This window comes from Desulfofarcimen acetoxidans DSM 771 (assembly GCF_000024205.1).
In the GTDB taxonomy this organism is placed as follows: Bacteria; Bacillota; Desulfotomaculia; order Desulfotomaculales; family Desulfofarciminaceae; genus Desulfofarcimen; species Desulfofarcimen acetoxidans.
This window is the reverse complement of record NC_013216.1, coordinates 1,902,610-2,825,355: the sequence shown is the minus strand read 5'-3', so window position 1 is coordinate 2,825,355 and position 922,746 is coordinate 1,902,610. Positions and strand designations below refer to the sequence as shown.

General features: G+C 40.9%; 845 protein-coding genes, 7 tRNA genes, 6 rRNA genes, 2 other RNA genes, 29 pseudogenes, 3 CRISPR repeat arrays, 15 riboswitches and 5 other annotated features (2 of these 912 cut by a window edge). Of the genes and pseudogenes, 476 read left to right on the top strand and 413 right to left on the bottom strand.

The genetic code is table 11. From position 1 onward, the window contains the following. The 25 genes and pseudogenes from DTOX_RS13040 to DTOX_RS23755 all read left to right on the top strand — a co-directional run. On the top strand, positions 1–2,438 hold the 3' end of the coding sequence (locus DTOX_RS13040) for a non-ribosomal peptide synthetase (RefSeq protein ID WP_015758150.1). Its footprint begins 3,151 nt before the window's first position; 2,438 of the gene's 5,589 nt are visible here — the last part of the coding sequence; the start codon falls outside the window, past its left edge; it ends in the stop codon at positions 2,436–2,438. Further along, entirely contained in the window at positions 2,435–3,568 is a 1,134-nt protein-coding gene (locus tag DTOX_RS13035; protein ID WP_015758149.1) for a saccharopine dehydrogenase, read from the top strand. Before DTOX_RS13040 ends, DTOX_RS13035 begins: the two co-directional genes overlap by 4 nt. A gap of 5 nt (positions 3,569–3,573) precedes the next feature. Further along, complete coding sequence (locus DTOX_RS13030; RefSeq protein WP_015758148.1) at positions 3,574–4,638, top strand: Gfo/Idh/MocA family oxidoreductase; 1,065 nt, start codon at positions 3,574–3,576, stop codon at positions 4,636–4,638. A gap of 298 nt (positions 4,639–4,936) precedes the next feature. Then, positions 4,937–5,185, top strand: coding sequence for a hypothetical protein (locus DTOX_RS13025; RefSeq protein ID WP_015758147.1), 249 nt, complete (start codon positions 4,937–4,939; stop codon positions 5,183–5,185). Positions 5,186–5,395: 210 nt separating this feature from the next. After that, positions 5,396–6,355: a type II secretion system protein gene (locus DTOX_RS13020; RefSeq protein WP_015758146.1), complete on the top strand. Its 960-nt coding sequence runs from the start codon at positions 5,396–5,398 to the stop codon at positions 6,353–6,355. Between the two features lie 90 nt (positions 6,356–6,445). Continuing rightward, a pseudogene (locus tag DTOX_RS25350) lies at positions 6,446–6,616 on the top strand (type II secretion system protein); the annotation flags it as partial. Between the two features lie 126 nt (positions 6,617–6,742). Then, on the top strand, positions 6,743–8,149 hold the full coding sequence (locus tag DTOX_RS13015; RefSeq protein ID WP_242652432.1) for a hypothetical protein: 1,407 nt from the start codon (positions 6,743–6,745) through the stop codon (positions 8,147–8,149). A gap of 204 nt (positions 8,150–8,353) precedes the next feature. Further along, positions 8,354–9,844, top strand: a complete 1,491-nt coding sequence (locus DTOX_RS13010) for a hypothetical protein (RefSeq protein WP_015758144.1) — start codon at positions 8,354–8,356, stop codon at positions 9,842–9,844. Positions 9,845–9,875: 31 nt separating this feature from the next. Next, the gene (locus tag DTOX_RS13005; protein WP_015758143.1) at positions 9,876–10,538 is read left to right on the top strand and encodes a hypothetical protein; all 663 of its coding nucleotides are present in this window, start codon (positions 9,876–9,878) and stop codon (positions 10,536–10,538) included. Between the two features lie 12 nt (positions 10,539–10,550). Then, positions 10,551–11,657, top strand: coding sequence for a type IV pilus twitching motility protein PilT (locus DTOX_RS13000; RefSeq protein WP_015758142.1), 1,107 nt, complete (start codon positions 10,551–10,553; stop codon positions 11,655–11,657). A 14-nt stretch (positions 11,658–11,671) separates the two neighbouring features. Further along, entirely contained in the window at positions 11,672–13,309 is a 1,638-nt protein-coding gene (locus DTOX_RS12995) for a GspE/PulE family protein (protein ID WP_015758141.1), read from the top strand. A 75-nt stretch (positions 13,310–13,384) separates the two neighbouring features. Further along, positions 13,385–14,629: a type II secretion system F family protein gene (locus DTOX_RS12990; protein ID WP_015758140.1), complete on the top strand. Its 1,245-nt coding sequence runs from the start codon at positions 13,385–13,387 to the stop codon at positions 14,627–14,629. 81 nt (positions 14,630–14,710) lie between these two features. Continuing rightward, positions 14,711–15,457: a prepilin peptidase gene (locus DTOX_RS12985; protein ID WP_015758139.1), complete on the top strand. Its 747-nt coding sequence runs from the start codon at positions 14,711–14,713 to the stop codon at positions 15,455–15,457. A gap of 423 nt (positions 15,458–15,880) precedes the next feature. Further along, positions 15,881–16,711, top strand: coding sequence for a hypothetical protein (locus DTOX_RS12980; protein WP_015758137.1), 831 nt, complete (start codon positions 15,881–15,883; stop codon positions 16,709–16,711). Positions 16,712–17,107: 396 nt separating this feature from the next. Then, the gene (locus tag DTOX_RS12975) at positions 17,108–17,500 is read left to right on the top strand and encodes a hypothetical protein (RefSeq protein WP_157862957.1); all 393 of its coding nucleotides are present in this window, start codon (positions 17,108–17,110) and stop codon (positions 17,498–17,500) included. A 68-nt stretch (positions 17,501–17,568) separates the two neighbouring features. Further along, positions 17,569–18,585, top strand: coding sequence for a methyltransferase (locus DTOX_RS12970; RefSeq protein ID WP_015758134.1), 1,017 nt, complete (start codon positions 17,569–17,571; stop codon positions 18,583–18,585). Positions 18,586–18,629: 44 nt separating this feature from the next. After that, positions 18,630–19,262 (top strand): MptD family putative ECF transporter S component, encoded by a 633-nt coding sequence (locus tag DTOX_RS12965; RefSeq protein ID WP_015758133.1) that lies wholly within the window; start codon positions 18,630–18,632, stop codon positions 19,260–19,262. Between the two features lie 5 nt (positions 19,263–19,267). Then, positions 19,268–21,103, top strand: a complete 1,836-nt coding sequence (locus tag DTOX_RS12960; protein ID WP_015758132.1) for an ABC transporter ATP-binding protein — start codon at positions 19,268–19,270, stop codon at positions 21,101–21,103. After that, positions 21,100–22,845, top strand: coding sequence for an ABC transporter ATP-binding protein (locus DTOX_RS12955; RefSeq protein WP_015758131.1), 1,746 nt, complete (start codon positions 21,100–21,102; stop codon positions 22,843–22,845). The genes DTOX_RS12960 and DTOX_RS12955 overlap by 4 nt, the downstream gene beginning before the upstream one ends. Continuing rightward, positions 22,842–23,537 (top strand): energy-coupling factor transporter transmembrane component T family protein, encoded by a 696-nt coding sequence (locus tag DTOX_RS12950; protein WP_015758130.1) that lies wholly within the window; start codon positions 22,842–22,844, stop codon positions 23,535–23,537. The genes DTOX_RS12955 and DTOX_RS12950 overlap by 4 nt, the downstream gene beginning before the upstream one ends. A 13-nt stretch (positions 23,538–23,550) precedes the next feature. Further along, on the top strand, positions 23,551–25,023 hold the full coding sequence (locus DTOX_RS12945; RefSeq protein WP_015758129.1) for an ABC transporter ATP-binding protein: 1,473 nt from the start codon (positions 23,551–23,553) through the stop codon (positions 25,021–25,023). 498 nt (positions 25,024–25,521) lie between these two features. Then, positions 25,522–26,862: a DUF4829 domain-containing protein gene (locus tag DTOX_RS12940; RefSeq protein ID WP_015758127.1), complete on the top strand. Its 1,341-nt coding sequence runs from the start codon at positions 25,522–25,524 to the stop codon at positions 26,860–26,862. Between the two features lie 287 nt (positions 26,863–27,149). Beyond that, the gene (locus DTOX_RS12935) at positions 27,150–27,785 is read left to right on the top strand and encodes a TetR/AcrR family transcriptional regulator (RefSeq protein WP_015758126.1); all 636 of its coding nucleotides are present in this window, start codon (positions 27,150–27,152) and stop codon (positions 27,783–27,785) included. Between the two features lie 59 nt (positions 27,786–27,844). Further along, positions 27,845–30,499, top strand: coding sequence for a PEP/pyruvate-binding domain-containing protein (locus tag DTOX_RS12930; protein WP_015758125.1), 2,655 nt, complete (start codon positions 27,845–27,847; stop codon positions 30,497–30,499). A gap of 12 nt (positions 30,500–30,511) precedes the next feature. Next, positions 30,512–30,598 carry an ATP-dependent Clp protease proteolytic subunit gene (locus DTOX_RS23755; RefSeq protein WP_083773438.1) on the top strand — a complete coding sequence of 29 codons (87 nt, stop codon included), beginning with the start codon at positions 30,512–30,514 and terminating at the stop codon, positions 30,596–30,598. Between the two features lie 218 nt (positions 30,599–30,816). Here the strand turns inward: DTOX_RS23755 and DTOX_RS12925 are convergent, their stop codons facing one another. From DTOX_RS12925 to DTOX_RS12920, 3 genes are all read right to left on the bottom strand, one after another. Then, positions 30,817–31,182, bottom strand: a complete 366-nt coding sequence (locus DTOX_RS12925; protein ID WP_422698410.1) for a Uma2 family endonuclease — start codon at positions 31,180–31,182, stop codon at positions 30,817–30,819. Between the two features lie 74 nt (positions 31,183–31,256). Then, positions 31,257–31,430, bottom strand: coding sequence for a hypothetical protein (locus DTOX_RS24380; RefSeq protein ID WP_242652431.1), 174 nt, complete (start codon positions 31,428–31,430; stop codon positions 31,257–31,259). Then, on the bottom strand, positions 31,431–32,390 hold the full coding sequence (locus DTOX_RS12920; protein WP_242652430.1) for an IS630 family transposase: 960 nt from the start codon (positions 32,388–32,390) through the stop codon (positions 31,431–31,433). It abuts the gene before it with no gap. A 597-nt stretch (positions 32,391–32,987) separates the two neighbouring features. Between DTOX_RS12920 and DTOX_RS12915 the strand changes: the two genes are divergently transcribed. The 18 genes and pseudogenes from DTOX_RS12915 (at position 32,988) to DTOX_RS24370 (ending at position 48,423) form a co-directional block, all read left to right on the top strand. Further along, positions 32,988–33,182 carry a helix-turn-helix transcriptional regulator gene (locus DTOX_RS12915; RefSeq protein ID WP_015758124.1) on the top strand — a complete coding sequence of 65 codons (195 nt, stop codon included), beginning with the start codon at positions 32,988–32,990 and terminating at the stop codon, positions 33,180–33,182. A 716-nt stretch (positions 33,183–33,898) separates the two neighbouring features. After that, a complete protein-coding gene (locus DTOX_RS12905) occupies positions 33,899–34,750 on the top strand; it encodes a MerR family transcriptional regulator (protein WP_015758122.1) in 852 nt (283 codons plus the stop codon). A gap of 47 nt (positions 34,751–34,797) precedes the next feature. Then, complete coding sequence (locus DTOX_RS12900) at positions 34,798–35,472, top strand: methyltransferase family protein (protein WP_015758121.1); 675 nt, start codon at positions 34,798–34,800, stop codon at positions 35,470–35,472. A gap of 541 nt (positions 35,473–36,013) precedes the next feature. Next, positions 36,014–36,541 carry a DUF3795 domain-containing protein gene (locus DTOX_RS12895; RefSeq protein ID WP_015758120.1) on the top strand — a complete coding sequence of 176 codons (528 nt, stop codon included), beginning with the start codon at positions 36,014–36,016 and terminating at the stop codon, positions 36,539–36,541. Between the two features lie 353 nt (positions 36,542–36,894). Next, complete coding sequence (locus DTOX_RS21560) at positions 36,895–37,491, top strand: TetR/AcrR family transcriptional regulator (RefSeq protein ID WP_015758119.1); 597 nt, start codon at positions 36,895–36,897, stop codon at positions 37,489–37,491. Positions 37,492–37,494: 3 nt separating this feature from the next. Further along, a complete protein-coding gene (locus DTOX_RS12885; RefSeq protein ID WP_015758118.1) occupies positions 37,495–38,562 on the top strand; it encodes a C45 family autoproteolytic acyltransferase/hydrolase in 1,068 nt (355 codons plus the stop codon). 60 nt (positions 38,563–38,622) lie between these two features. After that, positions 38,623–38,757, top strand: coding sequence for a hypothetical protein (locus DTOX_RS24855; protein ID WP_015758117.1), 135 nt, complete (start codon positions 38,623–38,625; stop codon positions 38,755–38,757). A 184-nt stretch (positions 38,758–38,941) separates the two neighbouring features. After that, positions 38,942–39,496 (top strand): GbsR/MarR family transcriptional regulator, encoded by a 555-nt coding sequence (locus DTOX_RS12880; protein WP_015758116.1) that lies wholly within the window; start codon positions 38,942–38,944, stop codon positions 39,494–39,496. Between the two features lie 21 nt (positions 39,497–39,517). Next, a complete protein-coding gene (locus DTOX_RS12875) occupies positions 39,518–40,444 on the top strand; it encodes an SDR family oxidoreductase (RefSeq protein ID WP_015758115.1) in 927 nt (308 codons plus the stop codon). Between the two features lie 340 nt (positions 40,445–40,784). Continuing rightward, positions 40,785–40,988 carry a nucleotidyltransferase domain-containing protein gene (locus DTOX_RS25130; RefSeq protein WP_340139993.1) on the top strand — a complete coding sequence of 68 codons (204 nt, stop codon included), beginning with the start codon at positions 40,785–40,787 and terminating at the stop codon, positions 40,986–40,988. Positions 40,989–41,000: 12 nt separating this feature from the next. Further along, the gene (locus tag DTOX_RS25125) at positions 41,001–41,189 is read left to right on the top strand and encodes a nucleotidyltransferase domain-containing protein (RefSeq protein WP_340139992.1); all 189 of its coding nucleotides are present in this window, start codon (positions 41,001–41,003) and stop codon (positions 41,187–41,189) included. A gap of 37 nt (positions 41,190–41,226) precedes the next feature. Continuing rightward, positions 41,227–41,484 carry a type VII toxin-antitoxin system HepT family RNase toxin gene (gene hepT, locus DTOX_RS12865; RefSeq protein ID WP_015758113.1) on the top strand — a complete coding sequence of 86 codons (258 nt, stop codon included), beginning with the start codon at positions 41,227–41,229 and terminating at the stop codon, positions 41,482–41,484. Between the two features lie 242 nt (positions 41,485–41,726). Further along, a complete protein-coding gene (locus DTOX_RS12860; protein ID WP_015758112.1) occupies positions 41,727–42,821 on the top strand; it encodes a helix-turn-helix domain-containing protein in 1,095 nt (364 codons plus the stop codon). A 344-nt stretch (positions 42,822–43,165) separates the two neighbouring features. Continuing rightward, positions 43,166–44,497 (top strand): FG-GAP-like repeat-containing protein, encoded by a 1,332-nt coding sequence (locus DTOX_RS12855; protein WP_042315819.1) that lies wholly within the window; start codon positions 43,166–43,168, stop codon positions 44,495–44,497. 117 nt (positions 44,498–44,614) lie between these two features. After that, entirely contained in the window at positions 44,615–45,328 is a 714-nt protein-coding gene (locus tag DTOX_RS12850) for a response regulator transcription factor (protein WP_015758110.1), read from the top strand. Continuing rightward, positions 45,315–46,715, top strand: coding sequence for a sensor histidine kinase (locus DTOX_RS12845; protein WP_015758109.1), 1,401 nt, complete (start codon positions 45,315–45,317; stop codon positions 46,713–46,715). Before DTOX_RS12850 ends, DTOX_RS12845 begins: the two co-directional genes overlap by 14 nt. A gap of 197 nt (positions 46,716–46,912) precedes the next feature. Beyond that, positions 46,913–47,730 (top strand): annotated as a pseudogene (locus DTOX_RS24375) (type I restriction enzyme subunit R domain-containing protein); the annotation flags it as partial. A gap of 18 nt (positions 47,731–47,748) precedes the next feature. Continuing rightward, positions 47,749–48,423 (top strand): type I restriction endonuclease subunit R, EcoR124 family, encoded by a 675-nt coding sequence (locus tag DTOX_RS24370; protein WP_422698409.1) that lies wholly within the window; start codon positions 47,749–47,751, stop codon positions 48,421–48,423. Between the two features lie 226 nt (positions 48,424–48,649). Here DTOX_RS24370 and DTOX_RS12835 read toward each other — a convergent pair. Continuing rightward, a protein-coding gene (locus DTOX_RS12835) for an IS3 family transposase (RefSeq protein ID WP_015757564.1) occupies positions 48,650–49,760 on the bottom strand; the annotation gives its coding sequence in 2 pieces (ribosomal slippage) (positions 48,650–49,486 and positions 49,488–49,760; 1,110 coding nt in all). 7 nt (positions 49,761–49,767) lie between these two features. Here DTOX_RS12835 and DTOX_RS12825 point away from each other — a divergent pair. The 4 genes from DTOX_RS12825 to DTOX_RS12810 are packed head-to-tail and all read left to right on the top strand — an operon-like array spanning position 49,768 to position 54,386. Continuing rightward, positions 49,768–50,124 (top strand): type I restriction endonuclease subunit R, EcoR124 family, encoded by a 357-nt coding sequence (locus DTOX_RS12825; RefSeq protein ID WP_042315817.1) that lies wholly within the window; start codon positions 49,768–49,770, stop codon positions 50,122–50,124. Then, positions 50,117–51,319 (top strand): restriction endonuclease subunit S, encoded by a 1,203-nt coding sequence (locus DTOX_RS12820; protein WP_015758108.1) that lies wholly within the window; start codon positions 50,117–50,119, stop codon positions 51,317–51,319. The genes DTOX_RS12825 and DTOX_RS12820 overlap by 8 nt, the downstream gene beginning before the upstream one ends. After that, positions 51,316–52,635 (top strand): AAA family ATPase, encoded by a 1,320-nt coding sequence (locus DTOX_RS12815; RefSeq protein ID WP_015758107.1) that lies wholly within the window; start codon positions 51,316–51,318, stop codon positions 52,633–52,635. The genes DTOX_RS12820 and DTOX_RS12815 overlap by 4 nt, the downstream gene beginning before the upstream one ends. Beyond that, positions 52,632–54,386, top strand: a complete 1,755-nt coding sequence (locus DTOX_RS12810) for a type I restriction-modification system subunit M (protein WP_015758106.1) — start codon at positions 52,632–52,634, stop codon at positions 54,384–54,386. Before DTOX_RS12815 ends, DTOX_RS12810 begins: the two co-directional genes overlap by 4 nt. Positions 54,387–54,795: 409 nt before the next feature. Here DTOX_RS12810 and DTOX_RS23055 read toward each other — a convergent pair whose 3' ends face one another. Further along, a complete protein-coding gene (locus DTOX_RS23055) occupies positions 54,796–54,936 on the bottom strand; it encodes a hypothetical protein (RefSeq protein WP_015758105.1) in 141 nt (46 codons plus the stop codon). 161 nt (positions 54,937–55,097) lie between these two features. Between DTOX_RS23055 and DTOX_RS12800 the strand changes: the two genes are divergently transcribed. From DTOX_RS12800 to gltA, 22 genes are all read left to right on the top strand, one after another. After that, positions 55,098–55,595: a DUF3231 family protein gene (locus DTOX_RS12800; protein ID WP_015758104.1), complete on the top strand. Its 498-nt coding sequence runs from the start codon at positions 55,098–55,100 to the stop codon at positions 55,593–55,595. A 255-nt stretch (positions 55,596–55,850) separates the two neighbouring features. Further along, positions 55,851–56,225 (top strand): BlaI/MecI/CopY family transcriptional regulator, encoded by a 375-nt coding sequence (locus DTOX_RS12795; protein WP_015758103.1) that lies wholly within the window; start codon positions 55,851–55,853, stop codon positions 56,223–56,225. A gap of 47 nt (positions 56,226–56,272) precedes the next feature. Next, the gene (locus DTOX_RS12790; RefSeq protein WP_015758102.1) at positions 56,273–57,961 is read left to right on the top strand and encodes an N-acetylmuramoyl-L-alanine amidase; all 1,689 of its coding nucleotides are present in this window, start codon (positions 56,273–56,275) and stop codon (positions 57,959–57,961) included. A gap of 21 nt (positions 57,962–57,982) precedes the next feature. Next, positions 57,983–58,090, top strand: coding sequence for an ATP-binding protein (locus DTOX_RS24850; protein ID WP_083773437.1), 108 nt, complete (start codon positions 57,983–57,985; stop codon positions 58,088–58,090). Between the two features lie 104 nt (positions 58,091–58,194). Beyond that, positions 58,195–62,703 (top strand): DEAD/DEAH box helicase, encoded by a 4,509-nt coding sequence (locus DTOX_RS12785; RefSeq protein ID WP_015758101.1) that lies wholly within the window; start codon positions 58,195–58,197, stop codon positions 62,701–62,703. Between the two features lie 16 nt (positions 62,704–62,719). Beyond that, positions 62,720–62,872: a hypothetical protein gene (locus DTOX_RS23050; protein ID WP_015758100.1), complete on the top strand. Its 153-nt coding sequence runs from the start codon at positions 62,720–62,722 to the stop codon at positions 62,870–62,872. Positions 62,873–63,100: 228 nt separating this feature from the next. Continuing rightward, positions 63,101–64,138 (top strand): stage III sporulation protein AA, encoded by a 1,038-nt coding sequence (spoIIIAA, locus tag DTOX_RS12780; protein WP_015758099.1) that lies wholly within the window; start codon positions 63,101–63,103, stop codon positions 64,136–64,138. Next, positions 64,132–64,650, top strand: a complete 519-nt coding sequence (locus DTOX_RS12775; protein ID WP_015758098.1) for a stage III sporulation protein AB — start codon at positions 64,132–64,134, stop codon at positions 64,648–64,650. Before spoIIIAA ends, DTOX_RS12775 begins: the two co-directional genes overlap by 7 nt. Before the next feature lie 91 nt (positions 64,651–64,741). Next, the gene (gene spoIIIAC, locus DTOX_RS12770; RefSeq protein ID WP_015758097.1) at positions 64,742–64,945 is read left to right on the top strand and encodes a stage III sporulation protein AC; all 204 of its coding nucleotides are present in this window, start codon (positions 64,742–64,744) and stop codon (positions 64,943–64,945) included. A gap of 49 nt (positions 64,946–64,994) precedes the next feature. Next, entirely contained in the window at positions 64,995–65,381 is a 387-nt protein-coding gene (gene spoIIIAD / locus DTOX_RS12765; protein WP_042315813.1) for a stage III sporulation protein AD, read from the top strand. 13 nt (positions 65,382–65,394) lie between these two features. Next, the gene (gene spoIIIAE / locus DTOX_RS12760) at positions 65,395–66,588 is read left to right on the top strand and encodes a stage III sporulation protein AE (RefSeq protein WP_015758095.1); all 1,194 of its coding nucleotides are present in this window, start codon (positions 65,395–65,397) and stop codon (positions 66,586–66,588) included. A gap of 6 nt (positions 66,589–66,594) precedes the next feature. Next, positions 66,595–67,251, top strand: coding sequence for a stage III sporulation protein AF (locus DTOX_RS12755; protein WP_052292948.1), 657 nt, complete (start codon positions 66,595–66,597; stop codon positions 67,249–67,251). A gap of 20 nt (positions 67,252–67,271) precedes the next feature. Beyond that, complete coding sequence (spoIIIAG, locus tag DTOX_RS12750) at positions 67,272–67,895, top strand: stage III sporulation protein AG (protein WP_015758093.1); 624 nt, start codon at positions 67,272–67,274, stop codon at positions 67,893–67,895. A gap of 1 nt (position 67,896) precedes the next feature. Beyond that, on the top strand, positions 67,897–68,538 hold the full coding sequence (locus DTOX_RS12745; RefSeq protein WP_015758092.1) for a SpoIIIAH-like family protein: 642 nt from the start codon (positions 67,897–67,899) through the stop codon (positions 68,536–68,538). Positions 68,539–68,858: 320 nt separating this feature from the next. Beyond that, on the top strand, positions 68,859–70,733 hold the full coding sequence (gene accB, locus DTOX_RS12740) for an acetyl-CoA carboxylase biotin carboxyl carrier protein (protein ID WP_015758091.1): 1,875 nt from the start codon (positions 68,859–68,861) through the stop codon (positions 70,731–70,733). Positions 70,734–70,774: 41 nt separating this feature from the next. Then, positions 70,775–72,118, top strand: a complete 1,344-nt coding sequence (gene accC, locus DTOX_RS12735; RefSeq protein ID WP_015758090.1) for an acetyl-CoA carboxylase biotin carboxylase subunit — start codon at positions 70,775–70,777, stop codon at positions 72,116–72,118. Between the two features lie 38 nt (positions 72,119–72,156). Next, complete coding sequence (locus DTOX_RS12730) at positions 72,157–72,516, top strand: Asp23/Gls24 family envelope stress response protein (RefSeq protein WP_015758089.1); 360 nt, start codon at positions 72,157–72,159, stop codon at positions 72,514–72,516. 83 nt (positions 72,517–72,599) lie between these two features. Then, positions 72,600–73,136, top strand: coding sequence for an alkaline shock response membrane anchor protein AmaP (amaP, locus tag DTOX_RS12725; RefSeq protein ID WP_015758088.1), 537 nt, complete (start codon positions 72,600–72,602; stop codon positions 73,134–73,136). 20 nt (positions 73,137–73,156) lie between these two features. Further along, positions 73,157–73,381: a DUF2273 domain-containing protein gene (locus DTOX_RS12720; RefSeq protein WP_015758087.1), complete on the top strand. Its 225-nt coding sequence runs from the start codon at positions 73,157–73,159 to the stop codon at positions 73,379–73,381. 28 nt (positions 73,382–73,409) lie between these two features. Beyond that, entirely contained in the window at positions 73,410–73,880 is a 471-nt protein-coding gene (nusB, locus tag DTOX_RS12715) for a transcription antitermination factor NusB (protein ID WP_015758086.1), read from the top strand. A 202-nt stretch (positions 73,881–74,082) separates the two neighbouring features. Next, entirely contained in the window at positions 74,083–74,949 is an 867-nt protein-coding gene (locus DTOX_RS12710) for a sulfide/dihydroorotate dehydrogenase-like FAD/NAD-binding protein (RefSeq protein WP_015758085.1), read from the top strand. Then, the gene (gene gltA, locus DTOX_RS12705) at positions 74,949–76,358 is read left to right on the top strand and encodes an NADPH-dependent glutamate synthase (protein ID WP_015758084.1); all 1,410 of its coding nucleotides are present in this window, start codon (positions 74,949–74,951) and stop codon (positions 76,356–76,358) included. Before DTOX_RS12710 ends, gltA begins: the two co-directional genes overlap by 1 nt. Positions 76,359–76,482: 124 nt before the next feature. On the opposite strand, the gene DTOX_RS12700 is transcribed toward gltA, so the two are convergent. Then, positions 76,483–76,767, bottom strand: coding sequence for a hypothetical protein (locus tag DTOX_RS12700; RefSeq protein WP_015758083.1), 285 nt, complete (start codon positions 76,765–76,767; stop codon positions 76,483–76,485). Positions 76,768–76,839: 72 nt separating this feature from the next. Then, positions 76,840–77,178 (bottom strand): hypothetical protein, encoded by a 339-nt coding sequence (locus DTOX_RS12695; protein ID WP_015758082.1) that lies wholly within the window; start codon positions 77,176–77,178, stop codon positions 76,840–76,842. Positions 77,179–77,605: 427 nt separating this feature from the next. Here DTOX_RS12695 and xseA point away from each other — a divergent pair, with 427 nt between their 5' ends. Then, on the top strand, positions 77,606–78,808 hold the full coding sequence (gene xseA, locus DTOX_RS12690; RefSeq protein WP_015758081.1) for an exodeoxyribonuclease VII large subunit: 1,203 nt from the start codon (positions 77,606–77,608) through the stop codon (positions 78,806–78,808). 28 nt (positions 78,809–78,836) lie between these two features. After that, on the top strand, positions 78,837–79,739 hold the full coding sequence (locus DTOX_RS12685; protein ID WP_015758080.1) for a DMT family transporter: 903 nt from the start codon (positions 78,837–78,839) through the stop codon (positions 79,737–79,739). Between the two features lie 23 nt (positions 79,740–79,762). Here DTOX_RS12685 and DTOX_RS12680 read toward each other — a convergent pair whose 3' ends face one another. Together DTOX_RS12680 and DTOX_RS12675 are read right to left on the bottom strand one after the other, a co-directional pair. Next, positions 79,763–80,659: a copper amine oxidase N-terminal domain-containing protein gene (locus DTOX_RS12680; RefSeq protein ID WP_015758079.1), complete on the bottom strand. Its 897-nt coding sequence runs from the start codon at positions 80,657–80,659 to the stop codon at positions 79,763–79,765. A gap of 209 nt (positions 80,660–80,868) precedes the next feature. Further along, positions 80,869–82,137, bottom strand: coding sequence for a replication-associated recombination protein A (locus DTOX_RS12675; protein WP_015758078.1), 1,269 nt, complete (start codon positions 82,135–82,137; stop codon positions 80,869–80,871). A gap of 235 nt (positions 82,138–82,372) precedes the next feature. On the opposite strand from DTOX_RS12675, the gene DTOX_RS12670 reads away from it, so the two are divergent. The 13 genes from DTOX_RS12670 to spoIVB all read left to right on the top strand — a co-directional run bounded on the left by DTOX_RS12670 (position 82,373) and on the right by spoIVB (position 94,703). After that, positions 82,373–83,236, top strand: a complete 864-nt coding sequence (locus DTOX_RS12670; protein ID WP_015758077.1) for a bifunctional 5,10-methylenetetrahydrofolate dehydrogenase/5,10-methenyltetrahydrofolate cyclohydrolase — start codon at positions 82,373–82,375, stop codon at positions 83,234–83,236. Between the two features lie 117 nt (positions 83,237–83,353). Then, the gene (locus tag DTOX_RS12665) at positions 83,354–83,986 is read left to right on the top strand and encodes a cyclodeaminase/cyclohydrolase family protein (RefSeq protein ID WP_015758076.1); all 633 of its coding nucleotides are present in this window, start codon (positions 83,354–83,356) and stop codon (positions 83,984–83,986) included. A gap of 111 nt (positions 83,987–84,097) precedes the next feature. Next, positions 84,098–84,349 (top strand): exodeoxyribonuclease VII small subunit, encoded by a 252-nt coding sequence (gene xseB, locus DTOX_RS12660; protein WP_015758075.1) that lies wholly within the window; start codon positions 84,098–84,100, stop codon positions 84,347–84,349. Beyond that, on the top strand, positions 84,349–85,239 hold the full coding sequence (locus DTOX_RS12655; RefSeq protein WP_015758074.1) for a polyprenyl synthetase family protein: 891 nt from the start codon (positions 84,349–84,351) through the stop codon (positions 85,237–85,239). The genes xseB and DTOX_RS12655 overlap by 1 nt, the downstream gene beginning before the upstream one ends. A 302-nt stretch (positions 85,240–85,541) precedes the next feature. Beyond that, positions 85,542–85,679 (top strand): hypothetical protein, encoded by a 138-nt coding sequence (locus DTOX_RS23045; protein ID WP_157862950.1) that lies wholly within the window; start codon positions 85,542–85,544, stop codon positions 85,677–85,679. 341 nt (positions 85,680–86,020) lie between these two features. After that, on the top strand, positions 86,021–86,608 hold the full coding sequence (locus DTOX_RS12650; protein WP_015758073.1) for a hypothetical protein: 588 nt from the start codon (positions 86,021–86,023) through the stop codon (positions 86,606–86,608). Positions 86,609–86,619: 11 nt separating this feature from the next. Continuing rightward, positions 86,620–88,521 (top strand): 1-deoxy-D-xylulose-5-phosphate synthase, encoded by a 1,902-nt coding sequence (gene dxs / locus DTOX_RS12645; protein ID WP_015758072.1) that lies wholly within the window; start codon positions 86,620–86,622, stop codon positions 88,519–88,521. Between the two features lie 11 nt (positions 88,522–88,532). After that, complete coding sequence (locus DTOX_RS12640) at positions 88,533–89,342, top strand: TlyA family RNA methyltransferase (protein WP_015758071.1); 810 nt, start codon at positions 88,533–88,535, stop codon at positions 89,340–89,342. A gap of 100 nt (positions 89,343–89,442) precedes the next feature. Next, a complete protein-coding gene (locus DTOX_RS12635; protein WP_015758070.1) occupies positions 89,443–90,309 on the top strand; it encodes an NAD(+)/NADH kinase in 867 nt (288 codons plus the stop codon). Then, the gene (mnmM, locus tag DTOX_RS12630) at positions 90,302–90,931 is read left to right on the top strand and encodes a tRNA 5-(aminomethyl)-2-thiouridylate-methyltransferase MnmM (RefSeq protein WP_015758069.1); all 630 of its coding nucleotides are present in this window, start codon (positions 90,302–90,304) and stop codon (positions 90,929–90,931) included. Before DTOX_RS12635 ends, mnmM begins: the two co-directional genes overlap by 8 nt. Beyond that, a complete protein-coding gene (gene argR, locus DTOX_RS12625) occupies positions 90,876–91,334 on the top strand; it encodes an arginine repressor (protein ID WP_015758068.1) in 459 nt (152 codons plus the stop codon). Before mnmM ends, argR begins: the two co-directional genes overlap by 56 nt. A gap of 4 nt (positions 91,335–91,338) precedes the next feature. Next, a complete protein-coding gene (recN, locus tag DTOX_RS12620; RefSeq protein WP_015758067.1) occupies positions 91,339–93,027 on the top strand; it encodes a DNA repair protein RecN in 1,689 nt (562 codons plus the stop codon). Between the two features lie 260 nt (positions 93,028–93,287). Next, positions 93,288–94,703 carry a SpoIVB peptidase gene (gene spoIVB, locus DTOX_RS24365; protein WP_015758066.1) on the top strand — a complete coding sequence of 472 codons (1,416 nt, stop codon included), beginning with the start codon at positions 93,288–93,290 and terminating at the stop codon, positions 94,701–94,703. Between the two features lie 415 nt (positions 94,704–95,118). On the opposite strand, the pseudogene DTOX_RS24360 reads toward spoIVB, so the two are convergent. From DTOX_RS24360 to DTOX_RS12595, 4 genes and pseudogenes are all read right to left on the bottom strand, one after another. Next, positions 95,119–96,270: pseudogene (locus DTOX_RS24360) on the bottom strand (recombinase family protein); the annotation flags it as partial. Between the two features lie 468 nt (positions 96,271–96,738). Then, positions 96,739–97,659 carry a hypothetical protein gene (locus tag DTOX_RS12605; RefSeq protein WP_015758063.1) on the bottom strand — a complete coding sequence of 307 codons (921 nt, stop codon included), beginning with the start codon at positions 97,657–97,659 and terminating at the stop codon, positions 96,739–96,741. A gap of 129 nt (positions 97,660–97,788) precedes the next feature. Continuing rightward, a complete protein-coding gene (gene rsiV, locus DTOX_RS12600) occupies positions 97,789–98,646 on the bottom strand; it encodes an anti-sigma-V factor RsiV (RefSeq protein WP_015758062.1) in 858 nt (285 codons plus the stop codon). Then, the gene (locus DTOX_RS12595) at positions 98,643–99,128 is read right to left on the bottom strand and encodes an RNA polymerase sigma factor (protein ID WP_015758061.1); all 486 of its coding nucleotides are present in this window, start codon (positions 99,126–99,128) and stop codon (positions 98,643–98,645) included. The genes rsiV and DTOX_RS12595 overlap by 4 nt, the downstream gene beginning before the upstream one ends. 228 nt (positions 99,129–99,356) lie before the next feature. Between DTOX_RS12595 and DTOX_RS12590 the strand changes: the two genes are divergently transcribed. The 4 genes from DTOX_RS12590 (at position 99,357) to DTOX_RS12575 (ending at position 103,639) form a co-directional block, all read left to right on the top strand. Next, positions 99,357–99,728 (top strand): hypothetical protein, encoded by a 372-nt coding sequence (locus DTOX_RS12590; RefSeq protein WP_015758060.1) that lies wholly within the window; start codon positions 99,357–99,359, stop codon positions 99,726–99,728. A 321-nt stretch (positions 99,729–100,049) separates the two neighbouring features. Beyond that, positions 100,050–100,637 carry a polysaccharide deacetylase family protein gene (locus DTOX_RS12585; RefSeq protein ID WP_242652427.1) on the top strand — a complete coding sequence of 196 codons (588 nt, stop codon included), beginning with the start codon at positions 100,050–100,052 and terminating at the stop codon, positions 100,635–100,637. A gap of 209 nt (positions 100,638–100,846) precedes the next feature. Then, complete coding sequence (locus DTOX_RS12580; protein ID WP_015758058.1) at positions 100,847–101,401, top strand: DUF1697 domain-containing protein; 555 nt, start codon at positions 100,847–100,849, stop codon at positions 101,399–101,401. A 354-nt stretch (positions 101,402–101,755) separates the two neighbouring features. Continuing rightward, positions 101,756–103,639: an ATP-binding protein gene (locus DTOX_RS12575; RefSeq protein ID WP_015758057.1), complete on the top strand. Its 1,884-nt coding sequence runs from the start codon at positions 101,756–101,758 to the stop codon at positions 103,637–103,639. Between the two features lie 317 nt (positions 103,640–103,956). Here the strand turns inward: DTOX_RS12575 and DTOX_RS12570 are convergent, their stop codons facing one another. Beyond that, entirely contained in the window at positions 103,957–104,466 is a 510-nt protein-coding gene (locus DTOX_RS12570; RefSeq protein ID WP_015758056.1) for a GNAT family N-acetyltransferase, read from the bottom strand. A gap of 602 nt (positions 104,467–105,068) precedes the next feature. On the opposite strand from DTOX_RS12570, the gene DTOX_RS12560 reads away from it, so the two are divergent. Beyond that, entirely contained in the window at positions 105,069–105,269 is a 201-nt protein-coding gene (locus DTOX_RS12560) for a hypothetical protein (protein ID WP_015758055.1), read from the top strand. 12 nt (positions 105,270–105,281) lie between these two features. Here the strand turns inward: DTOX_RS12560 and DTOX_RS12555 are convergent, their stop codons facing one another. Then, positions 105,282–106,355 (bottom strand): GerAB/ArcD/ProY family transporter, encoded by a 1,074-nt coding sequence (locus tag DTOX_RS12555; protein WP_015758054.1) that lies wholly within the window; start codon positions 106,353–106,355, stop codon positions 105,282–105,284. A 441-nt stretch (positions 106,356–106,796) separates the two neighbouring features. Here DTOX_RS12555 and DTOX_RS12550 point away from each other — a divergent pair, with 441 nt between their 5' ends. From DTOX_RS12550 to DTOX_RS12545, 3 genes and pseudogenes are all read left to right on the top strand, one after another. Continuing rightward, a complete protein-coding gene (locus DTOX_RS12550; protein ID WP_015758053.1) occupies positions 106,797–107,981 on the top strand; it encodes a methyl-accepting chemotaxis protein in 1,185 nt (394 codons plus the stop codon). 638 nt (positions 107,982–108,619) lie between these two features. Continuing rightward, positions 108,620–108,928 (top strand): annotated as a pseudogene (locus DTOX_RS24355) (selenide, water dikinase SelD); the annotation flags it as partial. 239 nt (positions 108,929–109,167) lie between these two features. Next, positions 109,168–109,500, top strand: coding sequence for a CGGC domain-containing protein (locus tag DTOX_RS12545; RefSeq protein ID WP_015758052.1), 333 nt, complete (start codon positions 109,168–109,170; stop codon positions 109,498–109,500). 815 nt (positions 109,501–110,315) lie between these two features. Here DTOX_RS12545 and DTOX_RS12540 read toward each other — a convergent pair. Together DTOX_RS12540 and DTOX_RS12535 are read right to left on the bottom strand one after the other, a co-directional pair. Then, positions 110,316–110,981: a nucleotidyltransferase domain-containing protein gene (locus DTOX_RS12540; RefSeq protein ID WP_015758051.1), complete on the bottom strand. Its 666-nt coding sequence runs from the start codon at positions 110,979–110,981 to the stop codon at positions 110,316–110,318. Then, on the bottom strand, positions 110,969–111,433 hold the full coding sequence (locus DTOX_RS12535) for an NUDIX domain-containing protein (protein WP_015758050.1): 465 nt from the start codon (positions 111,431–111,433) through the stop codon (positions 110,969–110,971). Before DTOX_RS12535 ends, DTOX_RS12540 begins: the two co-directional genes overlap by 13 nt. Before the next feature lie 350 nt (positions 111,434–111,783). Here DTOX_RS12535 and DTOX_RS12530 point away from each other — a divergent pair, with 350 nt between their 5' ends. Together DTOX_RS12530 and DTOX_RS12525 are read left to right on the top strand one after the other, a co-directional pair. Beyond that, on the top strand, positions 111,784–112,170 hold the full coding sequence (locus DTOX_RS12530; protein ID WP_015758049.1) for a MerR family transcriptional regulator: 387 nt from the start codon (positions 111,784–111,786) through the stop codon (positions 112,168–112,170). Between the two features lie 151 nt (positions 112,171–112,321). Next, positions 112,322–113,431 carry a DUF362 domain-containing protein gene (locus DTOX_RS12525; protein ID WP_015758048.1) on the top strand — a complete coding sequence of 370 codons (1,110 nt, stop codon included), beginning with the start codon at positions 112,322–112,324 and terminating at the stop codon, positions 113,429–113,431. A gap of 82 nt (positions 113,432–113,513) precedes the next feature. On the opposite strand, the gene DTOX_RS12520 is transcribed toward DTOX_RS12525, so the two are convergent. The 4 genes from DTOX_RS12520 to DTOX_RS12510 form a co-directional block, all read right to left on the bottom strand. Further along, complete coding sequence (locus DTOX_RS12520; protein ID WP_052292945.1) at positions 113,514–113,900, bottom strand: SDR family NAD(P)-dependent oxidoreductase; 387 nt, start codon at positions 113,898–113,900, stop codon at positions 113,514–113,516. A gap of 437 nt (positions 113,901–114,337) precedes the next feature. After that, positions 114,338–114,508 carry a hypothetical protein gene (locus DTOX_RS23040; protein WP_157862946.1) on the bottom strand — a complete coding sequence of 57 codons (171 nt, stop codon included), beginning with the start codon at positions 114,506–114,508 and terminating at the stop codon, positions 114,338–114,340. Beyond that, positions 114,505–114,720, bottom strand: a complete 216-nt coding sequence (locus tag DTOX_RS12515; RefSeq protein ID WP_042315805.1) for an AraC family transcriptional regulator — start codon at positions 114,718–114,720, stop codon at positions 114,505–114,507. The genes DTOX_RS23040 and DTOX_RS12515 overlap by 4 nt, the downstream gene beginning before the upstream one ends. A 38-nt stretch (positions 114,721–114,758) precedes the next feature. Next, on the bottom strand, positions 114,759–114,944 hold the full coding sequence (locus tag DTOX_RS12510; RefSeq protein ID WP_042315803.1) for a hypothetical protein: 186 nt from the start codon (positions 114,942–114,944) through the stop codon (positions 114,759–114,761). Between the two features lie 455 nt (positions 114,945–115,399). Between DTOX_RS12510 and DTOX_RS12505 the strand changes: the two genes are divergently transcribed. The 7 genes from DTOX_RS12505 (at position 115,400) to DTOX_RS12475 (ending at position 120,142) form a co-directional block, all read left to right on the top strand. Next, the gene (locus tag DTOX_RS12505; protein ID WP_015758047.1) at positions 115,400–116,191 is read left to right on the top strand and encodes an arsenite methyltransferase; all 792 of its coding nucleotides are present in this window, start codon (positions 115,400–115,402) and stop codon (positions 116,189–116,191) included. Positions 116,192–116,212: 21 nt separating this feature from the next. Then, complete coding sequence (locus DTOX_RS12500) at positions 116,213–116,524, top strand: ArsR/SmtB family transcription factor (RefSeq protein ID WP_015758046.1); 312 nt, start codon at positions 116,213–116,215, stop codon at positions 116,522–116,524. A 365-nt stretch (positions 116,525–116,889) separates the two neighbouring features. Next, positions 116,890–117,348, top strand: a complete 459-nt coding sequence (locus tag DTOX_RS12495; RefSeq protein WP_015758045.1) for a MarR family transcriptional regulator — start codon at positions 116,890–116,892, stop codon at positions 117,346–117,348. Between the two features lie 328 nt (positions 117,349–117,676). Further along, a complete protein-coding gene (locus DTOX_RS12490; protein ID WP_015758044.1) occupies positions 117,677–118,423 on the top strand; it encodes a sulfite exporter TauE/SafE family protein in 747 nt (248 codons plus the stop codon). Continuing rightward, positions 118,423–119,076, top strand: coding sequence for a DUF3786 domain-containing protein (locus DTOX_RS12485; protein WP_015758043.1), 654 nt, complete (start codon positions 118,423–118,425; stop codon positions 119,074–119,076). Before DTOX_RS12490 ends, DTOX_RS12485 begins: the two co-directional genes overlap by 1 nt. Positions 119,077–119,462: 386 nt before the next feature. Then, positions 119,463–119,819: a YnfA family protein gene (locus DTOX_RS12480; RefSeq protein ID WP_015758041.1), complete on the top strand. Its 357-nt coding sequence runs from the start codon at positions 119,463–119,465 to the stop codon at positions 119,817–119,819. Beyond that, the gene (locus DTOX_RS12475; protein ID WP_042317199.1) at positions 119,819–120,142 is read left to right on the top strand and encodes a YnfA family protein; all 324 of its coding nucleotides are present in this window, start codon (positions 119,819–119,821) and stop codon (positions 120,140–120,142) included. Before DTOX_RS12480 ends, DTOX_RS12475 begins: the two co-directional genes overlap by 1 nt. 75 nt (positions 120,143–120,217) lie before the next feature. On the opposite strand, the gene DTOX_RS12470 is transcribed toward DTOX_RS12475, so the two are convergent. Next, entirely contained in the window at positions 120,218–120,802 is a 585-nt protein-coding gene (locus DTOX_RS12470; protein WP_015758039.1) for a TetR/AcrR family transcriptional regulator, read from the bottom strand. Positions 120,803–120,977: 175 nt separating this feature from the next. Between DTOX_RS12470 and DTOX_RS12465 the strand changes: the two genes are divergently transcribed. From DTOX_RS12465 to DTOX_RS12450, 3 genes and pseudogenes are all read left to right on the top strand, one after another. Next, a complete protein-coding gene (locus tag DTOX_RS12465; protein ID WP_015758038.1) occupies positions 120,978–122,849 on the top strand; it encodes a heavy metal translocating P-type ATPase in 1,872 nt (623 codons plus the stop codon). A gap of 560 nt (positions 122,850–123,409) precedes the next feature. Then, positions 123,410–123,847, top strand: a pseudogene (locus DTOX_RS12455) (AAA family ATPase); the annotation flags it as partial. An 81-nt stretch (positions 123,848–123,928) separates the two neighbouring features. Beyond that, on the top strand, positions 123,929–124,426 hold the full coding sequence (locus DTOX_RS12450; protein WP_042315799.1) for a helix-turn-helix domain-containing protein: 498 nt from the start codon (positions 123,929–123,931) through the stop codon (positions 124,424–124,426). A 326-nt stretch (positions 124,427–124,752) separates the two neighbouring features. On the opposite strand, the gene DTOX_RS24845 is transcribed toward DTOX_RS12450, so the two are convergent. The 4 genes and pseudogenes from DTOX_RS24845 to DTOX_RS12435 all read right to left on the bottom strand — a co-directional run bounded on the left by DTOX_RS24845 (position 124,753) and on the right by DTOX_RS12435 (position 127,880). Next, positions 124,753–125,280 carry a DUF3231 family protein gene (locus tag DTOX_RS24845; protein ID WP_340140021.1) on the bottom strand — a complete coding sequence of 176 codons (528 nt, stop codon included), beginning with the start codon at positions 125,278–125,280 and terminating at the stop codon, positions 124,753–124,755. After that, positions 125,275–125,532: pseudogene (locus DTOX_RS24840) on the bottom strand (DUF3231 family protein); the annotation flags it as partial. The gene DTOX_RS24845 and the pseudogene DTOX_RS24840, both read right to left, overlap by 6 nt. A gap of 89 nt (positions 125,533–125,621) precedes the next feature. Then, positions 125,622–127,334 carry an IS1634 family transposase gene (locus DTOX_RS12440; RefSeq protein WP_015758036.1) on the bottom strand — a complete coding sequence of 571 codons (1,713 nt, stop codon included), beginning with the start codon at positions 127,332–127,334 and terminating at the stop codon, positions 125,622–125,624. Between the two features lie 249 nt (positions 127,335–127,583). Continuing rightward, positions 127,584–127,880 carry a DUF3231 family protein gene (locus DTOX_RS12435; RefSeq protein ID WP_042315797.1) on the bottom strand — a complete coding sequence of 99 codons (297 nt, stop codon included), beginning with the start codon at positions 127,878–127,880 and terminating at the stop codon, positions 127,584–127,586. A gap of 483 nt (positions 127,881–128,363) precedes the next feature. On the opposite strand from DTOX_RS12435, the gene DTOX_RS23035 reads away from it, so the two are divergent. The 3 genes from DTOX_RS23035 to DTOX_RS12425 all read left to right on the top strand — a co-directional run bounded on the left by DTOX_RS23035 (position 128,364) and on the right by DTOX_RS12425 (position 130,701). Further along, positions 128,364–128,504, top strand: coding sequence for a hypothetical protein (locus DTOX_RS23035; protein WP_015758035.1), 141 nt, complete (start codon positions 128,364–128,366; stop codon positions 128,502–128,504). A 131-nt stretch (positions 128,505–128,635) separates the two neighbouring features. Further along, entirely contained in the window at positions 128,636–129,640 is a 1,005-nt protein-coding gene (locus DTOX_RS12430) for a DUF3231 family protein (protein WP_015758034.1), read from the top strand. Positions 129,641–129,753: 113 nt separating this feature from the next. Next, complete coding sequence (locus DTOX_RS12425; RefSeq protein WP_015758033.1) at positions 129,754–130,701, top strand: DUF3231 family protein; 948 nt, start codon at positions 129,754–129,756, stop codon at positions 130,699–130,701. Positions 130,702–131,232: 531 nt separating this feature from the next. Here DTOX_RS12425 and DTOX_RS12420 read toward each other — a convergent pair. Continuing rightward, positions 131,233–131,550 (bottom strand): hypothetical protein, encoded by a 318-nt coding sequence (locus DTOX_RS12420; RefSeq protein ID WP_015758032.1) that lies wholly within the window; start codon positions 131,548–131,550, stop codon positions 131,233–131,235. 110 nt (positions 131,551–131,660) lie between these two features. Here DTOX_RS12420 and DTOX_RS12415 point away from each other — a divergent pair, with 110 nt between their 5' ends. The 4 genes from DTOX_RS12415 (at position 131,661) to DTOX_RS12405 (ending at position 134,686) form a co-directional block, all read left to right on the top strand. Continuing rightward, positions 131,661–132,071 (top strand): MerR family transcriptional regulator, encoded by a 411-nt coding sequence (locus DTOX_RS12415; protein WP_015758031.1) that lies wholly within the window; start codon positions 131,661–131,663, stop codon positions 132,069–132,071. Beyond that, positions 132,061–132,387: a YnfA family protein gene (locus DTOX_RS12410; protein ID WP_015758030.1), complete on the top strand. Its 327-nt coding sequence runs from the start codon at positions 132,061–132,063 to the stop codon at positions 132,385–132,387. The genes DTOX_RS12415 and DTOX_RS12410 overlap by 11 nt, the downstream gene beginning before the upstream one ends. Positions 132,388–132,918: 531 nt before the next feature. Beyond that, entirely contained in the window at positions 132,919–133,113 is a 195-nt protein-coding gene (locus tag DTOX_RS23030; protein ID WP_157862944.1) for a hypothetical protein, read from the top strand. 439 nt (positions 133,114–133,552) lie between these two features. Further along, the gene (locus DTOX_RS12405) at positions 133,553–134,686 is read left to right on the top strand and encodes an IS630 family transposase (RefSeq protein WP_015756644.1); all 1,134 of its coding nucleotides are present in this window, start codon (positions 133,553–133,555) and stop codon (positions 134,684–134,686) included. Between the two features lie 43 nt (positions 134,687–134,729). Here the strand turns inward: DTOX_RS12405 and DTOX_RS12400 are convergent, their stop codons facing one another. Then, positions 134,730–135,350, bottom strand: a complete 621-nt coding sequence (locus tag DTOX_RS12400; protein WP_015758028.1) for a hypothetical protein — start codon at positions 135,348–135,350, stop codon at positions 134,730–134,732. A gap of 436 nt (positions 135,351–135,786) precedes the next feature. Here DTOX_RS12400 and DTOX_RS12395 point away from each other — a divergent pair, with 436 nt between their 5' ends. Continuing rightward, entirely contained in the window at positions 135,787–136,170 is a 384-nt protein-coding gene (locus DTOX_RS12395) for a DUF4368 domain-containing protein (RefSeq protein ID WP_015758027.1), read from the top strand. A 166-nt stretch (positions 136,171–136,336) separates the two neighbouring features. On the opposite strand, the gene DTOX_RS12390 is transcribed toward DTOX_RS12395, so the two are convergent. Beyond that, positions 136,337–136,849, bottom strand: coding sequence for a GNAT family N-acetyltransferase (locus DTOX_RS12390; RefSeq protein WP_015758026.1), 513 nt, complete (start codon positions 136,847–136,849; stop codon positions 136,337–136,339). A gap of 435 nt (positions 136,850–137,284) precedes the next feature. Between DTOX_RS12390 and DTOX_RS21555 the strand changes: the two genes are divergently transcribed. The 13 genes and pseudogenes from DTOX_RS21555 (at position 137,285) to DTOX_RS23485 (ending at position 147,732) form a co-directional block, all read left to right on the top strand. Next, a complete protein-coding gene (locus DTOX_RS21555) occupies positions 137,285–138,430 on the top strand; it encodes a GGDEF domain-containing protein (protein WP_015758025.1) in 1,146 nt (381 codons plus the stop codon). Between the two features lie 823 nt (positions 138,431–139,253). Then, complete coding sequence (locus DTOX_RS12380; RefSeq protein WP_015758024.1) at positions 139,254–139,727, top strand: methylated-DNA--[protein]-cysteine S-methyltransferase; 474 nt, start codon at positions 139,254–139,256, stop codon at positions 139,725–139,727. Further along, complete coding sequence (locus tag DTOX_RS12375; protein WP_015758023.1) at positions 139,714–140,319, top strand: DNA-3-methyladenine glycosylase family protein; 606 nt, start codon at positions 139,714–139,716, stop codon at positions 140,317–140,319. The genes DTOX_RS12380 and DTOX_RS12375 overlap by 14 nt, the downstream gene beginning before the upstream one ends. 44 nt (positions 140,320–140,363) lie before the next feature. After that, a complete protein-coding gene (locus DTOX_RS25345) occupies positions 140,364–140,672 on the top strand; it encodes a helix-turn-helix transcriptional regulator (RefSeq protein WP_083773434.1) in 309 nt (102 codons plus the stop codon). A gap of 178 nt (positions 140,673–140,850) precedes the next feature. Then, positions 140,851–141,102 (top strand) — a binding site (T-box leader). Positions 141,103–141,210: 108 nt separating this feature from the next. Beyond that, positions 141,211–141,777, top strand: a pseudogene (locus DTOX_RS12370) (threonine ammonia-lyase); the annotation flags it as partial. 8 nt (positions 141,778–141,785) lie between these two features. Next, positions 141,786–142,445 (top strand): recombinase family protein, encoded by a 660-nt coding sequence (locus tag DTOX_RS12365; RefSeq protein WP_015758022.1) that lies wholly within the window; start codon positions 141,786–141,788, stop codon positions 142,443–142,445. After that, positions 142,442–142,783, top strand: coding sequence for a hypothetical protein (locus tag DTOX_RS12360; protein WP_015758021.1), 342 nt, complete (start codon positions 142,442–142,444; stop codon positions 142,781–142,783). The genes DTOX_RS12365 and DTOX_RS12360 overlap by 4 nt, the downstream gene beginning before the upstream one ends. A gap of 176 nt (positions 142,784–142,959) precedes the next feature. Continuing rightward, positions 142,960–143,352, top strand: a complete 393-nt coding sequence (locus DTOX_RS12355) for a DUF2089 domain-containing protein (RefSeq protein ID WP_015758020.1) — start codon at positions 142,960–142,962, stop codon at positions 143,350–143,352. Positions 143,353–143,386: 34 nt separating this feature from the next. Then, positions 143,387–143,803: an SHOCT-like domain-containing protein gene (locus tag DTOX_RS12350; protein WP_015758019.1), complete on the top strand. Its 417-nt coding sequence runs from the start codon at positions 143,387–143,389 to the stop codon at positions 143,801–143,803. Between the two features lie 277 nt (positions 143,804–144,080). Next, entirely contained in the window at positions 144,081–144,434 is a 354-nt protein-coding gene (locus tag DTOX_RS12340; protein ID WP_015758017.1) for a phage holin family protein, read from the top strand. 75 nt (positions 144,435–144,509) lie between these two features. Further along, entirely contained in the window at positions 144,510–144,704 is a 195-nt protein-coding gene (locus DTOX_RS12335) for a hypothetical protein (protein WP_042315789.1), read from the top strand. A gap of 733 nt (positions 144,705–145,437) precedes the next feature. Next, positions 145,438–147,252, top strand: a complete 1,815-nt coding sequence (locus DTOX_RS12330) for an IS1634 family transposase (protein ID WP_015758016.1) — start codon at positions 145,438–145,440, stop codon at positions 147,250–147,252. A 330-nt stretch (positions 147,253–147,582) separates the two neighbouring features. Further along, the gene (locus DTOX_RS23485; protein WP_162013538.1) at positions 147,583–147,732 is read left to right on the top strand and encodes a hypothetical protein; all 150 of its coding nucleotides are present in this window, start codon (positions 147,583–147,585) and stop codon (positions 147,730–147,732) included. A gap of 90 nt (positions 147,733–147,822) precedes the next feature. On the opposite strand, the gene DTOX_RS12325 is transcribed toward DTOX_RS23485, so the two are convergent. Next, entirely contained in the window at positions 147,823–149,184 is a 1,362-nt protein-coding gene (locus DTOX_RS12325; protein ID WP_242652426.1) for an IS4 family transposase, read from the bottom strand. Positions 149,185–149,520: 336 nt separating this feature from the next. Here DTOX_RS12325 and DTOX_RS12320 point away from each other — a divergent pair, with 336 nt between their 5' ends. Together DTOX_RS12320 and DTOX_RS12315 are read left to right on the top strand one after the other, a co-directional pair. Beyond that, positions 149,521–149,913 (top strand): hypothetical protein, encoded by a 393-nt coding sequence (locus DTOX_RS12320; protein ID WP_042315787.1) that lies wholly within the window; start codon positions 149,521–149,523, stop codon positions 149,911–149,913. A gap of 32 nt (positions 149,914–149,945) precedes the next feature. Further along, positions 149,946–150,596, top strand: coding sequence for a hypothetical protein (locus DTOX_RS12315; RefSeq protein ID WP_042315785.1), 651 nt, complete (start codon positions 149,946–149,948; stop codon positions 150,594–150,596). A 27-nt stretch (positions 150,597–150,623) separates the two neighbouring features. Here the strand turns inward: DTOX_RS12315 and DTOX_RS12310 are convergent, their stop codons facing one another. Then, entirely contained in the window at positions 150,624–151,757 is a 1,134-nt protein-coding gene (locus DTOX_RS12310; protein ID WP_015756644.1) for an IS630 family transposase, read from the bottom strand. A 148-nt stretch (positions 151,758–151,905) separates the two neighbouring features. On the opposite strand from DTOX_RS12310, the gene DTOX_RS12305 reads away from it, so the two are divergent. The 7 genes from DTOX_RS12305 (at position 151,906) to DTOX_RS12275 (ending at position 158,523) form a co-directional block, all read left to right on the top strand. Then, on the top strand, positions 151,906–152,337 hold the full coding sequence (locus DTOX_RS12305; protein WP_042315782.1) for a hypothetical protein: 432 nt from the start codon (positions 151,906–151,908) through the stop codon (positions 152,335–152,337). Continuing rightward, on the top strand, positions 152,337–153,248 hold the full coding sequence (locus DTOX_RS12300) for a conjugal transfer protein (protein ID WP_015758013.1): 912 nt from the start codon (positions 152,337–152,339) through the stop codon (positions 153,246–153,248). Before DTOX_RS12305 ends, DTOX_RS12300 begins: the two co-directional genes overlap by 1 nt. 15 nt (positions 153,249–153,263) lie before the next feature. Next, positions 153,264–153,554, top strand: coding sequence for a hypothetical protein (locus tag DTOX_RS12295; RefSeq protein WP_015758012.1), 291 nt, complete (start codon positions 153,264–153,266; stop codon positions 153,552–153,554). Between the two features lie 49 nt (positions 153,555–153,603). Continuing rightward, complete coding sequence (locus DTOX_RS12290) at positions 153,604–153,981, top strand: conjugal transfer protein (RefSeq protein WP_015758011.1); 378 nt, start codon at positions 153,604–153,606, stop codon at positions 153,979–153,981. Positions 153,982–154,176: 195 nt separating this feature from the next. After that, positions 154,177–156,360: an ATP-binding protein gene (locus DTOX_RS12285; RefSeq protein WP_422698408.1), complete on the top strand. Its 2,184-nt coding sequence runs from the start codon at positions 154,177–154,179 to the stop codon at positions 156,358–156,360. Beyond that, on the top strand, positions 156,353–157,798 hold the full coding sequence (locus DTOX_RS12280; protein ID WP_015758009.1) for a hypothetical protein: 1,446 nt from the start codon (positions 156,353–156,355) through the stop codon (positions 157,796–157,798). The genes DTOX_RS12285 and DTOX_RS12280 overlap by 8 nt, the downstream gene beginning before the upstream one ends. Then, positions 157,798–158,523 (top strand): hypothetical protein, encoded by a 726-nt coding sequence (locus DTOX_RS12275; RefSeq protein ID WP_015758008.1) that lies wholly within the window; start codon positions 157,798–157,800, stop codon positions 158,521–158,523. The genes DTOX_RS12280 and DTOX_RS12275 overlap by 1 nt, the downstream gene beginning before the upstream one ends. 152 nt (positions 158,524–158,675) lie before the next feature. On the opposite strand, the gene DTOX_RS24350 is transcribed toward DTOX_RS12275, so the two are convergent. Both DTOX_RS24350 and DTOX_RS24345 read right to left on the bottom strand, forming a co-directional pair. Continuing rightward, a complete protein-coding gene (locus tag DTOX_RS24350) occupies positions 158,676–159,179 on the bottom strand; it encodes an IS630 family transposase (RefSeq protein WP_242652418.1) in 504 nt (167 codons plus the stop codon). 19 nt (positions 159,180–159,198) lie between these two features. After that, positions 159,199–159,726 carry an IS630 family transposase gene (locus tag DTOX_RS24345; protein WP_042315521.1) on the bottom strand — a complete coding sequence of 176 codons (528 nt, stop codon included), beginning with the start codon at positions 159,724–159,726 and terminating at the stop codon, positions 159,199–159,201. On the opposite strand from DTOX_RS24345, the gene DTOX_RS12260 reads away from it, so the two are divergent. Together DTOX_RS12260 and DTOX_RS12255 are read left to right on the top strand one after the other, a co-directional pair. Further along, a complete protein-coding gene (locus DTOX_RS12260) occupies positions 159,725–160,789 on the top strand; it encodes a peptidoglycan DD-metalloendopeptidase family protein (RefSeq protein WP_242652424.1) in 1,065 nt (354 codons plus the stop codon). The two genes, DTOX_RS24345 and DTOX_RS12260, sit on opposite strands and share 2 nt — an antisense overlap. A gap of 24 nt (positions 160,790–160,813) precedes the next feature. Then, entirely contained in the window at positions 160,814–162,748 is a 1,935-nt protein-coding gene (locus DTOX_RS12255) for a nucleotide-binding protein (RefSeq protein WP_015758006.1), read from the top strand. Between the two features lie 74 nt (positions 162,749–162,822). On the opposite strand, the gene DTOX_RS25340 is transcribed toward DTOX_RS12255, so the two are convergent. Beyond that, positions 162,823–163,200: a methyltransferase family protein gene (locus DTOX_RS25340; protein WP_422698407.1), complete on the bottom strand. Its 378-nt coding sequence runs from the start codon at positions 163,198–163,200 to the stop codon at positions 162,823–162,825. A 27-nt stretch (positions 163,201–163,227) separates the two neighbouring features. Here DTOX_RS25340 and DTOX_RS24340 point away from each other — a divergent pair, with 27 nt between their 5' ends. From DTOX_RS24340 to DTOX_RS21545, 7 genes are all read left to right on the top strand, one after another. Then, complete coding sequence (locus DTOX_RS24340) at positions 163,228–163,662, top strand: hypothetical protein (protein ID WP_015758005.1); 435 nt, start codon at positions 163,228–163,230, stop codon at positions 163,660–163,662. 107 nt (positions 163,663–163,769) lie between these two features. Next, positions 163,770–165,530: an IS1634 family transposase gene (locus tag DTOX_RS12245; RefSeq protein WP_015756162.1), complete on the top strand. Its 1,761-nt coding sequence runs from the start codon at positions 163,770–163,772 to the stop codon at positions 165,528–165,530. 518 nt (positions 165,531–166,048) lie between these two features. Next, on the top strand, positions 166,049–166,321 hold the full coding sequence (locus DTOX_RS12240) for an AbrB/MazE/SpoVT family DNA-binding domain-containing protein (RefSeq protein WP_015758004.1): 273 nt from the start codon (positions 166,049–166,051) through the stop codon (positions 166,319–166,321). Beyond that, positions 166,305–166,715, top strand: a complete 411-nt coding sequence (locus tag DTOX_RS12235) for a type II toxin-antitoxin system VapC family toxin (RefSeq protein WP_015758003.1) — start codon at positions 166,305–166,307, stop codon at positions 166,713–166,715. Before DTOX_RS12240 ends, DTOX_RS12235 begins: the two co-directional genes overlap by 17 nt. Positions 166,716–167,687: 972 nt before the next feature. After that, positions 167,688–168,914 carry an IS110 family RNA-guided transposase gene (locus DTOX_RS12230; RefSeq protein WP_015756467.1) on the top strand — a complete coding sequence of 409 codons (1,227 nt, stop codon included), beginning with the start codon at positions 167,688–167,690 and terminating at the stop codon, positions 168,912–168,914. A gap of 545 nt (positions 168,915–169,459) precedes the next feature. Then, a complete protein-coding gene (locus DTOX_RS21550) occupies positions 169,460–170,422 on the top strand; it encodes a copper amine oxidase N-terminal domain-containing protein (RefSeq protein ID WP_015758002.1) in 963 nt (320 codons plus the stop codon). Continuing rightward, positions 170,423–172,783, top strand: a complete 2,361-nt coding sequence (locus tag DTOX_RS21545; protein WP_015758001.1) for an Athe_2463 domain-containing protein — start codon at positions 170,423–170,425, stop codon at positions 172,781–172,783. Between the two features lie 40 nt (positions 172,784–172,823). On the opposite strand, the gene DTOX_RS12215 is transcribed toward DTOX_RS21545, so the two are convergent. Next, a complete protein-coding gene (locus DTOX_RS12215) occupies positions 172,824–173,420 on the bottom strand; it encodes a CPBP family glutamic-type intramembrane protease (RefSeq protein WP_015758000.1) in 597 nt (198 codons plus the stop codon). A gap of 798 nt (positions 173,421–174,218) precedes the next feature. Between DTOX_RS12215 and DTOX_RS12200 the strand changes: the two genes are divergently transcribed. From DTOX_RS12200 to DTOX_RS12110, 20 genes and pseudogenes are all read left to right on the top strand, one after another. Then, on the top strand, positions 174,219–174,677 hold the full coding sequence (locus DTOX_RS12200) for a Tad domain-containing protein (RefSeq protein ID WP_042315774.1): 459 nt from the start codon (positions 174,219–174,221) through the stop codon (positions 174,675–174,677). A 250-nt stretch (positions 174,678–174,927) separates the two neighbouring features. After that, complete coding sequence (locus tag DTOX_RS23020) at positions 174,928–175,296, top strand: hypothetical protein (RefSeq protein ID WP_157862940.1); 369 nt, start codon at positions 174,928–174,930, stop codon at positions 175,294–175,296. Between the two features lie 13 nt (positions 175,297–175,309). Then, complete coding sequence (gene cpaB, locus DTOX_RS12190; RefSeq protein WP_015757997.1) at positions 175,310–176,053, top strand: Flp pilus assembly protein CpaB; 744 nt, start codon at positions 175,310–175,312, stop codon at positions 176,051–176,053. Between the two features lie 7 nt (positions 176,054–176,060). Next, complete coding sequence (locus DTOX_RS12185; protein WP_015757996.1) at positions 176,061–177,311, top strand: CpaE/TadZ family protein; 1,251 nt, start codon at positions 176,061–176,063, stop codon at positions 177,309–177,311. 27 nt (positions 177,312–177,338) lie between these two features. Then, a pseudogene (locus tag DTOX_RS12180) lies at positions 177,339–177,668 on the top strand (ATPase, T2SS/T4P/T4SS family); the annotation flags it as partial. A gap of 55 nt (positions 177,669–177,723) precedes the next feature. Continuing rightward, a complete protein-coding gene (locus tag DTOX_RS12175) occupies positions 177,724–179,079 on the top strand; it encodes a TadA family conjugal transfer-associated ATPase (RefSeq protein ID WP_015757995.1) in 1,356 nt (451 codons plus the stop codon). A 2-nt stretch (positions 179,080–179,081) separates the two neighbouring features. Next, positions 179,082–180,002 (top strand): type II secretion system F family protein, encoded by a 921-nt coding sequence (locus DTOX_RS12170; RefSeq protein ID WP_015757994.1) that lies wholly within the window; start codon positions 179,082–179,084, stop codon positions 180,000–180,002. Positions 180,003–180,015: 13 nt separating this feature from the next. Continuing rightward, positions 180,016–180,900 (top strand): type II secretion system F family protein, encoded by an 885-nt coding sequence (locus tag DTOX_RS12165; protein ID WP_015757993.1) that lies wholly within the window; start codon positions 180,016–180,018, stop codon positions 180,898–180,900. A 23-nt stretch (positions 180,901–180,923) separates the two neighbouring features. After that, positions 180,924–181,067: a hypothetical protein gene (locus DTOX_RS23015; RefSeq protein WP_015757992.1), complete on the top strand. Its 144-nt coding sequence runs from the start codon at positions 180,924–180,926 to the stop codon at positions 181,065–181,067. Positions 181,068–181,092: 25 nt separating this feature from the next. After that, positions 181,093–181,275: a hypothetical protein gene (locus tag DTOX_RS12160; RefSeq protein WP_015757991.1), complete on the top strand. Its 183-nt coding sequence runs from the start codon at positions 181,093–181,095 to the stop codon at positions 181,273–181,275. An 84-nt stretch (positions 181,276–181,359) separates the two neighbouring features. After that, positions 181,360–181,551 carry a hypothetical protein gene (locus DTOX_RS12155; protein WP_015757990.1) on the top strand — a complete coding sequence of 64 codons (192 nt, stop codon included), beginning with the start codon at positions 181,360–181,362 and terminating at the stop codon, positions 181,549–181,551. A gap of 84 nt (positions 181,552–181,635) precedes the next feature. Beyond that, positions 181,636–181,827 (top strand): hypothetical protein, encoded by a 192-nt coding sequence (locus tag DTOX_RS12150; RefSeq protein WP_015757989.1) that lies wholly within the window; start codon positions 181,636–181,638, stop codon positions 181,825–181,827. 18 nt (positions 181,828–181,845) lie between these two features. After that, a complete protein-coding gene (locus DTOX_RS12145; protein ID WP_015757988.1) occupies positions 181,846–182,028 on the top strand; it encodes a hypothetical protein in 183 nt (60 codons plus the stop codon). Further along, the gene (locus tag DTOX_RS21540) at positions 182,006–182,539 is read left to right on the top strand and encodes an A24 family peptidase (RefSeq protein ID WP_015757987.1); all 534 of its coding nucleotides are present in this window, start codon (positions 182,006–182,008) and stop codon (positions 182,537–182,539) included. The genes DTOX_RS12145 and DTOX_RS21540 overlap by 23 nt, the downstream gene beginning before the upstream one ends. Continuing rightward, positions 182,481–182,933, top strand: coding sequence for a TadE family protein (locus DTOX_RS12135; RefSeq protein ID WP_157862938.1), 453 nt, complete (start codon positions 182,481–182,483; stop codon positions 182,931–182,933). The genes DTOX_RS21540 and DTOX_RS12135 overlap by 59 nt, the downstream gene beginning before the upstream one ends. A gap of 97 nt (positions 182,934–183,030) precedes the next feature. Next, complete coding sequence (locus tag DTOX_RS12130) at positions 183,031–184,494, top strand: hypothetical protein (protein ID WP_157862937.1); 1,464 nt, start codon at positions 183,031–183,033, stop codon at positions 184,492–184,494. Beyond that, complete coding sequence (locus DTOX_RS12125; RefSeq protein ID WP_015757984.1) at positions 184,472–184,837, top strand: DMT family transporter; 366 nt, start codon at positions 184,472–184,474, stop codon at positions 184,835–184,837. The genes DTOX_RS12130 and DTOX_RS12125 overlap by 23 nt, the downstream gene beginning before the upstream one ends. A 69-nt stretch (positions 184,838–184,906) precedes the next feature. Continuing rightward, positions 184,907–185,392: a macro domain-containing protein gene (locus DTOX_RS12120; protein WP_015757983.1), complete on the top strand. Its 486-nt coding sequence runs from the start codon at positions 184,907–184,909 to the stop codon at positions 185,390–185,392. A gap of 140 nt (positions 185,393–185,532) precedes the next feature. Next, a complete protein-coding gene (locus DTOX_RS12115; RefSeq protein ID WP_015757981.1) occupies positions 185,533–185,715 on the top strand; it encodes a hypothetical protein in 183 nt (60 codons plus the stop codon). Positions 185,716–185,751: 36 nt separating this feature from the next. Beyond that, positions 185,752–186,072: a hypothetical protein gene (locus DTOX_RS12110; RefSeq protein ID WP_042315766.1), complete on the top strand. Its 321-nt coding sequence runs from the start codon at positions 185,752–185,754 to the stop codon at positions 186,070–186,072. Positions 186,073–186,099: 27 nt separating this feature from the next. Here DTOX_RS12110 and DTOX_RS12105 read toward each other — a convergent pair whose 3' ends face one another. Then, positions 186,100–187,233, bottom strand: a complete 1,134-nt coding sequence (locus DTOX_RS12105; RefSeq protein ID WP_015756644.1) for an IS630 family transposase — start codon at positions 187,231–187,233, stop codon at positions 186,100–186,102. Between the two features lie 45 nt (positions 187,234–187,278). On the opposite strand from DTOX_RS12105, the gene DTOX_RS12100 reads away from it, so the two are divergent. The 23 genes from DTOX_RS12100 (at position 187,279) to DTOX_RS11995 (ending at position 201,481) form a co-directional block, all read left to right on the top strand. After that, entirely contained in the window at positions 187,279–188,400 is a 1,122-nt protein-coding gene (locus tag DTOX_RS12100; RefSeq protein ID WP_242652423.1) for a topoisomerase C-terminal repeat-containing protein, read from the top strand. 34 nt (positions 188,401–188,434) lie between these two features. After that, positions 188,435–188,992 carry an HD-GYP domain-containing protein gene (locus DTOX_RS12095; RefSeq protein ID WP_015757980.1) on the top strand — a complete coding sequence of 186 codons (558 nt, stop codon included), beginning with the start codon at positions 188,435–188,437 and terminating at the stop codon, positions 188,990–188,992. A gap of 20 nt (positions 188,993–189,012) precedes the next feature. Continuing rightward, positions 189,013–189,267 carry a sporulation transcriptional regulator SpoIIID gene (locus DTOX_RS12090; RefSeq protein WP_015757979.1) on the top strand — a complete coding sequence of 85 codons (255 nt, stop codon included), beginning with the start codon at positions 189,013–189,015 and terminating at the stop codon, positions 189,265–189,267. A 15-nt stretch (positions 189,268–189,282) separates the two neighbouring features. Further along, the gene (locus DTOX_RS12085) at positions 189,283–189,594 is read left to right on the top strand and encodes a hypothetical protein (protein ID WP_015757978.1); all 312 of its coding nucleotides are present in this window, start codon (positions 189,283–189,285) and stop codon (positions 189,592–189,594) included. Positions 189,595–189,654: 60 nt separating this feature from the next. After that, positions 189,655–189,849: a hypothetical protein gene (locus DTOX_RS21535; RefSeq protein ID WP_052292942.1), complete on the top strand. Its 195-nt coding sequence runs from the start codon at positions 189,655–189,657 to the stop codon at positions 189,847–189,849. A gap of 18 nt (positions 189,850–189,867) precedes the next feature. Then, complete coding sequence (locus DTOX_RS12080) at positions 189,868–191,403, top strand: VirD4-like conjugal transfer protein, CD1115 family (protein ID WP_015757977.1); 1,536 nt, start codon at positions 189,868–189,870, stop codon at positions 191,401–191,403. A 17-nt stretch (positions 191,404–191,420) separates the two neighbouring features. After that, positions 191,421–192,362 (top strand): S1 RNA-binding domain protein, encoded by a 942-nt coding sequence (locus DTOX_RS12075; protein ID WP_015757976.1) that lies wholly within the window; start codon positions 191,421–191,423, stop codon positions 192,360–192,362. Between the two features lie 71 nt (positions 192,363–192,433). Continuing rightward, positions 192,434–193,210, top strand: coding sequence for a hypothetical protein (locus DTOX_RS12070; RefSeq protein WP_015757975.1), 777 nt, complete (start codon positions 192,434–192,436; stop codon positions 193,208–193,210). 754 nt (positions 193,211–193,964) lie between these two features. Then, positions 193,965–194,306, top strand: a complete 342-nt coding sequence (locus DTOX_RS12065) for a DUF4258 domain-containing protein (RefSeq protein WP_157862935.1) — start codon at positions 193,965–193,967, stop codon at positions 194,304–194,306. Between the two features lie 6 nt (positions 194,307–194,312). Further along, positions 194,313–194,585 carry a hypothetical protein gene (locus DTOX_RS12060; RefSeq protein WP_015757973.1) on the top strand — a complete coding sequence of 91 codons (273 nt, stop codon included), beginning with the start codon at positions 194,313–194,315 and terminating at the stop codon, positions 194,583–194,585. Between the two features lie 73 nt (positions 194,586–194,658). Next, positions 194,659–194,952: a hypothetical protein gene (locus tag DTOX_RS12055; RefSeq protein ID WP_015757972.1), complete on the top strand. Its 294-nt coding sequence runs from the start codon at positions 194,659–194,661 to the stop codon at positions 194,950–194,952. 74 nt (positions 194,953–195,026) lie between these two features. Further along, positions 195,027–195,248: a hypothetical protein gene (locus tag DTOX_RS12050; protein WP_015757971.1), complete on the top strand. Its 222-nt coding sequence runs from the start codon at positions 195,027–195,029 to the stop codon at positions 195,246–195,248. A gap of 47 nt (positions 195,249–195,295) precedes the next feature. Continuing rightward, positions 195,296–195,817, top strand: a complete 522-nt coding sequence (locus DTOX_RS12045) for a hypothetical protein (RefSeq protein WP_015757970.1) — start codon at positions 195,296–195,298, stop codon at positions 195,815–195,817. A 116-nt stretch (positions 195,818–195,933) separates the two neighbouring features. Beyond that, entirely contained in the window at positions 195,934–196,194 is a 261-nt protein-coding gene (locus DTOX_RS12040; RefSeq protein ID WP_015757969.1) for a hypothetical protein, read from the top strand. Continuing rightward, complete coding sequence (locus DTOX_RS12035) at positions 196,191–196,445, top strand: type II toxin-antitoxin system RelE family toxin (protein WP_015757968.1); 255 nt, start codon at positions 196,191–196,193, stop codon at positions 196,443–196,445. Before DTOX_RS12040 ends, DTOX_RS12035 begins: the two co-directional genes overlap by 4 nt. A 149-nt stretch (positions 196,446–196,594) precedes the next feature. Further along, a complete protein-coding gene (locus DTOX_RS12030; protein WP_015757967.1) occupies positions 196,595–197,551 on the top strand; it encodes a DUF3854 domain-containing protein in 957 nt (318 codons plus the stop codon). Positions 197,552–197,554: 3 nt separating this feature from the next. Then, positions 197,555–198,025 carry a DUF5348 domain-containing protein gene (locus DTOX_RS12025; RefSeq protein ID WP_015757966.1) on the top strand — a complete coding sequence of 157 codons (471 nt, stop codon included), beginning with the start codon at positions 197,555–197,557 and terminating at the stop codon, positions 198,023–198,025. A gap of 249 nt (positions 198,026–198,274) precedes the next feature. Beyond that, entirely contained in the window at positions 198,275–199,117 is an 843-nt protein-coding gene (locus DTOX_RS12020) for an ArdC family protein (RefSeq protein ID WP_015757965.1), read from the top strand. Continuing rightward, positions 199,114–199,332: a hypothetical protein gene (locus DTOX_RS12015; protein WP_015757964.1), complete on the top strand. Its 219-nt coding sequence runs from the start codon at positions 199,114–199,116 to the stop codon at positions 199,330–199,332. The genes DTOX_RS12020 and DTOX_RS12015 overlap by 4 nt, the downstream gene beginning before the upstream one ends. Before the next feature lie 78 nt (positions 199,333–199,410). After that, complete coding sequence (locus tag DTOX_RS12010; protein WP_015757963.1) at positions 199,411–199,650, top strand: hypothetical protein; 240 nt, start codon at positions 199,411–199,413, stop codon at positions 199,648–199,650. Between the two features lie 82 nt (positions 199,651–199,732). After that, on the top strand, positions 199,733–200,266 hold the full coding sequence (locus DTOX_RS12005) for a DNA cytosine methyltransferase (protein ID WP_015757962.1): 534 nt from the start codon (positions 199,733–199,735) through the stop codon (positions 200,264–200,266). A 75-nt stretch (positions 200,267–200,341) separates the two neighbouring features. After that, on the top strand, positions 200,342–200,545 hold the full coding sequence (locus DTOX_RS12000) for a hypothetical protein (protein ID WP_015757961.1): 204 nt from the start codon (positions 200,342–200,344) through the stop codon (positions 200,543–200,545). Positions 200,546–200,806: 261 nt separating this feature from the next. Continuing rightward, positions 200,807–201,481 (top strand): DUF2786 domain-containing protein, encoded by a 675-nt coding sequence (locus DTOX_RS11995; protein ID WP_015757960.1) that lies wholly within the window; start codon positions 200,807–200,809, stop codon positions 201,479–201,481. Positions 201,482–201,514: 33 nt separating this feature from the next. Here DTOX_RS11995 and DTOX_RS23010 read toward each other — a convergent pair whose 3' ends face one another. Continuing rightward, positions 201,515–201,829: a hypothetical protein gene (locus DTOX_RS23010; protein ID WP_157862933.1), complete on the bottom strand. Its 315-nt coding sequence runs from the start codon at positions 201,827–201,829 to the stop codon at positions 201,515–201,517. 209 nt (positions 201,830–202,038) lie between these two features. On the opposite strand from DTOX_RS23010, the gene DTOX_RS25120 reads away from it, so the two are divergent. From DTOX_RS25120 to DTOX_RS11945, 12 genes are all read left to right on the top strand, one after another. Continuing rightward, complete coding sequence (locus tag DTOX_RS25120) at positions 202,039–202,365, top strand: Rpn family recombination-promoting nuclease/putative transposase (protein ID WP_015757959.1); 327 nt, start codon at positions 202,039–202,041, stop codon at positions 202,363–202,365. A gap of 5 nt (positions 202,366–202,370) precedes the next feature. Beyond that, on the top strand, positions 202,371–202,799 hold the full coding sequence (locus DTOX_RS25115) for a hypothetical protein (protein WP_015757958.1): 429 nt from the start codon (positions 202,371–202,373) through the stop codon (positions 202,797–202,799). Positions 202,800–203,219: 420 nt separating this feature from the next. Continuing rightward, positions 203,220–203,678, top strand: coding sequence for a GNAT family N-acetyltransferase (locus DTOX_RS11985; protein ID WP_015757957.1), 459 nt, complete (start codon positions 203,220–203,222; stop codon positions 203,676–203,678). 22 nt (positions 203,679–203,700) lie between these two features. Next, the gene (locus DTOX_RS23005; protein WP_015757956.1) at positions 203,701–203,844 is read left to right on the top strand and encodes a hypothetical protein; all 144 of its coding nucleotides are present in this window, start codon (positions 203,701–203,703) and stop codon (positions 203,842–203,844) included. 126 nt (positions 203,845–203,970) lie between these two features. Further along, positions 203,971–204,543: a hypothetical protein gene (locus DTOX_RS11980; protein ID WP_157862931.1), complete on the top strand. Its 573-nt coding sequence runs from the start codon at positions 203,971–203,973 to the stop codon at positions 204,541–204,543. A 124-nt stretch (positions 204,544–204,667) separates the two neighbouring features. Next, on the top strand, positions 204,668–205,372 hold the full coding sequence (locus DTOX_RS11975) for a hypothetical protein (protein ID WP_042315762.1): 705 nt from the start codon (positions 204,668–204,670) through the stop codon (positions 205,370–205,372). 230 nt (positions 205,373–205,602) lie between these two features. Next, on the top strand, positions 205,603–206,589 hold the full coding sequence (locus DTOX_RS11970; RefSeq protein WP_015757953.1) for a site-specific integrase: 987 nt from the start codon (positions 205,603–205,605) through the stop codon (positions 206,587–206,589). A 534-nt stretch (positions 206,590–207,123) separates the two neighbouring features. Next, entirely contained in the window at positions 207,124–208,431 is a 1,308-nt protein-coding gene (locus tag DTOX_RS11965) for a DNA cytosine methyltransferase (RefSeq protein WP_042315759.1), read from the top strand. A 13-nt stretch (positions 208,432–208,444) separates the two neighbouring features. After that, on the top strand, positions 208,445–210,469 hold the full coding sequence (locus DTOX_RS11960; RefSeq protein ID WP_015757951.1) for a sensor histidine kinase: 2,025 nt from the start codon (positions 208,445–208,447) through the stop codon (positions 210,467–210,469). Positions 210,470–210,481: 12 nt separating this feature from the next. After that, the gene (locus DTOX_RS11955; RefSeq protein ID WP_015757950.1) at positions 210,482–211,153 is read left to right on the top strand and encodes a response regulator; all 672 of its coding nucleotides are present in this window, start codon (positions 210,482–210,484) and stop codon (positions 211,151–211,153) included. 5 nt (positions 211,154–211,158) lie between these two features. Next, complete coding sequence (locus tag DTOX_RS11950; protein WP_015757949.1) at positions 211,159–212,088, top strand: hypothetical protein; 930 nt, start codon at positions 211,159–211,161, stop codon at positions 212,086–212,088. A gap of 273 nt (positions 212,089–212,361) precedes the next feature. After that, the gene (locus tag DTOX_RS11945; protein ID WP_015757948.1) at positions 212,362–212,982 is read left to right on the top strand and encodes a recombinase family protein; all 621 of its coding nucleotides are present in this window, start codon (positions 212,362–212,364) and stop codon (positions 212,980–212,982) included. A 638-nt stretch (positions 212,983–213,620) separates the two neighbouring features. On the opposite strand, the gene DTOX_RS24835 is transcribed toward DTOX_RS11945, so the two are convergent. From DTOX_RS24835 to DTOX_RS11930, 4 genes are all read right to left on the bottom strand, one after another. Then, the gene (locus tag DTOX_RS24835) at positions 213,621–213,749 is read right to left on the bottom strand and encodes a hypothetical protein (protein ID WP_015757947.1); all 129 of its coding nucleotides are present in this window, start codon (positions 213,747–213,749) and stop codon (positions 213,621–213,623) included. A 19-nt stretch (positions 213,750–213,768) separates the two neighbouring features. Beyond that, a complete protein-coding gene (locus DTOX_RS25335; RefSeq protein WP_422698406.1) occupies positions 213,769–213,966 on the bottom strand; it encodes an ImmA/IrrE family metallo-endopeptidase in 198 nt (65 codons plus the stop codon). Positions 213,967–214,074: 108 nt separating this feature from the next. Continuing rightward, on the bottom strand, positions 214,075–216,819 hold the full coding sequence (locus DTOX_RS21530) for an AAA domain-containing protein (protein WP_015757945.1): 2,745 nt from the start codon (positions 216,817–216,819) through the stop codon (positions 214,075–214,077). A gap of 121 nt (positions 216,820–216,940) precedes the next feature. Continuing rightward, on the bottom strand, positions 216,941–217,339 hold the full coding sequence (locus DTOX_RS11930) for a helix-turn-helix domain-containing protein (protein WP_015757944.1): 399 nt from the start codon (positions 217,337–217,339) through the stop codon (positions 216,941–216,943). Between the two features lie 147 nt (positions 217,340–217,486). Here DTOX_RS11930 and DTOX_RS11925 point away from each other — a divergent pair, with 147 nt between their 5' ends. Next, positions 217,487–217,708 carry a helix-turn-helix domain-containing protein gene (locus tag DTOX_RS11925; RefSeq protein WP_015757943.1) on the top strand — a complete coding sequence of 74 codons (222 nt, stop codon included), beginning with the start codon at positions 217,487–217,489 and terminating at the stop codon, positions 217,706–217,708. Between the two features lie 154 nt (positions 217,709–217,862). Here the strand turns inward: DTOX_RS11925 and DTOX_RS22255 are convergent, their stop codons facing one another. Then, positions 217,863–218,240 (bottom strand): helix-turn-helix domain-containing protein, encoded by a 378-nt coding sequence (locus DTOX_RS22255; protein ID WP_015757942.1) that lies wholly within the window; start codon positions 218,238–218,240, stop codon positions 217,863–217,865. A 97-nt stretch (positions 218,241–218,337) separates the two neighbouring features. Here DTOX_RS22255 and DTOX_RS11915 point away from each other — a divergent pair, with 97 nt between their 5' ends. Next, the gene (locus tag DTOX_RS11915) at positions 218,338–218,532 is read left to right on the top strand and encodes a helix-turn-helix domain-containing protein (protein WP_015757941.1); all 195 of its coding nucleotides are present in this window, start codon (positions 218,338–218,340) and stop codon (positions 218,530–218,532) included. A 21-nt stretch (positions 218,533–218,553) separates the two neighbouring features. On the opposite strand, the gene DTOX_RS22250 is transcribed toward DTOX_RS11915, so the two are convergent. Further along, a complete protein-coding gene (locus DTOX_RS22250; protein ID WP_015757940.1) occupies positions 218,554–218,937 on the bottom strand; it encodes a helix-turn-helix domain-containing protein in 384 nt (127 codons plus the stop codon). A gap of 80 nt (positions 218,938–219,017) precedes the next feature. Here DTOX_RS22250 and DTOX_RS11905 point away from each other — a divergent pair, with 80 nt between their 5' ends. The 4 genes from DTOX_RS11905 (at position 219,018) to DTOX_RS11895 (ending at position 220,518) form a co-directional block, all read left to right on the top strand. Beyond that, a complete protein-coding gene (locus DTOX_RS11905; protein ID WP_015757939.1) occupies positions 219,018–219,254 on the top strand; it encodes a helix-turn-helix transcriptional regulator in 237 nt (78 codons plus the stop codon). Positions 219,255–219,848: 594 nt separating this feature from the next. Then, positions 219,849–220,082: a helix-turn-helix domain-containing protein gene (locus tag DTOX_RS11900; protein WP_015757938.1), complete on the top strand. Its 234-nt coding sequence runs from the start codon at positions 219,849–219,851 to the stop codon at positions 220,080–220,082. Positions 220,083–220,174: 92 nt separating this feature from the next. Further along, a complete protein-coding gene (locus tag DTOX_RS23480; RefSeq protein ID WP_162013537.1) occupies positions 220,175–220,330 on the top strand; it encodes a hypothetical protein in 156 nt (51 codons plus the stop codon). After that, positions 220,321–220,518, top strand: coding sequence for a hypothetical protein (locus DTOX_RS11895; RefSeq protein ID WP_015757937.1), 198 nt, complete (start codon positions 220,321–220,323; stop codon positions 220,516–220,518). The genes DTOX_RS23480 and DTOX_RS11895 overlap by 10 nt, the downstream gene beginning before the upstream one ends. Positions 220,519–220,728: 210 nt before the next feature. On the opposite strand, the gene DTOX_RS24335 is transcribed toward DTOX_RS11895, so the two are convergent. After that, a complete protein-coding gene (locus tag DTOX_RS24335; protein ID WP_242652418.1) occupies positions 220,729–221,232 on the bottom strand; it encodes an IS630 family transposase in 504 nt (167 codons plus the stop codon). 19 nt (positions 221,233–221,251) lie between these two features. Continuing rightward, complete coding sequence (locus tag DTOX_RS24330) at positions 221,252–221,779, bottom strand: IS630 family transposase (protein ID WP_042315661.1); 528 nt, start codon at positions 221,777–221,779, stop codon at positions 221,252–221,254. Between the two features lie 149 nt (positions 221,780–221,928). On the opposite strand from DTOX_RS24330, the gene DTOX_RS11880 reads away from it, so the two are divergent. From DTOX_RS11880 to DTOX_RS11865, 5 genes are all read left to right on the top strand, one after another. Beyond that, complete coding sequence (locus tag DTOX_RS11880; protein WP_015757935.1) at positions 221,929–222,738, top strand: hypothetical protein; 810 nt, start codon at positions 221,929–221,931, stop codon at positions 222,736–222,738. Positions 222,739–223,141: 403 nt separating this feature from the next. Next, a complete protein-coding gene (locus DTOX_RS21525; RefSeq protein ID WP_052292941.1) occupies positions 223,142–223,561 on the top strand; it encodes a ParA family protein in 420 nt (139 codons plus the stop codon). Between the two features lie 18 nt (positions 223,562–223,579). After that, positions 223,580–223,921 carry a ParA family protein gene (locus DTOX_RS21520; protein ID WP_052292940.1) on the top strand — a complete coding sequence of 114 codons (342 nt, stop codon included), beginning with the start codon at positions 223,580–223,582 and terminating at the stop codon, positions 223,919–223,921. Further along, positions 223,918–224,775 carry a ParB/RepB/Spo0J family partition protein gene (locus DTOX_RS11870; protein WP_015757934.1) on the top strand — a complete coding sequence of 286 codons (858 nt, stop codon included), beginning with the start codon at positions 223,918–223,920 and terminating at the stop codon, positions 224,773–224,775. Before DTOX_RS21520 ends, DTOX_RS11870 begins: the two co-directional genes overlap by 4 nt. A 39-nt stretch (positions 224,776–224,814) precedes the next feature. Continuing rightward, positions 224,815–225,786 (top strand): tyrosine-type recombinase/integrase, encoded by a 972-nt coding sequence (locus tag DTOX_RS11865; RefSeq protein WP_015757933.1) that lies wholly within the window; start codon positions 224,815–224,817, stop codon positions 225,784–225,786. Here the strand turns inward: DTOX_RS11865 and DTOX_RS11860 are convergent. From DTOX_RS11860 to polA, 7 genes are all read right to left on the bottom strand, one after another. Beyond that, entirely contained in the window at positions 225,780–226,787 is a 1,008-nt protein-coding gene (locus DTOX_RS11860; protein ID WP_015757932.1) for a tyrosine-type recombinase/integrase, read from the bottom strand. The genes DTOX_RS11865 and DTOX_RS11860 overlap by 7 nt on opposite strands. A 120-nt stretch (positions 226,788–226,907) precedes the next feature. Continuing rightward, a tRNA-Leu gene (locus DTOX_RS11855) sits at positions 226,908–226,990 on the bottom strand. Positions 226,991–227,069: 79 nt separating this feature from the next. Continuing rightward, on the bottom strand, positions 227,070–227,660 hold the full coding sequence (locus DTOX_RS11850) for a lytic transglycosylase domain-containing protein (RefSeq protein ID WP_422698377.1): 591 nt from the start codon (positions 227,658–227,660) through the stop codon (positions 227,070–227,072). Positions 227,661–227,717: 57 nt separating this feature from the next. Then, positions 227,718–228,320 (bottom strand): dephospho-CoA kinase, encoded by a 603-nt coding sequence (coaE, locus tag DTOX_RS11845; protein WP_015757930.1) that lies wholly within the window; start codon positions 228,318–228,320, stop codon positions 227,718–227,720. A 106-nt stretch (positions 228,321–228,426) separates the two neighbouring features. After that, a complete protein-coding gene (gene ytaF / locus DTOX_RS11840; RefSeq protein ID WP_015757929.1) occupies positions 228,427–229,080 on the bottom strand; it encodes a sporulation membrane protein YtaF in 654 nt (217 codons plus the stop codon). A gap of 88 nt (positions 229,081–229,168) precedes the next feature. Then, positions 229,169–229,996, bottom strand: a complete 828-nt coding sequence (gene mutM / locus DTOX_RS11835; RefSeq protein ID WP_015757928.1) for a bifunctional DNA-formamidopyrimidine glycosylase/DNA-(apurinic or apyrimidinic site) lyase — start codon at positions 229,994–229,996, stop codon at positions 229,169–229,171. Between the two features lie 12 nt (positions 229,997–230,008). Beyond that, entirely contained in the window at positions 230,009–232,675 is a 2,667-nt protein-coding gene (gene polA, locus DTOX_RS11830; RefSeq protein WP_015757927.1) for a DNA polymerase I, read from the bottom strand. Between the two features lie 155 nt (positions 232,676–232,830). Between polA and DTOX_RS11825 the strand changes: the two genes are divergently transcribed. The 3 genes from DTOX_RS11825 (at position 232,831) to DTOX_RS11815 (ending at position 236,510) form a co-directional block, all read left to right on the top strand. Beyond that, positions 232,831–234,315 (top strand): S41 family peptidase, encoded by a 1,485-nt coding sequence (locus tag DTOX_RS11825; protein ID WP_015757926.1) that lies wholly within the window; start codon positions 232,831–232,833, stop codon positions 234,313–234,315. A gap of 148 nt (positions 234,316–234,463) precedes the next feature. Then, positions 234,464–235,837, top strand: a complete 1,374-nt coding sequence (locus DTOX_RS11820) for an SEC-C domain-containing protein (protein ID WP_157863099.1) — start codon at positions 234,464–234,466, stop codon at positions 235,835–235,837. Between the two features lie 64 nt (positions 235,838–235,901). Further along, positions 235,902–236,510, top strand: coding sequence for a DedA family protein (locus DTOX_RS11815; protein ID WP_015757924.1), 609 nt, complete (start codon positions 235,902–235,904; stop codon positions 236,508–236,510). A gap of 72 nt (positions 236,511–236,582) precedes the next feature. Here the strand turns inward: DTOX_RS11815 and DTOX_RS11810 are convergent, their stop codons facing one another. Then, positions 236,583–237,023, bottom strand: coding sequence for a universal stress protein (locus DTOX_RS11810; protein WP_015757923.1), 441 nt, complete (start codon positions 237,021–237,023; stop codon positions 236,583–236,585). A gap of 265 nt (positions 237,024–237,288) precedes the next feature. On the opposite strand from DTOX_RS11810, the gene DTOX_RS11805 reads away from it, so the two are divergent. The 3 genes from DTOX_RS11805 (at position 237,289) to DTOX_RS11795 (ending at position 239,324) form a co-directional block, all read left to right on the top strand. Then, positions 237,289–237,855 (top strand): YhcN/YlaJ family sporulation lipoprotein, encoded by a 567-nt coding sequence (locus DTOX_RS11805; protein WP_015757922.1) that lies wholly within the window; start codon positions 237,289–237,291, stop codon positions 237,853–237,855. Positions 237,856–238,036: 181 nt separating this feature from the next. Beyond that, a complete protein-coding gene (locus DTOX_RS11800; RefSeq protein ID WP_015757921.1) occupies positions 238,037–239,182 on the top strand; it encodes a D-alanyl-D-alanine carboxypeptidase family protein in 1,146 nt (381 codons plus the stop codon). A gap of 67 nt (positions 239,183–239,249) precedes the next feature. Continuing rightward, positions 239,250–239,324: transfer RNA gene (locus DTOX_RS11795), tRNA-Val, on the top strand. 179 nt (positions 239,325–239,503) lie between these two features. Here DTOX_RS11795 and DTOX_RS11790 read toward each other — a convergent pair. Further along, positions 239,504–240,748 (bottom strand): nickel pincer cofactor-dependent isomerase, group 22, encoded by a 1,245-nt coding sequence (locus DTOX_RS11790; protein ID WP_242652422.1) that lies wholly within the window; start codon positions 240,746–240,748, stop codon positions 239,504–239,506. Between the two features lie 481 nt (positions 240,749–241,229). On the opposite strand from DTOX_RS11790, the gene DTOX_RS11785 reads away from it, so the two are divergent. Both DTOX_RS11785 and DTOX_RS11780 read left to right on the top strand, forming a co-directional pair. Next, entirely contained in the window at positions 241,230–241,415 is a 186-nt protein-coding gene (locus tag DTOX_RS11785; protein ID WP_015757919.1) for a hypothetical protein, read from the top strand. 369 nt (positions 241,416–241,784) lie between these two features. Next, on the top strand, positions 241,785–242,021 hold the full coding sequence (locus tag DTOX_RS11780; RefSeq protein ID WP_015757918.1) for a hypothetical protein: 237 nt from the start codon (positions 241,785–241,787) through the stop codon (positions 242,019–242,021). A gap of 66 nt (positions 242,022–242,087) precedes the next feature. Here DTOX_RS11780 and DTOX_RS11775 read toward each other — a convergent pair whose 3' ends face one another. Further along, positions 242,088–243,104: an acyltransferase family protein gene (locus DTOX_RS11775; RefSeq protein ID WP_015757917.1), complete on the bottom strand. Its 1,017-nt coding sequence runs from the start codon at positions 243,102–243,104 to the stop codon at positions 242,088–242,090. Positions 243,105–243,465: 361 nt separating this feature from the next. Continuing rightward, positions 243,466–244,242, bottom strand: coding sequence for a polysaccharide deacetylase family protein (locus tag DTOX_RS11770; RefSeq protein ID WP_157862929.1), 777 nt, complete (start codon positions 244,240–244,242; stop codon positions 243,466–243,468). A gap of 256 nt (positions 244,243–244,498) precedes the next feature. Here DTOX_RS11770 and ytxC point away from each other — a divergent pair, with 256 nt between their 5' ends. From ytxC to DTOX_RS11700, 14 genes are all read left to right on the top strand, one after another. Next, positions 244,499–245,395, top strand: coding sequence for a putative sporulation protein YtxC (gene ytxC, locus DTOX_RS11765; RefSeq protein WP_015757915.1), 897 nt, complete (start codon positions 244,499–244,501; stop codon positions 245,393–245,395). Positions 245,396–245,451: 56 nt separating this feature from the next. Then, positions 245,452–245,691, top strand: a binding site (T-box leader). 35 nt (positions 245,692–245,726) lie between these two features. After that, positions 245,727–246,389: a hypothetical protein gene (locus DTOX_RS11760; RefSeq protein WP_015757914.1), complete on the top strand. Its 663-nt coding sequence runs from the start codon at positions 245,727–245,729 to the stop codon at positions 246,387–246,389. Between the two features lie 16 nt (positions 246,390–246,405). Next, positions 246,406–248,310, top strand: a complete 1,905-nt coding sequence (thrS, locus tag DTOX_RS11755) for a threonine--tRNA ligase (RefSeq protein WP_015757913.1) — start codon at positions 246,406–246,408, stop codon at positions 248,308–248,310. A gap of 71 nt (positions 248,311–248,381) precedes the next feature. After that, positions 248,382–248,500, top strand: a sequence feature (ribosomal protein L20 leader region). A gap of 34 nt (positions 248,501–248,534) precedes the next feature. Continuing rightward, complete coding sequence (gene infC, locus DTOX_RS11750) at positions 248,535–249,029, top strand: translation initiation factor IF-3 (RefSeq protein WP_015757912.1); 495 nt, start codon at positions 248,535–248,537, stop codon at positions 249,027–249,029. 18 nt (positions 249,030–249,047) lie between these two features. Next, on the top strand, positions 249,048–249,239 hold the full coding sequence (rpmI, locus tag DTOX_RS11745; RefSeq protein ID WP_015757911.1) for a 50S ribosomal protein L35: 192 nt from the start codon (positions 249,048–249,050) through the stop codon (positions 249,237–249,239). Positions 249,240–249,281: 42 nt separating this feature from the next. Continuing rightward, a complete protein-coding gene (gene rplT / locus DTOX_RS11740) occupies positions 249,282–249,638 on the top strand; it encodes a 50S ribosomal protein L20 (RefSeq protein ID WP_015757910.1) in 357 nt (118 codons plus the stop codon). A 116-nt stretch (positions 249,639–249,754) separates the two neighbouring features. Next, entirely contained in the window at positions 249,755–250,555 is an 801-nt protein-coding gene (locus DTOX_RS11735) for a TrmH family RNA methyltransferase (protein ID WP_015757909.1), read from the top strand. A gap of 280 nt (positions 250,556–250,835) precedes the next feature. Then, positions 250,836–251,094: a binding site (T-box leader), on the top strand. 113 nt (positions 251,095–251,207) lie between these two features. Beyond that, positions 251,208–252,230 carry a phenylalanine--tRNA ligase subunit alpha gene (gene pheS, locus DTOX_RS11730; protein ID WP_015757908.1) on the top strand — a complete coding sequence of 341 codons (1,023 nt, stop codon included), beginning with the start codon at positions 251,208–251,210 and terminating at the stop codon, positions 252,228–252,230. A gap of 36 nt (positions 252,231–252,266) precedes the next feature. Further along, on the top strand, positions 252,267–254,681 hold the full coding sequence (pheT, locus tag DTOX_RS11725) for a phenylalanine--tRNA ligase subunit beta (protein ID WP_015757907.1): 2,415 nt from the start codon (positions 252,267–252,269) through the stop codon (positions 254,679–254,681). Positions 254,682–254,988: 307 nt separating this feature from the next. Then, positions 254,989–255,297 (top strand): cell division protein ZapA, encoded by a 309-nt coding sequence (locus DTOX_RS11720; RefSeq protein ID WP_015757906.1) that lies wholly within the window; start codon positions 254,989–254,991, stop codon positions 255,295–255,297. Positions 255,298–255,423: 126 nt separating this feature from the next. Next, positions 255,424–255,951, top strand: a complete 528-nt coding sequence (locus tag DTOX_RS11715) for a DNA-3-methyladenine glycosylase (protein WP_042317158.1) — start codon at positions 255,424–255,426, stop codon at positions 255,949–255,951. A gap of 91 nt (positions 255,952–256,042) precedes the next feature. Continuing rightward, positions 256,043–256,996 carry a hypothetical protein gene (locus DTOX_RS11710; protein ID WP_015757904.1) on the top strand — a complete coding sequence of 318 codons (954 nt, stop codon included), beginning with the start codon at positions 256,043–256,045 and terminating at the stop codon, positions 256,994–256,996. Between the two features lie 26 nt (positions 256,997–257,022). Next, positions 257,023–259,569 (top strand): U32 family peptidase, encoded by a 2,547-nt coding sequence (locus DTOX_RS11705; protein ID WP_015757903.1) that lies wholly within the window; start codon positions 257,023–257,025, stop codon positions 259,567–259,569. 10 nt (positions 259,570–259,579) lie between these two features. Next, positions 259,580–261,940 (top strand): endonuclease MutS2, encoded by a 2,361-nt coding sequence (locus DTOX_RS11700; RefSeq protein ID WP_015757902.1) that lies wholly within the window; start codon positions 259,580–259,582, stop codon positions 261,938–261,940. A gap of 133 nt (positions 261,941–262,073) precedes the next feature. Here the strand turns inward: DTOX_RS11700 and DTOX_RS11695 are convergent, their stop codons facing one another. Next, the gene (locus DTOX_RS11695; RefSeq protein WP_422698376.1) at positions 262,074–264,266 is read right to left on the bottom strand and encodes a transglycosylase domain-containing protein; all 2,193 of its coding nucleotides are present in this window, start codon (positions 264,264–264,266) and stop codon (positions 262,074–262,076) included. Between the two features lie 166 nt (positions 264,267–264,432). Here DTOX_RS11695 and tyrS point away from each other — a divergent pair, with 166 nt between their 5' ends. From tyrS to DTOX_RS11680, 3 genes are all read left to right on the top strand, one after another. Further along, a complete protein-coding gene (gene tyrS / locus DTOX_RS11690) occupies positions 264,433–265,653 on the top strand; it encodes a tyrosine--tRNA ligase (protein ID WP_015757900.1) in 1,221 nt (406 codons plus the stop codon). A gap of 118 nt (positions 265,654–265,771) precedes the next feature. Further along, on the top strand, positions 265,772–266,440 hold the full coding sequence (gene yunB / locus DTOX_RS11685; protein ID WP_015757899.1) for a sporulation protein YunB: 669 nt from the start codon (positions 265,772–265,774) through the stop codon (positions 266,438–266,440). Between the two features lie 161 nt (positions 266,441–266,601). Continuing rightward, a complete protein-coding gene (locus DTOX_RS11680; protein ID WP_015757898.1) occupies positions 266,602–267,108 on the top strand; it encodes a MerR family transcriptional regulator in 507 nt (168 codons plus the stop codon). A gap of 34 nt (positions 267,109–267,142) precedes the next feature. Here DTOX_RS11680 and DTOX_RS11675 read toward each other — a convergent pair whose 3' ends face one another. Further along, on the bottom strand, positions 267,143–268,141 hold the full coding sequence (locus DTOX_RS11675) for an inorganic phosphate transporter (RefSeq protein ID WP_015757897.1): 999 nt from the start codon (positions 268,139–268,141) through the stop codon (positions 267,143–267,145). Between the two features lie 11 nt (positions 268,142–268,152). Next, the gene (locus tag DTOX_RS11670) at positions 268,153–268,767 is read right to left on the bottom strand and encodes a DUF47 domain-containing protein (protein ID WP_015757896.1); all 615 of its coding nucleotides are present in this window, start codon (positions 268,765–268,767) and stop codon (positions 268,153–268,155) included. Positions 268,768–269,058: 291 nt separating this feature from the next. Here DTOX_RS11670 and DTOX_RS11665 point away from each other — a divergent pair, with 291 nt between their 5' ends. The 6 genes from DTOX_RS11665 (at position 269,059) to DTOX_RS11640 (ending at position 273,496) form a co-directional block, all read left to right on the top strand. Beyond that, positions 269,059–269,265 (top strand): DUF1657 domain-containing protein, encoded by a 207-nt coding sequence (locus tag DTOX_RS11665; RefSeq protein ID WP_015757895.1) that lies wholly within the window; start codon positions 269,059–269,061, stop codon positions 269,263–269,265. 34 nt (positions 269,266–269,299) lie between these two features. After that, entirely contained in the window at positions 269,300–270,160 is an 861-nt protein-coding gene (locus DTOX_RS11660) for a DUF421 domain-containing protein (RefSeq protein ID WP_052292938.1), read from the top strand. Between the two features lie 42 nt (positions 270,161–270,202). Further along, complete coding sequence (spoVAC, locus tag DTOX_RS11655) at positions 270,203–270,682, top strand: stage V sporulation protein AC (RefSeq protein ID WP_042315750.1); 480 nt, start codon at positions 270,203–270,205, stop codon at positions 270,680–270,682. Between the two features lies 1 nt (position 270,683). Continuing rightward, positions 270,684–271,697 carry a stage V sporulation protein AD gene (spoVAD, locus tag DTOX_RS11650; RefSeq protein ID WP_015757892.1) on the top strand — a complete coding sequence of 338 codons (1,014 nt, stop codon included), beginning with the start codon at positions 270,684–270,686 and terminating at the stop codon, positions 271,695–271,697. Beyond that, entirely contained in the window at positions 271,694–272,053 is a 360-nt protein-coding gene (spoVAE, locus tag DTOX_RS11645; RefSeq protein WP_015757891.1) for a stage V sporulation protein AE, read from the top strand. Before spoVAD ends, spoVAE begins: the two co-directional genes overlap by 4 nt. Positions 272,054–272,257: 204 nt before the next feature. Beyond that, positions 272,258–273,496 carry a BaiN/RdsA family NAD(P)/FAD-dependent oxidoreductase gene (locus tag DTOX_RS11640; protein ID WP_015757890.1) on the top strand — a complete coding sequence of 413 codons (1,239 nt, stop codon included), beginning with the start codon at positions 272,258–272,260 and terminating at the stop codon, positions 273,494–273,496. On the opposite strand, the gene DTOX_RS11635 is transcribed toward DTOX_RS11640, so the two are convergent. Beyond that, positions 273,493–274,089 (bottom strand): hypothetical protein, encoded by a 597-nt coding sequence (locus DTOX_RS11635; RefSeq protein ID WP_015757889.1) that lies wholly within the window; start codon positions 274,087–274,089, stop codon positions 273,493–273,495. The two genes, DTOX_RS11640 and DTOX_RS11635, sit on opposite strands and share 4 nt — an antisense overlap. A 435-nt stretch (positions 274,090–274,524) precedes the next feature. Here DTOX_RS11635 and htpG point away from each other — a divergent pair, with 435 nt between their 5' ends. From htpG to DTOX_RS11625, 3 genes are all read left to right on the top strand, one after another. Further along, complete coding sequence (gene htpG / locus DTOX_RS11630; RefSeq protein WP_015757888.1) at positions 274,525–276,408, top strand: molecular chaperone HtpG; 1,884 nt, start codon at positions 274,525–274,527, stop codon at positions 276,406–276,408. Between the two features lie 237 nt (positions 276,409–276,645). Further along, entirely contained in the window at positions 276,646–276,780 is a 135-nt protein-coding gene (locus DTOX_RS24830) for a hypothetical protein (protein ID WP_278184551.1), read from the top strand. Between the two features lie 32 nt (positions 276,781–276,812). Beyond that, complete coding sequence (locus DTOX_RS11625) at positions 276,813–277,316, top strand: hypothetical protein (protein WP_015757887.1); 504 nt, start codon at positions 276,813–276,815, stop codon at positions 277,314–277,316. Between the two features lie 5 nt (positions 277,317–277,321). Here DTOX_RS11625 and lgt read toward each other — a convergent pair whose 3' ends face one another. Further along, complete coding sequence (gene lgt, locus DTOX_RS11620; protein ID WP_015757886.1) at positions 277,322–278,095, bottom strand: prolipoprotein diacylglyceryl transferase; 774 nt, start codon at positions 278,093–278,095, stop codon at positions 277,322–277,324. A 402-nt stretch (positions 278,096–278,497) separates the two neighbouring features. Here lgt and DTOX_RS11615 point away from each other — a divergent pair, with 402 nt between their 5' ends. From DTOX_RS11615 to rnpB, 6 genes are all read left to right on the top strand, one after another. Further along, positions 278,498–278,821: a hypothetical protein gene (locus tag DTOX_RS11615; protein WP_015757885.1), complete on the top strand. Its 324-nt coding sequence runs from the start codon at positions 278,498–278,500 to the stop codon at positions 278,819–278,821. A gap of 15 nt (positions 278,822–278,836) precedes the next feature. Further along, positions 278,837–281,725, top strand: a complete 2,889-nt coding sequence (gene purL, locus DTOX_RS11610; protein ID WP_015757884.1) for a phosphoribosylformylglycinamidine synthase subunit PurL — start codon at positions 278,837–278,839, stop codon at positions 281,723–281,725. Further along, positions 281,722–282,498, top strand: a complete 777-nt coding sequence (purQ, locus tag DTOX_RS11605; RefSeq protein WP_015757883.1) for a phosphoribosylformylglycinamidine synthase I — start codon at positions 281,722–281,724, stop codon at positions 282,496–282,498. The genes purL and purQ overlap by 4 nt, the downstream gene beginning before the upstream one ends. Before the next feature lie 20 nt (positions 282,499–282,518). Next, positions 282,519–282,992, top strand: a complete 474-nt coding sequence (locus DTOX_RS11600; protein WP_015757882.1) for an N-acetyltransferase — start codon at positions 282,519–282,521, stop codon at positions 282,990–282,992. Between the two features lie 375 nt (positions 282,993–283,367). Beyond that, positions 283,368–283,649 (top strand): hypothetical protein, encoded by a 282-nt coding sequence (locus tag DTOX_RS11595; protein WP_015757881.1) that lies wholly within the window; start codon positions 283,368–283,370, stop codon positions 283,647–283,649. A gap of 107 nt (positions 283,650–283,756) precedes the next feature. Then, an RNA gene (gene rnpB / locus DTOX_RS22240) (RNase P RNA component class B) lies at positions 283,757–284,082 on the top strand. Positions 284,083–284,176: 94 nt separating this feature from the next. Here rnpB and DTOX_RS11590 read toward each other — a convergent pair. The 4 genes from DTOX_RS11590 to fliK all read right to left on the bottom strand — a co-directional run bounded on the left by DTOX_RS11590 (position 284,177) and on the right by fliK (position 286,246). Next, a complete protein-coding gene (locus DTOX_RS11590; RefSeq protein ID WP_015757880.1) occupies positions 284,177–284,395 on the bottom strand; it encodes a hypothetical protein in 219 nt (72 codons plus the stop codon). Positions 284,396–284,571: 176 nt separating this feature from the next. Next, positions 284,572–285,315: a tRNA 2-thiocytidine biosynthesis TtcA family protein gene (locus tag DTOX_RS11585; RefSeq protein ID WP_015757879.1), complete on the bottom strand. Its 744-nt coding sequence runs from the start codon at positions 285,313–285,315 to the stop codon at positions 284,572–284,574. 13 nt (positions 285,316–285,328) lie between these two features. Then, entirely contained in the window at positions 285,329–285,649 is a 321-nt protein-coding gene (locus DTOX_RS11580) for an EscU/YscU/HrcU family type III secretion system export apparatus switch protein (RefSeq protein WP_042315748.1), read from the bottom strand. Positions 285,650–285,661: 12 nt separating this feature from the next. Continuing rightward, the gene (gene fliK / locus DTOX_RS11575) at positions 285,662–286,246 is read right to left on the bottom strand and encodes a flagellar hook-length control protein FliK (protein ID WP_157862925.1); all 585 of its coding nucleotides are present in this window, start codon (positions 286,244–286,246) and stop codon (positions 285,662–285,664) included. Positions 286,247–286,423: 177 nt separating this feature from the next. Between fliK and lspA the strand changes: the two genes are divergently transcribed. Both lspA and DTOX_RS11565 read left to right on the top strand, forming a co-directional pair. Next, positions 286,424–286,900: a signal peptidase II gene (lspA, locus tag DTOX_RS11570; protein ID WP_015757876.1), complete on the top strand. Its 477-nt coding sequence runs from the start codon at positions 286,424–286,426 to the stop codon at positions 286,898–286,900. Next, the gene (locus tag DTOX_RS11565; protein WP_015757875.1) at positions 286,887–287,804 is read left to right on the top strand and encodes an RluA family pseudouridine synthase; all 918 of its coding nucleotides are present in this window, start codon (positions 286,887–286,889) and stop codon (positions 287,802–287,804) included. The genes lspA and DTOX_RS11565 overlap by 14 nt, the downstream gene beginning before the upstream one ends. 88 nt (positions 287,805–287,892) lie before the next feature. Here DTOX_RS11565 and glgP read toward each other — a convergent pair whose 3' ends face one another. Then, positions 287,893–290,439 (bottom strand): alpha-glucan family phosphorylase, encoded by a 2,547-nt coding sequence (gene glgP, locus DTOX_RS11560; RefSeq protein WP_015757874.1) that lies wholly within the window; start codon positions 290,437–290,439, stop codon positions 287,893–287,895. A 232-nt stretch (positions 290,440–290,671) separates the two neighbouring features. Here glgP and DTOX_RS11555 point away from each other — a divergent pair, with 232 nt between their 5' ends. Continuing rightward, positions 290,672–291,157, top strand: coding sequence for a CBS domain-containing protein (locus tag DTOX_RS11555; RefSeq protein ID WP_015757873.1), 486 nt, complete (start codon positions 290,672–290,674; stop codon positions 291,155–291,157). 190 nt (positions 291,158–291,347) lie between these two features. Here the strand turns inward: DTOX_RS11555 and DTOX_RS11550 are convergent, their stop codons facing one another. The 3 genes from DTOX_RS11550 to DTOX_RS11540 all read right to left on the bottom strand — a co-directional run bounded on the left by DTOX_RS11550 (position 291,348) and on the right by DTOX_RS11540 (position 294,375). Next, positions 291,348–291,800, bottom strand: coding sequence for a DUF441 domain-containing protein (locus DTOX_RS11550; RefSeq protein WP_015757872.1), 453 nt, complete (start codon positions 291,798–291,800; stop codon positions 291,348–291,350). Positions 291,801–292,030: 230 nt separating this feature from the next. After that, positions 292,031–292,852 (bottom strand): phosphosulfolactate synthase, encoded by an 822-nt coding sequence (gene comA, locus DTOX_RS11545; RefSeq protein WP_015757871.1) that lies wholly within the window; start codon positions 292,850–292,852, stop codon positions 292,031–292,033. Between the two features lie 203 nt (positions 292,853–293,055). Continuing rightward, positions 293,056–294,375, bottom strand: a complete 1,320-nt coding sequence (locus DTOX_RS11540) for an MFS transporter (RefSeq protein ID WP_015757870.1) — start codon at positions 294,373–294,375, stop codon at positions 293,056–293,058. Positions 294,376–294,618: 243 nt separating this feature from the next. Between DTOX_RS11540 and DTOX_RS11535 the strand changes: the two genes are divergently transcribed. From DTOX_RS11535 to pyrE, 10 genes are all read left to right on the top strand, one after another. Continuing rightward, positions 294,619–294,894: a YqhV family protein gene (locus tag DTOX_RS11535; protein ID WP_015757869.1), complete on the top strand. Its 276-nt coding sequence runs from the start codon at positions 294,619–294,621 to the stop codon at positions 294,892–294,894. A 228-nt stretch (positions 294,895–295,122) separates the two neighbouring features. Further along, complete coding sequence (gene pyrR, locus DTOX_RS11530) at positions 295,123–295,668, top strand: bifunctional pyr operon transcriptional regulator/uracil phosphoribosyltransferase PyrR (protein ID WP_015757868.1); 546 nt, start codon at positions 295,123–295,125, stop codon at positions 295,666–295,668. Positions 295,669–295,795: 127 nt separating this feature from the next. Further along, the gene (locus DTOX_RS11525; protein WP_015757867.1) at positions 295,796–296,737 is read left to right on the top strand and encodes an aspartate carbamoyltransferase catalytic subunit; all 942 of its coding nucleotides are present in this window, start codon (positions 295,796–295,798) and stop codon (positions 296,735–296,737) included. Next, positions 296,721–298,010: a dihydroorotase gene (locus tag DTOX_RS11520; protein WP_015757866.1), complete on the top strand. Its 1,290-nt coding sequence runs from the start codon at positions 296,721–296,723 to the stop codon at positions 298,008–298,010. Before DTOX_RS11525 ends, DTOX_RS11520 begins: the two co-directional genes overlap by 17 nt. A gap of 27 nt (positions 298,011–298,037) precedes the next feature. Beyond that, positions 298,038–299,114 carry a glutamine-hydrolyzing carbamoyl-phosphate synthase small subunit gene (carA, locus tag DTOX_RS11515; RefSeq protein ID WP_015757865.1) on the top strand — a complete coding sequence of 359 codons (1,077 nt, stop codon included), beginning with the start codon at positions 298,038–298,040 and terminating at the stop codon, positions 299,112–299,114. A 4-nt stretch (positions 299,115–299,118) separates the two neighbouring features. Further along, on the top strand, positions 299,119–302,343 hold the full coding sequence (gene carB, locus DTOX_RS11510; protein ID WP_015757864.1) for a carbamoyl-phosphate synthase large subunit: 3,225 nt from the start codon (positions 299,119–299,121) through the stop codon (positions 302,341–302,343). A gap of 54 nt (positions 302,344–302,397) precedes the next feature. Beyond that, positions 302,398–303,252: a dihydroorotate dehydrogenase electron transfer subunit gene (locus tag DTOX_RS11505; protein ID WP_015757863.1), complete on the top strand. Its 855-nt coding sequence runs from the start codon at positions 302,398–302,400 to the stop codon at positions 303,250–303,252. Next, positions 303,242–304,159 carry a dihydroorotate dehydrogenase gene (locus DTOX_RS11500; protein WP_015757862.1) on the top strand — a complete coding sequence of 306 codons (918 nt, stop codon included), beginning with the start codon at positions 303,242–303,244 and terminating at the stop codon, positions 304,157–304,159. Before DTOX_RS11505 ends, DTOX_RS11500 begins: the two co-directional genes overlap by 11 nt. A gap of 14 nt (positions 304,160–304,173) precedes the next feature. Further along, positions 304,174–304,887, top strand: coding sequence for an orotidine-5'-phosphate decarboxylase (gene pyrF, locus DTOX_RS11495; protein ID WP_015757861.1), 714 nt, complete (start codon positions 304,174–304,176; stop codon positions 304,885–304,887). Positions 304,888–304,914: 27 nt separating this feature from the next. After that, the gene (pyrE, locus tag DTOX_RS11490) at positions 304,915–305,487 is read left to right on the top strand and encodes an orotate phosphoribosyltransferase (protein ID WP_042317151.1); all 573 of its coding nucleotides are present in this window, start codon (positions 304,915–304,917) and stop codon (positions 305,485–305,487) included. A gap of 196 nt (positions 305,488–305,683) precedes the next feature. Here pyrE and DTOX_RS11485 read toward each other — a convergent pair whose 3' ends face one another. Next, positions 305,684–307,513 (bottom strand): sensor histidine kinase, encoded by a 1,830-nt coding sequence (locus tag DTOX_RS11485; RefSeq protein ID WP_015757858.1) that lies wholly within the window; start codon positions 307,511–307,513, stop codon positions 305,684–305,686. Positions 307,514–307,658: 145 nt separating this feature from the next. On the opposite strand from DTOX_RS11485, the gene DTOX_RS11480 reads away from it, so the two are divergent. The 11 genes from DTOX_RS11480 (at position 307,659) to DTOX_RS11435 (ending at position 317,819) form a co-directional block, all read left to right on the top strand. Further along, positions 307,659–308,381 (top strand): LytR/AlgR family response regulator transcription factor, encoded by a 723-nt coding sequence (locus DTOX_RS11480; RefSeq protein ID WP_015757857.1) that lies wholly within the window; start codon positions 307,659–307,661, stop codon positions 308,379–308,381. Between the two features lie 233 nt (positions 308,382–308,614). Further along, positions 308,615–308,863 carry a phage tail protein gene (locus DTOX_RS11475; RefSeq protein ID WP_015757856.1) on the top strand — a complete coding sequence of 83 codons (249 nt, stop codon included), beginning with the start codon at positions 308,615–308,617 and terminating at the stop codon, positions 308,861–308,863. 40 nt (positions 308,864–308,903) lie between these two features. Continuing rightward, a complete protein-coding gene (locus tag DTOX_RS11470; RefSeq protein ID WP_015757855.1) occupies positions 308,904–309,146 on the top strand; it encodes a phage tail protein in 243 nt (80 codons plus the stop codon). A gap of 48 nt (positions 309,147–309,194) precedes the next feature. After that, positions 309,195–310,247 carry a cadherin-like beta sandwich domain-containing protein gene (locus tag DTOX_RS11465; RefSeq protein WP_015757854.1) on the top strand — a complete coding sequence of 351 codons (1,053 nt, stop codon included), beginning with the start codon at positions 309,195–309,197 and terminating at the stop codon, positions 310,245–310,247. 93 nt (positions 310,248–310,340) lie between these two features. Beyond that, positions 310,341–312,572 (top strand): IPT/TIG domain-containing protein, encoded by a 2,232-nt coding sequence (locus DTOX_RS11460; RefSeq protein ID WP_242652421.1) that lies wholly within the window; start codon positions 310,341–310,343, stop codon positions 312,570–312,572. Between the two features lie 35 nt (positions 312,573–312,607). Then, a complete protein-coding gene (locus tag DTOX_RS24825; protein ID WP_278184550.1) occupies positions 312,608–312,736 on the top strand; it encodes a hypothetical protein in 129 nt (42 codons plus the stop codon). A 192-nt stretch (positions 312,737–312,928) separates the two neighbouring features. Continuing rightward, on the top strand, positions 312,929–314,878 hold the full coding sequence (locus DTOX_RS11455; protein WP_015757852.1) for an asparagine synthase-related protein: 1,950 nt from the start codon (positions 312,929–312,931) through the stop codon (positions 314,876–314,878). After that, entirely contained in the window at positions 314,848–315,849 is a 1,002-nt protein-coding gene (locus tag DTOX_RS11450) for a phosphoenolpyruvate carboxykinase (ATP) (RefSeq protein WP_042315740.1), read from the top strand. The genes DTOX_RS11455 and DTOX_RS11450 overlap by 31 nt, the downstream gene beginning before the upstream one ends. Before the next feature lie 5 nt (positions 315,850–315,854). Continuing rightward, positions 315,855–316,145 carry a lasso peptide biosynthesis PqqD family chaperone gene (locus tag DTOX_RS11445; RefSeq protein ID WP_015757850.1) on the top strand — a complete coding sequence of 97 codons (291 nt, stop codon included), beginning with the start codon at positions 315,855–315,857 and terminating at the stop codon, positions 316,143–316,145. A 43-nt stretch (positions 316,146–316,188) separates the two neighbouring features. After that, positions 316,189–316,617, top strand: coding sequence for a lasso peptide biosynthesis B2 protein (locus DTOX_RS11440; RefSeq protein WP_242652420.1), 429 nt, complete (start codon positions 316,189–316,191; stop codon positions 316,615–316,617). Then, the gene (locus DTOX_RS11435; RefSeq protein ID WP_015757848.1) at positions 316,614–317,819 is read left to right on the top strand and encodes a nucleotidyltransferase domain-containing protein; all 1,206 of its coding nucleotides are present in this window, start codon (positions 316,614–316,616) and stop codon (positions 317,817–317,819) included. The genes DTOX_RS11440 and DTOX_RS11435 overlap by 4 nt, the downstream gene beginning before the upstream one ends. A 212-nt stretch (positions 317,820–318,031) precedes the next feature. Here DTOX_RS11435 and DTOX_RS11430 read toward each other — a convergent pair whose 3' ends face one another. The 3 genes and pseudogenes from DTOX_RS11430 to DTOX_RS11420 form a co-directional block, all read right to left on the bottom strand. Continuing rightward, complete coding sequence (locus tag DTOX_RS11430) at positions 318,032–318,229, bottom strand: helix-turn-helix domain-containing protein (protein ID WP_242652419.1); 198 nt, start codon at positions 318,227–318,229, stop codon at positions 318,032–318,034. Beyond that, a pseudogene (gene tnpA, locus DTOX_RS11425) lies at positions 318,226–318,545 on the bottom strand (IS200/IS605 family transposase). Before tnpA (DTOX_RS11425) ends, DTOX_RS11430 begins: the two are co-directional and overlap by 4 nt. A gap of 140 nt (positions 318,546–318,685) precedes the next feature. After that, positions 318,686–320,473, bottom strand: a complete 1,788-nt coding sequence (locus DTOX_RS11420) for an Rqc2 family fibronectin-binding protein (RefSeq protein ID WP_015757846.1) — start codon at positions 320,471–320,473, stop codon at positions 318,686–318,688. A gap of 287 nt (positions 320,474–320,760) precedes the next feature. On the opposite strand from DTOX_RS11420, the gene DTOX_RS11415 reads away from it, so the two are divergent. Beyond that, positions 320,761–321,978 (top strand): M48 family metallopeptidase, encoded by a 1,218-nt coding sequence (locus DTOX_RS11415; RefSeq protein WP_015757845.1) that lies wholly within the window; start codon positions 320,761–320,763, stop codon positions 321,976–321,978. A 224-nt stretch (positions 321,979–322,202) separates the two neighbouring features. Here DTOX_RS11415 and DTOX_RS11410 read toward each other — a convergent pair whose 3' ends face one another. Further along, positions 322,203–322,877 carry a flavodoxin family protein gene (locus DTOX_RS11410; protein ID WP_015757844.1) on the bottom strand — a complete coding sequence of 225 codons (675 nt, stop codon included), beginning with the start codon at positions 322,875–322,877 and terminating at the stop codon, positions 322,203–322,205. Positions 322,878–323,043: 166 nt separating this feature from the next. Between DTOX_RS11410 and DTOX_RS11405 the strand changes: the two genes are divergently transcribed. The 3 genes from DTOX_RS11405 to cooS are packed head-to-tail and all read left to right on the top strand — an operon-like array spanning position 323,044 to position 326,690. Continuing rightward, positions 323,044–324,282 (top strand): NAD(P)/FAD-dependent oxidoreductase, encoded by a 1,239-nt coding sequence (locus tag DTOX_RS11405; RefSeq protein WP_015757843.1) that lies wholly within the window; start codon positions 323,044–323,046, stop codon positions 324,280–324,282. A 15-nt stretch (positions 324,283–324,297) separates the two neighbouring features. Continuing rightward, positions 324,298–324,786, top strand: a complete 489-nt coding sequence (locus DTOX_RS11400; protein WP_015757842.1) for a 4Fe-4S dicluster domain-containing protein — start codon at positions 324,298–324,300, stop codon at positions 324,784–324,786. 38 nt (positions 324,787–324,824) lie between these two features. Then, positions 324,825–326,690, top strand: coding sequence for an anaerobic carbon-monoxide dehydrogenase catalytic subunit (gene cooS, locus DTOX_RS11395; RefSeq protein WP_015757841.1), 1,866 nt, complete (start codon positions 324,825–324,827; stop codon positions 326,688–326,690). A gap of 219 nt (positions 326,691–326,909) precedes the next feature. Here cooS and DTOX_RS11390 read toward each other — a convergent pair whose 3' ends face one another. Then, positions 326,910–328,649: a DHA2 family efflux MFS transporter permease subunit gene (locus DTOX_RS11390; protein WP_015757840.1), complete on the bottom strand. Its 1,740-nt coding sequence runs from the start codon at positions 328,647–328,649 to the stop codon at positions 326,910–326,912. A gap of 211 nt (positions 328,650–328,860) precedes the next feature. On the opposite strand from DTOX_RS11390, the gene DTOX_RS11385 reads away from it, so the two are divergent. After that, positions 328,861–329,373, top strand: a complete 513-nt coding sequence (locus tag DTOX_RS11385) for a nitroreductase family protein (protein ID WP_015757839.1) — start codon at positions 328,861–328,863, stop codon at positions 329,371–329,373. A gap of 238 nt (positions 329,374–329,611) precedes the next feature. Here DTOX_RS11385 and DTOX_RS11380 read toward each other — a convergent pair whose 3' ends face one another. Further along, entirely contained in the window at positions 329,612–330,841 is a 1,230-nt protein-coding gene (locus DTOX_RS11380) for an LL-diaminopimelate aminotransferase (RefSeq protein WP_015757838.1), read from the bottom strand. A gap of 193 nt (positions 330,842–331,034) precedes the next feature. Here DTOX_RS11380 and DTOX_RS11375 point away from each other — a divergent pair, with 193 nt between their 5' ends. The 22 genes from DTOX_RS11375 to rpe all read left to right on the top strand — a co-directional run bounded on the left by DTOX_RS11375 (position 331,035) and on the right by rpe (position 354,606). Further along, positions 331,035–333,767, top strand: coding sequence for a calcium-translocating P-type ATPase, SERCA-type (locus tag DTOX_RS11375; RefSeq protein ID WP_015757837.1), 2,733 nt, complete (start codon positions 331,035–331,037; stop codon positions 333,765–333,767). Positions 333,768–333,888: 121 nt separating this feature from the next. Beyond that, positions 333,889–334,722, top strand: coding sequence for a diaminopimelate epimerase (gene dapF / locus DTOX_RS11370; RefSeq protein ID WP_015757836.1), 834 nt, complete (start codon positions 333,889–333,891; stop codon positions 334,720–334,722). A 31-nt stretch (positions 334,723–334,753) separates the two neighbouring features. Beyond that, complete coding sequence (locus DTOX_RS11365; protein WP_015757835.1) at positions 334,754–335,947, top strand: pyridoxal phosphate-dependent aminotransferase; 1,194 nt, start codon at positions 334,754–334,756, stop codon at positions 335,945–335,947. Between the two features lie 163 nt (positions 335,948–336,110). After that, positions 336,111–336,989: a YicC/YloC family endoribonuclease gene (locus tag DTOX_RS11360; protein ID WP_015757834.1), complete on the top strand. Its 879-nt coding sequence runs from the start codon at positions 336,111–336,113 to the stop codon at positions 336,987–336,989. Between the two features lie 38 nt (positions 336,990–337,027). After that, positions 337,028–337,303 carry an extracellular matrix/biofilm regulator RemA gene (gene remA / locus DTOX_RS11355; protein WP_015757833.1) on the top strand — a complete coding sequence of 92 codons (276 nt, stop codon included), beginning with the start codon at positions 337,028–337,030 and terminating at the stop codon, positions 337,301–337,303. Positions 337,304–337,316: 13 nt separating this feature from the next. After that, positions 337,317–337,913 (top strand): guanylate kinase, encoded by a 597-nt coding sequence (gene gmk / locus DTOX_RS11350; RefSeq protein ID WP_015757832.1) that lies wholly within the window; start codon positions 337,317–337,319, stop codon positions 337,911–337,913. Positions 337,914–337,928: 15 nt separating this feature from the next. After that, positions 337,929–338,135, top strand: a complete 207-nt coding sequence (gene rpoZ / locus DTOX_RS11345) for a DNA-directed RNA polymerase subunit omega (RefSeq protein WP_015757831.1) — start codon at positions 337,929–337,931, stop codon at positions 338,133–338,135. Between the two features lie 18 nt (positions 338,136–338,153). Continuing rightward, positions 338,154–339,365, top strand: coding sequence for a bifunctional phosphopantothenoylcysteine decarboxylase/phosphopantothenate--cysteine ligase CoaBC (gene coaBC, locus DTOX_RS11340; protein WP_015757830.1), 1,212 nt, complete (start codon positions 338,154–338,156; stop codon positions 339,363–339,365). A 41-nt stretch (positions 339,366–339,406) separates the two neighbouring features. Further along, positions 339,407–341,650, top strand: a complete 2,244-nt coding sequence (gene priA / locus DTOX_RS11335) for a replication restart helicase PriA (RefSeq protein WP_015757829.1) — start codon at positions 339,407–339,409, stop codon at positions 341,648–341,650. A 14-nt stretch (positions 341,651–341,664) separates the two neighbouring features. Further along, positions 341,665–342,159, top strand: a complete 495-nt coding sequence (gene def / locus DTOX_RS11330) for a peptide deformylase (RefSeq protein ID WP_015757828.1) — start codon at positions 341,665–341,667, stop codon at positions 342,157–342,159. Positions 342,160–342,181: 22 nt separating this feature from the next. After that, positions 342,182–343,120: a methionyl-tRNA formyltransferase gene (fmt, locus tag DTOX_RS11325; protein WP_015757827.1), complete on the top strand. Its 939-nt coding sequence runs from the start codon at positions 342,182–342,184 to the stop codon at positions 343,118–343,120. Positions 343,121–343,140: 20 nt separating this feature from the next. After that, positions 343,141–343,929, top strand: coding sequence for a DUF116 domain-containing protein (locus DTOX_RS11320; RefSeq protein ID WP_015757826.1), 789 nt, complete (start codon positions 343,141–343,143; stop codon positions 343,927–343,929). A gap of 21 nt (positions 343,930–343,950) precedes the next feature. Beyond that, a complete protein-coding gene (gene rsmB / locus DTOX_RS11315; protein WP_015757825.1) occupies positions 343,951–345,309 on the top strand; it encodes a 16S rRNA (cytosine(967)-C(5))-methyltransferase RsmB in 1,359 nt (452 codons plus the stop codon). A 40-nt stretch (positions 345,310–345,349) separates the two neighbouring features. Then, entirely contained in the window at positions 345,350–346,399 is a 1,050-nt protein-coding gene (rlmN, locus tag DTOX_RS11310) for a dual-specificity RNA methyltransferase RlmN (RefSeq protein WP_015757824.1), read from the top strand. 1 nt (position 346,400) lies between these two features. Continuing rightward, positions 346,401–347,240, top strand: a complete 840-nt coding sequence (locus tag DTOX_RS11305) for an FhaA domain-containing protein (RefSeq protein WP_015757823.1) — start codon at positions 346,401–346,403, stop codon at positions 347,238–347,240. Position 347,241: 1 nt separating this feature from the next. Next, positions 347,242–347,691, top strand: a complete 450-nt coding sequence (locus tag DTOX_RS11300) for an FHA domain-containing protein (RefSeq protein ID WP_015757822.1) — start codon at positions 347,242–347,244, stop codon at positions 347,689–347,691. Further along, positions 347,678–348,394 carry a Stp1/IreP family PP2C-type Ser/Thr phosphatase gene (locus DTOX_RS11295; RefSeq protein WP_015757821.1) on the top strand — a complete coding sequence of 239 codons (717 nt, stop codon included), beginning with the start codon at positions 347,678–347,680 and terminating at the stop codon, positions 348,392–348,394. The genes DTOX_RS11300 and DTOX_RS11295 overlap by 14 nt, the downstream gene beginning before the upstream one ends. A gap of 2 nt (positions 348,395–348,396) precedes the next feature. Continuing rightward, the gene (locus DTOX_RS11290; protein ID WP_015757820.1) at positions 348,397–349,677 is read left to right on the top strand and encodes an FtsW/RodA/SpoVE family cell cycle protein; all 1,281 of its coding nucleotides are present in this window, start codon (positions 348,397–348,399) and stop codon (positions 349,675–349,677) included. Further along, positions 349,674–351,050, top strand: a complete 1,377-nt coding sequence (locus DTOX_RS11285; protein WP_015757819.1) for a peptidoglycan D,D-transpeptidase FtsI family protein — start codon at positions 349,674–349,676, stop codon at positions 351,048–351,050. The genes DTOX_RS11290 and DTOX_RS11285 overlap by 4 nt, the downstream gene beginning before the upstream one ends. Before the next feature lie 44 nt (positions 351,051–351,094). Continuing rightward, complete coding sequence (pknB, locus tag DTOX_RS11280; RefSeq protein WP_015757818.1) at positions 351,095–352,993, top strand: Stk1 family PASTA domain-containing Ser/Thr kinase; 1,899 nt, start codon at positions 351,095–351,097, stop codon at positions 352,991–352,993. A 36-nt stretch (positions 352,994–353,029) separates the two neighbouring features. Further along, a complete protein-coding gene (rsgA, locus tag DTOX_RS11275) occupies positions 353,030–353,914 on the top strand; it encodes a ribosome small subunit-dependent GTPase A (protein WP_015757817.1) in 885 nt (294 codons plus the stop codon). Then, positions 353,911–354,606 (top strand): ribulose-phosphate 3-epimerase, encoded by a 696-nt coding sequence (gene rpe / locus DTOX_RS11270; protein ID WP_015757816.1) that lies wholly within the window; start codon positions 353,911–353,913, stop codon positions 354,604–354,606. Before rsgA ends, rpe begins: the two co-directional genes overlap by 4 nt. A 96-nt stretch (positions 354,607–354,702) precedes the next feature. On the opposite strand, the gene DTOX_RS11265 is transcribed toward rpe, so the two are convergent. After that, the gene (locus DTOX_RS11265) at positions 354,703–355,863 is read right to left on the bottom strand and encodes a sensor histidine kinase (RefSeq protein WP_015757815.1); all 1,161 of its coding nucleotides are present in this window, start codon (positions 355,861–355,863) and stop codon (positions 354,703–354,705) included. A 459-nt stretch (positions 355,864–356,322) separates the two neighbouring features. Further along, positions 356,323–356,455, top strand: a riboswitch (FMN riboswitch). Positions 356,456–356,592: 137 nt separating this feature from the next. Here DTOX_RS11265 and ribD point away from each other — a divergent pair. From ribD to DTOX_RS11230, 7 genes are all read left to right on the top strand, one after another. Then, positions 356,593–357,696: a bifunctional diaminohydroxyphosphoribosylaminopyrimidine deaminase/5-amino-6-(5-phosphoribosylamino)uracil reductase RibD gene (ribD, locus tag DTOX_RS11260; RefSeq protein ID WP_015757814.1), complete on the top strand. Its 1,104-nt coding sequence runs from the start codon at positions 356,593–356,595 to the stop codon at positions 357,694–357,696. Between the two features lie 55 nt (positions 357,697–357,751). Continuing rightward, positions 357,752–358,417 (top strand): riboflavin synthase, encoded by a 666-nt coding sequence (locus DTOX_RS11255; protein WP_015757813.1) that lies wholly within the window; start codon positions 357,752–357,754, stop codon positions 358,415–358,417. A 34-nt stretch (positions 358,418–358,451) separates the two neighbouring features. Beyond that, on the top strand, positions 358,452–359,651 hold the full coding sequence (locus DTOX_RS11250) for a bifunctional 3,4-dihydroxy-2-butanone-4-phosphate synthase/GTP cyclohydrolase II (protein WP_015757812.1): 1,200 nt from the start codon (positions 358,452–358,454) through the stop codon (positions 359,649–359,651). Between the two features lie 19 nt (positions 359,652–359,670). Next, positions 359,671–360,141: a 6,7-dimethyl-8-ribityllumazine synthase gene (gene ribH / locus DTOX_RS11245; protein WP_015757811.1), complete on the top strand. Its 471-nt coding sequence runs from the start codon at positions 359,671–359,673 to the stop codon at positions 360,139–360,141. A gap of 40 nt (positions 360,142–360,181) precedes the next feature. Continuing rightward, the gene (locus DTOX_RS11240) at positions 360,182–361,225 is read left to right on the top strand and encodes a nicotinate phosphoribosyltransferase (RefSeq protein ID WP_015757810.1); all 1,044 of its coding nucleotides are present in this window, start codon (positions 360,182–360,184) and stop codon (positions 361,223–361,225) included. 113 nt (positions 361,226–361,338) lie between these two features. Beyond that, positions 361,339–361,494 (top strand): rubredoxin, encoded by a 156-nt coding sequence (locus DTOX_RS11235; RefSeq protein WP_015757809.1) that lies wholly within the window; start codon positions 361,339–361,341, stop codon positions 361,492–361,494. A gap of 1 nt (position 361,495) precedes the next feature. Continuing rightward, positions 361,496–362,689, top strand: a complete 1,194-nt coding sequence (locus DTOX_RS11230) for an FprA family A-type flavoprotein (protein WP_015757808.1) — start codon at positions 361,496–361,498, stop codon at positions 362,687–362,689. Positions 362,690–362,801: 112 nt separating this feature from the next. Here the strand turns inward: DTOX_RS11230 and DTOX_RS11225 are convergent, their stop codons facing one another. The 3 genes from DTOX_RS11225 to DTOX_RS25330 form a co-directional block, all read right to left on the bottom strand. Then, positions 362,802–363,518, bottom strand: a complete 717-nt coding sequence (locus DTOX_RS11225) for a 4Fe-4S binding protein (RefSeq protein ID WP_015757807.1) — start codon at positions 363,516–363,518, stop codon at positions 362,802–362,804. Between the two features lie 567 nt (positions 363,519–364,085). After that, positions 364,086–365,099 carry an aldo/keto reductase gene (locus DTOX_RS11220; protein ID WP_015757806.1) on the bottom strand — a complete coding sequence of 338 codons (1,014 nt, stop codon included), beginning with the start codon at positions 365,097–365,099 and terminating at the stop codon, positions 364,086–364,088. A gap of 221 nt (positions 365,100–365,320) precedes the next feature. Continuing rightward, a complete protein-coding gene (locus DTOX_RS25330; RefSeq protein ID WP_015757805.1) occupies positions 365,321–365,470 on the bottom strand; it encodes a DUF1540 domain-containing protein in 150 nt (49 codons plus the stop codon). A 173-nt stretch (positions 365,471–365,643) separates the two neighbouring features. Here DTOX_RS25330 and recJ point away from each other — a divergent pair, with 173 nt between their 5' ends. Genes recJ through DTOX_RS11195 form a run of 5 tightly spaced genes read left to right on the top strand, consistent with a single transcriptional unit; the run spans position 365,644 to position 372,256 of the window. After that, the gene (gene recJ / locus DTOX_RS11215; protein ID WP_015757804.1) at positions 365,644–368,367 is read left to right on the top strand and encodes a single-stranded-DNA-specific exonuclease RecJ; all 2,724 of its coding nucleotides are present in this window, start codon (positions 365,644–365,646) and stop codon (positions 368,365–368,367) included. Between the two features lie 17 nt (positions 368,368–368,384). Beyond that, complete coding sequence (locus DTOX_RS11210) at positions 368,385–368,900, top strand: adenine phosphoribosyltransferase (protein ID WP_015757803.1); 516 nt, start codon at positions 368,385–368,387, stop codon at positions 368,898–368,900. Between the two features lie 40 nt (positions 368,901–368,940). After that, positions 368,941–371,130: a RelA/SpoT family protein gene (locus DTOX_RS11205; RefSeq protein WP_042315730.1), complete on the top strand. Its 2,190-nt coding sequence runs from the start codon at positions 368,941–368,943 to the stop codon at positions 371,128–371,130. Between the two features lie 30 nt (positions 371,131–371,160). Next, on the top strand, positions 371,161–371,610 hold the full coding sequence (dtd, locus tag DTOX_RS11200; protein WP_015757801.1) for a D-aminoacyl-tRNA deacylase: 450 nt from the start codon (positions 371,161–371,163) through the stop codon (positions 371,608–371,610). 28 nt (positions 371,611–371,638) lie between these two features. Further along, on the top strand, positions 371,639–372,256 hold the full coding sequence (locus DTOX_RS11195) for an MBL fold metallo-hydrolase (protein ID WP_015757800.1): 618 nt from the start codon (positions 371,639–371,641) through the stop codon (positions 372,254–372,256). On the opposite strand, the gene DTOX_RS11190 is transcribed toward DTOX_RS11195, so the two are convergent. Continuing rightward, positions 372,257–372,490, bottom strand: a complete 234-nt coding sequence (locus tag DTOX_RS11190) for a DUF896 domain-containing protein (protein WP_015757799.1) — start codon at positions 372,488–372,490, stop codon at positions 372,257–372,259. A gap of 547 nt (positions 372,491–373,037) precedes the next feature. Here DTOX_RS11190 and DTOX_RS11180 point away from each other — a divergent pair. From DTOX_RS11180 to mnmA, 13 genes are all read left to right on the top strand, one after another. After that, positions 373,038–374,003, top strand: a complete 966-nt coding sequence (locus DTOX_RS11180; RefSeq protein WP_042315728.1) for an ABC transporter substrate-binding protein — start codon at positions 373,038–373,040, stop codon at positions 374,001–374,003. Between the two features lies 1 nt (position 374,004). Continuing rightward, on the top strand, positions 374,005–374,820 hold the full coding sequence (locus DTOX_RS11175) for an ABC transporter ATP-binding protein (RefSeq protein ID WP_015757797.1): 816 nt from the start codon (positions 374,005–374,007) through the stop codon (positions 374,818–374,820). Further along, positions 374,813–375,559 (top strand): ABC transporter permease, encoded by a 747-nt coding sequence (locus tag DTOX_RS11170; protein WP_015757796.1) that lies wholly within the window; start codon positions 374,813–374,815, stop codon positions 375,557–375,559. The genes DTOX_RS11175 and DTOX_RS11170 overlap by 8 nt, the downstream gene beginning before the upstream one ends. A gap of 95 nt (positions 375,560–375,654) precedes the next feature. Beyond that, positions 375,655–376,914 carry a histidine--tRNA ligase gene (hisS, locus tag DTOX_RS11165; protein WP_015757795.1) on the top strand — a complete coding sequence of 420 codons (1,260 nt, stop codon included), beginning with the start codon at positions 375,655–375,657 and terminating at the stop codon, positions 376,912–376,914. A gap of 27 nt (positions 376,915–376,941) precedes the next feature. After that, on the top strand, positions 376,942–378,768 hold the full coding sequence (gene aspS / locus DTOX_RS11160) for an aspartate--tRNA ligase (protein ID WP_015757794.1): 1,827 nt from the start codon (positions 376,942–376,944) through the stop codon (positions 378,766–378,768). 64 nt (positions 378,769–378,832) lie between these two features. Beyond that, a non-coding RNA gene (gene ssrS / locus DTOX_RS22230) (6S RNA) lies at positions 378,833–379,012 on the top strand. Between the two features lie 168 nt (positions 379,013–379,180). Continuing rightward, positions 379,181–379,915: a tRNA threonylcarbamoyladenosine dehydratase gene (locus DTOX_RS11155; RefSeq protein ID WP_015757793.1), complete on the top strand. Its 735-nt coding sequence runs from the start codon at positions 379,181–379,183 to the stop codon at positions 379,913–379,915. Positions 379,916–380,031: 116 nt separating this feature from the next. After that, on the top strand, positions 380,032–380,364 hold the full coding sequence (gene trxA / locus DTOX_RS11150; protein ID WP_042317141.1) for a thioredoxin: 333 nt from the start codon (positions 380,032–380,034) through the stop codon (positions 380,362–380,364). 108 nt (positions 380,365–380,472) lie between these two features. Next, complete coding sequence (locus DTOX_RS11145; RefSeq protein WP_015757791.1) at positions 380,473–380,763, top strand: transcriptional regulator; 291 nt, start codon at positions 380,473–380,475, stop codon at positions 380,761–380,763. Positions 380,764–380,998: 235 nt separating this feature from the next. Continuing rightward, positions 380,999–381,427: an RrF2 family transcriptional regulator gene (locus DTOX_RS11140; RefSeq protein ID WP_015757790.1), complete on the top strand. Its 429-nt coding sequence runs from the start codon at positions 380,999–381,001 to the stop codon at positions 381,425–381,427. Positions 381,428–381,462: 35 nt separating this feature from the next. After that, the gene (nifS, locus tag DTOX_RS11135) at positions 381,463–382,671 is read left to right on the top strand and encodes a cysteine desulfurase NifS (protein WP_015757789.1); all 1,209 of its coding nucleotides are present in this window, start codon (positions 381,463–381,465) and stop codon (positions 382,669–382,671) included. Continuing rightward, the gene (gene nifU / locus DTOX_RS11130) at positions 382,664–383,038 is read left to right on the top strand and encodes a Fe-S cluster assembly scaffold protein NifU (RefSeq protein WP_015757788.1); all 375 of its coding nucleotides are present in this window, start codon (positions 382,664–382,666) and stop codon (positions 383,036–383,038) included. Before nifS ends, nifU begins: the two co-directional genes overlap by 8 nt. A 9-nt stretch (positions 383,039–383,047) precedes the next feature. Continuing rightward, positions 383,048–384,136, top strand: a complete 1,089-nt coding sequence (gene mnmA, locus DTOX_RS11125; protein WP_015757787.1) for a tRNA 2-thiouridine(34) synthase MnmA — start codon at positions 383,048–383,050, stop codon at positions 384,134–384,136. A 74-nt stretch (positions 384,137–384,210) separates the two neighbouring features. Here mnmA and DTOX_RS21515 read toward each other — a convergent pair whose 3' ends face one another. Further along, entirely contained in the window at positions 384,211–384,855 is a 645-nt protein-coding gene (locus DTOX_RS21515; RefSeq protein ID WP_015757786.1) for a DUF2250 domain-containing protein, read from the bottom strand. Between the two features lie 118 nt (positions 384,856–384,973). Here DTOX_RS21515 and DTOX_RS23650 point away from each other — a divergent pair, with 118 nt between their 5' ends. The 16 genes from DTOX_RS23650 to DTOX_RS11045 all read left to right on the top strand — a co-directional run bounded on the left by DTOX_RS23650 (position 384,974) and on the right by DTOX_RS11045 (position 398,662). After that, entirely contained in the window at positions 384,974–385,147 is a 174-nt protein-coding gene (locus DTOX_RS23650) for a hypothetical protein (RefSeq protein WP_015757785.1), read from the top strand. A 24-nt stretch (positions 385,148–385,171) separates the two neighbouring features. Continuing rightward, positions 385,172–385,354, top strand: coding sequence for a hypothetical protein (locus DTOX_RS11115; RefSeq protein ID WP_015757784.1), 183 nt, complete (start codon positions 385,172–385,174; stop codon positions 385,352–385,354). 273 nt (positions 385,355–385,627) lie between these two features. Continuing rightward, positions 385,628–388,264, top strand: a complete 2,637-nt coding sequence (gene alaS, locus DTOX_RS11110; RefSeq protein ID WP_015757783.1) for an alanine--tRNA ligase — start codon at positions 385,628–385,630, stop codon at positions 388,262–388,264. 69 nt (positions 388,265–388,333) lie between these two features. Continuing rightward, the gene (locus tag DTOX_RS11105) at positions 388,334–388,597 is read left to right on the top strand and encodes an IreB family regulatory phosphoprotein (protein WP_015757782.1); all 264 of its coding nucleotides are present in this window, start codon (positions 388,334–388,336) and stop codon (positions 388,595–388,597) included. Positions 388,598–388,620: 23 nt separating this feature from the next. Further along, positions 388,621–389,574 (top strand): aldo/keto reductase, encoded by a 954-nt coding sequence (locus DTOX_RS11100; RefSeq protein ID WP_015757781.1) that lies wholly within the window; start codon positions 388,621–388,623, stop codon positions 389,572–389,574. Positions 389,575–389,590: 16 nt separating this feature from the next. Continuing rightward, entirely contained in the window at positions 389,591–390,010 is a 420-nt protein-coding gene (gene ruvX, locus DTOX_RS11095) for a Holliday junction resolvase RuvX (protein WP_015757780.1), read from the top strand. Positions 390,011–390,086: 76 nt separating this feature from the next. Further along, positions 390,087–390,392, top strand: a complete 306-nt coding sequence (locus DTOX_RS11090; protein ID WP_015757779.1) for a DUF1292 domain-containing protein — start codon at positions 390,087–390,089, stop codon at positions 390,390–390,392. Positions 390,393–390,580: 188 nt separating this feature from the next. Further along, complete coding sequence (locus tag DTOX_RS11085; protein WP_015757778.1) at positions 390,581–391,942, top strand: VanW family protein; 1,362 nt, start codon at positions 390,581–390,583, stop codon at positions 391,940–391,942. Positions 391,943–392,203: 261 nt separating this feature from the next. Then, entirely contained in the window at positions 392,204–393,238 is a 1,035-nt protein-coding gene (gene mltG / locus DTOX_RS11080) for an endolytic transglycosylase MltG (protein ID WP_015757777.1), read from the top strand. Positions 393,239–393,252: 14 nt separating this feature from the next. Further along, on the top strand, positions 393,253–394,467 hold the full coding sequence (locus DTOX_RS11075; RefSeq protein ID WP_015757776.1) for a peptidase U32 family protein: 1,215 nt from the start codon (positions 393,253–393,255) through the stop codon (positions 394,465–394,467). Between the two features lie 75 nt (positions 394,468–394,542). Further along, entirely contained in the window at positions 394,543–396,222 is a 1,680-nt protein-coding gene (locus DTOX_RS11070) for a peptidoglycan D,D-transpeptidase FtsI family protein (RefSeq protein WP_015757775.1), read from the top strand. A 70-nt stretch (positions 396,223–396,292) separates the two neighbouring features. After that, positions 396,293–397,060: a helix-turn-helix domain-containing protein gene (locus DTOX_RS11065; RefSeq protein ID WP_015757774.1), complete on the top strand. Its 768-nt coding sequence runs from the start codon at positions 396,293–396,295 to the stop codon at positions 397,058–397,060. 118 nt (positions 397,061–397,178) lie between these two features. Next, complete coding sequence (locus tag DTOX_RS11060; protein ID WP_015757773.1) at positions 397,179–397,352, top strand: DUF362 domain-containing protein; 174 nt, start codon at positions 397,179–397,181, stop codon at positions 397,350–397,352. A 22-nt stretch (positions 397,353–397,374) separates the two neighbouring features. After that, positions 397,375–397,560 (top strand): FmdB family zinc ribbon protein, encoded by a 186-nt coding sequence (locus DTOX_RS11055; RefSeq protein WP_015757772.1) that lies wholly within the window; start codon positions 397,375–397,377, stop codon positions 397,558–397,560. Positions 397,561–397,629: 69 nt separating this feature from the next. Next, entirely contained in the window at positions 397,630–397,947 is a 318-nt protein-coding gene (gene trxA / locus DTOX_RS11050; RefSeq protein ID WP_015757771.1) for a thioredoxin, read from the top strand. Positions 397,948–398,032: 85 nt separating this feature from the next. Then, on the top strand, positions 398,033–398,662 hold the full coding sequence (locus DTOX_RS11045; protein WP_015757770.1) for an HAD-IA family hydrolase: 630 nt from the start codon (positions 398,033–398,035) through the stop codon (positions 398,660–398,662). A gap of 27 nt (positions 398,663–398,689) precedes the next feature. On the opposite strand, the gene DTOX_RS11040 is transcribed toward DTOX_RS11045, so the two are convergent. From DTOX_RS11040 to DTOX_RS11025, 4 genes are read right to left on the bottom strand one after another with little or no spacing between them, the layout of a single operon-like run. Next, positions 398,690–399,199: a transcription repressor NadR gene (locus DTOX_RS11040; RefSeq protein ID WP_015757769.1), complete on the bottom strand. Its 510-nt coding sequence runs from the start codon at positions 399,197–399,199 to the stop codon at positions 398,690–398,692. Positions 399,200–399,210: 11 nt separating this feature from the next. Continuing rightward, positions 399,211–400,281 (bottom strand): quinolinate synthase NadA, encoded by a 1,071-nt coding sequence (gene nadA / locus DTOX_RS11035; RefSeq protein ID WP_015757768.1) that lies wholly within the window; start codon positions 400,279–400,281, stop codon positions 399,211–399,213. 27 nt (positions 400,282–400,308) lie between these two features. Then, positions 400,309–401,145, bottom strand: coding sequence for a carboxylating nicotinate-nucleotide diphosphorylase (nadC, locus tag DTOX_RS11030; RefSeq protein ID WP_015757767.1), 837 nt, complete (start codon positions 401,143–401,145; stop codon positions 400,309–400,311). Between the two features lie 17 nt (positions 401,146–401,162). After that, positions 401,163–402,734 carry an L-aspartate oxidase gene (locus tag DTOX_RS11025; RefSeq protein ID WP_052292937.1) on the bottom strand — a complete coding sequence of 524 codons (1,572 nt, stop codon included), beginning with the start codon at positions 402,732–402,734 and terminating at the stop codon, positions 401,163–401,165. A gap of 545 nt (positions 402,735–403,279) precedes the next feature. Here DTOX_RS11025 and DTOX_RS11020 point away from each other — a divergent pair. The 12 genes from DTOX_RS11020 (at position 403,280) to DTOX_RS10965 (ending at position 414,139) form a co-directional block, all read left to right on the top strand. Beyond that, entirely contained in the window at positions 403,280–403,702 is a 423-nt protein-coding gene (locus tag DTOX_RS11020) for a YaaR family protein (RefSeq protein WP_015757765.1), read from the top strand. 42 nt (positions 403,703–403,744) lie between these two features. Beyond that, entirely contained in the window at positions 403,745–405,121 is a 1,377-nt protein-coding gene (rlmD, locus tag DTOX_RS11015; RefSeq protein WP_015757764.1) for a 23S rRNA (uracil(1939)-C(5))-methyltransferase RlmD, read from the top strand. A gap of 122 nt (positions 405,122–405,243) precedes the next feature. Beyond that, positions 405,244–405,594: a helix-turn-helix domain-containing protein gene (locus DTOX_RS11010; RefSeq protein ID WP_015757763.1), complete on the top strand. Its 351-nt coding sequence runs from the start codon at positions 405,244–405,246 to the stop codon at positions 405,592–405,594. Next, positions 405,587–406,342: an ImmA/IrrE family metallo-endopeptidase gene (locus DTOX_RS22225; RefSeq protein ID WP_015757762.1), complete on the top strand. Its 756-nt coding sequence runs from the start codon at positions 405,587–405,589 to the stop codon at positions 406,340–406,342. The genes DTOX_RS11010 and DTOX_RS22225 overlap by 8 nt, the downstream gene beginning before the upstream one ends. Continuing rightward, positions 406,335–406,865: a PIN domain-containing protein gene (locus tag DTOX_RS11000; RefSeq protein WP_015757761.1), complete on the top strand. Its 531-nt coding sequence runs from the start codon at positions 406,335–406,337 to the stop codon at positions 406,863–406,865. Before DTOX_RS22225 ends, DTOX_RS11000 begins: the two co-directional genes overlap by 8 nt. After that, positions 406,786–407,358: a hypothetical protein gene (locus tag DTOX_RS10995; RefSeq protein WP_157862923.1), complete on the top strand. Its 573-nt coding sequence runs from the start codon at positions 406,786–406,788 to the stop codon at positions 407,356–407,358. The genes DTOX_RS11000 and DTOX_RS10995 overlap by 80 nt, the downstream gene beginning before the upstream one ends. Before the next feature lie 170 nt (positions 407,359–407,528). Beyond that, positions 407,529–408,872 (top strand): IS66 family transposase, encoded by a 1,344-nt coding sequence (tnpC, locus tag DTOX_RS10990; RefSeq protein WP_042315721.1) that lies wholly within the window; start codon positions 407,529–407,531, stop codon positions 408,870–408,872. Positions 408,873–408,967: 95 nt separating this feature from the next. Continuing rightward, complete coding sequence (locus tag DTOX_RS10985; protein WP_015757758.1) at positions 408,968–410,872, top strand: tyrosine-type recombinase/integrase; 1,905 nt, start codon at positions 408,968–408,970, stop codon at positions 410,870–410,872. Beyond that, a complete protein-coding gene (locus DTOX_RS10980) occupies positions 410,869–411,843 on the top strand; it encodes a tyrosine-type recombinase/integrase (protein WP_015757757.1) in 975 nt (324 codons plus the stop codon). The genes DTOX_RS10985 and DTOX_RS10980 overlap by 4 nt, the downstream gene beginning before the upstream one ends. Beyond that, on the top strand, positions 411,833–412,870 hold the full coding sequence (locus DTOX_RS10975; protein WP_015757756.1) for a tyrosine-type recombinase/integrase: 1,038 nt from the start codon (positions 411,833–411,835) through the stop codon (positions 412,868–412,870). The genes DTOX_RS10980 and DTOX_RS10975 overlap by 11 nt, the downstream gene beginning before the upstream one ends. Positions 412,871–413,072: 202 nt before the next feature. Then, positions 413,073–413,252: a transposase domain-containing protein gene (locus tag DTOX_RS25325; protein WP_042315718.1), complete on the top strand. Its 180-nt coding sequence runs from the start codon at positions 413,073–413,075 to the stop codon at positions 413,250–413,252. Further along, positions 413,252–414,139: a DUF4338 domain-containing protein gene (locus DTOX_RS10965; protein ID WP_015757755.1), complete on the top strand. Its 888-nt coding sequence runs from the start codon at positions 413,252–413,254 to the stop codon at positions 414,137–414,139. Before DTOX_RS25325 ends, DTOX_RS10965 begins: the two co-directional genes overlap by 1 nt. Before the next feature lie 232 nt (positions 414,140–414,371). On the opposite strand, the gene DTOX_RS24320 is transcribed toward DTOX_RS10965, so the two are convergent. After that, complete coding sequence (locus tag DTOX_RS24320) at positions 414,372–414,875, bottom strand: IS630 family transposase (RefSeq protein WP_242652418.1); 504 nt, start codon at positions 414,873–414,875, stop codon at positions 414,372–414,374. 19 nt (positions 414,876–414,894) lie between these two features. Continuing rightward, entirely contained in the window at positions 414,895–415,422 is a 528-nt protein-coding gene (locus DTOX_RS24315) for an IS630 family transposase (RefSeq protein WP_042315521.1), read from the bottom strand. A 118-nt stretch (positions 415,423–415,540) separates the two neighbouring features. On the opposite strand from DTOX_RS24315, the gene DTOX_RS10950 reads away from it, so the two are divergent. The 14 genes from DTOX_RS10950 (at position 415,541) to DTOX_RS10885 (ending at position 434,596) form a co-directional block, all read left to right on the top strand. Next, positions 415,541–416,677 carry a DUF4277 domain-containing protein gene (locus tag DTOX_RS10950; protein WP_242652417.1) on the top strand — a complete coding sequence of 379 codons (1,137 nt, stop codon included), beginning with the start codon at positions 415,541–415,543 and terminating at the stop codon, positions 416,675–416,677. 200 nt (positions 416,678–416,877) lie between these two features. Beyond that, positions 416,878–418,170, top strand: a complete 1,293-nt coding sequence (locus DTOX_RS10945) for a recombinase family protein (RefSeq protein ID WP_015757753.1) — start codon at positions 416,878–416,880, stop codon at positions 418,168–418,170. A gap of 331 nt (positions 418,171–418,501) precedes the next feature. Then, positions 418,502–420,259 (top strand): McrB family protein, encoded by a 1,758-nt coding sequence (locus tag DTOX_RS10940; RefSeq protein ID WP_015757752.1) that lies wholly within the window; start codon positions 418,502–418,504, stop codon positions 420,257–420,259. After that, a complete protein-coding gene (locus DTOX_RS10935) occupies positions 420,249–421,568 on the top strand; it encodes a 5-methylcytosine restriction system specificity protein McrC (protein ID WP_015757751.1) in 1,320 nt (439 codons plus the stop codon). Before DTOX_RS10940 ends, DTOX_RS10935 begins: the two co-directional genes overlap by 11 nt. A 502-nt stretch (positions 421,569–422,070) precedes the next feature. Continuing rightward, positions 422,071–423,228, top strand: a complete 1,158-nt coding sequence (locus tag DTOX_RS10930; protein ID WP_015757750.1) for a hypothetical protein — start codon at positions 422,071–422,073, stop codon at positions 423,226–423,228. Positions 423,229–423,244: 16 nt separating this feature from the next. After that, positions 423,245–424,396, top strand: coding sequence for a hypothetical protein (locus tag DTOX_RS10925; protein WP_015757749.1), 1,152 nt, complete (start codon positions 423,245–423,247; stop codon positions 424,394–424,396). 152 nt (positions 424,397–424,548) lie between these two features. Beyond that, the gene (locus DTOX_RS10920) at positions 424,549–426,231 is read left to right on the top strand and encodes an IS1634 family transposase (RefSeq protein ID WP_015757018.1); all 1,683 of its coding nucleotides are present in this window, start codon (positions 424,549–424,551) and stop codon (positions 426,229–426,231) included. A 190-nt stretch (positions 426,232–426,421) separates the two neighbouring features. Beyond that, a complete protein-coding gene (locus DTOX_RS10915; RefSeq protein ID WP_015757748.1) occupies positions 426,422–426,670 on the top strand; it encodes a hypothetical protein in 249 nt (82 codons plus the stop codon). 181 nt (positions 426,671–426,851) lie between these two features. Beyond that, the gene (locus DTOX_RS10910; protein ID WP_015757747.1) at positions 426,852–427,361 is read left to right on the top strand and encodes a helix-turn-helix domain-containing protein; all 510 of its coding nucleotides are present in this window, start codon (positions 426,852–426,854) and stop codon (positions 427,359–427,361) included. Positions 427,362–427,518: 157 nt separating this feature from the next. After that, positions 427,519–428,616: a hypothetical protein gene (locus tag DTOX_RS10905; protein ID WP_015757746.1), complete on the top strand. Its 1,098-nt coding sequence runs from the start codon at positions 427,519–427,521 to the stop codon at positions 428,614–428,616. Positions 428,617–429,508: 892 nt separating this feature from the next. Beyond that, positions 429,509–430,255 (top strand): DUF5986 family protein, encoded by a 747-nt coding sequence (locus DTOX_RS10900; RefSeq protein WP_015757745.1) that lies wholly within the window; start codon positions 429,509–429,511, stop codon positions 430,253–430,255. 26 nt (positions 430,256–430,281) lie between these two features. Continuing rightward, positions 430,282–431,481 (top strand): helix-turn-helix domain-containing protein, encoded by a 1,200-nt coding sequence (locus DTOX_RS10895; RefSeq protein WP_015757744.1) that lies wholly within the window; start codon positions 430,282–430,284, stop codon positions 431,479–431,481. A gap of 138 nt (positions 431,482–431,619) precedes the next feature. Further along, on the top strand, positions 431,620–433,434 hold the full coding sequence (locus DTOX_RS10890; protein ID WP_015756115.1) for an IS1634 family transposase: 1,815 nt from the start codon (positions 431,620–431,622) through the stop codon (positions 433,432–433,434). 226 nt (positions 433,435–433,660) lie between these two features. Continuing rightward, entirely contained in the window at positions 433,661–434,596 is a 936-nt protein-coding gene (locus tag DTOX_RS10885; RefSeq protein WP_015757743.1) for a restriction endonuclease, read from the top strand. Positions 434,597–435,133: 537 nt separating this feature from the next. Here DTOX_RS10885 and istB (DTOX_RS10880) read toward each other — a convergent pair. The 9 genes and pseudogenes from istB (DTOX_RS10880) to DTOX_RS10840 form a co-directional block, all read right to left on the bottom strand. Further along, positions 435,134–435,880, bottom strand: a complete 747-nt coding sequence (istB, locus tag DTOX_RS10880; protein ID WP_015757741.1) for an IS21-like element helper ATPase IstB — start codon at positions 435,878–435,880, stop codon at positions 435,134–435,136. Further along, positions 435,870–436,154: a hypothetical protein gene (locus DTOX_RS10875; RefSeq protein WP_042315713.1), complete on the bottom strand. Its 285-nt coding sequence runs from the start codon at positions 436,152–436,154 to the stop codon at positions 435,870–435,872. The genes istB (DTOX_RS10880) and DTOX_RS10875 overlap by 11 nt, the downstream gene beginning before the upstream one ends. Positions 436,155–436,589: 435 nt before the next feature. Then, positions 436,590–437,366 carry an IS21-like element helper ATPase IstB gene (gene istB, locus DTOX_RS10870; RefSeq protein ID WP_015757740.1) on the bottom strand — a complete coding sequence of 259 codons (777 nt, stop codon included), beginning with the start codon at positions 437,364–437,366 and terminating at the stop codon, positions 436,590–436,592. A gap of 6 nt (positions 437,367–437,372) precedes the next feature. Further along, a pseudogene (locus DTOX_RS24310) lies at positions 437,373–438,316 on the bottom strand (Mu transposase domain-containing protein); the annotation flags it as partial. An 88-nt stretch (positions 438,317–438,404) separates the two neighbouring features. Further along, positions 438,405–439,454 carry a tyrosine-type recombinase/integrase gene (locus DTOX_RS10860; protein WP_015757738.1) on the bottom strand — a complete coding sequence of 350 codons (1,050 nt, stop codon included), beginning with the start codon at positions 439,452–439,454 and terminating at the stop codon, positions 438,405–438,407. Continuing rightward, on the bottom strand, positions 439,447–441,312 hold the full coding sequence (locus DTOX_RS10855) for a tyrosine-type recombinase/integrase (RefSeq protein ID WP_015757737.1): 1,866 nt from the start codon (positions 441,310–441,312) through the stop codon (positions 439,447–439,449). Before DTOX_RS10855 ends, DTOX_RS10860 begins: the two co-directional genes overlap by 8 nt. Next, positions 441,312–442,565 carry a tyrosine-type recombinase/integrase gene (locus tag DTOX_RS10850; RefSeq protein WP_015757736.1) on the bottom strand — a complete coding sequence of 418 codons (1,254 nt, stop codon included), beginning with the start codon at positions 442,563–442,565 and terminating at the stop codon, positions 441,312–441,314. The genes DTOX_RS10855 and DTOX_RS10850 overlap by 1 nt, the downstream gene beginning before the upstream one ends. Before the next feature lie 129 nt (positions 442,566–442,694). After that, a pseudogene (locus DTOX_RS10845) lies at positions 442,695–443,324 on the bottom strand (transposase); the annotation flags it as partial. Positions 443,325–443,660: 336 nt separating this feature from the next. Beyond that, positions 443,661–444,200, bottom strand: a complete 540-nt coding sequence (locus DTOX_RS10840; protein ID WP_015757734.1) for a ferritin-like domain-containing protein — start codon at positions 444,198–444,200, stop codon at positions 443,661–443,663. Between the two features lie 479 nt (positions 444,201–444,679). On the opposite strand from DTOX_RS10840, the gene DTOX_RS10835 reads away from it, so the two are divergent. The 11 genes from DTOX_RS10835 to DTOX_RS10780 all read left to right on the top strand — a co-directional run bounded on the left by DTOX_RS10835 (position 444,680) and on the right by DTOX_RS10780 (position 454,595). After that, the gene (locus DTOX_RS10835; protein WP_015757733.1) at positions 444,680–445,813 is read left to right on the top strand and encodes an IS630 family transposase; all 1,134 of its coding nucleotides are present in this window, start codon (positions 444,680–444,682) and stop codon (positions 445,811–445,813) included. A gap of 1,113 nt (positions 445,814–446,926) precedes the next feature. Beyond that, positions 446,927–447,133: a hypothetical protein gene (locus DTOX_RS10830; RefSeq protein WP_015757732.1), complete on the top strand. Its 207-nt coding sequence runs from the start codon at positions 446,927–446,929 to the stop codon at positions 447,131–447,133. A gap of 223 nt (positions 447,134–447,356) precedes the next feature. Beyond that, positions 447,357–447,605 carry a type II toxin-antitoxin system Phd/YefM family antitoxin gene (locus tag DTOX_RS10825; RefSeq protein ID WP_015757731.1) on the top strand — a complete coding sequence of 83 codons (249 nt, stop codon included), beginning with the start codon at positions 447,357–447,359 and terminating at the stop codon, positions 447,603–447,605. A gap of 2 nt (positions 447,606–447,607) precedes the next feature. Further along, positions 447,608–447,931, top strand: a complete 324-nt coding sequence (locus DTOX_RS10820) for a type II toxin-antitoxin system RelE/ParE family toxin (RefSeq protein ID WP_015757730.1) — start codon at positions 447,608–447,610, stop codon at positions 447,929–447,931. Between the two features lie 337 nt (positions 447,932–448,268). Continuing rightward, positions 448,269–448,532, top strand: coding sequence for a DUF6429 family protein (locus tag DTOX_RS10815; RefSeq protein ID WP_015757729.1), 264 nt, complete (start codon positions 448,269–448,271; stop codon positions 448,530–448,532). 186 nt (positions 448,533–448,718) lie between these two features. Beyond that, positions 448,719–448,991, top strand: coding sequence for a type II toxin-antitoxin system Phd/YefM family antitoxin (locus tag DTOX_RS10810; RefSeq protein ID WP_015757728.1), 273 nt, complete (start codon positions 448,719–448,721; stop codon positions 448,989–448,991). Beyond that, complete coding sequence (locus DTOX_RS10805; protein WP_015757727.1) at positions 448,978–449,292, top strand: type II toxin-antitoxin system RelE/ParE family toxin; 315 nt, start codon at positions 448,978–448,980, stop codon at positions 449,290–449,292. The genes DTOX_RS10810 and DTOX_RS10805 overlap by 14 nt, the downstream gene beginning before the upstream one ends. A 218-nt stretch (positions 449,293–449,510) precedes the next feature. Continuing rightward, positions 449,511–449,690: a hypothetical protein gene (locus DTOX_RS10800; protein ID WP_015757726.1), complete on the top strand. Its 180-nt coding sequence runs from the start codon at positions 449,511–449,513 to the stop codon at positions 449,688–449,690. A 6-nt stretch (positions 449,691–449,696) separates the two neighbouring features. After that, a complete protein-coding gene (locus DTOX_RS10795) occupies positions 449,697–450,425 on the top strand; it encodes a calcium-binding protein (protein ID WP_015757725.1) in 729 nt (242 codons plus the stop codon). Positions 450,426–450,655: 230 nt separating this feature from the next. Then, positions 450,656–452,164, top strand: coding sequence for an IS1096 element passenger TnpR family protein (locus DTOX_RS10790; protein ID WP_015757724.1), 1,509 nt, complete (start codon positions 450,656–450,658; stop codon positions 452,162–452,164). 1,069 nt (positions 452,165–453,233) lie between these two features. Further along, complete coding sequence (locus DTOX_RS10780; RefSeq protein WP_157862921.1) at positions 453,234–454,595, top strand: IS4 family transposase; 1,362 nt, start codon at positions 453,234–453,236, stop codon at positions 454,593–454,595. A 104-nt stretch (positions 454,596–454,699) separates the two neighbouring features. On the opposite strand, the gene DTOX_RS10775 is transcribed toward DTOX_RS10780, so the two are convergent. Then, positions 454,700–455,458, bottom strand: coding sequence for an RNA-guided endonuclease TnpB family protein (locus tag DTOX_RS10775; RefSeq protein WP_052292936.1), 759 nt, complete (start codon positions 455,456–455,458; stop codon positions 454,700–454,702). An 899-nt stretch (positions 455,459–456,357) separates the two neighbouring features. Between DTOX_RS10775 and DTOX_RS10770 the strand changes: the two genes are divergently transcribed. From DTOX_RS10770 to DTOX_RS23915, 4 genes are all read left to right on the top strand, one after another. Next, positions 456,358–457,305 (top strand): GxxExxY protein, encoded by a 948-nt coding sequence (locus tag DTOX_RS10770; protein WP_015757720.1) that lies wholly within the window; start codon positions 456,358–456,360, stop codon positions 457,303–457,305. 254 nt (positions 457,306–457,559) lie between these two features. Beyond that, positions 457,560–457,617: riboswitch (Fluoride riboswitch) on the top strand. 59 nt (positions 457,618–457,676) lie between these two features. After that, positions 457,677–459,197 carry a dynamin family protein gene (locus DTOX_RS10765; protein WP_015757719.1) on the top strand — a complete coding sequence of 507 codons (1,521 nt, stop codon included), beginning with the start codon at positions 457,677–457,679 and terminating at the stop codon, positions 459,195–459,197. A gap of 19 nt (positions 459,198–459,216) precedes the next feature. Then, entirely contained in the window at positions 459,217–460,497 is a 1,281-nt protein-coding gene (gene eno / locus DTOX_RS10760) for a phosphopyruvate hydratase (RefSeq protein ID WP_015757718.1), read from the top strand. Positions 460,498–460,513: 16 nt separating this feature from the next. Beyond that, on the top strand, positions 460,514–460,768 hold the full coding sequence (locus DTOX_RS23915) for a hypothetical protein (RefSeq protein WP_015757717.1): 255 nt from the start codon (positions 460,514–460,516) through the stop codon (positions 460,766–460,768). A gap of 603 nt (positions 460,769–461,371) precedes the next feature. On the opposite strand, the gene DTOX_RS10750 is transcribed toward DTOX_RS23915, so the two are convergent. Then, a complete protein-coding gene (locus DTOX_RS10750) occupies positions 461,372–462,598 on the bottom strand; it encodes an IS110 family RNA-guided transposase (protein WP_015757716.1) in 1,227 nt (408 codons plus the stop codon). Between the two features lie 1,169 nt (positions 462,599–463,767). Between DTOX_RS10750 and DTOX_RS10745 the strand changes: the two genes are divergently transcribed. Further along, complete coding sequence (locus DTOX_RS10745) at positions 463,768–464,373, top strand: acetate uptake transporter (RefSeq protein WP_015757715.1); 606 nt, start codon at positions 463,768–463,770, stop codon at positions 464,371–464,373. Between the two features lie 564 nt (positions 464,374–464,937). Here DTOX_RS10745 and DTOX_RS10740 read toward each other — a convergent pair. Further along, positions 464,938–467,358, bottom strand: coding sequence for a diguanylate cyclase domain-containing protein (locus DTOX_RS10740; protein WP_015757714.1), 2,421 nt, complete (start codon positions 467,356–467,358; stop codon positions 464,938–464,940). 508 nt (positions 467,359–467,866) lie between these two features. Beyond that, positions 467,867–468,223 carry a hypothetical protein gene (locus DTOX_RS22990; protein ID WP_157862919.1) on the bottom strand — a complete coding sequence of 119 codons (357 nt, stop codon included), beginning with the start codon at positions 468,221–468,223 and terminating at the stop codon, positions 467,867–467,869. A gap of 118 nt (positions 468,224–468,341) precedes the next feature. On the opposite strand from DTOX_RS22990, the gene DTOX_RS10730 reads away from it, so the two are divergent. The 8 genes and pseudogenes from DTOX_RS10730 to DTOX_RS10705 all read left to right on the top strand — a co-directional run bounded on the left by DTOX_RS10730 (position 468,342) and on the right by DTOX_RS10705 (position 472,822). Then, positions 468,342–468,530, top strand: coding sequence for a hypothetical protein (locus tag DTOX_RS10730; RefSeq protein ID WP_015757712.1), 189 nt, complete (start codon positions 468,342–468,344; stop codon positions 468,528–468,530). Between the two features lie 96 nt (positions 468,531–468,626). Next, on the top strand, positions 468,627–468,962 hold the full coding sequence (locus tag DTOX_RS10725) for a hypothetical protein (protein ID WP_015757711.1): 336 nt from the start codon (positions 468,627–468,629) through the stop codon (positions 468,960–468,962). Positions 468,963–469,470: 508 nt separating this feature from the next. Next, positions 469,471–470,175, top strand: coding sequence for a PEP/pyruvate-binding domain-containing protein (locus tag DTOX_RS25320; RefSeq protein WP_042315704.1), 705 nt, complete (start codon positions 469,471–469,473; stop codon positions 470,173–470,175). Then, positions 470,082–470,600: pseudogene (locus DTOX_RS25315) on the top strand (PEP-utilizing enzyme); the annotation flags it as partial. The gene DTOX_RS25320 and the pseudogene DTOX_RS25315, both read left to right, overlap by 94 nt. 417 nt (positions 470,601–471,017) lie before the next feature. Next, the gene (locus DTOX_RS24820) at positions 471,018–471,146 is read left to right on the top strand and encodes a hypothetical protein (protein WP_278184549.1); all 129 of its coding nucleotides are present in this window, start codon (positions 471,018–471,020) and stop codon (positions 471,144–471,146) included. A gap of 188 nt (positions 471,147–471,334) precedes the next feature. Beyond that, on the top strand, positions 471,335–471,598 hold the full coding sequence (locus DTOX_RS10710; RefSeq protein WP_015757709.1) for a hypothetical protein: 264 nt from the start codon (positions 471,335–471,337) through the stop codon (positions 471,596–471,598). 64 nt (positions 471,599–471,662) lie between these two features. Continuing rightward, on the top strand, positions 471,663–471,791 hold the full coding sequence (locus DTOX_RS25310) for a MerR family transcriptional regulator (RefSeq protein WP_083773423.1): 129 nt from the start codon (positions 471,663–471,665) through the stop codon (positions 471,789–471,791). Positions 471,792–471,811: 20 nt separating this feature from the next. Continuing rightward, on the top strand, positions 471,812–472,822 hold the full coding sequence (locus DTOX_RS10705; protein WP_015757708.1) for a sensor domain-containing diguanylate cyclase: 1,011 nt from the start codon (positions 471,812–471,814) through the stop codon (positions 472,820–472,822). 207 nt (positions 472,823–473,029) lie between these two features. Here DTOX_RS10705 and DTOX_RS10700 read toward each other — a convergent pair whose 3' ends face one another. Together DTOX_RS10700 and DTOX_RS10695 are read right to left on the bottom strand one after the other, a co-directional pair. Beyond that, the gene (locus DTOX_RS10700) at positions 473,030–473,587 is read right to left on the bottom strand and encodes a CBO0543 family protein (RefSeq protein ID WP_015757707.1); all 558 of its coding nucleotides are present in this window, start codon (positions 473,585–473,587) and stop codon (positions 473,030–473,032) included. Between the two features lie 40 nt (positions 473,588–473,627). After that, positions 473,628–474,227 carry a CBO0543 family protein gene (locus DTOX_RS10695; RefSeq protein WP_015757706.1) on the bottom strand — a complete coding sequence of 200 codons (600 nt, stop codon included), beginning with the start codon at positions 474,225–474,227 and terminating at the stop codon, positions 473,628–473,630. A gap of 733 nt (positions 474,228–474,960) precedes the next feature. Here DTOX_RS10695 and DTOX_RS10690 point away from each other — a divergent pair. Beyond that, positions 474,961–477,729: a response regulator gene (locus DTOX_RS10690; protein ID WP_015757705.1), complete on the top strand. Its 2,769-nt coding sequence runs from the start codon at positions 474,961–474,963 to the stop codon at positions 477,727–477,729. A 185-nt stretch (positions 477,730–477,914) separates the two neighbouring features. Here the strand turns inward: DTOX_RS10690 and DTOX_RS10685 are convergent, their stop codons facing one another. Then, positions 477,915–478,316, bottom strand: coding sequence for a hypothetical protein (locus tag DTOX_RS10685; protein ID WP_015757703.1), 402 nt, complete (start codon positions 478,314–478,316; stop codon positions 477,915–477,917). A gap of 931 nt (positions 478,317–479,247) precedes the next feature. Between DTOX_RS10685 and DTOX_RS10680 the strand changes: the two genes are divergently transcribed. Continuing rightward, entirely contained in the window at positions 479,248–480,984 is a 1,737-nt protein-coding gene (locus DTOX_RS10680) for a methyl-accepting chemotaxis protein (protein WP_162013536.1), read from the top strand. A 424-nt stretch (positions 480,985–481,408) separates the two neighbouring features. Here DTOX_RS10680 and DTOX_RS10675 read toward each other — a convergent pair whose 3' ends face one another. Beyond that, positions 481,409–481,651: a hypothetical protein gene (locus tag DTOX_RS10675; protein ID WP_042317119.1), complete on the bottom strand. Its 243-nt coding sequence runs from the start codon at positions 481,649–481,651 to the stop codon at positions 481,409–481,411. A gap of 640 nt (positions 481,652–482,291) precedes the next feature. Here DTOX_RS10675 and DTOX_RS10670 point away from each other — a divergent pair. From DTOX_RS10670 to DTOX_RS10610, 15 genes and pseudogenes are all read left to right on the top strand, one after another. Then, a complete protein-coding gene (locus tag DTOX_RS10670) occupies positions 482,292–482,636 on the top strand; it encodes a PadR family transcriptional regulator (RefSeq protein ID WP_015757701.1) in 345 nt (114 codons plus the stop codon). Continuing rightward, positions 482,627–483,919, top strand: a complete 1,293-nt coding sequence (locus DTOX_RS10665) for an FtsW/RodA/SpoVE family cell cycle protein (protein WP_015757700.1) — start codon at positions 482,627–482,629, stop codon at positions 483,917–483,919. The genes DTOX_RS10670 and DTOX_RS10665 overlap by 10 nt, the downstream gene beginning before the upstream one ends. A gap of 252 nt (positions 483,920–484,171) precedes the next feature. Beyond that, entirely contained in the window at positions 484,172–484,705 is a 534-nt protein-coding gene (locus DTOX_RS10660; RefSeq protein WP_015757699.1) for a restriction endonuclease subunit S, read from the top strand. Further along, entirely contained in the window at positions 484,698–485,192 is a 495-nt protein-coding gene (locus DTOX_RS10655) for a hypothetical protein (protein ID WP_015757698.1), read from the top strand. Before DTOX_RS10660 ends, DTOX_RS10655 begins: the two co-directional genes overlap by 8 nt. Positions 485,193–485,320: 128 nt before the next feature. After that, the gene (locus tag DTOX_RS10650) at positions 485,321–485,932 is read left to right on the top strand and encodes a methyltransferase family protein (RefSeq protein WP_015757697.1); all 612 of its coding nucleotides are present in this window, start codon (positions 485,321–485,323) and stop codon (positions 485,930–485,932) included. 217 nt (positions 485,933–486,149) lie between these two features. Further along, positions 486,150–486,563 (top strand): hypothetical protein, encoded by a 414-nt coding sequence (locus DTOX_RS23475; protein WP_162013535.1) that lies wholly within the window; start codon positions 486,150–486,152, stop codon positions 486,561–486,563. Beyond that, on the top strand, positions 486,488–486,955 hold the full coding sequence (locus DTOX_RS10645; protein WP_015757696.1) for a hypothetical protein: 468 nt from the start codon (positions 486,488–486,490) through the stop codon (positions 486,953–486,955). The genes DTOX_RS23475 and DTOX_RS10645 overlap by 76 nt, the downstream gene beginning before the upstream one ends. Positions 486,956–486,992: 37 nt before the next feature. Further along, positions 486,993–487,226 (top strand): BhlA/UviB family holin-like peptide, encoded by a 234-nt coding sequence (locus DTOX_RS10640; RefSeq protein WP_015757695.1) that lies wholly within the window; start codon positions 486,993–486,995, stop codon positions 487,224–487,226. Positions 487,227–487,588: 362 nt separating this feature from the next. After that, positions 487,589–488,326 carry an MBL fold metallo-hydrolase gene (locus DTOX_RS10635; RefSeq protein WP_015757693.1) on the top strand — a complete coding sequence of 246 codons (738 nt, stop codon included), beginning with the start codon at positions 487,589–487,591 and terminating at the stop codon, positions 488,324–488,326. Positions 488,327–488,478: 152 nt separating this feature from the next. After that, positions 488,479–489,045: pseudogene (locus tag DTOX_RS10630) on the top strand (DNA alkylation repair protein); the annotation flags it as partial. 468 nt (positions 489,046–489,513) lie between these two features. Further along, entirely contained in the window at positions 489,514–489,993 is a 480-nt protein-coding gene (locus DTOX_RS10625; RefSeq protein ID WP_015757692.1) for a DUF6530 family protein, read from the top strand. Positions 489,994–490,142: 149 nt separating this feature from the next. Then, positions 490,143–490,568, top strand: coding sequence for an EamA family transporter (locus DTOX_RS10620; protein ID WP_015757691.1), 426 nt, complete (start codon positions 490,143–490,145; stop codon positions 490,566–490,568). A 46-nt stretch (positions 490,569–490,614) separates the two neighbouring features. Beyond that, entirely contained in the window at positions 490,615–491,808 is a 1,194-nt protein-coding gene (locus DTOX_RS10615; protein ID WP_015757690.1) for a M24 family metallopeptidase, read from the top strand. 794 nt (positions 491,809–492,602) lie between these two features. Beyond that, complete coding sequence (locus DTOX_RS22985; protein ID WP_157862917.1) at positions 492,603–492,797, top strand: hypothetical protein; 195 nt, start codon at positions 492,603–492,605, stop codon at positions 492,795–492,797. 529 nt (positions 492,798–493,326) lie between these two features. After that, positions 493,327–494,802 carry a protein adenylyltransferase SelO gene (locus DTOX_RS10610; protein ID WP_015757688.1) on the top strand — a complete coding sequence of 492 codons (1,476 nt, stop codon included), beginning with the start codon at positions 493,327–493,329 and terminating at the stop codon, positions 494,800–494,802. A gap of 184 nt (positions 494,803–494,986) precedes the next feature. On the opposite strand, the gene DTOX_RS10605 is transcribed toward DTOX_RS10610, so the two are convergent. Beyond that, positions 494,987–495,592: a class I SAM-dependent methyltransferase gene (locus DTOX_RS10605; RefSeq protein WP_015757687.1), complete on the bottom strand. Its 606-nt coding sequence runs from the start codon at positions 495,590–495,592 to the stop codon at positions 494,987–494,989. 317 nt (positions 495,593–495,909) lie between these two features. Here DTOX_RS10605 and DTOX_RS22980 point away from each other — a divergent pair, with 317 nt between their 5' ends. Beyond that, on the top strand, positions 495,910–496,053 hold the full coding sequence (locus tag DTOX_RS22980) for a hypothetical protein (RefSeq protein WP_174260364.1): 144 nt from the start codon (positions 495,910–495,912) through the stop codon (positions 496,051–496,053). Positions 496,054–496,094: 41 nt separating this feature from the next. Here DTOX_RS22980 and DTOX_RS10600 read toward each other — a convergent pair whose 3' ends face one another. The 4 genes and pseudogenes from DTOX_RS10600 to DTOX_RS10590 all read right to left on the bottom strand — a co-directional run bounded on the left by DTOX_RS10600 (position 496,095) and on the right by DTOX_RS10590 (position 497,620). Then, positions 496,095–496,586 (bottom strand): GNAT family N-acetyltransferase, encoded by a 492-nt coding sequence (locus DTOX_RS10600; RefSeq protein ID WP_015757686.1) that lies wholly within the window; start codon positions 496,584–496,586, stop codon positions 496,095–496,097. Positions 496,587–496,831: 245 nt separating this feature from the next. Then, a pseudogene (locus DTOX_RS22200) lies at positions 496,832–496,942 on the bottom strand (transposase); the annotation flags it as partial. A 137-nt stretch (positions 496,943–497,079) separates the two neighbouring features. Continuing rightward, on the bottom strand, positions 497,080–497,406 hold the full coding sequence (locus tag DTOX_RS10595; protein ID WP_015757684.1) for a hypothetical protein: 327 nt from the start codon (positions 497,404–497,406) through the stop codon (positions 497,080–497,082). Then, complete coding sequence (locus DTOX_RS10590; RefSeq protein WP_015757683.1) at positions 497,393–497,620, bottom strand: helix-turn-helix domain-containing protein; 228 nt, start codon at positions 497,618–497,620, stop codon at positions 497,393–497,395. Before DTOX_RS10590 ends, DTOX_RS10595 begins: the two co-directional genes overlap by 14 nt. Before the next feature lie 115 nt (positions 497,621–497,735). On the opposite strand from DTOX_RS10590, the pseudogene DTOX_RS25305 reads away from it, so the two are divergent. Both DTOX_RS25305 and DTOX_RS10580 read left to right on the top strand, forming a co-directional pair. Continuing rightward, positions 497,736–498,035 (top strand): annotated as a pseudogene (locus DTOX_RS25305) (tyrosine-type recombinase/integrase); the annotation flags it as partial. A 59-nt stretch (positions 498,036–498,094) separates the two neighbouring features. Then, positions 498,095–498,493: pseudogene (locus DTOX_RS10580) on the top strand (major capsid protein); the annotation flags it as partial. A 51-nt stretch (positions 498,494–498,544) separates the two neighbouring features. Here DTOX_RS10580 and DTOX_RS10575 read toward each other — a convergent pair. Further along, a complete protein-coding gene (locus DTOX_RS10575; protein ID WP_015757682.1) occupies positions 498,545–499,000 on the bottom strand; it encodes a GNAT family N-acetyltransferase in 456 nt (151 codons plus the stop codon). A 98-nt stretch (positions 499,001–499,098) separates the two neighbouring features. On the opposite strand from DTOX_RS10575, the gene DTOX_RS10570 reads away from it, so the two are divergent. Then, positions 499,099–499,287, top strand: coding sequence for a hypothetical protein (locus DTOX_RS10570; protein WP_015757681.1), 189 nt, complete (start codon positions 499,099–499,101; stop codon positions 499,285–499,287). A gap of 11 nt (positions 499,288–499,298) precedes the next feature. Next, positions 499,299–499,757, top strand: coding sequence for a phage tail tape measure protein (locus DTOX_RS10565; RefSeq protein ID WP_015757680.1), 459 nt, complete (start codon positions 499,299–499,301; stop codon positions 499,755–499,757). 267 nt (positions 499,758–500,024) lie between these two features. Here DTOX_RS10565 and DTOX_RS10560 read toward each other — a convergent pair. Beyond that, positions 500,025–500,100, bottom strand: a tRNA-Trp gene (locus tag DTOX_RS10560). 132 nt (positions 500,101–500,232) lie between these two features. On the opposite strand from DTOX_RS10560, the gene DTOX_RS10555 reads away from it, so the two are divergent. From DTOX_RS10555 to DTOX_RS10530, 9 genes are all read left to right on the top strand, one after another. Next, positions 500,233–501,177, top strand: coding sequence for a D-alanine--D-alanine ligase (locus DTOX_RS10555; protein WP_015757679.1), 945 nt, complete (start codon positions 500,233–500,235; stop codon positions 501,175–501,177). A 159-nt stretch (positions 501,178–501,336) separates the two neighbouring features. After that, positions 501,337–501,507 carry a hypothetical protein gene (locus tag DTOX_RS22975; protein WP_015757678.1) on the top strand — a complete coding sequence of 57 codons (171 nt, stop codon included), beginning with the start codon at positions 501,337–501,339 and terminating at the stop codon, positions 501,505–501,507. 16 nt (positions 501,508–501,523) lie between these two features. Next, positions 501,524–504,262 carry a UPF0182 family membrane protein gene (locus DTOX_RS10550; RefSeq protein WP_015757677.1) on the top strand — a complete coding sequence of 913 codons (2,739 nt, stop codon included), beginning with the start codon at positions 501,524–501,526 and terminating at the stop codon, positions 504,260–504,262. Between the two features lie 94 nt (positions 504,263–504,356). Beyond that, positions 504,357–504,503 (top strand): hypothetical protein, encoded by a 147-nt coding sequence (locus tag DTOX_RS22970; protein ID WP_015757676.1) that lies wholly within the window; start codon positions 504,357–504,359, stop codon positions 504,501–504,503. Between the two features lie 131 nt (positions 504,504–504,634). After that, on the top strand, positions 504,635–504,802 hold the full coding sequence (locus DTOX_RS22965; protein WP_157862915.1) for an alpha/beta fold hydrolase: 168 nt from the start codon (positions 504,635–504,637) through the stop codon (positions 504,800–504,802). Beyond that, positions 504,783–505,877, top strand: coding sequence for a 6-phosphofructokinase (locus tag DTOX_RS10545; RefSeq protein ID WP_015757675.1), 1,095 nt, complete (start codon positions 504,783–504,785; stop codon positions 505,875–505,877). Before DTOX_RS22965 ends, DTOX_RS10545 begins: the two co-directional genes overlap by 20 nt. A 33-nt stretch (positions 505,878–505,910) precedes the next feature. Beyond that, a complete protein-coding gene (locus tag DTOX_RS10540) occupies positions 505,911–506,786 on the top strand; it encodes a radical SAM protein (RefSeq protein ID WP_015757674.1) in 876 nt (291 codons plus the stop codon). Between the two features lie 28 nt (positions 506,787–506,814). Next, a complete protein-coding gene (locus tag DTOX_RS10535) occupies positions 506,815–507,999 on the top strand; it encodes a glycosyltransferase family 4 protein (RefSeq protein WP_015757673.1) in 1,185 nt (394 codons plus the stop codon). Between the two features lie 12 nt (positions 508,000–508,011). Further along, a complete protein-coding gene (locus tag DTOX_RS10530) occupies positions 508,012–508,473 on the top strand; it encodes a ferritin family protein (protein ID WP_015757672.1) in 462 nt (153 codons plus the stop codon). Between the two features lie 72 nt (positions 508,474–508,545). Here the strand turns inward: DTOX_RS10530 and DTOX_RS21510 are convergent, their stop codons facing one another. After that, the gene (locus DTOX_RS21510; RefSeq protein WP_015757671.1) at positions 508,546–509,268 is read right to left on the bottom strand and encodes a class I SAM-dependent methyltransferase; all 723 of its coding nucleotides are present in this window, start codon (positions 509,266–509,268) and stop codon (positions 508,546–508,548) included. 139 nt (positions 509,269–509,407) lie between these two features. Beyond that, positions 509,408–509,644 (bottom strand): hypothetical protein, encoded by a 237-nt coding sequence (locus DTOX_RS10520; RefSeq protein ID WP_015757670.1) that lies wholly within the window; start codon positions 509,642–509,644, stop codon positions 509,408–509,410. Positions 509,645–510,164: 520 nt separating this feature from the next. Here DTOX_RS10520 and DTOX_RS10515 point away from each other — a divergent pair. Next, the gene (locus tag DTOX_RS10515) at positions 510,165–511,502 is read left to right on the top strand and encodes an acetyl-CoA hydrolase/transferase family protein (RefSeq protein WP_015757669.1); all 1,338 of its coding nucleotides are present in this window, start codon (positions 510,165–510,167) and stop codon (positions 511,500–511,502) included. An 85-nt stretch (positions 511,503–511,587) separates the two neighbouring features. On the opposite strand, the gene DTOX_RS10510 is transcribed toward DTOX_RS10515, so the two are convergent. Together DTOX_RS10510 and DTOX_RS10505 are read right to left on the bottom strand one after the other, a co-directional pair. Continuing rightward, the gene (locus DTOX_RS10510; protein ID WP_015757668.1) at positions 511,588–512,148 is read right to left on the bottom strand and encodes a Fe-S-containing hydro-lyase; all 561 of its coding nucleotides are present in this window, start codon (positions 512,146–512,148) and stop codon (positions 511,588–511,590) included. A 45-nt stretch (positions 512,149–512,193) separates the two neighbouring features. After that, positions 512,194–513,039, bottom strand: coding sequence for a fumarate hydratase (locus tag DTOX_RS10505; protein ID WP_015757667.1), 846 nt, complete (start codon positions 513,037–513,039; stop codon positions 512,194–512,196). Between the two features lie 156 nt (positions 513,040–513,195). Here DTOX_RS10505 and lexA point away from each other — a divergent pair, with 156 nt between their 5' ends. Continuing rightward, a complete protein-coding gene (gene lexA, locus DTOX_RS10500) occupies positions 513,196–513,816 on the top strand; it encodes a transcriptional repressor LexA (RefSeq protein ID WP_015757666.1) in 621 nt (206 codons plus the stop codon). Positions 513,817–513,820: 4 nt separating this feature from the next. On the opposite strand, the gene DTOX_RS10495 is transcribed toward lexA, so the two are convergent. From DTOX_RS10495 to miaB, 11 genes are all read right to left on the bottom strand, one after another. Continuing rightward, the gene (locus DTOX_RS10495; protein ID WP_042317098.1) at positions 513,821–515,062 is read right to left on the bottom strand and encodes a methionine gamma-lyase family protein; all 1,242 of its coding nucleotides are present in this window, start codon (positions 515,060–515,062) and stop codon (positions 513,821–513,823) included. Beyond that, positions 515,059–516,030: an AAA family ATPase gene (locus DTOX_RS10490; RefSeq protein WP_042315689.1), complete on the bottom strand. Its 972-nt coding sequence runs from the start codon at positions 516,028–516,030 to the stop codon at positions 515,059–515,061. Before DTOX_RS10490 ends, DTOX_RS10495 begins: the two co-directional genes overlap by 4 nt. 111 nt (positions 516,031–516,141) lie before the next feature. Next, positions 516,142–516,384: an RNA chaperone Hfq gene (hfq, locus tag DTOX_RS10485; RefSeq protein ID WP_015757663.1), complete on the bottom strand. Its 243-nt coding sequence runs from the start codon at positions 516,382–516,384 to the stop codon at positions 516,142–516,144. 51 nt (positions 516,385–516,435) lie between these two features. Next, positions 516,436–517,416 carry a tRNA (adenosine(37)-N6)-dimethylallyltransferase MiaA gene (gene miaA / locus DTOX_RS10480; RefSeq protein ID WP_015757662.1) on the bottom strand — a complete coding sequence of 327 codons (981 nt, stop codon included), beginning with the start codon at positions 517,414–517,416 and terminating at the stop codon, positions 516,436–516,438. Then, positions 517,409–518,206 (bottom strand): class I SAM-dependent methyltransferase, encoded by a 798-nt coding sequence (locus DTOX_RS10475; protein WP_157862913.1) that lies wholly within the window; start codon positions 518,204–518,206, stop codon positions 517,409–517,411. The genes miaA and DTOX_RS10475 overlap by 8 nt, the downstream gene beginning before the upstream one ends. Before the next feature lie 22 nt (positions 518,207–518,228). Continuing rightward, complete coding sequence (gene mutL / locus DTOX_RS10470; RefSeq protein ID WP_015757660.1) at positions 518,229–520,148, bottom strand: DNA mismatch repair endonuclease MutL; 1,920 nt, start codon at positions 520,146–520,148, stop codon at positions 518,229–518,231. Positions 520,149–520,173: 25 nt separating this feature from the next. Further along, positions 520,174–521,517 carry a histone deacetylase family protein gene (locus DTOX_RS10465; RefSeq protein ID WP_015757659.1) on the bottom strand — a complete coding sequence of 448 codons (1,344 nt, stop codon included), beginning with the start codon at positions 521,515–521,517 and terminating at the stop codon, positions 520,174–520,176. Continuing rightward, positions 521,514–523,184, bottom strand: a complete 1,671-nt coding sequence (locus DTOX_RS10460) for a hydantoinase/oxoprolinase family protein (RefSeq protein ID WP_015757658.1) — start codon at positions 523,182–523,184, stop codon at positions 521,514–521,516. Before DTOX_RS10460 ends, DTOX_RS10465 begins: the two co-directional genes overlap by 4 nt. Positions 523,185–523,206: 22 nt before the next feature. Continuing rightward, on the bottom strand, positions 523,207–525,900 hold the full coding sequence (mutS, locus tag DTOX_RS10455; protein ID WP_015757657.1) for a DNA mismatch repair protein MutS: 2,694 nt from the start codon (positions 525,898–525,900) through the stop codon (positions 523,207–523,209). 247 nt (positions 525,901–526,147) lie between these two features. Beyond that, positions 526,148–526,549 (bottom strand): YlbF/YmcA family competence regulator, encoded by a 402-nt coding sequence (locus DTOX_RS10450; RefSeq protein WP_015757656.1) that lies wholly within the window; start codon positions 526,547–526,549, stop codon positions 526,148–526,150. A gap of 11 nt (positions 526,550–526,560) precedes the next feature. Continuing rightward, entirely contained in the window at positions 526,561–527,916 is a 1,356-nt protein-coding gene (gene miaB / locus DTOX_RS10445; protein WP_015757655.1) for a tRNA (N6-isopentenyl adenosine(37)-C2)-methylthiotransferase MiaB, read from the bottom strand. A gap of 328 nt (positions 527,917–528,244) precedes the next feature. Between miaB and DTOX_RS22195 the strand changes: the two genes are divergently transcribed. The 3 genes from DTOX_RS22195 (at position 528,245) to DTOX_RS10435 (ending at position 530,506) form a co-directional block, all read left to right on the top strand. Beyond that, on the top strand, positions 528,245–528,394 hold the full coding sequence (locus DTOX_RS22195; RefSeq protein WP_207636025.1) for a transposase: 150 nt from the start codon (positions 528,245–528,247) through the stop codon (positions 528,392–528,394). A 4-nt stretch (positions 528,395–528,398) separates the two neighbouring features. Further along, positions 528,399–529,631: an RNA-guided endonuclease InsQ/TnpB family protein gene (locus DTOX_RS10440; RefSeq protein WP_015757654.1), complete on the top strand. Its 1,233-nt coding sequence runs from the start codon at positions 528,399–528,401 to the stop codon at positions 529,629–529,631. A 248-nt stretch (positions 529,632–529,879) separates the two neighbouring features. Further along, entirely contained in the window at positions 529,880–530,506 is a 627-nt protein-coding gene (locus DTOX_RS10435; RefSeq protein ID WP_015757653.1) for a flavodoxin family protein, read from the top strand. Between the two features lie 261 nt (positions 530,507–530,767). On the opposite strand, the gene larB is transcribed toward DTOX_RS10435, so the two are convergent. The 46 genes from larB to DTOX_RS10205 form a co-directional block, all read right to left on the bottom strand. Further along, a complete protein-coding gene (gene larB / locus DTOX_RS10430; protein ID WP_015757652.1) occupies positions 530,768–531,523 on the bottom strand; it encodes a nickel pincer cofactor biosynthesis protein LarB in 756 nt (251 codons plus the stop codon). Between the two features lie 26 nt (positions 531,524–531,549). Beyond that, positions 531,550–532,356: an ATP-dependent sacrificial sulfur transferase LarE gene (larE, locus tag DTOX_RS10425; RefSeq protein ID WP_015757651.1), complete on the bottom strand. Its 807-nt coding sequence runs from the start codon at positions 532,354–532,356 to the stop codon at positions 531,550–531,552. 83 nt (positions 532,357–532,439) lie between these two features. Next, the gene (locus DTOX_RS10420; RefSeq protein ID WP_015757650.1) at positions 532,440–533,654 is read right to left on the bottom strand and encodes an aspartate kinase; all 1,215 of its coding nucleotides are present in this window, start codon (positions 533,652–533,654) and stop codon (positions 532,440–532,442) included. A gap of 91 nt (positions 533,655–533,745) precedes the next feature. Then, positions 533,746–534,648: a homoserine kinase gene (thrB, locus tag DTOX_RS10415; protein WP_015757648.1), complete on the bottom strand. Its 903-nt coding sequence runs from the start codon at positions 534,646–534,648 to the stop codon at positions 533,746–533,748. A gap of 48 nt (positions 534,649–534,696) precedes the next feature. After that, the gene (locus DTOX_RS10410) at positions 534,697–536,004 is read right to left on the bottom strand and encodes a homoserine dehydrogenase (protein ID WP_015757647.1); all 1,308 of its coding nucleotides are present in this window, start codon (positions 536,002–536,004) and stop codon (positions 534,697–534,699) included. Positions 536,005–536,007: 3 nt separating this feature from the next. Further along, positions 536,008–536,487 carry an ACT domain-containing protein gene (locus DTOX_RS10405; protein WP_015757646.1) on the bottom strand — a complete coding sequence of 160 codons (480 nt, stop codon included), beginning with the start codon at positions 536,485–536,487 and terminating at the stop codon, positions 536,008–536,010. A gap of 4 nt (positions 536,488–536,491) precedes the next feature. Beyond that, a complete protein-coding gene (locus DTOX_RS10400) occupies positions 536,492–536,713 on the bottom strand; it encodes a hypothetical protein (RefSeq protein ID WP_157862911.1) in 222 nt (73 codons plus the stop codon). Positions 536,714–536,769: 56 nt separating this feature from the next. Beyond that, positions 536,770–538,248, bottom strand: coding sequence for a stage IV sporulation protein A (gene spoIVA, locus DTOX_RS10395; protein WP_015757644.1), 1,479 nt, complete (start codon positions 538,246–538,248; stop codon positions 536,770–536,772). Between the two features lie 203 nt (positions 538,249–538,451). Beyond that, entirely contained in the window at positions 538,452–539,492 is a 1,041-nt protein-coding gene (locus DTOX_RS10390) for an NAD(P)H-dependent glycerol-3-phosphate dehydrogenase (protein WP_015757643.1), read from the bottom strand. 22 nt (positions 539,493–539,514) lie between these two features. After that, entirely contained in the window at positions 539,515–540,117 is a 603-nt protein-coding gene (gene plsY / locus DTOX_RS10385; RefSeq protein ID WP_015757642.1) for a glycerol-3-phosphate 1-O-acyltransferase PlsY, read from the bottom strand. 5 nt (positions 540,118–540,122) lie between these two features. Further along, complete coding sequence (gene der / locus DTOX_RS10380) at positions 540,123–541,454, bottom strand: ribosome biogenesis GTPase Der (RefSeq protein ID WP_015757641.1); 1,332 nt, start codon at positions 541,452–541,454, stop codon at positions 540,123–540,125. A 12-nt stretch (positions 541,455–541,466) separates the two neighbouring features. Continuing rightward, positions 541,467–542,789, bottom strand: coding sequence for a DUF512 domain-containing protein (locus DTOX_RS10375; RefSeq protein WP_015757640.1), 1,323 nt, complete (start codon positions 542,787–542,789; stop codon positions 541,467–541,469). A 111-nt stretch (positions 542,790–542,900) separates the two neighbouring features. Further along, entirely contained in the window at positions 542,901–543,335 is a 435-nt protein-coding gene (locus DTOX_RS10370; protein WP_015757639.1) for a DUF3189 family protein, read from the bottom strand. Further along, positions 543,323–543,796, bottom strand: coding sequence for a DUF3189 family protein (locus tag DTOX_RS10365; RefSeq protein ID WP_015757638.1), 474 nt, complete (start codon positions 543,794–543,796; stop codon positions 543,323–543,325). The genes DTOX_RS10370 and DTOX_RS10365 overlap by 13 nt, the downstream gene beginning before the upstream one ends. Positions 543,797–543,807: 11 nt before the next feature. Then, positions 543,808–545,070: a stage II sporulation protein P gene (gene spoIIP / locus DTOX_RS10360; protein ID WP_015757637.1), complete on the bottom strand. Its 1,263-nt coding sequence runs from the start codon at positions 545,068–545,070 to the stop codon at positions 543,808–543,810. Next, entirely contained in the window at positions 545,063–545,830 is a 768-nt protein-coding gene (locus DTOX_RS10355) for a DUF1614 domain-containing protein (protein WP_015757636.1), read from the bottom strand. The genes spoIIP and DTOX_RS10355 overlap by 8 nt, the downstream gene beginning before the upstream one ends. Before the next feature lie 207 nt (positions 545,831–546,037). After that, positions 546,038–548,068, bottom strand: a complete 2,031-nt coding sequence (locus DTOX_RS10350) for a bifunctional 4-hydroxy-3-methylbut-2-enyl diphosphate reductase/30S ribosomal protein S1 (RefSeq protein ID WP_015757635.1) — start codon at positions 548,066–548,068, stop codon at positions 546,038–546,040. 23 nt (positions 548,069–548,091) lie between these two features. Beyond that, positions 548,092–548,676 (bottom strand): lysophospholipid acyltransferase family protein, encoded by a 585-nt coding sequence (locus DTOX_RS10345; protein WP_015757634.1) that lies wholly within the window; start codon positions 548,674–548,676, stop codon positions 548,092–548,094. Beyond that, positions 548,673–549,362 carry a (d)CMP kinase gene (gene cmk, locus DTOX_RS10340; RefSeq protein ID WP_015757633.1) on the bottom strand — a complete coding sequence of 230 codons (690 nt, stop codon included), beginning with the start codon at positions 549,360–549,362 and terminating at the stop codon, positions 548,673–548,675. The genes DTOX_RS10345 and cmk overlap by 4 nt, the downstream gene beginning before the upstream one ends. Before the next feature lie 174 nt (positions 549,363–549,536). Next, on the bottom strand, positions 549,537–550,367 hold the full coding sequence (gene aroF, locus DTOX_RS10335; protein WP_422698374.1) for a 3-deoxy-7-phosphoheptulonate synthase: 831 nt from the start codon (positions 550,365–550,367) through the stop codon (positions 549,537–549,539). Between the two features lie 37 nt (positions 550,368–550,404). After that, complete coding sequence (locus DTOX_RS10330) at positions 550,405–550,836, bottom strand: HutP family protein (protein ID WP_015757631.1); 432 nt, start codon at positions 550,834–550,836, stop codon at positions 550,405–550,407. 32 nt (positions 550,837–550,868) lie between these two features. Further along, positions 550,869–551,330, bottom strand: coding sequence for a hypothetical protein (locus DTOX_RS10325; protein WP_015757630.1), 462 nt, complete (start codon positions 551,328–551,330; stop codon positions 550,869–550,871). A 200-nt stretch (positions 551,331–551,530) separates the two neighbouring features. Next, positions 551,531–552,325 (bottom strand): pseudouridine synthase, encoded by a 795-nt coding sequence (locus DTOX_RS10320; protein WP_015757628.1) that lies wholly within the window; start codon positions 552,323–552,325, stop codon positions 551,531–551,533. Between the two features lie 157 nt (positions 552,326–552,482). Further along, entirely contained in the window at positions 552,483–553,013 is a 531-nt protein-coding gene (locus DTOX_RS10315; protein WP_015757627.1) for a spore maturation protein, read from the bottom strand. A gap of 51 nt (positions 553,014–553,064) precedes the next feature. Continuing rightward, a complete protein-coding gene (locus DTOX_RS10310; protein ID WP_015757626.1) occupies positions 553,065–553,658 on the bottom strand; it encodes a nucleoside recognition domain-containing protein in 594 nt (197 codons plus the stop codon). Between the two features lie 128 nt (positions 553,659–553,786). Next, positions 553,787–554,239 (bottom strand): GerW family sporulation protein, encoded by a 453-nt coding sequence (ytfJ, locus tag DTOX_RS10305; protein ID WP_015757625.1) that lies wholly within the window; start codon positions 554,237–554,239, stop codon positions 553,787–553,789. Further along, positions 554,214–554,909, bottom strand: coding sequence for a DUF2953 domain-containing protein (locus tag DTOX_RS10300; RefSeq protein ID WP_015757624.1), 696 nt, complete (start codon positions 554,907–554,909; stop codon positions 554,214–554,216). Before DTOX_RS10300 ends, ytfJ begins: the two co-directional genes overlap by 26 nt. Before the next feature lie 22 nt (positions 554,910–554,931). Beyond that, positions 554,932–555,798, bottom strand: a complete 867-nt coding sequence (locus DTOX_RS10295) for a Gmad2 immunoglobulin-like domain-containing protein (protein ID WP_015757623.1) — start codon at positions 555,796–555,798, stop codon at positions 554,932–554,934. A gap of 204 nt (positions 555,799–556,002) precedes the next feature. After that, positions 556,003–556,980: a tryptophan--tRNA ligase gene (trpS, locus tag DTOX_RS10290; RefSeq protein ID WP_015757622.1), complete on the bottom strand. Its 978-nt coding sequence runs from the start codon at positions 556,978–556,980 to the stop codon at positions 556,003–556,005. 29 nt (positions 556,981–557,009) lie between these two features. Continuing rightward, positions 557,010–557,639 carry a site-2 protease family protein gene (locus DTOX_RS10285; RefSeq protein ID WP_015757621.1) on the bottom strand — a complete coding sequence of 210 codons (630 nt, stop codon included), beginning with the start codon at positions 557,637–557,639 and terminating at the stop codon, positions 557,010–557,012. 1 nt (position 557,640) lies between these two features. Further along, positions 557,641–560,274: a CBS domain-containing protein gene (locus DTOX_RS10280; RefSeq protein ID WP_015757620.1), complete on the bottom strand. Its 2,634-nt coding sequence runs from the start codon at positions 560,272–560,274 to the stop codon at positions 557,641–557,643. A gap of 186 nt (positions 560,275–560,460) precedes the next feature. After that, positions 560,461–561,804, bottom strand: a complete 1,344-nt coding sequence (lysA, locus tag DTOX_RS10275; RefSeq protein WP_015757619.1) for a diaminopimelate decarboxylase — start codon at positions 561,802–561,804, stop codon at positions 560,461–560,463. Between the two features lie 233 nt (positions 561,805–562,037). Next, a complete protein-coding gene (locus DTOX_RS10270; protein WP_015757618.1) occupies positions 562,038–563,393 on the bottom strand; it encodes a TrpB-like pyridoxal phosphate-dependent enzyme in 1,356 nt (451 codons plus the stop codon). Positions 563,394–563,469: 76 nt separating this feature from the next. Beyond that, a complete protein-coding gene (locus tag DTOX_RS10265) occupies positions 563,470–563,736 on the bottom strand; it encodes a GIY-YIG nuclease family protein (protein WP_015757617.1) in 267 nt (88 codons plus the stop codon). 12 nt (positions 563,737–563,748) lie between these two features. Then, entirely contained in the window at positions 563,749–565,299 is a 1,551-nt protein-coding gene (locus DTOX_RS10260; protein WP_015757616.1) for a helicase-related protein, read from the bottom strand. After that, positions 565,296–566,570, bottom strand: coding sequence for a DEAD/DEAH box helicase (locus DTOX_RS21505; RefSeq protein WP_015757615.1), 1,275 nt, complete (start codon positions 566,568–566,570; stop codon positions 565,296–565,298). The genes DTOX_RS10260 and DTOX_RS21505 overlap by 4 nt, the downstream gene beginning before the upstream one ends. 300 nt (positions 566,571–566,870) lie before the next feature. After that, the gene (locus DTOX_RS10250) at positions 566,871–567,107 is read right to left on the bottom strand and encodes a hypothetical protein (protein WP_015757613.1); all 237 of its coding nucleotides are present in this window, start codon (positions 567,105–567,107) and stop codon (positions 566,871–566,873) included. A gap of 246 nt (positions 567,108–567,353) precedes the next feature. After that, the gene (locus tag DTOX_RS10245; RefSeq protein ID WP_015757612.1) at positions 567,354–567,566 is read right to left on the bottom strand and encodes a hypothetical protein; all 213 of its coding nucleotides are present in this window, start codon (positions 567,564–567,566) and stop codon (positions 567,354–567,356) included. Between the two features lie 88 nt (positions 567,567–567,654). Next, positions 567,655–570,108 (bottom strand): heavy metal translocating P-type ATPase, encoded by a 2,454-nt coding sequence (locus DTOX_RS10240; protein WP_015757611.1) that lies wholly within the window; start codon positions 570,106–570,108, stop codon positions 567,655–567,657. Between the two features lie 15 nt (positions 570,109–570,123). Next, complete coding sequence (locus DTOX_RS10235) at positions 570,124–570,387, bottom strand: metal-sensitive transcriptional regulator (protein ID WP_015757610.1); 264 nt, start codon at positions 570,385–570,387, stop codon at positions 570,124–570,126. Positions 570,388–570,525: 138 nt separating this feature from the next. Beyond that, positions 570,526–571,515: an acyl-CoA dehydratase activase gene (locus DTOX_RS10230; RefSeq protein ID WP_015757609.1), complete on the bottom strand. Its 990-nt coding sequence runs from the start codon at positions 571,513–571,515 to the stop codon at positions 570,526–570,528. Further along, positions 571,512–572,612, bottom strand: a complete 1,101-nt coding sequence (locus DTOX_RS10225; protein ID WP_015757608.1) for a hypothetical protein — start codon at positions 572,610–572,612, stop codon at positions 571,512–571,514. The genes DTOX_RS10230 and DTOX_RS10225 overlap by 4 nt, the downstream gene beginning before the upstream one ends. Further along, entirely contained in the window at positions 572,609–573,610 is a 1,002-nt protein-coding gene (locus DTOX_RS10220) for an acyl-CoA dehydratase activase-related protein (RefSeq protein ID WP_015757607.1), read from the bottom strand. The genes DTOX_RS10225 and DTOX_RS10220 overlap by 4 nt, the downstream gene beginning before the upstream one ends. 212 nt (positions 573,611–573,822) lie before the next feature. Further along, positions 573,823–574,596, bottom strand: a complete 774-nt coding sequence (locus DTOX_RS10215) for a hypothetical protein (protein WP_015757606.1) — start codon at positions 574,594–574,596, stop codon at positions 573,823–573,825. A 165-nt stretch (positions 574,597–574,761) separates the two neighbouring features. Continuing rightward, a complete protein-coding gene (locus tag DTOX_RS10210) occupies positions 574,762–575,646 on the bottom strand; it encodes a ComEC/Rec2 family competence protein (protein WP_015757605.1) in 885 nt (294 codons plus the stop codon). Between the two features lie 30 nt (positions 575,647–575,676). After that, a complete protein-coding gene (locus DTOX_RS10205; RefSeq protein WP_015757604.1) occupies positions 575,677–575,877 on the bottom strand; it encodes a DUF3006 domain-containing protein in 201 nt (66 codons plus the stop codon). Positions 575,878–576,079: 202 nt separating this feature from the next. Between DTOX_RS10205 and DTOX_RS10200 the strand changes: the two genes are divergently transcribed. Continuing rightward, the gene (locus DTOX_RS10200) at positions 576,080–576,787 is read left to right on the top strand and encodes a heparan-alpha-glucosaminide N-acetyltransferase (RefSeq protein ID WP_015757603.1); all 708 of its coding nucleotides are present in this window, start codon (positions 576,080–576,082) and stop codon (positions 576,785–576,787) included. Positions 576,788–576,867: 80 nt separating this feature from the next. On the opposite strand, the gene DTOX_RS10195 is transcribed toward DTOX_RS10200, so the two are convergent. The 22 genes from DTOX_RS10195 to DTOX_RS10090 form a co-directional block, all read right to left on the bottom strand. Further along, positions 576,868–578,385, bottom strand: coding sequence for a spore germination protein (locus tag DTOX_RS10195; protein ID WP_015757602.1), 1,518 nt, complete (start codon positions 578,383–578,385; stop codon positions 576,868–576,870). Beyond that, positions 578,369–578,947: a stage V sporulation protein SpoVABEA gene (gene spoVAEA / locus DTOX_RS10190; protein WP_015757601.1), complete on the bottom strand. Its 579-nt coding sequence runs from the start codon at positions 578,945–578,947 to the stop codon at positions 578,369–578,371. Before spoVAEA ends, DTOX_RS10195 begins: the two co-directional genes overlap by 17 nt. 176 nt (positions 578,948–579,123) lie before the next feature. Beyond that, positions 579,124–579,318 (bottom strand): dodecin family protein, encoded by a 195-nt coding sequence (locus DTOX_RS10185; RefSeq protein ID WP_015757600.1) that lies wholly within the window; start codon positions 579,316–579,318, stop codon positions 579,124–579,126. Between the two features lie 97 nt (positions 579,319–579,415). Beyond that, positions 579,416–580,195 (bottom strand): RNA polymerase sporulation sigma factor SigF, encoded by a 780-nt coding sequence (sigF, locus tag DTOX_RS10180; protein ID WP_015757599.1) that lies wholly within the window; start codon positions 580,193–580,195, stop codon positions 579,416–579,418. A gap of 29 nt (positions 580,196–580,224) precedes the next feature. Then, a complete protein-coding gene (spoIIAB, locus tag DTOX_RS10175) occupies positions 580,225–580,665 on the bottom strand; it encodes an anti-sigma F factor (protein WP_015757598.1) in 441 nt (146 codons plus the stop codon). An 11-nt stretch (positions 580,666–580,676) separates the two neighbouring features. Next, complete coding sequence (gene spoIIAA, locus DTOX_RS10170; RefSeq protein WP_015757597.1) at positions 580,677–581,015, bottom strand: anti-sigma F factor antagonist; 339 nt, start codon at positions 581,013–581,015, stop codon at positions 580,677–580,679. 225 nt (positions 581,016–581,240) lie between these two features. Beyond that, the gene (locus tag DTOX_RS10165; protein ID WP_015757596.1) at positions 581,241–582,419 is read right to left on the bottom strand and encodes a D-alanyl-D-alanine carboxypeptidase family protein; all 1,179 of its coding nucleotides are present in this window, start codon (positions 582,417–582,419) and stop codon (positions 581,241–581,243) included. 717 nt (positions 582,420–583,136) lie between these two features. Continuing rightward, positions 583,137–584,120, bottom strand: a complete 984-nt coding sequence (locus tag DTOX_RS10160; protein ID WP_015757595.1) for an alpha-ketoacid dehydrogenase subunit beta — start codon at positions 584,118–584,120, stop codon at positions 583,137–583,139. A 23-nt stretch (positions 584,121–584,143) separates the two neighbouring features. Further along, complete coding sequence (locus DTOX_RS10155; protein WP_015757594.1) at positions 584,144–585,100, bottom strand: thiamine pyrophosphate-dependent dehydrogenase E1 component subunit alpha; 957 nt, start codon at positions 585,098–585,100, stop codon at positions 584,144–584,146. Next, positions 585,100–585,231 carry a hypothetical protein gene (locus tag DTOX_RS24815; protein ID WP_278184584.1) on the bottom strand — a complete coding sequence of 44 codons (132 nt, stop codon included), beginning with the start codon at positions 585,229–585,231 and terminating at the stop codon, positions 585,100–585,102. The genes DTOX_RS10155 and DTOX_RS24815 overlap by 1 nt, the downstream gene beginning before the upstream one ends. Positions 585,232–585,298: 67 nt before the next feature. Next, positions 585,299–585,916: a hypothetical protein gene (locus DTOX_RS10145; RefSeq protein ID WP_015757593.1), complete on the bottom strand. Its 618-nt coding sequence runs from the start codon at positions 585,914–585,916 to the stop codon at positions 585,299–585,301. A gap of 20 nt (positions 585,917–585,936) precedes the next feature. Further along, positions 585,937–586,548: a DUF4825 domain-containing protein gene (locus tag DTOX_RS21500; protein WP_015757592.1), complete on the bottom strand. Its 612-nt coding sequence runs from the start codon at positions 586,546–586,548 to the stop codon at positions 585,937–585,939. Between the two features lie 106 nt (positions 586,549–586,654). Further along, complete coding sequence (locus DTOX_RS10135) at positions 586,655–588,529, bottom strand: putative ABC transporter permease subunit (protein ID WP_015757591.1); 1,875 nt, start codon at positions 588,527–588,529, stop codon at positions 586,655–586,657. Between the two features lie 5 nt (positions 588,530–588,534). After that, on the bottom strand, positions 588,535–589,308 hold the full coding sequence (locus DTOX_RS10130) for an ABC transporter ATP-binding protein (protein WP_015757590.1): 774 nt from the start codon (positions 589,306–589,308) through the stop codon (positions 588,535–588,537). Next, complete coding sequence (locus DTOX_RS22960) at positions 589,289–589,447, bottom strand: hypothetical protein (protein WP_015757589.1); 159 nt, start codon at positions 589,445–589,447, stop codon at positions 589,289–589,291. Before DTOX_RS22960 ends, DTOX_RS10130 begins: the two co-directional genes overlap by 20 nt. Before the next feature lie 120 nt (positions 589,448–589,567). Beyond that, complete coding sequence (locus DTOX_RS10125) at positions 589,568–591,373, bottom strand: sulfatase family protein (protein WP_015757588.1); 1,806 nt, start codon at positions 591,371–591,373, stop codon at positions 589,568–589,570. 381 nt (positions 591,374–591,754) lie between these two features. Next, entirely contained in the window at positions 591,755–593,071 is a 1,317-nt protein-coding gene (locus DTOX_RS10120; protein WP_015757587.1) for a pyrimidine-nucleoside phosphorylase, read from the bottom strand. After that, complete coding sequence (locus DTOX_RS10115; protein ID WP_015757586.1) at positions 593,058–594,251, bottom strand: phosphopentomutase; 1,194 nt, start codon at positions 594,249–594,251, stop codon at positions 593,058–593,060. Before DTOX_RS10115 ends, DTOX_RS10120 begins: the two co-directional genes overlap by 14 nt. A 48-nt stretch (positions 594,252–594,299) precedes the next feature. After that, positions 594,300–595,190, bottom strand: coding sequence for a site-specific tyrosine recombinase XerD (gene xerD, locus DTOX_RS10110; RefSeq protein WP_015757585.1), 891 nt, complete (start codon positions 595,188–595,190; stop codon positions 594,300–594,302). Positions 595,191–595,630: 440 nt separating this feature from the next. Further along, on the bottom strand, positions 595,631–595,888 hold the full coding sequence (locus tag DTOX_RS10100) for a hypothetical protein (RefSeq protein WP_042315677.1): 258 nt from the start codon (positions 595,886–595,888) through the stop codon (positions 595,631–595,633). Positions 595,889–595,967: 79 nt separating this feature from the next. After that, positions 595,968–596,597, bottom strand: a complete 630-nt coding sequence (spoIIM, locus tag DTOX_RS10095) for a stage II sporulation protein M (protein ID WP_015757583.1) — start codon at positions 596,595–596,597, stop codon at positions 595,968–595,970. 148 nt (positions 596,598–596,745) lie between these two features. Then, positions 596,746–597,357: a hypothetical protein gene (locus DTOX_RS10090; RefSeq protein ID WP_422698405.1), complete on the bottom strand. Its 612-nt coding sequence runs from the start codon at positions 597,355–597,357 to the stop codon at positions 596,746–596,748. A 166-nt stretch (positions 597,358–597,523) separates the two neighbouring features. Here DTOX_RS10090 and DTOX_RS24810 point away from each other — a divergent pair, with 166 nt between their 5' ends. Further along, positions 597,524–597,655 carry a hypothetical protein gene (locus DTOX_RS24810; protein ID WP_015757581.1) on the top strand — a complete coding sequence of 44 codons (132 nt, stop codon included), beginning with the start codon at positions 597,524–597,526 and terminating at the stop codon, positions 597,653–597,655. On the opposite strand, the gene DTOX_RS10085 is transcribed toward DTOX_RS24810, so the two are convergent. From DTOX_RS10085 to DTOX_RS22190, 8 genes and pseudogenes are all read right to left on the bottom strand, one after another. Further along, positions 597,652–598,734, bottom strand: coding sequence for a DUF3866 family protein (locus tag DTOX_RS10085; protein ID WP_015757580.1), 1,083 nt, complete (start codon positions 598,732–598,734; stop codon positions 597,652–597,654). The genes DTOX_RS24810 and DTOX_RS10085 overlap by 4 nt on opposite strands. Positions 598,735–598,760: 26 nt before the next feature. Continuing rightward, positions 598,761–599,888: a M20/M25/M40 family metallo-hydrolase gene (locus DTOX_RS10080; RefSeq protein ID WP_015757579.1), complete on the bottom strand. Its 1,128-nt coding sequence runs from the start codon at positions 599,886–599,888 to the stop codon at positions 598,761–598,763. A gap of 14 nt (positions 599,889–599,902) precedes the next feature. Further along, complete coding sequence (locus DTOX_RS10075; RefSeq protein ID WP_015757578.1) at positions 599,903–600,772, bottom strand: MraY family glycosyltransferase; 870 nt, start codon at positions 600,770–600,772, stop codon at positions 599,903–599,905. Between the two features lie 27 nt (positions 600,773–600,799). Then, a complete protein-coding gene (locus tag DTOX_RS10070) occupies positions 600,800–601,492 on the bottom strand; it encodes a glycosyltransferase family 2 protein (protein ID WP_015757577.1) in 693 nt (230 codons plus the stop codon). Beyond that, positions 601,479–602,369 carry a copper transporter gene (locus DTOX_RS10065; protein WP_015757576.1) on the bottom strand — a complete coding sequence of 297 codons (891 nt, stop codon included), beginning with the start codon at positions 602,367–602,369 and terminating at the stop codon, positions 601,479–601,481. Before DTOX_RS10065 ends, DTOX_RS10070 begins: the two co-directional genes overlap by 14 nt. 16 nt (positions 602,370–602,385) lie before the next feature. Next, positions 602,386–603,507, bottom strand: coding sequence for a putative cytokinetic ring protein SteA (gene steA / locus DTOX_RS10060; protein ID WP_015757575.1), 1,122 nt, complete (start codon positions 603,505–603,507; stop codon positions 602,386–602,388). A gap of 201 nt (positions 603,508–603,708) precedes the next feature. Then, a complete protein-coding gene (gene spo0A / locus DTOX_RS10055) occupies positions 603,709–604,479 on the bottom strand; it encodes a sporulation transcription factor Spo0A (RefSeq protein ID WP_042317062.1) in 771 nt (256 codons plus the stop codon). A 150-nt stretch (positions 604,480–604,629) separates the two neighbouring features. Beyond that, a pseudogene (locus DTOX_RS22190) lies at positions 604,630–604,761 on the bottom strand (SpoIVB peptidase S55 domain-containing protein); the annotation flags it as partial. A 213-nt stretch (positions 604,762–604,974) separates the two neighbouring features. Here DTOX_RS22190 and DTOX_RS10050 point away from each other — a divergent pair. Together DTOX_RS10050 and DTOX_RS10045 are read left to right on the top strand one after the other, a co-directional pair. Further along, entirely contained in the window at positions 604,975–605,793 is an 819-nt protein-coding gene (locus tag DTOX_RS10050; protein WP_242652616.1) for a recombinase family protein, read from the top strand. A gap of 410 nt (positions 605,794–606,203) precedes the next feature. Continuing rightward, positions 606,204–607,431: a CRISPR direct-repeat array (repeat unit 30 nt; unit sequence ATTTCAATCCCTCATAGGTAGGCTAAAAAC). Between the two features lie 615 nt (positions 607,432–608,046). Then, complete coding sequence (locus DTOX_RS10045) at positions 608,047–608,499, top strand: VOC family protein (protein ID WP_479690840.1); 453 nt, start codon at positions 608,047–608,049, stop codon at positions 608,497–608,499. A 113-nt stretch (positions 608,500–608,612) separates the two neighbouring features. On the opposite strand, the pseudogene DTOX_RS10040 reads toward DTOX_RS10045, so the two are convergent. The 11 genes and pseudogenes from DTOX_RS10040 to DTOX_RS09995 all read right to left on the bottom strand — a co-directional run. Beyond that, positions 608,613–609,089, bottom strand: a pseudogene (locus DTOX_RS10040) (transposase); the annotation flags it as partial. A gap of 181 nt (positions 609,090–609,270) precedes the next feature. Beyond that, positions 609,271–610,556 (bottom strand): annotated as a pseudogene (locus DTOX_RS10035) (IS1634 family transposase); the annotation flags it as partial. A 154-nt stretch (positions 610,557–610,710) separates the two neighbouring features. Beyond that, positions 610,711–611,223 (bottom strand): annotated as a pseudogene (locus DTOX_RS10025) (IS1634 family transposase); the annotation flags it as partial. A 215-nt stretch (positions 611,224–611,438) separates the two neighbouring features. Continuing rightward, positions 611,439–611,582: a hypothetical protein gene (locus tag DTOX_RS22955; protein ID WP_015757571.1), complete on the bottom strand. Its 144-nt coding sequence runs from the start codon at positions 611,580–611,582 to the stop codon at positions 611,439–611,441. Continuing rightward, a complete protein-coding gene (locus DTOX_RS10020) occupies positions 611,575–611,949 on the bottom strand; it encodes a BlaI/MecI/CopY family transcriptional regulator (RefSeq protein ID WP_015757570.1) in 375 nt (124 codons plus the stop codon). The genes DTOX_RS22955 and DTOX_RS10020 overlap by 8 nt, the downstream gene beginning before the upstream one ends. Before the next feature lie 184 nt (positions 611,950–612,133). Then, positions 612,134–612,922: an RNA-guided endonuclease InsQ/TnpB family protein gene (locus DTOX_RS24305; RefSeq protein ID WP_242652588.1), complete on the bottom strand. Its 789-nt coding sequence runs from the start codon at positions 612,920–612,922 to the stop codon at positions 612,134–612,136. Between the two features lie 67 nt (positions 612,923–612,989). Continuing rightward, positions 612,990–613,256 (bottom strand): hypothetical protein, encoded by a 267-nt coding sequence (locus DTOX_RS24300; RefSeq protein WP_052292933.1) that lies wholly within the window; start codon positions 613,254–613,256, stop codon positions 612,990–612,992. A 547-nt stretch (positions 613,257–613,803) separates the two neighbouring features. Next, a complete protein-coding gene (locus DTOX_RS10010) occupies positions 613,804–614,397 on the bottom strand; it encodes a hypothetical protein (protein ID WP_052292932.1) in 594 nt (197 codons plus the stop codon). Between the two features lie 213 nt (positions 614,398–614,610). Then, complete coding sequence (locus tag DTOX_RS24295; RefSeq protein WP_242652587.1) at positions 614,611–615,114, bottom strand: IS630 family transposase; 504 nt, start codon at positions 615,112–615,114, stop codon at positions 614,611–614,613. A gap of 19 nt (positions 615,115–615,133) precedes the next feature. After that, the gene (locus tag DTOX_RS24290; protein WP_042315661.1) at positions 615,134–615,661 is read right to left on the bottom strand and encodes an IS630 family transposase; all 528 of its coding nucleotides are present in this window, start codon (positions 615,659–615,661) and stop codon (positions 615,134–615,136) included. A gap of 196 nt (positions 615,662–615,857) precedes the next feature. Further along, on the bottom strand, positions 615,858–616,715 hold the full coding sequence (locus DTOX_RS09995; protein WP_157862909.1) for a copper amine oxidase N-terminal domain-containing protein: 858 nt from the start codon (positions 616,713–616,715) through the stop codon (positions 615,858–615,860). A 106-nt stretch (positions 616,716–616,821) separates the two neighbouring features. On the opposite strand from DTOX_RS09995, the gene DTOX_RS22950 reads away from it, so the two are divergent. Then, positions 616,822–617,001, top strand: a complete 180-nt coding sequence (locus DTOX_RS22950; RefSeq protein WP_157863087.1) for an RNA polymerase sigma factor — start codon at positions 616,822–616,824, stop codon at positions 616,999–617,001. 330 nt (positions 617,002–617,331) lie between these two features. On the opposite strand, the gene DTOX_RS09990 is transcribed toward DTOX_RS22950, so the two are convergent. From DTOX_RS09990 to DTOX_RS22945, 7 genes and pseudogenes are all read right to left on the bottom strand, one after another. Further along, positions 617,332–618,516: a M56 family metallopeptidase gene (locus tag DTOX_RS09990; RefSeq protein WP_052292931.1), complete on the bottom strand. Its 1,185-nt coding sequence runs from the start codon at positions 618,514–618,516 to the stop codon at positions 617,332–617,334. Beyond that, positions 618,467–618,760: a M56 family metallopeptidase gene (locus DTOX_RS24805; protein ID WP_278184583.1), complete on the bottom strand. Its 294-nt coding sequence runs from the start codon at positions 618,758–618,760 to the stop codon at positions 618,467–618,469. Before DTOX_RS24805 ends, DTOX_RS09990 begins: the two co-directional genes overlap by 50 nt. After that, on the bottom strand, positions 618,760–619,029 hold the full coding sequence (locus tag DTOX_RS21485; protein WP_052292930.1) for a hypothetical protein: 270 nt from the start codon (positions 619,027–619,029) through the stop codon (positions 618,760–618,762). Before DTOX_RS21485 ends, DTOX_RS24805 begins: the two co-directional genes overlap by 1 nt. Position 619,030: 1 nt before the next feature. Continuing rightward, positions 619,031–619,408, bottom strand: a complete 378-nt coding sequence (locus DTOX_RS09980; protein ID WP_015757566.1) for a BlaI/MecI/CopY family transcriptional regulator — start codon at positions 619,406–619,408, stop codon at positions 619,031–619,033. Positions 619,409–619,928: 520 nt separating this feature from the next. Beyond that, positions 619,929–620,115 (bottom strand): annotated as a pseudogene (locus tag DTOX_RS22165) (cysteine-rich KTR domain-containing protein). A 57-nt stretch (positions 620,116–620,172) separates the two neighbouring features. Continuing rightward, positions 620,173–621,045, bottom strand: coding sequence for a hypothetical protein (locus DTOX_RS09975; protein ID WP_242652585.1), 873 nt, complete (start codon positions 621,043–621,045; stop codon positions 620,173–620,175). An 88-nt stretch (positions 621,046–621,133) separates the two neighbouring features. Beyond that, on the bottom strand, positions 621,134–621,280 hold the full coding sequence (locus DTOX_RS22945) for a hypothetical protein (protein WP_157862905.1): 147 nt from the start codon (positions 621,278–621,280) through the stop codon (positions 621,134–621,136). 55 nt (positions 621,281–621,335) lie between these two features. After that, positions 621,336–621,630: direct repeats of the CRISPR family, unit length 30 nt; unit sequence ATTTCAATTCCTTATAGGTAGGCTAAAAAC. An 89-nt stretch (positions 621,631–621,719) separates the two neighbouring features. Between DTOX_RS22945 and DTOX_RS09965 the strand changes: the two genes are divergently transcribed. Further along, positions 621,720–622,830, top strand: a protein-coding gene (locus tag DTOX_RS09965) for an IS3 family transposase (RefSeq protein ID WP_015757564.1) whose coding sequence is annotated in 2 segments (ribosomal slippage) — positions 621,720–621,992 and positions 621,994–622,830 — 1,110 coding nt in all. Because the reading frame shifts where the segments join, the coding sequence is not laid out codon by codon here. A gap of 237 nt (positions 622,831–623,067) precedes the next feature. Continuing rightward, positions 623,068–626,540: a CRISPR direct-repeat array (repeat unit 30 nt; unit sequence ATTTCAATTCCTTATAGGTAGGCTAAAAAC). Between the two features lie 273 nt (positions 626,541–626,813). Here the strand turns inward: DTOX_RS09965 and DTOX_RS09960 are convergent. The 7 genes from DTOX_RS09960 to DTOX_RS09930 all read right to left on the bottom strand — a co-directional run bounded on the left by DTOX_RS09960 (position 626,814) and on the right by DTOX_RS09930 (position 638,929). Beyond that, positions 626,814–629,990, bottom strand: coding sequence for an efflux RND transporter permease subunit (locus DTOX_RS09960; protein ID WP_015757563.1), 3,177 nt, complete (start codon positions 629,988–629,990; stop codon positions 626,814–626,816). 61 nt (positions 629,991–630,051) lie between these two features. Continuing rightward, positions 630,052–631,473: a sensor histidine kinase gene (locus DTOX_RS09955; RefSeq protein WP_015757562.1), complete on the bottom strand. Its 1,422-nt coding sequence runs from the start codon at positions 631,471–631,473 to the stop codon at positions 630,052–630,054. Next, the gene (locus DTOX_RS09950) at positions 631,457–632,140 is read right to left on the bottom strand and encodes a response regulator transcription factor (RefSeq protein WP_015757561.1); all 684 of its coding nucleotides are present in this window, start codon (positions 632,138–632,140) and stop codon (positions 631,457–631,459) included. Before DTOX_RS09950 ends, DTOX_RS09955 begins: the two co-directional genes overlap by 17 nt. Positions 632,141–632,259: 119 nt before the next feature. Then, the gene (locus DTOX_RS09945; RefSeq protein ID WP_015757560.1) at positions 632,260–635,376 is read right to left on the bottom strand and encodes an efflux RND transporter permease subunit; all 3,117 of its coding nucleotides are present in this window, start codon (positions 635,374–635,376) and stop codon (positions 632,260–632,262) included. A 1-nt stretch (position 635,377) separates the two neighbouring features. Then, positions 635,378–636,622: an efflux RND transporter periplasmic adaptor subunit gene (locus DTOX_RS09940; RefSeq protein WP_015757559.1), complete on the bottom strand. Its 1,245-nt coding sequence runs from the start codon at positions 636,620–636,622 to the stop codon at positions 635,378–635,380. 48 nt (positions 636,623–636,670) lie between these two features. Beyond that, positions 636,671–637,171 (bottom strand): PadR family transcriptional regulator, encoded by a 501-nt coding sequence (locus DTOX_RS09935; RefSeq protein ID WP_278184582.1) that lies wholly within the window; start codon positions 637,169–637,171, stop codon positions 636,671–636,673. Positions 637,172–637,372: 201 nt separating this feature from the next. Then, positions 637,373–638,929, bottom strand: coding sequence for an IS5-like element ISDce1 family transposase (locus tag DTOX_RS09930; protein ID WP_015757025.1), 1,557 nt, complete (start codon positions 638,927–638,929; stop codon positions 637,373–637,375). A 529-nt stretch (positions 638,930–639,458) separates the two neighbouring features. Between DTOX_RS09930 and DTOX_RS09925 the strand changes: the two genes are divergently transcribed. Continuing rightward, complete coding sequence (locus DTOX_RS09925) at positions 639,459–641,018, top strand: methyl-accepting chemotaxis protein (protein ID WP_015757556.1); 1,560 nt, start codon at positions 639,459–639,461, stop codon at positions 641,016–641,018. A gap of 73 nt (positions 641,019–641,091) precedes the next feature. Here DTOX_RS09925 and DTOX_RS09920 read toward each other — a convergent pair whose 3' ends face one another. Both DTOX_RS09920 and DTOX_RS09915 read right to left on the bottom strand, forming a co-directional pair. Then, positions 641,092–641,958 (bottom strand): S-layer homology domain-containing protein, encoded by an 867-nt coding sequence (locus DTOX_RS09920; protein WP_015757555.1) that lies wholly within the window; start codon positions 641,956–641,958, stop codon positions 641,092–641,094. 58 nt (positions 641,959–642,016) lie between these two features. After that, positions 642,017–643,609, bottom strand: coding sequence for an Ig-like domain-containing protein (locus DTOX_RS09915; protein ID WP_162013534.1), 1,593 nt, complete (start codon positions 643,607–643,609; stop codon positions 642,017–642,019). A 275-nt stretch (positions 643,610–643,884) separates the two neighbouring features. On the opposite strand from DTOX_RS09915, the gene DTOX_RS09910 reads away from it, so the two are divergent. Next, positions 643,885–645,180, top strand: a complete 1,296-nt coding sequence (locus DTOX_RS09910; RefSeq protein WP_015757553.1) for a glutamate-5-semialdehyde dehydrogenase — start codon at positions 643,885–643,887, stop codon at positions 645,178–645,180. A gap of 102 nt (positions 645,181–645,282) precedes the next feature. Here the strand turns inward: DTOX_RS09910 and DTOX_RS09905 are convergent, their stop codons facing one another. Further along, positions 645,283–646,074, bottom strand: a complete 792-nt coding sequence (locus tag DTOX_RS09905) for a class I SAM-dependent methyltransferase (RefSeq protein WP_015757552.1) — start codon at positions 646,072–646,074, stop codon at positions 645,283–645,285. A 63-nt stretch (positions 646,075–646,137) separates the two neighbouring features. Then, a pseudogene (locus tag DTOX_RS09900) lies at positions 646,138–647,271 on the bottom strand (2-isopropylmalate synthase); the annotation flags it as partial. A 119-nt stretch (positions 647,272–647,390) separates the two neighbouring features. Further along, positions 647,391–647,654: a binding site (T-box leader), on the bottom strand. A 263-nt stretch (positions 647,655–647,917) separates the two neighbouring features. Between DTOX_RS09900 and DTOX_RS09895 the strand changes: the two are divergent. After that, entirely contained in the window at positions 647,918–648,541 is a 624-nt protein-coding gene (locus DTOX_RS09895) for a flavodoxin family protein (RefSeq protein WP_015757550.1), read from the top strand. Positions 648,542–648,636: 95 nt separating this feature from the next. Here the strand turns inward: DTOX_RS09895 and DTOX_RS09890 are convergent, their stop codons facing one another. Further along, positions 648,637–648,999: an arsenate reductase family protein gene (locus tag DTOX_RS09890; protein ID WP_015757549.1), complete on the bottom strand. Its 363-nt coding sequence runs from the start codon at positions 648,997–648,999 to the stop codon at positions 648,637–648,639. 135 nt (positions 649,000–649,134) lie between these two features. On the opposite strand from DTOX_RS09890, the gene DTOX_RS09885 reads away from it, so the two are divergent. Beyond that, on the top strand, positions 649,135–649,902 hold the full coding sequence (locus DTOX_RS09885; RefSeq protein WP_042315653.1) for a carbohydrate deacetylase: 768 nt from the start codon (positions 649,135–649,137) through the stop codon (positions 649,900–649,902). 127 nt (positions 649,903–650,029) lie between these two features. Here DTOX_RS09885 and clpB read toward each other — a convergent pair whose 3' ends face one another. The 5 genes from clpB to dnaK all read right to left on the bottom strand — a co-directional run bounded on the left by clpB (position 650,030) and on the right by dnaK (position 656,574). Then, positions 650,030–652,627 (bottom strand): ATP-dependent chaperone ClpB, encoded by a 2,598-nt coding sequence (clpB, locus tag DTOX_RS09880; protein WP_042315652.1) that lies wholly within the window; start codon positions 652,625–652,627, stop codon positions 650,030–650,032. A gap of 33 nt (positions 652,628–652,660) precedes the next feature. Next, the gene (locus tag DTOX_RS09875; RefSeq protein WP_015757546.1) at positions 652,661–652,957 is read right to left on the bottom strand and encodes a chaperone modulator CbpM; all 297 of its coding nucleotides are present in this window, start codon (positions 652,955–652,957) and stop codon (positions 652,661–652,663) included. Between the two features lie 4 nt (positions 652,958–652,961). Beyond that, positions 652,962–653,954 carry a DnaJ C-terminal domain-containing protein gene (locus DTOX_RS09870; protein ID WP_015757545.1) on the bottom strand — a complete coding sequence of 331 codons (993 nt, stop codon included), beginning with the start codon at positions 653,952–653,954 and terminating at the stop codon, positions 652,962–652,964. Positions 653,955–653,961: 7 nt separating this feature from the next. After that, the gene (locus DTOX_RS09865) at positions 653,962–654,432 is read right to left on the bottom strand and encodes a nucleotide exchange factor GrpE (RefSeq protein WP_015757544.1); all 471 of its coding nucleotides are present in this window, start codon (positions 654,430–654,432) and stop codon (positions 653,962–653,964) included. A gap of 249 nt (positions 654,433–654,681) precedes the next feature. Continuing rightward, positions 654,682–656,574: a molecular chaperone DnaK gene (gene dnaK, locus DTOX_RS09860; protein ID WP_015757543.1), complete on the bottom strand. Its 1,893-nt coding sequence runs from the start codon at positions 656,572–656,574 to the stop codon at positions 654,682–654,684. 273 nt (positions 656,575–656,847) lie between these two features. Between dnaK and pepF the strand changes: the two genes are divergently transcribed. Beyond that, a complete protein-coding gene (pepF, locus tag DTOX_RS09855; protein WP_015757542.1) occupies positions 656,848–658,632 on the top strand; it encodes an oligoendopeptidase F in 1,785 nt (594 codons plus the stop codon). Positions 658,633–658,746: 114 nt separating this feature from the next. Then, positions 658,747–660,912 (top strand): DNA topoisomerase III, encoded by a 2,166-nt coding sequence (locus tag DTOX_RS09850; RefSeq protein WP_015757541.1) that lies wholly within the window; start codon positions 658,747–658,749, stop codon positions 660,910–660,912. 56 nt (positions 660,913–660,968) lie between these two features. On the opposite strand, the gene DTOX_RS09845 is transcribed toward DTOX_RS09850, so the two are convergent. Continuing rightward, a complete protein-coding gene (locus DTOX_RS09845) occupies positions 660,969–661,607 on the bottom strand; it encodes an IS607 family transposase (RefSeq protein ID WP_015757540.1) in 639 nt (212 codons plus the stop codon). Positions 661,608–661,865: 258 nt separating this feature from the next. Here DTOX_RS09845 and DTOX_RS09840 point away from each other — a divergent pair, with 258 nt between their 5' ends. Next, positions 661,866–662,573, top strand: coding sequence for a demethylmenaquinone methyltransferase (locus DTOX_RS09840; RefSeq protein ID WP_015757539.1), 708 nt, complete (start codon positions 661,866–661,868; stop codon positions 662,571–662,573). A 496-nt stretch (positions 662,574–663,069) separates the two neighbouring features. On the opposite strand, the gene DTOX_RS09835 is transcribed toward DTOX_RS09840, so the two are convergent. The 4 genes from DTOX_RS09835 to DTOX_RS09820 form a co-directional block, all read right to left on the bottom strand. Further along, complete coding sequence (locus tag DTOX_RS09835) at positions 663,070–664,413, bottom strand: DUF445 domain-containing protein (protein ID WP_015757538.1); 1,344 nt, start codon at positions 664,411–664,413, stop codon at positions 663,070–663,072. 13 nt (positions 664,414–664,426) lie between these two features. Then, complete coding sequence (locus DTOX_RS09830; RefSeq protein ID WP_042315649.1) at positions 664,427–665,689, bottom strand: DUF445 domain-containing protein; 1,263 nt, start codon at positions 665,687–665,689, stop codon at positions 664,427–664,429. A 311-nt stretch (positions 665,690–666,000) separates the two neighbouring features. Beyond that, positions 666,001–666,741: an SIMPL domain-containing protein gene (locus DTOX_RS09825; RefSeq protein ID WP_015757536.1), complete on the bottom strand. Its 741-nt coding sequence runs from the start codon at positions 666,739–666,741 to the stop codon at positions 666,001–666,003. Between the two features lie 236 nt (positions 666,742–666,977). Then, on the bottom strand, positions 666,978–667,568 hold the full coding sequence (locus DTOX_RS09820; RefSeq protein WP_015757535.1) for a YueI family protein: 591 nt from the start codon (positions 667,566–667,568) through the stop codon (positions 666,978–666,980). Positions 667,569–667,867: 299 nt separating this feature from the next. Between DTOX_RS09820 and DTOX_RS23645 the strand changes: the two genes are divergently transcribed. The 3 genes from DTOX_RS23645 (at position 667,868) to DTOX_RS22940 (ending at position 669,670) form a co-directional block, all read left to right on the top strand. Continuing rightward, a complete protein-coding gene (locus tag DTOX_RS23645) occupies positions 667,868–668,044 on the top strand; it encodes a rubredoxin-like domain-containing protein (RefSeq protein WP_015757534.1) in 177 nt (58 codons plus the stop codon). Positions 668,045–668,370: 326 nt separating this feature from the next. Beyond that, complete coding sequence (locus DTOX_RS09815; protein WP_015757533.1) at positions 668,371–669,351, top strand: cation diffusion facilitator family transporter; 981 nt, start codon at positions 668,371–668,373, stop codon at positions 669,349–669,351. 142 nt (positions 669,352–669,493) lie between these two features. Further along, complete coding sequence (locus DTOX_RS22940) at positions 669,494–669,670, top strand: hypothetical protein (RefSeq protein ID WP_015757532.1); 177 nt, start codon at positions 669,494–669,496, stop codon at positions 669,668–669,670. A gap of 138 nt (positions 669,671–669,808) precedes the next feature. Here the strand turns inward: DTOX_RS22940 and DTOX_RS09810 are convergent, their stop codons facing one another. The 15 genes from DTOX_RS09810 to DTOX_RS09745 form a co-directional block, all read right to left on the bottom strand. Next, complete coding sequence (locus DTOX_RS09810; RefSeq protein WP_015757531.1) at positions 669,809–671,782, bottom strand: ATP-dependent DNA helicase; 1,974 nt, start codon at positions 671,780–671,782, stop codon at positions 669,809–669,811. Positions 671,783–671,924: 142 nt separating this feature from the next. Then, positions 671,925–673,076 carry a DUF763 domain-containing protein gene (locus DTOX_RS09805; protein WP_422698404.1) on the bottom strand — a complete coding sequence of 384 codons (1,152 nt, stop codon included), beginning with the start codon at positions 673,074–673,076 and terminating at the stop codon, positions 671,925–671,927. A 166-nt stretch (positions 673,077–673,242) separates the two neighbouring features. Further along, positions 673,243–674,604 carry a citrate/2-methylcitrate synthase gene (locus DTOX_RS09800; RefSeq protein WP_015757529.1) on the bottom strand — a complete coding sequence of 454 codons (1,362 nt, stop codon included), beginning with the start codon at positions 674,602–674,604 and terminating at the stop codon, positions 673,243–673,245. Between the two features lie 240 nt (positions 674,605–674,844). Continuing rightward, on the bottom strand, positions 674,845–680,043 hold the full coding sequence (locus DTOX_RS09795) for a leucine-rich repeat protein (RefSeq protein ID WP_015757528.1): 5,199 nt from the start codon (positions 680,041–680,043) through the stop codon (positions 674,845–674,847). A 137-nt stretch (positions 680,044–680,180) separates the two neighbouring features. Beyond that, complete coding sequence (locus DTOX_RS09790; RefSeq protein WP_015757527.1) at positions 680,181–681,335, bottom strand: DUF4430 domain-containing protein; 1,155 nt, start codon at positions 681,333–681,335, stop codon at positions 680,181–680,183. 353 nt (positions 681,336–681,688) lie between these two features. Continuing rightward, positions 681,689–681,905: riboswitch (cobalamin riboswitch) on the bottom strand. Between the two features lie 249 nt (positions 681,906–682,154). Beyond that, a complete protein-coding gene (locus tag DTOX_RS09785) occupies positions 682,155–682,403 on the bottom strand; it encodes a hypothetical protein (protein ID WP_015757526.1) in 249 nt (82 codons plus the stop codon). Continuing rightward, positions 682,393–682,524, bottom strand: coding sequence for a hypothetical protein (locus DTOX_RS24800; protein ID WP_278184581.1), 132 nt, complete (start codon positions 682,522–682,524; stop codon positions 682,393–682,395). The genes DTOX_RS09785 and DTOX_RS24800 overlap by 11 nt, the downstream gene beginning before the upstream one ends. 130 nt (positions 682,525–682,654) lie before the next feature. Then, positions 682,655–683,410 carry a Zn-ribbon-containing protein gene (locus tag DTOX_RS09780; protein ID WP_015757524.1) on the bottom strand — a complete coding sequence of 252 codons (756 nt, stop codon included), beginning with the start codon at positions 683,408–683,410 and terminating at the stop codon, positions 682,655–682,657. A gap of 242 nt (positions 683,411–683,652) precedes the next feature. Continuing rightward, positions 683,653–685,365: a carbon-nitrogen hydrolase family protein gene (locus tag DTOX_RS09775; protein ID WP_015757523.1), complete on the bottom strand. Its 1,713-nt coding sequence runs from the start codon at positions 685,363–685,365 to the stop codon at positions 683,653–683,655. Between the two features lie 506 nt (positions 685,366–685,871). Then, a riboswitch (cobalamin riboswitch) is annotated at positions 685,872–686,062 on the bottom strand. Positions 686,063–686,130: 68 nt separating this feature from the next. Continuing rightward, the gene (locus DTOX_RS22160; protein ID WP_015757522.1) at positions 686,131–687,651 is read right to left on the bottom strand and encodes an S-layer homology domain-containing protein; all 1,521 of its coding nucleotides are present in this window, start codon (positions 687,649–687,651) and stop codon (positions 686,131–686,133) included. Positions 687,652–687,789: 138 nt separating this feature from the next. After that, complete coding sequence (locus DTOX_RS09765; protein WP_015757521.1) at positions 687,790–694,968, bottom strand: leucine-rich repeat protein; 7,179 nt, start codon at positions 694,966–694,968, stop codon at positions 687,790–687,792. Next, the gene (locus tag DTOX_RS09760; RefSeq protein WP_042315645.1) at positions 694,965–695,294 is read right to left on the bottom strand and encodes a hypothetical protein; all 330 of its coding nucleotides are present in this window, start codon (positions 695,292–695,294) and stop codon (positions 694,965–694,967) included. Before DTOX_RS09760 ends, DTOX_RS09765 begins: the two co-directional genes overlap by 4 nt. After that, a riboswitch (cobalamin riboswitch) is annotated at positions 695,252–695,464 on the bottom strand. (Overlaps the previous gene by 43 nt.) Before the next feature lie 193 nt (positions 695,465–695,657). Next, on the bottom strand, positions 695,658–701,753 hold the full coding sequence (locus tag DTOX_RS09755) for a leucine-rich repeat protein (protein WP_015757519.1): 6,096 nt from the start codon (positions 701,751–701,753) through the stop codon (positions 695,658–695,660). A 375-nt stretch (positions 701,754–702,128) separates the two neighbouring features. Continuing rightward, positions 702,129–702,343: riboswitch (cobalamin riboswitch) on the bottom strand. A 220-nt stretch (positions 702,344–702,563) separates the two neighbouring features. Next, complete coding sequence (locus DTOX_RS09750) at positions 702,564–702,782, bottom strand: hypothetical protein (protein ID WP_042315643.1); 219 nt, start codon at positions 702,780–702,782, stop codon at positions 702,564–702,566. Between the two features lie 164 nt (positions 702,783–702,946). Further along, a complete protein-coding gene (locus DTOX_RS09745) occupies positions 702,947–705,574 on the bottom strand; it encodes a dockerin type I domain-containing protein (protein WP_015757518.1) in 2,628 nt (875 codons plus the stop codon). 98 nt (positions 705,575–705,672) lie between these two features. Between DTOX_RS09745 and DTOX_RS09740 the strand changes: the two genes are divergently transcribed. Beyond that, on the top strand, positions 705,673–705,906 hold the full coding sequence (locus DTOX_RS09740; RefSeq protein ID WP_015757517.1) for a hypothetical protein: 234 nt from the start codon (positions 705,673–705,675) through the stop codon (positions 705,904–705,906). Between the two features lie 376 nt (positions 705,907–706,282). Further along, positions 706,283–706,467: riboswitch (cobalamin riboswitch) on the bottom strand. 263 nt (positions 706,468–706,730) lie between these two features. Here DTOX_RS09740 and DTOX_RS09730 read toward each other — a convergent pair. From DTOX_RS09730 to DTOX_RS09585, 26 genes and pseudogenes are all read right to left on the bottom strand, one after another. Beyond that, a complete protein-coding gene (locus DTOX_RS09730) occupies positions 706,731–709,634 on the bottom strand; it encodes an immunoglobulin-like domain-containing protein (protein ID WP_015757516.1) in 2,904 nt (967 codons plus the stop codon). A gap of 134 nt (positions 709,635–709,768) precedes the next feature. Then, the gene (locus DTOX_RS09725; RefSeq protein WP_015757515.1) at positions 709,769–710,653 is read right to left on the bottom strand and encodes a hypothetical protein; all 885 of its coding nucleotides are present in this window, start codon (positions 710,651–710,653) and stop codon (positions 709,769–709,771) included. A 358-nt stretch (positions 710,654–711,011) separates the two neighbouring features. Beyond that, positions 711,012–711,196, bottom strand: a riboswitch (cobalamin riboswitch). A 304-nt stretch (positions 711,197–711,500) separates the two neighbouring features. Beyond that, positions 711,501–711,884 carry a response regulator gene (locus tag DTOX_RS09720; RefSeq protein ID WP_015757514.1) on the bottom strand — a complete coding sequence of 128 codons (384 nt, stop codon included), beginning with the start codon at positions 711,882–711,884 and terminating at the stop codon, positions 711,501–711,503. A gap of 325 nt (positions 711,885–712,209) precedes the next feature. Beyond that, positions 712,210–712,399, bottom strand: a riboswitch (cobalamin riboswitch). A gap of 169 nt (positions 712,400–712,568) precedes the next feature. Then, a complete protein-coding gene (locus DTOX_RS09715; RefSeq protein WP_015757513.1) occupies positions 712,569–717,077 on the bottom strand; it encodes a cadherin-like beta sandwich domain-containing protein in 4,509 nt (1,502 codons plus the stop codon). A 164-nt stretch (positions 717,078–717,241) separates the two neighbouring features. After that, positions 717,242–718,117, bottom strand: a complete 876-nt coding sequence (locus DTOX_RS09710; RefSeq protein WP_157862901.1) for a hypothetical protein — start codon at positions 718,115–718,117, stop codon at positions 717,242–717,244. Positions 718,118–718,293: 176 nt separating this feature from the next. Further along, positions 718,294–718,464: riboswitch (cobalamin riboswitch) on the bottom strand. 284 nt (positions 718,465–718,748) lie between these two features. Beyond that, positions 718,749–719,114, bottom strand: coding sequence for a LytTR family DNA-binding domain-containing protein (locus DTOX_RS09700; RefSeq protein WP_015757511.1), 366 nt, complete (start codon positions 719,112–719,114; stop codon positions 718,749–718,751). A 288-nt stretch (positions 719,115–719,402) separates the two neighbouring features. Continuing rightward, positions 719,403–719,616, bottom strand: a riboswitch (cobalamin riboswitch). Next, positions 719,603–722,200: a dockerin type I domain-containing protein gene (locus DTOX_RS09695; RefSeq protein WP_242652584.1), complete on the bottom strand. Its 2,598-nt coding sequence runs from the start codon at positions 722,198–722,200 to the stop codon at positions 719,603–719,605. Its footprint overlaps the riboswitch before it by 14 nt. 63 nt (positions 722,201–722,263) lie before the next feature. After that, positions 722,264–722,533 (bottom strand): annotated as a pseudogene (locus tag DTOX_RS25300) (cadherin-like beta sandwich domain-containing protein); the annotation flags it as partial. A gap of 661 nt (positions 722,534–723,194) precedes the next feature. Beyond that, complete coding sequence (locus DTOX_RS09690; protein ID WP_015757509.1) at positions 723,195–723,971, bottom strand: ECF transporter S component; 777 nt, start codon at positions 723,969–723,971, stop codon at positions 723,195–723,197. 18 nt (positions 723,972–723,989) lie between these two features. Next, complete coding sequence (locus tag DTOX_RS09685) at positions 723,990–725,663, bottom strand: ABC transporter ATP-binding protein (RefSeq protein ID WP_015757508.1); 1,674 nt, start codon at positions 725,661–725,663, stop codon at positions 723,990–723,992. After that, on the bottom strand, positions 725,656–726,588 hold the full coding sequence (locus tag DTOX_RS21480) for an energy-coupling factor transporter transmembrane component T family protein (RefSeq protein WP_015757507.1): 933 nt from the start codon (positions 726,586–726,588) through the stop codon (positions 725,656–725,658). Before DTOX_RS21480 ends, DTOX_RS09685 begins: the two co-directional genes overlap by 8 nt. Then, a complete protein-coding gene (locus DTOX_RS09675) occupies positions 726,585–727,955 on the bottom strand; it encodes a DUF4430 domain-containing protein (protein ID WP_015757506.1) in 1,371 nt (456 codons plus the stop codon). The genes DTOX_RS21480 and DTOX_RS09675 overlap by 4 nt, the downstream gene beginning before the upstream one ends. 16 nt (positions 727,956–727,971) lie before the next feature. Beyond that, positions 727,972–730,575: an outer membrane protein assembly factor BamB family protein gene (locus tag DTOX_RS09670; RefSeq protein ID WP_042315634.1), complete on the bottom strand. Its 2,604-nt coding sequence runs from the start codon at positions 730,573–730,575 to the stop codon at positions 727,972–727,974. A 242-nt stretch (positions 730,576–730,817) separates the two neighbouring features. Next, complete coding sequence (locus tag DTOX_RS09665) at positions 730,818–733,847, bottom strand: Ig-like domain-containing protein (RefSeq protein ID WP_015757504.1); 3,030 nt, start codon at positions 733,845–733,847, stop codon at positions 730,818–730,820. A 108-nt stretch (positions 733,848–733,955) separates the two neighbouring features. After that, positions 733,956–735,626, bottom strand: coding sequence for an outer membrane protein assembly factor BamB family protein (locus DTOX_RS09660; protein WP_015757503.1), 1,671 nt, complete (start codon positions 735,624–735,626; stop codon positions 733,956–733,958). Between the two features lie 108 nt (positions 735,627–735,734). Beyond that, on the bottom strand, positions 735,735–741,200 hold the full coding sequence (locus DTOX_RS24285) for an Ig-like domain-containing protein (RefSeq protein ID WP_015757502.1): 5,466 nt from the start codon (positions 741,198–741,200) through the stop codon (positions 735,735–735,737). A 481-nt stretch (positions 741,201–741,681) separates the two neighbouring features. Then, a riboswitch (cobalamin riboswitch) is annotated at positions 741,682–741,875 on the bottom strand. 166 nt (positions 741,876–742,041) lie between these two features. Next, on the bottom strand, positions 742,042–743,496 hold the full coding sequence (locus DTOX_RS09625; RefSeq protein WP_015757501.1) for a dockerin type I domain-containing protein: 1,455 nt from the start codon (positions 743,494–743,496) through the stop codon (positions 742,042–742,044). 316 nt (positions 743,497–743,812) lie between these two features. Then, positions 743,813–744,007: riboswitch (cobalamin riboswitch) on the bottom strand. Positions 744,008–744,254: 247 nt separating this feature from the next. Beyond that, on the bottom strand, positions 744,255–744,794 hold the full coding sequence (locus tag DTOX_RS09615; RefSeq protein WP_015757500.1) for a cob(I)yrinic acid a,c-diamide adenosyltransferase: 540 nt from the start codon (positions 744,792–744,794) through the stop codon (positions 744,255–744,257). A gap of 247 nt (positions 744,795–745,041) precedes the next feature. Then, positions 745,042–745,230, bottom strand: a riboswitch (cobalamin riboswitch). A 257-nt stretch (positions 745,231–745,487) separates the two neighbouring features. Further along, positions 745,488–745,760, bottom strand: coding sequence for an RNA-guided endonuclease InsQ/TnpB family protein (locus DTOX_RS22155; RefSeq protein WP_083773410.1), 273 nt, complete (start codon positions 745,758–745,760; stop codon positions 745,488–745,490). A gap of 82 nt (positions 745,761–745,842) precedes the next feature. Next, positions 745,843–745,962, bottom strand: a pseudogene (locus tag DTOX_RS22150) (transposase); the annotation flags it as partial. Between the two features lie 212 nt (positions 745,963–746,174). Next, a complete protein-coding gene (locus DTOX_RS09610) occupies positions 746,175–746,912 on the bottom strand; it encodes an adenosylcobinamide amidohydrolase (RefSeq protein ID WP_015757499.1) in 738 nt (245 codons plus the stop codon). A gap of 133 nt (positions 746,913–747,045) precedes the next feature. Beyond that, a riboswitch (cobalamin riboswitch) is annotated at positions 747,046–747,236 on the bottom strand. 240 nt (positions 747,237–747,476) lie between these two features. After that, positions 747,477–748,187 carry a response regulator gene (locus DTOX_RS09605; RefSeq protein WP_015757498.1) on the bottom strand — a complete coding sequence of 237 codons (711 nt, stop codon included), beginning with the start codon at positions 748,185–748,187 and terminating at the stop codon, positions 747,477–747,479. A 42-nt stretch (positions 748,188–748,229) separates the two neighbouring features. After that, positions 748,230–750,086, bottom strand: coding sequence for a methyl-accepting chemotaxis protein (locus DTOX_RS09600; protein WP_015757497.1), 1,857 nt, complete (start codon positions 750,084–750,086; stop codon positions 748,230–748,232). 37 nt (positions 750,087–750,123) lie between these two features. Next, entirely contained in the window at positions 750,124–751,008 is an 885-nt protein-coding gene (pstA, locus tag DTOX_RS09595) for a phosphate ABC transporter permease PstA (RefSeq protein ID WP_015757496.1), read from the bottom strand. Then, positions 751,005–751,985, bottom strand: a complete 981-nt coding sequence (pstC, locus tag DTOX_RS09590) for a phosphate ABC transporter permease subunit PstC (RefSeq protein ID WP_157862899.1) — start codon at positions 751,983–751,985, stop codon at positions 751,005–751,007. Before pstC ends, pstA begins: the two co-directional genes overlap by 4 nt. Before the next feature lie 90 nt (positions 751,986–752,075). Next, a complete protein-coding gene (locus DTOX_RS09585) occupies positions 752,076–752,987 on the bottom strand; it encodes a phosphate ABC transporter substrate-binding protein (RefSeq protein ID WP_015757494.1) in 912 nt (303 codons plus the stop codon). A gap of 270 nt (positions 752,988–753,257) precedes the next feature. On the opposite strand from DTOX_RS09585, the gene DTOX_RS09580 reads away from it, so the two are divergent. The 3 genes from DTOX_RS09580 to DTOX_RS09570 all read left to right on the top strand — a co-directional run bounded on the left by DTOX_RS09580 (position 753,258) and on the right by DTOX_RS09570 (position 757,487). After that, positions 753,258–753,992 carry a phosphatase gene (locus DTOX_RS09580; protein WP_015757493.1) on the top strand — a complete coding sequence of 245 codons (735 nt, stop codon included), beginning with the start codon at positions 753,258–753,260 and terminating at the stop codon, positions 753,990–753,992. Between the two features lie 202 nt (positions 753,993–754,194). Further along, on the top strand, positions 754,195–756,516 hold the full coding sequence (locus DTOX_RS09575; protein ID WP_015757492.1) for a GGDEF domain-containing protein: 2,322 nt from the start codon (positions 754,195–754,197) through the stop codon (positions 756,514–756,516). A 110-nt stretch (positions 756,517–756,626) separates the two neighbouring features. Next, a complete protein-coding gene (locus DTOX_RS09570; RefSeq protein WP_015757491.1) occupies positions 756,627–757,487 on the top strand; it encodes an EF-hand domain-containing protein in 861 nt (286 codons plus the stop codon). A 342-nt stretch (positions 757,488–757,829) separates the two neighbouring features. Here the strand turns inward: DTOX_RS09570 and DTOX_RS09565 are convergent, their stop codons facing one another. The 6 genes from DTOX_RS09565 to DTOX_RS09540 all read right to left on the bottom strand — a co-directional run bounded on the left by DTOX_RS09565 (position 757,830) and on the right by DTOX_RS09540 (position 761,088). Then, complete coding sequence (locus tag DTOX_RS09565; RefSeq protein ID WP_015757490.1) at positions 757,830–758,189, bottom strand: GIY-YIG nuclease family protein; 360 nt, start codon at positions 758,187–758,189, stop codon at positions 757,830–757,832. Between the two features lie 449 nt (positions 758,190–758,638). Then, positions 758,639–759,079, bottom strand: a complete 441-nt coding sequence (locus tag DTOX_RS09560; RefSeq protein ID WP_042315627.1) for an ATP-binding protein — start codon at positions 759,077–759,079, stop codon at positions 758,639–758,641. A gap of 97 nt (positions 759,080–759,176) precedes the next feature. Next, a complete protein-coding gene (locus DTOX_RS09555) occupies positions 759,177–759,527 on the bottom strand; it encodes a hypothetical protein (protein WP_015757488.1) in 351 nt (116 codons plus the stop codon). Positions 759,528–759,539: 12 nt separating this feature from the next. Then, positions 759,540–760,223 carry a Crp/Fnr family transcriptional regulator gene (locus DTOX_RS09550; protein ID WP_015757487.1) on the bottom strand — a complete coding sequence of 228 codons (684 nt, stop codon included), beginning with the start codon at positions 760,221–760,223 and terminating at the stop codon, positions 759,540–759,542. A 16-nt stretch (positions 760,224–760,239) separates the two neighbouring features. After that, positions 760,240–760,779: a DUF1638 domain-containing protein gene (locus tag DTOX_RS09545; protein WP_015757486.1), complete on the bottom strand. Its 540-nt coding sequence runs from the start codon at positions 760,777–760,779 to the stop codon at positions 760,240–760,242. Between the two features lie 69 nt (positions 760,780–760,848). Continuing rightward, a complete protein-coding gene (locus DTOX_RS09540) occupies positions 760,849–761,088 on the bottom strand; it encodes an MTH865 family protein (protein ID WP_015757485.1) in 240 nt (79 codons plus the stop codon). A 304-nt stretch (positions 761,089–761,392) separates the two neighbouring features. On the opposite strand from DTOX_RS09540, the gene DTOX_RS09535 reads away from it, so the two are divergent. From DTOX_RS09535 to DTOX_RS09525, 3 genes are all read left to right on the top strand, one after another. Beyond that, positions 761,393–761,962 (top strand): TetR/AcrR family transcriptional regulator, encoded by a 570-nt coding sequence (locus DTOX_RS09535; RefSeq protein ID WP_015757484.1) that lies wholly within the window; start codon positions 761,393–761,395, stop codon positions 761,960–761,962. A gap of 77 nt (positions 761,963–762,039) precedes the next feature. Next, positions 762,040–763,173, top strand: a complete 1,134-nt coding sequence (locus DTOX_RS09530; RefSeq protein WP_015757483.1) for an efflux RND transporter periplasmic adaptor subunit — start codon at positions 762,040–762,042, stop codon at positions 763,171–763,173. Beyond that, entirely contained in the window at positions 763,170–766,304 is a 3,135-nt protein-coding gene (locus DTOX_RS09525; RefSeq protein ID WP_015757482.1) for an efflux RND transporter permease subunit, read from the top strand. Before DTOX_RS09530 ends, DTOX_RS09525 begins: the two co-directional genes overlap by 4 nt. Before the next feature lie 182 nt (positions 766,305–766,486). Here DTOX_RS09525 and DTOX_RS09520 read toward each other — a convergent pair whose 3' ends face one another. The 4 genes from DTOX_RS09520 to DTOX_RS09505 are packed head-to-tail and all read right to left on the bottom strand — an operon-like array spanning position 766,487 to position 770,237. Further along, on the bottom strand, positions 766,487–766,807 hold the full coding sequence (locus DTOX_RS09520; RefSeq protein WP_015757481.1) for a ferredoxin family protein: 321 nt from the start codon (positions 766,805–766,807) through the stop codon (positions 766,487–766,489). Further along, positions 766,807–768,102, bottom strand: coding sequence for an FAD-dependent oxidoreductase (locus tag DTOX_RS09515; RefSeq protein WP_015757480.1), 1,296 nt, complete (start codon positions 768,100–768,102; stop codon positions 766,807–766,809). Before DTOX_RS09515 ends, DTOX_RS09520 begins: the two co-directional genes overlap by 1 nt. Continuing rightward, on the bottom strand, positions 768,086–769,411 hold the full coding sequence (locus tag DTOX_RS09510; protein WP_015757479.1) for an FAD-binding protein: 1,326 nt from the start codon (positions 769,409–769,411) through the stop codon (positions 768,086–768,088). Before DTOX_RS09510 ends, DTOX_RS09515 begins: the two co-directional genes overlap by 17 nt. Before the next feature lie 25 nt (positions 769,412–769,436). Next, complete coding sequence (locus DTOX_RS09505) at positions 769,437–770,237, bottom strand: electron transfer flavoprotein subunit beta/FixA family protein (RefSeq protein WP_015757478.1); 801 nt, start codon at positions 770,235–770,237, stop codon at positions 769,437–769,439. 531 nt (positions 770,238–770,768) lie between these two features. On the opposite strand from DTOX_RS09505, the gene DTOX_RS09500 reads away from it, so the two are divergent. Next, positions 770,769–771,251 carry a DUF2975 domain-containing protein gene (locus DTOX_RS09500; protein WP_015757477.1) on the top strand — a complete coding sequence of 161 codons (483 nt, stop codon included), beginning with the start codon at positions 770,769–770,771 and terminating at the stop codon, positions 771,249–771,251. A gap of 402 nt (positions 771,252–771,653) precedes the next feature. On the opposite strand, the gene DTOX_RS09495 is transcribed toward DTOX_RS09500, so the two are convergent. The 17 genes and pseudogenes from DTOX_RS09495 to DTOX_RS09425 all read right to left on the bottom strand — a co-directional run bounded on the left by DTOX_RS09495 (position 771,654) and on the right by DTOX_RS09425 (position 791,488). Next, positions 771,654–772,781, bottom strand: a complete 1,128-nt coding sequence (locus tag DTOX_RS09495) for an oxidoreductase (protein WP_015757476.1) — start codon at positions 772,779–772,781, stop codon at positions 771,654–771,656. Between the two features lie 652 nt (positions 772,782–773,433). After that, on the bottom strand, positions 773,434–773,688 hold the full coding sequence (locus DTOX_RS09490; RefSeq protein WP_015757475.1) for a TfoX/Sxy family protein: 255 nt from the start codon (positions 773,686–773,688) through the stop codon (positions 773,434–773,436). A 270-nt stretch (positions 773,689–773,958) separates the two neighbouring features. Beyond that, entirely contained in the window at positions 773,959–774,465 is a 507-nt protein-coding gene (locus DTOX_RS09485) for a hypothetical protein (RefSeq protein ID WP_015757474.1), read from the bottom strand. Between the two features lie 353 nt (positions 774,466–774,818). Beyond that, entirely contained in the window at positions 774,819–775,178 is a 360-nt protein-coding gene (locus DTOX_RS24280) for a zinc ribbon domain-containing protein (protein WP_422698403.1), read from the bottom strand. Between the two features lie 72 nt (positions 775,179–775,250). Beyond that, positions 775,251–776,141 carry an RNA-guided endonuclease InsQ/TnpB family protein gene (locus tag DTOX_RS09480; RefSeq protein WP_052292926.1) on the bottom strand — a complete coding sequence of 297 codons (891 nt, stop codon included), beginning with the start codon at positions 776,139–776,141 and terminating at the stop codon, positions 775,251–775,253. A gap of 37 nt (positions 776,142–776,178) precedes the next feature. Next, entirely contained in the window at positions 776,179–776,589 is a 411-nt protein-coding gene (tnpA, locus tag DTOX_RS09475) for an IS200/IS605 family transposase (protein WP_015757473.1), read from the bottom strand. Positions 776,590–776,931: 342 nt separating this feature from the next. Then, positions 776,932–779,909, bottom strand: a 23S ribosomal RNA gene (locus DTOX_RS09470). 196 nt (positions 779,910–780,105) lie between these two features. Further along, positions 780,106–780,252 (bottom strand): 5S ribosomal RNA (gene rrf / locus DTOX_RS09465). Positions 780,253–780,376: 124 nt separating this feature from the next. Further along, positions 780,377–781,947: ribosomal RNA gene (locus DTOX_RS09460) — 16S ribosomal RNA — on the bottom strand. Together the 16S, 23S and 5S rRNA genes form the textbook arrangement of a ribosomal RNA operon. Positions 781,948–782,384: 437 nt before the next feature. Beyond that, positions 782,385–782,963 carry a LysE family translocator gene (locus DTOX_RS09455; protein WP_242652613.1) on the bottom strand — a complete coding sequence of 193 codons (579 nt, stop codon included), beginning with the start codon at positions 782,961–782,963 and terminating at the stop codon, positions 782,385–782,387. A 172-nt stretch (positions 782,964–783,135) separates the two neighbouring features. Continuing rightward, positions 783,136–784,083 (bottom strand): serine hydrolase, encoded by a 948-nt coding sequence (locus DTOX_RS09450; RefSeq protein ID WP_042317016.1) that lies wholly within the window; start codon positions 784,081–784,083, stop codon positions 783,136–783,138. Between the two features lie 51 nt (positions 784,084–784,134). Next, a pseudogene (locus tag DTOX_RS25110) lies at positions 784,135–784,299 on the bottom strand (serine hydrolase domain-containing protein); the annotation flags it as partial. Between the two features lie 193 nt (positions 784,300–784,492). After that, complete coding sequence (locus DTOX_RS09445; protein WP_015757470.1) at positions 784,493–787,555, bottom strand: efflux RND transporter permease subunit; 3,063 nt, start codon at positions 787,553–787,555, stop codon at positions 784,493–784,495. Between the two features lies 1 nt (position 787,556). Continuing rightward, positions 787,557–788,615: an efflux RND transporter periplasmic adaptor subunit gene (locus tag DTOX_RS09440; protein ID WP_015757469.1), complete on the bottom strand. Its 1,059-nt coding sequence runs from the start codon at positions 788,613–788,615 to the stop codon at positions 787,557–787,559. A gap of 43 nt (positions 788,616–788,658) precedes the next feature. Further along, positions 788,659–789,213: a PadR family transcriptional regulator gene (locus DTOX_RS21465; RefSeq protein ID WP_015757468.1), complete on the bottom strand. Its 555-nt coding sequence runs from the start codon at positions 789,211–789,213 to the stop codon at positions 788,659–788,661. Between the two features lie 398 nt (positions 789,214–789,611). Then, a complete protein-coding gene (locus DTOX_RS09430) occupies positions 789,612–790,487 on the bottom strand; it encodes an AraC family transcriptional regulator (protein ID WP_015757467.1) in 876 nt (291 codons plus the stop codon). A 299-nt stretch (positions 790,488–790,786) separates the two neighbouring features. Beyond that, the gene (locus DTOX_RS09425; RefSeq protein ID WP_015757465.1) at positions 790,787–791,488 is read right to left on the bottom strand and encodes a MarR family winged helix-turn-helix transcriptional regulator; all 702 of its coding nucleotides are present in this window, start codon (positions 791,486–791,488) and stop codon (positions 790,787–790,789) included. 692 nt (positions 791,489–792,180) lie between these two features. Between DTOX_RS09425 and DTOX_RS09420 the strand changes: the two genes are divergently transcribed. Next, positions 792,181–793,344: an oxidoreductase gene (locus DTOX_RS09420; protein ID WP_015757464.1), complete on the top strand. Its 1,164-nt coding sequence runs from the start codon at positions 792,181–792,183 to the stop codon at positions 793,342–793,344. A 14-nt stretch (positions 793,345–793,358) separates the two neighbouring features. Beyond that, positions 793,359–794,966: an ATP-binding protein gene (locus tag DTOX_RS09415; protein WP_015757463.1), complete on the top strand. Its 1,608-nt coding sequence runs from the start codon at positions 793,359–793,361 to the stop codon at positions 794,964–794,966. Positions 794,967–795,005: 39 nt separating this feature from the next. Here DTOX_RS09415 and DTOX_RS25295 read toward each other — a convergent pair. Continuing rightward, positions 795,006–795,612, bottom strand: a pseudogene (locus tag DTOX_RS25295) (RtcB family protein); the annotation flags it as partial. Then, positions 795,610–795,747, bottom strand: a pseudogene (locus DTOX_RS25290) (transposase); the annotation flags it as partial. The pseudogenes DTOX_RS25295 and DTOX_RS25290, both read right to left, overlap by 3 nt. A 184-nt stretch (positions 795,748–795,931) precedes the next feature. Between DTOX_RS25290 and DTOX_RS09400 the strand changes: the two are divergent. From DTOX_RS09400 to DTOX_RS09390, 3 genes are read left to right on the top strand one after another with little or no spacing between them, the layout of a single operon-like run. Then, the gene (locus DTOX_RS09400; RefSeq protein ID WP_015757462.1) at positions 795,932–796,324 is read left to right on the top strand and encodes a hypothetical protein; all 393 of its coding nucleotides are present in this window, start codon (positions 795,932–795,934) and stop codon (positions 796,322–796,324) included. A gap of 4 nt (positions 796,325–796,328) precedes the next feature. After that, on the top strand, positions 796,329–796,931 hold the full coding sequence (locus tag DTOX_RS09395; RefSeq protein WP_015757461.1) for a gluconate 2-dehydrogenase subunit 3 family protein: 603 nt from the start codon (positions 796,329–796,331) through the stop codon (positions 796,929–796,931). Further along, positions 796,915–798,576: a GMC family oxidoreductase gene (locus tag DTOX_RS09390; RefSeq protein ID WP_015757460.1), complete on the top strand. Its 1,662-nt coding sequence runs from the start codon at positions 796,915–796,917 to the stop codon at positions 798,574–798,576. The genes DTOX_RS09395 and DTOX_RS09390 overlap by 17 nt, the downstream gene beginning before the upstream one ends. A gap of 494 nt (positions 798,577–799,070) precedes the next feature. Here the strand turns inward: DTOX_RS09390 and DTOX_RS09385 are convergent, their stop codons facing one another. From DTOX_RS09385 to DTOX_RS09250, 33 genes and pseudogenes are all read right to left on the bottom strand, one after another. Further along, a complete protein-coding gene (locus tag DTOX_RS09385) occupies positions 799,071–801,203 on the bottom strand; it encodes a sigma 54-interacting transcriptional regulator (protein ID WP_015757459.1) in 2,133 nt (710 codons plus the stop codon). Between the two features lie 455 nt (positions 801,204–801,658). Then, positions 801,659–801,856, bottom strand: coding sequence for a hypothetical protein (locus DTOX_RS09380; protein WP_015757458.1), 198 nt, complete (start codon positions 801,854–801,856; stop codon positions 801,659–801,661). 288 nt (positions 801,857–802,144) lie between these two features. Beyond that, positions 802,145–803,101, bottom strand: a complete 957-nt coding sequence (meaB, locus tag DTOX_RS09375; RefSeq protein ID WP_015757457.1) for a methylmalonyl Co-A mutase-associated GTPase MeaB — start codon at positions 803,099–803,101, stop codon at positions 802,145–802,147. Between the two features lie 5 nt (positions 803,102–803,106). Continuing rightward, positions 803,107–803,511, bottom strand: a complete 405-nt coding sequence (locus tag DTOX_RS09370; RefSeq protein WP_015757456.1) for a cobalamin B12-binding domain-containing protein — start codon at positions 803,509–803,511, stop codon at positions 803,107–803,109. 107 nt (positions 803,512–803,618) lie between these two features. Further along, positions 803,619–805,301, bottom strand: a complete 1,683-nt coding sequence (locus DTOX_RS09365) for a methylmalonyl-CoA mutase family protein (RefSeq protein ID WP_015757455.1) — start codon at positions 805,299–805,301, stop codon at positions 803,619–803,621. A gap of 194 nt (positions 805,302–805,495) precedes the next feature. Further along, positions 805,496–806,047, bottom strand: a complete 552-nt coding sequence (locus DTOX_RS09360) for a cob(I)yrinic acid a,c-diamide adenosyltransferase (RefSeq protein ID WP_015757454.1) — start codon at positions 806,045–806,047, stop codon at positions 805,496–805,498. A 712-nt stretch (positions 806,048–806,759) separates the two neighbouring features. Beyond that, a complete protein-coding gene (locus tag DTOX_RS09355) occupies positions 806,760–807,572 on the bottom strand; it encodes a CoA-transferase subunit beta (RefSeq protein ID WP_015757453.1) in 813 nt (270 codons plus the stop codon). Further along, positions 807,573–808,550, bottom strand: coding sequence for a CoA transferase subunit A (locus DTOX_RS09350; protein ID WP_015757452.1), 978 nt, complete (start codon positions 808,548–808,550; stop codon positions 807,573–807,575). A gap of 68 nt (positions 808,551–808,618) precedes the next feature. Beyond that, positions 808,619–808,780, bottom strand: coding sequence for a DUF6125 family protein (locus DTOX_RS22145; RefSeq protein ID WP_242652580.1), 162 nt, complete (start codon positions 808,778–808,780; stop codon positions 808,619–808,621). Positions 808,781–808,903: 123 nt separating this feature from the next. Beyond that, positions 808,904–810,097: a M24 family metallopeptidase gene (locus tag DTOX_RS09345; protein WP_015757451.1), complete on the bottom strand. Its 1,194-nt coding sequence runs from the start codon at positions 810,095–810,097 to the stop codon at positions 808,904–808,906. A 57-nt stretch (positions 810,098–810,154) separates the two neighbouring features. Next, on the bottom strand, positions 810,155–810,376 hold the full coding sequence (locus DTOX_RS09340) for an AbrB/MazE/SpoVT family DNA-binding domain-containing protein (protein WP_015757450.1): 222 nt from the start codon (positions 810,374–810,376) through the stop codon (positions 810,155–810,157). Positions 810,377–810,391: 15 nt separating this feature from the next. Next, positions 810,392–810,586 (bottom strand): flavodoxin family protein, encoded by a 195-nt coding sequence (locus DTOX_RS09335; RefSeq protein WP_015757449.1) that lies wholly within the window; start codon positions 810,584–810,586, stop codon positions 810,392–810,394. Between the two features lie 496 nt (positions 810,587–811,082). Then, positions 811,083–812,216 (bottom strand): IS630 family transposase, encoded by a 1,134-nt coding sequence (locus tag DTOX_RS09330; protein ID WP_015756644.1) that lies wholly within the window; start codon positions 812,214–812,216, stop codon positions 811,083–811,085. Between the two features lie 308 nt (positions 812,217–812,524). Further along, positions 812,525–814,213: pseudogene (gene ppsA, locus DTOX_RS09325) on the bottom strand (phosphoenolpyruvate synthase); the annotation flags it as partial. A 48-nt stretch (positions 814,214–814,261) separates the two neighbouring features. Then, positions 814,262–814,387 carry a methyltransferase domain-containing protein gene (locus DTOX_RS25285; RefSeq protein ID WP_479690839.1) on the bottom strand — a complete coding sequence of 42 codons (126 nt, stop codon included), beginning with the start codon at positions 814,385–814,387 and terminating at the stop codon, positions 814,262–814,264. A 133-nt stretch (positions 814,388–814,520) separates the two neighbouring features. Continuing rightward, positions 814,521–816,323, bottom strand: a complete 1,803-nt coding sequence (locus DTOX_RS09320) for a DUF4153 domain-containing protein (protein WP_015757447.1) — start codon at positions 816,321–816,323, stop codon at positions 814,521–814,523. Between the two features lie 233 nt (positions 816,324–816,556). Further along, the gene (locus DTOX_RS21460; RefSeq protein ID WP_015757446.1) at positions 816,557–817,417 is read right to left on the bottom strand and encodes a hypothetical protein; all 861 of its coding nucleotides are present in this window, start codon (positions 817,415–817,417) and stop codon (positions 816,557–816,559) included. Between the two features lie 264 nt (positions 817,418–817,681). Next, on the bottom strand, positions 817,682–819,139 hold the full coding sequence (locus tag DTOX_RS09310; RefSeq protein WP_015757445.1) for an IS200/IS605 family element transposase accessory protein TnpB: 1,458 nt from the start codon (positions 819,137–819,139) through the stop codon (positions 817,682–817,684). Next, positions 819,096–819,530: a recombinase family protein gene (locus DTOX_RS09305; RefSeq protein WP_042315621.1), complete on the bottom strand. Its 435-nt coding sequence runs from the start codon at positions 819,528–819,530 to the stop codon at positions 819,096–819,098. Before DTOX_RS09305 ends, DTOX_RS09310 begins: the two co-directional genes overlap by 44 nt. 95 nt (positions 819,531–819,625) lie before the next feature. After that, positions 819,626–820,129 (bottom strand): IS630 family transposase, encoded by a 504-nt coding sequence (locus tag DTOX_RS24270; RefSeq protein WP_242652579.1) that lies wholly within the window; start codon positions 820,127–820,129, stop codon positions 819,626–819,628. Positions 820,130–820,148: 19 nt separating this feature from the next. Then, complete coding sequence (locus DTOX_RS24265) at positions 820,149–820,676, bottom strand: IS630 family transposase (protein WP_042315521.1); 528 nt, start codon at positions 820,674–820,676, stop codon at positions 820,149–820,151. Between the two features lie 245 nt (positions 820,677–820,921). Continuing rightward, a complete protein-coding gene (locus tag DTOX_RS09290; protein WP_157862895.1) occupies positions 820,922–821,191 on the bottom strand; it encodes a hypothetical protein in 270 nt (89 codons plus the stop codon). 318 nt (positions 821,192–821,509) lie between these two features. After that, the gene (locus DTOX_RS09285) at positions 821,510–822,256 is read right to left on the bottom strand and encodes a DUF6883 domain-containing protein (protein ID WP_015757442.1); all 747 of its coding nucleotides are present in this window, start codon (positions 822,254–822,256) and stop codon (positions 821,510–821,512) included. Between the two features lie 1,511 nt (positions 822,257–823,767). Continuing rightward, complete coding sequence (locus DTOX_RS09280) at positions 823,768–824,568, bottom strand: hypothetical protein (protein WP_015757441.1); 801 nt, start codon at positions 824,566–824,568, stop codon at positions 823,768–823,770. 903 nt (positions 824,569–825,471) lie between these two features. Next, positions 825,472–826,719, bottom strand: coding sequence for a recombinase family protein (locus DTOX_RS09275; protein WP_242652578.1), 1,248 nt, complete (start codon positions 826,717–826,719; stop codon positions 825,472–825,474). After that, the gene (locus DTOX_RS24260; protein WP_242652577.1) at positions 826,691–827,089 is read right to left on the bottom strand and encodes a recombinase family protein; all 399 of its coding nucleotides are present in this window, start codon (positions 827,087–827,089) and stop codon (positions 826,691–826,693) included. The genes DTOX_RS09275 and DTOX_RS24260 overlap by 29 nt, the downstream gene beginning before the upstream one ends. Before the next feature lie 60 nt (positions 827,090–827,149). Next, positions 827,150–827,284 carry an SHOCT domain-containing protein gene (locus DTOX_RS24795; protein WP_015757440.1) on the bottom strand — a complete coding sequence of 45 codons (135 nt, stop codon included), beginning with the start codon at positions 827,282–827,284 and terminating at the stop codon, positions 827,150–827,152. Between the two features lie 94 nt (positions 827,285–827,378). After that, entirely contained in the window at positions 827,379–828,035 is a 657-nt protein-coding gene (locus tag DTOX_RS21455; protein ID WP_052292924.1) for a phage antirepressor KilAC domain-containing protein, read from the bottom strand. Next, on the bottom strand, positions 828,025–828,354 hold the full coding sequence (locus DTOX_RS21450) for a hypothetical protein (protein WP_052292923.1): 330 nt from the start codon (positions 828,352–828,354) through the stop codon (positions 828,025–828,027). The genes DTOX_RS21455 and DTOX_RS21450 overlap by 11 nt, the downstream gene beginning before the upstream one ends. 1 nt (position 828,355) lies before the next feature. Then, positions 828,356–828,730, bottom strand: a complete 375-nt coding sequence (locus DTOX_RS21445) for a hypothetical protein (protein WP_015757439.1) — start codon at positions 828,728–828,730, stop codon at positions 828,356–828,358. Continuing rightward, the gene (locus tag DTOX_RS09260) at positions 828,717–829,085 is read right to left on the bottom strand and encodes a sigma factor-like helix-turn-helix DNA-binding protein (RefSeq protein WP_015757438.1); all 369 of its coding nucleotides are present in this window, start codon (positions 829,083–829,085) and stop codon (positions 828,717–828,719) included. The genes DTOX_RS21445 and DTOX_RS09260 overlap by 14 nt, the downstream gene beginning before the upstream one ends. Then, entirely contained in the window at positions 829,086–829,604 is a 519-nt protein-coding gene (locus DTOX_RS09255; RefSeq protein WP_015757437.1) for a deoxynucleotide monophosphate kinase family protein, read from the bottom strand. Beyond that, positions 829,552–829,824 (bottom strand): hypothetical protein, encoded by a 273-nt coding sequence (locus DTOX_RS09250; protein WP_015757436.1) that lies wholly within the window; start codon positions 829,822–829,824, stop codon positions 829,552–829,554. Before DTOX_RS09250 ends, DTOX_RS09255 begins: the two co-directional genes overlap by 53 nt. 217 nt (positions 829,825–830,041) lie before the next feature. Here DTOX_RS09250 and DTOX_RS09245 point away from each other — a divergent pair, with 217 nt between their 5' ends. Next, positions 830,042–830,500, top strand: coding sequence for a hypothetical protein (locus tag DTOX_RS09245; RefSeq protein ID WP_015757435.1), 459 nt, complete (start codon positions 830,042–830,044; stop codon positions 830,498–830,500). Positions 830,501–830,542: 42 nt separating this feature from the next. On the opposite strand, the gene thyX is transcribed toward DTOX_RS09245, so the two are convergent. The 11 genes from thyX to DTOX_RS09190 all read right to left on the bottom strand — a co-directional run bounded on the left by thyX (position 830,543) and on the right by DTOX_RS09190 (position 840,795). Then, complete coding sequence (gene thyX / locus DTOX_RS09240) at positions 830,543–831,196, bottom strand: FAD-dependent thymidylate synthase (protein ID WP_015757434.1); 654 nt, start codon at positions 831,194–831,196, stop codon at positions 830,543–830,545. Between the two features lie 23 nt (positions 831,197–831,219). Beyond that, positions 831,220–831,948, bottom strand: a complete 729-nt coding sequence (locus DTOX_RS09235) for a cell wall hydrolase (RefSeq protein WP_015757433.1) — start codon at positions 831,946–831,948, stop codon at positions 831,220–831,222. Between the two features lie 99 nt (positions 831,949–832,047). Continuing rightward, the gene (dut, locus tag DTOX_RS09230; protein ID WP_242652576.1) at positions 832,048–832,653 is read right to left on the bottom strand and encodes a dUTP diphosphatase; all 606 of its coding nucleotides are present in this window, start codon (positions 832,651–832,653) and stop codon (positions 832,048–832,050) included. Then, on the bottom strand, positions 832,616–834,520 hold the full coding sequence (locus DTOX_RS09225) for an anaerobic ribonucleoside-triphosphate reductase (protein WP_015757430.1): 1,905 nt from the start codon (positions 834,518–834,520) through the stop codon (positions 832,616–832,618). The genes dut and DTOX_RS09225 overlap by 38 nt, the downstream gene beginning before the upstream one ends. Beyond that, positions 834,498–834,965 carry a 4Fe-4S single cluster domain-containing protein gene (locus DTOX_RS09220; RefSeq protein WP_015757429.1) on the bottom strand — a complete coding sequence of 156 codons (468 nt, stop codon included), beginning with the start codon at positions 834,963–834,965 and terminating at the stop codon, positions 834,498–834,500. Before DTOX_RS09220 ends, DTOX_RS09225 begins: the two co-directional genes overlap by 23 nt. 19 nt (positions 834,966–834,984) lie before the next feature. Next, entirely contained in the window at positions 834,985–835,335 is a 351-nt protein-coding gene (locus DTOX_RS09215; RefSeq protein ID WP_015757428.1) for a PDDEXK family nuclease, read from the bottom strand. Next, entirely contained in the window at positions 835,335–836,237 is a 903-nt protein-coding gene (locus DTOX_RS09210; RefSeq protein ID WP_015757427.1) for a hypothetical protein, read from the bottom strand. Before DTOX_RS09210 ends, DTOX_RS09215 begins: the two co-directional genes overlap by 1 nt. 3 nt (positions 836,238–836,240) lie before the next feature. Then, positions 836,241–837,140, bottom strand: coding sequence for a phage antirepressor (locus DTOX_RS09205; RefSeq protein ID WP_015757426.1), 900 nt, complete (start codon positions 837,138–837,140; stop codon positions 836,241–836,243). Further along, the gene (locus DTOX_RS09200) at positions 837,124–839,391 is read right to left on the bottom strand and encodes a DNA polymerase (protein WP_015757425.1); all 2,268 of its coding nucleotides are present in this window, start codon (positions 839,389–839,391) and stop codon (positions 837,124–837,126) included. Before DTOX_RS09200 ends, DTOX_RS09205 begins: the two co-directional genes overlap by 17 nt. Positions 839,392–839,477: 86 nt before the next feature. Then, positions 839,478–840,167, bottom strand: a complete 690-nt coding sequence (locus DTOX_RS09195) for a hypothetical protein (RefSeq protein WP_015757424.1) — start codon at positions 840,165–840,167, stop codon at positions 839,478–839,480. A 67-nt stretch (positions 840,168–840,234) separates the two neighbouring features. Then, positions 840,235–840,795 (bottom strand): sigma-70 RNA polymerase sigma factor region 4 domain-containing protein, encoded by a 561-nt coding sequence (locus tag DTOX_RS09190; protein ID WP_015757423.1) that lies wholly within the window; start codon positions 840,793–840,795, stop codon positions 840,235–840,237. 326 nt (positions 840,796–841,121) lie between these two features. On the opposite strand from DTOX_RS09190, the gene DTOX_RS09185 reads away from it, so the two are divergent. After that, the gene (locus DTOX_RS09185; protein ID WP_157862893.1) at positions 841,122–842,453 is read left to right on the top strand and encodes a sensor histidine kinase; all 1,332 of its coding nucleotides are present in this window, start codon (positions 841,122–841,124) and stop codon (positions 842,451–842,453) included. Positions 842,454–842,465: 12 nt separating this feature from the next. After that, complete coding sequence (locus tag DTOX_RS09180; RefSeq protein WP_015757421.1) at positions 842,466–843,197, top strand: LytR/AlgR family response regulator transcription factor; 732 nt, start codon at positions 842,466–842,468, stop codon at positions 843,195–843,197. Here the strand turns inward: DTOX_RS09180 and DTOX_RS09175 are convergent. The 7 genes from DTOX_RS09175 to DTOX_RS09145 all read right to left on the bottom strand — a co-directional run bounded on the left by DTOX_RS09175 (position 843,194) and on the right by DTOX_RS09145 (position 849,902). After that, on the bottom strand, positions 843,194–844,144 hold the full coding sequence (locus DTOX_RS09175) for a toprim domain-containing protein (RefSeq protein WP_015757420.1): 951 nt from the start codon (positions 844,142–844,144) through the stop codon (positions 843,194–843,196). The two genes, DTOX_RS09180 and DTOX_RS09175, sit on opposite strands and share 4 nt — an antisense overlap. Next, positions 844,137–844,955, bottom strand: a complete 819-nt coding sequence (locus DTOX_RS21440) for a BRO-N domain-containing protein (RefSeq protein ID WP_015757419.1) — start codon at positions 844,953–844,955, stop codon at positions 844,137–844,139. The genes DTOX_RS09175 and DTOX_RS21440 overlap by 8 nt, the downstream gene beginning before the upstream one ends. A 31-nt stretch (positions 844,956–844,986) precedes the next feature. Continuing rightward, on the bottom strand, positions 844,987–846,246 hold the full coding sequence (locus tag DTOX_RS09165) for a DnaB-like helicase C-terminal domain-containing protein (RefSeq protein WP_015757418.1): 1,260 nt from the start codon (positions 846,244–846,246) through the stop codon (positions 844,987–844,989). Further along, positions 846,239–846,886: an ATP-binding protein gene (locus DTOX_RS09160; protein WP_015757417.1), complete on the bottom strand. Its 648-nt coding sequence runs from the start codon at positions 846,884–846,886 to the stop codon at positions 846,239–846,241. The genes DTOX_RS09165 and DTOX_RS09160 overlap by 8 nt, the downstream gene beginning before the upstream one ends. A 120-nt stretch (positions 846,887–847,006) precedes the next feature. Continuing rightward, complete coding sequence (locus DTOX_RS09155; RefSeq protein ID WP_015757415.1) at positions 847,007–847,429, bottom strand: hypothetical protein; 423 nt, start codon at positions 847,427–847,429, stop codon at positions 847,007–847,009. A gap of 199 nt (positions 847,430–847,628) precedes the next feature. Beyond that, positions 847,629–849,311, bottom strand: coding sequence for an IS1634 family transposase (locus DTOX_RS09150; protein WP_015755906.1), 1,683 nt, complete (start codon positions 849,309–849,311; stop codon positions 847,629–847,631). 135 nt (positions 849,312–849,446) lie between these two features. Further along, complete coding sequence (locus tag DTOX_RS09145; protein WP_015757414.1) at positions 849,447–849,902, bottom strand: helix-turn-helix domain-containing protein; 456 nt, start codon at positions 849,900–849,902, stop codon at positions 849,447–849,449. A gap of 342 nt (positions 849,903–850,244) precedes the next feature. On the opposite strand from DTOX_RS09145, the gene DTOX_RS09140 reads away from it, so the two are divergent. The 4 genes from DTOX_RS09140 (at position 850,245) to DTOX_RS09125 (ending at position 852,537) form a co-directional block, all read left to right on the top strand. Continuing rightward, entirely contained in the window at positions 850,245–850,667 is a 423-nt protein-coding gene (locus DTOX_RS09140; RefSeq protein WP_015757413.1) for a DUF3795 domain-containing protein, read from the top strand. 12 nt (positions 850,668–850,679) lie between these two features. After that, positions 850,680–850,988, top strand: a complete 309-nt coding sequence (locus DTOX_RS09135) for a hypothetical protein (protein WP_174260362.1) — start codon at positions 850,680–850,682, stop codon at positions 850,986–850,988. A gap of 26 nt (positions 850,989–851,014) precedes the next feature. Further along, positions 851,015–852,148, top strand: coding sequence for an IS630 family transposase (locus DTOX_RS09130; protein WP_015757412.1), 1,134 nt, complete (start codon positions 851,015–851,017; stop codon positions 852,146–852,148). Positions 852,149–852,255: 107 nt separating this feature from the next. Further along, positions 852,256–852,537, top strand: a complete 282-nt coding sequence (locus DTOX_RS09125) for a hypothetical protein (protein WP_242652575.1) — start codon at positions 852,256–852,258, stop codon at positions 852,535–852,537. 165 nt (positions 852,538–852,702) lie between these two features. Here DTOX_RS09125 and DTOX_RS21435 read toward each other — a convergent pair whose 3' ends face one another. From DTOX_RS21435 to DTOX_RS09010, 24 genes are all read right to left on the bottom strand, one after another. Then, the gene (locus DTOX_RS21435) at positions 852,703–853,347 is read right to left on the bottom strand and encodes a CAP domain-containing protein (RefSeq protein WP_015757411.1); all 645 of its coding nucleotides are present in this window, start codon (positions 853,345–853,347) and stop codon (positions 852,703–852,705) included. Between the two features lie 114 nt (positions 853,348–853,461). Further along, complete coding sequence (locus tag DTOX_RS09115; RefSeq protein WP_015757410.1) at positions 853,462–853,686, bottom strand: hypothetical protein; 225 nt, start codon at positions 853,684–853,686, stop codon at positions 853,462–853,464. A gap of 49 nt (positions 853,687–853,735) precedes the next feature. Then, the gene (locus tag DTOX_RS09110) at positions 853,736–854,362 is read right to left on the bottom strand and encodes an N-acetylmuramoyl-L-alanine amidase (protein WP_015757409.1); all 627 of its coding nucleotides are present in this window, start codon (positions 854,360–854,362) and stop codon (positions 853,736–853,738) included. Beyond that, complete coding sequence (locus DTOX_RS09105) at positions 854,355–854,588, bottom strand: BhlA/UviB family holin-like peptide (RefSeq protein ID WP_015757408.1); 234 nt, start codon at positions 854,586–854,588, stop codon at positions 854,355–854,357. Before DTOX_RS09105 ends, DTOX_RS09110 begins: the two co-directional genes overlap by 8 nt. Before the next feature lie 37 nt (positions 854,589–854,625). Next, positions 854,626–857,415 (bottom strand): LamG-like jellyroll fold domain-containing protein, encoded by a 2,790-nt coding sequence (locus DTOX_RS09100; protein ID WP_015757407.1) that lies wholly within the window; start codon positions 857,413–857,415, stop codon positions 854,626–854,628. Positions 857,416–857,537: 122 nt separating this feature from the next. After that, positions 857,538–858,671 carry an IS630 family transposase gene (locus DTOX_RS09095; protein WP_015756644.1) on the bottom strand — a complete coding sequence of 378 codons (1,134 nt, stop codon included), beginning with the start codon at positions 858,669–858,671 and terminating at the stop codon, positions 857,538–857,540. 26 nt (positions 858,672–858,697) lie between these two features. Next, positions 858,698–859,510, bottom strand: a complete 813-nt coding sequence (locus tag DTOX_RS09090; protein ID WP_015757406.1) for a hypothetical protein — start codon at positions 859,508–859,510, stop codon at positions 858,698–858,700. 12 nt (positions 859,511–859,522) lie between these two features. Next, on the bottom strand, positions 859,523–860,776 hold the full coding sequence (locus DTOX_RS21430; RefSeq protein ID WP_015757405.1) for a hypothetical protein: 1,254 nt from the start codon (positions 860,774–860,776) through the stop codon (positions 859,523–859,525). Positions 860,777–860,786: 10 nt separating this feature from the next. After that, complete coding sequence (locus DTOX_RS09080) at positions 860,787–862,187, bottom strand: phage tail spike protein (RefSeq protein WP_015757404.1); 1,401 nt, start codon at positions 862,185–862,187, stop codon at positions 860,787–860,789. A gap of 2 nt (positions 862,188–862,189) precedes the next feature. Next, complete coding sequence (locus tag DTOX_RS25280; RefSeq protein ID WP_083773403.1) at positions 862,190–862,531, bottom strand: phage distal tail protein; 342 nt, start codon at positions 862,529–862,531, stop codon at positions 862,190–862,192. Beyond that, positions 862,461–863,204: a hypothetical protein gene (locus DTOX_RS09075; RefSeq protein WP_015757403.1), complete on the bottom strand. Its 744-nt coding sequence runs from the start codon at positions 863,202–863,204 to the stop codon at positions 862,461–862,463. Before DTOX_RS09075 ends, DTOX_RS25280 begins: the two co-directional genes overlap by 71 nt. 195 nt (positions 863,205–863,399) lie before the next feature. Then, positions 863,400–863,474: transfer RNA gene (locus tag DTOX_RS09070), tRNA-Ile, on the bottom strand. A gap of 106 nt (positions 863,475–863,580) precedes the next feature. Continuing rightward, positions 863,581–864,693, bottom strand: coding sequence for a tyrosine-type recombinase/integrase (locus DTOX_RS09065; protein WP_015757402.1), 1,113 nt, complete (start codon positions 864,691–864,693; stop codon positions 863,581–863,583). A gap of 153 nt (positions 864,694–864,846) precedes the next feature. Continuing rightward, a complete protein-coding gene (locus DTOX_RS09060; protein ID WP_015757401.1) occupies positions 864,847–865,260 on the bottom strand; it encodes a phBC6A51 family helix-turn-helix protein in 414 nt (137 codons plus the stop codon). Between the two features lie 2,250 nt (positions 865,261–867,510). Continuing rightward, on the bottom strand, positions 867,511–867,657 hold the full coding sequence (locus tag DTOX_RS22935) for a hypothetical protein (protein ID WP_015757398.1): 147 nt from the start codon (positions 867,655–867,657) through the stop codon (positions 867,511–867,513). 727 nt (positions 867,658–868,384) lie between these two features. Further along, positions 868,385–870,199, bottom strand: coding sequence for an IS1634 family transposase (locus DTOX_RS09055; RefSeq protein ID WP_015757397.1), 1,815 nt, complete (start codon positions 870,197–870,199; stop codon positions 868,385–868,387). A gap of 457 nt (positions 870,200–870,656) precedes the next feature. Beyond that, a complete protein-coding gene (locus tag DTOX_RS21425) occupies positions 870,657–871,187 on the bottom strand; it encodes a hypothetical protein (RefSeq protein ID WP_015757396.1) in 531 nt (176 codons plus the stop codon). Between the two features lie 33 nt (positions 871,188–871,220). Further along, positions 871,221–873,116 carry a DUF6345 domain-containing protein gene (locus DTOX_RS09045; RefSeq protein WP_015757395.1) on the bottom strand — a complete coding sequence of 632 codons (1,896 nt, stop codon included), beginning with the start codon at positions 873,114–873,116 and terminating at the stop codon, positions 871,221–871,223. Positions 873,117–874,600: 1,484 nt separating this feature from the next. Further along, entirely contained in the window at positions 874,601–876,313 is a 1,713-nt protein-coding gene (locus tag DTOX_RS09035) for an IS1634 family transposase (protein WP_015756032.1), read from the bottom strand. Positions 876,314–876,897: 584 nt separating this feature from the next. Next, positions 876,898–877,995 (bottom strand): nucleotidyl transferase AbiEii/AbiGii toxin family protein, encoded by a 1,098-nt coding sequence (locus tag DTOX_RS09030; RefSeq protein WP_015757392.1) that lies wholly within the window; start codon positions 877,993–877,995, stop codon positions 876,898–876,900. 12 nt (positions 877,996–878,007) lie between these two features. Next, positions 878,008–878,754, bottom strand: a complete 747-nt coding sequence (locus DTOX_RS09025; RefSeq protein ID WP_015757391.1) for a DUF6577 family protein — start codon at positions 878,752–878,754, stop codon at positions 878,008–878,010. A gap of 360 nt (positions 878,755–879,114) precedes the next feature. After that, the gene (locus DTOX_RS24255) at positions 879,115–879,618 is read right to left on the bottom strand and encodes an IS630 family transposase (protein ID WP_242652418.1); all 504 of its coding nucleotides are present in this window, start codon (positions 879,616–879,618) and stop codon (positions 879,115–879,117) included. Between the two features lie 19 nt (positions 879,619–879,637). Then, a complete protein-coding gene (locus DTOX_RS24250; protein WP_042315521.1) occupies positions 879,638–880,165 on the bottom strand; it encodes an IS630 family transposase in 528 nt (175 codons plus the stop codon). Positions 880,166–880,417: 252 nt separating this feature from the next. Further along, positions 880,418–881,950, bottom strand: coding sequence for an RNA-guided endonuclease TnpB family protein (locus DTOX_RS09010; protein WP_015757390.1), 1,533 nt, complete (start codon positions 881,948–881,950; stop codon positions 880,418–880,420). Positions 881,951–882,277: 327 nt separating this feature from the next. Here DTOX_RS09010 and DTOX_RS24790 point away from each other — a divergent pair, with 327 nt between their 5' ends. Both DTOX_RS24790 and DTOX_RS24785 read left to right on the top strand, forming a co-directional pair. Beyond that, a complete protein-coding gene (locus tag DTOX_RS24790) occupies positions 882,278–882,805 on the top strand; it encodes an IS630 family transposase (protein WP_042315607.1) in 528 nt (175 codons plus the stop codon). Between the two features lie 19 nt (positions 882,806–882,824). Further along, complete coding sequence (locus DTOX_RS24785) at positions 882,825–883,328, top strand: IS630 family transposase (protein WP_242652418.1); 504 nt, start codon at positions 882,825–882,827, stop codon at positions 883,326–883,328. 86 nt (positions 883,329–883,414) lie between these two features. Here DTOX_RS24785 and DTOX_RS24245 read toward each other — a convergent pair whose 3' ends face one another. The 9 genes and pseudogenes from DTOX_RS24245 to DTOX_RS08955 form a co-directional block, all read right to left on the bottom strand. Further along, positions 883,415–883,735 (bottom strand): hypothetical protein, encoded by a 321-nt coding sequence (locus DTOX_RS24245; protein ID WP_242652574.1) that lies wholly within the window; start codon positions 883,733–883,735, stop codon positions 883,415–883,417. A 183-nt stretch (positions 883,736–883,918) separates the two neighbouring features. Next, the gene (locus DTOX_RS08990; RefSeq protein WP_015757388.1) at positions 883,919–884,719 is read right to left on the bottom strand and encodes an ExeA family protein; all 801 of its coding nucleotides are present in this window, start codon (positions 884,717–884,719) and stop codon (positions 883,919–883,921) included. Next, a complete protein-coding gene (locus DTOX_RS22925; RefSeq protein WP_015757387.1) occupies positions 884,719–885,744 on the bottom strand; it encodes an IS481 family transposase in 1,026 nt (341 codons plus the stop codon). The genes DTOX_RS08990 and DTOX_RS22925 overlap by 1 nt, the downstream gene beginning before the upstream one ends. Positions 885,745–885,757: 13 nt before the next feature. After that, complete coding sequence (locus DTOX_RS21420) at positions 885,758–888,922, bottom strand: S8 family serine peptidase (RefSeq protein WP_015757386.1); 3,165 nt, start codon at positions 888,920–888,922, stop codon at positions 885,758–885,760. Positions 888,923–889,056: 134 nt separating this feature from the next. Then, positions 889,057–889,458 (bottom strand): annotated as a pseudogene (locus DTOX_RS24240) (IS630 family transposase); the annotation flags it as partial. A 111-nt stretch (positions 889,459–889,569) separates the two neighbouring features. Continuing rightward, a complete protein-coding gene (locus tag DTOX_RS24235; protein ID WP_042315212.1) occupies positions 889,570–890,097 on the bottom strand; it encodes an IS630 family transposase in 528 nt (175 codons plus the stop codon). Between the two features lie 93 nt (positions 890,098–890,190). After that, positions 890,191–890,664: a hypothetical protein gene (locus DTOX_RS08965; protein WP_015757385.1), complete on the bottom strand. Its 474-nt coding sequence runs from the start codon at positions 890,662–890,664 to the stop codon at positions 890,191–890,193. 88 nt (positions 890,665–890,752) lie between these two features. Beyond that, positions 890,753–891,346, bottom strand: coding sequence for a DUF4258 domain-containing protein (locus DTOX_RS08960; RefSeq protein ID WP_015757384.1), 594 nt, complete (start codon positions 891,344–891,346; stop codon positions 890,753–890,755). 467 nt (positions 891,347–891,813) lie between these two features. After that, positions 891,814–893,574: an IS1634 family transposase gene (locus DTOX_RS08955; RefSeq protein ID WP_015756162.1), complete on the bottom strand. Its 1,761-nt coding sequence runs from the start codon at positions 893,572–893,574 to the stop codon at positions 891,814–891,816. A gap of 778 nt (positions 893,575–894,352) precedes the next feature. Between DTOX_RS08955 and DTOX_RS24230 the strand changes: the two genes are divergently transcribed. Together DTOX_RS24230 and DTOX_RS24225 are read left to right on the top strand one after the other, a co-directional pair. After that, positions 894,353–894,583 (top strand): hypothetical protein, encoded by a 231-nt coding sequence (locus tag DTOX_RS24230; protein WP_015757383.1) that lies wholly within the window; start codon positions 894,353–894,355, stop codon positions 894,581–894,583. Positions 894,584–894,708: 125 nt separating this feature from the next. Then, the gene (locus tag DTOX_RS24225) at positions 894,709–895,491 is read left to right on the top strand and encodes an IS1634 family transposase (RefSeq protein ID WP_015757382.1); all 783 of its coding nucleotides are present in this window, start codon (positions 894,709–894,711) and stop codon (positions 895,489–895,491) included. Between the two features lie 913 nt (positions 895,492–896,404). Here DTOX_RS24225 and ltrA read toward each other — a convergent pair. Further along, positions 896,405–897,709: a group II intron reverse transcriptase/maturase gene (gene ltrA / locus DTOX_RS08935; protein ID WP_015757381.1), complete on the bottom strand. Its 1,305-nt coding sequence runs from the start codon at positions 897,707–897,709 to the stop codon at positions 896,405–896,407. 1,264 nt (positions 897,710–898,973) lie between these two features. Beyond that, a complete protein-coding gene (gene istB / locus DTOX_RS08925) occupies positions 898,974–899,714 on the bottom strand; it encodes an IS21-like element helper ATPase IstB (protein WP_015757380.1) in 741 nt (246 codons plus the stop codon). A 787-nt stretch (positions 899,715–900,501) separates the two neighbouring features. Between istB (DTOX_RS08925) and DTOX_RS08915 the strand changes: the two genes are divergently transcribed. Continuing rightward, complete coding sequence (locus tag DTOX_RS08915) at positions 900,502–901,851, top strand: MDR family MFS transporter (protein ID WP_422698396.1); 1,350 nt, start codon at positions 900,502–900,504, stop codon at positions 901,849–901,851. A gap of 405 nt (positions 901,852–902,256) precedes the next feature. Here DTOX_RS08915 and DTOX_RS08910 read toward each other — a convergent pair. The 8 genes from DTOX_RS08910 to DTOX_RS08875 all read right to left on the bottom strand — a co-directional run bounded on the left by DTOX_RS08910 (position 902,257) and on the right by DTOX_RS08875 (position 910,886). Next, positions 902,257–905,193 (bottom strand): 23S ribosomal RNA (locus DTOX_RS08910). Positions 905,194–905,454: 261 nt separating this feature from the next. Continuing rightward, a 5S ribosomal RNA gene (gene rrf, locus DTOX_RS08905) occupies positions 905,455–905,569 on the bottom strand. A gap of 130 nt (positions 905,570–905,699) precedes the next feature. Next, positions 905,700–907,270: ribosomal RNA gene (locus tag DTOX_RS08900) — 16S ribosomal RNA — on the bottom strand. Between the two features lie 251 nt (positions 907,271–907,521). After that, positions 907,522–907,596, bottom strand: a tRNA-Gly gene (locus DTOX_RS08895). Positions 907,597–907,599: 3 nt separating this feature from the next. Beyond that, a tRNA-Phe gene (locus DTOX_RS08890) sits at positions 907,600–907,675 on the bottom strand. A 5-nt stretch (positions 907,676–907,680) separates the two neighbouring features. Beyond that, positions 907,681–907,757: transfer RNA gene (locus DTOX_RS08885), tRNA-Asp, on the bottom strand. Positions 907,758–907,834: 77 nt separating this feature from the next. Continuing rightward, positions 907,835–910,075, bottom strand: a complete 2,241-nt coding sequence (locus DTOX_RS08880; protein WP_015757378.1) for a DNA topoisomerase III — start codon at positions 910,073–910,075, stop codon at positions 907,835–907,837. Between the two features lie 25 nt (positions 910,076–910,100). Further along, on the bottom strand, positions 910,101–910,886 hold the full coding sequence (locus tag DTOX_RS08875; RefSeq protein ID WP_015757377.1) for a metallophosphoesterase family protein: 786 nt from the start codon (positions 910,884–910,886) through the stop codon (positions 910,101–910,103). A gap of 141 nt (positions 910,887–911,027) precedes the next feature. Here DTOX_RS08875 and DTOX_RS08870 point away from each other — a divergent pair, with 141 nt between their 5' ends. Then, a complete protein-coding gene (locus DTOX_RS08870) occupies positions 911,028–911,357 on the top strand; it encodes a DVU0772 family protein (protein ID WP_015757376.1) in 330 nt (109 codons plus the stop codon). Between the two features lie 81 nt (positions 911,358–911,438). On the opposite strand, the gene DTOX_RS08865 is transcribed toward DTOX_RS08870, so the two are convergent. Next, on the bottom strand, positions 911,439–911,918 hold the full coding sequence (locus DTOX_RS08865; RefSeq protein WP_015757375.1) for a hypothetical protein: 480 nt from the start codon (positions 911,916–911,918) through the stop codon (positions 911,439–911,441). A 216-nt stretch (positions 911,919–912,134) separates the two neighbouring features. Here DTOX_RS08865 and DTOX_RS08860 point away from each other — a divergent pair, with 216 nt between their 5' ends. Together DTOX_RS08860 and DTOX_RS08855 are read left to right on the top strand one after the other, a co-directional pair. Continuing rightward, positions 912,135–914,120, top strand: a complete 1,986-nt coding sequence (locus DTOX_RS08860) for a cell division protein FtsA (protein WP_015757374.1) — start codon at positions 912,135–912,137, stop codon at positions 914,118–914,120. A gap of 113 nt (positions 914,121–914,233) precedes the next feature. Next, positions 914,234–914,461 carry a copper ion binding protein gene (locus DTOX_RS08855; RefSeq protein ID WP_015757373.1) on the top strand — a complete coding sequence of 76 codons (228 nt, stop codon included), beginning with the start codon at positions 914,234–914,236 and terminating at the stop codon, positions 914,459–914,461. A gap of 70 nt (positions 914,462–914,531) precedes the next feature. On the opposite strand, the gene DTOX_RS08850 is transcribed toward DTOX_RS08855, so the two are convergent. The 4 genes from DTOX_RS08850 to DTOX_RS08835 are packed head-to-tail and all read right to left on the bottom strand — an operon-like array spanning position 914,532 to position 917,988. After that, positions 914,532–915,365, bottom strand: coding sequence for an ABC transporter permease subunit (locus tag DTOX_RS08850; protein ID WP_015757372.1), 834 nt, complete (start codon positions 915,363–915,365; stop codon positions 914,532–914,534). After that, complete coding sequence (locus tag DTOX_RS08845; protein ID WP_015757371.1) at positions 915,362–916,273, bottom strand: ABC transporter ATP-binding protein; 912 nt, start codon at positions 916,271–916,273, stop codon at positions 915,362–915,364. Before DTOX_RS08845 ends, DTOX_RS08850 begins: the two co-directional genes overlap by 4 nt. 18 nt (positions 916,274–916,291) lie before the next feature. Next, the gene (locus tag DTOX_RS08840; RefSeq protein WP_015757370.1) at positions 916,292–917,470 is read right to left on the bottom strand and encodes an anti-sigma factor family protein; all 1,179 of its coding nucleotides are present in this window, start codon (positions 917,468–917,470) and stop codon (positions 916,292–916,294) included. Then, entirely contained in the window at positions 917,470–917,988 is a 519-nt protein-coding gene (locus DTOX_RS08835) for an RNA polymerase sigma factor SigX (RefSeq protein WP_015757369.1), read from the bottom strand. The genes DTOX_RS08840 and DTOX_RS08835 overlap by 1 nt, the downstream gene beginning before the upstream one ends. A 465-nt stretch (positions 917,989–918,453) precedes the next feature. Here DTOX_RS08835 and DTOX_RS08830 point away from each other — a divergent pair, with 465 nt between their 5' ends. Next, positions 918,454–918,969 carry a GNAT family N-acetyltransferase gene (locus tag DTOX_RS08830; protein WP_015757368.1) on the top strand — a complete coding sequence of 172 codons (516 nt, stop codon included), beginning with the start codon at positions 918,454–918,456 and terminating at the stop codon, positions 918,967–918,969. A 96-nt stretch (positions 918,970–919,065) separates the two neighbouring features. Further along, complete coding sequence (locus DTOX_RS08825) at positions 919,066–919,416, top strand: DsrE family protein (RefSeq protein WP_015757367.1); 351 nt, start codon at positions 919,066–919,068, stop codon at positions 919,414–919,416. Between the two features lie 56 nt (positions 919,417–919,472). On the opposite strand, the gene DTOX_RS08820 is transcribed toward DTOX_RS08825, so the two are convergent. Then, positions 919,473–920,303, bottom strand: a complete 831-nt coding sequence (locus tag DTOX_RS08820; protein ID WP_015757366.1) for a nitrilase-related carbon-nitrogen hydrolase — start codon at positions 920,301–920,303, stop codon at positions 919,473–919,475. 244 nt (positions 920,304–920,547) lie between these two features. On the opposite strand from DTOX_RS08820, the gene DTOX_RS08815 reads away from it, so the two are divergent. From DTOX_RS08815 to DTOX_RS08805, 3 genes are all read left to right on the top strand, one after another. After that, the gene (locus DTOX_RS08815) at positions 920,548–921,402 is read left to right on the top strand and encodes a hypothetical protein (protein WP_015757365.1); all 855 of its coding nucleotides are present in this window, start codon (positions 920,548–920,550) and stop codon (positions 921,400–921,402) included. Between the two features lie 83 nt (positions 921,403–921,485). Further along, a complete protein-coding gene (locus tag DTOX_RS21415) occupies positions 921,486–922,604 on the top strand; it encodes a polysaccharide deacetylase family protein (protein WP_015757364.1) in 1,119 nt (372 codons plus the stop codon). Between the two features lie 106 nt (positions 922,605–922,710). Next, positions 922,711–922,746, top strand: partial view of a YetF domain-containing protein gene (locus DTOX_RS08805; RefSeq protein WP_015757363.1) — the 5' end (the start) only. 639 nt of this gene lie beyond the right edge of the window; only the first 36 of its 675 coding nucleotides appear in the window; the start codon lies at positions 922,711–922,713; its stop codon lies off the right edge, out of view.

Sequence of the window (922,746 nt, the reverse complement as noted above, 5' to 3'; positions counted from 1 at the left end):
AAGAAATACAGGATGCCGTGCAGGCCGTTCCCAAGCTGCATAGGCTGCTAAGGCGCTGGCTGAATGTGTTGTGCGCGGAAAAGTTTATGCAGAAGGATGAGATTACAGGTAAGTACAGCCTTCTGAATGTACCGCCGGAGGATGCTGCGGACAGGTGCTGGGAACGCTTGATTGAAATTGAGGCAGAGGTTAACTATGGGGTTAAATTGGTGCATTACCTTCGGGAATCCAGCAAACATCTTCCTGAACTGCTGCGAGGAGATGTGAATGCGCTTGATTTGTTTTTCCCGCAAGGAAAATTAGATACAGCATTGGCTGCTTACCATGATAATTTGGTTAACCTTGCCTTAAACTGCGTAGCAAAAGAATGCGTTGTCCATCTGGCGGAGGAACGTATGCGTTCTGGCGGCAAGAGACCGTTGCGGATATTGGAGGTAGGTGCCGGAGTAGGTGGTACAAGCATTGATTTGATTCCGGCTTTAGTGGATTATAACGTAGAATATCATTTTACTGATATCTCAACATTTTTCTTAAATGAAGCTAAAAGCAGGTTTGGAAAATATTCATGGGTTAGTTATGGATTGTATGACATCAACAAAGATTACTGGCTGCAAGGATTAGAAGCTTCCGCTTATGATGTAATTGTCTGCGCCAACGTTTTGCATAACGCGCGGAATGTGAATGTGATTATAGAAACATTAAAAGAGCTTGCAGTACCCGGTGGAAAATTAATCGTGATAGAGGCAACGAAAGAGGCGTATACGCTTTTAACTTCCATGGAATTTAAAGATGGGTTGACAGGTTTCACCGATTTTAGAGCAAGTACCGATCGGACCTTCATAGACTTTAAAAAATGGAAGGAAGTATTTGACAGCGCAAACGCGGGTGTTATTTGTGCCTATCCGAAAGAAGAGGATCCCCTGGCTTTAGCAGGACAAACAATTTTTATCTGTGGATTTCCCGCTGAGAGTTCAATGGTCTATAAAGAAGAAATCAAAGAATATTTACAGCAGCATTTGCCTGAGTATATGGTTCCCGGCCATATAGAAGTATTGCCAAAAATTCCGCTTTCCGGCAATGGTAAAGTCGACAGGGCTTCTTTAAAGAAGCGTATGGAAATTACGATTTACTGCAATGGGGTTCCAGAAGAAGCACCACAGGATGATTTGGAAGCGCGTATTGCCGGCATATGGGCAGCGGCTTTAAACCGGGACACCATCGGACGGGATGAAAATTTTTATATTGCGGGAGGAGACTCTTTAGTGGTGGCCCAGGTTATAGCTAATATGAGGGAAAAACTGGAGGAGGCCGGAAGCTGGGAGTGGGAGCGTCTTATGCGAGAAATGCTTCAAACACCGACAGTCGCAGATATAGCCAAGAAATTAAGGCTGAAGTCTCAGGTTTCATCCGCCGATTCGAATAAGGATTCATTAAATCCCGTATCTCCCCTTGTTGTTTTGGCGGAAGGAAAACAGCCTCACGGGCCGGTAAAGGTTCTTTTCCACAATGGTACCGGAACACTTACAGCTTATAACAGTTTGCTGCCATATTTAATCAACGATCCAAACCGTACAGAGAAAATTGTAGGTTTCACATTTGGAGATGAAAAGGAATATCTGTCCAACCCATATGATAAAACAATAGAAAGCTTAGGGCAAAAGTATGGTGATTTGCTTTTACAGCAGGAAGCATCCGGCTATAAGCTTATAGGTTATTGTATTGGAGGCTTGATTGCCTTGGAGACCGCAAGAGTTTTAATGGAAGCGGGGGCCAGGGTAGAACCGGTTACGACAATAAGTACCAGCTTTTGCAAACGGAGAAATAGCAATGGAGCGGAGGATGAGGTGTTATTAAACACAATAAGAACAAGTCTTAATAATGACCTTTTGATGGAAAGGGCTTTTTGCCGTGTAGTTGGCGCAGAGGTTAGCAAAGCCGGACATAATGTTGATGATGAATTATTAAAAAAGGCAATAAGCGAATTAGCGCCTGTCAATGGAGGAAATATTACCGGGGAAGCATTGTGTTCGTTAAACGGTTCTTATGAAGCAGTTTCAGAATGCTATAAAAAATTGGCGGCAAAACCTCAGTCACAGCGTATGGCGGAAATATATGCCGCCATAGAAAAAACAAATGGAATGGTTTTAGATTATCAGGCAAATATGCTTCAAATATTGTATAAGGTATTTTGCCACAGCTTTAAGGGTGTGGCGGAGTATGAACCGCAGCTGTTTGCAGGTGATGTTTACGCAATGAGGGTTGCTGAAGAAACAAAGCATTTCTTTCCTATTGTTTTTTCAGAAGTTGAAGAAAGCTGGAAAAGTGTTGCACTGGGTGATTTGCAATTTGAGTATATAAAAGGTGCCCACATGACCTGCTTACAAGAGCCGCATATTAATTCAACGGCTAAATTTTTGATAAACGGGGGTGGAAAATGAAAATACCGTTAATAGGAGTGTTGGGCTGTGGAGGAGCTTTGGGTTATATTGCCTGCAATGTTTTGAAACGAAACTGTAAAATCAGGGGGGGACAGCGAAGGCGGCCGGAAGGCATGGAAGCTGACAGCAATTTTCAATGGGTAAAAACGGATTTATATAATGAAGAAGAATTATATGAGTTTTGCAAAGGCTGTGATGTAATACTTAATTGTGCAGGGCCGTCCTATCTGGTGGGAGACCGTGTCGCGTTGGCGGCCGCAAAGGCAAACGCAATTTATATTGATACTTTTGGTGCCGGTCCATTAGAAAATTCGTTATTGAAAAAAGGTTTGGATAAAGAAGGTGTGTTTGTAATATCGGCAGGAAGCTTCCCGGGTCTTTCCGGGATTCTTCCGCGCTGGCTGGCGGAGCAGGAATTTGAAAGTATCTTCTCTATGCTTTCCTTTGCCGGGGGCAGAGAGCATTGCTCAACTTGCGCAGGCCTGGATCTTTTGTTAAGCTCTGTATCAAATTACGGGATTTCCGGTGCGTTTATGAAAAACGGCTCAGTAGTTCGGGCTTTGGATAACATCAGCGAAAAAGTATATATTCCATTTTTAAAAGAGGAAGTTTATAAGCAGAAATTTTTAAACGATGAGACAATCAAATTATACAAGCTGCTTCAACTAAAGGAAGCATACTGGTATAACATTATTGTTGACAAAGCGGTAAATGACGCTATTTTAAAATCCTATGCCAAATTGTCTATGGACCGGAGTGACAATGTGCTGCGTGAAGCTATAGACGAGCTTTGTGCCGCAGCCGATATGGCTTTGTGGGGGAAAAATCCATGGTATGTTATGACAACTGAGCTGCAGGGGGAAAAAAGAGGGAGGCTTATACGCAAGCGCTGTATTTTACGCAGTAAAAGCAGCTATGAATTAAGTGGAGTGGTCGCTGCAGCAGCAGTGGAAACTGTAATAAAGCATAAAACTAAAAAAGGAATATATTGGGCTTTTGAAGTTTTAGATCCGGTTGAAACAGTGGAAAGGCTTGTCTCGACAAAGGCTGCCGCAAGCATAGATGTAGTAGATATTCCGCCTGTAAGGGAGAATGATAGGCATAGTCAAATAGAAGAAGGGAGGTTGTGATTAATATGGAAAGGCCTTTACGGGTAGTTGTGTGCGGCACTACTTTCGGAAGAATTTATTTAGATGCAATCAAGCAGTTATCGAAGGAATACAAATTGGTTGGAATTGTTGCCCGTGGCAGTGAACAGGCAGGCAGGTGCGCGCAGGAATATGGCATTCCTTTGTATACCGACGTCAACCGGCTTACAAAAGAGGAGACGGATGCAGCCTGCGTTGTTGTCAGATCAACAGTGGTAGGCGGTCAGGGCAGCTATTTGGCCAATAACCTGCTGATGAAAGGGGTGCATGTGCTGCAGGAGCATCCGATCCACTATGACGATTTAGCGGAATGCTTTCGCAATGCGCGGCAGCACTCATGCTGCTATTATCTTAATAGTTTTTATCCCGATTTGGTGACTGTATATAGTTTTATTGAAACAGCGCTTAAGGTTTTAAAGAACAGCAAACTGAATTACATTGAAGCTTCATGCAGCCTTCAAGTACTCTTTCCGCTTGTAGACATTTTAGGAAAAGTGCTTGGAGGCTTCAGACCCTGGTCATTTGCATCGGTATCGAAAAGCACGGCGGAGGATCCCTTCAGTACGGTAATCGGACAAATCAAAGACTTGCCCGTAACCTTGAGAATACAAAATCAAATTAATCCTGCAGATCCGGATAACAATACTCATTTGTTGCATCGTATAGTTATCGGAACTGACAGCGGTAATTTAATTATGACGGATTCACACGGAATTGTTTTGTGGTGTCCTAATATGTATGTACCGAGAACGGAAGACGGTGTACTTGATATATACGGTACAAGTTCCTTTTTGAGTCTGCCCGTAATGGAAGAGGTAGTGTCATTAAAAAACAAGACGTTTCAATCCATTTTTACTGAAGTATGGCCTTCCGCTATGAAGCGTACACTGCAGCGCTTTCGAAATATAATAATGTCCGGGAAAAATAACAGCAGTTTATCTCAGTATATGCTGACTGCATGCCAAGTTTGGCAGGATATAAGCAACCAACTTGGACCGGTACAGATAATCAGCGGAAATCAACTGAAGCCTATAACCTTATCGGATTTATAAAATCAATCCAGCCATTTAGTGAAGTTTAATTGCAATATTAATATTAGGAACAGTGAAAAAATGACTTCTCTGTTCCTAAAATACTTTTTGGCATAAAAATGCTCCTTTTTGGCGTAGAAGAAAGAGATGAAAATGGGGTATTATCTTCTTGCAGCATGATTATGAGAATCAATATCAATATCTGGATCTGGGAAAAAAGAGATGGCACAAGCTATTATTTTATCAGTTAAGTGATAATGATAATCAAAGTCAATAAGGAGAATGACATTGTGAGAAAATTGCCGGGCGGGGGGTAAATATGAGTGAGAAGCACACCGTGGAAATGGTCTTGAAAAAAATCAGCGAGCTTTTTGATGATATTTATCAACACAGCGGATACGGGGAGATGCGGTTGGAGATGCGCTTTCTGAAAAAAGGCCAGAAAGAGGTCATCATCCACTGCGGCAAACAGTACCGCTACGTGCTGGACTATCCCGACAGGCGACCGGAAAAACCCGAGCCGGGGAAAAGTGATGTCCTTGAGTTTCCCCGCCGTGAGTCTCACTGATGCCGGTCCCCGGGGATTTGTCCGGGTAGAAAGCGAGGTGGTGTCAATAAGTTTATGAAGGGGGGTGATGACGGGTGCGGCGGCCTGAAGACAGCCGGCCGCCCGGTGCGCTTTTGCGGGCGCGGTGCCCGAATAATTCTGGAATCATAAAAATATTAACGGGAAGGCGGTTCTGCGGGTGAACCCTTCCGCATAGGAGTGAAAAGTTTCGTGAGACAAAGAATTAAAAAGCTTTTAAGGGACAACGGCGGTTTTTCCCTGGTGGAACTTGTTGTGGTGATTGCCATTATGGGATTTCTGGTGGCTATGATCGCGCCCAGAATACTCGGTTTAACCGATCAAGCCAAGGCGACCAGCGCTGATGCCAACGCGCAGAAGCTTGAATCCGTTATAACCACTCACATGAGTCATGCAGGTAGACTGCTGGACGGCTTAACCAACCTGGCACAATATAGCGGAACTGCTTACTCAGCACTTCCTACAGAATTAAACGGACAAACGGTCTTAAGCCCAGACTTTGTCAAAAACAATAATCTTGTATCGTACCAACTGAACGCTAAAGAAGTGGCAGAACTTAAGAATATGGGTATCGAATATGTATACAACCTGATAGATACGAGCAGCACCGCTGCGAGAGTCGCGGTGGGGACAAACACTCGTGTGCTCATGGTGGGCGCAGGTAGTACCACCGAAAAATTTGACCATAATGCTGGTATTGAAGCAGGTTCCGTATTTAACAACCCCGAGTACATGTACCGCATTGTGATGGGTATAGGGCCGGAATGCGAATATGCCAAGGTGAAGTCTATCGATAAAGCCCCTGTCGCCCCGGACGTCTTAGATGAAGATGGTGATGAATGCGTCTTCAAAAACTATTGCATATTGCTGCCTCGCCTGGTAAGTACTGTGGCCAGGATTAACAATGTGAAGCCAACTAATAGTATAACATTTACGGAAGTCAATGCAGATGGTACTGACGGCAAGCCAATGACACTGGATTTTACGATGCCTAGCCAACTGGGGGCCTATGGTACTGGCACCGGTCTGCCATCGCCCTATAACTTACAGCAGCTTGCCCTGATCTCTCCGAATGGCAGCAAGCTGACTAAAGATAATCACTTGATATTTAAATACAAGGAAGCTGCCGGATTCGGAACCGTAGAAGATTAAGTGTGTGGCAACTTCTGTCTTAATATTTTAATCTGGTTTCCCCAAGGGCGGTGAAAACCGCCCTTGAAACCCTTCCTGGGAGGAGTTTGCATGGCTGGAGTTTATAGTGGAAAGGGTAGGCGCCCGGCGCCGTGGAAAAGGCCCGGGGGTGAAGCGCCGCCGGCAGGAGAAAGGGCGGTCCTGAGTGAGAAATACGGCTCGGCCGGCTTCACCTTGCTGGAACTGGTCGTGGTTATTACCATTTTGGGCATACTGGCTGCCATGGTGGTGCCGGCGGCTGGCTCCTTTGTCGGAATCCAGCACGCCAAACTCACCCGGGAGAAGCTGGAAGCCGTCCGCGCCGCCATCGTTGGCCCGCAAAACACTTACGACGAGCGGGGGCTGCGGGTGGTCCGGGGTTATGCCGGGGATATGGATGCACTGCCCAAACTGTATAGGTTCAACTGGGATGAAGCGAACAACCGCTGGAATTCGGTGGCTGATGAAGTTTATAACGGCGGTGATGTGGAAACTGATCCTGAACATCCATATATCGGCCAACCCCGTGGTCTGTGGGAAAAACAACCCGCCGATGGGGAAGATCTGGGAGTCCTCTGGAAGGGGCCTTACTTGGACTATCCCAAGGCTGTTTTCGACAACCGGTACAGAGAGGGCTTCAGTCCTTTATGGAAAACCGAAGGGGTTCTGTCCGACGCCTGGGGCCGGGCGCTGTTTTTTGTCAAGGAGCAGGATAATGCCGGTGATCCTAACAGCATCTATCTGCTGGTCATCAGCGCCGGCCCGGATGGCATGGTGAAGCTGCCGGATCCAAGTTCCCCGCCGGGCCCGCTGGACAGGACGGCGGCACCGTCGTCATGCTACGATAAAAACGAAATAGAAAACCAGGACAATATCGTGCTGGAAATAGCACCGGACGAGTGGTATAAATCCAACCTGGACGCACAGAACAAACAAACCCGGGAGATTCTGGAGAAAATCCGCACTGCCTTGATCGGCCCGCCGGATGCCTTCGACCCCTCGGGCCGGCGCATTGTCGGGGGCTACATCGGGGACATGGGCCAATGGCCCGCGCTCTGGGAATGGAATGCTTCTGATTCTGAGTGGGCAATTTCTTCCGGTGACGAGGGCCAGCCCCGGAGCCTGTGGATTTCGGAACCCGGCCCCTTTGATCCCGGTTTTGGATGGAGGGGACCTTACATGTTGAAACCCTGGGGGACCGGAGAAGACGAGGTCTTAAGGGACGCCTGGGGTGAGCCTGTTAAGTTTGAATTTGAATATGATGATCTTGACGACCCTCAACTGGCGATAAAACTTACCATCACCAGCTCCGGCCGGGATAAAGATCCTGACACCGGAGGTGACAACATTGAAACAGAAATCACTTCGAACCAGTGGCTGATTCAGGGGATGCAGGTCAAGGGCAGCGTGAGAAATGTTACGCCTAAGGTATATGAAGAGGATCCTCCAGGTTCGGGTAACTGGGTGCAGGCACAGGAGCAGCCGGGTGACGCGATAGTTACTCTAAAACTGTATCACCGCCCCGGAGAAGATTCGCCGGAAGCATCAGTTCCAGTGACAGTGGAAGTACCGGCGGGAGAAAGCGTTCCCTTTACCTTGCCTGCCACCACAGAATACATCTGTGCGGGCACGCGGCGGCTGGAAGTAGACGTAACAGCAGGCGATTTGGCAGGTCCTGCGATTTCATCTCTGATTATCGGGGCGTGGGGGACCCAGTCGCCGGTGGAGGAGAAACTGTTAATTTTTGTTAAAAACCCTCCTGGTGAAAGCCCGTAAGCTTACGCGCCCCGAGGTGGGCAGCCCAGTTGCCGGTGTGAGAAAAGCTTGTTTTTGCCGTTGACTGGTAGAATGATTCCCAAATAAAAAAATAAAAATAAGGTTATAGTGTTTGCTATCCCTAATAAACACAAGGTTTTTGCATTAGTGTATTCTATAGTTATTTTGGAATCACTGTACTAGTGATTGGAGAGGTGGAGCCTTTTGTTCTCCGTTTTGGCCGTTGAAATTGACGGTATGACCCTGAGGGCCGCCGTAATCAGGAGAAACCTTAAGGGTTTTATGGTCGGTGATTGCCTAAAGATTGATCGCACGGAAGAAAGTGAACTGATAACGGCGGAGGAGTTGTCCATGATCACCTCCCGGATCGCCAGATGCCCGAAGAATGTCGTGGTGGTAAGCCCTCTGGCGGCAGTGATCGAGGTAGCCATGGACAAAAAAAGGCTGCGCAAGATGAGACCGTACCAGTTGAAGGAGGCGCTGCGCTGGGAAGCCGAGCCGTACATGACCGTTCCCGCCGCGGAGAGCCTGGTGGGTTACGAACTGGGCCTGGAAACCGGGGATGGGCATGTGTGGATCTGGGTGTCCACGCTGCCGGAGGAGGATTACCGGAGCCTGAAAGAAACCTTCGCCGGTGGCGGGCTCAAGCTCAGGAGAGTCTACCCCCCGGATGTCTGTTTTCCCGTGGCGGCCATGCTGGCCTGCAAAAGAAAAGACAAGGTGGTTATCGACTTGGGACAGCAGACCATGAGGGCTGCTTTAATAGAGGATGGTGATATAACAGCTTTCAGAACACTCCCCGCCGATCTGGCGGCAACCCGAGCCCACCTGGACGGCCTGTCCTCTTCCGAACTGGAGCCGTCGCTCAAGGAGGTTTTTAATGCCTGGGAGATTGCCGGCCGCAGAGTCATACTTACCGGCCCCGGCGGGCTTGACGCTGACATTGTTGAATTCTTCAGGGAAAAGATGGGTTTTGAAGCCGCCGCCTTAGAACTGAGGGGGAGCGGGAATTGCACACCTGAATTTGCCGCCGTGGCCGGCGCGGGTATGCGCCAGCTCCACTTTGGGGTTAGTTGGAAAAAGGTAGGCATTAATGACGACGTGGAACTGGGCTTGCTTATCCGGCAAAGGGTGCAGGTCCTGCCTATGGTAGCCGTGCTGGTCATTGTGGCGATTTTTCTCAGCCACTATTTTTACCTGAAGTACCAGCTCAGACAATTCAGCATGGAGGCCGGCGACTTGAAAGTACAAAAGGAAGAGGGTACCAGGTTGCAAAACTCGTCCTCCGAGATGGAAAAACAGAGATCAGCTTTGAAGCAAAAGGCGGAGTTTATACAGGGGCATGCCCTGGATAAGGAAAAAGTTTTTCAACTGCTGCTTTCTGTGACGGTGCGCTGCAGCGGGCTGGGGGAATTATCTCGCATGAATGTCCAGTATCTTCCTGACGACCTGGTTTTGCTGCAGGGGGAAGCCCTAAGTCCGGCAAATGTTAACGAATTGGCGCTGACCCTGCAGAAAGAGGTCTGGTGCAAGCACGCGGCAATAGAGAGCATCGGCCGGGTGGAAAAAACCGAAAAAATAGTTCTTAATAAAATGGACGCACCGGAAGAACTGGAACTGAAGGAGACAGTCTATAATTTCACCATTAAGGTTTCGGTGGACCCTGAAGCAGAGTTGAGCGTGCCATCATCATAAATCATTACGAAGATAAGGGAGCCCGCAAAAAGTGAAGTTGCAGTTAACCAAAGTACAGAAAATATTAATACTGATTGTGGCTCTTGTTGGAGGTTTTTATTTTTACCTGAACAAGGTTTATGATCCTGTAATGAAGGAATATCAGAAAGTAAGCCAGGAATTGGTTTCTTTGCGCGGAGAAGTGCCGGGCCGGAACATGGCGGCCGAAGCGAGGATCCTGGAAGAAAAAATAAGAGAAGGGAATAAGGAAATAGCGGAGCTGGAGAATAGTTTAAGCAGCCAGACAGCCTTGAGGAAAGCCCAGTCAGAGCGGGAGGTTACCGAGGCGCTGGCTGAAACCGGCCAACTGGCCCTGGATTGCGGGATGGATGTGATCAATTTGGATTCCAAGTCCGCGCTGGATGAAAAAAAGGCCGTGTCCGCTAAATCTGCACAGTCCGGTGGCCAGGAGGAGAAAACTGCTGCCATGCTGGTGAACGGCGTAGATAATTTCGACTGGCACGAATACCAAGTGATTTTTGAGGGAGATTCCGTCAACCTGATCCGTTTTATTGAGGGAAAGATGAAAGCGAGTTATCTGGTGCTGATCAAAAACGTGAAGATCGATTACGGGGATGCGAAAGACGGCAAAGGCGCCGGCAAGGATGCGGCTAAACCCTCCGGACCCAGGATTACCATAGAACTGCTTATATAAAGGAAGGGTGATATGATGAGTCAGCCTTTTGTTGAAGGTACCGGAAGTGAATCGGTCTTTCATGTCAATCAGTTGCTTAAAGATTCTAAAGAGAGAGATGCCTCAGACCTGCACCTGACGTCAAACACACCGCCGGTGCTCCGGATGTCCGGGGGGTTGAAGGTCCTGGACAATTACAGGCCGCTGACTCCGGAGGACATTAAGCGCCTTGTATACCAGGTATTGAGTCCGCGGCAGGTTGAGGTGCTGGAGCAAAAACTGTCGGTGGATCTGGCCATCGGTTTTGCCGGAATCGGGCGGTTCCGGGTTAACGCCTACTTTCAAAGAGGCGCCATCACCTGTGTCATGCGCCGGCTGGCCGATGACATTCCTCTTTTGGAAAACCTCGGCCTGCCGGAGTCCGTTTACGCCCTGTGCGACTTGCCCAACGGGCTGGTGCTGGTTACCGGCGCTACCGGCAGCGGTAAATCAACCACGCTGGCGGCCGTAATTGATCGGATCAACGAAAAGTACCGGCACAATATAATTACTATCGAGGACCCCATTGAATATATCTATTTCAACCGCCAGAGCATTATTAACCAGAGGGAACTGCATACAGACGTGGAATCTTTTGCCGATGCTCTCCGCTCATCCCTGCGGTCCGATCCCGACGTTATCCTGGTGGGTGAGATGCGCGACCTGGAGACCATCCGGACGGCCATTATGGCGGCGGAAACAGGGCACCTGGTCTTTTCCACCCTGCACTCCAGGGATGCCGTTTCTTCAGTCAGCAGAATGATCGGTGTTTTTCCCCCGGAGGAGCAGGCGCAGATCAGGCAGCAGCTTTCCGTATCGTTGAAGGCTGTAATCTCCCAGCAGTTGCTGTCCTGCGCCGGCGGCAAGGGAAGGGCTTTGGCTGCGGAAGTGATGGTGGTGACACCGGCCATCAGCAACCTTATACGACTGGGAAAGCAGGAGCACATCCACATGGCTCTGGATACCGGGACAAAATTGGGTATGCAGACCATGGAGCAGTCTCTGGAGAAACTGGCCAGGGCAGGTGCAATCGACCATTTCACTGCGCTGAAGGCCGCCCGCAACCCTTCGCTGCTAAAAGAAAAATTGGAACATAAATAACGGGATGGAATAGGATGACAAAAAAAAATTTAGGAGAATTTCTCGTCGACAGGGGTGTTCTGGGCCGGGAGGAACTGGCTGCCGCTTTGAGAGCCCAGCGCGGTTCAAAGAAAAAGCTGGAGGAGTTGCTTGTCGACCAGGGATACCTGCAGGAAGCCCAGCTAACCCCTTTGCTGGGTGAGTTTTTTGATATGCCGGTCTTTCCGGCGGACGAGGTCCGGTTTGCTCCCGAGGTCCTGGCCACGGTGCCCAGGCCGGTGGCGCTGAAGCACAATATTATTCCGGTGGCTCTAAAAGAAAACGACCTGTTTATCGCTTGCTCCGAGCCGGCCAACAGCGTAATTCTGGAGAACTTGCGCCGGCTCACAGGCAAAAGGCTGCATCTCGTCCTCATGAGTTCCTCCGGGCTTGCCGGGGTTTTACGGCAGGCTTATTCCGAAGATACCGGGGATGCGGTGACGGCGGATGAGGAAACTGCCGTCACGGGAACGGACGACGCCATCAAGCTTTTAGAAGGATTGATTATTAAAGCGGTTGCCCAGCGTGCTTCCGATCTGCATTTGGAGCCGTTGAGCGACGGTTTGCGCGTCCGTATGCGGGTTGACGGGATGCTCAAGACCGTGGACCGGATGCCGGCCTCCGTGGCGCCGCTGATTATTTCAAGGACCAAAGTACTGTGCAATATGAACATCGCCGATAAGCGCAGTCCCCAGGACGGAGGGTTTGTATTCAGTCAAAACGGAAGCGGCGATTCTATAAATGTAAGGGTTTCCACCCTGCCCTGCGCTAAAGGGGAAAAGGCTGTTTTAAGGTTTTTGCCCTCCCAGGACCGTCTGCTGGGAATCGAAGACCTGGGGATGGAAGAAGACGCGCAGGAGTCCTTTCGCAGCCTGCTGGATCTGCCCCACGGGTTGATCCTGGTTACCGGACCCACGGGAAGCGGCAAAACCAACACACTTTATGCCGCGCTTAAATACCTGCGCAGTGACGGCGTGAATGTTACCACCATTGAAGATCCCATTGAACTTCAGATGGAAGGCATTACCCAAACCCAGGCGGATTATTCGTCCAAAAAACTGACCTTCAGCAGCGCCTTGCGGGCTATTTTAAGGCAGGACCCCGATATCATCATGGTGGGCGAAATCAGAGACGGGGAGACCGCCGGTCTGGCCCTGCAGGCGGCCCTCACCGGCCACCTGGTGCTCTCCACCCTGCACACTAATGATGCGGCAAGCGCGGTGGAGCGGCTTGTGGACATGGGCTGTGAGCGTTACCTGGTGAATTCCTCCCTGCGGGCAGTGCTGGCTCAGCGCCTGGTGCGCGTCATTTGCCCCAAATGCCGCCGGAAATATGCGGCAACCTCCGATGAATTGTCGGCCCTGGGGTTGGATCCCGGGCACGGTGAGGAGTTCTATAGCGGCCGGGGCTGCACTTATTGCCAGGGAACCGGCTACCGGGGAAGAATAGGGATTTTTGAACTGCTGTCGCTCGATCAAGAAATGCAAAAACTAATCAGCGGCGGTGCCGATACGGTAGCCATCAAAGAACAGTCCAGGGACAAAATGCGCACCCTGCGTGAGGACGGCATCATCAAGCTGCGCAGGGGAGTGTCCAGTGTTCCTGAAATTTTAAAGGCCGCCAGAGAATGGTAGGCTAAAAAGAGTTGAAGTGAGTTCCTACAGGCGTCATGCGCTTAAGGCTGCTTCAAGAGGCAGGTGTAAGATTTAATGCCCCAGTACAGTTACCAGGTTGTCGGCCGTGACGGGAAAACGGCCAGGGGAACATTTTCGGCCGGCAGCCTTTCGGAGGCCGTTTCAGCGCTTAGAGGTCAGGGTCTGGCCATCACCAGCATTAAAGAACAGGAAGGGCAGGCGGCTGCGAAAACTGCGTCCGTACCTTCCGTCAATCTGAACGATTTATTAATAAGGCTGAGCCGGGTAAAACAGTCCGACGTGGTTATTTTGCTCTGGCAGCTGGCCGCCCTAATCACGGCCGGCGTTTCCATCGTGGCTTCCCTTGTTGTCCTGGAACAGCAGTCCCGGAACAGGCGGCTGAAGTTCATATTGTCCTCTGTCCGGCGCGACGTGGAAGCCGGAAAAGCTTTAAGCGACGCGATGATACAGTTCCCCGGGACATTCCCCATAATGGTAACGAGCATATTAAAAACGGGAGAAACCACCGGTTTGCTGGACACGGCAATGGAGAGGGTCGCTAAATACTGGGAAGAAAGGCTGGAGCTTATGCGGAAAGTTATCTCCAGTTCTCTTTACCCGGCAATCGTTCTGTTAGTGTCTTTAGGGGTAATTATATTTATGGTGAGTTATGTGCTTCCCAAGTTAGCTCCCTTTCTGGAATCCATGGGCGGGGAAATGCCCTGGAATACCAGGCTTCTTATTGATATAGCCGGCAACGCCTCGGCGAATCTGGGCAAACTGGGGATCGGCCTGGGTTGTTTGGTGGTTGTTATGGCTGTGGTTTATTATTTACCGGCCGGCAGGTATTTTATCGACCGGTATAAAACGCGCATCCCGCTGATGGGGCCAATTTTCCAATACACCGTTGTAGTCCACTTTGCCAAGACCCTTGCTTTGCTGGTTAGCAGCGGGGTGTCTGTATTGGAGGCGTTAAAGGCTACCCGTGAAACCATCAGCAACACAGCGGTGAAAAAAGTCATCGAACGGATGGTCGACCGGGTGCTGCGCGGGGAAAATCTTTCTGACCCGCTGTTGAGAGCCGGAAATTACTTTCCCCCGATGGTGGGCAACATGGTCAAAGTGGGGGAAGAAACGGGCAGTGTGGACTCTTCCCTTTTGATGGTGGCCGATATTTACGGAAAGCTGCTGCAGGCAAAAATAGATAAAATGATCAGTCTCATGGAACCCATTCTCATCGTGGTGCTGGGCGGGATTGTGGGATTTATCGCCGCGGCGCTGGTCGGTGCCATGGTAGCCGGTTACGGCAATGTCCAGTAGACTATGACGAAAGTTCCGGCCTGTTCATGGTAATCCGGTCTATCGGCTGAAAATAATATTATTAAAAGATAAGGTTTGATTATGTTAAATAATATACTGGTTTTTTTATTAGGGTTGTGTCTGGGCAGTTTTCTGAATGTGTGCATTTACCGCATACCCCGGGGACTGTCTGTGGTTTTCGGCCTGTCGGGTTGTCCCAACTGCGGCAGCGGTATTAGAGGGGTGGATCTGTCGCCTGTTTTGGGCTACGTTTTATTAAAGGGAAGGTGCCGCAACTGCAGGGCCGCCATCAATCCAAGGTATCCCCTGGTGGAATTGTTGACCGCCGTTTTGTTCCTGGCCTCTTATCACTCCTGGGGGGCGTGTTATTATACTGTTGCCGTGTGGATATTTTTATCGGCTCTGGTTGTTGCTGCTTTTATTGATTTGGAACACGGTATTATACCTGATCAAGTTGTGGTTGCAGCCCTTGTCCTGGGAGTGCCGGTTTTATTTTTGGCATCCCCGTACAAACTCATCAGCGGACTGACCGGATTTGCCGCTGCGGGTATTATTATGCTGGTCATAGCCCTGCTTGCCCCGGGGGGGATGGGTGGCGGGGATGTTAAACTGAGCGCTGTTATCGGTTTATACCTTGGCTGGCCCAATGTGCTGGCGGGGTTGTTTTTAGCTTTTTTATCCGGCGGGCTGGTGGGAATTGTACTGTTATGCAGCGGACGGAAAAAAAGAAAGGACCACGTCCCTTTCGGTCCTTATCTGGCCCTGGGAGGTGTGACGGGGATCTTTGCGGCAGACAGGTTGATTAATTGGTATATGACACTGTTTTGAACAATCTTAGGTGGAACAATAATCCGGGCAAAGAAATTTTGGTATTAAAGAACGAAAGAATAATACTGTATAAAATATTAATTGAAAACATAAATCAGCCTAATGATATTAAAAAATACATTGAGAATTAATTGATAAATATTCTTAACATGGAGTTGCAGATTATTATGATGTTTAGGATTTTGCAGGAAATTATGGTGAGCGGTTGGGTAATACAGTTTATTTAGAGAATGCTCAAACCACGGATAACACATGCTATTTACAGTATTCAAATGCTGGTTTTATACATATAATCCCATGATAACTAATTATTTTATGACTTAGCTACTACTGATGGACAGAGTGTGAAAGTTATAAACTACTTAATAGATTTCCGGCGTATTACCGAAGATAATTTTAAAGTGCAAGGGGTAGATAAATTGGATGATAGCATGGTTTGAGAAAGGGGTAAAAAAGAAAAGAAGTATAGGCTGCGTTGTATGGCCTATGAAAATTTTTCTTGCATTAGTGATAGTTTTTATTGCGTACAGACTATATGTAATGGTTGTACTAATGGGAGAAAAAGACAGAATGGAACAATATCTAAAAGAAAAGTATGGGAAAGAGTTTGTGATTGAAAGAATGGGCTATTATCACGAATATCTTGGAGCACCAAAAGAGATAAAAGGTATTGTGCATCCCAAAGATGATAAAGAGTTCAAATTTGACATAAGAAAATTCGCAGACGGTCATGTGTGGAAATCGAGATATGTATATGTGCCATATAATGAAAGGTACTTATGGCTTCTATGGGCTAAACAAGCTGAAAAGCCAATAAAAGGTTTTATTAATAGTAACATGTTTGATGTAGTGGTAATACTTCCACATGAAGATATTGAGTCGGTACTCAAGGGAAAAACAATTGATTTATCAGAAGCAAAAAAACTATTTAAGAATAAACTTTCTTTAGAAATACAGTGTGCGTTGTTTGATAGTGGTCAAAAAGGTTCAGGGCAATCGAGACTTGAGCAGGTATTTGCAATTGTAAAATCGTGTAAAGATGATGATTTTCATGAAATATCATTGAGAGCAGTTTTTTTTGATAAGTCTTATGAGCAAAGTGTTGAAAAAGATTTCAAAAATTATATGAATAGTGCTGATCCTACATACCGGAAGATGAAAGTACAAGGTGCAATTAAAATTGAATACAGGATAACAAACATAAACAATGTTAATACGCCTGACGAAATTAACAACTATATCGATAATAACTAGGGTTTTAATAATGATTATATTATTTTGACTGATATTAGTTAAACTTAGGTATAAAACTATGGCAGTTACAGATACGCAATATATGATACTAAGTAAATTATCTTATACTGATATAGATGGTTTCAATGGTAAAACACTTCGCAGGTTGTGCATTTACATTACTGCACTTGGGACAGGCCCATTATTGCAGGCAGTTAGAGACAATAATGTTAGCTTTACAGGTTAATTACTGCCTGTTCAAGATTATTATGATGTTTAGGATTTTGCAGTAAATTATGGTAAGTAATTGGGTAATGCAGTTTATTTAGAGAATGCTCAAACCACGGATAACACATGCCATTTACAGTATTCAAATGCTGGTTTTATACATATAACCCCATGATAACTAGTTATTTTATGACTTTCACACTCTGTCCATCAGTAGTAGGTAAGACGTTAAGTATTGATGAAGCAGTAGATTTATATAAAAACAAAATTTCTCTTAGTATTAGTTGTGGGCTTTTTGTCGATTGTGAAAACAACAACTTATCCGAAAGCCAGTTAGATAGGCTTTACTCAATTATAAGAGCTTTAAAAAATAAGAACTTTGAAAATATAAGTTTAAAGATTAGATATTTTAATGAGGAACATAAGAATGAGGTAGAGAAAGATCCAGATAGATTTCTTTATGCGGAAGCTTCTTATTATCGAGAACTGAAGAATAAAAATATTATACTTTTTCAAATTAAGATTGAGGATATCGAAAGTATTAATCAGTTAGGTGATATCGTAAATTATATTCAGGAATAAAATAGTTGATAATGAAAATCATTCTCGCATAAGTTATAAACAAGTATAAAATTCAAGGAGGTATTTGGATGAAAAACTTTCCTAAGGTAGACATCAGTTATAAGAACCTGTATAACATTTTAATGGGACAGGTGCGGTCAAAGCTGCTGTTAACAGCTATTGAGCTAAAAGTTTTTAGTTGCCTGGCTGAAGCAAAACCGGCCAATGAGGTAGCCAGGCTTATCGGCGGAGATCCGGGCAACACGCGTTTTTTCCTGGACGGATTGGCGGCGTGCGGGCTTTTGGAGAAGAAGAACGGCTTGTATAAAAATAGTAATGAAGCTGAAGTTTTTCTTGTGGAAGGCCGTGATACCTATCTGGGAGAGTTTTTCATGAATAACTTCCACCGGTTCGGACAATTTCAAGAATTGACCGGGCTTATAAAAGAGGGACCTCCGCCGCCATCTTCTCGGGGTGATTTGGGCTCCGAAGAGATGTGGGCGCGGTCAGCGTTATACAATGCCAACTACGAAAGGGCGGGAATAGCGCAATATTTTGCTGAGCTTATCTCCCAGTTGCCGGAATTCGAGGGTTTTCGGAAAATGCTCGACCTGGGCGGGGGGCCGGGGCTGATTGGCATGGCCATTGTAGACAGGCATCCTTCCATGAAAGGGGTTGTTTTTGATCAGTCGGAGGTGGTTAAGGTGAGTCAAACCTACATCAAGGAGTATGAGATGGGAGACAGGATGGAGGTTATGGGAGGAAACTATTTAACCGACTCCATCGGGGAGAACTATGATCTGGTTCTGGCCATGGCGACTCTGAATGTTGCCAAAGAGAATATCGACCCCGTAATGAAGAAAATATATGATGCGCTTAATCCGGGTGGAGTATGTGTTGTGGTTACCGATGGCTTGACTCATGAAATGACCAGACCTGAAATTATGGTGCTGGGATGGCTGCCGGTGGCCATGCTGGGGTGGGACGTGGCGTTTGAACAGGGCTTTATAGCTGATGCCATGCTTCGGGCGGGTTTCAGGTCGGTGCGCGGCACTACCCTGGATATGGCCATGGGACCAATAGATATGGAAGTTGGCCGTAAGTAAACGTTTTGTACAAAATCCGTTTTAATACATACGGAGGTATTGGTATGAAAGAAAAAGCTATAAAACTTACCGTTAAGGATTTGGTTTTAATAGGCATACTGACAACACTGTTAACGGTTGTTGGTATGGCTGTCGGAGTGCTTACTATGCCGTTTATGGGATTTGCCTTAATAGCCGGAGCACCTTTAACAGGGATGGTTACCGCACCCATTTACCTGCTGCTTGCCTTTAAAGTCGGCAAGCGGGGAGTAATGCTGCTGCATTCGGTTTTACGAGGATTGTTCTATACACTGATGGGTTTACCCCATCTGCTTATTATCATGTTGCCTCTGGGTATTATCGGAGAGCTTATTATGATACCGGCATCCTCTTATCAAAGTATCAAACGCAATACCGTCGCATGGTCGGTATTTAACGCCGGTAATGGACTGCTCGGTCCAATTCTCCTCTGGATATTCGGGGGGCAGTATTTTTCCGAGCACTTTAGCAACATGTTTTCGGCAGAGCAGCTTGTTTTGATGAATCTGTATTACTTTGATCCTCTTATTTTGGCGGCCATCGCAGCTTTGGGCGCCGGCTGCGGTGCGCTGGGCTGCCTCCTGGGCTGGAGCATGCTGAAGAGGCACTTCATCAAATCGGGTCTGATACAGGGCTCAGAAATTGTGGAGGCGAAGTGAAAATAATGAATAATAGTGCTGGAGTAAAGAAAAAAAACGGCATTCCCCGTTTGTTGGAGATTGCGGGTGAAAAACGGGGGCTGCTCGTCCTTTCGGGCATATTGTCAATAATAAGCACCATGCTGATGTTTATTCCGTTTGTAGCTATATACTTTATAGTGGAGGAGCTTTTAAAAAACGCCGCCGATCCGGCTTTAAGCGATATGGCTGCCATTCGCCAGTGGGGGTTATGGGCTCTCTTCTCCTTTTTGGTATCTCTTATATTTTTTTACGGCAGCACCATGGCCTCGCACATATCGGCCTTCCGTATCCTTTACAGCCTTAGAATACGTTTGGCCGAGCATCTGGCAAAGCTCCCCATGGGCTATCATACACGACAGTCGTCAGGGGCAATAAAGAAAACACTGGAAATGAGCGTGGAGAAAATCGAGGGCTTTATTGCCCACCAGCTTCCTGATTTTGTTGGGGCTGTGGCGCTGCCCGTGATCATGCTGATGGCGATGTTTATCCTTGATTGGCGCCTGGCGCTCGTCTGTGCTGTTCCAATCATGGGGGCCTTTGGGGCGCAATTCACCGCTTTTTATGGTGAGAAAGGAAAGTTTTACGCAAAGGGCTACCATAACGCACTGGAGCAGATGAATGCCGCAGGTGTTGAATATGTGCGGGGGATGCCCGCGGTCAAGGTGTTTGGGCTTACGGTAAGCACCTTCTTGCGTTTTCATAATTCTATTAAGGATTATCGTGATTGGGCGGTAAAGATCACCAGGGTTTACAAACGCCCTTACACCGTATTTTTGACCATACTGGCATCCATCATGACCTTTATTCTTCCTGCGGGTATTTTGATTCTCAGCGGTCAGCCGGATAACCAGGCGCTTGCTTTAACCCTAATACTTTTCCTTGTTCTGGCCCCCGGATTGTCGGTTCCCATATTGAAACTGATAAATTTAGGCGGGAACATGAGGATAATTTCGGAAGGTGTGGAGCGAATTGACGATATTTTCTCCCAAAAGCCTGTTGCCGAACCAATGAAACCGAAATTGCCCGGGGATTATACCATAGAATTTGACAACGTCAGCTTTTCCTATGACAACAAGGATGCCGCAACCCGTACCGAAGCACTGTCCGGTGTATCCTTCACCGCGAAAGAGAAGGAAATAACTGCCTTGGTCGGACCCTCCGGCAGCGGGAAAACCACCATAGCTAATTTGATTTCCCGCTTTTGGGACGCAACCTCGGGCAGCATCCGTATAGGCGGCGTGGAAATTCGGGAAATGGGAACCGAAAACCTCATGAATGCCGTGTCTTTTGTGTTTCAGGATGTGCACATGTTCTATGACACCATAGAGGAAAATATCCGCATGGGCCATGCGAACGCTGCCGGCGCCCAAGTCATTGAGGCGGCAAAGGCGGCTTGCTGCCACGAATTTATTGAGCGCCTCCCTCAGGGTTATCAGACCAAAATCGGAGAAGGAGGCACCTATCTTTCCGGCGGAGAAGCACAGCGTATAGCCATTGCCAGAGCCATATTGAAAAACTCTCCTATACTGGTGCTGGATGAGGCAACAGCTTTTGCCGACCCGGAAAACGAAGCAAAAATACAAGAAGGGCTAAGCACACTTATTAGAGGAAAGACGGTAATTATTATTGCTCACAGGCTTTCCACAATCCGTGAGGCGGACCAAATCCTCGTGGTTAGTGAGGGGAAAATTGTGGAATTGGGCAGACATGGTGAACTAATCGAACAGAATGGATTGTACCACCGCATGTGGGCGGCTCATATGGATGCGGGGGCGTGGGCACTCTCTAAAGATAAAAAAACGAAGGCGGTGAATATATGATGAAAAACTTCTTTTACAATATATCAAGCGGCAATCCCAGGACACTTTTTATGCCCTGCTTCGCTTCTTTTTTAGATGGCATCTGCAAAATATTGCCGGCGGCGCTTATCTTTGATGTATTCAATACCATTTATTTGTCTTTTGCAAATCCTGAAACACCCCTCAATACCGCGAGACTTTGGACGGTATGCGCCATACTCGCGGGCTGGATGATTGTACAGTACATCGCCTCCGGCTTTGCTTACAGCAAAACCTTTACTACCGCATATGACGCGTCGGCGAGCGGGCGCATCACGCTTGCGGAGCATTTGCGCAAGCTCTCCCTGGGCTTTTTGGGAAGCCGTGATCCGGGTGACCTGACAACCATGATGCTGGGTGATTACACCGCTGTGGAAACCACCATTTCACACCATCTGCCGCAATTGGTCAGCGCAGTGGCTTTTCCTGTCATAGCCTTTATTTCATTGTTGTTTATCGACTGGAAAATGGCTTTGGCCATGTTCATTGCACTGCCGTTATCTTTTTTAATCGTATGGCTTTCCACCGGCTTGCAAATGCGTCTTGGCAAAAAACATGTGCAGGCAAAGGTGGACAGTGCCAGCCGCTTGCAGGAATACCTGCTCGGCATGCGGGAGATTAAATCACATAATATGAGCGGCGAGCGTTTTCATCGGCTTCAGGAGGCTTTTGTGCGTCTAATGAGGGAATCCATCCGGCTGGAGGGCATTATGGGACCTGTTATGATGGTGGCCATTGTCATTATGCGCTCCGGGCTTACCCTGATGGTTTTCACCGGCACTTTTCTTCTTGCGGGCGGGGAACTTACCCTTCCGGTTTTCCTTTTATTTTTACTGCTAGGTAATCGTGTATTTGAGCCGCTGACCTTGGTGCTTGTAAACTATGCCGAAATCCGCTATTTTGTTTTAAGCGCGGAGCGCATCATGCAAATCCGCCATGAAAAACCCCTGCCGGGCGAAAAGAATGCTCCTGCCGGAAACAGCATTGAGTTTCAGAATGTCACCTTTGCTTATGAGAACACCGACGTGCTTAAAGATGTGTCCTTTTCCATAACTCCGAAAAGCGTTACGGCCCTGGTCGGACCCTCCGGCAGCGGCAAGAGCACCATAACGCGTCTTATCGCAAGGTTCTGGGATGTGCAGGGCGGCAGGGTGCTGATTGACAGTAAAGATATTAAAGCTGTTGACCCGGAAAAGTTGCTGGCCCGCGTTTCCATGGTCTTTCAGGATGTGTATCTTTTCAAGGATACCATCCGTGACAACATCAGGGTTGGAAAAATAAACGCCTCCCAGGAGGAAATTGAATGGGCGGCCAAGCAGGCCTGCTGCCATGACTTTATCATGAAGCTGCCTCAGGGTTATGATACGCCTGTCGGCGAAGGCGGCTGCACCCTTTCCGGCGGGGAAAAGCAGCGTGTATCCATTGCCAGAGCGCTTTTAAAGGACGCGCCCATCGTGCTTCTTGATGAGGCCACCGCGTCTCTTGACCCGGAAAATGAAACCCAGGTCCAGCACGCTATTAGCGCTCTGGTCAGCAACAAGACCGTTGTTATCATTGCCCACCGCCTGAAAACCATAAGAGAAGCGGACAAAATAATCGTTTTAGAGGACGGAAAGGTAGCGGAGCAAGGGGTGCATGAAGAGCTGCTGGCGAAGAAAGGGTTGTATCACCGCCTGTGGAGCCTGCAGCAGCATTCGGCGGGCTGGAGCATGAAAGCATCATGAGCGCGAAGGTGATGTTTCATTTGGATCCCCGTACAAAACTGTTTGTTTTGATTTTATGCGGAATACTTGCTTTTATAATTGGTGACGCGGGACTGTTTGTTTTGATCGGTGCCATGACGGTTTATCTTCTGATCCAGGGGATGATCAAAAAAGCGCTGCAATACCTGCTGGCTTTCGGCATTTTGTATGGTGTGCAGTATATTATTCACGCTTATGTGCCGGGGGCCGCTGTCATATTCGGGTTTATGGCGTTTTTCGCGGCGCGTTTTATCCCCGTAACCATGGCGGCTTCCGCCTTGTCCGCGTTGCCTCCCGGTGAATTGATTGCCGCGCTGCAGAAGCTGCGGATGCCGAAAACAGTCGTTATTCCCCTGGCCGTGGGGTTTCGCTTCATGCCCTGTATTGCCAGGGAGTTTTCGGCCATACGCGATGCTATGCGCCTGCGGGGCATTTCCTTTGCTTCGGCAAAATGTATAAGAAATCCAACTATGACCATTGAGTGTGCTTTTGTTCCCCTGCTGATGCGAAGCCTGAAAATCTCCGATGAACTGGCGGCTTCCGCCTCTGCCAGGGGAATCGACAATCCCGGCGTCAGGACATGCCTGCGGCGCATTCAGTTAAGCCTTGCTGACGGAGTTGTTATGGCCGTGTTTTTTGTGGTGTGCGCTGTCGCGATGATATTTTTTACATAGGCGGGGGAATAAAGTGATTGAGATTAAAAATGTCAGCTTTCGCTATAACTATGAGCGAGAGCAATTGTCCGGCATATCCTTGACTGTCCGGCAGGGAGAATTTGTTGTGCTGACCGGTCCCAGCGGTTGTGGGAAAACCACATTGACACGTCTTTTCAACGGTCTGATTCCCCATTTTTATGAAGGAACGTTATCCGGAGAGGTTTATGTGGGTGGAAAAAACGCGGCGGATTTACAACCATGGGAATTTGGCAAACTTGTGGGCAGCGTGTTTCAAGATCCCAGAAGTCAGTTTTTTGCTGCTGTGGTGAAGGACGAAATAGCCTTTGGCTGTGAAAATTATGGAATACTGTCAAATGAAATACAGATTAGGATGAAAGAAGCGGCACGCGCGCTGCAAATTGAGCCTCTTCTGGCAAGACATTTGCTGACTCTTTCCAGCGGGGAAAAGCAAAAGGTGGCGGTGGCTTCGGTTCAGGCGGCAAAACCAACTATTTATGTCATGGATGAACCCTCCGCGAACCTCGATATGGCTGCCACAAAGGAGCTTATGGAGGTATTAAAAAAACTGAAAGCGGCCGGCAGCACTGTCATAATAGCCGAACACCGCCTTTATTACCTGATGGAGCTTGCCGACCGCGTGGTTTATATGAAAAATGGAAAAATTGAATGTTCATATACTTCACGGCAAATGAAATCATTGTCAAAGGATCGCCTGTCGGAGATGGGACTGAGGACAACAACACTTAGCTGGGACGTGAATAAAATAATCACCGGTCTGACGGGTGAAGAACCGGTGCTGAGGGTTCAAAACCTGGCCGTAAAAGCGGGAAAAAGCAGCGGGCTTTTACTGCTTGATGTTTCTTTTTGCATAAAACCCGGTGAAATATTAGCTCTTACCGGCCCCAACGGTGTTGGAAAAACAACACTGGCCAGGGTTCTTTGCGGGCTGGTAAAAGAGAAAAGCGGAAAAATACTGTATAACGGTACCGGTGTAAAGGCATCCAGACGCTGCCGCCATGCCTGGTTCGTCATGCAGGACACCGACAGTCAGTTATTTTCCGAAAGTGTTTTAGGCGAAATGACCCTGGGCAAAAAATTGGAGTCCACACTCCTGGAGAAAGCTGAGGAAATTTTAAATGAGCTTGATTTATGGGAGTATCGTGAAAGACATCCGGCCTCCCTTTCCGGCGGACAAAAGCAGCGGCTCACCCTAGCGGTTGCCCTGATGCAGCAAACACCGGTATTGATTTTAGACGAGCCTACCTCGGGGCTTGATGGACGGAATCTCGAACGGGTTGTACAATGCGTTAAGGCGCAGGCCGCTTCTGGAAAGGCTGTTTTGATTATCACCCACGACCATGAACTGGTGCAAAAAGTATGCACACGGATCGTATATTTGCAAAAAGGCATGCTCTTTAAGGATTTTTGTCTGCATGCAGACAGCTATCCATTGGCTGTTGATTGTATGTTGGGAATTGTGTGATTTTTGTATAACCGTAGTACCTGCTCCTAAAGCCGGTTAATTTCGTTTCATTGGCTATTTGTCAATGACTTTTTTTTGCCATTGAGATATGGGATGGGTAATTCAGGCATCAATCACGCTGACAAGCTTCCAAGCCTAACAGATATTGATGGTATTTCAGCATTTGCTGTTGAATCAGAATCAGGATATAATAATATTGAACAAGTTTAGAGCAATTAATCGCAATAGCTAAGTCATTAAACAATAGTAAAAAGGTAATATTTCCTGGTATAATAATGTCACAAAGTGAACTAAATTCAAAAAAAGTAATTGAACCTAAAAACAATGAACCACAGGTTGACATGGAAAAGGAAAAACAGGGAAAGACAGAATGTGAAAAATAATATTAACAAGATTCCACCGGAACCGACCACTGATTCCATGGAACACACGATTACCTGATAAAGCCTCTGGCTTCTCGGCCCCCTCGCATTTGGTGAAACGGGAGTGAATGAAGGGATGAAAAATGTGTTGAATTATAAAAAAAATGCATTTTGGGTAAGCGTTATGGCAATTGTAATTGTCGCTGTGGTCAGCCTTTCTCTTATCGTTAGTAAGCAAACGGAAGGGATGCCTGCGAATCCCTCGAATCAAGGTAATGTGTCATCATTCGCTCCTTTAAGGACATCGGAAGCGGCGTATACCACGGAATATGATAGTGTAAAAATTTCATATCTCTCCGAAAACAAAGGATTTAATTCGTCAAATACCTTTGAAGCAACTGATTCCCAAGCAGTGGCATACATTGACTCAACGATAAGAACAAGCATGCCCTCCAAGCAGAAAGATGATCTGGAAAACAATCGTACAGATCAGTATACGATTAAATTGTCAAATGAGATCGGCGGATATAGCTGTGGGCTTTACTATGACACACTCTACGATAAAGCCTACATCATAAAGGACGGTGGTCTTTTCGATATAGGAACAGATTTTGCACGCTATATTGATTCACTTTTTGAATACACAAATATCACCTTCAGTGTAGATAAATCTGATGAGGCGCTGTTTAAGGAATATGGATGGACGCTTGATTATCAGATCAGCGAGATGAAAAACAAGCTAAACAACATCAGCACTTTGTCTGCTTTTAATCCAAATACATATTATTTCGCGTATAACAACGAGCTTTCAAAGGATATCGGTCTTGACATGAGCACATACTCTAACGCCGCCGATCTTGACGTTAAAATTTATAGAATTCATGAAAGCATGCCGCAAGAGTTTTATCCAATACAAAATTGCAGAGGTATTGTCGTAAAAAGCGGCGGTAAAATCATCGGCGCATTCATCAGTGCCGGACGGCACAATACGTTTAATGCCTGCAGCTTGAAAGGGGGCAGTTTTGACGAAGTGACCGGCAAGACGTTTAACGATTGGCTTGCGGACAAAGTTAAAGCGGACACTAACGAAGAAAGGCTGTCCCGGCTGGAGCCGGAGCAGATTATTGAAGAATATTTCACAGCTCTGAATAAAAAAGACGCTGAGACTGCGGAATGCTGTATTTCGAAAAAAACTCTGCTGGGTGAGTTGACAACAAATATGCGAAACGAGAAGTTACATAACGATGCGATCGACTTGCTTTTAACTGATCAAAATTTTAATAACCTTAAGTCCGCAAAGTTGTTAAAAATTGAATTGCTTGATGAGCCTAATAAGAACACGAAAAAATTCAGGGTAACGGTGGACCTTCGATACAACAAGGAGGTGAGCGTCAGCAACGGAAAGCAGTACTGGGATTGCAGTATGGTTTATGAATCTTTTCAGACGGGATGGAAAATAGAAGGATTTGGGCATTAGAGGTTAGCAGTAGAAATGATTGTTTCATCGCTGTCTCAATCCGGCATCGCGATTAACAATATTGGCGACACCACCACTCACAGGACAGGGCAACTAACCCTGTCCTTATTTTTTTTACACTAATTTACTGTAAGTGTATAACTCATGTTTTTGATATTTGTGCTATTTTGCTGCGTTCTTCACTTGTTAACCGTGAAATATTGTATTATAATATACATATGAGTAATATTGCTCTAATGTATAATATATAATTAACTTATAATGTATTAAGGAAACAGAGGTGTCCTATGCAGTCAAATGATTCGTCGGATGGCAACAGATATGAGAGAAGAAAGGAAGAAACCAGGCAAAAAATAATCAATGCTGCAATCAATCTTTTCAACAGACAAGGGTTTGATGCAACCACAATGGAGCAAATTGCAGAAGAAGCCGACATTGCCCGCAAAACCCTTTACAATCATTTTTCCTTTAAAGAAGCTATTATCATCGAATACTTACAGAGGTTTGTGCGAGAACGGGTGCCGGAGATATACAGCTTAATACAGGAGCATACAGACACCCGCTCACGTCTGGTGGCTGTACTGAACAGGGTAACTGATTGGTTGATATCAGAAAAAGTCCCGAAAGATGTTTTTAATATATACCTTTCTTACCAGATGCAAAAATTATTAACTTCTTCCGTTGATGAAATTCAAAGGACCGGTGCACAAAATTATTTGGCCCAGATTATCAAGCTGGGACAGGAAGCAGGAGAAATCAGGCAGGACCTTTCGTTTGATGTGCTGCTTTCCCAGGCGGACAATATTCGTGTATCGGTTGGCATAAGGTGGTATACAGACCCGGAACAATTTTCTGTTCAAGACTATATCGCCGAAAGCGTAGATCTTTTTCTTCAGGGAGCAATAGATAAAACAAGCAAATGAACAAAATGAGCATTATGATGAAAATTGTTAAGTGCTAAAACATGACAGGGGGTGTTTCTATGAAAAGCAATTATGAAGCATTTTTTCTTAGCTGGCCCGGTGCCTTTCAAGCCGGAACGGAGGCAGCCGGGGGAAAGGGGTGGAACCTGGGCAAGCTTGATCGGTATGGGTTTAAGATCCCCGCGGGTGGAGTTCTTGCGGCCGGAGCATACCTTGATTTTGTCAAAGAAAACGGCTGCCTGATAAATATAGAGGATATTGCGCAAAGTGTAACTGCCGGCAATGTCGGAGAAAGGGAGATTGAGGAAAAGCTTTTCCAGATCAGAGAAAAGTTCAGAGTTGGCCGTATTTCTTCACCTGTTCAGGAGGAACTGGTCTCTAAGCTGAAAAATATCGGAATACTTGAGAAACCGCTGGCAGTACGTTCTTCAGCCACTGCTGAGGATAGTTCAAAGGCATCCTTTGCCGGGGTACACGAATCATTCTTAAATGTCCGGGGTATAGAAAATATTTTGTCCTGCATCAAAAAGTGTTATGCCTCTTTATGGACACCCCGGGCAGTTGCTTACCGGCGAAAAATGAATATCAGTGATGAACAGGTAATTCCCGCCGTGGTGATCATGGAAATGGTGGAGGCAAAGGCTGCCGGCGTGGGTTTTTCCTGTGACCCCGGAACCGGACGGGAAGATGTTCTGCTGATAAGCGCCAATTTCGGTTTGGGTGAGAGCGTGGTCAGCGGTGCCATCGAACCGGATGAATACCGTTTGGATCTAATGTGTGAGATAAAAGAAAAAACAATCGGCCGCAAAGGCGGGATGATTGTTCCGGCAGAACAAGGGGGAACGGAATTTGTCAAACCTGCCGGATCAATGGCCGGTCAGGTATTGACAGATGAAAATATAGTAAAATTGGGTTTTGAGATCTGGCGGGTATTTGAAGCCCTGGGCCGGGGGGAGCAGCATCAGGATGTTGAATGGGTGTATGACGGCAAAGACTTCATTCTGGTCCAGGCCCGGCCGGTGACGTCGGTACCCAGGTACACCTGTGCTGAAATTAAGGATCAGCCCGATATATGGTCCAACGCCAATTTTCGGGATGCAATTCCCTTTGTCCAGTCAACTCTTAATTGGAGCCTATTGAAACACGGCCTCACAACAATATTGCAATCACCGTTTCAAGCAGTAGGCTGCCGGATACCCACGGGGCTGCGTTATGTCAGACTTTATCAGGGCAGGCCGTACATAAACCTGTCACTTCAGCAGTGGCTCTGGTATGACGCGTTGGGCCTGGCGCCCCGGAAAACGAACGACAGTCTGGGAGGAAACCTTCCGGAAATTAAAATTAACGAAAAGAAACCGTATGCCGGCGGCAAAGGATTAAAAAGAGTTTTTCGACTGTTAAAGTTTATGCTGGCCATGACAAAGGCCAAGAGAAAGGCTAAGAAATCTTTTGTTGAATTTAGTGGCTATACGGAAGATTTATTAAGAAAAAATTTTAAGCACTACGCAAATGAAGATATCATCAATACTTTATTTGACAATACCAGAGTTTCTGCAAAATTCGCCCTTAAGTTTCATTTTTTAAGCAGCTCAGCAGCAGTTTCTTATATGATGTTGGTTAATGCATTGGAAAAAACTTTTCCGGGTCAAGGAAACGCAATAGCCAATGCCATTATGATGGGGAACGGGGACATCACCAGTGCTCAGCACGGTTACCGCCTGGTGGAATTAGCCGAGATTGCCCGCAGTGATGCGAACGCCGGAAGATTCTTTGCCGCCGAATCATTTAACCCGCTTTGTTGGGATAAAGATCTGCCGGATAATTCCCCGTTTAAAAAATCCTTTCAAAACTTTTTAGCAGAATACGGGCACCGAGGCATATATGAAGCTGATATCATTAACCCTCGCTGGCGGGAAGACCCTTCGTATCTTTTGAATATCATCAAGAGTAGCATGGAAACTGCCGATACCGGCTTAATAAAGGCACGTCAAAAAGAAAAAGCGGACAGTGCCTGGCGGGAAATTAAGCAAAAGTTGCTGTTTCATCGCCGCCTGTTGATAAAATCCTTGTTGAAACAAGCTTTAAAAGGTGCGGAATTAAGAGAGATGTCCAAGTCTGTATACATTAAGTTATTTGAACCCGGACGTATGTTCTACCAGGAGATAGGACGCCGGTTGACTGAAAAGGGAATTATTGGGGGTCAGGCTGATATCTATCATTGTACTTTGATAGAAATTTTCTCTTTGCTCAAAGGGTACTGGGACGGCAGGGGATTGGCCGCTTTGGTGGCCGAGCGAAAGGTTAGGAAAAAAGAAATGGAGGCACTTTCTCCTCCGGATTTAATAGTTGATGAGGCTCCTCATTTTATGGAACCCGTCACCACCAGCCCGGGTGATGCCTTAACCGGTATGGGTGTGGCCGCAGGCAGGGCGTCCGGTACGGCCAGGCTAATTTTTCATCCCGGTGAGTGGGAAAAATTGCAGGCTGGTGATGTGCTGGTGGCCCCGTCCACAGATCCCGCCTGGACACCCTTGTTTTTAAGAGCCTCTGCTATTGTTATGGAGACAGGGGGATTTTTATCTCATGGATCCATTGTGGCCCGTGAATACGGTGTTCCGGCGGTGATTAACATTCCGGGTGTGATGAGATTACTGCGCGATGGACAAAAAATTACTGTGGACGGCGATGGAGGAAAAATCTATCTCTGGCAATAGATAGCCAAAAATATGGGGATACCGCTAAAAAGAATTGAGAGTGATATGGAGAGGGACTATTATATGACAGCAGAAGAGGCAAAAGAGTATGGGTTTTAGTAATGACATAGAATAAAACTAAGACTATTCGTTACGGCATGGGGTGCATTTTGGGTTGCGATTGCCCTAAATGCCTTTATTTTTCTGAAGCATGCATTTATTATTAGAAAATAGTTATGCTTTCGCTGTCGTACAGATCGAGGAAAATCAATAGGTGATTGCAACTAGCCCCTACGCCATAGTGAAAAAAGAAATGCTCACGATCATTCGTGGGTGTTTCAATCAATGATAAATACCTCTTTCATTATTATCTCTAAACCAGGAAAAAGTGGTGATGTTAAAACCTCATTGACATTAAACGCTTGATACAGATTCCAGTTAGTTTCCCCCGATACATATATTTCTATGCACTGAATATCCGGATCAACAATCCAATACTCCCTGACACCATGTCTGTAATACATCCTACTTTTATCTGTGCGGTCATTTGCGGCTGTTGACGGTGATAATATTTCAACCACTAAATCCGGAGCACCTTTGATGTTCATTTCAGTGATGATGTTAATCCGTTCTTTTGAGATAAACAAAATATCCGGCTGCGGCTTTTCGGTATTTGAAAGCAGGACATCCATTGGTGCAACTATAACTCTACCTAGTAGAACGATTCCTAATTAACATATCAATAAGCTAGTTAAATAATATAATTTCTACTAATAATTTAAATTATTTCAATATCATCCATTTTGTACTTCCAGCGGTAAACAGTAGGACAATCATTAATTTCTTTTATATATTTGTAAATTCTATCTTTTAATTCTTCTTTAGTTTTTACCCTAATAGCCCTCAGCATTGATTTAGCCATTTTGCCAAAAAATGATTCAATTAAGTTCAACTAGGATCCATGTTTTGGTGTAAAAACAAATTCAAAACGATTTGGGACAGTACTAAGATAAGCCCTTGTTTCTTTTGAAATATGAGCGGAGTGGTTGTCCAATATAATTACTATTTTCTCTATATCTTTGTAGTACTCACTTATCATTTTTAGAAACTCTACAAACTCAATACTACGATGGCGGTCTTCTACTTGAGCTAAGATATGACCTGTTACCAAATCAATACCGGCCATGAGACTAAGTGTACCATGGCGAACATATTCATAATCACGAGCAAGACATGAATACGTTCCAGGAGAAGGAGAAAGATCCGGAGCAATATTTTCTATAGCTTGAATACCGGGTTTTTCATCATATGATATATAAGCATACATTGATTGTTCATCATTTTTTGATACCATTTCAACTTCTTTATAGACATATAACACGTTAGCCATTTTTTGTTCAAATTCTAGATCCCTTTTTTCCAAGTAATATTTAATTTTATGTGGCTTAACTTTGTTTGCTGAAAGTATTTTTGATACTGTACCTTTTGCTAGATTTTGCAGGGTTGGATGGCCATTTTCTACACAATGATTTCGTGCATGTTTGGCTAATAAATCTGTTGTCCATAATTCATAGCTATATCCAAATTCCTTAGGTTTTTGGCAAGCAAGAGAAACAAGCCACGCTTTATCTTCTTTGGTTATTGTATCCGGCCTGCCTGAACGAGGAAGATCATTGAGTGCTATATCTAAGCCAAATTGTAAAATTTTATCTATATGTCGTTCTACTTTTGCACGGTTAGTCTCTAATATTCTACCAATTGAAGCTATTGTTTCTCCTTGATGATACAAGAGAAACATTTTAGCCCGTTCAATATGACTCACACTTTCTGTTCTTGAATGTATAATTTTTTCTAATCTATTTATTTCTTCTGTTGTCAAATCTAATTTTGCTCTTTGACTTATGAATGGCATAGTTTGGTCTCCCCACCTGTTATGTATTATAGGAAATTATATACCATGCCGATTTGTGGTTCAATGATAATTAAGAATTGCTCTACTAGTATTTATACCTTTCATTCCTGAAACAAGGTACAAACAAGTGCCTAGCATCAATAATAAAACTAGCCCGAAACCTAATACGATCTTTCCCATGATATTCAATTTCATAATGTCACTCCTCCATAGTTCTGTTCGGCTAAATGAAAGATTTAATTTGGCAGGATGCAATTTTGCAGGGTGAAAAGCCCCCTCTTGTTTCGTCACCCACAACACTTTGACTCACCAGTACTTCACCTTTCTCTCAAACAAAAACAGGATTGCCGCTAAACCTTCTTGTAAAATATCAGAGCACTTGCGATTTGGCGACCATGGTATTGCTACCTCAAACACATAGCTTTGCGTCACTGTCTTTCATACAGGTTTGTTCTTGACACTTTTCGTATTTATAAGACATCTTACTACATTTTAAATTACGAATTATCATTCGTCAACTATAATTTGCCAACCATAAATCACGTTTTTTCTTTCATTGAACATGTTAAACTTTAGGGAAAAAGGACTGATTAAAGATTGGACATAAAAGATTACAGGCAAAAAAAAGGTTATACACAAGAAGAAGTGGCAAGGCTTTTGGATATAACTCTCCGATATTATCAAAATATCGAACGAGGCAAACAAAAGCCAAATGTCATAATTGGACTTAATTTAGCTTTAATTTTAAAAGTTAATCCTTTTAAACTTTGGAAAATAAAAGATGCAAAATAGCGAATAGTTTTAAATTAAATAATAATAAAAGTAATTTTCTGATTACACTGCAAAAAAACACACATTTTAGGTGAGTTCAGTTAATTTGGTAAAAAGTTAAAACTACCATAGTCGAAAAATTGAATTGTTCGTTATCTTTTGAATCATTTCAATCAAAGAGAAAAAGAAAGTATCCTTATTATCGAATCTATATAGATAATTTTACCGTCTATTATGTGGCTATTGATGATGTAATGAAAGTTAGAAGAGTATTGTATAGTGGCAAAGATGCGGATAATGAGGGCTAAAGAGTTACTGTTTTCATGGAAACGGTTTCAATCGTTGCGGAGCGTGACAGCGACAGCTTCACTGCGGCCAAGGTGAAATACTCACTGCGAATTCTCCTCTCCGATAGGCAGCATATGCCTATCTTTTTCTCATTTCTGCAAAAACTGCCTTTTCTGCTGCCCTTATGTTGGGCAATTCGTGGCATCTATGAGGTACTGTACAGACAGGCGGTCCAATATTAAACAGAGTCTCAGCACCATTCCTTATTTAACAAAATCAAAAGTAGAGCAGATGAAGAGATTTCAGCAATCGTCGCATAATAATTCAGTCGCCATGGAATTAAAGCCGTACACATCACCCGTTTCAGCATGTGGTACATTTTGAAAATCAAGTTGACCCTGCCCTTGGGGCAGGGTTTATAATGTTTAATAAGGAAAGGTGGGTTAGCGGTGGAAAATAAAATTAAAATCAGCGATTTTGCTAAATTAACTGGGACTACATTAAAAAGCATTATCTATTACCATCAGATTGGTTTATTACAAGAACCAAAGCGCTCTCCCGGAGGATACCGCCTATATGGTCCGGCGGAGCTAACTCGTATGCGACTAATCAAACGATTAAAATACCTGGGACTGGATCTAAAACGCATCAAAGAAATTATGGGAGATATACACAATCACAGAACCTTGTGGGAAGTCTTGCAGTCCTTGCGAGCGGAGCTTCTAAGTGAGAAAAAAAGCCTTGAAGAACGAGTGTTAAAAATTGAAAGATTGCTAAGTGAAGACATGGTATGTCTAGATGAGGACTCTTTAGAATCCCCTACTTTTCAAAAGATGGCTAAGATCCTGGGAACAGATCAGATTGAAAACTATGCTCGAACCTGTCCGGAAATTTACAACCAGCAACAAAAATTATACGGTATCATAGATGATTTCCAATGGAGCGAATATTACCACGACGCTTTTCGGGCCCTGGCTGAGTTTTGGAATACACACCCCGAGGAGTATCAAATTGCTTTGGACTTTGGAGCATGTATTATCGGGCTAGACCAACTGTCCGAAGATGACCCTGAGATTGAACACCTCGCCCGAGAAACTTCTGAATTTATCGGAAGTATACCTTTGTTAGCGGAGCTCACCCAACAATTCGGACTATTCCAACCTCTTCAGCGCCTACGTAATGAAATGATTATCGATGTTCTCCCACCAGCCCGGAAAAAGTATTATCAGCTTTACGAGCAGTATATCAATTCCGAGATTGGTCAACAAACTGGTGGTAAGAGGAAGACAAAACGCAGGTGATGCAATTACTTTAGTACTTGTTTCAAAAAAAGCAGGAGGTGTGTCCTATGAAAGGCAAGGCTAGAGAGTCTAGGTTTAAAGCTTATTTTGGTAACATAATCTTTATAATTGTAATGGGAGTTACCTTATTTCTTTCCGCAGGTTCACTAATGTACTGGGAAGCATGGGTTTATTTGGTTGGGTTTTTTACGCAAACGATTTTTACTATTGCTTATTTTTCAAAGAAAAAACCTGAGCTTATATCAAAACGAATGCAGCGTGGTAATAAAGAAGATACTCGCAAGGTTGTCATGCTGTTGGTCTTACATTTGGTGGGTCTCTTGATTTCCGGCTTTGATTTCCGTTATCATTGGTCGGTTATATCTAATCCGATTATCATCATTTCGAACGTCATTGTCTTCTTTTGCTATGTCTTGATTTTCTTTACTCTCAGGGAAAATAGTTATGCTCATTCTACCATCAGGGTCGAAGAGAATCAACAGGTTATAACGAGTGGTCCCTATGCTATAGTTCGTCATCCAATGTATTTAGGGATGTCGTTAATGTATTTGTTCACGCCATTAGCGCTTGGTTCTTATTGGGCGTTAATGCCTTTTTCTCTCTGCTTGCTGATAAATATACTTAGGATTATAAACGAAGAAAAGATGCTGGTTTTGGACCTTCCGGAGTACAAAGAGTATTGCTTAAAGACACGTTATCGCTTGATCCCGTTAATTTGGTAAACAATTAGAAAGCAATACTGTCATTTTTTACAAACATCCAACGGTTTTTGTTTAAGGGGTGTTTGTATAAAAATATTTGGGTTATTTAAATTTTTCACGACGTTTTCAGCGGTCACGTCCTTCAATCGTAGAGATTATTAATGTCCAATTCAGATAAATAAACAGCAAGGACACAACGTCTGTACACCTCAACCGTAAGGATGAAACATGGCGGTACTCTTAAGCCGGTTTTTGTAAGTTCCCCAAGGCTTGCGCCCTTGTCTCTGGCGAGGGCTAGATCGCCACTGCTCAACTCTTCAAAGGATTATAACTATATTTTGTTTAAAAATAAAGGATTTCATAGATAGGTGTGGTAAATTATAGTCAATAACTTAAGTGAGAGGTCAATTTCATTAATACTTCATTCCAATGGACAATTAATCTTTTATAAATAACTTATAATACAGAGGTCATTAAAATGAAAGCAAATTACTTCATAATAGGAGATGGAGTAGGGCAAGGAATTTAAGTCAAATTGATTCAAAGGAGGACTGAAAATTTTATGAAAAGTGCTAACGAAAATATTTGTGCTCCAGACAAACGGCTTACTGCCGTGTGCGGGTTGTTTTGTCCTGCTTGTACCTTATTTATCGGAACGAAAGAAGATCCGGAAAGGCTTAAAGAAATTGCAGAACGTTTTCAGATACCGGTTGAAGAATTGGCATGCGAAGGTTGCCGGGCAGATAAACGGTGCATTTACTGTAGAAGCAGATGCAAAATGACAAGCTGCGCTGCAGAAAAAGGGGTGGAATTCTGTGGCGAATGTAATGAATACCCTTGTGAAGAATTGAAAGTGTTTCAAACCGACATGCCACATCGAACTGAATTATGGAAATATCATGAACGAATTAAAGAAGTCGGGTATGAAAAATGGTATACGGAAATGATTGAGCATTACTCATGTCCCGAATGCCATACAATAAATTCTGCCTACGACATAGCATGCAGGAAATGCGGTACAACTCCCAGTTGTACATTTGTGAATCTACACAAAGATAAAATCATCCGGCATCACTCTGGATTGAAGTGATAGGCAAAATAATGCATTAGAAATGATTACGGAAAAGGCTTAATGTGATTATTGAAACGCTAAATGGTTGGCAGGGCTTACTTACAGAATTTGGCAATTAGATATATAATGCGTTGGTTGAGAAAACAGAGCTTTTTTCCCCAATGCATTTTTTTGTGGAATTTATAATTCATTTTATATTTCGTCGTTGGTTATTAGAAGATGACTGTTAGTACAAATGCTTGGTCCGGATATATGCTCATTGATGAAGTTTCGAAAGGTGATTAAGTTGACAAAATAGGAAGTCAGTGTTAAGATGAACCTACCTTCCGATAGGTTGGTAAATTAATTATTTAAGGAGCCACACTTCATATATGGATAGTTCAACAAAGGAGAAAATAAAGAATATCGCTCTTTCTTTATTCGCCCAAAAGGGTTATGAAGGTACGACCATGAATGAAATTGCTAAAGGAGTAGGAATCAAAAAAGCTTCGCTTTACGCTCACTTTAAAGGAAAGGAGGAGTTATTTTTTACAGTCTATGAAGACCTGTCTCAAGAGTATGTAAACTTAATGAATAGAATTATAGATGATTCTAAGGAAATGGAAATTGAGGATAAACTGTATTATATTTTTGAACAATATATTATTTACTACATTAGAAATCCGCAAGTACAAGCATTTTGGAACCAGATTATGCTTTTCACACCCACTGGAATATATGAGAAATTCTTTACTCACGTACAAAACTGTAATATATTTGTTCAGCAAACTATGGTAGAAATTTTCGAAGCAGGGATAAGCCAGGGTCTAATCCGAAGTGATGACGCCAAAAAAATGACTATGTCGTTTTGGGCAATCAGGGAAGGACTTTTAAACGGGATGGTGATAATTCCGGAAATGAGGAAAGAAGAATATATCAAAGCTTTTTGGAGGGATTATTTGTTAGGTATTAGGGGAAGGAGGGAATAAATTATGAAAGAAGCTAAGAAATATAATGTGGTGGAGTGTAAGGGGACTCCATACGAGATTGGTTTACAGTGCGGCGAGAGTTGTAAGGAAAACATACTTAAAGCCATGGATTTGACATTTGGCGGATTATCCTTCATGAATAATACAACTATAGATAGTATTATTTCCAATTCCATGAAGTTTCTCTCTAATGTGAAAAACTTTGATCCCGACCTTATTGATTTGTTAAAAGGGCAAGCAGATGGTGCCGGTGTAAGTTTTGAGGAAGTATTTGCTCTAAAATGTGGGTTTGATTTAGGAGCTTATTATAATAAAATTTCCGGATTATGCACATCTTTTGCCGTTACCGGAAAAGCAACCAAAGACGGAAAAACTATTCTTGGACAGAATATCGACTGGCTTTCTGGAAGTCCAATGGATCTGCTTAAAATAGTTCATCCTGATGGAGTAGAACAGCTTTCCTTAGTTCTATGGGGAATTGTAGAATATAGCCTTAGTTCAAATGGCTTTGGAATGTGTGCTAACGGTACCTGGGCAACAGTTGAAAATTACTTATTTAATATTCCTATAGGTTGTTACCTGCCTAAGGCCATGAGGCAAAAAACACTTGAAGGTGCCATGAAAATACTTCGCACAAGCGCCCGTGGACTTGGGTATTATCATTTGGCTTCCGTGACAAGGGAAATGGTTGGCATAGAAAGCATTCAGGACGATTACCAAGTACTCTTACCCCAAAAAGATATGTTAGTACATTCTAATCACTACCTTACTGATAGATTTAAAAAAGTAGATATGGTTAACGCATTCGTACCAGATAGCTTAGCAAGAGTTGAAACAATTAAAGAATTAATCAATGAATATTATGGACAAATCACTCCGGAAACGTTGATGAATATCCTGGCAAATCATGACAATTATCCCTATTCAATATGCCGACATGTTGATAAAACAAAACCGCCGCAGTTTCACTCGAAGACATTAGCTTCTTTTATAATGATTCCCGAAGACGCGGTAATGCTTATTGCCTATGGCAATCCATGCAATTATGAGTATTTAGAATATAAGCTATAAGTATTGGTCAAACCCAATACCCCTTAAGTCATCCAGCAGATGTTAAAGCAGGTGAATAATATGCTTGAAATGGAATCCCTGCAAAAATCCATAAGTGAAAGCCCGGATGTGAAAAATAAAAATCTACTCAAAAAGAAAATAAGAGAAACCGGCATCAGGTATAGTATTACAATGGAAAAAAGAATGAGAAGGTAATTAATAAAATGAATTATAGTGAATAAGAAAAAACTTCTCATTCTTCGTTTATTTTACCGTATTTTTCATCCGCTAAGGAATTGAGTGTAAAAATATTGTTTGACAAATAAAAGAAATTGCTTTATGTTTTTGTTATCATATAGTTCGTTTAGAAGTTTCTAAACGATATAAAGGTGTGGTTGAGGTGGATGAAAAACTAACCCAGTCCCGGGATTCTCTGATTCAGGCATTAGGTCGCCAAAGTGCCTTTTGGGGGTTAGGTAAAACGGCTGGTGAGATGTACGCAGTATTATATCTTAGCGCCGAACCGGTATCTCTTGAAGAATTAGCACAGAGATTGAAAGTAACAAAAGGGAATATCAGTATTGCCGTTCGTCAATTGGAGCAGTTGGGAATGGTAAGGCGTTCCTGGCAGAAAGGGGACCGCCGGGTGTTCTTTGAGGTGGAAACCGATTTTTGGAAAATTGCTCACTCTGTGTTGGGCTTGCGGCACAAACCAGAATTTGATCAGTCCTTTAACCTGGTGGAAGAGAGTACACGATTGGCTAAACAAGCGGTTCCGTCGGAGGAACGTGATATTGTAATAAAGCGTTTGCAGATGCTGCAAGAGTTTTATTGCACACTGGACAGCGTGGTGGAGGCTGTTTTGGCGATAAACCCCGATCGACTGAAAACTGTGGTGGAGATGTTTAAGCTGCTTGCTTCCGGGGGAAAGCAGCATGATAAAAATGAAAAATAGCCGTTTAGAGGGGGGCAAACGATGTATAATACGGAATTGTATGCGGTAACCGGTGCTTTTGGTTATACCGGTAAATACATAACCAGGCGTCTTCTTTCTCAGGGTAAGAGAGTCAAAACACTTACCGGACACCCCAACCGTCACAATCCATTTGGTAATCACGTAAGTATCGCTCCATTTAACTTCGAGAATCCGGACAAACTAATAAAGAGTTTACAAGGAGCTACAGTTTTGATTAATACCTACTGGGTTCGCTTTTCTTACGGCCTTGTTACTTACGACAAGGCTGTTGCCAATACCAAAATTCTTGTCAAAGCAGCTGAAAAGGCCGGGATCCGCAGAATTGTGCATATCAGTATCAGCAACGCTTCCGAGGATTCATCTCTCCCTTATTTTAAAGGGAAAGGACTTCTGGAAAAGGTTATTATCAATTCAAATCTTTCTTACGCCATAATCCGGCCCACTGTTATTTTTGGCAATGAAGATATACTTATAAACAACATTGCCTGGATGCTCAGGCGATTTCCTCTGTTTGCAATTCCGGGGCCGGGTGATTACAAAATACAACCTGTATTTGTGGAAGATATGGTTGATTTAATCGTTAACGCAGCCGGGAAAGAGGAGAACATTATCACGGATGCCGTAGGTCCGGAAACATTTACATTTAATGAATTGGTGCAGCTTATACGAGACAAGACAGGCGCTAACACCCGGATCATTCACATGAAACCGGGGTTAGCGCTATTCCTTTCCGGATTGATTGGTAAAATTGTCAGGGATGTTGTGCTAACCCGTGATGAGGTGGAGGGTTTAATGGCAAACCTTTTGATTTCTAAAGACCCTCCTCTTGGAAAGACGCGTTTAAGTGAATGGCTTGGCCAAAATGCTGCAACAGTGGGAGCAAATTATGCTTCCGAACTGAACCGGCATTACCGGAAGAGTCTATAATTAAATTGTGCGGGATTAGATCTGGACCTTCTGTAGATGCTTAAAAAGAAGGGGAAGTGTGGTAATGAAGGGCTTGATCAGAAGCTTTCCGTAGATTTATAGGTAAAATTTATATTTAGGTGGTACCGGCAAATGATTAGGAGACTATAACTATATCTTTTTGAGTAGAAGGTGCGGAAAATATGAACCTTCTACTGTATAATAATGGTATATGGGGATATGCCTTGCACTATGATGCACGGTTGCTCTGTTTGATGTTGTGTGAATTTTGTATTAATGGTAGTATGTATAAATTATGGGAAAAACCAAGTATGTTTAATGTGTTAAAGGTGGTATTGTTATGCAGTTGAGACGGCAGGAAATTGATTTAATCAGACGATATTTGCTGGAACAGGTATCACCTTACTTAATTATTGTTTTTGGGTCTGGATTATCCGGTAGGATGTTGCCGGAAAGTGATATTGATATAGCCTTTTTATCAGAAAAAAAACTGAATGCTTACGATGTGTTTATGGCAGGTCAAGAGTTAGCCGGTTTCTTATAGCGGGATGTGGATTTGGTGGATTTGGAGGTTGCTTCCACGGTATTTCAGGCACGAGTAATTACTACTGGAAAGGTTATTTACTGTGATAATGAAACTAAACGTATGTTATTTGAAATGGTTACCCTGAAGAAATACGCCCGGTTGAATGAAGAGAAGAGGAATATTATGGATAAATTGTTCGAAAGAGGATTGCAACTATGAAGGATGATGTGGTTATTAACAAGTTGAATTTTTCCCCATGGCTAAAGCCAGAGGATTCCGGGGTCAAACCCCGAGGGCAGTACAATCACCTCTAAGCAGTCGCGAAGCCTTTAAGTTATTAAACAAAAACGGTATTATTGATGATTCGTTGGTTTTACGTTTGGAAGCTATGGTGGGGTTTCGAAATATTGCTGTCCATGATTACCAGTCAATTAACCTTATTATAGTAAAAAAGATTATTGAGGAACATTTGATAGATTTTATATTATTTGCTGAAAAGATTTTAGTATATTAAGTTTACCCATCGTTGGCTTGCATACAATACCAAGTAAATGCTGAATTACTCCCAATTGAAGCAGACACCGAATATAAAACAATGAGATAGACAGTCAGCAGACAGATAATGTAAAAAGCATATTTCCCAATAGTTAATAAATTCTGCCCTTATGTTAAATGCGCGTCCATTGTTTTTGTGACGCTATCATATTAAGATGAAGGCATATAGAAGCTTACATCTTTGAGGGAGTGAATGATTATATGGTGCTGAATATTGGTGAAGTTATCACAGCAAAACGCAAAGAAAAATTATGGACGCAAGAACAACTTGCTAATGCAGTAGGCGTTTCTACGCCAGCCGTGAGCAAGTGGGAAACAGGCACAACATATCCCGACATTATGTTGCTTTCTCCTATTGCGCGCGCTCTAAATACCACGGTAGACAAATTGCTTTCATACCAAAACGAGCTTTCCGATGAGGAAGTGGACAAGGTTACGAAAGATGCCATGCATGTCTACGAATCCGAGGGGTTTGATGCGGGCTGGTCATTCTGCCAAAGAGTGCTAAAGGAATACCCGAACAGCATTCCCTTAAAGTTTCATCTCGGTAATCTGTTTCAAAGTTTTATGATTCTGAAGTCGGGCATAGACCAACAAGAAATGCAAACCTATTATCGGAATGCCGTTCATATTTATGAAGAAGTATTATCCAGCAGACACCCAAAGTATGCCCTTCACACAACAGCAATTTTAGTTAGCTACTATGCGATGCTAAGTGAGCTTGACAAGGCGGAGCAACTAATTGAAGGAATGCCCTCCCAAAAGTTAGACCCCGATTCACTCTACCCCTCCATCTATGCTTTGCGTGGAAAGCATGGCGAAGCAATAAAACTGACCCAAGAAAACCTCCAACGATACATTTCAAGGGTTAGCCAGTCGCTGGGAGTTTTATGCTCATACGCCAGGGAACGTGACGATATGGAAACGGCCTATACCCTTGCAAAAATAAACTTTGAAATGGCAAAGCTATTTGGCATGAAAGAAGAAATCGCCTACCCTGATATGATTAAAGTACTTGTTTCCCGAGGAGATAAGCAGACCGCACTTAACTACTTGGAGGAATATGCACAGAGCATTGCGGAATTAAAATATGACTATTCAAACAATCCTTGCTTTAACAGATTGACGAAGGGACTAAGCGATACTTCCTATATCAAGAAAATTCTTGCACAAAGCATTCTCACTGACAGGGAATACGCACCATTGAAAGATGAGCCACGTCATACTCAAGTCTTTGGAAAATTGCAGGAATTAGCGAATACACAAACCAATACGTTCAGGGCAACAGACGTGTAGCACAACAACGAATACTCTGCCAGGAAAAAAGCCGTCATTTGGTAGATATCGTGCTATGCCTAAATAAAAAACGATAATGTGGTATATTCTCTAATCGCTTCACACCATCAAACCTGACTGGCTTTAATGAAACTAATAGGCAGATGGAGAGCAGAATCACCATGATAAAAATGTTTAGGAAAGGCTCCTACAAACTGTCGGTCTTTTTACCGATTCTATTGGTAACCTTTTAGTAACAATTTTTAACCCTTCCATAACCCTTTTTTTCTCTAAAGAGCTTATACTTAAGGAAACTTTCGGTACCGAAGAATCAAGCAAAAAAATGAGTTGAAAGGGGAATAAATATGAAATGGAAAATATTGATGTCAGGGTTACTACTATCAGGGGGCTTGTTAATAAGCGGCTGTTCCATACTGCCGTCACCGGGGAGTTTAATTATGGCACCCCGGGTGACTGGTGTGCAAAGCCAAAATATTGTGGTTAAATCCATCAGCGAAGGAGATCTGAAAGTAGACCAGCCCGGAGATATTAAATGGTCAATTAGTGCAAGTGAAGCGAATACCGCTGTACAAAAATTTCTGCCCTCAGAAGCAAAGTTGGAAACACCGAAAAATCCCAGCGGGGCAAAGGCCATCCAGCAACAGGATATGGATGGCGATGGTAAGCCGGAACTGTTGGCTACCTACCGTGTGGGACAAAGCCCGGGCAAATTGGGAGCAATTTTGTTGCAGGAAAAGGAACACAAATGGCAAAAAGTTTGGGAGTTAAACTATGCGTTAGCATATGCCCTGGACCATGCCAGCTTTGCCGATATCACCGGGGACGGCCGGCCGGAACTGCTGCTGGGTTGGACAGTGGACGCAAGGAGCCTGGGCGGGGTGGGTAAGCATCACGGTGTGGACATCTTCGCCTGGCAGGGTCACGATACCAGCAGCAAGGGCGAGGCCCTAGACAAGTTTGAGCATTGGCAGGGTATCCTAACCCGTATCGACGGCATTGGTTACGAGAAAATGGAAGTCCTCGCTCCAACTGACCAAGAGGATACTGGCCAACAGGCAGCCCTGGCCCTGTGGTCCCATCTTGATTCCCGCGGAGAAAAAGTCTATAATTCTGATTCCGGGGAAGAACACTATTATCCGGATTGTGCAATATACCGTTGGGAGAAGTTTGGATCAGGCACTGTGTTGTCATCTGCCGACGACCTTTACCCCGACTATTATAAGAAACTCGTTGCTTTCTACCAAGAGAACGTCAAAGAAATGCCCGAAGATCCATATTACTGGCTTTTCCTGGCCCGTGCACAGTTAAATGCCAATCTACCCGAAGATGCCCTGAAATCTATCACTAAAGGCGAATCTGTAAAATCCGATGATTCCTGGGACTTAAAAAACTGGCTTATAATGAAGGGAGATGCCCTGAACAAATTGGGTAAATATGAAGAAGCCAGATCAATCTTAACCAATGCGATGGAGCGGAAAAATGATAACTCATACAAGTACTACCTTATTTTAGGGCACAGCTATGCGGGCTTAAAGGAAACTGACAAGGCTAAGGCTGCCTATGAAAAATCACTGGAGCTTATAAAGCAGTCCGAAAAACGGTACAACTACGCCGGCTATTCAGAGCAGCCTATGGTGCAGCGCGCTTTAGATAAAGTTATAAATTGTCACAAATAATAAGTAGTTAATTAACAAGCTGGTTTACTTATACAAACTATTATGTGGAAAATCCTGTCTTAAAAAGCAGATAGCTTTTCACACAGGTTTTCCCGTTTTCATGAAAGAGGTGGTGCAGTGAAGGGGCAGGAAAGAATTCTTGTGGTGGAGGATGAAGACTCCATCCGCCAGTTTATTACCATTAACCTGGAGAGAAATTCATTTCAGGTTATGGAGGCCGTCAGCGGGAAAGAAGCCCTGACCAGGTCGAAGACATTTCGCCCTCACCTGATGGTGCTGGACATCATGCTGCCTGGTATGGACGGCCTTGAGGTTTGCCGCCGGCTGCGGGTCGAGTCTCCCGGCATAGCGGTGATTATGCTGACAGCCCGGGGGCAGGATATAGATAAAGTAATGGGGCTGGAATTGGGAGCGGACGATTATGTGGTGAAACCATTCAATCCCCTGGAACTGGTGGCCAGGATTCGGGCCGTTCTCAGGCGGATGCAAACAGATCGACCGGATAACAGTCAAATTATATGCCAAGGCCTCTTTCGTCTTGATGACAGGGCTCAGCTGATTTGCAAAAATGATCAGGAATTGGATCTGACTCCCCGAGAGTATTGCCTGATGAAGATTTTTCTGGAAAACAGCAACCGGGCCTTGAGCCGTGACTGGCTGTTGAATCTGGCCTGGGGAGAGGACTTCGTCGGTGATCCTAAGACTGTAGACGTACATATCAGGAGGTTGCGGGAAAAAATTGAGGACAACCCTTCCAAACCGGTTTATATTGAAACCGTTTGGGGAGTTGGTTATCGCTGGCGGGAGGAGGGCAAAGTTGCAGGGCATTAAAAAAAGGTTGGTCGGCAGCTACTTGCTGGTAATTATACTTACAGTATTCATAATGAATACCTTCTTGCTGGTAGGGATCAGACAATATTATTTCGATAATGTGATAGATGTACTGGAAAAACAAGCAGAGGTGGCAGGCAGTTTTTATGCGCGTTATCTGGCCTATAAAGATTTGCCAAGCGAAGCCGGGGTCCTTTTGGATAGCTTTTCCTCAGCTACTGCGGCACAGGTGCAAATTATAAGTACCGAGGGGATGGTGCTGGCCGACTCTCAGGGAACACCGGTTGCAGAAAAATTGTCTTTTGCCGATATTCAAAAGGCCCTGGCGGGAGAATTGGGGCAATGGCAGGGCAACTTGCCTGTTACCGGCGAACCGGCCATGTCTGTAGCCTATCCCCTGCAATCCGGTGCTCGGGTGGTAGGAGCAGTTCGCTTTGTAACATCTCTTACCGGGATACACGGGGTTATCAGGAACGCAGCTTTAATACTGGTTGCTGTGGGGCTGTTGGTGGTGTTTTTGGCCACAGCGGTCAGTGTGTTATTGTCTGCAACCATCACCGGGCCGGTGGAGAAAATTACCCGGGTGGCTGAGGAAATGGCCGCAGGCCGGTTTAGTGCCCGGGCTGTCAAAAAATATGATGACGAAGTGGGTAAGCTGGCCGATACGTTAAATTATATGGCGGAAGAAATAGTCCGTTATGAGCAATTGAAAAACCAGTTTATTGCGTCCATTTCCCACGAACTGCGTACCCCGTTAACATCCATTAAAGGATGGGCGGTAACCCTCCGGGCCGGGGGATTGGAAAATGTGGATGAAATAAATGATGGGCTGAACATTATTGAAAGAGAGAGCGATCGGCTAACCCTGCTGCTTGATGAATTATTGGATTTTTCCAGACTATCTGCAGGAAAAATTACATTGCAGCAGGATACGGTTCATCTGCAGGAACTGCTGGACTCTATTGTAAAACAAATGAATCCCAGAGCCCGGCGGCAAGGAGTCCATCTAGTATGCGAGACCCCGCAGGATTTACCGTCGGTTAAAGCAGACCCCAACAGGTTAAAACAAGTTATTATTAATCTGCTGGATAATTCCCTCAAATTTACTCCTTCCGGAGGAACTGTCAGCCTTAGCGCCCGGTCCGGGGAAGATCATGTCCAAATAACTGTAGCAGATACCGGAAGTGGTATTCCCCATGAAGCTCTGCCTAAAGTAAAACAAAAATTTTACAAAGAAACATCATCAGCAGGCAGTGGAATTGGTTTGTCTATTTGTGATGAAATTGTTAAACTGCACCGGGGGCATATGATCATCGACAGTTCTCCCGGGCAGGGGACGGAAGTTCGGCTTATTCTCCCCTTACAACCTAATATGTACTTAGAATAAATCGTAACTATTCACATACATAGACGGGTGTGTTATGGTTATCCCCTCTCGTTCCGTGCTTCGCGCAGGACGACTCTAAGACAGACTGTGGACCGAACTAAGAGTCCCTCAATGCGCATGATACTTTTATTACCTTATTGCAACATTAGTTTTAACCAAACCCCGCCATTCATCCCACCTCTAAGGTGGTGGGATGAATGGCGGCCTTGTTTTGTGTACTAATAAAATGTTTGCCAAAGGCGCAGCTTTTTGGCTTTACCGGAACGCCAATATTTGAAGATAATGCTACCTACAAAAAAATTGATGGTACAGTTGGCTCTTATGTAACAACGGAAGATGTTTTCCAAAAGGAGCTGCACACCTATACAATTACAAACGCCATTGATGACCGCAATGTGCTCCGCTTTCACATTGACTATTTTAAGCCAGAGGATGTAAAAAAAGCTGCAAAAGCTCCAAACGTTCTGAGTAAAAAAGCAGTGGTCGAAGCGATAATTTCGAAGCATGACGCCGCTACCAACGGTAGACGATACAATGCGATTTTTGCGACTGCTTCTATCAACGATGCAATTGAGTATTTTGAACTCTTTAAATCATTGCAGGACGAGCGCAGCAAGGACGAGGGCGAGAACTTTGTGCCGCTGAATATCGCCTGCGTTTTTTCTCCGCCAGCCGAAGGAAACAAAGATGTAAAGCAGTTGCAAGAAGATTTACAGCAGGAGAAAGCTGATAATGAAAAAGAGCCGGAGAAGAAAAAGGCGGCCCTTAAAAGCATTATGGATAACTATAATTTGATGTATGGCACAAGTCACAGTATTAATGAATTTGATTTGTATTATCAGGATGTACAGAACGCATCAAAGACCAAAAATATCCCAACTCGGACTATCCTCACAAAAACAAAATTGACATAACAATTGTGGTGGATATGCTTTTAACGGGGTTTGATTCAAAATATCTTAATACCCTGTATGTCGATAAAAACTTAAAGCAGCACGGCTTAATCCAAGCGTTTTCAAGAACAAACCGCATCTTGAATGACACAAAGCCATATGGTAATATTCTTGACTTTAGAGGGCAGGAAAAAGATGTTGATGAGGCAATTGCGCTGTTCTCCGGAAAAGATAGTAGCAGCAGAGCAAAAGAAATCTGGCTTGTTGATCCAGCCCCCGTTGTCGTAGATAAACTGGACAAAGCAGTTTCCGAGCTTGAAAAGTTTATGGAATCGCAAGGTCTGGAGTGTAAACCTGAGCAAGTAAGCAATCTTAAAGGAGATGCCGCACGAGGCGAATTTATCAATAAATTCAAAGAGGTTCAGCGCCTTAAAACACAGCTTGACCAATATACAGATATCAAAGAAGAGCAAGTGGTAAAGATTGAAGAGCTATTACCGGAGGATACTTTGTGTGCCTTCCGTGGTGTTTATATTGAAACTGCCCAACAATTAAAAGCGCAACAGCGCAAGGATTTTGAAGAGCAAAACCCTGCTATTGAACAGCTGAATTTCGAGTTTGTTCTGTTTTCCTCTGCCATAATTGATTACGACTATATCATGTCTTTGATTTCAAAATATACGCAACCTGGTGTGCCTAAAAAAGAAAAAATGAGCCGTGAACAGCTCATTGGTTTGCTTAGCTCAAATTCAAACATGATGGATGAGCGCGATGATATTATTGCGTATATTAATACGCTGGAAGCTGGAAAATAAGGTGGACCCCTTGGTCAAGACAAATTTTTTTATGATTTAAGATACCAAGGGAACCCCCTCTCTTTTCCTTGATGTTTTATTATTGATATGATGTTTTACTTCTTATCGCCGTGGTTGTGGTCAGTGTGGTCAACGCGAAAGCGTTGTCCAAGTCCTGTGGTCAACCTGGTAGGGTTGTCCACAGGACGTCACTGTCCACAGTCGGTCTTTCGAATTAATCAATTAATTAGTAATATATTTCAAACGGTGTCTTGTAATCCAGCGACTGATGAGGCCTTTCGTTGTTGTAGAAATCTATATACCGTCTGATCCCCCGTCGTGCCTCTCTGGGGCTCATGTAATCGTTCAGGTAGACTTCTTCATATTTAATTGAACGCCAGAGCCGCTCTGTAAAGATATTATCTATAGCTCTGCCTTTTCCGTCCATACTGATCAGAACACCTGCGTTTTGCAGAAGTTGTGTGTATTGCGGACTCGTAAAATGACTACCTTGATCGCTGTTCCAAATTAGGGGCATTTTTTTATCCAACGCCCGCTTAACTGCTACTAGAACAAATGGTATCTCCAACACCTGGTCAAGTTCCCAGCTTATAATGAAGCGGGAGAACCAGTCAAGTATGGCTACCAAGTACATCCACCCCTCTTTAAGGCGAATATATGTAATATCAATACCCCATATGTGGTTGGGGTGGTTGGCTGTTACACCCCGTAATAGATACGGATAAACACGGTGCTCTGTGTTCCGTTTACTTAAGTTGGGACCTGGGCAAATACCCGCTAATCCCATATCCCGCATATAATGCTGAACCCTCTTTCGATTTACGGGTATGTTCTCTCTGCATAATTGAGCTGTAATACGTCGAGAACCGTAATACGGATGCCGTGTATATATTTCGTCAATGCGATGCCTAATGGCGATTTCTTCTGCGGAAGGAGGTGCTGGCTTGTAATAGATCCTTGTCCGGTTTATTCCCAGCAAGTCAGCCTGTGCAGTCAAGGATATTTCTTTATTGTCTGGTTCTACCAGTGCCAGACGCTCTTCTTTAGTCAGATTTAATGCCAGATTTTTTTTTCAACCACGTCAATTGCGTGGTTAAACGACCAATTTCGGCGTATAGCTCGTTAACCTTCTTCTCCTCAGCTGCCTTTGCTGCTCTGGCTGCCCTGTGCTCATCAGAAAAAAGGGTTGGCAATTTGTCTATTGCCATTGTCTTCCATTTTTTAAGCTGAGTTGGGTGAACTCCCGACTCCGAAGCAATTTGAGCAATTGTTTTTTCTTCCTTCAGAAGCTCAAGAACAATTTGAGCTTTGAAGGTGTCTGTGTATGTTTTTCTCATGTCTTAATTGTATCTTAAATTCGACCTTTTTGTTGTCCGATTTCCTGGGTCCATTATAAAAGGCCTGGACGAAAAGGCAATAAAAGAAGGCTATAAGGCATTCAAAGATGAAAAATCGGCAAAGGAAATGGCATCGCTAGCCGAAAAGCACGGTTTGCAGCCTGCATCGTTGCAAACCTTTGTAAATGAAATTATAGGACGCATGATTTTTGATGGCGAAAAACTGAGTGATTTATTGGCTCCGTTAAATCTTGCCTGGAGAGACCGGACAAAGAAAGAACTTGAGCTGATGGATGACTTGATCCCACTGCTGAAAAAGCTTGCAGGCGGGCGTGTGATTGTGGGGTTAAATGCATATGAATAATAACAAAACGGCTTTGGTGCCGAGGCTACGGTTCCCGGAATTTGCAATCAATGGCGCAATTAACTTCGAAACCGGAGATGTAATATTTGAGCCCATTAGCAATAAGAACCATAATTCTGATCTTCCGGTTCTCGCCATAACGCAGGAACATGGTGCCATCCCAAGAGATCAGATTGATTATAATGTGTCGGTAACGGATAAAAGCCTTGAAAGTTACAAGGTTGTGGAAATAGGAGATTTCATCATTAGCCTAAGATCTTTTCAAGGCGGAATAGAATATTCTTTATATCATGGTATTTGTAGCCCGGCATATATTATTTTGCGCAAGAGGGTTCCAATTGTTGATCAATACTACAAACATTATTTTAAAACGGGGAGATTTATAAAAGATCTAAATAAGGACTTAGAGGGCATAAGAGATGGTAAAATGGTAAGTTATAGACAGTTCTCTGCTATAATGCTGCCAAAGCCGGATAGAAAAGAGCAACAAAAAATCGCCGATTGCCTATCTTCCATTGACGACCTTATCGCCGCAGAAGACAAAAAGCTTGAGGCTCTCGGAGCACATAAAAGGGGGCTTATGCAGAAGCTGTTTCCCGCCGAGGGGAAAACTTTGCCTGAGTGGAGGTTCCCAGAGTTTAGGGGTAGTGGAGAGTGGGTAATTAGTCCATTGAGTGAAGTATGCGAAAACTTGGATTCAAGAAGGATTCCAATAACGGAGAAGGATAGAAAAAAAGGCTTTACGCCTTATTATGGTGCATCTGGTATTGTCGATTATGTTGACGGTTTTATTTTTGACGAAGTATTACTGTGCGTGTCGGAAGATGGAGCTAATTTAGTAGCGCGTACATATCCCATCGCATTTAGTATTTCGGGCAAAACTTGGGTAAACAATCATGCACATGTACTCAAATTCCAAAATAGCAATACACAAGTTATGGTTAAAAACTATATAAATAGCATTAACTTGGAGGACTTCCTTACAGGCATGGCTCAGCCAAAATTGAACAGAGCAAAGCTGGATATCATACCCATTCCATTGCCGAGCGAAAAGGAACAACAGAAAATCGCTGATTGTCTTTCCAGCATTGATGACCTTATAGCCGGGCAAGTCAAAAAGCTTGAGGCTCTGAGAACCCACAAAAAAGGCTTAATGCAAGGCCTGTTCCCTTCTATTGAGGAGGTGGGCGAGTGAGCATAAACGTCCCATCCGCTTTCTCGAAAGAGGATTTTAAAAAGCTTACCAACAAAAAGCTTAATAATGATAATTTCCAACAATATAAAAAACTGTTTACTGACAATTATAAATGCCCAAGAGGTGCGGAACAATACAGCTTGAAAGAGGGGTTATCTGATGAGCTGCTTGCAAAATTGGATTTTGTTCTTAAGAGAATAGAAAACAACAAACAATTTGATTCGCTCAAAGATATAGCCAAGTATTTAAGAATGCTGCTTGAAGAGAAGAAATATATTGTATTGTTTGCCTATAACGGCACAGGCAAGACAAGGCTTTCTGTGGAGTTCAAATCTTTGGGGCAGCAGATTATTGAAGAGACAGGTGAGAAAACGGCTGATACGCTATACTATAATGCGTTTACCGAAGACCTTTTTTATTGGGATAATGATTTGGATAACGACGCCGAGCGCCTGTTAAAGCTAAATAGCAATTCCAGATTTTTTTCGGGACTCAAAGATTTGGAAATGGAAAGCAGAATCCGCCCTTTGCTGCATAGGTATGTAGATTTCGATTTTACTATCAATTATGAGAGTTGGGAAATTAGCTTTTTCAGAGATGCGTTAATTTCTGGCACCACTCAAAGGGTTGATAATATAAAAATATCTCGTGGGGAGGAAAACATCTTCATTTGGTGGTTCTTCCTAGCCGTTGTCCAATTAGTTGTAGATAATGTTGAATCGTATAATTGGGTAAAATATATTTATGTGGACGACCCGATTTCCTCGCTTGATGACAATAATGTTATTGCTGTCGCAAGCCATTTGGCAAGGCTAATGAGCGACAATGACGTCAAAGTAATTGTATCGTCGCACCATGCATTGTTTTTCAATGTTTTATGCAATGAAATTAGTAATGCTGAGCAAATGTTTTTGCATAGAAACACTACGAATGGTACATATATCCTTAAAGATACAAGAAAAACTCCGTTTTTTCATCATGTTGCGTTGCTGAAGGAATTAAAAAAGGCAGCTGATACAGGCGAGTTGTATACATATCACTTTAATATCCTTAGAAACATATTAGAAAAGACCGCGTCTTTTCATGGCTTTGCGCATTTTTCTTCGTGCATAAGAAAAGGGGAGGACGAGGATGACCCTGTGCACAAAAGAATACTCGACCTTTTGAGTCATGGTAATTATTCCCTTTTCGACCCCAAAGAAATGGTCGAAGAGAACAAGGATCACTTTAAAAGAATATTAAATAACTTTTTAGAAGATAACAATTTCAATCAAAATCTGTTCATGGATGAACAAGGTCAGGAGGCACAAGAATGAACGACACACAACAAAAACAATTAGGCGCAACCCTATGGGCTATAGCCGACAAACTGCGCGGGGCCATGAATCCCGATGACTTCCGTGATTATATGCTGTCCTTTCTTTTCTTGCGCTATCTGTCAGACAATTATGAGGAAGCAGCAAAAAAAGAACTTGGCAGCGATTATTTGCAATGTGAAAATGAAATAGAAAGTATTTATAATGCTGGCAAGCAAGACGAGACTATTAGTCTATTGAAAGAACAGGTAACGGATTATTTTATCAAACAGGAATTAGAGGAAAACGTAAAAAATATGATGATTGACGATCATCTTGTATTGTTTGAAAGTAAAAAGTTAACTCCGCTTATTGTTTGGTATAATAAAAATTTAGATCAAATTGTGACGTTTGAAAAACAAATGCGTCGTAAAGTTCATTTTGTAATCAAACCTCACTATCTTTGGAGCAACATATACGAATTAGCCCGCACTCAAAGCAAGTATCTTTTGCAAACTTTGCAAGCCGGTTTTAAGTTTATAGAAAATGAGTCCTTTGACAGCGCATTTCGTGGTTTGTTTTCCGAAGTCAATCTCGATTCCGACAAGCTTGGAAGAAATTATGAAGCTCGCAACACTATGCTGTGTTCAATCATAACTGAAATTGCCGAGGGGCTTTCTGAGTTTACTAACGAAACCGATCTTTTGGGAAATGCCTATGAATACTTGATTGGCCAATTTGCGTCAGGCTCGGGTAAAAAAGCCGGAGAGTTCTATACTCCTCAGCAGATCTCCAACATCCTGTCGCGCATTGTTATACTTGATAGCCAAGATCCCAGTACAGGCAAAAAGCCATATATTAATAATTTGTTGGATTTTGCTTGTGGTTCAGCTTCGTTGTTAATCAATGTTAAAAAGCATCTTGAACCAAACAGTATTAGTCAAATATATGGGCAAGAAAAGAACATAACAACTTACAACCTTGCACGCATGAACATGCTTCTTCATAGATTTAAGGATTCTGAGTTTCAAATCTTTCACGGAGACTCACTGTTGAATGATTGGGATATCTTAAACGAGATGAACCCGGCAAAAAAATTGAAATGTGACGCAGTCGTTGCAAATCCTCCTTTCAGCTACCGCTGGGAGCCTAACGATACACTGGCCGAAGATTTCCGCTTTAAAAGTTATGGACTTGCCCCAAAATCAGCGGCTGACTTTGCCTTTCTGCTACATGGATTCCACTTTTTGAGTGATGAAGGCACGATGGCAATTATTTTGCCTCATGGTGTTTTATTCCGTGGTGGTGCAGAAGAAAAAATCAGAACGAAGCTACTCGAAGATGGGAATATCGACACTATTATTGGGTTGCCCGCAAATCTCTTTTTCTCAACAGGCATTCCGGTTTGCATTCTTGTGCTTAAAAAGTGCAAGAAATTCGACGACGTGCTATTTATTAATGCGAGCGAATACTTTGATAAAGGTAAACGTCAAAATATCTTGCTACCTGAGCATATAGACAAGATTGTTGACACCTATCAGTTCCGTAAAGAAGAGGACAAGAAATATTCTCGTCGCGTGTCAATGAAAGAGATTGAAAAGAACGGTTTCAATCTCAACATATCAAGATATGTGAGCACAGCTGCGGAAGAAGAAATTGTTGATCTTGCGGATGTGAAAAAGAAACTTGACGAAACTGAAGATGCCATAAAAAGGGCAAAGGCAAAGCATAATCAGTTCTTGAAGGAACTTGGTTTGCCAGAGCTACCTTGAATCAGAAGATGCAGAAAGCTTATTATGCTGGCAACAATCTGGCAACAAAAAATTGGATAGCGCTTGCGCTATGGATAATAAAGACAATTAGAATACCACGAGCTATATTATCTAAACAAAATCGTTTAGATTGCGCTCCGAGTGATAGACTGGGAATAGGGAAGAAAAAGCCTGTAACCCCAGATAAATAAAGTGTTACCCCCCATAGGTACAATTACTGAACCGAGGGGGTAACCGGTACGGGGTAACAAGGAAAGCAGAACGCCAGTCACGATTTTGTGGCTGGCGTTCTGCTGGTGCATTCGTCATTGTTTTCTTCCCATACATAAAAGAAATGTATCCGCAAATGTAAATTCCAAGATATTTAAGTGCGTTATCTTAGATTGTGTCAGGGTGCGCTACCGGGACACTAAGTTCGGTTACCCACAGTCTGTCTAAGAGCCGTTAGCCTGCGCTCAGTCACTACGCCGGGATAACAACCATAGCACACCCTACTCCCTGCTGAATAGTTACCGTTAAAAGATGATATCACTTTCTCAACTTTGCTCATAGCAAAACCTCCTATCAATAGATTAAACCTCACGGATTTTTCAATGATGATAATCGGAAAATCTATGAGGTTATGACGCAACTTTTATCCAGCTATTACTATGCTTGACACCCTATATTTTGGATATGATATCTAAAAATCGACTTTAAGGGGGTCATGAAATGTTGGATAAAATCTTTTCCGCGGGAAAAGCTGATTCTAGCATACACGTTGGCGAATCTTATGCTCTTTGGACACAATTACAAGCATGGTACGATGTCCAGGAAGTCACCGAAGCGCTTTTGAACTACGTTAAAGATGGCGATTTTAAACTTGTGCTGGAGCAAGGTATAAAATTAACAAAGGATAACATTGCAAAGTTAGAAGATGCAATGGAAAATTATAGGGTAACTTTTCCTCAACCTCCCCGCAAAGCATTAAGAGAGCCGGCAGAACCCATGACGCTGACAGACGAAAACATTTTTCGCCTAATCTTTGACATTAGCCAAACTGCTCTCTCAGTTCATGTAAAATCAATAAGCATATGTCTCAACGACTCCCTACGCAAATTATTTGCGGATTTTCTTTCTGCAGAGTTAGAAGCATACGATATCTTAGTAAAATTCGGCAAGACAAAGGGTTGGGTACATTATCCGCCGTCATACAAATTAGCAGACTAAACGAGGGGATCAAAGGCGGGCAGTGCAAGAAAAAGAAGTACAAAACTCTGCTGAATAGTAACGTTTTAATTTGTCAAAACTGTTCGTTCATTAGATTTTTAGCCACAGCTTCCTTTGATTTTTCATTCATACCATTATGAGTCATGGCCAATACCACGGGAAAGATCCATAATAAAGCTTGACTTTTTACGATTACACATGTAAACTGTAGTAAGAGTTTACATGTGTAATCAATAGACATTGGAGGGAAGCGTCTTGAGTATCCCCAAGATATCTGACTCAGAATGGGAAGTCATGAAAGTCATATGGAAGAGCAGCCCACTGACATCTGAAGAAATAATTGCCTCTCTGTCTGAAAAAAAAGACTGGTCGCCCCAAACTATAAAAACATTTATCAACAGACTTCTGAAAAAAGGCGCAATAGGATATGAAAAAACCAGTCGCAGCTATGTATACTATCCAACCATATCTGAGAAAGAATGCGTGTTGGCTGAAAGTAAAAATTTTATTGAAAGGGTGTACGACGGCGCGGCAGCAATGTTTTTTGCCAACTTTATTGAGGAAAAGGCTTTGTCCGAGGAGGAAATTGCCAAGCTTAAAAACCTATTAGAAGGCAAGAAACGTAAATAGTCGTTTGTGCTCCAGACAAGTTCAAGAATCTGGGGGGATATCCATAAATGGAGATGCTTAGTATTATATTTTCTCATATTTTATATTCTTCATTGATTTCTAGCATCATAATCGTACTGTTATTGATTGTCAAGAAGTGTTTACCTAGTTACCTGTCCGGCAGAGTATATCATGTGATGTGGCTTCTCGTTTTACTCAGACTTATGGTGCCTTTCGAAATTGAAAGCCCATATAGTTTAACCAGTATTCTTCCCGAAATATACCCATTATTTAATTATTCCCATGAGTATATGAGTAATCAAGCAGATGATTACTTCAGAACAGGAAATTTGAATAGCAATGAGTTTCAAGAATTAGATGGAGAATACTACGACAAAGAGAAAACTAGAGATTATTCCCTCTGGAACCTGGGCCTTCTCAGTATAGTTTGGCTTACCGGGGTTACGTCTATAGCCTTGTTCGCTTCGATTATGCTCATAAAATTTAAACGACGGAGTAAAGAATTTGAAAGAGATTATAACCCTCAGATTACTGAACTAATGCAACAATGTTGTGTAAGATTAGGGCTCAAAAAGGATATTCCCCTTTATTTGGATTCATATTTTCGTGGTCCCTGTATAGCCGGTATATTTAGTCCAAGTATCTATTTGCCCAAAGATATTTGCAGCCAAATACATCATCATCAGTTGGAACACGTACTGCTACATGAACTGGCTCATTATAAGAGAAAGGATCTCATCTACAATTCGTGCGCAGCAATGGCCGCCATACTGCACTGGTTTAATCCTCTCGTATGGCTGGCAATTAGGGAGATGAGATATGACAGGGAGATTGCTACGGATGCTTATGTAATGGAAACATTGGGCGAGTCCGCAGTAATCCCTTACGGAAATACACTTCTTAAACTGGCCGGTATATTCTCTAATCGTTCCACACCATCAATCCTGGCTGGTTTTAATGAAACTAATAAGCAGATGGAGAGGAGAATCACCATGATAAAAATGTTTAGGAAAGGCTCCTACAAACTGTCGGCCCTTGCTATCCTGAGCTTTATCATTATCGGAGCTCTAGCTTTTACCATTGCAAATGGCAGTACTCTTAAAGGTGATGGAAACAGCATGTTTAATGAAAATATAAAGGATATGATGGTAGTTATTGATCCCGGTCATGGCGGAAATGATTGGGGAGGTACATATCCCTTTGACACTTCTGATCCTGAATCAATAGAGATTAAAGAAAAGGATTTTAATCTGGAAATATCGCTTCTGCTATCTGATTTGTTGAAAAAATCAGGCATAAAGGTTGTGATGACCCGTCAGGATGACAGAACAGTGGAACTGGAAAAGCGGGTGGAGTTTGCAAATAGCTGTAAAGCCGCCTTGTTAGTCAGTATTCATAATGATATGCATCCTGATAGTGCAATAAATGGAACCAAAACTCAATATTATTACTCTGGTAATGAAGCCGGTTATGGGATTACCGGAGAAAAAGCAGCGCAAATTATCCAATCGAATCTGGTGGAAAAACTTGGTACAATAGACCTGGGAATAAGTAATGCCAGATTTAAGATACTGGAACAGGTGAACATGCCTGCAGTTTTAACCCAAGTAGCTTATATCACCAACAAATCAGACCGAGAAAAGCTTATGACAAGAGAATTCAGAGTCAAAACAGCGCAAGCGATATATGATGGAATAATAGAAGTGCTAAATGAAATGGACGCAACGGATAAGTGAGGGAATTGAAAATTCTATGGTTTGTCTATTTGTGATGAAATTGTTAAACTGCACCGGGGGCAGATGATCATCGACAGTTCTCCCGGACAAGGTACGGAAGTTCGGCTTATTCCCCCCCCTGCAAACTAATACGCACCCGGACTTCCATAAATGATACCGGCATTCATCACCGATGCAAAGAAAGTTCACTGATTCGCTATAACTTACACCGTATACTTTGAGGGGAGATTCTAATGAAACACTCGGTTTTTTCTCTGTTTCATCCACTTATCCGCAAATGGTTTGCCGAAAAGGTAGGCGAGCCTACCGATATTCAGATCCAAGCCTGGCCTCGCATTACCAAAGGCGAGCACGTCCTGATCACAGCTCCCACGGGCAGCGGCAAAACCTTGACCGCCTTTCTCTGGGCACTGCAAAAGCTGATTACCGGGGATTGGCCGCTTGGCCGGGTACGGGTTTTGTATGTTTCGCCCCTGAAGGCCCTCAACAACGATGTGCAGCGCAACCTGTTGCAGCCCCTTCAGGAGCTGCGGGCGTATTTTGCAGAAGCCGGTGAGCTGTTTCCCCCTATTCAAGTACTCACCCGCAGCGGTGATACCCCTCAAAACGAACGACGGCAGATGCTGCGCAAACCGCCTGAGATCCTGATCACCACGCCTGAGAGTCTCAATCTGCTGCTTAGTTCCAAAAACAACCGCCTGATTTTAAGCGGAGTGGAAACGGTTATTTTGGATGAGATCCACGCAGTTCTGGATAACAAACGGGGCACCCACCTGATCACGGCAGTGGACCGGCTTGTTCTTTTGGCGGGGGAATTCCAAAGGATCGCCCTATCTGCCACGGTTCGCCCTCTGGAACCGGTCGCCGAATTTGTTGGCGGTTTTAAAGCATGTCGGGACGGCGAGGATTGCCGGTATCAAAAGCGGCCGCTGGTTATCTTGAGATCTGCGGCAAAAAAACACTATAATTTAATCGTTGACGCTATTGAACGGAACAATGGCGGGGCGGAGGAGGTAGAGCAGGACGCCCTCTGGCAGGCTCTGGCTGCCGTCTTGACAAAGGTGATTAAAGAAAACATCGCCACACTGGTGTTTTGCAACAACCGCCGGGCCGTAGAAAAACTGAGCCGATATATCAATGATGCTGCTGGTGAGTCTCTGGTCTATTCCCACCATGGTTCACTGGCCAAAGAGCTCCGCCTAACGGTGGAACAAAAACTCAAAAACGGTGAACTGAAAGGGATCGTAGCCACTAATTCCCTCGAATTGGGAATCGATATCGGTAAACTGGATACGGTAATTTTGGTGCAAACCCCGCCCTCGCTGACTGCCGCCATCCAAAGGATCGGCCGGGCCGGACACAGTGTGGGCCAGGTGAGCCGGGGAATTTTGTTTCCCATTTGCGGGCGCGATTTTGTGGAAGCCGCGGTGGTTTCACGCAGCTTGCCCGCGGTCGAGATTGAGCTAATCACACCTATTGAAGCACCCCTGGATGTGCTGGCACAAGTGCTTTTATCCATGACCGCCGTTGAAACCTGGGATGCGGATGAGCTTTATGCTTTCCTCAAGACCAGTTATCCTTATCGCAATCTGTCCCGGAAGAGTTATGACCTGTTGCTGGAAATGCTTGCGGGCCGTTATGCGGATACCCGCCTGCGCGAATTGAAACCGCGTATTATTTGGGATAAGCTTGACCGTACAATCAAAGCCCGTGACGGGGTGGCCCGCCTGGTTTACTTGGGAGGCGGCACCATCCCGGACCGGGGTTACTATGATCTCCGCCTGCTGGATACCAAGGCTAAGATCGGTGAGCTGGACGAGGAGTTTGTCTGGGAGCGGAGTGTGGGCGAAACCTTCATGCTTGGTACACAGGTCTGGAAGATTATGTGCATTACTCATAATGATGTGGAAGTGATTCCCGGTGCTCAGACAATCAACATCATACCCTTCTGGCGGGCGGAAGAGCAAAACCGGGATTTCTTTTATTCCGAAAAAATAGGCCTCTTTTTGGAAGAGGCGGAGCAAAACCTGAAAACAGACTCCTTCGCGCATCAGCTGGTGACCCCAAACACTTGGTCCGTGTATGCGGTTGAACGGCTTATTGAATTTCTCAAACGGCAAAAAGAAGCTGCGGGCCAACCCTTACCCCATCGTCATCATATTTTAATTGAACACTTTGCCGACCCCCTGAACACGGCGGACAGCAAACAGGTTATTGTACATACCCTCTGGGGCGGCAAAGTCAACCGGCCTTTTGCCATGGGTTTGGCTGCCGCCTGGGAGCAAAAGTTCGGCTATCCCCTGGAGATTTATGTCAGCAACAATAGCATCATGTTAATGCTGCCCCACAGTTTTGCGCTGCAAGAGCTTTTCTCCCTGGTCTCACCTCAAAATTTAGAGGATTTCTTGCGGGGCAAACTGGAGAGTTCGGGTTTCTTTGGAGCTAAATTTCGGGAAAACGCAGGTACTGCCTTGCTGCTGCCCAGAGTCAATTTCAAAAAGCGCATGCCTTTATGGCTCAACCGCCTCAGAGCCAAAAAATTGCAGGCAGCAGTCTCCTCATATGCCGATTTTCCGATCATGATTGAGACCTGGCGCACCTGCCTGAAGGACGAATTCGATTTAGACATGGTTAAGCAACTGTTGGATGAAATAAATGATGGCCGGATCAAAATAAGTGAAACGGTTACTCATCAACCGTCTCCCTTCGCGTCTGATGTGATCTGGCGCCAGACCAATAAATACATGTATGAAGACGATACCCCTTTTTCTGATCGGCAGTCGGGTTTAAGCGGGGAGCTGTTGAAAGAACTGGTGTATTCACCTCATTTACGGCCCGAAATCCCGGAGGCCCTAGTCCGGCAATTGAACGGCAAACTCAAGCGGACCGCCCCGGGGTATGCGCCCACTGACGGAGAGGAATTATTGCTCTGGATCAAAGAACGCCTTTTTATTCCCGCCGATGAAGCGGCATCCCTCTTTGCCGCCATGGAACGGGATCTCCAGTCAGCCGATCACAAGTTAACCTTAGAAAAGATCAAGCGCACTCTGGGGGACAAATTGGCCTGGCTTCATCTGCCGGGGGCGGAACAGCCGGGCTTGTGTGCCCTGGAGATCCTGCCCAGGATAGTTGCCTGCCTGGGTGCCGTCTTTTCCGACCTTGTCCTGCACCCCTTAATCCCTCAGGCAGTTAGTCAGATGTCGGCGGGCTTGAGCAAGGTTGCTGCCCTATTTGAACAGGAGACGGCTGCGGAACCCGGGGAATTTGGCGGCGATGTTACAGACACCGCCCTCTTCGTAAGCCAGTGGTTATCCTACTACGGTCCCGTGCCCCGGGATTTTGTCAGCCGGTGCCTTGGCCTGCCGGTTAATGTTTCTGCGGCGGTGTTGGCCATCCTGTTGAAAGAGGAATGTATTGTGGCGGATGTGTTTACGCAGGAAGCCGGCGAAGCAGAGGTATGTGAGCGGGAAAATTTGGAGCGCTTGTTTGCGATGGCCAGGCGTGCACGCCGGCAGGAGGACAAGCCCTTGCCGGTAACGGCATTGCCCTTGTTTTTGGCGACCTACCAGGGGGTTGTGGAAAAAGGAACGAACATGGAAGATTTACAAGCACGCCTGGAACAATTGTTTGGCTTGATTAGCCAGGCCCAGCTTTGGGAGGAAGCAATCCTGCCAGCCCGTCTGGAGACCTATTATACCTCTTGGATGGATAGCCTCATGCAAACCAGTGATCTGGTTTGGTTCGGCCGCGGCAATAAGCGGGTGGTTTTTTGCTTGCGTGAAGATTTGGAGTTGTTCCCTCCCGCTGAAGAGGGGCAGGGACCAGAAGATAAAGTACAGGCGCGGGATCTTTTTCCGGATCCATTGGGCAAATACGATTTCTTTACCCTCAGCCGGCATACGGGTTTACCGAGTGATGATCTGACTCAACGGTTGTGGCGTCATGTTTGGCAAGGCAATATTGCCAACGATAGTTTTGCCGTGTTACGCAGGGGCCTCCTAACCAAATTTACACCCCTCCAGGTGGAAGGCAAGCATGGTTTTGGCCGCCGTTCCGGATACAGCCGCTGGTCTGCTTCGCGTCCTTTACAGGGCAACTGGTATGCCTTGTCGGAATGTGAAGAGAAGGATCCTATTGAGCGGGAGGAACTGGTCAAAGAAAGGATCCGCCAGCTTTTTTCCCGTTATGGCGTGCTTTTTCGCGAACTGATCCAGCAGGAATTGCCCGAGATGCAGTGGCGGCGGATTTTTCGTACGCTGCGTCTCATGGAGTTTTCCGGGGAGATTTATGCCGGGCATTTTTTTGCACAAATCATTGGTTTACAGTTTGCCTCCCGGGAAGCAAACCGACTATTGCACAAAGGATTAAACGAGAAAAGTATTTACTGGCTGAATGCTGCCGATCCGGCATCGCCCTGCGGTCTTAAACTTCCCGGTTTGGACGAAGACCTTCCCACCCGTTTAGCAACCAATTTTGTCGTATTTCACGGCACCCGGTTAAAATTGGTGGCCAAACGTAACGGCAAAGAGCTTTTGATCAAAGCCGGACCCGATGATGCGTCTTTACCCGAGTATTTTGCCTTTTGCAAGACTCTCTTAACGCGTGAGTTTAATCCATTAAAAAGTATAGTCGTGGAATCCATTAACGGCCGACCGGCTTTGGAAAGCCCCTATAAAAAAGCTTTACAGGGGATTGGCTTTATCGGTGAGTATAAAGGTCTGATATTGAGACGACAATATTAAGACCTGGAATAAAGATATGATTGAAGAAATGGCTAAGGTCTCGTCTCCAAATATTGGCAAAGTAGTTCTTTATGTTGCTGATTCAGCACTCGTTACTTCTATAAACCTTGAGTTAATGAAAAAAAATACATTAAAGTTATTGATATTGGATTTTATAGTGGTTTCATAATTTCATAGTACGCTAAAAAAAGTATACCATGTGTCGGTATACTTTTTTAATGGTAATGGCAGCGTTTTGGGTTCCTTAAAGTCGTAGCTTACCCATACGAGTGACTGTGGCTGATCGAAAGTAGCTTAAGGCAAATTTCTTATAAATCTAAAAAGTAAGAGCGACAAAGTTTTTAGGTATAAAATTCCAATATGATTTATATTAATAATATAGGGGAGGGACAAGACGATGGCCAGTAAAATTTTAAACATTAGCAAGACAGCTGCATGGGAAAAAGAAACTGAGCAAAGTCGGGCTGAAATGGAAAATATTATGGCCGTACTGCCGGAAAGTATTCGCGTTTTGCTGGAATCTTTGCCATCAAAGCAGTTAAGCAAATTAGAGGAATTAAGATTAAGACTTAATCTTCCCCTAATCCTGGTTATAGATGGCAAGGACAGTTTTATAACTGAAAAGGGTGTATTGACAGTTTGCCGGGAAAATATTTTCTCGGTTACCCCTCAGGATATGCAGAAGGTACTTCAACTGGTCAGCGGTTCATCTGTTTATGCCCTTGAAGATGAGTTGAAAAACGGTTACATTACTATGCCGGGAGGTCACAGGATAGGCTTGTGCGGCAAAGTAGTAACGGAAAAAGGCAGGGTAAAAACCATAAAGCATGTTTCATCGATTAATATGCGTGTATCCAGAGAAATACCGGGAGCTGCATCAAAACTCATCCCTTACGTTATTGACCGGGATAAGGGTACTGTAAAGCACACACTGTTGGTTTCCCCTCCTCGTTGTGGTAAAACCACTCTCTTGCGCGACTTAGTCAGGCAGATTAGTAACGGTATACCCTCTTTGAGCTTTCCGGGAACAACTGTAGGATTGGTGGACGAGCGTTCAGAGCTGGCAGGCTGTTATTACGGTTTGCCGCAAAAGGATGTGGGACTGCGTACTGATGTGCTGGACGCCTGTCCCAAGGCAGAAGGAATGATCATGCTGCTGCGAGCTATGAGTCCGCAGGTTATAGCCACCGATGAGATAGGAAGGGCAGAGGATGTACGGGCCTTAGAGGAAGTTTTTCATGCCGGGGTTAAAGTTATTACCACTGTTCATGCTGCTTCTATAAAGGAACTTATTCAGCGTCCGGCCTTAAAATATCTTTTAGAATTAAAAACAATTGACCGCTATATTATTTTGAGTCGAACCCGGGGTGTGGGAACGATTGAAGAGATTATTGACGGTCGCACCATGCAGTTATTGGAGGTGAAAACTTGTTAAAACTTCTCGGCTCAATAATTATTATATCTGCCTGTGGTATGGCAGGATTGGTCAAAGCCCGCACTTATACACGTCGTACCGGTGAATTGCGTTCTATACAATCTGCTTTGCAGCTGTTGGAAACGGAAATAGCTTACGCTGCGTCACCTCTGGCACAGGCTCTGCACTCCGCAGCAGCTTGCGGTGAAAAAAATGTGGCCGGTTTATTTCTCAGAGCCTCGCAAGAACTGCTCAGCATGACCGGTCAAACTGCCGGAGAAGCCTGGGATAAAGCACTGGCTGTTTTTTACCCGCAGTCTTCTCTTAACCGGTCAGACCTGTTAATTCTACGTAACTTTGGCAGTACGCTTGGTGTATCGGACCGGGAAGATCAGATTAAACACCTGTGTCTGACTCAAGAGCAGTTAAGAGCTGAAATGGAAAAAGCAGAAGCAGAGGCAGGGTCTAACGTTAAAATATGGAATTATTTCGGTTTTTTCGGCGGGATAGTGACAGTTTTGATTCTACTCTAGGAAACTATGCTATGGGCAAGTACGGCTGCTCGAAAGTCGCTTAAGAAGACTTTCCTGTTATATAAAGCAGTGTTAAGAAAGGGGCAGGCAAATGAGTGACAACATTGATCTAATTTTCAAAATTGCCGGAATAGGTATACTTACGGCAGTACTCCATTCTGTGCTAAAGCATGCCGGCAAGGAGGAGCAGGCCCAGCTGGCTACTCTGGCCGGTGTAGCGATAGCTCTGACCTGGGTTATTCAACTGTTGGGCGGGCTTTTTGACCAGGTAAAATCTGTATTTAAGCTGTTCTAAGAGTGTATTTCTACGATGTTTAGCTCTGTGATTAGGCTGGTGATGAGTGATGGAGATTATCCAGATTGTTGGACTGGGATTAATTGGTGCTATTTTGGCAGTAATATTAAGGCAGCAAAAACCTGAATTAGCGTTAATGCTTAGTATTTGTGTAGGTGTTTTACTGTTTTTAACTGTAATCGGTCAAATTTCAGCTGTTTTTAATGTCTTGCGTGATTTGGCCGCACAGGCCAATATCAGTATGGTCTATGTCGGCACAATCTTAAAAATAGTCGGTATTGCCTATATAGCAGATTTCGGTGCTCAAATCTGTCGTGATTCCGGTGAAAGCGCGTTGGCCTCAAAGATAGAATTTGCTGCTAAAATACTGGTTCTGGTTATGGCTGTGCCAATTATTATAGCAGTTTTGCAGGCATTATTAAAACTGGTTCCTTAAGGTGGGATAATATGTGTTTAACATACTGCGCGGCCTAACTTGCGTGTTTTGTTTAGCTCTTGTAACAATACTGTTCCCTCAAGCCGCCTTGCCAGAACAGCCTGCACAACCCGTTAGTCAGAGCAGCGCAGAAAAACAGTTGAATTCTCTGGATTTGAACCGGCTGGAACAGTTCGTTAATCAAATGGACGCTGAAATCAAAAGCTGTGTTCCGGACTTTAACTTTAAAGAAACAGTAATAAAGCTGTTTAACGGTAAACTGGATTGGAAAGCATCAGAACTATTTAATAAGTTATTAAAATACATGTTTCGTGAAGTAGTCGGCAACCTTTCTTTACTGGGAAAATTAATTGTACTGGCCATAATATGTGCGGTACTGAGGAATTTGATTGATGCTTTTGACAAGGGTACTACAGGGCTGCTGGCTTATGGGGTAAGTTATATGGTGCTGATTACTCTGGCTGTAGCATCCTTTGGATTGGTGGTTAACACAGGCAGGCAGGCAATTGAAAACATGGTTATTTTTATGCAGGCATTGCTGCCCATCTTACTGACGTTACTGACAGCCATGGGGGGCATTACTACAGCAGCCGTTACTCAACCTGTTATCCTGGCTTCCATAAGTGTCATTGGTACCTTAATCAAAAATATAGTGTTTCCTTTGATATTTTTTGCGGCTGTATTGAGTATTGTAAGCAATCTTTCGGAAAAATTTCAAATATCCAAGCTGGCCGGTTTAATGAAGACCTCAGGTATGTTGCTCATGGGAATGTTTTCAACAATATTTCTGGGTATACTGGCTATACAGGGAGTGGCCGGTGCTGTTTCAGACGGAGTGGCTTTGCGGACAGCCAAATTTGCCACAGACGCATTCATACCGGTAGTTGGCGGAATGTTTTCCGAAGCTTTGGAAGCAGTGGTGAGTTCCTCAATGCTGTTAAAAAACGCTGTTGGCATAGCCGGGCTGATCATGGTTTTCATACTAACTATTTTTCCTCTGTTAAAAATTCTTTCAGTTGCTTTCATCTATAAATTAGCCGCTGCCTTAATGCAGCCGGTTGATGACGGGCAAATGGTCGAATGCTTAAACGGTTTGGGCAACAGCCTGATAACTGTTTTTGCTGCGGTTGCTACAGTAGGGCTATTGTTCTTTTTCACTATTGTTATTGTGGTGGGAGTGGGCGATCTTACTGTTATGCTGAGATAGGGGGGAATGGCTGAAGTGGAGACTATAAAAACACTGGTGCAAAATCTCATTCTGATCGTAGTTTTAACCGTATTTTTAGAAATGCTTTTACCCTCCGGTATTATGAAACGTTATGTTAAGGTAATTATGGGGTTGGTAGTACTGGTTTCTTTTTTACAAACCGGTTCCGGGTTGCTGCATCAAAATATAGACTTATTCTTGCCGGCAAGCACTAATTTACCGGCTAACCAGGAAGAAGCCAAACAGATTATGGCAGCGGGACAGCAGTTAGCCGGGCAAAACCAGTCGGAAGCATTGCATAAGTACAGGGAAGGGCTTGAACACCAGGTTTCAGCTATTGCTTCTTTAAACGGGCAGCTTTCTATTAAAGAAGTTCATGTGGCTATACAGGATGATCCACAGAATAAGGATTATGGAAAGTTGCAGGAAATTAACATGACGGTAACTGCCAGAATAAAAAAATCTGAGAACGAGGAAGAGCTAAATCCTTTGATTGAACCTGTGGACATTCAATTAACTGAAAAGAGCGATGAGGTTGAAAAAGTAAATAGCACGAACTTAAAGAATAATCCGAAAACCGAGGAAATTGAGGAAGTCAAAGAGACAGTGGCAAGCTTCTACAACCTATCCCCCAATCAGGTTAAAATCAGTTGCCAGGAGTAATCTTTTCGGGAGGGATAACAATGAAAACTGATATTGAAATACCTTTATTCAAAAAACATAATAAATTGATAACTTATTTGCTTAGCATTGCAGCACTGGCAGTAGTATTAATAATTCTGGGCAGTGTTTTTTCCGGCGATAAAGCGACTCCAACCGGTCAAACCGGTAGTTCTAACAATAATTTAGATCTGACCGGTCAGAAAAAACCAGATAACTATTTAACAGGATCACAAATGTCAAATGAAGAAGAAGAACTGGCGTCTAAAGTTCGGCAGATGCTGGCGCAGATTGAGGGTGCCGGAGAAGTAGAGGTCTCAGTGCGCCTGGCTTCCTCCAGTCAATCCGACTATGCTATAAACACAAATTCCGGTCAGAAAACTACTCAGGAAAAAGACCAGAGCGGCGGCACCAGAGTATTGACGGAAACAACCGATAACGGTCAGTTAGTTGTAATTCATGGCAACGAGGGCAATGAAATCCCTGTTACTACCAAACAGTCCGCACCCAAGATAGCCGGAGTGCTGGTAGTTGCTCAGGGTGCGGGTGAACCTGAGATTAAAGCCCGTTTATTTGAAGCAACCTGCGTTGCTCTGGGTGTGGAAGCTCACAAAGTTCAAGTTATGCCTAAAAAGGAAGGTGAATAATATGTATTTTAAATCAATAGTGATAAAAAAGCGTACTCTGGGTCTGGCAGCTCTGGTAGTAGTCGGTCTCGGCTTGATCGGCCTGGGTTGGTTAAACGGGCAATCCAAGTTTTTATCCAGGCATGTCAGTGCTCCGGCAGATAATAATAGTTCAAGCTTGCAGGTCAATAATACCGGTGGATTTAAAACAAATTCAAACGATGTTGGTGTTGCCGGTAATGTTAATGGATCAAAGCCGCAGCAAAGTAATAATGAGGCAGTGAAAGATGTTTTGACAGATAAAAATAAGAAAACATCTGAATTCTTTGTGGAGTATAGATTGCAGCGGGAAAAAATGCGCGGACAAAGAGTAGAGTTATTGAGAGAAATTATAAATAATCAAGCAACTTCGGCTGATTCCCGGCAAAAAGCTCAGGACCAGCTTTTAGTTATCAGCAGCAATATAAACAAGGAGACAGAAGTGGAAAATTTAATCCGGGCCAAGGGTTTTAAGGACTGTGTGGTATTCTTGCAAAACCAGTCAGTTACCGTAATTGTGCAGTCAGAAGAGATAACCTCGGAGGATGCGGCCAGAATCTCCGATATAGTCTCGCGCAGTACGGGGATTTCGGCACAAAATGTTGTCACTATTCCCAAACCATGATTTGTATAATAATGATATATTGTATACTTGTTACAATGCTATTTCCAAAAGTATAACATTATAATATAATAGAGACTGTACTATGAACAGGAAAGCATTGAACAGTATAGTATTTTATTCAGGTTGTCAACTGCAACCTGAGTTTTTATTACTCTAGAAAATTATGCTTATGATGGCTCTGCGGATAGTTAATGTCAGTACTGCATGATTTCCGCCGGGCACGAGTACCTGTGGCTGCTCGAAAGTCGTTTAAAACGACTTTCTTGTATCTTTAGTCAATCATTAGTAATAAACTTTTTGTTAGGAGGGGGTAGTTTTTTATGGCACAAAAGGTGAAAATCACAGATACAACGCTTAGAGACGCTCACCAAAGCCTTTGGGCAACAAGAATGCGTACGGAAGATATGCTACCCATTGCGGAAAAACTGGATTCTATAGGCTATCATTCGCTGGAGGTTTGGGGCGGTGCAACCTTTGATGTTGCCATCAGGTATTTAAACGAAGATCCCTGGGTTAGATTGCGCGAGTTGAAGAAAATTTGCAAAAATACAAAACTGCAAATGCTGCTGCGGGGACAAAACATCGTTGGTTACGGCAATTACCCTGATGATGTGGTAGAAGCTTTCTGTCATAAGGCTGTTGAAAACGGTGTTGATATCATGCGTATTTTTGACGCTTTAAACGACATCAGGAATTTAGCCATGCCGATTAAGGCTTCCAAGGCTGCCGGGGCGCATATTCAGGCAGTCGTTTGTTATACCGTAAGCCCGGTACACACTCTGGAGCATTATTTGGAGACAGCAGAGAAATTAACCGAAATGGGCGCAGACTCCATTTGTATTAAAGATATGGCCGGTTTGCTGGCACCTTATAAAGCTTATGAACTGGTCAAAGCAATTAAAGAAAAATTAGATATACCTGTACAGGTGCACTGTCACTACGTGGGAGGGTTAGCCGTCGGTTCTTACCTGAAAGCCGCTGAGGCAGGTGCGGATATTATTGATACTGCTTCAGTGCCTCTGGCTTTTGGCTCTTCTCAGCCACCGGTGGAAACCGTAGTGCGGGCCTTGAAAGATACCCCTTATGATACAGGGCTGAGTCTTAAGCAGCTCTTTGAAGCATCACAGTATTTTGAAGAACTTCGTAAACGTCTGGGCTTTGAGCGTGGCGTTACCAGAATTAATGATATGAGGGTATTTGAACATCAGGTGCCAGGCGGCATGATTTCAAATCTGGTTACCCAATTGGAAGAGCAAAAATCATTACACAGATTAAACGAGGTGTTAGAAGAAATCCCCAGAGTAAGAAAAGAGCTCGGCTACCCGCCGTTAGTAACGCCTACCAGCCAGATTGTAGGTATACAGGCTGTATTGAATGTTTTGTTGGGAGAGCGCTATAAGCTGATACCGGAGGAAGTCAGGGGCTATATTCAGGGTACTTATGGAAGGCCCGCTGCTCCTATTGATGAGCAAGTTATGAAAAAGGCGCTGGGAGACAGAGAATTAATTGCTTGCCGCCCGGCTGATTTACTTGAGCCAAAAATGGATAAAATGAGAGAAGAATGTAAAGGTATCGCTGAATCTGAGGAAGATGTTCTTACTTACGCCATGTTTCCACAGGTTGCCAGAAGGTTTTTTGATTATCGTAAAAATCCTGAAAAATTTGTAGTACCGGAAATTAAAACTGCTAAGCCTGCGGCTAAAGGTGTTCCGAAAACGATTCAAGAAAGCAAGGAGGAAGATGAGCCGATGAAATTGCAAGATATTAAAGAAATAATTAAATTGTTAGGTGAAACTGATATAGCTGAGTTAACCGTGGAAAGCGACGGGATGAAAGTAGCTATTAAAAAAGCTGTGGCCGTAAGCCAGGCAACTTTGTTGATGGAACATCTATCTGTAGAAGCTCCCCAAAAGGAACTGTCTGTACCGGTGGAAGCGGTAGATCCCGGTGAACTGGTGGAAGTTGCTTCACCAATGGTCGGCACTTTTTACAAGGCTCCTTCACCGGATGCGGCTCCCTATGTTAAACTGGGTGATAAAGTCGAAGCAGGGCAGATACTTTGTATCTTGGAAGCTATGAAACTTTTTAATGAGATTAAGACTGAGGTTGCCGGTGAGATATATGAGATTTGCGTAGAAAACGAGCAGCCTGTAGAATATGGTCAGGTATTATTTAAATTAAGAAAAGCTAAGTAGCCTTAGAGACGATATATACTAAAAGGAACAGGTGACTAGTAATGTTCAACAAAATACTCATAGCCAACAGGGGAGAGATCGCCTTACGAATAATCAGGGCCTGCCGGGAACTGGGTATCAAAACAGTTGCTGTGTATTCCGAGGCTGACCGGGACAGTTTGCCTGTGAAACTGGCTGATGAAGCTTATTGTATCGGTGCCCCTCAACCTGCTAAAAGTTATTTAAGCCAGGCTAACATTATCAGTGCCGCTCTTGTCTCGGGGGCTGATGCTATACACCCCGGTTACGGTTTTCTGGCAGAGAATGCCGGTTTTGCGGAAAAGTGTGAGAGTTGTAAAATAACTTTTATCGGCCCGTCCGTTAAAGCTATTGAAATGATGGGCAATAAATCCGTAGCCAGGGAAACCATGATTAAAGAAGGTGTACCGGTTGTTCCCGGTACGGAAAGCATTATTAAGGATATTAATGAAGCCCTGGAACTGGCTAATGGAATGGGCTATCCTGTATTGATTAAAGCCTCTGCCGGCGGCGGCGGCCGTGGTATGCGCGTTGCTCACAGTAAAGATGATCTGGAGAGATCTATCCAGGCGGCTCAGAGTGAAGCCCAGTCTGCTTTCGGGTGTGCTGATGTTTATCTTGAGAAATATGTGGAAGAGCCGCGCCATATTGAGTTTCAAATTTTAGGAGATAAATTCGATAACATTGTCTACTTGGGTGAGAGGGATTGTTCCATCCAGCGTCGCAATCAAAAGGTTATCGAAGAATCACCATCTACTGCTTTGACACCGGAGCTGCGCAGCAGAATGGGAGAAGCTGCCGTGAAGGCTGCGCGCTCAGTAGGTTACCATAATGCCGGTACTATAGAATTTTTGCTGGATCGCAACAATAATTTCTATTTTATAGAAATGAATACCCGTATCCAGGTAGAACACCCGGTTACCGAGATGGTTACGGGGATAGATTTAATTAAGGAGCAAATCAGGCTGGCTGCCGGAGAGCCTCTGGGTTATACGCAGGATGACATACAGTTTCGCGGTTGGGCTATCGAATGCCGTATTAATGCTGAAGATCCGGCTCGCAATTTTATGCCCAGCCCCGGCAAAATTACCAAATATATAGCACCGGGCGGGCCTGGTGTCAGGTTGGACAGTTTTGTATACGAAGGGTATACTGTGCTTCCCTACTATGATTCCATGATCGGTAAACTGATCGTTTTAGGAAAAGACCGTGAAGAAGCTATCGTCCGGATGCAGCGGGCCTTGAGTGAGTTTGTAATTGAAGGTGTGTCTACCATTATACCCTTTCATTTGCAGGTGTTGGGCAATGCTTTCTTCAGAAAAGGCGAGATTTACACCAATTTTATTCAGCGCAGGATTGGTATCTAACAGATAAGTAACTACTCTAATAATCAGAGGGATGCTAAATGACAGCCGGTTACCAGGTAAGCCAGCCCGTAGAAAGTAAAATGGGTTCGATTAAAATATCAGGTGATGTGGTTAGAGTAATCGCCGGTAAAGCATTAGAAGATATTTCAGGTGTGGTCGGGATAAACAGTAGTTCTAATCCTAGACAATCTGATTTCAAAAGTCTGACACAGGGAATAAAAGCAGAGCTATCAGAAAATCTGGTTGCTATTACCCTGCAAGTTCAGGTTGAATACGGTTATAATATACCGGATGTTGCTTTTCATATTCAGGTCGCAGTAAAAAGGCGAGTGGAAGAAATAACCGGGTTGGCAGTTACTGCTGTTAATATTACCGTTGAAGGTGTCAGAGAAACATAAACACCTTGTGCAGCAAAAAAATACAGCCCCCTGATTAGCGGGGGGCTATTTGCATTTAAATTCCGTTAGAAGGAGGGATGGAAATGGGCTCTTTTGACAGGATCGTTTTAGGTTTGTACTCATTTCTCTTGACCATTATCATAATTTTATCCATTTCTTTTCTGTCTGGTTGGCGTTACCCTGTTGACCTGATCAACCTATCCGGCATTAATCAGATGCAAAAGGAAACAGTGGCGGCCCTGCTGATAATTCTTATACTTGCCGGAATAAGGCTGTTTTTTGTTAGTTTAAAGTATCAGAAGGCTGGCAAGCATGCTGTTGTAAATGATAATGCTTTAGGTGAGGTACGTATATCACTGCAGGCGATAGAAGGATTAGTGGAAAAAAAGGTATTGCTTATGTCCGGTGTGCGCCAGGCTAAGCCCAAAATAGTAGCTGAACCCCCCGGTATTAGTTTGTATATGGAAATTGTAGTAACGCCTGATATTAATGTGCCTCAAATTTCCGGCTTACTGCAGGAACAAATTAAAGAATATGTTTTTGAAGTAACGGGTATTACTGTAAATAACGTAAAAATCCTGGTGGAGAGTTTTGCAGTTAATAAACCCCGTGTAGAATAGTTTTTAAAGGGGTGTTGTAGATGAACTATTATGAACTCGTTATAGATATATGGGATAAACACAGGGGAAAGATTGTCGGAGTGGTTTTAGGACTTATTTTTGGTTGGTTTGCTATTACATATGGTCTTTTAAAAGCTGTTTTTGTTTCTTTGTGTGTTGGGTTTGGCTTCTATGCCGGAAAAAGATTGGACGAGCAATTGGAACGGCCCGAGTATTTATCCCGCATGTTTAAGGAACGACGCTAGTTTTAAGTACAACGAGGGAGGAACCTAAATGAGCAGGAGAGAAGGCCGGCAAATTGCTATGCAAATTCTCTTTCAGATAGAAGTAGGCGGTATTGATCCGGAAGAAGCTTTTAAAAATACAGTTGCAGATTCAACCTGCCCGGTGCCAATAATGGAATTTGCCAGACAACTGGTTTTTGGAACCCTCGGCCACCTTAAGGAAATAGATAGGGTAATTTCTGAAATCAGCAAGGGCTGGCGTTTGGATCGGATAGCCAATGTTGATAAAACCCTTATACGCATGGCCTTATATGAAATATTCTATGAAGATAATATTCCACTAAATGTTTCGGCCAATGAGGCGATAGAATTAGCCAAGATTTTTGGGGGAGAGGAATCCGGAAAATTTGTTAACGGTATTATAGGGAAGGTAGTGCAAAAACCAGATGAATACCTGACTGGCGGTGCGGAAGAGAAACCTGCCGTTGTGGAAGAAACACAGGCAATTGAATCAGTATAAATTGAAAGAAAACAAAAGCTATTATAAAAATCAAACGCCTTTTACAAGTGTTTAGCCAATGACATTACATGAAAAAGGCGTTTTATTATTTAAACCGCACTTTTTCCGGATTATTGAGCAGGAGTAAGATGTTTAATAGCGAATATTTAAAATGATTAATTTTTTCTGTCAATTATTTTTTAGGGGAGGGATAAGGGGACACATGTATAAAATATTGTCCAAAATTACTTTAGTACCCACACTTCATGAATTTGTCATTGAGGCACCCAGAGTGGCTAAGAGATGTAAAGCCGGGCAATTCATCATCCTGCGCATTCATGAAGAAGGAGAACGTATTCCGCTTACAATTGCTGACTTTGACCGGGAAAAAGGAACGATTACTATTGTATTCCAGGAAGTGGGGAAATCCACTAAACAATTAGCTACTCTTAATGCCGGTGACTCTATGCTTGACTTTGTTGGCCCGTTGGGAGAAGCCTCTCATATTGACAACTATGGTACAGTAGTGTGTGTAGCCGGCGGAGTCGGTATCGCACCCGTATTTCCGATTGCCCGGGCTTTAAAAGAAGCCGGTAATGAGGTTATAGGAATTATGGGATGCCGCTGCAAGGATCTTATTTTCTGGGAAGATCGGATGAAGGATGCCTGTACAGAGCTGCGCGTAACTACCGATGACGGTTCCTATGTATGCAAGGGTTTTGTAACAGATAAGCTTTTGGATCTTATTAATGAAAGAGGCAAAGAAAATATTGCTGAAGTTATTGCCATCGGCCCGGTGCCAATGATGAGGGCGGTAGCTAACTTAACCAGGGAATACGGTATAAAAACTATAGTCAGCTTGAACTCGACCATGGTGGATGGCACAGGTATGTGCGGCTGCTGCCGGGTTACTGTCGGCGGTGAAGTCAAGTTTGCCTGTGTGGATGGGCCTGAGTTTGATGCTCATGCTGTTGATTTTGAAGAAATGATGCGCAGAGGGCGTATTTATAAAGAGGAAGAGCAGAAGTCCTTAGAGAAATATACTAATAAAAGCTGCACCTGCAGTTGTGGTTGCGGAGGTGCCAAATAATGACTGAAGAAAAGAAATCTAAAAAGGTTGTTCCGACTAAGTATCCTATGCCGCATCAGGATGCAGCAGTACGTGCCAGGAACTTTGAAGAGGTTGCTCTCGGCCTTGATGAGGAAACAGCAGTATTAGAGGCTCAACGCTGCCTGCAGTGCAAAAAGGAGCCTTGCCGGAAGGGCTGCCCGGTGGAAGTATTGATACCTGATTTTATTAAACTGGTTGCCGAGCGTGACTTTGCCGGAGCGATTAAGAAGCTGAAGGAAAAGAACGCTTTACCGGCTGTATGCGGCAGGGTTTGCCCGCAGGAAAACCAGTGTGAGAGTTACTGTACTGTAGGTAAGAAAAACGAGCCGGTTGCTATCGGACGTTTGGAAAGATTTTGTGCCGACTGGGAGAGAACCCAGGGTATTGAGGTTCCGGAAATTGCACCTTCTACAGGTAAGAAGGTGGCCATTATCGGTTCCGGTCCGGGCGGTTTAACCTGTGCTGCCGACCTGGCCAAATTGGGTCATAAAGTTACTATCTTTGAAGCACTGCATGTAGCAGGCGGTGTTTTGATGTACGGTATTCCGCAATTTCGTCTGCCTAAAGAAATAGTACAGGCAGAAATTGAAACTCTGCGCAAAATGGGTGTAGAGATTGAAGTTAATGCCGTTGTCGGCAAATTTGCAACAATTGATGAGTTAATGAAAGAAGAAGGCTTTGATGCCGTGTATATCGGTACAGGAGCCGGTTTGCCTTACTTTATGGAAATTCCGGGCGAGAATGCCTGTGGCGTATATTCCGCTAACGAGTTTTTAACCAGAACCAATCTAATGAAGGGTTACAAATTCCCTGAATATGATACACCTATTAAAGTCGGCAGCAAGGTGGCCGTATTGGGTGGCGGCAACGTGGCTATGGACGCGGCCCGGACTGCTTTGCGCCTGGGTGCTTCTGAATCCTGGATCGTTTACCGCCGTTCCAAAGAAGAGTTGCCGGCCCGTCATGAAGAAGCCGAGCACGCTGAGGAAGAAGGAGTCAAGTTTGCTTTTCTGACCAGCCCGGTGCGTGTTATCAGTAATGATGAAGGTTGGGTAACAGGTATGGAATGTGTGAAATATGAACTTGGTGAACCTGACGCTTCCGGCAGGCGCAGGCCTATTGCCATCAAAGGCTCCGAGTTTATCATGGATGTAGACACTGTTGTCGTGGCTATCGGCCAGGGCCCCAACCCGCTGGTGCCGAAAACCACAGAGGGTTTGGAAACCAACAAGCGCGGCAATATAGTTGCTGATCCGGCTACCGGAGCTACCTCTAAGCCGGGAGTTTATGCCGGCGGTGATGTTGTAACCGGAGCTGCTACCGTTATACTGGCCATGGGTGCCGGTAGAGTAGCTGCCAAGAGCATGCATGAGTATTTGAGTAAGTAAGTTAATGGGAAATGGGGGTGGCGCAAAATACTTTAGCTAAAACGCAGGCCCCATTTACACGGAAGAATATAAGTAAATAGAGCAGACCCGTACCACTATTATGGTGATACGGGTTTTTAGTTTATTAGTATTTATGTTCGTTAAATTGCAAGATAAGGATAGAGAACGGGAGTTTCTTTTCCAAAAAGATTTTTTCTTTGGATATCCTGAAAATTTTCTCTACGTCAACAAAACCAACCAGGTGGGTGCCTTTAATATTTTTCGCATTGAAATTTTGCACGTCAGAAACAATACTAATTTTTTCATCTTCAATAAAATCTTTTCTCTTAAAGTCTTTGATTTTCTTATGGCTTTTTTCTTTCTTGACATTTTTCTTGTGCTCTTCCTTAACTTCGTGCTTCTCAGCCATATTTTAAAACCCCCTTTATTTAGTTAATATATAATATCAACTAGATGTAAAAATTGTTACAATAGTGCTAAATTATTCTAAAATTAATTCTGCCATAAACAGCATATGATCTTTACCTGCAATGGGAAGCTGCCGCAGTTCTATTTGTGCTAAATTCATTTGCTGAGTATCTATTTGTTGAAAATCCATTTGTTGCAGTTCAATAAGGATTTCATTATCTCCTACCTGTAAATTGTTTTTATAGTCAGTCAAATCAATGTAATTACATTCTGTAGAAATTTTATCGCTGCGGACAACTTCCTTTCCGTTTAAGTAGCCTATAAAACTGCTTTTGCATATTATAGCAAAAGTAATCCTATTAATTTTTTCTGGCTCTGTACAGTGAAAAGAGCAGTTAAATTGATAGGGCATTTGTATCTCCTCCAAAAACAAATATAACGAATTGATCTCGAATGGGGACATGTTGGTTATGAGCAGCATATGAAATCATCAAAAATAATAGATGGATAGACCAAAAGACTTACCGCCGGAGCCTTATTGTGGTTGTTACATTTTTATGAAATATATGACTGGAATGTGCATATGGTTTTACTAATTATTGCCATATATTATCATATTATTGTTTAAAGACCTCAAGATGAGATTTAATTTAGCTATAAGATGTGTTAGGATATTTATGAATTAAGCTTAAAGAATTAGGTATTTGAGATTTACATATTTTATATTAAAATTTCTGTTGACTAATAAACAAGAGTATGGTTTGAACTTTCAAAAAGAGTGTCTAGTGGGAATTGATTGCTATTCTAAAAACATGAGGAATAATCATATAGGAGTTGTAGTGTTGCGTATTATTTCAGTCAGTGAATTAAATTCTTATATTAAAAATAATCTGGAAAACGACAGTAAATTGGCTAATATATGGGTTAAGGGCGAAATCTCAAATTTTAAGAGAGCTTTTTCCGGTCACCTTTACTTTACTTTGAAAGACAATAACAGCCTTATAAAAACAGTTATGTTTCGTTCCAGGGCGCTCAGGCTTTTGTTTAACCCCGAAAATGGTATGTCAATTATTGTAAGGGGCTATATCAGTGTCTATGAAAGGGACGGGGCTTACCAGTTATATGCTGAAGAAATGGAGCCGGACGGTATCGGTGCATTGTATGTGGCCTTTGAGCAGTTAAAGCAAAAATTGGAGCATGAAGGATTGTTTGACAAAAGACATAAGAAAAACTTGCCCATGCTGCCTGGTAGAGTAGCTATAGTTACTTCTCCCGTAGGAGCGGCTATCAGAGATATAACCGGCATCATACAACGCCGCTGGCCAGGTATGGAAATGGTGCTGGTGCCTGCAGCGGTCCAGGGCAATGACGCCCCGGCAGAAATAGCACGGGGTATTGAGCTGTTAAATCGCCTTGGTGGCATTGATGTGATTATAGTAGGCAGAGGCGGAGGGTCAATTGAGGAACTCTGGGCTTTTAATACTGAGTTGGTGGCCCGCAGTATCTTTGCGTCTGATGTCCCGGTAATCTCCGCTGTAGGACATGAAACTGATTTTACCATTGCGGATCTGGTAGCCGATGTCAGGGCGGCTACTCCTTCCGCTGCCGCTGAAATAGTTGTACCGGATAAAATAGAAATGCAGCGCTACCTGGAAAGTCTCGGAGCGAGATTGTATTATGCAGTTCAGGATGATATAAGTCTTAACCGGAGTAAGCTGGAGCGTTTTATGAAAAGCCGGGTTATGCAGCAGCCTGTTGCTGTTATCTGCGAAACCAGGGGGCAAGCAGTGGATCGAATAACTGAGAGGCTGAATAAGGCGATAAAAGAGCTAATAGCCAGAGATCGCAACCGATTGGCTCTGCTGGCCGGACAAGTACAGGCGCTGAGCCCGTTGGCTACCCTATCACGCGGTTACAGCATATGTACAGAACACGGCAGCAAAGAAATAATTTCTGATATCAGACAAATAGAAATTGGGGAGAAGCTGGATGTACAATTGAAAAATGGCAAACTGTTATGTGAAGTGAGAAAGAAGATGTAATATAATAATATTGAGGATGGAAAATCAGATGCCGTTTAGCTTGTTGCTGATGTTATTGTTAATAACAATTATCTGGGGTTATGCCTGGATTTTTATGAAAGTTTCCTTATATTATATGGGACCGTTTACCTTTGCCTTCTTTCGTTTTGCGGCAGGTTCACTGGTTATGCTGTTCATCTCGTCATTGCGAAGTAAACTAAGGCCGGCAAATGAGGATTGGCCTTACCTGGCACTTTTAGGCTTAATGCAAACAGCCCTTACTTTTACCTTACTTATGTATGGCATGGTTTTTGTCAGTGCCGGTAAGTCCTCTGTTTTGTTGTATACGATGCCTATTTGGAGTATGGTTTTAGCCTACTTTTTCCTGCAGGAGAAGATAACCGGAAGAAAAATCGGCAGCTTGCTCCTGGGTAGTTCGGGGTTGTTGCTGATTTTAGGTTGGGATATCGTATACCGGCAAAATCTTAAGGTTCTAATGGGAGAAAGTTTAATTATATTAGGAGCCCTGTCCTGGGCAGCGGCAAACATAATAATCAAAAAAAGATTTAATTGCCATGATAAGATAATGGTTTCCACCTGGCAAATGGTTTTTGGTACTGCCGGCATCGCTCTGGCTGCGCTGGCTATGGAGTGGGGCAAGCCGGTTTTGTGGGCGCCGCTGCCGGTATTTTCAGTATTGTTCTGTGGAGTGCTGGCTTCAGCTTTTTGTTTTACAGCCTGGTTTATTATTCTCTCTCGGATAGATACAACTGCGGCTTCCATATCTCTGATGTTTGTACCGGTTATAGCCGTTTTTTCCGGCTGGCTGCACCTGAATGAGGAAATTAACGCCAGCATGCTGGCAGGGGTCTTGCTAATCAGCTTCAGTATTTATCTGGCCTCAGTACAGAAAAAAAACAGGCGGCAAAAAAATACTATTGATAGGCCATAAAAACAGTTTTCATTTTGTAATGCCTATTGAGCCGGCAATGCTTGCCGGCAAACTATGTCTGCTGCAGCGTAAAAGTCCTCTCGAAGCAGTCTAAAGCTGTCGCCCTTTTTAATAAGGGTCGTTTTGGTTATGCCGAATAAACTGTCTAAATCCAAATGGCAAATTGCTAGTAACTCAAAAGTATCAGGGGCGGACTGCAAAACCAGAATTTCACTGCTGGGGGTGAACATGGTAACGCAGTTTATGCCAACCCAATCATTGCTAACACCCTGGTAAATATCGCTGCTGTTGTAACTTTCCGCAAACAGTTGCTTCTCATCAGCATATGCCCTGGCAACTTCCCTATCAGCAAATACTTCCGTTAATAAGCTGGCTATTTCTTCCCGGTCAGAGTATCCTTGACCGGATCTAATCTCAAAATACCTGTTCTCCAATTCTGCTAACCGGTTATACAATAATTGTTTGTTTTTTTCGTCAACCGGTTGGCAAAGCTTGTCTTCTATGGCGGCATTAACATAAGCAGTAGAAGCCTGTTTATCCCAGTTTACCTGAGTATTTAAAGCACCGGCCAGAAAACTCAGTGGCACGAGAACCTGCCCTTGGTAAAAAAAAGGCGCCTGGTCAAGGGTTACCTGCTTGTTATTAACAGCTGCAAGCTTATTGCCTATCTGCAGGGCAATAACCGTATCCGCCTTTTTAGCCATAATTAATTTTTCCTGATCGTTATAAAGTACTAAAGCCCCAAGAGTTTCCATTACGCTTCTTAACGGTACCAGCAAGCTGTCATTTTGTGCAATAAAGCTTCCTTCAATAACCTGGCCGTTTACTATAAGTCTGGCGGTTGTACCAGCCATAAGAGGGGCCAGGGTGCTAAAAAAACATGCGATTAATAGAACAAAAATAAGTATTGGCTTTTTCACATAACCACTCCCAAAAAAAAATACATACTATATATATTTATGTGGTGGTTAAATGAAATATTACTATAATATATAATATAAGGAAAAATTTGTATATCGTAACTGTGATTAAATTGGAATTTCTCGACGGTTAACTCAGGTATCAATAATAACTGTTGATTTTTTGCAAAAATAATACAATTAATAATAGTTTTAGCTTTACAGGTATATTAGTTTTCCGGCGGTTCGAAGAATTTTGTCCCGGACAGACCGGCAGGCAGATAATCCTGTTCAACCCAGTGGTTTTGATAATCATGCGGGTATTTATAGCCTTTGCCGTGACCGAGGTCTTTGGCTCCTTTATAGCTGGCATCTCTTAAATGAGCGGGAACCGGTTCATGCCTCTTATTTTCTACCGCTGCCATGGCACTGTCGATTCCTTTGACAACAGAGTTGCTCTTAGGTGCCCGGGCAATATAAAGTGCTGCTTCCGCCAGAATGATTCTGGCTTCCGGCAGGCCCACCCTTTCTACGGACTGGGCGGCTGACGCAGCGACCACCAGTGCCAGAGGATCTGCCAATCCCACGTCTTCAGCGGCATGAATCATGATCCGCCGGCTGATAAATTGCGGATCTTCACCGGCATAAAGCAGTCTGGCCAACCAGTACAGTGTAGCATCCGGATCTGAACCCCGCATGCTTTTAATAAAAGCAGAAACCACATCATAATGCTCATCTTTTTGATTATATTTAGGCAGTCTTTTCTGAAGTGCCTCCTGTACTGTAGCCAGTGTCAGCTTGCGGCTGCCGTTTTCTTCCGGTACAGTAGTTATTACAGCCAACTCCAAAGCATTTAAGGCAGCGCGTGCGTCGCCGTTGGATATTTCGGCCAAGTATGGAAGAGCTTCCGGATCGGCACCGGTATTATAATTACCCAGCCCTCTGTTGCGGTCCTGCAAGGCCCTTTGCAGCAACCGGACAATGGCTTCCGTGGAAAGAAGTTCAAAGCGGTATAATTGCGAGCGTGACAGGATGGGCCTGTTAACTGAAAACATGGGATTTTCAGTGGTGGAGCCGATCAGGGTAATCAGGCCGTTTTCTACAAATGGCAGCAGAGCGTCCTGCTGAGCTTTGTTAAATCTGTGGATTTCATCAATAAATAAAACAGTTTTTTCTCCGTAGTAAGAGCGTCTTTTCTGTGCTTCATCTACTACCCGACGAATGTCGCCCACTCCGGCCATAACAGCATTTATAGTTTCAAAGTGTGATTTGGTCATAGAGGCGATGATGTTGGCCAGAGCAGTCTTACCGGTACCGGGTGGCCCGAAAAAAATCATCGACATCAGGCTGTCGTTTTCAATAGAACGCCTGAGGGTAGTGCCAGGTCCTACAATTGTTGACTGCTCTTCGAATTCCTCCAGGCTTTTAGGCCTCATGCGCGCGGCTAAAGGGGCCGCTTTAGCCATGTCTCTTTCCATGGCGTGTTCGAAAAGGTTCATTGTGAAACCTCCAGACAGATGCTTCATTTGCATTTACATAATACTAGCATAAACAAAATGGACTTTCCAGCCAAGAAAGCAAACTGTATTTTATAGGCCATTAAACGACTGATGTATTCAAAATAATCTTCCTTGCAAAATAATTTTAATTTTTCCAACTATTCAGCAGGAATGTCTCCTAATTTCAACGAATAAAACAATAGACCAATTATTAAACCAATAAGGAGGAATTTTTGTGGCAGCCGAACTTTTAAAAGGAAAACCTATTGCTGACAAAATTAAGGTAGAAGTAAGTGCCGAGGTAGAGGCATTAAAAGCTAAAGGCGTTACTCCGTTCCTGGTGGCCATACAGGTTGGTGAGAATGCAGCTTCTGCAGTTTATACTGGTGCTCAGAAAAAAGTTGCTGAGTCCCTGGGAATCCGTTATGAACTCCGTGAACTTCCGGCTGAAACAACCCAGGAAGAACTTATTAAATACATTGAAGGCTTAAATGCTGATGATGAAGTAAAAGGCATTATTCTGCAAATGCCTCTGCCGGCTCAAATTGATGCCAGAGCCGCCCAGTGGAAGATTGCTTATTCCAAGGATGTAGAAGGTATGACCCCTCATAACGTTGGTTTGGTAACCTACTTTGCACCTCGCCTGGCTCCTTGCACTCCGGCGGGAGCAGTTGAGTTGATCAAATCTACCGGTGTTGACCTCTATGGTAAAGAAGTTGTAGTAGTTGGCCACAGTGATATCGTTGGCAAACCTACCGCTATGTTGTTATTAAAAGAGTTCTGCACAGTTACCATTTGTCATATTGCTACCGGCCAGCGCGGATTGACTGCACAGCACGTTGGCAATGCTGAAATTGTTGTTGTAGCAGTGGGTGTTCCCGGCATTGTTAAGGGCGAATGGATTAAAGAGGGCGCTATCGTTATTGATATCGGTATCAACAAGGTTGGCGACAAGATTGTCGGTGACGTTGAATTTGAAGCCGCTTCTGAGAAAGCCGCTTACATTACTCCGGTTCCGGGTGGCGCAGGTGTTGCTACAACAGCTATGCTGATGAAGAACTTAGTGGAAGCCACCAAGTGGCAGTTGGAAATGAAATAAATTTGGACAATCTTAAACCTGAGAGTTTTTACTGTCGGGGATATTCTTGCCGCGGATCCTCATGGGTTCGCGGCTTTTAGTACGCAGTGAAATATAATGTTATAGGGAGGTTTTATTGTGAGTGCTTTCTTTGATAAGACCCTGCGTGAAGTGATCGAAGTCTCCGCATCCAACTCGCCTACTCCGGGTGGCGGCAGTGTTTCAGCTATGGTAGCCTGTTTTGGCGTGGCTATGACTGCAATGGTTTGCAACCTTACGGTTGGTAAAGAAAAGTTCAAGGATGTTGAGCCGCAGGTTCAGGCTATCTTGGACGAAGCTAATGCTATTATTAAAAAGCTGGAAAAACTGGTTGACGAAGATATGATGGAATTCAGTAATTTTATGAAAGCCTACCAGCTGCCAAAGAATACTGACGAGGAAAAGGCCACCCGTACGGAAGCAGTACAAAAAGCACTGAAGAGCGCTACCGATACACCGATGGAAATAGCCCGCGTATGCTTGCAAATCCTTGCCATTACTGAGAAGTTATCCACTATAGGAAATAAAATGGCCATAAGTGATGCCGGTGTTGCCGCCTATGTGGCTGAATCATGTGTTAATGCAGTTCTCTTAAGTGCGGATATTAATATTCCTATGATTAAAGATGAGCAGTATGTTCAGAAAGTTCTGGCCGAAAAAGCCCAATTGGTTGCGGAAGCCAAGAAATTAAAAGATATGGCCCTGACTGTTGTACAGGAGCGCATGAAATAATATTTATTTTAGGTTGACATTTTTATTGTGATTGTGTTATAAGAAAAGATCAAATCATTTAATGATTTGATCTTTTCTTATTTTCGCATGTTAATCGGAGGGGGATATGTAATGACCACCAGGGAAATGAATTTTGACCAGGCACTGTCGAGGTTAGAGGTGATTGTCAGGGAACTGGAAAATGGCCAGCTGCCCTTAGAGAATGCTCTCGAACTGTTTGCTGAAGGAGTAGCTTTATCAAAAGTTTGCAATAAGAAACTTGAACAGGCAGAAAAGAAAATTTCCCGCTTAATAACTGACAGCCAAGGTCAACCGGTACTGGTTCGTGCAACAGGTACCCTTTCCGAAGGGGGTCTTGATTAATGGAATTTCTAAACGAATTGAAAAAAATAGCAGGTCAGGTCGATGCCGCGCTGAATCGATATTTGCTGCCGGAAAGCAGTTGCCCTGAAATAATTCACCGGGCTATGCGTTATAGTATTTTTGCCGGGGGCAAAAGATTAAGACCGGCGATGCTCATTGCTGCGGCGGAAGCAGTGGGTGGGAGTGCCGATAAAGTTATGCCTGCCGCCTGCGCTTTAGAGCTGATACATACATATTCCTTGATACATGATGATTTACCGTCTATGGATGATGATGATTACCGCCGGGGAAAACCCACCAATCATAAGGTATTCGGTGAGGCTATGGCCATACTTGCCGGCGATGCTTTATTAACCATGTCTTTTCAATTGTTAGCCGGTTTGTCGGGCAGAAATGGAATTGCTCCGGCAGACGTGGTTAGGGTAATTGCGGATATTTCCGCTGCGGCCGGCACAACCGGTTTGATCGGCGGGCAGGTTGTAGATATAGTTTCTGCTAATCAAGAGATAGATGCCGGTACACTGGAATATATACACACTAAAAAAACCGGGGCTCTTTTCCGGGCGGCTATCAGATCCGGGGCTGTTTTGTCAGGTGCTGATGATGAAGAACTGAAATCATTGACAAATTACGCAGAGCACTTTGGTTTGGCTTTTCAGATAACTGATGATATTTTAGACGTGGCAGGAGATATGCAAAAGACTGGCAAGCCGGTAGGAAGTGATGAAAAAAATAATAAGGCTACCTACCCGGCTCTGTACGGACTGGAAGAAGCCTACAGGTTGGCCGGCTATTCCGCCGAACAGGCTTTGTATGCACTTGAGCCATTTGGTGAAAAGGCAAATTTTTTAAAAGAACTGGTTAAGTTTGTGGTGAACAGGGATCATTAGCTGCCTTGCAGCGTTTTCAAGTAAACATAATTCATATATTATGCTTATACAAAATTTGGACAGTTACAAATAGTATCAAAATATTTGTAACTAAAATATAAATATGATATAATAATCATCTAGCAAATCTTTTATTTTGTTAAAATTTATTTGGTAAGTGACGCAGTATCCTAGTCAGGATGACCTTTTTTGAAGGCGGGCCTAAAAATCCGCCAATGGCACAGCGATGAAGTTCCTGGTGCTGGCTGCTGACGCCCAGTTGGGGGTTGGTACTGGGAGTTAAGGTGGGAGGGCAACCTGCAATGGCATGCAGACTTGACCCTGCTTCCGTGGAGACCCAAGTATGTGGAGAGGCTGTCCCCTGTGGGGCATGCACAAACTATGGCTTGGGATATAAACCTGCATGTGGTGAAAGCTGCGTGCAGCGTAGCCTGCCTTGAGCGGTACTGGTGAATACTTGTTTTTCAGGAGATATGGCATGGGCCCGTGCTTTATCTCCTGGGGGTTGAAACTTTTACTGCAAAAGAGGATAGAAAAAGGTTTTATTCTGTTAAGGAAAACTTCTAGGCTGTCTCTTGGGTAGAACGGGGATTATAGTGCGGACTAAGTGGCAATCCAGCCCCGTTTGCGGTGACGTAACGGAAACTGTTTTAATGGGAAACCGCCGGTATGGCGACAGCCGGCAACAGTTTGGGAAATCCTGCTGGACCTAAGCCGCAACATTTACTCGTTCTATTGTCACTGACCATTACATATATGTTCCGCTCATGAGGTGGGTTTTTTGTCCAACGGTAGATCCTCTGTTTCAATAAGTTATATTATAATTATTGGGATTATTTCATTTACTCTGGCAGTGGTTTTTTCTTTGATATCAGAAACTTTAACCCGAAAACTAAACAGCCTGGTGGTATCATTTGCCATTTTGTTAGTTATTATTTTAATAAATATTTTGGGTGATATTATAGGTGTAGCGGTTACTGCGGCATCGGAGGCACCGTTTCATGCCAAGGCATCTAAGCGTGTGCCTGGTTCTCAGCAAGGAGTTAATCTAATCAGAAATGCCGATAAAGTAGCTAATATAGGCAACGATGTAGTCGGAGATATAACCGGAACGGTGGCAGGAGCACTTGGTATTGCTCTTGCTTCTCAAATTTATGCTTACCGGCACGATTGGGATCAGTTTGTTCTTAATATTTTATTAACTGGTTTTATCGCTTCGATAACCGTCAGTAGTAAAGCAATTGGTAAAAAATATGCTATTGAACATGCCAATGAAGTTATTTTCTCGGTAGGACGCATAATGGCATGGTGGGAAGGCATAACCGGTATTAAAATCGGTAAAAAGAGCCGTTGTTCTAAGCAAAAATAGAGGTGGTAATTTTGAACGGTTTATTAGCCATGATAAAAACACCCCAGGACTTGCGACTGCTGGATAATAGCCAAATTAATGAGTTGGCTGGAGAAATACGTCAAAAAATAATTGAGACGGTATCAGAAACCGGTGGTCATTTAGCGCCTAATTTGGGTGTAGTTGAATTAACACTGGCATTGCACCGGGTTTTTAATTTACCTCAAGACAAAATAATTTGGGATGTAGGACACCAGTGTTATGTACATAAACTGTTAACCGGTCGCAAGGAAAGGTTTTCCACTCTGCGCCAGTATGGTGGTATCAGCGGCTTCCCCAGGCTTATTGAGAGTGCCTATGACAGTTTTGGCACAGGCCACAGCAGCACCTCAATTTCTGCCGCCTTGGGCTTTGCGATAGCACGTGATTATCTAAAGGAAAAACATTCAGTGGCTGCCGTAATCGGAGACGGTGCCATGACCGGAGGACTGGCCTTTGAGGCATTAAACCATGCCGGGCATCTTAAGAAGGATCTTATAGTCGTATTAAATGACAATGAAATGTCAATAGCTCCTAACGTAGGTGCTATGTCCGGTTATTTAAGCCGGATTCGCACTGATCCTATGTATTCCAGAAGCAAGGATGAAGTTGAACAGCTGCTGTTAAAAATCCCTAATATTGGTCCCAAGGTTTTAAAAGTCATAGACAGATTAAAGGACAGCTTTAAATACCTGGTAGTACCGGGCATGCTTTTCGAAGAACTGGGTTTTACTTATTTGGGACCGGTGGACGGGCATAATTACCAGGCTACTGTTAATCTTTTAAAGCAGGCTAAAACCTGTAAAGGACCTGTATTGGTACATGTTCAAACTCAGAAGGGCAAGGGTTACTTGCCGGCAGAAAGCAACGCTGATAAGTTTCATGGGGTGGGGCCTTTTAAGATAGAAACAGGTGATGTGATCAACAGTACCGGGACTGTCACCTATACGGAAGTTTTCGGGGATATAATTGTCAAACTGGCGGAAACAGACAGGAGAATTCAGGCTATAACTGCCGCCATGCCGGATGGCACAGGATTGAGAAAATTTGCCAATATTTATCCGGATCGTTTTTTTGATGTCGGAATAGCTGAAGGTCATGCTGTTACTCTGGCTGCTGGTATGGCATGCGCAGGCTTAAAACCTGTGGTGGCCATTTACTCTACTTTTTTACAGCGGGCTTATGATCAGGTGATTCATGACGTATGTTTACAAAATTTACCTGTCCTTTTTGCTGTTGACAGGGCCGGTATTGTTGGTGATGACGGGGCTACCCACCAGGGATTATTTGATTTGTCTTACCTGCGCCCGATACCTAACCTGGTAATTATGTCACCTAAAGATGAAAATGAGTTTCAACATATGTTGAATACTGCAGTAAAGTTTCAGGGCCCGTGTGCTCTTCGTTTTCCGCGCGGCATTGGTACCGGTTGCGTTCTGGATAAAGAAATGAAGGAATTGCCTATTGGACAGGCGGAAGTTGTTCGTAAAGGAAAAAATATAGCCATAATTGCCATAGGCAACATGGTCAAGGTAGCTGAAGACGCTGCAAGAATTTTAGCTCAACAGGGCGTTGACGCTGCCGTTGTTAACGCGCGTTTTATTAAGCCCTTAGACGAAAAATGCATTTTGGATTTGGCTGCCAATACGAATTTGTTGGTAACTGTGGAAGAAAATATGCTTAGCGGCGGGTTTGGCAGTTCTGTTTTGGAGTTGCTGACAGCAAGCGGTTTAAAGACAAGGACTCATTGCATAGGCATACCTGATAATTTTATCGAGCACGGTCATCCCAAGCTGCTCAGGGATATTTACGGTTTGACTGCCGAAGGGCTGGTCAAAGAAATAAATATGCTTTTAGGTTACAGAAGCAATACCTTGAAGCTGATAGCTGATTAGGAGGGACTGCTTTGCCTCGCAATAAAGAAAGACTGGATAACTTTCTGGTTAGGGAAGGTTTTTTTCCGAGTCGGGAGAAGGCCCGGTCAGCAATTATGGCCGGGCTGATTTATGTTAATGATCAGCGTATGGACAAAGCCGGCACGCAAGTTTCTTCCGGTGTTCAGGTGGAAGTGCGAGGTAATGCTTTAAAGTATGTAAGCAGAGGTGGCCTCAAACTGGAAAAAGCTATCACTGCTTTTTCAATAGATATGCGGGAAAGGATTGTGTTGGATGTAGGTGCTTCCACCGGAGGTTTTACTGACTGCGCGCTGCAGCACGGAGCTCGACTGGTATATGCTGTTGACGTTGGTTATGGGCAATTAGCCTGGAGTTTACGCACTGATCTAAGGGTTGTCTCACTGGAACGTACAAATATTAGATATTTGTCATCCGAAAAGTTTACTCATATCCCTGATTTTGTGACTATTGATGTTTCTTTTATTTCCCTGGCCAAGGTTTTAGCACAGGTGGATCATCTGACAGCAGTTGATGCTGAAGGCGTAGCTTTGATAAAACCTCAATTCGAGGCAGGACCGGAAAGAGTAGGTAAAAAAGGTGTTGTCCGGGAAGCTTCAGTGCATATAGATGTAATCTTTAATATTTTGTCTGTAGTTAATGAACTGAATTGGTCTGTCTTGGGCCTTGATTTTTCCCCGATAAGAGGACCGGAAGGAAATATTGAGTACCTACTATATTTCACGAAGAAAAATGTTTTGCCACCCGATATAGAACAGCTCGTACCTTATATAGTTGAACAAGCGCATAAATTTTTTGGTTAGAAGACAACTTGCACATTCATAGAGTTATCGTAGAAAGGGTCAGGGTCAGTAATTATACTATAACTGCCCGGGCCTTTTTGTTTTGATAGGAGGATTTTGTTTGAAAACCTTCGGTTTGGCTGTGAATCTAAGTAAAAAAAGCGTAATTTCACTGGTGCAGAAAACTATAAACTGGCTGGAATTGCGTGCCTGTAAAATATTAATAGATGCACAAGTTGCCCGTACACTGGGTAGGATGGATTTGGCTGTTGATTCCTCCGGCATAATAAAAAATGCGGACTGTCTGATAACGTTTGGTGGGGACGGTACTTTGCTGCAAACTACCAGGTTGGCGGCACCGCTGTCTATCCCGGTATTTGGGATTAATCTGGGACATTTGGGTTTTTTAACGGAAATAGACATACCCGATATTTCCAGCAGCCTGGAGAAGCTCCTGGCCGGCCAATACAATATAGAAGAACGGATGATGTTAGAGGCACGGGTTTTCAGAAACGGTCAATCAGTAGTTAGGGTATCAGGCCTTAATGACGCAGTAATTACCAAGGGTGCCTTTGCCCGTTTAATAATTCTCGAGACCTATGTCAATTCAGATTTTGTGGGAACCTTCCCTGCGGACGGGTTGATTGTAGCCACTCCCACCGGTTCTACAGCATATTCTCTTTCTGCCGGCGGCCCCTTGGTTACTCCTGATCTTGAGGTAATGCTGATTACCCCCATCTGCCCTCACACATTGACTGCTAGACCCATGGTCATATCGGCAAATAATTTGGTCAGAGTGCTTATACCCCATAAACCGGGAGAGGTTATGCTGACGGTGGATGGCCAGCATGGCTGCAAACTGCAGCCAAATGATGAAGTGTTAATTAGTAAGGCCAGCTTTAATGCAAAATTTATCAAGCTCAAGGATGTAAGTTTTTTTGATGTCCTGCGTGAAAAATTGAAAGAAGGCGAGCGTTCGGATGTTTAATAGCTGGAGGCGGGCAGTCAGCATCGCTCAAATATTTATAGGAGAAATCTTATTTGATGGGTCTGTAGCAATTGACGCTACTGTTGGTACCGGGGAAGACACGCTTTTTTTGGCAAGTTCGGTAGGGCCAAGTGGACAGATTTTTGCTTTCGACATTCAGGAACAGGCCATAGCTGCTGCCGAGCAAAAGATTAAACAGAGGCATTTAGATAAGCGCGTCAAGTTTTATCTGGCCAGTCACGAAGCTTTAGTGTCTCTGGTTAAAGTTAAGGTTAATGCTGTTATGTTTAATTTAGGCTACTTGCCTGGCGGGGATCACAGCATTATAACAAAAGCAGAGTCAACCCTGGCAGCCTTGTGTCAGTCCATGGAACTTCTGTTGCCGGGTGGAAGGATCAGCATTGTGCTTTATACCGGCCACGAGGGCTCGCTGGAAGAGTGCACAGCCGTTGAAAAATATGTATCAAAATTGGATAATAAATTGTATAATGTCATCAAGCTTAATTTTTATAATCGGAAAAATCCCTCACCGTTCTTAATTCTTATTGAAAAGGAAGGTCCGAGAAGTGAAAAACAAGCGGCAGAAATTGATTCTGGATATAGTCAGCCAGCAGATTATTGAAACACAAGACGATCTGGTGTACGCCCTCCACGAAGCTAATGTCACGGTTACCCAGGCTACTATATCCAGGGATATCAAAGAACTGGGACTGATTAAAATGCCAGGCGAAAACGGTATTCAGAGATATGCTGCTCCCGCCGTGGAAGCCTCAAATGTGCGAAATAATGAGAGGTTAAAAAGACTGTTGCGGGACTCTGTGATATCTATCGATTTCAGTGAAAATTTGGTTATTATAAAAACTCTTCCAGGTGAAGCACAGGGTGTAGCATCAGCTGTTGACAACGCCGGTTTTCCTGAAATAATCGGTACAGTAGGCGGTGATGATACCATTTTAATAGTAGTAAAACCTAAAAATGCTGTATTGGATATTATTAACAGGCTAAAGGATATAACCAGGTGGTGATTATATGTTAATTACCTTAACCGTACAAAATTTTGGGATTATAGAAAATCTGTTGATGGAATTCGACCGAGGGCTGAATGTATTGACAGGGGAAACAGGAGCCGGTAAATCAATTGTCCTGGATGCCTTATCAGCGGCGCTGGGAGGTAGATGTTCTCCGGAAGCCATTCGTTACGAGCAAAAAAAGGCCCTGGTGGAAACTCAATTTTACATTGATAATATACCCAGAATAAATAACTTGTTGATTGAAGCAGGGTTAGAACCGGAAGAAGACGGTACATTAATTATGACCCGTGAAATTAACCGGAGCGGCAAGAACCTCTGCCGTATTAACGGGCGTAGCGTTGTTCTTTCTATTTACAGGGAAATAGGCAAATACCTGATTGATATGCATGGGCAGCACCAACAGCAGTCCTTATTGGATATAGACAAGCAGAGGGAACTGCTGGATGCTTTTGGCGGGAAAGAGCACCTGGACCTGCTGACTGCAACCGGGGAAGCTTATCGCAGTTGGCAGATGGTTTACAAAGAATGCAAAGAATTAACCTTTGATGAACAAGAAAAACAAAAAAAAACAGATATGCTGCTGTATCAAATAGAGGAAATAAATAAAGCTCAGTTAAAGCCGGGGGAAGATGTGGAACTGGCAGCAGAGTTTAATATCCTTTTGAATGCTGAAAAAATTATCAGGTTAATAAACGAAAGTTACAATTATTTATATGAGGGAAGTTCCGGCACGAGAGCTGTAACCGAACAACTCAGCAAAACAGTTAGTAATTTGGAAACCTTACAGGAATATGGAGCAGCTTTTATAGACATGAAAACTGCTATGGAAAGTATGCTCTATCAAATTGAAGATATGGCCCGTGATTTAGCAAATTATAGGCATAATATAGAGTTTAATCCCCAGCGCTTGCAAGCCGTTGAGGAAAGGCTGGATTTAATTAACAGATTAAAATATAAATATGGTGATTCAGTTGATGAAATATTGAAGTTCCAGGAAAAAGCCGAACAAGAATTAGATACTATTGCACATAGCCATGAAAAAATAGACGAGCTTATTAAGTTAAATTCAGAATCAGAACGCGAATATCTTACTCTTGCTGTTCAGTTGTCTGAATCACGTCAAAAGATAGCTCGCAAGTTTCAAACTGCTGTTTCCCAAGAACTGCATGCTTTAGAGATGCCGGCGGCCATAATAGAGGTTGAAATAACCCGTGTCTCGCAGGGTTTCAACGGCCATGACAAAATTGAATTTTTGTTTACAGCTAATCCAGGTGAACCGCTGCGTCAGCTGGCAAAAATAGCTTCAGGTGGCGAGCTTTCGCGGGTTATGCTGGCCTTAAAATCAATTTTTGCCGAGATGGATGAAATTCCGACTATGATTTTTGATGAAGTAGACAGCGGTATAGGGGGACGAGCATTGCAAGCGGTAGCTGAAAAATTGGACTATCTCAGCCAACAGAGGCAGGTTATATGCGTTTCACATGCTGTTCCAATAGCCTGTTTGGCTGCCAAACATTTTCAAGTGGTTAAACAATTTACGCATAATATGACTGTAACGGATATCCGGGAACTAAATATGACAGAAAGAGTCGAGGAACTAAGCCGCATGTTGGGTGGTAAAAATGTAACGTCTATAACCAGAGACCATGCCAAACAATTGTTAAACAGGTCATTAAATAAAAAATAATATTATAAAATTTTCTTATAATTAAAAGACGAGTTTAGTTCGTCTTTTTTTGTGTTTAGAACAAAAAAGCAACAAAAGCATTGGAGGTAAGTAAAACTAAAGCCTCGGCAATTATCGACAATAATGGTCGGAATATTTGAATTTATCTTTGGTTAACTTAAATTTACGTGGTCACGCATTGTTTTTTGAAAAAATTCTTAAAAAACAGACACACAAAATTAAATATTGATAATATCACGAGGAGGGATACCGTGCGGAAAATGACCCGGCAAAAAGTAACCGGTCTTTTTTTAGTCTTAGTGACAATTTTATGTATTGGCACTATGGCACAAAAAGTTTCAAGCATACCTTCCCGCCAGATGATCGCTAAAGGTGAACCGTTAAAGTTGGATTTATTATTTCCCAAAAATGTGCTTAATAATTTAGAAATTGATGTTCAATCTAAAGATTCAGGAAAAATTAATTATAAAGGCAAAACACTTGCTGACAGTTCATTATTGCTTAAAAAAACATCCTCAGAAACATCTCTGGCCCTGTCTGCCTCAGAAGAGTTTTTCTTGAATTTTAAATTATTTGGCATGATTCCTCTTCGCCAGATGGTAGTTAATGTAGTTGCACCGGTTCAGGTAATACCGGGAGGGCATTCTATTGGTGTTTTAGTACACTCGCAAGGTGTGATTGTAGTAGGAAAGTCTTCTGTGACGGATAAGGAAGGCCATACAAAAAATCCGGCCGAAGATGCCGGGATAGAGGTAGGAGACGTTATTCTCAAAGTAAATAATAACGTCATAAAAACTGATTTTCAAATGCGTGAAGAGATTGAAAAAGCCGGTCAGGCCGGTAAAAAAGCTGTTTTGGAAGTTAAGAGAGACGGCCATATTTTTAAAACTACAGTTAGCCCGGCATACTGCCATGAGACACGTCATTACAGAATTGGATTATTTATACGGGACAGTGTAGCAGGTGTCGGTACTCTGACTTTTTATGAACCCCAAAGTATGAGATACGGTGCACTGGGACATGTAATTACGGATATAGATACCTCACAAAAAATTGACCTGGCAGACGGAAAAATTGTATCAGCCATGATAGAAAACATTAGGCCAGGTAAAAAGGGGCAACCCGGAGAAAAAATTGGAGTTTTTAAAGGAGATAGCGATTTATTGGGGAGTATAATGAAAAATACTCAATTTGGAATTAGCGGAAAATTGAAAAATGATATAACTAACCCAATTTATTCTAAGCCCCTGCCGGCAGCTATGTCTAATCAGGTAAAGGAAGGACCGGCAAAAATTTTAACCGTACTGGAAAACAACAAGATAGAAAGTTTTGATATTAATATCGAAGAAGTTGCTCCACAGGCCAGGCCTGACGGTAAGGGACTGGTTGTCAGAATTACAGATAAAAAGCTTTTAGAAAAAACAGGAGGTATTATTCAAGGGATGAGTGGCAGCCCGATAATTCAAAATAATAAATTTGTTGGTGCGATAACCCATGTCTTTGTAAATCCGAAGATACCCACTGGCAACTGGTTGCAGATACTTCTAATTCCCCGGCTATTATCTCCCCAAAAACAACTTGCATCGAGTCATCTAAAGTGCATCTTAAGTATTCCGGAATATCTATACCGGTTTCAGCTCTTAAATAAATATGGGGATTACCATTCTCAATTATGACATAGTTAATAAGCGTAAGTAATATTGCTCGTTTCTTTTGATTAAATTCTTTATTAGTATTTTCCAAACCGTCTTTTAAAGATTTTAAAGTGTTTAATGTAGCCTCTATATTTTGAAACTCGTGCATCTTGATTTCTAGTTCAAGCTGTTTATTTTGTAATATTTGCTTTCTTTCTTCGATTATTTTTTTATATCTTTTTACTTCCTCCTGATATAGTTCGGGTTCCCATCTGCCTTCGTCATATTCTTTCTGGGCTTTGTTTAATCGAGCGTTCCAATCAATTATTTCTGCTTTAATTGCATCAATACTATTATCAACAAAGTCATAGTCATTTTTAATTTTCTTTAGTGCTATTTTCTTAACAGTATCAGTGTTATCGCTAATAAAATCTAATCTTCCAAATAATTCATTTATAACAGCTAATTCAACTTCGTTCTTTCTTATAGAGCGACAGGGAGAAGTGCATGAATTGTTGGGACATTTGTAATATTTGTACGTCTCACCCGAACTTTTAGACTTCTTTCCCGTATCTTTGGCAATCATCGTTGCACCGCAACAGCTGCACTTTAATAAACCGGATAGGAGCCAGGATGTAGACATGGATCTTGGGGGTATTTTTTGGTTTGTCTTGGATTCCATCTTATCTATTATTCGGTACCATAAGTCCAAGGGAATTATTTCCCTTAACAAAGGTGTTTTTTGCAGTACAATATTTCTTGGCTTAACTTTTGATACTCGACGTTTTCCGTCCGCATCTACATATCGGTTTAATACATTATTGGGCAGGTGCCCAGTTAGTATTGGATTTCTAAGCAAGCTTAGAACATTGTTTTTATCCCATTTGGAAAACTCAGAGCCATTTCTTGTTTTGTGACCGGTCCTAAATTGTATTCCTGCCTTATTTAGTTCATTTGAAATAACTACAGAGCCTTTGTTTTCAACAAGATATTTATAAATAATCTGAAGCCATATCCTTATTTCATCATCAACCTCAATGATTTTTTTGTTATCTTTATCCCATCTAAAACCGTATGGTAAATCACCTCCGGAAAATTGTCCGGCAGCCTTTTGCCCCTTTTTTGTTGCTTTAATACGAGTTCTGGTGTTTTCAACTTCCAGTTCAGCAAATGAAGCCAATAGTTGACGAAAAAATTTATCCTGGGGTGAGGCCTGATTCAATTTTTTACTATTATCAGCTTCCCATATCGGTACGGAAATTAAATCTAATTGATTGCAAATAAATTCACATTGTAAATTATTACGAGCTATTCTATCCTGTTTAAATACTACTATCGTATTGAATAATCCTTTTCGAGCATTTACCAACATACGTGCTAATTCGTATCGTTCATGTATTTCAGTCTTATCCGCCGAAATACCTTCATCAGAATAAACTTCAATTATTTTTGAGTTGGGAAATTTATTTCTGATAAAATCTTCACAAGAATATAGCTGACCTTGCAAGCCCTGTTGACTTTTAGCCTGTTCATCAGAAGAAACACGAAGATAAATAGCTATTAAATAATCATCACTGAGTGGAACACTAGGTTGTTGGGGGCTTGACAATATAATCGTTCTCCCTCCTTTATCTAAACTTAATAAATATTTTAGTATATTTCAGGGAAATATTCAATAAGGTGGTGAAAAGATTGTCTGTTATAGGTGAATTATCTAACTTTCAAAAAAAATATTTAATATATATGTCTGCTGCAATAGTAGCTGAACAATGGAAGCACGAAAGGAAAGAAATTATTAAGGAGAAACATAATTAACACTTTGAGGGTGAATATAATCCGGTAAAATCAATTCATGGGGCGGTAGTTGCGAGGGACCGGCTATTTCTATAAACGGAGAAATACCAGAGTATAAGACGTACCGAGAACCCAGGCAGAATGGAAAAATATTTCATAATACAAATAAAAGATGCCTAACACATATTTTAAAATAGTATGTGTTAAGCATTATGCTAAAAATGTTTACTAATAAAACCTTAAGTTGTTAAATTGAATAACTGTTTTTTAGGATATTTCTTTGTTATTCGTTCGCTTGAAGAGGATTACTTTCTAAGATTTTTTCCACTTCTTCATATCCTGGCGGAAATGCGAAGTTATAACGTGCAGGAAGAGCGAAAACATATCTGGTGTTACGACCAAGTTCTTTTGGCCCAATAGGTGCCGCACCAATATGAAATTTTTCCTGCTGAAGTGAGTCCCATTGATTGAGTGAAAATATCATGATGGGGATATCTTGTCGCCGGTTTTCAGAAGTCCATTGAGGGTGTCTGATGGAGATCATCGGACCAGTTTCAACAGTCTCACCATTTCCTATAGCAAGACCCTCCCATTTGTTGGTTACAATCGAATAACCATTCCAACTAACGGGCAATGAAAAGTTAAAGCCATATTGTGTATTTTTATACACAATTGAATTTGTTTGCTCGTAGGTACCGAGGGTTACAGCATTAATAACCCAACGATTTTCGATTTTTTCTACTACTAGAGTAATTGGCTGCTTTGCGGCAGTACCGCCGTTTACTTTCTCCACGCTGGTTATATCAATGATGTTACCTATAACTTTGTAAGTCTGTTCCGATAATTTCATAATGTTTAGAATTTCTATGCGATCCGGCCATGGACTTGAAAGCACTCTCCCCGGGGCATTCTCGGGTTTGCTTAGCCATTCTGCAAGAAGCGTAGGGGAAATAAAATCTCCGTAATTCTCTTGTATGCTCTTACTCACTATATTGGGGGGAGCTTGAAGCGAAACGGTTTGAAGTTTCCCGCCAAAATCCTCAACCAGACTTGCAATTGCCGTCTTGTCACTTCCATCGGTTAGTTGTTGTTCCTCCTGGTGTTGACCTTCTTTTTTAAGCTGAGCATCATTTATTTTATTTGTGCAACCAAACAATGAAATGCTCAATAATAAGATAAATACAATCAAAACTGTTTTTTTCATGATGTTTTCTTCTTAAACTCCTTTCAGCTAGTTTCTCTTCTATATATTTGTCGGTAAATAACAAAGAAAAGTTCCATTAATCTTTCATTTATTTTCTTTGTAAATTTTGGTCAAGGAAGATGACTGGCCTTATTCCATCTTTATATTTTTTATGATATTCTTTGGGATAACAAATTGGGGAGAGCCTGATGCACCCGGTGCGACCTCATACTTATCGAAGCAAATAACCAAATCGCCCTCATTATTTAAGTAGAAGTTTTGGTCAGGCTTAATTTTTAAAAACGGTTCCACATAATCGCCCTTTTCTACCCAGAACATATTCTCTCCCGCCGCATTCTGCCTTTTCATTTCAGAAAGGATATATTCGCTCAGGACATTTACATAATCGGCATTTTCTTTGAATAATGAGGGCAGGGTTATAAGCTCTCCTGTTTTTTTGTTGATCGTATAGAATTTATGTGTTGTCGATGATGAGCCGACGATATTAAGCAGATACACATCAATCGCCAGGGTGTCATCGTTATCGGTTAAAACCTGATAGTTGTATTCAACGCCCATATGCGCCTCGGGCGCCTGTTCTTTTATTTCTTTATAATCCTTTTCAAAGGCTGAAATAACAAGGTTCGCGCTTTCCTTAAAGTCGCGGTTTATCTTGTCCTGCAGCTCTTTGTCCAGCAAGCCCTCTATTTTCGGTGTAACAATATTAGCCGAAAAATGTCCATCATTGACCTGATACCTTCCAAACGTTAATATTTTAACCATAGACTCCATTCCGCTGATATTGGCTATGTCTTGCGCAAAAGCGGGGACACCGTTAAGCGCTCCGACAAATATACTAAAAATAACTGCTGCTGTAGCTGCGACATTCACGATTTTTTTCATAATACTTCTTCTTTTCATAATTCTATAAACCCTTTCTTTTAATTGTTCTCGCGCCTTTACATTTTCATATTCTGTTTTTAATTCCTCTAACTGACGAATACTCATAAATCCACCTCATCCATTTCCAATTTGAGAATTTTAAGGGCTTTGTACAGCCTGGTTTTGACAGTGTTTAGATTTTCATCAAGCATCGTTGCAATTTCATTCAGGGAAAACTCCTCAAAATAACGAAGTATGATAATACTCCGGTATTTTAAAGGCAGCCTTTCTATGGTTTCTTTTAAATCAATATCCTCATATGTATCAACTGTATTGTCAAAACCATTCAAATCATCAATTTCCATATAAACGTTTTTCTTGTTCTGATTTAAATATGTGATTGATGTGTTGATTATAATCCTGTAAAACCAACTTTTCATAAATTCAGGGTTTTTCAGCCTATCCAATGCGGATAATGCTTTAATAACACTTTGGCTGACAACATCTTCCGCATACTGTTGATTTTTTACATAAGAATATGCAAAACGATATGCACTATCAATATTTTGGGTAATAAACTTTTCAAACAGCTGTTTGTTTTTTTGCACCTAATTACCTCCTTTCACTTAATTAGACCCTCAAGAGATAAAAAAAGTTTTAACCTGTTTAGAGCTTTTTGAGTAAGCATATTGGTTTTTAACCGTTAATGGTTTAGTTATATTTATTTAAAATATTAGTAATTGTCGAAAATATATACTTTTTCCATCTAGTATGGTAATATTATATCAAAAGTGAGAATTTATTAAATATATTAGATGATGGAGAATGTTGCCTTTATGATAGAACAGATTGATAAATGGGTTAAAACTAATTATTCAGACAAAGAAATTGAAAAAATCCGTAATATAAATGATTATAAAGTGTCATCTTATCATGAGTTTAATGAATTGTGTATTAGTCTGGACTCATTAGAGAAAAAGTACCAAAAGAAAGTGGATGATCTTAATATTATAATTAAATATATATTTGAAAAAATAGAATTATTAAAATGGGAAGGAGAGATTTTTAAAGATGAAATAATTTTATATAAAGAAAGGCTAAAAAATATTTTAGAAAAACAACTTCAACTAGAAAAACAACTTAGTGAAGTAAATAATAAGAAAAATGGTTACAAAAAAATAATTGAACGACTAAAAGAGAATCAATAATTGTTCTAAGAAAAGATTTTTTTGAAATGCAAAAAAACACTTCTTGACCATTATTACGTTTTTTTAAGGCAAATCTATTGCTATAGCTCGTTTTATATAAAATATTAGCAATCAACTATAAGTTTGAGTTGCTTTTTATTATTGAGCAAGTTTGACTGTCTTAGAATATGGATTTATTTAAAAAAATTGTGGAGTAAATGAATGAAAAAAAGAATATTTATATATTGCATAGTGTTAGTGGTACTTTCACTTGTATTATTTAGCACATATAAGTTAATGAATTCGAGAACATATCAGTTATTTGGAGGATTAACCAGTCATGTGGAAACGAATAAAAAAGTAGTGTCATTAACATTTGACGATGGTCCATCAAAAAATGTAGAGAAGATACTACCTCTTTTAGATAAATATAAAGCAAAGGCTACATTCTTTTTAATTGGTAATGAGTTGGAGAAAAACTTTGAGCAAGGACAAAAAATAGCGGAAGCAGGTCATCAAATAGGTAATCACACTTATTCCCATAAGCGAATGATTTTTAAAAGCCCTTCTTTCATAAAGCAGGAAATAGAAAAAACTAACCGGTTAATTCGTAAAACAGGTTTTAATGGAGAAATTGATTTTCGACCACCAAACAGCAAAAAACTCATTGGATTACCTTACTATTTAAAAACACATAATATGCAAACTATTACATGGGATCTTGAACCAGATACCTATTATACCTCTGTCTCTGACAAAGTGGATTATGTAAAGAAAAATGTAAGACCTGGCTCTATCATTTTGTTGCATGCAATGTATGATGATACTGAAAACGAACTTAAAGTAACTGAAGGGATATTAGAGTATTTATCTAAAGAAGGTTATAAATTTGTAACAGTAAATGATTTACAGAAGTTTGATAATTTTTAGAAATAATCAATAGCTTAACGTTAGAAGGGAAGGGCTAAATACTCTTCCCTTTTGATATTTACTGTACAAACCTTACCAGGTATTGCTTTCCGTGTCATTAGTGCGAGGGTTAGCTAAGCTAAATGTTGTGGAATAATAATTTAGATATAATATGTTATTTTGAATTAAAACCTACGTTTAGTAAGTTTCATTAAGAGGTGATGTTTATAATGGCTGGCTATATTGCTCTATTACGTGGAATTAATGTGGGTAAAAAGAATAGGATTAAGATGGTTGATCTGAAACAATTATTTGTAAATATGGGATTTGGTGAGGTGCAAACATATATACAAAGTGGTAATGTCCTATTCAAATCAAATGAAGATGAAGAACCATTGCGCAAGAAAATTGAGCTTGGGTTTGAAACGGCTTTTGGAATTGAGGTCTCAGTTGTATTAAGAACCGCAGAAGAGTTAGAATGGATAATCCAGGATTGCCCCTACACGAAAGAAGTAGTAGCTGAAGCAGATTTGTCTTCAGAAGGAGAGAGTCTATATGTTGTACTATTGATCCATGCCCCTTCACAAGAAAAGATAGAACTTTTAGATACATATACAACTGAAAGTGATGAGTATCGAATTGAAGGAAGAAATGTTTATCTTTTATTTCGTCATGGTATTCGGAACTCCAGACTTGCTGATAATCTTGCTAAACTGGGTGTTCCGGCCACTGTGCGCAACTGGAAAACAATAAATAAGCTCGGCATGTTAGCAAAAGATATTTAAGCATATATGCTAAGAAACGAAGAAGCCGTAAGGCTTCTTTTTTGTACTTTTGTACTCTGTAAAATTATGACTGTTATGGATCTGTGGATAAGCCATTGTATAATGCGGTACAAATGTATATTGCATAATCAATGTTAGTATTGCATAATTTCCGACGAGCACCTTTTTCTAAGAATTGTTGCTTGGATGTGAATGATTTTAGGTTTATTTATGAAGAAGTCTATTTTTCTTAAAAGGTTTTGTCTGAATATTTGTTGAATATTATTATTATTCGCAAGACTATATAAACAGTAGTTTTCAAGGTACAACATTGACGTATGACTGTTTTTTACAATGACTATGGAGGAATAGAAATTGTACCCGAAAATCTTTCCTTTACAAATTACCAAACGTTTTTATATGTGTATGTTAACGTTAATTATCATTCCCATGGTTATCTTGACAATAACTACTCATGTTCAGTTTTTGAAAGATAGAGAGAGCAGACGGGATAAGGAATTGTATGCAGTTGCAATTGAGTTACAACGGCGATTGCCGGGTTCTTTTATTGAAATATTAGAAAAGCAAGGCGCTTTAAACAAACCTGTAGAGAAACAGGTTAAGGTACTAAATACTGTTTTGCAGCCTATTGTGAATGATATTGCTTCCATTCACCCCGATATGGGTATTGGGTATTATTCTATTGAACTTGATTGTGTTTTGGCTATAGCTCCAAATTTTGAGCCTTCGATGTTGAAACCAGTATCACATAAATCACCTGTCTTTAATGTGTATAAATCGGGACAACCGGAATTAAATCATCTCGATACCATTGATACCATTATTGATTATAAGGGTAAACCTGCTCTTAGCCGAACTTATCCAATTTATTATAAAGATAAAATTATTGGACATGCCTGGGCTAACTTTGAAATGGAAGATGTGCATGCAGAGGCACGTAGTATGTCCAGGAAAATACTTATAACTGCATTAATAATGATAGGGGCAATTATATCTTTATCATGGTTGTTCTTTACGCAATTCAAGAAAAATATAAAAAATTTTGCTGATGCTGTAGTAGAGGATAATTATAGCTTATCGGAAAATATTCTTCCGGAGCTTAAACCCTTGCTAATAAAAATAAAAGAGCATAACGCGGAATTGAAAAGAGAAGTTGCTGAACGCAAGCAGGTGGAATTTAGACTAAAGTTAAAAGAAAAGAAATTTAGAAAAATCTTCTTATTGTCACCAATTGGAATTGAATTATATGATAAAAATGGTTTATTGATTGATACAAACAAATCTTGTCTAGACATGTTTGGTGTATCGAATGTTGATGATTTAAAAGGATTCAATCTCTTTGAAGATCCCAACCTCCCTGAAGAAGCAAAGAAGAAAATTATTAACGGTGAACAAACCAGGTATGAGGTTAGATTTAATTTTGATATTGTTAGAGAAAAAAAAATTTATGAGACGACAAAATCAGGCTTCATTTATATTGATGTTCTTATCTCTCCGTTTGGGAAAGAAGGCGATATTTATCAAGGATATTTAGTTCAGGTTCAGGAAATTACCGAGAGAAAACTTGCTGAAAAGGAAATGGCCCGACTTAGTCAACTAAACCTGATTGGTGAAATGGCCGCTGGGATAGCCCATGAAATTAGAAACCCGATGACTACAGTACGTGGCTTTTTACAAATGCTTGGCGGTAAAAATGGGCAGGAGCGTTACCAAGAGTACTTTAATCTAATGATTGAAGAACTAGATAGAGCTAACTCAATAATTTCTGAATACCTTTCGCTGGCTAAGAATAAGGCATTAGAGTTGAAAATTAGTAATCTAAAACCAGTAATAGAAACAGTATTTCCTTTAATCCAGGCTGATGCAATGATGAATGACAAAAATATTTATATGGAACTGCAGGATGTTCCCGATTTGCTGATGGACGAAAAAGAAATTCGCCAATTATTACTTAATATTGTTCATAATGGATTGCAGGCGATGACTGCCAGGAAAATCTTAACGATTAGATTGTGTCGGGACGGTAATGAAGTGGTTTTAGCGGTTCATGATGAGGGTAAAGGAATTAATCCTGAAATATTAGACAAAATAGGTACTCCCTTTTTCACTACCAAAGATACTGGGACAGGTTTAGGTTTAGCAACATGCTATAGCATTGCAACTCGGCATAATGCTAAGATAAACATAGAAACTAATTCTGAGGGAACTACTTTTTTTGTTAGGTTTAAAATTAATTAGTTATATAACAACGCTAACATGAGGGGTACATTTATCGTGTAACCCTTTTTGTTGTTCAACACTTATGTGAGAGGGGAATAATGGTGATTGCATTTCCCAACGTAAAATATCAAGTAATCTACGCCGATCCTCCTCGGAGTTACAACGACAGAATGAACGGCTACAATGCTGGAGCCGCTACTCACTATGAAACGCAATCACTGGATTGGATTAAGTCTTTATTCTTTAAAGACCTGGTCGCCAAGGATTGTGTTCTTTTTATGTGGGCCGTTAATCCCTTATTGACTGATGTGGCTGAATACAAGATGCAAAGTAGCTTAAAATATTTCTCTGATATCAGTCCAACCATAGGAGGTTATTTCAGCTTCAAAATAATTGAAATCAAATTGCTTACAATCTACTTTCTGTCCTTGGTGTAATTCATAAAACCTCCGATAGTTATTGTCAGATAACACCCAAACTATAACTGAATAAATATCTAATTGCTTAAAATTATTCATAATTGCTTTGATGAGGGAACTTCCAATACCCTTATTTTGATAACTTTCTAAAACATATATGGCATAAATCTCCCCCTTATAAATGGGATTTGATGTTCTTTCAAGACCTGCAGCCGCAAAACCGACTATATTATGGTTTTCGTCTTCAGCTATGTAGATAATAAAATGATGAAATGGAAATTCCATCCAACCCTTTTCTCGTTCTTCATAGGTTAAACTATCTAAGTAGTCATCAGGTATAATCCCACGATAAGTTGTTTTCCAAGTATCAACAGTAACTTTTGCTATAGCAGATACATCACTAATAGTGGCCTTCCTGATTAACATGGCAAACACTCTCCTTATTGAGAAATATACTAAATTATTAATGAATCAACAATAACGCTTCACAGTAACACGTGGGCGTTATTGTTTCACTTCTTAAAAACAGATCGATTCTTTAATGTCCCTAATACTTAAAGCTTCCGCAACTCTCAACAAATGCTCCGTATTAATAACTGACCTCCTGTTATCAGCAAATTCACTAATGGCAACAGGTCTAAGTCCCGTTAACTGCGCCAGTTTTTTTGTGTTATACCTCTTTCGAATAAAATTTGTTTTAATCTTACAGTAAATTTAAAAGCCATGATATTCCTCTATAGATATTAATGATTAACGTAATCATATTATATATAAAATTTTTTACGAATCAAGTAATTTCAATTTAAGGTTGACTATTTAAATATTTATTTAGAGAAAGGATCTATAGTTTTCTGGGGTAATGGTGTATGAAACTGATAATACGGTTTTTATTGTTATCAAAAAAATAGACATTGAACGTATTAAGCAAGTAAAGATACCCATTTATTTTCTACCGTGGGCTGGGAAATTATGTTGCGAACTTAAGGCAAAAGAATTTGATTGGACAAGTTTTTAGGGAGGTAAATCTGATGAGTAGAGTTATAGATTATCGCAAGATGCTGGACAGGTATCAAAAGGAACTTGATGATTTTCTAAATGAGATGGAAAAAGTGGCAGAGTTTAACAAAATAAGCTTAGAAGAAGAACTGGAATGTCTTGACCCAATAGAATTGCAATATTACGAAGGATTGGAAAAAAAATTGGCCAAGCTGCAGCAATGGATGCAGTAAATGAAAATACTTTTATAATTTTTTAAAACGTATTTTTGCAACTAACCAAAGGAGAAAAGGTATTCCAAATTCGATAGGTATTTTGAAATAGGGATTAATCTTATAGGCATAGTATACTTCTTCAGTGTAATTAGAATACATAAATGTAGAAAATGCTATAATTATTACACCCATTGGTGTAACTATGGCTTGATAGTATTTTATATTAAACCATTGTGCCAACCCCGAAGTTAAAGCATAAAAACATATAGATAACTTGCTAAATGCAAATGCAAACCAATTTAATGTTACCAAAATCGTTAATATACTTGATGATTCTTGCACTGTTTCAATAATAGGATAAATATAGCGTATAGTTGATTCTACACCCAAAGCACTGATAGTACGCAAAATACTTAAAACTAGAAATATATAGGCAAATATTATACCATATATAATAAATTTATCATATTGTTTGGAATGATTTGTCTGGAATAATATCATAGAAAAGATAAGTATCTCCCCGAAAGGAAAAGATACCCCTACTATTGCACCACGAATTAAGGGTTTGTAACCGTTTTCCATAAAAGGTACAATACGATTGATTTCTAATTGAGGCAAATTTAAAGTAGAAATTATCAAGAAAAATAGTATAGATAACGGAAGTATAATGATTATAACTCTTGTAAATACTTCGAGTCCACTTCTTATAGCATAGGCGATAATAATCATTATAATTGTATGTATTATCACAAGAGGCGTATGTGGTAAAATAAGTGCCTGAACAAAATCTCCTATATTTCGCAAAATAAGAGCAGATAGAAAAAAAGCAAACCAAAGAAAAATGCCACTAATCGCTTTTCCAATTGGGTAACCAAGTATATTGACGCTATATTGGATTAAGGATTGGTTGGGAAATAATCTTTGTAGAGATATTAATAGTTTGGCAAGTACGATTGATAAAATCATGCTTATCAATAAAGACAGCCATGCATCTTGTCTAGCTTCTTTTACCAAGGCAGGCGTTATTTGCATTATTGCCGTACCAATTAAAAAACTTATTATAAGAAACATTAAATCCTTATTTGAGATTGACTGCTGGCTCATAATTTTTCCTTCGATTTAGTGTTATATGTAGAATAATGTCCTAAATTGACCTATTGTATGTATAGTCCCATATTTTATGTCATGTCTTTTATGTGTCCGGTGCACAATTTTATCTAACAATACTGCATAAATTAAATAATGGGAGGATTGATGTCTTTCTCTCAAAGATCTTCAGCCCTAAAGAAATGCGGTTGGATTGTCCAAAGTTGTAATAGAATTAACATCACAGCAGGCCTGGGATTTGCTGTACGAGAGTTTCCGTTAGATTCCTGATTTACTGATTAATTATTGGATAACAAATCTCAGCAGTTTCTCAGACTTTTCTCAAGGTTTTTTAAGCTGAACTTGTTATAATAAACTAAATAATAAACGGTTATATTTTCCACATGGACTTTGGTTTAATTCAGCTGTAATAAATGTAACATAGGGAGGAGGAGTAAATTGTTTTCATTTTTTAATGGTGGATCAAAGACCTCTATATCTATCAATGAACTGGAAGCTAGGATGGATTTTAGCTATGCCATACAGGAATTTACTCTTGCACATTGTGAACTCATAGCCTTTAGCGTATCTCTTAAAGTACAGGAATTTTCTCAAATGGCTGCCGACTTGGCTGCAGCAACTCAACAAATTTCAGCTACAGCGGAAGAAACATCGGCAACTGTAGAGGAAATAAGTGCGAGCATGCAGTTCTTAAAATCCAAGGAAATGGATAACTTTAATAGGGTTGCGGAACTTAATGAAATGTCAAAGGAAGTTGTGGTGATGTTGGATGGAATGGTTAGTAATGCCACAGAACTGCTATTGCAGATTAAAGACGTTGATAATATTAGCCAGAATGTATCGGAGATAGCTGATCAGACTAATCTTTTATCTTTAAATGCAGCTATTGAGGCTGCACGTGCCGGGGAGCATGGCAGAGGTTTTTCAGTAGTGGCAGAAGAAGTACGAAAACTATCTGATCAAACAAAGACTGCGGTTAAGGAAGTTAAAACCATATCCAACCAAATGAATAATAAAGCACAGCATACTGATGAAAATGTATCTGGTGTAAAAAGTGCATTTGATAAATATATATCTGAGACAGAGATCGTATCGGAAATGATGCGGTCAAATGTAAGAAAGGTTGAGGAGACTGCTGAAGCATCTGAGAATATTGCTCAGGCAGCTCAACAGCAAGCTGTTGCCATGGAAACACAGGCTAGAATTACCAATAATCTAGCGCAAGCCACTGATTTTGGGGAGATGCTTAAAAGAGATACAGACAATTTAATAGAAGTTATAAAACCCTATGTTCGAGGAACAGAAAAGGAGCATAATCTCAGTGTCCTGGGTGCTAGGCTAAAAGAACATGCTGCATTTTTAAGAGAAACAATGGAGGTTGCAGGTAAAGGTGCTGTTTTGGCAAGTCACCAAGAATGTACCTTTGGCAAATGGTATAAAAAGGAGTTTGATAAATATAATAATATTGTTGAATACGTGGCAATTGATGAACCACACAGGCGATTTCATGAGGCTGCTAATGCGCTCGCTTTAGATGGTTCCTTGTCCAATGTTAATAAAGTTATTGATGCATCAATAGACATTTTAAGGGGCTTTCTAAAATTATCAGAAGTCATGCGGTAGGAAATCATCACAAACGTGGAATCAGGATAAATTAAACCAGGTGTTAGTAAATCGTTATGAGAGGAGTAGCATGCAAGAAGCATTTGCATCACTAATCATGGAAGCCTGTGCATAGTTTGCGGATTTGATTTTGAAGCTTGTATATGGACCAATTGGAAAGAACAAGATTTTTATGTACGCCTCTTGTGCCTTTGTCCGGTAAACAACAAGAATACGCGGATTAGCTATTTCAATGAATGTGGACAATTAGAGATGTTAAGATGCAATGAGGAATATTTAACCCACTTATCCGATTTTATATAGGGTATGATAAGACATACAGGCTGAACTTGAATCGCTGTTAGCCGAGAAAAAGAGGAACAAGGCAAATACGAAGAACTTTACAAGACAGCCAATGACCGCACAATGTAAAACACCTCTATGTAGCATTATTCTCCTGTAAAAATCCATTCAAAACATCATAAACCATTCCTCTACATCGAACCACTCTGCTAAAGTCCCACCGAGTGAAAAACTCTCAGATGGCAAAGAATTAATTTCAACAAGAAAATCACCATCTATTACACTGGTGCATAGCTGCAATGCAAAATATGCATTGGCATTATATATCTAATCATGCTAGTATGTAAATATAAAAGATGAGCATATCAAAAGTAAATTTAACTTCCTATTCTTCCGGATCCGGGTGAGCCTGTAAAATAGATCCGGAGGAATCTCACTCAAATACTGCGTTGTCTGCCGCCAGTCAAAAACCTGAACATCCTGGTAGGCCATAACGATGCCGTTGCCAACGCAGTTAGTGATATTTATGCAATGGTCGGAAAATCGGTTATAGCTTTAAGCATAATATGCTTCCCTAATCAAAGACTGCCCCTTTCTATCATAGAAACCATTCAATAACTTTCTATTTTCCCAAATATGGCATCGCAGTAACTTATTTTATAGAAAATTAAATTTAATCAGGTGGAAAAGAAAAATAAATTAGTCACAGTAAAGGTTAATTGATTAAGCTTAATGATTAAATTTAATAATTTGTAAAAAATGGACTGAACATTTATACAAATGATTTGGATGAAACAAAGGTTTATACTTTGTGAGCACAATGGCCAACCGGATCTCGTAAAATGCAAGCTTACCAGGACTACTTAGCGGTTGAAGCCAAATAATTATAAAAGGAGAAATTCTAATGTTAAAAGTAGGAATTATTCGTTGTCAGCAAACTGAGGACATGTGTCCTGGAAACACTGATTTTAAGGTTGCAAAAGAAGGAAAATTTGCCTTTGAGGAGATGGGTCCCGTAGAAATTGTGGGGTTTGTCTCTTGTGGAGGGTGTTCTGGAAAAAAAGCAGTAACAAGAGCAAAACTGATGGTGGAAAGGGGAGCAGAAGCAATTGCTTTTGCTTCGTGTATTACAAAGGGGAACCCAATCGGCTTTTCTTGCCCACACTATTCAAGTATAAAAGAAGCAGTGATTAAAAAGGTTGGAATAGATATTAAAATAATTGAATGGACACATTAACTGGAAACTATCCAATATGCCTAGCCCGCCCAATATGGTGGTGGGGGACACGCTACTTGGCAAGAGGTTACAGTAAAGTTTTTAAAAATATTATTGTGAAAGTTGTTGCCTGAATATGTTTTTAATTAAAGAGTCACTTTAAATGTTTAACAGTTTGGTCTCTTCTATCTCTAAAACGATGATATAGTTATAGATGAGCAAAAATACCACCATATTTATCCATACAATAAAACGCACGCATTTTTACGAAAACTTTAAGCAATTTAAGACGACAGACAATGACACATTATTCTTATAATGAATAAATCCAAGCAATGCGCTCTCTTTCAGTTATATTGCGGGTATGCTGAATACCCATACCAAATGGCCGGTAGGGTACCAGTCCTAATTACACAGAAAAAGAACTCATTAGCTAACATTGTGAGTTCTTTTTTGCTAGAAAACTTACTAAGTTATACGAAGGGAAGATGTCTTGCAAAATTATCTCCCTGACCGGTTGGTCAGAGGCAGGGGAATTCTGTATAAAAGAAATAAAAAAACCGAACGTTTTATCAATATTCGGCTTCGTATTTTTTAGTAATAGTGTAATTAAAATTTTAAATCGTTTAGTGCAAATATACGAGCCATAAAAAGTCTTGTACAGCTTTAGCGGTATTTATCCTACCATGTTTTTGTATATAATGAAAGACATAGTCTCCATTTGAGTGAAAGCTATGTCCTTTTTGGAATAATAGTGCAAAAAAGATTTACGTGGCAGGGGGTATAGTTATATCTATAAAATTGAAATTTAGCAACACGCAGAGTATGCTTGTTTTTTAAGATTTGAATATTGAATTTTGGCACCATTCAAATAATGCACTAAAATACTCGTCAAAATTATACTCCTTTTGATTTTTCAATTCCATAGCTTTAAGCAGAACTTTTTTATCTTCCTCTGGTAATTGAGAAAGCAGCTCTCGTTTTGTCAGTATGAAATTTCCTGTATTCTGATAGTGAATGTTCTGCAAAATAAAAAAGACGGATTTATATGTACTGGGAAGCTTCGTTATATTTTTTTCTCTTGAATCATGAATATATCGGTGACATAATTCGTGATACATATTATTAAGACTCATTTTTATATAGATTCTTTCATCTTCTGCCGTAAATGTGGGAACAAACTCTGACAATCTCCCATAATAATCCTTTGTGGTATAAATAAGATGGCATATTTCACATGGGTTCCAATTTTTGATATCCGATTCTCCGCATATGAAACCGCACGATTTATCGCTGTTTCCACATTCGGCAATTATTTCTCGATAAGTCTCCATATCATTAATTGATAATCTATCAAGAATAACCATTACGTCAATATCACTGTTTTCGTCAGCCTCTTCTCTAAAATAACTTCCCTGCAGCCCGACATATAATAACCTTGAACTGTAATTTTGCTTAAATAAGTCTATCAGTTGTTTTAAATAAGTATCTATTCTAAGCATTTCGGATCCCCTGCTTCTTCATTTCCCAAATATACTTTGTGCGGTTTTCCCTCATAAAGGTTCATAATCTGCCTACGTAGCTTTGAAGGATACAAAGGCTGAGTATTGAGCGTTTTTATATCTAACCAATCATAGCCAATTTGATTTGTGTCACCGTGTAAGGCTATGTTGGGAAGCTTGGCGATATATTCACACAAGAAAACTAAGTCCACCCGATGAAACTTCTCACCATGAACGCCTTCAACAGCAAAAACCAGTTCTTTCGGAGTAACATTGATTCCCAATTCTTCGGAAACCTCGCGACAAGCGGCATCAGGAAGTAGTTCCTCTGTTTCCTGCCCTCCGCCAGGCATGATATACCAAACTTCACAATTCTCCTGCAATTTTATTGCAAGCATCTTACCGTCTTTAATTATCAAAGCTTTTGCAGAATTTCTTATCAATCGACTCATAAGCCGCTCTCCCTATTATATAATAATCTCACTGGCAAATTTCTGTTTATCTGCATGATACAATAACTTCCAACACATTATACCATGTGCATCTAAATGAAAAAAGACATAGCTTCCCCTTGGCGGAAAACTATGTCTTTTTTGGTGTCGGAGGAGGGACTTGAACCCTCACCCTCTCGGATACGCCCCTCATGATCGCGTTAATTCGCGGTCAGGTTAAGTAATTCTATAATAACATATAATTTTTTCTAATAGGAGTGCAGTTAAATTTTGTTGAATTCCCATTAAAAACGCTTGACTTGTAGCTTACTCCAAGTATTATAATATCGGATATCGGGAGGTGAAACTGCATGACGATTTCAGAAGTAAGCGAAAAATTTGATATTCCACAGGATACACTCCGCTATTATGAACGCATCGGATTGATACCCCATGTGAATAGAAATAAAAATGGAATCAGGAATTATACGGAAGAAGACTGTAGTTGGGTAGGATTTATAAAGTGTATGCGGGGTGCAGGTCTTCCGATTGAAGTACTGATTGAGTATGTTGGGTTGTTTCAGCAAGGTGATGCAACCATTGAGGCAAGAAAAGAAATTTTAATCGAACAGCGTAAGCGGTTAATTGCTAAGATGGAAGATATGAAGAAAACGCTGGAACGCCTGGATTATAAAATTAAAGTATATGAACAGGTAGTAGTAAAAAAAGAAAGAGAGCTAAAAAGATCGGAGATTTAGTTTTATGGCTAAAAAGTATGGTGTTGTCTACCAACCCGAGTAAAGGTGGAAATTCCGAATTCACCGGTGTTTGCAATGCCAAAGATAACAGAGAAAACCCGAAATGAAACATGCCTGATGCCCAAAACTTATTTTTGAAAGGATGAGGTTCATGCCAAGTCAAGTTTATTTCGTCAATTTGCGATCCAGAACATATCAGGAAAATAAAATTAGTAAGATTAGAAACTTATTTGATCGCGCTGGTTTAAACAATCTTGTTCAAAAAGATGATCTTACAGCTATTAAACTTCATTTTGGTGAACGCGGCAACGATAGTTTTATAAACCCTGTATTTGTGCGGCAGGTGGTGGATAAAGTCAAAAGCAATGGTGCCAGGCCTTTCCTGACAGATACCAATACCCTCTATTCAGGAAGCCGCCATAATGCGGTGGATCATCTGCTAACAGCGATGGAGCATGGTTTTGATTATACTGTTACAGGTGCTCCACTGATAATTGCAGACGGATTACGTAGTGAAAATTTCATTGAAATTGAGATTAGTAAAAAACATTTTAGCAAAGTAAAACTGGCCAGAGATATCGTTAGCGCTAATAGTGTTATTGTGTTATCGCATTTTAAAGGGCATGAAATGGCTGGTTTTGGTGGCGCGATAAAGAATCTTGCCATGGGTGGGGCACCGGCAGCTGGAAAAAAGGAACAGCATGCCTCCAAGATGATAGTTAATCAAGACAAATGTATTGGCTGCGCGCAGTGTTCTACAGTTTGTCCTGAAAAGGCCAGCACTCTTAACGATAATAATAAGGCGGAAATTTCACCGGATAGTTGCATCGGTTGTGGTGAGTGTTTAACCACATGCCCTGAAAAAGCTATTGAAATGGATTGGGAAACCGAAATTCCAGCACTTCTGGAAAGAATGACTGAATACGCGTATGGGGTGGCAAAGACTCATGATAAACATATCGGCTACATCAATTTTCTTATAAATATTACCCCTGATTGTGATTGCGCGTCATGGAGTGATGCTCCCATTGTTCCCGATATAGGTTTTCTGGCATCAACAGACCCGGTTGCTATTGACCAGGCCAGTTATGATCTTGTGAATAAACAGATTAGTTTATCCACGTCTTTGCTTTTGTCTGACTGCGAGGCCGGTGCTGACAAATTTCATTGTTTGAGATCGCATATAGACGGAACAATCCAATTATCTTACGGAGAAGAAATCGGATTGGGCAGCCGTGACTATGAACTAATTCTCCTATAGTGAGAAGGGAAGGTGCCTCCTTACAGGGGCACCCTCTTTGATCTTGACCTTTATTATACGGTCTCATATACAATTTTTGATTCTATATGTTCATTCCACCGGATACTTCAATTCGTTGGACATTCATCATTTGGTCAAACTGTTCTTCGGTGGTGTCTGCAAAAGGAACATTCATGCCAATGCCTGCGTTGTTAATCAAATAATCAAAACAGTTAGTGTTAAAGGTTACTTTTAATACCTCGGCAATCTGCTCAAAGAAAGGGCCGAAAGACCGTACATCGCCTATATTTAATTGCAAAGCGGTTGCCTTGCCACCGGCTTTTTTGATTTCTTCTACTACCAGTGAAGCTTCTTCTTTTTTACTTTGGTAGGTGATAATTACATCCAAACCTTTTAGGGCAAGTTTAATTGCCATGTTTTTGCCCAATCCACGGCTCCCGCCAGATACTAAAGCTATTTTCTTCTTCATATTTTGTCATCTCCTTAAAGTATTAATTCATACCAGATGGAGAGACAAAAAAACGCACTCTCCGACCCAGTAGGTTAGATAGTGCGTTGGCTAACGTGAACGCTTACGTTATGGATAATTAATTTTGTCTATAACCAGTATATACTTTTTAAAGTTTTAAAACAATCATGGAATATTTGACTTAACATATTATGCTCTATATTTTGTATTGAAATTTTACGATGTAGGCTGACCAGGAGATACTTTATGTTGCTTTCTCGCGATCAGCATGTGAGAAGAACCTGATAAGTTCTTAGAATAGTATTGACAGTCCTAAAATGATATGATTTAACTTCGGTTTTTTGCTGTGTATTACATCAAGAATGTGATAAATAAAGTAAATACTATCTCGGCACTTAAATCAAAAGAGAAAGGGGACAAAGACTTTAACTTGAAATTTATTCCACTACTGCATATGCAATGTAAGCATGCTCCGTCGCACGGTAATAATCCGTACGTCCCTTAAAGTAGCGTTCTTCAATATCCAATGGGCTTAAATCCTCATGAACACGTAAGCCTAGATGGGTGAGATCTTCATCTAATGTTAATGGATCAAATCCAGTATTCATAAGAGATTCACCTTCAAAGCAATAGCAGCTTCGGACAGCTTTCGCCCTAGTATATATGATTTTACTGTCTGATTAGTAACTGCTCGGAAGATGTGATGGAAATGGGTGGGGGAAAAGTAATACCGGGATGCCAGTTCCTTCAAGCATAGCTTCGGGTGCAAATTTGACTCAATATATTGTATGACGTCATTGACTATTTCAATGTAATTCATAAACTTCCCCACCAGACATATGATCAGACTTTAATATTCTATAATTGTATATTACCAAAGGAAATCCTATCCGGCAATTGCCTGAGCCATGATTTATTTTCTTCGGTGGTCTCCCTGGAGGTGTAAAGGATAGATTGCACTGCTAGTTGCAGAAATTTTTCATCCTTATAATCGCAACCGCAGATTAGTTTATAATTGCCAATAGCATCATCATAGTTATCCATAACAGCAACTCATAATCTTAAGAGTGGCTTTAGTTATTTTAACTGAAATTCTATTTTACAGACTCCTTTCCTGCATTAATTTTTCCACCATTTGGAGTAAAGTCTCACCATGTCCGCAACAGCTATCCAAAATGACAACTTCCATAATAACCATCACCTTTTGCTATGCTATTTAGTTAATCTAAAAAACTAAGTAGATAAGACAAGGTATCAGATTGATATAAATTATTTTGAGGCAAGGATTACTTATCCAAATGTACACCTATTTGACTACTATACTACATTATTCTAATGTAGTAGTAAGCTAAACATTTAATATAATAATGAATATATTCAGTAAATAATAATTTTGGAAACCAACTTTGACTTTAACACTTTTAACGAAACACAAACTGTTATATAATATTGAAAACCTTTTATCGTTAATCGTCGATGAAAAATAAGGGGGTAATCATTTGAATAAAAATGATATTAAAGACATGGTAAGAAATAAGTATTCTCAAGTAGTAAAAAGTCCAAGCGGTTGTTGTTCTGGTAGTAATTGTTGTATACCTGGTAATAATATCAACGATGTTTTAAACATTAGTAAAAAGCTGGGTTACTCAGACGAACAGTTAAAACTTGGATTGGGTGAAGCCAATCTCGGCTTAGGCTGTGGCAACCCACTGGCTATTGAAGAACTAAAAAACGGAGAGGTAGTGCTTGATTTGGGCAGTGGGGCCGGTTTTGATGTTTTTTTGGCTGCCCGCAAGGTGGGACCAAGTGGGAATGTTATTGGTGTAGACATGACTCCTGAAATGATATCTAAAGCTAGGCATAACGCAGCAAGCATGGGTTTTAGCAATGTGGAATTCAGATTGGGAGAGATTGAACATTTACCGGTAGCCGATTCTTCCGTGGATGTTATTATTTCCAACTGCGTGATTAACCTCTCCCCCGACAAACAGGCTGTTTTTAATGAGGCTTTTCGTGTCTTAAAGCCTGGGGGAAAAATTGTTATCTCGGATGTCGTTAGGGTGGATGAGCTTCCTGAAGAAATTAGAAATAATAATGAAGCATACTGCGGCTGTATCTCAGGGGCTATACTACAAAACGAACTGGTTAGCATATTAAACAAAGCCGGATTTAAAAATATCTTAGTAAAAAATAAAGCTAATAGTGAAGAAATTATTAATAGTTGGAATTTTGGACAGAACATCGAAAAAGTGGTAGTTTCAGCAGATATTCGAGCTATTAAACCGATCTGAAATATTTTAAGGGAGAGTTTTATGGACTATCTTACAGAAAATCAATATTCAGAAGGTAACTGGAAAGAGGAATTGGCAATTCTCACGAAGGCTCTTGGACACCCACACCGGGTATCTATAATTAAATTTTTATCGCAACGCGATCAAAAGGATAAATGCATGTGTAAGGATATAGTAGAAGTGCTTCCGATTGCTCAATCCACTGTTTCACAGCATTTAAAAATTCTTAAGGAGTCTGGTTGGATTATTGGTGAAATAGACGGACCCAAAGTGTGCTATTGTCTCCGTGACGGGATTATTGAACACTATAAAATGCTAATTTCCCGGCTATAAACTTTCCTTTCAACCAGGTTTTCCATTGCATTTTCTCAGCCGGTTCCCGGAGTATCAATTAATTCTGCCGCTGCACCGACTCTGTTTTCTTCCGGTTGAAATTCTCTTCTATACTCCTCCAGCAGTACCCGGGCATATTGCTTTCGGGCACTGTCAGGAATATAGTTTCGTTTTTACACGCTTCAGCAGTTTCCGAGCATTTTTAAAGACCTCGCCTATTTCTTCATATTTCACCTTAACCAGCGGCTTTGAAAGCGGAGTTTAGCAACATCTGGCGAAATATACCGTGCTTTTTTGTTGACATGGAAACAAAAAAATGATATATTATTTTTGTTTCCATGTCAACAAAATGGAGGTGCTGTTGTATGAACATAGCCATGCAAATCGTGAATTCAATCATAAAAATTCAAGAAAATATATTCCCTCATGGATGGGAGGTTACGTTTGATGACGTTAACCTGGCAGAAGTTCACTGTATTGATCGGATTGGCACAATTGAATATGCAAATGTCACAAAAATAGCAAACGAGATGGAGATGACAAGAGGGGCTATTAGTAAAATATGCAAAAAACTACTAAGTAAGAGATTGGTCGAGAGTTACCAACGACCAGATAATAACAAGGAAATTTATTATCGACTGACTGAGGGCGGGCAACATGTTTATAACGAACACCAAAAGTTGCATAGTCAAGCCAGACAGGAGAAATTATCTTTGATAAATACCTATAGCGAATACGAGCAATCCATTATTTTATGTTTTCTCAACGACATTAACCGCTTGTATAATAAGACATCGGCTAAGGAGAAAAATGATAAAGATTAATTCAGTTGGGGTTCTCTAAATTGCAACCCGTCTTTAGTCATTTAGTCAATTGTAAAAATCCACATTGGTGCTGGATAAGTATGGTGTAAGTCATGGGTATCTGGTAAGAGCAGAGCAATGAAAAGACACTGGAAAGAGTGGATCTTCCCTATACGCTTGTCATGATCTCGTTGGATATTATCGCTCCCATCTGTCTGATGGTAGTGCCTGAATAATAGCCGCTAATATTGCCTTTCTGAACTTCTTTGAGATCGTGGTAACGGGCGCTGGTCGCTTTGTTACAGTTCCGCAAAGATATTTATTAACAAAGTTAGGGAGGTATAACGATATGGAAATGGAAGCTTTATTATTTTTGATTTTGATAGTAGGTTTGTCTGCATTTGTTCAGGGACTTACAGGATTCGGCATCGGTATTCCTATGATGCTTTTTCTTCCTTTTGTGTTTAGTTATCAGACGTCTGTTGCTGTTACCGTGATCTGCGCCATTGTGATAAGCTGTGTGCTTCTATTTAAAACACGAGAAAATGTGGAAATAAAGAAAATCTTGCCAGTTACCATCCCCGTTGTAATTATGCAAATTATCAGCACTTATTTTTTGTTTGTACTGAGCGATGATTTTCTAACAATCGCACTAGTTATCATCCTGCTTCTGTTCGCAGGTTTGTTCATCGTTTCCGACAGAGGGTGGCAGATAAAAGCTTCTGTTCCCAACAGTATCTTGGCTGGCTGCGCAACCGGCGTATGCAACATGCTCGGCATAGGCGGACCTCCATTGGGATATTACTATCACAGTATTTTTGAAGAAAATATTCACTACCTTGCCAATCTGCAGGCAACTTTGCTTATCTCATGCGCAACACTTTTGATTCAGCATATCATCGAAGGCAATATAACACTGGAAACTTTTGAGTACTCTGCTATTGCCAGTGTAGTCTGCGTGATAGTCCTGTTGCCGGCTATGAAAGTATTCAAAAAGTTGGATAGAAGCAAGCTGACGAAAATCATCATTGTATTTCTGATTGTGATGGCCATCATAAAGCTTGTTGAATTTTACTTGTTAGGGGGAGGAAAATAGTGTTTCCTTACATGATAAGTGAGGATAAAGGAGCTTACAAAACATCGTTCGAATATATTTTTAAATACTTTGCAGCAAAAGATCCACTTAAGATATCAGAAAACAGTGGAGCAAGCTTTGATCCAAAACAATCTATTTTACAGATAAAAAGTCTTGGGCAAGTGCTTGATATAAAGTATCCAGAGGGTGATGTAGTTTTCAACGGCTCAAAGTATATGCCCGCCTGGAATTGGAGATGGCTTATTCTCCAATATCTTTCCCAAGCAGATAATACTCCTATTACAAATAAATTAATCTCATACCGCGAGTTAGAAAACGGATATGTTAATTATACTGCTTTTTTGCGTAAAAGCATTGATCCCTTAGCAAAATATTTCTCACAGGAGCCCGTAGAGCAAATAAGAGCGGCATGTCTTATACTAGATGCTTCCATTGAAGAAAATGCAGACGTCTGTGCTAAAATACACCTTTTCCCCAGATTTCCCTTAACAATTAAGCTGTGGCTAAGTGATGATGAAATTGAAGGCTCTGCTAATATCCTATTTGATAAAAGTGCTAATCATTATCTAGATACAGAAGCCATTAATGAAGCCGGAATTATGGTTTCATATTTTTTAATTAAGCAATATGAATTAATGTATAAAAGTGTATAGCGAAAGGTGCAGCATATCTTTGTCCAGTTGCAAGAAGGTTCCTTATTTGTCTTTTTATAATTTTTTTAAAATGGGATTAGTGGTCTCTGTAGTAATGGAACAGAAAGCGACTATAATATTTGATAACTATGTTTACCATCCCTATGCCTTAATAATGTAATTACTTTATTATACTGATTATTTATTAATGGTAATATAATGGATTTGATTCAGATGTTCCCCCCTCAGATAGATGGAGATCAATACAGTTAATAAACGGATGGAGTTAAAGTAGAAGATTCTTCAAATTAGAACGCCGCAAAACTTGTTAGAGAACAGTTTACATTGTAACTGTTTGCCTTGGGATGAATGTTTCAAAAATATACAGTTGAGCATGGAGGAAAAAAATGATATTTAGATCAGCAATACTTTTCTTTTTAGCGGGTCTAGCAGAAATAGCCGGAGGGTACTTTGTATGGATTTGGTTGCGATATGACGCGAGTATTATGTGGGGAATATTAGGGGGAATTGTTTTGATTCTATACGGGGTCATTCCAACATTTCAGCAGTTCCCAAGCTTTGGGCGTATTTACGCGGCATACGGGGGTATTTTTATTGTCATGTCAATTTTATGGGGTTGGTGGATAGATAATATTACCCCCGATTTTTATGATTGGATCGGAACTATCGTTGCGTTAATTGGAACAGCAGTAATTCTGTGGTTTCCCCGAAAAGAAGAAGAAAAAGAGGTCGAGCAACCATGATTATAAAATCAGCAATTCTCTTTATTTTAGCAGGTTTAGCAGAAATAGCTGGAGGATATTTGGTCTGGCTGTGGCTTCGTGAAAAGAAACATTTTGTTGTTGGCATAATTGGCGGTATCGTCCTTATGTTGTACGGTGTCATCCCCACGCTTCAGGTCTATCCTAATTTCGGAAGAATATACGCGGCTTATGGGGGTATTTTTATTGTCTTATCCCTATTATGGGGATGGGGAATAGACAAAAAGAGGCCTGACCGTTATGATTGGATTGGTGCAATTATTGCACTGATAGGTGCGATAATTATAATTTGGATGCCAAGGTAACCGGCCTTATGAGTTTAAAAAGACAGATTATTACATCAAAGGTATGAGTGATGATGAGATTATATCAGAATGTTGTCAAATATGGATTGAAATATTTGATTTGTGTGATAGGGGGGGTGAAATAACAGCGAAAAAGTACCTGGATAATTCTTCTGGTGACTGTGCCATATCATTATGCATCCACCATTTTATGGTTTCAACAAAACTACCAGCCATATGATTAACAACATACTCTTTAGGGATTTCATTTAAGCTATCGTTTGTGATATATCCATTAAACAACTGTTCCAAATACGTTTTGATTACGCTTAAAAACAATTCTCTACTTTCACACGAGAGAATTCCTTTAATATCCCTTTTGCTATCTTTTAAGTGATATAAAATGTGCGTGATTTTAGACTTCAGGTCGTTACTGGTATAGGAAAAATCATGAGTGCTCTCAGAAATCAGGTCTTCGGAGAAGATGTGGTCAAATATATCACTGCATAATGCCTTCAATAAATCGTCTTTGGTTTCAAAGTGAGAATAAAAGGTGCTTCGGCCAATATTGGCTTCATCAATGATATCCTGCACTGTAATTTTAGAATATCGCTTATGTGCCAAAAGTGAACTGAAAGCACTAAAGATTGATTCCCTCGTTTTTTGTATTCTTCTATCCATATCCAAAACCTCATTTCCGTACAATGATAATATTTTGTTCGGTATCTTATATTTGGTCTCTTTTGATTATTGTTGCTTGATATAAAAACAGTATAATAGATATCGAACAACATGTTCAATATATTATAAATTGTACTTTATTTTTTGTAAAAAATCAAATGAGGAGGAATGGACTATGAAGAAATCTATGGACTTTCTGGCCGGATTAACGATGACAATAGTTTCAGGTGTTTTCTTAGCCGCCAGTTTAATTTTAATGCTAACCGGAACGGAACCGCCTGTTGACCCAGCTTGGATTACGGTTGTAATTTCCGGCTTACCCCTTTTATACCTTGCAATTACAAGATTGGTTTTTCAGAAATGGATTTCATCCGCCTTGCTAATTTCTATTGCTATGGTTGCTTCAATTGGAATTGGTGAACTCTTTGCAGCAGGCGAAGTCGCTTTTATTATGGCACTTGGTGCTATTCTAGAAGACATGACCGTGGCTCGTGCCAAAAAAGGTATCAGTAAATTGATTTCACTTGTACCACAGCAAGGCAGAAAATTGATTCAGACTGCTGACGGTGTTCGTGAAGAGGTTATCCCCATTGAACAGATATCAAAAGATGATATGCTTCGTGTTCTTCCAGGTGAAACGATTCCTGTTGATGGCATCATTATCTATGGTAATACCTCTGTTGATCAATCAATTATGACTGGTGAATCTCTGCCCGTAGATAAAAAAGAAAACGACAGCGTTTTCTGCGGAACAATGAATTGCTATGGATCGATTGACATCCGAGCTACCCAAGTAGGTGAGGATTCGTCTCTGCAAAAGATAATTGATATGGTTAAGGGAGCAGAAAACAAGAGAGCGCCTATGCAGAAAATCGTTGATAAATGGGCAACATGGCTTGTACCTATTGCTCTTTTGATTGCAATAGTTGCTTATATCATCACAAATGATGTTGTCAGAGCAGTTACTGTATTGGTCGTGTTTTGCCCTTGCGCATTAGCTCTTGCAACACCAACCTCAATTATGGCAGCCATCGGTCAGGCTACAAAACATGGCGTACTGATTAAGTCCGGTGAAGCCTTAGAACGTATGGGAAATGTAGACTGCATTGCCTTTGATAAAACAGGTACTCTTACCTATGGAAATCTGAAAGTATCGGATATTATTCCTCTGGATGTAACTATTAGTAATGTTGAATTACTCTCAAAGGCTGCATCCGTTGAAAAACGCTCTGAACACCCTCTTGGAAAAACAATCGTCAAGTATGCCGAAGATAATGGATTCGTTATTTCCGAAATTGAGGATTTCCAGATGATACCTGGAAAAGGTGTAACGGCAACACTATCCAGCAAAACAGTAATTTGTGGCAACCATCTTTATATAAAGGAAAACTCGATTGCCGAAACCGATAAAATGCAGAATATCTTAGCCAATTTAAAAAATCAAGGCAAGGCATTTATAATCGTGGCTGAAAATGGTAAAGCAATCGGCATCATAGCTCTTTCTGATACCATTCGCCCAACTGCAAAAAATGTTGTTGCAAAACTTGCTGCTACGGATACCGATGTTGTTCTCCTTACAGGTGACAATTATCTGACAGCAAAATATATGGCAGAACAGGTTGGTATCAAGAATATCCGTGCAGATCTCCTTCCGGCACAAAAGGTCTCAAGCATTGAGGACTTACAAAAGAAAAATAAAAACGTTTGCATGATCGGTGACGGTGTGAATGATGCCCCTGCTCTAAAAATGGCGAATGTCAGTGTTGCAATGGGCACTATGGGAAGCGATATTGCCATAGAAGCCGCCGACATTGCCTTAATGAGTGACAACATAGATAAAATACCGTATCTTAAACGATTGTCAAACTCCACTCTCCGTACAATCAAAGTCAACATAACCGCATCCATGGGTATCAATGCCGTAGCCATTGTTCTTTCGGTTTTGGGTCTACTGAACCCCATTACAGGTGCTTTGGTGCATAATGCCGGATCAGTGTTGGTAGTTTTGAATGCATCTCTTCTTTACGATAGAAATTTTGATCAATAACGGGTGGGATTATATTCTCAAATGCATTAGTTGATGCAAAATCAAATCTATTAAGAATCTCATAGCTCATTATTATAAATATCAAACTGTAAATAATGATGACGTTATGGAACCACTAATCAGGCAATTTTATTAACAAATACAACAAAGTTAGGGAGGTATAAAGATATGGAAATGGGAGTTTTTTTATTTTTGATTTTAATAGTAGCTTGTCCGCATTTGTTCAGGGACTTACGGAATTCGGAATCGGTATTTTTATGATGCTTTTTCTTCCTTATGTGTTTAGTTATCAGACGGCTGTTGCTATTACCATAATCTGCGCCATTGTGATGAGCTGTGTGCTCCTATTTAAAACACGAGAAAATGTGCAAATAGAAAATCATGCCAGTTATCATCCTGCTTCTGTTCGCAGGTTTGTTTATTCTTTCCGGCAGATGATTTAAGCTCCACATAGTAGTTAATGGTAATATATTATAATTTTCTGCGCATCCAAGCTTGCTTTTAGTCCTGAGAATTAATATTATATACATATAATCTCAAGCAATTAGGGAGGAATTAATGTGACCAAATATGTTGCTGTTGCCGGAAAAGGCGGAGTTGGTAAAACTACCTTTATGACCTTGATGTTAAGACAAATGGTACGTAAGAAAACAGGAATTTCGATTTTAGCTGTAGATGCCGATCCTAATGCTAATTTAAATGAAGCTTTAGGATTAACTGTCACCACTACTATTTCTGATTATTTGGAGGAGATAAAAAATCTGAAGACTATTCCGGATGAAATGCGATGTACCTTAAACACTAAAGATAAATTTCAACAAGCTCTTATTAAGGGTCAGGATCTAGACTTATTAGTTATGGGAAATCCCCAGGGGCCGGGGTGTTATTGTGTTGCGAATAACCTTTTGCGTATGTATATAGAAAACTTGGGCGAAAACTATGATTTTGTAGCAGTTGATACAGAAGCGGGAATGGAGCATTTTAGCCGTTTTACTATATAGAAACGACTAATAAAGTAATGGTAATTTCTACTCCTATCCTGTAAAATAGAATCAAGTGTGGGGAGGGGTATTATTACCATGAGGAAATTGCATTTAAACAATCCACAAAATTTAACCATTGAGGATTTGAATAAGATAAAAAGAGAAACACCATATAAACTAAGATGCAGAGTTCAAGCTGTTATTCTTGTCATGAAAGGGAGACAAGCAAAGCAGATTGCCGAATATCTTGATATAAGTGAACAAACCATAAGAAAATACGTTGCTTACTTTAATGAAGGTGGAGTTGAAAAACTGCTTCATGTATCAAAAAAACCGGGAAGACCGCCAAGGCTAACCAATGAACAAAAAGAAGAGGTCAAAGAGGTACTGAAACAATCACCATCAGAGGTTGGTTTTAGTACCCATACTACTTGGAATTGTAAAACCCTCGCTTCTTACATTCATGATACATACGGCGTTAAATATACATCAGATGGTGTTTGGCGCATGCTTCTTAAGATGGATTTTCATTATAATCGTCCCACTTATGTATTAGCCAAAGATGAGCTGGAAGAGTTAAAAAAATCTCACTGAATGTGAAATACTACTCCATGTTATTTCGGTTCTATATAGTAGTGATGATTCGACACAAAAGGGCGATATCCTTCCATTTAATGGATTACTTATTTTTATGGTTGTAATTAATATTAATTATGCACCATTATATGGAAAATTTAAATTTTATAATTCGGAAGTTGGGTTTTATTGTTATTTGATTGGGACCATTTACCTGTAACTGCATAACTCATGAAATTGACTAGTAGGATTATTGCGTTTAACTCAGTTAAAATAATTTCTAATTAGTTTACTTGTTGTGCATTTTCCTTGAGATGTGACGAAGTCAGGTTTAGTTGGAAAACTTAATGTAAATGTTCTTTAGCCTGTGGCGGCTTTTCAAACCAACCATTTTCAATTATAATTTTTAACCCGTCCTCTAAAAATTTTAAGATTTCTGCCTGTAGCTGTAAGAAGACTACCATTAAATCGTGCCTTACAACGGACAAAGCTCTACCATAGGATGCACTTAATACAACATTAGATGACCTTATTTGTTGCATCATAAGCTTATCTGAGAATGGTGAAATTTTTGATTCTGTAACACCAGAATCCCAGGTCATTGACACAGGTAAATTATTATTCATTAACAATGAACTGAAGGTTTTAACATGTATAGATGCAATTTCTTTTCCCTTTTCCATATAACGTTGTACTTGTTCCGATCTGGCTACCTGACTAAAACCAATACACATAGCATTTCTTTGTAAATTTCTTTGAAGCTCTGAAAATAGATGAGAAATTTCTATAGAATTAAGGGGTCTTTGTTTACCTAGAAAACCGGACAGATAACTTTGTTTTTTTGCAAAATCTATGTTCTCAGGAACAGGAATATACGGTGGTCTTATATATAACCCTTTAGACAACATAGCACTTATGACTCTGTTATAAATTTCTGCCGGATCTGCAACACATTCTGTAAAATATTTACGAATATCCGTACGGGTACACATATATATAGCAGTACTATACCCTTCAAGTCTACTTCTAGTCAATTCTTCTATAAAAAATAAAATTGCAGAATCGGAAAAAAGACGGGGAGCTTTAAGATTTACATCTTCATCCGTAAAGCCAATAGGAGTGGGGTGGTTTTCCCTAGCGGGAGTTTACGAATTATTAGAAACAGATCCCTTCTATGCCAGCAATCACAAGGCATCGGAGGGATAAAAGTGTATTACCCACCAAGTGTATACTTCCCTATATCTAAAACCTCTAATAATCTCTTTTCTTCAGCAGATATTTTCGTTAATGAAAAACACTCCCTGTCCTTTTTTGAATTACCCTTCTTTGGATAAACGGTAATAACCTGTTTAATATCAGATAATCTTGACAGCATTTTGTTTATACTCATTTTAAGGCCATTTTCATGCAGAACGCGGTTTAACAAACAACAAAGTCTTAAGGCCAGTACGCAATAGAAAGCATGAACTTTAATTTTTTGATCAGTCCAATGATGTATTGGACGAAAACCTAAAAATGTAGTGTCTTTCATTTGCCTAAAATCGTCTTCTATATGATATTGTGATCTGTATGTGGAGATTATCTTATCATTTGGCCAATCATGATTATCCGTAAATAAGACTGTCTTGCCAAGAAAATGTTCTTTAACATAGTTAAATTGTTTGATATTAATAGAAAAATCAAGATGAGCAAGACCATCTTGTTCATATATCTGAACATCGAAAATATCACTCATAAACTCGCCGTGAAGAATAGTGGCAACATTTTTTTGTACAGATGTAACCGTGGGCTTACGCCCTTTTGTAGTTACACCGGCAACACGATCAAGTAATGATTTCTGCAGTACTCGTAACTTAAGAGTACATTTTTCAATATTAATTGCAATGCTCTGCATCTGTCCGGCAAATAACTCAGGATTGCAAACCACTAAAACTGTCATTTCCCGGTTATAAACGGAAAGCGTAGTCCGGTATGCCTTAACATTTCTAAAATTATCACTGTTAACCGACTCGTATTCTTGAATTGGAATATCAAGCAAGGATTTATTTTGAGAAAGCCTAAGAGAACCTACAACATTAAAAGCAAATTCACCGCTCATAACAAGATCCATATTATTTAGAGAATTGTTTCCCTTATCAAAAACAAGGGTTGCATTTCCCGGTTTACCGCAAATATTAATATAGCGGTTCTTAAGTTTCTCAATAACTGCCTTAAACTCAACAGAGTCGTTGTCATTGCCCGGATAAACATCATAAAAAAGAGGGACATTGAAATCGGGAGTAACCATCATTGCTAAACCGACAATCTTCAAATCAGACCTCTTTTCCTTGCTGTGGCCCCGTTGTGGTAACTTATCGGCTGATAACGTATCAATATATGTAAAAAAGTTGGTTGCATCGTAAATAAGCAAATCGGTAGAAAGATTATATTTATCAACGATAAGTTGCGTAAATTCATTTTCAAAACTCTCAATAGCTGAGTCAGATAATAAACTCATATTATCCCAGAATCTTTGACTTGTTAATGATTGTTTTGGAGCAGGCAGCATTCTATAAAGCATTGTTTTATCATACCATTCACCAATTTGGAACTTGCTAACAGGTTTAACGACCCTGTTTATAGCAGCCAGCAGCATATATTCTCCGACACTTAACCCTTGTTCGCGTTTGGGAGCATACTTATCAATTATTTCAATAACACCGAGCTGCTTGGCAATATCATACAAAGCACACACGGTGCCAAACTCTAAAACAATACTGTACTTGGGATTTTCCAAATCAGATTTGCCTTCAACAGCCTTGGCAATATCCTCGGCACGTCCAAGATATTTTTGCCGGACAATTCTTGGCTTACCGTTAACTCGGGCAGACTCTACCAGATAGTAATAAAATTGATTTTTTTTCTTCTTTTTAATGATCGAAGCCATGGAAACCTCCCTTTATTATGGTAGGGTAATACATAACTTCGACACTTATGCATAAAATTCCTGCATACATCAATAAAGTCTTTGAAATTAAGCATTTCATAACCAAAAAACATGTCTAAAATGTTAAATATGAGTTATGCGGTAGGGTAATACACTTTTTCTTCATCAATACCACTTTTTAATTGCAAAAAAGTCCTTTAAAATCAAGGCCTCCACTAGTTTTTTAGATGATAATTTCTGTTCATTTGTTCATAACGACATGCTAATTCGTAAACTCCCGCTAGAATAAATTTGTGAAATTATGTTAAGGTGTTTTTTTGCGATACCCAGTGTATATTCTAAGATTTGTTTCACATCTTTATCTTCAACTGTTCTTAAAAAGTAACTAATAATACGTTCCTTAATACTACTTTCCATCCAAGAAGCCCAAAGATTAGCAAGTTCTGATGAAGTAATTCTTACGTTTCGTTCGGCTTCAATGGCCTTATTAACTGTTTTTACATCGTTAAGTGGTGAAGGCTCGGTATTGCTTTGACGTATTTCCATTTTTTGTTCCCCCATCAATATATTTTTTTAGAATATATTTACTATTATCATTTACATTTTCAAAGAAAATTTTGACACCGCTGTTCATGTAGACGCCCCAAAGGTTTGCAAGTACCACAAAGTCAATCTTATATTTTGTTCTGTTTATTATTCATCACTGAATCAAAATCTTTCTCAGGGGATTGTTCAACAGGATTTTTTATTTCCATGTTTCATCCTTCTATTACCTACTGTTTGTAATCCTTTTAAAAGTTTCCTGTTTTTCAAAAAAGCATTTTCCATTATAACACTCCGGCATCGATACTGTTTTAGATTTTTTCTTATATATTATTACCCCAGAACTAAAAATTAATGGACTAAAATGTAATGAAAATGAAATACTATTTTATATTGCATGTCAAACGGTACTTACCAGACATAGAATCGATACCTTAAGAAAAACTATCATAAAGGATCTGATAATATAGTAGAGAGGTGGTTGTAATGGATGAATCTCTGCTACCACAGTTTAAAAAACATATAGAGGAGACTGGTTTTCGGACTTTGGTTGGGGTTTGCTCACTAGTTTTTGGTTCATATATTATTGCATATAATTCTGGGAAAACACAGGACAAAGATTATTAGGCATATTAAAACTTTAAATCTACTAAAGCCTTGATTTTATTGGAATTGTTAGAGCTATTACAAAAACATCTTATTTTGTTTGAGCAAGCCCATCTGGTGTGTAAGCATATAGATTCTAAAGGGTGATAATTATGTTAGAGTTATTTAAAAAGTTGATACCCTTCCAGCATACTGAAGAAGAAAAACCCATGCATGCAGGTGAGGTATACCATCTATGGGAAGGACTTACCGGCGGTTATAAGCTGATAGAAGAAGCAGAAATGTATCTAATGAACACTGAAGATCCTGAACTTCAGTTACTGCTGAAAGCACTAACAACAGGCATTTTTCTGGTAGAAATCAGAAAAATAGAAGATGTGTTAAAAAACGAAGGTTTTACTGTACCACCACGGCCTGTTTCTAAGTTAAAACAGGGTGCTCCTGGAACAGGTCAAGAAGTCAAGCTTACCGATAAAGAGGTAGTAAAGATTATGGTATCTCAAGGTCAGATATATATTATGTTTAATGCACGTGCAGTGATGGCATCCAGTAGGGAATCGATTCGCAAGATATTTAAAAATCTGATGGGTGAGCATATTATAGCATATAAGGCCTTTATTAAGCTTGGTAAACAAAGAAATGTTTTTGACATTCCCCCAGCGGCAACAGTAAGACAGAATGCACTTAATATGGCTGAGGTTGGTGTAATATGGGATGAATTAACAGCCAGACACCTAAGTCAAGTTAACTTAGAAACATATCTAGCAAGTATACAAGATAATGATTTAATTAAACTTATCAAATGGGGACTCAATGGGATTGTTTTTCCACAGATGGAGAAGTTAGAAAACATTCTTAAAAGCGAAGGGTTTAGTATTCCTCCCAGACCTCCTATACGCACAGAACAATATAGCCCAGGACAAATAAATAAAATAAGAGCTAGTGATGATGAAACTCTAGGAGTTCTTACTTTAGCTTTTCAGTCTGCCATAATTATGCATTCAAGAGCTTTAATGACAATACTTAGGGATGACATATTTAGTCTTTTTAAAAGCTTTCTTTATAAGGAATTTGAAGGTTATGAAAAGCTTATGTCCCTCGCTAAAAGTAGATTTGTCCTAGATAATCCGCCTAAGGTAAGTTCCATTAGAATGTGATTTCTTAAACTATTTATACTTAACTTATCATAAAAAATTTTGTGAGGATGTCAATATGTTAGAAGTATTTAAGAAGCTCTTACCCTACCAAAAAAACCGAAGAAGAAAAACCGATGCATGCAGGGGAGATATATCATCTTTGGGAAGGACTTACTTCTGGCTATAAACTAATAGAAGTGGCAGAAATGTATCTTATGAATACCGAAGATCCTGAGTTACAGATATATTTAAAAGCATTAACGACAGGTGTATATTTTTTAAAAATAAAAAAATTGGAAGATGAATTAAAGAAGGAAGGGTTTACTGTACCACCCCGTCCAGAGTCTAAGTTAATACAAGGTTCAGCCGGAGCAGGCCAGAATGTTAAACTTACTGATAAAGAGGTAATAAAAAATATGGTAGCGTTTGGGCAAATATACATTATGTATAATGCCCGTGCAGTAATAGCTTCGAACCGGGAATCAGTACGAAGGACATTTAGAGATCTCATGGGCGATCACCTAATAGCATACAAAACTTTTTTTGCTCTTGGTAAAAAGAGGAATATCTTTGATCCCACACCCCCTGCCACTGCAAAGCAGAACTCGCTAAATATGAGTGAAATCGGTGTATTATGGGACGCTCTGACATCCAGGCACTTGAACCAGGTAAAAGTAGAGACATATATGGCTAGCATTAAGGATAACAATTTATTAAGTGCTATGAAAACTTTACGTAATGATGTAATAATGCCGCAGATGGAGAAGATAGAAAATGTTCTTAAAAACGAAGGATTTACCATTCCTCCTAGACCTCCTGTACGTACGGAACAATATAGTTCGGGACAGGTAAATAAAATAAGATCCAGTGATGATGAAACACTGGGAGCACTAGGATTAACCCTGCAAGCTAACGTAATCATAGATTCGAGATCCCTTACGACAGTAGTAAGCGATGACTTATTTGCTTTATTTGAGAAGTTTCTTTATCAACAATTCCAAAGCTATGAAAAGTTCATGTCTTTGGCTAAAAGTAGGTTTATCCTTGATATTCCTCCGGCAGTTACCTCTCTAAGGATATAAGTCTTGTTGAGTTGGCGGTAAGAAACTACATTTTTAAACTTTTGATTGACCCTAACGTTTGATAATAAATTTATAAAAGAGTTTTAAATATAAAGGCAGCAATTTTTTGCCAATAAGGCAGGAATCTTAGCGGTAAAAGCAGAAAAGCCATCCCTTGGAATAAAAACAAGGAGATGGCTTCTTTCATCATTAGAAGCATAGGAGTCACGAGTTTGCTGACCCTCTCCCCATGCTTCTCAGATGGTGACCGAAGTCCCACTACAAGATGAGAATACCAATTCCTTGCCCAGATGTTCAGTGTTATCTGAAAAATTATAAAGATTTTTTACCTGACAAACCGGTTTGCCTTAATGATCCGTCTCACCGGCCATACTGGAATAGCCACTGGTACCGGAGATTGTGTATAGATCATGTTTTTGAAATTAAAATTCCCATATTCAACGCCTATTGTGAAAAGGCTCGCTGGCTACTGGGGCTGGCGAGCTTATTTTTATTTTAAACTGTACTATTAGACAATTAGATAGTGCAATTCTAATTAAGTTCTAGTTCGTTCAGGAGGAAGTTTTTAACTTCACTTGGCCCAGTTAACTGAAGTCTAACATATTCGTCTTGGTTTATTAATACCGAAAATTGAAGGAAAGGGCAACATTTTTTTTCGAGAGGAATCCAGTCCGCAAGGTCGTGAAGAAAGTCTCTTTCTGACACAGAAAAGATAAAAGAATATCCATCGGCTAGTTCCTCTGTTCGAATCAGATCGTTGAATATTTTATTTCTTAGTTGAGTGTAGTGATTTTTCTCCTCCTCGCTAAACGTAAATTTACAGCATGCAATACTACAGTTTTGATTCATGGATAATCCTCCTCGTGTAAGTAGTAAACTTGTCAATTCTTGTCTTTTCCGTTATACTTACTTGAGTATAAAACTTAAAGTTAACTTTAAGTCAATAGGGAAAAAATGAGGTGTTGTCCATATTAAGCATTGGTGATGTTGCTGAGAAAGTTGACTTGAATCCATCTACATTAAGGTTTTATGAGAAAATGAGCTTGATTCCGAAGCCACTGCGAATTGGCGGTCAAAGAAGATATGAATCCAACGTAATTGGCAGGATTGAATTAATTAAGATTGCCCAAAGAGCAGGCTTTCGCATTTCGGAAATCCAATTCTTACTGAATGGATTTGATTCAGATGTCCCCCCCTCAGATAGATGGAAAGCAATGGCAGTTAATAAACGGATGGAGTTGGAGGAGAAGATTCTTCAAATTAGAACGATGCAAAACGTGTTAGAAAACAGTTTGAATTGTAACTGTTTGTCTTGGGATGAATGTTTCAAAAATATACAGTTGAGCATGGAGGTGAAAAATGATATTTAGATCAGCGGTACTTTTCTTTTTAGCGGGTCTAGCTGAAATAGCCGGGGGATACTTTGTATGGATTTGGTTACGATATGACGCGAGTATTATGTGGGGAATATTAGGGGGAATCGTTTTAATTCTATACGGTGTCATCCCTACGCTTCAGGTCTATCCTAATTTCGGAAGAGTATACGTGGCATATGGAGGTATTTTTATTGTCTTATCCCTATTATGGGGATGGGGAATAGACAAAAAGAGGCCTGACCGTTATGATTGGATTGGTGCAATGATTGCACTGATAGGTGCGATAATCATAATCTGGATGCCAAGGTAACCGGCTGTATAAGTTTAAATTTACTGTTATACTTAAAATGAAAATTTACATCATGCTATAAACAAGCAGGACTCACTAGCTAACATTGGTGAGTTCTTTTTTTATCTCGAAAACTTACGAAGTCAAACAAAGGGGGGCACCTTACGAAATTATCCGGCTGCTTACAATAGGGGAATTCTGTATAAAAAAAGTGCACAAATAAAAAACCGAACGTTTTATCAACATTCGGCTTCGTTTTTATTTTGGTGTCAGAGGAGGGACTTGAACCCTCACCCTCTCGGATACGCCCCTCATGGTCGCGTTACTTCGTGGTAGGATGTTTATTAAGTCTTAAAGTAGTTATTGAAGTACTGAATGGTTGGCAGGACTTGCTTGTAGAGAAATATTTAATGCGTTGGTTGAGAAGGTAGAAATTCTCTCGCCAACACATTTTCTATTAAAAAGTAGGATGAGGGCAGAGAAAAATATTTATAGATGTGTCAGTACAATTATTACCATGGATATTTACGTGGGTTGCGGGGTTTTGGGGCTTTGATGCTGCAGCTTGAGGCGATAGATATCTGGGTAGACTGCGATAAGCGTTGGTTCTGGCCAGGGAAGAAAAGGCCGCACTGGAAGTTGAGTTGGGCAAGGCTCAAAACAGATCCCAACCCCTTCAACATATACAGCGTAACAGCCAGAAAAATCAACCCGGTGGTAATAAACCTGATAATTATGTGTAAGTAGCAAGGTGGGCTGAAAATTTATAGTTGGCGGGTGCAGCACCAGTGCAAGGAGACTGTTTCAAAAATGTATTTTTCAATTTATGGCATCAATATACAGTAGTTGATTTTAAAATAAGAGCTATATATTGGGATTCAACGTCTGAAACAAGGAATTTTGAAACAAGATCTAGAAAAAACAACCTCAAACACGTACCAAATTTGGATTAATGTAACTGACTTTTTATATACCCAAGGCAACACAAACTAAAAACTCAATAAATACATTATTCTTTTCCATTAACTAAGTTCTCATATTCATAACAACTAGGCAATTGTTTTTTAAGCAACTCAATTGAAGATAGCTTCTCCTCACTAGTAGAGCAATTCTTAATTATCATTGAACCACAAATCGGCATGGTATATAATTTCCTATAATACATAACAGGTGGGGAGACCAAACTATGCCATTCATAAGTCAAAGAGCAAAATTAGATTTGACAACAGAAGAAATAAATAGATTAGAAAAAATTATACATTCAAGAACAGAAAGTGTGAGTCATATTGAACGGGCTAAAATGTTTCTCTTGTATCATCAAGGAGAAACAATAGCTTCAATTGGTAGAATATTAGAGACTAACCGTGCAAAAGTAGAACGACATATAGATAAAATTTTACAATTTGGCTTAGATATAGCACTCAATGATCTTCCTCGTTCAGGCAGGCCGGATACAATAACCAAAGAAGATAAAGCGTGGCTTGTTTCTCTTGCTTGCCAAAAACCTAAGGAATTTGGATATAGCTATGAATTATGGACAACAGATTTATTAGCCAAACATGCACGAAATCATTGTGTAGAAAATGGCCATCCAACCCTGCAAAATCTAGCAAAAGGTACAGTATCAAAAATACTTTCAGCAAACAAAGTTAAGCCACATAAAATTAAATATTACTTGGAAAAAAGGGATCCAGAATTTGAACAAAAAATGGCTAACGTGTTATATGTCTATAAAGAAGTTGAAATGGTATCAAAAAATGATGAACAATCAATGTATGCTTATATATCATATGATGAAAAACCCGGTATTCAAGCTATAGAAAATATTGCTCCGGATCTTTCTCCTTCTCCTGGAACGTATTCATGTCTTGCTCGTGATTATGAATATGTTCGCCATGGTACACTTAGTCTCATGGCCGGTATTGATTTGGTAACAGGTCATATCTTAGCTCAAGTAGAAGACCGCCATCGTAGTATTGAGTTTGTAGAGTTTCTAAAAATGATAAGTGAGTACTACAAAGATATAGAGAAAATAGTAATTATATTGGACAACCACTCCGCTCATATTTCAAAAGAAACAAGGGCTTATCTTAGTACTGTCCCAAATCGTTTTGAATTTGTTTTTACACCAAAACATGGATCCTGGTTGAACTTAATTGAATCATTTTTTGGCAAAATGGCTAAATCAATGCTGAGGGCTATTAGGGTAAAAACTAAAGAAGAATTAAAAGATAGAATTTACAAATATATAAAAGAAATTAATGATTGTCCTACTGTTTACCGCTGGAAGTACAAAATGGATGATATTGAAATAATTTAAATTATTAGTAGAAATTATATTATTTAACTAGCTTATTGATATGTTAATTAGGAATCGTTCTACTAGTATATAAGTGAAAGCCCTGTCCATCGTGGCATACTTTTATAAATGTAGTTGGAAATTCTAAAGAAAGATTCAGAATAGATCTGTCAAGGATCCTCTTTTGCCAGTTCTTAACTTTTTTGGTGTAGTAAGTTAAGTTATCCCCGAATGAAATAAACAATCTTTGGTTTGACGAAGCTAAACAAAATGCTTCATTTAACACAACTTTCAAAGAGGCAGTATTTTCTACCCGAACTCGAAATAAAGGGATATTATACTTCTGTAACCCTTCTTTTATAGAGAATACCCAAGACTTATCGGCTAAGCGGTCTAAGGTGTAATCTATTTGATTTGCATTAAAATTTCCTACAATATTTTTAAAATCATTGTCTGCTTCAAAGTAAAAGAAAATTGGAAACCTATTTTGATATACTAGGAAGTCAAAAAGAAATTTTTCTGTTTCTGTGACATAATTGGAATAATTTACGCCAAAATAGTAAAGTGCTTTTAGCTTACCAACTATTTTAAATGAAGTAACAACATCTTCAGCTTTCTCTATCTGGATAAATATTTTTGCTATTATAATTCCTCCAGTGTTAGCATTTTTTAAATTCTGGATCATATTGCACTCTATAAATAAACGGGGCAGGTAAGAAGCCTGTTCATAAATTTCTTATTAATGAGACTTGAGTAATAGTCGTAAAGAATATCTTCAATCTCGGAGTATTTCAGAAACAGAGCAAATATTCCATTTATATATTCGCCCTATGGAAGATAATCCCCTTTCTAAATTTCATTAAGATATTTACTGCCATAAAGTTTATGTAGTGTTGGTTATCGGGATGTTATGGATTTTCGCGATTTTTGCAAAACTTTACGATGCCGATACAACGGCTTATCGATAATAACGACCTTGACATGATAAAAATGGGAGACATTTCTGCTTTCAGCAATTAAATAGGAAAGCCGATTACTAATACCCCTCGTGAATCCGCGACGTTGCCCGTGGCAAGCATGGATTTCCTGGTGAGTAATGTATAGGGAGCTTCCGTGATGCGTTGGCTCTGGCAAAGGAAGAAGAAATTAAGGGATACTCAGGGCAGTTGGCCCAGGGCTTTATCAATGAGAAATTGTTCCTGGAGCTATCAGGCGATGCAAATAGGGAACTGGCCAAATTTGAAGAACAGCTTATTGAATTGGCAAAGCTTGAGGAATCTAACGAATATGATAAGGAAAATATTGTTAAGAGTATAGATATACTGAAAGAAATTATTCATAAGAAAGCCCTTACAAATACTAATATTAGCCTGTTGATTGACAAGATAATTATAAAGGAAACAGATGAAATCGGCGAGTATAACAGGCCGAAGCTGGATATAGAGATTTTTTGGAATATGCCGTGTATGAATTTATCGGAAAGTTATTACAGAGAGGCTGTTTGAAGCAGTTTATACAGGGAGAAAATAAAAGGCTCACTGGCTTTGGCTAACGGGCCTTTTATTTTAGGTAGAAAGGATTACTCTTTCGAATAACTTGTTGGTAATGTCCAAATAAAAAGAAGGCTCCGGAATAGAAACCTTCTTTTTTACTAAATATCAAAATTTTAAGTTAAATGCCAAACTTAGGTGGATATTTAACAGTTCCTTTTATATTCATCAATGCTCCGGAACTAAGTTCAAGAACCATAAATGCTTCATCCGGCACTTCGAATGTTGCTTCCAGATATTGAGACCTAGCTGGTATAAAACCGAAACGTGGATAATAATTTGGGTGACCAACTACAATCACTATTGTATATCCCAATTTTCTACATTCATTCAAGCCGTGTTTAATAAGCTTGGAACCAATACTACGGTTCTGGTAATCCGGAAGAACCGCTAGTGGTGCAAGTGAAAGAACCGGTATATGTTCATTATCCGTTTCTATAGCAATGATACTAAACATTATATGTCCCACAACTGTGTTATTGATTACTGCCACTAAAGATAATTCGGGAATATAGTTGTCTGATTTTCTGATAGCTTCGACCAGATTTGGTTCACAGTCTTGGTTAAATGCCTTTAAATTAACATTATAAACTGCGGGATATTCTATTAGAGATTCAGGTCTGATTACAACCATTTTGGGGATTCCTCCTAAAAATATTATTGTTACAGAAGAATCCTTTCATGGTTAGAACATGCGTAAGAAACTAGGAAGGACTTCCGTAACCCCTTATTAGTGCTATTAACAATACCGTCATCTAATCAACTCCTTTATGAATTTCTAGTAAATTATACCATGTTTTCTAATATACGCAAGAAGTTATATGTCGCATAAAAAGGAAAATATACATCAAACTTTAAACAATCAGGACTCACTAGCTAACATTGGTGAGTTCTTTTTTTTATTTCGAAAACTTACTAAGCAACAAGAAGGGGAGGCGCCTTGCAAAATTATTTATTGACCAGGTGGTCTAATGATACAAAAAAGTGGCAGTCGGTACCGATGACTCTAAAAAATTAAAGGAATTTCCGAAAATATGGAGAAAAGATATTTTTAAGGAGATGATTTGGTTTGTTGTTACCCCCGTCTATAATTGCATATAATTTTTTTGCTATGGGGCTAAATGTCGTTGCAGTATTATACTTAACACTTACATTGTTTGGTGCAAGAACAAGTCTTAAACAAAACCACTTATTTTTAATCTCTGGAACCTTAGCTAATGGTGTAATATTAAATGTTCCAGGTGGGTTAAACTATGCTTATAAATCATTATTTTACATTTTGGTTACGCTGTTCTTATTAAAGGTAATTTGCAACTTCAAGCTGAAAGAGGCATTCTTTTCTGTTGCCATATTTTCGATAATTGATGCTTTAGGGGAAACCGTAGTTGCATTGATTTCTGTGGAGGTTTTTGGATATACGGTAACCTATTTTCATCAACATATATTACTATTACTGTTTGGAGTGTTAATCCAAAACACAATTAATATTTCAATTATACTTTTAATAAGAACGTATAAGTACAAAAAGGATTTGGCCTCGCCATCAACTAACAACCCGGCATTGTTCATCTTACTAATGTTACTAACTGCAGTTTTCTTTAACTTTGTCGGGCTACTTAATCCCAGTTTAAATTTGAAAACCGTGGTTTTATACAATGCGATTATAGTCTCACTGTTGCTGATATGCAGTATCCTATTCTTTTATTTAATTGATAAGTTAAGAAAAGGAGTGGGAATTGATACTCTAACAGGTCTGTGGAATAGGCAATTCTTTCATGTGAACTTACAAGAGGAGCTTGAACGAACAAATAGAACGGGTAACCCTACATCCTTAGCTATTATAGATGTGGACAACTTTAAAAAAATCAATGACACATTCGGACATCTTGCAGGTGATGTAGCGTTGAAAAAGATAGCAAACACTTTAAGACAAAATGTTCGACGCATTGATACGGTGGTTCGTTGGGGCGGAGAGGAATTTGCAATTGTTTTTTCCAATGCAGACATTGAGACTGCTTATGAAGTAGTAGAGAGAATTCGCAAATCTGTTGAAGCAATTGAATTTATGTGTCAAATTACGATTAGCATAGGTTTAAGTTCAACAAACCTTACAACAAATCTAGATGAATTGGTACATGTTGCAGACAAGGCCCTATATAGAGCGAAAGAAACAAAAAATACAACGATTATATTTGTAGAAGCTCCATCTTACTAGTGGTATATATTACTTGATCCGGGCACAGCTAACAGCTTTGAAGGCCTAGACCGTATCTTATTTGCTAACTGACTAAAAAAGTAGCAATACGTTTAGATTTGTTAAATCGGACTATGGTAGGGAAATTGTGTATAAAAAGTGTTCAAAATTAAAAAATCCGAACGTTTTATCAGCATTCGGCTTCGTTTTTATTTTGGTGTCGGAGGAGGGACTTGAACCCTCACCCTCTCGGATACGCCCATCATGGTCGCGTTACTTCGTGGTAGTTTTCTTTTCTGGAGTCAAAAGAAAATAAAGCTTTATGAGGTAATTGAACCGTTGTGGCAGAGGATATAATTTTAAAGGAAGTGCCAGACTGTGAATATGTTTTCTATCAACTCTTTTGGCTTAAAAACTTTTTTTCCTCGTGGGAGAAGCCGCAAAGGTCAATGTATAGCCCTTTTCTTTTAATTCCTGTATAGTGTATTTCTTTGCTTTGTCAAAGCGGTCAATATTGGTTTCCTGCCAGTTTACATGAAGATGCCATGGATCTTACCCAGGAAGTACTCGTGAAAGTGTTGACTAGGCTGGATAAATTTCAACTTAGCCGGCCCTTTAAGCACTAGCTGCGTTAGGTTATAGTAAATGCCTGTTTGAACAACCTCAGGCGGCGTGCTCCGGAGATAATTTCTCTCGATCAGTTTGTTGCCGAAGACATTGCGCTTGGAGGATACCCTTGCCGGAATTACATGGTGAAATACCGGAAGACAGATATGAACAATTCTTGCTATAATTAAAATAAAGATAGGAGATAATGTCGTTTGTAGTATGGAGGCGTTAAACCATGAGAAGTATATTTTTCTATCAAACAGATATTGGGGAAATAAGAATAGCAGAAAACGGAACCGCCATTACGAATCTATATTTTCAAGAGGAAAACATTGCCGAAGACTTTGTCGTACAAGAAACAAATCTTCTCAAAGAGGCAGCTGAACAGCTGCGGAGCTACCTTGCAGGAAAACGTAAGAAATTTGCGCTACCCATTGCCCCTAACAGTACAGAGTTCATGCTTAGCGTTTGGGAAGCTTTACGCACTATTCCCTATGGTGAAACACGGAGCTACGGAGAGATTGCGCAGAGCGTTGGTAAACCAAAAGCATCAAGAGCGGTAGGACTTGCAAACAACAAAAATCCGATTCCAATTTTTATACCCTGCCATCGGGTTATCGGCGCAAACGGAAAGTTGGTCGGCTATCTTGGGGGACTTCAAATCAAAGAGTATCTTTTGGAGTTAGAGAGGTTATATGGAAATTTTTAATTATGGTCAAGTTGAAATAGATTATTTAAAGAAGAAGGATAAGAAGCTGGCAGAAGCCATCGAAAGAATCGGGATAATAGAACGTGAGATCATCCCCGATTTGTTTGCTGCCCTTGTGCATAGCATTATTAGTCAGCAAATCTCTAGTAAGGCAGCTGCTACCGTCTGGAACAGGTTTTTGGAGCGTTTTGATGAGATTACGTCACAAAAAATTGCATACACTACTGCTGAAGAAATACAACAATGTGGTATTACGATGAAAAAAGCTATCTACATAAAAAGTATCGCCGATGCTGTGATGCAAGGTGAATTCAATATTGATGAATTATCAGAACTACCTGACGAGGAGGTATGCAAACGCTTGTCTGCTTTGAATGGTATAGGCGTTTGGACTGCTGAAATGCTGATGACATTTTCCATGCAGAGACCCAATGTAATGAGCTGGGGTGATCTTGCAATTAGGCGAGGAATAATGATGTTATATCACCACAGAAAATTGGATAAAGCAAAATTCGAGAAATATAAAAGGAGATATTCACCGTACTGTACAATAGCATCACTCTATCTTTGGGAAATAGCTGCTGGCCGCTAATATACGGAGTAAATTTCGTTATTTATTAAGTTAAAACATTAAACATCTATGATAACTGTTTTGATAATAGCAATAAGCTCACATTAGAAATTAAACAGTTACACGTTAGTCAAAATCATTTGATTCGCCTGTTCAAACAGCAATTCAACATAACTCCTATTGAGTATATCAATAAATTGCGAATAAAAAAGGCAACCCAACTTCTTTCTGATGCACATATGAATGTACTGAACATTGCTCTTTTGTGTGGATTCGGGAGCTTATCCACTTTTTATGAATGTTTTAAAAAGTATACTGGTATAACGCCTAATGAATATAGAAAAACTGATAGCGCCGGATTGTGCAATAGGTGATGAGAAAGATGATTATAAGTGCCAGCAAACGCACAGTATACAGCACCATAATATTCACTCGCCTCGGATGATTGGTCAGTCATGTGCTGATGATAAAATAACAAACCCTTAGGATTTTACCTTTCCTTTACATAAATAGTGCTTGACAATTTTTTTAAAAAACAGTATATTACCAGTGATAAATACTATGATAGGGACATGGTGCAGAAGATTTCCTTACAGAGAGCTGTCAGCTGCTGGAAGACAGTAGGATATACTGAAACCAAATCATCCTTGAGTAGACAGGCTGAAACTTGATAATATGGGGATTAAGCGTGTACGGTTTCTCACCGTTAAATGAGAGTACATTGTTAGATGTACATTAAGTGGTCGTTTTACACGGCAATTTAGAGTGGTACCACGGAAGCTTTTAACAGCCTTCGTCTCTATGAATTTAGAGGTGAGGGCTTTTTAATTTTAAACAGGGCGGCACAAGTTCATCTCTTCTCTGCACAAAAAGAAAACTATAATTGATTGGAAAGAAAAAGAGGAAATTAAAATGTTAACTTTAGACAGAATTTATCATGCTTTATACGTTCTGAAAAATGTTGTCCGACAGACTGATTTAATTTATGGGCCAAATGTTAATCCGGAAAGTTAAATTTATTTAAAAACTGAAAATTTACAGGTGACCGGCTCCTTTAAGGTACGCGGTGCATGCTATAAAATCTTCCAATTAAGCGAGGAGGAAAAAGTAAAGGGTGTTATTGCTTGTTCTGCTGGAAACCATGCACAGGGCGTTGTTTTGGCAGCAACCAAAAACGGCATTAAATCTTTAATCTGTCTACCAGACGGTGCTCCGATTTCCAAGGTGGAGGCAACCAAACACTACGGTGCAGAGGTTTGTTTAGTTGAAGGTGTTTATGATGATGCTTGTCAAAAAGCATTGCAATTAAAGGAAGAAAAGGACTACACCTTCATTCATCCTTTCGACGATGAGAATGTTATCGCAGGACAGGGAACTATTGGCTTAGAGCTTTTAGAACAACTTCCAGGGGTTGATGCTGTCATTGTGCCAATCGGTGGCGGTGGACTAATTTCAGGTGTGGCTTATGCAATAGGCTCATATTTAAAATGTACCTGGACGGCTACGGCTGCAATAAAATATCACAGTATCTAAATAAAAATGGATATGAAACCCCATCAGTTCATGAAATGAAAAAGTTCGGATTTGGGTGGAAGCCGAATTGGACTCAGAAGGATTTGTGGTATGCGACAAGTGTAAAGAGAGTATTGAGAAATGATGCCTATATTGGTACTCTCCGTTGCAGTGTTACAAAGGTGAGCAAAATGAAAGGTAAGAAAGTCAGGGTGGACAAGGAAGATCAATTTGTTCACCCTAATTTTATGCCCGCTATTATTAATGTAGACGACTTCAACATGACCCAACAAATATTCGAAAAAAGGTTTAATGAAAAGGTAATGGCCGGGAATCAAAAAATTCATAAATATGCCGGGATATTAAAATGTGATAGTTGTAAAAAGGGCTTTGTCGCCAGAAACGGCAAAACAAAATCAGGGAATAACATTACTTATGTATGTTCGACCTTCCATAAATATGGCTCGAATTACTGCGGTAGCCATAGGATTATGGAGGAAGATCTGGACGAAATTATTATGGCTAATTTGAAAGTGCTTCTTTACACTGCCGGGTTAAGGCTTAGTGAAGTTGATAAAACTATTGAAGATAGGCTGAATAAAAAAGGGACTACGTTAATCAGACAGAAAAAGTGAGAATTCAGATACATAAAAAGGAAGAAGGGATTAACGGATACTCCAGGCAGCTGGCCCAGGGGTTCATCAATGAGAAACCGTTCCTGGAGCTATCGGGGGACGCAAACAGGGAACTGACCAAACTTGAAGAACAGCTCTCCGAATTGGAGAAGCTTGAGGAGTCGAACGAATATGAAAAGGAAAATATTATTAAAAGCATAGATGTATTGAAAGAAATTATTCAGAAGAAAGCCCTTACGAATACAAATATTAGCTTGCTGATTGATAAGATAGTTATTAAGGAAACAGATGAAATTGGTGAGTATAACAGGCCGAAGCTGGATATAGAAATTGTTTAGAATACGCCATTTATGAATATTCAAAATTATAGGGATGCTGTATAAGAAATGCAGCCCTATTATTATATTAAAATTAAAATCACACTTAATAAAGTTAATTTAATTAACAAAAATAATTAATATTATTAATTCAATAGTTGACTTAAAGCGATGGACCTGATATATTAATAATCGAGGTGAGAATAATTAGCAATAAAATTTTAAACCGTTGTCCTGTGTGTGAACATGAAATGATAATAACTAATTTAGCTTGCAATAACTGTCGTACAAAAATTGAAGGGGAGTTTTTACCTTCTAAATTTTGCCGCTTACCCCAAGAACAAATAGAATTCATTGAGGTCTTTCTAAAATGCAGGGGCAGTATTAAAGATGTTGAGAAGGAACTTGGTATTTCCTATCCCACCGTCCGTAACCGCCTGGATAGTGTTTTACAAACCCTTGGTTATGGAACTGGTAAAGCAGAAATCCCTCTAGAATCAACTAACCACCAAAATATTCTAGATGCACTGGAGAAAGGGGAAATAACCCCTGAAGAAGCGGCTCAGCAATTAAGGAAAGTAAAAAGGTAAATAACCAAAATATGTTTTAGGATGGTGTATCGTAATGAGTAATGAGAAAATTAAGATTTTGGAAATGGTCCAGAATGGTACCATTACTGCCACTGAAGGCTTAGAACTATTAAAGGCAATAGAGGACAATGATATTAAGGCTGTTAATCCCTCAAATATAAGTGGACGTTTCATAAGAATTCGTGTTTCCAGTGGCCAACATACCAAGGTAAACGTTAACGTTCCCTTAAGCTTATTAAAAGTAGCCACAAAATTAGCGGATGTTGGATTAAAGTTTATCCCAGAAGAGGCACGCCTGGAAATGGAGAAAAAAGGGATTAATTTACAAGGTATCAATTTTGAAGAATTGGTGCAACTAATTGACGAGGGCTTGGTAGATGGCAAATTAGTGGATGTAGATACAGATGACCCAAAAGAAGGTCGCACGAAGGTAGAAATATATGTGGAATAAGTACCAAAGCCACTTTGTCTTAGTAAAAGTTCGTCATGGGGTCTGGAAATTTATTTTCCCCGTACCCTTATTTATATTTGATGATTTACTTAAGTCTGTATTAGATCTAGTAGTTTTGGGAGAATGTTTTACTTCCCGCCTGAAACTACTGAGAATGTCAATTAGTATGGTTTTACAACTACTATACGAAATACGTCAACTGGGTCGTTGGCAAATGGCAGATATAACTTTCTGCAAAAATCAAATCAGTATTTCATTTTATTAATGGGGTACTAGTATGAAAAACTTAATTATCATAAGTTTTACGAACGCTTTTGGGTTTTATATTACAAGTATACTTTTTCCTGCAATATCTTTATCCTCAATAATCGCGATGCTTTGGGCAAGCTTTCTCCTCGGAATAATTACATTATTTTTGCAACCTGTTCTACTACTTATTTCACTACCTGTAAATTTAATAACAATGGGCTTATTTACATTGGTAATTAATGCGTGGCTTATACAGTTATCGACTTACCTTACTACAGGTATCAGTATACCTACCTTTAAATACTCACTTGCAACAGCATTTATTATATATTTAATTAACAGGACCAGGTTTGCATTATTATATTACCGGGACGGCCCGTAAAGTCCCTGGCTTCAGCCCTTACCATTATCCACAAGTACCAGATGGATGAAAAAGATTCCACATAGTGGTCAGATCTTGAAGACGCCGGAAGCCACGCCAGAGAACCTTAAGGCCGGGGTAACTGTAATCATGCTATATTTATTTGATTCAGCAGAAAAACTGTTAGCCATTGATACCGTCTTTGCTGAGTATGACCGCAGGTGGAAAACCCAGAAATACCAGCGGCCAACCATCGGTGCGTTAACGACATGGCTGGCTCGCGAGGCTTAGGCCATTCACCGAACAAAACAAATAGAGGACGTGTGTACAACGCTTTATTGCTGATTCCAGTAAACACTATGCGTGTTAATAGCACACGCTGAGAAAAACAAAAAGGACTATGGCATAATACCATAGTCCTTAACTTAAAGCCTTTTTGGTGTCGGAGGAGGGACTTGAACCCTCACCCTCTCGGATACGCCCCTCAAACGTACGGAGGAAAAAAACGATCCTCAAAAAAACCTGTATCCCTTGTGTTTCAAGGCCTGCGGCGGTTTTAATACCGCGTAATATTTTTAAGCAATGCGTACATATACCTTAAAAATATTACAATAAAATATTTTGGGTGTGTATGCGGATAGAATGTACGCTTAATATATTATTTTCGCCAAAGAAAATTATATTCCTTCAAATGGCAAAAATAATTTATAGTTATCCGGGTTTATGACCCGGTTTTTATCTTTTGTGATGTAGTTTAAACTACGCCTAACTTAGGGTGTTTTTTATTTTGGGTATTCGGGTTTTATGGTGTAAGGTAAATGCTGGATACCTAGATATGTAGATTTATGTAAGTGAGCATAATGTTAACCTATCTTTCGCAAGATAAAAATTTAAACCTGTAAGATAGTGGTGCATAAGTAATATTAATTACAACCATAAAAATAAGAGATCCATGAACTGGAAGGACTTCTGTTTTTTGTGTCGAATTATCACTAATAAGAATAAATATTAGTGAGGGATCGTCATGGACTTACAACCTATTTTAGAACAACTAGCCAAATTACCCCCCGAAATATTGATGAAGATAATGCCCGAATTAAAAGTAGAAGTTCCGAAGGCAGATCCCTCAGGTGCAGTACTTATCGGTGTCTTTTTAGCAAGAAGCCTGGGCATCGGTAAAATAATTGACAACTTTATAGGCGAAGAATATGTTACTTATGAGCATCTACGTGAAGACAGAGCCAACGGTTCTAAATGTCGGGTAAGTACTGGTTTGGCATGTGAAATAATGGTTGGCGACATGCTGGGCAGAAATAAAGATCTCACCCGTTTATATAAATTTGAAGAAGCTTGTGAAAACTGGCAAGTCGAAACAATACTTGGTATACCATCCGAAAAATTTAATGATGACAAAATGGGTAGAGCCCTTGACGCTATAAACTCAAATGCAAAATATATGGCTAATGTATTGCAGGATATTGTTTTATCAGCATCCAAGAGATTTGGAATCCCACTTAACACTTTTTACAATGATACATCTTCCGTTCCAGTCTCTGGTGTTATGGAGGATAACGATAAAGTTCAATTCGGGTACGGTGGTCTACCGGGTTTAAAACAATTAATCCTCAATCTTACTATAGCCTCTGGTGCATCTTTGCCGGTAACATCATCAATTGATCCCGGTAATGTTCAAGGTGGCACGACTTTTGAGCGTTCATTCGAGAAGGTTAAAGAGATTACCGATGACCAAGAATTTGAGATGATTATTGATCGTGGTATCCTAACCCAAGATAATATGCATTTGATGCTTACTAATAGCAACAAAAAGGCCTTTTTTATAGGCCCACTCAAGGATGAACTATCGAAAAATTGGGTCTTAGAGCAATTAAATGAGGCTAAAAAAGATGATTTTGCTACTATTGACTATCGCTCTAAGAAAGAAATAGAAAGAAATCTATCCAGACACTACGAGGCATTAGAGACAAAATATACGTTTAAGGTAAAACTTGATCCTCCCTCAGAGGGTAGTAAGAACAAAAAGCAACTCAAAAAAAGTAAGCGAATATTTGCGACCCATACCATAAGGGCGGTTATTTATTGCGATTTAAACAAAAAACCTAAGGAACAAGAGCGTCGTCAAAAGCGTATAACCAGCACAGAAGATGCATTAGTAGAACTCAATGGCAAGCTCAACAAACGTAACTTAATCACGAAGGAAGCCTGTGAAAAAGTAGTAGATAATATTTTTAAAGGGCAGCCTGATATGCGTAGGCTGTTTAATGTAACAATTAAACTAAATCAACATAATGCCATTGTTATGTCCTGGTCAAAAGATGAAGCTATAATTCCAGAGCTTGAGAAAACCGATGGTATCTTTGTGCTTTTAACCAACCACGACAAAGAGAAGGTTGATGCTAACGAACTGCTTACCCGCTATCGTGGTAGGAATGATATCGAAATTAGTTTTAGGTTTTTGAAGGGTTCTCTTGATTTACAACAAATATTCCTTCGCAATCCTGAAAGAGTAGATGCCTATTGCTTTTTAAAAGTATTGGCTATGCTTGTGCTTAATTTAGCAGCCTGGCTGTTAGCTAAAAATGGCAAAAAGATGTCTCCCCAAAAATTACAGAAAGAACTTGGCGACCTAACTATCTCAGAACAAAGGTTGCAGCCTATTGGTATAAGCCATTGGAATGGGACGAATATTCCTAATACCATTGATGTATTGGTTAACCTGTTTAACTTACCACATCCACTTGAATTAATAGAGGTTATTAATTCAGCAATCAATTTTTCTTATCATATTGAGAAATGGTTTAAGGATAATTTAAGAAAATAAGGTTTGGCAGTGATTCCCAGTTTAATAATCCCTTAGTGCGAAACCTGGGGTTAATTATGCGACATAGGAAGGAATGGTGAGTTAAATGATAGATTTGATGCTTCATTTGATAGGTTCGGGAAAACTGTATTTATGTCAAGGACGGAAGCTCAAAGATCTTTACCAAAGCTAATAATTTAACGACTTATTTCAATAATTTTGCATAATAAGGTGACTCTAGTTAACTGGAAATTATTTCGGTGATTTCCACCACAAAATCCGAAAAGCCTTTATTTTTTAATGAAGAAGGAGTTGTGGTAAATGTTTAAAAGAGCGCCATGAAAAGAAATTATGGTGACAGACCATGCGGTTGAGCAGTACCGGAAGAAGCTACTTCAATGGTATGGTCGGGATGGACCGGATGAGGAATTGAAAGCAGAACCGAAAATAATTGTCAGGCATGGGAAAAGGGATTCAATACTGCCCCGGTTACCTGATTGAATAATAAGGGGAGAAATGGCGGTAGCAGCCTGGTTTGAGGGTGTGGACATAGTAGTATTGAATTTTTCCCCATGGCTAAAGCCCTTACCATTACCCACAAGTATCAGATGGATGAAAAAGATCCCACATAGTGGTCAGATCTTGAAGACGCCGGAAGCCACGCCAGAGAACCTTAAGGCCGGGGTAACCGTCCCTTTTACGTCCGAGAAAACCGCCAAGCTTGGCAATCCAAAGTACTGCTGTTTGTAAGTTTGGCGGGTTATCGGGTAAAATAGTTATCTTATGAATAGCAGCGTAAAGGGCACCCCATTCACTGTTACTAAGAACAATTGTGCAAGGTGCATCAGGAGTTTGCCTGGCTTGATAAGTAAGCCAAAGTAATTGAGAAGCTACCATACTATACACGGCAATAGCACGCATAAGACGGTCTTTAGTTTCTAATTGAAGTTTTTCTACTTGGCAACCGCTTTTCAAAATATAATGATACCGCTCAATCCGCCAGCGGTAGGTATACCAGGTTAAGCATTGCAGTGCATCATCAATGGTAGTAACAGGCAGGGTAGTTAACAGCATCCACTCTATTGGCTTTTCTCCTTCGGGTGGCGATTGTTCCTGAACAAGTAGGGCATTAAGAGTAGGTGCAGCTAATTTTTCTTTTCCCCGATGTTTCGGTGGTTTTAAGGTAACAGTGGCAGCCTGTAAGGTAAGAACAACAGCCTCTCGTTCTGGGCGCTTATCGGCACGTGGTATATTGATAACCGTACGGCCCAATACCGGGGCGCTTTCAACAACAGGCCATAGGTAATCATGCGACTGATCAATGCGGCGGTTCCAAGCAGCACGGACTAAGATATCATACTGATTAGCGCTGGCTAGGAGAAAGAGGTCAAAAATATCACTTTCTCTGTCACCCACCATTACTACTTTGGTAAAGGGAGAAACCGTTTCGGCTACTTCCCGGGTAACATCAATCCAGCGAACACTTTCCTTGTCTTCGATAGGTCGCTTTTTATGTGTTTTCTCCTTGGGTTCTAGTGAACGTACCCATAAGCGATGGGCCAAGATTCCTAATGGAACTCCTTCAGCGGATGCAGCAAGACAAGAATGTAGAAAGAAGCCGGAAAGACCCGCTTGACCGATAGGTCCCAACCCTTTTGTTTCTCGATGTAAGGTATAGTTGAAAATGGTGGTATCTTGGATGGCCAAAACCACCGGTTGATTCTTGATTTTTTCTATAGTGGCCTTTCTGTGTACATCATATATGGCTTCAACAGTTACTTTCTCGTTATCAAAGAAACGATAGGCAGCCTTGACATCGCTCCACTGACCAAGTGCTTCAGGCAAAGATTTTTCTGGATGCTCAATAAGGCTTGCAGCCAGTGAAACCAGTCGATGAGTGAGACGGGTATCACCAAAGTTAGCCGTACCGCACTCTTTAGTTGCCCAAAGCATTGATTGATTTGTTGGTTTGAGAGATACAGGTAAATTATTCATGAGACAATTTTAGAAAATTTTTGACAATGCGTCCATTACCATATTTAAGCATCATAACCGATTTGGGTAATTTATCACACATTTTCTGCGTATAGCATAAGCAGATTCATTCTATCTTACTCAAGGACTTATGGGTAAAGATAAGACCTGAAGGCAGGGGCTTTACGGCACATTCCGGTAACATTTCTGGGTGATAAAGAATGGAGATAGTGGTGGAAAAGAAAAGAGAGGGGTGTTACAAAATCAAGGAAAATAGTTAATGCTTTGTAAATAGATCAGGAAGGGGTTGTGTTATTGAAAAAATTTCTTTTACCTGTCCTTATACCAGTAATTTTATTATTCACCGTCCCGAATGCTTTTGCAGCCGGAGGTTTTGATTTTGCCAAAGGTGCGATTAACATCCTTACTTTGGCAAAAGTTTTAGTAGTAATAGCGGTAGTAATAGCTTTTATAGTAGAGCTTTTCATGAAGCGAAATATTGTCTATATATTTGCCGTTATAATAATTGCCGGAATACTATTGTATAATTCTGAGCCGGGCAAACTGGCACAATTTGGTCACAGTGTAATGATGTATGTGGGAGGTGAAGCAGGAGTAGGGACACAGGAGATAATTAATCCTCCTGAAAAAAGTACCGAAAATAATGAGCAAAAAACAACAGCACCAAGCACAACAATAACTCCATAAGGAGATGATCAACAATAAGAAAAACTATTCTAGTGTTAATTGCAATTACAATATTAAGTTTTTTACCATCAGCGAAGGCAGTTTATGCTGAAGAAAACTACAGTATGTTTTATGGGCATTCACGTATTTTCGGTAAAATAGTAAACTACGATTCCGAAAGAAATATGGTCGTCATATACGGTTCTATTTATGTAAGAGACAATAATTATACCTGGCAGCTAATAAAATCAAAAAAATTTACTGAAATAATTCCGGAGTATGAAAACATAAAACAAATACTGATTAGTAATATGGGCAAAACAGTAAGCTGTGAAGGAAGTCTTGAAAGCTGGGCCGGGCAAAATGAGGAGATATTTAAGGCCAGAGAGGTAACCCCTCAAGAATATGCAATTGAGACACCCAATTGGTATGCATTTGGTAAAACGATCAAAACCGGAATAATCTACAAATACAATCTCACAGACATAACTGATTTTGTAAATATATTGTTTGGTGTGTATAAAGCAGAAAAAACAGAGAATCTACAGGTAATCAGAAAAGAGTTTAGCAAAAACTGGAATACAAAATGGTGCATAACGAAAAATAATAGTATAGCAGATGAACTACGCCAAGGAGTTGGCGGATGGCAAATATACCAGGGGTTACTAGTAGAACGATTCCTAATTAACATATCAATAAGCTAGTTAAATAATATAATTTCTACTAATAATTTAAATTATTTCAATATCATCCATTTTGTACTTCCAGCGGTAAACAGTAGGACAATCATTAATTTCTTTTATATATTTGTAAATTCTATCTTTTAATTCTTCTTTAGTTTTTACCCTAATAGCCCTCAGCATTGATTTAGCCATTTTGCCAAAAAATGATTCAATTAAGTTCAACCAGGATCCATGTTTTGGTGTAAAAACAAATTCAAAACGATTTGGGACAGTACTAAGATAAGCCCTTGTTTCTTTTGAAATATGAGCGGAGTGGTTGTCCAATATAATTACTATTTTCTCTATATCTTTGTAGTACTCACTTATCATTTTTAGAAACTCTACAAACTCAATACTACGATGGCGGTCTTCTACTTGAGCTAAGATATGACCTGTTACCAAATCAATACCGGCCATGAGACTAAGTGTACCATGGCGAACATATTCATAATCACGAGCAAGACATGAATACGTTCCAGGAGAAGGAGAAAGATCCGGAGCAATATTTTCTATAGCTTGAATACCGGGTTTTTCATCATATGATATATAAGCATACATTGATTGTTCATCATTTTTTGATACCATTTCAACTTCTTTATAGACATATAACACGTTAGCCATTTTTTGTTCAAATTCTGGATCCCTTTTTTCCAAGTAATATTTAATTTTATGTGGCTTAACTTTGTTTGCTGAAAGTATTTTTGATACTGTACCTTTTGCTAGATTTTGCAGGGTTGGATGGCCATTTTCTACACAATGATTTCGTGCATGTTTGGCTAATAAATCTGTTGTCCATAATTCATAGCTATATCCAAATTCCTTAGGTTTTTGGCAAGCAAGAGAAACAAGCCACGCTTTATCTTCTTTGGTTATTGTATCCGGCCTGCCTGAACGAGGAAGATCATTGAGTGCTATATCTAAGCCAAATTGTAAAATTTTATCTATATGTCGTTCTACTTTTGCACGGTTAGTCTCTAATATTCTACCAATTGAAGCTATTGTTTCTCCTTGATGATACAAGAGAAACATTTTAGCCCGTTCAATATGACTCACACTTTCTGTTCTTGAATGTATAATTTTTTCTAATCTATTTATTTCTTCTGTTGTCAAATCTAATTTTGCTCTTTGACTTATGAATGGCATAGTTTGGTCTCCCCACCTGTTATGTATTATAGGAAATTATATACCATGCCGATTTGTGGTTCAATGATAATTAAGAATTGCTCTACTAGGATGGGACAATTGTTATATTGAGAGCGCATCAATTCTAAGAAAAAATATTGACACATTTATGGATAATATAAAAGCTGGCGGAAGCGCACCGGAAAAGGAAAAATCAGGCGAGGCAATAATGTGTGCATATATCAGTATCAGCTGCGAATATGTAGGCGAAGGCGAAGACGAAGGCAAAAGACTAAAAGTAACAGGTTCTGGAGCGTTATATGATAGTATCCCATCATTTATAAATGTATTAAAAAAACCGTTTGGAATAAATAGCGAAACATGGCGCTTAAGTGGCATAGATGATCAAACGGCAAAAAAAATTAACGGCAAACTTTGTTGGATTTCAGGTAACCGTATTTTAGTATATCGAACAAATCCGATAATAAAAAAGAAATATTTGGTAGATCAGTATTTTGCGGTAAACAACTGGTTAACGCGTGAAGAATTCAATCAAGCACTTAACCAAACCCGTGAGTTAATAGGGGAGGGCGGCGTTTAATGCGTAGATTGATATATCGTTGGACTGCTGCCGGATTACTTTGGTTATTAATTATTATTGTAGTCATAACTTCTATACGCAGCGTTAACATTGTTAATAAAGTCAGTCAAGTTGCAAAAAACGCAATGACTGAACAAAACGAGCAAGTAATTACTAACGTAAGAGATACCGCAAAAGCTTTCGCTACAGAGTGGGCGACCTTCAATGGCAATAATAACGAATACAATAGCAGACTAGGGACATTCTTAAATAAGACATCGTCAATAATTGCTCCTGTCGGTATCCAAGAAGTAATGTCATCATCTTTACTAGCATCTGAAAGTAAAAATTCAAGAGATTATAGGGTGAAAATATTATTGCATGTACGCAGGTTATCGCCGGTTGAAGGGAATACTAATGTACCATCATCGTTGATACCTGTCACAAGAGATGATTTGGTAAAAATTAAAGATTCGCAGTATGATATACAGCTGCCAGCAATAGGGTGGCAAAACTATTTATTGTTTGTTGAAGTTCCGGTCACAGTAATAAACAATCAACCGGTTATAAAAGGTTTGCCAGTCATTGTTAGCAACAATAATAAAAAAGGTGAAATATCACAACCAAAACAATATGACGGAGTAGTAACACCTGATTTCGCAACCTTCATTAACCAGTTTATGAGCATGTATTTCACCGGACAAGCACTAAGTAATTTCATTATGTCCGGTTCTAATATTCAACCCATTAACGGGTGGAATTTGCTTTCAATTGATGAAATTAAAACAGATAGTGAAAAACCAACAAAAGCTTGTGTGCGAGTTACAGTATCTACGGCAGGAATCGAAAAGATAACACAAATAATCTATATAAAAGTACAAGCTGTACGTGGTAGTTACTTAATTGAAGATTTGGGTAGTTTGCCAGAATAAAGGGGGAATTTAGAATTGAAAAAAAATACGATAATGATTGTAATACTGGCTTTAATAGTAATTGTAGCAACTCCAGGCATTGCTGCTGCATATGACATTAAACAGGGTGCCGATGACATCAAAGATCTAATGGCAACAATGATATCCATTGCAGTACTGGGTTCGGCAACTATTTTATTTTTTAAACGTGAGATTGTACCGGCAGTACTCGTGGGTTTAGTCGGAGCGATTTTAATATTTATAACCCAGGCAAGTACAATGAAATCAGTGGGAGAGGCAATTACAAACTTTATTTTCGGTGATTAATTAACAAAAATCCGGCAATTGCCGGATTTTTGTTTTTAGGAGGTGTTATATGAGTAACATTAGGACATTTAATAGTTACAAAGATTTGTTTAAAATAAACTTTAAAGTGCATGACTTTTTTGGCAAGTCACTGCCAAGGCCTATTCCGCTCGAAAATATAATAATGACTGTAGTTATTATGATTCCGCTATACCCTATAACCAACATATTTGGTGCTAGACACCCATTTATGACAACAATAATATTATCCGCTATCTGCTCATGGATGTTGTCACAGTTTGATTTACGGGGAAAATATATGCCGATTTTCTTTAAGGATATATTGGCATATATTTTTAGACATAAAACAACTAATCTTATGGGTAAAAAAATAAAACTATTAAAAAGATACCGTGCGGATTGGAGATTGCCGGAGGTGATTGAATAAATGAAGTTTCCGTTAATAGCCTTTAAAAATAATGTAATTTTCAACGAAAAAGGAGAAGCATATGCAATATATAAGCTTCGTGGCAGACCATTTAATAATTTACCTATAACGGACAGAGAAGTTGTAATCAGAAACTTTGAACAACTACTATGGGGACTGGAAGGCAAGGGCCAAATATTGTTGTTATGCGAGGAAATGCGCTTGAATGAAAAAGAGTATCTTACCGATGCAGACGCAGTATTTACAAAGGAGGCTTTTAATCATGCCGGTTCGGTGCGCACAGCCTTGGCAAGTGGAGCAAGAAACCGTCGCAGATACTTAGTATTACAAATAAGTACTGCAATAGAAGAGCCAAATAACTGGCGTGAATATACACGCGAATATGTGGAAGTAATAATAAGCGCATTTACTAGCGCTGAAAAATGGGTGCTAAATGAGCAAAAAATCAGAGAAGTGATGGAAAGAGAAGAAGAACTTTATAGAAGAATCTCATCAAGCATTGACGGTAAAGCAGGATTTTCAGATATAGACTTCATAATTAGACGTAATACAAAAAGAATAGGAGAATTACCGCCACCTTTACCTTCACGTGAAGCCGGTAGATTAACGCCGGCAATAGTTTCAGCATTTTCAGATGGTTGTTTGATCAATGAGCAGACATCATATATAACAATAACAAATGGCAGTGACGAAAAACATCATCAAACCTTCATCACCTTTCCTGATCTGCCAAAACTATTACCAGAGGTGGGGGCTGAGTGGCTTGCCTCCTTAGAGGCAATGAGAACGGCAGTGGATGCAGTAGTACACTTTGAAATAATAAAGCCACATAAAGCACAAAAAAAAGTAACAAGCAGAAAAGGTTATCTCAAAGGACAATTAAAGGAAAAGTCCAGAGGTGACGAAGATCCGTCAACAGATGAAGAATATGCCATAAGCGAAGGCAGACATTTGGAAGGGAAAATATCTGCTGGACAACCTCTTGCGTCTATGTCAGTAGTAATGGCAGTAGCTGCAAAAGAAATAAAAGATATGAGAGCTTCTGCAAAAAGACTTATGGAAAGATACTCATCTTCGGGTTATAGAGCCGTAAGACCGATGGGCGATCAGTGTAAATGTTTTTATTCATTTCTTCCTGGTGCGCTAAGGGCTTCGCCGTTAATTGAATGCGATCCTGGATTCATATCAGCATCAGGTCCAACAATATCCATGGACGTTGGTGACGAAAAAGGCTTTTTTATTGGGTGGTCAAATGCCGCACCGGTTTTTTGGAAACCTGGATATGCAGCAAAAGAGTTGAACCGTTCAAATGCCATGTTTATCAGCGGTGCGTTAGGCAGTGGAAAAAGTTTAACTATCAAATTACTAATATACCTTGCATATTTGGCCGGTGCCTATTTATTTATCGTTGACCCTAAGAATAACGAGTATGCTGTACTGGAAAAAATTTTTCCAATTAAGAAAATAAACCTATGTCCTGGTGCTAATGAACCAATAAACCCGTTTATGCTCTCGAAAGATGAAAGACAAGCCAAAAGCTACGTTTTGGATTATTTAAGCATAGTCTTAAATCTGCGCGATGACAACGATACCAGACGTGTTGCTGTTAGTAAAGCTGTAGAAACAACGGGAAATATGGAACCTGAAAAAAGAAATTTAAATACCACGTTGGAAATATTAAAACAAATGTCGGAAAATGAGCAGCACGAACCGGTTAAACAGGAATCCGGCCAGTGTGCGTTACTAATGGAAAGCATAAAAAACAGCAGTCTCGGGCACTTGGTGTTCGGTATCGGTGGCGTAAAAGAAATAGCCCGTGCTACAGTAGTTAATTTGCAAGGATTACCATTGCCCAGAACAGCAGAAAACTTGAACTTAGGCCGAATTACGGAAAATGAACGACAAGGACTGGGATTGCTTTATTTAGCATCAGCAATGGCCAGAGAAGTCGCTTTCTCATTACCGAAAGATGTTGTAAAAGTAGAAGTATTTGATGAAAGTTGGATGTTGGCAAACATATCAGAAGGACGCCGGTTATTGGATGAACTAATACGTATGTCAGCCCGTTCTTTTGGAACAATTCCGATTCTGATTACGCAGAATACAACAGACATAAAGGATCTCCAATCAATTAAAAACAATATAAATTATAAATTTTGCTTCAGAGCGGAGGATAAAACAGAAATTAAGGCCAACATGGAAATTCTGGGAGCTGACACAGAAGAAAACAGCCTAACATCAGCATTTCCCGCACTTGAAAGCGGTTGGTGTGTGATGAGAGATGCCTTTGGCCGCATATCACAAGTCTATATTGATCCCAGACCCAAATACTTGCTGCATTTATTTGATACATCTCCGAAGGTAGCGCAAAATGAGTAAAAAAAACCTTTCAATCATAGTCATCTTGTTCATCATATTTAGCTATGTGCAATCTGCATATGCCATGATTGGTGATGAAAGTTCGATAAATAATAATTTGGTTGGCGATATAGATTCTGAGAAAAATAGAGAGGGTAATTTATTTGAACCTATAGGATTAGGCATTACAGCCAATGCACCAATGGGATTGGCTGTAAGCGGTCCGTTTGCAATACTAACTGCCGGCACCGGTGCTGCCATAGTAGGTCTTGGAGAAATTGCTGATCCAAAGAACTCGATATGGCAAAACTGGCCCATGAATCGATGGACATTTAATCATGCTTCACCGGAAAGTGGTTGGGGCTTCTCCTCAATGGCAGAAAAAGGCGCATCAAACGCAGTAGATGCAATAGCAAATATAATATTCTTCATAACCAAATCAATAACCAGAATATCAATTAACATATGTGTAGTGTCATTTCATACTGATATTGTATCCGGAATGGTTGGTTGGATATCGGAAGGTGTAAAAAAAATATTTCAGGCCGATACAGATTTGACATACTTACTTATATCCTGGGGTTCGATTTTTTTAATGATATACTCAGTCTACTGGATTTTAAAACGTGAATTGATGTCAGTAGTAAGCGCATTAATTATAGCGGTATTAGCAATTGGCAGCGTATTTTTCTTTACCGCCAATGCTGAAAAAGTAATAACAGATTTTTCACAAGCAACAGACGGTATAACCGGAGTTTTCCTCGGCGCCGTTGGCGAATACACAAATGCAAATCAAGATATTAACGCAACAGATCCAATAGATAAAGGATTAATTGCCTTTGGCCAATCAGTATGGAGTGTAATAGTTGCCGACCCATGGGCGATAGCCATGTTCGGAACTTGTGATGAAAACGATTTGAAACTTACAGAATCGGAATGTAATTTAATGGATAAATCCAACTTTCCTGATAAAAGCAAAGTAGTAGCCGGAATGCGCATAGATACATTATATCTTGCCACAACCGGAAAATGTAATGATGATGTAGTTGAAGTATTAGCCAGGCCGGACGTTACGACTTTTAAATCAATAATAACACTACAAGGAACAGAGCAAATAAAACATGGCAAACATAATGGAACAATGGTTGGAATGGCTGCATCGTCGCCAACAGATCACGTTACAACAGCATTATTTACACTTTTACCGGCAATAGGCTTGTTATTATTTACGGGAACAATCGGACTGTACATAATTCTAAGCCAAGTAATAATGGCAGCGATGCTTTTAGTTCTACCATTTTTTTTATTTGCATTAATGATACCTGTACAAGGATGGGCAATTTCAAGCAAATATTTCAAATATTTGCTTGGAGCTTTTATGGTAAAAATGATTTATGGCTTATACCTATCGTTAGTATTAAGTGTAGGAACAGCTTTTGTTGAGGCGGTGTTGAAATAATGGTAGGTTTTGCAATGATAATATTAACGGTAATATTTTTCGGAGCCTTTTTCTATAGAAAAAAAGTCGTAGAAATGATTACAGACACGCTGACATTTAATACAGCAAAAGAAAAACACGTAGATCCAACAAGAATGCTGAGAACAGCCAGAAACATGGGCCTTACTTATATGGCATATAAGCGTTGGGCAGGAAGAGGAAGTGGGAAACCTAAAGAAGATTATTCGCCTATAAAACCACACCCAGATGATTATAGACATGTAGATAGCGGCCGTTTTCCAGAATACTTCGATCCGGAGGAAGAGAAAAATCCATATGAAGGAGAAAATCCAAACTATGAGAACCTGCAGATTACAGACGGGAAAGATATAGATAATGTAGAATTTACTTCGTATTATGAAGATGAGTTTAAAAGTCGAGTTTGGGAAGGCCAGCCACCGGAAGGATATCCGTTTAGGTCACTGACCGGAAAGACTTCTAATGATTATGATACGGATAAGGAGAATCTCAACAACAACGATGAAAACCCTAAAACTAATAATGTGCCAGATACAACAGTAGAAACCGGAAATGGGACTATGAATGTTGGTCATGCTCCTTCTGACCATAGTGATCCTAACAACAACGATGAAAACCATAAAACTAATAATGTACCAGACACAACAGCAGGAACCGGAAATAGGAGTATGAATATAAGTAATGCTCCTTCTGAGCAGGACAATTAATGAAATAACTAAGAAAGTATCAAAAAAATTTATTTACTGAGAATTAACCGGGCAAATGCCCGGTTTTGTATTTTTGAAGCCGTTTTTGTTCTTTTTAGGGGGGATGATTATCTGGATCTATATAGAACCGAAATAATAAATATCGTTATAAATTAAACGCAAAGTCTCTTTTTCACATCTTCCGAACAGCATTTGATTTCCTCTAAAAACGAGTCAACAGATTTTTGAATTTCTGAAGCATTTTTATGAAAGCGATTATAAATAGCTGTATTTTTTAACCATTTCCATAACTCTTCTATGCAATTCAGATTGGGTGAGTAGGGTGGAAGAAATTTCAAAAACAGATGATCCTTATGCTCGTCTAAAAAGTCTTTAAGTAATTTTGCATGATGAACTCTTGCATTATCAAGAACAATGTAAATTTTAGAAATGTCATCTTTTAAAAAATGTGATACCAATTTTTTAAGAAAATCTTTGAATTTTTCTGCATTGATTTTGTCATAATTTACACAAAAAACTTTACCCGTATAGTAGTTTAAAGCACCGTATAATGTAACTTTTGCATGGTGTCCATAGGTCTTAATCTTTTTTTGCTCACCTTTTGGGAACCATGCTCGTTGTAAACCTTGATAGTCCCTAATGTGAGATGCATCCACATATAGGAGTATTTCACATTCAGTGAGATTTTTTTAACTCTTCCAGCTCATCTTGAAAAGCTTTTTGCTTTTCCGGATCAGCTTTGGCTAATACATAAGTGGGACGATTATAACGAAAATCCATCTTAAGAAGCATGCGCCAAACACCATCTGATGTATATTTAATGCCGTATGTATCATGAATGTAAGCAGCGAGGGTTTTACAATTCCAAGTAGTATGGGTACTAAAACCAACCTCTGATGGTGATTTTTTCAGTACCTCTTTGACCTCTTCTTTTTGTTCATTGGTTAGCCTTGGCGGTCTTCCCGGTTTTTTTGATACATGAAGCAGTTTTTCAACTCCACCTTCATTAAAGTAAGCAACGTATTTTCTTATGGTTTGTTCACTTATATCAAGATATTCGGCAATCTGCTTTGCTTGTCTCCCTTTCATGACAAGAATGACAGCTTGAACTCTGCATCTTAGTTTATATGGTGTTTCTCTTTTTATCTTATTCAAATCCTCAATGGTTAAATTTTGTGGATTGTTTAAATGCAATTTCCTCATGGTAATAATACCCCTCCCCACACTTGATTCTATTTTACAGGATAGGAGTAAAAATTACCATTACTTTATTAATCGTTTCTATATAGCTACTGCAATAAAACTTTCAAAAATTATTGCAAATAAGAAAAGAAGAAAAAGATTAATAACCGCGTCTGTAGCAATAGTAATTATTGTTTTATTCTTCGTATCTATGATTTTTATGGTTATATCCACTGTAACCGGAATGATTGGTGTATCAACGGGGTTTCGTTCCGGAGCCCCTACAGGAATGGCGAAATCAGTTATTCCTGCTGACTTAATGCAGATATTTTTAAAAGCGCAAGAGAAATATGACGTTTCTTGGGCTGTGCTGGCTGCGGTATGTAAAGTGGAAACTGATTTTGGCAGAAATATGTCCACATCATCCGCTGGAGCTATGGGTTTTATGCAGTTTATGCCGGCTACATGGCAGCAGTATAAGCAGGATGGTGACGGTGACGGGGTATATGACCCTGAAAATCCCTGGGATGCAATATTTGCTGCAGCAAATATGCTGAAAGCAGATGGTTACAAAGATAATCCGTCTCAGGCATTATATTGTTATAACCATGCATGGTGGTATGTAAACAAAGTCCTGACTATAGCTTCATCATTTTCAGACACGATGGTTCCAACTGGTAACGGTGCATGGCCAGTACCGGGATACATAACTATATCTTCCCCCTTTACGCTCTCACGACTACACCCGATATTGGGTTATAAAAGACCGCATGAAGGAATAGATATTGATGCGCCAACAGGCACTCCAGTAATTGCGGCGGTGAGTGGAAAAGTGAAGTTGGCAAAACCCAACGGTGGCTATGGTAACTGTATTGAAATAACAGGTGATTTCTGTATGAACATCTACGGTCACCTGTCCGGATATGCAGTACATGCCGGTGATTATGTAAGCCAGGGACAAGTAATAGGGTACGTTGGATCTACCGGCCTTTCTACCGGTCCCCACCTCCATTTTGGGGTTTATGTAAATAATAGCCCTTGTAACCCAGAAGAGTGGCTACGGATACCTTCAGCAAATTATTAAATGAGAAAGGAAGGATAGAAAATAATGATAATATCAGTGGTTGGGGCAGTATCAGGCGTTGGAACAACAGTTATTGCAGCGAACATCGCAGTAGTGTTAACGAACAATGGCTATAATGTGTTATTGGTTGAAATGTCTGGTGGGACGGATATACAAAACGAATTAAGCATATCACCGGAAAAGCTAATTACAAAAGCTGACATTGTTAATAGACACAACAAGCAAATATTCATCACCGAGTATGGTCTATCGGTCTTACCCGGTTCTGATCATGGAACAATTGAAGATATGAGTGTGATACAAGAAGAGATAAAAAAAATTGCTTACAGTTATGATTACATAATTTTAGATACAGGAAATCTAAAGTTGCCGATGGCCAACGAATCATTTGCAGATATAGTAATGCTGGTAACAGAACCGTCGAGAAGGTGTCTGATAAAAAACGGTCATTTAAACGCACAGCAAGTACTAATTATAAACAAAGTATCCCCAAAAGCAGTATACCATCCGCGTGATATAGCCAGATGCTATAAAACCGATAATAAATACTTTGAAATAGTGGAAGATGTAGCTTCTGTCAAAAAATCTATGCAGCAGCACCAGCCAATTGCTTTATGTGGGAAAAAATTTGGTGAGGGTATTGAAAATATAATTTCAACAGTGCTAACAAAAAAGAAAAGCGGGATTCAACCAATGGATCAATTGAAGCAATCAATTCTTTTAGCAACTGGTGACGAAGACTTACACGAAGCAATATCTACATCAATTTCTTGTTTGCCTGTAATTGCAGTTAACCGGAAAACACTGCTGGAACTTGCTTCCAGTATTGAGCCTGACATGATACTATTCTCTGGTAATCTGCCAGGGGATATTGATATTCTTGAAGTAGCGACTCAAATTGGACAGATTTCCGATAAGATACTGTTTATCAGCAACATGCAGGCTGATGACATTACTTTAGCACGAATAAAGGAACTAGGAATAGAGGCACTATCCGGTGAAATAAGCATCGGAGCTATTCTTAAAACAGTTTGTAGTCGGTTAAGTATTACAGGAAATACTACTAATCAAGATGAACATGAACACTATAGCCCAGTAGATGTCGAGGAAGAGGACGAAGATACCGAAAGTGCATTCACTAAAATTGTGCGGTCAGGCACGGAAATGGCGGGCAAAATAACAGATAAATTATCATCTGTAAATTTGCCTAATTTACCTAAAAACAGATTAGCCAGAAAGCACAATGTCAGGGTAGATAACTTAATTGCTGTAGTTTCACCTGTGACTGCGGGTAAAACATTTGTGTCGATAAACTTAGCTACAACCCTGGCTCTAAACGGTTATTCCGTTGCACTAATTGATGCGGATATGCGCAATCAATCGGTTTACACTTGGTTGGCGTTAGATGCAGATAGTTTGACCGAAGCGCTAAAAGACGACGACCCACTGTCCTTTGCATATAAGAACCCAATGATTCCAAATTTGCATGTATTTAGTTCCGATCCGTATACTCCTGCACCAGTAAATATTAAAAGCCTGGCTAATCTAATTGGCAACCTAAAAGAAGAAGTAGATATAATCATAGTGGATACCTACAGAAATCTTACAGAACCAGTTACAAAAAAAATAATTGACATGGCTTCAAATGTAATCATGGTGGCTGATCAAGATTTCTGTCACTTGGTAAAAATACAGAAAGAATTCGATTTGCTTGAGAGTAGCTTAGATTTTAATAACTTTACTTTGATAGTGAATCAAATGGTTAGTAGTAAGGAACTGGAAATCTCTGATGCTGAAAAAGCTGCCGGATTGCAGGCAGAAGGTTTGGTACAGAAAAAAAGCAAGGAAGTTCTCGAAAGCATTAAAAGCGGTATTCCTGTAGCGCTGTTTTGTCCGGATGTTAAAATGGCATTCTACGATTTTTGGATTAAGCATGAAAAAATGTTGGCTCTAGCTTAGGAGGAAGTTGCAAAATACACTAGAAACTGGATAAGTTTAATTTTTCAGTATAATTGTCCATATATTTTTTTAACTTAACCCCAAATATATTTTCTTATACTAGCTAGTGAAGGGAAAAGTGAAGGTGTATTGTGCATTTTTTCATAGTAATTACCATTAAAATAACTATTCAACATATTTTCCTCTAAACTAGCTCTTTTATTGGCCCATAGATATATACTTAAGGTATTAATAAGCATAATCCATGGATAAACTGACATAAGTGTCAGCCCGGAAACTAACAGTAGATAGCCTAAATATATTGGATGTCTAACTAGGCAGTAAGGTCCCCAATTTATAACTTTTTGTTCTTTAGTGATACTTGGTTCTCCAACAAAGAGTGGACCCAATGTTTTTGTTGCATGAAAAAATAACCCGAGTCCTAATAAAGAGGTAAAACCGCCTAATGAGATAACCCAAGGGAATTGAGGTAAAGAGGTTTGAAAAAGGTTAAAGCTGATGACAAACAGAAGAGTGGAAGAACATATAGAAAAGAAGAAAAAAATGGTATAAATAATACTAATCTCTTTACGATAAGCGACCCTAAGGGAATTAGTATTAAGTTTAAAAGAACTTCGCAGAAAAATAGCCAACATAAGAGTTATAATCAACCAATAGAATTGCTTAATAGTGAGAGATATAGACAACAAAATTGCAATAATAAAGAAAATGGCTATCATTTAATCACAACCTTAACAACTGTAGAAGTTGCACATATATTTATTATTATGGTGTCCTTTTCCGCTATATTTGTTGCAGCTTTAAATGGGGTTATTGATATTAAGTTATCTATTACGTTTTTACTTTTAGTTTTTACCGGACTTTGGCGCAAATATTTTCCAACCCCAGCTATATCAAGGCTTACACGGCACTAATAATAAAAATGTAGTAGCGAATATTTTTATGAATACACCAATAAAACCTTGATATATACTGGATTTCTGATAGAATTATAGTAGTCGCGAACAAATTGGAGGCTACGATGTTTCTCAAGAAATCCGTTAAGACAGTCAAAGGGAAAAAATACTCCCATTATAGTATAGTCGAATCATTTAGAGACAACGGTAAAGTTAAACACCGCTTAATTTTTGCAATTGGCCCTCTTGATGATGAAGCAGCCGATCGGTTACGCTTAACGCTTAATGCCCACTCTAACCAAGATCTTGTTGTGGCCAAATCTGATGATATTGTTGTCACAAAGCATGGAGCATATTTAGATGTAGCTGTTCTGGTTCATATCTGGCAACAATGGCAGTTTCACGAGTTCTTTCAGGATGACCGCTGGGTTACAGGTATGGTAATTAACCGTTGTATTGACCCGGTTGCGAAATGCAATGTGCAGGAGTGGATGACCAAAACAGTACTGCCTGCCTATATAGATACAGATCCATTGTCAATGAATGCATTTGATATCTTTCGAGAACTAGACCGACTATGCCAGCGAGAAACCGAGCTACAGTCATATATGTTTCGTAAAATTCAAGAAAAGCGACCAAATAGCCTGGATGTGTTTTTTTATGATATTACCTCTACATATGTAACAGGAAGTCGCTGCGTACTTACTAAGTTTGGCTACTCGCGGGATCACCGTCCCGATTGCGAACAAATTGTTATTGCTTTGATGATTACCCCGGATGGTTACCCTTTTTATTGGAAGTTGCTGGAGGGTAATACTCAGGATGTTTCCACAGTTTGCGACTTAATCCAAAACGTCAAGACTTGTTTTCCCATACAACACTGCACCATGGTTTTTGACCGAGGTATGGTATCTGCTGATAACCTTAAAACATTAGAGAAAACAAATTGGGATTATGTTTCGGCAATGGACAGGGACGAGATTAACGTATTATCATTTTTCGAAACAGCATTGCCAACCCCTCCTATGCCGGAGGACTGGGAACAAGTCTTGGCGATGCAGGAATTTCAACCAATAGATGATGACATATTGTATTACCGAGAATTTGAAGATGATAATCGGCGATACATTATAACTTTTGACGTGGCACGTTTTCTTGATGAGCACCAAATACAAAGAAATAAGGTAGAACAAATTAATAGGTGGCTAATCAAAAAAAATGGGGATTTGAAACAAGCCAAAAAATCAAGAAATCGTGACACTCTTGAGCGAGAAATCAGCAAAATCTCGAAACGGTTTCATGTTCATAAATATTTGTCCGTTCAGATTACGCCCTGTTCTCGTACCGTTACAACTAAAACTGGTAAATCTCGTACTGTTGAATCATTTCAGCTTTCAGATACTATTGACAACACTGCTTTGCAGAAAGAACAACGTTTGTATGGAATCACATGTTTTATCTCCAATATTACCCAAGAGCGTATATCTGCTCAGGAAATAGTACAGTGGTATCGACGGAAAAATAAAATTGAAGAAGCCTTTAGGGAGATAAAATCACATCTTGAATTACGTCCAATTTATTTAACCAGGGAGAAAAGAGTAAGGGCCCATGTTGCTGTTTGCATGCTAGCCTATTTTCTGAGAAATGATATTGAGCTCCAACTTAAGGAGCACGGAATTTCCAATTCAACTGAGACGGTTTTAGCCTTATTAGCTGAGTGCAAGGCTAATCGCTGGGTCTTTGATAAATCGGAGGCAAAGACACACTTAAATATCACAAAGGTCTCCGAAAAGCAACAACAAATATTAAAAGCGCTTGGATGTGAATCAATTGTGGACGTAAAGCATGTTAAAAACATTTTACAAAAGGCCGAAAATTGGCTGTAGTAGCGAACGCATTTTTTTAAGAGTACCTTAGCCCTTGCTACGACTGCATTTGGAAAAATCTTACGCCAAACTAAGGTTTTTATGTCCATATTCATGATTATTATCTCGCTTATTTTTTATTATAAATTAAGACGTAACAAAATGGCAAATAATCTTCTGAATATGGAGGACACTGAAAAAAAGAACGTATAGTTAAAAGCAAATCCCTGTCTTCTGCCGGGGATTTGCTTTTTTATAATTTCCTTGATATAGGTCGAACATTGAGATAGTTAATCATGAAGGCGAACAAGGTTACGGAGGTGCGATAATAAAGCTTGTCTCTATATTTGCAAATTATTACAATAAATTATTATTACTAAATGTCAGAGTTTAGCCAAAATAACAATAATAGGTGAAATAAGTAGTACAAATATGGTTATTATTTCATTTATTTAGGGGTAGTAAAATAGCATTGACAGTTTTATACATAAGCTATATAATCTCTATAAGTAATGTAAGACGGATAAGGAGGTTAGGTTATGTATACTGTCACCGTATCATCAAGAGGTCAGATTGTTTTGCCAGCGGAAATCCGTAAAAATTTACTGATAAAGGAAGGTGATGAATTAACAGTTAGGTTAGAAACCGGTGGAAGAATCACCTTTTCTACTAAGCATAAGGTAAAAAATAAGGGTATAGTAGCAGCAACGGCAGGTCTTTTATCCGATATGGAGGTAAGCGGTAAGGAGTTTGTTGAAAATATTCGCAGGGGTTCCGGTAGGAGGTTAGACGAAATTGAAAGTAGTAGTTGATACCAATATTATTATTGACCACCTCCGGGGCATACCCCAGGCTACAAAACAGCTACAGGAAATTGAAAACGGTAACTTTGAAGGTTTAATTTCAACTGTTGTCATTATGGAACTCTTAGCAGCACCAAAACCAAAAATATCTGAGAAGCGTTTAGTTGCAATTAATAACCTACTCCAAATTTTTGAGCATCTTCCCGTTGACGGGCAGATTGCAACAGTTGCAGGCAATTTACTTTCCCAGTATCGAGCCTCACACGGATTAGAACCAATGGATGCTCTAATAGGTGCTACTGCTCTGGTCAATGATGCAGTATTATTCACTCTTAGTAAGAAACATTTTAAATTTATCAAAGGTTTGGTGACTATTGATCCATATCTTGTAGAAGAAGATTAAAAAACAGCAGTAAAATGTGGTAAAATAGAATATGGGAATACAAAAATAACTAAACAAAATGGAGCCTCACCTTCCGGGGATATTTTCCTGAAAGGGGGTGGGGCGGATGATCACAGTATCTGATTCGATACAATTAATCATTGCAGTGATACTCCTCGTATAATAGAGTCAGAACAACCGAATACGACATGTTCTAAAATAGTAGAATGTTGTGGTCCGGATGTTCAGGGAACCGGTTCCCATATCAAGGGTACCTGGGTTTGATGAAGTCAATAACAATACCACAACAATGCAGTAAAGGTACCTATTAATCACGTGAATTACTGCATGTGGGTTACTTATTGGAAGTAGTTGCGCCAAGGTACCCAATCAATGATAGGATGGTGATGTCTATACGAACCGAAAATTTTATTGACAGAAAAATATCCACAGGCAAATCATTTTCAAAGAGACAGCCCACACTGAAAAATTAGTAAGATGAATTCATCAGTCCTCCTCGCATGTGGTGATATCCACAATGCTTTTTAAGTCTGTTTCTCTTTCCCCGTCAGGGTTTGATTCTGACACTTAGAATGTTTGCTTAGCAATTCTGATTTACGTGAGGCTGTTTAAACCCGGGGGAGTGGTGTTGTCAACTTTCTTTAAAGAGTGCTATAATTTACAATGGTTTAGATAGTACTTTTTAGGTGCCTGTCTGTCAATGTTTGATGAAATAAGCAATTTAAATAATCATTTAGTTAGAATGATCCCGGTAAGATGGTAAATTCTCAATACCCCGAGCAGCATAGACTGCTTAATAAAGTATGTTTCTTTTCCTTCTACGTTTTAGTTCTAACACCTAGCCTGTTCAGCATGATAGTTGACCTGGATGGCAGCAGATCCAGGTAGTCTCCCGCTCCATGTCAGTTCTGATTACGAGGATGTTCTCGCGTAGAAAACGGAAAAGTTAATCCACTTACCAGAGGTGTTTTTATGACAATATCCTTGCATGTTGGCATTGATATTGGTAAGAATAAGAATGTGGCTTGCTTTATGAAATTAGACGGAACGATTTTGTTGAAAAAGTTAGTTTTCGATAACTCCATTTCAGGTGCCGAGAGTTTGGCATCTAAAACTAAAGAGTTATCGATTAAAGATAGCTTTGATCATGTTGTTTTTGGAATGGAAGCTACTTCTTTATACCACTTTCACTTGATGAATTATTTACTAATCACCGAAGAATTAAAGCCATACAGGCCTACAGTTTACCAACTCAATGCCAGAAGTATCAAGAACTTCAAGAAGTCTTATCCTCCAAAGGGCAAGAACGATGCATATGACGCTTATATCATAGCTGAAAAACTAAGACACGGCAGATTACCTAAACCTTACGAGGTTGATGAGATGTATCTTCCGCTACAGCGACTGACCCGTTACAGGTTTCACCTGGTGGGTTCACTTGTGCGAGAAAAAAGTTATTTTTTAACTATGTTGTTTATGAAATTTAGTAATTATGGTGATGTATTCAGTGATATCTTTGGAGCCACCAGCATGTCTATTATTACCGATTTTTTTGGCCCGGAAGAAATTATTAATACACCACTTGAAGACTTGGTTCAATTGCTTGTGGATAAAGGAAATAAGCAATTTTCTAACCCTGAAACATTGGCTACTGAGCTAAAACGAATTTGCCGTGAATCCTACCGGATGAGTCCGAAGCTCACGGATTCGGTTAATCTGATTCTTGAAACCAGTATGAATAATATCCGCTTTTTTGAGCAAACCATCCGCAAATTGGACAGTGTGATTGCCAGGGATATGGCCAAGCTCTCGAATCCATTGATGTCAATCAAGGGAATTGGGCCAGTGTTTTCCGCCGGCATTATCTCTGAAATTGGGGATATTAACAAGTTCGAAGATCAGTCCCAGTTAGCTAAATTTTCAGGTATCACCTGGAATAGCAATCAATCCGGCGAATTTGACGGTGAAGATAAACCCCTGAATAGGGCTGGAAACCGGTATCTCAGGTATTATCTGATAGAAGCTGCGGACAGTTTGAGGAGACATAATGACGAGTACCGAGCTTACTATCAAAAAAAATTTCAAGAATCAAAAAAACATGCCCATAAACGAGCTCAGGTTCTTACAGCTAGGAAGTTTGTAAGGCTGGTTTTTTCCTTACTTTCAAAGAACCAGCTTTACAGGTCGGACAGGGGATAGCTGTTTAAATAACTGCGGTAACGGTGCTGATTAATATTCCTGCGGTTGTCTGCTGCCAACTGGCTAGGAATATTAATTATCATAGTTATCCACAGGTAAAAGAGTGGTGATGCACTGAAATATTATTTGTGCACCAATATATGTTTTTCCCTGAGCTTTATTGGTGCAAACAATAACCATATTTTAAGATTATGCCTTAATATCAGGGAATAATTTTATAGCCGCAACAGGAATTTTTGGGTGTTTCTGTGGTGGTTAATTTTTTATACCCAAAAACAAGGAAAAATATGTTTTTAAATTCCCTCTTGACATATTACCCTAGCACTTATCACCCTTGTTGTAAACATCACTAATCGTCGTCTTTAAATAGGTAACCCCTTAAACTGTTCGCAGCAGTTTAAGGGGCCTTAGATAAAACCTCGGTAGAGTGAGGCCAACAAGCATTTTGTTAGTTAAAGTATTCCCATTTATATTAACACATAGTAAAAATACTCGTCAAGTATTTTAGGTGTAAAATTATGTAATAATTAAGGGGGATTGATTTAATGAAAAAATTCTTTGTGTCAGTAATTGCCTTGGCCTTACTGACTGTGGTACTGCCATATATGAAACTAGCCCATGCCGACCAGCTAAAGGTATACCAAAATGACAAACTGATTAATTCTATAGTGTTCAAAATCAACGTACCTTATTACGTTGTAAATGGCCAAATGCCCGGCACTAAAATGGATGTTGCCCCGTTCATTCAGAGTGATCGAACCTTCATCCCGGTGAGGTTTTTAGGCAATGCTTTGGGTATATCTGACAATAACATCACCTGGGAACAAGATAGTCGGACAGCTATATTAAAGGGTAACTCTAATCTTAGAATGACTATCGGTAAGGCCCAAGTCGTCATCAATGGCGTAGTTAAAGATATTGATGTTGCACCGATGCTGAAAAATGATCGTACTTTTCTTCCGGCAAGGTATGTTGCTGAAGGTTTGAATTACCAGGTGGATTGGGACGAAGCCACGCAGACCGTTGTTTGCTGGCCACAGGGACAAAGCAAGCCAGATGTTTCGGCAGCGGTGGACTATCTAAAGGATACGCAGCAAATAGTAACTTCTACTGATAAACCGCAAATTGTTAAGGACATTGAGAGTATTTTGGTTGGTGCAACGGTTTATCCGCCTGGGAAGTATCGTGATGGGTGGGCATATATTGAGAAAAATAAGTATCAAGTACATTATGTAATGGATGAATCTGATACAGATTTGTCTATAATTCTAAAGCAAGGAACAGACGAAAAAGTTTTAACGAAGGTTAAAGAAATATTAAAACTATTCTTTCCAGAAAGTTATGAAAATGTTTTTAAATTAACTCAGTCAGAAATTAAGCTAAAACAGACTAACAATGGATATAACTCTCAAAAGGACTATAACTTTGACAACCGTGGTATGTGTATTAACGCTTTCCAGAATGATATAACTGGCATTTATGTTGTTATCAATAAGGAGGGTCGCTAATTGGTTAAATTTAGAATAAATACTTTGCATCAAAGAAGGTTATTCGTAGCCTTCTTTATTTTTACGCTGTTTTTGCTTTCGACTGGTGTATCATATGCAGGAACTGGTCTTGAGGATGCGCTTCAAGCACTGAATTTGCCGTCTTCAATATCTGTACAAGGAAAAATGATTTACGCACGTGTTGACGGTAATAGAATAGTATATGGCAATCCTGGCGATGTTATAGGAGTAAACCCTGCACAACAATATAAAGATGGTCAGTACAGATACCTTGGTTACACTTATACAGGCGAGCCATTTACAAATCAAGAATTTCCAAATGACGATACTCTTACTACATGGGAACAAAGAAACTGGATAAGTCAACCTTGGGATAAACAATATAAATTATGTGGTGAAAATGATGAATTTATTCCCGACAGTTCCTGGGATATGATACTATCCCAAGTGCCACCAATTATTGCTGATCCGTCATATTTAAAAGTTTTATCCGAACCCCTGGTTGCCTGGATCAACAACGATCTAGTTGCAGCAGTTGGTAGTGTTAGGGTTTGGCACAAGGATTCGTCCGGTAAAATATGGTACGAAACATTTAACATCGATCCAACACTTGCAATAGGACTAAAAACAAATAATGATATCTCAATAACAATAGATAGTGGAGTACCCAAAAATACAACGGTAAAACCCGGTGATAAATTCACAGGTCATGCAACACTTTTAGCAAATAAAATTTCTGGCAATGGATCATCTGTTATACCGGTTAACATTTACCAGCAGTTAAATAGTCAGGGAACATATATCCAGCAGAAAATAACATCTAAAAACACATCACAGACTACGTTCACAACAGAAGACAACAAACGGTTTAACGCTTATTCATGGATAGTTCATAGCGAAGGTGACACAATCACATTTGATTTTGATTGGATATGCCCGGACGATGTTTCTAAAATTAAATTTACAGCAGGAGTAAACCTAGATTATCCGGGCGAATCGGATCAAGTAAGTCCAGCGGAAAGCAAAATGCAAAATGTAATCACGGAAACAGACTATGGCAACAACAAAGCGTGGGTGGAAGTACCGATAGGTGACATATCAGCGGTTCCTATAATACCCGTGGACGGCATAGATATTGAAGCAACAAGTATTGATAGTGGTGTACCAAGTGGTACTAATGCCCAGCCGGGAAAGACGTACACAGGAAAAGCAATATTTACGACAATAAAACTACCTGCACCCGGTGAATATCATTTACCCGTGAATATTTACCACCAACCTGGTGGTAAGGGAACATACTATCAGGCTAAGATTAAGAATCTGAAACTTAGCACGTTCACTACAAGTACAGGAACGACTTTTTCTGCTTATGAATTGGTGATAAAAAAACAAGGGGATACCGTAGAAGTGATATTTGACTGGACATGCCCGGCTGCAGGTAAAACTAAATTAGTAACAGCCACAAATCTGGATTACCCTGGTGATACGGATCAGGTTAGTCCAGTAAATGGTAAAATGTCAATAACAACAACAGAAGCAGACTACAGCAACAACAAAGCCTGGGTGGAGCTACAAACTGATTATCAGAACCTCTGGGTAGAAATATTAGAATATCCAACATCTGTGCAGACATCTACAAACACCACAGTCAAAGCAAGAATACACAATGACCGGGGGGAACTTCTCACAACAAGGTTGGTATGGAAAGTTAACGGCAACATAATAAAAGACATACAGAATTATGATGTCATTGGGACACTTGATGCAGGTGTAAGTTTCACTATGCCGTCAAATGGTGCCAGTGTAACAGTAGAAGTTAATCCAGATAGAGATAGACCGTCTACCGAAACAAGTTTTATCGATAACAAAGCTAGTTGCTATATTAATGCCGTGGCAGTACCAACTACACCTTCTGATGGGTCGTCTGCGCTATCAATTGATATATCGGCACCGGCTGCTGTAGAAGCATTTAAGTCGTGGAAATATACTGTAGAAATAACTACTTATTTCAAAAAACCGAAAGTATCTGGTGATGAAGAAGAACCTTCACCGCCAACCATAACAATGAATGTAAATGCAACAGGTCAGTCAGCAGATACGAATGTAGACTACAACTATGATACCGGGTACCAAAAAATCATACCAGTAACAAAAACCGCAAAAGAGACGTTTAGTGCGGGATGGGGCAAGAAAACACATACTTATACCTATACTCATCCGGGTACCGGGCTATGGGGACAACCTACTTCCGTAATAATAAAAGCGACAGCAGCTGGTGGTTCTAAAAATGCCACGGATACTGCTAAAGTACAAATTAATCCCTTGTCTATACCAAATTTGGAAATACAACTATATCAATAAAACTAATGGTTAGCTCATAAGAGCTAACCATTTTCTATTTTTAGGGGTTAGATTTAATATAATGACGATAAAGCAACCCAAATAATAAGTCAAAAGAAAAGTGTGCAATGATTGGGGGTGTAATTGAATTAAAAATTAAGGTCAATATGGTTAGAGGAATACCTATTAAAAATACCACGACAAGATGAGGAGTTGATTTTTTTATGGTTTGATTCATACCTTTTCTAAAATGTTCCTTAGCATTAAATATGTGATTTAAGGTCCATAAAAAATTTGCAAAAATGATAATTAGAATTAAGTCAAGATTTAGACCATGTGTATTGTAAAAAACAAGTATAAATCCTCTTGCGTAAAACTCTTCACCTACTGCCGCTATAGTGGATATTAGGATTAAACTGAAAGTATTTCCTTTAGTAAGTATTTTACTGACAACGAAAGTTACGCTATCAGTCCAAATTTTTATTTTATGTAGTAGCAAATATCCTAAAAGAGCCAATACTATACCAGTTAATATACTGGCAGCGATAGAAGGTAACGTAATGTTTATTATTAATAAGGAAATGTTATTAAATAAAATATATGAGCTATATACAGCTATTGAAATAGTTATTAATAAGCTAAATAAAATGTATGGCATATTAAATTGTACTCCTAAAAGAAAATTTTTCTTTAGTATAATTAATATTGTTCTACTTTTTATCTTTTGTTCCTTGATAATATTTCATTTTTATCAGATTGATCAATTAATTAATAGGTTTTTGGGGTGGAAAACATTATTACCTACTAAAAAAACAACATTTAAAGAGAACATCATAACTTCTTTGTTAACAACAATAATAACGTTGATATGTTTAAAAGTGCCGCATCGTTGAAAGTTATAAATCCTATACCAGGCATGGAAATACAACTATTAATCAATAAAACTAATGGTTTGTTTTTTATTGGAATTTGAAGACAAAGAGACAGGGAGCCGCTACCGACTGACAAAAATATAAACTTGCCTGATGAGTCCCAGGTGGTGCCTGGGTGAAACCGACATAATTATCGGAGAACCGGGGACAATTATTCATCCCACCACCTTAGAGGTGGGGGAATTCTGGTGGGTTTTGGTTAAAAAATGCTTAATGGGAGGATACAACTTGTTGGCTGATGCATTATTTAAAGCTTTTATAATGTATAGTTTTGTCCTGAGTTTCTTCTATATTATATTCCCAATTCAGATTCATACATTATGGTTTTGGATACTTGCAATTATTTGCATGATATTGTGGGTATTTATTATACTTTTACTTATTGTTGGCTTAATTTTAGAATGGCGAAAAAAGAAAATTACTATAGCAAAGGGTTAGCTCTCAAAAGCTAACCCTTTACTATTTTTAGGGGCATTTAAAAAAAGGGGGGATTATTTACGAATGTATTAAAAAACGAAAGGGGATTGATTACCGCATACCTTGCGGTAATCCTTCCGGTAATGCTAATGTTTAGCGCATTAGGACTGGATTATGGCCGAGCATATGTTTTAAAACACCAACTGCAAGCTGCTTGTGATGCAGCTTCTTTGGCTGGAAGCAGTGCAGTGTCGGCTAAACTTATTACCGATGGGACAGGAAGTGTCACCAATAAAAAACTGCTGTTAGACCCCATAATAGCAGAAGCCAGAGCGACAGATGTTTGGAACCAAAATGTTAGCAGCATGAAATTCATTGATAAAGGTGTAACAATAGTTGATACAAGTAATCATAGTGCGCTTGACGAAGACTCTGACGGTTATTTGGATGCCTACAAGTGGGGTGTTACGGCAAAAATTCAAAGTTATATCGCAGGACCTATATCAGGGATGGGAAACCATATAACCGTTACCAGGGTAGCTATAAGCAAGGCCAAAGACACATAAGAAAGGAGAGAAAGCTATTTATAACAATTTTGTATTGCTGGGGTTAAATAAATCTGTATTTCTTATTGTTTTTTCAATATGGAGCCTATTCACAATTGTATACCCTTTAGCGGAATTTAGCTTATGTAGCATGGTGTTTATTATCTACATTACATCAATTCTTTGCTGGGCAAAATACCATAAGTTAAAATCCAAAAAACTGGGTTTATCTGCAACTATTTTGTATCCCTGTAACGGCTGGATATATAATTTGTACACTCGAAAATATGGTATCTTTGTATCCGGCCGGGTAACGGAAATGCACGTAAACCCCTCAAAAAAGTACGAAAGTATAGAACAATTTAAGGAAAAATTAGAACATGATTTAAGAAAAATACAAGAATTAAAAGTAAATGGTAAATTATCCACTGTCACATTAAACACGTTCAATCGCTTTTGGCTTGACAAGACAATGGAAATTTTAGAAGGCCGGAGATATTCCGGGATTGTTTTATCTAAAGATTTCTTAAATCTGTATAATCCTAAAAAACATAAAAAAATATTCAAAAAAATGTTTAGTCAAGAACTGAATAAGCCCGGTCGAAATAAATCCGAACAGTGGGACTTGATAATTTCTTGAAAGGAGTGTCTATTTGAAATTATTTAATAAAAAATCAAGCAGCTATCTTTTATTTATTACTCTTATAGCTGCCGTTGCAGCTGGATTTTTAGGCATGCAAACAATAAGAAAGTATACCGCGGTGCTGCCGGTTGTGGTTGCTAAGGTTGAAATTCCGGCTTACACACCGATAACAGAAGAAAATGAGAAAGAAATGCTTGCTGTAGAAAACATACCTAAAGCAGCAATTAAACAAGGTATGTTCCCAAACAGTCAAAATTTAATTGGAAAAGTAACCAGAACTGTTATTCCGGCAGGCTACCCTGTCAGCAAAGATTTTCTGGCAATCGAAGGACCAGGAAGTTTGTTAACCACGCAGATATCGCAATTCAAAGATCCTAAACTAAGGGCTACTCCGGTAACAGTGCAAGGAGTAAATGCTTTAGACGGTAAAATAATGCCCGGTGATCGTGTCGATGTAGTTGGTAATATGAAACTTCCAATGGGCGGATTACAACAACCCGTTAGTCAGACAATCGGAGTTCAGGTACCCGTAATAGCAGTCACAGGGGAACCGAATAAACCGACCGGCGTAATATTGGGGTTAACTCCCCAACAGGCACAGGATGTAGGATTTGCTGAAACAGCAGGTACTATAAAATTGTCTCTCAATCCGTATCAACCTGATACAAACGCGGCCAGAACCACACCAACAACATCTCAAAGTTTTATTGAAAAATATATTCAGCAACAGCAACAAATCAATGCAGGAGGCTAATTAATTAATGAAAGTATTAATTTGTGATACAAATGCAGAATTTATAAGGTCATTGACTACTGCCGTTAATGCAGATTTTGTTGTTGCAACAACTACTCAAGACGCTTTTAATAACGGTATGGTGAATATAGCCGTAATATCGGATGATTTTTCTGAATGGGAAGCTATTGCCCGACACTTAAGTAGCCAAGGTGTTGACTGCTATATTTTAACTGCGAACATAACTAACATTGAAATCTGGAAAAAGTCAACTTTCAACGGGTGTAAAGGTGTTTGGTTAAAAGAAACTGCTGCAACCGAAATGTCCGGGAAAATACAAACTTCATCGGTTAAAAGACCTTTACGCGAACAACTGACAAGACAAAGTACACCTGATTACAGTCAAGTCAACAATGCTCAAATAAACAATGTGGTACCAGAACGGAAACGTAACCAACCTTTTCCGGTACATGGACAGCAGAAGCCAACTATAATTCCTAAACGGGAATTAATCTGCTTTTTCGGTGTAAATGGCGGTGTGGGTAAGACTACAATGGCCATTAATACGGGTATTGCTCTGGCAAAGCAAGGTCAGAGCACCGTACTGGTTGATTTTGATGTTTTCAGCGGTGATGTTGTAACCAGGCTTAAAGTGAAACCAACAACCACGATGGTTGACTGGATACGCGGGAACAGTGATGATTTGAGCCAATGCCTTGCAGATCATCATTCTACAGGACTAAAAATATTACCGGCTCCTCTCAATCACGAAGAAGGGGAACTGATCAATCCGGAAATAACCGGTAAAATACTCTCAATTTTAACACGTCGTTTTGATGTTGTTATTGTTGATACAGCGCCACTGTTAATTGCTCCTACATTAATAACGATTGAACACGCAACAAGGGTATTTATTCTGGTTCCTCCCGATTCTGCAACAGTAGCTAAAACGAACACGGTAATTAGAAGAATGGACATGATTAACTTTGAAAAGGATAAATTTTCATTGTTAGTTACAAAAATGCCCAAAAAACAACCTTTGAGAGTAAATGACATGACGTCTGTACTAAATATGAAATTGGCCGGCATAATTCCATATGACGAAGGGGTGCAGGTAGAAAGCAACCTGGGAACACCGCCTGTGCTGAGCCGCAGGGCCAGCAAATTTGCTAAGTCTGTAACCAGCTTGTGTAACACAATCATACCGTCAAATATAGCTCCGGAAAAAAGCAGTTTATTAAAATTTGCTTTTTGGAAACGTTCAGGGGGTGCATTTTAATTGAAGTTATCATCAAATACCTACCAGATATCGGGAGGTACCGGTTCCGGTAAAACATCAATAATTGATGCTTTAAATTCCTCTATCCCAGATAATGAGCGAATTGTAGTTATCGAAGATGCGTCTGAATTGCAATCTAGACCTTCTAAAGTAGAAGGTAAGGGTACAACTAATCTCCCTATTCTCCCTACTTTCCATGAGTTGGTCAGAGAATCACTCCGTATGACACCGAATAGAATTATTATCGGTGAAATACGTGGCGAAGAAATAGTAGACCTGCTAACTGCTATGAATACAGGTCATGACGGTTCTTATGCTACCTGGCATGGCAATACGCCGAGAGACATGGTTAATAGACGAATCTAGACCTTCCCAAAAAATACTGCATAAATGAAAAGGAGGTACATTTTAATTGACATTGGCTGTTAAACCAAACTTTGATTATTTTACGCAAAAAGTTAAGGATTCCGGCGGCACGATTGTAAACGATCAACACTTAGGATTAATAGATGCCCAAACATTGCGTGTTAAGGTAAATGAGATTATCCAAGGTTTTGACAAACAACTCGTAGCAATGAAGCACGACCCTTTAATCAGGGGAAAATTGCGAGGCATGATCCATGAGGCAGTAATGACGGAGGGGAAAAACTTCCCCTCCATTATGCTGCCGGCGCTGGATGCGCTGGCGGAAGAAATTCAAGACGAAATACTGGGATTCGGAGTAATAACCAAGTTACTTGATGATCCGGATGTCACTGAAGTAATGGTACAAGGGAAGAGAGTTGGCCCTGTAAAAACCGTTATGGAAATATTTTATGAAAAAGACGGATTACTTACAAAAGCAGATGTAATACCACCGGATGAAGAAGCCATATTGGCTATCATTGAAAAAATCGGTTCCCCAATAGGTCGTCGCGTTGATGAATCAACTCCGCTGATGGATGCCAGGCTACCGGATGGTTCCAGGGTAAACGCTGTAATTCCACCGTTGGCTTTAGACGGTCCGTGTCTTACAATCCGTAAATTTAGAAAGGCATTAGATATGGATAAATTGATCCATACCTACCACACTATGTCCGAGCAAGATGCTGAGTTTATTAAGTCTTGTGTTGAGAATAGAATGAACATATTGATCTCAGGGGGGACCGGTTCCGGTAAAACATCATCACTTAATGCTGTAAGTTCTTTTATTCCAGAGAATGAGAGAATTATAACCATAGAGGATGCGGCTGAGTTACAGTTAAATCAGCCGCATGTGGTGAGACTTGAATCTAAACCTCCCAACGTTGAGGGTAGAGGCGCGATTACAATTCGGGAGCTGGTTAGAAACTCTTTACGTATGCGGCCAGACAGAATCGTAGTCGGTGAGGTACGTAGCGGGGAAGCGTTAGATATGTTGACGGCGATGAACACCGGTCACGACGGTTCTTTGACTACCGGTCACGCCAATACGCCAAGAGACATGGTTAGCAGATTAGAAACGATGGTGCTGATGTCTGGTATGGAATTACCCAGCCGGGCAATAAGAGAGCAGATTGCCGCAGCAATAGATTTGATTATACAGCAAACCAGGCTGAAGGACGGTAGAAGAAAAATATCTCATATCACTGGGATACTTGGTATCAGCGGAGAGACTATTCTTATGCAGGACATATTACTATATGATAAAAATGAAGATAGATTAGTACCTGCGCCAGGCAGAAGTGCATTTATACCGGTATTAGAAAAAGCGGGTATAGAAATACCCTCCTGGATCAAGGAGGAATAACAATGGAGTCTATATATTTTGGGCTGCTGATTTTCATTGCTGTAATGTTTTATGGTTGTGTATGTATACTTAAAATTAAGAACATGAGGACAGTGCTTCAGGAAATAGTGGGATTAGAGGAGGAAGCACGTAAAGAAAAACTTGCACGGTACCGAATTCCCAAGCTCAATATTGGAATTCTGAGCAAAATCAGTTCAAAGGCTAAGAAAGCCAATTTGAATTTTGGTGAATTAGAGGTATTTGCTATGGAAGTATTATGCGCTGCCATAGCTTTTGGCATATTAAAGTTTCTTTTTACAAGTACTTATGTTGCACTTATTGGTATTCCAATCGGGTTATATGTTCCGATCAATATATTAAATGCCATGATCAGCAAACGCGGTGAATTGTTAGCAAAGCAGCTTCACGGCTGCCTAATCATATGGGCAAACAGTTTGCGGTCGGGTGTATCTCTCGCCCAGGCTATAGCTGGATCAATTGGCCGTGTGGCTCCCCAAATAAATGAAGAGTTGAAAAGAATCAAATATGATATAGACTTAGGATTTTCAAGCGCTGATGCGCTTGAAAAGGCGTTAGTGAGAATTCCTGTAGCAGAGTTTAAGATGGTAGTTATGACAGCAAAAATACATCGTCAACTTGGCGGAAATCTAGCCGAAAGATTTGATAATATCTGCCTGACAATCGAAGAGAGGATTGCAACACGCGACGTCTTAAAGGCCCATACAACACAAGCAAAGCTGGGAGCGGTTGTTGCTGGTTTAATGCCTTTTATTGTGCTAATAATACTAAAAACAATGTCACCAGATTATTTGAAACCTATGCTGGATAGTCCCTATGGAACTATGATGCTCATGTTATCTGTTTTTTTAGTATTTCTTGGTTGGTTTACAATCAATAAACTAAGTACCATTAAATTTAATTGATAGGAGTGATTATTTGGATACAATAACACAGATAGGCATTCTTTGCGGAGCAATTCCTATTCTCATACTTTTTTATATAGGTGTTAAGAGAAGGGAAGAAAAAAAGAGATTAGAAGAATATCTGCAAATTTCGGAAGAAAATTCAGAAGAAAATTTATCACTATCCTTACAAAAAATAAAGGCCGGTGTTATAAAACTTTTTCGGCCTCTATTGCCGTCAGTTACGACACTAGAAAAAATGGAGTTTAATTTACGGAGAGCCAACTGCAAAATAACTGCGGAAGAAATATATACGTTGCGTTTGACATTATCGGTAGGAGCTGCTGTTCTTACGGGTATTTTTTATTTTCCAGCTATTGATAAAATATTACTTTATGGTGGTGCAACCGGTGGGTTGTTTTTTTTATTGCCGACGAAATATATCAATATGAAAATAAGGGCTCGTCAGAAAAGAGCTCAACTTGAAATACTTGATTTCATCGACTTACTGACTAACGGTATAGATGCCGGTTTAGATCTCAGCACTTCAATAGATCGTGTCACTAAGCATATGCCCGGCATATTAGCTGAAGAATTTCAGTACGCCTTTGTTGAAATAGAGTTAGGACGTAGGCGTTCTGAAGCATTGAAAAACATGGCTCAAAGATTGGACATTAAAGACGTTAACTTATTAGTTGACGCGATTATCCAAGCAGAGAGAACGGGTGTACCGATAGCAAAAGTTTTAAAAGACCAGGCAAACAGAATAAAGCAAGATTTTAGGACAAACGCTTTAAAAATGGCACAGGCGGCCAGTATTAAAATGTTAGCTCCTATGATACTTTTCATTTTACCTGCACTATTCATAGTCGTTTTGGGACCGCCTTTTATCGGGATTGGACAACTTATGAAATTTTAAAAAGGAGGGAGGAGGGTTGTATTATGAAGTTTTTACGAGATGTAAAAGGCGGTATCGCTGAACACACAGCAATAATTGTTATGGTGTTGACTATAGCAGTTGGTGCTCTACTTTACCTCGGCCCTAAAATTAAGACGGTATTTGAGGCTATTGGTGGCGCATTGTAAAATCTTGAAAAAAGGAGGGAGATTAATGAGAAAAAGGATTAAAGTGTTTTTGCGTGAAGAAAAGGGTGGTATTGCCGAAAACACTGCTATCGTGGTAATGATCCTGATTGTTGTTGTGGGCGTAGTAGCTGCTGTTAGCGTTAGCGTTAAGGGTGCTCAGACTCAGGCTTCTTCAAAGTTAAGTACTGCACAAAGTTCTACCTACTAAAATTAGTAATCTAGTATACATCCCCCATATTAAAAGTGTGTGAGGGTGTATACCAAAGCAAATAAAAAAGGAGGAAAAAAGTTAATGAAAAAAATGAGAAAAAGGATTAAAGCATTTTTGCGTGAAGAAAAGGGTGGTATTGCCGAAAACACTGCTATTGTGGTTATGATCCTGATTATTGTTGTGGGTGTAGTGGCTGCTGTGAGTGTTAGCGTTAAGGGTGCTCAGACTCAGGCTTCTTCAAAATTGACTAGTGCACAAAGTTCTACCTACTAGAATTAATAATCTAGTATACATCCCCCATATTAAAAGTGTGTGGGGGTGTATACCAAAGCAAATAAAAAAGGAGGAAAAAAGTTAATGAAAAAAATGAGAAAAAGGATTAAAGCATTTTTGCGTGAAGAAAAGGGTGGTATTGCCGAAAACACTGCTATTGTGGTTATGATTTTGATTATTGTTGTGGGTGTAGTGGCTGCTGTGAGTGTCAGTGTTAAAGGTGCACAAACTTCTGCCTCCTCAAAGTTAGGTTCTGCCCAAAGTTCTACCTACTAAAAAGAAGGGAGAAGATTAATGAGAGAATGGTTTAAGACATTTTTGCGGGAAGAAAAAGGTGGTATTGCTGAAAACACTGCTATTGTGGTTATGATTCTGGTTATTGTTGTGGGTGTAGTGGCTGCTGTGAGTACCAGTATTAAAGGTGCACAAACTTCTGCCTCCTCAAAGTTAAAGAGTGCTAAATCTTCCGTATACTAATATTCTACCCGCAACTATTGTCCTAACTGCATTAGCAATAGGCAGCTATACCGACTTAAAATATCGTATTATTAAAAACAATGTTTCATTTGGGTTAATTGTAGCAGGTTTAGTCTATAATATTTTTTTTGGATATGGATACATTTTTTCCTTGCTTGGTATAGTATCTGGATTTGTACTTTTCTTGCTGCCTTATATAATAACCGGTATGGGCGCCGGAGATGTCAAACTAATAATGGGTGTTGGTGCTGTTCTGGGGTGGCAGTATGCAATATACATAGGGATGCTGTCGTCTATCCTATCAGCATTACATTCAATAGCAGTTAATGCTAAAAAGGGCAAGATTAGTGAACTATTTAAGAGCACTTTCAAATATCAACTTAACTACGCTATTGTTAAAGTACAAATCAAAGATTACTCCAGGGAGACGACAGAAGGTACGACACTTCCCTATGCAGTGTCAATCCTTATTAGCACAATACTGGTGTTATTGGGGGGGTGGTTATATTAGACTATTAAAATGTATAAAGGGTGCATACACTGCTGAGTTAGCTGTTATACTGCCAATCATAATATTTATTACAGCAGGGGGCATGATTTTTTCGCTCAGCATATGGGCGCATATAGTTGTGGTAGACGCAGCAAGGGAGGGCGCAAGATATGAAGCACTGAATTTAGGCAGTGCAGATACAAAGGTTGATGAGGTTTTAAGTGATGGAAATCTCAATGTAGCCAATAAGCAAAGCGTGAGCGTAATAAAAGACGCAAATTATGTTACCGTTACAGTGAAATATAATCAGCCTTCGGTTATACCCGGATTACCCCAACTGCTTGGTCACGGCGCGTCTTGGGGAAATAGTTTTCTTATCGAAAGTAGCCAAGTATTTAAACTTGAAAAACCATAACGAGAAAAACCCCTGTTTTTATAGGGGTTTTTCTTATTTTTAGGAGGTGGTTTTTGTTCGGAAATATTTTTTATGGTTTTTGATTGGTTTTTTTATTTTGCTAATCCCACTTTTGATTCAGATTTATAACACACCAACTGGATATGTGCCCAGTGGTTTTATATCCGGTGGCTTTGATTATGCTACTTTTATAGCGAAAATGAAGTGGGGTGCAGCAGGGCACTGGACGTATATAAACCGGTACACAACTGAATGTACCGAACCAGCACCAATTTATGGGTTTTACTTATTATTGGGCCACATTTCCAAGTGGACAGGTTTATCTGTTATTTGGGTATATCACCTGGCACGGTCTTTAATAGGAGCACTATGTTTAATAAGTCTCTGGGGATTTTTAAAAACAAATACTAAGTCCAAAACATGGTTAGCTTTTCTCTTAGTAATAACCTGCATGGCTGGTTACTGGGAGTATTTTGACAGCGTCCTTAATACTAAAGTAGCAAAAATGGATTTATTTTTACAAGCCAAGGTGGGAACAGCATTTTTAACGTATCCCCATTACCTGGTTGACTTGCTGGCTTTTTTATCAATATTCCATGCGTACCTTGCAGATATTCCGGCACGTAGGAGAATATGTCTTTCAGCAATAGCAGGATTTTTATTCTCTGCTGTCCATGTATTTTTAATGGCAATAATCTTAATACCTCTTATACATGGATTGTTAAATAAACGTACCAAAGAAGCCCTACAGGTGGTTATACCCAGCATGATAGCAGCTCTACCATTAACCATTATCCAATACCTTGCTTTTACACACATAGAATGGCTTCGTGTTTGGAGGGACGCTACCGCTACTCAATTTGTAAGCCCGTTGATACTCTTACTTGCTATACATGGAGTTACCGGGTTATTAGCTTGGTATAAGATTGTCTCAGAAATAAAGAAGCTTAGTTTCTGGTCCATTTGGGTGCTTACAGCAAGTGTTATGGCATATGCCATGCCTTTAGCTAACCGCACAGAGTATATATTTTTTCTGGCGATACCATTAGGTATATTGGCCAGTGAAGTGGTAGAAAAAATAATAGGATGGCTTGAGGAAAGAAAAAATCCAACTCTTACGGTTATCGGTGTTACTTTATTATTATTATTAACGTCAGGGTATTCTATACTGTGGATGATACCTATATTTAAAGCAGATAAAACTGTAACAGGCAAGTATCCAAACTATTTACCAATGGAATATGTTGATACCCTGGCAAATTTGGACAACGAGCAAGCTATAGTATTGTGTGATACTTATACAGGCAATTTTATGCCTGCATGGACAATAAAATTAAAACCATACTGTGCTCATCCAATGGAAACGCTAAACTATGAAGAAAAGCGTAAAAAAGTAGATGCTTTTTACAAAGGGGAACTGCCCCAATTGCCTGAACAAATCGGAGCAAAGTATATTATTTATGAAGATTTTTTAGCAGAAAATGATTACGGTAAGTTACATGACATATTGGGAGAACCATTTATAAAAGGTAAACATATTGCAGTCTGGAAAAGGAGATGAAGTTATTAGAACTATTAGTTATCTTATAACCTCTTTAATAATCGGTGCTACTGGTCACCTATTAGTTAAAGAAGGTGTTACTAGAGCCGGAAGCAGCTTAATGGCATTTTTAAACTCTACTGTAATTGCAGGAATTGTATGCTACTTCCTTAGCATGGCATTATGGCTGCCGTTTCTGGCCTCCCGCCCGGTAGCTCAGGCGGTACCGGTGGCCGGAATAACTTATGTTCTTGTTGCATTAGGTGCCGGATTTTTGAAAGGTGAGTGGTTGTCAGGAATACAATGGGTGGGGGTATTCTTAATTGGTGTAGGTGTGTGGGTTTTATCTATTGAAGTAACATAAATTGTGTGGAATAACTAATCAATTTAATCGTTAACTTATGTGAATTTGTATTTTGGAGTGTGCGTGAAAATGGTTAAGATTATTGATGGAGATTTGTTAAATTTGTTAATCTCGCCCTGTGTGGTTATAGCACATCAGGTAAATTGTAAAGGCGTTATGGGTTCTGGAATAGCAAAAAAAATAAGGGAAAAGTGGCCAAAGGTATATGCAGATTACAAAATGGAACATAAATCCGGAAAGTTGGTCTTAGGATATCTTTGTGGAACATGGGTTAAAGACGAGCAGGTTCACGGCGGCAATCGGTACATAGCCAACCTGTGCGGTCAAAATAGATATAGGGTGTTGTTGCCTTTTCCTCAAACTAATTATGAGGCACTGGAAAAATCTCTAAAAAGTCTTGTCGCCCAGTATGGGAAATATGCTCCCGTAGGAATGCCATATGGTATTGGTTGTGGACGTGCAGGGGGAAGATGGGAAATAGTTTATAACATTATCGAAAAAGTATTTACTAATTGTGAATGTCATTTGTACCGATTGAATGCAAAAAACTATTAGAGAGAGGTGATGTGTGATTACAAAGGGTGGAACATTAAAAGGTGAGTGGTTATCAATTATTCAATATGGAGGGGTGTTTTTAATAAGTGCGGTGGGTGTTGGTTGCCGCCAGCTTAAGGGTAGATTAGGGAGGTGATAATGTGGCCTGTCAACACAAAAGGCCGGGACGAAAAGCTAAAAATGAGCGTAAAAAACGTATTGTACAAAGGTGTCGTATTGTGGAAAGGAATGTTATAGTTCATTTCCCAAGGGCCAGAACTAAAAAATTTGATGGTTTTAGTCCGGGCAGATTGGTGGTAAGTGCAGAATTTAGACTCAGGTAACAGAATATTAAATATATGACGAAGTGGTGGAATGAATTGAAAAACATGATATTGGAAAATGGCAAATATCTAACGAGCGTTCCGGAAGAAGAAATTAATAAAATAAAAGAACATCTAAAATCATGCTATAATTCCGGGCAAAATATCCTAATATGTGGAGGACGTCGTAGCGGTAAAACAACATTACTTAAAGAAATATCCGGCATTACCCCAACTGGGTACCCGGATTTTTTATGCAAGACAGAAAATAAAATTATTATTGATGATCTTCGGTATGCTCATATAGAAGAATTATTAAATACTGAAAACGAAGGACTACTAGTAGAACGATTCCTAATTAACATATCAATAAGCTAGTTAAATAATATAATTTCTACTAATAATTTAAATTATTTCAATATCATCCATTTTGTACTTCCAGCGGTAAACAGTAGGACAATCATTAATTTCTTTTATATATTTGTAAATTCTATCTTTTAATTCTTCTTTAGTTTTTACCCTAATAGCCCTCAGCATTGATTTAGCCATTTTGCCAAAAAATGATTCAATTAAGTTCAACCAGGATCCATGTTTTGGTGTAAAAACAAATTCAAAACGATTTGGGACAGTACTAAGATAAGCCCTTGTTTCTTTTGAAATATGAGCGGAGTGGTTGTCCAATATAATTACTATTTTCTCTATATCTTTGTAGTACTCACTTATCATTTTTAGAAACTCTACAAACTCAATACTACGATGGCGGTCTTCTACTTGAGCTAAGATATGACCTGTTACCAAATCAATACCGGCCATGAGACTAAGTGTACCATGGCGAACATATTCATAATCACGAGCAAGACATGAATACGTTCCAGGAGAAGGAGAAAGATCCGGAGCAATATTTTCTATAGCTTGAATACCGGGTTTTTCATCATATGATATATAAGCATACATTGATTGTTCATCATTTTTTGATACCATTTCAACTTCTTTATAGACATATAACACGTTAGCCATTTTTTGTTCAAATTCTGGATCCCTTTTTTCCAAGTAATATTTAATTTTATGTGGCTTAACTTTGTTTGCTGAAAGTATTTTTGATACTGTACCTTTTGCTAGATTTTGCAGGGTTGGATGGCCATTTTCTACACAATGATTTCGTGCATGTTTGGCTAATAAATCTGTTGTCCATAATTCATAGCTATATCCAAATTCCTTAGGTTTTTGGCAAGCAAGAGAAACAAGCCACGCTTTATCTTCTTTGGTTATTGTATCCGGCCTGCCTGAACGAGGAAGATCATTGAGTGCTATATCTAAGCCAAATTGTAAAATTTTATCTATATGTCGTTCTACTTTTGCACGGTTAGTCTCTAATATTCTACCAATTGAAGCTATTGTTTCTCCTTGATGATACAAGAGAAACATTTTAGCCCGTTCAATATGACTCACACTTTCTGTTCTTGAATGTATAATTTTTTCTAATCTATTTATTTCTTCTGTTGTCAAATCTAATTTTGCTCTTTGACTTATGAATGGCATAGTTTGGTCTCCCCACCTGTTATGTATTATAGGAAATTATATACCATGCCGATTTGTGGTTCAATGATAATTAAGAATTGCTCTACTAGTGGTCGAGTGGAATTGGACCAGGGATGGAAAATTGTCTATGCGGTAGATAAAGAAGAAAATGACGTGGAGGATTCAGCTAAAATTCCACTGTTGACTGAGGGGGAAGACGTACAAACAAAGAAAACTGAAATCCAGGAAAAGAAAACTCAATCGCCTAAGAGGTTTACAGAAGCCGCTCTGTTGGCTGTGATGGAGGGTGCCGGTCGTTTGATGGAGGACCGTGAACTTAAAGATGCTATGAAGGGGCACGGCTTGGGTACCCCGGCGACTAGGGCGGCCATTATTGAGCGGTTGATAGGAGTAGGTTACATTGAGCGTAACAAAAAAGCTTTAGTCCCCACTACTAAAGGAGAAATTCTTATTGATTTGGTGCCAGATCTAGTAAAAAGCCCGGAAATGACTGGGTTATGGGAAAAATCTTTAGCTGATATTGAGACTGGTGCATTGACACCAAAAGAATTTATGGCAGGTATTATAGGGGTGACTAAGCAAATTGTTGAACTGGCTAAAAGCCAAGAAGCAGGCAACAATGTAGAAAGGGAAACCATAGGCCAGTGTCCGCTTTGTGGTAAAAATGTGATTGAAAATAAAAAGAGTTATCGTTGTGTTGGTCATAATGAGGGCTGCGAGTTTAAAGTTTGGAAAGAAATTGCCGGTAAAAATATTTCCCTGACCCAAGCAAAAACACTGTTGGAGGAAGGAAAAACCGGTCTTATAAAAGGTTTTACATCTAAACAGGAAAAAAAATTTGATGCTGCACTAAAACTTGGTACAGACGGAAAGGTTGAATTTGATTTTCCAGAAAAGAACAGCCAGTCTTTGGGCAGTTGTCCATTGTGTGGCAAAAACATTTTTGAGTCTGCTAAAAGCTATAGCTGCAGTGGTTACAAAGAAGGTTGTAAATTTACAATCTGGAAAGAGATTTCCGGGAAAAAGATCTCTGAAAAACAAGCTAAAGAGCTGATTCAGAAAGGTAGGACGGCTGTAATTAAAGGCTTTAAATCTAAGACCGAAAAGAAATTTGAGGCGGTTTTAGTGTTACAAGAGGGAAAAGTGAACTTTGAATTTGTCAAGTAGGGGTAGTGGAGCAGGTTGATGGAGGTGGAAATATTTGAATATTCTTCAATGGGCTAGGGAGCAAATGTGCCTTATGCCTTATTTGCTAGAGCACTCAGAGGAAGTTATGAATCTGTCAATTGCTGTATCAAGCCGGGTTGGACTTGACTCTAATACAGTAAACACAATCGGTACAGCAGCATTCCTGCATGACCTGGGGAAACTAACCTGGCCCAAGGAGCTGTTCCATAAATATCCGCTTAACGCATTAGAGTGGACTATAACTCATGATCATCCTATTCAAAGCGTCAATATGTTGGAACGAAGTTTTTTAGTGCCATTCCGGGTTAAAAGACTAATCCTGGAGCACCACGAAAGACCGGGCGGCAGGGGATATCCCAATAAAATCATGGAACCGGGATTAGAAACTTTAATTATTGCTGCCTGTGATGTTTATAGCGCCATGGTTTCTAAGAGAGAATACCGGCCAGTAAAGACTTTTGAACCGTTAGTGGCTCTAGCGGAAGTATCCAGATTTGCGCCTGAAAAAGTTGTTAATGCTCTGAAAAAAGTAGTTGGAGTTATGGATAGAAAAATTTGCAATTTGTACTAGATAATAAGAAGGTGTAAAAAATGGAGAAGCATATTCATAATCGCGTTCTAACAATATGCAGCTATATTCTAGAGACTCAGGCTACCGTGCGGCAAGCGGCGGGAGTGTTTGGCATCAGTAAAAGTACTGTGCATAAGGATTTGACCGACCGGTTGCCATCGGTGAATAAAGAATTAACTTGCGCGGTAAAACTTGTCTTAAATTATAACAAGGCAGAGTGCAGCAGTAGAGGTGGTAAAGCATTGCGGCAAAAATACATTAAGCAGGAAGCCTAGAAAGGGGGTAAAAGTGTGCTGCTGAACGGTAAAATTGATTTTATCTTTGATAAACTACTGGATAAGATTCCCGAGGAAAATCTGAGAAATTTAATAAAAAGTCATAAAAAAGTCGCGCTGATTACCGCAAGTTTACCGGTTACCGTGCCGCTTTTTTATTTTGCTGATGTTTGGGCTATTGGTAGTTTGGCGGCTGCTCTGTACGAACTTAAGGTTTATTGGAATGCCATTTCAATTTTTGCAACACCGGAAGAAAAAGCAGCTGCACTTCAAGGCAAGATATTACCGTACTTTTTCTCACACCCTTTTACCGTAGGTTGGGCCTGACGGCTAACTAAACCTACTGAAACATTATCCTTTCCCGCAGTAAAACATATCTGGGAGTGGTTGAATGTTTTATTAGGTATAGGTGGGGTGGGCATATTATGGCGATTTAAAGGGGGTGCTAAGAAAAATAACTCAAGATACTCCAAAGGTTTAAAAAATGTTGATAATGCGGCTTTCGGTACCTCTCGTTGGGCATCAAGAGATGACATTAAACATCTTTGTGAGTTTGGTGCTCCGTTGGTACCGAAAAAATAAGGGGGAAAGAAAGTCTGAATGAAAAACATATTTTCTTTTAATGTATTAAACCCAGCTAATACAAAGTATCCCGGTGGTATTGTTTTAGGTGAATTAGATGGAAAAATAATTAGAGTAATTCCAGGAAAGGCACCCAAAGGTATGCCCAGTCTGGCAGGCCACGCAGCTATCTTTGGCGGTACCGGCAGTGGTAAAACATATTCATTTGTTATTAACAACATAATCTCGTCCGTTGCAGATGAGCAATCCATAGTTATAATAGATCCCAAAGGGGAACTGGCCGAAATAACCTCAGCTTGGTTGAAAAGTAAAGGTTACGAGGTGAAAATTTTTAACTTATCCAATCCTGCTTTTAGTAACCGGTGGAATCCCATTCTTGAAAGTGTGGATGATGCAGAAATATCTGAAATGTCAGCTTGCTTTATAAATAATGCTGCAAAAGATGATTCAGGTTATTTTGTATCAAAAGAAATTCAGCTTTTGGAAGCATTGGTCGGACTGTTAAAAGGTGAATTTCCACAAGAGCAGAAACACATGAGGGCAGTTATGAGTCTGACATCATGGGATAAAGAAGACCTAGATGTTAGATTCAAAACAGCTTACCAGACTGGTAAAATCAGTGCAACGATTTATGAACGCTGGCGCGGATCAGCTTCGGCAAACTATGACCATGCTGTATCCGGATTATCAGCAAAACTTAAAATACTGACAACCGAACCCTTGGCGGCGTTACTGTCAGAACAAGAAATAAACCTTGGTGATGTAGGACAAAAGAAAACAGCTCTATTTTGTGTATTACCTGTGCGTGGTGAAAATAAGGTTCTTAAGCCTATACTCTCCACGTTTTATTTATTTCTGTTCAAAAGACTGTATGAACTGGCTGATCGTAATAACCGTAAATTGCCAGTACCGGTGAGGATGCTACTGGATGAGTTTGCTAACATTGGACAAGTACCAGGCTTTTCAGAAATAATCTCTACAGCCCGTAGTCTTGGTATCCATATTCAGTTTATATTGCAAGGTCGTAGTCAATTGGATGATGTGTATGGTAGGGATGAAGCTAAAAACATATTGGCTAACTGCCCAACCATTCTGTTATTGGGAGTTGCCCCAGGGGATATGGAAACAGCTGAGATGTTTTCCAGCATACTTGGTAAGGTAGCAGTTGAGGGGAAATTTGAAAGTGAAGATTTAACCGTACCTCTTGTTCATCACTTCAAACTTGCTGAAAAAACTAAAAAGACAGCAAAAATATCACTTATGGAACCGGATGAAATTATTCGTTTACATCCATTAGAGTGTATAGCATTAGTCCAGTGGTGCTACCCGCTACGTATGAAAAAGGTAGGCTGGGATAAATTGCCCCAGGCGAAAGAAATAAAGCAATTGGGTGAAATACCAATGGTAAAACTTGCACCGTCCAGAAGCTTTGATGTAAGCTTGCCAAGCATAAAGGATGAAAGTACAAGTGAAGTACCAAGTAAGAAAATAGTACCAAGAAAAGGTGGTGGTGAAATTATAGAAGAAGAGTGGCATGAAAAATTATCTGAATAAAACGAGGGGGTAAAAAAATGGCTAAGACATTATTACCGATGGAAAGAAGCGTAAATGATGCTGAACAGCATGATTATTGGAATATGATTTATGATGCCAGAGACAGAAACACAATAATTACTGCTACAGTTATTGCTTGCAGAAGAAACGAAAACCTTGCAGGTGCGACCTGGGAAATTGCGTTTAATGATTTCTTAGATGCAGAAAATGTGTGTGGTCTTATTCCTGCCAGTGAAACCGGTTTGCCTGATGAAAAAATGATGAACTTTTTTATTGGCAAAGAAATCAATGTCAGGATAAAAGGAATTGACCGGAAAAATGAAATTGTGGCCTGTACAAGAAAAGAACTGATTGACGAAAGTAAATCCCGGCTCTTACGAAAGATAGAAGCAGGTATAGAGTTTGATGCACAGGTTGTATTTGTAACCGAAACATGGCTTGGAATTGATGTTGGGGGTGGCCTAGTTTACGGTTTTAACCCAACTGAAGCAAGAGTATCTCGATCTATGAGATTAGATGAACTTTACAGAGAAGGCCAGTACATTAAAGCTAAGATAAATGCAGTAGATAAAGCAAACGGTAAAATTGACATATCCTTAATTGACCCATGGGATAATGTACAATACAATCGTGGTGACATGGTGACCGGAACAATAGTGCGTTTGGGTGTAAACAGCATGTTTATGGAAATAAAGCCAGGAGTTGTTGGCATAGCTTCATACCCGATAGCGTTAGAATCGGAACTGGGAGATAAATTAGTTTGTACAGTCAAGAGCATTGAAGTAAAAGAAAAATTACTCTATTTGACACTTTTTGATCCGGAGGTTGTTAGGGGCAGAAAGAAAAATCGTGAAAATCGTAGTTACTGGCAGCAAATAGCGACCAGCAAAAATATTGATGGCGAAAGAAAACTGGCATTGGTTCAACCGAATCTGGAACAAAAAACAGAAGAAATATAGCGGTCAACCTTAAATCCTCGGACAAATAGCGTCCGGGGATTTACTAATATTAGTTCAAGGGGAGTAGAATCATGATTTGTAATTATGACACAGATTACTTTTTAGAGTCAATCATTAAAGAAGCCAAAGAACCAAAAGAAGCTAAGGAACCAAAAGAAGCTAAAGAAGAATCCATTAAGGAACCTACCAAAGGCCGTAGATACAATATAGGTTTTGAGGAACCTCTTGTTGGCCGGAATATATCGAAGGACGATGTAGCAGGATTTTTTGAAACACTTGTATTATCCGAGGAACATAAAGCTGTGTTAACTTGTGTAAACAATTTTTTAATAGCCGATACAGATATGATAGTGTCGCATACTGGAATAAAGTTTAATCATTTTAAAAAGTTAAAAGAAATATGTATAAAGACAGGGTTAATCTTTGAGAACAAAATAAAAACTGAGGAAAAAGACTATCTGTGGTATATGGTTGATGCAGGCGGAATATATGCTCTAGAGGACATGGAACAAAAATATAACAGCTTGCCTTTTACATTGTCATTGGAGCAAAAATATAAGCTATATCTAAAATCATTATTTGCATATCAGGTTGAACATCATTATGAAATGGTTGATTATTATATCGTAAAGGATAAATATGGAAAATTGTACGCAATAGAGTTAATTGAAGAAGTTAAAATTTCAAAGCTCAAGGAATATAACAAAACGGTATTTATTGTAAATATGGATACAATAAATAAATTAAATATAAGTAAATATGTTAGAGATATTGCAAAAGATCTTAATAATAATGACAACTCGTTCTACGATATAAGTGGTAAAAAATTTTTAAAAATTAAGGATTGACATTATTAAAAAAATTGGTATTATATACTTGTAAATTAAATAAACGGCATAGTCTAATCACTGCGTGATAAGCTGGCTATGTCAGGAGATTGACCAATGTAGTAACCGCGTTACTGCAGTCTCTGGGTGTTAATTGGCAAACTGCGTTTGTTTAATTCTCACCACCTCCGGCATGTTGAAAAATTTAGGCAAACTGCGTTTGTTTAGGTTAATCACAAAAAAGTGTCGGTGTACTTTTTAAAACCGGTGTTTGGTCATACCGGCGAGAAAACTGTCAGTTAAAACCCTTTTAGCAGACAGTTGGGAGTCTGGCCCGGCTTTAAGCCACATCCAGGCAGTAAGTTCCAGACCGAGCAGAAATGCAGCGTAAGGCAGAGTGGGATTTGCTAGGGGTTACGCCAGGTCAAAGAACAGAGCTTCCCTAACCACCGTGTAGGGTTTTTGGGGTTTTCACCACCACGGTGCTAAGTTAAAGTAGAAACCTAACCACCGGTAAATGTGTAGCCCGCACACCCGGTATTGATGTGGCGACGACGCAGGGTGAAGGTAGAGGGTTAACAGTCCAGTTATGCCCTTTATTGGATAGATTCTGGATAAAAACTATGTGAGAAATTAAGATTTAGAGATATAAGACACTTTGGCAGTTGTAGTATCTGTTATTGTGTCTTTTTTGCTTTTTGCCTACGGGCGTTGGAAACAGCGTCTGTGGGATTACCCGGACGCTTTATTTTGCAAAGAAAGGAGCGTTCGGGTTGTGGATGATGGAAAAAGGAATTGGAAAAATGAAATTAAAGAAATTAGAAAACTAGATATGCAATTTACAAAACATTTCAAGAAGCAGATAAGATCACGCAGAATAAGCTTAATTGAAATTAAAAATGCTATTCAAAACGGTAAAATAATTCAAGGTCATGCACCTGGAGAATATGGAAATAATGAAGATCCAGTAAGAGTTATCTTGGGGTACGGTAATCAATGTCGTTCATTGCATATTGTTGTGGCAATTAGATACGATGCATTGATGCTTGTAACGGCGTATGAACCAGACATGGAAATATGGGAGAAGGATTTTAAGACCTTGAAAAAAAGGGGATGACAAAGGATGAAAAAAATAATAAGATGTCTTGAATGCGGGCAACCAGCCGAGTTGAAATTTGAGGACAGAAATGTTGTAGAAAATAATAAGACTTTTCATCTGAAGGGAATACCGATTTACATTTGTAAAACATGTGGTGAACCTACATACGATTTTCAAATTGAGTTGAAATTAGAAGAAATATTAGACAAATTAATGAAAAATGAGAAACGGGAATATATAGTTAACTTAACTGAAATTTTCTCACCTATGGTAGAAATGACAGCTACTTTAGCATAAAGCATTTCACGTAAACAATGAATAGTAATAATGGGTTTAAAGCCCGTAATCCAAACATCGAGGAGGTGAATGGATGCGGGCGCGGCCCGTGTCCGAAAAAATGCAAATGATTAATAAAATAATTAATAAAATAAAAATGGAAATAATTAGTGTAAAATGCAAGAAAATCATGAGTACGGTGAATGAACCATGTAGAATGACAACGCGGGCTAACTATCAGCCCATATCTGTTAAACTAGTAGGTTGTCAATGCGGAAACAGTAAAACTGTTTCCAGGGAAGCAGATCATGAATATGGCCAGTTCTATTGCATTGTAGAGTGCACAGAGTGTGGCTACTATTGGGAAGGATACATGGGTTATTGTTAGGGCTAATAAAGTAAAAATGTAAATACAAGTTAATAACCGGGCTAAAGCCCGCAAATCCAAACACAGGAGGTGAGTTGGATGCGGGTGAAGCCCGTGTCCGAGATATGACGACAGATAATAAAAATAATTTGGAAGTATGCGAAGAATGCGGAGTAGAATTGAATCTTCAGGTTTTAAAATCTGCAGCTGGATACTATGTTGGTACTTGCTGTGAATGTGGACCTAATTCACGTGAAAGTGGATATTTCCGCAGTGAAAAGAAAGCAGAAGATTATCTTAAAGTAATAACAAGCTAGTATTTATGGGCTAAAACCCCGTAATCCAAACATCAGGAGGTGAATGGATGCGGGTGAAGCCCGTGTCCGAATATATGTTAATAGGAAAAGTATGTCCGTATAGAAAAATTAGAGTGCCGGTTGAATGGGAATCAATAACTGGTCAGGCAATAGCAGAAGAATTTTTAGCATGCTATGGTGATGAGTGCATGATGTGGGATGGAAACGGATGTAGTTTGTGTCGTGTTGGTATGCCAGTAACTCTTATGGCAACTGAGCCGGCAGAGCAAACACAGAAACAGCATCAGGAAATAAAAAAAAACCAGGACGGAAAAGTAAGTGGTTGTAAAGATCAAAGAGAACTTAAAGCCACCGTTACAGTTCTGGAAGCTAAGGAAACCAAAACGGGCTCAATAAGAGCATGGTGTGAGAAAGATAACCGCAAGGAAGTTGTTTTTGCCAAGAATGGAGCAGGTAAAGTACTATTGAATGCTATTGGCAAACAAGTAGAAATAAAATATTGCTTATTGGAAAATGATAACGGTTCTAAAATAATTTTTGCGGTAAAGGCTACTGTTTTAAAGAGCTAAGTGAGTATTTTTTGCCTCACGGTCATGTGTTCTGATTGTATTTTTACAGCTATTGACATAACGATGGCTGTATGATAGATTCACAAGTAACAACAGGACAGCGGGAGGAATAAAACGTGAGTGTACCGAAAGAAGAAATTCATCGCATGATAGATGACCTACCGGAAAATAAAATTAATCAAGTAAAACAATATCTTAAGAAATTGCTTGAAAAAAAGTCTATAGATGAACAGTGGTCCGAAGTACTGGCTAATCCTGTTTATGATGATGAACCATTAACAGAAGAAGATATGGTTGCTGTTAAAGAAGCATTACAGGATATATCTGAGGGACGTGTAGAGTCATGGGAAGAGTTTAAGAGGAATAATAAAATATGAAACTTGTCATTACGAAAAGAGCTAAAAAGGATTTATCAAAACTTGATGAGAAGACAAATCAGCGGATAATAAAGGCACTTGATAAAATGGTAAAATGCCCAAGTAATGCTGATTTAAAAAAATTAAAGGGTCAAGAAGACTTTTGGAGGCTTCGTGTTGGCGACTACAGAGTAATATTAAAAATTGTCGGTGAAGAGATTACTGTTTATGCTTTACGAGTTAAACATAGACGTGAGGCATATGATAATTAACTAACTAATAGATATGATAGAGTCAAAAGTAAGAAGAGAACGAACTAGGGGTGTATTACCCTGACCGTTCTCTTTTTTATTTCTAAAATATTAATTGATTAAAAACAAAAATGTTAACGTGAGTTAACAAACAGGAGGCGAGAGGCTATATGAAATTTGTAAGAGTTAACCGCCATCGTCTTTGCCCTGTTTGTGGAAGGTCGGACTGGTGCGCATTTAACTCAACGATAGCTATTTGCATGAGGGTTGAAAGCAACAAACCAATTAAAAATGGTGGCTGGCTACACAAACTTTCAGAGCCGATGTTATCAGTTGTGCAATATACAGAAACAGTTGAAACAGCAGTAATAGCAGCACCGTTAGAAGTAAGGAATGAGGTTTATAAAGCATTTCTTGAATTATTAACCTTATCACCTGAGCATAAAAATGAACTTCAAAGAAGAGGTATGGCTGAGGAGCAAATTATTGAATTCCGGTCAGTACCTAAAGTAGAAAAACCCTGGACCATCTGTCAAAAGTTAATTGAACAGGGTTTTGAGCTTAGCGGTATTCCTGGATTCTATAGAGCACCTAATAGACACGGTGGTTATTACTGGACTTTTAAAATGAAAACAGGATTTATTATCCCAATAAAGGACAAAACAAAAAAAATACAAGCGTTACAGGTTAGACTGGACCAGCCAGACAGTAAAGGCAAATACCGGCTCTTTAGCAGTTCAAATAAAAAAGCCGGTTCATGTAGTGGGGTACCAGTGCATGTAGCAATACCCCAAAGGATAAATGACCGTAGAATATGGATTACGGAAGGTCCAATTAAAGCTGCTATAGCATCTCAATACTTAGGTGCAGTAGTGCTTGGCCTTATTGGTGCCACAACATGGAGACCGGTGCTTGAGATACTAAGAAGTAAAAGGCCGGAAGTAATTTTAGCATTTGATAGAGATCAAACAGTAAATATTTGGGTAGGTAGAGCAGTTATTGAACTGACAAAAGAGTTAATTGACATGGGAATTAAAGTAAAACAGGCATCTTGGAATAACATCTTTGGTAATGGACTGGATGAAGCCTTAGTTAACTCTACTGAAATTAAAATAAATGAGGTGTAGGAAATGACAAAAATTAAAAAAATGATTAATCAGGAAGTTAATGAACTAACCGTAATATTGGAAGCTGTTAAGACAAAAATTGAAAATATAACTTTGTTATATCCAAATCTGAATAATGCAAAAGGTATTGAAAGGGCAGAAGAAAGGGCAGAATTAGTAAAGTTGATTGCTATGTGCGAAGGTAATTTCAGTGATGACTTGGCTATATTTATTGAAGGGGTCAAGCAACTGACTAAACCACGAGAAGAGGGTCGGCTGGTAGTAAACAGCGCAGGTCGTTATAGCTTAAATGGGTATGAATTGACTTGCGGTCATAGAATAGAAGTCTTCATCGAAGACGAGAACCATGACGATTACGGCTGGCAATTTGGTAGGGTAGAGCACTCAGAAAAATTCGGTGGATACTACTTTTTTAATGAAAGCGGAGAACACCATAAGCTAACGATCGGGATGCTAGCTGCAGTAAGAAATTAAAAAGTTTACGCACGTTAACACCTTTTACAAACCCAGCGGGGGAAAATCACTCCCCTGTTCTGGGGAGTAGAAGGAGGTAATGGGCGGTACCAATAGCCGCCTAAAAAGATGAATTATGCCTATGAAGTAGCTAAAGCCTGTGCAAAGCATTTGGGAGCATAAATCGAATAATACAGTTGGCCAAACCGGCCCGCTAAATCACTTTTAATAAGGAGGTGAAGCGGTGGGCCTGGTGGTCTGCTGCTTTATATGTCAACGATATATCAAATGGTTACGGATGAAATAATAAAAAAACTAGAGGCGGGAACAATCCCGTGGCAGCAGCCATGGCGGGATACAAGAGCGGTAAATTGGAAAACTCAAAAGCCCTATCGGGGAATAAACGCCTTGCTTCTTGATTTCGGTGAGTATTTAACCTTTAAACAGGTACAGGAAGCCGGAGGAAAGGTTAAGAAGGGGGCAAAATCTCATATAGTGGTATTTTGGAAATGGATAGAGATAGAAAAAAATGGACAGCTTGAGAAAATTCCATTTCTTCGCTACTATCGGGTATTTGAACTTAGTCAGACCGAGGGCCTGAAGAGCCGAAGAAAAGAAACAGAAACCTTTGAACATGATCCAATAGAAGCGGCTGAAAAAATAATTGATGAAAGCTATCAGTCACGACCACGGATAACATTTGCACCAGGTGAAGCCTATTATAGTCCTCTGACAGACAGTATAAGTATACCGGCAATAAATGAATACCGGAAACCGGAGGAGTATTATAGCACCTTATTTCATGAAGCCATTCACAGTACCGGTCACAAAATCAGATTAAACCGTGCCTCACTCACAGAAATGGCGGCTTTAGGTTCTGAAATATATAGCAAAGAAGAACTGGTAGCTGAGATAGGTGCGGCCATGCTTTGTGGTACAGTAGGTATTGAAAACAACACAATAGAGAATTCAGCAGCTTATATTCAATCCTGGCTTTGTGTGTTGAAGAAAGATATTCGAATTGTAGTTTTGGCGGCTGGACAAGCACAGAAAGCAGCTGACTATATTCTGGGTAACAAAGAATCAGAGCGGGATGGTGAGGCGGCAGAATGAAAGGCTATTTTCAAACCAATCATGGCCATGAAAAACGCAGTGAGCAGCCATATTTCTTGAGCCTTAAGATGTTCCCTGACGGTATCTGTACTGATTTGGTAGCCATGGAATATCACCATGGCGGTGAACTGTTTGTTATGACTGAAGAAAGTGTGGAACAGACAAGGCAAAAGCTTGTCAAATGGGCACGGGAAGTAAAAATTAATAAATATTAACGGGTTTAAGAATAGATAAAGTACTTGAATATATAAATGTCCGAACAACATTAATCTGAAAAGATTGGAGGAATTATGATGACTGAAGAGATTACAAATAGTTTTCTTACAAAAGTAGATTTGCAAGCTGAAATTAATCGATTGCAGCATGGTAACATCAGGAGAAGCATCCAGGAGTGGTCATTAATTATCGGCACTCATTTTGGACATTTATTTAATGCAGTGCGTAGAAATGACCATGCTGAAATAGAGAAAGAAATACTTCATATAACAGCACCACTGCTTGAAATGTATCAGGAGAATGTTAACGCAAGTTAACAAAAAACAACCTTGCTTTTTAAAGCCTGTAACAGGGGAAATTCTTCCCTTGTTATGGGGGAAGAAAAGGGGGGAGCACGTATTGATAAATAATATTGGACATCTTGAGACTCCTAGTCTGCCAGACAAAACAAAGAAATACACAGTAGTGCATTTCTTTGCCGGAATTGGTGGGGGAGCCTTGGGGATGCAAAAATCAATGGTGGAATACAGGGGGTTGCTGGGTAAGTTTGAAACCATAGTTGGAATTGACTGTGACCGAGAAGCTTGTCAGGATTTTGAAATGATAACCGGTGTACCTGCTGCCTGTATTGATCTTTTCAGCAGAAAAGATTATATTGCTTATCACGGTCACGAACCTCCATTGGGTTGGCAGGAAGCTACGGCAGAAGACATACGGAATGCAACCAGAGGCATATATCCGTCAGTAATATTCATGTCACCGCCCTGCAAGGGATTCTCAGGGTTATTGCCGGAAAAAACATCAAAAACAGAAAAATACCAAGCACTAAACCGCCTTACAATTCGCGGTTTAGAATTAATATTTGAGCTCAGCAATACACCGATTTGGGTAACTCCTGTGCTTAGTGAAAGCAAGGAATTGACGTTAACGTAAGTTAACAAATTCTTTTACAAACCCAGTAGGGAAAATCACTCTCCCTATGTAGGAGAGTAAAGGAGTGGATAAATTATGAAAAAACCCTTAATTGTACAATGTAGAAAATGCAAAAAAATACCAGAGGAAATATTAGAGTATCAAAAACATGTAACAGGTGAAGATATTCCACCAAGACAATATGTTATTGAACGTGAAGGTACGTATAATCGCAAAACGGGTTATTTTTACTGTACCGATTGTTATTTAAGAATTGGAATGCCGTTAGGTACAGCTTAATAAGCTTGGGGCTTGAATTGGCTTAATCTCTAATTCGAAAGAAGGGAAGAAGAGATTAGGCCGGTTGGCCCGATTTAGTAGCCGTGATATCAATTAAGTTTTTGCTTCCACTGAACCGAGTGGTTGCTGCTGTCTTGCCAATAAACTTCTATGGAGGTGATTGGTATAACAGGCCGCCGGGCAGGTGTACCGCATATATGACAAAAGAAAACAGGATAGAAGACGTAACAAAAAGTAGTATTTACTTAGGGAGGTAGTAAAATGGTTACAGAAAGAGTTATTAATAAGATAAAAAAAGTTTTAGTCCTTAGCAATAGCCCTTACCCCGAGGAAGCAAAGACGGCAATGCTGAAGGCTCAGGAATTAATGCTGCAACATGGCTTATCAATGGCCGATGTCCAGTTTGAAACGAAAGAGGATAAAGAAGTAGTTGACCAATCAGTTTACGAAGTAAATAGAATAACATGGTGGAAGCAAAGCCTTTCTTTAATAATAGGGGACAACTTTAGATGTTATCCATATATAAAAAGGTACTCCAATGTTACGAAGGTTCAATTTGTTGGCTTGCAAGAAGACGTAGAGCTGGCCAAAGAAGTTTACCTTTATGCAATAAGTGTCATTGAATATCTGTCTGTGCAGTACATTAAAGTTCACAAAGAGGAGATAAAGATTAACTCAAGACGTGTGAAGAATCAATATATTCTTGGTTTTCTGGATGGACTGGTAGATAGATTCAAGAAACAAGTTGAGTCAAATGAGAGCTTTTCCTTGATTCTGGTGAAAGATTCTTTAGTAGAAGAAACGTATAACAAGATTAATTTAAGGAAGAGTAAAAAGTCACATATTACTATAGAAGATAATGATCATGCCAGAATAACTGGTTATTATGACGGCAATAACTTTGATGCTAACAGAAAGATGATTCAAAATGTTTAAGTATTAATTAAATAGAACGATTTTCACATACGTTTAAAACCCTCCGGCCATGCCGGAGGTGTTTATAAAAACAGCCTCACCTTCTTTCCCAAAGAAGCATATTTCCACTTCGGTGTGAAGCTTCTTAACGTCGATGACCAGGACCAGAGGCGGCCTGGTAGAGCGGCTACACTGCCCGGTCGAGAGCGCATAGGCGCATGGGCACACAGGGACTATAATACATTCGGAGGGCCACGGTGGTGACGAATGTATTGACATACGCTGGCGCAGCCAGTGGTTTAGATACCTGACTGGAAGGAAGGCCATGGTTAAGGTACGACTGGGTCGTTTATTTAGGTGGTGAAGCATAAATAAACGACCGGGGGTCGCCTGGTCTTGACCTTAGCTTTGCTATTGACTTGACGCGGTAGCGGCAAGCTAGGTTTTAGGCCGGAGGCCCTAAGCAAGGCACGGCGGCAGCCGGGAATTGCCCCCGAGCGGAGGGACGGATTTTAATTTATTGAAACAACGTATTACTTAGTGTAAAATAAAACCATAATACAGAAAGCTGTGATAATATGTTTCAGGAATACGACCTTATTTTAAAAGCGTTGGCTGAAAGATACCCAGCTCATTTTGTAGAAATGGTGCGAGGTATAACTGTAGAAGACGTTCAACGAGTAGAAAAGGAAGCTATAGCGGTAAAGCGAGAGTCTGATATGCTTTTTCGAGTTAGTGAAGATGGTTATGAATATCTTATGGCTATTGAAATGCAGATTAGGCCAGACCGGGAAATGCCTCGACGACTTTTAGAATACACTGCTATGCAGCATCGGGAGTTTAAGAAACCAGTTTACCCTGTAATAGTAAACCTTACAGGGCATAAAAAGAAGGATGAAAGGTAGTTTTAATGAGGCACGATGAAGCTCCAGAAGAACTGTTTGCAAAGTGCGTTCAGAGAGTTGATGAAGTTCCAGATGAAGGTCTACGGGCGGATCTATATCTCGGACTGGCGGTATTGTCAACGATTAAGTTTACCAGGGAAATAATTCTAAAATATATTGAGGTGAATAAAATGGAAAACTCCCCGTTATTTGATGGTATTCGTGAAAAATGGATTGATCAGGGTGAGCAAAGAGGGCTTCAAAAGGGGATACAGCAGGCTATAATTGAAGCATTAGAGGAAAATATAGGCTTGTGTCCGTCCGATATTTATAATAATTTAGCTTCTATTCGGGAAATAAATACTCTTAAAATTCTTCTCAGAAAGGCAGTTAAAGTTAAAACTTTGGATGAATTTTTAGAAACTTTAAATAATGTTACAAGGGTTAATAATTAACTGAAAAAATATTAACTAACCACGACCTCCACCTTTATAAAAGGGTGGAGGTTTTTTGTTTGGCTATTTTAATAATGAAAGGGGGGTATTTAAGTCGAAAATTAAGGATCAAGGGGGATAATTGCTTCAATTAGTGTTGCCTAGAGCCTAGACTTTAAAAGTGTAAGAAATAAGGGAGGTGTGATAAATGGAAAAGCAAATTCCAAAGGAAACAACGGATAAACACGCTGATGGAGGTTTTTGTCCCGTTTGTTATATATACAACCCCAATATATTTCAATATTGTAATAGATGCAGACAAAAGTTGAGATATGGTTAAGGCAATAATTTCGCAAAGGTAAAAACAATATTTCGCCAGGTGGATGGACTATTGTGCCGCGGTAGCGGCAAGGTTATGAAGGTTATAGGAGGATTAAGACTATGGACGAATGGTTAATTAGAAAAGTTGAAATAAGTGAGATACTCGAAGTCGGAAAGATATACTGTGAGGAAGAAAATATTGAAATTACACAGGGATATGTACAATCCGCAAAGATAGCGTATGAAAAAATGCTATCAAAAGGAGATTTCATATTAGGTGCTTTCAATGATAAAAAGATATTAGGCTGTATATCAGTACATTTTTTAAATGACACATATCCGGGGTATGCGAATGGATGTTATGTGCACATAGAAACGGTAGTAATAGGAAAGAAGTATCGTGGTAATGGAATTGCCACAGATTTGCTAAGAGAAGCCATTCAGATAGCTAAAGAAAACAATGTTACATATTGCTTAATTCAAACAGGAGATGATAATTACCCTGCTAGAAGAGCCTTTGAAAAGGCTGGTTTTAAGCATTATAACGTAAATTATTGTTTGGATCTTACTACTAAGTAATAATTTAGGAGGAGGATTAATTATGTTAGAGTTTTTTAAGAAAGGTTGGGAGATAACGGCTCAAAATTATAATTTTATGCTAAAATATTGGTATGTATGGCAAATAATGATAGTAATTTTTGCTGCAGTAGCGTGGATATATTACAAATTTAAAAATCAAATTTGAGGAATCAGGCCTAGCTTTGCTATTGACTTGACGCGGTAGCATATTCGCAAGGGAAAAGCGTGGAGGGAGTATCTTAAAAGGTATAATTTGCGCTGCATACTTGACTGTGGCAGTTTTACAGAATGGATGGCAATACAGAAAGGAAAGAATGTTAAACCCATAGATCTGGATGAATATATCCAGTTCATTAAAGAAAACTCAGACGTAATTGAACATTATTTTGTTAAGGATGAAATTGGGAACCATAGAAAAACGATGGAAAATCTTCGATACATGGAAACATGCGGGTTGACACCTATACCGGTATTTCACATGAGCACTAATTTAGCAGAGTTGGATAAATTGGTCATGGAATACCCGGTGATTGGTATTGGTGGTACCGTTAATCAAAAAAACAGGGAGACCTTTCTAACGGAAGTATTTCTTCGGTATCCCAAAATTGCTTTTCATGGATTAGGTATTACCAAAGCAGAAATATTAATGAATTACCCATTCTATTTGGTTGACAGTTCAGCCTGGCTTAATTCCCGCAGGGAAGACAAGGCAAAGGTATTAACCAGGAATGGTCAAGAAAAAAGAACTGACTTGTCTGTAATTGAGAGGGTTGTTCAAAGTATAAAATTCTTAAGTTCTTTGGAGTTACCTAAAACTTTTCGAGGGATAAATTTCATTGGGGAGCAAATAAGTTTTTATTTTTAAAAGTTTACGTATGTTAACAAAAAGGATATACGGATTATTATGTCAAACTCAATATCCGTATATCTGTACATATATCAATAATCTAAGATAAACAAGAAGAATTATTGTTTAGGGGTGTGTGATATTGATGGGTTTAAAAATGAAGGAATCAGATATGTTTCTACCAATAAAACAGTATCTAGAAGAAGAAGGATACATGGTTTATGCGGAAGTTCCATGTTACGGCAAAACTGCGGATATTGTTGCCGTAAAAGGGAAATTGGTTACAGTAATTGAAACCAAGCTGACTATGAATATAAAACTACTTGAACAAGTATTTGAATGGCGACATAAAGCTCATTATATCTACGCTGCTGTTCCTCAAAAAACAAGAATATCTCTATTGGTTAGAAAATTATTAATTGACTATGGTATAGGAATTATATATCTTGATATAGATACAACGTCAGATAGGCCATATTGCTCAAGGGTTTATAAATATTCACCAGCTAGGTTATTTAGAAAAATTGGGGCAGAAACATATAATGGGTTTAGACCCCTACTGTGGGAACAACATATTATACCTGAACATTCCTTAAATATCTCGGGTGTAAGACATGCAGATATCCGTATGAGTCGGTATAAGCTAATGATGAGGCATGTAAAACGTTTACTGACACCAAAAGAAGAAGGAATGAGTATTGACGAATTAGCTAATACACTTGATACCTACTACTCAAACCCCAAAATAGGATTATATAATGCTTTGAAAAAGCATGAATCGGATTGGTGTGAAATATTTAAAAAACCTGGTGATAGAAAAACTTACGTTCGATTAAAGACAGATTAGCAAATCACTCAGGTGGTTCTGTTTTTAACTTCGTCAATCGTAATGGGAAGAAAAATACACAATGTTTTATGATTAAAACCTCCAGTAAAACTGGGGGTTTTAATCTTTAATGAATAATAGAGGGTGTTTAATTTGGCAAAAGTAAAGACGATATTTCGCCAGGTGGATGGGCTATTTGGAATGAGTAAAAATTCGGTAATAAAAAATCAGAACTTAGAGATCAGGGGAAGATGGATGCTTCTGTCACCGGTTCCAAGACTTTTGACGACTACAAAGATGTTTGTATGCGCTGGGCAAAAGATCTGGCTGAGAGGCGTGGTACTAGCAAATTTCAGATTTGTAGTGTAAAACCGGAAGAGATTAAGAATTTTTTAGATAGGATAGCCATGACGCACCGGCCTGATACTGTGCATCAGTATTGCGCAGCTTTACAGAAACTTGAAAATATGACCAATAATTATTTTGGTAAAGTAGAATGGAATATTAATGATTTTGAAAAGCCCAAGCGGAGCCGGGAGAATGTAACCGAGCAGCGGGGGCCAGCTTACAAAGAACATGAGGCCGACAGGCTGATTAGTGAGATGGTCAGGCAGGATAAGCGAGCCGCAGATGCTTTACTGTTTATTAGGGCTACCGGTTGCCGGGCTGAAACAATCTTTGGCCGGCAAATGAAAAAAGGCGGAAAGGTTGTTGTAAATGGAGTAGTTGTAAAAGGAACAAAGGTTTTTAGGGATTTTTCCAAGGCCGTGAAAGCAGAAAGGATTGATTTGGTGAAAGGTACTGTTACGCTCACTGAAAAAGGCGGTAAAACACGTACTGTAGCTTATGATAGGAAGTATCAAAAATTTATGGAACGATTGGTCAATGACAACCCGACTAGCTCAATATTCGTTGGTTTAAAGCAACCTACTGTTTATAACAGAATTAAAAGAATTTCTTCAGAAACCGGGTTTACAGGTCGGGGGTTACATGGTATGAGAAAAACATTTGCCGTTCAGCGGCATGCCGACTATACGCATAGAATTAACGAACTGGTTAATAAAAAGGACTGGCTTACTCTGTCAAAAGAATTTCAAACCAGTGAGCAGAAAGCTAAAGAATTGTGCAGAAAGCCTTATACAAAAACGGTTGATAATCTAGCCAGGCTTAAGTTGACAAAGGACTTAGGGCATAACAGAATTGAGGTTACTTTTAGATATGTACCGAAAACTGTGTAACGTGAGGAGGTGGAACTGATGGGTTGTAAATTAAAGGAATTAGATAATGTTCTTGTTAATAAAACAGTATTTAGAGGAAGAAGAAATAATTGAATCTTTTTGATCTTCCTTCGGGGAGGTTTTTTATTTTTCTAGTTCGATATACTTTGACATGTTTATTAAGAATTCTTTGATATAATATTTTAAAATGTTTAGAAATTTGGAAAAACAAGGTAGTATTTAAGTAATGTAGCTAATGTCATCCGAAAAATGTTTGGGAAAGCACAAACGTTTATGGGCTTTCCGTTTAAAGACGCAAAAACACCTAAGTATCTTTGATTTACGTACTCTGAGAGTACTGGACAAATGCCAAAGATTTGGAACAAGTGTCTTTGAAAATTTAATTTTTGATTATGCTATACTGGCGCCAATGCTCTGTTCATATAGTAACGCTAAATCCACCTACAAATGAATTTAGTAACATTTATTGTCTGGTGTAAAAATCTCTTATTTGCTATACTTTTTGTAAGGGTTTTGGTGGAAGGGGAAAACAATGTGGAATTAAAAAGGCCTGTCTATATTGACCTTTTTGCTGGCTGTGGAGGAATCTCTTTAGGCTTAATGAATGCTGGTTGGCAAGGTTTTTTTGCAATAGAAAAAAGTCCTATGGCTTTTGAAACTTTAAAATACAACCTTATTGATGGAAATAAGGTTCATTATAATTGGCCCAAATGGTTGTCGAAAGAACCTCATGATATATGCAAGTTTAGGGTTAGATTCTGGAGGCAGCTAAAAACAATTTCTGGTCAAATTGATCTTATAGCAGGTGGACCACCATGCCAAGGTTATTCATTTGCAGGTAAACGTAGTAGTGATGATGAGAGAAATGAATTATTTAAAAAATATATTGGTATGGTTAAATGCCTTAGTCCCAAAATAATTTTTTTTGAAAACGTTGAGGGTATTACGGTACCAATTGGTAAAGAGAAAAAGAATGAACTGAATAAAAGAAAAAAATCAGGTAAAAAACCTTTACCGTACTCCCAAAAAATAGAGAATTCACTTAAAAGATTAGGATATAATGTATTTACTGCATTAGTTAATTTTAGTGAGTATGGAATCCCACAATCCAGAACACGTTTTATTTTAATCGGGTTTGATATAAAATCTTTTGGAAATGTGATAGATAATCCCTTTGAGAAATTAAGATCTCTACGTGATAATTTTCTTAAGGAAAAGGGGTTAACATTGGAGAAAATTTCAATAAAAGATGCTATTTCAGATTTGGAAAGTATAAGGTTTGGAAAAGTTCCTAGTCAGGATTCTAAAGGGTTTTATCATGGTTTAAAAGGACAAGCCGAATCGGCTTTTCAAAAATTAATGCGTGAGGATATAGACGTTGGAAATAGAGTACCTGATAGTCATAGATTGGTAAATCATACCCAAGAAATTATTCAGAGATTCTCCCTAATCTTAAGTAAATGTAAAAAAGGAGTTCAGATTAACTCCGAAGAAAGAATGAGATATGATACTAAGAAACATTGTATTGTTCCAGCGGATGAATTAGAACCTTCACCCACATTAACATCTTTACCCGATGATTTATTACACTATAATGAGCCAAGAGTTTTAACAGTTCGTGAATATGCACGTCTGCAAAGCTTTCCAGATTGGTTTGAATTCAAAAACAATTACACTACGGGTGGAAAAAGAAGAAAAATAGAATGCCCAAGATATACACAGGTTGCAAACGCTGTACCACCTTTATTTGCTGAAATACTAGGACAAGTACTTATTAAATATATTGAACAAATAAATTGTAATTATTGTGAATTTGATAGACAAACATCAAATTCTATTTAGGGAGACGATCTTGATGCCAAGTTTTTCTTTTTCTGCTTCTTCTAAAGTTAAAGATCTTGTTGGTAGACGTCTAGTTACAAATAAACACTCTGCTCTATTTGAATTGGTGAAAAATTCATATGATGCTGATGCGGATAAGGTTAATGTCTCTTTTAATATATTAGAAGACACATTGACGATTGATGATGATGGCGATGGAATGTCTTTGAATGAGATTGAAAATAAGTGGATGGTTATAGGTACTGATAGCAAGCAAGGTAAATTATTTACTTCAAAAGGCCGTGTGCTAAATGGAGAAAAAGGTATTGGAAGGTTTTCTGCTGATCGACTTGGGAATAAATTAGAAATGATAGCTTGTGTTGAAGAATCGGAAAAAGCTATAAGGATGATTTTTGATTGGAATTTGTTTGAAAATACTAATTATTTACTTGATGATATACAAATTGACTATAGTTACATAGATAAACCTAAACTAAAAGGGCTTACATTGATAATTAGTGGTCTAAGAGATGCATGGACAATAGATGATATTGTTAGGGTGGAAAAAAAATTAAGTGGTTTATTATCACCTGTTGGGAATACAGACGATTTTGCAATATATCTTAATTGTCAAGAATATGGGGTAAAGAATAAGCAACTAATACCTTATAGTATAAGTGATATAAGTTCTATTTGGATTAATGTTGAGGTACCTGTAAATGATACTGATATTATTAATTATAGGATATATAGAAATGGAGCTGAGTTAGATAAGGGTAGTTATAATAATACATATAATTTTGGACCAGTGAATGTATTAATCTACTCATTTACGACTGGAGATAAGATTTCTTTTAAACACAAATTCTCTATAGATGTTGTGAATTTTGGTAATATAAGGATTTATCGTGATAATTTTCAAATATATCCATATGGTGAGCATCTTAATGATTGGCTAGGTTTAGATAGGCGTAAGACACAAGGTCATTTTAGAAATTTAGGTTCCCGCGAAGTAATAGGTTATATTCAAATTTATAGAGAACATAATAAGGGATTAATAGATGCTACTAACAGGCAAGGTTTAGAAGAAAACAAAGACTACGATGAACTTAAGCAGTTTATAAAAAAAGAAGCACTAACTAAGCTTGAAAGTGAGTTTTATTTTAAAAAAAATAAAGATATTAAAAGTGAGGCTAGAAGTAATCGAGAAGAAATAATTAAGACTACAAAAGAAGTTAAGGAAATAGCAAAAAAGCTATTTTCTGTGGCACCGTCAGAAGCAAATGAATTGGTTGATTTATCTAATCAATTACATGATAAAACCATTGAGCAAGATAAAATTATACGTAATCAGTTACAGGTTATTGAAATTTACAAAAGAGCCGCTAGTAAAGAAACTTTACTACAAAAAATAATTCACCAAGCTTTTATACGAGCACAAAATATTTCAACAGCGATTTCAAATACAGAGGATGATTTAAAAACAATTGATATTAATCCTGATGCAAGATATATAATCAATAAATGTCATAATTTCATAAAGGAAAGAGCTAGCGAAATAGGCGATTTTCTTGTGAGTGTAAGGGAAAAAATTTTAAAAAAGAGAGAAAAAATAAATATTAATATAATTAAAAGCATTAAAAGGGTTATTAATCATTATATGCCTGAGTTTCGTGAAAATGGTATTGAATGTATTGTTGAAGGTGATGAATCTCTGATCATTTATTTTGACCCAAGTGATTTTAAAGTAATACTTGAAAATCTTATTTCGAACTCAAAAAAAGCTTTAAATAAGTGTAATACGAATGATAAGTTTATTCATATTCGGGTTATAAATAATGATTCACGTATTAATATATTTTTTAGAGATAATGGAATTGGTATACCACCAAGAGATGCTGCACATGTGTTTATACCTTTTTATACAACGACTGATGGTTTTGGTATGGGGTTAGCTATAGTTGACGAATTGATAAAAGATAATGGTGGAGAGATTCAGTTGGTACAGCTAAAACCTGATGAATCTGGTGCAGAATTTCAGATAACTTTTAAAAGATAGAAGGTGAATGGTTTGTTTGAAAGAAATATACTAATTGTCGATGATTGTCGTGAAATTAGTGAAGATATTAAGAATTATAAAATAATTTTTGATGGAATAAAAAAAGATAAGAGTTTAAAATATGACATAAGTTTTATGTCAACTGATAATTATGATAAGGCTATCGAACTATTAAGTATGGAGAAATATGTTTTTGATGTTGTGCTAATTGACTACGATTTATCATTGGGGGGTAGTGGAAAATACGGTGATGAGTTGGTTAGAGAAATTAGAGACTCAGTAAACAAGCATTGTAAGATTATATTTTATACTGCTAGTAGTTTACAGGAAATGTTTCCCGATAGAAATGATTTAGTAAAACTTTTTAATCTTGGTATTTTCAAATTATTAACTAAGGAATTAGAAACAAAAAATATTAAGTCATATGGAGGAACACCTTTTAATCAACTTCGCGTAGAGGCAATTATTGAAGCAATAGAGAGTATTGATATAGTTCAACTTGCCTTGGAAAGATATTTTCTAAAATATTTGTCATTGACTAAAGAAGATATTTTATATATAGACGGTAAAGATTATTCTATATTAGAATTAATAAATGCTATTAAAAAGGATGAACCTGCTGGAAGAGCATTTAGAGAAAATCTTATGGAATCCGTTCTAATTTCAAGAATCCTAAAGGGGTAATCATAATGAATATATATCATTTTTTTCCTTCTTCTATTGGTATTAGATTCCTTGAAACTCTTTCTAAAATTCTTAGATATGAGTTTGGCGTAAGATATCAAGTATTTTCAAAATTAAAAAATCTCTATGATGAATTGTGTTCAAGAAATCAGTCATCAGATATTATATTAATAACTGCTCATGGAACTGAAAATTGCATTTATGGCGAAGGAATTCATGGCGACGAAGAAAAAATTACTTTAGAAAACTCACATTTATTTTCTAATTCTTTCGTTTTTGCTTTCTCCTGTTCTACGGCAAAATTGGGACAGCAGATGGTTGATAAAAACAAAGTGATTACCTATATAGGATTCAACAAAGATATACCTTTAGCCGTAAAACAGCAAAAGTCTCCGGAATTTGTAAATGAACTAAATAAATTATTAAAAGAAATATATACACAAGCTGTAACAAGAGCGCTAGATGAATTTATAAAAAATGGTCTTACTGCTTTAGAATTTGTTAGACTTTTACAAAAAAGGCTTTTAGAAATTTATGTACATGCAATTTCATTAGAGCCACAGAAACTCGCAACACAGTTTAGTATTAGCCATCGAACTGCTAATAACGAGACTTTTTATATGAGAATGAGCACTCATTTGTTAGCTACCATAAATGCTGTTTCAAGTATGATAGAGTTATATGGGGAAAGAGGGTTTATGCCTTTAGTATGTATAAACGAATGGGATACTAAAAAAATAATTGAACGTCTCAATAGGTTAGAAGATACTATTCGTGATGAATATCCTGCCCATTTTTATATACATTACGTAATGTCGCAGTTATATTGTGCCCTTAAAGATAATACTAATATGTATAAACATTTGAGAATTGTTGAGAATATGAATCCGGAATACTATAGACAGTTAACTAATCAAATGACTAAAATATCCTAAGATTTTATTATTGAAGTAATATCCGTTCGTATGATCCTAGTGATATTTCGATTGTTAATTTTACATCAATCAAGAAATCAATAGAAGCTCTTTGTCCGTAAAGTCCACTTTTACGGACATTTTTTGTTTTTAGTTCGGGGTTAATTTATTTTGTCCGCAAAGGGTTCCCTTTATGGACACTCTCTGACGAAATCTAGAAATGTCCGTAAAGGCCATAATTTTTATTTTTGTACGTTCGTGTTTTTCAAGATACTTTTCGAACGGGGGGAGTTTATGAAAATTGGATATTGCCGTGTGAGTACCCATGAGCAAGATGCTACCAGGCAAATTTTAAAGATGCAGGAACTTGGGATAGAGGAAAGGTTTATTTTCGTTGACAAGGCCACCGGCAAGAATTTTGACCGGCTTGAATACCAGACTATGAAAAAAATTATCCGAGAAGGCGATATCATTTACTTTGATGCCCTGGATAGGTTAGGTAGAAACTATGACGGAATCATTAAGGAATGGAAACATATTACTAGGGAATTAGAAGCTGACATTGTGGTGCTGGAGAATGAAGCTCTATTTATCAGTCGGAAATACCGGGAGATGGGTGACATTGGCAAGCTCATGGAGGACATGTTTCTGGCTTTACTTTCTTATGTTGCAGAACAGGAGATTAAAAAGCGGTATCAGCGGCAGATGGAAGGACAGGCTGTGGCACGGGCAAAAGGAAAGCAAATGGGCAGGTCAAAATGTTCAGTCCCCCAAAACTTCAAAGAGATATACCAAGATTGGATGGAAGGAAAAATTACTGCTGTGGAAGCAATGCGACGGACGGGAATGAAAAAAACGAGCTTTTATAAGATGGCTAAAGAAGAACACAGAAGGAGTTTTATAGCCGAACCGTAGAGGCGGGCAGGCAGTACAATCAGAGGTGCCATAAATATACGCATCGGGCAAATTTGCCTGGGGTCACGCCTCATACTATGCATCACGTTCTGTAAGAACACGATTGACCAGAGTACTCCCATTGACAAGGTGGCAGTCATGGCCAGACATATGAGTTTAGATATAACAAAGTGGTATACTGCCCCCTCACAAGAGGACTTACAGACGGCAGTTGAAAGGATGGCCTGGGAGTAGGCAGTCCCGGTCTTATTTCTGTAAAACCAATTACGGAGATGGTTGTTAATATGACTGACACTCTGGTATACAGCGAACTTGCAGAACTGAATAAGCGAATTAAATAATTGAATCTTTTGCCCTCCATTCGGGGAGGATGTTCAGGGAAAATAATGTTTTAGACTGAAGCCGTTAAACTCAGTAACCTTTAATACTGGTAGTCCTAAGAAATCTTAAATTCTAAGGGTTTATAAAAATCAGAGTCTAAAACATTATTTTCTTCTAACACTTACTATTAATTTTTCAGCTAATGCTGGCATCTTAATCAACCTCCTCATTTTGTCCCTACCCCTAAACAATTATTTCCATATTATAGCAAAAATCTATAAATATATTTTCTAAAAAATATTAATGTTATCGAAGAATTACTTTCCCACGCATTTAGACCACAATTCAATCAAATCAGTGGGTATACCTTTTCTTTTGGCATAGTTGTAAGCATGCTTACCAGCATCCGGTTGGTCAGACCTGGCTATAAACTCTATAGCAAACAAGGTGGCCTCGTTTTCATGTTCATTGTACCCGGTGCTCCATTACGGCAAAGTAACTGATATTTGTATGTAACAAAAAATGTCCGATTTCGTGAAGGACAACAATGTCTTGAATATCCAGCGGAAGATTGAGATTTACACCGATAAAGGTAACCCCAAATATTGTGATAATCAAACCATTAAGATTATGAAAGGGGTACCTTATAACCGTGCAGCCCAACAATTCTGCAATTTCGAATGGACTTTTGTTTGGGTATTTAATAATTAGTTCCTTTATTACTCGGTGTATATGTTGCAATTTATTATCTCCGAACTCAAGAATAATTATCTAACTTACCTTGGAAATTTGCTCCCAGATTAACAGATTGTTTGATTCATTAGTAAACAAAAATTTAGCTAATAAACCGGAGGGCTTGTTAGATTTGGGATTAAAAATATCCATATTGCCAAAAACAAGAAAACTGTTTTTGGCCCGTGAAACGGCTACATTGAGCATTTGAACGCCCTGATTGAAGAAAAAACCGTCCGGATTTCCGTCCTGATGAGAGTATACCGGTGAAAAAATAACTACATCCCTTTCAGCACCTTGTAGTGCGTGAACAGTACCAATGGTAATATCTTGTAAAGATGAATATTTATCTAATAAAAGTAATCTATGAAATAAGTCCTTTTGCGCCCCAAAAGGTGTAACAATTGCGATGATATCTTTTATTGGTTTATTAGCCATATCGTTTTTATAAACATATTCAAGGTATTCTTTATTTGTTAAAACCCAATCTAAAATAAATTCAGCTTCCATATCATTCTTACGGCTTGTACCAACTTTTGTTGATTGGCCTGATATATGAAGATACCCTATAGGTGGAAATCCACCGTTAAGTATTTCGTTGCCGCGCATTGGCTTTAGTCTTCCGTTGTAAGCTAATTTATTACAATAATCAATTATACTGTCAAGACAACGACGATGTTCCGAAAGAAACATGCCGCGTTCAGGGTATTTATTTCCCGATGAATCTAATTTTTGATACTTACTTGCTCTTTGAGCAATAAGCATTGCACAACCCTCGGAGGCGGTAATACCTTTTGAAGCTATTTCAGCAAATTGGCTACGGTTTGAAATAATCTTATGCTTTAATAAATTACCCTCGTCAATGGCTTTGTTTATATTCCAGACTGGTTCAATTTGTAAGATATCACCAACAAGCAGCGCCTTTTTGGTTAATGCAAAGGAAGCTGCAGCAAGTTCCACTGTTACTTGACCAGATTCATCGACGATTAATAAATCCGCAAATTCTAAAAGCGGTTCCATTTCAAAACCATCGTCAATTCTTTTCCAACATGTTAGAATGCTTGGCAACATATAAAGGGTAGAAACAATACAAGGTGTCAGCATTGAGTAACGACGCCATTTTCTTTCAACACGATCCCTTAAAGGTAGTTTTTTCTTCTGGTTGCTTAAAAAATTCATTTCCTGTATTTCTTGTAGCCATCTTGCTTCCCAGTAATGGGTGGCAAGCAAAAATGCTTTATGTCTAATTTCAAGGTCAAGCTTTGAAAAGAAATTATTCTTATTAAAAACGACATCACTCTGTTCTGGTATGTCAGATGTTTTTGCAAGCTTATCCGAGATATTAAAAAGTCTTAATAACTGCTCAATAAATTTACAAACTGACGGTGGCAAAGAGTAAAGTAGCCGCAACCAGAAAGGTAGATTATTCTGCTTTGTTTTTATCTTACCATTATGTTCATTTATAAGTTTAGAGAGGGGTTCTAAACATTGTAAGAGGTTTTTGTGAATTATAGATTGTGCTTCAACAATGGAATTAATTGAGATACCAAAATACTTAGTACATTTATCCAAAAAATATGTCTCTGCTAACGTAAAGTATTTAGAATCCTCTAACTTACCTGGCAAACCAGATGTGGCAGGAAAATTGTTATCATTTGATAGTGCAATTTGAAATTTAGTTGTATTTTTACGTGTAGCTGCACTTGAAGACGGGCAGTACAGACCATAACTATTAATTTCGGGAAGCCATCTTTCAGATAAAATATCTTTGGGTTTAATAACTTTACCAAAACTATCAATTATATTAGTTACCGCCTGGTTATTAGCCGATACAGCAACAATAACAGGTGGACTGGTTTGAAAAACTGCTGCTTCTACCCACATATTTGCAATTATGCTATGTAAAAGTGTAGTTTTTCCGGTGCCTGGAGGTCCGTTGACAGCTAGAATCTCACCGTTTTTAAGAGTTAAAAAATGATGTAGTGCTTCTCGTTGTGAGGGGGCCAAAGGAAACTCACTGCTCATTTGTCCCATATGTTTAGAAGCTATCTTGAATTCCTGTTGATCATTTAATATAGGTCCAATCGACATATCCGATAAAGAAGCATATCTTGTCAGTGTAGGAGTAGTTTTATTATTTTCTATTAAGTAATCAAGTAGTTTTATATTATTAAGTTCTGCTCCACGGATATCAGTATCCGGCATAATAAAGGCATTGGTAAGTATAGTATATTCCGGAAATGATAAATCTCCATATGGCAGTGACTTGAGCATATTAAAACAATAATTAGAAAATTTATGCCAATCTTGCCATAAGTCGTCTGTTCTTGTGCAAGACAAATAATGCTCAATATCTTCAATAGAGCCTATAGTTTTACCTTGCTTGGTAGTTGGGTCCAGTAAGCCTCGTGCGATCCATGGCAGACTTCCTTCAATTGGCTGTAATTTTCCGTGTTGAGAAAGTTTAGCCGGAATCCATAACGGAGTAATTTCCTTATCAAGATTACCATCACGTTTTTCGTAATGACAACCACAATAATTTAAAGCCAAACGATAAGGACAAATTAAAACTGGAATAGCTGTATTATCAGTATTGTCTAAATCCTTTGAAGTTTTGTTAGCCTCTTTAAAAAGCTTTACTATTTTTACTGTAGTGTCATGATCAATAACTCCAGAGTTCAAAACATCATGACTTATCTCCAATGCAGAAGTGTCGATCTTTTTGTGAAGTCGAGAACTATCTGCAAGGCTATTTCTCCAGTATTTCAAAATATTAAATATCATAGATAACCACCTCAGTATTTATTAATTTGTAGGAAAAAATAGGTTATAATAATTATTTTGTTAATTAAATATTGTTATATTTTGTCGAAAAAAAATAACTACCACGCTTCAGCTGTGGTAGTTATTTGTCCTGCTTGTTTTCTTGTTGTCTTTTAACCTTTAAAGTACGCATAGCAATTCTCACAAAATCAATCAAATCCTCTTTATCAATATCATCCAGGGGCGCTCCGTCGAACATAACATTGCTGTTTTTAAGGATTTCTTCAAGCTCTGCTTTTGTGGGTTCCCGGTCTTCATAAAAATGCGAGCGCTGATTGGTTCGGCCAAGGAGATAGTCAACAGAGCAGTCTAAATGTTCGGCAATTTTAATAACCATATCAAGATCAGGTTGTCTATAACTGCGTTCATAACCAGACAAAGTACCAATTTTTATTTTTAACAAATCTGCTAAATATTCCTGTGTCCATCCTTTGCTTTCACGCTCTTTTTTTAATCTTTGAGCAAATATACTAATCTTCACGTAATCCCCACCTAAATATAAATATATCATAAGTTTACAAATAGCGAAATTTAATTAAGCGAAATGCTTATATTTGCTTGACATAAGCATTTCGCTTATATATAATTTGTTTAAGCGAATTTTATTGAAAGGGGAAAAACTTTATAAATGAACCGAAGTGTTGTATATGGTAATAGGATTCGTAAAATAAGAAAGGCAAAAGGAATTACTTCATGCTATGTCGCAAAAAAACTAGGTATGTCTCCTGGTGGATATAGTGATATTGAGCGTGGAAGACGTAAACTTTCTGCCGAAAGAGTTGAGAAAATAGCAAAAATATTGGAAATCGACATTGGTGAAATATTTTATAGCAGTAAGCGTAATGCATAATAACAACAACGGAAAAATTTGAAGAGGTGCAAAAAATGACGATAGGATTTAGTGCAACGACTGCCTTAAGGCGTACCGTTAAAGCTGGGAAAGAAAGCAAATTGACGGTAGGCCCTAGGGTAGCAGAGTAGGGTGGCTGCATTGCGGCGTATTGTTAATCAGAATCTACCCAGGTATCCAGAACATCATTGAGGATTTTTATTTTCTCATGCGGTAGCTTAATAACCTTATTAACTATTTGGCGAACTTCCGGTAGCATTTCTGGAGCCGAATCATCAGAAAAGAATTCATCTAGGGTGATGCTAAGGGCACTAAGTATACGCTGGGGATTATCCGACCGACCAACTAGATAATCAAGTGAAACATTAAAAAAGTCAGCAAATAATATTAAGGTGTCATAACTTGGCTTGGATTCATTTTTTTCATAAAGAAAAATAATTCTTCTCTTTAGTCCAACGAATTCAGCCAATTCTTCAGCCTTTAAGTTTTTAGATTTTCTTAATTGGTATAATCTTTCGCCAAAGGTGGCCATATTATTTCTCCTAAATTTAATATAAATACTTGACAGTGCAATAATATTGCACTAATATAATGTTAGAGGTGCATTTTAATTGCACAGGAGTGAATTTATGAGTACAGTTCTAAAACAAAAGCGAATTGAAAGCGGTTTTTCTGTTGAACAGGTAACAGAAGCCATAGGTATCAAAAGACGCATGTACTATTACGTTGAGTCTGGACAAAAGCTTCCTTCTCGAAAAGTAGAAAAGCGTCTGGAACAATTTTTCAAACTTCCAGCAAGTGAATTGCTGAAGGTAACTGAATAGTTTCAGTCCCTTTATGGGACGTTAATCAGATTCTACCCATGTATCTAAAACATCATTAAGGATTTTTATCTTCTCATGCGGTAGCTTAATAACCTTATTAACTATTTGGCGAACTTCCGGTGGCATTTCTGGTGCCGAATCGTCAGCAAAGAAATCACAAATAGTGTTACTAAGGGCATTGGGTATTCGGGGATCATCTGACCGACCAACCAGGTAGTCAATAGACACACCGAAGAAGTCGGCGAGGGCGACAAGTTTTTCAGCGGATGGAAGATTTTCTCCGCTGGCAAATTGACTTATAGCCGGACGGCTTATATTAATGGCATTAGCCACTGCTTGTTTAGATGCTTTATTTTCTTTAATAAGCAAGGATAGTCTTTTAGCAAAAATATTTTTTAAAGACATAACTTCTCCTATTGACCGTAAGCATTACTTACGGTATACTATAAAATATAGTAATTACTACTTACGGAAAGAGGTGTAAAATGAAACGCCTAGTCTTATTGTCCGAAATACAACAACGAAATTTAACATATACCGAAGTGGGTAAAGCAGTTGACGTATCAAGACAAATGGTTAGTTATATTATCAACTGCCAGTGCAACCCTTCATGGAAATTACAAAGGCGCCTCGAAAACTTCTTCGGTATTCCCGCCAGTGAACTCCTGGCCGAGTCCGAAGAACTACCCCAACCGATACCGAAGGCCATTAACGAAAGGTAGTAAAGCTTAATTAGAATCAATCCAATCAACTAAACTAATAGTCTTTTTCGGTAATCTATGAGTTTTTTAAATAATAATTTAATATGGGTCAGGCTGTTTTTTACATACTGACAACCAACATAATGATCCCTATATATTCATAACACAATTAACTAATCGATATAATTTACAAGAAAAATGGTGCCTAGCCGTTTATTAGGCACTTTTTTGCATTTTTTGGGCCGCTTACTTTAGTATACCATGTTATGGAGAACCAAACATAGAAGTATAAGGCAAAGATATTAACGGTAAGATTTAGGGCAGGAAGGCTGCCTTAATGTGTGCCGTTAAAATCACTTGACGGTAGGCCCCAGGGTAGAATTTAAGCTACATTGTGGCGTGTCGTCAAAGCCAGTAAAAAAATTTATCAAGTACCTATCTAATATAGAAGCAGAAAAAGCAGCAAATACACTTGGCGTAAGCGTTCCTAACCTTTTAAAGGAGAATACAGACTACATGCGCCGTATAAATACCATATAAAATCATTTATCAATAACAAGAATATTCTATATTAAATTGACTAAATCCGTCAACTAAATGGTTGAGGTGAGAGCAATGACAAAGGGTTTAATAGTACCCATAGATCTGGCTGCCAAAAGAAAAGCTGCAGACCTAACACAAGAAAAATTTGGTGAACTCATTGGCTTTTCTAAGTACTATGTATTACGTTTGGAGAAAGGCAAACTAACAACACCGCTTCAAGTGGCAGTTAAATGCGTTAATATACTTGGTCCTATTGAATTTAAAGACAAAGAGACAGGGAGCCGCTACCGACTGACAAAAATATAACACCTGCCTGATGAGTCCCGGATTGTAACCGGGCGAAACCGACGGAATAGTCGGTCGCAGGAAACTAAATAAATTGAAGTGGGGTGCTTCTTTTGCAAGAGGCAATGAAACACGTTAATTTAACTTTAGAGGTTTTACCGGCTGCCAAGGCCGCATTCCAACTTACTCGTTCATGCTTTGATTGTTGGGTTAAAGATCAACTGATAGCTAGTATCTTAGACCAACTAACCGGCAAGGGTTGGAGTTAGATTTAAACGAAGCAATTAAGGTGTTAAACAACCTAGAGCGCGAGATTGCAGAATCAATTGGAATGCCGGATATAGCTACAGAATACCGGATAAAAGGCGAATTTATGTGGTTTAAAAATGTGAACGGTGACAGATGGTATGCCCGGCATGATGTGTTTATGGCTGAACCGGTGGGAGGCGAAAATTAATGCTGGAAAATAGGGATAAGTCGTGCCTGACGAGTTTTAGGAGAGTAGGGGGTGGGAGGAGATTGGATGGGTAAAAGATAACCTGCCTGATGAGTCCCGGATTGTAACCGGGCGAAACCGATGGAATAGTCGGTCGCAGGAAACTAAATAATATTGAAGTGGGGTGCATCTTTTGCTATATAGAACCGAAATAATAAATATCGTTATAAATTAAACGCAAAGTCTCTTTTTCACATCTTCCGAACAGCATTTGATTTCCTCTAAAAACGAGTCAACAGATTTTTGAATTTCTGAAGCATTTTTATGAAAGCGATTATAAATAGCTGTATTTTTTAACCATTTCCATAACTCTTCTATGCAATTCAGATTGGGTGAGTAGGGTGGAAGAAATTTCAAAAACAGATGATCCTTATGCTCGTCTAAAAAGTCTTTAAGTAATTTTGCATGATGAACTCTTGCATTATCAAGAACAATGTAAATTTTAGAAATGTCATCTTTTAAAAAATGTGATACCAATTTTTTAAGAAAATCTTTGAATTTTTCTGCATTGATTTTGTCATAATTTACACAAAAAACTTTACCCGTATAGTAGTTTAAAGCACCGTATAATGTAACTTTTGCATGGTGTCCATAGGTCTTAATCTTTTTTTGCTCACCTTTTGGGAACCATGCTCGTTGTAAACCTTGATAATCCCTAATGTGAGATGCATCCACATATAGGAGTATTTCACATTCAGTGAGATTTTTTTAACTCTTCCAGCTCATCTTGAAAAGCTTTTTGTTTTTCCGGATCAGCTTTGGCTAATACATAAGTGGGACGATTATAACGAAAATCCATCTTAAGAAGCATGCGCCAAACACCATCTGATGTATATTTAACGCCGTATGTATCATAAATGTAAGCAGCGAGGGTTTTACAATTCCAAGTAGTATGGGTACTAAAACCAACCTCTGATGGTGATTGTTTCAGTACCTCTTTGACCTCTTCTTTTTGTTCATTGGTTAGCCTTGGCGGTCTTCCCGGCTTTTTTGATACATGAAGCAGTTTTTTAACTCCACCTTCATTAAAGTAAGCAACGTATTTTCTTATGGTTTGTTCACTTATATCAAGATATTCGGCAATCTGCTTTGCTTGTCTCCCTTTCATGACAAGAATAACAGCTTGAACTCTGCATCTTAGTTTATATGGTGTTTCTCTTTTTATCTTATTCAAATCCTCAATGGTTAAATTTTGTGGATTGTTTAAATGCAATTTCCTCATGGTAATAATACCCCTCCCCACACTTGATTCTATTTTACAGGATAGGAGTAAAAATTACCATTACTTTATTAATCACTTCTATATAGAAGATCGGCAGTCCATATGGTATTCGTATGTCCATGAAAAAGATCGTGATCGGGGGTGTTTAAATGAAAAAGGGAACAACAGGAAATAGGGACAAGACACTATTGGCTGTAGCACATATACTTATCGAAGATTTCACGATAGAACAACGTGAAATTGCAAATTTACTCGGAGTAAAAGTACAAGATATATCTTTTGTTATGAAGAAGATCCAGTCAAAAATTAATGATGGTCATATCATTATCGGCTTATCTGATGAAGAAAACGAAAAATTAAGGATAAGCCTGAAGATGAGGGAGAGGGCCAAGAAATTTGAAGATGATAAACTAGCTTGTGAAGTAGCTAGGCAGTTAATAAATGATCACCGGATAACCTATCGAGAAATTGCCAGGAGGGTAAATAAAAAACCTGACAGTATCACCGACGTTATGAAAAAAATACAAACCAGATGCGCTAATAATGAAGTAATAACCGGTCTAACTAAAGAAGAAAGTGCTCAACTAAAAGAAAATCTGGTAGAGCGCGAAGTTGAAATACAGATGGAGAAGGAACGCAGGCAGCAAGAAAGGGAAATGGCGGCTGCAAACCGTGAGGCAATGCAGGACATGTATTTCATGAACAAGAGAAAAAGTACATCTAAAAAACCTGCTACCATAAGCAGTGAGGGACTGGCCGACTGGAACCGGATGCACTATGACCATAGTACAGGTGAGTTATTGATGGTTAGTGGCGTGCCTGCAGATCTGCCCCGGAGATATCCGCGCAAACAGGTTGCAGTAATGTCAGGTAAAAATGACTCATACTTGGAACCGATAGCAAAGGCTTCTGCAACGGCATCCGGCAGGCGAGGTATGACAATAAATGCAATGAATTGAGATGGGCGGTTCAACAGAAAACACCGTTTGCGATAGAAACAGCGGCTTCCGAAATTGTTAGGTGTATTTACATTATTGCAAAAGGAATCCTGGGTGCAAATATAAGGATTTCCTATATCCTATCAGCGCAGGGATAGGTTTTCCCAGGTTAATTTATATAATAAGAATGTAGGGAGAATTTTAGTTAATGAAGTTGATACCGGCGAGCGCGTGGATGTTGGTTAAGAGACCTGCGTATTAAATGAGTGGGCCGGAGAGTAAAGCTTAGGTGAGTCGAGCGGGTAGGTTGGGGGTAGGTTGGGGGGAAAATACATATTTCAAAATGTAAACTCACGTTTACAAAATAAATGCCCCAAATGTAGGGCAATAAAACTAAAAAATATTCACGGGAGGGATTGATTAAATGGAAACCAAAATCATATCAGTTTCCAACCAAAAAGGTGGAACCGGAAAAACCACCACATCAATAAACGTTGGAGCTTGTTTGGCGAGCTTGGGGCAAAAAACTTTGTTAATTGATCTAGATCCCCAGGCTAACCTAACCACAGGTTTGGGTATAGACGTGCATGAAAATGAACCTACAGTATATGATTTATTGAAAGGTTTAGCTACAGTTAAAATCGCCCGTAAATCTGAAATTAAAAACCTTTACGTTATTCCCTCTGGAATTGAGTTGGCTGCAGCTGAAGCAGAACTGATGGGAGAAATCGGTCGGGAACAGCAGTTAAGAACAGCCTTGTCCAGAGTCGAAGGTTATGACTATATAATTATAGATACTGCTCCAACACTGGGCGTATTAATGTTAAATGCCTTGTCAGCCTGAACAGAAGTTATTATACCGGTGCAGGCCCAAACATTTGCAGTGGCTGGCTTAAAGCAGTTGCTCAATATCATTCAGACAATTCAAATTAGAATTAATCCTGAACTAAATAAATGGACAGTGTTGCCGACGATGATCGATTTCCGGAGAAATGAAGACAAAATAATTCTTCAGCAGATTCGAGAGCAATATAACGGTAACATTTTTAATAGCATGATCAGGGTCAATTCTAAGTTAATAGAGGCTACCCGGGTAGGACAGGCAGTTAATTTGTATGATAAGTATTGCAAGGGTGCTAAGGAATATGAAATGCTGGCACGGGAACTTATGGGAGTAGATGTGGATAAGGCAGCAGTCTTATGAGTGGTACAAATAGGGCAGATAAAGTTGTGTCACTGTTTCTAACGTCCAGTACCGGTTCACAGGTTAAAGAACTTCCATTAGGTAAAGTTAATCCCCGTACTAACCAGCCACGGAAAACATTTAACGATAAGAAAATAGGAGAACTGGCTGAGTCAATTAGGGAGCGGGGCGTGTTGCAACCAATTCGGGTACGGCCAAATGGATCAGGAATGTATGAGATTATAGCCGGAGAGCGTAGGTGGAGAGCCTGTAATCTAATTGGTCTTAAAACGATACCTGCCGTGATTACAGAAGGAGTAAAAGATATCGAAGTGATGGCCGAGGCATTGATCGAAAATATTCAGCGGGAAGACTTGGTTGCGTTCGAAAAAGCAATGGCGATCAAGGAAATGATAGAATGTCAACTTGCGTTAACCGGCAAGAAGATGACTTTAGAAGCAGCGGGAAAAATGCTAGGATTGACCAGACAAAGAGTATGCCAGTACTTGGGTATTTTAAAGCTGCCGGAACATATACTAGAAAAGTTTTGTCAGTCAGACCTAAATGAAATGCATGCCCGAGCATTAATAATGTTAAGAGGGCTGATAGAATTACAGGAAAAACTAATAGATGATATTGAAACAATGGGTTTAAGCGGCCAACAGGCTATAGAATGGGCGCAACAGTATTTATCAGATGTACCGGTCAAAACTTCCGTCCACAATCTTGTTAGTAAATCGGACAAGCAGATGAATAAGCTAAAGAAAGATTGGCCTAATATGACTGCACAGCAGCAAATTGCTTGCAGAAAAGAATTAGGTGAACTACAAAAAAGAATACAGAATACATTAAATGAGTTAAAAAAACCGGAATAATTGAGTATCCGGTTTTTTTATATTGAGCGAGGTGAAAAGATGCGAATTATAAGCGGTTTTAGAAAAAGGTCAATTGAAGTTCCAGATGAAACCGGATATAAAATTGATTTTGACTATGCAGTCGAACTTTTTAAAGATGCCTATATGGTTGACGAGTGGAGCCAGCGTACTTTAAACTACCACCTGGAAAACCTGACCGCATTTAAAAAGTTTTTGACCACACAGGCAGTAAATATTTCTTTGATTTCTGCTAAGACCTTGGATGAATATGTAAAGAGCATGAAGAATGCCGACAAAAAGAAAAACACAATAAATGGCCGGGTAAAAACTTTGAGAGTATTCTTCCGTATATTAAATGAAAAAGAATACATTCCCGATAACCCGGCTCTTGGCCTCAAAACAATCAGAGGTCCCAAACCGGAAATATTTCCTTTTAGTGACGAACAGATAAATGCACTTTTGGCACAACCGGACAGGACAACCTTTGCAGGACTGCGCGACTACATGATCATGCAAATACTGCTTGACACCGGCGTAAGGTTAGAAGAGTTATGTAATATCAAGTATTCCGATGTTAATTTAAAAACATGCAGAATTTTAGTTCGCAAGGGCAAAGGAAATAAATCAAGAACTGTATTGTTCGGTTCTGAAACACGCCGCACGATTATGAAATATCTTAAGGTTACCGGTGACCTGGATGCTGAAACTAACCTAATACTAAATCAAGACGGTAATCCATTAAAACAGCGTTCAGTGCAGGACAGAATATCACTGCACGCTAGTGCAGCCGGATTAAAAGGCGTTCGCCCCAGTCCACATACTTTTAGGCATACATTTGCCAAAAAATTTTTAATGAACGGGGGCGACCCTTATGTTTTGCGTGACCTTTTAGGTCACAATAGTATGAGCACAGTAATTATTTATCTAAGGCTTTTCAGTGATGACCTAGCTAAAAAATACCAAGGTAAATCACCGGTAGACAGCATATTAAGAAAGAAAATCAATCAATAATTATCGTCGAGGTTCTTTAAAGGACTGGCTTTTAGATGTTGTGTATTTACCTCGGTCCCGAAAATTTTAACATAGCGGTGTACCATCTCCCAGCTATTATGTCCTAAAATGGTTTTCAGAGAAAAAGCATCACCACCGTTTAAAATATACATACGGGCAAAGGTATGTCGCCAAGTGTGAGGGGAAGTACGAATTTCCGTTACCCCGGCCTTTTTACTTATAATGTCCAGTCTATCTTGTATAGTCCTGTTTTTAATAGGATTATTATCAATAGTGATAAAAACAAAGTCATGGTCAGGTTCCTTGCCCCTGTGTTGTAGGTATTCTCTAAGCGTTTTCTTGAGTTTACCCTGCAGCGGCACAGTTCTTTCTTTTGCTCCTTTACCCATAACTTTTATAAAATTTTCGGTAAAGTGCAAGTCGGAAATACGTAGACCACTGATTTCAGAAAGTCTAAGACCTGTATCAAGTAACAAAAGCATAATCGTATAATCCCTAAAACCTGTCAAGGTATCCTTATCAGGTACGGCCAAAAGACGTCGTACCTGATCTTTATTTAATGCAACAATTAAAGTGTTAGCCGTTTTTAATTTTTCCACACGGGCAGCCGGGTTTTCGGCCAGATAGCCTTCACTTACTAGAAAGTCAAAAAACTGTTTTAAGGTTCTAATACGCATATTAACTGTTTGCGGCTGATTACCCCATTTTTCAATAGCGTAAAGAACTAGATTGTTGCGAATGGTTCTGTAGGTTATATTATTAAGATTTAGTTCAATACCTTGTTCAAACATGGCCCTTTTAAATGCCTGGATGTTTTCTTGATGCCACTGGATAGTTCGTTTGAGTCGGTTTTTTGACTTCTCGCTCGCATAAAAAAGTTTTTCAGCATCAGTGAATTCGGGTACTTTTTCCTCAATAGCACTAACAAATACTGGTTCCAATGTATTTTTTCTTCTTTTGGCGATAGGTATCCCTCCTAAGATAATGTACGCAACTGACACCTACCCGCATACGCCAAAAGATGTATTGGCACATACATCTTGGTGAAAAAACGTCCAAAAAGGACATAAAAAAGACTTCCCGGTAAAAACCCCGGAAGTCTTGATTTACAAGTGTTTTTTTGGTGTCGGAGGAGGGACTTGAACCCTCACCCTCTCGGATACGCCCCTCAAACGTACGCGTCTGCCTGTTCCGCCACTCCGACTTAATGCGCGAAGCCTGTCTCTTTACGCATTTGTTATTATAGCAGATAAATTAATATCATGCAAGCGTTAAATTATATATTAGTCATCATATAGATAGTTATACATCTTGTAATTCCATAAGACCTTGCGCACAAACTGCCTGGTTTCTGGAAAAGGAATCTGGTCTAAAGTATTGTGCTCCCCATTCCAATGATTGCTTTCCAGCCATTCCTTAACATTGCCTCTGCCGCCGTTATATGAGGCTAGGACAAGAATAGTATCACCTTTAAATTCCTTGTGTAGGTTTGCCAGATACCAACTGCCCAGAGCAATATTAGTTTCTTCATTATATAAGTCCTGGGTCTTAAAATCGTTTTTACCCATCTGGTTGGCAATCCATTCTGCAGTATCGGGCATAAGTTGCATAAGACCCAGAGCTCCTTTTGCTGATACGGCCTTGTTATCAAAATTACTTTCAGTCTTAATTACAGCCGCAATTAGGTAAGGATCAACCTGATTGGCTTGGGCATAATAAAAAATTATATCCCTGTGTGGAAAGCTGTACAATACTTTTCCGAACCGATCCAAATTTAAAAACAGTGTTGTAATTAGTACTAGTAGAATAAGTGTGAGGAATTTTTTAATTTTAAATCTGGTTTTTCTTCTGCGGGAAACTGCCAATTTTACCACTCCGTTATAATCTTAAAGTATATAATGTAAATATATTCTTTGCATAGTTAAAAAATGTTATTTCAATTCATCCCATAACTCCCTTATTTTCTTGTGTAGTTCCTCAACAGTACCGTTATTGGAAATAATCTTGGTAGCATGTTTTACTTTTTCAGACTGCGGCATCTGGACATTGATGCGCTGGTGGGCTTCTGCTTCAGGAAGGTTGTCCCGCCGCATTAATCTCTTAAGCTGTAGGATGGGATCTAGCTGAACAACCCAGACTATGTCAACCATTTTATGTATACCAAACTCAATTAACAGAGCAGCATCAATAATCAGTATGCCTTTGTTTGAAGAGTTAAGCTTAAGAGAATGCTTTTGTATCTCCATGTTAATTAGCTCTCTAATACGGGGATGTGTTATTTGATTTAGCTTCTTTAGAGCATTTGGATCGGCAAAAACTATATTGCCAAGGTACTTTCTGTTTAAAGTACCATTATGGTGAGTTACCTGCTGACCAAATTCTTGTTTTATTTCAGTGAGTGCGGGTGAACCGGGCTTAACAACTTCTCTGGCTATAATATCAGCATCAATTATTTCAGCGCCCAGTTCTTTTAAATATTTTGATACAATGCTTTTACCGCTTGCTATATTCCCGGTAAGTCCGATTGTCAGCATTTTAAGACTCCTTCTTGAGACAATGTTTTAAGATATTCGCTAAAAATTAATATTTTCCTTTGTGCAAATAAAATAATCTTATATAAAAAAGACTGCACAAGGCAGCTTAAACAATTTTAAATAATCCTAATAAAATTAATATGCAGCCTGGAAGGGCTATAAAATGACGGCTGAAGTGGCACTTTGTAGCACTTTTGCCGATAAGCAGACCGGCTTTTGTTAGAATTATATGACCTATGCCAACAACCAGAGCTGTGATCAGAATGGGAAATCCAAACATTGACACAGCAAAACCGGCACCAAAAGCGTCCATTGATAAGGCTAGACCCAAAATTATAGCTTCCTTGGGAGAAATAACCCCTGATTTATCGATATCAGCCTTGGTTGGTTCACGTAAAACCTGGATAACCAGCCCCAGCGAACGGATGCGTATATGCATCAATTGTTTAATTGTCATTTCTGCTGCTTCCTGAGTTTCTTCAGTTATCTGTCTGGATTCTCTAATAGCTTGTATTAGAATCCATATTCCTATACAAAGTAGAATGGCTCCACCTAAGCGGTGAGCAAAAGCCGGTGAAAAAATATCGGCCAGGAACCTTCCTGATTGCATTGATATGGTAATAGTGGCCATGGATGTAAAACTAATGATCAGCAAAGATGATAAGGGTAATAATATTCTTCTCATCCCATAAGCGATGCCTGTTGCAAATGCATCCATGTTTAAAGCTAAAGCAAAGAGCAATAAAGATATTAGTTGCAAAAAAACTATCCCTCCTATCCGGTTGAGGTTTGACCTCAATAAATTTTATGGATAGGAGGGTAAATATGTGCATGTCGCATTGATATAATTATTCTTTTTGACAGGAAGGACAAAAGTACGAGCTTCTTCCGCTTATTTTAATCCTGACAATAGTTGTTTTGCATTTCAAACAGGGTTGGCCTTCCCTGTTATAGATTTGCAGGAGTTCCTGGTTTGATCCGGCTTGGCCGTTACCATCCACATAGTCGCGAAAAGTGGTGCCCCTGTTATTGATACCTTCTTCCAAAACCTCACGTATGGTTATAAAAAGTTTGGAGGTTTCCCGTGCAGTAAGATTGCAAGCAAGTTTTTCCGGGTGTATGCGTGCCCGGTGTAGAGCCTCATCTGCATAAATGTTACCCAGCCCGGCTATAAATGTTTGGTCCAGAAGCAAAGGTTTTATTCTGGTTCTTCTCCTGCGCAGTTCCTTTTTTAAGAATTCTCGAGTGAATTTTTTATCAAAAGGCTCGGGCCCCAGATCTTTAAGCCCGCTTACAGTATTGAGTTTTTGAACGGAAACCAGCCAAATACGGCCAAACTGGCGTACATCAATAAAACGCAGTTCATTGCCGCTGTCCAATTTTAAAATCAAATGAGTGTGTTTAACTATTGGTTCATCTGCATGGCAGTAAATCAGCCTACCGGTCATGCGCAAGTGAAATATCAAAGCTAAATTATTGGAAAGATTAATAGTCAGATATTTACCTCGCCTTGATATACTCTTAATTTTTTGTCCTACTATTTCTTTTTTAAATTCTTCAATTCCGGGGATACGTATAATGGTAGGTAAGTAAATTAAGGCTTCCGTAAAGGATTGGCCGGTTAATTTAGGTTCAAGAGTGCGTTTGATTGTTTCCACTTCCGGTAATTCCGGCATTCCTTTCACCCCCTAAATCTTTTGCACGTCATACCAGTTGGGTCCTATTTTCATATCTACCACCAATGGAACACTTAATTCTACTGCATTTTCCATATAATATTTAACCAGGTTCTGCATCTCTTCAACTTCACTGGCAACTACATCAAAAATTAATTCATCGTGAACCTGTAAAATCATGGTGGAGGAAAGCTTTCTTTTACGCATTTCCCGGTAAATTAAAACCATCGCCAGTTTTATAATATCAGACGCGCTTCCCTGAATGGGTGTGTTCATGGCTGTTCTTTCTCCGAAGGAACGAACAACACGGTTGGAACTAAATAAATCCGGCAGGTAGCGTCGCCTGTTCAAAATCGTAGTGACATAACCTTTTTCTCTGGCTTCCCGAATCACCCGGTCAATATAGGCTTTAACTCCGGAATAACGGTTAAAGTAGTTATTAATATATCTTCCTGCTTCTTTGCGGGTTACCTTTATGTCCTTAGCTAGGCCAAAGTCACTGATACCGTAAACAATACCAAAGTTCACAGCCTTGGCCCGTCCCCTCATTTCAGGTGTAACTTCATCCATGGCAACTCCGAAAACTTCTGATGCAGTTCTGGTATGAATATCTTGTTTTTTAGCAAAAGCGTCCATTAAGTTATTATCCTGGGCAATATGGGCAAGAATTCGCAGTTCTATCTGCGAATAGTCGGCTGAAAAAATAAAATTATCAGGCTTGCAGGGCACGAAAAATTTTCGTATTTTTCTGCCTGCATCTAATCTAATTGGTACATTTTGTAGATTTGGTTCCGAACTGGATAACCTTCCCGTAGCCGTAACTGCCTGGTGAAAAGTAGTATGCAGCTTCCCTGTTTGAGGGTTGATTAAGCCGGTTAAACCGTCGACATAAGTGGACTTCAATTTTGCCAACTGCCTGTATTCCAAGAGTAATGACACAACCGGGTGATCACCGGCGAGTTCTTCCAGCACTGTAACATCAGTAGAATAACCGGTTTTGGTTTTTTTGCCTGCCTTGAGTTTAAGTTTTTCAAAGAGTATGCTTCCCAATTGCTTAGTAGAATTAATGTTAAAAATTTCGCCTGCATGTTCGTAAATATCCGTGGTTAATACCTGAAGTTTTTTATTTAGTTCTTCAGACATCAGCTGCAGTTGTTCTTTGTCTACACTAACGCCTGTTCTTTCCATGCTGGCCAGTACTTTCAGCAGCGGCAGTTCAATATCATAATATAGATTTTCCTGTTCCTGCAGCAGCAGCTTGCTTTGTAAAATATCGACCAAGCGAGAAATGACTTCCGCACTGGCCGGCAAATATGTTTCGCTGCCCTCTTGCAGAACAATATCCAAGTGCGATAGTGCTGTTTCAGGCAGACTGCGGGCAGATTTGCCGGGATTAAGCAGGTAATCCGCAAGCATAACATCAAAACCTGGTTGGTTTATCTCTATACCGTAATAGTGCAACAGCCATAAATCAGCTTTAGTGTCATAACAACATTTTTTTATTTTACTGTCTACACATATATTTTGCAATAATTTTAGTGCAAATGACGTGGTTTCAGTACTTGAATTTAATGGCAATAAGTAGTTCTGTCCCTCTGATAAGCACAGAGCTACTGATATTAAGCCTTTTTCTCTCCTTCCTTGCAGAGCCAGAGCAACCTTACCGCTTTTTTGAGCCTGAACAAGAAGATCTTCAAAGTCCTCCTGTTCTGATAAGGTTATATATTCTACCGCGTAGCTCTGTTTGTTTATTAGATGCTTTTGTTTAATCTGATTGGAATTGCCGGTTTCTGCGGTCAACATATCTCGCAGCAGTTTCTTGAATTCTAATTTTTTTAGTATATTAAATAATTCAGCTTCATTAGGTTCTGTTCTGATACATTGTTCCAGGGTTATTTGCACGGGGACATTTGTTATAATTGTAGCCAGCCTTTTTGATAACAAGGCCTGTTCACTGTTGTTTTCCATTAAAGTTCGTGCTCTTGAAGTAATCTTATCTAAATTTGCTAAAATATTTTCTACTGAATCAAAATCTTGCAGCAGTTTAGTTGCTGTTTTAGGGCCGATGCCAGGAACTCCGGGTATATTGTCAGACGGATCCCCGGTTAGTCCCTTATAATCAGTAATTTGATTTGGGTGAACACCGAATTTCCTATATACATTTTCTGCATTATATTCTTCAATTTCAGTGATACCTTTTTTCGTTAAGATGGCTCTTGTTTTATCAGAGACAAGTTGCAATATATCCTTGTCACCGCTAAGTATGACTACATCCGCATCTTCCTCTTCAGCTTTTTTTACGATCGTCCCTATTAAATCATCCGCCTCATAACCTTCGGCTTCTAACCATTTAATGGACAACGCATTTAAGACATCTTTAACCAGAGAGAACTGTGGCCTAAGTTCCTCTGGAGTGGCCTTGCGGTGCGCTTTATATTCACTGTATTCCTGGTTGCGAAAAGTTGTTTTGCTCTTATCAAAGGCAACTGTTACCCACTTGGGCTGTATATCATTGAGAATTTTTAAAAGCATGTTGGTGAAACCGTAAACAGCATTGGTAGGCAAACCATCTGCTGTTGATAAAAGCGGGATGGCGTGGAAGGCCCGGTGGATAAGGCTGTTTCCATCAATTACTAAAATGGTATTGTTTTTAGCTTCCGTTAAAGATTTCAGTGACAAGTACTTACACCTGCCTTAATTAGTCTTAATTATTATTTCACCGTTGATTGCTAAAATACCTGCTTATATGTTTGAGAAAGGCCAAGCAGGCGGGAAGGACAAAATTTATTTGCGTCGAATTATAATTTATGGAATAAATATATGAGGTGAACATATTGCGCAAAAATTTTATCCTGGCTATTGTCGTGTTAATGTGCTTGTCACTGGGTCAACCTGCTTGGGCTATTAATAACGTAAGTGACAGAACTGCTTTAAAAGTACTGCAGTTTGAAGAAATATTGCAGTATGTTTATGATGAACATTTGGATAAGCCTGAAATGGATGCATTGATTAACGGGGCTATAAACGGTATGCTTAACAGCCTCAACGATCCTTATTCAGAATATCTTACACGAGAAAACATTGATGATTTAGAGCAATTTCTAAACGGTGATTTTGTTGGAATTGGGATTATTCTTGATTTTAAGGATGATTTGGTTTATATAAAGGATGTAATTGATGATTCTCCTGCTTTTAAAGCGGGAATAAAAAAAGATGATATTATTTTGGAGGTTGATGGGGAAGACATCACTGGTTTACCTATTGCTGATGTTATCCGTTTAACACGCGGGCCAAAGGGTTCAGAGGTAGCGTTGGAGCTGCTCAGGGAAAATAAGAGAATAAATTTAACTATTCAACGTGTTCTTATAAATTTGCCTACTGTAGAGTATAAGATATTGCAGGGTAATACAGGGTATGTGGCTCTTGAATCTTTTGGCAGTGAAACTGCTAAAGAATTTTCCATAGCTATAAATTCTTTAAAAGCTTCAGGTATGCAGTCATTGATTCTTGATCTAAGGGAGAATACAGGTGGTCGCTTGGATGCTGCCGCTGATATATCAGGCCATTTCATAGAAAAAGGTAAGCCAATTGTTAAAATGGTGGATCGTAACGGTAAAGAAGACACTGTCTTATCGGATGGTAAAGCGGAACTGAAAGATATACCGGTAGTTATTCTGACTGATGAGTTGACTGCGAGTGCCTCAGAAGTCTTAGCCGGGGCCCTGCAAGATTATAAAATAGCAGTTTTATTGGGCGACAGAACTTTTGGCAAGGGGGTAGTACAGGATCTAATTCCCCTGGAAACTGGCGGAGCCCTTAAACTGACGATATCTAAATACCTGACACCCTCAGGAAATGATTTAAATTTGATCGGTATTAAACCTGATAGGTCTGTTTTAACCAGTAGTTTGCTGATTCCTCTTGCCCGTCAATTACTAAACCCGCCGAACAGCCGTTATGTCGAGTTTAATTTAGGCGAACATAAGGTTTCCGTTAACGGTGAAGTAATTGAGAATCCAGCTGTCCCGTTTATATCAAACAGTGAGGTATATGTTCCCCTTCGCTTTGCTCTGGAAGCTCTTTTTTATGAAGTTAGCTGGTATTCGGAAAACTCTAAATCTGGCATTAGGATAAGTGGTTATAACGATAATCTGGTTTTGTTTCCTAACGGAATTATAGCCAGGCTAAATGACCAGGAAATCAATCTGACTTCCAGAGTGATTATGAAAGAAGGTGTTTCTTTTATTCCTGTTAAGGTACTAGAGGTATTAAATATTAGTCAAACTGTAAATAATGGTAAGATAAGACTTGAGAACTAATTTTTTATGCAACCCTTCTATTTCTTAGGGTTGCTTTTAAATCTGATTATAAATAGACTAAAGCAGGAATAAGGCAATCAGTGTGGAATATCTGTCATATGACCTGCATGAAAAATATTGGCCACTCAGCTATGAGGAGGTGTTATAAATCGCTAAAAAGTTCACAAATCTTACCTGTCCTTGCGGTAGTGGTAAAATGTACTCTGAATGTTGTGGTATGGAGGAAAAAGTTATTTCACTCGAACAGGCCAGGTGGAGAAAAACCGGGAGAGATTTGCGGCGTAAACTGGGCGAGTTTGCGGAAGAGTCACAGTTTATTGAGGAATCCGGAAAGGCACAGGACTATTATTTTGCCAGTCTGGATGAAGATTTGATTGATGATGATTTTACAATGGAAAGATGTTTTGAGTGGTTTATATTTGATTACCGGATGAAGGGCGATAAAACACTGTCAAAAGTGTATTCCGAACTTCCTGATATAAGTTTTCATGAGAAGGTGCTGCTGGCTGATTGGATAAATTCCAGAATATCGCTTTATGAAGTTATAAAAGTTTTTCCAAAAAAAAGCTTAATAATAAAGGATATTGTTTCAGGACAGAATTTGCATGTGCGTGATGCAAGCGTAGCAACAGAAGTAGAAGTAGGAAATATATTATTAATGCGAGTTTTAAAAGTTGGTCAAGAATATGAGTTTTCTACCAGTGGTTTAGCGCTTCCGGCTGCATCTAAACCGTTTCTTATTATAAAAATACATGATGATGTTCAAGAATTGTATAATAAAAATAAATTACAGGTACCTATGGCATGGGAAAAATATCTTCATGCCAGATCTCATATAATAAACAGCTGGGTTATTGACATAGGTTTGTACTCAGGTTTGCCTGATAACAGAGGCAATTCTAGGGATAAAGAAATGAATTTAAATATTTTTAAGTTAACCGAATACGATGTTGATCTGCTGTTAAAAAATATTGCCAGGTATATATCCTTTAAATCTACCGAGAGTAGTGGCCTTAACAGTGATAGCAGGGTTATGAGAGAAAAATACCAGGGTAAATTAATAGGCAAAAAGGCGATAAAAAAGGCTGGTTCTAACCTGCAAAAGCTGAATGTACATGAAGGTTTTCAATGGGAAAGGGAAATATATAGTGAGGTAGCAGAGCAATTAGTCGAGATTTTGCACAAGCAGGGATATGACCCTTCTCAGCAGGAAGGTGCCGTACGCATGTGGTTTGATTTCTGCAGTAAAGAAAAGCCGGTTTTTCGTAAGGCTTCCACATGGTCTGTTGCCCTGGTTTATGCTGTTGCAAGATTGGGATTGGATAAGGGGGTTCACCAAAACACACTGGCTAAAGAATACGGGGTAGCTTCCTCAACTATTTCAAATAATTTTCGTTCTCTCTGCCGAGCACTTGATTTAGTGGCTTTTGACCGTAGATATTTTACACAGGATTCGCCTCTTATAGAACTTAAAAAAGTCGATCCTTTGCTGGCGGAAATTCTTGAGAATTTACGGCTTTAATATGGGACCCCGTTATTTCCTTTCGGGGAAATAACGGGGATTTTGATTATTTAGGGGTGAGGGGTTGGAGGAACTTATTGAAGTTATTATAAGCACTACAACTAGTTGCATTATCGCATTGGGATACTGGGGTTTGGCTATTGGCATGGCAATAGAAAGTGCCAATATACCATTGCCCAGTGAGGTAATACTGCCTTTTGGAGGTTATCTGGTTTCTATTGGCAAATTAAGTTTTTGGGGGGCTGTGATGGCTGGAACAGTTGGTGGTACTGTTGGTTCAGTGCTATCCTATTATGCCGGTTTGCTGGGTGGGCGTCCATTTTTGCTTCGTTACGGGAGATACATAGGTATAACTGAAAAGAAACTTGCTTTTGCCGATAGTTGGTTTGAAAAATATGGTGAAGCGACAGCATTTTTTACCAGGCTAATGCCTGTAATAAGAACCTTTATTTCGTTACCGGCCGGTATCAGTGGGATGGATATCAAAAAGTTTACTGTATATACATTTCTGGGATCATTGCCATGGTCAATTTTTCTCGTTTACCTGGGAGTTAAATTAGGTGAAAACTGGACCAATTTAAAACCTTGGTTTCACCGTATGGATGCGCTGATAGTTTTGGCCATAATAGCTGCAATAATTTATTACTTTTACCGTAAGAAAAGGACAAAGTAGAATAAAATATAGATAAAATAAATTAAAACCTGCCTTTTATGGTTTAGATAAGGCAGGTTTTAACATGTTGTTTTATTCTTTAACAAGGGTAATAGGTATTTTAGTCAGTTGAAGTACACGCATGGCGACACTTCCTAATACTAACCCCTTCAAGAAGGTATGTCCTCTTGTCCCCATAATAATCTGATCCGCATAAATACTCTGTGCCGTGTCCGCTATGGTTTCACCGGGTACACCTACTTTAGATATTTTATCAACCACTATACCTACTCTTTCAAGCGGTTTAGCGGTTTGATTGAGAATATACTGTGCTTTCTCATTTGATTTGTTTTTCAGGAATTCCATTTCTTCCTCGGGTATATGCAGTTCAAACAGTCCCAAATCCCTGTCCTGAGGGATTACAGTTAAAAGCACAACAATTATATCAGGTTGATTTTTAAATAAGTTAGCGGCAAACTCAGCGGTTTTGATGGAGTTTGCTGATCCGTCAGTGGCCAGCAGAACTTTGTTCATAGGATAACCTCCTCCTGTTTTTAATTTTTACTAATTGTATTATGTAAGAATAAGTATTAAATATGCCTGGATTAGCAGGCATATTTAATTGTACTATAAAGAGCTCGGTTATTTGATATTTTGAGAGATTAATGACTTGAGTAATATATTAAACACAAAGGCTCATATTCCTTCAAAAATTAGGAGTTGTTGCATTAATTTTATTAGCGAATATTTTAATAAACAATTCACATAATATCATTAACAAATTGAGAGGAGGGAAAATGTGAAGCAACCTCAAAAGATCGCGGTTTATTTCGTAATGGCTTTGTTTTTTATAATGATAACAGCCGGTGGTTGTTCAGTAGCCAAAAAACCGGAACCGTCACCAACCGTTCCTAGCCCTCAAGCTAGCCCAGTTCCTCAATCACAGAACAAAACATTGCCAGTAAGGAATATGCCAACAAACAACAAAGAATTGAATCGTATTTCTAAAATGCTGGCCGCCGAAGCAGCAAAGGTTAGCGGGGTAAAAGGCTCTACTGTTGTAATTTCCGGAAACACTGCTTATGTTGGTGTTGATATAGCCAACGAGGCGGAGAAATCTAGAACAGATAGAATTAAAAAAGAAGTAGCCAGGGTTGTTAAAGTTAAAGAAGACAGATTAGCAAATGTAATGGTCAGCACTGATGCGGACATAATTACCAGATTAAAAAGGATTTCCACCGGTTTGTCTAAAGGACAACCTTTAAGCGCCTTTAACCGTGAAATGGCTGAAATCGCTCGCCGCATGTCCCCCAATACACCGACTACACCAACCAAGCCCGGAACTTCACCAAGGACTACACCTTAAATATTAAGTAACATATTTTGAAAGATAAAGGCCTTTACACTATGTAATGGCCTTTTGTTTGTGCATTATTGTACCCTGATCATTATGATACGCTCCTATTAAAAATATATTTTTGGAATTATTTCCTCTTATAAATAGCTTGTTCTTTTGGCAATATATTTGCCGAAAGGAAGTTGATAAAATGTTTTGCTATAAGAAATTAATTTTAGCTTTAGCTGCAGTTATTCTGTCGTTGACAAACACAAGTATTGCATACGCACAGGAACCGGTTTTATCGGCAGATGCTGCTGTATTAATGGACTCAGCTACAGGCCAAGTGTTTTTTGCTAAAGAGCCTGATAAGCGACGTTTTCCGGCCAGCTTGACTAAAATTATGACCGCACTGGTAGCTCTGGAGAATGGTGATCCTAATGATGTGGTTAAAATAAGTAAAAAAGCGGCTTCAGTCAGTATGGGTTCGGTTATTGACCTTAGAGCCGGTGAGGAAATAACTCTGGAAAATCTGTTAAAAGCGGCACTTGTATGTTCGGCCAATGATTCTACTGTAGCTATTGCCGAGCATGTGGGGGGAAATGTAGAAAATTTTTTGGTTATGATGAATGCAAGAGCTTTATCTGCGGGTGCGGTCAATACAAATTACGCTAATACTAATGGCTACACTCTTCCAAATCACTATACTACTGCCTATGATCTGGCTCTAATTGCCAGACAGGCTCTCCGGAATAAGCAGTTTAACCGGCTGATCAGCATTAAAGAAACTACCCTCAATTGGGAAGGCAATAAAAATCGCACATTAGAAATACGCAATACTAATAGATTGCTTAGGGAAGGTTTTCCTGGTATTGACGGGGTAAAGACTGGTTCTACTCCCAGAGCAGGGGATTGTTTAATAGCCTCTGCGAGCAGAAATGGCAGGCGGCTGATAGCAGTAGTGTTGCACAGTAATAACAGGTATACTGATGCTGCCAATATTTTAAATTACGGTTTTAAGGAGATTAAAAGCTATCAAGTTTTCAAAAAAGGAGAGCAGGTAGTATCAGTGCCAGTTATGGAAGGGGTATTAAAGGAAGTACCGTTAATTACTCAATCTGGTTTACAGATCGACATTACAGACGATAAGATATCTTTGCTCAGGAAAAAATTTTTATTTAAAAATTCAGTAATGGCACCTGTCAAAAGTGGTCAGGTCCTTGGGGAAATTATTTGTTCCCTTGAAAACCGGGAAGTAGGCAGAATTTCTTTGGTTGCAGGGGATGACATAGAAAGAAAGTCCTGGTTGAGGAGAAAATGGGAGAAATTATCGGTTAGTTCAGGAATAAATAATTAAATTACTTGACTTATTGGAAATAACACCTTATAATCAAATATGTTTAATGGTAACTAGTCGAGTTTGTGGGCGGGTAGTTCAGTGGTAGAACGCTTGCTCGACACGCAAGAGGTCGTTGGTTCGATACCAATCCCGCCCACCAGTAAAATCAAGGGTTCCGGCACTTAGAAAGAGTGCCGGTTTTCTTTTTGGTGCCATTTATTTTTCGGTGTCATTATTGGTACCGTTGGATCCCAACAGAATATCATTCATTTTTTGGGATGCATCACGCTTTAATTCTGGGGAGAATGATTACCATTTTTAAATTTGCAGGAATATATTCTATACAGTATCCAAGAAGGGATATAAATTGCCGTTAGAGTTAAATTGTAAGGGGTTAGGTAACCCCATTATATCTATGGATAGTGTGCTGGATATCTCTTCTAATAAGTTCTCGGAAACTTGCAGCTCTGTAATATGCAAAGTATTACGCAGACGGGCAATTCGGATTTGTGAGATTTCCTTAATTCCAAGGCTATTTACTGCTGCTTCTATTGCCGCTTTTTCTGTAGGGAGTGTCATAGGGATCATGGCCCGCTGAACAAAGGTACTGGTTACTGCGTTTAGATAAGTGACCTCAAAATCAATTTTGTTTACTAGTTGCCTGGTAGTAAAGTCAGCCAGGCCCAGTCCATAAGCGTTGCCATGAGATGCGGTGGCCAAATTCAGTACCACAATCCGTTTAATTGCTGGAGAAGGTGGCTCTGGAATGCCTTGAATACGCATACGGCCTATGATATTGGTGTCCATTCCTGTGCCGCTAAAGCACTTACCCATTTCTTCCACGATTAAAAGGTCTAGGTTGTTTACTGGCAAACGTGGCATAGCTTCATAGGCTTCCTGTAGAAGTATTGTTTCTTCAGAAGCTATATTTTCCACCGGTACAGAAACAATTTTTTTAGTTGACTCATAAGCATCCTCAATTATAGCAAGGCCAAGAGCTATGTTAAGGTGTTTTTGCATTACACTGGCTACACCAGGGATTATATGGGATAATGCCGATACTCCGGTGGCGTGAATGGCCGCTGCTCCTAGTGGCCCTCCCAGGCCCACTGCCAGCATTTTTACCAACCCGCTTTCATTGGGCCCGTGGAAAGAGGTGTGTGGTTTTACTCTGTTAATTAAAATTACGGCATCACTTTCATAGGCCAGTTGACTGATATGTACCGCTATACCTGCAAAACTACCGGTGATGACTGTTTCTACGGTGGCCATTATCGGTGCACCTATGCTTTCGCTGGTTATGCCCAGATCGGCTAGGACTTTTAGTTGGCCCTGAATGGTACCGCCTCCATGACTGCCCATGGCTGCCAGAACGAAAGGTTTGGTGTTCAGTCTTTTTAGATAATCTACCGTTTCACGGATAATCAAAGCAATGTTGGCAATGCCACGGCTACCTGCGGTAATTGCCACTTTGGCTCCGGGGCGCAGCTTTTGTTCCAGTCTTGATTCTGCTAAAATTCTTCGTACCTCATTTCTGACATCGTCCAGTCCTTGTCTTGGTAGATTTTGCTTTATGGTAATCATTTGAGGAAAATTTATTCCGAGGTTAAGAACGTTTGGTTTTTCTGGTCGTTTTTTTATAAACTCCATCTCCTAGTCAAAAAATAAAACAATGGCACTTCGTGAACTACCCCCGCTTACGCTCCATTAAGAAGTGGGGACTTCCATTGGAACTTCAACTAGCGTTTCCTGATTCATCAGCTACCGCCTACGCTACAAAGAGAATAGGTCTTGCATGGCCTCCAGCAGGCATGATTTCGGACGGTTCCCGCCCTACAAGTATATATCTAAACCGCTAGCATTTCTAAACCGCGGTGTTCTATCAATATGGCTGACACCAAATCCCTGGGCATAACCAGTCCTTATCTTAGAAAGATGGATTTTACCCGTCTTAGAGAAAGTTTTCTTTACAGCATCTTCAAGCATAATTTACGGGGTATTGTGGTGCAACCATTCTCTCCCTTTTATATAGATATCATATCTTGTTTTTAAGGAAGGTGCAACAATGATTCCAGCAGCTTATGAGATTTGTGCCGGTCTTGATGTTCATAGAAAGACCATCTCTGCTAAGCAAGCTTCTGTTTTATTATTTGATGTAATAAGCAAAAAACCGAAGGCCCATCCCGCCTCCGGTTTTATTCATCTTCCTCCTCAATTCTCTCCAGTCCAACGCTCTCAAGAATCTCATTAATCAATTCTTTAGTCAACGATTCCACCTCCTTCCAAACAGTGACTTGACCATATTACCACTAATAAAACCTATTGTCAATAAATTACTTGTCTTATTTTGACTAAAAGAAAACCTCCGCAAGCAGAGGCTATTGGGAATTATTATTTAGGGGTGTATGTTAACTTGCCTTTGCCAGTTTTTAGTATTTTGTGTTTGTTTGTGGTTATGATTATGATTATATACTATCATTATGAACTCCGTGTGAATGCTTGATGAACTAAGAGTAAAGTTTTATAGATCATTTATTTACATAATAAAGAAATAATTACTTTATTAGGAAGGAAAGTGTGGCCAATATGTAGAAATATTATTTGATAGGGGGGTGTTTATATGCCATCTTTAATATTTGAAAAACCAGTTATCAGAGATAGTGAATTACTGAAAAAGAAGCTATCTCAAATGGAGCGCGGCAGTGACCTAAGGGATAAAAAATTATTGGATACCATTCGTAATCTTCAAAACGAGAAAGGAAAACAAAGTAATATTAATTTTAGAATTTTTATTGGCACTAGACACAAATTTGTAAAATATATTTTGTTGAGTCCAATCCCGATAAAAAAAAGGTAATATATTAAAGTATTAATATGGCCTATCGTCTATATTTTAATTTATCCAAGAATGAATATTAGTCATTTAGTTTTGTTGCGCATTATTTGCCAAATTAATCCATTTTGGTATCTTTCCCCAAAAGAGCATTTTGGTAAATTCATTATAATCAAATAATTTGCAAATAAGAAGTGGAATTATTGTACCAATAAATATATACACTACGTTATTGTAGGTAGTAAGATGCGCCATAATTATTCTAATCGGTATATGCAGGTACATTATTACAAGCGATTTTTCTCCGATATAACCAATTATTTTTGTGTTATATTTAGGTAAATGTTGACAGATACCGCATAGGGAAATTAGAAATAAGACAGGAATTACTAAATCCAAAACATAGTTATTGTAAAAAAGGTTTTTCATATTTAATTCATAGGTAATTATATTGAAATAGTCTGCGGCAATAGATATTGTAGATAATAATAATGCACTGATAAATATTTTTGTGTTTATCTGGTGTAAGATTTGACGGCCTGAATAGCCTATAGAAAAGTATACCACAGAAAGAAGTGATACATCTATATTCCAGGGGATTTGAATCTTGTAAGTTAAGGCAAGCCAGGATTCAATATGTGCTGAAATATAAAAGAATAGAAGTACTAAAAAGCGTAACTTGGCTGATTTAAAAATAAGTAATATGCCTGCGAATAAAAGCATTGTGGATAAGTAGCATGTAATAAACCAAAATGTACCAAAATATTCAATAGCCTTTTGCCCTCCGTAAAGAACTTGAATAAAATCACTCAAAATAGTTGATGGTTGAAAGGTCAGCATAAAGTGTATAAATGTGATTACAAATAAAAAAGTAAAATAAGGGACAAGAAATTTAATGGCTTTATTAAATGCAAATGATTTATATTCCGCCCAGTTGTTTAGCGGCTTAAACAGGTACCCGCCTATAATAAAAAATGCAGGCATGTGAAACCAAAAAATATAGTAAGATATTCCTCTCTCTTCGTTTGGGATAGAGTGACTTATTACTACAAAAATGATTAGTAATCCCTTGAAAATATCAACCCACTGTTCACGTTTTAAGATCAAGTCCGTTCCCTCCATAACATCCCGACAATTAAATGTATTCTTTGAAGACAACTTATATCCTGTTTATTACAATGAAAATTTAATATTACGGCTATATTTATATGATTTTCTTGTTTGTGTTCTGAAATGAGAAGCAAGATACTTGCTCGAAAGTTGCTTTAAGCTGCTTTCGAGTAGCCACAGGCACTCGTGAAATTATATAATACTAACCTTAACTTATTCATAAATTCATCATAAGCATAATTTTCCATGGTATAAAAAGATTACTATAATATAGAGAATTTATATAAAGTAAAGACCGCCAGAGGATTAACCCTGGCGGTCCTTACTTTATATATTTCGAAAATCTGTAATGTAATAGTTAAATTGTTTTGTTGGATTCCAGCAACTCGGAAAGGGTGACAAACTTATAGCCGTTATCCTGTAACTCTTTGATTAATTCAGGTACGGCTTGGATAGATTTAGTTCGATCCAAACGACCATCATGCATTAAGATAATCCCGCCGGGAGTTATATTGTTAACTATTCTATTAACCATTTCTTCAGGTGTATTGGCGTCATGGTGTTCCAAGGCAATAGACCAAAGTACTACTTTTTCCCCATGTTCATGGGCAGCTTTAATAATATCATGGTTTAGTTGGCCTTTAGGCGGACGAAAATATTTAGTTTTAATACCTAAAACTTTTTCGATAGTATCATTACACTTTACAATTTCATCAATTATTTCACTGCTGTTATTTTTTAATAGTTTGGGGTGAGTATAAGTATGGTTTCCAACTTCATTACCTTCTTTTAAAATTCTTTTTCCCAGCTCGGGATATTTTTCCAGTTGATTGCCTACAACAAAAAAAGTAGCATGAATCTTATTTTCCCTAAGAATATCTAATAACCTAGGTGTGAATTTTGGATTAGGCCCGTCATCCACAGTGATGGCAACTAACTTTTCTGTATTATTAACCCTGTAAATAACATGCTCACTAGAAAAATTTATGGGTTTTTCAGGAGCTGCATTTGGAATAATCGGCAATTTATTATTGGCCTGGGTTTTATTCAACCATGGATGAGCAGTAAACTTTGGAATAATTAGAGTTAATAAGAGCGCTGTGTATAAGACTATTATTAAATGATGCTTTTTCAAATATATATCACCCCGGTTGAAGGATAGTCTTATGCATTTTATTTAGTTGATTAAAGTATATACAAAATGAATTAAAAAAACAACGCATTATAATAATTAAAATATTGTCAATTAATAAACTGTAGCAGCTTCTTATTTACGAAACAACATATCATAAGCTTTGCTGGTGTTATTGATATTAGTTTCCGTACTATGTGCCAGTATACAAACATTCAGCCTCACATATAATAAATGTACGGAAGGAGTGAACGGGCAGATGGCACAAGGTATATCAATCAGTGCCACCCAGCATATTGATTTGCTCAAATCAAAGCTGGGCAGGGAACTGCGGCTTCTGGAGAATGAGGGAATTGATATTGAGTTTAAGGAAAAACCCACAGGTGACTACAAATATTTAAATTGTTACATTAAGGACTCCGGTGATACTTCTTCGCAGAAAGATTATAGATCAATTTTTAGTTATTATGTTGCGGATGTAATATCTGACTTAATACTGGGTTATTGGGAAAGCTATATCATTAAAAAAATTATTCTGGAAAGCTATTACTACTTTGAAGAAGAAGAGAGAAATACTATTTTAAATTATACCCTGGGACTTACAAATAATACGGCTGAGATTAGTGAAGTTGACTTTCATAAACTGAGAAGAAAAACAAAAATTCTCAATAAGCTTATGGAATACTTAAAAAATAATGATCGGATAAATATTGACGGTTTTATAAGATTTCGCCTCAAGGATTATATGGAAGAATTATATGATATGGTCGAAAAAGCTGTTGATGAGTTTATGATGGAAAGAGAGTACAAGGAATTTATCCAGCTCCTGAGATACTTTGTAGACATTCAGGAATCACGTTTGGAAATGGTGCATGTAATAGTATTAAATAGCGGTGTATTTAAGCTGTTAGATGAAAAACAAAAGGTAATTAACAGTGAATTTTTAGAGGGTTATGTTATGGATTTAATAGATAGTGAAATTAATTATGAGGATCTGCTGATTAGTGCTTTGATAAGTATTGCTCCACAGAAAATTGTTTTTCATAGAATGGATGATAATTCCGCTTTTAATTCATTGACAACATTAAAAAATGTTTTTACCGGCAAGGTACAGGAATGCAGTGGTTGTGATATTTGTGCTCAATACAGGCAGTAACAATTGAGACATTGACAAAATGTAAAATATTATTTATAATACAGGCAAAATTATATTCACAAGTGATGATAGGGAAGAGTAAACCTGTACTGTTTACAGAGAGAAGCCGCCTTGGTTGAAAGCGTCTTTAAAAGAAGGCAGGTTAAAAACCACCCTTGAACTGCATAGCCGAAAATTTTAATCCTCAGGGGATTATAGATCAGTAAGCTTAGCCGGCGGCAAACGTTAATTGCTCTGAAGTGAGGAAATTTTATTTCCTAATTTGGGTGGAACCACGGAATAAGACCGTCCCTATTCTCAGGGACGGTTTTCTTATTTTGGAGGGATTTATATGAGGGCATCTAAGTTTGAATTGCTCTACTTTGCCTTATTTTTTGTGACTGGTCTGGCTCTATCCGGCATAGCTTTTTTGGATAACAGCCTGTTAAAATCGACCTTGAATTCCTTGGCCGGTTTTTTAAGCATGCTGGTGGCTGTGGTTGTACTCTGGCGTTATTTGGTTTTTCGGCTGGAACTTCAGAGCAATGGTATGGCTGTTCGTCAATTATACTGGAACAGCAGCCAGTTTAAGCCGGAAGTATTAAGTTTTTTTCTGCCGTATAGTGATATGCGCTTGGTTTTCTACCGTCCCGAGCAAAAACCTCCCCAGTATGGTATCGTTTTAAAGAATAACCAGGATAATGAATTGCCGGCTTTAATCAGTGGCTCTGATATGTTGGATAATTGTACGGCTGAACAGGCTGTATTGGAGGGTGCCGGTAATAGCAGAGTTTTTGCAACCCGTCTTTTAGATGAAAAACAAATCAAGCTTTTGACTGCTGCTTTGGTTTTAAGAGCACCTGATTTGAAGCTGGAAAATGAACTTAAATTGTTTTTGGGTTTGAAAAAAGGTACCGGGAAAGTTAGCGGCAACCGTTATATGTGGTTGTTAATAGCTTTAATACCGGTTGCAGCAGGTTCAATAATTTTGTTTTTAATAGAATACTTTAAATAGTAAAGGAGCAGGTGAGATGATTAAGGTTAGTCTGAAAGATGGTTCAACCAGGGAGTATGAGCCAGGTATCACGATTATACAAGTAGCTGAAGATATTAGCCCTGGTTTGGCCAGGTCAGCTTTAGCAGGTAAAATAAACGGTAAAGCTGTGGATTTAAGCACTGCTCTTGAAGATAATGTCTCTTTGGAAATTCTTACTTTTAATGACCCGGAAGGACAGGAGATTTATCGCCACAGCAGCTCGCATGTGTTGGCACAGGCGGTTCAACGCCTGTTTCCCGGAACTAAACTGGCCATTGGGCCGGCTATTAAAGATGGTTTTTATTATGATTTCGATTCTGAACATAAATTTACCCCGGCTGATATGGAGAAAATTGAAGCCGAGATGAATAAGATTATTAAAGAAAACCAGCCCTTTAAACGCTTTGAGTTGTCCCGCGCAGAGGCCATAGATAAATTTACGGACCTAGATGAAAAATATAAAGTAGAGCTAATTAATGACTTGCCGGGAGATGCTGTAATTTCCTGCTATGAACAAGGCGGCTGGTGTGATCTGTGCGCAGGTCCGCATGTTCCCTCAACAGGCAGCTTGAAGGCAGTCAAACTTACGAGTCTGGCCGGTGCTTACTGGCGAGGCAGCGAGAAGAACAAAATGCTGCAGCGGTTTTACGGTACCTCATTTCCCAAAAAAGCTCTGCTGGATGAGCATATTAACAGGATTGAAGAGGCTAAACGCAGAGATCACCGTAAGCTGGGCGCTGAATTGGAATTATTCAGTGTAATGGAAGAAGGTCCCGGGTTCCCGTTTTTTCATCCCAAGGGTATGATTTTGCGCAATGAATTAGAAAAATTCTGGCGACAGGAGCATGAAAAAAGAGGTTACCAGGAGATACGCACCCCAATTATTCTGAACAGAGTTCTCTGGGAGCAGTCCGGCCACTGGGATCATTACAAGGAGAATATGTATTTTACCCAAATAGACAATTTTGATTTTGCTGTAAAACCAATGAACTGTCCCGGAAGTATGCTGATTTATAAATCTAAATTGCACAGTTATCGCGAGTTCCCAATCAGGATGGGGGAACTTGGTTTGGTTCACCGCCATGAGCTGTCTGGTGTGCTGCACGGCTTAATGCGGGTAAGGTGCTTTACTCAGGATGATGCGCACATCTTTATGCTGCCGGGGCAGGTTAAGGACGAGATTATTGGAGTTATTGATCTGGTCGATGATTTCTACAGTATATTCGGTTTCAAATACCATGTGGAGTTGTCTACTAAACCGGAGAAAGCCATGGGATCTGATGAAGTCTGGGATATGGCCACCAATACTTTAAAAGAGGCTATTGAAGCAAAAGGTTTGGACTATAAGGTTAATGAAGGCGATGGGGCCTTTTACGGGCCGAAGATTGATTTTCATCTGGAAGATTGTCTGGGACGTACCTGGCAGTGCGGGACTATACAATTGGACTTTTTAATGCCGGAAAAATTCGATTTGAGCTATGTGGGAGAAGATGGCCAAAAGCACCGCCCGGTAATGCTGCACAGAGTTGTTTTCGGCAGCATCGAACGTTTTATAGGTATTCTGACCGAGCATTTTGCCGGTGCTTTTCCGACCTGGTTGGCACCCGTTCAGGTCAGGGTATTGCCCATTACTGATCGCCAGTCAGATTACGCTGTAAGAGTAGTGGATAGACTGAAAGAGACCGGTATAAGGGTGGAGCTTGATCAACGCAATGAAAAGATAGGATATAAAATACGTGAGGCACAGACCCAAAAAATACCCTATATGCTGGTAATAGGTGATAAAGAGCTGGAAAAAGAATTGGTAGCTATACGCCACCGCTCACAGGGTGATTTAGGAATAAGTACGCTGGAGGACTTCATTGATAAATTGCAAGAGGAAATAAGGGATAAAAAATGAAGTATCTAAATTTATGGCTTGACTTGTAAGAAATGACATGTTAAAATGAATGATATGTATAAATAACATAATTTACAAAGTAGAAGTTGCCGCTTCTCACCTTAAAACGCCTTGAGCTGTTACTAAGGTATTTTAAAAAATATGGACTTTTGTCTGTTAAGCGGGCTTTTGCCTGCTTTTTTAATTTTTTATGGGGGTGATATACTATTTCGAAAGAACTCCGTGTGAACAATTCTATACGGGTAAGAGAAGTTAGGGTAGTAGATGCCAATGGAAATCAGTTAGGGATAATGGCTACCCGTGATGCTATGAGGCTGGCTGAAGAGAAGCAGTTGGAACTGGTAGAAATAGCTCCACAGGCCAAGCCACCTGTATGCCGTATTATGGATTACGGCAAGTATAAGTATGAGCAGAGCAAGCGGGAAAAAGAGACCAGAAAGAAACAACGTATAATTTCTGTAAAGGAAGTCAAATTGCGACCCAATATTGAGGAACATGATTTTGAAGTTAAAGCTAAAAATGCTGTCCGCTTCTTGAAGGACGGGGATAAAGTTAAGGTAACAATCATGTTCCGCGGTAGAGAAATTGTGCATACTAATTTAGGCCAACAGTTGCTGGTTAAAATGGCCGAACAGGTTAAGGACATAGCTACTGTGGAAAGGCATCCAAAACTCGAAGGAAAAAACATGATAATGATTTTAGCACCAAAACAAGAATAGTGAGAGGAGTGTATTCTATTGCCTAAAATTAAAAGCCACCGTGGGGCAGCTAAACGTTTTAAGAAAACAGCTAACGGAAAAATTAAGGGCAATCACGCTTTTAAAAGTCATATTTTGGGTAAGAAATCTGCCAAGCGCAAGCGTAAGCTGCGTAAGGAGTATGTATTGAGTAAGCCTGATACCAAGCGGATTATGAGGTTAATCCCTTAGCATAGATGATTTAACTTATGGGTTTATTAAGGAGGAATAATCATGTCACGTGTTAAAAGCGGTGTTACCAGAAGAAAAAGACATAAGAAGATATTAAAGTTAGCTAAGGGTTACCGTGGTTCCAGAAGTAAACTTTTTAGGGTAGCGAACCAGTCTGTAATGAAGGCACTTTCCTATGCCTATAGGGACCGTAAAGCCAGAAAACGCGATTTTCGCAGACTTTGGATTGCCAGGATTAATGCTGCTGCCAGAACTAACGGATTATCCTACAATAAATTTATGAACGGTTTAAAGCAGGCAGGTGTGGAAGTAAACCGTAAGATGTTGGCGGAACTGGCCGTTAACGACAACCAGAGTTTTGTTCAACTTGTGCAAATAGCTAAAAGTAAGCTTGGTTGATTTATATTGACTCATGCTATGGTCTGGTCGAATAACAATAAGCATGGTATATGGTGCTGCGGTACTTATGCCATGCTTTGATCGTATAAGCGGCCTGAAAGAGAGTTAACTTTAATATGCTCATAACCAGTATGGACAACCCCAGAATAAGATACCTGAAACATTTGGCTAAAAGGCGTTTTCGTGAAACAGAAGGGAAATTTATTATTGAAGGCGTGCGTTTTGTAGAGGAAGCGCTCGCCTCCGCCATGTCTGTCGAAGCAGTAATATATTCGGCAAAACTTTTTCAAAACAACCGTGGGAAAGAATTGCTGGAATGCATATATAAATCTAATGTTCCCTTTTGGGAGGTAACTGAGCCAATATTGGAAAGTTTATCTGACACAGCTACCCCACAGGGAGTAGTAGCTGTGATCAAGTCTGTTCCAACCGGTTTACAGGAGATTTTAACCAGGGTCAAAAAACAGTTGCTGGTTTTAGTGGACGGTATTCAAGATCCCGGCAACCTGGGCACAATTATTAGAACATCTGATGCTGCCGGTGTAGACGCGGTGATTTTGAGCAGAGGCACAGTGGATTTATATAATCCCAAAACCCTGCGAGCTACTATGGGTTCTTTATTTCATTTGCCTGTGATTATGGCCGGTGAACCGGTTCAGGCGGCAGAGTTGTTATTACAAGCAGGAATTAGGTTGGTAGTTGGTATGCCGCAGGATTGCCAACCTGTATACTCGGTAGATTTAACCGGACCGGTAGCTCTTGTGGTGGGCAGTGAAGCTAACGGTGTAAGTGAAGGCTTAAAAAGACTGCCGGCAATCCCCGTCAATATTCCTATGCCGGGTCACGCCGAGTCTCTGAATGCGGCTATAGCGGCAGCCATAATGCTTTATGAAGCTGTCCGCCAAAGATCTGTTTAAGTACTGAAAAATAAGTTATCTTTCTTGTAATGACTCTGACCATATGTTATAATCAACCTTGAAGGTCCCCAAGAATCAGGGAAAGGTTGTGGTTAAGTTGTTTTTAACCGCCGATTTTTTTTGGAGGCTGTTCGAGGCGACCGGGTCGGTTACTGCCTACATAATGTACAGGAAACTAGCCATTCACTAGTACATTACGGTATTATTTTCTTTCTTCCCTTGTCTTGATGCAGGCTTTGGGAAAGTTATTTGGTATCTTTATTTAAATATAAATATATGGTTAACAGTAATGAAGGGGAAGAGTAAGAGGTCAATAAGTTATTCAGGGAGGAAAGGTCATTGACTGAAAGCCTTTTCAAGAACTTTGCCTGTTGAATTTCACCCCTGAACTGCAGCTGAACGTAAAATACCAGTAGGTGTAGCCGGTTTTTTCCACCGTTATCGGGAGAAAGGTTTTAATACCTGGATTTTTAAGTGGTTTGCCGGTATTCTTGAGGCAGACAAACAGGGTGGTACCGCGGAATATTTCCGTCCCTAATGGGGCGGATTTTTGTTTTACTTTGGGAAACTATGTTTATGATAGAGTGCCTATGACTGCTCGAAAGTCGTTTAAAGCGACTTTCTTGATAAATAAATGTAAAGGAGGATGGGTATGGAGAGAAAATTACGGGAGATTGCTGAAGAAGCTGCTGCAGCTGTTCAGTCAGCAGAAAATTTGGGCCAGTTAAACGATATCAGAGTCAGGGTACTGGGTAAGAAAGGCTCGCTGACTCAGGTTTTGCGAGGAATGGGCTCACTTTCAGCGGATGAACGTCCTAAAATCGGTCAAGTGGCCAATGAAGTGAGAGAGCAAATAGAAGTTGAATTGGGCAACAGGCTTAACAAGCTAAAAGCAATAGAAAAGCAAATTAAAATTAAGGCAGAAAAAATAGATATTACTCTTCCGGGCAGGCCGGTCATCCTGGGTAAAAAACACCCGTTAACCACAGTTACGGAGGAGATACAGAATATATTTCTGGGTATGGGCTTTACCATAGCTGAAGGACCTGAGATTGAACATGATTATTATAATTTTGAGGCTTTGAATCTGCCCAAGGATCACCCGGCACGTGATATGCAGGATACTTTTTTTATTACTGACGAAGTGTTGCTGCGCACTCATACCTCACCTGTACAGGTACATACTATGGAAAAAACAGTGCCGGGCTTGCCGGTAAAAATTATTGCTCCGGGCAAAGTATACCGGCGGGACGATGATGCCACACACTCACCAATGTTTCACCAGATTGAGGGTTTGGCTATAGACAAGAAAATTACTTTCAGCGATTTAAAAGGCGTCTTACAGGTTTTTGCTGAGGAGATGTTTGGATACCAGACCAAAACTCGTTTCCGCCCCAGCTATTTCCCCTTCACAGAACCCAGTGCGGAGGTTGATATTTCCTGTGTAATGTGTGGTGGAAAAGGTTGCCGTGTTTGCTCACACACAGGCTGGCTGGAGGTGCTTGGTTCAGGTATGGTGCACCCCAGAGTATTGGAAATGTCCGGTTATGATTCCGAGGAAGTAACCGGTTTTGCCTTTGGCATGGGAGTTGAAAGAATTGCTATGCTCAAATACGGTATTGATGATTTGCGCCTGCTTTTTGATAACGACTTAAGATTTTTGGGGCAGTTTTAGTTAGTCTGGTATTTTAAGATAGGGGGTTATTGCTAAGTGCTTGTATCTTATAACTGGCTAAAAGAGTATGTTGACATAGATATCCCTCCGCAGGAATTGGCAGATCGCTTGACTCTGGCCGGTGTTGCCGTGGAGAAAGTAGAGTATCTGGGGGAAGGGATAGAAAAAGTTTATACCGGTAAAATCCTGAAAATAGATAAACATCCCAATGCCGATAAGCTGGTTGTTTGTTCTATAACTACCGGAAGTGAAACCTTGCAGATCGTGACCGGTGCCACAAATGTCCGGGAAGGACATATTGTACCTGTCTCTGTTGTGGGAGCCAGTCTGGCAGGTGGTTTAAAAATTAAAAAATCAAAGCTGCGCGGTGTTGAGTCTTATGGCATGCTTTGTTCCGGCCAGGAACTGGGCATGGATGCTAAGTTCCTGCCTCCGGAACAACAAACCGGTGTTATGATTTTACCGGAAGACACTCCTATAGGTGTTGATGCAAAAGAAGTACTGGGTTTAAATGATACAATTTTGGAGCTTGACCTGACCCCAAACAGGGGAGATTGCCTCTCGATGATTGGTGTAGCGCGTGAGGTGGCTGCTATGCTTGGCTACACGCTGCGTGTGCCTCAACCGGTTGTGCAGGAACTGCCGGACGCTATTGCGGGAAAAGCCAGGGTGGACATTGCCGCTCCTTCTCTGTGCCGGCGTTATGCAGCACGGGTTTTGGTTAATGTTAAGATTGGTTCATCGCCGGGGTGGATGCAGCAAAGACTGAGGGCAGCCGGAGTGAGACCAATCAGCAATATTGTGGATGTGACCAACTACGTCATGCTGGAATTGGGTCAACCCATGCACGCATTTGATTATGACACATTGGAGAATCACCATATTATTGTACGCCGGGCTGCGGCCGGTGAGAGTATAATGACTCTGGACGGAAGCCAGCGCAAGCTGGAACAGGATATGCTGGTGATTGCCGATACCACCGGGGCGATAGCAGTAGCAGGAGTGATGGGGGGATTGCGCACCGAGGTGACAGGTAATACTGTTGCCGTATTGCTGGAATCAGCGCAATTTAATCCTATTAGTGTGCGCCGTACCTCTAAGGAACTCGGATTGCGTTCGGAATCCTCGCTGCGCTTTGAAAAAGGAATTGACTTGGACGGCTGCCTGCGCGCAGCTGATCGGGCCTGCCAGCTGATGCAGGAAATGGGGGCTGCTGATGTACTGGCTGGCTCTGTTGACAATTACCCTGAGGTGCTGCTGGAGAAAACCGTGCTGCTGCGTACCGGACGGGTGAGCCGCATATTAGGTGTTGAAGTGCCTAAAGAACAAATTGTTGCTGTTTTAAGCAGTTTGGACTTTAACGTAAGGGATAACGGGGATGAATTATTGGTTACTGTGCCCAGTCATCGCAACGATGTAAGCATAGAAGCTGACTTAATAGAAGAGGTGGCCAGGATGTACGGCTATAACCGGATTCCTGCCACTCTTATGCAGGGTGACAATACCAGAGGAGCTAAAACACCGGTTCAGTTGATAGAGACCAGGCTCAAAGATACACTGGCTGCCTGTGGGCTTACAGAAGTTATAACCTACAGCTTCGTTAATCCGCATGTGTTTGATGCCCTGGGTCTGGCAGAGGATAATGACTTGCGCCGGGCAGTAAAGGTGAAAAATCCTCTCAGTGAAGATCAATCGGTCATGCGCACCACGCTGCTGCCTAATTTACTGGAAGTTTTGCAGCGCAATTATAACCGCCGTGTACAAAACGGGGCTGTTTTTGAAACAGGCAGGTGCTTTTTGCCCACTGACCGTCAATTGCCGGATGAAATTCCGGTGCTTGGCGCGGCAGCAATGGGAAACCAGGCTTCTGCCTGGAATAAACCAGCGGTGCCAATGGATTTTTATTATCTTAAGGGTGTGTTAGAGGCCATGTTTGATACCATTGGGCTTTCCGGTATTGCTTTTGTGACGTCAGAGGCTCCAGGCTATCATCCGGGCAGGACAGCAGTTATTCAGCTTGATGGCAGGCAAATAGGTGTACTGGGTGAGGTTCACCCTGATGTTCTGGAGAATTATGACTTACCGGAGCGGGTAACAGCCTGCGAAATTAATTTAACTGAAGTATTTATGCTTGCCGGTAAGATTAAGAAATACCAGGCTTTGCCTCGTTATCCCGGTGTAGACAGGGATTTGGCGGTGGTTGTAAAGCAGTCATTGGCAGTTGAAGCTTTGTTCCATGTAATCCATAATACCGGTGGAAAGCTGTTGCGCTCGGTGAAGCTCTTTGACGTTTACCGTGGCGGGCAGGTTAAGGAAGGTTACCAGAGCTTGGCTTTTGCTCTTAATTTACAGGCGGAAGATCATACCTTAACCGATGCTGAGATAAATGAGACAATGGAAAATATCCGCGGTGCGCTAGAGAAAGAATTGGGAGCGGAACTGCGGGGATAGCTTTGAGCAGTGTTTGCAGTATTGATTAATAACTATTAACGTATATAACGAAATAAACAAAGCCGTGCCACTTTATAAGGTGATACGGTTTTTGCTTTAGGCTAAGTGCAGTTTAACCGGAGGAAACCGGTTATTTATTTTATTTACTAAGACTTTTGTCAAGGAAGAACATGAAATATAGATTAGACAGGGTTATATTTGAAAAATATTTTCTTATTGTTTGATAAAAATGCAAGAAATTAGCAGGTACTTTCAATTATTGTGTCGAATAATGCTTATAACTAATTCCGAGAGGCGGTTGTTTTTTGTGCCGGAAGAACCTAACCGTGTAAATATAGAAATATATGGAGAAGAGTATATCCTGAAAGGAAACGAATCCATAGAGTATATGAAAAAAATAGCCCAGCATGTCAATAAGATGATGAAGGATATATCCAACCGTAATTTCAAATTGCCCCTCAATAAAGTAGCAATTCTTGCCGCAATTAATATTGCTGATGATTATTTTAAACTTATGAGAAAATATGAAGAATTAACCCATGAAAATCAGGAATTGATTGAGGAATTGACAAACCCTGAGCCGGTAAAAGATAATAAGAAGGGTGTTATTAAGTAACAGCTCATGGAGTACTCCATGAGTTTTTCCTTGTGTTTGTCTAAGGCTGTATAAAGCAGGAGTGTGATTGATTTTGTGAACAAGAAAAAAATCTTGTCCAGGTCTTTTTATAACCGTGATACGGTAATGGTAGCCCGTGAATTGTTAGGCAAATTACTGGTTCATGAAACACCGGAAGGCAGAACTGTTGGACAAATTGTGGAGACGGAGGCTTACCTGCAGGGGGATCCTGCCTGTCATGCGGCAAGGGGAGAAACAAAACGAAACAGTTCTATGTTCGGGCCGCCCGGCCATGCTTATGTCTATATTATTTACGGCATTTACAGTTGTTTTAATGTGGTCACTATGCCTGAAGGTACAGGTGAAGCTGTTCTGGTGAGAGCTTTAGAGCCGGTTGAAGGGATCCCTTTGATGCAGTTCAGGAGAAAGCGGGAGAAACTTCCGGAATTATGCGGGGGACCGGCACGACTGGTACAAGCAATGGGATTGGGCATAAATCATAACAGTATTGATCTGACTTCCGGTGCGCTGGTAATTTGTCAAGGGGTGACACCGGAAAATATTACTGTAACCAATCGCATAGGCATCAGCCAGGGAAAAGATTTGTTTTTGCGTTTTTATGTAACAGGTAATAAATATGTTTCCCGTAAATAATATGCGTGATATAGTATAGTTTTAGTAAAGGATTTTATGAAGTAAACTAAATTAGTTTGGATACATTAATTAAAAAGGGAGCGAACCGCAAGTGAAAATCAAAGAGATTTACCAACTGGCTGTACAGAAAGGAATTGAACGCGACCCGCGTGGTATGGAGACAGTGCATAAGCTTTTGGAACGAGTAAAAAAGCGTTATGAAGATTTAAAAGAAGAAAAGAGATCTGAATTTGACCAGGACAAGCTATTTAATCCTTACAGTGATACCAGAATTTTAGCCGGGGATCCGGAAAAAGAAGTTGGCCGCGCGCTGGTAGGTATTGATATAGAAGTCGGTGAAGTGCTTTTAGCCGATCGCCTGAGTGAACGCAGTGGCCCAATAGATTTAATCATTGCTCATCACCCGGAAGGCAAGGCCATGTCAGCACTTTACCAGGTAATGCACCTGCAAGAGGATTTTTTGGCCCGCTACGGTGTGCCCATTAACGTGGCCGAGGGCATGATGGCTTCAAGAATTGCTGAAGTAAAACGTGGATTAATGCCGTTAAATCATAACCGGGCTGTTGATGCAGCAAAGATTTTAAACCAGTCTTTAATGTGCATGCACACGCCGGCGGACAACCATGTAGTTGATTTTTTACAGAAAATATTTGATGAGGAGAAACCTGAACGGTTGACTGATGTTATTAAATTACTCAAAACTATTCCTGAATACAAAGAAGCCGTTACTAATAATGCCGGGCCGACTATTGTAGTAGGAAGCAAGGAAAGGCGGGCAGGTAAAATATTGGTGGAGATGACCGGTGGCACCAGCGGTTCTGAAGAGGTTTATTCCAAACTGGCGCAGGCCGGCATAGGTACGGTTGTGGTTATGCATTTAAATGAGAAACACCGTAAAGAAGCTGAAAAGAATCACGTTAACGTAGTCATCGCCGGTCATATGGCCAGTGATTCTCTGGGCATGAATCTAATCTTGGATGAACTGCAAAAGAAGGGTATTGAAATCATACCCTGTGCAGGCTTAATTCGTCACAGTCGAGCATAGTTATTTTACAATGGAGGTCGTGCAAAATGCACAAAACCGAGTTGTTAGCACCGGCAGGTGATTGGGAATCTTTTGTGGCTGCGGTGGAAAATGGCGCTGATGCTGTTTACCTGGGAGGAAAGTTGTTCAGTGCCCGCAGTTCTGCCGCTAACTTTGACAACCAGGCTTTATCACGTGCTGTTGAATATGCCCATGTGCGCGGGGTAAAGGTATATGTAACTGTTAATACACTTCTGGCAGACCAGGAAATAACTGAAGCAATGGAATTTTTATATTTTCTTTACACCGCGGGTGCCGATGCTGTTATAATTCAGGATTTAGGCCTGTCAGAGTTAGCACGGCTCGTCTTGCCCGAGCTGCCCCTGCATGCCAGTACACAGATGACCGTTCATAATTTGCCCGCTGTTGAGCTGCTGTTGGAAGCCGGTTTTGAGCGTGTTGTACTGGCCCGTGAAATGTCTTTATCTTCTATAGACAATATTAAGAAAAGGACCGGGGCAGATCTGGAAATATTTATTCATGGTGCCTTATGTATATGTTATTCAGGACAGTGCCTGATGTCCAGCATTATTGGCGGGCGCAGCGGCAACCGGGGCCGTTGCGCCCAACCTTGCCGAATGCGCTATGAATTGGTTGATGAAGCGGGGAGGCCGATGCTTGATCAGGCTAAAACGGGAGATTACTTGCTTAGTCCGCGGGATCTTAACTTGAGTGAGCATATACCCCAGTTGATCCGGGCTGGTATTTTATCTTTTAAAGTAGAAGGAAGAATGAAACGTCCTGAATATGTGGCTACGGTAATCAGAATCTACCGCGGCCTGATTGACCGGGCAGACGGGCAGGAATATCATGTCAGTGAAGAGGAAACCCGTAAGCTGACACAAATATTTAACCGGGACTTTTCTGCCGGTTACTTTTTCGGGCATCCGGGACATGATTTAATGAGTTATAAAAGACCTAATAACCGCGGTGTTAAACTGGGCCGGGTTAAGCAGTATGACCGTGGTGAGAAGGTTGCCACATTGATTCTGGATGAACCTCTCCGGGTGGGTGACGGGGTGGAAATCTGGGTTACGGACGGGGGCAGGTTGGGTATTGAAATAGATACTTTATTGATGGCGGGGAAAAAAGTGGAGCGGGCTCCGGCAGGCTCACAGGTACAGATTTTTCTACCGCGCAAGGTTGGTATCGGTGACCGTGTTTTCAAGACACATGACGCCGACTTAATTGAAAAGGCCAGGGCAACTTTTACTTCTCAAAGAGAGCGCACCAAAATTGCTTTGCAGTTTTTTGTCCGAGCCAGGGAAGGAGAACCGCTTTATTTGCAGGCGGTGGAACCTTCCGGCCAATCTGCCGAGGCTGCAACCGGGACAGTAGGTCAAAAAGCAGAGAACAGGCCACTGGACAGGGAGTTTTTACTCAAACAGTTAGGGCGGTTGGGGAACAGTCCCTTTGGCCTGGCTGGGCTTAGTTGTGATATAGATGGTTCTATAATTTATCCGGTTAAGGAAATTAACGAAGCAAGGCGGCAGGTACTGGAGGAGCTGAAACAGAACAGGATTAAGGCAGGCAGTAAGATCCCGGTACCGGAAAATGTTTATCAAGAGAGATTAGAGGGAGCCTTGTTGGGCACCGGTGCAGAACATAGACGGTCAGATGTACATATTAGTGAGCCCGGTATTTCTGTTACAGTAACAGATTTAGCATCTTTGCAGGAAGCTGTGCGTTCAGGAGCCAGACTTGTTTATTTTGGCGGGGAAAGTTTTCGTTCCAAGAAAAACCTGTCTATAGACGATATTTACCATGGTCTTGATTATTGTCGGGCCAATAACGTTTTATTTGTATTGTCTTCGCCCAGGATTCTGCAGGATGAAGAATTGAGCCGTTTTGCCAAACTGCTGAAACAAACCTCTGAATGGCCTTTAGATGGAATACAGGTAGGCAATTTGGGCTTATTGAAGTATGTTCGGGAAAATACAGGTAAACCTGTTTACACTGATTTCTCTTTTAATATTTTTAATCACCAGGCAGTGCATTTTTTACTAAAGCAGGGTGTAAGGCATATCACATTGTCTCCCGAGCTGACTATGGGACAACTTCACTATTTGAAAACAGCTGTTGATTTTGATGCCGAAATTCTGGTGCACGGAGCTTTGCCTTTAATGGTTTCCAGGTATTGTGTGTTAGGCAGTTTATTGGGGGGTAAGAGCACTCAAACAAATTGTTCCGGCCCGTGCAGCGGCAAGCGCTGCGGTTTAAGAGACAGGATGGCTATAACTTTTCCGGTGGAAGTTGATTATTATTGTAATATGCATATTTTTAATTCCAGGGATCATTGTTTGCTGGAGGATTTGTCTCAAATAAGCAGCATGAATATCTCCCTGTTGCGCATTGAGGCCAGGCGTGAAGACGCTAAGTACGTAAAAAAAGTGGTTTCCACTTATCGCGAGGCTCTAAATAGTGTGACCAAAGGCAAGCTGCGCGATTTTACGGCGGCCAAAGAAGCTCTGGCAGCATTGGTTCCCGGCGGGTTAACCAAGGGGCATTATTATCGAGGGGTTATAGGAGGATGAAGTAAGCCTGATGTTAGAAAGGAAAACATTAAAGCGCCTGGAATTTGACAAAATCCTGAAGAAATTAGCCGGCTGCACCGGTTCAGTGCTGGGCAGGGAAAGGGCTTTAAGCCTTATGCCTTCTGTTGATTATCAAACGGTAAAAATCTGGCTTTCAGAAACTACGGAAGCCAGAGAGATGTTTCGGCTGGAGCCTGCTGCGGACATCGGAGGCTGGCATGACATAAGAAAAAGCGTAATCAGGGCACACCAGGGGGCGGTATTGGAAGCCAAAGATCTTTCGGAGATAGGAGAAACCTTGGCGGCAGCTCGCTTAGCCAGGAATTATTTACTGGAAAGAGATGAGTTTTATCCCTTGCTGGCCGGGATAGGCTCGCGCATCACCAGTTTTGCCGATCTTGAACACAGGTTAAAAAATGCCATCTTGCCGGGGGGGGAAATTGCTGACAGGGCATCTGATGCACTGTCACAAATTCGTCGGCGTATTACCAACAACCGTGCATCTGTCAAAGAGCGTTTGGAGCACATTATTCGTTCCCCGAATTATCAAAAATATCTGCAGGATCCTATAGTAACAATAAGAGAAGGGCGTTATGTGGTCCCGGTAAAGCTGGAATACCGGGGTCAGGTACAGGGTATTGTACATGACACCTCAGCCAGCGGGGCGACTCTTTTTGTTGAGCCAATGGCTGTAGTTGAGGCTAATAACGAATTAAGGCGCTTAATTGCAGCCGAAAAGCAGGAGATTGTGAAAATACTAACTGACCTTTCCTGCCGGGTAGCTCAGGAAAGTGAGCCGCTGGGGGTTACTCTGGAGGCTTTGGGGCATCTTGATTTTGTTCTGGCTAAAGCCAGGCTGAGCAGTCAAATGGATGCCTGGGCCCCTGTTTTAGTTGACGGTCCGGTGGTAAATATACAAAAAGGCCGTCATCCTTTGTTAGCCGGAGATGTTGTGCCGGTCAGCGTGCATTTAGGCAAAGAGTTCGACTCTTTAATCATAACCGGCCCCAATACCGGTGGAAAAACCGTAACTTTAAAAACCATCGGGCTGCTGGTATTGATGGCCCAGTCAGGGTTGCACATTCCTGCTGAAAGCAGTTCGGAAACAGGAATATTTGAACAGGTATTCGCTGATATAGGTGATGAACAGAGTATTGAGCAATCCCTCAGTACCTTTTCCTCGCATATGAGCAACATTGTCAGTATCCTCAACCAATCAGGGGCGGGTAGTTTGGTATTAATGGATGAATTGGGAGCCGGTACAGACCCCACTGAGGGAGCGGCACTGGCCCAGGCAATTTTGGAGAAGCTGCATGAGCAAAAGGCTAAAATTGTAGCTACAACTCACTACAGCGAGCTGAAAAATTTTGCCTATGCCCACAGACGGGTTGAAAATGCCAGTGTGGAATTTGATCCGATTAGTTTAAAGCCTACTTACCGTCTTTTGATAGGCAAACCGGGACGCAGCAATGCTTTTGAAATCGCTCTACGCCTGGGGCTCGAGCCTGGGGTTGTCAGCAGAGCCAGGGATTTTCTGACAACCGAACAAATAGAGATCTCTGAGCTGATGCTGCGGCTGGAAAAAGAACGCCAGGCAGCCGAGGAGGAAAAGCGAATCGCTGAATTATTGCGGCAGGATGCTGAAAAACTGAAAGCCAGGTATACTGAGCTGGAACAAATGCTGAGGGAAAAGAGAGAGGATATTCTGGCCAAAGCTCATGAAGAAGCCAGTAAAACGGTTAAAAATACACGGCAGGAAGCTGAAGAAGCAATCAAGGAATTTCGCGGCATGCTGCAGGAAAATGATAACCGCCTGAAAGAAATGGCTGTGCAGGAGGTTCGCAACAAAATTAAGGGGATGCAGGGGCGCCTGCGTAAAGCACCCGAGAAAAGCCACGGGGGTGTGGTACCCCGGGAGTTATTAATCGGTGAAGAGGTTTTTATTCCTAATTTAAACCAACAAGGTTATGTTTTGAATGTTTCCACTGACGGGAAGGAAGCCCTGGTCCAGGTAGGAATAATGAAATTAAATATGCCCGTTAAAGATCTGCGCAAAGTTGATGAAGCTAAAAAAGAAAACAGCGGTAAAGTGCAATTTGCCGGTTTACTTAAAAATAAATCTCAGGAGATTTCAACAAAACTTGATTTAAGAGGCATGAGAGCTGAGGAAGCCTGGTTGGAAGTGGAGAAATACTTGGATGATGCATTTTTAGCCGGTTTAAACAAGATATATGTAGTGCACGGCAAGGGAACCGGTGCTTTACGGGCCATGATTCAAAGGGAACTGCAGAACAGCAGACGGGTTAAATCTTTTCGCCTGGGTGAACATGGTGAAGGTGGAGCAGGTGTAACTGTGGTAGATTTAAAATAATAAAATATTAAGCATTACCGGAGCTGCCAGAGAGGACTCTCTGGCAGCTCCGGTAATTTCTTAGAGTATTAAAAAAATGTTTTTAGTCTCTTGGATTTTAATGCTAAATCAAAAATATTTGCACTGCTTGTCCTTAATTGGTTTTTCCTTGAGGTGTTATATTATGTGTTTCCGCTTCCACTTCCTTATTGCTTGTTTCAGGCCCGTGCACGGTACAAACACCTGTCGGTACTCTGCTTTCACTGTCTGCAACACTGGAGGAAAATGTACCGGTCTTTAAAAATACTTTTGTTACTCTATCCGGGCAGTATTCATTTGGCAGCATTCCGGAAACAGCACACACTTCTACCAACACATGAGAAGTATCGACTTTTTTTGGTACATTTTCAGCCGCAAAAAGATCTGTAACTTTGTCTGTATCAGGGGTATTGGGTCCGGGCAAAAGCCCGGACTTGCTGTCCACTGTGGCGGAAACTATGTTATCAGGACGGGGGAACTGTTTAAGTGGCTGTCCTTCAAGAATTTTCCCCATGATATTATGCCATATTCTGGCGGAATATTCGCCGCCGAAGTATGGTGTTGGTTTAGGATCATCATAACCCATCCAAACGATACCTACAAGTTCCGGAGTATAACCGGCAAACCATATGTCTTTACCGTTTTCAGTTGTGCCTGTTTTGCCTGCAGCAGGCCTGCTTATTTGAGCAGCCGTCCCCGTGCCCCTTTGTACGGCTGATTGGAGCATATCAGTTATTAAATAAGCTGTAGTTGGTTTCATAGCTTGAACCGGTATGCTTTGTTGCGTATCCCAAAGGACGGTGCCGTCAGATTTTTTAACCTGAGTGATAGCTATGGGCTTATTATAAGTGCCAAGGTTTGCAAAGGCGCCATAAGCCCCAGCCAGTTCCAGTGGGGTTACACCCTGGTGCAGCCCACCTAAAGCCATACTTAATCCAACATCATATTTAGGATCAAGCGATGAAATACCTATCTTTTTTGCAAAGTCCCTGGCTTTTGGAATAGTAACCTCCTGTAAAAGTTTAACTGATACGATATTTATCGAATAAGTCAGGGCATTTCGCAAAGTAGTTAAACCACTAAATTTACCGTTGGAATTGCGTGGTGACCAGCTGCCAATTCTAATAGGAGAGTCGTCTACTACTGATGCCGGTCCCTTACCTTTTAACTCGATAGCGGGTCCGTAAGCTATAATAGGTTTAAAAGCCGAACCAGGCTGGCGGTAGGTTTGGGTAGCTCTGTTCCACTGCCGCATGTTAGTGTGTTCCCGTCCGCCCACCAGTGCAGTTATATATCCGTTATGAGGATTTATAACCACTGCCGCGCCTTGAATATCCGCGGTAGGGAAATTGTTTTTGTTTGATATAACTTCCTCTGCTATAGTTTGCATTTTTTTATCCATAGCAATATGAACTATCAGCCCGCCTGTAAATACTTGAGACTCACCGTACCTGGCTATTAAATGTTCAGTTACATAGTCAATATAAAAAGGATAGGGATATTTTTTGGCAGCGGGTTCTGTCAGAGTTCCTAAATCAGCGTTAACAACATTGTTGTAATCATAATTGTTAATATAATTATATTTAAGCATATTTTCCAAAACAAGGTTACGCCTCTTTAAAGCCAGGTCTTTATTTTGATAAGGTGAGTAAGAACTGGGCGCTTGTGGCAAACCCGCCAGTAAGGCAGCCTCTTTTAACCCTAATTCATTTAATTTTTTACCAAAGTATGTTTCCGCAGCAGTTTTAATGCCGTAAGAGCCTTCACCAAAATAGATACGGTTTAAATATAATTCTAATATCTCTTCCTTACTTAATTTTCGCTCAAGCATTAAGGCCAAAAAAATTTCCTGAATTTTTCGTTTGTATTTCTGATCATTATTCAAATATATATCGCGCGCCAGCTGCTGTGTTATAGTGCTGGCACCTTCCTTAATTTTTCCTGTGGTTATGTTTTGCCAGGCCGCTCTGGCAATTCCTCGTATATCTATACCGTGGTGCTGGTAAAAGCGAACATCTTCTACAGCCAGAAAAGCGTTTTGTACAACTTTGGGCACTTCATTTATTTTAACCGGGATACGATTTTCTGTGCCAATTTTAGTAATCAAATTATCATTCTGATCATAAATAAGTGTTGCTGCATTGTATTTCAAATCTTTTATATTTATATCAGGTAAATCCACAATTATAGAGATAAGCAAGCCTATGGAGGTACCCAGCACAATGAGCAGAACCAGCAGACCAATTAATAAGAAGAGTCGGAACCAGTTAAGCTTCTTTTTCTTCTCGTTTTCCGTCAAAAAAAACACTCCTTTAAGTGCTTATAAAAGTATTATAACATAAATGCTTAAAAAAAAGCAGATAATTCGTTGCTGCCTTGTCAGTGCCAGCACCTTCTGATATAATTGTTAAGAATTTTACATAGTTATCATGAATCATTAAACATATATGATAAATGCGGAGAGGAGTTTGGGTATGCTGTCACTGGAAAAACAATTGGAGATTATAAAACGAGGTGCTGTAGAGATTATACCTGAAGAAGAACTGGTACAAAAATTAAAGAATTCCATAGAAACGGGAAAACCCCTGGTTATTAAATTGGGTCTCGATCCCACGGCACCGGATATACACCTGGGACATACGGTAGTCCTACAAAAAATGCGACAGTTTCAGGATTTGGGACATAAAGCAATTATCATACTTGGTGATTTTACAGGGCGCATAGGTGATCCTACAGGTAAATCAGAGACTCGTAAACAACTTACTGAAGAAGAAGTACTGGAAAATGCCAAAACTTATGAAAGACAAATATTTAAAATACTTGACGCTGAAAAAACAAAACTTGTTTTTAACAGTGAGTGGCTGGGCAAGCTTAATTTTGCTGATGTAATTGAGCTATCGGCCAAGTATACAGTAGCCAGGATGCTGGAAAGGGATGATTTTGCCAAGCGCTATCGTGAAAATCTGCCGATCAGCATACATGAATTTTTTTACCCGTTAATGCAGGGCTATGACTCAGTTGCTCTTGAAGCAGATGTTGAATTAGGGGGTACGGATCAAAAATTCAATCTTTTAATGGGCCGTACTTTACAAAAAGAATATGGTCAGAAGCCACAGATAGCTATCACCATGCCAATTATTGAAGGTCTTGACGGCGTACAAAAAATGAGCAAAAGCCTGGGCAACTATATCGGTGTGGATGAATCCCCCAGGGAGATGTATGGAAAAACAATGTCCATTACCGATGAAATTATGGTTCGTTATTTTGAACTGGTAACACAGGTGCCCCTGGAAGAAGTAAGAGCAATTTCTGAAGGCCTGCAGAACAGTACAATGCATCCGCGTGATGTTAAAATGCGCTTAGCCCGTGAAATTACAGCTGTATATCATGGTCAGGAAGCTGCGCTTCAGGCAGAAGAAGAATTTAAGAGAATTTTCCAGCAAGGTGATTTGCCCGATGATATACCTGATTTTGTTATTAAAGAAGATGGACTGGAAAACGGTACTATCAGAATGGATAAACTGCTATTTCAAGCCGGTCTGACCTCCAGCGCAAGTGAGGCAAAACGTTTAATAAGTCAGGGCGGGGTTAAGATTGACGGTCATAAAGTAGAAGATTCTTTATATGAATATGCGCCTGTGATGGGAAATATTATCCGGGTAGGCAAAAGAAAGTTCATAAGAATAATTGTATAGATTAGTATTTTTATACTCCGGGAAATAGAGCACCTTTTAGTTCACCTTCACATATTATAAGGAGAAGCAACCGGTCTAATTATGACTGGCCTCCAAATACTTTTGTGGAGGTGATAGCATGTTTAAACGGAGGCGGCCTGCCAGAACTGTTTTTATTATATTTTTTTCATTATTTATTTTTACGATATTGACAGGAGGATTTTATATTGTTGAGTATCGTCTTAAGCCTGTTATTTATGAAATTGCTCAGGCGAGGGCAATACAATTGTCTACTGAGTCGGTTAACAGGTGTATTCAAAAGCAGATTTCTGAAGAAACTGTTCAATACCAGGACTTTGTCAATATCCATAAGGACAACGAGGGTCGAATAGTTATGATGCAGGCTAATACGATTAAAGTCAGCCGTACAGCTTCCGACATAACCCTGGCCGTTGAAAAGTCTTTAGAAGAATTAAAAATACAGGATATTTTTATTCCGATCGGTCAGGTATCAGGCACATCTTTGTTTGCTAATTCAGGATTTAGATTGAAATTCAATATTATGCCTGTGGGTGTTGTCCATGCTGACATAACAGATAAGTTTGAGCAAGCGGGTATTAACCAAACCAGACACAAGATCTACCTGTACCTGCGAACAAATATTCAAATCATGTTGCCACTGCAAAAGGGAGAAACAGAAATTGCCACAAAGGTTCCTTTAGCTGAGAGTATTATTGTCGGCCAGGTTCCCAATGTAGTGGTAGATATGCCGCAAGGGATTATAAGCAGCCAACTGTTGGAAAAATAAATAGTTTTTTCACCTGTTCTTTTCATTTATAAAGAAAAAATATGGTATAATACCTTATTATGCCGTGCTAATAAGTAAAGATAATTATATTTATACACAAAGAATTCATAGCTTCCTCCATTTAAATTTATAAGTTAACTTCAGTGTGTAAGGTGGAAAAAATGGAAGAAAAATGGTTAACATTAACTCAAGTGGCTGAGGAAGCAGGGTTATCAGAAATTACAGTAAAACGTTATGCAAATCTGTATGACCGTTACCTGCAATACCGTATTTTTGGCCGTTATAAAAGGTATACACCGGAAACGGTTAATCTTATGATACATATTTCATCTCTTGATCAAAACGGCTTAACTATAAATGAAATTTCCGAAAAACTTAAGAATGATTATAGCGCTTTTATGGCAGTAGGAAATGCTAAATCTTACCGGGTACTAGTGCCGTTGATGATTTTGGTTAATTTACTGGAACTTTTGGTCAAAGCAATGCGTCAAATTACTGTTGCTTTTGAGTATATTAGCGCTCAGGAAGAAGAATTGAACAAACTGCGAGAGGAATTAAAACAAATGCGACGACGATTAGAAAAGGCGGAAGCATTTCAAAAAAATACCGATAAAGAATTATCAAATAAATCTTCACAAAGTTGGTGGAAAAGAGTATTTAGCAAATAAAAGAAGCTCTTGAGTCGAGAGCTTCTTTTATTTGCTAAAAAAGTATAGATGCAATCAGGTAAACTAAGCCCGCTAAAGTGGCTGTAATAGGAAGTGTTATTAACCATGCGGTGATCATTCTTTGGGCGGTACACCATTTTACACAGGAAAGTCTTTTAGCCGAACCTACGCCCATAATAGCAGAAGATATAACGTGAGTAGTGCTTACCGGTTGACCAATGATAGTTGCTCCTATAATAACACTTGCGGACGTAACATCTGAAGCAAAACCGCTGATAGGTTTAAGCTTTATAATTTGAGTCCCCACTGTCTTAATGATTTTCCATCCGCCGACAGAAGTTCCTAGCGCCATAGCTATGGCGCAGGTCAGCTTAACCCAAAAGGGTATGTCATGGGTATTCTGTAAACCACCGGCAATTAAAGCAAAGGTAATTATACCCATTGATTTTTGTGCATCATTAGTGCCGTGGCTGAAGGCCTGAAAAGCGGCGGTCAATATTTGTAAAAATCTAAACATCCGGTTAGTTGAACGAGGGTTGGCACTCCTAAAGACGAATCTTAATATACTCATAATAATGTATCCTATGCAAAAAGCTAAAACAGGAGACAGTATCAGTGCTTGCAGTATTGTAAGAAAGCCGGCAAAATTAACGGCTGAAAGTCCGGCGGAGGCAATGACTGAACCTGTTAAAGCGCCTATTAAAGCATGGGACGAACTGCTGGGAATACCGTAATACCAGGTGATTAAGTTCCATATAATGGCGGCCACTAAAGCCGCTATGACTATAGGCAAACCGTGCTCCAATTTCATTGGATCGGCAATTTTGCCTCCAATTGTCTTGGCTACGCCGGTAAAAGTCAGGGCTCCGACCAGGTTCATAGTAGAAGCCAGAACAATTGCGGCACGGGGTGTCAAGGCCTTTGTGGAAATAGAAGTGGCAATAGCATTTGCTGTATCATGAAAACCATTGATAAAATCAAAAGATAAAGCCAGCAAAACCACAGCTGCAATTAAAACCAGAGTTGAATCCATTTTTCTTCTCCTTATGAATTACGCATAATCAAGGATTCCAAAAGGTCTGCCACATCTTCACAGGCATCAGTAACACTTTCCAAGACCTCATAAAGATCCTTCTTTTTAATAATCAGTATGGGATTATCAATTTCCTCAAATAAAGTTTTTATAGCTTCTCTCAGAAGTTGATCTGCCTCATTTTCCAGTTCATTAATCCTGTTAATATGCCTGGACATTTCCATCATCTTTTTTTGTACCAGCAGCTTTATGGCAAAGGATATTTCATCCACAGAGTTAACAATCATTTGAGCGAACAGCTTCATGTAGTCGTCTGATTCCTTAACATTATATAGTTCCATTCTGTCAGCGCAAGCTTCTATTCCATCCAGTACATCGTCCAGCTTGGAAGCCAATCCGAAGATATCTTCTCTTTCCAACGGGGTAATAAATGTCCTGTTTAGCGCGTGCATTATTGTATGGGTATACCCATCCCCTTTGTCCTCCAGGGTCTTAATTTTTTCGGCGTAATGTTCAGAATCATGCAAATTGTGGATTTCTTCTTGAAACAGGTAGGCAGCTTCTTTTAGATTATCTACATCTAAGATTATAGTTTCAAAGAATATGTCCTTTTTTTTGAAAAACATCAAAATTAGCCTCCCGCATTATGATTTATACAAATATTTACCCAGTAGAACTATACCAGCATTCTGTTAAGCGATTGTTAAGTGTTTATTAATTTTATATGCACATATGTCGGATAATATATTATGTGAACTTAAAATGGGTAAAATACGTGGTTGTTTAATACCATACCAAATATTATAAGATATATATTCAGATTAAGTTATTATATTCACAAGCTAAAAATGGTTTTTTAGCTGGTATATAAACTCTTATCAGAATACAAAATAAATTGCAGGAGAGAGGTGAATGACATGACTGTTGCTTCACAGTTAAAACAAACTATGTCAGTACTTAAAGGAACTGTGAATACCTTGGAGACATTTGCTTCCTATACAGAGAATTCAGAGGCCAAAAAGGTGTTGGACATGAATATTGAAAAAATCAACAGCGTTGTGAAGGACTTTGAAGACAGAATTGGTTTAATCGAATTTGAAGAGCCGCAATACAAGGGCTTTTAAGTGTTTTAAGAAAATAAATTAAGGGGAAATTAATGTGTCAGAGGGATTAATGATTATACTTAGATCCGTAGGTTTATTGGCTTTGCTGCTGCTTATTATACGTATTATGGGTATAAGACAGGCTTCACGCATGACTTTATTTGACTTTGTTTGGTCTGTGGTATTAGGAGTTACGGTGGCGTCTATCGGCTTAAACATAATAGACAATTTGTTATTGGGCTTAACTGTTTTGCTGGTGTGGAGCCTGCTGCCGGCATTGGTACATATTCTGGCTCTTAAATCGAAAAAATTTCGTGAGATTGTTCATGGAAAAGAAACTGTATTGATCAATAACGGAAAGCTGTTGGAAGACAAGTTAACACAAGTTCGTTTGACTTCTGAAGATTTATTAAGCCAGTTGCGTAAAAAAAGTGTATTTAACTTTGCTGATGTTGAGTTTGCTGTTTTAGAGCCTGACGGGGAAGTAAGCGTACTGCTGAAAAAAGACAAGCAGCCTGTTTCAGCTAAAACTATGGGTATAGCCATGGGGCAAGAAACATCTCCGCAAACGGTAATACTCGACGGTATTATATTGAACGAACCCCTGGCCTCAATGGGGCTCAATAAAAGCTGGCTGGCCGCGGAACTGGACAAGCTGGGGGTAGCTACTGAAAATGTATTTATGGCCCAGGTTGATTCCTATGGCCAGTTATATTTGGACTTATTTGATGATGCAATAAATCTTCCCCAACCTAAAACCAAAGAACTGGTTTTTGTTAATTTAAAAAAGTGCCTGGCTGATTGTGAATTATACGCCCTGGGAACAAATGATTCTAAAGCCAGGTCTATGTTCAGTGAAGCTGCTGATACATTAGGCAGTGTAGTGATGGATTTAGAACCCTGGTTAAAAAAATAACGCGGGCTGGATTAGATAATTAAACTGAATGGGGTGCTGTTATTGTCAAATCAGAAATTAAAGAAATTAACAATGGTTCAACAGGAATATAAAAAGTTTGCCCAAATTAGAGAGCCTCAGAGACCGGTGTTGATGAATTGCGCTCGGGCTTTTCTGGTGGGTGGCACTATTTGTGTCTTTGGACAACTTATTCAAGGTTTTTTTGTCAACCACTTTGGTTTCACTCAAAAAACTGCGGGTAATCCTACTGTAGCCGTACTCATTCTAATCTCAGTAATTCTTACTGCCCTGGGAGTATATGATCATATTGCACAGTGGGCGGGTGCCGGTACTGCCGTACCTGTAACAGGCTTCGCCAATTCCATAGCTGCGGCAGCCATTGAACACAGGAGTGAAGGATTTGTTCTGGGTGTAGGCGGCAATATGTTTAAATTGGCCGGTTCCGTGATTGTTTTTGGAGTTTTTGCCGCCTTTGTGATTGCTTTGATAAAAACACTGCTTACCATGCTGGGAGGAGCCTGATATGCTGCGCGGACATCAAACCTGGGTATTTTCCAGTAAACCTTGCATTATTGCTTCAAGCGCTATAGGTGGGCCTTTTGAGGCACAGGGGGCTCTGTCCGGTGATTTTGATATTTTGCACGATGACCTGTGGCTGGGCCAGACGACTTACGAAAAAGCTGAAAAAAAATTGTTGGAAGATGCCTGTGAAACGGCTATTCAAAAAGCCGGTTTAAAAAAAGAAGATATTCAGTTTTTTCTTTGCGGGGATTTAATGAACCAAATAGTATCCAGCAGCTTTGCAGCCAGAACCTTGGGCATACCGTTTTTCGGTCTTTACGGCGCCTGCTCTTCTTCCATGGAAGGCCTTGCTCTGGCAGCTTTGCTGCTAGACAGTAAAGCTGCCAAATATGTATTGTGTGCTACCGCCAGTCATAATGCTTCTGTGGAAAAACAATTTCGCTACCCTACTGAATACGGTTCTCAAAAACCACCTACAGCCCAGTGGACGGTGACAGGGGCAGGTGCCGCTATTCTGGCTCCAAAGGGCCAGGGACCGAGAGTCAAGGCTGCTACTATTGGCAGAGTAGTAGATATGGGCATAACTGATCCTTTTAATATGGGTGCTGCCATGGCGCCTGCTGCGGTTGACACTTTGGAGGCTCATTTCAGGGATACGGGTCTTGGGTTTGATAATTATGATCTTATTGCTACAGGCGATTTAGGCAGAGTTGGCAATACCATTGCTGTTGATTTACTTAAAAAACATGGTTTACCTGTACCGCAGGATAAATTTACTGACTGTGGTTTGCTCATATACAAGGAAGACCAGCCGGTAATGGCGGGAGGCAGTGGCTGTGCCTGTGCTGCAACAGTTACATATGGCCATATTTTTAACCGGATGAAAAAAGGTGAACTGAAAAAAGTTTTGATTGCCGCTACAGGCGCTCTTTTGTCTCCTCTAACCTTCCAGCAAAATGAGAGTATTCCCGGTATTTGTTACGCAGTCAGCTTTGAATATGATGGGGAAGGATGATTCTTTTGATATTTGTTTGGGCTTTTTTAATCGGTGGTTTGATTTGTGTTATAGGTCAGTTGCTGATGGATGTGGCCAGGCTCACTCCGGCTCACACCATGACACTTCTGGTGGTATCAGGGGCTGTGCTGGGTGGTCTGGGGTTGTACGAACCTCTGGTTGAATTTGCCGGTGCCGGTGCTACTGTGCCAATAACCAGTTTTGGCAATTCTCTGGTTCACGGCGCTTTGACGGAGGCTAAAACTACCGGTATGGTAGGGATATTAACCGGGATATTTGAAGTTACCAGTGCCGGTATTTCAGCTGCAATTATTTTTGGTTTCATGGGCGCGCTGATTTTTAGGCCTAAAGGTTGATGCGTTGCATGAGCTTTATGGTCAATAACCAGGCTGTTTTTCAGACCGATTCAGCTGCATTTTGAATATCGGTTTGCATGGTTTGCTAAGGAGATTTATAATATGCTTATATTTAATATTTGCATATTGGCTCGGAGGTTTATATAGATTATGATTTGATTAGATGAAAAAGTTTGGATTATAACGGTAATTCGGAGGTTTAACATGGGTTACGATCTGATTGTGGTTGGTGGTGGGCCGGCCGGTATGCTTGGAGCTGCAGCGGCTGCTGAGAAAGGACTGAAAGTTGTTCTGCTGGAAAAAAACGAAAAGCTGGGTAAGAAGCTGTATATTACCGGCAAAGGCCGCTGCAACGTGACCAATAACGGTGATATGGATGATTTTTTGCGCAATATTACAACCAATAAGAAGTTTTTATACAGCTCTCTTTATAGCTTCAGCAATCAGAGCTTGATAGAGCTTTTGCATTCTTTGGGAGTTAAAACCAAGGTTGAAAGAGGCAGCCGGGTATTTCCGGTATCTGATAAATCAAGCGATGTGATAAAAGCGCTCAGCAGGCATTTGCACGAAAATCACGTGGAAGTCAGGCTAAATACTGAGGTAAAACGGGTAACTCAAGAAGGAAGCTGTACAACAGGTGTAATGCTGCGAAATGGGAGCCTGGTAAAGGGTCAAAAAGTGCTATTGGCTACCGGCGGTTTATCTTATCACCAGACCGGTTCAACCGGGGACGGCTATAGGATGGCCGGTCAATTAGGGCATTCTGTTATTGAACCAAAGCCTGCTCTGGTTCCTCTGGTGTGCAGAGAAAAATGGGCCAAAGATTTGCAAGGTTTGACCCTGAAGAATGTATCTGTCAGTGCTGTGGTAAACAATCGTGCGGTAACAGAACAGTTCGGAGAACTGCTTTTCACACATTTCGGGGTTTCCGGCCCGGTTATACTGAGTATTAGCAGTTATTTAAAAAATTACTGGTCACAGGCTCCGGTAAAGCTGTGGGTTGATTTAAAACCCGCTCTCTCAATAGAACAACTGGATATGCGGCTGCAGAGGGATTTTCAAACCTATCAGAGCAAGCACCTGAAAAATGCACTGGATGATTTGCTGCCGCAAAGAATGATACCGGTGATTATAGGTTTATCCGGGTTGGATGAACACAAACAAATTAATCAAATTACTAGATTAGAACGTGACAAGCTGGCACATACATTTAAAAATATTACTATTACTGCAACCGGCACCAGACCGCTGGCGGAGGCTATTGTTACAAGCGGCGGCATTAATACTAAAGAAATTAATTCTTCAACTCTGGAATCAAAACTTATTAAAGGCTTATACTTTGCCGGTGAAGTTATCGACGTGGACGCTTTAACCGGAGGTTATAATTTGCAAATAGCTTTCTCTACCGGTTATTTGAGCGGCAGCAGTGCCGCTCAAAATTAAAGGTAAGAGTCTATTTCTTTTTCTATGGCTGTAACTTCTTCTTCCGTTAGCTTACGGCTTAATAAGTTGGTTAATGCTTTAATGGAAGCTCCCACAGCTATTCTCCTGATATCGGGTTTTTCTGCAGCCGGCTCAAAGACTTTTCTCGGCTCATATTTAGCTGACGGCAGCCCGGGACTCATTTGTTCAGCCAGCATGTCCAGTGTCGGAGGTTCACTTTCTCTTTCAACAGCCGGTTCGAAGTCCCCGAATTCCGTGTTCCTGACAAAGCCGCTGTTAAAAGATTTATTTTCGGGCTCGCTAAAGGCATTCTTTTCTTGAAGCCTTTTAGCTTTGGCCTTTTCTTTTTTTTCAAAAAATATTGAGTGCTGTTGTGCAATAATTTCTTCAACTTCCGCCAGTTCGCCTTTATGTGCTTCCAGAAATATAAATTTATCCGGTTCGTACTTTTGCGCGATTTCTATTAAATCATGCTGGTTGGCAATAAGAGCTTGCAAAGCGGGGAACACCTTAATGGGGACCTTAGCCAGATCCTGATCATAATTAAAACCGCTGGCTGTTAATTCAGGTGTTTTTTTCTTGGTTTTGGCCATGCAATCACGTCCTTTAGAATGAGTTTTTGCCAAGCTTAATTTTAATACAGTCAAACGGTATAGTACAAGACCAATTATCCCTGAGATAAGGTTATAAAATTCTTCGTTTTAAAAAGGATAATAATGATATTGGTAGAAAATTAGCCTAATTTAGTTTTATTGAAGTATTTTTCGGTTAAAATATTATTGCATTTTGTTTGTTGTTTTGCTAATATTTATTTGGTGTTAGCACTCGCTTCTCATGAGTGCTAGTAATTAGTGAAAAGAGTTCTTTATATTATGGTAAAATTATGCTTACAATGAATTTATTGTAATTTAAGGTCGGTATTGCATAATTTCCGATGAGCGCGAGCGCCTGTGGCTGTTCGAAAGTTGCTTAAGGCGACTTTCTTGAAATAATAAGTATTTTTAAATAAAATCTTGGAGGTGTATTGTATGTCTGTTAATCTTGAATCGGAAAATTCCGGATCCAAACAGGAGACCAGGGAGTTTCAAGCTGAGGTCAAACAACTTCTGGATATAGTGATTAATTCTTTATATACTGACCGGGAAATTTTTTTAAGAGAGCTTATTTCCAACGCAGCGGATGCTTTAGAAAAGTTCCGCTATGAAAACATTATCAATAAAGATGTAAGTGATCCTGATTTGCCCCTGCATATTTCTATTGAGTTAGATGAGAAGGAAAAGCTTCTGATAATTTCAGATACCGGTATTGGCATGACAGGTGATGAATTAATAGAAAACTTGGGTACTATAGCTCATTCCGGATCTAAGGCTTTCATTAAGTCTATGGCAGATAATGACAAAAAGGATCTCAATTTAATCGGCCAGTTTGGTGTCGGTTTTTATGCCGCTTTTATGGTGGCCAGGAAAGTTACCGTATTGACAAAGTCCTATCAACCTGAAGCACAGGCATATGAATGGTCTTCTGAGGGTATGGGCAGTTATGCTGTCAAAACAGCCGGCGGCATCACAAGGGGAACCAGAATAATATTGGAACTCAAAGAGGATGCCCTAGACTTTATCAAACCGGAAACCGTTAAGCGTATTATCAAGCAGTACTCCAGTTTTGTGGCCTTTCCGATTTTTATTGGTGAAGAGAAAGTTAATACCGTGGAGGCCATTTGGACAAAGAATAAGAATGAAATTAAAGATGATGAGTACAACGAATTCTACAAATTTATCGGCAATGCTTATGATGAACCTTTTTATCGACTGCACTTTAACGCCGATGCGCCTTTAACCATTAATGCCATATTATTTGTGCCAAAAAACAATTTGGAACAGGTTGGCTTTGGCAATTTGGAGCCGGGAGTAAATTTATACTGCCGCAAGGTTTTAATTCAGCAGCATTCGGAGGGAATTTTACCGGAATGGCTTCGTTTTGTCAAAGGTGTGGTGGACAGCGAGGAAATACCGCTGAACATATCTCGCGAGACCATGCAGGACAGTGCCCTGATGGCAAAGCTGCGCAAAGTGCTTACCGGCAGATTTTTAAAATTCCTGGCTGAGCAGGCCAAATCCGATCCGGAAAAATACTCTGAATTCTATAAAGAATTTAGCAGGTTTCTCAAAGAAGGTGCAACATCTGATATTGTACATCGCAAAGATATTGTCAAGCTGCTGCGTTTTGAGTCTTCCAAGACAGAGGATGGAAAGTATACCTCTTTTGAGGATTATCTATCCAGAATGAAAGAGGAGCAGAAATACATTTATTATATTAACGGTCCCAGCCGTGAATTTATTGAGGCCGGGCCTTATCTGGAAATGTTTAAGGCAAAGGATATTGAGGTTATTTATACCCATGAAGCGGTCGATGATTTTATCATGACTCATGTGGGAGAGTTTGAGGGTAAGAAACTTATTTCTGCTGACCAGTCTGAGTTGGAGCTGCCGGAAACTGAAGCTGAGCTTGAGACAGGGGAAGATGCGCTGGACAGCGATACCATAAAAGCCTTATCGGAATGGTTAAAGCAAGCTCTTGGTGATAAAGTCAGCGAGGTAAGGGAATCAAAACGATTGGTGGACAGCCCGGCTGTTTTATTGAACATGGACGAGTTTATGACCAGCAGTATGCAGCGGGTGATGCAGGCAGTGCATAAGGACTATATGCATATGGGCAAAAAAGCTTTGGAAATTAATCCCGGGCATGAATTAATTAAGAGATTATCAGCACTGCGTGAAAAGGACGAGGAATTTGCCAGGTTGGCTGCTGAGCAAATATATGATAATGCTCTTGTCTCGTCAGGTCTGTTTGTTGACCCTCGCCTGATGGTCAGCCGCATGTACCGTATTCTTGAGAGGGCATTACAGCAATAGGTTTGTTAAACTGTAAAAAATAGCCCTGCGGCTTTAATAGCGGCAGGGTTATTTTTTTTAGACTAGGAAACTCTCATGAGCATTAACTCATAGAATAGCATAAAAATGAAAACATTTTCGTGAAGAAATTATGCTTATGATGGAGCCATGGATAAATCATTGTTTAATGAAGTGCAAATTTATGTTGCATAAATAAGGTTAGTATTGCATGATTTTCTATGAGATTCATATGCTGCAGTGAGCACCGCGGAGAATGAAAACGGTACTTTTGAGTTTATTTTCAGAGTAGCACAAATGCCTATGGCTGCAAGAAAGCCGCTTAAAGCGGCTTTCTTGCAGGTCAAGCTTGAAAAACAGGTAACAACTATGTAATATGTGTATATGGTAATGTAGGGGGTGGGCAGATGCGGGAAATAGTATTGCCAGAACTGGTTGCTGAATTGGATGACGCGTTAATTCTGGTTGTAACCAGCTCCGGTGACGGTTTAATGGGTTTATTTGAAAGAATATATCGTAAAGAGGAAATTGATTACAGGGTTAAGTGGGAATTAATTAAGAAAGATGATAAGAACTACCTTATAGGTCTGTTAGTACTATGGGATTCTGAAAAGGATCCTGTAACTATCGGTTTTTCTCAAGAGCTGTGGAATTTTTTGTCTATTATCAGGCAAAAAGGACAGTTGATTTTGATGGTTGACTGGCGAATATTAGAGGAAGGTTTAACCTTTGAAGGAGAAATAATGGATACTATTCTTCCCAAGGCAATGGTTATCAACGATGCCGAAACAGGTATGGATTTTCTATTAAAACAGGTAATAGATGAAGTATTAAGCAGCGAACCCCAGGAAAAGCTGTATGAGTTGCTGGATATTCTGAGACCCGCTGCAGCTCCCAATTTTCTAAACTGATTGCTTTAAACATCAAGTTTTGTTGCTCTGAATCTTTTGTAAAAATATAAGAAAATCGCAGTTACTATCAGTGTCAAACTTACCAGTTGAGCCACTCTTATATGCCCTAGCATTAAACTGTCTGTGCGTAAACCCTCAATAACAAATCTGCCTGTCGAATACAGTCCCAGGTAGATTAAGAGTATTTCACCCTGAAACTTTTTACGCGTCAGACGGGTTGTTAGGAAAACGAAAAGGCTAAAATTCCACAGTGATTCGTAGAGAAATGTCGGGTGAAAATAACTTCCGTTGATATACATCTGGTTTTTAATAAATAATGGGAAATGATTGATGAAGTTTTCGCTAACCGGTCCCCCGTGTGCCTCCCGGTTAATAAAATTACCCCAACGGCCAATGCTCTGTGCCAGTACAATACCCGGTGCGATAAGGTCTCCTGTACCCCAGAAGCTTAGGTTTTGTTTTTTTACATAAAGATAACCGGCTGTAATGCCTCCCAGTAAGCCTCCGTGAATAGCCAACCCTCCATGCCATACAGCCAGTATTTCCCATAAATTTTCCCGGTATTGACTCCATTGAAAAATTACATAATACAGTCGTGCTCCGATAATGCCTGACGGTATTGCTACGGTTGCTATGTTTAAGATATGTTCAGGATTTACACCTGCTTTTTTAGCATTATGATAGGCAACTATTAATGCGCTTAAAAAGGCCAGAGCCATAATTACTCCGTACCAGTGAATAGGAAAAACTCCTATAGAAACGGCCACAGGATCAATCATATTACCGACAACTCCTTTATATATCAACATGCTTATATAATACTTGATTTTTTACAAGCCTACAACAATTAAACCTTTAACAAAAATGTTTAGACTAAAAAATTTTCCGTTTACTTGTAAATATAACTATTTAAACTCTAAATAAAGCTATTAACACATAAACTCTTAAAACTTTTAGTGTTTTACCGTATTATAAGAAATAACTTGAAGAACACATACGCCCTCCTTAATTATATATTCTAATTTACAACCCCCTAGTTTTAGGGGGCTTATTATTTTAGTGGTTGTATTATAATCTAGCCTCTTTTTACAGATAAAATAATTCAATCTGTAAAACATTTATAAATTTAATAGGTGCTTAAATATGATACAATAGTGATTGGAAAGGGGGCTCTAAGAAAAATGAATCTAACCACGCCCAAAAAACCTGATTTTAATGAGTTCCGCAAGCTTTTTATGGAGCAATTGAGCCTGATCAGCGGGAATAATATAGATGATCCGTTTTTAAAATGGCAGGAAACGGGTAAGAGGGAAACACGCTTAAAGCTGTTGGAGAATTTTTATGCAAAAATAGTAGAATTATACGGCTTAGAAATTGAACAAAATGCGTCATTAGTAGATTTAGACGGTTATATTGAAAGTGTGATCGTTCAAATCCATCATACCTGTTCAACCATGTACCTGGTCGAAAGAATAAATGATAAAATACGTGCAAAAATGAACTGAGCGGGGGAGTAGTTGATGAATATTCAGGAAGTAAGAGTAACCAATAAGTTTTCCCTGCCAGATCCCAGGGGAGAAGAAATATTATATGAAATAAAGAATGCTCTGGGCATTAATAGTGTACAAGAAGTAAGAACAACCAGGGTTTATCGTTTTGAAGGAATCAGTGAGGACAATGCTTTATACCTGGCTAAGAATCTTTTAGCTGAGGAAATATTTCAAATATGCCAGGTCAATGCCCCTGTTATAACGGGAGCGGACGTATGGCTGGAAGTTGCTTATCAGCCGGGAGTAATGAACCCTGAGGTAGCTTCGATCATCAAATCGGTCAAGGATTTGGGGATTGAAGATTTGCTTGCCGCTGATTCGAGCAAGGAATATTTTTTTTGGGGACAGGATATTAGCGTAGATGAGATTAAGTTAATCACTGATAAGCTGCTGGTTAACGCCACTGTGGAAAGAGTGGTAACTGTAAAACCTGAGACCCTGCTGATTTCGGGTCAACCGGGCACTACCGGGACAATAGCTGTGCGAAAAATGAATGATCAAGAGCTTATGCAGCTCAGCAAGGATAACTTATTTTTGAATCTGGAAGAAATGAGGGTTATCCAGAACTATTTTATTTCTATTGACCGAGATCCCACTGATTGTGAAATCGAAACTATAGCTCAAACCTGGTCAGAGCATTGTGGTCATAAAACTTTCCGGGCCAAGCTGATGGTTGACGGCAAGGAGAAAAAACCATTGCTCAAGCGGTTGCAGGAAGCTACAATAGAGGCCGGGCACCCGCTGGTGCTTTCTGCTTTTGTGGATAACTCCGGAGTTATGCGATTTTATGAAGGTCAGGCCATATGCGGCAAGGTGGAGACACATAATTCACCCTCAGCCATCGAACCCTACGGAGGCGCTATGACCGGCAGCGGGGGAGTGTTCAGGGATGTCATGGGTACCGGACAGGGTGCCAAAGTTATTGCCTCTACGGATATGTTTTGCTTTGCTCCACCCGATATGCCTGCGGAGGTTATTCCTGCCGGTTGTTTGCATCCTCATTATTTGCTGCGCCGTGTAGTGGCAGGTGTGCGTGATTACGGCAATCGGATGGGTATCCCTACGAACAACGGTTCGGTCCATTTTCATCCGGATTTCAGGGCTAAGCCAACAGTGATAGTCGGCGCTTATGGTTTGTTGCCGGCTGAACGCTGTCAAAAGGCCAGTCCCCAGGCGGGAGATGTTGCCCTGGTATTAGGTGGGCGCACCGGTCGTGACGGTATTCACGGGGCAACATTTTCCAGCGCGGAGATGACAGACATGACTATAACTGTAAATTCAAGCGCTGTTCAAATAGGTCATGCAATAGAGGAAAAAAGGACCAGCGATGCTATTTTAGAGGCCTCCCAAGAGGGTTTAATCCGTGCCATAACTGATTGCGGCGCCGGTGGCTACGGCTCTGCATTGGGTGAAATGGGTGAAAAAATTGGGGTTAAGGTATTTTTGGATCGGGTACCTCTTAAATACCCTGGTCTCAACCCCTGGGAAATCTGGTTGTCGGAAAGCCAGGAGCGTATGGTATTGGCTGTAGCGCCCGAGAACATGGACAGGGTTATGGCTATTTGCAGGAATTATAATGTTGAAGCAACTGCCATAGCTGAGTTTACAGGTGACGGACGCTTACTGGTAACCTATAACGGTGAAAATGTTTGCGATCTGGACATGGAATTTCTGCACAACGGGTTGCCCCAACGGGTTATGCAGGCAGCCTGGGTAAAAGAAGATTATGAGGAGCCTCAATCACCGGATATTGTTTTTGATAGTGCTGCTGCCGGCTGCGGAGAGGTTGTCAATCTGAGCAATGTCAGGGAGAAGATTTACCAGGCGGTTATGTCTCACTTGAATGTATGTTCTAAGGAACCAATTGTCAGGGTTTATGATCATGGGGTACAGGGGTCAAGTGTTTTACCGCCCTTTACCGGTATTTTCCAGGATGGGCCGAATGACGCAACTATTATTTCCCCTCTTTTGGATAAGCCCTATGGAGCAATAATCAGCCATGGATTAAATCCCGTTTTAAATAAAATACACCCTTATCACGGCAGCCTATGGGCGGCGGTAGAGGCGGTTTCCAATGCGGTGGCTGCAGGTGCCAACCCCGAAGATTTAACATTGATTGATAACTTTATCTGGCCTTTCCCTGATGAGGAATCTTTGGGCGCTCTGGATATGTCGGTAGACGCCTGCGTGGATTTTGTTAAGGTTACCGGGATGCCTTTTATTTCAGGCAAGGACAGTTTATCCAGCACTTACAGGGGTAAGGACGGGACTGTGTTGAAGATTCCTCCCGTTCTGTGCGTCTCCGTGTTTGGACGCATAGCAGATGTGCAAAAAACAGTTTCTTCGGATTTCAAATATACTGGCAGTCAAATTGTGCTCCTGGGTGAGAGGAGAATTTGCGAGATGGCCGGATCAGTTTATTATGATTTGGCCGGCTACACTGGCAGCAACCTGCCCAAGATTAATTTGGAAAAGGTGAATAAGGTTTTCCATGTACTTCACCGGGCTATTTCCGGCGGTGCAGTGCCGGCCTGCCATGATATCAGTGAAGGGGGCCTGGCGGCGGCTCTGGCTGAAATGTGTTTTGGAGGAAATGTGGGAGCCGAAATTTCAATTCCGGCAGGGGAAAACCCTGAATATTTCTTGTATAACGAGACTGCCGGTTGCTTTATGGTTGAAATTCCTGACGGTATGGACGCTGCCGAACTATTTGCCGGTATTCCTTATTATGTAATAGGAAAAACTGTTGAGAAATTGTCTGTTGAAATCCTTTATGAGGGCAGAGAGCTTTTTGATGTTTCTCTCAGCAGTCTGAAAGCTGCCTGGCAGCAACCTATGAAGGGGGTATTTCGCCAGTGAAACCCAGAGTTTGTATTTTAAGAACCGACGGAACCAATTGCGATTTGGAAACATATCATGCTTTTGAAATAACGGGAGCTAATTGCCGTCTGGTGCATGTTAATCAACTCAGAAACGGTGAGCAATCACTCTCGGAATATCAAATTCTGGCAGTACCAGGCGGTTTTTCTTACGGTGACGACATTCACTCAGGAAAAGTGCTGGCTGTAGAGCTAACTTCTTTCTTAAAGGAGCAAATGCTGCAGTTTATAAACTCTGATAAACTTATTCTGGGTATATGTAATGGTTTTCAAGTTTTGGTAAGAACTGGACTTTTGCCTTTTAAAAACCTGGGCAACATAGATGCAGCATTGATGGAAAATGATAGCGGTCGTTTTGAGTGCAGGTGGGTTAATATGGGCATAGAAAAGACTAAGTGCGTTTTTACTGAAGGAATGGAAGGAAAGGTTGTCAACCTTCCGGCTGCCCACGGAGAAGGCAAGTTCTTTTCCGATATAGATAAGTTAAAAATTATAGAATCTAATCGGCAAGTGGTTTTTCGCTATGTTCAGGAAGCAGGTGCAGTCACTGCTGATTATCCTGCCAACCCCAACGGTTCACTCAACTCCATTGCCGGTATATGTGACGATACAGGCAGAATACTCGGACTTATGCCGCACCCTGAAAGGTTTGTTAAATTAACCCAGCATCCTAACTGGCGTAGGCTAAAGAAGGGGGAGGCAGACGGTTTGGCAATTTTTCATAACGCAGTGAAGTATTTTCAAGCAAATTAGAATGAAAAAGGTGAAGCTAGGTGATCCTGAGAAAGGCTAAGATTTCTGATGTGGAGGCTATTCACAGCCTGGTCAATCATTTTGCCGGAAAGAGATTAATGCTGGGCCGCTCGCGGGCTATGCTTTACGAGAATCTGAGGGAATTTACCGTTGCCGAAAAAGATAATATAATCATCGGAGTTGGCGCGCTGCATATAATATGGGAGGATTTAGCCGAGATACGTGCTCTGGCAGTCTCATCCGAGTATTTTAAACAGGGCATAGGGCGTGAGCTGGTTAAAATATTTTTAGATGAAGCACGAGATCTAGGCATAGTCAAGGTATTTGCATTAACCTACCAGCCAGGCTTTTTCAAAAAATGTGGTTTTACGGATATTGACAAGGATTTATTGCCTCAGAAAGTCTGGAAAGAATGTGTTAATTGCCCTGAATTCCCTAATTGTGATGAAAAAGCGGTTCTAATTGAATTGCCCGTAAAAAATGAGAGCAAATAGTATGTTAGCCCATTTGACTAACAACAATTGCTCAATCACTGAAAAAACCCGTATCACTATGAGAGTGGTACGGGTTTTTGAGTATTCTGGGAAATTATGTTTATTATAAATCCGTAGATAAGTTAAGGTTATATTACATAATTCTCAACGAGCACCTGTGGCTGCTCGAAAGTTGCTTTAAGTGACTTTCTTGTTGATTTTGATTTTCTTTAGACGGATTAATCTAATTTTTTAATTTTAATCACGCATTTTGCAATTAGATATAGTCAATTTATGTACTGGAAAATAAATACTATAATTCAATCATACTCCACAAGTATATTTATGGAATAATTAACTATAATTTAACATATAAATATTTATGGGGGTGATATCTTGTATAGATTTAAAATAGGGTTTATAGCAGTTATTGAAAGTGTTGTCTTTTTGACCGGAAGTTTTATTCTGATCAGTATTTTAGGATTTCTTCTAGCCATAATTTTGAAAAATTCATTTGTACCGTACTTTCTCTTAAGTTGTTGGTCAATTGTGGGGCTGCTGGTACTGGCTGCTCTGGCCAAAGCACTTTGGGAAGGAAAAAGATTTATAGAAATATTCGACAGATTTGATGATAAAGAAGAAAATTCGGGAGTTGCCAGGGTATATTCAGGCATGTAACTGTTTTTTACATAAAAAAACATAAATAGAACAATGATATTATTGCTTTGTACTAATGTATGTATTATAATATGGTATTGTTAGAGCAATATGAAAATAAGAGTAAGTACAGTGGATAGTCGCTGCTTTTCCAGGAAAAGTAGAGGAAAGTCGAGACACGCACACTGCTGTAAAAGGCAGTGTAGTTTGGTGCCTGGTGTAAGCCAGGGCAGGGTGACCTGACGACGGCGAAAATAACTCGCTGGAGTTAGTAGTAGCCATAAAGTGCCACAGAAACTATTTCACCGGGTGACCGGTGAGTGCAAGGGTAAACTCCACCGGCGTGCAACCCAAATAGGCAGTTTTACTGCGGGTAGGGGCACCCCTTAATCGGGGAAGAAAGCGCAAGCTTTCTTAGATAGATGACTATCATAACAGAATCTCGCTTACAACTGTACTTAATAATTTTAAATAACGTCCTGCATGCAGGACGTTATTTTGTTTCTAACCAATTTATTTTATCAAGCTCTCTCGCACCTCATAAGATGTTAACGGTTTCTTTTAGTTAAGCCATCCTTTAAGCCCGTTTTTGCATGCATATCTATTTTAATATCCTTATCTGTACCGTGACGGTGGCCGCTGTTTAATTGTTGTTTTTGTGACTTTATTTCCCTGCTGTGAGGTGAGCCTGCCGGGCGGTGCCTGTCTCTGTCGGTCTCTGGTTCTTTATATTTGGTATCAGGTTTTAAATCATCTTGTATATTCATAGGTAGATATCCCCCTAAGGTTTTGTTTTACTCCGGGAAATTATACTTATGGAGGATCTGTGAATTAGTTAAGGTTGCCTGCATAATTTCCCGAGTATGAGTGCCTGTGGCTGCTCGAAAGTTGCTTAAGGCGACTTTCTTGATAGTTTACCTGCCTGCACAATAATTATCCTTTATCAAAGGATGAAATTATTGTTAACAGAGTCTGTCCAAAGGGGGTTCTCAGGCCTTTTAAGAGCTGTTAAAAACCTGCTCCGGAAATCAGGATAATGTGAGGCTAACAGGGCTACTGTTGATTTAATTTCTTCTCTTTTGGTTTTACCGTCTACCGGACAGTTGCTGCTGACAACCGGTAAATTTTCTCTTCCAACTAAATTCACTACATCATCTTCTGTTACATATATCATAGGACGGATTAAAGTAATATCACTACGATCAAGATAAATTGCTGGCAGAAAGGTTTTCATTTGTCCTGTATATATGAGATTAAGAAAAAATGTTTCTATTACATCATCCAAATGGTGACCAAGTGCGACTTTATTGCAGCCAAGCATTTTGGCCGTGTTGTGCAATGCACCCCGCCGCATTTTGGCACAGAGAGAACACGGCTGTTTTTCTTCACGAATTTCAAAAACAATCTTAGCAATATCAGAGGGCTCTATATGAAGTTGAATGTTTTTTTGCTGGCAAAAATCCACGATAGGTGACAGGTCGGACAGCCAGCCCAGGTCAATCAGAATGGCTATAAACTTAAATCTTACAGGTGCGCTGCGAATTATGTCGCAAAGACTGTATAACAGTGCAATACTGTCTTTGCCGCCTGAAATGCCTACACCGATAATATCTCCGTCTACTATCAGACTGTGCCTGATAATAGCCTTTTTTATTTCAGATAAAAATACTCGTGTGCTGTTTTTCAAAAGTTGTGAGCTCCTATTTTTTATTTGCCTGGTCAATTTCATAAACATATGCTAAAACCTTGGCCACCGCTTCATATAAATGCTCGGGGATTTCGATATTTGTACCCAGGGTATGCAGTGTTTGGGCCAAAACAGGGTCTTTAACTATGGGAATATGCAATTCTCCGGCCATTTTCTTAATACTCCTGGCTATGTCACCCTTACCTGTGGCTACAACAACCGGTGCCTGATCCTTATTAGGATCAAAGCGAAGGGCCGATGCCGTTTCAACAGTGTTTGCAGCGGTCCTGGCAGTTTTTTTATCTTGATCAGGTTTATTCTTATCCAAATTCATCTTCCTTAATATTTAGATTTTAAAGTTTACAAAAGAACTATGGTCCAGTCCAAAGTTATTTAAAATATTGTTCTTCACCCAGGTATCATCGGAAATCTGGCATTTAATTAAAATATTCTTAAAGTCACTGTTCAGTAATTCTTCTTTAAGATTAGTAAGATTACCCTTAATCATTTCAATGCCTTCTTTTTTGTTATTGTAAAAACTTACTCTTAGTGTATCATTATGTGCAGCAATTGTTATCCATACTTTTCCTAAGGACAGGGTTTCCAAATTGATCAGCAGGCAGCCGCCACTTTCTATGGTACCTGCATCTTTTGCAGGGAGTTCACGATAAAAAAATCTGGCCTTATCAAAAAGAGGAGTTTTTAAAGGAGCGGGAATAACTTGATTGGCCTGGTTGGCAGTGTTGTCTTGCTGTTGATCAAAGCGATTTTGTCTTACTTCTTCCGTAGTCTTTTTTGTATCTTTGGCTAGCATTGTTTTAGAGGAAATTGAGTTTTTGATAAGTGTATTTTTTTCTGCCTGTTGGATAATTGTTTTATCTAAAAAATTAGACAGTATTTGGGATAAGGGTCTAATATTAATATTGTTCACCACCAATACTTAAGTTTTTTAATATTCCGGAAAACCATGCTTGTCATGGATTTGTGTGTAGGTTAAAGGTATCTATGTATATTATATTGACACCGTAAAAATCTTGGAAACTATTATAGCATGTGTGGTATGATAAACATGACCGAATTTATAAAACCTTTGGGAGGTTGAAAATTTTTGTACTTCTGGCTAACTCTTATTACGGTTTTTCTGACAGACCAGTTTTCCAAGTACCTGCTTCAGCTCAATCTGTTGAAAAATGAAAGTATTCCTGTGCTTCCTCCGGTATTCTATATTACCTATATTGAAAATCCCGGTGCCGCATTTGGTATCATGGCTCATAAAACCGGATTTTTTATTGCGATTAGCCTTTTAGTTGTTGCCGGGACATTATTCTTTTACCGCCAGATTATTAAAACTACTTTGCTGCAATTACAGGTTGGCCTAATTGTTGGCGGCTCTCTGGGCAACTTGCTTGACCGACTGCGCATTGGGCAGGTGGTTGATTTCCTGGATTTTCGCATTTGGCCTGTATTTAATATTGCAGATACGGCAATAGTTATTGGAGTCGGTTTGTTGATCTGGGATACCCTGTTTCATTCAAAAAAGCATCCCAGGGACGGGGATAAGGTGGTTAAGGATGAAAACAATTAATCATTATGCAGATCCGGAAATAGGACAGAGACTTGATGTCTATCTCAGTAATTGTTATCCTGACATAAGCCGTTCCCAACTTCAAAGATTAATTGCCCAGGGACTGGTAGAAATAAACGGGAAAAAAGTCGCGGCCAAATATAAGATCAAACCAGGTGACTATATTAATTTAACTATACCCGATCCCGTGGGTGTTTCTGTTGAGGCGGAAAATATTGCACTTGATATCTATTTTGAAGATGAAGATGTTATTGTGATAAATAAACCCAGAGGAATGGTAGTTCATCCCGCTGAGGGAAATTACACCGGAACGATGGTCAACGCTCTCTTATATCATTGTCGCGATTTGTCAGGTATCAACGGTGTGTTGAGACCCGGTATTGTACATAGATTAGATAAAGATACCTCCGGACTTTTAATGGTAGCTAAAAATGATTTGGCTCATAACAATCTGGCTGCCCAGTTAGAAAAAAGACTGGTAAACCGGCGTTATTTAGCTTTAGTCCACGGAAATTTGAAACAAGATGCTGGAACTGTTGATGCTCCCATTGGCAGAGATGCCTGTAGCAGACAAAAAATGGCTGTGACAGACAGGAATTCACGTTCTGCGGTAACACATTTTAAAGTCTTAAAGCGTTTTGGCCGTTATACCTTGCTTGAATTGAAGCTGGAAACAGGTCGTACACACCAAATTAGAGTTCACATGAAATATATTGGTTACCAGGTTGTAGGCGACCCTAAATACGGTCCGTCTAAACCTCATTTCAATCTGGACGGGCAGTTCCTGCATGCCTGTTTGTTAGGCTTTGCTCATCCGCGTACGGGAAAATATTTAGAGTTTAATGCACCTTTGCCGGATATTTTGGTTAAAGTATTAGCTGAGCTGGAAAACCAGGTTATATAAAACCGGCGCTAAATTGATTTGCCAAACAAAGAACCTGCTCTAGTAAGCCAAGCAGGTTCTTTATTATTTAAAAGTAACATTCTAGTAGTTAAAAAGATTGAGCCCAGGTAACCAGAGGAACTTCAAAATTATGTTCAAAGTCAGGATGTGAGGGTCTTACACGAACTGAGTAGTTAACCACGCCCTGGGGTGGAATACATTTGCCCGCAAAAGTATATTGGTTCTCTGAAATCTGATTGACCGGAGACATTGGTATCAAGTTAATATTTCTTATACCCGGGTTTTCTAAATCAATGCAAAATACTTCTACGGAGACTTCGTTTGGTGAAAGGTAACCCAATTCCACAACAGCTTCCACCTTAAATTCTTCACCGATTTTAAGCACCCGATCAGCAGCGGTATTTACGGACACTATCGAGACCTGGTGCCAGTTGTCATACAATCTTTGCTTAAATGATTGAAGCTGATGAGCCAGCTCATAATTATCCGCGCTAAAGCGTTTCCACCTGGTAATGGCGGGAACGTAGAAATTATTGCAGTAATCCATAACCATTCTTTCCGTGTTAAAATAGTGTGGAATTGTCAGCAGGGACCTCTTCATCAACTCCACCCAGGCTCTGGGAATATTGTTATGATCCCTATCGTAATACATAGGAACAATGGTTTCTTCCAGCAGGGAATAAAGAGTGAAAACATCATTTTTGTCCTGCTTGGCCTCATCTTTGCATACAACATCGTTGCCTACAACAAAACCGTTTTCGCCATTGTATGCTTCAGGCCACCAGCCATCAAGAACACTGAAATTAATCACGCCGTTTAAAGCTGCCTTTTGACCGCTGGTGCCGCTCGCCTCCATCGGTCGCCGTGGGGTATTAAGCCAAACATCCACACCGTGGAGTAATGTGCGAGCTAAATTAATATCATAGTCTTCCAAAAATAATATCCTGCCCCGGAACGCTTCTTCATTGGTCAGCGAGTATATTTCTTTAATTAGCTCTTGACCCGGGTAATCAGCAGGGTGTGCCTTGCCTGCAAAAACGATTTGTACCGGCTTTGCTTTGTCTGATAGTATTTTAATCAGACGCTCTTTATCCTGTAATAATAAATTAGCACGCTTATATGTAGCAAAACGACGAGCAAAGCCAATAGTTAAAACATTGGGATCCAGAAAATTATTTACCTCCATGATTCGTTGGTAGGACTCCTGGTTGCGCAGGCGCTGGCCCCTTAAATTATTTCTGGCTGTTTGAATCATTTTTTCCTTTAATTTGTAATGAACATTCCATAGTTCTTGTGCGGGAATTTGGCTTATACCTGCCCATTTTTTCGGAAGTGAAATGTCGTTATGCCAACCTGAGCCTAAATACTTATCCAGTAATTCTCTTAGTTTGGGCGCCAGCCAGGTAGCAACGTGTACACCGTTAGTTACCGAGGAAATAGGAATTTCCTCCACAGGGATATTGGGATAAAAACGTTGAAACATTTCTCTGGAAACCTGACCATGCAACTTGCTTACACCATTACAGAAAAGAGACAGGCGTAACGCCAAAAGAGTCATATTAAACTGGTATTTCTCGTCATCCCAGCCCAGCTTGAGAAAATCCTCCCCGCTCAAGCCTAATTGATCCCTGAGCTGCCAAAGGTATTTATCTATTAATTCCGAACTGAAAACATCATGACCGGCGGGTACCGGAGTATGTGTTGTAAATATAGTATTGGATCTTACTGCTTCCATTGCGGTTACCAGGGGAATACCGGCTTGTACAAGTTCACGCAAGCGTTCCAGTATTAGAAAAGCGGCATGCCCTTCATTAATATGCCAGGCCTGGGGATTAATACCTATGGCACGAAGTGCTTTAACACCGCCAATACCCAGCAGTATTTCCTGGGCAATGCGGTTTTCTCTGTCTCCCCCGTAAAGCTGCCCGGTAAGAGATCTGTCATGCACTGCGTTTTGGGATAAATCGGCATCCAAAAAATAGATATTAATGCGCCCAACATGCATGCACCATACTTTAAGGTAAACAGTTCTACCCGGCATTTCTACGGGAATGATTAATTCACTTCCGTCATTATTAGTTACTGTCCTAACAGGCATCTGGTGGTAGTTAAAATTAGAATATCTTGATTCCTGCCAGCCTTCAATATTTATACGTTGCTCAAAATAACCGTTTTTATAAAGCAATCCCATGCCCACAAAGGGTAAACCCAGGTCGCTGGCCGCTTTGCAATGGTCACCGGCTAACAAACCTAAGCCACCTGAATAAGTAGGATGTGATTCGTGTATACCAAATTCTGCAGAAAAATAAGCAATTACCTGATCCTTATGCTCAGGGTGATAGTTTTTAAATTTAGTTTCTTCTTCTAAGTAAGCATTTAGCTCCTGAATAACTTTTTTATAGAGATTCAAATAATCGTGGTCTAGGGCGGCATTATCCAAATCCTGCTGCTTCACGTTTAGTAAAAATTTTACAGGGTTATGTCCTACCTCTTCCCAGAGCTTTTTATCAATTCGTCGAAAAAGCTCCCAGGCATTGGGATTCCAGCTAAACCAAACATTATAAGCCAGCTTGCTCAGTTCACCTATATTTTCCGGAAGTTTAGGAGCTACTGACAGTGTGCGTAAGAAAAACATATGGTCCCTCCCTTTAAGTTTAAAGACGTTCAGCCAAAACTAAAAAGATATTTAGACCTTATAATTAATTAATTGTATTAATTAATTATAACATACTTATATTTTCTATTAAATAAGAATATGAATTATTATAGAGCATTGAATTATTTTTTAAATCCTGAAAAAAACATTGAAAACCGATTGACATTTATAACCTCAAATCATAAAATTTTAATAAAAAGAGGGTGACGAAATGAAGAAAGTATTAGCCAAAGAAGTTATGATTCCTGTATCAGATTATACTATTGTTAAAGAAAGTGGTACTGTAAAGGACGCTATTAATGCTTTAAAGGCAACCTTTTTTTTGGATGAGAAGGGAATCGCCCAGGGGCATAGGTCTTTGCTGGTAGTAAATGACCATGATGAGTTAGTTGGGGTTATGACTGTCCGCTCGATCTTGCAGGCATTGGTTATAGCAGAAAAGGATTCAGGCATGTCCAAAGATTATCTCTGGGTTTACCTGCTGGGTGAAATTCATAAGTCAGCAGGTGATATACCTATTAAGAAAGTTATGCGCAGTAAAAAAGTTGCCTCAGTTAAGGTTGACGATGATTTAATGATAGCCGTGGAATTAATGGTGAGAAATGGTATTAATTCTGTGCCGGTGCTTGATGATGGAAAGGTAGTAGGTGTAATCAGAGGTATAGATGTATTTAATATGATAGGTGAATTGTTGTAACACCAGCTGGCTTGATTCTTTGTTAAAGCAAAGATTATCAAGTCGGCTGTTTTTATTTTACCCCGGGAAGATTTGTGTTTGCATAATTTCTGTCGGGCATGAGTGCCTGTGGCCGTCTCGAAAGTTACTTAAACGACTTTCTTAAAATTTGATAAATAGAAACTCTTATCAATTGACAATTAATTGTTAGTTACTTGATTAGATAGATTACTTCTAAAAACAGTGCTGTGATTCCTGCAGCCATTAACGGCCCGACCGGCTGCCCGTTAAATAGAACAATGCCTATGATGGAGCCAAAAACCAGGCCGAAAATAACTGCAGGATCAACTTGCAGCAGTTTTAACCCCTCACCGTTTAAATGGGTGGCTAAGGCCCCGCCCAGTATTGCCATTAATCCCGGTAGAGAGGTCAGTGTATAAATAATATCTTTACTGTCAATTTTTCCGGAAGCCAGAGGGACCAATATAGAAATAATTAAAAACAGCAGACCTATTTCAAGTCCCCTTTTTTCCAGGTAAGGGAAGATAAACTGCAAGTTGACCAGCTTAAGTATTAGAAGAATTAATGCTGCAGCAGCTATCAAATTAGACCGGAAAAATACTCCGATAACCAGTAAGGCAATTAGCATGGCAAGCCCTGACATAAGGTCCTCCGTTATTCTGTATTTGTCCATTATATGTTGCAGAATGTTTTATTATAACCCGCTTTCTCGGCAACCATAGGCACTTGTTCTTATCGGAAATTATGCGGTACTAATCTCGCTTATGCAACATAAATTTGTACTTCATTAAACAATGACTTATCCGCAGCTCCACCAGAAGCACAATTTACCGGAATACAATAAAAGTCACGGTTTCCCGTGACAAGTCGTACTTAAACTCTGCTTATAATATTATTGCATGAAAATCTCAGGGTATCTCCTCTTAAACCCGATCTCAAGGCTTCTAAAGCCAAGACCTCATGGGGAGCTATATTGCCTATATTTACATTGGGCCCGAAACGCATTATTAATTCTTGCTGCTGCTGTTTTAAAGGCGCCTCCCATATGAGCATACTCGGATCAGGTATTACGGAAACAATCTCCTCCATCTGATGCATTATAAAACAACCGTTATGGTCATATACCCCGGCATTCTGACCTGATTCCCTTCCTTCAACAATTATCCAATCAGCCCCGCAGTCAACATCTTTTTTAATCTGCGACAACATTTCCGGCAGGGGAATCTGATCACGGGGATCCTTTTGCCCTATCTCAGTTAACACTTTTAGATTTATGCTGCTGGCCAGAGAAATGGCTTTTTCTCTTATTTCATCAGGTATTTTGATAGTTCCGTCTGACACCTCAATTGCGGTAAAACCTATATGCTTAGCCATTATGATAAATTCTTCCCAGCTATCCTGCAGTACGGCTATTTCAAAAAAGGTACCTCCTGGGTAGATATCAATATTAAAGGATAGTGCCATACTTATTTTCTCTTCCAATAGATTCTGGGAATAAAGGGCTGATGTACCAAATCCCAGTTTTATGAAATCAATATAATCTCCTACCAGTGTAAGTAAATCTCTGGTTTCACCTAATCCCAGACCATTATCAATAATCATGGTTAAGCCTTTTGCTCTGGGTTTGCTGTCACGTCCGTCCAGCGGGAAGCGAAGCAACTGCCGCCAGGTTTTTGAACTATGATATTCACTCATTCCTCCAACTCCTTTCACGGGCAATTCACCCTGCGGTGTCTTACACCTCCGAAATCTTTCTAACCCGTTAATGAAGTGAAGTGATACTTGTTGTCTGTAGCAATAACACCTTATGCACTCAGAGTATTCAGAATACAAAACATATGTTACATAGTATCAGCGGTTATTTGCCATAACAGTTATGCCATTTAATGGTTTTTGCATCAAGTATCCTTTTTATTATTTAGAGGTTTATTGACAGGCTTATTCAGAACAAATATTTGTTGCGGTGTTTTAACCTGTACTGTTTGGATATCTATGGGCGGTTTATCGCCCTCTTTTTTTGCAGATTTATTTTGAACGGGTTTTATAAAGAGAAGTGCTAAAACTGCTGCTGATGCTGATATAGCTGAGGAACTCCAAAACATAACCTTCCAGCTGATACCCATGAGCAGACCGAAAAGCGGCGGTCCTGCAGCAACGCCGAAAAAACGCACGCTTCCGTAAAAAGAAGTTAACAGACCCCTTTCTTCAGAACCGGCAGAACTGGTAATGAAAGTATTTAGACAGGGCAGAACCAAACCGCTGCCAATTCCGGCCAGAGAGATAGCTATAAAGAATATATAGGTATTATGAAATAACGGCAAAACTGAAAGGGCGGCACCGGTAAGAAACAGCCCGGTGACAATCAAGGTTTTCATTAAGCCAAAATTCTTTTTGATGCTTAAACCAGTTATATAAGAAGTCGCACTCATGAAGAGCACCGGAATAGCTAAAGCTCCTCCTTTAGAAACCCCTTTAAGTCCATAAGTGTTTTCCAGGTAGTCGGACAGGAAAAAAAGCACGCCGAACAGAACCAGCAGGGCGGCTGCTCCGGCAAAAAAGGCTGACAGCAGCATAGGGTAACTATTTTTAAATATTTTGGCAAAGTCCTGCAAATACTTGCGCATTGGCTCATTTGAGGTATTTCCTTCCGGTTCTTTTACTAAAAACCATACTGCCGCTGCAATAGGTACTGCGATGAGAGGAAAAAAAAGCAGTGTCGCGTACCAGGCTATAAGTCCCACCAGAGAACCCAGAATGGGACTTATAACTTTGCCCAGACCGTTGGCGGACTCAATTATACCCAGCGATTTGCTGCGTTCCGAACCTTTATACAAGTCTCCGCATAAGGCCATAGCAATAGAAGAAGTGCCTGCTGCCCCAATACCCTGCATGATTCGCCCGGCCAGTATAATATAATAAGAACTTTGTTTCAGCAGTATTGCTGCCAGACCTGCTATTACACCACCCAGACCATATAGTAAGAGTGCCGGTACGATAATTTTCTTTCGCCCGAAGCGATCAGAAAGGAAACCGGCAACCGGGATGATTAATCCGGCAGAAAAAGAGAACACTGATATGATCAGGCTGACCTTGAACTGAGATAGAGCTAATGAAGTTTTGATGGCCGGGAGAACCGGTATGAGCATGGAATTTCCCAGTACCATAACCAGTGCCACACCGGCTAGAGAAGCCAGGGCTATACTTCCGCCTTTTTTCATATAATATCACTTCCCTTGCAGTTATTATTAATCTCATGATTTTTAAAACCACAAATAAAAGACAGTCATTACCTAAATGAAGTATTTCATCATTGTTTATATAGCAAGCTTTTATGAAGAGGAAAACAAAAAAGCAGATAACGTAAAGTATTTTACCACGATTAAATATTTCGTATGTATTTCTTTTACTTGTACCGCATATGAGATTTATGTATATTTTTTATCTTTGGGGGAGGCGTGAGGATGCTGCAAATTTTTGATAAAATAGTTCTGGGAATGGCTGGTATGAGATTATTGTCTGCCAGCGTAGAATTGACCGCCGCTTTGTTAATGCTAAAATATAATAACGTGGCCGTTGCTTTTAAGATTAATTCTGTTCTGGCAATGGTTGGTCCGATGATCTTAGTTACTGTAACCTCTATTGGCCTGTTCGGCTTAATGGGAAGGCTTCCCTGGAGCGGAATGTTGATTATTATTCTGGGTGTATTGTTGATTTTTATCGGTATGAGCAAACTCTGAACAATTTGTTGCCCAACTGTGAAAATTCGTCTATTATATTGTTAAATAAACAAAAAACCATTGACATATACGATAAACTTGTATAACATTACTTAGTAATAAAAGCTGCCTTTAACATCGGCTCAGTGAGGCCGGTAAGGAGCGCATGGGTAATGTTTACTTGTCAAACTATGCCTGCTTACTGTTAAGCAGGTTTTTTAATACCCTTAACAAGGAGATGGGTTAATAATGATGAAGGAAAAAGCTCAGATCCTGGATGCGCAAGGTATTCAAAGGGCTTTAACCAGAATTGCGCATGAAATAATTGAAAGAAATAAAGGAACTGAAAACCTGGTATTAATCGGTATCAGACGAAGAGGTGTTCCTCTGGCTAACAGGTTAGCCGAAAAAATCCGACAAATCGAAGGTACTTCAGTCGAAGTCGGCATACTGGATATTACTCTGTACCGGGATGATTTAACTACATTAGCTTATCACCCGGTAGTACACAGAACTGAAATAAATTTTCCGGTTAAAGACAAAATTATTGTTTTGGTTGACGACGTTATTTATACCGGTAGGACTATCCGGGCCGCGCTGGATGCTTTAATTGATTTAGGGAGACCCGAGGTTATTCAATTAGCGGCTTTGATAGACAGGGGTCACCGTGAATTACCGATTCGGGCTGACTACATAGGGAAAAATGTTCCTACATCAAGGAAAGAAGAAGTTTCCGTAAGGTTAAATGAAACTGACGGGGAAGAGAAAGTAATTATCTTAGAATCAATAGAATAATTTTTTAGCACCATCCTTTTAAAAACGGTCCTGTGAGGCCGGCAAAGGAAGGTAGTGTTTTTATACCTTTGCCAGCCTCACGCCGTTTAACGGAGTGAGGTTTTTATTGTGGAAAGGGGGAGTGTTTGTGAGCCTGAACAGCAAAGATCTTCTGGGTATTCGTGAACTTACGGTTGAAGAGATTAATCTAATTTTGGATACTGCAACTCCTATGAAGGACATACTCAAACGTAAAATAAAAAAGGTGCCGACTTTAAGAGGCCGTACTATTGTGACATTTTTTTATGAACCCAGTACCAGAACCAGGTCCTCTTTTGATTTGGCTGCCAAGTATTTAAGCGCCGATACCATTGCTATTTCTCCCAGCACCAGCAGTGTGGTCAAGGGAGAAAGTCTCAAGGATACAGCTCTTACCATTGAAGCTATGGGAGCTAACATTATAATTATACGTCATTCGGCTGCCGGTTCGCCTCATTTGCTGGCCAAGACCGTACGGGCCTCTGTAATCAACGCCGGTGACGGGACACATGAACATCCAACGCAAGCATTGTTGGATATGTATACGATCAGAGAAAAGAAGGGCACGCTGAAGGGCTTGAAAGTTGCTATCCTGGGAGATATTTTACACAGCCGCGTAGCCCGCTCGAATATCTGGGGTCTGACTAAAATGGGTGCGGAAGTAAGAGTGACCGGGCCCGCAACTTTAATGCCCGCGGAAATCGAAAAACTGGGAGTAAAGGTCTATATGTCAGTTGAAGAAGCTCTGGAGGGTGTAGATGTCATTAACGTGCTGCGCATCCAGCTGGAGAGGCAGCAGCAGGGACTGTTTCCTAGTATCAGGGAATATGCACGCCTTTTCGGGCTGAATAAACAGAGGCTGGCTTTAGCCAGGCCTGATGCTCTGGTTTTACATCCCGGCCCGATGAACAGGGGTGTGGAAATTGCACCGGAAATAGCTGACGGTACACAGTCGGTGATAGTGGAACAGGTGACAAACGGCGTAGCTATACGCATGGCCTTACTGTACCTGCTCTCCGGAGAGGAGGATTCCAATGAGATTACTGGTTAAAGGCGGTACGGTGGTTGATTCACTGGGGCAAATTGAGACAAAGGCTGATATATTAATAGCTGACGGAAAAATTGAAGCTGTTGGCAGTGATTTAAATGTTAAAGGGGCGGAAATTATTGACGCCGGCGGTAAAATAGTTACGCCTGGTCTGATCGATATGCATGTGCATTTGCGTGAACCTGGCTTTGAGGCTAAAGAAACAATTGCCACCGGGACCAGGGCAGCGGCGCGCGGCGGCTTCACTTCTGTTGCCTGTATGCCCAATACCAGGCCGGTGGCTGATGATCAGACTGTGATCAAGTTTATCGTGGAGCGAGCTAAAGAAACGGGTATTGTAAATGTTTTTCCGATTGGGGCTGTCACCAAGGGTTCAAAGGGTGAAGAATTATCCGAAATGGCGGATTTGAAAGCCTATGGTGCGGTGGCATTTTCCGATGACGGTTCTCCGGTGAGCAGTTCGGCCGTCATGCGCAGGGCCATGCAGTATGCTAAAATGCTGGGTTTGCCGGTAATTTCTCATTGTGAGGATAAAGATTTAGTTGCCGGTGGTCTCATGCATGAAGGCTACATGTCCACCGTCTTAGGGCTGAGAGGCATTCCCTCTGCAGCCGAGGAAATTATGGTGTCAAGAGATATCCTCTTAGCTGAACTGACAGGTTGTCCTTTGCACCTGGCTCATATCAGTACAGCCGGTTCAGTGCGGCTGGTACGCGAGGCTAAGGCGAGGGGATTGGCTGTAACAGCCGAAGCAACACCCCATCATTTTACTTTGACTGATAATGTTGTGGTGGATTATAATACCGCCACCAAAGTGAACCCGCCTCTGCGAACGGATGAAGATGTAGCCGCTGTCAGGCAGGGCCTGGCAGATGGTACAATTGACGTTATAGCTACTGACCATGCCCCTCACACGGCGGAAGAAAAGGATGTCGAGTATCAATATGCCCCTTTTGGCATGGTTGGTCTGGAGACAGCAGTAGGATTGATTTTTACAGAGCTTATTGCACCTGGTTTTTTGACTCTCTCAGAGGCCATAAAAAAAATTACTGTTAACCCGGCGAAAATATTAGGTATAAATAAAGGTACGCTGGCTGTTGGTGCCGATGCCGACATTACTGTCATAGATCCTGATTTAGAGGAAAATGTGGATGCCGGAAAGTTTCTAAGTAAAGGTAAGAACAGTCCTTTTACAGGCAGGCGTTTAAGGGGATTACCGGTAATGACTGTTGTGGGTGGGCGTATTGTTATGCGTGAGGGTGTTATTACTGTTTAAAGTTATTATATTCGGAGGTGTACTTTTGTGCAAGCAATACTGGCTTTAGAAGACGGTGCTATTTTCACCGGAGAGGCTTTCGGAGCTACCGGTGAGCAGTGGGGAGAGGTTGTTTTTAATACCTCTATGACAGGTTACCAGGAAGTCTTAACCGACCCTTCCTACTGCGGCCAGATAGTAGTAATGACATATCCGTTAATTGGCAACTATGGTATCAATAAAGAAGACTTTGAGGCGAAAAGATCTTTTGCAAGAGGTTTTATAGTACGGGAAATATGTGACCGTCCCAGTAACTGGCGAGTAAGTTGCACAGTATCCGATTTCTTAACTAAAGAAAATATTATCGGGTTGGCCGGAGTGGATACAAGGGCTTTGACCCGTCATTTGCGCAGTCATGGAACCATGCGCGGGATCATTTGTACAGGCGAGGCGGATATCAAAGAATTGGTTAACAAGGCTGCCAACAGCCCGGATCTTTCCGAGCAGGAAATGATATCTGTTGTTTCCACCTGTGAAAGCTATACTCTGCCCGGCAGCGGGCCGCGTGTTGTTCTTATGGATTTAGGTTCTAAATCAAATATTGCCAGCTGTCTCAATAAGCGTGGCTGCGAAGTTATTATTGTGCCTCACGATGCCGGGCCGGAAGATATTCTGGCCTTAAATCCGGACGGCATGATGCTTTCCAACGGGCCGGGAGACCCGGTAATGGTGCCGCACGGTATTGAAAATACCAGAGCTCTTTTGAATAAGCTGCCTATTTTCGGTATCTGTTTGGGCCACCAGGTGGTTGCCCTGGCCCTGGGAGCTAAAACCTATAAATTGAAATTCGGCCACCGGGGGGCTAATCACCCGGTTAAGGATTTGCACAGCGGCAAAGTTAATATAACCAGCCAGAATCATGGTTTTGCAGTAGATGAGGCATCTTTGAACGGTCTGGATGTATATGTCTCGCACAGAAATTTGAATGATAATACAGTGGAAGGCATTGCTCATAAGCACCTGCCTTTGTTTACGGTACAATATCACCCGGAAGCTTCACCTGGACCAATGGAATCTGCCTATCTTTTTGATGAATTCATAGCTAGACTGAAGCAGGAGGTGTAGTGCCATGCCGTTAAAAGAGGGTCTGAAAAAAGTGATGGTCATCGGTTCCGGCCCGATCATCATCGGCCAGGCAGCCGAGTTTGATTATGCAGGTACCCAGGCTTGCCGGGCTTTGCGCGAAGAGGGTTTGGAAGTTGTGCTGGTCAATTCTAATCCGGCTACCATTATGACAGACAGCAATATGGCTGACCGGATATATATTGATCCCCTGACACCGGAATTTGTGACCAAGGTTCTGAAGAAAGAGAAGCCGGACGGTCTCCTGCCCACTCTGGGCGGACAGGTAGGTTTAAATATGGCTTTGCAGTTGGCTAAATCGGGTGTTTTGGAGGAAACCGGAGTTCAACTGCTGGGCACACCGCTGGAAAGTATCATCAAGGCGGAAGACAGGGAAGGCTTTAAATCGATGATGCAGAGCATTAATGAGCCTATACCGGAGAGTGACATTGTTTCCAGCGTGGAGGATGCTGTTAAGTTTGCCGAGAGAGTCGGTTTCCCGTTGGTTGTGCGTCCTGCTTATACTCTTGGCGGCACGGGCGGCGGAATGGTTTATAATATGGCTGAGTTAAAGAGTACTGCCACCAGAGGCATCAGGCACAGTATTATTAACCAGATACTGGTAGAACGCAGTTTAGTTGGCTGGAAGGAAATTGAGTTTGAGGTAATGAGAGACAGTATGGATAACTGTATAACCATATGCAGTATGGAAAACATTGATCCTATGGGTATCCATACCGGTGACAGCATTGTTGTGGCACCCTGTCAGACTTTAAGTGATAAGGAATATCAGATGCTGAGATCAGCCTCACTAAAAATTATCAGGGCTCTGGGTGTGCATGGCGGTTGTAATGTGCAGTATGCTTTGGACCCCGACAGTTTCCAGTACTATGTTATTGAAGTTAACCCGCGAGTTTCCCGTTCTTCCGCTCTGGCTTCCAAAGCTACTGGTTACCCGATTGCCAAGGTGTCAGCCAAGATTGCCGTCGGACTGACACTGGATGAAATTAAAAATGCAGTTACCGGCAAGACTTATGCTTGTTTTGAGCCGACTATTGATTACGTGGTGTTCAAGTTTCCCCGCTGGCCTTTTGATAAGTTTGCCCTGGCTGACAGGCAACTGGGTACTCAAATGAAGGCTACCGGTGAGGTAATGTCTATTGATCGGACTCTGGAAGGGGCCATTCTCAAAGCTGTACGTTCTCTGGAAATCGGTTCACCCGGTCTGGCAGTTGAGGGAGCGGAGGCTTATACAGAGGAGCTTTTGGAAAGCAAGCTCTCTCATCCTGAGGATGAGAGACTTTTCCTGGTTGCGGAAGCTTTCAGACGGGGTATGCTGATTGACCGGGTTCATGAATTAACCAAGATTGATCGATTTTTTCTGGATAAAATATATAATATAGTCAAAATGGAAAAGGAAATTAAGCTGGTTAAAGGGAATATTAACAGGCTCAAACCTGAACTCTTGACCAGAGCTAAAAAAATGGGGTTTGCTGATGTCTATCTGGCCAAACTGGCTGGAGTGGATTATGAGTTTTTGAGATCTTATCGCAAGGAACTGAATATTGTCCCTTCCTACAAAATGGTTGATACCTGCGCGGCTGAATTTGAAGCGGAAACTCCTTATTTTTATTCTTCCTATGATCAGGAGAACGAAGCTTTGCCGTCGGAAAAAAGAAAAATCGTGGTGCTCGGTTCCGGCCCGATTCGCATTGGCCAGGGTATAGAGTTTGATTACTGCTCGGTTCATTCCGTTTGGGCTCTGCGGGAGGCAGGAATTGAAGCCATTATTATCAACAATAACCCGGAAACTGTCAGCACTGACTTTGATACGGCGGATCGCTTATATTTTGAGCCTATGCTGCCGGAAGATGTATTAAACATACTGGAGAATGAAAAACCGGAAGGTGTAATTGTGCAGTTTGGCGGGCAGACAGCTATAAATCTGGCTAAGCCTCTGGAAAATGCCGGTATCAAAATATTGGGAACATCTGTGGAAAACATAGACAGGGCAGAAGACAGAGAGCGCTTCGACCGTCTCTTAAGCAAACTTAATATTCCCCGGCCGGCCGGCAATACCGTTTTTTCAGTTACTGAAGCTATCGGTGTGGCTGACGAAATAGGCTACCCGGTGCTGGTGCGTCCTTCCTATGTGCTGGGTGGCAGGGCTATGGAGATAGTTTATAATGAAATTGATTTATTGAACTATATGGCTTCAGCAGTTAAGGTAACTCCTGAACACCCTGTACTTGTTGATAAGTACCTTTGCGGCAAAGAGCTGGAGGTAGACGCTATCTCTGACGGCAAGGATGTCTTAATTCCGGGTATTATGGAGCATATTGAGCGTGCGGGAGTGCATTCGGGCGACAGTATAGCTGTCTATCCCCCGCGCAATCTGTCTGACAGAATCAGAGGTTTGCTAGTGGATTATACCACCAGGTTGGCTAAAGAGCTGAATGTCAAAGGAGTAATCAATATCCAGTATGTGCTGCATGAGGATCAGTTGTATGTATTGGAAGTAAACCCTCGTTCCAGCCGTACCGTACCCTATATGAGCAAGATTACAGGCATACCCATGGTCAATTTGGCTACAAAGATAATTTTAGGGCAAACTCTGGCTGATTTGGGTTATTCAGCCGGTTTGTATCCTGAATCCAAGTTTGTAGGTGTCAAGGTGCCTGTATTCTCCTTTGGCAAATTGCTTCAGGTGGATATCTCCTTGGGGCCTGAAATGAAATCTACCGGTGAAGTTATGGGTATGGATAAGAATTACTGTATAGCAACATACAAGGCTTTCGTGGCGGCAGGCTATGATTTTCCCAAACACGGTACTATTTTGGTCACAGTAGCCGATAAGGATAAAGCTGAGGCACTGCCTATTATCAAAGGCCTGGCCGGTTTAGGCTATAAAATATGTGCTACCAGAGGGACTGCTGATTTTCTGGCCAGTGAAGGCCTTTCCGTTGAGTCTGTCAATAAGGTTCATGAGGCTTCTCCCAATATTATTGATTTAATCAGGCAAAACTCCATCCACCTGGTAATCAATACTTTAACCAAGGGTAAAGCTCCGGAGCGTGACGGCTTCAGAATACGCAGGACAGCTGTCGAACACGGTGTTCCCTGCCTGACTTCTCTGGATACGGCGCGTGCTATATATGAAGTTCTGGGCGCGATAAAAGTTGGTGGGGATATAGAACTTTTACCGCTCCAGGAGTATATGAAGAATAAATAGCAGTATTTGAGAGGGGGACTATTCCCCTCTCATTAATTAATATATGGAATATAGTTGGGTTCCATTGGAACCAGTGTGAAAGGTCGTGTAGAATTGTCCTTTTTGATAGATGCCTTAGTTATTAAGCAGGAGCGGGTAGGACCCGGACTTTATTTTATGGAATTGCAGGCACCTGAAATAGCGCGGAAAGCTGTGCCGGGTCAGTTTGTGCATATGCAGGTGAGCAGGGAACTCGAACCTTTGCTGAGACGTCCTTTCAGTATTTATAATGCTGATCAAGATAAAGGCAGGCTGGAATTGCTTTATCAGGTTGTAGGAAAAGGGACGGAAATTTTATCTAAAGCTGCTCCTGGTCAAAATTTGAGTGTGTTGGGCCCGCTGGGCAGGGGATTTGTTTTGCCGGAGAAAGGACAAAAGGTTATGGTGGTGGGAGGCGGTATAGGCATAGCACCGCTGGTCTTTTTATTAAAGGAGCTGGCAGCCGGAGGCATATCGGCAGAAGTTTATCTGGGGGCCAGGACAAAAACATGCTTACCGTCTTTGTCACAAGTTGGCTCAATGGGCTTTCAGCCTAAAGTTGCCAGTGATGACGGAACAATAGGTTATCACGGACAAATAACGGCCTTGCTGGAAAGGGATATGGCAGATACGGCTATAGCTTTTCTTAAACCGGACATGGCTTATGCCTGCGGGCCTAAACCTATGCTAAAAAGTTTGGCCAGGTTGCTGCTGGCTAAACACATTCCTTTTCAAGTGTCTCTGGAGGAGCATATGGGCTGCGGTGTGGGCGCCTGCCTGTCCTGCGCCTGTAAAATCAAGGCGAATAACCAGGAAGGTTACCTTTACCGCCATGTATGTGTAAACGGGCCGGTATTCCCCGGTGAGGAGGTGGTATGGGATGAAGCCTGAGCTATCAGTCAATATCGGTGGCATTAAAATGAAAAACCCGGTAACCACTGCTTCCGGAACCTTTGGCTATGGGCCGGAATACGCGCCCTACATTGATTTGAATCGTTTAGGCGCAATAGTTGTCAAAGGAACTACCTTAAAATCCCGCCAGGGTAACCCTACTCCCAGGATTGTTGAGACACCTTCGGGTATGCTCAATGCAATAGGTTTGCAAAATCCCGGTGTTGATTATTTCATTGAGCGGGCTTTGCCTTTTCTAAGTAATTTTGACCTGCCGGTGATTGTTAATATCTCCGGTGATACGGTGGAGGACTACGGGCTGCTGGCCGGAAAGCTTGACAGTGCGTCCGGTGTAGCCGGTTTGGAAGTAAACATTTCCTGCCCTAATGTAAAAAAAGGCGGCTTGCAGTTTGGCAGCGATCCTGAATCGGCTGCCGAAGTGGTGCGAGTGATTAAAAGCAGTACCGGTCTGCCGGTAATAGTAAAGTTATCTCCCAATGTGACCAGTATAACGGACCTGGCGGTAAGCGTAGCTGAGGCCGGTGCAGATGCTTTGTCTTTAATCAATACTATTTTGGGTATGGCTATAGATATTAAAGCCAGGCGTCCTGTTTTAGGCAATATTATGGGAGGTTTATCCGGTCCTGCTGTTCGCCCTGTAGCTGTGCGGTGCGTCTGGCAGGTCTATAAAGCGGTAAAATTACCTATTATAGGAATGGGTGGTATTGTTTCTGCTGAAGACGCTATCGAGTTTATACTGGCGGGTGCCAGCGCTGTAGCCGTGGGTACGGCTAACTTTGTCAATCCGAGAGCGACTGTAGAAATACTGGAAGGAATTGAAGAATATTGCCGAAAATATGGTTGCCGGGATATTCAGGAACTGGTGGGGGCAGCACACAGGCAATAAGGAGGTAAAAACAGTTGAATACCCGTGATCGATTGATTGTAGCACTGGATGTGGACAGCCCGGAAAAAGCAATACACTTAACCAAACTGCTGTCTCCTTATGTGGGAGCTTTTAAGGTAGGCATGGAGCTGTTCAACAGTGTGGGGCCAGAAATAATTTATACTCTGAAAAAACTCGGTGCCAATATCTTTGTTGATTTAAAACTTCATGACATCCCCAATACCGTGGCGCGAGCCTCCAGGGTTTTGACCTCTCACGGCGCTGATATACTTAATGTTCACGCTGCCGGAGGCAAAGAGATGATGCAGTCCGCTGCGCAGGCGGTTAATAAAGAGGTTTTGGACAAAGGCTTAACCAGACCCCTGGTAGTGGCTGTTACTGTTTTAACCAGTATTAGTGCGCGGGCATTTAAAGAGGAAATAGGTTTTGCCGGTGAAATTGAAGATAAGGTGGTAAACTGGGCTAAACTGGCTCAAGCCGCCGGCCTGGACGGCGTAGTGGCTTCACCGCAGGAAATTAGAGCTATCAGGCAGGCTTGCGGACCTGAGTTTGTCATTATTACCCCGGGCATTCGCCCGTCCGGTGGCGCGGTGCATGACCAGAAAAGAGTGACCACACCGGGAGAAGCCATAGCTGCAGGTGCCACCTATATAGTAGTGGGGCGGCCAATTACGGAAAATTCGGATCCCGTTCAGGCAGCCAGGAATATTGTTTCCGAAATGAACTGATATTTTGAATTAAGAGGTGATGAGATGCTGAACAGAGAAGAAATTTTAAAAATATTCACTGATACCGAAGCTATGTTAACCGGTCATTTCCGGCTCACTTCCGGCAAGCACAGTGACCGCTATTTTCAATGCGCCCAGGTGCTGCAATACCCCCGTTATTGTGAAATTCTATGCCGGGAACTTGCAGAGCGTTATCAAGGTACCAAAATAGACACTGTTATCGGGCCGGCCATGGGGGGTATTACGATTTCTTATGAGGTGGCCAGGATTTTAGGTGCCAGGAGCCTCTTTACAGAAAGAGAAAATGGTTTAATGACTCTGCGCCGTGGCTTTACAATACAGCCGGGTGAAAAAATACTGGTTGTGGAGGATGTTATCACCACCGGAGGCTCTGTAATGGAAGTGATCAAGCTTGTGCGAAGTGCCGGTGGGGATGTCGTCGGCGCCGGTGTACTGGTAGATCGCAGTAACGGCCAAGTGGATCTGGGTGTACGTACTGAGGCATTATTAGTTACTTCCGTTGTCACCTATGAACCGGAAGATTGTCCTCTGTGTAAAGAAGGTATTCCTGCTGTAAAACCAGGCAGCAGAAAGGCTTAATTAATAATATTTGTCATATCGCAGCAGAATTGCTTGACAGACTTTTTGAGCTTTATATATGGCTGTACAGTTTAAGGTGGATAATTTAGAAACAATTGAGCAGGAAGGGGTGATTAACCCCGTCCTCTCATACTTCTGCTGTAGGTACTGTACGTTATACGGTGATACTCATTGCTTTGCAAGTAGTATTTTATATTTACAGGTTGTCATTATAGTCTTTGGCAAAGAATTCCCCGGCATCCGCATTTTTTAACGCAGCCTTGACTAAGAAAGAGTTATTGGAAAGTATAATATCAAAAGCGCCGTTGTATTTCCGGGTAATTCTCTGGATGATGGAAATACCGTACCCATGCTTTGTCTTATCTGCTTTTGATGTGATAAAGTCTTCACCGGCCATAACCGGTGCCACAGGGGAAGTATTTAAGACACCGAAATAAATAAAACCATTCTTCATTCTGATAGAAATATCAATTTTCTTCTTATGACCCTCCGGTATTTTAATGCAAGCCTCAATAGCGTTGTCCAGCATGTTAACCAACAGGCTGCACAGGTCGTTGCCCTGTATTTTTAATTTATCGGGCAAATTTCCGGTAAATCTAACTTCGATTCCGCTGTCTTCGGCTTCAGAAATTTTTTCGGTTAAAATGGCGTTGATTAGCTTGTTTTCACAGAGGTATGTTTCCTTTATTTTCTTAAAGTCATAGCCTACCTGTTTCAGATACAGTTTTAATTCTTCATATACCCCATTCCCCGCCAGATTGCTGATCACCGAAAAATGCCTGTCGATATCATGCCAGATCCGTTTGGTTTCTTCAATGTACTTTTCTGTCTTGTTATAATTCTTATATAGAAGTTCTCCTTCCAGCCGCAGGGTCATATTTTCATTAAGTATGCGGTATTCCTTTTGAGCAGAGCTTAGAACCACCTTTCCGGTCATTAGTACAAGGACCGGAAGAGCCGTAATGATTAAGCTGAAATCCATTGTCTCATATCTTCCGGCAGTAAAATAACTGTGGGCATTGATTACTGAGGTCAATAAAATGGCAATGACTGAGACAGCAATTTCCGGCCGTCCGGAGCCGGATTTGAATTCTTTTACGAAGGTAATGATGAGGCCTGCCAGGATGGCGGCAAACAATGCCGGCTGCCAGTGCAGAAAAATAATATCAATATTTAAAAAGTTACAGACTAACCATATTGCCAGAAACACGCTCTGGACAACGGCCATTGCTGTAAGCAGCCTGCTTTGGGCATAGCCCCTGTCCGCCGCTACAAATAATAACGCCGGTATAGGCAGCGCCAGATTTATGATATTCACCATCCAGTAAACAGCCTCCGGCCCTGTATAAAAAGCAATGCTGCTGAGATTTAATAAAATGCCTGTCCCTATAAACAGCGCTATTAGAGCGAGCATCAATAGAGAAAGGTCGAATTTTTTTAAAATAGCTGAAATCAGTGTAAATATCAATATGGATATGCCGATAAATATATAAAGCAACGCGAAAGCTGATTTCATCAGGTCGGATTTTTGTAAAGCCCTGATTATCTCTATGGCATTATCCAATATAATATATTTGGACACCGCTGTGTTCCCTGGTTGATTAGTTGCCAACACCAGCCTGAACTCCCTGCCGTCTGTGCCGTCGGGTATTTTAAGTATATGGGTTTTTACTCCCCGGACCTCTTTGCTGTCCAAAGGGGGGTTGAAGGTGTAAATGTCTTGATCATTGACAAAGGCTGCCACGCGGTAGCCGATGGTGACAAAGCATACGCTTTGATCTACCGTGGCAGGCAGTGTCTTAGTGAGGACTGCCAAGTGCTCATTTTTCAAAGAACCTGCTTTAGCAAAAGAGGCAGCTTCGTACAGGGTTTTGGTACCACCGGATATTTTCCAGCCTGTGTTCATGGTGTGCGTATCGGTATTATAAAACAGGCCACGGCTGCCGCTTATGAGATCGGCACACATCAACAAACCTGAAAAACACAGGGCAGCCAGGGTGAGAAGCCAGATCTTCCTGGACGACACAGGCGTCACCTCACTTGACTTAATAGCTTGACTAAATAGTGGAATATTATGCTATTATAATATTAAAGGCTACAATAAAAATAAACAATATGCTTCAGGCATAAAAGCTGCTTATTTATAACGGTATAAAGGTTGGTAAAGAATCATGCTGTATAAAATAGCTATCTGTGATGATGAGGAGAATTTTGTCGTCGCACTGCGCCATCAGGTGTCGGGGATTTTGCACAATACTGGTGTTGCCTTTGATATCGAAGTTTTTTTCTCCGGCGAAGCGTTATTAAACTGTATCAACGAAGAACCCGCCGGCTTTGACCTGATTTTTCTGGATATTTTCATGAAGGAAATCAACGGCATTGATACGGCCAGAGCCATTCGACTCACTAATAATTACGTCGCCATCATCTTCACCACCGTTTCCGGGCAATATGTTTATACTGGTTATGAGGTGCAGGCGCTGCAATATCTTTTGAAACCCATAAATACGCAGGCCCTGGCAACCGCGCTGTTGGTTGACCTCAAAAGGCGGTTTGAAAACCGGTATTTTGTCTTTAAATCAAGAGGGATGACCCATAAAGTGCCCTATGACGACATCGAGTTTTTTGAAAGTACCTTGAAATCGGTGAATTTGGTGGCTAAACAGGGGATTTATGAAATCAATTCCGGAATATCCGGTATGGAAAGCAGTTTGCCCAAACTGAACTTTTGCCGCTGCCATCGTGGCTTTATAATTAATTTCAAACAGGTTTCTATGATGAACGCGCAGTTTTTCACCACCCTCAGCGGGACACTAATACCCATCGGGAAGACCTATGCCAAGGCGGTAAACCGCGCTTTCTTAAATTATATCGGCAGCAGCGATGAAGCTTAGATTACCTTTGCCGGTGAGTGCATGATGGCAAGAATTTTAATAAAGTGATGTAATCACCTGCTTTTTAACTTTTGTTAAAGGACAGGCGGTTTTTTGTTGTGCGGTATTAAACAATAGATCACCCTTGGTATGAACAAACGTTTTTAGGGTATATATGACTGTTGTCCGGTAAATTGCAGACATGTTAATTTTATAAAGAAGATAAATTCTAGTATTTTAGGAGGAAGTGTATTATGGATCCATTATTAGGGGATATTGAACTATTTGCCTTTGATTTTGCACCTAGGCACTGGATGCCCTGTGAGGGTCAAACGTTGAGCACTGCGACATATCAGACTTTGTTTTCACTAATCGGCATTACATTTGGAGGTAACGGTATCACCACCTTCTGCCTGCCTGATCTGCGAAATGCGCTGCCCATGCAAGGTATGGGAATGCATTACTGCATAGCGGTAGAGGGCATTTACCCCAGCAGATATTAATCTAAATGTCTAAAATTTTAAATTTCAGGAGGATGAAATTATGGATTATTTTTTGGGACAAATTATCGTATTCCCATACAGTTTTGTACCAGTGGGATGGATGCTGTGCAACGGACAACAGCTTTCAGTACAGCAGAATGCAGCCCTGTTTTCCTTGATAGGCAACAAATTCGGCGGAAACGGCCAAACCACTTTCAATCTTCCCAACCTGCAAGGAGCAGAAGCAATACCGGGTACCGGATATTATATTTGTGTCTCCGGCATATACCCGACCAGGGAATAAGTGATAATAACCTAAACAAAGGGATTTTTGAAAGGATGGATTGCAATTATGAGTAATATTGCTCTAAAAAAGGCCGCAGGGGCAAACAGTTTTGTTTATCCTTACATACCGGCTAAAGCAGTTGACGGGGTAGTGACACCGCTCAACAGGTGGCTGGGTACATCGCCGATTCCACCGTCGCCGGGAGTACCGGTACCCAACTGGCTAAGTGTCGACCTCGGCGCTAATTTTTGGGTCAGCCGATGGGTGGTCAAGCAACTGGGAGGCGTAGGCTGGTCGACTAATTACAATCTGGTAGATTACAAGTTTCAGGGAAGTCTGGATAATTCTAATTGGTTCGATCTTGACAGTGTGACCGATAATTCGTTAAATTGCACCGACAGAACGATTACACCCTATAAGGTTAGGTGGGTAAGGGTTTACATTACCAAAGGCTTGAGGTGTAATACAAATTTTGCTTCGATAGCGGAATTTGAAGTGTATGACGCGCCTCCCACAGACTCGACCTTATCGGCTCTTAGTTTAAACAGCGGTGCTGCCGTTATTCCTATTAATCCGCCCTTTGCAAAAACAACCGTTGCGTACACCGCGTCGGTTGGCTTTGACACTGAAAATATAACCGTGATGCCAACGACGACAGATCCTAATGCCACAGTTGAGGTAAACGGTGTCCCGGTGCTGTGGGGGCAGTCATCCCAACCGGTCAGCCTGACAGCGGAAGGCATTACACCGGTTAATATAGTGGTTACTCCCGTTATCGGTGAGCCGCAGACATATACAGTCAATGTGACCAGGGCCAGCAGCCCGTATTTGAGTGGGTTGGCAATAAAGTCAGGAAGGACAACGCTTACTCTTTCCCCGCCTTTCAATCGGAATACTTTTGAGTATACTGCTACGGCCGGCGTTATCACAAGTGTTTTAATAACCGCTACCGCCGAAGATACCGGCGCGACAATCGAAATTAAAGGCAATCCTGCAACCAGTGGAGTTGCATTAACGGTTCCTGTGAGCACAGGCAGCAATCCGATTGATATCGTAGTTTCTTCAGTATTTGGTACAGATCAAAAAACATATCTGTGCACAATAAATGTCGGATCTTGATTATATAATCGAGCCGCCTGGAAGATAGTTGCTTTTATCCTCCGGGCGGTAATGAATTTAAAAATCATGGGGAGGGGGGCAAATGTTAATATTTTGAAGAAAATAGTATTTTATCAATTTTATATAATTGTTATTATTATATCAATTATATGCCTTTCAGCGAAACCTGCCGCTTATGCAGCAAGTGCTTCAATTAATGTATCACAGGATGTTGCGACTGATAGTTCTATTATAGATGAAAACAAAGCACATCCAATGATCAATCCGGTTACTGATAACTCTGGAAGTATAAATGTTAACTGGGTTGGGAGCGTACTAGACTATGAGCCTCCTCTTACATATGAAAGAGCGGCTGTCAAATTCAGTCTTGCCGGAATTACAGGTACAATTACCACTGCCACATTTAAATTTTATGTTGTCGATGTTGAAGGAAGCCCTGTGGTAAACATAATTCCAACCGAGGATGACACTTGGAATGAAACTGACTCAAGTCCGGCTTTTCCTACTTATAATGCAGAGAATATCCTTTATTCAATGCCAGTAACTCCTGATGACTGTGAAAAATTTAAAGAATTTAATGTTAAAGATTATATTCAATCATGCGTTGATGCTGGGAAAACAAATGTTGTTTTCGTACTGACAGGGATAGAGGGTGAAGGTTTATGTGATTTTAACTTTGTCAGCAATCAGGATGATAATACAGATTTATGGTCAAAACTGGATTTAACTTACACTCCGGTGCCAACTCCTCCTACGGTAACCGGACCGGAATACACCGGTGACACGAGACCTACCTGGAGCTGGAGTACGGGTGGAGGGGGCAATGGAACATTCCGATATAAACTGGACGATGATGACTTATCTTTGGGAGCCACTACAACGACCTCACTGAGTTACACTCCGGGAAGTGACTTATCCAACGGTTCTCATACTCTTTATGTGCAGGAATCGAATGGTGTAATTCCGGCCCGCTGGTCGGATAGTGGCAGCTTCACTATTACTGTAGTTCTTCCAGCCCCGGTGGTGAGCAGCATCAGCCCGACCAGTGGGCCATCAGCCGGAGGGACATCAATAACAATCAGTGGCACCGGCTTTACTGGGGCCACTGGGGTGAAGTTCGGCAGCACAGCGGCTACCGGCTATACAGTTGACAGCGATACCTCGATCACAGCCACTTCCCCGGCGGGGAGCGGCACAGTGGATGTGACGGTAACAACGTCAGGTGGGACCAGCGCGACGGGTTCGGGCGATCAATTTACCTACATCCTTGATAACGGAGGCCTGAACTATGATTTGTCAGTTTGGGCGACGACGCCAAGCATGACTGTTTATGACGGTAAACTCTATACAACCTGGGTGGAAAACACGAGTGGTCATACGCAAATAAGAGTAAAGAAATATAACGGCACAACATGGGAAAACGCTGACAGCGGCAGTTTGAATATGGATACGCAAAAAGGTGCCTATAATCCTATTTTAATGCCCTATGGAAGTGATTTATATCTTGCTTGGTATGAAGAAACGGGTGCTGATTACCAGGTATATGGAAGGGAATATAACCGTACGGCAAATAGCTGGGAAAATGTTGAGGATCTAAGTTATAGCGCCAACAAAGCCTTTAACGTGAAGCTGGCGGCTTGCAATAACATACTGTATGCAGTATGGCTGGAGAACAATGGAATAAAAAATCAGGTCAGAGCCAAAGTATTTGCCGGTAGTACCTGGAATCAGGCGGATCCGGGAACCTTAAACTGTGATCCCGCTCAAAAAGCAACACTCCCATCGGTTGCGGTATACAGCAATACCCTCTTTGCTGCCTGGAGTGAAAAAGGAAACATTAGAGTAAAAAAATATGATGGCGGAACATCCTGGAGTACGGCAGACAATAATACAAGCATTAATATTGACAGCACTAAATTTGCCGATATGCCGATCCTGTTGGCCGATAGCAGCAACCTGTATATCATTTGGGCTGAGCAGGATAATTCAGGTATATACCAGATCAGGGCCAAAAAATACAACGGTACTTCATGGGATCAAATAGACAGTGGCAGTTTGAATGATAGTTCATCCCAAGATGCATCCATGTTAAACGGAACCGTGTACAATAATATTCTTTATGCAGCCTGGACGGAAAATGGCAAAGTTAAAATTAAGTCATATGCATCAGGCACATGGAAAACAGCAGATGATATAAACTATGATCTGTCAAAAGCGTCTTCCGGGCCGGCCTTTGCGGAATATGACAGTAAACTATATGTATCGTGGAAGGAAGGCAGCGGTACGGCAGACAAAATACGTGCCAAGGTATATGCAGGCGAATAAACATGGGTGGATTAAAATAGAATGGGGTGTGCAGTATGGAAAAAGAAACAATCAAAATGCCATGGATACCCCCGCAAATAATTGAGATTGATATCAAGCTGACAGAAAACGGTGGGGGAATAGGTATTGATATAGCGAGCCAAGGGGTCGATATGAGTTCCTAATATTTATTTATGGTATGGTTAAAGTGCAGCGGGCTATCTGCCCGTTGCACTGTTTTTCACTCAGATACAGATGAAGAAACCTTATATTTGTCAATATATAATTAAGTTCCACGGAAACGAAATGCTTATCCGGTGGCAAACCGGCAGCTAAATAAGCCGGTAACGTTGGTGTATGGAGGCAGTGAGGCAGCAATGGGGTCTATATGTGGTATTTATAATTTAAATGGAAATAATATTAATCCGGAAATATCGGCTTCCATGATGAATGAATTGGGAATATATAAATCAGATTATACGGATACATGGAATGCCGGCCAGGTATTTTTGGGATGCTGCGTTCAATTCATTACCCCGGAATCGGTTTATGAAAAGCTTCCTTATCAAGATAAGGTATCTAATATTACAATTGCCGCAGATGCAATAATAGATAACAGAGCAGAACTGTTTGCCAAACTTGGCATTGGAAAATGTAATCAAGAAATAACCGATAGTTTTCTAATATTAAAAGCCTATCAAAAATGGGGCAAAGCATGTCTGGCACATCTTATGGGTGATTTCGCCTTTGCCGTATGGGACGGGAAGACCGGGGAATTATTTTGTGCCGTTGATCATACCGGAAACAGAACTTTTTATTATTACATATCTCCCAAGCAATTTGCTTTCTCCACCCTCATAAAGCCCTTATTTTCAACAGGAGAGAAGGAAAAAAAATATTCTGACCAATGGATTTGCGATTATCTTTCCCTGCCTGCGGTAATTCATCAACTGGATGCTGAACTAACCATATATAAAGATATTCTTTTACTTCCCGCCGCCCATGCCTTAACTGTGAGTAAACAGGGAATAAGCAAAGAGGTTTACTGGCAGGTGGAAAAGCAAAAAGAACTGAAGCTTAAATCAGACCAAGAGTATGCAGAAGCCTTTCGGCATGTTCTGAAACAGGCAATAAACTGCAGGATCAGGAGCATAAAACCGGTGGGAATAATGCTCAGCGGAGGACTTGATTCAACTTCCATAGCCTGTCTGGCTGCTCAGGAGCTTGGGAAAACCGGCAAATCCCTACAGGCCTTCAGTTCAATACCAATGGAGGGATACCGGAACAAGCTGTCTTCAGGTAAAATAGCTGATGAAACACCATATATCGAGGCAGTCAGGGAGTATTCCGGTAATCTTGATGTCACCTACTGCCGTTGCGACGGAAAAAATTCATTAAGTGATACGGACCGTTTTTTCTTAATATTTGAGCAGCCCTATAAAATACTGGAAAACTTATTTTGGATTGACGGAATTTTAAGCCGGGCCGGGGAAATAAACACCGGCATCATGCTGACTGGAGGTATGGGAAATACTACTATATCCTACGGGATTTTTAGACAGTGTATAATATCACTTATGCGTTCAGGTAAATGGATTCGGCTGGTAAAAGAGATCCGCTCTTATTCGGATCTGAAAAAAATTAATCCCATTAGAATTACATCAGAATTAATTAAGGCATTGCTTCCCTATGAACTACAAATAACATGGTATAAGCTGCGAAACAGCAATTGGGATGCGCCGCTTCATTTATCCCCTATTAATCCAATTTATGCTGACCGGATGGGCGGCAGAGCGAGATTTAAGAGCTATAAATATGACCCGTTTTACATAAAAAAAATGGATTCTTTTCAGTTTAGAAAAATGATGCTGTCTCCTGCTCATCTCAGTCATTTGGCAGGTATTTATACGAAAATTGCTCTTGCCCATAATTTAATAATCAGGGATCCTTCCATTGATAAAAGAGTAATAGAATTCTGTTTTAGTGTACCTGAAGAGCAGTATATCAGAAACGGCAGGGAGAGATTTTTATTGAGGCGTGCCATGGCAGGCATACTTCCGGATAAAGTAAGACTCAATTACGGGTATAGGGGACAGCAAAGTGCCGATTTTGTGCAGAGACTGCTGCCCATGGAGCAAGAAATCAGAGAAGAAATCATGAAAATCGGTCAAAATGAGCAGGAAAAAAAATATCTTGATATCGAAAGAATACACCGGACAATAAAGGCAATTGACCTGGCCGGCACTGACGCTTTTAATGATTATAACTTGCGGATGTTGTTAAGAAGTATCATTTTTTGCCGGTACCTGAAGCATATGCAGTGTTAGGCTTACGAAAACCGTTATTTTTAGATATGGAATTTAATATGGAATGTGAATTTACTATGATAGAAAATAAAGATGCCGTATACAGTGCTTTCGGAATCTGTATATCTTCCGAAATACCCTTACCGGAGCTATTGCCGGGTGCAGGTGTGCCGGATGTGCATATCATTGCCGGTAAAGTGCCTGAATACATTGATGAAGTTATTGCAGGTAATGAATATTATCAGGCCGGTAAAAATCAATTACTGCTGCATGTGAAGGGTGTGGCAAGCTATTATATAAAAAATGGGAGTCAAATTATTGTCGAACCGGTTCAAAAAGCTGAAACGTGTGCTGTTCGTTTGTATCTGCTGGGTTCGGCAATGGGAGCCTTGCTGTTGCAAAGGGGGTTGCTGCCCATTCATGGCAGCGCCATTGCGGCCGGTAAATATTGTTTTATCATTACCGGGGTTCAGGGCGCCGGCAAGTCAACCCTGGCGTCTGCTTTTAAAAATAAGGGATATTCGATCTTAACGGATGATATAGCCGCCGTAGCTTTTGATCAGGCGGGAAATCCCCTGGTTCTACCTGCTTATCCGCAGCAAAAGCTGTGGAAAGACAGCCTGGCATTGCTGGTGAATAATCCAACTTCATATCCCAATATATGGGGAAAATTTAATAAATATGCCATATCAATACAAGATAATTTTTGTGGAATTCCCCAAAAACTTACGGCAATATATGAACTGAGGAAAGAAAATTGTCCGGGTGTAAGCATGAATAGGTTTTCTGGGATGGGCAAGCTTTCCGTGATTATGAATAATATTTACAGATCCGGTTTTATCCGAGGGCTGAACTTGGCAGAGGAATCTTTTCGCCATTCCGCAGCTCTTGCGCAACAGGTGGCTGTTTCCGGAATTATCAGACCGGATGGAATGTTTACGATAGAAGAACAGATTGCCCTTTTGAAGAGGGATTTTGAGGAATGGAAGTGAAATAGATGTATAAACGCCAGAAAATTAAGCCTGAATCAATTATTGTCCAGGCAACCGGTTTCATTGCAGCCGATTTGGATGGCGAAAAGGCCATGCTGAGTGTTGAAAAAGGCAAGTACTACGGACTTAATTCCATTGGGAGCCGGATTTGGGATCTGATTGACAGGCCTGTCAGTGTTAAAGAAATAATTGCAACGCTAATTGAGGAGTATGACGTTGCTGAAAATACTTGTCATGGGGATGTATGCATTTTTTTAAATAAGATATATGATGAAGGACTTATTGCCATTGTTTAGGTTGCTGAAAAAGTGGTTTCATCTTTCTCGGGCGGATCGTTGCATGTTTCTCCATGTTTTATGCCTGACGGGTATCTTGAGGGCGTTTGTTATAATGTTGCCTTTTAAGTGGATAGCCAGGTATCTGGGAAAGCAGGGTATGAACTCGCCTGCTGAAGAAAATGTTGTGAAACTGGAGGCAGCCCAAAAAATTGGCAGAGCAGTAGAGATTGTAAGCCGCTACACTCCGTGGGAAAGCAAATGCATGGTCCAGGCGATAACAGCTAAGGTTTTAGTAAGAAAAAGGGGCATAGCAAATACAATGTATTTTGGAGTAAGGAAGAATAAAAAAAATGGATTGGTTGCCCATGCTTGGCTTAGAGTAGGACCGGCAATAATTACCGGCAACTGCAGCGTGGAGGAGTTTAAAGTCGTATCTCTTTTTGGAGATTATGGTTGTGATTATATTGTTCGGAAGGATTGTAGTGAATGATATATCGTAAGTCATCTAAAAAAATATCACCTGAACTGCTGCTTTTGCTTCATTGTGTCAACCTCAATATGGGAAAAGAAAAAAACCATATCCTGTTGCCGCAATCCGTAAATTGGGATTTATTTTTACACCTGGCTGTGTACCACAGGCTGTTTCCTCTGGCCTATAAAACATTGTGCAGTTTAAATAACCCGGCAGTTCCCGCTGAAGTCATCAATGCTTTGCAGCAGGAGTACCGGCAGAATGCTCTAAGGTCTCTCTGTATGACCGGTGAAATGGTAAGGATTATTAATAGTTTCGAGGAAAATGGAATTCAATGTCTGGTTTTAAAAGGTCATCCTCTGGCATTTAAACTATACGGGGATTTTGCTTTAAGACCATCCAAGGATATTGATATACTGGTTGAGCCACAGAAATTGGAAAAGGCCGAAAAAATACTGAAAGAAGAAGGTTATATAAATAATACATATGATTTTCCCATGACTCCACGTCAGAAAAGGTCACAAATAAACCAATTAAAGCATTACAATTATTTTAATTCTGAGCGCAATATTTGCCTGGAGATTCACTGGAAGATTCATCATATTGATTTAGGGCTGCCGGCATTATCAAACTTATGTACCAGGAAGCTGGAAATTGCGGGAAGTATGGTACCTGTTATGGCGGACGAAGAATGGCTTTGGTTTCTTATGGTGCATGGGTGTGGTCACAAGTGGTTTCGTCTGCGGTGGTTGTGTGATATTGATAGATTCATGCGGCAAAGCAATTGCCTGGATTGGGATAAAATTATTTTTATGGCAAATAAATCTGAATTTAAAGTCATTTTACACCAGACAATGATTTTACTAAAAGAACTTTTTGCACTACCCATACCTGCCGGTATGAAGCAAAGTGTGCTGCATGATGATAAAGCATGGGATTTGGCCAAAACGGTGATAAATAAATTAGTTGACCAAGAAGATAACATATCTGAACTGCAGTTTTTATATCTAAAAAATTTAATACTCATAATTAATTATAATTTAAAGCTTTACTCCGGATTTTCCAATAAGCTAGCATATATTTCTTCACTATGTAAGCCGATTGGCCAAGATTATAAACTAATTTCTCTTCCCGATAGCTTATACCCGCTATATTATTTTATCAGACCTTTTGCTTGGTTGTGGAGGCGTATAAGTATTGCAAGAGGAAATACACTGTGAAAATTTTTTTATAAAACAAAGATAGCCGTTTTAATTGTTTATGTGTTTAGGATAATGCGGGTGGCCTAAATACTTTATTACCTGCCGAGAAGCCATTCAGGATTTCGGTGCTAAGCGGTAGTGAACTACCCCCGCTTACGTTCCACTAAGAAGCGGGGGCTTCCAAAGGAACATCAACGAGCGTTTCCTGATTCATCAACCACGGCCTACTGTTACAAAGAGCAGCCCGGCAGCATATTCTGCTGTTTATTATATGTCAACCCTTGGCCGGTTTCTTTATACACACGCTGACGCTCAGATAAAGACCAGTTATAGAGTTTCCGGCAAAGTTTTAGTGTGTGAAACATTTTTTTCTGTTGCTCTTTGGTCGGACGCATTTCAAACCGGTAGACAATTTGCAAACGATTCACCTCTTTTCACCCTGGGTTTCAATGTGCTTCTTAATTACTTCAATGGGTGCACCACCTGTAGTTAGAAGACAAAAACTTTGCGACCAAAAATATTCTTTCCATAATTAGGGTGAGCCTTGAACAATATGTGTGTGTGATCTTTGTCATGGTTGTATTCAAGGAAACTAATATTATATTTTGGTGCAATATACTCACCAATTTCTTTGATACGGTTTGCTATTGTGTCGTTTATAACTTTTCTGCGGTATTTTACTACCAAAATCAGATGATATGTGAGTAAGAAGACTGAGTGGCTATTTGTATCAAGTTTTCTCAATAATAATCAGCCTTTCATTATTGCATCTGATTATATTTTGCCACATCATAGAGGCTTTGGCAAATATTTTATTAGTACACAAAACAAGGCCGCCATTCATCCCACCACCTTAGAGGTGGGGGAATTCTGGCGGGGTTTGGTTAAAGGGGTTTTTGTGCTGTCAGATTTTCCAATAATTCTTCATTAGGCGCAACCAATAAAGTCTTTTGCTTATCATATATAACATAGCCGGGTTTTGCGCCGTTAGGCTTATGCACAAATTTTCTTGCTGTATAGTCTACCGGAACCTTAGCTAAATTACGGGCTTTACTGAAATAGGCAGCCAAACTTGCCGCCTCAAGCAGTGTATTTTCGGATACCTCCTTGCCCTCTGTTCGGATAATTACGTGAGAACCAGGTATATCCTTAGTATGCAGCCAAATATCTTTCTCGGAAGCAATTTTCATGGTCAGGTAATCATTTTGCTTGTTATTCTTTCCGACCAGTATCTGTATGCCATCAGTTGAGCAAAAACTCATGGGGCGAGGTTTATTCCTGTCTTTTTTATCTTTTTTCACTTTTTTATGATTAATCCGCCGGGAAGTTTCCTTGAGCAGACCCTCTTCTACCAGTTCCAGTTTTATTTCAGCCATTTCTGCTGTTGTTACCGCCTGCGCAATAGCTGTCTCCACACTTTCCAGGTAAGCCAAGTCAGAATGCGCCTGTTTGGAAAGTTCTTCTGCCGAGAGCTTTGTGTTTTTAGATTTAAGATATTTTTTAAAATAACTCTGTGCGTTTTCTGACGGAGAAAGCCTGCTATCAAGCTTGACTACAACAGTTTCACCGGGCCGGTAAAAATTTTCTAATTCAACATCTGTATCCTTAGAAGATACGCGGTATAAATTAGCTGTTAACAATTCACCGTAAAGCTTATATATTTCGGCTTCTTCTGCATCTACTAAGTTCTGCTGATAAATATCTATTTTTTTCTGCAGGCGTTTCATTTCTTTATTCACAATCTGGTTTAAAGCTTGTTTTTGACCGTTAACCAAATCTAAACTATAAACTGCGGTATAATACTGATCAAGTATTGAGCACATAGCAGAGGTTTGTTTGGATAGACCTTCCAGATGACTGATATCAAAGGCAGCATAATCAACCGGCAAACCTGAACGGTCAAATAAAATGACAGGATAATAGACGCCTTTACGCGCATTTTCAGTTATTGCTGCTAAGGATTGCCAAAGCAGTCTTAATTCATGTTCACCACAGTGATCAAGAATTAAATCAGCGTCTAGGCCGGAACGGTATATTATCTCGCGGCAAATCAGTGGGCTTAAGCCGTCAAAAGACTTTTGCAATATGTTGGTGACTTTGGCCTCTAAAGAGCCTGCCAGCAGGTACTTCCGGAAGGAATCTTCATTTAAAAGCAGGGGGTTTTGCTTATTCTGTTCCGGGGGAGGCAGGTAAACCCTGCCAGGCAGTACCTCGCGGTAACGGCTTACATTGTGCGAATAACGTTTTATACCGTCAATTATGGTATTCCGCTCTTTATCAACCAGAATAATATTGCTGTGTTTGCCCATAATTTCGCAGATTAAATGCTTGCTGGTCATTTGACCTAATTCATCCCTGGCTTCGATATCAATAATCAAAACCCTATCCAGACCAGGTTGAGAGAACCCGCAGATACGCCCTCCTTCCAGGTGTTTTCGTAAAACCATACAGAATAAGGGGGCGTTTAAGGGATTCTCTTTCGTATGAGAGGTAGTATGTATCCTTGTTTTATAGGCGTGAGCAGAGAGCACTAAACGCTGTTTGCTTCCGGGACGGTGAATACTGAGCACTACTTCATCTTTAGAAGGCTGATAAATACGTTCAATTCTCCCGCCTGTTAATACATCCAATTCCTGCTTTACTGCAGCTAAAACTAAGCCGTCAAAAGGCATTAGTATTCCTCACCTTCTATATTAACGCTAAATTTATAATGCATATGGTGAACAGCAACTTGTTCTGATTGACCCGCATTATCATTAGATATAAAAATCCATACTTAATTATAACAAGGAATTTGTAATTTAGTCTGCGAAAAAATTAAAAAATTGAGTGACATGGAATAGTTATTGATAAAATATATATAAGCAGAATTATTTATTACTAATTGTTGCGGCTAATATCTTTATTCAAGTGCTTTATGCATCATGCTTAGAAAAATTTATCACTGTGGAGGGTGATCATGCAGCTTAAATTAAATCCTTTATGGCTATTACTAATTGTCTCGTCAGCTTTGTTTTGCCTGCTTTATTTATGGTTTACTTTGTTTCCGGGACGGGTAATTCCGGAAGCCTGGCAGTACTTCAGTACAGAACAAATTACTAACGGCAGAGACTATAACCGGACACAACAGCTGCTTTTTATAAGCGGGTTTATTTTAAAGGCATTATTTTTAGGGTGGTTTGTTTTTAGCGGTAAAGCAGTTGCTGTTTCCAAATATCTGGAGAGACTTACCGGCAGCTACCGCTGGAGCCTGCTTATATTTTTTATATTGATTTGGCTGCTGCTAAAAGTTATAAACTTGCCTTTAACGCTCTATGGAAGTTACTTTTTTCAGCACCGGTGGGGTTTTTCCACACAGAGCCTGGGTTTCTGGTGGCTAGACTATTTTAAAGGGTCGGTCCTGGATTTAATACTATCTATGGCAGGTTTTATAATATTATTTTGGAGTTTTGCTCGTTGGCCAAGAACCTGGTGGTTAGCCTGTGCAGTTCTTATTTCTTTTTGGCTGCTAATTCAAAGTTTTTTATGGCCCGTATTAATATCACCCCTCTTCAACCGCTTTGAACCGGCGACTGACCCGGCAATCATCAATATGGTACATAATATTTCCCAAAAGGCGGGTTTGGAGATAGAGCAGGTGCTGGTTATGGATGCCAGTCGAAGAACTACCAAGGCCAATGCTTATTTTACCGGCCTGGGGCATACCAAGCGTATTGTGCTATATGATAATTTATTGAATAACTATTCTCTCGATGAGGTCGAGGCAGTAATTGCGCATGAAATGGCGCACTGGAAGCAAGGACATATTGTGCAGGGACTCCTCTGGGGCATAGTGCTTACCTTTATGCTTTGGTTAGTGCTGTTTCTGCTGCTAAAACAAGCAGTACCGCTGAATACACGCTTCCCGCCTTTTGTATGGCCGTTAATTTTGCTGTATTTTTTACTGGTTTCTTTTGTCGGAAGCCCGGCAGAAAACTATATCTCAAGGAGTATGGAAAAAGAAGCTGATCAGGTTGCAGTTAAGCTCACGGAAAACGAAGCTGCGGCTATACGCCTTCAGAAAAATTTATCTGTTAAAAATACATCGGATGTATCACCCCCGGCTTTTATCAGGTGGTTTGATTATTCACACCCACCGGTCATAGAAAGGATTAATAATATAAAACAAATTAAATAAGATTAATGGTAAAATAAACTTCTTTGGCCAACATCTATCAGTTTTCATTAGCGGTTCCGGCATTATAAAATCATGAGAACCAATGAGAAGTATATACAGAAAACCCGTATCCCCTTTATTGTGATCTGCTGCTCTAAACTGAGATAGCAGGTTAGCCGGGTGATACGGGTTTCTTTTGGGGAGGAGCTGTTTTCTCTGTTGCTTGATATAAAATCAAAATTAAGTTACAGCCAGCCTTTATCCTGCCAGTATTTATATTCCCAGGCCCATTTGTCCTGGTGTTTCAACAATGCATATTTAAAATACTCAAGAAACTGCTTGTGCATATTTATTTGCTCGGGAAACTCTTGTTTGGTCTCAACAGCTTTAACCAGCGACAAACCAAGCTCTCCGGCTTCTTTCATTAATTGAGAGTCAGCAGCCAGCAACCCGTCTGTATCAATGCTGCCGGCAACCTTGCCCACACACTGCATGCCGGTGAATATAAGACTGGTTTCCAGGTATTGTGCTGTTTCGTTCTCACCGGAACTGCCGGAAGTAGCTACCACTGCGCCGTATTTGCCTAATAGCTGCTGGCAATGAATAGTTGTGCCGCCTAAACGATCCAGCCAGACTTTAAGCTGCGCGGTTACGGAAAAAATATAAACCGGGCTGCCTACTACCAGAGCGTCAGCAGCTGCAATTTTATCCATTAACGCTTGAAAATCATCATTGTGCACACATTTGCCGGATTTGTGACACTTGTCACAGGCAATACAAAAATTAAGTTTAAGATCGATTATATCAATATACTCAATTTCGGCACCTGATGCCGCTGCACTGTTTAATACTTCTTTGACCAGCTGGGCTGTACGGCTTTGGGATTTGCGGGGACTGCCGTTAATACCTATTATTTTCATATCAATACACCTGCCTTTATATTCTAAATTCTTATTTCGCCGCTGTTTGAAAAAATCCCTTTCATTATGAAATATGTATTATGATAAATTTTTGACAGCACAAGGAGGGTTTTAATTTTTAAAAATAGAATGTAAGTTGTAGAAAATTCATAAAGGGGGTTGGAATTTGAAGGTTGTAATAGTAGGCAGCAGTGCAGCCGGTATAACTGCCGCAGAAACGCTGCGGTTCCTAAATAAGCAGGTTCAAATCACGGTTATCTCCGAAGAGCCGGATACTGCTTATTCCCGCTGCCTGCTTCCTGAGGTTTTAGCCGGGTTTAAAAACCTTGCGGGTATCAGATACCGTTCTGCTGATTTCTATACTAAAAACAACATCGATTTAAGATTGAATACAAAAGTGGCCATTATTGAACCTTTAAATTATAGCTGCAAACTGGAAGACGGTGAGGTTATAAAATATGATCGCCTGCTCATTGCAACAGGTGCAGCACCGGTAAGACCTTCCGGTCTTGGGTCAGAGCTGGACGGTATTTTTACATTGCGCAGTTACCGGCAAACATTGAAAATCGGACAAGCTGCTGACACTGCCGAACAGGTTGTAGTATCAGGCGGGGGTCTGGTCAGTCTTAAAGGCGCTTACGCCTTACGCCAGCGAGGTGTTCAAAAAGTCTCGGTAGTTGTAAAAAGCCCGCATCTGTTAACCCGCCAATTAGATGAAGTAAGTGCTGCTATGATAGAAAAGGAACTAACAGGCATGGGCATTGAATTTATCTTTGGTCTCAACCAGACAGGTTTTGAAGAAAGGAAAGGAACAGGTAAAGTTGCTGCCGTTGTTTTGGAAGACGGGAGTGATCTGCCTGCCGGATTAGTACTGGTAGGCAAGGGTGTTACTCCTAATGCCGGCCTATTGAAAAATGCCGGTGGTCAGGTGAATAGAGGAATAGTAGTTAATGAGTTCATGGAGACGAGTATTGCAGGTGTTTATGCGGCTGGGGATTGTATTGAGGTTACTGACAGGCTTTCAGGACAAAGAGTTTCTTCCGCTCTCTGGACTTTAGCAGTTGAGCAGGGCCGGTGTGCAGCTTATAATATGCTGGATATAAAACGCATATATCCTAATCCTCTGACAGCTCTTAACTCGGCGCAGTTTGGCGATATACCTTTTGTTTCAGTTGGTAACGCGTTAGGCAGCGAAGAATCAGAAATTTTTACAGCTCAGACAGGATCAAGATACTGCAGGCTGGTTTTGGAAAGAGATCGGCTGGTAGGTTTTATCCTGGCCGGTTGTATAGAGCGGGCAGGTGTATATACCGCGCTGGTTAGAAAAGGTTCTCCTGTAACCAATTCACTTAAGTCAAAACTTTTAAATGGAACTGTCTGTGCTGCTGACCTTATGTTATTTTAGAAAGAAGGTGATAGAATGAAGGAAATTATGGTAAATATTGAGCGCTGCTTAAGCTGTCATTCCTGTGAACTGGCCTGTGCCGTTGCTCATTCCAGCGGGAAAACCCTGTTTAGCGCCGTCTCGGAAACTCCAAAGCCTCTAAAACGTATTTTTGTACACAGTTCAGGTACCAAAAATGTGCCTGTCAGCTGTCGTCACTGTGAGGAAGCACCCTGTATTGATGCCTGTATAGCCGGAGCCATGCATAGAACAGCAGACGGAACAGTAACCAATGAAGGAGGCAGCGGCGTTTGCACAGGTTGCTGGATGTGCGTGATGGTCTGTCCTTATGGTGTTATTCGCAGCCGGCAAACTGCCCGTGTTGCTGTCAAATGCGATAGGAATTGCTTGAACAGGGAGGGTGTACCTGCCTGTGTACAGGCATGCCCGACAGGAGCATTGCAATTTATTGAGGTGGATGAATTCAGTATTCAGAAAAGAAAGAATTTTGTAGCAGTTTTTTAGGACAGGTAAGTTTTATTCCGGTGAAAGGGGAAAGAAGAATGTCTGAGAAAAGTATAGATCAAGCAACACTTAAAATGTTGAGTAAAGCCAAAGCTGATAATGTATCTTTGGCTTGGGACCGGCTGGCTGCCCAGGAACCCCAGTGCGGTTTCGGACAATTAGGAGTCTGCTGTCGCAATTGCAATATGGGACCCTGTCGCGTTGACCCCTTCGGTGATGGCCCGTCTGAAGGAGTATGCGGTGCCACTGCGGATACAATTGTAGCCAGAAATCTGGTACGGGCTATTGCAGCTGGGGCTGCATCTCATTCAGATCACGGCAGAGGTATTGCCTCAACCCTCTATGCATCAGCTAAAGGCCATGCCCCTGATTATCCTGTGAAGGATGAAGTAAAACTAAAGGCACTGGCCAAAGAATTCGGTATAGCAGTGGAAGATAGAACATCCCAGGAAATTGCACTGGAGGTTGCCGAAACGGTACTCGATGAATTTGGTACCAGAAAAGGATCATTGCAGTTTGTTAATCGTGTGCCCTTAAAACGAAAAGAAATCTGGGACAAACTAGGTATTACACCGCGCGGTATAGATCGTGAAGTAGTTGAATGCATGCACCGCACTCATATAGGCGTGGACAACGACTACGTCAGTTTAATTTTGCAGGGCATGAGAACTGCGCTCAGCGACGGCTGGGGCGGCTCAATTGTGGCAACAGAAATATCTGACATACTGTTTGGCACTCCACAGCCAATCAAGGGTTCCTGTAATCTGGGTGTGCTGCAGGCGGATCAGGTTAATATAATTTTGCACGGGCATGAGCCTACTTTGTCCGATATTCTTGTTCACGCAGCCCGTGCCCCGGAACTTTTGGCGGCAGCTAAAGAGAAGGGTGCCAGCGGCATCAATGTTTGCGGCATGTGTTGCACAGGTAACGAAATACTCATGCGGCATGGTGTCCCTCTGGCAGGAAATTTTCTGCAGCAGGAACTGGCTATTGTGACCGGTGCGGTAGAGGCTATGGTTGTGGATATACAGTGCATCATGCCTTCACTGCCGCAGGTAGCAGCCTGTTACCACACTAAAGTTATTTCAACCTCGCCGAAAGCCAAGTTTCCCGGTGCGGAGCATATCCCCTTTGACGAGCATAATGCTATGGAAGTAGCCGAAAAGATAGTGCTGGCGGCAGTTGAAAACTTCTCCAACCGCCGTCCTGAGCGCGTGAATATTCCTTCAGACCGGATGGATTATATGGCGGGTTTCAGTGTGGAGGCTATTCTGTCAGCTTTGGGCGGCTCCCTTGACCCGTTGTTGAATGCTATAAAATCAGGAGCTATTAAAGGAATTGTGGGAGTGGTTGGCTGCAACAATCCTAAGTATAAGCATGATCAAAGCCATATCAACTTTGTCAATGAGTTAATCAAAAACAATGTTCTGGTTGTAGCTACCGGCTGTGCGGCCATAGCCTGCGGCAAGTATGGGCTGCTTTTGCCTGAAGCGGCAAAAAATGCTGGGGACGGTTTGCGTGCGGTATGTGAAGCATTAAAGATTCCTCCGGTATTGCACATGGGTTCCTGTGTGGATATCAGCAGGATTATGACTGTAGCTGCAGCTATAGCCAATGCTCTGGGTGTTGATATAAGTGATTTGCCTCTGGCCGGTGCTGCGCCTGAGTGGATGTCAGAAAAGGCTGTTTCTATCGGTACTTACGTAGTCAGTTCCGGTATTTTCACTATTTTGGGAACAGTGCCTCCGGTACTGGGAAGTAAGAACGTAGCTGAATTGCTTACTTCGGGGGCTGAGGGAGTTGTTGGTGCTGTCTTTGCTGTTGAGGAGGATCCCGTGGCTGCCGCTGACCTGGCTGTCAAGCATATTGAAAAGAAAAGGCTTGCACTGGGTTTAGAGCCTTAAAAATTATGCCAATACTGTTAGGAAATATTCTCGGTATCATGAATTATTATTGCTGAGGAACCCCAAAATCGATAATATTTACCTTTATAAACTTTTTAAGCTATAAGGAAAACGGACAGCAATATATTGCTGTCCGTTTTTGGTTTTCCACACAAATTCTTAATATATTTATTCTAGTAAGCTATAGTTTATTGGAGAAAAAGAGCTTTTTAAGCACTTCTATGCTTTAGCTGTTTCCGGCTTGGCAGCAGGTAGACCATGAGGCGGTACTGCTTGGTGGGCATACCTGTTGTTTTCTATATCCCTTTGCTGGTCAACTTGTTTTTTACTTAACATAAAAAGCAACGGCAATGAAATTACAACTAGCAAGGCACTGACAATAAAAGCATCCTGTATGCCGTTCATATAAGCCTGTTTTGTTACCATGCTTGACATGATGCTGAGAGCGGCCTGATTGCCCGCTTCACCGGTATACCCCATTCCCGCCAGATAGGAGACTAGTGTTTTTTGTGTTAATGCCGCACCGGGTGAGCTTACATTAACAGCTTCTTTCAGCCAGACAGTATGATATGTCTGACGCTGCAGCATTACATAGGTTAAATATGCAATTCCCATGGAACCGGAAATCTGACGTACAACATTATTTAAGGCTGAGGCGCGGCTAACCAAAAACCTGGGTACGGTATTCATCCCGGCTGTTGTCAGAGGCATCATAGCCAATCCCAAACCGATCGCTCTGATAGACAAGAGAACCTGCACATGTGTAAAAGTTGTGTCCGTACTTATATATTTCATTTGGTAGGTTAAGACCGCCAGTATGGTCAGGCCTACTAAGCCCAGCGGCAAAGCACCGTATTTATCAAACAGTTTACCGGATATAGGCATCATAAAACCTGTAACCAGAGCGGCCGGCATCATCATTAAACCTGTCTGCATTGGTGTATAACCCATGAGATTTTGAGCATAAATGGGGACTAAAAACACAGCTGAAAATAGGCCGACGGTAACCAGACTGGTAGAAAGCAAACTCGCCACAATGACCTTATTTTTGAGTAAGCGTACCTCCAGCAAAGGGTGCTCACATTGCAATTCCCACAGAATAAACAAAAGAATTAAAAAGAAAGAGAGCACAAGCAGTGTAACAATATATTCGGATGTCCAGCCTTCATCCTGACCCTTGCTTAAAGCCAGCAGCAGGCAAAAGCAACCGCTGGAACTTAAAATCATACCGGGAATATCTATTTTTAAATGTGGCATTAAAGGAGTTTCTTTTAAAAGTACATAAGCCAAAATAATGGTTAAAATACCAACCGGAATATTTATGGTGAATATCCAGTGCCAGGAAAATTTATCCACTAAATAGCCGCCCAGGGTTGGCCCGATTGCCGGACCCATAATAGCTCCAATACCCCAGACACCTAAAGCCGTACCTATTTTCCTCATAGGTACAATACGATAAATTATAGCCATAGTCACCGGCATAACCATACCGCCGCCGATAGCCTGAATAACACGAAAAGCAATCATAGAGTTGTTGCTCCAAGCCAGTCCGCACAGAGCCGAACCTATGGTAAATATAATCAGTGACCAAATATACATTAATTTATTGCCATAGCGGTCACCCAGAAAACCGGTCATCGGAATAACCATACCTGAGGTGAGCATGTATCCTGTCAAAATCCATTGAATCTCATCAGCTGACGCGCCGAAGATAACCATCATTTTAGGCAGAGCGACATTTACAATACTCGTGTCCAAAATGGCCATGAAGGCTCCGAGAACCAGTATGAGCAGGGCACCCCAGGGGATATTGTCGTTGTCCGGCTGACCGGGTGTTCCCCCGGGGGGACCTGGAGGAGGGCTATGTTTCTCCGGAGCGCCCGAAGGGCTGTCTTTACTTTCTTGATTGTTCTGGTTATTCATATGATTTTTCTCTTCTGCATTATATGAACTTGTCATAATTAATAAATCTCCTATTAAAGTCATTAAACAATTAAGATACTTAATTATTCTTATGTTAGATAAATTATTGCTTGTAGTCAAGTAAAATTTCAACAAATGTCATTAAAAATTAAATTAGGCAGAAGGTTATGGACAAATATTCCTTTTAATCATAAAATATAAATAATCGGGTAAAGAATTGAAAAAATTTTAAAAGGGAGCTAAGAATATGTTTGATAACCCTATATTAAAAGCAATTAAAGAAAGGCGTTCTATAAGGAAATACACTGTTGAGAAAGTGCCGGAGTCAATGATCCAAAGCGTTTTGGAAGCAGGCAGTTGGGCCCCTTCCGGTCTTAATAATCAGCCCTGGCGATTTGTAATTGTGGAAGATGCCGCTATCCGGAATCAGATGGCGGCTTGCACAAGATATGCTTCCATAATTCGCAGCGCTCCGGTAAATATCTGTGTTTTCTTAGATACTGATAAGCTCTATAACCGGGATAAGGATTTACAGGGCATTGGCGCATGTCTGCAAAACATGCTGCTCGCCGCTCACTCCCTGGGATTGGGTGCGGTTTGGCTGGGAGAAATACTAAACCAGAAGGAGAAAGTGAGAGAGATGCTTGGATTGGCAACTAACCTGGAACTGATGGCCGTTATTAGTATGGGCTTTCCTGAGAATACAGGCGGGCCGGGCAACCGCGTTAATCTGGAGGATTTGATTGTTAAGAGGATATAATTATTAAGCTGATGCATTTTGTTGTATTGAAGAGCGGCATAGAAATGGAGAAGGATATTTTGCTCATTGTATAGATATTTAGGCGATAAGCAATTTAGAGGCTTATTAATTATAACTAAGGATAGCTTTTTGAAAACAGAGCTATGCTCTGCTTTTTATTGTGCTGTTTATTTAAGCCTGAGATCTGGATCTCAGGCTTAAATGGTGTTTGGTTTTTTATTTTTTCGTGTATAATCATCTACATCCTGTTTTTTATCCTCTCCACTGCTCTTTCAGTGTTTTCTCTTGTACCGAAAGCCGTCAACCTGAAATATCCCTCACCACTGGCGCCAAAACCTGCTCCCGGGGTTCCCACCACATTGGCTTCTTGCATAAGCTTGTCAAAAAAGTCCCAGGATTTCATGTTATTTGGTGTTTTGAGCCATATGTAGGGTGCGTTTATTCCTCCGAATACCTTGTAGCCGGCACTCTGCAAACCTGCTCTGATAATCCCGGCATTCTCCATATAGTATTTTACCAGCTGTTTTACCTGTTTTTTTCCTTCTTTGGAAAATACGGCGGCAGCGGCTGCCTGTACAGGATAGGAAACTCCGTTAAACTTGGTGGTCTGTCTTCTTAGCCAAAGATTATTCAGGCTGTAAGCTTTACCGTTAGAATCATAAACCTTGACTTCCTTCGGAACTATGGTGTAGGCACACCTGGTACCGGTAAAACCGGCAGTCTTGGAAAAACTTCTGAACTCCACTGCCACTTCACGGGCTCCCTCAATTTCGAAAATACTATGAGGAACTCCTTCCTCCTGTATATAAGCCTCATAAGCAGCGTCAAACAATATTACCGATCTGTTTTCCCTGGCGTAATCAACCCATTTTTTCAACTCCTCTTTGGAAAGAGTCATTCCTGTGGGGTTATTGGGAAAGCAAAGGTAGATCATATCCACTTTGGTCCCGGGCAGTGGTGGCTTCATGCCGTTTTCCTCGATGCAGGGGAGGTAAACAATATTTTCAAACTGCCCCGTGGTGTTTATTGTGCCGGTACGACCGCTCATAACATTGCTGTCAACATAAACGGGATAAACAGGATCACTTACGGCCAGCTTGTTGTTTATACCAAACAGTTCCTGGAAATTAGCTGTATCGCTCTTGGCGCCGTCACTGATGAATACCTCATCAACCGACAGTTCTACTTTTAAAGGTTTAAAATCATTTTCAATAATTTTCTCAATCAGAAATTCATAACCCTGTTCAGGACCGTAACCTCTAAAAGTTTCTTGACGACCCATTTCCTCTACAGCGTTTTTCATTGCCTCCACAACAGCAGGGGAAAGCGGTTGGGTTACATCCCCAATACCAAGGCGAATAATGTCTGCTGCCGGGTTATCCTTTTTAAACTGATTGACCCTTCTGGCTATTTCTGAAAACAGATAACTGCCTGGCAGCTTTAAGTAATTTTCGTTGACAAGAGCCATATTCCTCAGCCCCTTCTTATAGGATTTAATATGAGATATAAGTTTTCATATACCTCGTATTCTATACGACAAAGGCCTTGACTACAAGTCCTAATGTCTTAAACTGAATTCTATTCTATTCATGGTCATTATTCCCAACTGCACTGCATATCATTTATGGAATAACTGACCAATTATTAAGGGGTGATTGAATATGTCTGGGCGGTGGCACACAATTAAAGAAACAGAACTGCTGGAGAAGATGGGGACAGGTCTTAAAAATGGCCTGGACGAGGAAGAGGCAGCGAACAGGCTAATCAGATTTGGTCGCAATGAGTTGGCCAAGCCTCCCAAAGTGCCCTTATGGCAAATGTTTTTAGGACAGTTTAAAGATTTTATGGTGCTGGTTCTTTTAGCAGCTACAGTCATTTCAGGTTTTCTGGGAGAATGGGCGGATGCGGTAACTATTATGATTATTGTGGTTGTTAATGCAGTGCTTGGATTCGTGCAGGAGTACCGGGCTGAAAAGTCTATGGAAGCGCTAAAGCAATTAACTGCACCGGAAGCTAAAGTCCAGCGCGACGGTCAGGAAAAAAGGATCCCGGCGATAGCGCTGGTACCGGGCGATATTGTTTTATTGGAAAGCGGGGATAAGATTCCGGCCGATTTAAGATTGTTGGAGGCTCATAATTTGGCGATTGAAGAATCAACTCTGACCGGTGAGTCTGTTCCTGTGCGAAAACAACCAGGTATATTGCCGGAAGGAACAGGGTTAGGCGATATGAATAATATGGCCTTCCAGGGAACAGTAGTTACCAGAGGCAGGGGCAAAGGCCTGGTTGTCGCGACCGGAATGGCCACAGAAATGGGTCAGATTGCCGGTCTAATACATTCATCTGAGGAAGAAGCAACACCTCTGCAGCGCCGCCTGGCTCAGTTAGGAAAAATCCTGGTTTCTAGCTGCCTGGCTATTTGTGCTTTGGTTGTAGCTGTAGGTGTTATGAGAGGTGAACCGGCCTACCAGATGTTCCTGGCCGGTGTCAGCCTGGCCGTTGCCGCAATACCGGAGGGATTGCCGGCAATTGTGACCGTTGCGCTGGCAGTGGGCGTGCAGCGCATGATCAAGCGCAATGCTATTATTCGAAAGCTCAGGGCTGTTGAAACACTGGGTTGCTCAACAGTAATCTGTTCTGATAAAACCGGTACTCTGACTCAGAACGAAATGACAGTGCGTAAGATTATTTGCGGTTTGGATTTAGTGGATGTCTCAGGTGAGGGTTATATTCCGCAGGGTAAATTTGACGGCAGTTATCACAAAAAGGATTTGCAAATGCTGTTAAAGGCGGCAGCTCTGTGTAATAATTCCGGGTTGGCTCAGGACAATATCTCTATTGGCGGTTTATTCCGCGGCATGGCCGGAAGCAAAAAAACAAGAGAGTGGAGGATAAACGGTGACCCGACCGAGGGAGCACTTTTAGTTATGTCGGCTAAGGGAGGCGTTTGGCGTGAGCATATAGAGTTAAAGGAAAAGAGAATTGCTGAGTTTCCCTTTGATTCTGATCGCAAAAGAATGACTGTTATTTACCGGGATGCCGGTGCTGCAACTGCCTATGTTAAAGGAGCGCCCGACATTATTTTGGAACACTGCACAAAGATATATCGAAACGGGCGTGTGCTGCCCATAAGTAATACAATTAAAAAAGAAATAATTAACCATTACTGTGGTCTAGCTGATCAGGCCCTGCGCGTATTGGCTCTGGCTTATCGCGAGCTTCCCGGTGGTGCAGGAAAGCTTAATGAAAAAAATATTGAACAGGATCTGGTTTTTCTGGGTTTAGCCGGAATGATTGATCCACCCAGGCCTTCGGCCGTTAAAGCCGTCAAAACAGCTAAACGGGCCGGTATTAAAACAGTGATGATAACCGGTGATCACCAGCTTACGGCTCAAGCCGTAGGCAGGGAGTTGGGTATTTTTGGTAAAGGCAGCCGGGTTCTTACAGGAGCCGATTTAGAATGTTTAAGCGATGATGAACTTAGGCGCGAAGCCGCCTATGTTTCTGTTTATGCCCGTGTTTCACCCCACCACAAGCTGAGGATTGTCCGGGCCTTAAAAAGAAACGGGCATATTGTGGCTATGACCGGGGATGGGGTTAACGACGCGCCGGCGGTAAAAGAAGCTGATATAGGTATATCCATGGGCATTGCCGGAACGGATGTAACTAAAGAAGCTTCTGCCATGGTGCTGGCAGATGACAACTTCACTACTATAGTGGCGGCAGTAGAGGAGGGAAGAGGCATTTATGATAATATCAGAAAATTTATTCGCTACCTGTTGTCCTGCAATGTTGGAGAGGTTTTAACTATGCTGGCAGCAGTTTTGGCCGGTTTGCCTCTGCCGCTTTTACCAATCCAGATTTTATGGATGAACCTGGTAACTGATGGGTTGCCTGCTATGGCACTGGGGGTTGATCCGTCTGACAGGGATATTATGTTCCGCAAACCGCGTGATCCGAGGGAAAGCGTTTTCTCTCACGGACTGGCCTGGCGGATTATAGGCAGCGGTATGGTTATCGGCCTGGGTACTATAGCGGCATTTCTGGTTGGCCTTTCCGCCGGTGATCTTGATCAAGCCCGCACCATGGCCTTTAATACACTGGTTTTTTCACAATTGTTCTATGTATTTACCTGTCGCTCAGAATTTCATACAATTATAGATATCGGTTTTTTTTCTAACAGCTATTTAATTTTAGCGGTACTCATCTCCGCTGTTTTACAGTTGGCGGTAGATTACCTGCCCGTACTGCAACCGATATTTCATACTGTTGCCTTAAATGGTTCGGAATGGTTGATCGTGCTGGCAATTTCAGTTGCCCCCGCTTTTATCAGCACAATTTTCAAACATATTCAGATGAAAACCAGGGAAAAAATTATGTATCTTAGAGTATAATTGAGTTTTTACAGTACAAAAATATGACGAAAATATGCTATTATATAAATAAAATGACTGTTTGTTCAAACTGTTTAATTTAAAATCTCTAATCGTGATTAAGCATAAAGGAGGATACATTTTGCATTTTGTTAAAGTACATGGTTTAGGCAATGATTTTGTAGTAGTTAATGCTATGACGGAAACTTTACCTGCGGATTTGCCGGAACTGGCCCGTCGAGTCTGTCACCGTTATTTCGGTATAGGTGCAGACGGCTTGGTCCTGCTGCACAAGTCTGACGCAGCTGATCTAAGAATGCAGATTATTAACTCTGATGGCAGTGAACCTGAAATGTGTGGTAATGCTATTCGATGTGTGGCTAAGTATGCCTATGAGCAAAATCTGGTGAAAAAAACTAAAATTCAAGTAGAAACTCTGGCAGGCATTAAAATACCCGAATTAATTCTGGAAAACGGTGCAGTAAAATTTATCCGTGTGGATATGGGTGAACCTATTTTGGAAAGAGCCGAAATACCTATGCGGGGTTCTGCCGGCAGAGTACTGGCAGAAGACCTCAACGTAGGTAATGAAACCTTTAAAGTTACAGCTGTATCTATGGGCAATCCTCATTGCCTTATATTTGTCGACGAAGCGGTCTCCTTTCCGGTATCATTGATTGGTCCGCAAATTGAAATACATGAAGTTTTTCCCCGTAAAACCAATGTGGAGTTTATAGAAGTGTTGAACCGTCGGGAAGTCAAAATGAAAGTATGGGAAAGAGGAGCGGGTGAAACAATGGCTTGTGGAACAGGTGCCTGTGCAACTGTTGTGGCTGCTGTTTTAAACGGTTTAACAGAACGTCAAGTTACTGTTCACTTGACCGGAGGCGACCTTTTGATCGAATGGGCCGATAATAATCATGTCTATATGACCGGCCCGGCAGAAGAAGTGTTTGCCGGTTCATATAAATTATAAGAGATTCATTCTGGTATGGGAGGATAAAACAATGAGGTTGTCATACCGGGCTGCCCGAATCAGCCCGTCACCGACTCTGTCAATTGACGCTCAGGCAAAAAAGATGAAAGCAGAGGGTGAAAAAGTAGTTAACTTTGGTGTCGGGGAGCCTGACTTTGATACTCCTGAACACATAAAAGCTGCCGCTGTTGAGGCTATACAAGCAGGGCTGACCAAGTATACACCGGTAGCCGGTATTGAGCCTTTGAAAAAAGCCATAGTGAACAAGCTAAAAGTGGATAACAAGCTTGATTTTCAGACCAATCAAATTGTAGTTTCTTCAGGCGCGAAACACTCTCTTTACAATACCTTTCAGGTTTTATGCCAGGAAGGTGATGAGGTAATCTTACCTGCTCCTTACTGGGTAAGTTACATGGAACAAATAAAATTAACCGGAGCTGTCCCACGTATTATTGAGGCCAGAGAGGAAAACGGTTATAAAATCACACCCGAAGAATTCAGCAGAGCTGTTAATGAAAAAACCAGAGCGGTATTAATCAACAGCCCCAGTAATCCTACCGGGGCTGTATATACCCGGGCAGAGCTGGAGGCGTTGGGTGAAATTATAGTCAAGCATAACATAACGGTTATATCAGACGAAATTTATGAAAAACTGATTTATGACAACCTTGAACATATAAGCATTGCCTCACTAAGCTCCGAATTAAAGGAATTGACCATTATAATAAACGGTGTTTCCAAAGCTTATGCCATGACCGGCTGGCGCATAGGCTATGCTGCCGCTCCGGTGCAAATAGCCAAAGCCATGTCCGATCTGCAGAGTCATGCAACCTCCAATGCTTCTTCCATTGCCCAGGCAGCAAGTGTGGCAGCCATCCAGGGCAATCAACAGCCGTTGGAAACCATGAGAGTTGAGTTTGCTAAAAGACGTGACTATATGCTGCAGCGTTTACAGGCTATACCGGGTGTAAAATGTGAAAAGCCGGGCGGGGCTTTTTACCTGTTTCCTGATATCAGCGGATATTTCGGCAAATCTTATAAGAGTCGAATAATCAATTCCTCCACTGACCTTGCTGAATTGCTCCTGCAAGAAGTTAAAGTTGCTCTTGTGCCGGGTATTGCCTTTGGCTGTGATAAAAATTTCCGGCTTTCTTATGCTACTTCCATGGAGAACATTAAAGAAGGCCTGGATCGCATCGCGGATTTTTTAGTAAAAATTAATTAACCTGCTCAGCCCGTTGCCTGCGGGCTGAAATTTTTATACCGAAATGGGCAATATTAATTGCAGGCGGTCTTATTTTTAAATATTATCTAGGCAATACAAAGGATTTTCTCAATTTAGAGTAGAAAACTAAGAATGTGACTTATAAAATATAGGTGGTGAGATATTGCTGAAAAGCATGACCGGTTTTGGACATGGTGAGGCTTACGTACAAGGTCGTAAGTTTGTCATAGAACTAAAAGCTGTTAATCACCGTTATTTAGATATTGTAGTTAGATTGCCCAGGATGCTTAATTTTTTAGAGGATAGAGTCAGAAAGCAGATTCAGTCAGCTATAGCCAGGGGACGTGTAGATATATTTTTTGCTATGGAACAATTGGCAGAAAAAAATGCAGCGGTAAAAGTTGACAAAGCTTTAGGGGCATCGTATCATAAGGCAATAAAAGAACTGCAGACAGACCTGCAGTTAACAGGACAGATTAATGTTATTGATATTGCGCAATTTCCTGATGTTTTGGTTTTGCAGGAAATAGAAGAGGATGTTGAATCCTGGTGGCCGGTAGTACAGCAAGCATTGACCGAAGCACTGGATAGCCTGCGGCAAATGCGAGAGGCTGAAGGCAGGCAGCTGGAACAAGACATTGCCTGCCGTATCAATAAAATTAGCAGCATAAAAAATGAAATTAAAGAAATTGCTCCGCAGGTGGTGGAAGATTATCGACTGAGATTAAGCAGGCAATTATCAGACTGGTTGGGAGATAATATACCTGACCCGGTTCGTGTTGCCGGGGAAATAGCCTTGTTTGCCGACCGTTCCAACATTACAGAGGAAATTGTCAGGTTGGAGAGTCATCTCAAACAAGTTGACGCTTGTCTGGCTGGAAACGAACCGGTTGGCAGGAAACTTGATTTCATAGTACAAGAAATGAACCGGGAGATCAATACTGTTGCCTCAAAGGCAAACAATGTGGAAATAAGTAAATTAGTGGTAGATGTGAAAAGCGAATTAGAAAAAGTAAGAGAACAAATACAAAATGTAGAATAAGGATTATTCAACATAATTACATTTTCAAGGAGGCAGCTATGGATATAAAACTTATTAATATAGGCTTTGGCAACATTGTTTCCGCTAATAGGATTGTAGCTATTGTTAGCCCGGAATCTGCACCGATTAAAAGGATTATCACAGAAGCGCGTGACAGGGGCATGTTGATTGACGCAACTTATGGCAGGCGGACAAGAGCTGTTATAGTGACTGACAGTGATCATGTAATACTTTCAGCTGTACAGCCGGAAACTGTAGCTAATCGCTTGACTTCTAAGGACTCTCAAACAGTTCTGGACGATCCGGAGGCTTAGCAGGGAGGGGATTATGGTTCTGAAGGGATTACTGTTGGTTATTTCCGGCCCCTCTGGAGCCGGTAAAGGAACTGTTTGCCAGGCACTTTTAAAGAAAAAACAAAATATGTATTTATCTGTCTCAGCTACCACCAGACAGCCGAGATCCGGTGAAATACAGGGAGTAAATTACTGGTTTAAAACTAAAGAAGAATTTGAACATTTGTTGGTTGAAGATCAATTTTTGGAGTATGCCAGAGTTTACGACAACTACTACGGCACACCGCGTCTGGAAGTAGAGAAAGCTTTGGAAACAGGCAAGGATGTTATTTTAGAGATTGATATTCAAGGCGCTTTGCAGGTAAAAGAAAAAATGCCTAACTCAGTACTGGTTTTTATTGTTCCACCTTCACTGACTGAATTAAAGACCAGATTAGTAAACAGGGGCACAGATTCTGCGGCTGAAATAGAAAAGCGGCTGAAATGTGTAGCTGAGGAAATTAAGTATATATCCAGCTATGGTTATATAGTCATTAATAATACTGTAAATGAAGCAGTCGGTAAAGTTGAAGCCATATTAATCGCTGAAAAGTGCCGACCCTATTATTATGATTTTGCTAAATACCTTTAACTTTAGGAGGTAATTATGAATCAGCCGTCACTGGATGTTTTGTTGGATATGGTTGACAGTAGATATACACTGGTGGTGGTATCGGCCAAGCGTGCCCGCCAGCTAACGGAGTTGTTTCAAACAAATGAAAGTGAACTGCCCGGCAAACCTGTTACTACTGCCCTGCACGAATTGCTCAGGGGTAAAGTTAGATACAGGCGCCTTAAAGCAGGAATTAAATAGAGTTTTGAGGGTGATCTTATGCCGTCGGGCAGGGCTATTACAATCGGTGTAACGGGTGGAATTGCAGCCTATAAAGCAGCTGATATCGTAAGTTATTTAACAAAAAACGGGGCAGATGTTCATGTTGTTATGACTGATTCGGCACAAAAGTTTATCAGTCCTTTAACACTGGCTACACTTTGCGGCAAGCCTGTTTATACAAATTTATTTGATATTCCGGAGCATGGCGGTATCCCTCATATTGAGCTGGCAACTCGCTCTCAATTGCTGGCGGTTGTTCCGGCTACAGCTAACATTATTGCCAAAGCAGCGCAGGGACTGGCGGATGATTTACTTTCCACTGTCTTGCTGGCAGCTAACTGTCCGGTTCTTATATGCCCGGCCATGAATACTAACATGTATGCCAATTCTGTTGTCCGGCAAAATATCAGCCGGTTAAAAGAACGAGGTTTCTTGTTTGTTGAACCGGGAACCGGCAGATTGGCCTGCGGTACAGAGGGACAAGGCAGGCTGGCTGATCTTGACATAATATACGAGGAGATTAACCGGGCTTTAACCGTTAAAAAAGATTTAGCGGGTGTTAGAGTTTTAATAACTGCCGGAGCTACCAGGGAGGATATTGATCCGGTAAGGTTTATTACTAATAAAAGTACAGGTAAAATGGGGTATGCCTTGGCCCAGGCCGCTCGTGACCGTGGTGCCGAGGTAACTCTGGTCAGTGGCGTCAGCCACTTAAAACCGCCGCACGACCTGGAGTTCATTCCCGTTGTTTCGGCAATAGATATGTATCATGCCGTGTTGCAGCGTTTTCACTTGACTGATGTGGTGATTAAAGCTGCAGCGGTAGCTGATTACCGGCCCAAGTCAGCAGCTGAACATAAGATTAAAAAAGGTACCGGTGAGTTGGTACTGGAAATGTCAAGAAACCCGGATATATTGCTTGAATTGGGACAAAAGAAGAAAGCAGGACAGATTCTGGTTGGTTTTGCTGCTGAATCCCAGGATTTGCTGGAGAATGCGGCTCAAAAGGTACAAAAAAAGAAATTGGATTTTTTGGTAGCCAATGATATAACTCTGCCGGATGCGGGGTTTGGTACTGAAACCAATATCGCGGCACTGGTTTACCCGGATTGCGAACCCCTTTGTTTGCCTAAGATGGACAAAATTAAGCTGGCTCATCGAATACTTGATGAAGTAGTTGGGATAAGGAAAAGCAGCCCCATTGATTAGAGATTTATTAATTATTAAGTACAGTTAAAGAAGTGAAAAGCATGTCAGAACAGGTTTATGCCGAAATAGTAGTAGATGTTCCGGTGCGCAATGTGGACCGGGTTTTTAGTTATATAGTACCGGCAGATCTTTTTCCGGCAATTAAATTTGGCATGAGGGTTATTGTTCCTTTTGCCGGTCGTAAAGTTACCGGTTATGTTGTCGGTTTTTCTGGCATTACACAGGTATCTCAAGAAAAGCTGAAGCCTGTTCTGGCAGTCCTGGATAATGAACCGGTTATAACAGAGGAATTATGGACTTTAGCCCGTTGGATGAAAGCTTATTATTTATGCACCTTGGCCCAGGCGCTAAAATGTATGGTTTCTCCCGCTGTAAGGGTTAAAGCTGCCGGAAGCTATACAGGCTTGTGGATCGGTTTTGCCGATAACCAACTGGCACAAGTACTCGCCAAGCTTAACCGCTCGCCTAAACAGTCGGCGGTAATTAAAGCGGCGGCGGGCCAGCCTGGTTTATCACCCAAGGCACTGGCTGACCAGGTGGGGGTATCTTCAGCAACTGTCAGCGCGCTTGTCGGCAAAGGCTTGCTGCAAGCCAGGACAACTTCTGTAAGGAGAAATCCTTATCCAATTAAACCTACGGGGATTCCTGGCCCTGTTTTGACGCCGGAACAGGCTTACTGTGCCGGAGAAATTATTCGGGCCATTGAGTCTTCCCAGAGCCAGGTTTTTGCTTTACACGGCATCACCGGCAGCGGCAAAACCGAAATTTATTTGAACGTAATAGCACGGGCTCTGGTCTTAGGGCGTAAAACACTTATAACCGTGCCTGAAATAGCCCTGACCGGCCAAATGGTAAACACCTTTAAGGAAAGATACGGTGATACGGTAGCTGTTTTACATAGCGCTTTATCCGCCGGGGAAAGGTATGATGAGTGGCAAAGAATCAGGAACGGGGACAGTAAAATAGTATTGGGTACCCGCTCAGCAGTTTTTGCTCCCTTATCCGGTCCCGGTTTACTGATTATTGATGAGGAGCACGAAGCAGCTTATAAACAAGATGATCAAGCCAGGTATCATGCCAGAGAAGTAGCCCTGCAAAGAGCTAAATTAAGCGGAGCGGTGGTTATTTTGGGCAGCGCCACAATGTCGCTGGAATCTTATTGTCGTGCTCAGAAGGAGGGCCCCTACCGCTATTTGTCAATAGAAAACAGGATAGAGCAAAAACCCCTGCCGCAAATCAAAACAATTGATTTGCGCGCTGAAACACACAAGGGCAATCCGGGCATTTTTAGTCTGGCTTTACTGCAGAAAATTGAGGAAAAAATCAGATTAAAAGAACAGACTATTTTGTTTATTAACAGAAGAGGCTTTTCCCCTATAGTTATATGCCGTGACTGCGGTTTTGTTTTAAAATGCCCGCATTGCGATATATCGCTTACTTATCACAGTGATTTGACACTGCGCTGTCATTACTGCAATTACATCAGTCCGGTTATTAATAAATGCAGTAACTGTGCTTCAGAACAACTGAGATTTGCCGGTACCGGGACGCAAAAAGTTGAAGAAGAAATAAGACATATTTTCCCCTCTGCCGGTGTCTTGCGAATGGATGCTGATACTACTTCCCGTAAAGGTGCACACGCTGAAATATTGAAAAATTTTTTGGACGGGAAAGCAGATATTCTTATTGGCACTCAAATGCTGGCCAAAGGTTTGAACTTACCTAATGTTACACTGGTCGGAGTTATTAATGCTGATACTACTTTGCATATGCCTGATTTTAGGGCAGCCGAAAAGACTTTTCAACTGTTGACTCAGGTTGCGGGACGGGCAGGTCGTGGTGAGAAACCCGGGGAGGTAATCATCCAGACTTATAATCCCGAGCATTACAGTATAAAAGCCGCGCTAAATAACAGTTATAAGGACTTTTATGCACAGGAAATGATTATACGGCGGGAGTTGGGCTATCCGCCTTTTTCCCGTTTAATCAGAATTATACTTTCCTCTACTCAGTCAGCACTTGTGCAGAGCGGTGCTTTTTTATTAAAAGAATGTTTGCTGGAGGCTCAAAGAGATTTTAACCCTCATGGACCCGATATATTAGGACCGGCGCCGGCGCCACTGCATAAAATAAAAGAGAAGTACCGCTGGCAAATCGTTTTAAAAGGAAAACAGGCTTTGATCCTTCGCCAGCTGGCAGCAAAAGGGATCGACATTTTTGAGAGCCGGCAAGGAAACAGGTTGCTTTCAATTATTGTTGACGTTGAGCCGCAAAACATGATGTGATGGGAGGTTTTTTTTTGGCAATATATAATATTGTTGAAGTTGGCGATCCTGTACTCAGACAAAAGGCTAACCCGGTAAAAAATATAAACTCCAGTATTCATAAATTATTAAAAAATATGGCTGACACTATGTATGACGCTAAGGGTGTGGGTCTGGCCGCTCCACAGATTGGCATATCTAAGCGGGTTGTGGTTGTTGACATAGGTGAGGGGCTCTTGGAGTTGATTAATCCCAGGATAATCAAAGCCAGCGGACAGGAAACTGATACTGAGGGTTGCTTGAGCATACCCGGAACACTGGGACAGGTACCGCGTGCCTCTAAAATTCAAGTGCAGGCACTTAACAGAAATGGGGAGCAGGTCGAGTATCATGTGAAGGGATTTATGGCTCGGGCCGTGCAGCATGAGCTCGATCATTTGGATGGCATTTTATTTATTGATAAAGCAGAAAGTTTAAGAAAACAATTTGAAGATGTTGTTTTGGAAAACAAAGCAAAAGCAAAAGGTTAATTTATAAGCAGAGGCGTTGCAAATGAAAACTGTTTTTATGGGCAGCCCGGATTTTGCCGTACCTTCTCTGGAAAAACTATATAAAATGGGCTTTGATATCGCAGGTGTGGTGACCCAACCTGACCGGCCCAAAGGCAGGGGTAAAAAATTGCTGCCGACTCCGGTAAAAATATTTGCCCAGTCTGCCGGATTAAAAATATTTCAACCTGAAAAGATAAAAACACCGGAATTTATCCGGCTGCTTAGAAATTTAAGTCCTCAGGTAATAGTTGTGGTAGCCTTCGGCCAGCTGCTCTCACCGGAGCTGCTGCAAATACCGCAATTCGGCTGTATTAACGTACATGCCTCCTTGCTGCCTAAATACCGTGGTGCTGCACCAATTCACCGGGCAGTGATCAACGGAGAAAAAGTTACAGGTGTAACCACTATGTATATGGACGAAGGTCTGGATACGGGTGATATGATACTCAGTCAAGAACTGCCGGTAGAAAAACAGGATACTGTGGGCATGGTTCATGATCGCTTGGCTGTCCTGGGAGCTGAGGTCTTGGAGAGGACTTTACAACTGGTGGATGATGGCGAGGCCCCCCGGCAGAAACAGCAGGACAGCAGTGCCACCTATGCGCCGCTATTAACCAAAGCAGATGAAATCATTAACTGGCACAGCAGTGCCAGAGAAATCTGCAATCATATCCGGGGAATGAACCCCTGGCCGGGAACCTGTACTTATCTGGATGGCCAGGTAATAAAAATTTGGCAGGCAACGTACGGGAAGAGGCTGGTTGATGCAATAGGATTACCCGGACAGGTTATGGCATCAGATGCGGGGGGAATTATCATTCAGGCCGGCCAGGATCAGGTTTGTATTAAAGAACTGCAGTTACAGTGCTGCAAGAGAATGATGACGGCTGATTTTTTAAGAGGCAAACAAATTCCGGAAGGAAGGTGTCTGGGGGACTGATTCTAAAGGAGGAAACCTTGATGCAAAATCTGGCCGTTTGTGTACATACGCAAAAAAGACTGTATTTAGGTTTGCTTTTGGCCAGTATTGTGACAATGGTTGCCATGGCAGCATCCATTTGGTACCTCGCCGTTGCTCCTGGCAAATCGTGGTTAGGGATTATCATTTTGTATGGGTTAATCATTGGCGTATGCGGCACTATTCTGATGGCGGCTTTTGGCATATGCGGTATGTTAATTACTATATACCGGTGCAGGTCTGTCAGACTGCTGCAATCACCCATGCGCACAGCAGTCAACTTACTTTTTCCAATAGTACTGGCTCTGGGCAGAATGTGCAAAATAGACAGGGATCGGATTAAAAGCTCTTTTATAGAGGTTAACAACCAGCTGGTATTGGCCCAGCATCTGGTTATTAGCCCACAGCAGCTTTTGTTGCTGCTTCCACACTGCTTACAAAACAGCGAATGCCCGCATAAAATTACCGTGGATATTAATAACTGCCGGCGCTGCGGTAAATGTGCGGTTGGCGACCTGTTGAAACTGCGTGACAGGTATGGATTAGTTGTTGCAATGGTCACCGGCGGTACCTTAGCCCGTAAAATAATGCACCAGTACCGTCCCAGGGCCATAATTGCCGTTGCCTGTGAAAGAGATTTAACCAGCGGGATTCAGGACGCCAACCCTATTCCGGTGCTCGGTGTGACCAATGAACGTCACAACGGGCCGTGTTTTAATACTAAGATAGCTATAACGCGGGTGGAAGAAGCAATCCGGGTATTTTTACCGGACAAGATGAACCCGGTTTAATACTAGCAGGGAGGTAATCCATTGTCTGAAGTTAATGCCCGTGAAATGGCCTTGATAGTTTTAAAAGCCGTTGATCAAGAAGGGGCCTATGCCAATATCGCTTTAAACCAAGTGCTGGAACAAAGAGATTTTAATAAATTAGATCGGGCCTTTACTACTGAATTAGTCTATGGAACTTTACGGGCCTTGAATACAGTTGACTGGGTGCTGGCCCAATTTCTGAAACACCCTTTGTCTTCTCAAACTGCCTGGATACGGAATATTCTTCGCTTGGGTACTTATCAACTCCTGTTTATGCATCGTGTACCGGCCTCCGCTGCCTGCAATGAGGCTGCTAAATTATCACATAAATATGGCCACAAGGGGCAGGTTAAATTTGTTAACGGTGTATTGAGGAATATTGCCAGGCAGCACGAAAACATAGAATATCCTGACTGTGAAAAAGACCCGGTGTCGCATATTTCATTGCGCTATTCACACCCAATCTGGATGGTGGAGCGGTGGTTAAATCAATTTGGCAAGGAGAAGACAATCCGGATTTGCCAGTCTAACAATACACCTGCCAGGTTCTCTATACGTACTAACACATTGCAGATCAACCGCGATAACCTGGCAGAACTGTTAAAACAGCAGGGTATGATTGTCGATAAGACCGGCTTTGCTCCTGAAGGCTTAAATGTTGAGGGATTCACTTCCCTGCGCAATTTCCCTGCCTTTAGAAACGGTCTTTTTCAAGTACAGGATGAAAGTTCCATACTGGCCGGACATGCTGTAAAGCCTGCCGTCAATTGCAGAGTTATTGATGCCTGTGCTGCGCCCGGAGGTAAAACTACTCACCTGGCTCAACTGATGGAGAATAAAGGCGAGATCATCGCTGCGGATATCTACCCGCATAAACTTGATTTAATTGAGGATAATTGCCAGCGTTTGGGCATAAAATGTGTTAAAATAATTAATCTTGATTCACGCACCTTGCATAACAGTTATACCGGTTGGGCTGATTATGTACTGGTTGACGCTCCTTGTTCCGGGTTAGGGGTATTGCGACGGCGGCCTGACGCCAGGTGGCGCAAAGAAGCTGAACAAATACCCGCTCTGGTCAAAATCCAACGCGAAATATTGGAAAGTGCGGCACTGTGTGTAAGACCGGGAGGAGTGCTTGTGTACAGCACTTGTACAATAACTGAGGAAGAAAATATCGAACAGGTAAAATATTTTTTATTAACTCATTTAGACTTCGTTTTAGAGGATATGAGCCGGTTGCTGCCGTCTGAAATAGACTGGCAAAACACTCTTGGGAAGGGTTACATACAAATACTGCCGTACACTCATAATATTGACGGCTTTTTTATTGCAAGAATGCGCAAGAAAAGGGTTTAAAGAACATAGTGTAGAATAAAGATACAAGGGGAAATAGCTTTTGGAAAGTACCGGCCTGATGGATTTAACATTACCACAAATAGAAAACTGGGTTTTACAAGAGGCTATGCCTAAATTCAGAGCCAGACAAATAGCTGAATGGATGTTTCAAAAAGGAGTTGACTCCTTTGACCAGATGACCAATCTACCCCTGGACTTACGAAAAAAGCTTAACCAAACAGCCTATCTGGAAGATTTGCAGGTGATTAAAAAGCAAGTTTCCGCTCAGACAGGTACTGTTAAGTACTTGTTTAAGTTAAAAGACGGCCAGGCTGTAGAAACTGTTTTAATGAGACAAGTTTATGGTTTATCAGTTTGCGTATCTTCACAGGTGGGCTGCAGGATGTCCTGCAGGCTTTGCGCTTCTACACTTTCCGGGCTGGTAAGAAATCTATCCGCCGGAGAAATATATGCCCAGGTAATGTCCGTGCAAAAGGAACAGTCTTCAAGAATCAGCCACGTTGTAATCATGGGTTCGGGTGAACCTCTGGACAATTTTCAGCATACCCTAGCCTTTATGACTAATATTAATGCTGACTATGGTTTAAATATCGGTTATCGTCATATCACCTTGTCGACCTGTGGATTGGTTCCTGAAATACTGGCTTTAGCTGAAAAAAAACTGCCTCTTACACTGGCTGTATCCTTGCATGCCCCTAATAATAAACTGAGGGACAGTATAGTACCTGTAAATCGAAAGTATCCACTGCAAGTACTTCTTAAAGCATGCAAAGACTACACGAAATTAACCGGACGCAGGGTAAGTTTTGAATATGCTTTAATAAAAGGTTTAAATGATACAACCGTATGTGCTCAGGAACTGGCGGATTTATTAAAAAATTTCTCTTGCCACATAAATTTGATTCCTGTCAACCCGGTACCGGAAAGAGGTCTGCAAAGAACACCTGTACAAAATATTCAGAGATTTAAAGATATTTTAGAAAAAGAAGGCTTAAAAGTAACGGTACGCCGTGAAATGGGTTCAGATATTGATGCTGCCTGCGGCCAGTTGAGACATAGCTTTGTGGATAGGCGTAAGGAAGTGTTTTAAGGTGAAAAAAATTAAATTTTTTGACAGCCTGGAAACCAGTTTGGAAAAATATATTGAAGGATTGTTTAAAGAAAAACAGTGCGGAAAAATTCAGCCGGTTGATATTGCTAAAAAGCTTTTTCGAGAAATGAGAGGTGGTAAGCGGATAAGTGTTAACAGTGTCTTTGTACCAAATAATTATATAATATATTTAAACAGTGATGACCTGGAAGCTATTCGACCTTATATCAGTTCACTTACTTTTGAAATGTTGGAATATGTGAAGAAAAAAGCCAGGGAGAGAAAATATACCCTGGTGGGCAGCCCTTCAGTTGATTTTCAATCGGGGGAGCATATCAACATAGGCGATATTAAAGTAAGCGGTTCCTATGATGAAACAAATAAGCCGGTACATACAGCCAAAGAAAAGGATTTTATTGAAGTCAAAAACCTTCGGGGATTTATGAGAAATAATAACGGGCGGAAAACCGGGAGAACAGAGATAACAGAAGACCATCCGGAAAATACCCAAAAATATTTCTTTAATAATTCAGGTATTAATTCAGAAAATGAGCTGGCCTGCCTGCAAATCAAGGAGGGTCCTGACAAAACTAAATTCTTTCAACTGACACAGGACAAGTTTGTCATAGGCAGAGATCAGGATTGTGATATTGTTCTTTCTGACAGCAGCATTTCCCGTCGCCATGCCGTTTTGGAGAAAACGGGAAAGCTCTATGTAATACGTGATTTAAACAGCACCAACGGAACTTTTATCAACGGTGTAAAAATTACGGAAAAAATCATTCAGCCGGAGGACGAAATTAAACTGGGTACCACAATATGCTATATTAGGATGGATTAAGGTGGGTTTAATTACATCTGTAGCTCTGCGCTACTTATTTTTAATAATCTTTTATGTCTTTATATTATATTTAATTAAAATAATATTTCGTGATATCAGGCAACAACAGGAACTCCCTGAACCTGAGGAGCAATGCAGAGGACAATTAAAAGTTGTCCAAGCGGAAGAGCAATATTTTGAACCGGGCGAGTGCTTTGTTTTTACTGATATTTTGTGTATTGGACGTGACAACAGTAATGACATTCATATAAATAAAGATGTTGTATCCAAGAAACATGCCCGTATAACCTTGCATAAGAATCGCTATTGGCTGGAAGACTTAAAAAGCTTAAACGGCACAAAATTAAATAACAAGCCTCTAAAAAAACCTGCGGCATTAAGCGAAGGTGATGAGATTAATGTTGGTGGGGTTACTTTTAAATTCGAGAGGTGCACATATGAAGTGGAGTAAAATTTCTGATACCGGTAAGGTAAGGCAGAACAATGAAGACAGTTTATTAGTATGTGAAGACTTGAAACTGTTTGCAGTTGCCGACGGTATGGGCGGCCATAAAGCTGGTGAAGTAGCAAGCCAGTTAGCGCTTCAAGTATTGGAAAAGGAACTCAAAAGTTCAATATACCGGCAAGAGAATCCAGTTGATATTTTAAGAAAAGCTGTACTGGAGGCAAATGCCAGTGTATACAACCTATCTCATAATAACCTATCGTACCGTGGTATGGGGACTACAGTTACGGCTGCCTGTATAATGGGAAAAGATTTATATATAGCTCATGTAGGTGACAGCAGAGGTATAATAATCAGCAACGGCATGATAAACCAGTTAACGGAAGATCATTCTTTTGTTCAAAAGTTAATTAATGAAGGCGAAATTACCAGTGAAGAAGCCAGAGTACACCCGCGAAGGAATATAATTACCAGAGCACTGGGTACGGAACCTGTTCTGGAAGTAGATATTTACAGTTATACGGTTAAAAGAGGCGATTTAGTTTTGTTATGCACGGATGGCTTAACTAATCATTTATTGGACAGGGAAATTCAGGACATGCTTATAAATGCATCTGATTTAGATCATGGTTTGCAAAGCTTACTGGCCTTAGCTTTAGAACGGGGCGGTCAGGACAATATTACTGCGATACTCGTGGAGATCGAATAAATATGATACAATACAGGTTTTTGCCGGAGCGCAAAACAGAAGGACGTTTACTGAGTTTGGTTGGTTTATACCTGCTAATAGGCGGCTTAGTTCTGTTTTTAACAGATAAACCTGCTGCTGAGGACAATCTTCCCCTGCTTTCAATATTGCCGGTAATGCTCGCTTTTGCTGCGGTTAGTATTTATTGGCGTTTTACCGGCTATAAGGGAGATCAGCTTTTACTGCCCATGGTTGCTTTTCTTTCCGCCAATGGTTTGATATTTTTGTTGAGACTGGATCCTGCATACGCGCTGCGGCAGGCTGCCTGGCTGGCCATAGCCCTGGTTTGCCTGGTTTTAATTACAGGTTATTGCCGCAATTACTTGTTTCTGTCTGACTACCAATATATATACGTACTGGCAGGTGTCGTACTGCTTATTTTGCCAATATTCTTTGGTATTGAACAAGGCGGTGCCAAGAGCTGGCTTAATTTCGGTCTTTTTCAGGTGCAGTCTTCAGAATTTGTAAAAATATTATTGGTTTTATTTTTAACAGGTTACCTGACTGAGAACAGGCCGGTATTAGCGGTAGGAAATATGAATTTGGGGTTTATTTCTATACCTGAGGCCAAATACTGGGTACCCTTGATAGCCATGTGGGCTGTTTCCCTTTTGTTGTTGGTATTTCAAAAGGATTTAGGTACAGCGCTTATCTATTTTGGTACTTTTCTTGCTATGCTTTATATAGCCACGGCCCGGCTTTCTTATATTTTCAGCGGTATGGCACTTTTTTTACTGGGTGCCGGTTTCAGTTATCAATTTTTTTCCCATGTCCGCACAAGAGTTTTGGTCTGGTTAAACCCTTGGCCTTACAGTGATACCTCAGGGTATCAAGTTATTCAATCTATAGTAGCCCTGGCTTCCGGCGGAATCACAGGCAATGGTTTTAATGCCGGATTTCCCAAGTTTATTCCGGCGGTACATACTGATTTTATTTTTTCTGCTATCGGAGAAGAAATGGGGTTTTTAGGTGGAGCAGGCATAATACTAATCTACTTGTTAATGGTCTACAGAGGTTTGAGAATCACCTTATCTTCCCGTGATGACTTTTCTATGCTGTTAGCAGCTGGTTTAACTGTTTTAATAAGTTTTCAGGCTTTTATTATCATTGCCGGGGTAACTAAACTTTTGCCTTTAACCGGAGTCACCCTGCCTTTTGTTAGTTATGGCGGCAGTTCCCTGGTAGCAAACTTTGTCCTGCTGGGTCTTTTGCTAAACGTATCAAACGAGGCTGAACAATTATGAGAAAAAATATTATTAAAATCGGTTTATTATTGCTTGGCAGTTTTTGTTTTCTGATTTTATATTTGTCTTACATTCAAATCATTAAAGGACCTGATTTGGAAGCTTCTGAACATAATAAAAGAATTTTGGCCTATGAAAAATTAATCCACAGAGGACGTATCTTGGATTGTAATGGTGATGTATTGGCCTATTCGGAGGATAACTCTAATAAAAGAATTTACACCAAGGGTGGGGAACTTTCCCCGGTGCTTGGTTTCATATCAGAAAGATACGGAAGAACAGGTATTGAAGCAGCCGGTGACCGCTATTTACTCGGTATTACACCGGACAGTCGTTTTGACAAGTTTATCAGTCGTATGTCAGGCGAGAAATCAAACGGTTATGATTTAACCTTAACTATAGACGCTAATATACAATCTTTGGCCATGAAATTATTGGCACAGCGCAAGGGTGCCGTTGTTGTGCTTAACCCCGGCAACGGTGAGGTTTTGGCTTTAGCCTCAACTCCCACCTTTGATCCGAATCAGGTTGATGAAACCTGGTCACAATTAACCACTGATCCTGACAGTGCTTTATTAAACCGGGCTACTCAGGGGGCTTATCCACCCGGATCTGTATTTAAATTGGTTACCGAAGCGGCAGCTTTGACCAATAATCCTCAAGTAGCGAATGAAGTGTTTACATGTCCCGGTTATTTGGATGTTCAGGGTTTCAGGTTAAAGGATAACAGTGTGCACGGGCAATTGCAATTATCAAAAGCTCTGGCCGTTTCCTGCAATACTACCTTTGCTCAACTCGGTTTGAGTTTGGGTGCGGAAAAGTTTACTAAAGCGGCGGAGGGTTTTGGTTTTGGCCAAAAACCGCCTTTAGAAATACCTGTGAGAGCTTCAACTCTTGCACCTGTAGACAAATTGACAGGTACGCAACTGGCGACCACTGCTATAGGTCAGGGAGATGTGCTGGCAAGCCCGCTGCAAATGGCTCTGGTTGCCGCCGCAGTTGCTAATCAGGGCGTAATCATGCAGCCTCATTTGTTTAGTGAGGTGAAAGACAGTGCAGGCAATATTATATATAAGCACCAGCCGAAAGTTTGGTTAAATGGCGCATCCTCTCAAGTAACAGAGGAAATTAAGAAGGGTATGGAAATGGCAGTAGTAGCCGGGACAGCCGGAAAAGCCTCTGTTCAGGGATTTCAGGTTGCCGGAAAAACCGGTTCCGCGGAAAATCCCAATGGCAAGGCACATGCCTGGTTCATAGGTTTTGCCCCGTCAGAACACCCGCGTTATGTAGTGGCAGTGATTGTGGAAAACGCCGGAGCGGGAGGAGCTGTGTCAGCTCCGGTGGCCAAAGAAATATTTTCAGCATTATTATAGAAAGTAATTAATAAAAGTTGGTTATAATTTTAGAGGTGAAGAAAATGATCGGTAAACGTTTGGGAGACCGGTTTGAAATCATTGAACAACTTGGCGGCGGGGGAATGGCTGTAGTTTATAAGGGCAGGGATACTCTCTTGCACCGCCTGGTAACTATTAAAGTACTAAGACCGGAGTTTGCCTCGGATGAAGAATTTGTAAAAAGTTTTCGCCGGGAAGCACGGGCTATCGCCAGCCTGTCTCATCCCAACATTGTGAATATTCATGATGTTGGACAGGAAGATCATATTCAATACCTGGTTATGGAGTATATAGACGGGGATAACTTGAAAAATCTCATAAAAAAGATGGGGGCCCTGTCCACGCATCAGGCAGTACAGATTGCTTTGCAGGTATGCGCCGCTTTGGAGCACGCGCATGAGAACAATATTGTTCACCGCGATGTTAAACCGCATAACATACTTATAACAAACAACGGTAAAGCCAAGTTAACCGATTTCGGTATTGCCGCTGAGACCACGGCTGCCACTATGACACATACAGACACGATTGTTGGTTCAGTACATTATCTGTCGCCTGAACAGGCGCAGGGTGAAGAAGCGGGCAGCAAATCGGACATTTACTCGCTTGGCGTAGTGCTGTATGAAATGCTTACCGGTACTCTCCCCTTCACCGGTGACAATCCTATTGCTATTGCTTTAAAACATATTAAAGATGTGCCTGTGCCTTTAAGAAACATCAAACCTGATATTTCAAATAAACTTCAAGATGTAGTTTTAAAGGCCATCAGTAAAAATCCGGAACACCGGCAGTCTTCTGCCAGGGAGTTGGCTCTGGAACTTCAGGCAGCAGAAACAACTCTGCCCGCAAAAACCGGTGACCTGGACGCAACACTGATTATACCGGTTGATGATTTTAATACCAGACTCATACCTGTGACAAAAGTCAGGTCAACCGGTGCAAAAGATTCCGGAGAAAATCATAATAGCGTCATTACGTCTCAAAATAAAAGTAAACGTCCTCTGACTTGGGTTGCTGTTATATTAGTTTTAATAGGTCTGGCCATTGGTGGGACGCTGGTTTTTCGCAATATTTTGACTGTGCCGGACGTTACACTTATTGATGTAACAAACGATACTGCCAATGAAGCCATTACGCGCCTGAATCAAGCCGGTTTTCCGGATGTCAGGACCGAAGAAAAATATGATTTAAAAGAAAAAGGGAAAGTGGTTTCGCAAAATCCCGCCCCCAATACAATCGTGAAAAAAGGCCGTACGATCCTATTGTATATCAGCAAAGGACCTGAAATGAAGACAGTGCCTAATCTGCTTGGTAAGAGCAGGCAAGAGGCTTCCATAGAAATCAGCAATAAAGGTTTTGTCATGGCGGAAAGTGATCCTGTATTCAGCAGTGATATTGAGAAAGATAAAGTAGCGGTGCAATCACCTTTAGCGAATCAAACCGCTGCAATGGGCAGTAAAATATCTGTATCCTTTAGCAAGGGACCTCAAATAATCACGCATGAAATGCCAAATCTGATAGGAAAGAATCTGGATGAGGCACAAAGCCAGCTGCAGCAGCTTAAATTAAACTCGACAGATGGTATTACCCGCCAATCCAGTGATCAATACCTGCCAGACCAGGTAATAACACAGACTCCGACTCAAGGAAGCAGTGTACAGGAAGGATCTTCCGTGTCTTTGGTGGTTAGCAATGGCCCGGGACCCACACCTAAAGATGCTACCGTGGAATTTAAGGTAACCAACGACGGTAAGGAGCATAATGTTAGGATACAAGTAACAGACATTCGCGGCACAAAAGAACCCTATAACGCTGTACACGCATCTGGAGAAGCTGTATCAAAAACGGTACGTTATTACGGCAAAGCCAATATTATAGTTTATATAGATGATATCAATGTTTTTGAAAAATCTATGGATTAGTTTTAATTAATAAGAGATTTAAGGAGGTAGCGGCATGTGATAGAGGGAACAGTAATCAAGGGATACGGTGGTTTCTACTACGTTAAAGATGATCAAAAGTATGTTTGGGAATGCAAGCCCAGGGGCCGTTTTAAAATAGAAAAGCAGCTGATTTTAGTAGGTGACAGGGTACAAATAAAAACTATAAATAAGAAAAACGGTGTAGTGGAAAAAGTATTGCCCCGTATAACCGAGTTAGTGCGCCCTCCGGTAGCTAATATCGATTGTGCAATAGTAGTTTTTGCATTAAAAAGCCCGGAACCCAACTTAAATTTACTGGATCGATTTATACTGCTGGCTGAAGCCGGAAAGACGGAACCGGTAATCTGTTTTAATAAAGTTGATTTACTTAGTAATGAGGAGGTAACACCGGTACTGGATATTTATGATAAAATAGGTTACCGGACAATAGTCACCAGCGTTAAAACAGGAGCAGGCTTAGAGGAACTGAGAGCTGTTTTAAAAGATCATATATCGGTTTTTGCCGGGCCTTCAGGGGTGGGTAAATCCAGCCTTTTAAACGCGGTGCAGCCAGGCCTGCAGTTAAAAACGGGAGAGATAAGTGAAAAACTGCAAAGAGGCAGGCATACAACCAGGCATGTAGAATTACTGGAACTTGATAACGGTGGCTATGTTGTAGATACTCCCGGATTCTCCAGTCTGTATTTACCTCAAATGCTTAAAGAAGAACTGGCAGGATTTTTCCCTGAAATGAATAATTTCTGGCAAAACTGTCGATTTAACGGCTGCCTGCATAACCAGGAACCTGACTGTGCTGTTAAGAGTGCTGTAGAATCCGGTGAAATCAACAAAGAACGATATGCGCATTATATAATGTTTCTAGAGGAAATTGTGTTTCATGAAAGGAGATTTTATAAATGATAAAGATTGCCCCCTCTATTCTTTCAGCGGATTTTTCTATGCTCAAGGAGGATGTGCAAAGAGTAGAGGCTGCCGGAGTTGATTGGCTGCATATTGATGTTATGGACGGGCATTTTGTGCCCAACATTACTATGGGACCGGTTGCAGTGCAGGCTTTAAGGCCACACAGCAAGCTTTTTTTCGATGTGCACTTGATGATTGAAAAACCGGAACAGTTTATTGATCAATTCGTGCGGGCCGGAGCTGACTTAATTACAGTGCATGCTGAGGCCTGCACACACCTGCACCGTACTCTTGCTTTAATTAAAGAAAAAGGTATTAAGGCCGGTGTAGCTTTGAATCCTTCAACACATCAGGATACAATAGAATATGTTTTATCTATGGTTGATCTTGTTCTGCTTATGACTGTTAATCCGGGCTTTGGCGGACAAGCTTTTATTCCGGAGATTATAGGGAAAATTAAAAAAGTTAAAACCATGCTGGAACACCAGAATGTAAATTCGGAAATACAGGTAGATGGGGGAATAAACATAAAAACAGCACCGCTGGTTGCCCGGGCAGGTGCTACTGTTCTGGTTGCAGGATCGGCTATATTCGGTGCACAGGATCCGGCTGTGGCAGTTGAAGAAATAAGGAAGGCTGCGAAAGCCAGGTATAAAGGCAATGTCTGTCATATGGGTGTTAAGAGATAAAATCAGATAACACACAATAATTAATAAGTTATTTAATTAAGCACCATTAGCAAAGATGGTGCTTTTGAGTTTATTTCAGGGCAACTCTCAGAAAGACTATTTTTCCATTAAAGGTAAACTAACGGCAAAGGTTGTGCCTTCGCATTCGCTGACCTGAAAGGAGATGGAACCTTTCAGGTAACGCTCGGTAAGGAGTTTCATGCTATAGGTTCCCAAGCCTCTTCCTATACCCTTGGTAGAAAAAGATCTTTGAAAAATCTGCAACTGCACCACCCTGGGCATAACCAGAGAATTATTTACCCAGAATTCTACCGATTTTTCCCGTTTTTTTACTCCGATTTTTATAGTATCCCCCTTTGTGGAGGATTCCAAGGCGTTTTTTATCATATTAGCCAGTATTCTTTTTAATATAACCGGATCAGTATTAAAGCAAACATTGTCGCTGTCGACAGCTATTTCTAATATTTTTCCCATAGCAATCTGGTGGTTTAAAAACTGTTTAATAGTTTCTCTGATTAAAACTATAGATTGAACTGAACGTAATTCAATAACTAGTTCGTTATTTTCAGCATAAACTAAATCCCTCTGACTTTTAATCTCTTCCAATAAAGTATTGGATATATCTGTTATATCCTTAATAATATTCCTTGTCTGAGGTGGTTGCTCATTTATATCAATCAATTGTATAAGACCGTGCAACCCTCCCGCGGTATTAATAACATCGTGGAAAAATATGCATTCCAAAGCCTTTCTTCTTTTTTCATCACTGATATTGGTGATAAAAATAATCACAAAGTCTTGCATATCCAGAGAAAAAGGTGCGGCTGTTACCATCAACTCCAAAGATACATCTTTCTTACCATTACTTATAGTAATTCTGCACTCCTTGGAATTTTTTTCACCCTTTTGTCCGGCAAGAATAGCTAAAGCTGCGCCGCAAGTACTGCAATATTCACTTGTTCCACAGCCGGCCTCATTCCTATGTGAGTGAATGCATTTTAGGGCTTCACCCGGCCTGCGCCCTATAACCTTCTTGGTGTCATGATCAGCCATATCAATAAACTCTAAAAAAGCTTCGTTGTAATATACTATTTGGCGGTATTGATTAAGGAGTATCACAACCCCGGAAGCATCCAATAAACAACTGATTTTTTCTAATTTTTTTAAATGATCCGCTTGATTAGTAACCTCGTCAGGATGTAATCTGGCCGGCTCAGCAAAGTATGTAAAGTTATTTTCAAATAATAATCTGTTCAAATGTTAAACCTCCGGGCATAATATCTTTAAAATTAAATCATGTACTGTGTTTTATAAGCAAAATTACTATATATTTTAATATATCATGCGTAGAAAGTTATGCATATAATTGCTTCATCAGTTTTTTCCACTTTATAAATTAAAAAATGACTAATTGCTTATAATTTTCATTATAAACTAAATGCATAATTTTATGCAACGTATGTTATGTTATAAATTAATTTTTTAGAAAATATATCTTAAAAGTTAAAATCAAAAGGACAAGCTGTTTTGTAGATGATATTAATAGTGGTAATAAAGAAGTACTATCCTTAGCACACTTTTTTATGTTTGAACTATACACAGATTTTTTGAAGATTGATATATGGATTCCAGATTATATTATTGACATTGCGGACTTGCAGGGCATATAATTAAAAGGTGGATCAATATTATAAGAAAGTATCACAAATTAATACACTTTATCTTCAGGGACGGGTGAAATTCCGTACCGGCGGTATGGCCTAAATATAGCCGAGCCCGCGAACCCGTAAGGGTTGATCCGGTGAAAAGCCGGGGCCGACAGTTAGAGTCTGGATGGGAGAAGGTAGAGGGCAGTAATATTTTTGTCTTTTTTTGAATTTTTCTTATGGCAAAAGTATTATTTAGTGTGTCCTTATTAGCATTTCACCCTGGAGATAGTTTCTCCGGGGTTTTGTGTTTTTTAATCGAATTTGTGCAGGTGATTTTATGGATGAACAGTATATGAAAATGGCTCTGGATTTAGCAGCCAGGGCCAGAGGAAGGACAAGTCCCAATCCTATGGTAGGCTCTGTTATAGTTAAAAACGGAGCAGTAGTTGGCAGAGGCTATCATAAGAAGGCCGGTACGCCTCACGCGGAAATACACGCCTTGAAGGAAGCCGGCGAGGCTGCCAGAGGAGCTACTATTTATGTCACCTTAGAGCCCTGCTGCCACCATGGCCGTACCGGTCCTTGCACCGAGGCCATATTGTCAGCGGGCATTAAACGGGCAGTCGTTGCTATGACCGATCCCAATCCTCTGGTAGCCGGAAAAGGACTGGACATACTAAGAAAGGCGGGCGTGGAGGTAGTATCCGGACTGTTGGCAGAAGAAGCCGCTAAATTAAACGAGGTATTTATTAAATACGTAAGTACCGGAATGCCTTTTGTGCTGTTAAAAACAGCTATGAGCCTGGATGGCAAAATTGCCGCTTATACCGGTCATTCCCGGTGGATTACGGGATCGGCTTCACGTGCTTACGTTCACCACCTGCGTGACAGCTATGATGCCATATTAATTGGCATAGGAACTTTAATGGCAGACAACCCTTCTCTGACTGCAAGACTCTCCTGCCCGGAAGATGGAGTTAAAGGAAAAGATCCTGTGCGTGTAATAGTTGACAGCCTGGCCCGTACACCTCCTGAGGCTAAAGTTTTGACTCAAATCTCTGCCGCTCCGACTATTATTGCAATAACAGCTGCAGCACCCGAAGAAAGAGTGCAAAAGCTTGTTGCTGCGGGAGCACAAATAATCATTGCCGGAAACGGGCCTAAGATCGATTTGCCATACTTATTTAAGTCCCTGACCGCTATTGATATAACCAGTATATTAATTGAAGGCGGTGCTGCGGTAAATGCTTCTGTTTTGGAACAAAAACTGGCAGATAAGCTTTTGTGGTTTATAGCTCCTAAGATCATCGGCGGTAAAGAGGCACCCGGCCCGGTGGGAGGGCGAGGAGTTGCGGCAGTCAGTGAAGCGCTGCTGCTGGAGCGCATATCTGTTCAGCGTTTCGAAGAGGATATTTGCCTGGAGGGTTACCTCAGAAAATAAAATTGCCTTTTGGTAAAGTAAGTTAAAGCTAGAATTTAATCGGGGTGTGTTAATTATGTTTACCGGTTTGGTGGAAGAGTTAGGCGTACTTCAATCAGTACGCCACGGCGCAGCTTCGGCACAGTTAAACATAGCTGCCGGTAAGATCACACGGGGAATAAAAATTGGTGACAGCATAGCTGTTAACGGGGTTTGTCTAACAGCAATAAAGTTTGGCGGCCAGGGTTTTACCGCTGATGTTATGGCTGAAACACTGTCTAAGACGAATTTGGGTAATTTAAAACCCGGTGATCGCGTAAATTTGGAGCGGGCACTAAGCCTGGGAGACAGATTAGGCGGTCACCTGGTAAGCGGTCATATTGACGGTGTGGGAATTATTGCCAATAAAGAAATACAGGATATTGCCATCTTAATTACGATTAAGGCACCGCCAGAGGTTATGCGTTATATCATAAAAAAAGGTTCCGTAGCAATAGACGGCACCAGCCTGACAATAGTAGATTTTACAGATGACAGTTTCCTGGTATCACTTATACCGCATACAGCCAAAGAAACCACTCTTGGCTTTAAAACACCGGGAGATACGGTTAATCTGGAAGGGGATATTATCGGCAAATATATTGAAAGGTTACTGCAAGCCAGAGAAACCTTACCGGCAGGTAAGCGTGATGAGAAAACCTTGGTATCTATGGGATTTTTGGCGGAACACGGATTTGTATAGTTATAAAAAATACTGGCAAGTGGAGGGTCTGAACATGAAATTTAGCACTATCGAAGAAGCTATTGAAGACATCGCGCAAGGGAAGATCTTGGTTGTGGTAGATGATGAGGATCGGGAAAATGAGGGTGACCTGATCATGGCTGCAGATAAAGTAACCCCTGAAGCGGTTAACTTTATGGCAACATACGGACGAGGCTTAATCTGCATGCCAATACTGGGTGAAAGACTGGATGAACTGGATCTCCCTGCTATGGTCAACAATAACACCGACCCTAACGGAACAGCCTTTACTGTTTCTATCGATCATAAAGACACCACTACAGGAATCTCGGCGTTCGAGCGCGCTGCTACCATTAAAGCTGTGCTTGATCCGGCAACCAAGTCGGAGGATTTGCGGCGTCCGGGGCATATATTTCCCCTGCGAGCCCAAGAAGGCGGGGTACTGCGGCGTGCCGGGCATACAGAGGCGTCAGTAGACCTGGCTAAAATGGCCGGTCTTCATCCTTCAGCCGTAATATGTGAAATCATGAAAGAAGACGGAACTATGGCCCGAATACCGGAACTTATGGATTTCGTTAAAGAACACGGGTTGAAAATAATTACTATTGCCGATTTGATTGAATACCGCCGTAGAACAGAAAGATTAATCCGTCGGGTTGAAGTTGTGAAACTGCCGACTAGATTCGGGGAGTTTACAGCCGTTGCTTATGAAAGCCTGTTGGACGGTAAGGGGCATATAGCTCTGGTTAAAGGTGAACCGGATAAAAGCCAGGCGCCTCTGGTGAGAGTACACTCGGAATGCCTGACCGGTGATGTTTTTGGTTCCTCTCGCTGCGATTGCGGTGATCAATTAGCGCAGGCAATGCGCATGATTGAAAAAGAGGGAACCGGTGTATTGCTATATATGCGGCAGGAAGGAAGAGGCATAGGTTTGCTCAATAAAATTCGCGCCTATAAGCTGCAGGATGAAGGCAAAGATACAGTTGAAGCTAATGAAGCGCTTGGTTTTCCGGCCGATTTGAGAGATTACGGCCTGGGTGCTCAGATTCTTGCCGATCTGGGATTGAGCAAAATTCGTTTAATTACCAATAATCCTCGTAAAATAGCCGGCCTGGAAGGCCACGGCCTGGAAGTTATAAAGAGAGTTCCTATAGAGATTTGTCCGGGAGAGTATAATAATTATTACCTTTCCACCAAAAAAGCAAAACTAGGACATATGTTAAATATTAACTGATTGGGAGGAGTTATTAAACATGCAGAAGACATTCGAAGGACATTTACTGGGACAAGGACTTAAATTCGGGTTGGTTGTAGGTCGCTTTAACGAATTCATCACCAACAAACTGCTGTCGGCTGCCCTTGATGGTTTAAAACGTCATGGAGTTGCAGATGAAGATATAGAGATTGCCTGGGTGCCGGGAGCATTTGAAATACCCTTTGCAGCCAAGGCAATGATTGCAAAAAAAGAATATCATGCAGTTATATGTTTGGGAGCAGTAATTCGTGGTGCGACGCCTCATTTTGATTATGTCGCAGCCGAGGTTTCTAAAGGAATAGCTAAAATAGGTCTGGACACAGGTGTGCCGGCAATATTTGGAGTTCTTACGGTAGATACTATAGAACAGGCTGTTGAACGGGCCGGTACAAAAGCAGGCAATAAAGGTTGGGATGCTGCAATAACTGCAATCGAGATGGCAAATTTAATGAAAAGTTTATCTGAGTAAAAGCGGTTGGCAGTTATGCTGAGAAGGAGTTGAACCGTTAGTGGATGTTTCATTAATCAAATCACTCAAAGAAGTAGAGGAACTAAAAGTCTCCACGGAAAACAGACTTTTTTCCGCCAATAATGATGAAATAATGCGCGGTTTAACCACCGATATATATTTCATAAAGACCAGAGAAATTTTAAAGGAGCTCAACTTGCTTCAAACATCTGTAACTGCCGAGGTATTTGCCGGCAGAGCAGGGGGTATGCTAGCCGGAGTAGCTGAGGTTAAAAACCTATTGAAAGATAAAAATATTGAAGTTTGGTCATTGCCGGAGGGTGAGTTTTTTAAAGAAAAAGAAGTTGTTATGAGGATTCAGGGTAAGTATGATGATTTTGGCATATATGAAACCGCCTTTTTAGGGATGCTGGCCAGTTCCAGCGGTTGGGCCACAGCCAGTCATTATATCAAGAGCCTGGCCGGAAATAAACCCGTAATTTGTTTCGGAGCCCGCCATGTTCACCCCGCAGTTGCCCCGGTTATGGAGAAGGCGGCTGTTACCGGAGGTGCTGACGGTGCCAGCTGCATACTGGGGGCCAAATTAGCCGGTGTAGAACCCAGTGGTACAGTTCCGCACGCGGTTTTCCTGATAGTCGGTGATACTGTTAAGGTAGCTCAAGCCTACAAAACTGTAATGCCGTCAGGTTCGCCGGTAATAGTGCTGGTTGATACCTTCAAAGATGAGGCAGAGGAAGCCTTAAGGGTAGCGGAAGCACTGGGGAAAGATTTAAACAGTGTCCGTCTGGATACTCCCAGTGAAAGGGGTGGTGTAACTCCCGGGCTGGTGAGAGAAATCAGAGCACGTTTGGATCAGGCCGGTTACCCGCAGGTTAAAATACTGGTTTCCGGCGGAGTAAATCCAGAGCGATTGCCTGGTCTAGTAGAAGCCGGTGCTGATGCTTTCGGTGTGGGCAGCTACATCTCCAACGCTCTGCCAATAGATATGACTATGGATATTAAGGAAATTAATGGCATACCAATTGCTAAACGAGGAAGAATTCCGGGACAGACCCAGGCCCCCAGATTAAAAAGAATTCTATAATGATAAGATTATAAAATTATATTATTTTTAATATTTTATTTGTTTTACTTAATTTTTTTTGGTGTTATAATTATAACATGGTTTTAAAATACATTTCGAAAGGGGCAAAAAGTATGGAAAAATGGGAATGTGACGTTTGCGGCTATGTTTATGATCCAGCTGAAGGTGCGGATGACGTAGAACCAGGCACAGCTTTTGAGAATTTACCTGAAGACTGGGTATGCCCTGTGTGCGGTGCGGATAAGAGCCAGTTCAGCAAGGTATCCTAAGATGAGCATGCAGGTTGTTCCTGGTGTTAGCTGGGTAGGTGCTAAAGATCCCGACTTGCGAATATTCGATATTGTTATGGAAACAAAGTATGGTACCACTTATAATGCTTATCTAATACAAGGTCAAGAAAAAACAGCACTAGTTGAAACAGTTAAATCACGTTTTTATGATGAGCTAAAACAAAGAATCGAAGAAATAGTGCCGCTTAGTGAGATTGATTATGTAGTAGTAAATCATACTGAACCGGATCACAGCGGTTCTCTGGGAAGATTGCTGCTGGAAATGCCCAAAGCTACCGTAGTAGCCTCTAAAGTAGCTCTTCGCTTTTTAGGGCAACAAATAAACAGGGATTTTAACCAGCAAGTGGCTGTTGACGGAGATAAACTGGATCTGGGCGGTAAAACCCTGCGGTTTATTAACGCGCCGTTTTTGCACTGGCCGGATTCTATGTTTACTTACTTGCTTGAGGATAAGATCTTATTTTCCTGCGATGCTTTTGGTTGCCATTACTGCGGTGATTCTGTTTTTAATGATGAAGTTGGCGATATAAGCGAATCTTATAAATATTATTTCGATGTAATTGTAAAACCTTTCCGCCGCTATGTGTTGGAAGCTGCTGAAAAAATTAAAGATTTGGATATTCAAATTATTGCACCCTCACACGGGCCTATTTTGCGCAAGGATCCATGGAGCTATGTGCAAATGTACGCTCAGTGGTCACAGCAAACCAAGGATTCCGCAGCAGCTAAAAGTGTCTTAATATTATATACCTCAGCCTATGGCTATACCACGCAATTGGCGGAAGCAATAGGTAAAGGACTTTCTGATGCAGGGTTGCAAGTTGAGATTCTGGAATTTACAAATTACCCGCAAAACGAAATTATAGATAAGATTGAGAATGCCGATGCTTTTCTTATCGGATCGCCTACAATTAACCGTGATGCGGTGCCGCCTGTCTGGCAGCTTTTATCAGGTGTATCTGCCATTATCAATAACGGTAAACCAGCCGGAGCCTTCGGTTCATACGGTTGGAGCGGTGAGGCTGTAAAGCTTGTTGAACGTCGCTTGCAAGACCTGCAACTTAAGGTGCCTGTACCTGGGGTAAGAGTTAATTTTGCCCCCTCTGAAGCTGATTTGCAACAGGCAAAGGAATTTGGCTATAGCTTTGGAGAAGCTGTCAAAGGAAATTCCTAAGAATATCTTGATCACATAAAAAGCAATAAACTCCCCCCGTTAATTAACGGGGGGAGTTTATTGCTTTTTATATAATAAAGTACAAATTTATATTGTATAAGCAAGGTTATTACTATCGCATAATTTCCGGCGGGTACGAGTGCTTGCGGCTTTCTTGAAAGTTGCTTTGAACGACTTTCGAGAAAGATAAAGCCTTTTTGGGGCAGGCCTCCACACAAGAACTACATTTTAAACAGTCATTGTCACCCATGACAGCAAAACCTTTATAATCATATGGTTTTAATTGCATCGGACAGACTTTGGTACATAGTTTGCAAGAAACACAATTATCTGAAATGTACAAAGGCTTTTTACCCTTAGACAGCCAGTTGGCTATTGTTCCCATAGGACAAATATGGCACCATGTTCTCGGGTGAAATAGCGTGCCGAATATAATGCCTGCCGCTGTAGTGATAGTCAACAGCCTGATTAGCACCAGTCCCATACTGTTTAGATTACCCCATACCTGATAAAACTGAATACCGATTACCGACATGATTAAAAGCACCATAAAGATACGAACTGATTTCTTACGGAAAAAACCTGGAATTTGAACATTGCGGCTAATTTTTCCTAACAGCAGGTCATAAAAAGCACCTCTTGGACACATCCAATTGCACCAGCTTCTGCCTTTATATAATGCAAAGCCTACAGCACCCAGCATGCACAGAAACAGCAGGAAACCTGCAGCGGGATAAATCCAACCGGCTGCAATAACCGCCGGTAAAACCCAGAAGGTATACTTTTGGTAGGTTGCTCTTTTTATTTGAGCAGAGTTCAATTTCCTCATAGTTTCTCACTCCTTATTTAGTGATTAAAGCTTTTTTGCTGTTTCATCTGAAACAGAGTAACATATTTCATTTCCCCCGCGTTTTCCTTCAATAATTTCTGTTCTTTTCAATATAGCTAATTGACTGTAGAGGGAAAATTGCGATTGTTTTAAACATTGCATGGCGCAGCCGGCAAGCCTGTAATAATATGTAATCTAATCGGGTGGGGCAGTGCTTTTAAGATCAGAGATGGTTTTTATACTTTTCTGGTATCCGGCGGTAACACTTCCCGTACTTCATTATTATTTAGGAGCTATATTTAATTATCTATTTATTACGATATTACAATATATCCGCTCTAATGTCAACAGTATTTTACACGCTTTACAGTGTCGGAGAACAAATAAAAAAGAGGAAATTAAAAACAACCGGAACATCCAGTGTGTTTTTAATTTCCTCTTTTTTCTCATACTTTAGTAAATTATACCTATATTGGATTTATGGATAAGTTAGGTTGCTACTGCATAATTTTCAGCGAGCAAAAAGTGCCTGTGGCTGCTCGAAAGTCGATTAAGGCGACTTTCGAGCTAAATTTGACCTAACCTGCCGGCAGCCTCAGACAGCATTTCTTTTATCGGCAGGTTATAAGGGCACTTTTCCTCACACTCACCGCATTGTATACAGGCAGCAGCTGAAGTTTTCAAGCCGCGATAACGTTCTTTGGCCCAGCCTTGTAAATTATACCTGGTATAATAAGTATCAAGTAAAAATACCATTGGTATTTCAATTCCCTGCCGGCAGGGCTGGCAGTATTCACACCTACGGCAAAAAGCCTGTCCCAACTTTTTGGCTTCTTCTTCAAGAATTCTTTTTTCAGCAGGTAACAACGGTAAAAAATTATGGGCTGCCAGAACATTTTGATCAACCTGTTCAACTTTATCCATACCGGGGATAACTGTAGATAGAGGGTATTCCAAAATAAAGCGCAAAGCTAATTCAGGGTTCTGGAGAGCTCCACCTGCTAGTGGTTTCATGATAATAATGCCGGTATTAGTTTTTACAGCCAGGTTTAAAAGTGCTTCTGCCTCTTTTGCCTCGACCGCATTGAATGGAAACTGAACTGTTTCTATTTCCTCCGTTGCCAGAGCCTCTAACAATATTGGCAATATATGTCCGGTTATTCCTATGTGTTTAATAAGTCCTTGAGCTTTGGCTTTTTTTAATGCTCCCAGTGCGCCTTGAGCACTCAATACTTGTTCTAACGCCGCTTTATCCTTAACATTGTGCAACTGATAAAGATCAATATAATCAACACCCAGTGTCTGCAGACTCTTGTTAATATCTATTGTTATTCCTTCAGCAGTCCTGTCCATTGACTTAGTGGCAATGTAGACCTGTTGTCTCCTGTTTTTTAGAGCAACGCCAAGTTTGGCTTCGCTGTCAGTATACCCTCTGGCAGTATCAATGAAATTTATCCCAAGATCAAGAGCTCTGTTAATAATTAATGTTGCTTCTTTTTCCGTTACCCTTTGTATAGGAATGCCCCCGAAACCGATCACAGAGACATTTAAACCGGTTTTGCCCAACACTCTGTATTTCATATAAACCTCCGCTAGATATATTTTTTTCATATAGTACCATAACTTTTCATTGATTTCTACCTTAGATAAAGGGAAATTATGTGGTGCTGACATTGATTAGGTTATATACACTTGTACTTCATTATACAATGACTTATCTGCAAATCTGTCATAAACATAATTTCCTAGAGTATAAAAAATACCGGGGTTATCTCTAATATCAGAGGTCCCCGGTATCGTTTCTATCGTTTTGTTTTGAAAGTCTCGCATTTTGTTTGATCTGATGTACCTGCGCTACTAACTTTATTGCGGTCTACCTGAATCATTGGTGCACCACATTTGACGTTAGAGTTATACTCACATTCCGTTACTGAGCATTTAATATCCGGCATATTAATCACCTCCTCCGATTATTTAATATTCCATTGTTTTTATAAACATATGCGATAATAATTTAAAAACAATTGGTTTTCTATAAATTTTACCTGTTTGCTTTTTTAATAACTGGTATTATTGGAACTATTGATTTATAATTTATTTAGTTTATCAGCTAGTGGGGGACGTCATGCAAAAACAAAAAATTTGGCATATCAAGGAAAACGACTTAGCTACCCAGTCCATAATAACCAAGGAATTAGGCGTTTCACCTATTTTAGCGCAATTAATGGTTAATCGTGGTTTAGGCACTGTTGAGCAAATTAAAAACTTTATGGAGTATGATTTATCCAGTTTAAATAATCCATATATTTTGCAAGATATGCAGAAAGCTGTAAACAGAATTATTGAAGCAGTAAACAGGAGCGAAAAAATACTTATCTACGGTGATTATGATGTTGACGGCATAACAGGAACAGCTTTATTGGTTGGCGCGCTCAGGAGATTAACCGATCATGTGAACTATTATATACCGCACCGTATAAAGGAAGGTTACGGCCTGCACAAGGAAGCTGTGGAAAAAGCTGCTGGGCAGGGTTACTCTTTAATTATTACGGTTGATTGTGGTATAAGCGGTAAAGAAGCGGTAGATTGGTCTGTGCAAAACACTAAAACAGATATAATTATTACTGATCATCATGAACCGCCGCCTGTTTTGCCAGCCGCGTTAGCGGTAATAAATCCTAAGAGGAAGGACTGCGAGTACCCTTTTAAAGAACTGGCTGGAATTGGAGTAGCATTAAAGCTTGTGCAGGCTGTATATGCAGCAGCCAATATGAGTAGTGAGACATGGAAGGAATATTTGGATATAGTTTGTCTGGGTACAATTGCCGATGTTGTGCCTCTGCTGGGAGAAAACCGGATTTTAGTTAAATACGGTTTACCCTATCTCACCAAAACATCCAAAAAAGGCTTAATAGCGTTGATTAAGGCATCGGGATTGCGAGGCGATATTACCTCGGGCCAGGTTGGGTTTGTTTTAGCTCCCAGATTAAATGCCGCCGGGCGTCTGGGGGACCCTTTCATGGCAGTAGAACTTCTTCTCACCGAAGATGAAGCTCAGGCAAATCAGATTGCAGTTGTTTTGGACGAGAAGAACCGTAAGCGCAAAAGTGTGGAAGATGCTGCACTTAAAGAAGCTATACAAATGATTGAACGGGAAATAAGTTTTAAACAGAGTAAAGTTTTGGTATTGGCTTCTGAGGAATGGCACCCGGGGGTTATCGGTTTGGTAGCATCACGTTTGGTGGAACGTTATTACAAGCCGGTATTGGCTATTGCTTTAGACGGGGAACAGGGTAAAGGTTCTGCCAGGAGCATTCCCGGTTTTAACTTATATCAGGCTCTTGAGCATTGCGGAAAGAATCTTTCAGGATATGGCGGACACACCATGGCAGCCGGATTTTCTCTTAAAAGAGAGTCTCTGGATAATTTTATTAGAGAAATAAATGTTTATGCTGATGAAGTTATAAGTGAGGATTTATTGGTTCCTGTTATGAATCTGGACGGTATATTTTCACTTAACGATATAACTGAACAGGTTATCGCTGAAATAGAAAAGCTGGCGCCTTTTGGCCAGGCTAATCCCGGGCCCTTGCTATGCTGCCCGGAAATACAGGTAGTTAACTTTAAGGGGGTGGGAAAGGAAGGGGAACACCTAAAAATTAAAATACGCAAGGAAAACGGCTTTATTGACGGCATAGGCTTTAATCTGGCCTCTTATTCGGAAATGCTGGCAACAGCTGAGAGAGTAAATCTGGCCTTTGTACCGGAAATTAATGAGTGGCAAGGCAAACGTCATATAAGTTTGCGTATAAAGGATATTCAGGCGGACACAAACATATATCGAGATAGTACCGGCAGTCAATCAATAAATTTTACCCTGGCTCAAGAGGCAAATTGTTCAACTAAAAATACTTACTTGATGTTTCAACCTGAGTATATCTTACAGGAAATAATTGAATATAATACAAGTAATCAAATATTTTTACCGGACCTTAGCGGGCGATTAATTTTTCCTGATGCAAATTTGCAGATAAGTTTATCCCCTGATACAATAATCACTGATAAAAGGAATTCTTCTGAACGAATTAACCGTTTGCTTGCAACTGAATTTGCCAAATTAACTTTAATAATGGTTGGCTGTGGTTATCAAACAGTTGAATTGAGCCGGTTTTTAATGAAGTCAAGACCTGATTTAAAGAATCGGGTAAGATTTTTGCACCTGTCCATGCGGGAAGAAGAGATTAACATGGTCATTAATGATCTGTACGCGGGGAAAATACTCGTGCTTGTTACTACTCTGCAATCAGCCAGTGGACTAAAGCTAAGCGATCTAAATAAAATAATGCTGTTTCACTTGCCTTTTACACGCAAGGAATGGGGATTGCTTTGCTATTTGTTAAAAAATATTGCTGTTTCTGTTCAACTTGATTTAGTATTTGGCCGGCATGACCGGGGGATCAATCAACAAAGGCTGGATTCTGTCATGCCTTTTCGCAATAATTTAGCCAACTTGTTTTCATACCTGAGGCAAGTAATTACAAAAGCCGGCAAGCCAACCATAGAATTAAATCTGGCAGCAATTGTTAATAACTTAAATAATAACAAATTAGTGCGCTTATCCAATTTCATGATTCAATTAGGTATGAATGTTTTTAAGGAAATCGGTCTGCTGGAATACCAGAGAGAAGGTTCAAATTATCAAGTTAAGCTGCTGCCCACACCAAAGGAAAAATTCAACCTGCCGGAATCAGTCACTTATAACAGGTGGCAGAATATTTGGGAGGAAACAAAACTATTTTCACAGTTGCTGTTAAAAACACCGTCAGAGGACTTCTATTATAAATTATAATATGGGGAGGTTATATTATGGATTTAATTAAGAAAATCAGGGTTGTTCCGGACTACCCGCAAGAAGGCATCAGTTATAAGGATGTAAGTACTTTAATTCGCGATCCGGAGAGTTTTCGCTTTGCCATTCAGGATTTATCCAGGAGGTGCCAGCACGCGGCACCTGATATAATTGCCTGTGCTAAAGCAAGGGGTTTGATGATCGGTGCTCCCTTAGCTTATTTGATGGGAGTGGGTTTGGTTGTTATGCGCAGGCCAGGTAACCTGCCGGGAGAAGTATTTTCTCTGCAGCAGGAATTGGAATTCGGTGACACCAGAGAAGTGATTAAAGATTCTATCGCACCCGGTCAGAGAGTGTTAATTGTGGATGAACTCCTGGCGACAGGCGGCACATCGGTTACAGCAGCCAAGATTATTGAAAAGTTAGGTGGGATAGTTGTTGGTACAGCGTTTTTAATTGAAATAACCGGCCTGGGTGGTAGAGCTAGACTCAAGGATTATGATACAATTTCTCTAATTCAGTACAATTATTAAAATCCGTATATTCTAAAATATTTCTTCTTTTTATGGTGGGATAGCTTTGGATAAACTGATTCAAAAATTAATTAATTACAACCCGAAAGCCGATATAGCATTTCTCCGTAAAGCTTACAATGTTGCCGAAGCTGCTCACCGCAACCAATGGAGAATTTCCGGTGAACCTTATATATTTCATCCCTTGGCAGTAGCTAAAATATTGGCTGATCTGGAGTTAGACATAGAAGCCCTGGCTGGAGCATTGCTCCATGATGTGGTGGAGGATACCGAAATAACTCTGCAAGATATAGAAAAGGATTTTGGTTCAGAAGTTGCCTTGCTTGTTGACGGAGTAACCAAATTGAGCAAGATTGATTTTAAATCGAAGGAAGAGCACCAGGCTGAAAACCTGCGTAAAATGTTTTTAGCTATGGCCAAAGATATCAGAGTTATTTTAATTAAGCTCGCAGATCGCCTGCACAATTTACGCACACTTGGAGCTCAGCCCGAAGCTAAGCAAAAGGAAATTGCTTTAGAAACCCTGGAGATATTTGCTCCTCTGGCACATCGCTTAGGAATTTACCATTTAAAATGGGAGATAGAGGATCTGGCTTTTCGTTTTTTGCAACCATCAAAATATTATGAACTGGCGGACAAGGTTGCAAAAACACGAAATAAACGAGAAGAAGACATAAATGAAATTATTGAGGTACTAAAAAAGAAGTTCATAGATGTTGGTATTAAAGCCGATATTCAGGGCAGACCAAAACACCTCTACAGTATTTACGAAAAAATGCAGAGACAGAAGAAAGATTTTGCGCAGATTCTTGATATTATGGCTGTTCGGGTTACTGTAGATACCGTGAAGGATTGTTACGGCACCCTGGGTATTGTGCATACCCTTTGGAAGCCCATACCCGGCAGGTTTAAGGATTACATAGCCATGCCCAAATCGAACATGTACCAGTCCCTGCACACTACTGTGATAGGTCCTCATGGTGATCCTTTTGAGATTCAAATGCGCACATGGGAAATGCACCGGACGGCTGAGTACGGTATTGCTGCGCACTGGTGTTATAAAGAAGGCGGGCATGCTCAGAAAGGCTTTGACGGTAAACTAATCTGGCTGCGCCAGCTTTTAGAGTGGCAGCACGACATGCGTGATGCCAAAGAATTTATTGAAGGTTTAAAAATAGATATATTTGCTGAATCAGTTTTTGTCTTCAGTCCCAAAGGTGATATTATTGAACTGCCGGCAGAAGCGGTACCGATTGATTTTGCTTTTCGCATTCATACAGATGTGGGCAACCGGTGTATGGGGGCTAAGGTCAATGGTCGCATTGTTCCCCTGGACTATAAGCTTAAAAATGGTGATATTGTTGAGGTCTTGACATCCAATCATGCTCGTCCCAGCAGGGATTGGCTTAAGATTGTCAAAACCTCACAGGCTAAAAACCGTATTCGTCAGTATTTTCGCAAAATCCAGAGAGATGTCTCTGTCATTAAAGGAAAAGATGCTATAGAACGGGAAGCCAAAAAACTGGGTCTAGAGTTGGAGTTGCTGAAAAGCGACAAAATTATTGAGGCAGCCCGTAAATATTCACTTATTAATTTGGAAGATGTTTATGCCGCAATCGGTGACGGGACTATTACGGCCAGATCTATTGTAGCCCGTATTAAGGGTGAGATCGACCGGATTAATAAAGAAAACGCTTATACGGATATGATGAATTCCGGTGGTTCCGGCGTATCAGTGGTGGGTGGCAGGGAGAAATACGGAAAGTGGCAAAAACCCACCGATGGCATAAAGGTAAAAGGGATGGCTAATTTGCTGACAAAATTAGCCCAGTGCTGCAATCCGGTTCCCGGTGATCCGATAATCGGCTATATTACAAGGGGCAGAGGAATATCAGTGCACAGGACTGATTGTCGAAACATTACTATTTATAGAAAAGGCGAACAGGAGCGTTTGGTAGATGTGGCCTGGGATGAAAAGTACAAGGCTCCTTTTCAGGTAAAGCTGGAGGTTACGGCTCTGGACAGGGCCGGCTTATTAAGTGATATTATGGCCATCTTGACTGATATGAAAATTAGTGCTGACTGGGTTAACGCCAGGGGCAACAAAGACAGGCTGGCTACTGTAGGGCTTTTGATAACCATTAAAGATTTGGTTCAACTGGACTCAATTATTAATAAAATAAAATCTGTAAAAGATGTGACAGAGGTAAGCCGTACGGGTCTTAAATAAAAACTACAGTCTGGCGGAGCGGGTGAAAAAATGAGGGCGGTAGTCCAGAGAGTAAGCAGTTCATCAGTATCAGTGCAGGGTGAGTTAGTGGGTGAAATAGGAAGAGGCTTATTAATTCTGTTAGGTGTGGGAAATAATGATACCGTAGACGATGCGGTCTATCTGGCAGCTAAGATTAGCGGGCTGCGTGTATTTGAGGATGAGCAGAATAAGATGAATTTATCTGTCCTGGATATTAGAGGCGGCCTGCTGGTAGTTTCACAGTTTACACTTTTCGGTGATTGTAGAAAAGGCCGCCGGCCAAGCTATTCAGAAGCCGCCAGGCCCGAAGATGCGGTTAAGCTTTACTGCGAGTTTCTTGAAGAGCTCCAGTCTCTGGGATTAGCCGTAGCTACGGGGGTGTTCCAGGCTCACATGCAGGTAGAAATAGTTAATGATGGGCCTGTAACGCTGTTGCTGGACAGCAAAAAAGGTTTTTGATTTTATTATGTGCATATGGAGGGGTAGCATGATTTTGGAGAGATTTCCTGTAGGAATGATGGGCGCTAATTGTTATATTATCGGCTGCGAAGAAACCAAAGAAGCCTGCGTGATAGATCCGGGAGATGAAGATAAGAAAATATTAAGCAAACTTGTAAAACATGGCCTGACCTGCCGGTATATTGTTTTAACCCATGGTCATGTGGATCATATAGGAGCGCTGGAACAGGTGCAAAAAGCTACCGGGGCTAGGGTTCTGATTCATAGGGATGATGCGGATATGCTGACCAATCCGGCCAAGAATCTATCCTCTTTTATGGGCTTGCAAATGCAATTTGAGCCGGCTGACGTTAAGTTGGGAGACAAGGATGTTATAGAAGTGGGTAAGCTTAAATTGGAGGTAATTCATACCCCGGGGCATACGCCTGGAGGGATATGTCTTAAGACAGGTGACTGCCTGATTACCGGAGATACATTGTTTGCCGGTTCTGTAGGACGATCGGATTTTCCCGGCGGCAGTCATAGCCAGCTGATAGCTTCTATTAAGAATAAACTGCTTAATTTCCCCGACAATACCAGGGTATTTTCCGGACACGGCCCGGAGACTTCCATTGGAACTGAAAAGCGTACTAACCCCTTCCTGTAATTAAGAAGGGGTTTTTTTCTGTGCGGCATGACAGTGTCCACAGGAACAACCGCTTTCATGTTTTTCCTGTCCTGTTTTCAAAGTCTCCAAACCGTCAATTACCTGTTCTCTTATACCCTGCAAATATATACCCCTGAGTTTAGCCTGTTCTTCTTTTTCAACAGCATCCAGCCCGACACTTCTTTGTTTCCGGGAAAGCTCATTAATCCGTTCAATTAATTCTTTTGTCATCATTTCCATATCACCTCAATGATATTATACCACCTTCATGTCTGCTAATAAAGCCGGGAGAAGTGCTCTGAAAACTTATGCCGCTGCCCTGTGTTTCAGAGCCGTAAAACAAATGCACTAAAATTTAAAAAAGTCTTGCGCGGCAACGGTCATTGGTTTATAATTAAGATAATGGCAACTGGAAGTTGTTGTTTATAGTTTCCGAATTATTTCTAATAGATAACGAAGATATGACCATGAAGGTTTTTCCTGTAGAAACAGGAAGACATTTATGGTTTTTTTATTTTGTTAAAATTGTTAAAAGCTTTACTTGGCAAAAGCTTTTAACTTCCTTACAGGCCATACGGTATTATCAGACATTCTATCGTGTGGTTATAAATTCCTCCTTTCATCAGACAAAAGGGAAATGGGCATTCCCTCTTGTCTTTTTTCTTTTTTTGAGAATAAAAAAGGATTTTTTCGACTAAAAGTTGAACATGATAGGAAAAGAATGAAGGTGCCGGGAAACATAGCACATGTTGACAAGTACCTTAGTTTTGGAGGTGTGGTTTTGTTGAAATGTTTTAGATTACTGTCCATGGCTGTATTATTTTCTTTGCTTTTGGTTGGCTGCAGCCAGCAGCAAAAAGTGGACAAAGAAGAGCATGTGAAAATTAAGCTGGGCATTCTGCCGATTGTAGACTCTCTCCCTTTAATTGTTGCCGGTGAAAAAGGTTATTTCAAACAAGCAGGGGTTGATGTGGAATTGGTTTCCTTTCCCAGTGCGGTGGAAAGAGACAGTGCATTGCAGGCCAAAGCCATAGACGGTTCTCTGGGGGATCTCCTGGCTGCCGCTTCTTTATATAATGGGGGGTTTCCGGTCCAGGTGGTTAGTCTTTCACTGGGTGAAACAGGAAAAGAAGGCAGATTTGCCATTTTATCAGCGCCGAAAAGCGGGATCAGCAATGTTAACCAGTTAAAAGGCGTCGAGGTGTCAGTTTCCAAAAACTCTATTATTGAGTATGTGACAGACAGTTTGCTGCTGGAAAAAGGTTTTCAGCCGGAAGAGATTAAAAAGAGCATTATTCCTAAAATACCTGTACGCTATCAGGCATTAATGGAAGGACAGATTAAAGCTGCCTGTTTGCCCGATCCGATGGCGGCATTGGCCCAGAGCAAAGGCGCTAAACTAATTATTGATGACACCGAAACTAATTTATCTCAGACTGTCATATTTTTTAACCGGGAAACACTTCAGAATAACGGTGCTGCCGTAAAAAAATTCCTTGCCGGTTATGCTTTGGCGGCCCAAGAAATAAATAATAATCCGGAATCTTACCGTGCTATGTTAGTAGATAAGGCTAAAGTGCCTAAAGAGGCTCTCGGTGTATATGCCATGGAGCACTTCCCGGCACCGCAGCTGCCGGAGAAGAAAGATGTCGAGCAGGTATTGCAGTGGATGCTGCAGAAGAAGCTTTTAAAAGAAAAAATCACTTATCAAAACCTGGTTACAGGAGATTATTTGCCGGAGAAATAGTATGAGTATGAAAAGCAAATTAAGAAATGCCTGCAGCGAAACCGGAATACCGGAAGACAGTATGATTAGAACCAGAGATCTCTCTGTTGTTTTTAATCCGGAAGGAACCCGGCTTACAGCTCTGCAAGAAATCAATCTTTCCGTAGCTTATGGTGAAAGCTGTGCTGTTATCGGTCCGTCCGGCTGTGGCAAAAGTACCCTGCTTTATATTTTGGCAGGACTCTATTCGCCTACAGAGGGTGCAGCTTATATAGACGGAAAGCCGGCAGTCCCAAAACGAAAGAATACCTCTTTGATTTTACAGGACTACGGCTTGCTGCCATGGCAGACAGCCTGGCAGAATACCGTATTGGGGCTTAAATTAAGGGGTGTTGCCGTCTCTGAACAGAAAATGATAGCTGAGCAAATTTTACAGGATCTGGGTCTTTGGACTTACCGTTCTCATTATCCCGCGCAGTTGAGCGGGGGGCAAAGGCAGCGAGTGGCTATTGCCAGGGCATTGACTTTAAAGCCCGACTTGCTGTTAATGGATGAACCTTTTTCTTCACTGGACGCGCTTACCAGGGAATCTTTGCAAGAAACTTTGTTGGCTATCTGGCGAAAGGATAAAGTGACTTCCGTACTGGTAACACATAATATTGAGGAAGCCGTGTATTTAGGGCAAAAAATTGTAATATTTTCTCCCCGTCCCGGGAGAATTTTGCATTGTCTGGATAACCCGCAAATCGGGGACCCGAATTATCGCAGTAAGCCGGCTTTTTATTCTCTATGCTCCCTTGTCCGCAAACTTTTGGAGGAGGGTATGACTGTTGATTAAATATAAGGGTGGCTTTGCTTGTTTCTGGGCAGTGCTGGTTTTAATATTATTTTGGCAGTTGGCGGCTTCAGGACTGAAAGAACCTTATCTGCCCGCGCCTTATTTAGCATTTCAGGCATTTGCGCTGGCTATTACCAAAGAACTTGCCAGGCACTTTTTGATAAGCTCTTACCGGGTAGTTTTATCTCTTATAATATCGTTGCTGCTTGCTGTTCCGCTGGGGCTTGTATTAGGGCGTAAAGCCCTTTGGGATAAGTTTTTATCGCCTTTAATTTTTGTGGTTTATCCAATTCCTAAAATCGTTTTTTTGCCTATTTTTATGTCTTTTTTTGGTCTGGGCAACCTGTCAAAAATATTATTAATCACACTGGTCGTATTCTTTCAAATCCTGGTAACTACCAGAGACGCAGCCAGGTCAGTGGACAACCGCCTGATTGATTCCGTTACTTCACTTGGAGCAGGTAAGCTTGATATTTATCTGCACGTTATTTTTCCGGCCTGTTTGCCGGATATCCTAACTTCTTTGCGCATAGGACTGGGGACAGCCATTGCCGTTTTATTTATTTCGGAAAGTATTGCCAGCAGTGAGGGAATCGGTTATTATCTGATGGACGCCTGGTCACGTGTGGCTTATGATGAAATGTTTTCAGGCGTTATAGCTATGGGTATACTGGGTTTAATTCTTTATTTTATTTTAGAAAGATTGGAGAAATTATTCTGCCCCTGGAGATTTATTTAATATGAGAAAAGTTAAACTGCAAATAAATATTGACAAGGCAGGATTTTTTTCTTAAAATACGGGAGTCGGTTTTATGTATCAGGAGGAGGATTTATATGCTGACCACACGTCCCAGGGGTACTAATGATATTTTGCCGGGTGAAGTGGAAAAGTGGCAATACATAGAAAGTGTTATTAAACAGTTATGTCATGAATACGGTTTTGCAGAATTGCGTACACCTGTTTTTGAACATACAGATCTTTTTATTCGCGGAGTTGGAGAAACTACTGATATAGTGGAAAAAGAAATGTACACATTTACTGATCGCGGGGAAAGAAGTATTACCCTGCGTCCTGAGGGAACCGCTTCAGCCGTCCGGGCTTATTTGGAAAACAAGCTGTATGCCGGTGTACAGCCGGTTAAGCTTTATTATACCGGACCGATGTTTCGATATGACCGGCCCCAGGCTGGCCGTTTTCGCCAGTTTCATCAGTTCGGGGTGGAAGTATTCGGTTCAGACGAACCTGCCGTGGATGCTGAAGTAATTGCTATGGCCATGGATTTTTATACCCGGCTTGGCTTAAAAGATCTGGAACTGCGCATCAACAGTGTTGGCTGCCCCGACTGCCGGCCGGTATTAAGAGAGAAACTGCAAGCATTTTTTAAACCAAAGCTAAATGAACTATGTGCCAACTGCCAGGGCCGCTACAACCGCAACCCCCTGCGCATTCTGGACTGCAAAAACACTGGCTGCCGGCTGCTCGGAGCAGGGGCACCGGTTACCTTAGACTGTTTATGTGAAAATTGTGCCAAACACTTTTCTCTGGTAAAAAAATACCTGAGTTTATTGGATATATCTTTTACTGTTGATTCATCACTGGTAAGGGGTCTGGACTATTATACACATACGGCTTTTGAGGTTATGGCCCGTGATATAGGCGCACAGAGTTCTATAGGCGGAGGCGGGCGCTATAACGGTCTGATCGAAGAGTGCGGCGGCGCACCCGCACCCGGCATTGGTTATGCGGTAGGGCTGGAAAGAGTTTTGCTGATTGCTGAAAAACAAGGGATAGTTTTCCCCGCCGCACTGGGTCCGGAAGTTTTTGTTGCAGCTGCCGGAGCCGGTACTGAAGAGACAGCTTTTAAGGTGTTATTCAATCTGCGCCGGACCGGGCTGTCTGCTGATAAAGATTATTTAGGCCGTAGTTTAAAGGCACAGATGAAGCATGCCGGAAAGCTGGCTGCCCGTTTTACCGTAATTATAGGTGAGTCTGAACTAGCCGAAGGCTTGTTGCTGGTAAAAGACATGTTGGCAGGCAAACAGGAAAAAGTACCTGTGCAGGCAGTTGCTGAGTATATTAAAAATTCATTATAAAGAGATTTGCTGAGGGAGGAAATAATCATGTCGGAAGAAAAAACAGAATCAAAACCTGGTTCTGTTGCAGCGGAAAACATTAATGGCTTAAAGCGGACTAATTACTGTGAAGACCTGAACAAACAGATGGTGGGCCAGGCCGTAGTGCTAATGGGTTGGGTTAGTAAACGCAGGGATCACGGGGGATTGATTTTCGTGGATCTGCGTGACAGAAGCGGTTTAGTGCAGCTTGTTTTCAGTCCTGATTTAGCTGTTGATGCTTTTCATAAAGCGGAGGCTATTCGCAATGAATATGTGCTGGCTATAGCCGGTACAATCCGTCCCAGGCCAGAGGGAACGGAAAACTACAACCTGGTTACCGGTGAGATAGAAGTTATTTGCCATGAATTGAGAATTTTAAATACTGCCAAAACACCGCCCTTTTACGTGGAGGACGGTATAGATGTAGATGAAAACCTAAGATTGCGTTATCGTTATCTTGACCTGCGCCGCCCGGAAATGCAAAGGAGCATTTATTTAAGACATAAAACCAGTAAGGTTGCCAGGGATTTTCTGGACGAAAACGGTTTTTGGGAAATTGAGACTCCTATGCTGACAAAAAGCACACCGGAAGGGGCGCGTGATTATTTAGTGCCAAGCCGTATAAATCCCGGCAAATTCTATGCATTGCCTCAATCACCGCAAATATTTAAACAGATTCTTATGGTTGCCGGTATGGAGAGGTATTTCCAGATCGTGCGTTGTTTCAGAGATGAGGATTTGAGAGCGGACCGTCAGCCGGAGTTTACGCAAATCGATTTGGAAATGTCTTTTGTCGATGTAGAAGATGTTTTATTGCTTATGGAAAAACTGGTATCCCGGCTGTATCTGGAGACAGCAGGTCTGGATTTGATTTCTCCTTTTCCACGACTTACCTACCAGGAGGCTATTGACCGCTTTGGTTCAGATAAACCTGATACCCGCTTTGGACTGGAACTTTGTGATTTATCCGATATAGCTTTAGGATGTGGTTTTAAAGTTTTTTCTGCGGCGGTTAAAAACGGCGGACAAGTTAAAGGTATTAACGCTAAAGGTTGCGGCAGTCTTAGCCGCAAGGAAATAGATGATTTGACAAAATTTGCAGCAATTTACAGAGCCAAAGGATTGGCTTACATTATTGTCAGCGATGAAGGTGTCAAATCCGTTATTGCTAAATTTTTCACTGAAGAAGAATTGAATACTATTGTCAGTCGCATGCGGGGCGAACCGGGAGATTTATTGTTATTTGTGGCCGATACCTCTGAAACGGTAGCAGGCGCGCTGGGAGCGCTTCGCTTGCATTTAGCTGAAATGCTAAATATTATTCCTGAGAATTTGAATAATTTTCTCTGGGTTACTGATTTTCCACTTTTGGCCTATGATCCGGAAGAAAAACGCTATGCAGCCATGCACCACCCCTTTACTGCTCCCAGGGATGAAGACATTGCACTAATGGAAACTGAGCCAGGCAAGGTAAGGGCAAAGGCCTATGACCTGGTATTAAACGGAGTTGAGGTTGGCGGAGGCAGTATTCGTATTCACCGTAGAGATGTTCAGGAAAAAATGTTTGCGGCTATCGGCTTATCAGCAGAAGTGGCCAGGGAAAAGTTTGGTTATATGCTGGAAGCTTTTGAGTTTGGAACACCCCCGCACGGTGGCTTTGCTTTTGGCTTTGATCGCCTGATTATGATTTTAGCAGGTAAAAAATCCATCAGAGATGTGATTGCTTTCCCCAAAACTCAGAGTGCCACTTGTTTAATGACACAGGCACCGTCTGAGGTTGAGGATAAGCAGCTAAAAGAATTGCACATAAAAATTGATTTAAAGAGGGCATAAACTAAAGCTGCTTGCAAAAATGGCTTAATTGTGTTAACATAATTCTAACGCTAATTTAATAATATACACCCTACAGTGTGCGTGACCTTCCTTGAAGTTTTGAGCCAATACCATTACATTGGGAACCTGGTCTCTGTCTATGGCTTGATTACTCTTTTATAGAGGAACATAAAATAGACAGGAGGGTACCCACCTGCGAGAGCGGAGTTCAAACTTTAGGGATTACGGCATATGTGGGGTTTTTATATGCTATGGTAAATTATGCTTATTATGGATCTGTGGATAAATTATTGTTTAATAAATTGCACTTTTGATTTTATTTCCAGGATAGCACGAGTGCCTATGGCTGATCGAAAGTCGCTTAAAGCGACTTTCTTGTGCAGTTGCGCTTCTCCAAGGGAGGCTTTATTTTTTGTATAGATTTTCACGCACAGAGCTGCTTATTGGCCCGGAAGGAATAAAAAAATTATCTGCAAGCCGTATTGCGGTTTTTGGTCTTGGGGGCGTTGGTTCCTTTGCTGTTGAAGCACTGGCGCGTGCCGGTATAGGTTCGTTTTTTCTGGTTGATCATGATCTGGTTGATATTACCAATATTAACCGTCAAATACATGCTTTTAACGACACAATTGGTGAGGCTAAAACATTTTTAATGGAGCAAAGGATTAAGAGGATAAACCCCGAAGCCCTGGTAACTGTGGCTAAAGAGTTTTATTCACCTGATCGGGGAGATAAGTTTTTCACTGAAGCTTTTGATTACATCATTGATGCTATTGATTATATACCAGGAAAGCTGGATTTGATTATTCGTTGCTTACATAGTTCTACCCCGCTAATCTCGGCGATGGGAGCGGCTAATAAACTGGATGCGACAAAATTTAAAGTTGCGGATATTAGCGAAACTTCGGTTTGTCCATTAGCACGCATTATTCGACGGGAATTGAGAAAAGCAGGGTTTAATAAAGGGATTAAGGTCGTCTATTCAACCGAGCTGCCGGTTAGCATACAAAACTCCGCTGATAACAATTTCGATAATAAATTAACATTTAAAACTCGTCAGGTAGTAGGCAGTATATCTTACGTACCACCAGTTATGGGACTATTAATGGCCGGAGCTGTGGTTGGAGATTTATTAAACGACAAAATATAATGTCACATATTTCAGATTATTTCTACAAATTGACAATTATTATGTCTAGTCATATAATTATATTGGCTGTAGCAAGAATACCTATTTCTTTTTGCAAAAGGAAAGGAGCGAGTCTTTTGGCCGTTAACGCATTAAGCATTTCTACAGATGATGAATTTGAGCAGCTAATTAATAACAGCCAGGTTCCTGTCATAGTTTACTTTTGGGCTGAGTGGTGTTTACCCTGTAAGATTATTTCTCCTGTTATCGACACTCTTGTGGACGAATTTGCCGGAAAAATATTAATTGCAAAATTGGATTCAGATAATTGCAAGGAAATAGTAAAGCACCATAAAGTTTATAGTATCCCTACTGTTATGATTCTTAAAAACGGTATAGAAACAGAACGTTTAATCGGGTCTAGACATAGGGACGAGTTGCAAAGAGCTATTCTCCGAAATATTAAATAGTATATCGAAAAGACACGTCGCCGACGTGTTTTTTAATTTTACTGTTATTATTTTTGCCGTAACTGAGAATAATATCAGCAATAAACTAACTAATACGGAGGAAGGTAGATGCTGCAAATAACTTTACCTGAATACTTTGTACAAGTGAATAACCGTTTGCCGGAAGAGGCCGGGCGTGTCCTAAATGCTCTAACTGAACACGGTGGCATGAATAAAGAGGAACTTTCCTTGACATCAAAGGTTAAAAGAGCAGTATTAGACCATGTAATTATGCAGTTATATGCTCTAGGATTAATAAATGTTAATACTGAGGGAAAAAGTAAAATATGCAGTCTAACGGGATTAGGCATGGATTTTTTAACTATTGAAGCTAATAATGATATTGAAGGGCTGGGTTAATCACCAGCCTTTTATTTTTTATAAACGCTGAGTAAATAATTTGTTTTATACTTCGGGAAGTTGCTTAAAGCGACTTTTTTGTCTTTTGAATTATAAAATTCGAGTCTTATTTTATTAATTCTGAGTACCTTAGTAGGCTTTTTAATTGACAAGTTTCACAGTGTATGCTAAGATAATGCCATATGAATCCCTAGTAGTTTACTATGGATTAATGTTTAGCAAGGGGTGTGGGTCAATGCGAATGTCAACAAAAGGACACTATGGTCTTAAAGCCATGTTCTTTCTTGCTCTGCATTACGGGCCCGATCCCATACCTTTAAAAAACGTGGCCGAGCGACAAGGTCTGTCTGAAAACTACCTGGAACAACTTATAGCTACTCTGCGTAAATCAGGTTTGGTAAAAAGTGTACGTGGAGCGCAAGGTGGGTATATACTGGCCCGTGATCCGTCCGAGATAAAGGTAGGCGACATCATAAGGGTATTGGAAGGACCAATAGCGCCGCTGGAATGTGTGAGTGAAGGAGTGCCCAGTGTATGTGATCAGTTTGACTTCTGCATAACCAGGACAGTTTGGGAAAAGGTGCGGGACAGTATTGCTGATGTGCTTGATTCGATAAGCCTGGCAGATATGTGCCAGGACGCGGAAAAAGCTCGTAAGGAATAAATATTTTATATGAGAAACAAGGGGGAACCTTAAAAGTGCGCAGAGTCTATTTTGACCACAGTGCAACAACTCCAATTGATACTGCCGTAGTAGATGCTATGACACCTTACCTGACAGAATACTTTGGCAACCCGTCCAGTTTTCACTCATACGGACGGGAAGTGCGTAAAGCTGTTGAAGCAGCCAGAGAAAAAGTGGCTCTGGCTATCGGTGCGGATCCGAAAGAAATAACTTTCACCAGTGGCGGTACTGAATCAGATAATATGGCTATCCACGGGGTAGCTTATATGAACAAGAATAAAGGCAATCATATTATTACTTCTGCCGTTGAGCATCATGCTGTATTAAATACTGTTAAGGCGCTGGGCAAAGAGGGTTTTGATATAACCATTTTACCGGTAGATAAATATGGTATGGTTAACCCTGATGATGTGGCTGCAGCTATAACAGATAAAACCATATTAATCACAATAATGCATGCAAATAACGAGATCGGCACTATTCAACCGGTAAAGGAAATAGCTGCGATAGCAAAAGCAAGAGGCGTGTATGTGCATACAGACGCAGTGCAAAGTTTTGGTAAAATACCGTTGAATGTAGACGATTTAGGAGTAAACCTGCTAACTCTGTCCGCTCATAAATTTTACGGGCCAAAGGGTGTTGGTGTTCTATATATACGCAAAGGAACCAGGTGGAAGCAAACACTCATGCACGGTGGGTCTCAAGAGCGCTTGCGCCGTACCGGAACGGAGAATGTTCCCGGTATTATCGGTCTGGCCAAGGCGGCAGAAATTGTATCAGCCAATCTGCAAAAAGAGCAGGATTACCTCACCAAATTGAGGGACAAATTAATCAAAGGCGTGATGGACAACATTGATAAGGTAATATTAACCGGACACCCAACACAGCGTCTTTGCAACCTTGCCAGTTTTTGTTTCGAATATATTGAGGGTGAATCACAGCTTCTCAGCCTGGATATGAAAGGTATAGCTGCTTCCAGCGGTTCAGCATGCACATCTGGCTCCCTGGAACCTTCACACGTATTGATGGCTTTGGGATTAACCCATGAGATAGCTCACGGATCGTTAAGACTTTCCTTGGGCAAAGATAATACAGAAGAAGATGTAGATTATTTCTTAGAGGTTTTACCGGCGGTAGTTCAGAGGCTGCGGATGATGTCACCTCTGGCTGAAGATGTTCCGGAGATGGAAGAGTTTATGGAGGGGGTACGCTGCGGTGTATAGTGAAAAGGTTATGGATCATTTTGAGAACCCGCGTAATGTTGGAGAGATTGAAAATGCTAATGGGATTGGACAGGTAGGAAACCCTTCTTGCGGTGACATTATGAAGATTTACCTGGTTGTTGAAGACAACATAATTAAGGACATTAAATTCAAAACCTTTGGCTGCGGTGCTGCAGTAGCTACCAGCAGCATGGTTACTGAACTGGCTAAAGGAAAAACACTTGAGGAAGCTTTAGAACTTTCAAATGCTGCAGTTGCACAAGCATTGGACGGGCTGCCGCCGAAAAAAATGCACTGTTCCAATTTAGCAGCCGACGCACTGCATGCTGCTATAAAGGATTATCAGGAAAAACATAAATCAGCGTAAGGTGATGTCGTGAAGGGAAAAAAAGTTGTTGTTGCTATGAGCGGCGGCGTAGACAGTTCTGTCACCGCCGCCCTTTTATTGGAGGAAGGTTATGAAATAACCGGAGTGACCATGCAAATCTGGGATCCTGAGCAAAAAGACGCCACCGGGGAGGAGGGCTGCTGCTCTCTTTCGGCTGTTGACGATGCCCGCAGGGTAGCCAATATATTAAACATACCCTATTATGTTTTAAATTTTCGCAAGCAATTTGAAAAATCAGTTATAGATTATTTTTTAGCTGAATACCTTGAGGGGCGTACGCCAAACCCTTGTATTGCCTGTAACCGTTATGTAAAATTTACAGCCCTGCTGCAGAAGGCCATATCTATAGGTGCCGATTTTATAGCTACAGGACATTATGCTCGTCTGGGCTATTCCAAGGAGTATAACCGGTATATCATTAAAAAATCAGCAGATATTAAAAAGGATCAAACCTATGTGTTATATAATTTGACACAAAACCAAATAGCTCATACTCTCATGCCGTTGGGCGTTTATACTAAAGAACAGGTACGGGAAATGGCGTTAAAATACTGTTTGCCTGTTGCCGCCAAACCGGAAAGCCAGGAAATATGTTTTGTTCCTGATAATGACTACCGGAGTTTTATCCAAAAGAAAACAGATGCTGAGATTAAGCCGGGATTGTTTCTGGATATACAGGGAAAAGTAATTGGGGAGCACAGGGGAATACCTTATTATACTTATGGACAGAGAAGAGGACTTGGTATTGCCGCCGGTGAACGCATGTATGTAGTGGATATTGATCCGGCCAGAAACACTGTTACCCTGGGCTATGAAGAGGATATTTTTACACGGGAATTAATATCCGGGCAAAATAATTTTATAGCTATTGATAAACTCATTGCTCCTATGGAAGTAGAAGCCAAAATAAGGTATAATTCCAAGCCATACAAGGCAGTGATTTTTTCTGAAGGAGAAGACCGGGTCAAAGTAGTTTTTGATGAGCCACAGCGTTCGGTTACCCCGGGACAAGCAGTTGTTTTTTATAGCGGTGATACCGTAATAGGCGGGGGCACCATTTTGAAAAAGGAAAATTAATATAAAATATAAGCATAATTCCCCAGGGTATAAAAAGTACATAGTCCTTAAAACCTGCTCTTTTCCGGCAGGTTTTATATATAATCACCGTCTGTGCGTAATTGTCTTAGATAATGCTTGCCTTGCCGTGATATTCTGTAATAGGTATGATTCATGTGTTTTGTCCAATCCTTAGCTCTGTGATAATTTTCCAACATGGTGCCTTGTACTTTTTCCAGCAACCCCTTTTCTAAGAGTCTCTCCAGACGTTCTCTTGCTTCCACCACATCAATACCTATATTTATGCCCAAACGCCATGCGTATTCAGCACCTGCATAATCTAAGAAGGTTAATATTTGCATATCTTTTTCGTCTTCAATCTCCTCATCCAGCATGCCTTTTTGCATCAACCAGTTATAGAGCTTCACTGCTCTCTCATTACACCTGTCTGCAGTTTGCTTCAATAGCCTTTGAAAATCGATATCTGTTTTAAAATCCTCAAACAGGCTCATTTCATTTAAATCCCTGAGATCCCCTGCATAACTCTTAAGATCGTTAATGACTTCACAGATCTGTTCCAGCTCATGTAATTTAATGGCTAATTCCTTGGTTTTTAGCGGATCAGTATTGATGTCATTTTGAGATAAAAGTGTATGAATATTATTCCTCTCGTCAATAATAGCCTTGAGTTTTAACCATATCTCATCATCAGAAATGTATTTTGCATTAAATACAGACATAGGCTCACCTCACTTTCAATTCAAATATAATTCAATATGACCATCAAATTAACCTGCATTAAAAAATTCCATATTGGTTATACTGACTATATATTATGTACATAAGGGGAGAAAAAAAGTGAATTGCCCTGTATGTGGCGGAAAAGCTACCGGAAAAGTAGGCGCTGATCAATTTTACTGTTGGGACTGTTGTGTGGAATACCGGATCAATAAAGAAGGTGTTCAAGTATTTGAAGTGGATGAAGACGGGAGTCTTGTAGCCTTTGACCCACATAACCAGTTCCTCCTTTAGAACTAGCGGGGAGGTGATAACCAGATGCGCACAAACTTTTGGAGAGGATTAATTACCGGGAGTATCTTAGGTGCACTGCTCAGTATGATGACAGGGTCGAATAAACGGTTTCAAAATCTTAGCTTTGGCAGTAAACGTAAGAATACTTCCAGAACAAGGCGTATGTTAAAAGGTGTAACCAGGACTGTTAATGACCTGATTAAATAATTTCATAAGATAAATTCCTGAAATGGATAAGTGAGGATTATTTTCCTCACTTTTTACTTTATATTAATAAGTTGTAGAGGGCAGGCAAGAACAAATAGCTATATACATAAATCAACAAAATTAGTCAATACCTCCTTGACAATTAAGCTGTTATTTTTGTATAATATTGCGGAAAATAAACATGCGAACTAAAGATACAATGCCTTTCCGTCCCTAAAACGGGGGGAAGGTTTTTTATTTTATAGACAATTTTACACGCAGGAGGTTTTCTATGTGACCGGAAATGAAATAAGAGACAGTTTTCTAAATTTTTTTGCAAAGCGTGGACATTATATAATACCCAGCGCATCTTTAATACCGGCAAATGATCCGAGCATATTGTGGACAGCTGCAGGAATGGTTCCTTTTAAACCATTCTTTACCGGAGCAGCCACACCGGAGCATACAAGAGTTACCACCTGTCAAAAATGCTTGCGCACACCGGATATTGATGTCGTAGGAAAAACCGCCCGTCATCATACTTTCTTTGAGATGCTTGGCAATTTTTCTTTTGGAGATTACTTTAAAACTGAAGCTATAAATTGGGCCTGGGAATTTGTAACTGTTAACCTTGGCTTGCCCAAAGAAAAACTTTGGATATCGATCTATGAAAATGATGATGAAGCTTTTGAAATTTGGCATAAACAAGTAGCTATACCGGCTGATAAAATCATCAGACTTGGCAAGGATACAAATTTTTGGGAAATAGGTGTCGGTCCTTGCGGGCCCTGTTCAGAAATATACATTGATTTAGGCGAGCACCGCGGCTGCGGCTCCGCTGATTGTGGAGTAGGTTGCGACTGTGACCGCTATTTGGAAATCTGGAATCTTGTTTTTATTCAATTTTTCCGTGATGAGGAAGGCAATTATACACCTTTAGAAAACAAAGGTATTGATACCGGTATGGGTTTGGAACGGGTTGCTTCCGTGCTGCAGGATGTTAGAACCAACTTTGATACTGATTTGTTGCGTGAAATCATGGATTATACTGCTGAGCAATTAAAAGTTATTTATGGTAAAGATGATAAAACTGATTTAGCCTTAAAAGTTATTGCAGATCACAGCCGTGCCGTGACTTTTGCTATAGGAGACGGTGCATTGCCTTCTAATGAGGGCCGAGGATATGTTATCCGGCGACTGATTCGCAGGGCTGTTCGTTTCGGGCGTTCACTGGGCGTGGATGAGCTTTTCTTACATAAAGTAGCAGGAGCAGTTATTCACCAGATGTCCGGTACATATACCGACTTAGGAAGTAATCAGGGACATATTAAAAAAGTCATCCTGAATGAAGAAAAGCGTTTCAGTGAAACTCTGGCGAACGGAACGGAAATATTAAATAAACTCATAGAAGAAGCCATACGAGCAGGAAATGCTGTTATTTCCGGGCTGGATGCCTTTCAACTTTATGATACTTATGGTTTTCCTCTGGAACTTACTCAGGAAATTGCCGGGGAACAAGGGCTTTTAATAGATGAAGACAGTTTTGTTCAGGCTATGGAAAGCCAGCGCAGTCGGGCGCGCAGCGCCAGGCAGGAAACAGAATATATTTCGGAAACCGGTGTGCTTTATAAAAATATTCGGGATGAGCGGGGCACAACCAACTTTATTGGTTATAACGCTTTGCAGGCGGAAGCAAAAGTGCTGGCTCTGGTTAAAGACGGTCAAAACGTGCAGTCCGCTCAAGCCGGGGATGAGATAGAAATTGTTCTCGATATTACCCCTTGCTACGCTGAAGCAGGCGGACAGGTAACAGATTTTGCTGTATTATCCGGTCAAGACCTGAATGTTATGATCTCCCAAGTTATTAAACCTGTAGAAAATTTGATAGTACATAAAGGAAAAGTTGAAAGCGGATTGCTGCAAGTAAACGATACGGTTAAAATTGAAGTAGCAGGTGAACGACGCTTAAGTATTGCACGCAATCACTCGGCAACCCACTTGCTGCATAAAGCTCTTAAGGAAGTTTTAGGAGAACATGTTAACCAGGCAGGTTCACTGGTTGAACCTGACCGTTTGCGTTTTGACTTTACGCACTACGCTGCTGTCAGCAATGAGGAACTCAATAAAATAGAAAAAATCGTTAATCGTACTATCCTGTCCAACCTGCCTGTCACAGTATCAGAGTCATCTTTATCCAAAGCACGTGAAATGGGTGCAGCGGCTTTATTTGGGGAAAAGTACGGTGACCTGGTACGGGTAGTTAAGATGGGTGAATTTAGCCTGGAATTATGCGGTGGTACACATATACATTCTACTGCTGAAATCGGGTTGTTTAAATTAATTTCTGAAAGCAGCATCGGTTCCGGTTTGCGCAGGGTTGAAGCTGTTACCGGAGAAGGTGCTCTGCACTATATTGAGACAAAAGAACAGCAACTGCTTATGTTAGCACATTTAGTAAAGTCATCTCCCAACGAACTTGTTCGCAGAGTAGAAAGCATAATTAAATCAGTAAAAGAACTGGAGCATGAATCAGAAGCGCTTAAGGCCAAGCTGGCCAGATTTGAAGTGGAAAATCTGCTGAGCCAGGTCAAAATGATTAAGAATATTAAGGTACTGGCTGCTAAAGCCAGCGCCGCAGATATGGACAGCCTGCGCGCCATGGTTGACTTGCTGAGGGATAAAATACAATCAGGAATTGTTTTTCTGTCTGCCGCAAATAACGGCAAAGCCAATCTGGTTGCTGCCGTAACTAAAGATTTAACATCCATTGGTCTGCACGCAGGAAAATTAATCAAAGAAGTAGCTCCGGTAGTTGGGGGAGGAGGCGGCGGCAGGCCGGATATGGCTCAAGCCGGAGGGAAAGATGCCTCACGTATTCCTGAAGCCATTGAGAAAGTTTATACGGTTGTAGCAGAGCAAATTGTAAAATAAGCTTTTAGGATGAATATTGTTTGGAAAAGCGGATAATTTATAATAACGCAAAAGGGGAGGGTTTTCACTATGAGCGGCAACAATTTAGATAAAACAATGATGTTTAAGGTAGAAGCCGAGGAAGAGGTTAACCGCGCCCGTGATATATTGCTTACTGTATACGCGGCTCTCAAAGAAAAGGGATATAATCCTATAAATCAACTGGTGGGTTATCTCCTATCTGGTGATCCTGCTTACATCACCAGTCACGGTAATGCCAGGTCTATTATCCGGCAGTTGGAAAGAGATGAACTTTTAGAGGAACTAGTTGAGAAGTATCTCGAAGCCAAATAACTTATTGCCGGTGGAGGATTATTGTGAGTTTACCAATGCGTGTTCTCGGAAATACCGGGATTGAGGTATCCAGGATCTGCTTCGGTGCGCTAACCATAGGTCCGCTGCAGGCTAATCTGAGCATTAAAGAAGGTGCACGCGTCCTTCAAAGGGCATTGTCAGCAGGTATAAACTTTATTGATACTGCTAAAATTTACGGCACCTATCCTTATATTCGGGAAGCAATAAAAGATCATAAAAACGATGTAATACTAGTGTCAAAGTCCTATGATTATACCTATGACGGGATGCAAGAGAGTATTCGGGAAGCATTGCAGGAGCTGGGAAGAGATTATATAGACATATTCATGCTGCATGAGCAGGAATCAGCACTTACTTTAAAAGGACATGCAGAGGCCATAGAGTATCTTACCCATGCTAAAAAGGCAGGTTTAATAAGGGCCGCCGGTATATCCACACACCATATAGCAGCTGTTTTGGCTGCGGCAGATATGCCTGAAATAGAGGTAATTCATCCTATAATAAATATAAGTGGTCTGGGCATCCAGGATGGGACAGCAGTTGAAATGCTGCAGGCTATTAAAACAGCTTATAATAAAGGAAAAGGCCTTTATGGGATGAAATCCCTTGGTGGGGGAAATTTGTTAAGCCAAACAGATAAAGCACTAAACTTTGTTTTGGCTATTGACGAATTGTCTTCTGTAGCTATAGGCATGAGATCGGATGCCGAAGTTTCTTATAATGTATCTTTTTTTGCCGGAAGCCCGATAGCACCGGAGATTGCTGATCAACTAAATAAGATATCCCGCCGGTTACATATAGAAGATTGGTGTAAAAATTGCGGGGAGTGTGTTCAGCGCTGTCAGGCCGGCGCCCTGTCAATAGGTATTGACAGGGTACAGGTTAACCAGGATAAGTGCAGGCTTTGCGGTTATTGTGCTTCTGTATGCCCGGAATTTTGCATTAAAGTTATTTAAAGGAGGCATGCTTAATTTGCGAATCATGTGTCTGGATTTAGGAGAGAAGACAATAGGTATCGCATTAAGTGATCCTTTCGGCTGGACTGCACAGGGCTTAGAAATAATCAACAGAAAAGGTCAACCAAAACAAGAACTTAACCGGCTTAGGGAAATAATAAAACAATACGAAGTTGAGAAAGTAGTGGTTGGGCTGCCAAAAAACATGAACGGAACGACAGGACCACAGGCAGAGAAAGCACTGGATTTCATTGAGTATTTAAAAAGAAAACTGGGTTTGGTTGTTGAAGCCTGGGATGAACGATTATCGACAGTTGCTGCTGAGAGAATACTGCTTTCGGCGGATATCAGCAGGGGAAAACGCAAAAAAGTAATTGACAAAATGGCTGCTGCTGTTATTTTGCAGGGTTATTTAGATGCTCATAGCTGTATATAATTTTTTGAGACCATTTCTTGACATGAAGTTATAAATAGGTTAAAATAATATTAATTTGCCAAAAGAGGTGAAAAAGTTGACCGAAGATAAAAGGGATAAAGAGTTAGAAGAAGAGTATGATGAAGAATATGTTGAGGGAAATGTTATAACTTTAGTGGATGACGAAGGCAAGGAACATGATTTTATAGAAGTTGCTGATATCGAAATAGAAGGTAACGAATATAAAATATTGCTTCCTGCAGAAGAAGATTCAGATGAAGCAATTATTTTTAAATGCGGAAAAGATGAAGATGGCAATGATGTTTTAATGGATATTGAAGATGACGAGGAATGGGAAAAAGTTGCCGATGCCTGGTCAGAAATGGCTGAGCAGGAAGAATAAAAAGTTGAGGAACCGAAACCTGGGTTAATAAATTCCCGGTTTTGGTTTTTTTATATTCCAAACGGGCACAAGTGCCTGTTAACAGAATGTTTCCGGCAGTAGTTTTAAAATATTTATGAAGGTCTAAAAAACGGGTTTTTTAAATATATATTACAATAATATGCCATCTATTAAAAGGTGGGATGATATTGTCTAAAATATCGGTTAAAATTTTTGGCTTTGTTCTTATAATGTTTTTAATCTTATTTTATATTTTATTTCCGGATTTATTTTATCCGGCTTTTATTTCCCAAAAGGTTGTACAGGGTGTAACTATCAGGGGTATTGACTTATCGGAACTGAGTTTGCAGGAAGGGTTGAATAAATTACAGAGCCTGGAAGAAAAAATACGTGAAACCAAAATTTTTCTTAAATATGAATACCAAACTTACCGTCTTTCTATTGATAACTCAGGAGTGCGTCTTGATAAACAAGCTATAATGAACCAGGCGCTATCTGCCGGGCACAGCGGGTCATTATTCAGACGTTGGAGCGAACAATATCATATAGAAAAATATGGCTTGGAGATACCGGTTAAAATCAATATTGACAAACATTTTTTAGAAGCCAGTTTAGCCAGAATTACTTCTGATATTACAATTCATCCCCGTAATGCTGCCATTCATATAAATGAGCGCAATGAGATTGAGATTATTCCTTCTGCGGCAGGCTTAAAAGCGGATCCGGCTCAGGCCTGTATAAAATTGATTGGAGCACTAGAAGCAGACCGCTCAGAAGAAATAATCGATCTTAAAATGGTGAGTGTGGCACCTGAACACACTACTGACGAGATCAGGGCAATGGGTATCAACACTCTTTTGAGTGCCTATAAAACTGAATTTGAATCTGATAATTTATCCAGATCCTATAATATTACTGTTGCTGCTGCTGCTTTGGACGGTCTTTTGGTACCACCGGGCAAAACTATCTCTTTTAATGAAATCGTGGGCCCTCGCAGCACCGAAGCAGGTTATAAAGATGCCGGAGTTATAGTAAACAACGAGTTGGTGCAGGGGACCGGCGGTGGTGTATGCCAAGTATCCACTACCCTGTACAACAGCGTATTGCTGGCCGGCCTGGAAATCGTTGAAAGAACCAACCATTCGCTACCGGTTAGTTATGTTCCCATCGGACGTGATGCCACAGTGGTTTATAACTCAGTAGATTTTAAGTTTCGCAATAATACAAATAAACATGTCTATATTAAAACAATAACCGGGAACAGCAGTTTAACAGTCAAAATTTTCGGTAGCAACAAGTCTAAAAGAGATGTCGAACTGCGAACCTGGATTACTGATACTATTGAACCTCAAACTGTATATAAAATTGACACTGCCCTGCTGGAGGGGCAAGAATCAGTAAAACAAGAAGGCAGCAAGGGCTATTATGCAGAAGGTATTAGAGTTATTTATAATAATGGTCTGATGGAAGCAACCAAGCCTCTGCCTCAAAGCAAATATAAGCCTGTAAATAAAGTTATTTCAGTTGGCTCTCTCAAAAAAGATAAGTAAAAAACACCGGTTATTCACCGGTGTTTTTTACTTTAGGAAATTATGCTTATGATGGCTCTGTGGATAAGTCACTGTATAATGAAGTACAAATTTATATTGCACAAACAATGTTAGTACTGCATAATTTACGATAAGCATTAGTGCTGTGGCTGCAAGAAAGTCACTTGAAGCGACTTTCGAGCAAACTTATAAAATTTATCTAAATATCTTGTCGTAAAATGTTATAATATACTTACTGAACTTAAGGTGTGATTAGAATAGATGAAGTCATTTATGAAGCTGCGTTTTAAATTTTTTCACATAGCAGTTGCGGTTTTGGCCTGCATAGTGTTAATTCTTTGCTTAGCTATGTTCTGGGTAAATTACTTATTTGAACCGCCCAAAACACTGGTCAATGGGCAAGCCGTTATTGATGTGCCGAATCAGGCGAACGCGGACACAATTGCTAAAATACTTTATGAAAAGGACCTTATAAAAAGCCGGCGGGTTTTTAGTTTCTATGTGCGCTATACCGGAGCAGACAGTAAATTGAAAGCCGGAGAGTATAGGCTTGATTCAGGTCAAACTTTACCGCAAATTGTTGATAAAATGATTAAGGGTTCATCCATGGGCTATAATGTTACTATTCCTGAGGGCTTTAATCTTAAACAAATAACAGACTTATTGGTTTCTAAAAAGCTGGTTGACAGAGAGAATTTTTATAAAGGAATTCAAGAAGGTGATTTTGACTATTCCTTTTTAAAAGGTGTTAAAACCGGAGATAACAGATTGGAAGGTTACTTGTTTCCTGATACTTATTTTTTTGATAAAAACCGTGACGGTAAGGAGATAATCAATATCATGCTGAGCCGGTTTAATGAGGTTATGGGCCAATTGCAATATGAGCAAAAGGCTCGTCAACTCGGTTTGACACTGAACCAGGCTGTAACAATAGCTTCCCTTATTGAGAGAGAAGCAAAATATGATAAAGAGAGAACAGTTATAGCGGGTGTAATTTTTAACCGCCTGCGCATGGGAATGCCTTTGCAAATAGATGCCACAGTACAGTATGCACTGGGTACAAACAGGATAAAACTATATAATAAAGATTTGGAAATAAATTCACCGTATAATACATACCGTATTAACGGTTTACCACCTGGTCCCATAGCATCGCCGGGAAAGGCCTCGTTGCTGGCAGTTGTTAATCCTGATAAATCTAATTACCTGTATTATTTGGCCAAGCCTGATGGGACTCATGTTTTTGCAGTGTCTCTGGAAGAGCACAATAAAAACAAAGCTATATATATAAAATAAACGGAGGCATTCTCATGGTTAAACCGGAGTTATTGGCACCGGCGGGTGATCCGGAAAAGCTAAAAGTCGCAATAGCTTACGGTGCTGATGCTGTCTATATTGGTGGCAAAAAATTTGGCCTGAGAGCCGGAGCAGGAAATCTTACAACGGAAGAAATTAGAGATTGCGCTAATTATGCTCACGCACGTGGTGTCAAAATCTATGTAACTGTAAATATTTTTGCTCACAATAAAGATCTTGAGGAATTGCCGGATTATTTGAAAACACTGCAAAAATGTCAAGTTGACGCGGTAATTATCTCAGATCCGGGAGTATTGGCGGTAACACGTGACACGGTTCCGGGCCTATCGGTACATTTAAGCACTCAAGCCAATACTACCAACTGGCAAAGTGCAAGGTTTTGGGCCCAGGCCGGTGTAGAAAGAATAGTCCTGGCACGAGAACTGACACTGGAAGAAATAAAAGAATTTCACCTTAAAGCAAAGGTAGATCTCGAGTGTTTTGTACACGGGGCAATGTGTATATCCTACTCGGGACGCTGCCTGCTGAGCAACTATTTTACAGGCAGGGATGCCAATAAAGGTGACTGTGCGCAGGCTTGCCGCTGGCGTTATACTCTGGTAGAGGAAAAGAGACCGGGACTGTATCTTCCGATCATTGAAGAAGACAGAGGAACCTATATCTTAAGCTCACAGGATCTATGTTTGATTGAATATATTCCGGAGTTGATTAATGCCGGTGTAATTAGTTTTAAAATAGAGGGTCGCATGAAAAGTGTTCATTATGTAGCCGGTGTGGTTAAGGCTTATCGTGAAGCTATTGATACTTTTATTTCCGCACCGGAAAAATACAAATTAAATCCGAGATGGTTGGATTATATCAGCAAGGTGAGCAACCGGGATTTTACGACAGGTTTTCTTTTTGGTCATCCCGCTCAACCTGCTCATTATACTACGGAAAAGTTATATAGGAGGGACTATTCTTTTGTTGGGATAGTCCGGGGCTATGATAGGCAGAAAAAAATGACAGTTGTAGAGCAGCGAAACCGTTTTTTTGCCGGCGACGAAGTTGAGATATTTTTTCCTCATGGAGATTCCGTTACTCTTGTTGTTCCTACTATGTATGATGAGGAGGGCAACGAAGTTTACGCTGCGCCTCACCCGCAACAGATTTTATATCTGCCGGTTGCTGAATTACCTCCCTATACGATGTTGAGAAAACCAGTATAACGGTTCATTAATTGAATAACTCTTTCTTAATTAGGCAAAAATATACATAGCTGACATGGAAAGGGTTGCTCATCATTGTATCAGATAAGATATAAAAGATTATTATGCCTTTTACTGTGTATTACAGTTTTTTTAATTTTACTGTCTTTGCGGCTTTATCATATCCAAATGGTCAAGGGAAAAGGACTTTACCTTCAAGCATTAGAACAGGACACGGAAAAGGTGGCACTGGAAGATATCACTCGCGGACAAATATTAGATCGCAATTTAGTTTCCTTAACAGGTCAAAAACAAACTTACCGTATTATTATATTTCCTGATTTAATAAATGATAAGTTGCCTGTTATCACGTACCTGTCAGATATGATAGGAACTAGCCGGCAAGAACTATCTCATTACTTTACCGGTAAACCATGTATATTACCTTACCGGCTAAATGCGGAACAAATCCAAAAATTTAAGGAGTGCCATCATCAAGGTATTTTAATACAACCGGTGAGTTTTCGGTACGGTGAATATCCTCTGGCTAATCACTTAATCGGGCACTTGGGAAAGATACCCTCAAGAGAATACTTGGATTTTTTAAACACTAGCCGTAACAGTTACAGAATATCTGATACAGTCGGCAAAATAGGATTGGAAATGATGTATGACAGTGTTTTAAAGGACAATTATGCTAAAAGATCTGTCAGATTACTCCGAGATGCCAGCGGCAATTTGCTCAACGGGACACAACCGATTTTTTGTGATAGCTCTGAATATAATAAGCGAGCAGATTTAGTTCTTACAATTGATCAAAACATACAAAAAACCGTCGAGCAGGTTATGGATAAACGGGTGAAACAAGGCGCTGTAGTCGTTATGGACGTTGCCAGCGGGGAAATACTGGCTATGTCCTCTAGGCCGAACTTTAACCCGGCACATGTGGAAGATTACCTATCAGGTAACGGAGAAGCATTTATAAACCGCGCCACGACTCTATTTCAACCTGGTTCGGTATTTAAAGTAATAATAGCTGCCGCTGCTCTGGAGGAAAATCTAATAAATGACAAAACAAGCTTTTTTTGTGCCGGAAAAAAGGATCCGTTGATTAGCTGTTGGAATACAGCAGGTCATGGCAAAATCAGTTTTGCTCAGGCTTTTGCCTTGTCCTGCAATCCATCTTTCGCGGAAATAGGGCTAGAATTAGGTGCAGAGAAAATAATTCGCTATGCACGACTGTTTGGTTTGGATAACCAGCAAATTACCGGTTACAAGGTTATTGCTGATAAAAGACAAAACCTTGATTTGATAAAAGAAAAAAACAATCTTGTTAACAGCAGTATAGGTCAGGGACCCATACTGGCCACCCCTGTGCAGATAACAGCTATGATTAATACCATTGCTGCTGATGGAATTTACAAACAACCACAAATTGTTAAGGCGCTCAGGCAAAATAATCAAACAGTTATGACTATAGCTTCTGAAGAGAGGAAGCAGGTAATATCAGATGCAGTAGCCGGTGAACTTCAAGTATTATTAGAATCAGTGGTAACCGGCGGTGTCGGTAAAGAAGCAAATATACCTGTTCACGGTAGTGCCGGCAAAACCGGTTCTGCAGAGACAGGCCAACAGGGAAAGGTCAACGCCTGGTTTTCTGGATACGCTCCGCTGATCAAGCCCAGATATACAATTACTGTTCTGGTAGAAGACAGTATAAGTGGCGGGGAGTCAGCCGCTCCTATTTTTAAAGAAATAATGGAGAAGATATTATAATTTCGCTATAATTGACTATATGAAAATAATATAGTAGTATAATAGTAACTTTAAGCATGGGAGTGTCTTTATGATTGTCAGGGGAGAACAAATCCGGGCATTGCGTGAAGAGCGAGGATATACCTTACAAGAGTTGGCTCGCAGAGCCAACTTATCTTTTTCATATTTGAGTGAAATTGAAAGAGGTTCTAAAAAACCTTCTTTGAAAACCATTGAAAAACTGGCCGCTGTTTTAAATGTTGCCAAATCTCAACTTGTAGAAAATGACTTAAACGATGCCGGGCTAACACTGGGGAATAAAATAAGAATGCTGCGCAATGAAAAAGCGCTGTCCTTGCAGGAACTATCGACAACCTCAGAAATATCGTTATCCTACCTTAGTGAAATCGAGCGAGGAACAATATACCCGTCATTAAACACTTTGAAGAAAATTTCTGAATCCCTGGATGTATCTGCTTCGGTGTTAATGAGTTATGAAGGATCTCTGGGGAATAAATTAAAAGCTCTACGAGAAAAACAAGGCTATACCCAGGCCAAACTGGCTGAATTAGCAGGGGTAACTGCCGGTTTAATCGGTCAAATCGAGCAATCCAAAGTGCAGCCCTCTTTAAAAACCCTGGAAAAATTATCAGGAGTTCTTGGCATTTCCGCATGCTATTTCATTATGGAGCCGGGAGCGGTTGAGCAAATTATTAATATGATGACTCCGGAACTAAGAGAAATGCTTTTAGATCCCAAGGTCCAATCCGTATTAGGATTGATAGCGAATTTAAATGAGAAAGAGCTTCAGTTTGTTTTAAATTTCATACAATTGTTAAAGCGGTCCGATTTAAATTAAAGTCCCAGCAAAATTACTGAAAAATAAAATTGAAAAATTATGCTTTTATAATTGAAAAGCATATACAGTTTATATTAAAATATATACAGGTTGAGGGATGTTTGGTTTGGAGGTATTTATGGCTGCTTTTATTTTGCCTGAATTATGTGTCGGTTGTGGCCAATGTGCATTGGTTTGTCCTCAGGAGGCAATAGTTATATTAGTCAAAGTAGCTAAAGTTATCCCTGATAAATGTATTGATTGTGAAAACTGTGTATTTTCTTGTATTAACGGGGCTATTACTATCATATAAGGTTTCTGAAGGAGGTTTGATTATGCCCATATATGAATTCATCTGTGAAAAATGCGGTCATAAATTTACTGTGCTGGTAGCTCTTTCTGAAAAAGACAGAGTAGTCTGTACAGAATGTAAATCTCCTGAAATAAAGCAACTAATGTCAGGCTTTGCAGTGAAAACCGGCAATTGTAGTATCAATGCAAATTCATCAAAGGGCGGCTGAGCTGTATAAAGAGAACAGTTTGTTCTCATTAAAATAATATAATAAAATAAATATTTGAGGAGTGATATTATGGCATTAGAGGTTAATCAATCTAATTTTGAATCAGAAGTATTGAAAGCTTCTGAACCGGTAGTGGTAGATTTTTGGGCACCCTGGTGCGGTCCCTGTCGCAGCATGGCCCCGGTTATTGAAGAACTGGCCAAGGACTTTGAGGGCAAGGCCAAGATAGCCAAATTAAATGTAGATGAAAATCAAGCTTTAGCAGGACAGTTTGGTGTAATGAGTATTCCTACACTTATTTTCTTTAAGGACGGCAAGGCTGTTGATACAGTAGTTGGGTTTACACCTAAGAATAAGATAGCCGAGAAAATTAATGCCATAATTTAATTGGCAAATTAACAACCCCCTGTCAAAATACAGGGGGTTCACATATTGTTCTGAAATAAAAGATTTTTCAAGGCAGGTAATCAAGTTGGCAATAAAAAATATATTATTTGATTTAGACGGTACATTAATAAACTCGCTGCCGCTAATTGAGAAGACTTTTCGAAGAGTATTTGCTGAGATGCAAATTCCATGGAATAACGGCGAGGTATTAAAAACAATCGGGCTGCCATTAAAGCAAATATGCGAGCAGTTTGCCGGTGAAAAAAAAGATGATTGTTTTGCTCTATACCAGCTTTATCAACGTGAGGAACATGCACTGTTAACCAGAATATACCCGGGAACTCTGGAGGCCTTGGGTGAACTGCAAAACAGAGGCTACACCCTGGGATTGGTAACTTCAAAACGCAGAGTTCTTGTCGATGAGGAATTAATATTTACCGGTCTGTCTGACTTTTTTACCATTAGTGTAACAGTTAATGATACTGTAAACCCTAAGCCGGAGCCCGATCCTGTATGGAGAGCTCTGGAACTCCTTAAGTCTCGCCCCGAAGAGGCCATATATATAGGTGACAGCTGGTACGATTTGCTTTCCGGCCAGCGTGCAGGCGTGATGACTGCCGGAGTAACCTGGGGAATGGCTAAAAGAGAAGAACTTATTGAATATGTACCGGATCTTTTATTTGATACCTGGGACCAAATATTAGAATATTTTTGATTTTTCCGGCCAAAAGTTAGCTTTTAATTAACTTTTGGCCAAAAAATTGTATTGCGATAATTTCTCTTTGGCCTTTTGTAAATTCAAATCATCTTCATATTCAACGGTATGCAGGTGTACACCGCCTGTAAGTGATGAAAGAAGAGTGGCCTTTTCTGCTTTAATATTCTCTATGAATTTTTTAACATCTGCGCGTGTATTCAGCATTAAAAATCCACGCAATTCACCATAAATCTGATGATCAATAATAACATCAATAATTCTAATGTTGTGATCCACCAGTATATTGAGTTCCTCTTCAGTTTCCTCGGGCATATGTTTTACTGCCAGTACAGCTCGTTTGGAATTCTCCGCACCATGATTTATTAAAAGATAACCTTGTGGCGTTGCCATTATATGTATACCCTGAGCTCGCAGAATGGCGACATCCTGAACAACTACCTGGCGGCTAACTCCTAATATTTTTGCCATTTCATTGCCAGTAACCGGCTTACTGGAAGATTGTAAAATCTGCAGGATATTTTCTTTCCGATCCATAGTGCCTCACCTCATTTAATTGAGAGCATCCGGTCAAGGGCTAATTTGGCTCCTGAGGCTGTTTGTGCGGTTAACTTGACCTGGTTAACAATATTTCCTCCCAGTAAGTTTTCCAGACACCAGAGCAGGTTTTCTCTGCCTATTTTAGACATATCCATACATGGCTCAACTGTCTCAGATAAGGGTATAATAAGCTTATCCGTATGTTTTTCAGCCAGATGCTGCACCATATTAATTTCCGTACCCACGGCCCATTGAGAACCTGCGGGAGATTCGGCAATAACCTTGGCTATATGTTCAGTCGAACCACTGCTGTCAGCCAGCTTGACCAGATGATTGCTGCATTCCGGGTGAACAATTACATTGATGCCCGGGTAATTATTTCTGACTTTTTGAATATGTTCTTCAGTAAACTTCAAATGAATGGGACAAAAACCATTCCATAAGAACAAGCGTGCATGCGCATTACCGGATAAGGTTTTATTTTGCCGATCCCAAACCGCCATGCTATCTTCTGAAAGTCCCAGCTTCTTACCTGTATTTCTGCCTAAATGTTCATCAGGGAAAAATAATACCCTTTTCCCCTGTTCAAAAGCCCAGCGCAAGGCTCTGTCGGCACTGGAAGAAGTACAAACAGTACCCCCGTTCTTTCCACAAAAAGCTTTCAGTTCCGCAGAAGAATTAATATATACAATCGGTATTACCTCACCCGGAAAATTGTTTTGCAGAAAATACCAACAATCATTAATTGCGTTGGCATCAGCCATATCCGCCATAGCACAGCCTGCCTGCAAATCCGGCAGTATTACCGTTTGCTCTTCCGATGTAAGGATATCTGCGGTTTCTGCCATAAAAAAAACACCGCCAAAAACAATATATTTTGCTTTGCTCTCGGCAGCCTGTTGGGAAAGCCGGAATGAGTCACCTTTAAAATCGGCAAATTTAAGCACATCTTTACTCATATAGTGATGTCCTAAAATTAATAATTCTGAGCCTAGCTTTTCCTTGGCGCTTAATATTTTCCGGTCTAATTCCACGGAATTTAGTGTTTTATATAAGTTAATATCTAAGGAAGCAGGCATGATAAACTTTTCCTCCAATCAGAGCAATTATATTATTTCAATCTCCAGGCTTATATCCAGCGGCCTGGCGGAGTGTGTAATCCAACCCAGTGAAAGGACATCTACTCCGGTTGCAGCCACTGCCCCGGCATTAGCAGCAGTGATTTGACCGGAAGCCTCGGTTACAGCTCTTCTACCAACAAACTTGACGGCTTTTTGCATAGTTTCCGTGTTCATATTATCCAGCATAATAACATCCACGCCTGCCTGAACAGCCTCTTCCAACTGAGTCCATGTCTCAACTTCCACCTCTATCTTAACTAAATGACCAATTTTATTTCTTACCAGTTCAACAGCCTGTTTGACACCGCCGGCAATTTGCAGGTGGTTGTCTTTTATTAAAACAGCATCATCCAGTCCCATGCGGTGATTATAACCCCCACCTACAGTGACGGCATATTTTTCGAACATTCTCAAGCCGGGGGTGGTTTTACGAGTATCAGCAATTCTAACGCCGAAAGGTTTGACAATCTCCACGATATTTCTTGTCTCAGTAGCAATACCGGATAGGTGCTGCAGAAAATTCAAAGCTACTCTTTCACCTGATAACAACGCATGCGCCTTACCGGAAACCCGGGCGATAGCCTCTCCTGCTTGTACCTGGTCACCGTCAGAAATGATTTTTTCCAAGCTGTAGTGAGGATCTAATTTCTCAAATACCCGGCCCGCAATATCCAAGCCAGCTACAATACCGGCATTACGTGAAATAAAAACAGCCTGTGCCTCCATATCAGCGGCAATTATTGTTTTTGTTGTTATATCCCCTCTGCCAATGTCTTCCAGTAGTGCGTCATTAATAATCTTATCCGCTAATAGCAGGTTCATAGGTCAGCCTCCTAAAATTAAAGTAATACCTGGTGGTAGAGTTTTTCTGGCAATGCGTAAGGAAAATCCTTGCGGTAGTGACTTCCGCGACTTTCCTGGCGTTTAAGAGCCGCTTCCGTAATTAATTTTGCTGTCAGAACCATATTGTATGTTTCATAATCATCATGGGGCAACTGTTTTTCCAGTTTTGTTATTAATTTAAGTGCATCTGATAATTGCTTTTCAGTCCTAACCAGGCCAACTTTTTGCCACATAACACTTCTTAATTTATTACGGTATACGGAGGAATGAGGTTTGCTGAAACGGTTATATGTTTGATTATTGACTTGCTCATTAACCGGAATAAAAGAGTTGCCAGCATAATCAGTGTCTGATTTGTCTATATTGAATAGGCTGATGGCTGTAAGAGTATCGTAGTTAATCAGGCTTCTGGCTACCCTGTGACCGAATACAACTCCTTCCAGCAGAGAATTGCTGGCTAACCTGTTCGCGCCGTGAACTCCGGTACAAGCCACTTCTCCACAGGCAAAAAGTCTCTTAATACAGGTTTGGCCGTTATGATCGGTTTTTACCCCACCCATCATGAAATGAGCAACAGGTGTTACCGGGATATAATTGTTCACCGGATCCAGGCCTCTGGCACGACAGGCAGCTGTGATGTAAGGAAATCTTTTAACAAAGTGCTGGCCTATGGGGGTGGTATCCAGAAAAACTTTTTCATCAGCGGCCAGTTCTTCAAAAATACCCCTGGCCACAACATCTCTGGGGGCTAATTCAGCCATCGGGTGATGCTGCTGCATAAAACGCCGGCCTTTTGAATTAATTAAAAGAGCACCTTCTCCACGAACAGCTTCTGAAATAAGTATCCTGGGGTTTTCTATTAAAGCCAGTCCTGTGGGGTGAAACTGTACAAACTCCATATCAACCAGCTCAGCCCCGGCTTGATAAGCAAGAGCAAATCCGTCACCGGTACAGGTTTTGCTGTTTGTAGTGTGCAAATATACTTGTCCGCAACCGCCTGCCGCTAATACAGTTGCCTTAGCCAGAAATGTAAATTGTTGATTAAACTGGTTAACAGCTGCGACACCAAAACATTCCTTATTTTTGACCAAAAGTTTTGTAACCATGGTATATTCGTATACTTTGATATTACTTATCTGCTTAACTTCTTTTACCAGTGTCTCTGCAATAGCCCTGCCTGTAGAATCTCCCATAGCTGAAACCACGCGGGATTTGCTATGTGCTCCTTCCTTGGCCAAATCCAGGCTTCCGTCATCCTTGCAGTCAAACGGAACACCCATATTTTTTAGCTCCAGAACCCTGTCGATACCTTCATGAACAAGTATATTCACAGTATCCTGGTTGCAACCACCGGCTCCTGCTGTTAAAGTATCCTGGTAATGATATTCCGGTGAGTCACCAGGAGCCAAAGCGCAAGCAATACCTCCCTGGGCCAGAGGTGTATTGCCGGCAAAAAAATCACCTTTTGTCAATAAAGCAACATTACCATGCTTGCTCGCTCCTAAAGCACAGCTGAGGCCGGCAATACCGGTGCCTATAACAATATAATCTACAATAATCGTCGACAATTTATTGACATCCCTTTCGGTAAAGTATCCTAACATTATATTATTTTTATTTGACTGTCTTGTCAACTGTAAAGACAGGTGAAAATAATCACATGTCAATATATTTTGATAATCAAATAATATTAAAATATAATAATATTATTTGATTTTTATACAATTATGCTAACGCCTGTAAGCTCACTTGATGAACTAAAAAATATATCTTATAGACCCCCCTTTTTAAGTGTGCCGGTATTTTTATTTGTCTATTCTATTGATTATTTTCAAAATAAGTTATATAGGAGACTTAGATAGTGCAGGAGAATGAGTTTAATTAGGGAATAATTATTTTTATTTGGATGGTTAACCCATGATTAACTTTCCGCATAAAATTCACAAAGTACCGGTACACCTGATAATATTTTTTTTATTATTGATAAATCTGAAGTTTACTCTGCCATTATGCAAAGAGCCTGATTAACTGATTCTCCGGAATATTAATGGCAGGAATAAATATTTACGCCGTGGTTCAAAAATAAAATAATAACTTTAATGAGGGTACTTAATTGCGAATTTCTACACATAAGAGAAATATGAAGACGGTAAATAGTTCCACTGTTATAAAAAAGAATAATGTGGGGAGCTTTTCCAGTAGCATGGATATGGAAAAGAGAGAACACCGCGAGCAAAAACTTAATAAGCTTCTAGAAAAGATAAAAGAAGTGGGAAAAATATTAAAGGACAGTAAAAGCTTAAGCAATATTGCCGATTACAAAAAATACATAAAGGAATATCTTTCTTATATTTTGGAAAATTATTATGTATTAAAGTTTACTGAGCGTTACCGCCAGATACTTATCAGTGTCGATATTATTAATAAAGAAGTTGAAGAATTGACCAGAAACCTTTTGCTGGAGCAAAAAAGCAATATTGATATGATCAGTAAAATTGATAGGATTGAGGGCCTGTTAATTGATTTATACAGATAATCCAATTGATCATATAAGCAAAAATAAAGGAGATACAACTTAATGGCAGATATACCCGTACCCGTGAAAGTTAATGATATAATCGAATTGCAGATCAATGATATTAATCATCAGGGAGCCGGAGTTGGTCGCTATCATGGCTTTGCCGTTTTTGTACCGTTTACCTGTGTAGGAGAAATAATACTGGCCACTATTACTGAAATAAAAAAGAGTTTTGCCGCAGCGAGTCTTGTGAAAGTTTTAAAATCCTCTGACAACAGGCAAATTCATTCCTGTTCTGAGTATATGAAATGCGGTGGTTGCCAACTGCAGCATAGTAGTTATGCCGAACAATTAAAGCTAAAAGAAAAATTTGTTCGCGACAATTTAAAACGTATTAGCGGGCTTCCTGATGCAGTGGTTTTGCCAACTATCGGTATGGAAAATCCCTGGAACTATCGTAATAAAATTCACCTGCATGCCGGCAGAAAAAATAACAGGACTGTCCTGGGTTTTTTCTCCGAGGGTTCTCACATACTGGTTGAAGGTACAGCCTGCTGCCAGATAAATGACGGTAGATTGAATGAGATTAGTGCTATTCTGGAGGATCTGATAAACAAGTATAAGCTTGAACCATATAACAAGCACAGCAAAAAGGGTCTCCTGCGGGGTGTGATGCTGCGCAAAGCTGAGGCTACCGGGCAGGTTATGCTTGTGCTGGTAACTGTGAGTGGTAATTTACCGGGCCAGTCAACCTTCACTCGCGAATTAGTAAATCAATGCCCTGATATAACATCTATTATCAGAAATATAAATAACGGAAATAATAGCTTGCTGCTGGGAAGCGTAAATAAACTAATCTGGGGAAAGGAAATAATAGTTGATAAAATAAAAGACCTGTCTTTTTACATTTCAGCCAACTCGTTTTATCAAATAAATCCAAAACAAACTATTAAGCTTTACGATAAAGCTCTGGAGTATGCCGAATTAAAAGGTAATGAGACGGTACTCGATGCTTACTGTGGAATAGGAACCATAGCCATGTATTTTTCAGCTAATGCCAGGAAGGTCACAGGATTGGAATCACTCAACATCGCGGTAAAGGATGCCAGGGAAAATGCGGCTTTAAATAGGTTAAATAATGTAGAGTTTTTGTGCGGTGAGGTTGAAAAATTATTACCTGAATTCGCAGAACGTAATAATAATGTTGACATTATTATACTGGACCCGCCTCGTCAAGGCTGCAAGCAAGTTGTCCTTGAAGCAATTGCAAAAATGAGGATACCTAAAATTATCTATGTGTCTTGCAATCCCGGCACATTGGCCAGGGATTTGGGTTTACTTGATAAACTTGGCTATGGGATAATTGAAGTGCAGCCGGTGGATATGTTTCCGCAGACGAGCCATATCGAAATTTGTACATTTTTGTCGAAAATATAAAAGTGGTTTCGAGATGTACAATCAGTGCTGTCATAAAAAACATATATAAAAGTGTTTATTTTATGACAAGAATAGCATATACTATAAATAAGAAATGAAGCGAAAGGGAGGAAGGATTTAATATGATACTAGATATGAAAACTATTGGAGCTAATATAAAAGAATTAAGAGACAATGCTGGTTTAGGACAAAAGCACATTGCTGGTTATCTTGGTGTAGACCAAAGTCTGATTTCAAAATTTGAATCAGGAGAGCGTGCCATTAGTTCGGATATGCTGGATAAAATTGCAGCTTTATTTTGCTGCCCAGTATCAGTCATTGCATCACCAGATAAGTGCAGATCATCTGTAAGCTTTGCTTTTCGCACTACGGGGATTGAATGTGAAGATTTGGAGGCTCTGGCTGTAATTAATAGAATTGCATTGAACCAAATGCTGATGGATAAAATCGCTGGAGGGACAATGAATGATTGATAAGATGGCTTTAAGTAATAAGGCATTCAGTGTCAGAAAAAAGTTAGGAGAAGATAATACTTCTCCTATTGACATTTTTGCTTTAGTGTATGCGCTTGAAAATGTGACATTAGTCAAGTATCCTTTGGGAGAAAAAATAAGTGGTGCATGTCTAAAAAACAATACATCTACAGTAATAGCTGTGAATTCAGGTATGTCTATTGGTCGACAGAGGTTCTCGCTGGCTCACGAGTTATATCATCTTTATTTTGATGAAGATATGATCTCAACAATTTGTCCGAGTAAAATTGGGGGCGGAAACCAAACTGAGAAGTCTGCTGATCAGTTTGCATCTTATTTGCTGATGCCACCAGCAGCTTTGTACGAAAAAATTGAAGAGATAAAAAGCGTAGCAAAACGGAATTTAGTTATTAAAGATGTCATTAAATTGGAGCAGTATTTTGGTGTTAGCAGACAGGCAATGCTTTTTCGCTTACAGGAAGAAGGTGAACTGTCTCAGTCTGATGCAGCGGGCATGCAAAAGAATGTCATCTTAACTGCTGCAAAATTGGGTTATGATACTTCATTGTATAAACCTACGCCAGAGAGTGAAAACAAGGGAACTTATGGTCATTATATAAAGCAAGCTGAAAATCTCTTGCAATCTGATGTTATATCTAATGGCAAATATGAAGAGTGGCTATTAGATGCTTTTCGTGATGACATTGTCTATGGTGATGAGAGTGAAGGAGGCGAATTAGTTGATTGATTCGCTTTTCTTCGACACTGATTGTATTTCCGCTTTTTTATGGGTTAGGAATGAGAGTTTATTGGCACAGTTATATCTCGGGAGAATCGTAATTCCAAGACCAGTTTATGGTGAATTATTAAGCCCTGGAATAATACATTTGAAAGGTCGTATTGATGCAATGGTTTCCGCCGGTCAAGCTAAGATAGTTGAAATTGTAGTAGGAACAGAAGAATATAATATGTTTTACAGATTGACGGTTGAACCGGGTAAAGGACAGAAATTAATTGGTAAGGGAGAGGCTGCATCAATAGCTTTAGCAAAAGAAAATAGGGGTATTGTTGCCAGTAATAATTTGCGTGATATTGGTGATTATGTCAAGGAGTTTCAATTAAAGCATATTACTACAGGAAATATTCTCGTTGAAGCCTATAGTAAGAGATTGATAACTGAGGATGAAGGAAATGCCATTTGGGCTTCCATGTTGGCAAAGCGAAGAAAATTGGGAGCTGCTAGTTTTTCAGACTTTCTTAAAAGCAGATAGAGTAATAAAGCTTGAAAGAATTGAAGTAAAATCCGATTTTTCCAAAAGAATATCCTGTTTCCAAGGGGGCACCAGCTTTAAACGGATTCTAAAACTAGAGCTTGAGAAGAATATGCGTTACAAACAACGACTTGAGGAGGAACTTGCCTCTTTCAGAAATATCGTTGAGTCTGACTATAGAACGGTTGAAGGTATCATTACCAGTTCCGTCCGGGCAATTTCCGAAAGACTGAATGAAGTTTTCGTTCCTATGAACTACACTGTTCAACTTGAATATCGCAATAAAGAAGAGGGTAGTGGCCATCGCCGGCTAGTTATGTGGTTTAAAAAGACCCATGAACAACAGCTTAGGGTGGTGACCGAGCGTGGCGGTTTATCTGGTGGTGAACACGCAATTGTATCGCTTATGATGATGTATTCTATTCTCAGCGTTAAGGAAGAAAAGAAAATGGAAGGTAAGAGCGGTGGTACATATTCAGTGATCCCGCTATAAAATAAAATGAAAGATAAAAAACTTCCCCAAAAAACTGAACACGTTATAATCTTTCTGGTAACATATATCATATGAATAACTTACAGCTTTCTCAATTAACTTCACATACATTTACACTTCGTGGTACACCTTGCTCATTTCCAGATTGTTCTTTTATCCAGCAGATTGTTTTGGAAAAAGAAAATGATATTATTTATCTCACCGGTAAAATTGAGCAACTGCAAAAATATCTTGATAGTTTGAACGAAGAGAATGAACGTCTAACGGCCAGGATTAACAAACTTAATCATGCTCTTTTTGGAACCTCTTCAGAGAGAGTCGATACACCTACTTCGAAAAAAGAGGATAGCAGAAAAACTACCGGTGATTGTGATATAACTTGCAATGGAAAAACCACTGTTATCACGCCTAAAAAACGCGGTGGCAAACTCGGTCATAAAGGTCATGGTCGTAAGATTCCTGAACTTCCTGAGGTGGAAGCCCTCCACGAAATTCCGGAAGATCAGTTGCTGTGTCCTTGTTGCGGATTACCACTAAAAGACACTTGCCTTACTGAAGATTCGTATGAAATTGATTACGAAGTTAGAATTGTGCGCAAAAAACATATTCGCAAAAGGGCTGTACGGGTATGTAATTGCCCTGGACAAAGATTTGTTACTGCCCCTAAAGATCCTCAGGTTATACCCAAGAGCAAGTTTTCTAATAATTTTTGGGCCTATCTGTTAATTGCAAAATATTTTTTCCAAATTCCGTTACACCGTTTAAATACAATGTTGTTGATGCATGGATTGTCAGTGTCTGAAGGAACCTTAACCGGTGGGTTTAAATTATTACTGCAAACCTTACTGCCACTATACAATTTGCTGGCAGAAATAAATCGTAGTGAACAGCACTGGCATGTAGATGAAACCAGCTGGATGAGTTATGTTCCTGTAGAGGATAAAAAAGGTCATAACTGGTGGATGTGGGTTTTTGTTTCCCATAAAACTGCTCTATTTATATTGGATGAGCACCGCTCCAGTCAGGTTCCTTATGCCCATTTCGGACAGCAAGCTAATGGAATATTAAATTGTGATCGTTATTCCGCCTATAATAAGCTCACCAATCTCAATGGTGGCTTAATTAAAGCCCTTTGCTGGGCTCATTTTCGCAGGGATTTTATTGATGTCGGTAAATCCTTGCCTTCATTAAAATTCTGGTCCGATGAATGGGTTGAGTTCATTGGATACATTTATAAACTAAATAATGACCGTTTGGATGCCCAAGATGACCATTTATCCTTTGCCAGGGCTCAGTTAAAGCTAGAATTTGCTTTAGAAGATATGGCACAAAAATGTACTGATGAATTAAAAAGTGCCAACTTGCATTCCCTTCAGCGCAAGGTATTGGAAAGTGCTCAAAAGAACTGGGACGAGCTCACCACATTTGTGCACTATGTCCATGTTCCAATGGATAACAACTTGGCCTTATCCTCAACATTAGAAAATCCTCAGGATTGTATGAAAGTAGCTTAAATCAAGGATATACTTATTCAATCCTGAGGATTTTATTGTACACTACCACAAATTGCATGATACTGAAATTACCAAAATATCGAGGAGGTACTTTCATGTATCAAGATTATAACAATGCAGTTGGTAAGGTAAATAAATATCTTATCGAAAATCATTTTTCAATGTCTGTCATTTACGGTCATTTACATTGTTATCGTTCGTTCAAACAGTATCTGGAAGAAAAACAGATTTCTTATTCACCTGAAGAAGCGCTAAAGTGGTTAAACAATAATAAACCGGGCTGGAAGCGTTCTAAATTTAAAATGTCCAGACTTTCACTTTTCCGGCTTAATGATGTTATGAGAAATGGGTGCATTAGCACCGATAGCTATGTATATGAAAATTCCTGTAACTATGACAGGCTTCCTTTGTGGTGCCGACTGTTGCTGGATGGTTACCTGAATAATATCTCGCACTCATTCAGCGAAGGCTATGTAGCAGAACACAGGGTAGCCTGTTCTAAATTCTTGATTTACATCAGTATCATCGGCGGAAAGAATATAGAGGATATCAACCACAAAAACGTTATAGGGTATTATTACCAAAGTGAACACAGTACCGTTCAGGCTAAAAACTTATACAACCGTAATATACGGCATTTCCTTCAATATCTGGCCGGTAAAGATTTGATACCTGCATCACTGACGTATTCATTGGACCGATTTATCGTACCGAGGATAATTATCATAGATGAACTTCCTGATGTGAAAAAAAGATCTTATATATATTCCTTAGACCAGACTTCAGGCAAAATTCCCGCAACTGAGTACTATTCCATTGCTAAGAAATTGGGCGATACTAATCTTGACCGTCATAATTATTCAAAAACGATGAGAAAAGTTTTCCGCAAAGCATGGAGAGAACTGTATATCTTTCTGGAGGCAAACGGACTCGGTTATTCATACAAAACAGCAGAATACTGGTGTATCTGCCTTAAAAACTACACTGTTCAGTGGAAATCTTACAGGCGTGCCATGAAACTTTTTGAACAATATAGGGTATATGGGGATATCAAGCCAAATATCGTATATTCGTATAAAGAAGATTCCATTAACACACTACCCGAATGGAGCCGCAGCCTGGTTCTAGATTTTCTGTCAAAGAAGAAGAAAGAAGGAAATTCCGTCTCCACAGTCAGTATGTACCGTTCTTCGTGCCTAAGATTTTTGAAATTTCTTGACAAGAAAAATATCACATGTTGTGCTATGATAAACCCTGAAATCATAAAAGAATTCCATATTTCAGATCCTCATTCAACAGCAGAAGCAAAAAATGCCTATAGTGTGAGGATACGCCGGTTTCTGGATTATCTTGCCGACATGGGATATTTACCAGTAACGCTTCAGTTGGCTCTGACCACTGAATGCGCACAAAAAACAGAAATCGTGGAGATACTTACGGAAGAAGAAGTTGCTTCTGTTTATAGTTTCAGGTCAAATGCAGAAAAGCCTATGGAATTAAGAAGCACAGCCATTGTTCTCATCGGACTCCGTATGGGACTGCGTGCCTCTGATATTACAGGAATGAAACTGTCCGATATTTCATGGAAGGAACGCACAATTTCTGTGCAGCAGCAGAAAACCGACAGATTTTTAAAACTTCCCATGTCGGTGGATGTTGGAAACAGTCTGTACAGGTATATCATGAACGGAAGGCCCCGTGTAACTTCCGATTATGTATTTATTACCCACAGAGTTCCTTACGGCAAACTTAACACAAGCTGTTGTCGCCGTGCTCTAAACAAAGCGTTAAACAAACGAAAACATGGCTTCCATATCATCAGAAAAACATTTGCATCGCGCATGCTTAAAAGCAAAACTAATGTTGATACGATAGCAAATTCGCTCGGTCATAGCGACACATCAACCGTCCTTAAATATCTGGCAACAGATGGTGATACCATGAGGCAATGTGCCCTTTCACTGAAAGGCATTGAGGTGAAGGGAGGGATGCTGTCATGAAAAAAACCTATGTTTATCGCAGCAGCCTTGCTCCATATATCGAAGGATTGATCTGTCAAAAAAGGGCTGATGGTTTCCTATATGAGTATGAAGCTTATATCCTTAAAACATTCGATGATTTTTGTGTCGATAACGGCTTCCGTGATACTGTTATAACCCGGGAACTGGTAATGAAATGGGCTGTTCAAAGAGAAACAGAGGGAATTAATTACCGTAATCAAAGGGTTTCTTTCATTCGGCAATTATCTCTATATATGAATTCACTGGGAATCAACTCATACATACCCCGTCAGACAGCTTCAACAGTTACCACCATTCCTCATATATTAAGTACAGAGGAATTAAAAAGCTTATATCATGTAATCGATTCATATCTTCCCGATAAAGAAAAATGGCAGCGTTTTTCTATAGAGTACCAGGTCATCTTCCGGCTTTATTACTGCTGTGGTTTACGGCTGGCAGAAGTCTGTAATCTTAAAGTAAAGGATGTAAATCTTGAAGATGGTATTTTAAAAATCGTACAGTCAAAAGGTAATAAGGATCGGCTGGTATACATGGCTGACGACGTTGCTGATCTATGCCGGAATTACCATAAAAGGATGGTATCCTTACTGCCCGGCTCTGAATGGTTTTTTCCGGGAAGAGTCCAGGGACAACCTATACGGAAAACAAGCATGTATAAAAAGTTCAAACAGTTCTGGAACATGACACCATTTGCAGATGCTTGTGACAAAGCTCCGACCATACACGCACTGAGGCATACTTTTGTTGTGAACCGGATGAACGAATGGATGCTGGAGGGAACCAGCCTGAACACTATGATGCCTTACCTTAGTAGATATCTTGGCCATTCCAGCGTAGAAGGCACCTTTTACTATTATCATCAGGTGGACAAGGCGTTTCAGATTGTTCGAAAGAAAGACTCCCTGTCAGGAAGAGTGATCCCGGAGGTGGTTCCTTATGAAGAATAAAGGACTACAGACCGGAACACTGTTTTTTTCCATGACATTGGAGTTTCTTGAAACATATCTTCCACGCCAATTAGGAAGAAGCTCTAAAACTATTAAATCATACAAAGATTCTCTTACAGTTTTCAGGCGTTATCTGTATGATGAGTGCCACATATCGGTTGCTGCTTTTAAATTTGCCGACTGTAATCAGAAATGTATTCAGGAATTTATCATATATCTAAAGGATAATAACAATAGCCCTGGAACCTGCAATCAAAGGCTTACCGCATTAAAGTCCTATCTATGGTTTGCTGCCGATAGAGATATTGCAGTCCAGTCAGTCGCATTAAGTATTTCCAAAATACCACAGTGTAAGATTCCAAAAAAGGAAAAAGAAACATTAACAGAAGAAGCTCTTGCTGCCATCCTGCAGCAACCACCAAATACGAAAATGGGATTACGTGACCGGGTTATTATGATACTTCTTTATGATTCCGCAGTAAGATTGGATGAGTTGTTATGCCTTACACTGAAGGACCTTTCCCTACGAACCGATAATCCTTACATAAGAATTTCAGGAAAGGGGAATAAAGAACGCATCGTTGCTATAACTCCTAAAACAGCAGAGCATCTAAAACAATATTTGTCGGTGTATCATAAGAATGATTTAAACATGGATCAATATCTATTCATTACCAGGATTAAAGGAGTTACAGACAGGATGTCTCCCGGAAATGTAGAACGCTTTATTAAGCAATATGCAAATAGCGCAAGAGAGAAATGTCTTCAGATACCATTAAAAGTATATCCGCATATGTTTAGGCGGACAAGGGCAACCGACCTCTATCAAAACGGCGTGGAACTTGAGCTTGTATCAAGAATCCTCGGGCATTCATCAACTGAAACAACAAAAGTCTATGCAAAACCGTCGATAGAAATGCTTAGAAAAGCAATTGAATCCGTAGAAATACCAGAGCAGACAAACGAGGAACCATTATGGACATCATGTAATGAAGAAGAAATGGCCAAACTGTGTGGCTTGAGATAAAATAATCCTCAGGATTGAATAAGTATATCCTTGATTTAAGCTACTTTCATACAATCCTGAGGATTTTCTAATGTTGAGGATAAACTGCGTTATTCTCATATGAGGATTAGTAGCCGAACGTATATTACGTACTGTAGCCTTAGGACGTAAGAATTATTACGGTACCCATTCCCTTTGGAGTGGCGACCTTGCGGCCGCTTGTATGTCTATATTTCAGACGGCTGCCATGCACGGATTAAACGGTGAAGCATACTTACGATATTATTTTGATGAGTGTGCAAAAAACGGTGAACCGCCTACTAACTTGGAGACACTTCTCCCATGGAATATTCCTGAGAATGTCGCCAAAAAGTACTCCATGTGCTTGGGGAGGGCAATATAATGATTATTACTGATGAGGATTTCCCCAAGAAAATCTGCGGGAGAGTTTTTAGTTATGATGACCTGGTGCTAATTAGAAAATTTATAACCGATAACCCGTCAGCCTCACGGCAAAAAATATCTCGTGAGGTTTGTTTGGTATTCGGGTGGTTTAAGCCGGACGGTGGTTTAAAAGATATGAGTTGCCGGGTAGCATTATTAAAACTATATAGATCCGGTTTGATTGAATTGCCCGCACCCAGACACCGCTATGGTAATGGAGATAAATTTTCCCGTCAAACTCCGGAAGGCGATCCCAAAGATCCAATTATAGAGCCTGCTGGGAAACTAACACCTTTAGAAATACAGCGTGTTATTTCTAAAAAAGACTCCTATTTATGGAATGAATTTATTGAGCGTTATCACTATTTAGGCTATAAGCCTTTACCCGGAGCACAGATCCGTTATCTAATCACTTGTCCATTAGGCTATCTAGGAGCAATAGGTTTTTCCGCTGCAGCCTGGAAGGTACAACCCAGGGATACTTGGATTGGTTGGTCTAAAGATCAGCGAACGGAAAAGCTTCATCTGGTCGTTAATAATTCCCGATTTTTGATTTTACCATGGGTGAACTCCAAAAACCTTGCTTCTAAAATTCTCTCTCTTTGTGCAAAAAGACTACCAGGCGATTGGCAAGATGTTTACGGTTACAATCCGGTATTGTTGGAGACGTTTGTGGAAAAGGATCGGTTTATTGGTACATGTTATAAAGCCGCCAATTGGATGTTTGTTGGTTGCACAAAAGGCAGAGGTAAACTGGATATATTTAATGAGTATAAATTGCCAGTTAAAGATATTTATCTTTATCCTCTCATAAATGATTTTCGCAGTATTTTGGTTGATGCATAGATAATTTCAGAAAAGCTAATGTTTATTATTAAAGGCCACTTCTATAAATAAGAGGTGGTCTTTTTTTGTCCAATACGACTTACCCAATATATTACTCAGTTTTTTGATTTGCGATTTTTGATTTTTATAGCCGGTTCACTGAATACTTACAATATTAGTGAGGGATCGTCATGGACTTACAACCTATTTTAGAACAACTATATAGAACCGAAATAATAAATATCGTTATAAATTAAACGCAAAGTCTCTTTTTCACATCTTCCGAACAGCATTTGATTTCCTCTAAAAACGAGTCAACAGATTTTTGAATTTCTGAAGCATTTTTATGAAAGCGATTATAAATAGCTGTATTTTTTAACCATTTCCATAACTCTTCTATGCAATTCAGATTGGGTGAGTAGGGTGGAAGAAATTTCAAAAACAGATGATCCTTATGCTCGTCTAAAAAGTCTTTAAGTAATTTTGCATGATGAACTCTTGCATTATCAAGAACAATGTAAATTTTAGAAATGTCATCTTTTAAAAAATGTGATACCAATTTTTTAAGAAAATCTTTGAATTTTTCTGCATTGATTTTGTCATAATTTACACAAAAAACTTTACCCGTATAGTAGTTTAAAGCACCGTATAATGTAACTTTTGCATGGTGTCCATAGGTCTTAATCTTTTTTTGCTCACCTTTTGGGAACCATGCTCGTTGTAAACCTTGATAGTCCCTAATGTGAGATGCATCCACATATAGGAGTATTTCACATTCAGTGAGATTTTTTTAACTCTTCCAGCTCATCTTGAAAAGCTTTTTGCTTTTCCGGATCAGCTTTGGCTAATACATAAGTGGGACGATTATAACGAAAATCCATCTTAAGAAGCATGCGCCAAACACCATCTGATGTATATTTAATGCCGTATGTATCATGAATGTAAGCAGCGAGGGTTTTACAATTCCAAGTAGTATGGGTACTAAAACCAACCTCTGATGGTGATTTTTTCAGTACCTCTTTGACCTCTTCTTTTTGTTCATTGGTTAGCCTTGGCGGTCTTCCCGGTTTTTTTGATACATGAAGCAGTTTTTCAACTCCACCTTCATTAAAGTAAGCAACGTATTTTCTTATGGTTTGTTCACTTATATCAAGATATTCGGCAATCTGCTTTGCTTGTCTCCCTTTCATGACAAGAATGACAGCTTGAACTCTGCATCTTAGTTTATATGGTGTTTCTCTTTTTATCTTATTCAAATCCTCAATGGTTAAATTTTGTGGATTGTTTAAATGCAATTTCCTCATGGTAATAATACCCCTCCCCACACTTGATTCTATTTTACAGGATAGGAGTAAAAATTACCATTACTTTATTAATCGTTTCTATATAGCTAAATTACCCCCCGAAATATTGATGAAGATAATGCCCGAATTAAAAGTAGAAGTTCCGAAGGCAGATCCCTCAGGTGCAGTACTTATCGGTGTCTTTTTAGCAAGAAGCCTGGGCATCGGTAAAATAATTGACAACTTTATAGGCGAAGAATATGTTACTTATGAACATCTACGTGAAGACAGAGCCAACGGTTCTAAATATCGGGTAAGTACTGGTTTGGCATGTGAAATAATGGTTGGCGACATGCTGGGCAGAAATAAAGATCTCACCCGTTTATATAAATTTGAAGAAGCTTGTAAAAACTGGCAAGTCGAAACAATACTCGGTATACCGTCCGAAAAATTTAATGATGACAAAATGGGTAGAGCCCTTGACGCTATAAACTCAAATGCAAAATATATGGCTAATGTATTGCAGGATATTGTTTTATCAGCATCCAAGAAATTTGGAGTTCCACTTAACACTTTTTACAATGACACATCCTCCATTCCAGTCTCTGGTGTTATGGAGGATAACGATAAAGTTCAATACGGGTATGGTGGTCTACCGGGTTTAAAACAATTAATCCTTAATCTTACGATAGCCTCTGGTGCATCTTTGCCGGTAACATCATCAATTGATTCCGGTAATGTTCAAGGCGGTACGACTTTTGAGCGTTCATTCGAGAAGGTTAAAGAGATTACCGATGACCAAGAATTTGAGATGATTATTGATCGTGGTATCCTAACCCAAGATAATATGCATTTGATGCTTACTAATAGCAACCAAAAGGCCTTTTTTATAGGTCCACTCAAGGATGAGCTATCAAAAAATTGGGTCTTAGAGCAATTAAATGAGGCTAAAAAAGATGATTTTGCTGCTATTGACTATCGCTCTAAGAAAGAAACAGAAAGAAATCTACCAAGACACTACGAGGCGTTAGAGACAAAATATACGTTTAAGGTAAAACTTGAGCCTCCCTCAGAGGGTAGTAAGAACAAAAAGCAACTCAAAAAAAGTAAGCGAATATTTGCGACACATACTATAATGGCGGTTATTTATTGTGATTTAAACAAAAAACCTAAGGAACAAGAGCGTCGTCAAAAGCGTATAATCAGCACAGAAGATACATTAGTAGAACTAAATGGTAATCGGCTAATTGGTGATAGGCGACTTTCACGCCATTAGATTCTCAGCCTTGACGACTGCTCCCACACGAACAGACCCCAGCAAAAGATCTAAGAAAGAAATCTAGCCATAACATTTTGTATCATACTGGTTCTACCTCTTTGCCTAATCAACTGTCAGTATTTAATAAGTGTCTGACCCTCATGAATAAGAGTGAGTAATTGGAATTATTTTATTAGGGACAGACCCTTGTTAATAATTTGAAAAGAACGTTTTTCTCTTTTCAAATTATTTCGAGCACTTTCATAAACAATCACCCCGATTATGAGTTTGCCGGGATTTTTGCCGATGAGGGTATTTCAGGAACCAATACTAAAAAGAGAGAGCAGTTCAATAAACTGATTGAGGACTGCAAGGCGGGAAAAATTGATATGATTATTACTAAATCCATATCAAGGTTTTCGAGAAATACTTTGGATTGTTTGAATTATGTCCGTCAGCTTAAAGACCTGGGGATTGGGGTTATTTTTGAAAAAGAGAACATTAATACCTTGGACGGAAAGGGAGAAGTGCTTTTAAGCATTCTCAGCTCACTGGCCCAAGACGAATCTCGGTCGATCTCGGAAAATTCAACCTGGGGAATCAGAAGGCGATTTGAACAGGGCAAAGTAACAATCAACCATACAAAATTCCTGGGATATGATAAAGATGAAGATGGCAACCTTATCATCAATGAAAAGCAGGCCAAGATTGTCAGAAGGATTTATACCGACTATCTGAACGGTAAGGGGCCAAACGGGATCACCAGGGCGCTTGAGGCGGAGGGGGTTCCAAACTGGAACGGCAAAGTTAAATGGTATGAAAGCAGCATTAGGAAAATGCTGAGTAATGAAAAATATAAAGGAGACGCCCTACTGCAAAAGACTTATACAGTAGATTTTTTGACCAAGAAAAGAGTGGTGAACACCGGCCAGATTCCCCGGTATTATGTAGAGGAAAGCCACCCGGCCATTATTGATAAGGATATGTGGGAAGCGGTCCAGCTTGAAATGGAAAGACGGAGAGCTTTTGCAGAGAAACATGGTATTAAAAAAATTGATTATGCTACAGCGGATAATCCCTTTGCAGGCAGGGTGATATGTGGTCATTGCGGCAGCCTTTTTGGCAGAAAAGTTTGGAACTCAACCGATGAAAGGCTAAGAAGGATTGTCTGGCGATGCAACGGCAAATATCCGGCGAAGGGGAAAAAGGGTTGCGAAAGCAGGCATATTGACGACAGGGTTTTGTATCAGGCTTTCGTTGATATATTTAATACGCTTGTCAAAAACAAGAATTACTTTTTCGATAAGTGGAAAGGATTACAGGAAAGCGATAATCCGCTTCGACGCTACAAAGCAAAGCAGTTTTCAAAAATCATAACTGAGACAGGGCAGATCAAGGAATTTGATATAGCCTTATATTTTGCGTTCACGGAAAAAGTAGTATTATATGATGAGGGCAGAGTGATAGTTGGTTTGCTTGACGGAACAGAAGTCGAATGCATAATTGAATAGAAATAGAAAGTAGGCCGGCTGGGGTGGATATTTATCACCTTGACCGGCTTGTTTTGTTGTTCTTAAATGAGAAAAATAAGGTCTTTGATACAGGGGTTGGATAACGTTTGGGAGACTAAGATCTGGGATAGTCGATTATAAGGCAATACTATTATATAATTATGGTATGTATTAAGAGCTTATGTAAAATATTTTTGTATTATTGGCGTTCATCAGCTGTATATGCCACTTAACCAGTTATACATGATATGAGTATCAATGCTATAATATTGCTAAGACACAATATCATGGTAGAAACGATTAAGCTAAATTCAATAGGCGGGATGAGAAGATGAGGGTAAAACATTCAACCGGTATCTATGCTAGCTTTGATAGTTTTATTGAGGTCTCTATCTTAAATAATAACAGTCTGCTCAGTGAACAAAAAGAAATATTTACTGTTGAAAACATTGATGCATGTATTAATAGGTTCGTGGATAACGCCAAAGAAGGTAAAAGAAATTATGAAGATAAGATTAAAGAGCAATTTGGTGATGCTTCTGATGATGTTAAAAATGTTTTTGCACATGCAAATTGGCTTTGGGCTATGGCAGTAAACGATATTACTGTTGATGGAAAGAAACGGGCTGTGAAAATTTGTATGCCAGAGAATATGACCGTTGGAAGTAACCATTTCTTTGGAGGGTTTGGTTCAGCAGGCACGTATCATAAGCAAAATAAATATTGGGAGATCGTATTTAACTTACGATTAATAAGATATCTGAAACTACATAAACCAGAGAGTCTGCAAAGCGCAAAGCAAATGATTGAAACAGTATGTTTATATGGTAAGTACCAGAAGCCCGACGCGGAAAAAGCTGTCAAAGAAATTTTTACACTAAGAGAAGGAAAAGAACTGCCAACTTGTGCGATGTATAATATTTTGCTCCATCTTTCCAAGCCGGAATTTTATGAACGTATTGCATCTGATGCGCATAAAACGCTGATTGTAGACAGCTTTGACGTGTTGTTAGATCCGAGCAGTTTCGATGCCAAGAATTTAGATGAAAAAATTTTTGAGATTAGAAGTAAGTTAAACGATAAAAATGGCATAAGCAAAGATTTCGATTTTTATGATGAAGAAAAACTGTTGCGAATATGGAATCCTTGGATGTCGGATTCAGAGTACTCAGAGTATCAAGCATTAAAATATAAAAAATCAATTATCCTTTATGGGCCTCCTGGTACGGGAAAGACGTTTTCTGCAAAGTCAATTGCTGAGTCATTTGTATTGCAGGAAGCATTCAAGCAGGATAAAGCGAATCTAACCAAGTATTTTGATGGAAAGCTTGATGTGTCCGATAAGATACATCGACTTCAACTGCATCCGAACTATAGTTATGAAGATTTTATCGCCGGGACACAGATTTACCAGGGGGAGACAAGGCCAGCCGAAGGTTATTTCTTGAAATTATGCAAACGAATCAAGGATGATGCAGATAAAGTGCCCCATGTATTAATTTTAGATGAGATTAATCGAATTGATCTATCACGGTTATTTGGAGAAGTATTTTCTGCCATTGAGAATCGTGAAGAGGAAATTGATTTGGTTTTAGGTAATTTTAAAGTAATCATTCCTGAAAATATATATATTATTGGGACAATGAATGAAATAGATTTTTCGATTGAACGTATTGACTTTGCTCTGCGAAGGCGTTTTGCATGGTTTTTTTACGGTTTTGACAGAAGTATGCTAGCACAAATAATTGATTCGAAAAGAGGAACTATGCGGTTTAAAGAAGAACAATTGGAAAAGTATATTAATAACGCCGAAAAGCTAAATGCCCGTATAGCTGCCATGGATGAATTAGGCAGGCAATATGAAATTGGACATACGTTTTTTGCAGATATAATAGAAGTTGCCCGTGGGTTTAAAGGTAAACCCGGTTACATAGAAAAGATACCTGTTTACAAAGACAAGGGACCCGCCCAAGTTATATGGAATTTAAACATCAAGCCGATGATAGAAGCGTTCTTAGGAAACAAAGATAAAAATACCTTGCAGGAAACGCTAAGTGATCTAGAAGGAATATACTTTAATGTTGGATAGCCAGGTAATTAGAGCGAAGGATTGCTTAACTTTTGAGGTTACGTCTATATGTGAAGAAGCAATTCGCCATTTTGCGCATTCCTATGATTGCACAAAGAATGTTTTCAGATTTTCACCTAAGCGTTATGCTGACGATGATGCTTCTAAGGTATTAGAGTATGATTACTGGCAAAGGATGTGGCGGGCAGGGCGCTATGTTGGTAACGCAAGTTTCAGTTATAACAATCGGAATTATGACATTGTTATAGAGCCACGGTATGGAGAACTGTTCCTGTTCAAGATGATAGAAGAAATATTCAATGTTAAGTTGGTGACTTCAAATGCAGCATTACAAAGAAAGAACGATTTTGGCTTCTTGATAAGGCGGCTAATCTCTTTTATTTGGCTGCATAAGTTGGCAAATGCTAATAAGCATGGGCTTCCTCGTCATAACGTTAAGAAAAATTACACAGGATATAATGTTAAAGGACGAATCAACGTTAAAAAATCAGTTATTTCTTTGCTTACAAAGGAACAAGTTGTTTCTGAATTTTACGAGAAAGAGATAGACGAAACCATAGCCAGGATACTAGTACAGGCTTATTGGATCTTAGTTAAGGATTATGAACTAGGGATATTAAGCCTTCCGGATAACGCTCGTGAAATAATCAACCTTTTAAAAAGCTCTCGGTTCTCAAGTCAGAGTGTTAGCCAAAACGAATATGACAGAATTAACTATAAAGAGATTTACCAGTCATTTAGAGAAGTAGTAGATTTCTCCTGGGATATAATAAATAATAAAACACCATCAAAGTCCGTATGCACACAATCACAGAATGGCTTTAGTTTTTTTATCGATATGGCAGAAATCTGGGAACTGTATATTCGTACAGCATTAAGCAAACATCTTAAAAAGGATAAATGGAAGGTAATGTTGGATTATGCTGTAGTTTATGAAGATACTTTTTTCAAAAGATGTCTGATACCCGATATAGTTGTGAAAAGAGGCGCTGATGTTGCTGTTTTTGATGCAAAATACAAAGCCATGAATTATAGCAGTCTGGATGTTGATAGAAATGACTTTTTTCAAATCCATACCTATATGAATTATTACGCACAAGGAAAAAGATTACTGGCTGGCGGTTTGATTTACCCCTTAGAGAAATCTCTTCCGTTAAATTGTAAAAGTGATTCTCTATTCAGTTCAAATGAGACAAATGCTACATTTTTTATCGATGGGTTTAATGTTACCGATGCAGGAGAGTTCGAAAAAGAGAAAATGGAATTTCTACAACGAATTTCTGCGGTGCTCGCTATTACAAATACATAAATTATCAAAAATCCCAAGCCGAGTAAAGGGCATTACAAAACGTTGCTGGGGGATGAAAAGATACCTTCATTTCAGGATAAATTGCAACCGGGTAATCGATGCCGCGCTAGAGCAAAAGCCCTCCGAAATTGGAATGCTAATAGTGGCATGTCCACTCGTTACAACAATAGCAGGGAAAGCTGCAGCGCGATTCGGGAATCGCCCTGTAATGATTTTTGGAATGATTAGTTTTGGCATTGAATGCTTTACTTCATCTTACAGCCCTATTGGGTTGCAATAAAAATTGCTATTTTAAATGAAAGTCTTGCCCCTCTTTCAAACGTCAAATAATGGAATCGTCCATAATGCTGCAATCATGGCATTGGCAAAGCCCGAACAGCGTGGAGTAATTTCAGGACTTTTGAATCTTGCGTGTACATTAAAGGATGGTAAGGAGAAATATAAAGGAATTAGTTTCTTTGGGTAGTATAATTATATATACCGTTTGAAAATGGAGGAAAGCATGAGTATAAAAAAGATACACTTTGCTGAAATTGCTCAGACAGCTTTAGAAGATAGAGCCACTGGTGGTAGATGTCATAACTGTTATTTAAGTATAAGAGAATATGTAAATCTTATAACTGAAATCAATACCCATTCAAATGAATTCCAGAGAAGAATAATAAGTATAAAAAAAAGTTTGATCTATCAGAAGCTTGTTAAGGATCTCTTAAGAGGAGTAGTAATACCAACAATAAGTTTGTTTTTTGACGATGTTAATATGATTGTACAGGATATGGAGATTGAGGAAGAAAATGTTCAGGTGTTGGATGGTTTACAAAGGACAAATTGCATTTTATATGCATTAAAAATACTGTCCAGGAAAACTGAAGACGATTTAAAAATATTAAGCACACCGAATATATTAACTATAGATCAATTTTTAGACGACATAAAAATAAGAGTTGAAATTTGGACTAGCTTAACTGTTAATGGTATTTTGTATAAAATGGTATCTCTTAATGCTGGGCAAACACCAATGGATTTAGAACATCAATTTGAAATTTTAGAGTTACCACTTAAACACGAATTAAATAGCAAATATCAAATAGAAATTTTTACTCGGGAAGAGGAAAGAAAGAGAAGGGAAAGTTTAGGGTTTAATATATCAAACTTAGTTGAAGGGATCATTGCTTATAACACTGAGAGCATTTTTCCGAAAAAACAGGCTACTGCTATTTCTATTATGGACAGTTTGGATATAAAGAAGAATCTTCAAGAATCTGCCTTTGTTAAAAATGACTTTTTAATGCAAGATCTTGTTTGGGTAATAGACACATTACATAAAAAACAAATAGAAAAATATGATCGGCAAGTGTTAGAAAAGTTTAAAGGTATTTTTGCAGATTCAGATGTTTTCTTTATTCCATTTATGGCCGCTTTAGGAAAGGCAAGAAAGGATTGCGATGATGAACAATTTAATCGAAAAAAAGAAAGGCTAATTAATTTATTAGACAATGGCGACTTAGACCCCTGGAGTCTACAGAAGTATGAAGCGAGTAGTGAAAAAATCAAATCAAACATTGGCCAAAAAAGAAGAAGGATGGTTTTTTATACTTTTCTTATGTACTTTACAACTGTTGATTATCTAGATTGGAATTTAGGAAGCAACTTTATTTAGTATTTTGGGGGATATTATGACCAAAGCGGAAAACACAAAAAACTGGATTGAGACAAAGTTTAATGAATGGATTCAATCACACAGTAATTACATAATTACTAATGCCACTATTGATGGAGATTTACTAAAAATAAATTTTCAGGATGATACTTTTGATTTTGAAATGAACTTATCACCTGAAGAAATTGAAGAAATAGCCCTTATAGATGACGAATTAAAAAACAATGGTTTTCAAATTGCGTTGACTAATCAGAAAATTATAGATAATATTTTTAATTTGGAAGAAAATAAAATTATTAGTCCCCTACTATCTAATAATAGAATCATAAATTTAGAGAAGAAAAAGAGTCGTTTAAAGTTATTATGTAATCCTGAAGGTGATAAAGTCATTACATCCCAACTGTGTATGGAAGTTTCGTTGCGATTAATTTATTTATTAGTAGAGATGAATTTCCGCACTAAATTTAGCCCTGAAATAAGTAGATTTGCTAGTTATAAAAGTGATTTAACAGATTGTTTTGATGAGTTTAGTTATATTTTAATTGATTTTCAAAATTATAATGAAGAAATGCCAGACGAGGAAAAGGTATGTAAGTTAATAAATGTAATATTTTATTACAATACAATAATTGATATTTTAATCATTCCAGAAGGATTATCTAATAGTACTAAATTGTTAAAATTCAAACTTAATGAAACTGGGGACGATGACTGCACTAATTTACCTTATCGACAATACGATTTAGAAAGTCTCATTTATTATTTGAGTTCTAGTACTCATGATGATTTTCGGTTTGAGTATTTAGACTTATACCATGTACTGGAATACTATTTTGATAGGTCAGCCTTACACAATATCAATAATCTAATTAAAAAGAACCTGGGAAATCCAACACTTTATTTTAAGGAAGATGAAATTTACAAATTATCTAAAGAAATCAAAGATATTATTGTTGTAGATAAGAAAATTTATAAAGAAGAACAATCACTATTATTAGTCCTAAAGCTTATTTCTCTTGAAACTATAGTAAGAAAAGCTGGAGAAGAAACTGCAGAATCAATAGATGTTAAATTGCCTGAAATAAAGGAAAATAACATTCAAAGACTTTATAAAATTGAGATTAAATATAATAAAACAAGTCATAAATCCCACATTCCGTACCCTTAAGGAAATAAATCAATAATTATTACAAACAGATAAACTTAGGCTGAAATTTAAATATTTTTTGTTGAAAAATGCAATGGTAATAGATGTTTTTTTTGCAGGAAAAACAAGCAATGATGTCAAATGCCTCCTTAATAGATTAGGGGGGTAAGTAAATGGAAAACCAAATACTACAAAATATTAATAGCTTACAGGTGGGGCCCAGCGCAATAATAGCTGCACTTACCCGAGAAATAAATTTAGTACAAATCATTAACAATCAGGTAATCTGGGATGAAAAACAATGTAATAATTCACCAGGCCTTTATGTAGAAGCCATGATTATAAACATATTGACAGACCGAAAACCTTTGTACCGAGTATCTGAATTTTTTAAAGATATGGACGTAGAAGCATTATTTGGTCCAACGGTACAAGCAACTGATTTCAACGACGATGCTTTAGGAAATACATTGGATCGATTAGCTGAATCAAATCTAGACCATTTGTATTCTAACATAGTTTTACAAGCACATTTAAAACACCGTTTTAGAGTAGATTTAGCACATGGTGATACTACATCCATTACTGTTTATGGAGATTATGCCAATGCTTCGTCGGAGACATTAAACATAGTTCGAGGATTTAACAAAGACGGCCATCGGGACTGTAAGCAAATAGTAGCTGGTGCAGTAGTAACTCCCGAAGGAATACCTCTTATGGGAACAATAAACGATGGCAACTTAAACGATGTGAAATGGAATCAACAAATAATCGAACAATTGCCGGAAATGTTAAAATCACTTAATAGTCCAGAAACCATATACGTAGCTGATTCAAAACTGGTTACCATAGATAACCTAAAACATTTAGCCAAGAAAAACATTCGCTTCATATCCCGAATTCCTGAGACATTTGGAATAGTACCGTCACTTAAAGATTGGGCCTTTCGCCAAGATAAGTGGCAAGAAATAGAGAATATATCGCTGGATAAAAACGCTGCTGTATATAAGCTTCAGTCCATAAAAGTGAAATTGGGCGACCGTCGTTACCGGTTTATTATCGTACATTCATCAAATCTTGATCAAAAGAAAGAAAAAACATTGAAACGTACTGCTGAGAATGAACAGAAAAAATTAGAAAAAATCTGTAAAGAAATTGGTAAACGAGAATTTGCTTGCGAAAAAGATGCCATCTCGTACTTAAGACATATGAAAAAGAAACAAGACGGACAGTTCTACCATTTAGATGCAGAAGTAATTGCTGAAGAAAAAAAAGGTGTAGGGCGCCCCAAAACAAAAGAAAAGTCCCCCGTAAAAATAATTTATCGCATAAAGGCTATAGTTAGTGTAATGAATGAAACGGCTTGGCAAATGGCAAAAGAAAGGGCATCAACATTTGTACTGATCACCAATTTAAAAAATCCAAGGGAAAATACAGCAGAAACAATCCTTCGGCATTACAAAGAACAAAACACAGTGGAAATGCGCTTTCGCTTTCTAAAAAACCCCGCAATATTAGGTCAAGTCTTTTTGAAAAAGCCGTCAAGAGTAAAAGCACTTGGATATATATTCTTGATAACCCTGTTAATTTATGCACTTATGGAACGTAGAGTTAGACAAAATCTAGCAGCAGAAGGGAAAGCCCTTCAATTAAGCTATCGTTCAAAAGTTAAACAACCAACAGGAATGTTGATTTTGCAAGAGATGACGAACTTTACAATAATTCATATTACCTATAAATTAGGAAAGAAAGAGAGATATTTACCAACCAAAACAAGCAAACAACAATTAGAAATAATCCGGTTGACAGGATTTGATGAGTCGATATACCTAAAAGAATTATATATAGTATCATAAACCCATAACTACTCACCCTAAAATGTTAAATTTGTTTATTTAAAAACATTAAGGTGGTTTGCATTTATTGCAATGTAAATATATTGAATTAATGTAAATATAAAATTCAATAGTAAGGTATAAAAAGTGTAAATTCAATAATATGTCATGTTAATAAAAGTAAATTTATCGGCCTAAAGCAAAATTGCTTGTGTTTGTATATGCTAGATGCGGAACGTGGGATAAATTTATCTTTAATGGAAATGAAAGCACTAACGAAAAGATCTTAGAAAAGTTACAAGAAAGAATTTATTCTCTTAGAAACGCTATAGCTCATTCCAAGGAGGAATTTGATTGGAGATTAAAGCCAAATAGTAGAGAAATTAAATTGTTAAAGAAAGAAGATTTAGATTTAATAAAGAAATTAAGTATTGAAATAATTCATTATTTTGCTAAATGAGTTATATCTTATATAATTGCAACAGCTTACTTTCTATAACCATTGAAACTCGGAAATGTGTACCCAAAGCTATTTTAGTGATATAGGTTTTCTACTTAAGAAACTAATAAATAAGTAACACCCCCCTTGACTAATATCACTTATTGAGTGATGAATGCTTGTCAAGGGGGGGATATAATTTATGACTGATGAACAAAGGCAAAAGATTAAATCATTGCGCTATCAGGGTTTCGGCTATAAAGAAATAGCAAAAGCCATTGGATTATCAAGAGACACGATTAGGGGTTATTGTAAAAGAAACGGCTTGCATGGATTTGCAACAGAGTTAGTGGCGGGATATAAAAAAATAATGAAAGAGGAGTTCTTATTTACTCTTTGTCTTAATTGCGGCAAAAAACTTGAGCAGAATAGCTTAGGACGCAAGAGAAAATACTGCTCAATGAACTGCAAAGCAGAGTGGGAAAAAACTCACCGAAAATCATACACTTCTTATTGTGAGTATTGCGGTAATGAATTTAAAACCCTGGGGATTAAGGAGCGAAAATACTGTAGTCATAATTGTTATACCAAAGACCGATTCTGGCGAGAAGAGGATGCTGCAGAAGTTGCAAATAAAATCCTGGAGTTCAAAAAGGTGAACCATTTACCGAAATGGCTTAAGGATTTACTCTTGGCAAATAATGAAGCATAAGAATTTCCGGATAAATCAAATAGCTAACATTATCAACTTATTAAGATATCGGAGCTAGTGTCCGACCTTTTTGAGAGTTCAGTACCTACCAACTTGAGGTTGGCTCTTAAAGATATGTGAAACATTACGAAAATCTATTTTGAAAGGTAGTATGGTAATGCTTCAAGAAGTTGAACAATTCAGAGAGGATATGTTAATACGTTTATACTATATTCAACTTGTTATGTCACTTACTCCAAAGGGGCATGGTAGTCTCATTGATAAATCAGTAAAACAGGCTATTATAGATCTCGGGGATTTTCTGAAAAATTGCAGTGATCAAGAACTAGACATGAAAAGGGATTCAATTAATGAGCTACTTGTGAATTTATATAATAATTATAAACAGTATTTTAAACCCAAAAAGGGAATGAAAAGAATTGGTTTAGAATTTAATGAGTTGTTTAAGAGTAATCAAGATTTATACTTAATCGGAATAGAGTATGGTTGGCTTGATGAACGACTTGATTTTTTAATACCACTTCCAGAGAATCTTCCATATCATACTAAAATAGGTATTGGGCATCATGCCTATTGCATAAACATTGAGGAAGAGTTCTTAATTAGAGATGCATTTTTTATGTTAGTTAATGCTGAGAAGATTTATAAAAGGATGCATTTATTAGCAAGTAAATACAAAACTGAAGATTTAGACATCGATAGTGATGAGGAAAGAGAACTATTTTCTAACTTTAATCAGACAATATCTACATACAGCAGATTAGGTCTTCTAAGTTTTTATTCATTTATTGAAGCATTTATTAACAGTGTGGGTTACGACTATGCACTTAGAAATAAAAATCATTTAACAGACAGTGAGAGAGAAATACTACTTGGTAAGAAAAAGGGTTCTTATATTTCCTTGGAATATAAAATTGAAAAGTATCAAGAAATAATAAGAGATGATAAAAAATCAATTATCAAGACATTAGATATGAATCAAATGAAAGAGCCATTTCTAACTCTTCTTACACAAATAAAAGGTGTTAGAGATTCGTCAGTTCATTATTCACCGGTTAAAGAAAAAATTTGGAATAAACCTGACGAATGGATTTCTAAAATAAAGATAACTTCTCAATTAAGTGTTGAAGCGGCTATTCAATTTTGGAATGCTTGTTACCCACAAAAGGAATTACCAGAATACCTACATAAATTAAATTACGAGAAGCATTATTCAATTGCAGAGAGAAGATTATCAATGATTAGCGATTCTTAAGGGTGTCATTGCTTCGAATAACAAGGTGTTCCCGTAACTTAGCATAGATGAAAGTAGTATGACGCTACGTGAACACTCAGGACGGTAAGTAAGATTAGTCAAAGACCGTGCTACCGTGCTGTTTTGATTTAGGTAGCACAGGTAGATCGAATGCAAGGCCATTTCAGATTATTCAGGGGGTATATGTCATTTAAAAAAGCGCAAGGATAAGTTGCAGTGGGTATGCGCAAATTGAATTATGGGGCTACAGAGTTTTTGCGTGAAACAATAAAGCCTGGTAAAATGAGCAATTTCAAAAATTCTAGCCTGTAAATCATTTAATCATTTTGCGTATTTGGTATAACCTTACACCCCCGCCCCCCCCCCTAAAATACCCCCCTCTGAAAGATAAACAATTTTGAGTATTTGTATCACCTAGCAGCCAAAACACATGTGGAGTGCTGTGCATTACTATATAGGAAGGATTATAAGGTTGGGGAAAAGGGTAAAAAGGTTACGGTTGAGGTTGGGATGGATAAGTAGGAGCTAAAAACGAATCTACATATGTTAAAGGGCATCTGCCGGGAGGGGTAGGTGTTTTTTAATATGGGTGGATTAGTAAAATTCTCAGATACTATCTAAATCGTTCTACTCTATCTTTCGATTGAGGTAAAAGTGTAGATATTGAGGAATGCGCCTATCCATCGCTATATTGGAAGTATATATTGAACAAATTTACATATTGTTGAGATTAGCTACAAATATAAATGTCAAACGGGGCATTACATTTGAAATTAAGTATTCGCCTTTTAAATTTCTAAACGTAAAAATTCATTCACAAATAAAACACACTTGACAAATATTAAGATATATGTAAAACTACTATTATAAATTTTAATAGAGAGGTAATGAGATGGGTGAATTATTAATCAGTGATAAAATTCCGGAAAATTTTTGTAGGTACATAGTTAACTGTATTAATGTGGCTCTTAAAGATGATTATAAGAGATATATGCAAGAATTTCACCCAGACACAACAAACGGAGTTCCCAAGTGTGTACATGATTGGATTAATAGTAACCTTGTAAAATATTTACCACCAGAATATAGAATGTTTAAATTTAACAGATATAGTTGGAAAAGTAATATGGTAGTAGATGATAAGAATAAAATTGCATACACAATAATGCGGCAAACAGGATTAAAGAGAGTTAAAAACAAAAACAAGAATAGAACTTCACCACATTATTTACAAACTTTTGTAACAATATTAAACGCAGAATTTGAAGCAAGGTACAAACAATTAGCGTTTACAGAGTTTTATACAGAAATATATGATCAAGATACTTTTTTAAATGATTTTAATTCGCTTTGTGGTGAAAATTTAAAAGCAGCACAAGGTTATAGGCATTGTTTAATTGCATTTCACACTCAAGCTGGTCAATTGTCTGATGTTAAAGCATGGGTTCTTGATAAAGACCTAGATGTATATGATGAAATGTGCCTTAATGATTATATCAAACCGGATTATAGTAAGCTTACTGAGGTTGTTAGTTTAACAGAACACTCAGAATTGCCTCAAGCTAATTCTAACGAAGGCTTGTTGAAATTTACAGATAAGAGTCTTGTTAAATTAAAGCAAACTTCAAAAGAATTATAAAACTATAAATTTAGAGAGATGAGTACATGAAAAAGCAGAAGAAATTTAACGGAGAGCGTCTCAAAAGTGCAAGGATGTATAATGGGTATACATTAACGGAGCTTTCTAAAATTACAAATATAAGCAAACAATCACTCTCTCTATATGAAAATGGAAACAACAAGCCTGAATGGGATAATATCTCAAAAATATCGGTAGCTTTAGGATTTCCTCGGGACTTCTTTTTACAAGAGAGTGATTTTAAAGTTAGTACCGATGCGACATATTTTAGAGCATTAACAAGTGTAACTAAAAAAGATAGAACCGCACAGAAGATCAAGCTTGAGTATCTATCTCAAATATATTTAACGCTGTTTGAATATATTGATTTTCCTTCATTAAAAATTCCATACATTGACTTTTCCTTAACCGAAGTTTTTGAAACAGATGAAGAGTTACAGAATATAGAAGATGTTGCTGATAAAATAAGGAAATATTGGGGATTGGGATCTGAGCCTATACTAGATTTAAGATATATTCTTGAATCTAACGGAATGATTGTAACGAGTTTTGATGCTGATGCGGAAAAAATAGATGCATTTAGCCAACGTACTAATGTTAATAAGGGTGAAGTTTACTTAATCGCAATATCCGCATATGGGCAAACAATTGCTAGAGCTAGGTTTGATATGGCGCATGAATTAGGTCATATCCTATTACATCCATGGAGTGAGGATTTAGAATTAATCTCTAAGGAAGAATTTCGAGCAAGGGAGCGCCAAGCAAACATTTTTGCTGGAGCATTTTTGTTGCCAAAAGAAACATTTAGACAAGATGTTTCTCCATACCCGACTACACTTGATTACTATTTACATCTTAAGAAAAAATGGAATGTTTCTATTGCGGCCATGATTTACAGAGCATATCAGCTAAAAGTAGTTACAAATAATCAGTTTCAATATTTGATGCGTCAGTTGTCGAAGAATGGGTGGAGAAAAAATGAACCTTTGGATACTGAATATAAACTACAAAATAATATTTTGCAATCAGCTGTAGATATGTTGATAAATAATAATGTTTTTTCAGGTAAGCAACTTTTAGCTGAATTAGCTCAGAAGGGGTTATCAATGTATCCTGAACAAATTGAAGATCTATTATGTCTGAAGCATGGAACACTATCTAAGGGTGAAGAGGATAAATCCCAGATTATACATTTGAAAGATTATATCCCACCTTCCGCAAGATAAAAATCTAAACCTGTAAAATAGTGGAGCATAAATAATATTAATTACAACCATAAAAAAAACTGATCCATAAACTGGAAGGATCTCTGTTTTTTGTGTCGAATTATCACTAATAAGAATAAATATTAGTGAGGGATCGTCATGGACTTACAACCTATTTTAGAACAACTAGCTAAATTACCCCCCGAAATATTGATGAAGATAATGCCCGAATTAAAAGTAGAAGTTCCGAAGGCAGATCCCTCAGGTGCAGTACTTATCGGTGTCTTTTTAGCAAGAAGCCTGGGCATCGGTAAAATAATTGACAACTTTATAGGCGAAGAATATGTTACTTATGAGCATCTACGTGAAGACAGAGCCAACGGTTCTAAATGTCGGGTAAGTACTGGTTTGGCATGTGAAATAATGGTTGGCGACATGCTGGGCAGAAATAAAGATCTCACCCGTTTATATAAATTTGAAGAAGCTTGTGAAAACTGGCAAGTCGAAACAATACTCGGTATACCGTCCGAAAAATTTAATGATGACAAAATGGGTAGAGCCCTTGACGCTATAAACTCAAATGCAAAATATATGGCTAATGTATTGCAGGATATTGTTTTATCAGCATCCAAGAAATTTGGAGTTCCACTTAACACTTTTTACAATGACACATCCTCCATTCCAGTCTCTGGTGTTATGGAGGATAACGATAAAGTTCAATACGGGTATGGTGGTCTACCGGGTTTAAAACAATTAATCCTTAATCTTACGATAGCCTCTGGTGCATCTTTGCCGGTAACATCATCAATTGATTCCGGTAATGTTCAAGGCGGTACGACTTTTGAGCGTTCATTCGAGAAGGTTAAAGAGATTACCGATGACCAAGAATTTGAGATGATTATTGATCGTGGTATCCTAACCCAAGATAATATGCATTTGATGCTTACTAATAGCAACCAAAAGGCCTTTTTTATAGGTCCACTCAAGGATGAGCTATCAAAGAATTGGGTCTTAGAGCAATTAAATGAGGCTAAAAAAGATGATTTTGCTGCTATTGACTATCGCTCTAAGAAAGAAATAGAAAGAAATCTACCCAGACACTACGAGGCGTTAGAGACAAAATATACGTTTAAGGTAAAACTTGAGCCTCCCTCAGAGGGTAGTAAGAACAAAAAGCAACTCAAAAAAAGTAAGCGAATATTTGCGACACATACTATAAGGGCGGTTATTTATTGTGATTTAAACAAAAAACCTAAGGAACAAGAGCGTCGTCAAAAGCGTATAACCAGCACAGAAGATGCATTAGTAGAACTAAATGGTAAGCTCAACAAACGTAACTTAATTACGAAGGAAGCCTGTGAAAAAGCAGTAGATAATATTTTTAAAGGGCAGCCTGAAATGCGTAGGCTGTTTAATGTAACAATTAAACTAAATCAACATAATGCTATTGTTATGTCCTGGTCAAAAGATGAAGCTATAATTCCAGAGCTTGAGAAAACCGACGGTATCTTTGTGCTTTTAACCAACCATGACAAAGAGAAGGTTGATGCTAATGAACTGCTTACCCGCTATCGTGGTAGGAACGACATCGAAATCAGTTTTAGGTTTTTGAAGGGTTCTCTTGATTTACAACAAGTATTCCTTCGCAATCCTGAAAGAGTAGATGCCTATTGCTTTTTAAAAGTATTGGCTATGCTTGTGCTTAATTTAGCAGCCTGGCTGTTAGCTAAAAATGGCAAAAAGATGTCTCCCCAAAAATTACAGAGAGAACTTGGCGACCTAACTATCTCAGAACAAAGGTTGCAGCCTATTGGTATACACCATTGGAATGGGACGAATATTCCTAATACTATTGATGTATTGGTTAATCTGTTTAACTTACCACATCCACTTGAATTAATAGAGGTTATTAATTCAGCAATCAATTTTTCTTATCATATTGAGAAATGGTTTAAGGATAATTTTAGAAAATAAGGTTTGGCAGTGGTTCCCAGTTTACTGATCCCTTAGTGCGAAACCTGGGTTATATAAATTAATTTTACCCATGTGATCTATTTGTAGTTCAGAAAATAATGTAATCATGAATTTAGGGCATCTGCTAATAGGGGCAGGTGCTTCTTGTAAGTTACTAATTTAATAGTCAATCATTCTTTATTTGCCATAGTAATTAAGATGAAAAGGGTGAGGTGATTTGGTACATATGGGTAAAACTTTTCCTAAAGATATAATGGACTGTATGAAAGAATGTATACTATCAATATTTTGGCCTAAGAAGGATATAATAGATTTCTTTAAAAACAGCGGTTGTACGGGTAGAGAATTATTATCTGAGAGTGTATATGATAAAATGTTTAGGAATAGCATTGTTGATACAATGTTTGATAGGCTTGAGGCACGAAATGATGGTGGTATAGGTCAGTTTAGGTCTATGTTAATGTCTTTAACTCAGTGGGATTATTTTAATTCATATTATTTTGATACAATCAAAAAACTTAATAGAAACATTGCTAAACGGAATATTAACCATCTAAAACAATTACAGGAAATAAGAGATAGCCGAATCAAACAGGAAAGGCAGAAAAGAGAAGAGTTTGAGAAAAAATCTAAAGAGATTAATACAACGATTAATGATTTAAAAAATATATTTTTGAAACTTTTTAGTAGCAAGGATGAAGCTGGTAAGGCCATTAATCTTCAGCAGCGTGGATACCTTTTTGAGGATTTTTTAAGAAAGTTATGTTTGTTTGAAAAGTTAGAAGTTACTGAACCTTTTAAAATCGTGGGAGAGCAGATAGACGGATCTATTAAGTATGATGGAGAACATTATATTATTGAGGCCAAATGGAATGATAAATTAAGCGCATCAAATGACCTTTATCAATTTGCACATAAAGTTGAAGGTAAGATGTATGGTAGAGGTATTTTTATATCGGTTAATGGATTTTCTGATGCCTCAGTTAGTGCACTTCAAAATGGTAAAGCATTAAAAACAGTTTTAGTCGATGGTGGAGATATTGTTTTAGTGACAGAAGAAATGTATACTTTTAGAAAAATGTTAGATATGAAAATCAAGGCGGCACAGACAATGGGAAGAATTTATGTTGATTCCCTTAGTATGAAAGAAAAATGCTCTTAAAATATATGTAGAACTGGTATTTATCGGTTTAAGAGGCCAATGTAAATAGTGGCTTTAGAAGGTTTTTGGTAATTGAGCAGCTATAGTTTTGTAGATATTAAAATGAATTAGAAGAATAAAAGGCATCTACTATCCGGTAGATGTCTTTTGTTGTGTTTGAATAGGTAAACTAAATAGTTACTTGAATATATTGCATTTGTTTGATACACTAAATGCTGACAATATTTTTGCTATATTATATCTCAAGTGGAATAAGGGACAATACTATTGTTAAAAATGGTGAATCAGTCAATACCTATAGTTATAGGAAATCATGCACTATAAGCTTATAAATTAGAATTTTCTAGTAACAGTGGTAACTTATGAGATATTTGAAGTTATCCCATTTATGTTTAAATATGATAACAGTTAATACTTGAATATTACGTGGTGGCGGAGCCACCAAATCTTCAGAATTAGAGCCACCTAATCCGTAACATAGAACCATTGAGTTGATGGTGGGAGCCACCCTTTGGATGGCTCCTTAATTGGGTCATATTATTCGGGTATTCGTCGCTTTCTCTGACGCATGGAAACATCCCCATCAATTATCATGGTATACGCTGATGGTATAACCCGATCAAGAATGGAGTCGGCCAGGGCGCTACCTCCCAGTCTTTCATGCCAACCTTCAGTAATAAACTGAGAACAGATGATAGTAGACGATTGTCTGCATCGGGACTCCATCAGTTCAAGCAAGTCCCTCTGTTCTGTATCAGATGCAGGAATCAGGAGAAATTCATCCAAAATCATCAGGGAATATTTCTGATACTGCTTCATGAGCTGCTGATATTTCCCTTGAACCCTTGCAGCTTCAAATTCGCTGAACAGTTCGGGGAGGCGGATGTATCTCGTTTTATAACCTGCGTGGCAGGCGTTGACACCAAGTGCATTGGAAATATATGTTTTGCCACATCCAGTGGCTCCTATAAGGATGACATTCAGGCGCTGACGGATATATTCATTATCGGCCAGGCTTTCCAAAAGATCACGGTTCAGATGCCTGTCTGGGAGATACTCAATATTTCCAAGAAAAGCGGATGAATTTGTGAATTTAGCATTCTTAATCAGACGCCTGATATTATTGTTATGTCTGGAATCGAATTCTGCATCTGCTAAAAGCGCCAGCCTTTCATGAAAAGATAATGACTGATATTCCTTCTCGTTCTCAACCTGCTTTTGATAAGCTTCCGCAAATGCCGGAAGACGCATGTTTTTCAGCTTCCTTGTTGTCTCATTCTTCATGGCTTCCACCTCTATAATAAGATGCACCTCTTACGCAGGCATACTTATTGGATGATGAGGAATAAGATTGGAGAGTTCCATCCCCCTTTTTATCTTGACCGGATTCGAGTATTAGTCTAATATTTTTATACCGGGGATTGGGAATTCGGATAAGTGCTATTCTGCATGCGTTTTCCAGGAGTTGAGGCGAGTATTTGTCTGCCAGTTTTAACAGGGACAGGCAACCCTTATAAGCCTGTTCCTCTACCCGGTATGAATCAAACAGTTTTTGCACAACTGGATATACCGTTGCGATGAAACCGCAGTTCCGGAATAACGGAAACCGTCAGTCCGGAACTGGGAAACCGCCATTAATGTTGATATTAGTATTTCTGTGCGGTAGAGTCACAGTTCCGGTGTGACGTTAACTACCTATTTGGGAATACTGGGCTACTACTATCTACCCAACTTGGTTTTTTTGGTTTTAGTTATTGTTATGGTCGTTTTTTTAAAGTAGCAGTGGCTGTGGGCAGTGTGGATAACGCGAAGCGTTATCCAAGCCTTGTGCGTCAACCCGAAGGGTTGTCCACAGGGCGGCACTGTCCACAGCCTAACGCAAGGACTAAGAGGCGGCTAAATGATTCTGGTTCTTGCGTTGCGCGCCAATGGCATGGAACCTCGCGCGGGTGGCTCTAATTCGTCATGTTTCACACCGCCCTTTAGTTCTTACTTATTCACTAAGCATTTTATCTAAACCGTAAACCTCACGCATGGAAACGTCTTTCGCCGGATCAATGCTTTCGATATTGATTTTATATGCATCATGAACGATACGATCCAGTATGGCATCCGCCAGCGGGCCATCGCTACCACCGAGCTGCTCATACCAACCATCTAATCTGTATTGTGAGCAGAAGATGGTGGAGGATTTCTTCCTGCGGCGATGTAATAATTCGAAGATGTCTTTACGCTCATTTTCATTTGGTTTTAACAGTAACCATTCATCTATAATCAGCAATAATGGATTAGCGTATTTCGCCATGACCTTTTTGTAGGTGCCTTCATTCCTTGCTATTTCAAGGTCAATTAGAAGGTCAGGGAGCCTTACATACCTTGTCGTATAATGCTGTTTGCAGGCTTCCATACCAAAAGCGCAGGCCATATATGTTTTACCGCTACCTGTGGCGCCGGTAATGAAAATATTACGGTATTCTGTGATATATTCACAGGTGGCCAGCCTGACGATAAGCTGCTTGTTTAGCTTGCGTCCGGATGTATAATCAATGTCCATGACACTGGCACCTGGCTGATCAAAATCAGCATTCCGGATCAGTCGTTTTAAACGGTTATTTTTTCGGTTGCTGTATTCTATGTCCACTAGCATGCCAAACCGATCCTCAAAAGGAACATCCTTCATTTTGGCATCAGTCAATTGATTGCGGAAAGAGTTGGACATGGCGGTCAAGCGCATTTCAATTAATTTATCAATAGTACTTTGGTTTGTCATAGATGTTTACCTCCTGTAATAGCCGGCACCTCTTGTAATGCCGTAGTTATTGTGTGTGGTTTCCGGTTTAACCGGTTCACTTGGTGACTTGTCCTGCCCAGTGGTAAGGATGTTTTAATACTCTTATAACTGGGGGTGGCTGTATAGGAAAGTGCCTTATTGCAGGCGGCTTCCAGACGCTCGACTGAATATTTGTCAGCCAGCTTTAAAAGCCCCATACAGCTTTTGTAAGTCTGCTGTTCCACACGTTTGGAGGTAAGTATGGCATCTACTACTTGATGCGTATTGCTTCCAATTTGCTCAGCCCATTTGCGGAAACGATCGCCGTTCCATTCCAGATATTTCTGGTGGTCTTCCGGCATGTGTTCTACTATGGTGCTGTACTGCCCTTTGCGTCCGTAAAGACGGCGATGGGAGGCTATGCGGTTTTGGTTATAGAAAATTTCAATTGTTTTATCTGTTATCCTGACGTTAACCTTACGTTTTATATATTCGTAAGGGGCCGAGTATAGCATTCCGCCGACGGATATGTGATAATTGAACTGAACGGTGACTTCTTTCCATTCGGCCAGTTCATAAGGGGTAGCAGGTAATGGCGCCAGTAATGGCAGTTCTTCGTCGCGGAAGAGACTTAACCGGCTGCCCTCTTTCTTTTGGAAAGGCCGGGCGTTGAAGGCCTCCAACTTCTCCCGAATAGCGCGATTTAATTCAGACAGTGAAAAGAACTGTTCATTTCTCATCGCAGCGGTAATCCATGTGGATATATTGCCTACAGAACCCTCTACGTTTGGCTTATCTTTGGGTTTTCTAACCCTGGCAGGAATGATGGCAGTACCGTAGTGTTCGGCCATCTCGTGGTAAACGGCATTTAACTGCTGATTGTACCAGCCACCTTTATGTATCACGGCAGTTTTGCAGTTGTCCGGGTTATACAGAATTCGGTATAAACCTGATTATGCCGCAGAAATGATTATCGGCAACGCATATAGAAAAGCCACATGATGACGGCTTCATATTTTAAAAGTGCGGAATAATTTTTTAATCCAAAGTATACAATTGTTTTCGGACATTAGGTTCCTTCCACAACATTTCACCTTCCAAGTGACCTTCATTTGCCTTTTTCATCGCTTCGCTCACCATTTCCCATGTGACAAAAGCATAGAAGCCGGATGTGGTATTCATGCTTGCGTGTCCAAGTAATTCCATGATCACAGGCAAAGGTACACCTGCTATATATAAGTGCATAGCCCGGCTCTTCCTTAACAAGTGACAATGAATTCTTTCCGGAATGTCTGGAACGCACAAACGAGCTTTATCCGCGTTTTCCTTTAAAATTCTGCTAACAGAGTCTACAGACAGTGGCCACAGCGAACCGGCCCTCTTTGTATAAAACAGCGGCGCGCCGCGATTCTCCCTGGGGTGAAACTCATTCAAGTATGATTGAATGAGTTTAGCAGTCTTGGGCGACAAATTGACGTTCCGCAACTTATCGCCTTTTCCGCGTAGAGTAACAAATGACTCACCGTCCGCGCTGGCTTTCTCATTTAAATACAGATCGTCCACCTTGATATCTACGAGTTCCTGAACTCTGGCGGCGCTATCATAGAGCAGTGATAGCATAGCTTTGTTTCGTCTGCCTATAAGTCTCCTGTTGTCTGGAGCATTCATAATAGCAGCCGTAGCTCCATTGGACATGTATTCAATCTTTTCTTTTCGAACCTTTTTCATCGGAAGCTCAAGTACTTCGCGGCTGATCGATTCATTGGTGATTACATGATGACCACAATATCGAAGAAATGTTTTAATCGCCGAAAGCCTTAAGTTACAGGTTCGCGGTTTGCAATTTTGTTCTTTAGACATCCAAACCATAAAACCTTCAATACACGCGGGCGTAAACGTTCCAATCGTGATAGTGTCTCTGGTAAATCCAGAATCCTCAAGATATTTGATTAAAGTCTCCAGTGCCTGTTTGTAGGCTTTTACAGTATTCTGGGAGACTTCTCGCGCATTTGGTAAATACACTTTAAGAAATGATCGGGCTAATGACCAGAACTCATTTACGTCAGCGTCTTGTTTTCTTTTACTCATATGGAACCTCCGGAACGTCAGGTATCATCCAGTCCAAGCTCTTTTTGATCTGGGATACCTCTTTTCGAATTGGTGGTGATAGATGGAAGTAATATTGGAAACTCTCCGGCAACTTATGCCCCATATGTCTCATTAAATATGGCCGCAGGACATTCACATCATCACCGTTTCGCATACACAATTCAACATTTCGATATAGAAGATGGTGACGAAAATCGTATAACCTGGGTCCCCCATGCTCCACGGCGGGGACATTGGACGTCCATATTTCCCTGAAGTGTTTGGCAAAGTCGTTACGGGATCGGCTTACGGATGCGGGAAATAGGTACTTGTGACGCGGAAAAATCTTTTCGATCACTAAATTGTATTTGAAAAGAAATTCAGATAACTCCTCGCTCATATACACAGACCGTTCACCGGTCTTGGCGTCAATAATGATGACTTCGCCGGTTTCAAGATTCACATTCTCCATCAATATTTTTAATTCACATGTCCTGACACCCATACAGTGCATAAATAAAAACGCCGCCGTAAGAACGATGTGCATGGATGGTTCTTTTTCATCCGGCTTCAATTCAGCGCATGCGCCAAAGAATATATCAATATCGTCTTCTGAAAATAGATATGGAGGCTTAGGAGACCTCCTTTGCGCGGCATCAACCGCAATCGTAAAAGCTTTGGCATGTCCAATGCTTGTAAGATATTTGCCGAAAACTCTGACTGGGTCTACCCGGCCAGCACGTGTATTCGGATGTTCATTGTCTCTTTTTAGAACCCATTTATCAGCCAATTGTTGAGGGGTCAGAGATTCGTTTTCTTTCGAGGCGCAAAACACATCGAAAGACCTCAGATGGTAACCGGAATTGAGATACTTAAATCCACAAGATTTTTTGAAGGCGACAAAAGCCGATATCTCTTCCGCATATGGGCCAGCGACGAAATTTTTATCAATGATAGTAAAAGCGTTTGAACAACCATTATTAGTAAGATAGTTACCGAATGCTTTAATAACGGAGGTACTTCTTCTGCTCTTGGAATAGCCGCGTTCCTCTTGGAAATGTATAAACGCGTCAGCCAGTTGCCGCAGAGACAATTTCAAATTAGATTGCTCATTACAAAATTTATCGAAGTCCTTTAGGCGAAACTCCTCATGTCTGTACTTCAAACCGGCAGATCTTTTCGTTTTAAGAAACGATACGATTTCTTCCGCAAACGAACCTGTGTACCCGGTAAATGGCGGTTTTGGCATATCTCCATTCGCATAAGGAACCACAAAAGATTTCGTACTACCCTGCATGGTGAGGTACATGCCTAACTCTCTAATCATCCCAATATTAGCGGTGTTTTTTTCTCTAACCTTCCCGCACCAGGCGTCTGCCAACTGCTGGGGAGTCAAAAATTCATTCTCCTTCATAGCGCAAAATTTATCGAAGGCTTTTAGACAGTACCCCTCGGAAATATATTTTCGACCCGCTGATCTTTTTTGATCAACAAACTCCTTGATTTCCCTGACAAAAGGACCAGAATTTATACCAAGCAGCCTAGGGGTGTTTCCTTTAGCGCTGAGTACAGTAAATGCTTTGGGGTGCCCCTGCGCGGTAAGGTACTGCCCGAGTTGCCTGACACAGCAACCACCATCATATTTTGGTTTATCATCACCTGACTTTACCCAGGCCTCAGCTAATTGTTGAGGAGTCAAGGCTTGGTTTTCCACCGCGGCACAAAATCTATTAAAGGCTTTTAGCGCAAACTCAGAACTTGTATACAGGGAGCCTGATTGTTGCTTGAAGTCAATAAATTCCTCGATTTCTTTAGTTAAGGGGCTGAGAAGCCTATCTTGTTGTTTTTTATAAGCCATTAGGTTGACAACCATTCTTTCATAGGATTCGGTATAGGCAGACAGATAGATCTCATCTTTTTCACATCCAGTTCAGTATACAAATCAACAGATTTTTCATCGACATGCCCGATAGCCGCAGCGGCATTTTGTACAGGGACACCTTTTGCAATCATTCGTGATACTAAACTGCGCCTTACTGCTCTCGGACAATGAAGTCCGTCCGCGACAAAAGTGACGCCGATTTTTTCTAAGGCAACTTTTAAAATGCAATTACAAACGGATGGAGTGAGTCCGCGGTATGGAGCCTTTTTTGTAAGAAAAATAAATTTCGCTCCTGTTCCTTTAGGGCGTTCTTCGGTCATATATCTGATAATCGCTGAACCCATCACAGGAAAGAGTTCAATATTCATGCCTTCGCCTGTTTTGCTTTGAATAAAGCCGATGTTGTCATTGTTCCAGTTAATATCATCAAGTTTGAGTTCGGTAATGTCAACCGGCCTCATGCCTGTCGCAAGCAGTATTGTCACTATCGCTTTTGATCTTAAATCCCCATCATCGCCCTCAATATATTTCCAAAGAGCTTCTACATTTTCAAAACTCATAGCACGGACTGGTTTGCTCTTGCGGGGGGCGCGAAAGCTCGAGAAAAGTATGGCGTTCACAGGGAATCCCGCAAATTTCAGGTAGGTTTTGAGTTGTGACGGTACAATCCGCATGCTTCTTGGCGACCATTTGGCGCCTAAATCAGTAATGAATTCCCGGATATCAATTGCCGTGACTTTAGAGAAATTGCTCTTTTTATTTTTATCCAGATAAAGTAGAAATTTTGTCGCTACCTGAAGATATGATTTTATCGTTTCCTTTCTTTTTTCTTGTTCTCTGAGATACTGATTATAGGTATTTAGATTTTCTCGAAGAGACTTGATTTGGATTTTATCAGCATCTTTTTCGTTAGTGAAAACAGGAGTAGTGTTGACGGCTGCCGCGATCAAGTTAAGAAGCGCTTTTCTTTGGACACTACTACGAGCAAGTTTAGGACTCTTTTGCATTCCTTCTTCAATATACTGAGCAATAAATTTTTCCGAGAGTTTTTCTGTGTTAAATAGGGCCGAGCTATGTTGGAGATCATTGAACCTTTCATTGTAGTGCCATATTGTACTCTGCGAGTATCTCTTTGCTTTTACCAGCGACTTTGCCTTCACAATCAGTTCCGAGATTGGAACCCGTTTTAATTCATTCGAAAGATTTATAAAATCAGTTAATCGAGGCATGTTTTCACATCCGTTCGTAGCATTTCAGCATTAAGTCTGTCCAGAATGTGAAAAATTATTCCGCACTTTTAAAATATGAAGCCGTCATCATGTGGCTTTTCTGTATGCGTCGCCGATAATCATTTCTGCGGCATAATCGGATACAAGTATTTTGGCTACGCCGCCAAAATACTCATACATGTGAACATGGGCGGTTATAAAGGCCTGCTGTTTTTCATTAATGAAGGCTTCCACATAAGCATATTGGCTATAGGTAATAACCCCGACAAACAAATGGACATCAATAATTTCACCAGTATCAGGATCTATGATGTGTGCAGGGTCGCCTGCCCAATCTACCTCCACCTGTTCACCCGGTTTACGCCCAATATGCATGGTTGCACGGCGTTTCTGCTCATCCTGCTGAATGTAATAGCAGAACTGGGAATACATGAGCGGCTCCTCACCGTTAAGGCGGCAATCTTCCATGTATTCCGTCCATAGGAGCTTTTTGCTGACTCCGTTTTTGAGCAGCTCTTTGCGGATATAGTTCAGGTCAGGCATACGTTTTTTGACGTTTTCCTGCCTTGTCTTGTGGAACAGGATTCCTTCTAATACAGCGTCAGTTTGATTGTCATCTAATGGCCAGGAAATATTTAATTCCTTTGCTCTATTGATGACCCGGTTGACCGTTTTCTTTGAAACACTGCTACTGTAAGCAATGTTCTGCTGACTAAATCCCAAGCTATGAAGCCTAAGGATTTCTCGGTACTTGGTCACTTAAAATGACCCCCTTCAAATGTATTTACATCATATTTATGATGCATAAATACATTATAAAGGAAGTTTCATTTGCGGTTTCTGCTACCGGAATAACGGTTTCCTTTCAGCCGGTATGACGGTTTCCTACAACCGGACAGGTGGTGTAATATCGCCCGGAATACTCAACTGCTAATAGTAATGAAATGTGAATTAAGCATGAAACAAAGAAAAAGCCGGGAGAAATATGTGCCTCGGCTTTTATAGCGTTATTAAATTATTAGATGATTCATTCGGAGATAAATTCAGTTTTTGAGATGGTGAAAGTTCAGTACTTAATACAGTTTGATAAAAAAATTATTCTTTGTTTGCAATAGGCTTGCACGTTTTATTATGCTCTTTATTACACATTGCATTAGTATAGTTAATTGTGTATAAGAAATTCCACTTATCAGCGTGTTTTAGCTCATCAGTATATATCTCTGTGAGCATATTTCTATAAGGTAAGAAACTTAAGCCGAATAAAATCTGTCGATACTTTTCAACTGCTGCCAGTTCGCCAAATTTTGCCTGTTGAATTCCATCTAAATAGCTTTTGGGCCTCTTGAAAGTCACATCCGGTGCTGGAGGAATATCTTTCCCCGTCAACTGGTAATATATTTCCCGGAACATTTTGTTATGCTTTCTTTCATCATCACGTATTGAGACTATAATACTTTTTTGCTCTTCAGACGGTGACATTCTAAGTAAATAATCATAAAACATCTCATCTTCTTTTTCACTTTGGACAGAGCTTTCTATTAATTGCAGGGCATTGGGGCAAGCATTTTGGGTATAGTACATATAAGTTGGGTAATATTTGTATTTTATATTCTTTAGCTTAATCTCATCAGACAATATTATGACCTCCTTTATTGCATGATATGAAAAAAATAAGTAATTTGCTATAATTTACATATATTGTTTGTGCTTAAATACTGACAGTTGATTAGGCAAAGAGGTAGAACCAGTATGATACAAAATTTTATGGCTAGATTTCTTTCTTAGATCTTTTGCTGGGGTTTGTTCGTGCGCCAAGCTAAGGGCGCATCATATAGTGGGTGGGAACCCCATTAGAAAAGGTTTAGCCAACCATTCTATAGCGAGTCTTGGGAGGCACGGGGTGACCCGTGTTTCTAAGCGTAGACAGCAAACTAGTAGGCCGGAAGCAAAAGCTGAAGTGATTTAGCCCCGAAATCCCCAAACGGGAGGGCCGATGTAGTGGACAGTGCAGAAGGCAACATCTGTCTAGTAGAGCAATTCTTAATTATCATTGAACCACAAATCGGCATGGTATATAATTTCCTATAATACATAACAGGTGGGGAGACCAAACTATGCCATTCATAAGTCAAAGAGCAAAATTAGATTTGACAACAGAAGAAATAAATAGATTAGAAAAAATTATACATTCAAGAACAGAAAGTGTGAGTCATATTGAACGGGCTAAAATGTTTCTCTTGTATCATCAAGGAGAAACAATAGCTTCAATTGGTAGAATATTAGAGACTAACCGTGCAAAAGTAGAACGACATACAGATAAAATTTTACAATTTGGCTTAGATATGGCACTCAATGATCTTCCTCGTTCAGGCAGGCCGGATACAATAACCAAGGAAGATAAAGCGTGGCTTGTTTCTCTTGCTTGCCAAAAACCTAAGGAATTTGGATATAGCTATGAATTATGGACAACAGATTTATTAGCCAAACATGCACGAAATCATTGTGTAGAAAATGGCCATCCAACCCTGCAAAATCTAGCAAAAGGTACAGTATCAAAAATACTTTCAGCAAACAATGTTAAGCCACATAAAATTAAATATTACTTGGAAAAAAGGGATCCAGAATTTGAACAAAAAATGGCTAACGTGTTATATGTCTATAAAGAAGTTGAAATGGTATCAAAAAATGATGAACAATCAATGTATGCTTATATATCATATGATGAAAAACCCGGTATTCAAGCTATAGAAAATATTGCTCCGGATCTTCCTCCTTCTCCTGGAACGTATTCATGTCTTGCTCGTGATTATGAATATGTTCGCCATGGTACACTTAGTCTCATGGCCGGTATTGATTTGGTAACAGGTCATATCTTAGCTCAAGTAGAAGACCGCCATCGTAGTATTGAGTTTGTAGAGTTTCTAAAAATGATAAGTGAGTACTACAAAGATATAGAGAAAATAGTAATTATATTGGACAACCACTCCGCTCATATTTCAAAAGAAACAAGGGCTTATCTTAGTACTGTCCCAAATCGTTTTGAATTTGTTTTTACACCAAAACATGGATCCTGGTTAAACTTAATTGAATCATTTTTTGGCAAAATGGCTAAATCAATGCTGAGGGCTATTAGGGTAAAAACTAAAGAAGAATTAAAAGATAGAATTTACAAATATATAAAAGAAATTAATGATTGTCCTACTGTTTACCGCTGGAAGTACAAAATGGATGATATTGAAATAATTTAAATTATTAGTAGAAATTATATTATTCAACTAGCTTATTGGTATGTTAATTAGGAATCGTTCTACTAGTCGATCAGGCAAGAACAGACAGGCCTCCCCGGGGTCGTAGAACCTAGCATGCTAGATATAGTCATGATACGTTAACTTGGGAGAAATTACTCATCCTTCAGAAAATTGGAGTATGGCCGACAAACGATAACAAAGTTAGAGAGCCAAAAGGTGGGTAAGTTGAATATACCGGTGAGAAAAAACACCTTGACTGCCGAAGTTGAACATTTAAACGGTTTAAGTTGAACACCTTGACCGCAAAAGCTGTACAATGAAAGCCGATTAGCCTCATGGTATACTTATGTCGCTCTTTTCTTTTATTAAAGCAAATCATAATATCACTCTCCTTGGAAAACCAATGCGATAAACCTCGGGAGTTTGAGGGCAGAGCCCCCATCAGCCGTCAGGCTGTTTTAAAGTTTGCCTTCCGGAGTGTTCAACTTCGCCGGTAGGGGTGTTCAGTTTCAAACGATCACACTGTTCAATCTCGCCGGTCTAATTGTTCATTTTTGCCCGGCATATTCATAAGTAGTCGGATTACTGCATAATACCAAAGATGCAGAGTAATGTCTGCGGAGGAAAGGCGGTAACATACTATCGTTCATACAAGGGACCCACAAACTACACAAACAGAGGTAGGTGTATTGTGTTAACAAAACTCACAGGAATAGCTAAGGTAGCCAATAGAAAACTACCTTTCTAAATTTTAAAGCACAATTACTAGAAACTTACTTTCAACCAACAATTTTTGCCAGCCCTCAAAGCCTTGAAAATAAAGGCTTGAGAGACATCTGAAAGTCTACACTACAAACGGCATTTTTTAAGTACAAATACAGTAAAATCAAAGCTTTGAGGGCGATTTAAGGTTGAACATGAGTATAAAAAAATAACACTGTTGATAACAGAACAATTCATATAATTGAGTATTAAATCACTTATATTTTTCGCTATTGTTGGAATAGTTTAATTGCTCAAAACAAAAGGGCTATATAGAAGGAACAGATTAATGTTAAAGAGTGGCCTAAATCACACATTTGCCGTTCGGTAAATGAAGAGCATTTGTCTAATGTGGATGTTGAAAAACCTGTACTCCAGGCAGAAATCAGATCGGGTATGTTTAAAATTATTGACGGAAAGCATAGAATGGAACGGGCTTATCGAAATGGTATTGAGGTTATATATTCCTTCATATTAAAAGGAGAACAGCTGCTACCTTACTGTGCAGATGTCCGGGGTTACAAAGCTTTTGTTGAGTATTGGAATTCAAAACTGTAAATTTACATTTTACTAAACTCCGAAAGGTACAAAGTGGCAGTTTAGTGACCCCTTTGTTTTTAGGGTGTTGTAATTTTTTACAAAACTGTATCTACATGGTACGGTATGATCGAACCTCCTACACATATACAGAGCTCGTTATTTGCTGTCAAATACAACGTTGAATTTTACGAGCTATTAGCATATAATAATTACAACACAATAAGATTTGGAGGTGTGAAAAATACCAAATATTAAACCGGTTTCAGATTTGAGAAATTATAACGAGGTTCTTCATTCTTGCCAGGTTGGGGAGCCCGTATTTTTGACCAGAAACGGTAGAGGTTGCTATGTGCTTATGGATATGCAGGAATATGAAAAGCAGCAGGCAGTTATTAAGCTTTTGTCAAAGCTTGTTGAGGCGAAGGATGCCATTAAAACAGGAGAGGAATGGAAATCCCTTGATGACCTCAAAAAAGCATTGGAGATCTAAAGATGAAATACAAAATTAGAATCAACCCTATGGCCATTGCTGATGTACAGCAAATAAAAGCCTACATTGCCGAAGATAATCAGGGAGCAGCTGCAAAGATGGGAACTTCCATTTATTCAAAGATAGAAAAGTTAGCTGATTTTCCTGAAATAGGAGTCTCGCTTGACACCAAGATCAATATAAAAACAAATTACCGTTTTCTTGTTTGTGGTGTTTATCTTATATTTTACAAGATTGAAGGAGAATTTGTTTCAGTTTATCGTATTTTGAATGGCGTGCGTGATTATCTGTCAATCCTTTTTTCAGATGAGCTGAGTGAGGACTAAAATCATCCTTAACAATAAATTCGGCATCCTTTCTAATAAGCATTACAGGATGTCCCAACCCATGAGAGTGATTTTTGAAACACAACCCCCCCTTGACAAATATTAATTTTAAAGTGATGAATGCTTGTCCAGGGATATAAAAATGACAGATGAACAAAGGCAAAAGATTAAAAAGCGTCCGCAGAGAGCATGCCGCCCTCAAATAAGCGGAAATATGGATTGCCGGGGTAGCGTTCCAACAATGTCTGATGAAGCCCGATTTATATAGCATGATAATCGTCATAAAAATTACATAACCATGGAATTGTAATTTCACCATGAAAAGGAGAGGTTTGTGATGGACAAGACTAATCCAGAGAAGGCTGTTAAAGAATTGACCATGTTGCTGATGTATTTAACAAGATTTAATGGACGGGGCCATCTTGGATCAGATTTAGATATGTCTTGGAAGGGATATGATTTTGATATTATTAGTGAACTGGATGAGGAAGATTACATCCGGCAGGGAAGCCGTCGCTCCAAATCCGTAGTAATAACAGATGAAGGTATGAAATTATCACGGGAATTATTGGCTAAGTATAATATATTAGATTGGAAGTAGCTATAAGCAGAAAAATGCTCTTACCTATGAATGTTTCTGAATTATCATAAACTTAAAATAGAATTGAGGCGTTATATATGGCATACAGTGATGCACTTTGGCGGGAAATCAAAGTGGCAGCCTCATTGACAATCTAAAGAAATTCGGGCATAATATCTTTAGATTTCTCAAGGAGGTAAAAATGCTATGCCAAATATAAAATCCAGTACAGACCTGCGTAACAACTATAACGATATCTCCACCTTCTGCCGTGAAAGCTGCGAACCTGTTTTTATCACAAAAAACGGACAGGGAGATTTGGTGGTCATGAGTATTGAGACTTATGAAGCGCTCAGCGGCAAGCTGGAACTCTATCGTCTGCTTAACGAAGGGAGAGCGGCTGTCAAAGCCGGAAAGAAACGTCCGCTTCACGAGGTCATGAAGGATATCAAACAGGGTATCTCCGATGGCGGAATATAGAGTAGACATATCCGAACCGGCCGAAAATGACCTCAGGGACATTGTCCGGTATATTGCTTCTCAACTGTCCGCTCCCACATCAGCGCTCCATATGATGGAGCTTCTTGAAGAAGCAATGGTGGGTTTGTCAGATATGCCGCAGCGCTGTCCGCTTGTCGCAGACGAACACCTATCCCAAATGGGGTACAGAAAGTTACCCGTAAAGAACTACGTTGTGTTCTTTTCAATTGATGAGAGGAACAAGGTGGTTGATGTCGAAAGAATTCTGTACGGCAGACGCGACTGGCTCAGAATTTTATAATGTGTACAGTAACAGGGTTGCTCTATAAAAAGGAGTCGCCCTGTTTTGCGTGTAAGCGGCTGTGGAATTCCTGACATATAGAAGCCTGCAGGTTCGACCAATCGTTCGTGCTATAATTTTATGAAGAAAAAAAGAATACCTTCGGAAATTGGTTTGTTAATGGACAAATGGAAGAAGGATAGTGTAAGGTTGTAATTAAAAATATAATGGTGGTTCAGATGGAAAATAGTGAATTGATGGATGAATTGCAAAAGGAACTCAATTTAGAGCAGTATATGATAAGTGAGCTGTCAAGTGCCTTTGAGATTGAGTCAAATACCGCTATGAAAGTCAAGCGCGAGATTGAAAAAAAGAGGATGTTATTGCAAGGTATTATAAAAAATATGGATGGGATTTGATGTGGCATGGATAAAAGTTTATATGGCAAAGAGCTTGCAAAATACAAGCTTGACTATTTAGGTGGACATGAAAACATTGATGCAGTACTTATGAATCCGGATATCATCATTTACGATAAGGGTATAGTGATTTCCTCCTCGCTTAATAAAAATTTTATATATTTAAGATGGGATAAGATAGAATCCGTTGTTTATTATAGAGAATCGACAGAAAAAATTGAAATTGACTATGAGGAACAAAAAACAGTAACTCTGGAAAAAGCGGATGAAAGTACTGATGTCATGGATATGCTGTTAAAAATAAAAAGTGCATCCCCTGATACGGAAATTCTGGAAAAGGCAGAAATTCACAAAAATTCTAAAGAAGAATCTGAAGAAGCTTTCTTCCCTCTTGATGAACAGGATTTAAGAATTTACGCACGTTTAGGAGACATTAAAGAGAATGTTATGCTGGAAGCCTATAAAAAGTGGAAAAACTATTTGAGTAAAACTCTAAGATTTCCCTTTGAAGCGGAAATATCTGAGGAGCAGAGGGGCGGATCATTGCAAGAAGGAGATAAACTTACTGTTTTAAGCATTGATAGCACAGATGATTTATATGGAATACTTGTTAATATTGCAAAAAAGAAAAAACGATATGTTTTTCCACTTTGTGATCTTGAAGTGGTCGATGTGAAGTCCGAAAATTATTTGCCTGTAAATGATTATAGTTACTGGTTTACAAACTATAGATAGCTTTCTGTTTAATGTAACTTTGAGAGTGCTGTTTTTGTAATGTCATAGGATATTGAGCATCATTAAAAGTATGTCAAAGTATATACCGGATATTAATATCTTTATAGGTATCCTTATTAAAAAAGAAGCGCTTGTTTATGTTATTCTCGACACCGCTTATTTGCTTGTCCCATGTTTTCTAAAATCCAAACCGTGTATTGACACTAGTTGGAATATAGGATATACTAGCCTTGCTGGCGTGTATTAACACTATATTTTTAAAGGGGTGGATAAAACTGAATGAACCAACAACTACATTAGCATTTATGCAGGAAGTATTAAAATCTTATAAAAAGACCGCTTCTTTACAAAAGACAGCGGATGAACTGAAAATTTCGTATGCAAAGGTTAGAAAAATTCTTATTACATTAGGGGAATACGAAACGGATTTTAGCCTGGAGGTTGGAAAAAGAAGAAGTATGGGCAAAAGCATTTCAGAAATTGCTGCTGAATTAGATACATCAGCAAACAGAGTTACTGCATTTTTGCCATATGAAAAAAATCTTTATACGGGCCCGGAACCAACAATAGACGCTAAAAAGAGTAAATCATATAGAAAAAGAATTAATATTGCCCGTGAAAACTTTGTAAACAAGCCAATAAATAAAGATGACAAAAGAAATTTGCCAATAAGAAAGGAAAAGTTTATGACCAATAAATGTTATCACAATAAAAATGTGTTTAAAGCAATACATCTTCATCTGGAATTAAAAGACAACCATTTGGATGACGCAGAGAAAGCGATTCTGCACAAATACGGAGAATCATCAACAGGAGACTCAATCAGCAGAGATATTTTAATTCCATCCGATATGCTTCTTCATAACTTGCACTATGCGATACAAAGATTATTTGGATGGCAGAATTCTCATTTACGCAGATTTATTTTGCCTGAGGAAGTCTATAACAGGTTAACAGGTGGAACTGTAAAAGGGTGGGCTGATTTAGTCGGTATACTTTTCCAGCCTCCTAGTGAGTGTGAGCATGATGTTTTTTGGGATGATGACTACCAAAGTGGGAGTATAAAAACATGGCTTAAGAAAAAATATACAGGGCCATATTTCTTCAATGGTATTACAGAAGATTATGAATGGGCTCAAAATGATATTAAACAATTAATTAAGCAGTTTCCAATTCTTGAGGTTCAGGAATCTTTTAGTGATTATATGAATAGGAGTAGGGGAAAGGGTAAAGAAAAACTACGAATTATAAAAAAAGCACCGTTTATTGAATTAACTCTGGAAGAAATGAATAATTCCATTACTATGGAGAGTGGGGTAGAAAGCTTGCTTGAACGCCTTGAAGTAGCAGCGGTTCTAGCTTTCAATGATGAGAATGTTTGTAATGATAATGATATCTTTCCGGTAACACATAAACTGATCTACAATTATGATTTTGGAGATGATTGGACAATAATCATTACTAAGGAAAGGGATTGCAAGGAATTACTTCAAAAGGCCTATATTTCAAAAGAGGAACTATTGGATGCAGAAGCGACGGTATTAACAAAACATAAGCCTGTATGCATCCATAAGGACGGAGTATTTGTTCTTGATGATGTAGGAGGAATGCATGGCTTTATAAGTTTCCTGAGGGATATTTATGAAGGTGAAGACAAAGAAGAACGAAATAATTCTAAGGCATGGGCACAAAGCCTTGGGTGGAGCAAGAGAAAAATTTCAAACAAACTGATTTTGTAAAGAAAATGGAATACTGAAGTTTTGTAGTTTCTGGAGAATACGTGGTAATACCAAATCAAAACGGGGTATTATCAAGCATGAAAACTAATTGTCCTAAAGGAATAACTGTATCTAGTCTATATTTAACCCCAGCCAGTTCTGACGGTAGGAGAGATTGGATTGCGGAGTATGAAGCAGAAGTAAGGCTCAAGCAATCAAATAATCTAAATACATCAAATGATCAAAATATTCTTCAAATTCTAAAACGTCTTGATATATAATCTTTCCCATACTCCCGTTAAAATAAACCGGGGTTAACTTAATGCTTGAGCTTGTAAAAAATGTGCGAAATATAACAAAAAAGCCTGAGGGGATTAACCCTCGGTTTTTTGTGTTTTATAAACAACTTGTAAATACACGCCACACCTAACCTTTAGAGTAAGGGACAGTTTATCTGTCCTTATTTTAATTTTAGGGAGGCATTTAATATGGCTTACATTCACGTTTACATGACCCCGACCGCTGGCGGTACAGACGGAACTCAAGTTTTGGAAGGCACAGGTACTCAGTCGATCACAGTTACCTTAAACGTGTGAAGTATGCCAATATTTTTTTTCGGATAAAGACTTGTATCCTACGATAACAGCCGACTATAAGGGTATAAAGCATAAGTTCAACTCATTATATCGGACAAATAAACCGGGGTTGACTTATTGCTTTAGCTTGTATAAACGGTATTCGGTTAAAACGAGTTTAAAATCACATCGCCTAACAATTATAATAAAAGTTAAATAAAGGAGATGTTGAGGGCGGCAGGGCCATCCCTCTCTCTATAAGGTTTTATAAAAACACCATTGAGTTAATATATGTAGGTATGATTGACATTCTCCCCAGGCTAAAGCCCTTATCTTTACCCATAAGTCCTTGAGTAAGATAGAATGAATCTGCTTATGCTATACGCAGAAAATGTGTGATAAATTACCCAAATCGGTTATGATGCTTAAATATGGTAATGGACGCATTGTCAAAAATTTTCTAAAATTGTCTCATGAATAATTTACCTGTATCTCTCAAACCAACAAATCAATCAATGCTTTGGGCAACTAAAGAGTGCGGTACGGCTAACTTTGGTGATACCCGTCTCACTCATCGACTGGTTTCACTGGTTGCAAGCCTTATTGAGCATCCAGAAAAATCTTTGCCTGAAGCACTTGGTCAGTGGAGCGATGTCAAGGCTGCCTATCGTTTCTTTGATAACGAGAAAGTAACTGTTGAAGCCATATATGATGCACACAGAAAGGCCACTATAGAAAAAATCAAGAATCAACCGGTGGTTTTGGCCATCCAAGATACCACCATTTTCAACTATACCTTACATCGAGAAATAAAAGGGTTGGGACCTATCGGTCAAGCGGGTCTTTCCGGCTTCTTTCTACATTCTTGTCTTGCTGCATCCGCTGAAGGAGTTCCATTAGGAATCTTGGCCCATCGCTTATGGGTACGTTCACTAGAACCCAAGGAGAAAACACATAAAAAGCGACCTATCGAAGACAAGGAAAGTGTTCGCTGGATTGATGTTACCCGGGAAGTAGCCGAAACGGTTTCTCCCTTTACCAAAGTAGTAATGGTGGGTGACAGAGAAAGTGATATTTTTGACCTCTTTCTCCTAGCCAGTGCTAATCAGTATGATATCTTGGTCCGTGCCGCTTGGAACTGCCGCATTGATCAGTCGCATGATTACCTATGGCCTGTTGTTGAAAGCGCCCCGGCATTGGGCCGTACGGTTATCAATATACCACGTGCCGATAAGCGCCCGGAACGAAAGGCTGTTGTTCTTACTTTACAGGCTGCCACTGTTACCTTAAAACCACCGAAACATCGGGGGAAAGAAAAATTAGCTGCACCTACTCTTAATGCCCTGCTTGTTCATGAACAATCGCCACCCGAAGGAGAAAAGCCAATAGAGTGGATGCTGTTAACTACCCTGCCTGTTACTACCATTGATGATGCACTGCAATACTTAACCTGGGATACCTATCGCTGGCGGATTGAGCGGTATCATTATATTTTGAAAAGCGGTTGCCAAGTAGAAAAACTTCAATTAGAAACTAAAGACCGTCTTATGCGTGCTATTGCCGTGTATAGCATGGTAGCTTCTCAATTACTTTGGCTTACTTATCAAGCCAGGCAAACTCCTGATGCACCTTGCACAATTGTTCTTAGTAACAGTGAATGGGGTGCCCTTTACGCTGCTATTCATAAGATAACTATTTTACCCGATAACCCACCAAACTTACAAACAGCAGTACTTTGGATTGCCAAGCTTGGCGGTTTTCTCGGACGTAAAAGGGACGGTTACCCCGGCCTTAAGGTCCTCTGGCGTGGCTTCCGGCGTCTTCAAGATCTAACCACTATGTGGGATCTTTTTCATCCATCTGATACTTGTGGGTAAAGATAAGGGCTAAAGCCAGAGGATTCCGAGGTCGAACCACGAGGGCAGTACAATCACCTCTAAGCAGTCGCTTACGCCGCTGCCTTACTTTTTCTTTTTCTGGGCTACCGGTGGTGGGGTGTATTTAGAACCTGCACCCGGTAGGGATTTAATAATATACCCTTATCCAGGACGGAAAAATCCCCATCCGACCGGTACTTGCGGATGATATTCGCTGCACCGTTGATGTCGGCATGAATAACACAACCGTTTTTTGTTCGATACAACCCCCGCTTAATCCGTCTACCGCTGAAGGTGTATTCATTTTTGTTCGCGGGATCGTACTCCGGCAAAAAATCCTTATCAAGGAAGCTGGCTTTACTGGTGTAGCTTTCCTCTACCTCAATATAGGTGATACCGTACTTATCGCAGATGTTTTTCAGAACACGCCGGAACTTCCAGAGGGGGATTTGTACAAAGTTCTGGTTGTTAACAAGGCCAATGTTGACTCCCCGCTTTTGTTCCTTATTTACACCAACTACCACGGTGCCAATCTCCAGGGAGATACTGAATTCCACAATATGTTTGGCAGCTTTCCGCAAGTAGTCGGTGATAAAGTTTTCCCGGGATACGGCAAGAGCAGCCAGCTTGTAGGTTTCACTCTTAATGTTGTGCAGGTCTTTAATCGACTGCAGTCTGGCTCTTTCTTTGTTATACCACTGGTTGGCGGCCTTGAGTTGCTTGCCGTCAATTAATAAGACATGCCCGGTGGTGGATGCACAGGCAGCCAGGTTATCTACATCCAGATCTATGCCCAGGATGCGATTGTTATCCAGGGAAGGCAGCACTACTGGCTTGTCATGATAGATTATACTCCACTTCAAAGAAGCGGGTCTTATGAGCCGGATTTATGCGTACCTCCCGAATACTGGTTTTATCTAATCGCTCGGGAAACGAAAAGCAAAGGTCACTTTGGATTGTTTTAGATTATATGGAATTATTTTTTAATCATTTATGTAAATTAGTTACTACGTTCTTGGCGTAGCCAACAGTATAGCAGGATATATCCAAATATCATTTTTCTGTACTACTCCTAAAATTATAAAAAGCCAGCAATATCAAGACTTGCTGAGTTCAAAAATAGCTTATAAAACGATAAATTAATTTATTTCGTAAACGTATGCTAGAGGCTTAACTGAAACTATTTTTCAGAATAAAAATATCCGTAAACTTATATGTGAGGGGGATTGTTACATTTGCCAATACTGTGGAATTATAACAAGCATCAATGGTGTTGTTGAGCATATAATTCCTACATATGAAAGGGGTGTTACAAAGCCATATAACCTAGTTTATGCTTGTTAAAAATATAACACTTTGAAACGAAGGCAAGTTCGGATTGCCATGAGTTTTGAAGTTATTACAAAAAATGAATGGAAAGAAAAAGTATTATTAGAGCAGTAAAAAATTTTAGAAAATAAAAATAGTCAATATTAGAAGTCCTCGGAGGGATCTGAAAACATATATGACAGACTACCTTGTCTTAATAATCATAACTTTTCTCATTTAATTCATGAGGGTTTTAATCAACCCGTTTCACCCAAGTTGTCATACTGTGTAAACCATATGTCATTGGGGGGAAGCTATTTTATTTAAGTTGTGGTCACTTGGGCAAGATCAAGAAAAAAGTAGAGAATATCTTTCTGACCCAACCAAGTATGCGGCATATTATAGTTTATATATAAGTGGAAGTTATATTTAGAAGTATATGGGGGATGGATAAATGGATTTTGCAGCTATTATTCAGGACAAAATAAAAAAAATCAATGCATATGAAAAAATTAAAGGGATCTCATCAGTTATGACACATATTGAAAGAGCATTAATGTATTTTGAAAATGGAGTTAAGAAACTTGACGACGAATATTTTAATGATGTTATATATAGGACAAATCAAGCTTATGAGGGAATTCTAAAAGAAGCCTATAAAGTATTTACACAAAGAAACTTAAATGCCATAACACCTTATAGAATAGAGGAGTATTTTTCAGAGAATCAAGTTTTTAATGAACGAGTAAAAAATTTATTTTCTGAGTACAGAAAAAATTGGAGAAATTCTTCAACTCACGATTATTCATTATCATTTACTGAAGAAGAAGCAGTACTTGCAATTAATACAGTAATGTCATTTATTTATCTATTAATAAACCAAATCTCAGAGAAAATTGCTTATAATAAGCAGATGTCAAATATGGCGGCAGCATTTGAACAAGTTATGGGGCGCGTTAATAGATTGAAGAAAGAATTCGATGAATATGTGATTGATTTGCTTTTGGATTTTACTATTGATATGAAAACTGGAGATTTATCTTCAGTGATTAATGAATATGAGATTGCAGGCAAGTTAAATGCTTTTTTGAATTATACTGCCTCAGAAATATATATATATAGAGATATTACTGTTGGAGAGAAAGAAAGATATAGACCTGACTTTATTTTAGAACAAGATGGCAAGAAGATTATTCTTGAATTAAAAAGAGGTTTAGCATTGGGAGGAGAGCAAGCAGCAATGGAACAGCTTCAAGTATACTTAGAGGCTGCTAGACTTGATACGGGAATTTTATTTGTACCTGGCACTGTCATAAAAGAATATGATGTTAAAACCGAGAAGATAAATAAGGATGATATGTTTTACAAACTTATAAAGATTACACCGAGAGGATCGCAGTGATCATATACAATATATTAATACATGATGATAAGAATTGTATCGAATGATGCTTTCAAGAAATCAATTATGCTTTATTAGAGTTGTTATTTTTGACTAGGGGAAATAGGTTTCTATTAGAGTGAATTTATTGGCAAATAGTGGTTTAATCTGATTATTACCTGGGCTTATAAGTTAAATAACTTCGAAGAGCGGTATTATAAACTAATTAAAATTAAAAAAGTTTGCCTGATATAACATGTGTGATATAATTAAGTTAACTTTATGGCGATGGAGTTCGCCTAATGCTGTGAAGCTAATGGCTCCTACCTGACAAATGTTAAGGTAGGAGCCATTTTGTTTTTTATCTCTGTGATTTATAAATATGTAGGCTTATGGAGTATGGCGATCAGATAAGTGTTCAGGTATGTTTTAAGGACGGAAACTCAAGAGAAATAGGTATAAAGGATCTTCCCCTGTTTGTTACTGAGGAAAAGAATCCGGAAAACGAGAAACAGGTTCGTTACGTTACAGTCACCTATCCTTCTGATTATTTAAAAGATGGACTGATATTGATTGATACGCCAGGTGTTGGTTCAATTTACCGGAATAATGATGACGAAACATATAGTTATTTACCCAAAATGGATGCCGCTATTTTTCTTATCTCTGTTGATCCCCCAATAAGTCGGGCAGAAATTGAATTTTTACAGGCTATTAATCAATATTCGGCCAAGACTTTTTTTATATTAAATAAAATTGATTATTTAGATGATTCCGGTGTGGAGGAGGCCTTAAGGTTTTCTGAAAAAGTACTGTCTTCCCACGCAAAGTTTGATAACCCGGTTATTTGCCCGTTATCGGCTAAGTTTGCCCTGGAGGGTAGGATAAAAGGTGATGAGGAGATGCTGGAAAAAAGCAGACTCCCACAATTCAACCAAATACTGCGGGATTTTTTAATGAAGGAAAAGGGTAATACAATTATTGGGGTAGGCGTAACCAAAGCTTTAAATGCTGTATCAGAACTCAGTATGGGTATTAATTTGGAAGTTAAGGCTTTAAATACGCCTGTTCATGAGTTGTTGGAGAAAATTGATTTGTTTGACCAGGCTATACTTAAAATGCACCAGGAACAACAGGACAATATGTATATTCTTGATGGGGAGATTAAAAAACTTCTACAAGAATTAGAAGCAATTATTAATCTATATAAGGAAGAGAGAATACGTTTCTTCGATAAAGAGATTGAGAGATTGAATCAAGAATATAAGGATTTGTCTTCTCGCCGGCTAATGGAACAAATAACCGGGTATGTCAATATGGAAACTGAAAAAATCCTCAATCAATGGCTCCCTGAGGTAGAGGCTGAAGTTATTCGTAAATACGAGAAAATGGTTAGCCGTTTTATTGATAAGACAAACCATCTGCTGAAAGTAGTTATACACCAGGCGGCTGAAATTTTTGACATACCGGTTATGGGTTTTACCGGAGTGGAAACACTTCAGGAATATGGTAGCTTGTTTTATTCTATTGGTGAAGAAATAACCTCTATGTACTATTATATTGATGCTGTTAAAATGCAATCATTATTGCCCAGGTTTATTTCCGGCCAAATAATTTTAAAAGAGTTGCATAAGAAAACTGAAAACCAACTTGACAAAAATTGCGGGCGCATCAGACATCACCTGGCAGAAAAGGTCGAGGTAAGCAGTAGGCGTTTTAAAGTCTTGCTGGAGGGTAAGATTAACTCTGCTATTTCAGGTACTAAGGAGGCACTAAAACGCGCCGTGGATAAAAAACGAGAGAGTGAAAATGAGATAACTTTAACAGAAAATTCTTTGCAGAAAACGTTAGGACAGTTGGACGAAATCAAGCGAAAACTGTTAACAATAAAGCAAGAAATCACTACTATATAGTATTAAGGGAGGAGTAAATATGTCAAAGATTCAGCAAGTCATTGCCAGAGAAATCCTTGATTCAAGGGGGAACCCAACGATAGAGGTGGATGTTGTATTGGAAAACGGGAGCCGGGGCCGGGCTGCTGTTCCCTCCGGTGCCTCCACTGGTACACGAGAGGCACTGGAGCTAAGGGATGGGGACAAGGATCGTTTTCATGGTAAAGGAGTTCTTAGAGCAGTAGAAAACGTCAACCGGGAAATTGCCCAAGAAATCAACGGTCTAGATGCAGTGGATCAGCGAGGGTTGGATCATCTTATGATCAAGCTTGATGGTACCGAAAACAAAGAGCGCTTAGGGGCAAATGCCATCCTGGGGGTTTCCCTGGCAGTAGCCAGAGCTGCAGCGGATTTTTTTGGGGTACCTCTTTATCAGTATCTGGGAGGGATGGGAGCCTGGGAATTACCGGTGCCTATGATGAATATAGTTAATGGTGGGCAGCATGCCGACAACATCATTGACACCCAAGAGTTCATGATTGTACCGGCAGGTTTTACTGATTACAAATCAGCCTTGCGTGCCGGGTCTGAGACCTTTCACTCTTTGAAAGCACTCTTAAAAGAAAATGGCTATAGTACAGCCGTGGGGGATGAAGGAGGTTTTGCACCGAATATCGAGTCCACCGAAAAAGCTTTGCAATTTATCATACAAGCTATTGAAAGGGCGGGGTACCATCCAGGAAAGGAAATTTTTCTCGCCTTAGATGTAGCTGCCAGCGAATTTTACAAGGGAGGCAGATATCATTTTGAGGGAAAGGTGTTAAACAGTGGGGCAATGATTGATTATTACGGAGATCTTCTTGGCAAATATCCCATTATTACCTTAGAAGATGGCTTATCCGAGGAAGACTGGGCCGGTTGGGAAAAACTTACCCAAAAACTAGGCTCCAAGGTACAACTGGTGGGGGACGATATTTTTGTCACCAACCCGGCCATCTTTAAGAAGGGTATTGAGCGGAGCATTGGTAATGCTATTTTAATCAAGTTAAACCAGATTGGTACCTTAACTGAAACAATGGAAACCTGCAAACTGGCCAAGGAACACCGTTACCGTACCGTGGTTTCGCACCGCTCAGGGGAAACCGATGACACCTTCATCAGTGACCTGGTGGTGGGACTGTCCCTGGGGCAGATTAAGACAGGTTCTTTGAGCCGGGGCGAGCGGGTAGCCAAGTACAATCAGTTATTACGCATTGAGGAGCAAATTCAAAGCCCGGCTTTTGCTGGTCCGGTACTTTTGAAAGAGTTAAATCGAGTTTAACGAGTGTGGTGATTGTGTGTTTAATATTATCTTAACCGGACTTACCAGTCTGTTTACCGATATTGGCAGTGAAATGGTATATCCACTGATTCCCCTCTTTCTGGTGAGTCAACTGGGGGCTACCCCAACTGTTGTGGGAGTGATTGAGGGGTTTGGCCCTTCGGTTACTTTCTACTTTGGTACCCTTACTGGGATATTAGCCATGGCCGGACTGTTGGTGGTGCTGGGTCAGTTGTCTGGTAACAGGAAGGCGCAGAGCATGGAATTATGATTTTGTGGAATTTCATAGCCATCGTAATTATTGAGCTATTATAAGGTTTTGGAAACCAAATAAAATGATGTAAGATTTAAGACTCAATACTGACATAACATTTTAATGTGGTATTATATATTAAATTAATAGGCGATGAGTCTTGCCTAACGCTGAAAAGCTAATGGCTTCTACCGGGTAAATGCCACGGGAGAAGTCTTTTTTTATTTAGAAATATAATAATTTTACTATTTATAGATTTGTCATGTAACTTTCAGCCTATGTAGTTAAGTATTTAAGTGCTAGGGTAATATGTCAAGAGGGAATTTAAAAACATATTTTTCCTTGTTTTTGGGTATAAAAAATTAACCACCACAGAAACACCCAAAAATTCCTGTTGCGGCTATAAAATTATTCCCTGATATTAAGGCATAATCTTAAAATATGGTTATTGTTTGCACCAATAAAGCTCAGGGAAAAACATATATTGGTGCACAAATAATATTTCAGTGCATCACCACTCTTTTACCTGTGGATAACTATGATAATTAATATTCCTAGCCAGTTGGCAGCAGACAACCGCAGGAATATTAATCAGCACCGTTACCGCAGTTATTTAAACAGCTATCCCCTGTCCGACCTGTAAAGCTGGTTCTTTGAAAGTAAGGAAAAAACCGGCCTTACAAACTTCCTAGCTGTAAGAACCTGAGCTCGTTTATGGGCATGTTTTTTTGATTCTTGAAATTTTTTTTGATAGTAAGCTCGGTACTCGTCATTATGTCTCCTCAAACTGTCCGCAGCTTCTATCAGATAATACCTGAGATACCGGTTTCCAGCCCTATTCAGGGGTTTATCTTCACCGTCAAATTCGCCGGATTGATTGCTATTCCAGGTGATACCTGAAAATTTAGCTAACTGGGACTGATCTTCGAACTTGTTAATATCCCCAATTTCAGAGATAATGCCGGCGGAAAACACTGGCCCAATTCCCTTGATTGACATCAATGGATTCGAGAGCTTGGCCATATCCCTGGCAATCACACTGTCCAATTTGCGGATGGTTTGCTCAAAAAAGCGGATATTATTCATACTGGTTTCAAGAATCAGATTAACCGAATCCGTGAGCTTCGGACTCATCCGGTAGGATTCACGGCAAATTCGTTTTAGCTCAGTAGCCAATGTTTCAGGGTTAGAAAATTGCTTATTTCCTTTATCCACAAGCAATTGAACCAAGTCTTCAAGTGGTGTATTAATAATTTCTTCCGGGCCAAAAAAATCGGTAATAATAGACATGCTGGTGGCTCCAAAGATATCACTGAATACATCACCATAATTACTAAATTTCATAAACAACATAGTTAAAAAATAACTTTTTTCTCGCACAAGTGAACCCACCAGGTGAAACCTGTAACGGGTCAGTCGCTGTAGCGGAAGATACATCTCATCAACCTCGTAAGGTTTAGGTAATCTGCCGTGTCTTAGTTTTTCAGCTATGATATAAGCGTCATATGCATCGTTCTTGCCCTTTGGAGGATAAGACTTCTTGAAGTTCTTGATACTTCTGGCATTGAGTTGGTAAACTGTAGGCCTGTATGGCTTTAATTCTTCGGTGATTAGTAAATAATTCATCAAGTGAAAGTGGTATAAAGAAGTAGCTTCCATTCCAAAAACAACATGATCAAAGCTATCTTTAATCGATAACTCTTTAGTTTTAGATGCCAAACTCTCGGCACCTGAAATGGAGTTATCGAAAACTAACTTTTTCAACAAAATCGTTCCGTCTAATTTCATAAAGCAAGCCACATTCTTATTCTTACCAATATCAATGCCAACATGCAAGGATATTGTCATAAAAACACCTCTGGTAAGTGGATTAACTTTTCCGTTTTCTACGCGAGAACATCCTCGTAATCAGAACTGACATGGAGCGGGAGACTACCTGGATCTGCTGCCATCCAGGTCAACTATCATGCTGAACAGGCTAGGTGTTAGAACTAAAACGTAGAAGGAAAAGAAACATACTTTATTAAGCAGTCTATGCTGCTCGGGGTATTGAGAATTTACCATCTTACCGGGATCATTCTAACTAAATGATTATTTAAATTGCTTATTTCATCAAACATTGACAGACAGGCACCTAAAAAGTACTATCTAAACCATTGTAAATTATAGCACTCTTTAAAGAAAGTTGACAACACCACTCCCCCGGGTTTAAACAGCCTCACGTAAATCAGAATTGCTAAGCAAACATTCTAAGTGTCAGAATCAAACCCTGACGGGGAAAGAGAAACAGACTTAAAAAGCATTGTGGATATCACCACATGCGAGGAGGACTGATGAATTCATCTTACTAATTTTTCAGTGTGGGCTGTCTCTTTGAAAATGATTTGCCTGTGGATATTTTTCTGTCAATAAAATTTTCGGTTCGTATAGACATCACCATCCTATCATTGATTGGGTACCTTGGCGCAACTACTTCCAATAAGTAACCCACATGCAGTAATTCACGTGATTAATAGGTACCTTTACTGCATTGTTGTGGTATTGTTATTGACTTCATCAAACCCAGGTACCCTTGATATGGGAACCGGTTCCCTGAACATCCGGACCACAACATTCTACTATTTTAGAACATGTCGTATTCGGTTGTTCTGACTCTATTATACGAGGATTATTATAATCTTTATTGTTTTAATTACTTAGGTTAAGTTAGCTGTTAATGTCCTTAACTAATAAGTATTTAAGCTATTGTATTTTTCATTTGAAGCGGGTTTTTTGACTGTTAGGTATTATATAATTGACTGAGTTATATTTATTTTGGATAATAAGCTGTAATTAGTATATTCTTAATTTTCAGTTAAGTCATATTCTTTAATTTTAGCAGCCTCTACGTAGTAATATTCTTCCTATTTAATCTTAAAAAGTTTTTAAATTTTGATTAAAGGGGGCGGTTATAAAAACTATATTTAAAGAATTTTTATAAGCTATAAATGACTACTTATTAGGAGGGGAGTTTAAATATGGCTGATGACAAGATTTATGAAATAAGAGAATCATCAATTGCTGATCCGGGTCCACTAGGTCTTGCTGCATTTGCTCTGACTACTTTTGTGTTAAGTATGGCTAATGCTGGTTTTATACCTGCAACAGTCAAAGGAGTTTTTTTACCATTGGCACTGTTTTATGGTGGTGGAGCACAGGTACTGGCCGGTATGTGGGAATACAAGAAGAATAATGTTTTTGGGGCAACGGCGTTCACTACTTATGGTTCTTTTTGGATTGCTTTAGGTACCTTAGTTCTTTTTGAAGCTTTAAAGATTCTTGATTTTAAGGATCAAGGAAATATAGCAGTCGGCATCTTCTTGGTCGCATTTACAATTTTTACATTTTATATGTGGATCGGTAGTTTTAGGCTTAATAATGCACTAATTGTAGTTTTTACAACCCTTTTAATTACTTTTATTTTACTTGATTTAGCTGAGTTTAAATTTATATCTGCAAAAATAGGTGGTACAATGGGTATAATTTGTGCCTTTAGTGCTTGGTATACATCTGCTGCTGGAATATTAAACACTGTTTATAAACGCGTAGTATTACCGATTGGTCCAAAATCATCGTCACACTAAATTTTTTAAAAGTACGATAAAAAAGCTGTTGATGTTAATCAACAGCTTTTTTATGTGCACCCGGCATGGGCGTAGTCTAACGGGTGTAAGTCCCGAGTACGGTTGATAGTGCCAAGCACATAGCCAAAACGAAGGTTTATTTTAGCAAAGCGATAATCAGGAAGAACGATAAAAATAAGTATTCAATAGAGCTCACAATAAGACAGGTTCGATCAGCAGTATTGAGAGATTCCTAAATAAAGAAGCCTATTGCTTTTTATTAGGAACAATTCAAATTACTAATACTGCTATCTATATAAACATTAAATAACTGGATCACATTGCTTGCTCTTTTGATGACGTAAAAAAGATGAGTGATTTAATAGCAGATGAGTAGAATTTTAAGGCCAACAAACAGTATAAATAGTAGAATTACCGAAATAATAACTCGCTGCCAAGGCCCCACGAGGTTCAGGTGGCATCTTTATTGACCGTTCAAGGCATGTGGAGAGTATAATAATGATTATATATACTGGTTAAAAAGGTAAACAAGGAAGCTCAACCACTATATATGTGTTTGGGCAATCAAGTAGGTGAAAATTTACTCATTGCTTCGTCACTGCCGCTCACCGTAAACTGGTTGCGTCCACGCTGCTTTGAGCAGTACAAAGCGTTATCGGCGCTTTGAAATAGTTCGGTATAGGTGGTTCCGTTATGTGGCGCGACAGAAATGCCAATACTAAGAGAAGAATAAAACTCAGCGCCTGTTGTTGTTACAAGCGGAGTATGGTTCCAATTCTCTATTAGCCGTGAAACCCTTCTGGTTATTTGCTCCACATTATCACAAAAAGTACAAAATACTGCAAATTCATCGCCACCTATTCGGGCCACAATATCTGTTGCGCGAAAAGTCTGTCGTAAAGCCTGTGCCAAGGCTTTCAATGCCGCATCTCCCTCCAAATGTCCATAAGTGTCATTCACTTGTTTGAAATGGTCCAAGTCAATAATGATGAAGGTGCAAATTTTTCCTGATGACAAACAGTTCTTTAATGCCTTTATCGTTTGCAGTTCCAATGCGCCACGGTTTAGCAGACCAGTCAAACCATCGGTTTGCGCTAGTTTGTCGGCATCGTTCCAGCGTCGATATACCCAAGCGGAAGCGAGAAGCGTGCTGATTGCCTGAACAGTTTCCACATCGCTGAGGCTTAGTCGAGATAGAAAAGGTACAGCTTCCGTCATTCTTCCAGTGATCAGGATGGCTACCACTTCGTTTTTGACCACGATAGGGGTTGAGATAAAATACTCTAGCTTCAAGATTTCCCGAAAATCTGACAACTTAGTATCATCATCCGCCGCAGTGACCAAAACCGGACTTTCCGGTTCAAGAAAAGAAGCGTCAATTTTAATTTGCAATTCAGTTATTTTCTCTTTTAATTCCTCTGGATAACCCTGCAAAATGTGTGGTACAAAAAGACTTTTGTCATTGGGGAATAACACCACTGTCCTTTGCATATTCAGCGCCGAGTTTATCCGCTGGGTTACATGCAGAAAAATATCATCATCACCGGCACCCTGCTGTAAATAAACGGATAGTTCCGACAGCAAGCCAAATCCACGGCGTTTTTGTTCCAACTCATGCCGTATAGATATGGACTGCGCGTCCAACGACAATATTTTTGCGGCGTTCTGTTCGCACAACTTTACTACTGCATCCAACGGAATTTCACGATTTTGCCTGATGCCTATATTCTTCCTGTTCCATACATGCTTATTTTCATGTTTAACGCTGTTACCTTTGCCGGCTTTCTTTTTTGTGAAGATACAGAATACACCAGTCCAATCCAATCCCCTCGGTCGTCCGCCGATTGAAGCGATTTCCACTCCTGTATATATCCCAAGCAAGGGAATACGATTGTCGACGGCCTCCTGTATTAAGATAGCATCTTCCATATCAACGCCGCCATAGCCGGCACATCGGCCTGCACAATCGATATACATGGCAAATAAAGCTTCTTGCCCGTCAATTTGTTCAAAGAGGGCGTTGATTTTTGGCTTCATATAATCCAAATCCAGGGAGCGATACATAAGCCGGAACTCCGTACCTTCTACCATATCCGGTTCAAACATGACAATGCCGTTGCGCTCTTTATCAATTCCCAAACACAATCGGCTGGCATAATTATTTTCATCATATTCACTCCAACGCTCTCCCTGATTGATGCCTAACAGCAGGAAAAAAGGATAGTATTCTTGCGAAATAGCGGAACCAAGCAGCTCATCCATGAACTGTAGCGCCGGTTTTCCGTTGATTTCTAAAATAACAGGGCCATCTGCTTTGGTGACTGTATAATAAGGCGAAGCAGGATGACAGCCGTGCATGATCACGCTGTTCATCTGAATGTCGTCGGAGAAAGTCAGGGCTATGGCACTGTGAACGCTCATTCTGTTGCCAAAGTATTGTTGGGTTTCACTACCCAGGTGATCGCCCTGCATACCCGCGCCGATCAAGTCAGGGAGGAAGCCCAGCCCATTTTCCAAACCATCCAGAAGCCATGTTGCCATCAGCAGGCGCAGGTCGCCTTTCGAGCGGTCTATCGCGTCATAAAACAGCACAACAGGTGAGACTTGCGTTGTTCCAATTTGGGCCAGGCGCTCACCCAGGCGAACGCCGGTTTTTCGTTCGCTTTCTTGCAATCCTTCCTCCGTGAGAATGGTACACTTGCTATCCTCAAACCAAAACAGCGCAATGCCAACTTGGTCGCCAGCATAGCCAAAATATTCATTGGTTATAACACCTACAGCGCCGCCTCCATATATGCAAGACTTATTACCCACCACCTCCGCTACTGCGTTGCGGAGCAGCCTCTGATTATGCCTTGCAGTACAGAAAAGTAAAACCAAATCACATCTTTCTTCTCGATTGGCTTTTGACAAAGCAATCTGTGCTGCGTGCCTTCCGGCGACCACACTATCAGGATTATCACTGTATCCAACTGTTACAAACACAACATATCCCCTCACACCATTGTATCTATAATTCAAAACTGCTGATACAAATCTGAAAACGCCGCCCTTCCCACAAAGGAAAAACCGGCGTTTTTTCAGGCTGTGTTGTATCTATGGTACGGTAAAAGACAGATTTATCTGTCTGCTCTGCCATGCGTTTACCGGTTGAAGTTATTTTGTCAACCCCTATTTTGCCGGGTATGGCTTGCGTGCATATAACGTATTATTATATATTACAGTATACAATGATATTGCGCTTATGTAAATTTAAAAAGTGCGGAAGGACAACGGGACGACCTCCCGCGCCTCTTCTTTCATCCGGGTGTAATCCTGATACAGGACTTCACGTTCAGCGGCAAGCCGGGTAGCCTCCACTTTCCATGCTTTGGTGGAGATATATTGGTGCGCCCGTTCATCACGTCGCGCTCGGCCACGACTTGTCGTTCCAGTATTTCCTGATGTTCGATTTTACTTTTAGTCTCCGCTATTCTCTCGTCTAGTGATTTTTTTAGATACTAATTTGAAGGACATCCTCCTGCATTTTTCCGCACATCAGGCTATGCTTTTGTTGTCTGGAATCGGTATCGACCTGATTTTGCTCGTGATTTCTGGCATTATATCCTATTCGCTCTATAAAAAGTTCGAGTTCTAGATAAAATGGATTAAGTGCCGCCAAGGCCGTACCAGGTTTAACGGGCATCATTATTGACCACTCAAGGCATGTTGAAACGATAATAATAATGACGAATTGCGGTTTTGATGGCAAATAAGGCAAGTCAACCACTATATGTAGTGGTTTTAGAGCAAAGAATGAGCTAAAATAGGACTGAGAAAATGCATTTTTTGCCCCGGTTTCTTGTGGCATTTCTAGATGACATGAGGGCTTTCAGAGTCTATGTTTGAATTTCTCATAACTGAACAATAAGATGATAGAGTATGGTTTTTTCATATAACCCATAAACAGGAATTTGAGGTGAAATGATATGGATAAATACACCAAAGAGGAATTAGCAGAGGCGCTTCGAGCTGTTTCTTCAATCATCCACAAATGTGAAAAAGCACAGGAGAAATTTCCAGAGGGAACTTCCCATCATACACTCCTCAAAAATAGGCTAAAAGCGATGTATATTTCAAAAGCGCTGATTGAGGAAGCGCTTATCATCACGGAGTAAATTTCAGTAAGCAGGGCATTTACAGATTTGGAAATCTGCAAGGCAGGTTCTCAAATTCCAATTTATCAATAAATTTATGAGTATAGAGGTGACCTGATGGCAAAGCACGAATTCGGAATTTTTGAAACAGATCCCGCACCGGAGGCCTCATATGATACTTTTGAACCTGAAAAATATAACTGCATTGCGGTAGACGATGATTACATTGAGCCTTTGCTTGAGAAATTGAGGCTTCTGGAAACATATTCCTACAGGATTTCTCTTCCAATTAAAGGACTTGAATATACTGGAATAACATTGTTGTCACCTTCGGTGCTGCTACAATTTGAGAAAATAATTAATTCAACCGGCTTAACTGGACTGCAAGTCCTATCGGATAAAATTGAAGAAGCAATACAAAGAAACAAGTTTATGATTCATTACGGGCTATAAACTAAATACGAAAATCAGCGGGTGTATTTTCTAATAAAGATACCCGCTTTTTTATACACTTTTTTAGGGACTAAAATAAAAAAGAACAATATCTCTATAAAATTAGAGAAAAGTTTTTAGAATAATTGTGATAATAATTAAAGCGAAATAATGTTGACCGATGCGGTTAATCGTCTTATTATATCATTAACCGAATCGGTTAATGATATTTACGAGGTGAGTCGATTGGAAAAGAAAGTGAAAATTTGAGAAATAGAATTGCTTTTGAAGGCACTGACACTTCAAAATTTAAAGATAACATTGCTCCAAAGCTGGTTATGAAAATACTAACCTTGCTTACCGATAGGTATTTAAGTAAAATGCCTAAAATGTAAATTGATCTTGACAATCTATGTGAAGAATTTGATGAATATATAAATCTATTTAAAAGCAATTTTTTACAAGGGAAAACACCTATAACGTATATTTGATTTAATCAAGACGCTTTATTAATAGAAAGGAGATATGTATGAATTCCTATGTACTTGGTTTTCAGGAAATCAATAAAACCAAACTTGCGATAGTCGGAGGCAAAGGTGCCAACCTGGGGGAGCTATCCAGGATTAAGGGGATACAAATGCCAGAGGGCTTTTGCGTTACTACCGAAGCGTATAAAGAAATTATTGGGAATAACGAGGAGTTTAATTCACTGCTGGACCGACTGTCCCTTCTAAAAGCGGACAACAGAGAAGGCATCAGTGAAATCAGTGCTAAAATCCGCAAGTTCAATAAGGTGTGTGACGGCAGGATCATTGATAAGAAGATATCCACAAAGAAGCTGGCAATCTATGCCTTAAAAGAAGGCGGTACGGAGGAGGAAAAAATTGAGGCCGACCGTCAGAACAGACAGACGCTGACAGACGAGCAAGCTTTGGAGCTTGAGAAGACAGGCAGACAAATTGAAGCCTATTTCGGCCGTCCGCAGGATATTGAATGGTGCCTGTATGAAAATAAATTCTTTATCGTCCAGAGGCGTCCCATCACCACCTTATACCCCATACCGGACGTACAGGACGGGAAAAACCATGTGTATATGTCTTTCAGCCATCAGCAGATGATGACCGATGCCATGAAACCATTGGGGTTATCCGGGAGAAGGAGGATATATACTATCTGTCTTTCGAGGAACTCCGGGAGGCCGTTCGTACAAACCAGCTGGATTACGGCATCATAACGAAGCGAAAAGAAGAATACGAGGCCTATGAGAAATTAATACCTCCCCGTGTAATGACCTCTGAAGGCGAGGTTATATCCGGTGAATACGACACCGGTAATATCCCGAAAGGTGCTTTGGCGGGTATACCTGTTTTAGCCGGGACCATTGAGGGGCGGGCGCGGGTTGTTCTTAAAATGGAGGATGCTCACATGGAGGACGGCGATATTTTGGTCACCGCATTTACTGACCCCAGTTGGACGCCGGTGTTTGTATCCATCAAAGGCTTGGTGACGGAAGTTGGCGGGATGATGACCCACGGTGCCGTAATTGCCAGAGAATACGGCTTGCCCGCAGTTGTAGGCGTAGAAAACGCTACCAGGTTGATTAGAGACGGACAGCGAATTCGAGTAAACGGAGTGGAAGGGTATGTAGAAATCCTGTAAGGTGCTGAAATGATATTTTAAGGTCTGAGAATCTCGGAAGAAAGGATAGGACAAATGATGGAACAAATAAACGCTGACGTTGTTGCTTTCAAAAACAACTGCAAGATAAAGGAATGAAAGGATTAGTAATAGACCTTGACGAGACATTTTCCTGGACAATCCATTACATGGCCGGCGAACTTGCGAAGCTCTATGGAAATCCCCAAAATCTATCAGTAGAAGAATTACGCGAAAGAATCATTGCTCATGATATTTCCTCGTATTGAAAGTCAATTTTTAATAACGAATTAATAGAGAGCTATAAAATTAAACTTAAGAGTTATTGGGAGTGATAAAGTATCCAAAATAAAACATAGGTTGTAAGTTTTATAAATATGAATCAAAGGGGTTAAATTATGGGCAATAATGATTATTTGAGTGACTTTTTTAGATGAACAAAGAATACAAAACAATTTGCTTGAAAAAGAATTTGATAAAATTAAAGTTGAAGAGAAAAAAGAGCTTGATGAATATAGAAAAAGAAAAATGGGTAAAAAATTCTTTTGATGTTGAGTTCTAATATTTTACTGTCGGATACAAAATGGTTACAATTATAGTTACAAAGTACACCCTGCCGCCAAGGCCCTACCAGGTTCAAGCGGCACCTTTTTTGTAGCCTTAAGGCACGTTGAGTTTGTAGTAAAAGGATAGAAAAACGTTAAAGCCTTGAAATTGCTGGTTTTTAGAAGCAAATTATGTTCCTGCAAACACAAAAAGCTTATGGTTGTATGCGGAAACATTTCCATGTTCCTCTTGTAAATGATAAATTAAACAATGAAATAAATGATTCCCTAATATCAACAAATAATAAGCTTGAATATAAAGATTTAGAAGAGATTTATGCGATTGTTATGGAAAAAATATCGCTTAAGCAAAACAATAATGTCTTTGATGTTGTCATAAATAAGAAGTATGCTAAAAAGGAAAATGGCGAAAGGAAAGTAAAGGATATCATATAGTTTATGAAATGAAAAGGAGAAAACAAACTATGGCCGATTTATAGAAAATCGCTCCTGAAAAACCATGGACTCGTCCCGGAGGAGGTTCAGAATCAAAGAAGTATCAAGCATGTATGATGTGACTGCTCACAATCTTCGATATTATAAAGATACGGGATTGATAAAAATATATATTACAGTTAAATATTATTAAGCAGAGGCGGTTGAGTAGTTTTGAATCAAAACAGTGTAAGCAATGACAAGCTACTGAAAATTATTAACGTACAGACTGAAGTGGTTCAGCAAGGAATGAATCTGAGCAATATTATGGATTTAGTGACACAGCGAACTCAGCATATTACTAATGCGGATGGTGCTTCTGTCGAATTAGTCGAGAAAAGGGAACTCGTGTATAGCGCTACATCTGGAATTGCCGAGAAATTCCTGGGTTTAAGATTGGACATGGAAAATAGCCTCTCGGGTGAATGTATAAGAGTGGGAGTGCCTTTGATTAGCAACGATATTGAAAGTGACGACCGAGTCAATAAAAATGCATGTAGGCAGATCGGCCTTAACTCCATGATCGTAGTTCCTCTAATCTTCAGAAATGATATTGTTGGCGTAATAAAGGTTCTTTCTGCGAAGGCTGGTCATTTCAATGATGACAATATTAAAATACTAGAACTTATGTCAGGACTCATTGCCGCGGCGATGTTCAGTGCAATGAGAAATGAGGAAAGTGAGTTGTTTTATAAAGCCACACATGACAGCCTGACAGGAATATCGAATCGCTCCGTATTCTATGACCGTTTACGGCAAAGATTGTCACAGGCTTTAAGAAAACATGAGAATTTCGGAATCATTTCGCTTGACATGGATGGGTTGAAAGAGATCAATGATAATTGGGGACATCGAGCTGGAGATGCGGCAATCAAAGAAGTCGCGTTGCGAATTAACAGCACGTTGCGCGAATCGGACACAGTTTCCAGGCTTGGAGGAGATGAATTTGGAATTATTGCCACAACAGCGGTAGATCGAAATGATCTAAGATCATTGATTGAGCGAATAGATTGCGAAATTATTAAACCGTTTGAATTTGAAGATCAGAAAATAAATCTCAGAGCCAGCATCGGATATGCCCTTTTTAGTGAAGATGGCATTGACCTGGATGTTTTGATTGAAAAAGCAGATAAATCTATGTATGAAGTGAAAAGAAAACAAAAGGGACAGGGGAATGTACGCTGATTTAATAAATTTCAATTTCCAGTACAAGAAATTACCCAAGGTTAATATACAATAACCCATATGCACAGGAAATGATCACTTTGACCAAAGAATACAAGATTATGGTCGGTAAGGCGAATAACTTATTTGACCCAATGGTAACTTATGATTGCTTGACTGTAAAATCTCAAATTAATTCTAAAAAATAATCAGAAAATGAGATCAAACCTAAGAGCTAGATTTTTCTGTAGTAAAAATTCTTATTAACACCAGCCTAATGCATATAGCTATAATGGTATATACAGGCAAACCATAAAAATGTTTCCATTTAAGCAATTGGTATAATCCACCCCATACCATAATTGGTTCCAGGATAAAGCACAAGATAGCTGCCACCCCTAAGCTAGCCAATAAGAAACTACTCCATGTGCCAAAATACTGATAAATAAGGGAGAATATTATGGGTAAGCTTGCTAAATTCAATGACGTTAGAGGAGGAAATATTGGAATTATATCGGTAGGATAATCCCATAAAATTAATTCCTCACCTATTTCTACGAGACCTAAAGTCACTATGGTGGTCAATGCTGCATACAAGCTAATTTCAGCTAATCTTGTTTTGTCAACTATTTTCCACCAGACATACACCGAAAAGATTAATAAGCAAAGCAGAAGCCACCATCTCAAGTGAAACAAATCTTCACGTAACCAATCATCAATGTGAATGGAAGTCAAATGCCTTTGTATTTTTACATCGGGAGGTATCTTCGAGATTGCTAAAAACATATTCCACCTTCTCTGGATTAATGATTTTATATAAGCCACATTATATGTTTTTTCTTGCTTGGATATTTTGTTGTGCTTGTGCTTTTTTAAACTTTTCCGTATAGGCCAACGTTTTAATTACTACAAACCTAATAAATATAGCCATACCAGAATAAATGGGAAATCCATAATAATATTTCCATGATAATAATTGGTAAAACCCACCCCAGACTAGGATTGGCTCAAAGATAAAACAAAATACAGTTGCCATGATAAAAGTAGCCCATAGAAAACTTTTCCATGTACCAAAATATTGATAAATTAGGGAGTATATTATAGGTAAACTGGCTAAATCAATAGCTGTAAGAGGTGGGAATACTGGAATTATATCAATAGGATAATCCCATAGTGTTAATTCCTCACCTAATTCGTCGAGGACTAAAGTAATAATAATAATTAATGCGGTACATAAACTAATTTCATGCAATCTTTTTTTATCAACCAATTTCCACCAAGCAATTATAGACACGAAAAATAAAGCAAGGAGAAACCACCATCTGAAGTGAAATAATCCACTTCGTAGCCATTCTTCAATACGTAAGGAAGTCAATTCCCTTTGTATTTCTACATCATAAGGTATTACTGAAACCATAAATATCATTGCCACATCCCTCTAATTATTGATATCATTATTATAAAAAAAAACTTAATTTATATGTACGCTTACTAACTGATATTCCAAGACAACCTAGATAAGAAACAAATCAACATATTTAATATGGCGGTATCTGCATTTATATACGCTATTAGGGATTTCTTAGTGAGGGTTGATGTGGGTATATCAAAGTTGGTTGGCACGAAGGGGCTGTAGTGAGGTTGGAAGCGATGGCAGGCGATAGTGTTCGGTAGGTAGCAATACTTTGCTAAAAAGAGTGGAGCGATATACTTTTTTATTTCATAGGGGTATCAATTTACTAAATATTTATAATTATAAGTTTAGATGTTAGCGGATTTAATGAAGTTAATATATCCCTTTCACCGTCTCGACACATATTGAGTACGTGGTAAGGGTAGAGAGGTGAAAGCCTTGGGATACAACGTTTTGGGGAATTGAGGTAAGATACGGAAAGCCGAGGGGTATTAACTCTCGGCTTTTTATTTACTCATACCTAGTTATAGGATAATATGACTGTTTACATATCAAGAAACAAGAAAAACTAGAATATTGAAAACATTTTTAATTTTTAGCAGAATATTAGTGTTTTGCGTTGAATAACTCATAAAATAAGGTTATTATGGTCATGAATTATGCACTTGCAGTAAATTAGTGTAAAAAGGTTCTAGAAAATGCTCAAAACATCTTGACAATTTTTAAATAGGAGTGTTAGATACAAATGGATTTTAAAACTAAGCTATACATGGGTTTTGGCAGCCTTTTGTTGTTGATGATGATCCCTTTGGGTATTGGTTTTAGTATTATTAGCCAATTAAAAAACTCCATGGATGAAGTTATGATAGTCCGGTATGAAAAGGTTCGCTTAGCGGATTTGGTTAATGATGAGACTTACAAGATTAGCCGTTATCTCAGAGATCTCATATTGTTAGATAATGATAAAGACAGCGTGCAAAAAAGAATTGAGCAAATAGAAAACTCCCGGGAAAACAGTTTAACTGCTCTGAATACCTTGGATAAAATTGTTATTAGGCCGCAGGCTAAAAAATTAACATCTCAAATCAAGTTGATGAGTATTTCTTATATTGATTTTCAGAAAGAGATAGAAGCAGATGTTAAGGACGGACGAAGAAATGATGCCAGGCATCTTTTATTAGCCAGTGATCAAAAGTTCAGAGATCAATTGTATGGGAGCAATGGGAGTATTAAGAAGCTTAAAGAACTTGAAGAGCAGACCATGAGTGATTTGGTAGATCAGGCGAGGCATAGTTACCAGCAAGCCATACGAATATATTCTATCTTTATAATCCTGGGTTTGCTGTTCGGTATGGGTATTATAATCTTATCAATTCGCAGTATAACCAGTAATATTAATAAAGTAACTGTTGCCATAAACAAAGTTGCCTCCTTAGGTCCACGAGATGAGCTTCCCCGTGTGGAAATATTCACCCAAGATGCCATAGGAGAAATTGCAAAAGCATTCAATGAAATGGCCAGCGCCCTGGAGGAGCAGGTTAAAAAGCAAAAAATGTATAATAAAACGTTGCAGGAACAAAACTGGTTGAAATCAAAAATTGCCAAAATTTCCACAATGTATTCAGGAGTCAAGGATTTACAAACTTTTGCTAGCTTATTGATAAATAAATTAACTCCGGTAGTTGGTGGAAATTACGGTGCTTTTTATATGTTAGAAAGCCAAGAAGAGCGATACTATCTCTCCCAAATAGCTGTCTATGCCTTTGACAAACGGGATATAACCTGCCCTAATTTCCAACTAGGAGAGGGGCTGGTAGGACAATGTGCATTAGAAAACAGAATCATAACTTTAACCCAAATTCCCGATAATTATATTAGGATTAACTCCGGGCTAGGCTCAGCACCGCCTAAAAATATTATAATCTATCCGGTGGAATTTGAAGGGCAAGTTTTGGCTGTATTGGAGCTGGCAACTTTGGAGGAATTTAACCCTATACAGCAGGAACTGCTTGAGCAGGTGTTAAGTAATGTCGGTATTACTATTGATAGAATAGTTAACTACATGCAGGTGGAAAAACTACTCAAGGAATCCCAGGTATTAACTGAAGAGTTGCAAACCCAAGCCGAGGAATTGCAAATCCAGCAGGAGGAATTAAAAACCTTTAATGAAAAACTGGATGAACAGTATAAGTTTTCTCACCAACGGGCGGTTGAATTAGAAAATATCAAAGTTGTTCTAGAGGAAAAAGCAAGTCAATTGGAGCTTAATTCCCGGTATAAGTCAGAGTTTCTCTCTAATATGTCTCACGAGTTACGAACACCCTTGAACAGTCTTTTAATTCTTGCTCAAATGCTGGCTGAAAATGATAATAGTAACTTAACCCATAAACAAGTTGAGTATGCGGAGACAATTTTATCTTCCGGCAGGGATTTATTAAGTCTAATTAATGATATTTTAGACTTATCCAAAGCAGAAGCGGGTAAAATGGATGTTTGCCCCAGGGTAGTGAAGTTAAAGGCTATACAAGAGTTTTTAAAACGACAATATCTACCTGTTGCTATCCAAAAAGGTATTACTTTTACTATACAGCTTAAAAATGGTCTGCCGGAGACTTTTATTACCGATGAACAAAGATTGCTGCAAATACTTAAGAATTTATTATCTAACGCTTTTAAATTTACGGAGCAGGGAAGTGTACTTCTTAGTATACGAAAGGCAGAAAAAAGGTTCACAGATAAACAGATACTCTTCGATAATGCTTCGACAATGTTAAGTTTTTCTGTTTCTGATACTGGTGTTGGAATTCCCCGGGACAAGCATATTATGATTTTTGAAGAATTCCGGCAGGCAGACGGGACAACCAGTCGTAAATACGGCGGCTCAGGCTTAGGTTTGTCCATCTCCAATAAAATTGCCATGTTGCTGGGTGGTTTTATTGAATTAGAAAGTGAAGAAGGTAAAGGCAGTACTTTCACACTTTATTTACCCTATAGTTTAGACAGTATTACGGCTGAAGCTGCATTGGGCGTTGAAGCAGCGGCAGAGCCGGATGAGCCGGTTATTGATGAACCTGGTGAAGATAATGCCGGTGAAGATAATGCCGGTGCAGCAATGGCAATAGATCATCATCGAGACTGGTTGGCGGGCCGAAAAATATTAATAGTAGATGATGATTTGCGAAATGTATTTTCTCTAACAGTAGTTCTTGAAAAACATGGGGTGAAGGTATTATTTGCAGAAAACGGTAAAGAAGGTATTAATGCTTTAAGGGAAAACCCTGATATTGACCTTGTACTAATGGATATTATGATGCCGGAAATGGACGGATATGAAGCCATGCAAACAATCCGACAAATACATGAATATGAAACATTACCGGTAATAGCTCTGACTGCCAAGGCCATGAAAAATGACCGAGAAAAGTGTATTGACGCGGGAGCCTCTGATTATATAAGTAAGCCGGTCAATGTAGAGCAGCTGCTTTCATTAATACAGGTATGGTTATATAAATAGGTGGTGACGAAATGGGTATTAATGAAGCAGCCAGTCAAGCAAAATATAATGAACAATTAGGAAAGCTTGAAATTCAGCTCCTTAATTATAGTAAGTATTTATGTTCACTTAGAATATGAATACTGTAATGGTTACTTTGGGGAAAAAGGAAGGAGCCGTTAATTTCAGCTCCTTCCTTTTTTACATTATTTTAACCAAATATCTTTTATTTGATCTGCTTGTTCTTGAGTGATAATTCCTGCTTGAACTACTTCGTCTAATCTTTTAACTTTTGCTTTTTTCCAATATTCACGACGTTCCTCTTTAGGCAAATTCTTTATTTTTTCCCATTCTGCTTTTCTTTCAGCCATTTTCGATTGGCGATAATCAACCCACTTGTTGGCTTGCTCCTGAGATATAATCTTTTTGGAAACAAGTTCGGTCATCTTTTCATTGAAATTATACTTTCCGTGACATACTTGAGAGCAAATCTGATTTGAAACCGGTGAGATATCCGTATTAGCAATGGCACTGCTTCCGAAAGATAGTACAGAGCTACCAATTATGATTGCTCCAATAAATCTTTTGATCTTCGGTGTTCTATTCACATAATCCCACCTTTCAGCTATTTTAGTAAACCTAACAAAATATTTATTATGCTTAGTTTAGGTTCACATTAATCTTATTTTGAGCTTTTTTTAATGAAAATATTAATCCATTTTCTGCACTTATTATAAAAAAAGACTATTAAAAAGAATGATAAATTAAATATTTTGATGATCATTTTTACTGAAAGTTGGGGGTAGGGTAATTTATACTATGAAACCCCAATAACGTAATTAAGTTAAGAGGTGTGCCTAGCGGTATATCTTTTTTTATATTTTACGAGATAGGGGGAATTTAAATATGGTTTAAAAACAAAAACGCAAGTTTGATATGCATGTTAGTGATAAAGAATTACAGAAAAAATTAGAGCAAGATGATAATTACGAAATTTTGAAAGCACCGACAAAGTAAGAAAAAAGCGTTCAATTTTTCTTTAGATGTAGGCGTATACGGTTGAGTATGGATCAAATGACTACCAAACTTATTTAATGTGAGAAAATTAAGGGTTCTTTTGATAAATTAATTTGTGGATTCACAGTTTAAATTTTCAATTAACAAGCGGATACATGTAGGTTATAATGTTGATAAGTAGGGTTATGATTCTGGTATAACCTGGGAGCGTGCTTAAAATAAAAAGTTTTATTAGGCTTTAGCTCATAACAATATATTTTTTGAATTAATGACGATTCTCAATATATAGCAGATAAAAATAAGAATTGCGGGTTTTTCAGCAACCTCCTAGGTTTATAAAAATTTTAAGGAGGGATAGGTATTCGTTATTTATTAGGTTCCACAACTTTAAAAGGTAAAATGATTAGACCAATAATTACAGTTATTACAGTTATTTTTATAATTGCTATGTCTGGTATATATTTAGTAACAAGATCGGAGATTGGTAATTTGATTTCCGAACAGGAGGAAAGTAAGTATGAAATGATTAATGATAGAATATTAAGTGATATTGACGTTATATCACAAAAAGCTAAAATGGCATTAGTACATATTACATCTAATCCTGAGATTCAAAAAGCTTTTGCCGAAAGAGATAGAATAAAATTGCAAGAATTAACAATGGGTACTTGGAATCAAGTTAAAAGTGAAGGAGTTGAGCAATTTCAATTTCATACAGCTCCCGCTACTGCTTTTTTACGATTACACTCACCCCAAAAATATGGTGATGACCTTTCCTCTTTCAGAGCAACAGTTGTTGAATCAAATAAAAATAAAAAGATTATTGCAGGCTTAGAAGAAGGTAAAGGTGGTGTTGGTTTTAGGGTTGTTGCTCCAATGTATTATAACGGTGAATATGCAGGCGGCTCAGTGGAATATGGCATGTCACTAACTAAAGACTTACTAAATAAATGGAAAGAGTCTACTGGTGGAGATGTGTTTTTCTATCTTGATATTAAAGATTCGGTATCGTGGAACAAAGAAAATGACAAATCCTTTCTAATTGGTACTGCTGAAAAAGATATTTTAGCAGTTAACTCTGATAAAATTAATACAATAATGAAGAGTGATGCCTTTGGTGTTATAAACAATGGACAAAATGCTGCTATTGTTGTTCCTGTAAAAGATTATCAAGGGAATCCGATAGCTTATGTTAAATGTAATTTAAATCGTTCCAACACTATATCACAATATAATAGAATTTCTTACATAATGATGAGTATCTGCTTATTAACGCTGATTGTTATTCTTGGTGCCGCTTACTTCATTCTTTCTAAAGTATTGAATCCTTTAAATGCTCTTGAAAAGAAACTTTCTGTAGTAGCCAATGGTGATTTAACTATGGATATTAGCATGCAAAGTGAAGAGCTTGGTGCTTTAGCAGCCCCAATTAATAAAATGATATCAAACCTTAAAGAGATTATTACGGAAATTAGTGATAGCTCTACAAATTTGGCTTCCTATAGTCAGGAACTAAGTGCTAATACGGAAGAGACAACAGCAATTGCTACTGAAACAAGTGTAAAGACTACTAGTACTACTGCTATAATGCAGAAAACTGTTAATAATACCTTAGCAATTAAAGAGGCAATCTTAGATGCTTCTAAAGAGGCTGAGAAAGGTCAAAGCACTATCGAAATAGTAACTGGAACTATGAATGATATTACTACGGCAACTAACAACATTACAAATGTTATTAAAGAATTAAATGACAATTTGACAAAGATTAGCTCTTTTGTTGAAAGTATCTCATCAATTGCCGAACAAACTAATTTATTAGCTTTAAACGCAGCGATAGAAGCTGCCAGAGCAGGAGAGAATGGCAAGGGATTTTCAGTTGTAGCTGAAGAGGTTAAAAAATTAGCCGAAGAATCAGCTAATACTTCTAAGCAAATAAAATCTTTAGTCGGTTTTATTCAGAGTCAGTCCGATCAAGCGGTTAAAGAAATGGTAATTAATATTTCTAAAGTTGAGAAAGGTGTTTTTGTTGTAAATAATGCTGGACAATCCTTTGATAATATTATCAGTAAAGTAATTGCACTTACTTCCCAAATAGAACAAATAACTGAAGGTGCTAAAGAAATCTATGAGACAATCTCTGATGTTGCTCAATCTACCAAAGAGTCTACTTCTTCAATGGAGGAGATAGCATTGTCAGTTGAATTTATGGTACAATTATCCGAAAAATTAAGTAGAATTACTAACAGATTTCAAGTTTAATTTACTGTTATTATTGAAACACTAAATAATCGGCACAGACATAAACAAGTAAGTATGTGGTAATACAATAGTAGGGCTAAATTTAGCTCTACTTTTTTATTTTAATTACATATATAATTCTATGCAATTTTAAAAAATTAATATAGATACTCTTAAACATGCCAAATATAATCTGGCGGTTAACTTGAAGCCTGGAGACACAGAACTTGAGAAGGCCCGTACCAGATGAATATTCCGGTGCAATCTTCACCGGAATATTCATTGGATAGTGATTATCACGGTAAAAGGTAGTTGAGAGTATTAAAGTGAGTTGTAGTGCAGATTTGCCGATATAAGTTTATTATGTGGATTTATACTCTTAAAAATCCTAATTAATGATTATGATCCCACAGATTTTTTTAGTATTTATTTTACATCACGTTTTCTATACTAACTCACCTTGAGCAGCTGCTGTTAAAAGTGTTTGACCTATACCCACAAGAAAATTTCCAAGAGAATTTTGTTCATTAATATTCAAATAATTTATTAATAATATGCCAATCAATGCAGATAATAATGTAAACTGTTGGGGCGGTAATGATAACAGCCATGAAGAATTGCCAATATTATTAGTTCTAGCTTTAGAACTAATATTTATTTCTTCAAATGATTTTTGGTTTTCATTCATAATTTGGAGTGTTCACTTCCTTAGTATAATAATATTAGGCCGCCTAAAATTATATATGTATATATATATGTTTATCTTATACATATGGTTCATAGGGTATAGAGTCAGGATGCTTAAATTAGTTATGCATTGCATTTAGACTGGAAGACAGTGCGAAAGTGTGTCGATATGACGGACTTCAACGAACCGGTTAACAAGCCAGCTTCAGAACAGCGTTTCTGCCCCAAACTGGACCCCTATAAGCCGACTATTGACGAATTGTAACTGCTAAAATAGAATGTACAAAAATCATTAATTAAAGATGTACAGCAATTTACAGATAGTACCTTTCCGTGTATGATGTAATCTTTAAGAATATACATCACGGAGAGGACAAAATGATGCAAGAAAAAATGTGGGAAATGTATTACAGAATACAAGAGTTAAAGCGTATGGGTTAAACAAATCACAGATAGCAACGGGTATAGAACATCTTAACGCTCACTCATTAGTGTAGAGAAGATAAGCTGGCTTAAAAAGGCAGCACTCTTAATTAAACTAAAAGTATCGAAAAGGAATTGATTTTAAAGCTATTATGTAATAAAATAATACCTAGATATGCTATGTATAGATATATGATTGTTGCGAAAGGGGGATTTTCTTGAGTGTAAATAAAGAGTTGCTAAAAGGAAGTACGGTTATTCTGGTTTTAAGTTTACTAGACCGAGAACCAATGTACGGCTACCAAATGATAAAGGAAATTGAAAACAAATCGAGTGGGGTTTTTAAATTTAAAGAAGGAACACTCTATCCTATTTTACACTCATTAGAGGCTGATGGCATGATTAACGCCAATTGGTGGGGAAATGAAGGCAGTCGTCAAAGAAAGTATTATCAAATTACCAAAAAAGGGAACCTTTATTTAAAGGATAAACAACAAGAGTGGGTAACATTTCGTTCAGCAGTTGATAAATTTCTAACGAGGGAGGCTTATGTATGGTCATAACTGAGAATGATAAAATAATGGCATATATCAATGACGTATGCTCACAAATAAAATTCCGTGAAGTTCATAATGAAATTAAAATTGAACTTATAAGCCATTTTCAAGAGATTGTTGAAGGATATTTGTTGGATGGTTTTTCTGAGAATGAAGTTGTTAGCAAAGCAATTAATCAGATGGGTAGTGCAGAAATAGTAGGAAAACAACTTAACAAAGTTCATAAACCGAAACCAGAATGGAGTATCTTATCTATAAGCCTTATTTTCGTTAGCTTAGGTTTATTAGCAATGCATTTTATTGAAAAACAAGGATTGTTCACAGCTACCCCTATCCCTATATTTACTAGAAGTTTAATTTTCATAATTATTGGAGCAGTCATTGGAACTGGATTATATTTTTTTGATTATAGAAAATTAGAACCCTATTCTAAACATATCTATCTGGTTAGCGTATTAACTTTAGTGATTGTAATTATTTTGGGTCAACGTTTTAATGATAATCTCTATTTAAGAATAGGGCCGCTTTATCTTAATATTGTAGATATTAGCCCATTATTATTAAGCATAGCTTTATCCGGCATTTTTAATAATTGGGATTGGAATAAACCTAAGAAGTTATTTCAGGGCTTGTTATTATGCGTGGTGCCGCTAATACTTATTTTGGTAATTGGTTCAATGTCTAATAGCATTATTTACTCTATAACTTGTATTATACTTATGATAGTTTCAGGGGCAAGATACAGAAATTCCTTAGTGTATATTGGTATAGTCTCAGGTATGATGATTATGTTATCAATTATAAGTACCCCATACAGATTATTTATTAACCCCGAAAAAGAATTTTTAGGTAGTGGCTGGACTATACAGTTAAGCAAGTTAATTAGCAATTCTGGGCTTTATGGACATGGATTCACTCAAAAACTAAAAAATATACCCTACCTGCATACTGATTTTATGTTTTCCTACATAACTGTTACTTTTGGTTGGATTGTAGGGAGTGTTCTGGCTGCTTTGGTTGTTATATATATAATACGTATATCAAGTATAATATCAGTAGTAAAAAACAATTATGCCAGACTTCTTATTAGTGGATTTGTTACCATCTTTGCCCTCCAGTTTTTATGGAACATATTCATGAATTTAGGGTTGGCTCCTATAAGTGGGGTTGGGCTACCTTTTATGAGTTTTGGTGGTACGCCGTTAATTTTCAATGCTGCAATCTTGGGCATAATTTCTAGTATTTACAGACGAAGGTATGTTTCAAAAACTGTAATTAATAATAGCTAAAATATAGGATTTAGATGCTCCGCATTGTTGAGGGACATCGGTTTCTTGAACATGTGGATCAAGAGAAAGCAGGTCAAAATGGCTGCATACATGAAAAATATCATTCCTTTTCTGGAATATTAAAGCCTCGATTTTATCAAGAACACTAAACAGCAAGGATTAAAAGGAGTGGTTAAAGGAATTTATTGAAAGTAATGCACTTCATCTGCTCAGTGTTAGAGAAGGAAGTAAATACCTAAAGGTAGAATAGAAATGCCTGAGCTGGAGAGAAAGACCGGGCTGAAGAATTTCGAAAACGTGCGATGGGTGCCGGTAGTTATGATGAAACTTATAAATAATCAGCCAAATACTGGTGAGATACTGTTTAGTAAAGATGGAAGTCCTGGAATCGCATATTACATTGATGAGAAGCCGATAAAAATGATACCGTCTGGTGGTATTTTAAGGCTTACGGTAAAAACTGATTGTATATTGCCAGAATACTTAACATTAGTTCTAAACTCATTTGTTATCCGGCAACAAATGAAAAGAGATGTGGGAGGATCTATTATACTCCATTGGCGATTTGAGCAAATAAAAAATGTTCTGATTCCAATTGTGGAAGAATATATTCAACGGCAAATAAAAGAAAAAGTAAAAAAGGCCTTTGAACCACGCAAAAAGGCCCTAGTTATTTTGGATTTAGCAAGGAGAAGTATTGAAAATGCAATTGAAACAAACGAGAATAACGCTATTTCTTGGCTAAATGCCGAGGTGGACAAGCTGGGAGTGAATTTGAATGGCTAATAATTACCGGGATTGGGTGGGGCTAATAGACATTAATATAGACTTTTTCTCCGCATTTATAAAATCATGGATTGCATTTAATAGCTGGTACAGATCTGTATACGCTGAGAGAACTGACAGAGTCATTATTGATAAACTTAAAAATGAAGATAATGATTTTAAACATTACATCCTAAGTTTAATAAGTGGTACTTCTTCAGAGTCTGAGAATTTTCGTGTCAATATCGGTAATCTACATACCGCACTAGAAAATTCCGCCATTAACACTCAGGAAAGAAGTAGAAGAAGAGAGCGCATCACTTTCACGAGCATTGCAACCAATAATCCTAAAAATAGTGTCCCTTGGACAAACCATTACCAAAACAAGTTCAAAATTACTCGCACAAATAGTATGTTACCTGCGATTATATCGAGAGAGTATCGTGACAACTTCACCCCCTATTCAACAATACCTCTTACTGCTTACCAATTCCCTAACATATTGTGATATAATACCCTTGGTGGTATAAATGAAAACCAAAATTCTCTTATTAGTATAGAGCTTCAAAGAGATAAAATTAAAAGCGCATCAGTAGATGCGTTTTTTTAACAGAGCTTTTAGTGGGTGGTGGTAAATTGAAATATCTTTGGCTTATAACGCTTTGGATTAGTTTTGGCACAATTCATAGTTTGCTCGCTTCTACCCGTGTTAAGGGTTGGTTTCTAAATAAGTTAGGGAAATATTTTGCGTTTTATGGTTTAGCGTATAATTTAATCTCTACAGTAATGGCATTGTCTATTTTTCTATTTATGCAAACAATGAATTCAAACACTATAATAAATTATAGTTATCCCTGGGATATGATACAAAAATTATTGTTAGCTGGTTCTGTGATAGTCATGGCAATTGCTTTTTTAAAATATGATTCTCTTGAATTTTTGGGTATCCGTCAAATTATGATTTTCTTCTCTAAGAATTTCCTACTCGTAAATTCACAGCAGCACTTTATAAATACTGGACTGTTTAGGATAGTACGTCATCCGATATATTTAGCTGCGATAATTTTTCTATGGTGTAAAAGTAAAACCGTGGCCGATATTATATCAAGTGCTATTCTTACTATGTATATTATTGTTGGCTCTGTTTTTGAGGAAAGAAAACTGGCATTAAGGTATGGTCAAGATTATCTTGATTATAAGAAGCAAGTGCCGATGTTTATACCCTTTTTTAAAAAAAGGGTATATTAGCACGTAGTTGGTTATCTCAGCTAATCCATAGACATATGTGTGATCGCAGAATACTCTTTAGCCATCAATTACCAATAAAAAAATCGCCAATAACAGCTTGTATGAGTACGGAATTCTTATTATATAAGGGTGAAAGTGGGTTTAACGCAGAGTTATAACATACTCCAGAATATCGAAAATATTATTTCAAAAGAACTTGTACACTAGCGGTATAAATTTGTCTGTGGGCAATACCGGCGAGTCACTTACCCTGGGGCCAGTTAGCGGTATGGACACCTACAGGGGAATAAGAATGAGCCGCATATCGTCTGACATGCACCCTTATAACAGCACCTACACAAGCAACCCGTCAATAGGCAGTTCAACTCATAAATGGTATCAGCTTCGGGCTTATTATGTTACCTCCGGGGACATGCGCTTTGAGGAAAAGAACTGTGCAATATGCGGTAAACCCCTTAAATCCGGCGACATACTGCATTTGCTGGTTCACACGATACACGAAGAACATGGCACCATGACCATACCAATCATGATCAATGCAAAGGCATCCCGAAGGTGCTTACTATTGACATTCCAGAGACTGAGGATGAGTATTCCCTTGACTCTGACGGCGAGGTTAGAAAGCGAATAGTCCTGGCTTACGAAGAAGTGGATGAGGATGTTACCGAGTTAGAACCTGGCTATTTCCTAGACGAGAAAAACGGTTATTTTATGAAGGAAGCGTTTAAGACCAAGATAGCCAGGGAGGGAGTTGAATCGAAGAATACACCGCATGGCATTAAATTTTTCGAAGGTGATAAAGAAGTTACCCTGGACGAAATACTGGAAGAAGTAGAGATATTCCCAGAGGAACAGATTAACGGAAATGAAGCGGTAACTACCTCCCTGGTAAAGAGAAGGGCGGTAAAGAGCAAAAAGGTTAATATTGAGGTAGGTAAACTGGCTGATAAAACTGAGGAAGTCGAGATTGAGCCGGGGGAGCAGGCAGAACAAACTGAGGAAGTTATAGAAGGGCGTGAATAACGTCTTTTTTTATTTTCTTTAAAGGGGGACGGGTTAAGTGGATGACGCAATTATCAAAGGAGCATTAGAGCAAGGTATATGGGTGGCACTATTCGTTTCCCTTTTCTATTACCAGCTAAAAGAAAGTAAGCATCGGGAAGAACGGTTAATGGCTTTTATTGATGACATCGCACAGCAGTTTAAAATACTGGACAGTAGGACTACCAAGATTTACAGCGATATTGAGGACATTAAAAAACAACTTAAGGGTAGGAGGGCTTCTAATGGTTAATATTAGCGTAGATTTACTTTCGGTAGGAGCCAAGTGGCCTTTTTGTTTATATTTGGTTCTCAATACAACGCATGCAAAATATCCCCCTATATAGCTGTTCTTTATAACGATGGTGATGATTCTCATAGGTGTAGAATTGATTCCCATTACAATAATCGGGGGAGTTCTACATGACAAAAAAATCTCAAAGCATGTGGAGTGTGTGAGGAAAGAAAGAAGATAAACAATTGTTGTACTTATTGGGTTTGCGATAAGATTAAAATATGCTCCTGTAGGCAGTAAAAGCTATACAGTTGTCAAGGGAAACATGGTAATGTTATTCTTAAGGACAGAAAAGAATATGTAAATATGGAGTGTTAGAGATGAAAGTAGATAAAGGAATTGAGATGCTTGAAATATCAGCCAATGTAATGGGAAAACCAGGCATCATTTACCCAACACTGATTTGGAGTAATGATGAAGTAGTTCTTATTGATGCCGGATTTCCGGACCAAATCGCTTTGTTTCGAGATGCATTTAAAAAAGCTGGAGTACCATTTAACAAATTAAAGATAATAATTCTTACGCATCAAGACATTGACCATATTGGAAGTCTTTTGAGTATTCAAACAGAGCTGCCTAATGTTAAGGTACTTGCCCACGAAGAAGAAAAGGCATATATACAGGGTGATAAATCTCCGATTAAGGTGGCACAACTAGAAGCCAGACTGAACTCTCTATCACCGGAGGGGAAAGCGATATATGAAAAACTTAAAGCTGGATTCCAAAATTGCAAAGCTAAGATTGATAAGACCTTGATGGGTCAGGAGGAATTACCATACTGTGGTGGCATTACTGTTATTTATACGCCAGGGCATACACCTGGACATATTTGTCTGTACCATAAACAAAGTAAAACACTAATATCTGGTGATTTGTTGAGTATAGAAGAAGGGCGACTTATCAAAACTCCATCATTTGTTGATTTTGATAATGATTTAGCTAAGAACTCATTAAAAAAACTTATTCAATATGATATTGAAAAAGTCATATGCTATCACGGGGGTTTGTTTAAAGATAAAACAAACACTAGGATTGCAGAGTTAACCGGCAATAAATAAAGATATCTGCGATAGGAAGGTTGACTTAATGGTTGCAAGTCCATTATGAAAATTCGAATACAATGAAGTCTAATTTTTGAAAAAAATTTTACACAGAGTTGTTGTTCAAAAAGAGAAATCTATGTCAGAATCGTTAGAGGAGAAATAAATTTCCTTTTTTAGGAATATGTAAGCCGCAAAGAGCTATCCTTCAAAAAGAATTTATTAAGAAAGTTAAAAAAGAAAAATTAATTGATTGGAATTTTATCTTCATGCTTTGGGAAATGCCGGAGCGTGAGTTTCAATATCTAATCATTGATTACATGACTGCATTAAGGCATTGTTTACATAAAAAGGATATGGATAATATTAGAACTTTAATAATAACTAAGTCATGGTGGGATACAGTAGATACCTTTGCTGTGAGTATTACAGGAGTATTATGCCTTAATTATTTGGAACTTATTGAAAGTCATATATTAAAGTGGGCTGAGAGCGATAGTACTTGGCTTGTTAGAACTGCTATTTTGTTTCAGTTAAAATATAAAGAAAAAACCGATACAGAATTGCTCAGACTAATTATCACTAAAAACAGTAACACAAAGGAATTTTTTATTAATAAAGCTATTGGATGGTCGTTAAGAGAGTATTCTAAAACAAATAGAGAATGGGTAAAGAAATTTATCGAAAATAATGCACTTCACTCGCTAAGCGTAAGAGAAGGAAGTAAATATCTATAATTATTTCTTGTGCATTAATTGCTGAATGTATTTCTCAGGGACTCTTATATCGTTATTTTAATTCTAAAGAGGAAATTTCCGTTAAGTTCATAAAGATTGCATATAATAGGATGATTGCAGTTGCACTGGCCCTGGAAATTCTTCCTTTGCAGAAAAGCGATGTCTTATGAAAATACAATAGCTGAACTTTTGAGGTATTCAGCTATCCGGTTTGCTTCATATTAGTAGATAAGTTCATGGAATCCACTGCGCAAATAAATATCTATGTGTATTTTCCAAAAATAAATTATTGTCAGAGAGCTATTGACGTTAAACTAGATGGTTTCTTAAATATTGCTAAGATAAAAATTTGGTTAAAAAATAAACGCCAAATTATTGGATATTGACATAACGTTTAAAAAAGAATATAATTTCACTAGTAATTTAGTAATTTACTAGACCAGTAAGTATGATGAGAGGAGTAAAGTAATGAAAATACCAACTATCTTAAAGCATAAACCAGTTATAGTTTCTGAAAACTATGAAAATGTTGATGGCAGATATGCTTATAATTCCGATGCCAAGGGTCTTTCATTAGGGTTGGCACAATGGAATGATCGGGGCAAGATAGATATATCCGCAAAAGTATGGAGATATACAGGTGAAAAATGGTCAAGACAGTCTGAGGAATTGCCATTGCACCGTGTACTCGACCTGGCAATTCTGGTGTGTAGAGCAAAACTGCATTTTCAAGAAGCTTATCGGTATGAGAAATTATATGATACGGAAAAGCCCGTGATAGATAGAGTAGGCTTACAGGGTGACGCCATGACAGTTGCCGTATGTACCGACAATGAAAAGATTAATGAGGATATTAAGTTATTCAGCCAGTCTCTTAGTAATGATGATGAACTCCTTGGAGAACGCTTGAGTACTTTATCAAGGATTCTAAAAGAAATGGGATATTAATATATATATTTTTGACATATTAAGGAATTAACAAAAATATTATAGTTAAAGTAGAAAATATTGATTAAATTGTGTATAATTTTAGGAGTATGCTTGAATAGCATGCTCTTTTATAATCTTATAACATTTATTGCATACGGAGAATAAAAATGTTTATGTACATATTTTCAATCGCACTAATAGTTGCATCAAATGTCCTTTACAACATATGCCAAAAATCAACACCGAAAGAAGTTAATCCTTTTTCAGCATTAATTATTACTTATTTAATTGCAATAATTTTAAATATAATTTTTTTTCAACTTTTAAAAGATGATCAAGGTTTTTTTCAATCGCTTAAAGATTTGAATTGGACAAGTATATTTCTTGGATTTTCTATTGTTGGTCTGGAATTAGGTTATTTAATGGCCTACCGGTCTGGTTGGAAAATTAGTGTTGGCTCCTTGGTAGCTAATATTGCTCTTGCACTTATGTTGATACCCATTGGAATATTGTTTTACAAAGAGGGATTTGGTTTGTACAAAGTATTTGGGTCGGCTTTTTGCATCATTGGTTTAATTCTAATTAATAAATAGCGGCCTATTTAAAAAATAAATTTAATGATAACGGGAGTATATTAATATGAAAAAACAAATACCGTTAAGCGAACTTGAGAGACGTATTAACTCTTTAAGAACCAAAATGGAGAAATTATGTCCTGACTGGGAAATGATTGCTATTTTTAGTAACATCAACTTATATTATTTCACCGGAACCGTACAAGATGGTATGTTGCTTATACCCCGAAACGATGATGCAGTATTCTGGGTAAGACGCAGTTATGAACGAGCTTTGGATGAATCGTTATTTACAAGGATTAAACCAATGACTAGTTACCGTGAGGCAGCAGCATCTATGAAAAAATTTCCTGAAACAGTTTACATGGAAACTGAGATAGTACCGCTGGCGTTATACCAGCGCTTTCAGAAGTACTTCCCTTTTACTCATGTGAAATCAGTTGATAAATATATAGCCGGGGTAAGAGCAATTAAGAGCAGTTTTGAACTTTCATTGATGGTACAGGCTGGTTCAATTCACCAGAGGACACTGGAACAATATGTACCACAACTGTTGAAAGAAGGTATCAGTGAAGTAGATTTAGCAACCGAATTATATTCTATTATGGTAACTGAAGGACATCACGGAGTTGCACGCTTTGGTGCATTTGGCGCAGAGATAGTATTAGGGCTTGTATGTTTTGGTGATAGTTCTATCTATCCAACATATTTTGATGTGCCGGGAGGTAATTACGGTTCGTGCCCTGCGGTACCATTACTAGGCAATCGTTATCGCAAGCTTAAGAAAGGTGATCTAGTTTTTATTGATATAGGTTGTGGAGTAAGCGGTTATCATACTGATAAAACCATGACTTATATGTTTGGCAAATCGCTGTCACAAGAAGCGATTTCTGCACATAAGCAGTGTGTCGATATACAAAATAGAATTGCTGAGATGCTAAAACCGGGTGCTGTTCCGGCACAAATATATAAAAATACAATAAACAATCTTAGTCCTGAGTTTCTCGAAAATTTTATGGGTTACGGGAATCGCAGGTCCAAATTTTTGGGACATGGGATAGGTTTATTAATTGATGAATTGCCTGTGATAGCAGAAGGGTTTACTGAGCCGATAGAAGAAGGAATGGTTTTTGCAATTGAACCTAAAAAGGGTATTAAAAATATTGGTATGGTTGGAACTGAAAACACTTTTATAGTTACTCCTAACGGTGGACTTTGTATTACCGGAGATAATCCGGGATTAATTCCTGTGTATTGATTAAGAAGAGTTAGTTAAATTAAAAGCTGTAAAACAGTTTTGTATAACTAGCATGATTACAACCACAAGAAACATGATTAATAGAGCAAAAACTAAATAAATTGCGAACTAAAAGCCTATAAAGCAGAGAATGTAGAATTGTTTAATCAACGATTCCACGCCATTTTTCTCCAAACACGGTAATAATATTTGTGTTTTTATCTAATCATTTCGTTATTCCTGAAAGGATTGAACCCATTATCTTTGATAATGGGTTCAATCTGCATTGGCACCTAAAGTCCCGCTCCTGTTCTAAAAATATTTTAATAATTCTATTTAAATATTGTTGACATATGTATGTTATGCGTCATATAATGTTTATGAAATATATTTCATAACAAAGCTATGAACAACTTAGCAAGAAAAAAGTGGTGATACAGCTGAAAGCGGCAATTACCGCAAAGGTAGAAAGTATGGTTAATCCCGGATTTGGCCTATGTATTTGGTTTATTGTTATTAATACAGAGACCGGTGGACACCAAATCGCAACTAATGAACAAAATTTGCATGCTACTTAAGATGCAGGTATTCAAACGGTGAACAATGCCAGTCACAGGAGAATTACTGTAGTTATCATCTGACACTGTAGCCCTAAAGCATACCGGACGTTAAACGTGGCCGGTATCAAAGTGTTTTAGGAAGTGAAGGTGCGATAGCACAAACACTGTAAAATTTAACAAAAGGGATCGTAAAGAAGCAGAGGGAGTCGATGTTGAAGGCCACTGGATTTAAATTTTATTTAGGAGGGTCAAAAAATGCCTGGAAGAAACAGTAGCGGATCACAGGGTCAGGTTAACGGAGCATGCGGAGTCGGACGCGGGCAGGGCGGCAATCATGGCCAAGGACAAAGATGCGGAGGACAGAAATGCGGCACAGGAGCAGGTAGGAGCAGGGGTTGTTGCGGACAAGGTCAGGGTCAGGGCAAAGGTACTGGGGCCAGGAGGGTTTAACCAGTTGCGAACCGCACATGTAAAATTAATCAAATGAGAAGGATTAATTAGTACCTGGGTTTAACGGAACAGGCCCGAGTAGCACCGGGCCAAGAATTGTACTTTATTGGTATTCATGTTCTTTCAAAATTTGCTGAGTTGATTCGATTTCTGCCTGACTGGTAATGCATAATCTTTTTGAAAACCTCCCCAATTGAGATATTAAAGATCACGATGCTTTAGAAAAGTTACTTCCTTGGTCAGATGCCTTACCCGCTATCCGTTGAGTAGCTACTAAGAATACTTAAAATCTCCACCTTGTTTCAAGGTGGAGATTTATTTTACGCTCACGCATCCGGTTCAAAGTAAGGGAATCTTTCTGGTACATGTGTCTTTGATTTCAGTGTATACATAAGAAAATGTTTAAAACGGTCCCCATTTTTGTTTGAAAAGGTTATAATAAATTGACAGAAGCGGATACTAAAAGGGCTGGTTTTATTATTTCTGTAAAAGAAAGCTGAGAACAAAAGACAGAAGAAGAGGAGATATGATGACAGAAGGAAAAACAAAAATAAAAATAGGATGGAATTTAGACAATAGTTATGCTCGTTTGCCAAAGTTATTTTTTACCAAACTTAATCCAACCCCTGTTCGCTCACCGAAATTGATTGTTCTCAATTATCCGCTGGCAACATCTTTAGGGTTGAACGTTAAGGCGTTGCAAAGCAATGACGGCGTAGCGGTGCTTGCTGGCAACCGGACCCCTGAAGGTTCTTTTATGCTTGCTCAAGCATATGCGGGACACCAATTCGGCCATTTTACGATGCTAGGGGATGGCAGGACTCTGCTGATTGGTGAACAAATCTCTCCTTTAGGTGAACGGTTTGATATTCAGCTCAAGGGTTCAGGTAAAACGCCATATTCCCGTCAGGGAGATGGTCGAGCGGTACTTGGACCGATGTTGCGTGAATACATCATAAGTGAGGCAATGCATGCGCTTGGCGTTGCCACCACCAGAAGTCTAGCGGTAGTGACAACCGGTGAGTCAGTAATTCGCGAAACTGCCCTACCCGGTGCAATTTTGACCCGTGTGGCTGCCAGTCATCTGCGAGTCGGTACTTTTCAATACGCCTCAAAATGGGGCACTGTTGAGGATCTCAGGTCTTTGGCTGATTATACATTACAAAGACACTTCCCAAATATTGAAGTTGATGAGAACCGCTATCTTTTCCTACTTAGGGAAGCAATTAAACGCCAGGCTGTGCTGATTGCCAAATGGCAACTGGTCGGTTTTATTCATGGGGTTATGAACACAGACAATATGGCACTTAGTGGAGAAACCATTGATTATGGTCCTTGCGCATTCATGGATGTCTACGATCCGGCAACAGTTTTCAGTTCCATTGACACTCACGGTCGCTATGCCTATGGTAATCAGCCGAATATAGCCGCGTGGAATCTAGCGAGATTAGCAGAAACTCTATTGCCGCTGCTGCATGATAAACAGGAAAAGGCTGTCAAAAAAGCGCAGGAAGCGATTTCGGATTTTGCAGAGTTGTATCATCATAATTGGCTAGCGGGAATGAGAGCAAAACTGGGAATATTTAACGAAGAGATTGAGGATGAATCCCTTGTTGATAACCTTCTTATTATGATGCAGAAGTATCGTGCGGACTATACGAATACCTTTCGTGCATTAACGTTTGATAAGCCGGAGGATACAGACTTGTTTGGCAACACAGATTTTGCTCAATGGTATGAGCTTTGGCAGGCAAGACTAGGCAGGCAACAGGAAACTAAAGACTCCTCACATCAGTTAATGCGGAACAGTAATCCTGCAATAATCCCTCGCAACCACAGGGTAGAAGAAGCACTTGAAGCAGTGGCTAAACAAGGAGATTTCAGCGTGATGGAACGACTTCTTGATGTTCTTTCAAGACCCTACGCGCACTCTCCAGAACAGGCTGATTACTCCACATTGCCTGAGCTATCATCCTGTCCTTACCGAACTTTTTGCGGTACTTGACAAAGTAATAAGTTTGTTCCACAGACGGTGCATATGGAGCACCTGATAAGGGTAGAAAGAAAAAAGCCTTGTATTAACTCATATTCAACAGTGTGTTATGAAAGGAATTGAGGTGTAAATCAATTACTTTCATAACACACTGTTGAATATAAGATGTATTAAAACTATTGTTAAGAGAGAGCAGTTATGTAACATGGCGCTTCTTCATTAGGCACCTCCAGGCTCTGGGTGGATTTGGACGATTAGATCCGAAATGGCTGGATATAAGTGAAATAATTTCAAAATAGGGTTCTACTGCTAAAACTATCTCTCCTGCAGTTCGTTGAGGTGGCCCAGGATTTTGGCGATATTCATCAGCGTTGCCAGCGATTGTTAGCCATAATCCAGTTTCTTCTAGGTGATTAGCGATATTTTGGGCAAATTTTTTTCGATCATTTTCAGAATTGAATGAATGAAAACAACCTCTGTCAAATATAAAACCAAAAGGGGCACCTTCAATTTTGTTCTTTAGAAAATCGACTAGCAGGAAATGGCATTGAACGTTGGCTTTAGAAGCCTTTTCTCTTGCCTTTTCTAGAGCAATTTTCGAGGTATCCGTACCTATAACCTGAAAGCCGTTTTGGGCAAGCCATATGGAATTGTCTCCTGTTCCACAGCCAACATCTAAGACTTTGCAGCTTGAAATTGGTTTTTGGGTCGTAACTTCGATAAGATTGAAGTCTGGTTGGCCAACATCCCAAGGAGTATCCCCTGATTTGTATCTTTCTATATAACGCCCTTCGATTGTCATTTTATTGCCCCTCCTCAATATTTATTATGTAATTTATTATTTAATTAGCTCGATTATTTGGTAATTCTCTAATTAACCACTAATTTCCTGTTATCAACAATAAAATATGAAAATCTTTTTTGAGGATTCTATTGTTGACAGACCAATACCTAAGAAAGCTGACAGCCGATTACTAATACAAATTACCAATTGTAAACCCACTACGTGGCTCGTGGCAAACAAAGATTGCCCACCAAGGGTAATTTAGGTATTCCGCTTCCATTTATGCCATCAAGTTTAGGGCCGAGCAGTATGTTTCCGGGCTGCGTAATAGTGGCGTGAGTGTTCGTGACCTGGTCAAATTGGACAGCAAGCCAGTTTTCAGAACCAGAATTGAGTTCTACAACGGCATGCAGTATTCCATCCGAGAGCCGCTGCAAGACTTCGTTATATTAAGAAATCAGCATGATGAGGTTAAATAGGGCGTGCTGGATTATTCCGCCACGCCCTATTGTAATTACATTTACAGTATCTTTTGCATTAAAATTTCATCAAAATCTTTTCCAAATTTATGACCTACCTTGCTAAGAACACCGCATTTCATAAATCCATTTTTTAAATGAAAATTTATACTTATTTCATTTAGTGATGAAATACTTGCAAGGATTGAATCAATACCCATCTCCTTGGCTTTTCCAATCAGGTTTTCAAGAATTGATTTACCGATTCCTTTTCTGATATGTGTTGGTTTTATAAAATAGCTAATAACAGCAGTTCGCCTAAATGTAGGAATAGGGTTATATGGTCTCAAGAGAGCAAAGCCAATCAATTCTCCATTATTTGATTTTACAGCAATTCTCGGATAACCTTCTGAAATACGCATAAACCCATTAAAGAAATCGTAACTAACTTTGTTTTCAAAATAAGCTGCAAAACTGTTTTCTATATAGTGGTTAAAAATATCAATTACCGGTTTCCTATCTTCATTGGATAGATTCTCAAAGTAATATTCCAAGACTTAGCACTCCCTTTCAAGTTCTTAAAACTATTTTCTATTTGTAGTATATATTTGTCAATCTTTTTTTATGGGGTGGGCGTTATTATGGCAAAGTTCTCAATTAAAACCAAGAGTAAAATTTATAGTGGTATAACCGAAGGAATTGTTTTTACAGATGGTTAGGCCATTATAGAAGACGAAACTATTAAAAGTTTATCGGTGGTTAATTACGGTTACACTGCTGAATTAATTGAGGATGAGGCCAATCTCAATGCTACTTTATCGCGTAATATCTTGTATCTATATTTTATAACCCATACAAAATGATATTTTATATCATATACCGAGTGACTACTTTTTCTATATTCTGTCATACTATTCACCTCTATGTGAATGATATCCTTGTCCTTCTCCTTCTCAAAATAATCACGCTAAAGCTATTTGCCTAAAGGCGAAGGTTTTAGACCTGGCATTTTGAAAATAAAAAATCCCGGTTATGCCGGGTTATTTTTTATCGTATAACCATTTTTTCTAAATTAGTAATTATATTATTAAAATTACCAATATCCTTCCATGATTTCTTTAATTCTTTTCTGATAAGGATAACGTCCTTCTGTAGCTTTTTCTGTCCCTTATCTAAATTAATTTGGCCTTGTTTTAGGTTAACTTGACCTTCATCCAGGGCAGTAAGCCGGGTGTTAACCTCCTGCCGGAACTCCTGAAACTCTTGACGGGCTTCTCGATTATTTTCCTCAAGGGTAGTAAGTCGTTCGTTGATAGGTTTTAGTTTCTCCTGGATAATAGAGCGAAGCACATTAGCTAATTCACTGCTTGGCATTAGCGGTGGCCTCTTCTTTTAAATGCTTAACCACATCATAAATCTCACAATTTAAGTAAGTACAAATATCATCTATTACCTTTAGGGATAAATATTCATCTTTGCCAAGTTTCGCAACAGTGGTTGATGATAGTTTTAGAGCCTCTTGTATATCCTGCCTTTTTAACTTTTTCTCATGGAGTATTGCAAAAAGTGGTGAATAAGTTATTGGCACTTAATACCCCCTCCTTGCTTACCATTGTAATAAAAATCTTTATAAAAGTAAAGTAAACGTTTAATAAGTAGTCAGCGGCGACTTCACAAAGCCTTCAAAAGTTACTTTTAAAGAATTTGCTCAAAAGCGGCTGAAAGGTTATGCAGAAGTTGAACTGGCACCTAAGACAGTTTTCAGGTACAAGGAACTGCTGGAAGGTAGGATATATATGGTTTTTGGAGATAAGAAATTAGACAAAATAAGGTCGCTTGATCTAATGGATTTCTATAATAGCCTTAGAAAAAACATACATTCATTCATGGGTACTTTAAAAGATGGCTCAAAAGGTGAGAAAAAATCCGGGCCGCTTTCAGAGCAAACCATTAAACATTACCACAGAACACTATGCGCAATTTTTGAGAAGGATATTAAATGAGAAGTGCTACACGGTTCTAACCCGGCAAAGAATGCTAGTGATGAAGAAATTCCGCTGTACTCGAACTGCTCCCCTTTATGGAAATCGCAGGGAACAGCTATAAGTACAACCGAGAGCAAACCTTACCGGGTATAGCTTTCCGTGGCATAAACGAAGGTTACACCGAATTCGCTGGTGTAATCAACCAAAAATCCGAAGGTTTATACATTCTCGGTGGCGACATTGATGTTGATAAATTTCTTGTCCAGACTCGCGGCAATGTGCAGGACATCCGGGCCATCCACACCAGCATGAAGTCTAAAGCTTTGTCCTTAGAATGGACAAGAGACTTCTTCAAGGGTGACTCTGCCAACCCGAATGAATTTGATGGCCTGCAAAAGCGTCTAAGCGGTGCCCAGATTATCAATGGCAATGATGGCGTTTTAACCCTGCCACCCTGCCTATGCTTGACGAGTTAAGAAATCAGCATAGAAATAACCCTCTGGAGCGTGTACGGGATTTACTTCCCATCACGTTCCTACTTGGAAAACTTTGGTAAATAGAATTCTTCGTAATTGTTTGAAGCCTAATTTATCATATAATTTCTGTGCCATATAATTATCTATTTCTGTTACCAAATCAACCCTTACACAATTTCGTTCTTCTGCTATCCTGAAAGCATTATTAATTAAGTTGGTAGCGACTCCCATTAAGCGATAACTTGGTAAAACAAACACATCATCAATTATGACATAGTCTTTTCCCTTCCAAGTGCTAAAACCAAAAACCATGGTTAGCATACCTACCAGTTGGTTGTTTTTTTGAGCAACTACAAATATGGCTTTTTGTGGATTTTCAATTACTATCTCAAACATAGATTTGTATTGAATGTCCGTTAATAAATCTGCATTTTCAAAAATCATAAATTGTTTTAGTAAACTTATTACACTATTAATATCTTCCATGACAGCTATTCTTATTTGCATTTAATCCACCTTCTTTTGTATTTCTTATATATTACATTCATTTACATTAAAAGAAAACTATATGGAGTGATTTTCTCATTTTTTGAGGTGATGTTATTATGCCAAAATATTTAATTATAACTAGGAGCTGGATTTATAACGGAGTAACCGAAGGCGTGCTTTTTCAAAACGGGCGTGCCATTGTCGAAGATGAATTTATCAAGAATCTATTAGTGGTTAATTATGGTTACATTGCTGAATTAATCAAGGACGAGGCCGAGAAGAAGCAGTTTTGCTCTGGTAGGTAAAGCTGCTGGAGTTGCAGGGGCTGCTATGGCTGCCGGGCTTACTTGATGCCGCTGCTGCCTCCGGTAAGGACTTCGCTAACGTATCGGACATCATGGTATCCTCTATGTCCGGCTTTGGTTTACAGGCAGGGGATATGAGCCACATCGCAGACGTGTTGGCCTCTGCTGCCAACGATTCCTCCATTTCCATCAGCGATATTGGGTACTCGTTAAAGTATGTTGGTTACATTGATAACCCTGGCATATGCGATACACCAAGAGAAGATACCATTTTACGCAGCAGGATATTAGTAATTCCAGAAGTGAAATGCAAAATAGATATACTAAAAGAAACGCAAATGATAGGCAGACACATTCCCGTTATACGGGAACTAATGGAGCCGCAGCCGGGGGATGCTTATGGACAGGCCCGCATTGTTTGGAAAATTGATTATGTTAAGCTGGCTGAGATGTGTGGAGTAATAGCTTAAGTTTATAAAAACCCTAAATTGTCAGATTATTTTATAATTTTTTGTATCTTTGTTGACGTATTTATATACAAAATGTATAATTACAATAACAGATCCCACCGCGCCTCTTTACAATGCGTACCAGGGTGGGACATTTGATTTGTTTTTGGAGTGTTTCTATAGTATCTTGTGGCCCGCTTATTAGCCAAATAGTAGCCAAAACATTCATTGAAGCGATAATCTAATGAAATATAAAACCCGCGAGACCTTATATCTCGCGGGTTTCTTTGGCAGGGGCGACGCGACTCGAACACGCAACCTACGGTTTTGGAGACCGTTGCTCTACCAATTGAGCTACGCCCCTATCTTCAACCTGCATAAAGTATTTTAGCTTAAAAAAATAATTATGTCAAGGATAAATTATTTTCGAGGATTTTAAGAATTAAACAAGAATATAATATAAAATTAAGGATAAAGAGTTGGAGGTGTATATATCATGATAAAAAAAATTGGCGTACTTTTAGGCGGAAAATCAGCAGAACGAGAAGTATCGCTTAGGACCGGAGAAGCTATTTATAAAGCTCTGTTAGGCTTAGGTTACCAGGTTGTGAAGATTGATGTTCAAGAGAATATTGCTGAGCGAATAAAAGAAGAAAGCATAGACATGGCTTTTCTGGCTCTTCACGGTAAATATGGAGAAGACGGTTGCATACAAGGTTTGCTGGAAATACTAAATATACCTTATACTGGTTCAGGTGTTTTAGCCAGTGCTCTTGCCATGGATAAAATAGCTACCAAAAGAATGCTGCTTCAGGCAAAGCTGCCAACAGCAGAATTCTCTCTAATCAGGCGCAGCAGTTATAATAATGAAACTAAAGAAGAAATCTGTCAGACCCTATTCAAGTACATGCCTTTACCTTTGGTGGTAAAAGCCCCGACACAAGGATCTACCATAGGTATTTCTTTTGTTAATAATGAGGAACAACTACCGGATGCGTTAGAGGAAGCTTTCAGATATGACCCAATTGCTTTGATAGAGCAATTTATCTCCGGTACTGAAGTTACCGCAACTGTTTTAGGAAACAACCAGCCTGAAGCACTACCTTTAATAGAGATTGTTTCTAATACCGGAGTATATGATTATAAGGCCAAATATACGGTTGGATTAAGTGATCACATTATGCCACCCAGACTAAAGGAGGAGGTGCAAAAAAATGTTCAGGAGCTGGCAGTAAAGGTTTTCAAAACAATGGGCTGCAGTGGTTTAGCCAGAGTAGATTTTATCGTAGATGCAAACTCTAATCCTTATATTTTAGAAATAAATACAATTCCCGGCATGACTGAAACCAGTCTTGCTCCTGACGCGGCCAGAGCAGCGGGGATAAGTTTTACAGATTTAACTGACAGAATGATCAAATTTGCCCTGGAAAAAGATGATTGAAATAAAACCGAGAATTTTATCATATGCAGAAACTCATATACATATTTGTCAAAACAAATAGTCATCTTGCACACACGAAAAAAAGTATTTAAGCAGGATTTCCTTGATTTTTAGCGAAGTATCCACTAGTAATCTATTTCTATAGTGGAGGTGTGTAATTTGCCTAGATGTATTATGTGTGGAAAACAGTTTGACGTTGAAGAAAAAAAAGATCCCTATGAAGATGAGTACGATGATCAACCTAAAAAGACACCTGCATTTTGTCAAATGTGTGAAGCAAAATTAAAATATGAATCTGACCAGTCACAGAAAGTCCCCAAACCTATATAAAATGGGAGGTTATTATTTGCGATTCAGATCCCGCATTGTTCTGGGCGTTATTTTAGGTGTAATAGTCTTTATTATTGCTGCATTAAAATGGGGTATCGGGCTTTACACTGATTGGCTCTGGTTTAAGAGCTTACACTACCAGAGAGTGTTTTTAACTATACTTTTAACAGAGGTTGGACTAAGAATAGCTGTAGGTATAACTTTTTTCGTTTTCTTTTTCGCTAATTTACTAATAGTTCGAAAACCTGTTTTGGAGGCTATCAATAACCGCCAGAGTGTTCAGGATGGAGACGTTATTACTTTTTACAGATCTCCCCTGGCTGATCATGTAACTCCCAAAAGGCTGACCCTTGTTATTTTAGCCTTTAGTTTACTGGTTTCTTTTTTTATGAGTTACTCCGTAACCGGAGATTGGCTTACATTGCAAAAGTTCCTGCAGGCAACTCCCTTTAATGAAACAGATCCGATATTTAACAATGATATTAGCTTTTATGTTTTTAGTTTGCCTTTTTACCGTTTTCTCTATGGCTTGTTCGTCAGCTCAGTATTAATAACCGGTTTTTTTGCAGCAGTGGTTTATTTCTTAACTGACCGGACACCAGGTGGTTTTACAAAACTTTTTCGTACAGAAACTGCCAGGTACCACTTATCGTTTCTGGCAGCAATTTATTTTATCATCAAGGCTTGGGGTTACCAGCTAAATGAGTATTTATTATTGTTTTCAAATCAGAGAACAGTGTTTGGGCCAGGTTATACCGATATTCACGCTAACTTGTTTGGATTAAAAATACTGGTAGTTATATCGTTAATTACTGCACTGGCAATACTTGTAAACATCTTCTTAAAGAAGTTCCGTCTTGTATTATACTCTATTGGTTTTTTAATAGTTTCCTCAATAGTACTGGGGGGGATATATCCGGCTGCTATTCAGAATTTTATTGTCAAGCCCAATGAATTTGAAAAAGAAAAACAGTATATAGAACATAATATTGCCCTGACTAAAAAAGCATACCGACTGGAGGATATTGAGCGCAAGGATTTTCCTGCGGGAGGGATATTAAAAGCTGAGGATATTCAGAACAATCGTGATGTTATTGATAATATCCGCCTATGGGATTATCGCCCTTTGCAGCAGACCTACGGGCAGATGCAGACCATGAGGCTTTATTACGAATTCAAGAATATTGATATTGATCGTTATACAGTTAATGGACAATACAGGCAGGTCATGTTGGCTCCTAGAGAATTAAACCAGTCTCAATTAATGGTTACGGCTAAAACCTGGGTTAACCAGAGATTACAGTACACCCACGGTTACGGTGTAGCTATGAGTGCGGTAAATAAAGTAACCTCTGAAGGGTTGCCTGAGTTTTTAATTAAAGATATCCCTCCGGTAACAAAATTTCCTGAATTGCAAATTAAACGGCCGGAAATATATTTTGGAGAATCTGAAGACAACTATGTAATTGTCAATACCAAAACACAGGAGTTTGACCATCCTAAGGGTGAAGATAATGTTTATTCAACTTATGAGGCTAAGAACGGGGTTAAGATTGGTAATTTTTTAAACAGGTTGATATTTGCTTTTTCATTTAGCGATTACAAGCTGCTTTTGGCCAGTAATATTACCAGTGACAGCCAGATACTTTTTCATAGAAACATACAGGATCGAGTGTCCCGCATTGCACCTTTTTTGAAATATGATAAAGATCCTTATATAGTTCTCAGCAGTGGCAAGCTTTATTGGATGTGGGATGCTTATACACTAAGCAATATGTATCCTTATTCGGAACCTTTTGGTGAGGGCAACAATTATATCAGAAATTCTGTAAAGGTCGTAGTGGATGCCTACACGGGAGAAGTCACTTACTATGTCAGTGATTCCAAAGATCCCATAATCAATACTTACTCAAAAATATTCCCCGGTGTATTTTTACCGCTGGAGAATATGCCTGCTGATTTGTATAGCCATATAAGGTACCCGGAAGATTTGTTTATTATCCAGGCTGAGAAATATGCTCTTTATCACATGAATAACCCACTGGTATTTTATAATAAGGAAGATAAATGGGATTTGCCGACTGAAATATTTGGCAGTGATGAGCAGGCTATGGAGCCTTATTATACTATTACAAGGCTGCCCGGGGAGAAAAAGCCTGAGTATACACTGATTATGCCTTTCACACCACAGAATAAGAAAAACATGGTGGCTTGGATGGTGGCCAGATCTGATGGTGAAAATTATGGCAAAACCTTAGTTTACGAATTTCCCAAGCAGGAACTGGTATACGGTCCGATGTTAATAGAAGCCCGTATCAACCAGGATACGACTATTTCACAACAATTAGCTCTTTGGGATCAAAGAGGATCTTCAATCATTAGAGGAAATTTATTGGTTATACCTATTAAGGATTCGCTGCTATATGTGGAACCACTTTACCTGCAGGCCAAACAGAGTAAAATGCCCGAATTAAGAAGGGTTATCGTGGCTTTAGGCGATCAAGTAGTCATGGAGCCAACACTTGATATGGCACTAAAGCGCATTTTCGGTGCAGCAGGCATAACTTCAGCCAGTGAAGAAAACCCTGCATCTGAAAACCAGGTACTCTCCGTCTCAGAACTGATTAAACAGGCTAACAGTCTCTATGATGCGGCCCAGGCTAAGCTAAAAGCAGGTGATTGGGCAGGATACGGCGAATCTATAAAACAACTTAAAGAAGTATTAAATAATTTAACTGTGCAAGCCACCAAGTGATCTTAGTGTGGTAGATACAAATTTAAAAAACCGATTACGAAAAGAGAGACTAAGGCCAGGTGATAACTCTCTTTTCGAGGAGGAGAGTGGTATAATGTTATTTGAAAATTTTGGACTCAGTCTTGTTTTTGGCATATTTACTACAGTAGCAACATTGGCCTGTATGTATAAGTTAACTGTTATGTGGCAACCGTATGAAGAGAGAAAACGTGTGGTAGTTGAGGATCATGGCCACCACTAAAAAATAGTGTTAAGACAATACCGGTCCTGGCGCCGGTATTTGTTTTTAGGTGTCGAATTCTATTGTTTAAGGGGTTAATATGTCCTATATTACAATTAACGGTTATAATTATTTTTATGAGTTGAATTATCATGGTAATAAAATTCAGCAAGTTTCTGGTAGACAACTTACCCCAGGCGGTTCTCAGTGTAATAGATGAAGCAGGTCACATGATGGTTCTGGAAAAACCAAACCTTATTAATGAAGCAATAAGATATTTTATAAAAGGGGGTATGGATAATGTTGTCTGGAAAAATTAAAAAAATAGGCGTTCTCACAGGTGGCGGAGACTGTCCCGGTCTCAATGCTGTAATTAGGGCCATTGTAAAAACTGCTGCCAGTTATAGTATATCGGTTGTAGGTATACTGGACGGTTTTGGGGGCCTAATTCATAATCAAACCTGGAAATTAACAGAAAAGGATGTTATGGGGATTTTGCCGAGAGGCGGAACGATACTGGGCACTACCAATAGAGATGATCCTTTTAATTATCCGGTTATTCAAGACGGGAAAAAGGTTTTGGCTGATGTGTCCAGTCAAGTTAAAAATAATCTTCACCAAAATGAACTTGATGCGCTGATTGTTATAGGCGGAGACGGTACTCTGAAAATAGCTCTGGGTTTTCACCAGATAGGGGTACCGGTAATTGGTGTACCCAAAACTATTGATAATGATCTTTCGGCCACGGATCAAACCTTTGGCTTTGACACGGCATTAACTACTGCTACAGAGGCCATTGACAAATTACATACAACGGCAGAGTCGCATCACAGGGTAATGGTATTGGAAGTCATGGGGCGTTATGCCGGTTGGATTGCTTTACAATCAGGGCTGGCCGGTGGAGCAGATGTGATTTTATTACCGGAGATACCTTTCCAAATGTCAAAAGTAATAGGTAAAATTAAAGAACGCAGGGATCATGGAAAGAAATTCAGCATTATTGTTGTTGCTGAAGGTGCAATGCCTCTCGGTGGACATATGGTTGTACAAAAGCATATTGAAGACAGCCCGGATCCGGTTCGTCTGGGTGGCATAGGCAATTTAGTGGGGGTACAAGTTGAGGAAGGTACAGGTATGGAGACCAGAGTAACAGTACTGGGACACTTACAGAGAGGTGGTTCGCCTACGGCCTTTGATCGCATTTTAGCCACACGTTATGGAAACGGCGCAATTCATTTATTAAACAGCAAAAAATTTGGTGAAATGGTCTGTCTGCGCACTCCAGATATAAAATCAGTGCCTCTGAGCGAGGCTGTAGGAGAATTAAGACAAGTATCCCCTGAAGGTCAAATGGTAAAAACCGCCGAACAAATTGGCATTTGTTTGGGCAGATAGTTATAGTAATATTTATTATTGAAGGTGATGAAATTGATTTATGAAGAACCTGTTTATCGACCTCCCAGTGAAGCCTATAGTCTGATAATCCAGGTTACTATTGGCTGCAAACATAATGCCTGTTCCTTTTGTGGAATGTACAGAGAAAAGAGATTTCGTATCAAATCCTGGGAAGAAATAAAAGCAGACATTGATTACTGTAAAATAAATTACCTGCATGTGAGAAGAGTATTTCTGGCTGACGGTGATGCTCTGGCCATGGAATCAGCAGAGATAATCAAGATACTTGATTATCTCTATGAAGTTTTTCCCGGACTGGAGAGAATAAGCATGTATGCCGGGCCGAAAGATTTATTGGCCAAATCACCCGAGGAACTAAAAGAGATACATAGACACGGTTTGCAAATTTTATATATGGGAATCGAAAGTGGTAGTGACATTATACTTAAACAGATTAATAAGGGTGTTACATCAGAGCAAATGATTGAAGCGGGGAGGAAGGCGCTGGCTGCCGGCTTTGTTCTTTCCGCAACACTAATACTCGGGCTTGGCAGCACTGAAAGGTCACGGGAGCACGCAGTTGAGAGTGCCAGAGTTGCAAGTGCCATTAATCCAAGCTACCTGGCTTTATTAACTTTGATGATAATGGAGAATGCGCCTATCTACAGAAGAATAAAAGCCGGTCAATTTAATATACTGACAGCGGAACAGTCACTGGCTGAACTAAAAATGATTATTGAAAATTTGTATTTGGATAGTTGTGTCTTCCGCTGCAATCACGCATCTAATTATCTGCCCGTCAAAGGTATATTAAATCAAGATAAGGATAAATTAGTAGCAATGCTGGATTCAGTATTAAAGAATCCGCAAAAAGCTAAATTAAAGCCAGAGTTTTTAAGAGGTCTTTAATTTTTTAAAAGGATGGCGCTACTGTAAAATGCAAATCGGAGTTTTCACTGACAGTTATCTGCCTTATACCAGTGGGGTAGTTAGCTCTATCGAAAGCTTTACACAAGAGTTAAGGAAATTAGGACACGGTGTTTTTATTTTTGCTCCCAGGTATCCTCATAGCATGAACAAAAATTGTGACGGGGATGAGGAGGGAGTATTTCGTTTTGCCTCAATACCGGCGCCGACTAACCGTGATTTCACACTGGCAGTACCTTTTTCCTGGCGTTTTAAGCCAGCCATAGATAAATTACATCTGGATGTAATACACGTGCATTCACCATTTCTCTTAGGACGCCTGGGAGCCCGTTACGCTAAGAAAAGGGGAATACCCCTGGTATTTACCTTTCACACACTATATGATCATTATCTGCATTACATACCTTTTAATCAAAACGTGACAAGGGAGATAACACAGAAGTTATGCAGTGATTTTTGCAACAATTGTGATCAAATTATTGTGCCTACATCTATTATAGGTGACTATATCAAAAATTTCGGAGTAAATACCCCGGTAACAAAATTACCTACTGGAATTAACTTAGATGATTATGCTAAAATTGATACAGAGTGGTTGCGTAATAACTATAATATTCCTGAACGACAAAAAATACTTCTTTTTGTTGGTCGTTTAGGTAAAGAAAAAAATGTGAGCTTTCTTATAAGTTGCTTCAAACAAATATATAGTTTGTTGCCTGAAACACATTTAGTGATGGTAGGGGGAGGACCGGAAGAGCAGGAATTGAAGAAAACAGTAACAGAATTAAATATCAAAGACAATGTTGTATTTACCGGCATATTACCAAAATCGGAAGTTATTAAGTGTTACGCCGGATCTGATTTATTTGTTTTTCCGTCTGTTACGGAAACTCAAGGCTTGGTAATTGCGGAAGCAAAAGCGGGAGGGCTTCCAGTGATCGCGGTTAACGCTTTCGGTTCTTCAGAAATGGTATTTAACGGGGAAGACGGTTTTTTAACAGATTTTACAGAAGCTGCTTTTATTGAAAAGGTACTGTTACTGTTGAGAGAAGATAAATTACGTGATGACATGAGTAAACAAGCCCGCTTAAATGTGATACAAATTTCCTCACGCAATTGTGCGCTAGAACTTGTGGAAATCTACAGCAGTTTAATTAATAACCGATTGGATGAGAATTTATTGAAAAATTATTAGGTGGTGATATGCGTGGAACAACTCAATGTATCTGACATTGCTCGTTTGGCTATGTTAAATGAAGAAAAAGGAGCCCGTTTTTACAGAAGCATGACTGAAAAAGCGGATTCTCAAAAAGCTAAGGATATATTCCATAAGCTTGCTCTGGAAGAGACAGAGCACTGTAAATTATTTGCATCCTTAGTCAGGCAGTCAGATAAAAGCGAAAGAATTGAACAAAAATCAGCAGCTTATTTAAAAACCTTGCTGCAGTTTAATGTTTTCCCAGATGATGTAGAGGACCAAGTTAACATAAAAAGTCCTCAAGAAGCATTATCAATAGGAATACAGGCAGAAAAGGATTCTATACTGCTATACCAGGAACTGTTCAATAACGCTACTTCCGAGAAAACCAAAAACATACTCAGCCAACTTTTACAGGAGGAGAAAATGCATCTAATTGAACTGCGCCATCATTTGGAAGAACTTTACTAGATATATTATATAATACAAAAACCCCCGGCAGGGGGTAATTTTATGACAAAATATATTTATGATTGATTGTAATTATTTAATTTTATGGCATTTTACGACGATATAAGTGGATAAGCAAGGGAAAAGCTTGTCACCGATAATTTCAAAATGCTTATACATGGAATTAAGCATAAAATGTTTTTCTATGGGGGGAAAATAAATAGCTTTATAATAAGAAAAGTCTGTAAAACCAGCTTCTTTTAGCACCTTGTTTACATAATACCTGCTCATAAAATTGGCGTTATTATATATAGTGGGCTGAACATAACCTTTTAACATTCTGTACATATTCCAGGGACTCCAGAAATTAAGAAATGCCAGAATGAATTGGCCTGAAGGCTGTAAGACTCGAAAAATCTCCTGAACAACTTTTTCCGGTCTTCCCATGAACTCTAAGGCCAGAGAACATATCACAGTCTTAAAGCTATGCTCCTTAAACGGTATGTTTTCTGCCAGCGAATGTACTAGAGAGGCTTGAAAGCCTTGTTTGGTCAGTTTTTGTCTGGCTACAGCCAGCATATTCTCGGATGCGTCCAATCCGGTAACATCAAGACCGCAACCGGCCAGGTTTATAATATAATTACCTGTTCCACAACCTATATCTAAAACAGGATCCGATCCTGCAATATCACCGTAAGCCTTAAAAAAAGCCTCATTTTCAAGTTTAGCACAGAGTTTGCCTAAAGGCAGCTTAGCCCATAAATCATATTTTGCTGCAATATCATCAAAGGTTGGGTTGCTTTTTATGTTAGGCACCAGCTATCACATCCCGTATGTTTTTGCTCCTCTTCTATTGCTAGTTTACATAATACTTATTATCGGAACTTTTAAAAACTCATATTTCATTACTCCCTTCCGGTAACAAACCGGAGGGTTTATCATCCTTAGAGATTCATTAGATGCATTCATCCTCATCTTCAATAAAAATAAAATCATCAACCTGGTCAAACTCATATAATTCGTTTATACCTAAACACTTGGCACAATTGTCGCATATTTTTGTAGGATCTAATTCACAAACAAAACATTCACAACAGTCATCACAAATCTTATTTTCCTCCAGTATACATCTTTTTTTCTCTTTATTAAGTTCGCCTGTTAGTTGTTTGTACACAGGGCTGCGCTTACTCAAGGTAGATCACCTTCATTTTAAGCTTTGAATATATTTTACTGTATAATTACCGGAAAAATCAGCAAGTATTCCGCTAATGGTATTATCTTTGTGGCGAAAGGAATTATTCTAGCCCGAGCAACAACCTCATTTAACGATAAAAAGCAGGTATCTAAATAAATCGACGCAAACAGCAAACACTGTATATGAATGTTCACACCGTATCTACCGGCTACGCTGACCCGATTTATTGTGATTATTAATATAATTTAATAATATGGTTTTATTATGTCTACTTATAATAACAGCCAGGTACAAGCATTTTTCTGCGGCTAAATAAACTTTTTAGAAATTTTCTTGCATTTCGCTGTTTAACATATCTTATCTGATTTTTCTTAATCTTTGGTAGGATTTTTGCATGTATATTCCTTTAGAAACATCCGGGATGATCCGGCATGGTGCCTGTTGCTCTCTCGTGTTAACAGGTTTTAATTTATTCATATTTTATAATTGTTTTACCACTTTTGAGGGGGTTTTTAGAATGAGTTGGACTGATTTATACCGTCAAAAATTAGTATCAGCAGATGAAGCAGTAAAGGTAATCAAATCAGGTGACTGGGTAGAATATGGCGAGTTTGCCGGTCAAGTACAGGACCTTGACAAAGCTTTAGCGAAAAGGAAAGATGAATTAAAGGACGTGAAGGTTCGTGCTGTTACCAGAGCCGCAGCTATTGAAGTTGTCAAGGCGGACCCTACAGGTGAACATTTTACTTATGTAAACTGGCATTTCAGTGGTTTAGACAGAAAACTCCATGACCAAGGACTCTGCTATTTTTCACCTATCCTTTTCCGCGAGGTGCCCAGGTACTACCGGGAAAATCAACAGGTTGATGTAACTATGATTACTGTCACTCCAATGGACAAGCACGGTTACTTTAACTACGGTTTAAATAATGCTGGAACCAGGGCCAGCCTGGATAAAGCCAGTAAGATAATTGTGGAAGTCAATGAAAATATGCCAAGAGTACTGGGTGGCAATGAAGAATGTATTCATATTTCAGAAGTTGATTTTGTTGTTGAAGGCAGCAATTGGGCTATCCCTGCTCTGCCGGTAGCTAAAATCAGTGAAACCGATGAAAAAATCGCCAAAATGATTGTTAATGAATTGGAAGACGGTTGTTGCATTCAGTTGGGTATCGGTGGTATGCCTAACGCAGTAGGAAAGTTAATTGCTCAATCAGATCTAAAAAATCTGGGTGTACACACAGAAATGTTTGTTGATGCCTATATGGACATGTATCTGGCCGGTCGTGTAACCGGATTAAATAAAAATATCGATAAGGGTAAAATGGTCTTTACTTTTGCCATGGGCTCAAAAAATTTATATGATTTTATGGATAATAACCCGGTTTGCGCTTCTTATCCGGTTGATTACACCAACGTACCTCATATTATCGCACAAAATGATAAAGTTACCTCTATCAACAACTGTATTGAAATTGATCTCTTCGGACAGGTTTGCTCAGAATCTGCCGGTATCAGGCAAATCAGTGGTACCGGTGGTCAGGTTGACTTCTTTGAAGGTGCTTACCTTTCTAAAGGCGGTAAAGCTTTCTGCTGCTTCACAGCCAGTTACAAGGATAAACAAGGCAATTTAAAATCACGTATTAACCCTTTATTAACCTCAGGTGCAATCGTTACCACTCCTCGTACTGTAGTTCAATATGTGGTTACTGAAAACGGTATTGTTAACTTAAAAGGAAAATCCACCTGGGAAAGAGCTGAAGCACTGATTTCTCTGGCCCACCCGGATTTCCATGAGCAACTTGCTAAAGATGCAGAGAAAATGGGTATTTGGAGAAAGAGCAATAAAAAATAGTTCTGGGTTAATGGGAAACCCGTACCACTTTCTTTAGTGATACGGGTTTGTTGTTTGTTTGGTTTATACTGTATGCAGCAAGTCCCTAATTACATATTTTATTAGAGGAATATCTATTCCTGCCCTCTGTATATAAGTCTCCCCCGTAAATATCATTAACCACAATTAGCGGGAAGTCTTCAACTTCCAGTTCGTAAATTGCTTCCGGTCCCAGTTCCGGATAGGCAATTACACTGGATTTTTTTATACATTTGGCAATTAGTGCCCCAGCACCACCTACAGCCGCAAAATATACTGCTTTATATTCTATACCAGCCTTTATTACTTCAGCCGATCTATAACCCTTACCAATTGTTCCCTTTAAACCACGGGACAATAATTCAGGAGTATAGCTGTCCATGCGACCACTGGTGGTAGGACCTGCAGAACCTATAACCTGCCCGGGTTTAGCCGGGGCTGGACCAACATAATATAGTACTTGGCCCAAAAGGTTAAAAGGCAACATCTCACCCTTCTCTATTAATTCCATCAACTTTTTATGAGCTGCGTCACGTCCCGTATAAAGCTTTCCGTTCAACAGTATTTGCTGGCCGCTTTTCAGCTGCTCTACTGCTTTATTATTTAACGGGGTAAATATTTTTTGCATAACAATCTCCTTATGTTAATTAATTTTTTCTAAAGAAAAAACCGGCTAAAGAAATCTTGTTTTATGTCTACTGGCATGACAGTTTATGTTAACTGCTACAGGCAAGCTGGCTATATGTGCCGGAAATATTTCTATATGCACTGCCAGTGCGGTTGTAACCCCGCCAAAGCCCTGTGGCCCTATACCCAGTTTATTAATATCAATAAGAAGTTCTTCCTCTAATTTTGCTATATCTCCTATACTGTTCTTTTCTCCAACAGGTCTTAAAAGCGCTTCCTTGGCTAAAAGAGCCACCTTCTCAAGCGTTCCCCCAATTCCCACACCTACTATGACAGGCGGACAGGAATTAGGGCCAGCCGTGGCTACTTGCTCCAGTATAAATTTCTTTACCCCATTTACTCCTTCTGACGGCTTTAGCATTTTCACAGCACTCATATTTTCACTGCCGCCACCTTTTGGAACGACAGTAATTTTTAACTGGTTGCCGGGAACAATTTTAGTATGTATAACACCTGGTGTATTATCCCCTGTATTCACCCTCTCCAGTGGATGATTGACTATGGATTTCCTCAAATAGCCTTTCATATAACCCTGCCTGATACCCTCGTCGACAGCTTCATATAAGTCGCCACCGAATAAATGCACCTCCTGCCCGATTTCAAGAAAGATCACTGTGAAACCAGTATCCTGGCAAATCGGCATTTCCTCTGTGGAAGCAATGTCAGCATTGGTTACAAGTTGCTGCAGAATACCTTTTCCCACAGGTGAAATTTCCTTTTCCACGGCGTTTTGCAAAGCTGAGCGCACGTCATTACCCAGATGATAATTTGCCTCCATACATAACTCAGCTACATTTGCTGTTACATCCTGAACGGAAATATTTCTGATCATAGAAAGACACCTCTGATTTTTTATATCAAATATTCAACAAGAAGTTCAATAATTCCTGTAATAAATTGCGAACAAATGTTTTTTAAAAAAATTTTAATATGTTATAATACAGATGTTATAATAAAAATTATAATACTATGCCAAGGCAGGTGTCGTGTGATCAAACCTATTACCACCCAAAGAGAAGAAGCCATTTTAGACGTTATAAAGCAAACAATCCGCCATAAAGGTTATCCCCCTTCTGTTCGTGAAATCGGAGTGGCTGTTGGTCTGAGCTCCAGTTCAACAGTTCACGGCTACTTAAGAAAACTGGAAATGAAAGGATTGCTTCGCCGGGATCCTACAAAACCCAGGGCTATTGAGGTTCTGGACAGGACAGAAAAGGAGAGTATAGATTTTAATATCCTAAATATACCTATCATAGGAAAAGTATCTGCCGGTTCTCCTGTCCTAGCCATTGAAAATCAGGAAGGTAATTTGCAATTACCTCTGGATTATACAGGTGCGGGTAATTTTTTTCTGCTCAGAGTTAAAGGCAAAAGCATGATCGAAGCCGGTATTTTCGAAGGGGATTTGGTTTTGGTTCGTCAACAGCCTGCAGCTGAAAACGGAGACATTATTGTTGCCTTACTGGAAGAGAATGCAACAGTCAAAAGATTCTTTAAAGAAAAAGAATATATACGCCTCCAACCGGAAAATAAGCTATTATCGCCAATACTCGTGAAAGAGGTTCAGATTCTGGGCAAGGTTGTTGGGGTAATCCGTAAATATTATTAACTTATTAACCTAACCCAAGCACAAACTTGGCCGCGGACAGCACACCCAACTTTACATATTGCCTGGATAAACCTCCTTGCAGGTAAACTATGAAAGGCCGGCGAATCGGCGCGTCAGCTGTCAGTTCTAAAGAAGCACCCTGAACAAAAGTGCCGGCAGCCATAATTACCTGATCACCATAACCAGGCATGTCCCACGGTTCCGGAATAACATGAGCATCTACCGGTGAAGCTTTTTGAATTCCCCGACAAAAAGCAATTACCTTTTCCGGCGAACCTAGTTCCACGGCTTGAATAATATCTGTCCTATAATCCTCAGCGGCAGGAAAAACTCTAAACCGTAGTCGTTCAAAAAGTTTGGCTGTAAACACTGCTCCTTTAAGTGATTCGTTAACAATATGGGGAGAAATAAAAAGTCCTTGATATAATAGTCGCTGAAAATCAGGTGAAGGACCGACCTCAGCTCCGATGCCCGGGGCTGTCCAACGGTTGGCGGCCAATTCAACAAGCTCACTGCGACCCACAATATAACCACCTGTAGGAGCCAACCCCCCACCAGGATTTTTAATCAATGAACCGGCAACCAAATCAGCTCCTACATCACAAGGTTCTAATGTCTCTACAAACTCTCCGTAGCAGTTGTCCACAAAAACAATTATGGAGGGCCAGTTCTGCTTAACAAAACTGCATAATTCACCTATTTGTGCTACCGTTAAAGCAGGACGTTCCGAATAACCTCTGGACCTTTGCAGCATAATACATTTAGTTTGTGAGCTAACAGCTTCCTTCAATTTTTCATAATCCAGTTTTCCATCCGGCAATAATTCAACCTGGCGATAAGCGATGCCAAATTCTTTTAAAGAACCGCCCCCGCTGCCCCTGATACCTATAATTTCTTCAAGTGTATCATAAGGAGTCCCGGTTGCTGAAACCAGCTCATCTCCAGGACGCAGGATACCAAATAGGCAAATGGCCATTGCATGAGTACCTGAGACGATTTGACTGCGTACTAAAGCTGCTTCAGCACCAAAGATGCGTGCATATAACTTCTCTAAAATCTCCCGGCCCATATCGTTATAACCGTAACCTGAGGAACTCTTTAAATGAAAATCGCTGACCTTTTCTTCTTGAAAAGCAGCCAAAACTTTGCTGTGATTAATCCACGAAGTTTTATCCAATTCACGGTACACAGGCAACAACTCATTTTCTGCTTCCAGCGCCAGCTCTTCCAATTGCTCAAGCTCTATGTACAATTATTAGCCCCCTTAGTGATGCTTTCTGCGATTTTTATATCTTCTCTTTTAATATACATTAATTCTTTTCTTCCGACCTCTTTATCAGGCATTTTAACTAATCTTACCGCCTGGCACCGAATAGCGCGCTCCACAAGATTGCGAACCAACCTGGCATTGCCGCTGTGCCGATGTGTTTTTGCTTCTTTTTCTAATATTATTCTCATCTCTTCAGTAGCACCAGGTGAGAATAGGTACTGCCGCTGTTCCAACATTAAGTTACCAATAGACATGAGTTCGGAAATACTATAGTCAGGAAAATTAATTACGATAGGAATACGAGATCGCAGGCCTGGATTGGTTTCTGTAAACCACTCCATCTCCTCCCTGTAACCGGCCAAAATTAAAATCATCTTATCCTTTTGATCTTCAATACTTTTGACCAGAGTGTCAATAGTTTCTTTACCAAAATCTTTTTCTCCGCCTCGCGCCAGTGAGTAAGCTTCATCTATAAATAAAATTCCCCCCAGAGCTTTCCTAATCTGCTCTTTTGTTCTTTGTGCGGTATGCCCTATATATTCACCAACCAGATCTGCTCTTTCCACCTCGACTAAATGGCCTTTGCTCAATACGCCCAGCTCTTTAAAAAGTTTGCCTATAATGCGTGCTACCGTTGTCTTACCTGTACCGGGATTACCTTTAAAAACCATATGCAGTGATAAAGGTTCCGTAGCTAACTGTTCTTTTTGTCTCCTTTTCTGAATTTCAACAAAGGCATACACTTCATTAATCAACTTTTTCACACATTTTAAACCTACTAGGCTATTTAGTTCACGCAGTACATCTGCAGTAGTATTTTTCTGAGATGAATCCTGGTTTTTATATTTACTTGTACGGTTAATTACATGGATTTTATTAGTCATCGGTAATTCTTTTTTACTGTTTTCATTATTCTGATTGCGCCATATGTTTATTTTCAAAATCAGTTCACCTCTCCGAGCTGCGTTATTAAATTATACGCCCGGAGTTCAATAATTTGACCAAAAAAGCCTCTCCTTTTGAGAGAGACTTTGTTGAATATCAGGCAAACTTTATTAGTTGGTTTTACCCTCAGCAAAAGCAGTATTAACAGGTCTAAGCGGACTTATTGTTGAAATAGCATGCTTATAAACCATAAGCTGTTTGCCTTCGCTTTCCAGGATAACAGTAAAGTTATCAAAGCCCCTAACCATCCCTTTTAATTGAAAACCATTGATTAGAAACATAATTACCGGGATGTTCTCTTTTCTTACTTGATTGAGGAATGCGTCTTGCAAATTAATTTGGGCCTTAGTCATTAGGAGTCCCTCCGTTGGAATTATTTTCTTTTATACTTTATTTTCGACACTTTAGCAGCTTACTCCTGCAACTATCTTAATAATTTCTTGAACAATATCATCCATAGCCGGCTGTCTGCTAATATCAAGCCATGTAATTTTATTATCTCGTTTAAACCATGTTAACTGCCTCTTAGCGAAACGCCTGGTATTGCGTTTTAGCATTTCCACGGCTTCCTCAAGACTCATATTGCCATTTAAATAAGCTCCAAGTTCCTTATAACCAAGACTTTTCATAGAGGTTAATTGTGAAGAATAGCCCCTGTCCAGCAAACCTCGAACCTCTTTCAAAAATCCCTGTTCCATCATTTTATCTATACGTATTTCAATACGCCTGTAAAGTTGAGACCTCTCCATGATTAAACCGAAAATGTGCAATTTATATTTGGGTTTAGTAAATGTGTCCCTATCATGGTAACTGGAAATAGGCCTTCCTGTCTGATCGAAAACTTCCAATGCCCTAATTATACGTTTACGGTCATTACAGTGTATTTTTTCTGCTGCCAATGGATCAACAGTTTTTAAGAGATTATGTATATATTCATTTCCTCGTAGATCTGCCGACTGATTGAGCTTAGCCCTATATTCCCAATTTATTTCAGCACGGCTGAAATTATAATGGTCAGTGATCGAACGGACATACAAACCTGTTCCACCTACCAGAATCGGGCTGCTGCCTCTATTAAATATATCTCTTATATAATTTTCAGCTGCTTCCTGGTACAGTGCCACACTATATTCTTCATCAGGATTAATAATATCCAGCATATAATGAGGTATTCCACACATTTCTTCGATGGTCGGTTTAGCTGTTCCTATATCCATATATCGATAAATCTGCATGGAATCAGCTGAGACTATTTCACCGTTTATAGTTTTAGCCAGCAATACCCCGCACTCAGTTTTCCCAACAGCGGTAGGCCCGACAATAACAATTAACGGTATCGGGTTTTTATTGCCACCAGGTCCTTGACCAGTAGATATATTAATCATTATCTTTATTCTTCACTCCGTAAACTACAGGAGCATATTTGCCTCCCTCTATTCTGTCTATACCAAGCCTGGCAAATTCAGAGCTGCCTCGTCTTTCTTTGACTACAACCCTTTTTCTGGCAACTCTAAGAGCTTCTACCAAAACATCCCGATTCAAGGGAGATAAATCAGCTAACTTTCTTAAAGGTGTCATATTTGAAGATTTATACTTTGGTTGTCTGAACATTGGATCAAAATATACTATATCAAAGCTATTGGCCGCTGTTTGCAATAAGTATTCGTAATGGCTGGCATTTATTACTGTAATATTTCTCATAGTAGAAGAAAGCAATTTACTTTTAAAATTGTAATTTTTTATACCATAACGTACCAGAGCGGCAATAACCGGAGATACTTCCAAACCAAGCACAGTGCCTGAGGTGCCAGTTACAAAAGCAGATACGATAGCATCAGCTCCGAAACCCAGTGTACAATCCAGCACAGAATCTCCAGGCCTAAGATCCATAGCCTTGACCATTTGGTCAGTTTTCCCAGATCTAATATCCTTTATACGCACTGCGGCCATATTGGGATGAAAAAAAAATTCTTCTTCCCCTGTATAATAAAATACTTTATCGGGAGCAGCTACTATAACCCCTGCAACCTGATACTTATCAATCAAGGCGGGCAAGGATAATTTTTCCCTGGGCACCAGCGGATAACCCAGTTCTTTACAGAATCTTTCGGCTAACAGCAATTGGTTGGTGCCGCCTTTATGAGAGGTTGTGATCACACAATGATTTAAGAACACAAAATCAATACCTTCCGGTATATTATCTTTTAAACTTTACGGCCAGTTCTTCCAACGACAAGTGTATCAAGGTCGGCCTGCCATGCGGGCAGGTATAAGGACTTTCAGTTTCCGCCAGTTGTTCCAGCAGTGCCAGCATGGCCGATGGGGTTAATTTCTCACCGGCTTTGACTGCAGCTTTACAGGCCATGGCAGCGGCCATATTTTGTACCAGAACTTCTCTGCCGGTCAAGGAATCTTCTGAAAAATCAAGTATATCGAAAAAAAGATCTTTCTCTTGTCCGGGAGAAACATTTCCTGGCACACCTCTCAGTAAGAATGTACCCTTACCGAATTCTTCTATGATAAAACCTATTTCCTTTAATAAAATAATATGTTTAATTATCAATTCTTCTTCCCGAAAGTTCAGTTCCAAAGTTATCGGGATAAGCAGCATCTGGCTGACAACTTGTCCTTCAGAGAATTGTTTTTGATACTTTTCGAAAAGAATCCTTTCGTGAGCGGCATGCTGGTCAATAATAAATAAGCCTTTATCAGCTGAGGCCAGAATGTATGTAGGCATCAATTGAGCCAGTGGCCACAGAGAAGGAAAAGAAGAATTCTTTTTGTTTACCGGCGCTTTTTCTGAAACAGTTGTGTTTTGCCTCACGATTATTTGAGCCTGGTCTTGCCCGGCTGCCGGATTACGAATATTATTACTCTCCGCTCTTCCGGTTTGGTTATTGACTTGTACGAGCCGGTTGCCAGTCTCTAAATTTTCTTTTGCTTCGGATGCAAGTTTCTTTTCTTCTAAAACAGGTCTTTTATAATGCGAATTATTCTCTTGTGTTGGATTATCTCTCAACTTGGCTTCGGCAATTTTATCAGGAGTAAAATTTAACTTTTCTTGATAGGGTTCACCAACTAAGGTTTTTTGTTTAACAGCCGGTGTTATTTTTAGCTCGGGTATAAGAGAATTAGCTTGTAGAGCTCTTTTTATGGATTCCTTTATTAATTCGGCAATTTCATTTTCCTGTTCAACTCTTACTTCAAGCTTGGCCGGATGTACATTTACATCTACCTTTCCCGGATTAATTGCTAAAGCCAAAATTGTCAGTGGGTACCTGCCAGGCGGCAAAATAGTCCGGTAGGCTTCTTCAATTGCTCTTAAAATGATACTGCTCTTGACCAAACGATGGTTTATAAACAGGGTTTGCTGCTTCCGGTTTCCTCTGTTCACGGAGGGCCTGCTTGTATAGCCGTATATTTTCAGCAAAGCATTTTCTTCTTCCAGTGGAATCAATTCACGGGCAATTTTTATCCCGTATACTGCAGCCACTGCATCTAATAGACTGCCGCTGCCAGGTGCGTAAAAGACATTCCTGCCGTTATGACGCAGTCGAAAACTGACTTCCGGTTTGGCCATAGCCAGGCGATTCACCAGTTCATTAATCCTGGCGGCTTCTGCTGAAGCTGTTTGCATATGTTTTAATCTGGCCGGGGTATTATAAAACAGGTCACTGACAGTTACAGACGTACCGGGCGGACAACCGGCACTGCCGACCGACAGGGTTTTACCGCCGCTTATTTCAAGTCTAATGCCGGAAACACTGTCTTGTGCTCTTGTTTTTAACTCAACCCTGGCTATAGAAGCTATACTGGGCAAAGCCTCTCCCCTGAAACCCATTGTATTTATATTGGTCAGGTCCTCTGCGCTGGCTAATTTACTGGTAGCATGACGGTAAAAAGCCAGAACAGCATCTTCCTCAGACATGCCGGAACCGTTGTCAATTACAGTTATACTTTTCAGACCACCCTCATAGATGTTAATTTCAATAGCACTGGCTCCTGCATCCAAGGAATTTTCCACTAGTTCTTTAACCACCGAGGCAGGTCTTTCCACAACCTCACCCGCGGCAATTTGATTGGCGGTAAGTTCATCTAATATAATGATTTTGGGCAACATTTCACCCCCGACACGGTTAATCTTACAAGGAGGATTCCTGCCTGGATTGCTTGTTATAGATTAAAAATACATCCCTTACCTTATCCTGCATATAAACATAGTCATAGTAACTATTACCCTGCGCTTCACTATAGCTTTTATAGGCTTCTTCCTGGCAACTCCGGCAAGCAGTTATCGGAATCGATATACAAAAGACCTTGCTGTTCTTTCGAGAACCTCTGGCTGCCGTTGATTCTACGGTTAAGTAACCGGAGCAATAACCGCAGCGCTTGATTACCTCTGTTTGGTTCTCGCTGAAGCCGTCAGTATCGTAATAAACCGATTTTTTTCTTTGCCAGTATTGTTTCTTGCCAAAAATTTTATCCAGATCGATTTGATCCCTGTTCCGCCATATTTCCTGCAGCTTAGCTACTGTAGCTTTTATTTCAGTTGTACGCTGTTTGCTGTGCTCTATATTTAATGCATGAGGCTCACGAACATAAGAATAATCCTGTCCCGCCATGGCCAAAATTATGGCCAGATTTACATAAGGCAAAGCCGTCTCAATGGCATAGCCACCTTCCAGTACCGCCAGATCAGGTTTGAGTTTTTCATTCAACAGCGCGTAACCCTGGGCAGTCATACATATGCTGCCCAGAGGGTCAGTGTAATGATTATCCTGGCCAGCCGAATTTATGATAAACTCAGGCTGAAAGTCCCTGAGAACAGGTAAGATAAACTCATCCAGCACATAATGCAATTCCTCGTCAGTAGTACCCACCGGCAAAGGAACATTTAATGTTCGGGCAAAGGCTGTAGGTCCACCCAGCTCATTGATAAAACCGGTTCCCGGGTAAATGGTTCGCCCATCCTGGTGAAAAGAAATGCATAAGACATCAGGATCATGATAAAAAATTTCCTGTGTGCCGTCACCATGGTGTACGTCTGTATCAACTATAGCTATTTTTTTAAGACCGTGATGATGTCTCAAATAGTCTACCACAATAGCTTCATTATTGATATTGCAAAAACCGCGGTTTCCGTGTACAACCCTCATGGAATGATGACCTGGCGGCCTGACCAGGGCAAAAGCGTTTTTCAGTTCCTTTTGCCAAACCTTTTCAGCCAGCAGTATACCTGCACCGGAGGCAATCAAGTGAGCTTCCAGCACCTGGTCTGACACCTTTGGCACGCAAAAATGTGTGCGGGCAATATCTTTATGAGAGGCCAGCCGTGGAGCAAATTCCTCAATTTCCGGTAAATCCATTAGACCTTCTTCAAACAGCTGATCCTTGGTATAGAGGAGTCTTTCTTCCCTTTCCGGGTGAGTGGGAGAAATAGCCCAGTCAAAAGCCGGGAAAAAAATTAATCCGGTTTTGGATGTCATATCGTTTCCTCCTGTTCTACCCGAGATAAAATACCTCTCTTAGTTTGCACCACTATATCATAAATTTTTCCTACAGTGTGCCATCCCCGTACCACATTAAAAACTTCCTGGCGGGTTATTTCCACAACACGGGTTTCCCCGGCCAAAGACGTTTCAGACAGCCTGGCCAACCATTCCCTGGCCAGTTGTAGGGCATCCTGTTCGCTAAAGTTGCGTTTATTTAACTTGCCCTGGTAACCTGCCTCATCTATAGTAAATATCTGTCGTTCAGTGTCTGCCCGCAAACTGGCGGACACTGTAGGACATGCAACTGCCGCACCTATGGCGTTGGCTACCTCCGCATGATGCGGGAGAAGACTGAAGCAATTCAATTCCGCGGCAACTCTCTCCACCAGACCGGCGGCTCCGCCCCCTACCCCTGCCACCAAATCGAGGCGTACTGCTTGTTTCTGCAATATCTCCCAGATGCGGTAGGCTGGTTCTTCTTCCCATTCCCTGAACATTTTTCTTATTTCTGCAGTAATTGTTTTTACAACTTCGTCAACTACCAGGCCCGCTGTTTGTTCCGGTGTCAGCTTCAGGCCAAGCCTGTTCATGGCTTCCAGTGCTAAATCCCTGTCACCCAGCTTGATTAGATTCAATACAAGCAAAGCATCAGTAGGAGTAGGTGACGGTCCACCCAGGCAGTAGGGTGCGCCCTCTCTTCTACCGGTAAGAGTAAGCTTATCTCCGGCAGCTTCTACAGTTGTATCTCCGCCCACGGGAATAGACTTGACAGCTAAACCGCGAACCTGGGTTAGCAATTGCTCTACTTTTGCGCCTTTGGCCGAAAGCAAAGGTTCACCCGACAAAATTAAGGCCAAATCAGTGGTAGTTCCACCAATGTCCATTACTATGGCTGTTTTGCCGGTGGGAATTAGAGCCTGAACTCCCAGGGTACTGGCCGCAGGCCCGGAAAAAATAGTTTCTACAGGTGTTTTCTCCGATTCCTCCAGTGACAGGGTACCACCGTCGGCTTTTAAAATATAGGCTTTAGCCTTTACTCCCCGGTTTTTTAAAGCCTGGCTGACTGAATTGATAAACTCACGGTACTTGTCCCTGGTAGCACAAGTATAGAAAGTATTAACCGCGCGACGGGGAAAGTTTAGCCTGCCTCCTGCCCGGTGACCTAAAACAACCTGCCAATCAGGATATTTATCCTTTAAAACAACTTCGATTTCACTCTCATGACTGTTATTGCGATTAGAAAACTTGCCCACTATTGCCAGCTTGCGGTAGCCTTTTTCCGCTAGTTTATCCAGCTTTTTTACTGCCTGTTGCAGGTCTAATTTTATAATTTCCCTTCCCCGGTAGTCTATTGCTCCATTTACTATAACCGTTTCAGCAGGAAGATCGTATAACCAGCAACTAACCCCCGGCCCGGGCAATAGCAGCACCGCTACCGGGTCATATTTTCTTTCGGCAATCAGATTAGTTATTTTAGTAGTGCTGAAAACAACCCGCTCTATTTTATCTGGCTCAATTCCCGCCATTATCTGATCCAGTGCCTTCATTAAGGAATCAAGTAAATCCTCAGCAGTAGGAATCTTTGCTTTGGCCAAAACTCTTCCCTCATGCAAGAGCACCGCATCGGTACAAGTGCCACCGACATCTATACCTATTAACATATAAAGCACCTCTCGGAAACAATTAGTAATCTTTTAGCTTCCCCTGCAATTCAAAGAGTTTGTTCATTGCTTGCAGGGGGTTCATAGCTAAAATATCTAAACCCTCCAGCTCCTCTAAAATCGCCAGCATTTTCGGCCTTAGCCAAGGTACTGGCTCTTGAGAGCAGGAAAGCCGGTTAGCCTCACTGTCTCTCATTATAGAGCTGACGTCTTTTTTTTCTTCTTTTATAACCGACAGCTCCGCAAATGCTGATATCTCGCTTAAATCCACAGAAGCTGCCGCCTGACTCTGCCCGGTTGGAGAACAGGCTTCCAAGCTGTTTAATACCTCGTCTGCCCTCAGCAAAATATTTTCGGGAATCCCGGCAAGCCTAGCCACATGTATGCCATAACTGCGATCAGCTTTACCTGGGATGACCTTCCTCAGGAATACGATTCCATCTCCGGTTTCCTGCACAGCGACAGTATGATTTACTACACCATGCAACTGATCCAGGTCAGTCAACTCATGATAGTGGGTGGAAAAAAGTGTCTTGGCCTTCAGATCCCTGTTGATATATTCAATTAAGGCCCTGGCAATACTAATGCCGTCATAAGTACTGGTGCCGCGACCTACTTCATCCATGATGATCAGGCTTTGGGCCGTAGCATTTTCTACGATAACTTTGCACTCGTTCATTTCCACCATGAAGGTGCTCTGCCCACCGGCCAGATCATCAGCAGCCCCGACCCTGGTGAAAATCCTATCCACAATGCCTATTTCAGCGTAATCAGCCGGCACAAAGCTGCCTACCTGGGCTAAAAGAACAATCAGGGCCACCTGTCTCATGTAGGTACTTTTGCCTGCCATATTAGGTCCGGTCAAGAGAACAAGGCGCCTGTCCTGCTCATTAATATCCGTATCATTTGGCACAAACTCTCCGGTTTTTAGGACACGTTCCACCACAGGGTGGCGTCCCTCTTTAATCTTGATTAAACCGTTAGAGTTAATTGACGGGCGTAAATATCTTTCTTCCACCGCAGTTTCAGCCAGTGCCATCAACGCATCCGCCCTGGCAGCTGCCCGGGCGGACTTCTGGAGGGCGGGTATTTTATCAGCAACAATATTTCTTAGATCGATAAAAATACTGTATTCCAGTTCATTTAACTTATCCCGTGCCCCTAATATCATATTTTCATATTCTTTCAGTTGTGGCGTAATATATCTTTCAGCATTGGCTAAAGTCTGTTTTCTGATATACTCTTCCGGCACCAGATGAATATTGCTTTTAGTTACTTCCAAATAGTAGCCGAAGACTTTGTTAAAGCCTACCTTAAGGGACTTTATACCTGTACGCTCTCTTTCTCGGGCTTCCATTTCCGCCACCCAATTTTTTGCGTCTTTACCGGCACTTCTCAGGTAATCAACTTTTTCATTAAACCCGGTCTTAATCATACCTCCCTCACGTACAGAAACAGGAGGATTATCAATAACAGCTCTTTCTAATAAATCATAAAGCTCGTCCAGTATCTCAATTTGTTCACTCAGCTTGCTTAACAGTACGGAGCTGGTTCTGGCAAGTATCTCTTTGATTTGCGGCAGAACTGCCAGTGAGACTTTTATGGCATTTAAATCACGGGCCCCCGCTGTACCATAGGCGATCCTGCCGGTCAAGCGCTCCAAATCGTAGAGCTTAGACAGTATTTCTTTTAAATCATACCTGATAAAGCCGTCCTTTATCAGCTCAGCTACAGCATCCAGTCTTAGATTGATTTTAGCAGCAGATAAGAGAGGCTGTTCCAGCCAGTTTTTGAGCAATCTACCGCCCATAGCCGTTACTGTTCGATCGAGCACCCAGAGCAAACTACCCCATTTAGTACCTTCTCTCAGCGATTTTGTAAGCTCCAGATTTTTCCTGGTAGTGGCGTCTAAAACCATAAACCTTGAGGGTTTGTATACTGTAATTGCATTCAAATGCTGCAAAGCTGTTTTTTGCGTTTCTTTAAGATATGTTAAAAGACCTCCTGCCGCACACACGGCAGCAGTCATCTCAAGCAGCTTGTTTTCAGTTAATTTTTCCTCTCCAATGTTATCTACCAGCGACTTGTAGGCCTGGGTAAAGGTGAAAAAATCAAGTGGCTGTTGGCTGATAGTTATATTAAAGATTCCAGAGAAAATAATGCCTAATTCTGATTTACTAAAGCTATCCCGCGCCACAACTGCTTCAGAGGGCTGCAGGCGAGATATTTCCTCCGCCAGAGCGGTGTCATCAATAGCAAATTCAGTTACCATAAAAAGACCGGTTCCCAGATCAACAACTGCCAGTCCATAATGCTCTTTTTCCCGGCTGACAGAGATAATAAAATTATTTCTTTTGTCTTCTATAAAACTGCCTGACAATATAGTGCCCGGCGTGATTACACGGACTACCTCCCTGCGCACAATGCCTTTCACAGCCTTAGGGTCTTCTACCTGCTCACATATGGCAACTTTATAACCTTTTTCCACCAGGCGGGCTATGTAGCCCTCCGCAGCGTGATAGGGAACACCGCACATGGGAATGCGTTCTTCCCGGCCACCTTCGCGACCGGTCAGGGTTATATCCAGCTCACGGGAGGCACAGTGGGCGTCTTCAAAAAACATCTCATAAAAATCGCCTAACCGGAAAAAGAGAATAGCATCAGTATGCCGCTCTTTAATCTGCAGGTATTGTTTGATCATCGGTGTATGATTCACATTGCTCCCTCCCGTTTACCATTATAACATATGAAATTTTAAACCTAAAGAAAAAACCCGGCAGCGCCGGGTTTTTACCTTGTACTCAAGGGGATTATGCTTATGATGATTTGTGGATAAGTCATTGTTTAATGAAGTACAAATTTATGCTGCATAAGCAAAGTCAGCAACTGCAATAATTTCCGGTGAGCACAAGTGCCTATGGCTGCATCGAAAGTCGCTTAAAGCGATTTTCTTGTACTATTGATTAGCAGTGACCGTGACCACCCGAACCGCAGCTGGAACAACAAGAACTGGTACCGCACTCACAACCATGGCTTTCACCGGTAATAGCTTCAGAAATAATATTATTTACCGCTTCAATAATTTTTTCAAATTCTTGCTGTGTCTTGAAATATTGCACTATTAAATCATTACTCAACATTTTTTCTTCAAAAGCTTCTATTTCCTGCTTTTGTTCTTCGGTCAATTGCTGACCCTGCGATCTAAGCATATGGTATACTTGCTGTTTTTCTTCAAACTCCTGGATGATACTTTGCGCCAGAGGATCACTCATCATATTATCCTGAGCATTTCTCATAGCTGAAAGTTCAACGGATTCAGCAATTTCCCTGCCTAATTCACGGGCTTTATTCAAAATAGCTGACATTCTTCTACCCCCTAATCATTTTTTATATTAACCGGACACCCATCCAGGTGTGACAGCCTGCCTTTGATAATCTTTACCGGTACTGTTTGCCCGGTTAAGAAGTTTGCCTGAGCAGCAAATACAACCAGCTTGTTGGTTCTAGTTCTGCCTGTTAAATTATTGCCGGTCTTGCCCGGTCCCTCGACCAAAACATCCAGTATTCTGCCAACTTCAGCCTCATTATCAGCCAAGCTAATCTTATTTTGCATTTTTATTAACTCTTGAATACGAGCTTTTTTTACCGTTGCTTCTATCTGCTCCTGCATATTGGCAGCAGGTGTGCCGGATCTCTTATTATACACAAAAGTATAGGCGCTGTAACAGCGAACCTTCTCAAGCAAATCCAGGGTCGCAGCAAAATCAGCCTCAGTTTCCCCCGGAAAGCCCACTATTATATCTGTAGTAATACCGGCTTGCGGGACAGCACAACGAATCTTGTCTACTAATTCCAGATAATTTTCTCTGGTATAGCCCCTGTTCATCAATCTTAATATCCTGTTGCTGCCGGCTTGCACAGGCAGGTGAAAATGCTCGCACACTTTTTTGCTTTTGGCAATTACCTGGATAAGTTTATCAGAAAAATCCCTGGGATGTGAGGTCATATATCTTATTCTCTCAATTCCGGTATCTTCAAGCATTAGCAACAAATCCGCGAAGTCTAAGGGATTTTTTAAATCCTTGCCATAAGAATTTACATTCTGTCCCAACAGTGTAACTTCTTTATAACCAGCTATAACCAGCCCGCCCACTTCCTGAAGAATATCCTCCGGAGACCTGCTGCGCTCCCTGCCTCGCACATAAGGAACAATACAATAAGTGCAAAAATTATTGCAGCCGTACGTAATGTTAACCAGCGCTTTTATGCCGGATACTCTTTGCACGGGCAGTTCCCCGGTTACCGGAGCGACGTCAGACCAAACATCCAGAACAGGCTCTCGTTTTTCCATTACTTTGTCCAACAGATCGGATAACAGGTGTGAGTTATGTGTGCCGAATATTAAATCAACATAAGGAAAACGCTGGCGAAGCTTTTTAGCTGCTTCCGCCTGCTGTGTCATGCAACCGCAAACTCCCAGCACCAAATCCGGGTTTGATTTTTTTAGCCGGCGCAACCTGCCGAGCATGCCATATACCTTACTCTCAGCAGTTTCTCTGATACAGCAAGTATTTAACAAGATTATATCGGCGTCTTCCTGTTTATCAGTTTTTATGTAACCTTTATTATGCAATATCCCGGCTAAAATTTCCGAATCATGCTCATTCATTTGGCAGCCGAAGGTTATAATGAGATATTTTTTATGACCGGTTGCTTCTTGCTCAAATTCCATGAAATATTCTCCTCAATGAATATGGACTTTCTAATTATACAGCACATTAAGAATTTAAACAACTTTTTACCCGGTTTTGTTGCTTGTATTTTATAGTTCATTGCTTTAATTTATTGTGTCTGCAATCTGCTGTTTAAGGAGACTAACTGTTCTTTTAAAAAATTTTTTATAGAAAATCGCTCCTGAAAACCCACGGGCTTGTCCCGTGGGTTTTCAGGAGCGGTCGCCCAGTAGGGCGACAAGTATATACACAAACACTTCCTCTACTGTATAATTGAATTATGGAAAGAAAAACAAACCATTGCGTCTACAATATTAACTATCATAGATACTTAAGAGCATTACCACCAACAGAATATTTGTCGCTTTTCCCTGGCTTAAATGGAGCAGAGGTTACTATATAGGCACTGCCGGAAACGTCAGCACTGAGATCATTCGCAAATATATTGAAGCCCAGAAATATTCCGGAAGGAGGTGAAATTGTGAGCAAATGTAAAAATAACCAATCAAAGAAGTCAAAGTCAAAATGCATCAACATTTTGGTGAATAAATTTCCTGTATATCTAACCCCGGAGCAAACTTCCCTGGCCTGTACCCTGCAAAGAGAGGCATCTAAAGTATGGAACACAACTTGCACTGTTCACCGTACAATCTATATAAAACATCACTGCTGGCTCGACGAAGGTGCCATGAAAGCATTCGTTAAAGGCAAATACGGTGTTCATTCCCAGTCGGCGCAGGCTATAGTGGAAACTTACTTTGAGTGCTGTGAGCGCACCGGGAAGCTGCGCGAACAAGGGGTTACAGATTGGCGCTATCCCCATCGCAGAAAACGTTTTTTCACCGTAACCTGGAAGCCACTTGGTATAACTTACGAAGGAAAGATGCTGACTCTCTCCAACGGACGCGGCAGGGAATCACTCATACTTAACTTACCCAAAAGGCTCTCCGGAGCCGTCATTAAGCTGGTTCAACTTGTATGGCACCGTAACCTTTACTGGCTGCATGTAACGGTAGAAAAACCGGCCTTGAAAAAAGTACAGGGCGGCGTTACAGCAGCCATTGACCCCGGTGAGGTACATGCTGTAGCTATCACAGACGGTAAGAAATCTTTGGCAGTGAGCGGCAGATTGCTGCGGTCTCTGCGCCGGCTCAGGAATAAGGTGCTGCGCAGGTTGCAAAAAGCTATTTCTAAAACTAAAAAAGGCTCAAAACAGCGCAATAAGCTTTTAGCTGCAAAGTACCGGTTTTTGAACAATATTGAGCGCCGAATTGAGCACGTCATGCATACCATTTCAGCTATTGTTTCAAAATGGTGCTTTGAGCGTAACGTCAATACCGTCTATATAGGCAATCCAGAAGGCGTGCGCAAGAAGGACTGCGGTAAAAAGCACAACCAGCGGATGAGTCAATGGACTTTCGGTGAATTACGCAGGATGCTGGAGTATAAGTTAAAGCGTCATGGCATTAAGCTGATACCAGTGGATGAACGCGGTACTTCGGGTACTTGTCCGGCTTGTGCAGAGTATACCAAGCAAACAGGCCGCACCTATAAATGCGGCAAGTGCGGTTTCGCCGGCCCGCACCGGGATATGGTCGGTGCTTCCGGGATTCTGGATAAATCGGTTAACGGTAAATTCACCAAAGGCCGTAAGTTACCTGAGAAGGTCGAATATGCACGGCTGAAGGTGCTGGCACTGAAAAAAACTGCTTAAACGTATCTACGATGAGTAGTAGATGCCCATGGACCGGGCCAAGGCTGTGGTAACACAGTGCTGTAGCTCATGAGAGAGTGTAAGACCTTGCTTTGCCAGGGCAGTTCTCAATGAAATGAGAAATCTTACGGGTAGAAGCCTCCGGGCTCGTCCCGGAGGAGGTTCACGTTATTATTAAATAACTGCTTAGAAGCAGCTATTTAATAAGACATGCATTCTGTCATAGTAGAAAGGAGTGTGTAATCATATTGTCAGAAGATACAAGTGTTGGCCAATTAATAAGTGAGAATAAACGTAAATGTTTGGCTGTTGCCTGCAGCCCGAGAAAAAACGGCAACACGGCTATTTTAGCTAAACAGGCTCTCAAGGGAGCAGCTGAAGCAGGAGCAGAAACTGAGTTAATTTATCTGGTGGATTATAAGTTTTCTCCTTGCCGTGCTTGCGGCGGGTGTAACAAAAACGGTCGCTGCGTAGTAAAAGACGAAGTTATGCAAATTTATGATAAAGTACTGTCAGCAGAAAGTATTATATTAGCCGCACCAATATTCTCCATGGGCATATGTGCTCAAGCTAAAAATTTTATTGACCGGGCTCAACAATTCTGGGCAACCAAATTTCTTTTGCAACGCAATGTAATAGAAAATGAAGAAAAAAGAAAGGCCAGGCGGGGCATCTACCTGTCCGCTGCCGGAACCAACTTTCCCGACGTTTTTGACGGGGCTGTGCAGGTGGCCAAATATTTCTTCAGTATGCTGGAAATTAAACTCCTGGGCTCCCACTGTTATCCCAAAATAGATCTGCCGGGAGATGTCAATAATTATCCGGAGATTTTACAGGAGGTTTTTGTAGCGGGGAAAATGCTGGGTAAAGGATAAAATAACAACTATAATAGAATTCTTAACAATTAATCACCAAGCTGCGGTATATGACTGTCCCCAAAGGTGCTGTTGGATAGTCATATACTATAATCATAGTATTCAACCAAGATAGAAAAATAAAGGTTATAAAAATTCGGAAATATATTTTTGTACAGCAAAAAAATGTCCACCCGATAAAGTGAGTGGACAAAAGTCGAAAGGTTAATTCGCGAGATGTTTTAGTTTACCCCAAAAACTTTATAAGAAGCCTTCTTAAAACTATGCAGTCTCATTAATTTTATTTATTAAAGAAGCCGCATAACCGGCTCCAAAACCGTTATCAATATTTACTACCGTTACACCATTGGCACAACTGTTTAACATACTTAAAAGTGCGGCCAGACCATGAAAACTGGCTCCGTAACCTACACTGGTAGGGACTGCAATAACAGGTTTATCCACTAAGCCTCCTACTACACTGGCCAGAGCACCCTCCATCCCGGCAACTACAATTATTACCCTGGCAGAGTTGAGTTTGTCCTCGTTTAACAATAATCTATGAATTCCGGCAACCCCTGCATCATACAAGCGTTCTACCCTATTGCCCATAATTTCGGCAGTTACGGCTGCCTCTTCCGCTACAGGCAGGTCCGATGTGCCCGCACAGACAATCAGAATGCTGCCCACCGGTTCAGGCTTCTCGGTTTGAATACTTATTAGGCCAGGGATTTCATGAAAATAAGCCATGGGCAGCACAGTCCGAACAGATTCAAATATTGATCGGTTGGCCCGGGTGGCCAGAATATTTTTGTGATTGCCGGCCAAAACACTTATTATAGACACAACTTGCTCTGTGGTTTTACCGGCACAATAAATAACTTCCGGAAAACCCTGCCGCAGGCTGCGGTGTATATCGACCTTGGCAAAACCAAGATCATGAAAAGTCAATCGCTTAATTTTTTCGGCAGCCGCTTCGGGAACAATTCGGCCGTTTTTCACATCTTCTAATAATTCTCTCAAACTGCTCGTATCCATAGCTTTACTCCATTATTAGCTAAAATTTAATTTTTCTCATTTAAACTGCCACTGCGGAAACCTTGTAAATCAAGTGTAGTATAAATATATCCCAGCGATTTGAAAAAAGCGGCTATTTGTTTAGCTGCTGCCGTTATAAGAGCAAATTCATCCGGTTCTGCTTCTATCCTGGCAGTATTTCCGTGGTGTCTTACCCTTAATTGTCCTAACCCGAGACCTTTCAAAAAAGCTTCTGCTTTTTCAATTATTAATAGATTCTCCTCGGTTATTGTTATTCCGTAAGGAATACGTGAGGCAAGACAGGCTGCAGAAGGTTTTTGCCAGTTGTTTAAACCAAAGGTTTTGGCCAGCATACGTATTTCAGCCTTTGATAGACCGGCTTCCCTAAGAGGTGTTTTTACACCTAACTCATCCAGTGCACGTATACCGGGCCTGAAGTCCAGTTCATCCTCCGCATTGGTACCGTCCAAAATTACATCATAGCCCCGAATTTCTGCAGTCTCCAATAGCTTACTGTACCTAATTTGTTTACATAAATAGCATCTTTCCCGTGAATTACCGATAAAATCACGGTTATTCAATTCCCCGGTAGATAAGGTTAGGTGTGCAACTCCCATGTTTTTGGCCAGGTTTTTTGCCTCTATCAGTTCCGCTGCGGGTAATAGAGGTGAAACAGTTGTCACCGCGAGCACCTTATCCACGCCCAGAGTATCGGCGACCATTTTGAGCAAAAGTGTGCTATCCGTCCCACCGGAGAATGCGACCATGGCATTGCCGTAGTTGCCAATCAGTTGTTTTAGTTTAGCTGACTTTTCGCTGAAATTATTCCGCATAAAATGCCCCCGGTTTACAAGTATAGAAGAAGCAGCCGGCAAAAGACCACTTCTTCTTGATTAGTATCAGTATATTCTTGCTGTTATACAGCTCCCAGTTCAAACTTTCTATGTAAAGCCCTGACAGCCTTTTCAGTGTCATCGGAACTAATGATACAGGAAACTTTAATATCTGAGGTAGTTATCATTTCAATATTTATATTTTCTTCTGCCAGAGCTTCAAACATCCTGGCGGCCACCCCATAATAGCTGGCCATACCGGCCCCGACAATGGAAACTTTGGCTACCTTGTCATCACAGCTGTATTCTTTATAGCCTACTTTTTCCTGACTGTCTTTAACTACCTGAAGTGTTTTCATTAATTCATCTTTGGTAACGGTAAAAGCTATATCATTAATATTATTGCGCATTGCGCTCTGAACAATAACATCTACATTAATATTAGCATCAGACAGAGCATTAAATATCTTCATGGCAATTCCCGGCTCATCGGGAACATCAAAAATACCCACTATAGCCACGTTATAATCATGAGCCACACCGGTGACAACATTTATGCCTTCCATTTCTTCAACCTCCTTGAGCACTGTACCCTGGTGATTATTAAAACTTGAACGAACATGAAGCGGTACCTTATATTTCTTGGCCAATTCCACTGACCTGGGGTGCAGCACTCCTGCCCCGAGGTGAGAAAGTTCCAGCATTTCATCAAAGGAAATAATATCTAGTTTGCGCGCTTCCGGCACTATTCTGGGATCTGCAGTATAAACACCGTCTACATCAGTAAATATCTCGCAAAGACCGGCGCGCAGTACAGCCGCCAGTGCCACTGCTGAAGTATCCGATCCACCGCGTCCCAGTGTGGTGATGTCGTTATCCATGCTGATACCCTGAAAACCTGCCACCACAACAATATTGCCTGTCTTTAGCTCAGCCTTCATTCTTTCCGTGTGAACATCAATAATTTTAGCTTTGGTGTGAACATTATCTGTAACAACACCTACCTGGGCACCCGTTAAAGAAACAGCCTTTTCTCCCAGGCTCTCAATGGCCATGGCCAATAAAGCAACGGATATTTGTTCGCCTGTAGAAAGCAGCATGTCCATTTCTCTCTCTGAAGGATTCTCGGCAATCTGCTTCATTAAATCGATTAAATCGTCCGTAGTGTCCCCCATGGCAGACACTACCACAACCACATTATGGCCCTGCAGTTTTGTTTCAACTATGCGGGCGGCAACTCTTTTTATGCGCTCAGGATTAGCTACAGAACTGCCACCGTATTTTTGTACAACCAGCATCTTTAAAACTCCCCTACCTTCTTATCCTCTAAAATATATTTGTCTTCTGATGTATCTATCGGGAAGCTCCCCTGCATCAGCTTACTCCCCGTTAAGTACAGCACAAAGTCATAGATCCTACCGGACTGGGATTAAGGATATAAACTTTAGCCATAATGCCGTTTTGCCGGAAAGTATCCTTCATAACCTTAGAAATCAGTTCCATATTATTATCAGCAAAAGCAATTAACGTAGGCCCGGCCCCGCTCAATGTAACACCCCTGGCACCTGCCAGTTTGGCAGCAGCCATTACCTTTTTCATGCCTGGAATCAAACCTGAGCGGTATGACTGGTGCATACGGTCATCCATAGCCACACTGAGCAGGCCCAATTCTCCCTGCTGGAGGCTGGCTACCAATAAGGCAACCCTTCCTATGTTAAAAACAGCGTCATTAAAGCTGACCTGCTGCGGGAGAGCCTCCCGCGATGTTTTAGTGGAAAGACAAAAATCAGGTACTGCTACCACACATTTTAATTGTGATGGAGGTGTTATTTTGATATATTTAATATCACCTTCAAGTGATACAGAAACAATAATTCCGCCAAGCAGAGCAGGAGCAACATTATCCGGGTGTCCTTCTATTTCAGCAGCCAGAGACAGTAAATCTTTTTCCTTTAATTGCTTGCCTGACATCACATTGGCCGCAATAATACCTCCTACAATAGCCGAAGCGCTGCTGCCCAGCCCTTTGCCTACGGGGACATTATTGGTCAGTTTAATTTTGAGCCCGGCCGGTGTATAGCCTACCTTTTGAAAAACACGCCTGGCGGCTTGATAGACAATATTTTGTTCATTTTTAGGGATTAATTCAGTTCCTTCCCCTTGAACCTCAATGTAAAGCCCGGATGGAATTTCGTACATTTCTACGGCATTATAAAACTCCAGGGCCATACCTAAGCAATCAAAACCTGGTCCAAGGTTAGCCACAGTAGCAGGAACCTTCACACGGATCATATTATGTTCCTCCAAACGGGGTCCATTATTAATATTTTGGTGACGTCTCTAAGCTTTTACATCTTCACCTTCAACCCTGATTACATTGGAAACCTCATGAACGATTGCGTCCAGAAGCTTTATTTTATCCAGTGAATCTCTTAGGTTTTGCTCCTTGACCCGGTGAGTTACCAGCACCAGTTCGGCCGAATCTCCCAAGGTATTCTTTTGCAGTACAGAAGCCAGGCTGACATTATAGCGGCCAAACTCGTAAGCAATGGAAGCCAAAACACCCGGTCGGTCAGCAACCTGCATACGTATATAATATTTGCTGATGGTAAGCCCGATTGGCTTAATGGGTTTATCCTCAAAACAGGTACAACCTACAAGACCCCGTACATTATTATTCAGGTTGCGCGCAGCATCCATGACATCGGCTGCAACTGCGCTGGCGGTAGGCATTTCTCCTGCACCACGGCCATAGAACATGGTTTCACCAACCGCATCGCCTTTTACAAATATAGCATTAAAAACATCTCCCACAGATGCCAGAGGATGCTGCTCGGGAATAAAAACCGGATGTACTCTTACCTCAATACCTTCCGGCGCTTCCTTGGCAATACCCAGAAGCTTGACGACATAATGCAATTCACGGGCATAAGCAATATCTTCTGCAGTAATGCGAGAAATTCCTTCTACATAAACATCGTTCACAGTAACTCTGGTATTGAAAGCAATAGAAGCTAAAATAGCAATTTTTCTGGCTGCGTCAAAGCCCTCTACATCTGAACTGGGATTGGCTTCCGCATAGCCTTTGGATTGGGCTTCTTTTAAAACAAGATCAAAATCCAGACCTTCCTGACTCATTTTCTCTAACATATAGTTAGTGGTGCCGTTGATGATACCCATTATTTCCTGTATATGATTGGCAGCCAAACATTGTTTTAAAGGACGAATGATAGGTATACCACCGCCCACACTGGCTTCAAACAGTAAATCCACCTTGTTTTTAATAGCGGCAGCAAACAATTCCTTACCGTGCAGTGCCACCATGTCTTTATTGGCAGTTACCACACTCTTCTTTTTTTCTAAAGCTTTGATCACAAATTCCCTGGCCGGATCTATGCCCCCCATTAACTCTATAACAATATCTATTTCCGGGTCATCAATAATCTCATCAATAGAATTGGCAATCAAATTGTTGGCCATACCAAGTTCCTGACAACGCCTGGCGTTACGTTCCAGAACCTTTGACACTACGATTTGCGAGCCAATTCTTTGTTCAATAATCTTACTGTTGGCATTAAGCAGCTTATATACTCCACCACCAATTGTACCTGCACCCAGCAAAGCAACTTTGATTAGACTTTTTTGCATATTTTATTCCCCCATATTATTAGTAACAAAAACCTTACCCTCCAGAGCTACAATATCAGCCTTTTTAACGCCATCCATATTTTTGATATTACGCAATAAGTGTTCAATATCACCTGACAGGGATGTTGTTTCAAAGGAGATAGTAACATTGGCCATACCATGAATAGGAATATTCTGATTGATAGTTATAATATTTCCATTATTTTGCGCAATAGTATTCAATATATTTGATAGTATTCCGGATCGGTGTTCCAAATTCAAGGATACAGTAACTATATTACCCTGTTTCCAATCGTTAAAAGGAAAGATACCATCTTTATATTTATAAAATGCGCTGCGGCTTAATCCTACTTTTTCGGCAGCTTCATTTACAGTAGATACTGTTCCTCTTAAAAGCAGTTCCTTGATTTGTGCAGTTTTTATAATCGCCTCCGGCAATATATCCTCCTGAACCAGATAAAACTTCAATTTTTTGGGGTTCATAGTTTCACCTCTGGTGTCCATGCAACATGGATACATATCCTTGTACGATAGACATTATATCATTATCTGCTTTTTTTAGCAACAAAAAAGTTGCCTTAAGAGACTTTTGAGCAGCCACAAGCACTTGTGCTACCATGAAAATAAACTCAGAAGTATCATTTTCATTCTCCATAATGCTGTGCCGCAGCATGGGAATCTCGTTGAAAGTTATGCTTAACTTATCCACTGATCCATTATAAGCTTAATTTCCTGGAATAAAAAATACCGGTCATATTTGACCGGTTAAATTATAATACATATTAAGCCGCCGCTGCCCTCATTTACGATCCTGGAAACTGTCTCTCTCAGTTTTTCCTGAGCATTTTCCGGCATCCGCTGCAGTTTATTCTGAATACCCTCACGCACCAGAGCATGTACCGACTTGCCAAATATTTCTGTACTCCACAACTTTTCCGGATTTTCTTTGTATTCCTCAAACAAGAAACTGAGTAAATCCGAACATTGCTTTTCAGTGCCGAAAACCGGAGTAATTTCCGTTTTGATATCAGCCCTGATCATATGAATGGATGGAGCGCTGGCTTTTAATTTAACACCGCTTCTTCCTCCTGAACGGATTAACTCCGGCATTTCCATATTCATGTCATCCATAGTTGGTATAACCACACCGTAACCGGTTTCATAAACTTCTTGAAGTGCAGCTGCAACTTTATCATATTCTTTCTTTGCTGCACTCAAATCCCTCATCAACCTGTAAACATCGTGTTCACCTTCAACAGATAAATTGATTTCTTGAGATAATATTTGGTAAAATAACTCATTCTTAGCGTCAATATTAATTGTTGCTGATCCTGTTCCCATATCCATATTCTCCAGTTCAACCAGCCGAACAAATTCCAACTCGGCCAATTCTTCCAGAGCCATATCTATATCTCTCAAACGGCGGACATTGTTTACAGTATTGCCAACAGCACTTTCAAACTTTTCCCGTAACCAGTGAGTGGTTTCCAGTTCCTCAACCCATTTGGGCAGAGCAACATTAACCTCATTAACAGGAAACTCATAGAGCACTTCTTCCAATATTTTTAAAATATCTGACTGATTTAATTCAGCACAGTTTAAGGCCAGAGCAGGAACATCATATTTTTCCATTAATTCATAGGCTAATTGACTTGTTTCCGGCTCGTCAGGGTTAATACTGTTTAAGATTATAATAAAAGGCCGGTTAAGGTCTTTTAATTCAGAAATCACCCTTTCCTCTGCTTCCATGTAGTTCTCTCTGGGAATATCCGTTATCGAGCCATCAGTGGTAACCACAATCCCAATAGTTGAATGCTCAGATATCACTTTTCTGGTACCAATTTCGGCTGCTTCCTGAAAAGGAATATCCTCGTCAAACCACGGGGTAGAAATCATTCTGGGACCGTCGTCCTCTTCATAACCCAAAGCTCCTTCTACCCGGTATCCCACGCAGTCCACAAGACGTATTTTAACGTTCAGGTTTGGTGTAATATCAATTTCCACAGCTTCGTTCGGTATAAATTTGGGTTCAGTAGTCATAACTGTTCTGCCTGCCCCGCTTTGCGGGAGTTCGTCTCTGGCCCTCTCCTGATCGTATGGGTTGTCAATTTTCGGTATTACTACTGTTTCCATAAATCGCTTAATAAAGGTTGATTTTCCGGTTCGAACGCCACCAACCACGCCCAGGTATATATCTCCTCCGGTGCGTTCTGCTATATCCCGGAAAATATCTATTTTTTCCATGAGCACACTCCCTCCCTGGCTATAATAATAAATATGTTAAGCATATAATTTAAATGCATCCCTCCCTAAATCTCAAAGCAAAACAATTAAAGCGTTTTATATATGGCATATATTAACAATATATATATATGCCTTTATTGCTCTAAGATATGACTAAAAAAATAAAAAAAGAACTTACTTCTTTAAGAAGTAAGTTCCTGTTTTCATTTCGTCCAGTTTACAGCTGCTAAAGCAACTTCTTCAACTTCATGTGTCTTGAGCCTGGTCATAAGTTTATTGACAGCTGTCAGAGGAGCTAAGCCTTTAAACAATACTTCGTAAGTCAGTTCCGTAATAGGCATTTTTACATCATATCTTTGCGCCAAACCATGTGCGCCGGCCGTAGTACGAACACCCTCAACAACCATATTTATCCCACTCAAGGTTTCTTGCAAGGATTTGCCTCGTCCTATTTCTATACCTGCCCGCCTGTTACGGCTGTGCACACTGGTGCAGGTAACTATCAGATCGCCTACTCCGGCCAGACCGGCAAAGGTTAAAGGATTAGCACCCATAGCAATACCTAACCTGGTTATTTCAGCCAACCCCCTGGTCATTAAAGCTGCTTTTGTGTTGTCGCCAAAACCAAGGCCATCTGAAATGCCGGTTCCTAAAGCAATGATGTTTTTCAAGGCTCCACCAAGTTCTACTCCCAGCAAATCGGGGTTTGTATAAACCCGAAACATATCAGTCATAAAGATGTCCTGAACCTGTTCTGCCACAATCTTTTCTTTTGCGGCAACTACAACTGTAGTGGGCAAATTCTGTCCCACCTCTTCTGCGTGACTGGGACCGGAAATCGCCGCATAACGGGACAAGCTTTGAGTGCCTGCCTCCTGCATAAATACCTCTGACATACGGTATAAACTATCTTCCTCAATACCTTTGGCCGTATTAACAAAAACGGCTTCTTTATGAACATATGGCAACACCTCTTGCAAAATCTTTCTAAAAGCATGGGAAGGAGTCCCGAAAATAACTGTTTTACAGTCAGACACTACTTCCTCTAAATTTGTTGAAGCCATTAATTGGGGAGGTAAAAACACTCCTGGTAAATAGCGGGTATTTTCTTGAAAATTATTAATTTGTGTAACTTGTTCCTGACTTCTTGCCCACATCATCACCGGATAGCCTTTTTTACTCAACAGAGCAGCCAGAGCTGTAGCCCAGCTCCCAGCCCCCAGTATTGCAATTTTGTTACCCATAGTTAATGTTTATTCCTCCCCCTCACTTTTTATTTTTAAATACTATTTTATTTTCAGTTCCGTTTAACAGTCGTTTAATGTTGGAGCTGTGCTTATATATAGCCAATACGGAGGCTGTAAACCCAAAAACAAGCACCTGCCAGGGTTCTTTTAATACCAGCATGGTTATAGATACAGATACGGCTGCGGCAATCGAACCCAGAGAAACATAACGGCTTACGCCAACAAACAGCAGCCATATTAGAAATGCCACCAAGGCAACAATAGGCGTAGTGGAGTTGGTAGCCAGCAGTACACCCAGACCGGTAGCAACCATTTTGCCTCCTTTAAAATTTAAGAAGACAGGATAACTGTGACCAGCCAGTACGGCCAGTGAAGCCAGTAAAACAGTTGTTTCATTGCCCAGAGACTTGGCCAGAATCACGGCTAGCACACCTTTACCAATATCTCCGGCTAAAGCAAGCAACCCTGCCGCCGGACCCAGATTTCGCCAGACATTGGTTGCGCCTATGTTGCCGCTGCCCAAATCTCTTATATCTATACCTTTCCAGATACGGGTCACCAGATAGCCAAAGGGGATGGAACCAATCAAATAGCTAATGATAATAGCCATAAGCATATTCATTCTTCCTATCCCTCCTCGTCACTTCTTCTGCGCAGTTTAAATATTATGGGAGTGCCTTCCAAACCGTAAGCCAAACGCAGCTGATTTTCCAGATAACGTAGATAGGAAAAATGCATTAATTCCGGATCATTAACAAAGAGTATATAAGTGGGCGGTTTAACACTTTTCTGGGTTGCATAATATATTTTCAGGCGTTTTCCTTTTGGTGCGGGCGGTGCATTGTGCAGCAAGGCCTCTCTGATTAGTGTGTTAAGATTGGCCGTTGCTATGCGCAGAGAATGTTGTTCACTGACATAGTCAACCAGTTCCAGAACCCGATGCACCCGCTGCCTGGTCAAAGCTGAAATAAACAAAACCGGAGCATAGGTGATAAAGCCCATTTCCTCTCTAATCTTTCTGGTGAAAATGGACATGGTATGATCATCTTTCTCAATCAAATCCCATTTATTTATAATTATAATGCTGGCTTTGCCCTTTTCATGTGCATAACCGGCAATTCGCTTATCCTGGTCAGTTACCCCTTCTTCCGCATCCAGAACAATCAAAGCAACATCCGAGCGATCAATAGCTTTTAAGGATCTTAAAACGCTATATTTTTCAGTGGATATGTATATCCGGCTTTTTCGGCGAATACCTGCAGTATCAATTAATACATAATGTTTATCATCCCGCTCAAAGGGAGTATCTATGGCATCCCTGGTGGTACCGGGTACATTGCTGACGATAACCCTCTCTTGCCCCAATATGGAGTTAACCAGCGAAGATTTACCCACATTAGGCCGTCCAATTACTGCAATTTTAATTACATCAGGATCATAATCATCCTTAATTTCCAGTGGCAGCAGAGTAATTACTTGATCTAACAAATCTCCGGTATTCTTACCTTCGGCAGCAGAAACAGGTATAGGCTCTCCCAATCCCAGGCTATAAAATTCTAAAAACTGCGGATTATCCTCCAGGGAAAAATTTTCAACTTTATTGGCAACCAGTAAAACAGGTGTATCTGTACGGCGTAAAATATTGGCAACTTCTTCATCGGAGCCCAATAAACCGCTTCTTGCATCAACCACGAAAAGTACTAAATCCGCTTCCTCAATAGCCAACCTGGCCTGGTGACGCACATTACTGACTATTTCATCATTTTCTTGAAAGTCTATACCTCCCGTATCCACCAGCATAAAGCTGCGTCCCGACCACTCAGCTTCCTGGTAAAGCCTGTCTCTGGTAATTCCCGGTTGACCCTCAACAATAGCAACACGGGCTCCTACAATACGGTTAAATAGTGTGGATTTCCCGACATTAGGGCGCCCAACTATAGCAACAATCGGTTTTGACACTTATAGTTCCTCCTAAGGTAGCTTTTCGGGGCTTTGTAATATTACTCTAATCATATCAGCAGGCCCGTCAACTGCTGCAATGGGTATTTTCAGTCTTCCTGCCAGTTTGGCAAGACTAATATCATCCAGAAAGATTTGCTCACCTGCTTTTAACATAACTGAGGGCAAAATGAGCAAATCTCCCAAATCATCTCCCGCCAGAGCGGCCTCTAAATCACTTGCGGTTAAAAGTCCTGCCACAGTAACTTGCTCACCGAAAAACTTATTAACCACCACGCGCAAACAAACTTCCAGATTGTCTATCATATTTAGCCTGTCAACAACCTGAGCCAGAATAGATGAGGCCAGAACCCCTGAAATCAGGGTAACACGTCTTGTTTTCTGCAAGCCAGTTGGCAGGGAAGGAACTAATTCTAACCACTTATCCAAAAATAACCTGGTCAACCCAATCCCGTTCTCAATTTGAGGGAAACCTGCATAATTAGCAGCAACCGGTATTGGCAATCCTGCCAGAAGATAAAACTCATCTGAGGCAAAAACAAGCGGATTATTATACTGCTTAAGAAATTTATTTTGTATTTCGGATATAAAGGAAATAACCTGCCTGGCCTCGTTAGGCGTATAAGATCTCACTAAAGAATTCCGGCAATACCTGGTCAAACCGACGGGAACAACAGCTATTGAGCTGATTTGAGGCCATAAAGCTGCGAGATCCTTTACAGTATTTTTTAGATATGTTCCGTCATTGATTTCCGGACACAGCACTATTTGTGCATGTACTTCAATCCCCCCGGCAGCCAAAAAGGTTAATTGCTCCATTATTTTACCTGCCCTGGGATTGCCCAAAATCCTTTGCCGCAATTCCGGGTCAGTTGAATGAACCGATACATAAAGAGGGCTGAGCTTTTGTGCAACGATTCTTTCCATATCCTCCGGCTTTAAATTGGTCAAGGTAATAAAATTACCCTGCCAAAAAGACAACCTGTAATCATCATCCTTAATATAGAGTGTTTTTCTCATCTCCGGTGGCATTTGATCCACAAAACAAAAAATACATTTATTCTGACAGCGCTTAGTTGATCCAAAAGCATTATCTCCAAAATCCAACCCCAGATCATCTTCATAATCTTTTTCTATTTCCAGAACCCAGTCTTCTTGATTCTGCTTAATTATATGCAGGTATAATTCCTCATCAGCAATCAAGTAGCGATACTCAATAATATCTGGTACTGGCATATCATTAATACTTAATACCATGTCTCCCGGCTCCAGTCCAACCTCTTCAGCAATACTGCCAGGCAGTACTTGGACAATTTGTAAACCCCGCTGACCCATAAGGGTCCTCCTCTCAAAATAACATTAGCTTTAATTATCTAATAATTACCAAGCTTAGTCAAGATAAAAGAGCAGGATTACAGGAAATCGCCATATAATTTATGTGTTTTATTATGACTTTTTAATTGCTGCAGAAGCACCGATATAACTTTTGTTAATCAAGTGGCAGACAATTTCTCCGAAGAACCCGAAGATATTTTTTTGGAAAAAATACCAACTGAGGGAAAGTATTGGATTTATACTGTTGGAGCAATCGGTTATAGTAAAATTATTACCATTTTTACCACATAAACTGATAAAGCTGTTTATAAACCTTAATATTAATTCTCTTGGCCCACATCCGCTTAAAGCATAAATTCTATTATTATCCTTGTCTAAACCTACAAAAATTAACCGGTCCCTGGTTCCTTTTGAATTAAGAAGTACAATTTGCTTCAAATCAGAAACATACAGACCTCTTTCATCATGGAGCAGACCGGTTTTTCGGGCAGCCATAACCAGCGCCAAAGGCGAATAATTGCAGCTGTAATATATTATTGTTTGCATGAATCGGAGGCCACCTTTAGTCTAACATTTTTTACCAAATCGGCCAGGTAAGGATAGGCTTTTTGAGTACCCCAAATAACTATAGGTCTTCCCCACTTTACCATACCGAGATGCCTTGAAAGCAACCCTCCGATTCTCATAGTTAGGTTTACATGCTTTGCCGCATTAACCAGCATAATATTCTCTTTATCAGCACCTAAGGCTCGCATTAAATCTTCAGCCAGATTACTTACTGCTTGTGACTTGCCACGCCTGCCAAGGATATATATTTGATTATTGCCGCTGTCAATACCTGACAAGTATAAATTGCCGTGGGTAATTCTTTTTTGTACATCATAGAATGCCAATTTTGTAAATTCACTGCCATTTGGTATAGTATCCTCAGGCAGTTGTCCAAGGTGAATAGCCGCAGCAGTAACGGATGAGTGAGCTCCTCCGAAACAATGATATATTATTTTCATTTTTCTGCCTGTCAGTCTTTGCTTATATCATCATGAGCGTTTTTCAGCACTTCAAGATCAAGTGCGTCTGTCTTATCTTTATCTTTTGTCAGTTCTTTTTTATCTTCCGTCACTATTTTTTTATGTACAGGTTTTTTCAGCATATATGGCGGCCCAAAATAATTGGCCATTTCATTGCCGCCAAATTTACGCAACCTGGTACCGGCATTTTTAAGGCTGCCGGAACCGATAATCAAAAATGCTCCGGCACCAAGGATGGTAATGGCTAAAATCCAGCCCAGCGCTTTCCAGCTTCCGGTTGCGCCTGTAGGTTCCGGCTTGGCGGGTTTATTGACTCCTAAAACCACAGGTACGGCATCCGCAAGCATGGAAATTCCTTTTTCAGCTTCGACTTTACTGTTGGTATGTGTACCTGCCTCCACTAATAAGGCTGTTGACATGAGATCTTGATTGTAATTGCCTTTGCCCATATAAATTTCCTTAACAATATTTGGATGTACTTTATTGGCATAGGCCATTAACCTTTTTGCAAAATCTGTATTAGAACTTACTTTAGGATTTTGTCTGCCGATAACCAGGCGCAGTTGGGCCACAGTTTGTCCGCTAACCTGTTTTTTATAATAGTCAGGGTCCGGTATGCCGTCCCTGTGTACATCAAATATAGCCACAGGATTGTTTTTCATTAGATTGGTGGCTGTTCTTCTCGAACGTATATAAGCGTTATTGTCATGAGGATCATGAGGTGTTTTATCCCATATAACATTGGTATCGTTTGATTTCAGACTGTTCACCAAAGCGCTGCCAACCTGGTAAATGCCTCCCTTAAAAGGGATAGCGGCCTTCCCGTCTGTCGGTACATAAGATTCATCGGTATGGGTGTGATAAATTCCCACATTATCCTTTTCTGTCTTAGAGGTTACAGGTACCTCATAATTATTAAAAAATTCTTGCCAGGCCACTAATTCTTTATCGCGGCCCAAATACTTGGCATAGGCTTTTTCACCTTCCACCCGCACCACTTTATAACTTTTACCGTCCGGCTTGTAAATCTCATCTCCTGTGGACACATTGCGGGCAGCCCTGCTTATTTCCTGGTTATTCTGATCCAGAATAACCATTGCTTTATCCGTCAAATGATCGGGATAATCTTTACTGAAAACAGAGCTTATATTCCAGGTCGGAATGCTCTTGTTTGGAGAAATTACCGAAAATGACAAAAGAGCTATACCTAACAACGCCAGACTTAGAACGCTAATTTTAAAGATTTTATTCATCCTTCGAAACCTCCTCACCCTGGTCCGGACGGTTGATTTCCTTTTTAGCAGTAAATTTATCCTGCTCAACACCGGGTTTTCTTAAACCCGCCAGCAACTCATCTGATCTGCCTTTAACTTTTGGTCCTCCCTGCAGTCTTTCCCTAAACTCACCGATAATTTCCGCTAAAAGTACCGCAAACACACCGGATAAAACAATGGCGTCAAAAGCTCCCGCTCCGCCGATATTTACAGGTGTACCGGCCGGTGCCCCGGCTGATACTAACCAGAAATAATGAATTATATCGACAACCAGTACTCCGAGGGTTGCTGAAATAAAAGCGGAACGCCGCGAGCGTCCGGCCAAATAAGCAACCAGACCTCCTACCAGAGGATAGAGATATATGGCATCCATAAAAGCGTATTTCCCCGCCGGTTCACTGATGCCGGAATTAATTAACGCCGCCAGGTAATAAACTGCAAATGCTGTAATAGCTGTGGCAACCAATGCTCTCAGCCATTCTTTAGCTGTACCGGCCTTACTTAAAAGGTATAGAGCCAGCCCTACCGGAACCACTGCTCCACCCAGATTGACAGATGTGGCAAAACGCCCAATTGGTATAGGAATACTAATAAAACTGCCTATAATAATTGCTGCAATAAGTGCCAGTGCTTCTTTATCAGATAATCTCATCCGGTCCAACACTCTTTGCGCAAGTCCCAGATATATTAAAATGGATACAATAAACAGGGCTGTAATGCCAATTGGAAACCTTGTCATTAGTTTACCTCCCTCTTAATATTTTAAAATATGCAGTCATTATCGTATCCACAAACACTGAGATTATACAACAAACCAGAAAGTTGCATCCTGCTTTTCAGGTTCTCTGTGGTGCCCGCAGATCCATCATAAGCATAATTTTCTGGAATAAAAAAAAGCGGCTGAAACGCCGCTCTACAGAACAAAATATTAGGTTTAATTTAAAGGTTATTTTTTTAGACTGGCTCCTAAAATTTCACCAATAGTGATTTCTCCTGAACCTTGGCTATTGCTTTCATAGTTTTGTACCGGTTTTTCTTCTTTAACTTTCTTGGTCACTTCTTTAATGGAGAGACGAATACGCTTTTCCTGTGTGTCAACGCTTAAAACCTTCACATTAACTTCTTCACCCTCACTCACAACATCCTCAGGTTTTTCAACATGATGATCTGCCAAGTGGGAAATGTGTACCAAACCTTCTACACCTGGTTCTAATTGAACAAAGGCGCCAAAGGGTGCTAAACGAACAACTTTTGCCGCTACAATCGCTCCCACAGGGTACTTGGAATCAACATTTTCCCAGGGATTGGCTAAAACTTGTTTCAATCCCAGTGAAATCTTATCTGCATTGCGGTCAATCTTTAATACCATAACAGTTACTTCATCACCTACCTGAACAATTTCTGAAGGATGAGTAACCCTGTACCAGGCCATTTCAGATATGTGTAAAAGACCGTCAACACCTCCGATATCAACAAAAGCGCCGAAATTAGTAATTCTTCTAACTATACCACTTACTGTTTGGCCCTCCTGTAAGGAATTCAGCAGCTCTTCCTTGCGATTAGCATATTCCTCTTCTAAGATAGCCTTTCTGGAAAGTACAACTTTTCTCCTGATCCGGTTAATCTCAATCACCTGAGCAGTTATATTTTCCCCTACATATTTAGAGAGGTCTTCCACATAACCCTTATCTACCAATGAAGCAGGCAAAAAGGCCCTTACTCCTACATCTACCAGCAAACCTCCTTTAACAACCTCTCTCACTGTTCCTTCTATCTTTTCACTGCTTTCCAATAGGCTCTCCAATTTAGCCCATGCATTTTCGGCATCTGCTCTGGTTTTTGATAATTTTATCCTACCTTCGTTATCCTCCGCACTTATAACAAATACATCTATTTCATCCCCAATCTTGACCACTTCATCCGGGGAATTAATGTTAAAGCTTGATAATTCCTTAGCAGATATAAAACCTTCCGACTTTGACCCAACATCTACCAGAACCTCGTCCTGGCCTATTTGCACTACAACCCCTTTTACTATATCTCCATTGTGCAGCGCTTTAACTTCTACTGAATCCTGCATACCCTCTTCAGCAGAGTTTATTTCTTCCAGTTGCTCTTTACTTTCTTCTATACCATTCATTTCGCCTAATTCATTCATGCGTTTTTTAACCTCCTCTATAATCCAGTCAGGTGTTGATGCACCTGCTGTAAGCCCAACTTTTTCAACACAGGCAAACCACCCGACACGTAACTCTCCGGCAGTTTCAATTTGGTAAGCCGGTGTTCCGGTAGAGCGGCACAAATTAGCTAGTTTCCCTGTATTGGCGCTGTTTGCTCCACCCACTACTACCATTACATCCACATTGCGTGCCAGTTCAAGTGCCGCTTGCTGCCTTTCACCGGTAGCATGACAAATGGTATTGCATTCTTTAAGCTGCTCAGTTTTTTGTTTTAAGACATCTACCACTTGCTGAAAATTTACCAGTGGTTGAGTCGTTTGTGCCAGGACACCTGCATTGGATATTGCCCCCAGTGCCTCAGCTTCCAGAGAATTCTGAACTACCAGGGCTTGACCGTTAGCCCAACCCACTATACCTTGAACCTCAGGATGATCCTTGTCTCCTACAACTATCACTTGCCTGCCTTCTGTATAAAGATCTCTGGCAATTTGTTGGGCTCGGCTTACAAAAGGACAGGTTGCATTAATAAGATTTAAACCTCTTTCATAGACCTCTGATAGAATTTCCGGTCCCACTCCGTGAGAACGAATAATTACGGTACCTGCATGTATTTCTTTTAAATCATCAATAGCTATGATGCCTTCTTGCGCCAATTTATCAACAACCTGCGGGTTATGAATCAGCGGACCCAGCGAGTAAATAGGTCCGTCCCGTTTACGCACCACATCATTGGCCATATCTATAGCTCTTTTTACTCCAAAACAAAAACCTGCTTTATCCGCAACAATAATCTTCATACCAAACTATCACCATTAAAATATTATTTTAATTGCATTAAATGAGAAATTTCAGACATGATTTGTTCAGTTCCGGCCTCAATAATTTCTTTTGGCGTTTGATCTGATTGCCGGTTTCCTATATAAAATGGCTTGCCTATATTAAGTTTAAGCCTGCGAAATATACCCTTGGAGTCTAAAACCGCTACCGGCACGACCGGTACCTGGGATTTTAAGGCCAGCATAGCCGCACCTAAATGCGGCTGCAATAATTCTCCGGAATGACTTCTTGTCCCCTCGGGAAAAATTCCCACCACCTTGCCTTCTTTAAGCAATTTTAAGGCCATACGAATAGCTTGACGATCGGCTTTTTCCCTGTGTACCGGAAAAGCTCCAAAAGACGTGATCAATTCTCTAAATACCGGTATCTTAAACAACTCAGCTTTGGCCATGTAGTATATTCTAGGCTTGATAGCGCAACCAACGGCGAGAGGGTCCCAATAACTTGTATGATTGGATACTATCAGAAAGCCTCCTTTAGCGGGTAAATTACCTAAACCTTGTATTTGCCAGCGGCGTAAAATTTTTAAAACAGCAGTACAGAGAAATTTACTGGTTTGATAAATCATTCAGAGGTACCCCCGTTATTGCCGGCAGCAATAAGTTTTATAATATTATTAGTTACCTCTACCAGACTCATATTTGTGCTGTCAATAATTATGGCGTCAGGAGCCGGAATGAGCGGGTCAGTCAACCTGGTTCTGTCAGTATTATCTCGTTCTGTTATATCCCGCACTAAGTCATTTAAACTAACCTCGTAACCTTTTTCTATTAATTCTCTGTACCTGCGCTTAGCCCTCTCCTCGGGCGAAGCGGTTAGAAAAAATTTATATGTGGCACCGGGTAAAACCTTATTGCCAATATCCCGTCCCTCCATCACCACTTTACCCTTTTCAGCCAGGGATTGCTGTATATTAACCATAATTTGACGAACTGCGGGCATCCTGGCAATTAAAGCTACATTACGGGAAACTTCAGGCTGTCTAATAGCCTCAGTAACATCCTCACCGTTTAAAAAAACTTTATTATCCAGAGGTTGATTGGAAAGCTTAATATTTAACGCTCCTGCCAATTTTGTTATCCTGTCCTCATCGGACAAGTCTAGCTGCTCTCTCAGTACAGATAAGGTTAAGGTACGATACATGGCCCCGGTATCTATGTAAAGCAAACCTAATTTTTCTGCCAGCAGCCTGGCTACGGTACTCTTACCCGCACCGGCAGGCCCGTCTATAGCAATGCTCATGTTATCTATCAAAAAGCCCACTCCTAACGGGAACAATAACAATAATACTAAAGTAGTTTCGACATCTCTACGAAATTTCCTTTTTCCAAATCCAATAAAAAAGCCCGGAGCATAAAAAGATTACCCCAGGCTTATTATTATACCAGAGATTAAATATGATGCACTTACCACCAAAATTTAGCTATATTATAGAATTTTACGATTTACCGCGAGAGCAACCTTTTCTAATTCTAATTTTAAAAAAGACATTTCTTCAATATTCAGTGACTGAAAACCGTCACACAAGGCCTCCTCCGGTTTTGGGTGCACTTCGATCATCAAACCGTCCGCGCCTGCGGCTATGGAAGCCTTTGACACTGAGGGAACCATCTCTTTACGGCCTGTAGCATGGCTGGGATCCACTATAACAGGTAAGTGAGAAAGTGTTTTCAAGGCCGAAACAGCGCTGATATCCAGAGTATTCCTGGTGTAGGTTTCAAAAGTTCGGATGCCTCTTTCACAAAGAATTACTTGTTTGTTCCCGGCAGATATAACATATTCGGCAGCCAAAAGCCATTCTTCAATAGTGGCTGCAAAGCCTCTTTTTAGTAAAACAGGTTTGTTGGAAAGACCGACCTCGGACAATAGAGTGAAATTTTGCATATTTCTGCTGCCAATTTGGATTATATGGCTGTAATGACTTACTAAATCCAGATCACGAACATCTACTACTTCTGTTATAACCATCAAATCATAGATCTGGGCAGCCTCGGCCAGAATCTTTAAACCTTCTTCTCTAAGGCCATGAAAAGAGTATGGTGATGTCCTTGGTTTATAGGCACCCCCGCGCATAACCTGCACACCAATATTTTTAAGGCCCTCCGCAGTAGTCATTACCTGTTCTTTGCTCTCTACAGCACAGGGCCCGGCTATGATTAAGAGCTGCTCGCCGCCTATGGTGCAACTACCCAGATCAATAACAGTATCTTCCCTTTGATGCTCCCGACTCACCAGTTTAAAGGGAGGCAAGGCACGCACCTCCTTACCTTATGCGAAAATGCAGACTTTACAGATCTCATGAAGAGACAGCCCTGTGTCCCAAGCCAATAGCTACTTCATCCAAATGAAGCATACCCACACCGAAAAATAAAGCTACCGTTACATGGTCTTCAAAGCGGGCAATACCAATTTTACCACCTACATTAAGGCCTATAGCTTTAGGCATTACCTGTGATAAGGCTTCCCTGGTTGCGCCGGCAACAGCTCCTTCCTCAGCGTGTATCTCTCTGATAACACCTTCTCTCTTAGCTGCCACAACAGAACGCTCAATAATTTTATTAACTGAGGAGATAAACTCCCCGCCATAATCAACCGCTGCAGTTTTAATACCTAGTCGCGAAAATTTGGCTTTATATTCTTTTTCTTGCTCTCTGCTGTCACTTAAAGACATTTGAATTGCCACACGAGCCACATACTTACTGCCATGCAACATATTCCCCTCATTCATAAATTTAGCCTCCCCTATATTTCTCATGCCATTTAGCGATTTATCTTTCTTTCCAGCACTATTTTATATTTGATCATTTCTTCATGAAATTTGTAGAGCAAGTTCTCAACTTCATAACTTGTGAACATAAGTCTTGGAGGATCGATAATTTCGATTTTTCTAAAATCATCCCGAGTGATGAATCTGAAAATGTCCTTTAGTGAATCAGCTGCTACTAACAACTCTAAAGGCGCATAGGCCACTTCGGTATTTAATATGTCATCATATACAGCATAGGTATCAATGCCCATATTAATATCCTCTATATTTACCCCTTGCATTGGAATATTTCTAAAAATAGCTGCCTGCTGTTCCCTGTTTTCTTCAGCCAGCCGGACTATTGATTTTTTATTGAAGGAAAATTTTATGGGTTTCCCTGCTCCTCGGAAGTCTAAACGTATTTTGGCCATTATCTTACCTGTAGTATTGCTAATTGGTTCCGGAAATTCGTTCAAATTTATTCCCCCTACATATTACTGCGGGATGTTCGTGGCACGAAGTTATCTTTTTGTAATTCTCCTCTAGACAAAAAAATCCTTCTTTATTTTACCACTGAATGTCATTTCCTCCGCAATTAGTACAAATATCGAAACTTCCTGATTGGTTCTCAAAGGCTGCCTGCGCATCATCTAAACTGGCTCCATGCATTCCAAAGCTAATTTATATGCTTGGGTTTATATTTTGTCGTTCGTGCTTGTACTATCAAACCTGCTGACTTTTTTAATTCACGAATTTCTTTAGTATTTAATAAACGATATTGACCCGGTTTTACTCCTTTAATACTAAGTGTGCCTAATTTAATTCTTTTCAGTCTGAGTACCGGGTGACCAATTTTCTCACACATACGGCGCACAAGCCGGTTTTTCCCCTCATGCACGGTTATTTCCAATAGACTTCTGTCTTCTAATAATTCAACCAGCGCAACCTGGGTGGGAGCAGTCATACCATCTTCCAATTCCAAACCTTTCGACATCTGCTCCAATGATTTTGGCAAGGGTATGCCGGCTACAGTGACCAGGTAAGTTTTCTTAACTTCATGTCTGGGGTGTGTCAGCGCATTGGCCAGTTCTCCGTCATTGGTTACCAGGAGAAGTCCCTCACTGTCATAATCAAGCCGTCCCACGGGAAAAACACGTTCCTTTATATTTTTGAGTAAATCGACAATAGTCTTTCTTCCTTCCGGGTCGTGCAGGGTAGTCACATAGCCTCGTGGCTTATACATAAGAAGATATATCTTATCTTCCAAACGGTTAATTATTTTTCCTTGCACCATTATTCTATCCTTTTGCGGATCAACCTTAATCCCCTGTTCCTTAACCAGTCGCCCGTTAACTTTAACAACACCTTCCGCAATTAACTCCTCACACTTGCGACGGGAAGCAATGCCTGCCCGTGCCATAACTTTCTGAAGTCTTTCCTTTTGTACATTGCCTGTCCGAGACTTATTCATCAGTAAAACCCCTTAAATCTTTTTTGCCATTGTACCATATATAGCCCCCAAAATGAAAACTATCAAGACAAACAAAAAACCGTGTCAACTTTACAATAAGTTAACGCGATTTTTTAAGACAAATAATACTCATTAAGTTGTTTCCACTCAGGACGTTTTAAAACATGATTTTGCAGATAATTATTGAGGCTGCTAAAGTAGTAAAATCAGCAACCAAACCGGAAATTATCGCATAACGGTATTTTTTAATGCCTACTGAACCAAAATAAAGTGTTAATACAAAAAAGGTAGTATCACTACTGCCCTGCATAGTAGATACCAGACGACCAATGAAGCTGTCCGGTCCGTGATTTTTAATAATATCCGTAGCTATGCCCAGTGCAGCCCCGCCTGACAGAGGCCTCATCACGGCATGAGGCAATATTTCTGAAGGGATTCCCACCTTATCCAAAACCGGAGATAAAAAACCGGTTAATAACTCCATAGCGCCGGAAGCTCTGAAAATACTTATGGCTACCAACATGGCTACCAAAAAAGGAATAGTTTTTATGGCTGTATGAAAACCCTGCTCAGCCCCCTCAACGAATGTTTCAAAGACTTTGACACCACGTAAAAAGGCTATAAGAGGAATCAGCAGCAGCACTACCGGTATAGCCCAGCGGGAGAGCTCGGATATTATTGTATACAAGTTCTCACCTCTTTACTCAACTGCTTTATTTCAGCTAAGTTTCTGTTTTTTTTATCTCCCTTGCTGATTATAGATAAACCTCAAAACCCTATCCACGGCTATAGCCAGTGTCATACCACAGGCTGTAGCAAAAATTGTTGTTCCAACAATCTCGGTAGGATTGGCCGAGTTATATAATAAACGTATACCTATGATAGTAGTCGGGATAAGTGTGATACAGGATGTATTCAAGGCCAAAAAAGTGCACATTGCATCTGACGCAGAATCCGGCCGGCGTTGATTTAATTTTTGCAGTTCCTGCATGGCTATCAACCCCATAGGAGTAGCTGCATTGCCCAGTCCAAGAATGTTGGCACTTAAATTCATGACTATAGCACCCATAGCCGGGTGATCGGGCGGTATACTGGGAAATAAAAATCTGGTTAACGGGCGCACAAGATACGCCAGTGCCTGCACCAAACCGGCTGCTTCAGCCAGTTTCATTATACCCAGCCAAAAGGTAATAATAGCTATTAAATTGAGAGAGGTTTTTACACCGGTTTGTGCTCCTTCAAAGGCTGCTTTAGTAACCACTTCAATGTTGCCGTTGTACCCGGCCACCAGGATTCCTAATATAACCATAGCCAACCAAATAATATTAACCATAGTTGTCCCTCCATCAGTTTATTTTATGTAGATAGTTACTCAATTAGAACAGTTGAAAAGGAAAGTGAATTGTGAGAAATAAAAAAAGCAACCAATCGATAGGTCGAAGATTGCTTTTTACTGAAATTTTATTGTACAGGCGGCATGCTTTGAGGTTGTGCCGAAACAGTTTGTTGGTTTTGCTGTTTATTTCCTTTCAGACGCTCCAGCATAGTTTGAATTTGATTAATAATTTGCGGCGCCATATCAATAATCCTGTCATATAAAGCGTTTCCATCGACAGGCAAAAGTCTCACTTGACCTTGTCCTACGACCAAAAAACCAACCGGTTGAACTGACACACCTGCCCCGCTGCCACCCCCGAACCCAGGAATACTTTGTTCATTTTCACCGTTTCCTCCGGCTTCAAACTCCCCCCCACCTGCCGCAAAGCCACAGGCAACACGGGAGATTGGAATAATTACATTGCCGTCGGGTGTTTCAACAGGATCGCCGACAATAGTGTTCACATCTACCATTTCTTTAATGCTTTCCATGGCAGTTTTCATTAAACCTTCAATTGGGTGCTGTTGTTCTGCCACCAAATACCCCCCTTAAATAACAAACATTCTTATATAACAAATGCTGAAAATAAATCTTAAGAATTATTAAAGCAGTAATCATAATGTAACCAATTTTTACATCAAATATGCAATCCAGGTTTATTTGCAGGGTTTTTTCATTGAATCTTGGTATTATTTTGATCTCCGGCAGCCTGGTTGTTGGAGCAAAAATTCTATACAAGACGGAAAGCAGTGAACTTTTTACAGCCCATAAAATCCCTGCCGATATTCCCGTTAACGCGGCATCTGAAAAGCCAAATTCCGTCCTCCATTTTATGTCACGGGGGACAACTTTTTTTAGCAGATATTTACCTGCTTCCATATAGTCTTTTATTTCCGGATACCAGTTGAAAAATTTTTTATACAAGTAGCCTAAAGAGTATTTCTTATGAACATCATTGCCCGCCAAATTATCTCCCACTGTCTCCGCTTCCAGTTTCAATGCCGACTGGAATAAAAGCAAGTTTATCTTTGGTATGTCCAGTTTATATTTTAACAAGCCGTGAAAAAAAGATATTCTAATTGACAAGAAGTCGTTATTTTTCTCACGTAAAAATTTCAGTCTGATTTTAAGCGGTAGAAATAACAAGATCAAAATCAAGACCGAGATAATGATAAAACAAATAAATAAGATTGCAAGTATTTTCACCATATTCCCTTTCTTTGTTCTGTCACTTTAAAGTCACAGGTATTTTTACTACATTTTTTTCAGCGCCCGTTTCACGGTCAAATAAAAGTGCTTCCACACTACCCTTCTCCGGAGTTGTCAGTGCCGGGTAAGAAAGTGTTTCTTCAAAATTATTGCCGGTACGGTACTGGTCAGAGGATACGGGTTTTTCCACTATTACCTTTCCGGCATCATCACGCAACCTGACAATGAGTTGTTCTTTGTTCTGGGTGGTTACGTTTTTTAGCCTGCCGGTTATTCTAAAAGGGGCGGTAACCTCCGCGTCAGGCAACGGGTTACTGATTTCCAACGTCACCGGTCCTGAGACAGTATTCCGGTTTTCCTCACTGGTATGAGGTGATAAAGGTTCCTGTGCTCTTGGTTTAGTCTGTATATTCTTTATTTTTTCAAAATCAAAACCTACTCCGCTGATCGTATAATCAGCCGGAAGAGTAAATTTGGCTGCCAGAGGCTCATTGATAAAAGCAGTTTCTTGACCGTTGGCAGACTTATAATTTAATGTTACCTGATACCAAATGTAATTTTCTATGGGTATTTTGCGTAGAATTTCGGATATTTCCACCCGATTGGCTGATGTGTTTTTACTTTGGTTAACCAGAACGTAAGCAGTATTATTTACTTTAAGCCAAACCGCCATTTCCTTGCCGGACATATCTTTCGCTACATCCTGCACCGGAGTGGGAGTATTCCTTATGTCAATACTATCGAAAGCAACAGTAGATACCTCGGGCACCAGTGTTTTAGGTGAAGACGGTGGATCTGTGTCTAATGGCTTTTGAGTTGTTTTGCAACCGCTTAGAGTTATCGCAATAACCAAGCATAGAATATAAATCACCTTATTTTTGCTCAATGTAAAGTTATCCTCCCTTGATGATGTCTTATTTTTGCATCAAAATATACGTTTTTATTAAGTATATTTTAACCCTGCAAAGGAAAATAAATGCACATGGATATAAATTTTATGCAATAAAAAACCCGTAACACCATTACAGTGACACGGGTTTCTTTTATTTTTTTGTAAACAATTGTGATTAAATTTCGGTTCAGATTTTTTCTAGAGAAGACTACGATAATCCAATCCCACATTGTGTTTAGCTTTTTCTAAATACACAGCTGCCGCTTGCCTGGCTTTGTTTGCACCTTTTTGCATAGTTTTCAATACATATGCCTTATCCCTGACAATTTTTTCCCGTTCCTGCCTGTAGGGAGCAAAGTATTCCCAGATTACAGCCAGTATTTCTTTCTTTAAATCACCGTATTTAAGACCGGGAGTTATGAATCTTTCTTTCAGCTTCTCTTTGTCTTTATCATCTAAAAATAAGCTGTAAAGATCAAAAAGTATATTACCCTCAACAGGTTTGGGCTGATCAACCGGAGTGGAATCGGTCATAATCCCCATAATCTTCTTTTTAAGTGTTTTTTCATCTGCAAATATTTCAATATTGTTTCCGTAAGATTTTGACATTTTTTGACCATCTGTCCCCGGAACTACAGCAAAATCTTCCTCAATATCAGGTTCCGGTACAACAAAAGTTTCTCCATAGGCATTATTAAACCGAAGAGCAATGTCTTTAGCTACTTCTAAATGCTGTTTTTGATCCTTGCCAACCGGAACCTTTTCACCGCCAAAAAGCAGAATATCAGCAGCCATCAGCACGGGATAGGCAAATAATCCGTGATTGGCTGGTATACCTTTGGCAGTTTTATCTTTAAAGGCATGGCACCGCTCCAATAATCCCATACCTGTTACGTTTGATAAAATCCAGGTCAATTCGGTAACCTCGGGTACATCAGATTGCACCCAAAAGACGGATTTTTCAGGATCAAGGCCTAGGGCAAGAAAATCGCAGACAGCCTCAAAGGTCTGCCGGCGTAAAAGCTCACTGTCAAAAACAGTTGTCAGAGCATGGTAATTTACTAAAAAACAAAATAGTTCATGATTCTCCTGATAATCAATCATTCTTTTCATCATACCGAAATAGTTGCCCAAATGCAGAGAACCTGAGGGTTGAATTCCTGAAAGTACACGCATTATAATGTCTCCTTTTATTAAATAGTAGGCTAAAAAATAGCAGCCAGTTTACTGGAAATATTAACAATTAAAAAGTTTACAATCGGGGTTATTATAAAATTTAATATATTTCCTATGATATTAGTAAAAAATACTAATACCATTAATATTATCATACCGTAAGTTTCTAAATTATGCAGCCATTGCTGTTTATAGGGTATAATGCCGGCTAAAATTTTTGACCCGTCTAAAGGCGGGATGGGCAGTAGATTAAATATAGCCAGCACAACGTTGATTCTGATCATAATTTCTAAGATAGCGGTCATATAGGGATTCTGCCAGTGAATTACCCCCAACAGGACAGCCGCGATCACGGCAATTATCATGTTAGCGGCAGGCCCGGCCAGAGAAATCAACATCATCCCTTTACCTGCATCCACATGGAGATTATAGGGATTGACAGGTACCGGTTTAGCCCAACCAAATCCTGCTATAAAAAGCAGTAAAAGCCCTATAGGATCAACGTGGGCCAAAGGATTAACCGTTAGCCTGCCTGCATTTAGCGCCGTATTATCACCCAGCCTGTAAGCCATCCAGCCGTGAGCCAATTCGTGGAAAGTAAAGCCCAGTACTATGGCCGGAAGCATTAACGCTATTTCCAGCAAAGACGGAAAGTGCATATTAAACCCCCTTCTTAAAGTCTTTACATTCTCGCAAAAACTCTTTTACAAAAACAATTTCATCCTCAGTACTATTTATTTGCCCATCCAGGCGAGCACGCCGGAGAGCATCCAGAACTTGTTTATAAATAGGTCCGGGACGGTAACCCAATTTTTTTATTTCCTCTCCACCGATACAGGGTTTATTAGTCTGCATTGCTTCTAATAAATTTAGAAAGTGCTCCTGATAATCCCCCGGCAAGAGGCTTAATAGCAGCGCATAAGCCTCAACGGGTACCGATAGTAATATATCAGCAGCTTCACTGAGCTTTATTTTTTTATTTTGCAGCAATTTAACTATATCGGGCAACATCTCCACTATTTGCCTAGTCATGACGCTTTGTCTTTTGCTCAAGTTATAGCGTTGACAAAGGTTCTCAGCCATTGCTGGCTGTGATCTGTGCAATATGGACAACCAGTAAGGCAGCCAGGGTTCAGGCTCCGGCTGACCGTGCTCTTTAAGCAAAGCTATGGCTTCCGGCAAATTGGAAAGAACCGGCTGTATATCCCAGTATTCTATTCCCGGAAAAATATACTGCCATGCTTCAACTTCTGCCAGCCGCTGCAGTATCTTAACAGGATTGTTTTCCGCCATGATATGTTTTAATTCTTCCCATAGCCTCTCTACAGAGACTCTTTCCAGCATGCCGTCTTTAACAGCCCTTCTCAACAGCGAAAGGGTCTGCTGCTCAATTCTCATATGATAGCGCTGCTCAAATCGAAGCGCCCGCAATATTCTGGTAGGATCTTCTACAAAACTCAGATTATGCAGAACACGCACCAAACCTTTATACAGATCATCCCGACCGTCAAAGGGATCTATTAAGTCGCCGAATCTTTCCTCACCCAGAATTACCGCCATGGCATTTATAGTAAAATCTCTCCTATATAGATCCTGTTTTAAGGAAGATGATTCCACTTCGGGCAATGCTGCCGGATATTCATAAAACTCTACCCTGGCAGTGGCTACATCAATTTGCAGGCCGTTGGGAAAACAAATCTCTGCCGTACCAAACTTTTCGTGCACTCTCAAGAAAGCCCCGCTCTTTTCACTCAGCGCTCTGGCTAACAGGATGCCGTTGCCCTCTACAACCAGATCCACATCTAAAGACTCCACACCCAGTAAGGCATCTCTAACTATACCGCCCGCAGTATAAACATTATAACCCATCTCGGCTGCGGTTTTACCTGCTTCCTGCAACAGGTTCCAGGCAATTGGAGCAAGTTTTCTTTTCAAAGCCTCACGCAAATTTTGATAAACATACTTCGATTTATCTTTTTGAGAATATATTGTCCAGTGACTGGCCTGAAAACCTTCGTGCATAGTGCGAAGTATGTCTGTCCTTGATACAATTCCTACGGGCATGCCGTCCCTGGTAACAGGCAGTCTGCCGATATCATTTTCTATCATAATTTTTTGCACTTCCGACACGGACATTTCCGGGTCTACGGTTAAAACATTTCTGGTCATATAACCCTTTACCGGCGCGTGTCCCAAGCCGTGGTGAACAGCTTTTTCAACGTCACGCTTGGATATAACACCGACCATATTATCACCCTGCACAACAGGCATACCTGTGTGGCCGTAACGCAGCATTAAAGCATTTACTTCAGTTATGGTCATTTCAGGGGGCACAGTTTTTACCGGGGAAGACATGATGTTTGACACTTTCATGGGCGGGTGAACCTTACCGCGAATATATTTTAGCAAAGTGTTGATTACTTCTTCGATATTCTGGGTTTTTACAGTGGCTGAAGCCGCCGCCGCATGCCCACCGCCTCCGAAGCCTGAAAGAATTTCATTGGTATTTATACCGGGTATGGAACTTCGGGCTACGATATGAGTACGGTCTTCCATCATTACCACAGTAAATACAGCATCTAATTTTTCAATTTCTGCTAACTGGTGAGTGAGCAGAGCCAAGCCCTCCACAAAATCATCAACCGTACCTTTGGCTATGAGTATTTTTGCACCGCTGATTAAGTGATGCTCGGCAGAAACCAATAGAGTTTTAAGAAGAGATTTTTGCTCGTCCGTTAATGGTCTTCCCAAAAAATCAGCTATAACAGAGAGATTTGCTCCCTGTCCCAGCAAAAAAGCGACTGCCGCAGCATCTCTGGGAGTTGTTGTATTAAAAATCAGTGAACCGGTGTCGCTGTATATTCCCAACGCCAACACCGTAGCTTCTACAGAGCTTAAAGGTATATCTTTTCCTTTAATTTGTTCTACCAACAAAGTAGCCGTAGCTCCTATCGGCTCAACTATTTCTATTTTTCCCCTTACATCTCCGTCAGCCCAGGGGTGATGATCATAAATATGTACTTCCAACTCCGGGTTGGAAAGAATGTCAGCTATTTTGCCAATCCGCCGGGGATTTTTTGTATCCACTATGATTAGCTTTTTAGTTTTCTTTAAATCGATCTGTTTTACAGTTCGAATGTTTATAGTATCTTTATGTAAAGACATAAATTCTTCCACTGTCTTTGATAGTTTCCCAGGGAAAACCATTTTGGCATAAGGATATAATTTTTGTGCTGCAACCATAGAGGCCAACGCATCCATGTCGGTGTTAATATGACTGGTTATAATCTCCATAACCTGACTCCTTCATTTATAACATTAGTTTATTATAACATATAGATAATGTTAATACCAAGAAAAAGAGGACCTGCAACCCTGGTGTCGGAAGAGACTTATTCGGTTATTAGTCCCATTAAAAAGGAGGATGTCTCAAGACTTTTTAAAGACCTTTGAGTCATCCTCTTTATATTCCTAATATTCTTATTCAGCCTTAGCTATGTTAACAGCCTCTTTTTTTTGCAGGTGTTTGGGAATCAAATCATTACGGATTAAATCTTCAAATGTTTCCCTCTGGACAATAACCTCAGCAGCACCTTCATTTACGAGAATCATAGCCGGTCTGGTAATCCGGTTATAGTTCATGGACATAGCATAATTATAGGCACCGGTACTGGTGACAACAAGGACATCACCCGGTTCCGCCGGGGGTAGCTTAGTATCCTTAATCAGCATATCTCCTGATTCACAGCATTTGCCGGCAATTGATACAAGCTCAGTTTCTTTCTCATTCATTTTATTAGCCAGGGCCGCCTCATATCGGGACTGATACAAAGCCGGGCGGGGGTTATCATTCATACCTCCGTCCACAGCAACATATTTGCGAATACCGGGAATATCTTTTACTGATCCGACAGTATATAAAGTTATCCCCGCCGGCCCGCTGATAGAACGACCAGGCTCAACCATAATCTTAGGCACAGGCAAACAATATTCATCAGCTTGCTTGCGCACTTCATTGATGATTATATCTGCCAGTTCTTTTACCGGTTTGGGTTCATCACCTTCAAAGTAATAAATCCCCAGGCCACCGCCCAAATCCAATTCAGCAGCGGTAAAAGCGGTTTCTGTACGCACGTTATTAATAAATGACATCATTATATTTGCTGCATGGGCAAAGGACTCCAGTTCAAAAATCTGCGAACCTATATGACAGTGAAAACCATGCAACCGGACATTAGCTAAATTCAAAGCTTTTTTAGTACCCTCCATGGCTTGACCTGTTTCTATAGCCAGGCCAAACTTGGAATCAATTTGTCCGGTCTTAATGTATTCATGGGTATGAGCCTCAACTCCCGGTGTGATGCGCAACAGAATATCTGCTGTAATATTAGCTTTGCCGGCCATATTATTCAACAATTCCAATTCATAAAGATTATCTACAATATAACGGCCTACTCCGGCTTCTAATGCCAGTTTCAGTTCATCCGTTGTTTTATTATTACCGTGAAAATACATTCTGGAAGCAGGAAAACCCGCTTTTAAAGCAGTATATAGTTCACCTCCGGAAACTATGTCCAAACATAAGCCCTCTTCTTCAATCATGCGGCAAACAGCGGTGTTGAGCAAAGTTTTGCTGGCATAAATTACGTCGGAGTTAAATCTATCACTAAAGGCACGGTAATACTCCCGGCAATTACTGCGAAAATACTTCTCATCCAGAACATAAAGCGGAGTACTGTATTCACGAACCAGATCTACCGTATCACAATTGCCGATAGTTAAATGGCCGCTTTCATTTATACGCATGGTACCATGTAACTTCATAAAAATAATAGCCTCCTCCTGTTAAAAAAGTCAGCCGGTTTTTTATCATTTAATACCTTACATACTATTAGACCTTTTACAAAAAGTCCACTTTATTTTACAATAATGAGAAACTAGTTCGTTTCTGGCTAACATGAATTTGTATTCATAAATATTATTTTTTAGAGTAATCAGAGAAAAGCGGTCTTTCCATAAAAAGACCGCAAATTTCAGTTCACGGAAATTAATATATATTAAATCTGCGGCAATCTGGCTAAAGATTGCTTTAATTCCTCTTCAGGCAACGGATAATCAATAAGCTTTCCGGCCATAAAACTGTCATACGAGGGTAAATCAAGGAAACCATGACCACTTAAATTAAATATTATGGTTTTAGCTTCCCCTGCTTCTTTTGCAGCTAAAGCTTCTTCAATAGCACATTGAATAGCATGAGAAGATTCGGGAGCCGGTACTATACCCATACACTTGGCAAACAAAACAGCTGCGTTAAATACAGAAGTCTGGTTAAAGGACTTGGCCTCAATAATACCGTCATGCAGTAATTGACTTACCAACGGCGAATCACCGTGGTATCTTAAACCGCCTGAATGAATGCCGGGCGGCATAAAGTCGGTACCCAAAGTATACATCCATAGCAGCGGGGTTAAACCTGCCACATCACCATAATCATAGCCGAAATGTCCCCTTGTAAGAGTCGGACAAGCGCTGGGCTCTGCTGCAATCAGGCGAACATTGGTACCCTTGGTCAGCTTGTCATAGACAAAAGGAAATGCCATGCCGCCGAAATTACTCCCGCCGCCGCAGCAGGCAATAACTATGTCAGGATAAACGTCATCTTTAGCCAGCTGTTCTTTAGCCTCCAAACCTATAACTGTTTGGTGCAAAAGCACATGATTAAGCACACTGCCCAGAGCATAATTCGTATCATCTCTTTTGGCCGCGTCTTCCACAGCCTCGCTGATAGCAATACCGAGACTGCCCGGCGATTCCGGGTTATCTGCTAATATTTTTCTGCCTGCCTCAGTTAATTCACTGGGACTGGCTACTACATTGGAACCAAAAATCTGCATCATAGAACGCCTGTAGGGTTTTTGGTGGTAGCTTACCTTTACCATATATACCAAACATTTCATGCCAAAAAAGTTGCAGGCCTGGGAAAGTGCAACTCCCCATTGTCCTGCACCGGTTTCAGTAGCCAGACGCATAATGCCCTCTTTCATATTAAAGTATGCCTGAGGAACAGCGGTGTTTAGTTTATGGCTTCCGGCCGGGCTGACACCCTCGTACTTAAAATATATTTTTGCCGGTGTATCAAGGGCTTTTTCCAGTTGCTTTGCCCTCATAACAGGTGAAGGTCTCCACAGGTGATATATTTCCTGAACCTCTTCAGGAATATCTATCCACCGTTCCCGGGTTACCTCCTGTTTAATCAGTTCCATGGGAAAGATTGCAGATAAATCTTCCGGACCAACCGGTTGTTTGGTAACCGGGTTCAAAGGTGGTTTTGGTAAATTGGGCATGTCCGCCTGTATATTATACCAGCGGGTAGGCATTTCTTTTTCCGATAACAGTATCTTAGTGGCACTCATCTCAACTTTACTCCTCTCTGGCGCTTAATATCAACACTAATTTTATAGTATAGTAAAAAGTTGCGCAATATAATTTTTATACCTCTTTGGGCAAGAAAAATTTATTTTCGATTAATTCCACTTTTTTTTGCCTGGAAAGTTTCTTTATATAAATCTCCATCTTTAAAGCCTGTGATTTGTTTGAGCATGTTAAAATATATACAGGTTTAACCGGCAATCTGCTGCGTACATACTTACTGCCGCTGCCCTGCCTGTGCTGGTTAAATCTTCTTTCCGGGTTATCAGTTATACCCGTATAGAGAGAACCATCCCGGCATTGTAAAATGTAAACATAATAGATCAATACAGCGCACCTCTAAAACGAAACAGAAACTTCATCCCTGTCCAAGCTTAATCTGACTCCGCGTATTTTGGCTTGCAAGGCCGGGTCATCCTTTAATGCTGATTCTATCTGTCTTAATAAATCAATCTCTCTTCTCAGCATGGAAAAGATATCTCCTTCCTGCATTTCCGTCATTTCCAGCAAGCTTCCAAAGCTTTTACCTTCATGCCATAAATACGCGAGAGGACCAGGTATAGGCGACCAACTGCAAAAGTGCAACGGTACGTTGCTTTTTTGCAGTTCTCTATGCAATTCTTCAACTTTCGACAGGTCTACCACATTGGGAATCATCTTATCTCTTCTGTTGGCCTCATAATCTATACCAACTATAATAGCAGCAATCTCTGCCGGTGTGGCATCCGACATAATTCCTGAGAAGATCAGTTCAGTAACCAGTATCTCTTGGATATGTATCTTTGAAGCAAAAATCCCCCTTGGCAGCAGAATGCGTCCTTCAATATAGCCCAACTGCTCCAGCAAACTGCAAACACTGGAGAACTTATCAAAGTAATTTTCATGCTGCCCGGCCAGCTTTTCACGCTGCCGGTTTAAGCGCTTTCTTTCTGAAACAAGTTTACCCAGGTTTCTCTTTGCTGAAAAACATAATGAATGGGCGCAATCTCTGGCCGGTAAGTCCAGGATTTCTTTGATCTCATCTATTTTTGACTGGTAATCCGGGTTATTTTTGCGTCTCCGGTAATGCTTATACAGTTCCTTCTTTAGTTTTTTGCGATAAAGCGCACAGGTACGAGTATCTCTTTCTTCGCAAAAATGCTGTTCCAAATTTTCTATCTCAGCAGTAATGGCTTCAATATCAATATTAACAGCTCTTTCTTCCTTTTTACCCTGGTAAACCGCAAAATTATTGGTTAAAAAATGCTCAATTTCCGCATCTGTTTTCCACTGCAAAAGGTTTAACGCAGTATTTGGCGATATGGTTAAATGACTGTTAACTGATTCCACTTCATCTTCATCAAAGAAAGTTGTTTGCTCCGGGTACTGCTCATCAATACGAACAAAAACATAACCCTTTTCATCAAATCCACGGCGGCCCGCCCTGCCTGCCATTTGAAAAAATTCACGGTTTAAAAGCCCCCGGAAGGTTTTGCCGTCCCACTTCCGGCAGGAATCAAAGATGGTACTGCAAGCCGGAAAGTTAACCCCGGCAGCAAAGGTCTCAGTACAGCACAAGGCATAAATAAGCCTTCGCTCATAAAGCGTCTCTACTAGATTTTTCAAGACCGGCGACAGCCCGGCATGATGATAGCCGATACCACGGCTAAGCAGTCTTTTTAAAAGTCTTCTGTTTTTACGTTCAAAAGCAGTTGGGTTTTGTTTTTCGAAATCAGCAACTATTTGCTGTACTGTTTTCTTTTCAGCGGGTTTTAAAAAATCCCAATCATGGCTTAACTCTTCGGCAATAAGTTCTGTTTTTCCCCGGCTAAAAACGAAAAAAAGTGCCGGCAAACGGTCCTTGACTGTTTCGGTAATGCTGTTATAAACAGAATTATCTTCATACCTCATCTATGCAGACCACGCCTCCAGTCATATTTTTTCTGGTAATCAGGTCTGTCCTCTTGAGCAAACCTTTGCTCTTTAAGATTTTCCTTTGCCACTATGTAATCTTCAATCGCTTTTTCCGCCTCTTCCATATCTACAGCCTTACCCTCAGCAGTAAGCCACCTCATTTCCAGCGGCACTATCCTTATCTTTTCTTCTACCACAATTACCTGTGTCTTACGGACACTGGCAATCCAGCCGGCCAGTTCAGCTATATTAGGAACAGTAGCTGACAACCCCAGTATTTTTACCTGCTGAGGAGCAAAAATAATGCTTTCTTCCCAGGCAGTGCCTCTGGCCAGATCATCTAAATAATGGATTTCATCAAATACTACATATCCTACACCTGCAAGTTCCTCAGGCTCTCCAAAGCATTTATTGCGAAATATTTCAGTCGTCATAACCAAAAGCAAGGCTGAACCGTTAATTGAAACATCTCCGGTTACTAAACCAACTCTGTCGGGCCCAAACATTTCTTTAAAATCCCGGTATTTTTGATTGGACAAAGCCTTAAGAGGCGAGGTATAGATCATCCTCAAATTGTTCTCTAAAAGTTGTTCCGCCAGCTTTTCAGCAATTAATGTTTTACCAGTGCCGGTAGGCGCCGATACCAGCACCAGGTTTCCAGCCAGCACCGCATTAATAGCGACTCTCTGAAATTTATCAAGTTTAAAAGGACTGTCATGATTTGAGATAGCGGTATCCAAACCGAAAATCTCATCAATTTGCTCCTCGGCAACTGTCAAATCATTGCCTATATAAGGCTGCGGCACAACCTGCTCGGGCAGCATTTTATAAACAATCATCGGAGCAGGAACAGACTTTGCTTTCAGCTTGTTGGCTGTACTAAAATTCTTCCCTGCTGCTTTCTTTACGGCTGCTTGCTTTCTGTCCGGTAAAATTTCTATATCCCCAAAATTACCGTCAGTAAGCTGTTTTCTCAGCTTCTTTAAATTTAAAAAGGTTTTCTTATCCGTCCAGTCCGCCAAATCAGCAATTTTAAGCAATTTTTTTCTCTGTGTTCTCTTGTGGGCTACCCAAGTAGTAATACGGTTATTGACCTCTGATCTGGTCATAATTAAATCTTTATGAAACAGTATGGATTGTAATGCACCGATTATAAGGTCAGGTGTGCTGTTGATTCTGGCGCATAGCTGGATAATGTCTATAGGCCCGTAGAGCAACAAAGTATCAAGCATCTTTTCTTTCACATCATTAGTTTTCTTGGCAACCATTAATCCACCTTCATCATATGTTTTAATTATTTTATGTAGCAAATGAGCCAGACATACAAAACCGGCTTTATTTTTCAGGAATATACCAGGCGCCGTCTCTTTTTACTAACTCTTTGGTTGCATCCTCTTCTATATCGTAATATCCCCAACCCTGGGAAAGCAGTTTATCATGCTGTCAATCCTTTCCCTTAACTACAAACGGCAGACCTGAGCGCCTGATAACTCTGACTTTGCCGTTCTTTACATCAAACAAAACACCCATCCTTTCAGACATGCTCTTCACCCTTAGCTCAATATTTATTAATCCTGCAGAAAGCCTACTCGTCTCTGCGGTTTATCTCCAACATCCAGCCTACCGAAAATATATTCCTCAGATGATTTTAAAGTATTCCAATAAACTGATACAAATATATAACCTTTCTTCAGCATATTGTTGGCTTCCTCAAGTGAAGAGGCTTTTACCAATTCCTTAATTTCCACCTGCTTGCCAGCCACTGTTATGCTGTTGCCTGAATTAGAATCGTTCTTGCAACTCATACCTACACCTCCGATTATTAAAAAAGCAATTATTATCATGTACTATCTTACCATGTACCGGCCAGGCAAATATAGTACTGTTGCTAATTAATTTTATAACAAGAAAGTCGCTTTAAGTGACTTTCGAGCAGCCACAGGCACTTGTACTCGTTGAAAATTATGCAGTATCAACTTAACTTATCCATAAATCCATCATAAGCATAATTTCCTGGAGTATAGAAAAGATTCCTTCAAATCAAAGGAATCTTAAAAAGTAACTTTAATTAAATAAAATATAAAACAAATCAAGATAAACAGTCCAATATTCCTGAATATCTTACTCTGTTTTTCCTTTAATTTTTTTTCTCTTTCACGCTTTTGATGAAGCTCCCTTTTGGCCGGGTCCTGGTATTCAACATCCTTTAATTTCTTATCTTGTCTAGGCTTAAATTCTAACACTTTTCCTCGTTCCTGCTTCATAGTGTTTTTCAACTCCAGAAGGTATTTCTACATGATTATTCGATATATGCAAAATTAAAACCTGTTTAGCTTCAAGTACAGTTAAAATCTAATGGTTAAACTTGAAATTCTTTAGACGCAGAGCGTTGGAAACCACTGATACAGAACTGAAGGCCATAGCTGCACCGGCAAGCACAGGGTTTAAAAATCCCAATGCTGCCACGGGTATGCCTATAGTATTATATATGAGCGCCCAGAACAGGTTTTGTTTGATATTAATAATGGTTGCCCGGCTTAATTTTATACTGTTAACCAGGCCCCACAAGTCCCCTCTCATCAAGGTTATATCAGCTGCCTCCATAGCTACATCCGTGCCTGTACCTATAGCAAAGCCAACATCGGCCACAACCAGCGCCGGAGCATCGTTAATACCGTCACCCACCATGCCGACAATCCTGCCCTGAGACTGGAGTTTTTTAATTTCGCTGGCTTTCTCCTCCGGCAAAACCTCAGCCAGAATATTACTTATTCCTACTTGTTGACCAATAGTATGAGCTGTTCGCTGGTTATCCCCGGTAATCATCCAAACTTCCAAGCCCATAGCCTGCAGTGCTGCAATAGCAGCCTGTGATTCTTCTTTTACAGTATCAGCAATAGCCAGCAGACCAGCCGGTTGCTCATCTATGCTCAGAATAACGACAGTTTTACCTTGACTCTCCAGTCGTTCTATATCACTGGTAATTTTATTAACATTTACTCCGTGCTCCAACATTAGTTTTTTAGTTCCCAGAAGCACCTTTTGACCTTCTATATGAGCCTCTACACCATGCCCCGGAACGGCTTGAAAAATTTCAGGTTCCTTAATGGCAAGGTTTCTCTCTAACGCAGCATTGATTACCGCACGGGCCAGAGGGTGTTCCGAACCCTTTTCAGCACCGGCTGCCATGGTAAGCAAGGTATTTTCTTGACCCTGGTATTCATACAAGGAAATTATATCAGTCAATTCCGGTTTGCCTTTAGTTATAGTGCCGGTCTTGTCCAAAACCAGCGTATTTAGCTTATGCACACGTTCTAAATGTTCGCCGCCTCTAATTAAAATACCGTTTTCCGCCCCTTTTCCTGTACCCACCATGATTGATGTGGGAGTTGCCAGGCCAAGCGCGCAGGGACAGGCTATTACCAATACGGCTGTAAAGTTAACCAGCGCCCTGGTAAAATCACCGGGTGTCCCAATTAAATACCAAGAGGCAAAAGTTAACAGAGCCATAGCAACCACCGCCGGAACGAAATAACCGGAAATAATGTCGGCCATTCTCTGTATAGGAGCTTTGGAACCCTGTGCTGATTCGACAATTTTAATTATTTGAGCCAGAGCAGTGTCTCTGCCAACCTTGATCGCTTCAAATTTAAAGGTGCCCAGTTTATTTATAGTAGCTGCAACCACCTGGTCACCGGTTTTTTTATCAACAGGCATACTCTCACCGGTGAGCATCGATTCGTCTATACTGGAGATCCCCTCCCGAACAATTCCGTCAACCGGAATTTTTTCACCGGGACGAACTACCACCAGATCACCTACTCTAACTTCATCGACCTGAATTTCGACTTCTTGGCCGTTTTTAATAATCCGGGCCGTCTTAGGCTGCAGGCCCATTAATTTCTTGATAGCCTCCGAGGTCTTACCTTTGGCTATGGATTCAAGCATTTTACCGAGCAATACCAGAGTAATTACCAGAGCACCCGCTTCATAATAGACCTCATTAAGTCCCAGACGGCTGCCGAAAAAGGTAACAGCCACACTGTAAAAATAAGCGGCAGAGGTACCAAGTGCTACCAGTACAGACATATTGGCTCCCTTACTCTTTAAGGTTAGATAAGCATCCCTGTAAAAAAAGTAACCTGGCCCGAACTGTACCGGTGTAGCCAAAGCAAACTGAAAATAAGGATTCATGATAATAGCCGGGAAAAAGTGATGCGATTTAGTCACCATAGCCAGCATAAACAAAAACAGTGGAAATGATAACACAGCAGAAAAAGCAAATAACTTTTTCTGTCTGTTTATTTCCGATTGGCGCCTGTTCTTTTCAGTATCTACAGGAAGACCGCTATCCTCATGGACGACTTTAAAACCTAGATTATTGATTACTTGTTTAATATCAGCTAAATTAACCTGGGCAGCGTTATACTCTATAAAAGCTTTTTCAGTAGCCAGGTTAACCGTGGCTTTTATAACACCGCCTGTCTTGTTTAGTTTTCCCTCTATTCTACCGGCACAGGCCGCACAACTCATACCTGAGATGTTTATATCAATTTTTTCTGTGACTACTTCAAAACCCAATTTTTTTATTCTATCCATCATTTGTTCAACAGTAACCGAATTTGGGTCGTATTTTACCGAAGCTGTCTCTGCAGCCAAGTTCACTCCCGCCTCAGCAATCCCTTCTATACCTGACAAAGCTTTTTCAATCCTGCGAGCACAGGCTGCACAGGACATGCCGGAAATCTTGAATACAAGGTTTTCAGCAGGCAAACTTTGCGCTCTCATAGAGTTTTCACCAATCATTCTTATCACAACCTTTTAATTCATAAATTTGTCCAATACCTGTACAAGCTCCTTAATTGCCTCCTCACCCCGTTCTTTTTTAAAGGCATCGGCCACACAACCACGGGTGTGATTTCCTAAGAGTGACAGTGCGACCTTTTGCAATGCTGCTCTGGTTGCGCTGATTTGCAGCATAATATCCACACAATAGCGATCCTCTTCAATCATTTTATGAATACCCCGTACCTGTCCCTCAATTCTTTTTAGCCTGTTTAACATATCTTTTTTACTGTTTTCCATATCTATAACCTTTCCGCCTGAACTATACCCTGCCGGGGTATTATATATGCTTAATTATGCTCTACCTCACTGTTTTTGTCAATAGCTTTTATGAATATATGTCAAAAAAGAATCGGCCCTTTGCAAGGAGCCGACTTTTTAACTTATTTTTTCTTCTGTATTCAAATCATTATTTAAAGCAGTACTCCACTTGCCGCAGCGGTCTCCCCAGCGCGCGATTATTTCCTCATTTTTTCGAATTTCAATAACCTCACAGCAGTTTGCACAGCCGGAGCACTCAAAACCTCCCGCCCGGTAATTAATATCAACCACATTAAAACCCTTAAATCTGCTTGACAAAGATTTTTTAACGGCTTCTCTGGCCAGTAAAGCCGCGCCTACAGCACCCATGACATTGTAATGAGGGGGTATTTGCACAGGCAAGTTCAGTGCTTGCTCAAAAGCTTTGATCATGCCTAAATTTGCCGCTACTCCACCTTGAAAAACAACCGGGGCTAAAATCTCTTTACCTTTGCCCAGATTATTTAAATAATTTCTAACCAGCGCTTCGCACAAACCAGCCAATATGTCAGATATATCACAACCTATTTGCTGTTTGTGGATCATGTCTGACTCCGCAAATACCGCACAGCGCCCCGCAATACGAACCGGTGTGCTGGCTTTTAAGGCAATAGGGCCAAAGTCTTCAATTTTTATGTTTAGCCTGCCCGCCTGCTGGTCCAGGAAAGAACCCGTACCGGCCGCACATACAGTATTCATCGCGAAATCGCTGACTACATTGTTTCGCAATAAAATTATCTTAGAATCCTGACCGCCTATTTCCAGAATTGTTTGTACTCCCGGAACCAGATGTGATGCTGCCACTGCATGAGTGGTAATTTCATTCTTTATCGCATCCGCCCCCAAAATTACACCGGCTAGATGACGCCCGCTGCCAGTAGTACCTACTCCTTTTATCTGTGTACTGCCGGGTAAGCGTGAGGCCATCTCTTTGAGTCCTTTTTGCAGTGTTTTAATAGGTTGTCCCTGAGTTCTCAAATAAACAGCATCCCTAACCTGACAATGTTCATCAATTAAGACTATATTTATACTCACAGAGCCGACATCAATACCCATATAACTTTTCAAGCTGTTACAGCCTCCCTTTGCTCTTTTTTTCTGTTCAATAAATCCACGAAGGCTTCCAACCTGGTGATTATACCTGCTTCACCGGATTGCTCATCTAAAATCAGACTCATAACTGAAATATTATGATCTGTGCAAACTCCGGGGAGTATGCTCTGGGCTACAATTTCCGGCATACAAGTAAAGGGCAGCAGCTGAATTACCCCGTCATAACCATTTTTAGCATACAAAACTGTATTGCCTATAGTTTCTTCCCCATGTCCTCCAACAAAATGATTCAGGTATGGACGGGAAGCCCTGCAGGCTTCCTCTCTGCTGCGTACATTTTTTACTAAACCCATGAACAGGTGATCATTAACCCACTCGCTTAAATAAATAGACCGATCTACTTCTACACCCATTTTGCCCAGATGTTTTTCTATATTCTGATTGCTAAAAGGATCCAACAAAGTATATATTTCACCAACCAGACCTATCTTGATAACGGAACGGTGATTATCCAGTATTACAGAGGACATGATTTCTCTCGCCTTGACCAAAGCCACAGCCAAATCATCTGTTGTACCTGCCCGGTCAATTTCCGCCAGAGCCAGCTTGAAGGCCAGGTCAGTGCTGCCGGTATTTAGTTCACGTGGCCGGCTCTTTAGAGAGATTTTTTCCATCTCGTCAACAGCTTTTGCTTTAAGATAGCCAAAACGGATAGCCTTAATTACCTGATACCAGGATTTACTGCCGGTTAATTGTTTAACTTTGATGAGAAACTCCGAGATATGTTTTTCCGGTGGCTCCAAAACTATTAAGTTATAGTTATATTGCAAATCATTCAATATCTCTTTTTGCACATATGCATAATAACCAAACCGGCAGGGGCCACAGCCACCCGCCATCAAAATAGCCTCGGCCCCCAACTCATAAGCCTCTATAAAATTGCCCAGATTTAATTTCAATGGCAGGCAGGCAAATTCTGAAGCATGTTTGGTACCCAGAGTCAGGGTTTTTTTGCTGGTAGGAGGAGGTACCACCACCTCAACATCCAAGTACTCCAGCATGGCTTTCAGGCAAACCCACATATAACCCATATGCGGAAAGGTCACTTTCAAGCTAATGCCCTCCTCCACTTGACCATATCTGTAAAAGCTTCCAATCTGGTTACTACTCCTGCCTCGCCTGTGTGTTCATCAAGAGTCAGGTTTAAAAAAGGTATCTTGCCTACACGGCGAGCCTGCCTATCTATTAAATCTCCGCTCATAGAATCAGGACCACAGCCAAAAGCAGAAATATGTATTAAACCATCAATGTCACTATCCAAATATTTATAAGCTGCACCGATCATTCTAAGCCCGAGTGTCCAAAATAATTTTTTGGGCAGGCGCGAAGCTTCCTGACGGATTGCCTGCTCAGAAATATTGTCTGCGGTAACCGTTTCAATTCCCATAGCCTTTAGTCTATCCATAATATTCATACTTATAAAACTATCATAAATATTATAGGGATGACCAATAACTGCTACTTTATAATCTTTTTGTTCAGCAGGTGGTTCCGGTTCCGTTGCCACAGTCAAATTTTTTTCCATACAAAAAGGAAAGGCTTTTTCGGGTGTGCAGCCCTGTTCCATTAAAAACCAGAATCTTTTTTGAGCCTGACAGGCTTTCCAGTAGGCCATTCTAATGCGCAAAGGGTTGTTGGTAAAATAACGGCCAATTTGATCATATGCCTTGTATATATCTTTCTCTTTTTTGTAATTATCAAAATTGACTGCAATCATAGAAGGGAGTTTTTTCATGCAATACCTGGTTATATCAGGTAGACCCAGAAACTTTGGGCAAACATACTCACGCGGTGAAATACTGACTAACCTGGGAACAAATAAATAATCTACTTTGTCCACCAGCTCCTGCACATGACCTAAAGCCACCTTAACTGGCAGGCAGGTATCATCGACAGCAATTTTTAAGCCTGCTCCTATTATCTTCTTGTTAGTGGGAGGCGATAAAACAACTTCTACGCCAAGCTCGTTAAAAAATACTTTCCATAACGGGTACAAATAGTAATACAACAAGGCTCTGGGTATACCAACTTTTACATTTATTATTATCATCACTCCATCCTTAGCTCCCACAGTAATATATTATGAACATTTAAAAAGTTATTTATGCCAAATATTCAAATAATATTCAAGAAAGTCGCTTAGGCGATTTTCGAGCAGCACTAACCTTAACTTATCCACAAATCCAATATAAATATAATTTTCCGGAGTACAAAAAACACCCGAGAGAAGTATCCTCTCAGGTGTTCTATCATACAGATTATTTAATCACTAATTTTGTCTGCCACCTCATTACGCCACTCGACTGTAGCTTCCGGCCAGAATGCCTGGATAAGAGCGGTAAATGCCTGTCGGTAGCCGTCCGGATCTGCCAGATCATATTCCAATAATACCCTTTCAATTTGATTAGCGTATTCAACTACTGCATGCAATTCATTGAGCAAAATTTTTTTGAAATTTTTACTGGGAGGTATAATACCGTTTAGCCTGTCCCTGAGATAATGCTGCAGAGTACGAAAAGCTAAAACTCTTTCATCCCTGTTTAACATGATTAAAACAGCATATGGAAAAGAGTAGGCTTTAGCATTTAGTTCTTGCGTTTCCACCAAATAATCAGCAAGATCAATACCTGTGCTGTGCAATCTCCGGTCAACTGCTATTCCGGTTAAAAGTTCATTCAAGAAGTCCTCAACCAATTGGCTTTCCGGCTTCAGGTATCCGCGCCAGAAACCTTCCGCCTGCAAAAGCATGCGCATACATTCCCTGGCAATAGCAATCTCATTCAAATCAGCCAGATTATTCAGAAAAAAATAAGCATCATTGGATCTGTTAAACTTTAAAGAAACATTCCATTTTCTAATTTCCTTAAGCTTTACCGGAGTAACGAATATAACTCGGTGAAATAATTCATTTTCTATACGATCCAATAAGCTTAAGGTTTTATTTGATAGGTTGACCGGCTGCATTATTTCATATTTAGTATAATCGTAAGGAGTTTTAATAATATCTTTTGTTCGCTCAAATGTAAGAGGATTCATATAGTACCTTCCTAGAAATAATTTTTGATTATACTTTAACCTACATTTATCCCAAAGTAAATAGTATTAAGGCTGCCTGTTGCAAATAATGCCTGTATAGGCCAGAACACTTTTATGCTGCATTAAAGTATAGCTGGCCTTATTTCTTGGTTTTAATTCGTACAATCAATTAACTGATATATTCTTCCCATCAGAAGTAAAAACAATAGTTCCGCTTTGGTCAGTGCGATATATTTTAATTCCCGCTTTAGTTAATCTGGCCAGTGTCTCTTTGTGCGGGTGCCCGTAATCATTGTCCTTACCTACAGATATTACTGCATACTCAGGAGCTACTGCGTTTAGAAACTTTTTACCGGTAGAACTGTTGCTTCCGTGATGGCCTATTTTTAATACATCCGCTTTAAGATTAGCTCCGGCGGCAAGCATTTCCTTCTCAGAAAGCTGCTCAGCATCACCGGTTAATAAAAATGCTGTATCTCCATATTGAACTCGCATTACAGCGGACCAATTGTTCAAGTCTTCATAATTATTTTTATTTGGAGCAACAAAATTCATTTTTAAATTATCCTGTTCTAAAACACTTACTCCTGCTTTAGCGGTAGTTATCTTCAAATCTTTCGCTTTCAGAGCTAAAAGGACATCTTCAAAGGTTTTCGTTGTTGTTTGAATATTCGGCATAAATACCTTGCCAATTTCAAAATTTTTAATAACATTATCCATGCCGCCAATGTGATCTTCGTGCGGGTGTGTCGCTACCAAATAGTCTATTTTTTGAACTCCCTGTTCTCTTAAGTATTCTACAACAAGAGGGCCATCTTCATTGTTACCGGCATCCACTAAAATATTTTGGCCGCCAGGTATTTGCAGCAATATGGAATCTGCCTGTCCAACATCAATAAAGTGCACTTTTACCTGCTTGCCTAAATCCGGCTGTAACACTGCTTTCTCTGTATCTGTATTTCTTAAATTGTTACTTGATCTGCTGCAGCCTGCGCTGATAATAATCAGTAAAACCAGTAAAACCGGCCAAAATATCTTTCGTTTGTTCAATTGACTACCTCCATTAAAACTTTAATGACGTTAGCTATCAAATAACTCCTCTGATAAGCCTTTTATTATTTTTGCCCTACTGCTTGTAGCCTCCCTGTCCACGGTTATCTTAAGCTTAATAACATCGCCCTCCTTAGCATCCAAAGGAAAGAAAAGTTTTGGTATGACAAAAAGCCTGTCACCGAACTCAATCACTGCCTGATCCTCCTCAAACCTGTCGATAATTAACATAAAACACCACCTAAAGAATAAAAGTTAACTGCTTTAAAGCAGTATATTGGTACTAAAATAGAATTTTAGCAGAAAAAATAAATAAATCAAGTAATTTTCTTTAGTAAACTTAGAGGGAATTTGATATATCTAATTTATGTTATAATTGGTATTGGTATTATGAGAATATCATTGATTTAGGGGTAGAGAGGTATTATAGGCTATGAGTTTAAATAACAGTTACAACCGCATTTGGGAAATTGATTTTATCAGGGGTATTGCCATAATTTTGATGATTATTTTTCATCTGCTTTATGATCTGGCTGTATTTTATAACTTTCCAATTAACATACAAACCGGTATTATATATTATACAGGCAAAATTGCTGCATCACTATTTATCGTAGTTGCAGGGGTAAGCTGTTCTTTTAGTAAAAATAATTTAAAGCGCGGAACTTTACTCATAAGCTTGGGTATGTTGATCTACCTTCTGACGGCAGTATTTGTGCCAGGTTCCAACATAATATTTGGTATTCTGCAGTTCCTCGGACTGAGCATGCTGCTTAGTCCCCTGGTAAACAGACTTGATCCCTGCCCGCTGTTTGTAATAGGCAGCATTATAATAATATCCAAAGTTTATATTTCGGATTTAACAATAGGTAATAGCTGGTTTTGCCCTGTTGGTCTACCTGGCCCGCAGTTTTCTTCAATTGATTACTACCCTCTTATTCCCTGGTTTGGTCCTTTTTTATACGGTATTGCTATCAACAAGCTGTTCTATAGAGAAAAGCACAGCTTATTTAAGTTTTCACCCCCCCAAAAAAACTTATTTTGCTTTCTGGGCCAACATTCTTTACTTATATATCTGGTACACCAGCCTGTACTGTTACTAATCCTTTTTTTAATCTATACACTGGGAAAGCCAGTTTAAGACTTGAACTAAACAATCAGACCTGCCGTCTTTTTACCGGCAGGTCTGATACTAAGCATTACAAAAAATTGCTTGCAAAGCTAATTCTTCTTTCCCGGCTTACGGGCCGGCTGCGGTATAACAGGTTGTCTATCGGGATCCTTTGTCTTGAGTATTTTAGGACGAAAGTTTATCATGGGAACCGGTGTTCTGATTAATACAGAGCTTAAAGATCTCATATCCAGAGGAATTAAAGGCCATAAATAAGGGACACCGAAGGACTTGGTGGTCAACAGCAGTACAAAAGTCAACACAACTCCAATAATAAAGCCGGGCAGACCTAAAATACCTACCATTACTAATAAAAACAGTCTGACGAGTCTATTGGCCACACTTAGCTCATAACTCGGCGTTAAAAATGTTCCTATAGCAGAGATTGCCGTGTACAAAACTACTTCGGGAGAAAACAGACCTATAGTTGTGGCCAGATCTCCAATAAGCAAAGCAGCTATAATACCGGTTGAGGTAGCCAGCGCGGCAGGAGTATGTATGGTAGCCAGCCGGACAAAATCAATAGCTAATTCAGCAAATATAAATTGTAAAAACAAGGGCACGGAGCCGACTTTTTTAGGACCTATAAATTTTAGAGAAGCCGGCAATATATCCGGATGTATGCAAGCCAAAAAGTATAAGGGCAGCAAAAATAAAGAAATCGCTACGCCTATATATCTAACCCAGCGCAAATATATCCCTACTGTAGGATTTTGCCGGTATTCTTCCGCATGCTGCAGGTGATGAAAATAAGTTGCCGGGGTAATAATCACACTTGGTGAGTTATCCACCAGCAAGAGAATATGTCCATCAAGCAAGTGGGCCACAGCCACATCCGGGCGTTCTGTATAACGCACTTTGGGAAAGGGATTCCAGTAGGAACCCGGCGTAATTAATTCTTCCACTGCTTTTTCCGACATTGGTAAGCCGTCTATTTTAATGTCGGCAACACTGTCTTTGATTTTCTGTACATTCTCCTGGTTCGCTACATCCTCAATATAACATATAGCCATGTCTGTCTTTGAACGCAAACCGGCCTGCATGTATTCAAACCGTAATTTGGGATCGCGAATGCGCCTTCTAATCAAGGCTGCATTAAACATCAGCGTTTCAACAAAACCGTCACGGGAACCTCGCACAACCTTTTCCAAATCAGGCTCTGCGGGGCTGCGTACAGGATAATGCCGGAGATCCAATAGAAAGGCATTGTCTACACCATCCACCAAAAGAGCAGTAGGTCCTGATAAAACAGTATCTACTACCTCCTCCAGCTCCTGAGCAACATTAACATCAATATGGCCTATTTTTTGCCGAAACAGCTTTCTAAGCGGGTCAACCGCAAGATCCTCTCTTTTTACTTCTAAGAGCGGAATTAAAACTTTGATCAACAAATCAGCATTACAAAATGCATTTTCAAAAATAATGACCGCATCTCTACCGGCTATGGTTATTTCCCTGGTTACCAAATCAAAGTTTGCATCCAGCGCCAGGTGCTCTTTCAAATAATCCATATTATCTTGCAGCTTAGCTCCAACTTTTCTTCTTGGTTTCTCAGCTGCCTGGGCCATGAAAACCACTCCTGTCTAAAATTTCTTTAAAAGCCCTGGTGGTTATTTTTGCTCCGGTGCGATAATCATCAGCACCGTCCATTTTTCCTACATCACCTATGCCAATGATAATAGGGATATTTAGATATTTAAGAATATCTAAGGTATCACCGTGTATATTTTTAATGTAACGGGGCATTTTTTTACCAAATTTATTAACCGGACCGGGAATAAACTGCCCATCTTTAGTGATGGATGATTCTACGCGTATACCAGGCGCATAGGTGTTAGATGCGACAGCCAGAGCGCCTAAGACCTCAATATCTTTGTGATTGGCTACGTAGGCCAGAGCCTCTTCACCTTTGCCGGTTCCAGCAGCACCCTTATCATCAAACATAACAACCACCGGTTCATGCTTTGATTGTTTAATGAGACTTACCAGTTCGCTGCCGGACCATAAGGTAGGACATCCCGCGGAAATTGTTAAAGTTTCCGCACCCACATTTTGTGAGGCTACTTCTATAGCCTGGCGGGCAGCTTCATCTCCATCTGTAACCAATATTACTTTTTTTTTCGTATTCATTTTATCTACCCCTCGGGTAAAAAATAACCCTTAGATATCTTGCCCATAAAGCTTTGTTTTATGTTATGGACATTGTATAACAACAAAAAGAGAATACCTGACGGTATTCTCCAAGATATTAAATATCAGTTGAAATCACGAAATCCGACGCTCTCACTTTCAATAAACCCGGCAAACTAATCCTTATAACAGATTTTACAATCGGCTTTATAGCCTGTTAGTTTACCATGCGATACATTGGCTGTGAAATTAACAATTTCCACTGCGGAAATATTTGGCAATGATTTACTTGCTCCTGCAATAGCTGATTCAACTGCATCTTTCCAACTGTCCGGAGATTCCCCAACAATTTCAGTAACTTTAACATGCATAAACAATACCCCCTTAATTAATATAAGCCATAAAATTATTATGGCTTATATTGGCTTATTTATGCATAAAGAGAAAACGCTCCGGCATTTAAAGCAATTACTTTATATTTTCAGCCATTACTTCTTTTAGTTTATTTAAAGCCTGTCGCTCTAAACGTGAAACTTGTACCTGAGAAAGTCCCAACCTGCGTGCGATATCAGATTGAGTCTTATCTTCAAAAAATCGCCATATTAGAATCTGCCTATCTCTTTCATGCAGATTATTCAGCAGTTCTTTAACCTCGATTTGATCCAGCCAGAATAAATCATTGCCTTCTTTACTGCTTAATTGATCCAGTAGATAGATGGGATCACCGTCGTCTTGATGTAATGTTTCATAAATTGAGGTCGGTGATTGAGCTGCTTCTAAGGCAATAACAACTTCTTCCTTGGACAGTCCAATCTCCTCAGCTACTTCGCCTATTGACGGTTCCCGGCCTAATTTTCCTATTAACCTTTCCTTTGTTTGCTGAACTTTATATGCAATTTCTTTAACTGAACGACTAACTTTCACGGGATTGTCATCACGTAAAAAACGCCTAATCTCACCAACGATCATGGGTACGGCATAGGTGGAAAATTTAACATCATAATTCAAGTCAAACTTATCAATTGCCTTCATTAGCCCTATGCTGCCGATTTGAAACAAATCCTCCAGCTCATAGCCACGGTTATTAAATCGTTTGACTAAATTAAAAACCAGTTTTAAATTGCAGTTTACCAGTCTTTCCCTTGCCACCGCGTCACCTAACTTAGCTTTAGCCAGCAGCTGTCGCATTTCTTCGTCTTTTAACAAAGGAAATCTGGGTAGATTCATTTCTAATAGTTTGGTGCTCATATAATTCCCCACTCTATTTCAACTCTCACCTATTGCGCCATTTTTATACTACTATTACAATTTTTAATCATAATTACTTTTGTACCTTTCCCTGGAACAGAATTAATTTTTAGTTTATCCATAAATGATTGCATAAATACAAAACCCAACCCCATTCTTTCCGGATCAGTAGAAAAAGACGGTTGAAGTGCCTGTTTAATATCTGGAATTCCGGTTCCCTCATCAATTACCGCTATTTCTAATTTATTGCCATATAATTTAACTTCTATAGTTATCATTTTATCTTCTGCATTGTTATAACCATGAACTATTGCATTGGCAACAGCCTCGGATACCGCTACTTTAATTTCCTCGAGATCATTAATAGTAAATTCTAATTGACTGGCAAAAGCTGCTGTTGTTACCCTGGCAAAAGCCACATTTTCAGAGATACTCAAAAAACTTATAGTTACCTGATTTTTTAATAGCACAATACAACCTCCTAACCGATTTTCTCCAGGGCTTCTTGCTCAGAAGGAAACTCGTACATTATGCTTAGTAAACCGGAAAGATCCAGAATGCGTTTAATCATAGGTCGAATACCTACCAGAGCCACCTTTCCACCGTTTTGCGTAACTCTTTTATACCGGCCCAAAATAACACCCAGAGCCGAGCTGTCTATAAATGTTACAAAATACATGTTCAATATCATATGTTTTACATTACTTTTATCAAGAGCTTCTTCTAATGTTTCTCTTAGATAATTGATAGTTCTTAAATCCAGTTCACCATTTAATCTGACAACCAGTGAGTTATTTTTTACCTCTAAGTCTATAAACAAAGCTGCATCCTCCTTCCATATTCCTAGTTATTCTACAAATAGAAAAGTTATCCTGCTTTTCTTCTGTAAAACTATTGTCGAAATAAAGAATTTTACTGCCAGGATTTCATTAGGATTGCTGCAAGTCAAAAAAAAACCCGCAGCACCAGAAAATGATACGGGTTGTTTTTATTTTACTGTGTAGTATAAAAATGGTGATTTTTTGAGAATATTCCGACCCTTATTTTAATTTAATGTATACACATCTTCAGCTACCCGGTAGATTTGCTGCAGCAATGAAGCTCTGGGTATTGATTTATTAGCAATTAAATCCACCTGCAGCACTTCTTTCCCGTCTTTTGCAACTATGTATTTACCCACCTTATCGCCCTTTTGAACCGGTGCGTTAATTAAATCAGGGGCCATTATTTTCTTTTCATAACCCTTATCCTGCCCTTTTGGGACAACCAGACTAACCTTTTCCGCCGTTACTATATCAACTACCCTGTCTGTTCCTTTTCCAACATTTACGGTTTTCACTTTAATACCCTGGTTCTCAAGGTTCACTGCCTGGTAACGGGCAAAGCCATAATTATATAGTTTCATTGATTCCCGGAAATGACTTTTAGGTTCTGCAGTTCCCAGTACTACAGCTATTAGCCTCAGTCCCTTTCGTTCTACTGCGGAAGCCAGGCAATATTTGGCTTCATTTGTCCAGCCCGTTTTACCGGCAACGGTTCCTTCGTACCACTTTAAAAGCTTGTTGGTATTCCATAAAACAAAGTCACCGCCCCTTAAGTCATAGCGATAGATTGAAGAAACTTTGACAAAAAGCGGGTGCCTTAAAGCTTCCTTTATAATCATTGCCATATCATGAGCGGAAGTATAGTGATTTTCTACCGGAAGACCGTTGGTGTTGGCAAAATTTGTGTGAGCTAATCCCAATTCTTTGGCCTTCTTATTCATCATACCAACAAAAGCTTCCTCCGAACCACCCAGGTGTTCGGCCACAGCTACACAGGCGTCATTTGCAGAACCTACCGCTATGGAAATAAGCATTTCTTCCATACTTAGTTCCTCACCAGGCTCCAGATAAATTTGTGAGCCTCCCATATTCCAGGCATTCTCGCTAGTAGTTATTTTATCGGTTAATTTCACCTTGCCCGCGTCCACCGCTTCTACAGCTAAAAGCATGGTCATGATTTTAGTCACACTAGCCATGGGCAGTTCCTTATCCGGTTGTTTGGACCAAAGGATTTTTCCCGTATTGGCTTCCATCAGTATCGCAGCTTCAGCCGTTGTTTCCAAGCCTGCTTCATTATTCTGGACTGCCGGTTTGGCCTGTATTGTTCCGGGTTTAGATACTATACAAATTGCTGATATAATAACGAAAAGTAGTGCCGTTGCAAATACCCTAAGACGCATTTTATTTCCTCCTTATTTTGTGCATATATATCTGCCTTATGGTTTACCGAAAGATTATTGAGATTTCTAAAGGCTTATAGTAATCAGTTCTGTAGTTGTATTATGCAACAAGGCGAAAAACTTATTCGTATAGTACTGAAGCAATAATTAACAGTATTCGCCGGTTTCTTATTCTAACTTCCGGCTCATAACTTCTGAATAATTACAAAGTTTATCGTATTTTTCTATTGCATTTTTAAATCTAATATGCTATTATCTATATAAGCACCATCCTTACAGTGATTTGGAAATCAGTTCTTGCATGAAGTCGGAAAGTAGTCTTTCGGTTTTAGTTGCAATTAGTGTTAGCCAGTCGTTTTGGGTAGTGTTTTTTCTATTAAACAAGTTTTGATGAAAAGATGTTTTTTAAAGCTTTCTTTAGTTAGGTGTAGAAACTCGATTATGAATTGAATGTTATTGAAGGTTAATTAGTGTTATTAATGTTTCATTTGTATGCCCAAGGTAAGTTTCAATCAGTGTAGTATAGTTTTGCTTCTTTTCTGTTCTAATAGTTGAATGTGAGGTGACCTTTCTAGTAGCTAGTTCCATTGATAATTTATTTATTAAAAGGCAAAATAAAATATTAAACGGAATGTTAAAACTGTAAGGATGGTTGCTTAAGAGAGAAGGCCTAGGCCTTCTCTCTTTTATTTTGCATGATATAATCGACAAAAGCATTTAAAGACTTGTTAGCGTTTTGACAGCCTGTATGAGTTGGCCTTCATTTGGAATATAAAACTGTTCCAGAGGGGGGCTAAAGGGAACAGGTATATCCGGAGCCGCCACCCTCTTTATCGGTGCTTTCAGATCTCCGAAAGCCTCTTCTGCCACCAGTGCGGCAATTTCTCCACCAAAACCGCCGGTGCGGGTAGCCTCGTGCAATATCACCAGACGCCCCGTTTTACGCACCGACTGAAGAATCGTTTCCTTATCCAGAGGAGCCAGTGTCCTCAGGTCTACGATTTCAATCTCAATTCCTTCTTTACTCAATTCCGTAGCTGCTTTGAAGGCCACGCCCAGCATCTTGGACCAGGTTACCACCGTAACATCCTTACCCTGCTTCTTAATATCAGCTACACCAATGGGAATGCTGTAGTCCTCTTTCGGTACCTGCCCGGGAGCAAAATAAAGCATCATGTCCTCTATAAATATAACAGGGTTATCATCTCGAATGGCTGACTTCAAAAGCCCTTTGGCATCCGCCGGGGTGCCGGGCATGACAACCTTTAACCCGGGGCAATGGGCTACCCACGCCTCAAGGTTATGGGAGTGTTGGCAACCAGCGCCAAACCCGGCACCGGTCTTAACCCGCACTACCATAGGAAAAGTACTTTTGCCACCGGAAAGGTATCGTAATTTAGCGGCATGGTTGACGATCTGGTCAGAGGCAATGGTAATAAACGGATTAAACATAATTTCCACAACCGGCCGCAAACCCATAACTGAAGAGCCTACCGCCAGACCGGCAATGGCAGCCTCGGAAACCGGGGTGTCCTTCACCCTACTCGGCCCAAATTCCTTTAAAAGCCCATAAGTGGGCATTATCGGTGACTCATGAATGGATTGGCCCACACCCTCACCCGCTATAAAAACATCAGGATCCCTGCGCATCTCTTCAAAAAGGGCCTGCTGAACGGCTTGACCCATGGTAATCTGCTGCATGTTTAATCTCCTTTCTCACCGTTTTAAACGTAAACATCTTCAAGAGCTTCCTGTAAATCCGGCCAGGGGCTTTTCTCAGCAAAGTCAACCGCACTCTCCACCGTTTCGGCCACCCTCGCCTCAATTCTTACGATATCCTGTTCTGAAAGCAAGCCTTCTTGCATCAGTTCCCCCTGCAGTTTCTTGATGGGGCAACGAGCCATCCAAGCGTCAATTTCATCCTTGGGTTGGTAAACCTGATGATCAGCCTCACCATGACCACGCCAGCGGTAGGTTTTGCATTCAAGCAGGATAGGACCTTCCCCAAGCAGACAACGAGCTCTGGCACTGTTTATAGCTTCATAAACAGCAACTGCGTCATTCCCGTCCACTATCTCACCAGGCATGTCGTAGGCCATCGCCCGAACAGCGATATCTTTGATCTTGGTGATATGCTCAGTCCGCTGCGCACCGGCGTAGACATTATTCTCACAGACAAAGATCACAGGCAAATTCCACAGAGCGGCCATGTTTAAAGCCTCATGAAAACTGCCCTCATCAGTTGTACCGTTACCAAAAAAGCAAACCGTTATTTGGTCCTGTTTTTTATACTGCTGGGCAAAAGCTGTCCCCACGGCGATGGGAATACCTCCTCCCACCACGGTAGTGGTGCAAAGAGCATTTACCTCGGGTACTGCCATGTGCAGGGTACCGCTTTTACCCTTATTGCAACCGGTTCTTTTACCATAAATCTCCGCCATTAATTCTTTCGTGTCGGCACCCTTAGCTATCAGGTGACCGTGGCTGCGGTGGTTGCTAATGATTACGTCATCTTTTTCCAGAGCTCCGCATACACCGGCCGCCACCGCCTCCTGACCGGTGCAAAGGATCATCATCCCAGGAATCTTTCTTTCCATTTTACAAAGTTCTGTGAGCTTCTCTTCAAATCGCCGGATTAGCAGCATGGTCTCATATGACTCAAGTTTGCTTTGATTTGTCATCAATCGCTTACCCCCTCTATTAGTAATTTTTCCAACAGTTCCTGAAAAACACAAACTATCTTACCAAATGTGAAAAGCAATGAAGAATTCTTCTCCCACCTCCTTTCTTCCGCCTTTTTACTTATACTCACATTCTCATCCTGGCATTCTATACAACTACCTATTTCATCTAATCCCAAGAAATAGGCCAAATTCAAATCATTCGGCAACTGGCTCGTTACCGATAATTTTATATTTTCGTTCTTTGACTATTGTTTTACCTTCTTTTAATTTTCTAAAGGTAATCCTGTCATGGCCATCGCTTGTTTTACTTTGGGAGGTCTCGTAGATATATCGAACACCATCTTCAATTTGTTCTCTGGTACCCAACCAATAGGGACAACTATTAAGAAAACTATCATATTTAGTTAGTTCAGCAAAAATTTTATTTGAGGCCTGCACATCAATATCTGCCAGCTTTTTTTCAACATAGGCTTCGCTCACCTTGGCGTCCCTATCTATGCTTTTTAGATACTCTGCTGCCTGGATTTCCTGCTGCCTGGCCAGGTCGTCATATGCATTTTGGGCGGCAAGCAATTGGGGCCTTAATTTTAGTGGAAACATTTTATTGAGAGAAGTTGTGTAATAAGCACCGTCCTCTGGTTCCTGGTATTTTATTAAGGAATATTCACCTTTCTCATTCCTGGCAAAGGTGATAACCGTTGGAATTGCGCCGCTTCCGCTAGTTTTGGTTAATATACCGTTTTCGAATTCAAACCAACCGAAACTAGCGATTGTATATACTTTGACGATGCCGTTGTTTTCCTCTGTGTCCAAAATAATGTGTCCTTCGGTAGCTACCTTCCAGACTTATAACCTCTGCCTTGAGCTATAATAGCACGACTTATGGCAATATCAATACTATGGGCCGGATTAATTGGTGCAGGTTTTGGTAATTCTTCGAGTAATGCCTCCAGTGCCGGAATATCATTGGAGTAGCTGCGAATATCCTGAGCAAAGTTCTTTTGAAGTTCCGATCTTATATAATGATATTTAGGGTATTTACCAATTCCCCGAGTTATAAAGGTTACCTCATCGATATTTTCAATCAAGGCAAACAGGATAATAGCGTTATTCTGAAAGTATGTTTCCATTTGCTGCGGTTCCTTATGAGCAGAGCTGAAGTCGTAATCGACTGTTACCCCGTAGGGAACAACTTGAGTTTGCAATAAAACATTCTTACGCAAATTAGCATAGGGTAAGCTGTCAATAAGGTGTACCACTTTACTGTTATCCCCCACATATGGGGTTTTATATTTATACAATATTTCAGCATTATAAATTGATGAATTAGGAGAATTGCTTTCTTTCGCAGATTTAGCCTGCTTTAGCTCAGTACCCAGCACCATCAGCAAAAACAAAACTCCCATAAGAATAACCCAAGATTTGTTTTTGGCAAACTCCCTCATTTTTTCTATGAACCTCCTCTTTTCATCTTAGAACTGCCGGACACTACGTTTTGGTTATCGATCCATTCCAATCGCAATTGCAATTTGTCCATAAAAGTGGGAGGTCTTATTTACCATACAACCGTTTTTTGCCGGATTTTTTCTTGCCACTTGTGACGATTTCGACACGAAAGCCCTTCCGGCTTTGCCGCACCGTGGCAGCAATAAATCCGAAAAATATTAATGACCATATTCCGCAAACCACAATTATTCCCAGTGGAATCCTTAAAGCTGCCGGCCACAGCAGGGGGCAGCTCAGGAGATAAAGTCCATAAATTATACCTGACAAAAATCTCCCTTCGAATGTCATGGGCGGGAAGTTCTTAACAATTAAAACAAGCTCTTTAGGCAGGAACAAATAGCTTAAACCTAAGGCTAATAAAAGTACAAAAAATAAGTTGAAAAAATACATTAATATAGAAGCTCCGGGAGAAATACGCTGTTGTGGATTGTCCGGATTATAACGGCTGTTATTAATGGAATAAAAGAGGCCAATTGCACTGGAACCCAGGCTAAGCAGCACTGCTGCCAGCACAAGCATTATGATTAAGTCAGTGGAAACACCTATGGCAAAACCAGTACCAACCAGCAAAGCTTCCATCAACAACAAAGTAGGAAGAACAGAAGCCAATAATTTTCCCCATACAACTGGCCACCCGGCAAGAGGAACACTATTTAATAGCCAATCAGATTCCCCCTCCCTGCCAAAAGATTGCAAAGCCATATTGCCGCTGAACATAATGGTGTACATAATTAGAACTGCTATAAGGGAGAAGTAACTGGATCCTCCGGGAAGAAAGAAGAATTTTCCCACAAAAAAAGTCATGAAAATCAAAGGAAGCATAAAGCCAAACCATTCCCGTGTGTCACGCTTCATAGAAAGCAAATCTTTCTTAGCCACTGCCCACATTCCCAACCAGCAAGATGCTGTATATGCAACTTCTGTATTAAGCAAATAAGAAATATTTTTCTGCCGGTGACTTTTTTTCAAATTCCCTAAGGCAGTCTGTATCTTACGACGCCCTCCGCCTTCTCCTTGGCTGAGAGAAATAAAACCTCGGCGGAATCCCCGTTCGACAAGAACAAAAGCTATCAAAAAAAGAAGCGTACCAACAAAAAGTATGAGCAGGCTCCACCCCAACCCGGAGAGGAAATTCCCTGAAATCCCCTCAAGTAAAGCGAGTGAACCCCATCCCCAGGGAAAAAAGTTCATGATGTCAAGCACCTGTTTTTGGCCTGCCAGCCAATTGACTATGTCTAACTCTCCCTGGCCTCTTAATAGCAAATTAGGAATTTGAAAAACAAATACAACCAGAACGCCTGCAAAAACCCCAATAAAGCCAATAGCTTCCTTACTCCTATGTGGCGGTACAATGCGCATCACCACAAGGTTAATTAGTTCCGCTACGGCTGTACCTATTACCCATAACCCGATGCTCACTAAGATAACTAAGATATAAAATAATGCTCCTGCTTGAAAGAGCAGCCCGTAGAAAAACCCCGGTAGAAATACTAACAAAATAGCTATCAATAAGTTACTGTTGAGAACCGATAGGGACTTTACAGCAAAAACGGCCTTGAAAGAAACCGGCAACATAAAAAGAAGCTCTAAATCATCGGACATATACAGGGCAGCAAAAGCTGCAGTAATGCCAAAAAAAATCTGAGCGCCTAAGCCAACCATAAATAACAGAGAGAGAAACCCTTGAGCAATTTGAGGAGGCATCGTTTTCAAAGCTCCATAGGCAAAAGATCCTAAGGAAGTTAGTATAGCAAACAACATAAGCAATAGTACAACTATTCCGATTAAAGCAGCCACTGGTCTATGTAGCATTTTATTCCATGTAACTAGCATCTGGTTTTTCAGCAACAGCTTAAAATCTTGTGCAAAAGATTGTCCCGGCGGTGGGTCCGTCAGAGGTGGAGGCAATACTATTTTCACTAGCTTTATCCCTCCTCCAGACTTTTTATTAATTCAACATTTTCGTGACCACCAGTAAGTTCCAGGAAGATATCTTCCAAGCTTTCTCCACCGTGCCCAACCTTCTGTCGCAGTTCCTTAGGGCTGCCCTGAGCAATCAGCAGACCGTCCTTGAGAATAGCGACACGGTGACACATTCTTTCAGCGATCTCCAGAATATGAGTGGAAATAAAAACTGCCACCCCCTGCTGGGCCATATTCTGTAGTATGTCTTTCAAAAGACGGGCGCTGGCAGGATCAAGACCTACAGTAGGCTCATCCAGAAGAATAACCCTGGGCTGGTGAATAATTGCCGATGCCAACACTACCTTCTGCCGCATACCATGGGAATAACCCTCCAATAACTCATCCGCCCGGTCTTTAAGTCCAAACATATCCAAAAGCTGTTCTGTTCTTTCTTTTGTGATATCCTTAGGCACTCTGTAAAGAGAGGAAATAAGATGTAAAAATTCCCGTGCAGAAAGCTTGCTGTATAATTTAGGCTGGTCGGGTACATAGGCCATCAATGACTTAGCTTGCATTGACTGTTTCCTAATGTCATATCCACATATGAATGCCTCTCCTTCACTAGGCTCCAGCAGTCCGGTTAACATTTTAATAGTGGTTGTTTTACCGGCACCGTTTGGTCCTAAAAAGCCGAATATTTCTCCGCTCTTGACCTCTAAATTTAAGCCTTTGACAACAGGAATAGACCCATACCATTTTTTTAGTTGAGTAGTCTTAATTAAAACACGTTCCACGAAAAATACTCCCTTCCTGCGTGATCAAGAGCTTATCAGATAAAGCTTGTTGTTTATCCACCACTATTCTTAGTTTAGCATAATCATATTCTAGGCTGGACAATTTGTCCATCACATTGTATAACTTTTCTTGTTTCAATATCATTGCTCCTTGAATAAGACAATTTATATAGTACCAGCAAAACTGCTTACCTGAAGAATAAGTCAAACGCTGGTCTAATAGTATCGTTCAGATAATAATACCACATTCCCCGATATTTTAGTAATTGGGGGTTTTACCATGCACATTTCCGCTAACAGGGTACAACCTTTTCTTTTTACGTTGTTCTTCTAAAAGTTCATTGAGTATTTCCCTGATTTGCATAAAATATCGGTTGTTATATGACTCATAAGAAACATTTCGTATTTCCAAAGGATCGGTTGTAATATTGTATATTTCATATTGGTCAGCTTGAGGTCTAATGGGAGTATCATTATAATTGCATGGATTGAATTTTCTTCTCACTGGTCCATTATAAACAAACTGATCTCTTCTGCCGGAAATGTTCCAAAAATGAGGGTTATCAAAGTAACGTGAGTACTTCCATATTTGCTTTGTTCCGCCCCTGCCGGTAGGAAGAGCCGCAATTACTGTCTCTATAGAATTAGGCTGAGCTACAGAATGATAAGGTACACCCGCAAAACTTATCTGGTTAAGACCTTTAGTAATGTTATCATCGGTCATAAAGTAAATTGCCTCACCGGCTTCTATAAAATCTGTCTTACTCTTCAGCAATGGCGAAAGATTTCTGCCAACAAGAGAATGAACCTCCGTATGGCTGTTAGCTAAAACTTTATGAATTGCCCCTGTATCCAGCCCGCTTATTCCTAACATTGTGGGCAGAATATCTACATGACTGGTCAGCATATCTGTAGATTCAGGTTTGTCAAAAAGAGTTGGGTTATGAATTATTAATGGTACATGGATTGATTCTTCATAAGCCTGATACCATTTTTGAAATAGACCATGGGCTCCAAGAAGCTCCCCATGATCGGAAGTGAAGATTATAATAGTATTATTATAAAAGGATGTTTCCCTGAGGGCATTAATAACCCTGCATATTTGGGTATCTGCTTCCATTTCCAGACTATAATAGAGCTGGCGATAGAACAAAGTATCCAGCAGCGGCTGAAAGGCATAAGCATAAATTCTTCTATAGCTGGATTGGGCACTTGGTTTAGTTAATAAGGACTCTGATGCCGTAGGTGCGGGTGAAATGTAGGGAACAGAGAGATTAACTTTAAAATTAAATTGCGGCAATGACCCGCTAATAGCCCCAAACAAGGCTATATCATGGGGATTTACAAAGGAGCACATTATAAGCCATGGCCTTGGCCGGCACTCGTCTGATTCGTTGTATTCTTTTTCTAATACTCTAATCAGTTCTACTGTATCCTGACTATACACCACATCTCTTCCGCTTAATCCGGCAGCCGCAGAAGAACCCGTATTCCTCGGGTTAACACCATGGGGCTCGGGCCCTATCCAACCGTTAAATCCAAAACTTGCAAGTACATTTGCATTAATATATAGCTTTTCATTATCCGGAATAGGTACACCATTTCCCTGATTATAAGAGAGAAATGGCTTATGGGTGCCGGGAACTAGAATATCTGCGGCAGAGGCATGCCATTTCCCCTTCCAGTAGGTTTGGTAACCTGCTGTCCTAAAATAATCTCCCATAGTTGGTACTGTATTGGGATTAAGCCAGAACATGTCTGGATCATATGCTCCCTTAGCAGCTCCGTCTGTTTGGCTGACACCATGAAGAGAGGGGTATTGCCCGGTATAAAGGGTGGCACGACTGGGACAACAGGCGGCACTTCCGGCATAATGATTCTTGAATTCAAATCCCCGGCTTTTTAAAAATTCTTGGGCTTTTAAACGAGTCTTTCTCCATACCTTTATTTCTTCGTTCTCATAGCTGACAGCATAACGCTGTTGATCTACTAAAATAACAAGAAAATTTGGTTTATGGCAAAGAGGCATTTCATGTATATGTTGATTCAATAATTTATTAGTCAAAACATAACCCCCTAAATTGTTCAATAGCATAATATGTAAATTAGTCACCAATTGATAAAAAAGAATAGAGCAATTTCTTTTAATTAAAACAAGCCTTCTGAAAAAATATCTTTTGTTTAGATATGCCATAATATGATACTGAACTTTAAGGGTATAATCATTGTGCAGTTACAAATTAACCTTGTGAAGTTTTTTATACTCTTTTAAAATTGAAAAAGTATACCAAACAGATGGTATACTTTTTCAGCGTGCCATGCAATTGTAAAAGTATTACATAAAACCAATATCGAGCAAGAAAACTCTTATTGCAGCCTATATATTTATGCAAATATGTTTTTCATGTAATTTTGTGGATGGGTTAGAGAGTATATGTACAAAAAATCACACATCCCCCGGTTTTACAATTCCATGTATTAATGGAGGCAGAAAAGGTTTTTGTGAACCTGAAATAAATGCCTCTTGAATAATTCTAATTATTTCCGCTTCCTTCTCAGGTCTATTTGTATACAAAACCGCCAGGGTATCCCCGGCAGATATTTTATCACCAATTTTTTTATGAAGAACTATTCCCGCCCTGAGATCCACTTCAGCATCTTTTGTTTCTCTGCCTGCCCCGGAGAGCATAGCCGCATTGCCAATCATTTCTGCGTGAATTCCTAAAATATAGCCATCACTGGATGCTTTGACACTTTTTATTAAGTCTGCCTTTGATAAAAGTTCCGGGTTATCAAAAACCTCAACCTGTCCACCCTGGGCAGATATAATGTCTTTAAATTTTTGCAGCGCTTTACCGTTTTTCAATAGCTCTAACAGCAATTGCCGCCCCTCTTTATCTGTTTTAACCTTCTTAGCCGCCAGAAGCATTTGGCTGCCCAGAGCCAGACAAAGTTCCTCCAGGTCAGACGGTCCCTTGCCCTGCAAGGTTAATATAGCCTCTTTGACCTCCAAGGCATTACCTACTGCATTACCTAAAGGTTGATCCATATCCGTTATCAAGGCCACTGTAGGCAGGTTTACCCTCTTTCCTATGGATACCATAGTGCGTGCCAGTTTAAAAGCATCTTCTGTTTCTCTCATAAAAGCTCCGCAACCGGTTTTTACATCCAGCACAATAGCATCCGCTCCGGCGGCAATTTTCTTACTCATTACACTGGAAGCTATTAGAGGGATACTGTCTACTGTTGCTGTAACATCCCTCAGAGCATAAAGTTTCTTATCCGCCGGGGCAAGCTGCCCGGTTTGAGCTACTACCGCGGCTTTAATGTTATTGACCTGAGAAATAAATTCCTCTGGATCAAGATTAACCCGAAATCCTGATATTGACTCTAATTTATCAATTGTCCCACCCGTATGTCCCAGGCCTCTCCCCGACATTTTGGCTACAGGAACTCCTGCAGCGGCAACCATTGGAATTAAGACCAATGTAGTTTTGTCTCCTACCCCTCCGGTGCTGTGTTTATCTACCTTCAGTCCCGGTATAGAAGACAGATCCGCCCGGTCACCTGAATTAGCCATTGCCAGAGTTAAGGCTGCTGTTTCCTCAGCATCCAAACCACGAAAAAATATTGCCATAAGCAGTGCTGCAGCCTGGTAATCCGGTATTTTATCCCTGCTGTACTGCTCAATGAAGAAATTAATCTCTTCTGCTGTCAATACCAGGCCGCGTCTTTTTTTCAGAATAATATCATACATTCTCATCTGACTGTGCTCCTTCTTTCCTTAACTCTTGCCAGAAGCTCTTTCCTTCAGGATATTTAATATCCCATAATTCCCCTAAAGTTGCTGCCATATCGCTAAAGCAAGCTCTTACCCCCAGATTGACCGATTTAATATCCTGTCCAAATACCAGCAGGGGAATAAATTCTCTGGTATGATCAGTACCTTTTGTAGTAGGATCACAACCATGATCAGCTGTGATAATCAAAATATCACTTTTACGCATTCTTGAAGTAATTTCCGGCAGCCGGCTGTCAAAAGCCTCCAGAGCAGCTGCATAGCCTTTAGGATCATTGCGGTGACCGTATTTTGAATCAAAATCTACCAGATTGGCAAAAATCAACCCGCTTGAATCTTCACCCAGCAAGTCAATAATCTTATCCACTCCGTCCATATTTCCTTCAATATGTATTGACCGGTTGATACCCTCGCCGGCAAATATATCATGAATCTTGCCAACTCCGGTAACAATTATTCCCTTTTCATTCAGTAAGTTCAAAATAGTCTTCCTGGGAGGCTTGAGCGAATAATCATGCCTGTTGGCTGTTCGTTCAAAACTACCCGGCTGGCCAATAAATGGTCTGGCTATAACCCTTCCTACAGCATGCTCGCCAGTCAACAAGTTTCTGGCAGTTTTACACATCCGATACAATTCATCAAGCCTGATTGTCTCTTCATGCGCAGCTATTTGAAACACGCTGTCCGCTGAAGTGTAAACAATAGGGTAACCGGTCTTCATGTGCTCTTCGCCCAACTCTTCAATAATTTCTGTACCGGAAGCAACTTTATTACCCAGAACAGGGCGACCAATAAGTCGCTCAAATTCATTGATAATTTCAGGCGGAAAACCTTGCGGGTAAACAGGAAAAGCTTTTTCCAGAATTAACCCTGCTAATTCCCAGTGTCCCGTGGTGGTATCTTTGCCTTTTGATTTTTCAGCCATTTTACCGTAAGCGCCAGAAGGTAACGCTGCGGGCAGAACGCCCTGAATATCAGCAATATTACCCAAACCCATGGCAGCTAAGTTAGGAAGATTCAGCCCATTGACAGCCTGCGCAATATTAGCCAGTGTATTGCTCCCGTTATCACCATAAAGCCCGGCATCAGACAATTCACCAATACCTACACTGTCTAATACTATTAATAATACTCTTCTGTGCAAAATAAATAACCTCCTGATATATTACTGGATAAGCTGGATAGATTATACTCAAGCCCTGGGGTGAGAGTTTTTATAGACTTCTTTTAATCTGGTTTTAGTCAAGTGTGTATAAATTTGAGTTGTAGATATATCCGCATGGCCCAGCATCTCTTGAACTGAACGCAAATCAGCACCGTTCTCTAATAAATGAGTTGCAAAAGAATGCCTCAGTGTATGAGGTGTTATAGGCTTATCTATTTTCCCCTGGCGACCGTATTTTTTTATAATTTTCCAAAAACCTTGCCTGGTTAACCTCTGTCCATGATGGTTTAAAAAAAGTGCATTTGTTGTCTGCGCTTTTTTGATTAGTTTTACTCTGCCTTTTTGCAAATATTCTTCGACAAAGGAAGCAGATAGACTGCCCAGCGGTACTATCCTTTCTTTGGAGCCTTTTCCATAACAGCGAATAAATTGTTCTGCTATACTGACATCCTCTAAATTTAAATCCACTAATTCAGAAACCCTGATACCAGTGGCATAGAGCAGTTCCAGCATTGCTTTATCGCGAATGCCGGCTGGTTGAGAGATTTTAGGCTGCATTAATAATAATTCCACTTCTGAGGTACTCAAAACATTAGGTAATTTTTGACTTAATTTGGGCGACTCCATACTTTCTGTTGGACTGAACTCCACTACCTGCTCACTGGTAAGAAAACGAAAAAATGATTTTAAGGCTGCCAATCTTCTGGAGATAGTTGCCGGTGACATAGCCTGCTGTTTTAAAAACATCATATACATTAAGATCGTGTTTTTACCGGCATCACTCCAGGATTTAATCTGCTTATCCTGGCAAAAGGACAAAAAATTTTGCAAATCCATTCTATATGCTGAAAGAGTATTTTCAGCCAGACCTCTTTCCACCGCCAAATAGTATATAAAATTGTCCAGCATGATTTGCATTAAACGTCCCCCCCGGTTCTAACTTTACATAAGTTTATGGAAAATATTACTTCCACATGAACCGGTGGAATTCCTCTAAAAATATAAACTACACATTAACTTTATGTGTAGTTACCAGGCCGCCTGTTCTATTTTATTTCTACTAAATCGTATTTTCTGCTGCCTAAACCTATTTCCTCATCATATCTTAGCTGATGTGACCAATCAATGCTGGGCCAAAGCGCCCTGAACTTATCTTTAACATCAACCTTACCTTCCAGGCGACTGCACCGATATCGCGGACAATGGGCGCGTCTGTCCAGTTAGTGCAGTCACAGTCAGGCGAGATATTGGTTACAAAATTGATATAGCCGGTATTGCCTCTCTCACCAAAATGAACCTGTGAAATTATAAATGTTTTACTTCGACCCCAAAATATTTTTTCCTGCATAAATTTAGCGTTATTTGCTTTTATAATAACCCTTAAATACTTCCACCATGTTATCAATAAAACCGGTTTCCCTTTGTGATTCGGTCTGTTCCACCCGCATAGGATTGCCATTTGGTTGATCCTCATTAAACCACTTGCCGTATATATGGGTGGATTGCAATAATTTCCAAAAATGGCCGGTTAGAATAACCAAAATAGCCAGGAATAATAATAATCTTAATCCAAGTAAGAGTTTTCGCTTAAGCCTGGATATTAATACAATAATCAAGCCCTACACCTTACCCTTCTCTATATTTGCTTATTTCAAGATAACTTTGCTAATATTTATTATATTTTACTCTATTGCCTTAAGTTATCATTCTCACAGCAAACTTGGTCAAAAAAGGTGTAACATAGGCTTCAATCAAACTCGAGCCCAAAGCCAAAGTCAGAATTGTCAGCATTAAGCCGTTATAACTTAGAAATACAGGCCATAATTTAATGCCGGTCCCAAAATTCCTTTTTAATAAAAGTATCGCAAAAGATAAGGAAGTTGCGCCCGCTGCCACCAGCGCCGGCAGGTATAGTAAATTTTGCGGTAATATAGAGCAAAAAGCAAGTATTATGCCGTGATACGCCTTTTCTTTGAGCAAAAAACTAACCGTAAAGCCCAGTATAAAACCCCGGCAAAATATTAGTGCCAGCATGATGGGCATACCTATTACCGTTAACCCCAAAAAATAAATTACTACTATAAGTAGTAAATCATTAAAAAAAGATAATTTTATCAAGTCAATGCTGCTGAAGTTTATAGTACCGACCTGTTTAATAAAATATTCCAGTAATTGTTGTATGGTCGCTGATTGCTCTCCCTGCATATTACAGGCAGCAATACTTCCCAGTGTTATTCCCAAACATAAAACAAGAAAAACTATACCATAAAACGGTATATTCATTTTAAAAAATGAATCATATGAAGTTTTTGGAGCTCTATACACAGAGCGCTACCCCCTCTGTCAAACTCGTCCATATGGTAAATACTATGCAGTTGCCTGCTAAATATACCATTGTTATGAAGAGAGGTATCAGAGAAGACAGCGGTTTTATTTATAACTGGGATAGCCTACACTCCGGCAGCATCCTTTTTTAACCTCTAAAGTCATTATCTAAAATTGCACGTACTATATATTCGGCTGCCAAAATATCCTCCAAAGAATTAGCGCTGGCGGCTACTACAGTTATACCTGTATTCAGTTCTTTGGCTATTTGAACAGCGCGTACTGCGCCGGCCCTAGCCGGGACAGCACCCTTTTTTTGTATCGTACGGGCCACCGTAGCAGTAAGAACAGCGGGCGCACCGGCAGAAAAGGCCGCGTCAAAAGCTACACCTCCCGTACTGGTAGCCGCAATTAACACACATCCTGTGAAATCAAAAAGCTTAACAGTTTCCGCTCCGAGATTCGGTAAAACTGCTCTTATTTCCGCTCCTGTATCTTCTAAACCGCGCATAACACCCTGCAAGCGGGATATTCTTTCCTGCTCCGAAGCAACTCTCGGTTCAGCGACAATTATAATACCCGTATTCTTGAGATTAGCCAGTTTACCGGCAGCTATAGCAACCTTTGCAGGATTCACAGCAACAGGGGGTTTGGCGTTATCGGGACTGGCGCCAAATACTGCAATGGCCCCGGCATCAATTGCCGCTTCGGCTGTCGTAGACATATCAATAACATCAACTATGACAACTACATTGCCCATGCGAGCACCTTCTACAGCACCGCTGGCATTAACTGTGTAGAAAACCCCGCCTGCCAAAAATAATACACCTTCTTCCAAAGTCATATTTCCCAAACTAATTAATATATTTATGAACAGATTCTTTAAATAATATAAATAAAACCATTAACGTATTGGAGGGACTGCTATGAGCAGCTTATATGTATTCAAAAATCGCATATATTTTACCGGCAAAATAAAGGACTTGAAGTTCTTTCTGGCTGAGCAAATGAAAAAACATTTAACAGTAAAAGAATTAATCAATTTCAATTTGCATTAGCCCTTTTTGCATGTTTCAACTGCCGCCATTGCGGCAGCACCGCAGGCCATAAAGAAAGCTGGATCTTCACTAAAGCCCCGGCCCATGGTTTTTACTCTTAGCCCGTATTTTTGCAAGACCTCTCCGGTGTGCGAGCTGTTATAGTATTTTATTACATGTTTTTTCCTGATGCCGGAGAGAAGTAATTGTTTCTCCAGCATGTCGTTTAAACGCTGCTCCAAATCAGGAAGAGCCACCAGACAGGGGGTTAAAGCTATTTTGCCTAGTGAGGTACAAGTATGATGACTTATACCCCTATGTCTTTCCCTGGCATCAGCAAAACTAATTCTGGGTATGGCTATAGGACTGCCGCCCAGAATATTAACAGCATTGATAATTTCACCTTGCTCAACACCGGTGAAACCAAATTCAGAACCGGTTCCGACAATCCCCGGGCCCATGGCGACAATAATAATATCGGCTCTCGCCACAGCCTTGGCCGCCAAGAGAGCTGTATATATATTTACAGCTTCATAATCACCGCCAAAAGCATGACCATAGGTAACAGTAGCTGACAAAATATTTTTTTGTTTTAATTCATGTACGGTTTGACTTAAAGGCATGGGCAGGGCAGCACCGTCAGTCATAATGAAAACAATATTTGCATTTCCTCCCGTTTCATGGCAGCAGACACTTGCCGCAACCGGGAGCATGCTGTGCAGCGTTCCTACTATTACAGGCGTTTGTTCCAGAGATTTTGTGTTATTGATTATTTCTGCATGAGGACTTTCAGCTTCCTCGACCGCCAGTACTTTCACCTGTGCCGGTGCATAGCGCATTTTCATTATATGTCCTGGCAACCGGGCATTTATTTCCGAATTATCGATATTGGCCATAATAAAATGGGTACCCCCGGTACCCAAATTTTTATGCACGGCAGTAGTATTTAAAATTACCCGGTCGCCTTTTTTTACGGTACCTGTCAAAAAATCATAGTTAACAGCTTTCTGCCTGACACCGGATATTTCTGTAAAAACCTCGGTATAACCTGGTCTTGAGGATAATACCTCAACTACAATACCCTGCCTGATTCTGATCACAGTATCAACACCTCAAAAAATAAAAATTATAAACTTAATTCACCGGCTGTTTTGATTATTTCCACTACATACCTGGCATTGTTAATCAGATCTTCAATTGCTATATATTCTTCTTTAGTATGTACTTTACGCATTCCAATACCAAGATTAGCTGTCTCAATACCCATATTATTAAATACATTGGCATCACTGCCGCCGCCTGTTTTTTCCAAGCGCGGGGTTAAACCCAGGTTTTGTGCGGCTTTTATCGCAATCTTTACTGACAGGCTATCTTCAGACAGATTAAAGCTGGTATACTCAGGCTCTACGTTAATGTCCGCTTTTGTATCAAATCTTTCAGCCGCCTGCTCTATAGCACGGCAAATAACCTTATTTTGCGCCTGTCTTTTTGAGACATCAAGACTTCTGGTTTCTCCTTCAATTTTCACTAAATCAGGAACAATGTTAGTTGCTTTACCACCGCAAATCACACCTATATTACAGGTAGTCTCTTCGTCAATCCGGCCCAAATTAAGCCCGGCTATAGCATTAGCCGCCACCAGTATAGCATTAATACCATCTTCCGGGTTTATACCTGCATGCGCTGCACGCCCGTGGATTTCAGCATAAATCTTATCCTGAGAGGGTGCCCTGGTAATAATGGTGCCGGGAGTCCCGTCGCTGTCCAGCACATACCCTATTTTTGCCTCCAGCAGACTGTAATCCAAATACTTGGCACCAAAAAGCCCGCCTTCCTCCCAAATAGTAAAGACGACTTCAATACCCCCGTGAGGAACATCGTTCTCTTTAACCTGCCTGATTGCTTCTAAAATAGCAGCAATACCGGCCTTATCATCCGAACCTAAGACGGTATCACTCTGGGAGCAGATGAAATTATCTTTAATAACAGGCTTTACTCCTATACCTGGTTCGACAGTATCCATGTGAGAACAAAGCATAATAACAGGGGCACTGCTGTTGTTGGCCGGGATTTTAGCAATTATATTGCCGGCATTGCCGCCGGCTTTTTCCCCGGCTGCATCCTCTGTCACACTTAATCCCAGGGAAATTAATTTATCCTTCAAATAGTCAGCGATTTGTCTTTCCCGGCCTGATAAGCTATCGATTTGCACCATTTGCAAAAACTCGTTAATCAAACGATCTCTGTTAACCAAAAATATCACCTTCCTTAATTACGCCCCAGGCGATCTAAATAATTTAACACTATATTCTTCTCAATGATTTTAGTTAAAGAATACTTCTCAGTTAACAAATGCAATACAATAAGACCTGTCAGCAAGTAAATTTTCAATTGCCAGGACAACAGCCAAACGGCAGTTAGACCCAAAGTTATCCCCAGTGCATTGGAACCACTGTCACCCATCATAACTTTAGCCTTTAAATCATATGGCAAATAGGCCAGAATTAAACCCAAAAAAATATATACAAACAGCATATCAGTTCTTGCCTGCCCGTAAGCAGCCAGCAGCAGAGCACCCAATAAAAAACCTTTGCCCGCTCTGCCAGGACGCAAATCCAAAAGATTTATAGCATTTATAGATAAACCCAGTATAAGCGTGTTTAATATTATATGATCATTTTGTCCCGGCAACAAACTTATAATCAGGGAGATAAAGCCTCCTCCCATAGCTTTTAAGCCGCCTGTTGTGATTTTGCCTCTAAACAAGGAAAGCAAATGACCTTTCAGTCCCGTTGTATCACGGGAACCCCAGTTATCATCAATTAAGCCCAGACAGGTTATAGAAGCTATACCGGCTAGAAAAATTACATACCTGAATCCCTCTTCGGCAGTTAGAAATGTTAAATTATGAGGTACTATGTTTAAAAAAAGAAGATTAAGAGTAATGACAAAAGATGAGCTGATTAAAAAAATAATTCCCACACCTACAGGAATATTCTCACCACGAAAATTGGGACGTACAAAGTTGGCAGTTGAAATCATATTAATTATAGGTTTTATTAAAACCAGTGTAATGATATAACCGATCAAAAAATTTAGGAACAAAAAAAGGCATTTTGTTTCTAATAGATGTGCCATTACAAAACACCTCAAGACAATTGTAAATTAATTACTTATCTTCTTAAAATACAAAAAGAACAGTTCTTTTAAAACGTCTTTAAATTGTTTGCCTCTATGTACAAAACCTTTCCAATTTCTGCCTGTCAAATCATGTGTCATTTGTACAGGCACCTCCATGACCTTGTAGCCCATACGGGCCACATTTATAGTTAGAGCCACCTCCACACCATAACCCGAAGCAAAGGGTAATATCTTGTTGAATACATCTTTAGTCATTGCCCGCTGCCCGGATAGAGGGGACTGCATCTCTAAACGAGTAAAATATTTAATACCTTTGTGAGCAAGCCCCTTGACCAGCCCGAAGCCTCCCTTATGCTTTATTCGGGGAAATTGAGCAATTGTCATGTCAGCCTGGTTAGCCAATACCGGCAAAACCAGTTTTCTGGCTTCTGCCGCCGTTAGGCCTAAATCAGCATCCAGCAAAACAATAATATCATCATTTTTAACCAACTCAGCCCCTAAATTAAGCGCCCCGCCTTTACCGGCATTTTGTTCAGAAACTATTAAAGTTACTCCTTCAGCACGCGCAAGTTCTACGGTCATATCCTGAGAGCCGTCATCCACAACTACTATTTTGTCTACTTCCGGTATAGACTTGACAGCCTGCAGAGTTGCAGTTATAAACCTATCCTCGTTATAAGCAGGTATTAAAACAGAAACTTTTTTATTTAGCTGCATTTTCGGCAACTCCTAAGGGGGGTAATAAGCTTTTAGCAGTTTCTTTTATCCCGTAATTACCAGGGCGACCCTGCATAGCCAGCACCAGGGCAAGCTGTCCCGGTATAGTATTTATATTATCTACAGTTGTAATATTCTTTTTTTGATAATCCTTCATATAAGAGTATACAATATCTGATTCTTCCACACCATAAATATTGATATTACTGTCAGAAAAATATTTAATGATAGGAAAATCTATATCAGCTAGTTTAACCGTCTGATTATCCTTACTGCCACCGATGATTATCACAGCATTAACCGGTAAACCGTATGTTCCCTCAATTTTTATAAATCCTTTTTCTACTAAGCTGTTAATTACATCAGTATTTTGCCCAAGCAATATGCCTTGTGCCACCGCCTGACTGAGCGATTGTACGATATTATGGCGATCTTCATCCGGTGTTATATTTAAAGTATCAGGTAATAGTTTATCATCAGAAATATCAAAATCATCCATAATATTAGTCACAGAATTTATTTTAGCCCCGGCAGTCTGCAACACTGTTTTAAGATTGTTAGGCAAGGCAAGGTTGTTGGTTTGTATAATGGCTATTTTTTGACCCAACAGACGATTTTCCACCAAAACAGGCAGGACATTTTCTCCAAACTCATTCAATATATGATTGTTGGTTTCCAGGTTATTAGATCTCATTTCAACCGCTTTATTCTGTTCCCTGAGCACCTGCATCTGCTGGTTCAAATTGTTTGTTAACTGTTTTTGGGTTTCCACTATGCTATTGCTGCCTAACATTGTACTGCCTATTAAAATACCGATTCCCAGAGCTAAAAAAACCGCTACCAGAGAAGCAATATGATATTTGAAATCTATAATCACTTGGGTTCTCCCCCTGTTATATCCCCAATATTAGCCGGAACTGAATATATAATAAACGCAGTAATTCTCTTGTGGTAGGAGAAATTACCAGAACAATAGTAAATGGCAGCAGTGCAGCCAGAATAATCTGCGCTAAATAGCGAACCTTAATATTACTTTTATAAAGCTGGCTGACACCTTTGGCATCAACTAATACAGAACCGACCTTTAATCTAACAAGAAATGTGCTGGACATTCCTTTTCGTCCTTTTTCTAAAAAATCATACATGTTGGAATGTGTTCCTACCGCTACTATTAAATCAGTACCTTTTTCATAAGCTAAAAGCATGGCTATATCTTCACTGGTTCCAGGAGCAGGAAAAACCAAGGCAGACAAACCCAATTCATTTAATCTCTCTAAACCGGGCGCCTTGCCGTTAGGGTAGGCATGTACTATTAATTCAGCCCCGCATCGCAGCATTTTGTCACTGATACTATCCATATCACCAATAATTACATCAGGTTGATAACCAAATTCCATTAAAGCATCTGCCCCGCCGTCAACCGCTACCAGAACAGGCTTAACTTCATTAATATAAGATGTTATGGCATTTAAATCTTCTTTATAGTTTTTCCCTCTAACAACAATCAGTGTATGCTTATTTTTAAAAACCGTTCTGGTCTCAGGTACTTCAACTTCACCAAGAATCATACCTACTTCATTTTGCGCATATTCAAGTGTGTTTTGTACAAACTTTGACAACACTCTGTTAATATGTTTTTGTGTTTCTAACATTTTTTCTTTTATATAATCTATACTTAATAACTTACCCTCAGCAATTAGCTCCCCGTTTAGCAATATCCGGTTCTCAACAATTTCAATTTCCTGTCCTTCAGAAATGGCTGACATGATTTCTTTACCTGCATTATCAATTAAATGCACGCCGGAACCTACCAGGACAAGCGGACCTGGATTAGGATAATCCTCACTTAATGAGTGTGAGGCATTAACTACAATACGTACCTTTGTTTCCAAAAGAGATTGGGCAGCCACTTCGTCAAGATCTTTGTGATCAATTATAGCAATATCGGATGATATTAGGCGTTTAACTAAATTTTTAGTTCTTTTATCAATCCTAGCTATACCTTTATAATACATTTAGGCAGCCCCCGATATTATTTCATTTAATCATTCTACATCAATTCAATAATAGGAGTCAAGATAATTTGTGTAATTATACAGTAGTTACTCAAACTTCCTAATATTATTTCATTGATAAATACTGACCAAATTTTTGCCCCATAAAATAAAAACACCTACAGTCTAGGGCAACTATACTGTAGGTGTTTTTTGTCTTTATCAACTCACTTTAGCTTCAATTCTCAACTTATCCGCTACCATAGCTATGAATTCTGAATTAGTCGGTTTACCTCTGTCCAGATTAATGGTATACCCGAAATATTTGGTCATCATTTCTACATTCCCACGATCCCAAGCCAGCTCTATGGCATGGCGGATAGCTCTTTCAACCCTGCTTGGAGTAGTATGGTATTTTTCAGCAATCATTGGATAGAGTTCTTTAGTTACCGCACCCAGCAGGTTAACCTCATTAATTACCATTAAAATTGCATCGCGAAGGTAATGATATCCTTTAATATGAGCAGGTACTCCCATTTCATGAATAATATTGGTTACTGCTACATCAAGATTTTTAGGCTTGGACACAGAAATATATTGATTTACAGTAATACCATCGGATAACTGCCTCACTCTGGTAGCCAGCACGGAAAAATCAAAAGGTTTAAGCACATAATAATCTGCTCCCAATTCAACTGCTCTTTGTGTAACAGACTCCTGTCCAAAAGCAGTGAGCATGATTACTTTTGGTCGCTTGGATACAATACCGGAAGCTAGTTTTTCTAATACGCCTATGCCATCTAAATGAGGCATGATAATATCCAAAATTGCAATATCTGGTTTATGTTCTTTAATGATATCAATTGCTTCTAAACCATTGTACGCAATTCCGCAAATTTCCAGGTCATCTTGTTTACTAAAAAAATCTTTCATTAGTTCACAAAATTCCCTATTATCATCTGCTATTAGAAGCTTTATGGCCTTTCTCATCATAATCACTATACACCCCCAGATTTTTTATATAAGGTATTTATATCCAAAATTATTCGACGGCTAGCCTACAAACTCCTGCTTAATTACAAATAAAATTTAAATAATGGTAATATTTCTTTTTATTTACAACCAGACGTATAAAACTTCTTCTTAACTTGCCTTTAAACCGCCCTCTTTTTCACTGTCCGGAATTAGTTCGGCATCTTTTAACATCCATTCTGCTAGGACTCCATATCCTCTGGTCGGATCATTTACAAAGACATGGGTTATCGCAAAGATCCATACCTGCTTTTGAGGGACTAAATAATGTTATTACCGCTCTTACAATATGGAATAAGTGAGGAGAAACAAAAAAATGACAGTTATAAACCCAATAAAACCAGCTATCTCAGATAAAAAATATCTTTATTGTATACAGAATTGAATAATCGGGAATACCTATAATACGGATATACCGCTTATACAAGGAATTAGGTGGTGAGAATATTGAAAGCTGTGGTCTTTGTTCGAATAGAAGAAGGTCAACAGGGAACAGAAATGATACAAGTACAGCTATTAAATGCTTTAACTTCAAAACCTGGAGTAAATATTGTTGGTTATTGTTTTAAATCAGGATTAATTCCTGTGAATGAAATATTACCGATAATTCAAAAAGAGGTTAAATATTCCTTCGATACGATTTTTATCTATAACAAAGATATTATATCATTAAACATAAAGGATGTCTTTATGTTTGTTTCTGAATGTTCAAGCAAAGGAATATCGGTATATACTGTTGTAGACGGCAATTTGACTGAATTTGTTATGTCATTAATGGAAGCTAAAGTTGAACAAGAAAAAAAAGATTTATCAAAAGTTACTGTAGATAGAATGGCAATGGCTGCAATTAAAGGTCAATTGCTTGGAGGACGTGTAACTTTCGGTTATCGTAAACGTTTAGATGGAAAAGCCGAGATTAACCCTGAATTAGTTAATATAGTCAGAGAAATATTTCAGTTATTTGCAGATGATTGCAGTATAACCACTATTACAAGGGTCTTATCGGATAAATATGGCCTTTGTTATAAAGATTCTACCAAAGGACGCTGGAGGCAAAATAAGGTATTAAGAATTTTGGAGAACCCTATTTACAACGGTTTTCCGGCATGGGGAAAGACTACACAAAAAAACGGCAAATTAATTCATTTACCCAAAGATAAATGGATAATTTCTGAAACAAGAATTGATGAATTAGTTATTATTGAAGACGATTTATGGAATAAGGTTCAGAAGAAGCTTCAAGAAAAGAATCATAGCAAACAAATAAAATCATAATATCCTTGATTTTATAGGCGTTTTAGTATTTTTTGTAGGTATAAAAAAATACGGGATTTTAAGACAAACCCGCATGATCTTGCCCACACGTCAATGAAAATGTTTCATAGCTCTAGAAGTTTCAAAAGGATACGATAATAAAAAAAGGAACACCAATTTACATGCTTCAAGCATAATTTACGGGGTATTGTGGCGCAACCATTCTCTCCCTTTCTTATCTTCTATGTTTGGTTGCCCGTTATTTCCTCGAAGGATGGCCTTGCTTTGCTATTGCTTTCTTTAACCCCGAAACCTTTTTTCCTCGTCAACCAAACACTTAACCTTTTAAAGTTACCTGATCTTATCTCCGTGTCGACAGAACCTCTACCGTTTACCTAAGCATGTAGGTATTCCACAGCCAATTAATTTTCACACCAATCCCTTATAGGTAGGCTAAAAACGTATACTTGGCATTTATAAGAGTGGTGACAAAGGGGAATTTCAATCCCTCATAGGTAGGCTAAAAACTTCAATATTAGGGAGGATGTGTAGCTGTATGGATCAGGATTTCAATCCCTCATAGGTAGGCTAAAAACGTACCCGGTTATGGCTTCGTTGAATACCAGTCAGACATTTCAATCCCTCATAGGTAGGCTAAAAACTACGCAAGGCAAATCTTTGAATTGCATGTTAAAGGATTTCAATCCCTCATAGGTAGGCTAAAAACCCACAAGAAGGATAATATCTGCTACATAGTCCGGGGATTTCAATCCCTCATAGGTAGGCTAAAAACTGCACTTCTTCCGGCAGGAGTTGAACAAACTTGCTTAATTTCAATCCCTCATAGGTAGGCTAAAAACCTTATCCGTCCCTGATAGTAGTGCTGCCGCATCTGGTATTTCAATCCCTCATAGGTAGGCTAAAAACTCTGCCTAAATTAAAAACACTCTTACTTAATTCAGTATTTCAATCCCTCATAGGTAGGCTAAAAACCTCCTACTCTCTTGGATGAGAGTAGGATGGAAAAATATTTCAATCCCTCATAGGTAGGCTAAAAACGATTACTGGCAATCAGTGGATGCAAGTTAGCAAGAATTTCAATCCCTCATAGGTAGGCTAAAAACCAAAAATAGAAGCCACCGTTCGCCCGGGAAAACCAGATTTCAATCCCTCATAGGTAGGCTAAAAACTATTATTAGCCCTTCTATCTGAAAAGAAAATCCACCATTTCAATCCCTCATAGGTAGGCTAAAAACTTTTTACATTAGTCTTAAAGTTAATCGGAAATTTTTATTTCAATCCCTCATAGGTAGGCTAAAAACCTTTATAATTTTTCTCCCGCAACCTCTTAATATCACTATATTTCAATCCCTCATAGGTAGGCTAAAAACTAAAGTAGTTTAAATTAAAACTTTATTCAAAATTAGTATTTCAATCCCTCATAGGTAGGCTAAAAACGTGATGATTACACCGAAAGCGAATCCTGAGAAATTAGATTTCAATCCCTCATAGGTAGGCTAAAAACTATCAATGATCATTATGATACAATGAGCATAAAAGAAAATTTCAATCCCTCATAGGTAGGCTAAAAACAAGGTACAATGGCCGACGGTTCACGCTTTGACGAATATTTCAATCCCTCATAGGTAGGCTAAAAACCCCACTAAAACCTTAGAATATCTACTTTTAAGTCTACATCAAATAAACAGTTAAAACAAGTATTATACTTAGCATTATCATTAAAAGTTAGATATATTAGTGTCTAAAGGCCACAAAACAATATCGTCTATCTGCCGGAAAAATTACACTACCGGGGATCGACGACAATACTCAGCAATGAGTTGGATTTGTGATATTTGGGATGGGCCGAGTATACTTGCTCCCGTTAAAAATAAAAAACGGCGTTTAAGACTGATAGCAGTAATTGACAGTTATACCTTTGGTATTATTTAATCTGAATTTTATTTTAATGAAAACTGGCCTTGTATGGGAGATGCGCTGTTTAAAGCCATTTTAAAATACGTATTCCGGAACGTTTTTATTATAATAATGCTAAAATATTTCAATCAAATCACTTAAACGTATTACCACAGATTTTGGATTTAGAACTCAGCATAATCAACCGTATAAACCCAGGACGAAAAAGGATAGAAAGAACTGTAAAACATGAATCAGTAGGTTTAGGGATGGGATTTGGGGTAGATTAGAACTAATGAAGATAGTTTGGAAAAATGAAGGAATTTTTATAAACTCGTTGAAAAATTATTAGGAAATATAAAACAAGGGGGAGTTAATATAAATAGAATAAACATCATTACTTTAGGTGTCAGAGATATTGATAAATCTCTTAGATTTTATAGGGATGGTTTGGGATTTCAGACATCAGTTAATGAGGATAGTCCGGCTATTGTTTTTTTCAATAATTCAGGAACGAAATTAGCTTTATATCCATTAGAAGGGTTGGCTAAAGATATAAACGAAGAAGAACCGCCTAATGGACGAGGATTTTCAGGTATTACTCTTGCTTATAACGCTAAATCAATTGAAGAGGTTGATGAAATTATAAAAAAAGCTGAAGAAGCCGGAGGAATAGTTGAGAAATCACCTCGACGTGTTTTCTGGGGAGGATATAGCGGGTATTTTTCAGACCCTGATGGCTATTACTGGGAAGTTGCGTATTGGGAAAATTGGCATTTTGATGAAAACGATATGTTGATTATTAAATAAGATATTCCAGTATAACTATAAATTTATTTTGTTATTACCCAAGTTTGGCGACATAATTTGCCAAATGCAGATATGACAAGGGCTTGAGCCCTATAAGTTTTAGAGTGTTGTCCCTACAACCAACACTCCGCTGCTTTTAGAACTGGTTCGACACACTTTTTATCAATAACAACCTCACATTTTAACGCATATAGAATCTCCTCTATTTGAGCTGAAGGTTGCGTAATACTCAACCAAGAACGATTTGTTTGTTGAATGGCAATACGGTTAACCAGGCATTCCCTTAAGATACCAATAACCTCTTCAGTAGAATAAGCTGGCTCATTTTCCTTTAATTGGTACTCTATATCATTGAAAATGAAGTACGCTAATACACAAATTATTACATGTGACATAACTCTGCGTTCCCGTGTAAGGTAAATTGGTCTTAAATCAAGATGATCTTTAATTTCATGGAATGCTTCTTCAACTTTGTTTTTACGACGATACCATTGAATAATATCAATTGCTGTATGTGTTGTAACATCCAAATTGGTTATAAAGCATGTAATACCATGAATTCTTTGCTCATTTTTTTGTGCCACGGTATTACCTGGATTCCCGCATATACATAACGAGGAATCGCTTAACCGGTTCATTTACAAGGCTTTTAGCAAATATTAAGTTGTTGAAGGACTCGTTATGTGTGCAAATACCTAACGAGGCGACGATGCAGTTAAATCAAGGGTTTTAAGGCTATATCGTTATGTGTTACCGGGAATCCAGGGTATTAATCGTGTACGACAGTTGAAAAGATTGAACTGTTCGTGAGTTACCCCGTTTATTGATAACTTCATAATCAAATGGTTCAATATTGACGGATACCCATTTTTTAAATGTTTGCGCTTCAGCATAGCGGCAACTTCCCGTTCAAGCAAACTTTTACAACGTTTCTTTTTAGCTTCCCGGAGTGACTGATTTTTATCGGTTAGCAATTGAACAAAATAGGTAATATTATTTAATTGTGCGTGATGTTCATCAAAAAAACGAGCCACGTCAAAGGTCACGATATAACGTCTATCATCAATTATAAACTCGCGATAGTATAAAAAAGCGTTTTCGTCAAAGGGGATAAACTCTTGCATTACCATGATTTGCTCATAATTATCTGGAGTAGCTGATTCTGGTATTGCTGTATTGAAAAAATCTGCTTTTTTAATTTCATCACGATCCATTGCAGAAACATACGTCCATTTTTCGCTTTCCAACGCAACAATGTTGTCTGTAGATACCATACCACGATCAAATATCATAGTACAGTTTTTCAGTGCAAATCGAGCTGTAACATCCTCAATCAAAGGTTTAATCGTTGTTATGTCCTGGGTGTTTCCCGGCATAACACGCCAGTAAAAAGGATATCCCTCAGGAGTAATCATTAGCGCAATTACTATTTGTTCGCAATCGGGCCGGTGATCCCTAGAGTAACCAAGTTTGGCGATTACACAACGACTGCCCGTCAAGTAAGACGAGGTGATGTCATAGAAAAACGCATTCTCTGTATGCGGCCATCGGTTTTTAATCTGATGGAAAAGGAAGGTTTGTAGTTCACCTTCTAACGTATACAATCTGTCAAGAGCACGATAAACTTCAAATTTATCAAGTTTAGTAGGATCATCGATACCCAGATAGGCAGGAATAACCGTTTTCTCCATCCAATCCTTGATATTAATTTTTGCTTTTGGGTCGATACATCGGTTAATTACAAGTGCTTCTATCCACTGATCTTTTGAAAAGAATTGATGAAAATGCTACTCGTGCCATAAATGGTTTAATACTGCTACATCAAGATATGCAGCATGCTTGGTCGCGACAATTTGTTCCGTTTTTGAAACAATAATATCCGGATTTTTGTGAGCATTTAGAGTAATTCGTAAACGTTCGGCCTGCTCATCGGACAATGTGCCGACGTTAAATAAAATGCGGTGTTTAACTTTTCCGTCTTCACGATAGGATTCTACTATTTTATAATGACAGTATATTTTATCGTTTCGTTTGAAAGTGGATTTTTTTAGAAACATTGTAGTCCTCCCTTGTTGTTGGGACTACAATAATTATACACAAAAACCTTATATAATCAAGCCTTAAGTGGACTTTTTTAAAAAAGTGTTGGGACTACACTTTATATAAGCTGGATACCCTTTAGGCCTTAGCATTACAGGGTTTGGCAATATATGTCGCCAAACCAGGGTTATTAACGATAAGTTTAGTAAATTCATTTTCAAAACTCTCAATAGCTGAGTCAGATAATAAACTCATATTATCCCAGAATCTTTGGCTTGATAATGACTGTTTTGGGGCTGGCAAGATCCTATAAAGCATTGTTTTATCATACCATTCACCAATTTGGAACTTGCTAACAGGTTTAACGACCCTGTTTATAGCAGCCAGCAGCATATATTCTCCGACACTTAGCCCTTGTTCCCGTTTGTGAGCATACTTATCAATTATTTCAACAACACCAAGCTGCTTGGCAATATCATACAAAGCGCACACAGTGCCAAACTCTAAAACAATACTGTACTTGGGATTTTCCAAATCAGATTTACCTTCAAGAGCCTTAGCAATATCCTCAGCACGCCCAAGATATTTTTGCCGAACAATTCTTGGCTTACCGTTAACTCGGGCAGACTCTACCAGATAGTAATAAAATTGATTTTTTTTCTTCTTTTTAATGATCGAAGCCATGGAAACCTCCCTTTATTATGGTAGGGTAGTACATAACTTCGACACATATGTATAAAATTCCTGCACACAACAAAAAAGTCTTTAAAAATAGGCATTTAGCGACTGAATAAGCCATTAAAAAATGTGAATATGACTTATACGGTAGGGTAATACACTTTTTCCTCATCGGCGCTACTTTTTAATCACAAAAAAGTCTTTTAAAATCAAGGGCTCCGCTAGTTTTTTAGAAAGGAATTTTTGTTCATTTGTTCATAATGACATGCTAATTCGTAAACTCCCGCTAGCCCGGTTTTAAACAGGATGAGAAAAAGGCTGACGACACTGCCGGTCAGAGAAGACATGAACAGCATTTTAATCATCGCATTTCACCTGCTTTTCGATAAAAGCCCTAAGCTCTGCAATGTCCTCTTCCGTTAAGTTTTCATCTTGAAACAGAGTGCTGATCAGACTTTTGGCCGAACCGTTGTAAATCGACCGGATAAAATTCCGCGTCTGCAATTTCTGATAGTCTTCTTCGCTGATTTCCGCCCAGTACTCATGCGCATGAGAACGGCCAAGCTTAACCGATTTCAACACCCCTTTGTCAATCAACCGGCCGGCTAGGGTCAAGATGGTGGTTGTTTTTTTGCCGGGCAGCTTTTCCATTATGTCCTTGGTGGTCAATCTTTCGCCGCTGTCCCATACGATGCGCATAATTTCCATTTCCGCGTTGGTAATATTAACCACAGAAATATCCTCCTTCGTTTCTATGACTTGTTTTTTATTTTACATCTTATAGAAACGAAGAGCAATAGATATTTTGAAAGTTTTAAATATAACTTATTATTTTTTTGACATTCTCCCCATGGCTAAAACCAGACGATTCCGGGGTCGAACCCCGAGGGCAGTACAATCACCTCTAAGCAGTCGCTTACGCCGCTGCCTTACTTTTCTTTTTCTGGACTACCGGTGGTTTCTTACGGGGTGTATTTAGAACCTGCACCCGGTAGGGATTTAAAAATATACCCTTATCCAGGACGGAAAAATCCCCATCCAACCGGTACTTGCGGATGATATTCGCTGCACCGTTGATATCGGCATGAATAGCACAACCGTTTTTTGTTCGATACAACCCCCGCTTAATCCGTCTACCGCTGAAGGTATATTCATTTTTATTCGCGGGATCGTACTCCGGCAAAAAATCCTTATCAAGGAAGCTAGCTTTACTGGTGTAGCTCTCCTCTACCTCAATATAGGTGATACCGTACTTATCGCAGAGGTTTTTCAGAATACGCCGGAACTTCCAGAGGGGGATTTGTACAAAGTTCCGGTTGTTAACGTGGCCAATGTTGACTCCCTGCTTTTGTTCCTTATTTACACCAACTGCCACGGTACCAATCTCCAGGGAGATACTGAATTCTACAATATGTTTGGCAGTTTTCCGCAAGTAGTCGGTGATAAAATTTTCCCGGGATACGGCAAGGGCAGCCAGCTTATGGGTTTCACGCTTAATGTTGTGCAGGTCTTTAATCGACTGCAGCCTGGCTCTTTCTTTGTTATACCACTGGTTGGTGGCCTTAAGATGCTTACCGTCAATTAATAAGACATGCCCGGTGGTGGATGCACAGGCAGTCAGGTTATCTACACCCAGATCTATACCCAGGATGCGGTTGTTATCCAGGGAAGGCAGCATTACTGGCTTGTCATGGTAGAACTCCACTTCAAAGAAGTGGGCCTTATGGGCCGGATTGATGCGTACCTCCCGAACACTGGTTTTATCTAATCGCTCAGGAAACGGAAACCGGATGTCCTTGGCCTCCGGGTGGTCTTTTTCGAATACATTTTAACGGCAACTGAAGGTACCCGGCATTTATGGTTATTGCGTTGGTTGACAGTACCAGTTGAAAGTAGCCGTCTTTTTTCAGGTAGCGTGGGATGCGGACTTTCTCTGCCGGGTACCGTCCCTTAGTCGCTAACCTTTTCAATCCGAGAAAGCTTTTGAAACTTTGAGCAGCTATCCAGATGATCTGCTGGGAAACACCGGCCTGCAGCATCTTAAAGTTTTCATTGGTTTTGCACAGAGCACAGTTTTTGACGTAACTTAGAAGCTTGCCGGTGACAAAGTAGTGCTGCCGTATGTTGTACAGTTATATTTTAATCTCTCATAGGTAGGCTAAAAACAACAACGATCGGTGGAGATGTCAGTGCTATTTACGCATTTCAAACCCTCATAGATATGCTAAAAACCTGCCCTTCCGCAGAAAGGCACGAACAGGAAACTAACATTTCAAACCCGCATGATCTACGCCCACACACGTCAATGAAAATGTTTCATAGCCCTAGAAGTTTCAAAAGGATACGATAATAAAAAAAATGAAAAGAACGGTTGTGTCGTAGGACGTAGGCATTGTGTCAGCTCAGACTACGCGTTTCAAACTGCACCGCAACCCCCACGAGGACATCCTAATGTTGCCCCCATATTGCTCTTATGGGTGAGCACATACACCAATTTACATGCTTCAAGCATAATTTACGGGGTATTGTGGTGCAAACATTCTCTCCCTTTTATATAGATATCATATCTTGTATGGACTCTCGGAATTAGATAAGTCTTGCTGATACTGCAAGAAATTGAGATTGAAAGAATTTAAATAAACTATCCGTTGGTAAAGTTTTTTGAGTGTTCAAATGAAGCAGCATCCAGTTGGCTAAGCGCTTAATTCGACCAAGTGTAGTAGTTGGAGCTTTTTCACCCTTCTTTCCCTTCTCAGGTTTGCGTTTGCGTTTCTGCTTACAAGGCTTTAAGTTTTTTTCAGATGCAGTCCACAGTAGAGCAAAGAAATCATAGAACGTGCCAACGCCGGGAACATCACCTGGTTCAAAACCGCTGAGAATGGCATAAAGGGGAACACGGTACATTTCATCCACCCATGCAGTAATACCGATTTCCGGTTTGGTTAGCAAAAAAAGCAGAAATGAACAGAGCATGGCGGCAGGATCACGGGGAACAGGTCCCCTGACACTGTAGCAATCTTGAAGTAATGTTGCTACTTTAGTCAGGTCCGTAATCCAGAGTTTTGAGATAAGGGGCCAATCCTTATGCACAAGAACGAGCAACCCTCCGGTGTAGTGTTGCCGTAGTTGTTCGATGACAAATTCTTGATAAGTTTCATGCGAAGTAATAACAGGTTTCAAAGCAAAGCACCCCAGAACTTGTAGTAAAGGTAAAAAACACCTTCCGTCGCAATTATGGGGGCGTTTTAAAAATGTCAAGTGTTTTTGGCAAATTTGATTACAATATATTCGCTGCTAATTTCCAGTTGGATACTTGTTAAAATGAAAATCCCCCTATAAAAAGTAGGAGGAATTTAATATATATAGAACCGAAATAATAAATATCGTTATAAATTAAACGCAAAGTCTCTTTTTCACATCTTCCGAACAGCATTTGATTTCCTCTAAAAACGAGTCAACAGATTTTTGAATTTCTGAAGCATTTTTATGAAAGCGATTATAAATAGCTGTATTTTTTAACCATTTCCATAATTCTTCTATGCAATTCAGATTGGGTGAGTAGGGTGGAAGAAATTTCAAAAACAGATGATCCTTATGCTCGTCTAAAAAGTCTTTAAGTAATTTTGCATGATGAACTCTTGCATTATCAAGAACAATGTAAATTCTAGAAATGTCATCTTTTAAAAAATGTGATACCAATTTTTTAAGAAAATCTTTGAATTTTTCTGCATTGATTTTGTCATAATTTACACAAAAAACTTTACCCGTATAGTAGTTTAAAGCACCGTATAATGTAACTTTTGCATGGTGTCCATAGGTCTTAATCTTTTTTTGCTCACCTTTTGGGAACCATGCTCGTTGTAAACCTTGATAATCCCTAATGTGAGATGCATCCACATATAGGAGTATTTCACATTCAGTGAGATTTTTTTAACTCTTCCAGCTCATCTTGAAAAGCTTTTTGTTTTTCCGGATCAGCTTTGGCTAATACATAAGTGGGACGATTATAACGAAAATCCATCTTAAGAAGCATGCGCCAAACACCATCTGATGTATATTTAACGCCGTATGTATCATAAATGTAAGCAGCGAGGGTTTTACAATTCCAAGTAGTATGGGTACTAAAACCAACCTCTGATGGTGATTGTTTCAGTACCTCTTTGACCTCTTCTTTTTGTTCATTGGTTAGCCTTGGCGGTCTTCCCGGCTTTTTTGATACATGAAGCAGTTTTTTAACTCCACCTTCATTAAAGTAAGCAACGTATTTTCTTATGGTTTGTTCACTTATATCAAGATATTCGGCAATCTGCTTTGCTTGTCTCCCTTTCATGACAAGAATAACAGCTTGAACTCTGCATCTTAGTTTATATGGTGTTTCTCTTTTTATCTTATTCAAATCCTCAATGGTTAAATTTTGTGGATTGTTTAAATGCAATTTCCTCATGGTAATAATACCCCTCCCCACACTTGATTCTATTTTACAGGATAGGAGTAAAAATTACCATTACTTTATTAATCACTTCTATATAGATGGTTCAAGCAAAGCTTTGCACCATCTAACTTTGTAAATGCCGAGAGGCTATTATCTATCATAGGGGGTATTTGTATGAACAAAAAAGGAAAACGATAAGAGTTGCGACCTACCATAATGGGTCGGGATAATAATAATTTGAATTATATGTAATAGTTTGTGCTTTAAATGCTTTACCATCAAAATTATAACTTATTTTAATTTGGCCTATGCCTATACCTGCTCTTTGATAAGAAATTATTGGATTTATATATACTACTAACTTATTTTCTTCTATTAAATAAAAATAAAATTCATTAAATATAATATTATCTAACAATGTTTCATTAGGGTCATTGCTTATTTTAATTTCTTCTTCTTTATTGTCTATATTTAATTTAACAGTACTTTCAGTTGTCCCTTTTAAGATTTGTGTTTTTACCCTTTCTTTAATAACATTCAAAGGATTTTCTACCCCTATTTCCTCGAAATTTTCAGGGTTTATTATATTCATCTGTTGGGTTAATACCCCGGTTCCTTCGCCGGTAATTAAAATTACGATTATTTCTTTGTTACCATCATTATTAAGATCATCATAATAAATTTTGGGGAGAAATGAAGGATTGGCCATATTATACCAATCAAAATATTTTCTTTTGCCATCAATGTCCATAATAAAACCTTTGTAGTAACCGTTTTCTTCTGAAAATGGATAAAGTTTGACTTTATTATCCGGAGTATTAGCAACAACACCCAGGTTATCTATAGATACGGAATTATCATTTTGATTCCAACTAACTTTTGCATTCATTGCTTGAGCTACCCACCTTAGAGGTACCATGACTCTCCCATTGATAATTTGAGGGGGAACATCTGGTGAAACAGTCTCACCATTGAGCTTAAGTTTTATCACATCATTAGATCCATATACTTTAGTCGCAAAAATAAGACACAGTGATAAAACGCTTATTACTAATATTTTTTTCACCACTAAAATCCTTTTCTAATTTATCTATTAATTTATAAATATTGTATAAAGCACACTATAGTATTTAATTTAAATAATACTATCATAATCAAGTAATCTCAGCAAGATAAAGAGTGCTTTAAAATATTTAACAATTCAGCAAAGAAAGATCGTGCTTCTTAATATATTACAGTATTCGGATACAGAAATAGCTAATATCTTAAATATTACTAGACAAGCTGTAAACAAAATTAAAAGAAAAGCATTTTATACGCTAAAAATAAAACTAATTAATTACTCTAAATAATTAGTTAAAAGGAATGTTGTTAGCATGGAAGACCTAATTATAGAACAATTAGCAAGTCAGAGTGTTTAGGCAACATTAGCAATGATTATTATTTTTTACATTATTAGGGCCCAAGAAAAACGAGAAGATATTTGTTTTTAAGGGAGATGCAACAATGATTCCAGCAGTTCATAGTTATCCTACATTATTAGTCTTTAAGCGGAGAAAACGGCGGCTTTGATTTTATTTCAAAACCGCCGCTTCGCGTCTACTACTTTTTATAGCGCATGGCTATCCAGCCGCCGAAACAACGGCTCTATTCGTTACTAATATAAGATTCAATACAATAGCCTATTTTATAACTTCAATTCCAGTGAGTTCGCCTTGTCCATCTGCATTAAGCTTGGTATAGTCACGCACAGACTTTATATCCACTTCTCCTTTTCCATCGGGGCTATTAAACTGGCGCATAGACCCTTTGAATTTTCCGCTTTCCAAAGCTTCGCCGTTTGACGACAAAATGTCGATGAATTCCCGGACGAGCTTTCCGTTATAGTAAAGACGATTTTGCTTTTTATCATAAGTTAGACCATACGGTTCATAAACGGAGTACACTTTTGCGAGTTCATCCGGTGTCGTCATACCCGAGCTATAAGCAGCGCTATAAGCGTCTGGCAAGGTGCTCCCCTGCGTTCCCTGTGATAATTCCTGTGCTGCTGACGGAAGGAAACGGCTGATATCTCTTGCATCAAAATCCTCTTGGCTGCTTTGTTCCAGTCCAACCAGCTTTCCGGCTGGATTTATAGAACCGTCAGAATTTTTAATGGGAGCCAAATCCCGCACCGCATGAACATCAACAATCCCATCTTTATCAAAAAAGTCAATGCCTGCTTGATTACCCTCCTCCAAAGGATAAAAATCTTCAAAATACCGAACCAGTTTGCCCTGGTAAGTGAGTTTATTCGTAGTCTTATCATAAATAAGACTATACTCCTTGTACTGCGAAAAGTCTGTTGTTAAGTTTTCCGTAGCTCCATTGTAATTCACATTATAATTCGTCATATTTTGACCGTCATTTGCGGCTGCGGCTAACGTAGCCCCGCTCATTATAATACCTACCAGTACCACACAAAAAACTGCAACACCAGCCTTCTTTCGTTTAGTGTCCATGATTGAAGAAATTCGAGTTTTCATACCTTTTTTACCTCCATAAAAATTAGTTGATAATGCTGTTCGGAGCTTCGCCCCGTTCCTGACAACGCCAATAATGGTTTCACCATACTGCTTGCGCTGCTGAAAATCCGCGCCCTGTAAAACCAGCGCGTCACAGGAGATTTCACATTGTACCGCCGCCGATTTTGCCATAAGGTAAACCACCTGATTAAACCAATGAAGCACGGTTGCCGTCAAAAACAGAGCCTTGTACCAAAGGTCATACCGCTTCAAATGAATTAGCTCATGCTTTAGAATCAGGGATAATTCATCATCAGCAATTTTGACAGGCGGCAGTAAAAATGGCAGGCCGGAAAAATCCAACGAGCATGGGGCTTGTAATGCTCTGGCACATGCTTAACCCTACCTGTGCCTTAATTCCCATTTCCGACTTTAAGCTATCTAAAATCCCCAAGCTCTCTAAATCGGTTACAGGCTCACTCCATCGGCGTACCATCTTGATAAAACGGCCATGCCGCAGAACATGATACACTACAACGCATACAACACCTAAAATCCAAATCGCCGCAAGCACCCACCATAAGGGGATTGTTTTCGGGGCGTTCACTATATCTCCGTATCGGTCATAGTCGGTATGGCATTGATAATTGGCTGCACAGGCGATAAAGGTATATCCGTCATTTGTGCTGGGAGAAACGACAGGTCAATTCGGGGGCGAAAGGGGAATATCCAGCCTGACGCAATCACCAGCCAAACCATATACCGCCACTTCGCGGCATACCGTTTTGACAAAAGGGGTAGTATGGCCGCGTACACAAGCGTTACCAGTGACATAGAAACAGAGCATTGAAGCAGGGTAGTTGAAAAATTTTGCATATCACTCCCCCTTTTCTTTCAGCCACTTTGCCAGTTGGTCAAGGTCGCTGTCCTTTATCTTATTTCCGTTATACAGCGTGGCAACCAAGCTGGCAAAAGAGTTCCCATGAAAACGCTCCATAAAGTCGCCCGTTTCAAATTTCAGGTAGTCCTCCTTGCTGATAAGCGGGAAATAGGTACGCTCTTTCCCGTTTTTTTCAGTTCGGATGAAGCCGCGTTCCACCAGCCGCAACATAAGGGAAATGACCGTCTGCGCTTTCCATTCTCTTTCATTTCCAAGCTGCTGCATAATGATATTAGTTGTGATAGGCGGTTCATTTGCCCACACCACTTTCATAATGTCAAACTCCGTGTCCGGCAGTTTCTTCAGTGTCCCCATAATATCAACTCCTTTTAAGACAATTGCCTACAATGGTATTCTACATTTGCCTTAAATGTATGTCAACCCTTTCAAGAGAAAATTTTCGGCAATTGCAGAAAATCCTTTGATAAGATTCAGAACACATGTTGGGACGATACCAAAAGGCTTCACTTCTCAACCATGAGATTTTTAGCAAAATCAATCCGTATCATAGACGGTTTTTTAAAAATATTTCCATGCCGCGAAGCGCACGGTTTATGGATTGACGCACATTCTTTTCACTCACACCCTCGGCACGGGCAATTTCAGTTTTGCTCATGAGGTGAAAAAGGACGCACTTATAACGTCCCCGACAATTTTCTTTTTATGAAACACGGCGGCTTTGATGTTTGATTTCAAAACCGCCGTTGAGCGAACATTGTGCTAAATTGCCGTCAAAGAAACGGTTTTGTTCATTGCATGATGTCAGCAATCGTGTAGTACAATATAGTCATCATAAAGAAATAGCCGATAACTGTGAACATTCTTATTTCACAAGTTATCGGCTCTGCGCCTTAGCGTCTGGCTCTTTGATAACTGACATATTCAGTTGTCGTACGTTGATCAGTGTCTCCTGTTTGCACTTCGGGCAGAATAGCGGGAAGTTTTCAAGAATTGTGTCTCCGCGTATCCTAATACGAGTTTTGTTTTTTGCAGACAGGACATAATATCCACTCCATTTTCATCTACTATTCACTCTTTCCTTAAAGGACTACTTCGGGCTAAATTGGCCCGAAGTCTCATTACTCTACGTTCAACGTAAACCTATGCATGGCATCCAATGGGAGGTATTCGCTTTTATCAGCGTCAAACGGGTTTTTAACGACCCATCCCATAATTTCATATAGTCCTGCCTCTTCGGGGGCCTTTAGCGTGGCAATTCCACTCACCAATTCGCCATTTTCTACCTTGCATAGAATGAAGTCCTGATTATTGATTTGTACTTGCTCTAATCCCATGGTGATTATAATGGCGACTTCTTCACAGTCCTCATAGCCGCCAGTCTGATACTGTAATTGAAATTCTTCTCCTGCATTTACCGTAATTTCTCTGGTGAGTTTACGTCCGCGCCCATTAATGTCGCTATTGAGAAATAGCCCTGATGATTGGTATTCTGTCACTACCTGGGTTTCTTCAACGGATGTATTTGCTTGATATAAAGAATTATTGGGGGCAAATACAAGTACATGGTCAAGGGCAATGGAATAATGGTTTGACATTTTAAAATCTGCGAGGCTTGTATAAATGTTGCTCCCAGCTGTTAAAATTGCGAGTAAAGTGTGGTTTATACTGGTGTCAACGGGCGTAGCAAGTTTGAATTGATAGGCTTCAGAGAAGTTTTCATCTGCCTGAATAATAAAGGTGTCATATTCCACATCATCCAAAATAATCGGCACTTGCTTATAATCCACAAAAATTTGTAACGATAATTCGCGTTCGGTTCCAGAGTTTTCAACTTCAAAGAACATATCATCATCATACGCATTTAGTGTAATAGTACCGTTCCTATCTTTGTCTTTGCTGTCAGCAGTGTAAAAGTCAAAGTAATATCCGTATGTGTTTTCTGAATAGATGTGCGATAAACCCTCGTCTTTGTCTGTACTTTCCTTATGCATACAACCACATAAAAGCAAAATAAGTATTAGTGTCAAACTGATAAAACATGATATTCGTTTATTCATAAAGTGTATGTACCTTTCAAATTTAGCGTTCCGGGCCAATATTCTTTAAAATTGCCTGATTTGCTTCTGTCTCAGACATTATGACAATGCTTTCCACTTCGTTTGTTTCAGCATTTCTAATGACCCTTATATCAGCATATTTGCCCCATTCATCCGTTTTTGGCTCCATATAGAGCATTGCCGAAAAATCATGCCCTTAGCCAAAACGCACTAATGGAAGCTGTATTTCAATTCCTTATAGGTAGGCTAAAAACTTCACCACCTTTCCGTGGTGTAATATTGTGAAAAAAATTTCAATTCCTTATAGGTAGGCTAAAAACTGTTAGCTACCTTTCGGTGCCGGTTGCCGAAAAACTATTTCAATTCCTTATAGGTAGGCTAAAAACCAATTGTGGATCTGGTCAATCCGCAGTGTTCTGTCAAGATTTCAATTCCTTATAGGTAGGCTAAAAACATTTATTTCCTTATGTATGTTAACTTGCATGTTTTATTTCAATTCCTTATAGGTAGGCTAAAAACAAAATAAAGTACTAGAAACTTTTAAATCAGCTATAATGGACCCAGGAAATCGGACAACAAAAAGGTCGAATTTAAGATACAATTAAGACATGAGAAAAACATACACAGACACCTTCAAAGCTCAAATTGTTCTTGAGCTTCTGAAGGAAGAAAAAACAATTGCTCAAATTGCTTCGGAGTCGGGAGTTCACCCAACTCAGCTTAAAAAATGGAAGACAATGGCAATAGACAAATTGCCAACCCTTTTTTCTGATGAGCACAGGGCAGCCAGAGCAGCAAAGGCAGCTGAGGAGAAGAAGGTTAACGAGCTATACGCCGAAATTGGTCGTTTAACCACGCAATTGACGTGGTTGAAAAAAAAATCTGGCATTAAATCTGACTAAAGAAGAGCGTCTGGCACTGGTAGAACCAGACAATAAAGAAATATCCTTGACTGCACAGGCTGACTTGCTGGGAATAAACCGGACAAGGATCTATTACAAGCCAGCACCTCCTTCCGCAGAAGAAATCGCCATTAGGCATCGCATTGACGAAATATATACACGGCATCCGTATTACGGTTCTCGACGTATTACAGCTCAATTATGCAGAGAGAACATACCCGTAAATCGAAAGAGGGTTCAGCATTATATGCGGGATATGGGATTAGCGGGTATTTGCCCAGGTCCCAACTTAAGTAAACGGAACACAGAGCACCGTGTTTATCCGTATCTATTACGGGGTGTAACAGCCAACCACCCCAACCACATATGGGGTATTGATATTACATATATTCGCCTTAAAGAGGGGTGGATGTACTTGGTAGCCATACTTGACTGGTTCTCCCGCTTCATTATAAGCTGGGAACTTGACCAGGTGTTGGAGATACCATTTGTTCTAGTAGCAGTTAAGCGGGCGTTGGATAAAAAAATGCCCCTAATTTGGAACAGCGATCAAGGTAGTCATTTTACGAGTCCGCAATACACACAACTTCTGCAAAACGCAGGTGTTCTGATCAGTATGGACGGAAAAGGCAGAGCTATAGATAATATCTTTACAGAGCGGCTCTGGCGTTCAATTAAATATGAAGAAGTCTACCTGAACGATTACATGAGCCCCAGAGAGGCACGACGGGGGATCAGACGGTATATAGATTTCTACAACAACGAAAGGCCTCATCAGTCGCTGGATTACAAGACACCGTTTGAAATATATTACTAATTAATTGATTAATTCGAAAGACCGACTGTGGACAGTGACGTCCTGTGGACAACCCTACCAGGTTGACCACAGGACTTGGACAACGCTTTCGCGTTGACCACACTGACCACAACCACGGCGATAAGAAGTAAAACATCATATCAATAATAAAACATCAAGGAAAAGAGAGGGGGTTCCCTTGGTATCTTAAATCATAAAAAAATTTGTCTTGACCAAGGGGTCCACCTTAAGCAGCCGATTTCAATTCCTTATAGGTAGGCTAAAAACAGGAGTTCACGCTTACAAGATAGTCGAAGAGATAAAATTTCAATTCCTTATAGGTAGGCTAAAAACGGTATTTTGGTGTGCTCTGTACAAGTTCCTCGGGAAGAATTTCAATTCCTTATAGGTAGGCTAAAAACTAATCGGCAATACAATAGCTGCTACGCTGAACATAAATTTCAATTCCTTATAGGTAGGCTAAAAACGACGAAAGCATTATTATGTCTGATGGTAAAAAAACAAATTTCAATTCCTTATAGGTAGGCTAAAAACTGTTAATAATATTGTTCCTGAAGAACCATCCCTAAGATTTCAATTCCTTATAGGTAGGCTAAAAACCTGCCCGGGCAGAAGGTGAGAATATATGTCGTAGGATTTCAATTCCTTATAGGTAGGCTAAAAACACACTTAATTTCGGAAACATATTTACCGTATGATGATTTCAATTCCTTATAGGTAGGCTAAAAACTATTACTGGCCGCACAACCATTCTGCCAATTAGCCATTTCAATTCCTTATAGGTAGGCTAAAAACCGAAAGGTACGGTCGCATTTGCTACAAGTCTGAGGGTTATTTCAATTCCTTATAGGTAGGCTAAAAACCCAATAACAAGTTCCACTACACCATTCTTTAGGTCGGATTTCAATTCCTTATAGGTAGGCTAAAAACCTACTTGTGCCCTGATTGACAAAACTTTCAGGCATATTTCAATTCCTTATAGGTAGGCTAAAAACTTGCAGATTATATCAGAGAATACAGTGAAAATGAAAATTTCAATTCCTTATAGGTAGGCTAAAAACCAGTGCTACCACCGGGACACCTGCAAAGACCGTAGAATTTCAATTCCTTATAGGTAGGCTAAAAACGTAGAGTTGCAGCCCGTAATCCTGGCCAAACAGTCTTCATTTCAATTCCTTATAGGTAGGCTAAAAACCAGTTTAACTGTTATAGTCCGGTCAATTCTCTCCGGATTTCAATTCCTTATAGGTAGGCTAAAAACTTAGAAATGCCGTTGGATGCAACTCCGGGAGAAGAATTTCAATTCCTTATAGGTAGGCTAAAAACGTTTGAGCTGGATTAACTTCCAGCCTATTTTATTTTATTTCAATTCCTTATAGGTAGGCTAAAAACTAGAGGAAAGGAAATGACAGAAAAACATTTTCATAATGATTTCAATTCCTTATAGGTAGGCTAAAAACCCTGATTACACAGATGACAAAGATGTGCGATCAGTAAATTTCAATTCCTTATAGGTAGGCTAAAAACTATCCATAGACTGAGCATCTGTGTAGCTTATCCCGTATTTCAATTCCTTATAGGTAGGCTAAAAACCTAGATGGTCTATCTTGTCCTTCCAATAGTCATTATATTTCAATTCCTTATAGGTAGGCTAAAAACGATTTTAACTTTTACAGCCATTGTTCCACCTATGAAAATTTCAATTCCTTATAGGTAGGCTAAAAACCTTTGTTTAACCTTTCGTAACGACGAGCAATGTCCAGATTTCAATTCCTTATAGGTAGGCTAAAAACTGTTTTTGATCCGGGGTTGGTGGCTAAAGTTTTAAAATTTCAATTCCTTATAGGTAGGCTAAAAACGCTTCACAATCAAAAATTCATTGTTCAGAAGAAGATATTTCAATTCCTTATAGGTAGGCTAAAAACTCCTTTTAAATTTATAAGTTTATAAGTTTATATCTAATTTCAATTCCTTATAGGTAGGCTAAAAACTTGAATATTATAAAAAGATGGGAAGCACGTTTTAGTAATTTCAATTCCTTATAGGTAGGCTAAAAACAATACATTTAATTTCTTTTTTAACCTTTTTAGATATATTTCAATTCCTTATAGGTAGGCTAAAAACACTTTTTGTTCTAACTTAAATAAAGTATATTTAATAATTTCAATTCCTTATAGGTAGGCTAAAAACTTATTACATGAAGTTGGGCATGTTGATTATTTAAAATTTCAATTCCTTATAGGTAGGCTAAAAACTATCATTAGAAACTTTTTGTATTGTTTCATTTATAGAATTTCAATTCCTTATAGGTAGGCTAAAAACTATCATTAGAAACTTTTTGTATTGTTTCATTTATAGAATTTCAATTCCTTATAGGTAGGCTAAAAACTCAATTTCTTCTATCATTCCCTCAATTTCCAACTCTGATTTCAATTCCTTATAGGTAGGCTAAAAACGTTTTTTATTAGAAAATAAAAAAAAGCCCCGACCAATATTTCAATTCCTTATAGGTAGGCTAAAAACTAAGCGAAAAGTCAAGAAAAGGAATTATTAAGTCTAATTTCAATTCCTTATAGGTAGGCTAAAAACCTTAATTGCCGGAATGCCGTTAGGCTCAAATGTGAATTTCAATTCCTTATAGGTAGGCTAAAAACAATCATAAAAATCGAACGCACACGCCGGAAGCTCAAATTTCAATTCCTTATAGGTAGGCTAAAAACCTGCGGTGCTTGAAAGACCGATAAAGCCACCCTTGCGATTTCAATTCCTTATAGGTAGGCTAAAAACTAGGAATAGTTTTGGCCAGTTCACAACCGGTTAGGTTATTTCAATTCCTTATAGGTAGGCTAAAAACCGCCCAAGCTCGGCCATATATTTCGTGAATGAACCCGATTTCAATTCCTTATAGGTAGGCTAAAAACTTGCTACAAATAAATTAGTAAAAACACCTGATATAATTTCAATTCCTTATAGGTAGGCTAAAAACCCTTACTTTCGCTCCCGCTTCCTCAGTAGCCAGCGATTTCAATTCCTTATAGGTAGGCTAAAAACGATCATAAACTTTTAATTAACCTCCTTAAAAATTTCAATTCCTTATAGGTAGGCTAAAAACAAGAAACATTGCCGCGTGGCATTTTAGTGCACCAAATTTCAATTCCTTATAGGTAGGCTAAAAACCAATTTTAACCTCGGCAGATTTAAATAATATACGATCATTTCAATTCCTTATAGGTAGGCTAAAAACCATTTACATTTTTAAGACTACCAGTAACTACGCCAAAATTTCAATTCCTTATAGGTAGGCTAAAAACCTATTGGCAAATATAATGGCCATAGCATGAAAGCTAAATTTCAATTCCTTATAGGTAGGCTAAAAACATATGATGAACTAAGAAAGCGTGACAACACTTCTTTATTTCAATTCCTTATAGGTAGGCTAAAAACGGGCTCAGCAAGATGGCGATATTGAGATTATTGGCAAATTTCAATTCCTTATAGGTAGGCTAAAAACAAGAGATGCAGAGCCGGATGAAGTAGCGGAAGCTGCATTTCAATTCCTTATAGGTAGGCTAAAAACTGGCGCTAGTGCTGCCAACGATATCGCCGTTCAGTATTTCAATTCCTTATAGGTAGGCTAAAAACTTAGGTGAGGTGATTTCTTGTGCCGTTTCCTGAAAATAATTTCAATTCCTTATAGGTAGGCTAAAAACCCACTAAAACCTTAGAATATCTACTTTTAAGTCTACATCAAATAAACAGTTAAAACAAGTATTTTACTTAGCATTATTCATCAAAAGTTAGATATGTTAGTACCTAAAGGCCACAAAACAATGTCGTCGATCTGCCGGAAAATTTACACTACCGGGGATCGACGACAATACTCAGCACTTACTTGAGAGTAAATTATATATCGGTCTCAAAACTTTTTTATGAATTTCGCAAAAAAAGGACGGGCCCTAAGCCCGTCCGCTTGCACTTCAGTCTCAAATCACCGAACTATCCACAACCAAACCCTTCTTAATCAGCCTATTCCTTCTCCGTTCATGCCAGTTGTGCTTCCAATCATCAATAATAGTATATACCACCGGAATAACAAATAGTGTAAATACCGTTGAGCTCAAAAGTCCTCCGATTAGCACCACTGCCATCCCACTGCGGTTTTCCGCGCCCTCGGTTAAAGACAATGCTGTAGGCAGCATGCCGAAAACCATGGTTATAGTAGTCATAATAATCGGCCTTAGCCTGGTGGTAGCTGCCTCGACCAGGGCCTCTCTCAGTGTTTTACCTTGCGCCATCATGGTATGAGTATAGTCAATCAGCAGAGTACCGTTTTTAGCTACCAGGCCATCCAGCATAATTACACCAATAATCGTGAACAGGTTTAAATTATAGCGGAAAATGGCCAGTGCAACCAGTGCTCCCATAATACCCAGAGGAAGTGAAAGCATCCTGATAAAGGGCGTGGTGAAGGACTCGTATAGCATAACCAGTACCATGTAAACCAGGAGAATAGATAACAGGAGAGCTGCCGCCAGTTCTTTGAAACTGTCATTCATGTTCTGGTCCTGGCCCGAATAAGTTATAGAAAAACCGGGCTGCAATTTTATTTCAGCCAGTTTTACCTTAACTTCCTGCATAAAATCACTTAATACCCGATCCCTGACGTTACAGGTAACATTAATAGCTCTCTGCCTGTCAACACGGCGTATATCCCTGGGCCCGCTGCCAAAATCAATATCTGCCACCTGTCCCAGCGATACAGGAGTATTGCCTGAGGCAATTTTTATATCTTTCAGAGAACCGACATCCTGTTTGCTGGCCCCGTCCAGCCGTACCACTATATCTACATCCCGGTCACCGTCGTGATAAACACCGGCAGTCTCACCGTTAATCGAGGCTCGAACTGTACGCGCCACATCATTGACCGAAAGATCGTAATAAGCAGTGCGCAGGTGATCAACCCGCACCTGTATCTCAGGCTGTCCCAGTCTCCAGTTGGTGTTTGGATCAGCCGCACCGGGCGTACTCGCAACCACACCCTTTACCTGGTCAACAAGTTGAAGCAGCTTTTCCGGGTCTTTTCCGGAAACTACAATCTGCACCGCAGAACCGCCTCCGCCGCCACCCATTGAGTCAGATTCAGTTACGAAAACTCTGCCTTCTTTAAAAGATTTGCTCCACTTTCTGATGCCGTCAGCCACTTCCCAGACTGAGCGTTCCCGCTCAGTTTTAGGATACAACTGCAAACTTATTCGCCCTGTATTAGAACCGGTAGATGCTCCCCTGCCGCCGCCACCGCCAACTGAAGTTTGATAAAACTGCAATTCCGGCACTTTACTCAAGTATGCTTCCAGTTTTCTAACAGCAGCATCTGTTTTACCTATTGGGGTACCTATGGGCATTTCCAGGGAAACCGATATTTGACCCTGGTCAGTTTTGGGCGCAAATTCCATGCCCACCAGTTTTAACGGTATAACAGTCAAGCTCAGCAAAAAAGCCAGCACTGAAAAGGCTAATACCTTTTTCCTGTTATTAAAAGACCAATCCAGTTGCTTTAGATATGCTTGTTTAACTTTACGTCCCAGAGGTATCGTGTGTTTCCAAATAAAAGCAAAGATGGACTGCCTTTTTTTCTGCAGAACCTCCGGTGATGAATGTTCTTGTCCTTCTCCGCTCTCAGGATTCAACTTCTGTTTATACAGGCGAGAAGCCAGCATAGGGGTCAAAGTAAAAGATATGAAAAGGGAAAACAAGGTAGCAAAAACCACTGTCATGCCAAACTGGCGAAAAAACTGTCCGACCATACCGTTCATAAGGGCTATAGGCATAAAAACTACAATATCCGACATGGTAATAGCTATAGCTGCCATACCAATTTCCCGCCTGCCTTCTATTGCAGCTTCATAAGGCGACTTGCCCATTTGTACATGCCTGTGTATATTCTCCAGCACCACTATAGAGTCGTCAACCAAAATACCGATACAAAGTGCCAAACCCATCAGCGACATCATATTGAAGGTAAAACCACTGAAATACATCATCATTACTGTAGCAATCAGAGATGTAGGTATAGCCAGCATAACTATTAAGGTAGATCGCCACTGGCGCAAGAAAATAAACAAAGCCAATCCGGTAGTGATAATACCTTCCAATATATTAGACCATGTACCATTAAGTGATCTCTGTACATAATCGGAAGAATCGTTAGATATAATTAACTCGCTGTCTGTAGGCAGCTCTTTTTTTATGACATCGAGTTCATTTTTAACGGTCTTGCCTACTGCCACAACACTGGCATCACTTTGTTTATATATTTGTATAGAAACTGCATCTGTTCCGTTTAATCGGCTGAATGCCCGTACTTCCTGGTAACCTTCCGTTACGGTAGCTATATCTTTTAACGGTACAGGGTAACCGGAGGAAGTAGGTATATGGATAGCAGCTATATCATTAATGCTGCGAAACTGCCCCAAAACCCTTAGATTATATTCCGCTTCCGGGCGATCTATACGACCGCTGGGATCATCCAGGTTTTCCTCTTCAAGACGGCTGATTACCTGGTTTAATGTCAGTCCATAACCTTCCAATCTCGTCTTATCAATATTGATTTGTATCTCTCTTTGCTGTCCGCCGCTTATAGCAACTTCCGTCACACCTGTTAAACGCTGCAATCTCTCTTTAACAATGTCGTTAGCCAAGTCATAAATTTCATACTGGGGTCTCTTGCTGCTTAACGAGAGGGTCATAATCGGCTGATCATTCATATCTCTTTTAATAACTACCGGGTCACCGGCACCGTCAGGAAATCGCCCGCTAATAGCGTCAACTTTCTTTTGAACATCAATAGCTGCCTCATCCGCGTCAGCAGTTAAATCAAACTCAAGAGAAACGTTGGCCCGCCCAACAGATGCCATTGAGTTTATATGCTTTAACTGGCTCAGAGATGCCAGGTTTTCTTCAATTGGCTTAATAATCTGTGTCTCGATTTCTTCCGCCCCGGCTCCTGGATATGATACTGATACAGTGACATAGGGAGTGTTGATGGCAGGAAATAATTCAGTACCGATACGCCCATATGTATATAGCCCCAGCACTACAAAAAACATGATGACCATAGTCATCATAGCCGGCCTCTTAATGGATAGTTCCGTAATATGCACCTTTATTACTCCTTTATAATTGGACGCTAAAGATTATGTGTTGCTTAAATCGATAATGTATCTATAGTGGCAGAGTTAAACAAAAGACACTGCCCTCCGACGAGGTTCTCAATAAAAACAGATCCCCTCCGTGGGCCCGTGACAACATCCTGCTGACCGTTAAACCCAATCCCAACCCCCGTGGCTTCATTTTTTTACCTTGTCCACGGTAAAACCTTTCGAATATATACTCCCTGTCTGCTTCTTCAATCCCTTTTCCGTTGTCCTCGACATCTATCTCGATGTTGTCCTCACCTACCCGCAGCACGATTTTAATTACTGTAGCAGAAGCTTTCTGGCTGTTGCTAAATAAATTCAGAAAAACCTGCCGCAGGCGGCCCCTGTCACCTGTCATCCATACTTCCTGGTCCAAACCTTTCCTGTCAAAGCTAATCTGCTCATAACCTGCTAAAATACTGACCTGGCATATAACTTCATCTAATAAGCCTAATAAATTAAAGTATTCTTTTTCAATAGGTTCCGCACCTGCTTCAAATGTAGAAAAATCCAGTAAATCCTCAACCATTTGCTGCAATCTAATTGATTCATTTAACGAAATATACAAAAACTCGTCTGCTTCCGGTCCAGTCACAACTTTACCATGCACCGCCTGAATCATCCCCCGGATAGAGGTAACAGGCGTACGCAGTTCATGTGATACACCTGCCAGGAGATCCGCTCTCATGCGCTCCAGCTGCTTTAATTGAAAGGCCATATCACTAAAAGACGTCACAAGCTGCTGCAGTTCACGCTCCTTCAGATTTTGAGGCAGACGAGGTTCATAATGACCGGAGGCAATTGCCTGCGCAGCCCCGGCAATTGCCAGCAGAGGACGGGTAAGCTTTCGAGATAGAAAATACAATACCAGCCAGCCCGCCAGCACGATAATAGCAATAATTAAAAATATGGAAATATGCATAAAGTGTAAATCTGCCAGCAAACCGCTCGCCGGAATACTTATATATAAAGCACCGGTGATTATTCCTTTTTGATATAAAGGCACACCTACTCGCAGCCAGGTGAGATTGCCAATTTTAAATTGCTCACGAATCTTTTGCCCGGCCAATATTTGACCATTCAGTTTAGACAGATTGTTTATCGCTGCCGCATTTTTGTTGCTGGCTTTATCTTTCCTGATGGTTTGAATATTTCCGGCGCGATCCACTATCTGCACCAGGAACAGTTCCGAACGTATTTCTCTTGTGCGGTTCATATTTCTGGGCAACAAGTTTTGTCCGGCAGTATCTTCATAAATTTCAGCCAGCTTTTCAGCCCTTACTTCTAAAATCTGGTAACGATTATCATAGACAGTCAGCCTGATCCAGATAACGGCAATGACAGCCAGCAGCAACAGGCAGGACATCAGCACCAGAAAATAAAAGCGTGTCCAATAGGTTAATAAGGGTACGGTTTTTATATCTTTCTTGCTACTTCTGTTTAACACTTAACATATACCCCGTTCCTCTCACGGTAGCTATCTCCCCTTCAGACGACGGCCAATCCTTCAATGCCTGCCGCAACCTTTTAACCGCCACGTCTACAGCGCGATCTCCCCCGTCATAATCAATACCCCAGACATAATCCAGAAGCTGGGTTCGGCTGAAAACCTGGTTGGGATGGCGCACCAGAAAGGACAACAAGTCCCAGTCCCTTCTGGCTAAGCTGATATTTCTCCCTTTTAACACCGCATTGCAAGATGTAAAGTCTACAGTCAAATGGCCGAATTGGACCAGATCGGCCTCTACAATTCGCGCCGGCCTTCGCAGCACGGCTTTCACCCGGGCCACCACTTCATCAGGGTCAAAGGGTTTTGCGATGTAATCATCAGCTCCCAAGTGAAAGCCCTGCAGGCGATCTTTAACAGCCCCCCTGGCAGTAATTACAATAACCGGACAGGTACTGGTTTTGCGAATCTTCTCCAACACACTTAGCCCGTCCTGTCCCGGCAACATTAAATCCAGCAGCAGCAATGAAGGATTGATTTCTGAAAACTTAAGCAGGGCTTCCTCCCCATCTGCAGCTATGTATGTACTAAAGCCGGCCTTTTCCAGATATGCCCTGAGTACAAGAGCTATTGGAGTCTCATCCTCCACTACCATCAGTGTCTGCATAGCTACCCCCTGACGCTAATATTTAACACCAAAAACCCCGGCTATAACCGGGGCTTTTAAATTTTTTAAAACCAATTTCTTATCACTATATTTTAACACTTTTTTGTGTCGGAAAAATGTCAGACTAAAGCTTTCTGTGCTCTTCTTATTTTGATTTGAGCAAGAACGGTATAAAAAGAAGGCACAATAATCAGCGTAAGCATGGTGGAAAAAAATAATCCTGACATTATTGTTACAGCCAGCGGTCTGAAAAGCACATCACCTGCAACAGCCAGCGGCATTAAACCGGCTATAGCAGTAGCGGAAGTTAAAAGAATCGGACGCAAGCGGGATTCACCGGCGGAAATAACGGCTTCCACCAGTTCCATTCCTTCATGCCTGGCATTTTCAATAAATTCCACCAGTATGATACCGTTACGTACTACAATTCCTGTCAAACTTATTACACCCATCATGGTCATGAAGCCGAGCGGAGTTCTGGTAATAAATAAACCGATTAAGCTTCCGGCAAAAGCCAGGAATATGGTACTCATGACCAAAAACGGTATGGATAAAGAATAAAACTGTAAAGTAATTAAGATTATGATTAAGAAAAATACAATTACGGAGAGCTTGCCCATATCAATAAATATATCCGATTGCTCCGAAGTCTCTCCGGCAATCTCATACTGATAGCCTTCCGGCAGCTTAACCTTATTTAAAAGCGGGGTAAGCTCTTTTATGACATCTGTGGCGGTGCGGCCTTTCACGTCAGCTGTCACTGTCACCACACGAGACAGGTTTCGGTGGCTTATAGACGGCATTGAAAAGGAAGGATGAATTTCAGCCAGCTGGTATAATGGAACTTGTTCCCCCAGTGCGTTGGGCACTGTCAGGCGCTGAATAGCAGCCAGTGAATCTACTCCCTGAGTATCACTAAATAAAGTAATATCTATCAAATCCCTGCCGTTGTCAAACTGGCTGTTGGAGATACCCTCACTGACTAAACGTATAGTCCGGGAGATATCATTTGGGTTAACCATTTTTGCATCCATGTTTTCCTTATTCAGATCAAAGCTTACAGCATAGCGATCTATACCAAAAGAATCCTGGATATCCGTGGTTCCTCGAACACTCTTAGTTACATCCTGCATCTGTTTCGAAAGGTTGCGCAGTTTCTCCAAATCATCCCCGTAAATTCGTACTGCCACCGGGTTGCCCACCGGTGGACCGGCTTGCAACTCTTTAGGTATTACACTGGCGTTGGGGTAGCGATTTTGCAGTTCTTTTTCCCACTTCTTAACAGCGTCTTCTGTACTCAATTTATTCTTATCCAGTGTGACTACAAGCTGGGCAATATTATCACCACTGCCGCTTCCGGTATCGCCGCCAAACATTTTGGGGGCCATAACACCGGCATAAGCGCTGACCATTTTTACAGTTGCTTGTCCTTTTAACCAGAGGCTTAAATCTTGTACTAGATTCGCCGTGTTATTAATGCTGCTGCCAACAGGCAAACGAACATTGATTAACATCTCCGCGCGATTGGCATTGGGGAAAAGCTGCACCGGCGTGAAAGGAATCAAACCGTAAGCTAACGTGCCTATAAGCACACCGATCATACCTGTTTTTAACGGTTTTTTTAACATCCTGGGCATTAATTTCCCGGCATAAAAAGAAGTTACGCTCTGCAGCTGCTTGCCAAGCAAACCGGCCGGTTTCCTGTATTCGGCGGCTAAATCGGCTGCCTCAGAATTAGCCTTATCAGAGAGTAAGCCGGTCTTAATTCTTTTAGTCTCATGCCACTGGCGAAAAATAGGAATGATAGTCAGTGACATGGCCATGGAAGCCAACATGGTCAGGCTGATAATTACAGGAATCGGCCTGATAAAGGAACCTACATCACCCTGTAAAAAAGCCAGCGGGCCAAAGGCGCAAATAGTGGACAATGTGGCTGTCAGGATGGACACAGAAACCTCTTTACTGCCCTTGATAGCAGCATCCTCGGGTGATTCGCGCAAAACACTCAAGCGCCGTTCAATATTATCGTTGACTACAACGGCATCATCCACAAGAATGCCCAGCACTATAACCAGTGCTACAATGGATATCTGATTTAAAGATATACCCAGTGCGTTCAAGGGAATGATTCCCAGTGCTATGGATATAGGGATAGCCATCATAACCACAAATGAAGTGGTTAAGTTAAGACCCAGTGTGCAAACAAAGATAACAGATATAACAGCGAAAAAAGTCTCCCTGGCTAAATCTGAAAATAGCTCGTCTACCCGGTCATTTTGTGTGAAGATAACTTCCGCTGTTGACCAGGAAGGTATACCCTTAACCAGCCTGCTCATCATTTTGCTGATACTTTTCTGCAGGGAAGGCACATCACTGCCCGTCTCAGCACTGATGCTGACACTGATGGCAGGTTTGCCGTTTTGGAATACATATTCAGCAACTCTTTTGGTAGTCAAATCCACTCTGGCAACATCCTTTAAATAAACAGGAATATTGCCGGAAGTGCGGGATACCAGTACATTTTTAAACTCATCAACATTCTTTACTTCATTTAGAGTTAACTCATAAGTGCGTTTTTCACCTTCAACAGTACCCAATGGGTTTTTATCATTATACATCTTTACAGCGTTTAAAACAGTTGGCCAGGAAAGACCGTAGTTCTGCAATTTCTGACTGTCCACAATCACCCTGACCTCTTCCTCCGGCAGGCCGGTAACAGTGACATTAGATACATTAGGCAGAGTGCGCAGCTGATCCTTCCAGTTTTTTATCATTTCCCTCATGGAGTAAAGATGCTCCCTGTCAGGTGCTGTCAGGTTTATGGTTTGGACAAAGGTTCTGTTTAAATTATCATTAATAATCGGCTGCTTGGCGTCCTCCGGCAGATCTTTTTCTGCATCCTTGACCTTTTTTCTCAGTTCATCCCAAATCGCTTTAGGATCCTTTACGTCATCTTTGGCTTGAATAATAATCTGGGAAACACCCAGGCTGGAAGTTGATGTTATAGATTTCAGGTCTTCCATTTCTTTGATCTGTTCTTCAATTTTACGGGTTACCGTTTGTTCAACCTTCTCTGGACGAGCGCCGGGATAGACAGTGGTAACTAAAGCGGTTTTGACTATAATATCAGGTGATTCCTGCTTGGCCAGTTGAAAAAAACTAATAAAACCCAATGAAGTAATCATTACAAAGAAAAGAATAGTTATCTTCCTTTTCCTGATCAGGCTCTCCAGCAAACTACTCCCCTCCTAAGGGGGTAACAGGATCTCCGTCAAACAAACGATCTGCCCCGCTCGCTATAATTACGTCTCCTGCCTTAACACCGGAAGTAATCTCTAAATGATCGTTAACTAACTCGCCAACAGTTACAGTTCTTTTAACCGCTTTCTTATTTTGATAAAGGAAAACATAGGGTTTGCCGGTACCGGCACTGACCACAGCGTCAATGGGGGCCCAGACAGCTTCTTTTTCTTTCAGCGTACTGGTTGCTTTTACTACCTGCCCGGCAAACCAGTTATGATCGGGGTTTTCCACCCACACTTCTGTACCGATTGTTCCCGTGTTCTGTTCGGTAGCCGGATATATATATTTAACCGTACCTTCGCGTTTCTGTCCATAAAGATTAAGTGTTACAAGTTTTCCTACCTGCCACTGTGAAATTTCACGATCAGAAACAGGCAATACTACTTTAAGTTTATCGATTGCGCCTATTTTATAGACAGGGGTTCCGGCGCTGATCAGCTGTCCCAGAGTACTGAGCTTGCTGATAATTGTACCGCTGATAGGCGCTTTAAGACGGGTTTTTTCCAGCAAAAGACTGGCTTTTTCCTGTCCGACCACTGATTGCTGGTAAGCAGCGCGGGTTTGCGCCTTTATTTCACTGCGCGGGCCTTCGATAACAGTTGCATGAGCTTGCTCAGCGTTTTCCAGATCTTTTTGCGCTGCAATCATAACGGTTTGAGCTTTCTCGTAATCACTCTGTGAAATTGCACTGGCCTGGTGCAATGAGTTGGCCCGGTCGTAATCTGCCTTGGCTTTGTCATAACTGGTCCTGGCTTTATCCAGCATGGCCTGAGCTTGTATTTTTTCATGTTCAGTCGCACCGTTTTCCACCTGCTCCAAACCGGCTCTGGCCTGGCTTGACGCGGCTTTAGCATTTTCTACTTGAAGCATATAATCCTCATCGTCAATTTGGGCTATCACACTGCCGGCCTGAACATATTCACCTTCTTTTAGAGGCAGAGAGGTAATCCGTCCGCCTGTTTCAAAAGAGGCGGTTACCTCTTCTAAGGGCATAAGGTTGCCGGACAATTCACTGTTGATTTGCTGCTTTGTCGTGGCCAATTTCATTATTTCCACGGTTTTTTCCGTAACGGCTGAATCTTTTGTTGTAGATTTGTTTTTGTTGCAGGCAGATGCAATTATAGTTACCAGCAGTATAACAATTACCGCTGCAGCTATTTGTTTTATATACCTGCCCATATGTATCACCTCAGCTTTTGAGAAAAATTATGTTTAGCAAGTTGCCAACTAATCAATTAAGCTGGCTTTTAACTCCTGCAAGGCTTCCTCCATGGTTGCTAAATAATTTGTATAATGATTGATGCCTACACGATAGCAAATTTTCTTGGTTGGTGTCATCCGCTTTTCTTCCAACCGGTTAACTTCTTCAATATGAGCAATGGCAAGCTTGGTTCGCCGGATTTCCTCTTCTATCCATAAGATAATTTTATCCATTTCGGCGTGATGTCCAAAGTGCATGCGCATAATAAAATCAAAACGTATGGATAAAGGCTCCACAGGACTATCCAGATAAGCACGGAATGCTTCTTTTCCTTTTTCAGTAATAGAGTAAACATTTTTATTTGGCTTGCCTTCCTGGATTTGCAATTGCTTAGTTATGTATCCCTCTTTCTCCATTTTGTTTAATGTAGGATATATTGTCCCATAGGAGGCAACAAAAAAAAATGGGAAATGGATTTCTATATATTGTTTTATATCGTAGCCGGACATTGGTTTTTCCAGCAGCACACCTAGGAGACCGTTTCAAAAATACTCTTTTTTTGATTTACCTTAATAATTTCAACTACACAACTGGAATTAATAGATAAAACCACAGTATTTGGTGATTGTTTCTATCAAAAGAGCATCAAACAATTTAATTAAACAGCATAATGAAGCATACACAACACCATTTTCCATATAATTCCTAACGAATAGACACACTTATCCCTATACAACTATCGCAGGATTTTTTTTAGCTAAAGAAAGTATTGTTTTGATATTATGTAAAGCCGTATGGAGTTGCAACTTAAATCTATTTTTTTCAAGTCCATTATATTTACCCTTTCGGGCTCCATTTTTAGTAACACAATAAATTATTCTCTCAATCCGACTACGGAAACGATACTCCTCTTTAAACTCTGCTGTTTGTTGTTGTTTACGTGCCTTTTGCAATAATGCTTCATGCGGATGTATTCTTACTGTTCTGCCATCTTTACTTTTGGTGCATTGATTTCTTAGATCGCAATTTTGACACTGTTCTTTTGGGAATTTACAGCATATTTCCTTTTCTCCCAGTTCCTTATCTATTTCAAGTCGAACTCCGGCAGGGCATTCTATAAATTTGTTATCCAGATCAATGATGAATTTGTCTTTATTAAAACATCCATTTACATTGGTTGACGGAGGTACTTTGGCGATTAGTTTGATTTTTTCTTTTTTAATGTGTTTTCTGGTTTCAGCACCACCATATGCGGTATCACCGCTAAGGGAATCAGGTTTACTTCCTGTATTTTCTTGACGCTGCTTGATTAAGTCAGGTACAGGTTCACTGTCCGGAACGTTAGCAGCAGTTATTTCTGCAGCTGTTATTATCTTGTTTTCTATACCGCCGGACATGATGTGTCCCTTGTAACCATCTGTTTTACTGCTCGTTGTTTTGCGTCCATGACGCATTTGCGGATCTTCTACTGATATGATTCTGTCTTTAGCTACACCCTGACGGATGGCTATATTTCCATCTTTTTCTTCAATGTCCTGCTCTGCTACTATTTGCAAAAGTTCTATGCATTGGTTTAGTTCTTCACTGATTTTGGCTTTGTTCTCTTTTGCCCATAAGGCTATTGTTCTGGCGTCAAGGACCATTTCTGTGAGTAATTTATTGCGAGCTTCTATGTTATCCCAGTCTATAGTGGGTTTTTTATTGTTAAGGTAATCATCACGATTGAGTTTTTGTCTTATATCTTCAATAAAGCCCTCAACGTCAGCCTGGCGTAATACCCGGGCTGTGGCTTTCCGGATCATGGTAAAGGTACTTTGACGGGCTGCCGCTCCATGAATCATAAATGAGTCGACAGCATCTTTATTAGCTTCTTCGAATAGCCCTGCTTCTGCTGCATTTTCTATTGTTTTCTTTAATATTTTCTTTCCCTGCTCGTCTTCTAAGAATATTTTGCGATATCTGCATAATGTGGCATGGTCAAGTTTTATCTGGGGGGTACGGCTAAGGCAAAGTGCATATTTTACGCGGTCATCGAACATTGCTGATTCTTCCATAACACGATCGGAGTATTGTTTTTCAAGCTGTATCAGTATGGATTTCAGCATAAACACCGGGGGTAATGACGGGCGTCCCCTATTACTGGAATATAGATGGGCAAAGTCATCATCTGACAGATTTTCTTCTGCCCATTGACGCACTTTATGCCAAAATGAATTTTGGGGTATTCGTTTATACCATTCATCTGTATCAGAAAAGTTAATTTGATTTGTTAGTTTACCCATCATGGCTAAATACCCCCGCATATGGTTATTTATTTTAATTATACCATATTTACTCGTATTTTTGGGGACTTTCTTTGGATCTTATTAATTAGGTTAAAGCCTGCTTTGCAATATCTATACATTATATTAGGGAGATTGATTTTTGAAACAGTCTCCTAGAATGACATCCTGACCTTTTAAGTCAAGCACCTCCATTCATTATAGTTATATTCACAATGTTAATATTGCCATGATCAATATACCTGGTATTTATTTACCTGTCAATAAATAATTGCTTTGGATTAAATTATTTTCTCAAGTCCATATATTTGCAGGATTTTTAAATTTAAAACAGAAATATTGTTAAAATCAACATGTTTATATGATTTATCTAATGAATAATACATGTTGGAAAAGGTTTGCTAACACATATTTAGATTAAATTAATGCGCATATTCTATTTACTTAACGGTGCAGCGTTATATTTAATACTAAATATTTATAGACCCTTAAAATCCGGTAGGAATCATAACGACAAGGAGGTAATTATCGCATGTCAATACGTCTCAAACTCTCTCTGCTTAACACCTTTTTCTTAATTCTTCTCCTAGCTGTTGTGGGTATCTTCTCAATAAACTCAATTCACTCCAGGTTAATTGAATCTTCTCAAATAAAATTAAAATCGGATTTAGGTATGAGTAGAAATCTCATCGAGCAGACCTATCCCGGTCAATGGTCTGTACGCGAGGGGATGCTCTACAAGGGTGATGTTAAAATCAATGACAACTATGAAATAGTCGATAAAATCGGTTCAATTACCGGTGACACTGCCACAATTTTTCAAGGCGACAGGCGGGTATCCACTAATGTTAAATCTGCTGACGGAAAGCGGGCTATCGGAACGCGGGCTGCTGCTGAGGTAATACAAACAGTTATTACACGGGGACAAACCTATACGGGCAAAGCACAGGTGGTTGGCGAATGGAATCAAACCGCGTATGAACCAATAACTGACAGTCAGGGCAAAGTTATTGGAATGCTTTATGTAGGCGTTCCTAACAATCTCTATGACCAGACACTCAAAAAATTAACTTTTGAAATTATACTTTTCGGTATTATCGGTTTAGTATTGAGTATTTTGCTTTCAAACTACCTGTTAAGGAGAATTTTTGTCAAGCCTATACAACATTTCATAGAGTTTTCGGAAATCATATCAAATGGCGATTTTTCACAAGAAATCACATATAATTCAAAAGATGAATTCGGTAAACTGGCTCAAGCTTTTAATAAAATTACTCATAACCTAAAAGATATAACCGGCCAAACCACTGTTATATGTAATAAAGCAACTGATACGGCTAACACACTGGCCTCCCAGGCAGCTCAAACTTCTTCTGCTACTGTAGAAAATGCCTCCACTGTCAGTGAGATCTCAGCAACCGTAGACTCCATGGCACAAAATATTAAAGAGGTGTCTGGCCAGGCTGAAGAAGCCAGCCGCCAGGCCCAACAAGGACAAGAAAATATAGAGAGAATAGTATCAAGCATGCATGATATTGAATGTTCAGTAGGTCACGTGTCTGATTCCTTGAATTCACTGAATCAAGCTATAGGGAATATCGGACAGTTTGTGGATACTATTAACAATATTGCCGAACAAACTAACCTCTTGGCCCTTAACGCTGCCATAGAGGCGGCACGGGCTGGTGAAGCCGGCAAAGGTTTTGCTGTGGTTGCCGATGAAGTTAGAAAACTTGCCGAGGGTTCTGCCAAATCAGCCAGTGAAACCAGACAAATCATCACTGCCGTACAGGCGCAATCAAACCAAGCTGTAAAGAATATGGAAGTCAGTAAGGAAGAGGTAACCCGGGGAGACAGGGTAATCCGAGAGGTAAGTCAATCACTGGTGGCCATAACCGGTTATATTCAAAATCTTAGCCAAAAGGCTCAAGAAATAGCTCAGGCTTCAACTCAGGTAGCGGATGCCGTACAAAATGTGGCAGCTACTACGGAGGAACAAACTGCTGCGATAGAGCACATCTCATGTTCAGCTGCGGAAATGAATGATTATGCTGCACAAATGTATAAAGAACTGCAGAGATTCAAACTTTAATACCATTTCCTGGGCAACAAAAATGCGCAACAATATTATTGCTGCGCAAAATGGGTTAATTTTTAACTGTAAATTAATTTATAGAAACCTTAACCAGTGAAAAATCCTGTAAAGTCGCAATACCCTTGCCTATACTGATATTATAGGCATAGCCTAAGCTGCCGTCCTTATTAACCTCAAGATTGTACGAACCGGGCTGGGCTGCTATCTTATACATGCCATTACTGTCGGTTGTACTAACATCTTTCAGCACACTGGGATTATTCCGTGCAAAGAGCTTAACCAGAGCACCTTCCACAGGACAATTGTTCATTTTAACTGACCCTTTGACTCCTTGAAAGGCCATGAAAGAAACATATGCTCTGTCCAGAGCTGTTACCGCCTCTGCCCTGGTGATTGACTGTGCGGCTTTGAAGGTGCCGTCGGAATAGCCTTTCATTATGTTATTGGCAACCACAGCCTTAATTCCGCTTGCCGACCAACCGGGAATGCTGTTCGCATCCTTAAAATTCATATTGCTGCCGTTGTTAAGTTGAAGAAGTCTTGTAATTATAACCGCAGCCTCCTGGCGACTAATAAATTTGCCGGGTTTAAACGTGCCTCCCTCATAGCCGGATATATAACCACCGGCAACACCGGCAAGCACACCTGGGTAGAACCAGTCTGTTTGCTTTACATCAGAAAACTTGCACTGGCTGTTCGGATTTTGCTTTTTAAAGGCCTTATTGACCAGAGTAACGAATTCCGCTCTGCTTATTTTTTGATTCGGTTTAAACAAGCCCTCCGGGTAACCTGATACATAACCGGCAGATATCCATTTATTAATAGAAGCTTCTGCCCAGTGTCCTTTGACATCAGTAATTGTTGCTGCCGAAACACCGCCACTTAGGCTGAATACCAGGCATATAAATACTGCTAATGTAATCAACCCGTTTTTCATCCGGTCTTGCTCCTCCTTATCTTACCGGTTGCCCGATAAACAAACTAACTGCTTATTATTAGTCATCTTCTGTGGTGAAGGACCACTTAATCTCGTCATTAGTATAACTGGAATATTCAGCTTCAATTACACCGCTATTAATAGTAACAGTATAATCCTCATTATAATCAAGTTCATCATCCAGTTTTATAATAAGTTCATTATCATCTATTTCTACAGATTCGACATCAATATTGTCACTGACAGTAATAGCATGACGTATATCACTTAAACTGTTTTTTGCTTCAATATCATTATTGAATCTTACCACTAACTCGTCGGTATCTTGATCCACATTGTCAGCACCGTCAGCAGGGCTTAAGCTTTCAACTTTCAATTCATCTTCACTTTCTATATCAAAGGACCAGGCAATTTTATCATTAGTATCATTGGAATCCTCTGCCTGAATGACTCCACTGTCAATAGTCACTGAGCAATTTTCATCATAATCAAATGCGTCTTCTAAGTTAATGTAGAGAGTATCATTTTTAATTTCTACAGATTCCACATCAATACTGCGTGTTACATCAACATTTTCATTGTCATCAGTTGCTGTAATGGCAATAGCGTCTAATACGGCTTCATAATCTTCTTCAGCTTCAATATCCTGGTTAAACTTTACAACCAATTGCTCAATATCTCTGTCAACATTTTGCTTGTTCTTAGCCGGAGTATAACTTTCTACTGTTAACTCATCTTCGTCTGTATCTTCATCGTCATCATAAGCGTAAAGATAATTAATTTCAGAACTGCTGCTTAAATAAATAACTGCTTTATCTCCTTCTGAAATATCATCCCAGTCGGCGCTTTCTTTATTTAGATAAATTTCTGTATCATCAGTTATCTCATAGGTTTTATTATTGATAGTAACACTGTCATCGTCTATATCGGTAATTGTCCCCTTTACTACTTTGTAGTGGGAGGTTTGATTATAATCCGACAAAAGATTAAACAATATGACAGCTATTTCCGCCCTCTTAATAGGCTTGTTGGGTTGAAACATATTTCCCGGATAACCTACCATGTAGCCGCATCTGTACATAGAGCCTATGTATGATCTGGCATAAACAGGAATATCATTCATGTCAACAAAGTTAATATTATTGTAGGAATCAAGATTGGCGGCCCGTGCTACCCATATTGCGACTTCATACCTTTTGGCCGGAGTGTTGCCGGCAAAATTTTTAGCTTCCTTTTCGGAAATAATATTTTTTTCCACGGCAAAATCAATACTCTCCCGTGCCCAATCAGGAACACCGGACCATTTGTTATCAGCGCTATAATCTTGATTCATGCCCAGGGCCCTACAAATCATCGTTAATGCTTCGTATTTGGTTACCGATTTTTCAGGCTGGAAATTTGCATCCGGATAACCACTGATTATACCCTGCATATTCATCGCACTGATCTGGGGTATTGCCCAGTGATTAACTACGTCCTTAAATTTAATTTTATTTGCATTTTGCTTTGTTACATTAAAACTATAATTAACTACATTATTAAATTTATTGTTGCCATTACTTTTACCATTATTTTTCGCCATCGCTGCTGTGGAAGTACTCAATAATAAAACTGACATGGCTAAAAATAAGGTCAAACCTCTCTTAAACATATTTTCCCCCTCCATAATGAATAATTCGATAACAAACAGTCTTGCCAATCAACCTCCTTTATAGTTTTCTATTAGATAAATACGAAACAACCTCCATAAAATCCGAGGTCGTATATAAATTTCTTCAAAACTTTTTAGGCTGCTGTAGACAGAATTGCTCAATAATTCTTCTTTTAGCTTTTTCTTCGATAGTATCTGTACCATAATATTATTGACAAATCAACAACCCTCTGATAGCTTTGAACATAACAGTTATTATTTTAGGAGTTGAAAAAATGAGAATTAAAGAGATAGCGGCTGCCGCAAAAAAAGCTTCCATTAAGTTGGCTGCAGCGGAAACTGAATTAAAGAACAAGGCCCTTCAAGAAATAGCAATAAACCTGGGCAATTGTAAGGACAAAATAATTGTGGCCAATAAAGCCGATCTGGAAAGAAGTGAAAAAGAAGGCCTGGCATTACCTCTTCTAAAAAGACTAAGATTTGATGAAAGCAAAATTCAGGACGTGATTGAGGGGATACAAAGCCTGATCAATTTACCCGATCCTGTCGGCCAAACTTTAGACTCCACTGAAATGGACGGAGGCCTGGAACTCTACAAGGTCAGCTGCCCAATTGGCGTAATAGGTGTTATTTTCGAATCACGCCCGGATGCCCTGGTGCAGATTTCCACTTTATGTTTAAAAAGCGGTAACAGTGTGCTGCTAAAAGGTGGCAGCGAAGCCAGAGAAACCAACAAAACTCTAGCTGAGATTATAGTAGAAGCAGCGGAAAAAGCCGGTCTTCCGCCAGGTTGGTTGCAGTTACTGGAAACCAGGACTGATGTCAACGATATGCTTAAGCTAGATCAATATATAGATCTTATTATTCCCCGCGGGTCTAACGATTTTGTCAGATACATTATGGACAACTCCAGAATAGCTGTGCTGGGCCATGCTGACGGTATCTGTCACTGCTACGTGCATAAAAATGCCGATTTAGATCTGGCTGTCAAGGTGGTTGTTGATTCCAAAACCCAGTATGCGGCAGCCTGCAATACAACCGAAACTCTGCTCGTTGATAAGGAAATAGCCCCGCAATTCCTGCCTCTGGTCAAAGAAGCATTGGAGGAAAAACATGTAGAACTTGTCGGTTGCTCAAAGACTCTGTCCGTCATTGATATAACTCCCGCCTCAGAGGAAGACTGGAAGACTGAGTACTTGGACTATAAGCTATCTATTAGAATAGTGGAGCAGCTGGACGAAGCAGTTGAGCACATCAACACCTATGGTTCGGGACATACCGATGCAATCATTACCGAAAACAAAAATGCTGTGGCTGCATTTATGAGCCTGGTAGATTCAGGAAGTGTTTTCTGGAACTGTTCAACACGTTTCAGTGACGGTTTTCGTTACGGCCTGGGGGCTGAGGTCGGCATCAGCACCAATAAAATACATGCAAGGGGACCTGTAGGCTTGGAAGGCTTATTAATATATAAATACTTGTTGGCTGGCAGCGGCCAGACAGTGGAGGAATACGCCAATCGCGTTAAGAGGTTTACTCATAAAAAGCTGCACAAAAATTTCAACCTATAAAAACAAGGGATTGCTCTAAAAAAACTGGCTGACACGCAATAAATACGCATATACAAAGGGAAAGCTAAATTAGCTTTCCCTGTTAATTTACTACTTCAAATACTATTGAATATTCTGCGCCTCAACTTCCAGCCGCATCATTTGCACATGAGCCCGGCCCTGTGTATCTAGCGGATATTTACCTATATATGTCTTTACCGCTTCATATATAAACTCTTCCTGCAAGTGCTGCGGTACTGCCTGAATATAAGGAAGCCAGGTAGTCCTGAACCAGGCCGCCAAACCCTCTTCCCCCCCGTGTACCATATCCTTGGGAATCAGCTCTACTCTAATTGCATTAAGACCGGCCATTTCCAGCCAGGCCAGATATTCTTCGGGGCCATAAAAACCGTATTTAAATGAGAAATTGGTAAAATACTCGCTCCATTTTGACTTGCCCATAATTGTTGAAACAACTGTCAGCATGGCCTCAGTATTACCCCTGCCTCCCATTTGCAGCAATACTTTTCCAAATGGCCGCAAACACTTTTTGATTCCTTGCAAAACCTTCAAATGCTCCGTTGTCCAGTGAAGAGCTGCATTAGAAAATACAACATCAAATTCAGGCTGAAAGTCCAGCTCTCTGGCATCTATCTTCAGAAATGAGAGATTCTTATTTGTATCACACCCTCTTGTCTGACAGGCGAAAAAAATCATTTCCGGAGAACTGTCTATGCCCAGGACGGAGCCCTCTGTGAGTAGTCGGGCTATGGCCGCTGTGACTTTACCGTCACCGCAGCCAATATCCAAAATCCTTTCATCGCCCCTTAATTTAAGTTTTGCAATTAATTCCGTTGCCCATTTTTCTTGTTCGGATGAGCTTCTGCTGTAATCCCCTGCATTCCACTTAAACATTTTCTCACCCCGTTTATAACCTGTGAAAAATGCTTATTAACTCAGTTTTTAAACAGTCATCTGCATTATGCTGTGCAGATCCTGAGCCATAACTTCCTTCTTTATATCAGCTATTTGCAAGAAGCTGTGGTATACCTTATCCAGCGCCTCACGATCCATCCTGTAACCCAGTGTCTCCAGCATATGTTTTAAGGCATGCCGCCCGGATCTGGCAGTTAAACTTATTTTACTTGCGGAAGCGCCGACTGTTGAAGGGTCAATTATTTCATAAGTTTGCCTGTCTTTTAAAAAGCCATCCTGGTGAATACCGGAAGCATGCATAAAAGCATTTTCGCCGACAATAGGCTTATGAGCCGGCACCGGTACACCGGCAGTTCTTGCTACCAGCCTGCTGGCAGGCCATATTTCTTGGGTATTTATATCTGTTCTAATACCGTAATGATCGCGCCTTGTATGGATTGCCATGACCACCTCTTCCAGAGAAGTATTGCCGGCCCGCTCGCCAATTCCGTTGACTGTAACCTCAACCTGGTTTGCTCCTGCCTCTATACCGGCCAGGGAATTTGCCGTGGCCATACCCAGGTCATTATGACAGTGCACGCTGACCACTACATTTTCAATGTTTTTCACATGGTTCATGACATAGGAGATTAACCGGCTATACTCCTGAGGGGTAGCATAACCCAAGGTGTCAGGTATATTAACCACAGTTGCACCTGCTTTAATCACCTGCTCCAAGACTTGAACCAAAAAATCCCTGTCTCCGCGGGTAGCATCTTCCGCAAAAAACTCTACATCTGCCACGTATTTTTTGGCATGTTTAACTGCGGCTGCCGCTGTTTCAACTACCTGTTCCGGTGTAAAACCCAATTTCTTCTCCATGTGTACGGAGGATACTCCGATACCTGTGTGAATCCTCGGGTATTCAGCAGAGCGCAGGGCTTCGGCACATCTGTCAATATCACTCTTAACAGCACGGGTCAGGCCGCAAATCACAACACCTTTCACTTCCCTGGCTATAGCCTGCACTGAAATAAAATCTCCCGGAGAAGAGTTAGGAAACCCTGCCTCAATCACATCTACTTTTAACCGCACCAGCTGCCTGGCAATCTCTAATTTTTCATCAACGTTTAAGGTAATCCCCAGTGATTGTTCACCGTCTCTTAAGGTGGTGTCGAAAACAAATAACTTGCGCATTATTTAATTCCTCCTCTAAAATTATATAATTTTCCGGTAATCTACAAAGACCGCTAAGGTCTGCTTCCATGAGCACCACCCCCTTTATGCAACAAAAATATAAAAACCCTTCGTCTCATTCTTGAGACGAAGGGTTAGCTTCGCGATACCACTCAAATTGACGACATGAAGCCGTCCTCCTCGTAAGATACGGGATTAATATCCGATATCCCCTTCCTTTTAACGGTAGAAGCCCCGTCCGAGCCTACTCGCAAAGTACACCCCTTTACTTTTGGTCGGCTACTCCAAGGAGAGTTCAGCGCTGGCCTTCGTCTGCCTCACACCAAACGGCAGATCTCTGAACCCGGCACTAGTCACCTACTATTCCCTGTCATCATCATTTTAGTTTAGCTATTAAAATATTAGTAGTTATTTTACCAGCATAAACCTCAGCTGTCAATAGACAGACAAGCTTTCACCAGCATTATTTTTAAGCAGCAATTTAATTGACACCTGCAGCATTATGATATAAATTATAACTCGACAGGAACAAAAAAATACAAATAAAACACTGTAATCTCAAACAGCCTGTATCTAAAGCTGAGATTCCCTGAAAGTCAATTTTATAACTATTATTAAGCATTTATTATAAAAGGAGAGAAGGAATATGAAAATTATCGGCATTAACGGAAGTCACCGCAAAGGGAAGAATACTGCTATTATGCTTCATGCTGTACTGGATGAAGCCGCAGCTCTCGGTGCAGAAACAGAATTACTGGAACTAACTGATTATAATATTAAATTCTGTGTCTCCTGCAATAAGTGCCTCGGTAAACCCCAATGTTCTATTACCGATGACGACAACACGCTTGTCGGTGAAAAATTGCTTCAGGCAGATGGTATCGTATTGGGATCACCTGTTTACTGGGCTAACGTTACCGCTCTTATGAAAAACTTTATGGATCGCACCCGTTGGCTGCATATGTGCAAAAATATGCTGGCCGGCAAGGTCGGGGCAGCCGTAACTATAGCGGGCCTGCGCAACGGTGGCCAGGAAGCAGCTCTCCGCATCATGGAGCACTTTCTTACCGTCCAGGGCCTTTATGTTGTAGACTCCCGCAACCAGTCAGCGCCCATTATGTCAGGCGGTGTAAATGGCACACTTTTTGCCGATATCAAAGACGGAAAAACTGTCTGGCGCAGGAGCGTGTCAGAGGATGAACTGACTATGTCAGATTGCCGCCAGTTAGGTCGTAATATGGTAAATGCAATAAATTCTCTGCTCAAATAGCCAAGGCCCTTTAATTTCACTTATTAAACCACCTGTTTAAATAATTTATGGCCTTGCCTGTTTGAGCCTCCATCAATTTAAAAAGAACTGATTCTTTATACTATGGTTTTTAAAAATTCCTCATATTTAGCTTCGTTAAACCCGATCAGCAATCTTTGGCCATCAGAAAGAAGAGGTCTTTTAATTAGTTTTCCGTCTGCCTGCATAGCCTGCAGCAACTGCTCTTCCGTCATAGCTGCCACTGCTTCTTTGCCCAGCTCACGGTAGGATTTGCCGCTGGTATTGAGCAGTTTCTTTAATTCTTTACCGCTTAGCGCAACCAGGTCTTTAATCTCTTCCGCTTGGGGCGGAGATGCCACAATATCCTTTTCCTGGTATGTAATACCTTTACCGTTTAGCCAAGCCTTGGCTTTTTTACAGGTGCTTCATTTAGAATAACAATAAAAGGTTAAGGCCATTAAAAAAACCTCCTTGGGGTCTATTTTTTATAGTTTAACACTTAGTCTTAATATTTGGTAGAGCCAAGCCGGTCTGTGAGAATTTTATTTTAACAGCGGCAATTTAATATAAAGTTATTGAAAGACGGTGAACCTATGAAGCTGATCGTTAACGCTGATGATTTTGGTTACAGCAGGGGTGTTAATGAAGGTATTGTAAAGGCTATTGAAGAGGGTATTGTCCGAAGCACTACACTGATGGTTAACCAGGAAGGCACAGAGCACGCTCTGTGCCTGTTAAAAAATAGCACTTTGCGGGCTGCCGGCATACACCTTTGTATTACCCACGGGCAACCGGTTGCCGGTCTGGAAAAGGTTGCCTCCCTGGTAGACAGCACCGGTAATTTTAAAAATCCGACAGATATTTATAACGAGGGTATAGACAAGAAAGAAGTTCTCAATGAGTTTGAAGCACAAATAATGAAGGTCAAAGACATGGGCATAAGAATCACGCACTTGGACACGCACCATCATATCCACTCTCACCCGCTTGTCTTGGAAGCGTTTATTGAAACAGCAATAAAATATAGATTACCGGCACGCAGCATCAACCAGGAGATGAAAAACCTTTTTCAATCTATAAATATACCCACACCTGACTATTTTTGCGGAGAATGGTTTGGTGAAGCGGTATCTCCGGAATCTTTCCGGCAATTTATCAGCAGTGCCCAAAACCAGGCTGTTGGTATTATGGAACTTATGTGCCATCCAGGTACAGTAGATCAGACACTTGCTGAAAACAGCAGTTACATTGACGGACGGCGGAAGGAATTGAACATCCTCTGCCAGAGCAGCACCAGGGAGTTTCTGAATACAAATAATATTCAACTTTGCGGGTATGATTTTTTAATGAGTGGACAATAATCTCCGGTGATAAAAAAAGAATCCAAGATGTACTTTGATGTACACTTAGGATTCTTTTTTTGATATTTATAGGGGATATGCCATTTTTATCATACTTAACTTTATTTATGATTTAAGAAACAGTACTTTAAGACTTAATCTTAAAATTCAGTTCTCCTTCTTTAATCGTTAACAGTACAATTTGATTGGGTACAATCTCTCCTTTTACCAGCATACGGCTGAACGGAGTCTCCACTTCCTGCTGAATTAAGCGCTTTAAGGGTCTTGCCCCGTAAACCGGCTCATAACCCTTATTGGCAAGGTAATTTAAAGCATCATCGCTCCATTCCAATTTGATACCGCTGCCTGCATTAATACGCTCAGCCAGTTTCTCCAATAATATCGCGGCAATTTTTCTCACCTGAGGCTGGTTGAGGGCGTGGAAGACCACAACTTCATCAACCCGGTTGAGAAACTCCGGGCGAAAATGCTGGCGTAAAATGCCCAGTACTCCGGATTTCATCTGCTCATAGTCGCCGCCTTGATCCTGGTGGTTGAGGATTTCCTGACTACCCAGGTTGGAGGTCATGATCACCACGGAGTTTTGAAAATTAACGGTTCTTCCCTGACCGTCAGTCAGGCGACCGTCATCCAGCAACTGAAGCAAAACATTAAAAACATCGTGGTGTGCCTTTTCTATTTCATCCAACAGGATTACCGAGTAGGGTTTGCGGCGTATTGCTTCAGTCAGTTGACCGCCTTCATCATAGCCGACATAGCCGGGAGGAGCGCCTATCAAGCGTGAAACAGTGTGCTTTTCCATATACTCGGACATATCCAGCCTGATAATATTTTTCTCATCATCAAAGAGAGCCTGTGCCAGAGACCTGGCCAGTTCTGTTTTGCCCACACCGGTAGGTCCCAGGAAAATGAAGCTGCCGATAGGACGGTTGGGATCTTTAATGCCCGCTCTGGCCCTCAGCACTGCGTCTGCCACCGCGCGCACAGCCTCGTCCTGACCGATAACTCTTTTATGCAGTTCTTCATCCAGGTGAATCAGCTTTTCTTTTTCCCCTTCCATCAGCTTACTGACCGGAATACCGGTCCACCGGCTGACAACACTGGCTATATCTTCTTCATCCACTTCTTCTTTCAGAAGCATGCCGTATTTTTGTTTTCCTGACAACAGTTCCTCTTCTGATTTAAGCCGGCGCTCCAGCTCATTTAAACGTCCGTATTTCAGCTCTGCCAGGCGGTTTAAGTCATATTCCCGCTCTGCTCTTTCTATTTCCTGTTTAGTTTCTTCTATTTCCTTTTTAATCTGCTGCAGGCGGGAAATACCCTGCTTTTCTACCTGCCATTGGGCTTTCATGGAGTCAGACTCGCTGTGCAGGTTGGCCAGCTGCTCTTTTAGTTTTTCCAATCGCTCCTGTGAAACCTGATCTTTTTCTTTGCTCAGAGCTGCTTCTTCAACCTCCAGCTGCATGATGCGGCGGGTGATTTTATCCAGGTCGGTAGGCATACTGTCGATTTCAGTACGCAATTTGGCCGCTGCCTCGTCCATTAAGTCAATTGCTTTATCCGGCAGGAAACGGTCTGAAATGTAGCGATCCGAGAGCACTGCCGCCTCAACCAGCGCGCTGTCCTTTATACGCACACCATGGTGTATTTCATAGCGTTCTTTTAAACCCCTTAAAATAGAAATAGTATCTTCAATAGAAGGAGGGTTAACTATAACCGGTTGGAAACGCCTTTCCAAAGCGGCATCTTTTTCTATATGTTTTCTGTATTCGTCCAGCGTAGTGGATCCGATAGTACGCAGCTCTCCGCGGGCCAGCATGGGCTTTAACAGGTTGCCTGCGTCCATTGCCCCTTCAGCCGCTCCCGCTCCGACTACTGTATGCAGTTCATCTATGAACATGATGATTCTGCCCTGCGAGTTCTGAACTTCTTTTAGCACGGCCTTAAGACGTTCTTCAAACTCGCCCCGGTACTTGGCACCGGCCACTAAAGCACCCATATCCAATTCTATAAGTATCTTATCCTTTAACCCCTCTGGAATGTCACCGGTTACAATACGCCGGGCCAGGCCCTCTGCAATGGCGGTTTTACCGACTCCCGGTTCACCGATGAGCACAGGGTTGTTCTTGGTGCGGCGAGATAGAATTTCCATAAGGCGTCTTATTTCGTTATCCCTTCCGATAACCGGATCTAGTTTGCCTTCACGGGCCAGTTTGGTAATATCGCGACCATAGCGTTCCAGCGCTTCATAGGTGTCCTCAGGGCTATCGCTGGTTACACGCTGGTTGCCCCTCACTTCGCGCAGGGATTTTAACAGCGCGTCAAGTGTCAGGCCTACCTGCCTGAGCACCTCTTTCGTATCCTGTTCTCCTTCATACAACAGGCCTAACAGCAGGTGCTCCACACTTACATAATCGTCTTTCATATCCCTGGCTTCTTTTTCAGCCCTGGCTATGGCACGGGCCAAGCCCGTGCCCATGTGCAGCGTTCCGTCATAACCCCTGATCACGGGGATTTTTTTTAAATTTTCTTCTATTTTAGTAGACAAAAGATCGGTGCTTACTCCGGCATGTTCCAGGATTCGGGGAATCATTCCTTCTTCCTGGGTTAGCAAAACGGCTAACAAGTGCTTACCGGTTATTTCCTGGTGATGCCTGGAAGCCGTAAATTGTTGAGCTGCGGACAATGCCTCAGCGGATTTTTTAGTAAAACGGTTCATATCCATAATATCCCCGGCAGCTAAATACCGTCCGGGTCTTCACCTCCTTTTTAACTGTTCAACTTCTTCCTGTAGTCTTTCCACTTGTTCCAGTAAATTTAAAATTATTGCCGCTCCCGGCAGGTTAACCCCTAAATTGCTGCGCAGCCGCAGTAATTTTTGCAGCCTTTTTACCTGGCGTGCGGAGATATACCCTTGCCTGATTTCTATAATACCCAGGTCAGCCAGCTGTTGTGCGGTATCGGGATGCAAACCCAAAGTGTTCACATCAACCCAGACTTCTTCCTCACTGGTTGATGGGGTGTGATAGTAAACTTGCAAGTAATATTTTGTCACCGCATTACACCCCTTTCCTTAACGCGGCTAATTGCCGGTAGAGTGCCTCTTCTTCCTCAGAAAGTCGCCCCGGTATATCTATTTTAATCCTCACATACTGGTCACCCCGGCCCTCTTTAACAGGCCAGCCTTTGCCCCGCAGCCGCAATCTCATGCCTGACCTGGCTGAGGCCGGAATCTTCATGGTTACCTGACCGTCCAAAGTGGGAACACTTACTTTGTCACCCAATACAGCCTGTTCCGGCCGAACAGTAATCTCAGTTTCCAGATCATTACCTACCAGTTTAAACAAGGGATGCTCCGCCAGTTTCACTTTGAGATACAGGTCACCCCTGGGCCCGCCCTGTATACCTTCACTGCCCTGGCCTTTTAAACGAATGCGGCTGCCGTCCTGCATGCCCGGCGGTATTTTTACGGCCAGAGTTTTAGTGCCGGACTTAACACCCGTGCCGCCGCAGCGATTGCAAAAAGTATCCTGGGCATAACCGGTGCCGCCGCAGGTCGGACAGGCTTCCCGCTGTGCCAGCTGTAAGGATTTTTCCCCGCCTCTGTAGGCATCCTCCAGTGACAGTTCAATCTCACTCTCCACATCCTGACCGCGCGTCGGGCCACGCCTGGTTGCTCTGGCACCTCGACCGAACGGGGAACCACCGCCTCCGAAAAGCATTTCAAAAAAGTCGCTAAAGCCCCCCTCGCCACCATTTGCATTGGTATAAAAATGAAAACCGTCCATATCCGGCGGAGGTCTGAAATCCTGCCCGCTGCGCCAATTAGCTCCCAACATGTCGTATTTGCTGCGCTTTTCCGGGTCACTTAAGACTTCGTACGCTTCATTAATCTGCTTAAACTTCTCTTCAGCCGCTTCTTTTTCTTTGCCGCTGTTTAAATCCGGGTGCCATTTGCGGGCCAGCTTGCGATAGGCTGATTTTATTTCTTTATCAGCAGCATCCCTTTTTACGCCTAAAGTTTCATAATAATCTTGAAAAGCAACACTCATTGCCTATTCACCTGCCTTTCGCTACACGGACCGCAGCCGGACGAAGCAATTCCTGTCCTAAACGGTAACCGCTGAGCAATTCTTCTGCAACATGCCCGGGCGGGCAATGCTCATCTTCTATAAAGCCGACTCCCTCATGCTCAGCCGGGTTAAAGATTTGGCCCTTACATTCGATCAACTCCAACCCGTGCTGCTTGAGTATATCGAAAAACTGCTGGCGAACCATCACTAAACCCTGCTTGACAGAATCCTCCTGTACTTGTCCCATAGCCCTTTCCAGGTTATCCAAGGCAGGCAGGAGGTCTTTTATAACCTGTTTTTTGCCGCTTAAGGATATGCTATCCCTTTCCCTTTCCATTCTTTTTCGGTAGTTATCAAAATCCGCCAGTGTTCGCAAATGGCGGTTTTTTTCTTCTTCCAATTCATGCTGCAATTCCGCTGCTTGCAATTCTAACGGTTTTTCCGGACTTCTTTTCATTTAAGCCCTCCTCTCATTGTATTACTTGAGAGTAAAATTTATATTATGTAATTCACATTCATATTTCCAATATATTATAAAAAATAATTTATTTTAGTTTGCGGCCCGGCAAAGAGGCAAAGATAGATTACCTTTATCCCAGTGCCAGACCGTATTTTCATCTTAAACTACCTTGATGCAGCCTCATTAAGAAGCTGTTGAAATATGCCTTACTCCCATATTACCTAAAGCGATTATATTGCCTCAATATTATTTTTCTTCAAATTCCGCATCCACCACACCGCTGTCATTCCGGTGCCCGCCACCGCAGTTGCCGCCGCTGCAGCCACCTGCTTCACCCTGCTGTTGATAAGCTGCTTGTGATAAGGCATAGACAGCCTGCTGCAAATCACTCTGCAGGGCTCTAATACGGTCAACCGGTGCATTTTCTTTCAGTGCAGTCTTTAAATCGCTCAGCAATTCTTCTATACGTGCTTTCTCGTGTACCGGAACTTTATCTCCCAAATCTTTCAGCTGTCTGTCTGCCTGGTAGGCCAAAGTATCTGCCTCATTGCGCGCTTCTACTTCCTGCTTGCGTTTTTTATCTTCAACTGAGTTGGCCTCGGCTTCTCTCACCATACGGTCAATTTCCGACTGATCCAAGCTGGTGGAACCGCTGATGGTTATTGTTTGCTCTTTTCCGGTTCCGTTATCTTTAGCGCTGACTTTCAAAATACCGTTAGCATCAATATCAAAGGTTACCTCAATTTGCGGTATCCCCCTGGGAGCCATAGGAATTCCGTCAAGCTTGAACTGGCCGAGCGAGCGGTTGTCACGGGCCATTTCTCTCTCACCCTGCAGTACATGAATATCAACTGCCGGTTGATTGTCTTCCGCCGTGCTGAATACCTGGCTGCGTCTAACCGGGATAGTAGTATTTCGCTCTACAATTCTTGACATAACCCCGCCCAGAGTTTCCACTCCCAGGGACAGAGGAGTTACATCCAAAAGCAGTACATCTTTTACCTCACCGGCCAATACACCGCCCTGAATAGCCGCTCCCACTGCCACTACTTCATCCGGGTTTACCCCCTGATGCGGTTCTTTGCCACCTGTCAACTGGCGCACCATTTTCTGCACAGCCGGGATACGGGTAGAACCACCTACCAGAATTACTTCATCAATGTCTTTTTCCGTCAGTTTGGCATCAGACAGTGCTGCCATTACCGGGCCGCGGCAGCGTTCAACCAGATGGTGGGTAATATCATCAAATTTAGCTCTGGTTAATTTCATATCCAAGTGTCTGGGACCGGAAGCATCAGCCGTAATAAAAGGCAGGTTAATCTGAGTTTCCATAGTAGTGGAAAGCTCCATTTTGGCCTTCTCCGCCGCCTCGCTCAAACGCTGCAAAGCCTGCTTATCTTTTCTCAAATCGATCCCGTTATCCTTTTTAAACTCTTCTGCCATCCAGTCTACCAGCACTTTGTCAAAATTATCGCCACCCAGGTGAGTATCACCGTTGGTAGCTTTAACCTCAAACACACCATCACCCACGTCCAGTATGGATACGTCAAAAGTACCGCCACCCAGGTCAAAGACCAGGATAGTCTGGTTTGTTTTTTTATCCAGGCCATAAGCCAGGGCCGCGGCAGTAGGCTCGTTAATAATCCGCAATACATTTAAACCGGCAATCTTGCCCGCATCTTTGGTAGCCTGGCGCTGGGCATCATTAAAATATGCAGGTACAGTGATAACAGCATCAGTTACTTTTTCACCCAAATACTTGGCGGCATCATCTGCCAGTTTGCGTAAAACCATAGCGGATACTTCTTCAGGAGAGTACAATTTACCGCGAATATCAAATTTTACTGTATCATTGGCCCCTGCAACTGTTTTATAAGGCAGCAATTGTCTTTCCTCGGCCACTTCAGAAAAACGGCGACCGATAAAACGTTTTACAGAATATAAAGTATTCTCCGGGTTCAATACAGACTGCCGTCTGGCAACCTGCCCTACCAACCTTTCCCCGTCCTCTTTATATGCCACCACCGAGGGTGTAGTACGGGCTCCTTCCGCATTTACAATGACTGCCGGCTTACCGCCTTCCATAACCGCAACAACTGAATTAGTAGTACCCAAGTCAATACCTACAGTTTTAGCCATAATACAAACCCCCTTAGATTATATTAATTATTTTTTGTTAACAGTTTGACTTGCCGGAATCAATCTCTGACCATCTTTGACCTTAATATACATCAATTAAATTCCCCTGTCAATAATATAGTTTTAGTTTTTTCTTGAATTTTTAATAATATTAGAAAAGAATTCTGTTCAAGAAAGTCGTCTTAAATTTCCTTAAGTATAAAAAAAACATTGCATAATTTAAACATAAAACAGATAATATTGTAAGATACCACAGTTTTGAAAGGAGAAGCTATGATAAACGCAACAGCAGACAAATACTCCTGGGACTTAACCGCTATCTTCCCCTCTGACACAGCCTGGGAAGATGCCTTAAAGCAAATACAGGAGCTAACCTCCAAAGTCACCTCTATGCAGGGCAATCTAACCGTTTCGGCAGAAAACCTGTATGCCGCTCTGGCCGATATTGACCGGTTATCCATCAAACTGGAGCAGGCTTATAGTTACGCCAGGTTGGCTTTTGACACTTCCATGGGTGACAACACAGCCAAAACACGCTATGAGAGAATTGATGCTTTGTCTTCGGGAATAGACGCACAATTGTCTTTTGTTGAACCGGAACTGCTCCAATTAAATGAAGAAAGCTTCCTATCTTATAAAAAACAGCTGCCGGAACTGGAAATATACTCTTTTAAATTTGAAAAACTATTTGCTCTGAAAAAACATGTCCTCTCACCGGATATTGAACAAATTTTGACTAAAATGAACTCTCTGGGCCGCTCCTTTAAAAAAATATTTGACGATATAGCTGTCAATGATTTAGATTTTCCCGAAGTGGCAGGTTCCGACGGGCAAAAGTTTACCGCCGGCGAGGCTAATTATCTCAAGTGCATGACTTCTCAAGACAGGGTTTTGCGTGAGAATTATTTTAAGGGACTGCTCAATACTTACGCCTCACACAAAAATTCCATTACCTCCACTTATTATGGAGCAGTTAAAAACAGCATATTCACTGCCGGTATCAGAAACTTCAGCTCATCACTGGATATGGCCCTTTCCAGCAACTTCATACCGCCGGGAGTTTACGATAACTTAATCAGCACCGTGCGCAGCAATGTCGACAAGCTGCAGCGCTATATAGCTTTGCGTCAAAAAATCCTTGGTCTGCCGGAAATTCATTTTTACGACCTGTTTGTCCCGGTGGTCAAAGATATGAATAAAACCTACACTTTTGAAGAGGCCAGAGATATTGTGCTGGAGGCACTGGCTGTTCTGGGAGAGGATTATGTAGGAATACTGAAGCGGGCTTTTTCCGAGCGATGGATCGATGTCTACCCGGCTAAAGGCAAGAGATCAGGTGCTTACGCTATGGGAATTTACGGCACTCACCCTTTCTCCCTGTTAAACTTCTCCGGTACTGTAGAGGATATTTTCACCCTGGCCCATGAGTTAGGCCATGTAATGCACAGTTATTTCAGCAATGAAAACCAGCCTTACATAAATTCACATTATGTAATTTTTACGGCCGAAGTGGCCTCAACCGTAAACGAGACTCTGCTCTTAAACTTTTTATTAAAGAAATCAACCTCTGAGCAGGAAAAAGCCAACTTGTTGAGCATGCATCTGGACAGCATCCGCTCGACCCTTTATCGCCAGACATTTTTTGCGGATTTTGAAAAGCAGGTTCACGAAACCGTGGAAAAAAATCAGCCTCTAACCCCGGAGACACTGCAAACCGTCTATAAAGACTTATATAAACTGTATTATGGAGAGAATTTTGTCATTGATACGGAATTAACCTGTGAATGGCTGCGAATACCTCATTTTTACTCCCCCTTTTATGTCTACCAGTATGCAACAGGTATTTCAGCGGCTATAAGCATAGCAGCCGGCATCTTGAATAAAAACCGGTCATTTTTAACAGGCTATAAGAATTTTCTTAAATCCGGAGGTTCTAAACACCCAATAAACTTGCTGCAAGAGGCAGGTGTGGATATGTCAACACCACAGCCCATCCAAGATGCTTTAAATGATTTTGAAAACTCGGTAAAACAACTTTCGTCTATTTTAAAGTTATAGCCAGGCATAAACCAGACATTAATCTCTATCACTTTTACAATATATTTTATAATTCAAAAAAATCAAGGCAAGATAAAGAAATAAAAGAAATCGGAACCTATTGAGGAGGCACTGATGAAATCACTAGTCTTAGCGGAAAAACCTAGTGTCGCCAGGGAAATTGCCAGGATACTGAACTGTACTATAAAGGGTAAAGGATACCTTGAGGGCAACAAATATATTGTCACCTGGGCTCTGGGGCACCTGGTAACTCTGGCAGAACCGGAGGATTATGACGAGAAATACAAGACCTGGCGAACAGAAGACCTGCCCATGCTGCCTGCTGAAATGAAAACCGTGGTAATCAAGAAAACAGGTCCACAGTTTCATATAGTAAGCAAATTGATGAAACGTCCGGATGTCCGGGAATTGATTATTGCCACCGACGCCGGGCGGGAGGGAGAACTTGTGGCCAGATGGATCATGAAACAGGCCCGCTGCCAAAAACCTTTTAAACGCCTATGGATATCTTCGCTGACTGACGAAGCTATCAGAGAAGGCTTTACCAGGTTAAGACCAGGTACTGAGTATAATAACCTGTATGATTCAGCAATCTGCCGGGCCGAGGCTGACTGGTTAATCGGACTCAATGTAACCCGGGCCCTTACTGTTAAGTACAATGCCCAGCTGTCTGCCGGACGGGTACAGACCCCCACTCTGGCCATGCTGGTTAGCCGGGAAAAAGAGATAAAAAGGTTTGTGCCGACTGATTTCTGGACAGTCAAGGCTAATTTGGGCAAATTCCAGGCTGAATGGCGAGATAAGTCAGGAAAACATAACCGATTTTCTGATTGCCTGCAAGCAGAAACAATTGTTAATAAGGTAAAAGAAAAGTCCGGAGAAGTAATCGATCTTATAACTCAGGAAAAAAGTGAGCAACCTCCTCTGGCTTATGACTTGACCGAACTGCAAAGGGATGCCAATAAAAAGTTCGGCTACACAGCACAGAAAACTCTTGCAGGCCTGCAAATGCTGTATGAAAGACATAAGTTAGTAACTTATCCCAGAACCGACTCGCGCTATTTAACCTCTGATATGGTACCAACACTGATGCCCAGATTGAAAGCCGTATCGGGCGGTTATTTCGCAGAACTGGTTAAGCCATTGACCGCAAAACCCTTGCCGATAAACAAAAGACTGGTGGATAACAGCAAGGTTACCGACCACCACGCAATTATACCTACCACAGAAAGAGCCAACCTGGCGGCATTGACTGCCGAGGAAAAAAATATCTATGATTTAATAGTACGGCGTTTCATAGCTGTATTCTACCCGGCCTACAGCTATAAGCAAACAACTGTTATAGTGCTCATAGCAGGTGAACATTTTCATGCATCAGGTAAGGTAGTTACCAATCCAGGCTGGAAGGCTGTTTATAATAATGAATCAAGGGAGAAAGACACAGGCTATGACGACACTCCGGAACAGAATTTGCCGCCGCTTAAAAAAGGTGACAAAGTAAAGGTACTGTCCTGCAAGTCTGTTAAAGGACAAACCAAACCGCCGGCCCGCTATACAGAAGCCAGCTTACTTTCGGCTATGGAACACCCGGGTAAATTTATTGAGGACGAGATACTGAAAGAATCTGTGAAGGAAAGTGGACTGGGCACCCCCGCGACAAGGGCGGAAATAATAGAAAAGATTATCTCCTCTAATTATGTCGAACGGCGTGGAAAAGAGTTAATCCCCACAGCCAAAGGCATTCAATTAGTAGAACTCGTACCGCCTGAGCTAAAGCAGGCAGACTTAACTGCTAAATGGGAGCAGCAGCTGCATGATATAGCTATGGGTAAATCCAAACGCACAAAGTTCATTTCAGGCATCAGAGAGCACGCAGAGAAAATTGTAACTACCGTATTGAACAGTTCCAGCACTTTTAAACCGGATAATGTTACCGGCAACAAGTGTCCCAAATGTAGAAAGTTTCTGCTTTCAGTAAAAACTAAAAGAGGCAGCAACCTGGTCTGTCCTGACCGTAGCTGCGGACACAGGCAGGTAGAAAAAGAAACCAGCAACAGGCCCTGCCCCCAGTGTAAAAAGAGAAGGATGGAAATCAGAGAAGGCAAGGGCGGTAAGATTATTGTCTGCACTCACTGCCGGTACCAGGAAAAATATGTATTACAGCCTAAACGTGAAGCAAAGGTCAATATAAAGGCTTACAGTGACAGCGCGCCTCTGGTAACAAACCTGTCAATTCTGGCCAATTTTAAATTTAACGGGGCTAAAGAAAAAAGTGATTAGTCTGCAAACTCCGGAGTCTTCTGAATCCAAGGAAGATTCCGGCCTTCCCGCAGGTATTACTTTACCAATAAGATTTCTTCCTTAATAATATCAGTTATTTTTTTGGCTACCCTATTACCACGCTTTCCATATATCCTCGAAGAAAAAGAAGTAATTATATATATTAAATCCTCCAGTAATTCATCCTGGTTTTCAGACTTTTCATTCAATTCAATAAACTCTATCTTCACCTTATATGATAATAAAAACTCCCGTAAATAATTGTACCCCAAACCGGCCAACCGATCTTTATTTTCAGTTAATACAATGTCAACTTCCCCTTTTATGGCCTGCTTTAGCAATTTAGCAAGTTCTTCCCTGTTCTCTTTCAGACCCGAGCTTATTTCCGTATATACAGCTGCCACACGGTAATCCTTTTCAACCGCATAAGTAATTAATCTCTCTTTCTGTCGCTGCAAACTCCCGTTATCAGCATATTCCTGATTGGCAACCCTGGCGTAAACAGCACAGCGCAGCTGTGCACCGATAGTTTCGGGGGTACCTAAAAGTGCCAGAACCTGTGACTCCCTATAACGCCTGTGACCACCAGGGGTTCTTACGGAAGTTAACTGACCGGTATTATCCCATCTTCTGACGGTTTCCGGCCAAACATTTAATAACTTTGCCACCTGGTTTACTGTCAGTAATTTATCCACCTTGATCAACTCCTACATACATTTTAAAATATGTAGAAAAGAAGAGCAATACACATATTAACAAAATAATAAAATATCTGAGAATATTAGCATTTTTATCGGAAAATATTATATTAAATATTCGTACAAGCTTAAAAATAGAAATCTCAACATGATAAATTGTATTGCAATACCTCTGGTTATTGTATAATATTGTTTGGAGACAAGCTTACTATCATTGTCACCGGACTAAAATTCACTTCTGAAAGAGGTTAAGCTATGGCAAAGTCCAAAGAAGAACGCGTTCATGATGTTTTCGAAACAATATCCGAAAAATATGACTTTATGAACTCCGTGATCAGTTTTCAGCGCCATATTGCCTGGCGAAAAGATACGATGAAGAAGATGGAAGTTAAAAAAGGTTCGTCAGCTCTGGATGTATGCTGTGGTACGGCGGATTGGGCGATTGCCCTGGCTCTTGCAGTAGGCTCCACAGGAACTGTATATGGCCTGGATTTTAGTAAAAACATGCTCAAGATAGGTCAAGACAAAATAGCTGAAAGAGGATTGAAACAAATTAAGCTGGTTCACGGAAACGCTATGGATCTGCCTTTTGAGGATAACTCTTTTGATTATGTAACCATAGGCTTCGGCTTACGAAATGTGCCTGATTATCTGAAAACGCTGCAGGAAATGCGACGGGTAGCCAGGCCGGGCGGAAAGGTGGTCTGCCTGGAAACATCTCAGCCGGAGATCCCGATCTTTCGCCAGTTTTATTATGCTTATTTCCGCCATGTTATGCCACTTTTAGGTAAAATGATTGCTAAAAGCTATAGCCAGTATTCCTGGCTGCAGGAATCAGCCAGGGATTTTCCGGGCAGAAAAGAGCTGGCCGATATGTTCAGACAAGCAGGGCTGATCAATGTCATAGTAAAACCTTATACCCTTGGTGTTGCAGCTATGCACATGGGGTTTAAGCCTCAATAAGGCATCCAACTCAAAATAAGGAACCTTTCCCTGGCAAGAGAAAGGTTCCTTTTTAAGGGTTCACAAATGATTTTATCGCCGGCTGCTATGCATCCCTACACAACTCAGAAAAATCTTCCGACTAATCTGAACCATTGCAGAACACACAGTAACCTTTGCTTGACTGTTATGAATATCTTAGAAGCTCACAACAATCTCTCGACTGTTATAAACCTCAAAAACTCAAAAAAGTTTTATTCGAAACTCATAACAATCTTATCCTAACCGGTAAGTATCATTTACGACCATATAATAATCGTGCGAAAATTACCGATTTGCCCTCCGGCTAACTGACTTTACCAGTCAATATTACCTGCGGCCGGCTGTTGCTACAAATTTCTTTGTCATTGCAACGACCTCGGTTTTAATCAATGTGAACCCGTTGATCCTATTATGCTCCCTTATTATCTTTTTATAAGTATTAAATTATTCCATTATAACCGTTAACTGTCACGTTCTACATTAACCAGGATTTTATAACCGGTACTACTACCGGATCATAAAACAAATTTAAAAACAAAAAAATCAGGAGACCGACTAAGGCACCGACTAATGAACCGTTGACTCTAATCCATTGCAAATCATTTCCTGCCTTATCCTCAACAAACCTGTTCAGGTCTTCATTGGTCAAAGAACTAAGCGTTTCTCTGACTATATTACCAATCAATTTATGCTCCGATTCAATAATTTGGAATATTATTTTCTTAAAATATTTATTAAGCCGGTCTTTATTTTTAGAATCCTGTTTTAATCGCTGCCAGAATATATTAACTTGTCCGATCAGCCAGTTGACAAATGAAGAAATCTCACTATCAATTGGCTTCTGCTTATTTCCCGCTAAACCATCTTCTGTTCCATATAAAGGCTGGTTTACCTTTTTTATCGCTGAATTTATCAGTACTTCCAGTATGGAACCCAAATCCACACGTTCTATAATTGTTTTTTTCCAAATATTTAGGGTTTTAGACCAGGAAGGATTACGGTCAAATTTAGACGGAAGCTCGGAAAATATTGTCTTCAGCCTGAGTCGCAAAGGATGTCCCTCATTCTTTAAGTCCCGCAGCACTTCCAGTAATTCAAATTGCAAGGCTTCTGCCGCATCATCAAGATTTATCGTGTTGGTAATTTCAGCTATCTTCCCTAAAGCTCTGCTCAATAATGATTGAGTTCTCCTATCTTTTATTTCTTCCATAATCTCACGAATTCTATCTCTGGTACCGGGTTTCTCAGCAATCAAAATCATTTCATCAAGTATAAGATTCAGCCATTTCTCATCTTCCCCCTTTTCCGTCAACCATGTGCCCAGCCTTTTCAACAATGGTCCTATATCCAGCCTATCGGCATTTTCTTTAATCATACTTTCAATATACTGAGCTGTTTTGGCAATGTCGATCTTGTCGAAAATTTTTTGTATAAATTTAGCCGCTATTTCTATAAAGTATGGAGAACCCTGCTTCTCCGCCCAATCAATAAACATGTTGACCAAATGCAGCCTATTCAATCGATTTTTAATAGAAGCAGTGCTCAATAACTCCTCTTCAATCATACCTGCCAGAGAGTCAATAAGCTTTTCCCGGTTGGAAGGTATAATAGCAGTATGCCAGGGAAAACCGAGCGGTTTTCTAAATAAAGCGGTAACGGCAAACCAGTCCGCAATACCACCTACCAGCGCTGCTTGCATCACAAAAAATATAAGATTTACAATAAACAAATTACCTAAATAATACTTCAAAAAAGTCGCCGCAAGGAATATAGCAAAAGAAAGTGCCAGGATCCGGTTAGCAAATTTATTATACACCATTAATTTTCACGTCCTATGTCATCCAAAAGGTTAATAAAAATATTAATACGCCCGTTAAACCACCAACTACAGACCCGTTAATGCGTATCATCTGCAAATCATTACCCACCCTGTTTTCTATAAATTCTACCAGTAAATATCCTGAAAAGCGGTTCAAGCTTTCCTTGATAATTATTCCTATTTGTTTGTGCTGGCGATCAATCCAGTTATTCAGAGCTGACTTAACAACCTCATTGAGCCTGTCCTGCTTTACATAATCTTTTTTAAAGTTTTTAATTAATCTATCTATGTATCCGTCTGTCCAACTGTATAATTGCCAGGTTTTATCCTGCGCTGCCGCCGCTTCCTCCCGCAAAGCCCGTATAAAAGCAACCACAGCATTTTGTATATGCAAGTTTTGCTCAATCTGGTTTATTTTCCAGGCTTCCAGTTTATTAATTATTCTTGTATCCTGCTTAAGATTTAAAAGTATAGCCTGAATTCTGACTTTAATTTTATCGCGCCAAAATGAAGCAGGTTCTTTTATCTCTTTGAGAAATTTAAGCAGTTCCGCTTGAAGGTAGTCAGCAATAATCTCCGGAGGCAGACGCAGTATAAAACTTAATATTATTTCGTTAGCTACTTTTCTTCTCAACAAACCTTGCTCGTATAGTTTTCTGAAATTGCAATAAAGGTTTAAAATCATGATTTTCATTTGGCGGTGACCGCAAATTCTGATTAACTCGTCAAGAAAGTAATCAATAACTTTTTCATCATAGCCGTTTTTCAGGGACCATTCCACAACCTCCAGCAGCAAGGGGGACAATTTTATTTTTAAGGCATTTTCTTTCAATAAATCTTCTAAATATTTACCGGTATCCTCTGGATTAATATTAACCCAAATATCCCTTATAATTCTGTTTAGGATGACTTTAATATTTTTATTTCCCCCATATTCTGTAATATATCTTATTAACAGATCTGAAATATTGTAGCCGGCCAATCTCTTTTTAATGTTATCCCTGGTCAGCAGTTCGTTCTCAGCCATATCAATTAAAGTATTGAAAATTTTATCACGGTTTTTAGGGATTATTTCCGTTCGCCAGGGTATACCTAAAGGCTTGCGAAACAGCGCCGAAACAGCAAACCAGTCCGCTAACCCACCAATCATAGCAGCACCGAAAAGGCTTTCCAATAATCCTCCGGCAAAGCTTGAGCGGAAAGGGAAGCTGATTAAAAAACCAACAGTTACGACTGCTAAGGTGATACTCGCCTTATGATAATTGTTTTTGCTCAAGATATTCACTTCTTTTCCTTAGCTTTTAAGCTTTAGCAATATATTGCTAAAGCTTAAATTTTTTATTTCCATTGATCACAAGTGCTATGGCTGCCCGAAAGCTGCTTAAAGAGACTTTCTTGTCCCGGGTCTGAATCATTCTGTAATTCTTCTTTTAAAGAAGATATTCCTCCCGATTGAGCAATTTTATTAACAGGAAAATCGCCTTAAACAGCTTTCGGGCAGCCACAGATCCATCATAAGCATAACTTCCGGGCGCGCACAGAAAAGCACCTGAATATTTTTCCAGGTGCTTTTCCATCACATTCAATCTATTTTATACTGAACTCAACATTTACCACCGCGGTTATTTCCTTCTCCAAGGAAGACGTATCATTTATACCCATATCGGATACATCAGTTGAATTGGGCTGGGTAATTTGAAATACTCCCATTTTGGCGGAGCGCAGTATACCTATCCTACTGCCGGAATTATCGGCCAGTGATTCGGCTCTGTTTTTTGCATCCTTGGCTGCTTCCGCCAGCATGCTGACCTTTAATTCATTAAGCTTGGTATAAAAATACTGGGGTTGCTGGGACTCAAAATGAACTCCCTGATTAATCAGTTCTGTAGAAGAACGAGAAAGTTCTGTAATTTTTTCAACATTATTAGATTTTATTTCAATATACTGCATCAACCGGTAACCCTCTACCAGGTTTGATTGCATCCCGTTAGGGTTCATCTGATATAAGGGGAAGGTCTGAATAGCACTTATAATAATATCTTTTTCCTCAATACCGTTTGTTTTCAGATAACCGACCACTTTATTTAAACTTTCCTTGAGTTTACTGTATGCTTCAGGCAATTGGGCAGACTGTTCTGAAAAGTTTCCTCGCCATAATACCAAATCCGATCGAATTAATTTTTTAGCTGAACCAGTTACAGTAACAGTATTCTTGTCGCCGGAAAAGTCTTTAATACCACCTGCTATGATAAAAGAACAAAGCACCAAAGATACTGCCAAAATAATCACTGCATATAATATTTTTTTTTCACCTTCAGAAAAGTTCATCAAAACCTTCCTTTCAAACTCAAAGTTCTTCATTACCAGACCAGGGATTAGATATAAATTGCATTATGTTTTCCCGCTCACCTGCCTTTTTCAAAGGAACAATCCCTAAGAACCTTATCATGAGGGATTGCAACCTGAATATGGTTTTATTTATATGACGCTATCAATAATGAATTTGTTCCAGTCAAAGATAAATTTTTTTAAGTTTAGTTTAATAATCAAAAAATGCCCTGACATTAATTATTCACACAGGCGGGACATGCTTCCCCCCAGAAACGATCCCAAAAGGTGAGCTTTTGATAGTTTATTTCTTCTTCCGGTGCCGCACTTAATATTTTATGCAGACAATTCTCACATAATTTTTTCCCTGCACAATCAGCTAATTTTGCTGACAATCCCAGTTGCTTAAATTTTTCTTTCCTATCTTGAATAGATATGTTCTCCTCATCCACCGCGTTGTTGCTTACCACAATCAAACCGGCATTACCTTTAAACTCCGGATCATGAATAACGGAATGCCTTTTTCCAACTTGCTCCGCCAGCTTCCGGTACTTATTCTCAGCACTGTCGGAAACATCCCCGCTGATGATCAATTTATCCGCCCTGCTGTCCTGCAGTAACTGTTTTATTTCCGGGTAAAGACCCGGTTCCTCAACCTGATGCTTGGTCAATAACTTTAATACCCGCTCCCTATACTCACCCAGGTATTGTCTTTTCTCATCAATTTTAAGTTCAGGCGCTCCATTTAGCCCGACCAGCAAAGACTGTTCCAAATCACTCTTATTTGACCATTGTTTCATATACTGGCTTTGATTATCTTGCTCCACATATTCCCCTCCCGTAAAAGTTTATGTAAATAATTTTGCACTTTTTAATACTTATCATACGAGACAGTTATTACAGTAATAACAATCATTTGTCTATTTTTAATGTAACTTTATAGAAATATTATTAGCCTGATTTTTAGTTGAACTACTTTGGTAGAAAATTGAACTTTATATAGATCGAGAACTAGACAATAAATAAAAAAATTTTTTATTTTCAAAGTTTTCACTACACAGATAAAAATTCATGATATAATTACAATGATTGCTAGTATATAATTATTTTAAAGGAGGCTATGCAAATGAATTGGAAATGTGATAATTGTGGTTATACTTTTGAGTCTGAGCCAGACAAGCTGCCGGAAAAATGTCCTTCCTGTCAGCAAAAATGCACTTTTCTCAACATCACCTGCTATACGCCTGAATGCCAAATACCGCAAGGTTCTGGTATTGATCCCAGAATTGGCAAAAAGGACTAATTAACCTTTCCAAAGAGCACTCCTGAACAAATTTCATTAATACAAGCCCTGCTATGCAGGGCTTGTATTTTTTAGCCGAAACATTCCATCAATTTGCCACGTCAATTAGTCAGCATATAATAATGCCATAAAAAAACTATTAATCTTAATAACGACCCAATAACAACTCAAATCCGGCCAAAATAATGATATGGCATAAAAATAAAAAAGACAGCGCTTTAGTAATTGTTAACAGCTATATTTTGAAAAAATAATATAAAACTAGCTTTATCTATAGCTTTTAACTTACACTGCTGTTATTTTTCGAAATAAGGATGTGCTGCAATTTGACATCACATGGATCCCGTGCTATATGGATAGCTCTTTTGGCCAATACATCAATTTTTTTGACTAAAGCCGTGGCAGCTTGGATTGGCAATAGTGCAGCAATGTTTTCAGAAGCGCTGCACTCACTGTCAGACCTGGTCAACAGCATTTTTCTATTGATAGGAATGAAACTGGCTTCCCGCCCGCCAGACCAGCAGCACCCCTTCGGCTATGGCAAAGAAGTCTATTTCTGGTCCTTTATAGCTTCTGTATTCATGTTCGGAGTCACAAGTATGGGCTCAATAACCGGAGGCTATCACCAAATAGTCAGCCCGCACGAAATAGCTGCTGCCAGGCTGATGTTTTTTACTCTTTTTCTATCTGTTATTTTTGAATCCTTTTCCCTGCGCGAGGCTATGCGAGCAGTATTAAAAGATGTTGGTGCACAGGCAAAGGGTGTAAGAATATTCTCGACTGCTTTCCGAAATATTAACAATGTTGCCAATCCGGCTGTTAAATTTATTTTTTGGGAAGACCTGGCCGCATTAACCGGTTTAACTATAGCACTCCTTGCCGTTTTTATAAGTGATACGACCGGCAACCTTGTATATGATGGAATTGCTTCAATGATAATAGGAATTGTATTAGGCAGCTTGGCTATTATGCTGGCCTATGAAAACAGAGCTATGATTGTAGGAAGGGCAGCTCATCCCAATATAGTTAAGTGTATCGGGGATATTGCCATGCAAGTTCCCGGAATCATAGACATAAAAGAAATAAAAACCATGTATATAGGAGCTAATTCCCTGCTGATTAACATGACGGCAGAAACCAAACCTTCACTGGAAGTTGATCAGGCCGATGACATAGTCGCTGAGGTAGAAAGAAAAATTATCAGCAAAATGGCTATAGTCAAAGAGATGAGCATAGAGCTTCTGGCGGACGATAAAATAGCGGACTGGCAGAATACAAAAAGAAAAATGGATAGATATAATAGTTAAACTTCAACCTGTATCATTATTTGATACGGGTTTATTTTTGGGGATATTTTTATCCGTCCATGAGCAGGAATTCACAGAGGAAGGTAGAAGATATAAGCTTAGTTATGCATTTTTAAAATATAATCTAAAGGAGAAGTGGAAAATGACAAAAGCTAAGGATATGAACCAAGCGCAAATTGCCCATACCTTTTGCAGCTGGTGTAATTACCGCCTTTTCGTTGCCGGTTATGATTACTGGGGCTGCAAAATGGATGAAAAGAAAAAAGATGAAGAATGCTTATACAAACTGGCAATTCAGAAAGATGAAAAAAATCATTAATACTTCTTTAATAAATTAATTTTTTCATTTCTGCCATGATGCCAATAAAAAATGAAACCTTTTTACAAGGGCAGGGTTGATTAGAGCTAACCCTGTCCTTCTTATATAACAATAAGCTTCCAAAAAAACGGGACGTGTTTATTGAAAAATTTGAACTAGAGCATCAATATTTTCAATCACTCTGGCTCCCTGAGGCAAAGCAGCTGTAACAAATGGCTCCCACGGCACCCCCCTGACAGGTTCCATGATGGCAATAGCACCCCTGTCATCTTTGGTTCGGATCAACCTGCCGCAACCCTGTTTCAATTTAAGACCCATTTCAGGATAATCTACTGAGATCAACGGGTCTAGCCCCTTTTTCTTTACCTCCTGGCACCGGGCTTCGATTAGCGGATCCGGTTTTGGAAAAGGTAATTGCCAGATAACAAGAAGAGACAGTGCCGGACCGGGAACATCAATCCCTTCCCAAAACCCGGTACCAACAAGCACGGATGAAACCTCTTCACGAAATCTTTGTGCCAGGTAGCCACGTTCTCCCCTATCCTCCCACAAGAATTCAAAGGGCAGTGAAAACTCTTTAAGGCCTCTCCTAATTTTCCTGACTTCGGACATAGAGTTAACCAGCACCAGAGCCCGACCTCCGGAAAGCCGTAATAATTGCACCAGTTGCTGCAGGGCCGGGATAAACCTGATTTCATCTTCAACAGGCAAATGTTTCGGTAAGTAGATAAGCACCTGTTGTTCAAAGTTAAAAGAGCTTTCTATTGACGAACTGGAATAATCATCTACTCCCAGGGTACGGGCAAAATAGCCAAATTCTTTACCACTGCTCAAGGTTGCGGAAGAAAAGACCACGGGAAGTTTCCTGGTAAAGAGGTGCTTATTGAGCAACTCGCTTAGATGCCTGGGAACGACGCAAAAACTTCCGTCCGCCCGGTCAACCCAGACAATTGCATCTTCTCCTCCCTTGCGGAGAAACCTGTTCAGAGCCTCTGCCGCTCTCTCAACTATGGTCTCAAATGACTGAAGCTGATTCGATGGAAGGGAATGAAGGTGCAGTCCTGTTTCATTTTGCAACTCGGAGAGCAGCACATCCAGAGCACACCGTAATTTAAGTGCAGCTTCCAGCAGTTGATCATCCGCCTGCACAGCAAGCCGGTCTGCTGTCTCATCCCTGATTGTTGAGCCGCGCAGCTTTTTAAAGAAATCTGAGGCGGCCTTACTCATGGCAACGACAATCGAGAGTAGAGCAGTTCTGGCCCCCTGAATGCTTTCAAGACAGGAGAGCATGCTTACAATGTCTTCCTCAACAATCCGGTGACCTGCTTTCATGGCTGCCGGCGGAATTATTTTATGGCCTTCATCAAAGATCACTGCTGAGTATTCAGGCAGCAAAGGCAGCTTACCGTCAGCCATTCTTTCCTCTCTGCTCCAGAGATCGTCAAAGAAGACAGCGTGGTCACATATTATCAAATCACGGGCCGATCGGTAATGTTCCCTGGCTCTGACGAGCTTGCAATAACCCCTGCAAGTGCAGGACTCACAGTTCATGGTCTCATCCCAGGCTACCTGTTTCCATACCTTATCGGGCACATGCGGCATCTCAGAGCGCTCACCCAGTTTGGTCTGTTCCGCCCAGTGAAAAATTTTCTTGAAGTTTTCACTTGTGAGAGCAGTAAAAGAGTTCTGGTTGACTTTTTCGTCGCAGATATACTGGCGCGGGTCCTTGGCCATGCGTGCATTGATGTCTAAAGAAAGAAGGTTGGACAGTATCTCTATATCCCCTTTAGGCCCGGCCAGCTGTCCCTGTAAAGCTGTGGAAGCGCAGGCTATCACAACAGGTTTTCCTGTAAAACGGGCGTAGGGAAGCGCGCAAAGCAAATACGCAAAGGTTTTTCCCGTACCAAGCCCTGCTTCAGCAAAATGAACCTTTTGTTTACACACAGCATCTGCCAGCTGGTAAGCCGTGAAAATTTGTTCTTCACGTATTTCATAGCCATGTTCCGGCAAAACATCATAGAACACATCGCCGATCCAGCCGGCCAGCCTGGCCGGAAAATCTGCTTTGCCCCGGTATTTAAAAGGTAATTCTGATCTGACAAGAGCACACACAATTTTCCCCTCTTCCTCAATACCGCGCTATCCAACTGGCGTAAAGCAAATTGACTGTTTATAGTTTAATCTGCCGGCAAAAACCGTGAAAGCCTCTCATATAAATAATTCTCTGATTCCAGTATATCAAAGTTTACGTCTTTTAAACGTCTTTCTGCAAAAGGGCCAGCCTTTTAAAGGCCTTCAACTTATCTGAATGGCCAAGTTTAGCCCGCTTTAATGCCCCCTCCAGAACATTGATGGTATGGCGATAGATCCCCCTGTCTACCGGGAAGGGTATCCCGTCCTTGCCCCCGTGAGCAAAGGAATACCTGACCGGATCCCGGAAACTTAACTTTACCCCGTGTACCAGCTCAGCCACCATGGCCAACGCCCGAACAGAGGCAGGCCCCACTCCCGGCATAGACAGTAAAGTCTCAAAATCCTCAGGCTGGCGCTCATAAACTTTATAGAGTATGCTATTCATCCGTCCTGAATTTGGGATATGGTGTTCAGCCGGTAAATCCAGCGTAAGCATTGAATCCGGTTCCCCTTGAACCGGGTCAGCAACACTGTCAAAATCAAAGGCTAACTGCACCGGCCGGCCTGGAGGTACCGGTTTTTGCCGCATTTTTTTCAACACCTTGAGAACCAACTCCGGCTTTTCCCGGGCTAATTGGGCAGAAGCAGCACGGGCCTCCCCACTTTCAGCCGCCACCATATTCAGAACATGGCCTTTTTGTTCACAGGAAATACCTGAATGGGGGTCGCAGACAAAATCGGATAGCCCCTCACCCAGCCAGTGATAGCGCCTGGCATAACAGTTGAGCTCGTTCATACCCTGCTGAACAACAGCCCAGTTGCCGGCTGAATTAAAGACAAAAAAGTGATGATACAGCTGGTACCCGTCCTGCAAAGCAGCACTGTCAACCTTAGCTGCCATTTTACTGGCATAAACCAGGGACTGCAGGTTATTGGAAAGAGCATACTTCTCCCCGGCTGTGAGTATCTCCTGTGGCGTTTTGCGGGAAGTATTTCCCTTACCCCCGGCTAAAAAAAGACCCAGTTCTCCCTGGTAAGGCTTCAACCCTTCTTTTAAAGCACCGCAAACAGTAGTGGTCAACCCGGATGAATGCCAGTCAAAACCTAAAACACAGCCCATTGCCTGGAACCAGAAAGGGTCTGACAGGCGCACCAAAACCTCTCTTGAACCATAGTCCTCCACTACTGCCCGGATTATGGCTGAGCCCAGTTCCTTCATATGAGAAAATAACCAGGATGGGCATTTTCCCGGGTGCAGAGGCAGATTCGCCATTCCTGTACGCATATCAATCACCACCCGATATTCCCTATAATAATTTTTAAAGTTCGCCATGACGGAATAAATTCCTTTAGTGAAATTACTTGCCTACCTAAAAAACGCCCAGGACTAATTCCCGGGCGTTCACGATCATATGAATTTTACAATTCCTGAAAAGATATTAGCGCATTAATAAATCAATATACTCCCGTCTTCTTGCCACGCATTTATATGCAGGTCTTATAATTTTACCGGCATTAACAATCTCCTCTATGCGGTGCGCACTCCATCCGGTTATTCTGGAAATAGCAAAGATTGGAGTATACATTTCAGGTGGTATATTAAGCATCCTATATACAAAACCTGAATAAAAATCAATATTTGTACTGACACCTTTATATATTTTTCGTGATTCACCAATTACTTTTGGTGCGAGCTTCTCAACTTTCATATAAAGACTATATTCATCTTCCAGTCCGGTTTCCTCCGCCAATTGAGCAACATGTTCCTTTAATATGACAGCCCTGGGATCTGATATCGAGTAAACAGCATGTCCTATACCATAAATCAGTCCTGATTTATCAAAGGCTTGCTTATTTAAAACTTTTATCAGGTAGTTTTCAATTTCGTCTTCATCATACCAATCATTCACATTTCGTTTCATATCTTCAAACATTTGAACAACTTTAATATTTGCTCCCCCATGCCTTGGCCCCTTCAGTGATCCCAGTGCCGCAGCTATGGTAGAATATGTGTCTGTCCCCGAGGATGTTACGAGATGAGTTGCGAAAGTAGAATTGTTTCCACCACCATGCTCGGCATGAAGCACCAGTGCGAGATCAAGAAGCTTGGCCTCAAGTTTTGTAAATTTACTGTCCGGTCTAATCATATGCAAGATATTCTCAGCAGTGCTTAAATCCAGTCTTGGCGGGTGTATATAAAGGCTCTTATCCGAATGATAGTGGGATAAAGCCTGATAGGCATATACCGCCAGTGTGGGCAAACATGAAATGAGCTTAATACACTGTTTAAATACATTTTCAATTGAGGTATTGTCCGCCTCTTCATCAAAACTGTACAAAGCCAAAACACCTCTGGCCAAAGCATTCATGATATCTCTGCTGGGAGCTTTCAGAATCATATCCCGAACAAAGTTTTCAGGCAGCTTACGAAATGAACACATTAATTGTTCAAAATTATTGAGTTCTTTTTTGCCGGGCAAATTACCAAAAAGCAATAAATAGGCAGTTTCTTCGAAGCCATAGCGATCTTCTCTGAGAAAACCTTCCACAATATCATTTATATCAATACCTCTGTACAATAATCTTCCCGGAACCGGTATCATATCGTCTTCGTCAACGATATAGGCATGTACTTCACCGATTTCAGTCAAGCCAACAAGCACACCTCTACCGTCCAGATCCCGAAGCCCTCTCTTTACATGATATCTATCATACAACTCGGAATTAATCTTATTTGTCTTTTGAGCCAGCTTAATAAACTCATCCAACGCATTTCTTTCAAAAGTTTCATATTTTTGCATAAATTATACCCCACTCATAATTATTCCTAATTCATATTATATCATATAATCAGTTAAAAGAGAACCCGAAGAGGCTAAGATGCAACAGCTAAGCCCTGCTAATACAAAGCGGCCTGAACAAAAAACACACAGTTATTTTGTCTAAAATATCACAATAATCAGAATTTGACAATAGTTTTGGTAAATTTCACTAAAGAACAACAACCCCGCAGAATATGCGGGGGTTGCACAGCGAACACTTTATATCGTAAAATTCTGGCCGGCCAGGACCATGTCCAATAAATTCACCTGGCCGTCCTGGTTAATATCAAAGCTGCACCAACCGGGGGTACCGCTCTCGCCAATATGCTGGCCCACCAGAATCATGTCCAGCACATCCACGCTGCCGTCACTGTTCAGATCACAGTCGGTTTCATCTTCCATAAGCTGAGCAATTCTTGTTTCCGACTCGGTCAGCTTGGCCAGGTTGACAACCATTCCTTGCTGCGCTTCTGTAAGAGCGTTATAGGCTGTGCGGGCTGCTTCCACACTGACTTTGTCAGCCAGGGTGATGTTGTCGGAAGCAGGCAATGCCTCAATCATTTCTATTACCGCAGCAACGGGATCCGCAGCAGAATCGGCGACCGTAATCCGGCAAACACCGCTGTAACTATCGTCACCGGCTTTTACGGCGATAACGGCGGTACCTTTGGCCATACCCGTCACCACACCCTCTGCCACGGTGGCAACGGCAGGATTGCTGCTAACCCAAACTACTGTTTTCCCGCTCGGGATGCCATGAGTAAGGGTTAAAGTATCACCGGGTTTAATTATCCCCGACCCGGAAGACAAACCTGCATCTGCTCCCGGCAAGAGAACTGTTGCCGCGGCGGGTACTTTCCAACCGGCATCTACACTTGTGAAACCTGTGGTACGCAAATTCAGAACGGTAAGCGTGACAATATTGAAACAGCTGCTGCCTATGCTTGTCACACTGCTTGGAACGTCAAGATAGGTTAATCCGGCATTCTGAAAACAATTTTTACCAAGACTAGTTATGCTTTCCGGAAGCTCAATAGAGCTTAATCCTATGCAGCCGTAAAAACAACTGTTGCCTATGCTGGTTATACTGTCTGGGAGCACAACAGAGCTTAATCTGGTACAACCATAAAAACAACTGCTGTCCATGCTAATTATACTGTCTGGAAGCACAACGGAGCTTAATCCGGTACAACCATAAAAACAACTGTTGTCCATGCTGGTTATACTATCCGGAAGTTCAATGGAATTTAAACCAGTGCAGTCTTTAAAGAAACTGGCGGGCAAACTGGTCATTCCCTGAGGCAATTTTACTGTTTTAAGGTTTATGCAATTTTGCAGCAAAGATAATCCCAAAACACTCATTCCCGTAAGATCTATTTCTGTAATACTAGTGCATTCCTGAAAAACGCCGTTACCAAGGCTGTTAATGCTGTCTGGCAGCTCAATTTTCTTTATTCCGGTACAACCGCTAAAGAAATAATCAGGCAAACCGGTTATCCCCTGGGGAAGCTTTATTTTTGTTAGATCCGTAATACCGGTACAGCCTTGGAAGATATTTGGACTAAGAGTGGTTGTAGCTATCCCACTGAAGTCGGCCTCTGTTAAACCAGTACACCCTAAAAAAACACTGTTGCCAAGACTATTGACACTACTGGGTAATGTAATAGACGTAAGACCGGTACAAGCACTAAAACATGCCCGGCCAATAACGTTAACTCCCTCCGGTATATTTATTCCGGTAAGAGCTTTGCAACCGTAAAAACTGTTGTCCCCCAGGCTCGCCACCGTATCCGGCAAAACTATCCCCGTCAACTTGGAGCAGTCCTTAAAGGCATTTGCAGTTATTCCGTTAATACCTGTACAATTGCTGAAATTCAAACTTTTGGGCACTGTCCAATCAAAGATGCTTCCATTAACAACAGCGGAAGTAATAACGGTATTTCCACTCAGATTAATGGCAGAAACACTTTTTAAGTATTTCATCACAGCCATATCCTCATTGTTAATGCTTGCATTGGACAAGTCAATAGTACCCGTAATGGCAGCCAGCTCTGTCAGTGTCAAATTACCGCTGTAGCCACTTTCTTTACCCGCCGCGATAGCCAGCTTACTTTTGAAAGCGGAATTGTTAATGGCGACAAAACCATCCCCTTCAAAAACAACTTTCATGGTGACAGTAATAGTATAGGTTTTTGTAACCGTCCCATCCGGTGTGGTCACTTTCACCAGAATTGTATTGGCACCCAGCGCTAATGGAATAAAAGCTGAAGATACACCGTCCGTTAACATCTGGTTGTTGATTTTTATAGCCGAGCCCGCGTCTGCCGCCCTGACATTGACAGTGGTACCGGTAAGATGACACCCTGTTTCGGCAGTATAAAAAATAACTGACGGGTCAAAAGCTTCCTTCAAGGTAATGCCTGATAGGACTAATTCCTGTAATCTGGCATTATCCGTATCAGCAACCGTTACCCTGCAAATACCGCTGTAACTGTTGTCATCTGTTTTCGCGCAGATAATGGCGGTACCGGACTTAGTACCTGCCACCACCCCGTTTGAAACTGTGGCGATTCCCGTATCACTGCTGACCCACACTACATTTTTATCCTGCGGTATGCTGTGGGCGATAGTCACTGTCTCTTCTCCCAGCTTTATATTTGCCGACTCAGGCAATCCGGCATCTAATCCCGGAAAAAGTACCGCAGTTGTGCCTGGCACTTTCCAAGCGGCATTCACACTGGTAAAATTTGTTTTGCGCAAGTCCAGAATAGCAAGAGACGTACAATTATTAAAACAATTACTGGCTATTGCAATCCCATTATTTTGGAAAACAACATAATTTAATGCCGTACATTTATTGAAACAGTTGCTGCCAATTGAAATCACATGATCCGGAATGGCAGCACAGGTCAATTTCGCACATTCTGCGAAACAACCATTAGGAAGTGCTGTGATCCCGGAGGGAAGCACAGGTATTTCTTGAAACCCTGCGAGAGCGAAGCAATTGCCTCCCAGACCGGTGACGCTGTCCGGCAAATCAATTTGGATAAGGGCACTGCAACCAACAAAGGCAGAGTCCCCGATACTTGTAATTCCCTCAGGTAAGCCTATGTCAACAAGTCCCGTGCACATATAAAATGCATAATTATCTACCTTTTTCACCGTATTCGGCAACATTATCCCTGTAAGGTTGGAGCATTCCCGGAAATTTGTGCCGATGGAGGTAATACCTGTGCAGCCGCTGAAGTCCAGACTTTTTGGGGTTCTCCAGTCAAAGGTGTCTTTTTTAACCGTGGCAGAGGTAATGGCAGTGTTGCCGGATAGATTGATAGCGGAAACACCTTGCAGATATTTCATCACAGCCATGTCATCGTTGGTAATGCCTGCGTTGGACAGGTCTATGCTTCCCGTAACAGCGGCAAGCTCAACAAATGTCAGTTTACCTGTGTAGCCGCTTTCTTTCCCAGCGGCAACTGCCAGTTTTTCCTGGAGCACCGAGTTACCGACGGCTACATAGCCATCCCCTATAGAAACCGCTTTCATGGTGATGTTGACGGTATAATTTTTGATTACGGTTCCGTCTGCCGATGCTACTTTAATCTGAATTGTGTTGACACCCGCTTTTAAAGCAATAGCTCCTGAAGGAGTGCCGTCCTCCACAACCTCATTGTTTATTGTCAGGATTGAACCAGTATCTGCTGCCCTGGCAATAACGGTGGTGCTTCTGACGTCCCCCGCTATTTCGGCGGTATAAATATATTTTGTGGGGTCAAAAGTTTCATTTAATGTGATTCCGGATAAGGATAATTCCTGCAATACCACTCCGCCGCTATCCGTAACCGTCACCTGGCAGCAGCCGCTGTAGGTATTATCAGCGGTTGTCGCATAAATAAATGCGGTACCGGCTTGCACCCCTGTCACCACACCGTTTTCAACTGTGGCTACAGTATTGTCGCTGCTGCCCCAGATCACCGTTTTATCCGGAGGTATGATATGGTTAATGGCTAAAGTTTCCTCACCAAGCTTAACAGACCCGGTTAGAGGAGAAAATTGCGCATCTGTTCCCAAAAGCACAATGGCGGAAGTCGGAATTCCCCATTTAGTATCCACATTTGTAAAATTTGTTTGACGAAAATCAAGTATAGCAAGAGAGTCACCACTAAAACATCCATCACCAATACTTTGCAAACTGTTCGGCAATTTAAGATATCTTAACTTATAACAAAAGCTTAGGCTGTTTGCACCCAAAGTTGTCAGAGTATCCGGCAGGATAATGTCAGAAAGGGAATTACAGCCTCGGAAACAATCCTGGCCGATACTTTGCAAATTTTCCGGCAATTTGATACTTTCAAGATAAATAACGCCATAAAAAATTCCTTTGCCTAAAGCGGTCATACTATCCGGCAAAGCAATGTCCTTAAGGGCATAACAGCCTTCAAAACTTTCATCTCCAATACTTTGCAAGTTTTTCGATAATCTAATGCTGGCCAGTTTGGTGCAACCGATAAAGCTTTGTGCCCCTATGCTTGTCACCGTATCAGGAAGGCTAACGTATATTAATTCTTTACATGAACGAAAACATTTATCTCCGATACTTGCAGTACCCTCGGGCAGGATGATAGCCGTTAAATTGTTGCATTCTTCAAAAGCCTGCGCCGCTATTTCCGTAACACCGGTGCAGCCGCTGAAGTCCAGGCTTTTGGCCGTAGTCCAATCAAAAGTCACTTTTTTCACCGTTGCCGTCGTAATATCTGTGTTACCGGACAGGTTGACAGAGGAAACACCCTTTAAATACTGCATAACAGCCATGTCCCCATCGGTGATGCCTGCGTCGGATAAATTCACTGCACCGGTAATGGCTTCCAGATCCCTAACGGTCAAGTCTTTTTCGTAGCCGTCTTCCTTACCTGCAGTAAGGGCCAGCCTATTTTTGAGTACTGCATTGTTAATAACTACGGAACCATGTTGACCATCAGTATCCGGTTCTTTTACTTCAATGGTAATGTCAGATATCTTTGTTGTAAAATAGTTTTTTTGCTTCATCCACCAGGTAGGTCCGTATTTGACCCAGACATAGCCGCCTTTTATCGTATAAGTACCAGGTATTGTATTCTCCGGCACAACAAACCTGATTGTTTTTAGCTTTTCTAAGTCTCCAATGGCTTTAACATTTTCCGATTTAACAGTATCCAGTCCGGGAATGTCGGTAACAAAACTTGTGTAAGAGTCTAGCAAATCGACTATATTCGACTGGTCAATGGTAGTATGGTTTACAACCAGTGTCGCAATATCAAGATCTGGAACGGTAATATTCACTTCATCTCCGGGCCAGATTTCCTCCGTGTTTTCAACATTTACCGCCAACAATTGGGGTTGATATTCCGCATTTTCTTTAACCGTAAAACGAATATCCGGCAATGAAGAGAACCTGTGATCTGTCTGGCCGGCACCTGTGACCGGGGGTGCGTCACCGACCGGCGTTTCACTGTATAAACCGTTGCCAAACCAATTTTCATCAATATGACCGTCGGATAGCGTACAATCTCCGGCACCGGTTAATTCGATTTGAATGCCGTTGCTTGTGGCAATATCATACTGGGTAAACGTGCCTCAATTAAATCATTGACCGCGTCGGCACTGCTCTGGTCATTATTTGAGACAGCTACGGTTATTTTATAGGTGTTCTGACCGCATTTAACAGTGATTACTTGTTCATCTGCAACGGCAATTTCATCTGTACTGCGATAGGTTACGTCTCCCGACTGAATTGTTACCTTATTGTTTTTGTTTGCAGCGGTAGGAGTAACCATTATTTGTGTTGCTGCAGGCAGAGTTAATATATATTCTTTGGTTCCGGGCGCAAATACCGGGTTAAGGACTCCTTTATTAACGGAAAGGGCTTTTAAGGATGTATCCGGGTTGTTAAAGCCGGAGCCAAGGTCAGCCCCCAGATTGCATGTGTAGCAGAATTCTACCACATCGCCGTCCTTAACTGTAAAGGTATTGGCCCCCGCATTGATAAACCAATCATTTAGTGTGACCATCCAGCCACTCTGGCTGCCACTGTCAAACTCGGAAAGCTTGGCAACTTTTCTGCTTCCGTCGGCAGATGTAACAGGACCAATCCCACTTACATAATCTACCGCGCCATAAACCGTTATACTTTTTGTAGCCAGAGCCTTTTCCAAGGCCCCTCGCATAGTAAGCCCCTCGGTAATCTCGACTTCTGTCAACGGCAATATTTCACCAAAGGGTTCCCGGTAATCGGAAGAAATGTTTGCCAAATCTCCTGCCAGTCTTTGTACGTTATCCACTACCCGAACTTTAACTGTTCCCAGGTCCGGATTAACATCATTGAGTTCAACAGCCAGGCTTGCAGCCTGCTTTTCGGTGTCATTGGCAGGATAAACCAAGCTGCTCACAGTTTGGTCAGAGCTGTTTTGGGGCTCGGTGACACCGGCGGAGTCATTATCCTCCGCAATTTCATGGTTTTCCTCGCTTTTAGCGTCGGAATTCCCGTCTGTGCCGCCACCTGCATTCGTAGCGTCGTCATAAACAGATGCTGCAACTGCGGCTTTTTCTCCTCCACTATACGCCGGCTGATCGGGATTGACAGTTAATCCTGTCGCCAGAGCGGGATTAACTATGCTGAGCATCATGAGCAGGACTAATATTATGTTTATTATTTTTAATCCTCTTAGTTTTTTCATGGGCTGCTCCTTTCTTTAATTTTCACCACCATACCTTATAACGGTAAATACCTCTGCAAACTGTTAGCTGTCAGATAACACCTTTTTTCAAGACTGCTCTGCTTAATCCCCCCTTTCTTTAAATATTTGGCGTAACCTGCCATCCACCAAGAAAGCCGATTTAAGCAACTTTCTTGGCAACCATAGGCACCTGTACTCGTCGGAAATTATGATTTCCTAGAGCACAAAAAACCCCGACTTCCGCAGAAGCCGGGGTTTTAAACAATTTAATGCCGCCTGATACAGCCCGCAAATACCTGGCATACAGAGAGTAAACCCACTCCAGCACTTCACCTTTTCACGGAAGGTTTAATATATGCTGTTCCGCTCGGGCAGGTCTCCTGACTTATGGATCATTGCTCATCTCCCGCCTTCCCATCCTGATTAGGCACTCAATTTTTAAGCGCCGGAGCAGCACAGTGGCATTTTGGAAGCAGCTAACCATTCACAGTGGCCGAACCGTCCGGGATTTTCACCCGGTTCCCTTTTAAGCCTTGATAGAATCAAAGCACCTGAGCAGAAAATATTATTTTGCAACTATTTAATTAACATACCACTAAAAACAAAATTAGGCAATATCTTTGGTAAATAATGCCTAATTTTGCGCGTATTATGTCGTTTTTTATGTATATATAGACTATTTTCATGCTTATTGCATTCATTAATAGCCCATTTACGTAGGATATTGCACATATTTTTCTTTTTACAGTTTGATTTGAGTTACTTTAAAATCCCCGTCAAAAGGATTTGTGAACCAAAACGTTAGTATCTACAAACACTCTAGAGTCCATAGAGTTCCTCCCGCCGCCAACCTCGTTGTAACGAATAATTTTCCTCTTTCATTCTGCTTATAATAAATTGTTTTTCAGTCTCCCAGGCCGAAGTATCTTTATGAATTGCAAATTTGGTTTTTAGATGCTCATCAATAGCACACCGAATCAATTCTGCTTCCGTCAATCCTAATGCCTTGGCTTTATTTTTTAAAAGCACCTCTTGGTGAGATTTAATATATGTCTGCTTACGAATCATTTCCGCTCCCCCTCTGAATGTATAGGTTGTGCTTTTTACCGCAATCCTTATTGCGCACGTCTCCCGGATTGCCATCATCAGCAATAAATACGTTAAGGACAATACAACCCGCTTTCGTCATATAATACCCCCCTGCATATTTCAACGGATTTGACACCTGTTCCTGCTTGGAAAGTATATTTCCCCACTCGTCATAAGTATAACTTAAAACTTAAATACCGGATACCGCTATTTAATTGTCAACAACTATTTTATGCAAAATTTGATAACAGCCTGCAACGGTCACAGCGGAAATCAAACAATTGGTGAAGCGGTTCTTTGAGAAACCAATCATCAGTACATGATGGACATTTTCTTTTTTGCTCGGATTTCTTTCCACGCCTTATAGCCCGATACAAGTAGTAGTAAGTAGGAATCCCTGTTAATGAAGTAATATTATTGCAAATTTCAATACCTCTTTGTGATAAACTACTATCGAACCTGCTAATCTGATGGAGAGCAAAACGCTCTCCTGTAGCGGAGTTCATCTGAAGAGTATCACATGCTTGGTAATCACTTTGCCAAGTAAGGATATCAACGTATTCACCGTTAGAAGTAGGATGGAGTCGATAAAGTGGAATAATCCCAAAACAACATCCACAACGAAGGGGAGATTCAAGAGAGATATAGTGCGTATAGAGAATAAAGCTCTTTGATGCACCACAGCGACAGGCAGATGCAGCATAGGGCTCTTTTCCGGTTAATACCGAGGAATAGTTGAGTCCCACCTCGTCCAATTTGTGAATGGCATCCCGAACATAGTTATTAGCACATTTTTTATCTAAAGAATCAGTTGTAGGCAAAAGAAGATAGGCACGATAATTTTCATCCTTCCGTCCAACCGGAAACTCCCGGCCTAAAATCTGGCCATTCATTCGCAGAGCACCTAGCAGCACATCAATCGCTTCCTCAGCATTCTTAGTATCCTTACCTTGTTCAAGTTTAAAAATAAGTTCAGCCGTATACATAAAATCGTATTCACACTCCCATACAACAAATAGAAGATAAGTTTTTATATTATTATTTAAATCTTCTATCCCCCCATTTCCTTATTTTATTAAAGTCACTCCCTCTTGGATCATAATTTCCGGGACCAAATCTTTTATCGCAAAGTCTTTTGGCAAAACCTTTCCCGCTTTCGCCATCACAGTTTTTGCGAAAAACTTAAAAATATCATTAAAGTACCTGTCTAAAATTTTTCGTTCAAAAGCTACGTCTTAATCTTTTCCCTTTTTGTCACTCCAAGTATTATATCGTAATCTATATTTTCCAAAAACCTTTTTTCTCTGGTACTTTTTGAGTTTAACGTTAAAATATTAATCATGTCCCCTGCGGCAGGAGATTTCCGTCTTATCCTCTTTTCCGGATAAGAACTATAACTATAGATAAGGCTCTCTCCCAAGGACTGATAATCGCCGGAATCTCCCCACTGGTTAGCTATAGCAAGATGCATTTGTTCTGTTATTCTGGCTTCCCAGATGAACTTGCTCTTCTCATCACCCCAAAGAGAGGGAACACATAGCAGATCAGTACCCCACTTGGCCAGGCATTCAACACTTTCAGGAAAAATCAGATCATAACCGATTAAAATAGCCACTCTGCCAAAAGGGAGATCAAAAGTAGGGAAACCTTCTTTTCCCGCACAGGCCCATGTTTTATCCTGTGAGGTAAGATGCACCTTTCTGTATTTCCCCAGCATCCCCTCGGCTCCGATTAAAACAGCGGTATTAAAATAGTCCACTCCTTGCTTTTCCACTATCCCCAGCACTATGTAAACATTGTTCTCTCCGGCCTTCTCGGTGAACACCGCTGTACCGGCACCCGGAATCTCTTCGGCAAGTTCTTGTATCTTGCGAGCATCTGAAATAGCTCCTGTGGCAGCTAATTCAGGGAAAAGAATAAGGTTAAGCTCTATACCCTTTTGGGCGGCAACAGCTGTTGCCCGGTCAATCAATTCCAGCATCTTTTGTCTGTTCTCTTCCACCTTTTCAGCGACGGGGCGAAATTGCACAGTCGCCACACCAAATAATTTAGGCTCGGGCAGACTGAGAAGCGCCTCCGGGACCGGCTGGGAAAAAGTATCTAAAGATATTTTTCCATACAATTCGGGCTGTCTCTGGCCAAGAATGAAATCTGCTGACGAGATAAAGGTTCCCTTTACCAATGGCACTGTCCCATAAATAATGGTATCCTCTGCCGATTGCATTCTTGTTATTATCTTTCCCTTATTGTCAATAATGAAAGATTCGGCAAAAATATAGTTCATAGTCTTATCTTTTCCTGTCCGATTACAGACCAGTATATATATCCCATTTTCAACCGCCCGGGCACGCCAGATATCCTGCGGGTTATGGTGGTGAGGGGGCCAGTTGGCCAATATGAGCAGCAATCTGGCGCCTTTTAAAGCTGCAATCCTAGGCGGCTTATAGGAATAGGCATCGGCACAAATGATCACTCCCAACTTACCATACTCAGTTTCTGCCACCAGTATGGGAAGATTCCCTTTTCTGGCCCAAAGGTTTTCTTTAAAAGCCGGAAAAACCTTTCGGTACTTACCGATCACTTCACCATCAGGTCCAATCAGGGCTGCTGAATTATATAAACTACCTACTCCTGGATCCACTTCCGGCAGCCCGATACAAATATAACAATGATATTTCCGGGCAATGCTGCCAAAGCGCTCAGTAGTAGGACCTGGTATAACTTCTGTCAATGGAGCAATCTCAGAACTGCCGGCAAAGGAGTAGCCTGTTGCAGCCATTTCTGTATTTAAAATTATCCTGGCACCCTCACTGGCGGCCTTCTCATTCAAAATCATTAGTTTTTGGATATTGTTTTCTTTATTCTTCCATTCCAAAGCAGGATGGATTAAGGCAAATTTAACTTCCTGGTCTGCATTTTCTTCTTGGAATTTTCCCCCCATAAACACCCGTCCTTTCATTAACATATGTTTTAATTATAGAAAAACCATGAAGGACCGCCTTGTTCCAACAAGGTACAGACCTTCATGGTCAGATTTTCAATCAGCTTTTCTTAATAGTTGCAATTATCTCAAAAAAGAAACCCACATAGGAGCAATTACCAACTCCTATGTGGCAAAAGGTTAATTAACAAAAAAAGTAGACGGAAAATGGGGAGCTATACGAACCTCCTCCGGGAAAGCCTGAGAGGCTTCTGCCCGAGAGGTTTCTCATTTCATTGAGAACTGCCCTGGCAAAGCAGGAACTTACACTCTCTCATGAGCTACAGCACTGTGCTGCCACAGCCTTGGCCCGGTTCAGGGGCATCTACTAATCATAGTAGATAAGTTTACTTCCTAATAAAAAACCCCAACTTCTTCGTAAAGAAGCCGGGGTTTTTTAAAATGAAAACATTTTAAAAATTCAAATTAATGAACTAAAACAAAGCCCTGGCCTTTTCACGGAAGGCGGCACTTAGATTAACCAGGCAGGTCTCCTGACTTGTGGCTCACAGCGCATTTCCAGCCTTCCCAGATTCAAAAAACCCAGTGGCATTTGGAAAACCGCTCCCCACTTACAGTGGCCGGACCGTCCGGGACTTACACCCGGTTCCCTTTTCACCCCCGGCATGGCCGGGGCACCTGATTAACTACATTATTTAATTAGCTATATTATAACACTGTTTACAAACTTTGTCCATCATTATTTCTTAAATTTAAATAATTTTTCTAATCTGTTTCTTTTAGGCTGGCAAGCAGATTTTTAACTACGGTGCAAATCTCCGCCCGAGTCATATTTTGCTGCGGGCGGAAGGTGCCGTCAGGATATCCCTTAAGCAGGTTTTGCTCTACCGCCGTCACCACAAAGCCCCGTGCCCAGGAGGAAATGGCCGCATCATCGGTAAACTTGGTGGAATCACCCATCCTGGCTGCAGCCTCACTGTCTTTGCCCAAAGCTTTAATCAGAATGACTGATGCCTGTTCTCTGGTAACCGGATCGTTTGGTCCGAAGCTGCCATTCCCATAACCGCTGATAATACCGGCATGCACAACGGTTTCCACCGCTCCGGCGTACCAATCGGAGAGCGAAACATCTCCAAAGGAGGAAGCCACCGGCTTATAATCCGGCAGTTGCAGCGCCTTGTCCAAGACGGTGACAAATTCCGCTCTGCTCATCTCCCTGTCGGGCCGGAAGGTGCCGTCAGGATAGCCATTGATTAGGGCACTCTCACTTAACTGGGAGATAGCGTCATATGCCCAGTGGCTCCCGGCAACATCAGTAAAGCTCTTTGCATTGCCCGATATGACATTCGGTAACTTATCATCTCCAGAAGGTTGCTGGGACTCAGCAGCAGTGGTAAACCGCTTTATTTCACCCTGTTTCGTCCCTTTGGAGTTAACCGCATAGGCCTTAAAATAGTAAGTGGTCCCGCCTGACAGTCCGCTGAGACTTGTCTGGAAAGATCCGCTGTGGTTGTCTGTTCCCACCGTCACTCGTTTATCCGGATTGTTTTGATCAGTACCCCAAGCAAAACCGTATGAGCTGATAGCCGATCCGCCATTGGAGGTAATGCTGCCGTTCAGTATAACAGAGCTGTCTGTAATACCTGCCGCATCACCTGTCTGGACACCGGGAGTCACAATAGTGCTTCCGCCTCCTCCGCCGCCGCTTCCTCCACTGACCGGTTCGCCTGTTGTTCCTCCTTGTATGGCAACGCTGCCGCCGGTTATTTGTACCGGCACGGCCTGGCCTTCCTTATTACCGGCTTTGACATTGCTCAAAACGAGGTCGGATGTACCGGAAGCCTTGGCCTTAAAGGATACGGCAGCCAGGGCTCCCGCCTCGCTCACTTCACCGCCGGGGGTGGTGATGGCTCCGGCAACGTTTTTGAGCAACCCGGCGGTGTTATCAATGACGCCTGGCATGAAAAAGGAGGTGTTGCCGTTCTGGTTGAGCAATCCGCCCCCGGTTACCGTGTCAACCTGCAGCACCGCCGGATTATAGCTCAGATTGAACTGAGCGCCGGCTATCGCTGTGGCAGGTGAGATAAGCACATTCAGGGTAAAAGTATCGCCGGCGCTGACATTCTTTGTCGCCGGATCGATACTCACTGTGGTGGCGCTGCCGGTGGATTCCCCGGCTTTTACTTCTTGCGGGTTATAAAAGTTAAAGATAAATCCCGCCGCCAAGACCAAGATGAGCAAAAACCGCAGCGGGGTTTTATATATTGGCATGTTTAGATTATTCATACCGCCAGTGCCTCCTTAAGTCATGTCATGGGAAGGGACAGGCTGAGAATGCCTGTCCCTTCCGCTGCAATCAACGAATCAATTGGAAGGTTTCCTAACTCATGGATTATTACAAGCTTTCATTATTTCCCATTTCTTTTAGACTGTAAAGTGCTGGCCCACCAGGATCATGTCCAATACATCCACAATACCGTCCCGGTTAATGTCAAACTCACTCCAGCCAGGAGTGCCGCTCTCGCCGAAATGCTGGCCGGCCAGAATCATGTCCTGCACATTTACACTTCCGTCACTGTTCAAATCACAAATACCGGCGACGGCTTCTCCCACTGTCACGGTACAAACACCGCTGTAGCTGTCGTCACCGGCTTTGGCGGCAATAACGGCGCTGCCTTTAGCTACCGCTGTTACTACACCGCCGGCAACAGTGGCCACGGCGGGATTGCTGCTGCACCAGGCTATTGTTTTTTCCGGCGGAATGCCATGACTAATGGTCAAAGCGGCACCCGGTTCGATTTTGCCGGATCCGGGAGACAACTGCGCATCCGCCCCCGGCAAGAGGACAAAGGCAGCGGCAGGCACTTTCCAATTGCTGTTTACTGAGGTAAAGTTTGTAGCGCGCAAATTGAGAATGGCCAGTGTTCCCACACCGTTGAAGCAGTTGTTCCCCAGGCTTGTCACATTAGCGGAAACAGCAATATAGGTTAATTTCGTATTTTGAAAACAATTGTAACCAATACTGGTCAGGCTGTCCGGCAGATCAATTGAGCTTAACGCGGTGCAGCCGTTCAGGAAATTATCGGGCAGGCCGGTTATTCCCTGGGCCAGCTTTACTGTTTTAAGGTTCGGGCAATTCTGCAGCAAAGACGAACCTAATGTGTTTATAGCCGACAGATCCGCTTCTATAACACCGGTACCGCTAAAAGCACTGTTTCCCAGACTATTGATGCTCTCCGGCAGCTTGATAACGGTTATCCCAGTGCAGCCATAAAAGAAACTATCCGGCAAATGTTCAATACCGGGAGGTAATTTTATATTGCTCAGATCTGTAATTCCGGTACAAGCTTGAAACAAACTGCTGCTGAGAACATTTCCGTCTACAGCTGAAAGATCGGCTGATGTTAAGCCGATGCAGGAATTAAACGCTCCGTTTCCCAGGCTTTTTATGCCGGCCGGCAGTGTAATTGAAGACAAGCCGCCGCAGCCTCTGAAACAACCGCCCCCAATACTTGTAACTCCTTCGGGAATAACCATTGCGGTCAACCCCGAGCAGTTGTAAAAGCTGTTGTTGCCCAGGCTTGCCACCGTCTCCGGCAGGATGATGCCCGTCAAATTGGAACAGTCTTTAAAAGCATTCTGAACTATTTCCTTAATTCCTGTACAACCGCTGAAATCCAAGCTTTTCGGAACTGTCCAATCAAAGCTGCTAGCTTGTGCCGTGGCAGCGGTAATAGCACTGTTGCCGGACAGCTTGATTAAGGAAACGCCCTTCAGATATTTCATGACAGTCATATACTCATCGGTAACACCCGCATTGGACAAATCAATGCTGCCCGTAATTCCGGCCAAATCCGCAAATGTCAGATTTCCCGAATAACCGCTTTCCTTGCCCGCGGCCAGGGCCAATCTGTTCTTTAATTCCCGGTTGTCAATAGCTACAAAGCCATCCCCTTCATATACGGTTTTCACCGTGATACTGACGGTATAGGTTTTGGTCACCGTCCCGTCCGGCGTTGTCACTTTCACCCGAATGATATTATCTCCCAGTGATAAAGCAACAGGTTCCGAGGGAATTCCCTCCGCCGCGGGCAAATCATTAACCGTTATGCCTGAAACCGCTTCCGCGGCCAGGGCAGTTACGGCAGTTTCTTTCAGATGACACCCTGTTTCGGCGGTATAAAAATTTCTCGACGGGTTAAAAGCTTCGTTCAAAACAATACCGGATAAGGACAGCGACTGCAGCTTGGCATTATCCGTATCGACAATACTTACATGGCAAATCCCGCTGTAGCTGTTGTCGTCTGTTTTCGCACAGATGATCGCGTCGCCGGGCTCAACCCCTGTGACCACACCGTTTGCAACCACAGCCACACCGGTATCACTGCTTCCCCAGATTACAGTTTTATCCGGAGGAATGCTGTGAGAAATGGTCAGAGTTTCTTCACCCAGCTTTATGGTTGATGTCTCAGGCAACAGCCCGGCATCTGAGCCCGGAAGGAGACAAATTGTAGAGCTTGGAACTTTCCAGTTGGCATCCACACTGGAAAAGCTTGTTGCCCGCAAATCCAAAATGGCCAGGGCAGGGCACACATCGAAACAGGAAGCTCCTATTTGTGTCACATAACCCGAAACTTTAGCATAGGTCAGTTTGCTGCACCCGTAGAAACAGCGGCCCGGCAGGGCCGTAACCCCGGAAGGGAGCACCGGTATTTCTTTTAACCCTGTTTGAGATAAACAGTTAGCGTCCATTTTGGTTAAACTGTCCGGCAAACTAATATCAGTAAGCGAAACGCAACCATAAAAGGCATTGCTGCCGATACTGCCAACGCTCCGGGGGATACTCACGACAGTAAGTTTAATGCAATTTTCAAAAGCATAACTGGATATGCTTGTCAAAGTCTCCGGCATTGCTATCCCTGTCAGATTTGCACAATTCCGGAAGGCTTGGCTGTTCATGCCGGTAATACCGGTACAGCCGCTGAAATCCAAGCTTTTCGGCGTTTTCCAGTCGAAGTAGTCCTTCTTAAACGCGGATGAGGTGATGGCCGTGTTGCCGGACAGATTGATCACGGAAACCCCTGTCAGGTACTTCATTACAGCCATATCATCATTTGTAATGCCGGCGTTGGATAGGTCAACGGTTCCCGTAATGGCAGCCAGTTCCGCCAGTGTCAGCTTGCCTGTGTAGCCGCTTTCTTTCCCGGCAGCCACGGCCATTTTTTCCCGAAGCAGCGGATTGCCGAAAACAATACCGTCATCCACTACGGAAATCGCCGCCATAGTAATGGTAATGGTATAGGTTTTGACAATCATTCCGTCTGCCGATGTTACCTTTATTTCAATACTGTTATTGCCTACCTGCAAAGGAACCGGCTCCGAGGGGGTACCGTCCGCCACCTGCTTATTATTGACTGTCAGGACCAGTCCCTCAACTGCCGCCTTCACAGTTACGGCAGTACTGGTTATCTCCCCTGTTATTTTAGCGGTATAAGTATATTTTGCGGGATCAAAGTTCTCCTTTAGGGTGATACCTGATAGAGACAGCTCATCTAATTTGACGTTTTCCGCATCCGCAACTGTCACCTGACAATACCCGCTGTAGGTATTATCGTCGGCTCTTGCTCCAATGTAGGCCTTGCCGGGGTTTACACCCGACACCACACCGCCTGCAACAATGGCTACCGAAGTATTGCTGCTGCTCCACACCACGGCTTTATCCTGCGGAATATCGTGTGTAATAGTCAGCGTTGACCCGCCGGGCAATAGGACGCCTGCCAGGGGAGATAGCTGAGCGGCTTGCCCCAAAAGCACAATAGTGTAGCCCGGGCACTGCCAGTTGTTATCCACATTCGTAAACGTTGTTCCCCGCAAATCCAGTATAGCAAGGGAAGTACCGGCAAAACATCCGACACCCATTTTTTGTATGCCTTTCGGCAATTCGATGCCGGTAAGGCCCCGGCAAAAGGCAAGGCTGAAATCACCCAGGGTTGTCACCGAATCCGGCAGGGTGATATTCTCAAGAGCCCCACAATTCATAAAGCACTTCTCACCGATGCTTTGTAAATTCTTTGGCAATGTAATGCTGGCAAGTCCTCTGCAATCATAAAAAGTTTGCTGCTTCAAGGTTGTCACCGGATCCGGCAGAACGATGCCGGCAAGGGCCGTGCAGCCTTGAAAACTTTCTTCCCCGATGCTTTGCAGACTCTTTGATAAAACGATACCGGTCAGACCGGTACAACGACTAAAGCTATTGCTGCCCAAGGCAGTCACAGTATCCGGCAAGGTTATGGAAGTAAGAGCTTTACAGGAATAAAAAGCCCTGTCCCCGATACTTGCGATACCTTCCGGCAGGGTTATTGCCGTTAAATTGGCACACTCATAAAAAGCCGCCGTCGTTATTGCCGTAACACCGCCGCAACCGCTGAAATTCAGGCTTTTGGGCACAGTCCAATCAAAAGTGCTTTCCCTGACTGTGGCAGCGGTGATGCCGGTGTTCCCGGAAAGGTCGATAGAGGAAACACCTTTCAAATACTGCAGCAAAGACATATCCTGATCACTAATATCTGTATGGGACAGATCCACAGCTCCGGTAATGGCTTCCAGATCATTTCTGGTTAAATTTCCTGTATAACCGCTTCCCTTTCCTGCCGCCATTGCCAGTTTGTTTTTGAGTGCCGTATTGCTGATAACTATAGTCCCGTGTTCGGCACCCGGAACCCCTTCTTTTACTTCAATAGAAATATCCGGGATTTCCGTAATGAAATAATTTTTTTGTTTTGTCCACCAGGCGGGTCCGTATTTAACCCAGACATAGCCGCCTGTTAAATTATAAATACCCGGTCTGGTATCTTTAGGAACAATAAACTTGACTGTTTTTAGCTTCTCTAAATCCTCAATAATTTTTACACTTTCTGACTTTACCGTATTCAATCCGGGAATATTAGTGTTAAAGGCGGTGTAGGAATTAATTATTTCTTGAGTCATCCACTCCTCATCGGCCTTAGGATGGTTTGCGGCCAGTGTTTGGATATCCAGATCGGGAATATTAATTTTAACTTCATCACCCGGCCAGATACCCTCCGTATTTTCTAAATTAACCGTAAACAATTGAGGATTATATTCCGCATTTTCTTTCACGGTAAGACGAATGTCCGGAAGCACGGAAAACCTGTGGTCTGTCTGGCCGGCGCCTGTAACCGGGGGAGCGGTTCCCACCGGAGCTTCGCTATAGAGACCGTCACCAAACCAGTTTTCGTCTATATGACCGTCGGTTAACATAAATTCACCCGCTCCGGTCAATTCCATCCGGATACCGTTGGAAGTAGCAAGATCGTACTGGGAGAAGCTCCCGGAAACAATGGAATAGCGCGGCATTTTACAGGAGTGGGAAACACCCACGGCCGCCGGGTTATAAATCCGGGAAACCTTGGGAACCGGAGTTACCAGTCCCGAGTATGAAATTTGAATGATATCCCCTTCATACATATCCGCTGACCCAGTTCGAGTTAAATTTTCCATTTGTATTGCCATTTTTTTGGCCCGAATGTTAAAGACCTTTGTTGTTGTGCCACCGGCATTGCCGGCGGTAACGACAATGGGATTATAGCCGTCTTTTAACCTCACCGTAATTTTGCCCGCCTGTGCCGCATACTCCTGCCCGTATACACTGGCAGCAACCGAGGCATCAGAATCTGTGCTGACATTAAAAGTATAGTCCAGACTGTCTCCGATAAAATAAAGAATGTCGTATTTGGTTAAAGCTATGTCTGTTGTCAGTTCAGGCCCGGCGGCAGACAGTTTTTTCACATTCACGGCAACAACGGTATCCTGCCCCCTATACCCGGGATAGGTGACCTTTATTTGAGCTACACCTTCATTCAAGCCTTTGACATAATATCTTGTCCCTTTTTTGCTGCCATCTGAATTTTCTTTCTCCACGGCGACAACATCATCATAAACCGCTCCCGCCACCGACAGATTATTAACAGAAAAAATTAAATCATCTCTGTTAAAGGCCTGATCATCCAAACCAACTCTGGGGGTATCCAGCACGACGAGTTCTTTTCTTTCCCCTTTCTCCATTTCCAGGTTAAGGGCACTGAGCAAGAAATCATCGGGATAATTCTGTACCACACTGCCGCCGGTATTCTCAAGGGAGGCAATTTTGGCTTCCGCCGCCGTCAGTGCGTCCAGGTTATCCACCAAAGCTTTTTGTTCTTCCCTTAAAGAGTTATAAGCGGTTCGGGCGGCTGCCACCTGTTCCTTGTCCGCCAGAGTAATGGCATTAACGGCGGGCAGCGCGGTGATTAAAGCAATAACATGATCAGCCGCCGTTTTGTTATCTCCATCGATTTGGGCTATTTTGCTTTCTGCTTCTATCAGTACGGAATAATTGGCAACCAGCGCTTTTTGCGTATCTGTCAAATTTTCATAGGCCGTGCGTATCGCTTCTATCTGTTCTCTGTCCGACAGATCAATATCATCAACAGCCGGAAGCGCCCCTATTAAATCAATGACTGCATTGGCGTTGCTCTGGTCGTTATTTGAAATGACTACGGTTATTCTATAGATGTTTTTGCCGCAGGTAACGGATATCACCTGGTTATCGACCACGGCAATCTCGTCTGTACTGCGGTAGGTTGCATTGTTTGACTGAATGGTTACCTGATTATAACGGTTTGCAGCGGTAGGGGCAACCTTAATCTGTGTTTCAGCCGGCAGGGTCAATGTATATTCTTTGACCTGCGGCGCAAATACCGGGGTAAAAATTCCTTTGTCCGCCGAAAGTGCTTTTAAGGCAGTGTCGTTGTTGTTAAAATCGGCGCCCAAGTCGGCTCCCAGATCGCAGGTATAACACCATTCTATTATATCGCCGTCTTTAACCATAAAGGTATTGGCCCCGGCATTGATAAACCAATCGTTCAGGGTGACCATCCAGCCGCTCTTATTGCCGCTGCTAAACTCGGAAAGCTTGTCAACGGTTCTGCTGCCATCCTCGGAGATAACAGGACCTATTCCGCTCAGGTAACTCTCGGCCCCGTAAGCGGTTATGCCTTTGGCGGCCAGAGCCTTTTCCAGGGCACCCCGAATAGTAAGTCCTCCGGTAATTTTCACTTCAGTCCACGGCAGTATTTCGCCAAAGGGCTCCCGGTATGCGGGAGAAATATTTGGCATATCCCCCGCCAGTCTTTGCACATTATCCATTACCCGGACTTTAACTGTTCCCAAGTCCGGACTTACCTCATTGAGCACGATAGCCGGGCTTGCCGCCTGCTTTTCGGTATCATTGGCGGGATAAACCAAATTGCTCACAGTTTGGTCAGAGTTGTTTTGGGGCTCGGTGACACCGGCGGACTCATTATCCTCCGCAATTTCACGGTTGTCCTCGCTTTCAGCGGCGGAACTCCCGTCTGTGCCGCCGGCTGCATTCGTGCCGTCGTCATAGACAGACGCCGCAACTGCGGCATTTTCCCCGCCGCTGTACGCAGGCTGATCGGGATTGATAGTTAATCCTGCCGCCAGCGCGGGATTAACTATCGTAAACAGCATAAGCAAAACCAGTAGTATATTTATTATTTTCGATTTCTTCAATATTTTCAAAAACAACTCCTTTCCTTTAATTTCAGCCTCAGTACTTTGAGAATGGCAAAAATATCTTGCCTACTGTCAGTTGTAAGATAACACTTTTTTAGAATCTTCTGTTTAATCCCCCCTCTCTTTAAATGTTTGGTGTTATATCTATCAACCAACAAATAAAACCCCGGCTTCCGCAGAAGCCGGGGTTTTAAGCAATTTAATGCCGCCCGCCACAACCACTTAACAATATGGCACACGGGCATCGTAAACCCACTCCAGCATTTCACCTTTTCACGGAAGGTTTTAAGTATGCTGTTCTGCTCGGGCAGGTCTCCTGACTCATGGATCATTGCTCAGCTCCCGCCTTCCCATCCGCTTTGGCACTCAATTTTTAAGTGCCGGGGCAGGACAGTGGCGTTATGGAAGCAGCTAACCATTCACAGTGGCCGAACCGTCCGGGATTCTCACCCGGTTCCCTTTCAAGCTTTGATAACAAAGCACCTGAACAGAAATTATCAGTAAACTATTTAACTACTCTATTAATTCTTCATTAATTTATCATGAAACATAAAGTTTGACAATACTTTTGGTATATAACGTATTTTTACTTGTTTATTCTCCCCATATCGGTGTATATATAGCTTATTTTTATGCTTATTACATATTTTTGATTTATTATGGAGGTATTGGTTAAGCCAACACCGGGCGAAAACTTAATCCTTCCAGTGCTGTCCTATAAAGATCATATCCAATACATCGATCTCCCCATCTTTATTTATATCTTCACTGATCCAGCCGGCCGCTCCCCTTTCATTGAAATGCTGGCCCACCAGAATCATATCCTGCACATCCACCTTGCCGTCCTGGTTTACATCCCCGGCACCGGTCTCGCCGGTTACCGTTAAATCCACATCTTCCATTTTGGTCACATAGTATTCTTTTTCATGTGTCCACCAGGTGGGCCCGTATTTAACCCAGATATAGCCGCCCTTGAGCTTATAATCTCCGGACGGGGTATTTTCCGGAACGGTAAAGGTGATTGTCTTCAAGTTTTTCAATTGATCCGTGGTTTTAACGTTGACCGATTTCACCTGTTTAAGTCCGGGTATATCTGTGGCAAAAACGGTGTAGGAGTCCAACAGGTCCACAATTTCCCCACTGTTGGTGGTATGGTTCTTTTTAAGCATATCCGTGTCGATGCCGGGGATGGAGACAGTCACTTCATCACCCGCATGGATCGTACTCGCACCCACCATACCGGCGGACAGCACATCCTCAGGCGCATAATACGGATCTCTGATCACCGTCAGACGAATGTCCGGCAGGCTGGAAAAATTGTTTGCTATCTGATCCGCGTTGAGATTGGGCGGAGCCCCACCTATCGGTGTTTCGGCATAAAGCCCGCTGCCGAACCAGCTCAAATGGACATGCCCGCCGGTTAAAGCAATATCGCCGTATCCCGTCAGTTCAAAAGTCAGCGCTCCCGCCGCATACTGGCTTGAACTGGAGCCGACTAAATCATAACGGGGCATATCGGTATGGTATTCCAGGCGCGAAGAAGCCGGGTTATAAATTCTGGATACCTTTGGCACCGGCAGCATGACGCCGGTACAGCCGATGCTGACGGTGTCTCCCTGGTAAAATACGTTGCCACCCCTGGATTCATTGGTGATTTTTAAAGCAATCACTTTGGCCCTGATGCCATAGGCAATGGAGGTGGTCTGGCCGTCTTTGGCTGCGGTCACGATAATGGGATTGTACCTGTCCCGCAGCGGTACGGTGAATACGCCGCCGGCATTCGGTTCATACATTACGCCGTAGACCATGGCGGACACGCTGGCACCGTCTTCGCTCTCCGCTGTAAAGGTGAAGGGATAGCTTCCTTCTTCCTCGGTAAAATACATGGTGTCGTATTTGCTCACCTGTTCATCAATATCGGTGCTGAGAGCGGGGCTCCGGCTTCCGGAAGCTTGCACGCACACCGGTATAACGGGAATCTGACCGGAATAGCCCAGATATTTAACGGTAAAATACCCCACTCCATCGCTGAGACCTTTAACGTAATATTTGGTCAGATCCTGTCCATCTTTATTGACAACCCTCTTTTCTATCTCAAAAACGCCCTCTTGACCGGAGTATTCCAGGATTAAGTCGTCCAGGTTATATGCGCAATTATCACTCCCCACCCTGGGCGTGTCGAACATCACCATCTCTTCTTCCTCACCCACGCTGAGATTTAGAGCCATGGTGCTGAGCAGGAAATCCTTGCTGTAATCCTTGGGCACTCCTTCCACGGCCTGCTGCGCATCCAGCAATTCCGCCAGGGCAGCTTCCGCTCTTTCCATATATCCCAACCAGGAACTGCACAGTACCTTTTGGTCCTCTGTCAGCGCCTCGTATTGGGCCCGGGCATACTCAATAGCCGCCCGGTGTTCCAGGGTAACAACTTCATTCTTCATTGTATTGGGCAGCACCTTAATCAAATCAATGACTCTGTTTGCTTCTGCCCTGTTGACATCATAAATCGCCGTTATCCGCGCCTCCGCTGCCTCAAGTACGGCAAGCCCCGCAACACCGGTCTTTTCTCCAACCGTCAAATAGTTGTAACACCGTCGCACCTTCTCGATCTGAGCTTTATCGGCGTAAACGATATTTTCCAAACCCGGAATAGCCGCGATCATGGCATCAACCTGGGCAGGCGTGCGCTTGATTTCAATAGTATATGTGTATGTCTTCCCTGAATTGGTATCGGTATTGGGACTGTTATAGCGATCGTCAATTATAGCCTTGATAACCTGCCCGTCACTTACGGCAAAGGTGGCCGGCTTGTTTAATACGCTGACACCCTCCGACTGCAGCTCGACTACCAGGTAGCGGTCGATATCCTTGCCTGCATATCTTAACAATCGTTCAGCGGAAACAGTGATTTCTTCCGTTCCCGCGGGCACCATATAATATCCGGCGGAAGAAGAAACATCATAAGTTGTCCCGTCTATGGTGAAATTGACTGTAAGATAGCTGCCGGAACCCGGGTGGCAATGGATGTCGATGCCGCCGTCCACGGAATATTCCAGCTTCAGCACGTCTCCGTCCTCGACCGGGTAAGCCTGCGAAGTATCCCAGATGCACCAGTCGTTCTGGCTCATCACCCACTTGCTCCGGCTTCCGGCATCATTTTCGGACAGATGCGCCACCGTCCTGGTGTAATCATCTGAGGTTACCGGACCGATGCCTTTGATATAGGTGGGAGTGCCGGTAACCTGGTAGCCCCGTGACCTGAGCGCCGCTGCAACGGCCTGGCGCACTGTCATCCCGGGGGTGATGGACACTTCCACGTCCTCCAGCAGCACGCCGAAGGATTCCTGGTAATCACCCAAGCCGCTGAGTTGTTCAACCGTCGTCTCGCCGCCATGATAATTCCAGGTTGTCCATTTTCTATCAACAACATCCCGCACTGTTACGGTAACCTTACCCAGGCTGGAGGGAGGATTGGGAGCCGTGTTCAAATCCGCCAGTGCGGCGTCCACCTGGATCTGGCTGGCCTGCAGGTTCTGCAAAACCAGCAGCGCCTTGTCATAATAACCTTTATAGACCGGGTCGGCTAACATTGTCAGCCTGTCTTCACTGGCGTCGATGGCCGCCAATTTTTTAATCAGGGCACCCTTATCCGCCGTATCGATGAGCTTGTTGTCACCGAAGCCCAAATCCCCGCCGTAGCCGTAGAGAGTGAACTGCAGCCTGAAAACATCTCCGTCCTGCGGGATGTAATCCGACAGCCCGTAGTTGGGCAATATATTATTGACCGTGTACATCCAGCCGGATGTATGGTAGTAGTCGAATTCCCCCAGATAATTGGCGTTGGCTCTTGTGCCCACCGTGCCTTCGCCGGCGGTAATGGCATCAATTATATATGCCGGAATATCCGCTTGGGCGGACCCGTTGTCTTTGATGCTGGCCAGATAAAAGGCACTGTCAATGCTTCCGGTATTGGTATAATTGCCCATGCCCAGCAGCCTGGTAACAACGGCAGCGCCGTTTTCCCCGGCATTGATGGAAACTTGCACCGGCTTCCGGACAAAACCCTGCCCCAGGGTGAATTTTTCAATGGTAACGGTGACAGAGGAGGCCGGATTTTCCGACTCCAGCCGGGCGATTTTCGCCTCCGCCTCCTGCAGCTTACTCAAATTGTCCGCGGTAACCAAAGCTTTTTCCTGCTCGGTTAAGGCATCATAATCCGCCCTTATTTCCAAAACGGCTGCTTTATCGGTCAGGGTCAATGCTTCCACCGCCGGCAGGGCGGAAATCCTGTCGTTAACCGCGCCCCCTTTCAGGGTTTGTCTTTCCAAACCGGAGATAGCCTCCAGCACATCAGTCAGCTTCTGGAGCGCGGCAACATAAGTTTTAGCCTGATCATTAAGGGCATTATAGGCAGCTCGGGCCCCCAATGCCGCCGTCTTGTCCGCAATTTGCGCCTCCTGGGCAGACGGCAGTTCGTCGATCAGGCTGTCCACCGCCCGGGCCGCTTCTTGCGCCTCCAAATCGTAGATTTTAGCTTCCGCCGCCTGCAGCAACTCATAATTGCCCACTGCCACACGCTGTTCGGCGCTTAAAGCGTCATAGGCGTTTCTTGCGGCCTGTACGGCAGATTTATTGTCAAGCGTTAAATCATCCGGAGAAGGAAGCTGTTCAATCAATTGTTCAACTGATTTGAACCCCAGTCGGGCAATGGCATCCTCCGCCGCCAGCAATACATTATAATTGCTTACAGATGCCTGCTGTCCGGCAATTAAAGCGTCATAGGCGCTTCTTGCGGCCTGCACGTCTGCTTCATTTGCAAGCGTTAATTCATCCGCAGAAGGAAGCCGTTCAATTAATTGTTCCACATCCTTGATGTCCAGTTCAGCAATGACTTCCTCCGCCGCTATTAATGCCGTCAGATTGGTTATAAGCTCCCGGTACATTTCCGGCAGGTTATCGTAAGCCTGGCGAATGGACCGGATTTCTGCTTTGTCTTCCATAGTGACCGTTGACGGTAAAGCATCGATCCGGTTTATTATCCCTTCAACAATCGTATTTCCCTGGCCCAATAAGGTTGCTTCCGCCGCTGTCAATTTCTCATAAACAGCGCCGCTGACGGATTCCCGCTGCACAGCAGTCAGCCTATTGTAGGCGGCCCTCAGCGATTGCACCTGGGGGATGTCCCCGTAAGTGAGCCGGTCATTTTCAGGCAGTTGATTGATTAATACTTCAACAAAAGCTCCCAGAGTGGACGATTCGGCAAAGGACTTGACAGTCCAGCCGTACCATTTGCCATCCTCAGGATCGTCGTCAGCATATCCCAGGTAAGCGGCCACATAATCCTCCGGCACATATACGATCCTGTCCGCCGGCAGATCCAAAAAGGCACCTCCCAGACCTTCTGAATAATGAAAGGGAGCGGTTTCCAGGTACATTTCCCTAAAAGAAGTGTCTCCTTCAAACGCATACGGCGCAATATTGCCCAGCTTGGGGAACCACGCGCCGGCAAGGGAGCCGGATAAGACGAAACCGGTCATTCCGGACATGGATACCGCCTTGGGCATGTAAACATATTCCAGGGACAAGCATAACGAAAAGGCTGAATCGCTCACATCCTGCAGATTCGGAACCACCAGTGTATCCAGTGAACTACAGCATGTAAATGCATAATCTCCCATGCTGCGCAGGTTGTTTAATCTGACAGTTTTTAAATTGCCACAATAGCCAAATGCATTTTCTCCAATTGAAACAACAGAGGGAAGGTTCACGGTTCGTAATGCGGCGTGCATGATAAAAGCCTCGGCCGGCAATACCCCGTCGTTAATATTCACAGTATAAGACGCGGTCAGGGTTTCCAGATTGATCAGGCTGCTTTCAATATAGGCCAAATCATCCGCAGACACAGCCCCCCTCGTAACTTCAACGGAAGTTACTTCAGCCGGGCTGATTTCTGCCGCCTCGACAATGGCCTGTAAAGAATTTCCTCCCACAGCTTCGCCGCCATTGATCCGTGCGCTCAGTGCTTCTCCCGTCCGGAAACTCCAGCAAATATCGGTATCAGGGTCCATAGCTCCTCCCATGATACCTTTAAATGTTTCTCCCGTATCCTTAGCCCTTATGCAATCATTGTCAATGTATACGGTGTAGCTTTCTCCCGGCTTCAGTTCGCCGCCATACGGAGCACTGTCAGCTATATCGACGGTTACCTGTTCAGGATTCTCGGTACTGAACTTGAGCACGTTAGCTTCTCCCCCGTACCAGTCCCCATCCGATTCCTGAATTATAGCCACCTTGATGCCTAAATAGCCTGATGAATAATCAGGATTCGCCTCCACCGGCCGGTTGAAGGTCAGGGTCAGCGGCGCGTCGACCGCCACTCCCGTCGCACCGTTTGCCGGGCTCAACGATACCAGCTCCAGTGCCTCTGTGCCGCTCTCCTTCAGGACATTGGCAGCTATATTCTGTTCGTTATTGTTTTCACCTGTTTCACTTATAGCATCTGTGCTGTCGGTCTGCTCTTCATACGGCGTCTCTTGCTCAGCAATATGAAGGACCCCCGAAAACTCATCCTCATTTGCATTCCCGGTGTTGTAGACCCCAGCGGTCACGCTGGCCGGTTGTCCCGCAATCACTCCTTCAGACAGGTTAATGCCCGTAGCCGTCAGTTCCGGCTCCCCTTCTGAAGCAATTACCTGCACAGGCAGCAGAGACAACAGCATCACCAGCGCGAGAAGCAAAGATATGCCTTTTTTGACATTTCTCCCGCTCTGTCCGGTTAACAGTCTGCTCATTTCTATCTCCCCCGTTTTTCAATTGACGCTGGAGATGCCGCAAAGCCATCCCCCTGCTCTCATATGTTGGAGCAAGCAATGTTTAACGTTGATTTTTTCCAGCCCTATTCATGAATTACTCCCTTCTTTTTTTCTTAACTTTCCAATCAACAGTTTACAGTGACAAAATACATATTGACTGACTTGTTAACCACCCCCCTTTCCCCAAATAGGCAAAACTATCTGCATAAAACAAAACAGCCCCGGCTTCCGCAGAAACTGGGGCTGTTTTGTCATTTGCTTATAAGCTGTCTGTATCGGCTTTTTAGAGAAAACCTGATACACAGATATTGCAACTCACTCCTCCAGCACTTTGCCTTTTTCGCGGAAGGCCTATTGTACTGTTCTGCCCGGGCAGGTCTCCTGACTCATGGCTCATTGCCATCCCCCCGCCTTCCCATCCCTTCCGGCACTCTTTTAAGTGACAGAGTAGAACAGTGACATAATGGGGGACAGCTAACCATTCACAGTGGCCGGACCGTCCGGGATTTGCACCCGGTTCCCTTTTCAGCTTTGATAAAATCCAAAGCACCTGAGCAAAAATAAGTATGAAATTATTAATTAGCTTAGCATTTATCCTATAGTTTGACAATACTTTGCAAATTATGCCGGATTTATTGTTTATTTAATTATTTATTGTGTGTAAATATGCCAATTTAATGTTTATTTATTGCTAAGTTTTATAGCCTTTGGAGAAAAATTTTTCTGACAAAATTCATTTTTTGTTATAACTTGCTGAAAAAAATCGAAAACATCCCCAATCAGTCTTTTTTATTTACCCAGCACCAGATGCCGCAAAACTGTGCAGCCCTGTTCCAGGGTTACCACTCCGTCGACAAGATTGTTGAACAGCTTGCCGGTTTGGGCGAATAAAAGGTAGGGCCCGACAGCATTTCGTATTTGTCGTCCCTGCCAATAACCGTGCCCCGGCCACCAGCACAATATCCCGGGCGTACTCGGCGGCAAATCCACATCGTGGGTTACAACCACAACAGCCGTGCCTCGGGCCTACAGTTCTTACAGCAGGTTTCCCGGCTCGGCCTTCAGCCGGTAATAAAATAATTAGGCCGTTTTCCTTATCGTACAGTAAAGCGAAAATGGGGCCATGGAGATAATCCCCATGACCCCATTAGGTTGATAGACCGTGCAAAAACTTAATCTTTCCAGTGCTGTCCGATGAAGATCAAATCCGATACATCGATCTCCCCGTCTTTATTCGTATCCGCGCCGATCCAGCCGGCCGCTCCGCTTTCATTGAAATGCTGGCCCACCAGAATCATATCCATCACATTCACCTTGCCGTCCAGGTTTACATCCCCATCCCCGGTGTCCGCGGAGGAATCCTCCATGCTGATCTGCAAGGTTTTGCTGCTGTGGCCGTCTCCGTCTTTTACCAGCAGGTAGACATCTTTGGCGCTGCTATCCGCCAAATCCCCGATCACTATGGTATTGACCCCGGCCGCACAATCTGTTCCCGCTCCGGAGGTGTCAATGACGGGAGCGGCGGCCCCGCGGTCCACCACGTCGTAATAGGCTTGTCCTCCTTCATTGGAGGTAAAGGTGACCTTCCCTTTCCCGGCGGACAAGCGCGCCCCACTTCCGTCGGAAATAAAGGGAGCGGTGATCTGGGCGGCATAATCGGGATACTTGCTCAGATAGGTGTCCCGGGCGTTAACAAAACAGCTCCTGCCCGTATGCAATTCCACCAGGGCCCCCAGTGTCTGGTAGGTGGCCATGTCATTGCTGCCGCCGTTGAAGCCCACGGAGCCGTCATCCATCTGCAAGCTCAGAAGGGCGGTCATATAAGTGCCCCAATCTTCCTGCCAGGCATTGCTGCCCAGGTCTTCCGCCGTGGCGCCGAAGATGACCAAGGAATTGAGCATCACGGCCATGCTGTCGGGATTGACAGCGTAAGCCGTGGCAGGCAGAGGAGTATCAAAGGATCCCGGGCTGCTCACCCCGGGCCAGCTCATGGTTACGCCGCCGTTAGCGTATAAATGAGTGGATACCATTGCCGCCATTTTGCCGACGGCGTCTCTAATGCGATCCCCGTATTCCGGATCATCCTGCAGGAAATATAGGGGATAGCTCTGCATGGCCAGCCAGTCGCTGGAAGCGATCATACTGATATCGCTGCCCTCATCGACCGACATTTCCACGGTGGGCAGGATGGCCTTGATCCCGGCTTTTTTCAGGGCGTCGGTATAGCCTTCCGCCTCCGTGGCCCCGGCAATTTCCGCCCCCAGAAGGAAATAGGAGGTAGCCAGGATATCGGGTTTTATATCCAGCACACCGTCTTTCCCCAGCTTAAGGGTGCCGTCCGTGTTATAGGCGTGGCCGATCAGCTCCGCCACCAGATTCCGGCCGTTGAAATTCCGGGGGTCCGCCCCCACGGCGCAAAGGGCAGCCACATAACGGAAATCGTCTTTAGGCGAATTGAGCATACCGCTGGCGGCCCGGCTCTTTAAAGCCGTTTCCAGTCCATCCAAGTAGGTCTTGCCGTCGGCACCGGCCAGCAGGGGATCGGTGACGGCATAGCCGTAATTGGGAAAGATCCAGGCATCCCAGTCCGTACCGTCTCTATAATCGGAAAGTCCCATATAAATTCCATTTTTTATAAATTTTTTCGTTTGATACCAGGAGATCATTTTGTCCAGAGAAGCTTTGACATATTCCTTCACGCCCGGATAAACTGTAAAGGCTCTGTAGCTGTAGGAAGGATTGTCCGTGCCCAGCTGGATGGCAAGCCAGTAGCTGCCGGCGGGCAGATCCTGCACCAGAAAACCCAGATCCTTATAATCCTCGGCAGCGGCGCCGGGTACCGCGGCCACAGTGCTTTCCACCAGGGTGCCGGCAATAGCCGTATCCGGCGTGCCGTTTTCCGCGGCGGTCAGATAGAATTTCACCGGAGTCTCCGCGGCCACCGTATCGTTGAAGGCGGCCCCCACATTCAGCCAGAGCTTCGCCCCGGCATAGCTGCCCCAGTGGCTGGCATCCAGGGATTTTATATCCGGTTTGGAGACTGGGGTTCCGTTCACTGTCACGTAAACTTCATTGGAAATATATGTGCCGATTTTGGCGTAAAATTTAAGATAATACTTGGCGTATGCCTCGTCAAAGTACCCCAGGTTCAAAGAATCCCGGGCGGCGTCGATATTCAAATCGGTGCCGTTTTCCCCTTCCAGTTTCTCGTAAACTCTTGTCGAAAAGCTACTGTCACTATAATAGCCGTAATACCATTCCACCGGTTGGGCCGGATTCCCGGTGCCGTACACATTCAGAGATACGGTACTTCCCTCCGCCAGTTCCTGGGAAGCCGGCGTTACAAAGGGATTGGGGCCGTTTTCCTCCACGCAGTAAAATTTAAATGATTTACTTCCTGGTGATCCACTAGATGATTTATAACTAACAGATACTCCATATGGTTTCGACCGGGTGGCCGCGGTGGGCACCGTTACGGAAAATTCCGCCCCTGCATCGGGGGCAAATTCATTGCCGTCCTCATTTACATGAAGATACTTATAATTAACTTTTTTATTGGGGTCTGCCTTGATCGTGATCTGGTCCGTCTCCGCCGGCACCGTGATATAGTAAGGATTAACATCAGTACCCGCATTATCGCCATAGTACTCAATCGGAAGGGGTGTGTCGCTTCCAGGTACTGTGGCAATGGCATATAAACTCGGTGCCTGCGCGGCCACCGCAGTGCCGCCGGCCGCAAAAACAAACAACAAAGCGCAAAGGAGGGCAAAAAATAACCCCCTCCGGTGATTTCTAAACATCTGTTTTCCCCTGCCTTCTTAAAAATATCCTGCAAAGATAAGACACAAACCTCCTCCATCTCCCCTGTACCATAAAACAAGAGGGGAAAGGGACGGCTTTGGCAAGCCATCCCTTTCCGCACCTCTATCCTTTAGATAGGATCATAACTGGTTACGAAATCGGTGGTATTCTCGATCAGCCCATTGCCAAAGGTGGTGCGTTGTACTTCCACCTCATAGGTGCAACTGCCGACATTGAGACTGACATTGCCGGAAAAATCGGTGGTGCCGCTGGTCACAAGAGTCCAGCTTTCATTATAGGCTTTGACCGTCACACCCTGATTTTAAATTAAATTTTCTACCCGCATTTTCCCTCTCGGGGAACCAAACAGCCTGGATTCCTTAGATCATAGGCATCACCTCTCTAACGGTGGAAATCCACCTTTTTTTCTAAGCAGAATTGCACCCTGCAGCCAAAAGGGCTTGGCCCCGTATGGGTGGCGCCCCTCAGCCCCGGATGCAAACCGTAAAACTGAATGTGATTAACACGAGCCGGCTTACCGGTTTCCAATCATTTAACCAAGATTTACAGCTTCTGTTTTCCGTTGCTAAAATAAAAAAACCTCTACACGAATTGTAGAGGGAAGCAGGCAACCATATTTATACAGCATAAAATGGTAATCCATATACTAATCAGTTAATCCCCTCCCCATTCTCCGTGGGTATCTGGCGGCGACTATCAAACAAGCCGGTCTCCTGGCTCAGGGGTTAACATTGTCTTACGCCTTCCCGGATTATTAAATCCAGTGACATCTTGTAAGACTACTACCCTTTACAGTGGCGGGACCGCACCGGACTTACACCGGTTTCCCAATTAAGCTTTTCTTATAAGCACTTGTTTTGTTCCATATTATTTAATTACTTAACTTATATCATTTAGTTAACAATAATGTCAATAAAAATTTAGAGCAGCGCATGTTGCGTACCGTTTACCCCAGTATAAGGAAATAGCGGTACATCATGGTGGCCAAATCCACAATTAAGCCGGGCACCCTTGTATAGGCGCAGTGTTTCCCAAATCTTCATCATGGGTGTGGTAAAAATTTAAGGTATGATAATGATGGTGCCATGGAGACAATCTCCATGGCACCATTAGGTTGATATGCCGTGTGAAAACTTAATCTTTCCAGTGCTGTCCGATGAAGATCAAATCCGATACATCGATCTTCCCGTCTTTATTCGTATCCGCGCTGATCCAGCCGGCCGCTCCGCTTTCATTGAAATGCTGGCCCACCAGAATCATATCCATCACATTCACCTTGCCGTCCCGGTTTACATCCCCGTCTCCGGTTTCTGTTCCCTGCACGGTGACGGTTCTGGTTACCTGTGCTGCCGAGTTGCCGGCGGCGTCGCTGACATTATAGGTGATGGTGTAGGTTCCCGGCGTATTGACATCCACCGTGTCTCCGCCTACGGTGATCCGGTCCGTCAGGTCTTCGTCCACATTGTCTGTGGCCGTCGCTCCCGGATCGGTGAAGCTTTCCCCGAGATTTAAGGTGATTGCCGAGGCACCGTTTAAGGTGATCACCGGTGCTCCGGTGTCCGCGGAGGAATCCGCCATGCTGATCTGCAAGGTTTTGCTGCTGTGGCCGTCTCCGTCCTTTACCAGCAGGTAGACATCTTTGGCGCTGCTATCCACCAAATCCCCGATCACTATGGTATTGACCCCGGACACACAATCTGTTCCCGCTCCGGAGGTGTCGATGACGGGAGCGGCGGCCCCGCGGTCCACCACGGCGTAATAGGCTTGTCCTCCTTCATTGGAGGTAAAGGTGACCTTCCCTTCCCCGGCGGACAAGCGCGCCCCACTTCCGTCGGAAATAAAGGGAGCGGTGATCTGGGCGGCATAATCGGGATACTTGCTCAGATAGGTGTCCCGGGCGTTAACAAAGCAGCTCCTGCCCGTATGCAGTTCCACCAGGGCCCCCAGTGTCTGGTAGGTGGCCATGTCATTGCTGCCACCGTTGAAGCCCACGGAGCCGTCATCCATCTGCAAGCTCAGAAGGGCGGTCATATAAGTGCCCCAATCTTCCTGCCAGGCATTGCTGCCCAGGTCTTCCGCCGTGGCGCCGAAGAGGACCAGGGCATTGAGCATCACGGCCATGCTGTTAGGATTGACAGCGTAAGCCGTGGCAGGCAGAGGGGTATCAAAGGATCCCGGGCTGCTCACCCCGGGCCAGTTCATGGTTACGCCGCCGTTAGCGTATAAATGAGTGGATACCATTGCCGCCATTTTGCCGACGGCGTCTCTAATGCGATCCCCGTATTCCAGATCATCCTGCAGGAAATATAGGGGATAGCTCTGCATGGCCAGCCAGTCGCTGGAAGAGATCATACTGATATCACTGCGCTCATCGACAGACATTTCCACGGTGGGCAGAATGGCCTTGATCCCGGCTTTTTTCAGGGCGTCGGTATAGCCTTCCGCCTCCGTGGCCCCGGCAATTTCCGCCCCCAGGAGGAGATAGGAGACGGTCAGGATATCAATTTTTAGATCCAGCACGCCGTCTTTCCCCAACTTCAGGGTGCCGTCCGCGTTATAGGCGTGGCCGATCAGCTCCGCCACCAGATTCCGGCCGTTGAAATTCCGGGGGTCCGCCCCCACGGCACAAAGGGCAGCCACATAACGGAAATCGTCTTTGGGCGAATTGAGTGTACCGCCGGCGTCCCGGCTTTTTAAAGCCGCTTCCAGGCCGTCCAAATAGGTCTTGCCGTCGGCGCCAGCCAGCAGGGGATCGGTGACGGCATAGCCGTAATTGGGAAAGATCCAGGCATCCCAGTCCGTACCGTCTCTACGCTCGGAAAGGCCCACATAAATTCCATCTTTTACAAATATCTTCGTTTGATACCAGGAGATCATTTTGTCCAGAGAAGCTTTGACATATTCCTTCACGCCCGGATAAACTGTAAAGGCTCTGTAGCTGTAGGAAGGATTGTCCGTGCCCAGCTGGATGGCGAGCCAGTAGCTGCCGGCGGGCAGATCCTGCACCAGAAAACCCAGATCCTTATAATCCTCGGCAGCGGCGCCGGGTACCGCGGCCACAGTGCTTTCCACCAGGGTGCCGGCAATAGCCGTATCCGGCGTGCCGTTTTCCGCGGCGGTCAGATAGAATTTCACCGGAGTCTCCGCGGCCACCGTATCGTTAAAGGCGGCTCCCACATTCAGCCAGAGCTTCGCCCCGGCATAGCTACCCCAGTGACTGGCATCCAGGGATTTTATATCCGGTTTGGAGACCGGGGTTCCGTTCACTGTCACATAAACTTCATTGGAGATATATGTGCCGATTTTGGTGTAAAAGCGAAGAGAATACTGGCTGGTTTCCTCGTTAAAAGATCCCAGGTTCAAAGAATCCTGGACAGCGGTGATATTCAGGTCGGCGCCGGTTTCCCCTTCCAGTTTCTCGTAAATTCTTGTCGACGAGTTACTATCATAATAGCCGTAATACCATTCCACCGGTTGGGCCGGATTCCCGGTGCCGTACACATTCAGAGATACGGTGCTTCCCTCCGCCACTTCCTGGCGATCCGGTGTTACAAAGGGATTGGGACCGTTTTCCTCCACACAGTAGAAAAATATAGTATTACTAGTATCAGCACCGTTAGAGTTTTTAATAGCAGAGTTTATTCGATAAGGATTCTGCCGGGTGGCCGTGGCGGGCACCGTTACGGAAAATTCCGCCCCGGCATCAAGGGGATATTTATCTGCAGCCTTATAGGGCGGCTTATACACCCTTAAAGAGGTAAAAGTGTAATCTGTATTTAAATTTGGATCTTTCTTTATGGTAATCTGGGTCGTCCCCGCCGGCACCGTGATATAGCAAGGAGAAGCAGCAACACTACCCGCTATATCGCCATAGTACTTAACCGGAAGGGGTGTGTCGCTTCCCGGCAATGTGGCAATTACATACAAACCATTTACTTCCTCTACTTCCGTGGCTAACGCAGTGCCGCCGGTCGCAAAAACAAACAGCAAAGCACAAAAGAGGGCAAAAAATAGTCCCCTCTGGTGATATTTCAACATCTGTTTTCCTCCGCCTTCTTAGAAATATTCTGTAAAGAAAAGCCGCTAACCTCCTCCATTTCCCCTGTACTTTAAAACAAAAAGAGGGAGTGGGCGGTTTTTTGGCAAACCGCCCACTTCCGCACCCCTCTTCTTTAGATAGGATCGTAACCGGTTACGGTATCGGTGGTATTCTCGATCAGCCCATTGCCAAAGGTGGTGCGTACTACTTCCACCTTATAGGTATGACTTCCGAAACTGCCGACATTGAGATCGACATTGCCGGAAGAATCGGTGGTGCCACTGGTCACAAGAGTCCCGCTTTCATTATAGGCTTTGACCGTCACGCCCTGATAATTAGCAAAATTCGTCAGATTCCAGGTATAGGTCGGCGCCGGCCCGTAATATTGGCAGGAAGCCTTCACGTTAACCGTCAGGGTATTGCTGTCGTTATCGGTAATGCTGGCGATTTTGGCAAAATCGGCGCAACTGGTGGAACTGCTCGCATCGTCATGATAGATATTGATTACATCCCCGTCTGTCACATAAGCGGTGGCGATGGAAGCACCCAAGCCTGCACTTTCCAGAGGAAACTTGTTGTTGATCCGGAAGACCCAGCCGTCCCAGGCATATTGGCTAGTGGGACCATAGGTCACAATGCTATTTTCATCGGTAACGGAATAGAAATAACTGTCGCCGGAATCAATGGGATTTCCATCAGTACCGTTAAACGTATAGTTCCCCATATCTTGCACCGCCAGCAGCACGTCCCGAACAAAGAAGGACTGGGCGGTTTCACCGGCCGTCAATAGAACATTATTAATGGTTGTGTAAATGTAGCTGCCGCTGATGGTCCGGCTTTCCACTACCAAATCAACGTTAATCGTTTGATCTGTATAGATGGGCGCCGTGCCCTGGATATAGGAAGCGCTTGTCGAGGTTAAGTAATCCTGGGCAAAGGCCGGAACGGACATGGCTAAGACAAGCATTACAACCAAGCCCAGCAGCATCATTTTACTCATGATTTTACCTGATTTCATAGCAAAAACCTCCTTAAATTAAATTTAAATTTTCTGCCCGCATTTTTCCCTCTCGGGGAACCAAACAGCCGGGTTTCTTCAGATCATAGGCATCACCTCTCTAACGGTGGAAATCCACCCTTTTTTCTAAGCAGAATTGCACCCTGCAGCCAAAGGGGCTTGGAACGTGTGCGAGACACCCCCCTCACCCCCGGGATGCAAACCGTAAAACTGAATGTTAGCTACTGTTTTCAGCTACTGAAATAAAAAAACCTCTACACGAATTGTAGAGGGAAGCAGGCAACCACATTTATAAAGCATAAAATGGTAATCCATGCGCGAGTCAGTTAATCCCCTCCCCATTCTCCGTGGGTATCTGGCGGCGACTATCAAACAAGCTGGTCTCCTGGCTCAGGGGTCAACCTTGTCTTACGCCTTCCCGGATTATTAAACCCAGTGACATCTTGTAAGACTACTGCCCTTCACAGTGGCGGGACCGCACCGGACTTGCACCGGTTTCCCAATTAAGCTTCTCTTATAAGCACTTGTTTTGTTCCATATTATTTAATTGTTTAATTATTTAACATATATCCAGTGAATCTCCTCCGGATCAAGCCTGTGGACTTTCAGGAGCAATTTTCCATAAACTTATTAATTAGTTTAGCATTTATTATATGATTTTGCAATACTTTGCAAATAATGCCGGATTTATTGTTTATTTAATCATTTATTGTGTATAAACGTACTAATTTAATGTTTATTTATTTCTAAGTTTTATGATTTTGAGAAAAGTTTTTTCCGAAAACTTCATTTTTTTATTGTCGAAAAAAGGCAGCCGCTCCCGGGTCGGTGAAGCTGTCCCTGAGATTTAAGGTAATTGCGGCAGCCCCTCCAATAAAAAAAATCTCATTAGTAGTCTAATTTCTTCAAAATCAAAAGGTTTGTTTATATAGTGATGCACATCTAACTTTTTAGCCTGTTCAAATATTTCCTGGTTGCCATATGCTGTTATAAGCACAACAACAAACTCGCTATAAATATTCCTTAGTTCCTTAAGCGTTTCAAGCCCGCTCATGCCCGGCATTTTAATATCCAGTAAAATTACCCGGGGTCTAAAATTAGATGCTATTTTTAAGGCCTCTTGCCCCCCGGCAGCAACTGCTACACGATAACCGTCATCATTCAGTACTTCATATAGCAGCCGACGTATTCCGCACCGATCATCAACGATAAGAACATCATAATTCCTCATGGATACCCCCCCCAAAAATTCTCCGTAATTTTCTTTAAAGAAGGCCCTCCCAGTCAGTGCTTCTACAGGTAAGTCTCTATAATTGAAATTGTACTGCTTTTATAACGCGGAGCATACCTGCCGGTAAATACTGCTTCCATATTCTCAGGTTTGCTTTTTATGATATCCGGCACCTTTCCTGTCACAATTAACTAACACAAAGGGAAAGAAAAAAACACATGAAAAAACCCGGCTTCAACCACAAAGAGGCCAGGTTTTTTCATGTGTAAATATATTAATAAGTATTAATAGTCCTAGATAAAGCCCTGGCCTTTTCTCGGAAGGCAGCATTCAAATTAACCTGGCAGGTCTCCTGACTTATGGCTCAAAGCGTATTCCCAGCCTTCCCAGGCACAAAACCCAGTGGCATATGGAGGAACCGCTCCCCACTTACAGTGGCCGGACCGTCCGGGATTCACACCCAATTCCCGTTTCATCCCCGACATAACCGGGGAATCTGATCAATTACATATTAATATTGAGTTAAAGTTGTATTAACACTGTTTGATGAATTTGTCCATCATTATTTTGTGATTACTTCCCTTTTCCCATAATAAAGAAGCCGGGGAGTTTTAAAACGCAACATTTTAAAACTCCCACTGATGCTTGAAAAACGACGCTCATCGCTTACAGTGGCCGAATCCTTTATATTGTAAAGTTCTGTCCAATCAAAACCATATCCAATAAATCCACATGGCCATCCTGATTAAGGTCAAGGCTGCACCAGCCAGGATCGCCGCTCTCGCCGATATGCTGGCCCACCAGAATCATGTCCAGCACATCCACGCTGCCGTCGCTGTTCAGATCACAGTCGGTTTCGCCTCCCGCGGACGGAGGATCTACATCTTCCGCTTCCAGCCAACGGTTGGGGTAGAGCGGTGTGTTGCCTTCAAAGCTGGTTTCCAATCTGTAATCATCTGTATAGTGCCAAACGATGGAATCTCCGTTTGTTACATAGCAGTATTTAAGGCCGACATTGGGGTGGTCACCGTTAACTGTGTACATCCAGCCGGAATTCGGCCCGTTATCAAACTCACGCAGCAAATAGCCGCCATAACCGGCTGGCGCATAGATACCGGACACATAGTTATTTTCCGCGCCGGTTTGCTCCAGACCCGCTTCTTCCAATGCTCTCATAAATACCTGGTAAACTGTGACGCTGCTTCCGCTGAAGCTATAGTTTTTGGTCTTGATCCAATTCAGATATTGGCTGTGGTCGTCACACCCGCCGCCATGCAGGGAGTCACCGATCAAACGGAATTTAACGGTGGTGCCACTGCCGCCTGAAGCTGTTTTATTCACCCGGATAATCGCCTGGTTGTATACCAGCGTGTTATTGCCGTCTTCATTTTCTTTTACCGCGGTAACTATATATTGACCGGGAGTGTCTATAAGCGAGCCGGGCAGAGTTACACTTCCGCCGGCACCGGTACTCAGACCGGTGTTCTGGCTGTTAACTAAAATCTTCGCGCCGCTGATACCTGCTACGCCGCCGCCGTCGTTTTTCACGTCAGCGCCCACAAGAGTCAGTTCCGCGTCTTCGCCTTGCGTAACGGTTACATTGGTTTCCTCAAACCAGGCGTTCTGCATACCTGCAAAATTTGCATTGTAATAATATACTATACGGTCGCCGTTTTTAACGAGAGTTGAGGCCAGCTTGTCACCGGAAAGCTCTTTACCCGCAACTTCGCATACCCAGCCCGCGCCCTCCGCCGTATTGCCATTGATAGCAATGTCGGGGGTGAGATTTCCTCTGGCGCAGGTGAAGGGTATTTTGGTGTTGCCCTGGTTGAATGCGTCGATCAGCGCGTGAAGGACGGTATAACCTCCGTTATTGTACTCAACATAGCCTGCCGAAGCCAGGTCGGTGGCTTCACCGGCTTTATAGCTAACCTCTTGTTTGTCCCGCAGGACGCTGTTCAGGGATACCGCGCTGACGGTAACCTTACCGTCGGACTGTTGGTGCTCTGTTAAAGCCGGCAGTGTAATGCCGGTAGTGCTTTCCGTTACATCAAAGGTACCGGTTGCCGTCAGGTATCCGTTCCGGCCGTAGTAGTAAATATACCCCTGGCCTACCGGCAGGTAATAGCTGCCGTCTTCGTTGGCAGTCATCGTTTTGCCGCCGGCGCTTTTGATTACCAGCCGGCCGCCTTCCGCCCCTTCAAATGTCACCTTGTTGGGCGCTTTTTCACGGGTTACCAGCAGGGTGTACTGCACGGGAGTTTCATTGCTGTAAACTGAACCGGCAACCGTAATGGTGTTCTCCCCTTCATTTAAGGAGATTTCCTGGGAAATCCCGCTGCCGCCCAACGCTTCACCGTTCACTGTCACGGCGGTGGTTACCTCGCCTTCCGTTAATGGACTGGCGGTGATGATGATTTTGTCCGTGCTGTAAGGAACCGTGGCTGTAAACTCATGCCTGGTGGACAGGAAGCCGTAGCCCAGGTCCTCCTCCGCGACAGCCCGCAGCTTGCCGTGCTGGAAGTTCATATCCTGCGTGCCGTTAACCGGATTTATTTTTATGCCTGTGATGTAGGGATACTTGCCTATGCCTTCGTCAAACACCAGCCGGAAGGTGTAGGTAATGGGATAGCCCTTTTCCGGATCCAGCGGCGTTAAGGTCAGTTCACCATAACCGACGTCGGGACCGGTAACGGCACCGATTAAAATCCCCGATGCTATGCCGTTGTCGCGTATAGGCATATTTGTCTCCGTAACATTGCCTGGATTAGACTGGAACCAACAGCGCGCTTTCACACTGACATCATTATTTTTAGGGTATATATACACACTAAGATTATTATTTGAAATATCAATTCCCGTGATATTAAGCTGGGAACTGTTTATTCCTTCAAGTGGAGCATAATTAGGCCCGTAATAATTGTAAAATAGCTCCTTCAGAGCGGCGTATTCCAATTTTGCCTGTTCAGAGGCAAATTCGTTGTCCTGCACTTCAAATGTAATGTCCGGCAGGGTGCTGAACAAAGGATTGTTTTCCCCTTCGGAAGCGTTGAAATTGGGCATCACTCCCGAGGGTGATATGTTGCGGTGCGCGTTAAGCGCGCTGCCCAGATGTCCGCAATGTATCCGGCCCTTATGGAGTAAAAATTCTCCCGGTTCGGACAACAATACACTGACCGTATTATACGAAGTGATATCGTATTGTGTGGGAGGACCCAGGCACAACCGCCCGTCCTGTGTCTCATACTGCACATATTGCGTGTATGGATAGCCGGGATTGTATATGCCCGCAATTTTCTGGATGGGGATCTCCAGTCCTTCAAAGCTGACCGACGCGGTTTCACCCAAATTGAAGGGTTCGCCTGGTTTCCAGTCCGGATTGCTTTTATTGACAATGTTGACCTGCAGGCCTTTGGCGTTCACCACATGGTACCGCACCGAATCTCCCGCGCTGACTTCGATAATGCTGCGGCCCTCTTTCAGGTTTACCGTAAAGCTCCCGTCCGGATTTGCCGCGCAGCTTGTCCACCCTTCGCCCCACCCGGTGTTATGCAGCGGGTCATGCACGCGTACCGATATGGTTCCGCTGTCCGCCGTGGGCTTGAAGGTGTAAGGCGCGGAATCGCTTTTATTTTTATCGAAATAAACGGTGTCATATTCTCTCTGATCAATATTGGTTTTGATGTTGGCTGCATTCCCAGAGTCCGCATCATCCACCACATTTACCACCACTATACCCGTGTTAATGGGGTCGATGGCGTTGAAATAATATTTTATCCCACTGGGAGGAGAGTAGCTTCCGGAAATGACATTACCCGGTGATTCAAGCCAGCCCAAGGCATCATAGGATATTTTTATAATACTGATACCTGTCTGCTTCCCGGTTACTTTAAGCAACTCTCTGCCTGGCTTGCCTGTCCACTGCTCGGACACCGAACCGCCCATCACCTCAACATGGTAGTCCGGCTCAACAAAATAATTATCTACCACACCGAGCTGCGCCTGCCAGACGCGTATGGGAAACAGGTCAAAGCTTTCCCCTTTTTTTAACACCACATACTTGCTGTCGTCCAGATTCATGTACAGGTTATCATCAATAAACCCGTTATCTACGCGGTGGCTATTGTCCAGCACGGCAAGGTCCAGGGTTATTGTCAAATCCGTGCCTCCCGGGTTCACGGTGAAACACTGGCACTGCTTCAGCCATTCGCCGCCGCCCGCCTCGTAATGAATACCATCCGCGCCGGAGGGAATATTAAATTTATAGATGTCATATTTTTCATCACCGGTGGTACCCATATAAGTCGGAGTATACTCGGTAAAAGGAATGAAGTGTGCTTTGCCTTTGCGAAAGACCCGCAGGTCGGCGCCTTTTGTAACCTGGAATGTAGTCTCAATACTCCTGGTTATTGCAACCCTTTCTGTTTTCTTTGATCCTAATACTACAGCATTGAGCCTTGACCAAGAAAAACTGCCGTCTTTGGGGCTGAAAGCGTCATTTACAGGAGTAGCATCCCAGTAATAGGGATTGCTCCCATCGCAGGCAAGAACGATGTAACTATGCTCAATATCTCCCTGTCCATCCTCCGCCCCGATCACCATTCCCGGATTTTGAATCTCTCCCTGGGAATTGCGCAGTACTATATTAAAGCCGGGCGCTTTGCCTGTCTCGGGGTCGATTCCTACTTTAATATTAAAATAGCCCAGGTAAAATGTCTGTTTGCCTTGCACATCCACTACTTCAAATGTGCCTTCGCCGCCCACTGTGCGCACGCCATCTTTTGTATAGTATACTTTAAATTTGTACTTGCCGGGCTCGGCATTAAAAATTATTTTCTTTCCAGTTTGTGTATCTTCCGGCGCGGTCACCGGCACCGGTTCACCGGCGGAATTGTATATTTCAATGGCATCGCCGGCGTTGTCGTCGATCAGGCCGCCATTACGGCTGGCAGTTTTGGGGTATTGAACCTCCACTGAACAGCTGTAAGTTGCGGCGGCCACAGAGGATTTTGCAATCTCATCCTCCGCCGGCACTACCATATCCAAATCATTGTAAGTTGCCGTAACCACGGAATCCGTTGCAGCCTCCTGATTAGTCCAGGCGCTCTGCGCCGGAAGCATGGCCAGTGCCAGTATAAATGCGGCCAGCAGCATTAGTGCTGTGTACATTGCTTTTTTCCAGTTGAGTACCATTATCCTTCCCTTTCTTTCTGATTGTGAATTGCCTTCTCTTTAAATGACCTCTGTTTTCCTGATTTTTGATAATACAATAAAACCCGGACCGGGGCTTAAAACAGTTCCCGGACCGGATTTACTGAAAATCTAAAAGAGCATGGCAACCATGCCTTTACTTATGTCTAGCGGTTGATATACGCCGGGAAATCGTGATCATCATACTCTCCGATACGCCACTGGATATAATCCCCATCCTCTAATCGGATGTCATCCGCGCCTATGACCTCGGAAATTGCCACCACATCATACTGTCCAGAGGTACCGCCCTCGCGGTATATGCGATACATCCAGCCCGCGGGATAAGGAGGCGTGTAATTCACACTATCAATTGTCATGCCGGTAACAAATGCACCGGAGGCGCTATAATTGTCAATCACATCTTCCATCATCATCCGCACCACGCCATCCATGGCCGTAACAAAGGACCTGCCAGAGTAAAAGTCATTGCCCTGCACATTGCCATCCCCGGAAGACAGCAAAGCGCCGTTTGAATTATAGACCTCAAAGTTCACATCGGCAGTGTCATCGTAGGGGTCAGCTGTGGGGCCATTCACCACTACCGTAAAATTGACATAGGCACTTTCCGGCGTACTGGCTACAATACTGGCAGTTCCAGGATTGGTACCCGGAGCAACGGTGACAACGGCATACGCATAATAAAAGTCTTCGTCTACATAAAACGGAGCTTGTTCTGCCACCGTAACGCCGCTGACACTGCCACCGACAACAGCCCACTCGACATCCTCTGCATCCTGTTCATTATCAAACCAATACGGCATCCAACTTGCATCGGCCGGAGCGGCATACAATTCAACAGTTTGTGCGTTAGCATCGTTTGCATCTACATCTGCAGTGAAAGGCACACCGTCATACGTGGTGAGATTAGGATATTCATTGGCAAAGGCGCCGCCGGCAAAGCTGAGAACCATGACGAGAACCATGATCATGGTCAGCATTATTGTACGTTTCTTAAACAATACAAAAACCCCCTTTAGCAAATTTTAATTTTCCAATCCCCAGTGTTCAATCCTTCTACAAACGCCGCTCGTGCTTGTGCCTGTCAATCCACAAGCATACGCATCACCCCTTCCATATACACAGCAAAGTTAATGCAACAAAAAAACCGCACGCAATTAAGCGGCGGATACGGTTTTTTATCCAGCCCGGTTCCGGGGGCCAATCTAATGCAAGAGTCGTCTCCTGACTTGCTTCAACGCTTTTCTCCTCCTTCTCGGCATTTGCGCCAATGGACCGGACAACTGTCCGATGGAGTAAGCTCGGCTTACAGTGGCCGTACCGTTCGGGACTCTAACCCGATTCCGTTACTCTTGCTTGGATTAAATATTCAGTTATTTAACTGCTATAATAATTATAGCAAAAAGTTCTTCATTAAGCATAAGCAGGAAAATATACTGTACATATATAAAAAACAACATAATATACATAAGAATATGAAATATTCGCCAAAAGCATTGTCAAGTTTTTTTTTAGACATACAAGTTATTTTAAGCAAATTTTCATATTACTCATGTATACTCGGCACGTACTTATTTGCGGCATGTACTGGATATTTGCTGTTATTCACCTTGAACCAACTTATAAAAGCCGGTTCTGCACTGCAAAAGTGGCTCAAATGATTCTTACCATCTCGAATAGTTTGCGCTCATTGCCCTTACTGATTTGCGCAGTTTCACTGATCAAGCGAAACTCAATGCAGCGCGTTTCGCCCTTGCTGAAAATTTTTTTAACCATTTTAATATTTACAAGATAGGACTGGTGGGACCTGAAAAAGATGGTATCATCCAGTTTCTTCTGTATTTCATTGAGGGTGATATTGACGGTGAACCTGCATGAGGGGGTATGAACATCTACTTTTCTTCCGTTAGTGGAAAACATAATGATCTCATCTTTGGAAATGAATATTTTTTCACAGCCGATTCTAAAACAGATAATATCATTAAAAAATTCAATATTTTGAGTCTCCGGCGAATTCATTTTACTACCCTCTTTGCAAACCTGCTTCGGGACAAGCCCGGGAGCTTCTACCCGTAAGGTTTCTCATGTCATTGAAATTTGCCTCCCCAAGTGAACATCCGGCAGGAAATCCGAAATAATATTTGATGCCATAGGATGTTGTCCCCAAACAAACCGTAACGGCAAATCAGCCGAGTTTGTAGCCGCCAACAAATAAAAAAGCCTCTCAACCGGTAGGGCCGAGAGGCTAAAAATACTGAATCATTAGCTTGCCAGCACTTTAGCACCTCTTCCATCGCTCGTAGAGTAGATTAGTGCGCAATTCAGGCAGGTCTTCTGACTATGGTTAATCAATGTTTCATACCTTCCCGGTTTGCAGCCAATGGCCTGTACATGAAACATTTCCCCATCACAGCGGCGGGACCGTGCAGGAATTAATTTATATTTGCACCGTATTTTAGAAGTACATACTCGGGCAGCCCTTAAATTATTTTCCTAATCAACATCTCTCAAGCTGTAAATTGCTGGCCCACCAGGATCATGTCCAATACATCCACAGTGCCGTCACTGTTAAGATCAAAATCAATCCAGCCAGGGGTACCGCTCTCACCAATATGCTGGCCCACCAGGATCAGATCCTGCACATTAACACTTCCGTCGCTGTTCAGATCACTGCCGGTTGCGCCTGTGGCAGTAGTAACTTGAAGCCGGAAAATATAGGTGTGGTTTTGCAGCGTTACCGTAACGGTTTTATAACCGGTGGACGTTGTATTAAAGCCCTCAACCGTCGCACCATTGGCGCTGACCGACTGTGTGGACCTGTCGCTGTAAAGTACCGTAATGTTCTTGGTATAAATGTCGTTTATATCGTTGGACGAAAAACGGTTGCTTTGGATGCCGTCGACCGTAATCATCAGAATATGACGTGTGCTTCCAACTACAGGCTTCCCGTCGAAACCGGCCGTCCAGTTCCCGCTGCTGTTTATTCCCGCGTTCAGCACGCTGAGCAGAGTCCCGTCGGTCAGTTCCCCGGACGTGAATGATTTAGTAAGCTTGTCCGCGTCCGCGCCTGTGGGGTCATCACCGCGGCTGTAAAGCCCGGTGGATTTGTCAACGGCAGCCACAGCTCCTATGCCACTGTCCACCCCGGAACCTTCCATATAGTAGTTATTGGAAATAATATTGTAGCGGTCCAGCGAGTGCATGTAGCCGATTACTCCGCCTACATGAGCAGCATTGCCGGAAGTTGCCGTAAGCGTTCCGCTGAAATAATTGTTCTGAATATAGCCAATACCGTTTTCCCAGCACTCAGAAACGCCGCCTTCACCACCGAAGACCCCGCCGATATAGTCCGAAGCCGTAACGGTTCCGGTAACGGAGCAATTCTGAATGGATACACAGGGGCTGTTGGGCGCCGAACCGGCCAAATATCCGCTGCCCATGATCCCGCCTGCGAATTGGCCGCTTGCCGTAACGGTTCCATGGAAGGCGCTGTCCCAAACAGTGCAGTAGCCCATCGATTGCCCCTTCTCTCCCACGAGTCCGCCCACATGGTTAGTCCCGTATACATCCGCATAGCTGACGCAGTTGAGAATATTGCCGTTCAGGCTGGAGATTAGCGAGCCGACATTGGACCTGCTCTTGTCATAACCGACGGTAACACCGGATTCGACAACACATCCGGTGAAATATATATTGTTCTCCCCGGACCCGTTTCCGTTGACCAAGCCGGAGCCGAGCGTTTTGGAACCTGATTTAAGCGTAACGTTTTTAATATCCGCCGTATACGCCGGCACATCAGAGTACTGACCGCCGGGGCCGTAGTCAATTGTATAATTATCAATCAATGCCGCTCCGGCAATTTCGGTCCCGTAAATCTGCAGGTTGCTTATCGTCGCCAGCCTGACATACCCAAACAGCGGCTTGCCGCCGGCCGGTATGGTGATCGTGTGTCCGCCGCCGTCAAAGTTCGCGGAAAACGGATTAATATTGGCTCCGGCGCCTTCGTTGGCGGAACCTTCCTTAACAGAACCTACGGGCACCCAGCCGTCCGGCAGGGTAATATCCGCGTTCATTTTAAAATAGTAGTCCGCGAAGCTTGTGCCGGTATTGACCAATTCGCGAAGCTCTTCAATATCCTGCACATCTTCCAGCAGGAAAGGATCGTCTTGCTTACCGCTGCCGTTCCATTGGCCGAATCCGCCTATGAATCGAATGACTGCGACTGCGGAATCTATTGAGCTGGTATATGTTTTGCCGCTTAAACTGGTGAAATTATCAGTAACCGTGCACTTATAATAGATGACACCCGCCGTGTCCAATATGCTCGGGGTTAGGGTATAACCGGTTGCACCCTCTATCGGCGCATAAGTTTCCCCATCAGTGCTGGAATACCATTGATAGGAAATTTCATTGCTCATAGTCCCGGCTATAACCATTGCCCCGATCTCAAGGTCCGTAATTTGCGTCTCTCCCAGCTGATAAGACGTGCCGGAGGGCTGCGAGCTTATATAGGGCATCTTTGCGGATGTTTCATAAACCCTTACAATGAAGTCCTCGCTGTCCGCCGTGTATGCTTTCCCGTTTATGACGTGGGTTACCGTGCAGAAGTAAGTAGTTTCTCCATCCGAATTCATGTACGGCAAGCACACATTTTTTTCATCCGGTCCGGACTTGGTAGTGACCGAGCCGCTGATCAAGCGACAATTCCAGGTGTAGAAAAAGTAGCCGCCCTCCGCAACGGAAGTGGTCTCGACCTTCATTCCCACAGGCGTGTCGCCTACATTATATTCATAATACTGCGCCGGCAACGGGCTGCCGTCGGCATTTTCCCGTGTTATCACCGGCGTCGGGTCAGGCATAACGGTTACGGCGGCCGTTTTGCTGACGGCAAAATCCTCTGTTGTGTTATTCGTTGCCACACAGTAGTAATAGTAAATCTTAGTTGATGAGACAGTCTCCAATTCCGGTATATAGGACGCGCTCTCCGCGCCGTCAATCTTCTGCCCGCCCTCGGTGCTGTCCTCCGTGTTCACGTACCACTGGTAGGAAACATCCGCGTAGGCTGCCGCCCTTACCGTAAGAGGGCTTGGTGTCTCGGTGAACACATAAACCGCGGGCAGGGGGTTTATATATATCACGGGGGTATCGGACTTGGTTTCGCGGATCAGGCCAAGGTTGTAGATTGTTTCGGAGGTGCCACCGCTGACAGTGATCGGGACCTGCATGGTTCCGTCGGCACTCCAATTCAACGTAACACTTGCCGTGCCGTCCACAGGAGCCTGCCCGTTTACAGTGATCACGTAGGCTTTATTATATCCGGTGACCGCGATATCCACTGAAGCCGCCTCGGCGTCAACACCGGCGGTATAGGAGAAAACATCTCTGTTAAACGTCGGTGTTAACGTATCGTTTACACTAAGGCTTTTTAACGTCGGCATCCTCTTGAAATGCACATGATAAAAGACGTCTCCGTTATCCGCGCTAATGTTGCTCTGGGGGCCGGCCCTGAAGGTGAATGTACTGTTTGCATTGGTTTGATATAAGTTTAAATTGCTGATCAATACAGGGAGATTCGCCATGGCGATACCCGTTCCCCCCCAGCCGGACCTTTGCATTTCAAACTTCAGGAAATCGGAACTGTTGCTTGCAACGCCCATGGCGTAGACGCTGCTCAAATAGTCGGGAATATTCGCATTGTAATCAAAATGGCCGCTTGAAAAAGGCTCGTCAAACTGAATAGGCGTCACGCAGGATTTATCCGTGAACAGCGCCAGGGATGACATCGCCGGGGTACCCGCGCCGTCCTCCGCCGGGGCCATTACAGGCAACAGGGCGAGCGCCATAATAAGCACCATAAATATGGTAAGAGGTTTTCTAAGCATCGTTTTTCTCAATTTTACACCCATTCCTTTCGCTTCGCTGAAGTCACAAAATGTCATGAAGGAATCTCTTTCAGACTTCCCTTCCTCATTGTTTCATTGCATGTTCTCTTTTATCTGATTCTCTTGACCGGCAGGGTTTAATAATCAGATTAGACTCACCTCCCATAAAAATATTGGCAATGAACAGCATCACCTCCCTTCAATAAGGCTTTCATCCTTAGTTCGAATTTGCATTTGTCTGGGACGAAGGCACTGTCACATCCGCCATAACACCGCCGGTTTTCCAGTAAAACCTCTTTTTAAACCGCTCCAACGTTCTGATTACCCTGGCTCCGAATATCGAAACAAAAAAAGCATTGGCCACAGCATGGCTGCCATCCCAGATAACGGCGTTAAGCAGTGTTAACAAGTAAGTAACTATGGTATGCGGCTGCACAAAGAATGCCCAGAACCAGACATTGATGATCACACCGTAAAGCCAGCCCCAGATAAAGCCAAAAACGGCCAGCACAATGATTTCCTTTCTGCCCGTAAGACGCAGCCCTCTGAGCCAGCCGGCGGTAATCCCGACCAGTCCCCAGGTGAACATCTGGTAGGGAGTCCACGGACCATGTCCCAGGAACATGTTGGAAACCAGGGCAGTCAGGGACGCCGTCATAAATCCGGCCATGGGCCCAAAAACATAGCCGCTGCAGATAATGAAAAAAGTGCAGGGCTGAAAGTTCATCAACGAAGCAAAGGGAAGCCTGGAAAGAGCGGAAATAGTGCCCAGCATAGCAACCAAAGCGATCTCCTTGGCACCGGTAGCCGCCCGCTCAAATTCCAAAAAAAAGCCTAACACGCTGAAACTGACAAAAACGGTGGCAATTAATCCCCAGCTCAGAAACCCGGCATTGGGATCCAATATGCTGCCTTTCATAGAAATAAAGGGTACAATGTAAATAGCCAGCCCCAATAAACTGATCAGTATAATAAACAAATATTTGCGTCCCATGCTGTTCCTCCCGCAAAATCAATGCTGCAGCAATTGCAGCACCTCACCCGTTGTCAGAATATCTTGTGGCACGCCCAGCCTGGCAAAGCCCTGAAAAACCCTGTTAATCTGGGGAGAGAACAGCAAGGCCTGGGACAATACCTGACGCTTGTCCCCGTCAACAATAACCTTACCCTCTCCCAGCAGGATCACCCGCTGCGCGTACTCCGCCACCATCTCAACATCGTGTGTAACGATAATCACTGTATTGCCTTTGCTCTGGTAATCGCACAGAAGCCGCATCAGGTAATCTTTAAGTTTCTGATCCATTCCCCTCGTAGGCTCATCAAGTATCAGCACCTGCGGCTGTACAGACAACACTGTGGCAAGGGCTACCCGCTGCTTTTCGCCGCCGCTCAAGAATCTGGGGTATTGCTTGGCATAAGATAACAGGTCAAACCTGTCCAGCCATTCCCGCACTCTGCCTTCCACATCACTGAAACCCAGGCCCTTTAAGGCAGTGGCAACCTCCTCCTCTACCGTTTCGGCAAAAAGATGGTCATTGGGGTTTTGAAAGACATACCCGACATGTCTGGCCAGACTGGCAACACTGGTCTGCATTGTATCCAAGCCATTTACCCTCACTTTCCCTCTGGAGGGCCTCAACAAGCCGATGAAATGCTTTACCAGAGTGCTCTTACCGGCAGCGTTGCGGCCCATAATTGCCACAAACTCCCCCCTGCCAATGCTTAAATCAACGCCCTTCAGGGCAGCATACGGAGGATTATAGGCATACCAGAGATTTTCCGTCTCGATCACGGGAGAGGCGCTTTCCGGCCTATCCGCAGCCGGCGGCGGTGAATATGTTGAGTCTTCAAATATTCCTTTCAGCAGTTGGCGGCCCTCTTTGACGGTAAGAGGCACACCCTTAATCTCCATACCCCGTTCCTTGAGCTCATGTACGAGCCTTATCAGCGGTGGGATGCCTACTCCCGCCCGGCAAATGCTTACATATTGTTTTTCCATAACCCGTTCCGGGGTACCGTCGGCGATGATCTGTCCCTGTTCCATTACGATCAGCCTGTCAGCCAGATGAACGACTCTCTCCAACCGGTGCTCCACTAAAATAACCGTAATCCCCAATTCGTCATTCAGCCTCTGCACCGTCGACAGCACATCCTCGGCGCCCTGCGGATCCAATTCAGATGTCGGCTCGTCAAGAACCAGGATTTCCGGCTTCAATACCAGCACCGAAGCGATGGCCACCTTTTGTTTCTCCCCTCCTGAAAGTTCGTGCAGCTGCCGCTTTCTCAAAGCGGCAATGCCAACAGTATCCAACACTTCTTCCAGGCGCTTAGCCATCTCATGACGGGGCAGTGACAGGTTTTCCATACCAAAGGCAATCTCACGCTCTACATCGGCTGTGACCAGTTGGTTTTCAGGATCCTGGAAGACCATCCCCACACAGGTGGCCATTTTATTCGGAGCGTGTGTGCTCACATCCATGCCTGACACTTCTACCCGCCCACCCAGACGCCCCCCATAAAAGTGCGGGATGAGTCCGTTCAAACAGCGCGCCAGGCTCGACTTGCCGCTTCCTGAGGAACCTGTAATCAGGACGAATTCACCGTCCTCTATTTCCAAATCAATCCCGTTCAAAGCGGGCTTCCTGTCATCCGCGTAGAAGAAAATCAGTTTTTCTATCCTAATCAAGTTGACACCTCTTTCTGAACCAGGCCAAAGGCAGTATTGACAACAGCAATACCGCCAGCACGGTCAGGGACAGCCACCCGCCGGGCCCCGGATCGAGATGCTGCAGGGATGGATAATAGCGGTATTTGCCATATCCCATCCAGCGAATGGCAGTTCCAATCAGCAGGGGGGACAACCCGAATGCAACCAGCAATCGATCCCAGCCGGGCAATGCTATCTCTTTAAAACTGGTACGGCGCTGGTATGCCCCAAAAGCTCTTGCTTCCATAGCTTCGGCTATCTGCACCGCCCGATCGAGGGAATTGGAGAGCAAGGGAACCAGTACGGCACCACCGTTTTTGGCCCTTTGCGCAATTCCCCCCTTGTCTATTTCAATCCCCCGCGTCCTTTGCACATCACTGACACGCTCCAGATCATCAACCAAAGCCGGAAAAAAGCGCAAGGACATGGAAGTGGCCAGTACCGATTTATACGGGAATTTAATTTTAATCATTGCTTGCATCATGTCATCCGGGTGGACTGTGAAATTAAGCACGACAAAAGCTGATACTATTGTTATCAACCGGAGAGACATCCCCAGGCCGAAGGCAATAGCTTCAAGGGTGATCTTCGGCTGTCCCAGGGTAGGAATCTCAAAGGTAAACTCCAGCAGTACATGAGAACCATGGTAGATTACCAGCGCATTGATCAACACGATAGCCACGCTCATCCAAAGCATGAAACGCATCAGAGACGCCCATTCACGCCAGGCCTGGGCCAGGGCAATAACAGGAAGTGTGGATAAAAAAAACAGCATTAAATAGAGTGGATGCTCAAAAATAACAGCAAGAAGCATTACTCCCGTCACCCAGGCCAGTTTGACAAAAGGGTTTAGCCTGTGCACAAATGTGTTCCGGTCATGGTATCGATAACTAATTGATTTCATATCAACTCCTGCTCCTCGGCATTGTCAGTCTCTTTTAGTTTGCGGTGCCTCTTTATATAGTAGCAGGCAGGAACAGCAGCCACTCCTACCGTCGGAAACAGAACCCACCAATGGCGCGCGACATTTTCCTTCAGTGTGGGAAGAACTGAAGCAGTAGGAAGTTCTGAGGATTGATTTTCATCACTTGATTTTGAGATATCCGAACTATCAGCAGTCTCTGTCTTATCTGCTGCGTCGGTTTTTTGCGCAGCTTTATTCTCTTCTTGATTATCCTGCTTAGCAGGCTCCTGGGCCGGGGCGACAGTCCCCGCGCTTACAGCCGGTGTCTGGGAATCCCCGGATACCGGAGAGGGACCGGACACTGGAGAGAGACCGGACTCGGTGTTGACAGCCACTGTTTTGGCCCCACCGGGCCCCACCGGGGTCTTAATTACCTCCCCGTTGCCGATAACAAGAGCAAAAGAATGACTCAATTCTTTCGGAAAACCGGTCAGTACCTTGGCGGCGCGACGCACACCCGTTTCGTCAAGACCGGTTATCGCCCAAACCGCACCTTGACAGGCCCAGCTGCCCTTAGGATTCCATGGGTTTTGGATCACATTCAGCACTCCATACCCCGCCCCAAATGTTTGACTGTCATTTCCGCTGAAATCACGCGTCTTGATTTTACCGTCGGAAAAATAAACCGGCTCATGAATCTTGAACTGCTCATTCATGCTTGCTATAAGCGGCTGGTCCGCCGTAGCGATAATAAACAGATTATCGTTTTTCTTCTCATCAATAGTCAAATCGTTCTGATTCTTCATTTTCACACCTGACACACCAAGAGCGATCAACCGGTCCCTGAGCCCGGCGGCCTCTTCCTCAAACCCCGGGGCAAAAACCACCATAGTAGGCGCCACCTTGCCCCCGTAACCATGCAGGCAGGGCTCCGGGAAGGCTCCCAGCATCGCTGACGGTCCCATCATATAAAAAGTCCAATCGTGAAAATCCCAATTCTCCACATCCCCCGGACGCAGTTTATAGCCATAGGCAAAAGCCTTTGACATCAGACCGTTAATATAATAAAACCAGTACACCTGCTGGTTTCCTTTGATCCCGGCGACGGTCTCCACATAGTCACCGGACATTTCGATTTCTGCCGCCTGCCCCAGAGCATCCCCCGCGGTTGAATTGACTCTTGTCTCCACCTCTTTGTCGAACACAACTTCATTACCGAAGTTTTTGGTACCAGTGACACGCACCTTCATCAACTCTTGAGAAGGAAGCTGTACAAAAGCTTCAACTGCAGCCGCCAGTGAGGACATTAATACTAACAAGATAAACAACATACATACAACGATTAACCTCCTGGGAGATCGTTTCATGCCCCTTACACTCCTCTCACGCGGTCCAATGTTGCCCAATCAGGACCATGTCCAGCATGTCAACATTGCCGTCCTTGTTAATATCCTCATTGCACCAAGCCGGGGTGCCGGTTTCGCCGAAATGCTGACCGACCAGGATTAAATCCATTACATCTACCTTGCTGTCACCGTTCAAGTCACAGCTTAAATCCGCTTCAGACTGCTCCCGCAGAGCGTAGACATACCCCGCATCATTGACAAAGAAAACCCGGCCGCCGGCGATAGAAACACCTGCCAGAGTGTATTCGGTATGGTCAGGGCAGAAATCCCACAGTATATTCCCCTGCTCGTCAAAGCAATAGGCGGAGGCGGTCAGACAGTCAGTACTGATATAAATATAAGGCTTGCCGTTTTGAACGGCAATAACCGGAGAGGCCTCCGTGCCGTAACTGCCGAAATCGTGCTGCCAAAGTAAGGATCCGTCTGCGGCGCTGAGACAATATAAACCACCCGGCTTATTAAAACTGCCGGAACAAGCGTACACCTTGCCGTCATACACCGACGGGGTCGAATTGCTGGAATTGCCTATTGACTTATACCAACCCGTTCCGGTATCGAATTTTCCGGTAAGAGGATCAAAACCCAGGCACCAAACGTACCCTTTATTGGAGGTGAGGTAAATCTTCTTCTGCAACCAATTGAAGTTGACAGCCGAGCAAATCTGTCCGGCCGATATCCCATAGCTGCCGGACAGATTAACCTCGCCGGCCTTCACCCCCGTATTTTTATAAACAGCCGCAACAACAGATTTAGCATCGCCAAAGAGCAGATAGTCTCCGGCAACCGCCGCCCCGGACCACCACTGGTAATTCGCGTTGCCCGAATATTTCCAAATTATCCGCGGATTGCCATCTTGCCCGGACGCGTCCAGGCAATAGTAATTCCCTTCATAGCTGCCCACGTAAACCTTGCCCTCGCTGTAAAGAACCTGAGTTGAGAGTTCTTCATTCTGATACGACCCGTGTGTCAGCTTACCGCTCCACAAAATCTGACCGCTATTCTCGTCAAGGGCATAGATACACCCCTGACAGGTGGCAACAAATACCTTTCCCTCCCCATAAGCAGGAGTAGGCATATTAAATCTTACAGGAGTCTCATCCAGTTGGGTGCTCCAAAGAGTCTGGCCGGTAGCCTGGTCAAATGCCCAGGCATAATCTTCCGCATCGACCACGAACACCTTACCGTTCGCCAGCATAGCCGGGTGGTCGATACCGTGGGTGGCCCGGTAATGAGTAAACGCCTGCCAGTCTACCCCGGGAGATTGAACTGGTGCAGAGCCTGAGGCAATCCCACTGTTAACCGTGTCTCCCTGAAAACACGGCCATTCCCGCTCCTCTTGCAGGCAGTAGAGATAACCGCCGCTGGTTCCCTGATACAGACAGCCGTCGGCCACGGCTGGGCCTTGCATAACGTAGCCGGCATCGGGAAGATTATACTTCCACACCAGTTTTCCGTCACCGCTCAGACAATAGAGATAACCGTCCGGCGTTGCCGTCGTAACATAAATGTAAACACCTCCTTCATTCACCATAAGGGCGGGAGAAGACTTGACACCGCTCTCGACCGGGTAGGACCACAGAATTTCGCCTCCGGTATCATCGACACAAACCAGGCTTCCGGCGCAGCCATGCTCTCCCTGGCCGACATAAACCCTCCCGTCATACACCACAGGGGTAGAGGTGCTAAAACCGGTGGCGGTTGAGAAGCCGTCATTGATAAATTGTCCGCTTCCCTGATCGAAACCTATTTTCCACAAGTACCCTTCCGTGTTGCTGTTTTCGGAACTGGTATAAATGTAGCCATCCCGGTATGCCACCGACGAGCGAATCCGTCCCGGTATTGCTCTGGCAAAAGAAAGTCTGGCTGCATCACTGAGGTAGACTCTGTCGGACACGCTTCCCGTATCCCGGTACACACTGGTCACTACCCCCTCCAGATTGCCGAAAACCACATAGTTATCAATTACAGAGCAGCCGCACCAAAGATAGCCGCCGGTAGAGGAGGTATACGTCCAACACAGCTTGCCGCTCTCGTCCAAGCAGTAATAACTATTGGTCTCCCCCCCGGTACCTCCATCACCCACATAGATAAAACCGTCAGCATAAGTAACAGGACACTGAAATCCCCTTTGGCTGATTTTGCTGCTCCACAACCTCTCACCTTCTTTGGCGTCAAAAGCCATGACATAACCGTTAAAGGTGGCGAGAAAGATCTTTCCTCCCCCGCACGCCGGAGTCGAAATCTGCAGGGGGCCATGGTCCCCCAGATTTTGTTCCCAAAGCGTATCCCCGGTGGTTCTGGACAACGCCAAAAGTTTGTTGCATGCAAAAACATATACGAAATCTCCGTCAATCACAGCTGTATTCTCAACACCGGTTCCTCCCTGGTTGGAGACATACTTGCTCCAGGCCAGACGCGGTGTCAGCACCGGAGATGTCACATCGATCTGGCCCACCCGCTGCTCGTTCCCCTGAAATTGCAACCAATCCCCTCCAACGGCAGCCTGCGCCCTGTCGACTCCCCAAGTAAAGAGAAGAAGGAATATTCCCAGCAGTAAAAACCGGCACAGCATTCTATTCATTTGCATCACCCCATAGAAAGTGGTTGGAGTCTCTTTCGACATGCTCGAAAACTAAATCACCTCTTTGTTTGAACAGTAACTGTGCAGTTTAAATTTATTATATTCAGGACAATCGCATCCATGATAGGTATACTACAAATTACAGGGTTGCAAGGAATATCCAAATATTATATAACCCCTACAACCTCTGCCATATCAATACTATATTTTTTCGGATGCCATTGCCCTGATTGTTATAAACACTAGGGCAGCAACTTTCTGAGCATTACTACACATTCGGCCCTGGTAGCGGGCGAATTCGGCCTGAAGGTACCGTCTTCATATCCATTGACTATACCCTTGTTGATCACTATGGCCACAGCAGGCCGGGCCCAATCGGAAATCTCCCCGGCATCATTGAATTGCTGCAATATTTCATCTTTTACTGCTGTCTCCTTCTGCTGGCCCTCTTTTTGCGCTAAAACACGGCTGATCATTGACACTACCTGTTCCCGGGTAACCGGTTCGTTAGGGCCAAACATGCCATCCCCGTAGCCGGAAACCAAATCATGTGTAAAGGCGATGTTCACAATATCGTAATACCAGTCACCGGAATGCACATCCTTAAATATGTCTCTGCCATCTGCTTCCTGCAAACCCATTACTTTCACCGTTAAAGCAGTAAATTCCGCCCTGGTTATGGGCTGATCAGGCCTGAAAGTACCATCCTCATATCCCTTCAGATAACCTCCGGCAACCATATATTCAATAGCTTCCCTGGCCCAATAGCCTGCCTGCAGGTCTTCAAATGCAACTGCAGACTGGGATTGAGTTTGAGATTGCGGCTGAACGGTCTGTTGAACCTGCTGCGCCGGCTCAACAGACTGAACAGTAACCACACAAGTCGCTGTATATCTGCCGTCTGCCGTTGCGGCGGTGATTTTAGCGGTACCGACGGAAACTCCGGTAACCATGCCCTTGCTATCGACGGTAGCCACTGTGGTATTGTCGGATGCCCATTTGATATCCTGATCTGAAACACCGGTTGCAGAGATCGTCACTGTCAATTGATCTGTGGCTCCAATTTTAATCGTGTCAGTGGTCTTGTTCAAGCTTATTCCTGACCCTGTCGTTGAGGCCGATCCTCCGGCTGCGGCCTGAACAGTAACCACACAGGTCGCCTTATAACCGCCGTCAGCAGTGGCGGCAGTGATTTTGGCGGAGCCGGCGGACACGCCGGTAACCTTGCCGTCACTATCGACGGTAGCTACTGCAGTGTTGTCGGAGGTCCAGTTAATACTCCTATTGGAGGCATTTGCTGGTTTAATATTGGCATTCAATTGGACAGTGCCGCCCACATTGACAGTGCTGCTGGTCTTGTCCAGAGTAATTCCCGTAACCGGTTCCATTGCACTCCATTCCCATAAAATGTTGTCGCCATCGCTGACGATATATTTGGCCGCACCTTTATTTGACATGACACCGTTTACCTGAAATACCCATCCTTCAGACATTTTCCCCCAGGGACTTTCCACACCGTAGATGCTCCATACATAACCCCCCATAATGTAGGCGTTTTCCCATTCCACCTGGGGATCGATAGCCGAATCCTTCTCTGCCGCGGCAAATAAGACATCCATAACGGTATCTCCCGCCTGAACACTTATATTGTTATTAAAGCGAGTACTTCCGTTTTTATCTTTAATGACAAGATTCACCTTGCTCGTTGTCGATGAGCCGCCACCGCCACCACCACCGGTGACTGTTACAACACAAGTTGCTGTATAACCACCGTCCGCCGTGGTAGCAGTAACATTGGCTGTCCCCTGAGCCACCGCCGTAACCTTTCCGCTCTGATCCACGGCAGCTGCTGCAGTATTGTCAGAAACCCAGGTCACGCTCTGATTTGTGGCATTAACCGGAGCGATATTGGCTATGAGCGTGTCTGTTGCTCCGACAGTAATGGTGTCGGTGGTTTTGTTAAGAGAAACTCCCGTGACCGGAACTGCTGTTCCCTTTAAAGCATACAACCACCCGTAGTCATTGCCCAAATACAACCAACCATCAGCCACGGCGATGCTGGTAGTAGTGTAAGTATAATTGGGAACGGCAAACTGCCAGACTTGATTACCGTTTTGATCCAGGCAATAAACCAGAGAATTCTCACAAATTGAGGCAAAATAAATGTACGGGGTTCCATTTTGCACGGCTATTGCAGGTGATGCCTGTACGCCCGGTACCGAAACTTCCCCGTCACCGGTGGGCATGAAGTTCCAAAGCTCGCTTCCTGTCTGCTCGTCCAGACAGTAAAGACCGCCCCTGGAAGCATAGGTTCCGCTGCCCACGTAAAGCTTGCCGTCATATACCGCCGGGGTCGAAGTGCTGGTTTTATCAATAGTCTTGTTCCACAGATAGATCAGATTACCGCTGTCCGAGTCGAATTTAAAGGACCAGCAATTACCGCCCTGATCAGTCAGAAAGACCATGCCTGTTGTGGAATCATAGCTTACGGAGGAGCGTATTTCCTTGGCTCCGCTGCTGTATACCTTCAGACTCACGGAAGAAATCAAGGCACCGGTATCTTTATCAAGACAGGTAAGTGTCGACCGCTCGGAACCAAAAATCATGTACTTACCCACAATACAAGCGCCGGTCCAGTAATATCCACCTCCGCAAGCCGAATTCTGCATCTGGTACTGACCGCCAATTCCCGGAGCACCGGTAACAGCATCCAGGCAATAATAAAACTCGTTAGAAGCGGAATCAGGATTCCAGGCTCCAATGTAAATCTTCCCGTCAACATACTTAACCGGCGTGTTCAGTTGGCTGTACTTTGATGCCAACTGCAGCGGTATATCCCACAAAATACTCCCGCTGCCGGCGTCCAGAGCATAAACATGCCCATCGTTGGTGGCCGCATACAGCTTGCCGCTGTCATAGGCCGGCGTGGAAAGTTGAAATTGCTTTATAGAGCAGCTCAATTGAGTGGACCATTTCTCAGTCCCTGTTTTCATATCAAATGACCATAACTTTCCAAATGCATCCATGGCAAAAACACTGCCCCCGGCAACCAGGGGGGTATGGTTAATGCCCGCCATAGAGGTGTTCCCAACCTGCTGCTGCCAGGCTACAGAAGCGCTGCTCAGCGGAGCCGAATCAGTGGTCAGTCCATCATTGTAGAGATCATTTTGAAACTGCGGCCATGTGCCTCCGGCGGCCCATCCCGCAACCGGAATCAGCAGGCAAACAAACAAAAGTGCAAAAAATAGAAGTAAAATCCTCTTTTTAGACATCCTAGCTCCCCTCCGTAGATTAGCCGGCCCTTTATAAATCCATCTTATAAAAAACCTGGCTACTACCTGAAAGCACTGCTGCTTCCAGACCTAAGTTTTATACTTTTCCTATGAGGTAAAGTTCTGAGCAACCAGAACCATATCCAATATATCCACCTTGCCATCCCGGTTAACATCTAGATTTATCCAACCGGGAACATCGCTGTCACCAAAACGCTGGCCGATCAAAATCAAATCTACCACATTTACGATTCCGTCACCGTTCAGATCATTGCCGGAACCACCGCCTGAAGTAACGGTAACCAGGCAAGCAGCGGTAAAGCCCCCGTCTGTCGTGGTGACGGTGATATTGGCAGTACCGGTGGACACGGCTGTCACTTTGCCAGCGGCATCCACTGTGGCCACTGTCTCGTTGTCGGAAGCCCAGGTGATACCCTGGTTGCTGGCATTGGCCGGTGCAATCGTCGCCGTCAAAGTATCAGTGCCGCCCACCGGAATGGTATCGGCAGTCTTGTCAAGGGATACTCCGGTTACCGAAACAGAAGCCGAAGCGGAGCCAAAGGCATAAACTATACCGCCGCTTAAGCTGAAGACCTTGCCATCCGCCACCACTGGGGAGGCACCTCCCTTGTCGGAACTCCATACAACATGACCGTCTGCAACATCCAGTGCATACACACCGGTATAATCAAAAAATTCTCCGGCCTTACCGACAAAGACCTTGTTGTCAGCAACCGCTACCGAGCAGGTCCAGTTCCCCAGATCCGACTGCTTCCAGATCTGGTTGCCGGTTTCCGCATCAAAGCAATAGGTTTCCTGATCGGAATAACCGGCGCAGCCTCCGCAGAGGTAAAGCTTGCCGTCAGCATAGGCCGGCGTCGTATCTGTACGCTGTATGGTTATAGGCCCCCAGATAATGTGACCGTCCCCGGCATCCAGAGCTGCCAGTTCTCCCATTCCGTAAAAATCATAGGTGGCAACAAAGACCTTGCCACCTCCTACACTCGGTGAACCGCAGGTTTGTTTTTCAAGCCCCTGCTGGTGCCAAATCTCATGCCCGTCCCCGGCATCCAGGCAATAGGTGTTATTGGCTCCGGTATTGGCACCCGTGACGTAACCCCAACTGTTCACATAGATCTTGCCATCGCAGTAGGCCGGAGTAGATTGGGAATCTCCCACCAGCTGATGCTCCCATATCCTGCTGCCGCCGTTCGCATCCAGACAGTAAATGTAGGAGATACCACCGTGGTTAGGATCCCAATCGGTAAAGAAGGCCTTGCCGTCCACTACACGGGGACTGCCATTGACTACGTCTAAATGCATCGGATAAGACCACAGGATAGTGCCGCTGGTGGCGTCCAGACAGAAAGCCTTGCTGCCTGAACCAATGAATATCTTACCGTTATCATAGGCCGGTGAGGACCAGGAACCCCATTTTGACTTATCAATTGCTGTTTCCCAGATTTTGTCGCCGGTGGTCTCGTCCAGGCAGACAATTGATGATTTGCTTGCCGAAAACCCGTCAGAGCTCGGACAACCATATACATACACTTTGCCCCCGGCAATGACGGGAGAAGATGATATGCTGGCACCGATATTCTCACTTGCCCAAAGCAGATTATTGGTATTCGGAGCGGCAGAAGTAGAGTAACCTGCGCTGTTCGCGCTGTTATGGAACTGTGGCCAATCACTGCCGGCTGCATACCCGGCTGCCGGTAGGATAAGGACCATGATCAGAAAAAAGAGCAGCCCGGTCAACTTCATTTTGACTCTCAGCATTAGTATCATCCCTTCTGAAAATTAAAGCAGGGAAGAGAGGAGCAAAGCTTCTCTCCTCCCTATGGAAAGTTTACAATAAATCAAGTTTTAAAGACCAGATTGCCAATTCTAATTTTCACTCTGGCTTTTCGTATCAAGCAAATTTTTAATTACGGTGCAGATCTCTGCCCGAGTCATATTTTGCTGCGGGCGGAAGGTGCTGTCCGGATAGCCTTTGAGTAGATTTTGCTCTTCCGCTGCCACCACGAAGCCCCGTGCCCAAGAGGAAATAGCCGTATCATCGGTAAATCCGGTCGAATCAAGCATCTTGGCTGCAGCCTCATTGTTTTTGCCCAAAGCTTTAACCAGAATGACTGATGCCTGTTCTCTGGTAACCGAATCGTTCGGTCCAAAACTGCCATTTCCATAACCGCTGATAATACCGGCATGAACAACAGTTTCCACCGCCCCGGCATACCAATCGGAAGCCGCAACATCACCAAAGGTAGATGCCGCCGGCTTATAATCCGGCAGTTGCAGCGCCTTGCTCAAAACGGTAACAAACTCCGCTCTGCTCATCTCCCTGTCGGGCCGGAAGGTACCATCAGGATAGCCATTGACCAAGCCGTTCTTACTCAGCTGGGAAATAGCATTGTATGCCCAGTGGCTATTGGCAACATCAGAGAAGCTCTTTACATTGCTTGGTGTGCCATTCGGCGACGTAACTTCAACGGAAGGCTGTTGAGCAGCCGCAGCAGCGGTAAACTGCTTTATTGCACCTTGCTTCGTACCTTTGGAGTTAACCGCATAGGCCTTAAAGTAATAAGTGATCCCGGCTGTCAATCCGCTGAGATTTGTCTGAAAAGACCCGCTGTGATTGTCTGTTCCTACCTGCACTTTTTTGTCCAGATTGTTCTGATCGGTACCCCAAACAAAACCGTATGAGGTGACGGCCGATCCGCCACTGGAGGTAATGCTGCCGTTCAGGGTAGCGGAGCTTTCTGTAATGCCTGCTGCCTCACTTGTCTGAACACTGGGTGTAGTTGTACTGCTTCCACCGCCTCCGCCACCGCCTCCACCGCCAACAGCGGTTTCAGTATAGGTGACGAATTTAGTGAAGTGCTTGGTCCAAATTACTAAGTCTCCATTAACATCTATTTTTCCTGCGCCTTCTGCTGGAAGGTTACTATCAGCCCATTCCTGACTATCCTGCTCACAAAGGGTCTCTATTTTCTGGAAGACGCCCCCCCGGACATAACCGGCCTGTTTGCCTGCCATGCCTGGTATAAGCATTCTTACAGCATGATCAAAGGTCAGCGCAACATCATTACTTGCACCAATTTCAACCACTGCTTCAACTGTAGCAGTTTTACCGCTGGTTGGAGTAACTGTAACAGCATTATTAAGCAACACTTGGGGAAGCGCTATGATTCCGTTCCAGTCTGCCGGACCAGTGATTTGCGTTCCCGCGGAAATTCCCACTGATACTGTTCCCAGAGAGGTATCGGCCTTAACTTTAACCTGCGGCATGGTAAAGCTGCCGCCAGAAGACGGTGTTAATGTTATCTGAGGATTAGCCACATCTTTAGGAACATTGACTTCCATAGGATTGTTAGTAACAGCAATACTGTTGGAATCCGGATCAAGATTAACAACTTGCGGCACAGTAATTACACAGGTGTCGGTAAAGCCCCCGTCTGCCGTGGTCACGGTAATATTGGCCGTACCAACGGATACTGCCGTCACTTTGCCGGTGGCGTCTACTGTGGCTACTGCTTCATTGTCTGAACTCCAGGTGACGTCTTTATTGCTGGCGTCAGCCGGCTGGACAGCGGCAGTTAGCTGAGCGGTTCCTCCCACAGTCAGGCTGTCGCTGGTTTTATCCAGACTGACTCCGGTAACCGGCTTGCTGCTTGTTCCTTCCTGCACAGTGACTGCGCAGGTGGCGGTAAAGCCCCCGTCTGCCGTGGTCACGGTGATATTGGCCGTGCCGGCGGATACTGCCGTTACTTTGCCGGTGGCGTCTACTGTGGCCACTGCTTCATTGTCTGATGTCCAGGTAACATTTTTGTTGCTGGCATTTGCCGGTGCTACAGTGGCGGTTAGCTGGCCGGTTTCTCCCACAGTCAGGCTGCAGCTGGCTTGATCCAAGCTGACTCCGCTAACCGATTCGCTGCTTGTTCCTCCCTGTACGGTGACTGCGCAGGTGGCGGTGAGGCCCCCGTCTGCCGTGGTCACGGTGATATTGGCCGTGCCGGCGGATACTGCCGTTACTTTGCCGGTGGCGTCTACTGTGGCCACTGCTTCATTGTCTGATGTCCAGGTAACATTTTTGTTGCTGGCATTTGCCGGTGCTACAGTAGCGGTTAGCTGGCCGGTTTCTCCCACGGCCAGGCTGTAGCTGGTTTGATCCAGGCTGACTCCGCTGACCGGTTCGCTGCTTGTTCCTCCCTGTACGGTGACGCTGCCGCCGTTAACCTGTACCGGTACGGCTTGGGCCGCTTTATTGGCGGCTATGACATTGCTCAAAGCAAGGGTGGACGTACCTGTGGCCTTGGCCGTAAATGAGATGACAGCCAAAGATCCCTCTCCGCTCACTTCTCCGCCGGGAGTAGTAATGGCTCCGGCAACATTATTGAGCAGCCCGCTGTTATTATCAATAACGCCGGTCAGGAAGAAGGAAGTGTTGCCGTTTTGTTTAAGCAATCCGCCTTCGGTTACTGAGTTAACCTGCAGCACTGCCGGGTCGTAACTCAGATTGAACTGCGCTCCGGCTATCGCTGTGGCCGGGGTAATCAGAACATCCAGGTCAAAGGTGTCACCGGCACTGACAGTCTTCGTCGCCGGGTCGATGCCCACTATAGTGACGCTGCCGATTGCAATTGTGACTGCGCAGGTGGCGGTGAAGCCCCCGTCTGCCGTGGTCACGGTGATATTGGCCGTGCCGGCGGATACTGCCGTTACTTTGCCGGTGGCGTCTACTGTGGCCACTGCTTCATTGTCTGATGTCCAGGTGACATTTTTGTTGCTGGCATTTGCCGGTGCTACAGTGGCGGTTAGCTGGCCGGTTTCTCCCACAGTCAGGCTGCAGCTGGTTTGATCCAAGCTGACTCCGCTGACCGATTCGCTGCTTGTTCCTCCCTGTACGGTGACTGCGCAGGTGGCGGTGAGGCCCCCGTCTGCCGTGGTCACGGTGATATTGGCCGTGCCGGCGGATACTGCCGTTACTTTGCCGGTGGCGTCTACTGTGGCCACTGCTTCATTGTCTGATGTCCAGGTAACATTTTTGTTGCTGGCATTTGCCGGTGCTACAGTAGCGGTTAGCTGGCCGGTTTCTCCCACGGTCAGGCTGTAGCTGGTTTGATCCAGGCTGACTCCGCTGACCGGTTCGCTGCTTGTTCCTCCCTGTACGGTGACGCTGCCGCCGTTAACCTGTACCGGTACGGCTTGGGCCGCTTTATTGGCGGCTATGACATTGCTCAAAGCAAGGGTGGACGTACCTGTGGCCTTGGCCGTAAATGAGATGACAGCCAAAGATCCCTCTCCGCTCACTTCTCCGCCGGGAGTAGTAATGGCTCCGGCAACATTATTGAGCAGCCCGCTGTTATTATCAATAACGCCGGTCAGGAAGAAGGAAGTGTTGCCGTTTTGTTTAAGCAATCCGCCTTCGGTTACTGAGTTAACCTGCAGCACTGCCGGGTCGTAACTCAGATTGAACTGCGCTCCGGCTATCGCTGTGGCCGGGGTAATCAGAACATCCAGGTTGAAGGTGTCACCGGCACTGACAGTCTTCGTCGCCGGGTCGATGCCCACTATAGTGACGCTGCCGGTTGCAATTGTGACTGCGCAGGTGGCGGTGAAGCCCCCGTCTGCCGTGGTCACGGTGATATCGGCCGTGCCGGCGGATACTGCCGTTACTTTGCCGGTGGCGTCTACTGTGGCCACTGCTTCATTGTCTGATGTCCAGGTGACATTTTTGTTGCTGGCATTTGCCGGTGCTACAGTGGCGGTTAGCTGGCCGGTTTCTCCCACGGTCAGGCTGTAGCTGGTTTTGTCCAGGCTGACTCCGCTAACCGATTCGCTGCTTGTTCCTCCCTGTACAGTGACGCTGCCGCCGTTAACCTGTACCGGTACGGCTTGGGCCGCTTTATTGGCGGCTATGACATTGCTCAAAGTAAGGGTGGACGTACCTGTGGCCTTGGCCGTAAATGAGATGACAGCCAGAGATCCCGCTCCGCTCACTTCTCCGCCGGAAGTAGTAATAGCTCCGGCAACATTATTGAGCAGCCCGCTGTTATTATCAATGACGCCGGTCAGGAAGAAGGAAGTGTTGCCGTTTTGTTTGAGCAATCCGCCTTCGGTTACTGAGTTAACCTGCAGCACTGCCGGGTCGTAACTCAGATTGAACTGCGCTCCGGCTATCGCTGTGGCCGGGGTAATCAGAACATCCAGGTCAAAGGTGTCACCGGCACTGACAGTCTTCGTCGCCGGGTCGATGCCCACTATAGTGGCACTGCCGGTTGTAATTGTAACTGCGCAGGTGGCGGTGAAGCCCCCGTCTGCCGTGGTCACGGTGATATTGGCCGTGCCGGCGGATACTGCCGTTACTTTGCCGGTGGCGTCTACTGTGGCCACTGCTTCGTTGTCTGAACTCCAGATAACGTCTTTGTTGCTGGCGTTAGCTGGCTGGACAGTGGCGGTTAGCTGGCCGGTTTCTCCCACGGTCAGGCTGCAGCTGGTTTTGTCCAGGCTGACTCCGCTAACCGATTCGCTGCTTGTTCCTCCCTGTACAGTGACTGCGCAGGTGGCGGTGAAGCCCCCGTCTGCCGTGGTCACGGTGATATTGGCCGTGCCGGCGGATACTGCCGTTACTTTGCCGGTGGCGTCTACTGTGGCCACTGCTTCATTGTCTGATGTCCAGGTAACATTTTTGTTGCTGGCATTTGCCGGCTGGACAGTGGCGGTTAGCTGGCCGGTTTCTCCCACGGTCAGGCTGCAGCTGGTTTGATCCAAGCTGACTCCGCTAACCGATTCGCTGCTTGTTCCTCCCTGTACAGTGACGCTGCCGCCAATAACCTGTACCGGTACGGACTGACCCACCTTACTGCCGGCTATGACATTGCTCAGAGTGAGGGTGGATGTACCGGAGGCCTTAGCTGTAAAAGTAACGGTGGCCAAGACTCCCTCCTCGCTCACTTCGCCGCCGGAGGTAGTGATAGCTCCGGCAACATTCTTAAGCAACCCTTCGGTATTATCAATGTCGCCAGGCAGAAAGAAGGAAGTATTGCCGTTCTGCTTGAGCAATCCACCCTCGGTTACTGAGTTAATTTGCAGCACTGCCGGGTCGTAGCTCAAGTTGAATTGCGCCCCGGCTATTGCTGTAGCCGGGGCAACCAACACATTCAGGGTGAAGGTGTCACCGGCGCTGACATTCTTTGTCACCGGCTCAATACTCAATGTAGTTGCACCGCTTGTTGACGCTTCGACTTTCGTTCCCTGCAGGTCAAGAGAGTTAAATAGAAAGCCTGATGCCACAACGATAATGAGCAGAACCCTCACTAGGATTTTATACATTGGTATGAATAGATTATTCATGCCGCTAGTGCCTCCTTAAGTCAACTCGGGGAAAGGTAAAAGCGCTTCGCAGCGCCTGTTCCCTCCCCGCTTTCACCGCAATGAATCCTTGCCAGTGGTATAACAAACTTAGTACTGCTATTCAGTTCAAACGACAATCACTCCAAGCCCACTATTGATGCTAACAGTAAAAACATGATATAATTTAAATACATCCGTTTTTTACATTCTGATTCTCTTGACCGGCAGGGTTTAATAATTAGATTGTAATAAACGGGTGTTTTTTCGCATTTCGTATAAACATCACCTCCCTTCAAAATTTCAATATAAACTTACAGTCATTCACAAACCCAGCAAAAGCATAATTTTTCAAAGGTCAAGTAAAAAAAGCCGGGTAAAATATGAAAGACCCGGCTTTTCCGCAAAAGCCGGGTCTTTCTAAAAGGCACAACACCTCTCTTTACAATACCCCATAGCACTGAAGCCTTTCCACGGAAGGCAATAATCACCTGATACCCAGGCAGGTCTCCTGACTTATGGCTCACAGCATACCTCCAACCTTCCCGGGTTTCTCAAAGACCCAGTGGCATTTTGGAAGCAGCTCCCCATTTACAGTGGCCGGACCGTCCGGGAATTTCACCCGGTTCCCTTTTCACTCCCGGTATAACCGGAAGCACCTGGATAAACTATTTAATTGATTATATACTAACATCATTTGACTGTGTTGTCCATTATTCTTTGTTAAAAATTTTTATATTCACAACATAAGCCCAGAAAAAGCGATACTTTTTAAGGTTTAGAAAAGATTAAGTTAGAAAACCGGGTAAAATATAACCCCTAGGCCATATATTTTCCGCTTCTATTATAAAGTAAAGTACTGGCCTATTGCGATCATATCCAACACGTCCACTTTGCCGTCCCGGTTAATATCAAAATTGCTCCAGCCCGGGGTACCGCTCTCGCCAAAATGCTGGCCCACCAGAATAATATCCTGCACATTCACACTTCCATCACTGTTCAAATCATAGCCGGAATCGGAATTGGAACGAATCATAAAAATTTGCCCGTAATCATTGCCGAAGACCACATAGTTCCCCGAGGCTGCCATGCCCTGCACGGTATAGGTCCCCCCAGAGGAAGGCACAATCCAGACAACGGTGCGGCTGCTGCCATCATCCTTGAGGCAATAGCCTTTGCCGGACGCGCTGTTGGTGGTGTAATAAATATAGGTGTTGCCACCTTTACAGTAAATTACAGGTGAAGACTGGACACCGCCGTCCGTCGAGTATTCCCACAGCTTGCTTCCGTTTTCATTATAACAGTATATTTTCCCATCACTAAAGTTGCCCCGGCCTACATAGATTTTGCCGTTATCATAAACCGGAGTGGAAGTGGAATAGCCAATGCCGGCGTGCCACCGATAGGTTAAACTTCCACTATTATCAATACCATAACACCACAAGAAGCCACCCTTGTCGGTGAAGTAGATTTCACTATTCGAGCTGTTGTAGCAAATGGACGAGCGAATTTCCGCCGCATTTGACTCAATGTCCTTTATGGAACCGGAACTAAGAAGACTCATTGTGTTCTTATCCACCACATACACCTTGGACTTATCCCCGCCGAAGACAAGGTAGTCGTTGATGATAGCAACACCGGCCCAGTAGAACCCTTCGCCGCTGACGGAGGGGGTGAAGGTAGTCACAGTGTTGCTGCTGAGATCCACCTTATAGTACTTGCCGGTGCCCGGAGGATTCCAGAGACCAAAGTAAAGATTGTTCCCGTCAAGGACAAAGGGAGTGTTGAACTGTCCCGAATCACTGATGGGGATCAAGGTGTCAACTTTTGGAGTGGATGCAATATTTTCTATTTTTTTCAGTTTGTTCTGATTTCCTTCGGTTACCCCCAAGTACAGAGTGGTGCCGCTAATCACCGGCGTACCCAACTGGAAGCCCCCGTCGGAGTCTACTATAATGCCGTCGGTCCAACCTGTGGGGGTAGTGCCGTCACTGCAATTGATTTTATATATTCTGGCGTCGCTGGGGGTGCTGTTAAACACATAGGCGTAGTAAACGCCGCCCTCATTGACAACCAATGGCGGAATATCCGTACCGTTCCAACCCGCGTTAGGCAAATCGGTCATCACAAAGTTAGGATTCGGGTCTATCGGCGGGTTATCGGTTGTTACACCGCTGTTAACATTGTCCTTCTGGAATTTGGTCCAGTCAGCCGCAAAGGCAGCATTCGCCGTCAGCAGAAATAACAGCATGACGGTGAAAAAGACCAAAAACTTATTTTTTCCCCATTTAACGATCATTATTATACCTCCTTTTTCTTAGACCATATCTGATTCTCTTGACCGGCAGGGTTTAATAATCAGATTGCACTAATCGGGCGTTTTTTTGTAAATTTTCACCTCCTGTATAACTGATTACACAATGGATAGCATCACCCCCCTTCAATAAAAAGGCTGCAACTTTTCAAAACAGCAGCCGGCTAAATAAAGAATAATAAAAAATCCGGTCGAATAACACCAAAAGACCCGGCTTTTCCGCAAAAGCCGGGTCTTTCTCAAAGAGATAAAATCTTTATCCAAAGCAACCCTTAGCACCGAACCTTTCCACGGAAGGCGACACCTGATCATTATCCAAGCAGGTCTCCTGACTCGTGGATCATCACTGCCCACTCCCCGTCTTCCCGGGTTATTCAAATACCCAGTGACATTTTGGGAGCCGCTCCCCGCTTACAGTGGCCGGACCGTCCGGGATTCTCACCCGGTTCCCTCTTACCCCGGCATAACCCGGGGAACCTGAATAAACGATTAAATTATACATATACTAACACTATTCTCCTCCTTTGTCCATTTCTCTTTTGAAAAATTCCTTACGAGTTATCACACAAGCCTCCGGATTAGCTATGGCAAGATGCATTTGTTCGTATATCTTCGCTTACCAAAATATAAAAAACCATGAAAGCTCACCTCAACAAGGTATAGACCTTCATGGTCAGATATTATCCATTCAATAATATTGGTTATTTAATGAATTATTATACTAATGAAAAACATTGCTGCCTCTACTTTTCAATACCATCTCTGGCAATTATTCCCTTATCATAATAGTGTTTTACGCTCACCATTTCCGTTACCAAATCCGCAAATTCTATAACTTTCTGCGGAGCATGCCTGCCGGTGAATACTATCTCCACATCTTCAGGCTTATTTTTTATAATATCCACCATTTCTTCTGTCGTGATCAAATTATAGTGATGAGCTATGTTAATCTCATCGAATATAATTATATCATATTCGCCTGAAAACATAGCCTTTTTGGCTTTTTCCAGTCCCTCCACAGCCATTTTCACATCTTCCTCCAGTGGAGGGTTTTGAATATGAGTAAAAGTGTCTTTACCATATTGCTCAATGGTAATATACGGTTTACACATTTCTGCCGATTTCAGTTCGCCGTAGCACTGGCCCTTCATAAATTGACCTATATAGGTTTTTAGACCTTGGCCCATGGCCCGAAAAGCCAGACCAAGTGAAGCTGTGGTTTTGCCCTTGCAATTTCCGGTATAAACTTGCACATATCCCTTCTTTAAGACATCTGATTTCACCGAAAAACCTCCTTTTAATTTTGTCCCTAAGATATATATAAATATAAATTATATTATTTTAAAAGGGGACACACATGGGATGAACTGGCATTTTCCCATGTGGTAAAAGATTAACTAACACAAATGGAGAAAGGAGAGGAGATAAAAACATGAAAATACCTGGCTTCATCCGCAAAGAAGGCAGGTATTTTCAAGATGTAAACATCATAATAAACTAAAACAAAGCCCTGGCCTTTTCACGGAAGGCGGTACCCAAATCAAACAGGCAGGTCTCCTGACTTGTGGTTCACAGCATATTCCCCGCCTTCCCAGGCACAAGACCCAGTGGCATTTGGGGAACCGCTCCCCACTTACAGTGGCCGGACCGTCCGGGATTCACACCCGGTTCCCTTTTCACCCCCGACATAACCGGGGAACCTGATTAATTAGATATTAAATTAATATTATATTAACATTCTTTGAATAATTTGTCCATCATTATTTTTTGATATTTATAAATATTCTGGCACCAAGCTATAATTACTTAGTGAACTACCCCCGCTTACGTTCCACTAAGAAGCGGGGGCTTCCAAAGGAACATCAACGAGCGTTTCCTGATTCATCAGCCACGGCCTACCGTTACAAAGAGCAATAGGTCTTACACGGCCTCCAGCAGGCATGATTTCGGGCGGCCCCCGCCCTACAAGTACATATCTAAGCCGCTAGCATTTCTAAGCCACGGCGTTCTATTAATATGGCTGACACCAAATCCCTGGGCATAACCAGTCCACAAGCAGGGCATCGGTGTACTCTGACACTCAAATCCTTTGGCACATTAGCGCCACAAAGACAAGTCTGGGAAGTGCCATGCGGAGGGACAGGGAAAAATATTTTACCGTATTTGCGGCATTTGTACTCCACAAAGTTTCTGAATGTACCCCATGAAGCATCATGAATGCTTTTAGCTAGGTAGTGATTTTTGACCATCAAAGTTTTAGTGTGTGAAACATTTTTTTCTGTTGCTCTTTGGTCGGACGCATTTCAAACCGGTAGACAATTTGCAAATGATTCACCTCTTTTCATCCTGGGTTTCAATGTACTTCTTAATTACTTCAATGGGTGCACCACCTGTAGTTAGAAGACAAAAACTTTACGACCAAAAATATTCTTTCCATAGCTGCTTTTTTACTACCAAAATCAGATGATATGTGAGTAAGAATACTGATTGGCTATTTGCATCAAGTTTGCTCAATAATAATCAACCTTTCGTTATTGCGTCTGATTATATTTTGCCACATCATAGAGGCTTTGGCAAACATCTTATTAGTACACAAAACAAGGCCGCCATTCATCCCACCAACTTAAAGGTGGGGGAATTCTGGCTGGTTTTGGTTAAATTTATTAATTTAGGAAATCAATTTTATTTTCTAAATTAAGTCCTTCATTATACGAGATATAGTCATCCACTCCCTGCGATATCGCATTGTACACAGTACGCCCAATTAAATATCCTAAGTCAGTTGCAGTCCCGGCATAATGCTGCAATTCACCTCTCCCGGTACAGGAAACCACTATGGCGTCCGAGGTTGTACCGGTTATACATTCACCGTCCAGCAAGCTTATTTTTGATTTAAACAGAGCTCTTGTCTTGGCTTCGGTTGCCGTTATAACCGCATTAACCATCGCAGGCACGCTTAAATTGCCTTCAATTAATAAAATAGTATTGATCGTGCCCGGTTGAATATTTCTTTGCAGCTTTGCGGTAGGAACACCCGCAACCCCTGGATTACTTACTCCAACAGTACAAAGAGCCGCCACTGCCAGACCTTTTTGACTGCCACAGCTTAATACGGTGTGGGTTACATTTACGGCAGTCATCATGCCAACAACATCATGACCTAAATTCAAACCTTCAGCTACCTGTCTTAAATCCTGCTCCGGATCACTTCCATTATAGTTTTTATTAACAGAATGGTTGATTATGTGATACGCCTGGCGTAAATTTCCGCCTAAGACAGCAGAACTGAGCACTTTCAGCGGGTTGTCAGACGAAACAAGAAATGTATTTTTGTTATAGACATAAAAATTTATCCCTTGGATAGAGATCTGCTTATTAAACAAATGTAATTCCTCTAACAAAACATTTTCCTCCCTATACCCATAAATTGCAATTTAAAAAACCCGGCCTACCTATAGTCCGGGGTAAATCCCTGCTGTAGAAAATATTTTATGACTCAGCACGAAACTAACCACATTCCCATCACTCGTAGGTTTGTTTTTAATAAAACAGGCAGGTCTCCTGACTTAGGTTCACCAAGATCTTAGTCCTTCCCAGGTCAACACCCAGTGGCATTACATAAGATCCTTCCCCATCACAGTGGCGGGACCGTATCGGATTTGCACCGACTTCCCTTTTTAAGCATTATCTTCTCAAAATAATGCACCTGTTCCAGCTTGTTATGAAGTTTTAGCTTATTGGAAATAAGACTCTAATATTTTTATCATATATTTTGAAAAATTCTAGCACAAATTCTATAACATTTCAATACATTCATAAGAATAACTTTCGGTGGCACGGAGAAGAAAACTTTTATACTTGGTGTTTAAAACATATGACGTAGGCATTAGGAGTAAAGAGGAAGGAAGAAATGCTGTTTTTCTCGAATAACTCATTTTAATTGTGTGGGTAATTTTTACAGTACCTTAGAGATTTGTTTCTATAAAACGATATCCAACACCACGTGCAGTTTCAATATATTGCTGGTTTGCATTTAGTATCTCCAACTTCTGTCTAATTCTCCTTATGTGTACATCAACAGTACGGGAATCATTAGAAACATCAAATTCCCAAAATTGTTTCAATAGGAAATATCGGGAGAAATATTTACCTGGCTGGCAAGCCAAAAAATACAACAGCTCAAACTCCTTGGCCTTTAAATATTGTTTTTTGCCACCCAGTTCAATTGACATACATTCCTTATCAATAATCAATTTACCCCTCATGATAATGTTTTTGCTATCCCTTGGAATAATGAATTCTTCTTTTTTATCGCGCCTTAATCTGGCATTGACCCGAGCTACCAGTTCCCGAGGACTAAAAGGCTTGGTTATGTAATCATCCGCTCCCATTTCCAAGCCTAAAACCTTGTCCAATTCATCTGACCTTGCGCTAAGCATGATTATGGGAATTCGTCTGGTCGCAGGATCGCGCTGCAGCAGCCGGCATATGGAATAACCATCCAGCCCTGGCATTAGCAAATCTAATACGATTAAATCAGGATTTCTTGAACGGGCTAATTCAAGCGCAATATTGCCGTCTTTAGCCGTTATCACCTTGTAGCCTGCACGCTCCAGGTTAAATCGGACTATTTCAAGTACATTTTGCTCATCATCTACAACTAGAATATTTGGCATTAAGCACATCTCCAATTCAAACACCTGCTGCTAACACATGCATCATTTTATATGGTTCATTTTCTCATTGGTGATGTCAAAACGTTTTAATTGATTTTGCGCATGAACAGCCATTTCGGCCAGCCGTCCGGCCCAATGGGCCACCTCACGGGAAGAAACTTGTCCTTCAACCTCACCTTTTACTTCCTGTGTACCGGCTATTAAACGCACTGAATACACAGTCTCATTTACCTCAGTATCCATTTGTCTAATATTATTGGCAATATAATCCACAAGCTTTCCCGTATGCATAACTGACTGATGCATTCCGGCAAGTGCGTCTTCAGTATTCGACACAGCAGTCACGCCTTGATTGGCCATATCCTCACTTAACTGCACCTGCTCTAAAACCCTGGCAGTACTTTCCTGGATTAGACTGATAATACGGCTTACATCCCCTGTGGCCTTTCCGGTTTCTTCGGCCAGATTACGCACCTCTCCGGCAACCACGGAAAAACCTCGTCCATATTCCCCAGCCCGGGCAGCTTCTATTGAAGCATTTAAGGATAATAAATGTGTTTGACGCGATATGTCCTTAATTATATCTACTATATTACCAATCTGCTGAATATGTACTGTTAAGGACTGCATGGATTTAGAACTATCCTGAGACAACTGCCAATTACCCTTAATTTTATCCACTATATTTTTTAGTCCCAGCAAACCTTCCTCCACCAACCGCATCATTTCCTGGCTAGATGTTTCGGCTTCCACCACCAGACCTTTAACATTTTTAACTACTGAATCCATTCTTTCAGCGCTTTGTTCAGCAGATAAAGCAAACCGGACCTGGTTTTCTCCAACCCGGTGCATTTGCATACTGGCAAGATGCAAATCTCCCGAAGTAAGGCTAAAATCCTTGATTAACATTTCTAAATGGGAAAGCATACGGTTAAAGCCACTGCCTAAAAGAGATAATTCCTTGCCAACTTTTGTCTCCCTAGCCCGTAAAGTCAAATTTCCTTCCCCGGCTAAAGACATAATATCGATTAATTCATTTAGCGGACCGGCAAACTTCCGGGCACCCAGAGCGCAAATTAATATTGTTGCCAGCACTGTAATCAGACCACCGAAAATGATTAACAATCCTAATTGCTTTACGGGCAATAAATACTGTTCTACCGGTACTCCAATTACGCAAACCCAATTCTTTCCGGGAATTTGTTGATAGGCCACCCGCCACAATTCTTTTTGTACCTCTATCGTAAATAAACCGGTACGGCTGGAAAACATTTTACCTTCTAAATCAGAAGTAAAAGTTATACGCTGTTGATTTCTTCCGGAAGACAATACCTCATTTCCCTGCTGATCAATAATCATCAAGCATGCATTCAGCCCCTGCCGCATAAAGCCGGTGGCCTCAGAATTCAAAAGATATCCGGATTTACGCTCCAATTCACGACTATCAACGGTTGTAGTAAAAAGGTCTATTTTCTCCGAAATATTACTGGCTGATGAGGTTAAACGGCCATCAGTATATTTTTGCAGCCATTGTTTTCCTTCCCAATATGCGACCATGCCCAATATACTCATAACAAAAATAACTAGCATCGTCATTAGAAGCAATATACGCAACTGAAAGCTAACCTTATCAATAAAAGTTACTCCCTTGTAATTAAGAGGCTTATTATCGAATTTTTTTGCAATAACCTTTGCGGGAGCACAGTTTTTATGACTTTTTTTGCCAAATAAACACCTTAAAACCGTCAATTTATTTTGTATGTCCGCTAACCGTACCGCCGATTTTAAAAACTTCATATCCTTTAATGACCAATTTAAAAATTTCATTTTGCCCCACTTATTTTTTTTTGCCTCTCCTGGCAAATTGTTTCGTTTGTCTACTTTTCTTCTTTTCTTCAATTCAAGACCTCCTTAATAAAAAGAGAGAAAATTGCCTCTAAGTTGCAGTCAACCGGTGGTGAATATACCTACCCAGCCAGCGGGCCAGAATATTGAAGAAAAGCACTACCAGAATAAGCACGGCAGCAGAACCGTCAGCTACCTGACGCACATCGGGAATAAGGGATTCTGAGTTAACCTTCCAAATATGCACAGCCAGAGTCTCAGCTGGCCGAAAAGGATTAATAGGAGAAAAAGGGCTTAACGGGTTCCAATCAGTGAAATTTAAAACAGGACTGCTCATCCCGGCAGTATACAAAAGGGCCGCCGCCTCACCAAAAACACGGCCGGCTGCGATGATGGTGCCTGTTACTATGCCAGGAAAAGCAGACGGCAATATTACTCTCCACATAGTTTCCCAGCGTGTAGCCCCCAGCGCCAGACTGGCTTCCCGCAACTCAACAGGTACAGTTCTTATGGTTTCTTCAGAAACTCTTACAATAAAGGGAAGATTTATTGCAGCCAGAGCCAGGGCGCCTGACATTAAGGTATACCCCCAACCTGTTAGATTAACAAATATCAATAATCCAAATAGCCCTACCACAATAGACGGAAGGGAAGTAAGGGTTTCCATAGAGAGGCGAATATACTCGGTAAGGCGTCCCGCCCCGGCATATTCGGCTAAATAGATGCCGGCTAAAAGTCCAATAGGAATAGTAATCAGCATGGTAAGAAAAAGCAAATAAAAGGAATTAAAGATCTGTGGGCCTACACCACCACCGGCCATAATTGTTTGGGGCGGCGCAGTGAGGAAGTCCCAGCTAATGGCTCGAAAACCGTGCCAGAGAATATATCCAAGAAGCAGTGCCAAAATTGCCAGAACTGCAGCCGCACCTAACCAAAACATAAGGGTAGCGGCACGATCGGCTGAACGAGCATTCAACGGATCATTCCCCCTCTTCTCACTACCAACTTAATGATTAGGATAAACATAAATGACATCATCAGTAAGAGCAATCCCATTGACCAGAGGGCGTTATTCCATAAAGAACCCATAATAGTATTGCCCATATCCATAGTGATGGCGCTTGTCAAAGTCATTAGCGGGTCCAGAATGGAATACGGGATCTGCCTTGTATTACCGATCACCATCTGAACAGCCAGTGCTTCACCAAAGGCTCTGGCCAGACCCAGAACAACACCGGTAATGATGCCTGAACGTGCGGCAGGCACCAAAACCATACTAATTGTCTGCCATCTGGTGGCGCCTAAAGCTAAGGATGCCTCTTTCCATTGAGATGGCAAAGCACGCAAACTGTCGGAAGAGACACTGATTATGGTGGGTAAGATCATAATTGAAAGCACTATAAAACCGGCCAAAAGGCTAAAACCTTCTCCCCCCATATAATTACGTATGAAAGGCACCAAGAGACTTAAGCCCACGTATCCATAAACAACAGAAGGAATTCCGGCTAAAATTTCAATAGCCGGCTGCAATACCCTCTGCCCCCAGCCTGGGGCAATTTCCACCATAAACACCGCTACGATAACGCTTAAAGGACCACTGACAGCCACTGCCATCAGAGAAACCAACAGAGAACCTATAATAAAGGACAAAGAACCCACCAGCGGTCCTCCTTGCTCCATCGGCCGATCCGGCATCCATTGTGTTTGAAAAAGGAAATTCCACGCATTAACACCGCTTACTGTAAAGGTAGCCAAGCCCTTTTGACCAATAAAAAAAATAATAGCTAAAGTTAATGCAATCACCAGTGCCGCGGCCAAAAAAGATACTGTTCGTCCAAAGTATTCAATATATCTTTTATGAATATGTATACCTTTTGCCGTAAGACCTAGTGAACCTGGCCCTGAACTGGAATACTCTTTATTTTCAATGGCCAGGGGAAAATTTTTGGACATAAAAATACCTCTTTCTAATAAAATAACGGGGCGGCTCAGTTTGCTAACCGACATCCGCCCCCTACAATCCATTACTAAATCATTTGGAACCTATTTCTGGGTCATATTGCCTTTGGCATCCCGCTCCACTTTCATATCAGTAATCGGGATATAACCCAATTTTTCCACTAACTGGCCCTGCACCTCATCAGTTAACATATAATCCAAGAAGGCCTTTTTAACACCGGTGGGGGCACCCTTGGTGTACATATGCTCATACGCCCATACCGGATATTTACCGGTAGCAATATTTTCTACACTTGGTTCAACACTATCAAGCTTTAATGCTTTAATGCTATTGTCCACGTAAGAAATGGCCAGATAAGAAATAGCGCCTGGAGTTTCTCCAACCATTTTGCGCACTGTACCGCTGGAATCCTGCTCCATACCCGGTGCAGTTTCATCTGTTCCACCAAGAGCAAAAGAGTCAAAAGTAGCACGGGTACCGGATCCTTTGGGGCGATGAATCACTACAATCTTCTGCTCGGAACCGCCCACATCTTTCCAATCAGTTACTTTCCCTGTGAATATATCTACTAACTGCTGTTTTGTCAGATTATTTACAGTTACACCTGGGTTTACTACGGTAGTCATACCTACCACGCACACCTTATTATCCACCAGCTGCGAGGCATCAATACCATCCTTTTGTTCAGCAAATATATCGGAGTTGCCAATATCCGCTGCTCCGGAAGCTACCTGGGTTAAACCTGTACCGCTTCCACCACCTTGCACAACAATTTGTGTCTTAGAATTTTTAGCCATATACTGGCTGGCAGCCTGCTCAACCAGTGGCTGAAGGGCGGTAGAACCAACTGCTGTAATATTTCCGGACACTTCTTCTGCCTGTTGATTGGAAGCCTGTTCTCCTTCCTGCTTTTGTTGGCCGCCACAGCCCGCCAGAGCCAGTAACATCACCAGCACTGCAGCAATCGCCAGCATCCATTTTCCTTTACTCTGCAAAATTTTTTCTCCTCCTCTTTTTAGCAGTGCATCATTAATCATTTCCGAGCACCACTTCATTATTTTTTCTAATTAGATTTTAAAGCAAGAGAATTAATTCGATATTATCAATAGGTAAATAATAATTAATTATTTTTAATTTAGTTACAGAAAAATTAAAAATATATTAAGAAGTCCCCCTTTACAATATATTAACTAAAACGACACAAGCAATTAACTTTATCAATTTATAATATATTTAATCTAAAATTTATTATAAAGGATGATTTTATGCTTCTGGAAGCTGATTTGCACACCCACACTATTGCCAGCGGGCATGCTTTTAGTACAGTTAAGGAAATAATTGATTATACCATTGTCAGAGGACTAAAAATGATTGCCATAACGGATCATGGTCCCAATTTTCCGGGTGGACCACATGAATACTATTTCAGCAAACTGTTAGAGCTGCCGGGTAATTTTAAAGGAGTCGATATTTTAAAAGGCGTTGAAGCTAATATTGTTGATATTAACGGCAAATTAGACCTGCCAATTGAAATGCTGCAAAGTCTGGATATTGTGCTGGCGGGTCTACATGCCGGCACAGGTTATCAGGAAAATTCGGTAGAACACAATACTCGGGCCTTAATTGCCGCGATTCAAAATCCCTATGTTCACATTATCAGTCACCCGGAAAATCCTGAGTTTCCCGTAGATTTAGAAAGAGTTGTTTACGCAGCAAAGATGGCCGGTAAGGCAATAGAAATAAATAATAGTTCCTTTTCTCTGAACCGCCCCGCCAACGCTTCTCGCTGCCATCAACTGACTCGTCTCACAGCCAAAACAGGCACCCTCGTATCAATAAACAGTGATGCTCATAATTGTTTTATGGTGGGAAAATTCGACTCCGCCCTGGAAGCAGCAGTCAAAGCCGGCATAAAGCCGGAACAGGTTTTAAATACCTCAGCAAATTTTGTACGTGATTATATGGTATCTGTAAAAATAAAACAGAAAAAAATATCATAGCGTCTATAATATTGTGCTCGTTATGAAACACCGGCTAAACCATTTTCTCAAAACTGTTAGACAATGACATTTATTTGCTCATAGATCCATTTTAAAGGGAGTCATTGGCTTCCTTAATTTATTTATATAATCAGCCATTAAATCTACGTGTCGAATTTAAGAAATATAAAGAGTTTCTATCCAAGGAGATGAATATATCGGGATGATTAGTGTTAAAAACACCTACAGGGTCTTTAAGGAAATACTCATGTCTAACACAGGTAACATTTTGCTGCGCCAGTCTGCTAAACAAAAACTTCTCACTGAAAAGTTTGCCTGTCATATATCCAGAGGCAAAATTATAGGAGTAATGTATCTGGACATCGTACGTTTTCATGAAGTTCAGCAAATACACGGCTCCATTATGGTTGATCGAGTCCTAAATCTCTTAGAGGAATCGCTGAAAAAAATAATAACCAAGTTCTTACCGGATGATTCTGTTCTGGCAGTGGAAAACTTATGGGCGGACGATTTTGTTATCTTATTCACTCTTTCCGATAAGACTTCCACGGAGGAATTATCAAACCTGGCGGTGGCTTTACGCTTATCACTCAGGGATAACTTAAGCTTTCAATTTATAAAGTTGCTTGGCAGTGAACTGGAACTGCATATAGGCTACGCCATTATTGAACCTGCTGCTGACATTAAACACGATATAAAATTATATAATGCTCTACGCGAAGCGCAGAAGGTAGCCAAGGGAACTCTAAGCCTGGGCACTATAAACCTGGCTAAAAAATTTAAGGAGCTTTTATCTAACCATGAACTGAGGTCGGTATACCAACCCATTGTTTCTCTCTCTTCGGGGGAAATTTTAGGTTGGGAAGCCCTTACACGAGGACCGGAAAACTCTTATTTCAGCAATCCGGATGTAATATTCAGCTTTGCGGAGGAGATAGAACTGCTGTGCACCACGGAAATGGTCTGCCGGGAAACGGCTATCAACAATTTTGGTAAACTGGGACCTGAACAAAAGCTTTTTTTAAACGTAAACCCGCGTACTATGACTGATCCCAACTTTGTCAAAGGTGAAACTCTAAAAAAGCTCGAAGAATACGGTCTGACTCCACAAAATATTGTTTTTGAGATAACCGAACAACATAGCATTAAAAATTATTATTTGTTCAAAAAGACTGTTGAACACTACCGCAATCAGGGCTACCAGGTAGCTGCAGATGATGTGGGCGCAGGCTTTTCCGGATTACAATCTATCGCCGAAATCCGCCCGGACTTTATTAAAGTAGATATGTCCCTGATTAGAGACATACATATTAATCCAGTTAAAGAAGCAGTGGTAGAATCTCTTATTACCCTGGCTGAAAAAATAAACAGCCAGGTTATTGCAGAAGGAATTGAATCACAAAATGAATTAAACACCTTACTTTCACTGGGCGTTCACTTTGGACAAGGTTTTTATCTGGCACGCCCGGCTTTTCCAAAACAAACTGTAAACAAAACATTGATTTCATACATCAAGCGTCAAAAAAACAAGGATTTAAATGGAAATTGGAGGCAGCCTTTATCTATTGGGGACATAGCTGTACCGGCTGTTATAATACATGAGGATACTTCGGTGGCTGAAGTCAAGGAAAAATTAGACATGCTTTCACAACCCATTGGCGGTGTGGTTGTAGTAAGAAAAGAGCGTCCCATTGGTTTAGTGATGCGTCACAAACTTTACCGCGTTCTCAGTTCACAGTATGGTGTGCCCTTGTACTGGCAGCGTCCGATAAGTGTAATAATGGATTGTTCACCTTTACAGGTGGAAAACCATATAACAATTGAGCAAGCCGCTGAAATTGCTATGAATCGTGAACAAGATAAAATTTATGATGATATTGTGGTTGTTGAAAAGGGCAAGCTTACAGGCGTTGTCACCATACAAAAAATGCTGGATTCTATAACCAAAATACAAGTAGAACTGGCTAAGGGAGCTAATCCACTAACCAGTTTACCAGGTAATGTGGCTATCGAACTAGAATTATCCAGAAGAGCCGGAAATGGCCAAAATTGTATTGTCATTTATGCCGATTTGGACAGATTTAAATCTTACAATGATACTTATGGTTTTGAACGAGGCGATCAGATGATCAAGCTAACAGCCAGGATAGTTTCCCATGCCACTAAAAAATACGGTTCAAGAAATGATTTTGTGGGACATATCGGCGGCGACGACTTGATAATAATTACACTGCCAGAATATGCTGAACACATTTGCCGCTCTATCGTGTTGCTTTTTGAAAGGCTGAAAAAGAGGTGCTTTTCCCCCAATGATAGAGAACAAAGTGAATTCTACGGACAGGACCGGGATGGTTTTCAAAAATGGTTGCCCCTGGTATCCGTTTCCCTGGCCATCGTGAAATGCCAGGATAAAAAAAGTTACCTGACCCTGGCGGAAAGAGCCGCACAACTTAAAAAATATGCTAAATCCTTGCCCGGCAGCGTCTATGTGCAAGATCGGTGTACAGATTATAAAATACAATAATAATCACAAAAAGATTGCCCCAAACTCACAAAACCTTCACGTTGATAGAATATAATTAAGCAACCATACTTACATACTTTAAAAAAACGAATATAATGAAAGAGGTGAAAATGATGATAAGCAGCATTAGCAGTGCAGGGAGCGCCTATTATTACCAAAAACTAGATACCAGTAAGCTGTCTAACAAAACTGATGCAAATCAAGACAGCAATATTAGCAAATCTGAAATTGAGGCAATATCGAACTATGCTAACAAGACTACTGATGACGGTATTTTTTCAGAAATTGATACTGATGAGGACGGTTCTGTCACACAGGAAGAGTACGACGATTTTATCAAAAAGCTACAGGAAAACACTGATAAAATGCTGACTCAAATACGAGAAACGGATAGCAGCAAACAGAGCTCTGAAGTTAGTAAATTATTTAGCAAGATTGATTCAAACCAAGACAATTCTGCAAACCAAGGTAAACCGCCCTCCTTTTCTGCAAAAATGCAGCAGGATGCAACGAATCAAGTGTCTGGAATAAATAGTTCAGGACAAACTACAAGCACATCAAGCGATACAGATACAAGCAGCAAAGTCTTTTCAGAAATGGATACCAATCAGGATGGAACTGTCAGTCAGGAAGAAATGGAAGCCTATTTTGAAAAGAAAAATCAAGAAATGGAAGAAAATATCGGACAGAATACTGGTTTTCCCCATGGAAAGGATGCAACAGGGCAAGGCTCTAATACAGTTTCTGGAGTAAATGGTTCATCATCCGGTGATTCAGGTACAGATTCAACTTTTAAAGCTTTTCCTGAAATGAATGCTAATCAAGATAGCTCTATCAGTCAGGAAGAAACGCTTGGTTCGAATAGCGGTAATAACAGCAAATCTTATCAGTATTCTCATGGAGTTCAAGAATATCTAAAAAGCTATAACCTAATGACACCGGACTTAAGTCAGTTAATGTATAAAGCGTAAACAATTTTACCATGATTTTTTAGAATCAATTTCAGTGCCTTAATTTTTCTGCAGTCGCTAATCACGCTAAAGATGTTCTCCTAAAGGCAAAGGTTTTAGACCTGACATTTTGAAAATAAACGGACCGGCACAGATGCACCAGTCCGTTTAAGTTTTACAACTGCCGCCAGATAATCCATATGCGCAATCAATACAAGGTTCCATTTTTGCATGTCAGATACAGACTCAACTACCTTATCCGCATGAACTGTTATGTTAATTTTTATTTGCAGAATTATTTATTTTGCAAAATCGTTCATTGCAATAACAATATAGATTTTCTATAAATATACCGCGAATTGTTTATTTACTTGGCGGCTTATTATATCCTTTGTCTCCGTAGGGCTGCAGCTTCTCCAGCCACGTCTTTTCCATTTGCTTGAGCTCCCAGCGCATGTCGATAACTTTGTCGGTGACCTTTTCCTCCAGTACCTCGTAGATGAAGGCTTCCGGCCCAAGATCATTCCAATCCTTTTGCATCTCAGAATTTACATGCCTGCCCATAAACAGTTGGCTTTGTATGGTCAGCCATTTGTTTTTTAGGTTGGGATAGGCTGCTACGTAAATTTTGCCGTTGGCATTGTTTGTTATTTGGATTACACCCATGTAAGTCTTAAGCTGCTTGAATTCCTCCAGAAGTTCCTTGCGTCTTTTCTTGTCCATGCTTTTCTTTCCTTTCGGGACAAAATGTTATCTTTAAACCCGTTGCATTTTGTTCACTAGAAAATATCACACATATTCCTTTTTAATAATTGCCAATATGCCTTTTCTTTTAATATCGGGGATAACAGATAAAGTCTTTCCCATATGATTTCTACATCATTACTAAGTTATAATAACTTTTTTATGCTTTAGAACAGTTATTAATCTCACAATTTTACCTCCAATACAATTACTAGACTAGTAACTTACTAAGCCACTAAACTACTAAATAAATTATATTCTTCTTAAAACGTTATGTCAATATATGATCTTGTCATCTCCAACTTATGCAAAACAAAGCGCCCGGGAATTTTCACTAATTTCTACACTTATCGCGCACTCTTCTATACGTCAAGGTCCTTAAAGGATATAAGTTAATCAAACTATTACTGTTTATCAATACCATTATTTTACACAACCTTCCTAAACCTAACATGAAAAGTAGTACCCTCTGTGCCCGTGTCAATTTTTATACTGGCGTTATGCCTATTTGCAATACTATAACAAGTAGCTAAACCTAAACCTGTCCCATTATCCTTGGTAGTAAAAAACGGCGTACCTATTTTATCAAGTATTTCAGCAGGAATTCCATTGCCACGATCTTGTACCGTTAATACTACTTCATCATTATCAATATATGTACTTATAGTTAAGAATTTCCCCGAAGTCATCGCCTCAAGACCATTACGAACAAGATTAATAATAAGTTGACGAATCTCTTTTTCGTCCATTAAAAACATAAAAATTTTCTTCAATTTCAAATTTATATAATTATCTATAGATGAGCAAAACATCCTTTTTTCAATATAATAAAGAAATGCGTTGGTGAGATAATCTCTCAACCAACGCATTAAATATTTCATCACTAAATTCTACAAGAAAACCTTTCCAACTATTCACTGTGCCAAATGATAAGGCACAACAATTACTGTAACATACTTCTCATTATCAAGACCTATCAGCGTGATTCTTAAAACTATAATAAATAATTCCTTCTTGCTTTAGATAATCTAAAGATTCCTTTAGTTCTGTTAAACTTATTTCCGCGAACCTGGCCAAATTTGATAATGAAATATTAACCGATATTGCCTCCTCTCTACCATAAAAAACTTTTTCCAGGGAATAGATGTTTAGAAGTACAGTTACGGTTTTACCTAGAGGTGATCCGGTTTTAATCTCATAAAGCAGTTTAACAAATAAGTCTATTTGATTAACCATTGCTTGCACCAAATTTTGGTTCGTTTCATATTCATTGCTTTTCCATTGCGCTTGACAGTTTTTATGATAGTTCTTTGTCATCCTTCAACTCTTTCAGCAGGCATTAGCGGCATCAACAAGCAGATCCTTATTCAATAAACTTATTCTTTGTCCCTTAGTTAAAATTGCCCCTTCTTGCCTTAGATTAATTAATACATTGGTCACCATCACTCGCGACGCATTTACAAGATTAGCCAAATCCTGATGTGTAAGTTCAATATTTATAATAACTCCTTCCGGAGAAGGCTTACCGTATTCATCTGCTAGCCTCAGCAGGGTTGCGGAGATTCTGCCCTTAACATCACGAAAGGCAATATTAGCTACCTGATCAGTGTAATCGTTTAACTTTTTACCTAATAATTGAATTATTTTCAAAGAGGTTCTAGGATTTTGCAAGAGCAGTATAAAATGCTCTTTATTGCAAGAACAAATAAAGGTATCCTCTATGGCTTGAGCATTCATTGTATGCTTAGAATCATCCAAAAATGTATTTTCACCGAAAATATCATCTTCCTTCAGAATATCAAGAGTTATTTCTTTTCCACCCTCTGAAATCTTAAATAACCTGACTCGTCCGTACTTAATAAGATAAATGGTACAGGTTGCTTCACCTTCCCGGAAGATAAATTCATTTTTGTTATAAAGCTTTCTACCGGCCAGTGCTCCTACTCTTTCTCTTTCAACAACATCAAGGGTTGAGAAAATTGATAAATCTTTCATACAGCTAATTTTCTTCATTTCCATACCTCTAATTTCACTCCAACAGTTTTGCCAAATTATCTAACTCAATTGTAATTATTTCTATAGGTACCTGAGTGTATTCGAAAAACTCAAGAATTGCTTCATCGTTGATAGGACTTATTCCTGTGTCAAGCAGTAATATCCGATCATAAAAACCAAAGTTTTGCCTGGCATCAATTTCATCCCATTTTAAACCTTCAACAAATATCTTGCGCCAGTTTTCCAGCCAGCCGCTGGTTAAATAGAAAGTCCGTGCCTCGGCGTCTGTTTCAGCCATTTTATTCCCAAACAACATGTCAATACAATTCTTTGCTTTAATTATTTGCCCTCCCCGTTCAGCAACCATATTCTCTATTTCCGGATGGCATTGTGCACCAAGCACTACAAAAGTATCTCCATTCATTTGATCCATTGATCGGGATAATTCATCTTTTAGTCTGTTAAGATCTACGTGCAATGCCGGATCGATATAGTTTATTTCAACTTCTTTATCTTTAAGCAAATAATCTAACTCCTGTTTAATTATACCACAAGCTAATATTTTTTTACACATACCCGTTCCTCCTTTAGTTTTATGAGAAGAAAGGTGCTAAATTTAGCACCTTTCCTCAACTCCACCGTTTTATAAACCCGCTCTGCTCACGATTGTTTCCGCTACCACTTCCGCACTGGTAAAAGGAAAATCATTTGCTGTCAATAGTTTGCCGGCTTCACCTGCAGTAACTTCTAAATCACCCGCCTTGCAAGTGGTAGCTGCCCCATTTGGAAATGAGGACAACAGCGCTTCAGGAGTAGCAATAGGAAAATTAGCCTTTTCTAATGCACCAATAATTTGACTTTTTATAATTTCACGTACTGACATAATTTTTACCTCCTTAGTATGATGATATATCCTTGTGCTTTCATAATAATCTAAAGACTCTATTAAATCAGTAAACTATTTTACAAAAATACTGAAAATTAATACCGGGAATATTGATATTCGAAACGTTTTACAAAAATGCAAAACATTAAAAACCCCCGCAAATTTGCGCAATATATTGCATGCCACCACGTATGAGAATCCAATCAATTAAATACCATAATCCAGTAATTAACCCTTGACTTCTATTTAAGAGGCAAATATAATCTTAACAGACCGACCGGTCTGTCAAGGAGGTGATTCTTTGAGCAAAGAATCAAAAAAAGATTTAATAGCAAATACAGCCTTAACCTGCTTTATATCTTCCGGTTATGGAGGTACCTCTGTAGATGAAATTGTGCGTACTTCGGGGGTCAGTAAAGGTGGTATCTATTGGCACTTTAAAAGTAAAGAAGATATTTTCCTTTATCTAGTGGAGCGGTGGATTAATGATGGGATTAATGAATACATATCCTCACTAATGCCTTCTGATTCGGCTGCTGAAAAACTAACGAAATATATTGAACATTATCTTAATAATATTGATACTCCAGTCACCGCACTAATCCTGGAATTCGTTCTTCAGGCAAAAGATTTAGAGATCATGGAAAAATTACATAATTTCTCTTCGAAATCTCTTAGTGTTCTTGGAGAAATTATTGAAACTGCAATTAAAAAAGGAGAGTTTTGTCCACTCGAACCAACAACTACCACCCAAGTATTCTTTTACATGATTGATGGTATTGGACATCAGTTACTGATTCACAAGGATAAAAAGTTACTTGAAAAGACCTTAAGAAGTGGACTGGCCATTTTTTTAAAGGGTGTTTTATAAGTTGACTAATTAAAATACCATTCAGCACCATAATAAATCCTTTTTCATAAATTTTAAATGGAGAGGTGTTAACTAATTTGAAACGTGTAATAAGCCTGGCGGCAGTTCTTCTATTGGTTACTTTTATTGCCAGTGGATGTGGACAAAAAGAAAAGGTTTCCCAAGAAGAAAAATTAGTTCCGGTTGAAACTTTGAAAATCTCCAGTACTGCCTTAACTCCGACATTAAATACCACCGGTGAAATTATTGCCGGAGCGGATGTAAACGTAATGCCTAAAGTAACCGGACGTGTGCAGCAGGTAATGGTTAAGGTAGGAGACACGGTACATAAAGGACAAACCTTGTTGCAACTGGAGGAAAATGATGCAAAGAATTCCTTGGACCAGGCAGGAGCAGGCCTTGACCTTGCTCAGGCTAACCTTGAAAGAGCTCAACAGGCACTAAAGGATGCTCAGGTAAACTTTGAAAGAAACAAGTCTTTGTATGAAGCTCAAGCTATTTCTAAATCTCAATATGAGCAGGCCGAAAGTGGTCTGGTTACTGCCCAGAGTAATCTAAATGTTTCGCAGGCCCAACTAAAACAAGCCCAGGCAACACTGAATTCCGCTCAAGATAACCATAATAATTTTACTCTTACTTCTCCTATTGATGGCGTAGTGGCGGCTGTCAATGTTGATTCCGGCGAAATAACAAGTCCCCAAGCCTCCCCCATCACCGTTGTGCAGATAAATTCTACCAAGGTGAAAGTCAATGTATCTGAAAACGTGGTGGACTCTATTAAGGTAGGTTCTAAGGTTCCGGTAACCATTAATGCTATTAATAAAACTATTAATGGAAACGTGCTCTCGGTGGCCCCCAAAGCAGACCCGGCAACACGTGCTTTTACTGTGGAAATACAACTTCCCAATGATAAAGGTGAGATTAAACCAGGTATGGTTGCTAAATTAAACTTATCCACCGGTAGTTCTGCAGCAGTTCTGGCATTACCTCTTGATGCTGTGCTGGAAAAGGATGGTCAGTATACTGTGTTTATTGTAGAAAACGGTAAGGCTAAGGAGGTTTCTGTCAAGGTTGGTATCACCTCAGGGGAATTAATAGAAATTAAATCCGGCGTAAAAGAGGGACAAACCGTTGTGGTAACTGGTAACAGATTGGTGGCTAACGGGCAGAAGGTGAAAGTGGTTAAAGAAATAGGGGGTGCGGCTAAGTGAAATTAGCAGATATATCTGTTGATCGCCCCGTCGCCATTTCCATGTTAATCATTGCCCTGATTGTTCTTGGCCTTTTCTCTTTACCTCGCCTGGCGGTGGATCTCTATCCGGATATGGAACTGCCCTATGCTGTTATTTCAACCTCCTATGAAGGGGCGGCACCGGCTGAAGTAGAACAGTTAATCACCAAGCCCTTGGAATCAGCGGTGGCAACAACTGAAGGTATCAAGGAAGTACGCTCAAATTCACAAAACGGTTTCTCTTTGGTAATTGTCATATTTAACTGGGGCACCAATATGGACAATGCCACCAATGATTTGCGTGAAAAAATTGATTATGTTCGTGGAATGCTGCCTGATGATGCCGGTTCTCCCAGAGTCATGAAGTTAGATCCCAATCAGGCACCAATCATCTCATTCTCAATTACCGGTGCCCAAGGAGATGTCGTAAAGCTTAAGAAAATAGCCGAGGACGATATTCAGCCTAAGCTGGAACGGATAGGTGGTGTCGCTTCCGTATATATAAGTGGCGGTAAAACACGGGAAATTAAAGTTATCTTAGATCCAGCTAAAATAGAAGCCTACGGTTTAAGTGTTAACCAAGTTATGCAGGCCATCTCGTCTGATAACGTTAACGGTACTGCCGGTGTTGTGGACAAAGGCTCTACTGAAACTTCCATTCGAGTAGTTGGTGAATATAAAAGCATCGATCAGCTGAAGAAAATTCAGGTTAGTTTAGCTAACGGCAACTATATTGCTCTGGAAAATCTGTCCACCGTTGAAGATTCTTTCAAAAAAGAAAGTCAGTTTACCTTTGTAGACGGCAAAACCTCCCTGGGTCTGAATGTTATGAAAGCTACTGGGGGGAATACCGTTCAGGTGGCCAAACAGGTTATGGCGGAGGTAGAAAAATTAAATAAGACACTGCCCGATGGAGTCAAGATTACCACCATCATGGATACTTCCAAATTTATTAAGGACTCCATTAATAACGTTGTGGATCACGGCCTAATGGGTGGTATCTTTGCTGTATTTGTCCTATACCTGTTCCTGCGCAATGTCCGAAGTACCCTTGTGGTTGTGCTGGCTATTCCGATTTCTATCATTGCCACCTTCTCCTTAATGTACTTTGGTGGCCAAACCATCAACATGCTTTCTCTGGGCGGTCTAATCCTGGGTATGGGTTCCCTGGTAGACTTTTCAGTGGTAGTTTTGGAAAGCATCTATCGCTACCGGCAAAGTGGTTTTGGCATTATTGAAGCTGCCAAACAAGGTACCTCTGAAGTAGTCAATGCTGTTACTGCTTCCGCATTAGCTCAGGTAGTAGTATTCATGCCCATTGTATTCGTGCAGGGAATAGCTGGGATTTTATTTAAGCCTATGGCCTTAACCGTAAGTTTTTCCCACATTGCAGCACTTTTTGCCGCGATAACCCTGGTTCCGATGTTGTCTGCCCGGTTGCTTAAGAATGTTGCTCCTGCAAACGAAGCATTACCCGAGGGTAAAACTAAAAGTCCAGTGGCAATTTTTGGTAAGTTCTTATACAAATTGAATGAACGCTATGGTCGAGTTTTAGGATGGTCACTGAAAAACCGTAAAAAAGTTGTGGGACTAACTGCTGTTCTGTTCATTGCCAGCATTGCAGCCACACCTTTAATTGGAACTGAATTTATGACAACTATGGACCAAGGTGAACTTACGGTTAATATTGATATGCCTGCAGGTACTAAAGTGGAAGAAACCTCCCGGGTTGCCAGTGACCTTGAAAAATTGGCCCGTCATCAGGTAAAGGAAATTGAGCGTATTTTTACCACTGTTGGCAGTGGCGGCGAGCTCTCCTTTCTCGGAGGCAGTGCCAGTGATAAGGCCTCACTGCAAATAAAGCTTATACCCTTAAAAGAACGAACTATTACTACAGAGCAAGCTGCGGAAAAACTTCGCCAGAGCATGCAAAATGTCCCCGGTGCTGATATTACTGTAAATCTTTCAGATAGTTCCGGTGGTCCTTCCAGCACCGCGGTGGATATTGCCATCCAAGGTGATGATTTAACGGTCCTCGAACAAATCGGTGATTTGCTGGTGGAAACTGTTAAAGGTGTTGAGGGCACGAGAAACGTGACCAACTCCTTGACTGAAGCCAGTTCTGAAATGCGTATTAATGTTGACAGAGAGCAAGCTGCCCGCTATGGACTGTCAGCCAGTCAGATACTCTCGGCAGTCAGTACATCCTTTGACGGTAAAGTGGTGAGCAGTATGCGTACCGGTGATGATGAAGTGGATGTGCGTATGATTACTCCGGAAGATACGAATAAGAGTATTGCCAACCTGAATAACCTAACCATCGTCTCACCAACAGGCGCCAGGGTACCTGTTTCGGCGGTGGCCAGTGTCGAATCGCATCGTGTACCAACCGAAATTACACGTACTGACCAGACCCGGGAGGTTCGGATTACTGCGGATGTAACCGGCCGTGACGTAGGTAGTGTTAATAAGGATATCCAGACAGCAATCAGTAAACTTGCCTTACCGGATGGCTACACTGTTAATTACGGCGGACAGGCTGAAGATATGGCGGAATCCTTTGCAAGTTTGGGCATGGCCTTAATACTCTCAGTGTTACTCGTGTTTATGGTAATGTCTGCTCAATTTGAATCCTTATTCCAACCATTTATTATTATGTTTTCGTTACCGCCAACCTTTATTGGAGCGATTTTTGGTCTGGGTATTACGGGAAACCCCATCAGTGTAACAGCTATGATTGGTGCGATTATGCTGATAGGAGTTGTATTAAATAACGCTATTGTGCTGGTGGACTACATTAACGTTCTGCGCAAAAAGGGGCATCAGCGTGATGAAGCAATTTTAATGGCCGGACCGATCAGACTGCGTCCAATTTTGATGACTGCTTTAACTACCGTGCTGGCTCTGCTGCCTATGGCCTTTGGTACCGGTGAAGGTGCCGAAGCTCAGGCCCCAATGGCTATTGTAATTGCCTTTGGTTTAACCTTTTCAACGGTCATTACACTGGTACTGGTACCCGTAGTTTATACCATATTTGACGACTTGGGTAAGAAAATATCCGGTAAATTTAGCAGATTACGTTTGCCAGGATTTAAAACAAAACAAGCTTAATAACTTGAAGCCCTCTAAATATATTGCATTTATTACCTGAGGCGAAGTAAGGCATTGTCCTTACTTCGCCTCTTTTATAGAAAATCAATATATGCTATACTATTATTGTCTATCCTCTACATATATTTACTAATATGAATAGCACTAAACTGCTGGCGCAGTGATTTATTTGGTATTATATATTAGGCCAATTTAAATTGAACTCCATAACCTCCCCTGGGATAACTCCACCAAATATTTCCGTTGGGACAGGCAATTCTACAGGCACCACATTCCAGGCATCCTTCATAACCAACGGAAATCCGTCCTTCTCTCCACTCATATACCCTGGCCGGACAAAAAACGGTACAATCCTTACCGGGACAACGGTTTTCACAAATCGCAGCATCAATAATTATTAGATGGGACCGGTTATCCGGCTTCCAGCGGTTTAGATACAACTTATCGTCTATATTTACGTTAATATTCAGATCCTTGGCTTTTATTTCTTGCTTATTTTTCATTACTTCACCGCCCTCCATACTTTATAAATATCTTTGCCCAGTGCGTACAAATTGCTGTTTTTCAATATATGCTTAATGATTAAATTTTGCTTTTTGCGTTTACTGACACCATCCACCGTTAACATTTCATGCAGGGCCATATTGGTAGCCGGAATATATTCATTGAGAAACCTGGGGTTTGTCTCCAGTAAATGAGATATATTTTTATACTTCTTTAAATCCTGAATAACGAAGCTGTTTCTCAAATTATCTTCATAATGAGACAGCTCGCGGACAGTGAACTCACCGGTATTATGCGCCTGGATAATAGCCTCTGCGGCCAAACGGCCGGAAGTCATAGCCAAATTACTCCCTTCCCGGTGAATGCCGTTGACAAGTTGGGCGGCATCTCCCACCACTACTACACCATTGCCCACTAATTTGGGAATAGAGTTATAACCGCCTTCCGGAATTAAATGAGCGTAGTATTCCACCGGTTTTCCCCCTTTAACAAGAGGAGCCACCATGGGGTGTTTTTTTAAAGCTTCCAGAAGCTCATAGGGCCGCACTTTCATTTCTCTGATTTGGGATAATAAAGCACCTACTCCAATAGAAATATGTTCTTTGTTGGTATAAATAAAGGCAGTCCCCACCAGACCTAAGGTGGCGCTTCCATATATCTCAATGGTAGCCCCCAGTCCGGGGTCGAGATTAAACCGCTCTTCAATCACACCGGCAGGTAACTGTAGTTCTTCCATCACTGCCAGGGCTACTTGCTGTGGCATCCACTCCGCATGGAAGCCTAATTGCTTGCTCAAAAGGGAATTAACACCGTCAGCCAATACTACTACATTGGCATAAAGCTCACCCTCCGGCCGGCCGGTACGTATTCCTACCACCCGCTCATTTTCCACGATACAGGCTTCCACCACAGTTTCATTAATCACCAGGACTCCCGCTTCAATGCATTTACCGGCAAACCATTGATCAAACTGTCCCCTAAAAACCGTAAAACAATTATAAGGTTCCCTTGCCCATTCCTGCGTTTTGTAGCCACTGGTAACCACCGACTGGTCATCCATCAACCAGAATCTCTGTTCCACTACAGGCCTTTGTAACGGAGCCTCCCGCCAGAATTCCGGTATCAGATCGTCCATCATAGCCCGGTAAAAAACTCCCCCCATGACATTTTTCGCTCCGGGGTAGTCACCCCTTTCTATCACTGCAACAGACAGACCTTCTTGGGCCAATTTATAAGCAGCAGAAAGGCCTCCTACACCTGCACCTACAACTATAACATCAAATTTTTCCGGCACAGCTAGATCCCTCCTGACTCATCAGTTGCCTGGCTAAAGAGGCTTTATTTTCTGCCAATAATTCCTTGAGCGGCTCTGTTAAAAGAGGAACGATTTTAAATACATCTCCAACTATCCCATAGGTGCATTCCTGAAAAATCGGAGCATCAGGATCGGTATTAACTGCAATTATGATGTCAGAGCCCTTGATACCAACCAAGTGTTGAACCGCCCCGGAAATCCCCAGGGCCAAATATATCTTAGGTGCTACAGTAACACCCGTTTGTCCGATTTGATATTTCTGTTCCACCCAACCTGCTTCAACGGCTGCCCGTGATGCTCCAACCTGGGCGTCAATAGCACGGGCCAGTCCAAAACAAATCTCTATGAAACCGGTTCGGTCCCCTAAACCCCGGCCTCCGGCAACAATTATCTCAGCATCCTGCAGGTTGACCTTTTCTCCCTGTTCTTTAATCACTTCCAAAACTCTGGTGAGAATTTTATTTTCATCCAATTCTATCTCCGGCTGCACCAATACTCCTTTACGATTGGGTACAGGTGCTGCCATGCGCATTACTTTAGGCCTTATAGTAGCCATTTGCGGCCGGTGCCGCCTGGCCACAATAGTAGCCATAATATTTCCGCCAAATGCCGGCCGGGTGGCTAATAACAGGCGCTGCCCGGAATCAATATCAAGTTCAGTACAATCTGCAGTCAAACCGGTTTTCAATTCTGTCGCCACTGCCCCGGCTAAATCACGACCGACAGTAGTAGCTCCTATTAATATTACTTCCGGACAATATTTCTCGGCCAAATCAACCATTACCCTCATATAAGGTTCTGTTCGGTAATAGTGCAGGCTGGGATGATCAATATAAAATACCCTGTCAGCTCCGTATTCATATACTTTGTCCACTAAACCACAAACCTGATCTCCCATCAGTACACCCGACAGTTCCACATCAAGCTTTTGAGCTAATTTCCCCCCGGCTCCGAGCAGTTCCATTGAAACAGGTAGGATCTGTCCTTCTCTTTGCTCAATGAATACCCAAACTCCCCGAAAGCGGGACAGTTTATCTGACTCAACTAATGCTGCCGGAGATTTAGCTGCAGCCGCTGTCAAACTGTCCGATTTTCCGTTAACACCTACAGGTAACTGCGGCAAACTGATAGCTCCTACCGGGCAAACCCCGATACAGCCGCCGCATTCTATACAGTTTTTAGCTATCACTTTACACAGCCCGTTATCATCTATATATAACGCCCCATGAGGACAGGCTGATATACACGCCTGGCAGCCAATACAGGTGTTTGAAACATTTACCGTCACCTTGCTTGCCTCCCCCTGCTGTAAATTACTGCATTAACCTATAATGAAGTTTTTCAATTAGCCCGTTAATTACGCTTCGTTCATCACCTTGAAAAATTTCTCCCTGATTTCGCGGGGAAGGGGCAAAAATTTTAATTACGGACGTTGGTGAACCGTTAAGTCCCAACATTGCATGTTCTGCTTCTATATCCACAGCACTGAGTATTTTCGGTTGATAGCGGGCGCCCCGCAGCATGTTAGTAAGGGAAGAATAGGATAATTCATTAATTTCCTTCTCCACCGTAAGCAAACACGGTAATTTAGACGTTACTATCTCATAACCGTCATTCAATTTGCGTTTAATTTTGATATCTTTCGAGTCAGGAGCTACTGCTAAAATTTTTTGCACATAGGTCAGTTGAGGAATACTCAGTCTTCTGGCAATACCCGGTCCTACCTGAGCAGTATCACCATCGACAGCCTGTTTACCGCAAAAAATAAGGTCAAAGGGTTCTCTGCTGCACACCTGCTGAATGCCACGGTATAGTATATAACTTGTGGCCAGTGTATCTGAACCGGCAAACATTTTATCATTTAATAAGTAGCCTTCATCTGCACCCAAAGCAATACTTCTTTTTATAACCTCTGCTGCTTTCAGCGGACCCATTGAGATTACTGTTACTTTACCGCCGAATTTATCTTTTAAACGAACAGCTTCTTCTACCGCATGACTGTCATAAGGGTTTATAATAGCCGGTACACTGGAGCGATCTAAAGTGTTTGATTGAGGGTCAATTCTAACTTCGGTTGCATCGGGCACTTGCTTAACGCAAACAATGATATGCAATAGAATCACCTCACTTGTCGATGTTGATATATTACCATTAAATATAATTTTGTGGTATGGTTTAGGTTACCTAATACGGTATATTAAGGTAAAGTATTTTGATACAGAAATTTATTAAACTTTTTAATTTATTAGATAAAAGGATTATCTCAGCTCTGAATAGTAACCGTGTACATTCGAAAAATCTTAAAGCCTTAAAACTAAAGGCTTTATTTTTTACTTTTTTTAACTTCACCTCAAGAAAACCATAAGTTTCGGGTTGCGGCTAAATATCATAAATTAGCTATTATAAGAGAGATTAGTATCAAGATTTTGTTGATGATTTTCTAACCCGTTATTATATTTCGACCGGTTAGTACTGTGTCCGGAATCTAAGAAAAGAGGACTTTACGAACATCATTAAGACTTACTGTTAATTAAAAGGATACAGTAATAACAATAATAATATAATTAAAAAGGATAATTATTTATTGTTAATCAATAAATAATGTGTTAAAATCATTTTATCATTAAATTAGTGAGGTACTTTAAATGAATATTAAACAAGGTTCAACCACTTTCTTAAAGGTAGTTATTTTTCTGATTGGAATTGCGGTGCTTGCTTTGTGTATCTTTTGGTTACCTGGGCTAGCCATTAGAGAACCAAAAACACATCCAGGGGACTACTCGCTATATCCTTTATTAGGATATGCGTATGGATGCTGTATTACGTTTTCTGTTGCATTGTATCAAGCTTTTAAACTATTAACCTATATTGAAATGAACAATGCTTTCTCAGAGTTATCACTTAAATCTTTGAAGGTCATAAAGAAATGTGGTTTAACAACTATCTTCTTCATTGTGTTAGGGATAGTAACCTTAAAGGTAATTGCTAAAGTCACAGGAGATGATCCAGCAGGTCCTATATCATTAAGTCTAATGGGTATTTTGGCAACAAGTATCATCACTGCTATTGTTGACGTGCTTCAAAAACTATTAAAAAATATTTTAGATACAAAACCAGAAAATGATTAACGTTTTGATAAAATTCAATTAGTGAGGTTCTTTTTATGAATTTACTTTGCTCTGTATCAACCCCTCACCTCCCGGTAACCAAAATTAAAACCGCCCTGGTGGACGGTTGTCAAAGAACTATTTATTATATTCAACTTGACCGCCATAGATAACCTGTTGGTCTTTTTGATCCTCCGGCCGGTTAACTACCAAACTATCGGACCAGTTAGTTAGAAAAATTTTAATTATTAGCGGGTATACTTTAATTGTATTTGCGGTTTCACTCATTTCTTAGGTTAACAGATGCTGACAAGGGCTTTAGTATAGCAATTTATGGCTTTGCTCCTTTTAATTTATGCCCGAATAGCAAATTTGTTTTTCTATAATAAACGAGTTCTAAACTGGTATCCTTATTCTTAGTCTCTATTCCTTGGTTAATTTACGTGAGTTTTTCTTCTCTTTCTCCCAGTTAGCACAAATAACCGGTTGGCCTTTAGTTAGATAGCTATAGCAGGCATAACAGTTACGGCAGGTTACAATTTCCTCTTCTCGTCCTTCCATAGCTTTTCTGGGCCAGAGGGGATCGCAAAGGAGAACACGGGCCAGCCCGATTAAGTCTGTTTGGTCTTTTTGCAGCAAACCTTCAGCAAGTGTTGGTGTAACGATACGCCCTGCTACTATCACCGGTATGTTAACCGCTTTTTTAATCTGTTCAGAAACAGTCGCAGCGTAACAGTCTTGTGCAGATAATTTTTGAAACTCCTGGTTTAAAACCGGTGATTCATTAGATCCCGTCATAACTGAAATATAGGTAATCCCGGCCTTTTCCAGCTCCGAAGCAAATATCACAGCCTCTTCTATTGCAAAGCCCCCCGGTATCCATTCATCAGCCGTCAGGCGATAACCGACAGGAAAATCACCAACAAGCTCCTTAACTGCACGAACAACTTCCAGTGGAAAGCGCATTCTGTTTTCTAATTTTCCACCATAAGTGTCGTTCCTACGGTTTGTATAGGGAGAAAGAAACTGCATCATTAAGTAACCTCTTCCACCATGTAATTCTACAAGATCAAAACCAGCCTTTTTTACCCGCACAGCAGCTTCGGCATATTTTTGGATTATAGTATTTATTTCTTTTTCAGATATTTCTCGTGAATTCTTGCAAAAAGGAGATTCAAAAGCTGACGGAGCCAATGGCGTTTCAACAAAAGAGTAGCGTCCCTGGTGGTTAATCTGGCAGGCTGCTAACGCGCCACCTGTTTTTATAGCTGCTGACAATTTGGCTAATTCAGGAATAAATCGATCCTCATCAGAACGCAAGATTCTTATACCACCAACGGTAGCATGATCAACAGAGGTATTTTCAACCACAATCATTGCCGCTCCGCTAGCCCCCATTTCTTTGTAATGCTCAATTATCATTTCCCCGGCTGTCCCATTATCATTTGCATAAGCAAGAAAAGTGGGAGCCATGGTAATTCGGTTAGACAGATTAAGTGGTCCTAACCGGAACTTTTGAAAAAGTAAAGGATAAGGATAAGCTAAACTCATATACTACACTCCTTTAATTGTTTATAATCAATTCAAGACTTAAAGATCCCATCTTTGTTTTATGTTTTAAAAAATGCAATTTTTACCTTAGACAAACTAATGCTTGAACAGTTGATGTGAAATGTTATGCCGTGTCACTGAGAACATATCAGAAATATACCGGCTCTATCAAAAGATTTTATTAAATATAAGGTATAATCTACTTCGATAATTACCCTATCTCTTACAGTACTGTTATAACCGTGTTATAGGGCGGCTGAATGACCTACCAAAGGCCGGGGCGAAATAACCGCGTGGCGTCCGGCACACCAGGAAAGGAATGATTAATATTCCACGCGTACCATTCACGCTGCCAGTCAGACTAGCTATAAGACTGATGCATGTACAAAACTAAAATGAGGTAATACTTTTCCCATAACTGAACCGTTACGGGCGGAAAGATATCTCTTTTCCATATCTTTTGCGGAAATACGCTCCATAATTTTATAACCTCGTTCAGATAAAAAGGATTCAATTTTCTCTTCCTCAATCCAAAACAGGATTTTGTTTATTACAGGAATGCTACTAATTCAAATAAAACACTTTAGAACTTTTTGGATAAGTAGCTCGTTATCGTTTTAACCCAACATCAGATTAACTTAATTAAAGACTATCACTTGAACGAGTTATAAAATTGTTTCAATTCTGCTTTTATGTCTGCCGAAAGTTGGTTTTTCTTAATACCCTGAATAGCTCCTTCCAATGCATACAGGCGATGAATACAAGCGGAAGGATCAATAGCTTTTATCTTGAGCCAAGCTTGTTTACTACCCGTATCCTTTAGTTGTTCATAGGTTGTAATCCCAACTTCATTAAGTTGCTGCTCAACAACCGCTCCAATATTGGGTAGCACCTCTAAGTTTGCCATATACCTTTCCTCCTCATCCTGCTTGTCTTGTTTTATGAATAATTCGAAGGCATTTTGTGGGTGATATAGTTTAACGTTTTGCTGCTAATAATTTTTGCCACATTTTGAGGTTATACTAATTTTTTTCATTATGTATTATAACAATAAATCTGTTTTAATTGAAGACAGTATATTACATAATCAAACCTGGATAGCCAAATTTACCAACTAAATCCAATAACTATTAGTAAAATCACGGGTAATAAGGGGGTGTATGGAAAACTTTTTTATTTAATAAAACCACTTAGATGGCAGCAAGAATGTCCATGGTATTGTGACTATCGCAATAGTGAGTGAAACCTTAAATCTAAGTTGTTCATCTAATATTTGTTTTTGGAAAACAATTCTATAATTAAATAAATATATGAAATATGATGCTACCAACATGGCAAATATTATTATAATAACACCCCCTAGATGACTAAACGGATCAAAATATATTGCTGAAATCAATTCATATGGCAACCCCAAAAAGTCGCCTAAAGTTCCTATTGCAAACAATATGACTGTTCCCATTATATCTGCTAAAAAACCATACATCCAAACCTTTAATATGTTATTTTTGTAAAATATTTTTAAATCATTATGAGTATCAGACAACTTATAAATAAAGAAACAAGCCAACATTACTAATGAATCAATAATAAAATTACCAATAAGAGTTATAAATATTAATGGTGGGAAAAATAGTAAAATCCAAATTGGAAAAATAATATTGTATAGCTTATCATGTTTCATATCTTGGCTCCCTTTTGGAAAATGGACATTTGTTGGGGATATTTTATAATAATTTAAATTAAAAAATAATTTTTCCTTGATTTAATGAAACATCGTGCAAAAATGTTATAAGGTTAAGTTTGCTTGTGCTTATATAGTACCAATGTTTTGTGTTGGTCCATTCCTACTACATAATTGGTTGTTATAAGATTTTAGTATTAGGAATAACCATTTGCGATTATATAACAGGTTTTAATTAATCACTTCATTAAGATATTGGTAACTCTGTTTTATTTGACATTCTCCCCATGGCTAAAGCCAGGAGATTCCGAGGTCAAACCCCGAGGGCAGTACAATCACCTCTAAGCAGTCGCTTACGCCGCTGCCTTACTTTTCTTTTTCTGGACTACCGATGGTTTCTTACGGGGTGTATTTAGAACCTGCACACGGTAGGGATTTAAGAATATATCCTTATCCAGGACGGAAAAATCCCCATCCGACCGGTACTTGCGGATGATATTCGCTGCACCGTTGATGTCGGCATGAATAACACAACCGTTTTTTGTTCGATACAACCCCCGCTTAATCCGTCTACCGCTGAAGGTATATTCATTTTTGTTCGCGGGATCGTACTCTGGCAAAAAATCCTTATCAAGGAAGCTAGCTTTACTGGTGTAGCTCTCCTCTACCTCAATATAGGTGATACCGTACTTATCGCAGAGGTTTTTCAGAATACGCCGGAACTTCCAGAGGGAGATTTGTACAAAGTTCTGGTTGTTAACATGGCCAATGTTGATTCCCTTCTTTTACTCCTTATTTACACCAACTACCACGGTGCCAATCTTCAGGGAGATACTGAATTCCACAATATGTTTGGCAGCTTTCCGCAAGTAGTCGGTGATAAAATTTTCCCGGGATACGGCAAGGGCAGCCAGCTTGTAGGTTTCACTCTTAATGTTGTGCAGGTCTTTAATCGACTGCAGTCTGGCTCTTTCTTTGTTATACCACTGGTTGGCGGCCTTGAGTTGCTTGCCGTCAATTAATAAGACATGCCCGGTGGTGGATGCACAGGCAGCCAGGTTATCTACACCCAGATCTATGCCAAGGATGCGGTTGTTATCCAGGGAAGGCAGCACTACTGGCTTGTCATGATAGATATACTCCACTTCAAAGAAGCGGGCCTTATGCGCCGGATTGATGCGTACCGCCCGAATACTTGTTTTATCTAATCGCTCGGGAAACGGAAACCGGATGTCCCTGGCCTCCGGGTGGTCTTTTTTGAACACGTTTGATAGCGGCAGTTGCAGGTACCCGGTATTTATGGTTATTGCGTTGGTTGACAGTACCAGTTGAAAGTAGCCGTCTTTTTTCAGGTAGCGTGGGATGCGGACTTTCTCTGCCGGGTACTGGCCCTTAGCTGCTAACCTTTTCAATCCGAGAAAGCTTTTGAAACTTTGGGTAGCTACCCGGATAATCTGCTGGGAAACACCGGCCTGCAGCATCTTAAAGTTTTCGTTGGTTTTGCACAGGGCACAGTTTTTGGCGTAGCTTAGAAGCTTGCCGGTGACAAAGTAGTGCTGCCGTATGTTGTACAATGCCACATTGTACAGGTTTTTGGCATACCGGCAGAGGTTTTGCAGTAGAGCATATTGCTCTTTAGTTAGATGTTTAATACGGTTCTTTTGGGTTGCAAACATTTGGTTTCACCTCCCCTCTATGTAGAGATTTAGTGTCTTATACTTTCTTCTGGTTCTCAATGTACTGTTTAATAATTTCTAACGGGGCACCACCTACTGTAGCCACAAAATAACTGTTAGTCCAAAGGGTAGGCAGCCTTTGTTTGAGCCTTGGAAACTCCTGACGTAGTATTCTGGATGTTGCCCCTTTGACTTGTTTAATTAAGCGATGGATACCGTACTGTGGGTCTACTTCAACTAACAGATGAACATGGTCGGGCATAATTTCTAACTCCAGGATTTCTGATTGATGTTCGCTGCAAATCTGATGTATCAACTCCTTTAGTCGAACATCTACACCTTGGGTTAGCACTTTACGACGATATTTAGGACACCATACTACATGATATTTACATGAGTACACTACATTGTTGTTAGATTTATATTCCATGATATTATTATACAACATGAAGCTATATAACTAAATAGCAAGATTGCATAATTATCGGGCTTCGCCCGATGGCCCTTATATCCCCATGGCTGAAGACAGGGGCTTTACGGGCCGTCCCGGTAATATTGAGGTGTTTTTATATTACATAAATACAAATCTGTTTTAACAAAATCAATATTGTTTATTCTTTGTTGCTATTGGTAGCTCCTTTAGAGATTTTGTCGTAATATGTCGTATGGCAAAAATATTTTACTATAAGTCAAAAACTGCGGTAAATACAACAAACCCCTAGAGAATATCTCCAGAGGTTTATATTGTATTATTTATACAGTTCCATCAAAACTGCACAGCGTGAATATTAAGGTCAAGCGTTCGACCTATTAGTACCGGTCAGCTAAACACATTACTGTGCTTACACACCCGGCCTATCTACCTGGTGGTCTTCCAGGGGTCTTATTCTTGCGAAGGGAAACCTAATCTTAAGGTGGGCTTCGCGCTTAGATGCTTTCAGCGCTTATCCCTTCCGGATATAACTACCCGGCATTGCCGCTGGCGCGACAACCGGTACACCAGTGATCCGTCCATCCCGGTCCTCTCGTACTAGGGACAGCTCCTTGCAAGTTTCCTGCGACTGCGATGGATAGGGACCGAACTGTCTCACGACGTTCTGAACCCAGCTCACGTACCGCTTTAATGGGCGAACAGCCCAACCCTTGGGACCTACTACAGCCCCAGGATGCGATGAGCCGACATCGAGGTGCCAAACCTCCCCGTCGATGTGAACTCTTGGGGGAGATAAGCCTGTTATCCCCGGGGTAGCTTTTATCCGTTGAGCGACGGCTCTTCCACTCGATACCGCCGGATCACTAAGCCCGACTTTCGTCCCTGCTCGACCTGTATGTCTCGCAGTCAAGCTCCCTTTTGCCTTTGCACTCTGTGAGCGCGATTTCCAACCGCGCTGAGGGAACCTTTGGGCGCCTCCGTTACTTTTTGGGAGGCGACCGCCCCAGTCAAACTGCCCGCCTGACAATGTCCACCGGCCTGATTCAAGGCCGTATGTTAGAACTTCAATACTGCAAGGGTGGTATCCCAACGTTGACTCCGCCAAGGCTGGCGCCCTGGTTTCTCAGTCTCCCACCTATCCTGTACATGCAATACCAAAATCCAATATCAAGCTGCAGTAAAGCTCCACGGGGTCTTTCTGTCCTATCGCAGTTAGCCGGCATCTTTACCGGCAATTCAATTTCACCGAGCCCCTCGTTGAGACAGTGCCCAAATCGTTACGCCTTTCGTGCGGGTCAGAACTTACCTGACAAGGAATTTCGCTACCTTAGGACCGTTATAGTTACGGCCGCCGTTTACCGGGGCTTCAATTCAAAGCTTCGAGTTGCCTCTGACCTCTCCTCTTAACCTTCCGGCACCGGGCAGGCGTCAGCTCCTATACTTCATCTTAGCGATTTAGCAGGAACCTGTGTTTTTGGTAAACAGTCGCTTGGGCCTTTTCTCTGCGGCCTCTTCACGCTCCGAATGTTAAATCTTCACGCTAGTGAGGCACCCCTTCTCCCGAAGTTACGGGGTCATTTTGCCGAGTTCCTTAACGAGGGTTCTCTCGCGCGCCTTAGGATTCTCACCCTACCTACCTGTGTCGGTTTGCGGTACGGGCACCAATTAGTCTCGTTAGAGGTTTTTCTTGACAGTATGGGTTCAACCACTTCGGTACTTGTTTTCCCTCCCCATCACTTCTCAGGCTTTGTGTCAGACGGATTTGCCTGTCTGACGCCCTACGAGCTTGGACGCGCTTTTCCATCCGCGCGCTTGGCCTACCCTCCTGTGTCACCCCATCCTGATAACGACTTTTGGTGGCATAGGATTTTCAACCTATTGTCCATCGCCTACGCCTTTCGGCCTCGGCTTAGGTCCCGGCTTACCCTGGGCGGACGAGCCTTCCCCAGGAATCCTTAGGTTTTCGGCGGGCAGGATTCTCACCTGCCTTTTCGCTTACTTATACCGGCATTCTCACTTCCATACGCTCCACCGCTCCTTACGGTACGACTTCGCCGCATATGGAACGCTCCTCTACCCAGGAGGACAAATTTTAGCTGTACTCTACAGAGTATACTTAGAATTTGTCCTCCTGCCGTGGCTTCGGTGACATGCTTTAGCCCCGTTACATTTTCGGCGCAGGGCCACTTGACCAGTGAGCTATTACGCACTCTTTGAATGGTGGCTGCTTCTAAGCCAACATCCTGGTTGTCTGTGCAACCCCACATCCTTTTCCACTTAGCATGTCTTTGGGACCTTAGCCGACGGTCTGGGCTGTTTCCCTTTTGACTATGAACCTTAGCACCCATAGTCTGACTCTTGAGTATTCTTTAATCCGGCATTCGGAGTTTGATTGAGTTCGGTAACCGGTGAAGGCCCCTAGCCCAGTCAGTGCTCTACCTCCGGATTTTTTTCTCAAGGCTAGCCCTAAAGCTATTTCGAGGAGAACCAGCTATCTCCGGGTTCGATTGGCATTTCACCCCTACCCACGTTTCATCCGCCTCCTTTTCAACGAAGGTCGGTTCGAGCCTCCACTTTATTTTACTAAAGCTTCACTCTGAACATGGGTAGATCACCCGGTTTCGGGTCTACTCCAATGGACTTGCCGCCCTGTTAAGACTTGCTTTCGCTTCGGCTCCGTCTTTTCTGACTTAACCTTGCCCGTTAGATGTAACTCGCCGGTCCGTTCTACAAAAAGTACGCCGTCACACTTTTAACGTGCTTCGACTGGCTTGTAAGCATACGGTTTCAGGTTCTTTTTCACTCCCCTTCCGGGGTGCTTTTCACCTTTCCCTCACGGTACTAATCACTATCGGTTGCTGCAGGTATTTAGCCTTGGGAGGTGGTCCTCCCTGTTTCCCACGGGGTTCCTCGTGTCCCGCGGTACTTGGGATCCACTCTAAACTTCTCGCCTTTTCGCCTACAGGGTTATTACCTTTTATAACGGGCCTTTCCAGGCCGCTTCGGCTAAAGCAATGGTTTGTGATGAGTGTCCCGCTACCCCTAATCTGCAAGCAGTTTAGGTTTTGGCTGGTCCCTTTTCGCTCGCCGCTACTCGGGGAATCGCTGTTGCTTTCTTTTCCTCAGGGTACTAAGATGTTTCAGTTCCCCTGGTGCCCTCCTATAACCTATGGATTCAGTTATAGGTGACGAGGGTTTGCCTCGCCGGGTTGCCCCATTCGGATATCCACGGATCGTTGCCTGCTTGCGGCTTCCCGTGGCTTTTCGCAGCTTGCCGCGTCCTTCTTCGGCCTGCAGCACCTAGGCATTCGCCGTATGCTCTTTTTTGCTTGACCTATTTTTTGCGCTTGAGAGTTCTATTTTGTTAAATAGAGCTTTCTTTTGCTTCACGCTGTGTAGTTTTCAAAGAACTTTTTTGCCGGTTTTTATCGGCAGAATGTTATTTTACTCTTTGTTTTAACTCAAATCAACAGCTAATTTCTGGCTATTGATTATGTGTTAGAAAAAACCCCTATTAGGGGTAAATTTAGTTTCCGGCAACGTCTTACTCTCCCAGGGGGTATCCCCAAGTACCATCAGCGCTGAAAAACTTGACTTCCGTGTTCGGTAAGGGAACGGCCCCTGAAAGGGTTCTCGTGCCCCGAAGGTGTATATGACCTCTTCGCTATTGCCACCGGAAAAAGTCTCTCAAAACTAAACAGTTTGTCGATGGATGTCGACCAATATTGAGAAGTGGGATTATTTGTTGGTTATGAGAGTTCTCTCTATCAACTACTAAACCACCAACATCCAATATCCTTAGAAAGGAGGTGATCCAGCCGCACCTTCCGATACGGCTACCTTGTTACGACTTCACCCCAATCACCGACCCCACCTTCGACGGCTCTCTCTCTTGCGAGTTAAGTCACCGGCTTCGGGTGTTGCCGACTTTCGTGGTGTGACGGGCGGTGTGTACAAGGCCCGGGAACGTATTCACCGCAGTATGCTGACCTGCGATTACTAGCGATTCCGACTTCATGTAGGCGAGTTGCAGCCTACAATCCGAACTGGGACCTGTTTTTAGGGGTTGGCTCTACTTCACAGTTTCGCTTCCCTCTGTTCAGGCCATTGTAGTACGTGTGTAGCCCAAGACATAAGGGGCATGATGATTTGACGTCATCCCCACCTTCCTCCGTTTTGTCAACGGCAGTTCTGCCAGAGTTCCCACCTTTATGTGCTGGCAACTGGCTGTAGGGGTTGCGCTCGTTGCGGGACTTAACCCAACATCTCACGACACGAGCTGACGACAACCATGCACCACCTGTCTCCGTGTGCAAGTAAACTTGCAAGACCATGTTTCCACGGCTGTCACGGGATGTCAAGCCTTGGTAAGGTTCTTCGCGTTGCGTCGAATTAAACCACATACTCCACCGCTTGTGCGGGCCCCCGTCAATTCCTTTGAGTTTCAGTCTTGCGACCGTACTCCCCAGGCGGAGTGCTTATTGTGTTAACTGTGGCACCGAGGGGGTCGATACCCCCGACACCTAGCACTCATCGTTTACGGCGTGGACTACCAGGGTATCTAATCCTGTTTGATCCCCACGCTTTCGCGCCTCAGTGTCAGTTACAGGCCAGGAAGCCGCCTTCGCCACTGGTGTTCCTCCTAATATCTACGCATTTCACCGCTACACTAGGAATTCCGCTTCCCTCTCCTGCACTCAAGTCTACCAGTTTCAGAAGCAGTCTCCAGGTTGAGCCCGGAGTTTTCACTTCTGACTTAATAAACCACCTACTCGCCCTTTACGCCCAGTAATTCCGGACAACGTTTGCCACCTACGTATTACCGCGGCTGCTGGCACGTAGTTAGCCGTGGCTTCCTCTTATTGTACCGTCATTTTTCCTTGCTGTTTACAAGAAATCTGTTCGTCCAATATCACAGAGCTTTACAATCCGAAGACCTTCTTCGCTCACGCGGCGTTGCTCCGTCAGGCTTTCGCCCATTGCGGAAGATTCCCCACTGCTGCCTCCCGTAGGAGTCTGGACCGTGTCTCAGTTCCAGTGTGGCCGGTCACCCTCTCAGGCCGGCTACCCATCGTCGCTTTGGTGGGCCGTTACCCCACCAACTGGCTAATGGGACGCGGATTCATCTGTAAGCGGCAGCATTGTAAAGAGGCCACCTTTTCTCTTCTCACCATGCGATAAAAAGAGGTTATCCGGTATTAGCACCGGTTTCCCGGCGTTATTCCTGTCTTACAGGCAGATTATCCACGCGTTACTCACCCGTCCGCCACTAAGTTAAGGAAAAAGTAAACTCTTTTCTTAACTCCGTTCGACTTGCATGTGTTAAGCACGCCGCCAACGTTCGTCCTGAGCCAGGATCAAACTCTCCGTTAAATATGTGAAAAGTTTGATTGCTCATTAAAATTTGGCTTATAGATTTTCGTTAAAAGTTAAAACTTTTGACGAGGTATGTTTAATTTCATCCATCTTACACTGTTTAGTTTTCAAAGACCTGTTTGTCCGCCGGTTTTCCGCCGGCAAGAATTCATTTTATCAGGTCTTGTCCTCTCAGTCAAGAACCAGTTTTTGTTATCGCCACCGCAGCGGCGGCAATATGTATCTTACAGTAATTTAAAGTATAAATCAATAGGTAATATCTGAAAACAGATATTACCTATAACTGCCACTATTGAGCAGCTACTACTATTCCTAATTGAGAATTAAACGATGATTGATTCTTATATCGGGGCTAACCATTTCTTAATTTATAGTTTTTAGGTTTAAAAAAAATATATCTCCCTCATCGACCGCTCATTGAGCACTCAAGTATTTCAATGCTTTTTGGAGCCTGAAAAAGCAGTAACAACTCCAAGTGCCAGATAAATACCACCAGAAAGATACCTCTGTCCCCTTTGCAAGTTACCCCGCCGTTTCAGCCATTTTCCCAACGTACCAGCTAACAACGCATAAATGCTGTCAGTACAAATTCCAAGACCAACGAGCGTTAACCCGAGAAGGAGTGTTTGTTCCCAGATATATCCCCGAGACATATCAACGAACTGAGGAAGAAACGCAAGAAAAAAGAGCGCGGTTTTTGGGTTTAAAACTGCTACGAATGTTCCTTGGACAAATATATTTAATAGTCTTTTACGTTCGACTACCGTTGGAACGCGGTCGTCATTACCCAATAGCTGTCTTATGCCAAGATAGATTAGATAAGTAGCACCAAAACATTTCACTATGTTAAATGCAACAGCCGATGAGGCTAAAATAGCTGATAAACCAGCTGCAGCGCAGGCAACGAGAATTATACTCCCCAGCGCGTTACCAAAGACTGACACAAGACCTGCCTTTCGTCCTTGATCAATGCTACGGGTCGTTATATAAAGGACAGAGGGGCCAGGTACCATTAGTAAAACTAATGCAGCCATAACAAATAATATAAAATTATGAAGATCTATAATAGCTAAATTCCTTCTTTCGGTGAGATATTATAAAACAATTATCAATTAAAATCTGAGTGCTTCTTATAGCGTAGCGCCACAAACATGAAAACAAAATAGGAATAGTACAAAACAACACTCATTTAATTGCTGTCCTTAAAATATTCTCATTTATATCATCATATGATTTGCTTGAAGAAGTAACAGTGGCCTGAACCACAGAAATAAAGTTCTTATCGGGTATTACATTTACTTCCTGACCTCCACCCCCCCTGCATACATATTTGCCGGGAAACAGCCACCAGAGATATCCATAAGAATAATTCCCTGTTGATGAACCGATAGAAACATTTATGAACGAAGGAGTTGTAGCTCTCCTTACAAAATCGGAAGATATGATGGTTTTCCCATCAATACTTCCATTACTAAGAAATAACAGACCAATCTTAGCAAGATCTCTTGCAGATAAGTCTGAATTTTCTTCGCCTTTCATTACTGTATAAGAAAACCCACACGGGCTCTTTGGCCATTCATCACTTTTTATATTAAGGGGAGCATATAGATACTCTTTAGCAATATCATAGGCAGTTCCTCTACATGCCTTACCAATCAAAGCAGAGAGCAGCATTACATCCCATTCTTTATATTCAAATTTCGTACCCGGAACACTATCCATTGCTATATCAGCTATATGAGCTGTCCAGTCATTAGTTCTCATCATTTGTGACATCATCGGACAGTGATAATGTATCCCGCCATTCCAATATATACCTGATGACATTGTAAGCAAATGGCGAATAGTAATCAGTTTATGATAAGGATGTAAATTACGTGCAAATTCCGGCAGATATTCCCGAATAGGCTCATCAATACTTTTTATCAGCCCTTTATCAAGGCAAATACCGGTTACAATTGAAAGAATACTTTTCCATATGGATTTTATGTTGTTTCTGCTGTTCTCATTAAATCTGTTATAATATTTCTCAAAAACTATTCTCCCATTTTTTAAAATTAGAATACTGTTTACCAGCCTATACCTCTTTCGCTTAATGTAATCATCAATCTGGTTCAAAATGCTGCTATCCATGTTTTCGAAATGTTGTTTCGAGTCCACCATAAACTGAGCACCGGAAAATAATAAATAACGTCGTTTTCCCTCTTCGAATAGCGTATCGAATGCAAGACTTGATTTTCCACTGCCAGAAACGCCTGTAATGACAGTCAGCTTATTTTGCGGGATCCGTATGTTTATATTCTTTAAATTATTTATTCTTGCACCTTTTATTTCAATAAATTCTTTCATGGCAACTCCATTGATATCAACTTTTTTAATAACATTGTATCATTTTGATGATTAACACGTTAGACATTTATAGTTATTTCTGATAATGAAAAAGGAAGCCGGATCAAAATATGAACCCATTAGCAAAAAACAACTGTACCTTTTTCAATTTTAACATTTTCCTTAAAATTTTTTTCTTAATCGTTTCTCACACTTACCCAGCTAATTTACGTTTCGTAATCAAAAGATATACGCTAGGTACCACAATTAAAGTCAGAACGGTGGAAAATATTAAACCACTGATGATGCTCACCGCCATAGGTCGCCACAGACTACCACCCGTTATAGCCATAGGCAGGAGTGCGCTCACTGCTGTAGCTGCAGTTAAAAGTATTGGGCGCAGGCGAACTTTTCCGGCTTCCAATATAGCCCCGTAAAGAGGCAACTCTTGTTTTAAGCCTACCTCAATAAACTCCACCAGCATGATACCATTTCGCACCACTATACCCGACAGGCTAACCACACCCAACAAGGCCATAAATCCCAACGGCGTTCCGGTTACATACAAACCCAGGACAGCTCCGGAAATAGCCAGAAACACAGACAAAAGAATAACAGCCGGTTTGGTCAATGAATAAAACTGTATGGCTATAATTACATATATCAACAATAAAACAACTATAGATAATTTACCAATTTTAGCAAAGGCTAAGTCACGCTCTTCGTTCTCTCCCCCATATTCTATCTTATAATCTTTGGGTATAGGAATAGCTGCGATCTTGGCTGAGGCCGCCTTAATAATGTTATCCGGAAGTGTACCATCCGTGTACGCACGGGCATTGATTACCCTTTTCAAGTTGTGCCGGTTAATAGTTCCCGTATTCCAGCCGACATCCACCGTGGCTACCTGAGCCAATGGGAGAATGGAACCAGTTTTCCAGGAAGGCACCCAAATGCTGCTCATATTGGATAGGCTGGCATCCTCGGCTTCACTGGTACGGAGCACTATCGGATAAAGTTTATCTCCCTTGCGATAATTGCTGATTTCCAATCCGTCCACAGCCATGCGAACCGAATTGGCGATATCTTTCTCCGCTACTCCCCAACGGGCGGTAAGCTCCGGTGAAGAGTTCACCTTGACAGAATAGGTATCCGAGCCCATATCGTCATGGACATTGACTGTACCAGGGACTTGTTTTAAAATATCTATTACCTGATCTGCCAGCGTGCGGAGTTCGGATAAATCATCTCCTTTTATGCGAATGGACACAGGCGGACCTACCGGTGGGCCCTGCTCCAATTCCCGCACCGTTACTCTGGATCCGGGGATAGCACCGGTTAATTCGCCGCGCAGCTTTGCTGCCAGTTGATGTGTCTCTTTAGGCTCTTGGTTGGAAACTACCAATAGTTGAGTTAAGGTTTCCCCACGCCCACCAGAAAGCTCATTATAATAAAATTTTGGAAGCTGGTGGCCGATATAAACAAATACTTCCTTAACACCGATCTGCTCCTTAACCTTTCGGACTACCTGCCCGACCACTGCCTCAGTCTCATGTAAGCTGCTGCTTTTTGGTGTGTTAATATCAATGATAAACTCAGATTTCTCAGCATAAGGAAAAAACTGAATACCCATAATAGGTATCAACATAAATGTAGAGGCACTGACCAAAAGGGCTACCGTTACCGTCAAAAAAGGCAACTTGAGGCATTTAGACAGCAATGCTTCGTACCAGGTGCTTAGTCTGTTCAGGAAGGGACCTAACGGCCCGCTCTGTCCGAAGGCCTTTTCCCTGATGTTTTTTTTCACTCGACCTGCAGTCCAGTAACGCATAATGGGCACCAACCATAAGGAAACAACCATAGAAGCCGACATGGTTACAGCTACAACCAAAGGCAAGGAGCGTATAAACTCCCCAATATTGCCCCGCAACAGGATCAGCGGAATAAAGCCTGCCACAGTAGCTATGGTGGATGTCAAAATTGATACTGCTACTTCCCTGGTACCGCTCAGAACTGCTGTATATCTGTCTGTTTCCAGTAAGATATGCCGTTCGATATTGTCATTCACCACTATGGCATCATCTACTAAAATACCCAGGGCTATAATCAAAGCAGCAAGAGACATCTGTTGTAAGTCTACGCCCATAGAAGCTAATGGACCAAATCCAACAGCCACTGAGACTGGGATGGCCAAAGCCGTCATAACCGCTGTTTGCCAATGCAACCCCAGTACACATATAAGCAATACCATGCCCATACCAGTAAGCAACTCGCGCCATAACTCATCAAATTTCTTTTTCACACTTTCAGACTGGTCATAAACGCTTTGGACTTCTACGCCGGAAGGAAGATCCTTTTTCATTTCCTTAATCTTTGCCTGCACTTTTTCATTAACATCAAAAACGGTATGCCCCTCCTTAGGAAAAATGGCCAAGGCTACTGCTGAATTGTCACTGCTTTTAACCAGGACGTCATTACGAGCGTGTACGAGTTTCACCGAGGCGACATCTTTGACCTTAACCGCAGTTCCACCAACCGGTTGGTAAATAATCGTATCCTTTATTTCTTCCAGGTTACTATACTCACCAGACGGCTCCACCATGAAACCCGTTTCTCCCTCTCGCAAGGTACCGCCTGGTATACTGACATTACGTTTTTGCAAGGCATCAGCCAGGTGAGTCCAGCTTAACCGTCTGGCAGCCAGTGCAGACGGATCCAAAATTATCTGTACCTGCTGTTCGGGTAATCCCATTACCTCAATTTTTTCAACACCCGGTACTTGTTTAATAGAATCCTTCCAGTCATCTGCAATTTCCCTGATAGAAGCAACCGGCAAATTCGCAGGAGGGATCAGGTGAATAATCAAGCAGCTTGTTTTGTTTACTTCGTCATTTACCTCTGGTTCACCGGCTCCCGAGGGTAAAAGTAATCTAGCCTCGTTTACCTTCTGACGCATATTATCCCAGGCTTTTTTCTGGTCCGATTCCGGCGCTATCTCTACCATTATATTGGAAAAACCGTTGGCTGAACTGGAAGTTATCTTACTGACTTCTTTCAACTCGTCTATCTTCTCTTCTAAGGGCTTTGTAACCAAAGCCTCCACCTGTTCCGGGCTGGCGCCGGGATAAACGGTCTGTACCTGAGCCATGAAAACTTTGATTTGAGGATCCTCGAATCTGGGCATATTGATAAAACTGATTATTCCGAGAATTACGGCCATAATAAAGAACATCAGAGTTATCTTGCGGTATTTTAATCCTGCTTCAATCAGCCCCAATTTATTTCACCTCCACCCGCTCACCCTCCCTGAGGTTCTCGGGCATCGTTACAACAATCCTGTCGCCTGCTTTTATACCCTCAATTACCCTGACTTTCTCGCCTGATAAAGATCCTAATTTCACATTGCTGCGCTTCACCGAATTATTTGTATTGAGTATGTATATATACTTTAGTTCTTCTCCATAACTGACTACAGCTTTAAGGGGGACCCACAGGCCCTTCTCGGACTCTATTCTATGCTCCACCGTAACTACCTGGCCCGGAATAAATTCATTTTTCGTATTAGCCACTGCCAATTCAATTTCAAAGCTACCGGTATCTCCCTTAGCCTCCGGGCTGACTTTGTACACCGCCGCATCATATTTATGACCGTTTTGAGCAAATACCACAGCTCTTGCATTTTCTCTCCAGGCATTAATCTGATCAGAGGGAACGGTGATTGCCACTTTAACCCTGTCTGTCTGGCCCAAGGTCACTACAGGCGTCCCGACAGCCACCATTTCACCTTGCTCAATTAGCCTGTCCAAGATAATGCCGGCAAAAGGCGCCGATAAGGTGCTGTGTTCCACCATTAAATTGGCCTGTTTGAAAGCGCTTTCGGCCTGTCCGGCTTTGGCCAGTGCAGCTTTGTGTTGATCCCTGGCATCGTCCAAATCCTTCTGGGAAATAGCAGACTCACTGAATAACTGCTCATACCTGTCAAGATCACGCTTAGTTCGCTCGGTGTCCACCGCAATCAAAGACATTTGGTTTTGAGCAGCTTCAACCTGTACTCTATAGTCGGCGTCATCCAGCTGTGCAATAACCGTACCGGCAATCACCCGGGTACCAAGTTCAAGGGGTCCCTGATTAACCTTTCCCGCTATCTGAAAGGAGAGATTCGCTAATTTCCAGGGCTTAACAGGTCCCTTAGTTTGCAGCATACTTTCAACAACTGACAGTTTTACTTCTTCAACCACCACCTTGGGAACAGGCTGAGTCCTGGTAGTTGGACTCTCTTTGCAGCCGGAAACAATCACAGTAAGTATGGCCAACAAAACGGCTAGCAAGCTTCTCATAATGACCCTCCCCATCTCCCCACTGAGAACGGCTCACAGTTTGCTACTTCTCAGTTTCTTCTTGGATAGTTGCCAGTGTCGCATCGCACCACTCGATCATCATCGTGGCTAAACGAATACCAAAATTCCGTGTCATCTCCCAGTACATTGCATCCTCCACAGCACCTGTAATATTCTTGTATTTTTCAATCAGCAAAGGACACTCCTCTTCATAACGTTGCAAAAGATTGGCGTGATGCTCTCGCCATGCCTGCAAATGCGCTATAAGAAACCTTGGCTCGGTCTTAAGACCTAAAAAAATCTTAATCAGTATGGAATAGCGCATTTCAGGAAATTCAGGCGTTTCAGCCAGCCAACGCTGAAATTCCTCCAGCCCGGCGTCAGTCACCGTGTACACTTTTCGGTTCGGTTTACCATCCTGGTACTCAACAGCAACCGTTAGTAAACCCTCTGCTTCCATCTGGTTCAGTGTACGGTAAATCTGGGGCATTGTAGAGTTCCAAAAGAAATGGATTGATTCATCAAACATCATCTTTATATCGTAACCTGTTGATGGAATGTACTGCAGCAACCCCAATAGAGCATGAGTCAGTGACATTTTACGCCCTCCTATATTAATGATTTCATATGTTATTATGCACATAGTATATCGTGCATATAGCTATAAGTCAACCAATTAGACTATTTTGATCCAAAGAGTTATTCTGCATTTGCAGTTCCAGGCATCCTGACAGCCAGCTCTCTGAGTAATCCGCTTGTATGCCGAAGGTGATGCTATATTTTTTGAAACTATTTAACTTTAGAAGATCGGCTAAGCCAAGCCGTCATAATAAAATGGTGGCTCCTCACGGACAATAAAAATCAGCTTCGAATACATGGAAACCTCCTATTCCAAAGCCGTCACTTGATTATATTTTTCTATTTAGATATGACTCATTGTCTGCCAAATGACGGCTTTTTTTATATGACGTCTGGCAGTTTAATGCCATCGTGAATTTAACCGTCAATTTTGCGAACAGGAATCCATATCTCACTTTTATAATCTGGTTTACTAGTATCAGGAGTTTCATTCCACAATAGCTCAGGCCCCCCGGTCAATTCATATCCCGATGTTGGGAACCATTCAGCGTATATTTTAGCCCATGTGTCCTGAATAGCATCCGGGAAAGTACCAATCACTTTAAATACCGCCCAAGTGGATGCCGCAACATGCAAGATGTCATAGTCCTTTGAAACCATTTTGGAAGTTGCTACTCCAATATACTGGTCAAGCTCGGAGCCTTCTGTGGTACGCTCGTGAAAATTTGAGGAAACACTGAGCATTCCTTTAGGCTCCACATCGCATAGGCCTTTTAGCTCAGTAATAATTTGAGAAGTTAGTTTTTGTACCAATGAGTCCATCTGTGGATTGATGCCTTTAAACTGCATTGTAATCCTTTTCTTAAATCCAACAATATAAAAGTCGTCTTTTTCGACAATACGATAGTTCATTTCCATTCCTCCTCTAATTGTTAATTGGAAAGTCATTGGAGACAGTACTTTAAGTTCAACATTTTCTTTTTTGGCTTGCGATGGGGTTATTCCATGCATCGCTTGAAAAGCTTTACTAAAAGCTTCAGGTGATTCATAGCCAAGCTGCAATGCTAAATCAACGACTTTTACTGATTCAGTCTGCAACAGCATTCCTGCCACTGACAGTCGCCTACGGCGAATATATTCACCTAACGGCATTCCTGCAATAAAAGAAAACATTCTGCGAAAATGGTATTCTGAACAACCAGCTATGCGCGAAATCTGATTTAGCTCAATATCGCACATCAAACTTTTTTCAATATATGCCATAACTTCATTAAATTGAGCTAACATATTCATCCTTAATTCCTCCTTCCAGAACAATCATACCTAAGTTTTAAGATAATTTCCTAATATTTTTGTTGCGGATAATCACAGATTTAAAATGCTCAAACCATACCATAGGCTTGATTTATTTTTAATTCTCAGGACATTGCGATTATGCTATGTCCTTTAATTTCGGATCCAATCTCTTCAATACAAAAACAAAATGCGTTGGCAAGATAACCTCTATTTTCTCAACCAACGCATTAAATATTCCATTATTAAACTTCACAAGCAAGCCCTACTGACCATTCAGTGTTTCAGCATCAATACCTTTATTCTACACGTCCTCGGCTCATTCCAGGTCTGCGACCCAAAAGCATCATTCCTGGATTATGCCCCATTACTAAACGAGGATCAAATTCAAATTCTCCATTGCCGGGCCAACCATCCTGCATACCGCCACAAGGATTAAAATCCCTACTATAGAATCGTCTGTCGCCCCCCCAATTGTGATGTCTGCCAAAGCGGGCGTCAAACGGATTGCCTCTACGAATTCGTGGGTCAAAACCTGGTTCAAACTGTTCGTCACCAAGCTGAGCCTCTATAGTTTCGATGATACGGCTTAGATATATGCTCAAATTCATTTGCTCTTCTTCATTCAAACATTCAAACAGCTTATCAAAGCTAAATTCTTGCTCAGTTGCCTCGGCTCCCTCTTTGGTAAGCTTAATATTCATAACTCGCCGGTCAGTTTCCGAAGCAGTACGGGTAATATATCCTTTTCTCTCCAACTTAGAAAGAAGCTCACCCAAGGATTGGGGACGCATATCCAGTAGGTATGATAAATCTTTTTGGCTAATTTCAGGCTGCATCTTAAGAATAGCAAGTACTCTGCCTTGCCCTCTACGAGGATCTCCCATCGGGCCGTACTGCATGTGATTTTGCTGATGGTATCGGTGAAGTAACCACTCAATACGTGTAAATTGCTCAATCAAATCAAAGTTTTGCTCATTTATCTCATTCTTTTCATTCATATAAATTTCCTCCTTTTATTGATGTAAAGCATCTATAAGGTACCTTATAATCATATTTTACAGGTACCTTATTGTTTTTGTCAACACTTTTTTACAGGTACCTTATAATAATTTATGATCAAATTTTCCCAATTATATAGAATTTAATAACTTAATCAATTATATTTAACAAGAGTAACTCGTTTTAGTCCTTCCTTTCCCAACTTAACTAACGTCATCAGTTAATTAAAGGTGCTAAGTATTTCACAGAATACATGGGTTTTTAAACTACATTTAGATTTTTCTTCCTATTAACCCCAAATGACACTTAATAACAATATTACAGTAATACTTTACCTGAATATTTTGGCTGTTAAGTAATTGCATCGGGCAAAAACTGCCCCTCGACAGCCACCCTACGTGTGACGGTTATTTAATACCGACGAGGTAAATCCGGGAAACATGGTGAGGCTACTGCCCCGCCGATTAGAAGGTTAATTTACTATTTATTATATTAATAATGATAATTAGTTATGCCATCACTTGCTTTAGCAAAACATTGTTATTTTTTGTCGAGTTTCTGATATTTGTAATTATTTAACAAAGGTAAAACATATCTATATATCTAATAATATAATACATGTTGATGATTGAGGAATTGTTAGATTAGTATTACATTACTGAGTTTTTGTAGAAAGGATGAGATAAGACCTATGAACGTAAAAACTATTTGTGCTAAAAACAATAATGACCAAAACTATATATCAGTGCTTAGTCCTCTTAAAATAGGTGAGGTCACTCTATCAAATCGTATTGTTTTTCCGAGTTGGCAGGTTAACTATGCTAATAATGATGGTTCCGTATCTGATAAGCTGTTGCATTTTTACACGGGCCTAGCAGACGGGGGCTGTGGATTAATTTTTACTGGCTGTGCTGTAGTCTCGCCAGACACAGTTGCTTTTGACCGGGTAATGCGTATAGATAAAGATACCTATATTCCCGCTTTAAAAAACCTTTTTTATGAAATTGAAAAACGCGGCAGTGTACCTGGAATTCAGCTGATTCATTATGGTAGGCAAGCGTTAAAATCAGTTATCGGGTGTGATTTGCTTGCACCAAGCCCGATTCCCTGTCCGGTAATGTCTACATTGGAACCTAATTATACAGTTCGTGAAATAAGCATAGAAGATATTGAGCGTCTTCGAATTGATTTTATTAAGGCAGCTGTACGTGCTGTGGAGGCCGGTGCAAAAGTTATAGAAATTCATGCTGCACATGGCTATCTACTCAACCAGTTTTTATCACCATACTCCAATCACAGAACAGATAACTATGGAGGTACTCTTAACAATCGTGCTCGGTTTGTTGTGGAGATTATTAAGGGAGTACGCTCCCAAATTGGAGAGCAGGCGGTAATTAGTGTTCGGGTCAGTGGTAACGAGTTTGTGTCCGGCGGGCTAACGCCACCCGACTTTAAAAATATAATCCCACTTATGGAAAAGGCAGGTATGGATTTATTAAATGTTACTGCCGGTGTGTACGAATCCATGGAGCGAATCGTACCTCCTGAAAAACTGGGTGAAACTCCACATGTTAACATTGCTTCGGAGTTGAAGAAATTTGCGTCAGTACCCGTATGTACAGTCGGTTCTATTTTTTCTTTGGAAACTGCAGAATCAATTATTTCATCCGGTAAAGCTGACCTAGTGGCAATGGGACGGGCGCAGGTCGCAGATCCGGAAATTGTGCGCAAATCCGCATCCCATAAAGAGGCAGAAATAAGAAAGTGTATTAGGTGTAATAAATGTGCCTTTTGGACAACCGGTGACCCGCAAATGCACTGCAGTGTAAACCCATCATTTAAATGTGAGAAATAGAGGAGTTAGTGGATATGGAAGAATTATATAAAGCCATCACTGAAATAGACATTCTCTCTCCTCCCAAGGATTATGTTCGGAATTTACTGCGGGTAATTTGTGATGAATTAGGATACTCATATGGTTCGGTTATTGATGTAGACAGTCAGGGAAAAGGGTTTATTTTCGCTTCATATAACTTGCCCAATAACTATCCTCAGACAATTAATCAGGTGAATGTACCTGTTTTGTCCAGTCCCTCGGGAGAAGCAATAAAAAAGTGTAAAATTGTTATAGTGCAGAATCCCTTGTCTGAAGAGCGTCTGGTTCCCTGGCATGAGATTATTCGTACCAATAATATTCAAACTATTACTTGGGTACCTCTTTTAAGTAAAGGAAGGGCTTTGGGTACTTATATTCTTTATGATACAAAAGTTCGTGATATATCGGAAGAAAAACAGCAGCTACTTAAGCAAATAGGTGTTATGATATCTATTGCTATATCCAGTAATCAATATCTTGACCAGTTGAATCAAAAAACAGGTGAACTTATAGAGGAAGTTCATAAGCGTAAGCGAGCACAATTAGCACTGTCTGAGAGTGAGCGTTTTTCAAGCGGAGTTTTTGAAAGCATAAGAGATAATCTTTGTGTTATTGATAATCAATACAATATTTTAAAGGTAAATCCGGTACTGAATCGTTTATATGATACAAAACAGCTTATTGGGGAAAAATGTTACTATGCATTCCACGATCTAGAGCAAATTTGTAAAAACTGTCCCGGAAAACGTGTTTTAGAAACAGGTAAATCTGCAAGTGGTATCATTACCTTAAAGAATTCTAAAGGCGAGATTAAAGGCTGGTTTGAAGTTCATAGTCATCCTTTTATAGATATGAATACCGGAGAGATTAAAGGGGTTATTAAATACGGACGGGATATTACTGATAAAGTTAAAATGGAGCAGGAGATAGCCCGTCTGGACAGGTTAAACCTGGTGGGAGAAATGGCTGCCAGTATCAGTCATGAAGTAAGAAATCCTATGACAACTGTACGGGGGTTTCTGCAGCTACTTCAAAAAAAAGAAGACTGTAAGAAGTATAATGATTATTTTAATCTTATGATTGAAGAATTGGACAGGGCTAATTCAATTATAACAGAATTTCTCTCCTTAGCTAAAGATCGTCCTCTAGATTTAATTATGAATAATATTAATTCAGTGGTAGAAATTTTACAGCCCTTAATAATAGCTCATGCCGTACTTTATGATACTACTGTTAAAATAGAACTATCTGAGATCCCTAATTTATACCTGGATGAAAAAGAAATTCGTCAACTTATTCTTAATTTGGTGCGCAACGGCTTAGAGGCAATGTCTCCCGGCAAAACTTTAACTATCAGTACATATATAGAAAATGATACTGTGATATTGGCAGTGGGAGATCAGGGTGAAGGAATTAAATCCGAGATAATGGCCATGATAGGCACCCCTTTTTTTACTACCAAGGAGCAGGGAACCGGCTTGGGACTAGCGGTATGTTACCGTATTGCTGCAAGGCATAATGCTAGAATTAATATAAAAACCGATTCTACAGGAACCACTTTTGAGGTAAGGTTTAAAGCTTCCAGTTTAGATAACAAATAATTTATATGCAACCCCGCATAAGGGGTATTCGCTGTAGCTTTACTCACTTGCTTTAAAGTTGTAAATGGGTTTGATTATATCAATTATTTCAACTGCGTCCTCAATGTTATTAATAATTTCTTTAATTGGTTTATAGGCCATAGGGGATTCCTCCAATGTAGACATACTAACTGATGTTGTATAAATACCTTTCATTGATTCTTGAAATTCATCCAGCATTACAGATTCTTTAGCTTTACTTCTACTCATTAATCTACCACCACGAGGAGCAGAATAATTCCAATCAGGATTCCCTTTGCCGATACCAATAATACTACCATCACGCATATTAATAGGGATTAAAACTTTTCCCCCTCATAAGCAGAGATAGCACCCCTACGAATAATATTATCTTTTAAGTTAATATAGTTGTGAATTGTTTGAAAGTGATTAAATATACTTAATTTTTCACCTAACAACTTATTATGATAATATCCCCAATGGAAAATATATTTAAATTTAATCATTATTAACAAATATTCATATCATACAAATACTTTTCTCGCCACTCACCATATACAAAACATAATCCCTTTGGATAAGAAGGATGTAAACTGGCATATTTCTTTTCTAATTCTTTTAATGCTTTCTGAATTTCTTTTCTCTTGTCATGGTTATATCCCATGAAGCTAATATTATATTTTGGGGCAATACACCTACCAATTTCCTTTATACGGTTTGCGATTGTATCATTTATAACTTTTCTGAGGTATTTTACTACCAAAACCGGATGATATGTAATTAAGAGGACTGAGTGACTGCTCGGTTTTAAAAAACAATAATCTCATAACCAGGTATAGTTCCAATCTAAATAGCCCATATTAAACCATGACCCGCCAATAATTTATATTTTAACAAACGTTGGATATTCTTATCTCTGAGTATAACTAAAACAATATAAACTGAAGTAAGTAGGAGGGTTTTATATGTGGAACGGTTGGCCTATTACCCGCGTTATTTTACTATTTACCGGTCTTGCTCTTCTAATGATTTCTTTACAGGTAACCATATTTCATTACAGACAAAATTTCAGACATTGGGCTATGTATGGACCAGTGGTAGGGGGACCGGTAATTGGAATTTTATCTATCGCATTATCCCTTTATAATCTACCTCAATTACGAAACTTACTGGCAATATTATTTTTTTTGGGTATACTTTTAGGGGTAGTCGGTTCTGCTCTACATTTTAGCGGCATAGGTCAACGGGTTGGTGGTTACGGCGAATCACAAAACTTTCTTGTTGGCCCCCCACTGACATTGCCTATCATGGTAGCTGCTATGAGTATCCTGGGTTTAATTGCCCTATACTGGAGGTAATAAGATGCAGGAAAGAACAAGGTATATCAATTATAATGTGCTAAAGGAAAAAGAGCACTGGGATGATCATACCCGTGAGATAGTATTAAAACGGCTAGGGCCATTTATTGAATACAAATTTCTAAGTGAACACGAAACGAAAATGATTTTGGCTATAGCCGAACACATTGTTTATGATGAAAGAAAAGAAATATTGCTTTATGTTGTCCACAACCTGGATAACACATTAGCCTCCCCCATCGGTGAAAACCAGCGCAAGGTGGGTATACCGGAACATAAAATCTTGGTTCGTCAGGGATTAAAAGCCGTTGATAAATTTGCCCAAAAGCAATACGGGGTTTCCTTTTTGGAAATTAATAAGCAGCAACAACTTTCCGTATTAACTGCCTTGAGCAAGGGTGAAGCGATGCAGATGGAGTGGCAAAGCATTCCACAAAAGGAGTTATTTAAAAAGCTGGCCACGGAAATTGTAAGTGCTTATTATTCCCATCCAACTGTCTGGTCTGAAATTGGGTACGGTGGCCCGGCCTATCCCCGTGGCTATGTGCGAGTAGAAACAGGACTAACTGACCCATGGGAGGCTAAGAGAGATGCCAACGAAGCATGATTTTGTGCAGCATAACTGTGATCATTACGACGGTAACAGGTATGACCATTTGGATAAACGAAAATATGGTGAAGAAGCTGATATATGTATTGTCGGTGCAGGTGCTGCCGGAGGAGTGTTGGCTTACGAACTAAGTCAAGCCGGCTTTAAAGTGGTTGTCATTGAGGCAGGACCTTTTTGGAACCCGCAAACTGATTTTGCCAGTGATGAGTTGTCCATGCACAGCTTGGCCTGGAATGATACTAGATTAGTTGCAGGCAATAACCCACTGGCAATGGGACATAACAATTCGGGACGCGGGGTAGGCGGAGGTACAGTTCATTTTACCGGTGTATTTTACCGTTTTCACGAGAGTGATTTTCAACTAAGAACTATGGATGGTGTAGCCGACGATTGGCCAATTACATATAAGGATCTCGAACCATATTATGAAAAAATTGAAAAAGATATAGCGGTATCAGGTCCCAAGCATTTCCCCTGGGGTCCTTTTCAAGGACCATACCCCTACCCGGAACGGGAACCTATCAGTGCTAACTCTGAACTGTTTCGAAGAGGTTGTGAAAAGCTGGGCATAAGAAGTGCAGTGGCTCCTTTGGCCATACTATCAGCCCCTTTTGACGGACGTCCACCTTGCATTAACAGAGGATTTTGTAATCAAGGTTGTTTGCCCAACGCTAAGTTCAGTACTTTGATTCATTATATACCTAAAGCCATAGGACACGGGGCTGAGGTGCTTAGTGATTGTATGGTTACACAAGTTGTTGTAGATAAAAGCGGTAGAGTAACGGGAGTTACCTTTATCCATGATGATAAGGAATATTTCCAAAAAGCCAAGATAACTATAATCTCGGCCTTTTGTATTGAAACACCAAGACTATTATTACATTCAGCCTGCCCCATGTTTCCAAACGGACTTGCTAACAGCAGCGGTATGGTAGGTAAAGCGTTGATGACCCATACCGGGCATGATATATATGCAAAATTCCACGATGAGGTACGTATCTATAAGGGAACGCCTGTGATGGCAGTATCCCAGGAATTTTATGAAACTGATAAATCAAGGGGCTTTGTTAAAGGATATACCCTTAATGCCCATGGCTCCAGGCCTCTGGGTCTGGCTAAAAATCTAGTCTCTAAGGCTGATATTTGGGGCGAGAAACTATACGACATCATGCGAGACTATAATTTTTACGCTCAGATTACCATGGTAGGAGAAGTGCTTCCTGATAACAATAATTCTGTAACATTAAGCAACGAAAAAGATGAGTATGGGATACCTAGACCTATAATTACTTTTAGTTACGGTGAGAATGACAATAAATTAATCGTTCACGGGGTGCAAAAAGCTAATGAAATATTGGAGGCTACCGGTGGTAAACCTGCCTTTGTGATTCCTGATACCGGTCACCTAATGGGCACCTGTCGAATGGGTAATAACTCATCTACTTCTGTGGTAGACGGATTTTGCCGCAGCCATGATATTCCTAACCTTTATATTTGCAGTGCTGCTGTTTTTGTGACCTCCGGTGGGTGTAATCCTACAGAAACGGTTATGGCTATCGCCGCTAGGACAGCGGATTATATCATTGAAGAGGCAAAAAAGGACGGTCAGTATGGAATGAGAAAAACTTCCTCCATGACATAATGACATAAAATAGTTGCAATATAAAAAATAGATATTAATATAGGTTCTTTCAATTGCCTCTCCCGCCTTTCCCTATAAATAATAGCATCAGTTTTTACCATTAATTTTATTATTATTAAATATTTGCAACTATTCAGCAAGGTCTAAGGTGTGCTGTGGTAGCCATGCGAAGTGACTGGCGTAGTGCAAGGATAACGGCTCTTAGACAAACTTTGGGTAACCGAACTTAGAGCCCCAACAGCACATACCATCACTATATTAATAGACAAAAGCTTCAGTAAAACAAAAGCTGTAATAAGGCAATCAATATATTATGCGCATCGAGGGGCTCTTATTTCGGTCCAAAGATTGCCTTAGAACCGTCCTGCACGCAGCCCGGAATAGAATGGGGCTACCACAGTGCGCCCGTATTAACAGTACCAACTTTTATTTGTGGCTAAATAATTACAAATATTTTTCATCCACATATAAATACGGTAAACTATATCTTTATTTTAGTTTCCAATTTGGTTTTCCGCAAGCAAGCTAGTAAGTACAGAATCTCTAAAAATACAATATTTTGCCGCTTTTCTGACAACAGTAGAGGCATCAACTTTTAATTCCTTAGCCATCTGTCTGGTAGTTCGATACTTAGCATAGGCTCTTTCCAATAGCTGCTTCTCAACACTTTCTACAGCATCTCTTAAAGGCACTATCCCCGAAACAATAATATATGAAGAACTAATCCCTACTTTATCCCGCAGATAGGAAGGTAAATCCTCACTGGTGATTATATCATCCATGGTAGTAACAACCATTCTCTCGATAAGGTTTTCCAATTCTCTGATATTGCCGGGCCAGTCATATTGCATGAGAATATCAACTACTCCTGGAGATATCTTTTTATTCTTTTTGTATTTGTGGTTAAATACCTCTATGAAATGCGCTGCCAACGGGGGTATATCATCCTTCCTGTCACGCAGCGGCGGTATATGCACAGGCACTACATTCAATCGATAATAAAGATCCTCGCGAAACTGTTTTTGCTGCACCATTTCTAAAAGGTTCCTGTTTGTAGCCGTTACAATGCGCACATCAACATTTATATAATTTGTTCCGCCGACCCGGATAATTTCTTTGTTTTGTAAAAACCGCAGCATCTTGACCTGTAAATTTAGCGGCATTTCACCAATCTCATCCAGGAATAAAGTACCCCCGGAAGCCAATTCAATATATCCTGATTTGCCCTCTTTCTTGGCCCCGGTAAAGGCCCCGCCATCATAGCCAAACAACTCTGATTCCAGTAAATTCTCAGGAATAGCACCACAGTTCACCTTAATAAATGGCTTATCCCGGCGTGAACTATTACTATGAATTATCTCGGCAATTAGTTCCTTACCGGTACCAGATTCACCGGTGATTAAAACAGTGGAGTCAACTGAGGCTAATCTTACCACCATGTCCAGCAGGTTCCTCATCTTGGCAGAAGTAACGACTAGATTTTCAGAATTATCATACCGTAACTTCAAAGTACGAAGCTGGTTTTCATAGTGCTGGCTTAGCCCTTGCGCTTTTTTCAGCTTGTGTTTTAATAGATTTAGTTCAGTGATATCTCTTACATTACAAACAACTCTGATTATTTCTCCGTTGGCATCAATTACCGGGTTTCCCGTCGTCAGAGTAAGCTTACCGGTTTTACTTGTTTGCATAATCGTAATTGATTTCTTCTCCTCCAAGACATGGCAGGTTACAGGTTCAGAGATAATACCATCCCTTCTAATATCCTCCACACTTAACCCCAGGTATTCATGGGCATCGATACCTGTCAGCAGTTCAAAGGCCTTATTGTAACGTAAAATAATTCCTTTACCGTCGGTTATAAACAGTCCATCAAAAGATGATTCGACTATGGCATCCAGTTCCTCATTCAATTCCTTCACATAACATAGTTCCTTAGACATTTTATCCAGCTCAGATATATCCTGAAGCACCGCTACGGCACCAATAATCTTACCATCCTTTTTGATCGGAGAACGGTTGGATATAAAGTAACGGTCATTAAGTTTCACTTTCTTTAAAGTCTCAACTTTTCCGGTCTCAATTACATCCATTAGATTACTGGTAGAAAGTACATCTAATATATTTTTCCCGGTAGCAGCTTCTGCCTCAATACCTAGTAATCTGGCTGCTGACAAATTCCAAACCTTGATTATGCCTTTTTCATCAACCGAAACAATCGCATTATGAGTCGAATTCATAATCGTATCAAGTTCCAGAGAAATGTTGCGATATGAATTAAAGAATGCTTTTGCAATATCGCCGCGGGTAATTATCCCCACTACCCGCCCCTTTTCATCAACAACAGGCAACCGGGGTACCGTAGCATTTACTACGTCACCAAACTCATCATCAGGATAGCCCGTGAGAATCTCCCGGGTCATTAAGGCTTCAACCTTTGTATTCATATCTATGCCCTTACTTATCGCACGATAAATATGACTCTTGGTAAAAAGACCTACTAATTTACCGTTTTCTAATACCGGGGCACCATCTATCTTATTTTCTATAAAAATGTTTACTACCTCACAAACCTTATGACTGGGACTTATAGTTAAGGGATCAGGGGTCATAATTTCCCGAACCTTCATTCGATGTCACTTCCTTATTAGAGACCGATTTAAAACCTCATAATACAAAATCATTTTTCGCTAACTATCACTAAAAGGGTCATCATATTGAACATATACTTACTATCTGAGCGGCATTTATCGGTTAATTCAACCTTTTTGAGGTCTATATTCGACAAACAGGCGTTATTTTCCTTTATATATACAAATAATTATGATTATACTATATATATCTTTCGCACTTGTCAATCTAAGGGACTTTTTAAGCAGTCTCTGCTATGAGTGTGTTTTAAAATTTTTTTTTGAGATGTCAACCTCAAAATATGGGTTCATACTTTAAATTCAGATGCTATATATTGATATCATAAAATATAAAATCTATTTTTGAAACAGTCTCTTGGTAATATGTAAAATGAATATCCTCTAGTGTGGGGAGTGCCAGGCTTTTATTATTAATTTGAGCTTTTACCTTATGTTCAATCTTTAATTTTGATAGTAACCTTAATACTATTGCAGCAGTCGTCATTTTGCACTGCAATACAATCGGGCTTATCAATTACTCTGTATTTACCGGCAGTTTCAATAATTAAATCCTCTGCTTTCAGGTCACCTTCCTTAGGTATAAAAAACATGCGGCCAAGCGGAATAATAACAGATTCTTTTAATATTTTCATAATATTTCTCCTTTATTGCTAATGTAATGATATTGGCGGGGATTTGCAAGTTTCATGCAATAACTATAACGCACACAAAAAGCATGGCATTAATCTACAAATAAACATTCAATAGGAACTTTCCCCTGCTTGTATCCAGGTAATGTAAAACCACCTGCCTTTCTTACATCACAAAGGCAAACAACACCAAAATTAACTCAGAAAGGACAGGTGTTTTATACAACCCTAACTATATTAGAAGCTAAAGATATAATTTATCCTTATCACCGGTAGCTGTACGTTCAGATCTTATTTTTTATACCTGGCGGCTACTTCCGCTGCAAGACTATATGGATCTGTTTCTTTCTTCAACAACTTATCAACCATCTTTTCTATTTCTCCATCCGCACCCAGGTCGTTTAATACCGGCTGCAGTATAGCTCCCCACAGTGCTTCATTAATTTCAGCATTTGTCTTACGGCGCATACGCTCAGATAAAAGATCATTATCAACCAGGTAGCGGTAATGTTCTTCTATCTTATCGCATAAGACTACCACACTCTCAGCGAATTTTTTAGGTTCAAGCACGCTTTCCACCAGTAATACAGGTATCTCCCAGCCCTTTGCATCATTAGACATGTGAACCATGTTCGAGACTTCCTTATATAACTTTCCGGCACCGTCACGATCTGCCTTATTAATGACAAAGATATCTGCTATCTCCATTAAACCGGCTTTGAGAGCCTGTATTTCATCCCCCATACCAGGTACCAGAACAACTATTACAGTATGGGCATGATTAATAATTTCTACCTCTTGCTGCCCCACACCAACAGTTTCGACTATTATGGAGTCTTTGCCCATAGCATCCATGACATGAATAGCCTCTCCCACAGCCTTGGATATACCACCCATGGAACCTCTGGTGGCCAGGCTCCGCAAAAATACTCCTTTATCCTCAGCATGTCGCAGCATACGGATTCTATCTCCCAACAGTGCTCCCCCGGTAAAGGGGCTGGTGGGATCAACTGCCAGCACTCCTACAGTCTTGTTTTTTTTGCGATATGAAAAAACAAGTTCATCTGTAAGGGTGCTTTTACCGGCTCCCGGTGCCCCGGTAATGCCTATGACATGGGAATTACCGGTTTTAGTGAAAATTTGCTGCATGGCAATATGGCTACCGGGTATTTGGTCTTCCAGATTTCTTATGAGCCGGGAGGCCGAACGCACGTCTCCCGCCAAAACTTTTTGACCTAGTTCTTTCATAGTACTCACGCCCTTGGAGTTACATTTGTATTAATCCATTTCACCAGTGAGTCAAGAGTGGCTCCCGGTGTAAAAATAGATTTTAGTCCTGCATCATATAGAGCCTGCATATCTTGTTCCGGTATAATACCTCCACCTATTACCATTATATCATCGGCACCTTCACCCTTCAAAAGCTGGACTACTTGAGGGAATAGGTAGTTATGTGCACCTGATAAACAGCTTAAGCCCACAACATCAACGTCTTCCTGAATAGCAGCAGCAGCTATTTGCTCTGGAGTCTGGTGACAACCGGTATAAATTACCTCAAAACCAGCATCACGGAAGCATCTGGCTAACACCTTAGCCCCACGATCATGACCATCAAGCCCGGGTTTAGCCAGCAGTATACGAATTTTTCTTTCTGCCATCACACTTACCTCCTTCAATTTTAGCGAAAAAACTATTTCTACTTCTTAAGCAGTGATAGTTCTTAGTACAAAACTTATGAGAAGCTATCCAGTCCAGTATGTTTGTCTTAGTAAATGCCAGGGTCGCGATACTCACCATAAACTTCTCTGTAAACATCACAGATTTCCTGAACAGTAGCATAGTTTTTAACTGCCTCAATACAATAAGGCATAACATTTTCGCCTTTTTTACAAGCAACGGCGATATCTTTAAGTGTTTCGGCCACTTTACGGCCGTCACGCTTTCTCTTAACCTCGGCTAGACGCTTTAATTGTTCAGCTTCAATAGAGTCATCAATTTCCACTATAGGAATGTCAACTTGTTCATCCTCCTGAACGTACTTGTTTACACCGATCATGATTTTCTCCTGAGCATCGATTTGCTTTTGGAATTTATAGGAGGCATCGGAAATTTCCAACTGAGGGAAGCCTTTTTCGATAGCGGCAACCATACCACCCATATCGTCGATCTTATGAATGTATTCCCAAGCTTTTTCTTCCATTTCATTAGTCAGCGCTTCTACGAAATATGAACCGGCCAACGGGTCAATAGTGTTTGCAACACCTGTTTCTTCAGCGATAATCTGCTGGGTCCGTAAAGCAATTTGCACTGCATGGTCTGAAGGCAGGCACAGAACCTCGTCCAGTGAGTTGGTGTGCAGTGACTGAGTACCGCCGAGAACACCGGCCAGTGCTTCAATAGCAGTCCTAACCACGTTGTTGTAGGGCTGCTGGGCAGTAAGTGAACAACCGGCAGTCTGGGTATGGAATCTCATCCACAAGGAACGAGGGTCCTTAGCACCATAACGTTCACGCATTGCTTTAGACCAGATCCTGCGTGCAGCTCTTAACTTAGCAATTTCTTCAAAGAAATCAATATGTGCGTTAAAGAAGAAGGATAATCTGGGAGCAAATTCATCAACCTGCAAGCCTTTACGTCTAATAACATCCTCTACATATTCCATACCATCTCTTAAAGTGAAGGCCAGTTCCTGTACAGCGGTTGATCCGGCTTCTCTGATGTGATAGCCGCTGATGCTAACGGTATTCCATTTAGGAACATATTTGGTACCAAACTCAATGGTATCGCTGATTAATTTTACTGACGGCTCAGGCGGGCACATAAAGGTTTTCTGGGCAATAAATTCTTTTAACATATCATTTTGAATGGTACCGCCGATTTTATTGAGGGGAATTCCCTGCTGCTGCGCACAGGCAATGTACATGGCCCATAATATAGTAGCAGGAGGATTAATTGTCATCGAGGTGGTTATTTTATCCAAAGGAATCCCTTGAATCAAATCTCTAAAATCTTCGATAGTATCAATAGCTACCCCAACTTTTCCACACTCACCCTTGGCTTTGGGAGAATCAGTATCATAACCCATAAGCGTTGGGAAATCAAAAGCTGTACTCAGACCGGTCTGTCCGGTAGCTAACAGGTAATGCCAGCGCTTGTTAGTTTCGACAGCTGTACCCATGCCGGAAAACATTCTAAAGGTCCAGTATTTTCCACGATAACCGGTTGGCTGGCAGCCTCTCAAATATGGATATTGTCCCGGATAAGCTATATCCCTCTCAAAATCCATATCTTTAATGTCCTCTGGACCATATATTCTCTTGATACCTAAATCAGAAACCGTGGTCCAATTTTCTTTTTGGTCAGAGTGTTTAGCAACTATTTTTTTAACTTCATCTTCCCATTTTTGTCTTAATCCACTTGACTTTTTTACTAAATCTTCAGTAATCAAAAGTTATTCCCTCCTAATTGATTCAACATTCAATACGTCGTCTTTTTTAAGATTTAAGTCAAAACAGTATTTGAGACATTTATGACCAAATTAATTCGTATTATTGCGAACATTTAGCTAATAATTTTCCATAAGATTATCCATGGAAAACTACTTAAAGCTTAACTGACTGATTATACAAGAGACTTGCAGTACTAGTACTCAATCCCTGCCCTATCTTTAATACCGGCATTATAATGATGTTTAATTTCGTTAACTTCACTTACTAAATCAGCTATTTCTTTCAACTTATCTGAAGCATACCGCCCGCTTAATAATAGGTCTAACTCAGCCGGCTTGTTTTTAACCATATTTAGCACTTCTTCCTCTGGAATAAGCTTAAAATCAACAGCCACATTAATTTCATCCAAAATGACCATGTTGTATTCTCCACTGGCAATTATCTCTTTAGCTTTTTCCAAACCCTGCCGGGCCATCTCCACGTCTACAGGTGCAGGATTGTTCCGCATGACAAAACTATCAAGACCAAATTGATAAATTCTAAGACCAGGGAGATACTTTTCTCCGGCTATAACTTCTCCGTATTTTCGTCCCTTCATGAACTGAAGTATACATACACTATAACCCTGTCCAATAGCTCGTAAGGCCTGACCAAAGGATGATGTTGTTTTACCTTTGCCGTTACCAGTAATCAACATAACTAGACCACGTTTGGCTATGCTAGCAGTAGATTCCATCACACCCAACTTTTTTACCTCCTTTTTTTATCTTCCCACATCAGAAGACCCATACTTAAGGTGGGGAGCTTTCATATCTATTAGTTTTTATGCTGGAAATCAATTTGAGATCAAATTAATTTCGTATCTTTACCCTATATATAAGCAACATTAATGCCAGTATCTAATAATTATTGATTATGGCTAAATAGCTATGTCTGAATATCACTTTAATAAAACTTTATCCAACAAATGTTGTATTACCGCAACGCCGTTGCCGTGCGCTGACTGTTGCAGCTTTGCAACAGAGATGTATTTCTGCCTGCATCTTAGCAGGTTTATTCCTTCAGCATTCTTTTCTCATATTTTTCACGAAAGATGAGGATGATTCATCCAAGTATTTCCTTCTTTTACACTTAAACCTATTGCAATATAACAACAACTTGCTTCAATTTCTATGTTGCACATTTGAATTAGCTGTTGCTATATTGCAACAGGTTTATTGCTACCTGCCGTTATCTTGAGCAAGCTGTGGCCGCTCTCTATAAATTAAATTTAAAAGTAACTTTGCAACTATTCAGCACAGTGTAAGGTGTGCTGTGGCAGCCAATCGAAGTGACTGGCGGAGTGCAGGCCAGTACACCCGTCTTAGCAGCACCAACTTTTAATGGCCAGATATATCGAGGTCCAATGGTCTGAAAAACTAAAATCCCTGCCGGTAGCCGACAGGGATTTTTGCTATCTACTTGAGGAAAATTCCTTCCGGGTCAACTTTATTATAAAGCAAGTCAAGTTGATGATAAGTCGGTGGCTTAGTTTCGCCACTTACGCGAGAAACATTTAGATCAAAACTCACATTATTTTTTATATCTTCTACGGTAAATCCGGGATGCACTGTATCCAGATACATTATTCCTTCTTCATCGAAACGAAAAACAGCCATATTAGTAATAACTGCTACGGGGCCACCATGGTAGAATCCTCCATAGATATCCTTTTTATGAGCCCATTCTCCGCTGGGCCATTTTTTAATTCTCCAGCCGGGTGAAGTGATATAATCTACTTCCTCTTTAAAGCGCCGTTTTTCCTGAACCATGATGAAGACTGTTCTTTTGGCAAAAGAATTTATATCTGCATTCCCGCCACTACCGGTAAACCGGATCTTGGGGCTATTATAATCTCCAATAACTGTAGTATTAACATTACCATACTTGTCTATCTCAGCCCCGCCCAGAAAACCTAAATCTACATAGCCGGCGTGTAATTGTCCATAAAAGGTTTCATACAACCCCCCGGCCTTGGAACCCTGAAAAGCACAACGCGCATCACCTACGGAAGTAGGAAGATCAATAGGCCTTCCATCAATACTACCGGCTTCATAAATACACACTGAATTGGGTGCATGTTCATATTGGGCCAGAGTTATAGCCAGCATAGGAAGACCGGTACCAGCAAATACAACGTCTCCGTCAAATACTTCCCGGGCAGCCGCAGCAGCTAATAAATCTATTGGCTGAAATTCTCCTGTTTTTGCATATTCGTTACTTGCACTCATTTATCTGGTCCCCCTTTTTACTCTGGTTGAGTAGCCTAAAGCAACACTGGCCCTCAATTTTTCCAGGCGGGCCACACCTAGTTTTTCGAGGTATTCTTCCTGGCTGTTTACACCAAATATCCATTCCTGTGCCCATTGATCAAAACCTTCTTGGGTACGTGTTTTAGCATTAAAATCCCGTAAAAAATCTGCATCACAATCATAATAAGACTGTGAACCCGTTGGGTGGGCTGACCAGGGACACTCTACCACGTAATCAATTTCATAACCACTGGCCAGATTTTTAGTGGGATCCTGGCGCAAATAACTATCGGGGACAATTTCTTCACATATAACTATTATCTTATCCGATGCCTTAATTACGTCCGAATCATTATAACTTTGAGATAATACCCGTACAGTCCCCTCGTTTCCGACCATCGGAGCATATACAATCGATATGTCGGGTTTAACCGCCGGCATTAATAATAATTCGCCCATATCAAAAAACGGATCCTTAACAATTTCGTACTTCTTACTGGCTATCTTAGGATTAGACCCATCTCTCAGCCCGGCTCTGGCCAAGCCGTCATATTCCGGGTTTAATATGTCACTGCCCATGGCCAGAGCAGTCGGGAAAAAGGGTACATTTATAGCGCCCGCCTGAATCCTGCCAACTGCATGTCCATGGCTAAAATCATCGGTAATAATCTCCCCGGCTACTTGCTTGCGGGATAAATTAACACCAACCTTGCCCAATAATTCCTGTCCCATAAAGCTACCTTCCCATATCTTAACACACCCTGCTCCTATAAGCATGTCACTGTGAAAACCACCTTGCACCTCAAATAGATGCAGATCCTTTTTCCCCTGGCGAATAATTTCATAACATAATGCCACCGGGCGACGCCAGATAGTAAATCCACTAAAAGCAAGTAAATCACCGTCATTGATTAGCCCGGCAGCTTCTTTAAGTGTAATTTTATTTATTTTACCCAATTTAGGACAAACCCCCTTTTTCCTGTTGCTATAAATAATTGCACTTCTTCATTTTTATCCAGTAATAATTAAGATTCCTCTACCAGGGTAAAGCGCCAGGCACAGAACCATTCTTCCGGATGAGCATCGAGTGGGCAACCAATACATTCCGTCTTAATCCTGGAATCTACTGATCTGGCAAATTGCTTGTATTCAACCAGGCCGGCTGACTTACAGGGGTAATCCTCCAAACCCTATGCATTCTACTCCCCGCAGCAATAACTGCTTCTACTGCAAAAGTCAAAGTTTTGAACAAATCATCTACAGACTACTAGCTTAAGCATATAAAAACGATATGTTGTACTATTTTATAACTACTTAATATAGGTAATAACGTTAGGCGTACTGCTTAAGAACTCAGGGCCCTTCTCCGTCATAACAAAACTGTTTTCAGTACCTATAGCACCCTCGGGAAATACAAATTTAGGTTCAAGAGCAAAAGTCATCCCCGGCAGGATAGGGGTTTTGAGCCCTTTGGCTAAGATGGGAAATTCATCTAACTCTAATCCTATACCATGTCCAATAAATTTAACCTTATCATCCTGATAGCCCATAAAACTATCTTTATAACCCATTTCTTCAGTTAACTTTAAAGCCAGCAAATAAGGTTCCTCTGCAGGAGTTCCCGGTTTAATCGCCTTGATTATTTCTGCTTCAATAAATACTGCAGCTTCAAAGGCTTTGACCATCTGAGGAGTGAGTTCACCGATGCAGAATATCCTGGTTTGGTCGCCTGTATAACCATGAACCACACAAGTATAATCAATATAAACAGCTTCATTACGATTAATCTTTTTCCAACTGGCACCATGGGGATGGGTTACAGCAACACCGTTCCCGCCAACCGGCCCGTCGAAAAAACTCGGCGCACAACCACTGCTTCCGGAGAGGGTGTTCCCTAAAAATAAATCTTGATTAAATGCCCTCATTTTACAACAGCCTGAATAACCTCGTTTACGCATCTCAGCTTCAAAGAGCGCAGCCAACTCAATCTCCATCATTCCTTCACGTAAAAATGAAGGTACAGCCAAATGCGCTTTATCTATGACACTTAGGGCGTCGCGAAGAAGTTCTACTTCATAGGGCGATTTAATTGAACGTATTTCCTTAATTGCAGGTGAAATATCACAAAATTGCGTATTAGGGAAAATCTTTTGGTATCTATTAAAAAGATTCACCGGCAGTACATCTAACGCCATGCCGATTCGGTTAAAGCTGGTATAAGTAAATTCAGCAAGAATTCCCGGAATCTCCTTGGGACTTTTAATTGGCACAATATTTTTTAGAGGCGATTCAGCCTTACCACGTGATAAACTCTTTTTGATCATCAATACCGGCTCACCACTGGCAGGTACATACAAATATGAGGTCTGTACGGTACCGGTAAAGTAAAACATATCACTGTTAAGTAAAATAATAGCTCCGTCTAACGCCTGTTGGGTTAGTTTTTCTTGGAGCCTGGCAGTTCTTAGTTCTATCTCCGACTTCGGAGTTAATTTTATTTCCATTTTCTTATGACCTCCCATTAAAAGTTATCAATTTCGAATTCTTAATTATTCGATGAACTATTCAACGTCTATCAAGATACCCTCATGAAGAAGAGTCTTAAGCAAACCCTCATCCAGCTCCTCATCTAACCAGGATTTAGAAGGGGTAATTACTATCTGATTTGATTTAATGCTTACTTTTAGAGAATCGTTATTCTGCAGATTAAGTTGTTTGTTAACTTCCAGCGGAAGCAGTATTTGACCAAAATCATCAATTGTAATACTTATTGTTGTTGCCATTTTATCCACTCCATTCTATTTAAGTTGATTGGGTTCAAGTCTTCCGGGAACAATTGCACTCCAGGACAGGCAAAACTTAATATTATAATCAGTTAATTCTAATAATTCTGTTTCGGCACCGAGAATAGCTGCCTCGTCCAGTACTGCTTGAAGCATAATAGCTGTGTTTTTACCTCTGCGGTGACTGCCGTTGATACCAGCAATTTTCACGTATCATTTCCTCCTCATTCATTATTTTTTCACAACATTAACCTCTTTTAAGAACCCATTAGTCCTTGTTATACCTGTGCCTATACCCGGAAGATTTTTAAGCCAAACTTAAGTTATGTTAATCTTGATAAGAAAACAATTTGGTATTAAAGCAATTATTTTATCATTATAGGCAACATATATGCAACATCTATGCCACTACCTTATTTATTAACAACTATGCTTAAATAGCTATGTCTAGATATTCTTTTATTAAATAATAACTACACTTTTTTAAGTAAATGTTGTATTACCGCACCGCTATTGTTTTGTTATGACTGTTGCGGCTTTGCAGCAGAACATTTAATACTGCCTGTGTCTTTATATGTCTATTCATTTAATATCCATATCTTATAATTTTTTCACAAAAAAAAGGGTCTAGTTCATCAAACTAGTAGAACGATTCCTAATTAACATATCAATAAGCTAGTTAAATAATATAATTTCTACTAATAATTTAAATTATTTCAATATCATCCATTTTGTACTTCCAGCGGTAAACAGTAGGACAATCATTAATTTCTTTTATATATTTGTAAATTCTATCTTTTAATTCTTCTTTAGTTTTTACCCTAATAGCCCTCAGCATTGATTTAGCCATTTTGCCAAAAAATGATTCAATTAAGTTCAACCAGGATCCATGTTTTGGTGTAAAAACAAATTCAAAACGATTTGGGACAGTACTAAGATAAGCCCTTGTTTCTTTTGAAATATGAGCGGAGTGGTTGTCCAATATAATTACTATTTTCTCTATATCTTTGTAGTACTCACTTATCATTTTTAGAAACTCTACAAACTCAATACTACGATGGCGGTCTTCTACTTGAGCTAAGATATGACCTGTTACCAAATCAATACCGGCCATGAGACTAAGTGTACCATGGCGAACATATTCATAATCACGAGCAAGACATGAATACGTTCCAGGAGAAGGAGAAAGATCCGGAGCAATATTTTCTATAGCTTGAATACCGGGTTTTTCATCATATGATATATAAGCATACATTGATTGTTCATCATTTTTTGATACCATTTCAACTTCTTTATAGACATATAACACGTTAGCCATTTTTTGTTCAAATTCTGGATCCCTTTTTTCCAAGTAATATTTAATTTTATGTGGCTTAACTTTGTTTGCTGAAAGTATTTTTGATACTGTACCTTTTGCTAGATTTTGCAGGGTTGGATGGCCATTTTCTACACAATGATTTCGTGCATGTTTGGCTAATAAATCTGTTGTCCATAATTCATAGCTATATCCAAATTCCTTAGGTTTTTGGCAAGCAAGAGAAACAAGCCACGCTTTATCTTCTTTGGTTATTGTATCCGGCCTGCCTGAACGAGGAAGATCATTGAGTGCTATATCTAAGCCAAATTGTAAAATTTTATCTATATGTCGTTCTACTTTTGCACGGTTAGTCTCTAATATTCTACCAATTGAAGCTATTGTTTCTCCTTGATGATACAAGAGAAACATTTTAGCCCGTTCAATATGACTCACACTTTCTGTTCTTGAATGTATAATTTTTTCTAATCTATTTATTTCTTCTGTTGTCAAATCTAATTTTGCTCTTTGACTTATGAATGGCATAGTTTGGTCTCCCCACCTGTTATGTATTATAGGAAATTATATACCATGCCGATTTGTGGTTCAATGATAATTAAGAATTGCTCTACTAGACCCTTCAGTATACTTAAACCTGTTGCAAGGCGCCAACAGTTGGGTTCAATTTCTATGTTGCGCATTTGAGTTATCCGTTGTTATATTGCAGCAACTTTATTGCTCTAAGTGCTCATTAATCCCCGGTATTTTCAATAACCGACAACCAGACAAAAAGCTTGCCGCCGTTTGAGGGTTGTTTTTTCCTGAATATTCGTGTTTTATGCATTTACTCAGCTTCAGGACTGGCAAGTATATAGGATTTCTACATACCCTTCTGTTCCATGCACTCGAATTCGTTGCCCATCTTTTATCAGTTTGGTAGCGTTTTCTATTCCGACAACTGCTGGTAAACCATACTCACGCGCGATAACTGCTCCATGGGTCATCAGTCCACCAACTTCGGTGACTAGGCCTTTTATGGATACAAATAATGTTGTCCAACTAGGATCAGTAAAGGAAGTGACTAATATATCTCCATCTTCTAGATCATCATCTTCCATGTTTAAAATGACACGTGCTCGTCCCTCTATAACTCCGGAAGAAACAGGTAGACCTACAATAGCTTCAGCCGGGAGATTTTCCCGTTTATACTCCCCTGCAATGATTTCACCATCAGACGTGATAACACGTGGGGGAGTTAGTTTTTCATATAATTTGTATTCGTCTTTTCGTTTGTTGATGATCTGGTAATCAAGCTTATCTGTGCGCACGACTTCGCGAAGTTCTTCAAAAGTGAGATAGTATATATCTTCTTTTTCATGAATAATGTTGGATTGAACAAGTCGCTCAGCTTCTTTCAGCAAAGCCTGCTTATAAACGAAGTAGCGGCTTATCATGCCATATTTTGGGTATTCACGATAACCGATGAAATTTCGGATTAGGTCGATCATTCGTTTTGTTTCTTTGGCTTTTTGCTCACCATCCGGTAATTGCTTCAAGCGATCTAATAACTCTTGTTCTTTTTGCAAAGCTTCCTCTCGTCCTTGCTCAAATTTCCTCTGGCTGGCATTAGGCTCAAAGTTTCTGATGTTGCTAAGAATCATGGGAACAAGTATCGCTGGTTTTTCACTCCAACGAGTTTTGGTAATATCAATTTCGCCGGAACAGCGCATTCCGTATTTGTTGAGATAAGCATAGATAGCGTCCTGGGTTTCCTGACCACCATTAAACTTAACCAATTCAGCCAAAAAGTTATCATCTTTTACATTTTGTAAATAATCAATTACTTCTGAATAAGGACGAATCACATCTGCAACATTAAGCAGCGCCAGACCCATTTCCGAAGTAATATTGTTTGGTACAGATTGAGAAAGAGTATCCGATGCGTTTTTTTCACCTAACCACAGGTTCATTTTTTCATTGATCCATGATGAAGCTTCTATAGCAGCCATAAACACACGTGAACTTTGTGGGTCAAATAAAATCTTCTTTAACTCCCGGATATCTTCCAGAATAAAATCAAATAAATCCGGTCCTGATTTCGTTTGGATGTCTTGTTTTAACTCTTCTATTGATGTTTGACTATTCTTAATCAAATCAGAAACAATTGCCGGATCACTTTCGATTTGTGTATGAAAACCTGAAGACGGCATACCTTTATTGCTTTTACTGGGACTCTGATCTTTCTTATCATTTGGTAACGATTTTATGAAATCTCTTCGATCTATTATGGTTATGAGTGCGTCTTTTATGAGTGGATCATGTTGTCCCATGGTATCTAATAAAGTTTCTCTGCTGCCAGGTGAAGCCAGCATCTGTGTAACATCAACAAATAACCTTCCACCAGCTTTAAACCTGGGTCCAAAGGATGTTAACTGGAATAAAGACATTCCCAATGGTTTCATTGGGTCAGTCATCATTTGCTGATGACCGACAGATACATAAACATGATTTTCTTGCTCATTTGCTTCAGGGATGGGGTATAATCAACCAGATACCATTTAACTCTAAAAAGTTCATGTACCTGTACTCGATTAGCAAATTCTTTTTTCTGCCTGTTTCATGGCATAGACCAGAACTGCCTCCGACTGATCTATCCCTACTACCTGTACTCCTGCTATCACCAGACGCTCGGCATAAAGACCCGACCCGCAACCCAGATCCAGTACCCGATTTCTTAATCATTTCAACCCGTTCTAAGTATGTTGTATTTCTGCTATGGCAAACAACACTTTTTGTCTGCAGCATATAACCGTTTACCGACAAAACCCTTTGAAATTTGAAAAACTTTTATTAATTTTTTGCTAAAGACGGGGTGGCAATTAAGATGAACATATTATAATCAGCCCCGGCATCTGCGCCAGTTCCATAGGTGATGTTGATGTTCTGGAAGATAATACGCAACTTACAGCCGTTGCCCTCAGCATCCAGTGTTAGTTCTTCCGCGCCTAGAGCTTCCTTGGGCCTTTTGCTGACACCGGTGAGCGAGGCGGCAAAATCATACAAGCCAGTGGACACCAGCTCAGTTCCCGAAAGATTGTGAACTGATACCCGGACTTCCTGGGGCGACAGGCGTTCAAGCATGAGTCGGTATTGGAAGCCACGTACTTCGAAGTCATAGTCGGTGTTTTCTTTTAGATCCATGCCCCGATAGGCACCAGCCTGAAGCATAACGTCATAACCGTCGATGTTTAGCGGCTTCTGCATGTTCAGGTCAGCGAAGAAATTGTCAATAGTCCCGCTCATATGCTCATAGGCGGGTTCATAACCAAAGGTCCTTTTCATACTTTTATTGATCTCAAAGTCCTCTGGCAGCCAGGCCACTGCCTTTAGATAGCTGCGCCTCTCCAGATAGTTCAAGATGCTGGTGGTTTCCAGCCGCAGGGTTATGTCGGCGTCGATCTTAGGACTGATCTTCCCGTCTACTAAAACACTGGCTGCCTGCAACATGTTTTCCAGCCGGTTTATCTGACTGACCCGAGACACGGTGAAGGCATCCACCGGCGGTATAACCGATAATATGGCAAATCCGGCTCCAAATAGGGCGATGATGCTGTTTTTCACCACCGGCCTAAAGGAAAGCACTATACCTACAACTATAGAGAAGATTCCAAACAGCGCCACATAATAGCGGGATTCGGTGACTCCGTAGGCATTCAAACGGATATACACCGAGATGAGCTGCATGATCACTACCGGGATTAGCACCTTCGGGAAAATAAGCTGGTATAGGACTGCTAAGCGGTTTTTCAGTCGACTAGCCAGTACGTAAATAACGAGTCCAGCTGCGGAATAGGCTAGGATCATTGGTCCCAGTTGGCCAGAAGGCCATTTCATGGTGAAGCCGATTTTTATGAAATAGGCAAACAGCACCAGCGTATAGGCGGCAACTAGGGATACGGCTATATATGAAACCAGGATCTCCAGGAAGCGAGGGTAGTGGCTTGCCTCCCCAGCATAAGCATGATCGGTCTCCGACTCTGAGTCGAAGTGCGGTAAGAGCGATAAGTAATAAATAGTAGCAAAAAGAATCCAAACGATAGCCATCATATAGCCGTACCAATCGCTGTTAACCTTAAAGAGCAAGATGTTGATAGCCCCAATGATTGCCGCCAAACCGGATGCCAGTACACCAGCGTAGAGTATAGATGTGAAGGCCGATTTGAAGTGAATCAGAGCCACGCTGTTAAAATCGAATTTGCCCTGGAAGGAGGGCAACCAGATGAAAACGCAGAACAATGAGAATATCGCAACCGAAGTGCGGGTCCTCACCCCGTAGTCTATTGCCGGTACCGGAGATATAATTAGATAATAACCCAGGATGAGTAGCACGGATAGTGCATAAACGACCAGGCGCGTTATGGCCAGGTGCCAGAAGCGCTCACAGGCGAACTGAGCGGTCACCCCCAGGAAGGAACCGAACAGGAAGGCAAACATCAACTTTTGTATAGTTAAATCGGGAGATTTATGTAGAGAGATCATGTAGCAGGTCAATATCGTGGCACAGATCAAACAAAATACGGTTAGTGGAAAGCGCAGGATCGCCTTGGAAAATCCCTGCATCATTTTAATGATAGCTTCGTATAAACTATTCATTCTTTATCCCCCTAATTTCGCTAGTTATTTATGCGTCCCTTTACCGTGGCCGAGCGTGATCCGACACCTTAAAATCCAGATCAATTCTTGACTTCTTATATACTCTACTAATTCACCTAATAGTTTCTGTTTGAATACCTTCTGGTTTTAACCTGTTTAAAATGTTTCTTTATCTGTTCAAAATTTAATCTTAACCCTTAATATGAAAATATTTAGCTATCTTAGTAATATATTCATTTACTCATTTTTTTCGAAGAAATAACAGTGGTTATCCACGCAGGTAAAATAGGCGTAATAATTGCATAAGCGATATTGGCACCATCCCAAAAAATCTGTTGATAAGCCGCCACTAATATTGCATTGATAAGAAAAATAATAAGAAAAATAATTATGGGTTTTACTTCTCTTAGATAATTATCAAGATTTAGTAATGTTATAATTACAAAATTACATATAAACGGAGCAACAAATAGTCCCTGTACCTTTAGACTCATATTAGCCTCTGCGTTTATTTCAGCGTTTCGGGCAATAGCAAATATAATGGAAACAACAGCATAGCCAATAAAAGTAAAACATGCACCTGCAAATGACTGTAATATTACACCAAACATACGCGGCAGGGCATCTCTTATTCCTGTTGGGTGACGCATATATAAATATACTAAAACACTGAACGCAAGAGTCTGTGTGAGAATTTCCGGCAATCCGAAGAAATGATACCAGAGCGGTAACTTTGTATATACTATGCCTTCAATGGAACTCGGTGCTGCTGCCGGTGTAGACACAATTCCAATTCCAACAAAAATTAACCATAAATATAACCAACCGTACTTGCAATTAGCTAAAAAACTACGAAATGGTATCAGAACAAGTCCTATTACGAGTCCCCTAATTGGTTGGATAAATGATCCCCAGAAAACAGATGTCGCCCCAAATTCAACCATGTAATCATGTATTACAGGAAGATGAAAAACAGATCTGTAATCTAAAATGTTTGAAGCTAGTATTCCGGCAATAAAATAAGTTAAAGTATGTATAATCATTACCCTAATAAGAAAAATGGGAATAGACCTAGCTGCTTTTTCTTTTATCACTTTCTCCTGGTTTCTAAAACCTACTAAAAACTACAAGTAGTTTTTTCACCCGTTCGACAAACGGGTGGCAGTGTCACAGGATTCAACTTCTAGGCCATAGGCTCTCGCCTATGTTCCGGGTGGTCTCCTCTAAAAGAGTTCCCCGCCACTGCTTAAAGCGAGCGTACTAACCGGAGAAGGTGTTACCTCCGCCTGGGTTCTGACTTGCGGCAACAGCCTTTCGCTGCGTGTACTGTGCCGCCCGCAAAATTTATAGCAAAGGGATTAACCTATACCTAACACATTTTTCCGGTGAATCTGCCATGAAACCAGGCTATTCACCTTCTTCCTTTTCGTGATTTTTTTAATCTTGGCCAGCACAGACTTTTTAACTGCTGACCATTGTTTCCAATTTGCCATTTGTTTAAATTCAGGTTTCTTTTTAACCAGTTTATCAAGCAATATCTTGGGTATCTTCTCATGATCAAAGCCCAAGCCACGCCGGGCTATGACATAGCCTGCCGCTTCGTGAACAGCTATGCCGTACATGTGCTGGTATTTTAGGATGCCTATGACTGAAGTAAAAGCCGGTTTTACCTTTAATATCGGCACTCCCTCACGGGCAGCACTCCGGTCAACTGCTTTTAGAAACTTTGACCGGACAAAACTGTGACTCATTCGGTTAAACTTGGCCGTTACGGACTTGTCATTTTTAAACTTCAAGTCCTCTACCGCCAGGGCGTAACCTTTTTCTTTAGCCTGGAGGATCACTTTCTTAGCCATTTCACAGGTCTGGTTATTTCTCCGGTTTGTTCTGGCATAAGCCCATTCGCCTTGACCCAGCCATTCACTGCCCCGGTATTGCCCCAGATAGTCTACCTGGGTTACGCCTAATCCGTCCGGGTTGGTGTCTACACCAAACGCACCCTTATGGTTATATGGCATCGGAACTTCTTCTTCAATACTCACATGGACGTAATATTTCCCGTCTCTGCGGAGGATTTCTACCTGATAGGCACTGCCTGTTTTAAGATAATCCAAAACCATTTGCCGGTAGTTGATACCGTTAATCTTGCCGGTCTTTTTCGATGGCTTTTGAGCTAAATAGATCGGCACCGTTATGCGGTTATACCGAACGGATTTCCCTTTCTGTACCGGGTCGGCGGCTATATCAAGATAGATTTGGTCTTGGCCTTTGTATATGCGGGTATTTAGGTTGCCGCCTTTGGTTTTATCTCCCCGTGACAGATAACGGTTACTTCTGACTTCCTGCCACTCTTCTATGGTAATATTGCCTTTGCAGCGCTCTTGAAAGAGCTTCTTTCCTCCGAATACAACAGGCGGAAAAGTATTGTTATCCAGGTGCTTTTGCCAGAAGGCCAGTTTACGCTGTTCCTTTTCTAACCGTTTTTGCAGTTTGGCAATCTTAGCCGGTGATTTAGCCTTGGCGATACGCTTTTCTGTAAATTCAACCTTTGCTTTGGCGTTTTCATAGTGCATCTGCACTAATTCATATTGGCTTTTGATTGTGGTCTGGGCATCATATACTGCATCGTTAGCCTGCCGGGAGTTAAGTCTGAACTTTCCTTGTACAGTTATACGAATGTCCTGTACTTTCCATCCGTCCAGCAGTCTTTTAAATGCCCAACGAACTGCGGCACAGTAACGATCCATGAGGTTATCAATGTATTCTTTCTGTTTAGGTGTCGGTTCCGGGATTATCCCCATCGACGTTGTCTTCACTGGCAGTCACCTCACTTTCAATGACCTTTGCCAACTTTTTTGCTGCTCTGCCGCCACGTTTTCCATTTAAACCACTGGCAATATCACGAAAAACAGCCTGAATAGCATATTTGTTATTTGATGCATATTCAGTAAGCCTTCCTATTTGTCGATCAAGACTCCCGGCATCAGCCTGTTTTCGTGTAGATACCCTGGCGTAGAGAAATACGGTATTTTGAATTCGGCTATATTTTTTGCCCTCAAAGGATTCTACTTGGGACATTTTATAGCGGCGATGACCAGTAGGAGTTCTTTCCGGAACTAATATCTTTTTCTTTTCCCAAACACGTAAAGTATTAATACTAACCCCTAAATATTTAACTGATTTGCCAATACTTATATGGTTTTCCATCCTAATCACCTGCCAAAATTATATCATATTATGGCAGGTTTTTGATATTAATTTAGTTTTCTATATAGAACCGAAATAATAAATATCGCTATAAATTAAACGCAAAGTCTCTTTTTCACATCTTCCGAACAGCATTTGATTTCCTCTAAAAACGAGTCAACAGATTTTTGAATTTCTGAAGCATTTTTATGAAAGCGATTATAAATAGCTGTATTTTTTAACCATTTCCATAACTCTTCTATGCAATTCAGATTGGGTGAGTAAGGTGGAAGAAATTTCAAAAACAGATGATTCTTATGCTCGTCTAAAAAGTCTTTAAGTAGTTTTGCATGATGAACTCTTGCATTATCAAGAACAATGTAAATTTTAGAAATGTCATCTTTTAAAAAATGTGATACCAATTTTTCAAGAAAATCTTTGAATTTTTCTGCATCAATTTTGTCATAATTTACACAAAAAACTTTACCCGTATAGTAGTTTAAAGCACCGTATAATGTAACTTTTGCATGGTGTCCATAGGTCTTAATCTTTTTTTGCTCACCTTTTGGGAACCATGCTCGTTGTAAACCTTGATAGTCCCTAATGTGAGATGCATCCACATATAGGAGTATTTCACATTCAGTGAGATTTTTTTAACTCTTCCAGCTCATCTTGAAAAGCTTTTTGCTTTTCCGGATCAGCTTTGGCTAATACATAAGTGGGACGATTATAACGAAAATCCATCTTAAGAAGCATGCGCCAAACACCATCTGATGTATATTTAATGCCGTATGTATCATGAATGTAAGCAGCGAGGGTTTTACAATTCCAAGTAGTATGGGTACTAAAACCAACCTCTGATGGTGATTTTTTCAGTACCTCTTTGACCTCTTCTTTTTGTTCATTGGTTAGCCTTGGCGGTCTTCCCGGTTTTTTTGATACATGAAGCAGTTTTTCAACTCCACCTTCATTAAAGTAAGCAACGTATTTTCTTATGGTTTGTTCACTTATATCAAGATATTCGGCAATCTGCTTTGCTTGTCTCCCTTTCATGACAAGAATAACAGCTTGAACTCTGCATCTTAGTTTATATGGTGTTTCTCTTTTTATCTTATTCAAATCCTCAATGGTTAAATTTTGTGGATTGTTTAAATGCAATTTCCTCATGGTAATAATACCCCTCCCCACACTTGATTCTATTTTACAGGATAGGAGTAAAAATTACCATTACTTTATTAATCGTTTCTATATAGGTAGTTGAAAAATAATGAGATACTAAATCATCATATTACTTAGTATCTCATTATTAGCATTTTGTACAACCAAATGTTAAATAACTGCACCGGTAAAATTGGAATTTAATAGCACTTACAGTAACATTTAATCAGCTACAGACTTCCAGATATTGTAATCTATATCATATAAAGTTTACCCGTGGCAATAGATAATCTATGCTTTTTACCATCCCATTCATGTAGTTCTAATATTGCACCTTTAATTAAAATATCTTTAAGTAAATCTTTGTAACTGAAACACCAAATGACTTTACCCTGATAATCAAAACATATTACATCGGTTTCGGCCAATATAAATATTTGCCCTATACTCCTATCGTAGAGAATTTTACTTAAAGGGTATTGATATCTATATTGGTTCTTTAACACACCATCTAACAAACCCAAAGTATAAAACACTTTTCCATAAACAACATGCACATAATTATGATCATAGTCTAAAGCACATTCCGGTTTTGTATACACTTCTGAATAAAAAATTGAAGACCATAACTTCACGTTATTATGGTGTAAATTTAACTGACAATAAGGTCCTTTGTCTACATATTTATTTGTGTCAAGAAAAAAATTATTATTAGGAAATAAGAATTGTAATCTTGAAAGATCTACATCTAGGCCCCATAAAACTTCAAGATTGTAATTATTTGTCCTAAGAATCTTTTTATCCGTAAATAATGTAATAAAATCACTTCCTATCTATCAATTCTATTTAAATGGTTCTGCCCAGCCAGTAATAAACCTTGGAGTTCTTGTTCCCCAATCGCATTGCCAGCATGTAGTTACCCTTCCTTTTATTCCATTTGGCCCTGTAATAGTTCTTGCTAAAGTATATTTATAGCCGTATTTATCCTCAATCCATCCAGATTTCCCCAATCCTTTACCTTGCTTATAAGCAAGATCCTTTAAAGAATTAAAGTTTTTTAAAGTATAACCCAATTTATTAAATCCCTTATATTTTCCTGGATCAGTTAATAAATATCTTACTTTATCTGAAGTAACATAAGGAGAAGAAGGTCCAAGAGCTCTTATTCCGGCTATGGTTACAATTCGAGACGCCTTATCACCATACTTATTTGCCCATCTAACAAGAGCGTTCCATCCATTTGATTGGGCAATTTTTGTTGCGGCATTTATTATGGCCTGGGAAATAGCTTGATAATATTGCGTTTCAATTATGGAATTTGACTTATCAACATCTTCTAAGATCTCATTAGTTATTTTCTCTTCATTACTGCTATTTAATTGACTATTTGAATTTGCATTTGATTCCGATGTACTGGTTTGATTTCCCCAATTAGACGCGTCCGGAGATATAAGATTCTGTTCATTGCCACCAGGAACTACAAATTCGTTTGTTGATTCAGTAGCTAGCGCACCCACGCCTGGTAACAACAAGTTAACTAAAAAAACAAGTATCAATAAAAAACTTATTTTTTGCTTAACTCTTCTCATCATAAAACCTCCCTAAAAATGTATCTTTGGCAGTTAAAATTAACTAAAAAAAATAGAATGTAATAGTGGTTATGAACGGCTAAATAAGGGCACTTGGTTGTCAACCCTAACTATATATCCAGTTGTCCACCAAATCCACTATTACTTGCACAACATTAATATAATTTCCTGTAAATTTCAGGGTGTCAAGCAGGAATTTCCATTATACAAAAACTCCGTTATATGCAGGAACAACTTATTACCTTTCTAGCTGCAAAATGCATTTGGCACTGCTATACTCAAATTAAGCATAAGCAAACATAGCATAAAAATTCTACTCAATTACCTTCATAGATTACCAGTCTTTTGTCATTTCGTTGACAGTACCTCTGAACCAAACAGAATATTGTAATTCTTAAATGCACATACTATAATGATATAATAGTGGTTTAGGCTAGGTCACTACTGTGGGAGCGGGGTCAAACGATTCCCAGATATACCTACCGAGCCACTATTACATTTTGCCCATTTAGGCGGATAGCGTGGCATTTTTTGATATTGAACCATATTATCACCTCCTTAATTTAATACGAATTATGTGAATTTGCTACAATAACCCTATTTAACCAACATTAAAAGACTATTCGCAGAATACACCACGCTAATATATCGTACGAGATAAATCATTAAGGTAAATTTTAAAAATATGGCTTACACCCCTAATACAAAAAATAATTTCACAGAGCTCTCGTGGACAATAACACTTAATACACTTCTTGCTGCGAAATTATTTGACATAGCTATAGTAAATAAAGCATTAGTAAACAAATGCTTTAAAATAATTCATTACTTATTTTTTTAAGGAATATTTGGACAAAAATCCAAACAAAATATAACATGATTCCTCATATTCTGCAATAAGTACATATTGTCGAAATAAGTAATATAATAAGGTTATGGATCTGTTTTTTGTCATAAAATTAATCTCTCCCATACATATAAAAAAGGCAGGGCACACAACTCCCCCAGTTTTTTTCCTCGTTTCACAGCGATGATCACAAATTCCTTACTACCAAAATTTAAGATCTAAAAACCACACAGACTGCTAATTACAAGGCTTTCAGCGTTCTATCCTTATTACCGTCTCCACATGTGTCGAGACGGCGAAAGGGATAGAATAATCTTTCCCTGTTCTTCGTTCTTATTCTGTACAATCCTCACTCATCTTACATTTAATATGGAGGGTAGTTCCTCTCGCCCAGTATCTATCATAATGCTTGAGTTATGTCTATTACCAATACTTTTACAAGTTGATAACCATATAAGCCTGTACCATTTTCCTTCGTATTCAGGAGAGCACTTCAAAAATAGCTTTTTTATTTGTATGATTCAATACATATTAAATTATCTTATATCTATCAATATATTGTATTTATATTTTGAATTCGGGACTTTTGAAACAGTCTCCTGATGTGCCAAATAACAACGGTAAAGTCTGAAGATGATCCGTTTACCACCTTGTAAAAATTCGTTTAAAATCCTGACGACTGAATTTTAATCTTAAAACGCCCATTTGTAAAATTAATTATATCATTTTCTGTAAGTTTTATTTGACCAATAAAAGTTCCGTATGCAAAACCATCCATCCCATTCCATTGTGTTATTTCTATTATTACATTACTACTAAAATGTTGTCCTCCAGAACTCCCCAATGGGTACCCAAATACATATATTTCATTATTTTTATTACAATATGTAACTGACAGCGAGGCATCCCAGATATCAACATGTTCACTATTAATTTCAAATGAGTCACCAGTTTTTACATCTGAGGGTAACTTAATTGAAAAGTGACTACTATCTTGGTGCCTGTTGCTATTTAGATAACATTCCCAATCGGTAAAGTATGAAAAGGGCATATCAGGTTCATAAGTATATTTTATACCATTAATATTTATATCAAAATACCCTATATCATCATAATCGTGATTATTTAGAGTTGTTGTTTTTGTATCAGATGATAAATCGATCTGATTTTTGGTAGTAGACGACGGTTGTGTACCTGATAAACCTTGTATTTGTTTATTCGAATCCATTTCATTATTTATTTTCTTATCAGTTTTTGGAGTATCATTATTATCTTCTGTATTTTTCTCTTGGCTCACACCATGATTATCCTTTTCTTTATTTATAGTAACATCTTCTATTCCAAGTGTGCTCTTAATCTCTTTGCTAAAATTAAAATAAAATGTAATTATAGTTATTAACAATGTTATTATTGCTGTAAAAACTTTAACAATGTTTAGTATTATTTTCCAATGTTCACTACTCATATATAATGTTCACCCCATACTTTGAGATAAAAAATAATTCATAATTTCTAATTAGAATAGATTAAAATGTCTTATAGTGTTTTGATAAGCTTAATACATATAATGTTTTCGCAAATAGCTAATAAAGTTTTAGATAATTTAAAAGATGAATATTACGATGGAAATGAGCCACCGTTCCGATTGTTGAGAGCCACTATGTGCATCAAATAGAGCCACAGTGTTCATATGCAAGAGCCACCTGGTCAAGGCAATTATTTAAAATAACATAATTTATTTATTATTATTGTATTTGGGTTTATCCGTAGTGGCTGTGGTCAGTGTGGATAACGTGAAACGTTATCCAAGCATTATGGGCAACCTGGAAGGTTGTCCATAATGCGGCAGTGTCCATCAGCTAGTTCTAGCTGTGCAACTTGCCCGGAAAGCTGGTGGCTCTCAAGAGTACCATGCTGGCTCTATTTCATGCACAAGGTGGCTCTCGCAAATCGGAACGATGGCTCTATCTCGGCATATTATTCAAAAGATAAGCAAAAATAATTCCTTGCTTACCATATATTACTTTTTCATTCTACAAAAACTAATAAAATACCTTTAAGGTTTTACACAATAATGCTGAATTTTCCCTCAAAAAAAATAGTAATTAGAAATACAAAAACATATATTTTCTAAAGTATATTATTTTGGACTATGATATAGAGCTTAATTTTTTATATGATATAATACATTTAATCAAGTTATTGTTAAAGTGATATAACCTATATGTAGGTAACATTTGTTCATTTTTATCCACATCTTCACTTCTTAACTAAAAGAAAAATACGTTGGCCAGAGAATTTCTATCTTCTCAACCAACGCATTATTGTTTTACTATTAAACTTTTCGAAGCGTTCCTTATTGTATATACTATATATGTTCCTCCACCCGCATCCCACTTTTCAATATAAAAACAAAATGCGTTGGCGAGATGACCTCTATTTTCTCAACCAACGCATTAAATATTTCATCACTAAACTCCACAAGCAAGCCCTGCCAACCATTCAGTGTTTCAATAATCACATTCAGCCTTTCCCGGTAATCGTTCCTGATATTATTCTGCCTGTCAAACTCGGCCCGCTGCTCTCTCAGTTCATCAAGTTCACTCGATATTCTAATATATTCTTCGTTATATACCGCATCATCAATGCTATTCCTAACCTGAAGTTTAACCAGCCCTTTCAAGTCATCCTTTAAAACTTCTATTTTACTTTCAAGCTCCTCAATTAACTGATTAGATGCTGTTTCAGCCAACACTTTCTCTATATTATCCTTCAGTGTCTTGATGAACCCATCCTTATTTTCATTTATCCTATTAAACACCCTTACAAAAGCATCCATTAAAACCTGCTCATCTACCGCTTTAGCATCGCAGGCACCCCTGCCATCAACAACATAAGTTTTACATTGCCATACCGCTTTTTTATATTTACTTTTATTACTATTCCAGGTACGCCTTTTAAAAATGTTACCACACTTACCGCAGAATACCTTGCTACTGAAAGCATACTTACTGGAATACTTATGCCGGTTACCAACCAAGTTACCTTTTAATAATGCCCGGCGTTCCTTTTCATCCTGCACCCTATCATATAAATCCCTTGATATAATCGGCTCATGGTTTTGTTCAATATAAAACTGCTGAGCTATCCCATTATTTTTTATTCGCTTATGGTTCAAAAAATCAACAGTGTAAGTCTTTTGCAATAGTACATCACCGTGATACTTCTCATTAGTTAGTATTCCTGATATTGTGGAGTCCCACCACTTACTATTGCCAGTACCAGTCTTAATACCATCCCTCATCAGCCCGTTAGCTATTGCTTGATAACTTTTACCTTCCAGATATTCATTGAAAATACGTTTAACTATTTTTGCTTCCTCGTTATTGATAACTAACTCGCCATTTTCATCCTTATCATAACCAAGAAATCTCGCAGTATTTACTAAAACCTTGCCGCTCTGAAACTGCCTTATGATACCCCATTTACAGTTTTCAGAAATATTACGGCTTTCATCTTGTGCCAGCGAGCTAAGTATTGTCAGTAGAACTTCCCCTTTGGTATCCATGGTATCGATATTCTCTTTCTCAAAAAAAAACAGCAATCCCTTTATCACGTAGCTTCCTCACATACCCTAAACAATCCAAAGTATTTCTGGCAAACCTGGAGATAGACTTTGTGATGATAATATCTATTTTACCGGCCTCACAGTCTTTAATCATTCTATTGAATTCATCTCTATTTTTTGTTGTAGTACCGGAAATCCCTTCATCGGCATAAACATCTACATATGCCCAATCGATTCTTTTCTTAATGTAATCGGTGTAATATGCAATTTGAGATTCGTAGCTATTTTCCTGTTCTTTAGAATCGGTGCTTACCCTGCAATATGCACAAGCCCGTTTCTTAGCATTTTGAGGTAACCCATCGGCCATTCTAGCTGGCCTGGCAGGAATCACTGTAATATTCTTTGCAGCTTTTGCCATAGAGATCCTCCGTCTCCAATATATCCTTTTTGCACACTCATGTTATAATCGGTTGGGGTGCTAATCAAGTCTAATCTCAAAGGATTTCTTATTTTCTTTATCTATGGCAATATACTCCTTCTCGGTTATCAGGTTTAACTTTTTTAGGGTATTTAAAATATGTAGACTCAATTTATAATTGATGTTGTTGTCCATGAGCAATCTCCCCCTACATATTATAGTAGTATCCCTAACCTGTCAGGGAGGCTCGTGGCCTCCCTTTAAAAAAATCGCTTCCTATTATATATAGTTATATTGAGGCTACTTCTTGTTCAGGAGCAGTAAGGATTTCGCCATACTCATCAATATATCCGTCTTTAACAAGCTCACCAAAGATAAAGTTAACCCCTTTGGGAGTTACCAGGGTAACGGCTACTTCCATGTTCCCACTATTTACTGAACTCCAAATAACATCAAAATATCCAGCTTCTATATACTTCCTATAAGGTTGGTTTACACCATTCTTTTTGAAGAGAATATTTTTATCTCTTAAATATTGGAACATATTGTTCTGTCCCAGGCCAGGGATACCAAATGTATTAGCCATAACTCCAATCCTATGGGAGTTCTTAGAACTGAGGAATGAATCAAAACGGTTTGCCTTGGGAGTTAATACTTTGACTTCCTCAATCAGTAGTTGGTTCTCTTTTTTTAGCGATACGTTCTCCTCCATAGTTGCGGCTATATTTCGTAAGTTATCAGGAGTAAAGAAAGCTTCTTTAAACCTGTTAATTTCATCTTCCATAGCCTGTTGTCTTTGTGTAGCGGATGCCCGTTCTTCTACGTTCAACAAATAACTTCTTACAGTTTTAGCCACCTCGCTATCTCGGAGTAACATACCGATGCGAAGTATGGCACGGCGGGGTATGATGGTTAACGAAGGAGCATATTTGAGGTCAGGGACCATGTCCCCAACCACCTCTGAGGCTTTGCAATTCCTGGCCTTTAATAATTTTTTGCCCGTCGGACTCTAATTCTTCACGGTGTCTCTGGGTAATCTTTTTAATAGTTTCACTATCAACTTCATAATAATTAGCTGCCATCTCAATGGTAACATGGATATCATCCGGCAGCATTGAGAGTTTCTTTACCTTATCTAAGACTTCTACCCGACTGGCGTATTTATCACGAATTGAACGTGATTCCAGTATCTCCTCAGAATTTAAGCAAACCTGACCAATGTTTTTATCGCTTTCACCATAACCTTTTAATGAGATATTTGCCATTTTAAAATGCCTCCCTTAAAATTTTTTTCCTGCTTTTACCCGGCTTTTTACATCTGGTATGGTTCGCCATTTCACCACTTGCCTTTTCTCGTCTAAGCCGCAGTTTATACTGTCCCCGACTTAAAATTGGATACTCCGTGCAGCTCACTTTATCCGGTAACCTTTCGGAAAAATCGTCTTGCAGTATATAATTAGCCAACCGGGTAAGCTGCTCACTATCAGGTATTTCGCCTGTCTGTGCAATATAGGCATCGGTCAAATCCTCTATAGATTTAATACGCCAGGCCACCGGCATCTTGGTAGATATTAGTTTATCAACAGCCAAACGAAAAGACCTAATATAATCCGTACCCGGCAGAAACCTACCCGCATACATACAATTCCTCCTTCTGTTTATTTATTCTGGCAATCTTGCATACTAAAGTTTTAACATGGTCACTGATAGCTTGCTGGGTAATACCTAAAATATTTGCAGCTTCATCCTGGTACAAATCTAATTCGAACACCATCTTGATAATCTGCCTTTGCCTTGCGGTCAATCTTGCTTCTTCCATTGATTGCTCAAAATCTATCAGGAGTATGCTGGCATCATAGTCGCCCCTGGTAAAGCGGCCCTCGCGGATATAATGAATCTGCGAGAGTAACGCATGTACTCCTTTAGGCGTGTCTACCGGGTAAGCGTCCTCCAGCCTTTTCGTTTTACTTCGCAGGTCAATTTTGCCACCGCCCATTCACGCCGCCTCCTTTAGTAACCGCTCAATCTGTTGGTAAAGACCCTCCATATCTCCGTCATTAAATATTTCGTAGTCCACGGCAAAGGTATCAATATGAAGTTCAGTTTCATGGTTTAAGTCGGCCATATCGAAAATATCACCACATGCTACCATTCGTTTGAGCCGTGTTTGACAACTGGCATTAACCCTTACAATGATGAACCCGGCCCGGCGTAGCATGTCCACCTCGTTTTGCTGCCTGACATCGGTAATAACAATGTCCTCTAGTCCATCCTGTGCAATATTCCTGGACACATATTTAATCCACACGTTTGGGTCGATACTACGCAAACCTTGTCCAACAGCCTGGTAAAGTTGACGGGGTTTACCTTCTGCCACAGCTTCCGGGTAAAGTAGCCTACACACCAATCGTACTCCGTCTCCCAAGGCATATCTGGTAAAGCAGTATCGTGTTACCAGATAATCACCTACCAAATCTTTGCCGCTTCGCATCCTGCCGGTCAGTGCTATTTTCATTTTTTAGCCTCCGCTGTTCAGACTTTTCCCAGAGTTCTAGAACCTCCAGAGTTTTGGTTAGGTGGTTGTAATATTCCTGCTCTATTGGACATAGCTCGGCCAACTCGTCCTCCAAGGTTCGGTTATTCTCGCGTGCTTTCTCCTCTATGGAAGTCATTAAACCGTTAAATTCCTTTTCTATTTTAGCCTGGTAATCTATGAAGTTAATGAGTTCTCCCACGGTATTTCCTCCAATTGCACTGTTATGGTAATTTGTTATATTTAATCCGATATACAATTTTTATTATTTCGGTATCTCACAAGATATAGAGCATTTAATTGACAAAATGCGACTGATTTTAAAAGTAATGTTAGAAACCTACTGAAAAAAGATAGAGCACCTACAACAATTAATAATTTTTTAAAAAGTATTATTATAAAAGAGGACATTGTTTATATTGCGCGAATTAATAGTAAATATTAAAATTTGGAAAGGTGCTAATATCATGGTAACTATAGAAGATATGGAATTGGTTTTCTCTAATTTTGATCGTATATGCCCACCACTATTAATTTCACCCATTAAACTCTGGGAATTTGACCGAATAATAAAACCAAAATTAGAAAACATATCTAATATTCAAGTTATTTACCCTATAAATTTATTCGGGGCATCTGGTGATAAAAATACCGAAATTATTATTGTTACAGCTGATAACATATTTCATAAGATTATTTGTGATACTTACAATATTTCTATTAATACTATTGATGACATTGATAAGTTGCATTTTGATTTAGAAGCTGATAATAATCAAATAGCATTGAATTACAACATGAACTTTATGGATAACATTAACCTTATAGAGAATATTAAACTACAAAGAATGGGAAAATCTATTTGGGATTCATTATAAATACAATATAAATTTTTGAATGTTACATAATAATGTTGATTCCTAGCATTTTTTACTTAGATGCATTATTGGATGTTTACGATATCCCCCGTTAATCTCTGGACAGTACCTCAGTTCATCACCCTTACAACCCATCCTCTCGAATATCACCGGCATAATATCAACCAGCATATTTCTTATCTGCTGTGCCAGTTCTCGAATCTCCCACTCAGCTCTCACACAAAGTCGAAGTTGAATAAATTCGTATAAGGCTTGGTAGTTGCCGGAAAGCACTAAATTAGTAGTGCTTCCGAGTGGCAGCATCAGCTTGGCCAGTTCCTGGCGTTGGCCACGGCTGTAAGCCTCGCGGCTGGCCCACTTCTTATATATACACATTATTTTTTCGTAGTCATCGTTAAACTCAAATCGGTCAGTCATGCTAATAAACGGAGGTATAACTGTTTCCACCTCGGCCATATCGCAGTACCGCGAGGATTTCACGGTTAAGTTAATATGCGGGTGGCGGCTTAACTGCCGGAGTAAACTTTGGCTAACTCCTTCCACCAGAAAAGAGGCTGTTCCATGCCTGGCCACACTACGATACCCGCTATCCCACACCCGGCCCACAACATCGAGGCTTTCCTTACTTTGGTACGGCATGGCTGTCGCTTTCACTACGGCCAGAGGTGAAGTATTTTCTATAAGTGTTACCTTCATTTGCTCGTCCTCCTGTAAGTTAGTTATTTGGCAAAAATATGGTTGCCAATTCGAACAGTCTCCTGCCTGGTAAAAATCCATGTACTTGTTGAAAGAGCAGGGTTATAGAAAAATAAAGCACCATAGGACGGGTCATATCCATTGATTGCGTCGTACACCGCTTTATATGCGATAGAATCCGGCGTTAAGTAAATTTGCCCGTCTATAGTGCTACTAAATGCCCAAGGTTGATAAACTATTTCATACACTGTTTTAGGAAAGTTAGGATTGTTTAAACGGTTAATTATTACAGCAGCTACAGCCACCTGACCTTTATAAGGTTCGCCCCGGCTTTCGGCATAAACTACTCTTGCCATCAGATCAATATCACTCTGCGTAAAAGCCTTCTGAGAAGTTGTTCCAGTAGATGATTGATTAGTTGATTTAACATAATAAAGCACCTCCCCAGGATAAAGATTGTCGTTCCATAAACTATTTACTGTTCTTAACGAGTTTATTGAAACACCCAGTTTTTGCGATATAAGCCAGAGACTATCTCCCCACTTCACCGTATATGAAGCGGCGTTACCGCTATATGCAGATTTAGTTGCTGTTAGTGGCGGCATTTGTTCAAAATAACCGTAGTTATAGTTGTAATAAATAAAACGGGTGTTTGTAATACTGTTCCAGGTATAAGCCTCTGCTGGATTGGCCACCCATAAAAATGTTAATATTAATCCTGCCACGAATAAACCCGTGATATTTCTCAGCATTTCTACCTCCTGTCAAAATACATCATTAAATAACCCGTAAGCATTATAGCTGTTATAATCAGGTAGCCCCACGATTCCTTTAACTCGTCAATAACGGTCTTAGGCTTGTCCTGTTGAACCAAAAGCTCCCTCTCCTCTCCCGGTTTTATCCAAGGTTTCAGCTTCCACAAGTTCAACATCATGCAGCACATTCTGGAATACCAGTTGAGCAATGCGGTCTCCCTTCCTTATTAAATACACCTCGTCACCGTGGTTAACCAGGATAACTCCGATGTCTGAAGTGAAATCACGGTCTATTGTCCCTGGTGAGTTCCCTACAGTAACACCACGCTTTAAAGCCATACCACTTCTCGGTCTTATCTGTGCTTCCATGCCTTCCGGCATTTGCAGAGCCAGACCCGTCTTGACCAGTACCCTCTCGCCCGGTTCCAATTCATAAAAGGTAAAAGTATCGTCATAAGGCATATTTGGGTATTCGCAGGAAGCAACATCTACAGCATATAAGTCCAGGCCACTTGATAATTCAGTCTGTCTTACCGGAATTATGGCATCTTGGTGTAGCTTTTTAACAAAAACCAAGGTTACAAAATTGCTGCTGGTATTCTCCATCATAATGTCGCCTCCTAAATTATTTTTTATGGCCAGCCTTTCATTATCGAAAGGTCGGTCAAGCACTCTGGTTAAAATTTCGTCTGCCAAACTCATAGTCTTTTCGCACCTCGCCCCAGGCCGATACCTTAGAAAAATATCCGATAACACGGGTAAGATAATCCTGTATTGGGCCACCACATATTAGGCAAGTTCTCCCGTTTCCAACAACAGTGGTGTGGCCATTACCACATACCCCGAAGCCATAGTTGATGGCAAAATGTTCCACGCCTTCTTTTAGAGACATGAGGATTAACTTTTTCATTGTTTCTGGATTGGTAATTCGGTCTTGAACATTAAGGTGTAATATTCCACCACCAGAAACGTGTTTCATAAATTGACCAGTCAGCTTAATGCGGTCAATCGCCCCCATATCGGCAATAAGCGGTATATACTGGTTACTGTATAAAGCGAAGGGTTGCTTGTTTATTCCAAAGATTAGCTGGTCTTTTTTCGCCAGGCTTACGGCAGTGGATTCTGCTGGAATTTCCTCAGTATTAAAGCTGTGGCCCGTTTCTAGCGAGAAGTCTACAGCAAATTGGTCAATCCTTTTTAAAACATTTTCGGTAAACTCCTGCCCCTGGCGACTTTCCATCGGTAAGCCCATAAAGTGGCACATTTCATATTGCCCGTGTATTCCGATGGTAGAGAAAAGCATGTCCAACTTAAACCAGGTTAGCGGCTCAAAGAACTTCAGGAATCCTCGTCTTACCCTTCGTTGCAGTATTTCCTCACGGTGTACTAGCAATAAATCCCTGGCCATTTTTTCTCGTTTATCGAGGATTTGGTAAAAATCATCTATTCCTTTTGCTTCCAGTGCTATCCTCGGAAGGTTAATGGTAACTACTCGGTGGGAGCCAATATTAACCCCACCATTACCAAAGCTGTCGGCCCGATAGCTCATTCGCTCAGTATCGTTTACGAAGCGACAGCACATTGCAATCTTACTGCCTTCGTTGGCGTAAATGTTATATACGCCTAGTCCAGTATTTGTACGTGCAACAAAGTCCAGGAAGTCACTGTCCAGCGGCACTCTGTTTTTATCAACTGATAAATTTACTGTCATAACAGGGAACCTATAAGGCAGGCCCGTTGCTGGTTCGCCTTTTGAAAATGACTCTGCCACAATCTTTTGCACTTCCATAATATAATGAAGGTTTATTTCGGAGCCGTCCGGGTAATGGTAATCAGCGAATAGCTTTCTAAGGTTTTCCTTATCGAATATACTCACATTAGTAAAAGGACTCTGTCCCGATACTCTGAACTTGTTATTCATCACATGCACGAATTTTTGCCACTGATTCTCAATATACTTCCGGCCCTCGCTTGCCCACGGGTCAACGGCCTCACGTTCTAAGTACCAGCAGAGGTTAACAATAAAATCACCAGGAGCCACAGCCCCCACGAATTCTTGCGATAAATCCATTGTGGTTTCGATAACCTGAGCCACGAAGGAATCTGAACGCTTTGGCGGCAGGCTGTGAAGCTGACCATATTTCCTGCCCTCCACCATAAGGTTAGCGGTAGAATACGCAAAACAATACGGCAAGATCACTCCATGCCCGCTGGCATCGTGGAAATATAACTCACCATCCCATATAGCTTTAATTAACTCGTTGGCCCGGCGTATACCGAATCTCTTTTTCGAGTACCGCCAGAGCAGATAATATCCTTCCAGCTTGAGAATACCTTTGGTTACTTCGGCCTGGTAGTTGTTGGCCGATAGTTCCTCATTAGCATTAGCGTTCACATCAACTGAAGCATCAGCCAGACGTTTGGTAAAATAGTCATGGGACATTTGCCCAACATCTACCTTGCGAGGAGAAATCCCCTCAATATCAAGCAACTGGAGTCCTACAGGGTCGCTGGCGAATTTGCTGTAGAGCTTATCAAAGCCAGGTTCAAATGTTGCCGATAGTTTCATTTTTAGACCCCCTGTTGTCAATAATTACTTGATTGGCACTGGCCGGAAATCCGTTAGTTTTATACTTTTCGATATATGGCCCGGCCACGATAACATCAGCAAGTTCGAAAATATCAGCGGGTATTTCATCTGAGTAATAGCCAGTATACAGCCAGGCTTCCATATTTGTACCGTTTACGAATTTTAACAGTTCCTTTAAGGATTCCGGCTGGTCTAATGGCTCACCACCAACAAACACCACAGACTCGTAGTAATCACGGTTACGCCAGATTTCATCTATAATTTCGCTGGTATCCATTTCCTCGCCACCCTCAAAAGGTTGCAGACTTGGATTGTGGCAACCCTCGCACCTACGGTGGCATCCTTGAATAAATATGCTGTAGGCAATAAGTCCTTCGGCATCAATTAAGCTCATTTCGTTTAGCCCACCAATCCGAACTTTCACAGCACTATTCCCCCTCAAACTAACTTTTTGATTTAGTTGATTGGTTAATTGGTATCATACCTGTTGGACTAACTTGCCACTTTTTAAAGCCTTGCCGGTCTACCCATACCCAAAACTCAAAATCCACGTTATCCAGTTTGTAAGTTGAGATTATATCTTGGATAGCTGCGATTTCTTTTTTGTAGACCGATATGGTAAACTTTTTTGTCCGTTTCGACTGTACCGCCACTATCCGGTCACGCCGTAAACCCAGGACATCAATCTTACCGTGGGAGCCAGCAGAGCGAAGGACTAAAAAGCCCTGCTCTGCCAGCTCTTGCATGATTTTTCGTTCAGTTTCATAGCCGCGAGAGTAGTTAGTTCGAGCCATTAACTGGCCCTCGCTAAATCACAGCTTTCTTTATAGGTACAGAAAATACACTTACTAAAGTTACCCTCCGGCATCTGGTCTAAATAAAAGTCCTGTGCTACTGCCGCCAATTTATCCAGTAATGCTTCTCGGTCATTATCAGTTACGGTCACATGAAAAGCTCTCATATCAGGTTTTGCTGCCTCGCCTTTATTCCAGCCATCTTTAGCCAGGCTTTCATAGACAATTAGAAATTCATCAATATCAAAAAGCAGTGAATATGCAACGCACTGTTCTATATGCGAGGATTGCGGCCCTTTTAATTTGTAGGAACCTACAGCGGAAATAGTTGTACTTTTCGTTTTAAACTCAAAGCCCAGCCGGGTTGCGGTCGGCGTGTGTATTAGTATGCCGTCCATCATGCCGTATATAAGGAAGCTAACTCCATTATGATTAAACTGTTTAGATTTTTTGATGTTTCTTTCCCAGGCTGGCTTACCTTCTACTGTCCGTTCTACTGTAAATTTAGGATTGTCCAGGTATTTTTCAGCATAGAGTAAATCCTTCTGAACAGCGGCATGTACAGCCGTACCATTTCTCATCCAACGTCGCTGGTAAGGGAAAAAGGAGTTGTTATCCTTGGTTGTGCTGATGGCTTTAAATAGTAGCTCCCGCTCACACTTCGAAGCTGACGAGGGTGAGAATGTAATCATTTCGTTAGTGAAGAAAAACTGAGATTTTCGGTTTATTGAATCTAACTCATCTTTTAATAAACTTCGTTCTATCTCGAAATCCACTGGTAACTCCATGGAGTGGATTTCATTAAAATGTTCCAGTATTGCATCAGCCAGCTTATTATCAATGTGGCTCTCAACTACTTCCTCGCGAAGTTGCCTGGCTCCAGCCCGGTTAAATAATGTCATGTTTTAATACCCCCATTTCCTGAACAGCTCAATTAAATTATCCAGCCCGGTTGGAGTAACAAATGTTTTATATTTGGGGTATTCATTGCCAAATTTATCTGTCCACTGGCTAACGGCCTTTGTCACGAACCAACCAGCTTCCTCGTAGCGGCGGAGAGCTAAGTTCCAGTTATTACCCTTTCTCTTTTGTAAGTAACCTCTTTCCCGGAGTTCAAGAAGCATTGTGTTTCTTCCTATATCCAAGGTGCTTGAAATTGCGTCCCAATCGAATACTCCATCGCTGTTCAAGAAGTCGTCATATTTACCGGCCTTGGGTTTTAAAATTTTATTCTCTGCTTCCAAGACTTTAAATTCCTTCGACTTTTTAAAAAACGCAATCGCCCGATCTTCTTCTGACATGGCCAAATAGTCTTTAACAATTCCCGGCATTTCATATGCCCCTGTTTTGCGAATGGAGGGAATAACCTCGTGAGTGATCCAGCGTTTGAATGCTTTTGCTTCTGGTTTACGACTTCTAAGAATTAAAGAATATAAGCCCGGTTCGTTTATTATGGTAATATACTGTGCTCCACCTTTTTGACTGTCACTATTAATGACGGTCAAACTCCGGGACGGTATTGTCTGTTTTTCATCAACATCTAAGTATGAAATAGCTTGACGACTATTATTTATTTCCAATATATTACATACATCGACTCCAACAAACCAAGGCTCACCATTTATCAGTACCGTCCGCACTTTTTGGCCCTCATAATTAAATACCCTTTGAATCCTGTTCATTTCGTTTGTAATAGCTAATGCGTTAGTCATTTTATTTCCTCCCATTTCATAATTCAGATTTTTATCTGCCATGTAGGTAACACCCTTGCTATCAGCCAGTTCTATTTCACGCAACATTTCCATTAAAGTAAGCTCCCTTCTTAATTCCTGTACCCCAGCGGGTGGAAAGTTCAGTGTCAACACGAATAGGAACGTTAAGGTTTGCAGACCTTATCATGCAGGCTTCGATTTTTTCCACCTCGGCAAGAGTAATATTTTTGTTAACTATCAAAAGAGCCTCATCGTGCACCGTACCAATAATCTTCCTACCATCGTTATAAAGGTTGATTAAAGCTCTTTTCATAATGTCTGCGGCTGTTCCTTGAATTCTCGCGTTTACAGCCATCCGGCGTACCCGTTCCACTTCCCCTTTAACTGCCCGGAATTGCCTGCGTAGTATAACAGGCAACTCCTTTTTATATTGCCAGTAATCATAAGGCACAGCTTTGGTTCCCAGTATCTCACATATCTCAGTGGCCAGCTTATCGTAGACAATGGCTTTCTCTCGGTGCCCAGGGAAACGGCGTTTCCGTCCGTAAAGAGTTTCCACATACTCATTTTGCTTGGCAAATTCGTGAGTGGCACAAATAAAAGCGTAAACATCCGGGTAAGTGGCAAAAAAGTCCTCGATAAATTGGTTAGCTTCCTCCACGGTAATCCCTAACTGGTCAGCTAAAGTCCACATGGAAGTTCCGTACATAACGGCCAGTAGCCCTACTTTCATCATCTTGCGGTATTTCGAATCGTCGCCACATTCTTCGTAAGATACCTTAAATACCCGGCTGGCCAGTGTGCTGTATAAATCCTGGCCCTTCAAGTAGGGTTCCTGTAAATGAGGGTCGCCAGACATATGAGCCAATACCCTCGGTTCAATCTGCGAAAAGTCAACGCCCAGTATTAGCGAGTCTTCTGGAGCAACAATTAGACGGCGTGCCCGTGGGGGCAGATTTTGCAGATTCGGCTCCCGGCTTGCAAAGCGACCCGTTACCGTTGCCACCTGGTTAAAGGAACCATGTAGCAGTCCATCTTTTTTAATTAACTGTGGCAAAGCTTCCACGTAAGTCCCCAGTAGCTTGGTTAACTCCCGGTATTTGAGAAGAACGTCAATGCCCTCGTGTTTGGTTTCATCTCTTAATTTTTTCAATGTCTTAACGTCGGTTGAGCGTTCCTTTCCCTTGATTACAGGTAACTTTAGCTTATCGTACAGCACAGCGGCCAATTGTAGCGGTGAGTTAAAGTTTATATCCCCGAAATGTTCCGTTAGATTCGCTTCCAACCCAGCAATTTCGCCCTTCAATTCTGCTTTGTATTCCATGGCAAAATCCATATCTATTAAAAATCCAGCCTGTTCCATATCTACGCAAACATCAATTAGAGGATTTTCCAGTTCATCGTATATTAGACGCAGGCTTTCCTTCTGGTTCAGGTGCTGTCTTTGCCACTTATATAATTCATAAGTAAGGTGTGTATCCTTGGCCGCGTAAACTAAAGCGGCATCCAAGGGTATTTCAGCAAAAGATGTCTTACCGAAAAGTTCCTCATAGGTGTAGCTTTTATCCTCAAAACCGAAGTATTTGCCATATTTTGTGGCCAGGTTCTTTAATGCCAGGGTTGGTTCATTTTCATTTAATACTGCCATTGCAATCATGGTGTCATGTTTAATACCCCGGAGCCTCAGTCCGTGCCGAATGAGCATGTGAATATCGTACTTGCTGTTATGGAGTATCTTTCCAATGTTTACATCGGTCAATATCGGCTTCAACGCTGTCAAAACGGCCCTTCGGCTTAACTGTTGTCCGGCTACTTTATGAGCCACCGGGATGTAAACGTGATAGTCAGCCTTTGGTAAGGTAAATGAAAGTCCCACGATAACATCGTTGTAAACATCAAGCCCGGTAGTTTCAGTATCAACAGCAATTTCGTCCTCCTGCTGCAAGTCTGTTACCAGTTGATCGAGCTGCTCCTCGGTTTGTACCAGCCGGTAGTTGGCAGGAGTATTGGCGATTAGTTCATTGATTTTTCTTGCAGTATCCTGCTGTTGTAGTTCCCTCCATAACCTAAACACTGCCGCACAACTTAACTTTTTTGAAGAGATGTCAAGTCTAATTTCACCAGCTTCACATGCCTTTTTTACAGCTATGGCCTTTTCTCTATTGCGAGGGTTTTCGGTTATTGCTTTTTTCGAAAATACTTTAATCTGCCAGGCATCTTCCCACTCCGGCTCCCGTGTAGCCTCTATATATTTTTCCTGTGCTTCCTTTGCACGTAACATAGCTTCCTGTTCATTTTGCTTTTCGGCTATCATTGTTGGTTGCAAATCAACAGTAAGCTCCACTGATTTCACCTCCATCAGACCTGTTTTTGGCAATAAAAAAGGAGAGGGTAAGGCAATCGCCCTCTCCTGGAAATTTTAACTTCCTATTAAAATACACTATCCGGGTTTTCTATGGTTTGTACAGGTGTTATTTCTTCGGCAATGGCAGAAGGTGCTGTCCCTAAAGTTTCCACCGGAAAGCCTGCTTCAACCAGATTTTCAATCTGCTGTTCCCAGGTTCTTTCAAATAGAACAGAATCAAAGAAATTATCATCTACCACCACATTTTCAAAGGCGGCAAACTTTTGTTTATCATCGGCTTTTAATTTTGGAATGAGATTTAATATATAACTTGTTTCAGTTTTGTTGCCAATACGCTTGAAGGTAAAGGCAAACTCATTCAAATCCTCTGCGTACTGTTCAATGGTATCTATTAATCCGGTAGCTTGTCCTTTGGTTGCATCAAATACCCGCAGTTCACCTGTATCTATATCGGCCATCGCGAATAGATAGCGTTTCCTTGCGTAGAGGTTTTTAAAATCATCGTTATATTGGGTCTTAGCTGCCTCGCATAAAGCACAGCGTTTTCCTGTTGGTTCCAGGCAGGGTTGAGTCCAGATACCCAGACCGTAGGAACCATGTGCCTTGTACTCAACATAATCCTCATGTGTAAGTAGCCTAACCCTTACACTTTCGCCATCCTTTAATCGTATATATACTTTTTTATAGTCGATATTGGCACCTTTTTGATTCGCAGATTCCTTTGCTTCTTTACCTCTGGCTGTAATAACTGACATGATTTCAACCCCCCATAGTTATTGTTTTTAGTCATTTGATTCGGTATAATGTAAGTGAATTTTATTTCTAACTAGCCTGGTTTACTGCAATAAACCGGCGTAGTTGATCTTTTGCTCGCTGCACAGTCTTTCTAGCTTTTTTGTTGTACCAACTGCAACCGAGTACATCAGCTATTTCTTGTTTTGTACAGCCAATCTGTAAAAGTTTTATTATTTTACTATTTCGCTCGGAGGTATTCTGCAAAAAACCTTCGAGCATTTCATTTTCAACAGCTGTATCAAACTCTACAATCAGCATATGCCTATCATCGATTATTTCCTTTAAAAAAACAGCTCGCTTTTTTGAAGCATAGTAACGGTACAGCCGTACTTCACTTTCATACAGCATCAGGTTTACTCTTCGGATAAACGGTGTTCTTCCGTTAAAGTTTTCCGCTGCCCTCCATAAGGCCTCATAATAATAACTTTTATAATCCTCAGCAGGTATTCGAAGGCTAGCATATTTGTTACTGTTGCGGTCAGCCAGCCTGTCTAACTTTGGCTTCAGTCTGCGAAAGATATCTTCAAAAATAGCAGGCTCTTTAGTTTGGGCATATTTTAGTGCTTGCTTGTCTATCCAGTTGTCCAAAGTTGTCGCCTCCTTCTTGTTCAGTTTACTTCTCATATATATAATCAGCAAATTAGATTGAATTGTGACATGGTACTTGTTTCCTCCCTTCCCGGAACATAAACCTTTAATTAATGTTTAAATTAGTTTATTATTAAGTTCCGTCTGTTTTTGAGTGACTTTGTTCGTCACTCGCGCCAACGTCATTAGTTATAACATCCCCGGTGTGGGGGTGTAAATAGGCTTTGCACAAGTGGGCGGTTTCGTTGCACAAGTGGGTAGTTTTCGATGCACAAGTGGGCAGTTATTATAATTTTAGAAAGGGTGATAAGGTGCCACATATCACTTTGAATACTGTACTTATTTATATTTTCTGTGGAATATTACCGGCTGTCACTAATGTAGTAGTCGGCTGCGCACTCATTGGGGTTCCCATTAACAGGAAGCAAATTTTACTGCTTGCTTTAGTTGCTATAGTTCCATTCGGAATCGTTGGCTCATTTCATCTGCCACCAGGACTAAATATTTTAGTTCTATTTGGGACATTAACAGCTTTCTGTCATTTGGTTTTAAAACTGAACCTTGTGACTGCTTTATTTATTCCGACCATAAGCCATTTTTTATGGTCACTTTTTGAAAGACCAGTTTTATATATAATTTTAAAGATTTTTGGTTTAACCGAGCAGATGTTCACTCATGGTCAAAACTTAATTGCAAATTATACTCTTATGTTATCTATCGGGGGCTTTTTATTCGTTATCGCTTATGTTTGTACCAGATATGATTTAAATTTATTTGCTTTATTAAAGAGGTCAAACTTAGATATTGACACACGTTTTACCAATAATTTATTTACTATGGTGCTGCTCTTATTAATCCCGGTCATCAGCATTATCCTCATAAATAGTGCAATTAAGTTATTTATTGGTGCTGATGAGGTTAAATACTACTTAACTATACTTACCAGAATTGATGTATTATTGATACTTATATTAGGTTCTATGACTATTTATGGTATTACAAAAGTCTTTAGAATTCTGGAACAAGAGTGGGCAGCCAAAACTGCTGTTAAGAATCTTGGATATCTGGAGAATCTTTTTCTATCCATACGTAGGCAAAAGCATGATCATAATCACCACTTACAGACCGTTTATGGACTTCTAAATGCCAGCGAATACGATAAAGCCAAGGAATATATCAGGGATAATTACCATGCCCTGTGCTCTCATAATGAGTTAATAAAAACGGATAATCCTGAATTCATGGCTCTGTTATATGCAAAAATATGTATTGCTGAGTCGCTTGATATAGATATAAATGTTAATATCACAGGCAGTCTGAAAGGCTTATCCATAAGTAATCACGACCTAAATTCCGTAGTCGGAAATTTATTGGATAATGCTATGAACGCACTAAAAAATATAGAGATAGGTATAAAAAGAATTGATTTAAGTGTTTCTCGTACCGCAGATATGTTGCACATTGAATCCAGCAACAGCGGCAGTATTACAGAAGAAGAATTTATTAAGAGAATAAATCAGCCAAAACTGTCAACCGGCAGACACGGTCACGGTATATCAATTATCAAGGATATATCAAGCAAATACGGTGGTAAATTAGAGGTTGCGTTTGATATTAATAAAATAACTTTATTTAGCACTATACCGCTTAAAGGTTAGGGGTGAGCTGAATTGATACTAAATGCGGCTATTATCGAGGATTGTAAAGAAGCAATTATAGGACTTAAACACCAGTTATCAGAAATACCCCATATTAACCTTATTGGAGAAGCTGAAAATGGTATCGATGGTTTAAAGCTTATTATGTCTAAACAACCTCATGTAGTATTTTTAGATATTGATATGCCGGGTATTGATGGTTTGGAAGTCGCCCGTACCATATCGGAGTATAATGATAATAGTACAAATAAGGTGCATACGATTTTTACCACAGGCTACTCGGATTTTGCTCTTGAAGCCTATAGTTGCTATCCGGTTGACTATTTATTAAAACCCTATACTGAGGAACGACTGAAAACTACTATCAATAAACTTATTGTCTCAATAACAGGAAACAATAAGCAATCAAAAAAGTTAATGCTTAAAACAAAAGAGGGACATGCCCTTATAAATAGTGATGATATTGTACTTGTGAATAAGGTTAATAGAGGCACATGGATACATTTAAACGATGGCACGAAATTATTGGCCAGCGACTCCTTGGATAAAATTGAGGAGATGCTTGACAGCAAGATATTCGCACGTTGCCACAGGTATAACATTGTCAATATTACCAAGATAAAACTTATCCAGACTTCATCTGGCAAAAGGACATATGATTTAGTTTTGGATAAAATAAGTGAAGTAGCAGTAGTCCATAAAGAATATATGGCCAAGTTGGAAAGCCTTTTGGCTACTGCCTAAATAAAAGGTGGAAATTCAACTGCGTGTGTGTGAGTGGTTATTCTGAGGAGTTTATCTTTATCCAGTTCATTAACATCTTTAACCTGTTCTGGCAGGTTAATTTTTTTTATATCCAGGTATCCGCTTAACTGTCTTACGATACTATCAGCAATTCTTTGCCCGGCCAGGTCGTTATCGGTTGCTATAATTAGTTCCTCTACAGGTGATTGCAATAAAAGGTTACGCTGTTGCCTTGTTAGGTTGGCCCCGCCTAAAGCAACTGCGGCCAGTCCAGCCTGCCATAATGTTATAGCATCAATCTCGCTCTCCACTATATAAACCCGATTTTTACGCGTTTTAATAACAAAGTTCAGCCCGTAGATGTGGTTTTTGACCGGCTGGCCCCCGGAGTAGTACCAAAATCTTTTATCTATAACACTACGGAATTTAATATTAACTAAATCGCCACGATAATCGAACCAGGGAAAAGTAACAGCATGGCTCTTTTTGCAATAACCGACTCTGAAACCTTGCTGCCACTTTTCCTCAATGCCACGCTGTTTTTCAAGGTATGGATGCCGGTAAGCGTATCTTTTTAATATGTCATTATTAAGCAGGTCGGTACTTACCTGGGTTTGAGTCAGATCAATGTTTAACTGGAGATGTTCGGCATTACTGTAAGAGATACAGTATTCCGAAAGCAGATAATCCTCTGTTTCCTCGTAGGATTCGTTTCTCAAGAAAGCCAGCAGTTTAACAAAATTACCACTTTTCCAGTCCTCATCATCAGCACCGGAATCAGTCCACGTTCCGTAATTCAGCCATACGACAAAGGATGGTATGCGGTCAGCCCTAAACGGTGAACAGGCAAGAAACTTTGTGCCTGTCCACCTTGGTTTTGACCAGTCGTAGCTTCGGAGTTCCCTGGCTACATCAACATCTAACTGGTAGCCTCTAATATTAAGCATCCTTTTTATAGCCTTTAGATAGTAGCCCAACGATAATTTCCATCATTTCATCTAATAATTCCTCGCTTTCAACAATGTCCATCCCGCTTATTAGTTGTTTTAAAGTAGACTCGGCATATGGCCCCTTGCCCTGCAAACTTCTTTCACGGTTCAGTTTAACTCTTGCATTTTTAACCCTCTGGAAAACATCTATACCGTATTTATCCTTTATTATGTCGTAAACATAATTGGTCGCTTTATCTACTTTTCCCCCAAAGAGGCACCGGGCAAGCTCTTTTATTTTTCGGTTAACTTTGGCCCGATCAGGAACATCGGTTAAATAACTAAATATTTTACCAGTTTTCTCTACCGTATCATCCAGGCGTTCTTCGGTTATTTTTAACTGCTGTTTGATACTGATAATCTCCCGCGCAGCCCTCACCTGCCACTCGGCTGAAGCTAGCAGTAAGTCTATTTCGGTGTGGCGATTACTGTATGTGCCAGTCTTGCGGATTGACGGGAGGACTTCTTCTACCACCCAATCAGTAAACTTCTCTGCTTCCGGTTTATCACTTCTGACAACCAACTTATATAAACCCGGCTCGGAAATTATAGTCATTTCTTTAGTTCTGCCGACAGCGTCGCTTAGAACGACGGTGTCTTTCATCCTCTCAGGTAGCCTAGAAGTAGCATGTCTGGAATTGCTTATCTCTAAAATATCACATACATCTTTTGCAGCAAACCAAGGCTCTCCATTAATCAGCACAGTTCGCACTTGTTGCCCTTCGTAGTTAAATACTTTTTGAAGCTCGTTCATGTTGCTGTTAGTCATGTTAATATCCCTCCAAAATAATATTTTTGTGTTAAAATAGTGCTGCTAAATCAGGTTCTTGTATAAAGCCCCGGTTAAAGTCACACCGTAGTTCTATTACTTTGCCCACGTTTGGTTCCCTTGCTTTCTCTATGCTGATACGACCTATACCGTCGCAGGCATCGAAAGTTAATGCTGTCGCGGCATCCTGAATAACAGCTACAGTTTCGGAGTAGTCAGTCAGCTTTGGTGGCTTGACCAATCTGGCCCCGTTCTCAGCAATTTCCTTATTATCCTTCTCGGATTTTCCTGGAGTTTGATGTACCACCATCCCTGCTACCTTATGCCGCCCGAATATTTGCCGGAGTTGCCTGGAGGTCTGGGTCATGCTATCACGCATCCGACCCTTACCGTGAATCATGAGGTTAAAGCCGTCTATGATTACCAGTTTCACATTCGGATTGGCCTGAATATCTGTTTCTATAACTTCCAGGGATAGCCCGGTAGGTAAGTCCTCCATCGTTTTAATAATGTAAGGCACCTTATTTGATGTTGGGTTATAATCTTGCAGATATTTTAAATATGAAACTTCATTATCCAAGATACCCCGGCGAAGTTTGGTATTATCGTAATGGCCCTTTAAGGTATCCAACCTTAACGCCTGCTGTCGTTTGGATAACTCAGGCGAATAGTGAAGCACTGTAAATTCATTTTCCCAGGCAATTAGACCTACATGCGAAGCTATCCACGATTTGCCCCGGTTGGTAAAGGCCAAGAGCAGTATATAATCACCAATTTCAAAGCCCCCGCCCAAAGCGTCGGTTAAGGAAGGGTAAGGGGTCGGAATATACTGCCTGGTTCTGTTCAGCTTGGCTTCAGCGTACCACATGGCTCGATCCTCACCGTTGGTGGCAAAGTTAGTGCCCTGGTTTATGCGAATCATGGTTGTGGCTTCAATCCGCTGGGTTTCCTCTTTGAGCCACGCCACGAATTTATCTCCTGGAAGCTCGCTGAACTTCTTAGCAGCCTTGTGCTGTAGTAGCTCAAACGCCTGACGTTTGGCTGTGGTAGCCTTTAATCGTGAGCATAGGTATTTGTACTCATCCCTTATTTCCGGCTGAAAATCGAAGTCCGGGCAGGCTGCTGCAACTGTTCGATAATCCGGTGTCTGGCCGTTATCTTTAACATAATCTCGCACAAACAGGTAAACCTCGCCCAGCGTAGGGAAATCTACCAGTCCCACGTTATACCTGTTCAAGATGGAAAAATCGTTATTCTCTATAATTTTCGATAATAGCTGTGCCTCAATCACTAAACAGCCCTCCCTTCCGTTTATCTGCACCTTTGAAGGTGATGGGAAGGGTACTGCCCTCAATACGGCTTGTAATCCGCACATCAAGGAGTTCTGCTACTCTGCTTAAAGGCTCATTACTGGTATAGATGGTAGCTCGTCCTTCGCTTACTCGCTCATCTATAACCTCATAGAACTCATTTTTGAAGGCATCTGTGGCATCACGAATACCGATGTCATCCATAACCAACAGTTCTACGACTATCATAAGCTCCTTGAGCCGGTAATACGTCAGACTCGCTTCCTCCTGCATATCCCTCGGCCCCCGAAACTGTTTGTTATATGCGTTTTGAAATTTCGATACGTTAACGAAATAGCCTGGAATCTCCGCTATTAGCCGCTTATGTTGCATGTGTTCGATAGTCCTGGCCACTATAAATTCGTTGAGTATCGTGCAGGCAGCGGTCGTTTTGCCATTGCCGGTTCCCTTCGGATTACTCTTGTCCGGTACTGAAAAAAAATAAAATCCTATACCTTCTGCCACTTTCCTGCTTATGTCCTTGCAGTATTCTTTTACAGCAATGGCGGCCTGTGGGTTATCACGGGTAAACGGAATTGAATCAAAAGTGGCCCTGGCACAAGCCTTTGGAATCTCAGCCAAGCCCCAGATACCCCCTACTATCACCATGCAACTTTGCCCAGCCGTAACATAAGGAATTGCACCAATCTACCGTTCCGGCCCCTTTGCATTTTGAGGCTAACAAGCAGTTTTGGGTCATAGCTAATCCCTCCGTCTGAGGCGTGCCATGATTATCTCGAAATCATAGCCACCGTTCTCCGGTACATTTGTTACCTCGTTTTGACGGTATATGGCATAAGCTTCACGAGCCATCCAGGTTGTTAATGCCCCTATGGTTGGTCGCTGGTATTTTTGGGTTTTCCATCTGCGGTCATACTCAGCAAATACTGTATCAATGATGGCTTTTATTTCATCTGGCGTAAAGTGTTTGATTAGCTTATTTTTAACCAAGCTTGCATCCCGGCCCCAATTGACTGAATAGTTCATTTCATAATGTTCGAGGTACTTCGTGCAAAAGTAGGTTATTATGTCTTTAGGTGTTTCAAAGGTGATATTGGTGGTAGGCTCTATATCTTCGTTAATATCGTTATTATAGTTATTTATCCCACGTTCCGCATCTAGCATATACAAACACAAGCAATTTTGCTTTAGGCCGATAAATTTACTTTTATTAACATGACATATTATTGAATTTGCACTTTTTATACCTCACTATTGAACTTTATATTTACATTAATTAAATATATTTACATTGTAATAAATGTAAAACACCTTAATGTTTTTAATGAACAAATTTAACATTTTAGGGTGAGTAGTTATGGGCTTATGATACTATAGATAATTCTTTTAGGTATATCGACTCATCAAATCCTGTCAATCGGATTATTTCTAATTGTTGTTTGCTTGTTTTGGTTGGTAGATACCTCTCTCTTCTTCCTAATTTACGGGTAATATGAATTATTGTAAAGTTCGTCATCTCTTGCAAAATCAACATTCCTGTTGGTTGTTTAACTTTTGAACGATAGCTTAATTGAAGGACTTTCCCTTCTGCGGCTAGATTTTGTCTAACTCTACGTTCCATAAGTGCATAAATTAACATGGTTATCAAGAATATATATCCAAGTGCTTTTACTCTTGACGGCTTTTTCAAAAAGACTTGACCTAATATTGCGGGGTTTTTTAGAAAGCGAAAGCGCATTTCCACTGTGTTTTGTTCTTTGTAATGCCGAAGGATTGTTTCTGCTGTATTTTCCCTTGGATTTTTTAAATTGGTGATCAGTACAAATGTTGATGCCCTTTCTTTTGCCATTTGCCAGGCCGTTTCATCCATTACACTAACTATAGCCTTTATGCGATAAACTATTTTTATGGGGGACTTTTCTTTTGTTTTGGGGCGCCCTACACCTTTTTTTTCTTCAGCAATTACTTCTGCATCTAAATGGTAGAACTGTCCGTCCTGTTTCTTTTTCATATGTCTTAAGTACGAGATGGCATCTTTTTCGCAAGCAAATTCTTGTTTACCAATTTCTTTACAGATTTTTTCTAGTTTTTTCTGTTCATTCTCAGCAGTACGCTTCAATGTTTTTTCTTTCTTTTGATCAAGATTTGATGAATGTACGATAATAAACCGGTAACGACGGTCGCCCAATTTCACTTTTATGGACTGAAGCTTATATACAGCAGCGTTTTTATCCGGCAATATATTCTCTATTTCTTGCCACTTATCTTGGCGAAAGGCCCAATCTTTAAGTGACGGTACTATTCCAAATGTCTCAGGAATTCGGGATATGAAGCGAATGTTTTTCTTGGCTAAATGTTTTAGGTTATCTATGGTAACCAGTTTTGAGTCAGCTACGTATATGGTTTCTGGACTATTAAGTGATTTTAACATTTCCGGCAATTGTTCGATTATTTGTTGATTCCATTTCACATCGTTTAAGTTGCCATCGTTTATTGTTCCCATAAGAGGTATTCCTTCGGGAGTTACTACTGCACCAGCTACTATCTGCTTGCAGTCCCGATGGCCGTCTTTGTTAAATCCTCGAACTATGTTTAATGTCTCCGACGAAGCATTGGCATAATCTCCATAAACAGTAATGGATGTAGTATCACCATGTGCTAAATCTACTCTAAAACGGTGTTTTAAATGTGCTTGTAAAACTATGTTAGAATACAAATGGTCTAGATTTGATTCAGCTAATCGATCCAATGTATTTCCTAAAGCATCGTCGTTGAAATCAGTTGCTTGTACCGTTGGACCAAATAATGCTTCTACGTCCATATCTTTAAAAAATTCAGATACTCGGTACAAAGGTTTTCGGTCTGTCAATATGTTTATAATCATAGCTTCTACATAAAGGCCTGGTGAATTATTACATTGTTTTTCATCCCAGATTACCTGATTGTTAATGATTTGTACTAAATTTATTTCTCGGGTAAGTGCAGCTATTATTGCGCTGGGCCCCACCTGTAAGCTATTAATATTTTGTAGTATTTGGTTTTCCATTTACTTACCCTCCTAATCTATTAAGGAGGCATTTGACATCATTGCTTGTTTCTCCTGCAAAAAAACATCTATTACCATTGCATTTTTCAACAAAAAATATTTAAATTTCAGCCTAAGTTTATCTGTTTGTAATAATTATTGATTTATTTCCTTAAGGGTACGGAATGTGGGATTTATATATTTATTAATATTATTAGTATTTATATAAGCTGTATTGTTTGTGTGTACTTTTTGCATGTGTTCATCTTCTATACCGATAGGTTTTTGACTAAATATTGTCAGTTGTGCTGTTGGTAATACTTTGTAGTAGCTGTAGACGAAGGCATTATTTGCCGATTTCCTATATTCCCTATCTAATATCGGTTGACCGTTGAAGCGATAACCAGCGAGGTACTTTATGTGACTTAAGGTAGTTTTTAGCGATAGACCCAAATCATTAGCGAGTTGCTTTTGGGTCGGACAGGCTTCTCCATCCTCGTTCATGTAGGAAGCGATGGCACAGAGAACGGCCCAACGAGTTGCCCCTAGTTCGCGTACTAGACCAGAGGTAAAAGCACTCCGGTACATCTTGATGAATATCTCGTTTTCCACTTTGCATACCTCCAGTGATTAAATTTTTCGTTGTCATCGCCTCCTATATATATAATCAGCAAAACAGCTTCGATTGTGACGTGTTAATTTTTGGGGACAAAAAAAGAACTCGCAAATTCAGCGAGCATAAATTCATTTATTAGGTTTTCTTTAGATAATTCATTTGTGTAGATTATTTTGTTTAATAAAAGGAGATTTTGCTTTCATGTGGAATTAATTACTAATAGGTACTATTAGCTTTGAAACAATTTATGTCTATCTGAAAAAGATTTAGGGTTATACAAGAACAGCTATATGATTTACATTAACAAGATGCAAAAACCATGATAGGAGAGGGTATGTATGGACTATCAAAACATGACCGCACCTTGTGGGTTGGACTGCTTTAATTGTCCCATTTATCTGGCAAACACCGATGAGAAAATAAGGAAGATTGTCGCTGTCCGGCTTAATGTTCCAACGGAAAAAGCCGTATGCCATGGTTGCCGTAATGAAGCTGGAGTAATCGCTGCCATTGGAAGAAATAAACCGTGTTACATTTATCAATGTATTCGGAAAAAGGAGATAAGCCTTTGCTGCGATTGTGTTGATTTTCCGTGTGATTACTTACATCCATACGCTGATCAAGCCGACCAGAGACCACACAATACTAAAGTTTTTAATTCCTGCTTGATAAAAAAAATGGGACTGGAGAAATGGGCTCAGGAAAAAGCCCTAAACGTTAAAGAGACTTACTTCAAGGGCAATATAAAATTGAACGACTAGCAAAATTGGGAGGTGTTACAAATAAAACGCTATGCAACCAATTTCTTGTTAGTAATAGTACTACTTTTAGGGGTGGGTTGTTCAAACACAATAAAAGGCTCAAATCCTTTACAGGAACCTGATAAGAACACAACAACCAGTCAAAATGTTTCAAAAAAGTATATTGAGAATAAGGGCAAGGGCTATAAAATTTTATCATACGATGGTATAAGTGAAAAATATGTACTAACAAAAGAAAAGATTATCCAAGAACCATATCTAGTAGAGCAATTCTTAATTATCATTGAACCACAAATCGGCATGGTATATAATTTCCTATAATACATAACAGGTGGGGAGACCAAACTATGCCATTCATAAGTCAAAGAGCAAAATTAGATTTGACAACAGAAGAAATAAATAGATTAGAAAAAATTATACATTCAAGAACAGAAAGTGTGAGTCATATTGAACGGGCTAAAATGTTTCTCTTGTATCATCAAGGAGAAACAATAGCTTCAATTGGTAGAATATTAGAGACTAACCGTGCAAAAGTAGAACGACATATAGATAAAATTTTACAATTTGGCTTAGATATAGCACTCAATGATCTTCCTCGTTCAGGCAGGCCGGATACAATAACCAAAGAAGATAAAGCGTGGCTTGTTTCTCTTGCTTGCCAAAAACCTAAGGAATTTGGATATAGCTATGAATTATGGACAACAGATTTATTAGCCAAACATGCACGAAATCATTGTGTAGAAAATGGCCATCCAACCCTGCAAAATCTAGCAAAAGGTACAGTATCAAAAATACTTTCAGCAAACAATGTTAAGCCACATAAAATTAAATATTACTTGGAAAAAAGGGATCCAGAATTTGAACAAAAAATGGCTAACGTGTTATATGTCTATAAAGAAGTTGAAATGGTATCAAAAAATGATGAACAATCAATGTATGCTTATATATCATATGATGAAAAACCCGGTATTCAAGCTATAGAAAATATTGCTCCGGATCTTTCTCCTTCTCCTGGAACGTATTCATGTCTTGCTCGTGATTATGAATATGTTCGCCATGGTACACTTAGTCTCATGGCCGGTATTGATTTGGTAACAGGTCATATCTTAGCTCAAGTAGAAGACCGCCATCGTAGTATTGAGTTTGTAGAGTTTCTAAAAATGATAAGTGAGTACTACAAAGATATAGAGAAAATAGTAATTATATTGGACAACCACTCCGCTCATATTTCAAAAGAAACAAGGGCTTATCTTAGTACTGTCCCAAATCGTTTTGAATTTGTTTTTACACCAAAACATGGATCCTGGTTGAACTTAATTGAATCATTTTTTGGCAAAATGGCTAAATCAATGCTGAGGGCTATTAGGGTAAAAACTAAAGAAGAATTAAAAGATAGAATTTACAAATATATAAAAGAAATTAATGATTGTCCTACTGTTTACCGCTGGAAGTACAAAATGGATGATATTGAAATAATTTAAATTATTAGTAGAAATTATATTATTTAACTAGCTTATTGATATGTTAATTAGGAATCGTTCTACTAGAAGAGTGGGCAGTACAGAATTTTAACCCCAAAAAATATCTATTGGAAAATATTACTGTTGAAAAGTTCATCGTTCAGAACCACCCTTTAGATGAATGGACTCCATTAAGTCATTTTGTTGATATCCATTCGACAGGAAAAACTTCAATATATGTTTTTATGGTGGATAACAAAGCTATAGGCGGTTATTCCAGACCAGTAGTTATAGGGAAAAATAAACTGGGAGACGAAATGATCTGGTCTATAGATGGTAAACAATTTTCTGAACTAAACCCTTATATCAATTTTGAACAGTGGAAAAAATCTTGGCAAGAAAAGTTTTGACGATAAATTAAGTTAACATACAAAACTAATATTAGCACACATATTTCTTACTTTTTTTCATACTTAATCAACTACCAATCCAGTATTATTGAAAAGCAACACAAACTTTTTAAAAGTTAACTCGCTAGCCCCCAATAGCCAGCGAGTTTTCCATTATACGCGATTCTATTCCACCCTAATAAATTGCTGAGTAAATATTTTACCATAACGGCTACCATCAAAAACACCGATCCCAATATGGGTAAACTCTGGCCTCAGAATGTTTTCCCTGTGGCCCGGCGAGTTCATCAAGTTAACATGAGCAGTATTAACATCCGGTGACCCGGCCAGATTTTCCCCAGCGTAGCTAAAGCTAATACGGAATTGCTTCATCATATCAAACGGTGAGCCGTAAGTTGGCGATTGATGGTCGAAATAACCGAGTTTAACCATATCTTGCGATTTCAGTCTGGCGGTCTTAACCAATCGCATATCAAGCTCCAGCGGCTTTAACCCGTTGGCCACCCTCTCTTTATTGACCAGATTAAACATAGTCTGCTCGTCGGCAGATAATCCCTGTGCGGTTGTCGAGGTAGGAGCCAGTGCAGGATTTGACGGTTTTGTGTTGTTAGTAACCATCTTTACGTTGAAGCCATATTTTTTCAGTAGGTTATAAACGGATTGACTGTTAGTTGTGTAAATAACATTACTTCCTGGGCTTATTGTGCCTTTTGTCGCAGTAGTCAACCTAATGGTGCTGTAATAATAGACAGCGAGAGATATAGCTACAGCTACCATCACAAGAATTATATTTAACTTTTTTGCCTTCATTAAGCGATTCCCCCTCGAAAAAAAGTTTAACCCGCCAGCTTCAGCCAGCGGGTGTTTACAGAATGTATACTTGATTACAACAGTATACTTGCCGTCTTCCGGCCCATCGAATGTTTACTTTCTAATAACCTTGGTCATATCAAATAGCCCGTTAGAGGAAAGACCCATTATAACACCATTCATCACAGCATCCTGGATGGCTTGATGAGGCAAGTAAACATAGCCGCCGATGATGCCCAGAAACATGGTTACTAACGGAATATACTTAGCCCCCAAGTATCCTTTAACAAATTGGCCCAAAGCGATAATAACAGCTACAACCACGCCTGCTTCAAACATTAGATAACCCCCTATAATTTATTAAAGGAGCCTACTGGCCCCTTAGTCATTAGCTTAACGGGATATTAATCTTATCCCCGATGTGAATCAGGCTAAAATCTTTAATCTGCGAATTCGCACCTTTGATGGCGGCCAAGGATACTCCGAACTTGGCAGCAATTTTCGTTAAGTTATCACCAGCCACTACAGTATAAACTACCTTATCCGGCTGTTTAATTTCACTAATAAACTCATTCCACCTCGGTAAAATTTTATATGGGCAATACTTAGCTGGATACCATTTTTGGTGTGGCACAATGTTTGTTAGCGGTATCTTATACTTGTCCATCAGGTAACGGATTAGCTCAATGGCATTAGCTTCTGCTTTTTCGTAATCACCATCCGAGTTAACACAAATCTCAATGCCTATACTAGAAACATTGCCCGGCCCATGCCCATCGGTTGCGTGCCAGGCGTTTTCCCAACAGGGTATATGCTGAACAATCCTTTTGTCGTCAACAGTAAAATGCCATCCAGTAGAATCATTCGAGTTTTTCAAGAAAGCAGCATGAGCTAAAGCATCAGCACCCTTGGCAGTATTACCCGTATTATGAACAGTAATATACTTCGGAGTCATTGGATTACCTGGTCTGTTCTTAGCTCCTACCGACAGTAAATCTACGCTAATATTAACCATTAGAAGTCCTCCTGCCCTTAAGTTGTTTTTTAATGTCATCAATATCACAAGAAATTTTGTTAGTCCTGCTGTCCAGAATTTTAAACTGCTGTGCAATGTCATCAATAAAAGCCATTAATCGCTCCTCTCGGTGCTTACTTTCTTTTAACTGGTAATAGAAAAGGGAAACAAATAGTGCTGCCCATATTCCCTGCTCTAAAGCCCCCTTGATAATCGCGTCATCCACTAACCCGTCCCCCTTTGAAGAAAATAAAAAAAAGACGTTATTCACGCCCTTCTAAAACTTCCTCGGTTTGTTCTGCCTGCTCCCCCGGCTCAATCTTGATTTCCTCAGTTTTATCAGCCGGTTTACCTATTTCAATATTAACCATTTTAGTCTTTACTGACCTTTTCTTCACCTGAGAGGTCGTTACCGCTTCAATTCCGTTAACCTGTTCCTCTGGGAATATTTCTACTTCCTCCAGGATTTCGTCCAAAGTTACTTCCTTATCACCTTCGAAAAACTTAACCCCATGCGGTGTTTTCTTTGATTCAACTCCCTCCCTGGCTATCTTGGTCTTAAACGCTTCCTTCATAAAATTGCCGTTTTTCTCGTCAAGAAAATAGCCGGGTTTTAATTCAGAAATCTCCTCGTCTTTTTCCTCATATGCCAGGACTACTCGCTTTCTAACTTCGCCGTCAGAGTCGAGATAATACTCCTCCTCAGTTTCAGGAATGTCAATAGTAAGCACCTTCGGGATGCCTTTGCATTGGTCATGGATGGGTATGGTCATGGTGCCATGTTCTTCGTGAATCGTATGAACCAGTAAATGCAGTATGTCGCCGGATTGAAACGGCTGACCACAAATGGCACAGTTTTTTTCCTCAAAGCACATATCCCCGGAGGTAACATAATAAGCCCGAACCCTATACCACTTATACGTTGTGCTACCCATTGACGGATTAGATAAATAGTCGGAATAATAAGGGTTCAAGTCGGACGATATGCGGCTCATTCGTATTCCCCTGTAGGTGTCCATACCGCTAACCGGCCCCAGGGTAAGCGATTCGCCGGTGTTGCTTACCATTAAGTTAATACCGCTGGCATGGCTAGAATGGGTTTGAATCAATAAGTCTTTTGTAGAAGTACCGTTAATGAAAATTTTGGCATATTCATTAACTGTGTCACTGGAGTCATAAAGCTCTATTTTACCTTGGTCATTGTTAGCAGCTGTTATCAGTAACGATGTTTTTCCGGATGGCCCGATAGCTTTTAAAGAGCCGCTTTGACTTAACTCAATTAAGCCTCTGTCAACACCTGGGTTACTGGTGCGAAAGGTTGATGCGTATACCTCGCCACCAACAACCTTTAAACCGTAACTGCCGGGTGTATATTGTCCCAAGTGGGTTCTTAGCGTACCGGAACCATCGTAAACCTTTAGGCCGTCCTGCTCCATCTTAACCCCGGAACCCACTCCAATTTCGCCTGACATAACCCTCATCCCGAATTTTTTGACAGTAGGCTGTAAAGTTCCGTCAAAGCCCAGCTTATAAGTCGTGTTTTCGTCTACGGGAAAGGGCATACCTGAGTTATGGGCAGCGAGTATTTCTGTGTCTGACCGGGCAATAGAGGAGATTCGCAGGTCAAAAATCGGTGCGTTGTGTGCTTGATTATAACCGTCCCATGAGCCGATAAAGACATTAGTGTCAAACCCACTAGGTAAGCAGGATGCGGTACCAGAGCTTTTCAATACTCCGTTAAGGTAAGTATATACACCGACACCGGACACCCACTTAAACGCAAAGTTATATGTGCCTGGGGTTGTTATGTCACCAAAGCCTATCGTGCTAACCGAGCCAGAGGAGTTACTAACCCACAATGCCCAGCTTAATGTGCCTATACTACGCCGAATGGAAAATTGATTCTTCTCCGCATATGGAGATTCTTGTCTTGTGACAACCGCAAAAGGCATGTTCCAATCGTTGTTCGTATTGTGTACCGTCTTAGGGTCAATGTAAACAGTCATTTCTACAGTTCCCTGCGACGCAGCCATAATGCCTGCTGTTGGTATTGATAGGTAATCCGTTTGTCGCCATCCCCACCAAGGCATATGCCATGAAGTCGGGTAAGTCCTCGGCTCAACTTGAGCACCGTCACCCCAAAGGCTGTCTCCGTTTTGCATGTCTTGACATGCTATTTCACAATAAATATTTACCACCCCCGAAGGAACGGTAAAAGTTAATGATAATCTATTCCAGCAGGTAGTAGAGGGGCATGTCGGCCCATAAGCCGCGTTGCCCACCCTATTATTGCTACTGTCAAAAAACCATACAGTTGCAACCAATGACCTGTTTGCAACATTCATCTTGGTGTAAGTTGAAAATGTGTAAGTTTGTCCTGCAGTTACAGGAATCCAACTACCATAGCAGGCCATTTGCAGGGTACAGAATTGAGTGCCGTTATATGTTGAGGTTATCTTTGCCGAAGCACTCCCCTGCCAGCTAGTAGTCGTATCCCTTACAAGAGAACCCTGGCCATATTGAAACCAGCTAGAAATACCCGATAAGTCCGTTTCAACAGTACCCTGAGACGGGGTTACCATGTTTTGCGTTGCAGTTTCAATCAAAATACCCTTACTTGCATAATATACCTTAAAGTCTAATACCCTTGTCGTTGTACTGGGATTAGGCGAGTTTTGTCTTATTCCAACAGCACCCCCAGCAAAGGACGTATCATTCGTGCTTATAACTCTTATACCATCAAACCACACTTCAATGGTACTTCCATAAAATGCGGCCTTTACCTTTTTAGCAGTGCCGCGAGGAAAGTCTATTCTTGCATAAGCTATTTCCGAACCCACACCATTAACCCGTCTGGCGACATTAATATAACCCTTGCCGTCAGCATAATCAGTATTGTCAACCAATGCCACATAGTAATAATTATTAATATCCTGGTATCTACCGGCAAGTAATCCTCTGGCAGACTGATCCGTTGTAGCCTCTAACTCGAAGTCACTTAAAACAAGTTCATTTTTTAAAAGAAAAGCCTCCGTTCCTCCGGTACAGGTCAATACACCGCTATTTATAGACCATGTTGCCGGTTTATCCCCGGTAGCAGTATATTGATCTAGTAGAACGATTCCTAATTAACATATCAATAAGCTAGTTAAATAATATAATTTCTACTAATAATTTAAATTATTTCAATATCATCCATTTTGTACTTCCAGCGGTAAACAGTAGGACAATCATTAATTTCTTTTATATATTTGTAAATTCTATCTTTTAATTCTTCTTTAGTTTTTACCCTAATAGCCCTCAGCATTGATTTAGCCATTTTGCCAAAAAATGATTCAATTAAGTTCAACCAGGATCCATGTTTTGGTGTAAAAACAAATTCAAAACGATTTGGGACAGTACTAAGATAAGCCCTTGTTTCTTTTGAAATATGAGCGGAGTGGTTGTCCAATATAATTACTATTTTCTCTATATCTTTGTAGTACTCACTTATCATTTTTAGAAACTCTACAAACTCAATACTACGATGGCGGTCTTCTACTTGAGCTAAGATATGACCTGTTACCAAATCAATACCGGCCATGAGACTAAGTGTACCATGGCGAACATATTCATAATCACGAGCAAGACATGAATACGTTCCAGGAGAAGGAGAAAGATCCGGAGCAATATTTTCTATAGCTTGAATACCGGGTTTTTCATCATATGATATATAAGCATACATTGATTGTTCATCATTTTTTGATACCATTTCAACTTCTTTATAGACATATAACACGTTAGCCATTTTTTGTTCAAATTCTGGATCCCTTTTTTCCAAGTAATATTTAATTTTATGTGGCTTAACTTTGTTTGCTGAAAGTATTTTTGATACTGTACCTTTTGCTAGATTTTGCAGGGTTGGATGGCCATTTTCTACACAATGATTTCGTGCATGTTTGGCTAATAAATCTGTTGTCCATAATTCATAGCTATATCCAAATTCCTTAGGTTTTTGGCAAGCAAGAGAAACAAGCCACGCTTTATCTTCTTTGGTTATTGTATCCGGCCTGCCTGAACGAGGAAGATCATTGAGTGCTATATCTAAGCCAAATTGTAAAATTTTATCTATATGTCGTTCTACTTTTGCACGGTTAGTCTCTAATATTCTACCAATTGAAGCTATTGTTTCTCCTTGATGATACAAGAGAAACATTTTAGCCCGTTCAATATGACTCACACTTTCTGTTCTTGAATGTATAATTTTTTCTAATCTATTTATTTCTTCTGTTGTCAAATCTAATTTTGCTCTTTGACTTATGAATGGCATAGTTTGGTCTCCCCACCTGTTATGTATTATAGGAAATTATATACCATGCCGATTTGTGGTTCAATGATAATTAAGAATTGCTCTACTAGTGTGTTAGTGTCAAAAAAATCCTGCCAAATTGGTGCAGGATTACGGGCATATTCATACCGTGGTACATTCTGGGTATACTGTACCCCCTTTGAATCAAAAGCGTCACAGCCACGGGTAAAGGTTGCATTTTGCGTTCCAAGGGAATCATACCATCCGACATGACCAGCTAAACTGCCGTTTTTATCGTAGACACGCATACCGTCGCCCGTCATCTTTGTATACCCGTTCTCGTCAACTATCTCGACCTGTCCGGTCAATAGCTGTCCGCTGGTTATCACATTTGCTGTTATACCGTTTGCATTGATATGGTTGGAGTCAATAGTTCCCGCAGCTATTTTATCAGCAACCACAGCCCCGGCTGCTATCTTTTCTGCACCCACGGAACCTGCGGCCAATTCATCGGAGCTAATAGAACCAGCGAGGATTTTCTCGCCTGTTACGCAGTTAGCTGATAGTGCCTGGGTTAGAATACTCTCAGGTACAATTAAACTGCCATCAATGACGGTCGAGTTTGGGACTGTTACATGAGTACCGTTTTTATTCAAAAAGACAACGGCATCGTCATCTGTTATATCCGGGTAGGTATTGCTGGCCTGGAAAACGTAAGGATTATTAATCAGCCAGTATACATATCTGGCGTTGGTATAACCGTTTTGTATGGCGTAGTCAACACCCTTGTAAACGATGTGAACTCCAAACCAGGAAATATAGCCAGTATAAGGGTCGTTGTCGTATACCTCAAATGCCATATTACACCACCCTTAATAAAGTAAATGTGTAGCCAGGTTTAACTTTGATTCCCCAATAGCCCCGGCCCCGATTTTCGTGCCAGTAACTGCACCGTCGCTAATATTGGCGGCAGTTACTGCATTATTGGCCAGTTTATTAGTATCAACCGCATTATCAGCAATTTTTGTGTTAGTAACCGCCCCTGTTCCTATCTTTACATCAGTAACAGCACCCGTAGCTAATGCGGTGCCATTTACAACACCGGCAGTAAATAGGTTAGCGTTATTAACTGCACCGGAAGCAATTTTACCAGCAGTTACCGCACCAGTAGCCAGTTTACCTGAGTCTACAGCAGTAGCAGCTATGGCAGCATTATTTACTACACCTGTAGCAAAGGCAGCAGAGTTACTTATGGCACCAGTGGCGATTTTACCACTGGTAACAGCATTAGCGGCTAATATCGTATTGTCTACAGCGTTAGCAGCGAGTTTACCCGTTCCTACAGCACCGTCCAATATTTTAGCGGCACTAATAGCATTATCAGCAACATGGGCAGAACCTACAGCCCCGTTTGCAATCTTAGCACCAGTTACCGCATTAGTCCCTATTTCATTTGTGCCAACAGTGCCGTCAACAAGTGTCGAGCCAGTGGTTAATTTACCAGGGGTTAACAAGGGGTAAAAGGTTCCACCTTCGTTTGTCCCGATTAAAACATCATCCAGCGTCAGGGTCGGTTTGGTGTCGCTGGTTGTAAATACAGTCGGAGTAGCCAAGGCCCAGTATATATATTTTTTATTGCTGTTACCATCCGTAATTGTATAGTCGGTGCCTTTGTAAACAACATGACAACCAACCCATGATACGGAACCTGCTACCGGCTGGTTATTATTGAAAGTAAAGCCGTCCAGTATATGATGAGCCAGGTTCAGGTCACGGCTGCCTATCCGGTTATTACCTCTACCCTCGGCCCTCTCTAATACGTCGTAGAGTAGATTAATCCGGTAATCAACATCATGTAATAGCGTTTTTAACCGGCTATCTAAAGTTTTCTCAATAGCTGTATTAATTAACTCGGCAGTATCAACGGTTGTCGCTTCAATCTCTGGCCTTTTCGTTTCCTCTACAGGCACCTCTACGATAACCTCATCGTCAGCAACAGCCCCCATGCTGGCGGTTATTTCCTCGCTAATGCGACCAATAACTTTGACCACATTATTTAGCATCTTTTCCCGTTCCTTCATTATTAACTGCTGGGTACTGGCCGGAATAACCATATTATTAAACATAGAATCCCCCTTAATACAAAAGATGTGTTTTCCAGTTCATCTTTGCCTCATTTATAGTACCGGGTGCGAGTTTATCTGCGGTAACAGCGTTAGTAGCGAGTTTAGGAGTTGAAATGGCCCCTACAGCTATTTTAGCCTCGGTCACAGCTTCGCTCGCCAGTTGCAAAGTATGGTCTAAGCCTACCAGTGTATCCGTCAGCTTACCGGCACTTAATGTACCGTCCGCATTAAACTGGCTGGCCCTATCCCATACGCCCTGCTTATCATTAACGGCTCGATTAATTTCCATTTGCTTCAAGGCTTCATCGGTTATACTTGGGGTAAAGTTACCCAGGGTAATCTCGGTATCCTCCGGTTTTAAAAGGTTTCGGTTAATCTCCAGTATTCTCGCTTCCACCAAAATCTCTAGGTTAAACTTCCTATCGATAACCCTGACCGTATCACCTAATCTTACCTTTTCGTGACCATATCCGCTTAAACTCTCCAGGTCAACAACATCCAGGCTATAGGTTACTCTTGGCATTTTTCGTTCCTGTAGGGTATCCCAGGTTTTTTGTAATAGTACCGCCGGGTCAGTTTCCTCAGAGTCCTCAAACACGCCAAAGCGATGACGGCCTGCCCTGCCCCACTGAGCGAGAGCCTGAGCATCTCCAATCCATCGTTGGCTCAAGGGTTTATCAGCCGGATTTCCGTTGGCTACGGCCCATCCTATTCCGCTGAAATCTAAACGTCTGCCGTACCCGTCACCCACCTCCACGCCTTTTCCCCTGCCATAGAGAGCAGTTACAACGCTGGTTAAATCAACCTCTCGCTCAATCTGCGAGGTGTTGCGGTCGTAGGTAAACTGCTTGCCTGTTACTGCCCCACGCCTGGCCAGTAAATCGACATACCGCTTGGTAATAGCATTGTTGGAGATAACTACTCGAAATCTCAATTCACCTTTCCATATGGCGGCAACCTTTTGAACAGCGGAAAGTGCAGATTCATAGTAAAAGTTGGTACTGTTTACCCCCAGGTCATCAACAACTCCAGGCTCCCAGCGGGTTCCCTCTAAAGCCTTAATTAACGCAATTAATGCGGTACAATCGGTAGGCCGTATATCTTCGATAAAATCATCTATAAGTTCATAAAGTACATGCTCGCAGTATGCAGTTCGGGTTAAACCCTCGCCATGAATATCTGTAATACGTTTTATCTCGAAAAGCTGCCAGTCTTTATATGGGTCTTTAAATCCCACAAGATTCCCCTCAGTAATATAACGGCTATCCTGGTGGTCTGCCGGAATAGTAAAAATAAAGGTATTCTCCCCGGTAAGTTTTTCTGTATGTACTGCATCGTAATATGGGCAAGTGGCATTTTCCTGGGAGTAGATGGCTAACAGTTTTTCTGCTGAATCAAATAAATATAGCATGATTACAACCACCTCGGTATAAAGGATACTGTTGCCGTACATACCCCGTGAGGTGCCATTGTTAAGGTATTACTCCCCGGCTGAAGTGCAATAAATTCGCTATTTTGCCAGTCCAGGTCGGACAATGCGTTACCTGTATTTATCAGCACGGCCCCTGTGGAGCAGTTAATTTCCAGAGTATCGCCTATCTGAAATGCCCTTACTACCCGAAGGTACTTACTGCCTAAAGTAACCTGCCATTCAGCGGTTGGTGCTATGAAGTTAACACTAAATTTAGGGAAACCAGTGCAGGTTCTTGTCGCGAAGTTCCGGTGTGTTGGTGTTTTTTGCGGATTCCAGGTCATCGCAGATTACCAGGTCAGGCCGGTAGGAGCCGTTTCTTTTACCACGAAGCTGTTTACCCATTGAAGCAGCCTCCACCAGTATTCCGGTTTTAGTGAGGAACGCTTCCTGGTTATCACGCTCATTCAAAGCCTTCCTCGTTGATAAGATTTCTCCAAAATCATCACGGAGTTTTTGATTGAATTTTAGCTGTAGGGAAATCCATTCGATGAACTTTTTAGCAGAGGTATCGGTTTCAGAGATAACGAGAATATATCGCCGTTTTCTAAAAACGATTTGGTGAACAGGGAAGCAGTTTGATAGGTAAGCTGACTTAGCATGGCCCCTTGGTGCGGCCCAGCCTATTCTTGCCGTGGGTTTGGTGTTGGATACTTCGTCCAGAATAGCACATAAATCCTGGTGGAAAGTTGGTGCATCCTCTATGTCAACCCCAGCAGGAATGAGATTCTGCTCGTTTTTAGGGTTACGGTTATCACTGAAATATTCATACATGAAATATAAGACATCGGCCTCAGAGCGATCAATACGCTGTAGCTTCGTTAGTTCACGGAGGTCAGCAACATATGTTTCCATCTCATTTTCATCCAAGCTCCGCATGACTTTTAGTTCTTTATAGAGTAACATTCGCTTTTCCAATATATTAAGTCGCTGTCGTCTTTGTTGCCGGTCTAACATATCAACTATCAGCCCTCCTGTGGCCCACTGTTGCCCCTGTGTGCGTAGTTAATTTCCTGGTAATGTAATTATACTAGCTCAACTAAAATGGCCCCAGTGTGGCCCTAAGTTATTTTGAAATTCTGGGAAAACTTCATATGTAGTCCTGCCCTGGTACACATTAACCACATGGTTAAGAGGCGTGGCAGGAACGTCTGGTACTGGCGGCGGGAGTTGAACCCGGCATCAAGCGATTATAAGTCACCCGTTTTACCATTAAACTACGCCAGTGTATTTAAAGGCTGTAAACATTGCTTACATCCCTTGCCTTACCGAAAAAAAGAAGCCTTTCGGCCCCTTCGTTTCTTAGCAGATGCGGTTAAATAACTTTAGTTTCTTATTGCCAGCTTAACTCATCTACAGCCCTTTGCAAATCATCCTCGCCCGGCTGGGTGTAGGTTAGTGTCTGCTGAATATTCGGGGTGCCATCGTTTTTAACATGCCCAGCCAGTCGTGCTACCACGTCCAATGGTATCTTTCGACTAACCAGTTCGTGGCAAAAAGTGTGGCGTAGCGAGTGTGCGTTTAGATGCTGGATATTTGTGAGCTTTTTATATTTCTCGATAATAGACTGTAGACTCCGGGTAGTAATGCGGCCACCAGTTTTATTTGGAAAAAGGTATTCCAGGTCAGGATTATCCTGGAGGTATCGCTTTAGCAGTTGGCGAGTATCAATGTTCAGCGGAACCTCTCGCCTCCGGCTGTGCTTGCCGTTTCTAACCGTAACCTTACCCTTCCTCTCGCAAATTTCAATGTCTGCAAGGCGAAGGTCAGCCACCTCCTGCACCCGCAGGCCGGTATGTAGCATAAGCGTGATAAGCGTTAGCTCGCGGAGGTTGCCATGTTTTCTGACAGCCCGGATAAGCAGGTTTTGTTCATTCCGGGTCAGCCATTTTGGAGCCTGTTTTACAACGGTAACAGTTTTAACGCTTGTTACCGGATTATCAGGTATTTGGCCAGCCTCACTAAGCCAACGATAAAATACTTTAAGCTGCGTTAGCATTACCTTTACTGTACCCGGCTGGTATTGCTGTATGGCCCAGTGTTTGAAGTCAGCAACGTCCAACTCCGTTATACCTCGGAGAGCTTCGATGGAATATTCTGTGGTGTAAGTTGAACTGACATCATCCCGAACCCGGTACGGCGTAACTTCGCTGGAATATTCGATAGCGTCGCTCAAAACTACGGTGTCCTGCTTGATACCTGTTAAACCTTCGTTGGGGGAATGTTGGGTATCGTTAGGACTTCGCTGGATATTGCTGGTATTCGAGATTTTAAAATTTTGTGTGAATATATCGGAGCCTTTCCCCCTGCTTCCTTGGGGGGTACGGGGGGTGGGGTGGGGGTCACCGGAAAGCCATTCAGCAAATCGCATCAGGGTATTTTTATATTGTTTTACTGTTAGTTCCGATTTCCCCGCCCATCTCAGGTTGTTTAAAAAGTTATCCATGCTGTCCTCTCCTTTTGCTGTTGGGAAATACGAGGGAATTCATCTGGCTTAAAGCCTTGATTCATGCGGCTTCAGCCATGCACATTATACGATTCCTCTCGTATTTCATCAAGCAAATATGAGTGAGTGACAGCAGAATGATTAGTCAGTTATTTACTGGCCTGGTAGACGGCCAAGTTCCTTCTGTAGCTGTTCGATTTCTTCCTCGATAGCTTCGTTACTTCGATTATCCTCGATTTTGGCCTCGATGTGGTGAACATCGGTTAGCTTTCCGCGATTCTTGAGCACGAGTTCTAACGCCTTCAAACGGCTATGGTCTGAGCGGCCCTTGCGAACCATGCCCTTTAATGTAGAATAAGCCTCAGCAACGAAGTCCTCCATCAATTGTTCGGCCAGTTCGTTTTGGTACGCCACAAACGCCTTGTCGTGCTTCCAACGGTAAAGCGTTCTCTGGCTTACTCCTACGTGTTCAGCGATTTGTGCCAGTGACATCTCGTGGTAGTCGTTACCTGCGAGTATTTCTGCCGCTCGCTTCTGAGCTAGGTTCAGCGGGTATTTTCTAGCCATCGAATCATCACCTCCTTAACTATAACTTCAATTGATGCCATCGAAATTTTCCTGTTATTATCGCGTCATACGCCCGGCACAGTAGCTCAACGAAACCATCGAAGCCCTGGGAAATATCATCAAACATAACGCCCCTAAGTTGAACTTGGGGAGCAACAGTTTCCAGCTAACTTCAGCGACATAGACGGCTCTATCGCCATCCACTATAACTTTAAGTAAGAGTGGCAAAGTTCAACGACACTGTCAACCCCATCGAAAGCCCGACGTACACCACGATGCTTGCAACAACGGCATAACAAAAGGATGTGAGTATTAGTCACACCCTTCAAGAAGTAGGCCGTCCAAACAATGGACACCCTTATCCGGTTTATTCTCGTCATGCAACCCTCAACGATGACCGCCGTAGTATTCCGGTCAAGTCTAACGATACTCCTACGAAATTCATCGTGCCAGCCGTGCCACCATCAACAGCAATCAGTATACCTTGCAAAGTGCCACCCTCAAAGATAAGTGGCATAGAAGGCCGTGCCATTCACACGACAACAAACGTTGAGCCTCGCCAGTTCAACGACCCTGTGCCACCAACGATGATAAACGATAAACCTCGTTTGCTCAGTGACCTTGGCCACCCTCGACAAAAACAGCTATGCCACGGTAGCTTATCGACTTTGGCCACACTCGCCAACAAACGATAACACCACGTTAGCTTATCGAACTTGGCCGCTCCCGACGACAAGCGGTATACATCGAATAGCTCATGCCACCTTCGAAAGCACCACATCTACTCAGCTACCTTGGCCACCTATGATAGCAAACTATGTTAACCTCGCCCGCCAACGATTTTGACCGCCCAATGAAAAATATCCCGGTAGCAGTACCAGGATGGATTATGTTATATTAACTTTGGCGAGTATCGCTGTGTTCGCGATATGGGCGATGTTAGCGATATTGCCAACGGCGTAAGCCATCGTAACACCTCGCAAGCCACAGCAACCATCGCACCCTCGTCCAGTATAAGTCTACGATAAAAAAAGTAAGGCCGCCCAGATGATAGCTTGGCCGCCACTTCGTTTTACTTCCTTACGGTGTATGGGTGATGCAAGATGTAGCAGTTAAGGCGAGGTAACAGTGTTATCGTTAGTATCGTTAGTATCGTTAGTATCGTTATATCACTATTACAGTTATTAATATATTATTATATACACTGTTATATTATTATATATATTACTGTTATTATATTAATAGAGATATAGTTTGTAGGAAGCTGGCCCCCGTGTAGAGGAAATTTTCCCCCGTGCTTGTATTCTTATGGCCGTAGTATAAGATCAACCAGTTCTGGCCAAACATACTGTTAACCTCGTCTGCTTGACAGCTCTGGCCGCACCCCAAATAAATATATCCCGGTAGTAGTACCAGGATGAATCTATGCTTTGGCGAGGGTCGCTGTATTGCGATAGTAGCGATACTAACGATGATATACGATATATACAGTATAATACAGTAATAACGATATATACGATATTAACGATATATTATCATGTATTATATTTATATCGTTATATTTATTATAATAATATTATTATATATATTATAGCGTTATTGTTTGTACGCAATTTTTACACATACCTATCTCTTAGCCGTTGGTCTTATAAAAAACCTTAAAGAGAGAGGGATGGCTGGCCAGGCCGCCCGCGAATATTCAGTTTTTAACTTTAATTATACATATTGGCCGTTGCGTTATCAAACCCGTTTTAACCGGATACCTTTAATACAAGCTCAAGCATTAAGTTAGCCTCGGTTTATTTGCCCGATATAATAGGCTGGACTTATGCTTATTCACTTATATAGTGGTTCAATGGGCGTTAGTTACAAGCTCTTATGTGAGATATTTTCGATATTTTGGTCGTTAGATTTTTAATACTCGTTTTAACTATAGCCCTTTTATACAAGCTCGGACATTAAGTCCGCCCCGGATTATTTTCCGATATAGTGGGCTGGACTTATGCTCGCTCACTTATATAGTCGGGCTATTAGGCGTATGATACAAGTTTAATATGCGGTATTTTCGATATTCTGGTAGATATTTTTTATAACACCGTTTTAACTCGGATACCTTCTATACAAGCTCAAGCACTAAGTCAACCTCGATTTATTTGTCCGATATAATAGACTGGACTTATGCTTTATACCCTTATAGTCGGCTGTAATCGTAGGATACAAGTCTTTATATGAAAAAAATATTGGCATACCTCACACGTTTAAGGTAACGGAGATCGGCTGTAAGCCAATACCTTCCGACACTTGAGTTCCGTCTGTACCGCCAGCGGTTGGGGTCGTGTAAACGTGAATATAAGCCATAATTAATAATTCCTCCCTAAAATTAAAAGTAGGGGACACTATGTCCCCATCCTTAAGGTTAGGTATGGCGTGTATTTACAAGTTGCTGTGAAACGAAAAAAAAGCCGAGGGTTAATCGCCCACCATTTGTATAGTAAACATATAAAAAACCCGGCTAAAGATTTCTCTTTAACCGTACCTGTTACTACTCACTGCAGAATTTGAATTCTTCAGTAAGATTTTTATATACTATTTTCCTGGCATCCCTTGCCAACCGAGGAGACTGCCTTCCCAGTTCCACCAAGCGAAAGTTATTCAGCGAGCCGCTTCTCTTTTTTGCAGTGATTTATTCCGATAAATTTGCAGAATTGTTTCCTATTATGTGGGGGCCAGACTCCGTGGAGAAATTAGGAAAACCATCTTTTTGTTCTTCCTAATTTCGACCCGAGCAGATGCTACTACTTCGGCATGTGACGGTGAAAATCTTTCCCGCGAAGTGACAATACCGAATTGGGAAAATGGCAATTGGAAAGTACACAACCAGGCATGGCGCAGCGAACCCTTGAGATGGTGCCCATATACTGGCTGATTAGTCCAACAGTTGCTTCTCCAGAGTTTTATTGCTGAATTGATATCCTTTATATCCTTTAGGTTGGCTGAAATCCCTGATAAATGAATTGTTATCTATGGCTAATTCAGTTGTTATTGTAGTATAACTTAAATTTTTACATTATATTACCCAGGTTTCGCACTAAGGGATCATTAAACTGGGAACCACTGCCAAACCTTATTCTTTAAAATTATCCTTAAACCATTTCTCAATATGATAAGAAAAATTGATTGCTGAATTAATAACCTCTATTAATTCAAGTGGATGTGGTAAGTTAAACAGATTAACCAATACATCAATAGTGTTAGGAATATTCGTCCCATTCCAATGGCGTATACCAATAGGCTGCAACCTTTGTTCTGAGATAGTTAGGTCGCCAAGTTCTCTCTGTAATTTTTGGGGAGACATCTTTTTGCCATTTTTAGCTAACAGCCAGGCTGCTAAATTAAGCACAAGCATAGCCAATACTTTTAAAAAGCAATAGGCATCTACTCTTTCAGGATTGCGAAGGAATACTTGTTGTAAATCAAGAGAACCCTTCAAAAACCTAAAACTGATTTCGATGTCGTTCCTACCACGATAGCGGGTAAGCAGTTCATTAGCATCAACCTTCTCTTTGTCATGGTTGGTTAAAAGCACAAAGATACCGTCGGTTTTCTCAAGCTCCGGAATTATAGCTTCATCTTTTGACCAGGACATAACAATAGCATTATGTTGATTTAGTTTAATTGTTACATTAAACAGCCTACGCATTTCAGGCTGCCCTTTAAAAATATTATCTACTGCTTTTTCACAGGCTTCCTTCGTAATTAAGTTACGTTTGTTGAGCTTACCATTTAGTTCTACTAATGCATCTTCTGTGCTGGTTATACGCTTTTGACGACGCTCTTGTTCCTTAGGTTTTTTGTTTAAATCACAATAAATAACCGCCCTTATAGTATGTGTCGCAAATATTCGCTTACTTTTTTTGAGTTGCTTTTTGTTCTTACTACCCTCTGAGGGAGGCTCAAGTTTTACCTTAAACGTATATTTTGTCTCTAACGCCTCGTAGTGTCTGGGTAGATTTCTTTCTATTTCTTTCTTAGAGCGATAGTCAATAGTAGCAAAATCATCTTTTTTAGCCTCATTTAATTGCTCTAAGACCCAATTTTTTGATAGCTCATCCTTGAGTGGACCTATAAAAAAGGCCTTTTGGTTGCTATTAGTAAGCATCAAATGCATATTATCTTGGGTTAGGATACCACGATCAATAATCATCTCAAATTCTTGGTCATCGGTAATCTCTTTAACCTTCTCGAATGAACGCTCAAAAGTCGCACCGCCTTGAACATTACCGGAATCAATTGATGATGTTACCGGCAAAGATGCACCAGAGGCTATCGTAAGATTAAGGATTAATTGTTTTAAACCCGGTAGACCACCATACCCGTATTGAACTTTATCGTTATCCTCCATAACACCAGAGACTGGAATGGAGGATGTGTCATTGTAAAAAGTGTTAAGTGGAACTCCAAATTTCTTGGATGCTGATAAAACAATATCCTGCAATACATTAGCCATATATTTTGCATTTGAGTTTATAGCGTCAAGGGCTCTACCCATTTTGTCATCATTAAATTTTTCGGACGGTATACCGAGTATTGTTTCGACTTGCCAGTTTTCACAAGCTTCTTCAAATTTATATAAACGGGTGAGATCTTTATTTCTGCCCAGCATGTCGCCAACCATTATTTCACATGCCAAACCAGTACTTACCCGACATTTAGAACCGTTGGCTCTGTCTTCACGTAGATGCTCATAAGTAACATATTCTTCGCCTATAAAGTTGTCAATTATTTTACCGATGCCCAGGCTTCTTGCTAAAAAGACACCGATAAGTACTGCACCTGAGGGATCTGCCTTCGGAACTTCTACTTTTAATTTGGGCATTATCTTCATCAATATTTCGGGGGGTAATTTAGCTAGTTGTTCTAAAATAGGTTGTAAGTCCATGACGATCCCTCACTAATATTTATTCTTATTAGTGATAATTCGACACAAAAAACAGAGATCCTTCCAGTTTATGGATCAGTTTTTTTTATGGTTGTAATTAATATTATTTATGCTCCACTATTTTACAGGTTTAGATTTTTATCTTGCGGAAGGTGGGATATTATATTATATTATTTGTCAATATATTGAAGTGGGGATACTTAAGTTGCTGGATCTACAATATTTAGCAGTTTTTCGTAATCTATCGAGTCAGTTTTGGCATAAGCCCAATAACTCGGTCTTTCTGGTTTTCTAAGAGGAGCACCAACTCCATCCGACCATTTTTTATAAGCAAAATAAGAATTAAGATTACGCTTACATATTGTTATTAAAAAGCCGTCCGTATTTAATACATAATTACCTTCCTTATCTCTTGGGGTATTTACCCAATCACCGCCCTGCGTATTTTCTTTTTGATTTAAACTAATCTTGTGCCTTTTATCCCATTCAGCAAATATATAAACGTTTTTTTTAAATAGTCCGGCTCCTTTTCTTTTTCGAATCCAACTTCCCGAAAAGTCCTCTGCCCCCCAACACCGTCAGTAATATTGACAATTCCTTTATAAATCTCATCAGATAGTGTTTTAAACTTAGAATCGTCCTTCTTTAAATCTATCTTATTGCCATCCACATAAACAGTTATTTTTGTAAAAGGCGGCGGAACGAATTTATTACCGGTGACTGCCTCCTTCTGATTAGAATGCTGGTTTTGACACCCGATAATGGGAATTAATAATATAACTAAAGCCAATATGATTAAAAATTTTTTTGTCATTGAAATTAATCCTCCAACTTTGTAGAGAGTCAACCCCAGGGCAATCGCATACGAAAAATTAAGTGCCGGTATATCAACGGTTACATGGTTTATACAATATTTGGCTAGACCCTGCAGCCCAGTAGTTTCTAGCGGACATATTGTGGATGCGATTGCCCTGGAGTCAACCCCCAAAGGGGTTGACTCTCACATTTATTGTTCTTCAAATTAATACTCTTCGACCTCGCCGGTGTACGCATTAACGTATACATAAGCATTATCGCCTATTTTGACACGCCATGCCGGTTCCACGATCTGCTGGTCATGTATAAATGATTTACTGAAGTAGACTAATTCTGGATCTGTGGGATTAATCTCCTCGCTGATTGTGTATATTTTATTAGCGTTCTCCTTTGCACTATCTAAAGCCTGTTCAGATGAAATTATATTCTTTCTTTCAGTATCGTTACTTTTTATGTTTCCGTCATCATTACCTTGTATATCTCTCCACAATCTATAATAATTAGATACACCATCTTTGTCTATTCTCAGCCTTATGCTGTCGCCATTGTATCCATCAACCATCATACCATTCAGTGTGCGTTTGTATTCAACCTGATAACCTATTGTTTCTGTTTTGCCGGTGGTATCGTTGGACACATCAATAAATGTTTTCTCCAAGGGCCGTATCTTGGAAACAATAGCGTCAGATGGCTTTCCTCCATGTGATTGAATAAATTGTTCGGCTTTATCAATGGCCTCGTCAGTCCCAAAATCGATTGTCCCTTCCGAAAACTCTGTTGAATATAATACGGCTCCCGATGTCTTATTTATTTCCAGTCTAGAACCCGCCAGACCTTGAACCAAAAGGTTGCCGTTATTATCTTTATTATTTATCAGTTTCCCTTCGCTATTATAAACCATGTCAATAACCGAATCTTCGTTTGAATCTTCATCTTTAGAATCCGTGGACTCTTGAACCAAAATATTGCCATTATTATCATTATTTATTGTCTGTTTCCCTTTGCTATCATGAACCATGTTTATAACCGAATCCTCTTCGTCTGAATCTTCGTCTTTAGAGCCCGCCGACCCGACCAACAAAACATTTCTAATACTATCTTGCCTTTTTGTAAGTTCCCCTTGATCATCAAAAAACATGTTAACAATTGAATCTTCGTCAAGTTCTTCTGGTTTTACAGTATAACTAGCTAAACAAGATAAATTATTTGTTACTGAGTTGCTTTTTTCTAAATCATATACATGATTTGTTACTGAGTTGCTGTTTACCGCCCTAAATATTTCCTCGGAAGGATCACCGTATTGATACTGGTAAATATCTGGTTCACCTTCGGTATCTGATCCGACATCACCTTGACCCCATAGATGATCAAGCCTGTTGTCTTTATGCACAATTATACCCCAATTGGTATTATTAGTATCTTCATTAGCGTTTATCCAAGAGCTCCAAATAGATTGTTCATCACCAGTACAAGCATTAGAAAAAAATCTTTCGGCAACAAGCTCATCAGACCCAGTCCCAGGTGATGAATCCATATAACCATAGATACCATGTGCCCTACAAGGTGTACCCAATAATGTTTTAGCCCATTCTACTCCATCTTCATCATCTCTGTTGGCAACACTGCAGCAACCCAATATTATCCATTCCAAATCCATATTCCATGCGGAATTGGAGCTGTATGTATCGGGGTCATAAGAGCTGCCGATATCACTAGCATATACCTCATCATCATCTAAAACCATGTGGTCCGAATAACCATGTCCCATGAAGTAAAGCAAATCACTTTGGTTTGCTTGTGGAATATTATCGCCATCTTTAAAATCGCCTAGAGAAACCCCAATGGCAGTTCTGTCAGTCGGATTATAATCATCGCCTGTACCATCAGGATTAGGTTCAACCTCATATTGTGTCGTTTCCCAATCTAACTCATCTTCTAAATAATCATCAAAATAGTTGGCATCTCCGAACATCAAATTTGGGAGATACTGATCCTCATAATCCCCAACGGCTAAAACCGAGTACTCGTAAGCCAAGGCTACGCCTACCGGGGAATAAACTGAAATTAGGAGCACTAATACAGAAATCAATATCTTTTTCATACTTACACCCTCTCTTAAAGTACTTCGATTATCTTTAAATATCTTCGTTTATCTTAGATTTTCACTTTATGTTAAGATAGCCCATCTCTTGTTATTTACATCAATGCATAATTGTGGATGACGATACGCAACTTTACCCAAGACCGAGTGAGGTCCTTTGTTCTAATGTCTGAGCATGGTGAACTCAGTATTACTAAATGGGTTAACAAGCTTAAGCATGATTCTCTGCTTTGTGCAATGATAGGTGTACCCCCCGGGATGTTCCTGATGTTGGTAAACATTATGATATTATAATAGGATGTGGTTAGAGAAGCCTGAAGTTTCTCAAGACCGCCAGGATTCTCTCCACCCCTTCAAGCGCAAGCCCCGCAAGAAGCTTGGCAAGAATCAAAAACAACCTCCACGCCACCCAGGGATTATTCAATAACTTGTTGATCTGGCTCTGCAGGATAAAATCTTCGAAAATAGACCTGAAAGGCTGAATCAACAGATTTTTGCTAAAGTTGTAGTTGAGCCTTCGCTCAGGCTGGCTTGTTGGGTGATACAAGTAAGCTTGCTATATTCGGAGATGGTACTTGTATCAATAGTGGTGGCAGTCCCTTCGGTATTAAGGTTTGTGACTGTAAATCTAAAGACATTAATAATTGCTACTGTCACCGGAGGTTCTCTGATCCGGAGACCCGTCATGGCTGGGACAGTTATTATGAACAATGGTTTTATTGTCACTGCGGTTATTTCTTATTCGTTTATAACAAGGATTTTAAAATGGATCTTCCCATTTACCATCAAGCTATTTTTTCTCAAAGTAGCTTTTTTCATTTTGTTGACAGCACTCCTGGACAGAATAGAATATTGTGAATTTTTAATGACCTTATGGTATAATAACATTAATAGTGGTTCAGGCTAGGTTACTGTGGGCACTCCGTTGCAAGTTGTTCCCAATTTACCTACCGAGCTACTATTATTTTTCCCCATTTAGGTGGGTACCGTGGCATTTTTTGATATTGAATCATTTTATCACCTCCTTAACTTAATATAATATAAACCATGTGAATTTGCTAAAATAACGCTATTTAACCAATATAGTAGTTAAAAGACTATTCACAAAATACATCCACGTTAATATAGGATAAGATTAATCATTATATTAAAATCATGCCTTACATCCCTTACACAAGAAATAATTTCCCGAAACTTTCCTGGACAGTCACACTTAATACCTTTACTAGCTGCGAGTGTATTTGGCACAGCATTACAAACAAAACATTAAACTAACTAACCACTATTTATATACATTTATAAGCCGTTAGTTTAATTATTTAATATTTATTTTAAGTTACTAATATTTGGCCGTGCACCCAAGTAAAAATTTATCATTATTTGTTTCATTTTGCAATAGGAGATACTAGCGGGAGTTTACGAATTATTAGAAACAGATCCCTTCTATGCCAGCAATCACAAGGCATCGGAGGGATAAAAGTGTATTACCCACCAAGTGCATACTTCCCTATATCTAAAACCTCTAATAATCTCTTTTCTTCAGCAGATATTTTCGTTAATGAAAAACACTCCCTGTCCTTTTTTGAATTACCCTTCTTTGGATAAACGGTAATAACCTGTTTAATATCAGATAATCTTGACAGCATTTTGTTTATACTCATTTTAAGGCCATTTTCATGCAGAACGCGGTTTAACAAACAACAAAGTCTTAAGGCCAGCACGCAATAGAAAGCATGAACTTTAATTTTTTGATCAGTCCAATGATGTATTGGACGAAAACCTAAAAATGTAGTGTCTTTCATTTGCCTAAAATCGTCTTCTATATGATATTGTGATCTGTATGTGGAGATTATCTTATCATTTGGCCAATCATGATTATCCGTAAATAAGACTGTCTTGCCAAGAAAATGTTCTTTAACATAGTTAAATTGTTTGATATTAATAGAAAAATCAAGATGAGCAAGACCATCTTGTTCATATATCTGAACATCGAAAATATCACTCATAAACTCGCCGTGAAGAATAGTGGCAACATTTTTTTGTACAGATGTAACCGTGGGCTTACGCCCTTTTGTAGTTACACCGGCAACACGATCAAGTAATGATTTCTGCAGTACTCGTAACTTAAGAGTACATTTTTCAATATTAATTGCAATGCTCTGCATCTGTCCGGCAAATAACTCAGGATTGCAAACCACTAAAACTGTCATTTCCCGGTTATAAACGGAAAGCGTAGTCCGGTATGCCTTAACATTTCTAAAATTATCACTGTTAACCGACTCGTATTCTTGAATTGGAATATCAAGCAAGGATTTATTTTGAGAAAGCCTAAGAGAACCTACAACATTAAAAGCAAATTCACCGCTCATAACAAGATCCATATTATTTAGAGAATTGTTTCCCTTATCAAAAACAAGGGTTGCATTTCCCGGTTTACCGCAAATATTAATATAGCGGTTCTTAAGTTTCTCAATAACTGCCTTAAACTCAACAGAGTCGTTGTCATTGCCCGGATAAACATCATAAAAAAGAGGGACATTGAAATCGGGAGTAACCATCATTGCTAAACCGACAATCTTCAAATCAGACCTCTTTTCCTTGCTGTGGCCCCGTTGTGGTAACTTATCGGCTGATAACGTATCAATATATGTAAAAAAGTTGGTTGCATCGTAAATAAGCAAATCGGTAGAAAGATTATATTTATCAACGATAAGTTGCGTAAATTCATTTTCAAAACTCTCAATAGCTGAGTCAGATAATAAACTCATATTATCCCAGAATCTTTGACTTGTTAATGATTGTTTTGGAGCAGGCAGCATTCTATAAAGCATTGTTTTATCATACCATTCACCAATTTGGAACTTGCTAACAGGTTTAACGACCCTGTTTATAGCAGCCAGCAGCATATATTCTCCGACACTTAACCCTTGTTCGCGTTTGGGAGCATACTTATCAATTATTTCAATAACACCGAGCTGCTTGGCAATATCATACAAAGCACACACGGTGCCAAACTCTAAAACAATACTGTACTTGGGATTTTCCAAATCAGATTTGCCTTCAACAGCCTTGGCAATATCCTCGGCACGTCCAAGATATTTTTGCCGGACAATTCTTGGCTTACCGTTAACTCGGGCAGACTCTACCAGATAGTAATAAAATTGATTTTTTTTCTTCTTTTTAATGATCGAAGCCATGGAAACCTCCCTTTATTATGGTAGGGTAATACATAACTTCGACACTTATGCATAAAATTCCTGCATACATCAATAAAGTCTTTGAAATTAAGCATTTCATAACCAAAAAACATGTCTAAAATGTTAAATATGAGTTATGCGGTAGGGTAATACACTTTTTCTTCATCAATACCACTTTTTAATTGCAAAAAAGTCCTTTAAAATCAAGGCCTCCACTAGTTTTTTAGATGATAATTTCTGTTCATTTGTTCATAACGACATGCTAATTCGTAAACTCCCGCTAGGAGATATTGTCGACAAAACCTATTTATTTGTCATAAAATAGATGTCTCTAATACATATATTAAAAGCCGAGGAAAACATCTCCCCCGGCTTTTACTTCGTTTCACAGCGATGATTACGCATTCCTTACTACCAGTATCCATTCGAGAGAAACATTACTATGCCCCCCTTGACAACGGTTCAGGCTTTTACTGTATGAGGGAACATGCTAAATATTCCCGCAGCCCGTATAAATACTGGGTTTTACCTCTCTATCCTTATCACGCACTCCACATGTGTCGAGAGTGCAAAAGGGATATAAATTATTCCCCCAGAGTGGCGGCGACTTCTAACATGCCTTCCATACTTTCCCTTAATTCTATCGCTTTATACCAATAATAAAAACCCTCCGGTCTATACTTTTTAACTGAGTTTACTAACTTATTGTTTACAAAGTATCCTTTTAAATCTATTCTGGAATCAAATCTTTCTATTCTATCCTTAGAGCATTTCAGCAACATTGATAAATAAGCCGCCTTTGCCGCACATTTAACTGCTTCTTCAATAATAAAGGAGTTAATTTCCAAACTATATCCTCTCATTTTCCTAACTCCTGTATCTAATTCTTTAAATTTATCTGGTTCCATAGTTCCCCTGCAGGTTATAATCATCGATGTTTCAAAAATATCATTCAAAACATCAATAAATGTTACATTCTGCAATCCTCTATAATTAATCTGATTTTGTGCTACTTTAATAAAAGTTTCTCGGACAACATTAAGGTTGCTACATACGTCAAACAATCCGCTAATATCATATAATTGTTTTATAATTTCAAGTTCCTTATCAACCCCATATGGTATACCTATTGTATTTGGAGCAAATGCAGTTAACTTATCTCCTAAAATACAATCAATACTGGGTGTATTAATTTTAATAATCGGTTCAACTGTATCAATCAAATTACAATCTAAATTAGTATCTATTATTTCCATATATGGATTTTCTTCAAATAACACATCAAGCAATATGTAATTTTCTTTCCCATCCTTAATGGAATAATAAAACAACTTATAGTGAACTACGGGAAGATCTACCTGTTTATTTCTTTCATCCTTTTCAAACCGATTAAAGACTTTATTATTCTCAATAACACTTTTTAGATATTGTTCAATATTGACGCTCTTCTCAACTATGATATCTATATCAATAGAGAATCGTCTTGCTATTTTTAGTAACAAAATAACTGCTGTTCCACCTTTAAAGATAAAAGACATTTTGCTTTTAGTTAAACATTCTATTAGGTACAACGCTTTTGTTACCTTTTCCAATAAAATAGGATCGATATACTTACTAATATTTTTAAGTTCATTAGCTTTGTGATTAATCCAATCCTCTGTAAAAGCCTCTTGTTTTATCAAAATATAATCTCCTTAAAGGTATTTTTTATCTATTTGTACCTGATTTAATAAAAACCATCTTAAATTTTCCTTAATTGTTCTATATCTTGCATATCTATATAATGTGGTAATATTAATCGTATATTTTGAAAAAATATTTTCAAATATATTATAAATTTCCTGCCCATGATAAGTAATGAATAAAGATTCTTCGAAATATAAATCCACTAATATTTTCTCAATTTTAGGTACAACAATCTTTTTATTTTTACTTACAGGAGACTCTTTCAAATATGGTTTTATTATAATCGAATTACTAGAAATCATATAATCAATATCATTGTTTTTTTTAGAATATATATACACATTTCTCATTTTCTCTCTTAACATTTCAAAAACAGCATTTATTGCTTCTTTTTCAACCTCTACAACGATTAATGAATAAGCAGGTTGATGAATCATAAAATTATGCAACCATACTGTATCCCAAATTGAAATATCAGTGTATGGATATTGACGTCTAATTAAATTGTAGAGTTTTGTTAAAGTCCTTGATACTATAGGTTCAAAGTTCTTGTTACTTTCAAAAACATATATCCCTCTTTTTAAGTTCCTAATAATTCCTAGCTCTTTTAAATGATGAACTCTCCAGCGAAAAGTTCCTACATTAAGATCAGCTTCCTGTTCAGAATAAAAGCTATATAATTGTTGTGCTGTAAAACTGTCTTGATTTCCAAATCTATTCCTTATTTCATCCAGCCTCATTCTGTCCTTTTTCATTTTAACCACCTTTTTGTTAGCCAACAATCTGGGTTTTTTATTAGATAACCCCGTTTATTTGGTTTAGCAATTTTATTGTATCACATATCATTAGGGATTTCTAAGAATTATTTTATATTGTTCACTTTAATATTTAAGATTTCAAACAAAGCGGTTTTTTTATCAAATAACCCAGTTTGTTTGAAAATTCATTAACTTCACCCCTTAACCCTCATCCCGATCTTCAAAACAAAATGCGTTGGCGAGAGAATTTCTACCTTCTCAACCAACGCATTAGCGTAAGAATGTGCTGTAAGAGTATGAAGTTACTAATATTTTTGAATACCTATATAGAACCGAAATAATAAATATCGTTATAAATTAAACGCAAAGTCTCTTTTTCACATCTTCCGAACAGCATTTGATTTCCTCTAAAAACGAGTCAACAGATTTTTGAATTTCTGAAGCATTTTTATGAAAGCGATTATAAATAGCTGTATTTTTTAACCATTTCCATAACTCTTCTATGCAATTCAGATTGGGTGAGTAGGGTGGAAGAAATTTCAAAAACAGATGATCCTTATGCTCGTCTAAAAAGTCTTTAAGTAATTTTGCATGATGAACTCTTGCATTATCAAGAACAATGTAAATTTTAGAAATGTCATCTTTTAAAAAATGTGATACCAATTTTTTAAGAAAATCTTTGAATTTTTCTGCATTGATTTTGTCATAATTTACACAAAAAACTTTACCCGTATAGTAGTTTAAAGCACCGTATAATGTAACTTTTGCATGGTGTCCATAGGTCTTAATCTTTTTTTGCTCACCTTTTGGGAACCATGCTCGTTGTAAACCTTGATAGTCCCTAATGTGAGATGCATCCACATATAGGAGTATTTCACATTCAGTGAGATTTTTTTAACTCTTCCAGCTCATCTTGAAAAGCTTTTTGCTTTTCCGGATCAGCTTTGGCTAATACATAAGTGGGACGATTATAACGAAAATCCATCTTAAGAAGCATGCGCCAAACACCATCTGATGTATATTTAATGCCGTATGTATCATGAATGTAAGCAGCGAGGGTTTTACAATTCCAAGTAGTATGGGTACTAAAACCAACCTCTGATGGTGATTTTTTCAGTACCTCTTTGACCTCTTCTTTTTGTTCATTGGTTAGCCTTGGCGGTCTTCCCGGTTTTTTTGATACATGAAGCAGTTTTTCAACTCCACCTTCATTAAAGTAAGCAACGTATTTTCTTATGGTTTGTTCACTTATATCAAGATATTCGGCAATCTGCTTTGCTTGTCTCCCTTTCATGACAAGAATGACAGCTTGAACTCTGCATCTTAGTTTATATGGTGTTTCTCTTTTTATCTTATTCAAATCCTCAATGGTTAAATTTTGTGGATTGTTTAAATGCAATTTCCTCATGGTAATAATACCCCTCCCCACACTTGATTCTATTTTACAGGATAGGAGTAAAAATTACCATTACTTTATTAATCGTTTCTATATAGTGAACCTCCTCCGGGACGAGCCCGGAGGCTTCTACCCGTGAGGTTTCTCATTTCATTGAGAACTGCCCTGGCAAAGCAAGGTCTTACACTCTCTCATGAGCTACAGCACTGTGTTACCACAGCCTTGGCCCGGTCCATGGGCATCTACTACTCATCGTAGATACGTTTAAGCAGTTTTTACCTTCAGCCGTGCATATTCGACCTTCTCAGGCAACTTACGGCCTTTGGTGAATTTACCGTTAACCGATTTATCCAGAATTCCAGAAGCACCAACCATATCCCGGTGCGGGCCGGCAAAACCGCAATTGCCGCATTTATAGATGCGACCTGTTTGCTTGGTATACTCTGCACAAGCTGGACAAGTACCCGAAGTACCGCGTTCATCCACTGATATCAGCTTAATGCCATGACGCTTTAACTTATACTCCAGCATCCTGCGTAATTCACCGAAAGTCCATTGACTCATCCGCTGGTTGTGCTTTTTACCGCAGTCCTTCTTGCGCACGCCTTCTGGATTGCCGATATAGACGGTATTGACGTTATGCTCAAAGCACCATTTTGAAACAATAGCTGAAATGGTATGTATGACGTGCTCAATTCGGCGCTCAATATTGTTCAAAAACCGGTACTTTGCAGCTAAAAGCTTATTGTGCTGTTTTGAGCCTTTTTTAGTTTTAGAAATAGCTTTTTGCAACCTGCGCAGCACCTTATTCCTGAGCCGGCTCAGAGACCGCAGCAATCTGCCGCTCACTACCAAAGATTTCTTACCGTCTGTGATAGCTACAGCATGTACCTCACCGGGGTCAATGGCTGCTGTAACGCCGCCCTGTACTTTTTTCAAGGCCGGTTTTTCTACCGTTACATGCAGCCAGTAAAGGTTACGGTGCCATACAAGTTGAACCAGCTTAATGACGGCTCCGGAGAGTCTTTTGGGTAAGTTAAGTATAAGTGATTCCCTGCCGCGTCCGTTGGAGAGAGTCAGCATCTTTCCTTCGTAATTTATACCAAGTGGCTTCCAGGTTACAGTGAAAAAACGTTTCCTGCGATGGGGATAGCGCCAATCTGTAACCCCTTGTTCGCGCAGCTTCCCGGTGCGCTCACAGCACTCAAAGTAAGTTTCCACTATAGCCTGCGCCGACTGGGAATGAACACCGTATTTGCCTTTAACGAACGCTTTCATGGCACCTTCGTCGAGCCAGCAGTGATGTTTTATATAGATTGTACGGTGAACAATGCAAGTTGTGTTCCATACTTTGGCTGCCTCTCTTTGCAGGGTACGGGCCAGGGAAGTTTGCTCCGGGGTTAGGTATACAGGAAATTTATTCACCAAAATGTCGATGCCTTTTGACTTCTTTGATTGGTTATTTTTACATTTGCTCACAATTTCACCTCCTCCCGGAATATTTCTGGGCTTCAATATATTTGCGAAGGTCTCAGTGCTGACGTTTCCGGCAGTGCCTATATAGTAACCTCTGCTCCATAACCCGCTGCCCCAGAAGTATTTCTTTTTAAGCCAGGGAAGCGACAAATATTCTGTTGGCGGTAATGCTCTTAAGTATCCGTAGGTATTGCATATTTCTTGAATTATTTGTTTAACAGCATCCTCTACTTTACCCGTAATTGCTTTGCGACGATACTTTGGGCAAAACACGATATGATAGTTAATATTGTAGACGCAATGGTTTGTTTTTCTTTCCATGATTCAATTATACAGTAGAGGAAGTGTTTGTGTATATACTTGTCGCCCTACCGGGCGACCGCTCCTTTCATCCCACGGGACAAGCCCGTGGGTTTTCAGGAGCGCTTTTCTATAAAATCAAAATTCAATTTTGTTTAAGATAAATATTTATTGCCAAGAATTATTTATTTAAATAAACTGACATAGCATTCTCGTGCTTCTGCCTAACCGAATCCGACAGAAGTTTAATATCCCTAATTGGCTATATAGAAACGATTAATAAAGTAATGGTAATTTTTACTCCTATCCTGTAAAATAGAATCAAGTGTGGGGAGGGGTATTATTACCATGAGGAAATTGCATTTAAACAATCCACAAAATTTAACCATTGAGGATTTGAATAAGATAAAAAGAGAAACACCATATAAACTAAGATGCAGAGTTCAAGCTGTTATTCTTGTCATGAAAGGGAGACAAGCAAAGCAGATTGCCGAATATCTTGATATAAGTAAACAAACCATAAGAAAATACGTTGCTTACTTTAATGAAGGTGGAGTTAAAAAACTGCTTCATGTATCAAAAAAGCCGGGAAGACCGCCAAGGCTAACCAATGAACAAAAAGAAGAGGTCAAAGAGGTACTGAAACAACCACCATCAGAGGTTGGTTTTAGTACCCATACTACTTGGAATTGTAAAACCCTCGCTGCTTACATTCATGATACATACGGCGTTAAATATACATCAGATGGTGTTTGGCGCATGCTTCTTAAGATGGATTTTCGTTATAATCGTCCCACTTATGTATTAGCCAAAGCTGATCCGGAAAAGCAAAAAGCTTTTCAAGATGAGCTGGAAGAGTTAAAAAAATCTCACTGAATGTGAAATACTCCTATATGTGGATGCATCTCACATTAGGGATTATCAAGGTTTACAACGAGCATGGTTCCCAAAAGGTGAGCAAAAAAAGATTAAGACCTATGGACACCATGCAAAAGTTACATTATACGGTGCTTTAAACTACTATACGGGTAAAGTTTTTTGTGTAAATTATGACAAAATCAATGCAGAAAAATTCAAAGATTTTCTTAAAAAATTGGTATCACATTTTTTAAAAGATGACATTTCTAAAATTTACATTGTTCTTGATAATGCAAGAGTTCATCATGCAAAATTACTTAAAGACTTTTTAGACGAGCATAAGGATCATCTGTTTTTGAAATTTCTTCCACCCTACTCACCCAATCTGAATTGCATAGAAGAGTTATGGAAATGGTTAAAAAATACAGCTATTTATAATCGCTTTCATAAAAATGCTTCAGAAATTCAAAAATCTGTTGACTCGTTTTTAGAGGAAATCAAATGCTGTTCGGAAGATGTGAAAAAGAGACTTTGCGTTTAATTTATAACGATATTTATTATTTCGGTTCTATATAGCATACTCTTGAAGATAATTATATATCAACTAGAACTTTATTAGCCACCTTCTTATTCCAATTGTTCCACCCTCATCCCACTTTTCAGCACAAAAACAAAATGCGTTGGCGAGATAACCTCTATTTTCTCAACCAACGCATTAAATATTTTATCACTGAACTCTACAAGCAAGCCCTGCCAACCATTCAGCGTCTCAATAATCACATTGAGCCTTTCCCGGTAATCGTTTCTAATGTTATTCTGCCTATCAAACTCTGCTCGCTGCTCTCTCAATTCCTCCAGTTCATTCGATATTCTATTATATTCCTCATTATAAACCGCATCATCGATTTGATTTCTAACCTGAAGTTTGATGGGCTCATATACTGTCAATTCTCAAATTAATCCATCCATTATTCTCAAATTAAAACAGCTAGTTCTGACCGATTTTAGGCTTTTGTTCGCAGATTAATTTAGAAGTTTTGAAACCATTATCAAATTAAATTTTCTGTCCTTAAAAGGGAAAGTAGAGTGCGGTAAAAAAATTAGCCGGAGCAAAATGCCCCAGCCGTTTGGTTAAATATTTAGTTCATTCTGTGCATGGTAAATAACTTCTTCATCGATAATCCTGAGATTCTGGTTGCAGGCATAAATTAATGAGTTGGACATCAATGAGTTTACCACCCGGGGCAAACCGTTTGAATTAGCATATAGAACTTCAGTAGCCCCTTCTGTAATAATATCTTCCACCTGTCCAGCCTGCTTTAACCTGCTGTTGCAGTAGTCGCTGATTTCCTCTTTTTTTAATCCCTGCATAACGTATTTAACCGCCAACCTTTGTTTTAACGGTCTGTTAACATTCATGCCCAATTTATTGCGTATTGTAGATTGGCCAGACAAGATAAGAATGAAGGGATTTTGCGAGTCCATTTTAAAGTTAAAAATCAGCCGCAAATCCTCTAGAAGTTTGCTTGAAGCAAGGTGTATTTCATCTAAGATAATAACTGGAGTTATCCGGTTATCATAATACATTGAGCAGATGGCTTGCTGGATTTGACGGAAAATAGCTACCTTTTTAAAAGCCGGTTCTTCTCCTAACTCCAGCGCCAATCCCTGGTAGAATTCTGATACTGTTACTGTGGACAGGGAGAAATAGCAGTGACGATAAAGAGAAGGATTTAATTCACTAGCATATTTACGTAAAGTCGTTGTTTTTCCTGCACCCGGTTCCCCAGCTACAAGACCAATACCTCTTGTAGTTTGCAGGTATTTTAACCTTTGAGTTAACTCCTGTAAATCCTGACTCATATACATCTTCTCTACAGGGACCTCTTTGCTAAAGGGGTTAAATTTTAGCCCAAAATATTGAAGAAACACTAACTCTCACCCTCCCCCTTCATCTGCTCTGCTAACTTCGTAAAGGAGATACTGCTTGAGGAGTCGGGTATCTTTACCGTTTCTTTCTTTTCAAATATAACATCTTCCGGCTTTTCTTTTTTCGCCGAATTGGGTCTGCCCCGTCTTTTAACCCTAGCATTGTCATAAAAATTAACCTGTTTAGCCTCGCCTACTAATTTACCTTCTTTGTACAGGGGTAATGTTTTTTGTGGGATAGTTAACCATTCTGGTTCATACCGCACCTCGATCCGGGAGTTAGCCAAGCATTGGTCTGTTTCATAAAGTACCGTGTCTATAGACAATGTAGCATCATGATTAACCTTGCGAGTAATCCGCAGTAAGAAATATTCCTTTAACAACTCTGGATTCGAGAAAAGTTTAATCTGGTGGGCCTGCGACATAAAGAAATCCAAAGGGCTTAGATCTAATGAACTATGAGTTTTGCGCTGATAATTTTCCTCTAACCACCGCCAAAAAAGCAAGTTCAATTCATCAATACCCCTAATCTTAGTGGTATCAGTGTTGGATAAAAACCGTTGGCGAACCGTCAGGAAAAATCTCTCAATTTTACCCTTAGAGGTTGGCGTAAAAGGAGCGGCATGGATTAAGGAGCAACCCAAACTGGCACATAGCATGGCGAACTGATTGGCGCGGTAAATTTTTCCGTTATCCGTGTAAATCATCTTAGGAACTCCACGTTTTAATATGGCCTCTCGCAAAGCTATTCTCAGGGCTGTGTAGTTTTGTGTATCAAAAAATTGCCCGTGAGTAATTAATCTCGAAGCATCATCAATAAAAGCCAACAAATAGAGCTGTTTCTTAGCCTTGCCCACCTTAATATACGGCCCATAAAGAACATCTGTTTGCCATAATTCGTTTATAAATTGGTGTGAAAATCTCTTAAATTCGCGTTCATGTTCCTCTGGCTCTTTCCCAGCTGCCAAATCAGGGTTTGCTGCCATAAAACGATAAAATGTGGCTAGGGTACAAGTTCTTTTACTCAATATACTCCTATTTTTAATGTGCTTTGCTATTGTCTGAGCATTTTTCAAAAAGTCTTAATAATATTACAGATGCTTCAGCTTTTGTCAGAGTATGTTTAGGCCTTATTGTTCCATCTGGATATCCGTAAATAATACCCATTTCCAGCCCCTTTATTATTTCTGGCTTTGCCCATTCACTTACTTCTTGAATGTCAACTGATGCTGTTTGCCTCTGAGCAACCCTTTCTTCGTTGAGCAAAGAAACAATCCTCCAATTTCCTAAGGTTAAGCCGTTTTCCTTCTTTGTCATTTCGTAAATCCGCATAAGAATAGTAAAAGCTTCTTCTCTGGTTAACCTTTCTTCCGGTTTAAATAAGTCTGCTTTGGTTCCACTTATTAAACCAATTTCTTTAGCCCTCTCAATATAAGGTGAATACCATTCTTCCTCTGAAACATCCTTAAAATATCCCTGGTATTCTGTATAGATTTGTCTTTTTCCCCGGTCTAATTCTTTAACAAGCATTATTACAAACTCAGCCCGACTGATTGCATCATCAGGAAAAAATTCTTCTTCATTGATATTCTGTACAATCTGTCTTGATGCAAGCACTTCAATACATTTTTGTGCCCAGTGGTCTTGAATGTCCTCAAAGCTCTGGCTGTTCTCTGCGACAAAGAGGATTTGTTTTTCCGGTTTTATTTCAATTGTAAAGCATTGACTACTTAGATCCAATTCTCCTCCCAGATATTCATAATACATTTCATCAATCAACTGAAAAACTCCCATTTTCCGAAAATCATACCATTGGCTTTCTTGGGTTTCTTCTGTTGTCATACTAATAGTTAACTTTATTTTAATGTCATTTAATTCATCCGGATAAACCTGTTCCCCATCTTTAAAATATTTCAAGTCTGTTTTTGCGACATTGGAAGCGAGATTTATGGAACTCTTGTTATTTTGCTCCTGGAATAAACTCACGTGTGTCTTAGCTGTTTCCCGTATTAAACTGATAAATTCCAGTTCTACTTCATTAATGCTGGTTTGTTTCATTTTAACAATCTGTTCGTGAGAGAGAAGAATTTCAGCAGCTAAATATTTAATCTTTACATCCTTTTCAAGCTCAGCTAGTTTTTGCAAGGTTTCTTTTGATAATATAAGCTTATCATGACTGGAACCGGTATTTGTTAGAGCTAGATCAATAACGAAGTATTGATCATTTTTATTTTCTATCAAATCTTTTAGTATTAGTCTATATATACTACTATTATTTTGCTTATTAACCTCCAGCAAATAATTTTCCGTTTTAATAATCTGGTCTTCTTCTTCGATTTCTATTGATAAATCCGTAAAAAATTGTTTATACCAATAAGAAGCTGTTGTACTGGTAAATCTTTCTGAAACCGTTATTGCTTTAATATTAGTATCGGTGGTAATTTTTATCGGTTCAGTATAGTGTTTTGCATCAGACCTTAATTTCCCCTCTTTTAAGGGTGATTCTCCATCAGTCGTGTAATATATACTCCCTGGAACTGTGGAAGTAGTCAGAACTAAATCTATAGGTAAACTATAATACCCGCTTTCAATATTTGCTATCGGTGCTTCCGGAAACAGGCTAAATTTATAGCGGTTTCCAGCATACTCCTGATTTACGCTACGAGTACGCGTTTCATAAAAACCCGGCTTTTCGAGTAATACCGCTTGTTCACCTTTCCCATATACAATACTTACAACAGAACCTTTTTCCAGATGATAATCGCCATAATAGTATTTCCCATATGATTTATTAAAATCAATCACAAAACTATATACATCTTGGTATACACCGGAACATACCGAAGACTGGACATTTTGCTCAATATCTTCCATTGTCAAAGAAAATTGTAGAGATCGTCCCTGATAAAATAAATTGGATTCTGATGATTTGATTTTTACAACTAGCAACCCTATGCTTCTTTGGGGATTAGTAATACCGTATCCGTATTGATCGTCCTTTCCTGGATTTCCTTTATCATCAGCTCCTGCTTCTATAAGTTGCTTTACTTCATATGGAGTTAAGAGTTTATTTTTCGCTAGAATTAATGCCGTTATCCCGCTGACAAATGGGGCAGCAACTGATGTTCCGGTTGCATATTGATATGTATTTTCGGGCATGGTACTGTAAATATCCTCACCAGGAGCGGCTATACTAACTTCCGTCCCCAAATTAGAAAATATTGAAATATCACCTAATTGATCAACTGATGTTACAGCAATTACATCTGGATATGCTGCCGGATAAGATACTATCTCTGAATAGTTACCTGCAGCGGCGACGACAACAACCCCTTTACTGATTGCATACTGGACGGCAGCATATTCAACGGGGTTGAATGCGTCTACTCCACATTTAAACCGTTCTCCGCCTAGGCTGAGATTAATTACGTTGGCTCCGTTATCTACAGCCCAAACTATACCTTTGATTTCTGTCATTACATCCCCTGTACTCTGGCTGTTTAAAACCTTTACCGGCATTATTTTCACACCAGAGGCCACCCCTATAATCCCTTTATCATTGTTTATTGCTCCTACAATTCCAGCAACGTGTGTTCCGTGTCCAACATCATCGGTGGGATCTTCATTGTTGCTTACAAAGTTATAGCCATTCACTAAAGCATCTTTTAGATCTTCATGTTGAAGGTCGACTCCGGTATCCAAGATGGCGACGGTAACTTGTTTAATTTTATCATCGTCAATTTCTTCCCTGATTTTTGGTATGTCAAACTGCTGTAAAGCCCATTGCTCTTTATATGATGGGTTTTGGTAAACCCCATCATATACTGATTCATTACAGCTTTCGTAATATGATTTAACCATATATGGATCTAATAATCGGGTGTCATTCGTAGCAACAAGCTGAACCCGTTCGTCATTCTTGAAAGCCTTTATTGCTGCCTCCATACTTAAAGAAGTAGGAATCGTATATTTGACCACTCCTATTTCGGGGAGAAAATCTTCAGCAACAGGTTTGTTATCTTGACTAAAGAATGAACCGTTTTTCGGTTCCAACAGGCGTTCTCCCCAAGTTTCAATAACTTCATCTTTATATTTGACAAGGATTTCTTTTTCGTCTGAATAATATGATGTTCTTTCGTTTGCTATTGCAAAACCGGTTACCCATATGGGCGAAATAATAACAAGGATTAAAAGTAAATATTTCAAGTTGTTCTACTCCAATATTTAAAAAGTATTTTCAAAATACCAATGGAATCTTAAAAACTTACATTACAAAAAATATTTCTAAAACTTTAGCTGCTTTATCTATATAGAACCGAAATAATAAATATCGTTATAAATTAAACGCAAAGTCTCTTTTTCACATCTTCCGAACAGCATTTGATTTCCTCTAAAAACGAGTCAACAGATTTTTGAATTTCTGAAGCATTTTTATGAAAGCGATTATAAATAGCTGTATTTTTTAACCATTTCCATAACTCTTCTATGCAATTCAGATTGGGTGAGTAAGGTGGAAGAAATTTAAAAAACAGATGATCCTTATGCTCGTCTAAAAAGTCTTTAAGTAGTTTTGCATGATGAACTCTTGCATTATCAAGAACAATGTAAATTTTAGAAATGTCATCTTTTAAAAAATGTGATACCAATTTTTTAAGAAAGTCTTTGAATTTTTCTGCATCGATTTTGTCATAATTTACACAAAAAACTTTACCCGTATAGTAGTTTAAAGCACCGTATAATGTAACTTTTGCATGGTCTTAATCTTTTTTTGCTCACCTTTTGGGAACCATGCTCGTTGTAAACCTTGATAGTCCCTAATGTGAGATGCATCCACATATAGGAGTATTTCACATTCAGTGAGATTTTTTTAACTCTTCCAGCTCATCTTGAAAAGCTTTTTGTTTTTCCGGATCAGCTTTGGCTAATACATAAGTGGGACGATTATAACGAAAATCCATCTTAAGAAGCATGCGCCAAACACCATCTGATGTATATTTAACGCCGTATGTATCATGAATGTAAGCAGCGAGGGTCTTACAATTCCAAGTAGTATGGGTACTAAAACCAACCTCTGATGGTGATTGTTTCAGTACCTCTTTGACCTCTTCTTTTTGTTCATTGGTTAGCCTTGGCGGTCTTCCCGGTTTTTTTGATACATGAAGCAGTTTTTCAACTCCACCTTCATTAAAGTAAGCAACGTATTTCCTTATGGTTTGTTCACTTATATCAAGATATTCAGCAATCTGCTTTGCTTGTCTCCCTTTCATGACAAGAATAACAGCTTGAACTCTGCATCTTAGTTTATATGGTGTTTCTCTTTTTATCTTATTCAAATCCTCAATGGTTAAATTTTGTGGATTGTTTAAATGCAATTTCCTCATGGTAATAATACCCCTCCCCACACTTGATTCTATTTTACAGGATAGGAGTAAAAATTACCATTACTTTATTAATCGTTTCTATATAGTAATAGATTAAATATCTGCTCTATATAGTGTTCTTGGAAATTCAATTAGTTGTTTTCTTATTTCATTTACAAATACATTAATATCCAATTGCTTAACTGTTAATGCCAGGGATGGCCCACTAAATGTTGCTCCAGTACCATTAATTAACCCTGCGTCAATTGATACAAATATTCTAAAAACTAACTCATCATTTATTGGATCTGTCTCGGGAATTGAATATATAAAAAAGCCTGGATCATAAGGATCAATATATTGAACAGAATCCGTTGCTAGCATAGTTAATTTTTTCAATACTGTTGTCAAGTCATCAATATTTAAATCTATACTGGCTTTTATATCGGAAAAACAATTTCCATTATAAAATGAAATTGTCAGGTCAACAAATTCAGTATTTTCACCAATTACTTTGATACTATCAATGTCTATTCTAAGTTCACAACAGCTAGTTGAACGCCCCTTATCTTTTAATATAACCAACATTATCACCTCAGCAGTTTCAAGAATCAGCGTACCCAGGTAAACAGGTACGCTGTGCAATTTTACTAAATATAGGAATTTACTATAAAAATCAAAAACTCCAATTTGATCGGATAAATTTCTTTGATATCTCGCCAAACCCTGGTTTGTATACAGTTGTCATAACCCATTTACCACTTACTTGTGTAAATATGCAAATTATATTTTGTTGGTTGTTATAAATGGCTCTAGCTTCTGAATATTTATCTACATATTTTGCCCCATTATCCATCACTTTTTGCAATTGAAGTGAAGAAATACTATTTTGTACTATTCTAGTACTTGCATGACTAGTTATAATAACTCTTGCAATTGTCAATGTTCTTACAATATATTGTCTAGCTAATCTAATAGTAATGGAAGCCAAGAGAGGTAATATTTGACCTTCACGATCTTCTATTATCTGATTCACAATTGCTTCTTCCATATTACTATTTTTAATACTTGGATTTGCATTTGATTGCGGTATACTGGTTTGATTACCCCAATTAGACGTGTCCGGAGATATAAGATTCTGTTCGTTGCCACCAGGAACTACAAAATCGTTTGATGATTCAGCAGCTAGTGCACTCGCGCATGGTAACAACAAGTTGACTAACAAAACAATTACCAGTAAAAAACTTATTTTTTGCTTAACTTTTCTCATCATAAAACCTCCCTAGAAATGTATCTTTGGTAATTGAAAATTAACTAAAAAAATGGTTAAATAGAATTGTAATAGTGGTTACTGAACGGCATATTAAGGGCACGTGGTTGTCAACTCTAACTCTGTATTTGGTTGTCTACCAAATCCACTATTTCTTTTTTTACGAGGATCTCAAAATAATTGATTGATAAAAACCAATGTTCTTTCGAGAACTTCTGTCCCTTAATACATCTAACTTTCAGGGGGCATTTTTTTTTATTTCACCCACAAAAATCACTTAGTTAGTATGTCTACACCAAAATATCTTTCCAACACTGCTTAGGCCCCAACCCTAATATTGTTTATAGTAAATTTTAGGGTGTATCAAGCGGGAATTCTTTGTTCCGTTATACCTTAGTTTGGCGTAAGATTTTTCCAAATGCAGTCGTAGCAAGGGCTAAGGTACTCTTAAAAAAATGCGTTCGCTACTACAGCCAATTTTCGGCCTTTTGTAAAATGTTTTTAACATGCTTTACGTCCACAATTGATTCACATCCAAGCGCTTTTAATATTTGTTGTTGCTTTTCGGAGACCTTTGTGATATTTAAGTGTGTCTTTGCCTCCGATTTATCAAAGACCCAGCGATTAGCCTTGCACTCAGCTAATAAGGCTAAAACCGTCTCAGTTGAATTGGAAATTCCGTGCTCCTTAAGTTGGAGCTCAATATCATTTCTCAGAAAATAGGCTAGCATGCAAACAGCAACATGGGCCCTTACTCTTTTCTCCCTGGTTAAATAAATTGGACGTAATTCAAGATGTGATTTTATCTCCCTAAAGGCTTCTTCAATTTTATTTTTCCGTCGATACCACTGTACTATTTCCTGAGCAGATATACGCTCTTGGGTAATATTGGAGATAAAACATGTGATTCCATACAAACGTTGTTCTTTCTGCAAAGCAGTGTTGTCAATAGTATCTGAAAGCTGAAATGATTCAACAGTACGAGATTTACCAGTTTTAGTTGTAACGGTACGAGAACAGGGCGTAATCTGAACGGACAAATATTTATGAACATGAAACCGTTTCGAGATTTTGCTGATTTCTCGCTCAAGAGTGTCACGATTTCTTGATTTTTTGGCTTGTTTCAAATCCCCATTTTTTTTGATTAGCCACCTATTAATTTGTTCTACCTTATTTCTTTGTATTTGGTGCTCATCAAGAAAACGTGCCACGTCAAAAGTTATAATGTATCGCCGATTATCATCTTCAAATTCTCGGTAATACAATATGTCATCATCTATTGGTTGAAATTCCTGCATCGCCAAGACTTGTTCCCAGTCCTCCGGCATAGGAGGGGTTGGCAATGCTGTTTCGAAAAATGATAATACGTTAATCTCGTCCCTGTCCATTGCCGAAACATAATCCCAATTTGTTTTCTCTAATGTTTTAAGGTTATCAGCAGATACCATACCTCGGTCAAAAACCATGGTGCAGTGTTGTATGGGAAAACAAGTCTTGACGTTTTGGATTAAGTCGCAAACTGTGGAAACATCCTGAGTATTACCCTCCAGCAACTTCCAATAAAAAGGGTAACCATCCGGGGTAATCATCAAAGCAATAACAATTTGTTCGCAATCGGGACGGTGATCCCGCGAGTAGCCAAACTTAGTAAGTACGCAGCGACTTCCTGTTACATATGTAGAGGTAATATCATAAAAAAACACATCCAGGCTATTTGGTCGCTTTTCTTGAATTTTACGAAACATATATGACTGTAGCTCGGTTTCTCGCTGGCATAGTCGGTCTAGTTCTCGAAAGATATCAAATGCATTCATTGACAATGGATCTGTATCTATATAGGCAGGCAGTACTGTTTTGGTCATCCACTCCTGCACATTGCATTTCGCAACCGGGTCAATACAACGGTTAATTACCATACCTGTAACCCAGCGGTCATCCTGAAAGAACTCGTGAAACTGCCATTGTTGCCAGATATGAACCAGAACAGCTACATCTAAATATGCTCCATGCTTTGTGACAACAATATCATCAGATTTGGCCACAACAAGATCTTGGTTAGAGTGGGCATTAAGCGTTAAGCGTAACCGATCGGCTGCTTCATCATCAAGAGGGCCAATTGCAAAAATTAAGCGGTGTTTAACTTTACCGTTGTCTCTAAATGATTCGACTATACTATAATGGGAGTATTTTTTCCCTTTGACTGTCTTAACGGATTTCTTGAGAAACATCGTAGCCTCCAATTTGTTCGCGACTACTATAATTCTATCAGAAATCCAGTATATATCAAGGTTTTATTGGTGTATTCATAAAAATATTCGCTACTACATTTTTATTATTAGTGCCGTGTAAGCCTTGATATAGCTGGGGTTGGAAAATATTTGCGCCAAAGTCCGGGTTATACAGAAACATCGTTATATGCAGGAACATCTTATTATCATTCTAGCTGCAAAGTGCATTGGGCACAGCTTTACTCAAATTAAGCATACAAAGCATAAAAATTTCATGATAATACACAACTAGGCTTTTGTCATTTCATTGAAAGTACCCTTGTACCGAATAGAATATTGTACTTCTTAAATACATATAATATAATAATATTAATAGTGGTTCAGGTTAGGTTAATGTGGGGCACATGGTTGCAAATCATTCCCGGTTTACCTACCGAGCCACTATTAATTTAGGCGGGTAACGTGGCATTTTTTGATATTGAATCATAATATCACCTCCTTCACTTAATATAAACCTAACTTCCGCATTATAAAAAATCAATACTGTAAGATAATGGTGAATAAGTAATATTAATTACAACCACAAAAATATATGATCCACAAAATGGAGAGCAGTTGGTTTTTGGTGTCGATCCATTACTAATAGCAAAAAACTATTAGTAATGGATCGTCATGGACCTACAACTTATTTTAGAACAACTTGCCAAATTGCCACCTGAAGCGTTGATGAAGATAATGCCAGAATTAAAAGTTGAGGTTCCGAAGTCAAATCCTTCAGGTGCAGTACTATCGGTGTTTTTTAGCCAGAAGTCTTGGCATCGGCAAAATAATTGACGATTTTATTGGCGAAGAATATATTACTTATGAACATCTACGTGAAGACAGAGCTAACGGTACTAATTGTCGGGTAAGCACTGGTTTTGTATGCGAAATAATGATTGGTGACATGGTGCGCAGAAATAAAAACCTTACCCGTTTATATAAATTTGAAGAAGCTTGTGAGAATTGACAGGTCGAAACAATACTCGGCATACCGTCCCAAAAATTCAATGATGACAAAATGGGCAGAGCGCTTGATGCTGATTACCCAAACACTATGAGGCTTATGAAACAGAATACACGTTTAAAGTAGAAATGGATCCTCCACCCAAAAATAAAGAGAACAAAAAGCGACGCAAAAAAGGTGAACAAAAACTTGCAAAACATACTGTAAGGGCCATTATTTATGTTATTTATTGTGATTTGAACAAAAAACCCAAGGAAGAGGAACGTCGTCAAAAACGCATAACCAACACAGAAGATGCTTTATTAGAACTTAATGGCAAGCTCAACAAACGCAACTTAATTACCAAGGAAGCCTGTGATAAAGCAGTAGATAATATTTTTAAAGGCCAACCTGAAATGCGTAGACTGTTTAATGTAACAGTAGAGCTAAATCAGCACAATGCGCTTGTTATGTCCTGGTCAAAAGATGAGGCGGTAATTCCAGAGCTTGAGAAAACTGACGGTATTTTTGTGCTTTTAACCAACCACGACAAAGAGAAAGTTGATGCTAACGAACTGCTTACCCGCTATCGCAGTAAAAACGACATCGAAATCAGTTTTAGATCTTTGAAGGGATCCCTTGATTTACAACAGATTTTTCTTCGCAGCCCGAAAAGAGTAGATGCCTATTGTTTTTTAAAAGTATTGGCTATGCTTGTACTAAATTTAGCTGCATGGTTGTTAGCTAAAAACGGAAAAAAGATGTCTCCCCAAAAATTACAAAAAGAACTCGACGATCTAACTATTTCAGAGCAAAGGTTGCAACCCATTGGCGTGCGTCATTGGGTTGGGACGAATATTCCTAATACAATTGATGTATTGGTTAAGTTGTTTAACTTACCACATCCACTTGAGTTTAATAGAGATCATTAATTCATAAATAAATTTTTCTTATCAAATAGAGAAATGGTTTAATGATAATCTTAAAAAATAACGTTTGGCAATAGTTTCTAATTAGGTAATCTCTTAGTGCGAAATCTGGATATAAATTATGTGATTTTGCTTCAATAACCCTAATTAACCAACATTAAAGTTAAAAGAGTGGTCACAAAATACATTACGTTAATGTATCGGATAGGATGAATCATTAAAGAACATTTTTTAAATAATATGGCTTACATCCCTTATGCAAGAAATAATTTTACGGAACTTTCCTGGACAGTAACACTTAAAACCTTTCTAGCTGCGAGTGTATATAGCACATCATTAGTAAACAAAGCATTATATTAATTTACCACTATTTATTTATCTTCATAAGCCGTTAGTTATACTATTTAATATTTATTTAAAGTTATAAATATTTGGGCATACGCCCAAATAAAAATTTATCATAATTTGTTTTATTATGCAATAGGAGATATTGTCGACAAAATAGAATAATTGGGTCATACATCTATTTTTTGTCATAAATATAGATATCTCTAATACATATATTAAAAGCCAAGGAAGACATCTCCCCCGGCTTTTCCTTTTTATTACGCTGTTTATCCGCATTCATTACTACCTGCAGCCAAGCCAAAAAAACCACGCAAGGCGCGCAAATACTAGGTTTTTACCTTTACAAAGTAGAGCAGTGGGGTTACCACCGCCCCCTCATCAGTAGGGTCGAGGACAGGCGCGGTAGCAGTTCTAGACCTTGTGAGGCCAATCCGGTTCTCTCCTTTCGGGCGAGTGTCCCCCTCAAGCGGGTCATCTGCCCCGTTTCCAACCCCCGCCTCGTCAAACGCAGCGTGCAGATTTCCCGCACTGCGCTTTCCTGCTAACTTCACATCAAGGGTTATGTGACCTATTGTGCTGGCAGCGCTTTCGGATTTTTGTAGTGCCGTATCTTATAATCCGAGTATAAACCTAAGTTCTGATACAGCCAATTCCTACTCCACCTGTCCCAGCCAAAGCCTTTGAGATTACGGGCTCGCATTAGATGTCGCCGTACTTTCTTCTCAATCCAGTCCTTTACATAGCCAAAGCAGCGACCGGAGTTCCCAACTCGATAGTAATTCACCCATCCACGTAGAACAGGGTTAATGAGTTCAATAACTCTGCTCACTGGTTGTGATTGAAAACGACGAAATGTTTCTTTTAGTTCGGTCAATATTTTGGTGCGTGCTTTCATTTTTGGTGTAAATAGTACTCCCCATTTACCTTTGCGAGTTCGGCTCCTTCGAAAGTCAAAGCCTAAGAAGCCAAAACTTTCTCCGTTGGCTAGGTTTACTATCCGGGTTTTCTCTTCATTAAGTTGCACGTCAAGTTTTGTTAACTCTTCAAGTAAGCGCTGATAGACAGCCTTTTCCAACCAATTCCATTTAGGGTAAGCATCAATTAGAATCACAATATCATCGGCAAACCGAGCATATTCAATGTGTGTGTATTGTTCATGCCGTGTTACTTCTTTTGCCTTTTCAAGCATTTTATCTACCTCATTGAGATATAAATTTGCTAAGAGCGGAGAAATAACACCCCCTTGAGGAACGCCCCGTTTGCCACTAGCTTTGAGTATAAGCTTCAGCAGCCGCATCACGTTTTCGTCGTTGACTCTTTTTGCTACCTTCTTGAGTAATAAGTCATGGCGAACTGTATCAAAATAAGACCTTAAATCAAGATCGATAACACGTGTTTTATTTTCCACAACTGCTTTTGCTACTCTGTCAATTGCTTGGTGGGGATTCCGCTTAGGTCGGTATCCATATGACCCTTCTTGGAAATCAGCCTCGAATATTGGCTCAAGTATAAGCTTGAGTGCTCCCTGAACTACCCGATCGCGAATTGTTGGTATACCCAATATCCTATATTTACCATCACCCTTAGGAATTTCTTTTCTACGGTTCTGGGTCGGCCAATACGTACCAGAGATAAGTTCCTTTTGTATTTGTTGCAGAAATATTTCTATCCCGCTTGCCTCAATATTGTCAAAGGTTATACCATCAATTCCGGGTGCTCCATTTTTATTTTTGGCCATTTTGTAAGCTTCTTGGAGTGTTTCTATCTTACATACGTGAACGTACAATCCCCAAAATCTCCAGGTTTTATCGGCCTTCGCCTTGATGTATATCTTCCTTCTCAGGTCCTGTATGTTTATGGACGCCTTTATCATCTCGTCCTTACCTCCCATCTTGTTGGAAGAATTGCTAACAGTAGGGTTCCTTTGCTTCCCCGGTATTACCCAGATTCATTGCTCCTACGAACCCATCCGCCACCCTCTTGCCTTCAATTCATTTCCCAGTGTTTCTGGTTATAGAATCTACCTTTTTCTAAAAATTTCTTTTTAGGGCAAGGAGGGCTTCTCCAGTTGCTCAGTGTATCCTTGTTACCATGCTGTCGCTACCACCCCGCCGAAGTGGAACAGTTGTATCAGTCAGTTTTCAACTGTCCATGCTGCTTTCACCCTACGGTTGCGGGCTCAGCCTTCGGGACTACGCACTTTCGAGGCCACCTATGCGTTCGCTTTCGCTACGGCCTGGCAACTCGCTATCATCCCTTGGATAATATTGTCGATAGACTCCAGAATCTCAGTTTCCTTTAACCCTGCTATCCTAGCTACAAGGTTTCTGACTTTTACCTCGGCAGGTTTCTCCCCTGCTGAATACACCAGCCTTTGCTGGACATACAACCGTACGTGCGGTTTTCTCGCATACGGCTTTCCGATATTCTTCTTCCTTCAGCATTCAGCCAACCCGCATCCGGGCAAGGCCACAACGATAGATGAGTTCGCGTATTTCATTCATGTTACCCAGTCTATGCTGGCGTTGCCTTTTGTAGTTAAACCATTCCGTAAACCTCTGTACAATATACCTGTCTATGTGCCAAAGTTTCTCCTGTGCGAATTCCCGGTTACTGTAAAGGAAGTTGCTGAACGTTTCGGCGTCAGTAAGCACGTGGTTATATTATCTGTTAGACAAAGGCCTGCTTAAAGGTACAAAATTTGCGCTTGGTCGACCATGGAATATTTTAGTTGACAAGGAGACTGAAAAGTTGTTGTCTGAGTGGGTATCCAAATCCAAACAAATTCTTTAATTCCAAAACGTGTTTGAGGGGAGTGCAGTATGAATAAACCATGGGAATTCCCAATGGACGTTTTTCATTTGGTTTATCCCGTTTCGGAATATTCACTCTGCGTACGGGCAAGGGGTTATATATTCCTTCTTTGAGTTCCTTATGAAGTTTTTCAAGTTCTTCATCGTTTACTGAATATTTCGGAGCGTGAGTGCACGTTAACCGTTTGACGTTGTGCACACCTTCCGCTGATATTGGGCATAGCTTCCGTCGAAAGTGAGTCCAACTGGAGACAGAATTATCTTGATTATGGTTAGGGGAATCTGGTGCCGGTTGCCTCGACACCGATTCCTAAAAACTCAGATTTAATCCACAATACCCTTTCTCTTATGCATGGAGTCTCCTTCAATCACAATTCTGTAGGAGTCGTGGACTATTCTGTCGCAGATAGCGTCTGCAAGCGTCGGTTCGCCGATTTTAAGATGCCAGCCGGCAACATCGAATTGGGAACAGAAGATGGTAGAGCCTTTTTTATGCCTTGCCTCGACGATTTCAAGCAGATCCCGTGCTTCACTCTCTTTGAGAGGGAATAGCAGCCACTCATCTAAAATTAATAATTTCACTTGCTTGTACTGCTTGATAACCTTGCGGTAGGTTCCTTCGCCGCGGGCGATTGCCAACTCGCTCAGCAGATCTGGTAATCTCACATATTTCACGGTGTAGAAGTTTCGGCTGACCGCCATTCCGAAGGCATTGGAGAGGTAGGTTTTACCACTTCCTGTCGCCCCGAGAATAACCACATTGTGATACTCCTGGATGTAATTGCAGGTAGCCAGTCTGATTATCTGTGCCTTGTCAAGCTTTCGGTCCGGGTGATACTCAATGTCCTCGACGCACGCGCCGCTGATAGCGTAATCGGCCTTTTTGATGAGTCGGTCCATCCGGTTATTCTTACGTACCGCCCACTCCGCGTCAACAAGCAGACCTAGCCGCTCTTCAAACGATAATCTATGGAAGGAGCTGTCTTTTAACTGCTCACGGAATGCTTGTGCCAGGACACTGAGCCGCATCTCATGCAGCTTGGATACAGTGTTATCGTTTAACATCAGTTATTCCCCCTTTTATAGTAATCAGCACCACGTGTAAAACCATACTGGGATGTCTCTGGGGCGTTTCCGATGCGTCTTTGCTATCAAGCAGCTTGTCCTGTCCGGATTTAAGGATTGCCTGTACATTTTTTAGGCTTGGGTGGACGGTATAGGATAGCGTCTTTGCGCAGGCGGCTTCTAGACGTTTTACGGAATACCCCCTAAATCGGCCCAGTTCATCCATCGACTCACGCTGTGTCGCTAGAACACCTCTCAGCGGCCCGGATTAAAGACTCCAAGTAAATTCGACATACCTATACAGTGTACCCCCCCGACAGGGAATCTTCGCTTGCCACGGGCAACATCGTAGCTTTGCGAGGGGTATTAGTGAGCGACTGTAGGATTGAGGTGAAGGCTTAACCATAGCACAGAAATGCAAGAAATGAATAAAGCCGAGGATTTTGTTCTCCAGCCCCCGGCTTCTTGTATATTTATAGTTCGCACATTTTAATTACTATAGCGTTACCCTACTCGATTTAGACCAATGGCGGTCATGAATCGGTATTTCAAATTCTTCAATAAGGCTTTTAAATAAAACATACAGAAACAATAAGGAGGTCTTTTAACAGATATTTGTTTTTCTTCTTGAGTAGAAAACTAACTATATATCCTGTATAATAATATCCACAGGGTTGTATTGATTAGTGCTGTTGTTCTAATAAACTGCATCTAATAGGAGGAAGTAAGGTGATGTGGGATCAGCGTCGTCATACAAATTAACAGACGAAAGGTAATAATTGGTTTATTGATGGCGATAGTTTTGGCTGCTATTGAAGTAACAATAGTAAGTACAGCTATGCCAACTATTGTTAGGGATCTAGGGAACATCCATTTAATGAGTTGGGTTTTTGCTATTTATCTGCTGGCCACCGCGATAACTACACCAATTTATGGTAAGCTAGCGGATCTTTTTGGGCGGAAAAAGGTATTTACCATTGGAATTGTTATATTCTTGATCGGATCTTCGCTTTGTAGTTTAGCTCATTCTATGGCCCATCTAATCTTTTTTCGGGCGATTCAAGGAATAGGGGCCGGGGCTTTATTTCCGGTTAGCTTGACGATTATCGGTGATATTTTTAATATTGAGGAACGGGCAAAGATCCAAGGACTAATTAGTGCAATTTGGTTCATTTCAGGAATTCTGGGCCCGCTTGTCGGAGGCTTTATTGTTGATTTATTATCTTGGCATTGGATATTTCTGATTAATATACCTTTCGGGTTGCTTTCGATCAGCTTGATCAAACTCTTTTTTCATGAGCAATTTACTAAGAAAAAGCGCTATATTGACTATCCGGGAGCCATCACTTTTACAATCGGTATGACTTCCCTATTATATGCGATTATTTTAGGTGGTCAGAATAAGGCTTGGATCTCGCCAATTACTTTGAGTTTATTGATTAATGCAGTAGGTTTTCTGTCTCTATTTTATTTTATTGAGTTGAAATCACCTGAACCTATACTCCCGCTTAATTTATTTAAGTTGCCGATGGTAATGGTTCCGAACTTAGCTACTTTCTTTTTGTGTACGGTCTTAATCGGTTTGAATGTTTACTTGCCTATATGGGTTCAAGGGGTGTTAAGCTATAAAGCAACTGGTTCTGGGATTGCCTTAATTCCCATGTCTGTGGGGTGGACACTGGGGGCTTTCTACTGTGGAAAGCTATTAATGAAGTTTAGTGTACGTAATACCACTTCATTAGGGGCCGGTGCCATTCTGGCTGGTTGTAGCTTGCTGGTGGCGATGGGTTTTTCGATTTTTGAATTGATTTTTGGGATGTTTATTATCGGACTGGGGTTTGGTTTAGCTCTGACTTCGTCCGGTATCGTGATCCAATCTTCCGTGGAATGGAATTTGCGTGGTTCTGCTACGGCTCTTTTTACGTTTACCCAAGCACTAGGTCAAACAGTTGGAGTGGCAATGCTGGGGGTTTTATTTTATCATACAGTTAGCACTGGCTCAGCAACCTTGAACAAAGAAGTACTTACTTTTGGTTTACACAATATTTTTATTGCCCTGAGTGTAATATCAGTCTTAGGCTTGTTTATTAATTTATGGATACCTAAACAAAAACTATCGGGTTCAAAGCTGCTATAATTTAAACTAATTCTACTTTACGGTAAAAAGCCGAGGCACACAACTACCCCGGCTTTTTCTTCGTTTCACAGCGATGACCACCCATTCCTTACTACCAAAATTTAAGCTCAAAAAACACCGCAACCCGCGTAATCATTGGGATTTTACCGTTCTATCCTTATTACACACTCCACATGGCTTGTATGCGGAAACATGCTTAATCCTATAGTGTCGATAAGTAGGTTACATGAAGCATTGTAATACCTTACTTGTATTTACAAAAAAAGCTGTACTGATAACATGTACCAACAACCAGCAAAAAATAATGCTGCTGCCTGTCGCACAAGCAAAAACCCTCTAGAAAAATCTCTAAAGGGCTTTAATAAATTCTCATCTAGTTCCATCAAAACTGCACAGCGTGAATATAAGGTCAAGCGTTCGACCTATTAGTACCGGTCAGCTAAACACATTACTATGCTTACACACCCGGCCTATCTACCTGGTGGTCTTCCAGGGGTCTTATTCTTGCGAAGGGAAACCTAATCTTAAGGTGGGCTTCGCGCTTAGATGCTTTCAGCGCTTATCCCTTCCGGATATAACTACCCGGCATTGCCGCTGGCGCGACAACCGGTACACCAGTGATCCGTCCATCCCGGTCCTCTCGTACTAGGGACAGCTCCTTGCAAGTTTCCTGCGACTGCGATGGATAGGGACCGAACTGTCTCACGACGTTCTGAACCCAGCTCACGTACCGCTTTAATGGGCGAACAGCCCAACCCTTGGGACCTACTACAGCCCCAGGATGCGATGAGCCGACATCGAGGTGCCAAACCTCCCCGTCGATGTGAACTCTTGGGGGAGATAAGCCTGTTATCCCCGGGGTAGCTTTTATCCGTTGAGCGACGGCTCTTCCACTCGATACCGCCGGATCACTAAGCCCGACTTTCGTCCCTGCTCGACCTGTATGTCTCGCAGTCAAGCTCCCTTTTGCCTTTGCACTCTGTGAGCGCGATTTCCAACCGCGCTGAGGGAACCTTTGGGCGCCTCCGTTACTTTTTGGGAGGCGACCGCCCCAGTCAAACTGCCCGCCTGACAATGTCCACCGGCCTGATTCAAGGCCGTATGTTAGAACTTCAATACTGCAAGGGTGGTATCCCAACGTTGGCTCCGCCAAGGCTGGCGCCCTGGCTTCTCCGCCTCCCACCTATCCTGTACATGCAATACCAAAATCCAATATCAAGCTGCAGTAAAGCTCCACGGGGTCTTTCTGTCCTATCGCAGTTAGCCGGCATCTTTACCGGCAGTTCAATTTCACCGAGCCCCTCGTTGAGACAGTGCCCAAATCGTTACGCCTTTCGTGCGGGTCAGAACTTACCTGACAAGGAATTTCGCTACCTTAGGACCGTTATAGTTACGGCCGCCGTTTACCGGGGCTTCAATTCAAAGCTTCGAGTTGCCTCTGACCTCTCCTCTTAACCTTCCGGCACCGGGCAGGCGTCAGCTCCTATACTTCATCTTAGCGATTTAGCAGGAACCTGTGTTTTTGGTAAACAGTCGCTTGGGCCTTTTCTCTGCGGCCTCTTCACGCTCCGAATGTATAAATCTTCACGTTAATGAGGCACCCCTTCTCCCGAAGTTACGGGGTCATTTTGCCGAGTTCCTTAACGAGGGTTCTCTCGCGCGCCTTAGGATTCTCACCCTACCTACCTGTGTCGGTTTGCGGTACGGGCACCAATGAGTCTCGTTAGAGGTTTTTCTTGACAGTATGGGTTCAACCACTTCGGTACTTGTTTTCCCTCCCCATCACTTCTCAGGCTTTGTGTCAGACGGATTTGCCTGTCTGACGCCCTACGAGCTTGGACGCGCTTTTCCATCCGCGCGCTTGGCCTACCCTCCTGTGTCACCCCATCCTGATAACGACTTTTGGTGGCATAGGATTTTCAACCTATTGTCCATCGCCTACGCCTTTCGGCCTCGGCTTAGGTCCCGGCTTACCCTGGGCGGACGAGCCTTCCCCAGGAATCCTTAGGTTTTCGGCGGGCAGGATTCTCACCTGCCTTTTCGCTTACTTATACCGGCATTCTCACTTCCATACGCTCCACCGCTCCTTACGGTACGACTTCGCCGCATATGGAACGCTCCTCTACCATGTCTTGCGACATCCGTGGCTTCGGTGACATGCTTTAGCCCCGTTACATTTTCGGCGCAGGGCCACTTGACCAGTGAGCTATTACGCACTCTTTGAATGGTGGCTGCTTCTAAGCCAACATCCTGGTTGTCTGTGCAACCCCACATCCTTTTCCACTTAGCATGTCTTTGGGACCTTAGCCGACGGTCTGGGCTGTTTCCCTTTTGACTATGAACCTTAGCACCCATAGTCTGACTCTTGAGTATTCTTTAATCCGGCATTCGGAGTTTGATTGAGTTCGGTAACCGGTGAAGGCCCCTAGCCCAGTCAGTGCTCTACCTCCGGATTTTTTTCTCAAGGCTAGCCCTAAAGCTATTTCGAGGAGAACCAGCTATCTCCGGGTTCGATTGGCATTTCACCCCTACCCACGTTTCATCCGCCTCCTTTTCAACGAAGGTCGGTTCGAGCCTCCACTTTATTTTACTAAAGCTTCACTCTGAACATGGGTAGATCACCCGGTTTCGGGTCTACTCCAACGGACTTGCCGCCCTATTAAGACTTGCTTTCGCTTCGGCTCCGTCTTTTCTGACTTAACCTTGCCCGTTAGATGTAACTCGCCGGTCCGTTCTACAAAAAGTACGCCGTCACACTTTTAACGTGCTTCGACTGGCTTGTAAGCATACGGTTTCAGGTTCTTTTTCACTCCCCTTCCGGGGTGCTTTTCACCTTTCCCTCACGGTACTAATCACTATCGGTTGCTGCAGGTATTTAGCCTTGGGAGGTGGTCCTCCCTGTTTCCCACGGGGTTCCTCGTGTCCCGCGGTACTTGGGATCCACTCTAAACTTCTCGCCTTTTCGCCTACAGGGTTGTTACCTTTTATAACGGGCCTTTCCAGGCCGCTTCGGCTAAAGCAATGGTTTGTGATGAGTGTCCCGCTACCCCTAATCTGCAAGCAGTTTAGGTTTTGGCTGGTCCCTTTTCGCTCGCCGCTACTCGGGGAATCGCTGTTGCTTTCTTTTCCTCAGGGTACTAAGATGTTTCAGTTCCCCTGGTGCCCTCCTGTAACTTATGTATTCGGTTACAGGTGACGAGGGTTTGCCTCGCCGGGTTGCCCCATTCGGATATCCACGGATCGTTGCCTGCTTGCGGCTTCCCGTGGCTTTTCGCAGCTTGCCGCGTCCTTCTTCGGCCTGCAGCACCTAGGCATTCGCCGTATGCTCTTTTTTGCTTGACCTATTTTTTGCGCTTGAGAGTTCTATTTTGTTAAATAGAGCTTTCTTTTACTTCACGCTGTGTAGTTTTCAAAGAACTTTTTTATTGTTTAACCTACTTTTGGTTGCTGGTCTTTGGGTAGTTAGGCTATCCCAGAGACAACAACCCCGGCACTTTGTGCCGGCAAGATGTTATTTTACTCTTTGTTTTAACTCAAGTCAACAGCTAATTTCTGGCTATTGATCATGTGTTAGAAAAAACCCCTCTTAGGGGTAAATTTAGTTTCCGGCAACGTCTTACTCTCCCAGGGGGTAACCCCAAGTACCATCAGCGCTGAAGAGCTTGACTTCCGTGTTCGGGATGGGAACGGGTATGACCTCTTCGCTATTGCCACCGGAAAAAGTCTCTCAAAACTAAACAGTTGTGTCGATGGATGTCGACCAATATTGAGATATGGAGATTTTGTTAGCTGTGTGAGATTTCTCTCCCTGTGGCTAACCGTTAACTTCCAACATCCAATATCCTTAGAAAGGAGGTGATCCAGCCGCACCTTCCGATACGGCTACCTTGTTACGACTTCACCCCAATCACCGACCCCACCTTCGACGGCTCTCTCTCTTGCGAGTTAAGTCACCGGCTTCGGGTGTTGCCGACTTTCGTGGTGTGACGGGCGGTGTGTACAAGGCCCGGGAACGTATTCACCGCAGTATGCTGACCTGCGATTACTAGCGATTCCGACTTCATGTAGGCGAGTTGCAGCCTACAATCCGAACTGGGACCTGTTTTTAGGGGTTGGCTCTACTTCACAGTTTCGCTTCCCTCTGTTCAGGCCATTGTAGTACGTGTGTAGCCCAAGACATAAGGGGCATGATGATTTGACGTCATCCCCACCTTCCTCCGTTTTGTCAACGGCAGTTCTGCCAGAGTTCCCACCTCTATGTGCTGGCAACTGGCTGTAGGGGTTGCGCTCGTTGCGGGACTTAACCCAACATCTCACGACACGAGCTGACGACAACCATGCACCACCTGTCTCCGTGTGCAAGTAAACTTGCAAGACCATGTTTCCACAGCGGTCACGGGATGTCAAGCCTTGGTAAGGTTCTTCGCGTTGCGTCGAATTAAACCACATACTCCACCGCTTGTGCGGGCCCCCGTCAATTCCTTTGAGTTTCAGTCTTGCGACCGTACTCCCCAGGCGGAGTGCTTATTGTGTTAACTGTGGCACCGAGGGGGTCGATACCCCCGACACCTAGCACTCATCGTTTACGGCGTGGACTACCAGGGTATCTAATCCTGTTTGATCCCCACGCTTTCGCGCCTCAGTGTCAGTTACAGGCCAGGAAGTCGCCTTCGCCACTGGTGTTCCTCCTAATATCTACGCATTTCACCGCTACACTAGGAATTCCACTTCCCTCTCCTGCACTCAAGTCTACCAGTTTCAGAAGCAGTCTCCAGGTTGAGCCCGGAGTTTTCACTTCTGACTTAATAAACCACCTACTCGCCCTTTACGCCCAGTAATTCCGGACAACGTTTGCCACCTACGTATTACCGCGGCTGCTGGCACGTAGTTAGCCGTGGCTTCCTCTTATTGTACCGTCATTTTTCCTTGCTGTTTACAAGAAATCTGTTCGTCCAATATCACAGAGCTTTACAATCCGAAGACCTTCTTCGCTCACGCGGCGTTGCTCCGTCAGGCTTTCGCCCATTGCGGAAGATTCCCCACTGCTGCCTCCCGTAGGAGTCTGGACCGTGTCTCAGTTCCAGTGTGGCCGATCACCCTCTCAGGCCGGCTACCCATCGTCGCTTTGGTGGGCCGTTACCCCACCAACTGGCTAATGGGACGCGGATTCATCTGTAAGCGGCAGCATTGTAAAGAGGCCACCTTTTCTCTTTTCACCATGCGATAAAAAGAGGTTATCCGGTATTAGCACCGGTTTCCCGGCGTTATTCCTGTCTTACAGGCAGATTATCCACGCGTTACTCACCCGTCCGCCACTAAGTTAAGCAAAAAGTAAACTCTTTTCTTAACTCCGTTCGACTTGCATGTGTTAAGCACGCCGCCAACGTTCGTCCTGAGCCAGGATCAAACTCTCCGTTAAATATGTGAAAAGTTTGATTGCTCATTAAGATTTGGCTTAAATTTCGTTAAAAGTTAAAACTTTTGACGAGGTTTGTTTAATTTCATCCATCTTACACTGTTTAGTTTTCAAAGACCTGTTGCCGCCTTACAGCGACGAATTGTATTTTAACAAATTATCTTCTCCCTGTCAACAACCAATTTATGTTTTTCACTTTACAGAGAGTGTTATAATGATAGCACATCATCAAAGTTATGTCAACCTAGAATCTGTGGAGCGGAAGACGAGATTCGAACTCGCGACCCTCGCCTTGGCAAGGCGATGCTCTACCACTGAGCTACTTCCGCAAATGGTGCCGCGGGACGGAATTGAACCGCCGACACGAGGATTTTCAGTCCTCTGCTCTACCAACTGAGCTACCGCGGCTTGAGTGGCGGAGCTGACGGGAGTCGAACCCGCGATCTCCGGCGTGACAGGCCGGCATGTTAGACCACTACACCACAGCTCCGTTTAATGTTTTCTTACGCCGCACCGTAGCGACATTTATTATCATACTACTACATCTTATTAATGTCAAGCAACTTTTTAAAAATCAAATTCGACTCTTCCATTCCTTATAATCAAAGGGGCGTCAAATTTTTTGCCGTTCTTTGAAATAAAACCCGGCTGTTTTTCAAGCCGGCCTTTTTCTAATAATATACGTGCCATTTCTACAGTTATATTTTTACCCAGTATCACCTTCCAAATCACAAATTGGCAACCCGCCCTGTAGTCACTGCAGCTATAGCTTTTCGGATACTCCACAACCGGTCTGCCGCACAAAGGGCATTTACCTATAATATCCCTATTGTTTCTCAACGGCTCACCCTCTGTTTTCTGCCGCCTGGCCAGCTCGACAACCTGCCTGGTTTGTTCAATTATACCGGACATAAATTCTCCCGGATTAAGCTGCCCGTCCTCAATATCAGCCAGAGCTTTTTCCCAACGGGCAGTCATCTCCGGGCTCTTCACCTGTTCCGGGACCAATTTTATCAAATTCTCGCCTTTTTCAGTAGGCAACAACGTTTTTTTCCTACGCTCAATATAGCCAACCTTCAGCAGTCTTTCTATTATTGCGGCACGCGTGGCAGGAGTACCCAACCCGCTGCCCCGCATGGCTTCTTTCAACTCCTCATCGTTGAGCAACCTGCCTGCACCCTCCATTACTGAAAGTAATGCCGCTTCAGTATATCTCTTAGGGGGATTAGTCTTCTTCTCTTTAATATCTGTCTTCGTCGTCAAGACACTTTCTTCGTTTTCAATCACCGGCAAAATACCCTGTTCATCATCTACAAGTTTGTCCTGAACCGGATCATATACTGTTTTCCAGCCTTTATCTAATTCTACCCGGCCACGGCTAAGAAACGTTTCCTGCTTAACCTCGGTAATTACCTGAGTTTGTTCGTATCGGGCCGGAGGGAAAAAGGCTGCCAAAAATCTCCTAACTACAAGATCATAAACTCTGCGCTCATCAGAACTTAGCTTATCTAAATCAGGTTTTACGTTTGTAGGAATCAATGCTGTATGATCTGTAACCTTACTGTCATTAATATAACGCTTGTTTAAAAAAGCTTTACGTTCCTTAATCAAATGAATAAAATTTTCATACTCCGCAACTACGGCTAACGCTCCTAAGCGCTGCGGTATGGTTTTTCCCATTTCTACCGTTATACAGCGACTGTCGGTGCGCGGATAGGTAATCAACTTTCTGGATTCATATAATTCCTGGGCCACAGACAATGTTTTAGCTGCCGAAAGACCAAATTTTTTGTTTGCTTCTTTTTGCAAATCATTTAGATTAAATAACAGGGGGGGGTGTTCAATAATGTCTTTTTTTTCAACACTGACAACCTGACCCGGTTGGCCTGTTACTTTTTTCTGAATATCCCGAGCTGCTTCCCTGGCAGCAAACTTGGTCTGCATAGCCACCGGCTTGTCTTGACCATTACTGCTGGGAACCGCTTCTCCCATCACTGAAGGTATCCCGCCCTGTGCTGCTTCAAAAGAAGCTGCAGGGTTTTGATTAGTTTGCTTTTGCCCTACCTGAATAGGAATTTCCCAATTTTCAACAGCTTTCTTCTCCTTCTTAAACCATTTACCGATATAGGTCTGGCCGTTCTCCTTTGTAAAAAGAGCAAACAGCTCCCAGTATTTTTCCGGCACAAAAGCTCTAATTTCCTGTTCCCGGTTAACAATTAAGGCTAAGGTAGGAGTTTGCACTCTACCTACGGAAAGCAATTGATTATGCTTAACAGTAAAAGCCCTGGTAGCGTTGATGCCAATTAACCAATCAGCCTGGCTGCGGGCCTCTGCGGCAAAAGCCAGCCTGTCCAAATCATTACCGGGCCTCAAATTATCAAAACCCTTGCGCACCGCAGCAGGAGTAGTTTCAGACAACCAGAGCCGCTTAAAAGGTTTTTGGCAATCAGTCAGCTTATAAATATAACGAAAAATCAACTCCCCTTCCCGCCCTGAATCAGTAGCACAGATTATGTCCCCCACATCATTTCGATGCAGCAAAGACTTAACGATATTAAACTGTTTTAATGTAGCGGAAACCGGCTTTAATTTAAACTCTCTCGGTAAAATAGGCAGTGTATTTAAAAACCATTTTTTGAGAGCTGCATCATAATCATCAGGCTCGGCCAAAGTAACCAGATGTCCGATAGCCCAGGTTATTATGTAAGCATCGCTTTCAAGGTAGCCGTTGCCCTTATTAAAATTTCCCAGAACATTGGATAGGTCACGCGCTACAGACGGTTTTTCTGCTAAAACAAGCTGCTTCATTGCATTCCCTCACATAAAACATAATTTATTTAAATCTTAATACCTCAAAACCAGGGCGCGCAGACTTCAAAGGAATATACTGACACTGCACTTTTCCACCCGAAAAATCAAGAAAAACTACCTGTGGAACCCGCACCAATTCCCATTCTAAGGCCAGTATACGAGAAATGGAACCGGGGTTGATAAAAATCTTCCCGTCTATTTCTTCAGCAGGATAACCTAAATGTGCATGACCACAGAGAGTAAAGTCAGCTTCAGTTAGAGGAGCTACCTGGTGAATCATAGTTGCAGGTACATGAGGTGAAAATGGCTGGGGTAAAAGCATCCCGTGCACAATATGAATAGCTATATCACAATTTTTCTTCTTCACACAATACGAGTTAATTTTGTTTTCTTTATCTATACCGGCATTATAATGCTGTCCTGAAAGCTGCAAAGTAAAGCCCGCCTGTTTAAGGTATATCTTATCACCGGGAGACAACAACCTGAACAAACCACGACTGGCTAAAAACCAGAGCATGGTATTCTCTATCGTAGATAGTTTTTGTCCCAATAAATCATGATTCCCGCTCACTATATAAACAGGGACTTTTATTTGCTCTAAAAAATCTACTGACATTTGAACCGCTTTGGCAGGAGGCCAGGGCAAATCAAATAAATCCCCGCCATGCAGCAAATAATCAACCGAAAATAGCTCAACCAGTTGAACAATTTCCTGCAATTTAGTTTTAAGGGATTCATAATAATTATCTATCCTGTATTTCGGATTACTGGCCCTGATATGCGTATCAGTAAAATATAATAGACGCAAGGATTACAACCCCTTATTGACACACATTTGGCGGTATTGTATGATATTCGCGGGTTAATTTTTATAATAATATTGACCAACATACAGTCTAAATGAATCAATCACTATATATTTATACTAATTGGAAAGGGGAATGAGAGTATGGGTACTATAGATCCTAATGAATCTATCATGAACTATGCTATGGATCAAATAAAAAATAATTTGGTTTGGGATTTTAATGTCGAGAAAGAATTTATCAACAGAAAAAAAGGTTACGGGTTTGTAATTGATTTAAGAAATTGTACACCTTTTCTGGTACTCTACAAAATGGCTCAATATGTTAGCGTTAGTCATAACTGCCCCCAACAGCCGCCTCAGGAATTAATGCTGGAGGCGCTTAGGGAAAGAGGTGTCAGCCTGGAAGAAAGCGGCCTTTATAATATTAACTCCCAGCTGCGTACTTGGATTGAGGAAAATATTTTAAAATAAAGTTTATGATCAACAAGCTTAAGCCCCAAAACAGTATAAAAACCCCTCTGTTTATATTTAACGAGGGGATTTATTTTTTAACTACCCGCTTCTCACCTGAATGCATTTCAAAGTGTCAATTTTCCAGCAAGTGAAGTTTATCTTTCCGCTGCTATTAACCTGATCTACCTCAGACATAGGAGTTAACTCCAGTATTAAGGGTATATAATCAGACTCATTGGGATTACCGTTGCCTTCTCTCGAAATAATCGGTATTTTAGCATGAACATCGTCAAGATATACTATATCCCCGATGACAAAATCGTCTAGCACACCAGTCAAATTCTCCCTCAAACTATTTATAATCGGACCCAGGGTATTATCCAAAAAGCTTTTTTCTCCCGTTAAATTCATAATCATACTCACGCTGGCATCTCCCAAAACATAAAACCACATTCCTATAAAATAACCCTGCCCCCGCCTGTCCAGGAGTCTCCAAAAAGCCATTGAATCATTATTTTTTATTGCTTCAACAAAACTATAGGCCACTTCACGACCATAATCTTTATTCATATTTGTCAAAATAGCTTTCACCTCTAAGTATTATTCGATTATCATAATAACCTATTTTATATAAATTAACTTCTATTAACAATAGAAAATAAAAAGTTTTTCACATCATAATTAACAGATACTTTATTTTATTGTACAGTTTTTTGTATTACTATATAATTGATTATATTAGTGTAAAATTAACTATATTACTTATCCAACCATTTATAGAGAGGGTCATCTATTATGGAATTTGAATACTGTCAAAATCAGTATATATTTGCTTTAGATATCGGCACTCGATCTGTCATAGGTATTGTCGGAAAAATAGAAGACGACCGGTTGAAAATTGAAGCGGAAGAAATGTTAGAGCACAACAGCCGCACAATGTATGACGGACAAATTCATAATGTACCCAAAGTGGCTGAAGCGATAAGAAAAATAAAAAACAGCCTGGAAAGGAAAACCGGTCAAAAACTGCACCAGGTAGCTGTGGCAGCTGCCGGGCGATCTCTAATTACAAAAAACCATTATTATGAACAGATTATTGACAACAATATTGAAATAGATAGGAGTTTACTGCGCAGCTTTGAACAGGCAGCCCTGGATGAAATCTACCAGGAGCTATTAAAGGAAATTGAAAACAAAGCCGATTATCATTGCATAGGGCACAGCATCATAACTTATAAATTGGACGACTTCCCTATAACAAGCCTGATCGGTCACAGGGGTAAAAAAATCGGTGCCCAAATAATTGCTACCTTTTTGCCTAAAACAGTTATCAACGGACTTTACTCAGTATTATATCGCTGTAGTTTGGAGCCAATCAACCTGACGCTTGAACCGATCGCAGCTATTGAAGTAGCTATACCGGAAAGTCTCAGACTCTTAAATCTGGCACTGGTGGATATAGGAGCAGGTACTTCCGACATAGCTATTTCCAAAAACGGCTCAATTATTGCTTACGGCATGGTGCCTTTAGCCGGTGACAAAATAACTGAAGAAATTGTTCAAGCATACCTGGTAAACTTTAATACCGCAGAACAAATCAAAAGGCAGCTGAGCCACAAAACAGAAATAATATATACTGACATCTTAGGCCAGGAAAACACAGTTTTTAATAATGACTTAATGAAAACAATTAATCCGGCTTTAGATCTGCTGGTTGAAGAAATATGTGATAATATCCTGAAATTGAATGACGGTGTGGCTCCCAGATCTGTTTTTTGCATTGGCGGAGGCTGCCAAATACCCACTTTGAGAGAAAGAATGAGCAGGCGACTCAACCTTGATTATACACGCGTAATCATACGTGACAGGGCTGCTCTGGTTGACCTGGAGCGTGGCTCGCAAAATCTTATCAACGGTCCTGACGGGGTTACGGTCATAGGTATTGCAGCAGTTGCTTATAAAAATTTGCCACATGATTTTATATCGATAACAGTCAATGACCATTTATACAGAATTCCAAAAACTCAAAACACAAGTGTTGCCAGCACACTCTGTGCTATAAATTATGATATCAAAAACCTGTTGGGTAAAAACAATGCCAGCCTGCAATTCACACTAAACGGGCAAAAAACTGTGCTATACGAGGAGAAACAGCAATCAACGGATATCTTCATTAACGGTCTAAAAGCCAATTTGAACTCAATTATTCGGGATGGGGATGAAATTAGTATTGGAGAAACACAGCGGCCAATAATTCCACGTTCCTTTGTCAGAGATTACTTGCCTGAGACAGGCTCGGCAGTTGAAATTCTATTAAATGAGGAAGCTGCTTACCCCGACACCGAGATCAAAAACGGAGATATATTGAAAATAATTGCCCTATCAAAAGCTGAAAATGCCAATGTTGAAGCTGAGCCGATGAGAGCCCTGCCGAATAAAGCTATAGTATCTTCTATTCATATCGCTGACAATGCATCTGAGAGCGGAGAAAAACTAACTGTTAACGATACTCCTGACAAAAGTATTATTTCAGACTCCTCACATGAAATATTACCGGCGCAACAAATCACTGTTTTTGTTAACGGTGAAGCAGTGAAGTTATCCGGAAAATATGAACATATTATGCTGGACATCTTTGATGCTGTAAATTTTGATACAACCAGACCGCAAGGCAAACTGGTATTTAAATTAAACTCACAGGATGCCGCTTTTACTGAGCCAATTAATGACGGTGATAAAATCGAGTTAGGCTGGGAACCCAGGGATCTTAAAACAACTTAGTCTAAGCCGGTACATTCCCCGGTTATTTGAGAAAAATATGATTGTTTATTGATACGTTGAAGGAAAAGTGATAATATAAAAATATAGACAATAACTATAAAGGAGGTGCTGCAATGGGTTGCTCCTGCAATAATAACCAGACTATTACCATAAATGTTGAGGGAATGTCCTGCAACCACTGTAAGGCTGCCGTGGAAAATGCTCTAAAGCAAATTGGAGTAAACAAGGTGGAAGTTGATCTGGCAGCAAAAAAAGTTTCTGCCTCATATTCTTCTGATAAATTAACTTTGGATGACATTAAAAAATCAATTATTGATGCAGGCTATGAAGTGGTCGGATAAATTATATAAGTAGAAAACAATTAAACACAGAATCTATGTTTACCATAAATTCTGTGTTTTTTTATTGCCCCTACACATCCCGCCTGCTGAAAACAAGCACCGCTATTAAAAGAACTGACATGAAATAACATATTGAATATACAATCATCCAGTGGCTTGGCTCTGATTGGCTGCCAAAAGGACCCATTTGCGTTGAGATAAGCGGTGAATTGGCTGCCTGCGCAATCACACAGGTCAGCTTGCGATACATTGCATCAGTCGGTATAAGAAGGCTGGACACTATTCCTATATTAGTTAACGTCTCACTCCTGGCCATATTGCCTATCTGCTCGATTATACCACCAATTGTACCTACCGCATAAAGCGAAAACAAGGCCACCCCGTTGGACAATGTGGGCAAAAAAGTTGTCCCCATAACAGCCAGAGCCAACAATAGCAATGGCTGAAAGCAAAATAAAGCCAGGGCAACCAACAAAGCAGCATTAGGCAAATGGAAACCGGTAATAATATTAATAAGCAAGGTTACAGCAGCGAAAAACACTGCGGCTCCCACTGTTAACATGCCGGCATAACCGCCAAATTTACCCAACACAATATGGCTGCGAGAAATTGGCCTGGATAAAATAGCGTGCATGGTACCGTTTTCTACCTCAGTAGAAATTGTGCCTACCGAACTGAAAATTGCTAAAAAAGCTATAATAAAATTGCCGAAATATAGCCCTACCAGATACAATTGGGGCATCAAGACGTTTTTCAGCATGGTTGGTGCTGAATGATAATCTTTATTGACATGATATAAACCTGTTCCATACAGGGCAAAGAAGGCAACTGCCAGCAGCAAAGTGGTAAGTAATACTTTTTTACGCAGAACCTCACGAAAAGTAATAGCAGCTATCGTTATCAATGACCGTCCTCCTTATCAGAGATTAACTCTACAAACAGGTCTTCCAAGGAACTGCGTCTGGCAGCCAACCTGTATAGAAACCCACCGTTTTGCACCACTGCTCCGGCTAACCTGGGTATATCACTTTCCCTGTCCAGTGAAACACAAAACCGCTCACCGTCTCTTCTCAATCCGGTACCAATCAGGAGCAACTCACGTTCAATCTGCTCGTTCATGCCGGTAATAATCATTTCCACTTCCACACTTTTGGATAATAACTCGTTTACCGTCCCGCTCGCTGCTATCTGCCCTCTTTTAATTATCGCTACGTGATCACAAATCATTTCTACTTCACTCAACAAATGGCTGTTTAAAAAGACTGTTTTTCCACGATTACGCAAACTAACGACTATTTCACGCACCTCACGCCTGCCCAGCGGGTCGAGAGCAGAAGTGGGTTCATCCAAAAAAAGCAGGTCAGGGTCCGGTAAAAGGGCACAGGCCAATCCTATACGCTGCTGCATTCCTTTACTGTAGGTTCTTATCCTTTGTTTCTCCCGACCTGCTAAGCCAACTGTCTTTAACACCTCATCTATCCTGCTCGTCCTTTTTGTCTTTTCAACCTTATACAGGGCTGCATGAAAAGAGAGCAACTCATAACCGGTCAGCCATTCTTGATAACGAAAATTTTCCGGCAGAAAACCGATTTTTTTACGGGCCTGCAAATCCCCCAGAGGACGGTTCAATAATTGCGCCGCACCGGAAGTAGGTCTGAGCAGGCCGGTCAGCATTTTGACCAGTGTGCTTTTTCCGGCCCCGTTGGGGCCTAATAAACCGAATATTTGCCCCTCGTTAATCGAGAGGCAAATATTTTGGCAGCCAATTCTGTTTCCATATACTTTGGTCAGGTTATCAGTTTTTATAATCAAGTAAACACCTCATAAAACTTATTTCATAGAGGAAGCCATGCTCAAAGACTGATCCAGAGTCAGTTCGTTACCGGCAATCGCGTATATGACGCCGTCTTTTTGCCAAATCAGCGCACTGCTGTTATGACCTCGCTCATCCAGGCTCCGCTCATTTCTCTCATTAGCTTTATGACCGCTATGCCCAACAGCAGTGGTAAACACACCCTGCACACCGTTTACCATTACCTCCTGAGAGTTGCCATCAATATTCGGTATCAAAATCGTATGCTGCCAGTCATTAACCGAGGCTAACTGCTGTCTTAAACTATCCGGCAAAACAGGTACAGAAAGAAGCGTATCACGTATCTGCTCAACCGAAACACCTTCCGGCACTGACATTTCAGGGCTTCTGGCCTGAGCTACCAATAAACGGCTATCCTCGCTGCCAAACGTATACTGAGCCCCGATTATTACCGGCATGGTTAAAGTAAAAGTTTTCTGGTCCAGTTCTTCGGGCAAAAGTTTTTGGCTCCCCAAAGAGCTGAGCAGGCTATTGGCCTTAACTATATCTAAAGTAAAACTGGCTCTACCAGCCGAACTCTTTTGTAAAACCGGTCCTTTATAATCTCCCGCCAGCACAGGCAATTTGACAGGAAAATCTACCGCCTGCCCGGCTTGCTCCAGACTGACTTCTTCAGAGGTTTGCTGATTGCTCAGCTCAATTTTCCCAAAGTTATCTATATTTACTTGTCCGGTACCCTTTTCAATAGACTCCTGCAGTCTGGCTATTTCCTGTGGATCGATATTTATTGTCTGTACCTTATTGACTCGGAAAACCGTTAAGATTTCTCCGGCAAAACTGCGTACAGAACTGAAACTAAACGATGCCGCCAGCGCCATAACCACAACACCGGCTACAGCCACCAACCTGTATCTTTTCATAACTTTCCAAACCTCCCCAAATTTATGCTTGCTCTCTTTAGCCGGTAAATCACCGTAAAATCTGGCCCAAGCCGCATTGGTGGCCATAGAGGGATTTTCCAACCAGGAGGCATATGCCTCAAGCTTTGCTGCAACAAAAGCATCATTGCTCTTAAGCACCTCCAGCAACTGCCTGCATGCTTCACAGCCGGTCAGGCAAGCTTCTACCTCAGCTCTCTGTGCCGCGCTCAATTCCTGATCCAGGTAAGCCTGTAAAACACCTTCCTTGAGGCACATCAGTCATCACTTCCCTTCAGGCAGCAGTATTCTTGCTTGAATCTGGCCCGCGCCCTGGCCAGCACAGTTCCAACTGAAGAATATTTTATACCCGTTATCTCCGCAATCTCCTCATAACCGGCGCCGGAGAATCTGAGCAATAAGCAAGCTCTGTCCCTTTCCGAAAGGTTCTGCAGTGCCTGGTGCACCAGGGTTATCGCTTCTTTGCGCATAACCGCTTCTTCACAGGATAAAGCTTCAGTACACCCTTCAGACCAAATTTTATTGCGTTCCTCACGCCTGCCCCTGCTTTTTTCACTGCGCAAGTAATCAAAGGCTAAATTACGGGACACCCGGAACAGCCAGCCGGCCAGATTACCCTTATCCCTCGGCGGGGTGCGATAAAGTTTTAAAAATGTCTCCTGAGCTACGTCTTCCGCGGCAAAACGGTTGCCCAACAGATAAGTCAACTGCCTGCAGACAGTCGGATAATGGTCATCAAACATGGCTTTAAATTTGTTGACCGGCATATTATCCATAGTGACACCTGCCTTAGCCTCTTCTAATTATATAACTTGACCAAAGAGCATTTTGTGACATACAGTTGAAAAATTTTTTCAAACGAATACCTTTATGCTGTCCCAATTTATTTATATTCTTTATTCTAATTTGTTTTATAGCTATGATTGTATTCACCACCCGCTTTAATTTTATTATTAATTTATCTAATGTTTAATGTCAGGCAAATAATCTTGGCTATCTCAGCTACCTCACTTGCCAGGAGATCACTTCTCCAATATAATTAGAGAAAATTAACCCTGTATGCTTTAAGAACCAAACATCTCTCTTTACACTTTCTAACAGCACTGCTTAAACAACTACTTAACTACTAAAAAAATATCAAATCAACTATCTGTCAGGGTTGATGATTTAAACTGCTGCGCATATAAAAATCTAAAATAATCAACAATTATTTTCACTGGTTTATCTTAAGGAGGTATAATATGCTGACAATCCGAGCCGAGAGCATTGCAGACTATGCTGCAGTCTATGAAATGCACTCACTGGCTTTCGGCAGACCTAATGAGGCGAAGTTAGTCGAGGATATTCGTCACTCAGTAAACTTTAACCCTCAATTATCAATGGTTGCAGTACAAGATGAGCTGGTAGTAGGACATTTACTGTTTAGCCCTTTAGTTATTGAAACAAAAACTAAAGAAATACCCGCTTTGGTTCTATCACCTTTAGCTGTGCATCCAAAGTACCAGAAACAGGGTATAGGTTCAAAATTAGTCCGGCATGGCCTAATTTTATGCAAAAACGCGGGATATAAGGCGGTTATTGTTATAGGTTATCCTTCTTATTACCCGCGTTTTGGTTTTTTACCAGCCAGTACTAAGGGCATAAAAGCTCCCTTCCCTGTACCTGATAAGGCGTTTATGGTTCTTGAACTTGTTCCCGGCATACTTAACCAGACAAGTGGACTAATAAAATTCCCTGCTCCCTTCAACGTGGTATAAAAAAAAAGATGGCAAGCACTTTTCCGTCAAACAAATAACCTCTTGCACCGATTTTCTGGTTATGTCATAATACAAAAAACAGTAAGGAGTGATATTATGGCCAGGTATAAAACTATTTTTGCTTTAAATGAAGATAATGCCGTTAAGAAAAATATGGCTGTTAGAAATATTACTAACTTAATTAAGGACCTGGGATCTGAAAATGTGGAAATAGAATTAATCGCTTATGCCGGAGGAATAAATGATTTCTACTTGAAAGGAAGCGAGTATGAGGAAAAACTGGCAGAACTGCATAACAAAGGAGTTATTTTGGCTGTCTGTTCCAATACCCTAAAAGATAAAAACATCCCGGCAGAACAATTACTGCCGTTTGTCCAAATCGTATCCTCTGCTGTAGGCGAACTGACCAGAAAACAAACCGAGGGTTGGTCCTATATTAAAATTTAAATACGCTGCCGGAAAACCACCTGTATGGCGGCTTTCCGGCAACAGTCATCGTGAGTTTATTCGTTCCGGTAACTGTTATACAACTCCGGCCGCCTGGCTGCCAGGTAAAAACTATTTCTCATGGAACCGGATTTCTTTTGGCGTATAGTGTTTATTAGGGCGGCATCGAAATCAGCTACCAACAATCCCTCCCGATTATCAAAGGCTTCGGCAATAATATTTCCTTTTGGATCAAGCATTAAAGCACCTCCGCAAAATTGCTGCTTTCCCCCGCCGTTTCCCACAAGATTGCAGGCCACCAAAAAGGCTGAATTATCATAAGCCCTCGCGGTAAGATATTTTAACCATATGCCTTTCCTATCACCCACTATGCTGGGTGAGGCGTGAGGAGCAAATATTATTTCCGCTCCTTGCAGAGCCAATATCGTAGTCACTTCAGGAAAGTGCAAATCCCAGCAGATAGCTATGCCAAACATTGCTTTATCCGAATTAAAAACGGGAAGCACTTCCCCGGGAGTAAAATATGGCAGCTCACTTTTACCTAAATGCGTCTTACGGTACTTTTTTATTGTTCCATCCGGAAAAGCTGCCAGTTGTGTAATATAGGGCAAGCCCGCGGCTGATTTTTCGGCTATCCCGGCTAAAATAGTTATATTTTTCTTCCGGGCTAACTGACTGATTGCTTCAGAGGATTCACCCGGAATAGTTTCAGCCATAATACGGGCAGTCTCCCTGTTATAACCCTGTACACATAACTCGGGGAAGCATAATACATCTACTTTTCTGGCAGCGGCCTCTTCCGAGTACATAATTATTTTAGCTAAGTTTTCTTTGGTCTGCCCGGCTATGGCCTGCATCTGTACAGCCGCTACTCTAATATCCTTCATCTTATCTCCTCATTACATAAATATATTTCATTATTATAACCTAAAAAACAACCTTCAGCCTACAATTATTAATACATTTTAAAAAGGATTTTATAAACATTAGTCGAATCCTTATGCTGGACAAATGCAGCCCAAAACAGATCAAAACTTCACAAAAAACTTTTTGTTTTCTGAAGGATACCAAGGATTTATGCTGAATTCTATTATCAAGCTTTAAATTAAAAATATGAAAGAAGGAATGCAAGTGTCTCTTAGTAGAAAACTCAAAATTTTACTACTCTGCTTACTGGCAACTATGCTTACTGCCTGTTCTTCTTCACCACCGCCCAATACCCCTGAATTGGAAAAGACAGTCAGAGCATACCTGTCAGCCATTCAAAACAATGACTATAAGCAAGCTTACAACATGAGCGTAGTTAGTTTTCAATACCCATTTTTAACAGAAGCAAGGGATCAATACATCCAAAAGATTAAAGAAAAGAAAGAAGTTCAGCCAATAGACAATTACAAAATCAGTAAAATAGCTTTTTATGACAGTAACATTGCTTTTGTATCAATGCAGTTGACTTCAAGAGGTAAAGAATATAATGCTGTATTACCGTTAGGGAGAGTTAACCTGGGCAACAGAGAATTCTGGCTCATTTCGGACAAATATAAATATCCTATTTTGCAGGATACCTCGCCCAACAGCATTATTGCCACAGCTTCAAGTGAAAACTGGACAGCAACTATTGTCCAGGTCTTATCTGATCAGTCCGATATAACCGGATGGACTCAGAAATCACTGGTCAAGCTGTCTTATACAGGAATTAACCCTGTTACCAAATACGAGTGTGAAAAAAATATTGCCGGCTTTACCGGTGATAAAATCCAGGGCCAGCGCTCACAGTTGGAAGCACAGCTTCAGCCGCAGTTTATAGCTAATGATATAAGCTACGAAAAAACAGCTGTGGTTTCTTTAAAACAAGCGGAACAACAGCTGCGTAACGGCAAACTAAAAATAACCTGGCAAGAAGGCAATACAACAAAATCGGAAGAAATATTATTTAATGATTACAAGACTCTATTGCGTAATACCAGCCTGCCGGAAATATTTTAGAAGTTAAAGCATGTTTTTATAGCCCTTGTTGAATATCATTATTTAGGAAATACAATTTACAATGATATTGGATGGGTAAATAAATGATTAGAAGAGCAGAAATAACCATAATTTTTATAATCATAATCACGATTTTCAGCGCAACTCAGAGTAATGCACAAACTATACAATGGTTAGCTGCTAAATACCCTGAAATAATGATAAACAGAAGTTATTCACATGATAAGATTGTTGCCCTGACTTTTGATGACGGGCCGGATAATAAAATAACCCCACAGATTTTAAAAGTCTTAAAAGAAAAAAAAGTTAATGCTACCTTTTTCGTTATAGGCATTAACGCTGCCAAGTATCCGGACATATTAAAACAGATAAGCCAGGACGGGCATGTCATTGGTAATCATAGCTGGTTTCATGCCAGCAATTATAACAGGGATAGCTTAATTAATGAGATATTGGATACGGAAAAAATCATTACCAAGGCTACAGGGCAAAATATTCATCTTTTCAGACCACCCTTTGGCAATCTAGACGAGCAATCTTTAATTGCTCTACATGATTTAGGCTTTAAAATAATCGGCTGGAGCTCAGACTCTCAGGACTGGCGCGGCATATCCAGTGAAAAAGTTACTTCTAATATTTTTAAAGATGTTTCGCCGGGCGCCATTATACTGCAGCATAGTTATAATAATCCCAAGCTGATTAATACAATAAGCGCACTGCCGGAGATAATTGACCGGTTGCGGAGGGAAGGATATACTTTGGTTACTATACCGGAACTGCTTATAAACGCAGGACCGGTAGTAGTAAAAATCAACCAAAAAACCGTTAATTTTTCTGAAGCTAAATGTTCACCTAAAATAATAAATAACACCCTATACTGCCCTCTTAGGACCACCCTTGAAAAATTAGGAGTTCAAATTTACTGGAATGAAGAAAACAAAGCCATAACCATCATCAAAAACACTAATATAATTAAGATGAGTATCGGAAGCCAAGTTGCTTTCGTCAATAACCGGCAGGTTTTCTTAGAGAACCCTCCTCGAATAGATCCTGTTTCCGGGCAAGCTCTGGTACCTATTCGCTTTATTTGCAACAGTATGGATGCACTTATTGATTTCAATAAAAATGGTTCACATGTAGAAATCAATATCATATATGACACTCAAAACATAAATGGCATATTTTCCGGTCAACTTGCTTAAATAACTTTGCAGGAGCTTAATAGCTCCTGCTGTTTTTTTTGCATGAATTAGTTTATAACAGCAAATAATTAAATCATTATGAAATTAATGCTGAGGTGAATCAACTATGTTGCTAATTTTAATACGCACCCTGATTCTATAC

What these genes read in the sequence shown, in the direction of transcription:
- DTOX_RS13035 (WP_015758149.1), top strand. Translation starts at nt 2,435, where the DNA reads ATGAAAATACCGTTAATAGGAGTGTTGGGCTGTGGAGGAGCTTTGGGT.
- DTOX_RS13030 (WP_015758148.1), top strand. Translation starts at nt 3,574, where the DNA reads ATGGAAAGGCCTTTACGGGTAGTTGTGTGCGGCACTACTTTCGGAAGA.
- DTOX_RS13025 (WP_015758147.1), top strand. Translation starts at nt 4,937, where the DNA reads ATGAGTGAGAAGCACACCGTGGAAATGGTCTTGAAAAAAATCAGCGAG.
- DTOX_RS13000 (WP_015758142.1), top strand. Translation starts at nt 10,551, where the DNA reads ATGATGAGTCAGCCTTTTGTTGAAGGTACCGGAAGTGAATCGGTCTTT.
- DTOX_RS12995 (WP_015758141.1), top strand. Translation starts at nt 11,672, where the DNA reads ATGACAAAAAAAAATTTAGGAGAATTTCTCGTCGACAGGGGTGTTCTG.
- DTOX_RS12990 (WP_015758140.1), top strand. Translation starts at nt 13,385, where the DNA reads ATGCCCCAGTACAGTTACCAGGTTGTCGGCCGTGACGGGAAAACGGCC.
- DTOX_RS12985 (WP_015758139.1), top strand. Translation starts at nt 14,711, where the DNA reads ATGTTAAATAATATACTGGTTTTTTTATTAGGGTTGTGTCTGGGCAGT.
- DTOX_RS12980 (WP_015758137.1), top strand. Translation starts at nt 15,881, where the DNA reads ATGATAGCATGGTTTGAGAAAGGGGTAAAAAAGAAAAGAAGTATAGGC.
- DTOX_RS12975 (WP_157862957.1), top strand. Translation starts at nt 17,108, where the DNA reads ATGACTTTCACACTCTGTCCATCAGTAGTAGGTAAGACGTTAAGTATT.
- DTOX_RS12970 (WP_015758134.1), top strand. Translation starts at nt 17,569, where the DNA reads ATGAAAAACTTTCCTAAGGTAGACATCAGTTATAAGAACCTGTATAAC.
- DTOX_RS12965 (WP_015758133.1), top strand. Translation starts at nt 18,630, where the DNA reads ATGAAAGAAAAAGCTATAAAACTTACCGTTAAGGATTTGGTTTTAATA.
- DTOX_RS12960 (WP_015758132.1), top strand. Translation starts at nt 19,268, where the DNA reads ATGAATAATAGTGCTGGAGTAAAGAAAAAAAACGGCATTCCCCGTTTG.
- DTOX_RS12955 (WP_015758131.1), top strand. Translation starts at nt 21,100, where the DNA reads ATGATGAAAAACTTCTTTTACAATATATCAAGCGGCAATCCCAGGACA.
- DTOX_RS12950 (WP_015758130.1), top strand. Translation starts at nt 22,842, where the DNA reads ATGAGCGCGAAGGTGATGTTTCATTTGGATCCCCGTACAAAACTGTTT.
- DTOX_RS12940 (WP_015758127.1), top strand. Translation starts at nt 25,522, where the DNA reads ATGAAAAATGTGTTGAATTATAAAAAAAATGCATTTTGGGTAAGCGTT.
- DTOX_RS12935 (WP_015758126.1), top strand. Translation starts at nt 27,150, where the DNA reads ATGCAGTCAAATGATTCGTCGGATGGCAACAGATATGAGAGAAGAAAG.
- DTOX_RS12930 (WP_015758125.1), top strand. Translation starts at nt 27,845, where the DNA reads ATGAAAAGCAATTATGAAGCATTTTTTCTTAGCTGGCCCGGTGCCTTT.
- DTOX_RS23755 (WP_083773438.1), top strand. Translation starts at nt 30,512, where the DNA reads ATGGGGATACCGCTAAAAAGAATTGAGAGTGATATGGAGAGGGACTAT.
- DTOX_RS12920 (WP_242652430.1), bottom strand. Translation starts at nt 32,390, where the DNA reads ATGCCATTCATAAGTCAAAGAGCAAAATTAGATTTGACAACAGAAGAA.
- DTOX_RS12900 (WP_015758121.1), top strand. Translation starts at nt 34,798, where the DNA reads ATGAAAGGCAAGGCTAGAGAGTCTAGGTTTAAAGCTTATTTTGGTAAC.
- DTOX_RS12895 (WP_015758120.1), top strand. Translation starts at nt 36,014, where the DNA reads ATGAAAAGTGCTAACGAAAATATTTGTGCTCCAGACAAACGGCTTACT.
- DTOX_RS21560 (WP_015758119.1), top strand. Translation starts at nt 36,895, where the DNA reads ATGGATAGTTCAACAAAGGAGAAAATAAAGAATATCGCTCTTTCTTTA.
- DTOX_RS12885 (WP_015758118.1), top strand. Translation starts at nt 37,495, where the DNA reads ATGAAAGAAGCTAAGAAATATAATGTGGTGGAGTGTAAGGGGACTCCA.
- DTOX_RS24855 (WP_015758117.1), top strand. Translation starts at nt 38,623, where the DNA reads ATGCTTGAAATGGAATCCCTGCAAAAATCCATAAGTGAAAGCCCGGAT.
- DTOX_RS12875 (WP_015758115.1), top strand. Translation starts at nt 39,518, where the DNA reads ATGTATAATACGGAATTGTATGCGGTAACCGGTGCTTTTGGTTATACC.
- DTOX_RS25130 (WP_340139993.1), top strand. Translation starts at nt 40,785, where the DNA reads ATGCAGTTGAGACGGCAGGAAATTGATTTAATCAGACGATATTTGCTG.
- hepT (WP_015758113.1), top strand. Translation starts at nt 41,227, where the DNA reads ATGGCTAAAGCCAGAGGATTCCGGGGTCAAACCCCGAGGGCAGTACAA.
- DTOX_RS12860 (WP_015758112.1), top strand. Translation starts at nt 41,727, where the DNA reads ATGGTGCTGAATATTGGTGAAGTTATCACAGCAAAACGCAAAGAAAAA.
- DTOX_RS12855 (WP_042315819.1), top strand. Translation starts at nt 43,166, where the DNA reads ATGAAATGGAAAATATTGATGTCAGGGTTACTACTATCAGGGGGCTTG.
- DTOX_RS12820 (WP_015758108.1), top strand. Translation starts at nt 50,117, where the DNA reads ATGAATAATAACAAAACGGCTTTGGTGCCGAGGCTACGGTTCCCGGAA.
- DTOX_RS12810 (WP_015758106.1), top strand. Translation starts at nt 52,632, where the DNA reads ATGAACGACACACAACAAAAACAATTAGGCGCAACCCTATGGGCTATA.
- DTOX_RS23055 (WP_015758105.1), bottom strand. Translation starts at nt 54,936, where the DNA reads ATGAGCAAAGTTGAGAAAGTGATATCATCTTTTAACGGTAACTATTCA.
- DTOX_RS12800 (WP_015758104.1), top strand. Translation starts at nt 55,098, where the DNA reads ATGTTGGATAAAATCTTTTCCGCGGGAAAAGCTGATTCTAGCATACAC.
- DTOX_RS12790 (WP_015758102.1), top strand. Translation starts at nt 56,273, where the DNA reads ATGGAGATGCTTAGTATTATATTTTCTCATATTTTATATTCTTCATTG.
- DTOX_RS12785 (WP_015758101.1), top strand. Translation starts at nt 58,195, where the DNA reads ATGAAACACTCGGTTTTTTCTCTGTTTCATCCACTTATCCGCAAATGG.
- DTOX_RS23050 (WP_015758100.1), top strand. Translation starts at nt 62,720, where the DNA reads ATGATTGAAGAAATGGCTAAGGTCTCGTCTCCAAATATTGGCAAAGTA.
- spoIIIAA (WP_015758099.1), top strand. Translation starts at nt 63,101, where the DNA reads ATGGCCAGTAAAATTTTAAACATTAGCAAGACAGCTGCATGGGAAAAA.
- spoIIIAC (WP_015758097.1), top strand. Translation starts at nt 64,742, where the DNA reads ATGAGTGACAACATTGATCTAATTTTCAAAATTGCCGGAATAGGTATA.
- spoIIIAD (WP_042315813.1), top strand. Translation starts at nt 64,995, where the DNA reads ATGGAGATTATCCAGATTGTTGGACTGGGATTAATTGGTGCTATTTTG.
- DTOX_RS12755 (WP_052292948.1), top strand. Translation starts at nt 66,595, where the DNA reads ATGGCTGAAGTGGAGACTATAAAAACACTGGTGCAAAATCTCATTCTG.
- spoIIIAG (WP_015758093.1), top strand. Translation starts at nt 67,272, where the DNA reads ATGAAAACTGATATTGAAATACCTTTATTCAAAAAACATAATAAATTG.
- DTOX_RS12745 (WP_015758092.1), top strand. Translation starts at nt 67,897, where the DNA reads ATGTATTTTAAATCAATAGTGATAAAAAAGCGTACTCTGGGTCTGGCA.
- accB (WP_015758091.1), top strand. Translation starts at nt 68,859, where the DNA reads ATGGCACAAAAGGTGAAAATCACAGATACAACGCTTAGAGACGCTCAC.
- accC (WP_015758090.1), top strand. Translation starts at nt 70,775, where the DNA reads ATGTTCAACAAAATACTCATAGCCAACAGGGGAGAGATCGCCTTACGA.
- DTOX_RS12730 (WP_015758089.1), top strand. Translation starts at nt 72,157, where the DNA reads ATGACAGCCGGTTACCAGGTAAGCCAGCCCGTAGAAAGTAAAATGGGT.
- amaP (WP_015758088.1), top strand. Translation starts at nt 72,600, where the DNA reads ATGGGCTCTTTTGACAGGATCGTTTTAGGTTTGTACTCATTTCTCTTG.
- DTOX_RS12720 (WP_015758087.1), top strand. Translation starts at nt 73,157, where the DNA reads ATGAACTATTATGAACTCGTTATAGATATATGGGATAAACACAGGGGA.
- nusB (WP_015758086.1), top strand. Translation starts at nt 73,410, where the DNA reads ATGAGCAGGAGAGAAGGCCGGCAAATTGCTATGCAAATTCTCTTTCAG.
- DTOX_RS12710 (WP_015758085.1), top strand. Translation starts at nt 74,083, where the DNA reads ATGTATAAAATATTGTCCAAAATTACTTTAGTACCCACACTTCATGAA.
- gltA (WP_015758084.1), top strand. Translation starts at nt 74,949, where the DNA reads ATGACTGAAGAAAAGAAATCTAAAAAGGTTGTTCCGACTAAGTATCCT.
- DTOX_RS12700 (WP_015758083.1), bottom strand. Translation starts at nt 76,767, where the DNA reads ATGGCTGAGAAGCACGAAGTTAAGGAAGAGCACAAGAAAAATGTCAAG.
- DTOX_RS12695 (WP_015758082.1), bottom strand. Translation starts at nt 77,178, where the DNA reads ATGCCCTATCAATTTAACTGCTCTTTTCACTGTACAGAGCCAGAAAAA.
- DTOX_RS12685 (WP_015758080.1), top strand. Translation starts at nt 78,837, where the DNA reads ATGCCGTTTAGCTTGTTGCTGATGTTATTGTTAATAACAATTATCTGG.
- DTOX_RS12675 (WP_015758078.1), bottom strand. Translation starts at nt 82,137, where the DNA reads ATGAACCTTTTCGAACACGCCATGGAAAGAGACATGGCTAAAGCGGCC.
- xseB (WP_015758075.1), top strand. Translation starts at nt 84,098, where the DNA reads ATGACCACCAGGGAAATGAATTTTGACCAGGCACTGTCGAGGTTAGAG.
- DTOX_RS12655 (WP_015758074.1), top strand. Translation starts at nt 84,349, where the DNA reads ATGGAATTTCTAAACGAATTGAAAAAAATAGCAGGTCAGGTCGATGCC.
- DTOX_RS23045 (WP_157862950.1), top strand. Translation starts at nt 85,542, where the DNA reads ATGGCATGCAGACTTGACCCTGCTTCCGTGGAGACCCAAGTATGTGGA.
- mnmM (WP_015758069.1), top strand. Translation starts at nt 90,302, where the DNA reads ATGTTTAATAGCTGGAGGCGGGCAGTCAGCATCGCTCAAATATTTATA.
- recN (WP_015758067.1), top strand. Translation starts at nt 91,339, where the DNA reads ATGTTAATTACCTTAACCGTACAAAATTTTGGGATTATAGAAAATCTG.
- spoIVB (WP_015758066.1), top strand. Translation starts at nt 93,288, where the DNA reads ATGACCCGGCAAAAAGTAACCGGTCTTTTTTTAGTCTTAGTGACAATT.
- DTOX_RS12605 (WP_015758063.1), bottom strand. Translation starts at nt 97,659, where the DNA reads ATGAAAAAAACAGTTTTGATTGTATTTATCTTATTATTGAGCATTTCA.
- rsiV (WP_015758062.1), bottom strand. Translation starts at nt 98,646, where the DNA reads ATGAGTATTCGTCAGTTAGAGGAATTAAAAACAGAATATGAAAATGTA.
- DTOX_RS12590 (WP_015758060.1), top strand. Translation starts at nt 99,357, where the DNA reads ATGATAGAACAGATTGATAAATGGGTTAAAACTAATTATTCAGACAAA.
- DTOX_RS12580 (WP_015758058.1), top strand. Translation starts at nt 100,847, where the DNA reads ATGGCTGGCTATATTGCTCTATTACGTGGAATTAATGTGGGTAAAAAG.
- DTOX_RS12570 (WP_015758056.1), bottom strand. Translation starts at nt 104,466, where the DNA reads ATGTTAATCAGGAAGGCCACTATTAGTGATGTATCTGCTATAGCAAAA.
- DTOX_RS12560 (WP_015758055.1), top strand. Translation starts at nt 105,069, where the DNA reads ATGAGTAGAGTTATAGATTATCGCAAGATGCTGGACAGGTATCAAAAG.
- DTOX_RS12555 (WP_015758054.1), bottom strand. Translation starts at nt 106,355, where the DNA reads ATGAGCCAGCAGTCAATCTCAAATAAGGATTTAATGTTTCTTATAATA.
- DTOX_RS12545 (WP_015758052.1), top strand. Translation starts at nt 109,168, where the DNA reads ATGTTAAAAGTAGGAATTATTCGTTGTCAGCAAACTGAGGACATGTGT.
- DTOX_RS12540 (WP_015758051.1), bottom strand. Translation starts at nt 110,981, where the DNA reads ATGCTTAGAATAGATACTTATTTAAAACAACTGATAGACTTATTTAAG.
- DTOX_RS12535 (WP_015758050.1), bottom strand. Translation starts at nt 111,433, where the DNA reads ATGAGTCGATTGATAAGAAATTCTGCAAAAGCTTTGATAATTAAAGAC.
- DTOX_RS12530 (WP_015758049.1), top strand. Translation starts at nt 111,784, where the DNA reads ATGACGATTTCAGAAGTAAGCGAAAAATTTGATATTCCACAGGATACA.
- DTOX_RS12525 (WP_015758048.1), top strand. Translation starts at nt 112,322, where the DNA reads ATGCCAAGTCAAGTTTATTTCGTCAATTTGCGATCCAGAACATATCAG.
- DTOX_RS12520 (WP_052292945.1), bottom strand. Translation starts at nt 113,900, where the DNA reads ATGAAGAAGAAAATAGCTTTAGTATCTGGCGGGAGCCGTGGATTGGGC.
- DTOX_RS23040 (WP_157862946.1), bottom strand. Translation starts at nt 114,508, where the DNA reads ATGAATACTGGATTTGATCCATTAACATTAGATGAAGATCTCACCCAT.
- DTOX_RS12515 (WP_042315805.1), bottom strand. Translation starts at nt 114,720, where the DNA reads ATGAATTACATTGAAATAGTCAATGACGTCATACAATATATTGAGTCA.
- DTOX_RS12510 (WP_042315803.1), bottom strand. Translation starts at nt 114,944, where the DNA reads ATGGATAACTATGATGATGCTATTGGCAATTATAAACTAATCTGCGGT.
- DTOX_RS12500 (WP_015758046.1), top strand. Translation starts at nt 116,213, where the DNA reads ATGGACTATCTTACAGAAAATCAATATTCAGAAGGTAACTGGAAAGAG.
- DTOX_RS12495 (WP_015758045.1), top strand. Translation starts at nt 116,890, where the DNA reads ATGAACATAGCCATGCAAATCGTGAATTCAATCATAAAAATTCAAGAA.
- DTOX_RS12490 (WP_015758044.1), top strand. Translation starts at nt 117,677, where the DNA reads ATGGAAATGGAAGCTTTATTATTTTTGATTTTGATAGTAGGTTTGTCT.
- DTOX_RS12480 (WP_015758041.1), top strand. Translation starts at nt 119,463, where the DNA reads ATGATATTTAGATCAGCAATACTTTTCTTTTTAGCGGGTCTAGCAGAA.
- DTOX_RS12470 (WP_015758039.1), bottom strand. Translation starts at nt 120,802, where the DNA reads ATGGATAGAAGAATACAAAAAACGAGGGAATCAATCTTTAGTGCTTTC.
- DTOX_RS12465 (WP_015758038.1), top strand. Translation starts at nt 120,978, where the DNA reads ATGAAGAAATCTATGGACTTTCTGGCCGGATTAACGATGACAATAGTT.
- DTOX_RS12450 (WP_042315799.1), top strand. Translation starts at nt 123,929, where the DNA reads ATGAGGAAATTGCATTTAAACAATCCACAAAATTTAACCATTGAGGAT.
- DTOX_RS12440 (WP_015758036.1), bottom strand. Translation starts at nt 127,334, where the DNA reads ATGGCTTCGATCATTAAAAAGAAGAAAAAAAATCAATTTTATTACTAT.
- DTOX_RS12435 (WP_042315797.1), bottom strand. Translation starts at nt 127,880, where the DNA reads ATGGAAATACGTCAAAGCAATACCGAGCCTTCACCACTTAACGATGTA.
- DTOX_RS23035 (WP_015758035.1), top strand. Translation starts at nt 128,364, where the DNA reads ATGGATGAATCTCTGCTACCACAGTTTAAAAAACATATAGAGGAGACT.
- DTOX_RS12430 (WP_015758034.1), top strand. Translation starts at nt 128,636, where the DNA reads ATGTTAGAGTTATTTAAAAAGTTGATACCCTTCCAGCATACTGAAGAA.
- DTOX_RS12425 (WP_015758033.1), top strand. Translation starts at nt 129,754, where the DNA reads ATGCATGCAGGGGAGATATATCATCTTTGGGAAGGACTTACTTCTGGC.
- DTOX_RS12420 (WP_015758032.1), bottom strand. Translation starts at nt 131,550, where the DNA reads ATGAATCAAAACTGTAGTATTGCATGCTGTAAATTTACGTTTAGCGAG.
- DTOX_RS12410 (WP_015758030.1), top strand. Translation starts at nt 132,061, where the DNA reads ATGATATTTAGATCAGCGGTACTTTTCTTTTTAGCGGGTCTAGCTGAA.
- DTOX_RS12405 (WP_015756644.1), top strand. Translation starts at nt 133,553, where the DNA reads ATGCCATTCATAAGTCAAAGAGCAAAATTAGATTTGACAACAGAAGAA.
- DTOX_RS12400 (WP_015758028.1), bottom strand. Translation starts at nt 135,350, where the DNA reads ATGATCCAGAATTTAAAAAATGCTAACACTGGAGGAATTATAATAGCA.
- DTOX_RS12390 (WP_015758026.1), bottom strand. Translation starts at nt 136,849, where the DNA reads ATGGTTGTAATCAGACCTGAATCTCTAATAGAATATCCCGCAGTTTAT.
- DTOX_RS12380 (WP_015758024.1), top strand. Translation starts at nt 139,254, where the DNA reads ATGAGAAGTATATTTTTCTATCAAACAGATATTGGGGAAATAAGAATA.
- DTOX_RS12375 (WP_015758023.1), top strand. Translation starts at nt 139,714, where the DNA reads ATGGAAATTTTTAATTATGGTCAAGTTGAAATAGATTATTTAAAGAAG.
- DTOX_RS12365 (WP_015758022.1), top strand. Translation starts at nt 141,786, where the DNA reads ATGTACCTGGACGGCTACGGCTGCAATAAAATATCACAGTATCTAAAT.
- DTOX_RS12350 (WP_015758019.1), top strand. Translation starts at nt 143,387, where the DNA reads ATGAGTAATGAGAAAATTAAGATTTTGGAAATGGTCCAGAATGGTACC.
- DTOX_RS12340 (WP_015758017.1), top strand. Translation starts at nt 144,081, where the DNA reads ATGAAAAACTTAATTATCATAAGTTTTACGAACGCTTTTGGGTTTTAT.
- DTOX_RS12330 (WP_015758016.1), top strand. Translation starts at nt 145,438, where the DNA reads ATGGACTTACAACCTATTTTAGAACAACTAGCCAAATTACCCCCCGAA.
- DTOX_RS23485 (WP_162013538.1), top strand. Translation starts at nt 147,583, where the DNA reads ATGGTGACAGACCATGCGGTTGAGCAGTACCGGAAGAAGCTACTTCAA.
- DTOX_RS12325 (WP_242652426.1), bottom strand. Translation starts at nt 149,184, where the DNA reads ATGCTTTGGGCAACTAAAGAGTGCGGTACGGCTAACTTTGGTGATACC.
- DTOX_RS12310 (WP_015756644.1), bottom strand. Translation starts at nt 151,757, where the DNA reads ATGCCATTCATAAGTCAAAGAGCAAAATTAGATTTGACAACAGAAGAA.
- DTOX_RS12305 (WP_042315782.1), top strand. Translation starts at nt 151,906, where the DNA reads ATGGATAATATAAAAGCTGGCGGAAGCGCACCGGAAAAGGAAAAATCA.
- DTOX_RS12300 (WP_015758013.1), top strand. Translation starts at nt 152,337, where the DNA reads ATGCGTAGATTGATATATCGTTGGACTGCTGCCGGATTACTTTGGTTA.
- DTOX_RS12290 (WP_015758011.1), top strand. Translation starts at nt 153,604, where the DNA reads ATGAGTAACATTAGGACATTTAATAGTTACAAAGATTTGTTTAAAATA.
- DTOX_RS12285 (WP_422698408.1), top strand. Translation starts at nt 154,177, where the DNA reads ATGCGCTTGAATGAAAAAGAGTATCTTACCGATGCAGACGCAGTATTT.
- DTOX_RS12280 (WP_015758009.1), top strand. Translation starts at nt 156,353, where the DNA reads ATGAGTAAAAAAAACCTTTCAATCATAGTCATCTTGTTCATCATATTT.
- DTOX_RS12275 (WP_015758008.1), top strand. Translation starts at nt 157,798, where the DNA reads ATGGTAGGTTTTGCAATGATAATATTAACGGTAATATTTTTCGGAGCC.
- DTOX_RS12260 (WP_242652424.1), top strand. Translation starts at nt 159,725, where the DNA reads ATGGTAATAATACCCCTCCCCACACTTGATTCTATTTTACAGGATAGG.
- DTOX_RS24345 (WP_042315521.1), bottom strand. Translation starts at nt 159,726, where the DNA reads ATGAGGAAATTGCATTTAAACAATCCACAAAATTTAACCATTGAGGAT.
- DTOX_RS12255 (WP_015758006.1), top strand. Translation starts at nt 160,814, where the DNA reads ATGATAATATCAGTGGTTGGGGCAGTATCAGGCGTTGGAACAACAGTT.
- DTOX_RS12245 (WP_015756162.1), top strand. Translation starts at nt 163,770, where the DNA reads ATGTTTCTCAAGAAATCCGTTAAGACAGTCAAAGGGAAAAAATACTCC.
- DTOX_RS12240 (WP_015758004.1), top strand. Translation starts at nt 166,049, where the DNA reads ATGTATACTGTCACCGTATCATCAAGAGGTCAGATTGTTTTGCCAGCG.
- DTOX_RS12230 (WP_015756467.1), top strand. Translation starts at nt 167,688, where the DNA reads ATGACAATATCCTTGCATGTTGGCATTGATATTGGTAAGAATAAGAAT.
- DTOX_RS21550 (WP_015758002.1), top strand. Translation starts at nt 169,460, where the DNA reads ATGAAAAAATTCTTTGTGTCAGTAATTGCCTTGGCCTTACTGACTGTG.
- DTOX_RS12215 (WP_015758000.1), bottom strand. Translation starts at nt 173,420, where the DNA reads ATGCCATACATTTTATTTAGCTTATTAATAACTATTTCAATAGCTGTA.
- DTOX_RS12185 (WP_015757996.1), top strand. Translation starts at nt 176,061, where the DNA reads ATGAAAGTATTAATTTGTGATACAAATGCAGAATTTATAAGGTCATTG.
- DTOX_RS12170 (WP_015757994.1), top strand. Translation starts at nt 179,082, where the DNA reads ATGGAGTCTATATATTTTGGGCTGCTGATTTTCATTGCTGTAATGTTT.
- DTOX_RS23015 (WP_015757992.1), top strand. Translation starts at nt 180,924, where the DNA reads ATGAAGTTTTTACGAGATGTAAAAGGCGGTATCGCTGAACACACAGCA.
- DTOX_RS12160 (WP_015757991.1), top strand. Translation starts at nt 181,093, where the DNA reads ATGAGAAAAAGGATTAAAGTGTTTTTGCGTGAAGAAAAGGGTGGTATT.
- DTOX_RS12155 (WP_015757990.1), top strand. Translation starts at nt 181,360, where the DNA reads ATGAAAAAAATGAGAAAAAGGATTAAAGCATTTTTGCGTGAAGAAAAG.
- DTOX_RS12150 (WP_015757989.1), top strand. Translation starts at nt 181,636, where the DNA reads ATGAAAAAAATGAGAAAAAGGATTAAAGCATTTTTGCGTGAAGAAAAG.
- DTOX_RS12145 (WP_015757988.1), top strand. Translation starts at nt 181,846, where the DNA reads ATGAGAGAATGGTTTAAGACATTTTTGCGGGAAGAAAAAGGTGGTATT.
- DTOX_RS12135 (WP_157862938.1), top strand. Translation starts at nt 182,481, where the DNA reads ATGCAGTGTCAATCCTTATTAGCACAATACTGGTGTTATTGGGGGGGT.
- DTOX_RS12120 (WP_015757983.1), top strand. Translation starts at nt 184,907, where the DNA reads ATGGTTAAGATTATTGATGGAGATTTGTTAAATTTGTTAATCTCGCCC.
- DTOX_RS12105 (WP_015756644.1), bottom strand. Translation starts at nt 187,233, where the DNA reads ATGCCATTCATAAGTCAAAGAGCAAAATTAGATTTGACAACAGAAGAA.
- DTOX_RS12100 (WP_242652423.1), top strand. Translation starts at nt 187,279, where the DNA reads ATGCCGATTTGTGGTTCAATGATAATTAAGAATTGCTCTACTAGTGGT.
- DTOX_RS12090 (WP_015757979.1), top strand. Translation starts at nt 189,013, where the DNA reads ATGGAGAAGCATATTCATAATCGCGTTCTAACAATATGCAGCTATATT.
- DTOX_RS12080 (WP_015757977.1), top strand. Translation starts at nt 189,868, where the DNA reads ATGAAAAACATATTTTCTTTTAATGTATTAAACCCAGCTAATACAAAG.
- DTOX_RS12075 (WP_015757976.1), top strand. Translation starts at nt 191,421, where the DNA reads ATGGCTAAGACATTATTACCGATGGAAAGAAGCGTAAATGATGCTGAA.
- DTOX_RS12070 (WP_015757975.1), top strand. Translation starts at nt 192,434, where the DNA reads ATGATTTGTAATTATGACACAGATTACTTTTTAGAGTCAATCATTAAA.
- DTOX_RS12060 (WP_015757973.1), top strand. Translation starts at nt 194,313, where the DNA reads ATGAAAAAAATAATAAGATGTCTTGAATGCGGGCAACCAGCCGAGTTG.
- DTOX_RS12055 (WP_015757972.1), top strand. Translation starts at nt 194,659, where the DNA reads ATGCGGGCGCGGCCCGTGTCCGAAAAAATGCAAATGATTAATAAAATA.
- DTOX_RS12045 (WP_015757970.1), top strand. Translation starts at nt 195,296, where the DNA reads ATGCGGGTGAAGCCCGTGTCCGAATATATGTTAATAGGAAAAGTATGT.
- DTOX_RS12035 (WP_015757968.1), top strand. Translation starts at nt 196,191, where the DNA reads ATGAAACTTGTCATTACGAAAAGAGCTAAAAAGGATTTATCAAAACTT.
- DTOX_RS12030 (WP_015757967.1), top strand. Translation starts at nt 196,595, where the DNA reads ATGAAATTTGTAAGAGTTAACCGCCATCGTCTTTGCCCTGTTTGTGGA.
- DTOX_RS12025 (WP_015757966.1), top strand. Translation starts at nt 197,555, where the DNA reads ATGACAAAAATTAAAAAAATGATTAATCAGGAAGTTAATGAACTAACC.
- DTOX_RS12020 (WP_015757965.1), top strand. Translation starts at nt 198,275, where the DNA reads ATGTCAACGATATATCAAATGGTTACGGATGAAATAATAAAAAAACTA.
- DTOX_RS12015 (WP_015757964.1), top strand. Translation starts at nt 199,114, where the DNA reads ATGAAAGGCTATTTTCAAACCAATCATGGCCATGAAAAACGCAGTGAG.
- DTOX_RS12010 (WP_015757963.1), top strand. Translation starts at nt 199,411, where the DNA reads ATGACTGAAGAGATTACAAATAGTTTTCTTACAAAAGTAGATTTGCAA.
- DTOX_RS12000 (WP_015757961.1), top strand. Translation starts at nt 200,342, where the DNA reads ATGAAAAAACCCTTAATTGTACAATGTAGAAAATGCAAAAAAATACCA.
- DTOX_RS11995 (WP_015757960.1), top strand. Translation starts at nt 200,807, where the DNA reads ATGGTTACAGAAAGAGTTATTAATAAGATAAAAAAAGTTTTAGTCCTT.
- DTOX_RS23010 (WP_157862933.1), bottom strand. Translation starts at nt 201,829, where the DNA reads ATGCTTCACCACCTAAATAAACGACCCAGTCGTACCTTAACCATGGCC.
- DTOX_RS25120 (WP_015757959.1), top strand. Translation starts at nt 202,039, where the DNA reads ATGTTTCAGGAATACGACCTTATTTTAAAAGCGTTGGCTGAAAGATAC.
- DTOX_RS25115 (WP_015757958.1), top strand. Translation starts at nt 202,371, where the DNA reads ATGAGGCACGATGAAGCTCCAGAAGAACTGTTTGCAAAGTGCGTTCAG.
- DTOX_RS11985 (WP_015757957.1), top strand. Translation starts at nt 203,220, where the DNA reads ATGGACGAATGGTTAATTAGAAAAGTTGAAATAAGTGAGATACTCGAA.
- DTOX_RS23005 (WP_015757956.1), top strand. Translation starts at nt 203,701, where the DNA reads ATGTTAGAGTTTTTTAAGAAAGGTTGGGAGATAACGGCTCAAAATTAT.
- DTOX_RS11980 (WP_157862931.1), top strand. Translation starts at nt 203,971, where the DNA reads ATGGCAATACAGAAAGGAAAGAATGTTAAACCCATAGATCTGGATGAA.
- DTOX_RS11970 (WP_015757953.1), top strand. Translation starts at nt 205,603, where the DNA reads ATGGATGCTTCTGTCACCGGTTCCAAGACTTTTGACGACTACAAAGAT.
- DTOX_RS11960 (WP_015757951.1), top strand. Translation starts at nt 208,445, where the DNA reads ATGCCAAGTTTTTCTTTTTCTGCTTCTTCTAAAGTTAAAGATCTTGTT.
- DTOX_RS11950 (WP_015757949.1), top strand. Translation starts at nt 211,159, where the DNA reads ATGAATATATATCATTTTTTTCCTTCTTCTATTGGTATTAGATTCCTT.
- DTOX_RS11945 (WP_015757948.1), top strand. Translation starts at nt 212,362, where the DNA reads ATGAAAATTGGATATTGCCGTGTGAGTACCCATGAGCAAGATGCTACC.
- DTOX_RS21530 (WP_015757945.1), bottom strand. Translation starts at nt 216,819, where the DNA reads ATGATATTTAATATTTTGAAATACTGGAGAAATAGCCTTGCAGATAGT.
- DTOX_RS11925 (WP_015757943.1), top strand. Translation starts at nt 217,487, where the DNA reads ATGAACCGAAGTGTTGTATATGGTAATAGGATTCGTAAAATAAGAAAG.
- DTOX_RS22255 (WP_015757942.1), bottom strand. Translation starts at nt 218,240, where the DNA reads ATGGCCACCTTTGGCGAAAGATTATACCAATTAAGAAAATCTAAAAAC.
- DTOX_RS11915 (WP_015757941.1), top strand. Translation starts at nt 218,338, where the DNA reads ATGAGTACAGTTCTAAAACAAAAGCGAATTGAAAGCGGTTTTTCTGTT.
- DTOX_RS22250 (WP_015757940.1), bottom strand. Translation starts at nt 218,937, where the DNA reads ATGTCTTTAAAAAATATTTTTGCTAAAAGACTATCCTTGCTTATTAAA.
- DTOX_RS11905 (WP_015757939.1), top strand. Translation starts at nt 219,018, where the DNA reads ATGAAACGCCTAGTCTTATTGTCCGAAATACAACAACGAAATTTAACA.
- DTOX_RS11900 (WP_015757938.1), top strand. Translation starts at nt 219,849, where the DNA reads ATGACAAAGGGTTTAATAGTACCCATAGATCTGGCTGCCAAAAGAAAA.
- DTOX_RS24330 (WP_042315661.1), bottom strand. Translation starts at nt 221,779, where the DNA reads ATGAGGAAATTGCATTTAAACAATCCACAAAATTTAACCATTGAGGAT.
- DTOX_RS11880 (WP_015757935.1), top strand. Translation starts at nt 221,929, where the DNA reads ATGAAAAAGGGAACAACAGGAAATAGGGACAAGACACTATTGGCTGTA.
- DTOX_RS21525 (WP_052292941.1), top strand. Translation starts at nt 223,142, where the DNA reads ATGGAAACCAAAATCATATCAGTTTCCAACCAAAAAGGTGGAACCGGA.
- DTOX_RS11870 (WP_015757934.1), top strand. Translation starts at nt 223,918, where the DNA reads ATGAGTGGTACAAATAGGGCAGATAAAGTTGTGTCACTGTTTCTAACG.
- DTOX_RS11865 (WP_015757933.1), top strand. Translation starts at nt 224,815, where the DNA reads ATGCGAATTATAAGCGGTTTTAGAAAAAGGTCAATTGAAGTTCCAGAT.
- coaE (WP_015757930.1), bottom strand. Translation starts at nt 228,320, where the DNA reads ATGCTGACAATCGGACTTACCGGGAATATAGCAAGCGGTAAAAGCATT.
- mutM (WP_015757928.1), bottom strand. Translation starts at nt 229,996, where the DNA reads ATGCCGGAATTACCGGAAGTGGAAACAATCAAACGCACTCTTGAACCT.
- DTOX_RS11810 (WP_015757923.1), bottom strand. Translation starts at nt 237,023, where the DNA reads ATGAACAAAGTTCTGCTGGCCACTGACGGATCAGCAAACTCCATCAAA.
- DTOX_RS11800 (WP_015757921.1), top strand. Translation starts at nt 238,037, where the DNA reads ATGTTTTGCTATAAGAAATTAATTTTAGCTTTAGCTGCAGTTATTCTG.
- DTOX_RS11790 (WP_242652422.1), bottom strand. Translation starts at nt 240,748, where the DNA reads ATGATTACCATAAAGCAAAATCTACCAAGACAAGGACTGGACGATGTC.
- DTOX_RS11785 (WP_015757919.1), top strand. Translation starts at nt 241,230, where the DNA reads ATGATTCCAGCAGCTTATGAGATTTGTGCCGGTCTTGATGTTCATAGA.
- DTOX_RS11780 (WP_015757918.1), top strand. Translation starts at nt 241,785, where the DNA reads ATGCCATCTTTAATATTTGAAAAACCAGTTATCAGAGATAGTGAATTA.
- ytxC (WP_015757915.1), top strand. Translation starts at nt 244,499, where the DNA reads ATGGCACAAGGTATATCAATCAGTGCCACCCAGCATATTGATTTGCTC.
- DTOX_RS11760 (WP_015757914.1), top strand. Translation starts at nt 245,727, where the DNA reads ATGAGGGCATCTAAGTTTGAATTGCTCTACTTTGCCTTATTTTTTGTG.
- thrS (WP_015757913.1), top strand. Translation starts at nt 246,406, where the DNA reads ATGATTAAGGTTAGTCTGAAAGATGGTTCAACCAGGGAGTATGAGCCA.
- rplT (WP_015757910.1), top strand. Translation starts at nt 249,282, where the DNA reads ATGTCACGTGTTAAAAGCGGTGTTACCAGAAGAAAAAGACATAAGAAG.
- DTOX_RS11735 (WP_015757909.1), top strand. Translation starts at nt 249,755, where the DNA reads ATGCTCATAACCAGTATGGACAACCCCAGAATAAGATACCTGAAACAT.
- pheS (WP_015757908.1), top strand. Translation starts at nt 251,208, where the DNA reads ATGGAGAGAAAATTACGGGAGATTGCTGAAGAAGCTGCTGCAGCTGTT.
- DTOX_RS11715 (WP_042317158.1), top strand. Translation starts at nt 255,424, where the DNA reads ATGGTAGCCCGTGAATTGTTAGGCAAATTACTGGTTCATGAAACACCG.
- DTOX_RS11705 (WP_015757903.1), top strand. Translation starts at nt 257,023, where the DNA reads ATGCACAAAACCGAGTTGTTAGCACCGGCAGGTGATTGGGAATCTTTT.
- DTOX_RS11700 (WP_015757902.1), top strand. Translation starts at nt 259,580, where the DNA reads ATGTTAGAAAGGAAAACATTAAAGCGCCTGGAATTTGACAAAATCCTG.
- tyrS (WP_015757900.1), top strand. Translation starts at nt 264,433, where the DNA reads ATGCTGTCACTGGAAAAACAATTGGAGATTATAAAACGAGGTGCTGTA.
- yunB (WP_015757899.1), top strand. Translation starts at nt 265,772, where the DNA reads ATGTTTAAACGGAGGCGGCCTGCCAGAACTGTTTTTATTATATTTTTT.
- DTOX_RS11680 (WP_015757898.1), top strand. Translation starts at nt 266,602, where the DNA reads ATGGAAGAAAAATGGTTAACATTAACTCAAGTGGCTGAGGAAGCAGGG.
- DTOX_RS11675 (WP_015757897.1), bottom strand. Translation starts at nt 268,141, where the DNA reads ATGGATTCAACTCTGGTTTTAATTGCAGCTGTGGTTTTGCTGGCTTTA.
- DTOX_RS11670 (WP_015757896.1), bottom strand. Translation starts at nt 268,767, where the DNA reads ATGTTTTTCAAAAAAAAGGACATATTCTTTGAAACTATAATCTTAGAT.
- DTOX_RS11665 (WP_015757895.1), top strand. Translation starts at nt 269,059, where the DNA reads ATGACTGTTGCTTCACAGTTAAAACAAACTATGTCAGTACTTAAAGGA.
- spoVAD (WP_015757892.1), top strand. Translation starts at nt 270,684, where the DNA reads ATGCTGCGCGGACATCAAACCTGGGTATTTTCCAGTAAACCTTGCATT.
- spoVAE (WP_015757891.1), top strand. Translation starts at nt 271,694, where the DNA reads ATGATTCTTTTGATATTTGTTTGGGCTTTTTTAATCGGTGGTTTGATT.
- DTOX_RS11640 (WP_015757890.1), top strand. Translation starts at nt 272,258, where the DNA reads ATGGGTTACGATCTGATTGTGGTTGGTGGTGGGCCGGCCGGTATGCTT.
- DTOX_RS11635 (WP_015757889.1), bottom strand. Translation starts at nt 274,089, where the DNA reads ATGGCCAAAACCAAGAAAAAAACACCTGAATTAACAGCCAGCGGTTTT.
- htpG (WP_015757888.1), top strand. Translation starts at nt 274,525, where the DNA reads ATGTCTGTTAATCTTGAATCGGAAAATTCCGGATCCAAACAGGAGACC.
- DTOX_RS11625 (WP_015757887.1), top strand. Translation starts at nt 276,813, where the DNA reads ATGCGGGAAATAGTATTGCCAGAACTGGTTGCTGAATTGGATGACGCG.
- lgt (WP_015757886.1), bottom strand. Translation starts at nt 278,095, where the DNA reads ATGATTGATCCTGTGGCCGTTTCTATAGGAGTTTTTCCTATTCACTGG.
- DTOX_RS11615 (WP_015757885.1), top strand. Translation starts at nt 278,498, where the DNA reads ATGAATCTAACCACGCCCAAAAAACCTGATTTTAATGAGTTCCGCAAG.
- purL (WP_015757884.1), top strand. Translation starts at nt 278,837, where the DNA reads ATGAATATTCAGGAAGTAAGAGTAACCAATAAGTTTTCCCTGCCAGAT.
- DTOX_RS11590 (WP_015757880.1), bottom strand. Translation starts at nt 284,395, where the DNA reads ATGAATATACAAGATGATTTAAAACCTGATACCAAATATAAAGAACCA.
- DTOX_RS11580 (WP_042315748.1), bottom strand. Translation starts at nt 285,649, where the DNA reads ATGAATTTGGATAAGAATAAACCTGATCAAGATAAAAAAACTGCCAGG.
- DTOX_RS11565 (WP_015757875.1), top strand. Translation starts at nt 286,887, where the DNA reads ATGAAAACAATTAATCATTATGCAGATCCGGAAATAGGACAGAGACTT.
- glgP (WP_015757874.1), bottom strand. Translation starts at nt 290,439, where the DNA reads ATGTTTTTCTTACGCACACTGTCAGTAGCTCCTAAACTTCCGGAAAAT.
- DTOX_RS11555 (WP_015757873.1), top strand. Translation starts at nt 290,672, where the DNA reads ATGAAGAAAGTATTAGCCAAAGAAGTTATGATTCCTGTATCAGATTAT.
- DTOX_RS11550 (WP_015757872.1), bottom strand. Translation starts at nt 291,800, where the DNA reads ATGTCAGGGCTTGCCATGCTAATTGCCTTACTGGTTATCGGAGTATTT.
- comA (WP_015757871.1), bottom strand. Translation starts at nt 292,852, where the DNA reads ATGAGTGAATATCATAGTTCAAAAACCTGGCGGCAGTTGCTTCGCTTC.
- DTOX_RS11540 (WP_015757870.1), bottom strand. Translation starts at nt 294,375, where the DNA reads ATGAAAAAAGGCGGAAGTATAGCCCTGGCTTCTCTAGCCGGTGTGGCA.
- DTOX_RS11535 (WP_015757869.1), top strand. Translation starts at nt 294,619, where the DNA reads ATGCTGCAAATTTTTGATAAAATAGTTCTGGGAATGGCTGGTATGAGA.
- pyrR (WP_015757868.1), top strand. Translation starts at nt 295,123, where the DNA reads ATGATGAAGGAAAAAGCTCAGATCCTGGATGCGCAAGGTATTCAAAGG.
- DTOX_RS11520 (WP_015757866.1), top strand. Translation starts at nt 296,721, where the DNA reads ATGAGATTACTGGTTAAAGGCGGTACGGTGGTTGATTCACTGGGGCAA.
- carB (WP_015757864.1), top strand. Translation starts at nt 299,119, where the DNA reads ATGCCGTTAAAAGAGGGTCTGAAAAAAGTGATGGTCATCGGTTCCGGC.
- DTOX_RS11500 (WP_015757862.1), top strand. Translation starts at nt 303,242, where the DNA reads ATGAAGCCTGAGCTATCAGTCAATATCGGTGGCATTAAAATGAAAAAC.
- DTOX_RS11480 (WP_015757857.1), top strand. Translation starts at nt 307,659, where the DNA reads ATGCTGTATAAAATAGCTATCTGTGATGATGAGGAGAATTTTGTCGTC.
- DTOX_RS11475 (WP_015757856.1), top strand. Translation starts at nt 308,615, where the DNA reads ATGGATCCATTATTAGGGGATATTGAACTATTTGCCTTTGATTTTGCA.
- DTOX_RS11470 (WP_015757855.1), top strand. Translation starts at nt 308,904, where the DNA reads ATGGATTATTTTTTGGGACAAATTATCGTATTCCCATACAGTTTTGTA.
- DTOX_RS11465 (WP_015757854.1), top strand. Translation starts at nt 309,195, where the DNA reads ATGAGTAATATTGCTCTAAAAAAGGCCGCAGGGGCAAACAGTTTTGTT.
- DTOX_RS24825 (WP_278184550.1), top strand. Translation starts at nt 312,608, where the DNA reads ATGGAAAAAGAAACAATCAAAATGCCATGGATACCCCCGCAAATAATT.
- DTOX_RS11455 (WP_015757852.1), top strand. Translation starts at nt 312,929, where the DNA reads ATGGGGTCTATATGTGGTATTTATAATTTAAATGGAAATAATATTAAT.
- DTOX_RS11445 (WP_015757850.1), top strand. Translation starts at nt 315,855, where the DNA reads ATGTATAAACGCCAGAAAATTAAGCCTGAATCAATTATTGTCCAGGCA.
- DTOX_RS11440 (WP_242652420.1), top strand. Translation starts at nt 316,189, where the DNA reads ATGTTTCTCCATGTTTTATGCCTGACGGGTATCTTGAGGGCGTTTGTT.
- DTOX_RS11435 (WP_015757848.1), top strand. Translation starts at nt 316,614, where the DNA reads ATGATATATCGTAAGTCATCTAAAAAAATATCACCTGAACTGCTGCTT.
- DTOX_RS11420 (WP_015757846.1), bottom strand. Translation starts at nt 320,473, where the DNA reads ATGCCTTTTGACGGCTTAGTTTTAGCTGCAGTAAAGCAGGAATTGGAT.
- DTOX_RS11415 (WP_015757845.1), top strand. Translation starts at nt 320,761, where the DNA reads ATGCAGCTTAAATTAAATCCTTTATGGCTATTACTAATTGTCTCGTCA.
- DTOX_RS11410 (WP_015757844.1), bottom strand. Translation starts at nt 322,877, where the DNA reads ATGAAAATAATAGGTATTAACGGCAGTCCCCGCAAATCCCAAAGCCGT.
- DTOX_RS11400 (WP_015757842.1), top strand. Translation starts at nt 324,298, where the DNA reads ATGAAGGAAATTATGGTAAATATTGAGCGCTGCTTAAGCTGTCATTCC.
- cooS (WP_015757841.1), top strand. Translation starts at nt 324,825, where the DNA reads ATGTCTGAGAAAAGTATAGATCAAGCAACACTTAAAATGTTGAGTAAA.
- DTOX_RS11390 (WP_015757840.1), bottom strand. Translation starts at nt 328,649, where the DNA reads ATGACAAGTTCATATAATGCAGAAGAGAAAAATCATATGAATAACCAG.
- DTOX_RS11385 (WP_015757839.1), top strand. Translation starts at nt 328,861, where the DNA reads ATGTTTGATAACCCTATATTAAAAGCAATTAAAGAAAGGCGTTCTATA.
- DTOX_RS11380 (WP_015757838.1), bottom strand. Translation starts at nt 330,841, where the DNA reads ATGGCTCTTGTCAACGAAAATTACTTAAAGCTGCCAGGCAGTTATCTG.
- DTOX_RS11375 (WP_015757837.1), top strand. Translation starts at nt 331,035, where the DNA reads ATGTCTGGGCGGTGGCACACAATTAAAGAAACAGAACTGCTGGAGAAG.
- DTOX_RS11365 (WP_015757835.1), top strand. Translation starts at nt 334,754, where the DNA reads ATGAGGTTGTCATACCGGGCTGCCCGAATCAGCCCGTCACCGACTCTG.
- remA (WP_015757833.1), top strand. Translation starts at nt 337,028, where the DNA reads ATGGATATAAAACTTATTAATATAGGCTTTGGCAACATTGTTTCCGCT.
- gmk (WP_015757832.1), top strand. Translation starts at nt 337,317, where the DNA reads ATGGTTCTGAAGGGATTACTGTTGGTTATTTCCGGCCCCTCTGGAGCC.
- rpoZ (WP_015757831.1), top strand. Translation starts at nt 337,929, where the DNA reads ATGAATCAGCCGTCACTGGATGTTTTGTTGGATATGGTTGACAGTAGA.
- coaBC (WP_015757830.1), top strand. Translation starts at nt 338,154, where the DNA reads ATGCCGTCGGGCAGGGCTATTACAATCGGTGTAACGGGTGGAATTGCA.
- priA (WP_015757829.1), top strand. Translation starts at nt 339,407, where the DNA reads ATGTCAGAACAGGTTTATGCCGAAATAGTAGTAGATGTTCCGGTGCGC.
- fmt (WP_015757827.1), top strand. Translation starts at nt 342,182, where the DNA reads ATGAAAACTGTTTTTATGGGCAGCCCGGATTTTGCCGTACCTTCTCTG.
- DTOX_RS11320 (WP_015757826.1), top strand. Translation starts at nt 343,141, where the DNA reads ATGCAAAATCTGGCCGTTTGTGTACATACGCAAAAAAGACTGTATTTA.
- DTOX_RS11295 (WP_015757821.1), top strand. Translation starts at nt 347,678, where the DNA reads ATGAAGTGGAGTAAAATTTCTGATACCGGTAAGGTAAGGCAGAACAAT.
- DTOX_RS11290 (WP_015757820.1), top strand. Translation starts at nt 348,397, where the DNA reads ATGATACAATACAGGTTTTTGCCGGAGCGCAAAACAGAAGGACGTTTA.
- DTOX_RS11285 (WP_015757819.1), top strand. Translation starts at nt 349,674, where the DNA reads ATGAGAAAAAATATTATTAAAATCGGTTTATTATTGCTTGGCAGTTTT.
- pknB (WP_015757818.1), top strand. Translation starts at nt 351,095, where the DNA reads ATGATCGGTAAACGTTTGGGAGACCGGTTTGAAATCATTGAACAACTT.
- rpe (WP_015757816.1), top strand. Translation starts at nt 353,911, where the DNA reads ATGATAAAGATTGCCCCCTCTATTCTTTCAGCGGATTTTTCTATGCTC.
- ribD (WP_015757814.1), top strand. Translation starts at nt 356,593, where the DNA reads ATGGATGAACAGTATATGAAAATGGCTCTGGATTTAGCAGCCAGGGCC.
- DTOX_RS11255 (WP_015757813.1), top strand. Translation starts at nt 357,752, where the DNA reads ATGTTTACCGGTTTGGTGGAAGAGTTAGGCGTACTTCAATCAGTACGC.
- DTOX_RS11250 (WP_015757812.1), top strand. Translation starts at nt 358,452, where the DNA reads ATGAAATTTAGCACTATCGAAGAAGCTATTGAAGACATCGCGCAAGGG.
- ribH (WP_015757811.1), top strand. Translation starts at nt 359,671, where the DNA reads ATGCAGAAGACATTCGAAGGACATTTACTGGGACAAGGACTTAAATTC.
- DTOX_RS11235 (WP_015757809.1), top strand. Translation starts at nt 361,339, where the DNA reads ATGGAAAAATGGGAATGTGACGTTTGCGGCTATGTTTATGATCCAGCT.
- DTOX_RS11230 (WP_015757808.1), top strand. Translation starts at nt 361,496, where the DNA reads ATGAGCATGCAGGTTGTTCCTGGTGTTAGCTGGGTAGGTGCTAAAGAT.
- DTOX_RS11225 (WP_015757807.1), bottom strand. Translation starts at nt 363,518, where the DNA reads ATGAGGAAATTGAACTCTGCTCAAATAAAAAGAGCAACCTACCAAAAG.
- DTOX_RS11220 (WP_015757806.1), bottom strand. Translation starts at nt 365,099, where the DNA reads ATGAAATACAGAGTGTTGGGCAAAACCGGTTTAAATGTCTCTGTGATC.
- DTOX_RS25330 (WP_015757805.1), bottom strand. Translation starts at nt 365,470, where the DNA reads ATGCCGGATATTAAATGCTCAGTAACGGAATGTGAGTATAACTCTAAC.
- recJ (WP_015757804.1), top strand. Translation starts at nt 365,644, where the DNA reads ATGCAAAAACAAAAAATTTGGCATATCAAGGAAAACGACTTAGCTACC.
- DTOX_RS11210 (WP_015757803.1), top strand. Translation starts at nt 368,385, where the DNA reads ATGGATTTAATTAAGAAAATCAGGGTTGTTCCGGACTACCCGCAAGAA.
- dtd (WP_015757801.1), top strand. Translation starts at nt 371,161, where the DNA reads ATGAGGGCGGTAGTCCAGAGAGTAAGCAGTTCATCAGTATCAGTGCAG.
- DTOX_RS11195 (WP_015757800.1), top strand. Translation starts at nt 371,639, where the DNA reads ATGATTTTGGAGAGATTTCCTGTAGGAATGATGGGCGCTAATTGTTAT.
- DTOX_RS11190 (WP_015757799.1), bottom strand. Translation starts at nt 372,490, where the DNA reads ATGATGACAAAAGAATTAATTGAACGGATTAATGAGCTTTCCCGGAAA.
- DTOX_RS11175 (WP_015757797.1), top strand. Translation starts at nt 374,005, where the DNA reads ATGAGTATGAAAAGCAAATTAAGAAATGCCTGCAGCGAAACCGGAATA.
- hisS (WP_015757795.1), top strand. Translation starts at nt 375,655, where the DNA reads ATGCTGACCACACGTCCCAGGGGTACTAATGATATTTTGCCGGGTGAA.
- aspS (WP_015757794.1), top strand. Translation starts at nt 376,942, where the DNA reads ATGTCGGAAGAAAAAACAGAATCAAAACCTGGTTCTGTTGCAGCGGAA.
- DTOX_RS11145 (WP_015757791.1), top strand. Translation starts at nt 380,473, where the DNA reads ATGCTGCAAATAACTTTACCTGAATACTTTGTACAAGTGAATAACCGT.
- DTOX_RS11140 (WP_015757790.1), top strand. Translation starts at nt 380,999, where the DNA reads ATGCGAATGTCAACAAAAGGACACTATGGTCTTAAAGCCATGTTCTTT.
- DTOX_RS21515 (WP_015757786.1), bottom strand. Translation starts at nt 384,855, where the DNA reads ATGTCTGTATTTAATGCAAAATACATTTCTGATGATGAGATATGGTTA.
- DTOX_RS11115 (WP_015757784.1), top strand. Translation starts at nt 385,172, where the DNA reads ATGCGCACAAACTTTTGGAGAGGATTAATTACCGGGAGTATCTTAGGT.
- DTOX_RS11105 (WP_015757782.1), top strand. Translation starts at nt 388,334, where the DNA reads ATGAGCGGCAACAATTTAGATAAAACAATGATGTTTAAGGTAGAAGCC.
- mltG (WP_015757777.1), top strand. Translation starts at nt 392,204, where the DNA reads ATGAAGTCATTTATGAAGCTGCGTTTTAAATTTTTTCACATAGCAGTT.
- DTOX_RS11075 (WP_015757776.1), top strand. Translation starts at nt 393,253, where the DNA reads ATGGTTAAACCGGAGTTATTGGCACCGGCGGGTGATCCGGAAAAGCTA.
- DTOX_RS11065 (WP_015757774.1), top strand. Translation starts at nt 396,293, where the DNA reads ATGATTGTCAGGGGAGAACAAATCCGGGCATTGCGTGAAGAGCGAGGA.
- DTOX_RS11060 (WP_015757773.1), top strand. Translation starts at nt 397,179, where the DNA reads ATGGCTGCTTTTATTTTGCCTGAATTATGTGTCGGTTGTGGCCAATGT.
- DTOX_RS11055 (WP_015757772.1), top strand. Translation starts at nt 397,375, where the DNA reads ATGCCCATATATGAATTCATCTGTGAAAAATGCGGTCATAAATTTACT.
- trxA (WP_015757771.1), top strand. Translation starts at nt 397,630, where the DNA reads ATGGCATTAGAGGTTAATCAATCTAATTTTGAATCAGAAGTATTGAAA.
- DTOX_RS11040 (WP_015757769.1), bottom strand. Translation starts at nt 399,199, where the DNA reads ATGGATCGGAAAGAAAATATCCTGCAGATTTTACAATCTTCCAGTAAG.
- nadA (WP_015757768.1), bottom strand. Translation starts at nt 400,281, where the DNA reads ATGCCTGCTTCCTTAGATATTAACTTATATAAAACACTAAATTCCGTG.
- nadC (WP_015757767.1), bottom strand. Translation starts at nt 401,145, where the DNA reads ATGAACCTGCTATTAGCGGATAAGATTATTAATGACGCACTACTGGAA.
- rlmD (WP_015757764.1), top strand. Translation starts at nt 403,745, where the DNA reads ATGGCAGATATACCCGTACCCGTGAAAGTTAATGATATAATCGAATTG.
- DTOX_RS11010 (WP_015757763.1), top strand. Translation starts at nt 405,244, where the DNA reads ATGATACTAGATATGAAAACTATTGGAGCTAATATAAAAGAATTAAGA.
- DTOX_RS22225 (WP_015757762.1), top strand. Translation starts at nt 405,587, where the DNA reads ATGATTGATAAGATGGCTTTAAGTAATAAGGCATTCAGTGTCAGAAAA.
- DTOX_RS10995 (WP_157862923.1), top strand. Translation starts at nt 406,786, where the DNA reads ATGCCATTTGGGCTTCCATGTTGGCAAAGCGAAGAAAATTGGGAGCTG.
- DTOX_RS10985 (WP_015757758.1), top strand. Translation starts at nt 408,968, where the DNA reads ATGTATCAAGATTATAACAATGCAGTTGGTAAGGTAAATAAATATCTT.
- DTOX_RS10980 (WP_015757757.1), top strand. Translation starts at nt 410,869, where the DNA reads ATGAAAAAAACCTATGTTTATCGCAGCAGCCTTGCTCCATATATCGAA.
- DTOX_RS10975 (WP_015757756.1), top strand. Translation starts at nt 411,833, where the DNA reads ATGAAGAATAAAGGACTACAGACCGGAACACTGTTTTTTTCCATGACA.
- DTOX_RS25325 (WP_042315718.1), top strand. Translation starts at nt 413,073, where the DNA reads ATGTCTATATTTCAGACGGCTGCCATGCACGGATTAAACGGTGAAGCA.
- DTOX_RS10965 (WP_015757755.1), top strand. Translation starts at nt 413,252, where the DNA reads ATGATTATTACTGATGAGGATTTCCCCAAGAAAATCTGCGGGAGAGTT.
- DTOX_RS24315 (WP_042315521.1), bottom strand. Translation starts at nt 415,422, where the DNA reads ATGAGGAAATTGCATTTAAACAATCCACAAAATTTAACCATTGAGGAT.
- DTOX_RS10950 (WP_242652417.1), top strand. Translation starts at nt 415,541, where the DNA reads ATGCCCGAATTAAAAGTAGAAGTTCCGAAGGCAGATCCCTCAGGTGCA.
- DTOX_RS10940 (WP_015757752.1), top strand. Translation starts at nt 418,502, where the DNA reads ATGAGGGTAAAACATTCAACCGGTATCTATGCTAGCTTTGATAGTTTT.
- DTOX_RS10935 (WP_015757751.1), top strand. Translation starts at nt 420,249, where the DNA reads ATGTTGGATAGCCAGGTAATTAGAGCGAAGGATTGCTTAACTTTTGAG.
- DTOX_RS10930 (WP_015757750.1), top strand. Translation starts at nt 422,071, where the DNA reads ATGAGTATAAAAAAGATACACTTTGCTGAAATTGCTCAGACAGCTTTA.
- DTOX_RS10925 (WP_015757749.1), top strand. Translation starts at nt 423,245, where the DNA reads ATGACCAAAGCGGAAAACACAAAAAACTGGATTGAGACAAAGTTTAAT.
- DTOX_RS10920 (WP_015757018.1), top strand. Translation starts at nt 424,549, where the DNA reads ATGGAAAACCAAATACTACAAAATATTAATAGCTTACAGGTGGGGCCC.
- DTOX_RS10910 (WP_015757747.1), top strand. Translation starts at nt 426,852, where the DNA reads ATGACTGATGAACAAAGGCAAAAGATTAAATCATTGCGCTATCAGGGT.
- DTOX_RS10905 (WP_015757746.1), top strand. Translation starts at nt 427,519, where the DNA reads ATGCTTCAAGAAGTTGAACAATTCAGAGAGGATATGTTAATACGTTTA.
- DTOX_RS10900 (WP_015757745.1), top strand. Translation starts at nt 429,509, where the DNA reads ATGGGTGAATTATTAATCAGTGATAAAATTCCGGAAAATTTTTGTAGG.
- DTOX_RS10895 (WP_015757744.1), top strand. Translation starts at nt 430,282, where the DNA reads ATGAAAAAGCAGAAGAAATTTAACGGAGAGCGTCTCAAAAGTGCAAGG.
- DTOX_RS10890 (WP_015756115.1), top strand. Translation starts at nt 431,620, where the DNA reads ATGGACTTACAACCTATTTTAGAACAACTAGCTAAATTACCCCCCGAA.
- DTOX_RS10885 (WP_015757743.1), top strand. Translation starts at nt 433,661, where the DNA reads ATGGGTAAAACTTTTCCTAAAGATATAATGGACTGTATGAAAGAATGT.
- istB (WP_015757741.1), bottom strand. Translation starts at nt 435,880, where the DNA reads ATGAAGAATGAGACAACAAGGAAGCTGAAAAACATGCGTCTTCCGGCA.
- istB (WP_015757740.1), bottom strand. Translation starts at nt 437,366, where the DNA reads ATGACAAACCAAAGTACTATTGATAAATTAATTGAAATGCGCTTGACC.
- DTOX_RS10860 (WP_015757738.1), bottom strand. Translation starts at nt 439,454, where the DNA reads ATGAGTAAAAGAAAACAAGACGCTGACGTAAATGAGTTCTGGTCATTA.
- DTOX_RS10855 (WP_015757737.1), bottom strand. Translation starts at nt 441,312, where the DNA reads ATGGCTTATAAAAAACAACAAGATAGGCTTCTCAGCCCCTTAACTAAA.
- DTOX_RS10850 (WP_015757736.1), bottom strand. Translation starts at nt 442,565, where the DNA reads ATGCCTCGATTAACTGATTTTATAAATCTTTCGAATGAATTAAAACGG.
- DTOX_RS10835 (WP_015757733.1), top strand. Translation starts at nt 444,680, where the DNA reads ATGCCATTCATAAGTCAAAGAGCAAAATTAGATTTGACAACAGAAGAA.
- DTOX_RS10820 (WP_015757730.1), top strand. Translation starts at nt 447,608, where the DNA reads ATGAAATACAAAATTAGAATCAACCCTATGGCCATTGCTGATGTACAG.
- DTOX_RS10815 (WP_015757729.1), top strand. Translation starts at nt 448,269, where the DNA reads ATGGACAAGACTAATCCAGAGAAGGCTGTTAAAGAATTGACCATGTTG.
- DTOX_RS10810 (WP_015757728.1), top strand. Translation starts at nt 448,719, where the DNA reads ATGCCAAATATAAAATCCAGTACAGACCTGCGTAACAACTATAACGAT.
- DTOX_RS10805 (WP_015757727.1), top strand. Translation starts at nt 448,978, where the DNA reads ATGGCGGAATATAGAGTAGACATATCCGAACCGGCCGAAAATGACCTC.
- DTOX_RS10800 (WP_015757726.1), top strand. Translation starts at nt 449,511, where the DNA reads ATGGAAAATAGTGAATTGATGGATGAATTGCAAAAGGAACTCAATTTA.
- DTOX_RS10795 (WP_015757725.1), top strand. Translation starts at nt 449,697, where the DNA reads ATGGATAAAAGTTTATATGGCAAAGAGCTTGCAAAATACAAGCTTGAC.
- DTOX_RS10780 (WP_157862921.1), top strand. Translation starts at nt 453,234, where the DNA reads ATGCTTTGGGCAACTAAAGAGTGCGGTACGGCTAACTTTGGTGATACC.
- DTOX_RS10770 (WP_015757720.1), top strand. Translation starts at nt 456,358, where the DNA reads ATGGATTTTGCAGCTATTATTCAGGACAAAATAAAAAAAATCAATGCA.
- DTOX_RS10765 (WP_015757719.1), top strand. Translation starts at nt 457,677, where the DNA reads ATGGAGTATGGCGATCAGATAAGTGTTCAGGTATGTTTTAAGGACGGA.
- eno (WP_015757718.1), top strand. Translation starts at nt 459,217, where the DNA reads ATGTCAAAGATTCAGCAAGTCATTGCCAGAGAAATCCTTGATTCAAGG.
- DTOX_RS10750 (WP_015757716.1), bottom strand. Translation starts at nt 462,598, where the DNA reads ATGACAATATCCTTGCATGTTGGCATTGATATTGGTAAGAATAAGAAT.
- DTOX_RS10745 (WP_015757715.1), top strand. Translation starts at nt 463,768, where the DNA reads ATGGCTGATGACAAGATTTATGAAATAAGAGAATCATCAATTGCTGAT.
- DTOX_RS22990 (WP_157862919.1), bottom strand. Translation starts at nt 468,223, where the DNA reads ATGCCACAAGAAACCGGGGCAAAAAATGCATTTTCTCAGTCCTATTTT.
- DTOX_RS10730 (WP_015757712.1), top strand. Translation starts at nt 468,342, where the DNA reads ATGGATAAATACACCAAAGAGGAATTAGCAGAGGCGCTTCGAGCTGTT.
- DTOX_RS10725 (WP_015757711.1), top strand. Translation starts at nt 468,627, where the DNA reads ATGGCAAAGCACGAATTCGGAATTTTTGAAACAGATCCCGCACCGGAG.
- DTOX_RS25320 (WP_042315704.1), top strand. Translation starts at nt 469,471, where the DNA reads ATGAATTCCTATGTACTTGGTTTTCAGGAAATCAATAAAACCAAACTT.
- DTOX_RS10710 (WP_015757709.1), top strand. Translation starts at nt 471,335, where the DNA reads ATGTTCCTGCAAACACAAAAAGCTTATGGTTGTATGCGGAAACATTTC.
- DTOX_RS25310 (WP_083773423.1), top strand. Translation starts at nt 471,663, where the DNA reads ATGGACTCGTCCCGGAGGAGGTTCAGAATCAAAGAAGTATCAAGCATG.
- DTOX_RS10700 (WP_015757707.1), bottom strand. Translation starts at nt 473,587, where the DNA reads ATGTTTTTAGCAATCTCGAAGATACCTCCCGATGTAAAAATACAAAGG.
- DTOX_RS10695 (WP_015757706.1), bottom strand. Translation starts at nt 474,227, where the DNA reads ATGATATTTATGGTTTCAGTAATACCTTATGATGTAGAAATACAAAGG.
- DTOX_RS10690 (WP_015757705.1), top strand. Translation starts at nt 474,961, where the DNA reads ATGGATTTTAAAACTAAGCTATACATGGGTTTTGGCAGCCTTTTGTTG.
- DTOX_RS10680 (WP_162013536.1), top strand. Translation starts at nt 479,248, where the DNA reads ATGATTAATGATAGAATATTAAGTGATATTGACGTTATATCACAAAAA.
- DTOX_RS10675 (WP_042317119.1), bottom strand. Translation starts at nt 481,651, where the DNA reads ATGAATGAAAACCAAAAATCATTTGAAGAAATAAATATTAGTTCTAAA.
- DTOX_RS10665 (WP_015757700.1), top strand. Translation starts at nt 482,627, where the DNA reads ATGGTCATAACTGAGAATGATAAAATAATGGCATATATCAATGACGTA.
- DTOX_RS10660 (WP_015757699.1), top strand. Translation starts at nt 484,172, where the DNA reads ATGCCTGAGCTGGAGAGAAAGACCGGGCTGAAGAATTTCGAAAACGTG.
- DTOX_RS10655 (WP_015757698.1), top strand. Translation starts at nt 484,698, where the DNA reads ATGGCTAATAATTACCGGGATTGGGTGGGGCTAATAGACATTAATATA.
- DTOX_RS10635 (WP_015757693.1), top strand. Translation starts at nt 487,589, where the DNA reads ATGAAAGTAGATAAAGGAATTGAGATGCTTGAAATATCAGCCAATGTA.
- DTOX_RS10625 (WP_015757692.1), top strand. Translation starts at nt 489,514, where the DNA reads ATGAAAATACCAACTATCTTAAAGCATAAACCAGTTATAGTTTCTGAA.
- DTOX_RS10620 (WP_015757691.1), top strand. Translation starts at nt 490,143, where the DNA reads ATGTTTATGTACATATTTTCAATCGCACTAATAGTTGCATCAAATGTC.
- DTOX_RS10615 (WP_015757690.1), top strand. Translation starts at nt 490,615, where the DNA reads ATGAAAAAACAAATACCGTTAAGCGAACTTGAGAGACGTATTAACTCT.
- DTOX_RS22985 (WP_157862917.1), top strand. Translation starts at nt 492,603, where the DNA reads ATGCCTGGAAGAAACAGTAGCGGATCACAGGGTCAGGTTAACGGAGCA.
- DTOX_RS10610 (WP_015757688.1), top strand. Translation starts at nt 493,327, where the DNA reads ATGACAGAAGGAAAAACAAAAATAAAAATAGGATGGAATTTAGACAAT.
- DTOX_RS10605 (WP_015757687.1), bottom strand. Translation starts at nt 495,592, where the DNA reads ATGACAATCGAAGGGCGTTATATAGAAAGATACAAATCAGGGGATACT.
- DTOX_RS10595 (WP_015757684.1), bottom strand. Translation starts at nt 497,406, where the DNA reads ATGCCAAGCAGTGAATTAGCTAATGTGCTTCGCTCTATTATCCAGGAG.
- DTOX_RS10575 (WP_015757682.1), bottom strand. Translation starts at nt 499,000, where the DNA reads ATGCAAATAAGAATAGCTGTCATGGAAGATATTAATAGTGTAATAAGT.
- DTOX_RS10570 (WP_015757681.1), top strand. Translation starts at nt 499,099, where the DNA reads ATGCCAAAATATTTAATTATAACTAGGAGCTGGATTTATAACGGAGTA.
- DTOX_RS10555 (WP_015757679.1), top strand. Translation starts at nt 500,233, where the DNA reads ATGATAAAAAAAATTGGCGTACTTTTAGGCGGAAAATCAGCAGAACGA.
- DTOX_RS22970 (WP_015757676.1), top strand. Translation starts at nt 504,357, where the DNA reads ATGTTATTTGAAAATTTTGGACTCAGTCTTGTTTTTGGCATATTTACT.
- DTOX_RS22965 (WP_157862915.1), top strand. Translation starts at nt 504,635, where the DNA reads ATGGTAATAAAATTCAGCAAGTTTCTGGTAGACAACTTACCCCAGGCG.
- DTOX_RS10545 (WP_015757675.1), top strand. Translation starts at nt 504,783, where the DNA reads ATGTTGTCTGGAAAAATTAAAAAAATAGGCGTTCTCACAGGTGGCGGA.
- DTOX_RS10535 (WP_015757673.1), top strand. Translation starts at nt 506,815, where the DNA reads ATGCAAATCGGAGTTTTCACTGACAGTTATCTGCCTTATACCAGTGGG.
- DTOX_RS10515 (WP_015757669.1), top strand. Translation starts at nt 510,165, where the DNA reads ATGAGTTGGACTGATTTATACCGTCAAAAATTAGTATCAGCAGATGAA.
- DTOX_RS10510 (WP_015757668.1), bottom strand. Translation starts at nt 512,148, where the DNA reads ATGCAAAAAATATTTACCCCGTTAAATAATAAAGCAGTAGAGCAGCTG.
- DTOX_RS10505 (WP_015757667.1), bottom strand. Translation starts at nt 513,039, where the DNA reads ATGATCAGAAATATTTCCGTTCAGGATGTAACAGCAAATGTAGCTGAG.
- hfq (WP_015757663.1), bottom strand. Translation starts at nt 516,384, where the DNA reads ATGACTAAGGCCCAAATTAATTTGCAAGACGCATTCCTCAATCAAGTA.
- miaA (WP_015757662.1), bottom strand. Translation starts at nt 517,416, where the DNA reads ATGATTAATATATCTACTGGTCAAGGACCTGGTGGCAATAAAAACCCG.
- DTOX_RS10465 (WP_015757659.1), bottom strand. Translation starts at nt 521,517, where the DNA reads ATGACATCCAAAACCGGATTAATTTTTTTCCCGGCTTTTGACTGGGCT.
- DTOX_RS10460 (WP_015757658.1), bottom strand. Translation starts at nt 523,184, where the DNA reads ATGTTAATAGGTATAGATGTCGGTGGCACTTGTACCGATGCGGTGCTC.
- DTOX_RS10450 (WP_015757656.1), bottom strand. Translation starts at nt 526,549, where the DNA reads ATGTCAGCTATTTTGAATAAAGCCCGTGAATTAGGCAGGGAAATTGCT.
- miaB (WP_015757655.1), bottom strand. Translation starts at nt 527,916, where the DNA reads ATGGAATTTGAGCAAGAAGCAACCGGTCATAAAAAATATCTCATTATA.
- larB (WP_015757652.1), bottom strand. Translation starts at nt 531,523, where the DNA reads ATGGATACGAGCAGTTTGAGAGAATTATTAGAAGATGTGAAAAACGGC.
- larE (WP_015757651.1), bottom strand. Translation starts at nt 532,356, where the DNA reads ATGCGGAATAATTTCAGCGAAAAGTCAGCTAAACTAAAACAACTGATT.
- DTOX_RS10420 (WP_015757650.1), bottom strand. Translation starts at nt 533,654, where the DNA reads ATGCTGGTTGTACAAAAATACGGTGGCAGTTCTGTAGCTAATCCTGAG.
- thrB (WP_015757648.1), bottom strand. Translation starts at nt 534,648, where the DNA reads ATGATCCGTGTGAAGGTTCCTGCTACTGTGGCTAACCTTGGACCAGGT.
- DTOX_RS10410 (WP_015757647.1), bottom strand. Translation starts at nt 536,004, where the DNA reads ATGCAAAAAAGTCTAATCAAAGTTGCTTTGCTGGGTGCAGGTACAATT.
- DTOX_RS10405 (WP_015757646.1), bottom strand. Translation starts at nt 536,487, where the DNA reads ATGAACCCCAAAAAATTGAAGTTTTATCTGGTTCAGGAGGATATATTG.
- spoIVA (WP_015757644.1), bottom strand. Translation starts at nt 538,248, where the DNA reads ATGGAAAAAATAGATATTTTCCGGGATATAGCAGAACGCACCGGAGGA.
- DTOX_RS10390 (WP_015757643.1), bottom strand. Translation starts at nt 539,492, where the DNA reads ATGGGTAACAAAATTGCAATACTGGGGGCTGGGAGCTGGGCTACAGCT.
- plsY (WP_015757642.1), bottom strand. Translation starts at nt 540,117, where the DNA reads ATGAATATGCTTATGGCTATTATCATTAGCTATTTGATTGGTTCCATC.
- DTOX_RS10375 (WP_015757640.1), bottom strand. Translation starts at nt 542,789, where the DNA reads ATGGGTCAGCGGGGTTTACAAATTGTCCAAGTACTGCCTGGCAGTATT.
- DTOX_RS10370 (WP_015757639.1), bottom strand. Translation starts at nt 543,335, where the DNA reads ATGCAAACAATAATATATTACAGCTGCAATTATTCGCCTTTGGCGCTG.
- DTOX_RS10365 (WP_015757638.1), bottom strand. Translation starts at nt 543,796, where the DNA reads ATGAAAATAATATATCATTGTTTCGGAGGAGCTCACTCATCCGTTACT.
- spoIIP (WP_015757637.1), bottom strand. Translation starts at nt 545,070, where the DNA reads ATGAATAAAATCTTTAAAATTAGCGTTCTAAGTCTGGCGTTGTTAGGT.
- DTOX_RS10355 (WP_015757636.1), bottom strand. Translation starts at nt 545,830, where the DNA reads ATGACAAGGTTTCCAATTGGCATTACAGCCCTGTTTATTGTATCCATT.
- DTOX_RS10350 (WP_015757635.1), bottom strand. Translation starts at nt 548,068, where the DNA reads ATGAAGATTATTGTTGCGGATAAAGCAGGTTTTTGTTTTGGAGTAAAA.
- DTOX_RS10345 (WP_015757634.1), bottom strand. Translation starts at nt 548,676, where the DNA reads ATGATTTATCAAACCAGTAAATTTCTCTGTACTGCTGTTTTAAAAATT.
- DTOX_RS10330 (WP_015757631.1), bottom strand. Translation starts at nt 550,836, where the DNA reads ATGAATGAGGGGAATATGTTGCATGGCAGTAAGTATGTGGCTCGTGTG.
- DTOX_RS10320 (WP_015757628.1), bottom strand. Translation starts at nt 552,325, where the DNA reads ATGAATAAGTCTCGGACAGGCAATGTACAAAAGGAAAGACTTCAGAAA.
- DTOX_RS10310 (WP_015757626.1), bottom strand. Translation starts at nt 553,658, where the DNA reads ATGGTTAATATTATTTGGTTGGCTATGGTTATATTAGGAATCCTGGTG.
- trpS (WP_015757622.1), bottom strand. Translation starts at nt 556,980, where the DNA reads ATGCGTGTACTTTCAGGAATTCAACCCTCAGGTTCTCTGCATTTGGGC.
- DTOX_RS10285 (WP_015757621.1), bottom strand. Translation starts at nt 557,639, where the DNA reads ATGCACTTTCCGTCTTTGCTGGAAATAGCGTTAATGCTTCCGGCCATA.
- DTOX_RS10280 (WP_015757620.1), bottom strand. Translation starts at nt 560,274, where the DNA reads ATGGAGATTATAACCAGTCATATTAACACCGACATGGATGCGTTGGCC.
- lysA (WP_015757619.1), bottom strand. Translation starts at nt 561,804, where the DNA reads ATGAAGTTACATGGTACCATGCGTATAAATGAAAGCGGCCATTTAACT.
- DTOX_RS10270 (WP_015757618.1), bottom strand. Translation starts at nt 563,393, where the DNA reads ATGAGTGCCACTAAGATACTGTTATCGGAAAAAGAAATGCCTACCCGC.
- DTOX_RS10260 (WP_015757616.1), bottom strand. Translation starts at nt 565,299, where the DNA reads ATGAGGTATGAAGATAATTCTGTTTATAACAGCATTACCGAAACAGTC.
- DTOX_RS21505 (WP_015757615.1), bottom strand. Translation starts at nt 566,570, where the DNA reads ATGGTTGCCAAGAAAACTAATGATGTGAAAGAAAAGATGCTTGATACT.
- DTOX_RS10250 (WP_015757613.1), bottom strand. Translation starts at nt 567,107, where the DNA reads ATGAGTTGCAAGAACGATTCTAATTCAGGCAACAGCATAACAGTGGCT.
- DTOX_RS10245 (WP_015757612.1), bottom strand. Translation starts at nt 567,566, where the DNA reads ATGAAGCAGGAACGAGGAAAAGTGTTAGAATTTAAGCCTAGACAAGAT.
- DTOX_RS10240 (WP_015757611.1), bottom strand. Translation starts at nt 570,108, where the DNA reads ATGATTGGTGAAAACTCTATGAGAGCGCAAAGTTTGCCTGCTGAAAAC.
- DTOX_RS10235 (WP_015757610.1), bottom strand. Translation starts at nt 570,387, where the DNA reads ATGGAAAACAGTAAAAAAGATATGTTAAACAGGCTAAAAAGAATTGAG.
- DTOX_RS10220 (WP_015757607.1), bottom strand. Translation starts at nt 573,610, where the DNA reads ATGATAATAATAAATGTAAAAGTTGGTATACCCAGAGCCTTGTTGTAT.
- DTOX_RS10215 (WP_015757606.1), bottom strand. Translation starts at nt 574,596, where the DNA reads ATGAATCCTCTTACATTTGAGCGAACAAAAGATATTATTAAAACTCCT.
- DTOX_RS10205 (WP_015757604.1), bottom strand. Translation starts at nt 575,877, where the DNA reads ATGTTAATTATCGACAGGTTTGAGGAGGATCAGGCAGTGATTGAGTTC.
- DTOX_RS10200 (WP_015757603.1), top strand. Translation starts at nt 576,080, where the DNA reads ATGAGTTTAAATAACAGTTACAACCGCATTTGGGAAATTGATTTTATC.
- DTOX_RS10195 (WP_015757602.1), bottom strand. Translation starts at nt 578,385, where the DNA reads ATGGCCCAGGCAGCTGAGAAACCAAGAAGAAAAGTTGGAGCTAAGCTG.
- spoVAEA (WP_015757601.1), bottom strand. Translation starts at nt 578,947, where the DNA reads ATGAATACGAAAAAAAAAGTAATATTGGTTACAGATGGAGATGAAGCT.
- DTOX_RS10185 (WP_015757600.1), bottom strand. Translation starts at nt 579,318, where the DNA reads ATGCATGTTAAAGTTACTGAAATTGTTGGGGAATCTCCGGACAGTTGG.
- sigF (WP_015757599.1), bottom strand. Translation starts at nt 580,195, where the DNA reads ATGAGCACCAAACTATTAGAAATGAATCTACCCAGATTTCCTTTGTTA.
- DTOX_RS10165 (WP_015757596.1), bottom strand. Translation starts at nt 582,419, where the DNA reads ATGCGTCTTAGGGTATTTGCAACGGCACTACTTTTCGTTATTATATCA.
- DTOX_RS10160 (WP_015757595.1), bottom strand. Translation starts at nt 584,120, where the DNA reads ATGCAGCAGATTACCATGGGTCAAGCCGTTCAGCAGGCCCTTTTTGAA.
- DTOX_RS10155 (WP_015757594.1), bottom strand. Translation starts at nt 585,100, where the DNA reads ATGACAAATCAAAGCAAACTTGAGTCATATGAGACCATGCTGCTAATC.
- DTOX_RS21500 (WP_015757592.1), bottom strand. Translation starts at nt 586,548, where the DNA reads ATGAGGGAGTTTGCCAAAAACAAATCTTGGGTTATTCTTATGGGAGTT.
- DTOX_RS10120 (WP_015757587.1), bottom strand. Translation starts at nt 593,071, where the DNA reads ATGAGAATGTATGATATTATTCTGAAAAAAAGACGCGGCCTGGTATTG.
- xerD (WP_015757585.1), bottom strand. Translation starts at nt 595,190, where the DNA reads ATGCAAATCATGCTGGACAATTTTATATACTATTTGGCGGTGGAAAGA.
- DTOX_RS10090 (WP_422698405.1), bottom strand. Translation starts at nt 597,357, where the DNA reads ATGGGCAATGTAGTTGTCATAGTTGATGTTATTGATATGTCTACGACA.
- DTOX_RS24810 (WP_015757581.1), top strand. Translation starts at nt 597,524, where the DNA reads ATGAGCAGCTTATATGTATTCAAAAATCGCATATATTTTACCGGCAAA.
- DTOX_RS10075 (WP_015757578.1), bottom strand. Translation starts at nt 600,772, where the DNA reads ATGGCACATCTATTAGAAACAAAATGCCTTTTTTTGTTCCTAAATTTT.
- DTOX_RS10070 (WP_015757577.1), bottom strand. Translation starts at nt 601,492, where the DNA reads ATGCAGCTAAATAAAAAAGTTTCTGTTTTAATACCTGCTTATAACGAG.
- steA (WP_015757575.1), bottom strand. Translation starts at nt 603,507, where the DNA reads ATGTATTATAAAGGTATAGCTAGGATTGATAAAAGAACTAAAAATTTA.
- spo0A (WP_042317062.1), bottom strand. Translation starts at nt 604,479, where the DNA reads ATGATGAGAAAGGCCATAAAGCTTCTAATAGCAGATGATAATAGGGAA.
- DTOX_RS22955 (WP_015757571.1), bottom strand. Translation starts at nt 611,582, where the DNA reads ATGATTAAAATGCTGTTCATGTCTTCTCTGACCGGCAGTGTCGTCAGC.
- DTOX_RS24300 (WP_052292933.1), bottom strand. Translation starts at nt 613,256, where the DNA reads ATGCTGCAGGCCGGTGTTTCCCAGCAGATCATCTGGATAGCTGCTCAA.
- DTOX_RS24290 (WP_042315661.1), bottom strand. Translation starts at nt 615,661, where the DNA reads ATGAGGAAATTGCATTTAAACAATCCACAAAATTTAACCATTGAGGAT.
- DTOX_RS21485 (WP_052292930.1), bottom strand. Translation starts at nt 619,029, where the DNA reads ATGCAAAATTTTTCAACTACCCTGCTTCAATGCTCTGTTTCTATGTCA.
- DTOX_RS09980 (WP_015757566.1), bottom strand. Translation starts at nt 619,408, where the DNA reads ATGGGGACACTGAAGAAACTGCCGGACACGGAGTTTGACATTATGAAA.
- DTOX_RS09975 (WP_242652585.1), bottom strand. Translation starts at nt 621,045, where the DNA reads ATGCATAAGGAAAGTACAGACAAAGACGAGGGTTTATCGCACATCTAT.
- DTOX_RS22945 (WP_157862905.1), bottom strand. Translation starts at nt 621,280, where the DNA reads ATGGAGCCAAAAACGGATGAATGGGGCAAATATGCTGATATAAGGGTC.
- DTOX_RS09950 (WP_015757561.1), bottom strand. Translation starts at nt 632,140, where the DNA reads ATGCAGACACTGATGGTAGTGGAGGATGAGACTCCAATAGCTCTTGTA.
- DTOX_RS09940 (WP_015757559.1), bottom strand. Translation starts at nt 636,622, where the DNA reads ATGGGCAGGTATATAAAACAAATAGCTGCAGCGGTAATTGTTATACTG.
- DTOX_RS09930 (WP_015757025.1), bottom strand. Translation starts at nt 638,929, where the DNA reads ATGATGGGTAAACTAACAAATCAAATTAACTTTTCTGATACAGATGAA.
- DTOX_RS09925 (WP_015757556.1), top strand. Translation starts at nt 639,459, where the DNA reads ATGTCAATACGTCTCAAACTCTCTCTGCTTAACACCTTTTTCTTAATT.
- DTOX_RS09920 (WP_015757555.1), bottom strand. Translation starts at nt 641,958, where the DNA reads ATGAAAAACGGGTTGATTACATTAGCAGTATTTATATGCCTGGTATTC.
- DTOX_RS09915 (WP_162013534.1), bottom strand. Translation starts at nt 643,609, where the DNA reads ATGTTTAAGAGAGGTTTGACCTTATTTTTAGCCATGTCAGTTTTATTA.
- DTOX_RS09910 (WP_015757553.1), top strand. Translation starts at nt 643,885, where the DNA reads ATGAGAATTAAAGAGATAGCGGCTGCCGCAAAAAAAGCTTCCATTAAG.
- DTOX_RS09905 (WP_015757552.1), bottom strand. Translation starts at nt 646,074, where the DNA reads ATGTTTAAGTGGAATGCAGGGGATTACAGCAGAAGCTCATCCGAACAA.
- DTOX_RS09895 (WP_015757550.1), top strand. Translation starts at nt 647,918, where the DNA reads ATGAAAATTATCGGCATTAACGGAAGTCACCGCAAAGGGAAGAATACT.
- DTOX_RS09885 (WP_042315653.1), top strand. Translation starts at nt 649,135, where the DNA reads ATGAAGCTGATCGTTAACGCTGATGATTTTGGTTACAGCAGGGGTGTT.
- clpB (WP_042315652.1), bottom strand. Translation starts at nt 652,627, where the DNA reads ATGGATATGAACCGTTTTACTAAAAAATCCGCTGAGGCATTGTCCGCA.
- DTOX_RS09870 (WP_015757545.1), bottom strand. Translation starts at nt 653,954, where the DNA reads ATGAGTGTTGCTTTTCAAGATTATTATGAAACTTTAGGCGTAAAAAGG.
- DTOX_RS09865 (WP_015757544.1), bottom strand. Translation starts at nt 654,432, where the DNA reads ATGAAAAGAAGTCCGGAAAAACCGTTAGAATTGCAAGCAGCGGAATTG.
- dnaK (WP_015757543.1), bottom strand. Translation starts at nt 656,574, where the DNA reads ATGGCTAAAACTGTAGGTATTGACTTGGGTACTACTAATTCAGTTGTT.
- pepF (WP_015757542.1), top strand. Translation starts at nt 656,848, where the DNA reads ATGATAAACGCAACAGCAGACAAATACTCCTGGGACTTAACCGCTATC.
- DTOX_RS09850 (WP_015757541.1), top strand. Translation starts at nt 658,747, where the DNA reads ATGAAATCACTAGTCTTAGCGGAAAAACCTAGTGTCGCCAGGGAAATT.
- DTOX_RS09840 (WP_015757539.1), top strand. Translation starts at nt 661,866, where the DNA reads ATGGCAAAGTCCAAAGAAGAACGCGTTCATGATGTTTTCGAAACAATA.
- DTOX_RS09835 (WP_015757538.1), bottom strand. Translation starts at nt 664,413, where the DNA reads ATGGTGTATAATAAATTTGCTAACCGGATCCTGGCACTTTCTTTTGCT.
- DTOX_RS09825 (WP_015757536.1), bottom strand. Translation starts at nt 666,741, where the DNA reads ATGAACTTTTCTGAAGGTGAAAAAAAAATATTATATGCAGTGATTATT.
- DTOX_RS23645 (WP_015757534.1), top strand. Translation starts at nt 667,868, where the DNA reads ATGAATTGGAAATGTGATAATTGTGGTTATACTTTTGAGTCTGAGCCA.
- DTOX_RS22940 (WP_015757532.1), top strand. Translation starts at nt 669,494, where the DNA reads ATGACAAAAGCTAAGGATATGAACCAAGCGCAAATTGCCCATACCTTT.
- DTOX_RS09805 (WP_422698404.1), bottom strand. Translation starts at nt 673,076, where the DNA reads ATGGCGAATCTGCCTCTGCACCCGGGAAAATGCCCATCCTGGTTATTT.
- DTOX_RS09800 (WP_015757529.1), bottom strand. Translation starts at nt 674,604, where the DNA reads ATGCAAAAATATGAAACTTTTGAAAGAAATGCGTTGGATGAGTTTATT.
- DTOX_RS09790 (WP_015757527.1), bottom strand. Translation starts at nt 681,335, where the DNA reads ATGAAAAAACTAAGAGGATTAAAAATAATAAACATAATATTAGTCCTG.
- DTOX_RS09785 (WP_015757526.1), bottom strand. Translation starts at nt 682,403, where the DNA reads ATGATTCGTAAGCAGACATATATTAAATCTCACCAAGAGGTGCTTTTA.
- DTOX_RS24800 (WP_278184581.1), bottom strand. Translation starts at nt 682,524, where the DNA reads ATGACGAAAGCGGGTTGTATTGTCCTTAACGTATTTATTGCTGATGAT.
- DTOX_RS09780 (WP_015757524.1), bottom strand. Translation starts at nt 683,410, where the DNA reads ATGTATACGGCTGAACTTATTTTTAAACTTGAACAAGGTAAGGATACT.
- DTOX_RS09775 (WP_015757523.1), bottom strand. Translation starts at nt 685,365, where the DNA reads ATGGGGGGAAAATTCCAAGAAGAAAATGCAGACCAGGAAGTTAAATTT.
- DTOX_RS22160 (WP_015757522.1), bottom strand. Translation starts at nt 687,651, where the DNA reads ATGAATAATCTAAACATGCCAATATATAAAACCCCGCTGCGGTTTTTG.
- DTOX_RS09760 (WP_042315645.1), bottom strand. Translation starts at nt 695,294, where the DNA reads ATGATCCATGAGTCAGGAGACCTGCCCGAGCAGAACAGCATACTTAAA.
- DTOX_RS09755 (WP_015757519.1), bottom strand. Translation starts at nt 701,753, where the DNA reads ATGAGCAGACTGTTAACCGGACAGAGCGGGAGAAATGTCAAAAAAGGC.
- DTOX_RS09745 (WP_015757518.1), bottom strand. Translation starts at nt 705,574, where the DNA reads ATGTTTAGAAATCACCGGAGGGGGTTATTTTTTGCCCTCCTTTGCGCT.
- DTOX_RS09730 (WP_015757516.1), bottom strand. Translation starts at nt 709,634, where the DNA reads ATGTTGAAATATCACCAGAGGGGACTATTTTTTGCCCTCTTTTGTGCT.
- DTOX_RS09725 (WP_015757515.1), bottom strand. Translation starts at nt 710,653, where the DNA reads ATGAAATCAGGTAAAATCATGAGTAAAATGATGCTGCTGGGCTTGGTT.
- DTOX_RS09720 (WP_015757514.1), bottom strand. Translation starts at nt 711,884, where the DNA reads ATGAGGAATTATGATGTTCTTATCGTTGATGATCGGTGCGGAATACGT.
- DTOX_RS09715 (WP_015757513.1), bottom strand. Translation starts at nt 717,077, where the DNA reads ATGGTACTCAACTGGAAAAAAGCAATGTACACAGCACTAATGCTGCTG.
- DTOX_RS09700 (WP_015757511.1), bottom strand. Translation starts at nt 719,114, where the DNA reads ATGAATTCGCCGGAGACTCAAAATATTGAATTTTTTAATGATATTATC.
- DTOX_RS09690 (WP_015757509.1), bottom strand. Translation starts at nt 723,971, where the DNA reads ATGGGACGCAAATATTTGTTTATTATACTGATCAGTTTATTGGGGCTG.
- DTOX_RS21480 (WP_015757507.1), bottom strand. Translation starts at nt 726,588, where the DNA reads ATGAAATCAATTAGTTATCGATACCATGACCGGAACACATTTGTGCAC.
- DTOX_RS09675 (WP_015757506.1), bottom strand. Translation starts at nt 727,955, where the DNA reads ATGAAACGATCTCCCAGGAGGTTAATCGTTGTATGTATGTTGTTTATC.
- DTOX_RS09670 (WP_042315634.1), bottom strand. Translation starts at nt 730,575, where the DNA reads ATGAATAGAATGCTGTGCCGGTTTTTACTGCTGGGAATATTCCTTCTT.
- DTOX_RS09665 (WP_015757504.1), bottom strand. Translation starts at nt 733,847, where the DNA reads ATGTCTAAAAAGAGGATTTTACTTCTATTTTTTGCACTTTTGTTTGTT.
- DTOX_RS09660 (WP_015757503.1), bottom strand. Translation starts at nt 735,626, where the DNA reads ATGCTGAGAGTCAAAATGAAGTTGACCGGGCTGCTCTTTTTTCTGATC.
- DTOX_RS24285 (WP_015757502.1), bottom strand. Translation starts at nt 741,200, where the DNA reads ATGAATAATCTATTCATACCAATGTATAAAATCCTAGTGAGGGTTCTG.
- DTOX_RS09625 (WP_015757501.1), bottom strand. Translation starts at nt 743,496, where the DNA reads ATGATCGTTAAATGGGGAAAAAATAAGTTTTTGGTCTTTTTCACCGTC.
- DTOX_RS22155 (WP_083773410.1), bottom strand. Translation starts at nt 745,760, where the DNA reads ATGGTCAAAAATCACTACCTAGCTAAAAGCATTCATGATGCTTCATGG.
- DTOX_RS09605 (WP_015757498.1), bottom strand. Translation starts at nt 748,187, where the DNA reads ATGCCAAATATTCTAGTTGTAGATGATGAGCAAAATGTACTTGAAATA.
- pstC (WP_157862899.1), bottom strand. Translation starts at nt 751,985, where the DNA reads ATGTCCAAAAATTTTCCCCTGGCCATTGAAAATAAAGAGTATTCCAGT.
- DTOX_RS09580 (WP_015757493.1), top strand. Translation starts at nt 753,258, where the DNA reads ATGCTTCTGGAAGCTGATTTGCACACCCACACTATTGCCAGCGGGCAT.
- DTOX_RS09575 (WP_015757492.1), top strand. Translation starts at nt 754,195, where the DNA reads ATGATTAGTGTTAAAAACACCTACAGGGTCTTTAAGGAAATACTCATG.
- DTOX_RS09570 (WP_015757491.1), top strand. Translation starts at nt 756,627, where the DNA reads ATGATGATAAGCAGCATTAGCAGTGCAGGGAGCGCCTATTATTACCAA.
- DTOX_RS09565 (WP_015757490.1), bottom strand. Translation starts at nt 758,189, where the DNA reads ATGGACAAGAAAAGACGCAAGGAACTTCTGGAGGAATTCAAGCAGCTT.
- DTOX_RS09560 (WP_042315627.1), bottom strand. Translation starts at nt 759,079, where the DNA reads ATGCGTTGGTTGAGAGATTATCTCACCAACGCATTTCTTTATTATATT.
- DTOX_RS09555 (WP_015757488.1), bottom strand. Translation starts at nt 759,527, where the DNA reads ATGACAAAGAACTATCATAAAAACTGTCAAGCGCAATGGAAAAGCAAT.
- DTOX_RS09550 (WP_015757487.1), bottom strand. Translation starts at nt 760,223, where the DNA reads ATGAAGAAAATTAGCTGTATGAAAGATTTATCAATTTTCTCAACCCTT.
- DTOX_RS09545 (WP_015757486.1), bottom strand. Translation starts at nt 760,779, where the DNA reads ATGTGTAAAAAAATATTAGCTTGTGGTATAATTAAACAGGAGTTAGAT.
- DTOX_RS09540 (WP_015757485.1), bottom strand. Translation starts at nt 761,088, where the DNA reads ATGTCAGTACGTGAAATTATAAAAAGTCAAATTATTGGTGCATTAGAA.
- DTOX_RS09520 (WP_015757481.1), bottom strand. Translation starts at nt 766,807, where the DNA reads ATGAAAAATAAGCAAGAAATAAAAGCCAAGGATCTGAATATTAACGTA.
- DTOX_RS09500 (WP_015757477.1), top strand. Translation starts at nt 770,769, where the DNA reads ATGAATATTAAACAAGGTTCAACCACTTTCTTAAAGGTAGTTATTTTT.
- DTOX_RS09495 (WP_015757476.1), bottom strand. Translation starts at nt 772,781, where the DNA reads ATGAGTTTAGCTTATCCTTATCCTTTACTTTTTCAAAAGTTCCGGTTA.
- DTOX_RS09490 (WP_015757475.1), bottom strand. Translation starts at nt 773,688, where the DNA reads ATGGCAAACTTAGAGGTGCTACCCAATATTGGAGCGGTTGTTGAGCAG.
- DTOX_RS09485 (WP_015757474.1), bottom strand. Translation starts at nt 774,465, where the DNA reads ATGAAACATGATAAGCTATACAATATTATTTTTCCAATTTGGATTTTA.
- DTOX_RS09480 (WP_052292926.1), bottom strand. Translation starts at nt 776,141, where the DNA reads ATGTTTGCAACCCAAAAGAACCGTATTAAACATCTAACTAAAGAGCAA.
- tnpA (WP_015757473.1), bottom strand. Translation starts at nt 776,589, where the DNA reads ATGTTGTATAATAATATCATGGAATATAAATCTAACAACAATGTAGTG.
- DTOX_RS09455 (WP_242652613.1), bottom strand. Translation starts at nt 782,963, where the DNA reads ATGGTACCTGGCCCCTCTGTCCTTTATATAACGACCCGTAGCATTGAT.
- DTOX_RS09450 (WP_042317016.1), bottom strand. Translation starts at nt 784,083, where the DNA reads ATGGATAGCAGCATTTTGAACCAGATTGATGATTACATTAAGCGAAAG.
- DTOX_RS09440 (WP_015757469.1), bottom strand. Translation starts at nt 788,615, where the DNA reads ATGAGAAGCTTGCTAGCCGTTTTGTTGGCCATACTTACTGTGATTGTT.
- DTOX_RS21465 (WP_015757468.1), bottom strand. Translation starts at nt 789,213, where the DNA reads ATGTCACTGACTCATGCTCTATTGGGGTTGCTGCAGTACATTCCATCA.
- DTOX_RS09430 (WP_015757467.1), bottom strand. Translation starts at nt 790,487, where the DNA reads ATGAATATGTTAGCTCAATTTAATGAAGTTATGGCATATATTGAAAAA.
- DTOX_RS09425 (WP_015757465.1), bottom strand. Translation starts at nt 791,488, where the DNA reads ATGAATGAAAAGAATGAGATAAATGAGCAAAACTTTGATTTGATTGAG.
- DTOX_RS09420 (WP_015757464.1), top strand. Translation starts at nt 792,181, where the DNA reads ATGAACGTAAAAACTATTTGTGCTAAAAACAATAATGACCAAAACTAT.
- DTOX_RS09415 (WP_015757463.1), top strand. Translation starts at nt 793,359, where the DNA reads ATGGAAGAATTATATAAAGCCATCACTGAAATAGACATTCTCTCTCCT.
- DTOX_RS09400 (WP_015757462.1), top strand. Translation starts at nt 795,932, where the DNA reads ATGTGGAACGGTTGGCCTATTACCCGCGTTATTTTACTATTTACCGGT.
- DTOX_RS09395 (WP_015757461.1), top strand. Translation starts at nt 796,329, where the DNA reads ATGCAGGAAAGAACAAGGTATATCAATTATAATGTGCTAAAGGAAAAA.
- DTOX_RS09390 (WP_015757460.1), top strand. Translation starts at nt 796,915, where the DNA reads ATGCCAACGAAGCATGATTTTGTGCAGCATAACTGTGATCATTACGAC.
- DTOX_RS09385 (WP_015757459.1), bottom strand. Translation starts at nt 801,203, where the DNA reads ATGAAGGTTCGGGAAATTATGACCCCTGATCCCTTAACTATAAGTCCC.
- DTOX_RS09380 (WP_015757458.1), bottom strand. Translation starts at nt 801,856, where the DNA reads ATGAAAATATTAAAAGAATCTGTTATTATTCCGCTTGGCCGCATGTTT.
- meaB (WP_015757457.1), bottom strand. Translation starts at nt 803,101, where the DNA reads ATGAAAGAACTAGGTCAAAAAGTTTTGGCGGGAGACGTGCGTTCGGCC.
- DTOX_RS09370 (WP_015757456.1), bottom strand. Translation starts at nt 803,511, where the DNA reads ATGGCAGAAAGAAAAATTCGTATACTGCTGGCTAAACCCGGGCTTGAT.
- DTOX_RS09355 (WP_015757453.1), bottom strand. Translation starts at nt 807,572, where the DNA reads ATGAGTGCAAGTAACGAATATGCAAAAACAGGAGAATTTCAGCCAATA.
- DTOX_RS09345 (WP_015757451.1), bottom strand. Translation starts at nt 810,097, where the DNA reads ATGGAAATAAAATTAACTCCGAAGTCGGAGATAGAACTAAGAACTGCC.
- DTOX_RS09340 (WP_015757450.1), bottom strand. Translation starts at nt 810,376, where the DNA reads ATGGCAACAACAATAAGTATTACAATTGATGATTTTGGTCAAATACTG.
- DTOX_RS09330 (WP_015756644.1), bottom strand. Translation starts at nt 812,216, where the DNA reads ATGCCATTCATAAGTCAAAGAGCAAAATTAGATTTGACAACAGAAGAA.
- DTOX_RS09320 (WP_015757447.1), bottom strand. Translation starts at nt 816,323, where the DNA reads ATGAATAGTTTATACGAAGCTATCATTAAAATGATGCAGGGATTTTCC.
- DTOX_RS09305 (WP_042315621.1), bottom strand. Translation starts at nt 819,530, where the DNA reads ATGGAAAACCATATAAGTATTGGCAAATCAGTTAAATATTTAGGGGTT.
- DTOX_RS24265 (WP_042315521.1), bottom strand. Translation starts at nt 820,676, where the DNA reads ATGAGGAAATTGCATTTAAACAATCCACAAAATTTAACCATTGAGGAT.
- DTOX_RS09285 (WP_015757442.1), bottom strand. Translation starts at nt 822,256, where the DNA reads ATGAGAAGAGTTAAGCAAAAAATAAGTTTTTTATTGATACTTGTTTTT.
- DTOX_RS09280 (WP_015757441.1), bottom strand. Translation starts at nt 824,568, where the DNA reads ATGAGTAGTGAACATTGGAAAATAATACTAAACATTGTTAAAGTTTTT.
- DTOX_RS24260 (WP_242652577.1), bottom strand. Translation starts at nt 827,089, where the DNA reads ATGGCAAAAGCTGCAAAGAATATTACAGTGATTCCTGCCAGGCCAGCT.
- DTOX_RS24795 (WP_015757440.1), bottom strand. Translation starts at nt 827,284, where the DNA reads ATGGACAACAACATCAATTATAAATTGAGTCTACATATTTTAAATACC.
- DTOX_RS21455 (WP_052292924.1), bottom strand. Translation starts at nt 828,035, where the DNA reads ATGGTCCCTGACCTCAAATATGCTCCTTCGTTAACCATCATACCCCGC.
- DTOX_RS21450 (WP_052292923.1), bottom strand. Translation starts at nt 828,354, where the DNA reads ATGGCAAATATCTCATTAAAAGGTTATGGTGAAAGCGATAAAAACATT.
- DTOX_RS21445 (WP_015757439.1), bottom strand. Translation starts at nt 828,730, where the DNA reads ATGTATGCGGGTAGGTTTCTGCCGGGTACGGATTATATTAGGTCTTTT.
- DTOX_RS09260 (WP_015757438.1), bottom strand. Translation starts at nt 829,085, where the DNA reads ATGGGCGGTGGCAAAATTGACCTGCGAAGTAAAACGAAAAGGCTGGAG.
- DTOX_RS09255 (WP_015757437.1), bottom strand. Translation starts at nt 829,604, where the DNA reads ATGAAAATAGCACTGACCGGCAGGATGCGAAGCGGCAAAGATTTGGTA.
- thyX (WP_015757434.1), bottom strand. Translation starts at nt 831,196, where the DNA reads ATGAAGGTAACACTTATAGAAAATACTTCACCTCTGGCCGTAGTGAAA.
- DTOX_RS09235 (WP_015757433.1), bottom strand. Translation starts at nt 831,948, where the DNA reads ATGCTGAGAAATATCACGGGTTTATTCGTGGCAGGATTAATATTAACA.
- dut (WP_242652576.1), bottom strand. Translation starts at nt 832,653, where the DNA reads ATGAGTTTGGCAGACGAAATTTTAACCAGAGTGCTTGACCGACCTTTC.
- DTOX_RS09225 (WP_015757430.1), bottom strand. Translation starts at nt 834,520, where the DNA reads ATGAAACTATCGGCAACATTTGAACCTGGCTTTGATAAGCTCTACAGC.
- DTOX_RS09215 (WP_015757428.1), bottom strand. Translation starts at nt 835,335, where the DNA reads ATGGCTCGAACTAACTACTCTCGCGGCTATGAAACTGAACGAAAAATC.
- DTOX_RS09210 (WP_015757427.1), bottom strand. Translation starts at nt 836,237, where the DNA reads ATGACATTATTTAACCGGGCTGGAGCCAGGCAACTTCGCGAGGAAGTA.
- DTOX_RS09205 (WP_015757426.1), bottom strand. Translation starts at nt 837,140, where the DNA reads ATGGAAATGTTGCGTGAAATAGAACTGGCTGATAGCAAGGGTGTTACC.
- DTOX_RS09195 (WP_015757424.1), bottom strand. Translation starts at nt 840,167, where the DNA reads ATGTCAGTTATTACAGCCAGAGGTAAAGAAGCAAAGGAATCTGCGAAT.
- DTOX_RS09175 (WP_015757420.1), bottom strand. Translation starts at nt 844,144, where the DNA reads ATGCTTAATATTAGAGGCTACCAGTTAGATGTTGATGTAGCCAGGGAA.
- DTOX_RS21440 (WP_015757419.1), bottom strand. Translation starts at nt 844,955, where the DNA reads ATGACTAACAGCAACATGAACGAGCTTCAAAAAGTATTTAACTACGAA.
- DTOX_RS09155 (WP_015757415.1), bottom strand. Translation starts at nt 847,429, where the DNA reads ATGCTAGATGCGGAACGTGGGATAAATAACTATAATAACGATATTAAC.
- DTOX_RS09150 (WP_015755906.1), bottom strand. Translation starts at nt 849,311, where the DNA reads ATGGAAAACCAAATACTACAAAATATTAATAGCTTACAGGTGGGGCCC.
- DTOX_RS09140 (WP_015757413.1), top strand. Translation starts at nt 850,245, where the DNA reads ATGGACTATCAAAACATGACCGCACCTTGTGGGTTGGACTGCTTTAAT.
- DTOX_RS09130 (WP_015757412.1), top strand. Translation starts at nt 851,015, where the DNA reads ATGCCATTCATAAGTCAAAGAGCAAAATTAGATTTGACAACAGAAGAA.
- DTOX_RS21435 (WP_015757411.1), bottom strand. Translation starts at nt 853,347, where the DNA reads ATGAAGGCAAAAAAGTTAAATATAATTCTTGTGATGGTAGCTGTAGCT.
- DTOX_RS09115 (WP_015757410.1), bottom strand. Translation starts at nt 853,686, where the DNA reads ATGTTTGAAGCAGGCGTGGTTGTAGCTGTTATTATCGCTTTGGGCCAA.
- DTOX_RS09110 (WP_015757409.1), bottom strand. Translation starts at nt 854,362, where the DNA reads ATGGTTAATATTAGCGTAGATTTACTGTCGGTAGGAGCTAAGAACAGA.
- DTOX_RS09095 (WP_015756644.1), bottom strand. Translation starts at nt 858,671, where the DNA reads ATGCCATTCATAAGTCAAAGAGCAAAATTAGATTTGACAACAGAAGAA.
- DTOX_RS09090 (WP_015757406.1), bottom strand. Translation starts at nt 859,510, where the DNA reads ATGGCATTTGAGGTATACGACAACGACCCTTATACTGGCTATATTTCC.
- DTOX_RS21430 (WP_015757405.1), bottom strand. Translation starts at nt 860,776, where the DNA reads ATGTTTAATAATATGGTTATTCCGGCCAGTACCCAGCAGTTAATAATG.
- DTOX_RS09080 (WP_015757404.1), bottom strand. Translation starts at nt 862,187, where the DNA reads ATGCTATATTTATTTGATTCAGCAGAAAAACTGTTAGCCATCTACTCC.
- DTOX_RS25280 (WP_083773403.1), bottom strand. Translation starts at nt 862,531, where the DNA reads ATGACCTGGAATCCGCAAAAAACACCAACACACCGGAACTTCGCGACA.
- DTOX_RS09075 (WP_015757403.1), bottom strand. Translation starts at nt 863,204, where the DNA reads ATGTTAGACCGGCAACAAAGACGACAGCGACTTAATATATTGGAAAAG.
- DTOX_RS09065 (WP_015757402.1), bottom strand. Translation starts at nt 864,693, where the DNA reads ATGGATAACTTTTTAAACAACCTGAGATGGGCGGGGAAATCGGAACTA.
- DTOX_RS09060 (WP_015757401.1), bottom strand. Translation starts at nt 865,260, where the DNA reads ATGGCTAGAAAATACCCGCTGAACCTAGCTCAGAAGCGAGCGGCAGAA.
- DTOX_RS09055 (WP_015757397.1), bottom strand. Translation starts at nt 870,199, where the DNA reads ATGGACTTACAACCTATTTTAGAACAACTAGCTAAATTACCCCCCGAA.
- DTOX_RS09045 (WP_015757395.1), bottom strand. Translation starts at nt 873,116, where the DNA reads ATGAAAAAGATATTGATTTCTGTATTAGTGCTCCTAATTTCAGTTTAT.
- DTOX_RS09035 (WP_015756032.1), bottom strand. Translation starts at nt 876,313, where the DNA reads ATGGCTTCGATCATTAAAAAGAAGAAAAAAAATCAATTTTATTACTAT.
- DTOX_RS09025 (WP_015757391.1), bottom strand. Translation starts at nt 878,754, where the DNA reads ATGAAAAAGGACAGAATGAGGCTGGATGAAATAAGGAATAGATTTGGA.
- DTOX_RS24250 (WP_042315521.1), bottom strand. Translation starts at nt 880,165, where the DNA reads ATGAGGAAATTGCATTTAAACAATCCACAAAATTTAACCATTGAGGAT.
- DTOX_RS09010 (WP_015757390.1), bottom strand. Translation starts at nt 881,950, where the DNA reads ATGGAAAGAAAAACAAACCATTGCGTCTACAATATTAACTATCATATC.
- DTOX_RS24790 (WP_042315607.1), top strand. Translation starts at nt 882,278, where the DNA reads ATGAGGAAATTGCATTTAAACAATCCACAAAATTTAACCATTGAGGAT.
- DTOX_RS24235 (WP_042315212.1), bottom strand. Translation starts at nt 890,097, where the DNA reads ATGAGGAAATTGCATTTAAACAATCCACAAAATTTAACCATTGAGGAT.
- DTOX_RS08965 (WP_015757385.1), bottom strand. Translation starts at nt 890,664, where the DNA reads ATGTTGGTTATATTAAAAGATAAGGGGCGTTCAACTAGCTGTTGTGAA.
- DTOX_RS08960 (WP_015757384.1), bottom strand. Translation starts at nt 891,346, where the DNA reads ATGAGAAAAGTTAAGCAAAAAATAAGTTTTTTACTGGTAATTGTTTTG.
- DTOX_RS08955 (WP_015756162.1), bottom strand. Translation starts at nt 893,574, where the DNA reads ATGTTTCTCAAGAAATCCGTTAAGACAGTCAAAGGGAAAAAATACTCC.
- DTOX_RS24225 (WP_015757382.1), top strand. Translation starts at nt 894,709, where the DNA reads ATGGATCCTCCACCCAAAAATAAAGAGAACAAAAAGCGACGCAAAAAA.
- ltrA (WP_015757381.1), bottom strand. Translation starts at nt 897,709, where the DNA reads ATGATAAAGGCGTCCATAAACATACAGGACCTGAGAAGGAAGATATAC.
- istB (WP_015757380.1), bottom strand. Translation starts at nt 899,714, where the DNA reads ATGTTAAACGATAACACTGTATCCAAGCTGCATGAGATGCGGCTCAGT.
- DTOX_RS08880 (WP_015757378.1), bottom strand. Translation starts at nt 910,075, where the DNA reads ATGAAGCAGCTTGTTTTAGCAGAAAAACCGTCTGTAGCGCGTGACCTA.
- DTOX_RS08870 (WP_015757376.1), top strand. Translation starts at nt 911,028, where the DNA reads ATGGGTACTATAGATCCTAATGAATCTATCATGAACTATGCTATGGAT.
- DTOX_RS08860 (WP_015757374.1), top strand. Translation starts at nt 912,135, where the DNA reads ATGGAATTTGAATACTGTCAAAATCAGTATATATTTGCTTTAGATATC.
- DTOX_RS08855 (WP_015757373.1), top strand. Translation starts at nt 914,234, where the DNA reads ATGGGTTGCTCCTGCAATAATAACCAGACTATTACCATAAATGTTGAG.
- DTOX_RS08840 (WP_015757370.1), bottom strand. Translation starts at nt 917,470, where the DNA reads ATGTGCCTCAAGGAAGGTGTTTTACAGGCTTACCTGGATCAGGAATTG.
- DTOX_RS08835 (WP_015757369.1), bottom strand. Translation starts at nt 917,988, where the DNA reads ATGGATAATATGCCGGTCAACAAATTTAAAGCCATGTTTGATGACCAT.
- DTOX_RS08830 (WP_015757368.1), top strand. Translation starts at nt 918,454, where the DNA reads ATGCTGACAATCCGAGCCGAGAGCATTGCAGACTATGCTGCAGTCTAT.
- DTOX_RS08825 (WP_015757367.1), top strand. Translation starts at nt 919,066, where the DNA reads ATGGCCAGGTATAAAACTATTTTTGCTTTAAATGAAGATAATGCCGTT.
- DTOX_RS08820 (WP_015757366.1), bottom strand. Translation starts at nt 920,303, where the DNA reads ATGAAGGATATTAGAGTAGCGGCTGTACAGATGCAGGCCATAGCCGGG.
- DTOX_RS21415 (WP_015757364.1), top strand. Translation starts at nt 921,486, where the DNA reads ATGATTAGAAGAGCAGAAATAACCATAATTTTTATAATCATAATCACG.